At 69.4% G+C, this 908,388-nt stretch carries 770 protein-coding genes, 13 tRNA genes, 1 other RNA gene, 9 pseudogenes and 2 riboswitches (1 of these 795 only partly in view); of the genes and pseudogenes, 432 read left to right on the top strand and 361 right to left on the bottom strand.

What is annotated here, in order from left to right; all coding sequences use genetic code 11:
• Nucleotides 1–171 precede the first annotated feature (171 nt).
• From ACT3UF_RS05050 to ACT3UF_RS05025, 6 genes are all read left to right on the top strand, one after another.
• A complete protein-coding gene (locus tag ACT3UF_RS05050; protein ID WP_441444524.1) occupies nucleotides 172–1,140 on the top strand; it encodes a sugar-binding transcriptional regulator in 969 nt (322 codons plus the stop codon).
• A gap of 376 nt (nucleotides 1,141–1,516) precedes the next feature.
• Nucleotides 1,517–2,605, top strand: coding sequence for a zinc-binding dehydrogenase (locus ACT3UF_RS05045; protein WP_441444523.1), 1,089 nt, complete (start codon nucleotides 1,517–1,519; stop codon nucleotides 2,603–2,605).
• 110 nt (nucleotides 2,606–2,715) lie between these two features.
• Nucleotides 2,716–4,071 (top strand): RbtT/DalT/CsbX family MFS transporter, encoded by a 1,356-nt coding sequence (locus tag ACT3UF_RS05040; RefSeq protein ID WP_441444522.1) that lies wholly within the window; start codon nucleotides 2,716–2,718, stop codon nucleotides 4,069–4,071.
• Nucleotides 4,072–4,155: 84 nt separating this feature from the next.
• Entirely contained in the window at nucleotides 4,156–4,941 is a 786-nt protein-coding gene (locus ACT3UF_RS05035; protein WP_444598818.1) for a glucose 1-dehydrogenase, read from the top strand.
• Nucleotides 4,942–5,067: 126 nt separating this feature from the next.
• A complete protein-coding gene (locus ACT3UF_RS05030; protein ID WP_442332895.1) occupies nucleotides 5,068–6,786 on the top strand; it encodes a dihydroxyacetone kinase family protein in 1,719 nt (572 codons plus the stop codon).
• Between the two features lie 54 nt (nucleotides 6,787–6,840).
• Entirely contained in the window at nucleotides 6,841–7,311 is a 471-nt protein-coding gene (locus ACT3UF_RS05025) for a ribose-5-phosphate isomerase (RefSeq protein WP_441444519.1), read from the top strand.
• A gap of 173 nt (nucleotides 7,312–7,484) precedes the next feature.
• Here ACT3UF_RS05025 and ACT3UF_RS05020 read toward each other — a convergent pair whose 3' ends face one another.
• The 4 genes from ACT3UF_RS05020 to ACT3UF_RS05005 form a co-directional block, all read right to left on the bottom strand.
• A complete protein-coding gene (locus ACT3UF_RS05020; protein ID WP_441444518.1) occupies nucleotides 7,485–8,978 on the bottom strand; it encodes an MFS transporter in 1,494 nt (497 codons plus the stop codon).
• Between the two features lie 174 nt (nucleotides 8,979–9,152).
• Entirely contained in the window at nucleotides 9,153–9,644 is a 492-nt protein-coding gene (locus ACT3UF_RS05015; RefSeq protein WP_441444517.1) for an NUDIX domain-containing protein, read from the bottom strand.
• Between the two features lie 33 nt (nucleotides 9,645–9,677).
• Nucleotides 9,678–11,411 (bottom strand): carboxyltransferase domain-containing protein, encoded by a 1,734-nt coding sequence (locus ACT3UF_RS05010; RefSeq protein WP_444598817.1) that lies wholly within the window; start codon nucleotides 11,409–11,411, stop codon nucleotides 9,678–9,680.
• Entirely contained in the window at nucleotides 11,408–12,178 is a 771-nt protein-coding gene (locus tag ACT3UF_RS05005; protein ID WP_441444515.1) for a LamB/YcsF family protein, read from the bottom strand. Before ACT3UF_RS05005 ends, ACT3UF_RS05010 begins: the two co-directional genes overlap by 4 nt.
• 158 nt (nucleotides 12,179–12,336) lie before the next feature.
• On the opposite strand from ACT3UF_RS05005, the gene ACT3UF_RS05000 reads away from it, so the two are divergent.
• Complete coding sequence (locus tag ACT3UF_RS05000) at nucleotides 12,337–13,275, top strand: hypothetical protein (protein WP_441444514.1); 939 nt, start codon at nucleotides 12,337–12,339, stop codon at nucleotides 13,273–13,275.
• A gap of 68 nt (nucleotides 13,276–13,343) precedes the next feature.
• Here ACT3UF_RS05000 and ACT3UF_RS04995 read toward each other — a convergent pair whose 3' ends face one another.
• Nucleotides 13,344–14,414 (bottom strand): NAD-dependent protein deacetylase, encoded by a 1,071-nt coding sequence (locus ACT3UF_RS04995; RefSeq protein ID WP_442332387.1) that lies wholly within the window; start codon nucleotides 14,412–14,414, stop codon nucleotides 13,344–13,346.
• Nucleotides 14,411–15,043 carry a DedA family protein gene (locus ACT3UF_RS04990; protein ID WP_444606095.1) on the bottom strand — a complete coding sequence of 211 codons (633 nt, stop codon included), beginning with the start codon at nucleotides 15,041–15,043 and terminating at the stop codon, nucleotides 14,411–14,413. Before ACT3UF_RS04990 ends, ACT3UF_RS04995 begins: the two co-directional genes overlap by 4 nt.
• Nucleotides 15,044–15,619: 576 nt before the next feature.
• On the opposite strand from ACT3UF_RS04990, the gene ACT3UF_RS04985 reads away from it, so the two are divergent.
• The 5 genes from ACT3UF_RS04985 (at nucleotide 15,620) to ACT3UF_RS04965 (ending at nucleotide 21,802) form a co-directional block, all read left to right on the top strand.
• Nucleotides 15,620–16,927: an ABC transporter substrate-binding protein gene (locus ACT3UF_RS04985; RefSeq protein WP_444608121.1), complete on the top strand. Its 1,308-nt coding sequence runs from the start codon at nucleotides 15,620–15,622 to the stop codon at nucleotides 16,925–16,927.
• An 88-nt stretch (nucleotides 16,928–17,015) separates the two neighbouring features.
• Nucleotides 17,016–17,954: a carbohydrate ABC transporter permease gene (locus ACT3UF_RS04980; protein ID WP_442332386.1), complete on the top strand. Its 939-nt coding sequence runs from the start codon at nucleotides 17,016–17,018 to the stop codon at nucleotides 17,952–17,954.
• Nucleotides 17,947–18,879 carry a carbohydrate ABC transporter permease gene (locus ACT3UF_RS04975; RefSeq protein WP_441444509.1) on the top strand — a complete coding sequence of 311 codons (933 nt, stop codon included), beginning with the start codon at nucleotides 17,947–17,949 and terminating at the stop codon, nucleotides 18,877–18,879. The genes ACT3UF_RS04980 and ACT3UF_RS04975 overlap by 8 nt, the downstream gene beginning before the upstream one ends.
• A gap of 326 nt (nucleotides 18,880–19,205) precedes the next feature.
• Entirely contained in the window at nucleotides 19,206–20,561 is a 1,356-nt protein-coding gene (locus ACT3UF_RS04970; protein WP_441444508.1) for a Gfo/Idh/MocA family protein, read from the top strand.
• Nucleotides 20,558–21,802 carry a Gfo/Idh/MocA family protein gene (locus tag ACT3UF_RS04965; protein ID WP_441444507.1) on the top strand — a complete coding sequence of 415 codons (1,245 nt, stop codon included), beginning with the start codon at nucleotides 20,558–20,560 and terminating at the stop codon, nucleotides 21,800–21,802. Before ACT3UF_RS04970 ends, ACT3UF_RS04965 begins: the two co-directional genes overlap by 4 nt.
• A 40-nt stretch (nucleotides 21,803–21,842) precedes the next feature.
• Here the strand turns inward: ACT3UF_RS04965 and ACT3UF_RS04960 are convergent, their stop codons facing one another.
• Entirely contained in the window at nucleotides 21,843–22,946 is a 1,104-nt protein-coding gene (locus ACT3UF_RS04960; RefSeq protein ID WP_441444506.1) for a hypothetical protein, read from the bottom strand.
• A 252-nt stretch (nucleotides 22,947–23,198) separates the two neighbouring features.
• Between ACT3UF_RS04960 and ACT3UF_RS04955 the strand changes: the two genes are divergently transcribed.
• Nucleotides 23,199–24,215 carry a LacI family DNA-binding transcriptional regulator gene (locus ACT3UF_RS04955; protein ID WP_441444505.1) on the top strand — a complete coding sequence of 339 codons (1,017 nt, stop codon included), beginning with the start codon at nucleotides 23,199–23,201 and terminating at the stop codon, nucleotides 24,213–24,215.
• A gap of 53 nt (nucleotides 24,216–24,268) precedes the next feature.
• Here ACT3UF_RS04955 and ACT3UF_RS04950 read toward each other — a convergent pair whose 3' ends face one another.
• The 3 genes and pseudogenes from ACT3UF_RS04950 to ACT3UF_RS04940 form a co-directional block, all read right to left on the bottom strand.
• Nucleotides 24,269–25,588 (bottom strand): amidohydrolase family protein, encoded by a 1,320-nt coding sequence (locus ACT3UF_RS04950; RefSeq protein WP_441444504.1) that lies wholly within the window; start codon nucleotides 25,586–25,588, stop codon nucleotides 24,269–24,271.
• Between the two features lie 52 nt (nucleotides 25,589–25,640).
• A pseudogene (locus tag ACT3UF_RS04945) lies at nucleotides 25,641–26,573 on the bottom strand (alpha-hydroxy acid oxidase); the annotation flags it as partial.
• A gap of 5 nt (nucleotides 26,574–26,578) precedes the next feature.
• Complete coding sequence (locus ACT3UF_RS04940) at nucleotides 26,579–27,910, bottom strand: ISL3-like element ISPfr3 family transposase (protein ID WP_087137594.1); 1,332 nt, start codon at nucleotides 27,908–27,910, stop codon at nucleotides 26,579–26,581.
• Between the two features lie 393 nt (nucleotides 27,911–28,303).
• Here ACT3UF_RS04940 and dld point away from each other — a divergent pair, with 393 nt between their 5' ends.
• Nucleotides 28,304–30,019 (top strand): D-lactate dehydrogenase, encoded by a 1,716-nt coding sequence (dld, locus tag ACT3UF_RS04935; protein WP_013161533.1) that lies wholly within the window; start codon nucleotides 28,304–28,306, stop codon nucleotides 30,017–30,019.
• A 231-nt stretch (nucleotides 30,020–30,250) separates the two neighbouring features.
• Here dld and ACT3UF_RS04930 read toward each other — a convergent pair whose 3' ends face one another.
• The 6 genes and pseudogenes from ACT3UF_RS04930 to ACT3UF_RS04905 all read right to left on the bottom strand — a co-directional run bounded on the left by ACT3UF_RS04930 (nucleotide 30,251) and on the right by ACT3UF_RS04905 (nucleotide 38,093).
• Nucleotides 30,251–31,582, bottom strand: coding sequence for an ISL3-like element ISPfr3 family transposase (locus tag ACT3UF_RS04930; RefSeq protein WP_087137594.1), 1,332 nt, complete (start codon nucleotides 31,580–31,582; stop codon nucleotides 30,251–30,253).
• 122 nt (nucleotides 31,583–31,704) lie between these two features.
• A pseudogene (locus ACT3UF_RS04925) lies at nucleotides 31,705–32,034 on the bottom strand (alpha-hydroxy-acid oxidizing protein); the annotation flags it as partial.
• 73 nt (nucleotides 32,035–32,107) lie between these two features.
• Nucleotides 32,108–33,631, bottom strand: a complete 1,524-nt coding sequence (locus ACT3UF_RS04920) for a rhamnulokinase (protein WP_444608120.1) — start codon at nucleotides 33,629–33,631, stop codon at nucleotides 32,108–32,110.
• Entirely contained in the window at nucleotides 33,628–35,679 is a 2,052-nt protein-coding gene (locus ACT3UF_RS04915) for a bifunctional aldolase/short-chain dehydrogenase (protein WP_444608119.1), read from the bottom strand. Before ACT3UF_RS04915 ends, ACT3UF_RS04920 begins: the two co-directional genes overlap by 4 nt.
• Nucleotides 35,680–35,681: 2 nt before the next feature.
• A complete protein-coding gene (rhaI, locus tag ACT3UF_RS04910; protein WP_441445835.1) occupies nucleotides 35,682–36,860 on the bottom strand; it encodes an L-rhamnose isomerase in 1,179 nt (392 codons plus the stop codon).
• Nucleotides 36,861–37,094: 234 nt separating this feature from the next.
• Entirely contained in the window at nucleotides 37,095–38,093 is a 999-nt protein-coding gene (locus tag ACT3UF_RS04905; RefSeq protein ID WP_444608118.1) for a LacI family DNA-binding transcriptional regulator, read from the bottom strand.
• Between the two features lie 469 nt (nucleotides 38,094–38,562).
• Between ACT3UF_RS04905 and ACT3UF_RS04900 the strand changes: the two genes are divergently transcribed.
• From ACT3UF_RS04900 to ACT3UF_RS04815, 18 genes are all read left to right on the top strand, one after another.
• Nucleotides 38,563–39,219, top strand: coding sequence for a DUF1961 family protein (locus ACT3UF_RS04900; protein WP_444599767.1), 657 nt, complete (start codon nucleotides 38,563–38,565; stop codon nucleotides 39,217–39,219).
• Nucleotides 39,219–39,902, top strand: coding sequence for a DUF624 domain-containing protein (locus ACT3UF_RS04895; protein ID WP_441445838.1), 684 nt, complete (start codon nucleotides 39,219–39,221; stop codon nucleotides 39,900–39,902). The genes ACT3UF_RS04900 and ACT3UF_RS04895 overlap by 1 nt, the downstream gene beginning before the upstream one ends.
• An 85-nt stretch (nucleotides 39,903–39,987) precedes the next feature.
• Nucleotides 39,988–41,517 carry an extracellular solute-binding protein gene (locus ACT3UF_RS04890; protein WP_441445839.1) on the top strand — a complete coding sequence of 510 codons (1,530 nt, stop codon included), beginning with the start codon at nucleotides 39,988–39,990 and terminating at the stop codon, nucleotides 41,515–41,517.
• A gap of 73 nt (nucleotides 41,518–41,590) precedes the next feature.
• Complete coding sequence (locus ACT3UF_RS04885) at nucleotides 41,591–42,583, top strand: ABC transporter permease (protein WP_444599766.1); 993 nt, start codon at nucleotides 41,591–41,593, stop codon at nucleotides 42,581–42,583.
• A gap of 9 nt (nucleotides 42,584–42,592) precedes the next feature.
• Nucleotides 42,593–43,471: a carbohydrate ABC transporter permease gene (locus tag ACT3UF_RS04880; RefSeq protein ID WP_444599765.1), complete on the top strand. Its 879-nt coding sequence runs from the start codon at nucleotides 42,593–42,595 to the stop codon at nucleotides 43,469–43,471.
• Between the two features lie 61 nt (nucleotides 43,472–43,532).
• Nucleotides 43,533–46,226: an exo-rhamnogalacturonan lyase family protein gene (locus tag ACT3UF_RS04875; RefSeq protein ID WP_441445842.1), complete on the top strand. Its 2,694-nt coding sequence runs from the start codon at nucleotides 43,533–43,535 to the stop codon at nucleotides 46,224–46,226.
• The gene (locus ACT3UF_RS04870; RefSeq protein ID WP_441445843.1) at nucleotides 46,223–46,582 is read left to right on the top strand and encodes an L-rhamnose mutarotase; all 360 of its coding nucleotides are present in this window, start codon (nucleotides 46,223–46,225) and stop codon (nucleotides 46,580–46,582) included. Before ACT3UF_RS04875 ends, ACT3UF_RS04870 begins: the two co-directional genes overlap by 4 nt.
• A 148-nt stretch (nucleotides 46,583–46,730) precedes the next feature.
• Nucleotides 46,731–48,065 carry a BNR-4 repeat-containing protein gene (locus ACT3UF_RS04865; RefSeq protein WP_441445844.1) on the top strand — a complete coding sequence of 445 codons (1,335 nt, stop codon included), beginning with the start codon at nucleotides 46,731–46,733 and terminating at the stop codon, nucleotides 48,063–48,065.
• Between the two features lie 51 nt (nucleotides 48,066–48,116).
• Nucleotides 48,117–49,169: an alpha/beta hydrolase gene (locus tag ACT3UF_RS04860; protein ID WP_444608117.1), complete on the top strand. Its 1,053-nt coding sequence runs from the start codon at nucleotides 48,117–48,119 to the stop codon at nucleotides 49,167–49,169.
• A gap of 72 nt (nucleotides 49,170–49,241) precedes the next feature.
• Nucleotides 49,242–50,030, top strand: a complete 789-nt coding sequence (locus ACT3UF_RS04855) for a sugar phosphate isomerase/epimerase family protein (protein ID WP_441445845.1) — start codon at nucleotides 49,242–49,244, stop codon at nucleotides 50,028–50,030.
• Nucleotides 50,031–50,334: 304 nt separating this feature from the next.
• Nucleotides 50,335–51,678, top strand: coding sequence for an ABC transporter substrate-binding protein (locus ACT3UF_RS04850; protein WP_444502325.1), 1,344 nt, complete (start codon nucleotides 50,335–50,337; stop codon nucleotides 51,676–51,678).
• Nucleotides 51,679–51,685: 7 nt separating this feature from the next.
• Nucleotides 51,686–52,654 (top strand): carbohydrate ABC transporter permease, encoded by a 969-nt coding sequence (locus ACT3UF_RS04845; protein ID WP_444502326.1) that lies wholly within the window; start codon nucleotides 51,686–51,688, stop codon nucleotides 52,652–52,654.
• Nucleotides 52,651–53,571: a carbohydrate ABC transporter permease gene (locus tag ACT3UF_RS04840; RefSeq protein WP_444502327.1), complete on the top strand. Its 921-nt coding sequence runs from the start codon at nucleotides 52,651–52,653 to the stop codon at nucleotides 53,569–53,571. Before ACT3UF_RS04845 ends, ACT3UF_RS04840 begins: the two co-directional genes overlap by 4 nt.
• Complete coding sequence (locus tag ACT3UF_RS04835) at nucleotides 53,571–56,297, top strand: beta-galactosidase (RefSeq protein WP_444502328.1); 2,727 nt, start codon at nucleotides 53,571–53,573, stop codon at nucleotides 56,295–56,297. The genes ACT3UF_RS04840 and ACT3UF_RS04835 overlap by 1 nt, the downstream gene beginning before the upstream one ends.
• Nucleotides 56,298–56,381: 84 nt before the next feature.
• The gene (locus tag ACT3UF_RS04830; RefSeq protein WP_444502329.1) at nucleotides 56,382–57,680 is read left to right on the top strand and encodes an ROK family transcriptional regulator; all 1,299 of its coding nucleotides are present in this window, start codon (nucleotides 56,382–56,384) and stop codon (nucleotides 57,678–57,680) included.
• Between the two features lie 50 nt (nucleotides 57,681–57,730).
• Nucleotides 57,731–58,573: a DUF1206 domain-containing protein gene (locus ACT3UF_RS04825; protein WP_444502330.1), complete on the top strand. Its 843-nt coding sequence runs from the start codon at nucleotides 57,731–57,733 to the stop codon at nucleotides 58,571–58,573.
• 198 nt (nucleotides 58,574–58,771) lie between these two features.
• Nucleotides 58,772–59,335, top strand: a complete 564-nt coding sequence (locus ACT3UF_RS04820; RefSeq protein WP_345075598.1) for a hypothetical protein — start codon at nucleotides 58,772–58,774, stop codon at nucleotides 59,333–59,335.
• Nucleotides 59,336–59,378: 43 nt separating this feature from the next.
• A complete protein-coding gene (locus ACT3UF_RS04815) occupies nucleotides 59,379–59,606 on the top strand; it encodes a hypothetical protein (RefSeq protein WP_345075597.1) in 228 nt (75 codons plus the stop codon).
• 156 nt (nucleotides 59,607–59,762) lie between these two features.
• Here ACT3UF_RS04815 and ACT3UF_RS04810 read toward each other — a convergent pair whose 3' ends face one another.
• Nucleotides 59,763–60,047 (bottom strand): sensor histidine kinase, encoded by a 285-nt coding sequence (locus ACT3UF_RS04810; protein ID WP_444608116.1) that lies wholly within the window; start codon nucleotides 60,045–60,047, stop codon nucleotides 59,763–59,765.
• Between the two features lie 162 nt (nucleotides 60,048–60,209).
• Between ACT3UF_RS04810 and istA the strand changes: the two genes are divergently transcribed.
• Together istA and istB are read left to right on the top strand one after the other, a co-directional pair.
• Nucleotides 60,210–61,787 (top strand): IS21 family transposase, encoded by a 1,578-nt coding sequence (gene istA, locus ACT3UF_RS04805; protein ID WP_444607959.1) that lies wholly within the window; start codon nucleotides 60,210–60,212, stop codon nucleotides 61,785–61,787.
• Entirely contained in the window at nucleotides 61,784–62,566 is a 783-nt protein-coding gene (istB, locus tag ACT3UF_RS04800; RefSeq protein WP_193119620.1) for an IS21-like element helper ATPase IstB, read from the top strand. The genes istA and istB overlap by 4 nt, the downstream gene beginning before the upstream one ends.
• A gap of 13 nt (nucleotides 62,567–62,579) precedes the next feature.
• Here istB and ACT3UF_RS04795 read toward each other — a convergent pair whose 3' ends face one another.
• Nucleotides 62,580–63,479 carry a histidine kinase gene (locus ACT3UF_RS04795; protein ID WP_444608115.1) on the bottom strand — a complete coding sequence of 300 codons (900 nt, stop codon included), beginning with the start codon at nucleotides 63,477–63,479 and terminating at the stop codon, nucleotides 62,580–62,582.
• Nucleotides 63,480–63,629: 150 nt separating this feature from the next.
• Here ACT3UF_RS04795 and ACT3UF_RS04790 point away from each other — a divergent pair, with 150 nt between their 5' ends.
• A complete protein-coding gene (locus ACT3UF_RS04790) occupies nucleotides 63,630–64,916 on the top strand; it encodes an ISL3 family transposase (RefSeq protein WP_444608114.1) in 1,287 nt (428 codons plus the stop codon).
• A gap of 383 nt (nucleotides 64,917–65,299) precedes the next feature.
• On the opposite strand, the gene ACT3UF_RS04785 is transcribed toward ACT3UF_RS04790, so the two are convergent.
• Nucleotides 65,300–66,586, bottom strand: a complete 1,287-nt coding sequence (locus ACT3UF_RS04785) for an ISL3 family transposase (protein WP_444608113.1) — start codon at nucleotides 66,584–66,586, stop codon at nucleotides 65,300–65,302.
• Nucleotides 66,587–66,969: 383 nt separating this feature from the next.
• On the opposite strand from ACT3UF_RS04785, the gene ACT3UF_RS04780 reads away from it, so the two are divergent.
• Nucleotides 66,970–67,203 (top strand): hypothetical protein, encoded by a 234-nt coding sequence (locus ACT3UF_RS04780; RefSeq protein ID WP_441445849.1) that lies wholly within the window; start codon nucleotides 66,970–66,972, stop codon nucleotides 67,201–67,203.
• Nucleotides 67,204–67,636: 433 nt separating this feature from the next.
• Complete coding sequence (locus tag ACT3UF_RS04775) at nucleotides 67,637–68,317, top strand: response regulator (protein ID WP_441445163.1); 681 nt, start codon at nucleotides 67,637–67,639, stop codon at nucleotides 68,315–68,317.
• A 48-nt stretch (nucleotides 68,318–68,365) separates the two neighbouring features.
• Here ACT3UF_RS04775 and ACT3UF_RS04770 read toward each other — a convergent pair whose 3' ends face one another.
• From ACT3UF_RS04770 to ACT3UF_RS04745, 6 genes are all read right to left on the bottom strand, one after another.
• On the bottom strand, nucleotides 68,366–69,718 hold the full coding sequence (locus ACT3UF_RS04770; RefSeq protein ID WP_441445164.1) for a glycoside hydrolase family 27 protein: 1,353 nt from the start codon (nucleotides 69,716–69,718) through the stop codon (nucleotides 68,366–68,368).
• Nucleotides 69,719–69,722: 4 nt separating this feature from the next.
• Entirely contained in the window at nucleotides 69,723–71,024 is a 1,302-nt protein-coding gene (locus tag ACT3UF_RS04765; RefSeq protein WP_444502332.1) for a D-arabinono-1,4-lactone oxidase, read from the bottom strand.
• 142 nt (nucleotides 71,025–71,166) lie between these two features.
• Nucleotides 71,167–72,675, bottom strand: coding sequence for an L-arabinose isomerase (araA, locus tag ACT3UF_RS04760; RefSeq protein ID WP_441445166.1), 1,509 nt, complete (start codon nucleotides 72,673–72,675; stop codon nucleotides 71,167–71,169).
• A 45-nt stretch (nucleotides 72,676–72,720) separates the two neighbouring features.
• Nucleotides 72,721–73,440, bottom strand: a complete 720-nt coding sequence (locus ACT3UF_RS04755; RefSeq protein ID WP_441445167.1) for an L-ribulose-5-phosphate 4-epimerase — start codon at nucleotides 73,438–73,440, stop codon at nucleotides 72,721–72,723.
• Between the two features lie 132 nt (nucleotides 73,441–73,572).
• Nucleotides 73,573–75,216: a xylulokinase gene (locus ACT3UF_RS04750; protein WP_444601218.1), complete on the bottom strand. Its 1,644-nt coding sequence runs from the start codon at nucleotides 75,214–75,216 to the stop codon at nucleotides 73,573–73,575.
• Between the two features lie 72 nt (nucleotides 75,217–75,288).
• Nucleotides 75,289–76,311: a LacI family DNA-binding transcriptional regulator gene (locus ACT3UF_RS04745; RefSeq protein WP_444601217.1), complete on the bottom strand. Its 1,023-nt coding sequence runs from the start codon at nucleotides 76,309–76,311 to the stop codon at nucleotides 75,289–75,291.
• Nucleotides 76,312–76,474: 163 nt separating this feature from the next.
• Between ACT3UF_RS04745 and ACT3UF_RS04740 the strand changes: the two genes are divergently transcribed.
• The gene (locus ACT3UF_RS04740) at nucleotides 76,475–77,134 is read left to right on the top strand and encodes a hypothetical protein (RefSeq protein WP_444601216.1); all 660 of its coding nucleotides are present in this window, start codon (nucleotides 76,475–76,477) and stop codon (nucleotides 77,132–77,134) included.
• A gap of 34 nt (nucleotides 77,135–77,168) precedes the next feature.
• On the opposite strand, the gene ACT3UF_RS04735 is transcribed toward ACT3UF_RS04740, so the two are convergent.
• Genes ACT3UF_RS04735 through ACT3UF_RS04725 form a run of 3 tightly spaced genes read right to left on the bottom strand, consistent with a single transcriptional unit; the run spans nucleotide 77,169 to nucleotide 79,745 of the window.
• A complete protein-coding gene (locus ACT3UF_RS04735; protein WP_345075578.1) occupies nucleotides 77,169–77,798 on the bottom strand; it encodes a dihydrofolate reductase in 630 nt (209 codons plus the stop codon).
• A complete protein-coding gene (locus ACT3UF_RS04730) occupies nucleotides 77,795–78,598 on the bottom strand; it encodes a thymidylate synthase (RefSeq protein ID WP_444601215.1) in 804 nt (267 codons plus the stop codon). The genes ACT3UF_RS04735 and ACT3UF_RS04730 overlap by 4 nt, the downstream gene beginning before the upstream one ends.
• Nucleotides 78,599–78,602: 4 nt before the next feature.
• The gene (locus tag ACT3UF_RS04725; protein WP_444601214.1) at nucleotides 78,603–79,745 is read right to left on the bottom strand and encodes a LacI family DNA-binding transcriptional regulator; all 1,143 of its coding nucleotides are present in this window, start codon (nucleotides 79,743–79,745) and stop codon (nucleotides 78,603–78,605) included.
• Nucleotides 79,746–80,465: 720 nt separating this feature from the next.
• On the opposite strand from ACT3UF_RS04725, the gene arfA reads away from it, so the two are divergent.
• The 5 genes from arfA to ACT3UF_RS04700 all read left to right on the top strand — a co-directional run bounded on the left by arfA (nucleotide 80,466) and on the right by ACT3UF_RS04700 (nucleotide 85,371).
• The gene (gene arfA, locus ACT3UF_RS04720; protein WP_444608112.1) at nucleotides 80,466–81,986 is read left to right on the top strand and encodes an arabinosylfuranosidase ArfA; all 1,521 of its coding nucleotides are present in this window, start codon (nucleotides 80,466–80,468) and stop codon (nucleotides 81,984–81,986) included.
• Nucleotides 81,987–82,030: 44 nt separating this feature from the next.
• The gene (locus ACT3UF_RS04715; protein ID WP_444601212.1) at nucleotides 82,031–83,665 is read left to right on the top strand and encodes an alpha-N-arabinofuranosidase; all 1,635 of its coding nucleotides are present in this window, start codon (nucleotides 82,031–82,033) and stop codon (nucleotides 83,663–83,665) included.
• A gap of 218 nt (nucleotides 83,666–83,883) precedes the next feature.
• Nucleotides 83,884–84,225, top strand: coding sequence for an ArsR/SmtB family transcription factor (locus ACT3UF_RS04710; protein WP_444599475.1), 342 nt, complete (start codon nucleotides 83,884–83,886; stop codon nucleotides 84,223–84,225).
• Between the two features lie 31 nt (nucleotides 84,226–84,256).
• A complete protein-coding gene (locus tag ACT3UF_RS04705) occupies nucleotides 84,257–84,754 on the top strand; it encodes an SRPBCC family protein (RefSeq protein WP_444599476.1) in 498 nt (165 codons plus the stop codon).
• Nucleotides 84,751–85,371, top strand: a complete 621-nt coding sequence (locus tag ACT3UF_RS04700) for a TIGR03086 family protein (protein ID WP_444599477.1) — start codon at nucleotides 84,751–84,753, stop codon at nucleotides 85,369–85,371. The genes ACT3UF_RS04705 and ACT3UF_RS04700 overlap by 4 nt, the downstream gene beginning before the upstream one ends.
• 196 nt (nucleotides 85,372–85,567) lie before the next feature.
• On the opposite strand, the gene ACT3UF_RS04695 is transcribed toward ACT3UF_RS04700, so the two are convergent.
• From ACT3UF_RS04695 to ACT3UF_RS04685, 3 genes are read right to left on the bottom strand one after another with little or no spacing between them, the layout of a single operon-like run.
• On the bottom strand, nucleotides 85,568–86,377 hold the full coding sequence (locus ACT3UF_RS04695) for a rhamnogalacturonan acetylesterase (RefSeq protein WP_444599478.1): 810 nt from the start codon (nucleotides 86,375–86,377) through the stop codon (nucleotides 85,568–85,570).
• A gap of 2 nt (nucleotides 86,378–86,379) precedes the next feature.
• Nucleotides 86,380–88,344, bottom strand: a complete 1,965-nt coding sequence (locus ACT3UF_RS04690) for a DUF6807 family protein (protein WP_444599479.1) — start codon at nucleotides 88,342–88,344, stop codon at nucleotides 86,380–86,382.
• On the bottom strand, nucleotides 88,344–89,906 hold the full coding sequence (locus ACT3UF_RS04685; protein ID WP_444599480.1) for a family 43 glycosylhydrolase: 1,563 nt from the start codon (nucleotides 89,904–89,906) through the stop codon (nucleotides 88,344–88,346). The genes ACT3UF_RS04690 and ACT3UF_RS04685 overlap by 1 nt, the downstream gene beginning before the upstream one ends.
• 518 nt (nucleotides 89,907–90,424) lie before the next feature.
• On the opposite strand from ACT3UF_RS04685, the gene ACT3UF_RS04680 reads away from it, so the two are divergent.
• From ACT3UF_RS04680 to ACT3UF_RS04640, 9 genes are all read left to right on the top strand, one after another.
• Nucleotides 90,425–91,435 carry an ABC transporter permease gene (locus ACT3UF_RS04680; protein ID WP_444599481.1) on the top strand — a complete coding sequence of 337 codons (1,011 nt, stop codon included), beginning with the start codon at nucleotides 90,425–90,427 and terminating at the stop codon, nucleotides 91,433–91,435.
• The gene (locus ACT3UF_RS04675; RefSeq protein ID WP_444599482.1) at nucleotides 91,435–92,172 is read left to right on the top strand and encodes a DUF624 domain-containing protein; all 738 of its coding nucleotides are present in this window, start codon (nucleotides 91,435–91,437) and stop codon (nucleotides 92,170–92,172) included. Before ACT3UF_RS04680 ends, ACT3UF_RS04675 begins: the two co-directional genes overlap by 1 nt.
• Nucleotides 92,169–93,686, top strand: a complete 1,518-nt coding sequence (locus ACT3UF_RS04670) for an extracellular solute-binding protein (protein ID WP_444601210.1) — start codon at nucleotides 92,169–92,171, stop codon at nucleotides 93,684–93,686. Before ACT3UF_RS04675 ends, ACT3UF_RS04670 begins: the two co-directional genes overlap by 4 nt.
• 132 nt (nucleotides 93,687–93,818) lie before the next feature.
• Nucleotides 93,819–95,105 (top strand): glycoside hydrolase family 28 protein, encoded by a 1,287-nt coding sequence (locus ACT3UF_RS04665; RefSeq protein WP_444599484.1) that lies wholly within the window; start codon nucleotides 93,819–93,821, stop codon nucleotides 95,103–95,105.
• On the top strand, nucleotides 95,098–95,625 hold the full coding sequence (locus ACT3UF_RS04660; protein WP_444599485.1) for a hypothetical protein: 528 nt from the start codon (nucleotides 95,098–95,100) through the stop codon (nucleotides 95,623–95,625). Before ACT3UF_RS04665 ends, ACT3UF_RS04660 begins: the two co-directional genes overlap by 8 nt.
• Nucleotides 95,622–96,590: a carbohydrate ABC transporter permease gene (locus ACT3UF_RS04655; protein ID WP_444599486.1), complete on the top strand. Its 969-nt coding sequence runs from the start codon at nucleotides 95,622–95,624 to the stop codon at nucleotides 96,588–96,590. Before ACT3UF_RS04660 ends, ACT3UF_RS04655 begins: the two co-directional genes overlap by 4 nt.
• A gap of 38 nt (nucleotides 96,591–96,628) precedes the next feature.
• Complete coding sequence (locus ACT3UF_RS04650; RefSeq protein ID WP_444608111.1) at nucleotides 96,629–97,591, top strand: dienelactone hydrolase family protein; 963 nt, start codon at nucleotides 96,629–96,631, stop codon at nucleotides 97,589–97,591.
• 330 nt (nucleotides 97,592–97,921) lie between these two features.
• Nucleotides 97,922–99,607: a ribonuclease J gene (locus tag ACT3UF_RS04645; protein WP_441445199.1), complete on the top strand. Its 1,686-nt coding sequence runs from the start codon at nucleotides 97,922–97,924 to the stop codon at nucleotides 99,605–99,607.
• A gap of 88 nt (nucleotides 99,608–99,695) precedes the next feature.
• Nucleotides 99,696–100,205, top strand: a complete 510-nt coding sequence (locus ACT3UF_RS04640) for a hypothetical protein (protein ID WP_444599487.1) — start codon at nucleotides 99,696–99,698, stop codon at nucleotides 100,203–100,205.
• A 39-nt stretch (nucleotides 100,206–100,244) separates the two neighbouring features.
• Here ACT3UF_RS04640 and ACT3UF_RS04635 read toward each other — a convergent pair whose 3' ends face one another.
• Nucleotides 100,245–101,102 (bottom strand): helix-turn-helix domain-containing protein, encoded by an 858-nt coding sequence (locus ACT3UF_RS04635; protein WP_444599488.1) that lies wholly within the window; start codon nucleotides 101,100–101,102, stop codon nucleotides 100,245–100,247.
• 55 nt (nucleotides 101,103–101,157) lie between these two features.
• Between ACT3UF_RS04635 and ACT3UF_RS04630 the strand changes: the two genes are divergently transcribed.
• On the top strand, nucleotides 101,158–102,030 hold the full coding sequence (locus ACT3UF_RS04630) for a phytanoyl-CoA dioxygenase family protein (RefSeq protein WP_441445202.1): 873 nt from the start codon (nucleotides 101,158–101,160) through the stop codon (nucleotides 102,028–102,030).
• A gap of 52 nt (nucleotides 102,031–102,082) precedes the next feature.
• Here ACT3UF_RS04630 and ACT3UF_RS04625 read toward each other — a convergent pair whose 3' ends face one another.
• Complete coding sequence (locus tag ACT3UF_RS04625; RefSeq protein ID WP_444608110.1) at nucleotides 102,083–103,660, bottom strand: DUF222 domain-containing protein; 1,578 nt, start codon at nucleotides 103,658–103,660, stop codon at nucleotides 102,083–102,085.
• A 439-nt stretch (nucleotides 103,661–104,099) separates the two neighbouring features.
• On the opposite strand from ACT3UF_RS04625, the gene ACT3UF_RS04620 reads away from it, so the two are divergent.
• Nucleotides 104,100–104,591, top strand: a complete 492-nt coding sequence (locus ACT3UF_RS04620) for a hypothetical protein (protein WP_441445949.1) — start codon at nucleotides 104,100–104,102, stop codon at nucleotides 104,589–104,591.
• 10 nt (nucleotides 104,592–104,601) lie between these two features.
• Here ACT3UF_RS04620 and ACT3UF_RS04615 read toward each other — a convergent pair whose 3' ends face one another.
• The 3 genes from ACT3UF_RS04615 to ACT3UF_RS04605 form a co-directional block, all read right to left on the bottom strand.
• Complete coding sequence (locus ACT3UF_RS04615; RefSeq protein ID WP_441445948.1) at nucleotides 104,602–105,135, bottom strand: AAA family ATPase; 534 nt, start codon at nucleotides 105,133–105,135, stop codon at nucleotides 104,602–104,604.
• A gap of 77 nt (nucleotides 105,136–105,212) precedes the next feature.
• Nucleotides 105,213–106,754 carry a hypothetical protein gene (locus ACT3UF_RS04610; RefSeq protein ID WP_441445947.1) on the bottom strand — a complete coding sequence of 514 codons (1,542 nt, stop codon included), beginning with the start codon at nucleotides 106,752–106,754 and terminating at the stop codon, nucleotides 105,213–105,215.
• A gap of 74 nt (nucleotides 106,755–106,828) precedes the next feature.
• The gene (locus tag ACT3UF_RS04605; protein WP_441445946.1) at nucleotides 106,829–109,123 is read right to left on the bottom strand and encodes a glycosyl hydrolase family 95 catalytic domain-containing protein; all 2,295 of its coding nucleotides are present in this window, start codon (nucleotides 109,121–109,123) and stop codon (nucleotides 106,829–106,831) included.
• A 340-nt stretch (nucleotides 109,124–109,463) separates the two neighbouring features.
• On the opposite strand from ACT3UF_RS04605, the gene ACT3UF_RS04600 reads away from it, so the two are divergent.
• From ACT3UF_RS04600 to ACT3UF_RS04585, 4 genes are all read left to right on the top strand, one after another.
• The gene (locus ACT3UF_RS04600; RefSeq protein WP_441445945.1) at nucleotides 109,464–110,618 is read left to right on the top strand and encodes a Gfo/Idh/MocA family protein; all 1,155 of its coding nucleotides are present in this window, start codon (nucleotides 109,464–109,466) and stop codon (nucleotides 110,616–110,618) included.
• A 5-nt stretch (nucleotides 110,619–110,623) separates the two neighbouring features.
• Nucleotides 110,624–111,910 (top strand): DUF993 family protein, encoded by a 1,287-nt coding sequence (locus ACT3UF_RS04595; protein ID WP_441445944.1) that lies wholly within the window; start codon nucleotides 110,624–110,626, stop codon nucleotides 111,908–111,910.
• The gene (locus tag ACT3UF_RS04590) at nucleotides 111,907–112,788 is read left to right on the top strand and encodes a sugar phosphate isomerase/epimerase family protein (protein WP_441445943.1); all 882 of its coding nucleotides are present in this window, start codon (nucleotides 111,907–111,909) and stop codon (nucleotides 112,786–112,788) included. Before ACT3UF_RS04595 ends, ACT3UF_RS04590 begins: the two co-directional genes overlap by 4 nt.
• A gap of 76 nt (nucleotides 112,789–112,864) precedes the next feature.
• The gene (locus ACT3UF_RS04585; protein ID WP_441445942.1) at nucleotides 112,865–114,967 is read left to right on the top strand and encodes a heparinase II/III domain-containing protein; all 2,103 of its coding nucleotides are present in this window, start codon (nucleotides 112,865–112,867) and stop codon (nucleotides 114,965–114,967) included.
• 57 nt (nucleotides 114,968–115,024) lie between these two features.
• Here ACT3UF_RS04585 and ACT3UF_RS04580 read toward each other — a convergent pair whose 3' ends face one another.
• Nucleotides 115,025–116,137 (bottom strand): substrate-binding domain-containing protein, encoded by a 1,113-nt coding sequence (locus tag ACT3UF_RS04580; RefSeq protein WP_444608109.1) that lies wholly within the window; start codon nucleotides 116,135–116,137, stop codon nucleotides 115,025–115,027.
• 295 nt (nucleotides 116,138–116,432) lie between these two features.
• On the opposite strand from ACT3UF_RS04580, the gene ACT3UF_RS04575 reads away from it, so the two are divergent.
• The 4 genes from ACT3UF_RS04575 (at nucleotide 116,433) to ACT3UF_RS04560 (ending at nucleotide 120,446) form a co-directional block, all read left to right on the top strand.
• Nucleotides 116,433–117,746, top strand: a complete 1,314-nt coding sequence (locus ACT3UF_RS04575) for an ABC transporter substrate-binding protein (RefSeq protein ID WP_441445940.1) — start codon at nucleotides 116,433–116,435, stop codon at nucleotides 117,744–117,746.
• Between the two features lie 46 nt (nucleotides 117,747–117,792).
• A complete protein-coding gene (locus tag ACT3UF_RS04570; protein WP_444608108.1) occupies nucleotides 117,793–118,743 on the top strand; it encodes a carbohydrate ABC transporter permease in 951 nt (316 codons plus the stop codon).
• Nucleotides 118,744–118,746: 3 nt separating this feature from the next.
• Nucleotides 118,747–119,652 carry a carbohydrate ABC transporter permease gene (locus ACT3UF_RS04565; RefSeq protein WP_441445938.1) on the top strand — a complete coding sequence of 302 codons (906 nt, stop codon included), beginning with the start codon at nucleotides 118,747–118,749 and terminating at the stop codon, nucleotides 119,650–119,652.
• 86 nt (nucleotides 119,653–119,738) lie between these two features.
• Nucleotides 119,739–120,446, top strand: coding sequence for a hypothetical protein (locus ACT3UF_RS04560; protein ID WP_444502521.1), 708 nt, complete (start codon nucleotides 119,739–119,741; stop codon nucleotides 120,444–120,446).
• Between the two features lie 146 nt (nucleotides 120,447–120,592).
• Here ACT3UF_RS04560 and ACT3UF_RS04555 read toward each other — a convergent pair whose 3' ends face one another.
• The 3 genes from ACT3UF_RS04555 to ACT3UF_RS04545 all read right to left on the bottom strand — a co-directional run bounded on the left by ACT3UF_RS04555 (nucleotide 120,593) and on the right by ACT3UF_RS04545 (nucleotide 123,585).
• Nucleotides 120,593–121,657 (bottom strand): LacI family DNA-binding transcriptional regulator, encoded by a 1,065-nt coding sequence (locus ACT3UF_RS04555; RefSeq protein ID WP_441445936.1) that lies wholly within the window; start codon nucleotides 121,655–121,657, stop codon nucleotides 120,593–120,595.
• Between the two features lie 156 nt (nucleotides 121,658–121,813).
• Nucleotides 121,814–122,806, bottom strand: a complete 993-nt coding sequence (locus tag ACT3UF_RS04550) for a hydroxyacid dehydrogenase (protein ID WP_441445935.1) — start codon at nucleotides 122,804–122,806, stop codon at nucleotides 121,814–121,816.
• Nucleotides 122,803–123,585: a sugar phosphate isomerase/epimerase family protein gene (locus tag ACT3UF_RS04545; RefSeq protein WP_444608107.1), complete on the bottom strand. Its 783-nt coding sequence runs from the start codon at nucleotides 123,583–123,585 to the stop codon at nucleotides 122,803–122,805. The genes ACT3UF_RS04550 and ACT3UF_RS04545 overlap by 4 nt, the downstream gene beginning before the upstream one ends.
• A 239-nt stretch (nucleotides 123,586–123,824) precedes the next feature.
• On the opposite strand from ACT3UF_RS04545, the gene ACT3UF_RS04540 reads away from it, so the two are divergent.
• Nucleotides 123,825–124,427, top strand: coding sequence for a hypothetical protein (locus tag ACT3UF_RS04540; protein ID WP_444608106.1), 603 nt, complete (start codon nucleotides 123,825–123,827; stop codon nucleotides 124,425–124,427).
• Between the two features lie 11 nt (nucleotides 124,428–124,438).
• Here the strand turns inward: ACT3UF_RS04540 and ACT3UF_RS04535 are convergent, their stop codons facing one another.
• Nucleotides 124,439–125,152 carry a CE1759 family FMN reductase gene (locus ACT3UF_RS04535; protein ID WP_444608105.1) on the bottom strand — a complete coding sequence of 238 codons (714 nt, stop codon included), beginning with the start codon at nucleotides 125,150–125,152 and terminating at the stop codon, nucleotides 124,439–124,441.
• A gap of 37 nt (nucleotides 125,153–125,189) precedes the next feature.
• On the bottom strand, nucleotides 125,190–126,347 hold the full coding sequence (locus ACT3UF_RS04530; protein ID WP_444608104.1) for an LLM class flavin-dependent oxidoreductase: 1,158 nt from the start codon (nucleotides 126,345–126,347) through the stop codon (nucleotides 125,190–125,192).
• A 255-nt stretch (nucleotides 126,348–126,602) separates the two neighbouring features.
• Here ACT3UF_RS04530 and ACT3UF_RS04525 point away from each other — a divergent pair, with 255 nt between their 5' ends.
• Nucleotides 126,603–128,681 (top strand): alpha/beta fold hydrolase, encoded by a 2,079-nt coding sequence (locus ACT3UF_RS04525; protein ID WP_441446184.1) that lies wholly within the window; start codon nucleotides 126,603–126,605, stop codon nucleotides 128,679–128,681.
• A gap of 62 nt (nucleotides 128,682–128,743) precedes the next feature.
• Nucleotides 128,744–129,568 carry a tyrosine-protein phosphatase gene (locus ACT3UF_RS04520; RefSeq protein ID WP_441446185.1) on the top strand — a complete coding sequence of 275 codons (825 nt, stop codon included), beginning with the start codon at nucleotides 128,744–128,746 and terminating at the stop codon, nucleotides 129,566–129,568.
• A 246-nt stretch (nucleotides 129,569–129,814) separates the two neighbouring features.
• On the opposite strand, the gene ACT3UF_RS04515 is transcribed toward ACT3UF_RS04520, so the two are convergent.
• From ACT3UF_RS04515 to ACT3UF_RS04500, 4 genes are read right to left on the bottom strand one after another with little or no spacing between them, the layout of a single operon-like run.
• Nucleotides 129,815–130,651 (bottom strand): MetQ/NlpA family ABC transporter substrate-binding protein, encoded by an 837-nt coding sequence (locus ACT3UF_RS04515; protein ID WP_441445763.1) that lies wholly within the window; start codon nucleotides 130,649–130,651, stop codon nucleotides 129,815–129,817.
• 28 nt (nucleotides 130,652–130,679) lie between these two features.
• Entirely contained in the window at nucleotides 130,680–131,357 is a 678-nt protein-coding gene (locus ACT3UF_RS04510; protein WP_441445764.1) for a methionine ABC transporter permease, read from the bottom strand.
• Complete coding sequence (locus tag ACT3UF_RS04505) at nucleotides 131,354–132,085, bottom strand: methionine ABC transporter ATP-binding protein (protein WP_441445765.1); 732 nt, start codon at nucleotides 132,083–132,085, stop codon at nucleotides 131,354–131,356. Before ACT3UF_RS04505 ends, ACT3UF_RS04510 begins: the two co-directional genes overlap by 4 nt.
• Before the next feature lie 54 nt (nucleotides 132,086–132,139).
• A complete protein-coding gene (locus tag ACT3UF_RS04500) occupies nucleotides 132,140–132,655 on the bottom strand; it encodes an OsmC family protein (RefSeq protein WP_444592527.1) in 516 nt (171 codons plus the stop codon).
• Between the two features lie 65 nt (nucleotides 132,656–132,720).
• Here ACT3UF_RS04500 and ACT3UF_RS04495 point away from each other — a divergent pair, with 65 nt between their 5' ends.
• Entirely contained in the window at nucleotides 132,721–133,785 is a 1,065-nt protein-coding gene (locus ACT3UF_RS04495; protein WP_442331962.1) for an Rv2578c family radical SAM protein, read from the top strand.
• Nucleotides 133,786–133,812: 27 nt separating this feature from the next.
• Here the strand turns inward: ACT3UF_RS04495 and ACT3UF_RS04490 are convergent, their stop codons facing one another.
• The 6 genes from ACT3UF_RS04490 to ACT3UF_RS04465 all read right to left on the bottom strand — a co-directional run bounded on the left by ACT3UF_RS04490 (nucleotide 133,813) and on the right by ACT3UF_RS04465 (nucleotide 141,541).
• A complete protein-coding gene (locus ACT3UF_RS04490; RefSeq protein ID WP_441445768.1) occupies nucleotides 133,813–135,249 on the bottom strand; it encodes a hypothetical protein in 1,437 nt (478 codons plus the stop codon).
• A 31-nt stretch (nucleotides 135,250–135,280) separates the two neighbouring features.
• Nucleotides 135,281–136,258, bottom strand: coding sequence for a hypothetical protein (locus ACT3UF_RS04485; RefSeq protein ID WP_441445769.1), 978 nt, complete (start codon nucleotides 136,256–136,258; stop codon nucleotides 135,281–135,283).
• Between the two features lie 628 nt (nucleotides 136,259–136,886).
• Entirely contained in the window at nucleotides 136,887–138,209 is a 1,323-nt protein-coding gene (locus ACT3UF_RS04480) for a hypothetical protein (RefSeq protein ID WP_441445770.1), read from the bottom strand.
• A 307-nt stretch (nucleotides 138,210–138,516) separates the two neighbouring features.
• A tRNA-Ser gene (locus ACT3UF_RS04475) sits at nucleotides 138,517–138,604 on the bottom strand.
• 141 nt (nucleotides 138,605–138,745) lie between these two features.
• Nucleotides 138,746–140,005, bottom strand: a complete 1,260-nt coding sequence (tyrS, locus tag ACT3UF_RS04470; protein ID WP_441445771.1) for a tyrosine--tRNA ligase — start codon at nucleotides 140,003–140,005, stop codon at nucleotides 138,746–138,748.
• A gap of 396 nt (nucleotides 140,006–140,401) precedes the next feature.
• Nucleotides 140,402–141,541 (bottom strand): LacI family DNA-binding transcriptional regulator, encoded by a 1,140-nt coding sequence (locus ACT3UF_RS04465; protein WP_444502594.1) that lies wholly within the window; start codon nucleotides 141,539–141,541, stop codon nucleotides 140,402–140,404.
• A gap of 253 nt (nucleotides 141,542–141,794) precedes the next feature.
• Here ACT3UF_RS04465 and ACT3UF_RS04460 point away from each other — a divergent pair, with 253 nt between their 5' ends.
• The 4 genes from ACT3UF_RS04460 to ACT3UF_RS04445 all read left to right on the top strand — a co-directional run bounded on the left by ACT3UF_RS04460 (nucleotide 141,795) and on the right by ACT3UF_RS04445 (nucleotide 147,488).
• The gene (locus tag ACT3UF_RS04460) at nucleotides 141,795–143,552 is read left to right on the top strand and encodes an HAD family hydrolase (RefSeq protein WP_441445773.1); all 1,758 of its coding nucleotides are present in this window, start codon (nucleotides 141,795–141,797) and stop codon (nucleotides 143,550–143,552) included.
• Nucleotides 143,553–143,712: 160 nt separating this feature from the next.
• Nucleotides 143,713–144,690, top strand: a complete 978-nt coding sequence (locus ACT3UF_RS04455) for a cell division protein FtsQ (RefSeq protein WP_444502593.1) — start codon at nucleotides 143,713–143,715, stop codon at nucleotides 144,688–144,690.
• A 39-nt stretch (nucleotides 144,691–144,729) separates the two neighbouring features.
• Nucleotides 144,730–146,664 carry an ABC transporter ATP-binding protein gene (locus ACT3UF_RS04450; RefSeq protein WP_444608103.1) on the top strand — a complete coding sequence of 645 codons (1,935 nt, stop codon included), beginning with the start codon at nucleotides 144,730–144,732 and terminating at the stop codon, nucleotides 146,662–146,664.
• The gene (locus ACT3UF_RS04445) at nucleotides 146,664–147,488 is read left to right on the top strand and encodes an energy-coupling factor transporter transmembrane component T family protein (protein WP_442331968.1); all 825 of its coding nucleotides are present in this window, start codon (nucleotides 146,664–146,666) and stop codon (nucleotides 147,486–147,488) included. The genes ACT3UF_RS04450 and ACT3UF_RS04445 overlap by 1 nt, the downstream gene beginning before the upstream one ends.
• A 171-nt stretch (nucleotides 147,489–147,659) precedes the next feature.
• Here the strand turns inward: ACT3UF_RS04445 and ACT3UF_RS04440 are convergent, their stop codons facing one another.
• The 3 genes from ACT3UF_RS04440 to ACT3UF_RS04430 all read right to left on the bottom strand — a co-directional run bounded on the left by ACT3UF_RS04440 (nucleotide 147,660) and on the right by ACT3UF_RS04430 (nucleotide 151,004).
• Nucleotides 147,660–148,793 (bottom strand): hypothetical protein, encoded by a 1,134-nt coding sequence (locus tag ACT3UF_RS04440; protein ID WP_441445777.1) that lies wholly within the window; start codon nucleotides 148,791–148,793, stop codon nucleotides 147,660–147,662.
• Nucleotides 148,794–149,143: 350 nt separating this feature from the next.
• Nucleotides 149,144–149,251, bottom strand: a complete 108-nt coding sequence (locus ACT3UF_RS04435) for a methionine/alanine import family NSS transporter small subunit (protein WP_441445778.1) — start codon at nucleotides 149,249–149,251, stop codon at nucleotides 149,144–149,146.
• Nucleotides 149,252–149,363: 112 nt separating this feature from the next.
• Nucleotides 149,364–151,004: a sodium-dependent transporter gene (locus tag ACT3UF_RS04430; RefSeq protein ID WP_444601119.1), complete on the bottom strand. Its 1,641-nt coding sequence runs from the start codon at nucleotides 151,002–151,004 to the stop codon at nucleotides 149,364–149,366.
• Nucleotides 151,005–151,427: 423 nt separating this feature from the next.
• On the opposite strand from ACT3UF_RS04430, the gene ACT3UF_RS04425 reads away from it, so the two are divergent.
• Nucleotides 151,428–152,828, top strand: a complete 1,401-nt coding sequence (locus ACT3UF_RS04425; protein ID WP_444608102.1) for a M20 family metallopeptidase — start codon at nucleotides 151,428–151,430, stop codon at nucleotides 152,826–152,828.
• A 144-nt stretch (nucleotides 152,829–152,972) separates the two neighbouring features.
• Nucleotides 152,973–154,556: an AbgT family transporter gene (locus ACT3UF_RS04420; protein ID WP_444502590.1), complete on the top strand. Its 1,584-nt coding sequence runs from the start codon at nucleotides 152,973–152,975 to the stop codon at nucleotides 154,554–154,556.
• A gap of 402 nt (nucleotides 154,557–154,958) precedes the next feature.
• On the opposite strand, the gene ACT3UF_RS04415 is transcribed toward ACT3UF_RS04420, so the two are convergent.
• Both ACT3UF_RS04415 and ACT3UF_RS04410 read right to left on the bottom strand, forming a co-directional pair.
• Entirely contained in the window at nucleotides 154,959–155,609 is a 651-nt protein-coding gene (locus ACT3UF_RS04415; RefSeq protein ID WP_442331970.1) for a hypothetical protein, read from the bottom strand.
• Nucleotides 155,610–155,787: 178 nt separating this feature from the next.
• Complete coding sequence (locus ACT3UF_RS04410; protein WP_441446284.1) at nucleotides 155,788–156,348, bottom strand: GNAT family N-acetyltransferase; 561 nt, start codon at nucleotides 156,346–156,348, stop codon at nucleotides 155,788–155,790.
• Nucleotides 156,349–156,422: 74 nt separating this feature from the next.
• On the opposite strand from ACT3UF_RS04410, the gene ACT3UF_RS04405 reads away from it, so the two are divergent.
• Nucleotides 156,423–156,830, top strand: a complete 408-nt coding sequence (locus ACT3UF_RS04405; protein ID WP_441446285.1) for a CidA/LrgA family protein — start codon at nucleotides 156,423–156,425, stop codon at nucleotides 156,828–156,830.
• Nucleotides 156,827–157,525, top strand: coding sequence for an LrgB family protein (locus ACT3UF_RS04400; RefSeq protein WP_441446286.1), 699 nt, complete (start codon nucleotides 156,827–156,829; stop codon nucleotides 157,523–157,525). The genes ACT3UF_RS04405 and ACT3UF_RS04400 overlap by 4 nt, the downstream gene beginning before the upstream one ends.
• Nucleotides 157,526–157,644: 119 nt before the next feature.
• Here ACT3UF_RS04400 and ACT3UF_RS04395 read toward each other — a convergent pair whose 3' ends face one another.
• Nucleotides 157,645–158,052: an ArsR/SmtB family transcription factor gene (locus ACT3UF_RS04395; RefSeq protein ID WP_441446287.1), complete on the bottom strand. Its 408-nt coding sequence runs from the start codon at nucleotides 158,050–158,052 to the stop codon at nucleotides 157,645–157,647.
• An 84-nt stretch (nucleotides 158,053–158,136) separates the two neighbouring features.
• Here ACT3UF_RS04395 and arsB point away from each other — a divergent pair, with 84 nt between their 5' ends.
• The 3 genes from arsB to ACT3UF_RS04380 are packed head-to-tail and all read left to right on the top strand — an operon-like array spanning nucleotide 158,137 to nucleotide 160,087.
• A complete protein-coding gene (gene arsB / locus ACT3UF_RS04390; RefSeq protein ID WP_441446288.1) occupies nucleotides 158,137–159,276 on the top strand; it encodes an ACR3 family arsenite efflux transporter in 1,140 nt (379 codons plus the stop codon).
• Nucleotides 159,273–159,707, top strand: a complete 435-nt coding sequence (locus tag ACT3UF_RS04385; RefSeq protein WP_442331971.1) for an arsenate-mycothiol transferase ArsC — start codon at nucleotides 159,273–159,275, stop codon at nucleotides 159,705–159,707. The genes arsB and ACT3UF_RS04385 overlap by 4 nt, the downstream gene beginning before the upstream one ends.
• A 23-nt stretch (nucleotides 159,708–159,730) precedes the next feature.
• A complete protein-coding gene (locus ACT3UF_RS04380) occupies nucleotides 159,731–160,087 on the top strand; it encodes an iron chaperone (RefSeq protein ID WP_441446290.1) in 357 nt (118 codons plus the stop codon).
• A gap of 26 nt (nucleotides 160,088–160,113) precedes the next feature.
• On the opposite strand, the pseudogene ACT3UF_RS04375 reads toward ACT3UF_RS04380, so the two are convergent.
• Nucleotides 160,114–160,799: pseudogene (locus ACT3UF_RS04375) on the bottom strand (ATP-binding cassette domain-containing protein).
• Nucleotides 160,800–161,003: 204 nt separating this feature from the next.
• Between ACT3UF_RS04375 and ACT3UF_RS04370 the strand changes: the two are divergent.
• The 5 genes from ACT3UF_RS04370 (at nucleotide 161,004) to ACT3UF_RS04350 (ending at nucleotide 168,547) form a co-directional block, all read left to right on the top strand.
• Complete coding sequence (locus tag ACT3UF_RS04370; protein ID WP_441446291.1) at nucleotides 161,004–162,365, top strand: TrkH family potassium uptake protein; 1,362 nt, start codon at nucleotides 161,004–161,006, stop codon at nucleotides 162,363–162,365.
• Complete coding sequence (locus ACT3UF_RS04365; RefSeq protein ID WP_444608101.1) at nucleotides 162,358–163,059, top strand: potassium channel family protein; 702 nt, start codon at nucleotides 162,358–162,360, stop codon at nucleotides 163,057–163,059. The genes ACT3UF_RS04370 and ACT3UF_RS04365 overlap by 8 nt, the downstream gene beginning before the upstream one ends.
• A 250-nt stretch (nucleotides 163,060–163,309) precedes the next feature.
• Nucleotides 163,310–165,073, top strand: a complete 1,764-nt coding sequence (locus ACT3UF_RS04360; RefSeq protein ID WP_441445325.1) for an ABC transporter ATP-binding protein — start codon at nucleotides 163,310–163,312, stop codon at nucleotides 165,071–165,073.
• On the top strand, nucleotides 165,070–167,193 hold the full coding sequence (locus ACT3UF_RS04355; RefSeq protein WP_444608100.1) for an ABC transporter ATP-binding protein: 2,124 nt from the start codon (nucleotides 165,070–165,072) through the stop codon (nucleotides 167,191–167,193). The genes ACT3UF_RS04360 and ACT3UF_RS04355 overlap by 4 nt, the downstream gene beginning before the upstream one ends.
• A 190-nt stretch (nucleotides 167,194–167,383) precedes the next feature.
• Nucleotides 167,384–168,547, top strand: coding sequence for an FAD-dependent oxidoreductase (locus ACT3UF_RS04350; RefSeq protein ID WP_444601114.1), 1,164 nt, complete (start codon nucleotides 167,384–167,386; stop codon nucleotides 168,545–168,547).
• 47 nt (nucleotides 168,548–168,594) lie between these two features.
• Here ACT3UF_RS04350 and ACT3UF_RS04345 read toward each other — a convergent pair whose 3' ends face one another.
• The 4 genes from ACT3UF_RS04345 to ACT3UF_RS04330 all read right to left on the bottom strand — a co-directional run bounded on the left by ACT3UF_RS04345 (nucleotide 168,595) and on the right by ACT3UF_RS04330 (nucleotide 172,477).
• Entirely contained in the window at nucleotides 168,595–169,971 is a 1,377-nt protein-coding gene (locus tag ACT3UF_RS04345) for an NAD-dependent succinate-semialdehyde dehydrogenase (RefSeq protein ID WP_441445322.1), read from the bottom strand.
• Nucleotides 169,972–170,086: 115 nt separating this feature from the next.
• The gene (gene sigJ, locus ACT3UF_RS04340) at nucleotides 170,087–170,983 is read right to left on the bottom strand and encodes an RNA polymerase sigma factor SigJ (RefSeq protein WP_441445321.1); all 897 of its coding nucleotides are present in this window, start codon (nucleotides 170,981–170,983) and stop codon (nucleotides 170,087–170,089) included.
• 34 nt (nucleotides 170,984–171,017) lie between these two features.
• A complete protein-coding gene (locus ACT3UF_RS04335) occupies nucleotides 171,018–171,605 on the bottom strand; it encodes a carboxymuconolactone decarboxylase family protein (RefSeq protein ID WP_441445320.1) in 588 nt (195 codons plus the stop codon).
• A gap of 461 nt (nucleotides 171,606–172,066) precedes the next feature.
• Nucleotides 172,067–172,477: a DUF779 domain-containing protein gene (locus tag ACT3UF_RS04330; RefSeq protein ID WP_441445327.1), complete on the bottom strand. Its 411-nt coding sequence runs from the start codon at nucleotides 172,475–172,477 to the stop codon at nucleotides 172,067–172,069.
• A gap of 209 nt (nucleotides 172,478–172,686) precedes the next feature.
• Between ACT3UF_RS04330 and ACT3UF_RS04325 the strand changes: the two genes are divergently transcribed.
• Nucleotides 172,687–173,691: an aldo/keto reductase family protein gene (locus tag ACT3UF_RS04325; RefSeq protein WP_441445319.1), complete on the top strand. Its 1,005-nt coding sequence runs from the start codon at nucleotides 172,687–172,689 to the stop codon at nucleotides 173,689–173,691.
• 95 nt (nucleotides 173,692–173,786) lie between these two features.
• Here ACT3UF_RS04325 and ACT3UF_RS04320 read toward each other — a convergent pair whose 3' ends face one another.
• Nucleotides 173,787–175,358 carry an alanine/glycine:cation symporter family protein gene (locus tag ACT3UF_RS04320; protein WP_441445318.1) on the bottom strand — a complete coding sequence of 524 codons (1,572 nt, stop codon included), beginning with the start codon at nucleotides 175,356–175,358 and terminating at the stop codon, nucleotides 173,787–173,789.
• A gap of 302 nt (nucleotides 175,359–175,660) precedes the next feature.
• On the opposite strand from ACT3UF_RS04320, the gene ffs reads away from it, so the two are divergent.
• An RNA gene (ffs, locus tag ACT3UF_RS04315) (signal recognition particle sRNA small type) lies at nucleotides 175,661–175,757 on the top strand.
• 252 nt (nucleotides 175,758–176,009) lie between these two features.
• Nucleotides 176,010–177,404, top strand: a complete 1,395-nt coding sequence (locus ACT3UF_RS04310; RefSeq protein ID WP_442332782.1) for a TIGR01777 family oxidoreductase — start codon at nucleotides 176,010–176,012, stop codon at nucleotides 177,402–177,404.
• Between the two features lie 35 nt (nucleotides 177,405–177,439).
• On the opposite strand, the gene ACT3UF_RS04305 is transcribed toward ACT3UF_RS04310, so the two are convergent.
• The 3 genes from ACT3UF_RS04305 to ACT3UF_RS04295 all read right to left on the bottom strand — a co-directional run bounded on the left by ACT3UF_RS04305 (nucleotide 177,440) and on the right by ACT3UF_RS04295 (nucleotide 181,090).
• Nucleotides 177,440–178,762, bottom strand: a complete 1,323-nt coding sequence (locus ACT3UF_RS04305) for an MFS transporter (protein ID WP_444599653.1) — start codon at nucleotides 178,760–178,762, stop codon at nucleotides 177,440–177,442.
• A 327-nt stretch (nucleotides 178,763–179,089) separates the two neighbouring features.
• Entirely contained in the window at nucleotides 179,090–180,580 is a 1,491-nt protein-coding gene (locus ACT3UF_RS04300; RefSeq protein ID WP_444599654.1) for a dicarboxylate/amino acid:cation symporter, read from the bottom strand.
• Nucleotides 180,581–180,667: 87 nt separating this feature from the next.
• Nucleotides 180,668–181,090, bottom strand: coding sequence for a VOC family protein (locus tag ACT3UF_RS04295; protein WP_442331948.1), 423 nt, complete (start codon nucleotides 181,088–181,090; stop codon nucleotides 180,668–180,670).
• A 150-nt stretch (nucleotides 181,091–181,240) separates the two neighbouring features.
• Here ACT3UF_RS04295 and ACT3UF_RS04290 point away from each other — a divergent pair, with 150 nt between their 5' ends.
• Nucleotides 181,241–182,590: a hypothetical protein gene (locus ACT3UF_RS04290; RefSeq protein WP_442331949.1), complete on the top strand. Its 1,350-nt coding sequence runs from the start codon at nucleotides 181,241–181,243 to the stop codon at nucleotides 182,588–182,590.
• A 186-nt stretch (nucleotides 182,591–182,776) separates the two neighbouring features.
• Nucleotides 182,777–186,169, top strand: coding sequence for a DNA polymerase III subunit gamma and tau (locus tag ACT3UF_RS04285; protein WP_441445312.1), 3,393 nt, complete (start codon nucleotides 182,777–182,779; stop codon nucleotides 186,167–186,169).
• Nucleotides 186,170–186,224: 55 nt separating this feature from the next.
• Here the strand turns inward: ACT3UF_RS04285 and ACT3UF_RS04280 are convergent, their stop codons facing one another.
• Complete coding sequence (locus ACT3UF_RS04280) at nucleotides 186,225–186,755, bottom strand: transcriptional regulator (protein WP_441445311.1); 531 nt, start codon at nucleotides 186,753–186,755, stop codon at nucleotides 186,225–186,227.
• A gap of 202 nt (nucleotides 186,756–186,957) precedes the next feature.
• On the opposite strand from ACT3UF_RS04280, the gene recR reads away from it, so the two are divergent.
• The gene (gene recR, locus ACT3UF_RS04275) at nucleotides 186,958–187,551 is read left to right on the top strand and encodes a recombination mediator RecR (protein WP_441445310.1); all 594 of its coding nucleotides are present in this window, start codon (nucleotides 186,958–186,960) and stop codon (nucleotides 187,549–187,551) included.
• Nucleotides 187,552–187,569: 18 nt separating this feature from the next.
• On the top strand, nucleotides 187,570–189,285 hold the full coding sequence (locus ACT3UF_RS04270) for a hypothetical protein (protein ID WP_444502458.1): 1,716 nt from the start codon (nucleotides 187,570–187,572) through the stop codon (nucleotides 189,283–189,285).
• A gap of 16 nt (nucleotides 189,286–189,301) precedes the next feature.
• Here the strand turns inward: ACT3UF_RS04270 and ACT3UF_RS04265 are convergent, their stop codons facing one another.
• From ACT3UF_RS04265 to ACT3UF_RS04245, 5 genes are all read right to left on the bottom strand, one after another.
• The gene (locus ACT3UF_RS04265; protein ID WP_444606779.1) at nucleotides 189,302–190,534 is read right to left on the bottom strand and encodes an ABC transporter permease; all 1,233 of its coding nucleotides are present in this window, start codon (nucleotides 190,532–190,534) and stop codon (nucleotides 189,302–189,304) included.
• Nucleotides 190,534–191,811, bottom strand: a complete 1,278-nt coding sequence (locus ACT3UF_RS04260; RefSeq protein ID WP_442331952.1) for an ABC transporter ATP-binding protein — start codon at nucleotides 191,809–191,811, stop codon at nucleotides 190,534–190,536. The genes ACT3UF_RS04265 and ACT3UF_RS04260 overlap by 1 nt, the downstream gene beginning before the upstream one ends.
• A gap of 215 nt (nucleotides 191,812–192,026) precedes the next feature.
• The gene (locus tag ACT3UF_RS04255) at nucleotides 192,027–193,397 is read right to left on the bottom strand and encodes an extracellular solute-binding protein (RefSeq protein WP_442331953.1); all 1,371 of its coding nucleotides are present in this window, start codon (nucleotides 193,395–193,397) and stop codon (nucleotides 192,027–192,029) included.
• Between the two features lie 97 nt (nucleotides 193,398–193,494).
• Nucleotides 193,495–194,421 carry a carbohydrate ABC transporter permease gene (locus tag ACT3UF_RS04250; RefSeq protein WP_441445305.1) on the bottom strand — a complete coding sequence of 309 codons (927 nt, stop codon included), beginning with the start codon at nucleotides 194,419–194,421 and terminating at the stop codon, nucleotides 193,495–193,497.
• Nucleotides 194,422–194,436: 15 nt separating this feature from the next.
• Nucleotides 194,437–195,300, bottom strand: coding sequence for a carbohydrate ABC transporter permease (locus ACT3UF_RS04245; protein WP_441445304.1), 864 nt, complete (start codon nucleotides 195,298–195,300; stop codon nucleotides 194,437–194,439).
• 241 nt (nucleotides 195,301–195,541) lie between these two features.
• On the opposite strand from ACT3UF_RS04245, the gene ACT3UF_RS04240 reads away from it, so the two are divergent.
• Nucleotides 195,542–197,887: an NAD(+) synthase gene (locus ACT3UF_RS04240; RefSeq protein WP_441445303.1), complete on the top strand. Its 2,346-nt coding sequence runs from the start codon at nucleotides 195,542–195,544 to the stop codon at nucleotides 197,885–197,887.
• Nucleotides 197,888–198,172: 285 nt separating this feature from the next.
• On the opposite strand, the gene ACT3UF_RS04235 is transcribed toward ACT3UF_RS04240, so the two are convergent.
• Genes ACT3UF_RS04235 through ACT3UF_RS04225 form a run of 3 tightly spaced genes read right to left on the bottom strand, consistent with a single transcriptional unit; the run spans nucleotide 198,173 to nucleotide 201,384 of the window.
• The gene (locus ACT3UF_RS04235; RefSeq protein ID WP_444601109.1) at nucleotides 198,173–199,078 is read right to left on the bottom strand and encodes a carbohydrate ABC transporter permease; all 906 of its coding nucleotides are present in this window, start codon (nucleotides 199,076–199,078) and stop codon (nucleotides 198,173–198,175) included.
• Complete coding sequence (locus ACT3UF_RS04230) at nucleotides 199,075–200,055, bottom strand: carbohydrate ABC transporter permease (protein ID WP_441445301.1); 981 nt, start codon at nucleotides 200,053–200,055, stop codon at nucleotides 199,075–199,077. Before ACT3UF_RS04230 ends, ACT3UF_RS04235 begins: the two co-directional genes overlap by 4 nt.
• Nucleotides 200,056–200,058: 3 nt before the next feature.
• A complete protein-coding gene (locus ACT3UF_RS04225; RefSeq protein ID WP_345075480.1) occupies nucleotides 200,059–201,384 on the bottom strand; it encodes an ABC transporter substrate-binding protein in 1,326 nt (441 codons plus the stop codon).
• Between the two features lie 409 nt (nucleotides 201,385–201,793).
• On the opposite strand from ACT3UF_RS04225, the gene ACT3UF_RS04220 reads away from it, so the two are divergent.
• Both ACT3UF_RS04220 and ACT3UF_RS04215 read left to right on the top strand, forming a co-directional pair.
• Complete coding sequence (locus ACT3UF_RS04220) at nucleotides 201,794–202,840, top strand: sugar-binding transcriptional regulator (RefSeq protein ID WP_345075479.1); 1,047 nt, start codon at nucleotides 201,794–201,796, stop codon at nucleotides 202,838–202,840.
• Between the two features lie 249 nt (nucleotides 202,841–203,089).
• Nucleotides 203,090–204,745, top strand: a complete 1,656-nt coding sequence (locus ACT3UF_RS04215) for a mannitol dehydrogenase family protein (RefSeq protein ID WP_441445299.1) — start codon at nucleotides 203,090–203,092, stop codon at nucleotides 204,743–204,745.
• A 168-nt stretch (nucleotides 204,746–204,913) separates the two neighbouring features.
• On the opposite strand, the gene ACT3UF_RS04210 is transcribed toward ACT3UF_RS04215, so the two are convergent.
• A complete protein-coding gene (locus ACT3UF_RS04210; RefSeq protein ID WP_442331956.1) occupies nucleotides 204,914–205,963 on the bottom strand; it encodes a hypothetical protein in 1,050 nt (349 codons plus the stop codon).
• Nucleotides 205,964–206,776: 813 nt separating this feature from the next.
• Here ACT3UF_RS04210 and ACT3UF_RS04205 point away from each other — a divergent pair.
• From ACT3UF_RS04205 to ACT3UF_RS04180, 6 genes are all read left to right on the top strand, one after another.
• On the top strand, nucleotides 206,777–208,144 hold the full coding sequence (locus tag ACT3UF_RS04205) for an aspartate kinase (RefSeq protein ID WP_441445297.1): 1,368 nt from the start codon (nucleotides 206,777–206,779) through the stop codon (nucleotides 208,142–208,144).
• The gene (locus ACT3UF_RS04200; RefSeq protein ID WP_441445296.1) at nucleotides 208,141–209,238 is read left to right on the top strand and encodes an aspartate-semialdehyde dehydrogenase; all 1,098 of its coding nucleotides are present in this window, start codon (nucleotides 208,141–208,143) and stop codon (nucleotides 209,236–209,238) included. Before ACT3UF_RS04205 ends, ACT3UF_RS04200 begins: the two co-directional genes overlap by 4 nt.
• A 21-nt stretch (nucleotides 209,239–209,259) precedes the next feature.
• On the top strand, nucleotides 209,260–209,649 hold the full coding sequence (locus ACT3UF_RS04195; RefSeq protein WP_441445295.1) for a hypothetical protein: 390 nt from the start codon (nucleotides 209,260–209,262) through the stop codon (nucleotides 209,647–209,649).
• 27 nt (nucleotides 209,650–209,676) lie between these two features.
• The gene (locus ACT3UF_RS04190) at nucleotides 209,677–210,135 is read left to right on the top strand and encodes a TetR/AcrR family transcriptional regulator (RefSeq protein ID WP_441445294.1); all 459 of its coding nucleotides are present in this window, start codon (nucleotides 209,677–209,679) and stop codon (nucleotides 210,133–210,135) included.
• Between the two features lie 395 nt (nucleotides 210,136–210,530).
• Nucleotides 210,531–211,151, top strand: a complete 621-nt coding sequence (locus tag ACT3UF_RS04185; RefSeq protein ID WP_444606785.1) for a PRC-barrel domain-containing protein — start codon at nucleotides 210,531–210,533, stop codon at nucleotides 211,149–211,151.
• Entirely contained in the window at nucleotides 211,148–212,434 is a 1,287-nt protein-coding gene (locus ACT3UF_RS04180; protein ID WP_444608099.1) for a glycosyltransferase family 4 protein, read from the top strand. The genes ACT3UF_RS04185 and ACT3UF_RS04180 overlap by 4 nt, the downstream gene beginning before the upstream one ends.
• A 126-nt stretch (nucleotides 212,435–212,560) precedes the next feature.
• Here the strand turns inward: ACT3UF_RS04180 and ACT3UF_RS04175 are convergent, their stop codons facing one another.
• Both ACT3UF_RS04175 and ACT3UF_RS04170 read right to left on the bottom strand, forming a co-directional pair.
• A complete protein-coding gene (locus ACT3UF_RS04175) occupies nucleotides 212,561–213,802 on the bottom strand; it encodes an adenosine deaminase family protein (protein ID WP_444608098.1) in 1,242 nt (413 codons plus the stop codon).
• 349 nt (nucleotides 213,803–214,151) lie between these two features.
• Nucleotides 214,152–214,466, bottom strand: a complete 315-nt coding sequence (locus ACT3UF_RS04170) for a hypothetical protein (protein ID WP_444601105.1) — start codon at nucleotides 214,464–214,466, stop codon at nucleotides 214,152–214,154.
• A 246-nt stretch (nucleotides 214,467–214,712) separates the two neighbouring features.
• Between ACT3UF_RS04170 and ACT3UF_RS04165 the strand changes: the two genes are divergently transcribed.
• A complete protein-coding gene (locus tag ACT3UF_RS04165) occupies nucleotides 214,713–216,551 on the top strand; it encodes a sigma-70 family RNA polymerase sigma factor (RefSeq protein WP_444608097.1) in 1,839 nt (612 codons plus the stop codon).
• Between the two features lie 117 nt (nucleotides 216,552–216,668).
• Here ACT3UF_RS04165 and ACT3UF_RS04160 read toward each other — a convergent pair whose 3' ends face one another.
• The 4 genes from ACT3UF_RS04160 to ACT3UF_RS04145 are packed head-to-tail and all read right to left on the bottom strand — an operon-like array spanning nucleotide 216,669 to nucleotide 219,860.
• Complete coding sequence (locus ACT3UF_RS04160; RefSeq protein WP_442332738.1) at nucleotides 216,669–217,226, bottom strand: gamma carbonic anhydrase family protein; 558 nt, start codon at nucleotides 217,224–217,226, stop codon at nucleotides 216,669–216,671.
• 39 nt (nucleotides 217,227–217,265) lie between these two features.
• Nucleotides 217,266–218,453, bottom strand: coding sequence for a thiolase family protein (locus ACT3UF_RS04155; RefSeq protein WP_442332739.1), 1,188 nt, complete (start codon nucleotides 218,451–218,453; stop codon nucleotides 217,266–217,268).
• A gap of 11 nt (nucleotides 218,454–218,464) precedes the next feature.
• Nucleotides 218,465–219,112 carry a CoA transferase subunit B gene (locus tag ACT3UF_RS04150; protein ID WP_442332740.1) on the bottom strand — a complete coding sequence of 216 codons (648 nt, stop codon included), beginning with the start codon at nucleotides 219,110–219,112 and terminating at the stop codon, nucleotides 218,465–218,467.
• 1 nt (nucleotide 219,113) lies between these two features.
• On the bottom strand, nucleotides 219,114–219,860 hold the full coding sequence (locus ACT3UF_RS04145; protein ID WP_444608096.1) for a CoA transferase subunit A: 747 nt from the start codon (nucleotides 219,858–219,860) through the stop codon (nucleotides 219,114–219,116).
• 333 nt (nucleotides 219,861–220,193) lie between these two features.
• On the opposite strand from ACT3UF_RS04145, the gene ACT3UF_RS04140 reads away from it, so the two are divergent.
• Both ACT3UF_RS04140 and ACT3UF_RS04135 read left to right on the top strand, forming a co-directional pair.
• Nucleotides 220,194–221,294, top strand: a complete 1,101-nt coding sequence (locus ACT3UF_RS04140; protein ID WP_444608095.1) for a hypothetical protein — start codon at nucleotides 220,194–220,196, stop codon at nucleotides 221,292–221,294.
• Nucleotides 221,291–222,106, top strand: a complete 816-nt coding sequence (locus tag ACT3UF_RS04135; protein WP_444608094.1) for a sugar nucleotide-binding protein — start codon at nucleotides 221,291–221,293, stop codon at nucleotides 222,104–222,106. Before ACT3UF_RS04140 ends, ACT3UF_RS04135 begins: the two co-directional genes overlap by 4 nt.
• A gap of 81 nt (nucleotides 222,107–222,187) precedes the next feature.
• Here ACT3UF_RS04135 and ACT3UF_RS04130 read toward each other — a convergent pair whose 3' ends face one another.
• Together ACT3UF_RS04130 and ACT3UF_RS04125 are read right to left on the bottom strand one after the other, a co-directional pair.
• Entirely contained in the window at nucleotides 222,188–222,892 is a 705-nt protein-coding gene (locus ACT3UF_RS04130; protein ID WP_444608093.1) for a GNAT family N-acetyltransferase, read from the bottom strand.
• Nucleotides 222,893–222,982: 90 nt separating this feature from the next.
• Nucleotides 222,983–223,414, bottom strand: a complete 432-nt coding sequence (locus ACT3UF_RS04125) for an Hsp20/alpha crystallin family protein (protein ID WP_345075458.1) — start codon at nucleotides 223,412–223,414, stop codon at nucleotides 222,983–222,985.
• 476 nt (nucleotides 223,415–223,890) lie between these two features.
• On the opposite strand from ACT3UF_RS04125, the gene ACT3UF_RS04120 reads away from it, so the two are divergent.
• Nucleotides 223,891–224,130, top strand: coding sequence for a hypothetical protein (locus ACT3UF_RS04120; protein ID WP_444608092.1), 240 nt, complete (start codon nucleotides 223,891–223,893; stop codon nucleotides 224,128–224,130).
• A 94-nt stretch (nucleotides 224,131–224,224) separates the two neighbouring features.
• Here ACT3UF_RS04120 and ACT3UF_RS04115 read toward each other — a convergent pair whose 3' ends face one another.
• The 3 genes and pseudogenes from ACT3UF_RS04115 to ACT3UF_RS04105 form a co-directional block, all read right to left on the bottom strand.
• A complete protein-coding gene (locus ACT3UF_RS04115; RefSeq protein WP_444608091.1) occupies nucleotides 224,225–224,503 on the bottom strand; it encodes a hypothetical protein in 279 nt (92 codons plus the stop codon).
• On the bottom strand, nucleotides 224,500–225,039 hold the full coding sequence (locus ACT3UF_RS04110; RefSeq protein ID WP_444608416.1) for a hypothetical protein: 540 nt from the start codon (nucleotides 225,037–225,039) through the stop codon (nucleotides 224,500–224,502). The genes ACT3UF_RS04115 and ACT3UF_RS04110 overlap by 4 nt, the downstream gene beginning before the upstream one ends.
• A 322-nt stretch (nucleotides 225,040–225,361) precedes the next feature.
• Nucleotides 225,362–225,484: pseudogene (locus ACT3UF_RS04105) on the bottom strand (phosphofructokinase); the annotation flags it as partial.
• Nucleotides 225,485–225,727: 243 nt separating this feature from the next.
• Here ACT3UF_RS04105 and ACT3UF_RS04100 point away from each other — a divergent pair.
• Together ACT3UF_RS04100 and ACT3UF_RS04095 are read left to right on the top strand one after the other, a co-directional pair.
• Entirely contained in the window at nucleotides 225,728–226,228 is a 501-nt protein-coding gene (locus ACT3UF_RS04100) for a serine hydrolase (protein ID WP_444608090.1), read from the top strand.
• Between the two features lie 309 nt (nucleotides 226,229–226,537).
• Nucleotides 226,538–227,437: a zinc finger domain-containing protein gene (locus ACT3UF_RS04095; protein WP_444608089.1), complete on the top strand. Its 900-nt coding sequence runs from the start codon at nucleotides 226,538–226,540 to the stop codon at nucleotides 227,435–227,437.
• Between the two features lie 430 nt (nucleotides 227,438–227,867).
• Here the strand turns inward: ACT3UF_RS04095 and ACT3UF_RS04090 are convergent.
• Nucleotides 227,868–228,185: pseudogene (locus ACT3UF_RS04090) on the bottom strand (IS3 family transposase); the annotation flags it as partial.
• Nucleotides 228,186–228,343: 158 nt separating this feature from the next.
• On the opposite strand from ACT3UF_RS04090, the gene ACT3UF_RS04085 reads away from it, so the two are divergent.
• From ACT3UF_RS04085 to ACT3UF_RS04075, 3 genes are read left to right on the top strand one after another with little or no spacing between them, the layout of a single operon-like run.
• Complete coding sequence (locus tag ACT3UF_RS04085) at nucleotides 228,344–229,549, top strand: tyrosine-type recombinase/integrase (protein ID WP_441458546.1); 1,206 nt, start codon at nucleotides 228,344–228,346, stop codon at nucleotides 229,547–229,549.
• Nucleotides 229,546–230,499: a tyrosine-type recombinase/integrase gene (locus tag ACT3UF_RS04080; protein ID WP_444608088.1), complete on the top strand. Its 954-nt coding sequence runs from the start codon at nucleotides 229,546–229,548 to the stop codon at nucleotides 230,497–230,499. Before ACT3UF_RS04085 ends, ACT3UF_RS04080 begins: the two co-directional genes overlap by 4 nt.
• Entirely contained in the window at nucleotides 230,496–231,536 is a 1,041-nt protein-coding gene (locus ACT3UF_RS04075; protein ID WP_441458544.1) for a tyrosine-type recombinase/integrase, read from the top strand. Before ACT3UF_RS04080 ends, ACT3UF_RS04075 begins: the two co-directional genes overlap by 4 nt.
• Here the strand turns inward: ACT3UF_RS04075 and ACT3UF_RS04070 are convergent.
• Together ACT3UF_RS04070 and ACT3UF_RS04065 are read right to left on the bottom strand one after the other, a co-directional pair.
• On the bottom strand, nucleotides 231,511–232,188 hold the full coding sequence (locus ACT3UF_RS04070) for a DDE-type integrase/transposase/recombinase (protein ID WP_444608087.1): 678 nt from the start codon (nucleotides 232,186–232,188) through the stop codon (nucleotides 231,511–231,513). The two genes, ACT3UF_RS04075 and ACT3UF_RS04070, sit on opposite strands and share 26 nt — an antisense overlap.
• A complete protein-coding gene (locus ACT3UF_RS04065) occupies nucleotides 232,185–232,493 on the bottom strand; it encodes a transposase (RefSeq protein ID WP_444608086.1) in 309 nt (102 codons plus the stop codon). Before ACT3UF_RS04065 ends, ACT3UF_RS04070 begins: the two co-directional genes overlap by 4 nt.
• A 264-nt stretch (nucleotides 232,494–232,757) precedes the next feature.
• Here ACT3UF_RS04065 and ACT3UF_RS04060 point away from each other — a divergent pair, with 264 nt between their 5' ends.
• The gene (locus tag ACT3UF_RS04060; RefSeq protein WP_444608085.1) at nucleotides 232,758–234,146 is read left to right on the top strand and encodes an IS1380 family transposase; all 1,389 of its coding nucleotides are present in this window, start codon (nucleotides 232,758–232,760) and stop codon (nucleotides 234,144–234,146) included.
• Between the two features lie 182 nt (nucleotides 234,147–234,328).
• On the opposite strand, the gene ACT3UF_RS04055 is transcribed toward ACT3UF_RS04060, so the two are convergent.
• The 5 genes from ACT3UF_RS04055 to ACT3UF_RS04035 form a co-directional block, all read right to left on the bottom strand.
• Nucleotides 234,329–235,660, bottom strand: a complete 1,332-nt coding sequence (locus ACT3UF_RS04055) for a hypothetical protein (protein WP_444608084.1) — start codon at nucleotides 235,658–235,660, stop codon at nucleotides 234,329–234,331.
• Between the two features lie 80 nt (nucleotides 235,661–235,740).
• Nucleotides 235,741–235,905 carry a hypothetical protein gene (locus ACT3UF_RS04050; protein WP_444608083.1) on the bottom strand — a complete coding sequence of 55 codons (165 nt, stop codon included), beginning with the start codon at nucleotides 235,903–235,905 and terminating at the stop codon, nucleotides 235,741–235,743.
• A gap of 1 nt (nucleotide 235,906) precedes the next feature.
• A complete protein-coding gene (locus tag ACT3UF_RS04045; protein ID WP_444608082.1) occupies nucleotides 235,907–237,346 on the bottom strand; it encodes an MBL fold metallo-hydrolase in 1,440 nt (479 codons plus the stop codon).
• A 247-nt stretch (nucleotides 237,347–237,593) separates the two neighbouring features.
• Nucleotides 237,594–237,860: a hypothetical protein gene (locus tag ACT3UF_RS04040; RefSeq protein WP_444608081.1), complete on the bottom strand. Its 267-nt coding sequence runs from the start codon at nucleotides 237,858–237,860 to the stop codon at nucleotides 237,594–237,596.
• Nucleotides 237,857–239,182, bottom strand: a complete 1,326-nt coding sequence (locus tag ACT3UF_RS04035) for an ISL3-like element ISPfr2 family transposase (RefSeq protein WP_444608080.1) — start codon at nucleotides 239,180–239,182, stop codon at nucleotides 237,857–237,859. The genes ACT3UF_RS04040 and ACT3UF_RS04035 overlap by 4 nt, the downstream gene beginning before the upstream one ends.
• 403 nt (nucleotides 239,183–239,585) lie before the next feature.
• Between ACT3UF_RS04035 and ACT3UF_RS04030 the strand changes: the two genes are divergently transcribed.
• The 10 genes and pseudogenes from ACT3UF_RS04030 to ACT3UF_RS03985 form a co-directional block, all read left to right on the top strand.
• On the top strand, nucleotides 239,586–241,475 hold the full coding sequence (locus tag ACT3UF_RS04030; RefSeq protein ID WP_444608079.1) for a polysaccharide biosynthesis protein: 1,890 nt from the start codon (nucleotides 239,586–239,588) through the stop codon (nucleotides 241,473–241,475).
• Between the two features lie 43 nt (nucleotides 241,476–241,518).
• Complete coding sequence (locus tag ACT3UF_RS04025) at nucleotides 241,519–242,649, top strand: polysaccharide biosynthesis C-terminal domain-containing protein (protein WP_444608078.1); 1,131 nt, start codon at nucleotides 241,519–241,521, stop codon at nucleotides 242,647–242,649.
• A 272-nt stretch (nucleotides 242,650–242,921) separates the two neighbouring features.
• Nucleotides 242,922–243,899 carry an O-antigen ligase family protein gene (locus tag ACT3UF_RS04020; protein ID WP_444608077.1) on the top strand — a complete coding sequence of 326 codons (978 nt, stop codon included), beginning with the start codon at nucleotides 242,922–242,924 and terminating at the stop codon, nucleotides 243,897–243,899.
• A gap of 65 nt (nucleotides 243,900–243,964) precedes the next feature.
• Nucleotides 243,965–244,936, top strand: coding sequence for a hypothetical protein (locus ACT3UF_RS04015; RefSeq protein ID WP_444608076.1), 972 nt, complete (start codon nucleotides 243,965–243,967; stop codon nucleotides 244,934–244,936).
• The gene (locus ACT3UF_RS04010) at nucleotides 244,933–246,180 is read left to right on the top strand and encodes an oligosaccharide flippase family protein (RefSeq protein WP_444608075.1); all 1,248 of its coding nucleotides are present in this window, start codon (nucleotides 244,933–244,935) and stop codon (nucleotides 246,178–246,180) included. Before ACT3UF_RS04015 ends, ACT3UF_RS04010 begins: the two co-directional genes overlap by 4 nt.
• Nucleotides 246,181–246,245: 65 nt before the next feature.
• Nucleotides 246,246–246,797 carry a GNAT family N-acetyltransferase gene (locus tag ACT3UF_RS04005; protein ID WP_444608074.1) on the top strand — a complete coding sequence of 184 codons (552 nt, stop codon included), beginning with the start codon at nucleotides 246,246–246,248 and terminating at the stop codon, nucleotides 246,795–246,797.
• Between the two features lie 1,345 nt (nucleotides 246,798–248,142).
• A complete protein-coding gene (locus ACT3UF_RS04000; RefSeq protein ID WP_444608073.1) occupies nucleotides 248,143–249,300 on the top strand; it encodes a glycosyltransferase in 1,158 nt (385 codons plus the stop codon).
• A gap of 395 nt (nucleotides 249,301–249,695) precedes the next feature.
• Nucleotides 249,696–250,175: pseudogene (locus ACT3UF_RS03995) on the top strand (transposase family protein); the annotation flags it as partial.
• 114 nt (nucleotides 250,176–250,289) lie between these two features.
• Complete coding sequence (locus ACT3UF_RS03990; protein ID WP_444607968.1) at nucleotides 250,290–251,576, top strand: ISL3 family transposase; 1,287 nt, start codon at nucleotides 250,290–250,292, stop codon at nucleotides 251,574–251,576.
• A 34-nt stretch (nucleotides 251,577–251,610) separates the two neighbouring features.
• Nucleotides 251,611–252,435 (top strand): annotated as a pseudogene (locus tag ACT3UF_RS03985) (ISL3 family transposase); the annotation flags it as partial.
• Between the two features lie 121 nt (nucleotides 252,436–252,556).
• Here the strand turns inward: ACT3UF_RS03985 and ACT3UF_RS03980 are convergent.
• From ACT3UF_RS03980 to ACT3UF_RS03935, 10 genes are all read right to left on the bottom strand, one after another.
• Complete coding sequence (locus tag ACT3UF_RS03980; protein ID WP_444608072.1) at nucleotides 252,557–252,919, bottom strand: DapH/DapD/GlmU-related protein; 363 nt, start codon at nucleotides 252,917–252,919, stop codon at nucleotides 252,557–252,559.
• A gap of 277 nt (nucleotides 252,920–253,196) precedes the next feature.
• Entirely contained in the window at nucleotides 253,197–254,303 is a 1,107-nt protein-coding gene (gene wecB, locus ACT3UF_RS03975; RefSeq protein WP_444608071.1) for a non-hydrolyzing UDP-N-acetylglucosamine 2-epimerase, read from the bottom strand.
• Complete coding sequence (locus ACT3UF_RS03970; protein WP_444608070.1) at nucleotides 254,300–254,935, bottom strand: GNAT family N-acetyltransferase; 636 nt, start codon at nucleotides 254,933–254,935, stop codon at nucleotides 254,300–254,302. Before ACT3UF_RS03970 ends, wecB (ACT3UF_RS03975) begins: the two co-directional genes overlap by 4 nt.
• Nucleotides 254,932–255,966 carry a polysaccharide biosynthesis protein gene (locus ACT3UF_RS03965; RefSeq protein WP_444608069.1) on the bottom strand — a complete coding sequence of 345 codons (1,035 nt, stop codon included), beginning with the start codon at nucleotides 255,964–255,966 and terminating at the stop codon, nucleotides 254,932–254,934. Before ACT3UF_RS03965 ends, ACT3UF_RS03970 begins: the two co-directional genes overlap by 4 nt.
• Nucleotides 255,963–257,207 carry a glycosyltransferase family 4 protein gene (locus ACT3UF_RS03960; protein ID WP_444608068.1) on the bottom strand — a complete coding sequence of 415 codons (1,245 nt, stop codon included), beginning with the start codon at nucleotides 257,205–257,207 and terminating at the stop codon, nucleotides 255,963–255,965. The genes ACT3UF_RS03965 and ACT3UF_RS03960 overlap by 4 nt, the downstream gene beginning before the upstream one ends.
• Nucleotides 257,204–257,806 (bottom strand): sugar transferase, encoded by a 603-nt coding sequence (locus ACT3UF_RS03955; protein ID WP_444608408.1) that lies wholly within the window; start codon nucleotides 257,804–257,806, stop codon nucleotides 257,204–257,206. The genes ACT3UF_RS03960 and ACT3UF_RS03955 overlap by 4 nt, the downstream gene beginning before the upstream one ends.
• Nucleotides 257,807–257,811: 5 nt before the next feature.
• Nucleotides 257,812–258,966 carry a DegT/DnrJ/EryC1/StrS family aminotransferase gene (locus tag ACT3UF_RS03950; RefSeq protein WP_444608067.1) on the bottom strand — a complete coding sequence of 385 codons (1,155 nt, stop codon included), beginning with the start codon at nucleotides 258,964–258,966 and terminating at the stop codon, nucleotides 257,812–257,814.
• Entirely contained in the window at nucleotides 258,963–259,532 is a 570-nt protein-coding gene (locus ACT3UF_RS03945; RefSeq protein WP_444608407.1) for an arsenate reductase/protein-tyrosine-phosphatase family protein, read from the bottom strand. The genes ACT3UF_RS03950 and ACT3UF_RS03945 overlap by 4 nt, the downstream gene beginning before the upstream one ends.
• Before the next feature lie 2 nt (nucleotides 259,533–259,534).
• Complete coding sequence (locus ACT3UF_RS03940; protein WP_444608066.1) at nucleotides 259,535–261,121, bottom strand: polysaccharide biosynthesis tyrosine autokinase; 1,587 nt, start codon at nucleotides 261,119–261,121, stop codon at nucleotides 259,535–259,537.
• Between the two features lie 200 nt (nucleotides 261,122–261,321).
• Nucleotides 261,322–263,025, bottom strand: a complete 1,704-nt coding sequence (locus ACT3UF_RS03935; protein ID WP_444608065.1) for a polysaccharide biosynthesis protein — start codon at nucleotides 263,023–263,025, stop codon at nucleotides 261,322–261,324.
• A gap of 570 nt (nucleotides 263,026–263,595) precedes the next feature.
• Between ACT3UF_RS03935 and ACT3UF_RS03930 the strand changes: the two genes are divergently transcribed.
• The 5 genes from ACT3UF_RS03930 to ACT3UF_RS03910 all read left to right on the top strand — a co-directional run bounded on the left by ACT3UF_RS03930 (nucleotide 263,596) and on the right by ACT3UF_RS03910 (nucleotide 268,206).
• Entirely contained in the window at nucleotides 263,596–264,648 is a 1,053-nt protein-coding gene (locus ACT3UF_RS03930; protein ID WP_444608064.1) for an O-antigen ligase family protein, read from the top strand.
• A gap of 663 nt (nucleotides 264,649–265,311) precedes the next feature.
• Entirely contained in the window at nucleotides 265,312–265,521 is a 210-nt protein-coding gene (locus ACT3UF_RS03925; RefSeq protein WP_444608063.1) for a hypothetical protein, read from the top strand.
• Between the two features lie 143 nt (nucleotides 265,522–265,664).
• Nucleotides 265,665–265,922 (top strand): hypothetical protein, encoded by a 258-nt coding sequence (locus ACT3UF_RS03920; protein ID WP_444608062.1) that lies wholly within the window; start codon nucleotides 265,665–265,667, stop codon nucleotides 265,920–265,922.
• Nucleotides 265,923–266,209: 287 nt separating this feature from the next.
• On the top strand, nucleotides 266,210–267,595 hold the full coding sequence (locus ACT3UF_RS03915; protein ID WP_444608061.1) for an S-layer homology domain-containing protein: 1,386 nt from the start codon (nucleotides 266,210–266,212) through the stop codon (nucleotides 267,593–267,595).
• Nucleotides 267,596–268,038: 443 nt separating this feature from the next.
• Nucleotides 268,039–268,206, top strand: a complete 168-nt coding sequence (locus ACT3UF_RS03910) for a hypothetical protein (RefSeq protein ID WP_444608060.1) — start codon at nucleotides 268,039–268,041, stop codon at nucleotides 268,204–268,206.
• Nucleotides 268,207–268,516: 310 nt separating this feature from the next.
• On the opposite strand, the gene ACT3UF_RS03905 is transcribed toward ACT3UF_RS03910, so the two are convergent.
• A complete protein-coding gene (locus ACT3UF_RS03905) occupies nucleotides 268,517–269,236 on the bottom strand; it encodes a hypothetical protein (protein ID WP_444608059.1) in 720 nt (239 codons plus the stop codon).
• Between the two features lie 148 nt (nucleotides 269,237–269,384).
• Here ACT3UF_RS03905 and arr point away from each other — a divergent pair, with 148 nt between their 5' ends.
• The 7 genes from arr (at nucleotide 269,385) to ACT3UF_RS03870 (ending at nucleotide 276,997) form a co-directional block, all read left to right on the top strand.
• Nucleotides 269,385–269,810 carry an NAD(+)--rifampin ADP-ribosyltransferase gene (gene arr / locus ACT3UF_RS03900; protein ID WP_444608406.1) on the top strand — a complete coding sequence of 142 codons (426 nt, stop codon included), beginning with the start codon at nucleotides 269,385–269,387 and terminating at the stop codon, nucleotides 269,808–269,810.
• 547 nt (nucleotides 269,811–270,357) lie between these two features.
• Nucleotides 270,358–271,968 (top strand): glycosyltransferase, encoded by a 1,611-nt coding sequence (locus tag ACT3UF_RS03895; protein ID WP_444608058.1) that lies wholly within the window; start codon nucleotides 270,358–270,360, stop codon nucleotides 271,966–271,968.
• A gap of 169 nt (nucleotides 271,969–272,137) precedes the next feature.
• On the top strand, nucleotides 272,138–272,887 hold the full coding sequence (locus ACT3UF_RS03890) for an ABC transporter permease (RefSeq protein ID WP_444608057.1): 750 nt from the start codon (nucleotides 272,138–272,140) through the stop codon (nucleotides 272,885–272,887).
• Between the two features lie 157 nt (nucleotides 272,888–273,044).
• Nucleotides 273,045–273,926, top strand: coding sequence for an ABC transporter ATP-binding protein (locus tag ACT3UF_RS03885; protein ID WP_444608056.1), 882 nt, complete (start codon nucleotides 273,045–273,047; stop codon nucleotides 273,924–273,926).
• A 55-nt stretch (nucleotides 273,927–273,981) separates the two neighbouring features.
• Nucleotides 273,982–275,145 carry a non-hydrolyzing UDP-N-acetylglucosamine 2-epimerase gene (wecB, locus tag ACT3UF_RS03880; RefSeq protein WP_444608055.1) on the top strand — a complete coding sequence of 388 codons (1,164 nt, stop codon included), beginning with the start codon at nucleotides 273,982–273,984 and terminating at the stop codon, nucleotides 275,143–275,145.
• 69 nt (nucleotides 275,146–275,214) lie between these two features.
• The gene (locus ACT3UF_RS03875; protein ID WP_444608054.1) at nucleotides 275,215–276,030 is read left to right on the top strand and encodes a polysaccharide pyruvyl transferase family protein; all 816 of its coding nucleotides are present in this window, start codon (nucleotides 275,215–275,217) and stop codon (nucleotides 276,028–276,030) included.
• 1 nt (nucleotide 276,031) lies between these two features.
• Nucleotides 276,032–276,997, top strand: coding sequence for a hypothetical protein (locus tag ACT3UF_RS03870; protein ID WP_444608053.1), 966 nt, complete (start codon nucleotides 276,032–276,034; stop codon nucleotides 276,995–276,997).
• Between the two features lie 167 nt (nucleotides 276,998–277,164).
• On the opposite strand, the gene ACT3UF_RS03865 is transcribed toward ACT3UF_RS03870, so the two are convergent.
• The 5 genes from ACT3UF_RS03865 to ACT3UF_RS03845 all read right to left on the bottom strand — a co-directional run bounded on the left by ACT3UF_RS03865 (nucleotide 277,165) and on the right by ACT3UF_RS03845 (nucleotide 282,447).
• Nucleotides 277,165–278,349: a hypothetical protein gene (locus tag ACT3UF_RS03865; RefSeq protein WP_444608052.1), complete on the bottom strand. Its 1,185-nt coding sequence runs from the start codon at nucleotides 278,347–278,349 to the stop codon at nucleotides 277,165–277,167.
• A complete protein-coding gene (locus ACT3UF_RS03860) occupies nucleotides 278,342–278,959 on the bottom strand; it encodes a hypothetical protein (RefSeq protein ID WP_444608051.1) in 618 nt (205 codons plus the stop codon). The genes ACT3UF_RS03865 and ACT3UF_RS03860 overlap by 8 nt, the downstream gene beginning before the upstream one ends.
• Entirely contained in the window at nucleotides 278,956–280,977 is a 2,022-nt protein-coding gene (locus ACT3UF_RS03855) for a glycosyltransferase family 2 protein (protein ID WP_444608050.1), read from the bottom strand. The genes ACT3UF_RS03860 and ACT3UF_RS03855 overlap by 4 nt, the downstream gene beginning before the upstream one ends.
• Nucleotides 280,974–281,393, bottom strand: coding sequence for a hypothetical protein (locus ACT3UF_RS03850; RefSeq protein ID WP_444608049.1), 420 nt, complete (start codon nucleotides 281,391–281,393; stop codon nucleotides 280,974–280,976). Before ACT3UF_RS03850 ends, ACT3UF_RS03855 begins: the two co-directional genes overlap by 4 nt.
• A 277-nt stretch (nucleotides 281,394–281,670) precedes the next feature.
• Nucleotides 281,671–282,447 (bottom strand): DUF6270 domain-containing protein, encoded by a 777-nt coding sequence (locus ACT3UF_RS03845; RefSeq protein WP_444608048.1) that lies wholly within the window; start codon nucleotides 282,445–282,447, stop codon nucleotides 281,671–281,673.
• 128 nt (nucleotides 282,448–282,575) lie between these two features.
• On the opposite strand from ACT3UF_RS03845, the gene ACT3UF_RS03840 reads away from it, so the two are divergent.
• From ACT3UF_RS03840 to ACT3UF_RS03830, 3 genes are read left to right on the top strand one after another with little or no spacing between them, the layout of a single operon-like run.
• A complete protein-coding gene (locus tag ACT3UF_RS03840; RefSeq protein WP_444608047.1) occupies nucleotides 282,576–287,189 on the top strand; it encodes a glycosyltransferase in 4,614 nt (1,537 codons plus the stop codon).
• Complete coding sequence (locus tag ACT3UF_RS03835; protein WP_444608046.1) at nucleotides 287,186–288,121, top strand: hypothetical protein; 936 nt, start codon at nucleotides 287,186–287,188, stop codon at nucleotides 288,119–288,121. Before ACT3UF_RS03840 ends, ACT3UF_RS03835 begins: the two co-directional genes overlap by 4 nt.
• Nucleotides 288,118–289,335, top strand: coding sequence for a hypothetical protein (locus tag ACT3UF_RS03830; protein ID WP_444608045.1), 1,218 nt, complete (start codon nucleotides 288,118–288,120; stop codon nucleotides 289,333–289,335). Before ACT3UF_RS03835 ends, ACT3UF_RS03830 begins: the two co-directional genes overlap by 4 nt.
• A 21-nt stretch (nucleotides 289,336–289,356) precedes the next feature.
• Here ACT3UF_RS03830 and ACT3UF_RS03825 read toward each other — a convergent pair whose 3' ends face one another.
• The 4 genes from ACT3UF_RS03825 to wecC all read right to left on the bottom strand — a co-directional run bounded on the left by ACT3UF_RS03825 (nucleotide 289,357) and on the right by wecC (nucleotide 293,566).
• The gene (locus ACT3UF_RS03825) at nucleotides 289,357–290,160 is read right to left on the bottom strand and encodes a polysaccharide pyruvyl transferase family protein (protein WP_444608044.1); all 804 of its coding nucleotides are present in this window, start codon (nucleotides 290,158–290,160) and stop codon (nucleotides 289,357–289,359) included.
• Between the two features lie 87 nt (nucleotides 290,161–290,247).
• Nucleotides 290,248–291,264, bottom strand: coding sequence for a hypothetical protein (locus ACT3UF_RS03820; protein WP_444608043.1), 1,017 nt, complete (start codon nucleotides 291,262–291,264; stop codon nucleotides 290,248–290,250).
• Nucleotides 291,264–292,202 carry a hypothetical protein gene (locus tag ACT3UF_RS03815; protein WP_444608042.1) on the bottom strand — a complete coding sequence of 313 codons (939 nt, stop codon included), beginning with the start codon at nucleotides 292,200–292,202 and terminating at the stop codon, nucleotides 291,264–291,266. Before ACT3UF_RS03815 ends, ACT3UF_RS03820 begins: the two co-directional genes overlap by 1 nt.
• A 110-nt stretch (nucleotides 292,203–292,312) precedes the next feature.
• On the bottom strand, nucleotides 292,313–293,566 hold the full coding sequence (gene wecC, locus ACT3UF_RS03810; RefSeq protein WP_444608041.1) for a UDP-N-acetyl-D-mannosamine dehydrogenase: 1,254 nt from the start codon (nucleotides 293,564–293,566) through the stop codon (nucleotides 292,313–292,315).
• 495 nt (nucleotides 293,567–294,061) lie between these two features.
• Here wecC and ACT3UF_RS03805 point away from each other — a divergent pair, with 495 nt between their 5' ends.
• Both ACT3UF_RS03805 and ACT3UF_RS03800 read left to right on the top strand, forming a co-directional pair.
• Nucleotides 294,062–294,916 carry a hypothetical protein gene (locus ACT3UF_RS03805; RefSeq protein WP_444608040.1) on the top strand — a complete coding sequence of 285 codons (855 nt, stop codon included), beginning with the start codon at nucleotides 294,062–294,064 and terminating at the stop codon, nucleotides 294,914–294,916.
• A gap of 60 nt (nucleotides 294,917–294,976) precedes the next feature.
• Complete coding sequence (locus ACT3UF_RS03800) at nucleotides 294,977–296,371, top strand: hypothetical protein (RefSeq protein ID WP_444608039.1); 1,395 nt, start codon at nucleotides 294,977–294,979, stop codon at nucleotides 296,369–296,371.
• Nucleotides 296,372–296,413: 42 nt separating this feature from the next.
• Here the strand turns inward: ACT3UF_RS03800 and ACT3UF_RS03795 are convergent, their stop codons facing one another.
• Nucleotides 296,414–298,120 carry a heparinase II/III family protein gene (locus tag ACT3UF_RS03795; protein ID WP_444608038.1) on the bottom strand — a complete coding sequence of 569 codons (1,707 nt, stop codon included), beginning with the start codon at nucleotides 298,118–298,120 and terminating at the stop codon, nucleotides 296,414–296,416.
• A gap of 122 nt (nucleotides 298,121–298,242) precedes the next feature.
• On the opposite strand from ACT3UF_RS03795, the gene ACT3UF_RS03790 reads away from it, so the two are divergent.
• On the top strand, nucleotides 298,243–299,991 hold the full coding sequence (locus ACT3UF_RS03790) for a heparinase II/III domain-containing protein (RefSeq protein WP_444608037.1): 1,749 nt from the start codon (nucleotides 298,243–298,245) through the stop codon (nucleotides 299,989–299,991).
• A gap of 47 nt (nucleotides 299,992–300,038) precedes the next feature.
• Here ACT3UF_RS03790 and ACT3UF_RS03785 read toward each other — a convergent pair whose 3' ends face one another.
• From ACT3UF_RS03785 to ACT3UF_RS03775, 3 genes are all read right to left on the bottom strand, one after another.
• Nucleotides 300,039–302,138 carry a glycosyltransferase gene (locus ACT3UF_RS03785; protein ID WP_444608036.1) on the bottom strand — a complete coding sequence of 700 codons (2,100 nt, stop codon included), beginning with the start codon at nucleotides 302,136–302,138 and terminating at the stop codon, nucleotides 300,039–300,041.
• 229 nt (nucleotides 302,139–302,367) lie between these two features.
• Entirely contained in the window at nucleotides 302,368–304,035 is a 1,668-nt protein-coding gene (locus tag ACT3UF_RS03780; RefSeq protein WP_444608035.1) for a hypothetical protein, read from the bottom strand.
• Between the two features lie 55 nt (nucleotides 304,036–304,090).
• Nucleotides 304,091–306,007 carry a glycosyltransferase family protein gene (locus tag ACT3UF_RS03775; protein ID WP_444608034.1) on the bottom strand — a complete coding sequence of 639 codons (1,917 nt, stop codon included), beginning with the start codon at nucleotides 306,005–306,007 and terminating at the stop codon, nucleotides 304,091–304,093.
• 194 nt (nucleotides 306,008–306,201) lie between these two features.
• On the opposite strand from ACT3UF_RS03775, the gene ACT3UF_RS03770 reads away from it, so the two are divergent.
• Complete coding sequence (locus ACT3UF_RS03770; RefSeq protein ID WP_444608033.1) at nucleotides 306,202–307,719, top strand: DUF6270 domain-containing protein; 1,518 nt, start codon at nucleotides 306,202–306,204, stop codon at nucleotides 307,717–307,719.
• Between the two features lie 47 nt (nucleotides 307,720–307,766).
• On the top strand, nucleotides 307,767–307,940 hold the full coding sequence (locus ACT3UF_RS03765; protein WP_444608032.1) for a hypothetical protein: 174 nt from the start codon (nucleotides 307,767–307,769) through the stop codon (nucleotides 307,938–307,940).
• A 76-nt stretch (nucleotides 307,941–308,016) separates the two neighbouring features.
• Here the strand turns inward: ACT3UF_RS03765 and ACT3UF_RS03760 are convergent, their stop codons facing one another.
• From ACT3UF_RS03760 to ACT3UF_RS03735, 6 genes are all read right to left on the bottom strand, one after another.
• Nucleotides 308,017–309,303 (bottom strand): ISL3 family transposase, encoded by a 1,287-nt coding sequence (locus tag ACT3UF_RS03760; protein ID WP_073884858.1) that lies wholly within the window; start codon nucleotides 309,301–309,303, stop codon nucleotides 308,017–308,019.
• A gap of 413 nt (nucleotides 309,304–309,716) precedes the next feature.
• Entirely contained in the window at nucleotides 309,717–310,841 is a 1,125-nt protein-coding gene (locus ACT3UF_RS03755) for an LLM class flavin-dependent oxidoreductase (RefSeq protein WP_444608031.1), read from the bottom strand.
• An 11-nt stretch (nucleotides 310,842–310,852) separates the two neighbouring features.
• On the bottom strand, nucleotides 310,853–311,716 hold the full coding sequence (locus ACT3UF_RS03750) for an ABC transporter ATP-binding protein (RefSeq protein WP_444502524.1): 864 nt from the start codon (nucleotides 311,714–311,716) through the stop codon (nucleotides 310,853–310,855).
• Nucleotides 311,713–313,530, bottom strand: a complete 1,818-nt coding sequence (locus tag ACT3UF_RS03745) for a dipeptide/oligopeptide/nickel ABC transporter permease/ATP-binding protein (RefSeq protein WP_444608030.1) — start codon at nucleotides 313,528–313,530, stop codon at nucleotides 311,713–311,715. The genes ACT3UF_RS03750 and ACT3UF_RS03745 overlap by 4 nt, the downstream gene beginning before the upstream one ends.
• The gene (locus ACT3UF_RS03740) at nucleotides 313,527–314,483 is read right to left on the bottom strand and encodes an ABC transporter permease (RefSeq protein WP_444608029.1); all 957 of its coding nucleotides are present in this window, start codon (nucleotides 314,481–314,483) and stop codon (nucleotides 313,527–313,529) included. Before ACT3UF_RS03740 ends, ACT3UF_RS03745 begins: the two co-directional genes overlap by 4 nt.
• An 8-nt stretch (nucleotides 314,484–314,491) precedes the next feature.
• The gene (locus ACT3UF_RS03735) at nucleotides 314,492–316,093 is read right to left on the bottom strand and encodes an ABC transporter substrate-binding protein (RefSeq protein WP_444608028.1); all 1,602 of its coding nucleotides are present in this window, start codon (nucleotides 316,091–316,093) and stop codon (nucleotides 314,492–314,494) included.
• 218 nt (nucleotides 316,094–316,311) lie between these two features.
• On the opposite strand from ACT3UF_RS03735, the gene ACT3UF_RS03730 reads away from it, so the two are divergent.
• Both ACT3UF_RS03730 and ACT3UF_RS03725 read left to right on the top strand, forming a co-directional pair.
• Nucleotides 316,312–317,727, top strand: a complete 1,416-nt coding sequence (locus ACT3UF_RS03730; RefSeq protein WP_444601345.1) for an O-acetylhomoserine aminocarboxypropyltransferase/cysteine synthase family protein — start codon at nucleotides 316,312–316,314, stop codon at nucleotides 317,725–317,727.
• Nucleotides 317,728–317,933: 206 nt separating this feature from the next.
• On the top strand, nucleotides 317,934–318,962 hold the full coding sequence (locus ACT3UF_RS03725; protein WP_444608027.1) for an LLM class flavin-dependent oxidoreductase: 1,029 nt from the start codon (nucleotides 317,934–317,936) through the stop codon (nucleotides 318,960–318,962).
• A gap of 45 nt (nucleotides 318,963–319,007) precedes the next feature.
• Here the strand turns inward: ACT3UF_RS03725 and ACT3UF_RS03720 are convergent, their stop codons facing one another.
• Entirely contained in the window at nucleotides 319,008–319,895 is an 888-nt protein-coding gene (locus ACT3UF_RS03720; RefSeq protein WP_444592204.1) for a M23 family metallopeptidase, read from the bottom strand.
• 104 nt (nucleotides 319,896–319,999) lie between these two features.
• Between ACT3UF_RS03720 and ACT3UF_RS03715 the strand changes: the two genes are divergently transcribed.
• Nucleotides 320,000–320,458 (top strand): GNAT family N-acetyltransferase, encoded by a 459-nt coding sequence (locus ACT3UF_RS03715; protein ID WP_442332925.1) that lies wholly within the window; start codon nucleotides 320,000–320,002, stop codon nucleotides 320,456–320,458.
• Between the two features lie 160 nt (nucleotides 320,459–320,618).
• On the opposite strand, the gene ACT3UF_RS03710 is transcribed toward ACT3UF_RS03715, so the two are convergent.
• The 10 genes from ACT3UF_RS03710 to ACT3UF_RS03665 all read right to left on the bottom strand — a co-directional run bounded on the left by ACT3UF_RS03710 (nucleotide 320,619) and on the right by ACT3UF_RS03665 (nucleotide 332,298).
• Nucleotides 320,619–322,667, bottom strand: a complete 2,049-nt coding sequence (locus ACT3UF_RS03710) for an acyltransferase family protein (RefSeq protein ID WP_444601347.1) — start codon at nucleotides 322,665–322,667, stop codon at nucleotides 320,619–320,621.
• 435 nt (nucleotides 322,668–323,102) lie between these two features.
• Nucleotides 323,103–323,555, bottom strand: a complete 453-nt coding sequence (locus ACT3UF_RS03705) for a hypothetical protein (protein WP_262424676.1) — start codon at nucleotides 323,553–323,555, stop codon at nucleotides 323,103–323,105.
• A 162-nt stretch (nucleotides 323,556–323,717) separates the two neighbouring features.
• A complete protein-coding gene (locus ACT3UF_RS03700) occupies nucleotides 323,718–325,754 on the bottom strand; it encodes a CocE/NonD family hydrolase (RefSeq protein WP_444608026.1) in 2,037 nt (678 codons plus the stop codon).
• A gap of 38 nt (nucleotides 325,755–325,792) precedes the next feature.
• Nucleotides 325,793–327,094 (bottom strand): ATP-grasp domain-containing protein, encoded by a 1,302-nt coding sequence (locus ACT3UF_RS03695; protein WP_444608025.1) that lies wholly within the window; start codon nucleotides 327,092–327,094, stop codon nucleotides 325,793–325,795.
• A 172-nt stretch (nucleotides 327,095–327,266) separates the two neighbouring features.
• Entirely contained in the window at nucleotides 327,267–328,637 is a 1,371-nt protein-coding gene (locus ACT3UF_RS03690) for an S-layer homology domain-containing protein (RefSeq protein ID WP_444608024.1), read from the bottom strand.
• A gap of 165 nt (nucleotides 328,638–328,802) precedes the next feature.
• Nucleotides 328,803–329,924: a patatin-like phospholipase family protein gene (locus ACT3UF_RS03685; protein ID WP_444608023.1), complete on the bottom strand. Its 1,122-nt coding sequence runs from the start codon at nucleotides 329,922–329,924 to the stop codon at nucleotides 328,803–328,805.
• A gap of 31 nt (nucleotides 329,925–329,955) precedes the next feature.
• A complete protein-coding gene (locus tag ACT3UF_RS03680; protein WP_441445044.1) occupies nucleotides 329,956–331,185 on the bottom strand; it encodes a type II toxin-antitoxin system HipA family toxin in 1,230 nt (409 codons plus the stop codon).
• The gene (locus ACT3UF_RS03675) at nucleotides 331,182–331,658 is read right to left on the bottom strand and encodes a helix-turn-helix domain-containing protein (RefSeq protein WP_441445043.1); all 477 of its coding nucleotides are present in this window, start codon (nucleotides 331,656–331,658) and stop codon (nucleotides 331,182–331,184) included. Before ACT3UF_RS03675 ends, ACT3UF_RS03680 begins: the two co-directional genes overlap by 4 nt.
• Before the next feature lie 155 nt (nucleotides 331,659–331,813).
• Nucleotides 331,814–332,053, bottom strand: coding sequence for a hypothetical protein (locus ACT3UF_RS03670; RefSeq protein ID WP_441445042.1), 240 nt, complete (start codon nucleotides 332,051–332,053; stop codon nucleotides 331,814–331,816).
• 53 nt (nucleotides 332,054–332,106) lie between these two features.
• Entirely contained in the window at nucleotides 332,107–332,298 is a 192-nt protein-coding gene (locus ACT3UF_RS03665; RefSeq protein ID WP_441445041.1) for a hypothetical protein, read from the bottom strand.
• Between the two features lie 236 nt (nucleotides 332,299–332,534).
• Here ACT3UF_RS03665 and ACT3UF_RS03660 point away from each other — a divergent pair, with 236 nt between their 5' ends.
• Entirely contained in the window at nucleotides 332,535–333,737 is a 1,203-nt protein-coding gene (locus tag ACT3UF_RS03660) for an acetyl-CoA C-acetyltransferase (RefSeq protein ID WP_444592198.1), read from the top strand.
• A 165-nt stretch (nucleotides 333,738–333,902) separates the two neighbouring features.
• Here ACT3UF_RS03660 and ACT3UF_RS03655 read toward each other — a convergent pair whose 3' ends face one another.
• Both ACT3UF_RS03655 and ACT3UF_RS03650 read right to left on the bottom strand, forming a co-directional pair.
• Nucleotides 333,903–335,045 (bottom strand): Gfo/Idh/MocA family protein, encoded by a 1,143-nt coding sequence (locus ACT3UF_RS03655; RefSeq protein WP_444601354.1) that lies wholly within the window; start codon nucleotides 335,043–335,045, stop codon nucleotides 333,903–333,905.
• Nucleotides 335,042–335,866 carry a sugar phosphate isomerase/epimerase family protein gene (locus ACT3UF_RS03650; RefSeq protein ID WP_444608022.1) on the bottom strand — a complete coding sequence of 275 codons (825 nt, stop codon included), beginning with the start codon at nucleotides 335,864–335,866 and terminating at the stop codon, nucleotides 335,042–335,044. The genes ACT3UF_RS03655 and ACT3UF_RS03650 overlap by 4 nt, the downstream gene beginning before the upstream one ends.
• A 136-nt stretch (nucleotides 335,867–336,002) precedes the next feature.
• Between ACT3UF_RS03650 and ACT3UF_RS03645 the strand changes: the two genes are divergently transcribed.
• From ACT3UF_RS03645 to ACT3UF_RS03635, 3 genes are all read left to right on the top strand, one after another.
• Nucleotides 336,003–336,674 carry a TetR/AcrR family transcriptional regulator gene (locus ACT3UF_RS03645; protein WP_444608021.1) on the top strand — a complete coding sequence of 224 codons (672 nt, stop codon included), beginning with the start codon at nucleotides 336,003–336,005 and terminating at the stop codon, nucleotides 336,672–336,674.
• An 89-nt stretch (nucleotides 336,675–336,763) separates the two neighbouring features.
• Complete coding sequence (locus ACT3UF_RS03640) at nucleotides 336,764–337,000, top strand: hypothetical protein (protein ID WP_444592194.1); 237 nt, start codon at nucleotides 336,764–336,766, stop codon at nucleotides 336,998–337,000.
• Nucleotides 336,997–337,332: a type II toxin-antitoxin system PemK/MazF family toxin gene (locus ACT3UF_RS03635; protein ID WP_444592193.1), complete on the top strand. Its 336-nt coding sequence runs from the start codon at nucleotides 336,997–336,999 to the stop codon at nucleotides 337,330–337,332. The genes ACT3UF_RS03640 and ACT3UF_RS03635 overlap by 4 nt, the downstream gene beginning before the upstream one ends.
• 73 nt (nucleotides 337,333–337,405) lie before the next feature.
• Here ACT3UF_RS03635 and ACT3UF_RS03630 read toward each other — a convergent pair whose 3' ends face one another.
• Nucleotides 337,406–338,698, bottom strand: coding sequence for a Fic family protein (locus tag ACT3UF_RS03630; protein ID WP_444592192.1), 1,293 nt, complete (start codon nucleotides 338,696–338,698; stop codon nucleotides 337,406–337,408).
• Between the two features lie 182 nt (nucleotides 338,699–338,880).
• On the opposite strand from ACT3UF_RS03630, the gene ACT3UF_RS03625 reads away from it, so the two are divergent.
• On the top strand, nucleotides 338,881–340,161 hold the full coding sequence (locus tag ACT3UF_RS03625) for an MFS transporter (RefSeq protein ID WP_444608020.1): 1,281 nt from the start codon (nucleotides 338,881–338,883) through the stop codon (nucleotides 340,159–340,161).
• A gap of 78 nt (nucleotides 340,162–340,239) precedes the next feature.
• Here the strand turns inward: ACT3UF_RS03625 and ACT3UF_RS03620 are convergent, their stop codons facing one another.
• The gene (locus tag ACT3UF_RS03620; protein ID WP_441445030.1) at nucleotides 340,240–341,070 is read right to left on the bottom strand and encodes an LPXTG cell wall anchor domain-containing protein; all 831 of its coding nucleotides are present in this window, start codon (nucleotides 341,068–341,070) and stop codon (nucleotides 340,240–340,242) included.
• A 487-nt stretch (nucleotides 341,071–341,557) separates the two neighbouring features.
• Between ACT3UF_RS03620 and ACT3UF_RS03615 the strand changes: the two genes are divergently transcribed.
• From ACT3UF_RS03615 to ACT3UF_RS03605, 3 genes are read left to right on the top strand one after another with little or no spacing between them, the layout of a single operon-like run.
• The gene (locus ACT3UF_RS03615; protein ID WP_441445029.1) at nucleotides 341,558–342,604 is read left to right on the top strand and encodes an AAA family ATPase; all 1,047 of its coding nucleotides are present in this window, start codon (nucleotides 341,558–341,560) and stop codon (nucleotides 342,602–342,604) included.
• On the top strand, nucleotides 342,601–343,956 hold the full coding sequence (locus ACT3UF_RS03610; RefSeq protein ID WP_441445028.1) for a DUF58 domain-containing protein: 1,356 nt from the start codon (nucleotides 342,601–342,603) through the stop codon (nucleotides 343,954–343,956). The genes ACT3UF_RS03615 and ACT3UF_RS03610 overlap by 4 nt, the downstream gene beginning before the upstream one ends.
• On the top strand, nucleotides 343,953–346,595 hold the full coding sequence (locus ACT3UF_RS03605; protein ID WP_444608019.1) for a transglutaminase family protein: 2,643 nt from the start codon (nucleotides 343,953–343,955) through the stop codon (nucleotides 346,593–346,595). Before ACT3UF_RS03610 ends, ACT3UF_RS03605 begins: the two co-directional genes overlap by 4 nt.
• 126 nt (nucleotides 346,596–346,721) lie before the next feature.
• Here ACT3UF_RS03605 and ACT3UF_RS03600 read toward each other — a convergent pair whose 3' ends face one another.
• The 3 genes from ACT3UF_RS03600 to ACT3UF_RS03590 form a co-directional block, all read right to left on the bottom strand.
• Nucleotides 346,722–347,546 (bottom strand): carbohydrate ABC transporter permease, encoded by an 825-nt coding sequence (locus ACT3UF_RS03600; protein ID WP_441445026.1) that lies wholly within the window; start codon nucleotides 347,544–347,546, stop codon nucleotides 346,722–346,724.
• 92 nt (nucleotides 347,547–347,638) lie between these two features.
• A complete protein-coding gene (locus ACT3UF_RS03595; protein WP_444608018.1) occupies nucleotides 347,639–348,598 on the bottom strand; it encodes a carbohydrate ABC transporter permease in 960 nt (319 codons plus the stop codon).
• Between the two features lie 5 nt (nucleotides 348,599–348,603).
• Entirely contained in the window at nucleotides 348,604–349,755 is a 1,152-nt protein-coding gene (locus ACT3UF_RS03590) for an ABC transporter substrate-binding protein (protein WP_444608405.1), read from the bottom strand.
• Nucleotides 349,756–350,018: 263 nt separating this feature from the next.
• On the opposite strand from ACT3UF_RS03590, the pseudogene ACT3UF_RS03585 reads away from it, so the two are divergent.
• From ACT3UF_RS03585 to ACT3UF_RS03575, 3 genes and pseudogenes are all read left to right on the top strand, one after another.
• Nucleotides 350,019–351,303, top strand: a pseudogene (locus ACT3UF_RS03585) (IS110 family transposase).
• A gap of 527 nt (nucleotides 351,304–351,830) precedes the next feature.
• Nucleotides 351,831–352,835: a LacI family DNA-binding transcriptional regulator gene (locus ACT3UF_RS03580; protein ID WP_441446105.1), complete on the top strand. Its 1,005-nt coding sequence runs from the start codon at nucleotides 351,831–351,833 to the stop codon at nucleotides 352,833–352,835.
• Between the two features lie 47 nt (nucleotides 352,836–352,882).
• The gene (locus ACT3UF_RS03575) at nucleotides 352,883–354,550 is read left to right on the top strand and encodes an FAD-dependent oxidoreductase (protein WP_444608017.1); all 1,668 of its coding nucleotides are present in this window, start codon (nucleotides 352,883–352,885) and stop codon (nucleotides 354,548–354,550) included.
• A 107-nt stretch (nucleotides 354,551–354,657) separates the two neighbouring features.
• Here ACT3UF_RS03575 and ACT3UF_RS03570 read toward each other — a convergent pair whose 3' ends face one another.
• Nucleotides 354,658–356,109, bottom strand: a complete 1,452-nt coding sequence (locus ACT3UF_RS03570; RefSeq protein WP_444608016.1) for an NAD(P)/FAD-dependent oxidoreductase — start codon at nucleotides 356,107–356,109, stop codon at nucleotides 354,658–354,660.
• Between the two features lie 573 nt (nucleotides 356,110–356,682).
• Between ACT3UF_RS03570 and ACT3UF_RS03565 the strand changes: the two genes are divergently transcribed.
• The 5 genes from ACT3UF_RS03565 (at nucleotide 356,683) to ACT3UF_RS03545 (ending at nucleotide 365,402) form a co-directional block, all read left to right on the top strand.
• The gene (locus tag ACT3UF_RS03565; protein WP_444608015.1) at nucleotides 356,683–359,304 is read left to right on the top strand and encodes a 5'-nucleotidase C-terminal domain-containing protein; all 2,622 of its coding nucleotides are present in this window, start codon (nucleotides 356,683–356,685) and stop codon (nucleotides 359,302–359,304) included.
• A 194-nt stretch (nucleotides 359,305–359,498) separates the two neighbouring features.
• Complete coding sequence (locus ACT3UF_RS03560; RefSeq protein ID WP_444592477.1) at nucleotides 359,499–362,639, top strand: ExeM/NucH family extracellular endonuclease; 3,141 nt, start codon at nucleotides 359,499–359,501, stop codon at nucleotides 362,637–362,639.
• A gap of 157 nt (nucleotides 362,640–362,796) precedes the next feature.
• Entirely contained in the window at nucleotides 362,797–364,254 is a 1,458-nt protein-coding gene (locus ACT3UF_RS03555; RefSeq protein ID WP_442332004.1) for an APC family permease, read from the top strand.
• Nucleotides 364,255–364,315: 61 nt separating this feature from the next.
• Complete coding sequence (locus ACT3UF_RS03550) at nucleotides 364,316–364,723, top strand: ArsR/SmtB family transcription factor (RefSeq protein WP_441446100.1); 408 nt, start codon at nucleotides 364,316–364,318, stop codon at nucleotides 364,721–364,723.
• Between the two features lies 1 nt (nucleotide 364,724).
• A complete protein-coding gene (locus ACT3UF_RS03545) occupies nucleotides 364,725–365,402 on the top strand; it encodes an SRPBCC domain-containing protein (RefSeq protein WP_441446099.1) in 678 nt (225 codons plus the stop codon).
• A 23-nt stretch (nucleotides 365,403–365,425) separates the two neighbouring features.
• Here the strand turns inward: ACT3UF_RS03545 and ACT3UF_RS03540 are convergent, their stop codons facing one another.
• From ACT3UF_RS03540 to ACT3UF_RS03530, 3 genes are all read right to left on the bottom strand, one after another.
• The gene (locus ACT3UF_RS03540) at nucleotides 365,426–366,184 is read right to left on the bottom strand and encodes a class I SAM-dependent methyltransferase (RefSeq protein ID WP_441446098.1); all 759 of its coding nucleotides are present in this window, start codon (nucleotides 366,182–366,184) and stop codon (nucleotides 365,426–365,428) included.
• A gap of 92 nt (nucleotides 366,185–366,276) precedes the next feature.
• On the bottom strand, nucleotides 366,277–366,972 hold the full coding sequence (locus tag ACT3UF_RS03535) for a hypothetical protein (protein WP_441446097.1): 696 nt from the start codon (nucleotides 366,970–366,972) through the stop codon (nucleotides 366,277–366,279).
• A 130-nt stretch (nucleotides 366,973–367,102) separates the two neighbouring features.
• Entirely contained in the window at nucleotides 367,103–368,608 is a 1,506-nt protein-coding gene (locus ACT3UF_RS03530; protein ID WP_441446096.1) for a dihydrolipoyl dehydrogenase family protein, read from the bottom strand.
• Between the two features lie 376 nt (nucleotides 368,609–368,984).
• On the opposite strand from ACT3UF_RS03530, the gene ACT3UF_RS03525 reads away from it, so the two are divergent.
• The 5 genes from ACT3UF_RS03525 (at nucleotide 368,985) to ACT3UF_RS03505 (ending at nucleotide 376,482) form a co-directional block, all read left to right on the top strand.
• Nucleotides 368,985–370,625: an HNH endonuclease signature motif containing protein gene (locus ACT3UF_RS03525; RefSeq protein ID WP_444601447.1), complete on the top strand. Its 1,641-nt coding sequence runs from the start codon at nucleotides 368,985–368,987 to the stop codon at nucleotides 370,623–370,625.
• Between the two features lie 237 nt (nucleotides 370,626–370,862).
• Nucleotides 370,863–372,038 (top strand): exonuclease SbcCD subunit D, encoded by a 1,176-nt coding sequence (locus ACT3UF_RS03520; RefSeq protein ID WP_441445019.1) that lies wholly within the window; start codon nucleotides 370,863–370,865, stop codon nucleotides 372,036–372,038.
• Nucleotides 372,035–375,103 carry an AAA family ATPase gene (locus ACT3UF_RS03515; RefSeq protein ID WP_441445018.1) on the top strand — a complete coding sequence of 1,023 codons (3,069 nt, stop codon included), beginning with the start codon at nucleotides 372,035–372,037 and terminating at the stop codon, nucleotides 375,101–375,103. Before ACT3UF_RS03520 ends, ACT3UF_RS03515 begins: the two co-directional genes overlap by 4 nt.
• Before the next feature lie 63 nt (nucleotides 375,104–375,166).
• The gene (locus ACT3UF_RS03510; protein ID WP_441445017.1) at nucleotides 375,167–375,694 is read left to right on the top strand and encodes a PadR family transcriptional regulator; all 528 of its coding nucleotides are present in this window, start codon (nucleotides 375,167–375,169) and stop codon (nucleotides 375,692–375,694) included.
• On the top strand, nucleotides 375,691–376,482 hold the full coding sequence (locus tag ACT3UF_RS03505) for an alpha/beta fold hydrolase (RefSeq protein ID WP_441445016.1): 792 nt from the start codon (nucleotides 375,691–375,693) through the stop codon (nucleotides 376,480–376,482). Before ACT3UF_RS03510 ends, ACT3UF_RS03505 begins: the two co-directional genes overlap by 4 nt.
• A gap of 37 nt (nucleotides 376,483–376,519) precedes the next feature.
• Here ACT3UF_RS03505 and ACT3UF_RS03500 read toward each other — a convergent pair whose 3' ends face one another.
• Complete coding sequence (locus ACT3UF_RS03500; RefSeq protein ID WP_441445015.1) at nucleotides 376,520–377,212, bottom strand: VanZ family protein; 693 nt, start codon at nucleotides 377,210–377,212, stop codon at nucleotides 376,520–376,522.
• A gap of 68 nt (nucleotides 377,213–377,280) precedes the next feature.
• On the opposite strand from ACT3UF_RS03500, the gene ACT3UF_RS03495 reads away from it, so the two are divergent.
• The 4 genes from ACT3UF_RS03495 (at nucleotide 377,281) to ACT3UF_RS03480 (ending at nucleotide 382,899) form a co-directional block, all read left to right on the top strand.
• On the top strand, nucleotides 377,281–378,285 hold the full coding sequence (locus ACT3UF_RS03495) for a beta-ketoacyl-ACP synthase 3 (RefSeq protein WP_441445014.1): 1,005 nt from the start codon (nucleotides 377,281–377,283) through the stop codon (nucleotides 378,283–378,285).
• A gap of 146 nt (nucleotides 378,286–378,431) precedes the next feature.
• Nucleotides 378,432–378,941, top strand: a complete 510-nt coding sequence (locus tag ACT3UF_RS03490) for a DUF456 domain-containing protein (RefSeq protein WP_441445013.1) — start codon at nucleotides 378,432–378,434, stop codon at nucleotides 378,939–378,941.
• Nucleotides 378,938–381,031 (top strand): ABC transporter ATP-binding protein, encoded by a 2,094-nt coding sequence (locus ACT3UF_RS03485; protein WP_442332005.1) that lies wholly within the window; start codon nucleotides 378,938–378,940, stop codon nucleotides 381,029–381,031. The genes ACT3UF_RS03490 and ACT3UF_RS03485 overlap by 4 nt, the downstream gene beginning before the upstream one ends.
• A complete protein-coding gene (locus ACT3UF_RS03480; protein WP_442332006.1) occupies nucleotides 381,028–382,899 on the top strand; it encodes an ABC transporter ATP-binding protein in 1,872 nt (623 codons plus the stop codon). Before ACT3UF_RS03485 ends, ACT3UF_RS03480 begins: the two co-directional genes overlap by 4 nt.
• 61 nt (nucleotides 382,900–382,960) lie before the next feature.
• Here the strand turns inward: ACT3UF_RS03480 and ACT3UF_RS03475 are convergent, their stop codons facing one another.
• Together ACT3UF_RS03475 and ACT3UF_RS03470 are read right to left on the bottom strand one after the other, a co-directional pair.
• On the bottom strand, nucleotides 382,961–383,233 hold the full coding sequence (locus ACT3UF_RS03475; RefSeq protein WP_191460191.1) for a hypothetical protein: 273 nt from the start codon (nucleotides 383,231–383,233) through the stop codon (nucleotides 382,961–382,963).
• Nucleotides 383,234–383,240: 7 nt separating this feature from the next.
• A complete protein-coding gene (locus ACT3UF_RS03470) occupies nucleotides 383,241–384,431 on the bottom strand; it encodes a C2 family cysteine protease (protein WP_442332007.1) in 1,191 nt (396 codons plus the stop codon).
• Nucleotides 384,432–384,619: 188 nt separating this feature from the next.
• On the opposite strand from ACT3UF_RS03470, the gene ACT3UF_RS03465 reads away from it, so the two are divergent.
• The 5 genes from ACT3UF_RS03465 to ACT3UF_RS03445 all read left to right on the top strand — a co-directional run bounded on the left by ACT3UF_RS03465 (nucleotide 384,620) and on the right by ACT3UF_RS03445 (nucleotide 389,423).
• Complete coding sequence (locus tag ACT3UF_RS03465) at nucleotides 384,620–385,000, top strand: hypothetical protein (RefSeq protein ID WP_441445008.1); 381 nt, start codon at nucleotides 384,620–384,622, stop codon at nucleotides 384,998–385,000.
• Nucleotides 385,001–385,059: 59 nt separating this feature from the next.
• On the top strand, nucleotides 385,060–385,944 hold the full coding sequence (locus tag ACT3UF_RS03460) for a class I SAM-dependent methyltransferase (RefSeq protein WP_441445007.1): 885 nt from the start codon (nucleotides 385,060–385,062) through the stop codon (nucleotides 385,942–385,944).
• A gap of 262 nt (nucleotides 385,945–386,206) precedes the next feature.
• Nucleotides 386,207–387,475: an ABC transporter substrate-binding protein gene (locus ACT3UF_RS03455; RefSeq protein WP_441445006.1), complete on the top strand. Its 1,269-nt coding sequence runs from the start codon at nucleotides 386,207–386,209 to the stop codon at nucleotides 387,473–387,475.
• Between the two features lie 86 nt (nucleotides 387,476–387,561).
• Nucleotides 387,562–388,518: a carbohydrate ABC transporter permease gene (locus ACT3UF_RS03450; RefSeq protein ID WP_441445005.1), complete on the top strand. Its 957-nt coding sequence runs from the start codon at nucleotides 387,562–387,564 to the stop codon at nucleotides 388,516–388,518.
• Nucleotides 388,515–389,423, top strand: a complete 909-nt coding sequence (locus ACT3UF_RS03445; RefSeq protein ID WP_441445004.1) for a carbohydrate ABC transporter permease — start codon at nucleotides 388,515–388,517, stop codon at nucleotides 389,421–389,423. Before ACT3UF_RS03450 ends, ACT3UF_RS03445 begins: the two co-directional genes overlap by 4 nt.
• Before the next feature lie 199 nt (nucleotides 389,424–389,622).
• Here the strand turns inward: ACT3UF_RS03445 and ACT3UF_RS03440 are convergent, their stop codons facing one another.
• Both ACT3UF_RS03440 and ACT3UF_RS03435 read right to left on the bottom strand, forming a co-directional pair.
• Nucleotides 389,623–390,333 (bottom strand): hypothetical protein, encoded by a 711-nt coding sequence (locus tag ACT3UF_RS03440; RefSeq protein WP_444608014.1) that lies wholly within the window; start codon nucleotides 390,331–390,333, stop codon nucleotides 389,623–389,625.
• Nucleotides 390,334–391,113: 780 nt separating this feature from the next.
• A complete protein-coding gene (locus tag ACT3UF_RS03435) occupies nucleotides 391,114–391,809 on the bottom strand; it encodes a DUF6318 family protein (RefSeq protein ID WP_444608013.1) in 696 nt (231 codons plus the stop codon).
• A 275-nt stretch (nucleotides 391,810–392,084) separates the two neighbouring features.
• On the opposite strand from ACT3UF_RS03435, the gene ACT3UF_RS03430 reads away from it, so the two are divergent.
• The 5 genes from ACT3UF_RS03430 (at nucleotide 392,085) to ACT3UF_RS03410 (ending at nucleotide 398,822) form a co-directional block, all read left to right on the top strand.
• Nucleotides 392,085–393,821, top strand: a complete 1,737-nt coding sequence (locus ACT3UF_RS03430) for an ABC transporter ATP-binding protein (protein ID WP_444608012.1) — start codon at nucleotides 392,085–392,087, stop codon at nucleotides 393,819–393,821.
• A complete protein-coding gene (locus ACT3UF_RS03425) occupies nucleotides 393,821–395,938 on the top strand; it encodes an ABC transporter ATP-binding protein (RefSeq protein ID WP_444502351.1) in 2,118 nt (705 codons plus the stop codon). The genes ACT3UF_RS03430 and ACT3UF_RS03425 overlap by 1 nt, the downstream gene beginning before the upstream one ends.
• Nucleotides 395,939–396,064: 126 nt before the next feature.
• A complete protein-coding gene (locus ACT3UF_RS03420; RefSeq protein WP_442332933.1) occupies nucleotides 396,065–396,997 on the top strand; it encodes an ABC transporter substrate-binding protein in 933 nt (310 codons plus the stop codon).
• Complete coding sequence (locus ACT3UF_RS03415; RefSeq protein ID WP_444502350.1) at nucleotides 396,994–397,980, top strand: amino acid ABC transporter permease; 987 nt, start codon at nucleotides 396,994–396,996, stop codon at nucleotides 397,978–397,980. The genes ACT3UF_RS03420 and ACT3UF_RS03415 overlap by 4 nt, the downstream gene beginning before the upstream one ends.
• Nucleotides 397,980–398,822, top strand: a complete 843-nt coding sequence (locus ACT3UF_RS03410; RefSeq protein ID WP_444502349.1) for an amino acid ABC transporter ATP-binding protein — start codon at nucleotides 397,980–397,982, stop codon at nucleotides 398,820–398,822. Before ACT3UF_RS03415 ends, ACT3UF_RS03410 begins: the two co-directional genes overlap by 1 nt.
• Before the next feature lie 307 nt (nucleotides 398,823–399,129).
• Here the strand turns inward: ACT3UF_RS03410 and ACT3UF_RS03405 are convergent, their stop codons facing one another.
• From ACT3UF_RS03405 to ACT3UF_RS03395, 3 genes are all read right to left on the bottom strand, one after another.
• Nucleotides 399,130–399,834: a hypothetical protein gene (locus ACT3UF_RS03405; protein ID WP_441444996.1), complete on the bottom strand. Its 705-nt coding sequence runs from the start codon at nucleotides 399,832–399,834 to the stop codon at nucleotides 399,130–399,132.
• Between the two features lie 420 nt (nucleotides 399,835–400,254).
• Nucleotides 400,255–401,043, bottom strand: a complete 789-nt coding sequence (locus ACT3UF_RS03400; RefSeq protein WP_444502348.1) for an endonuclease domain-containing protein — start codon at nucleotides 401,041–401,043, stop codon at nucleotides 400,255–400,257.
• Between the two features lie 514 nt (nucleotides 401,044–401,557).
• A complete protein-coding gene (locus tag ACT3UF_RS03395) occupies nucleotides 401,558–403,855 on the bottom strand; it encodes an HAD-IB family hydrolase (RefSeq protein WP_441444994.1) in 2,298 nt (765 codons plus the stop codon).
• A 133-nt stretch (nucleotides 403,856–403,988) separates the two neighbouring features.
• Between ACT3UF_RS03395 and ACT3UF_RS03390 the strand changes: the two genes are divergently transcribed.
• The 8 genes from ACT3UF_RS03390 to ACT3UF_RS03355 all read left to right on the top strand — a co-directional run bounded on the left by ACT3UF_RS03390 (nucleotide 403,989) and on the right by ACT3UF_RS03355 (nucleotide 411,368).
• Nucleotides 403,989–404,765: an SDR family NAD(P)-dependent oxidoreductase gene (locus ACT3UF_RS03390; protein ID WP_345076374.1), complete on the top strand. Its 777-nt coding sequence runs from the start codon at nucleotides 403,989–403,991 to the stop codon at nucleotides 404,763–404,765.
• A 4-nt stretch (nucleotides 404,766–404,769) separates the two neighbouring features.
• The gene (locus tag ACT3UF_RS03385; RefSeq protein ID WP_441444993.1) at nucleotides 404,770–405,717 is read left to right on the top strand and encodes a 1-acyl-sn-glycerol-3-phosphate acyltransferase; all 948 of its coding nucleotides are present in this window, start codon (nucleotides 404,770–404,772) and stop codon (nucleotides 405,715–405,717) included.
• Nucleotides 405,714–407,423 carry an FAD-binding oxidoreductase gene (locus ACT3UF_RS03380; protein ID WP_441444992.1) on the top strand — a complete coding sequence of 570 codons (1,710 nt, stop codon included), beginning with the start codon at nucleotides 405,714–405,716 and terminating at the stop codon, nucleotides 407,421–407,423. Before ACT3UF_RS03385 ends, ACT3UF_RS03380 begins: the two co-directional genes overlap by 4 nt.
• An 11-nt stretch (nucleotides 407,424–407,434) precedes the next feature.
• Nucleotides 407,435–408,055, top strand: coding sequence for a histidine phosphatase family protein (locus ACT3UF_RS03375; protein WP_444608011.1), 621 nt, complete (start codon nucleotides 407,435–407,437; stop codon nucleotides 408,053–408,055).
• Nucleotides 408,052–408,441: a hypothetical protein gene (locus tag ACT3UF_RS03370; protein ID WP_441444990.1), complete on the top strand. Its 390-nt coding sequence runs from the start codon at nucleotides 408,052–408,054 to the stop codon at nucleotides 408,439–408,441. Before ACT3UF_RS03375 ends, ACT3UF_RS03370 begins: the two co-directional genes overlap by 4 nt.
• Nucleotides 408,442–408,857: 416 nt before the next feature.
• On the top strand, nucleotides 408,858–409,622 hold the full coding sequence (locus ACT3UF_RS03365) for a ThuA domain-containing protein (RefSeq protein ID WP_441445022.1): 765 nt from the start codon (nucleotides 408,858–408,860) through the stop codon (nucleotides 409,620–409,622).
• Nucleotides 409,612–410,823: a Gfo/Idh/MocA family protein gene (locus tag ACT3UF_RS03360; protein ID WP_441444989.1), complete on the top strand. Its 1,212-nt coding sequence runs from the start codon at nucleotides 409,612–409,614 to the stop codon at nucleotides 410,821–410,823. Before ACT3UF_RS03365 ends, ACT3UF_RS03360 begins: the two co-directional genes overlap by 11 nt.
• On the top strand, nucleotides 410,820–411,368 hold the full coding sequence (locus ACT3UF_RS03355) for a GNAT family N-acetyltransferase (RefSeq protein ID WP_441444988.1): 549 nt from the start codon (nucleotides 410,820–410,822) through the stop codon (nucleotides 411,366–411,368). The genes ACT3UF_RS03360 and ACT3UF_RS03355 overlap by 4 nt, the downstream gene beginning before the upstream one ends.
• A 25-nt stretch (nucleotides 411,369–411,393) precedes the next feature.
• On the opposite strand, the gene ACT3UF_RS03350 is transcribed toward ACT3UF_RS03355, so the two are convergent.
• Nucleotides 411,394–412,659, bottom strand: a complete 1,266-nt coding sequence (locus tag ACT3UF_RS03350) for a cation diffusion facilitator family transporter (RefSeq protein WP_444608010.1) — start codon at nucleotides 412,657–412,659, stop codon at nucleotides 411,394–411,396.
• A gap of 56 nt (nucleotides 412,660–412,715) precedes the next feature.
• Between ACT3UF_RS03350 and ACT3UF_RS03345 the strand changes: the two genes are divergently transcribed.
• On the top strand, nucleotides 412,716–413,063 hold the full coding sequence (locus ACT3UF_RS03345) for an ArsR/SmtB family transcription factor (RefSeq protein WP_441444987.1): 348 nt from the start codon (nucleotides 412,716–412,718) through the stop codon (nucleotides 413,061–413,063).
• Between the two features lie 206 nt (nucleotides 413,064–413,269).
• Here ACT3UF_RS03345 and ACT3UF_RS03340 read toward each other — a convergent pair whose 3' ends face one another.
• Together ACT3UF_RS03340 and ACT3UF_RS03335 are read right to left on the bottom strand one after the other, a co-directional pair.
• Entirely contained in the window at nucleotides 413,270–413,773 is a 504-nt protein-coding gene (locus ACT3UF_RS03340; RefSeq protein ID WP_441444986.1) for an imine reductase family protein, read from the bottom strand.
• The gene (locus tag ACT3UF_RS03335) at nucleotides 413,755–414,129 is read right to left on the bottom strand and encodes an NAD(P)-binding domain-containing protein (RefSeq protein ID WP_441444985.1); all 375 of its coding nucleotides are present in this window, start codon (nucleotides 414,127–414,129) and stop codon (nucleotides 413,755–413,757) included. Before ACT3UF_RS03335 ends, ACT3UF_RS03340 begins: the two co-directional genes overlap by 19 nt.
• 93 nt (nucleotides 414,130–414,222) lie before the next feature.
• Here ACT3UF_RS03335 and ACT3UF_RS03330 point away from each other — a divergent pair, with 93 nt between their 5' ends.
• On the top strand, nucleotides 414,223–414,603 hold the full coding sequence (locus ACT3UF_RS03330; RefSeq protein ID WP_441444984.1) for a winged helix-turn-helix transcriptional regulator: 381 nt from the start codon (nucleotides 414,223–414,225) through the stop codon (nucleotides 414,601–414,603).
• 89 nt (nucleotides 414,604–414,692) lie between these two features.
• On the opposite strand, the gene ACT3UF_RS03325 is transcribed toward ACT3UF_RS03330, so the two are convergent.
• From ACT3UF_RS03325 to ACT3UF_RS03315, 3 genes are all read right to left on the bottom strand, one after another.
• A tRNA-Arg gene (locus ACT3UF_RS03325) sits at nucleotides 414,693–414,765 on the bottom strand.
• Nucleotides 414,766–414,874: 109 nt separating this feature from the next.
• Nucleotides 414,875–415,870 carry an LppM family (lipo)protein gene (locus tag ACT3UF_RS03320; RefSeq protein WP_444502346.1) on the bottom strand — a complete coding sequence of 332 codons (996 nt, stop codon included), beginning with the start codon at nucleotides 415,868–415,870 and terminating at the stop codon, nucleotides 414,875–414,877.
• Nucleotides 415,871–415,999: 129 nt separating this feature from the next.
• Nucleotides 416,000–416,623, bottom strand: a complete 624-nt coding sequence (locus ACT3UF_RS03315) for a cell division protein CrgA (protein WP_444502345.1) — start codon at nucleotides 416,621–416,623, stop codon at nucleotides 416,000–416,002.
• Between the two features lie 115 nt (nucleotides 416,624–416,738).
• Here ACT3UF_RS03315 and ACT3UF_RS03310 point away from each other — a divergent pair, with 115 nt between their 5' ends.
• Genes ACT3UF_RS03310 through ACT3UF_RS03300 form a run of 3 tightly spaced genes read left to right on the top strand, consistent with a single transcriptional unit; the run spans nucleotide 416,739 to nucleotide 418,578 of the window.
• Nucleotides 416,739–417,554, top strand: coding sequence for a DUF881 domain-containing protein (locus ACT3UF_RS03310; RefSeq protein ID WP_444502344.1), 816 nt, complete (start codon nucleotides 416,739–416,741; stop codon nucleotides 417,552–417,554).
• A complete protein-coding gene (locus ACT3UF_RS03305; RefSeq protein ID WP_444502343.1) occupies nucleotides 417,551–418,384 on the top strand; it encodes a class E sortase in 834 nt (277 codons plus the stop codon). Before ACT3UF_RS03310 ends, ACT3UF_RS03305 begins: the two co-directional genes overlap by 4 nt.
• Nucleotides 418,384–418,578: a hypothetical protein gene (locus tag ACT3UF_RS03300; RefSeq protein ID WP_444502342.1), complete on the top strand. Its 195-nt coding sequence runs from the start codon at nucleotides 418,384–418,386 to the stop codon at nucleotides 418,576–418,578. The genes ACT3UF_RS03305 and ACT3UF_RS03300 overlap by 1 nt, the downstream gene beginning before the upstream one ends.
• A 41-nt stretch (nucleotides 418,579–418,619) precedes the next feature.
• Here the strand turns inward: ACT3UF_RS03300 and ACT3UF_RS03295 are convergent, their stop codons facing one another.
• The 9 genes from ACT3UF_RS03295 to ACT3UF_RS03255 all read right to left on the bottom strand — a co-directional run bounded on the left by ACT3UF_RS03295 (nucleotide 418,620) and on the right by ACT3UF_RS03255 (nucleotide 429,548).
• Nucleotides 418,620–419,282, bottom strand: a complete 663-nt coding sequence (locus ACT3UF_RS03295; RefSeq protein ID WP_444502341.1) for an aminodeoxychorismate/anthranilate synthase component II — start codon at nucleotides 419,280–419,282, stop codon at nucleotides 418,620–418,622.
• A complete protein-coding gene (pknB, locus tag ACT3UF_RS03290; RefSeq protein WP_444608009.1) occupies nucleotides 419,269–421,497 on the bottom strand; it encodes a Stk1 family PASTA domain-containing Ser/Thr kinase in 2,229 nt (742 codons plus the stop codon). Before pknB ends, ACT3UF_RS03295 begins: the two co-directional genes overlap by 14 nt.
• On the bottom strand, nucleotides 421,494–423,107 hold the full coding sequence (locus ACT3UF_RS03285) for a serine/threonine-protein kinase (protein ID WP_444502339.1): 1,614 nt from the start codon (nucleotides 423,105–423,107) through the stop codon (nucleotides 421,494–421,496). The genes pknB and ACT3UF_RS03285 overlap by 4 nt, the downstream gene beginning before the upstream one ends.
• The gene (locus ACT3UF_RS03280; protein WP_444502338.1) at nucleotides 423,104–424,549 is read right to left on the bottom strand and encodes a peptidoglycan D,D-transpeptidase FtsI family protein; all 1,446 of its coding nucleotides are present in this window, start codon (nucleotides 424,547–424,549) and stop codon (nucleotides 423,104–423,106) included. Before ACT3UF_RS03280 ends, ACT3UF_RS03285 begins: the two co-directional genes overlap by 4 nt.
• Nucleotides 424,546–425,937, bottom strand: coding sequence for an FtsW/RodA/SpoVE family cell cycle protein (locus tag ACT3UF_RS03275; RefSeq protein ID WP_444502337.1), 1,392 nt, complete (start codon nucleotides 425,935–425,937; stop codon nucleotides 424,546–424,548). The genes ACT3UF_RS03280 and ACT3UF_RS03275 overlap by 4 nt, the downstream gene beginning before the upstream one ends.
• Complete coding sequence (locus tag ACT3UF_RS03270) at nucleotides 425,937–427,325, bottom strand: PP2C family protein-serine/threonine phosphatase (protein WP_444502336.1); 1,389 nt, start codon at nucleotides 427,323–427,325, stop codon at nucleotides 425,937–425,939. Before ACT3UF_RS03270 ends, ACT3UF_RS03275 begins: the two co-directional genes overlap by 1 nt.
• Entirely contained in the window at nucleotides 427,322–427,846 is a 525-nt protein-coding gene (locus ACT3UF_RS03265) for an FHA domain-containing protein FhaB/FipA (RefSeq protein ID WP_299299461.1), read from the bottom strand. The genes ACT3UF_RS03270 and ACT3UF_RS03265 overlap by 4 nt, the downstream gene beginning before the upstream one ends.
• Nucleotides 427,847–427,853: 7 nt before the next feature.
• Nucleotides 427,854–428,567, bottom strand: a complete 714-nt coding sequence (locus ACT3UF_RS03260) for an FhaA domain-containing protein (protein WP_444502335.1) — start codon at nucleotides 428,565–428,567, stop codon at nucleotides 427,854–427,856.
• Nucleotides 428,568–428,801: 234 nt separating this feature from the next.
• A complete protein-coding gene (locus ACT3UF_RS03255) occupies nucleotides 428,802–429,548 on the bottom strand; it encodes a L,D-transpeptidase family protein (RefSeq protein ID WP_444502334.1) in 747 nt (248 codons plus the stop codon).
• Nucleotides 429,549–429,840: 292 nt separating this feature from the next.
• On the opposite strand from ACT3UF_RS03255, the gene ACT3UF_RS03250 reads away from it, so the two are divergent.
• Both ACT3UF_RS03250 and ACT3UF_RS03245 read left to right on the top strand, forming a co-directional pair.
• On the top strand, nucleotides 429,841–430,704 hold the full coding sequence (locus ACT3UF_RS03250; protein ID WP_441443622.1) for a serine hydrolase domain-containing protein: 864 nt from the start codon (nucleotides 429,841–429,843) through the stop codon (nucleotides 430,702–430,704).
• Nucleotides 430,701–431,510, top strand: a complete 810-nt coding sequence (locus tag ACT3UF_RS03245) for a serine hydrolase domain-containing protein (protein ID WP_441443623.1) — start codon at nucleotides 430,701–430,703, stop codon at nucleotides 431,508–431,510. The genes ACT3UF_RS03250 and ACT3UF_RS03245 overlap by 4 nt, the downstream gene beginning before the upstream one ends.
• A gap of 217 nt (nucleotides 431,511–431,727) precedes the next feature.
• Here ACT3UF_RS03245 and ACT3UF_RS03240 read toward each other — a convergent pair whose 3' ends face one another.
• Together ACT3UF_RS03240 and folP are read right to left on the bottom strand one after the other, a co-directional pair.
• Entirely contained in the window at nucleotides 431,728–433,029 is a 1,302-nt protein-coding gene (locus tag ACT3UF_RS03240; protein WP_158541900.1) for an integrase core domain-containing protein, read from the bottom strand.
• Nucleotides 433,030–433,288: 259 nt separating this feature from the next.
• Nucleotides 433,289–434,287, bottom strand: a complete 999-nt coding sequence (folP, locus tag ACT3UF_RS03235; protein WP_442332025.1) for a dihydropteroate synthase — start codon at nucleotides 434,285–434,287, stop codon at nucleotides 433,289–433,291.
• 147 nt (nucleotides 434,288–434,434) lie between these two features.
• Between folP and ACT3UF_RS03230 the strand changes: the two genes are divergently transcribed.
• Nucleotides 434,435–435,583, top strand: coding sequence for an NAD-dependent epimerase/dehydratase family protein (locus ACT3UF_RS03230; RefSeq protein ID WP_441443625.1), 1,149 nt, complete (start codon nucleotides 434,435–434,437; stop codon nucleotides 435,581–435,583).
• A gap of 10 nt (nucleotides 435,584–435,593) precedes the next feature.
• Complete coding sequence (locus tag ACT3UF_RS03225) at nucleotides 435,594–436,727, top strand: glycosyltransferase (protein WP_444502214.1); 1,134 nt, start codon at nucleotides 435,594–435,596, stop codon at nucleotides 436,725–436,727.
• A 7-nt stretch (nucleotides 436,728–436,734) separates the two neighbouring features.
• Here ACT3UF_RS03225 and ACT3UF_RS03220 read toward each other — a convergent pair whose 3' ends face one another.
• From ACT3UF_RS03220 to ACT3UF_RS03200, 5 genes are read right to left on the bottom strand one after another with little or no spacing between them, the layout of a single operon-like run.
• The gene (locus ACT3UF_RS03220) at nucleotides 436,735–438,444 is read right to left on the bottom strand and encodes an ATP-binding cassette domain-containing protein (protein WP_442332026.1); all 1,710 of its coding nucleotides are present in this window, start codon (nucleotides 438,442–438,444) and stop codon (nucleotides 436,735–436,737) included.
• Nucleotides 438,441–439,343 carry an ABC transporter permease gene (locus ACT3UF_RS03215; protein ID WP_444502213.1) on the bottom strand — a complete coding sequence of 301 codons (903 nt, stop codon included), beginning with the start codon at nucleotides 439,341–439,343 and terminating at the stop codon, nucleotides 438,441–438,443. Before ACT3UF_RS03215 ends, ACT3UF_RS03220 begins: the two co-directional genes overlap by 4 nt.
• Nucleotides 439,344–439,347: 4 nt before the next feature.
• Nucleotides 439,348–440,409 carry an ABC transporter permease gene (locus ACT3UF_RS03210; RefSeq protein ID WP_442332028.1) on the bottom strand — a complete coding sequence of 354 codons (1,062 nt, stop codon included), beginning with the start codon at nucleotides 440,407–440,409 and terminating at the stop codon, nucleotides 439,348–439,350.
• Nucleotides 440,410–440,413: 4 nt separating this feature from the next.
• On the bottom strand, nucleotides 440,414–442,165 hold the full coding sequence (locus tag ACT3UF_RS03205; protein WP_442332029.1) for an ABC transporter substrate-binding protein: 1,752 nt from the start codon (nucleotides 442,163–442,165) through the stop codon (nucleotides 440,414–440,416).
• Nucleotides 442,162–443,532, bottom strand: a complete 1,371-nt coding sequence (locus ACT3UF_RS03200; RefSeq protein ID WP_442332030.1) for an acyl-CoA dehydrogenase family protein — start codon at nucleotides 443,530–443,532, stop codon at nucleotides 442,162–442,164. The genes ACT3UF_RS03205 and ACT3UF_RS03200 overlap by 4 nt, the downstream gene beginning before the upstream one ends.
• Nucleotides 443,533–443,845: 313 nt before the next feature.
• Between ACT3UF_RS03200 and ACT3UF_RS03195 the strand changes: the two genes are divergently transcribed.
• On the top strand, nucleotides 443,846–444,454 hold the full coding sequence (locus ACT3UF_RS03195; RefSeq protein ID WP_444502212.1) for a GNAT family N-acetyltransferase: 609 nt from the start codon (nucleotides 443,846–443,848) through the stop codon (nucleotides 444,452–444,454).
• Nucleotides 444,455–444,549: 95 nt separating this feature from the next.
• Here the strand turns inward: ACT3UF_RS03195 and ACT3UF_RS03190 are convergent, their stop codons facing one another.
• Nucleotides 444,550–445,395 carry a C40 family peptidase gene (locus ACT3UF_RS03190; RefSeq protein WP_444605891.1) on the bottom strand — a complete coding sequence of 282 codons (846 nt, stop codon included), beginning with the start codon at nucleotides 445,393–445,395 and terminating at the stop codon, nucleotides 444,550–444,552.
• Nucleotides 445,396–445,723: 328 nt separating this feature from the next.
• Here ACT3UF_RS03190 and ACT3UF_RS03185 point away from each other — a divergent pair, with 328 nt between their 5' ends.
• The 8 genes from ACT3UF_RS03185 to ACT3UF_RS03150 all read left to right on the top strand — a co-directional run bounded on the left by ACT3UF_RS03185 (nucleotide 445,724) and on the right by ACT3UF_RS03150 (nucleotide 455,150).
• Nucleotides 445,724–446,710 (top strand): GNAT family N-acetyltransferase, encoded by a 987-nt coding sequence (locus ACT3UF_RS03185; RefSeq protein ID WP_444599395.1) that lies wholly within the window; start codon nucleotides 445,724–445,726, stop codon nucleotides 446,708–446,710.
• 124 nt (nucleotides 446,711–446,834) lie between these two features.
• Complete coding sequence (locus ACT3UF_RS03180) at nucleotides 446,835–447,743, top strand: ABC transporter ATP-binding protein (RefSeq protein ID WP_444605892.1); 909 nt, start codon at nucleotides 446,835–446,837, stop codon at nucleotides 447,741–447,743.
• Entirely contained in the window at nucleotides 447,740–448,810 is a 1,071-nt protein-coding gene (locus ACT3UF_RS03175) for an aliphatic sulfonate ABC transporter substrate-binding protein (RefSeq protein ID WP_444608008.1), read from the top strand. The genes ACT3UF_RS03180 and ACT3UF_RS03175 overlap by 4 nt, the downstream gene beginning before the upstream one ends.
• A complete protein-coding gene (locus tag ACT3UF_RS03170) occupies nucleotides 448,807–449,649 on the top strand; it encodes an ABC transporter permease (RefSeq protein WP_441443637.1) in 843 nt (280 codons plus the stop codon). The genes ACT3UF_RS03175 and ACT3UF_RS03170 overlap by 4 nt, the downstream gene beginning before the upstream one ends.
• Nucleotides 449,646–451,832, top strand: coding sequence for an acetate--CoA ligase (gene acs / locus ACT3UF_RS03165; protein WP_444605894.1), 2,187 nt, complete (start codon nucleotides 449,646–449,648; stop codon nucleotides 451,830–451,832). The genes ACT3UF_RS03170 and acs overlap by 4 nt, the downstream gene beginning before the upstream one ends.
• A 77-nt stretch (nucleotides 451,833–451,909) precedes the next feature.
• On the top strand, nucleotides 451,910–453,148 hold the full coding sequence (gene sfnG, locus ACT3UF_RS03160) for a dimethylsulfone monooxygenase SfnG (RefSeq protein ID WP_441443639.1): 1,239 nt from the start codon (nucleotides 451,910–451,912) through the stop codon (nucleotides 453,146–453,148).
• The gene (locus ACT3UF_RS03155) at nucleotides 453,145–454,590 is read left to right on the top strand and encodes an O-acetylhomoserine aminocarboxypropyltransferase/cysteine synthase family protein (protein ID WP_444608007.1); all 1,446 of its coding nucleotides are present in this window, start codon (nucleotides 453,145–453,147) and stop codon (nucleotides 454,588–454,590) included. The genes sfnG and ACT3UF_RS03155 overlap by 4 nt, the downstream gene beginning before the upstream one ends.
• A complete protein-coding gene (locus ACT3UF_RS03150) occupies nucleotides 454,587–455,150 on the top strand; it encodes a CoA-binding protein (RefSeq protein ID WP_441443641.1) in 564 nt (187 codons plus the stop codon). Before ACT3UF_RS03155 ends, ACT3UF_RS03150 begins: the two co-directional genes overlap by 4 nt.
• 136 nt (nucleotides 455,151–455,286) lie before the next feature.
• Here the strand turns inward: ACT3UF_RS03150 and ACT3UF_RS03145 are convergent, their stop codons facing one another.
• Together ACT3UF_RS03145 and ACT3UF_RS03140 are read right to left on the bottom strand one after the other, a co-directional pair.
• Nucleotides 455,287–455,949: a pentapeptide repeat-containing protein gene (locus ACT3UF_RS03145; RefSeq protein WP_441443642.1), complete on the bottom strand. Its 663-nt coding sequence runs from the start codon at nucleotides 455,947–455,949 to the stop codon at nucleotides 455,287–455,289.
• 54 nt (nucleotides 455,950–456,003) lie between these two features.
• Nucleotides 456,004–456,077: transfer RNA gene (locus ACT3UF_RS03140), tRNA-Met, on the bottom strand.
• A 336-nt stretch (nucleotides 456,078–456,413) separates the two neighbouring features.
• Between ACT3UF_RS03140 and ACT3UF_RS03135 the strand changes: the two genes are divergently transcribed.
• Nucleotides 456,414–458,015, top strand: coding sequence for an HNH endonuclease (locus ACT3UF_RS03135; RefSeq protein WP_441443643.1), 1,602 nt, complete (start codon nucleotides 456,414–456,416; stop codon nucleotides 458,013–458,015).
• Between the two features lie 45 nt (nucleotides 458,016–458,060).
• On the opposite strand, the gene ACT3UF_RS03130 is transcribed toward ACT3UF_RS03135, so the two are convergent.
• The 11 genes from ACT3UF_RS03130 to hemE all read right to left on the bottom strand — a co-directional run bounded on the left by ACT3UF_RS03130 (nucleotide 458,061) and on the right by hemE (nucleotide 469,901).
• Nucleotides 458,061–459,197 (bottom strand): WD40 repeat domain-containing protein, encoded by a 1,137-nt coding sequence (locus tag ACT3UF_RS03130; RefSeq protein WP_441443644.1) that lies wholly within the window; start codon nucleotides 459,195–459,197, stop codon nucleotides 458,061–458,063.
• Between the two features lie 13 nt (nucleotides 459,198–459,210).
• On the bottom strand, nucleotides 459,211–459,726 hold the full coding sequence (locus ACT3UF_RS03125; protein WP_010549477.1) for a hypothetical protein: 516 nt from the start codon (nucleotides 459,724–459,726) through the stop codon (nucleotides 459,211–459,213).
• A gap of 185 nt (nucleotides 459,727–459,911) precedes the next feature.
• Nucleotides 459,912–460,889 (bottom strand): WXG100 family type VII secretion target, encoded by a 978-nt coding sequence (locus ACT3UF_RS03120; protein WP_441443645.1) that lies wholly within the window; start codon nucleotides 460,887–460,889, stop codon nucleotides 459,912–459,914.
• Nucleotides 460,890–461,044: 155 nt separating this feature from the next.
• A complete protein-coding gene (gene hemL / locus ACT3UF_RS03115) occupies nucleotides 461,045–462,370 on the bottom strand; it encodes a glutamate-1-semialdehyde 2,1-aminomutase (RefSeq protein WP_441443646.1) in 1,326 nt (441 codons plus the stop codon).
• A 56-nt stretch (nucleotides 462,371–462,426) separates the two neighbouring features.
• On the bottom strand, nucleotides 462,427–463,449 hold the full coding sequence (gene hemB, locus ACT3UF_RS03110) for a porphobilinogen synthase (protein ID WP_441443647.1): 1,023 nt from the start codon (nucleotides 463,447–463,449) through the stop codon (nucleotides 462,427–462,429).
• Nucleotides 463,446–464,252 carry a uroporphyrinogen-III synthase gene (locus ACT3UF_RS03105; protein ID WP_441443648.1) on the bottom strand — a complete coding sequence of 269 codons (807 nt, stop codon included), beginning with the start codon at nucleotides 464,250–464,252 and terminating at the stop codon, nucleotides 463,446–463,448. Before ACT3UF_RS03105 ends, hemB begins: the two co-directional genes overlap by 4 nt.
• Nucleotides 464,252–465,376, bottom strand: coding sequence for a hydroxymethylbilane synthase (gene hemC, locus ACT3UF_RS03100; RefSeq protein WP_444592427.1), 1,125 nt, complete (start codon nucleotides 465,374–465,376; stop codon nucleotides 464,252–464,254). Before hemC ends, ACT3UF_RS03105 begins: the two co-directional genes overlap by 1 nt.
• Nucleotides 465,373–466,632: a ferrochelatase gene (locus ACT3UF_RS03095; protein ID WP_444502209.1), complete on the bottom strand. Its 1,260-nt coding sequence runs from the start codon at nucleotides 466,630–466,632 to the stop codon at nucleotides 465,373–465,375. Before ACT3UF_RS03095 ends, hemC begins: the two co-directional genes overlap by 4 nt.
• Before the next feature lie 25 nt (nucleotides 466,633–466,657).
• Entirely contained in the window at nucleotides 466,658–467,392 is a 735-nt protein-coding gene (gene hemQ, locus ACT3UF_RS03090; RefSeq protein WP_441443651.1) for a hydrogen peroxide-dependent heme synthase, read from the bottom strand.
• Nucleotides 467,389–468,834, bottom strand: coding sequence for a protoporphyrinogen oxidase (gene hemG / locus ACT3UF_RS03085; RefSeq protein WP_442332035.1), 1,446 nt, complete (start codon nucleotides 468,832–468,834; stop codon nucleotides 467,389–467,391). The genes hemQ and hemG overlap by 4 nt, the downstream gene beginning before the upstream one ends.
• Nucleotides 468,831–469,901, bottom strand: a complete 1,071-nt coding sequence (hemE, locus tag ACT3UF_RS03080; RefSeq protein ID WP_442332036.1) for a uroporphyrinogen decarboxylase — start codon at nucleotides 469,899–469,901, stop codon at nucleotides 468,831–468,833. The genes hemG and hemE overlap by 4 nt, the downstream gene beginning before the upstream one ends.
• 276 nt (nucleotides 469,902–470,177) lie before the next feature.
• Here hemE and ACT3UF_RS03075 point away from each other — a divergent pair, with 276 nt between their 5' ends.
• The gene (locus ACT3UF_RS03075; protein WP_444608006.1) at nucleotides 470,178–471,734 is read left to right on the top strand and encodes a glutamyl-tRNA reductase; all 1,557 of its coding nucleotides are present in this window, start codon (nucleotides 470,178–470,180) and stop codon (nucleotides 471,732–471,734) included.
• Nucleotides 471,735–471,803: 69 nt separating this feature from the next.
• On the opposite strand, the gene ACT3UF_RS03070 is transcribed toward ACT3UF_RS03075, so the two are convergent.
• A complete protein-coding gene (locus ACT3UF_RS03070) occupies nucleotides 471,804–472,241 on the bottom strand; it encodes a hypothetical protein (protein WP_444605903.1) in 438 nt (145 codons plus the stop codon).
• A gap of 112 nt (nucleotides 472,242–472,353) precedes the next feature.
• Here ACT3UF_RS03070 and ACT3UF_RS03065 point away from each other — a divergent pair, with 112 nt between their 5' ends.
• Nucleotides 472,354–472,635 carry a hypothetical protein gene (locus tag ACT3UF_RS03065; protein ID WP_442332804.1) on the top strand — a complete coding sequence of 94 codons (282 nt, stop codon included), beginning with the start codon at nucleotides 472,354–472,356 and terminating at the stop codon, nucleotides 472,633–472,635.
• Nucleotides 472,636–472,785: 150 nt separating this feature from the next.
• Here the strand turns inward: ACT3UF_RS03065 and ACT3UF_RS03060 are convergent, their stop codons facing one another.
• The 5 genes from ACT3UF_RS03060 to ACT3UF_RS03040 form a co-directional block, all read right to left on the bottom strand.
• Nucleotides 472,786–474,939 carry an acyltransferase family protein gene (locus ACT3UF_RS03060; protein WP_444608005.1) on the bottom strand — a complete coding sequence of 718 codons (2,154 nt, stop codon included), beginning with the start codon at nucleotides 474,937–474,939 and terminating at the stop codon, nucleotides 472,786–472,788.
• Between the two features lie 33 nt (nucleotides 474,940–474,972).
• On the bottom strand, nucleotides 474,973–476,292 hold the full coding sequence (locus tag ACT3UF_RS03055) for a M18 family aminopeptidase (RefSeq protein WP_442332802.1): 1,320 nt from the start codon (nucleotides 476,290–476,292) through the stop codon (nucleotides 474,973–474,975).
• On the bottom strand, nucleotides 476,289–478,304 hold the full coding sequence (locus ACT3UF_RS03050; protein WP_442332801.1) for a DUF6541 family protein: 2,016 nt from the start codon (nucleotides 478,302–478,304) through the stop codon (nucleotides 476,289–476,291). Before ACT3UF_RS03050 ends, ACT3UF_RS03055 begins: the two co-directional genes overlap by 4 nt.
• Nucleotides 478,305–478,450: 146 nt before the next feature.
• Nucleotides 478,451–481,006, bottom strand: coding sequence for an acyltransferase family protein (locus ACT3UF_RS03045; RefSeq protein WP_444608004.1), 2,556 nt, complete (start codon nucleotides 481,004–481,006; stop codon nucleotides 478,451–478,453).
• Nucleotides 481,007–481,112: 106 nt separating this feature from the next.
• On the bottom strand, nucleotides 481,113–482,114 hold the full coding sequence (locus tag ACT3UF_RS03040) for a hypothetical protein (RefSeq protein ID WP_442331771.1): 1,002 nt from the start codon (nucleotides 482,112–482,114) through the stop codon (nucleotides 481,113–481,115).
• A 189-nt stretch (nucleotides 482,115–482,303) separates the two neighbouring features.
• Here ACT3UF_RS03040 and tgt point away from each other — a divergent pair, with 189 nt between their 5' ends.
• Complete coding sequence (tgt, locus tag ACT3UF_RS03035) at nucleotides 482,304–483,614, top strand: tRNA guanosine(34) transglycosylase Tgt (RefSeq protein WP_442331786.1); 1,311 nt, start codon at nucleotides 482,304–482,306, stop codon at nucleotides 483,612–483,614.
• Nucleotides 483,615–483,621: 7 nt separating this feature from the next.
• Nucleotides 483,622–485,376, top strand: coding sequence for a PQQ-binding-like beta-propeller repeat protein (locus tag ACT3UF_RS03030; RefSeq protein ID WP_444599373.1), 1,755 nt, complete (start codon nucleotides 483,622–483,624; stop codon nucleotides 485,374–485,376).
• Between the two features lie 120 nt (nucleotides 485,377–485,496).
• Here the strand turns inward: ACT3UF_RS03030 and ACT3UF_RS03025 are convergent, their stop codons facing one another.
• From ACT3UF_RS03025 to ACT3UF_RS03010, 4 genes are all read right to left on the bottom strand, one after another.
• A complete protein-coding gene (locus tag ACT3UF_RS03025) occupies nucleotides 485,497–486,201 on the bottom strand; it encodes a hypothetical protein (protein ID WP_442331772.1) in 705 nt (234 codons plus the stop codon).
• A gap of 167 nt (nucleotides 486,202–486,368) precedes the next feature.
• Nucleotides 486,369–487,106 carry a hypothetical protein gene (locus tag ACT3UF_RS03020; protein ID WP_442331773.1) on the bottom strand — a complete coding sequence of 246 codons (738 nt, stop codon included), beginning with the start codon at nucleotides 487,104–487,106 and terminating at the stop codon, nucleotides 486,369–486,371.
• Nucleotides 487,107–487,224: 118 nt separating this feature from the next.
• On the bottom strand, nucleotides 487,225–490,260 hold the full coding sequence (locus ACT3UF_RS03015) for a glycoside hydrolase family 2 TIM barrel-domain containing protein (RefSeq protein ID WP_444599372.1): 3,036 nt from the start codon (nucleotides 490,258–490,260) through the stop codon (nucleotides 487,225–487,227).
• Nucleotides 490,261–490,381: 121 nt separating this feature from the next.
• Nucleotides 490,382–491,641, bottom strand: a complete 1,260-nt coding sequence (locus ACT3UF_RS03010; RefSeq protein WP_444608404.1) for an MFS transporter — start codon at nucleotides 491,639–491,641, stop codon at nucleotides 490,382–490,384.
• A 249-nt stretch (nucleotides 491,642–491,890) separates the two neighbouring features.
• On the opposite strand from ACT3UF_RS03010, the gene ACT3UF_RS03005 reads away from it, so the two are divergent.
• Together ACT3UF_RS03005 and ACT3UF_RS03000 are read left to right on the top strand one after the other, a co-directional pair.
• The gene (locus ACT3UF_RS03005) at nucleotides 491,891–492,253 is read left to right on the top strand and encodes a hypothetical protein (protein WP_441443668.1); all 363 of its coding nucleotides are present in this window, start codon (nucleotides 491,891–491,893) and stop codon (nucleotides 492,251–492,253) included.
• 138 nt (nucleotides 492,254–492,391) lie between these two features.
• Nucleotides 492,392–493,921: a DUF3375 domain-containing protein gene (locus ACT3UF_RS03000; protein WP_442331775.1), complete on the top strand. Its 1,530-nt coding sequence runs from the start codon at nucleotides 492,392–492,394 to the stop codon at nucleotides 493,919–493,921.
• 144 nt (nucleotides 493,922–494,065) lie between these two features.
• On the opposite strand, the gene ACT3UF_RS02995 is transcribed toward ACT3UF_RS03000, so the two are convergent.
• Nucleotides 494,066–494,434 (bottom strand): MGMT family protein, encoded by a 369-nt coding sequence (locus tag ACT3UF_RS02995; protein ID WP_441443670.1) that lies wholly within the window; start codon nucleotides 494,432–494,434, stop codon nucleotides 494,066–494,068.
• A gap of 117 nt (nucleotides 494,435–494,551) precedes the next feature.
• The gene (locus ACT3UF_RS02990; RefSeq protein ID WP_444608003.1) at nucleotides 494,552–496,273 is read right to left on the bottom strand and encodes a hypothetical protein; all 1,722 of its coding nucleotides are present in this window, start codon (nucleotides 496,271–496,273) and stop codon (nucleotides 494,552–494,554) included.
• Nucleotides 496,274–496,435: 162 nt separating this feature from the next.
• Between ACT3UF_RS02990 and ACT3UF_RS02985 the strand changes: the two genes are divergently transcribed.
• The 9 genes from ACT3UF_RS02985 (at nucleotide 496,436) to ACT3UF_RS02945 (ending at nucleotide 507,472) form a co-directional block, all read left to right on the top strand.
• The gene (locus ACT3UF_RS02985; protein WP_441443672.1) at nucleotides 496,436–497,125 is read left to right on the top strand and encodes a DUF4194 domain-containing protein; all 690 of its coding nucleotides are present in this window, start codon (nucleotides 496,436–496,438) and stop codon (nucleotides 497,123–497,125) included.
• A 671-nt stretch (nucleotides 497,126–497,796) separates the two neighbouring features.
• Nucleotides 497,797–498,789, top strand: coding sequence for an ABC transporter permease (locus ACT3UF_RS02980; RefSeq protein ID WP_444608002.1), 993 nt, complete (start codon nucleotides 497,797–497,799; stop codon nucleotides 498,787–498,789).
• Nucleotides 498,790–498,793: 4 nt separating this feature from the next.
• On the top strand, nucleotides 498,794–499,804 hold the full coding sequence (locus ACT3UF_RS02975; protein ID WP_444502205.1) for a carbohydrate ABC transporter permease: 1,011 nt from the start codon (nucleotides 498,794–498,796) through the stop codon (nucleotides 499,802–499,804).
• Nucleotides 499,805–499,811: 7 nt separating this feature from the next.
• Entirely contained in the window at nucleotides 499,812–500,414 is a 603-nt protein-coding gene (locus tag ACT3UF_RS02970; RefSeq protein WP_444502204.1) for a YesL family protein, read from the top strand.
• A 79-nt stretch (nucleotides 500,415–500,493) separates the two neighbouring features.
• The gene (locus tag ACT3UF_RS02965; RefSeq protein WP_444502203.1) at nucleotides 500,494–502,104 is read left to right on the top strand and encodes a hypothetical protein; all 1,611 of its coding nucleotides are present in this window, start codon (nucleotides 500,494–500,496) and stop codon (nucleotides 502,102–502,104) included.
• Nucleotides 502,105–502,336: 232 nt separating this feature from the next.
• Nucleotides 502,337–503,380: an ABC transporter substrate-binding protein gene (locus ACT3UF_RS02960; protein WP_444502202.1), complete on the top strand. Its 1,044-nt coding sequence runs from the start codon at nucleotides 502,337–502,339 to the stop codon at nucleotides 503,378–503,380.
• Nucleotides 503,381–503,389: 9 nt separating this feature from the next.
• Nucleotides 503,390–504,385: a FecCD family ABC transporter permease gene (locus tag ACT3UF_RS02955; protein WP_441443678.1), complete on the top strand. Its 996-nt coding sequence runs from the start codon at nucleotides 503,390–503,392 to the stop codon at nucleotides 504,383–504,385.
• Nucleotides 504,382–505,467 carry a FecCD family ABC transporter permease gene (locus ACT3UF_RS02950; RefSeq protein WP_441443679.1) on the top strand — a complete coding sequence of 362 codons (1,086 nt, stop codon included), beginning with the start codon at nucleotides 504,382–504,384 and terminating at the stop codon, nucleotides 505,465–505,467. The genes ACT3UF_RS02955 and ACT3UF_RS02950 overlap by 4 nt, the downstream gene beginning before the upstream one ends.
• Nucleotides 505,468–505,477: 10 nt before the next feature.
• A complete protein-coding gene (locus ACT3UF_RS02945; protein WP_441443680.1) occupies nucleotides 505,478–507,472 on the top strand; it encodes an SIP domain-containing protein in 1,995 nt (664 codons plus the stop codon).
• Between the two features lie 127 nt (nucleotides 507,473–507,599).
• Here ACT3UF_RS02945 and ACT3UF_RS02940 read toward each other — a convergent pair whose 3' ends face one another.
• Genes ACT3UF_RS02940 through ACT3UF_RS02910 form a run of 7 tightly spaced genes read right to left on the bottom strand, consistent with a single transcriptional unit; the run spans nucleotide 507,600 to nucleotide 515,480 of the window.
• Complete coding sequence (locus tag ACT3UF_RS02940; RefSeq protein ID WP_441443681.1) at nucleotides 507,600–508,346, bottom strand: SDR family NAD(P)-dependent oxidoreductase; 747 nt, start codon at nucleotides 508,344–508,346, stop codon at nucleotides 507,600–507,602.
• The gene (locus tag ACT3UF_RS02935; protein ID WP_441443682.1) at nucleotides 508,339–509,043 is read right to left on the bottom strand and encodes an IspD/TarI family cytidylyltransferase; all 705 of its coding nucleotides are present in this window, start codon (nucleotides 509,041–509,043) and stop codon (nucleotides 508,339–508,341) included. Before ACT3UF_RS02935 ends, ACT3UF_RS02940 begins: the two co-directional genes overlap by 8 nt.
• A 48-nt stretch (nucleotides 509,044–509,091) precedes the next feature.
• On the bottom strand, nucleotides 509,092–509,880 hold the full coding sequence (locus ACT3UF_RS02930) for an ABC transporter ATP-binding protein (RefSeq protein WP_441443683.1): 789 nt from the start codon (nucleotides 509,878–509,880) through the stop codon (nucleotides 509,092–509,094).
• The gene (locus ACT3UF_RS02925; protein WP_441443684.1) at nucleotides 509,880–510,716 is read right to left on the bottom strand and encodes an ABC transporter permease; all 837 of its coding nucleotides are present in this window, start codon (nucleotides 510,714–510,716) and stop codon (nucleotides 509,880–509,882) included. The genes ACT3UF_RS02930 and ACT3UF_RS02925 overlap by 1 nt, the downstream gene beginning before the upstream one ends.
• Nucleotides 510,713–512,026, bottom strand: a complete 1,314-nt coding sequence (locus tag ACT3UF_RS02920) for a CDP-glycerol glycerophosphotransferase family protein (protein ID WP_441443685.1) — start codon at nucleotides 512,024–512,026, stop codon at nucleotides 510,713–510,715. Before ACT3UF_RS02920 ends, ACT3UF_RS02925 begins: the two co-directional genes overlap by 4 nt.
• The gene (locus ACT3UF_RS02915) at nucleotides 512,002–513,759 is read right to left on the bottom strand and encodes a glycosyltransferase (RefSeq protein WP_444608001.1); all 1,758 of its coding nucleotides are present in this window, start codon (nucleotides 513,757–513,759) and stop codon (nucleotides 512,002–512,004) included. The genes ACT3UF_RS02920 and ACT3UF_RS02915 overlap by 25 nt, the downstream gene beginning before the upstream one ends.
• Nucleotides 513,756–515,480, bottom strand: a complete 1,725-nt coding sequence (locus ACT3UF_RS02910; protein ID WP_441443687.1) for a Stealth CR1 domain-containing protein — start codon at nucleotides 515,478–515,480, stop codon at nucleotides 513,756–513,758. The genes ACT3UF_RS02915 and ACT3UF_RS02910 overlap by 4 nt, the downstream gene beginning before the upstream one ends.
• Nucleotides 515,481–515,673: 193 nt before the next feature.
• Between ACT3UF_RS02910 and ACT3UF_RS02905 the strand changes: the two genes are divergently transcribed.
• From ACT3UF_RS02905 to ACT3UF_RS02890, 4 genes are all read left to right on the top strand, one after another.
• Complete coding sequence (locus tag ACT3UF_RS02905; protein ID WP_442331780.1) at nucleotides 515,674–517,218, top strand: stealth conserved region 3 domain-containing protein; 1,545 nt, start codon at nucleotides 515,674–515,676, stop codon at nucleotides 517,216–517,218.
• Between the two features lie 886 nt (nucleotides 517,219–518,104).
• Nucleotides 518,105–520,849, top strand: coding sequence for a Stealth CR1 domain-containing protein (locus tag ACT3UF_RS02900; protein ID WP_441443689.1), 2,745 nt, complete (start codon nucleotides 518,105–518,107; stop codon nucleotides 520,847–520,849).
• A 65-nt stretch (nucleotides 520,850–520,914) separates the two neighbouring features.
• Nucleotides 520,915–524,322: an ATP-binding protein gene (locus ACT3UF_RS02895; protein WP_441443690.1), complete on the top strand. Its 3,408-nt coding sequence runs from the start codon at nucleotides 520,915–520,917 to the stop codon at nucleotides 524,320–524,322.
• A gap of 221 nt (nucleotides 524,323–524,543) precedes the next feature.
• Nucleotides 524,544–525,056 (top strand): hypothetical protein, encoded by a 513-nt coding sequence (locus tag ACT3UF_RS02890; RefSeq protein ID WP_441443691.1) that lies wholly within the window; start codon nucleotides 524,544–524,546, stop codon nucleotides 525,054–525,056.
• On the opposite strand, the gene ACT3UF_RS02885 is transcribed toward ACT3UF_RS02890, so the two are convergent.
• Nucleotides 525,019–526,569, bottom strand: a complete 1,551-nt coding sequence (locus tag ACT3UF_RS02885; RefSeq protein ID WP_441443692.1) for a maltokinase N-terminal cap-like domain-containing protein — start codon at nucleotides 526,567–526,569, stop codon at nucleotides 525,019–525,021. The genes ACT3UF_RS02890 and ACT3UF_RS02885 overlap by 38 nt on opposite strands.
• 76 nt (nucleotides 526,570–526,645) lie before the next feature.
• Here ACT3UF_RS02885 and ACT3UF_RS02880 point away from each other — a divergent pair, with 76 nt between their 5' ends.
• The gene (locus ACT3UF_RS02880; RefSeq protein WP_442331782.1) at nucleotides 526,646–528,610 is read left to right on the top strand and encodes an Ig-like domain-containing protein; all 1,965 of its coding nucleotides are present in this window, start codon (nucleotides 526,646–526,648) and stop codon (nucleotides 528,608–528,610) included.
• Nucleotides 528,611–528,679: 69 nt separating this feature from the next.
• On the opposite strand, the gene ACT3UF_RS02875 is transcribed toward ACT3UF_RS02880, so the two are convergent.
• The 6 genes from ACT3UF_RS02875 to ACT3UF_RS02850 form a co-directional block, all read right to left on the bottom strand.
• Nucleotides 528,680–529,285 carry a LytR C-terminal domain-containing protein gene (locus ACT3UF_RS02875; RefSeq protein WP_441443694.1) on the bottom strand — a complete coding sequence of 202 codons (606 nt, stop codon included), beginning with the start codon at nucleotides 529,283–529,285 and terminating at the stop codon, nucleotides 528,680–528,682.
• Between the two features lies 1 nt (nucleotide 529,286).
• Nucleotides 529,287–530,696 (bottom strand): beta-N-acetylhexosaminidase, encoded by a 1,410-nt coding sequence (locus tag ACT3UF_RS02870; RefSeq protein ID WP_441443695.1) that lies wholly within the window; start codon nucleotides 530,694–530,696, stop codon nucleotides 529,287–529,289.
• Between the two features lie 208 nt (nucleotides 530,697–530,904).
• A complete protein-coding gene (locus tag ACT3UF_RS02865) occupies nucleotides 530,905–532,002 on the bottom strand; it encodes a C40 family peptidase (RefSeq protein ID WP_444608000.1) in 1,098 nt (365 codons plus the stop codon).
• Nucleotides 532,003–532,525: 523 nt separating this feature from the next.
• A tRNA-Pro gene (locus tag ACT3UF_RS02860) sits at nucleotides 532,526–532,599 on the bottom strand.
• A gap of 57 nt (nucleotides 532,600–532,656) precedes the next feature.
• A complete protein-coding gene (locus ACT3UF_RS02855) occupies nucleotides 532,657–533,604 on the bottom strand; it encodes a metallophosphoesterase (RefSeq protein ID WP_444605929.1) in 948 nt (315 codons plus the stop codon).
• A gap of 1 nt (nucleotide 533,605) precedes the next feature.
• On the bottom strand, nucleotides 533,606–536,005 hold the full coding sequence (locus ACT3UF_RS02850; RefSeq protein ID WP_444605930.1) for a penicillin-binding protein: 2,400 nt from the start codon (nucleotides 536,003–536,005) through the stop codon (nucleotides 533,606–533,608).
• 260 nt (nucleotides 536,006–536,265) lie between these two features.
• On the opposite strand from ACT3UF_RS02850, the gene ACT3UF_RS02845 reads away from it, so the two are divergent.
• The 4 genes from ACT3UF_RS02845 (at nucleotide 536,266) to ACT3UF_RS02830 (ending at nucleotide 538,223) form a co-directional block, all read left to right on the top strand.
• Nucleotides 536,266–536,568, top strand: a complete 303-nt coding sequence (locus ACT3UF_RS02845) for a WhiB family transcriptional regulator (RefSeq protein WP_441443699.1) — start codon at nucleotides 536,266–536,268, stop codon at nucleotides 536,566–536,568.
• Nucleotides 536,569–536,712: 144 nt separating this feature from the next.
• Complete coding sequence (locus tag ACT3UF_RS02840; protein ID WP_262424549.1) at nucleotides 536,713–536,883, top strand: DUF4177 domain-containing protein; 171 nt, start codon at nucleotides 536,713–536,715, stop codon at nucleotides 536,881–536,883.
• Nucleotides 536,884–536,887: 4 nt separating this feature from the next.
• Nucleotides 536,888–537,391: a RidA family protein gene (locus ACT3UF_RS02835; RefSeq protein WP_442331784.1), complete on the top strand. Its 504-nt coding sequence runs from the start codon at nucleotides 536,888–536,890 to the stop codon at nucleotides 537,389–537,391.
• Nucleotides 537,392–537,401: 10 nt separating this feature from the next.
• Nucleotides 537,402–538,223 carry an MBL fold metallo-hydrolase gene (locus tag ACT3UF_RS02830; protein WP_441443701.1) on the top strand — a complete coding sequence of 274 codons (822 nt, stop codon included), beginning with the start codon at nucleotides 537,402–537,404 and terminating at the stop codon, nucleotides 538,221–538,223.
• Nucleotides 538,224–538,609: 386 nt separating this feature from the next.
• Here ACT3UF_RS02830 and ACT3UF_RS02825 read toward each other — a convergent pair whose 3' ends face one another.
• Nucleotides 538,610–539,287 (bottom strand): Crp/Fnr family transcriptional regulator, encoded by a 678-nt coding sequence (locus tag ACT3UF_RS02825; RefSeq protein WP_345076476.1) that lies wholly within the window; start codon nucleotides 539,285–539,287, stop codon nucleotides 538,610–538,612.
• Between the two features lie 199 nt (nucleotides 539,288–539,486).
• Between ACT3UF_RS02825 and ACT3UF_RS02820 the strand changes: the two genes are divergently transcribed.
• The 4 genes from ACT3UF_RS02820 (at nucleotide 539,487) to ACT3UF_RS02805 (ending at nucleotide 542,359) form a co-directional block, all read left to right on the top strand.
• Nucleotides 539,487–540,146 (top strand): endonuclease III domain-containing protein, encoded by a 660-nt coding sequence (locus tag ACT3UF_RS02820; RefSeq protein ID WP_441443702.1) that lies wholly within the window; start codon nucleotides 539,487–539,489, stop codon nucleotides 540,144–540,146.
• Entirely contained in the window at nucleotides 540,143–540,841 is a 699-nt protein-coding gene (locus ACT3UF_RS02815) for an NUDIX hydrolase (RefSeq protein ID WP_441443703.1), read from the top strand. The genes ACT3UF_RS02820 and ACT3UF_RS02815 overlap by 4 nt, the downstream gene beginning before the upstream one ends.
• A gap of 198 nt (nucleotides 540,842–541,039) precedes the next feature.
• Nucleotides 541,040–541,426, top strand: coding sequence for a cold-shock protein (locus ACT3UF_RS02810; RefSeq protein ID WP_441443704.1), 387 nt, complete (start codon nucleotides 541,040–541,042; stop codon nucleotides 541,424–541,426).
• Nucleotides 541,427–541,429: 3 nt separating this feature from the next.
• On the top strand, nucleotides 541,430–542,359 hold the full coding sequence (locus tag ACT3UF_RS02805) for a DUF3027 domain-containing protein (RefSeq protein ID WP_441443705.1): 930 nt from the start codon (nucleotides 541,430–541,432) through the stop codon (nucleotides 542,357–542,359).
• 179 nt (nucleotides 542,360–542,538) lie between these two features.
• Here ACT3UF_RS02805 and ACT3UF_RS02800 read toward each other — a convergent pair whose 3' ends face one another.
• Genes ACT3UF_RS02800 through ACT3UF_RS02790 form a run of 3 tightly spaced genes read right to left on the bottom strand, consistent with a single transcriptional unit; the run spans nucleotide 542,539 to nucleotide 545,506 of the window.
• The gene (locus tag ACT3UF_RS02800; RefSeq protein WP_441443706.1) at nucleotides 542,539–543,705 is read right to left on the bottom strand and encodes a DNA polymerase III subunit delta'; all 1,167 of its coding nucleotides are present in this window, start codon (nucleotides 543,703–543,705) and stop codon (nucleotides 542,539–542,541) included.
• Nucleotides 543,702–544,433, bottom strand: coding sequence for a dTMP kinase (gene tmk, locus ACT3UF_RS02795; RefSeq protein WP_441443707.1), 732 nt, complete (start codon nucleotides 544,431–544,433; stop codon nucleotides 543,702–543,704). Before tmk ends, ACT3UF_RS02800 begins: the two co-directional genes overlap by 4 nt.
• Nucleotides 544,430–545,506 (bottom strand): Gfo/Idh/MocA family protein, encoded by a 1,077-nt coding sequence (locus ACT3UF_RS02790; protein WP_441443708.1) that lies wholly within the window; start codon nucleotides 545,504–545,506, stop codon nucleotides 544,430–544,432. Before ACT3UF_RS02790 ends, tmk begins: the two co-directional genes overlap by 4 nt.
• 177 nt (nucleotides 545,507–545,683) lie before the next feature.
• Here ACT3UF_RS02790 and ACT3UF_RS02785 point away from each other — a divergent pair, with 177 nt between their 5' ends.
• The 3 genes from ACT3UF_RS02785 (at nucleotide 545,684) to ACT3UF_RS02775 (ending at nucleotide 548,924) form a co-directional block, all read left to right on the top strand.
• Nucleotides 545,684–547,012: an ABC transporter substrate-binding protein gene (locus tag ACT3UF_RS02785; RefSeq protein WP_441443709.1), complete on the top strand. Its 1,329-nt coding sequence runs from the start codon at nucleotides 545,684–545,686 to the stop codon at nucleotides 547,010–547,012.
• A 71-nt stretch (nucleotides 547,013–547,083) separates the two neighbouring features.
• Entirely contained in the window at nucleotides 547,084–548,016 is a 933-nt protein-coding gene (locus ACT3UF_RS02780; RefSeq protein ID WP_441443710.1) for a carbohydrate ABC transporter permease, read from the top strand.
• Nucleotides 548,013–548,924 carry a carbohydrate ABC transporter permease gene (locus ACT3UF_RS02775; RefSeq protein WP_299299298.1) on the top strand — a complete coding sequence of 304 codons (912 nt, stop codon included), beginning with the start codon at nucleotides 548,013–548,015 and terminating at the stop codon, nucleotides 548,922–548,924. The genes ACT3UF_RS02780 and ACT3UF_RS02775 overlap by 4 nt, the downstream gene beginning before the upstream one ends.
• 110 nt (nucleotides 548,925–549,034) lie before the next feature.
• On the opposite strand, the gene ACT3UF_RS02770 is transcribed toward ACT3UF_RS02775, so the two are convergent.
• Genes ACT3UF_RS02770 through ACT3UF_RS02760 form a run of 3 tightly spaced genes read right to left on the bottom strand, consistent with a single transcriptional unit; the run spans nucleotide 549,035 to nucleotide 552,386 of the window.
• Complete coding sequence (locus ACT3UF_RS02770) at nucleotides 549,035–549,889, bottom strand: carbohydrate ABC transporter permease (protein WP_441443711.1); 855 nt, start codon at nucleotides 549,887–549,889, stop codon at nucleotides 549,035–549,037.
• Nucleotides 549,886–551,043: a carbohydrate ABC transporter permease gene (locus ACT3UF_RS02765; RefSeq protein WP_330885706.1), complete on the bottom strand. Its 1,158-nt coding sequence runs from the start codon at nucleotides 551,041–551,043 to the stop codon at nucleotides 549,886–549,888. Before ACT3UF_RS02765 ends, ACT3UF_RS02770 begins: the two co-directional genes overlap by 4 nt.
• On the bottom strand, nucleotides 551,040–552,386 hold the full coding sequence (locus ACT3UF_RS02760; protein WP_442331785.1) for an ABC transporter substrate-binding protein: 1,347 nt from the start codon (nucleotides 552,384–552,386) through the stop codon (nucleotides 551,040–551,042). The genes ACT3UF_RS02765 and ACT3UF_RS02760 overlap by 4 nt, the downstream gene beginning before the upstream one ends.
• 129 nt (nucleotides 552,387–552,515) lie before the next feature.
• On the opposite strand from ACT3UF_RS02760, the gene ACT3UF_RS02755 reads away from it, so the two are divergent.
• Nucleotides 552,516–553,802, top strand: coding sequence for an ISL3 family transposase (locus ACT3UF_RS02755; RefSeq protein ID WP_444607968.1), 1,287 nt, complete (start codon nucleotides 552,516–552,518; stop codon nucleotides 553,800–553,802).
• 274 nt (nucleotides 553,803–554,076) lie between these two features.
• Here the strand turns inward: ACT3UF_RS02755 and topA are convergent, their stop codons facing one another.
• From topA to ACT3UF_RS02740, 3 genes are all read right to left on the bottom strand, one after another.
• Nucleotides 554,077–556,812 (bottom strand): type I DNA topoisomerase, encoded by a 2,736-nt coding sequence (topA, locus tag ACT3UF_RS02750; RefSeq protein WP_441443200.1) that lies wholly within the window; start codon nucleotides 556,810–556,812, stop codon nucleotides 554,077–554,079.
• A 103-nt stretch (nucleotides 556,813–556,915) separates the two neighbouring features.
• Nucleotides 556,916–557,914: a phosphatase PAP2 family protein gene (locus ACT3UF_RS02745; RefSeq protein WP_441443199.1), complete on the bottom strand. Its 999-nt coding sequence runs from the start codon at nucleotides 557,912–557,914 to the stop codon at nucleotides 556,916–556,918.
• On the bottom strand, nucleotides 557,911–559,470 hold the full coding sequence (locus tag ACT3UF_RS02740; RefSeq protein WP_441443198.1) for a DUF7059 domain-containing protein: 1,560 nt from the start codon (nucleotides 559,468–559,470) through the stop codon (nucleotides 557,911–557,913). Before ACT3UF_RS02740 ends, ACT3UF_RS02745 begins: the two co-directional genes overlap by 4 nt.
• A 107-nt stretch (nucleotides 559,471–559,577) precedes the next feature.
• Between ACT3UF_RS02740 and ACT3UF_RS02735 the strand changes: the two genes are divergently transcribed.
• On the top strand, nucleotides 559,578–562,094 hold the full coding sequence (locus tag ACT3UF_RS02735) for a DEAD/DEAH box helicase (RefSeq protein ID WP_442332449.1): 2,517 nt from the start codon (nucleotides 559,578–559,580) through the stop codon (nucleotides 562,092–562,094).
• 183 nt (nucleotides 562,095–562,277) lie between these two features.
• Nucleotides 562,278–563,726 carry a heparan-alpha-glucosaminide N-acetyltransferase domain-containing protein gene (locus tag ACT3UF_RS02730; protein ID WP_441443196.1) on the top strand — a complete coding sequence of 483 codons (1,449 nt, stop codon included), beginning with the start codon at nucleotides 562,278–562,280 and terminating at the stop codon, nucleotides 563,724–563,726.
• 40 nt (nucleotides 563,727–563,766) lie between these two features.
• Here ACT3UF_RS02730 and ACT3UF_RS02725 read toward each other — a convergent pair whose 3' ends face one another.
• The 7 genes from ACT3UF_RS02725 to ACT3UF_RS02695 form a co-directional block, all read right to left on the bottom strand.
• Nucleotides 563,767–564,099 (bottom strand): Rv3654c family TadE-like protein, encoded by a 333-nt coding sequence (locus ACT3UF_RS02725; RefSeq protein ID WP_441443195.1) that lies wholly within the window; start codon nucleotides 564,097–564,099, stop codon nucleotides 563,767–563,769.
• A complete protein-coding gene (locus ACT3UF_RS02720) occupies nucleotides 564,096–564,494 on the bottom strand; it encodes a TadE family type IV pilus minor pilin (RefSeq protein WP_441443194.1) in 399 nt (132 codons plus the stop codon). The genes ACT3UF_RS02725 and ACT3UF_RS02720 overlap by 4 nt, the downstream gene beginning before the upstream one ends.
• Nucleotides 564,491–564,691: a DUF4244 domain-containing protein gene (locus ACT3UF_RS02715; protein ID WP_441443193.1), complete on the bottom strand. Its 201-nt coding sequence runs from the start codon at nucleotides 564,689–564,691 to the stop codon at nucleotides 564,491–564,493. Before ACT3UF_RS02715 ends, ACT3UF_RS02720 begins: the two co-directional genes overlap by 4 nt.
• A gap of 116 nt (nucleotides 564,692–564,807) precedes the next feature.
• Nucleotides 564,808–565,893: a type II secretion system F family protein gene (locus tag ACT3UF_RS02710; RefSeq protein WP_444607999.1), complete on the bottom strand. Its 1,086-nt coding sequence runs from the start codon at nucleotides 565,891–565,893 to the stop codon at nucleotides 564,808–564,810.
• Nucleotides 565,890–567,140 (bottom strand): TadA family conjugal transfer-associated ATPase, encoded by a 1,251-nt coding sequence (locus ACT3UF_RS02705; RefSeq protein ID WP_444607998.1) that lies wholly within the window; start codon nucleotides 567,138–567,140, stop codon nucleotides 565,890–565,892. Before ACT3UF_RS02705 ends, ACT3UF_RS02710 begins: the two co-directional genes overlap by 4 nt.
• Complete coding sequence (locus ACT3UF_RS02700) at nucleotides 567,137–568,297, bottom strand: hypothetical protein (protein ID WP_444607997.1); 1,161 nt, start codon at nucleotides 568,295–568,297, stop codon at nucleotides 567,137–567,139. The genes ACT3UF_RS02705 and ACT3UF_RS02700 overlap by 4 nt, the downstream gene beginning before the upstream one ends.
• Nucleotides 568,298–568,766: 469 nt before the next feature.
• Nucleotides 568,767–569,567 carry an exodeoxyribonuclease III gene (locus tag ACT3UF_RS02695; protein ID WP_444607996.1) on the bottom strand — a complete coding sequence of 267 codons (801 nt, stop codon included), beginning with the start codon at nucleotides 569,565–569,567 and terminating at the stop codon, nucleotides 568,767–568,769.
• Nucleotides 569,568–569,632: 65 nt separating this feature from the next.
• Here ACT3UF_RS02695 and ACT3UF_RS02690 point away from each other — a divergent pair, with 65 nt between their 5' ends.
• Entirely contained in the window at nucleotides 569,633–570,481 is an 849-nt protein-coding gene (locus tag ACT3UF_RS02690) for an SDR family NAD(P)-dependent oxidoreductase (RefSeq protein ID WP_444607995.1), read from the top strand.
• Nucleotides 570,482–570,589: 108 nt separating this feature from the next.
• Complete coding sequence (locus ACT3UF_RS02685; protein WP_444607994.1) at nucleotides 570,590–571,189, top strand: orotate phosphoribosyltransferase; 600 nt, start codon at nucleotides 570,590–570,592, stop codon at nucleotides 571,187–571,189.
• Nucleotides 571,190–571,294: 105 nt separating this feature from the next.
• Here ACT3UF_RS02685 and ypfJ read toward each other — a convergent pair whose 3' ends face one another.
• Entirely contained in the window at nucleotides 571,295–572,233 is a 939-nt protein-coding gene (ypfJ, locus tag ACT3UF_RS02680) for a KPN_02809 family neutral zinc metallopeptidase (RefSeq protein ID WP_444607993.1), read from the bottom strand.
• A 188-nt stretch (nucleotides 572,234–572,421) separates the two neighbouring features.
• On the opposite strand from ypfJ, the gene ACT3UF_RS02675 reads away from it, so the two are divergent.
• Both ACT3UF_RS02675 and ACT3UF_RS02670 read left to right on the top strand, forming a co-directional pair.
• The gene (locus tag ACT3UF_RS02675; RefSeq protein ID WP_444607992.1) at nucleotides 572,422–573,171 is read left to right on the top strand and encodes a DedA family protein; all 750 of its coding nucleotides are present in this window, start codon (nucleotides 572,422–572,424) and stop codon (nucleotides 573,169–573,171) included.
• A gap of 11 nt (nucleotides 573,172–573,182) precedes the next feature.
• A complete protein-coding gene (locus ACT3UF_RS02670) occupies nucleotides 573,183–573,884 on the top strand; it encodes a TrmH family RNA methyltransferase (RefSeq protein ID WP_444607991.1) in 702 nt (233 codons plus the stop codon).
• A gap of 66 nt (nucleotides 573,885–573,950) precedes the next feature.
• Here the strand turns inward: ACT3UF_RS02670 and ACT3UF_RS02665 are convergent, their stop codons facing one another.
• On the bottom strand, nucleotides 573,951–574,487 hold the full coding sequence (locus ACT3UF_RS02665; RefSeq protein ID WP_444607990.1) for a hypothetical protein: 537 nt from the start codon (nucleotides 574,485–574,487) through the stop codon (nucleotides 573,951–573,953).
• Nucleotides 574,488–574,637: 150 nt separating this feature from the next.
• Here ACT3UF_RS02665 and ACT3UF_RS02660 point away from each other — a divergent pair, with 150 nt between their 5' ends.
• The 3 genes from ACT3UF_RS02660 (at nucleotide 574,638) to fbaA (ending at nucleotide 577,081) form a co-directional block, all read left to right on the top strand.
• Entirely contained in the window at nucleotides 574,638–575,540 is a 903-nt protein-coding gene (locus ACT3UF_RS02660; protein WP_444607989.1) for a hypothetical protein, read from the top strand.
• Nucleotides 575,541–575,544: 4 nt separating this feature from the next.
• Nucleotides 575,545–575,898 (top strand): hypothetical protein, encoded by a 354-nt coding sequence (locus ACT3UF_RS02655; RefSeq protein ID WP_444607988.1) that lies wholly within the window; start codon nucleotides 575,545–575,547, stop codon nucleotides 575,896–575,898.
• A gap of 154 nt (nucleotides 575,899–576,052) precedes the next feature.
• On the top strand, nucleotides 576,053–577,081 hold the full coding sequence (gene fbaA / locus ACT3UF_RS02650; protein ID WP_444607987.1) for a class II fructose-bisphosphate aldolase: 1,029 nt from the start codon (nucleotides 576,053–576,055) through the stop codon (nucleotides 577,079–577,081).
• A 263-nt stretch (nucleotides 577,082–577,344) separates the two neighbouring features.
• On the opposite strand, the gene ACT3UF_RS02645 is transcribed toward fbaA, so the two are convergent.
• The 6 genes from ACT3UF_RS02645 to ACT3UF_RS02620 all read right to left on the bottom strand — a co-directional run bounded on the left by ACT3UF_RS02645 (nucleotide 577,345) and on the right by ACT3UF_RS02620 (nucleotide 582,446).
• Nucleotides 577,345–577,662, bottom strand: a complete 318-nt coding sequence (locus ACT3UF_RS02645; RefSeq protein WP_444607986.1) for a DUF2516 family protein — start codon at nucleotides 577,660–577,662, stop codon at nucleotides 577,345–577,347.
• Between the two features lie 133 nt (nucleotides 577,663–577,795).
• Nucleotides 577,796–579,118 (bottom strand): FUSC family protein, encoded by a 1,323-nt coding sequence (locus tag ACT3UF_RS02640; protein WP_441443180.1) that lies wholly within the window; start codon nucleotides 579,116–579,118, stop codon nucleotides 577,796–577,798.
• Nucleotides 579,115–579,549 carry a hypothetical protein gene (locus tag ACT3UF_RS02635; protein WP_444600940.1) on the bottom strand — a complete coding sequence of 145 codons (435 nt, stop codon included), beginning with the start codon at nucleotides 579,547–579,549 and terminating at the stop codon, nucleotides 579,115–579,117. Before ACT3UF_RS02635 ends, ACT3UF_RS02640 begins: the two co-directional genes overlap by 4 nt.
• 153 nt (nucleotides 579,550–579,702) lie before the next feature.
• Nucleotides 579,703–580,824: a CAF17-like 4Fe-4S cluster assembly/insertion protein YgfZ gene (gene ygfZ / locus ACT3UF_RS02630; RefSeq protein WP_441443178.1), complete on the bottom strand. Its 1,122-nt coding sequence runs from the start codon at nucleotides 580,822–580,824 to the stop codon at nucleotides 579,703–579,705.
• On the bottom strand, nucleotides 580,817–581,458 hold the full coding sequence (locus tag ACT3UF_RS02625; RefSeq protein WP_441443177.1) for an FABP family protein: 642 nt from the start codon (nucleotides 581,456–581,458) through the stop codon (nucleotides 580,817–580,819). Before ACT3UF_RS02625 ends, ygfZ begins: the two co-directional genes overlap by 8 nt.
• A gap of 238 nt (nucleotides 581,459–581,696) precedes the next feature.
• Nucleotides 581,697–582,446, bottom strand: coding sequence for a hypothetical protein (locus tag ACT3UF_RS02620; protein WP_441443176.1), 750 nt, complete (start codon nucleotides 582,444–582,446; stop codon nucleotides 581,697–581,699).
• Between the two features lie 170 nt (nucleotides 582,447–582,616).
• Between ACT3UF_RS02620 and mshD the strand changes: the two genes are divergently transcribed.
• The 10 genes from mshD (at nucleotide 582,617) to ACT3UF_RS02570 (ending at nucleotide 593,027) form a co-directional block, all read left to right on the top strand.
• Nucleotides 582,617–583,516, top strand: a complete 900-nt coding sequence (mshD, locus tag ACT3UF_RS02615) for a mycothiol synthase (RefSeq protein ID WP_441443175.1) — start codon at nucleotides 582,617–582,619, stop codon at nucleotides 583,514–583,516.
• A gap of 3 nt (nucleotides 583,517–583,519) precedes the next feature.
• Nucleotides 583,520–584,464 (top strand): NUDIX hydrolase, encoded by a 945-nt coding sequence (locus ACT3UF_RS02610; protein WP_444607985.1) that lies wholly within the window; start codon nucleotides 583,520–583,522, stop codon nucleotides 584,462–584,464.
• Nucleotides 584,465–584,654: 190 nt separating this feature from the next.
• The gene (locus ACT3UF_RS02605; protein ID WP_441443173.1) at nucleotides 584,655–585,293 is read left to right on the top strand and encodes a DUF4190 domain-containing protein; all 639 of its coding nucleotides are present in this window, start codon (nucleotides 584,655–584,657) and stop codon (nucleotides 585,291–585,293) included.
• A gap of 269 nt (nucleotides 585,294–585,562) precedes the next feature.
• Nucleotides 585,563–586,705 carry a phosphate ABC transporter substrate-binding protein PstS gene (locus tag ACT3UF_RS02600; protein ID WP_441443172.1) on the top strand — a complete coding sequence of 381 codons (1,143 nt, stop codon included), beginning with the start codon at nucleotides 585,563–585,565 and terminating at the stop codon, nucleotides 586,703–586,705.
• Between the two features lie 109 nt (nucleotides 586,706–586,814).
• Complete coding sequence (gene pstC, locus ACT3UF_RS02595; RefSeq protein WP_441443171.1) at nucleotides 586,815–587,777, top strand: phosphate ABC transporter permease subunit PstC; 963 nt, start codon at nucleotides 586,815–586,817, stop codon at nucleotides 587,775–587,777.
• 9 nt (nucleotides 587,778–587,786) lie between these two features.
• Nucleotides 587,787–588,950 carry a phosphate ABC transporter permease PstA gene (gene pstA / locus ACT3UF_RS02590; RefSeq protein ID WP_441443170.1) on the top strand — a complete coding sequence of 388 codons (1,164 nt, stop codon included), beginning with the start codon at nucleotides 587,787–587,789 and terminating at the stop codon, nucleotides 588,948–588,950.
• Between the two features lie 28 nt (nucleotides 588,951–588,978).
• Nucleotides 588,979–589,764 (top strand): phosphate ABC transporter ATP-binding protein PstB, encoded by a 786-nt coding sequence (gene pstB, locus ACT3UF_RS02585; RefSeq protein ID WP_441443169.1) that lies wholly within the window; start codon nucleotides 588,979–588,981, stop codon nucleotides 589,762–589,764.
• A gap of 646 nt (nucleotides 589,765–590,410) precedes the next feature.
• Complete coding sequence (locus ACT3UF_RS02580; RefSeq protein ID WP_441443168.1) at nucleotides 590,411–591,178, top strand: ABC transporter ATP-binding protein; 768 nt, start codon at nucleotides 590,411–590,413, stop codon at nucleotides 591,176–591,178.
• Nucleotides 591,175–592,521: an FtsX-like permease family protein gene (locus ACT3UF_RS02575; protein ID WP_441443167.1), complete on the top strand. Its 1,347-nt coding sequence runs from the start codon at nucleotides 591,175–591,177 to the stop codon at nucleotides 592,519–592,521. The genes ACT3UF_RS02580 and ACT3UF_RS02575 overlap by 4 nt, the downstream gene beginning before the upstream one ends.
• A 179-nt stretch (nucleotides 592,522–592,700) precedes the next feature.
• The gene (locus ACT3UF_RS02570) at nucleotides 592,701–593,027 is read left to right on the top strand and encodes a rhodanese-like domain-containing protein (protein ID WP_441443166.1); all 327 of its coding nucleotides are present in this window, start codon (nucleotides 592,701–592,703) and stop codon (nucleotides 593,025–593,027) included.
• An 82-nt stretch (nucleotides 593,028–593,109) separates the two neighbouring features.
• Here the strand turns inward: ACT3UF_RS02570 and ACT3UF_RS02565 are convergent, their stop codons facing one another.
• Complete coding sequence (locus tag ACT3UF_RS02565; RefSeq protein ID WP_441443165.1) at nucleotides 593,110–593,862, bottom strand: CPBP family intramembrane glutamic endopeptidase; 753 nt, start codon at nucleotides 593,860–593,862, stop codon at nucleotides 593,110–593,112.
• A gap of 97 nt (nucleotides 593,863–593,959) precedes the next feature.
• Here ACT3UF_RS02565 and ACT3UF_RS02560 point away from each other — a divergent pair, with 97 nt between their 5' ends.
• Nucleotides 593,960–594,649 carry an SDR family oxidoreductase gene (locus tag ACT3UF_RS02560; RefSeq protein WP_441443164.1) on the top strand — a complete coding sequence of 230 codons (690 nt, stop codon included), beginning with the start codon at nucleotides 593,960–593,962 and terminating at the stop codon, nucleotides 594,647–594,649.
• Nucleotides 594,650–594,799: 150 nt separating this feature from the next.
• On the opposite strand, the gene purB is transcribed toward ACT3UF_RS02560, so the two are convergent.
• Together purB and ACT3UF_RS02550 are read right to left on the bottom strand one after the other, a co-directional pair.
• Nucleotides 594,800–596,215 carry an adenylosuccinate lyase gene (purB, locus tag ACT3UF_RS02555; protein WP_441443163.1) on the bottom strand — a complete coding sequence of 472 codons (1,416 nt, stop codon included), beginning with the start codon at nucleotides 596,213–596,215 and terminating at the stop codon, nucleotides 594,800–594,802.
• A 96-nt stretch (nucleotides 596,216–596,311) separates the two neighbouring features.
• Nucleotides 596,312–596,725 carry a phage holin family protein gene (locus ACT3UF_RS02550; RefSeq protein ID WP_441443162.1) on the bottom strand — a complete coding sequence of 138 codons (414 nt, stop codon included), beginning with the start codon at nucleotides 596,723–596,725 and terminating at the stop codon, nucleotides 596,312–596,314.
• 108 nt (nucleotides 596,726–596,833) lie between these two features.
• Here ACT3UF_RS02550 and ACT3UF_RS02545 point away from each other — a divergent pair, with 108 nt between their 5' ends.
• Entirely contained in the window at nucleotides 596,834–597,925 is a 1,092-nt protein-coding gene (locus tag ACT3UF_RS02545) for a histidinol-phosphate transaminase (protein ID WP_441443161.1), read from the top strand.
• Nucleotides 597,926–598,034: 109 nt separating this feature from the next.
• On the opposite strand, the gene trpB is transcribed toward ACT3UF_RS02545, so the two are convergent.
• From trpB to ACT3UF_RS02530, 3 genes are all read right to left on the bottom strand, one after another.
• Entirely contained in the window at nucleotides 598,035–599,411 is a 1,377-nt protein-coding gene (gene trpB / locus ACT3UF_RS02540) for a tryptophan synthase subunit beta (protein WP_444502361.1), read from the bottom strand.
• 238 nt (nucleotides 599,412–599,649) lie between these two features.
• Nucleotides 599,650–600,039 (bottom strand): type II toxin-antitoxin system VapC family toxin, encoded by a 390-nt coding sequence (locus ACT3UF_RS02535; protein ID WP_441443159.1) that lies wholly within the window; start codon nucleotides 600,037–600,039, stop codon nucleotides 599,650–599,652.
• Nucleotides 600,036–600,281 (bottom strand): type II toxin-antitoxin system Phd/YefM family antitoxin, encoded by a 246-nt coding sequence (locus ACT3UF_RS02530; RefSeq protein WP_441443158.1) that lies wholly within the window; start codon nucleotides 600,279–600,281, stop codon nucleotides 600,036–600,038. Before ACT3UF_RS02530 ends, ACT3UF_RS02535 begins: the two co-directional genes overlap by 4 nt.
• A 215-nt stretch (nucleotides 600,282–600,496) precedes the next feature.
• Here ACT3UF_RS02530 and ACT3UF_RS02525 point away from each other — a divergent pair, with 215 nt between their 5' ends.
• The 10 genes from ACT3UF_RS02525 (at nucleotide 600,497) to ACT3UF_RS02480 (ending at nucleotide 612,037) form a co-directional block, all read left to right on the top strand.
• Complete coding sequence (locus tag ACT3UF_RS02525) at nucleotides 600,497–601,825, top strand: MFS transporter (protein WP_444607984.1); 1,329 nt, start codon at nucleotides 600,497–600,499, stop codon at nucleotides 601,823–601,825.
• Nucleotides 601,826–601,909: 84 nt separating this feature from the next.
• Complete coding sequence (locus ACT3UF_RS02520) at nucleotides 601,910–603,202, top strand: Gfo/Idh/MocA family protein (protein ID WP_441443156.1); 1,293 nt, start codon at nucleotides 601,910–601,912, stop codon at nucleotides 603,200–603,202.
• 89 nt (nucleotides 603,203–603,291) lie between these two features.
• Nucleotides 603,292–603,495, top strand: a complete 204-nt coding sequence (locus ACT3UF_RS02515; protein WP_441443155.1) for a hypothetical protein — start codon at nucleotides 603,292–603,294, stop codon at nucleotides 603,493–603,495.
• A 123-nt stretch (nucleotides 603,496–603,618) separates the two neighbouring features.
• Complete coding sequence (locus ACT3UF_RS02510; RefSeq protein ID WP_444502363.1) at nucleotides 603,619–605,196, top strand: glycoside hydrolase family 3 N-terminal domain-containing protein; 1,578 nt, start codon at nucleotides 603,619–603,621, stop codon at nucleotides 605,194–605,196.
• A 139-nt stretch (nucleotides 605,197–605,335) separates the two neighbouring features.
• Entirely contained in the window at nucleotides 605,336–606,475 is a 1,140-nt protein-coding gene (locus tag ACT3UF_RS02505) for a thiamine pyrophosphate-dependent dehydrogenase E1 component subunit alpha (RefSeq protein ID WP_441443203.1), read from the top strand.
• Entirely contained in the window at nucleotides 606,472–607,455 is a 984-nt protein-coding gene (locus ACT3UF_RS02500) for an alpha-ketoacid dehydrogenase subunit beta (RefSeq protein ID WP_444502364.1), read from the top strand. Before ACT3UF_RS02505 ends, ACT3UF_RS02500 begins: the two co-directional genes overlap by 4 nt.
• Before the next feature lie 33 nt (nucleotides 607,456–607,488).
• Nucleotides 607,489–609,033, top strand: coding sequence for a dihydrolipoamide acetyltransferase family protein (locus ACT3UF_RS02495; protein WP_442332402.1), 1,545 nt, complete (start codon nucleotides 607,489–607,491; stop codon nucleotides 609,031–609,033).
• Nucleotides 609,034–609,180: 147 nt separating this feature from the next.
• The gene (locus tag ACT3UF_RS02490) at nucleotides 609,181–609,819 is read left to right on the top strand and encodes a fluoride efflux transporter FluC (protein WP_444607983.1); all 639 of its coding nucleotides are present in this window, start codon (nucleotides 609,181–609,183) and stop codon (nucleotides 609,817–609,819) included.
• Nucleotides 609,816–610,226: a fluoride efflux transporter FluC gene (locus ACT3UF_RS02485; RefSeq protein ID WP_441443150.1), complete on the top strand. Its 411-nt coding sequence runs from the start codon at nucleotides 609,816–609,818 to the stop codon at nucleotides 610,224–610,226. Before ACT3UF_RS02490 ends, ACT3UF_RS02485 begins: the two co-directional genes overlap by 4 nt.
• On the top strand, nucleotides 610,223–612,037 hold the full coding sequence (locus tag ACT3UF_RS02480; RefSeq protein WP_441443149.1) for a CopD family protein: 1,815 nt from the start codon (nucleotides 610,223–610,225) through the stop codon (nucleotides 612,035–612,037). Before ACT3UF_RS02485 ends, ACT3UF_RS02480 begins: the two co-directional genes overlap by 4 nt.
• A 188-nt stretch (nucleotides 612,038–612,225) precedes the next feature.
• On the opposite strand, the gene ACT3UF_RS02475 is transcribed toward ACT3UF_RS02480, so the two are convergent.
• The 4 genes from ACT3UF_RS02475 to ACT3UF_RS02460 all read right to left on the bottom strand — a co-directional run bounded on the left by ACT3UF_RS02475 (nucleotide 612,226) and on the right by ACT3UF_RS02460 (nucleotide 615,986).
• On the bottom strand, nucleotides 612,226–613,653 hold the full coding sequence (locus ACT3UF_RS02475) for a flavin-containing monooxygenase (RefSeq protein ID WP_441443148.1): 1,428 nt from the start codon (nucleotides 613,651–613,653) through the stop codon (nucleotides 612,226–612,228).
• A 178-nt stretch (nucleotides 613,654–613,831) separates the two neighbouring features.
• Nucleotides 613,832–614,212 carry a DUF1345 domain-containing protein gene (locus tag ACT3UF_RS02470; protein WP_442332400.1) on the bottom strand — a complete coding sequence of 127 codons (381 nt, stop codon included), beginning with the start codon at nucleotides 614,210–614,212 and terminating at the stop codon, nucleotides 613,832–613,834.
• A 36-nt stretch (nucleotides 614,213–614,248) separates the two neighbouring features.
• Entirely contained in the window at nucleotides 614,249–614,797 is a 549-nt protein-coding gene (locus ACT3UF_RS02465) for a hypothetical protein (RefSeq protein ID WP_441443146.1), read from the bottom strand.
• A gap of 31 nt (nucleotides 614,798–614,828) precedes the next feature.
• Nucleotides 614,829–615,986: an N-acetylglucosamine kinase gene (locus tag ACT3UF_RS02460; protein ID WP_441443145.1), complete on the bottom strand. Its 1,158-nt coding sequence runs from the start codon at nucleotides 615,984–615,986 to the stop codon at nucleotides 614,829–614,831.
• 265 nt (nucleotides 615,987–616,251) lie between these two features.
• On the opposite strand from ACT3UF_RS02460, the gene ACT3UF_RS02455 reads away from it, so the two are divergent.
• The 7 genes from ACT3UF_RS02455 (at nucleotide 616,252) to ACT3UF_RS02425 (ending at nucleotide 627,051) form a co-directional block, all read left to right on the top strand.
• The gene (locus tag ACT3UF_RS02455) at nucleotides 616,252–617,226 is read left to right on the top strand and encodes an N-acetylmuramic acid 6-phosphate etherase (protein ID WP_441443144.1); all 975 of its coding nucleotides are present in this window, start codon (nucleotides 616,252–616,254) and stop codon (nucleotides 617,224–617,226) included.
• A 122-nt stretch (nucleotides 617,227–617,348) separates the two neighbouring features.
• Nucleotides 617,349–619,040, top strand: coding sequence for an ABC-F family ATP-binding cassette domain-containing protein (locus ACT3UF_RS02450; protein WP_442332398.1), 1,692 nt, complete (start codon nucleotides 617,349–617,351; stop codon nucleotides 619,038–619,040).
• A 224-nt stretch (nucleotides 619,041–619,264) separates the two neighbouring features.
• Nucleotides 619,265–620,551 carry an O-acetylhomoserine aminocarboxypropyltransferase/cysteine synthase family protein gene (locus ACT3UF_RS02445; protein ID WP_441443142.1) on the top strand — a complete coding sequence of 429 codons (1,287 nt, stop codon included), beginning with the start codon at nucleotides 619,265–619,267 and terminating at the stop codon, nucleotides 620,549–620,551.
• Between the two features lie 287 nt (nucleotides 620,552–620,838).
• The gene (locus tag ACT3UF_RS02440) at nucleotides 620,839–621,543 is read left to right on the top strand and encodes an HAD family hydrolase (protein ID WP_441443141.1); all 705 of its coding nucleotides are present in this window, start codon (nucleotides 620,839–620,841) and stop codon (nucleotides 621,541–621,543) included.
• On the top strand, nucleotides 621,540–622,223 hold the full coding sequence (locus ACT3UF_RS02435) for an HAD family hydrolase (RefSeq protein WP_441443140.1): 684 nt from the start codon (nucleotides 621,540–621,542) through the stop codon (nucleotides 622,221–622,223). Before ACT3UF_RS02440 ends, ACT3UF_RS02435 begins: the two co-directional genes overlap by 4 nt.
• A gap of 169 nt (nucleotides 622,224–622,392) precedes the next feature.
• Nucleotides 622,393–624,444 carry a thioredoxin-like domain-containing protein gene (locus ACT3UF_RS02430; protein ID WP_441443139.1) on the top strand — a complete coding sequence of 684 codons (2,052 nt, stop codon included), beginning with the start codon at nucleotides 622,393–622,395 and terminating at the stop codon, nucleotides 624,442–624,444.
• Between the two features lie 108 nt (nucleotides 624,445–624,552).
• Nucleotides 624,553–627,051, top strand: coding sequence for a pyrophosphatase (locus ACT3UF_RS02425; protein ID WP_444599155.1), 2,499 nt, complete (start codon nucleotides 624,553–624,555; stop codon nucleotides 627,049–627,051).
• Nucleotides 627,052–627,215: 164 nt separating this feature from the next.
• Here the strand turns inward: ACT3UF_RS02425 and ACT3UF_RS02420 are convergent, their stop codons facing one another.
• Nucleotides 627,216–627,791 carry a TetR/AcrR family transcriptional regulator gene (locus ACT3UF_RS02420; protein ID WP_441443137.1) on the bottom strand — a complete coding sequence of 192 codons (576 nt, stop codon included), beginning with the start codon at nucleotides 627,789–627,791 and terminating at the stop codon, nucleotides 627,216–627,218.
• 238 nt (nucleotides 627,792–628,029) lie between these two features.
• On the opposite strand from ACT3UF_RS02420, the gene ACT3UF_RS02415 reads away from it, so the two are divergent.
• Entirely contained in the window at nucleotides 628,030–628,968 is a 939-nt protein-coding gene (locus tag ACT3UF_RS02415) for an alpha/beta fold hydrolase (protein WP_441443136.1), read from the top strand.
• A 95-nt stretch (nucleotides 628,969–629,063) separates the two neighbouring features.
• On the opposite strand, the gene ACT3UF_RS02410 is transcribed toward ACT3UF_RS02415, so the two are convergent.
• Nucleotides 629,064–629,134: transfer RNA gene (locus ACT3UF_RS02410), tRNA-Gly, on the bottom strand.
• Nucleotides 629,135–629,425: 291 nt separating this feature from the next.
• Here ACT3UF_RS02410 and dcd point away from each other — a divergent pair.
• Both dcd and ACT3UF_RS02400 read left to right on the top strand, forming a co-directional pair.
• A complete protein-coding gene (gene dcd / locus ACT3UF_RS02405) occupies nucleotides 629,426–630,019 on the top strand; it encodes a dCTP deaminase (RefSeq protein WP_444502177.1) in 594 nt (197 codons plus the stop codon).
• Nucleotides 630,016–630,846: a hypothetical protein gene (locus ACT3UF_RS02400; RefSeq protein WP_441443125.1), complete on the top strand. Its 831-nt coding sequence runs from the start codon at nucleotides 630,016–630,018 to the stop codon at nucleotides 630,844–630,846. Before dcd ends, ACT3UF_RS02400 begins: the two co-directional genes overlap by 4 nt.
• An 81-nt stretch (nucleotides 630,847–630,927) precedes the next feature.
• Here the strand turns inward: ACT3UF_RS02400 and ACT3UF_RS02395 are convergent, their stop codons facing one another.
• On the bottom strand, nucleotides 630,928–632,280 hold the full coding sequence (locus ACT3UF_RS02395) for an MFS transporter (protein WP_441443124.1): 1,353 nt from the start codon (nucleotides 632,278–632,280) through the stop codon (nucleotides 630,928–630,930).
• Nucleotides 632,281–632,430: 150 nt separating this feature from the next.
• Here ACT3UF_RS02395 and ACT3UF_RS02390 point away from each other — a divergent pair, with 150 nt between their 5' ends.
• The 6 genes from ACT3UF_RS02390 to ACT3UF_RS02365 are packed head-to-tail and all read left to right on the top strand — an operon-like array spanning nucleotide 632,431 to nucleotide 639,417.
• A complete protein-coding gene (locus tag ACT3UF_RS02390; RefSeq protein ID WP_441443202.1) occupies nucleotides 632,431–635,355 on the top strand; it encodes a Na+/H+ antiporter subunit A in 2,925 nt (974 codons plus the stop codon).
• Nucleotides 635,345–636,064 (top strand): Na(+)/H(+) antiporter subunit C, encoded by a 720-nt coding sequence (locus ACT3UF_RS02385; RefSeq protein WP_441443123.1) that lies wholly within the window; start codon nucleotides 635,345–635,347, stop codon nucleotides 636,062–636,064. The genes ACT3UF_RS02390 and ACT3UF_RS02385 overlap by 11 nt, the downstream gene beginning before the upstream one ends.
• Nucleotides 636,061–637,641 carry a Na+/H+ antiporter subunit D gene (locus tag ACT3UF_RS02380; protein WP_441443122.1) on the top strand — a complete coding sequence of 527 codons (1,581 nt, stop codon included), beginning with the start codon at nucleotides 636,061–636,063 and terminating at the stop codon, nucleotides 637,639–637,641. The genes ACT3UF_RS02385 and ACT3UF_RS02380 overlap by 4 nt, the downstream gene beginning before the upstream one ends.
• A complete protein-coding gene (locus tag ACT3UF_RS02375) occupies nucleotides 637,638–638,177 on the top strand; it encodes a Na+/H+ antiporter subunit E (RefSeq protein WP_441443121.1) in 540 nt (179 codons plus the stop codon). The genes ACT3UF_RS02380 and ACT3UF_RS02375 overlap by 4 nt, the downstream gene beginning before the upstream one ends.
• Nucleotides 638,174–638,833: a monovalent cation/H+ antiporter complex subunit F gene (locus tag ACT3UF_RS02370; protein ID WP_441443120.1), complete on the top strand. Its 660-nt coding sequence runs from the start codon at nucleotides 638,174–638,176 to the stop codon at nucleotides 638,831–638,833. The genes ACT3UF_RS02375 and ACT3UF_RS02370 overlap by 4 nt, the downstream gene beginning before the upstream one ends.
• The gene (locus ACT3UF_RS02365; RefSeq protein ID WP_441443119.1) at nucleotides 638,830–639,417 is read left to right on the top strand and encodes a cation:proton antiporter; all 588 of its coding nucleotides are present in this window, start codon (nucleotides 638,830–638,832) and stop codon (nucleotides 639,415–639,417) included. The genes ACT3UF_RS02370 and ACT3UF_RS02365 overlap by 4 nt, the downstream gene beginning before the upstream one ends.
• 190 nt (nucleotides 639,418–639,607) lie before the next feature.
• Here the strand turns inward: ACT3UF_RS02365 and ACT3UF_RS02360 are convergent, their stop codons facing one another.
• Nucleotides 639,608–641,281 (bottom strand): formate--tetrahydrofolate ligase, encoded by a 1,674-nt coding sequence (locus ACT3UF_RS02360; protein WP_441443118.1) that lies wholly within the window; start codon nucleotides 641,279–641,281, stop codon nucleotides 639,608–639,610.
• On the opposite strand from ACT3UF_RS02360, the pseudogene ACT3UF_RS02355 reads away from it, so the two are divergent.
• Nucleotides 641,226–642,278 (top strand): annotated as a pseudogene (locus tag ACT3UF_RS02355) (MFS transporter); the annotation flags it as partial. The gene ACT3UF_RS02360 and the pseudogene ACT3UF_RS02355 sit on opposite strands and share 56 nt — an antisense overlap.
• Complete coding sequence (locus ACT3UF_RS02350) at nucleotides 642,270–643,064, top strand: cytidylate kinase-like family protein (RefSeq protein ID WP_444608403.1); 795 nt, start codon at nucleotides 642,270–642,272, stop codon at nucleotides 643,062–643,064. The pseudogene ACT3UF_RS02355 and the gene ACT3UF_RS02350, both read left to right, overlap by 9 nt.
• Before the next feature lie 53 nt (nucleotides 643,065–643,117).
• Here the strand turns inward: ACT3UF_RS02350 and ACT3UF_RS02345 are convergent, their stop codons facing one another.
• The 5 genes from ACT3UF_RS02345 to ACT3UF_RS02325 form a co-directional block, all read right to left on the bottom strand.
• On the bottom strand, nucleotides 643,118–643,753 hold the full coding sequence (locus tag ACT3UF_RS02345; protein ID WP_441443117.1) for a maleylpyruvate isomerase family mycothiol-dependent enzyme: 636 nt from the start codon (nucleotides 643,751–643,753) through the stop codon (nucleotides 643,118–643,120).
• Between the two features lie 207 nt (nucleotides 643,754–643,960).
• Nucleotides 643,961–644,036: transfer RNA gene (locus tag ACT3UF_RS02340), tRNA-Phe, on the bottom strand.
• Between the two features lie 112 nt (nucleotides 644,037–644,148).
• Complete coding sequence (locus ACT3UF_RS02335) at nucleotides 644,149–645,171, bottom strand: NADP-dependent oxidoreductase (RefSeq protein WP_444607982.1); 1,023 nt, start codon at nucleotides 645,169–645,171, stop codon at nucleotides 644,149–644,151.
• A 146-nt stretch (nucleotides 645,172–645,317) separates the two neighbouring features.
• A tRNA-Asp gene (locus ACT3UF_RS02330) sits at nucleotides 645,318–645,394 on the bottom strand.
• A gap of 144 nt (nucleotides 645,395–645,538) precedes the next feature.
• A tRNA-Glu gene (locus ACT3UF_RS02325) sits at nucleotides 645,539–645,611 on the bottom strand.
• A 169-nt stretch (nucleotides 645,612–645,780) separates the two neighbouring features.
• On the opposite strand from ACT3UF_RS02325, the gene ACT3UF_RS02320 reads away from it, so the two are divergent.
• The gene (locus ACT3UF_RS02320; protein WP_441443115.1) at nucleotides 645,781–646,146 is read left to right on the top strand and encodes a metallopeptidase family protein; all 366 of its coding nucleotides are present in this window, start codon (nucleotides 645,781–645,783) and stop codon (nucleotides 646,144–646,146) included.
• 25 nt (nucleotides 646,147–646,171) lie between these two features.
• On the opposite strand, the gene ACT3UF_RS02315 is transcribed toward ACT3UF_RS02320, so the two are convergent.
• Together ACT3UF_RS02315 and ACT3UF_RS02310 are read right to left on the bottom strand one after the other, a co-directional pair.
• Nucleotides 646,172–646,840: a response regulator gene (locus tag ACT3UF_RS02315; RefSeq protein ID WP_441443114.1), complete on the bottom strand. Its 669-nt coding sequence runs from the start codon at nucleotides 646,838–646,840 to the stop codon at nucleotides 646,172–646,174.
• A complete protein-coding gene (locus ACT3UF_RS02310) occupies nucleotides 646,837–647,970 on the bottom strand; it encodes a sensor histidine kinase (protein WP_441443113.1) in 1,134 nt (377 codons plus the stop codon). Before ACT3UF_RS02310 ends, ACT3UF_RS02315 begins: the two co-directional genes overlap by 4 nt.
• Nucleotides 647,971–648,168: 198 nt before the next feature.
• Here ACT3UF_RS02310 and ACT3UF_RS02305 point away from each other — a divergent pair, with 198 nt between their 5' ends.
• The 4 genes from ACT3UF_RS02305 (at nucleotide 648,169) to ACT3UF_RS02290 (ending at nucleotide 651,994) form a co-directional block, all read left to right on the top strand.
• A complete protein-coding gene (locus ACT3UF_RS02305; RefSeq protein WP_441443112.1) occupies nucleotides 648,169–649,176 on the top strand; it encodes an ABC transporter ATP-binding protein in 1,008 nt (335 codons plus the stop codon).
• Nucleotides 649,177–649,289: 113 nt separating this feature from the next.
• Nucleotides 649,290–650,024: an ABC transporter permease gene (locus tag ACT3UF_RS02300; protein WP_441443111.1), complete on the top strand. Its 735-nt coding sequence runs from the start codon at nucleotides 649,290–649,292 to the stop codon at nucleotides 650,022–650,024.
• Between the two features lie 150 nt (nucleotides 650,025–650,174).
• Nucleotides 650,175–651,818: an alpha/beta hydrolase gene (locus ACT3UF_RS02295; RefSeq protein WP_441443110.1), complete on the top strand. Its 1,644-nt coding sequence runs from the start codon at nucleotides 650,175–650,177 to the stop codon at nucleotides 651,816–651,818.
• Between the two features lie 103 nt (nucleotides 651,819–651,921).
• Nucleotides 651,922–651,994, top strand: a tRNA-Thr gene (locus ACT3UF_RS02290).
• Nucleotides 651,995–652,099: 105 nt separating this feature from the next.
• Here the strand turns inward: ACT3UF_RS02290 and ACT3UF_RS02285 are convergent.
• On the bottom strand, nucleotides 652,100–652,825 hold the full coding sequence (locus tag ACT3UF_RS02285) for an SDR family oxidoreductase (RefSeq protein WP_441443109.1): 726 nt from the start codon (nucleotides 652,823–652,825) through the stop codon (nucleotides 652,100–652,102).
• A gap of 145 nt (nucleotides 652,826–652,970) precedes the next feature.
• On the opposite strand from ACT3UF_RS02285, the gene ACT3UF_RS02280 reads away from it, so the two are divergent.
• The 6 genes from ACT3UF_RS02280 (at nucleotide 652,971) to ACT3UF_RS02255 (ending at nucleotide 659,106) form a co-directional block, all read left to right on the top strand.
• Complete coding sequence (locus tag ACT3UF_RS02280; protein ID WP_441443108.1) at nucleotides 652,971–653,744, top strand: SDR family NAD(P)-dependent oxidoreductase; 774 nt, start codon at nucleotides 652,971–652,973, stop codon at nucleotides 653,742–653,744.
• 117 nt (nucleotides 653,745–653,861) lie between these two features.
• Nucleotides 653,862–655,157, top strand: a complete 1,296-nt coding sequence (locus tag ACT3UF_RS02275) for an ABC transporter substrate-binding protein (RefSeq protein WP_441443107.1) — start codon at nucleotides 653,862–653,864, stop codon at nucleotides 655,155–655,157.
• A 7-nt stretch (nucleotides 655,158–655,164) separates the two neighbouring features.
• Nucleotides 655,165–656,112, top strand: a complete 948-nt coding sequence (locus ACT3UF_RS02270) for a carbohydrate ABC transporter permease (RefSeq protein WP_444607981.1) — start codon at nucleotides 655,165–655,167, stop codon at nucleotides 656,110–656,112.
• Nucleotides 656,109–656,927 (top strand): carbohydrate ABC transporter permease, encoded by an 819-nt coding sequence (locus tag ACT3UF_RS02265; protein WP_441443105.1) that lies wholly within the window; start codon nucleotides 656,109–656,111, stop codon nucleotides 656,925–656,927. Before ACT3UF_RS02270 ends, ACT3UF_RS02265 begins: the two co-directional genes overlap by 4 nt.
• A 105-nt stretch (nucleotides 656,928–657,032) precedes the next feature.
• Nucleotides 657,033–657,518: a Fur family transcriptional regulator gene (locus ACT3UF_RS02260; protein ID WP_444599167.1), complete on the top strand. Its 486-nt coding sequence runs from the start codon at nucleotides 657,033–657,035 to the stop codon at nucleotides 657,516–657,518.
• 94 nt (nucleotides 657,519–657,612) lie between these two features.
• Nucleotides 657,613–659,106, top strand: a complete 1,494-nt coding sequence (locus ACT3UF_RS02255) for a catalase (protein WP_441443103.1) — start codon at nucleotides 657,613–657,615, stop codon at nucleotides 659,104–659,106.
• Between the two features lie 187 nt (nucleotides 659,107–659,293).
• On the opposite strand, the gene ACT3UF_RS02250 is transcribed toward ACT3UF_RS02255, so the two are convergent.
• The gene (locus ACT3UF_RS02250) at nucleotides 659,294–659,677 is read right to left on the bottom strand and encodes a universal stress protein (protein WP_442331848.1); all 384 of its coding nucleotides are present in this window, start codon (nucleotides 659,675–659,677) and stop codon (nucleotides 659,294–659,296) included.
• A 228-nt stretch (nucleotides 659,678–659,905) separates the two neighbouring features.
• Nucleotides 659,906–660,547 carry a lysophospholipid acyltransferase family protein gene (locus ACT3UF_RS02245; RefSeq protein WP_441443101.1) on the bottom strand — a complete coding sequence of 214 codons (642 nt, stop codon included), beginning with the start codon at nucleotides 660,545–660,547 and terminating at the stop codon, nucleotides 659,906–659,908.
• Nucleotides 660,548–660,801: 254 nt separating this feature from the next.
• Between ACT3UF_RS02245 and ACT3UF_RS02240 the strand changes: the two genes are divergently transcribed.
• From ACT3UF_RS02240 to ACT3UF_RS02220, 5 genes are all read left to right on the top strand, one after another.
• Nucleotides 660,802–662,520 (top strand): Gfo/Idh/MocA family oxidoreductase, encoded by a 1,719-nt coding sequence (locus ACT3UF_RS02240; RefSeq protein WP_441443100.1) that lies wholly within the window; start codon nucleotides 660,802–660,804, stop codon nucleotides 662,518–662,520.
• Between the two features lie 673 nt (nucleotides 662,521–663,193).
• Nucleotides 663,194–663,448 (top strand): glutaredoxin-like protein NrdH, encoded by a 255-nt coding sequence (nrdH, locus tag ACT3UF_RS02235; protein ID WP_345076650.1) that lies wholly within the window; start codon nucleotides 663,194–663,196, stop codon nucleotides 663,446–663,448.
• Between the two features lie 21 nt (nucleotides 663,449–663,469).
• Nucleotides 663,470–663,868 carry a class Ib ribonucleoside-diphosphate reductase assembly flavoprotein NrdI gene (gene nrdI / locus ACT3UF_RS02230; protein WP_441443099.1) on the top strand — a complete coding sequence of 133 codons (399 nt, stop codon included), beginning with the start codon at nucleotides 663,470–663,472 and terminating at the stop codon, nucleotides 663,866–663,868.
• 5 nt (nucleotides 663,869–663,873) lie between these two features.
• Nucleotides 663,874–666,006 (top strand): class 1b ribonucleoside-diphosphate reductase subunit alpha, encoded by a 2,133-nt coding sequence (gene nrdE / locus ACT3UF_RS02225; RefSeq protein ID WP_441443098.1) that lies wholly within the window; start codon nucleotides 663,874–663,876, stop codon nucleotides 666,004–666,006.
• Between the two features lie 184 nt (nucleotides 666,007–666,190).
• Nucleotides 666,191–666,901, top strand: a complete 711-nt coding sequence (locus tag ACT3UF_RS02220; RefSeq protein WP_442331849.1) for a hypothetical protein — start codon at nucleotides 666,191–666,193, stop codon at nucleotides 666,899–666,901.
• A gap of 42 nt (nucleotides 666,902–666,943) precedes the next feature.
• Here ACT3UF_RS02220 and ACT3UF_RS02215 read toward each other — a convergent pair whose 3' ends face one another.
• Entirely contained in the window at nucleotides 666,944–667,963 is a 1,020-nt protein-coding gene (locus ACT3UF_RS02215; RefSeq protein WP_441443096.1) for a permease prefix domain 1-containing protein, read from the bottom strand.
• The gene (locus ACT3UF_RS02210) at nucleotides 667,960–668,295 is read right to left on the bottom strand and encodes a PadR family transcriptional regulator (protein WP_444502188.1); all 336 of its coding nucleotides are present in this window, start codon (nucleotides 668,293–668,295) and stop codon (nucleotides 667,960–667,962) included. The genes ACT3UF_RS02215 and ACT3UF_RS02210 overlap by 4 nt, the downstream gene beginning before the upstream one ends.
• Before the next feature lie 340 nt (nucleotides 668,296–668,635).
• Here ACT3UF_RS02210 and ACT3UF_RS02205 point away from each other — a divergent pair, with 340 nt between their 5' ends.
• From ACT3UF_RS02205 to ACT3UF_RS02195, 3 genes are all read left to right on the top strand, one after another.
• Nucleotides 668,636–670,543 carry a ribonucleoside triphosphate reductase gene (locus ACT3UF_RS02205; protein WP_441443094.1) on the top strand — a complete coding sequence of 636 codons (1,908 nt, stop codon included), beginning with the start codon at nucleotides 668,636–668,638 and terminating at the stop codon, nucleotides 670,541–670,543.
• On the top strand, nucleotides 670,540–671,319 hold the full coding sequence (locus tag ACT3UF_RS02200; protein WP_441443093.1) for an anaerobic ribonucleoside-triphosphate reductase activating protein: 780 nt from the start codon (nucleotides 670,540–670,542) through the stop codon (nucleotides 671,317–671,319). Before ACT3UF_RS02205 ends, ACT3UF_RS02200 begins: the two co-directional genes overlap by 4 nt.
• A gap of 150 nt (nucleotides 671,320–671,469) precedes the next feature.
• Nucleotides 671,470–672,876 carry a GntP family permease gene (locus ACT3UF_RS02195; protein WP_442331852.1) on the top strand — a complete coding sequence of 469 codons (1,407 nt, stop codon included), beginning with the start codon at nucleotides 671,470–671,472 and terminating at the stop codon, nucleotides 672,874–672,876.
• A 24-nt stretch (nucleotides 672,877–672,900) separates the two neighbouring features.
• On the opposite strand, the gene ACT3UF_RS02190 is transcribed toward ACT3UF_RS02195, so the two are convergent.
• Nucleotides 672,901–674,349: a DUF418 domain-containing protein gene (locus tag ACT3UF_RS02190; RefSeq protein ID WP_441443091.1), complete on the bottom strand. Its 1,449-nt coding sequence runs from the start codon at nucleotides 674,347–674,349 to the stop codon at nucleotides 672,901–672,903.
• Nucleotides 674,350–674,787: 438 nt separating this feature from the next.
• Between ACT3UF_RS02190 and nrdF the strand changes: the two genes are divergently transcribed.
• Nucleotides 674,788–675,756: a class 1b ribonucleoside-diphosphate reductase subunit beta gene (nrdF, locus tag ACT3UF_RS02185; RefSeq protein ID WP_441443090.1), complete on the top strand. Its 969-nt coding sequence runs from the start codon at nucleotides 674,788–674,790 to the stop codon at nucleotides 675,754–675,756.
• A gap of 117 nt (nucleotides 675,757–675,873) precedes the next feature.
• Nucleotides 675,874–676,392, top strand: a complete 519-nt coding sequence (locus ACT3UF_RS02180) for a 4'-phosphopantetheinyl transferase family protein (RefSeq protein ID WP_444600969.1) — start codon at nucleotides 675,874–675,876, stop codon at nucleotides 676,390–676,392.
• Between the two features lie 131 nt (nucleotides 676,393–676,523).
• Here ACT3UF_RS02180 and ACT3UF_RS02175 read toward each other — a convergent pair whose 3' ends face one another.
• Both ACT3UF_RS02175 and ACT3UF_RS02170 read right to left on the bottom strand, forming a co-directional pair.
• Nucleotides 676,524–677,849: a M1 family metallopeptidase gene (locus tag ACT3UF_RS02175; protein ID WP_444600970.1), complete on the bottom strand. Its 1,326-nt coding sequence runs from the start codon at nucleotides 677,847–677,849 to the stop codon at nucleotides 676,524–676,526.
• A 49-nt stretch (nucleotides 677,850–677,898) separates the two neighbouring features.
• Complete coding sequence (locus ACT3UF_RS02170; protein ID WP_442331855.1) at nucleotides 677,899–681,831, bottom strand: Pls/PosA family non-ribosomal peptide synthetase; 3,933 nt, start codon at nucleotides 681,829–681,831, stop codon at nucleotides 677,899–677,901.
• A 261-nt stretch (nucleotides 681,832–682,092) separates the two neighbouring features.
• On the opposite strand from ACT3UF_RS02170, the gene ACT3UF_RS02165 reads away from it, so the two are divergent.
• Together ACT3UF_RS02165 and ACT3UF_RS02160 are read left to right on the top strand one after the other, a co-directional pair.
• The gene (locus ACT3UF_RS02165; RefSeq protein WP_441443086.1) at nucleotides 682,093–682,377 is read left to right on the top strand and encodes a GlsB/YeaQ/YmgE family stress response membrane protein; all 285 of its coding nucleotides are present in this window, start codon (nucleotides 682,093–682,095) and stop codon (nucleotides 682,375–682,377) included.
• Between the two features lie 223 nt (nucleotides 682,378–682,600).
• Entirely contained in the window at nucleotides 682,601–682,924 is a 324-nt protein-coding gene (locus ACT3UF_RS02160) for a hypothetical protein (protein WP_442331856.1), read from the top strand.
• Between the two features lie 73 nt (nucleotides 682,925–682,997).
• On the opposite strand, the gene ACT3UF_RS02155 is transcribed toward ACT3UF_RS02160, so the two are convergent.
• Nucleotides 682,998–683,651 carry an IMPACT family protein gene (locus ACT3UF_RS02155; RefSeq protein ID WP_441443084.1) on the bottom strand — a complete coding sequence of 218 codons (654 nt, stop codon included), beginning with the start codon at nucleotides 683,649–683,651 and terminating at the stop codon, nucleotides 682,998–683,000.
• 97 nt (nucleotides 683,652–683,748) lie between these two features.
• Here ACT3UF_RS02155 and ACT3UF_RS02150 point away from each other — a divergent pair, with 97 nt between their 5' ends.
• Together ACT3UF_RS02150 and ACT3UF_RS02145 are read left to right on the top strand one after the other, a co-directional pair.
• Nucleotides 683,749–684,456: a hypothetical protein gene (locus tag ACT3UF_RS02150; protein ID WP_441443083.1), complete on the top strand. Its 708-nt coding sequence runs from the start codon at nucleotides 683,749–683,751 to the stop codon at nucleotides 684,454–684,456.
• On the top strand, nucleotides 684,453–684,821 hold the full coding sequence (locus ACT3UF_RS02145; RefSeq protein ID WP_441443082.1) for a GRAM domain-containing protein: 369 nt from the start codon (nucleotides 684,453–684,455) through the stop codon (nucleotides 684,819–684,821). The genes ACT3UF_RS02150 and ACT3UF_RS02145 overlap by 4 nt, the downstream gene beginning before the upstream one ends.
• 108 nt (nucleotides 684,822–684,929) lie before the next feature.
• Here ACT3UF_RS02145 and ACT3UF_RS02140 read toward each other — a convergent pair whose 3' ends face one another.
• The 3 genes from ACT3UF_RS02140 to ectA all read right to left on the bottom strand — a co-directional run bounded on the left by ACT3UF_RS02140 (nucleotide 684,930) and on the right by ectA (nucleotide 687,466).
• Complete coding sequence (locus ACT3UF_RS02140) at nucleotides 684,930–685,322, bottom strand: ectoine synthase (RefSeq protein WP_345076709.1); 393 nt, start codon at nucleotides 685,320–685,322, stop codon at nucleotides 684,930–684,932.
• Nucleotides 685,323–685,435: 113 nt separating this feature from the next.
• The gene (ectB, locus tag ACT3UF_RS02135; RefSeq protein ID WP_442331857.1) at nucleotides 685,436–686,755 is read right to left on the bottom strand and encodes a diaminobutyrate--2-oxoglutarate transaminase; all 1,320 of its coding nucleotides are present in this window, start codon (nucleotides 686,753–686,755) and stop codon (nucleotides 685,436–685,438) included.
• A gap of 93 nt (nucleotides 686,756–686,848) precedes the next feature.
• Nucleotides 686,849–687,466, bottom strand: coding sequence for a diaminobutyrate acetyltransferase (gene ectA / locus ACT3UF_RS02130; RefSeq protein ID WP_442331858.1), 618 nt, complete (start codon nucleotides 687,464–687,466; stop codon nucleotides 686,849–686,851).
• A gap of 275 nt (nucleotides 687,467–687,741) precedes the next feature.
• Here ectA and ACT3UF_RS02125 point away from each other — a divergent pair, with 275 nt between their 5' ends.
• Both ACT3UF_RS02125 and ACT3UF_RS02120 read left to right on the top strand, forming a co-directional pair.
• A complete protein-coding gene (locus ACT3UF_RS02125; protein ID WP_441443079.1) occupies nucleotides 687,742–689,250 on the top strand; it encodes an alanine/glycine:cation symporter family protein in 1,509 nt (502 codons plus the stop codon).
• Between the two features lie 128 nt (nucleotides 689,251–689,378).
• Nucleotides 689,379–689,450 (top strand) — tRNA-Lys (locus tag ACT3UF_RS02120).
• A 150-nt stretch (nucleotides 689,451–689,600) separates the two neighbouring features.
• On the opposite strand, the gene ACT3UF_RS02115 is transcribed toward ACT3UF_RS02120, so the two are convergent.
• The 10 genes from ACT3UF_RS02115 to ACT3UF_RS02070 form a co-directional block, all read right to left on the bottom strand.
• A complete protein-coding gene (locus ACT3UF_RS02115; protein WP_444601550.1) occupies nucleotides 689,601–690,482 on the bottom strand; it encodes a hypothetical protein in 882 nt (293 codons plus the stop codon).
• A gap of 42 nt (nucleotides 690,483–690,524) precedes the next feature.
• Nucleotides 690,525–691,157 carry a metallophosphoesterase family protein gene (locus ACT3UF_RS02110; RefSeq protein WP_444601549.1) on the bottom strand — a complete coding sequence of 211 codons (633 nt, stop codon included), beginning with the start codon at nucleotides 691,155–691,157 and terminating at the stop codon, nucleotides 690,525–690,527.
• Nucleotides 691,147–691,899: a hypothetical protein gene (locus ACT3UF_RS02105; protein WP_444601548.1), complete on the bottom strand. Its 753-nt coding sequence runs from the start codon at nucleotides 691,897–691,899 to the stop codon at nucleotides 691,147–691,149. Before ACT3UF_RS02105 ends, ACT3UF_RS02110 begins: the two co-directional genes overlap by 11 nt.
• A 2-nt stretch (nucleotides 691,900–691,901) precedes the next feature.
• Complete coding sequence (locus ACT3UF_RS02100; protein ID WP_444601547.1) at nucleotides 691,902–692,351, bottom strand: HD domain-containing protein; 450 nt, start codon at nucleotides 692,349–692,351, stop codon at nucleotides 691,902–691,904.
• A gap of 18 nt (nucleotides 692,352–692,369) precedes the next feature.
• Nucleotides 692,370–692,867: a hypothetical protein gene (locus ACT3UF_RS02095; RefSeq protein WP_444601546.1), complete on the bottom strand. Its 498-nt coding sequence runs from the start codon at nucleotides 692,865–692,867 to the stop codon at nucleotides 692,370–692,372.
• A gap of 88 nt (nucleotides 692,868–692,955) precedes the next feature.
• On the bottom strand, nucleotides 692,956–694,116 hold the full coding sequence (locus ACT3UF_RS02090; RefSeq protein WP_444607980.1) for a tyrosine-type recombinase/integrase: 1,161 nt from the start codon (nucleotides 694,114–694,116) through the stop codon (nucleotides 692,956–692,958).
• Nucleotides 694,113–694,298, bottom strand: coding sequence for a helix-turn-helix domain-containing protein (locus tag ACT3UF_RS02085; protein WP_206424813.1), 186 nt, complete (start codon nucleotides 694,296–694,298; stop codon nucleotides 694,113–694,115). Before ACT3UF_RS02085 ends, ACT3UF_RS02090 begins: the two co-directional genes overlap by 4 nt.
• The gene (locus tag ACT3UF_RS02080) at nucleotides 694,273–695,748 is read right to left on the bottom strand and encodes a replication initiator (RefSeq protein WP_444601308.1); all 1,476 of its coding nucleotides are present in this window, start codon (nucleotides 695,746–695,748) and stop codon (nucleotides 694,273–694,275) included. The genes ACT3UF_RS02085 and ACT3UF_RS02080 overlap by 26 nt, the downstream gene beginning before the upstream one ends.
• Nucleotides 695,745–697,184 carry a hypothetical protein gene (locus tag ACT3UF_RS02075; protein ID WP_444601307.1) on the bottom strand — a complete coding sequence of 480 codons (1,440 nt, stop codon included), beginning with the start codon at nucleotides 697,182–697,184 and terminating at the stop codon, nucleotides 695,745–695,747. The genes ACT3UF_RS02080 and ACT3UF_RS02075 overlap by 4 nt, the downstream gene beginning before the upstream one ends.
• A 107-nt stretch (nucleotides 697,185–697,291) precedes the next feature.
• Nucleotides 697,292–697,711 (bottom strand): plasmid replication, integration and excision activator, encoded by a 420-nt coding sequence (locus ACT3UF_RS02070; RefSeq protein WP_444601306.1) that lies wholly within the window; start codon nucleotides 697,709–697,711, stop codon nucleotides 697,292–697,294.
• Between the two features lie 132 nt (nucleotides 697,712–697,843).
• Here ACT3UF_RS02070 and ACT3UF_RS02065 point away from each other — a divergent pair, with 132 nt between their 5' ends.
• The gene (locus tag ACT3UF_RS02065) at nucleotides 697,844–698,620 is read left to right on the top strand and encodes a GntR family transcriptional regulator (RefSeq protein WP_444601305.1); all 777 of its coding nucleotides are present in this window, start codon (nucleotides 697,844–697,846) and stop codon (nucleotides 698,618–698,620) included.
• Nucleotides 698,621–700,267: 1,647 nt separating this feature from the next.
• On the opposite strand, the gene ACT3UF_RS02060 is transcribed toward ACT3UF_RS02065, so the two are convergent.
• The 5 genes from ACT3UF_RS02060 to ACT3UF_RS02040 form a co-directional block, all read right to left on the bottom strand.
• Nucleotides 700,268–701,506 (bottom strand): AAA family ATPase, encoded by a 1,239-nt coding sequence (locus ACT3UF_RS02060; protein ID WP_444601304.1) that lies wholly within the window; start codon nucleotides 701,504–701,506, stop codon nucleotides 700,268–700,270.
• Between the two features lies 1 nt (nucleotide 701,507).
• Complete coding sequence (locus ACT3UF_RS02055; protein ID WP_444601303.1) at nucleotides 701,508–702,299, bottom strand: hypothetical protein; 792 nt, start codon at nucleotides 702,297–702,299, stop codon at nucleotides 701,508–701,510.
• A complete protein-coding gene (locus ACT3UF_RS02050; RefSeq protein WP_444601302.1) occupies nucleotides 702,292–703,527 on the bottom strand; it encodes a DNA cytosine methyltransferase in 1,236 nt (411 codons plus the stop codon). The genes ACT3UF_RS02055 and ACT3UF_RS02050 overlap by 8 nt, the downstream gene beginning before the upstream one ends.
• A 414-nt stretch (nucleotides 703,528–703,941) precedes the next feature.
• Nucleotides 703,942–704,961: a Kiwa anti-phage protein KwaB-like domain-containing protein gene (locus tag ACT3UF_RS02045; RefSeq protein ID WP_444601301.1), complete on the bottom strand. Its 1,020-nt coding sequence runs from the start codon at nucleotides 704,959–704,961 to the stop codon at nucleotides 703,942–703,944.
• Entirely contained in the window at nucleotides 704,958–705,590 is a 633-nt protein-coding gene (locus ACT3UF_RS02040) for a hypothetical protein (protein ID WP_444601300.1), read from the bottom strand. The genes ACT3UF_RS02045 and ACT3UF_RS02040 overlap by 4 nt, the downstream gene beginning before the upstream one ends.
• A gap of 173 nt (nucleotides 705,591–705,763) precedes the next feature.
• Here ACT3UF_RS02040 and ACT3UF_RS02035 point away from each other — a divergent pair.
• Nucleotides 705,764–705,852, top strand: a tRNA-Lys gene (locus tag ACT3UF_RS02035).
• A gap of 182 nt (nucleotides 705,853–706,034) precedes the next feature.
• A complete protein-coding gene (locus ACT3UF_RS02030) occupies nucleotides 706,035–707,654 on the top strand; it encodes a hypothetical protein (protein ID WP_444502191.1) in 1,620 nt (539 codons plus the stop codon).
• On the opposite strand, the gene ACT3UF_RS02025 is transcribed toward ACT3UF_RS02030, so the two are convergent.
• The 9 genes from ACT3UF_RS02025 to ACT3UF_RS01985 form a co-directional block, all read right to left on the bottom strand.
• Nucleotides 707,651–707,986: a MazG-like family protein gene (locus ACT3UF_RS02025; RefSeq protein ID WP_441443067.1), complete on the bottom strand. Its 336-nt coding sequence runs from the start codon at nucleotides 707,984–707,986 to the stop codon at nucleotides 707,651–707,653. The two genes, ACT3UF_RS02030 and ACT3UF_RS02025, sit on opposite strands and share 4 nt — an antisense overlap.
• Before the next feature lie 206 nt (nucleotides 707,987–708,192).
• Nucleotides 708,193–708,408: a hypothetical protein gene (locus tag ACT3UF_RS02020; protein WP_441443066.1), complete on the bottom strand. Its 216-nt coding sequence runs from the start codon at nucleotides 708,406–708,408 to the stop codon at nucleotides 708,193–708,195.
• Between the two features lie 6 nt (nucleotides 708,409–708,414).
• A complete protein-coding gene (locus ACT3UF_RS02015) occupies nucleotides 708,415–708,678 on the bottom strand; it encodes an SDR family NAD(P)-dependent oxidoreductase (RefSeq protein ID WP_441443065.1) in 264 nt (87 codons plus the stop codon).
• The gene (locus ACT3UF_RS02010; RefSeq protein WP_441443064.1) at nucleotides 708,675–708,875 is read right to left on the bottom strand and encodes an SDR family NAD(P)-dependent oxidoreductase; all 201 of its coding nucleotides are present in this window, start codon (nucleotides 708,873–708,875) and stop codon (nucleotides 708,675–708,677) included. Before ACT3UF_RS02010 ends, ACT3UF_RS02015 begins: the two co-directional genes overlap by 4 nt.
• Before the next feature lie 122 nt (nucleotides 708,876–708,997).
• Nucleotides 708,998–709,822: a hypothetical protein gene (locus ACT3UF_RS02005; RefSeq protein WP_441443063.1), complete on the bottom strand. Its 825-nt coding sequence runs from the start codon at nucleotides 709,820–709,822 to the stop codon at nucleotides 708,998–709,000.
• Nucleotides 709,819–710,535, bottom strand: coding sequence for an ABC transporter ATP-binding protein (locus tag ACT3UF_RS02000; protein ID WP_442332766.1), 717 nt, complete (start codon nucleotides 710,533–710,535; stop codon nucleotides 709,819–709,821). The genes ACT3UF_RS02005 and ACT3UF_RS02000 overlap by 4 nt, the downstream gene beginning before the upstream one ends.
• Nucleotide 710,536: 1 nt before the next feature.
• On the bottom strand, nucleotides 710,537–710,935 hold the full coding sequence (locus ACT3UF_RS01995; RefSeq protein WP_444607979.1) for a GntR family transcriptional regulator: 399 nt from the start codon (nucleotides 710,933–710,935) through the stop codon (nucleotides 710,537–710,539).
• Between the two features lie 203 nt (nucleotides 710,936–711,138).
• Nucleotides 711,139–711,600, bottom strand: a complete 462-nt coding sequence (locus ACT3UF_RS01990) for a VOC family protein (RefSeq protein WP_444607978.1) — start codon at nucleotides 711,598–711,600, stop codon at nucleotides 711,139–711,141.
• 514 nt (nucleotides 711,601–712,114) lie between these two features.
• Complete coding sequence (locus ACT3UF_RS01985; RefSeq protein ID WP_441443059.1) at nucleotides 712,115–712,528, bottom strand: (R)-mandelonitrile lyase; 414 nt, start codon at nucleotides 712,526–712,528, stop codon at nucleotides 712,115–712,117.
• Between the two features lie 336 nt (nucleotides 712,529–712,864).
• Between ACT3UF_RS01985 and ACT3UF_RS01980 the strand changes: the two genes are divergently transcribed.
• Nucleotides 712,865–715,081, top strand: coding sequence for a Dabb family protein (locus ACT3UF_RS01980; RefSeq protein ID WP_444601299.1), 2,217 nt, complete (start codon nucleotides 712,865–712,867; stop codon nucleotides 715,079–715,081).
• An 85-nt stretch (nucleotides 715,082–715,166) separates the two neighbouring features.
• Here ACT3UF_RS01980 and ACT3UF_RS01975 read toward each other — a convergent pair whose 3' ends face one another.
• From ACT3UF_RS01975 to ACT3UF_RS01960, 4 genes are all read right to left on the bottom strand, one after another.
• Nucleotides 715,167–716,873 carry a glycoside hydrolase family 13 protein gene (locus ACT3UF_RS01975; RefSeq protein WP_441444399.1) on the bottom strand — a complete coding sequence of 569 codons (1,707 nt, stop codon included), beginning with the start codon at nucleotides 716,871–716,873 and terminating at the stop codon, nucleotides 715,167–715,169.
• Between the two features lie 146 nt (nucleotides 716,874–717,019).
• Complete coding sequence (locus tag ACT3UF_RS01970; protein ID WP_441444400.1) at nucleotides 717,020–717,946, bottom strand: carbohydrate ABC transporter permease; 927 nt, start codon at nucleotides 717,944–717,946, stop codon at nucleotides 717,020–717,022.
• Nucleotides 717,947–717,948: 2 nt separating this feature from the next.
• Entirely contained in the window at nucleotides 717,949–718,881 is a 933-nt protein-coding gene (locus ACT3UF_RS01965; protein WP_444601298.1) for a carbohydrate ABC transporter permease, read from the bottom strand.
• Between the two features lie 30 nt (nucleotides 718,882–718,911).
• Nucleotides 718,912–720,186 carry an ABC transporter substrate-binding protein gene (locus ACT3UF_RS01960; protein WP_442332418.1) on the bottom strand — a complete coding sequence of 425 codons (1,275 nt, stop codon included), beginning with the start codon at nucleotides 720,184–720,186 and terminating at the stop codon, nucleotides 718,912–718,914.
• Between the two features lie 110 nt (nucleotides 720,187–720,296).
• Here ACT3UF_RS01960 and ACT3UF_RS01955 point away from each other — a divergent pair, with 110 nt between their 5' ends.
• Both ACT3UF_RS01955 and ACT3UF_RS01950 read left to right on the top strand, forming a co-directional pair.
• Nucleotides 720,297–721,559: an ROK family protein gene (locus ACT3UF_RS01955; RefSeq protein WP_442332417.1), complete on the top strand. Its 1,263-nt coding sequence runs from the start codon at nucleotides 720,297–720,299 to the stop codon at nucleotides 721,557–721,559.
• 43 nt (nucleotides 721,560–721,602) lie between these two features.
• Nucleotides 721,603–722,721: a Gfo/Idh/MocA family protein gene (locus ACT3UF_RS01950; protein WP_442332416.1), complete on the top strand. Its 1,119-nt coding sequence runs from the start codon at nucleotides 721,603–721,605 to the stop codon at nucleotides 722,719–722,721.
• A gap of 117 nt (nucleotides 722,722–722,838) precedes the next feature.
• On the opposite strand, the gene ACT3UF_RS01945 is transcribed toward ACT3UF_RS01950, so the two are convergent.
• Nucleotides 722,839–723,195 (bottom strand): glycine betaine ABC transporter substrate-binding protein, encoded by a 357-nt coding sequence (locus ACT3UF_RS01945; protein ID WP_442332415.1) that lies wholly within the window; start codon nucleotides 723,193–723,195, stop codon nucleotides 722,839–722,841.
• A complete protein-coding gene (locus tag ACT3UF_RS01940) occupies nucleotides 723,089–723,838 on the bottom strand; it encodes a dienelactone hydrolase family protein (RefSeq protein ID WP_442332414.1) in 750 nt (249 codons plus the stop codon). Before ACT3UF_RS01940 ends, ACT3UF_RS01945 begins: the two co-directional genes overlap by 107 nt.
• Nucleotides 723,839–723,975: 137 nt before the next feature.
• Here ACT3UF_RS01940 and ACT3UF_RS01935 point away from each other — a divergent pair, with 137 nt between their 5' ends.
• Complete coding sequence (locus ACT3UF_RS01935; RefSeq protein ID WP_444607977.1) at nucleotides 723,976–725,679, top strand: AMP-binding protein; 1,704 nt, start codon at nucleotides 723,976–723,978, stop codon at nucleotides 725,677–725,679.
• Between the two features lie 12 nt (nucleotides 725,680–725,691).
• Here the strand turns inward: ACT3UF_RS01935 and ACT3UF_RS01930 are convergent, their stop codons facing one another.
• From ACT3UF_RS01930 to ACT3UF_RS01920, 3 genes are all read right to left on the bottom strand, one after another.
• The gene (locus ACT3UF_RS01930) at nucleotides 725,692–726,948 is read right to left on the bottom strand and encodes a calcium:proton antiporter (RefSeq protein WP_444605987.1); all 1,257 of its coding nucleotides are present in this window, start codon (nucleotides 726,946–726,948) and stop codon (nucleotides 725,692–725,694) included.
• Between the two features lie 244 nt (nucleotides 726,949–727,192).
• A complete protein-coding gene (locus ACT3UF_RS01925) occupies nucleotides 727,193–728,152 on the bottom strand; it encodes a hypothetical protein (protein ID WP_442332411.1) in 960 nt (319 codons plus the stop codon).
• Nucleotides 728,153–728,329: 177 nt separating this feature from the next.
• Nucleotides 728,330–728,593: a hypothetical protein gene (locus ACT3UF_RS01920; RefSeq protein WP_441444409.1), complete on the bottom strand. Its 264-nt coding sequence runs from the start codon at nucleotides 728,591–728,593 to the stop codon at nucleotides 728,330–728,332.
• A 137-nt stretch (nucleotides 728,594–728,730) separates the two neighbouring features.
• Here ACT3UF_RS01920 and ACT3UF_RS01915 point away from each other — a divergent pair, with 137 nt between their 5' ends.
• A complete protein-coding gene (locus ACT3UF_RS01915) occupies nucleotides 728,731–730,212 on the top strand; it encodes a SulP family inorganic anion transporter (RefSeq protein WP_442332410.1) in 1,482 nt (493 codons plus the stop codon).
• Nucleotides 730,213–730,246: 34 nt separating this feature from the next.
• Here the strand turns inward: ACT3UF_RS01915 and ACT3UF_RS01910 are convergent, their stop codons facing one another.
• The 5 genes from ACT3UF_RS01910 to ACT3UF_RS01890 form a co-directional block, all read right to left on the bottom strand.
• Complete coding sequence (locus ACT3UF_RS01910; protein WP_444607976.1) at nucleotides 730,247–732,367, bottom strand: alpha/beta fold hydrolase; 2,121 nt, start codon at nucleotides 732,365–732,367, stop codon at nucleotides 730,247–730,249.
• A 42-nt stretch (nucleotides 732,368–732,409) separates the two neighbouring features.
• Nucleotides 732,410–733,315 (bottom strand): NADP-dependent oxidoreductase, encoded by a 906-nt coding sequence (locus ACT3UF_RS01905; protein WP_444502193.1) that lies wholly within the window; start codon nucleotides 733,313–733,315, stop codon nucleotides 732,410–732,412.
• An 89-nt stretch (nucleotides 733,316–733,404) separates the two neighbouring features.
• Nucleotides 733,405–733,830: a cupin domain-containing protein gene (locus tag ACT3UF_RS01900; protein ID WP_444502194.1), complete on the bottom strand. Its 426-nt coding sequence runs from the start codon at nucleotides 733,828–733,830 to the stop codon at nucleotides 733,405–733,407.
• A 39-nt stretch (nucleotides 733,831–733,869) separates the two neighbouring features.
• The gene (locus tag ACT3UF_RS01895) at nucleotides 733,870–735,870 is read right to left on the bottom strand and encodes a heavy metal translocating P-type ATPase (RefSeq protein ID WP_444502195.1); all 2,001 of its coding nucleotides are present in this window, start codon (nucleotides 735,868–735,870) and stop codon (nucleotides 733,870–733,872) included.
• 90 nt (nucleotides 735,871–735,960) lie between these two features.
• A complete protein-coding gene (locus ACT3UF_RS01890) occupies nucleotides 735,961–736,200 on the bottom strand; it encodes a heavy-metal-associated domain-containing protein (RefSeq protein ID WP_441444415.1) in 240 nt (79 codons plus the stop codon).
• Nucleotides 736,201–736,352: 152 nt separating this feature from the next.
• On the opposite strand from ACT3UF_RS01890, the gene ACT3UF_RS01885 reads away from it, so the two are divergent.
• Nucleotides 736,353–737,138, top strand: a complete 786-nt coding sequence (locus tag ACT3UF_RS01885; protein WP_441444416.1) for a Crp/Fnr family transcriptional regulator — start codon at nucleotides 736,353–736,355, stop codon at nucleotides 737,136–737,138.
• A gap of 107 nt (nucleotides 737,139–737,245) precedes the next feature.
• On the opposite strand, the gene ACT3UF_RS01880 is transcribed toward ACT3UF_RS01885, so the two are convergent.
• Nucleotides 737,246–737,318 (bottom strand) — tRNA-Arg (locus ACT3UF_RS01880).
• A 73-nt stretch (nucleotides 737,319–737,391) separates the two neighbouring features.
• On the opposite strand from ACT3UF_RS01880, the gene ACT3UF_RS01875 reads away from it, so the two are divergent.
• The gene (locus tag ACT3UF_RS01875) at nucleotides 737,392–738,825 is read left to right on the top strand and encodes a nitrilase-related carbon-nitrogen hydrolase (protein ID WP_444502196.1); all 1,434 of its coding nucleotides are present in this window, start codon (nucleotides 737,392–737,394) and stop codon (nucleotides 738,823–738,825) included.
• A 72-nt stretch (nucleotides 738,826–738,897) separates the two neighbouring features.
• Nucleotides 738,898–739,581, top strand: coding sequence for a copper resistance CopC family protein (locus ACT3UF_RS01870; RefSeq protein WP_444502197.1), 684 nt, complete (start codon nucleotides 738,898–738,900; stop codon nucleotides 739,579–739,581).
• Nucleotides 739,582–739,745: 164 nt separating this feature from the next.
• On the opposite strand, the gene ACT3UF_RS01865 is transcribed toward ACT3UF_RS01870, so the two are convergent.
• Nucleotides 739,746–739,943: an antitoxin gene (locus ACT3UF_RS01865; protein WP_441444419.1), complete on the bottom strand. Its 198-nt coding sequence runs from the start codon at nucleotides 739,941–739,943 to the stop codon at nucleotides 739,746–739,748.
• A 163-nt stretch (nucleotides 739,944–740,106) separates the two neighbouring features.
• Between ACT3UF_RS01865 and ACT3UF_RS01860 the strand changes: the two genes are divergently transcribed.
• From ACT3UF_RS01860 to proC, 4 genes are all read left to right on the top strand, one after another.
• Nucleotides 740,107–741,006, top strand: coding sequence for a DeoR/GlpR family DNA-binding transcription regulator (locus ACT3UF_RS01860; protein WP_442332285.1), 900 nt, complete (start codon nucleotides 740,107–740,109; stop codon nucleotides 741,004–741,006).
• Between the two features lie 159 nt (nucleotides 741,007–741,165).
• Nucleotides 741,166–745,827, top strand: a complete 4,662-nt coding sequence (locus ACT3UF_RS01855) for a hypothetical protein (protein WP_444502198.1) — start codon at nucleotides 741,166–741,168, stop codon at nucleotides 745,825–745,827.
• Complete coding sequence (locus ACT3UF_RS01850) at nucleotides 745,824–746,159, top strand: hypothetical protein (protein WP_441444422.1); 336 nt, start codon at nucleotides 745,824–745,826, stop codon at nucleotides 746,157–746,159. The genes ACT3UF_RS01855 and ACT3UF_RS01850 overlap by 4 nt, the downstream gene beginning before the upstream one ends.
• A 100-nt stretch (nucleotides 746,160–746,259) precedes the next feature.
• The gene (proC, locus tag ACT3UF_RS01845; RefSeq protein WP_441444423.1) at nucleotides 746,260–747,114 is read left to right on the top strand and encodes a pyrroline-5-carboxylate reductase; all 855 of its coding nucleotides are present in this window, start codon (nucleotides 746,260–746,262) and stop codon (nucleotides 747,112–747,114) included.
• Nucleotides 747,115–747,164: 50 nt separating this feature from the next.
• Here proC and ACT3UF_RS01840 read toward each other — a convergent pair whose 3' ends face one another.
• The gene (locus ACT3UF_RS01840) at nucleotides 747,165–747,830 is read right to left on the bottom strand and encodes a potassium channel family protein (protein ID WP_441444424.1); all 666 of its coding nucleotides are present in this window, start codon (nucleotides 747,828–747,830) and stop codon (nucleotides 747,165–747,167) included.
• 86 nt (nucleotides 747,831–747,916) lie between these two features.
• Entirely contained in the window at nucleotides 747,917–749,332 is a 1,416-nt protein-coding gene (locus ACT3UF_RS01835; RefSeq protein WP_441444425.1) for a TrkH family potassium uptake protein, read from the bottom strand.
• A gap of 173 nt (nucleotides 749,333–749,505) precedes the next feature.
• On the opposite strand from ACT3UF_RS01835, the gene ACT3UF_RS01830 reads away from it, so the two are divergent.
• Nucleotides 749,506–750,783: an acetoin utilization protein AcuC gene (locus tag ACT3UF_RS01830; protein WP_441444426.1), complete on the top strand. Its 1,278-nt coding sequence runs from the start codon at nucleotides 749,506–749,508 to the stop codon at nucleotides 750,781–750,783.
• On the opposite strand, the gene ACT3UF_RS01825 is transcribed toward ACT3UF_RS01830, so the two are convergent.
• Nucleotides 750,743–751,339 carry a hypothetical protein gene (locus ACT3UF_RS01825; protein ID WP_442332288.1) on the bottom strand — a complete coding sequence of 199 codons (597 nt, stop codon included), beginning with the start codon at nucleotides 751,337–751,339 and terminating at the stop codon, nucleotides 750,743–750,745. The genes ACT3UF_RS01830 and ACT3UF_RS01825 overlap by 41 nt on opposite strands.
• Before the next feature lie 58 nt (nucleotides 751,340–751,397).
• Between ACT3UF_RS01825 and ACT3UF_RS01820 the strand changes: the two genes are divergently transcribed.
• The 3 genes from ACT3UF_RS01820 to ACT3UF_RS01810 all read left to right on the top strand — a co-directional run bounded on the left by ACT3UF_RS01820 (nucleotide 751,398) and on the right by ACT3UF_RS01810 (nucleotide 755,091).
• Nucleotides 751,398–753,152 carry a dynamin family protein gene (locus tag ACT3UF_RS01820; protein ID WP_442332289.1) on the top strand — a complete coding sequence of 585 codons (1,755 nt, stop codon included), beginning with the start codon at nucleotides 751,398–751,400 and terminating at the stop codon, nucleotides 753,150–753,152.
• A complete protein-coding gene (locus tag ACT3UF_RS01815) occupies nucleotides 753,149–754,849 on the top strand; it encodes a GTPase family protein (protein ID WP_441444429.1) in 1,701 nt (566 codons plus the stop codon). Before ACT3UF_RS01820 ends, ACT3UF_RS01815 begins: the two co-directional genes overlap by 4 nt.
• Nucleotides 754,850–754,992: 143 nt before the next feature.
• The gene (locus ACT3UF_RS01810; RefSeq protein WP_019174583.1) at nucleotides 754,993–755,091 is read left to right on the top strand and encodes a 30S ribosomal protein bS22; all 99 of its coding nucleotides are present in this window, start codon (nucleotides 754,993–754,995) and stop codon (nucleotides 755,089–755,091) included.
• Between the two features lie 159 nt (nucleotides 755,092–755,250).
• Here ACT3UF_RS01810 and ACT3UF_RS01805 read toward each other — a convergent pair whose 3' ends face one another.
• Entirely contained in the window at nucleotides 755,251–755,556 is a 306-nt protein-coding gene (locus ACT3UF_RS01805) for a glutaredoxin family protein (protein WP_441444430.1), read from the bottom strand.
• 157 nt (nucleotides 755,557–755,713) lie between these two features.
• Nucleotides 755,714–756,244, bottom strand: coding sequence for a YceI family protein (locus ACT3UF_RS01800; protein WP_441444431.1), 531 nt, complete (start codon nucleotides 756,242–756,244; stop codon nucleotides 755,714–755,716).
• 125 nt (nucleotides 756,245–756,369) lie between these two features.
• On the opposite strand from ACT3UF_RS01800, the gene ACT3UF_RS01795 reads away from it, so the two are divergent.
• Genes ACT3UF_RS01795 through ccsB form a run of 6 tightly spaced genes read left to right on the top strand, consistent with a single transcriptional unit; the run spans nucleotide 756,370 to nucleotide 761,932 of the window.
• Complete coding sequence (locus tag ACT3UF_RS01795; protein ID WP_442332291.1) at nucleotides 756,370–756,978, top strand: MarR family winged helix-turn-helix transcriptional regulator; 609 nt, start codon at nucleotides 756,370–756,372, stop codon at nucleotides 756,976–756,978.
• A gap of 17 nt (nucleotides 756,979–756,995) precedes the next feature.
• Entirely contained in the window at nucleotides 756,996–757,643 is a 648-nt protein-coding gene (locus ACT3UF_RS01790) for a histidine phosphatase family protein (RefSeq protein ID WP_441444433.1), read from the top strand.
• Complete coding sequence (locus ACT3UF_RS01785) at nucleotides 757,640–758,254, top strand: TlpA family protein disulfide reductase (protein WP_441444434.1); 615 nt, start codon at nucleotides 757,640–757,642, stop codon at nucleotides 758,252–758,254. Before ACT3UF_RS01790 ends, ACT3UF_RS01785 begins: the two co-directional genes overlap by 4 nt.
• On the top strand, nucleotides 758,251–759,057 hold the full coding sequence (locus ACT3UF_RS01780; protein WP_442332292.1) for a cytochrome c biogenesis CcdA family protein: 807 nt from the start codon (nucleotides 758,251–758,253) through the stop codon (nucleotides 759,055–759,057). Before ACT3UF_RS01785 ends, ACT3UF_RS01780 begins: the two co-directional genes overlap by 4 nt.
• On the top strand, nucleotides 759,057–760,832 hold the full coding sequence (resB, locus tag ACT3UF_RS01775; protein ID WP_442332293.1) for a cytochrome c biogenesis protein ResB: 1,776 nt from the start codon (nucleotides 759,057–759,059) through the stop codon (nucleotides 760,830–760,832). The genes ACT3UF_RS01780 and resB overlap by 1 nt, the downstream gene beginning before the upstream one ends.
• Nucleotides 760,829–761,932: a c-type cytochrome biogenesis protein CcsB gene (ccsB, locus tag ACT3UF_RS01770; RefSeq protein WP_442332294.1), complete on the top strand. Its 1,104-nt coding sequence runs from the start codon at nucleotides 760,829–760,831 to the stop codon at nucleotides 761,930–761,932. The genes resB and ccsB overlap by 4 nt, the downstream gene beginning before the upstream one ends.
• Nucleotides 761,933–761,960: 28 nt before the next feature.
• Here the strand turns inward: ccsB and ACT3UF_RS01765 are convergent, their stop codons facing one another.
• Nucleotides 761,961–762,332 carry a PLD nuclease N-terminal domain-containing protein gene (locus tag ACT3UF_RS01765; RefSeq protein ID WP_442332295.1) on the bottom strand — a complete coding sequence of 124 codons (372 nt, stop codon included), beginning with the start codon at nucleotides 762,330–762,332 and terminating at the stop codon, nucleotides 761,961–761,963.
• A 94-nt stretch (nucleotides 762,333–762,426) separates the two neighbouring features.
• On the opposite strand from ACT3UF_RS01765, the gene ACT3UF_RS01760 reads away from it, so the two are divergent.
• Entirely contained in the window at nucleotides 762,427–762,813 is a 387-nt protein-coding gene (locus ACT3UF_RS01760; protein ID WP_442332296.1) for a DUF4229 domain-containing protein, read from the top strand.
• On the opposite strand, the gene ACT3UF_RS01755 is transcribed toward ACT3UF_RS01760, so the two are convergent.
• The 3 genes from ACT3UF_RS01755 to ACT3UF_RS01745 all read right to left on the bottom strand — a co-directional run bounded on the left by ACT3UF_RS01755 (nucleotide 762,794) and on the right by ACT3UF_RS01745 (nucleotide 766,159).
• Nucleotides 762,794–763,690 (bottom strand): 1,4-dihydroxy-2-naphthoate polyprenyltransferase, encoded by an 897-nt coding sequence (locus ACT3UF_RS01755; protein WP_442332297.1) that lies wholly within the window; start codon nucleotides 763,688–763,690, stop codon nucleotides 762,794–762,796. The genes ACT3UF_RS01760 and ACT3UF_RS01755 overlap by 20 nt on opposite strands.
• Before the next feature lie 161 nt (nucleotides 763,691–763,851).
• Complete coding sequence (locus ACT3UF_RS01750; protein ID WP_442332298.1) at nucleotides 763,852–765,132, bottom strand: AMP-binding enzyme; 1,281 nt, start codon at nucleotides 765,130–765,132, stop codon at nucleotides 763,852–763,854.
• 31 nt (nucleotides 765,133–765,163) lie between these two features.
• Nucleotides 765,164–766,159, bottom strand: coding sequence for a 1,4-dihydroxy-2-naphthoyl-CoA synthase (locus ACT3UF_RS01745; RefSeq protein ID WP_444502200.1), 996 nt, complete (start codon nucleotides 766,157–766,159; stop codon nucleotides 765,164–765,166).
• A 91-nt stretch (nucleotides 766,160–766,250) separates the two neighbouring features.
• Between ACT3UF_RS01745 and ACT3UF_RS01740 the strand changes: the two genes are divergently transcribed.
• On the top strand, nucleotides 766,251–767,171 hold the full coding sequence (locus tag ACT3UF_RS01740) for a hypothetical protein (RefSeq protein WP_444592096.1): 921 nt from the start codon (nucleotides 766,251–766,253) through the stop codon (nucleotides 767,169–767,171).
• A gap of 19 nt (nucleotides 767,172–767,190) precedes the next feature.
• Here ACT3UF_RS01740 and ACT3UF_RS01735 read toward each other — a convergent pair whose 3' ends face one another.
• Nucleotides 767,191–767,706, bottom strand: coding sequence for a GNAT family N-acetyltransferase (locus tag ACT3UF_RS01735; protein ID WP_444607975.1), 516 nt, complete (start codon nucleotides 767,704–767,706; stop codon nucleotides 767,191–767,193).
• 203 nt (nucleotides 767,707–767,909) lie between these two features.
• Here ACT3UF_RS01735 and ACT3UF_RS01730 point away from each other — a divergent pair, with 203 nt between their 5' ends.
• From ACT3UF_RS01730 to ACT3UF_RS01715, 4 genes are all read left to right on the top strand, one after another.
• Nucleotides 767,910–769,196: an ISL3 family transposase gene (locus tag ACT3UF_RS01730; RefSeq protein WP_073884858.1), complete on the top strand. Its 1,287-nt coding sequence runs from the start codon at nucleotides 767,910–767,912 to the stop codon at nucleotides 769,194–769,196.
• A gap of 104 nt (nucleotides 769,197–769,300) precedes the next feature.
• Entirely contained in the window at nucleotides 769,301–770,278 is a 978-nt protein-coding gene (locus ACT3UF_RS01725; protein WP_444607974.1) for an o-succinylbenzoate synthase, read from the top strand.
• 47 nt (nucleotides 770,279–770,325) lie between these two features.
• Nucleotides 770,326–772,128 (top strand): 2-succinyl-5-enolpyruvyl-6-hydroxy-3-cyclohexene-1-carboxylic-acid synthase, encoded by a 1,803-nt coding sequence (gene menD, locus ACT3UF_RS01720; RefSeq protein WP_444502126.1) that lies wholly within the window; start codon nucleotides 770,326–770,328, stop codon nucleotides 772,126–772,128.
• 182 nt (nucleotides 772,129–772,310) lie between these two features.
• Nucleotides 772,311–773,603 carry a S1C family serine protease gene (locus ACT3UF_RS01715; RefSeq protein WP_444502125.1) on the top strand — a complete coding sequence of 431 codons (1,293 nt, stop codon included), beginning with the start codon at nucleotides 772,311–772,313 and terminating at the stop codon, nucleotides 773,601–773,603.
• 3 nt (nucleotides 773,604–773,606) lie between these two features.
• Here ACT3UF_RS01715 and ACT3UF_RS01710 read toward each other — a convergent pair whose 3' ends face one another.
• Nucleotides 773,607–774,896 (bottom strand): isochorismate synthase, encoded by a 1,290-nt coding sequence (locus tag ACT3UF_RS01710; protein WP_442332577.1) that lies wholly within the window; start codon nucleotides 774,894–774,896, stop codon nucleotides 773,607–773,609.
• A 175-nt stretch (nucleotides 774,897–775,071) separates the two neighbouring features.
• Here ACT3UF_RS01710 and ACT3UF_RS01705 point away from each other — a divergent pair, with 175 nt between their 5' ends.
• Nucleotides 775,072–776,667 carry a cell division protein PerM gene (locus ACT3UF_RS01705; RefSeq protein WP_441444448.1) on the top strand — a complete coding sequence of 532 codons (1,596 nt, stop codon included), beginning with the start codon at nucleotides 775,072–775,074 and terminating at the stop codon, nucleotides 776,665–776,667.
• Here ACT3UF_RS01705 and ACT3UF_RS01700 read toward each other — a convergent pair.
• Complete coding sequence (locus ACT3UF_RS01700; protein ID WP_442332576.1) at nucleotides 776,645–777,061, bottom strand: hypothetical protein; 417 nt, start codon at nucleotides 777,059–777,061, stop codon at nucleotides 776,645–776,647. The genes ACT3UF_RS01705 and ACT3UF_RS01700 overlap by 23 nt on opposite strands.
• Nucleotides 777,062–777,364: 303 nt before the next feature.
• Here ACT3UF_RS01700 and purN point away from each other — a divergent pair, with 303 nt between their 5' ends.
• The 3 genes from purN (at nucleotide 777,365) to ppk2 (ending at nucleotide 780,858) form a co-directional block, all read left to right on the top strand.
• Nucleotides 777,365–777,937 carry a phosphoribosylglycinamide formyltransferase gene (purN, locus tag ACT3UF_RS01695; RefSeq protein WP_442332575.1) on the top strand — a complete coding sequence of 191 codons (573 nt, stop codon included), beginning with the start codon at nucleotides 777,365–777,367 and terminating at the stop codon, nucleotides 777,935–777,937.
• A 29-nt stretch (nucleotides 777,938–777,966) separates the two neighbouring features.
• Nucleotides 777,967–778,044, top strand: a riboswitch (ZMP/ZTP riboswitch).
• Nucleotides 778,045–778,072: 28 nt separating this feature from the next.
• Nucleotides 778,073–779,761: a bifunctional phosphoribosylaminoimidazolecarboxamide formyltransferase/IMP cyclohydrolase gene (purH, locus tag ACT3UF_RS01690; RefSeq protein ID WP_442332574.1), complete on the top strand. Its 1,689-nt coding sequence runs from the start codon at nucleotides 778,073–778,075 to the stop codon at nucleotides 779,759–779,761.
• Between the two features lie 191 nt (nucleotides 779,762–779,952).
• On the top strand, nucleotides 779,953–780,858 hold the full coding sequence (ppk2, locus tag ACT3UF_RS01685) for a polyphosphate kinase 2 (RefSeq protein ID WP_442332573.1): 906 nt from the start codon (nucleotides 779,953–779,955) through the stop codon (nucleotides 780,856–780,858).
• A 187-nt stretch (nucleotides 780,859–781,045) separates the two neighbouring features.
• Here ppk2 and ACT3UF_RS01680 read toward each other — a convergent pair whose 3' ends face one another.
• Nucleotides 781,046–782,560 (bottom strand): aspartate ammonia-lyase, encoded by a 1,515-nt coding sequence (locus tag ACT3UF_RS01680; protein ID WP_442332572.1) that lies wholly within the window; start codon nucleotides 782,558–782,560, stop codon nucleotides 781,046–781,048.
• Between the two features lie 112 nt (nucleotides 782,561–782,672).
• On the opposite strand from ACT3UF_RS01680, the gene ACT3UF_RS01675 reads away from it, so the two are divergent.
• From ACT3UF_RS01675 to galK, 4 genes are all read left to right on the top strand, one after another.
• Entirely contained in the window at nucleotides 782,673–782,963 is a 291-nt protein-coding gene (locus tag ACT3UF_RS01675; protein WP_441446244.1) for a DUF3017 domain-containing protein, read from the top strand.
• A 208-nt stretch (nucleotides 782,964–783,171) separates the two neighbouring features.
• Nucleotides 783,172–784,668, top strand: coding sequence for a threonine/serine ThrE exporter family protein (locus ACT3UF_RS01670; protein WP_442332571.1), 1,497 nt, complete (start codon nucleotides 783,172–783,174; stop codon nucleotides 784,666–784,668).
• Nucleotides 784,665–785,768: a lactonase family protein gene (locus ACT3UF_RS01665; RefSeq protein ID WP_444502123.1), complete on the top strand. Its 1,104-nt coding sequence runs from the start codon at nucleotides 784,665–784,667 to the stop codon at nucleotides 785,766–785,768. The genes ACT3UF_RS01670 and ACT3UF_RS01665 overlap by 4 nt, the downstream gene beginning before the upstream one ends.
• A gap of 112 nt (nucleotides 785,769–785,880) precedes the next feature.
• Nucleotides 785,881–787,134, top strand: a complete 1,254-nt coding sequence (gene galK / locus ACT3UF_RS01660) for a galactokinase (RefSeq protein WP_444502122.1) — start codon at nucleotides 785,881–785,883, stop codon at nucleotides 787,132–787,134.
• A gap of 219 nt (nucleotides 787,135–787,353) precedes the next feature.
• Here galK and ACT3UF_RS01655 read toward each other — a convergent pair whose 3' ends face one another.
• Genes ACT3UF_RS01655 through ACT3UF_RS01645 form a run of 3 tightly spaced genes read right to left on the bottom strand, consistent with a single transcriptional unit; the run spans nucleotide 787,354 to nucleotide 790,118 of the window.
• Nucleotides 787,354–787,830 (bottom strand): hypothetical protein, encoded by a 477-nt coding sequence (locus tag ACT3UF_RS01655; protein WP_441446248.1) that lies wholly within the window; start codon nucleotides 787,828–787,830, stop codon nucleotides 787,354–787,356.
• A gap of 9 nt (nucleotides 787,831–787,839) precedes the next feature.
• Nucleotides 787,840–788,877 carry an adenosine deaminase gene (locus tag ACT3UF_RS01650; RefSeq protein ID WP_442332786.1) on the bottom strand — a complete coding sequence of 346 codons (1,038 nt, stop codon included), beginning with the start codon at nucleotides 788,875–788,877 and terminating at the stop codon, nucleotides 787,840–787,842.
• On the bottom strand, nucleotides 788,874–790,118 hold the full coding sequence (locus ACT3UF_RS01645) for a pyridoxal phosphate-dependent aminotransferase (RefSeq protein WP_441446250.1): 1,245 nt from the start codon (nucleotides 790,116–790,118) through the stop codon (nucleotides 788,874–788,876). The genes ACT3UF_RS01650 and ACT3UF_RS01645 overlap by 4 nt, the downstream gene beginning before the upstream one ends.
• 229 nt (nucleotides 790,119–790,347) lie before the next feature.
• On the opposite strand from ACT3UF_RS01645, the gene ACT3UF_RS01640 reads away from it, so the two are divergent.
• The 15 genes from ACT3UF_RS01640 (at nucleotide 790,348) to tuf (ending at nucleotide 815,499) form a co-directional block, all read left to right on the top strand.
• Nucleotides 790,348–790,420 (top strand) — tRNA-Trp (locus tag ACT3UF_RS01640).
• A gap of 63 nt (nucleotides 790,421–790,483) precedes the next feature.
• Nucleotides 790,484–790,750: a preprotein translocase subunit SecE gene (secE, locus tag ACT3UF_RS01635; RefSeq protein WP_441446251.1), complete on the top strand. Its 267-nt coding sequence runs from the start codon at nucleotides 790,484–790,486 to the stop codon at nucleotides 790,748–790,750.
• A 76-nt stretch (nucleotides 790,751–790,826) separates the two neighbouring features.
• A complete protein-coding gene (gene nusG, locus ACT3UF_RS01630) occupies nucleotides 790,827–791,783 on the top strand; it encodes a transcription termination/antitermination protein NusG (RefSeq protein WP_442332785.1) in 957 nt (318 codons plus the stop codon).
• A 183-nt stretch (nucleotides 791,784–791,966) separates the two neighbouring features.
• Nucleotides 791,967–792,398: a 50S ribosomal protein L11 gene (gene rplK / locus ACT3UF_RS01625; protein ID WP_441444666.1), complete on the top strand. Its 432-nt coding sequence runs from the start codon at nucleotides 791,967–791,969 to the stop codon at nucleotides 792,396–792,398.
• A 5-nt stretch (nucleotides 792,399–792,403) separates the two neighbouring features.
• On the top strand, nucleotides 792,404–793,123 hold the full coding sequence (rplA, locus tag ACT3UF_RS01620) for a 50S ribosomal protein L1 (protein ID WP_441444667.1): 720 nt from the start codon (nucleotides 792,404–792,406) through the stop codon (nucleotides 793,121–793,123).
• Nucleotides 793,124–793,897: 774 nt separating this feature from the next.
• Nucleotides 793,898–794,413 carry a 50S ribosomal protein L10 gene (gene rplJ / locus ACT3UF_RS01615; RefSeq protein ID WP_442331985.1) on the top strand — a complete coding sequence of 172 codons (516 nt, stop codon included), beginning with the start codon at nucleotides 793,898–793,900 and terminating at the stop codon, nucleotides 794,411–794,413.
• A 150-nt stretch (nucleotides 794,414–794,563) separates the two neighbouring features.
• Nucleotides 794,564–794,950: a 50S ribosomal protein L7/L12 gene (gene rplL / locus ACT3UF_RS01610; protein ID WP_441444669.1), complete on the top strand. Its 387-nt coding sequence runs from the start codon at nucleotides 794,564–794,566 to the stop codon at nucleotides 794,948–794,950.
• 323 nt (nucleotides 794,951–795,273) lie between these two features.
• Nucleotides 795,274–800,616: a S8 family serine peptidase gene (locus ACT3UF_RS01605; protein WP_444502121.1), complete on the top strand. Its 5,343-nt coding sequence runs from the start codon at nucleotides 795,274–795,276 to the stop codon at nucleotides 800,614–800,616.
• Between the two features lie 617 nt (nucleotides 800,617–801,233).
• On the top strand, nucleotides 801,234–804,722 hold the full coding sequence (gene rpoB / locus ACT3UF_RS01600; protein WP_441444671.1) for a DNA-directed RNA polymerase subunit beta: 3,489 nt from the start codon (nucleotides 801,234–801,236) through the stop codon (nucleotides 804,720–804,722).
• Nucleotides 804,723–804,836: 114 nt separating this feature from the next.
• Nucleotides 804,837–808,721 (top strand): DNA-directed RNA polymerase subunit beta', encoded by a 3,885-nt coding sequence (locus ACT3UF_RS01595; RefSeq protein WP_441444672.1) that lies wholly within the window; start codon nucleotides 804,837–804,839, stop codon nucleotides 808,719–808,721.
• A 562-nt stretch (nucleotides 808,722–809,283) separates the two neighbouring features.
• Nucleotides 809,284–810,516 carry a resuscitation-promoting factor gene (locus tag ACT3UF_RS01590; protein WP_441444673.1) on the top strand — a complete coding sequence of 411 codons (1,233 nt, stop codon included), beginning with the start codon at nucleotides 809,284–809,286 and terminating at the stop codon, nucleotides 810,514–810,516.
• A 582-nt stretch (nucleotides 810,517–811,098) separates the two neighbouring features.
• A complete protein-coding gene (gene rpsL / locus ACT3UF_RS01585) occupies nucleotides 811,099–811,473 on the top strand; it encodes a 30S ribosomal protein S12 (protein WP_345076990.1) in 375 nt (124 codons plus the stop codon).
• Nucleotides 811,473–811,943 carry a 30S ribosomal protein S7 gene (gene rpsG, locus ACT3UF_RS01580; protein ID WP_299298842.1) on the top strand — a complete coding sequence of 157 codons (471 nt, stop codon included), beginning with the start codon at nucleotides 811,473–811,475 and terminating at the stop codon, nucleotides 811,941–811,943. Before rpsL ends, rpsG begins: the two co-directional genes overlap by 1 nt.
• 90 nt (nucleotides 811,944–812,033) lie before the next feature.
• Nucleotides 812,034–814,181 (top strand): elongation factor G, encoded by a 2,148-nt coding sequence (gene fusA / locus ACT3UF_RS01575; RefSeq protein ID WP_441444674.1) that lies wholly within the window; start codon nucleotides 812,034–812,036, stop codon nucleotides 814,179–814,181.
• Between the two features lie 130 nt (nucleotides 814,182–814,311).
• The gene (gene tuf, locus ACT3UF_RS01570) at nucleotides 814,312–815,499 is read left to right on the top strand and encodes an elongation factor Tu (RefSeq protein ID WP_441444675.1); all 1,188 of its coding nucleotides are present in this window, start codon (nucleotides 814,312–814,314) and stop codon (nucleotides 815,497–815,499) included.
• A gap of 381 nt (nucleotides 815,500–815,880) precedes the next feature.
• On the opposite strand, the gene ACT3UF_RS01565 is transcribed toward tuf, so the two are convergent.
• Nucleotides 815,881–816,825, bottom strand: a complete 945-nt coding sequence (locus ACT3UF_RS01565) for a general stress protein (RefSeq protein WP_441444676.1) — start codon at nucleotides 816,823–816,825, stop codon at nucleotides 815,881–815,883.
• A gap of 173 nt (nucleotides 816,826–816,998) precedes the next feature.
• Between ACT3UF_RS01565 and ngcE the strand changes: the two genes are divergently transcribed.
• From ngcE to rpsQ, 14 genes are all read left to right on the top strand, one after another.
• The gene (gene ngcE, locus ACT3UF_RS01560) at nucleotides 816,999–818,462 is read left to right on the top strand and encodes an N-acetylglucosamine/diacetylchitobiose ABC transporter substrate-binding protein (protein WP_441444677.1); all 1,464 of its coding nucleotides are present in this window, start codon (nucleotides 816,999–817,001) and stop codon (nucleotides 818,460–818,462) included.
• Nucleotides 818,459–819,430 carry a carbohydrate ABC transporter permease gene (locus ACT3UF_RS01555; RefSeq protein WP_441444678.1) on the top strand — a complete coding sequence of 324 codons (972 nt, stop codon included), beginning with the start codon at nucleotides 818,459–818,461 and terminating at the stop codon, nucleotides 819,428–819,430. Before ngcE ends, ACT3UF_RS01555 begins: the two co-directional genes overlap by 4 nt.
• Complete coding sequence (locus tag ACT3UF_RS01550) at nucleotides 819,427–820,338, top strand: carbohydrate ABC transporter permease (RefSeq protein WP_441444679.1); 912 nt, start codon at nucleotides 819,427–819,429, stop codon at nucleotides 820,336–820,338. The genes ACT3UF_RS01555 and ACT3UF_RS01550 overlap by 4 nt, the downstream gene beginning before the upstream one ends.
• A 456-nt stretch (nucleotides 820,339–820,794) precedes the next feature.
• Entirely contained in the window at nucleotides 820,795–821,103 is a 309-nt protein-coding gene (gene rpsJ, locus ACT3UF_RS01545; protein WP_015776378.1) for a 30S ribosomal protein S10, read from the top strand.
• A gap of 11 nt (nucleotides 821,104–821,114) precedes the next feature.
• Entirely contained in the window at nucleotides 821,115–821,795 is a 681-nt protein-coding gene (rplC, locus tag ACT3UF_RS01540; protein ID WP_441444680.1) for a 50S ribosomal protein L3, read from the top strand.
• Nucleotides 821,796–821,800: 5 nt separating this feature from the next.
• On the top strand, nucleotides 821,801–822,733 hold the full coding sequence (gene rplD, locus ACT3UF_RS01535) for a 50S ribosomal protein L4, sunset domain variant (protein ID WP_444592094.1): 933 nt from the start codon (nucleotides 821,801–821,803) through the stop codon (nucleotides 822,731–822,733).
• Nucleotides 822,730–823,032, top strand: coding sequence for a 50S ribosomal protein L23 (rplW, locus tag ACT3UF_RS01530; protein WP_441444682.1), 303 nt, complete (start codon nucleotides 822,730–822,732; stop codon nucleotides 823,030–823,032). Before rplD ends, rplW begins: the two co-directional genes overlap by 4 nt.
• 46 nt (nucleotides 823,033–823,078) lie before the next feature.
• Nucleotides 823,079–823,915 carry a 50S ribosomal protein L2 gene (gene rplB, locus ACT3UF_RS01525; protein ID WP_441444683.1) on the top strand — a complete coding sequence of 279 codons (837 nt, stop codon included), beginning with the start codon at nucleotides 823,079–823,081 and terminating at the stop codon, nucleotides 823,913–823,915.
• A gap of 18 nt (nucleotides 823,916–823,933) precedes the next feature.
• The gene (rpsS, locus tag ACT3UF_RS01520; protein ID WP_015776373.1) at nucleotides 823,934–824,215 is read left to right on the top strand and encodes a 30S ribosomal protein S19; all 282 of its coding nucleotides are present in this window, start codon (nucleotides 823,934–823,936) and stop codon (nucleotides 824,213–824,215) included.
• A gap of 53 nt (nucleotides 824,216–824,268) precedes the next feature.
• Nucleotides 824,269–824,622, top strand: a complete 354-nt coding sequence (rplV, locus tag ACT3UF_RS01515; protein ID WP_299298804.1) for a 50S ribosomal protein L22 — start codon at nucleotides 824,269–824,271, stop codon at nucleotides 824,620–824,622.
• A gap of 10 nt (nucleotides 824,623–824,632) precedes the next feature.
• On the top strand, nucleotides 824,633–825,484 hold the full coding sequence (gene rpsC, locus ACT3UF_RS01510) for a 30S ribosomal protein S3 (protein ID WP_441444684.1): 852 nt from the start codon (nucleotides 824,633–824,635) through the stop codon (nucleotides 825,482–825,484).
• Between the two features lie 5 nt (nucleotides 825,485–825,489).
• On the top strand, nucleotides 825,490–825,909 hold the full coding sequence (gene rplP, locus ACT3UF_RS01505) for a 50S ribosomal protein L16 (protein WP_441444685.1): 420 nt from the start codon (nucleotides 825,490–825,492) through the stop codon (nucleotides 825,907–825,909).
• A complete protein-coding gene (rpmC, locus tag ACT3UF_RS01500) occupies nucleotides 825,909–826,142 on the top strand; it encodes a 50S ribosomal protein L29 (protein ID WP_345077038.1) in 234 nt (77 codons plus the stop codon). The genes rplP and rpmC overlap by 1 nt, the downstream gene beginning before the upstream one ends.
• 20 nt (nucleotides 826,143–826,162) lie before the next feature.
• Nucleotides 826,163–826,489: a 30S ribosomal protein S17 gene (rpsQ, locus tag ACT3UF_RS01495; protein WP_441444686.1), complete on the top strand. Its 327-nt coding sequence runs from the start codon at nucleotides 826,163–826,165 to the stop codon at nucleotides 826,487–826,489.
• Between the two features lie 144 nt (nucleotides 826,490–826,633).
• Here rpsQ and ACT3UF_RS01490 read toward each other — a convergent pair whose 3' ends face one another.
• Nucleotides 826,634–827,041, bottom strand: a complete 408-nt coding sequence (locus ACT3UF_RS01490; protein WP_441444687.1) for a hypothetical protein — start codon at nucleotides 827,039–827,041, stop codon at nucleotides 826,634–826,636.
• Nucleotides 827,042–827,527: 486 nt separating this feature from the next.
• On the opposite strand from ACT3UF_RS01490, the gene rplN reads away from it, so the two are divergent.
• The 21 genes from rplN to ACT3UF_RS01385 all read left to right on the top strand — a co-directional run bounded on the left by rplN (nucleotide 827,528) and on the right by ACT3UF_RS01385 (nucleotide 842,981).
• Nucleotides 827,528–827,896, top strand: coding sequence for a 50S ribosomal protein L14 (rplN, locus tag ACT3UF_RS01485; protein WP_089064412.1), 369 nt, complete (start codon nucleotides 827,528–827,530; stop codon nucleotides 827,894–827,896).
• Between the two features lies 1 nt (nucleotide 827,897).
• Complete coding sequence (gene rplX, locus ACT3UF_RS01480) at nucleotides 827,898–828,284, top strand: 50S ribosomal protein L24 (RefSeq protein ID WP_441444688.1); 387 nt, start codon at nucleotides 827,898–827,900, stop codon at nucleotides 828,282–828,284.
• 1 nt (nucleotide 828,285) lies between these two features.
• Nucleotides 828,286–828,855 carry a 50S ribosomal protein L5 gene (gene rplE, locus ACT3UF_RS01475; protein ID WP_441444689.1) on the top strand — a complete coding sequence of 190 codons (570 nt, stop codon included), beginning with the start codon at nucleotides 828,286–828,288 and terminating at the stop codon, nucleotides 828,853–828,855.
• Between the two features lies 1 nt (nucleotide 828,856).
• Nucleotides 828,857–829,042 (top strand): type Z 30S ribosomal protein S14, encoded by a 186-nt coding sequence (locus tag ACT3UF_RS01470; protein ID WP_193103395.1) that lies wholly within the window; start codon nucleotides 828,857–828,859, stop codon nucleotides 829,040–829,042.
• 72 nt (nucleotides 829,043–829,114) lie between these two features.
• Nucleotides 829,115–829,513, top strand: coding sequence for a 30S ribosomal protein S8 (gene rpsH / locus ACT3UF_RS01465; protein ID WP_299298766.1), 399 nt, complete (start codon nucleotides 829,115–829,117; stop codon nucleotides 829,511–829,513).
• Between the two features lie 22 nt (nucleotides 829,514–829,535).
• Nucleotides 829,536–830,078 (top strand): 50S ribosomal protein L6, encoded by a 543-nt coding sequence (gene rplF / locus ACT3UF_RS01460; protein WP_441444690.1) that lies wholly within the window; start codon nucleotides 829,536–829,538, stop codon nucleotides 830,076–830,078.
• A 2-nt stretch (nucleotides 830,079–830,080) separates the two neighbouring features.
• The gene (gene rplR, locus ACT3UF_RS01455) at nucleotides 830,081–830,467 is read left to right on the top strand and encodes a 50S ribosomal protein L18 (RefSeq protein WP_441444691.1); all 387 of its coding nucleotides are present in this window, start codon (nucleotides 830,081–830,083) and stop codon (nucleotides 830,465–830,467) included.
• A 37-nt stretch (nucleotides 830,468–830,504) separates the two neighbouring features.
• On the top strand, nucleotides 830,505–831,194 hold the full coding sequence (rpsE, locus tag ACT3UF_RS01450; RefSeq protein WP_299298757.1) for a 30S ribosomal protein S5: 690 nt from the start codon (nucleotides 830,505–830,507) through the stop codon (nucleotides 831,192–831,194).
• Nucleotides 831,194–831,373 carry a 50S ribosomal protein L30 gene (gene rpmD, locus ACT3UF_RS01445; protein WP_441444692.1) on the top strand — a complete coding sequence of 60 codons (180 nt, stop codon included), beginning with the start codon at nucleotides 831,194–831,196 and terminating at the stop codon, nucleotides 831,371–831,373. The genes rpsE and rpmD overlap by 1 nt, the downstream gene beginning before the upstream one ends.
• 1 nt (nucleotide 831,374) lies before the next feature.
• Nucleotides 831,375–831,833 (top strand): 50S ribosomal protein L15, encoded by a 459-nt coding sequence (rplO, locus tag ACT3UF_RS01440; RefSeq protein ID WP_441444693.1) that lies wholly within the window; start codon nucleotides 831,375–831,377, stop codon nucleotides 831,831–831,833.
• 153 nt (nucleotides 831,834–831,986) lie between these two features.
• Nucleotides 831,987–833,291 carry a preprotein translocase subunit SecY gene (gene secY / locus ACT3UF_RS01435; RefSeq protein WP_442331988.1) on the top strand — a complete coding sequence of 435 codons (1,305 nt, stop codon included), beginning with the start codon at nucleotides 831,987–831,989 and terminating at the stop codon, nucleotides 833,289–833,291.
• Entirely contained in the window at nucleotides 833,288–833,893 is a 606-nt protein-coding gene (locus ACT3UF_RS01430; RefSeq protein ID WP_441444695.1) for an adenylate kinase, read from the top strand. The genes secY and ACT3UF_RS01430 overlap by 4 nt, the downstream gene beginning before the upstream one ends.
• The gene (gene map / locus ACT3UF_RS01425) at nucleotides 833,890–834,738 is read left to right on the top strand and encodes a type I methionyl aminopeptidase (RefSeq protein ID WP_441444696.1); all 849 of its coding nucleotides are present in this window, start codon (nucleotides 833,890–833,892) and stop codon (nucleotides 834,736–834,738) included. The genes ACT3UF_RS01430 and map overlap by 4 nt, the downstream gene beginning before the upstream one ends.
• Nucleotides 834,739–835,068: 330 nt before the next feature.
• Nucleotides 835,069–835,290 carry a translation initiation factor IF-1 gene (infA, locus tag ACT3UF_RS01420; RefSeq protein WP_299298742.1) on the top strand — a complete coding sequence of 74 codons (222 nt, stop codon included), beginning with the start codon at nucleotides 835,069–835,071 and terminating at the stop codon, nucleotides 835,288–835,290.
• 22 nt (nucleotides 835,291–835,312) lie between these two features.
• A complete protein-coding gene (gene rpmJ, locus ACT3UF_RS01415; protein WP_299298739.1) occupies nucleotides 835,313–835,426 on the top strand; it encodes a 50S ribosomal protein L36 in 114 nt (37 codons plus the stop codon).
• Between the two features lie 216 nt (nucleotides 835,427–835,642).
• Nucleotides 835,643–836,017, top strand: a complete 375-nt coding sequence (rpsM, locus tag ACT3UF_RS01410; protein WP_441444697.1) for a 30S ribosomal protein S13 — start codon at nucleotides 835,643–835,645, stop codon at nucleotides 836,015–836,017.
• Between the two features lie 104 nt (nucleotides 836,018–836,121).
• On the top strand, nucleotides 836,122–836,526 hold the full coding sequence (gene rpsK, locus ACT3UF_RS01405) for a 30S ribosomal protein S11 (RefSeq protein ID WP_441444698.1): 405 nt from the start codon (nucleotides 836,122–836,124) through the stop codon (nucleotides 836,524–836,526).
• 154 nt (nucleotides 836,527–836,680) lie between these two features.
• Entirely contained in the window at nucleotides 836,681–837,676 is a 996-nt protein-coding gene (locus tag ACT3UF_RS01400; protein ID WP_441444699.1) for a DNA-directed RNA polymerase subunit alpha, read from the top strand.
• A 27-nt stretch (nucleotides 837,677–837,703) separates the two neighbouring features.
• A complete protein-coding gene (gene rplQ, locus ACT3UF_RS01395) occupies nucleotides 837,704–838,210 on the top strand; it encodes a 50S ribosomal protein L17 (RefSeq protein WP_444592089.1) in 507 nt (168 codons plus the stop codon).
• 461 nt (nucleotides 838,211–838,671) lie between these two features.
• Nucleotides 838,672–840,606, top strand: a complete 1,935-nt coding sequence (locus ACT3UF_RS01390; protein WP_444598992.1) for an S-layer homology domain-containing protein — start codon at nucleotides 838,672–838,674, stop codon at nucleotides 840,604–840,606.
• A 41-nt stretch (nucleotides 840,607–840,647) separates the two neighbouring features.
• On the top strand, nucleotides 840,648–842,981 hold the full coding sequence (locus ACT3UF_RS01385; protein ID WP_444607973.1) for a polysaccharide pyruvyl transferase family protein: 2,334 nt from the start codon (nucleotides 840,648–840,650) through the stop codon (nucleotides 842,979–842,981).
• A 152-nt stretch (nucleotides 842,982–843,133) separates the two neighbouring features.
• On the opposite strand, the gene purL is transcribed toward ACT3UF_RS01385, so the two are convergent.
• The 3 genes from purL to ACT3UF_RS01370 all read right to left on the bottom strand — a co-directional run bounded on the left by purL (nucleotide 843,134) and on the right by ACT3UF_RS01370 (nucleotide 848,454).
• Entirely contained in the window at nucleotides 843,134–845,482 is a 2,349-nt protein-coding gene (gene purL, locus ACT3UF_RS01380) for a phosphoribosylformylglycinamidine synthase subunit PurL (protein WP_444607972.1), read from the bottom strand.
• A 120-nt stretch (nucleotides 845,483–845,602) separates the two neighbouring features.
• On the bottom strand, nucleotides 845,603–847,801 hold the full coding sequence (locus ACT3UF_RS01375) for an acyl-CoA dehydrogenase family protein (protein ID WP_444607971.1): 2,199 nt from the start codon (nucleotides 847,799–847,801) through the stop codon (nucleotides 845,603–845,605).
• Nucleotides 847,798–848,454, bottom strand: coding sequence for a TetR/AcrR family transcriptional regulator (locus tag ACT3UF_RS01370; protein WP_442332272.1), 657 nt, complete (start codon nucleotides 848,452–848,454; stop codon nucleotides 847,798–847,800). The genes ACT3UF_RS01375 and ACT3UF_RS01370 overlap by 4 nt, the downstream gene beginning before the upstream one ends.
• A 237-nt stretch (nucleotides 848,455–848,691) precedes the next feature.
• On the opposite strand from ACT3UF_RS01370, the gene ACT3UF_RS01365 reads away from it, so the two are divergent.
• The 3 genes from ACT3UF_RS01365 to ACT3UF_RS01355 are packed head-to-tail and all read left to right on the top strand — an operon-like array spanning nucleotide 848,692 to nucleotide 852,454.
• Complete coding sequence (locus ACT3UF_RS01365) at nucleotides 848,692–850,014, top strand: acetyl-CoA C-acetyltransferase (RefSeq protein ID WP_442332273.1); 1,323 nt, start codon at nucleotides 848,692–848,694, stop codon at nucleotides 850,012–850,014.
• 56 nt (nucleotides 850,015–850,070) lie between these two features.
• On the top strand, nucleotides 850,071–851,411 hold the full coding sequence (locus ACT3UF_RS01360; RefSeq protein WP_442332274.1) for a 3-oxoacyl-ACP reductase: 1,341 nt from the start codon (nucleotides 850,071–850,073) through the stop codon (nucleotides 851,409–851,411).
• Entirely contained in the window at nucleotides 851,408–852,454 is a 1,047-nt protein-coding gene (locus ACT3UF_RS01355) for a MaoC family dehydratase (protein WP_444592085.1), read from the top strand. Before ACT3UF_RS01360 ends, ACT3UF_RS01355 begins: the two co-directional genes overlap by 4 nt.
• A gap of 179 nt (nucleotides 852,455–852,633) precedes the next feature.
• Here ACT3UF_RS01355 and ACT3UF_RS01350 read toward each other — a convergent pair whose 3' ends face one another.
• Nucleotides 852,634–853,626, bottom strand: a complete 993-nt coding sequence (locus ACT3UF_RS01350) for a nucleoside hydrolase (RefSeq protein WP_442332276.1) — start codon at nucleotides 853,624–853,626, stop codon at nucleotides 852,634–852,636.
• A gap of 189 nt (nucleotides 853,627–853,815) precedes the next feature.
• Between ACT3UF_RS01350 and ACT3UF_RS01345 the strand changes: the two genes are divergently transcribed.
• Both ACT3UF_RS01345 and ACT3UF_RS01340 read left to right on the top strand, forming a co-directional pair.
• A complete protein-coding gene (locus ACT3UF_RS01345) occupies nucleotides 853,816–854,211 on the top strand; it encodes an MmcQ/YjbR family DNA-binding protein (RefSeq protein WP_442332277.1) in 396 nt (131 codons plus the stop codon).
• Nucleotides 854,212–854,245: 34 nt separating this feature from the next.
• The gene (locus ACT3UF_RS01340; protein WP_442332278.1) at nucleotides 854,246–855,055 is read left to right on the top strand and encodes a MerR family transcriptional regulator; all 810 of its coding nucleotides are present in this window, start codon (nucleotides 854,246–854,248) and stop codon (nucleotides 855,053–855,055) included.
• A 102-nt stretch (nucleotides 855,056–855,157) separates the two neighbouring features.
• Here ACT3UF_RS01340 and ACT3UF_RS01335 read toward each other — a convergent pair whose 3' ends face one another.
• Nucleotides 855,158–856,270 (bottom strand): serine hydrolase domain-containing protein, encoded by a 1,113-nt coding sequence (locus ACT3UF_RS01335; RefSeq protein ID WP_442332279.1) that lies wholly within the window; start codon nucleotides 856,268–856,270, stop codon nucleotides 855,158–855,160.
• 99 nt (nucleotides 856,271–856,369) lie between these two features.
• Here ACT3UF_RS01335 and ACT3UF_RS01330 point away from each other — a divergent pair, with 99 nt between their 5' ends.
• The gene (locus ACT3UF_RS01330; protein WP_442332280.1) at nucleotides 856,370–857,500 is read left to right on the top strand and encodes a pirin family protein; all 1,131 of its coding nucleotides are present in this window, start codon (nucleotides 856,370–856,372) and stop codon (nucleotides 857,498–857,500) included.
• 5 nt (nucleotides 857,501–857,505) lie between these two features.
• The gene (locus ACT3UF_RS01325) at nucleotides 857,506–858,774 is read left to right on the top strand and encodes a class I SAM-dependent methyltransferase (protein WP_345077117.1); all 1,269 of its coding nucleotides are present in this window, start codon (nucleotides 857,506–857,508) and stop codon (nucleotides 858,772–858,774) included.
• A gap of 166 nt (nucleotides 858,775–858,940) precedes the next feature.
• Here the strand turns inward: ACT3UF_RS01325 and purQ are convergent, their stop codons facing one another.
• The 6 genes from purQ to ACT3UF_RS01295 all read right to left on the bottom strand — a co-directional run bounded on the left by purQ (nucleotide 858,941) and on the right by ACT3UF_RS01295 (nucleotide 863,768).
• A complete protein-coding gene (gene purQ / locus ACT3UF_RS01320; RefSeq protein WP_442332281.1) occupies nucleotides 858,941–859,666 on the bottom strand; it encodes a phosphoribosylformylglycinamidine synthase subunit PurQ in 726 nt (241 codons plus the stop codon).
• A complete protein-coding gene (gene purS / locus ACT3UF_RS01315; RefSeq protein WP_345077123.1) occupies nucleotides 859,666–859,935 on the bottom strand; it encodes a phosphoribosylformylglycinamidine synthase subunit PurS in 270 nt (89 codons plus the stop codon). Before purS ends, purQ begins: the two co-directional genes overlap by 1 nt.
• Nucleotides 859,936–860,116: 181 nt before the next feature.
• Nucleotides 860,117–860,758 carry a response regulator transcription factor gene (locus ACT3UF_RS01310; protein WP_345077126.1) on the bottom strand — a complete coding sequence of 214 codons (642 nt, stop codon included), beginning with the start codon at nucleotides 860,756–860,758 and terminating at the stop codon, nucleotides 860,117–860,119.
• Nucleotides 860,748–862,019 (bottom strand): sensor histidine kinase, encoded by a 1,272-nt coding sequence (locus ACT3UF_RS01305; protein ID WP_444592083.1) that lies wholly within the window; start codon nucleotides 862,017–862,019, stop codon nucleotides 860,748–860,750. Before ACT3UF_RS01305 ends, ACT3UF_RS01310 begins: the two co-directional genes overlap by 11 nt.
• The gene (locus ACT3UF_RS01300) at nucleotides 862,006–862,884 is read right to left on the bottom strand and encodes an ABC transporter permease (RefSeq protein ID WP_441444929.1); all 879 of its coding nucleotides are present in this window, start codon (nucleotides 862,882–862,884) and stop codon (nucleotides 862,006–862,008) included. Before ACT3UF_RS01300 ends, ACT3UF_RS01305 begins: the two co-directional genes overlap by 14 nt.
• Nucleotides 862,881–863,768 (bottom strand): ABC transporter ATP-binding protein, encoded by an 888-nt coding sequence (locus ACT3UF_RS01295; protein ID WP_441444930.1) that lies wholly within the window; start codon nucleotides 863,766–863,768, stop codon nucleotides 862,881–862,883. Before ACT3UF_RS01295 ends, ACT3UF_RS01300 begins: the two co-directional genes overlap by 4 nt.
• Before the next feature lie 165 nt (nucleotides 863,769–863,933).
• Between ACT3UF_RS01295 and ACT3UF_RS01290 the strand changes: the two genes are divergently transcribed.
• The 5 genes from ACT3UF_RS01290 (at nucleotide 863,934) to ACT3UF_RS01270 (ending at nucleotide 869,101) form a co-directional block, all read left to right on the top strand.
• A complete protein-coding gene (locus ACT3UF_RS01290) occupies nucleotides 863,934–864,659 on the top strand; it encodes an MBL fold metallo-hydrolase (protein ID WP_444592082.1) in 726 nt (241 codons plus the stop codon).
• 7 nt (nucleotides 864,660–864,666) lie between these two features.
• Nucleotides 864,667–865,233 (top strand): protein-L-isoaspartate O-methyltransferase family protein, encoded by a 567-nt coding sequence (locus tag ACT3UF_RS01285; protein WP_345077142.1) that lies wholly within the window; start codon nucleotides 864,667–864,669, stop codon nucleotides 865,231–865,233.
• Nucleotides 865,209–865,317: riboswitch (TPP riboswitch) on the top strand. (Overlaps the previous gene by 25 nt.)
• Before the next feature lie 37 nt (nucleotides 865,318–865,354).
• A complete protein-coding gene (locus ACT3UF_RS01280) occupies nucleotides 865,355–866,044 on the top strand; it encodes a YkoF family thiamine/hydroxymethylpyrimidine-binding protein (RefSeq protein WP_345077145.1) in 690 nt (229 codons plus the stop codon).
• Entirely contained in the window at nucleotides 866,041–866,736 is a 696-nt protein-coding gene (locus tag ACT3UF_RS01275; RefSeq protein WP_441444931.1) for an ECF transporter S component, read from the top strand. Before ACT3UF_RS01280 ends, ACT3UF_RS01275 begins: the two co-directional genes overlap by 4 nt.
• Nucleotides 866,726–869,101, top strand: coding sequence for an ATP-binding cassette domain-containing protein (locus ACT3UF_RS01270; protein WP_441444932.1), 2,376 nt, complete (start codon nucleotides 866,726–866,728; stop codon nucleotides 869,099–869,101). The genes ACT3UF_RS01275 and ACT3UF_RS01270 overlap by 11 nt, the downstream gene beginning before the upstream one ends.
• Before the next feature lie 82 nt (nucleotides 869,102–869,183).
• On the opposite strand, the gene ACT3UF_RS01265 is transcribed toward ACT3UF_RS01270, so the two are convergent.
• On the bottom strand, nucleotides 869,184–870,098 hold the full coding sequence (locus ACT3UF_RS01265; protein ID WP_444502115.1) for a phosphoribosylaminoimidazolesuccinocarboxamide synthase: 915 nt from the start codon (nucleotides 870,096–870,098) through the stop codon (nucleotides 869,184–869,186).
• On the bottom strand, nucleotides 870,095–871,423 hold the full coding sequence (gene purD, locus ACT3UF_RS01260; RefSeq protein WP_444598987.1) for a phosphoribosylamine--glycine ligase: 1,329 nt from the start codon (nucleotides 871,421–871,423) through the stop codon (nucleotides 870,095–870,097). Before purD ends, ACT3UF_RS01265 begins: the two co-directional genes overlap by 4 nt.
• A gap of 165 nt (nucleotides 871,424–871,588) precedes the next feature.
• Here purD and truA point away from each other — a divergent pair, with 165 nt between their 5' ends.
• The 4 genes from truA (at nucleotide 871,589) to ACT3UF_RS01240 (ending at nucleotide 875,388) form a co-directional block, all read left to right on the top strand.
• Complete coding sequence (truA, locus tag ACT3UF_RS01255) at nucleotides 871,589–872,560, top strand: tRNA pseudouridine(38-40) synthase TruA (protein WP_441444935.1); 972 nt, start codon at nucleotides 871,589–871,591, stop codon at nucleotides 872,558–872,560.
• Between the two features lie 372 nt (nucleotides 872,561–872,932).
• Entirely contained in the window at nucleotides 872,933–873,376 is a 444-nt protein-coding gene (rplM, locus tag ACT3UF_RS01250; RefSeq protein WP_441444936.1) for a 50S ribosomal protein L13, read from the top strand.
• A gap of 50 nt (nucleotides 873,377–873,426) precedes the next feature.
• Nucleotides 873,427–873,936, top strand: a complete 510-nt coding sequence (rpsI, locus tag ACT3UF_RS01245; RefSeq protein ID WP_441444937.1) for a 30S ribosomal protein S9 — start codon at nucleotides 873,427–873,429, stop codon at nucleotides 873,934–873,936.
• 129 nt (nucleotides 873,937–874,065) lie between these two features.
• The gene (locus ACT3UF_RS01240) at nucleotides 874,066–875,388 is read left to right on the top strand and encodes a CoA transferase (protein WP_441444938.1); all 1,323 of its coding nucleotides are present in this window, start codon (nucleotides 874,066–874,068) and stop codon (nucleotides 875,386–875,388) included.
• 10 nt (nucleotides 875,389–875,398) lie between these two features.
• Here the strand turns inward: ACT3UF_RS01240 and ACT3UF_RS01235 are convergent, their stop codons facing one another.
• Complete coding sequence (locus ACT3UF_RS01235) at nucleotides 875,399–878,713, bottom strand: SNF2-related protein (RefSeq protein WP_444592079.1); 3,315 nt, start codon at nucleotides 878,711–878,713, stop codon at nucleotides 875,399–875,401.
• A 170-nt stretch (nucleotides 878,714–878,883) separates the two neighbouring features.
• Between ACT3UF_RS01235 and glmM the strand changes: the two genes are divergently transcribed.
• Entirely contained in the window at nucleotides 878,884–880,230 is a 1,347-nt protein-coding gene (gene glmM / locus ACT3UF_RS01230; protein ID WP_442332221.1) for a phosphoglucosamine mutase, read from the top strand.
• A 153-nt stretch (nucleotides 880,231–880,383) separates the two neighbouring features.
• On the opposite strand, the gene coaA is transcribed toward glmM, so the two are convergent.
• Entirely contained in the window at nucleotides 880,384–881,340 is a 957-nt protein-coding gene (gene coaA, locus ACT3UF_RS01225; protein ID WP_441444941.1) for a type I pantothenate kinase, read from the bottom strand.
• 236 nt (nucleotides 881,341–881,576) lie between these two features.
• On the opposite strand from coaA, the gene glmS reads away from it, so the two are divergent.
• From glmS to ACT3UF_RS01190, 7 genes are read left to right on the top strand one after another with little or no spacing between them, the layout of a single operon-like run.
• Nucleotides 881,577–883,445, top strand: a complete 1,869-nt coding sequence (gene glmS / locus ACT3UF_RS01220; protein ID WP_442332222.1) for a glutamine--fructose-6-phosphate transaminase (isomerizing) — start codon at nucleotides 881,577–881,579, stop codon at nucleotides 883,443–883,445.
• A gap of 45 nt (nucleotides 883,446–883,490) precedes the next feature.
• Complete coding sequence (locus tag ACT3UF_RS01215) at nucleotides 883,491–883,958, top strand: holo-ACP synthase (RefSeq protein WP_441444943.1); 468 nt, start codon at nucleotides 883,491–883,493, stop codon at nucleotides 883,956–883,958.
• Nucleotides 883,955–885,526, top strand: a complete 1,572-nt coding sequence (locus tag ACT3UF_RS01210; protein WP_444502111.1) for an NAD(P)H-hydrate dehydratase — start codon at nucleotides 883,955–883,957, stop codon at nucleotides 885,524–885,526. Before ACT3UF_RS01215 ends, ACT3UF_RS01210 begins: the two co-directional genes overlap by 4 nt.
• Before the next feature lie 13 nt (nucleotides 885,527–885,539).
• A complete protein-coding gene (gene alr / locus ACT3UF_RS01205; protein ID WP_441444945.1) occupies nucleotides 885,540–886,712 on the top strand; it encodes an alanine racemase in 1,173 nt (390 codons plus the stop codon).
• Nucleotides 886,709–887,284, top strand: a complete 576-nt coding sequence (gene tsaE / locus ACT3UF_RS01200; RefSeq protein ID WP_441444946.1) for a tRNA (adenosine(37)-N6)-threonylcarbamoyltransferase complex ATPase subunit type 1 TsaE — start codon at nucleotides 886,709–886,711, stop codon at nucleotides 887,282–887,284. The genes alr and tsaE overlap by 4 nt, the downstream gene beginning before the upstream one ends.
• A complete protein-coding gene (gene tsaB / locus ACT3UF_RS01195; RefSeq protein ID WP_441444947.1) occupies nucleotides 887,284–888,003 on the top strand; it encodes a tRNA (adenosine(37)-N6)-threonylcarbamoyltransferase complex dimerization subunit type 1 TsaB in 720 nt (239 codons plus the stop codon). The genes tsaE and tsaB overlap by 1 nt, the downstream gene beginning before the upstream one ends.
• A gap of 1 nt (nucleotide 888,004) precedes the next feature.
• Nucleotides 888,005–888,538: a GNAT family N-acetyltransferase gene (locus ACT3UF_RS01190; RefSeq protein ID WP_441444948.1), complete on the top strand. Its 534-nt coding sequence runs from the start codon at nucleotides 888,005–888,007 to the stop codon at nucleotides 888,536–888,538.
• Here the strand turns inward: ACT3UF_RS01190 and ACT3UF_RS01185 are convergent.
• Entirely contained in the window at nucleotides 888,535–890,247 is a 1,713-nt protein-coding gene (locus ACT3UF_RS01185) for a hypothetical protein (RefSeq protein ID WP_442332224.1), read from the bottom strand. The genes ACT3UF_RS01190 and ACT3UF_RS01185 overlap by 4 nt on opposite strands.
• On the bottom strand, nucleotides 890,232–891,221 hold the full coding sequence (locus tag ACT3UF_RS01180; RefSeq protein WP_441444950.1) for an ABC transporter ATP-binding protein: 990 nt from the start codon (nucleotides 891,219–891,221) through the stop codon (nucleotides 890,232–890,234). The genes ACT3UF_RS01185 and ACT3UF_RS01180 overlap by 16 nt, the downstream gene beginning before the upstream one ends.
• A 180-nt stretch (nucleotides 891,222–891,401) precedes the next feature.
• Between ACT3UF_RS01180 and ACT3UF_RS01175 the strand changes: the two genes are divergently transcribed.
• Complete coding sequence (locus tag ACT3UF_RS01175) at nucleotides 891,402–892,892, top strand: AI-2E family transporter (RefSeq protein WP_444502110.1); 1,491 nt, start codon at nucleotides 891,402–891,404, stop codon at nucleotides 892,890–892,892.
• A gap of 169 nt (nucleotides 892,893–893,061) precedes the next feature.
• Here ACT3UF_RS01175 and greA read toward each other — a convergent pair whose 3' ends face one another.
• Complete coding sequence (gene greA, locus ACT3UF_RS01170) at nucleotides 893,062–893,553, bottom strand: transcription elongation factor GreA (protein ID WP_441444952.1); 492 nt, start codon at nucleotides 893,551–893,553, stop codon at nucleotides 893,062–893,064.
• A 205-nt stretch (nucleotides 893,554–893,758) separates the two neighbouring features.
• The gene (locus tag ACT3UF_RS01165; protein WP_441444953.1) at nucleotides 893,759–894,151 is read right to left on the bottom strand and encodes a DUF4307 domain-containing protein; all 393 of its coding nucleotides are present in this window, start codon (nucleotides 894,149–894,151) and stop codon (nucleotides 893,759–893,761) included.
• Between the two features lie 217 nt (nucleotides 894,152–894,368).
• On the opposite strand from ACT3UF_RS01165, the gene mca reads away from it, so the two are divergent.
• Together mca and ACT3UF_RS01155 are read left to right on the top strand one after the other, a co-directional pair.
• Nucleotides 894,369–895,280: a mycothiol conjugate amidase Mca gene (gene mca, locus ACT3UF_RS01160; RefSeq protein ID WP_441444954.1), complete on the top strand. Its 912-nt coding sequence runs from the start codon at nucleotides 894,369–894,371 to the stop codon at nucleotides 895,278–895,280.
• Complete coding sequence (locus tag ACT3UF_RS01155) at nucleotides 895,277–895,738, top strand: hypothetical protein (RefSeq protein WP_441444955.1); 462 nt, start codon at nucleotides 895,277–895,279, stop codon at nucleotides 895,736–895,738. The genes mca and ACT3UF_RS01155 overlap by 4 nt, the downstream gene beginning before the upstream one ends.
• Before the next feature lie 101 nt (nucleotides 895,739–895,839).
• Here the strand turns inward: ACT3UF_RS01155 and trhA are convergent, their stop codons facing one another.
• Nucleotides 895,840–896,715: a PAQR family membrane homeostasis protein TrhA gene (gene trhA, locus ACT3UF_RS01150; protein ID WP_441444956.1), complete on the bottom strand. Its 876-nt coding sequence runs from the start codon at nucleotides 896,713–896,715 to the stop codon at nucleotides 895,840–895,842.
• 246 nt (nucleotides 896,716–896,961) lie between these two features.
• On the opposite strand from trhA, the gene ACT3UF_RS01145 reads away from it, so the two are divergent.
• Nucleotides 896,962–897,720 (top strand): isoprenyl transferase, encoded by a 759-nt coding sequence (locus ACT3UF_RS01145; protein ID WP_442332228.1) that lies wholly within the window; start codon nucleotides 896,962–896,964, stop codon nucleotides 897,718–897,720.
• A 457-nt stretch (nucleotides 897,721–898,177) separates the two neighbouring features.
• Nucleotides 898,178–899,488, top strand: coding sequence for a PhoH family protein (locus ACT3UF_RS01140; protein WP_441444973.1), 1,311 nt, complete (start codon nucleotides 898,178–898,180; stop codon nucleotides 899,486–899,488).
• A gap of 18 nt (nucleotides 899,489–899,506) precedes the next feature.
• Here the strand turns inward: ACT3UF_RS01140 and ACT3UF_RS01135 are convergent, their stop codons facing one another.
• A complete protein-coding gene (locus tag ACT3UF_RS01135; protein WP_444598985.1) occupies nucleotides 899,507–899,899 on the bottom strand; it encodes a MerR family transcriptional regulator in 393 nt (130 codons plus the stop codon).
• Complete coding sequence (locus tag ACT3UF_RS01130) at nucleotides 899,880–900,266, bottom strand: hypothetical protein (RefSeq protein WP_441444958.1); 387 nt, start codon at nucleotides 900,264–900,266, stop codon at nucleotides 899,880–899,882. Before ACT3UF_RS01130 ends, ACT3UF_RS01135 begins: the two co-directional genes overlap by 20 nt.
• Nucleotides 900,267–900,391: 125 nt before the next feature.
• On the opposite strand from ACT3UF_RS01130, the gene ACT3UF_RS01125 reads away from it, so the two are divergent.
• Nucleotides 900,392–901,282 carry a hypothetical protein gene (locus ACT3UF_RS01125; RefSeq protein ID WP_444598984.1) on the top strand — a complete coding sequence of 297 codons (891 nt, stop codon included), beginning with the start codon at nucleotides 900,392–900,394 and terminating at the stop codon, nucleotides 901,280–901,282.
• A 68-nt stretch (nucleotides 901,283–901,350) separates the two neighbouring features.
• Here the strand turns inward: ACT3UF_RS01125 and ACT3UF_RS01120 are convergent, their stop codons facing one another.
• Nucleotides 901,351–902,766 carry a class II fumarate hydratase gene (locus ACT3UF_RS01120; RefSeq protein ID WP_441444960.1) on the bottom strand — a complete coding sequence of 472 codons (1,416 nt, stop codon included), beginning with the start codon at nucleotides 902,764–902,766 and terminating at the stop codon, nucleotides 901,351–901,353.
• A 132-nt stretch (nucleotides 902,767–902,898) separates the two neighbouring features.
• The gene (locus ACT3UF_RS01115) at nucleotides 902,899–903,810 is read right to left on the bottom strand and encodes a carbohydrate kinase family protein (RefSeq protein ID WP_442332750.1); all 912 of its coding nucleotides are present in this window, start codon (nucleotides 903,808–903,810) and stop codon (nucleotides 902,899–902,901) included.
• 248 nt (nucleotides 903,811–904,058) lie between these two features.
• On the opposite strand from ACT3UF_RS01115, the gene ACT3UF_RS01110 reads away from it, so the two are divergent.
• A complete protein-coding gene (locus tag ACT3UF_RS01110; RefSeq protein ID WP_444598983.1) occupies nucleotides 904,059–904,706 on the top strand; it encodes a DUF4245 domain-containing protein in 648 nt (215 codons plus the stop codon).
• Between the two features lie 124 nt (nucleotides 904,707–904,830).
• Here ACT3UF_RS01110 and ACT3UF_RS01105 read toward each other — a convergent pair whose 3' ends face one another.
• Both ACT3UF_RS01105 and xseA read right to left on the bottom strand, forming a co-directional pair.
• Nucleotides 904,831–905,154, bottom strand: coding sequence for an exodeoxyribonuclease VII small subunit (locus ACT3UF_RS01105; protein ID WP_441444963.1), 324 nt, complete (start codon nucleotides 905,152–905,154; stop codon nucleotides 904,831–904,833).
• Nucleotides 905,151–906,575: an exodeoxyribonuclease VII large subunit gene (gene xseA / locus ACT3UF_RS01100; RefSeq protein ID WP_441444964.1), complete on the bottom strand. Its 1,425-nt coding sequence runs from the start codon at nucleotides 906,573–906,575 to the stop codon at nucleotides 905,151–905,153. Before xseA ends, ACT3UF_RS01105 begins: the two co-directional genes overlap by 4 nt.
• A 196-nt stretch (nucleotides 906,576–906,771) precedes the next feature.
• On the opposite strand from xseA, the gene ACT3UF_RS01095 reads away from it, so the two are divergent.
• Entirely contained in the window at nucleotides 906,772–907,785 is a 1,014-nt protein-coding gene (locus ACT3UF_RS01095) for a 4-hydroxy-3-methylbut-2-enyl diphosphate reductase (RefSeq protein ID WP_441444965.1), read from the top strand.
• Nucleotides 907,786–907,806: 21 nt separating this feature from the next.
• On the opposite strand, the gene ACT3UF_RS01090 is transcribed toward ACT3UF_RS01095, so the two are convergent.
• Nucleotides 907,807–908,388 carry the end of a DNA recombination protein RmuC gene (locus ACT3UF_RS01090; protein WP_444607970.1) on the bottom strand. It continues 630 nt past the right edge of the window, so the window shows 582 of its 1,212 coding nt (coding positions 631–1,212); the start codon falls outside the window, past its right edge — the gene reads right to left on this strand; the stop codon is at nucleotides 907,807–907,809.

The raw sequence follows: 908,388 nt of genomic DNA, 5'->3' as shown, positions 1-908,388 counted from the left end.
GAGCATCCGCAGCGAACTCGAGGCTTGCACCCACGACAAATGTGCGGAACTATTGTTCCCACGTGGCGATGACGGCACTGCGCTGCCGACCCCTCGCGGTCGCAGGCCCGCACCCTCTGTCACGCCCGAGCCATGGAGTATGGCTCGGCCTCATGGGACAGGAGTGACGCCATGCTCGAGACGTCGATGGACATGCAGCTGCTGCATCGCGCCGCCACCGCCTACTATCTCGACGGTCAGCGCCAGGCCGAGGTCGCCGAGCGGATCGGGGTCTCCCGCCCGTCCATCAGCAAGCTGCTCGCCGAGGCGCGCCGGATCGGCATGGTGCGCTTCGAGGTGCTGGACGTGCCCACGGTCGACCTCACCGAGCTCGCCGAACGGCTGCGCGACCTGCTGGGCATCGACTCGGTCCGGATCGCCCCGGGGGACCAGGTGCAGCGCGAGTTCCGCGGCATCGGCGACCTGCTGGGGGAGGAGCTGCGCAGCCTCGAGATCCAGGAAGGAGAGATCGTGCTGCTCTCCTCCGGAAAGACGATCCACGCCGTGGCCGGCATGGGCGGGATGCCGCGCATGCCGGGGGCGCGCATCGTCCCCACCGTCGGCGGTCAGCAGGAGCCGGACCCCTCCTTCCAGACCAACGAGACGGTCCGGCGCTTCGCCGACCGCACCGGGGCGGAGCCCCGCTTCATCTTCGCTCCCGCGCTGACCAGCCCCACCCTCTGGGCGTCGCTGCAGGAGGATCCCGGATTCCGCTCGGTGGTGGACCTCTGGGACGAGGCCCGCGTGGCCGTGGTCGGCATCGGCGCCCCCTATGACGGCCGCGCCAGCCTCACCTCCGTGGTCCCGCGCCATGAGCCCGCGCTCGCGACAGCGGCCGGGGATGTGTGCCTCCACTTCTTCGACGAGGACGGCGCAACCCTCACCTTCCCCGGTGCCGAGTTCCTGGTCCGGCTCCCGCTCGAGACGCTGCGCGCGATCCCCACCACGATCGCCCTGGCCGCCGGCTGCGAGAAGGCGCCCTCCATCCGTGCCGGGGCGAAGACGGGGATGTTCAGCTCGCTGATCACCGACGTGCCGACGGCCGAGGCCGTGCTCGTCGACGCCGGGGTCGACCCGCGCGGCGGAGCGCCGGGCCGCTGACCCGCCCGTCGCCCATGCGGTGACGGGCCGGGCTGTTGGGCTGCCTGTCGGCGCGCGCGGTGACGTGTCGGCCGCAGGCCGCTGCTGGACGACGGGTGCGGCATCCCGCGCATGCCCCTTGAGATGAGACACGGTTCACGCACTAGCCCGAGGGCGCTTGCTGACCAGCGGTGATGCGAGATGACCAGGTCGAGAACATCGGTGTCTCCCGCTCTGGAACATTTGTTCTTGACGATTGTTCCCGGGGTGCTTAGAGTGGAACTCGGACGGGCGCCCCGCGGTGTCATCGATGACGCACCCTCGGCCCCGAGGTCGGCCTCGCGCCGGCCCGCTCAGCCGGGGCCGACCCGGAACGTATCGAAGGAGATGTGCCGAGATGACCGAGATCCCGAAGACCATGCAGGCCGTCGTCATGCATGCGCCCGAGGACTACCGACTCGAAGAACGCGCAGTGCCCACCCCCGCGGCCGACGAGCTGCTGATCCGGGTGGAGGCCGTCGGCGTCTGCGCGAGCGACCTCAAGGCCTACGCCGGCGCCGCCAAGTTCTGGGGCGACGAGAACCGCGAGCGCTGGGTCCAGCCCGGCATCATCCCCGGCCACGAGATCACCGGCGAGGTCGTCTCCGGCTCCGAGGAGGCCCTGGCCAAGCACGGCGCGGCCCTCGGGCAGCGCATCGTGGTCGAGCAGATCGTCCCCTGCGGCGAGTGCATGTACTGCCAGCGCGGCTGGTACTGGATGTGCGACCCGCACGACATGTTCGGCTTCAAGAGCTTCAACGGCGGTATGGCCGAGTTCATGATCGTGCCCCCGCTGGCCCGCGTGCACACGATCTCCAAGGAGATCGCCCCCCAGCACGCCGCCTACGCCGAGCCGCTGTCCTGCTCGATGCACGCCGTGGAGCGCGCCGAGCTGCAGTTCGACGACGTCGTGGTCATCGCGGGCGCCGGCCCGATCGGCCTTGGCGCGATCATCGGCGCCGCCCACAAGAACCCCAAGCTCGTGATCGCCCTCGACTTCGACGACGACAAGCTCGAGCTCGCCAGGAAGTGCGGCGCCGACCTCACCCTGAACCCCTCGAAGGTGGACCTCGACGCGGAGATCCGCGCGCTCACCGGAGGCTACGGCGCGGACGTCTACATCGAGTGCACCGGCCACCCCAGCGCCGTCCCGCAGGGCCTGAACCTGCTGCGCAAGCTCGGCACCTTCGTCGAGTACTCCGTGTTCAAGGAGCCGGTCTCCGTGGACTGGTCGATCATCTCCGACGACAAGGAGCTCGACGTGCGCGGCGCGCACCTGGGCCCCCACACCTGGCCCGCCGCCATCAAGATCATCGAGAAGGGCGACCTCCCGCTCGACGAGATCTGCACCCACCAGTTCGCGCTCGCGGACTTCCAGCAGGCTCTCGACTCGGTCGCCGACTCCGCCGGCGCCTCCGTGAAGGTCTCGATCCTCCCCGGCCTCTGATCCCGCCCGGACTCTGATCCGCCCGAGATCGCGCCCCACGTGACGGCCGACGCCGACCGCGCCGTCGGCCGTCACGTGCCGCCCTCCCCTCAGCACACAGGAGTGCCCGCATGAGTTCCGCATCCACCTCGACGGCCAGCAGCCCCGCCGTCCCCGCCCCCGGCTCCGCCCAGGAGACCTTCCTGGACCGCCTCGGCATCCCGCACGTCCTGCGCTGGGGCTTCCTCGGCGTGCTCGTCTTCATGACCGGCAACGGCGTGGAGACCAACTTCGTCTCCCCGCACATGGCCAACGTGTTCGGCGGTGGCGACGACATGATCAACCTCGCCGCCACGGTCATCACCTTCTACGCGCTGGCCACCCTGATCGGCTCCTATCTCGCCGGCGCCCTCTCGGACCTCTGGGGCCCGCGCAAGGTGATGCTGCTGGGCGTCATCGTGTGGGTGGTGTTCCAGGCGGCCTTCGTCGGCGCCCTCGCGACCGAGTCGGTGCCGCTGATCTTCCTGACCTACATGGTCCGCGGCTTCGGCTTCCCGCTGTTCGCCTTCGCCTTCCTGGTGTGGGTCAACGCGGTCTCCCCGAAGGAGCGCGCCGGCGCCGCCGTCGGCTGGTTCTACGTCATGTTCACCGGTGGCATGCCCACCATCGGCTCCCTGGTCGCGATCGGCATGATCCCCGCCTTCGGCGGTGGGCTGCTCGGTGAGCGCTGGGCCATGGTCGCCTCGACCGCGATCGTGATCGCCGGCTTCCTGATCGCCTACCTCGGGGTGCGTGAGGAGCACGGCGACCGCCGCCTCGCCCCCGCCGGCGAGAGCAGCCGCCAGGTCATCCTCTCGGGCGTGGTGCTCTCGCTGAAGAACAAGCGCGTGATGATGGGCTTCCTGACCCGCCTGATCAACACCGCCCCGCAGTTCGGCATGTTCATCATCCTGCCCACCGTGATCGCCGAGACCCTGGGCTGGGGACAGTCCCGCTGGCTGCTGATGACCTCGATCGTCTTCGCCGGCAACATCCTGTTCAACGCGGCCTTCGGCGCCCTCGGCGACAAGATCGGCTGGACCACCACGGTGCGCTGGTTCGGGATCGTCGGCTCCGCGATCGGCCTGCTGCTGTGGTGGTACGTGCCGCACTGGGTCCCGGCCGGCTCCGACTGGGGCTTCGTGGTCTCCGTCATCGCGGGCACCGTCTTCGGCATCCTGCTGGCCGGCTTCGTGCCGCTCGGCGCGATCATGCCCGCACTGGCACCGGACCACAAGGGTGCCGCGATGGCGATGTACACCACCGCGGCCGGCGGCGCGACCTTCCTCGGCTCCGCCGTGGTCGCCGTGGTGCGGCCCTGGGGCGGGAACGTCGGCGTGGTCTGGTCCTTCGTGGCCCTCTACGTCCTCGCCTTCCTGATGACCTTCGCGCTGAAGGTCGATCAGCCCCGTATCGGCAAGAAGGACATCGCCGCCGCCGAGGCCTGAGCATGAGCGCCCGGGGACCGGCCATCCCAGTCCCTGTGCTCTCTCCTACCTCTCCTGTGCATCGAGCTACCGAAGGAATCTGACATGACTCGCAGCATCTCGCCCCTCTTCGACCTCACCGGCCGCACCGCACTGGTCACCGGCGGCGCCAAGGGCCTCGGCCTGGCGATGGCCCGGGCGCTGGCTGAGCACGGCGCCCCCGTCGTCCTCGCCGACATCGACGACGAGAACGGGCAGCGGGCTGCTGAGCAGCTCGCCGCAGACACCGGCGTCACCACCGCCTACCGCCACCTGGACGTCACCGATCAGGAAGCGGTCGAGCAGGTCGTCGCCGAGGTCGACGCGGAGTTCGGCGGGATCGAGATCCTGCTGAACAACGCCGGCCGCACGATCCACCACCCCCTCGAGGACGGCGACGCGCAGAAGTGGCGCGCGGTGATGAGCCTGAACCTCGACGGCGTCTACCACGTGCTCTCCGCCGTGGGCCGCCGTATGCTCGAACGAGGACGCGGCAGCATCATCAACACCGGCTCCATGAGCGGCATCATCGCCAACATCCCCCAGACCCAGGCCTCGTACAACGCCTCCAAGGCCGCCGTCCACAACCTCACCCGCAGCGCCGCGCTCGAGTGGGCGGATCGCGGAGTGCGCGTGAACGCCATCGCCCCCGGCTATATGCGCACCGAGCTCACCCGTGGCTTCTATGAAGAAGGCGGTGCCCAGATCGACCAGTGGAACCTGATGACCCCGATGGGCCGCCCCGGCGAGCCCGAGGAGCTCGCCGGTGCCGCGGTGTACCTCGCCGCGGATGCCAGCAGCTTCGTGACCGGATCCATCCTGTCGATCGATGGCGGCTACACGGCGGCCTGACCGCCCACAGCCCGCGCTTCGCTCGCCGAGCGCCTATCGCCCTCGCTCGCCGAGCGTCCCATCGCCGCCCGACCACCCGCCCGCCGCTGACCGCCTGAGCAGCTGACCGCCAGAGAAGAGAACGCCGTGACCTACCTGTTCGACGATCCCAAGACCTTCCCCGCCGACGCCGTGGAAGGCCTGGTGGCCGCCCATCCCGAGGAGCTGCTGCGCGTGCACGGCGGAGTGGTGCGCAAGCAGGCCACCCCGGCCGGCCAGCCGGCCCTGGTGGTCGGAGGCGGCTCTGGCCACTATCCGGCCTTCGCCGGCTGGGTGGGTCCCGGCTTCGCGCACGGCGCGCCGTGCGGGAACATCTTCTCCTCGCCGTCCGCCGACCAGGTCTACTCGGTCGCTCGCAACGCCGAGAACGGCGGCGGCGTGATCCTCGGCTTCGGCCACTACGCCGGCGATGTGCTCCACTTCGGGGTCGCCGCGGAGAAGCTCCGTGCGGAGGGGATCGACGTGCGGATCGTCGCCGTCAGCGATGACGTGGCCTCGGGGGAGAAGGGCAATCACCGCGACCGCCGTGGGATCGCCGGTGACCTGCCCGTGTTCAAGATCGCCGGCGCCGCGATCCAGGCCGGTGCCGACCTCGCCGACGCTGAACGCATCGCCTGGAAGGCGAATGACGCCACGCGCACCCTCGGGGTCGCGTTCGACGGCTGCACCCTGCCCGGTGCGGAGGATGCCCTGTTCCACGTCCCCGAGGGGAAGATGGCCATCGGCCTGGGCATCCACGGCGAGCCCGGCATCGACGAGCAGCCGCTGCCCTCGGCGAAGGAGCTCGCGAAGATCCTCGTCGACGGCGTCCTCGCCGAGACTCCCGAGCTTGCCTCGGACCGCGTCGCTGTCGTCCTCAACGGCCTCGGCACCGTGAAGTACGAGGAGATGTTCGTGGTGTGGAAGCACGCCTCGCAGCTCCTGGCGGAGGCCGGGCTGACGATCGTGCGCCCCGAGGTCGGCGAGCACGTGACCAGCCTGGACATGGCGGGCCTGTCGCTGACGGTGGTGCGCCTGGACGAGGAGCTCGAACAGCTCTGGCTCGCCCCCGTCGAGTCCCCGGCCTTCCGGCGCGGCGGCACGGTGAGCGGTGACCTCGGCGGCGAACGCGGGGAGATCTACACCCCGGGCGAGGACCCGATCCCCGCCGCGACCGAGGAGTCGCGAGTCTCCGCGCAGCGGATCGCCGGCATCCTCGGCGACATCGAGACGCTCCTGGCCGAGCTCGAGCCGGAGCTCGGTCGGCTCGATGCGATCGCGGGAGACGGTGACCACGGCCAGGGCATGGTGCTCGGATCCGTCGCCGCGCACGCTGCCGCGCTGCGCACCGTCGAGGGCGGCTGCGGCGCCCGCACCGTGCTGGTCCAGGCCGGAGCAGCCTGGTCCGCCGAGGCCGGGGGCACCTCCGGTGCTCTCTGGGGCGCGGCCCTGACCAGCCTCGGCAGCGCCTTCAGTGACGACGCGGCAGTGAGCGTCGAGCAGCTCCTGACCGGGCTGGTGCAGGCGGTCGAGGCCGTCGAGCGCCTCGGCGGCGCGGTTCCGGGTGACAAGACCATGATCGACGCCGCAGTGCCCTTCCGGGAGGCGATCGCGCTCGCACAGTCCGCGGGCACCGAGGAGACCCGGGCCCGGGTGATCGCCGCCGCTGCCGCGCGCGCCACCGAGGCCGCCGCGGCCACCGCCGACATCTCCGCCAGCAAGGGCCGCGCCCGGAACCACGGCGACAAGTCCGTGGGCACCCCCGACCCCGGCGCGGTCTCCTTCTCGCGGATCGTCACGCTGCTGGGCGAGCAGCTCTCCGCCTGAGACCCTGCTCGGGAACCCGCACCACACGAAGAGAACTCACGAAGGAGCACTGACATGGGCTGGAAGATCATCACCGGATCGGACAACGCAGGCTACGGCCACAAGAGCGCGCTGAAGGAGCTGCTGGAGAACGACCCCCGCGTCGACCAGGTCATCGACGTCGGCGTCACCGGCCGTGAGGACGGCACCTTCTACCCGAACGTCGCAGTCGCCGCCGCGGAGAAGGTCGCCGCGGGCGAGGCCGACCGGGCGCTGCTGATCTGCGGCACCGGCCTCGGGGTCGCGATCGCGGCCAACAAGGTCTCCGGCATTCGCGCGGTCACCGCGCACGACCTCTACTCCGTGCAGCGCTCCGTGCTCTCGAACAACGCGCAGGTGCTGTGCATGGGTGAGCGCGTGATCGGTCTCGAGCTCGCGAAGGAGCTGATCAAGGTGTGGCTGGATCTCGAATTCGACCCCACCTCGTCCTCCGCCGCGAAGGTCGACGCGATCTGCGCCTACGACGGCTCGCTCGAGCAGGCCTGAGCGCCGCTTCTACCCCCGACAGTCAGCTGGCGAACCTGCGCACCACCGATTCTGGTTCGCCAGCTGACTGTCGCCGGTGCGGTGCGGTGCGGTGCGGTGCGGTGCGGTGCGGTGCGGTGCGGTGCGGTGCGGTGCGGTGCGGTGGCGGGCTGCTCGGCCGGCGGCGCGCCGGGTCAGTCCGCGAGGGCCTTCCCGCGCTGCTCTGGGAGGGTGAACGCGGCGGCCGCGGCCAGGGCGAACGCGATCGAGAAGGCGACGAAGACGAGCACCTGCCCGCCTGCCACCAGCAGCACGGGCACCAGGAACGGGGCCAGCATCGAGGCGATGCGCCCGAAGGCGGCGGCCGCGCCGGTGCCGGTGCCGCGCACGCGGGTCGGGTACAGCTCCGGCCCGATCGCGTACAGGGCGCCCCACGCGCCGAGGTTGAAGAAGCTCAGCGCACAGCCTGCGGCGATGATCGTCCACTCGGTGTCCGCGAGGCCGTAGCCGATCGCGGCGAGGGCCGAGCCCGAGAGGAAGACTGTCAGGGTCCAGCGTCGGCCGAGCACCTCGATCAGCCAGGCCGCGGCGGCGTAGCCGGGGATCTGGGCGAGGGTGATGATGAGGGTGAAGGTGAACGACTGGGTAAGGGTGAAACCGCGGTCCACCAGCAGTGTCGGGATCCAGATGAAGGCCCCGTAGTAGGCCAGATTGATGCAGAACCATACGGCCCACAGCCCGGCGGTGCGGGCGCGCAGCGGTTTCGACCAGATCCCGGCCGACGCATCGACCGTGTCCGCCGCCGGGATGGCACCCACCTCGTCAGCAGCGACCCGCGCCGCGACGGGGGCATCCGATACGTCGGCGCCGTTGGCACGAACGGCACTGTCGGCACGAACGGCATCGTCGGCGCGAGCGGCGCCGCCCTGCCCGTCCACTCCGTCGGCCTCATCCGTCGGGGCGTCGATCCCGGCGGCGCTCTCGAAGCTGCGCACCACCTGCTCGGCTTCCTGGTGGCGGCCCTTCTGCTCCAGGAATCGCACCGATTCCGGCATGCCCAGCCGCACCACCAGCGAGTAGGCGGCGGGCACCAGCCCGATCGCGAGTGCCCAGCGCCATCCGGTCGGGCCCGAGGCGGCGACGAAGGTGCCGATCACGGCGGCGAGGATCCATCCCAGCGCCCAGAACGCCTCGAGCCAGACGATCACGCGGCCGCGGATCCGGGCCGGCGCGAACTCGCTCATCAGGGTGGAGGCGACCGGCAGCTCCGCGCCGAGGCCGAGGCCCACGACGAAGCGGAGCACGATCAGGGCGCCCACACCCATCGCGAGCGCCGAGGCGCCGGTGGCGAGGCCGTAGACCAGCAGGGTCAGGGCGAAGACGGAGCGGCGGCCGATCCTGTCGGCCAGCAGCCCGCCCACGCTCGCTCCGATCGCCATCCCGGCGAACCCGGCGGAGGCGATGAGGGAGCCGTCAGCTTTGCTCAGCTCCCAGTGCACGCTGAGCGCCGCGATCACGAAGGAGATCAGGCCGACGTCCATCGCATCCAGTGCCCAGCCGATGCCGGAGGCGCCCAGCAGGCGGCCGTGCTTGCGGGTGAAGGGAAGACGGTCCAGGCGCTGTGACCTGGTCAGACGGTGCTCGGCCGAGGGGGCCGACAGCGGTGAGGAGGTGGTCGAGTTGCTCATTCTCAGCTCCGACGACGGGGGATGGGGTGGCCACAGCATGCCCCAGTTGTCGCCCAGGTCATGAGGCCTGGATCACAGGCCGACCGTTGGGGGAGGGGGAATCTGCCTCCCACTCCTGGTCACTGTGAGAAAAAGTCGGAGGTCTCAGATGTGTTGCGTTTCTGCGGAGCCCCTTCAGCCCCGTGCGTGGGACACCAGATCGACCTCGAGCTCGCCCCGCAGCACCGCCAGCGCCCGGCGCGCACGCGCCGCACCCCAGGGGCCGAGAAGATCGATCTCGGACTCGTCGATCAGGGCCCAGTCGTCGAGCTCGGAGGCCTGCGGCACCACCGTCGCCTCGAGCTGGGCGCGGGGGACGATCCCCGCATCGAAGAGGAAATGCACCCCCATCGGGGAGCTGCGCACCGCGCTCGAGGGCAGCCAGTCGGCGGTGAGCATCCGCCCCACCTCGACCTCGATGCCGAGCTCCTCCTGCACCTCGCGCCGGGCGCACTGCCGGGCGTCCTCACCGGCATCGACCCCGCCACCGGGCAGCAGCCAGTGGTCGCGGTAGTTCGGCTTCTCCACCACCAGATGCCCGTGCTCATCACGCAGGATCACCGCCCCGGAGCTGATCACCTTGGGCAGTGAGGCGAAGTATGCGGGGTCCGGGAGGAGGCGAGGCATGGGCCCATCGTGTCATCTCGTGTCTCGCGGGCCTCACCGGACCGCGAGGAGCCGCACCCTTGCCCCCGGCGCCGCCTGGGCCAGACGGTCCAGACCTGCGCGCGTGACCACTGCGATCACCGGATACCCGCCGGTGGTGGGATGATCCGGGCCGAACACCACGGGCAGCCCCGAGGGCGGTACCTGGATCGCACCGGGAACCATCGGCTCACTGGGCAGAGAACCGCTGCCTGGGGGGACGGGCAGGCCCGGCCCCTCCAGCCGGACCCCGACCCGGTCCGAATCGGTCCGGACGGTCCAGGTGGTGGTGAGCAGCTGGGAGAGGGCCGACGGGCCGAGGAGCCCGTCGCGAGGTCCGGGATGCACCGGGACCTCGAGCACCGGTGTGCTGTCCGCGCCATCATCGCCACCAGCTGCCGAACTCCGGGGTGCCTGCAGGGCAGAGGCAGGGCCGGGGTCCTCTGCGAGCGGGACTGTGCTCGGGACCGCATCGAGACCGTGCTCCTCACCGACCTGCACCCTGTCTCCCGCCGCCAGCGGCGCCGGGCCGAGGCCGGAGAGCGTGTCGCGGGACATCGATCCGAGCACCTCTCCACCGTCGGCGCGGATCCCGCCGCGCACCGCCACCACGAGGCGCAGCCCGTCGGTTGCGGGCCCCACGGTGAGCAGGTCTCCAGGATCCAGTGCGATCGGCTGCTCGCCCGCGGTGATGGTCGATGCCATCGGCGGGTGCCCTGGGTCATCGGCGCGACGCACCTCCCAGGGGGCCGACGCCCCGGTGATGGCGACGACGGTGGGCGCCTCGGCCCGCAGCACCAACGGCCCGATCAGCGTCTCGAGCACCGCGGCCCGCGCTGGATTGCCGACCGTGATGTTGGCGCGGATCCGTGCCCCCTGGTCGAAGCTGCCTGAAGCGCTCACACCGATGGTCGCGAGGCCGGGTCGTCCTGCGTCCTGGAGCAGGGTCTGGGGGCCGGGGGAGACCACCTCGAGCACGGTGCGGGTCGACGGGGTGGGCGTTGCTGCGTGCCGGCGGCCTCGTCGCCTGGGGCCGGCGCCCTCCTGGGCGGGGCGGCTGAGCGCGGTGGTCGAGGATCGTGCCGTCGCCCGTTGCGGGAGGAATCGCACCCGGGTGCCGGGCACCAGCAGTGCCGGCGGGTCCCGGTGCTCGTCGAACAGGGAGGCGTCGCTGCGTCCGATCAGCTGCCAGCCGCCGGGGGAGGGCCGCGGGTAGACCCCGCAGTAGCGGGAGGCGAGGCCCACTGACCCAGCCGGCACGGCGGTGCGCGGCTCGGCCAGGCGGGGAACCTCCCAGCGGATACCGCCCTCGGAGGGGCCCTCGAGGTCGGGGACCAGGTAGGCGAAGCCGGGCGCGAAGCCGCCGAAGGCCGCAGTCCACCGGGTCGCGGAGTGCGCGGCGACCAGCGCCTGACTGCTCATGCCCAGCAGCGCGGCAACCTCGTCGAGGTCCTCACCGTCGTAGACGATCCCGAGCTGGACCTCTGCGGCAGTCTCCTCCAGTGCGTCAGGCACCGGAAGCTCGTCGAGGAGGGCGGTGAGGGCCGCGACATCCCGGGCAGCCGTCCCGACCAGCAGCAGAGTGCGCTCTGCCGGGACCAGGTCCACCAGGTGCGGCGGGGCGAGCAGCTCGACCGCAGCCGCTGCGGCGAGCACGGCGGCGGTGTCCGGGTACTCGGCCAGCAGCGCGCTCTCCCCGGTCCGGTGTGTGGCCAGCGGCGGGTCCAGGCACTCGGCGTTCGTGGTCATAGCGCCGCCTCGACGCTCACGCCGGCCTCCTCGAGGCGGGCCCGCACCGCATGGGCGAGGGCGACCGCGCCGGGGGTGTCCCCATGCAGGCAGAGCGTGCGGACCGGCAGCTCCACCCAGGACCCTTCCGCCGTGCGCACCCCGTGCTCGACCGCGATCGACAGCGCCTGCGCGGCCACCGCCGCAGGGTCGGTGAGCACCGCTCCGGGGCGGCTGCGCGGCGAGAGGGCCCCGTCGGCCAGATAGGCACGATCGGCGAATCCCTCGAGCACCACCTCGATCCCGGACTCTCGGGCCAGCTCCACCACCACGGCACCCGGAGCGGCGACCAGAGGGAGGGCGCCGCCGAGCTCGACCAGCGCCTGCACCACGGCCGCCGCCTGGCCCTGGTGAGAGGTGATCGCGGTGTACAGAGCGCCGTGCGGCTTGATTCCCCGCACCGTGGTCCCCTCCGCGTGAGCCATCGCCTGCAGTGCGCCCACCTGCACGATCAGCTGATCGGTGAGGTCGACGGGGGTGATGTCGAGGAACCGTCGGCCGAAGCCCTGCAGATCCGGATAGGCGACGTGCGCGGTGAGTGCGACGCCCCGCTCACGGCACGCCCGGACGGCCGCGCGCATCGTGCGGGGATCCCCGGCATGCCCTCCGCAGGCGATATTGGCCGTGGTCACGACGTCGAGCATCGCCTCATCGTCCCCCATCGACCAGTCGCCGAAGCCCTCCCCGAGATCGGCGTTGAGGTCGAGCAGGAGTGGCTGAGCGGTCATCGGTGATCGTCTCCTTCGCGCGGATGGCGGTTCCCGTCCATTGTCGACCCTCGGCGCAGGAGGTGGCGGGCCATCCCCTCTGAGCTGTCGTTGGATGGGTGCCGTGACGACAGCTGGGAGGGGATGGACGTGACCGGGCTGGCAGATAGTGTCGAGGGATGAGTCAGTCCTCCGCAGACCAGCACCACCCCTCTCGCGCGGACGCAGCTGAGCCGTCGCCCGCGCCGGCTGCGCCCGCCTGGGCGGACCCGTCGGCCCCGGGGGCGGTCCCGGATCTCCCGGCCGGCCTCGGCTCGAGCGACCCGGAGGCGCCGGTGGCTTACACCGCGGCGGATGTCTCCGCTGCCGCCGAGGTGCTGGCCCGCGCCTCGGAGGGCGAGGCGGAGCTGCTGGTCGCCCTCACCGATGAGCAGCTCGCAGCGCTGGACGGCTACGCACGTCCGCAGTTCGCCGCGACCCCTTGGCTCGATGAACATCCTGATCAGCGACGCTTCGCGGCCGGGGTGGGACTGCGGGCGCTGATCGCCGCCGGCCTGGTGAGCGCGGACGCCGACCCGGCCGGAGGCCGCGAGCAGTGGCGGGCGGATCCGGAGCTCGCCGGCTGCCTGGTGCTGCGCCGCACCGCCTCCGTGTTCACCACCGCCGAACGCACGGTGCAGAGCCCGCAGGGCCCCGAGGTGCACCGCCTGCATTACTACGTGCATGAGGGCGGAGTGCTCGAGGAGGAGGTCACCGCGCTCGGCATCCACCGCTTCACGCCGCTCGGCTCCTCGCAGGTCAACGCCCGCCTGCTGGCCTTCGTGGACCCCGCCGGGGTGGCGGCCGGCCGCGGGGAGCCGATGCAGCTCCGCGCATCCCAGCTGGCCGAGAGCCCGCTCGCGCAGCGCCTCGCCGCCACTCGCGCGCTGACCGTGTTCACCCTCGTCACCACGGCCGACGGCGGAGTGCGGCAGACCAGCGTGTACGCCACCGGCGACGAGGTGCTCGTGATGGAGGCCCTGGATCCGGGCACCGAGGATCCCCGGCTGGAGTTCCGCAGCGTCGACTCCGCGGAGCTGCATGCGCTGGCAACGGTGCTGGTGGGCGCGCAGGGCTGAGACCGCACCGGGCAAGATGACAGGACGCAGGGTACGGGGCGCGGGACGCAGGGCTTTGCGTTCAGGCCTCAGGCCCGGGCCACCCAGCGCCCGAGGACGTCCTCGAGCCGTCCGTGCAGGCGCCGCGTGGCGTCCGGATCGGCGCGGGTGGGACCGTCGTTGAGGATCACCACGGGCTTGCCCTGACGGCCGGCAGCCCGGACGAACCGCAGCCCGGACTGCACCGTGAGGCTCGAGCCGAGCACCAGCAGCGCCTCGGCAGCCTCGAGCGATGCGAAGGCCGCGGCCACCACCTCGCGGCGCGCAGACTCCCCGAAGAACACCACATCGGGCTTGAGGATCCCGCCGCACAACGGACACGGTGGGTAGCGGAAGCTGCTGGTGCGATCCACCTCGGCGTCCCCGTCGGGGGCCTGGGCGGCGTCGGCCGTGAGCTGTCCGAGCCGTGCGGCGAGCTCGGGATTCATCGTCAGCAGCCGCTGATGCAGTGCGGTGCGGGAGGAGAGCGCATCGCACTGCTGGCAGCGCACGCGGTCGAGCCGTCCGTGCAGGTCGATCACCGGATCGGAGCCGGCCGCCGCGTGCAGCCCATCCACGTTCTGGGTGATCACTGCGGTGATCGAGAAGGCCGCGGGATCGAGCGCGGCCAGCAGTCGGTGCGCGGCGCCGGGGCGGGCGGCGCGGAACTGCTCCCACCCCACCGTGGAGCGCGCCCAGTAGCGCCGACGGGCCAGGTCGTGGCCCATGAACTCCTGGTAGGTCATCGGGGAGCGGGGCACCGCATCACGCCCGCGGTAGTCGGGCAGGCCGGAGCCGGTGGACATCCCCGCCCCGGTGAGCACCGCTACCGGCGCCCCGGACAGCAGGTCGAGGGCGGCATCGATCTCCTCGCCGGGGCTGCGGTGGCCGTACTGCGCCCCGTCCATCGGGCCCCAGGCGGGCAGTCGGGGTCCGCCGCGGGTGGGGCCGGGGCCGTCCGGGTTGCGGCGGGTGGCGGTCGCGAACCAGCGGCCGACGTCCGCGGAGCCTGCGCGAGCGATCCCGGGATCGTCGGCGCTGCCTGCGCTGCCTGCGCTGCCTGCGCTGCCTGCTGCATCTGCGCGAGCGGCGTCGGGGGCGGAGGCGGGCTCGCTGGTCATTCCTCGAGCGTAGGCGGTGTGGGACGTTCCCGTCGGGCACGTATCCGACGCACGACGATGACGAGCACCGCAAGCACCCCGATCGCCGCGACCACCCCGGAGTACAGGCGCACGAACCCCTCGAGCAGCTCACCCCCGGCCTGCCCGAACACATACCCGGTGACGACGAACAGCGCATTCCACACCCCGGAGCCCAGCCCCGTGGCCAGGGCGAACAGCCACACCGGCATCCGCTCGATCCCGGCCGGGATCGAGATGACGGTGCGCACCATCGGCACGAAGCGGGCGATCGCCACCGCCGGGAAGCCCCAGCGCTCGAAGAAGCGCATCGCCGCGTCGACATCGCGCTCCTCGAGCAGCGGCAGGCGGCTCACCACCGCCTTGGTGCGATGCAGCCCCAGGGCGCGGCCGACGGCGTAGACCCCGAGCCCGCCCACCACCGAACCGAGCGTGGTCCACGCCAGCGGGACCAGCACGTGCTGGCCGTCGGCGGCTGCGGCGACCCCCGCGAAGGGCAGCAGGATCTCGCCGGGGATCGGCGGGAACAGTGCCTCGGCGGCGATCACCAGTGCCGTGCCCGGGCCTCCGAGCAGCTCCATCAGGGCGATCGCCCATGCGGTGAAGTCCATCGGGCCCTCCTCCTGCGCGCCGTCCAGTGCGCCGGAGGCTAACGGCCGCGGATGGCGCACAGATGAACAGCACTGTGCGGACAGGGCGATGAGGGTGAACCGGATGGTCCCAGCCCCAGAATGAGGCGTTTCAGAGCGCAGTGCGCGAGAGCTGCCGCGCGAGGCTCGTCTGCCGACCTCGGGTGGGTCGGCTCGCCTGAAAACGTTCTCATTCCAGACGCGTTCTCGCGAGGGCGGGGTTCGTGACGCGAGCGAGATCTGGAACAGTTGACAAACCTGCGGACAAGCGCTTTCCTTGCATTCACCACCACGCGGTCCACGATCCGGTAAGACCGGGACGTGATCGCCTGGCGGGTGCAAAAGTTTCATTCCGCTGGTGCTGCGGTCGGAGCCTCCTGGCGCAGCGCACGCTCCGGTCCCGCCCGGAGCGGCATGCCCGGGGCCCGCAGGCGCTGGGGCATCCACCACCGCTCGCCGTCGCCCTCGGGTGGACATCCCACCCCCGACCACCGACCTCGTCGGCCCCACCCGCTGCGACCCGACCCGTCGCCGTCTTTCACGATCAAAGGAGATCTGATGCTCACCCGACGCTCCGCACTCTCGCTCGGCATCGCCGTCCCCGGCCTGACCGCCCTCGCAGCCTGTGGCCCGAACGCCTCCGGCGGCTCCGGTGGCGGCTCGGGCGGCGAGGACGGCTCCGCCTCGCTCCGCCTCGCCTGGTGGGGCAACCCCACCCGCGACGAGAACACCCAGAAGGTCGTCGACGCCTACGCGGAGATTGCGCCCGACGTCACGATCGCCCTCGAGCCCGGGGAGTGGAGCGGCTACTGGGACAAGCTCGCCACCCAGACCGCCGGCAACGACTTCCCCGACATTGTCCAGATGGACGAGAAGTACCTCGCCGAGTACGGCGGCCGCGGTGCACTGCTCGACCTCGCCGGTGCAGGCCTGGACACCGCCGATTTCGCGCCGGGCTCGGTCGAGGTCGGCGAGCTGCCGGAGGTGGGGCTCGCCGCGATCAACGCCGGACTGAACGCCCTCGCCTTCCTCATCAACCCCGAGGTCTTCGAGGCGGCCGGCGTCGACATCCCGGACGACACCACCTGGACCTGGGACGACCTCATCGAGACCGCCACGAAGATCACCGAGGCCACGCCCGACGGCACCTTCGGCATGACCCAGATGGGCTCCGTCCAGGGCCTGTTCCAGGTGTATGTGCGCCAGGCGGGCCAGGACCAGTACAAGGACGGGGCGGCGGGCTTCGACGCGGCGACCGCCACCAAGTGGTTCGAATGGGCCAAGAAGGTCCAGGACGAGGAGGCCGGCCCCAGCGCCAGCGTCTCGGTCGAGGACACCGCCCAGGCGATGGACCAGTCGCTGTTCGCGACCGGGAAGGTCGCCATGACCGTGGCCTGGTCGAACCAGGTCGTCGCCCACGACGGGCTGGTCCCTTCGGGCGTCGTCGTGCTCCGGCCGCCGTCGATGACGGGCTCCGCCTCCGACGCGCAGCTCTGGTACAAGGCCTCGATGTACTGGGCGGTCTCCGCGAAGGCCGCGAACCCGGAGGCCGCTGTCGCCTTCGTCGACTTCCTCGTCAACTCTCCCGACGCCGGCAAGATCCTCTCGGTCGAGCGCGGCGTGCCCGGCAACCTCACCGTGCGCGAGGCGATCGTCCCGGACTTGGACGAGCCGAACATGAAGGCCGTGGACTTCCTCGAATCGGTCGAGGCGGAGCTCGGCGAGGCACCCGAGATCACGCCGCAGGGCGGCGGTCAGTTCGAGGACATCCTCACCCGTGCCTGCGAGGACATGCTCTTCGGCACGCTCACTCCGGCCGAGGCCGGTCAGCGCGTGCTCGACGACCTCGCCGGAGCCCTGGGCTGAGCAGACCGTCATCCCGGAAGCCGGTCCGTCGAGGTCACGACCTCAGGCGGACCGGCCCCGAGATCCCCATGAAGAAGGGAAGAAGCCTATGAGCGCGGTCGGTGAACTCACCCAGATCGTTGCGAATCGCAAGAAGGGCGGCGCGAAGGAGAAGCACCCCGACAACAAGCAGGCGGCAGTCTTCATGCTGCCGTGGCTGCTGGGGTTCCTGGGGATCACGCTGATCCCGATGATCGCCTCGTTCGTGCTCGCGTTCACGGACTACAGCCTGCTGGCCGCACCGAACTTCGTGGGGCTGGAGAACATCAAGGAGATGATCGCGGACTCGCGTCTGCACAACTCGCTGGTGGTCACGTTCATCTACGTGTTCGTCGGCACGCCGCTGCAGCTGGTCGCGGCGCTGCTGCTCGCGGTGGTGCTGAACCAGGGCATCAAGGGCCTGGCGTTCTACCGCTCGGTGTTCTACCTGCCCTCGCTGCTGGGCGGCTCGGTCGCGATCGCGATCCTGTGGCGCCAGATGTTCGGCGCGAACGGCCTGATCAACCAGGTCGCAGGGATGTTCGGCTTCGAGAATCTGCCCGGCTGGGTCTCGAACCCGGATACCGCGCTGGGCACGATCATCCTGCTGCACGTGTGGACCTTCGGCTCCCCGATGATCATCTTCCTGGCCGGCCTGCGGCAGATCCCGGAGATGTACTACGAGGCCGCGTCGGTCGACGGTGCCTCGAAGCTGGCGCAGTTCTTCCGGATCACGATCCCGCTGCTCACACCGATCATCTTCTTCAACGTGGTGCTGCAGGTGATCAACGCCTTCCAGTCGTTCACCCAGGCGTTCGTGGTCTCGGGCGGCACCGGCGGTCCGTCGGACTCGACGATGTTCTACACGCTGTACCTGTACCAGAAGGGCTTCACCCAGTTCGACATGGGGTACGCCTCGGCGATGGCCTGGCTGCTGCTGATCATCGTCGCGATCTTCACCGCCATCAACTTCTTCGTCTCCAAGTTCTGGGTGTTCTACGATGACTGATCTGCAGAGCGAATCCCCGACCGCTGCGCACTCCGCAGCCGACCCGCAGCGCGGGCCCGGTGCGTCCGAGGCCCGGACCGTCCCCAGGACCCGACCGCGGCGCATGGTCCGCGGCGGTGTACGGCACGCGGTGATGATCGTGTCGAGCATCGTCATGATCTATCCGCTGCTGTGGATGGTCGTCTCGTCGCTGCGGCCCAATGAGGAGATCTTCCGCAGCCCGGGTCTGTTCCCGATCAGCCTGGACTTCTCGAACTACCAGCGCGGCTGGGAATCCCTCGCGCAGCCGTTCTCGCACTACCTGATGAACTCCACCCTGCTGGTGCTGGGCTGCGTGATCGGCAACCTCATCGCCTGCTCGCTGACGGCATATGCCTTCGCCCGGCTGAAGTTCTGGGGCCGCAACATCGCCTTCGCGATCATGCTGATGACCCTCATGCTCCCGATCCACGTGGTGATCGTGCCGCAGTACATCATCTTCTCCCAGACCGGCTGGGTGAACACGATGCTTCCGCTGATCCTGCCGAAGTTCCTGGCCACCGACGCGTTCTTCGTGTTCCTCATGGTCCAGTTCATCCGCGGCATCCCCCGCGAGCTGGACGAGGCGGCGCGCATCGACGGCTGCGGCCACTTCCGGATTTTCTTCCAGGTCATCCTGCCGCTGATGCTGCCGGCGCTCGCGACCACCACGATCTTCACGTTCATGTGGATGTGGAACGACTTCTTCGGCTCCCTCATCTACCTCACCAGCCCGGACAACTTCACCGTGCCGCTCGCGCTGAAGTCGTTCCTGGACACGCAGGGCTCCTCCGACTGGGGCGCCATGTTCGCCATGTCGGTGGTCTCCCTGATCCCGTTGTTCCTGGTGTTCCTGTTCGGTCAGCGGTTCCTCGTCAAGGGCTTCGCCACCACCGGCATCAAGTAGCCGGCTCCGCTGCCCGCCCCGCCCGCGCAACACCCGCCCGCACCCGCCCCGCCCGCACCCGCCCCGCCCGCACCCGCCCCGCCCGCACCCACCCCGCCCGCACCCACCCCGCCCGCACCCACCCCGCCCGCCTCCACCCCGCCCGCCTCCACCCCCGCCGCTCCCCGCTCCACACCCGGCCCCGTCGGGCGCGATCGTACGATTCCGAGCCACTTCCGGCTCGTAATCGGCTCGGAATCGTCCGATCGCGGGCCGCGCCCGGCTCGCCTCGCGACTGGTACGGCTCGAGCCATCACCCCTTCGCAGTACGCACCCCCAGGAGAGACATGCCCACCCGCTATGCGCTGATCGGCACCGGCCACCGCGCCCAGATGTATCTCGACGCGATGGCCGGCGATCACGCCGCCGACGCCGAGCTGATCGCCCTGCTCGACACGAACCCCGCCCGCCGGGAGTACCACCGCGACCGCCACCCGGCCTTCGCCGGAGTCGAGCTCGCCGGACCCGAGGACCTCGAACGCGTGATCGCCGACGGGAAGGTCGAACGAGTCATCGTCACCACCCCCGACCGCACCCACGCCGAGCTTGTGGTGCGGGCCCTGGAGGCGGGCGCCGACGTGATCGTCGAGAAGCCGCTGACCATCGACGCTCCCTCCGCCCGCGTGATCCAGGAGGCGATCGACCGCACCGGAGGTCAGGTGCTGGTGACCTTCAACTACCGCTACAGCCCGCGCAACACCGCGTTGAAGCAGATCATCGCCTCGGGAGAGATCGGCGAGGTGGTCTCGGTGAATTTCGAGTGGGTGCTGGACACCCAGCACGGCGCGGACTACTTCCGCCGCTGGCACCGCGACAAGGCCAACAGCGGCGGGCTGTTCGTCCACAAGTCCAGCCACCACTTCGACCTGGTGAACTGGTGGACCGACGCCGTCCCCGAGCGGGTCTACGCCCGCGGCGGCCTGAAGTTCTATGGCCAGGACAACGCCACTGGCCGCGGCCAGGAACCGCTGCCCGAGCGCGGCACCCACGACGGTGCCCACGACCCCTTCGAGCTGGATCTGCGGGACGACGAGAGGCTGAAGAACCTCTACCTCGATGCCGAGCAGCATGACGGCTACCGCCGCGACCAGTCCGTGTTCGGACCCGGCATCACCACCGAGGACAACCTCACCGCGATCGTCGACTACTCCGGCGGAACCGTGCTCACCTACGCCCTGAACGCCCACAGCCCCTGGGAGGGCTACCGGGTCGCGGTCAACGGCACCCGGGGCCGCGCAGAGCTGGAGGTGATCGAGCGCGCCGAGGTGATCCCCGCCGGCGCGGAGACCCACCTGGATCCCAGCGCGATCGCGGTGACCGCGGCGGACCAGGGTGCGCGCGAGCGGGGGGAGCGGCTGATCCTCCAGAAGCACTTCGAACCTGCGCACCAGGTCGAGATCCCCGAGGGCGTGGGTGGCCACGGCGGAGGTGACGCGATCATGCTGCGCGACATCTTCCAGGGGGTGGCAGAGGACCCGCTGGGCCGCACCTCCGACCACCGCGACGGCTTCCGCGCGATCGCCGTCGGGATCTGCGGCAACATCTCCCTCCAGACCGGGGCGCCGGTGGATGTCGCCGCTACCCTGGGAACCGATCTCGCCCGCACGGAGTCCTCGGCTCCCGCCGTTCAGGAGTCCGCATGACCCCCAGTGCCCCCAGCGCCCCCGACATGCCGACCGCCGCCGTGGATCCGGGAGCGCCGGTGCGCGTCGCCCTGATCGGCACCCGCGGCTACGGTGCCGCCCACCTGCGGAATCTCGCCCGTCTGTCCGAGATGGGGGTTGCCCGCCTGGTCGGGGTGGTCGACGTGGCAGATCCGCCCGAGGAGCTGCGCGGGATCCACCACCGCTCCCTCGCTGATCTGCTCGCCGCGCTGCCCGCCGAGGACCGCCCCGAGATCGTCGCCATCGCCACCCCGATCGACACCCATGTGCCGCTCGCGACCGAGGCGCTCGCCGCCGGGCTCGACGTCTACCTCGAGAAGCCCCCGGTGCCGGCGCTCGCCGACCACTGGCGACTGCTCGAGACCGCCCGCGGCGCCGGCCGCAGCGTGCAGGTCGGCTTCCAGGCCCGGGGCGGGGCCGGGGTGGATGTGCTCGCCGGTGAAGTCGCCGCCGGGAGTCTCGGCGAGATCACCGCGGTACGGGTGCACGGCGCCTGGTCGCGCGACCGCGCTTACTACCGCCGCTCCGCCTGGGCGGGCAGGCGACGCCTGGACGGCCGCCGGGTGGCCGACGGCGTGGCCACCAACCCGCTCGCCCATGCCGTGCATGCCGGCCTGGTCATCGCCGGGATCCAGCAGGCTGCGGACATCTCCTCGGTCACCACCGAGCTGCGCCGCGCCCACGACATCGAGGCCGACGACACCACCTTCCTGCGGATCGACCCGAGCGGGGACGGCCCCGCCGTGGTCTGCGCCCTGACCACCACGTCTCCGGAGCAGCACGCGCCCTGGGTCGAGATCATCGGTACCAGTGGCCGCCACCGGCTCTGGTACACCGACGACCGCTCCGCCCGCACGGTGGGGGATGGCGCGGTCGAGGAGCTCCGCCACCCCCGCACCGACCTGATGGAGAATCTCGCCGCGCATGTGCGCGACCGCTCGGTGGCGCTGCTGTCCCCGCTCGAGAGCACCTCGGCGTTCTCCGCGGTGCTCGAGGCGATCCAATCCGTCCCCGATCCGCTCCCGATCCACGCCTCGGCCATCGACTGGCAGGGGGAGGGGGAGCAGGCCCATCCCGTCGTCGAGGATATCGAGGCCACCCTGCTGGCGGCCCTCGATGCGGGCCGGCCCTTCACCGAGCTCGGCGTGAGCTGGGCGCGTGAGGATGCGGTGCACACCTGGACCTCACCGGCAGAGCTGGTGCACGCGCCGACGGCGTGAGCCCGGGGCCGTCCGAGATCACGCGCCGGCGTCGAGGACGTCAGCCCGCCGTGCCGGCAGTGCCCGTCGTGCCGGACGCGCCGGCGGCGTCTGCGGTGCTGGCGGGCCCGGCGGGTGCCGCCGTGGTCGGCGCCGCCAGCGCAGAGATCCGCTGCCGGTGCCGGGACCGTGCCCGCACGATCGCCAGCACAGCGGTGTGGACCAGCATCACCACGGCGACTGCGAAACCGCCGCCGATGAACAGGAACTGCATTCCCGCCTGGCCCGCCGGGTCGGACCACACCGCCGGCGGGATCAGCTCGACAGCGGAGAAGTAGATTCCGGCGGACACGAGCAGCAGCACGATCGCAGGGATCACCAGGGCATACGGCGACCAGCGGGAAGCGGCTGCGGCGATGCCCAGCAGCAGCGCCCCGAGCACGACGAGGACCACGGTGGTCAGCTGCGTCTCGGTGTAGAACGAGACCATGGCCATGCGTACCCCGTCGGCGTGCCCACGGAGCAGCATCAGGGACGCGAGCAGCAGCCCGAGCGGGACGACGATCACGCCGAGCAGAGAGACGACCAGATGCGGATCCGGACGGCGGCGCGCGATCACCAGCGCCAGCCCGAGCCCGCCGATCAGCGGATGGAGCAGCAGGGGAAGCCCGTAGACGATCCCGTCGAGCGCCTCCTGGGGAACCATCGGCGGGCGGTGCTGATAGATCTGGAACGCCAGTTCCGGGACGGCGGAGATCGCGACGCTGAGCAGTCCCAGCACCCCGACGGCGAGCAGTCCCGCGGAGCTCACCACCCCGGTGGCCACGATGCTCGCCAGCAGCAGGATCCCCAGCCCCGCCCCGAGGAAGACCCGGGCACCTGCAGGCCCTGCCAGCAGCTCGCCCAGCGAGGCATCGACGTATCCGCGGGACATCGCGAATCTGACCAGCGTGCTGCCGCCATAGGCGAGCAGGCCGGTGGCGATCGGGGCGACCACCAGGGCGTACACGATCGTGAGGATCCGCGCGACCAGCCCGGATCCATGGCGCGGGCGCGCGACGGCGGGGGACTGCTGCGGTGGCGATTCCGGGTGCGTTGCGGTGATGGGCTCGTCGGATGGGCTGTGGCCCGTCGGGGCGGCGCTGTCTCGTGGATCGGTGCTCATCGTGACCTCCAAAGGCCGTCGCCTGCTCGGGCGGAGGTCCCGAGCTGCCCAGCCACCCGGCGCGGGCCTCCTGAGCCAGAGCATAGGACGCGGGGCGGAGATCGGTGCGGGGTGAGCCGCTTTCGTGATCTGGGCCGAAGCCGGGTCCACGTGCGGCGATCCGCCGCCCCTTCGCGCACGTCAGGATAAAATCAGGGCAGCGGCTCGCGGCGATCTTCCCGGGCCGGGCGGACCAGCTGAGGAGCATGCGTGATGGCCACAGCCCGCACCGTGGGCATGAAGGACGTCGCGCGAGAGGCCGGAGTCTCCGTCGGCACCGTCTCCAACGTGCTGAACCGCCCCGACATCGTCTCCCCGGACCGCCGGGAACGGGTCGAGGCCGTGATCGCCCGGCTCGGCTATGTGCGCAACGATGCCGCCCGCCAGCTGAAGCTCGGACGCTCGAGCACCGTCGGCGCGATCGTCCTGGACTCCGGGAACCCGTTCTACGCCCAGCTGGTGGGCGGGATCGAAGCCGCGGCCGAGGACTCGCAGCTGATGGTCATCGCCGGCAGCGCCGGCAATCGGGAGCGGCGCGAGCGGCTGTATCTGTCCCTGTTCGAGGAGCAGCGGGTGCGCGGCATCCTGCTGGCCTCCACGGGCGGCAGCGCCGAGCTGGTCGAGGCGATCCGCGGCCGCGGCACCCCTGTGGTGCTGCTCGAGGGCGACCCTGATGCTGGCGGCTCCGCGGTGAGCGTCGATGACATCGCCGGGGGTGAGATCGCGGTGCAGCATCTGGCGGGGCTGGGCAGGCGGCGCATCGGCGTGGTCGCCGCGCGGCAGGATCTCCGCCAGGTCGCCGACCGCCTTCGCGGAGCGAGGCGGGCTGCCGCGGCGGCAGGCGTCGAGATCGAGGTGCTCGAGGCTGAGGACCTCACCGTGCTCGCCGGCCGCACCGTCGGCGAAGAGGTGGTGGCGCGCAGCGCCGCAGAGCGGCCCGATGCGGTGTTCTGCGTCAACGACCTGCTCGCCGTCGGCGTGCTGCAGGCCTTCGCGTTCCGCCACCAGGTCGCGGTGCCCGAGGAGATCGCGCTGGTGGGATATGACGACATCGCCTTTGCCCGCTCCACCGTGGTGCCGCTGACCTCGGTGTCCCAGCCGGCTGATCTGATGGGCCGCACCGCGCTCGCATTGCTCGAAGAGGAGATCGCTGGCGGCGACTCCGCACCCCGGCACGTGAGCTTCACGCCGACTCTTGTGGAGCGGGAGTCGACGACGGGCGGTTCCTGATCCGTTCCTGATCCGTTCCTCAGTCGTTCCCAGGGCGTGCTCACGGTGCGTGCTCACAGGCCGTCGAGCAGGCGATCGATCTCCTCGAGGCGGGTGATCTGCGGGCGGATGATCCGCTCGCCGCGCGCGATGACCATGCGGGGCGCGGCGAGGTTCCGGAAAGACTCCAGCGGATCGGCGTCCACGACGACGAGGTCCGCGACCTTGCCGACCGCGATCGAGCCGGTGACGGAGTCGAGCCCCAGGATCCTCGCGTTGCCCTGCGTGGCGGCGTGGAGGACTGCAGCGGGTTCCATCCCGCCCACGCGCTGCAGCAGATCGAGCTCCCGCCAGTAGTTCGAGTGCGTCACGTAGCTGACCGAGGAATCGGTGCCCACACCCAGGGCGATCCCGTTCTCGAGCGCCGCCCGGATCCCGCCGAGCATCTCCCCGAGGACCAGATCGGCATTGGCCCTCACCACGGGATCCACGCCCATGACCTCCGGGTCGAGATTCACCAGCGGCAGGCACGCCTGCAGGGTCGGGATCAACGCCGAGTAGCCGCGCAGCGAGGCGGGGTTGTCCAGGAAGAGCTCGATGAGCTCAGCGGACATGCTGCTGCCGTGCTCGATCGTGTCGACCCCGGCCCGCAGCGCGGCGAGAGCACCCTCCTGGCTCTGAGCGTGGGCGGCGACGAGCACGCCGGCCGAGTGCGCCTCCTCGCAGATCGCGCGCATCGAGTTCTCCGGCATCTCCGGCTTCCCGGCATAGCCGATCTCGATCGCATCCGTGACCCCGCCGGTGGCGGAGATCTTGATCGCCGCCGCGCCTCGTCGGATGTTCTGACGGGCATGGGAGCGCGCCGTCTCGGGGTCATCTGCGATCAGGGCGATCTGCGGGGCGCCGTGCCCGCCGGAGATCGCCAGCAGCGGACCGGAGGGAAGGATGCGCGGCCCGACGATGTCGCCGCGCTCGATCGCATCCCGGATCGCGACCACCTCGTAGGCGACATCGCCGACGGTGCGCAGCGTGGTCACTCCGGAGCGGAGCTGGATGGCCGCGTGCTCCCGGGTGCGCCTGCGCAGGATCCGACGGCCGACGGGTGTGTGCATCAGCCGGGTGGCGTACTTCGCCAGCCGTGGATTCGTGGCGGCCGCACCGAGCGGTCTGCCGTCGGCGAAGAGGTGGGCGTGGGCGTTGATGAGTCCCGGGAGCACGAACAGTCCGCGCCCGTCGACTCGCAGGCCGTCGGCGGGGAGGTCGGCGCTGTCGGCGGGACCCGCGTAGCTGATCGTGCCGCGGTCATCGACGCTGATGGTCCAGTTCTGGTGGATGGTACCGAGCGCATCGCCCGTCACCACGCAGATGTCGGTCAGGGCGAAAGGGGTTCTCATCCATCGAGTGAAGACCTGATGCGGGTCGATGTCCAGGGGATGCTTCCAGCGCTCAGAGGGACGCGGACTTCTCGGTCCCGCGTGGCATGGGCATCAGGCGGTGCAGCTGCGTGACGTGCCTCGGCTCCAGCTCGTCGAGGGAGTGCGCGCCCAGCAGCTTCATGGTGCGCACGATCTGCTCGGAGAGGATCGCGATGGCGCGGTCCACACCCGGCCTGCCGCCGGCCATCAGGCCGTAGAGGTAGGCGCGACCGATCAGGGTGAACCGTGCGCCGAGGGCCACGGCGGCCACGATGTCCGCGCCGTGCATGATGCCGGTGTCGATGCCGATCTCGGTGTCGGTGCCGACCTCGCGGGCGACCTCCGGGAGCAGGTGGAAGGGGACCGGGGCGCGATCGAGCTGCCGCCCGCCGTGATTGGACAGGATGATCCCGTCCACCCCCAGGTCGGTGAACGTCTTCGAGTCCTCGAGGGTCTGGACCCCCTTGACCACGAGCTTCCCGGGCCACAGGCCGCGGATGATCTCGAGGTCTTCATAGCTGATGGTCGGATCCATCGCGGAGTCCAGCAGCTCACCCACGGTGCCGCCGGTCGAGGACAGCGAGGCGAACTCGAGCGTGGGGGTGGTCAGGAAGTCGACCCACCACCAGGGGCGGGGGATCGCGTCCAGCACGGTGCGGGCCGTCAGCTGCGGCGGGATCGAGAAGCCGTTGCGGGTGTCGCGGAGCCGTGCTCCGGCCACCGGAGTGTCCACCGTGAACTGCAGGGTGTCGAAGCCTGCCTGTGCAGCGCGCGCCACCAAGTCGTAGGAGACCTCCCGTTTCCGCATCACGTACAGCTGGAACCACTTCCGGCCGTGGGGTGCGGCGGCGGCGACGTCCTCGATCGAGGTGGTGCCCAGCGTCGACAGCGTGAAAGGGATTCCCGCGACCTGGGCGGCCCCCGCCCCGGCGGTCTCGCCCTCGGTCTGCATGAGGCGGGTGAAGCGGCTCATCCGAATCCAGGGTGTAGTCGGGGTCTGAACCCGCCGGTCTCGAGCAGGGATCTGGCGATGTAGTTGGTCAGGTTGCGGAACCCCAGCGCCGAGCCGCGCAGGTGCTCGAGCCTGCCGTTGATCGCCTCGGTGGGCCCGTTGGAGGTGCTGGGCCGGTCGAAGTAGGCCAGGACGTCGGCGGCGCGCTTCTTCAGCGTCCTGCCGAGCTTGGTGATCTCGACCAGGGCCTTGGGGACGCCGGTGCTGATCGAGTCGATGAGCCGGGCCATCAGCTCGCGGCCGTGGCGCCGGTTCTCGTGGCGGTAGGCGGCGATCATGCGCTGGTAGACGCTCCAGGTGACCTCGACCTCGACGTGGGCGTCGTCGGCGAACAGGGTGTCCAGTCGGTCCTTCTGCTTGTCGTTGAGCAGGTCGGCGCCGGTGGACAGGGTCCGGCGGGCGGCATAGAGCGGGTCGCCCTTGCGGCCGCGGTGCCCACAGATGGCCTGCTGAACTCGCCGTCGGCACTCATCGAGCGCCTCGCCAGCGAGGCGCGTGACGTGGAAGGGATCTAGCACGGTCACCACGTCGGGCAGTTCCTCGACGGCGGCGGTCTTGAACCCGGTGAAGCCGTCCATCGCGACCACCTCCACGCCGTCGCGCCACTCCTGCGGGCGGTCGGCCAGCCAGGTCTTGAACGCCTGCTTGGAGCGTCCTTCGACCATGTCCAGCAGCCGTGCCGGGCCGGTGCCATCTCGCACTGGGGTGAGGTCGATGATCACGGTGACGTACCTGTCGCCGCGACGGGTGTGCCTCCACACGTGCTCATCGACCCCGACGACCTTCACCCCCTCGAAGCGGTGCTCCTCGTCGATCAGCACCCGCTTGCCCTCGGCCATAACGGCGTCGTTGGCGGTGTCCCAGGCCACCCCGAGCCCCTCGGCGACCCGAGCCACGGTCAGGTGCTGGACCACGATCCCTTCCAGCGCCCACCGCAGAGCGCGCCGAGACAACTTGGCCCGGGGCTCGGCCGCGGCGGTGGTGTCCTGGCGCCACACATACCCGCAGCCGCTGCAGCGGTAACGGCGCACGACGACCTCCAGCGTCGTGGGCCGCCAGCCCAGTGGTTCGTGGGCAAGCCGTCGGACCACGGTGTCACGTGGTCTCCCTTCGCAGCCGCAGCGCCGGCACCACTGGTCGGGCTCGACCACCTGACAGGCCAATACGGCACGATCCGGCTCGAGTCGCTGCCCGGTGACAACGAGGCCGAGTTCGTCGAGGCGGCAGAAGGCAGTCAGGTCGGGGCTGGCGAACGCATCAGCGCGCCCGCCGACGGTAGCGTCGTGCACGTCGAGGTCTTTCGGGCTGAGTGTGTAGGAGCTCTCATCCTCGGGAGACCTCGACCCTCACCCCGACACCGACGCGCCGGCCCGCCGCGCGACGTGCGCTACACCCTCATCTGGGAAGAGCCTCCGAACCTACCGGAGTCCGAAAGTACCGCGGTCCGAAACTATCTGATGCGCATCTTCTACAATGAGGATGCGCGTATGCACATGCATACGCACACGCACACTCCTTGGACGCCGTAGCGAGCTTCCGGGCAGACGGTCGCAGACGTCGTCCCCCTGGCTCGTTTCCCCGCCCATCAAAAAATGAACGACCGCGGACTAGCTCGGATCAAGGCGACATCCCCTCAGCATCATGACGCGCTTGTGATGCAACTGAATATAGGAAGCTTAGAGATGACGCAACCAGGACAGACCACCACGACTTCGCACGAAGCGATCGATGCGTTCAAGAGAATCGTCGGCGACGAACATGTACTGACCTCTGAGCGTGCCACGATGCCATTCAGCAAAGGCTATCGATTCGGCGGAGGACCAGTCTTCGCCGTGGTGCGCCCCGGCACGCTGGTCGAGATGTGGCGGGCGCTGCAGGTATCCGTCGACAACAACCTCATCGTCATCCCGCAGGCATCGAACACGGGCCTGACTGGTGGATCCGGCCCCGGCTTCCAAGACTACGATCGCCCCATTGTGATCATCTCGACTCACCGCATCGATGAGGTGCACCTCATCAACGACGCGCGCGAGGCGATCTCGCTCGCGGGCACCCCGCTGACACACCTGACCGACGCGCTCGCCAAGCACCAGCGCGAGCCGCACTCGGTGATCGGGTCGACATCAATCGGCGCCTCGGTCATCGGCGGCATCGCGAACAACTCGGGCGGCAGCCAGATTCGCAAGGGTCCGGCATTCACGCGCGAAGCGATCTTCGCCCGCGTCAACGACGACGGCAAGGTCGAGCTGGTCAATCACCTGGGCATCTCGCTCGGAGACGACCCTGAGGTCGCACTCGACCGTCTACAGCGCGGCGAGTGGTCTCCCGAGGATGTCACCCCAGCTCCCGAAGACTCGAACGAGACCGAGTACGCCGAGCACTTGCGCAAGATCGTGCCTTCGCCTGCTCGCTACAATGCGAACCCCGAGTACCTGTTCGAGGCTTCCGGCTCGGCCGGCAAGCTGATGGTGTTCGCGGTGCGCACCCGCACCTTCCCTCGCGAAGTGCACCCGACCGTGTTTTACATCGGCACGAACAACACGCACGAGCTCGAAGAGATCCGTCGGTTGTTCCTCGAAGCCGACATGCCGCTGCCTATCTCTGGTGAGTACATGGGCCGCAGTGCCTTCGACTTGGCCGAGAAGTACGGCAAAGACACCTTCGTCTTCCTGAAGTTCATGAGTCCAGCGCTGCAGACGCGCATGTTCTCGTTCAAGACGTGGGCCAACGGCTTGTTCTCGAAGATTCCCGGCATTGGTCCGACCTTCGCCGACACGGTATCGCAAGCCATGTTCAGCGTGCTGCCCAACCAGCTGCCCAAGCGCATGATGGAGTACCGCAACCGTTTCGAGCATCACCTGCTGCTCACCGTCAGCGAGTCGCAGAAGGCCGCGAGCGAGAAGATGCTCAAGGAGTTCTTCGCAGAGCCCGAGCACACTGGTGAGTTCTTCATCTGCACGTCTGATGAAGAAAAGAGCGCGTCGCTCAACCGGTTCGGCGCGGCCAGTGCCGCCACTCGCTACGCCGCGTTGAAGCGCCGGCACATCGCAGGGCTCATCCCCATCGATGTGGCCCTGCGTCGCGACGATTGGAACTGGCTCGAGGTGCTGCCGGAGGAGATCGACGACCAGCTTGAGGTCAAGGCGTATTACGGGCACTTCTTCTGCCATGTGATGCACCAGGACTATGTCGCCAAGCAGGGCGTGGATCCCGAGGCGCTGCACGACCGCATCCAGCACCTGCTGGAGGAGCGCGGCGCGAAGCTGCCCGCCGAGCACAACTACGGTCGCATCTACAAGCTGCCGGAGTCCATGGAAGAGCACTTCAAGGAGCTCGATCCGACGAATACGTTCAACGCCGGTATCGGCGGCACGTCGCCGCACAAGGACTGGGCCTAAGTCCCCAAGGTAGCGCGACGCCGTGAGAGCCTGAGCGATGTCTTATCCATCTCGGGTGGACCTAGGGCTCGACTCCCTAGGTCCACCGGGACGGATGAGTCGAGACATCGGTCAGAGGCTGGGCAGGCCATAGAATCGCGTGGCGGCGAGGGCCGCGCCCGGTCCGAGAACGGGTCATCGCCTCACGCCGTCAGCTGACCCGCGACGGCCGGCACACCGGCGAAATCCGGCTCATCCGAATCCAGGGTGTAGTCGGGGTCTGAACCCGCCGGTCTCGAGCAGGGATCTGGCGATGTAGTTGGTCAGGTTGCGGAACCCCAGCGCCGAGCCGCGCAGGTGCTCGAGCCTGCCGTTGATCGCCTCGGTGGGCCCGTTGGAGGTGCTGGGCCGGTCGAAGTAGGCCAGGACGTCGGCGGCGCGCTTCTTCAGCGTCCTGCCGAGCTTGGTGATCTCGACCAGGGCCTTGGGGACGCCGGTGCTGATCGAGTCGATGAGCCGGGCCATCAGCTCGCGGCCGTGGCGCCGGTTCTCGTGGCGGTAGGCGGCGATCATGCGCTGGTAGACGCTCCAGGTGACCTCGACCTCGACGTGGGCGTCGTCGGCGAACAGGGTGTCCAGTCGGTCCTTCTGCTTGTCGTTGAGCAGGTCGGCGCCGGTGGACAGGGTCCGGCGGGCGGCATAGAGCGGGTCGCCCTTGCGGCCGCGGTGCCCACAGATGGCCTGCTGAACTCGCCGTCGGCACTCATCGAGCGCCTCGCCAGCGAGGCGCGTGACGTGGAAGGGATCTAGCACGGTCACCACGTCGGGCAGTTCCTCGACGGCGGCGGTCTTGAACCCGGTGAAGCCGTCCATCGCGACCACCTCCACGCCGTCGCGCCACTCCTGCGGGCGGTCGGCCAGCCAGGTCTTGAACGCCTGCTTGGAGCGTCCTTCGACCATGTCCAGCAGCCGTGCCGGGCCGGTGCCATCTCGCACTGGGGTGAGGTCGATGATCACGGTGACGTACCTGTCGCCGCGACGGGTGTGCCTCCACACGTGCTCATCGACCCCGACGACCTTCACCCCCTCGAAGCGGTGCTCCTCGTCGATCAGCACCCGCTTGCCCTCGGCCATAACGGCGTCGTTGGCGGTGTCCCAGGCCACCCCGAGCCCCTCGGCGACCCGAGCCACGGTCAGGTGCTGGACCACGATCCCTTCCAGCGCCCACCGCAGAGCGCGCCGAGACAACTTGGCCCGGGGCTCGGCCGCGGCGGTGGTGTCCTGGCGCCACACATACCCGCAGCCGCTGCAGCGGTAACGGCGCACGACGACCTCCAGCGTCGTGGGCCGCCAGCCCAGTGGTTCGTGGGCAAGCCGTCGGACCACGGTGTCACGTGGTCTCCCTTCGCAGCCGCAGCGCCGGCACCACTGGTCGGGCTCGACCACCTGACAGGCCAATACGGCACGATCCGGCTCGAGTCGCTGCCCGGTGACAACGAGGCCGAGTTCGTCGAGGCGGCAGAAGGCAGTCAGGTCGGGGCTGGCGAACGCATCAGCGCGCCCGCCGACGGTAGCGTCGTGCACGTCGAGGTCTTTCGGGCTGAGTGTGTAGGAGCTCTCATCCTCGGGAGACCTCGACCCTCACCCCGACACCGACGCGCCGGCCCGCCGCGCGACGTGCGCTACACCCTCATCTGGGAAGAGCCGGTGAAGCCCGTCGGTGCAATCGCGAAGGGCATCGCGCTGGGACCGCCGAGCATCTGCCGCGACGTGTCGACCTCGGAGACATCCCGGAGCACCGCGGGGTTGAGCTGCACGTCGGCGAACGCCTGCCGGGCACGGCCCAGCGAGAGCTCCGATTCCGCGGCGCCGTCGGTGTAGTCGAAGGCGGCCCGAGGCGTGCGACGCTTCGCGATCGCTCGCAGATCCTCGATGGTCAGCGCTGCGTGGAGCCGGCGCCGACGGGCGTTGACGTCGGGGGCCTTGAACTGCATCAGCTCGAGCAGTTCACGGGGCTGGGGGAGCTGTCTTCTCATGGGTCGTCTGCTTTCGATAGGCGCGACGTGGCACAGGGCCGTATGGCGTGATGATCTTGGAACGTCCGACAGGTCACCCGGAGGGGATCGACGGGCTGAACCGCTCCAGCTCAACGCTCGCCCGCACCAGCCCGCGCAGCGCGCCGTGCTCACCGGGGACGGCACCCAGCGCCCGGGCCTGCAGCGCGACGTTCCCCAGCGCCGTGGCCTCCATCGGGCCGGCGACCACCTCGATGCCGAGGGCATCCGCGGTGAGCTGATTCAGCAGCGCGTTGCGGCTCCCACCTCCCACCACATGCAGACGCTCCGGCAGCGGCATCCGGGCGAGCCGGCACGCGGTGTGGAGCTCCTCCCGGTAGGTCACGGCGAGGGACTCGAGGATGCAGCGCACCAGCTGCGCCGGGGTGCGGGGTCGCTCGTCCTCCCCTGCGAGCCGGCGGGCCGCGAGCATCACCCGGTCCGCCATCCGGCCGGGGGCGAGGAACGCCGGATCGGTGGGATCGATCCGGAAGCGATGAGCGGGCATCACGGCCGCGGCGGCGAGCAGATCGGCGAGATCCACGCGCGCCCCCTCCTCCTCCCATTGCCGGATCGACTCGCTGACCAGCCACATTCCTGCCACGTTCTTGAGGAAGCGGGTGGTGCCGTCGACCCCGCCCTCATTCGTGAATCCGGCCTCGAGCGCAGCCGCAGTGCTGACCGGTGCGCTCAGCTCGAGCCCGATCAGAGACCACGTGCCCGAGGAGATGAAGGCGACGGGGTGAGCATCGTCCGCGGCCGGCACCGCGAGCACCGCCGAAGCGGTGTCATGGGAGCCGACGGCGATGACCGGCACCTCACCGATCCCGAGCTCGCGCACGAGCTCCGGCAGCACTGTGCCCAGGCGCTCGCCGGGGGAGATCAGCGGCGCCAGCAGGTCCGGGTCCACGCCGGCAGCGGTCAGGAGCTCTGCGGACCATCCCTGCCCACCCACCGCGAGCATCCCGGTGCTCGACGCGTTGGTGCGCTCGGTGCGACGCTCGCCGGTGAGCAGGTACCCCAGCAGATCCGGGACCATCAGCAGCGTCGAGCCGGGAGGCAGCGTCGCCGGGCGGTCGTCGGCCACCAGCTGATAGAGCGTGTTGAAGGGCTGCTGGGCGATGCCGGTGAGCGTGTACTGCCGCTCGCGCGACACCTGCTCCGCGAAGGACTCCGGGATCCCGTCGGTGCGGTGATCGCGGTAGGCGACCACCTCGCCGAGGACTTCGCCGCTGCCGGGCACCGAAGCACCGTCAGCCCCGACGAGATCGGGACCCACCAGGCCGTAGTCCACCGCCCAGGAGTCGATCCCGATTGAGGCGAGGCCGGTCAGACCGCGCTCCACGGCCCCGTCGTGCGCGGCACGCAGCCCCTGTCGCACCTCTGCCCAGAGGGCGTCGATGTCCCAGCGCAGCTGACCGTCCTCGTCCCGCAGCCGGTTCTCGAAGCGGTGTGCCGCGATCAGCTCGATGCGACCGTCCGCGAGGACACCCAGCATCACCCGGCCCGAGGTCGCCCCCAGGTCGACCGCCGCGACGGCGATCGGACCGCCCGGCTCGGCGCCCTGCGCGTCGTTCATCGCAGGAACGCGGCTGCGACCCCGGCATCGACCGGGATATGCAGGCCGGTGGTGTGCGAGAGATCCCCGGCGGTCAGCGCGAACACGGCGTTCGCGACGTTCGCGGGCAGCACCTCCCGCTTCAGCAGCGTGCGCTGGGCGTAGAACTCGCCGAGGTCCTTCTCTTCGACCCCGTACACCTTCGCGCGGGAGGCGCCCCAGCCGCCGGCGAAGATGCCGGAGCCGCGGACCACCCCGTCGGGGTTGATGCCGTTGACGCGGATCTGGTGGCCGCCGAGCTCGGCGGCGAGCAGCCGCACCTGGTGGGCCTGATCGGCCTTGGTCGCCGAGTAGGCGATGTTGTTGGGCCCGGCGAACACGGAGTTCTTCGAGGAGATGTAGATGATGTCCCCGCCCATGGCCTGGTCGATCATCACCCGGGCCGTCTCGCGGGAGACCAGGAACGAGCCCCGCGCCATCACGTCGTGCTGGAGGTCCCAGTCCTTCGCGGTGGTCTCCAGCAGCGGCTTGGACAGCGAGAGCCCGGCATTGTTGACGATCAGGTCCAGCCCACCGAAGGCGAGGACCGCCTCAGCGACGGCCTGCACCACGGCCGCTTCATCGGAGACGTCGGCGCGCAGCGCCACCGCCTTGTCGGACCCGCCCAGCTCCTGCGCGGTCTGCTCGGCATTCTCGAGGTTCAGGTCGGCGATGACGACGCAGGCACCCTCGGCGACCAGGCGCTCGGCGGTCGCCTTCCCGATCCCGGAGCCGCCGCCGGTGACGAGCGCGACCCGGCTCGCGAGCGGCTTGGGTGCGGGCTTGCGCTGCAGTTTCGCCTCCTCGAGCGACCAGTACTCGATGCGGAACTTCTCCGACTCGTCGATCGGGGAGTACGTCGAGATCGCTTCCGCGCCGCGCATCACGTTGATCGCGTTGACGTAGTACTCGCCGGCCACGCGCGCCGTCTGCTTGTCGGCCCCGAAGCTGAACATGCCCACGCCCGGGATCAGCACGATCGCCGGGTCGGCGCCGCGGATCGCGGGGGAGTCCGCCTCGGCGTGACGCTCGTAGTAGGCGGTGTAGTCCGTCCGGTACGCCTCATGCAGCTCCTTGAGCCGCGCGACCGAGTCCTCGATGCTCGCGCCGGACGGAAGGTCCAGCACGAGGGGCTTGACCTTCGTGCGCAAGAAGTGGTCGGGGCATGACGTGCCCAGCTCCGCGAGCGGGGCGAGCTTCTGGGAGGAGAGGAACTCGTGGACCGCCTCGGTGTCCGTCCAGTGCCCGACCATCGGCGAGTCCGTCGAGGCCAGCCCGCGCACGATCGGGAACAGGGCAGACGCCTTCGCCCGGCGCTCCGCCTCCGGGAGTGCAGCGCGACTCGCATCATGCGCCCCGAACGGCTCGGACGAGCCGGTGCGCTCGAGGAACGCGGTCGCCTCGGCGATGATCCGCAGCGAGTTCTCCTGCGCCTCCTGCGAGGTCTCGCCCCAGGCGGTGATGCCGTGCCCGCCGAGGATGCAGCCGATCGCGGCCGGGTTCTCCGCCTGGATCGCGGCGATGTCCAAGCCCAGCTGGAAGCCGGGCCGGCGCCACGGCACCCAGACCACCGTCTCGCCGAAGCACTCGCGGGTCAATCGCTCGCCGTCGGCTGCGGTCGCCAGCGCGATCCCCGCGTCGGGATGCAGGTGGTCCACATGTGCGGCGTCGACCAGGGCGTGCATCGCGGTGTCGATCGACGGTGCGGCCCCGCCCTTGCCATGCAGGCAGTAGTCGAAGGCTGCGACCATCTCGTCCTCGCGCTCCACCCCGGGGTACACGTCCCGCAGGGCGCGCACCCGGTCCAGGCGCAGCACCGCCAGCCCCTTCTCCTCGAGGGTCCCCAGGTCGCCGCCGGAGCCCTTGACCCACAGCAGCTCGGTCTCCTCGCCGGTGACCGGATCGATGGCGGAGCCCTTGGCGGAGGTGTTCCCGCCGGCGTAGTTGGTGTTCTTCGGGTCGGAGCCCAGGGCGTTGGAGCGCTCCAGCAGGGCGGCGACGGTCTCGTGGGCGGAGCTCTTCTCGCTCATGCTCAGGCTCCCCATCCCATCTGGTTCCCGCCCACGCGCTCCGCGGCGACCTTCTCTTCATAGCCGCTGGCGCGGAAGGCCGCGAAGGGATCCGCCGGCAGGCCCCGCTCCTCACGGAAGGCGGCCAGCGCCGGGCGCACATCGGTCCAGAACGCGTCCATGAGGATCGCGTTCGCCTCGAGCACGTCGTTGCTCTCCTGGGCGGCGGCGAGCGCCTCCCGGTCCACCAGCAGTGCCTTGACCAGGGTCTCCTGCACGTTTATCACGGAGCGGATCTGGCCCTGGATCTTCGACTCCAGGTTGTGGCACTGATCGAGCATGAAGTTCACGCCGGCGGCGGGCCGGTGCGCCTCCTGCTGGACGATCTCGAAGAGGATCCGGAACAGCTGGAACGGATCCGCGGCGCCGACGATCAGGTCATCATCCCCGTAGTTGCGGGAGTTGAAGTCGAAGGCGCCGAGCCGGTTCTGGCGCAGCAGCTGGGCGACGATGAACTCGATGTTCGTGCCCGGGGCGTGATGCCCGGTATCGAGCACCACCTGCGCCTTCTCGCCGAGCGCCAGGCAGTGCAGGAGGCTCGTGCCCCAGTCCGGAACGTCAGTGTGGTAGAACGCCGGCTCGTAGAACTTGTACTCCAGCACCAGGCGCTCGTCGTCGCCGAGGCCCAGGTAGATCTCCTGCAGCGACTCCGCCAGTCGGTCCTGACGGGCGCGGATCGAGTCCTGGCCTGCGTAGTTGGTGCCGTCAGCCAGCCAGATCTTCATCTCCTTGGAGCCGGTGGCGCGCATGACGTCGATGCACTCGAGGTGATGGTCGATCGCCCGACGGCGCACGGACTTGTCACCGTGGGTGAGCGAGCCGAACTTGTACTCATCATCCTGGAAGGTGTTGGAGTTGATCATCCCCAGCGTCATGCCCTGCTCGGCGGCGTACTCACGCAGCGCACCGAAATCCTCGACCTTGTCCCAGGGGTAGTGCAGCGAGACCCGAGGCGCGGAGCCGGTGAAGGCGTGGGTCTGGGCGGCGTCGGCGATCTTCTCGAAGGGGTCGCGCGGGGTGCCGGGGGTGCCGAACACCTTGAATCGCGTACCGGAGTTGCCGTAGCCCCAGCTGGGGACCTCGATCGTGAACTCTGCGAGGTCGCGGGCGATCTCGGTGGGGAGGGTGGCTGGCGTGGGCATGGGGCGGCGCTCCTTCGGCGGCGGTATCTTCACGGCGTGCTGTGCCTGGCGGTCGGATCTGCGCGGTGTGCGCAGGGATCTCGAGCGAGAACACGGATCATGACCTCGGTGTTGAAACGACTCAATGGAGGTTAGCACGCGCCCTCTGTGGAGGGATAGGGCAAGTGGGTCGTCGTGCAGCGCCGCCCGCTCTCGAAAAGGACGGGGGCAGCGGCGACCGGTCCGCGAGCCTGCTCACCGCACAGGCGCTGGGCCGGTGGAATCCCGCCAGACGACCTTCGTGATCGATCGCCGATTCATCTCGGGGGAGTCGCCGCGCATCACCCGCAGCAGCTCCTCGAGCAGCTCCGCGCCGAGACGACGGTGGTCGATCGAGACGGTGGTCAGGGAGGGTGACATCCACGCGCCGAGCGCCAGGTCGTCCCAACCGGTCACGCTGAGATCTTCCGGCACTCGCCAGCCACGCTCGGCGGCGCCGCGGATGGCGCCGGCGGCCACGAGATCGTTGGCGGCGAGGACGGCAGTGACGGCCGTATCCGCCGGCAGCTCGCGGATCGCACGTCGGGCACTCTCCGCATCCCAACCGCAGTCGATCACTCCGGCGGAATGCAGGCCGCGCTCCTGGACCGTGCGCAGGAAGGACTCGCGGCGCCTCTGTGAGGAGGGGTGGCTGTGGTCGCCGGTGAGGTGCAGCAGCTCGTGGTGCCCCTGGTCTGCGAGGTGGGTGACCAGCTCGGACATCCGGGATGCCTCGGAGAGCGGACCCACTCCGCGCATCTTCTCGTCGTAGACGGGTGCGGAGATGATCGTAGCGGTGCCGAGGCGCTGGCGGTCGGCTCCGGGCAGGTCGGTGAGAGAGAGCACCGCCTCGTACAGCCCGGAATCCGCGAGCTCCTCCACGCGACCACCGCGCAGCTCCTCGGGCGGCAGGGTGACCACCTCCACCGCGAAGCCCGCGTTCTGTGCGGCCTTGTTCGCGCCGGCGAGCACCTCCAGCGAGCTGTGGTCGTCGCCCGCGGGGAGTATCAAGGCCAGTCGCCCTGTGGATCGGTTGCGCATCGCTCGGGCCACGAGGTTCGGTCGATATCCGAGCTGGGCGACCGCCTCGTCGATATGCGCCGCGAGCATCGGGGACACGGTGGGGTCGTGCCGCAGATGTCGCGAGACCGTCTGATGGGAGACCCCTGCCAGGCGGGCGACGTCTCGGATGGTGGGGCGGCGGACGCCGTTCATGGGATCTCCTCGGTGGCATCGAGGCGTGGTGGCGGTCCACGCGCCGGGTGGGCGAGCGCCGCTTCCTGCGGGAGGGTGAGCGACGACTTCTGGTCACGATCTCACAACAGGTGACCGTTCATCCACGGAGCCGCATTGTCCTCGTGAGTGACAAGCGCGGGGACACTTCCGTTTCCGTGCGGCGGGCGGTGGCCTCGTGCTGTTGCAGGTCAAAGCCAGAGAGCTGCCCGACGGTGGGCGTCCCGTGCGGTACGGGACGAGAAGCGGATGAACGGTCACTCGGCGGTTTCTCCGACGATGCTTCGGTGGCCCGGAGGGATGCCGTCCAAGAATCTAGGGAAAGCGGTTGACAATCCACGCTGGAACGATTCAAACTTGCGGCCACCGACAAGGTCCGCCGGCTGTCCAGCCCCGAGGACCGCACGGTCCCGGGAGGCTCCGGTTCGATGAGGAAGGGGTGAGCCAGCAGATGACAACGTTGCATGAGTCCCGCCTGTCCGGCCCCGAACACCTCGAGGGCTGGATCATCGAGGGACCGATGGTGGCTTCTTTCCCCACCGGCGCCCTGCGGCTGGAGAGCGCAGCAGACCCCGCAGAGGGACAGGCCGCGAACTTCGTCGCCTGGCTGCCGATCAACCATGACGGGGACGTGCGCATCTCCTGGGACTTCCGGCCCCTCCGTGAGCCGGGCCTGGCCATGATCTTCTGGGCGGCGCAGGCCCGCGACGGTGGCTCGATCCATGATCCCGCGCTGCCCGCCCGCACCGGGGAGTATGAGCAGTACCACTCCGGTGCGATCGACGCCTACCACCTCTCCTACTTCCGCCGCATGTGGCCTTCCGAGCGCAGCCTGCACACATGCAACGTGCGCAAGAGCCACGGCTTCCACCTCGTCGCCCAGGGCGCGGACCCGCTCCCCGCGGTGCTCGACGTGGATCGCGCCTATCGGATGGTGCTCACCTGGCGAGGCGCCACCGTCGACCTCACGATCGACGACATCCCGTGCCTCAGCTGGACCGATGACGGCACCGTGGGCGGCCCCACCCGCCACGGCGGCGCGATCGGGCTGCGCCAGATGGCACCGCTCATCGCCGAATACTCGAACCTCCACATCGAGGCGCTCTGATGGGCCGCACCGTCCACGCACTCTCGAGCGCCACCGACCTGGTGCTGCGCGCTCTGGTGCTCCAGGGGATCTGGCTGCTCGGCACCCTCGCCGGGGGGATCGTGCTGGGCTGGGCTCCCGCGACCATGGCTGCGGTCGACGCCGCCGCCTGCGCCGACCGGGGCGAGCCGATCCGCTGGCGCCGCGCTGCCCGCATCTGGAAGGACTCCTTCTGGCGCAGCCAGGTCACGCTGGGCCTGCCCGGGGTGTTCCTGCTGCTGGCGGCCATGGCCGTGTTCAGCGAAGCCCTACCTCTCGTCCTCCAGGTCGTGCTGGGGCTGGTCATCGTGCTGCTGCTGGTGGCGCTGGCCCACATCCCGGAGCTTGACCGTCGCTACCGCCTCCCCGCCACCAGGGTGTTCGGGCGCGCCGTGGTGCTGGGACTCGCCCAGGCCCCCACCTCGCTCGTGCTGCTCGCCGTGCTCGCGCTATGGAGCGGCGTGGTGCTCGCCCTGCCCGGCCTGCTCCCGTTCCTGGGGGCGGCCGTGCCGCTCCTGATCTGCCATCACCTCGTGGGTCGTTCCCTGGACCGCAACGAGGACCTGCTCTCCCGTCCGGCGGACCCGCCCACGACGGGTCACCGTGCTCGAACGGTCCCCGGCACAGTCGCCGGGCACCGGCCGAGCGCCGCACCCTCTGCCTGAACCTGCCGCTGCCGCGTGGCCCCCACGGGGCAGCTCCCACTGCGCGATGACGCACCCTGCGTCACCGCCTACGAAAGGAACAAGGATGTTCTCACGTCGTACCCTCCTCGGCGGCGCTGCCGCCGGTGCCACCGCCCTCGGACTCGCCGCCTGCGGCGGCGGAAGCTCCGCCGACGCCGAGGCCGAGATCACCACTCTGAAGATCATGGCGCCGCTCCTGTCCGATACGGCCCCGGATCCCGAGGGCCAGCTGCAGAAGGCCGTCGAGGAGCTCATCGGCATGCCGCTGGAGATCACCTGGGTGCCGAACTCCAGCTACGGCGACCGCGTCACCGTCACGATGGCCAGCGACAACATCCCTCACGTGATGGTGCAGACCGGCAAGACCGCCGAGTTCGCCCAGACCGCTGAGGCCGGCGGCTACTGGGACCTGACCGACATCCTCCCCGAGTACCCGAACCTCACCCCGGAGAACCCGGAGGTCGCCCACGGCGCCAGCATCAACGGCCGCACCTATGGGATCTTCCGGTTGCGCGACGCGATGCGCGCGGCGATCAGCATCCGCAAGGACTGGCTGGACAACCTCGGGCTCGCCGAGCCGGAGACCACCGATGACCTGATGGAGATCGCCCGCGCCTTCACCGAGGACGACCCCGCTGGGGACGGCTCGGCCACCACCGGCCTGATCATCCCCGCCTGGAGCGGCTATGGGAACAACGGCCCCTACGACCTCTGGGAGACCTGGTACGGCACCGCCAACGTCTGGAAGGACGAGGGCGGAACCCTCTCACCAGCGTTCCTCGCTCCGGAATTCATCGAGGCGAACCGCACGATGCGCACCATGGCTGAGGCCGGGCACATCAACGCCGACTTCGCGACCATGGACAGCGGCACCTGGAACGAGCCCTTCTTCAACGGTCAGGGCGGGATCATCGCCGACGTCTCCTCCCGCGGTCTGCAGCTGCAGGGCCTGTTCAAGGATGCGGACCCCGAGGGGTACCTCGACAAGGTCACCATGGTCGGCAACCTCAAGAACTCCGACGGCACCCTGTGGGCGCTGCCCACTCCCGGTTACTCCGGGTACCTGTCCATCCCGAAGGCCGCGGTGCCCGGTGACGCCCAGCTCGCGACCGTCCTGGCCGCGCTGGACAAGCTCTCCTCCGAGGAGGGCCAGCGCCTGCTGAACAACGGCCTCGAAGGGGTCAACTACGAGGTCGACGGCGAGCAGTCGGTTCCGATCGAGAGTGATGAGGCCTCGCTCGTGCAGAGCGACGTCTCCGCCTTCGCGCAGATCGGCAGCCAGTCCAACGGCTATCTCGGCCTGCCCGCCAAGCCCGAGGGAGAGGCGGAGGCGGCACTGGACGAGAAACGCAAGACCTTCCACGAATCCGACCTCGAATCGGCCGTTTTCAACCCCGGTGCTGCGTACATGTCGAAGTCATATCTCCAGAGCGGCGCGATCCTCGACCAGATCGTGGTGGACGCCCGGCTGAAGTTCCTCGCCGGCCAGATCGACGAAGCAGGCCTGACCTCCGAGCTCGAGCGCTGGACCAGCAGCGGTGGCCAGCAGGTCATCGATGAGATGAACGAGCTGTTCCAGCAGGGCTCGAACTGACCATCGGCCGGCGGGGGCGCCGCACCTCACGGCGCGCCCTCGCCCAGACCACGAGGACTGATCGACCATGGTCATGACGAACCACAGCCCCGGCGCCGCTGCCCCGGTGCCGCTGGAAGTGCAGGAGCCGCCCGCCCCGAAGGCGAGCAGCACCCACCGCAAGCGCAGCCTCCTGAAGCGGCTGCGCCGCTCCCCGATGCTGTACCTGATGCTGCTGCCGGGCATCGTCTACTTCGCGGTGTTCAAGTACGCCCCGATGTACGGCATCACCATCGCTTTCCAGGACTACCTGCCCTTCCTCGGCATGCAGGGCAGCCCCTGGGTGGGGTGGGACCACTTCGTGCGGCTCTTCAGCGGACCGGACTTCGGCCGGCTGCTGAGCAACACGCTGATCCTCGCGCTGCTGAACGTGGTGCTGGCGTTCCCCGCCCCGATCATCGTCGCGCTGATGCTCAACGAGCTGCGCAAGCAGATGCTGAAGAAGTTCATCCAGACAGCGATCTACATTCCCCACTTCCTGTCCTGGGCGATCGTCTCCGGCCTCACCTATCTGCTGTTCGCCCTGGACATCGGCCCGATCACGGTGCTCTTCAACGACCTCTTCGGAGGGCGGGTCAACTTCCTGGCGGATCCGGACTGGTTCCGGCCCCTGATCATGGTCCAGACCCTGTGGAAGGGCACCGGCTGGGGCACGATCATCTACCTCGCCGCCCTGGCGGGCGTGGACAAGCAGCAGTACGAGGCGGCGATGATCGACGGCGCGGGACGCTTCCAGCAGCTGCGCCACGTGACCATCCCCGCCATCATCCCCACCGTGATCATCATGCTGATCCTCAACATCGGAAACTTCCTGGACACCGGGTTCGAGCAGATCTACATGCTCACGAACTCTCTGAACCGCGATGTGGCGGACGTCTTCGACACCTACGTGTACTTCATGGGCATCACCAACGGCGCCTACAGCTATTCGACGGCGATCGGGCTGTTCAAATCCCTCGTCGGCCTCGTACTGATCCTCGGCGCGAACTGGCTCGCGAAGAAGTTCACCGAGTCCTCACTGTTCTAGGAGCCCCCGATGTCCATCAAGTACGACACCCCGCGGGACAAGATCTTCGACGGCCTGAACATCGCCCTGCTGCTCGGGTTCGCGGTCATCACGATCCTGCCGTTCCTCTACGTGCTCGCCGCCTCGTTCGCGACCGAGTCGGAGATCGCCTCACGCCCGTTCTTCCTCTGGCCGAACACGCCCACGCTGGAGACCTACCGCTACATCTTCTCGACCGACACGTTCATCCGCTCCCTGCTGGTGACCATCGGAGTCACGGTAATCGGCACCGCCGTGCAGATCACCCTGACGATGCTGATGGCCTACCCGCTCTCGGACCCGAACCTGGTGGGCCGGGGGCTGATCATGCGCCTGGTGCTCTTCGCGATGCTCTTCTCCGGCGGCATGATCCCGCTGTTCCTGGTGGTCAAGGAGATGGGGCTGCTGGACTCCTACTGGGCGCTGATCCTGCCGATGGCGATCAACCCCTTCAACCTCATCGTCATCCGCACCTTCTTCCAACAGCTGCCCGGCGAGCTGCGGGAGGCGGCGGAGATCGACGGGGCGAACGAGTTCACGACCTTCTGGCGGATCATGCTGCCCCTGTCCAAGCCCGTGATCGCCACGTTCTCGCTGTTCTATGCGGTGTCGCTGTGGAACGACTTCATGTCGCCGCTGCTGTACATCTCCGACAGCTCGAAGTGGACGCTGCAGATGTTCGTGCGCCAGGTGACGATCTCGAGCGATCCCTCGACCACGCTGGGCAACCTCGATCCGAACTTCGTGCCCCCGAAGGAGGGGCTCAAGTTCGCGGTGATCGTCATCGCGACGCTCCCGATCATGCTCGTCTACCCCTTCCTGCAGAAGCACTTCGCGAAGGGAGTCATGATCGGCTCGGTCAAGGGCTGATCGAGAGCCTGCCCGTCCCGCCCTCCGTCCCCGCGTCACCACTCCTCTGAACGGAGCCAACATGTGCCCCGCCCTCCCGTCGACCCCGCTTCACCTGCTCGAGCCGCGCACCGGCACCGCCGCTGTGCCCTCCCAGTTCGGGGTGCCCTGGCCGCGGAGCGCGATGCCGGAGCCTCCGCGGTTCGACCTCGTCGACGCCTCGGGCAGCACGCCGGTGGACACCTGGGTCACCGCGCGCTGGCCCGACGGCTCGGTGAAATGGACCGGTCATGCCGGCCTCGCTCCGGCTGGCGACGCCCGACTCGTCGAGGCACAGAGGGCCGACGCGTCCGACGGGACTTTCGCGCCCGACGCGCCCGAAGGGGCTGTCGCACCGGACGCACCCGCCGTTCTCGAGGTGTCCGAGCAGGCCGATGGCTCGATCAGCGTGGACACCGGGGTGCTGCGGGTGGTCGTCGCCCCGCACGATCATGCGCCGCTGCGCAGGCTCGAGGTCGACGGGCGCCTGGTGGGTCAGGACGGGCGGATCGTCGCCTCGTCGGCCGCCACGGCGGAGCAGTCCGCGACCCGGCGGGAGCATCGGGTGCGGACCACGGCGGTGCGGATCGAGCGGCGCGGCGAGCAGCAGGTGGTGCTGCGCCTGGAGGGGCACCACGAGGTGGCCGGCACTCAGGTGCTGCCCTTCGTGCTGCGCCTGACCGCCACCGCGGGCTCCCGCCGGCTGCGGGCGGTGCACTCCCTGGTCTGGGACGCGGACCCCGAGTCGCTGTTCCTCACCTCGCTCGGGCTGCGGCTCGAGGTGCCGCTGCGCAGCGCCCCGCACGACCGCCATGTGCGGCTGGCGGGTTCCGAGGGAGGGTTCCTCACCGAGGCGGTGCGCGGACTGACCGGGCTGCGGCGAGATCCCGGCGAGCCGGTGCGCGAGGCGCAGATCGCCGGCCGTCCCACCCCGCCTCTCGAGTCCTGGGCGCCAACCGTCTCCGGACGCCTGGAGCTGATCCCCACCTGGAACGACTGGACCCTGCGACAGCTCAGCGCCCACGGCTACACCCTCGCCAAGCGCACCGCCGGGAACCGTCCCTGGATCGCTGCGGGCGGCGGCACCCGCAGCCGCGGCTACGCCCTGCTCGGCGACCTCGAGGGCGCGATCGGAGTGGGATTGCGGGACTTCTGGAAGCTGATCCCCACCCAGCTCGACATCACCGATGCCACGAGCGAGCTCGGCGCGGTCACCGCCTGGATGTACGCGCCGTCGGCCGAGCCGATGGACCTGCGGTTCTACCACGACGGCCTCGGCCAGAACAGCCATCCCGAGCAGCTCGAGGCCCTCGAGATCACCTACGAGGACTACGAGCCCGGCTATGGCGACGCGCGCGGCATCGCCCGCACCCACGAGCTCGTGATCGATGCCTTTGCCGCCACCCCGGAGCATCGGGAGCTCGCCGACCTCGCCGCCTCCAGCGCTCTTCCCCCTCAGCTGCTCGCCGCGCCCGCCCGGCTGCGAGAAACCGGGGTGCTCGGCACCTGGGAGGTGGTGGACCGCTCCACCCCGCAGCGGGCGGCGATCGAGGACCGCCTGGTGTGGCTGCGCGAGTTCTACCGAGACCAGGTCGACCAGCGCACCTGGTACGGGTTCTGGGACTACGGCGACGTGATGCACACCTATGACGCGGACCGCCACGCCTGGCGCTACGACGTGGGCGGCTACGCCTGGGACAACTCCGAGCTGTCCCCGGACCTCTGGCTCTGGCTGGACGCGCTGCGCAGCGGCTCGGCCGATGCCTTCCGCCTCGCCGAGGCGATGACCCGCCACACCAGCGAGGTCGACGTGTACCACGCAGGCCGGTTCGCTGGGCTCGGCACCCGCCACAACGTGCAGCACTTCGGCTGCAGCGCCAAGCAGCTGCGGATCTCCAACGCCCTCTACCGGCGGTACTTCTACTACCTCACGGCCGACGAGCGCACCGGGGAGCTGCTCGACGAGATCGCCGCCTCGGAGCACGCGCTGCTCGCCGTGGACGCCACCCGCAAGGTCCGCAGCGACCGGTACGACCCCGATCCCCGCGCCGTCGCGATCGGTCTCGGCACGGATCTGGGTGCTCTGCTCGGCGCCTGGATCACCGCCTGGGAGCGGCACGGCGATGCCGAGGCGGAGGCCAAGGTGCGCGGGGCGCTCGCCGGCGTCGGTGCGCTCCCGCAAGGCTTCTTCACCGGAGAGGCGCTGTGGGACCTGGAGACTCACCGCTTCGACACCTCTCGCGACCGGGTGCAGGTCTCCCACCTCGCGGCGGTCTTCGGGCTGGTCGAAGTGGTCGCCGAGGCGATCGAGCTGGTCGATGATCCGGCATTCGAGGCCGCCTGGCTCGAGTACTGCCGCTACTACCTCGCCGCCCCCGAGGAGCAGACCGAGCGCTTCGGTACCCCGTTGAAGGGCATCTCGCTGGTCCCCGCCTACAGCCGGCTGCTCGCGATCGCCGCCGCCCGCCGCAGCGATCCCGAGCTCGCCGCCCGCGCGTGGGATGCGTTCTTCGTGGGGCTCGGCGATCAGCTGAACATCAACGCGCTGGTCGCTGAACCGATCTGGCAGCGCACCCGGATCGATGGACCCACCGTGCTCGAGCCCGTCGACGAGGCGGCGTTCGTGTCCACCAACGACGCCGCCCAGTACGGACTCGCCGCGATCCAGAACCTGGCCCTGATCGGCGAGCGCTTGCCGCAGACTGTTCCCACCCCCTCGCCGAAGGAGCCCCGATGAGCGCCACCGACCTGGCTGCCCTCCTGGCCACCAGCTCCGCCCGCAGCCACCACCGCTGCTGCTTCCTGCTCCAGGTGCGCACCGAGCGCCTGGCCGACTACGTCGCCGCCCACCAGGACGTCTGGGAGGAGATGCGCGAGGCGCTGAGCGCGGCCGGCTGGCGCAACTATTCGCTCTTCCTGCGACCCGAGGATGGCATGGTGGTCGGCTACTTCGAGGCCGACGACGTCGACGCCGCGCAGCGCGCGATGGCCCGCGCCGCGATCTCCCCGCGCTGGGAAGCGGCGATGGGGGAGTACTTCACCCCGGGCGGCGGCGAGAAGCAGCTGCTGCCGCAGTACTTCCACCTTCCCTGACCGCCCGACCTCCTCGGGCGCACTGCCCGCCCCGCCCCGCCCCACGCCACCGCACCCGCCCCACCCCATCCCGCGTCGCCCGCGACCGCGGGCACCACCTGCACCACCGCCACCGCCGGCACCACCACCACCGAACATGAGGAGCCCGATGAGCTCGCCCGCCCCGCACCCCATCCAGCCTGCGCTGTCAGAGTCCGTCCAGGTCATCAACCCGGACGGCGCCTGGTGCTGGTTCCAGGACGAACGCGCGCTGGTGGATCCCGAGGCCGGGCTGCTCGTCGTCGGCTCCATCGCCTCCGGTGGTGCGGACCAGGATCCGGCCCGGCGCGGCGACCTCGACCTCACCGTCGTCGACCTCGCCGCCGGCACCGCACAGGTGGTCACCCTCCACCCGGGGTTCGAAGCTGATGATCATGACGTGCCGGCACTGTGGCGCCGGCCGGACGGCCGCTGGCTCGCGGTCTACGCCCGGCACAAGACCGACAACCTCACCCACTGGCGGATCAGCGAGCCCGGAGACCCCACCCGCTGGGACGAGGAGCGCGTCTACGACTGGAGCGAGCACACCGGCGGGCGCGGCGTCACCTACTCGAACCTCCACGAGATCGACGGCCGCCTCTACTGCTTCGCACGCGCCGTCAATGACGACCCCTGCGCCCTGGTCTCCGACGATCACGGAGACACCTGGAGCTACGCCGGCAAGCTCTTCGACCGCCCGAAGATCGGCTACGTCAACGGCTACGCCCGCTACGCCGACGGTGCTGCCGGACTGCATGTGCTGGTCACCGACCATCACCCGCGCGACGTCGACAACTCGATCTACCACGGCACCCTCTCTCGCGGCCGCCTCCACGACAGCACGGGCCGGCCGTTGGAGTCCGCACTGTTCGCCGAGCCCGTCCCGGACCAGGCCCAGCTCACCACCGTGCTCGCGACCGGCATCGAACTCGGCGGGGCGCAGCTCAGCCATGCCTGGACCACCGATATCCGTGAGGCCGATGGCCAGCTCGCCGCAGTGATGACGGCGCGCGCGAACCACCGCGCCGAGCCCGATGGTGCGGACCTGGGCCGCAACGTTCCCGTCGACGATCTGCGCCTCGTCTACGCACGGCTCGGAGCCGACGGGCAGTGGACGCTCTCACCGCTCGCCCACGCGGGACCGGGCCTGCTGCCCCATGAGCAGGACTACTCGGGCCTGGCGGCGATCGACCCCTATGACGTCTCCACCGTCTACGTGTCCACCCCGGTCGATCCGCGCGACGGCACCCGCCATGACCACCATGAGATCTACCGTGGACGCAGCGCCGATGGCGGGCGAGGCTGGGACTGGTCACCGGTGACCGAGCACTCCACGGTCGACAACCTGCGTCCGATCGTCGCCCCGGGCGATCCGAGCACCACCCATCTGCTCTGGTTCCGCGGCGACATGCGCTCCTCCCAGGACTACGACTGCGAGGTCGTGCTCCGCAGCAGCCCGCGCTGACGGTCACCCACGCCCCAGCGCCCCTCGCACCCCCTCCGAAAGGACCCCTCGATGACCGAGCAGACCTCCCCGGATCTCCGTCCCGCCCTCCGTGATCCCGCAGCGGAGGTGACCGCCGCCCCCACCGCCCTGGGTGAGATGGAGCGACGGCTGCGCACCCTCGGCGGCGTCGCCGCCTGGGACGATCTCGACCCGGAGGTGCACCGCCTCTGGGACGAGCCGTACGGCCCCGCCGAGGACTGGGAACTGCAGATCGAGGACCGCGAGATCCCCGGCCCCCACGGGCCCGTGCCCGTGCGCATCTACACCCCGCAGACTGCGGCAGCCGGACCACGCCCCTGCCTGATCTGGTGCCACGGCGGCGGCTTCATGCACGGCGACCTCGACATGCCCGAAGGTGACCACGTGGCGCGCGGCGTCGCGGGCCGTGCGGACGCCGTCGTGATCTCCGTTGACTACCGCCTCTGCGACGAGATCGACGGAACGCCAGCTCGGGCTTTCCCCGGCGGCCCCGAGCACGTCCTCGCGCCGATCCCGCTGGATGACGTCTGCGCGGCAGTCGCCTGGGCCCGGCAGAGCGCCGACGCACTGGGCATCGACCCTGGACGGGTCGCGCTCGGCGGGGCGAGCGCGGGTGGCAACCTCGCGGCGACGGCCTCCCTGCGCCTGGCCGATGAGGGCACCCCGCTCGCCGCCTCCCTGCTGCTGTACCTGGTCGCCCATCCGCTGCGCTCCGAGCCTGACGCCGAGGAGGCCCAGGCGCTCGACGCGACCCCGCCGATGCTGCGCTTCTCCCTGGACACGATGCGCGCGATGTCCGGCAACTACATCGGCCGGCCCCTCGAGGAGGCGACGCCCTACGACTTCCCGGGGCTGGCCGCCCGTGAGCAGCTGGCGGCGCTGCCGCGCACGTATGTCGAGACCGATGAGTACGACGACCTGCGCGTCAGCGGCCGCCGCTACGCGCAGCAGCTCGACGAGGCCGGGGTCGACGTCGAGTACGTCGTGCGCCGCGGCGTGTGCCACGGGCACCTCAACCGAGTGGGCCTCGTGGAGGCACGCGAATCGATGGACCGGATGGGAGAGATCGTCCGCGGGCTGTGAACTGCGAGCTCTGAGCTCTGAGCTGTGAACCGACGCCGGGAGCACGGGAACGACGGAAGGATGAGGGACGCCATGCAGCCTCCGCAGCACGGGATCATCGCCCCGGACCGGGATGTCCTCGCGATCCTCGCCGCCGGCGCCGACTACGTCGAGCCGACGATCGTCGGGAACGTGATCGTGCAGGACCAGGATGGCCGCTGGCAGGCCGACCCGGCGCTGCGAGACCGGGCGCCCTCCCCGTCCTTCGCGATCCTCTGCCCCGGCGAGCTGAGGCTCTCCGACCCGGCATTCCCCCTCGACCAGGTCCGCGATTACCTGCAGATCGCCTTCGCCGCAGTCTCCGCCCTGGCCCGGCCCGGCGCCATGGTGGTGCTCGGCAGCGGCGGCGCGCGGCGTCTCCCCGAAGGAGTGGATCCGCGTGCGGGGCGCCAGCAGTTCGCACGCGCCGTGCAGGTGGCCCGTGACGTCGCCGCCGATCACGGACTCGAGGTGATCCTCGAGCCGCTGCATCGCGGGGAGACCGACCTGATCAACACCCTGGCCGAGGCGATCGAGTTCCTCGACGAATTCGGGATGGGCGAGGTCAGGGTCGTCGCGGACCTCTTCCACGTCATGCTCGAACAGGAGCCGCTCGCAGTGGTTCGTGCCCACGCGGGCCGCGTCGCGCACGCCCACATCGCCGACACCGGCCGTCTCCCACCCGGTCAGGGCGACTGGCCGCTCGCCGAGTTCCTGCACGCGCTGCGCGGCGGCGGCTACCTGGGACATGTCTCGATCGAGTGCACCTGGATCGATGTCGCCTCCGAGGCCGGTCCCGCGCTCGCCGCGGTCCGCGCCGCGGATCCGGTGCGGACGACCTAGATCCTGAACCGGACGCTGGCCCCGGGAACCTGCCGCGGCCGCCGTCGACCGTCGTCTATGCAGCTGGGCGGCCTCAGCGATCGTCGAGCGTCGCCGTCGCGGCGAGGCCCAGGCGGCTGCCGCAACGTCGAGATCGGCGGTTCTGGGCCGTGATCTTTCCGTGACATACATTGCTCGACAGCCCTTATTTCAAGGGTTAGCGTAAGGCTTGTCGCGACTGGTCCGCATTGGAGCGCACCTCTTGCCGAAGCCGCTTTCGGGCGCATCGGCGAGCACAGGCCGCGACCTGACGAAAGGCACAATGATGAGCGCCTACTCCACCTCTTCTCGACTCCCCCGAGGCGGCATCTCCCGTCGCCATCTGCTGGCCGGCATCGGTGCCGCCGGAGCCACCGCCGGCCTCGCCGCCTGCGGCGGCAGCTCCGGATCTGCGGAAGGTGTGCCGGATTCCGATGAGAGCCACACCAGCTTCGTCATGACCGTCTGGGGAGGAGAGTCCGACAAGGAGGCTTACCAGGCGCGGATCGATCTGGCCAAAGAGAAGTTCCCGGACTACGACATCACCCTGCAGCTGATCCCGTCGGAGAACTACGAGCAGAAGGTCCAGACGATGATCTCGTCGAAGACCGGACCCGACATCATGCAGGTCGCCGAGAACATCAACGTCTACGCCTCCAAGAACCAGCTCGTCCCGATCGATGACCTCCTCACCGAGACGGGCTTCGATCTCGAGGCGACCTTCGGACCGGTCGGCGCGAACTACACCTGGGACGGCGCGACCTACGGCGTCCCGGACCGCTCCGGCGCGATGGTCATGTACTACAACAAGGACCTCTTCGATGAGGCCGGCGTCGAGTACCCCACCGCAGAGTGGGACTGGGACACCTTCCTCGAGGCGGCCAAGGCGCTGACGGATCCTTCCAAAGGCCAGTTCGGCTACGGCGGGGTGGGCTGGTGGCCGCAGTGGTTCTCCCTGGTGGCGCAGAACGGCGGGCACGTCCTGGATCCCGAGACCGGCGCGCCCTCCGTGAACACTCCGGAGGCCGTCGAGGCCCTGCAGTTCGCCTACGACCTCTACTTCACCCATAAGGTCGCCCCCACCGCAGTGGACTACTCGAACATGGGCCCCGAGATGGGCGCCGACGGGGCTTTCCAGCAGGGCCTGGTCGCGATGAACTCCACCGGCTTCTGGGTGGTGGGTGGAAACGCCGACATCGAGGGGCTCAACTGGGACATCGCCCCGTTCTTCCAGGGCGCGGAGAAGGCCGTCAGCGCCTTCGGCTCCGCCCTCGTGATCCCGACCGCTGCGAAGAACCCCAAGGGCTCCTTCGAGATCATCCAGTTCCTCACCTCTCCCGAAGGGCAGACGCCCATCGCGGACAAGGGACAGGACGTACCCGCGAACCTCGAGCTGCAGGCCGACGCCGCCTTCCTCGACCCCGAATGGCTCGAGGCGGAGGTCAACCTGCAGGCGTTCCCCGACTCGGCGGACATGATCTTCACCCCGAAGTTCATCCCTGAATGGAACGAGATGCAGAAGGCGATCACGGATGCCATGGCCGCCTTCTGGCTCGGCGACTCCGATGCCCAGTCCACCGCCGATGACCTCCAGGGTCGCCTCGAGCGCATCATCAAGCCGTCGGAGTGACCCGCGGATGACTGCCACCGACGTCCTGCCAGCGCCCGGCCGGGAGACCGCTCCCGGCCGCGTCGGGCGCTCCCGCGCGAAGATGCCGAAGCATCGACGCAAGGAAGCGCTCACCTTCTACCTGTTCATCTCGCCCTGGGTCATCGGGTTCCTCGCGTTCCTGCTGGGCCCGATGCTGTTCTCGATCTACCTCTCCTTCACGGAATGGGACTCGTTCACAGCCCCCGTCTGGGTGGGGCTGGACAACTACGTCACCCTGCTCACCGACGACCCGATCTTCATGAAGGTCATGGGCAACACCGCGTTCTACTCGTTGATCTCGGTGCCGCTGGGCATGGTGGTCTCGCTGTTCATCGCGAACCTGCTGAACAAGAAGGTGCGGTTCCGCAAGATCTTCCGCACTCTCGTGTATCTGCCCCACCTCATCCCGATCGTGGCGGTCGCACTGATCTTCCAGATGGTCTTCGCCCCCGAGGCCGGACCGCTGAACCAGGCGCTGGCCATGATCGGCATCGATGGGCCGAACTGGCTGATGGATGCGGACTGGGTCAAGCCCGCGCTGATCCTGATGTCGCTGTGGCAGGCGGGCGGTGGCACCATCCTGCTGCTGGCAGGGATGAACGGGATCCCGAAAGAGCTCTACGAAGCTGCGGAGATCGATGGTGCGGGAGGTACTCGCCAGTTCTGGTCGGTCACCTTCCCCCAGCTGACCCCGGTGATCTTCTTCAACCTGATCATGGGCATCATCGGCTCGTTCCAGGTGTTCGCGCAGGTCTTCATCCTCACCGGTGGAGGCCCGGACAACGCGAGCCAGATGGCCGTTCCGATGCTCTTCGATGAAGCGTTCCGCTTCTACCACATGGGATACGGCTCGGCGATCGCATGGATCCTGTTCGTCGTGATCATGGCCTTCACGGCTCTCGCCTTCGCGACCTCCGGGCGCTGGGTGTTCTACGAATCTGAGGTGCGCTCATGAGCGTCATTGCCCCGGCTCCCACGCCGACCGCGGCCGCCCGCGCCACCGGGAGGCCCTCACGGCCACGAACCCTCAGCGCGTTCCGCAGCGGCCCCTTCACCTACGGGCTGCTGGTGATCATGTCGGCGATCTTCATGGTCCCGCTGGTCTTCGTCATCTCCATCGCGCTGGCTTCTGACACCTCCGTGACCAGCGGACAGCTCACGATCTTCCCGCGTGACTGGGAGTTCGCGAACTTCGTGAAGATCTTCCAGACGAGCCTGCCGGTGGGGTCCTTCCTGATCAACTCGGTGATCATCTCGGTGACCTCCGCGTTCGGCCAGGTGCTCTCGAGCTCGCTGGTCGGCTATGCCTTCGCGCGACTTCGGGCGCCCGGCAAGAAGACCCTGTTCCTGATCGTCATCGCGACCATGATGATCCCCGCCCAGATCACGATGATCCCGCAGTTCTGGATCTTCAGCGAGCTGGGCTGGGTGGATACCTTCCTGCCGCTCATCGTCCCGCAGTTCTTCTCGAATGCGTTCAACATCTTCCTGGTGCGACAGTTCGTCACCCGCATCCCCTATGAGATGGACGAGGCGGCGCAGATCGACGGCTTGGGGCACTTCGGGATCTACACCCGGCTCATCCTGCCGATGATGACGCCGATCCTCATCGCGATCGCGATCTTCACCCTCACCGCCATGTGGGGGGACTTCATGGGCCCGCTCATCTACATCAACTCGGAGGACAAGATGCCCCTCGCCCTCGGTGTGCAGTATCTGACCTCGACCAGCCAGGAGCTGCAGACCCCGCCATGGAACCTCATCATGGTCGGCTCGATCTTCCTCTCGCTGCCGATGATCATCATCTATTACTTCGGCCAGAAGTACATGTACGAGATGAACCTGTCGGCCGGCAGCGCGGGGGTGAAGTGATGACCAGCAGCATCGAGCTCACCGCTGGCGGCCTCTCGCTCGACGGGGCCCCGACGGTGGTGCTGTGCTCCTCCGTCTTCCCGTTCCGGATCCCGCGACAGCAGTGGGACCATCGCCTGCAGCTGGTGGCTGAGTCCGGGTACGGGATGATCGACCTCTACGTGCACTGGGGCTTCCATGAGGAGACTCCCGGCGCCATCGATCTGACCACTCCAGAGCGGGACCTGCGCCACTTCCTGCACCTGGCCCATACGCATGGCCTGCTCGTGATGGCGCGTCCGGGCCCCTACATCTGCTCCGAGACAGATGGCGGAGGGCTGCCCTGGTGGCTGCACGGCGGTGCTGCCGACGCTCCCGCCGCGCTGCGCACCTCCGATCCTGACTACCTTGCGGCGGTCGACCGCTGGTTCGCCGCGGTGATGCCGATCCTGGCCGATGCGCAGATCACTCGAGGAGGACCCGTCGCCCTCGTGCAGATCGAGAACGAACTGGACTTCTTCGACTGTCCAGATCCGGACGACTACATGGCCCACCTCGCGGAGTCCGCCCGGGAGCACGGCATCGAGGTGCCCATCATCGGCTGCGCCGGTCAAGGCGATCTCCACGGCGCCTCCGGAGATGCCGACGGCGTGGTGCCGACGGTGAACCTGTACCCCGACGACGCCTCGGTGACCTTCGACGAGGAAGCCAGGCATTACGCGGGAATCCTCAGTGACCGGCAGCTCCCGCTCATGGTCACCGAGACGAACCGGATGCACCGCACCCTCCGACGGGAGATCCTCGCCGGGGCCCGGCTGGTCGCCCCCTACCTGCAGACCTCCGGGTTCGACCACCTCGTGCTGCCTTCGGCAGGGAACTGGGGCGATCCCGGGAACCTGATGACTCACGACTACGACTTCGGCGGATATATCAGTCCCGAGGGTCGCCGTCGACCCGAGTACGACGAGGCGATCGCGCTCGCCGCCACCCTCGACGCCTGGGGGGAGCGGCTGGCGTCAGCGACCCCGGTGCCCCTCGCCCAGCTTCCGATCGAGGGAGCCGCAGCCGGTGGCGCGCTCGCTCTGCCCGGAGGCGGCCATATCGTCGGCCCCGCCGAGCTGCAGGGCCTCGAAGCTCTCCTGACCGTGCATCCCACGTCCGAGGGTAGCCCGGCCGTGCTCGCGCCTCTGGCACCGGGCGCGTGCCCGTTCTGGGCACTGGACGTACCGCTTGAGCCATGGGGTAGTGAGGGGACGCTCGTGGTCGCGACCGCAGAGCTCGTCGAGGTCCAGCGCCACACCGGTCCCGCGGGTCCCGTCGGCCCAGATGGCGCCGTTCGCGGTGGTGCCCCGTTGATGCTCACCTTCGAAGGAACAGCGACGTCGCGGATCGAGCTCGTCCTGCCCAGCGCCGACGGGAGCTCCGAGCGCGTGCTCCTGGAAGGCCCGGGCCGGGCACGTTCCCTCGCCGCGAACCCGGCGGTCGAGGTGCTCCTGCGCGAGCGCGAGGAGAGCCGTGCAGATCCCGAGCCGATCTTCCGCCGCAGCGGGGGGAGCGTGCTCCCCCTCGGAGAGACGCTGCGCACCGCCGGCAGGTCGCCGTCGCAGCCGCCGTCGCAGTCGGGGTCGGAGCCGGAGCAGGTGCCGGAGAACGTGCTGAACGCCGAAGCGCTCGGGCTGGCCGATGGCCGCCTGCAGGCAGAGCTGGAACTCTCCGCGGAGGCGACCGAGGTGTTGCTGCTGGGCGCCGCAGATCTGGTCCGGCTCGAGCTGGACGGCGTCGACCACGGCGTCCACGTCACCCATGGCGCACCGCTCTCGCTGCCCCTCGCCCCCGGAACACCCCACCGCCTCCGGGTGGTGGCCGAGACCTGGGGCCGTGCGAACTTCGACGACGCCCGTCGGCCCGCTCTGCACCTCGGTGCCGGTCGCGGGGCGGGAACGGTGCTCGAAGTGATCGGCGGCCAGGATGTCACCGACCTCTGGGAGGTGCGCAGACTGCCCGATCGACGCGAGCGAGGCGGGCTCGCCGTGCCGCCGATACGCGGCATCGGCGGCTGGTCCAGCGCCAACCCGGGGGTGGACACCACCTACGCGCGCACACTGCCGCTACCCGGCCCCGGGCGCCTCGCGGTGCTCCGGCTGCGGGGGCTGACCCATCCTGTGCACGTCGCCATCGATGGCGACGAACAGCTCGTGATGCCCGCCGCCCCCGTCGTGGTGCTCGAAGGCGAGGGGAGCACGGTCGAGATCTCGGTCCGGGCGCCGCACGTCCCCGGGGGCCTGCTCGAGAGCGCGGAGCTGCTCCAGGCCGCAGTGCCCCTCGTGCGCGAGGTCACGCTCCTGCGCGAAGCCGAGCTGGCGAAGCTGCTGAGCGAGACCGCGCAGGCAGCCCTGGCCGAGCAGTGGCAGATGCTGCCCGTGCACCACGGAAAGGCTGCGGAGGCGGGGCTGCGGATCGGCGCAGGAACGCCGGTCCTGGTCCGGCTGGAGGCCGAGCTGGAGAGTGGCGGCCTCCTGCTGGACCTGGAGGGAGTCGACGTGCAGGTGACCGTCATCGCCGGCGGTCGGCGAGTCTCCCGCCACGTGCTCGGAGCCCCCGCCACCGCCGGTGGGAACCCGGGCCGTTCCTGGATCCCCGCGAGCTGGTGCGAGGGCGCCTCCGCAGAGGTGCTCCTGCTGGTTGAGGCGCTCTCCCGCGCAGGCGGTATCTTCGAAGAGGTGAGAAGCTCCCCGACGATGCGCTGAGAACGTCCCGGCGGCGGCGGGCGCTCCCGGACGGGGGAGTGCGACAGGCCCGCCCCGACAGGACGAGGAAGAGAGGGAGGCCCGGTGGCGACGAAGACGTCCAAGGACATCCGCAACGAGAGCCGGTTCATGGTGCTGCGGACGGTCTATGTCCAGCACACGGTCACCCGGGCCCAGATCAGCGCCGAGACCGGGCTCAGCCCCGGCACGGTGACCACGCTGGTCGGCGAGCTCGTGGAGGAGGGCGTCCTGCAGGAAGCCGGGCAGATCTCCTCGCAGGGGGGACGCCCCACGGCGACGTTCCAGGCGAACCCGGGCCGAGGAGCACTGCTCGCGGTGGATGTCGCAGAGACCTACGTGCGGGTGGATCTCTACGACCTCTCCTTGGCCCGCCTCGACCAGGAACGCGTCGAGCTGGCACCGGGCACCCAGAACATCGACTCGATCGCCGAGCACATCGGTGACTGCACAGATCTGATGCTGGAGCGCCATCCGGAGCTCGATGGGAAGGTGCTCGGGGCCGGGATCTCCCTGCCGGGCCAGGTCGACCCCGCCCGCGGGGTGACCGTCTTCGCCCCGAACTGGGGATGGCACGAGGTGCCGCTGCTCGACGCCCTCGAACGGGCTGTCCCCGTCCCGGTGCGGATCGACAACCCGCTGATGGCCTTGGCGACCGGGGAACTGTGGTTCGGCGCAGGCCGTCGCTTCCGCAATTTCGTCGCGGTGAACCTGGGCACCGGGGTCGGGGCAGGAATCATCATCGACGGGCAGCTGCTGCGCGGGCCGGGGAACTCCGCCGGCGAATGGGGGCACACCACCCTGATCTGGAACGGACGTGCCTGCGGCTGCGGCCGGAAAGGCTGCGTCGAGGCGTACGTCGGGGTCGAGGGGATCCGCGCCACACTCTGCGAGATCGCCCCGGAGCACGAGCTGCTGGAGGTCACCCACCATCGCACCTTCATCGAGCGCCTCATGCGGGCGGACGCCGCTGGTGACTCTTCCGCGCAGGAGGCGCTGCTGCGCACGGGTGACTACCTCTCGGCAGGTATCGGCAATCTGGTGAACCTCCTGAATCCGGAGCATGTCTCCGTCTTGGGATGGATCACCCGCTATGCCGGTGCTGAGCTCCACGACCGCGTACGGGAACGTATCGCGCAGGAGTGCCTTCCGGGCCCTTCGAGCATGTTCAGCATGGAGTTCACGGAGGCCGACGGTGAGGGCGTGAGCCTGGGGATGGCGGTGCTCGCACTCGAAGGGTTCCTGGAGCGGGTGGGCCTGCCGAGCCCATCGAGCGCGCCGGCTGCGACGTCCCCGGCCGAGGACGGGGCTCGGCGGCCTGGCTGGGCGGTGCCGCATTCGGCATCGAGCGCCTCCCGCCGCTGATTTCGAGATCTCCGGTCCGCGCGAGATCCCCGGTCTCCTACAGTGGGCCCATGAATCCCGCGCGCAGCGCCCGTGAAGGCGCCGAATCTGTCGAGAACGCCGCCGAGGACGTCGCCGAGAACCCTGCGTTCGAGGCCATCGCCCGCGGCGGGTTCGTGATGAGCGGGCTGGTCCATGTGCTGATCGGGGTGATCACGCTGCAGATGGCGCTCGGCGGATCCTCCGAGGATGCCGACCAGTCCGGGGCGCTGCGCACACTCGCCGCGGCGCCGGGCGGGAACATCCTGCTCTGGATCGGCGGCCTGGCGATGGCCGCGCTGGTGATCTGGCATCTGGTCGAGACCTGGTTCGGAGCCAAGGGGAAGCAGGACGCGAAGGACCGCGCCGCCCACATCATCAAGACCCTCGGCAAGGCCGCGGTGTACGCGGCGCTGGCGGTGACCGCGTTGCGCTTCGCCGCCGGGGGAGGCAGTGACTCCGGACAGCAGACCACCGAGCTCACCGCGGGGATGATGGGCAGCGCCGCGGGGCGGGTCCTCATCGTGGTCGTGGCGCTGGTGGTGATCGGCATCGGCTGCTTCCACGTGTACAAGGGTGCGAGCCGCAGCTTCGAGGACGACCTGCGGATCCCGCCGGGGCAGAGGGTCGCCGGGGCGATCGTCGTGACCGGCATTCTGGGGTATATCGCCAAGGGCATCGCGCTGCTCGGCGTCGGCCTGATGTTCGGCTGGGCCGCCCTCGGCGCGGACCCGGAGAAGGCCAGCGGCCTGGACGGGGCGCTGAAGGCCATGGCACAGCTGCCCGCCGGCACGGTCGTGCTCGCAGTGATCGGCGTGGGCCTGATGCTCTACGGCGTCTACGCGGTGCTGCGCTCGCGCTACGCGCCCATGTGAGGGGGCTGAGTCCGCTGCTCATGCCCGATGCCGCACCGGACGTCGCACGACGCGATCCATTTGTCGCGCCGCGGTCCTCCTGATGAAGCATGAGAAGGGTCCTGAAGTACGTGGTGCCGTTCACCGGCTGGCCGATACGTTGCTTGTGGGGCAACGGTCCAGTGGCTTCGACGAACCGGAGAGGGAAGAGGGGCAGTTATGTCGGAGAAGATGCTGGTGGGGCGCCGAGCGCTGATCGCCGCATGTGTTGCGGTGCCTGCAGTGGCGGTGACCGGAGGTGTCGCGACGGCGGCACCGGTGAAGATCGCCCTCCCTGCAGGACAGAAGCGCGGAACGGTCGTCGAAACGGTCGAGGACGGCACCAAGATCTATGAGGTGCTGGATCGCGAGGGGAACGTGGTCGGCTACACGCTTGACGATGACAAGCTTCGGCAGATGTCGACCGCGAGCATGGCGCTGGCTCAGGAGGATACCCTCGACGGAAGTCTTCAGATCCGGGTCGTGACTCCGAGTGGAGTGACGAGCGTGGCGGCATGCGCGGCCGCTATCGCCGGCTTCGTAGCACTCACCGTGTTCCCGGCCGCGCGCGTCGCGAAGCTGGCCTGGCGTCTGGGGAAGCTCACGGTGAAGTACGGTCCGACGCTGGTTGCGAGGATCTTCCGTGGTGCCCGCGGCATCGCTGGTCGTACCGTGGAGAAGGAACTGATCGACCTCGCTAAGTCGCTGACGGGTGTTGCCGCACTCGCGGCGTGCGGACTCTGACCGGCCCGAGACGACCTGACCCAGACGGCAAGAAGGAGGACCCATGGCTGCCCGATCTGATCGAAGGAGCAGCACTGCACGCAGTTCGTCGAGCGCGATCCTGCTCGGGGTAGTGATGGCAGTGGTGGGAATCTGGTTGCTTGTCGGGGACGTGAGGCTGGGGGCGCTGGTCATCGAGCGCAACCTGTTCTTCGGCATTGTGGCGCTCATTGCCGCTGCGTTGAGTCTCGTCGGAGGCGGCATGGGTCTCTTCCGGTCCCGCAGCAGGTGAAGCCTGACTCCCGGGGGTGGAGGATCAGCTTTGCGATGAGCGGCCCGGAGGAGAGGAGCCGGACTCGCCAGCATCTGAGGATGCTGGCGAGTCCGACGTGCATCAGGGGGGCCACGCTCCCCAGTTCAGGCTGTCGGCAGCCGGCTGTGTGGAGAACTACTTTTCGGGAAGTCTCGCCATGAGTGTGAAACTCTCTCCGCTCTGCTGGGTCTCAAGTGTTCCCCCGAGCAACGATGCTCTTTCGCGAAGCCGCGCGAGACCGTAGCCGGATGTTCGCGGGAAATCTTCAGGGCTGGTGGTGCCCGATAGGGAATTGCTGATGCCAAGTCGAATCCCGTGGTCGTCCGCGCGCAGGTCGATGGAGACATGGGGCCTGGTCGGACCGTGTTTGATGATGTTCGTGACGGCTTCCCTGACGATGCGCACGGTGCTAGCGGACATGCCAATCTCCCTGTAGGCGGACACGGATTTCCCTGCTGACGGACAGTTGATCTCCCTGTCTGTGGTCCTGGGATCGGGCCGTGTCGGTCCCGAAATGCGCGTCCCTCCGGGGTTTGCTCGAGGTCTTCTACCACCACGAGCAGGTACCCACCGGAGGGACGCATGAAGAAGTCTGACAGGGAGATCATGGAAATTCTGGAGGCGTTCGACGCCACGGGGTCCGCGCATTCGGCGGCGGGGCTGGCGGGGGTGGATGCGAAGACGGTGCGGCGTTACGTCGCTGCCCGGGATGCGGGGGCGCCGGTGATGGGGCCGGGCCGGCGGCCGCGGATGCTGGATGGGTTCTTGCCGAAGATCGAGGAGTGGGTCGAGCGCAGTAGCGGCAAGGTCCGCGCGGACGTGGTCCATGAACGGCTGGTCGCGCAGGGGTTCACGGGGACGGAGCGAACTACTCGGCGGGCGGTCGCACGAGCCAAGGCGGCGTGGCGGGCCGGGCACCGGCGCACTTACCGGCCGTGGATCACCGAGCCGGGGCTGTGGCTGCAGTTCGACTGGGGTGAGGGTCCGAAGGTGCCCGGCCCGGACGGGACGCCGCGGCGGACGTGGCTGTTCTGCGCGTGGCTGGCCTTCTCGAGGTTCCGGGTGGTGATCCCGGTCTGGGACCAGACCCTGCCCACGCTGATCACGTGCCTGGATGCGACGCTGCACCGCCTGGGCGGGGTCCCGACCTATGTCCTGACCGACAACCCGAGGACCGTCAGCATCGATCACGTGGCCGGGGTCCCGGTGCGGCATCCGCAGATCGTCGAGGTCGGCCGGCACTACGGCATGCAGGTCCATACCTGCGTCCCTTTCGATCCGGAGTCCAAGGGCGGGACCGAGGCGACGGTGAAGATCGCGAAGGCGGATCTGGTGCCCACCGACGCGAACCTCCGCGCCGACTACGCCTCGTTCGCCGAGCTCGAGACCGCCTGCGAGACGTTCACCCACAAGGTCAACGCCCGCAGGCATCGAGAGTCCGCACGGATCCCGGCCGAGGCCCTGGCCGAGGAACGTGCCCGCCTGCACGTGCTGCCGGCGGCTCCTCACACGATGGCGCTGGGCCAGACCCGGTCGGTGGGCACCGATCAGACGGTGCGGTTCGGATCGGTGCGCTACTCCACGCCGCCGGGCCTGGTCGGGGCCGAGGTCTGGGTCCGCGCCGCGGGGATGGAGCTGGTGATCATCGCCGACCTCGACGCCCTACCCACCCTCCCGGACTGGGCCGGGGACCGACGCGGGCTGGTCGAGGTCGCCCGCCATCGCCTCTCCACCCCGGGCACTCCCCGGATCGACCTGGCCCACTATCCCGACCATCCCCAGGACCCGACCGGCGCTCCCCGCGTTCCGCGGCCCCGGGCCCGCACCAGCGCCGAGCGGGACTTCCTCGCCCTGGGAGATGGGGCGAGGGCCTGGCTGATCGAGGCCTCTGCCGCCGGGACAGTGCGGATCCGGGCGAAGATGACCGCCGCGCTCGAGCTGGCCGCCCTGGTCGGCACCGATCAGGTTGATGCCGGACTCGGGATCGCCGCGACCGCCGGACGCTTCGCCGAGGGTGACCTGGCCACCATCGTCGACCACCACTTAAGCGGTGCCGCGGTCGCAGACCTGGTCATCGCTGATGAGACCCACTCCGCCCAGCCCGGCACCACCAGCTGGGCCGGATTCACCACCACCACGAGCATGGAGACCACCCGATGACCGTCACCACGACGATGACTGCCCCGCCGCTGCCCGAGGACCTGACCACGGTCCTGAAGCGCATGCGCATGCCCTACCTCCGTGCTGCCGCCCCGGACGTGCTGGCCACCGCGAAAGCGCAGCGATGGGACCCCACCGAGGTCCTCCGCGTCCTTCTGGCTGAAGAGGTCCGGGGGCGGGACGCGGCCACCAAGGCGATGCGCCGCAAGAGCGCCGGCCTGCCAGCCGGGAAGACCTTCCAGACCTGGCAGGAGACCGCCTCCTCCATCCCCGCCCCGACCCAGTCGGCGCTGGCGACCCTGGAATGGATCCACCGCGCTGAGAACCTCGCCATCAGCGGGCCCTCCGGCACCGGGAAGACCCACTTCGTCGAGGCGATCGCCCACCAGGTGATCGACGCCGACATGCGCGTTGCCTGGTTCACCCTGGAATCGCTGACCACCGCGATCGGACGGGCCAGCGTCGATGGGTCGATCAACAAGGTCATCGCCCGGATCACCCGCGCCGACCTGATCGTCGTTGACGACATCGGCATGCTCCCGGCAGGGCAGGCCGCCGCCGAAGCGTTCTACCGCCTCGTCGACGCTACCTACGAACGGCGGAGCCTGGCCGTGACCAGCAACCTCCACCCCGCCGGGTTCGACACCTTCATGCCCAAGACCCTCGCCACCGCGACCGTCGACCGGCTCCTCCACCACGCCCACGTCCTCACCACCGAGGGCACCTCGATGCGACTGGCCGAGGCCACCGCCGGACGCGGTGTCGTCCCTTTGACCTAACCCCGCAGGGAGATCAACTGACCGCCGACAGGGAGATGAACTGTCCGCGGACAGGGAGATCAAACGTCCGCCCACAGGGAGATCCCGATGTCCCTTGACACACGGTCGCGTGCTCCACGGAGGATGATGCGTTGAGGGGTCCGCGCTGGACTATCTCCACGGTCGCGCCGAGGGCTGTCAGCTCGCGCTCCGCCTCCTTGAGTGCGTGGCCCACGGCGACGGTCTCAGGCATATGTTCGCCGCCGGCTTGCGAGTCGTTGGCCACGCGTAGAAGTCGCCGGATATCGGCGAGGGCTTGATCTGCACTGTTTCGGATGACCTCCTGGGAGGCGTCTCGACCCTCTTGATCACGGACGCGCTCGAGAACACGAACATGCATTGCTATCAGCGTGATATTTCGGGCGATGGTGTCATGGAGTTCGTCAGTGATTCGAAACCGCTCTGTGGTGACCGCAGCTTCCCTCGCACGCTCGAGACGGGCGAGGTCGGCCGCGAAATGCTGTTGGCGGCGATGCGCTGCGCTCAGTGCGATGCCGATTCCAGAGCATGTGATCAGTACGAGTCCGAGCGCGACCACGCCTCCGATGTCGGAGAAGCTGGAAGTTGCCACAGCAAATGCCGAGAGGCCGATCACCGCGGAAACGTAGATCGCGGTGAATCTGGACGGGGATGTGTACGCAACCAGCCCGCTGCCGATGGCCAAGTGCAGCAGCTCGTCGCCTGGGGGGCCCGTTGCCATGTGGGTGAGCGCACCCATCAGGAGGAGGATCGCCGCGGTCAAGGGCTGCCAACCGAATAGCGCGGTGGCGAAAAGCATGACGGCACTCGACAGGGCGTTCTGCCAAGTGTTCGGGGTACCGGTGACGTGCAACACCAGATCGACGCCACCGGTGATGGAGACGATCGTGACCAAGGCAATTCTTCCGCGACGCGAAAGATCCGTGAAGACGGCTCTTCCCGGTTCGTGGTGATGGGGAGCGTCGCGTCGTTGACGTAGAACGGCTCGTGGTCCTGCTGTGATGGGTGTTGTCAAGACATCCGAATCTCAGAGGACCACGAGCCTGTGCACGAGAGTACTGGTTCGCAGCGTGATGCTGCGAGCACGATCTTCAACTTGCCCAATTACCGCGTCATCGATGCCGTCGACCTGCCCGACGGGGGCCGGCGGGTGGTGATCGCCTCGACCGTCCCGCCGGGCTGTCCGTCCTGCGGCGTGCTGGCGACGAAGGTCCATTCCCGCCGGTCACAGCAGGTCCGGGACGTTCCCGTCGCTGGCGCAGCGGTGGTGGTGTGGGCCAAGCGGCGCTGGTTCTGTCTGGAGCCGGCCTGTGCCCGGGGCACGTTCGCCGAGGCCACCGAGCAGATCCCTCGTTACGCACGCTCGACGACCCGACTGCGGGAAGAGGTCGTCTCGGCCGTGATCACCTCGGGCCGAGCAGCCTCCGAGGTGGCCCGGGCCCACGGCGTCTCGTGGTGGCTGGTCCAGTCCGCCCTCAGCGCCGCCGCAGTGGTCCTGCCTGACGTCGACGACGTGCGGGTAAGGCGTCTGGGGGTCGATGAGCACCGCTACCGGTCAGTGCGCTGGTTCCGCACCGACGAGGGCGCTTGGAGACGGTTCGAGCCGTGGATGACGACACTGGTCGACCTGGCCACCGGGCAGGTCCTCGGCATCGTCGACGGCAGGGACTCCAGGGCCGTCGGGGACTGGCTCGCGCAGCGCTCTGAGCAGTGGCGGGAGCGGATCGAGATCGTCGCGATCGATCCCTCGGCCGCGTTCCGCAAGGCGCTGCGGACCTGGCTGCCTCGCGCCGCGGTCTCGGTCGACAAGTTCCACCTGGTCAAGCTCGGGAACGACATGGTCACCACCGTCAGGCAGCGCCTGGCCCGCACCCATCGCGGTCGTCGGGGCCGCAAGGACGACCCGGCCTGGGCCCACCGGATGCTGCTGCTGCGCGGCGGCGACACCCTGACCCCGAGGGCGTGGGAGCGGTTGGAGAGGGTGTTCCGCACCGACGACCCCACCGACGAGCTCTCGGCCTCCTGGGGCATCAAGGAGCAGCTCCGACGCCTGCTGGCCACCGACACTCTCGCCCAGGCCTGGCAGGAGCGGATGCGGATGGGCTACTTCGTCCAGATCGCGAACATGCCCGAGGCCACGAAGCTCTACGACACCGTCGTGACCTGGTGGGACGCCATCGAGGTCCTCATCGTCACCGGCGCAACCACCGCGAAGGTCGAAGCGGGCAACACCGGCATCAAGAACATCAAACGCACCGGCCGCGGATTCCGCAACGCGGAGAACTACCGGACGCGTATCCTGCTCACCAGCGCCGCGAGAACCGTAGCGTGAATACCCGCCACAGCAGGGTCATTCACCACGAACCGCGAAGAGCCGTGAAGACCGGTTGCTCGATGGCGGCGGATGTGGGCCCGTGGGGATGCGTGCTGCCGCGGGCTCGGTCCGTCGTCATGTGCTCAGGATGCGCGAGTTGCGGGAGTCTGTCACTACTTGCAGATGCCGAGCAGGCGGCACAGTGATTTCATCACTTGTCCGGCCGGCGATGCTTGTGCGAGGTGGAACAGGATGTTGTTCATTGAAGCCTCTCGTGGTGGCGCGGTGATCCCTGATCGTCCCAGCTGATCGGTGTGGTCGGACGGGCACTTTTGGATCAACCCTTGCGACTTATGTGGCTCTTCGCGGTTCGTGGTGAATGACCCTGCTGTGGCGGGTATTCACGCTACGGTTCTCGCGGCGCTGGTGAGCAGGATACGCGTCCGGTAGTTCTCCGCGTTGCGGAATCCGCGGCCGGTGCGTTTGATGTTCTTGATGCCGGTGTTGCCCGCTTCGACCTTCGCGGTGGTTGCGCCGGTGACGATGAGGACCTCGATGGCGTCCCACCAGGTCACGACGGTGTCGTAGAGCTTCGTGGCCTCGGGCATGTTCGCGATCTGGACGAAGTAGCCCATCCGCATCCGCTCCTGCCAGGCCTGGGCGAGAGTGTCGGTGGCCAGCAGGCGTCGGAGCTGCTCCTTGATGCCCCAGGAGGCCGAGAGCTCGTCAGTGGGGTCGTCGGTGCGGAACACCCTCTCCAACCGCTCCCACGCCCTCGGGGTCAGGGTGTCGCCGCCGCGCAGCAGCAGCATCCGGTGGGCCCAGGCCGGGTCGTCCTTGCGACCCCGCCGCCCGCGATGGGTGCGGGCCAGGCGCTGCCGGACGGTGGTGACCATGTCGTTCCCGAGCTTGACCAGGTGGAACTTGTCGACCGAGACCGCGGCCCGAGGCAGCCAGGTCCGCAGCGCCTTGCGGAACGCGGCCGACGGATCGATCGCGACGATCTCGATCCGCTCCCGCCACTGCTCAGAGCGCTGCGCGAGCCAATCCCCGACGGCCCTGGAGTCCCTGCCGTCGACGATGCCGAGGACCTGCCCGGTGGCCAGGTCGACCAGCGTCGTCATCCACGGCTCGAACCGTCTCCAAGCGCCCTCGTCGGTGCGGAACCAGCGCACTGACCGGTAGCGGTGCTCATCGACCCCCAGACGCCTTACCCGCACGTCGTCGACGTCAGGCAGGACCACAGCGGCGGCGCTGAGGGCGGACTGGACCAGCCACCACGAGACGCCGTGGGCCCGGGCCACCTCGGAGGCTGCACGGCCGGAACGGATCACGGCCGAGACGACCTGGTCCCGCAGTCGGGTCGTCGAGCGGGCGTATCGCGGGATCTGCTCGGTGGCCTCAGCGAACGTGCCCCGGGCACAGGCCGGCTCCAGACAGAACCAGCGCCGCTTGGCCCACACCACCACCGCCGCGCCAGCGACGGGAACGTCCCGGACCTGCTGTGACCGGCGGGAATGGACCTTCGTCGCCAGCACGCCGCAGGACGGACAGCCCGGCGGGACGGTCGAGGCGATCACCACCCGCCGGCCACCATCGGGCAGGTCGACGGCATCGATGACGCGGTAATTGGGCAAGTTGAAGATCGTGCTCGCAGCATCCCGCTGCGAACCAGTACTCTCGTGCACAGGCTCGTGGTCCTCTGAGATTCGGATGTCTTGACAACACCCATCACAGCAGGACCACGAGCCGTTCTACGTCAACGACGCGACGCTCCCCATCACCACGAACCGGGAAGAGCCACTTATGTATGGCCTCGCGTGTCGGTGATGCAGTTCCGGTGATCAGCCGCGGGAGGATCTACCCGCGGGCTTTCCTCGTTGAGGTGTCCGAGGGGTGGGTCGTCATGAGTGAAGGCGCTCCGCGGCTCCGCCCGCGGCCTCCGCAACCTCACCAACTACATCGCCCGCAGCCTCCTCTGATCAGGAGGCTTCAGACCCCTGCTGCACCCTCAAATGCGATGAGCCGGCAATGTACTATTGGGGAACTGTGACGTCGAGGAGGCGGAAGTATGGCAGATTCGAAACGCAAACACGGCAAGGTGTTCGCCTGGTTGGTGGCGATTGGCATCGTGGCGCTTGTCGGTCTTCCGACTGCGCTGCTCTTCGGCCTCGGCGACCTGATCTTCGACGGCCCCAAAGAAGGCGTGATCTCTTTCTTCGGTACGCTCGGCTTCATTGCGGTTCTGCTCGCTATCGGATTCGTATGGGAGCAGGTCAAGGAACGGCGAAATCGGGGCCGGTGAGACCTGGCGGTCACGCCAGCGCTGTCTACGCAAGAACGTGGCCCTCTGAGGGGCGAAAAGCTGACAAAGTCAGCGGCCCCCAGAGGGCCACGGTGCTGCCATACTTCCGGGGATATTCGCATTTGAGTGTGGTGCCCTGCTGAGTCAAGGTGCGTCGCCGGCGTGTTCGTCGGTGGCTGCGTAGCGGGATACAGGTCTAATAGTGGTCGTGGTTGCGGTAGCCCCGGGCCGGCCACCACCAACACTGACAGCCGGTTCAGACTCCTCGCTGACCGCCTCTCCAAGGATCACTGGCACTGGACGCCCGACCACCGCGACCGACACGCGGCGGACCGTCACACCCCAATGTCGGAATCAGCTCGCAACCATCGGTCACCACGCCGACCGGGCTGACCTGCAGACCCCACGAAAGATCGAGGCTAAGCTCGATGGGATGGAGCGAATTCAGGTGCTGCTTGTCGACGATGATCCCCTCGTCCGTCACGCCTTGAGGTTCTTCGTCGATGGGGCCGTGGATCTCTGTGTCGTCGGCGAGGCCGGCGACGGGGAGGCGGCGGTGTCGCTGGCGCGGGAGCTGGGGCCGGATGTCATATTGATGGACCTGCATATGCCGAGGATGGGGGGCGTCGAGGCGACTCGACAGGTTGTCGAGCTGTTTCCTGAGATGCATGTTCTTGCGGTGACCACGCTGAGCACCGAGAGGCACGTCGTCCCCGCGCTGCGTGCCGGGGCGTCGGGGTACCTCGTGAAGGACACGGAGCCGGATGAACTCGTAGCCGCCATCCGAGAGGTGCATTCTGGGCGCTCGATGATCTCCCCGGAGATCACGTTCGAACTGATCAGCACGATCCGTGGTGATGCCCTGCGCAATGATGGCCGCAGGATGGCGGAACAACTGACAGCGCGCGAAATCTCTATCGTACGGCTCATCGCGCGCGGGATGTCGAATGCGGAGATATCGGAGACCCTGCATCTGTCGGAGCCGACGATCAAATCGAATCTCACGCGATTGATGAGGAAGTGGCGGGTTCGGGATCGCGTCCAAGTTCTTATTTATGCGATCACGCATGATGTCATCGATGTCGATATGCTCGAGGTCGGAGACGGCGAATAGGTGTCGTGCGGGTGCGAGAGAACGTGGGGAATGGGCTGAAAGCTCTGTCTACTGCCTGTCACCACGGAGCAGCACCGCTCCATGACGCGGGATCACCACGTCGATCGCGCTGGACCCCGGGGCGACGCCGCGCGCCGCGTCGGACTGCACGGAGACCGCACGCACCGGCACGAGCTCCCCGCTCCACAGCTCGGTGACCTCGCCGACGAGCGCAGCGGGCAGGCCCACGTCCTGGCTGTCCAGCGACACCGCGAGCTCCTCCTCACCCACATTGAACGCGCCGACGTACTGCTCGCCCTCCAGCCCGTCGGCCGTCCACAGGATCAGCGCGCCCTCGCGGAACACCTCGCGATTGCCGGTGGAGCCGGCGTGCACGGCGAGCACGTCGGGGTTCTGCAGCAGTGCGATCGTCGCAGGGTCGGAGCTGGGCAGGTCTCCTCCCACCATGAGCGGGGAGCGGGCGATCACCCACAGCGTCATCAGAGTGCGGCGCTCGTCGGGGGTGAGCTGGTCGTCGCGGGGCTCGCCGCGCTCAGCGCGGATCCCGATGCGGCCCAGCGGCAGCATGTCCCCGTCGGCCCAGCCGTCTGGGCCCGAGTGCGGGGCCCAGCGCGCGAAGCGGGCGAAGTTCGCCTCGACGTCCTCCCACCGATCCCACAGGTCATCGCAGATCCGCCACATGGTGGCGTGCTCGCGCAGGTGCGGCAGGCGGGTCAGGGACAGATCCCGGCCAGGGGAGAGGCTCAGCTGCATCGGCCTTCCGCAGCACTCGATCGCACCCGCGAACGCCTCGATCTCCGCCGCCTGGTAGGGCCAGAGCATGTCGTCGACCTTGAGGAAGTCCACGCCCCAGCCCGCGTACAGCGCGAGCACCGAGTCGTAATACGCTCTCGCTCCGGGCACGGAGTGGTCGATGCCCACCATGTGCGGGTTCCACTCGCAGGAATTCGTGGGATCAGCGATGTCCCCTGCGCGCAGCTCGGAGCCGAGCACGGGGCTGTTCGCCGCGACCGCGCGCCGCGGGATCCCCCGCATCACGTGGATCCCGAGCTTCAGCCCGAGGGCGTGGATCTCCTCGGCGAGCGGTCCGAAGCCCGTGTCGCCCGCAGCGCTCGGGAAGCGCACCGGGTCCGGCAGCAGCCGGCCGTGCTCGTCCATCGTGAGCGGTGCGCCCTGGTTGTAGCCGTGGGAGCGGGCCGACGGGTCGGACCAGTCGATGTCGATCACCACGGTGTCCCAGCCCAGCGGAGCCAGATGCTCGGCGAGGAAGCGGGCATTGGCCAGCACTTCTGCTTCGGTGACGGTGGTGCCGTAGCTGTCCCAGGAGTTCCAGCCCATCGGTGGGCGGCTCTGCCGGGGGCCAGGGGCAGTGGCGATGGCAGGGGAGGGGGCGGGGGTCATCTGGTCACTCTCCGAGCAGGCGGTCGACGTAGGCATTGGTGAAGACGCGATCAGGATCCAGGCGCTCGCGCAGGGCGAGGAAGTCCTCCAGCCGCGGGTACTGCGCGCGCACCTGCTCCGGGGCGGTGGTGAAGACCTTCCCCCAGTGAGGGCGCGGCGCGAACGGGGCCAGGCGCTCCTCGATCTCCGGCAGCAGCGACGCGACCTGCTCGGGCAGCTGCTTCCAGGTGAAGTGCACGCAGGCGCTGTCGCGCCGGTACGCGGGGGAGAGCCACAGCTCCTCCGCGGCGACGGTGCGGATCTCGGAGGCGTGCAGCAGCGGCCGGATCCGCTCGCCGAGCTCGCTCACCGCCGCGACCGCTGCGGCCAGGTCCTCGCGGGCCACGAAGTACTCCGACTGGATCTCCTCACCGCTGCTCGGGGTGAACTCGAGCCGGAAATGCGGCAGCCGCTCATGGGAGGGGCCGGGCTCCCCGCTCTGGTCGGTGCAGAAATCAGCGGGCATCCCCGCCAGCGGATGCACCGGCCGACGAGCCCGCCGACCGCCCAGCCACTGCTCCGGCAGCTCCTCGTCCACCCCCACCACCTGCTTCACCCAGGCCTGGTCGATCCGCCGGTCCCAGTGGTGGAAGAGGCTCACGCTGGTCCCGGCCGCGAGCATCGTCAGCAGGTCCTCGCCGGTCACGCGGCCTGCAGGGAAGTCCAGATGGACGGTCTGCCGCATCGAGGCGGCGGGTACCAGGTCCAGGGTCAGGTGGGTGACGATGCCGAGCGCGCCGAGTGCCAGCACCGCCCCGTCGAAGAGCTCGGGATCCTCGGCGCGGGACAGGGCGAGCAGGTCTCCACCGTCCGTGACCAGCTCGATCGCCCGCACCGAGGAGGCCAGCGAACGGCTGGCGTCCCCCGAGCCGTGGGTGCCCGTCGCACTCGCCCCGCCCACCGAGATGTGGGGGAGGGAGCCCATGTTCGCGAGCGCCAGGCCGTGCTCGGCCGCCGCCACGGCCAGCTCCCCGTAGCGCACCCCGGCGGCGACCCGCACGGTGCGCGCTGCGCGGTCGACCTCGAGGTCGGCGGGCAGGTGCGCGAGGGTGACGAGGTCCGCGTCGCTTGCGGCGATCTCGGAGAACGAGTGCCGGGTGCCGAGCGCCCGGATCCGCCGGCTGCGGCCCACCAGGGTGCGCAGCTCCGCGACGGAGGCCGGGGCGTGCAGCGGCCCGGGCCCGTAGTCCACGGTCCCGGACCAGCTGCGACCGGGGCGGGTGTGCGCGGAATCGGGGGCGTGCGCGGAAGGGGTCCCAGCGGGCATCATTGCTCCAGCTCTTCGAGGGTGGTCACGTCATCCTGCCGAAATGTGCCGGCCAGCGGGGCAAAGTAGGGCGATAGATCGCGCTATCGCCCCACTTTGTCCCGCTGGCCGGGCTTCTCCCGCGGGCGGGACGAGGTGGGGCTCAGAAGCCCTGGCCGAGGCGGTAGAACACCTGGTTGGTGCGCAGCTCCTGGGCGAAGGAGCGCACCGTGGTGTTCTCGTCGATGACCGCGAGCTCGAGATCGCCGATGGTCGCGAGGTCCTCCCAGACCTCGAGGCCCACGGCGGTGGTCATCACCGTGTGGTGGGCGGCGCCGGCGGTCAGCCAGCACTCGGCAGACGTCGCGAAGTCGGGGGCGGGCTCCCAGACGGCGCAGGCCACGGGCAGCTTCGGCAGCTCCTGCGCGGGCTCGACCACCTTCACCACGTTGGCGACCAGGCGGAACCGCTCGCGCATGTCGCTCAGCGCCACCACCACGGCGGGGCCGGCGTCGGCCGTGAACTTCAGGCGCACCGGGTCCTCGCGGTTGCCGATGCCCAGCGGGTGGATCTCGAGCGACGGCTTCGCGGTGGTCAGCGAGGGGGAGACCTCGAGCATGTGGGCGCCGAGGATCTGCTCGCGGCCGGGGGTGAGCTCGTAGGTGTAGTCCTCCATCAGGGAAGCGCCGCCGGGCAGGCCGTGGCCCATCACCGCGGCGACCCGCACCAGGATCGCGGTCTTCCAGTCGCCCTCGGCGCCGAAGCCGTAGCCGTCGGCCATCAGGCGCTGCACCGCGAGGCCCGGCAGCTGGCGCAACCCGCCGAGGTCCTCGAAGTTCGTGGTGAAAGCGCCGAAGCCGCCCTCGTCGAGGAAGGTGCGCAGGCCGATCTCCTGGCGGGCGCCGTAGCGCAGCGACTCGTGGCGCTCCCCGCCCTGCTTCAGCTCGGGGACGACCTCGTACAGCTCCTCGTACTCGGCGACCAGGGCGTCGATCGCGCTGTCCTCGACCGCATCGACCACGGCGACCAGGTCGTTCACGCCCCAGGTGTTCACGGAGACGCCGAGCCGCAGCTCGGCCTCGGTCTTGTCGCCCTCGGTGACGGCGACGTTGCGCATGTTGTCGCCGAAGCGGGCGAGCTTCAGCGAATGCATCTCGGCCCAGCCGGTCGCGGCGCGGGCCCAGCGGCCCACCTTCTCCTGCACGCCCTCGTCGCTCGCATGGCCCACGACGGTCTTGCGGTTCACGCCGAGTCGGGTGGCGATGTATCCGAACTCGCGGTCGCCGTGGGCGGCCTGGTTCAGGTTCATGAAGTCCATATCGATGCTCGCCCACGGCAGCTCGACGTTCGCCTGCGTGTGCAGGTGCAGCAGCGGGGTGCGCAGGGCGTCGAGGCCCTGGATCCACATCTTCGCCGGGGAGAAGGTGTGCATCCACGCGATCACGCCCACGCAGGCCGGATCGGCGTTCGCGGCCAGGGCCATCTCGCGGATCGCGTCACGATCGGTGAGCACCGGCTTCCAGACGATCTTCACCGGGATCGAGGAGCCGGCGTCGAGGGTCTCGGCGATCACGCGGGACTGCTCGGCGACCTGGTCGAGGGTCTCGGGGCCGTACAGGCCCTGGCTGCCGGTCAGGAACCAGATCTCGCGGGCTTCAAAGGGGTTCTGCATGGTGGTGTCCTCGTCGTTCAGGGGAATAGGGGGGCGGAGCCGGCGTCAGCGCTGGCCGTAGACGTTCTGGTAGCGGTCGTAGAGCGAGTCGATCAGGCGCGGCTCGATGGGCAGCGGCTCGCCGAGCTGGCGCGAGATGTGCACCGTGCGGGCGACCTCCTCGACCATCACGGCGGCCTTCACCGCGGCGCGGGCGTCCTTGCCGATCGTGAACGGGCCGTGGTTCTGCATCAGCACGGCGGGGCTGCGGTGGCCGGAGAGCGTCTCGACGATGCCGCGGCCGATCGAGTCGTCGCCGATCACGGCGAAGGGGCCGACGGGCACCGGGCCGCCGAACTCGTCGCCCATCATCGTCAGAACGCAGGGGATCTCCTCGCCGCGGGCGGCCCAGGCGGTGGCGTAGGTCGAATGGGTGTGCACCACCCCGCCCACCTCGGGCATATGCGAGTACACGTAGGCGTGGGCGGCGGTGTCCGAGGAAGGGGTCAGCGTGTCCGGTGTGCCGTCGTCGATCTTCACGCCGTCCAGGGTGCACACCACCATCGTCTCCGCGGTGAGCTCGTCATAGGAGACGCCGGAGGGCTTGATGACCATCAGCCCCGGGACCTCGGGCGCGGTGGCGGGGACCCGTTCGGAGACGTTCCCGGCCGTCCACACCACCAGCCCGTTGCGGGGCAGCTCGGCGTGGAGGGCGGCGACCCGCTCGCGGGTGGCGGCCACCGCCTCCTGGGTATCGACGGGGAGGGTGGCGAGGGCGAGAGTCATCAGGGCTCCTGGGAGGTCGTGGGGAAGAGTGAAGAGGCGAGCCCAGCCGGGTCAGCGAGGCCAGCCGGGTCAGCTGGGTCAGCCGGGTCAGCGAGGCCAGCCGGGTCAGCTGGGTCAGCTGGGTCAGCCGGGTCAGCTGAGCAGGTCGCCGGCGAGCCGTTCGACCGGGAGCCCGGTGCGATAGCTGGCCAGCCACTGGGCGTGCCCGGCCATCCCGGCCTCGTCGGGCTCGAGGGTGCTGAGCTGCTGGGAGGCGAAGATCTCGGTGCCCAGGAAGTCGCCGAGGGAGGCCTGCCCCTGCTCCTGCCCCTGGTCGCGGGCGCGAGCGGTGAAGGCGGCGAGCAGGGCCATGCCCCAGGCGCCGCCCTCGGCCGCGGAGTCGCCGACGGCGACCGGGGTGGCGAGCGCGTCGGCCAGCACCTGCTGGGCGACGCCTGCGGTGGCGAAGATGCCACCGTGGGCGTACATCACGTCCAGCTGCACGCCTTCGTCCTTCAGCAGGGCCTCCATGCCCACGGCGAGCGCCCCGAAGGCGCCGTAGAGCTGGGAGCGCATGAAGTTCTCGAGGGTGAAGCGGGCTTCCTGCTCGCGCACCAGCAGGGGGCGGCCGGAGGGGACGCCGGTCTGGTGCTCGCCGGAGACGTAGTTGTAGCTCAGCACTCCGCCGGCGTCGGCGTCGCCCTGGGCTCCCGCGCCGAACAGTGCGCCGTACAGCTCCTCGGGGCCGACGGGGTGGCCCAGCAGCTCGGCGAAACGGCTGAACAGGCCCAGCCAGGCGTCGAGGTCGGTGGTGCAGTTGTTGGTGTGGATCATCGCGACCGGATCCCCGGCCGGGGTGGTGACCATGTCGATCTCCTCGCGCGGGCCGGAGAGCTGCCCCTCGAGGACCACCATGGCGAAGGCGCTGGTGCCGGCGGAGACGTTGCCGGTGCGCGGGGCGATGGCGTGGGTGGCGACCATGCCGGTGCCGGCGTCCCCCTCGGGAGGCGCGGCGACCGCGCCGGACTGCAGCGCGCCGGTGGGATCCAGCAGCGCCGCCCCCTCGGTGGTCAGGGAGCCGGCATCCTGCCCGGCGGTCAGCACCTCGGGGAGCACCTCGGGCAGGGCCCAGGGCAGCTCCGCGACTCCGTCCAGGGCGGAGAACCGCTCCAGGAGTGCGGGGTCGAAGGCGTCGCCGGCGGCGGAGATCGGGAACATGCCGCTGGCATCGCCGACGCCGAGCACGGACCGCCCCGTGAGCTCGCGGTGCACGTATCCGGCCAGCGTGGTGAGCTGCGCCAGCTGCTGCACGTGCTCCTCGCCGCCGCGGATCGCATGCAGCAGATGCGCGACGCTCCAGCGCAGCGGGATGTTCACACCGAGGGCCTCGCTGAGCTCGCCGGCGGCCTCGGTGGTGAAGGTGTTGCGCCAGGTGCGGAAGGGGGTGAGCAGTTCGCCGTCGGCGTCGAGGGGGAGATAGCCGTGCATCATCGCGGAGATGCCGAAGCTCGCCAGCTGCGTGAGCTCCACCCCGTGCTGCTCACGCACCTCGCGCACCAGATCCGCGTAGCAGTCCTGGATACCGGCCCAGACGCTGTCCAGGGAGTAGGTCCAGCTCTCGTCCACGAGCTGGTTCTCCCAGGCGTGGGAACCGGTGGCGAGCACCGTGCCGGCATCGTCGATCAGAGCGGCTTTGATGCGGGTCGAGCCCAGCTCGAGGCCCAGGTGGGCGCGGCCGGCCCCGATCAGGGAGGCGGGGTCGGAATGCTCTGAGGGGGTCACGGCGGCGTGCGTCATACGCCTATCCCACCAGGGAAATCACGCGATGTCAACGTTCACATTGGCACCAGACGACGGCTCCCGACCAGGTCAGTGGGTGCGTTCAGGGAGGGTCGAGCGGCGCACCACCAGGCGCGGCGGCAGCGTGCTGGGCGTCCCTGGCGGCGGCTCTCGGTCCTCGAGCATGCACAGCAGGCGCTCGAGGGCGAGGCGTCCCAGCTCGGCGAAGGGTTGGGCGACAGTGGTCAGCGAGGGGATCTGGAACTCCGCTCCCATCGTGTTGTCGAAGCCCACCACCGCGACCTCCTCCGGCACTCGCAGGCCGTGCTCGTGCAGGGCGTGGAGCACGCCGATCGCCATCATGTCGTTCGCCGCGAAGATCGCGTCCGGCAGTCCGCTGCGCACCAGCTCGCTGGCGAGCTCGTAGCCGGAGCGCGGGGTCCAGTCCCCGGGGCCCACGACCGTTCCGTCCAGGCCATGCAGGGCGAGGGCCTGCTCGAACCCCTCGCGCCGGGCGCAGGCGTCGCACCAGTCCTGGGGGCCCGCGATATGCGCCACTGAGCGCACTCCGGTGCGAGCCAGGTGCTCGATGACCTGGTGTGCTCCGAGGTGCTGGTCCACCCCCACGACCTGGACCTCCGGGTTCCGGGCCGGCACCGCGGTGACGGCGACGACGGGGGTCGAGCGTGACAGCGAGGCGACCGCCGGGACCATGCCTTCATGGGCGGCGACCACCAGGATGCCGTCCACACCGGTGCCCAGCAGCTCGGCTCCGATCTGGGGGCTGCTGTCTGCGTCGGGACCGACGGTGGTCAGCAGCATCGAGTAGCCGGCTCGACGTGCAGCGGCCTCGATGGCGGTGGTCGTCTCCGTCGGCCCGAACAGGGAGGAGCCGTCGTTGAGCAGCCCGATCAGGGAGGAGCGCGTGGTTTTCAGCGCTCTGGCCGCGCGGTTGCGGGTGTAGCCCAGCTCGGAGATCGCTGCGAGCACGCGGGCACGGGTGTCCGGGCGCACGATCTGCGGTTCGTTGAGCACTCGCGAGACGGTCTGGTAGGAGACCCCGGCGCGGCCGGCGACATCCGCCATGGAGGGGCGGCGCAGGGTGGGAGCCACGGGGATATCTCCTTTCCAGGACGGGGTATATGGGCTGCAGGTGAGGCGGTGGCCTGCAAGATCGATTCACATCAGAGCAACGTGCCGTCGCGCCCCGGTCCGGCGATATGTCCGTTGCTGATTCGTGACCCGCAACGGCCTCGGAGGGGTGACACACGGGCATGTGAACGTTAGCATTCGAGGCGTTCTGGTCCCGGCCGGCACCGCTGTCCTCCAGGAGCTCGGAAAGCTCGAGACCACGGGGGAGGCGCCCCTGCTGAACACCCGGACGCACGATGCCTACCTCACGGAACTCGAGAGGGTCTCCGCTCACTCCGGGGTCTACGAGCTCACGGCCAGGACCGAGCGAAGTGCAGGTTCCGTCGGCGTCACCCTGCTGGTGGCGCGGATCGAGGAAGTCCTCTCTGACGTCGAGGGCCTGGTGACAGAGATGTTCGGCCCGGCGGGGCTGGTGGTGGAGTACGACGACCCGTCCGACGTCCTCGACCTGGCGGCGAGACTTCCGGGCCAGCTCACGGCGACCCTCATCGGAGACGAGGACGAGGAAGACCTGGAGCTCTCGCGAGAGCTCCTTCCCCTCTTGCGCGAGAGGGCCGGGCGCCTGCTGTGGAACGAATGGCCGACGGGCGTCTCCGTCACCCACGCCCAGCAGCATGGCGGCCCCTATCCCGCGACCACCGCACCGACCACGACATCGGTCGGCACCGCGGCGATCTCGCGGTTCCAGCGGCCGGTGGCCTATCAGAACTTCCCCGAGGTGCTGCTCCCCGAGCCCCTGAGGGATGCGAACCCGCTGGGAGTGCCCCAACGGGTCGACGGGTGAGGACCACCGTGCGGCGGGGTGAGGGAAGCGCAGCTCAGCGCCGGTAGCTGAGGACCCGGTAGCGGGTGCCGCTGGCCGCCTCGTGCCAGCCGCCGGCGGGATCGGACACTGCAGCATCGGTGGCGGCAAGGTGGAAGGCCGACGGGATCTCCGGGGCAGTGGTGTCCCCGTCGACCTCGAGGTCGATCTCGGTGACCACCAGCAGGTCGGCCTCCGCGATCGCCTCGCGGTAGACCGCGCCGCCGCCGATCACCCAGATCATCGGGCTGGCGGCGTCCGGGCGGGCAGCGTGCGGGGCGGGAGGCGTGCCCGCCTCGTCGGCGAGCACCTCGCGCGCGATCCGGAGGGCATCGGGCAGGCTCCGTGCCCGCACCGCACCGGCCTCCGCGAAGGCATCATCACGGGTGATGACGACATTGGTGCGGCCCGGCAGCGGCCGGAACTTCTCAGGGAACGACTGCCAGGTGCGCCGGCCCATCACCACCGGGGAGCCCTTCGTGGTGCGGGAGAAGTGCTTCAGGTCTTCCGGCAGGTGCCAGGGCATGGTGCCGCCGGCGCCGATCACGCCGTCCCGAGCCTGCGCCCAGATCAGACCGATCTGCGGAGCGACGACTCGCGGCGGCGCCGCACCGTCGGCCTTCGTGCTCTCGCCCGCTGTGCTCACACCGCCACCGGGGCCTTGATGCCCTTGTGGTGCTGGTAGTCGAGGATCTCGAAGTCCTCGAGCTCGTAGTCGAAGATCGACTCCGGCCGGCGCGCGATCCGCAGCGTCGGGGACGGGAACGCATCGCGCCCGAGCTGCCGGGTGACCTGCTCGTGGTGGTTGTCGTAGATGTGGCAGTCCCCGCCGGTCCAGATGAAGTCCCCGACCTCGAGGTCGGTCTGCTGGGCGATCATGTGCGTCAGCAGCGCATAGCTCGCGATGTTGAAGGGCACCCCGAGGAACAGGTCGGCGCTGCGCTGGTACAGCTGGCAGGAGAGCTTCCCGTCGTGCACCTCGAACTGGAAGAGCGCGTGGCAGGGGGCGAGCGCCATCTTCGGGATCTCCGCCGGGTTCCAGGCCGAGACGATGAGTCGCCGCGAGTCGGGATTGGTGCGGATCTGCTCGATGACGTCGCTGATCTGGTCGATCACCCCGCCGTCCGGGCTGGGCCAGGAGCGCCACTGCGCGCCGTAGACCGGGCCGAGGTCGCCGTTCTCGTCGGCCCATTCATCCCAGATGGTCACCCCGCGCTCCTGCAGCCAGCGCACATTGGTGTCGCCGCGCAGGAACCACAGCAGCTCGAGGATGATCGAGCGGGTGTGCACCCGTTTGGTGGTGATCAGCGGGAAGCCCTCGGAGAGGTCGAAGCGGATCTGCTTGCCGAACAGGCTGCGGGTGCCGGTGCCGGTGCGGTCGCTCTTGGCGTTGCCGGTCTCCATGACCTCGCGCAGCAGGTCCTCGTAGGGGGTGGGGACGGTCATCGCGTCACTCCTTCTCGGGGCGGTCAGTGGTCATGGCTGCAGTTACTGGAACTCCGGCTGCGGGAGCCTCAGCGGCGGGAGTTTCGGCGGCGGCGAGCGTCGAGCCGCGCACCACGAGCGAGTACGGGGTGTCGACCACGCGCGGCGGGCCGTCATAGCCCAGAATCCGCTCTCCGAGCAGGTCCAAGGTGGTGCGGACGAGGGCGGCTTTGTCCGGCGAGATCGTGGTCAGCGGCGGCGACGCGTACGGGGCATCGGGGGTGTCGTCGTAACCGGTGACAGCGACGTCCTCCGGGACGCGGCGCCCCTGGCGGCGCAGGGCGGCGAGCGCGCCGATCGCCAGCTCGTCGTTGCCGCAGACGAGTCCGTCCACCTCCGGCATCCGCTCCAGCAGCGCGTTCGCGGCAGCGAAGCCGTCGGGCCGGTGCCAGGCATCCACCGCCTGCACCACGGCGTCGTCGGCGCGCAGGCCGTGCTCGCGCAGGGCGGCGAGGAAGCCGTCGCGGCGCAGGGAGCCCGAGCTGTGCGGCTGCAGGCCCTGGGCGGTGTCGATCTTGCCGATGAACGCGAGGTGCCGGCGCCCCGTCTCGATCAGGTGCGAGGTCGCCTCGGAGGAAGCACTCGCATTGTCGATGCGCACATAGTCGCAGCCCTCGGGGAGCTTCTCGGGCAGGTGCTCCCCGATGAACACCGTGGGCTGGGTGGTGCGCTCCATCCGCGCGAAGTGCTCCTCCTCCAGGAGCAGCGGATTGAAGATCACGCCGTCGCCGAACACCTGCTTGAACCCCTCGAGCACGGTGCGCTCCGCCTCACGCCCCGCAGAGGTCGAGTGCAGGACGACGGTCTGCCCGCGGTCCTGCGCCTCGTCGATGAAGTGCTGCGCCAGATCGGAGAAGTACGAGAAGGCCAGGGAGGGCACCGCGAGGGTGATCATCTTGGAGGCGCCGGTGCGCAGCTGGCGGGCGGCCACCTGGGGCCGGTAGCCGACCTGCAGGATCGCCTCGCGCACCTTCTCGCGGGTGGAGTCGCGCACGTGGGGATAGTCGTTGACCACGTTGGAAACTGTCTTGATGGAGACGCCCGCGAGCTCGGCGACATCGCGCAGCGCAGGAGGGCGACGCTGGCCGGAGGTGGAGCGCGGGGACATGGGGTCGATTCTCGCATTGACGGGTCGGCCGCGGCTCTCGCCACTCACAGGTCACATCATCGCGCCGCGCCGCGCCGCCCCGCCCCGGCCCGGCGCGGCCTGGCCCGTCCAGACCGGCGCGACCCGGGCCCGGCGCGGCCCGCGACCTCGACACGCACGGCCCACCCGCCCAGAACACCGACTCCTGCCGATTCTGCAAGGGATCGGTGTTCTCGGAGCGCGTGTCGGGGGAGAGGCGGGCCTGGAGTGAGCGCGGCTGCCGGGGGTGCGTGCCGAGTACGTGCTGGAGCGTCCGACCTGCTCGGCTGCGGGGCGGGCGCGGGTTATCCGGTCGGCACGCCCGGCACCACCCGCGCAGAACACGGATCCCTGCCGATTCTGCGAGGGATCGGTGTTCTCGGCGCGCGTGTCGGCGAGGTGGGGAGGTGTGCGAGGAGGTGGGGAGACGTGCGGGGAGGCGGGGACGCGTGCGGGAAGGTTGGGACGCGTGCGGGGAGACAGGGAGGGGCGGGAAGGCGCGCGGGGCGGGGGAGGGGCCGGCCTGGGCGAGACCCGGCCTCGCCCTGGCCGGATACGCGTCGATGACCGGATACGCGTTGGCCACCGGATACGCGTTGACGCCGTGACGCCGCTGTGGAAAGCTTCTTCCAACGTTGTAGAAGTAGCCGTCGCATTGTTGCGAGTACCGCTTCCCCTCCCTCATGAAGGACGCAGACACCGATGTCATCGCAGGTCACCCTCACTCTGAACCCCGCCTTCCGGGTCGCTCCCGTGCGCCGCCGCACCTTCGGCGCCTTCGTCGAGCATCTCGGCCGCTGCGTCTACACCGGCATCTTCGAGCCGGACCACCCCGAGGCTGACGAGGACGGGTTCCGTACCGACGTCCTCGCGCTCACCCGCGAGCTCGGCGTGAGCTCCGTGCGCTACCCGGGCGGCAACTTCGTCTCCGGCTACAAGTGGGAGGACGGCGTGGGCCCGGTCGAGGACCGTCCTGCCCGTCATGACCTCGCCTGGCACTCGACCGATCCCAACACGGTGGGTCTGGATGAGTTCATGGCCTGGGCGAAGAAGGCGGATGTTGAGCCGATGTACGCGATCAACCTCGGCACCCGCGGCGTCGAGGAGGCGCTCGACGTGCTCCAGTACGCGAATGCGCCTGAGGGCATCGCGCTCTCGGATCAGCGCGCCGCCAACGGTCACCCCGAGTCTCACGGCATCCGCATGTGGTGCCTGGGCAACGAGATGGACGGCCCCTGGCAGACCGGCCACAAGACCGCTGAGGAGTACGCGCGCATCGCCACCGAGGCCGCCCGCGCCATGCGCCAGGAGGACCCGGATCTCGAGCTCATCGCCTGCGGCTCCTCGAGCTCCTCGATGGAGACCTTCGCGGCCTGGGAGAGCACGGTCCTCACCGAGGCCTACGACCACGTCGACATGATCTCCGCGCACGCCTACTACGCGGAGAAGGACGGCGACCAGGCCTCCTTCCTCGCCTCGGCGGACGACATGGACCACTTCATCGACGCGGTCGTCGCGACCGCTGATCACGTGCGTGCGAAGCTCAAGCGCGAGAAGCACATCATGGTCAGCTTCGACGAGTGGAACGTCTGGTACCAGCACCGCGCCGAGTCCCGTCCCCCGAGCGGGGATGACTGGCCGGTCGCGCCGGTGCTGCTCGAGGACACCTACAACGCGATGGACGCGGTGGTCTTCGGCAACCTGCTGATCTCGCTGCTGCGCCACAGCGACCGCGTCGCCTCGGCCTCCCTCGCCCAGCTGGTCAATGTGATCGCCCCGATCATGACCGAGCCCGGCGGTGCGGCCTGGAAGCAGACCACCTTCCACCCCTTCGCGCTCACCTCCCGGCACGCCCGCGGCGAGGTTCTCGACGTGCGCCTCGCGGCGCCGACCTTCGAGAACGCCCGCTTCGGCACCAGCTCCGCGGCCGACGCCGTCGCGACCTGGGACGAGGAGGACGGCGCGCTCTCCGTGTTCGTCGTCAACCGCGGCACCACCGAGGAGCTCTCGCTGGATGCGGATCTCTCGTCCTTCGGCGACCTCGAGGTCGTCGAGGCCGTGACCCTGCACCACGAGGACCCCTACGCGGCCAACACCAAGGACGCCCCGGAGACCGTGGCCCCGCAGGCCAACGACTCCGTGCGCCTCGAGGATGGCCGCCTGGTCGGAGCGCTGCCCGCGATCTCCTGGTCGCTCGTGCGTCTCGCCCGCCGCTCGGCCTGATCTGACCCCGCCCCCGCTTCCACATTTCTGCCTCAGGAGCACCCATGACCGACTCCGTCCCCACTCTCGCCTCCGACCTCACCTCCGCGCTCACCGCGACCACCCCCGGCTCCCGCGCGAGCGGCTCGACCGGCCCGTCGGCCGCCCGCACCGACGGCCCCGCCCGCGTGGTCGTGGACCTCGACCTGCCCGGCGCGACCATCAGCCGCCACCTCTACGGCCACTTCGCCGAGCACCTCGGCCGCTGCATCTACGAGGGCTTCTACGTGGGCGAGGACTCCGAGATCCCCAACACCCGCGGCATCCGCGATGACGTGGTCGCGGCGCTGCGCGCCCTGCAGATCCCGAACCTGCGCTGGCCCGGCGGCTGCTTCGCCGACGACTACCACTGGAAGGACGGCATCGGCCCGCGCGAGCAGCGCCCCCAGATGGTCAACTCCCACTGGGGCGACATCGTCGAGGACAACTCCTTCGGCACCCACGAGTTCATGGACCTCGTCGAGCTGCTGGGCACCGAGGCGTACGTCAACGGCAACGTCGGCTCCGGCACCGTGCGCGAGATGAGCGAGTGGATCGAGTACCTCACCCGCGCGGACGACTCCCCGATGGCGGCCCTGCGCCGCGAGAACGGCCGCGACGAGCCGTGGAAGGTGCCCTACTTCGGCATCGGCAACGAGGCCTGGGGCTGCGGCGGAAACATGCGCGCCGAGGACTACGCCGCGCTCGCCCGCCAGTACTCCACCTACGTGCGCGACCACGCCGGCAACGAGGTCACCCGCATCGCCGCCGGCGCTAGCGACCACGACTACGCCTGGACCGAGGCGCTCATGCGCGCCGCGACCAACCTCGACAAGCGCGAGGGCAAGGCAGGCCCCTACCAGGCGATCTCGATGCACTACTACACGATGTCCGGGCCCTGGTCCGACAAGGGCGCCGCCACCGAATTCACCGAAGAGGAGTGGTACCGCACCCTCTCGCGCGCCGCGCACGCCGAGGAGCTCGTGGCCCGCCACGCGACCGTCATGGATCACTACGACCCGCACAAGAAGGTGGGCCTGGTCTTCGACGAGTGGGGCACCTGGTGGAACGTGGAGCCCGGTACCAACCCAGGCTTCCTGTACCAGCAGAACACGGTGCGCGATGCGCTCGTGGCGAGCATCCACTTCGATGGCTTCCACCGCCACGCGGATCGCCTGATCATGGCCAACATCGCGCAGACCGTGAACGTGCTGCAGGCGATGATCCTCACCGATCCCGACACCGGCGCGCTCGTGCTCACCCCGACCTATCACGTGTTCGAGATGAACTCCGGGCACCACGACGCCAAGGCGCTCGCCGCCCACGTGCTGCTGCCCGAGGAGACTACCGAGGTCGACGGCCGCAAGCTGCCGATGATCTCCGCCTCCGCCTCGACCACGGGGGAGACGGCGCTGGTCTCGCTGTCGAACCTGGATCACGCGGAGCCGCGCACCCTGGTGCTGGACCTGCGCGGACGCAGCGTCACCGGGCACACCGCCCGCGTCCTCACCGGCGCGAGCTCTGCCGCGCACAACACCCCCGAGCAGCCCGACGCGGTCGCCCCGGCGCCGCTCACCGACGTGCGCGAGCACGAGCGCGGCCTTGAGATCACCCTGCCCCCGCACTCCTTCGCCACGGTGGAGCTCCAGCTGGGGGAGTGATGCCGCGGGCCCTGAGCTCGTGGGATAGAGGAGACCGATCAGCATCCCCTCTGAGCTGTCGCTCAGCGCATCGCGCAGCGACAGTTCAGAGGGGATGCTGCATGCAGGCGCCGGCCACCAGCATCCTGCGATCAACCAAAGGGTTGAATAAGGGGTATCTGAGGCGTAGAGTCCGGTTATCAACCATCCGGTTGATCACAGGTCGGAGAAAGGGAGGGATGGACGACACCACCCTGTCGAGAGCCTTCGCCGCTCTCGCAGATCCCACCCGGAGAGACCTCGTCTCCCGCCTCACCCTCGGCGACGCCTCCGTCGGTGAGCTGGCCGCTCCGTACGACATGTCCCTGCAGGCCGTGAGCAAGCACATCGCGGTCCTCGAATCGGCCGGGCTCGTCACCCGTCGACGCGACGCACAGCGGCGCCCCGTGCACCTCGACGCCGAGGTGCTGGGGGAGCTGACCCACTGGATCGATCGCCATCGCCGCGCCGCTGAGGCCCGGCTGTCCCGCCTCGATGCCGTCCTGCACGCCACCGACCCGGCGAGCTCCGCCACCACCTGACCGCCAGTACAGAGAACCAGGAGCACCAGCCATGACCACCTCCGACCGTCTCACCACTGCCACCATCGAGGCCGATGTCGAGGTCCCCCTGATCCGCATCGTCCGGGACTTCCACGCCTTGCCCGCGCAGGTCCTGCGTGCCCACACCGACCCCGAGCTCTACGCCCGCTGGGTGGGGCCCGAGAACCTCTCCACCCGGATCGACCACTGGGATGCGCGCACCGGCGGCGCGTACGCCTTCACCAATATCGGGCCGGACGGCGAGGAGTACTCCTTCCACGGCAGCTTCCATGAGGTCACCGAGGACCGCATCGTCCAGACCTTCACCTACGACGGCTGGCCCGAGGGAGTCTCCCTGGAGACGATGCGCGTCGAGGACCTCGGAGACGGCTGGACCCGCATGCGCAGCCAGTCCCTCTTCGACTCCTTCGAAGGTCGCAACGGGATGCTCGAAAGCGGCATGGACGTCGGCATCCACGAGGGCTACACGGCGCTGGACGCCCTGCTCGAGGGAGCGGACCGCAGATGAGCACGCCCCTGGCCCAGTTTCTGCCGGCGGAGAAGTACGGAGTGATCGCCGAGATGTTCACCAGGGTCGTCCATGGGGTGAGGGATTGGGACGCTCCCACCCCGGTGGTGGAGTGGCGGGCCCGCGACGTCGTCGGCCATCTGACCACCTGGCTGCCCGCGATGATCCACGGCGGCTCGGCGTTCCGCTTCGACCAGCTGCCGCCCGCCGAGACGGATCCCGTCGGCGCCTGGACATCGCTCGACGCGCAGCTCCGGACGCTCTTCGCGGATCCCTCCGCGGGCCGGCACCTCCACTCGAACCCCCATACGGGAACGGACCGGCCCCTGCCCGGGGTGATTGACGAATTCTTCACCGGGGATGTCTTCTTCCACACCTGGGATCTCGCCCGCTCCTCGGGGCAGGATGATCGCCTCGACCCCGGCATGGTTCACGACGCCTTCACCGGGATGAGCGCTGCCGAGGACTTCCTGCGCCCCACCGGCCAGTTCGGACAGCAGCAGAGCGTCCCGGCCGACGCCACCGAGCAGGAGAGGCTGTTCGCTTTCCTGGGCCGTGATCCGCGGTGGTCGCCGCCGCGCTCCTTCGCCACCGTAGAGCTCCAGCTGGGGGGGTGACGTCGCGGGCCCGTGAGCCCGTGAGCCCGTGAGCCTGTGGGGCAGAGGTGACTGACCGGTATCCCCTCTGAGCTGTCGCTCAGCGCATCGCGCAGCGACAGCTCAGAGGGGATGCTCATGCGGGCGCCAGCTCCTGACAGCGTGCAAGGCACCGGCGGCGTTCGCCTGCCGCTATCTCCTGCCAGCCATGGAGCGCTCAGCCCCAGGAGCCCCGCCCGCCCCGGCAGCCCCCGCCACCCCCCGCCACCCCGGCAGCCCCAACAGCCCCGCCCGCCCCAGCAGCGCTCAGCCGCTGCAGGAGCGGCGCGAGCAGCTCGGCCACGATCTCTGCGACAGCGATCGCGCCGTCGATCGAGAAGTGGGTGTTGTCCTCGATGCCCTCGGGATAGAGGTCGCTCACTCCCCCCGGGAGCTGGGTGAACAGCTGCCGTGAGGGCTCCTCCCCGAGCGTCGTGATCAGCGCGCGGGTGCGCGACTGGAGGTCCAGCAGCGGCACGTCGAAGGTCTCGGACAGGGCCAGCACCGCGGTGGGGTGCTCGCCGTGGGTGCGCAGCAGCTTCCCGCCCTCGTAATGGCGCCTGGCCACCGGGGTGCACAGCACCGGGTGCGCTCCGAGAGCCCGCACCTCCGCGATCATCCGGGCGAGGTTCTCGGTGTACCCCTCCCAGGCGGCGAGGTGCTCATGCTTCTGGTCGTTGTGCCCGAACTGGAGGAGCACCAGGTCGCCGGTCGCCGTCGCATCGAGCACCGCCGACCACAGCCCCTCGGCGCGATGGGATTCGGTGGTCGCGCCGTTCTTGGCCAGGTCGATGACGTGCAGCGCAGTCGCTACCGCCCCGTCGGCCGCTGCGCCCCCGTGCAGCAGCGCGCAGCGCGCCGTCAGCGCGGCACCCAGATGCGCGCCCCAACCGGACATCGGATAGGCCGTGGCGACATAGGGCGCGACGGTGGAGTCGCCGGCGAGCACGATCCGGCGCCGACGGGCCGCGGGAAGGACCTGTCTCATGCTCAGGCCTCCCGCACGGCGGTGGGCATCGCATCGAGCAGCCCGGGGACCTCGTCGATCGTCACCTTGCGGTCCAGGAGCAGCATCTGCAGCGAGATCTCGAGGGTTTCGCCGAGGGGCACCTCGCGGGCTTCGTCCCAGGCGAGGCTGGGGCCGACGCCCACATAGTCCGAGGCGCGCACGAACCAGGGATCGATCCGGCGCTGCCCCTCCGCGCCCTGCACCATCACCACGCTGGACCAGGCATTGCCGTGCCGGCGCTGGATCACCAAGGCCGCGCCGCTGGAGCCATGGGCGAGGGCCTCGCCCGCTCCCTCCTGCACCAGGACCCGGGTCTCGTCCGCGCCGGGCAGGCGCCAGAACAGCCCTCCGTATCCCGCGCCGGGACGACCGCGGGTGGCGGGGCTGGTCAGGTGCAATGGCTCGGCACCGGGAGTGAGGACGCTGTGCCAGGTCATGGCCCAGCCGCGCTCCGCGGGCAGCAGCATCGCGGAGAGCGTGCGCTGCTCGGTGAGCAGGTCGTGGCCCTCGTGGGAGAGCCAGGCGATCTGCGACGTCAACGAGCTGCCGTCCGGGGACGCGCCGGTCGCCTGCACCTGCTGGGTGCCGTGGTTGGACAGCAGGGTCGAACCGCGGCCCTCGACGAAGGTCCGGCCGCCCCAGTAGGTGGTGCCGTTGACGTCGGGCAGGGCGAGGGAGACGCCGTAGTGGTGGCGGTGATCCACGGGCGTGACCACTGTCGTCGGCCGCCCGTCGAGCGTGCGCACCGGGTGCAGATGCGGGCGCGGGCTGTGCACTGGCACCATCGCGCTGCCGTCCACGGCGGTGCTGAGCAGGGTGCGGCCGTGCTTGAGGTTCCAGGCACCGTTCTCCTGCATCCAGACCAGCGGGGAGCGGTCGAGCTCATGGCGAGGCTGCTCGGCGATGGCCGGCACCGCCTGCATGGAGGGGGCCCGGGACGGGGGTACCCGCCCGGTGCTGTCGCCGACCAGCAGCCGGGGGGTGAGCAGCGCATGCTCGGTGGGTTCCGGGGCGCTGCTCGGGTCCAGCTGCCGGTGCAGCAGCGACCAGGCGACGGCTCCGGTGTCGAGCTCCTCCTGGTCGACGGTGGTCAGCGTGGGTACCGCGAAACGGGACAGCTCGATCCCGTCGAAGCCGGTGACGGAGAGGTCACCGGGGACATCGACGCCGAACTGGTTCAGCCGGGCGAGGAGTCCGAAGGCAACGAGGTCGTTGAAGGCGAGCACGGCGGTGGCCCCGCTCTCCAGCACCTGTTCGGCCACGCGGTGACCGGCGGTCATGGTGGCCCCGCCGAGGATGGTGCGGATGCTGAGGGCAGGGCGGGTGTCTGCGAGGGCGTTCAGTGCGCTGAGCCGCTCCTGATGGGCCGCGCTGCGGGGCGGGCCGGAGACGTACAGCAGATCGCGATGGCCCAGTGCCTCCAGATGCCGCACCAGCTGGGACATGCCGCTGGCGTAGTCGATGCCCACGCTCGCGATCCGGGGATCCTCGAGGCTGCGGTTCAGGACCACCACGGGGGCGATCTCCGGGACCAGCGCCTCGAGCTCGAGCTCGTTCATGCGCGGTGCCACCAGCACCACCGCATCGCATTGGCGCCGGGCATCGCGGGCGATGCCGGCCTCCCGCTCCGGGGTCGACGCCTCGGCGACCAGCACCCCGTAGCCGTCGGCCTCCGCCGCGCGGGTGAGGCTGCGCAGGACGCTCTGGAACATCGGGTTGCCGAGATCGGGGATCACCAGGGACACGGTCATGGTGCGGCCGGTCGAGAGATAGCGGGCGGTGAGATTGGGGCGGTACTGCAGGCGGTCGGCCGCCTCCCGCACCCGGGCACCGATGCCGGGGTCGACGGAGGTGCGGCCGTTGAGGACCCGGGAGACGGTCGCGCGGGAGACGCCGGCGGCCTCGGCGACCTGCGTGATGGTCGGGCCCCCGCTGCTGCGTGCCATCAGATCTCACGTCCTTCTCGACCGACGGTGACCGCGCCGAAGCGCGCGCCGCGCTCGGTGAGTCCATGGTGCACCATGCTGCCCACCGAGGCGAAGAGCCCCACCTCGGCGCCGACCCAGTGGCCCTTGGTGGCCTGCCACTCCTCGAGCAGCACCTGCTGCTCGGCCAAGAGCCGGATCCGACCGGCCTCGTCGCAGTCCATCTGCAGCTGCACCGACACCGGGGTCCCGGGCTCCTCGGTGAGCAGGCGGTGGACGGTGAGCGTCTCGTCGACCTCATTCTCCGCCATGGTCCCATGCACGAGCTCGACCCGGCCGCCCTCGCGGCGCAGCCCTGCCCAGGCGTAGCTCAGCCCGAGCACCACCAGGCCGGCCCGTTCGGCACCGATCTGCTCGCCCGACGAGGCGGCGGGGAGCTCGAGCGTGACCGTCCAGGTCGAGGGCTGGCCGGGCAGCTGCTGCGCGAGGATGGCGCCGAGGTCCCGCAGGTCCCCCCGAGGGCTCGGAGCGAACGCGAGGTCGAGCCGGCCCTCTCCGCAGCGTGCCCAGGAGGGCTGCGGGTTCGCCTGCCAGTGCCAGCGCGGGTGGAGCTCGACAGCCGTGCCCCCAGCAGTGAAGGAGTCGGAGCGGCTGGGTTCGCGATAGACGTCCAGCTCGCCGGCCGGGCCGGGGCCCGGGGGCACCAGCGCGACCGGGCGCCCGCGGACCTCGTCGATGCTCTCGCCCATATGAGGCCAGCCGTCCTCGTCGAAGCGGACCGGTTGCACATGGGTGACCCGGCCGAAGACACCGCGGTCCTGGAAGTGGAGGAACCACCAGCGGCCCTCGATGTCATCCACCAGGGCCCCCTGGTGGGGGCCGTTGACGGGGGTCGAGTCCTGCTCGAGCACGATCCGATGCTCGTAGGGACCCTCGATCGAGCGTGCGCGGAAGACGACCTGGTACCCGTCGGCCACCCCGCCGGCGGGTGCGAAGATCCAGTACCAGCCGTCCTTCCGGTAGGCCTTGGGGCCCTCGAGCGTGAGCATGCCGGGGAGCTCGGCGCCGTCGATCACCACCTGGGACGGGGACAGTGCGGCGGTGAGATCCGGGGTGACCTCGAGCAGGGAGAGGCGGTTCTTGACGCCAGCCCGCGAGCGGGCCCAGCCGTGCACCAGATAGGCGCGGCCGTCCTCGTCCCACAGCGGGCAGGGGTCGATCAGGCCGCGACCTGCCAGCAGCAGCCGCGGAGCGCTCCACGGGCCCGCCGGGTGCGGGGCGTCGAGCACGAAGATGCCGTGGTCCGGATCGGGGTACACGATGTGGAAGGTGCCCGCGTGCTCGCGGATGCTGGGGGCCCACACCCCGCTGCCCCGACGGGGGAGGGCGTAGTGATCGGCGGGCTCCAGCGCCGGCAGCGCGTTGGTGACGTGCTCCCAGTCCACCAGGTTGTGCGAGCGCAGCACGGGCAGGCCCGGGGCACGATGGAAGCTGGAGGCGATCATCCAGTAGTCCGCGCCGACGCGGATGACATCTGGATCGGGCCAGTCCGCGTCGAGGACGGGATTCGAACGGTGCTCCAACTGCACTCCTCCATAGGGGTGGGGTCGACATCGACCCCGGGGCGTGATCAGGGGTGGGCCTGCGTGCTGCGAGACGCAGCCCGAACGTCCGACCGACGGGCGGGGCCGGTGGGACGGGACGGCGCGACGCGCCTCTGCGCCGGGCGGGCCGACGCCCGAACCGCCCACTGTGAGACCGCTCCACGAGCAGTGCGTGAAACCTGCGGGGAACCGATTTCCAGACCCTTGGTCGCACACAGTACCAGCACTGCGGAGGGGCCGCGAGAGGGGGCGGCTGCCGCATCGACGATGCAGATCGGTGAGCGAGACTGAACTGTGGCCATCGCCTGACCTGCAGAGACGCTGAGCTTCTGGGTGCGAATCCACGGAGTGCTCAGGAATTCTTCCCGCGACCGTGTTGACAGTCGCGTGAACCCACCCCACACTTGGGGCTCGACGGGATACCGGTTTCCGATAGAGCGGTTTCCCGCCCTGACTCACCGTCCCGACCCGCCCTCGACGAAGAGCAAGGATGGCCAATGGTGGCTGACTCCGTGATCGATCCTCGGGCGAGCTCCTCCGTGCTCGATGCCCCGGATGCTGCCTCGCCCTCCAGCGCCGGCCCTGGCCGCGCTCCGCTGCGCCGCCGGACCCTGGCCGCGAAGATGTGGCGGCACCGTGCGCTCTACCTGATGGCGCTTCCCGGCATCGTGTACTTCCTGGTGTTCAAGTACCTGCCGATGGGCGGGCTGATCATCTCGTTCCAGGACTACAAGCCGTTCCTCGGCATCATGGGCAGCCCCTGGGTCGGCTTCGAGCACTTCGTGCGCCTGTTCACGCAGGACACCTTCTTCATGCTCCTGCGCAACACGCTGCTGCTCTCGCTGCTGCTGATGCTGATCTCGTTCCCGGTGCCGATCGTGCTCTCGCTGCTGCTGAACGAGCTGCGGGGCCGGTTCTTCAAGCGCAGCATCCAGACCATCATCTACATCCCGCACTTCATGTCCTGGGTGATCGTGGTGTCCCTGTTCTACGTGATGCTCACGACCGACGGCGGGGCGATCAACAACCTCCTCGTCTCCCTCGGCGCTGAGCCGATCGGCTTCCTCACCGATCCCGACTGGCTGCGCCCGATGTACGTCTTCCAGCACGTGTGGCGCACCGCCGGCTGGGGAACCATCGTCTACCTCGCGGCGCTGACCGCCGTGGACATGGCGCTCTACGAGGCCTCGGAGATCGACGGCGCGAACCGCTGGCAGCAGACCTGGCACATCACCCTGCCGGCGATCCGCCCCACCATCATCGTGCTGTTCATCCTCTCGATCGGTGACTTCCTCGAGCTCGGCTTCGAGCACATGTTCCTGCTCCTGAACTCGATGAACCGCGAGGTCGGGGAAATCTTCGACACCTTCGTCTACACCGCAGGCATCCAGAACGGCCAGCTCAGCTTCGCCACGGCCGTGGGCCTGTTCAAGGGCCTGGTGGGACTGATCCTGGTGATCGGCGCGAACTCGCTGGCCAAGAAGTTCGGCGAAGAGGGCGTCTACTGATGTTCGGCTTCGAGCAGTTCCTGGCGATCAACCGCCGCCTGACCGGCTTCTGGCGGCTGGCCTGGCTGAACCTGCTGTGGATCGCCGTGACCGTGCTCGGTCTCGGAGTGCTCGGGGTGGGGCCGGCCAGCTACGCGATGGCGAAGTACCTCCACCGCTGGTTCCGCTACGGGGAGACCCCACCATCCACGCGGACCTTCTTCCGCTACGCCCGGGAGCTGCGCTGGCAGCCCGTGCTGGTGGGCGGGGTCCTGCTGCTCGCGGGCGGGGTGATCCTCGTGAACCTCGTGAGCCTCAGCGACTGGTACCTGAGGGCTGCGAACCTGCTGGCCCTGGCCGTGCTGTGGATCATCTGCGCCTACGTCTTCACCGTCCTGGCGGCGCTCGACGTGAAGGGCCTGCGAGCCCAGCTGACCAGCGCCCTGCTGCTCGGGCTCGGCTCCCTCCACTGGACGATCATCGGCACCACCGCGGTGGTGATCGGCTACGCGCTGATGCTCCGCTTCGCACTTCCCCTGCTGGCGATGTTCGGGGTGGCTCTGCCGGCCGCCGTCTTCGCCGCCATCTGCTCGCGGATCCTCCGCGACCTCGAGCCCGCCGCGGCCGAGGACCCCGCTGTGCTTGCTGTCCCTGCGCGGACCATCGCGCATCCCGTGCAGCGCACCGACGCGCTCACGCCGCACCTGGCTTCGGCCTCCGACCAGGTGCACCCCCTCCGGAAAGGAACCCCAGCATGATCTCTCGCAGGAATCTCCTCCAGTCCGCTCCCGTCGCGGCGGCCGGCGCGCTCGCGCTGTCCGCCTGTGGCGGCACCTCCGGCGGCAGCGGCGGCGGGGAGGGCGGCGCCGACAGCCCGCTCTCCTGGATGGCGCTGCTGCACACCCCCACCACCCCTGAGGCCAGCGGGCCGGTGCAGTCCGGGCTGACCGAGGCGCTCGGCCAGGAGTTCGAGATCCAGTGGGTGCCGGACGCCTCCAAGGAGGAGAAGATGAACGCGGCGCTCGCCTCGGGCTCCGTCTCGGACATCACCTCCATCTCCAACCTCACCAACTCGAGCATCCGCAGCGGCGTGACCTCCGGGCTGTTCTGGGACGTCGAGCCGTTCCTGGGCGAGTTCGAGAACCTCAAGAACATCGATCCGAAGATCATCGAGGCCGCCCGCCTCGACGGGGTCCTGTACGGAGTGCCCTTCCAGAAGATCCTCGCCCGCTACGGCGTGCTGGTGCGCCAGGACTGGCTCGACGCGCTCGGGCTCGAGGTCCCCCACACCATCGAGGAGCTGGGCGAGGTCGCCAAGGCCTTCGCCGCAGGCGATCCGACCGGCACCGGCGCCTCTGTCACCGGGTTCATCGACCGCGAGGAGAGCTTCAAGGTGGGCTTCCGCTCGCTGGCCGGGTACTTCGGCGCCGGCGAGACCTTCCAGCTGGACGAGGCCGCGGGGAAGATCATCCCGGCCTGCATCTCCGACCCCTGGAAGGAGGCCATGGAGTGGTACCAGGGCGTCTATGCCGCGGGCGGCGTGAACCAGGAGTTCATCACCACCCAGAAGCAGAACCAGCAGCAGGCGATCGCCCAGGACAAGGGCGGCATCGTCGTCACCGGCCTGTTCGAGGCCAAGAACTATGTCGCGCTCGCTGAGTCGATCAACCCCGACACCAAGGTCAAGTGGACCCTGATCAACGACATCACCCACGGGGACGTCCCGCGCCGCATCATCTCCGACACCGGTGGCGGCATGGGTGGCCTGTTCTCGATCTCCACCCAGTCCGTGAAGACCGAGGACGACGTGCGCCGGGTGCTGGCCTTCGCCGACGGGCTGATGAACGAAGAGGCCCACAACCTGATGACCAACGGCGTCGAGGGCGTCCACTACGAGATCGACGCCGACGGCGCCGTGAACACCATCGACCAGGCGCTGTGGGAGCAGGAGGTCCAGCCGTACTCGAGCTCCCGCCTGGCCGAGAACGCGTTCACCTACAAGTCCTCGAACCCGTACGTGAACCTCGCCAACGAGATGATGGCCGAGAGCTCCGAGTACGCAGTCACCAACCCGGTGCAGTCGATGAACTCGGAGACCTTCAACACCCAGTGGGCCACGATCGAGCAGGGCCTGAACGACACCTACAACAAGTTCATGATGGGCGCGGCCACGATGGCCGACTACGAGGCGGCCATCGAATCCGCTCGCGGCCAGGGCCTGGACGACATCATCGCCGAGTACACCGAGGCGTACGAGCAGTTCAACGGCTGATCCGCGCCGGGACCGGGCCGATCCACGGTCCGGTCCCGCCGCGCCCCCGCCATCCCACGCTGGTCTCCTCCCACCGTCCCACGCTGGCTTCCTCCCGCCATCCCACCCATGAAAGGGCCCGCCGTGACTCTCATGTCGTCCCCCCAGGACACCGCCGACATCGCTCCGGCGACCACCTGGCTGCAGCGTGCGATCGATGAGGCCGCGGCCGTCGGCGGCGGTCAGGTCCGCGTTCCCGCGGGAGTCCACCGCACCGGTGCGCTGCGCCTGCGCAGCGGCATCGATCTGCACCTCGAGGCGGGTGCGGTCCTGCAGTTCGTGCCGGATCCGGCGCTGTATCCCGCGGTCGATGCGCGGTGGGAGGGCGCCGTGGGGATCGTGCACTCGCCCTGCCTCTACGCCCACGGCGAGAAGGACATCGCGATCACGGGCCTGGGCGCCATCGACGGGGCGGGGGAGGCCTGGTGGGACACCTTCCGCGACCGCCGCGAGGAGCTCGCCCATCCCCGACCCACCCTGATCGGACTGCATGAGTGTGAGCGGGTCACGATCAAGGACGTCGCCCTGCGCAACTCCCCGGCCTGGACGGTGCACCCCGCGCTCTGCGAGGACGTCACCATCTCCGGGATCAGCATCCGCAACCCTGCGGACTCCCCGAACACGGACGGCATCAACCCGGAGTCCTGCCGCAACGTGCGCATCAGCGACTGCCACATCGACGTGGGCGATGACTGCATCGCCATCAAAGCCGGCACCGAGCGCACCCCGCACCGGGTCGCCACCGAGAACGTCACCGTCACCGGCTGCACCATGGTCCGCGGTCACGGCGGAGTGGTGATCGGCAGCGAGATGAGCGGCGGCGTGCGCAACGTCGTGATCAGCAACTGCATCTTCCAGGGCACCGACCGCGGCATCCGCCTGAAGACCCGCCGAGACCGCGGGGGAGTGGTCGAGAACCTGCGCGTGACCAACATCGTGATGGACGACGTGCTGTGCCCGATCACCGTCAATCCCTTCTACTTCTGCGGGCCCGACGGCAAGGACCCGCACGTCGGCGATCGCGAGGCGCGCCCGGTCGACGCCGGCACCCCGCAGCTGCGCTCCCTGCACCTGGCCCATCTCACCGCCACCAACGTGCACGCTTCCGCCGGGCACATCTTCGGGTTGCCGGAGGCCCCGCTGGAGGACTTCAGCATGCATGACGTGAGCATCAGCTTCGCTGCCGATCCGCGTGCCGCCGCCCCGGAGATGGCGCTGGACGTCCCCGAGCGAGTCCGTTCCGGGATCGAGCTCGGCTTCGTCTCGGGCGGCGAGCTCAGCCGGGTGCGGGTGCGGGGGGCCGACGGTCCCGCAGTCCACACCACCTCATGCACCGACCTCGAGCTCGACGTCAGGGGGAACGATGTCCACCATGGCTGAGCCGCGCCGCACTGGCCGACCTTCCCATCCTTCCCGCACTGGCCGGCCTTCCCGCTCCTCCCGCCCCTCCCGCACCGCGGAGCAGGCTGCCCCGCGGGTATCCCGCACCGCCGAGCTCTGGCTGGTCGGGATCGGGATGGCCCTGTCCTTCGTGGCCCTGGGCGGCTTCGCCCTGGTGATGAACCAGATCGATATGGCCACCTTCGAGCAGGTCGTGATGCCGGCGCTGGTCGGGGCCGAGGCTGATTCCGGTCTCGGCGTCGCAGAGGCTCATGAGCTGGCCCGCACCCTCGCGGCGTGGTTCTCCATCACCCTGATCGCGGTGCTGCTGCTGTCGGCGATCGGCTGGTTCGTGGCCCGTCGGCGCCCCTGGCGGCGCACTGCCGGCTGGTGGATCCTCGCCGCCGGCCTCGCCTGCCTGCTGGGCAGCCAGCTGATCCTGTTCCCTCTTGCCTTCATCTTCTTCGTCGCCGCCGGCTTCTTCGCCCTTCGACCGGTCACGGATGGGAGCCCCTCATGACCACCACGCAGTCCGCCACCACCTCGCCCGTCCAGGCCGTCCTGGCCACCGACCCCCCGCCCCGCCGTCGCCGCCGCCGGGACGACGCCCCGAAGCTGCGACCGTTGACGCGCGGCGAGCAGGTGTTCCGGGTGGTCAACGTGACGATCCTGACGGGCTTCGCGCTGATCTGCGCGATCCCCTTCGTGCACGTCATCGGCAGCTCCTTCGCGACCCCCGGTGAACTCGCCACCAGCAACTTCCTGCTGATCCCGCGCGAGTTCACCCTCGACGCGTACCGCTACATCCTCTCCACCCCCACCATCTTCCGGGCGATCGGGGTCTCGACGATCGTGACCGTGGGCGGCACCTTCCTGAGCTTGGTGGTGACCTCCCTGATGGCCTATGCGCTCGCCAAGCCGTACCTGCTGGGGCGGCGCGCGATCAACTTCATGGTCGTGTTCACGATGCTGTTCAGCGGCGGCATGATCCCCACCTTCATCGTGGTCACCAAGCTGGGACTGCTGGATTCGCTGTGGTCGCTGGTGCTGCCGGTGCTGATCAACGCCTTCAACTTCGTGATCATGCGGAACTTCTTCTCCGGCATCCCGGAGAGCCTTGAGGAGTCCGCCCGCATCGACGGCTGCTCCGAGCTGGGGGTGTTCCTGCGGATCGTGCTGCCGCTGTCGGTCGCCTCGATCGCGACCATCGGCCTGTTCTACGGCGTGACCTACTGGAACACGTACATGCACGCCGTGCTCTACATCAACGACTCCTCGAAGTGGCCGATCCAGGTGCTGCTGCGCCAGATCGTCATCGTCTCCAGCGGCGTGAACGCGGATTCCACGGCGGTCGACGTGGTGCCGCCGGCCCAGTCGGTGAAGATGGCCGTCATCGCCGTGGCGACTCTGCCGATGCTCCTGGTCTACCCCTTCATCCAGCGCTTCTTCGTCAAGGGCGCCCTGATCGGTTCGGTCAAGGGCTGAGCGCGGTGGGGAGAGCCGGAGTAAGCGGAGCCGAGGCGATGGCTGCTGAGCAACAGCGGGAGCACCTGCGCACGCTGCTCGGCCTGCCTGGATTGCCTGGCCTGCCTGGATCGTCCCGACTGCAGAGCCCCGACCCCGAGGCCGGCGAGACAGCGCGCCTCGATTCCCTCCCGTCGACCCCGTCGACCGGAGCCCCCGAAGAGGTGCACGTGCGCACCGCCGAGGGTGTCTCGATCCCGGCCTTCCTCCTGCGCCCCGCCCCGGAGCTCGCCAACGGTGCCGGGGTGGTGCTGATCGCGGGGCACGCCCGCGGCATCGATGACCTGGTGCGCACCGACCCGACCGACGAGTACCACGAGGGCCTCGCGCACAAGCTGGTGCGGGCCGGGCTCACGGTGCTGTGCCCGGAGATGATCAGCTTCGGCCGTCGACGCTTCCCCCGTGCGGAGGGCGCCGAGCCCTACGAGCTGGCCGAGAACTCCTGCGGCATCGATGCCGCTCGCCTGCTTCTGCACGGCCGTCCGGTGATGGGCCAGCGGGTGGCCGACGCACTCGCCGCCGTGCAGGCCCTGCGGCAGCTGCCCGGGGTGGATCCCGGCCGGGTGGGCGTCGCCGGCGGATCCGGGGGCGGGGCAGTCTCGCTCCTGCTCGCCGCAGCGGACCCGTCGATCGCTGCGGCCCTGGTCGCGACGTACTTCTGCAGCTTCGAGGCGAGCCTCTGCTCGATCCGGCACTGCCCCTGCAACATCATCCCCGGACTCCTGCCCGAGCTCGAGATGGCGGACATCGCCGCCCTCGTCGCCCCGCGTCCGCTGATCCTGGAGGCGGGGGAGCGGGACCACATCTTCCCGATCGCGGCGACGAGGGAGTCTTTCGCGCTTCTCGCCCCGGCATGGGAGGCGCACGGCGCTGTCCCTCCCGAGCTCGTGGTCACCGACGGCGGTCACGCCTTCCGTGCGGAGCGCTCCCTCGACGCACTGGTGCAGGCGCTCACGGTCTGAACCCCGCACCGTCTGAACCCCGCACCCGCTGAACCCCGCACGCAGGGCGCGGCGTCGGCGCGCCACCCCACGGCATGTCGCGATCGTCCCCTCCTACGCAAGCATCCCCTCTGAGGTGTCGCATCGCGAGGGCTGCAGCGACACCTCAGAGGGGATACCGACAGGTAACCCGTGCGGATTCGAGATTCTGAACGTGGTCAATCCGGCATGGATGCGGAAATGAGGCGTTCCTGACGTACGTTTAAGGGGTGGACGTTGCTGCGACCTCTGTGACGCGCGCGCCATCAATGACTTGAGACCCTGACCCTTCGACGATGGAGACACCTCCCCATGCCCACCCCCCGCCGTAAGCTCACTGCTCCCCCGCGCCTGCCCCGGAACGGGCTGCGCATCACCGCGCTCGGCGGCCTCGGTGAGGTCGGCCGCAACATGACGGTGTTCGAGTACGCCGGCAAGCTCCTGATCGTCGACTGCGGCGTGCTCTTCCCCGAGGAGCACCAGCCCGGCATCGACGTGATCCTGCCGGACTTCACCTCGATCCGCGACCGGCTCGACGACATCGAGGCCATCGTCCTGACCCATGGTCACGAGGACCACATCGGCGGCGTGCCGTACCTGCTCAAGGAGCGGGGCGACATCCCCCTGATCGGCTCCGAGCTGACCCTGGCGTTCATCACCGCGAAGCTCAAGGAGCATCGCATCACCCCCAAGACCATCCAGGTCGAGGCGGGGGAGCACCGGAAGGCTGGCTCGTTCGACCTCGAGTTCGTCGCGGTCAACCACTCGATCCCGGATGCGCTGGCCGTCATGATCCGCACCAAGGCGGGCAGCGTGCTGCACACCGGTGACTTCAAGATGGACCAGTTCCCGCTGGACAACCGCATCACCGACCTGCGTGCCTTCGCGCGTCTGGGCGAGGAGGGTGTGGATCTCTTCCTCACCGACTCCACCAACGCCGAGGTCCCCGGCTTCACGATGTCCGAGCGGGATCTCAACCCGGCCATCGACCAGGTGTTCACCACCTCGCCGCGGCGGATCATCGTCTCGAGCTTCGCCAGCCACGTGCACCGCATCCAGCAGGTGCTCAACGCCGCCCACGCGAATGGCCGCAAGGTCGCCTTCGTCGGCCGCTCCATGGTGCGCAACATGGGGATCGCCCGCGATCTCGGCTACCTCACCATCCCCAAGGGACTGGTCGTCGACTTCCGCAAGATCCAGTCGATGCCCGATCACAAGGTCACGCTGATCTGCACCGGTTCGCAGGGCGAGCCGATGGCGGCGCTGGCCCGCATGGCCAACGGCGACCACCAGATCCAGGTCGGCGAGGGCGACACCGTGCTGATGGCGAGCTCGCTGATCCCGGGCAACGAGAACGCGATCTACGGGATCATCAACAAGCTCACCGATCTCGGCGCGAACATCGTCCACAAGGGCAACGCGAAGGTCCACGTCTCCGGCCACGCGAGCGCGGGCGAGCTCGTGTACTGCTACAACATCGTGCGTCCGAAGAACGTGATGCCGGTGCATGGCGAGTCCAAGCACCTGCACGCCAACGCCGAGCTGGCCCGTCGCACCGGCGTGCCGGAGGACCACATCGTCATCGCGCAGGACGGCTACACCGTCGACCTGATCGACGGCCACGCGAAGATCTCCGGCAAGGTCGAGGCCGGCCTGGTCTACGTCGACGGGCAGACCATCGGCGCCGCCACCGAGGACACCCTCGCCGAGCGTCGCCTGCTCAGCGGCGGCGGCGTCGTGACCGTGGTGGCCCTGATCGATCCCGACACGTACCAGCCGGTCGAGCCGGTCGAGTTCATGACCAAGGGCTTCGTGCATGACAAGCGCACCTTCGACGGTGCGTCGACCCAGGTCAACAAGGCGCTGGCCCGCGCCAAGCAGGACAAGATCGAGGACATCGGCGCGATCGAGAACATCATCGTCGACACCGTCAGCGGCTACCTGCGCCGCACCTACCGCCGCGAGCCCGCCGTCATGGCCGTGGTGGTCGACGCCTGAGCGACGCCTGGTCGTCAGACTTCTTCCCAAGGCCCCTCCGGCCCGCCTCGCGGCGGCAGTCGGAGGGGCCTTCGGCGATACTGGGCGGATGACGGATCCAGCACTGCAGCTTCTGGTCGGCGGCCTCTCCCGTGAGGAGCTGCGGGGGCGCCTGGAGGCGTCGGCGGTCCAGCTCAATGCGCATGCTGAGGCCCTGCTCGTACACCCCTGCTTCGATGAGCGTGCACCGGAGAGCGTGACGGTCATCCAGCGCCGCGTGGCGGATCTCGGCCGCCCGGAGGGTGGCACTCTGCCAGCGGTCATCGCTGCGGCGCTGCGGCACGACCTCCGGCTCTGCCCGCCCGAGACGGGCCCGTATCTGCGGCTCGCGATGACCTCGCAATCCCAGGCGCCGGATTCCGTGCTCTCCGCGGGGCGCATCCCGACCGGAGCGCTGTATGTGGTCTCTGCTCCGCTGAGCGAGGACGTGGAGTTCCCGAAGGGCTTCTATCTGCGGGTGGTCGACGGAGTGGCGTGGCTGCGCGGGTTCCGCTGCGACGACGACTACGTCTGGCCGCCGGAGAGCGTGATCGCGCTCCGTGCGGCCGAAGAGCGCTGAGCGGCGCGTGACACGAGGTGCGCACGCTCCGGCCCGTGCTCAGCCGCGCCGGTGGGTCCGATGGGCCGACGGGCTCATGCCGTGCTGGGCCCGGAACCGGCGCGAGAAGTACAGCGCGTCGCGGAACCCGACCCGGCGGGCCACGGTGGTGACGGGATCATCGGTCAGCTCCAGCAGACGGGCAGCAAGCTCCATTCGCTGCGCCTCGACATAGCGGGTGAGGGGCGTGCCCACCTGGGCGGAGAACAGGTGGGCCAGACGTGAAGGGGAGAGGTGGGCGACGTCCGCGAGGCGCGCCACGTCGAGCTGCTCGGCAAGATGGGCGTCGATGTGTTCGAGGACCCGCAGCACGCGCTCGTCGAGCTGGCGCCGGCGAGGGTTCTGGGTGTCATACCAGAGCAGCGCCGCTTCGATCCCGTTCAGCGCGAACAGCTCCGGGCGGCCGACGGCGAGGCGCGCAGCGCGTGCCGCCCCGCGCAGCTGCTCGCGCACGCGATGGTCCACCTCCGTGCCCAGCCGGATGCGGCCGATCCCCGGAGCGGCGTCGGGCCAGTCCAGCAGCGCCAGCCAGGTCGCCGGCGGGTGCACATGGCAGAACAGCATGTCCCAGTGGCCGGCGACCAGATCGGTCCCGTAGTCGTGGACGGTGCCTGGGCGCAGCAGCACCCCGTCGCCGGGCGAGGTCGCGACCCGGGTGCCGTCGGCCGCGAGCACCAGACCGCCGCCACCCACGGTGTGCAGCAGCAGCCAGTCCTCGGTCCCCCGGGAGCGCCGCACGTGATAGCCGGTGTCCTGGGTGAGCTCCCCGGCCAGCACGCGTCCGAACTGGGGCGGCGGCAGCTCGAGGGCAGGCCCGCGCGGAGCCGATGCCCGAGATGGCGCAGCAGGATCGTCCATGTCTTCTCCCTTCGATCACCTGGTCCGCAGCAGTGCGTGGACTCAGACTGGCATCATGACGACCACTTCGGAAGCCCCCATCGGCCGCTCGACCCCTGCAGAGCCCACCGGACTCCAGGTCCTCGATGCAGAGGGCCTGGATCCGCGCCGGCTGGCTGATGCCTACGACCGCAACGGCGCGGTGCACCTGCGCGGCGTGCTCACTGCGGAGGAGATCGGCGAGCTGCGCGACAGCTTCACCACCCACATCGAGACCGATGGCAGCGGCGGGTCCTTCGGAGAGATCCCCGAGGGGGACCCGCTGCGTGCCTATCCGCGGATGATCCAGCCGCATCGGGCTGATCATCACCCGGGGCAGCTCGCCCGGCGCTGGCTGCTCGAGAAGCGGGTGATGGGGCGGGTGATCGAGGCAGTGGGCCCGGTATGGGCGGCGCAGTCGATGTTCTACTTCAAGCCGGCCGGTGCTCGCGGTCAGGCCATGCATCAGGACAACTACTTCCTACAGTCCCACCCGGAGACCTGCATCGCGGCCTGGATCGCGGTCGATGACTGCGATGCCGAGAACGGGGCGCTCGGCGTGGTGCCCGGAACCCACCGCTACGAGATCGAATGTCCTGAGGAAGCCGACGCCTCAGAATCGTTCACCACCATCACGGTGAGCATCCCCGCGCACCTTCGGGTCGAGCAGACGGAGATGAAGGCCGGCGACATGCTCATCTTCCACGGCAGCCTGGTGCACGGATCGAAGCCCAACACGAGCACCGACCGTTTCCGTCGTTCGCTGATCTTCCACTACATCCCCGAGGGCAGTCGGGAGGTGGCCGCCGCCTACCAGCCGCTGCTCGACGCTGCGGGTGATGAGGTGCGGATCGACGCCTCCGAGTACGGCGGGGAGTGCGGCGAGGGTTGGGTGGCGCGCAACCACTGAGCGCGGGTGGGCACGGGCGCAGGCACAGGCGCGGGCGGAGCCGAAGTTCCGGTCAGAAGGGTGGTTCGGGCTCGGGCTCGGGCTCGGGTTCGGTGTCCGGAGGCGTGCCGGGCAGCGGTGCCGGGTCGGTGTCCTGGAGGAGCCCGAGGCCGCGCGCTGCCTCCCAGGCGAGCATCTCCTCGTAGACATTCCAGGAGTGCTGGAGGGCTTTGGCGAGTACCGGCGTGAGCAGGTCGTAGTTCTGTCTCGCTCGGATGCGGGCCTGCCCGGCGATGACCCAGGTGGTGCTCCCATCCGGTTCTCGCACCGGATCGATGAGGCCGCGAGTCTTCATCTCATGGTGCTTCCAGCACAATCGATGAAGATTGTCGATCTCCGTCTGGCCGCCATTCTCGGGATTCTCGTGATCGTACTCTTCGATATGATCCGCTTCTCCCACGGTGCAGACATTTCTGGTGCATCCGGGGACGGCGCATACGGGATCGAGGAGGCGCAGATGCTCTTGCATCGAAGGCGTGGGCGAATATCGTGTGGGATGCAGTGGGAGGAAGGCGCCTTTGGCGGGTTCGGTGAGAATTCGGTACCAGGTGCTTTCGCCAGCCGCGAGGTGGCGGGCCATCGACGCGGGCAGCGGGATCGTTCCGTCGATCGTTCCGGGGGCCTCTGATTCGCCGAGCAGCGTCATTGCGGGGACGACGACGTTGAGCCGAAGTCGACTCCCCGGGACTTCGATGCCCCCGGTGTCGAGCATGGTGCGGGTGAGGATCGCATAGCGCAGGGCCGCGAGGGTCAGATGGTGGCCGTCGCGGGCGGCGTCGCCATCGATGTCGAAGGGGACGGGGCGACCTTCCTCGAGGGCATGGCGCTGGTCGTTCTGGACAGCACGCGCGGCGGCGTCGAGGCGGTGGGAGAGGGCGATGATCTCGTGGACAGGCCCGGTGATCCCGAGGCGGGCGGTGCCGTCATGCTCCGGATTCACCTCGAGGGCGACGTCGCGCTGCTCGGCAGGCGTGGACCGCACGGCAGTCGTGCCGAACCAGGCGATCAGCTTCCCGAGCTCCCGAGAGAACCGATCGCAGCTGATGTTCTCGAGATCCCAGTCCGCCACCCGCTCATCGACCTGCCAACACTGGTCGGAGGTGAGACGACGCACGCGGCGCAGCAGCTGCTCGAACCAGGCGACAGGGAGGTGTCCGGCTTCGAGGCGTGCGAGGGTGCGCGGGAGGGAGGTGACGGCGGTGCAGGCATCCCGGAGCAGCGACCGAGCCTGGTCCAGGGTGACTCGACGCGCATCGGCGACGAGGATCGCGTAGGTGTCTCCGTCGTCATCCGCGCCATCCGTGTCGTCCCAGAGCGTCGCAAGCTTGCGCAGTCGCTCTGCGTAGCCGCGGGCTTCCTCATGATGCGTGGCGAAGAGTTCCTGCGCCGCATGGACCTCGAGAGACCCTGGCTCGCACCAGGCGTGCGCGGCGAAGCCCTCCGGATCCAGCGGCTTACGGGCGCGGACCGGCGTGCGCGGGGGCTCCGTCTCTCGGGCGGGTTCGGAGGCTTCCTGCAAGGACTGGCCAGCTGCCTTCTTGCCGGAGGCGGCGGAGCCTCGGGGCGGCCGTGTTTCCATGGTGGAAGACATTCCCCGCCCCTTTCTCGGTCGTTCTTGCACGTTCGGAAGCTGTGCATCAAGCATCGCGTTCAACTTTCCTTCTCTTCTCAATATTTTACGCCAAGGGACGCCTTCCCGCTAGGGCCGGAGGCGCAATTGTGGATTTTGTGGATAACCCGGCAGTGTGGAGGAGAGATGACATTCGGAAATGCTGTCGTATGGCGGGAGGAAATGTGGATAACCCTGCTGTGGGGAGGAACGGTGAGGGCCGCGTGGCGGCACAGCTGGGGGAGGGGGCAGGCCGGGGGGCCCAGGTCGGTAGTGATCTGGATGGAGGGGCCAGGCCGACAGCGATCCGGATGGAGGAGCCAGGCCGGTAGTGATCCGGCCGGTAGCGATCCGGCGGGCCTCGACAGCTTGCCCCCAGCCCGCCCCAGCCGCCCCTCGCAGACGCGAGAGAATGGTCGACATGACCGACCATGTCGACTCCGGGCCCGCGAAGGGGACACCCCTTCGGGAGGATCTGCCCTTTCGTGTGATCGCCGGCGTCTGGGTGATCACGGGAGGGCTGGTCGCCGCGGTGACGGGCCCGCTCGCGCTCGAGCACGGTTCCTGGGCTGCGGCCTTCCAGGTGCTCGTCGGCGGTGTGTTGCAGGCAGGTCTCGGCGTGTCCCAGCACGCCCTCGCGGCGCGGCGTCCCTCGCCCGGCATGCTCCGGGCTGAGCTGCTGACCTGGAACCTGGGGTGCCTCGCGGTGATCGTCGGGACGATGCTCTCGTCGCCGTGGATCGTCGATGTCGGCGGGCTGCTGCTCGTGGTGACGATAGTGCTGATGATCCGTGCCGTCGGCCGCGGCGCGAAGGGCCCGGTCTGGGCGTCGTGGACCTATCGGGCGGTGCTCGTGCTGACCGTGGTGAGCATCCCGATCGGTCTGCTCCTCGCGCACCTGCGGGCCGGCTGAGCAGGAGAGGTCAGCACTGGTCCCAGGCGAGCACCGCGTCGACGAGCCGAGTTCCGGGCAGGGCGCTGTCCAGACGCAGCAGCGGCTTCTCCAGGGACTCGAGCCACGCTTCATGGCCTCCCCGGCTGCGCCCGGTGAAGGACGGATCGTCGTAGCTGCGAGCCCAGTTCCGGAACTCCTCCCAGGCAGCGGGATCGAAGCTCTGTCCCGCTCGCCGGACTGCTTCGCGGGTCTCGAGCCTGCGCAGGCGCTCCTCCGGATCAAGAGTCAGGAACACGACGGCATCGCACTGTGCCACGACGCTCTCCCCCCAGCCGAGCAGCGAGCCGGACAGCACCCACGCCTCACGCGGCACGAAGATGGCCTCCATGAGAGCAATCCGATCTGCTGCGGGCCGCTTCCGGGTGTAGGGCGGGCTGGACGGGAGCCAGAAGTAGTCATCCGCATCGGCATGGGGCACAGCCCAGCGATCGGCCAGGGCGCGCGCGAGCGTCGTCGTCCCGGAGCCGCTGGCTCCCATGATGAGGATCCTGGAACGCTGCATGCTTCTATTCTCGGGCCCGGACGCGCCCTATCGCACCCTTCACCCTATGGCGCCGCGTGCCGCTCACCGGTACACGCTCACTGGTACGAGACGAACCAGGGCCGGGGCTCGACCTCGTAGGTCTGCTCCGGAGTGAACATGGGGGAGTCCTCGTCGTAGAAGTTCTTCCACGCCATGAAGATCCCCTCCGGCAGATCCCGTTGCAGGGCCCGCCAGGTCTCGAGCTTGTCCCCGGGCGCCCCATGGCCGTCGGCATGCAGGGTGATCGCCAGCTCCGGGTGGGAGGTGTCGATGTCCTGCCGGTCGCTGATCATGGACAGGCTGAACTGGTGGAGGATCAGGAGCTTCTGCGGGAGGCTGTGCTCGGCAGTGAGGGCGGCCAGCCACTCGGCGACCTCGTTGACCTCGGCCGCGGAGACCGATCCGATCTGTGCGAGGTGCTTCTGTCCGGCTTCGAGCCGCCATTCCGCATCCAGCGCCAGGCCCACGTGAGGTGCGGTCAGCAAGTCCTCGTAGAGACGCGCCTGGGTGAGGAAGTCCGTCGTGCCGGGCTGCAGGTCCAGCACCACATAGACCCCGGCCTCGCCGGCTGCCTCGACCCATTCGCGCAGCAGCTCGGGATCTCGCTCGGTGGAGTAGTCGCCATCCCCGCCCGGCTCCGAGGAGGCCATGGTGGTGATGATCTCGAAGGCCGGGATCACCGGCTCCCCGGTGAGGCCCGCGTATTCCGCGGCGAGTTCCTGGATCCGCGTGATCGCCTCCGGCATCTCCTGCTCGCCGAGGATTCCGAGCGAGGGGACGCCGGGGGAGCCGTAGGCGGCGATCATCCGCCGGTCTGGGAAAGCGGTGTGGCCGCCGCCCGGCAGCTGCGGGGTGCGGAGCGTCCGTTCGAGGGCGGCGGGCCAGTCGTCGGCCGCGCCGAAGCTCGCCCCGAGTGCGAGCACGCCGGTGGCCGGATCCTCGCCCGCCGCCTCCGCGACCGCCGCGATCGTCTCGCTGCTGCGGCCGAGCACCCCGCCGGGGATCTCGGCGAGGCTGCCGCCGACGGCTTGGATGACGGCCGATGCGAGGACCTGGGTGGGAAGTGCTGCCTCGGGGTCCACGAGCAGGGTCACCGCGACGCTCGGCCCGGACCTGCTGAGCTCGGGCAGATCCGGGTCATCCTGCGCCGCGGGATCGTCCTCGACGATCTCCAACCCGTCATCGAGCGCGCTGAGGTCCGTGCCGCTCGCGGTCACCACGGCGACGGCCCCGAGCCGAGAGATCTCCTCCCTGACGCCCTGGCCGGTGCCGACCAGCAGCGGCATGCCGGTGGAGGCGCTCACGGGAGCGAGTGCTGCGAGAGTCTGCGGGGTCGCGACCACGACCGCATTGGCTGCCGCGAACAGGGCGGAGCTGAGGGCGAGCGCGGTCTGGACGAGATCCTCGCCGGGCAGCACGGTCGAGGCGGGGGCGGCGTCGACGACGTCGATGCGGAGCTGCCCGTCCTCCTCGTCGGTGCAGGCGCCGAGGGTCCCGGTCATCGCGAGCGCCGTGAGTCCGACGACCCCCGCGAACCCTCGACGGCTCAGCACCGCCCGACCGCGCAGCACCGCTCGACCCTGTCCTCGTGCCTTCACAGCATCACGCACCTTCTGTCGACAGCAGGCTCGCGGTCCTTCCCTCGCCGGGATCCGCAGCCGGCGCCATGGTGTCAGACTTCCGCGACCTCAGACGTCCGCGGGCTGTGCAGGGCGGCGGCATTGAGCTCCACCGGCTCCATCCCGGTCAACCGGACGCTCACCACCCGGTTCCCGCAGCGCACCCGGTGCGTGCCGAGCGCTCCCGGGCCCGTCGCCTGCAGCTGGACAGAGGTGAGAGCGCCGTCGCTCCACGCCATGTCCACCGCGACACCGGGGCGGGCGAGCAGCCCGCGCACGGACCCGTCGGCCATCACCGGTGGCAGCGCCGGGAGCAGCTCGATCTCCCTGCGATGGCTCTGCAGCAGGCATTCGGCGAGGGCTGCGACGATGCCGAGGTTCCCGTCGATCTGGAACGGCGGATGGGCGGAGAACAGGTTCGGGTAGAGGCCGCTGCGCTCGCCGTCGGCGGTCTCGGCGGGGCGCAGGTACAGCTCGAGCAGGGCCTGCACCCGATCTCCTCGATGCAGGCGTGCCCAGAGGCAGGCCTTCCACACCAGGGACCAGCCGGTGGCGTCGTCTCCGCGGGCTTCGAGGGAGCGGGCCACGGCCTGCTCCGTCCGCGAATCGACCGGGCCGTTGCCGGGGTAGAGGAAGCCCAGGTGGGAGACGTGCCGGTGATGCGGTTCGGCCTCGGCGAGACCATCGCGATGCCACTCGAGCAGACGGCCGTCGGCCCCGATCCTCGGGCCCGGCACCAGCGCGAGCGCCGAGGCTGTGCGCTGCACCACCGGATCCTGCTCCTGGCCCAGCAGCGCCGCGGCCTCCAGCAGGTGCTGGGCGCACTCGTGCAGCAGCCATCGGTCCATCCCGGTGCCCTCGCTGAGGCTGACCGCGGCGCCACCGGGCGTGGCCCCGTCGGTGAGCCAGAGATTCTCCGGCGAGGTCGAGGGGAAGGTGGCCAGATGGCCGTCGGCGCTCTCATGGAGCAGGCAGAGTGCGAAGGAGACCGCCTCTTTGAGCGCCGGGAAGCGGTCGCGGGCGATCTCGACCGCGTCGCGTCCGCTGAAGCTCGCCAGGGAGTCCAGCTCCCGTTCGAGCCATAGCCCGCCCATCGGCCAGGTCGACCAGGAGGGCTCGCCCCGCACCGGATCGGTGTACCCCCAGGGATCGGAATTGTGGTGCACCGTCCAGCCGTCGGCCCCGTAGAGCCGGCGCGCGGTCTCCTGCCCGGCGGTGCGCAGCATCGCCACGTACTGCTCGAGCGCCGCGGCGGCCTCCGGCACCTGGGCGACGCCGGCCGCCCAGTGATTCATCTCGAGATTGATGTTCACCGTGTAGTTCGAGGACCACGGTGCCTCGAGGCGCGCGTTCCACAAGCCCTGCAGGTTCGCGGGCGGGAGCCCGGGTCGTGAGGCGGAGGCCAGCAGATGGCGGCCGTAGGCGAAGCTGGTGGCGAGCAGCTCCGCCTCGGGGGAGCCGCTCAGCTCGAGCGCGACCTCGCCGGCGCCCGGCAGCGGGGTGGCGCGATGGCGCCGGTGCAGCTCGTCCTCACCGCGGGCGAGAGCCGACTCCGCCTGTGCCGACGCCTCGTCGATGGCCTCCTGCACGTCTCTGTCCGGAGCCTGCCCGAGGCCCTGCCAGGTGGTGGCCACTGCGCAGACCAACAGCAGGCGCTCGTGCTGCACCTGCCAGCGCACCACGACCGCCGCACGGCTGGCCCCGGCGCTCTCCCAGGCGACCTCCTGCTCGCGTCGGAACTGCCCGGCGGGGATGTCCGACGGGGCGCGCAGCAGGATCGTGAGCCCGTCGGCGCTGGCCTCGCGACGCTCCTCGACCAGGGGAGAGGTGAACTCGAGGGACGGGACTGCGCCGTCGGGGCAGGGTGCGGTGTGGACGAGGACCTCGTCGGCCCGGCTGATGAAGCTCAGCTGCTCCCCGGACTCGCCCAGCACCCGGTGCTCGGCGTGCTCGAGGTCCAGGATCCGCTCCGCCAGAACAGCGGGCACGGCAGCGGGAGAGCCGGCCTCCCCGATGCCCTCGAAACGCACGCACAGGTCGCCGACCGGCAGATATGCCTGCGACCATGACGCACCCAGGTGCTCGATCTCCTGCTGGGCCGCGGGCACGTCGCCGTTCTCGAACAGGGCACGGGAACGGGCCAGGGCCGCTCCGGCCTCGCGGCGGCCGGTGCGGTGCGGAGCATCCGTCTGGGGCCCGCCGGACCACAGGGTGGATTCGTTGAGCGAGAACCGGGCGGCATCGGGATCGCCCCAGATCATCGCGCCGAGGCGCCCGTTGCCCAGGGGGAGAGCTTCGAGCCAGCGCTCGGCGGGGCCCTGGCGGTGGAGGGCGAGGGGAGAGGTCACGGAGGGTGCCTTTCATGGGGCGCGGGATGAGCTGGGCCTGCCCACCCGATGCGCCGTCGTCGACCGCATCCCCGGAGAGACCGCTGTACCGATGTTCCTACGGGCACTGCTGCGAGCGGAGCCACTCCTTGCCCGATGTTGCCGCCTCGCAGGGCTCCGCGGCGGGCTCCGGGCAGGGATGCCCAGGTGGGGCGCCCAGGTGGCAGCGGGGTGGGGCGGGGCGCGCGAGCGCAGGCAAGGGCTTGCCCAGTGGTCGACACCATGATCTAATGGACGAAAGGAAAGCGGTTGCCGTCGGGCATCGAAGCTCGCGGGCCACGGGACACCAGGGAGCAGCAGCATGGCTACACGCAGGATCGGGATCATTGTCAACGGCGCCACGGGGCGGATGGGCTATCGCCAGCACCTGGTGCGGTCCCTGCTCGCCATCCAGGAGCAGGGTGGCGTGGAGCTCGCTGACGGCGACCGCCTCCTGCCGGACCTGCTACTGGTCGGGCGCAACGAGGAGAAGCTGCGCGGAGTGGCCGAGAAGCACGGCCTGACGAAGTGGACGACCGACGTCGATGAGGCGCTCGCGAACCCCGACTATGAGGTCTACTTCGACGCGCTGGTGACGAACCTGCGGGTCGCGAACCTCAAGAAGGCGATCGCCGCCGGCAAGGCGATCTACACCGAGAAGCCCACGGCGGAGTCCTTCGAGGACGCGCTCGAGCTCGCGACACTCGCCAAGGAGCACGGCACCGTCAACGGCGTCGTCCACGACAAGCTCTACCTGCCCGGCCTGCTCAAGCTGCGCCGCCTGATCGACTCCGGCTTCTTCGGCGAGATCCTCTCCGTGCGCGGCGAGTTCGGCTACTGGGTCTACGAGGGGGACTGGCAGCAGGCGCAGCGCCCCTCCTGGAACTACCGCAGCGAGGACGGCGGCGGCATCGTCGCGGACATGTTCCCCCACTGGAACTACGTCATCGAGGAGCTGTTCGGCCGCATCGAGGACGTCTACGCCCAGACCGCCACCCACATCGGGAAGCGCTGGGATGAGAAGGGCCAGGAGTACGTCGCGACCGCCGACGACGCGGCCTACGGCGTCTTCCGCCTCGAGGGCGGCACCGTGGTGCAGATGAACTCCAGCTGGGATGTGCGCGTCCACCGCGATGAGCTCGTCGAGTTCCAGGTCGACGGCACGAAGGGCAGCGCCGTCGTCGGCCTGCACGGCGCGCGCATCCAGCCGCGCGAGGCGACCCCGAAGCCCGTGTGGAACCCCGATGTCAAGGACGGCCACGACTACCGGGCCGACTGGATCGAGGTGCCGGACAACGAGCAGTTCGACAACGGCTTCAAGGTGCAGTGGGAGGACTTCCTGCGCCACTATGTTGAGGGTCGCGAGTACCCCTTCGACTTCCTCTCGGGCGCTCGGGGCGTGCGCCTCGCCGAGGCCGGGCTCACCAGCTCCGCCGAGGGTCGTCGGATCGCGCTCGACCCGCTGACGGAGGTGTGAGCGCCGTGAGTGACCTGCAGCTGACACTGCTGGATGAGGGCGGTGCGCTGCGCTCGATACCGCTCGCCGGCGCGCCCGCCTTCGCCACGCCGACCGCGCCGCTGCGCTCCCGCGTGGTCTATGCGGCGGTGCACGTGGTCCCGCAGGTGCACGGGGACAACACCCCCGGCGCCCCGGCGGACATCGACTGGGATGCCACGCTCGCCTTCCGCCGCACGATGTGGTCCCGCGGGCTCGGGGTGGCCGACGCGATGGACACCGCCCAGCGCAACATGGGCCTGGATCCGGTCGCGACCCGCGAGCTCATCACTCGCACGGCCGACGCCGCCCGCGCCGCGCTCGCGGATCCGGAGATCTCCGCCGTGTTCCCGGCCGGTGCGACAGTGAGCGATCTGGTGGTCGCCGGGGTCAACACCGACCAGCGCAGCGAGCATGAGCTCAGCCTGGACGAGATCACCGAGGCCTATATCGAACAGCTTCGCGCCACCGAGGCCACCGGCGCCGGCGCTGTGCTGATGGCCAGCCGCCACCTCGCGCGCGCCGCGACGACCGCGGCCGAGTACGAGGACGTCTACCGCCGGGTGCTCGACGCGGCCACCGCACCTGTCGTGCTGCACTGGCTGGGCACCGTGTTCGATCCGCAGCTCGAGGGCTACTTCGGCAGTTCGACGAGCGCGGACGCTGCAGAGACGATGCTGCGCATCATCGAGGCGGATCCCGCGAAGATCCGCGGGGTGAAGATGAGCCTGCTGGATGACGCCGCAGAGATCGCGGTGCGCGAGCGGCTCCCCGAGGGCGTGCGGATGCTCACCGGGGACGACTTCCACTTCTCCCACCTCATCGTGGGCGACGGCACCTTCACCGCCGATACCGGGGGAGAGCAGGTGCTCGGGAAGTACTCCGACGCTTTGCTGGGTGCCTTCGCCGCGACCGCTCCCGCCGCGTCCGCCGCAGTGCAGGCGCTGGATGCGGGCGATCCAGCCGAGGCCTCGCGGATCCTGGACGCCTCAGAGGAGCTGGGCCGCCACATCTTCTCCGCCCCCACCCCCCACTACAAGACCGGGGTCGCCTTCCTGGCCTGGCTCAACGGCCACCAGCAGGCGTTCGTCATGGTGGGCGGCATGCACTCGGCCCGCAGCCTCCCGCACCTCTCGCGCACCATCGAGCTCGCCGCCACCACCGGCAATCTTGAGCAACCTGCGCTGGCCGCCGAACGCTGGCACGGCATGCTGCGCCAGGCCGGCTACGAGATCGCGGCCGATGGAACCACCTCGAACGGAGATGCCGCATGACCACCTCACCCTCCCTTACCTCGCCCTCCGCGCGGCTCGGCACCGGGACCCCGCGCCTGTCCCTGAATCGCTGGAGCTTCCGCACCACCCCGCTCCAGGACTTCCTCGAGGCCACGACCGCCCGGGGGATCGACGCGGTGGGTCTGTGGCGCCAGGACGTCGCGGAGGTCGGGCTGGATGCCCTGCGGCGCCGGGTCGACGATGCGGGGCTGCGCGTGAGCAGCCTGTGCCGCGGCGGCTTCCTCACCGCCTCCGCCGAGGTCGACAGGGAGGCGGCGCTGACGGACAACCGTCGCGCGATCGACGAGACCGCCACACTCGGAGCGCCCACCCTGGTGCTCGTCGTCGGCGGAGTGGACAAGGCGGACAAGGACATCATCGGCGCCCGGACCCGGGTCACCGAGGCCGTCGCCGAGCTCGCCCCCTATGCCGCCGAGCGCGGGGTGACGCTGTCCATCGAACCGCTGCACCCGATGTTCGCCGCGGACCGCGCCGTGGTCTCCACCATCGACCAGGCCCTCGACATCGCTGAAGCGTCCGGCAGCGCGGCCGCAGGTGTCGTCGTGGACACTTATCACGTGTGGTGGGATCCGTATCTCGAGCGCGCCATCCAGCGTGCCGCGGCAGCGGATCGCCTGTTCAGCTACCAGGTGTGCGACTGGAACCTGCCGCTGGCCGCGGAGCCGCTGAACTCCCGCGGCTACATGGGCGACGGCTTCATCGACTTCCCGTCGATCACCCGCATGATCAAGGCCGCCGGCTACACCGGCGACATCGAGGTCGAGATCTTCAACGAGGACGTCTGGGCCACCCCGGCCGACGAGTCCGCGAAGATCATCGCCGAGCGCTTCGAACAGCTGGTGCTGCCTTTCGCCTGACGACGAACTGCGAGGAACGAGCGGGAGGAGTCGGGCAATCGGATGGAGCCTTGAGCTGAGGGACCGAATCGTGGAGATGACATCGCCGCTGCGCACTGCGTGGGGACTCGAGGTCGATGCTGAGGATGAGCATGGCGTCGGCCCGGAGGCAGCTGCTCGCGCCGTCCTGCCCATCAAGCTGTCCCGGGCTCTCGATGGGGCGCGGGAACGGATCCCCCTTCCCGCCCGACCTTCCGTGCAGCTGCGGGAGGCGATGACCGCCCCGGCGCTCGCGTCCGCCGCGGATCCGCTGCCCTTCCCGCTGCTGAGCCGGTACACGCGGTTCTGGCGCGAGGGCGTGCGCACCGACTATGAGGACGAGGTGCGCCGGCTCGGCATCATGACCGGGGAGGCCGTGCTCGCCGCCCTCGCCACGGGGGAGGCCCGCTGGGTCGACCGGGCGGCCGACGGGCTGATGCTGCTGTGCGAGCTCTCGACCTGGTGCTGGGTCGCCCACGAACAGGCGCATGACCTGCGGGGATGGGTGGTCCCGGATCCGGAGGCGCCGATCGTTGATCTGGGCGCGGCACAGACCCTCCAGGTGATCGCCTGGGCGGATCTTGCCCTGGGGGAGGAGCTCGACGAGCGCGTGCCGGGGCTGCGGCAGCGGCTGCGATGGGAGGCGCGGCGGCGCGTGTTCGACCCCTACCTGGCGCGTCGCGACTGGCATTGGCTGCATGGGGCGGCGCACAACTGGACCGGGTGGATCCATCAGCATCTGCTCACCGCTGCCCTCTTCCTGCTCGAGGAGGAGTCGGACCGCGGGACCCGCGATGCCGTCCTCGCCCTCTCGATCGCTCAGCTGGACCGCTACCTCGCCTCCTTCCCGGCCGACGGGGGGATCGATGAGGGGTTCTCCTACTTCTGGAACGGCGCCTCGCGGCTGCTGGAAGCCATCGACCTGCTGATCACCGCCTCCGGAGGCACCCTGAGCCGGGACGCGGTGACAGGAATCGACGTCATCGCCCGGTTGCTGCGCTATCCGCAGGGCATGGACCTCGGTGGGGGCTGGTTCGTCAACGTCGCCGACGGCCCGGCCCGGCCTCCCGCCGACGAGCTGCCCTGGGACGTGCTGCACCGCTGGGGCCGACACCTCGGCGCGGACGACGTGGTCGCCCAGGCCCTCGCCCATCGCGGCGACCGTCCGATCCCGCGGGTGCAGCCCCAGCTCGGCCTCGGGCGGGTGCTGACCGCCCTCGGCGACAAGCACTGGGCGGCTGCCGACAGCGCCGGAGCTCGACCGCCGTACCCTGCCCGGACCTGGCTGCCAGAGGTCCAGCTGCTGGTGGCGCGGGAACGCGAGGGTGATCCCTCCGGGCTCGCGCTCGCCGCCAAGGGCGGTCACAACGACGAGGCCCACAACCACCTCGACGTGGGCTCCTACCTGGTCGCTCTCGATGGCGCCCCGGTGCTGATCGACCTCGGCCAGCCCACCTACACCGCGCTGACCTTCACCGATCGCCGCTATGAGATCTGGACCATGACCAGCTCCTGGCACAACCTGCCCGAGATCCGGGGGCACCAGCAGGGCGTCGGCCCCGAGTACCGCGCCCGCGAGGTGACCGCACGACTGAGCCGATCGGCGCAGGGCCTGTCGGGGACGGGCTCCTCAGCGTCGGGCTCCTCGACTCCCGACGACCAGAATCGCGGGGCGACCTCGACGCTCGAGCTCGAGCTCGCGGCGGCGTATCCGGTGGAGGCCGGGCTGCGCTCCTACCGCCGGAGCATCTCCCTGGACCGAGGGGCCGGGCCGGGCGCCGAGCCGGGCGCCGTGGCAGGTGCCGTGGTGCGGATCGAGGACACCTGGCTCCTGGATCCCGTCGGCCCCGCCGAGCGCGCGTCCGCCCCGGACGCCCCTGCCGTCCCTGCCGTTCCTGACGTGGTGCTGAACCACGTGATCGCCGGCGACCCGATCGACCACCGCCCCGGCCTGCTGCTGGTGCGTGCTCCGTCCGGGGCGCTCGCCGAGATCCGTTGGGCCCCCGCGCTCGGCAGCGGGACGCTCGAGCGCCGGGAGATCGGGGACCCGTTGCTCGCCGCCTCCTGGGGAGCAGCGGTGCACCGCCTGCGCCTGACCGTTGCTGATGCCGGGACGGCGACGGTCACGGTGCGCTCCGCCGGGAGCGATGCGCCGCGGTGACGGTCCGCCTCAGTGAGGTGCGACGTCAGTGAGGTGAGACGTCCGTGACGTGAGGCGTCAGCGACCGATCGCCGGTCTCGGGGCCGCGGTCGAGGATCGGGTGCGCAGGGAGGGGAGGAGCTCGACCCGTTCGATCGGACAGTCGGGCTGGCGCAGCCGACCCAGTGCGAGCAGCACCGCGCGCTCACCGAGGGCCTGTTTGGGAGGGGCCACCGCCGTCAGCGGAGGATGCGCCAGCTCGGAGAGCTCGTCGTCATACGAGACGATCGAGAGGTCGTGGGGCACCGACCAGCCGCGCCGCTGAGCATGCTGGAGCACGAGCAGGGCGGCTTCGTCGGAATGGATCAGTGCGGCCGTCGTCCCCTGTTCCCGGCGCCGGTCCAGGAACGCATCAATCGCCTCGAACGGGGAGTTCCCGTGGGTGTCGATGGTGCCGGTGTGGGTGTGCCGTGCATCGAATCCGAGCTCGGTCGAGGCGCGCTCGAACCCCTGCTCGAGGAGGGGCCGGGTCGGGCTGAAGGGGTCGCACAGCATCGTCACGCGCTCGTGCCCGAGCTCCCGGAGGTGGCGGAGCGCCATGGCGGCACCGCTGGCGTGATCCGTGCGCACGGAGTCGAAGCTGCGCCCGTGCACGCTGAAGGCGTGCATGCTCCGTTCGGCGAGGACCACCGGGAGCTGGACGCCCTGCAGGCGTTCGAGGAGTCGCTCGCTGGCCGCACCGGAGCGCAGGTCAGGGGCGAGGATCAGGGCATCGATGCTGGGATCCGCGGTGAGCTGGTCGAGCACCGCCAGGTTGTCCTCTGCGCTGGCGGACGATGCCTGGACCAGCAGCCTGGCCCCATGCTCCGAGGCGGCGTGACGGGCACCGCTGACGATCGTGGGCCAGTAGTACTGCAGGGACGGGGCGACGATCGCGAGGGTGGCCTGGGTGGCATATTCAGCGGGTCCAGCGGCGTCACCGAGTGGGCTCGCCGGGGTCCCGGCGGTGCGCCGGGCTCCACCGTGGACCTGCTCGATGAGCTGTTCCTGCGCGAGCCGGGCCAGGTCACGCCGCACGGTGATCGGGGAGACCCCGAGGTCCTCGGCGAGGGTGGTGACCCGCACCTCTCCGTCGCGGGCGACCCGCTCGAGGATCGCGAACCGTCTGCTGTCCGGGAGTGCAGTGCTCATCGGTTCAGTCCTCCTTCGGCGCCTGTGGGGGCCACGGTGCCACACCGGCGGTGTGGTGATCATAAAAGAACATAATGGATCATAAGGAATAAGGAAAGCGCTTGACAGCACAGAAGTGATCCTGTTGACTCTGGGCCAGATCGCACCGCGGGCTCTGATGGATCGAGAGTCGCTGCGCCCCGCCGAGGTCGGCGGTGCCGGAGGCGGTGCCGCAGCACCTTCGATCCCTGCACGCCCGAGGCGGAGACTTCACCGTTGGAGCCGGTGCCCCGGGCATCACTGGAAGGACAGACCGATGACGTTCACCCCTACTCGCCGTTCCCTGCTCGCCGCAGCCGCGGTCGCCGCCCCTGTCGCAGCGCTCAGCGCCTGTGGAGGGGGAGGCGGCGACGCCCGCAATGCGGACGGCAAGATCGAGCTGACGATGGCCGGCTGGTCGATCGACTCCACCCCGGAGTTCACCGTTCTCAAGGAAGGATTCGAGGCGGTCAACAGCGATGTCGTCGTGGTGATCAAGGAATACAGCGCCGACGACTACGAGACCCAGCTGACCACCGACCTGTCCGCAGAGTCCGCGCCCGACGTGTTCCCGGTCAAGAACCTCCAGCCGTACCACTACCTCATGAGCAACGGCGCTCTCGCCGACGTCTCCTCCCTCGCCGAGTCCCTGTCCGGGGACGGGAACATCAACCTCGAGCACCTCACCGTCGACGACGGTGTCTTCGCCCTGCCGTACCGGCAGGACTCCTGGGTGATCTACTACAACAAGGAGCTGTTCGACGCGGCCGGCGTCTCCCACCCCGACGGCACCTGGACCTGGGATGACTACGCCGAGGCCGCACAGCAGCTGACCGAGGGTCTGGCGGGTACCGACACCCCCGCCAAGGGCACCTACCACCACACCTGGAAGTCCGTCGTGCAGGGATTCGCTCTCGCGCAGACGGAGGGCGCGGAGCTCAGCTCCGGGGATCTCGGCTTCTTCGCGCCGTACTACGAGCGCGCGCTGGCGATGCAGGACGCAGGCTCCACCGAGACCTTCTCGACCGCGCAGTCCCAGTCCCTCGCGTACCAGGCGCAGTTCGGCACCCAGAAGGCGGCGATGACGCTGATGGGCTCCTGGTACATCGCCACCCTGCTGGCCCAGCGCGAGAGCGGGGACGCGGACGTCTTCGACTGGGGACTGGCACCGGTACCGCAGCTCGACTCCTCGACGGTGGAGAACCCGGTCACCTTCGGCGACCCCACCTCCCTCGCGATCAACGCCGCCCTGACCGGGGAGAAGCTCGAGGCCGCCCAGTCGTTCCTCGAATACGTGGTCTCGGAGGAATGCTCCCAGGCTCTTGCCGGAATCGGCATCACCCCCTCGTACTTCTCCGACGCCGTGGTCGAGACGATCTTCGGCCTCGAGGGCATGCCGGAGGATGAAGGATCCAAGGCGGCCTTCCAGAACAACGACACCCGGCCCGAGAACCCCGTCGGCGAGTTCACCAACGACATCCAGACCATCCTCGAGGACACCCACTCGGAGATCCTCACCGGCTCCACGCCGGTCGATGAGGCGCTGACCGCGGTCGAGGAGCAGCTCGCGAACGAGGGCCTGGTCGGCTGATGGCGGACACGACGCGCGCAGGACTCGCCCCGCGGGAGGTGAACACATGTCCACGCTGACCGCAGATCCTGCCGCTGACCGGAGGGATCCACCCGGCCAGCGCCACGGGCAGCGCCGACGCCAGAGCGCGATTCGACGCCGCCGGACCCTCTCGGGCTGGACCTTCATCCTGCCCAACTTCCTCGGCTTCGGGCTGCTCACCCTGGGGCCCGTGCTCGCGCTGTTCTACATCGCCTTCACGAAGTGGACCGCCTTCGGGTCGCCGCAGTTCACGGGCCTGGACAACGCCCGGCGGTTGATCGGCGACAAGACCTTCTGGACGGCGCTGCTGAACACGCTGTACTACGCCGGCGTGCACATCCCGGTCACGCTCGTGCTCTCGCTCGGGCTCGCGATGCTGCTCAACCAGAAGCTGCGTGGCCGCGCGTACTTCCGATCTGCCGCCTTCTTCCCCTACTTCACCTCGATCGTCGCGGTGGCGCAGGTCTGGAACATGCTGTTCTCCCCGGAGTTCGGGCCGATCAACCAGTTCCTGCGGTTCATCGGCCTGGAGAACCCTCCGGACTGGTTCACCTCGAGCACCTGGGCGATGCCGGCGGTGATCGTCGTGAGCATCTGGCGCGAGACCGGCTACTACATGCTGCTGTTCCTGGCCGGGCTCCAGGCGGTCCCGCCGGAGCTGCACGAGGCAGCGAAGATGGACGGCGCCAACTGGCTCCAGCGCCTGTGGAACGTCACCATCCCGAGCCTGAGACCGACGACCTTCTTCGTCACGGTGATGCTCACCATCGGCAGCTTCAAGGTGCTCGACCTGATCCTCGTGATGACCAACGGCGGCCCGGGAACCTCGACGCTCGTGCTCTCGCAGTACATCTACCGCATGGGCTTCGAGCGGAACGACTTCGGCTATGCCTCGGCGGTGTCTCTCGTCCTCTTCGGACTGTGCATGGTCGTGACCATCACCCAGTTCATCTACAACCGCAGAAAGGAGCGGTGAGCCATGAGCACGATCGACGCCCCGGCGCCCACCTCCGCCGGCACCTCAGCTGCCGACCGGGCCCCGCTCCGCACCAAGCCCGACCGCCCGCTGCGCCGGTTCGCGCGGCTGCTGCGCTACGTGATGCTCGGCCTCGCCTCGGTGCTGGTCCTGCTCCCGTTCGCCTGGATGGTGCTGTCCTCCCTCAAACGCAACAACGAGGTGTTCACCGCCCCGATCACCTGGTTCCCCGAGGAGTGGCAGTGGCACAACTACCTCGACATCTGGACCAAGGCGGACATGTCGACCTGGCTGATGAACACCATCATCTTGTCGGTGGCTGTGATGACTCTGCAGGTGGTGACCGGATCGTTCGCCGCCTACGGCTTCAGCAGGATCCGCTTCCCGGGCCGCGACATCCTCTTCCTGGTCTACATCGGCACGATCGCTGTGCCGTGGCAGGCGTACATGATCCCGCAGTTCAAGATGCTGTCCGCGATGGGACTCTCCGACACCCGCCTTTCGATCATCCTGCTGCAGGCCTTCGGCGCCTTCGGAGTGTTCCTGATGAAGCAGTTCTACGACACGATCCCGGAGGAGCTCTCTGAATCAGCCCGGATCGACGGGGTCTCCGAGTTCGGGATCTACTGGCGGATCATGCTGCCGCTGTCCGTGCCGTCGATCGCGGCGCTCGCGATCATCACCTTCACCAACACCTGGAACGACTACATGGGCCCGCTGATCTACCTGCGCAGCCCCGACCTGTGGACGATCCAGCTCGGCCTGAAGACCTTCATCGGCCAGTACAACGCGGACTACGCCGCGATCATGACCGGCTCCGTGCTGTCCGTGCTGCCCATTGCGATCGTCTTCGCGATCGGCCAGAAGCACTTCGTGCAGGGCATCGCGACCTCCGGGCTCAAGGGGTGAGCGGCATCCGCACGATGCAGCGACGCTCTGGCTCCAGGCGGCCCGACGCACCGCCGGCCAGCAATCATGCGGCACAGACCTGGTCGATGATCGCGGGATTCCTGTTCGGGGCGCTGCGGCTGAACGCGGCGCTGATGCTCGGGGCGCTGCCCCTGGTGCTGCTCTGCGTGCTGGCAGCGAACCCGCTCTCCGCGACGCCGGCGCTGATCCTGGCGCTGTATCTGGCGATGCCGATCATCACCGTCGGCTTCTGCGTTTTCCGGGACGCTCCGGTGTTCCACGTCAGCCAGGGGCCGGGCGACGGGCCCGGCGGCGAGGCGCAGGACGGCCCGCACTCCTGGTGGGACGGCTGCTCCGAACAGGAGATGCTGCGCCCGATGCTGCGGGTGCTGCGCACCACGGCACCGAAGGTGCTGCGCTCCACGGCCCTGCCGATGGCGGCGACTTTGGTACTGGTGGTCGATGCGCAATGGGTGCTCGGGCAGAGCTGGGGGCTGATGGCCGCGCCCGCACTGCTGATCGCGGCGCTGCTCAGCCTGATGATGGCCTTCGGGGTCTGCGCACTGGTCAGCGACAGAGCGGACGCCGGGCCCCTGGTGCTCGCCCGTACGGCGGGCTACGCCATGCTGCGGAGCTTCCCGCTCACGCTGCTCAGCCTGCTGGTCCTGGGGATCGGGCTGCTCGGGCTGATCTGGCAGCCGATCCTGTGCTGGGCGCTGGCGTCCTCGCTGGTCCTCTACGTGGTGTGGGCCAACACGCGTTGGTCGATCAAGCCCGCGCTGCGCACGTCCTGATGCGCCGCGGCTCCCGCCCGCCTTTCCCGCGCATGCTCACGGAGGTGCGGTGCGCAGCACGTCAGGCCTGAACAGGTGCGCACAGACCGCACGACCTGCTTCGAGGGCGAGCTTCGTCGTCTCGTCACCGGGACGCGGTCGGCCGCTCAGCCGGCGACAGCACCCAGCGCCGTGGACTCGCACAGCAGCACGTCGCCGCGCACACGCACCTCGTGGGGGTGGTCCGCGGGAGGGGCGTCCTTCGCCGCTGCCGGCTCGAGCGCCCACTCCACGGCCTGCCGCGCCATCTCGGCCAGCGGCAGCGCGATGGTGGTGAGGATCGGGTTGGCGTCGGCCGCCCCGGGGACTCCGCCGAAGCCGGCGACCGCGACCTGCCCGGGCACGTCCACGCCGCGGCGGCGCAGCTCGCCGAGCGCGCCGAGGGCCATGACGTCCGCCGGGGCGAAGACGCACAGCGGCGAGTCCGCGGGGCCGGGCGAGGAGAGCAGGTGGTCGTGGATCCGTTCGGCGAGCTGATAGCCGCCGTCGCGGGTGAGGTCCGCAGCGGTGCTGAGCTCCGGCTCGATGCCGGCCTCGGTGAGCGCGGCGACGAAGCCGCCGGTGCGGTCCCCGGCCGACGGGATCCCGGCGATGCCCTCGACCACCGCGAACCGTCGATGTCCCTCGACGACCAGGGCAGTGGCCAGCTCATGGGACGCTGCGGCGTTGTCCGTCACGATGGTGCGGCCCACGCCCAGCGACTGGCCCAGGCCCACCACCTTGCCGCCGTTGCGCTCGAAGCCCTGGAGCAGATTGCCGATGGCGGCGTCGGACTCGGTGCCGTAGCGGTGCGAGCCCACCAGCACCAGCGCATCGACCTGCTGGGCGAGCAGGGAGCGCAGCGCCCGGATCTCGGTGTCGATCTCACGGTCGGTCTGGGTGAGCAGCACCTGCGACTGGGAGGCGAACACCTGCTGCTGGACCTCGCGGGCGATGGTCGAGAAGTAGGGGTCGGCGATGTCGTGCACCACCAGACCGATCAGGCCCGAGCGGGAGCGGGCGAGCGCCTGCGCCTGGGCGTTGGCGACATAGCCGAGCTTCTCGGCGGAGGCCTTCACCTTGTCGGCGACGGCCTTCCCCGGCACGCGGGTGGAGCCGTTGAGCACACGAGAGGCGGTGGCCAGGGAGACCCCGGCGTCCTGGGCGACGTCGCTGAGGCGCACGGCGGGCATCTGGACTCCTTCTGCTGAGGGTCTGTCATGGGCTGGAGGGGGACTGGGAAACGCTGTCCCCGAATCGGACAAGCATAACGACGCCACACACCGCCCGATGGTCTGCAGCTGTGGATGGTGATGGTGAGATTCCCCGGGTGGTGCCAGACGGAGCTGTCAGGCGGAGACATCCCGGCGGGAGGCGTCGACTGGATATCGCGGTGGCTCCCCGGCGCCGAGACGCCGGATCTCCTCGAGTGCCGCCTCGCCCATCCGGCGCAGCTCATTGCCCTGCGAGCCGGCGATGTGGGGCGTGATCGCAGCCAGCGGGGCGTCCCAGAGCGGGTCGTTATCGGCGAGGTCGTCGTGCACGTCGAGTACCGCGGCGAGGCGCCCGGAGACCACCTCGTCGCGCAGCGCGTCCAGATCCACCAGCGCGGGCCGTGCGGTGTTGAGGAAGGTGGCGCCGTCCCGCATCAGCGCGAGCAGCTCGCGGCTGACCATGCCCTGGGTGGAGGGGACATCCGGGGCATGGAGGCTCACCACATCGCTGCGGGAGTACAGCTCCTCCGGCTCCACCTTTGTCGCGCCGAGCGCGGAGATGGTCGCGGCATCGACGAAGGGGTCGGTGATGAGCACCTCGAGGTCGAAAGGTCGCAGGTGTTCAGCCACCAGCACGCCGATGCGCGAGGCGCCGATGAGGCCGACGACGGCGCCGTAGTTGCCGATCTCGGAGGCAGAACGGGCCGCCGGGCGTGGCGCACGATCGCCCCGGTAGCGGTGCTCCTGAGCGAGGGAACGCTTCCCCGCCAGCAGGATCTGGGCAAGGGTGAACTCCGCGACCGGCACCGCATTCACCTCGGTCGCCGAGGTGACCACCACATCGCCTCTCTCCCAGACGGCATCGGTGACGACATGACGCACCGTCCCGGCGGTGTGGACGATCGCCCGCAGTCGCGGCAGGCGGGCGAGGGCCGCGGCGTCGACGGGGCGCGAGCCCCAGCCGGTGATCAGCACCTCCACCTCCGCCAGCACCGCATCGGGGGCGTCGGCGAGGTCGGGGACGGCGCGCGCGGTGTCGATCTCGGCCAACTCGCGCAGCCGCGCCAGCTGGGCGGCGTCGAACATCCGCTGCGGCAGGCTCACGGGCATCGCCAGCAGCGCCCTCATCGTGCGGCCGCCTCTCCGGCCTCGATCAGATGGCGCAGGGAGTCCGCCTCACGGCGCAGCAGGGAGGGATCATCCGCTGGGACGAATTCGAGCAGCGCATCGCGGTCGGAGCCCTCCGCAGCGAGGATCGCGAACGCGTCCCGCCACAGCTCGGCGCGCTGGGAGAGCGGCAGGCGCTCATTCGTGGGCCACCACGAGAACACGTGGATCGTGGAGGTGCGAGGGAGCACCTCGCGGAGCGTCTCGAGCGCCTCCGGGGTGGCCATCCCCTGGTGGGGCTGCCAGTACGAGAGCACGGTGGCGCGATCGATCTCCTCGAGCAGACGCAGGGTCGAGCCGATCTCGTCGGTCAGCGTGCGCCCGTGGAATTCGAGGCCGACGTCGATGCCGTGCTCCGCCGCGCGGTCGGCGAACTGTTGGATGCGACGGGTGATCAGGGCCCGCCCCTCGGCGGGGACGTCGGCGGAGCCGGTGCGACCCGCCCAGACCCGGATCCGGGGAGCGCCGAGCTCCCGGGCGGCGGCGATCACCGCGTCGCCCTCGGCGCGGATCTCGTCCTCGGATCCTTCGAAGCGCAGGTAGGAGCCGTAGGAGGCCACGGCAAGCGCCGCCTGCTCGGTGAGCTCCCGGGCGCGCTGGGCCGCAGCGGCGTCGCCGGGTGGGACGTGGGCGTCTCCGGCCCATTCAATGCACTCGAGCCCGGCGGTCTGGGCATGGCCGATGACGGTCTCGACGTCGAGGTCTCGGAAGGTGACGGAGCAGAGTCCGGGGCGGATCATGGTCCCTCCTGGTTGGACGAGAGCTGAGGGAAAGCGATTGCCATCCTGGGGAGTCTAGCCGTTCGTCAGGCTCGGTCGGTGGCCACGGCGTGCGCCGCCCTCGAAACCTCCTCCGCCCGACCTCCGCCCGATCATGAGAGGTCTCTCATGAAGGTCTGTCCGCGGTCTCATTCACGGCCGATGTACTGCGGAGCACGATGAGGGCCCGGCAGCGGGCGGGCTGAGCGAGGAGCGCACGCATGAGGAAGAAGACGATCTGGACCGTGGTGGCGGGTACCAGCGCGTCCGTGCTGGTGCCGGGCGTGGCCTATGCCCTGGTCGCCGGGGGTGCCTCGATGCCCACGGAGGGGCCCGGGATCGGCACTGCGGGCTCCGACGCGTCGGTCGGAGATCCTGCGTCGGTCGGGAATCCGTCCGAGCAGACCGTCGCCGACGCTGCGGACCTGGCCATCGAGCGCGCATCGGACGAGCTGGACGGTGCGGACGGGTCAGCCGCTCAGGTGCCTTCCCCGCAGCAGGTTCCGGCGGTGGAGACGCTGAGCTCCGCTGGCTCTCCGCTGTCCCCGATCTCGGCGATGCCTGCGGTGACCGCTGTCTCTGCGCTCTCCGCCCCCTCGGCGCAGTCCGCCGCTCCGGCACCGAGGTCCTCGACGCCGGTGCAGCAGGCCCCCGTCGCGCCGAAGTCCTCGAGGGCGACGCAGACGACGAAGAAGGCGCCGGCGCCGAAGCAGGCCGTGCAGTCGGCACCCTCGCCGGTCTCCGCTCAGACCCCGGCCTCCCCGGCCTCCCCGGTCTCCGCGCAGAGCGCCGACTCGCCGCAGTCGCCCGACTCCGCGGACTGAGCGGCGGGGCGTCAGCCGCGGCCCAGCAGCCTGTCCATCGGTACGAAGTCGGCGAACTCCGCATCGCGGGCGGTGCTCGCGCCGGGAGTCGGGGCCGGCTGGGTCGCGGCACCGGTCGAGCCCTCGACGGTGTCCCCGTCGGCCTCCGCGGCGGTGTCGCCGAGGCCGGCCCGCAGCATGATCGCGAGATCGCCGGCGGCCCGACGCACCCGCACGGTCAGCGGCTGCCCGTCGGCCTGTCCCTCGGTGTCCGCACCGAAGTCCGCGGAGGCCGCGAACACCGCCGTCGGCACCACCTCTGCCTTCAAGTAGCTGAGCATCGGGCGGATCGCGTAGTCGATCGCGAGGGAGTGGCGGGCGGTGCCGGCGGTCGCACCGAGCAGCACCGGCTTGTCCTTCCACAGCTCCATGTCGACGGCGTCGAAGAAGGTCTTGAACAGCCCTGACGGGCCGACGTTGAACACCGGCGTGACGGCGATGACCGCATCTGCGACACGCACCTGCTCGATCACCATCGACAGTCGCTCGTTCGGGAAGCGGGTGAGCAGCGCGTCGGTGATGTCGTGGGCGTGCTCGCGCAGCTCCACGGTGGTCACCTCGACCCGGCTGCCATCGCGGCCCAGCGCCGCTGCCGCCTCGCGGGAGAGCTGATCGGTGAGCATCCGGGTGGAGCTCGGGGTGGAGAGCCCGGCCGTGAGGGCGACGAGGCGGAAGGTGCGGGTCATGGGGTGATCCTCTCTGGAGACGATGGGCTGGGCGGGGTCAGCTGCGGGCGTCTTCGGCGCGCAGGCCCGTCCAGTTGTCGCCGGTCTCGAACCTGTAGGAGTCGTCGAAGGCGCCATCCTTCGCGGCGGCGGCGGCCACGCGAGCGGCGTGGGTGGGTGCCTCGGGGACATCCGCGGGCTTGCGGGCTTCGAGCTGGCGGCGCAGCACCGGCACGACCTCGGTGCCCAGCAGCTCGATCTGCTCCATCACGGTCTTGTGCGGCAGGCCGGCGTGATCCATGAGGAACATCTGGCGCTGGTAGTCGCCGACGTTGTCCGCCATGGTCAGGTAGCGCTCGATGACCTGCTCGGGGGAGCCGACGGTGAGTGGGGTCTGCGCGGTGAAGTCCTCCATCGACGGGCCGCCGCCGTAGACCGGGGCGTTGTCGAAGTAGGGGCGGAACTCGTTGATCGCGTCCTGGGAGTTCTTGCGCATGAAGGCCTGGCCGCCGAGGCCCACATAGGCCTGGTGGGCCTTGCCGTGGCCGTAGTGCTCGTAGCGCTCGCGGTACAGCTGCACCATCTGCTTGGTGTGGGACATCGGCCAGAAGATGTTGTTGTGCAGGAATCCGTCGCCGTAGTAGGCGGCCTGCTCGGCGATCTGCGGGGAGCGGATCGAGCCGTGCCACACGAAGGGCGCGACGCCGTCCAGCGGGCGCGGAGTGGAGGTGAACTGCTGCAGCGGGGTGCGGAACTGGCCCTCCCAGTCCACGACATCCTCGGTCCACAGCCGACGCAGCAGGTCGTAGTTCTCGATCGCGATCTCGACGCCCTTACGGATGTCCTGCCCGAACCAGGGGTAGACCGGGCCGGTGTTGCCGCGCCCCATCACGAGGTCCACGCGACCGCCGGTGAGGTGCTGCAGCATCGCGTAGTCCTCGGCGATCTTCACCGGGTCGTTGGTGGTGATCAGTGTGGTCGCGGTGGAGAGGATGATCTTCTCGGTCTGCGCGCCGACGTAGGCCAGCGTGGTGGTGGGGGAGGAGGTCACGAACGGAGGGTTGTGGTGCTCGCCGATCGCGAAGACGTCCAGGCCCACCTGCTCGGCGAGCTTGCCCTGCTCGACCATCGACATCAGGCGCTCATGCTCGGTGGGGACCTTGCCCGTGGTGGGGTCCGGGGTGATGTCGGCGATGGTGAAGATTCCGAACTGCATGGTGGGCGCTCCTCGCGGTAGGTCTCGGTGCCGGGGAGTGGTGTGCTTGTGTCATCTTGCTACGACTTCCCCGGGCGATGGTTCAAGATTAAACTAGATTGTTCGGGGGTGCAAGACCGGGTGACCGTGGTCGCCTCTCCGGCCCCAGGCGCACAGAGGAGTGGGGCAGAGGGATGGGGTAGAGGGGTGAGGTAGTAGGGCGGGGCCCGCGGTTCCTCGTGCCCTGGCGTGCAAACGGTGGCAGGATGGCGTCTCATGACACGAGAGACCATCGACGCCCTGTTGGACGCCCGCCGGCTCGCGGGCCTGGAGACCACCGACGGAGGCAGGATCCTCGCCAAGATGTCCGCCCCGGACGCCAAGGGCACCGGATATCGCAGCTCCCTCGTGGAGCTCGACGGTGATCGCATCCTCCCGCTGACCCGCGGCAGCGCCTCCATCGGGGCGATCGCCGCCGCCGAGGACGGCACCACCTTCTTCACCGCCAAGCGGGTGGGCGAGGACGGTGACGAGGCCGACGATGCCCAGCTGTGGGCGCTGCCCGTGCGGGGCGAGGCCCGCGAGCTCGCCTCCCGCGCCGGCGGCTTCGGCGGCCTGAAAGCCGCTGGCGGTCACCTGATCGCCGAGCTCGAAGTGCATTCACAAGCGGCCGACGAGACCGAGCACGCCGCCCTCAGCACGAAGCGGAAGGACGCCAAGGTCACCGCCGCGCTCCACTCCGGCTTCCCCACCCGCTACTGGGACCACGACCTCGGCCCCACCCGCCCCGTGCTCGCGATCGCCGCGCTGCCCGAGGACCTCGCCTGGGCCGAGGCCACGCCAGCACCGGGGACCACGCCTGCGTCCGGGGCTGACGAAGCTGCTGCATCTGATGGCGCCGGCGCCGCGGAGGACGCCCCGGCCACGCAGCTGCTGCACTTCCGCCACGTCACGATGCCCGCCGGGCGTCTGCTCGGCTGGACGGTGGACCGCGAGGGCACCCGGGCGCTCGCAGCGATGCAGGACTCCCGCGGAGACCTGCTCGGCACGCCCGATCTCTACCTGCTGGACCTGATCGGCGCGCAGCCGCCGCGGCTCCTGCGCGAGGCGACCGCGGAGGTCGAGTACGACCCCGGCGAGTTCAGCCCGGCCGGCACCCACGCCCTCATCGGCCGCTCGCGCACCTGGACGCAGCAGGCGACCCTCTCGGGCGCTGTCGAGCTCCTGGATCTGGCCACCGGCACCTCCACCGAAGTGTGGCCGGAGCTGGACCACTGGGTGGATCCGATCTGGCTGGACGAGACGACGCTGATCGCGACCAGTGACGACCAGGGCCGCGGCTCCGTCTGGATCGGCGGGGTCGCAGATCCCGCCCCACGCCGACTCGCGGGCGGGCCGGAGCAGGACCTCGCCTTCTCCGCGGCCTCCGTGGCAGGAGGCGCGATCATCGCCTCCGCCTCCGGGATCGCCGTCGCCCCGTACCCGGTGCGCATCGACCCGGCCACCGGGGAGGTCCACGCGCTGCCGAACCCGGCCGACGCCGTCGACCCCGTCGGCACCCTCACCGAGGTCAGCGCCACCGCCGAGGACGGCACCGACCTGCGCGCCTGGCTGCGCCTGCCCGACGGGGAGGGCCCGCACCCGCTGGTCGTCTTCGCCCACGGCGGCCCGTGGGGGTCCTGGAACGCCTGGACCTACCGCTGGAACCCGAACCCGTTCGTCGCGGCCGGATATGCGGTGCTGCTGCCGGACCCGGCGATCTCCACCGGCTACGGCCAGGCGATGATCGACCGCGGCCAGCACGAGTTGGGCGGCGCCCCCTACACCGACATCATGGCGCTGACCGACGTCACCGTGGCGCGGGATGACATCGACTCCGAGCGCACCGCCTTCGCCGGCGGCTCCTACGGCGGCTACATGGCCAACTGGGTGGCCGGGCACACCGGCGACCGCTTCCGCTGCATCGTCACCCACGCCTCCCTGTGGGACACCGACACGATGGGCCACACCACCGACAACTCCGGCTGGGAGCGCCCGATGCGGGAGCAGAACGCCCTGTACAACCCCAAGAATTTCGTGGGCGAGATCGTCGCACCGATGCTCGTGATCCATGGGGACAAGGACTACCGGGTCCCGATCGCTCAGGGCCACGCCCTCTGGTACGACCTGCACGAGTTCTCGGCCACACCACGGGACGCCGAGGGCCGCACCCAGCACCGCTACCTGTACTTCCCCGACGAGGGCCACTGGATCCAGGGCCGCGGCAACGCGCAGGTCTGGTACGAGACCTTCCTCGGCTTCCTCGATGAGCACGTGCGCGGCGAGGCCTGGCAGCGCCCCGCGACGCTTGGCTGATCGACGTGCTGCGAGGAACGAGCGGCAGGAGATCTGCCGAGAAGGGGAGGTGAGGCGACGCGATGACCAGCATGTTCCCCGGGGCGTTCAACGCGCGGGACGTGGGCGGGCTGCCGCTCGTCGGCGGTGGCACCGTGCGCGCCGGCGTGTTGCTGCGCTCCGATGCCCTGGCCACGCTCACCGATGAGGGCGTCGCCCTGCTCGAACGCGTCGGGTGCGTGGTCGACCTCCGCACGCCGCAGGAGCGGGCGGCGGCGCCGAACCGGCTGCCGTCCTCGGGGGAGATCCGCGTCCTGGAGCGCCCCCTCCTCGAGGGTGCGATCGCGCAGATGGCGGAAGGGTCTGTGGCCGCGATGGCGCAGCTGTCAGAGCAGGCCGGGTCCAGCCCGGAGCCCAGCGCGGAGCTGCGCGAGGAGCTCCGCGCGCAGATCCCCACCCTCGCCGCGCTCTACACCTCGATGCTCGCGCACGGAGCAGCGGTGTTCGCAGACTGTGCTCGCACGGTCGCGGCCCCCGGGGCCTCGGGCTCGCCGCACGGGGCCGTGCTCCTGCACTGCACCGCGGGCAAGGATCGCACCGGCATCGCGATCGCGCTCCTGCTCGCGGCCGCCGGGGTCGAGCGCGAGGCCATCATCGCCGACTACACCCGCAGCCAGTCCGAGCTCACCGGACCCTGGGCGGACCGCATGCTCGAGGGCATGCGCCGGGCCGGTATCCCGCCGCTGCCGGAGATCGAGCAGCTCATGGTCTCCACCCCGGCCTCTGCGATCGAGGCTGCGCTCGCCGAGGTGGACGCCCGCGGCGGCGCGGCGGCATATCTCCGCTCGGGCGGTCTGAGCGAGGAGGAGCTCGCCCTGCTGCGCTCGCGACTGCGCGACGACACCTGAGTCCTGAAACCTGAGCCCTGAGCCCTGAGCCCTGAGCCCTGAGCCCTGAGCCCTGAGCCCTGAGCCCTGAGCCCTGAGCCCTGAGCCCTGAGCGAGGCGAGCCCATGCCGGACGTTCCGTCAGCTACTCATGGGTATCCCCTCCGAACTGTCGTGACGGCGTGGCTGATGCGACAGTTCAGAGCGGGTACTGACGAGTAACGCGGGGCGCGGCCCTCTGCTGCGCGCCTCTCAGGACGCGGGCAGTTCAGAAGGCGGGCAGCAGGGTGGCGCTGTGCTCCTCCTCGAGGAAGCTGCGCACTGCGTCGCTGGTCATCGCCCGGCGCAGCACCTGGATCTTCTCGGAGTCCTGGTTGTCCTCGCGTGCGATCAGGGAGATGGTGAATCGCTGGTCCACGAGCTCCTCGAGCAGGAGCGCATCGGCCGGGGTCAGGCCCACCTTCTCGATGTAGGAGGGGTAGCTGTAGACCAGCGCCATGCCCTCCTCGTCGTAGGCGGAGGGGAGGTTCAGCAGGTCGATCTGCACGAACTCGAGGGACAGGGGGTTGTCCACGATCTCGCCCACGCGGCCCTCGAAGCCGGTGCCCTCGGGCAGGGTGATCAGCTCCTGCCCTGCGAGGATCGCGAGCGCGCGGCCCTCGTTGGAGGCATCGTTGGGGATCGCGACCTTCGCGCCCTCGGGGAGCTGCTCGATGTCGTCGAAGGCTTTGGCGTAGAAGCCGACCTTCGCGTCGTAGATCCCGTCCAGCAGCACCAGATTCGCGCCATGGGCCTCGTTGAACGCCTGCATGTACGGCTCGTGCTGGGCGAAGTTCGCATCGACCTCGCCGTCGGCCAGCAGCCGGTTGTACTGGACGTTGTCGCTGACCTGCACCAGCTCGATCGTGTACCCCTCCTCGGCGGCGGCCTCGCCGGCGAGGGTGACCACGTCGGTCATCGGCGGCAGGTGGGAGGCCACCTTGATGACCTTGTCCTCCTCGCCGCCGCCGGACTCGCCTGCCCCGCATGCGGCAAGGGCCAGGGCGGTGGTCCCGGCAAGGGCGGTCAGGGCGAAGCTGCGGCGGTTGAACAGGTGTCGCGTCATGGGGGTCTCGTTCCTGGTCAGGAGGCGCTCAGCGCGCCCGCTTGTCGATGATGCGGGCAAGCAGGGTGCCCGCTCCCTGGATGACCATCACGCACACGACCATTATGAGGATCGTCGTGTACATCAGGTCGTATTCGTAGGTCTGGTAGCCGTACCGGATCGCGAAGTCGCCCACGCCGCCGCCGCCGACGACGCCCATGATGGTGGAGTAGCTGACCATCGAGATCGTCACCGTGGTCAGGCTCAGCACCAGGCCGGAGCGGGCTTCGGGGAACAGGAACAGGCTGATCAGCTGCAGCGGCCCGGCGCCCAGCGAACGGGCCAGCTCCACGGTCTGCTCGGGCACATCCAGCAGGGTCTGCTCGGAGAAGCGGGCGTAGAGCGCGGCGGCGACGAAGGCCAGCGGCACCGACGCCGCCGTGGTACCGAAGGACGTCCCCACCAGCCAGCGGGTGAACGGGATCAGCGCCACCACGAACAGGAGGAAGGGCACCGAGCGCACCACGTTGACATAGGCGTTCAGCAGTCGGTGCAGCCAGAGCCGGGGGTAGGGCCCGTCGGGCCGGGCGAGGTAGAGCAGGGTCCCGATCGGGAGGCCCACGAGCACCGCCGCGACCATGGAGTTGACCATCATGATCCCGGTCTCGAGGATCGAGAGGACGATCTCTCCGCGGTACTCGCCGAGGCGTGCCAGCAGATCGCTCATCCCAGGAACTCCCGGGCACGCTCGGCGTAGGAGTCGAACCGTTCCTGCAGGGGTGGCGGGGTCACCTCGGTGAGAGCGGCGAGACGGCCCTGCTCGAGCACCGCAGCCCGGTCGCACGAGGACTTGATGACGTCCAGCTCGTGGCTGACCAGCACGATCGTGGTGCCGAAACGGTCGCGAACATCACGCAGGATGGCCATGACCTCCTCGGTGGTCCCTGAGTCCAGGGCCGAGGTGGGCTCGTCGCACAGCAGGATCCCCGGCTGGGTGGACAGCGCCCGGGCGATCGCCACGCGCTGCTTCTCGCCGCCGGAGAGCTGGCTGGGGTGCTTGCGGTGATGATCGGCCATCTTCACGAACTCGAGCATCTGCATCACAGTGTCGCGCTCACGGCGGCGCTGCAGCCGCAGCGGTCGGGCCACGTTGTCGAAGACGGTCGAGTTGCCCAGCAGGTTGAACTGCTGGAACACCATGCCGATGCCGCGCCGGCGCTTCCGCAGCTCGCGTGGGGACAGGGCGCCGAGGTCCTCCCCGTCCACCAGCACGGTTCCGGAAGAAGGGGCCTCGAGGTGGTTGATCAGCCGCAGCAGCGTCGATTTGCCCGAGCCGGATTCGCCGACGATGCCGAACATCTCGCGGTCTTCGATGGTGAGGGTGACGTCGTTCAGCGCGGTCGCCGTGGAGCGTCCCTGGGGGAAGCTCTTGGTGACATTCCGCAGCTCGATCATCGTCGGCCCAGCCTACCGACCATGCAGGTCAGAAGGTTATGTGCTGCATCACGTTCAGTGTTGAACTATCAGCTCGACGACCGGCACGCCCTGCCCGCGCAGGAGCTTGGAGACGGGGCAGCGGGCATGCGCGGCGTCGACCAGTCGCTGGGCCTGGTCCGGGTCCAGTCCCGGGATGCTCACCAGGGCGCGGGGTATGAAGCGGTAGCCGCCGGCTGGGTCGGGGTGCAGCCCCACCTCGACGCTCACCTGGCTGGGATGCTCGAGCCCCTGGGCGTTCATCACCACCCGCAGCGTCTCCCCGAGGCACGTGCTCCAGGCCATCGCCAGGAACTGCTCGGGGTTGAACCCCTTCGCTGTGGGCGTCGGCCCACCCGTCGGCAGCGCGACCGCCCCGTCCGGGGCGTCGGCCAGAGCCTCGAGCGCAATGGCGGAGGCTCCGCGGATCTGCACCCGGCCAGAGGTGCCTCCGCTGTTCTCGACCCGGGCGGTGTACAGCGCGGGGTCGGGCTTCGGAGACGCGCCGGTCTGCGGGTCGGAAGCGGCTGGGGGAGCGGGGTCGGTCACCATCGATCCAGGCTAAGCGGTGCCATCGATCCTTGACGCCAGCTCGAACACGTGTTCGACTGTGCGGTATGCGATGGAGTGGGCAGGAGATTGGCCAAGAGCCCGGCGAGCAGCAGCGGTCCCCGGCGCTGCTGGGCCTGTCGGGCCTCGTGCGCAGCGTGACCACCCCCGACTTCCAGGGCGTCACCTTCCACGAGGTCACCGCGAAGTCCGCGCTGAATCGCGTGCCCGCCGCGAGCTCGATGCCCTTCGAGTGGACGGTGAACCCCTACCGCGGCTGCTCGCACGCCTGTGTCTACTGCTTCGCCCGCAGCAGCCACCGCTACCTCGACCTCGATGCGGGCGCCGACTTCGATCAACAAGTGATCGTCAAGGTCAACACCGCCGAGGTGCTGCGAGCCGAACTCGCGAAGCGCTCCTGGCGGTGGGACCTGGTGGCACTGGGCACCAACACCGATCCCTACCAGCGGGCCGAGGGGCGGTACCGGCTGATGCCCGGCATCATCGATGCCCTGGCGGACTCCGGCACCCCGCTGTCGATCCTCACCAAGGGCACGCTGCTGCGCCGCGACCTGCCGCAGCTGGTGACAGCCGCCGAGCGGGTCCCGGTGGACCTCTCGATGTCGATCGCCGTGTTCGACGACGCGCTGCAGAAGGCCGTCGAGCCCGGCACGCCCACCACTGCGGCGCGGTTGGCGACGGTGCGCGCCGCGGCCGACGCCGGCTTCCGAGTCACCGTGTTCCTCATGCCGATCATGCCGTGGCTGACGGATTCCGACGCCCAGCTCGACGACGCCCTCGCCCAGATCGCCGGCGCCGGCGCCGCGCACGTCATCTTCGGCGCGCTGCACCTGCGCCCGGGGGCGAAGGAGTGGTTCCTCGAGTGGATCCAGCGGGAGCACCCGGAGCTCGCCACCGGGTACCGACGCTTCTACGGCACCGCGTCCTACGCCCCGGCGGCGTACCGCAAGCACCTCGCCCAGCGGCTTCGGCCGCTGCTGAGGCGTCACGGCCTGGACTCCCGCGAGGACGAGGACCAGCCCGAGCAGCGACGCTACGCGGCCGACGCCGCACGTCGGATCCGCACCGCGCCCTCGGCACTGGATCTGGCGCTGCAGCCGGCGCTGTTCTGAGCTGGCCATAGAAATGCCGGGTGAGGGTCAGGCCACAGCGTCGGCGCCTGCCGACCAGGTCGAGCACTCGCCGAGGGACCCGCGGCTGTCCCGTCCGGTGCCCACCCAGGCGGCACGCGACTCTTGGGCGGGATCACCCGCGGTGACAGGCTCACCCTGCGCCTCGACGGAGGTCACGAAATCCTCGACCCGCTCGGCCGGGCGGATACCCTGCGGCAGCTGGAAGGCCGCGGCCGAGGAGAGGCAGGAGACCTGCAGTGCGTACCGGCGCTGGACCTCGTCGGCCTGCTCCGGGGCGTCGGCCAGCTCGAGCAGCAGCGCGCCGTAGTAGGCGTCCAGATCGGCTGCGGCCAGCGCGAACATCGTGTACGAGTACGCCAGGTGCCACATGTACAGGCTGGGAGCCTCCGTGGCCGAGGTGTTCGAGAACCCCGGATCCCAGGCGGCCGGCCAGTAGAGGGTGTTGTCGTCATGGCAGACCACCGGGGCGGTCTTGGTGAAGTTCGCGGTCTGGCAGGCGGAGTCCGTCGGCAGTGTGTCCATCGTGTAGACGACCACGTCCGGGGCCTCGAAGGCGATGCCCACGGGCTCGAGGGCGTCGGCCCAGACCGTCTCCAGGCAGCCCGCGCCCGCCTCGAGATAGCCCGGCAGCTCCTCGGCCGGCAGCATCCCTCCCGCGGCCGGCGGCAGGACGCATTGCGCGGGGATCGGCAGCCGCGCCTCGAGCAGCGGATTCTCGGCGAGAACCTGCTGGAGCTCCTCGGGACTGCCGGCGGGGACCTGCTCCTCCGTGAGCGGTGCCCACACCCCGGGGTCGACATCGGGGGTGTTCATCAGAGGGTCTTGGGCCATGGGGGCCGTGGCGTCGTCGTGGTCGGTGAGCCACAGCGCGGTGAGCCCGCCGCCGATCCCCAGCAGCAGGAGCATCGCGCAGCCGAAGGCGATCGCCGGGATCAGCAGCCCGCGGGGCTTGGGCCCGGTGGTGGCGTCGATCCCGGGCGGAGGCTGCGGTGGCGGTGGCGCCGGTAGTGGCCGCAGTGGCGAGGGTGCGCCGGGCGAGGGCTGGGCAGCGGCCGACGGGGTGGGCGCCGGTGGGGCCGACCGCGGGGCTGCCGGTGAGGCAGCCGGAGGGGCCGACGGCGGAGGCTCGAATCGGGGGCGCTGGTCGAAGCGCTGGATCGGCGCGTGATCGGGGACGATGGCTCGACCAAAGGGTGCGCGATCGATGAAATCGGACGACGACGACAACAACGGCGCCGGTCCCGCCGCTGCACCGGAGCCGGGACCGGCGGGCCACTGCACGGTCGGGGCGTCGTCGAGAAGCGGGCGGTGCACGGTGCCCTCATCGGGGGCTGATCGCAGCACCGTGTCTTCGTCGAGGGCCGGACGCAGCACCGTGTCCTCGTCGTCCGATGTCGCGTCGGCGTCGCCGGAGGGGTCGACCCCGTCGGCCCTGCTGTTCATCGTCCTCCTGCCGCCGGACTCGCGCCCGGGCTCAGCTCACCTGTTCAGCATCGACCAGCCAGGTGTTGCAGGCAGAGAGGTCGCCGCCGGAGTTGAAGCCGATCTCCAGCCACTTCGCACGGTTCTCGGACGAGATGTTGTACGGGGGCTCTCCCTCGATCCAGCTCTCAGGATCGGTGAGGGCTTCGCGCAGCGCCGGGGTGGGCTCGGCCGCGGACGGAACCTGCATGGCGACCGCGGAGGACACGCACTGCATCTGCAGGCTGTAGCGCCGCCAGGACTCGTTCAAGAGCTCCTCGTCGGTGCCGTCCTCGAGCATGTCCCGCATGGTGCCGTAGTAGATGGACATCGAGCTCTGCCAGCCCACAGCGTTCTGATAGATGAAGGCGAGATCCCACAGGTAGGCCCCCGGGACGTCCGCCGCATCGGGGAAGTCGAGCGCGGTGCCGTAGCCGATGGGCCAGTAGACCGTGTTGTCGAGGTTGCACATCCGAGGGAAGTCCTCCTCGAAGCTCGAATCGCACGCGGAATCCGCGGGGATGTCCGGGTAGGTGTAGACCACGACAGTGGGACCTGACCAGGGCAGCCCACGGTCCGAGCTCGCCGTGCCCCAGATCTGGTTCAAGCAGGTGGAGGACGCATCCAGCACAGCCTGCAGCTGCTCGGGAGTCGGGGAGATGGGAGTCTCGGGGAGCTCGCACGTGGTGATCGACGGCAGCTTGCCGTGGACCAGCGGGTTGTCTTCCAGGACTGCCCGCATGTCGTCGACATCGCCCGGCGGCAGGTCGATCGGCGAGACGACCTCGAACCCGGAACCTTCCTCCTCGGGGGGAGTGGTGACCTCGCTCGGGGACTCGGAGTCCGGATCCGTCTCCGGATCGGTCACGGGCTCGGTCTCGGGCGGAGGGTCGGAGGCGATCGTGGTGTCGTCCCCTCCTCGACTGAGCACGAGGTAGGTGATCCCGCCACCGACCACGAGCACCATCGCCAGGACGCAGCCCAGGGCCACAGTGATCAGAGCCCAGGGCCGCTTCCGCGGCGGCTGCTGGCCGAAGCCGCCAGGGCCGTGCGGGCCCGTCGGGCCGTGCGGGCCCGTCGGACCATGGGGGCCGGCGGGGCCGGAAGGGCCGCCATAGCTGGGGACGGCGGGTCCGTTCTGCCCCGGTCCGCCGTAGCCCGGAGGACCCGCTGCGGGGGGCGCGAACTGCGGGGAAGGCGGGAGCGACTGCCAGGGGCCCGGTGCAGGAGCGCCGTGCTGACCCCCCTGCTGACCGCCCTGCTGACCGCTGTGCTGACCGCCCGGCTGGCCACTCTGCGCGGGAGGACCGTAGTGGGGATTCTGAGGGCCGGAACCTTCAGGGGAAGGAGGCTGCTGGGAAGGAGGCTGCTGCCAGCCGCCCTGCGGGTTCGGGGCCGGCTGGTTCACACCCTGGTGGCCCGGTCTGTGCTGATCGGGCCCCTGCGGGCCGCTGCTGGAACCGCCCCATCCTGCGCTGGACATCAGCTCCCCCTCGCTTCCGTCACGTCATTGTTCCCGGCAGGATATCCGCGCAGGCCGCGCGATGGGCGGGGATGGCTCCCGCCCTTCGCATCGGACTTCGTCCTCGCCACCAGGGCTGCGCCGATGGATGCCGCTGTCAGGTCACCTGCTCGAGATCGGCCACCCACGTATTGCAGACGGAGATGTCGCCCTCGGAGGTGAACCCGCGGTCGATCCACAGGGACCGGTTTTCGGTGCTGATGTTCCGCGGAGGCTCCCCCTCGGTCAAGTAGGCGGGGTCGGTGAGCATCTCTCGAACCGCTGGAGAGGGCTCGGCGCTGGTCGGGAACTGCATCGATGCCGCGGAGGCGAGGCACAGCCGCTGCAGGGTGAGGCGCCGCCAGGTCTCGTCGAAGCGCTCCGGGTCGCTGGTCTCGAGCTCGGTGCGGATGGTCCCGTAGTAGATCGTCAGCGAGCTGTTCCAATACGCGGTGTTCGTATAGACGAAGGCGAGGTCCCAGAGGTAGGCACCAGGGACGTTCGCCGGATTGGTGAGGTCCGATGCGGTCCCGAACCCGACGGGCCAGTAGATCGTGGAGTCCAGGTTGCACATGCGGGGAGCATCCGCGGAGAACTGAGTGTCGCAGGTGGCATCCGCAGGCACATCCGGGTGCGTGTACACGACGATCTTCGGGCTCACCCACGGCAGATCACGGTCCGAGCTCGCCGTGGCCCATTGCTGGTTCAGGCAGAGCGAGGCGGCGTTCAGCACGGCCTGCAGCTCCTCGACGCTCGGCTCCAGCGGAGTCGCTGGCAGATCGCAGGTGGGCAGAGCGGGCAACGTGCCCTCGGTCAGTGGGTTGTCCGACATGACCTGCCACAGCTCATCGACGGTGCCGGTCGGCGGGTCATAGGGCACGACCACCTCGAAGGGGGTGCTCGTCTCCGCAGGCGTCGGCGACTCCGTCTCCCCGGAGGTGACCGGATCCGAGGGGGCGTCGGTGGCGATCGCGGTGTGGTCCCCGGTGCGGCTGAGCACGAGGTAGGTGAGGCCGCCGCCGACCACGAGCACCATCGCCAGCACGCAGCCCAGCGCGACGGTGATCAGCGCCCACGGCCGGTTCCGGGGAGGCTGCTGGCCGGGGCCACCGGGGCCACCGGGGCCACCGGGGCCACCCGGGCCCTGCGGACCGCCGGGACCGGACCCGCCATGCCCGGGGTGCGCGGGAGAGCCGTAGCCGGGGCCCGGGGGTCCGCCGACGTTCGGGGACCCCATCGGATGCATCGACGGGGAGCCGGACGGCGGGACCGCTGGCGGTGACTGCCAGGGGGCAGGAGACGGAGCGCCGTGCGGCCCGGCGGTCTGCCCGGCGCCGGACTGCGGCTGGCTGCCCTGCGGTGCTCCTCCCTGAGGAACCCCGTTCTGCCATGCCTCGCCCCGCGGCCCGTTGCCGGGACCACCCCATCCTGCGTTCGACATCAGCTCCCCCTCGCTTTTGTCAGCCTTTGCTGGGCGAAGGATATCCGCGCAGGCCGCACGGAAGGAGAACGGGATAGCCGAGGGATGCGTGCGGAGCTGTCGTGGGCGCGGACCGTCGGCGCACCCCATCCCGCTGACGTGCATGGACGCGGCCGATCGAGGGCGAGGTTCCGATGCGGTCACGAGTGCGCGACGCCGCGGGCGCCTGGCTCCGCACCCTGGACTGCGCTGCTCATGCCGTACCGTGCCCGGACATGGAAATAGCCCCTGACATGCGATCAAGTCGCAGGTCAGAGGCTATTTCAGCTGGCGGAGGATGGGGGATTTGAACCCCCGAGGGCGTTAACCCAACACGCGTTCCAGGCGTGCGCCATAGGCCGCTAGGCGAATCCTCCAGCGCTCTATAAGAGCAGTGGATAGCGTACCTGACACCCCAGGGTGGTGCGAACCGGACCGACGCAGGTCACATTCGGGGCCTGGGCGAACGGGCAGCGGCGCGCGCTCGCGCACCGGCGATGCCCGGGCGCGACCGCGTCTCAGGCAGGCGCGCCTCCGCCACGCTCCGATGGTTCAGCGATCTCGAGCCGGAACCAGCGCCTCCTCCCTGCGCGCAGGACCCAAGAGGACGAGAGAGTCAGGAGCTCCTCCGGATCTGAGAAGCGGCGCCCCTCCAGCTCGACCCCGCCACCGGCCAGGAGGCGCCGTGCCTCGCTGCGGGAGAGCTCGGGGCGCGCCGTCGTCACCAGGTCGAGTGCGGTCATCGTCGTGCGGCTCAGCGCGAGCGGGGCCATCTCGCGGGGCTGCTCCCGTGCGGAGAAGACACGGAGGAACTCCTCACGGCTGCGACTCGCCGCGGGGGCGCCATCGTGCCGGGCGACGATCGCCTCGGCCAGATCGAGCTTCGCATCCCGGGCCGCAGCGCCTCCGGAACCCGCCCGTCGGCCGAGCTCCTCCACCCGCTCGAAGGGAAGGTCGGAGTAGACGCGGGCCCAGGTGCCCACCAGCTCGTCCTGCAGCGTCATCAGCCGACCGAACTTCTCCTCCGGCGCGGCGCACAGGCCCACGTAGTTGTTCAGCGACTTCGACTGCTTCGGCCCGCCGTCGAGGCCCGGCGTGACGGTGCTGGTGATGATCGTCTGCGGTGCCTGCCCGTGCTTGACCTGCAGCTCGCGTCCCATCGACTCGTTGAACAGCTGGTCGGTGCCCACGATCGTCAGGTCGGATTCCAAGGCGACGGAATCGAAGCCCTGCAGCACCGGGTAGATCAGCTCATGCATCGCGATCTCTGTTCCGGCGGTGATCCGTGAGCGGAACATGTCGCGGGAGATCAGGTGGGCGTGCGTGATCAGGCTGAGCTCGGACAGCAGCCCGGCGACCCCCATCTCGTCGAACCATTCGGAGTTCCGACGGATCTGCAGCAGCTCGGGCTCGGAACGCAGCACCCGGGTCACCTGATCGAGGAACGAGGTGGCGTTGTCGAGGAGCTGCTGCTCGGTGAGCACTGGGCGTGAGGCACTGCGGCCGGTCGGATCGCCGATGCGGCTGGTGGTGTCCCCGAGCAGGAAGATCACGGTGTGGCCATGGTCCTGGAGGGTGCGCATCATCCACAGGTTCACCGCGTGGCCGAGGTGGAGGTCCGGGGCGGTGAGGTCGACGCCGAACTTGACGCGCAGGGGCCGCCCCTCGCGCAGCCGAGTCAGCAGGTCCTCGCGGCCGATGATCTGGTCCGTGGTGCGCTCCAGCTCGGCGAGGATCTCCTCGGGGGAGCTGTGCGGCGGGGTCGGGGCGATGGTCATGGAGAGGTCCTTCCGGAAGGGCGAGGAACCTCGTGCGAACCCCTCGCCGTGGCGACGAAAAAAGGCGAGGACCGTGTGGTCCTCGCCTGGGGCTCTGGGTCGAGCGGTGCTACTTCACCTCGCCTGCCTCACGGCATCGGCGCGCGCACGACAGCGCGGCTCGTCCCAGAGCCGTGCGGATAGTCGATGCGCAGGTGCATGCCGGAAGGGTAGCGCATGCCTGGTGCCTGGTGCCTGGTGCCTGGTGTCCGGCAGCGTCGAAGGCGCCGACGACGCGGACGACGCGGACGACGCGGACGATGCGGCCGATGCCGAGGAGACGGAGGAGCGACCGCCGATTCTGCGCTGAGGACCTATGTGGCCGCAGCGGATAGGTCGTCAGCGCACAATGGGCGGTCACCGACCGTGCGGGAGCGGGTACGGGTGCGGGTGCGGGTGCGGGAGCGGGAGCGGGGCCGGTGACAGTGAAGGTGAAGGTGACGGTGACGGTGACGGCGACGGTGAAGGCGGGACACGTCGGTGCAGCGCCGGGCCGGGACCGGTCGAGGCGCGGAGGGTCAGCACCGGGTCGACGACGCTCGATGTGTCGTGCTCCCGGCCCGCGATCCGCTCGCGCAGCATCTGGGCGGCGAGGCGGCCCATCTCCTGCCGGGGCTGATTGACGCTGGTCAGATGGGGGCGCACGGTGAGCGCGACCGCGGAGGAGTCGTAGCCGACCACGCTGAGCTGCGCAGGGACCTCGATGTGGCGGTCGGCCGCGAGATGCAGCACGGTGACCGCAGCGATGTCGTTGGCCGCGAAGACGGCGGTGGGGGCGTCGGAGTCGCCACGGCGCACTGCCCGCAGCAGCTGTTCGATGCCGGCGTCGGCCGCGGCCGGATCGGGACCGATCACCTGCGCGCTCTCACGCAGACCCAGGCGCTCCGCCTCCGCCAGGAAGCCCGCCCGCCGCATCGCCGGCCCCGGCCGGGTGGACAGGGTGACATGGGCCAGCTGCCGATGCCCCTGCTCGACCAGATGGCGCACGGCCAGTGCCGCTCCAGCCTGGTCGTGGTTGAGCACCGAGTCGGTGCCGGTGACCGCATCCTGCATCCGCCCGATCACCACCACCGGCACCCGCTGTCCGGCCTGCTCGAGCGCCTGCGGGCTCAGCCAGGTGGTCACCGCGACGATCCCGTCCACCTCGAGCTCCAGCAGCCGCTGCAGCTGCCGTTCCAGATGGGCGCCGTCCCGCCGGCCGTGAGCGATCACCACCCCGAGCCCGAGGCTCTCCGCCTCGGCCTCGATCCCCGCGATGACGTCCGTGTGATACGGATTCCCGAGGTCCGTGGGCAGCACCCCGATCAGACCGGTGCCCCGTGACCGGCGCCGATAGCCGAGCTGCCGCGCCGCGGCCAGCACCCGCCCCCGGGTCGCCGGCGCGACCCCGTCACGATCATTGAGCGCCATCGACGCCGAGGCCGACGACACCCCCGCTGCGCGAGCGACGTCCGCCAACGTGATCCGGAGGGCGGTCCTGTCGGCGGGGGAGCTCATGAGACCGGTCTACACGACTCTTTTCGGGTTCTGACCGGCAGGACTGAAGAGTTTCAGGTCCAGAGACGAAGACGTGCCGGGAGGTTCACCCGGAGTTCATGAACCCACCGGACTCTCTTCCTAGCGTTGCTCATGCGGCGTCGGGATCCCGGCCTCGCGCCGTTCCCCTCATGATCGGAGAGACGTGAGCATTGCGCCTCGTTCCTCGCAGCCGGACCTCACCGGCATGCACCTCCCGCCGGAAGGGGGCCCCGTGCCTTCGGCGCCGGACCTGTCGGCACCGGACCTGTCGGCACCGGCCCTGCCTGCAGCGGCCCTGCCCGCCCCGCGGGCGCTGCTGCTGGACTTCGGCGGGGTGGTCATCTCCACCTCCTCGCGCGTGACCTGGGCTCGGGAGCTCGCCGAGATCGTGGTGGAGCGGGCGCGCGCCGTCGGCGCCGACCTCGAGCTCGCCGAGGTCGAGGAGTCCCTGCGCACCGGCCGCACCGCCCTGTCGCTGTGGAAGAACGCGGCCAGCCGTCGGCTCTCCCCGCGCGAGCTCGGCCCGCGCGAGATCGTCGAGGACTTCCTGCTCGCGGACCTGCCCGCGACGGTGCGCAGCGCCCTGGCCCTGGACGCCCGCGAGCTGCTCGCCGCGATGGCGCCCCTGGTCGCGGACCACCACCAGCGCCCCGGCATCACCGAGCTGCTCGCCGAATGCGCCGCTCGTGGGATCCGCCTCGGGATCGTCTCCAACGCCCACTCGGGCCGGGCACATCGCGCGATCCTCGAGCACCTCGGTCTGGCTGAGACCTTCGGCGTCCAGATCTACTCCGACGAGGTCGGGATCCGCAAACCGCATCCCGACATGATCCGTCTGGCCACCGAGGCGCTGGACGTCGACCCGCAGGAGGCCTGGTATGTCGGCGACACCCTGGACCGCGACGTCGTGGCCGGGCGCCGCGCCGGCGTCGGCGCCGTGGTGATCACCCGCGACCGCCGCACCGACCACCCGCCCTTCCGCGTCACCGACACTCCCGACCTGGTGCTCGAGACCCCGGAGGGACTGCTGGCACCGCTGCGGGCAGCGCTCGAGGCGTCGGCCGCCCGCGCAGCTGCTGCCGACCCCGCGGGCGCCACCGTCAGCGGCACCCTGACCCCCGACGGTGCCGTGGGTGACGTCGCCGCCGCCGACGGGACCGCGCTGCCCGGTGAGAACGACCCCGCGCCGTCGGCCGTCGCCGCCCGGCGCCCCGCGCTGCTGCTGGACCACGGCGGGGTGATCACCCTGTCCACTCCGAACCCGCAGCGGTTCGCGGCGGTCGCCGCCCAGATCGTGGCGCTGTCCGAGCGGATCGGCAGCCCGATCGACCGAGCCACCGCCGAGCGCGCCGCCGCCGAGGGCTGGGAGCGACACCGTGCCCGCAAGCGCGCCCGCGACGCCGCCGCCGATCAGGCCCCTCGGCACGAAGAGATCGACCCGGCCATGCTCTGGGGCGATCTCGTCGGCGCAGGGCTGCCCGCCCCGCTGCGTGCCGCCCTGCGGCTCGAGGCCCCGCAGCTCTCCCTCACCCTGCACCGCTTCAAGAATCTCCCGGCGCCGCGCCCCGGCGCGCTCGAGCTGATCCGGTGGTGCCATCAGCAGGGGATCGTCGTCGGCATCGTCTCCAACACCATCTCCGGCGAGGGCGTGCGCGAGATCCTCGCCCGCTACGGGCTCACCGCGATGATCGGCCCCTCCGCCTACTCGGACGAGGTGGGCGTGCGCAAGCCCGGCCGCGCGATCTTCGAGGCCGCCCTCGCGGGACTCGCCACCGACCGGTCGCAGGTCATCTACGTCGGGGACAAGGCCCTGAACGACGGCCGCGGCGGACGCGACGCCGGCATCGGCACCGTCTGCCTGCTGCGCGGCGGCAAGGACTCCGACGCCGACCTCGACGCGGCCCTCACCAGCGGCGACGCCGACCACGTGCTCGACTCCCCGGCCCAGGTCATCGACCTGCTCGCCGCGCAGCTGGCCGTCGGCCCCTGACCTTCCTGACCCGTCCGCCACCGCCCCGAGACCCGGCCCCGACCCCCGTCGGCGCCCTGACCGGACCCCGACCGCGTCGGGTCCGCCTCACCGCAGTGCCTTCTCCCGCAGTGCCGCCTCACCCCGCCCGCCTGCCTTTCCTCGTCCAAGGAGCCTCGCCATGTCCACCCAGATCCCCTCACCTCCTGCCGCGGACCAGCGCCGCGGCACCCTGCGCGGCGTCGTCGACGGCGTGCGTCGCGCCGAGCTGACCACCTCTCAGAAGCTGATGGTCTTCGTGCTCTCGATGTCCCTGTTCGGGCTGTCGAACATCATCCTGGAGATCGTCCCGGACCCCTCGATCGGCCCCGTCGACATCTCCGTCTCGAACATGATCTTCGTGCCGCTCGCGATGGCCGCCCTGCTCTCCCCGTTCTGGGCCGCGCTCGGCGCCCCGCTGGGCGAGATCGTGTTCACCGATCTGCTGATGGGTGACTTCTCCGGCCTCGCCGAGATCGAGGGCTACCTGCAGATGTTCCTCGCGATCTACATCGGCGGTTCCCTGGTGCGGAACCCCCGCAACCGGCTCCAGATCGCGATCGGCGCGGTCGCCATCATCCTCATCGACAAGATCCTCTCCGCCGTGGTCGACCTCGGCAAGGTGTGGGTCGGCGTCGAGGACGCCGAGTACGTCGAGGGCCTGCCCGAGTCGGTCCTGACCCTGGAGATCCTGGGCCTGGGCGTCGACGTCATCATGAGCGGCATCCTGCTCGGCGCGATCCCCGCGATGTGGCTGATCCCCGCCCTGCACGGCAAGATCGAGCCCCTGATGGGCATGCGTCCGCGCGTCCCCGGGGAGCCGATCCCGGGTGATGCACCGAAGACCCCGATGTTCGTCGGCTTCGTGCTGCTGCTCGCGATCGCCTCCTTCGGCTTCGCCTTCCTCGAGGCCTTCGACATCAGCGCCGGTGCCTGGGAGCCGGACTTCCTGGACCAGTTCGGAAAATGGTTCCTGCTGATCGCCGTCGCCGCGATCGCCGTGGTGATGCTCGTGGCGATCCTCCTGTTCCGCCTCTCCCGCTCCACTCCCGACGCGGGGCGTGAGGCCGAGGAGGTCGTCGCGGCGGACGCCACCGACGCCGGGACCTCCGGGCGCTGAGGCGCCGAACGCCCGCTGGCCCCCACGAGCAGGAGCATCATGCAGACCGTTCCCCCGACCACTGCCCACCCGATCGCGGCGGATCCGATCGTCGCGGCACCGTCGGATCCCGTGATCGTCGTGAAGGACCTGTCCTTCCGCTATCCCGGGACCGACCGCGACACGCTGCGCAATGTCGATCTCACGATCGAGCGCGGCGACTTCGTGGCGGTGGTCGGGGGCAACGGCTCTGCCAAGACCACGCTGTGCAAGACCTTCAACGGTCTGGTGCCGCACTACTGGAACGGCGATTACGCCGGCTCCGTGCACGTGGGCGGTGTGGACACCTGGGAGTCGAGCGTCGCGGAGCTGTCCAGCCGCGTCGGCTACGTCTACCAGGACTTCCAGAACCAGCTGGTGCGGCCGACGGTGCGCGACGAGATCGCCTTCGGGCCCCTGAACTTCGGGCACGAGGACTATCGCGAGCGCACCGAGGAGGCCCTCGAGCAGCTGGGCATCACCCACCTGCGGGACAGCTTCGTCTGGCAGCTCTCCGGCGGGCAGGCCCACCTGGTCGCGCTGGCCGCGGTGCTCGCCATGCGCCCCGAGGTGATCGTGGTCGACGAGCCCGTCGCCGAGCTCGATCCGGCGCGTGCCCGCGAGATCTACCTGCGGCTGCGCGAGCTCAACGAGCGCCACGGCATCACCGTGATCGCGATCGAGCACCACGCCGAGTTCATCGCCGAGTTCGCCCGCTCGGTGGTGCTGATGGCCGACGGCGCCCCGGTCTGGCACCTGCCCGTCCAGGAGGCCATGGACCGCCACCGTGACCTCGAGGCCCACGGCATCCCCGCCCCTGACGCGGTCGCCCTGACCGCCGCAGTCGGCGCGGAGCGGGTGGCGCTGGATGTGCCCTCGGCCGTCGCGATGCTGCGCCTGCAGGTGGGGGAGCGGCCGACGGGGGCGGGAGACGAGATCGCCGACCCGACTGCGCTCGTCGCGACTGCGGCTCGCACCGAGCCCGTCGCCACCCTGACCGGCATCCACCACGGCTATCGCACCGTCGGAGGGGAGCTCGCCCCGGTGCTGGTGGATCTGAACCTCGAGCTGCACGTGGGGGAGCGGGTCGCGCTGGTGGGCACCAACGGCGCCGGCAAGACCACCCTCATGAAGCTGCTGACCGGCCTGATCGTGCCCCGCGAAGGCACCGTCACCGTGGACGGCATCGACACCCGCTCCCGCTCCGCCGCCCGGCTCTCCGAGCACGTCGCCTACCTCTACCAGCACCCGCAGCAGATGTTCCTCAAGGACACCGTGCGGGCCGACGTCGCCCTCTTCCCCGTCGGGAGGAAGGTGCCGGGAGCCCAGCAGCGGGTCGACGAGGTGATCGACCGGGTGGGCCTCGTCGAGCTCGCCGAACGCGACGGCCGCACCCTCTCCGGCGGTCAGCAGCGCCGCGCCACGATCGCCATCGGTCTGGCCATGCGGCCCACGATGCTGCTGCTGGACGAGCCCACCTCGAGCCTCGACGTCCGCTCCCGCCACGACGTCACCGGAATGCTCGAGTCCCTCGCCGAGACCGTGCGCTGCGCCGTGGTCGCCACCCACGACATGGAGCTGGTCGCCTCCTGGGCCAGCCGCGTCATCGTGCTGGACCAGGGCCGGGTGCTCGCCGACGTCACCCCGCGCGAGCTGTTCTCCCGCCCCGAGCTCACCGCCCAGGCCCGCCTGGTCCCGCCGCAGGCCGCCCGGATCGCGCACGAGCTGGGCCTGGACCCGCTGCCGCTGACCGCCGCGGAGCTGCGGACATGGCTGCCCGACCTGTCGGCCGTGCCCGGCACGTCGGCTGCGTCTGCGCTGTCGGCTGCTCCTGCGCTGTCGGCTGCGCCCGCGTCGTCCGCCGTGCCCGCGTTGTCGGCTGTGCCCGCCCCGTCGGCTGCGCCCGCCCTGTCGACCGCCCCCACTGCCGCCCTCGATCCCCTGCAGGAGTCCTGATGGCCCGCAAGACCCATGACGTGCTCAGCGTCGACTGGGTGCGCCTGGAGCTGCTGCGCACCGCCTACTCCACCCGCGGCGGACTCTTCTCCCGCATGGACCCGCGAATGGTCATCGCCTGGTACCTGGTGATGGCATTCGCCCCCTGGTTCACCCACAACCTCACCGTGCTGATCGGCTTCTTCGTGCTCGGGATCGTCTCGGTGATCCTCGCCCGGGTGGGTCCGCTGGTGCTGGGCCTGTTCGTGATCGGCCTCGGCGCGGACATCATCGCCCTGTTCGTCGCCGCCTTCCTGTTCGGCGGCGACCTCACGACGCTGGTCGCGCTCGCCGAGCTGAATCTGAAGCTCGGCGCCGTCTCGATGGCGTCCATGGCCGCCTTCGTCTCCCTGGACCCGGAGAAGCTCTCCGATGCCCTGCTGGCCCTGCGCGCCCCCGAGCTGCTCGCCTTCGGCGTGAGCTACGGCTACCGCATGCTGCCGATCCTGGTGGACGAGTATGTGACCGTCTTCGAAGGGCAGCGGCTGCGCAACGCCCCACCCGCGACCCGCGGGTTCCTCGGCTGGCGGGTGGTCTGGCAATGGTGCGTGATGGCGGTGACGGCGTTCTACCCGATCATGCTCAACACCGCCAAGAACGTGCGCACCACTGTCGAGGCCCTCGAGACCCGCGGCTTCACCTACGGCGCGAGCAACCCCGCCGGCCGCACCCTGCGCCTCGCCTACCTGCGCGTCACCGCGCTGGACGTCGCGGTGCTGGCCGCGACGGCCCTGACCGTGATCGGCGTGTACTGGCTGGGCGTGCAGCTGCCGCTGTACCGGTGACGGGCCAGTGCGGACGTGGCCCTGGCCTCGCGACCCGAGCCCGTACCCGGGTCGGCCCTGCCCGTGCCCTGCCCTGCCCTGCCCCGCCCTGCCCTGCCCTGCCCCGCGGACCCTTCCCCAGCAGACGTCGATTGTGCTCGGAGGACCTATGGGCGTGCTCCGGATGAGTCCTCAGCGCACATCGGATGACGGGGAGCGGCGAGGGGGCGGCGTGATCGGGCGACGCAGTGCGGCGCCCGCGTCCCCTTGCCATGCGCTCTCGGGCGGGGCGGGAGCACCGGCGGCGAGGAAGGTGCGCCGCAGCGCGCTGAGGAAGCGGCCGGGCTCGCGGATATCCGCGGCGGTCAATCGCCGCAGGGTCCAGCCGGCCGACTCCAGCGAGTCCCGCCGTGCGTGCTCCTCTCTCCACGCGCCTTTGCTGCGGTGGATGTCGCCGTCGTACTCGATGCCGATGAGGTGTGAGGCGTAGGCGTTGTCGATCCGCCGGAGGGTCCCCTTGTCCGGGTCCTGGACGCGGAGATTCGGCGTGGGTTCGGGGAACCCGGCGCGGGTCACCAGCAGGCGGGTCCGCGTCTCCCCGGGGGACTCGACCCCTTCGCGTGCATCCGCGAGTGCTCGCATCACCCTGCGGTATCCGGGCCGTCCTCGGTAGGGCTCGAGAGCACGGCCGACGGCTTCGCAGGTGGTCCCCGGGAGGGAGCTGTTCGGTCCCAGGAAGTGATCGATCGCGATGACCACCTCATCGTGCTCGAGGAGGAGCGCCAGCTCGAGCAGCAGCTCCGGGGGTGAGGAGAGGATCAGCCCGCGCCACCTCCTGGTGGCACCGGGGGCCATGCGGTGCACCGTCACGTGCCGCCCCGCCTTCGGCTGCGACCCGGGTGGGACACGGCAGTGCAGGTGAGGCAGCGTCAGCGTCAACGCCGGGTGGCCTGGTCCGAGGCGGTCGGGCTCGGTCAGCGGGGGAGCCTTCGGGTCATGCCGGGGCGCGAACAGGCTCAACCGCCGTCGGCCGCTGCGCGGGTCGCGAAGGTGGAGGAGGAGTCCCACCCCGTCATCGACATCGAGGGGGACCGGCACTCCGTACAGGACGGCAGCAGTGGTGTGGCTGAGGACGGCGCCGGGGATCACGGTCCTCTGCAGCGCGGAGACGATGTCGTCGAACCACGCAGGGAACGCCCGGGGAGTGAGCAGACCGGGCAGGGGGCGGACGAACTGCGTGCCGGCCAGACGCTTGCTGGAGACGCCCATGTCTCGCCAGCGGCTGCGGGAGAGCAGAGCGCCCGCGGGGAGGGGGATCGCACGCATGCCGAGACCGTAGGCGTCACGCGACAGGCATCCCGATGGGGGCTGCGCCCTGTGGAGACCGCAGCACTGTGGAGGAACGGTGCGGGTGCGGGTGGCCGCGCCTGGCCGGTGGTGGTGGCGGCGCCCGGTCGGTGGCGGCGCCCGGCGGCTGGCCGCGTCTGGCGGATGGCGGCACCCGCTCCGGCTCTCACATCCGTACCCGCACCCGCACCCGCGCGGCGCCGGGTGCCGGGTGCGACGAAAGTGCGCTGTGGTTCTATGCGAGTGCTTCGCATAGGTCCACAGCGCACAATCGCCGGCGGGCCGGGGCCGGCGGGCCGGGGCCGGCGGGCCGGGGCGGCCCGCCCGGCTCAGTCGTCGGTCTCGGGGTGGCGCCTGAGATTGATGATGGCGGCGACGAGGCCGCCCCAGACGGTGACGATCGCGATGATCATCATGACGATGGAGGCGAAGGACATGATCACTCCTGTGTGGTGGGAAGGACGGTCTGAGCAGAGCGGCGGATGAGCGGACGGGGGCGGTGCAGGTCCGGCCGGATCTCGGCCGGCCGTTCTCCGCGCCGCCCCGAGGTCACGGCGCGCTGCGCAGCTCGTGCGGGGTCGCGGCCTCGGGATCCGTGACCAGGCCCTTGCCGGCCACAACCTCCGGGGCGATCGGATCGCCGTCGGAGTCCGTCTTGTAGAGGTTGGAGTTCTTCGACCACGGGATCAGCGACAGCCCGATCGCGATGACCACCAAGGCGATCGCCATCAGCCAGCCGAAGACCAGGTTGAACCAGCCGGGGTACTCGCTGTACGTGGTCTCGGAGGTGACCAGGGTGATCGTGCTGAGGATCAGCGAGACGCCGAGCACGAGCGGCGCGATCACCGCCACGCAGAGCATCCAGATCCTCCCGATCGGGAAGGTGCCGCGCTGGTTGAGGTGGTCGCGCAGGGTGGGCAGGCCCCGCACCACGTAGGAGACGACGATCGTGGACACGGCGGCGGCCGCGACGATGCCGTACTCATTGGCCCACTTGTCCATGACGTCCAGCAGGGGGAGCCCCATGGTGGTGGAGAACAGCACGATGGAGACCACGGCCATCGGGACGCTGACCGCGAGGGTCGCCGGCACGCGCGCCATGCCGAACTTGTCCTGGATCGCAGCGATGACCACCTCGACGATGGAGATCAGCGAGGTGAAGCCGGCCAGCACCAGGGAGCCGAAGAACAGCACTCCGATGATGGCGCCCGCCGGGGCCTCGCTGATGATGGTCGGGAAGGCGATGAACGCCAGGCCCACCCCGGAGGTGACGACCTCGTCGATGGCGACGCCCTGTGCCTGGGCCATGAAGCCCAGCGCGGAGAACACGCCGATGCCGGCGAGGATCTCGAAGCCCGAGTTCGCGAAACCGACCACCAGGCCGGAGCCGGTGAGGTCGGTCTTCTTCTTGAGGTACGAGGCGTAGGTGAGCATGATGCCGAACGCCACCGAGAGCGAGAAGAAGATCTGGCCGTAGGCCGCGATCCACACGCCGGGGTCCGTCAGCGCGGCCCAGTTGGGCTGGAAGAAGGCGTCCAGGCCGTCGATCGCGCCGGGCAGGAACAGCGAGCGCACCACCAGGATGATGAACATGACGACCAGCAGCGGGATGAAGATGACAGAGGCGGCGGCGATGCCCTTGTGCACGCCGAGGGCCATCACCACGATCACCGCGAGCCAGACCACGATCATCGAGATCAGCACCGGCGGTACGAAGTCGAAGCTGACGGTGGCATCGGCCCCGCCGAGAGCCTGGGTGTACTCGCCGAAGAACGCACCGGCGTCATCGCCCCAGCGCTGGTCGAAGGAGAAGATCGTGTAGTTCGTGGCCCAGGCCAGGATCAGCGCGTAGTAGAGAGCGATGATCAGGGCGATCAGCACCTGCCACCAGCCGATGAATTCGGTCCAGCGCCTGAAGCGGCGCCAGGCGGCCGGCGCCGAGCCGCGCCAGCGGTGCCCGAGCGCGTAGTCGAGGAACAGCAGCGGGATGCCGGCGGTCAGCAGCGCGACCAGATACGGCAGGATGAACGCGCCGCCGCCGTTCTCGTAGGCCACGGCCGGGAAGCGCCAGATGTTGCCCAGGCCGACGGCAGAGCCGATGGCGGCGAAGATGAACGCGGTCCGGCCTGAGAAGGCGCCGCGGTCGGCGCTCGGCGCGGTGGCGCCGGCGGATGGGGACGTTGCACTCATGGAGAGCCTCCGGGGAGCAGCGCCGCGGGGACGGCGCAGGAGAGGAGTCGACGACGATGACGACCCGGGGAAGGACCGCCGTGGGAACGGCGACCGGGAACTGCCGCTCGGGGCGGCAGGCGCTGCCGTCGAACGGCGGGGCGTCACCGGTGGGCGGTGGCGCTGGCCGTCGGGGGACGACGGTTCGTCGCCGCAGGGGCGACGGGGGCGGCCGCCGAGAGGCGACCACGGATCGCAGGGTGAGCGGTCCGCACAGGAGGCGCGGCTGCGGGATCGCCGCAGGGCGCTGTCCAGATCGTACCGTTCTCGGAGAAGCGCGGGTGATGACGCTCCTGTCGCTCGGGGCGGCGGGCCGGCATGTTCGCGGAATCCTCTCGCGGATGCTCGCCCCTGAAGGTGGCCGTGTGACTTACCGTGTCCCGCATGACGACCGAGTCGACAGCGCGTCCCGGCGCCCAGCACACCGAGGTCTCCACGGCCTACCTCCGCCAGCTCGACGAGGAGCGGGAGGTGGCGATGCGGACCTCCACCCACCCCGGCTCCACCTTCGACGGGGCCTCCCCAGCCCTGCACGACCAGCTCGAGGCGCAGGTGGAGGCCGACGCGGAGGAGATGGTCGCGCTGATGCTCGACCTCGCCGAGCATCCCGAGGTCGCCTTCGAGGAGCACCGTTCCGCCCGCGCCATCGCCGACGTCCTCGCCGCGCACGGGATCGACGCCCAGGCGGGCGTGCACGGGCTGGACACCGCGATCCGGGCCGAGATCTCCGGTGCCGGTGCCGGTGCCGGTGCCGGTGCCGGTGCCGGTTCCGAGGACGACGATGCGCCGACGCTCGCGATCCTCTCCGAGTACGACGCGCTGCCCGGCGTCGGCCACGGCTGCGGCCACAACGTCATCGCCGTGATGGGGCTGGGCGCGTTCCTGGCGCTCGCAGCGCTCGCAAAGGCGGACCCGTCGGCCGTGCCCGGACGGGTGGTGTTCCTGGGGACCCCCGCCGAGGAGGGCCACACCGGCAAGGAGTACATGGCCCGCGAGGGTGCCTTCGAGGGGCTGGACGCCGTGGTGATGGCCCATCCGTACGGCTATGACCTGGCCGATCAGACCTGGCTGGGTCGCAGGACCCTCACCGTCGAGTACCACGGGCATACCGCCCACGCCTCTGCCCAGCCGTTCATGGGCCGCAACGCGCTGGACGCCGCGAGCCTGATGTACCAGGGCATCGGGCTGATGCGCCAGCAGACCCCGCCGACGGACCGCATCCACGCCGTGATCCGCGAGGGCGGCGAGCGGGCGAGCGTCGTGCCCGACCGCGCTCGGCTCGACCTGTATGTGCGCTCGCAGCGTCCGGAGACGCTCAAGGACCTCTCCCGCCGGGTGGAGGACGTGGCCCGCGGTGCCGCACTGATGGCCGGGGTCGGGGTGAGCGTCCAGTGGGACGAGCATCCGCCGTCGCTGCCCGTGCGCACCAACGAGGCACTCACCGGGCGCTGGGTCCAGGCGCAGCGCCAGCGCGGCCGGGACCCGCTGCCGCACGGCGTGGTCTCGCCCTCCCTCGCAGCGTCCACCGACTTCGGCAACGTCAGCTATCGCGTGCCCGGCATCCACCCGGTGATCCGGATCGCTCCGCCGGAGGTCGCCCTCCACACCCGGGAGTTCGCGGCCTGGGCCGTCTCCGAGGACGCGCGCACCGCCGCGGCCGACGGCGCCTACGGCCTCGCCGCCACCGTGCTCGATGTGCTGCACGATCCGGCCCTGGCCGCTGCCGTCGCCGAGGAGTTCGAGGCGGCGGGCGGAGCGATCGACGTCCCCGGCTTCTTCGACTGACCGCACGCCCCTGAATGGCCGCAGTTCTTTCACTGGCCGCAGCACTTCGAACGACCGCAGTTCTTCCACAGACCGCAGTCCGCCGCGCTGGGCACGAACCGACCCACCGGCAGCCGCCACTCACCCGACCCGACTGGAGTCACCATGAGCGCCGCACAGACCACGCCGACGAAGACCGGCTTCACCGATCGGGCCCTGAACTGGGTGGAGTGGGCGGGCAACAAGCTGCCCGAGCCATTCATGCTGTTCATGGTCCTGTTCGTGATCACCGGACTGGTCTCCACCGGGATGCAGATGGGAGGGGTGGTCGTCACCGTTCCCGGCTCGGAGGAGCCCACCGCGATCAGGGGCCTGTTCACCGGTGAGGGCATGGCCTGGCTGACCACCAACCTCGGCATCAACTACATCGGGTTCCCGCCGCTGGTCACCGTGATGCCGATCCTGCTCGCGATCGGCATCGCCCAGCACTCGGGGCTGCTGGCCGCCGGGATCCGGAAGCTGTTCGGCTCCTCGCCGGCGTGGATGCTCCCGTACGTGGTGGGCTTCGTGGGCGTGATCTCCTCGATCATGGCCGACTCCGCGTTCGTGGTGGTTCCGCCGCTCGCGGCGCTCGTGTTCAAGGCGGCCGGCCGACACCCCGTGGCCGGTCTGCTGGGCGGCTTCGCCGCCGCCGGCGCCGGCTACTCCACCAACATCTTCCCCACCTCGCTGGACGCCCTGTTCGCCGGCATCACCACCTCGGTGATGGAGGCGCTGCCCGGCTTCGAGTTCACCGCCGTGAACCCGGTGTCGAACTGGTTCTTCAACATCATCGCCTCGCTCATCCTGGGCTTCGTGGCGGGCTTCATCATCGACAAGCTCATCGAGCCCCGACTGACGCGTCAGAACGTCCCCGTGGACGAGATCGGCGTCGAGGGCGCCGAGGACTCCTCGGACAGCGCCGAGCACATGCGCGCCGCCCTCACCCCGAAGGAGAACAAGGGACTGCTGGTCGCGGTGCTGGCGGGCGTCGTGCTCACCGCGCTGATCCTGGTGGCCGTGCTGCCGGCGGGCTCCCCGTGGCGGAACGAGGAGGGCGGCTTCCTGCCCAAGTCCCCGCTGCTGAGCTCGATCGTGTTCATCGTGGTCGCGTACTTCATGGTGGTCGGCACCGCCTACGGCGTCATCGTCGGCACCCTGCGCAACACCCGCGACGCCGTCCAGATGATGTCCGACGCGCTCAAGGAGATGCTGCCGTTCATCGTGCTGGCCTTCATCCTGGGCAACTTCATCTCGTTGTTCAACTGGTCCGGGATCGGCACCTGGATCGCGGTCACCGGCGCGGCGGGCCTCGAGAACGCGGGACTGACCGGTTTCGGTGCGGTGATCGGCTTCATCCTGCTGGCCAGCGTGCTGAACCTGTTCATCATCTCCGGCTCCGGCATGTGGGCGATCATGGGCGCCGTGTTCGTGCCGATGTTCGCGCTGATCGGCTACGAGCCCGCCTTCACCCAGGCCGCGTTCCGGGTGGGTGACTCCGCCACCCAGGTCATCACCCCGATGAACCCGTACATGATCGTGCTGCTGGGCATGCTGCGGAAGTACGAGCCGGGCGCGGGCCTGGGCACGCTGATGGCGCGCATGCTCCCGTTCGTGATCCCGTTCTGGCTCGTGTGGACCGCGATCCTGGCCGTGTTCTTCTTCTTCGACCTGCCCCTCGGCCCCGGCAACGGGATCTTCATGGGCTGAGGTGGGGCGATGGCCCGAGTCGTGGGTTCGGTACCGGGGCGGACATCGAGTCGTAGGTTCGGTACCGGGGAGGTCATCGAGTCGTAGGTTCGGTACCGCTCAGCCCCTCTTTGCGGTACCGAAGCTACGACTCGTTGCGGTGCCTGCCCCGGTCCCGGTCCCTGCCCCGGTCCCGGTGTACTGCGCTGGGAGGGGGCGACGAGCGACCACGCTGCACGACCGCCTCCCGCAGAGCACAGCAGCTGGCCGCAGACCCGCAGACGGCGAGGATCCTCTTCCGGCACCCCGGCACCCCGGCACCCCGGCACCCCGGCACCCCGGCACCCCGGCACCCCGGCACCCCGGCACCCCGGCACCCCGGCGCCCCGGCCCGCTGGCCCCCGGCGAGCGGTGCGGCCGCCGTCAGCTGACGATGGCGGCGTGTCCCTGTCGGGCTTCGAGGAGGTGCTCGGGCGGGTAGGCGGTGATGCCGATGCTCTGGGCGCGCCCCGGGTCGGAGACCAGGATGTTCCCGTCGGCGTCCTCGCCCTGGGCGACCACGAAGTGGCCGTAGTCCGCGTCCTCGCCGAGCAGGGTGCCGTGGTGGATATGCAGGATCACGACCGAGCCGCGAGCGGCCGCCTCGAGCCCCTCCCGGTACTGGGCGCGCGTGGCGGTGCCCTCCGCCTCACGGATCCCCGTCTCGAGGTTCCCGAGATAGGCGCCGACGCAGTCGACGGTCTTGATCTCGGGCTCGCCCCAGGGTGAGATGCCGCAGCGGGCGCGCATCTCCATCACGGCGCGGGCGTTCCCGCCCGGCTCGGCGCCCGCGGTCCCCGGGACGTAGTGCTCGACCGTGCGGCCGGCGGCGACCATCGCGATCACGGCTGCGGCGGGGCCGCAGTTCTCCTTCTCCCAGGGGCCGGTGTCCTTCTGGTCGACGACCACGAGATCACTCGCAGCATGCGCCCGGGGATCGGCGAACAGACCGGCGGCGGCGGTCAGGCCGAGGAGGCCGAGGCCGCGGAGCGCGGCACGTCGATCGAGCGTGGTGTGCAGAGAACTGCTGGACATCCCGGAGACCTCCGAGGGGTGGACGAGGGCCGTGTGGAAGGGCCTGCGCAAGGGCTCCACGCTGGGCGAGGACGGCCGGTCCGGGCAAGTCCGGCGTGATCCTCCGCTCCTGTGGCCCGCGCCGCAGTCGGCCTGCGCACACCCCCGACCCCGGGCGTCCTCCCAGGTCAGCTGCGCTTCATGCCGGGGAGGGCGAGGCCTGCTCGTCCCCGGGCGCGGCGAGCTCGAGGGCGTGATGTGCACGACCGAAGGCCGCCACCTCCGCCGCCCGTCGGAAGCCGAGCTTCTCGAGCACGCGGAGCGAGGCGGGGTTGTCGACGTCGGCCAGGGCGACCAGCCGCGGCAGGCCGAGCGGGCCGAACGCCGCCGCGATGCACAGCCTCCCGGCCTCCGTCGCAAGGCCCCGGCCCCAGGCGCTGCGGGTCAGGGTGTAGCCGAGCTCGACGCCGTGCGCGGTGATCTCGAGCCCCGCGTCACCGATCAGCTCCCCGGTGCCATGGTCCACCACGGCCCAGCAGGCGAATCCGTGCTCGTGCTGGTGACGTCGGTAGCCCTCGATCATCTGCGCCGTCTCCTCACGCGAGACCGCACCGCCCTCACCCACGTGACGCATGACCTCCTCGTCCCCGTAGACGGCATGGGCCGCGTCGGCGTCGGCCGGCTCGAAGGGGCGCAGCAGCACACGGTCGCCGCGCAGCGGGAAGGACAGGGACGCGGAGGAGGGTGCGGAGGAGGGCATGGGGGAAGTGTGCGGGGCCCGTCGGCCGTGGTCAACGCGGTTCCTGCGGGACGGCTCGGGCTACCCTGACCGGGATGTCACGCGCCGCCTTCCTGCCTCCAGTGCTGCTCGGCCTCGTGGTCCTGCTGCTCGCGCAGCTGGTGGGCCTGGCCGTCTCGGCCCTGCTCGGCCTGCCCGTCCCCGGCGTGGTACTCGGGATCGTGCTGCTGGTCGTGCTCGGGATCCTGGGCCCCACCCGCGCCGTGGTGCGCGTCGCCGATCCGGCCGCGACCCCGCTGCTCGCGCATCTGCAGCTGCTGTTCGTGCCGCCCAGCGTGGGGATCGTCCTCGAGCTCGAGTCCCTCGCCGAGAACGCCCTGCCGCTCGCGCTCGCCGTGGGCGGCTCCTTCCTGGTGCCGCTGATCGTCTCCGGGATGGTCCTGCAGGCGCTGCTGCGCCAGCAGGACCGCCGCCGGGACCGGCGACAGGAGGAGGCGGCATGAGCACCCTCATCCACCTGCCCGTCTTCGGGCTCGCCCTGACCCTCACCGCGTATCTCGGGGCGTACTGGCTCCATCAGAGGCTCGGCCGGCCCGGCGTGCTCTCACCGGTGCTGGTCACCACCGCAGTCGTCGCCGCGGTCCTGCTGCTCACGGGGCTCCCGTACGAGGTCTATCTCGAGCAGGTCGCGCTGCTGACGATGCTGCTCGGGCCCGCCACGGTCGCCCTCGCCCTGCCGCTGCTGCGCAACGGGAAGGCGCTGCTCAGCTCGGCGCCCGCCGTGGTCGCGGCGCTCGCCGCAGGCGGAGTGCTCAGCATCGTCATCACGGTGGGGGTGCTGCGCGCGTTCGGCGTCGAGGACGACCTGCTCCGAGCCGCACTGCCCCGCTCGGTGACCTCCCCCGTGGGCCTGTCGATCGCCGAGGTGCTCCAGGCCTCCGTACCGCTCGCGGTGGTGCTCACGATGATCTCCGGCGTCCTGGGCGCGGTGGTCGGCCGGGCGCTGCTGAGCCTCGCGGGGGTGCGGGACGAGCGGGCGCGCGGCTTCGCGGTGGGCCTCACATCGCACGGTATCGGCACCTCCCGCGTGCTCGCGGATTCGACCGAGGCCGGGGGCTGGTCCAGCGCCGCCATGGTGCTGAATGCCCTGGTCATGACCATCGTGCTGCCGATCGTGGCGGCGCTCGTGACGAGCTGAGGCTCAGGCCCTCCGGGGCGCAGACTCCGAGGATCGGATTCCGAGCCTTGCGATGAGCCCCTCGACGCGGCCGCGGAGGTCACCACCGAGGAGGGGAGGGATCACCGAGGAGGGGCGGGTCAGCGGAGGTCGAGGAAGGTGCGCAGCTCCGCGAAGGCGGACGGGACCACTGAATAGTGCGCCCAGCGGCCCTTCTGCTCACGGGTCAGCAACCCGGCCTCGACCAGCTTCTTCATGTGGTGGCTCACGGTGGGCTGCGAGATCCCGAGCGGTTCGGCGAGATCGCACGCGCACACGTCCCCGCAGCCGCGCACCGCCACGTGGGAGAGCAGCTGGAGGCGCGTCGGATCCGAGAGCGCCTTCAACCGCAGCGCCAGGTGCTCCGCCTCTACGACGTCGATCAGGCCGGCGCCGAGCACGCAGCAGCCGTCGGCGGTCGAGGTCCCGGGCTCGCAGGACTCCGCAGGAGCCTCGGCGGAGGCCCTGATCGAGATGCTCACGGAGCGAGAGGCGGTGGAGGAGGACATGGACGCACCTTACATTGACGTTCGTCTATGCGACAGGCTAGCGTTCGCATCGACATCCGTCTATGGGAAGAGGCAGTGCTCGATATGACGACCCCCGACATGACGACCGAAGCGACCAGCGCACCCACCGGTGTGGTCGGGGAGATGTCGTTCCTGGACCGGTACCTGCCGGCCTGGATCCTGCTCGCGATGGGCCTCGGCCTGATGCTGGGACGCGTCGTCCCCGGGATCGCGCCCGCGCTCGAGTCCGTGAGCATCGCCGGGGTCTCGCTCCCGATCGCCGTGGGACTGCTGGTGATGATGTACCCCGTGCTCGCCAAGGTGCGCTACGACGAGACCCGCCGCATCAGCGCCGACCGTCGTCTGATGATCACCTCGCTCGTGCTGAACTGGATCGTCGGCCCGGCGCTCATGTTCGCCCTCGCGTGGATCTTCCTCGCCGACCTGCCCGAGTACCGCACCGGGCTGATCATCGTGGGCCTCGCCCGCTGCATCGCCATGGTGCTGATCTGGAACGATCTCGCCTGCGGCGACCGCGAGGCCGCCGCCGTGCTGGTCGCGATCAACTCCGTCTTCCAGGTCTTCGCCTTCGGCGTGCTCGGCTGGTTCTACCTGCAGGTGCTGCCCTCGTGGCTGGGCCTGTCCACCACCACGGTGGAGTTCTCGGTCGGCGCGATCGTGCTCAGCGTGCTGGTCTTCCTCGGCATCCCGCTGGTCGCCGGCTTCCTCACCCGGGTGCTCGGGGAGCGGGTCAAGGGCCGGGACTGGTACGAGAACCGGTTCCTGCCGCGTATCGGCCCGTTCGCCCTCTACGGCCTGCTGTTCACGATCGTGCTGCTGTTCGCCCTGCAGGGCGATGCGATCCTCTCCGCCCCGGTCGACGTGGCCCGCATCGCGCTGCCGCTGCTGGCCTACTTCGTGCTGATGTTCGTGGGCTCGCTGCTGCTCAGCCGCGCCGTGGGGATGGACTACGCGAAGTCCACCACCGTCGCCTTCACCGCCTCCGGCAACAACTTCGAGCTCGCGATCGCCGTCGCGATCGGCACCTTCGGCGTCACCTCCGGTCAGGCGCTCGCGGGCGTCGTCGGCCCCCTCATCGAGGTCCCCGTGCTGGTCGCCCTGGTCTACGTCTCACTGTGGATGGGCCGACGGCTCTTCCCCGGCGATCCCACCGTTCCCTCCTCCGCCCGCACCACCGCAGCCCCCGAGGAGATCCCCGCATGAGCGCCCCGTCCACCACCCCGTCCGTCCTGTTCGTCTGTGTGAAGAACGGCGGCAAGTCCCAGATGGCCGCCGCCCTCATGGAGGCCCGCGCCGCGGGCGCCGTCGAGGTGCACTCGGCCGGCACGAAGCCCGGCACCGCGGTCAACGCCCTCTCCGCCGAGGTCGTCGCCGAGGTCGGAGGGGACATGAGCGCCGCCGTCACCAAGCCGATCGACCCCGCGCTGCTGGCCCGCGTGGACCGCGTCGTGGTGCTCGGCGAGGAGGCCGTGGTCGATCCCGTCCCCGACATGGCCGGGACGATCGACACCTGGGTCACCGACGAGCCCTCCGAGCGCGGCATCGAGGGCGCCGAGCGGATGCGCCTGGTGCGCGACGACATCGATCGCCGGGTGCAGGCGCTGCTCGCGGAGCTCACGGCCGACGATGGCTGAGCGCCCGGCGTACGCTGGCCCCCATGACGGCGACCTCCGACCACGACGCCTACATCGCCGAGCGCCCCGAGGCGTTCCGGCCCCTGCTGCAGGAGCTGCGCGCGACGCTGGCCCGCACCCTGTCCGAGGCGGAGGAGGTCGTGGCCTACGACATGCCGGGATTCCGGATCGACGGCATGATCGTCGCGGGCTATGCGGCGTTCACGAAGCAGTGCGGTCTGTACCTCCAGGCGGAGGCGCTCGTGGAGCACGCCGAGGAGATCGCGGCCGCTGGGCTCAAGGCGACGACGACGGGCATCACGTTCACGGCACGGAAGCCGATCCCGGAAGACCTCGTCGAGAAGCTCGCACTGGCCTCGCGGAGGGCCGCGGGAGTCTGACGCCCCGGACGGCGCCCGCTGAGCGATCAGGCTAGCGAGGCGTCCTCGAGCATCGCGTCGTACCCTGCCCGGTAGTCCGGCACCTCGAGATGCCCCAGCAGCTCGTGCAGCGCGGCGGCGTCCAGCACCGTGCCCGCACCAGGATCCGGGGAGACGCGGGGCGGGACGGGCACGCCGAGCCGCTGCGCGAGATGTGTGACGACCTCACCGAGCCTGGCGGGTGCGCCGTCGGCCGCATGGAGCAGCGCTGGCGGCTCGGGCGCCGACAGCAGCGCGACGATCGCCCGTGCCAGATCGACCTCGTGGATCCGGTTGGTGCGGCGGTCGTGCTCGACGGACCGCCCTTCCTGGACGGTTCTGATCAGGTGGTCACGGCCGGGGCCGTAGATCCCCGCGGGGCGCAGGTTCTCCCTGCCGGTGAGGATCTCGACGACGGCGGCGAACTGGCCGGTGAGGCTTAGCGACCGGCGCACCGCCCGAGGATCGGCGGTGACGTCGACGCCGTCGACGCGAGCGCTGCCGGCATCCGCCCTCAGGAGGGTGGCAGGATGCGGACGAGCGTGGTCTTGCCGGCGCCGTTGGAGCCGAGCAGGGCGAGGATGCTGCCGCGCGCGACCTCGAGGTCCACCCCCTTGAGCACCTCGAGCTCGCCGTAGGCCCTGTGCAGTCCCCGCACCTCGATGGCGGGGGTCGTTCTCTGCGAGGACGTCATGATCTGCCTCCTGTCCGAGGAGCCGTGACCCGCCCTGTGCGGGGGCTCCTGGTGCCAGGGTGCGGGATTGAGGCTTGATCAAGGTCAAGCCCCGATCCTGGTCGAGCCTCTCGGCGCGCCCCTCGAGGGCCCGGGCCTTCGCTGCGGCGACCGTCACATCATCGAGGGCGTCGGCCGCTCCGGAGCAGGCGTAGCATTCCGCGCGTGCCATCACATGGGCTGTTTCGGCCCTCCAGCATCGACCGACGACCGCGCCCCGCGCGGACCGTCTTCCTCGCCTTCGGCCTCTGCGCCGTCCTGGGGACGCTCCTGCTGATGCACCCTGCCGCCTCGACCGGCCCCGGCGGCGCCGGGGCGATGGAGGCACTGTTCACCGCGGTCTCCTCGCTGTGCGTGACCGGGCTGATCGTGGTGGACACCCCCGTCTTCTGGACCGTCTTCGGGCAGGTCGTGATCCTCGCGCTGATCCAGCTCGGCGGCTTCGGCGTGATGACCTTCGCCTCCGTGGTGGGCATCGCCGTGGTGCGCAAGCTGTCCCTGCGCTCGAAGCTCACCGCCGCCGCGGAGGTCAAGAGCTTCGGCATCGAGGACGTGCGCACCCTCGTGATGAGCGTCGTGCGGATCTCTCTCGCCATCGAGGCGATCGCGGCGGCGATCCTCACCCTGCGCTTCGCGCTCACCTACGGCGAGACGTGGGGCCGGGCGCTGTGGCTGGGCGTCTTCCACTCGGTCTCCTCCTTCAACAACGCCGGCTTCGCGCTCTACAGCGACAGCCTCATGTCCTTCTGGGACGACCCCGTGGTGCTCCTGACCACGAGCGGCGCGACGGTGCTCGGCGGCCTCGGGTTCCCGGTGCTCATGCAGCTGATGAGGCACCTGGGCACCGTGCGCCTGTGGACCATGAACACCCGGATCGTCCTCGCCGCGACGCCGCTGCTGCTCGTGCTCGGCACCGTGTACATCACCGCGCTCGAGTGGGCGAACCCGGCCACCCTCGGCGGGATGCCCCCTCACCTGCGGATCCTCAACGGCTTCGCGATGTCCGCCCAGACCCGCACCGCGGGCTTCAACACCATCGACACCTCGGCCATGGACCCGGCGACCTGGCTGGGCATGGACCTGCTGATGTTCATCGGTGGTGGCCCCGCCGGCACCGCGGGCGGCATCAAGGTCACCACCTTCGCCGTGCTGTTCTTCCTCATGCTCGGCGAGCTGCGCGGCGCCGGAGCCGTCACGGTCTTCGGCAAGCGGCTCTCGCGAGCGGTGCACCGCCAGGCGATCACCGTCATCGTGATGGCGGTCGGCCTCGTGGTCGCCTCCACCGTCGCGATCATGCTCATGACCGACTACTCCCTCGACGAGATCCTGTTCGAGGTGGTCTCCGCCTTCGCGACCGTGGGCCTGTCCACCGGGATCACCGCGGACCTCCCCGTCGGCGCGCAGCTGATCCTCGTGGCGCTCATGTTCATCGGCCGACTGGGTCCGATCACCGTCGCCACGGGACTCGCCCTCCGCCGCCGCACACTCCTCTACGACCTCCCCAAGGAAAGGCCGATCATTGGCTAAGCACAGACTCTTCCGCACCGGTCCCTCCTCCGGCCCGACCTCCGAGAGATCGGTCGCGGTCATCGGCCTGGGCCGCTTCGGGCAGTCCCTCGCCCTCGAGCTCATGGACGAGGGCGCCGAGGTGCTCGGCATCGACGTGCGGGAGGACACCGTCCAGGCGCTCAACGGCAAGCTCACGCACGCCGTCGTCGCGGACGCCACCCAGGAGGAGGTGCTGCGCCAGCTCTCCCTCCCCGAGTTCGACCGCGTCGTCATCGCGATCGGCAGCGACATCCAGGCCAGCATCCTCGTCACCTCGCTGCTGCTGCGCTTCAGCATCCGCAAGATCTGGGCGAAGGCCGTGAGCGATCCGCACGGTCTGATCCTCGAGCAGCTCGGCATCTCGCACGTGATCTATCCGGAGAAGGACATGGGCCGCAGAGTCGCCCATATCGTGTTGGGCACGATGCAGGACTTCATCGAGATCGACACCGACTTCGCGATGGTCAAGACCGCGCTGAGCCCCGAGCTCGCCGGGACCCGGCTCGGCGACAGCGGCATCCGCCGCCGCTACGGGGTCACCGTCACCTCGGTGAAGCCCGTCGGTGCCGCCTGGCAGCCCGCCACCCAGGACACCGTCCTGCAGGAGGGGGACACCATCGTGGTCACCGGCCCCACGAAACAGGCGGAGAGGTTCAGCCGGGCGATGTCCTGACATCTCCCGCGGGAGTGCACCCGGGCCCGAGACTCGAGCCCCTGCCCGGGCGCTCGGGATCTCCGACCAAAAGAGGATGCGCGGGCGCTGCCGCGCAGGCGAGGATGGATCGGAGGCGAGACCGTCACCGGGTCCGGCACCGAGGTGCGAGGACAGGATCTGTCCTCTCGCCGTCCTATTCTTCGTTCGAGACCCCGGCCGCTCACCCCGTCGGCCGGGCCGTTCCACCCTGCTCCGGGAGACCAACCCCATGCTCTGGACCCTGATCCGGCGCCACCTCCGGCCCTACCTGCCGCATGTGGCCGCCGTCGCCGTCCTCCAGCTCGCGACCGTGCTCGCGACCCTCTACCTGCCCAGCCTCAACGCCGACATCATCGACAACGGCGTCGCCACGGGAGACACCGACTACATCTGGCGCGTCGGCGGTGTGATGCTGATCGTCGCGATGGTGCAGGTGATCACCGCGATCGCCTCGGTGTGGTTCGGGGCGCGGGTCTCGATGGGCATGGGCCGGGACATCCGCCGCTCCGTCTACACGCGCGTGGACCGCTTCTCCACCGAGGAGATGGGCCGCTACGGCGCCCCTACCCTGATCACCCGTGCCACCAATGACGTCCAGCAGGTGCAGATGCTGGTGCTGATGACCCTGAACTTCATGGTCATGGTGCCGATCATGTCCATCGGCGGGATCATCATGGCGATCCAGGAGGATCCGGGGCTGTCCTGGCTGGTGTGGGTGTCCGTGCCGGTGCTGATGGTGATCGTGGGCTTCCTGGTCAAGGAGCTGATGCCGCTGTTCCAGCGGATGCAGGACAACATCGACTCGATCAACTCCGTGATGCGTGAGCAGATCATGGGCATCCGCGTGGTGCGGGCCTTCGTGCGCGAGCGGCACGAGACCGCCCGCTTCGAGAGCGCGAACGCCACCCTCACCGACACCTCGGTGCGGATCGGCCGGCTGTTCGTGATCATGGGCCCGGCCATCACCGTCGTGCTCCACCTCGCGACCGCCGCCGTGCTCTGGTTCGGCGGCCACCGCGTGGATGCGGGGCTGGTCGAGGTGGGCGCGCTGACCGCCTTCATGCAGTACCTGCTGCAGATCCTGATGGCCGTCATGATGGGCACCTTCATGTTCATGATGTTCCCGCGCGCGATCATCAGCGGCAGGCGCATCGGGGAGGTCCTCGAGACCACCCCCACCCTCGCCGAGCCCGCCCAGCCCGTCGCCCTCCAGGTGACCGGCGGCGGCGCGACCGTGGAGTTCCGCGACGTCACCTTCGCCTACCCCGGCGCCGAATCGCCGGTGCTCGACGGTGTCTCCTTCACCGCCGAGGCCGGGAAGACCACCGCCATCATCGGCTCCACGGGCTCGGGCAAGACCACCCTGGTCAGCCTCATCCCGCGCCTGCACGACGCGACCAGCGGCCAGGTGCTGCTGGACGGCGTCCCCGTCACCGACCTGGCCCGCGCCACGATCTCGCGCGCGGTGGGCCTCGTGCCCCAGAAGCCCTATCTGTTCTCCGGCACCATCGCCCACAACCTCCGCTTCGGGGATCCGACGGCCGACGACGACCAGCTGTGGCGCGCGCTCGACGTCGCCCAGGGCACCGAGTTCGTCACGGACCGCAGCACCGGCGAGGGCCAGAGCGCGGCGACCGGCCTCGAGTCGACCGTCTCCCAGGGCGGCACCAACGTCTCCGGCGGCCAGCGCCAGCGCCTGTGCATCGCCCGCACCCTGGTCGCCGCTCCCCGGGTGTACGTCTTCGACGACTCCTTCTCGGCGCTCGACGTCACCACCGACGCGAAGGTCCGCGAGGGCCTCGCGAAGAACACTCAGGGCGCGACCACCCTCATCGTCGCCCAGCGCATCTCCACCATCACCTCCGCGGATCAGATCCTGGTGCTCGAGGAGGGCAGAGTGGTGGGCCGCGGCACCCATGAGGAGCTGCTGGTCAGCTCGCAGACCTACCGGGAGATCGTCGATTCCCAGATCACCGCGGAGGCGACGGCATGAGCGAGAAGAAGAACTCCACGAAGAAGCAGGACGGCAGCACCGCCGAGCTCACCGAATCCGAGATCCTCGAGATGCAGGACTCGATGAGCAGCGAATGGGGCGAGTCCGCACCCCGCAAGGCCAAGGCCTTCTGGCCCTCCGCGCTGCGACTGGCGGGGACCTTCGCCGATCACAAGCTGGGCCTCACGGTGGTGCTCGCCTTCGGTATCATCTCGACTGTGCTCACGGTCTGGGCACCCACCATCCTCGGCGACGCGATGGACGTCATCTTCGACGGCTTCCTCACCGGGGAGGGCGTCGCCTTCGACGCCCTCGGCCGCCTGCTGCTGATAGTGCTGGGCATGTACCTGGTCGCCGCACTGTTCGACTGGCTGCAGGGCCGGCTGCTGAACGACGTGGTCATGAAGATCGTCTACGTGCTGCGCGAGAAGATCGAGGCGAAGGTCAACCGCCTGCCGCTGTCCTACTTCGACACGCGCCAGCGCGGCGACCTGCTCTCCCGCACCACCAACGACGTCGACAACGTCCAGACCGCCCTCCAGCAGGCCTTCGCGTCTCTGGTCTATGCGGTGCTGACCATTGTGGGCATCACGATCATGATGTTCTGGCTGTCCTGGCAGCTGGCGCTGATCGCCCTGGTCGCCCTGCCGATCTCCGCCGTGGTCATCGGCCTCATCGGCGCGAAGTCCCAGAAGCTGTTCACGGCGCAGTGGCGCAATACCGGCCGCTTGAACGGGCACGTCGAGGAGTCCTTCACCGGCCACGACCTGGTGACCGTCTTCGACCGCCAGGACTCGATGCGCGAGCAGTTCGACGAGCGCAACGAGGAGCTGTGGGAAGCGTCCTTCAAGGCCCAGTTCTACTCCGGCATGATCATGCCGATCATGCAGTGGGTGACCTACCTCGGCTACGTCGGCATCGCCGTGGTGGGCGGCCTGCGGATCGCCGCCGGGCAGATGTCGCTCGGCCAGGTCACCGCCTTCATCCAGTACTCCCGCGAGTTCAACGCACCGCTGGGCGAGGTGGCGGGGATGGCGAACATGCTGATCTCCGGCGTCGCCTCCGCGGAGCGGATCTTCGAGCTGCTGGACGCCGAGGAGCAGGAGGCCGACGGGGAGATCACCGAGCCGTCCGGAACGGACGCCGGAGCGATCGGCGCCGACAGTGCGGCCGCAGCCGACAGTGCGGCCGGAGCTGGTGGGGCGGTCGCACCGCGCCGCCGGATCGAGCGCGCCGAGCTCACCGGCCCCACCCGCGGACGGATCGAGTTCGACCGCGTCGCCTTCTCCTACACCCCGGAGAAGCCGCTGATCACCGACCTGTCGTTGGTCGCGGAACCCGGACAGACGATCGCGATCGTCGGCCCCACGGGTGCCGGGAAGACCACCCTGGTGAACCTCATCATGCGGTTCTACGAGATCGACGCCGGGCAGATCCGCCTGGACGGCGTGGACATCCGGGCTCTGGACCGCGGCGCCGTGCGCTCGCGCGTGGGGATGGTGCTGCAGGACGCGGTGCTCTTCGGCGGCACCATCCGCGAGAACATCCGCTACGGCCGGCTCGAGGCGACCGACGAGGAGGTGGCCGCCGCCGCGACCGCGACCTTCGTGGATCGTTTCGTGCACACCCTGCCCGACGGCTACGACACCCTCATCGAGGACGAGGGCGCGAACGTCTCCGCCGGTGAGCGGCAGCTGATCACCATCGCCCGCGCCTTCCTCGCCGACCCGGCGCTGCTGATCCTCGATGAGGCCACCAGCTCCGTGGACACCCGCACCGAGGTGCTCGTGCAGGAGGCGATGGCGGCGCTGCGCAGCGACCGCACCAGCTTCGTCATCGCCCACCGCCTCTCCACCATCCGCGACGCGGACGTGATCCTGGTGATGGAGCACGGCGATATCGTCGAGCAGGGCTCCCACGACGTGCTGCTCGAGGCCGAGGGCGCCTATCACCGGCTCTACTGGTCGCAGTTCGCGGCGGGCACGGACCCTGATGCGGACGACGCGGTGGTCGTGGGATCCATGACCGTCACCGGTGCGATCCCTGAGGTCGCCGCGACGCGGGATGGTGCGGGGGCGGCACCTGCTGAGACCGGGGAGCTCCCGGCGGCCGGAGCCTAGCTCGGCGCCGCCCCAGCGCCACCCGGTGCCGGCCCGGTGACGGTCAGATTTTGTGACCGTGAGGACCGATGGTGACATGCGCATGAGTCGTCACCGGCGCAATAGTCTCGGTCTGGCAGGGCTGGCTGGGCTGGGCTGGCTGGGCAGGGCTGGGGTGGGCGGGTGCTGGCCCAGCGGGTAGCGTCGGGCCATGGACGTCACGATCATCGGGGGCGGCATCGCCGGCCTCGCCCTCGCCCACGAACTCGCCCCCGACCACGATGTCACCGTGCTGGAATCTTCCCCGGGCCCGCGCGGCGGCGGCTACATGATCGACTTCTTCGGCCCCGGCTTCTACGCCGCGGAGCGGATGGGCATCCTCGAGGAGCTCCGCTCCCGGGGACATGAGTTCGAGGGCGTGCGCTACGGGACGCCTGACGGAGTCGACTCCGGCCGCATCGACGTCGGCCCCCTGGTCGAGGCGGCGGGCGGCCGCTACTTCTCGATCCTGCGTCCCGAGGTGGAGCTGGGGCTGCTCTCGGTGCTGCCGGCTTCGGTGGATCTGCGCTACGGCGCGCAGGTCGTGGCGGTGCGCGATGCCGGGCTCGAGGGCGCGGCCCGTGCCCGCCGCGCCGTGGTCGAGCTCGCGGATGGCACCACCCTGGACTCCGATCTGGTGGTGGCCTGTGACGGGGTGCGCTCCCCGGTGCGGGAGCAGGTCTCGCCCGGCCACGGGGCGATCGTGCCGATGGGCTACCGGGTCGCGAGCTACCTCTACGAGGATCCGGAACTCGCCGCCGACCTGGGGGAGCGGATGCTGATGACCGATACCGTGCGGCGCGTCGGCTGGGCGTATGCGGCCGACGACACCCGCGTCGGCGTGATGCTCGCCGAGCGCGTCGAGGGCGCGGGCACGAAGCGTCCCGAGCCGGACCGGGAACGGCTCCAGCGGGACTTCACGGGGCTGCACCCGCAGGTGGACCGGGCCCTGGCCCATGCCCCGGAGAGCTTCTACGACGACCTCGTCGCCCAGGCGATCGCGCCGCGCTGGAGCCGTGGCCGGATTGCGCTGGCCGGGGACGCCGCGCACGCCCCGTCCCTGCTGGCGGGCCAGGGCACCTCGGTCGCGATCGCCGGAGCGGAGGCGCTGGCCCGGAGCCTGCGCGCGACGGGCCCGCACGTCGAAGCGGGGCTGGCGGAGTACGAGCGACGGTGGCGGCCGACGGTCGAGAAGGTGCAGCGTTCGGGGCGGCGCAGCGCCTCGTTCTTCACTCCATCCAGCCCCGCGCAGCTGAGGCTGCAGCAGATCGGCCGTCGCACGCTCGGCCTGCCGGGCGTGAGCCGCCTGGTGGCGCGGACCTTCATCGCCGCCTGAGGCCGGGCGGGTCGGCTCTCCCGGCTGCAGGCGACGACGGCCGGAGATCAGGCGGCCGAGGTGCGCCGCAGCCGGACGTTGACGAACTCTCCCATGCCCCACCGGCCGAGCTCACGGCCGAAGCCGGAGCGCTTCACGCCGCCGAAGGGCAGGCCGGGCAAGGTGGTCCCGTGCTCGTTGATGTACGCCATCCCGACGTCGAGGCGATCGGCGACTGCCTGGGCGCGCTCGAGATCGGTGCCCCAGACGGAACCGCTCAGACCGAAGTCGACGTCGTTGGCCAGCGTCACGGCCTCGTCCTCCGAGTCGACACCGTAAATCACAGCCACAGGGCCGAAGATCTCCTCGGCATAGGCGTCCATGTCCTCGGTGACCCCGGTGAGCACGGCGGGCTGCATGAAGGCCCCGTCGCGATCGAGCGCCTGCCCGCCGGTATGGAGCGTCGCGCCCTGCCGGACGGCGCGTCGAACCTGGTCGACGACGCCGTCGCGCGCACCGACCGAGGAGAGCGGGCCGACGTCGACGTCCTCGTCCAACGGATCGCCGAGGGTCGCGGACTCGAAGCTCTCGACGATGGTCGCGACGAACGCCTCGAGACGAGCCGTGGGCACGATGATGCGCTTCGGGGAGTTGCAGGCCTGGCCCGCATTCGACAGCCGGGCGGTGGCGACGGTCCGGGCGACCTGCTCGAGGTCGCCATCGTCGAGCACGATCAGCGGATCGGAGCCGCCGAGCTCCAGCACCGACTTCTTCAGGTGCTTGGCGGCGGTCTCCGCGACCGCCGCACCCGCCTTCTCGCTGCCGGTGAGGGACACCCCGCGCACCCGCGGGTCGGCGATCATGTCGGCGATCTGGTCGTGGGAGGCGAAGACGTTGGCATAGGCATCCTGCGGGACCCCGGCCTCATGGAGGATCTGCGCCATGATCTCCGAGGAGCCGGCGCAGATCTCCGCGTGCTTCAGGATGATCGTATTGCCCACCATCAGGTTCGGGGCGACGAAGCGCGCCACCTGGTAGTAGGGGTAGTTCCAGGGCATCACTCCGACGAGAGGACCGATCGGCTCGGTCTGCACCAGCGATTCCTGCGCGCCCTGCGGATCCAGCTGCTCGGGCTGCAGCAGCTCGGGGCCATGGGTGGCGTACCAGCGATAGATCGAGCCGGCCAGCTCGGCCTCGCCGATGGCCTGCTGCAGAGGCTTGCCCATCTCGACGGCGATCAGCTCTCCCAGCTCCCGGGAGCGGTCGTCGTAGGCATCGGCGACCCGCTCCAGGATCGAGGCGCGCTCCTGCGCGGCAGTGGCGCGCCACTCTGTGTAGGCGGTGTGGGAGCGCGAGAGCACGCGCTCGACCTCGGCGCTGTCCAGGGTGGTGAATTCCTTGTCGGTCCGTCCCGTGGTCGGGTTGGTCGTCGTGTATTCAGCCATCCCTCCACCCTCGACCCCATGTCCGGATCTGTAAAGAATGGGCCGTCCGACCGGTCCGCCGGAGCGCGGCGGGCAGCGTCGCCCACTGCTCTCCGGACGTGACCCGGCCGGTGGCTCACACCCGGATCGCGCCGAGCTTCTGCGGATTGCGGAGCATGTCGATCCGGGTCACCACGGCGTCGGCGCCTTCACCGTCGGCCTCGATCCAGACCGCGCAGTCGATCCGCGGCCCCTCGTGCCCGATCAGCGCCGGCCGACCGTTGAGCTCCGCCATCCGCCAGGACAGCTGCATGACCTCGGGCTTCGCCATGATCCCCGCGATGAAGGCGAGCACGTTCGAGGTGCCATGTATCGGGCGCCGCGCGGCTCGCCTCACGCCGCCGCCGTCGGTGGTCAGCACCACCTCGGGGGAGAGCATCGCGACCATCTCCGTCAGCGCCACCGTTCCCTGCGCGGCGTCGAGGAAGGCGGCGGTGAGCGCGCGGTGGGCGCTCTCGTCCACCGGATGGCGCGGCGCCCGTGCGCGCACGTGGGCTCGCGCGCGGCTGACCAGCTGCCGCACCGAGGCCTCGGAGCGCTCGAGAGTCTCCGCCACCTCGGGATAGGGCAGCGCGAACACCTCGCGCAGCACGAACGCCGCCCGCTCGAGCGGGGACAGGGACTCGAGCACCACCAGCAGCGCGAGCGAGACCTCGTCGGCGATCTCCGCGGCGCGGCCCGGTTCCGCGGAGGCGTCGGTCGAGACCGGCTCGGGCAGCCAGGGGCCGATGTACTCCTCGCGTCGCCGGTCTCGCGAGCGCACGATGTTCAGCGCCGTCCGGGTCACCACCCGCAAAAGGTAGGAGCGCGGCTCGCGCACGATCGTGAGATCCACGTCCTGCCAGCGCAGCCAGGCTTCCTGGACCGCGTCCTCACTGTCGGCCACCGTGCCGAGCACCCGGTAGGCGGCGCCGAGCAGGGCGCGGCGATGCACCTCGAAGGTCTCGTGATGCGCGGTCGATGCGGTGTTCATGGCGCGCCCTTCGCTGCGGTTCGCGGAGCCGCGCTCAGCGTACGTCGCAGTTGTCCTTGAAGCCCTGACTGGTCAGCCCCAGCCCGGCGTTGGTGCGCGAGCGGTAGTTCTCGAGCGAGACCAGCGCGGCGAGCTCGACCACCTGCGCGTCGTCGAGATCCTCCCGCAGGCGGGGCACCATCTCGTCGGTCACGGCCGACGGCGTCTGCGTCGCCGCGACCGCATACTCCAGCACCGCCCGTTCGAGCGGTGAGTAGACGCTGCTCGTGCGCCAGGATCCGATCGCCTGCAGCTTCGCCGGGTCCACGCCGCGGCGGTGGTTCTCCCAGTAGCCGAAGTCGATGCACCAGGAGCAGCCGATCTCGCGCGCCACCACCATCACCGCGAGCGCGTTCAAAGTAGGAGAGAGCCGCTTCCAGCGGGAGGCGCTCGCCTCGAGCACGAGCGAGGCGGTGAGCACGCCGCCGTGGTGGAGCGCGGCCCGCACCGGATCCAGCGCCTTCCCGTACGGCCGGCGCGTCGCCCAGAGCACGAGGCGCGCGAAGCCCCCGTCGTGCTCGAGCGGGATCCGGGCGGCGGGACGCGCCGGCGGAGCGGTGTGCAGAGGAGTGATTGCGGACATGTCGGTGCCTTCCCTCAGGGGCCCGGGAGGGGCCCGTCGGAAGGGAGACACCGGCCGCGCCGGATCTGTGACATCTGCTTGCTGCTCAGGCTTCGGGGAGGTCCCAGTGGAAGCTCTCGAGGGTGATGGCGGCAGGGTCCGGGCCCCGCGCTGGCGGCTGATGCAGCAGGAGCAGGTCGATCGGGGTGCGGACATCGCCGGCACCCGCCGGTCAGAACGGCGTCGTGGGCGGCGCGTCGGGCGGAGGATCCACCGGCGGTGGCTGCTCGGGCTGCGTCGGCGGCTCCGGGGCGGGCTCGGGGCTCGGCTCGGGCGGCCGGCCAGGGATAGGCATCGGCGGACCGGTGGGCGGTGAACCCGGCGGCTGCGTCGGCGGCTCCGTGGGAGGAGCCGTGGGCGGATACCCGGGCGGAGTCAGCGGCGGCTCGCTCGGCGGCGGCAGGGTTCCCCCGGCGGTGTGGTCATCCGGCGGTGTCATCTGCTTCTCCTCGCTGTGCGAGCATCCTGGACCTGGTCAGGAACCGCTTCCCGTCGGGCGTCTCGAGGCTGAACCCGCCGCCGCGCCCATCCACGAGGTCGATCGTGAGGTGGGTGTGGCGCCAGTAGGCGAACTGCTCGCGGCTCATCCAGAAGTCCAGCGGGCTGGTGGTGCCGTCCGGCAGCGGCACCTCGACGTGCCCCATCTTCACGTCGGCGTCCCCGGTGAGGAAGTCGCCTTCGGGGAAGCACATGGGCGAGGACCCGTCGCAGCAGCCGCCGGACTGGTGGAACATCAGCGGCCCGTTGCGGTCGATCAGGCGCTGGATCTGCGCGACCGCCGCGCCCGTGAACGCGACGCGGGAGAAGTACTCGTCCTCGACCGTCGGCGCCATCTCGAGGACGTCGTCCGAGGCGGACGGCTCGGGCAGCGTCGGCGCGGGCGGCTGGCCCGCCTGCGGGCCGGGCGGTGCCGCGGTGCGGGTGAACTGCGGGGGAGCGGAGGCGGAGAGGTCGGTCATGGCGAGTCCTTCGCTCGAGGGGCCGATGGGAATGTGTCGTGGCTCACCACGATAGACCTCCTCTGCGGCCATAGGGTTTCCGCATGGAACATCGTCACCTCGGCCGCTCCGGCCTCAAGATCAGCGAGATCATCTACGGGAACTGGCTCACCCATGCCTCCCAGGTGGAGGATGACCGTGCCCGCGCCTGCGTGCGCGCCGCGCTCGATGCCGGCATCAGCACCTTCGACACCGCGGACACCTACGCGAACACCGCCGCGGAGGTGGTCCTCGGCGAGGCGCTGAAGGCTGAGCGGCGCGAGTCGCTCGAGATCTTCACCAAGGTGTACTTCCCCACCGGCCCCAAGGGGCACAACGACACCGGTCTGTCCCGCAAGCACATCCGCGAGTCGATCGACGCCTCGCTGCGCCGACTGCAGACCGACTATGTCGACCTCTACCAGGCGCACCGCTATGACGTCGCCACCCCGCTCGAGGAGACGATGCAGGCTTTCGCGGACGTCGTCCACTCCGGCAAGGCGCTGTACATCGGAGTCTCCGAGTGGAACGCGGATCAGCTCCGCGCCGGCCACCAGCTGGCCCGCGAGCTCGGCATCCAGCTGGTCTCCAACCAGCCCCAGTACTCGATGCTGTGGCGCGTGATCGAGGAGCGCGTGGTGCCCACCTCGCGTGAGCTCGGCATCTCCCAGATCGTCTGGTCGCCGGTCGCCCAGGGCATCCTCACCGGCAAGTACAGGCCCGGCACCCCGGCGCCCGAGGGGTCGCGCGCCCGCGACGAGAAGGGCGGCGCGGACATGATCAAGCGCTTCCTGAACGACGAGGTGCTCACCGCGGTGCAGGGCCTGCTCCCGATCGCGGAGGAGCTCAGCCTCACCCCGGCGCAGCTCGCCGTGGCCTGGGTGCTCAGCAACGACAACGTGGCCGGCGCGATCATCGGCGCCTCCCGCCCCGAACAGATCACCGAGAACGTCAAGGCTGCGGGGATCACGCTCGATGCCGACGTCAGGGCCCGCATCGACGAGGTGCTCGGAGAGATCCCCGAGACCGATGCGGCGCTGACCCAGGCGCCCGGGGCGCGGCTGAGCTGAGCTGTCGGCCGGAACGAAGGTGCAATGACCGAAGGGCCGGTCCGTCGCGATGACGGTCCGGCCCTTCGGCTTTCACTGCGGTGCGTGTCGAGGGATCAGCTCTTGGTGTCGATCCCCAGCTGCGCGGGCGGCAGCTCCTCGCCGGTCTTGCCCTGGAGGGAGTGGCCGTCGGCCCGCATCTCCCAGAACGTGGCGCCCTGGATGCCGAGCTTGCGCGGATCGAACTGCGGGTCCAGACCTGCCTTCTTCTGCTCGCGGTAGTCCTTGAGCGCCTTCAGAGCGGGGCCCTGGATGACCAGGATGCCGATGATGTTCAGCCAGGCCATCGAGCCCACGCCGATGTCGCCCATGCCCCAGGCCGCGCCGGCGGTGTTCACCGCGCCGTAGGCCACGGAGACGAGCACCAGAGCCTGCAGCAGGCGAAGCATCCCGCGGGCGAGCACGCGGTTCTTCATCTTGCGCGTGAGGTAGTTGAGGTTCACCTCGGCCATGTAGTAGTAGGCCACGATCGTGGTGAACACGAAGAACCCCAGCGCGACGGCGATGAACGACGGTCCGAAGCCCGGGAAGACCGAGTCGAGGCCGGTCTGGACGAAGTTCGGCCCCGGCTCGACATCCACGGGCATCTCCCCGGCGCCGCTGCCGATCACGGGAGAGGTGCCGTCGGCCCACTCCTCATTCGAGAACGTGTTGAACATTCCGGTCGAGATGATGATGAAGGCGGTCGCAGAGCACACGAACAGGGTGTCGATATAGACCGAGAACGACTGGGCGAAGCCCTGCTTGGCGGGGTGGGAGACCTCGGCGGCGGCAGCGGCGTGCGGGCCGGTGCCCTGGCCGGCCTCGTTGGAGTAGATGCCGCGCTGGACGCCCCACTTGATGGCGAGGCCGACGATCGCGCCGAAGATCGGCTGGACACCGAATGCGCTGGAGAAGATCAGCCCGAAGACGCGGGGGATCTCGGTGAAGTTCAAGAACAGCACCACGAGCGCGATGATGATGTAGAGGATCGCCATGGCCGGCACCACGAACGCCGCGAAGTGGGCGATGCGCTTGACGCCGCCGATGACGATGAAGCCCAGGCCGATCACCAGGCCGATGGCGGTCACCCAGGTGGGGATGCCCCAGGCACTGTTGATCGCGGAAGCCATGCCGTTGGCCTGCACGCCCGGCAGGAAGAAGCTCATCGCGAGGATGGTGACGATCGAGAACAGGATCCCGTAGAACAGCGACAGGCCCGGGGCCTTGTGCTTGTAGGCCTTCTCGAAGTAATACGCCGGACCGCCGCGGTACTCGCCGGTGTCGCGGTCCTTCTCCTTGTAGATCTGGCCGAGGGTGCATTCGATGAACGAGGTGGCGGCGCCGAGGAAGGCGGAGGCCCACATCCAGAACACGGCGCCGGGGCCGCCGAAGGCGATGGCGGTGGCGACGCCACCGATGTTGCCCATGCCGACGCGGCCGGCGAGCGACATCATCAGCGACTGGAAGGACGAGGTGCCGTCCGGGGAGGTCTCGCCCTTCTTCAGCTGGGCGAGCATGTCGGGGATGTTCCGCACCTGGAGGAGGCCGGTGCGGATGGTGAAGTAGAGGCCGGCGAGAAGACAGAGCCCGATCAGGGGGATGGACCAGATCAGGTTGTTCGCGCCGTTGATCATTTCGGCGATCATGAGGGCTCCTGGGAATAGGGGAAGCGACGGCACCCTTGGCGTCGCGTGCAGGGGTGACTGCAGTCACCTCTTAGTGCTGGATGGAACATACCGGACACTCAGGGCTCTGAGGGGTCTTTCAGCCTCCCGTAGCCGGGTCGTTATGCAACTCGTATTCCGGGTGCTTGTATTCGTCCAGGTGGAGCTGCCGTGCGGCGCCGAGGGGAGTCGGTGGGGGGCATCCCGCCGCCCCTTCCGGCGTGTCGTGACCGGAGTCGCTCAGCAGGGGCTCGAAATCGGGGCTGGAGAGCCGTTACACTTATTGCGACCCCTCGTGCGGTGTCATCTTGCTGAACTCCCCCAGGGCTTGACGGCAGCAAGGGCAGGTGAGCTCTGGCAGGTGCACGAGGGGTCCTTCTCTGCCCGGAGGCGGTGCCGTCCTCGGCCCCCGGTCCCCTGCGGGAGATCGCCCCACCACGGGGCCCGGACCCGGGGGTCGCCTGGCTGCTGGACCTCACCCCCTGGACGCTGTGGCTCACGGTGGCCAGGATGGTGCTGCGCATCGGAGGCGTGTTCGCGCCGCGAGCGGCCGATGCGAGCCCGCGGCCCCTTCCCTCGCAGTCCCGCGATGCGTACCGTGAGGGGACCCGTTCGTCGAGGTCAGGAAACGCTATGAGGGTCGAGACCGTCCACCGGGTTGCGCACCCGCCGTCCGAGGTTCTCGCCTGGCATGACCGCCCCGGCGCCCTGGTGCGGCTCACCCCGCCCGGGCTCGCCTCGGCCGATGCGCCGGACGCCGGAGGGGTGCAGGTCGGCCGGCTCGTCGGGGTGCGTCTCGGCCCGTCGGCGCTGCCCACCGCACTGCGCCCGCATTGGATCCTGCGCCATCTCGAGCATGACCCGCAGGGCCGTTTCGTGGACCAGCAGGTCCGCGGGCCCTGGCGCACCTGGCGTCACGAGCACCGCATCGAGGCCGACGCCGGCACCGCCGACGCTGCCGACGGCAGCGCCACCGCGCTCCACGACAGCATCGAGCTCGAGCTCCCGCGCAGGCTCGAGCGTCTGACCCCGCTCGCCGAGTCGCAGATCCGCCGCCTGCTCGCCTTCCGTGCCCGCCAGCTGCACGACGACCTCGACTTCCACGCCCGTTTCGTCGACACCCCGCGCCGCACCATCGCGATCACCGGCTCCTCGGGCCTGATCGGCACCCAGCTCGCCGCGCTGCTCGAGACCGGCGGGCACACGGTGCATCGGATGGTGCGTGAGAACCAGGTGGGCCCGGGGGAGATCTCCTGGGACCCGAGAGCGGGGCAGCTGGACCCGGCCGACCTCGAGGGCATCGACGTGGTCATCAACCTCGCCGGCCGCTCGATTGCGACCCGCTGGACCCCGACGGCCCGCCGCGAGATCCGCGGCTCACGCGTGAACGGCACAGCGCTGATCTCTCGCACCCTCGCCGGGATGCGGGAGGGGCCGGCCGCGCTCGTCCAGGCCTCCGCCATCGGGATCTACGGTCCGCGACGCCCGGGCGAGCTGCTCACCGAGGCGGATCCGGGCGGCGAGGGCTTCCTCGCCGATCTGGTGCGGGACTGGGAGGGCTCGACCCGCGCCGCCGCAGACGCCGGGGTGCGGGTCGCCCACGTGCGCACCGGGATGGCGCTGACCGACGGTGGCGGCCCGCTGCTGCCCCAGCTGCCGCTGTTCCTGGCCGGGGTGGGCGGCAGGCTCACCGCCGGGGACGCGATGACCTCGTGGATCTCGCTGGATGACATCGTGCGCAGCTTCGCCCACGCCGCGCTCAGCGCCGAGCTGCACGGGCCGGTCAACGGCGTCGGGCCGCAGCCGGTGAGCGCCCGTGACTTCGCCCGCACCCTCGGGATGGTGCTGCACCGGCCCGCATTGCTGCCGGTGCCGCCGCTCGGACCACGCCTGGTGCTGGGCGGGGCGGCCGCGGACGAGCTGATCCGCACCGATCAGAACGTCTCCGACGCGCGGCTGCGGGGGAGCGGCTTCGAGCCCGCGCACCGCACCCTCGAGGAGGCGCTGCGCCACGTGCTGCGACGGTGAGGGCGGGGCCGGCGGAGGCGACCGACGAGGTGCGCTCAGAGGTGCTCGGTGGGGAGCTCCGTGAGCGCGCGGGCCTCCTCGCGGAGCTCATCGTCGCTCAGCTCATGCGCCGGCGGGTGCACGACCTCCGCGCCGCGGCAGGCCAGCGCGTTGACGACGGCGGCGAGCCCCACCAGGGCGGCCGCGCCGACGGGCAGCCACATCGCGACCTGGGAGCCGGCGTCCTCGGCGACCGCGCCGGTCAGGGCGGAAGCGGCGGACTGGCCGACGATCGTCGCCGAGCCGAGCATGGTCATCACGGTCGCCGAGCGGCCCTGCGGGCTGCGCTCGGCGGCGAGGCTGTAGAGCGTCACGATCGTCGGCCCGATCCCGATCCCGGCGATCGCCATCGCCACGATGAGGCCGCTCAGGCCGCCCGCGAGCCCGAAGCCGATCATCGAGGCGAGCATCAGCGCGGAGAACACGAGCCACCGCGCAGAGAGGCGGAACCGCTCGGGGAAGCGCGCCACGGACAGCGCCAGGATCGTCGAGCCGACGCCCATCACGCCGTAGACCAGCCCGGCCGAATCGCCGTTCCCGGTATCGGCGAGGAAGGCGGTGAGCGAGGTGAGCACCGTGCCGAAGAACAGGCCCACGCCGAGCGCGCCGGCGACGACCACCAGCACGCGGAGCGTGCGCAGCTCCCTGGCGGGGGCCTGGGCAACGGGCTCCTCGGCGGTCGGTGCGGCGACCTTGGCCGTGGGATGCAGCGCGAAGGCGGTGACGAACAGGAGCGTGAGCACCGCGGCCCCGATCATCGGGGCGGCGGGGCTCAGGGTGGTCGCGAGCAGGCCCACCACCACCGGCCCGAACACGAAGGCCGTCTCGTCGGCGGCGGATTCGTAGCCCATGGTGGCGTTCAGGCTGTGGGCCCGCCGGCCGCTGGGGAGGCGGGTGAGGATCAGGTGCACCAGGCGGCTGCGGGAGAACGGGCCGATCTGCGGGGAGGAGGCGCCGATGATGAAGCCGACCGCGAGCACCGCGATGTCGGGCAGCGAGCTGAAGGCCACGGCCGCGATCGCCAGCAGCGCGAGCGAGTTCACGATCCCCGACAGGAGGATCACCGGGCGCTGACCGATCCGGTCTGCCGCGGCGCCGAGCAGGGGGCCGACGAGGGCCGAGCCCAGCCCCACCACGGCCGAGTTCACGCCGCCGAGCCAGATCGACTCACGCGCGGAGACGACGAGGGTCAGGGTGCCCACGACCATCATCGCGAACGGGAAGCGGGCCACGAACGCGATCGGGAAGTAGGCGGTGCCGGCGACGCGGCGAAGGGTGGTGGGCGCCTGCGGCGCGGGGGAGGTCTGCTGAGTGGTCATCACTGCTCCGGACGGGGGTGCCGCCTTGGACGATCCACACCGTGGACCCGAGGTAGATGCACTGCTGAGGCCCGGGGGATCGGGCCGATCTGACGGCCCCACTCTAGAGTCCGGCGGCGTGAGCGGCCAGGGCGGGCGGGCCGGTGGTGCGCGGATTCACCCCGGCCCGTCGGCCGAGCCGGAGAGCGGGGCGCGCACTCTGATGCGAGCGGGGTCCTTGCTCTGACGCGAGCGGGGCAGGCACGGGGAACGGCATTGCCGAGTCCTCATGTCTGCCCCGCTCGCGTGCTGCTGCCGGCTGGTGCCGGTGGCTCGCCTGCTTCGGTGTCAGGCGGTGGCGGACTGCTTCTCGCGGTCGCCCCCGGAGCCCTCGCCGGTGGTCGCCTGAGAGGTGGCCGCCTCGGAATCGGCCGGGCCGTCCGCGGCGATCGCAGCCGTCTCCTCGGCCTGGATGACCTGGAAGGAGGTGCGACGGGTGGCGTCGTACGTGCCCTGGTCCAGGATCTTCTCGCGCTTGGCGACGATCACGGCCACCAGCGACTGGCCGGTGACGTTCAGGGCGGTGCGGCCCATGTCCAGGATCGGATCGATCGCGAGCAGCAGGCCCACGCCCTCGAGCGGGAGGCCCAGGGTGGACAGCGTGAGCGTGAGCATCACGGTCGCGCCGGTCATACCGGCGGTCGCGGCCGAGCCGAGCACCGAGACCAGCACGATCAGCAGGTAGTCGGTGACACCCAGCGGCACCCCGTAGAAGTTCGCGACGAAGATCGCGGCCAGCGACGGGTAGATCGCGGCGCAGCCGTCCATCTTGGTGGTCGCGCCCAGCGGGATCGCGAAGCTCGCGTAGTGGCGGGGCACGCCCATCCGCTCGGTGACCGTCTGGGTCATCGGCATGGTGCCCAGCGAGCTGCGGGAGACGAAGCCCAGCGAGGTCGCGGGCCACACGCCGCGGAAGAAGGAGCCGACGGAGAGGCCGTTGAGCTTCAGCAGCACCGGGTAGACGACCAGCAGCACGATCAGCATGCCCACGTAGACGTCGACGGTGAACACGCCGAGCTGGCCGATGGCCTCCCAGCCGTAGGAGGCGACGGCGTTGCCGAGCAGGCCGACGGTGCCGATCGGCGCCAGGCGGATGACCCACCACAGCAGCTTCTGCACGATCTCCAGCGCGGAGCCGGTGAACTTCAGGAAGGGCTCGGCCTTCTGGCCCACCTTGAGCACCGCGATGCCCACGGCGATGGAGATGACCAGGATCTGGAGGGCGTTGAAGCTCAGGGAGACGGCGCCGTCCTCGCTGGCCTTCCCGGCGATGCCGAGGAAGTTGGCGGGCACGAGGCCGGTGAGGAAGTCCATCCAGCCGCCCTGGGTGGAGGAGGCGGCCTCGGCGGAGCGGTCCACGCCGGAGTTCTCGCCGGGGGAGGTGATCACGCCCAGCGTGATGCCGACCGCGACCGAGATGAGCGCGGTGATCGCGAACCACAGCAGGGTCTTCCAGGCCAGGCGCGCAGCGTTGGTGACATTGCGGAGGTTGGCGATCGAGGTGACGATCGCGAGGAAGATCAGCGGCGGGACCAGGGCCTTCAGCAGCGTCACGAAGATGGTGCCGATGGTGTCGAGGCCGGTGGTCAGCCAGTTGGCGCCGTCGGGGTTCGCGTCGGTCTCGGCGACGGGGCCGATCTGCGCGGCGACGAGACCGAGGATGATGCCGAGGACGAGTCCGATCAGGACCTGCCAGCCGAAGGAGATGCCGAGGATCGCGCGCAGCGGGTTGCGCTGGCGCGTCGCGGCCGTGGAGGAGGGAGGGGTCGAGGTGCTCACGGCAGGTGACGCTACGCCGACCTGATCGCACTTTCAATGAAACCGCTATGCGGTCACATTAGAGCTTCTTGGGAGTTTCGAGGCGGGTCATTGAGGGGCTTGGGGGTCGGGGCTCGGGACCTGGGCACGCTCGGCGGGGGACTTCAGCACGCAGAACTGGTTCCCCTCCGGATCGGCCATGATCATCCAGCCGGTGCCCGGCCCGTACTGGCCGCGGTGGTCGGCGACCGGTGCGGCGCCCTGCTCCTCGAGCCAGAGGATCTCCTCCTCCTGCGGGCGCTCGCGCGGGCGCACGTCGAAGTGGATGCGCTTGGCGGGCAGCTCGGTATCGGGCACCTCGAGGAAGAGGAGGGTGTGGCCGGAGTCGGGGTCGAAGATCGCGCACTCCTCGTGCCCGGGGAGGTTCGGATCCTGCGGGTCCATCTCGTAACCCAGGATTCCGCGCCACCACTCGCTGAGGGTGAAGGCGTCGTGGCAGTCGATGCTGGTGTGGGAGACGAAGACGCTCATGCCCCCAGTCTTCGCGCTGCGGGCGGCACAGGCAACAGTGGCGGCGCGCCGATCCGCCGATCCGAGTCCGTCGATCGGTGGATACTCGGCTGCCGATTCCCCTCCGAGCGGCGGATGCGAGAGCGGTGCACGGCAGTGCATCGTAGGGGCATGCCTGAGAAGCACCTAGATCGCCACCGCGCCGCGTCGTCGACGACGGATCCGGCGGCGACGGGCGATGTCTCCACGGAAGGACCGGTGCCGGCCTTCGGGGAGAAGGCACCGAACCGCTTTGCCGCAGACGTCGAGTACAGCGGCACCACGGGCAGTAACGACTACCTGGTCCGAGTCCGCCACCGGCTCCTGGACACCACGTTCACCGTGGTCATCGACGGTATCGAGCACGATCCGAAGGCCGAGGTCAAGGCGAGGCCGCCGGAGGAGAGCGCTGAGGAGGACTCCGGAGCGGCGCGGGATGCGAGTGAGGGCACGGTTGCCGACGGGGACGACGGCCCGGCGCCCGAGGGGAGCGATGCCCCGGAGACGGACGAGAGCGAAGCCCCGGTAGCCCATGGGGGCGAGAACTCCGCCGCCGACGAGGACTCTCCCCTCGAGCTCGACGAGAGCGCCGACGCCGAGCCCTGGGCCGATGATGACCTCCGCTTCACCCTCAAGGACGGCTTCGCGACGCTGCTCTGCACGGTGCGCCGCCCTATGGACAGCGGCGGATATGCGAACTCCGAGGAGATCACCATCCGCACTGTCGGCCTGGGCGGCGCCGGCGAGGTCGAGATCCGTCGCGGCGTCAAGCGCATCGTGCTGGTTCCGGCGGACGGATCTCCGTCGGCTGCCCGGGAGGAGAAGCGCACCGCCCATCCCACCCGGTACGCGCTGGTTGCCGCGATCACGAAGTCAGCGCGCTACCTGCTGCCGCTGCTGGGCTTCGGTGCACTGTTCAGCGGCGTGCTCGACCCGTTGCTGGAATGGATCGAGGCGCGGGTGCGACCGGCGTTCGAGGCCATCGCACGGATGACCGAACCGGTGCGGGAATGGATTGCGCAGCTGCTGCGCCCGGTCCAAGAGTTCCTCGAGGCGGTGTTCTCCCCGATCAGGGAGTTCTTCGCCATGCTGCTGCGACCGGTGCGTGACCTGCTGGCCTGGCTGCTGGGGCTGCTGCCGGACATCGGCCTGCCCTTCGACATCCCCGACTGGCTGCCGGAAGTGCTGGTGCCGGTGATCGTGGTGGTGGGCGTCTTCTCGGCGACCCGCAAGGGACTGCACAGCCGTGGGGAGAAGCTGGCCGCGGCGAAGGCGGCGAAGGCGGCGAAGGCGGCGGGTGGCGAGGAGATTGAGCATCCTGGTCAGAGCGGCCGGGCCGAGGATGAGACGGACCCGTCGGACCCGTCTGCTGGACCTGCTCGTTCCGCGCCGTCTCCGACCGCGGACGACGACTCGCGGGCTGGGGCCGCGGCCGATGTGCGCGCGCCGGAGGACGAGGTGCAAGCGGGATCGCTCAGGTGAGGTTGTCGTCGAGGAGCTTGTAGGCCCTGCCTCGCGCGTTACGCGGTGTGACCTGGTTGAAAGCCCATGCGGCGGGGCTGCCGACGGTCTCCAGCGGGGAATCGCGCCGTCCGGTGACCGTTCCTCCACAGATCCTGCCCGTCCTCAGCGGTGAGGAAGGTGGGCACCCTCGACTAGCCTGTCGGAGTGGCCATAGCTCTGTATCGACGTTACCGCCCGGAGTCCTTCGCCGAGGTGATCGGCCAGGACCACGTCACCACGCCCCTGCGGCGTGCGCTGCGTGCCGGGAGGATCGGTCATGCCTACCTGTTCTCGGGCCCGCGCGGCTGTGGCAAGACCACTTCCGCGCGCATCCTCGCGCGCTGCCTGAACTGCGCTGAGGGGCCGACGGACGTCCCCTGCGGTCAGTGCGACTCCTGCCGAGACCTCGCCACCGGCGGCGCCGGCAGCCTCGACGTGGTGGAGATCGACGCCGCCAGCCACGGCGGTGTCGATGATGCTCGTGAACTGCGCGAACGCGCCTCTTTCGCGCCCGTGCGAGACCGCTACAAGGTGTTCATCATCGACGAGGCCCACATGGTCACCTCGGCCGGGTTCAACGCGCTGCTGAAGTTGGTCGAGGAGCCGCCGGACCATGTGAAGTTCGTCTTCGCGACCACCGAGCCGGACAAGGTCATCGGGACCATCCGCTCACGCACCCACCACTACCCCTTCCGGCTGATCCCGCCGCAGGTGCTGGGCCCCTACCTCGAAGAGGTCTGCGCCGCCGAGTCCGTGCAGGTGGGTGAAGGCGTGATGCCGCTGGTGGTGCGCGCCGGCGGCGGTTCCGCCCGTGACTCGATGTCGGTGCTGGACCAGCTGATGGCCGGGGCGGGCGAGGGCGGGCTCGACGTCGCCACTGCGATTGCACTGCTGGGCTTCACCGACACCGCGCTGCTGGACACGGCGGTCACCGCAATCGCCCAGCGGGACGCCGCCGCGCTGTACGGGGCGGTCGAGCATGTGCTCGCCACCGGCCACGAGCCGCGGCGCTTCGTCGAGGATCTGCTGGAGCGGATGCGCGATCTGATCGTGCTGGCAGCCGTGCCGGACAAGGGCGCCGATCTGCTGCCGCAGGTCCCGGCCGGTGACCTCGAGCAGATGCGCGGCCAGGCCACCATGTTCTCCCCGGCCGATCTGTCGCTGTGCGGGGACCTGGTCCACGAGACGCTCTCGACGATGAGCGGTGCGACCTCCCCGCGGCTCCACCTCGAGCTGCTCGCGGCCCGTCTGGTGCTGCGCAACGAGCGGGCCGCGCTCGCCGCCGGTGACGGTCCTGCCCAGGTCGGGGCAGCCGCACCGTCGGGAGCTGGGGCCCCGGTGGCCGGTCCGGCCCAGGGCGCGCCCGGAGCGCCCGGCGCTTCCGGTGCGCGTGACGAGGCGCGACGCATCGCGCAGCAGAAGGTCGAGGCGGCGCGTCAGGCCCGCACGGGCCGCGCCCCGGTGCCCACGGAGCCGCGTGAGCAGCCCGCCCCGCAGCACGCGCAGGCCCCGGTCGCCTCCGCTCCGGCCGCCGCCCCGGCCGCCCCCGCGAGCACAGAGCAGCAGAGCGCCCACGTCCCAGCTCCCGCAGCGCAGGCACCCAGCACCTGGGCACCCGCGGCAGCGGCGCAGAATCAGCCGTCGGCCCAGCAGCCCCGTCCTGAGCAGGAGCCGCCCTTTACGCAGCAGCCGTCAGTGCCGCAGCAGTCCTCGGGGGCCCAGCAGGCAACGCCGGCGCAGGATCCGAGCGGCCCGTCGTCGGCGCCCATGGAGCAGACGGCGCCGCAGGCGTCACCGGCCGCTGCAGCACCTGACGGTCTCGATGCGGAGCATGTGCGCGGGCATTGGTCCGCGATCTTGGACGAGCTCCAGCAGATCCGGCGGCCGAGCTGGGCGCTGGTGTCCCAGAACGGGCACGTCAACGGGGCCCACGGCAGCACCCTGGTGATCGGCTTCCGCACCGAGGGGCTGGTCCATGCATTCCACCGAGGTACCGCCGGCGAGAATCTGGCTGACGCAGTGCGTCGCATCCTGCACACCGATGTCTCCGTTGAGGCAGTAGTCGGGGAGGATCCCGGCCCCGGCGGCGGTGGCAGCGGGACGAGCGGTCCGGGTGGACCGAGTGGATCGAACAGTCCCGGCGCACGTGGCGGCGAGGGCCCGAGCGGACCCGGTGCCCGCGGAGACGGTGGCCCGAGCGGCCCCGGAGATGCTGGCGGGCCCGGAGGGTCGAGGCGACCGCAGGCGGCACGCCCAGAGCCGGACGCGAACCGGCCCCATCCGGCTCCATGGGGAGACGCGGCGGCTTCCCTGCCGCCGCGCGACACCGCAGCGAGCACCGCCTCGAGCACCGCAACGAGCGCCGCCGCGAGCTCTGCCCAGCAGGCCCCTCGCGAGGAGCCACCCGTCTCCCTGGGCCAGCGCGCGTCCGAACGGGCCATGGCGGCCGCAGCTCGTGCATCCCAGTCCGGCCGGGGCGGCTCCGGCTCCGAGCGTGTCGAGGATTTCGCCCCTGAGCCCGACGACCCCTACCCGCCGGACCCTCACGACGAGTATCCGCCGGACGATCACGGTGCGAGGAATGAACTCCCCTCGCAGCAGGCTCCCGAGCAGCGCCCGGGCAGCGGCACTGGGCAAGAGCGCACCGGACGCTGGTCCGATGCACTGCATCAGGCAGAAGCGGACCGTGGGACGGCAGTCGGCGCCGCCCCCGCTGGCCCGGCGTCTGCCAGCACCGCGCCTGCCAGCACCGCGCCTGCCAGCACCGCCCTGAGCGGCGAGATCCCCGTGGTGGACGACGAAGGCCGGGACTCCGTCTCGCCGGAACAGCCCCGCACCTACGGCCAGAATGCGCTGAAGCGAGCGATCGCCGAAGGCCGCGTCGTCCACTCCCGACCGGCGCAGACCACTGCTGCCTTGACGCCCGCCGGTTCCGTGCCAGAGGGCCCCGCCCCCTCCGGGGTCGTGGCCGCCGATGCCGGCGGTGTCGCCGAGGAGCCGGGTGCCCCCGCTCTGCAGGCTGTGCCAGCGATGGGACAGAGCTCGGCCGCGAGTGCCGCCTCCGCGAACATCCCCCCGCACACGGATGCCGCATCGAGCTCCGCAGACGCGCAGGCAAGCACCGCCACTGCCCGTGCTGCGGCCTCCTGGGGCACCGCAGTGTCGACCACCGGCGCCGGCACCGGCGCTGGCACCGCGGCGACCAGCACGTCGGGGCCGGGCCCGGCCGGGCCCACTGCATCGGCGATAGCCCCGTCGGCCCCGCCGGTCTCCGCGCCGTCGACCGCGGCACCCCTGCAGCCCGTGCCCGCCCGCAGCGGCGCCGCGATGGTTCGTGAAGCCGCGCAGGCAGCGCAGGCGTCCCGCCCGGCGGGGCAGCGCTTCCGGGGGGCTCGAGGGGCCCAGCCCGATGAGGCCATGGCGGATGTCGACCCCACTGGCGGCGCGACCCGTGAAGACGCAGACGCCACCGGCGCCAACCGCAACGGCCGCGAGGTCATCGAGAAGCTGCTCGGCGGCAAGGTCCTCGAGGTCATCGACGAGAACCGTCCCCGCTAGAGCCCGTCGACCCCACCAGCGGGAACAGCGGGGCGAGGCTCAGAGGTTGCGCGGCTCAGACGTCGCGCGGCTCGAGCAGGCTGAACAGGTCGGTGCGCAGGCGAGCCGGATTCATCCCCTGGGAGGGCGGCGTCACGTAGAACTCCCAGAAGGGGTAGATCATCTGCTCCTCGGACTCGCCGATGTGCTCCGTGAACTCTCCCCACTTCTCGGCCAGCCCGGCGTAACCGCCGAAATGGGAGACCCAGCCCACGCGGCCCGCCGGCAGCACCGAACCGGTCACCTCATAGCCGCTGGGCAGGGACAGCGCCTCGGTGAGGGGCGCGTCGATCGGGAAACCGACCTCGAGATCACTGGTCGCGACCGGGGCGCGATGGTGCAGGGCGAAGGCGGGGCCGATCGGGTGCAGCCCCGCGGCCTCCAGCACCTCGATCAGATGCGAGAAGGTGCCGTCCATCAGGGTGGGCATCTCGTACATCGGGAAGTCCCGCTTCGACACCACGGCGGTGGGGATCTCCGGGGCCTGCGCCACCTGGCATTCGGAGGCAGGCTCCGCGGAGTCGTAGGGGTACGGCATCGAGGACATCGATCCTGGTCCTGTTCAGAGTCGACAAAGGGCCGTGCAAGCACGCGACGACCCGGTGATGACCGTACCGCCCCAGCGTGGGTGTCGCCACTCCGGGTGATCGGCGGCCCATGACCGCCCTCCGGGCAGGTGCGACACCCGTGGTGGCAGGTGGGTCACCCTGTGGAGCCGCACGTCGGCCCCGGGAACTACAGTTGGGCACGTGTACGAAGGCATTGTTCAGGACCTCATCGACGAGCTCGGCAGGCTGCCGGGCATCGGCCCCAAGTCGGCACAGCGGATCGCATTCCATCTGCTGGACGCCGACGATGCTGCTGTGCGCCGACTCGCGGAGGTGCTGATCAAGGTCAAGGACACCGTGCGCTTCTGCGAGGTGTGCGGCAACGTCTCCGCCGAGGACGAGTGCCGCATCTGCTCGGACCCTCGCCGCAGCGAGGAGATCATCTGCGTGGTCGAGGAGTCCAAGGACATCATCGCGATCGAGAAGATCCGCGAGTTCAAGGGCCGCTACCACGTGCTCGGCGGCGCGATCGATCCGATCGGAGGCGTGGGTCCGAACGACCTGCGGATCACCCAGCTGATGAGCCGGCTCGGTTCGGGGGAGACCAAGGAGGTCATCCTCGCGCTGGACCCGAACATCGAGGGCGAGGCCACCTCCGCCTACCTCTCCCGCCTGCTGAGCCCCCTCGACCTCACGGTCACCCGCCTCGCCTCCGGACTGCCCGTGGGCGGCGACCTCGACTACGCCGACGAGATGACGCTGGGTCGCGCCTTCCTGGGCCGCCGCGCCGTCTGAGGCCTCCCAGGAGACCCCATGACCTCGCCCTACACCCGCTCGCTGCCGCCGCTGAAGGACCTGCCGGCGCCCCGACGGCTGCCGGACGAGGCCACCCACCTCACCCCGCCCGGCGAGATCATCGCCGAGTCGAAGGGCGCGATCCGGACGCGCCTGCTGCGGATCTTCTGGGCCCCCGCCCTGGTGATCCTGGGCCTGTGGTACCTGCTGCTGGTGCTGTACGTCCTCGGCGCCTCGCCGACGTTCTGGTTCCTCTCGCTGCTGTCCGCACTCGCGGAACCTGCCTTCCTCCGGGCGACACTGATCGATCTGGGGTTCACCAGCACCGGGCTGGGCTCCGCCTTCCTGCTGGTCCCCGCAGCGGCGACGCTGCTCAGCCTGGCCCTGGTGCCCCTGGCCCCCAGCGTGATCGCCGGCCTCCAGCCGCGCCGCTTCCTCAGCGAACGGCAGTTCCAGCGCGCCGTCGCCACGCGGGTCACGACGGTGCTGATGCTCCCGCCGCTGCTGGTGGTGATCGCCCTGCCGGTCGCCGTGCTGCTGGGCGTGCCGCAGCCGTGGACCGGCCTCGGCGCGGGCCCGCTGTCCTCCCTCTGCCTGGCGATCCTCACGCTGCAGCTCGCCTGGGTGCTGGTGCGCCGCACCGTCACCGCGCCGAAGCTGCTGGGCGTCACCGATGCTGAGGCGCTGCGGACCACGGCTCGTATCGGCCGGGATCCGCAGGAGCGGCGCGAGGCCGCCAAGCAGGTCCTGGTCCAGGATCGCCGGCACCTGCCGCCGAGCCCCGGGAGCGAAGCAGCCAGTGCCGCCTTCACCCCTCGTGGCGCAGTGATCACGCTGGCGCTGCTGTCCTGGGCCAGCCTGACCTGGGTGATCCCGGCCGCCGCCGGGCTCGGCTGGGTGATCTTCGGGATCACGGACATGGTCACCGTGATCGTCGGCTTCACCACGATGGATCTCGTCGACGCAGGCTCGTCGCTTCCCATCGTGCAGCTGCTGCTCGCCCTGCCGGTGGCGGCCGTGATGCTGCTCGGGCTCGCACTCGCCCCCGGGACCGCCATGATGCTGTCCACGGGACAGCGCGACCAGGTCACCGATCAGCGCACCTACGAGGACTGGAGCCACCGCGCCCGGGTGAACCCGTGGGAAGCGCGAGTGGTGGGCCTGACCGGCTGGATCAGTGCTGGCTGGGGCTTGCTGGGCGCGATCATGTTCGCCGTGCTCCTGCAGGTGATCCAGGTCGCGACCGCATTGAGCTGGGTGTGGATCGTGACGGGAGCGCTGGTGCTGGTGCCCCTGCTCGGGCTCGCCGCCGCCTCGGCGATGCGCCGCGGGCTGAGGGATCTGCTCTATGGGCCGGCCGGGGACTATGTGCGCCGGGAGAGCCCGTACGCCCTGGTCGCCCCGGACATCGGCACCCGCGCGGATCGTGCCAAGGATCCTGCGGTGCGGGCCGCGATGCGCAAGCGGCTCCAGGCCGCCGGTGGTGACCACACGCTGGAGATCTTCGATCTGGACGCCGCCGGGGAGCGGCTCTGGGTCGATGACTCCGTGCCCGGCGCGAAGGACACCGCAGTGCGTGCAGCGGACCTCTCCCGTGGGGCCCTGCCGGACTTCGGTGGCGAAGGCTCAGCCTTCACCGGCGGTGGCCAGGCCAGCGGCGGCCGGGCCAGCGGTGACTACACCCCGCCGGGTCACGGCATCCCCGACTCCGTCACGGGGCTTCGGGAGCTGTAGAACGTAGGGGCCGGCCTCAGGCGATCCGTGTCCCGCTGCCCAGTTGCCGGATCGGCACCGCGAGCCTCCAGGTCGCTACTGCGAGCGCGGCACCGCCTGCGAGCATCCACAGCGTCAGGCCCATCGGCCAGATCGGCCGGTTCGGCATGGCGGCGAGGTCCTCGGGATAGCCCTCTTCCCCTGGCTCGCAGTAGTTGTTGTGGGAAGGATGGGTGATCGTGGCGGCGACGCGCATCCCGCTCTTGATCAGCCGCAGAACATCCGTGTTCTCCTCCCCGTCCCTCCAGTAGTCCGTCGGCAGCGGGGGCGCCGCTTCGGCTAGCAGCACCACCGGGTTCCCCCACAGCATCGGCATCGTCAGATCCACGCGCGGGACATCGCTGGTGCCCTGCTCCGCCACGCAGCGCCCCATACGCGCGCCGTCGGCGTGATCGTAGGTGGAGTAGTACTCGGTGACCTCGCGCTCCTGCTGCAGGAAGATCGCCGAGGAACCCCAGGCGATCGGCAGCACCACGGACACACCGAACACGATCACGTAGGCCAGCACCACCGAGCCCAGCTGCCGGTTCGTCACCGCAGACAGTCCCAGCCCCACGGCGGTCACGCACAGCGTCAGCAGCGCGATGACCAGCACGATCCGCAGGAAGTAGAACACCCCGATCCCGCCCAGCACCGCGATCGGCACCAGCGAGGGCAGGGCGAGCACCAGGAACGCAAGGCCCGTGAGGAAGCCGGCCAGCAGCTTGCCCAGCACGATCTCCAAGGGACTGAGCAGGCTCGCCTGGAGCGTGGCGAGGGTCCCGGCGGTGCGGTCACCGTTGATCGATCCGGCGGAGAGCGCCGGCACCACCAGCAGCATCGCGAACAGCACCAGGATGACCTGCAGGCTGAAGATCACCGCAGCGACCGGCTCGAGGGAATCCCACTGCGCGGTGTACAGCGTGGGAGCGAGCCCCAGCCCGCCGATGCCCAGCAGCACCACGGTCCACACCGCGAGCGCGACATACCAGCGCCCCGAACGGATCCGTTGCCGCAGCTCGAGCGAGGTGACCAGCCACAGCCCTCGCGGGCGCAGCGAGAGGATGCCGTTGAGGGGACGGCGGGGACCAGTCGGTGCCGGACCGCCGGATGAAGCCCCGCCGGAGGGTGGACCTCCGGATGCCGGACTGCCGGAGCCTGGACCGCTGGAGCCCGGGCCGCCGGACGCTGCGGGCATGGGCGCTTCGGGCACAGAGGTGGACGCGCTCATCACAGGGCTCCTTCACGGTGGGCGGCATCGGAGGCGAGGTAGGCGGCCTCGAGCCGACCGGTCGCCGGACCGAACGCGATGACCTGGGCCTTCGCGGCGGTGAGGTCGGCCAAAAGGCGAGCGGCGGTGGCCTCGTCGGGCAGCTGCACGATCACCTCTGCATGACCGCTGGTGGTGCGATCGGGGCCGAGCACCCCGCGGTGGCGCACCCCGAGCCGTCCCAATGCCGAGGCCAGGGCCTGCAGATCCAGCGAGCTGATCCTCCAGGGGCGCGGCCGAGCCGCCAGATCGCGCACGCTCGAGGCGTCCACCACCCGGCCGGAGTCCATGAACACCACATGATCAGCCATCTCCTCGAGCTCAGTGAGGATGTGGCTGGAGACCAGCACGGTGGTCCCCGCAGACGCCAGCGAGCGGACCACCCGCAGCAGGCGTCGGCGCGACGCCGGGTCGAGCCCGGAGGCGGGCTCGTCGAGGATCAGCACCGAGGGGCCATGGATGAGCGCACGGGCCAGACCCAGGCGCTGCTTCTGCCCACGGGAGAGCACGTGCGCGGGCTGTTGGGCGAGAGAGGCGAGATCCAGCAGCTGCAGCAGCTCATCGACCCGCTGCCGCAGCTCGGGCCCGGGCAGGAAGTAGGCACGGCCCATCACCTCGAGCACCTCCGCCACCCGCAGCGAGTCCCACGCCCCGAACTGGTCCGGCATCCATCCCACGCTCGCCCGCACCGCCGGGGAATCGGCCGACGGGTCGACGCCGTCGATCAGCACCCGGCCGGAGTGCGGGGCCAGCAGCGAGGCGAGCATCAGCATCAGCGTCGACTTGCCGCAGCCATTGGGGCCCACCAGCGCGGTCACCGCGCCGCGCGGCGCGGTGAAGCTCAGATCATGCACCGCCCGCACGCTGCCGAAAGCACGGCTCACATGTTCGGCGACGATCCCGGGGGTTGCACCGGCGGCGAGGTCGGTGCGGTGCGCGGGCGCTGGGGCCAGCGCGCCGTAGCTCGTGGCGCGTCCGGGATACGACTGCAGGCCGGGCGCTGCCGCGCCGTTCTGCGTGGGACTCTCGTGCGTGGGACTCTCGTGCGTCGGACCGCTGCGCACCGGGGCGCTCTGCGCGGGCCCGCTGAGGGGCGGTTCGTTCTGCGCGGGACTGCTGTGGGCAGGGCCGTCGGACTGGATCGGCCAGTGGTCGTAGGCGCCGGACGTGTGCGGCGGCGCCTGTTCCCCCTGCGATCCCCGGCCCGTGCCCCCGGCCGCGGGTGTGCTGTGCGTCATGTGCACAGACTGGCATGCCGGAACCCGTCGCGGGCAGGACTTCGCGGGCACATTACGGGGACGAATCGTGGGGGAGTGGTGGAGGATGCCCAGGGACTGAGCAACGAGAACGGGCGCTGGAGAGCAGGCTGCGGAGATACTTCCGCAGGGTGCGCTCCAGCGCCCGTCGTCCTCCGATGCTCAGCAGGTCAGGTGATCCCGCTGAGCCAGCGGGCTCACTCCGCCATGGCGGCGTTGCCCTCCTCCTGTGCCTGCGGGATGCCCTCCTCGGCGGTGAGGCGGCCGATGAAGACCTCCTGGAAGACCGGGATCGCGGCGGTGAGGCCAGCATTCGCGCGGGCGCCGGTGTCGGCCTCAGCGGCGTTCTTCGCGGCGTCCACGAAGATGCTGACGTCCACGCCCTTCTCCTCCCAGAACGCGATGAAGGCGTCCTGCGCGTCGACATGGCCGGGGAAGGAGACGCCCTTCTCGGCGAGCGGCAGCTGGCCGTTCTTGCTGCCCAGCCAGGTCAGCAGCTCGGTGATGCCGGTCTGCTGCTCCTCGTCGGCCTTCGCGTTGCCCACCGCGACCACACCGTGCACCAGGGACTTCGCGCCCGCGGGGCCGGCCACCGGCGCGGCGAGCGCCCACTCGAAGGAGTCGGCCACGCCATCGGAGATCGCCAGCAGGTTGTAGGGGCCGGACTGGAACAGGCCGAGCTTGCCCTGGGTGAACAGGTCGCGGGTGAAGTCACCGTTCTCGTTGGTGTCTGCGGCGCTGGGGGCCACGTTCTCCACGTTGATGAGGTCGGCCATGTACTGGAACGCCTCGATGCCCTCGGGAGAGGCGAAGGTGTACTGGTCGTCCTTCTGCCACTCGGCGCCGTTCGAGGCGAGCATCGGGCCGATGATCGCCTGGCGGTCCGCCTGCGAGTTGAAGCCGAACTGCTCACGGGAATCGGCGTCGAAGCCGTCCTCGCCCGGGTGCTTGCCGGCACCGTCCAGGGTCAGCGCCTTTCCGGCATCGCGCAGCGAGTCGGTCTCCGCGGCGGGGTCGAAGGCGAGGGCCGACGGGTCCACGCCCGCCTCCTCGACCAGGGCCTTGTTGTAGAACAGGGCGATCGAGTCCCAGATCTGCGGCACGCCCCACAACCCGCCGTCGCGGGTGTAGAGGTCCACCACGGACTGCTCCCACTGGGCCGCGCCGTCGGGGATCACCTCGTTGATGTCCAGCAGTGCCTCGGAGTCCTTGAACTGGATGTAGTTCGCGGAGTTCATCCAGTACACATCCGCCGCGTCACCGCTGGCCACATCCAGCGGCAGGCGGGTCCAGTAGTCGGCCCACGGCACCACGTCGATCTTCACGTTCCAGCCGCTCTCGGCGGTGAACGCGGTGAAGGACTCCTCGTACGCGGCCACGGCATTCTCATCCCACAGCCGGAAGGTCAGCGTGCCCTTGTCCCCGCCGGTGCTGCCACCCGCGTCGCTGGCGCCGCTGCCCGGGGTGCCGCCCGAGCCGCCGTCATCGCTGGACGGGGAGCACGCCGCCGCGGTGGTGAGCAGGCCGGCGGCGGCGAAGGAGGAGAGGAGAGTACGACGGTTCAACATGTGATTCCTTCCGAGAACACTAGTGCTCCTATCATCAACCATTCGTGCTGGTGATGGGGTGATGTATGTCTTCGGGTGACGCCGATGCGTGTCCGCGTCAGCGCAGCGTCGCCTCGCCCACCGAGCGGGTGATCTGCTTCTGGAAGACCACCATCAGGATCACCAACGGCAGCATCGCCAGCGTCGTACCCGCCATGACCAGGGTCCAGTTGTTGTTGTACTGCGATTGCAGCGCGGAGGTCGCCACCGTGATCACCCGCCACTCGGGGCCAGAGGTGATCACCATCGGCCACATGAAGTTGTTCCAGTGGGTGACCACCGTGATCAGCACCAGGGTCACGATGATCGGCCGGTTCAGCGGCACCACCAGATGCCACAGCAGGCGCAGGGTGCCCGCGCCGTCGATCCGCATCGCATCCATCAGCTCGCTGGGCACACCGCGGAAGTTCTCCCGCAGCAGGAAGATCGCGTAGGGGGAGCCGAGCACGAAGGGGAGGATCAGGGCCCAGAAGGTGTTGCGCAGCCCCACCTCGCTCATCATCAGGTACAGCGGCACCACCACGACCACCTGCGGCACCATCAGCGTCGCGATGTACACCCAGAACAGCAGGTCACGGCCGGGGAAGCGGAGCTGAGCGAAGGCATAGGCGGCGAGCACCGAGAACACCATCTGGCCCACCAGGATCACGGCGACCATCTGCACCGTGACCACGACCGGGGTGACGAAGCCGTCTGGTGAGGTGAACAGGCCGATGAAGTTCTCCAGCACGGGGGGCACGGGGATCGACAGCGGTCCCTGCTGGGCGAACTGCCGGGTGGAGGTGAATGCGGTGAGCACGGAGAAAAGGAACGGTCCCAGGGTCAGCACGGCGGCGACGGCGAGCACCAGGTAGGTGATGCCGTGGCCGAACAGGCGCCGTGCGAGCAGCGTGCCGGTGAGGCGGCGTCGGCTCGTCGGGCGCGCGGGGGTGGCCTCGGGAGCATCGGTGTTGGCGTGCGGTGTGGCGGTGCGCGGTGTGGTCATCTCGTCGGTGTCCTCTCAGCTCATGTCGTAGGTGATGCGGCGGGAGAACCAGCGCTGCTGGGCCACCGTGATCACCACCAGGAGGAGGAACAGGATCACCGCGACCGCGCTCGCGCGGCCCAGGCGGCTGGAGACGAAGGCTTCCTGGTAGATCAGGGAGGCGATCACCTCGGTGCGGTGCTGGGGGCCGCCGCCGGTGAGGGCGAAGACCATGTCGAACACCTGGAAGCTCGCCACCACCTGGGTGACGGCGAGGAAGAACGTGGTGGGGCGCAGCAGCGGGACCGTCATGAACCACAGCTGCTGGGCCGGTCCGGCGCCGTCGATGCGGGCGGACTCGTAGATCGAGCCGGGGATGCGGGTGAGCCCGGCCTGGAAGAACAGCGAGATGTAGCCGACGTTCTGCCAGATCGCGACGAAGGCGACCGCGGGCAGGGCGAGCGACGGATCGGTCAGCCATTCGATACGCACGCCCAGGATCTGGTTGAGCGCACCGACCGACGGCTGGAAGATCCACTTCCAGACCACGCCGAGCGCGAGCGGCGCACACACCCAGGGGATCACCACGATCACCCGCACGATCGCCGAGCCCGGCAGGGCGCGCACCAGCTGCGTGGCGAGGATCAGACCCAGCGCGAGCGAGACCGGCACCGAGATCAGCGTGAAGATGCCGGTGACCAGCAGGGAGTTGGTCAAGGCGCCGTCCGAGAGCAGCGCCTGGTAGTTCTCTATCCCGATGAAGCGGCGAGTGCCCAGCAGGTCCCAGCGGAACAGGGAGACGACGAAGGCGATCAGCACCGGCAGGATCAGGAAGGCCGCCACCCCGATCAGGCTGGGGGCGATCAGCAGCCAGCCCAGCAAGGGCCTGCGCGAGTTCATGCGGCCCCTCTCGTGCGCGGTGTCGTGCTCGGTCTCATCGGATCAACGTATAGCAGGTCAGCGTTGCACCCGTGCGTCGTGCCCAGCGATGGTCGGGGCCGGCCGACGGGGCCAGCCGACGGGGCGAGCCGAAGGGGCTGGCCGACGGGGCTGGCCGACGGGGCCACAGGGCCGCAGGGCGCAGCCGACCGAACGGACGCAGAGCGGCGCGGTGCCGCTGTGCTCCATTACGCTCGGCACCATGAGCTCAGCGTCGCAGCCAACAGCCCCGCAGCCCTCCGGTCAGCACCGGACGCAGCCGCCGGGCCAGAACGAACCGCCGAGCCCCGCACCGGCGCATCATCATGACGTCCCGGCCTCCGCCCCGGTGCCGGGCGGGCATGTGCCGGCCGCGCCCGACCGGGACCACCAGCTGGAGCGCGCGCTGCCCACCGTCACCCATGACGACCCGTCGGACCCTCACGCCTCGATCTACGACCGCGGCTTCCTGCGCGCCGCCGCCGTCACCGTCCCGGTCGCGCTCGCCGACCCCGCCACCAACGCCGAGCGCCACCTCGAGGTGCTGCGCGACCTCGACCGGCAGCAGGTGGGGCTCGCGGTGTTCCCCGAGCTGTCCCTGACCGGGTACTCGCTGGACGACCTGGTGCTGCAGGAGCCGCTGCTGGACGCCGCCGAGCAGGCGATCCTCGCCGTGGTCGAGGCCAGCCGTGAGCTGATGCCGCTCATCGTGCTCGGCGCCCCGCTGCGGGTCCCCGCCCGCAACCGCGTGGTGAACGCCGCGATCACCATCCATCGCGGGGAGATCGTGGGCATCCACGCCAAGCAGCACCTGCCCACCTACCGCGAGTTCTACGAGCGGCGCTGGTACGCCTCGGGGGACGACGTCTGCTGGGAGAATGTGCGCATCGGCCGGACGGAGCATCAGCTCACCCCGCACCAGCTGATCGAGGTGCCCGACGTGCCGGGCCTGAGCCTGTTCGTGGAGATCTGCGAGGACATGTGGGTGCCGATCCCGCCGTCGGCCGAGGCCGCGCTCGCCGGCGCCACCGTGATCGCGAACCTGTCCGGCTCGCCGATCACCATCGGCCGGGCCGACGAGCGCAAGCTGATGGCCCGCTCCGCGTCCGCCCGCTCCCAGGCCGCGTACATCTACGCCGCTGCCGGGGAGGGGGAGTCCACCACCGACCTCGCCTGGGATGGACAGACCTTCATCTACGAATGCGGTGACCTGCTGGGCGAGACCGAGCGCTTCCCGCAGGGCCCCCGCGCCACCATCGCGGACATCGATCTCTCCCGGGTCGTGGCCGAGCGGCGCCGCATGAACACCTTCGACGACAATCGGCGCATCCACGCCGAACGCCTGAAGGAGTACGCCGGCAGCCGCGCACGGCTCCTGTTCGGAGTGGAAGCGGCCGACGAGATCTCCTTCGACGCCTGGGACCCTGACGGGGACTCCCAGCCCGTCGGCCGCCCCGCGACCGGGCCGCTGCGCCGCAAGCTGGACCGCTTCCCCTTCGTGCCCGACGACCCGGCCCGCCTGGCCCAGGACTGCTATGAGGCGTTCTCGATCCAGGTCGCGGGTCTGGTGCGTCGGCTGAGCGCGATCGGCGGGGACAAGCCCGGCGGCACGAAGCCGGTGCTCGGCGTCTCAGGCGGTCTGGACTCCACGCATGCGCTGCTGGTGTGCGCACGAGCCATGGACCTGCTGGGTCGCGACCGCTCCGAGATCCTCACCTACACGATGCCCGGATTCGCGACCACCGAGCACACCCGCTCCAACGCCGAGCTGCTCTCGCGCGCGGTCGGTGCGAGCTTCGAGACCATCGACATCCGTCCCTCCGCCACCCAGATGCTGAAGGACATGGGCCATCCCTACGGCAGCGGCGAGGAGGTCTACGACGTGACCTTCGAGAACGTCCAGGCCGGGATGCGCACCGACTACCTGTTCCGCCTGGCGAACCACCACGGCGGGATCGTGGTGGGCACCGGGGACCTCTCCGAGCTCGCGCTCGGCTGGTGCACGTACGGCGTGGGCGACCACATGTCCCACTACGGCGTGAACGCCGGCGTGCCCAAGACCCTGATCCAGCACCTGATCCGCTGGGTGGTCGCCGAGGAGATCTTCGGCGACGACGCCTCGGAGGTGCTGCAGGCGGTGCTGGACACCGAGATCAGTCCCGAGCTGATCCCGGCGCGTGAGGGCGAGAAGGCGCAGTCCACCGAGAGCTCGATCGGTCCCTACGCGCTGCACGACTTCTTCCTCTATCACCTGCTGCGTCGCGGCTACGGTCCGGCGAAGACCGCCTACCTCGCCCATCAGGCCTGGGGTGACGTCGACGCCGGAGAGTGGCCCGCCGGCTACTCCGACGCCGACAAGCGCCCCTATTCCCGCGAGGAGATCAAGCACTGGCTGACGGTGTTCGTCCGCCGCTTCTTCGCCAATCAGTTCAAGCGCTCCGCCCTGCCCAACGCCCCGAAGGTGCTGGCCGGCGGCTCGCTCTCCCCGCGCGGTGACTGGCGGATGCCGGCCGACGCGACGGCGAAGGCCTGGATGGCCGAGATCGAGCGCGACGTGCCGGGGGAGTAGACCTCGGCGGCGCCCAGCTCAGCGAGCGGGATCGCCTCCCGCGCCCTTCCGCCGCCCCGCGCCTCGCCCCGCGGCTCCGCGGTTCCTTCGCCCAGCCGCCCCGCGCCCCGCCCCGCCGCCGCGCGGTTCCTTCGCCCAGCCAGCGGGGCAAAGTGGGCGAATAGATGCGGCCATTCCCCCTACTTTGCCCCGCTGGCGCCTACTTTGCCCCTCTGGCGCGTGGCGGGTGCCTGACACAGGACCGATGCCCCCTGATGTGGCCCGCCCCGCCGAGCGCGCCCCGGCCTACTTCACCGCACCCATCGACAGGCCGCGCACCAGCTGCTTCTGCGCGATCCAGCCGGCCAGCACCACCGGCAGGGACGCCAGCACCGAGGCGGCGGAGAGCCGGGCCAGGAACTGTCCCTCCGAGGTCATGGTCGACATCAGGAAGATCGGCACCGTCGCGGCATTCGCAGCGGTGAGGTTCAGGGCGAAGAAGAACTCGTTCCACGCGAAGATCACGCAGATCAGCGCGGTGGCAGCCACGCCCGGCGCGACCATCGGCAGCAGCACAGTGCGCATGGTGCGCATCAGCGAGGCCCCATCGATCGATGCCGCCTCGAGCACCTCGCCGGGCACTTCGAGGAAGAACGAGCGCATCATCCACACCGCGATCGGCAGGTTCATCGCCGTGTACAGCACGATCAGCGTGAGGATGTTGTCGAGCATCCGCAGCTGCCCGGCGATCACATAGATCGGCATGATCACGGCGACCACCGGCAGCATCTTCGTGGAGATGAAGAAGAACAGGAAGTCCTGGGTGCGCTTCACGGGGCGGATGCTCACCGCATAGGCGGCCGGCACGGCGAGCACCAGCACCAGCAGCGTCGAGCAGACGGTCGCGATCGCCGAGTTCAGCAGGTACGAGCCGGCGCCGGAGGTGCCGATGATCGAGGCGTACTGATCCAGCGTCGGGGTGAAGAAGAAGGTGGGCGGGCTCGAGGCCGCCTGGCTCTCCTGCTTGAAGCTGGTCAGCACCATCCACGCCACGGGGGCGAAGAAGATCAGACCGGCGGCCCAGGCCAGCACGGACAGCAGATGCCTGCTGACCTGGCCCTTCGGCCGCCGAGGACGGATCGGTGCAGCCGACCGGGTAGGACGGGCAGCGGGGTGCCGAGGGGCGTCGGCGGTGGCGGTCGCGGTGCTCATGACTGCTCCTTGGAGTTGATGCTCGTGAAGATCAGGCGCAGCGCGAAGGTGGCGATCACGATCGTGGCGATCACGGTGACCACGCCCATCGCAGCGGACTGCCCGATGTCGAAGCCGAGGAACGCGCGCTGGTAGATGTAGAACGGCAGGTTGGCACTGGCGGTGCCGGGCCCGCCCGCCGTCATCAGATAGATCTGGTCGAAGGTGTTGACGACATAGATCGCGCCCAGCAGCACCGACAGTTCGAGGTAGAACCGCAGGTGGGGAAGGGTGATGTGTATGAAGGTCTGCCAGGCGCTGGCGCCATCCATCGAGGCGGCCTCGAGGACGTCACCGGTCTGAGACTGCAGGCCCGCCAGGAGCAGCAGCATCATGAACGGTGTCCACTGCCACACCAGCGCGATGATGATCGAGACCATCGGGAACTGGCTGGTCCAGTCCACCGGGGAGATCCCTACGGTCCCGATCAGCCAGTTGACCAGGCCGTACGTCGGATCGAACATCGAGATCGACCAGAGCATCGCGCCGGCCACCGGCATGATGAGGAAGGGCGTGATCAGCAGGGTGCGGATGAAGCCGCGGCCGAAGAACTTCCGGTCCAGCAGCAGCGCGAGCCCCAGCCCCAGCAGCAGCGAGACGACCACGCAGCCCAGCGTGAACAGGATGGAGTTCAGCGCCGCGGTGCGGAAGGTGGAGTCGACGAAGATGTCGAGGTAGTTGCGCAGCCCCACGAACTTCTCGCCCTCGGGGCGCAGCAGGTTGCGGGAGCGCAGGGAGTACCAGATCGTCAGCAGGAACGGGATCTGGGTGCAGACGACCACGAACAGGAACGCGGGCATCAGCGGCAGTCGGCGCCGCCAGGCCTCGGCTTTGGAGTAGTCGCCGCCCTGGGCGGGGCGGGCGCGGGGTCCGTCGGTCGACGGGGTGCGCGGCGCGTCGGGCCCGCGGCCGACGGGAGCATCGGTGGTGGTCGACATGGCTCAGCCTTCCCATCCGTAGGTGCGGGCGACCGATTCGGCGAAGCCCTGGGACTGCTTCAGCGCCTCGTCGACGCTCTTCTGGCCCGCGATCGCGGCGGAGAACTGCTGGCCGACGCGGGTGCCGAGGTCCTGGAACTCGGGGATGCCCACGAACTGCAGGCCCGGGTAGGGGACCTCCTCGGTCATGGACTGCTCCTGGGTGGCGGCCGCCATCGAGTTCAGGGTGGGCTCGGCGTAGGTCTTCGAGAGCTCCGCGTACTCGGGGATCTCATAGGTGGACAGCCGGGAGCCGGGCGGCAGCGCCTCCCAGCCGATCTCCTCGCCCACCAGCTGGAAGTAGTCGGGATGGGTCATCCAGGCGATGAACTCCCAGGCCGCATCCTTCTTCTCGCTGGTCTCCGGGATGGCCAGCGCCCAGGAGTACAGCCAGCTGGTGGAGTCGGTGAGCTCGGTGGGTCCCAGGGCGTAGCCGGTCTTGCCGACGACGGTCGAGGACCGAGGGTCCTCGATGCCGGAGACCATCGAGGTGGCGTCGAACCACATGGCGGCGTTGCCCTGGCTGACCAGGTTCAGGCAGTCGCCGAACCCGGAGGTCGCGGCACCGGGCTGGCCGAAGGTGCGCACCGTGTCGACGTAGGTGCTCACCGCCTCGCGCACTTCGGCGGACTCGAGGGCGGGGGCCCAGTCCATGTCGAACCAGCGGCCGCCGAAGGTGTTGATGACGGTGTTCATCGGGGCGAGGTTCTCGCCCCAGCCGGCCAACCCGCGCAGCGCGAGGCCCGTCATGCCGGCGTCGGGGTCGTGGAGGACCTCGGCGAACTCCTGCAGCTCGTCCCAGCTGGGACGCTCGGGCATCTCGAGCCCTGCCGCGTCGAAGAGGTCCTGGCGGTACACGAGGAACGCGCTCTCGCCATAGAAGGGCACCGAGTGCATGGCGCCGTCCACGGTCAGGGCGTCCTTGATCGTGGGGATGAAGTCCTCGGGCTGGTAGCCGTCGGTCTTCGCGATATAGGGCTCGAGGTCGGTGAGCCAGCCGTTGGCGGCCCACAGCGGAGTCTCATAGTTGGAGATCATCACGACGTCGAACTCGCCGCCGCCGGAGGCGACCGACGCGGTGATCTTCGCGCGCGCCTCGTTCTCCGGCAGGGACACGAAGCGCACGTCGATGTCGGGGTGCTGCTCGGTGAAGCGGTCGATGAGGCTGATCGCGTCCTGCATCTGCGGATTCGAGACGATCGCGACGACGAGCGATTCCTTGCCGCCGGAGCCTGCGCCGCAGGCGGCGAGGCCTGCCGCACCGAGCCCGGCGAGGCCTGCTCCGAGCACGCTGCGACGGTTGGGCTGGAGCGTGCGGAAGGGCTGCGGTGCGCTGGAAGTCTGCGGCGAGCGGGGACGCTGGCGGGTGCGGGGATCCCGCGGAGGTGGCGGCGATCCTGGAGGAAGGCTCAGCCCCGAGCGGGGGTGAGGGGAGGGGGAGAGGGGTCCCATGACTGGTCTCCTGTGAGCGGTTCGGGCCGGGGGTCGGCGGTGTCCGACATGGTCGACCGACAGCGATGTCGGTCTCGCGCTGGGTGACGCGCTGAGAGCGTCGCGCAGAGAGCACACGACAGCTCTGCCGCGACCCTCACTTGATAGTTGTAGACGCTCAACTGAGAGTGAGCGTAGTCATATACTCTCAACTGAGCAAGGGGCGGGCACAGATGTTTGTCGCGCGATGAGTGCGGAAGGAGTCGCCATGGGGTCCAGGGAGCCCTCCGGAACGGATGCTGGAGCGGGGGTTGCGGGTGGTGACGCTGCGGGCAGACGCCATCCATCCGACGGCGGCGCAGCCCGCGGTCGTGCGGCCGACGGCAGTGCGGTCGACGACCGCTCCCTCAAGGTCGCGCTGGCGACCGAGCACTATCTTGACGGCGTCTCCAAGGTGGAGCTCGCCCGCCGCCACGACCTCTCCCGATTCCAGGTCGCGCGCCTGCTCGACGAGGCCCGCGCGGAGGGCATCGTGCGCATTGAGGTCGTCGATCCGGTGGCCGCCGGGCGCGATCACGCCCCGCTCGCCGCGCAGCTCGGCATCTCCTCGGTCACCGTCGCCTCCGCTCGCCCGGGGGAGTCGATGCGCGCCGCGATCGCACGACAGGTCGCCGGCCTGCTGCCGCTGCACCTGCAGGAGGGCGGTCGCCTCGGCGTCGCCTGGTCCCGCACCCTGCTCCACCTCCCCGATTCCCTCGGGGTGCTGCCCCTGGCGGACATCGTCCAGCTGGTCGGGCCGCTCAGCGCCCCCGGCTACTCCACCGCACAGTCCTCCGCGCTGGTCCACTCCCTCGGCCGGCACACCGGCGGGCAGGTCTGGGCGCTGCCCACCCCGTTGATCGTCGACTCCCCGCAGGTCGCAGCCTCGCTGCGGTCGATGGAGGAGGTCCGTTCGGCCCTCGATGCGGCCGACGCGCTCGACGTCGCGATGGTGTCGATCGGGGCCTGGTCCGCCGGAGCCTCGACCCTGTGGGCACGGCTGCGGCCCGACGAGCAGCAGCGCGCACAGGACGCCGGGGTGGTCGCCGAGATCTGCGGAATCCTGCTGAACGGCAGCGGCGCGGTCTGGCACTCCACCATGGAGGATCGGGTGATCGGGGTCCGCGCCGACCAGCTGCGCCGGGCTCGCGTGATCGCGGCCGCACCGGCGGTCGGGCGACCCGAAGCCGTGATCGCCGCCGCACGCTCCGGGTTGGTCGACGACATCGTGCTCGCCCCGGAGCTCGCCGACCAGGTCGCCGCACTGCTCGACTGAGGGTGCGGGGTCGGGCATGGGTGTGGCTGCGGCTGCGGCCGCGACTGTGACGGCGGGTGCGGGTGCGGGTGCGGGCGCGGGTGCGGGTATGGACGCGGGTGGCGAGCGCGGGACCGGGGTCGCGACTGTGTGGCGAGAACCTGCCCCGGGACGGCGCACTCCCGGATCAGGTGAGCGATAGGTCTGCTCATTTGACGCCGGGGTGTGTATCGTCGGACTCCCACCGCACTCGCCGACGAAGGATGAGCCATGACCGCGCTGAACGCCTCCACCCTGTCCGAGATCGGCACTCGCGGCGAGGTCGCGGTGCCGAGCTATGCCCCTGACGAGCGACGCATCGGCATCGTCCACTTCGGCGTCGGCGGCTTCCATCGCGCGCACCAGGCCATGTACCTGGACCGGCTGATGAACGCCGGCCGGGACCGCGACTGGGCGCTCTGCGGCGTGGGCCTGCTGCCGGGCGACGCCCGGATGCGCGATGCGCTCACCGCCCAGGACGGGCTGTACACGCTGGTCACCAAGGCGCCCGACGGAGCCCGCGACCCTCGCATCGTCGGCTCCATCGCGAAGTACCTCTTCGCGCCCGACGATCCCGAGGCCGTGCTCGCCCAGATGACCGACCCGGCGGTGCGGATCGTCTCGCTGACCGTCACCGAGGGCGGCTACAACTACAACCCCTCCACCGGTCAGTTCCAGTACGAGACCGAGGCCGTCGCCGCGGACCTCTCCACCGGTTTCGCCGCCGTGGGCGCCGCCGCGGCGGGCCCGGACGGTGCGAACGGTCCGGACGGTGCGGACGTTGTGAACGGTCCGGACGGTGCGGACGTTGTGAACGGTGCGGACGGTGCGGATGGTGCCGGGGCGGATCCCGCGCACCCCGCCGGGCACCCTCGCACCATGTTCGGCTTCGTCGTCGAAGCGCTGCGCCGCCGCCGCGAGGCCGGCACCGCACCGTTCACCGTCATGTCCTGCGACAACGTGCGCGGCAACGGTGACCTCGCCAAGCGCATGATCCTCGCCTACGCACGCAGGCGCGACGAGAACGGCCTGCACGGCGACGCCCCGATCGCCGACTGGCTCGAGTCCGAGGTCGCCTTCCCCAACTGCATGGTCGACCGCATCACCCCGGTCACCGCGCCCGAGGACATCGAGATGATCGCCAGCGACTACGGCATCGAGGACGCCTGGCCCGTGGTCAGCGAGGACTTCGTGCAGTGGGTGCTCGAGGATCACTTCCCCGCCGGCCGCCCCGCCTACGAGGAGGTCGGCGTGCAGATGGTCGAGGACGTCGAACCGTACGAGCTGATGAAGCTGCGCCTGCTGAACTGCTCCCACCAGGCCATCGCCTACTTCGGCCTGCTGCTCGGGCAGACCTACGCCGACGAAGCCGCCGTCGACGAACACCTCGCGCCCTTCACCCGCACTCTCTACATGGATCACGAGGGCACGCCCGCCGTTCCCGAGGTGCCCGGCATCGACCTGGACGCCTACAAGGACGAGCTGATGGCCCGCTTCGCGAACCGCGAGGTCAAGGACACCCTGGCCCGCCTGGCCGCCGAGTCCTCCGACCGCATCCCCACCTGGCTGGTCCCCGTGATCCGGGAGAACCTCGAGGCTGGCCGGGACGTCACCGCCTCCGCCGCGATCGTCGCCTCCTGGGCGCGTTACGCCGAGGGCATGGGGGAGAACGGTGAGGAGTGGCCGGTGGTGGACCGCCTCCACGACCGCCTGATGGCTGCCGCAGCCCGGCACGATGAGGACCCGCTCGCCTTCCTCCGCGACGAGGAGCTGTTCGGCGACCTCGTCCAGCAGCAGGCATTCACGACGCCCTACCTCCACGCCCTCGAGACCCTCCACACCACCGGCGCCCGCGCCCTCCTTGCGGAGCTCGTCACCAGGACCTGAGGCACCCCCTCCCGTGCACCTTTCCCGCCGCGTGAGCGGGGCAAAGTGGGGCGATAGCTACCCTTATTCACCCCACTTTGCCCCGCTCACGTGGCAGTTCCCTCCGGGGAGGGCGATCCGCGCCACCGTCCTGATCACGTCGCTGGGCGACTCATCTGGCTGGGCGACTCATCTGGCCGGACGGCTCGCGCGATCCGGTGATGGCGAGATGATCGGGGCCGAGCGCGAGGCGGGTCGTCGCTGGCGTGGGGCGCGTGGTGCGCTGGAGTCGGCGGTGGGGCGCCAGCCATGCTTCAGGAGCGCTTCCCGCATCCGCTGCAGCCCACGGCGGCACCCGTTGTGGAGGTCGACAGCGACCGACTGCACCTCGATCCAGCCATGCGCTTCCCGGAGCTCCCGACGCCTGATGTCTTTCTCCTGCTGCTCCTTCGTGCGGTGGGACGGCCCGTCATGCTCGACGCACACCTTCCACTCGGGCCAGGCCAGGTCCGGTTCGCCGAGGTCAACCCCATCGGTGAACTGGCGAACGTTCAGCTCGGGGGTGGGGAGCTGTGCTCGGCCCGCGGCGAGGCGAAGAGTCGTCTCGGCGGCGGAATCGCTGCCGATTCGAATCAGCGTGAGCGCCTCTCTCAGACGTGGCCTGCCGGTGCCGGGGTAGGCGAGTGTGGCATCGATGAGCTGGGCGGGCGTGGCGTAGGGCTCAAGACGGTTCTCCGCCCAGGCGCGCGGGATCCGCACCAGGTGGTCGCCGATCTTCACGAGCTGGTCGAGGGAGACCTCCTGAGCGAGATCGAGCCAGGTGCGAATCCGACTGGTGACTCTCAGGTCCGAGATCGTGACGATCTCCTCAGCGCGCAAGCGTTGCCGATTCCAACGCAGGAGCTTCGTGTCGCGATGGACGAGATCGCCGGCAGTCAGATGGACGGGGGTGATCTGCGGAGCCGCGTCCCATCTCTGCAGTGCCTGCGTCAACGGGAAGCCCCAGTGCCGTGCTGCGCTCTGACCTCTCGCCACGACCAGGGGGTCGCTGCGGGTCATCGCGGTCAGGAGCGCGAGCTCCGTGAGGTCGACGTCCGTGCGGGCGTAGATCCCGTAGCCCAGCCGGCGGAGATCATTCGCCCTCAGCCGATCCACGCTCACCCCAGCCTGCTTCGCCTCCGCCGCCGTGAACACGGCATACGGCAGCGATGGTGGCAGCGGGTAGGGGAGTCGGGGCATGGGCACATGCTCCGCCGCGCGGAGGCTCCTCCACCCCGTCATCCACAACCCCGAGGTCACTGCTCTGCCCACCGATCCTCCCCATGGAGGAGTTCTCTTTTCGGTGATCCTGGCGTCGAGGGAGGGTCGGGCGTTGCCCGAGAGCAGCCCTCGCGCCAGTGAGGCCCGTCCCGTCGCGCCAGTGGGGCCCGTCCCGTCGCGCCAGTGGGGCCCGTCCCGTCGCACCAGCGGGGCCCGTCCCGTCGCACCAGCGGGGCAAAGTAGGGGGATAGCGGAATCTATCGCCCAACTTTGCCCCGCTGGCGAGGTGGAGGTGCCCGGCGATGAGGTGGAGGGCCCGCTGGCGGGGTGGGGGGGGCCCCGAGGACAGCACTCGTGAGCAGTACCCGTGAGCGGCGGAGAGTACGCCTCTGCCTGGCCTGGCCTGATCACGCCACGCCCGGGGGGATGTTGTGCTGGTCACGGGGCTGAATCGCGCTGACCAGGGGGCCTGTCTCGCATGCCGAGGTCACTGTGGCCAGGACCAGGCATTTTCGTAGACTGGGCGGCGGCTGGTGCCCGCTCGCAGGGTGCCCGGAGCCGCGTCGGGCGAGTGAAAGCACTGCCCATCGGCGCGGCGGAACGGGAACATTTCTGCGGTACCGATCCAGCCCAGGGCCCGCCCACCAGCGGTCCCACTCAGGGCCCGCCCACCTAGGGCAGGCCCGTCCAAGGCCCGCCCCACGGCAGGCCCGTCCAGGGCCCGCCCACGGCTGGCCCACCGCACCACCCGCATCACCCCGCCTGTCCTCCACCGCGTAAGGAACCTGCCTCATGAGCCTGGTCGTCCAGAAATTCGGAGGATCCTCCGTCGCTGACGCCGACTCGATCAAGCGTGTCGCGAAGCGCATCTCCCTCTACGCGAAGGCCGGCCACAAGGTGGTCGTCGTGGTCTCCGCGATGGGGGACACCACCGATGAGCTGATCGACCTCGCCGAGCAGGTGGCCCCGAATCCGCCGCCGCGCGAGATGGACATGCTGATCACGGCGGGGGAGCGGATCTCGATGGCGGTGCTGTCGATGGCGCTGAACAACGTCGACGTCACCGCCCGCGCCTACACCGGCTCGCAGGCCGGGCTGATCACCGATGGTGATCACGGCAGGGCGCAGATCCGCGACGTCACTCCGGGCCGGATACAGGAGGCCGTGGATGAGGGTGCGGTCGCGATCGTCGCCGGCTTCCAGGGCGTCTCGCACGATTCCAAGGAGATCACCACGCTGGGTCGTGGTGGCTCTGACGTGACCGCGGTGGCGCTCGCCGCAGCGCTGAACGCCGACGTCTGCGAGATCTACTCGGACGTGGACGGCGTGTTCTCGGCCGATCCGCGGATCGCCCCGTCGGCACGCCGGGTGCCGCTGATCTCCAGCGAGGAGATGCTGGAGATGGCGGCCAACGGCTCGAAGATCCTGATGGCCCGCAGCGTCGAGTACGCGCGCCGCTACGGGGTGCCGCTGCATGTGCGCTCCTCGTACTCGGGTCGTGTGGGGACGATCGTCGCCGACGATCCCGAGCGCGAGATCCCCCTCGACCCCGACGTCACCCTCCGTACCGCGGATGTCGTCCGACGCGACGCCGCCGACCCGACCAAGGAGCTCCCCATGGACGATTTCGCAGCAACGGGCCTCGAGGCGCCGATCATCTCGGGCGTCGCCCACGACAGCAGCGAAGGCAAGATCACCGTGGTCGAGGTGCCGGACCTCCCGGGCCGCGCCGCGATGCTGTTCGACGTGGTCGCCAGCTCCGGCGCGAACATCGACATGATCGTGCAGAACTCCTCGACCGTGGATGACACGGTCGCGATCTCCCTGACGCTCCCGGAGGCGGATGCGCCTGCCGCGTTGAAGGCCATCGAAGATGCGCATGAGGCGATCGGCTACACCGAGGTCCGCTACAACGACCAGATCGGCAAGGTCAGCATCGTCGGCGCGGGGATGCGATCGCACCCGGGCGTCTCGGCGCGGCTGTTCCGCTCGCTCGGCGAGGCCGGCATCAACATCGACATGATCTCCACCTCGGAGATCCGCATCTCCGTCGTCACCGAGCAGGCTCGGCTCGACGACGCGGTGCGCGTGATCCACACGGCGTTCGGCCTCGACGCCGAGCAGACCGAGGCCGTGGTCTACGGAGGGACCGGACGATGAACACCAGCACCAGCACGCTCGACTTCTCTCTCACCCCCGGCTATGCGGCCGACGGGCCCGTCATCGGCGTCGTCGGCGCCACTGGTCAGGTGGGCCGTGTGATGCTCACCCTGCTCGCCGACCGGGCGGTCAAGCACTCCGCGATCCGCGTGTTCGCGTCAGCCCGCAGCGCCGGCAAGACCGTCCAGTACGCCGGCCATGAGCTGACCGTCGAGAACGCCGAGACCGCGGACATCACCTCCGACGGCAACCGGCTCGACATCGCGATCTTCTCCGCCGGCGGGTCGACCTCCAAGGCCCTCGCCCCCCGGTACGCGGCCGCTGGCGCCACCGTGGTCGACAACTCCTCGGCCTACCGCCGTGATGACGAGGTGCCGTTGGTGGTCTCCGAGGTGAACCCGGAGGCGCTGGTGAACCCGCCGCGCGGGATCATCGCGAACCCGAACTGCACCACGATGGCCGCGATGCCCAGCCTGAAGGTCCTCCACGACGAGGCGGGCCTGGCCCGGCTGAAGGTCGCGACCTACCAGGCCGTCTCCGGCTCCGGGGTCGAGGGTGTCAAGGAACTTGCGGGACAGGTCCGCAAGGGCGTCGATGATGTCGAGAAGCTCGCGATCGACGGCTCGGCCGTGGATCTCGGGCAGCCGAGCATCTACGCCAAGCCCATCGCGTTCAACGTGGTCGCGCTCGCCGGGAGCCTGGTGGACGACGGCTCCGGTGAGACCGACGAGGAGCAGAAGCTCCGCCACGAGTCCCGGAAGATCCTGGGGCTGCCGGGGCTGCCGGTCGCGGGAACCTGCGTGCGGGTGCCGGTGATGAGCGGTCATGCGCTGGCGATCCATGCCGAGTTCGACCGGCCGCTGTCGGCGGAGCGCGCTCGTGAGCTGCTCGCTGCGGCTCCTGGTGTGAACGTGGTCGAGCTGCCGAACCCGCTCGAGGCAGCCGGTCAGGATGGCACGTTCGTGGGCCGTATCCGCCAGGATCAGTCGGTGCCCGAGGACAAGGGCCTCGTGCTGTTCGCGGTGGCGGATAATCTCCGTAAGGGCGCTGCCCTGAACGCCATCCAGATCGCGGAGCTGATCGCTGCGCGCTGACATGACCAAGGAGAGACGTCGATGACCCTCGCTGCCACCAATGGCCCTCCCGGAGTGGGTGCCGGACCGGCGCCTCTTTCCGCCATGTTCTCCGACCGTGCAGGTGAGGAAGCTGCGGGCGGCGGATCCCTGTACCTCAGTGTGGATCCGCTGGCCCGCGCCCTGCGCACCCTCGACACGATCGCCGCCACCGAGCTGGGCATCGGCGAGGACCTGCGCGCGGTGATCGACGCTCCGGTGGGCACGCTCCCGCCGCCGGCGCCTCTGAGCGAGGAGACGGCCGACGCTCCGGGCGAGCCCTCGAGCGAGGCACCGGCGCCCGGGTCCTCACGCCGTGAGGCGATCCTCGACAGCGCCTCGGCCCTGTTCGCCGAGCGCGGCTATCACGGGGCGAGCCTGCGGGACATCTAGCGACGGGTGGGCATCTCGCACCCGGGGATGCTGCACCACTTCTCCTCGAAGGAGGTGCTGCTCGGGGCCGTGATCGATCGTCTCGAGGCGAGCGCGCAGGGCCTGCTGGATTCGGCCGACGCACTGCAGACCTCTCCGCAGTCGCTGATCGCGGCGCTGTCCGGCCCCTGGGATCCTCGGCAGCACTCGATGGCGCTGCTGGCCACGCTGTCGGCAGAGATCGTGAACCCGGATCATCCGGGCCGCTTCCGCATCGCCCGGCTGCGCCTGGTGCACGAGCATGTGCTGGAGCAGGCGCTGACGGGTCTGGCGGAGCACGGCCATCTGGTCGACGGCGCGGATCCGAAGATGCTGGCGCGCACGATCGTCTCGCTGCTGCTGAGCCTCGCGGTGCGGGAGCGCACCGTGCGCGAGCTGCAGAACCGGGCCGACGCGGACCCGATCCAGGACGTGCAGGCGCTGGTCCGCCGCTGGGTGGTCGGCTGACCCGCAGGCGCCTCAGCCCAGCGGCACCGACCTCCTGCCCCGCGCCTGCGCCCTGTTGCCGGCGCCTGCGCCACTTCGGCCCGCTCCTGTCCCACCTCTGCGCCACTTCTGTGCAACTTCTGCGCCGCAGACGACTGGTGCGGCCGCCCACACCGGTCCTCAGCGGCGCAGAAGTTCACGCTTCCGCGGGCAGGTCCGCGAGGGATGACGGTGCTGCGGCAGGATGCTGAGCGGTAACAATCTCGCCGGGACGTCGCGGCGGGAAGGGACCGGTCGGTAGACTCCCAGGTTGTGATCTCCTGCGGAAGAAATCGATGAGACCTGGAGCGACATCGGAGGACCCTGCCTCCGGTCCGGCAGACCCCCGGATTCCCGCGCCAGGGGCCGACTCTGCCGTGCGTGAGGGCGTCGCCCGGACGCAGGAAGGTGCCGCGGCGCTGGTGCCGGGAGGCCGACCCGAAGAGCGGGCCGCGACCGACGGTCCAGAGCGGACCAGCCAGGCCGAACGGCGCCTGCGCCTGCAGGGACTGGCAGGGATGACCGTGCTCGGCAGCGACGGGAAGACCGTGGGTCGCGTGCGCGACATCTACCAGCAGGACTCCGGTGGGAAGCTCGCCGCGATCACCGTGATGCCGCGTCAGCTGAGCGCTCGCAGCGTCCTGATCCCCTCGGCCGCGATCGCCGCCCTGCCCGCCGAACACCCGGCCGACGGCGCTGACCCGGCCGACGGCAATGACCCCGTCGACTCCGCCGGGCCCACTGACGCCGGGCCCGCTGACGCCGGCAACACTGACCCCGCCGACGGTGCCGAGGCCGCAGGCTCTCAGCCTGCGGACGTGGTGCGGCTGCGGATCGACACCGCCACCGCCACGTCCGGGCTGCGGCCTCCCGACACGGGTCACGCCACCCCGCAGATGCTGCGTGAGGCTGCGGAGGCCCTCGGGCTCGCCACCGATGATGCCGACGTCGACGCTCCTGCCACGCAAGGTGCCCGCAAGGCGGCCGAGGACGCATGAGACTGCTGCTGCTCACCCACTACTACGCCCCGGAGTTCGGGGCGCCGCAGCGACGCTGGTCGGCGCTCGTGCAGCGGTTCATCGCCGCGGGTCACAGGGTCACCGTCGCCGCCCCTGTGCCTCACTACCCGAGCGGGCGCCCCACGCCCACACAGCGCAGGATGCACCGGGTGGGCGGTGTCGAGGCCGGTCGGCACGGCGAGACGATCCTGCGCACCGCCTTCCTCCCGCACCGTGCGGACATCGCCTCCCGCACCGCTGATCACCTGATCGCGGCAGCGGATGCGCTGCGCCGGCTCCGGCACCGCTATTCCCGCCCCGGCACCCGACCCGACGTCATCATCGCCACCGCCCCGGCGATCCCCACCCTGATGGTGGGGCGCACGCTCGCGTCGCTGTGGGGTGTGCCCCTGGTGGTCGAGATGCGGGATGCGTGGCCGGATCTGGTCACCCACGTCGGCCCCGTCGGCGCGCTCAGTCCGGAGGCCGCGCACACCGTGCACACCAGCGCGCTGCGCCGCGCCCTGTCCTGGGCGGTGGCGCTGGCGAAGGGGGAGGTGCATGAGAAGGTGACCGGCTGGCAGAGCGGGGCCCGCGCCGTCGTCACCACCACCGGACGCTTCGCGGACGTCCTGCGGGAGCGCGGGGTGGGGGTGGTGCGCGTGGTGCGCAACGGCACCGACCTCTCCCTGGTCCGGCCGCAGCGCGACCATCTTCCCGGCGATCACCCGGAACTGCGGTGCCTGTACCTGGGGAACATGGGACGCTCCCAGGGCCTGGACACGGTGGTCCGCGCGGCTGCGGCGCTGCACGAGCACGGCGTGGAGGTGCAGGTGCGGATGGTGGGGCACGGGGTCGAGGCGGCCGCCTTGGCGGCGCTGGCCTACGAGCTCGGCGCCCCGGTGGAGGTGATCCCCCGCATCCCGCACCGCGAGGTCGGAAACCAGTACGCCTGGGCGGACACCGTCATCGTGTCCCTGCGGGACTGGGCGCCGTTCGCCTGGACCGTCCCCTCCAAGCTCTACGAGATGCTCGCCACCGGCCGGCATATCACCGCGCTGCTGGATGGCGAGGCGGCCGACGTGGTCCGCGAGGCCGGCGCGGGGGATGTGCTCCCGCCGGAGGACGTCGAAGCGCTCACCGACCTGTGGCGGGGGCTTGCTGCGGATCGCTCCCGCGCCGGCGTGCGCGCCAGCGGCCGGGACTGGGTCGCCGAGCATGCGGATGACGACGTGCTCGCCCGCCGCTACCTCGAGATCCTGCACGGCGTCATCGCGGACTGATCCCGCCCCTCACCAGTTCCTGCGGTGCGGTCGGTCGGCAGGTGCAGCACCTGAGTGCGCTGTGCCGAGGCACGATTCACCTGCCGGAACAGCGCCTTCTGCCAGCGCGGCATGCTGCGGTGGGGCCTATTCGCTCTGCGTCTCTTCGCTCTGCGTCTCTTCGCTGAGCGCCTCACCGCCGAGCGCCTCACTGCGGGGTGCCTCACCGCCGAGCGCCGCGGCCCGGTACGCGGGCAGCACGACCTCGTCCCGCAGCGCCTGCCGCTGCTCTGCCGGGGCGAAGCCGTTCTCGAGCCCACAGAGGACAACCTGCTGGAGATCCTCCAGCGTCCAGTCGAAGGTCTGCGCGACCAGTGTCATCTCGCGGGAGGTGCTGGTGCGGCTCATCAGCCGGTTGTCGCTGCTGAGGGCGAGGGCGAAGCCGCGTGCGTGCAACGGTCCGGCGGCATGGGAGGGGAAATCCGCCGCCGCGCCGGTCTGCAGGTTCGAGCTGGGACACACCTCGAGACAGATCTGCTCACGGTGGACTCGCGCGGCGACCGGCCCCAGATCGTCGCCGACGATGTCCTCGAGCAGGCGCACCCCGTGGCCGATCCGCTCGGCCCCGCATTCCAGCGCGTCGGCGATCGAGGAGGGGGCGTCGGCCTCTCCGGCGTGAATCGTCACCCGCAGCCCCGACGCGCGTGCCTTCTCGAACTGGGCCCGGAAGCGGGAGGCGGGGAATCCGGCCTCGGGCCCGGCGAGGTCCAGCCCCAGCACCCCGGTGTCACGACGGGCGAGGGCGATCTCGACCAGATCGTCGGTGGGCTCGAGATGGCGCAGGTAGCACAGCAGCTGGCCCACGACGATCCGTCGGCCATCCTGCTCCGCCGCGGCGACACCCTCGTCGAGCCCGTCCTGGACGGCCTGAACTGCCTCATCCAGGGTGAGCCCGGCACCGGTGTGCTGATGCGGTGCCCAGCGGGTCTCGGCGTAGACCACGGAGTCGGCGACCATGTCCTCGACGAACTCGCGAGCGATGCGGCGCAGCTGAGGGGCCGTCTGCATCACGGCGAGGGTGCGGTCGAAGGTGGAGAGGTAGGCGGGCAGCGAGCCGGAATCGGCCGCAGCCTGGAACCAGTCGGCGACGGCCTGGGGAGCGGAGACTCCGGCGTCGTCCACGTCAGCTCCAGCGTCGCGCCCATCAGCCACGGCGTCGCGCCCGTCGGCCCCGGCGTCGCGCCCGTCGGCCCCGGTGTCGACGCCGGGCACCTCGAGGCCCAGCTCGCGGCTCAGCTCGAGCACGGTCTCGGCGCGCAGGCCGCCGTCGAGATGATCGTGGAGGGCGATCTTCGGCAGAGCGCCGATGAGAGCGGGGGTGAGGTTCATCGACGCAGGATACGCGGGAGCTCCCGGCAAGCCCGAACCGTCGGGGCCTCCATCGCGGCCGCCGTGGTGACGGGCTAGATCCGGGGCCGTGGCGGAGCCGCTCGCTGCGGCCCCTGGTGACTTCCGGCCCCCACGGCCTGCGGGTCAGGCCCGGGGCTCGGTCGAGCCGTAAGTTCCGTGCGCTAAGGGGATCATTGGCGCACACAACCTACGGGTCGGTGCAGCGCAGGGATCGTTGGCGCACACAACCTACGGGTCGGCCGCTTCGGTGTGGGGCATCGACCCGCCGGTTCGCCGGGGAGCCCGGACCGGCCGCTTCGCTGTGCGGCATCGAACGAGACCTGCGCGGTCATCCCTCCCGGCGGGCGAGGGATGCTGGCTGCACGGCGAGAGCGTCGGCGTCTTCGCTCACGGGGTCGAGCAGTCGGAGCTCTGTCGGAGCCTCCTGAAGGTCGAGCGCGGGGCCCGAGGAGCCGATGATGGTCGTGGTGAACTGTCCGTTCGCTCCGGGCTCCGAAGTCAGGGCGCCACGCAGCAGGCGGCTGGGGAAGGGGCCGACGGTCACCTCGTCGGCGCCGCTGGTGCACGTGATCCAGGTGCTCCCGTCACGGGTGATGAAAGTGAGGGCGTCACCGTCGAGGTCAGTCATCTCGAAGCTGTTCATGGTTCTCCGTACTGCGGCCTAGGAGTGACGGCAGCCTCAGTGGCACCGTTCACCCCCTCCACGAGCGGCGCCCGGTTCTATGACGCGAAACGTGACGGACGCTACATCTCAGTTCGATACTGGTGAGTTGGGTCATGCTCGCGACATACTCAGGTAGCACCTGTGCGTGAAGAACGCGGACGCGACGATCCCCGCGCATCCTCGACCGTGAGGCAGGCAGATCCTCCTTCGAGAAAGGCTCGGAGCATGACGCATCCCAGCCCTGATGACGTCGCTGCGCGTCATGACGCCCTGCCCGACGAGGAGCTGCTGGCTGCGGTGCGCGCCGGCGACACGGGCGCCTACGCCGCGCTCTACCGCCGTCACCTCGGTCCGGCGCTCTCGCAGGCTCGCCGCCTGGTCGGATCCCATGAGGGTCAGGACGTGGCCCAGGAGGCGTTCCTGAAGGTCCTGCGGGCCATCACCCGCGGGGGAGGGCCGCACGACGGGTTCGCCGCCTATCTGATGCGGGCTGTGCGCAACGAGGCGATCGACCGCCTGCGCCGGTCGCGGGAGGCCGCCGTCGAGGACCTCGAGGCCTTCGAGGCCGAGGAGTCCTCGGCAACGACCGAGTTCGTCGTGGGAGGAGAGCAGCTGGATCGCGACCTGATGCACAAGGCCTTCAGCGCGCTTCCCCAGCAATGGCAGCGGATCCTCTGGCTCACCGAGGTGGACGGGCTGGCGCCGCGCGAGGTGGCGCCGCAGCTGCGGCGGAGCCCGAATGCGGTCGCGCAGCTGTCCCGGCGGGCGCGTGAAGGACTGCGCACGGCCTGGCTGCAGGCCCACGTGGACGGGGCGACGGTGCGTCCGGCCTGCCGGCAGATCGCCGCGGACCTCGGCGGGTATGAGCGGGGGCAGCTGAGTGCCGCGCGCGCCGAGCGGACGTCCGCTCATCTCGCGGACTGTGTGCGCTGCTCCGTCGCGCTGCGTGACCTGCGGTCACTGTCGATGCGCATGCGCGGGGCCCTGCTGCCGCTCGTACTGGAATCTCCGGTGCTGCTGGAGGAGCTTGCCGAGGTGCTGCCACTCGCCGACCAGGGAGCCGCCCCTGGCGCGGTGCCCAAGGCGGCCAGTTCCGCAGAGGTGGCCGGAGCCGGGGAGGCTGGGGGCGCGGCCCATCGGCTGGCCTGGTGGAGGGCCGCCGCCGCAGGGGCCGGAGTGCCGGTGGCGGCGGGTGTGGCCGTGCTGGTGGCGGCAGCGGGACTCGTGCTCGTCGCCCAGCACCCAGGCAGCGATTTCACCGCGCTGACGCCTGCACGGGGGCTGGCCAGCCCCCACTCCGTGGAGCCCGAGCCGCTCGAGGCCGAGGACCCCGCCGCGACGCCCCCGCCGACGCTCCTGCCCGCGATCGAGGAGGAGGACGAGGCGGACGACGTGGCCCCGGAGGCCGGTGAGCCTGCTCCCGGCACGGGCGATGCGGCCGACGCCTCCCCGGTCCCGGCGGCGCCACCGGTCAGCGGCGCCGATCCCTCGCGTGCTGAGCCCGTGGCAACTTCTGACTCCTCCCCGACAGGGGACGCTCCGCCGACGGTGGAGGCTCCACCCGCAGCGGACGCCCTGCCGCCGGTGGAGGTCCCGCCCTCGGTGGAGACCCCGCCGACGGCGGACACCCCGCCCTCGGTGCAGATCCCGCCGACACAGGACCTCGTGCTCGCACCTGGTGGCGGGCAGGGTCCTGTCAACGGGTCGCCGTCGGAGATCGTGGGTGAGCCGTCCGGCAAGCCGGGCGCCCCCGAGGTCCCGGATCCGCCGCTCCTCGGGGGGACGTCCCCCGGTCCGCCGACGCCGCCTCCGCCCCCGGATCCGCCGCTGCTCGGTGGGGGAGCGCCGCCCTGGCTCCCCGTCGACCCCACGCCGACGCCCGAGGATCCCGAGGTGCCGCCGGAGGATCCGGAACCGCTGCCCGTCGACCCGGAACTGCCGCCGGAAGATCCCGAGGTGCCTCCGGAGGCTCCGGAGCCCGAGGCTCCCGATGCGGCACCCGAAGCTCCCGATGCGCAGCCGGATGCTCCTGCCCCACCCGTCGAGGAGCCGATGGGGGAGTAGGAGCCTTGGGTCTGGGTCTGGGTCTGGGTCTGGGTCTGGGTCTGGGTCTGGGTCCGGGTCCGGGTCGGTGTCAGGGTCGGAGACGAGGCCCCGGCTCCCGGCTCACCGGTCCGGAGGTCAGCCGGCCATCGCCGCCCGGTGCTTCGCGGCGAGCTCGACGTAGGTGCGGGCGTTCTGCCGCAGAGACTCGAGGGCCTCCTCGTCCAGTTCCCTGCGCACCTTCGCGGGCACGCCGGCGACCAGCGAGCCGGGCGGGATCTGCATGCCCTCGGTGACCACGGCGCCCGCGGCGACCAGGCTGCCGGCGCCGACCACGGCGCCGTTGAGCACCACGGCGCCCATGCCGATCAGGGAGTCGTCCTCGACGGTGCAGCCGTGCAGCACAGCCCGGTGGCCCACGGAGACGCCGGAGCCGACGACCGCGGGGAAGCCCTCGTCGGTGTGGATGACGCAGCCGTCCTGGATGTTGCTGCCGGGACCGATCGTGATCGAGTCCATGTCTCCGCGCAGCACGGAGCTGTAGAAGACGCTCGAGTTCTCACGGAGCGTCACCTTCCCGATCAGGGTGGCGTTCGGGGCCACCCATGCGGTCGCGGGCACCTGGGGCGCATCGCCCTCGAAGTCGATCGTGGTCACAGCGGGTACTCCTTCGTCCGACGGGTCTGTGTCTCTCATGATGCTGCGTGCTGGGCGTTCACAGTGCTCGCCACAGGCTCACAGTGCTCGCCATAGGCTGGCGACGGCCTGCCCGCCGCCGATGCACATGGTCGCCAGGCCCAGCTCGCGGTCGTTCACGCGCAGGTTCTCGATGGTGCGGGCGGAGATGATCGCGCCGGTCGCACCGATCGGGTGGCCCCAGGCGATCGCCCCACCGAGAGGGTTCACGAGCGCCGGGTCCAGGTCCAGGTCGCGCACGATCGGCACGGCCTGCGCGGCGAAGGCTTCGTTCAGCTCGATCCACCCCAGGTCCCTGTTCGCGAGCCCGTTGCGGGCCATGATCTTCTCGATCGCGGGCTTGGGGGCGTAGCCCATCACCTGGGGGTCGATGCCGACCTTGGTGAAGTCCACGAGCTCCGCGAGTGGGGTCAGGCCGCGCTCCGCAGCGACCGAGGCGCGGGTGAGGACCATCGCGGCGCTGGCGTCGTTGATGCCCGAGGCGTTGCCGGCGGTGACGGTGCCGTTCTCGCGCTGGAAGACGGTGCGCATCGCGGCGAGCTTCTCGAGGGTCACCTCGCGGGGGTGCTCGTCGGTGTCGACCACGGTGTCTCCGCGCCTGCCGCTGATGGTCACCGGGGTGATCTCCGCGGCGACGGCCCCGGCCTGCTGGGCGGCCTGGGCACGGCGCTGGGACTCCAGTGCGTACTCGTCCTGCTCCTGCCGGGTGACGTGATAGCGGGCGGCGACGTTCTCGGCGGTCACGCCCATCGGCACCTCGTCGAAGGGGTCGGTGATCAGCGCCGAGGTGCCGTCCATCAGCACCCGGTCCCCGAGCGTGTAGCCCTGGCGGGCGGAGTAGTCCAGGAACGGCTGGGCGGACATGTTCTCCGTCCCGCCGGCGACCACGATGTCACTCTCGCCGACCATCAGCTCGGCGGCGCCGAGCGCGATGGCCTGCATGCCGGAGCCGCAGAGCCGGTTCACGGTCATCGCGGTGGAGGTGACGGCGGCGCCCGCCTCGATCGCGACGCGGCGGGAGATGTACGCGTCCCGTCCGGTGGAGCCGACGCAGCCGATCACCCACTCGTCGACCTCGTCGGCCGCGACGCCGGCGCGTGTGAGCGCAGCTTTCGCGGCGGTCGCGCCGAGGATGTGGGCGGGCACGCCCGCGAGGGACTTCCCGAAGGAGCCGACGGGGGTGCGGGCGTAGCCGAGGACGACGATCGGGTCATCGCTGGAGCGCATGGAGGGACCTTTCACGATGCCGGGGTGAGGGAGACGGTGAAGTCGGGCTCGGTGAGGGAGCGGACCTCGTCCTCGGTGACGCCGGAGGCGAGCTGGGTGAGCACCAGCCCGTTCTCGGTGACGTCGAAGACGGCGAGCTCGGTGATGATCCGATTCACCACGCCCACGCCGGTCAGCGGCAGGGAGCATTCGTGCTTGATCTTCGCGGAGCCGTCCTTGGCGGCGTGCTGCATCATCACCACCACCCGCTTCGCACCGGCGACCAGGTCCATCGCCCCGCCCATGCCTTTGACGAGCTTGCCGGGGATCTGCCAGTTGGCGATGTCGCCGGTGCCGGTGACCTGCATGGCGCCGAGGATCGCGGTACCCATCTTGCCGCCGCGGATCATCCCGAAGCTGGTCGCGGAGTCGAAGATCGTCGCGCCCTTCAGCAGGGTGATGGTCTGCTTGCCGGCGTTGATGAGGTCAGGATCCTCCTCGCCCTCATAGGGCCAGGGCCCCATGCCCATCACACCGTTCTCGGACTGCAGGGTGATGTTCACACCGGCAGGAAGGTTGTTGGCGACCAGGGTCGGCATGCCGATGCCGAGGTTCACGTACTCGCCGTCGCGCAGCTCGGCAGCGGCGATCGCGGCCATCTCATCACGGGTCCAGGCCATCTCAGGCCACCTCCTGCGTCTCGGTACGGGGGGCGTCGGTTCTGGGCACCTCCGGGCGGGGACGCACGGTGCGCTGTTCGATGTCCTTCTCGGCGGTGGCCTGCATCAGGTGATGCACGTAGACGCCGGGGGTGTGGATGTCGTCAGGGTCGATCCCGCCGGGGGCGACGAGGTGCTCCGCCTCGGCGAAGGTGACCTCCCCGCACATCGCGGCCAGCGGGTTGAAGTTGCGGGCGGTGAGGCGGTAGCGGAGGTTGCCGTAGTGATCCGCGGTGTGGGCGTGGACCAGCGCGATGTCGGCGTTGATCGCGCGCTCGAGCACATAGGTGCGGCCGTCGAACTCGGCCGTCGGCTTGCCCTCCGCGATCGGGGTGCCGTACCCGGTGGGGGTGTAGAAGGCGGGGATCCCGGAGCCGCCGGCGCGCATCCGCTCGGCGAGAGTGCCCTGGGGGACGAACTCCACCTCGAGCTGCCCGTCGATGTACTGCTGCATGAACAGCTTGTTCTCCCCGACATAGCTGGAGAGCACCTTGGCGATCTGCCCGTTCTCCAGCAGCAGGCCCAGGCCCTTGCCGTCCACCCCGAGGTTGTTCGAGGCGATGGTGAGGCCGGTGACCCCGCTGTCGCGCACGATCGTGATCAGATCGGTGGGGATCCCGCACAGGCCGAAGCCTCCCACCGCGATGGTCATGTCGTCGCGCAGCACCGCGGCGAGCTGGGCTGCTGCGTCGTCCGAGACCTTGGACATCGCTGTCCCTCCTGTCGGCTGGTATCAGCCCTCACGGCCACCGGCGGCGATGCCGGGCGGGCGGAAGGGCAGGGTGACCTCGAGCCTAGACCGGCAGGGTGAGCTGCGCCTCGGATCTGGGGACAGCGTCGGCCGACGGTGGTTGTGCGGATCTACAACCAATGGTCGCGGACGTGGCGCTGGCGCTGGTGCCGGGGCCCGGTACTGGAGCGGGTCGGTGAGGACAGCGACCGGCTGGTCGGCAGGGGTGTCCTGGTGCTCGTGGGCAGGAGCACTGGGCGTCCGCGGCACCAGGGCTGGCCGCACACCGGGTGATCTGCCAGGGTAGGACGCATGTCGGAGACGCAGAACTCGCCACAGGGCCCCGCGCCGGATCCTGCCGCCGGGGCCACGGTGCTGCTGGTCGCCGACCCCGGCCTGCCCACGCACCGGGCGAGGTCGATCGAGGACTCCCTGCAGCAGCACCTCGATGAGGTGTACGACCCGCCGATCCGCCTTCAGGTGCGCACCTCTATGCTCCGGCTGCGCCCGGATGGGACGCTGGACCTGTCCGAGGTGCTGGAGCAGGCGCGGTCCTCCGGCGACCCGGACGCCGTGCTGCTGCTGACGGAGATCCCGCGTCTGCGTGACGGCAGGCCGCTGATCGCCGAGATTTTCCCCGAGCACAACATCGCGGTGATCTCCTGCCCCACGCTCGGGGTGCTCACCACGCGGCGCCGCATCCTCGATGCGCTGATGCGCTGCACCCTGCGCATGGCGCCGACGTCAGAATCGCTTGATGCCTCGCGCTATGCCCGGCGCTGGGCGCGGTGGGAGGAGTTGACGGGCCCCGACGATCACCAGCTGCTGCTGGGATCGCGGGTGATCGGGGGAGCGCGCACCGTGGCCGGGATGGTGGCCGGCAACGAACCCCTCCGCACCGCCCCGAAGCTCTCCAGCGCCCTCGCAGCGGCCGCCGCGACCGGGGCTTTCGGCATTTTCTACAGCTCGATCTGGTCGATGTCGATGCACCTGACCACCCAGCGGCTGCTGCTGATCGGGATCCTCGCGATCGGCGCGATCACGGCATGGCTCATCGTCGGCAACCGCCTGTGGGACGCGCCCAGATACGAGCGGCTGGCTCGCGTGGTGCTGCTGTACAACCTCTCGACAGTGCTCACGCTGCTGATGATCGTCGCGCTGCTGTACGTGTGCCTGGTGGTGCTGATCTTCACCAGCGCGCTCATCGTCATCGCTCCGGACTATCTCGCCGAGGTCATCGGCGGCGAGCCCGTCCTGGCGCGGTATCTGGACATCGCGTGGCTGAGCGCGGCGATGGGCGTGGTCGCCGGCGCGCTGGGCTCGAGTTTCGACAAGGACACCGATATGCGCAGCCTCACCCACGGCCAGCGGGAGAGGCAGCGCAGGTTCACCGAGGAAGAGGTGGGGCAGTGAGCGGACCGGTCCCGACGCGGACGCTGTGGGTGGGCTGCGGGCGCCTTGGCGGGCGCACCGGCGCTGCCCTGCTGGAGGCGGGGGGAGAGGTGCTCGCGCTGCGCCGAGATCCGGGCGCCGTGCCGAGCGGCTTCCGCGCGCTGGCCGCGGACCTCTCCTCACCCCTGGAGGGGGCCCTGCCCGCCTGCGAGGCGATGGTCATCACCCTGCCCCCGCCGGAGGGGGCCGACGGGTACGAGACCCCGCTGCGCCACCTGGCCGCCGCCCTGCCCCACCGGCCCGCCCGGACCGTGTTCGTCTCCTCCACCAGGGTGTTCGAGGGGTACGCGAACCGTGCCGATCCGGCCCCGGTGCTCACCGAGGAGGATGCCCCGCAGCCGCTCGGCGACCGGGCCCAGAGCCTCCTGAACGGGGAGCGCCTGGCGAGGGAGCTCTTCGACGCGATCGTGGTGCGCCCCGCCGGGATCTACGGCCCGGGCCGGGATCGGCTGCTGCGCACGGTGCGCGAGGGACGCCCCGTCGACCACCGCCGACGCACGAACCGCATCCACGAGGAGGACCTCGCAAGCGTGCTCCTCGCCCTGCTGGCGCATCCGGAACCGCCGGTGCTGCTGCACGCGGTCGACGGCGCGCCCGCGCGCCTCGGAGAGGTGGTCACCCACCTCGCCTTCCGGCTCGGCCTGCCGGTCCCGCCCGCCGCCGACCCCGATTCCGGCCACGGGACCGTGCTGAGCGGGGCGCGGATGAGGGAGCTGCTCGGAGAGCTCCGGCATCCGGACTTCCGCTCCGGGTACGACGCGATCCTCGTGTGACTCCGATCAGCGACCGAAGAGGCGGGTGAAGAACCCGGGGCGCTTCGTCGAAGCGAGGATCGACGCCGACGCTCGGCTGCGCTAGCCGAGCTCCTCGTCGATCTGGGCGTGCGAGGGCCGGCGCCGGTTCCGCGCCCCCGGGGCGCCGAGGACGCGCACGTCCGCGAGGGGCGTCCAGCCGAGGTGCTCATAGAGCTCGACGCCCCGTCCAGTCGCCACGAGCAGGCCCGTGTCGACATCGTGCTCATGGGCGATCGCCAGGAGCGTGCGGGTGACGAAGGTGCCCAGACCCCGCCGGCGATGCGTGCTGGCGGTGTAGATCCGGTCGAGCACGGCGCAGCCGTCGACCACCGCCATGCGTCCTCGGGCGACGACACGGCCCGCCTGGATGACGGTGAGGAGCGTCCAGCCGTCGAACGTCTCGCGGGCGACCGTGCAGGAGTCCGGCACGATCGGGGCCTCGACGTCCTGCAGCTCCATATCGGTGACCATGAGTCTCTCCTGATCGCTGATCAGTTCGAGATCGCCGGTCTCTCCGAGGGCCGGCGGCGCCTCGCCGACCTCGGAGATGAGGGTCAGCAGGTGACCCGGATTCCCCGCGACAGAGGAGGTCGCCCTGCGCAGCTCGTCCTCGCTCCAGCGGAACAGGACGGTCTCCGAATCCCCGTGCTCGGTGCGCGGACCGACGGTGTGCGAGGTGCCCTCATGGACCACCTCGTACTCCCGGGTGCGGGCCCATCCGTCCACCCAGGTGCGCACCGTCGCCGCGGTGAGCTCGTCATGCATGGCTGTCACTCCTTCGCTCGCCGTGGGAAGGTCGGTGCTGCCCGGGCCCCGGCATCGTGGGATGCCGGGAGCCCGGCAGCAGGGGGAGCCTCAGGTCGCGGTGGACTCGATCTGCGCGGGTGGGCTGTCAGCGGTGACCTCGATCTTGCGAGGCTTGGCCTTCTCGCTGAGCGGGATCCTCACGCTGAGCACACCGTTGCTGTAGCTCGCGGAGATCCGCTCGGTGTCCAGGCCCTGTCCGAGGCTGAGCTGGCGCAGGAAGGTCCCGCCCGTGCGTTCGCGCGTGATCCACTGCGCGCCCTCGTCCTTCGGAAGGGTCCGCTCCGCACGGATCGTCAGGAGCTGACCGTCCACGTCGACGTCGACCGAACCGGGATCGATACCCGGCAGATCGGCCGCGAGGACGTAGTGATCGCCGGCGCGGTAGAGATCCATCGGCATCTGCCGCGGTCCCCGACGTCCAGCATCGAGAAAAGTGCCCGCGAATCGCTCCATCTCTCGGAACGGATCGGTGGTGGCCATTGCTTCTCCTCTCTGATGTGACCCCCGGTCGTCCGGTGGTCGCCGAACCTTGAGTCCCTCCGACTCAAGTACGAGCAGATTAGCACTCTCCGGGCGAGAGTGCCAGAGTTCGGGAACGGCCTCGCGGCGGCGCGGAGCCGGTTCGCCGGGGTGCCCGGCCGCCGAGGAGAAGGCATCGTTCCAGGGTCCCGAGGTCCAGCGCTCAGGGTCTCGTGCCTCGCGCGGGGGCGGATCAGCGGGGGCGGATCTAAGGAGAGCCTCTCAGCGTCCATCGGCGCAGCCCTTCGCCCGAGAGGCCGATGGCCCTCGGGGGTGAGCCGGGGGTGAAAAGACGCGATTCGGCGACGCTCGGAGCGCACGGGCGCGATTCCTCGTCAAGACTGACTCCACCGCACTGCTGCCCGCCTGCCTGTTGAGGGCATCAGGCAGCATGCCCGTCTGCGGGGCTCCGTCCCCGCTCGTCGTTGGAGAAGTCTGTGACCCCCGTGGAACCCCTCACCGCCCACCGATTCGGTGCGGCGCCCGAGCGCATGCTGCCGCTCGACGTCGCCGAGCTCACCGATCCCGAGGGCGACGCTCTCACCCTCACCACGGACGCCGGGGGCATCTGGGTCACCTGCACGACGGACGGGGAGGAAGTCACCGTCGGCCCGTTCCCCGCCGACTCGCTGAGAGATGCGCTGACGGTGCTCGGTGCCTTCACCCGCGCCGCGTAGCGGCACGTCACGGCACGCGATGGGGCGGAAAGTGACCGCCCCCGGCGCGCCGCGCCAGCAGTCGTCGTGCGTCCCCACCGCTGCGCGCTTCGGCTCAGGACGAAACGACCTCCGCGGGGGACGGCTGGGAAGCGCTCGGTGGCCGGGTGAGGGGGAGCAGGGCGAGGCCCAGCAGCGCCGGGAGGGCCAGCAGCGTGTACATCCCGGTGTAGGGGTCCGCCGCTCCCCAGCTCGTGCTCAGCGTGAGCAGTGCGGCAGCGGCCAGCGGCGCGATCAGCCCCGCGAGGCTCCCGGCAGCGCCCACCAGCCCGAGCCCGAAGCCCGCTGCGGACGCCGGCAGCAGGGCGTAGGCCAGGGAGCGGGTGGCGGTCATGCCGAGCCCGATCGCGAGCCCGGCCACGGCCGTGGCGACGTGGAAGACCAGCAGCGTCGGGGCGAGGGCGCGATGGTGGCAAAGTGTGGATCGAGCCGGGCCAGCAGCTCGAGCGCCTCCTCGGGGCGGGCCTCGTTCCGTGCCACCCCGGCACGGGCCACGATCTCCACGGCGTCGTGATACCCGCCGCGCCAGGAGTGCGGCCAGTCCTCGGCCTCGATACGGGCGAGGTAGCTCGCAGCGGCGGTGAGGTCTTCGCTCACCGCGTGGATCAGGGCCAAATGCGCGTAGGCGACGTTGCGATGGTGTGCCCGATGCAGGGTCTCCGCGAACCTGGCCTGCAACCGGCGGGCATCACGCGCCGCGATGAACTCGTCGGCGTAGAATAGGGTGGTCGCGCTCTGGCTGATCGCGGTCATCAGGATCCGATCCAGCTGCTGATCGCGCTGCGAATCCTCCGCGGCGCTCTCGAGGACGGGCAGGGCGCGCAGGGCGAGGTCCTTCATCGGCCGGGACTGGCCGAGCATCCGATGCACAGCGGACAGTGTGGTGCTCCCTTCGGACCTTGACCACCGTCAGACCCCCGGCGAGAGCCTTGCTGAGATGCTCACCGGAGAGATCCGCGAGCACCTGGCAGCCCACGGCGCCGAGGTCGGAGGCCAGGCGCCGGTAGACGTCGGCCGGAACGATGTCCTCCCGGACCGCGCCGCTGAGTATCACGGTCCCGGCCTCCATACTGGCCGTGAGGGTGAGGCCGTAGAGCTCATCGAAATCGTGCCGGGAGATCCGCTCGCCGCCGGCCTCGGCGATGCTCTCCCGCTCGCCGCCGCGGCGGTCGTGGATGTAGGCGCCGTTGTGGGCGGTGGCGTCGACGGCGATAAGGTCGATGCCCTCGTCGCGGATCAGGTGCCGCAGCAGGTTGCCGGTCTCGCCCGCCAGGGCGGAGCACAGCGTCACCTCGGTGCCGAGCGCTCTGAGCATCCGTGCCTGCCAGATCCCCTGACCGCCGGCGTGGATGTGGATCTCCGGATCACCGTGCTGCGCCTCCACCGTCACGCTGAGGATGGGGGACGGCGTGAAGACGACGACGTGTCCCATGCGCGCTCGTTTCGACTCCACCTGCGGGGTCTGCACAGCGTATGACTCTGCGCGAGCGAGCAGAACGGTGGCTAACGCTCGGTCGGTCGGGTCCTGCCTGGCGCCTTCGAGGATGCCGAGGACTCAATGCCCGTCCTCGACGACCACGCCCAGGAGAGCGCGCCGGGCGACCGGTTCGTCGATAACAACGCCGGGTACGTGCTGCTCGCTCTGCTCGCCCAGCGCCTCGCGGGAGAGACCTTCCGCCACCTCGTGCGCACAAGGGTCGTCGAGTCGGCGGGCATGACCGAGTCGGGACACCCTCGCGGAGACGAGCCCGGCCGCGACGTGGCGCAGGGTTACCTCCACGAGGAGGGACTGCGCACCAACGTGCTGCCGCGGCTTCTGGCGTGGCCTGGATTCCGATCTGCTGATCCTCGAGGACTACGACGCAGGCATCTTCGGCCGCGTCTGGCACGACCCGGCCACCGGCATCACCGCCTCGGTCCTCGCCAACAGCTCCGACGGGGCGTGGCCGGTGCTCGACGCGGTCCGCGGGGTGTGAGGGCGCGGAGCGCGTCAGTACGGCAGTCTGGACATTTTGCTGTGTGCCGACGGGAGAGCCGCCCTCGAGCTCGATTATATTGAAGTTGACGCGGCGCAACGCAAAGGCGGCCACGGCGATGTGTATCCGAGACTGGCATAGGGTAACCAGTAGACTGCCTGATAACTCAGGTCGAAGGGGGCGGGCGAGACGGGCCTCAAGCATGAAATCATGCAGTTCCGCGCGTTTGCGGAGGCCCAAGATCTCGGCTCGCCTCAGAAGTCATTCGAAATTGGCTGGCATGTCGGCGTCAAGTGGGGCCGTGAAAACATGCCCTAGGTGCATTCAAAAATTGTGGTTCACACATGGGCCGAATGGTTGCCGACTCACTTTAGGGGATGACAGTGTACGAGATGGAATGGCGTGATCAATTCGACGAGATGATGAGGGAACTTTTAAGAAGCAGTGCACCCAAAGGACTGCTTGCCAGCATGAACGGCCATGCACCTTTTGCTTCAATTGATCAGCAGTGGTTCAACAAGATGAATGAATCGATTTCGGCCAGGAATGCCGAGATGGTTCGTCGCCTCGACCTCGACCCTCAGGTTAAGGGCGTCATGCGGCAGGCTCGCAATTATTCCTCACGGTTGATTGAAGCAAACCCCAACCTGAAACGATTAGGTAACCTTGGCTCGGGGTACCAAAAGAAGCAAGTCGCTGGTAAATCGCGATTGCTGGACATTGGAGGTGATATTGCGAAGGCCGCCGCGAAGCTCCGGCACGCAGACCAGCTGGATTCTGGCATTGAGGAGTTTCGCGATGCGCTCACCGGACTGGTTAGCGACGAAGAGGTGCGCACTCTTGCAAGCACGCTAGCCCCCGAAGTGGGTGATGCCGAACTAGAGAGGGCTGACCTCGACAGAGCAATTAATTCCGACGCGCTGCTTCTGGCCTGCTTCGAGCGTGTCGAGCCGACGCTCAGCTGGTTGAACAATCAGTTTCCCGGCATGGCGGCAACGGCAATTAATGCCGTTGGACTCGCGGTTGCGTGCGCAGTGGTTGAGCTTCTCGCATTGATGCCGATGTTGTTCTACGCGATTTACGGGCCAGAGGCCTTCGTCCTGGCATTGCTAGCTCTCGGGGTGGTTAGGGCGGTCGAGCGGTCGAGAATTAATCGTTTGGGTATGAATAGTAGACTTGCTCTACAGAACGGGTGCCCGTGGTGCTTCGCTCCAGCAGGGGTGTGGTGCGTGACTCTGCGGGGTCAGAACCCGGGTTCCGATGCCACCCACTTGCACCGATCGCGAGGCTGAACCCCGGCCAGCCCCGTAGTGCCGTGGATGGTCAGCCGCCTCGCCCAGTAACGCGGTATCGTTGTTGTGGCCGCCTATATTGTGACCGGGCGTAATTGTCAACTGTTCCGCTGCAGCCAGGGCTCAGCCTTGGTCGCCGGCCGAATCGGTCGGACCCGCCCGATTCTGAAGTGCGCAATTGGGGAAATAAATTGCTGCTTACCGAGCGGACGCCGCTTCGATGGGCTGTGGAAATCGTCGGGCAGTGGAATTAATGCCAGCGCGTCGCGTCTACGGTGGGCGGCCAGCGGCCAGCGGCCAGCGGCCAGCGGGCATTGCTGCGCAGCGTCAGCGTCCCAGCAACCGCGCGAAGAACCCCTTCGTGGGAGCGACGTCAAGGTGGCCCGGGCAGCGCTCGGGACTGCCGCACGAACTGGTGACAGTTGGGGTGTCAGGCCGCGAGGCTCACGGCCGGGTTCATGATGGTCTCGTATTCGATGGGGGTCAATCGGCCCAGACGGGCCTGACGCCGGCGGCGGTGGTAGGTCCGTTCGATCCAGGTGATGATCGCGATCCGCAGCTCCTCTCGGGTTCGCCACCGTTTGCGGTCCAGGACGTTCTTCTGGAGCAGCGAGAAGAACGATTCCATCGCGGCGTTATCACCGGCAGCACCGACTTGGCCCATGGATCCGATGAGGTGGTGACGGTTCAGGGCGTGCACGAATTTCCGTGACCTGAACTGCGATCCTCTATCTGAGTTAAGCCGAACTCGGTTTAACTCAGATTATGCCGAGGTTTGTGTTAAGCCGAGGAGCTCGGTGTCTGGCGTGGTTGGAGCGGAGATCGCTGTTGGTTCCTCGGCTTAACGTTCCTGCAGTCAGTGTCTAGTGTCCGTCGTATCCATCCGTCTAGGGAAGGGACGCGGTCATGGATACGACGGTCATACAGATCGGCGCGGTCACTGTTGCAGCGCTGCGCACGGCCGACTACATGGAATCAACCATCAGGAACTATCAGAAGTCGATCAGCGCGCTGACCAGGTTCGCTGCCGACCGTGGCGGCGTCTACTCGCCCGCGTTGGGTGCCGAGTTCGCAGCGATGACTACGAGCCCGCGCACCGGTGGGTTCAGCGCACAGCGCCGCTTCGATTACGGCCGGATCGTTACCGTGTTCGACTCCTACCTGCGCACCGGTCGGGTCGATCTCGCGGTCCGTCGGCGTGGCGGCGGTGGGCCGTGGCCTGCTTCGGACGAGTTCGTAGCACTGGATGCTGCTTGGGAAGCGGACATGGCCGACCGTGGGCTGGCACCGGCCACGCGCGCTGCCTACGGCCGGGTGGCCCGCAGCTATCTCGTGTTCCTCGAGGATCGCGGGATCGACAGCCTCGAGGAGACTGATGCGGCCAGCATCCTCGCGTTCCTCGAATCGTTGCTGACCAGGTGGGCGAAGTCGTCCTTGTTCTGGGTGGTGTCGAACTTCCGCCCGTTCCTGAAGTTCACCGGCCGCCGCGAACTGGTCGATGCCGTCAACCTGGCCGGGGTGAAACGTTCGCAGACGATCCTGCCTGTCCTCGAGGACGCCGATGAACAGCGGGTCGTCGAGGCGTGTGCAACCGGCATGGTCTCCGCTCGGGATGCTGCGATCACATTGCTGGCGTTGCTGACCGGGCTACGGGCCTGCGACATCATCGCACTGCGGTTGGCAGACATCGACTGGCGCTCCCAGACGATCGGGATCGTCCAGCAGAAGACGAAGAACCCGGTGACGCTGCCGCTGCCCGGTCTTCTGGCGGTAGCGCTGGCAAGCTACGTGCTCGAGGAGCGTCCCGCCGGCGAGGACGACCACGTTTTTCTCCGCTCGGTGGCACCGTTCATCCCGTTCGTCGATCACGCCTCGATATACAAGGTGACGGCCAGAACGTTCCGGACTGCCGGCGTGATCGGAGTGAAGGCCGGGACGCGGCGCCTGCGGCACAACGCGGCCTCTCGCATGCTGCGTGCTGCCGTGCCGCTGCCGACGATCTCGGCGGTGCTCGGACACGCCAGCCAGGAGTCGACCAACGTGTATATGAGCGTCGATGACCAGCGTCTCCTGCAGTGCGTGTTGCCGGTGCCGGCGGGAGCCCGGTCATGAACGCCCACGGTTTCACCAGCGTGTTCGCCACCGATCTGACGGCTTATCTCGCATTCAAGGAGAGCATGGGCTTCTACGGCGTCTCCCGGATCTGGTATCTGAAACAGTTCGACGCTTACTGCACCCGCCACGACCTGCGCGTCTTCGATCGGGACACCGTCGAAGGATGGGTGACCGCCCAGCTGGCGCGCTCTGGCCGGTACCGGTCGTGGATGTCCTACATCCGCGACGTCGGACGATGGCTCCAGACCCAGGGGCACACGAGCGCCTACGTGCTCTCTGACCAATGGAAGGCCCCGTTCATCCGGGTCACCCCCTACCTGCTCAACCGGGACGAGATCGAGCGTTTCTTCACCGCCGCGGCCCAGCTTGACGCGCAGTCACCGTGGCGGTGGCAGGCGATCGCGTTCTTCACGCTGATGCACTCCTGCGGGCTACGAACCGGCGAAGCTCGCGCTCTGTTGGCCGCGCAGGTCGACCTCGACGACGGGCACCTCGACATCGTGGGGGCCAAAGCCCGGCGCAGCCGCCGTCTGCCCCTGACCGATCAGATCGTCGAAATCCTGGCCGTCTGCGACCAGAGATCCCAAGCCCGCTTCGGGGCGCATCAGACGTTCTTCGTTTCGGCCGCCGGGACCCCGGTGACTGCGGCAGCGGTCGGTGTGATCTTCCGTCGCATCTGGGACCAGGCCGGCCTGCCTCGCCCCACGGCCGGCAGACAGCCGCGACCTTACGACTTCCGGCACCACTTCGCCTACGCCAACCTCGAACGCTGGATGGGCGAGGGCACTGACGTGACCGCGATGCTGCCCTACCTCTCCCGCTACATGGGCCACGCGACCTTCGAGTCGACCTACTACTACGTCCACACCTCTCCTGACTTCCTGGACGCCTACGCCACCATCGCTCGCGAGAGCCAGTCGCTGCTGCCGGAGGTTGGATTCGAATGAGACGCGACCCGAAAACCGGAGCCCCGGACTTCTGGGTCCTGGCCCGAGACTTCTTCCACGCCTACATGCCCACCGTTCGCGGGCTGTCGCCGAAGACGATCGAGGCTTACCGGATCAGCCTGGAGTGCTTACTGACCTTCCTTGCCGACCACGAGCACCTCGACCGCGCAGATATGACGTTCGACCACTTCGACCGGCCCCACCTGAAAGCGTGGCTGGCCTGGATGCGGGCGGACCGACAGTATGCGGCGAGGACCATCACGCTCCGGCTCAGCGCCATCAAAGCGTTCCTGGCCTACGCCGCGAGTGAGGACCTCACCCTCGTCGCGCTTCACCAGCAGGCGAAGACGCTCAAAGCCCCGACCGCGCCCCGAGCACCCATCGAATACCTCACCGACGACGAGCTGCGAGCCGTGCTCGCCGCCTTCACCGGCCAGACGGCGAAATCGCGCCGGAACCGGATGCTGCTCATCCTCCTTTATGACACCGCTGCCCGCGTCGGCGAGATCACCAACCTGACCCTGCAGGACCTATCCCTGACCGCGCCCGGACGCGTCACACTGACCGGAAAACGCCACAAGACCCGCATCGTGCCGCTCACCGAGAGAACGATCGAGCACCTGCGCGTCTACCTCGCTGAGTTCCACCCCGGCCCGGCCACGCCGCCCGCAACCAGGCCGGTGTTCTACAGCCTGCACCGCGGAGAACCGACCAGTATCTCCTCCGACACGGTCGCCGCGGTTCTGAAAAAGGCCGCCGCGATCGCGACCGCGGACTGTCCCTCGGTGCCGGAGCGCATCCACTGCCACATGCTTCGCAAGACCAAGGCCATGGACCTCTACACACAAGGCATTCCACTGCCGATCATCATGCGGCTGCTCGGCCACGAGAACGCCTCCACCACCTCGGCGTTCTACGCCTTCGCGACCCTGGACATGATGCGCGATGCCATTGACGCCGCCACTCCGATGACCAGCACTCCGGCTGCTGAAAGACTCACCGAGGACACGCTCAATGCCCTCTACAACCTCCGATAGCGCCGCATCGGTAAGCCGAGGAACCAGCAGCGACCCCCGCTCCAACCACGCCAGACACCGAGCTCCTCGGCTTAACACAAACCTCGGCATAATCCGAATGCACGATGCAGCCGGCTGCGTCACGGCGCCTGGATATCGCGTTGTCCAGGGCCTTCACCGCGAGGCGAGCCTTCATCCGGTCGCTGATCGAGTAGCCCACGATCCGGCCGGAGAACACATCTTTGATGGCGCAGAGATAGAGCTTGCCCTCGTCGGGCCAGTGCTCGGTGATGTCGGTCAGCCACAGTTCGTTGACGTCATCGGCGGAGAAGTCCCGCTTCACGAGGTCGTCATGGACCGGCGGACCGGGGCGCTTTCCGTTCTTGCCGCGCTTCTTACCGAACACCGACCACCACTGGTTGTCCCGGCAGATCCTCCACGCCGTCCGCTCACACATCACCTCACCGGCCTCGGCGGCTTCGCTGACGAGGAACCGGTAGCCGTACTCGGGGTCGTCGAGGTGGGCGTCCAGCAGAGCGTTGGCTCGATAGGCCTCGGTCAGCTCGGCTGTGGTGACCTGCTGGCGCCGCCAGCGATAGTAGGGCTGACGGGAGAGCTTCAAGACCCGCAGGGACACCGCGACGGGGATGCCGTCAGCGGCGAGCTCGCTCACGAGCGGGTAGAGCTTTTTCCCGGCAGGTTCGCCTGGGACAGGTAGGCGGCAGCACGGCGCAGGACCTCGTTCTCTTGCTCGAGCAACCGGATCCGCTTGCGGGCATCGCGCAGCTCGGTGGAATCCTCCCGGCTCTTGCCGGGGCGGTTGCCGTCGTCGATGTCGGCTTGGCGGATCCATTTGTGCAGCGTCATCTCGTGGACGCCGAAGTCCTTCGCGATCTGCGCGATCGTGACGCCGTCCTCACGGGACCGGGCCACTCGCACGACATCTTCGCGGAACTCCTGGGGGTAGGGAGCGGGCATGGTGCACATCCTTCCAGGCCGCCCTGCGGGCAAGCCAGATCAGATGTCACCTATCCGCGCGGCAGTCCCGATGGTATATCTCTGGCTCGGTAGATCTCTGGCTGTCTGCTCGGGCGCGGTAAGCCTAGGGTGAGGGCGTTAGCCTCGGGCTTTCATCGTTGAGGTGTCCGAGGGTTGGTCGCGGACGTAGAAAGATGCTCCTGACCTGGAAGAATAGGGCTTGCTTAGGGTCCAATTCTCCAAGGTCGAAGGAGCACCTTCAGGGTGAACACTACCGGGTTGTATCCACGCGTGCAGGTCGATGTCGCACCGAGCGCGGCGGTCGGGCAGGCGGGTGGGGTACTGCTGACCGAGACGGTCCGCGCCACCGGCCTGGACCAGGCTCTCTCAGTGGCCTTGACGCCGTGGCGGCGCCCGCTGGCGCAGCATGATCCAGGCAAGATCCTGCTCGACCTCGCACTGACGTTGGCGGTGGGTGGGGACTGTCTGGCCGATGTCGCCTCGGTGGGGGCCGAGCCTGACGTCTACGGTCAAGTGGCCTCGGATCCCACGATCTCTCGCCTGCTCGCGCTCCTGGCCAGCGATGTCGATGCTGCCGAACGCGCGATCGACACTGCCCGCCGCCGTGCCCGCGAGGCGGCGTGGTCTCGGGCCGGCAAGCATGCCCCCAACCATCGCGTCACCGCGAAGACCCCGCTGGTCATCGACCTGGACGCCACCCTCGTGACGGCTCATAGCGGGAAGGAAGACGCACGAGCGACGTTCAAGAAGGGATTCGGGTTCCACCCCCTGCTGGCCTTCGCCGACCACGGCCCCGACGGTGGTGGGGAGATGCTGACCTGCCTGCTGCGCCCAGGGAATGCGGGCTCGAACACGGCTGCGGACCACCAGACCGTGATCAGACAGGCGCTGACCCAGGTGGGGATGGGGGCTCGGCCGGGGAAGAAGGTGCTGATCCGGATCGACGGCGCTGGCTCCACCAAGAAGACCCTCGAGGAGCTGGTCAAGCGCCGGGTCTCGTACTCGGTAGGATGGACACTGCCCGCCAACACCCCGGAGCTCTACCGGATCGTCCCTGAGCATGTCTGGGAGCCGGCCTACGACCCCGACGGCACCCCACGCGAAGAGGCGGACGTGGCCGAGCTGACCGGACTGCTGGACCTCGAAGACTGGCCTGAGGGAATGCGAATCATCGTCCGTCGCGAGCGACCTCATCCCGGCGCGCAGCTGCGGTTCGAGGACGTCGACGGCTACCGGCTGACCGCCTTCGCGACCAACACCGCTCGGGGGCAGTTGGCTGACCTCGAGGTCCGTCACCGTCGCCGTGCTCGTTGCGAGGACCGGATCCGTGCCGCGAAAGACGCTGGCTTGCGGAACCTGCCACTGAAGTCCTTCGCCCAGAACCGGATCTGGTGCCAGATCATCGCTCTGGCCAGCGAGATCACTGCCTGGATGGGACTGCTCGCACTCCCCGACTCCCCAGCACGGCGGTGGGAGCCCAAACGCCAGCGACTGCGTCTGTTCCAGACCGCCGCGACCGTCGCCCGCCATGCCCGCGCCCGGATCCTGCACCTCACGGACCGCTCCCGGTGGGCCCCGATCGTTCAGGCAGCCCACGCCCGGCTCTACGCCCTTCCGACACCCGCCGGATAGCCCGGCGGACCCGCCGCTGCCCGCCCACGATCCTTGGAAGACCTCTGGCCCTGGAGAGCCCGACCACCGCGACCGACACGCGGCGCATCGTCACACCCTCCTGCCAGAATCAGCTCTCGAACACCGGCAACGACGCCGACCACCCCCGCTCACCAGCCCGATGAAATATCGAGGTTAGGGGATCACGATGTCTTGCTGTACGTGGTCGCGACCTCCGTCCACTGCGGCCACCATCCTCTTTCGTCATCGTGGGCGAAAAGGCGGAACGTCACAGGGTAAGGGTCGGGGATGTCAGCGATCTTGAAGGCTGCAGCGAGGGTGGCCAGGTACATGAACTCTGCGGCAAGTTCGAGTGACTCGTGATCGTCGTCCCGGATGGTGGCGCGGGAGTCGGATTCACCACCTCTCAGTGCAACGTGTTTGATCTTGGTGTAAGTATTCCAACAAAGCTCGATCATCTGGCGATGGACTTCCAGATATTCTTTCGCGTCGGTAACCAGCGCCGAGATCTCACGCCACGCTGCCTGTTCGACCGCACCCCGGGAGTGGGCGGCCAGGTGTTCCCAGCCGACAGCGAGCGAAAGGATCGAGGCGCGTGCGTCAAGAGCGAAGCCGCGGCTTTGTGCGTCAAGGACTGAGAGCAGGTGGGGTACGTCGTCGCAAAGATCTATCCATCTCCCGAGCGCAGCGAGTCCTCCGAGTTCTTTGAGCCCGGTTGGACCGAGCCTTCCGTCACTGAACCCGCCGCTTCGAAGCGGGTCGCCGTCGGAATTCGGCACAGCGCCGCGTTCGCCGAGCAAGACTTTTGACCACCAGTCCACGATCGACAGTCCCTCCGTGCCGGGCTCGGAGGAGAGGACGGAGAGCTCTCGAAGGTAGTGCGGTCCTGGCTTGCCGATCGCCTCAATCAGGGATTGCACTGCGGCAATTTTTCGTCGAGCTGTATCGAGATCCGTGGGCTCGGTGAAATCCATCCGCAGACAAACTCTTTCGTAGTTGCTGCGCGAGAGAACGTCGGCGGCGGGCCCATACAGTGCTGACCTCGTGGTGAGGGATATGGCGAGATTTTTGGCGTGCGCTGGCGTGTACTTATGCGCCAGGTCGGCATTGTCGAGCGAGATTACCTCGCCGTCGACCGCGGTGCCGAGCGCCAGGAATTCTTGGAAGAAGAATTGATCGACGGCGCGCGGGTCGAAGAACGCGAATGCTGAGTGTACGACATCTCGGTCGAAGCCCCCACGGTCCTCGTCCCATGGGACTTCTACGAGCAGATCATCGAGGGCGCAGGTGAATCGGCCGTTCGTCGTGAACGAGCCATTCAGGGTCGCGGTGAACCGGGCGACATTGCGCGTGTATCCCTCGATCCTACGTTGCTGGAGCAGTTGCGCACTGTCCAAGGGTGACAGGTCGAGATGTAACACGGGTTGCCCTTGTTCGAAGGCGAGAAAGCTGCTCTCTGCGCCCTCGATCCCCGGCAACGTGGCGAATATTCCGTCTCGGATGTTTCTGTCCATAGCGGCAGTCTCCACCAGAATCGCAGTTGCCGCGCGTACTTTCCCAAGCTCGCACGGCGTCGCTGCCAGGCTCGCTTGTCTCAGCGCCCCAGCAGTCGGGCGAAGAACCCCTTTGTGGGCGCGACGTCCGCATGGCCCGGGCAGCGCTCCGCCTCCGGCACGCCGGCCAGGGCCTGCTCGATGTGCTGGCCGCAGCCGGCCCAGGTGGGCTTCCCGCAGGTGCGGCAGGTGACGGCGCGGCACATGTCAGGCGCTCCCCTCGGTGGCGTCGGCGTCGGCCCCGGCCCCGGGCTGCTCGGCCTTCCACCGCTCCCACCCGCTGTAGCTGCCCTCCAGCTCGATGACGTCGTAGCCGGCGCGGCGCAGGGCGGAGGCGGCCACGGTGTTGCGCAGCCCGGACTGGCAGAAGGTCACCAGCGGTCCGGCGTCCGGCTCCGGCAGCTGGCTCTGGTGGAACAGGATCTTGCCGGCCGAGAGCTGCTGGGCACCGGGGATCGTGCCCGCGGCGTGCTCGTTGCGGGTGCGCACGTCCAGCAGCGCCGCCTTGCCGAGCCCTTCCAGCTCGGCGGGGGAGATGACCGACGGGACGGCGCTCGGTAGACCCTCCAGCGACGGCACGTACCCGATCAGGGAGTCGATGCCGACGCGCACGAAGTGGTCGCCGTACACAGCTGCGTGCGCGGCGTCTGGCACGAGGACCACCAGCCGGGCCTCGTCGGTGTCCGGGTCGAAGGCCCAGGCGAGGTGGCCGGCGGCCTTGGAGAGCATCGGAACGTTCAGTGCCCCGGGGACGGTGCCGGCGTGGACCTCGGCCACGGGGCGGGTATCGATCAGGGCCAGGTCGCCGCTCTCGAGGCCGCGTGCCAGCTCCTCGGCAGAGACCTCGCGGGGCCGCACTCGGTCGCCGAGCAGGGCAGGGCCTTCCTGGTTATGGCGCTTCATCCTCGCGAAGTAGGCGTGGGCGTCGGGCTGGCCGTCCAGCAGTTCGTCGATGAAACCCTGCTCGTCGTCATTCGCCAGGTGCTTGCCCCACCAGGCGAAGCTGCGCTCGTAGCCCACGGAGGTCGAGGGCAGCGAGCCGATCGCCTTGCCGCAGGCGGAGCCGGCGCCGTGGCCGGGGAACACCTGCACGTGATCGGGCAACTGCAGGAACACGTCCCGCAGTGAGGCGAACAGCTGCGTCGCGCCGGTGAAGCGGGTGTTCTCCATACCCACGGCCTCGTCCAGCAGGTCGGGGCGCCCCAGGTCCCCGGAGAACACGAAGTCGCCGGTGAGGATGTAGCCGGGCTCGTCCGCGAAGGCACCGTCGGTGACCAGGTAGCTCAGGTGCTCGGGGGTGTGTCCGGGGGTGTGGCGGGCGGTGATCGTGATGTTGCCGAGCTGGAGCGTGTCGTGGTCGTGCAGGCGCTCGGCCTCGAAGCCGTACTGCCAGTCCTCACCGCCCGTGCCCGGCACGTACGCGGTCGCGCCGGTGGCGGCGGCCAGCTCGCGCACGCCGGAGAGGAAATCGGCGTGCAGGTGGGTCTCGGTGACCGCAGTGATCGTGAGGCCGTGCTGCGCGGCGAGGCCAAGGTAGACCCGGATGTCGCGGCGCGGATCCACCACGATCGCCTCGCCGCTGGCCTGACAGGCGATCAGGTAGCTGGTCTGGGACAGGTCCTCGTCATAGATGCGTTCGAGAAGCACGATTCCTCCTGGGCGAGCAACGGGCACGGCGTCGGGCGGGGATGCCTCGAGCGTAATCGTTACTGGGTGGTCGGAGCCTGGGCCCGCGTGCGGCCGGTCGCGGTGGGGCCGACGGGGGAGTCGGCTGACAGGCTCGCCGCATCGCAGAAGGCGCCGGTCCCCATGAAGGGGGCTGGCGCCTTCCGCCGTCCGGTCGCCCGGTCGCCCGGTCGCCCGGTCAGGCCACCGGGTTCAGCGCACCCACCACCTAGGCGTAGTCGCCGCGGACCTCGGCGTAGCGCAGCACCTTGGCGCGCTCGACCAGCAGCTCGGTGGCGTCCGGCTGCGATTCGAGCACCGACATCACCTCGTCCACGTAGTCCTCCAATGGCATCGCGTGCTCCGCGTCAGACTGCCCGGGCCTGAGCTCGGTGCGCACGGCCGGCGGCGCCAGCTCGACGATCTGGACCGAGGTGTCGGCGAACTGCAGCCGGATCGACTCCGTCAGGAGGTGGATGGCGGCCTTGGGGCTCATCCCAATCGGGGGTGTAGAAGTTGGGGTCTGAAGCCGCCGGTCTCGAGCAGGCTTCGGGCGATGTAGTTGGTCAGGTTGCGGAACCCGAGTGCGGAGCCGCGCAGGTGTTCGAGCCGTCCGTTGAGCGCCTCGGTCGGCCCGTTGCTGGTGCCGGGTCGTTCGAAGTAGGCGAGCACGTCAGCGGCTCGCTTCTTCAGGGTCCGGCCCAGGGTGGTGAGCTCGGTGAGCACCTTGGGGACGCCGGCGCTGAGGTCGGTGATCAGCTTCTCCATGAGCTCGCGGCCACGTTGCCGGTCCTCGTGGCGATAGGCGGCGATCATGCGCTGGTAGACACCCCAGGTCGCCTCGACCTCGACGTGAGCGTCATCAACGAACAGCGCGCGTAGCCTGTCGCTCTGCTTGTCGGTGAGCAGGTCCGCGCCGGTGTGCAGCGTGCGCCGCGACTTGCAGAGCGGGTCGTCCCTGAACCCACGGTGCCCGTGGATCGCGAGTTGGACCCGGCGCCGGCACCTGTCGAGGGCGTCACCGGCCAAGCGCACGACGTGGAAGGGATCCATCACCGTGACCGCGTCCGGGATCTCCTCTGCAGCGGCGGTCTTGAACCCGGTGAAGCCGTCCATCGCGACCACCTCGACCGCGTCACGGAAGGCGTCGTCGCGGTCGGCGAGCCAGGTCTTGAACGCCGCCTTCGACCGGCCCTCGACCATGTCCAGCAGCCTTGCTGGGCCGGCACCATCGCGGACCGGGGTGAGGTCGATGATCACGGTGACGTACTTGTCGCCACGCCTGGTGTGGCGCCAGACGTGCTCATCGACGCCAATGACCTTCACGCACTCGAACCGCGTGGGGTCGTTGATCAGCAGCCGCTTGCCTTCGGCCAGGACCGCGTTGTTGGCGGTGTCCCACGCGACCCCGAGTCCCTCGGCGACACGGGCGACGGTGAGGTGTGCGACCACGATCCCTTCCAGCGCCCACCGCAGCCCGGTGCGCGAGAGCTTCGCGCGTGGCTCCGCCGCGGCGCTGGTGTCTTGGCGCCACACGTGTCCGCAGTCGGCACAGCGGTAGCGGCGCACTACAACTTCCAGCACGGTCGGTCGCCAGCCCAGCGGCTCGTGGGCCAACCGCCGGATCACGGTGTCACGAGCAGCGCCTTCGCTGCCGCACCGTCGGCACCACTGATCTGGTTCCACCACGCGGCACGCGAGGACCGCACGATCCGGTTCAAGTCGTTGCCCGGTCACGCTCAGACCGAGGCCGTCGAGTCGAGCGAAGGCGGTCAGGTCAGGGCGGCCGAAGCCGGCCGGCGGGGTAGCGTCGGACACGTCGAGGTCTTTCGGATGGATGGCGTAGGAACCTCCGTCGTCGGGAGACCTCGACGTCTATCTGCGGACCGACGCGCCCGGCCGACCTACACCGTCATCTGGGAAGAGCCGTGATGTGCCTCGACGGTGAAGATCGCCACCGGGGTGTAAGGGCGATGAAACTCTCACCTGCACATATGTCGTTAGCGCCGTGTCCAACGGCTGAAGAGGGGCCTTCTCTGGAATCCACCTACGGAATAGTTCACTTTCCGTTTCCGGCTCCGCGGTACGCTCCGATGTACGGGATCGACGCTCCGCGACGTAGGCCGCGGGTCCGAGGTCTCCTGCCGGGCCGGCCTATGGAGGCCGGATGGGTACATGACGTCGGGCTCTGCCCAAACCGAGGGAGAAGACTCAGCTCAACATGACGATGTCGCCGGAGCCCACAGCAGTGCAGGTCACGCGTCGCACACGACCGCTTCCGGCGTGGCTCGCGCTGATCGCGGATTCCTCCGCGTGGATCGTCACGATCCTGACGCTCACGGTCTCGCGATATCTCCTGGCTGATGACAGCGTCGTCGCTATGTGGACTCGCGTGTTCACCAACGTCGGGCTCATGTCGCTCATATGCATTGTGGTGTTCGCCGTCGGAGCATGGGCGAGTGGCCTGTACCGGAACCGTTACATCGTAGGTTCTCTCGACGAGCTACGCGCCCTGTCGATCGTTACCTTTGGCTCGTGGCTTGTGTTCACCATCGTTGTAATGGCCACTGTTTCGATCCCCCGCAGCGTTGTGTTGGCCACTTTCCCGAGCGTGCTTCTGCTCCTCGGGGGCGTGCGGCTCTTCTACCGCATGGTTGTAGAGAACCGCGTGGGACCCGGTGGCGACGCTGTTCCCGTACTGCTCTACGGCGCCGGTGAGCTCGGTCACTCAGTTGTGCGCCAGATCATGGTGGACCGGTTCTCCGGGTTCCGCCCCATCGGCTTCATCGACGACGACCCCAAGAAGAAGGGCTTCGTGGTCGGAGGCCAGAAGGTGCTCGGCACCGGGAAGGACCTCGCGGAGCTCGTCGAGACGACGGGAGCGGGCTGCGTCATTATCTGCCTCAGCCGTGTGGACTCGTCGTTCCTTCGTGACGTCCACGATCAGACGGACGCGCTCGGCATCCGTATGCTCGTCTTCCCCTCGGCTAACGAGGCCCTCATGCAACGGCGGAACACGGCAAGCTTGCGCAATGTTTCAGTCGACGACCTTGTAGGTCGTCATCCGGCCGAGATCGACCTCTCCTCGGTGGCAGGCTACCTCTCTGGCAAGCGTGTGCTCGTGACAGGTGCTGGTGGGTCGATCGGTGCCGAGCTGTGCCGCCAGATCCAAAAGTACGGACCCTCCGAGCTCTTCATGCTCGACCGCGACGAGTCCGGCCTCCCCACCACACAGATGTCCATCTACGGACACGGCCTCCTGGACACTCGTGATGTGGTCCTAGCAGATATCCGAGACCCCGAGGCTTTGAAGTCAGTCTTCGCTGACCGGAAGCCTGAGGTTGTGTTCCATGCAGCGGCGCTGAAGCAACTCCCTATACTTGAGCAGCTCCCCGAGGAGGCCTGGAAAACCAACGTCCTTGGCACCTTGAACGTACTCAATGCCGCGCTCGAGATTAACGTGGAGCGCTTCGTTAACATTTCGACGGACAAGGCCGCGGACCCCACGAGCGTGCTGGGGCACTCGAAGCGCATGGCCGAAAGGCTCACCGCATGGGCAACCCATCGGGACAAGGGATCTTTTGTCTCGGTGCGGTTTGGCAACGTACTCGGATCCCGCGGCTCGATGATCCCCACCTTCCAGTGGCAGATCGAGAAGGGCGGGCCTGTGACGGTCACCCATCCCGATGTGACCCGCTACTTCATGACAATTCCCGAAGCATGCGAGCTAGTAGTTCAGGCAGGTGCCATCGGCGAAGATGGTCAGGTGATGATCCTCGATATGGGGGAACCCGTGAAGATCCTCGATGTCGCACGCCGAATGATCGAGATGTCTGGCAAGGACGTCGAGATCGTATTCACCGGCCTTCGACACGGTGAGAAGCTCCATGAGGACCTCTTCGCGATCGATGAGCAGATCACCAACCCCAAGCACCCGCGCATCTCCAACGCGCCGGTGGATGCAGCTCCGCCCGAGAAGCTCGACTTTCCGCACTGGCTTGAGGCGGCGAAGGACAAGACTGCACTCACCAAGGACGCCAGCGACGGCAAACTCAACCGACGTACGCTAGCGCTTAAGGACGAGCTCATCGGAGACTACGCCAAGCACTGAACTGATCACGGACCGCGAAACACGAGAGTAAAGGGGACACGACGTGGCAGCACTTGCCGAGGGAAAGATCCTGGTCACGGGAGCACGCGGCTTCCTCGGATGGCACCTTCGACTCAGGTTGCTCGAGATGGGTTGCGCTGATGTGGTCGTCGTGGGTCGCGACGATTGGACGAACCTGGGCGATCGTCTCGACGGTGTGACAACCGTCTTCCATCTCGCGGGCATCAACCGCGATTCGGATGACGTGATCGAGAACGGCAATCTTGATCTTGCCGTCAAGCTCCAAGAAGCATTCGGGACCAATGCGCCGAGCAAGGTCGTATTCGCCAACACGATCCTTGCGGGGGCAGACACTCCGTACGGTCGAGGCAAGACTGCTGCCGCTGACCACCTTCGAGTTTGGATGGAGGAGCGCGGCGGGAGCTACATCGACCTCCGACTCCCCAACCTTTTCGGAGAGCACGGACGCCCCTTCTACAACTCGTTCGTGGCGACATTCGTAGAGCTCGTCGTGAACGGCAAGGCACCTGACATTCAGGATCGCGACGTACCCCTTCTCCATGTGCAGGAAGCCGCTCGGGCATTGATCGACGCAGCCGGTTCGACAGAGTCTGTAGTCGAACCCGTGGGTAAGTTGGTGCGGGTCCGTGACGTGTGGGACCTGCTAGTGCATCAGCATGGCTACTACGAGAGGGGCGAGATCCCGGACATCTCCGAGCCGTTCCACCGGGATCTCTTCAACACGCTGCGAGCGCGAATGTTCCTAGATCGCCCAGACATTGCTCTGACCAAGAACGTGGATGCAAGGGGAACTTTTGTTGAGACGGCGCGCGTGCGTGGTGGACAAGGGCAGACATCTTTCTCCACTACCGTCCCCGGTATCACGCGCGGTAATCATTTCCATCTTCGGAAGGTTGAGCGCTTTGTCGTCCTGAACGGGAGCGCGTGCATTAGCCTCGTGAAGGTTCTGGGGACAGCGGATGAGCGAGTAGACTTAGACGTTAATGGCGACGAGCCGGTTGCAGTTGATATGCCAATAGGTTGGGCACATAACATTCGGAACACAGGCGACAGCACGTTAATTACCCAGTTTTGGATCAATGAACTCTATAATGCCTCCGACCCAGATACGTGTCCGCACGACGTGCCTCTGCGGTCAGCCGTAAGCGCCTAACGGAACTTTCGATAGTTAGGTTAGAAACTCTACCAATGGACACCCTTAGCGGAATTCCGACTAGAGCGCGATCGAGTAACAGCCAAAGTGTAGGCATAGCTCTGGCAAGTGTAATCGCCGCGATCGCCGCAGCCGGAAATCTCTTCATCCCAGCATTGTCTGTGCTCGGGCCAGCGCAACCCGCGACCGTTTGCGCGGCACTCGCAGGCGTTCTGGCGCTTTTGCACTGGCTGTCCTCGGGCCTGAGGTTGGACGGGCCGACAGTGGCCCTAATGGCGACGTCAGTAGCGCTATTGCCCGCTGCTCTCGCCGCAGGCGCAAGTGCGTACTCGCAGGACAAATTGATCCAAACGTATCTGACATTGGCGATCGCATGGTCCTGCGCACAGATCGTACGGTCAATGGGGTCGCAGAGAACATTCCTGGCCACCATTACGCTCGCGGCCATTGCGACGGTAGGGATAACGGTAGCTATCGGCGAGACCGCAACTTTTGCAGGACGGCTATCGTACGGTGGACTAAATCCAATTGGCCTTGGAAGAATAGCAACGTACGGGGCATTTGTCCTACTGGCCATATCGATCTATCGCAGCGGTCATCTACGCGTCTGGACAACCGTTGCCGGCGGAGCACTCTTGATGGGAGCCGCTTTGACCGGTAGTCGTGCCCCAGTGGTTGCGATCATCTTTGCACTTCTTCTCGTGACCGCAAGAAAGGTCAAATACACGAGATCCCTGGCCGCATTCGCCACCCTTGCTGCAATAGGGGCAGCAATTACCTACGCACTTATTCGAATCGAGAGAGATTCGGTGAGTCGCATACTGAGTACAAACTCCACGGGACGGGAGTTCCTTTGGGGGCATGCGCTCGAAGCATTTCTCGAAAATCCCCAAGGCTTAGGCCTAGGTGAGCTTCGGAGCGCTTTCCCCGCGGGCGCTTATAATGACGCCGATGTATACGCGCACAATATATTCCTCGAGGCAGCCTCCGAGGGCGGAGTCATATTGCTGGCGTGCGTGCTCGTGCTTGTTTCCGTTTCGTTTAAAAGATTTGCCGACTCGGAAGCGAGAACAACAAATGCAGTGCTGTTTGGACTATTTTCCGCCGCACTTATCAATGCACAGTTCTCTTCCGATTTTGTCGGAAACCGTTTACTTTGGGTGCTGATGTTCCTGGGCCTCACTCTCGCCCCGGCGCAGGAATCGGTACGTGGAGCAGACGGCCCTCCTCCCCCGCATCGCAACAATTGACCTATCGCTCGCACGCCGGTCCACGCGGAACTTCAACCCCGCCCGCATATAGCTACGGAGAATTTGTGCCCCTCGATTACGCCATACATTGGATGCCCGAATGGATAAGCTGGAACGAGGCCGAGTGGGGACTCAAGGCCACGCAGCTCTCTTTCGAAAGTAACAATCTGAAACTTAGTGCGGTCGCGTATACGAACCGAAAGGGACGCGCCGTAATGCCCCCGCTAAATTTCTACCTTCCGGTCAAGCTCGAGCGCAAATACGGAAATAGCAGCAAGGTCCTGACCGAAAAGGCACTGTCTGAAGAATGGTTCACGACGGCGGGCGCATACGCTGCCTGGCTTAAAGACGCCGGAACCTCCGGGACTCTCGCACTACCGCCCGGCTTCAACGATGTTAGACCGTTTCAGTGGGCGGGCTTTGATTGCACCCCCCGCTATACATACACAACCGCATTGCCGGTCGAGGAACAGTCGATTTCGAAGTCCCTGCGTAAATCTATTGAGCGCGCAAAACGAACCGGACATACGTTGAAAGCGGGTGCGAAGATAGACGATGTGTACCGACTACTGGAGGAAACCTCACGCGCGCAAGGTTTCCGACTGGCCGTCTCCAGCGAGGGACTTCACAGGCTTGATGAAGCTCTCGGATCGAACGTTCTCCACAGCCAATCGGTGATCGATTCAGATGGGAACCATGTAAGTGCTGGAATCAGGCTGAGCTCGATCGGGGGTACCGGGCTCGGCTGGCTGCAGGGGACACATCGCGAGAGTTTGAAGCATGGCGTCGCACAATTGATGCAGCTGGGGGCGTTGACATCATTAAGTCAAAGTGGATCGTCTAACTATGACTACATTGGAGCTAACGTTCCGAGCGTGGCACTCGCGAAATCCGCGTGGGGGATGGAGCTTTCCACATACTTTCAATTCTCGTCCTCCAGTTTACGATCTGATGCAATTGCAGCTACCAAAGGGATAGTTAGGCCCGCATACATGGCACTCCTCAACAGAACGAAAAGAACGGCGTTACGCAAGTGACTGCTCGAAAGCCAAGCCTCGCAACGGGCACCGGGAGCATAGTGCTAGGCAATCTTGCTGGACAAGGGGTGTTACTTCTCGCCACGCTTGCGCTCACGCGACTTTATTCTCCAGAATCGTACGGCGAGTACGCGACGCTGTTCGCAGTAGCAAACATTGCCGCACCAATAGCCGCACTTAAGTTGGATGCGGCAATACTGTTACCACGCGATCGCTCGGATCTTGATGACCTAATCAGTACGGCATTCGTATCCACTGTCCTCATGGGAGTAGCAACAGCAATAATCGTGGGGATGCTAGGATTTGCAGGGATGCTTAGTACCGCGGGAAACGCCGTAGCGGCAACACTCGTTGGAGCCTTAGTCATCATAAGCGGAAGCATCTCGATATTCACGCAGTGCGCAATACGATCTGAACGCTACAGCCTGCTAGCCACACGGCCCGTACTGCAAAATGTCGGCGTCGTTGCAACTCAGCTTGGCGCTAGTGTCTTTATGCCAAATGCCATTGGTCTACTAGTCGGGCAGTCAGTAGGTCGACTGCTAGGGGCTACATCTCTCGCGCGAACTATTTCAGGGCACAACATACGCCCAAGTCGGGCACGTGCTTTGCGGGCCCTTCGAAAGTATCGTCAGTTTCCCGTTGCTTTCACACCTTCTGCCCTTTTGAACTCACTAGGCGCTCAACTCCCGCTACTGCTTTGTGCAGTTGTGCTTGGAACCAGTCAAGCTGGCGGGGTTGCGGTCGCAATGCAGTTAGCGCTGGCTCCCGTGGCGCTAGTTGCTACTGCATTGGGTCAAACCTTCGCAGGCCGCGCATCCTCGCTAGTTCGGGACTCAAGTAGCGGCGTGCTGGCATTGTTCTTGAAGACGAGCATCCTATCCGCTTCGCTAGCACTGCTGGCTTTTTTGGCGCTATACTTTATAGCTCCCCAACTGGCCGAGCCATTGCTGGGAAGACAGTGGATGGGCGCCGGCGGATACTTCCAGGCGGTCGCTTTTGCGGCATTTGGGAGCTTTGTCTTTAATTCTGTCTCGCGAGTCTACACTTTGTACGCGGCAGGCAAGGCATCATTGGCTGCGGACTCGTTGCGAGTTATACTAGTAGTCGGCGCAGCGGGATTAGCACTACAGCAGGGGACGCTGGGGCACGACTTCGCGGTTCTCGTATTCGGAGGTCTCGGGTTAAGCTATCTTGTCTCCTGGTCCGGAGCCTTGACACTTTGCATAAGGAATCGATCATGACTCACGTTCTATTACGAGGGTACTTTGAGCGTGTCGGCCGTAGGATCGTTAGGATTCGAACGCAGATGATTTACGCGTTTCCGGAGGAGCGGGATAACCAATTTATGGTGCTCGGCCCGGGCGAGCTTAGAGAGATGGATTATACGACTGCAGAGCAGTTTGGCGCCTTTCGAAATCACAAGACGCTCGCCTACCTGAGAGCATCTCTAGACGAGGGCTCGAGGCTATACGGAATGTTCATTGACGGTAAGGCAGTTGCGCACGGTGCGAGCAAGGAGGGCGGGGAGGTGGAATCTTTATTCAATGGATACTTCCCGCTAACGCCCAACAGTGTCGTCCTACACACCTTTCACGTAGATTCTAAATATCGCGGAAAGGGTATTTACAAGGCAATGCTGATGGGGTTGATCCATCGCCACTTGCGAGAGCGCCCTTCGAAGGCCCTGGTCATCGACACTGCTGTTTCGAATGAGGCCTCGAGGAGGGGAATCGAAGCTGCGGGTTTTGTGCCAGTCTGTCGGCTTGACGTAGTTACCATTCTCCGCAAGCTTGTCGTAACCCGGATTCGCTCACTGGGCGAGGATCATGCCGACAAGGTACGCGTTTGGTGGAATTGATCGCCGTTAGAGATTTGCATGTCCAGGACTACACTGAATAGAAGGAGAGGATGGCTAATGCTGGTTGGCACTTCAGTTGGATCCATTAGCGCAAAAGTTGGCCAAGAGCTGGCTGGCTCCACCGGAGCAGCCCGTATTGCTACCGGATTGGATGGCTCTCTGGAAGTCAATGTCGTTGCGCTTGCCAGCTCCGATGACGATGTTCCGTTAGTCATCGCTAGCTTCGATTTGCTCTACATTGGGGAGGAACTGACTAGTCGACTACGCAGTGATTTCCTGGAACTCGGCGCCTCAAAGCTAATACTGGCCGCCAGCCATACGCACCAAGCACCGATGATCGATCGAGGGAAGCCTCGCTTAGGAGCGATCGATGAGGACTACTTGCGTCTCGTCCATGAGGTGTCTAAGGAGGCGATCACTGATGCAATACGCTCAATGCGACCAAGCGTAGGAGCTCCACAAATTTCTCAGGGCGACGCGAATCACTCAGTAAATCGACGGACCAAGGTTGCTCTCCAGCTCAGTCGAAGGCCCAAGATTAGGACTGTCGCCATTTCTCCGAACCCTCGGGGGGCGCGCGATGAGACTGTCTGCACTCTGCGATTGGATCGTGCAGAAGGGGACCCCTTGGCTATTGTCTGGAACTACGCGTGTCATCCTGTCGGGTTCCCCGACAAGCTTTCAGCATCCCCCCATTTTCCGGGCGTGGTGCGCGAGAGATTGCGTACATTATACGACAATCCTGGACTGGCAGTCTGCTTCCTTCAGGGTTTTTCGGGAAATACACGCCCGAAGGTATCTAGTACGCGGTCAAGTGTTCTTGAATTCATTTTGCGTTCGGTGGGTAGATCCGCTTTCAGAAGTTTCGATGACGCGGAGTACGATGACTGGTCTAATCGGCTAGCCGGTATCGTTGCGCGGAATGTCGCCGAAGGCAGGGCTCTCGTGGGCAGAAAAGTGGATTCGACCGTCTTATCAGTCCCTCTGTCGAGCATTAGTGCCGGTTCGTTCGGAGCACTGGAAGCGGTGCACGCTCGGGTTGGTGAACTGCGGCTTGTCGTAATCAACGGTGAAGCGATGGCGGAGCATGCGTCTGAGCTTAGAATGCAATCTACCGTTTCGCCGGTTATGCCAATCGGGTGTGCGAATGCTGCTTTCGGGTATTTGCCTACAGCGGAGATTATGTCCGAAGGCGGTTACGAGGGAGGTGGGTTCACGGAGTACTTTGGTGTAGGCCGTCTTGTGGAGGGCGCTCCCGGAATGATTCGGGACGTACTGAAGCTCTAGGTTGCTAGGATTTGGCAGAGTTCGTCGTGGTAGGCCAATAACGTAAAGGGGTTCGAGGATGCGCATTTGCGTTGTGGTGGGCTATTTTGATCTATTTAGTGGGTATCAAGAAATTGGCCTCGTGCAGGCCCTAGCAAAGCGGCACGATGTCACCGTCGTTGCAGGCAATCTGGTTAGTCCAATATTCTCTGACTCGCATCTTGAGCGTATCGATCAGTTGCGCGAGTACGCCGCTGGCGAGCGCGAAGAAGACGGGTATGTGTTAATTCGTCTTCCCTCCTTAGAGATTCGAAGCATGATCTTTGCTCCTGGCGTGTCTAGGGTGATTCAGGGGCGAGAACCAGACTTGATTATTCAAGTTATGCCCGGTCAGTTACTCCCGGCGCTCGCCGCGGCCGCAACGCGGAATGTTCGCAGTCAAGTCCTATTTGGGGATAATCGAGCGATGTGGGCTGGTCTTCCAAGATGGGCGCAGCGTTTAAAGTACTTGATATTTGCGGGATCTAAGGGCTTCCTGTATAGATACTCCACCCGTCATGCCGATGTGGTTTATGGATATACTCCTGATACTTTGCACCGGATTCGTCCATTCGTCGGGAAGGCGCCGATGGAGGTGCTGCCACTGTCGTTTAATGACAGCGTGTTTCGGTTCGATGAGCATCTTCGCAGCAAGATGCGTGAAAGTCTGGGCTTCGCAGAATCGGACAAGGTGTTTCTTCTTGCGGGTAAGTTCAAGCTTGAGAAGCGGTTTATTGAGTTCATTCGCGCATTCGTTCGTGTCTCAAGATTTCGCTCCGACCTGAAGCTTTTGGTTGTGGGGCCCACTTTGAGTGATTTGGATGCTGGCGTTTCTGCTGACAAGGATCACTGGAGCGCGGTGCGTGTTTTACCCTTCGGGTCTCAGCAGTCCTTGAACGAGGTCTTCTGTGCATCTGATGTCGGGGTTTGGCCTGCTATGCCGGCGATCACGATACAGCAAGCCATGGGGACCGGTCTTTTCGTCGTGCTTCCCGAGAATGATCTCGTCGGACACCTGGTGAAGAATGTCAGATCCGGCATGCTTGTTCGCGATCTCGAGCACTTCGAGGGATTCTCGCTTGAGTCAGCAATATCTGCTTGGGCGGATTCGTTTGATGCTGATAGATGGGAGCGTGCGAGGCTGAACCGCTGGCTAAGCTCCGAGGCACTGGCTGAGCGGCTGGTGTCGCGCGGCTGAGTTCTGATCTGCAGTTGGAACTTAGGGCGGGTGAGGGAGTGATGTCTTATCGCTCCTGTTGGAGCTGCGGGGCATCTTTGCTTAAAAGGCAGGCACGGATGGGCCGTCAACGAGCCAATACGATTCCCTGAAGGCGGGTACATCTCGGTGCCCTCGCTCGCCGCTCGCGCAGTGCAGTGTTGGCGGTCACTAAGGTCCGACGCTCGAATGATATTCGCTGATTATCGCGCCGTCGCGGTGCGATCCGACGCCCGTTTGGGCCTGTGCTGCACAGGTTTAGGGGCTCTTCCCGGTTCGTGGTGATGGGGAGCGTCGCGTCGTAGGCGCAGAACGGCTCGTGGCCCTGCTGTGATGGGTGTTGTCAAGACATCCACATTCCAGAGGACCACGAGCCTGTGCACGAGAATACTGGTTCGCAGCGGGATGCTGCGAGCACGATCTTCAACCTGCCCAACTACCGCGTCATCGACGCCATCGACCTGCCCGACGGAGGTCGTCGAGTGGTGATCGCCTCGACCGTCCCACCCGGCTGTCCGTCCTGCGGGGTGCTCGCGACGAAGGTCCACTCCCGCCGGTCACAGCAGGTCCGGGACGTTCCCGTCGCTGGCGCGGCGGTGGTGGTGTGGGCCAAGCGGCGCTGGTTCTGCCTGGAGCCGGCTTGTGCCCGGGGCACGTTCGCCGAGGCCACCGAGCAGATCCCTCGTTACGCACGCTCGACGACCCGACTGCGGGAAGAGGTCGTCTCGGCCGTGATCACCTCGGGCCGAGCAGCCTCCGAGGTGGCCCGGGCCCACGGCGTCTCGTGGTGGCTGGTCCAGTCCGCCCTCAGCGCCGCCGCTGTGGTCCTGCCTGACGTCGACGACGTGCGGGTAAGGGGCTCTTCGCGGTTGGTGGTGAAGGAGAGCGTCGCGTCGCTGGCGTAGAACGGCCCGTGGTCCTGCTGTGATGGGTGTTGTCTAGACATCCACATTCCAGAGGACCACGAGCCTGTGCACGAGAATACTGGTTCGCAGCGAGATGCTGCGAGCACGATCTTCAACCTGCCCGACTACCACGTCATCGACGCGATCGACCTGCCCGACGGAGGCCGTCGAGTGGTGATCGCCTCGACCGTCCCGCCCGGATGTCCGTCGTGCGGAGTGCTCGCGACCAAGGTCCACTCCCGCCGGTCCCAGCACGTCCGGGACGTCCCCGTGGCCGGGGCGATGGCGGTGGTGTGGGCCAAGCGACGCTGGTTCTGCCTCGAGCCGGCCTGCGCCCGGCGCACGTTCTGGGAAGCCACCGACCAGGTCCCGCACCGCGCGCGCTCAACGACCCGGCTGCGAAACCAGATCGTCTCCGCGGTGATCACCTCTGGCCGGGCAGCCTCGGAAGTCGCCCGGACCCATGGCGTCTCGTGGTGGCTGGTCCAGGCCGCGCTGGCGGCTGCCGCCGTGGTCCTGCCCACCGCCGAGGACGTGTCAGTGACGTGCCTGGGCATCGATGAGCACCGCTACCGGTCGGTGCGCTGGTTCCGCACCGACGACGGTGCCTGGAGACGGTTCGAGCCCTGGATGACGACCCTGGTCGACCTCTCCACCGGGCAGGTCCTCGGTATCGTCGACGGCCGGGACTCCACCGCCGTCGGCGACTGGCTCGCCCAGCGCTCCGAGCTCTGGCGGGAGCGGATCGAGATCGTCGCCATCGATCCCTCGGCCGCGTTCCGCAAAGCACTGCGGACCTACCTGCCCCGCGCTGCGGTCTCGGTCGACAAGTTCCACCTCGTCAAGCTCGGAAACGACATGGTCACCACCGTCCGTCAACGCCTAGCCCGCACCCATCGCGGTCGTCGCGGCCGCAAGGACGACCCGGCCTGGGCCCACCGGATGCTTTTGCTACGCGGCGCTGACACCCTCACTCCACGGGCCTGGGAGCGGTTGGAGACGGTGTTCCGCACCGATGACCCCACCGACGAGCTCTCCGCCGCCTGGGGCATCAAGGAGCAGCTCCGCCGCCTATTGGCGACCGACACCCTGGCTCAGGCCTGGGAGGAACGGATGCGGATGGGCTACTTCGTGCAGATCGCGAATATGCCCGAGGCGACCAAGCTCTACGACACCGTCGTGACCTGGTGGGACGCGATCGAGGTCCTCATCGTCACCGGCGCGACCACCGCTCGAGTCGAGGCCGCGAATACCGGCATCAAGAACATCAAACGCACTGGCCGCGGCTTCCGCAACGCCGAGAACTACCGGATGCGTATCCTGCTGACCAGCGCCGCGAAAACCGTAGCGTGAATACCCGCCCCAGCAGGATCATTCACCACGAACCGCGAAGAGCCGGGTAAGGCGTCTGGGGGTCGATGAGCACCGCTACCGGTCAGTGCGCTGGTTCCGCACCGACGAGGGCGCTTGGAGACGGTTCGAGCCGTGGATGACGACACTGGTCGACCTGGCCACCGGGCAGGTCCTCGGCATCGTCGACGGCAGGGACTCCAGGGCCGTCGGGGACTGGCTGGCCCAGCGTTCCGAGCTGTGGCGGGAGCGGATCGAGATCGTCGCGATCGATCCGTCGGCCGCGTTCCGCAAGGCGCTGCGGACCTACCTGCCTCGGGCCGCGGTCTCGGTCGACAAGTTCCACCTGGTCAAGCTCGGAAACGACATGGTCACCACCGTCCGGCAGCGCCTGGCCCGCACCCATCGCGGGCGGCGGGGTCGCAAGGACGACCCGGCCTGGGCCCACCGGATGCTGCTGCTGCGCGGCGGCGACACCCTGACCCCGAGGGCGTGGGAGCGGTTGGAGACGGTGTTCCGCACCGATGACCCCACTGACGAGCTCTCGGCCGCCTGGGGCATCAAGGAGCAGCTCCGCCGCCTGCTGGCCACCGACACTCTCGCCCAGGCCTGGGACGAACGGATGCGGATGGGCTACTTCGCCCAGATCGCGAACATGCCCGAGACGACGAAGCTCTACGACACCGTCGTGGCCTGGTGGGACGCGATCGAGGTCCTCATCGTCACCGGCGCAACCACCGCGAAGGTCGAAGCGGGCAACACCGGCATCAAGAACATCAAACGCACCGGCCGCGGATTCCGCAACCCGGAGAACTACCGGACCCGTATCCTGCTGACCAGCGCCGCGAGAACCGTAGCGTGAATACCCGCCACAGCAGGGTCATTCACCACGAACCGCGAAGAGCCGGTTTAGTGGCTCCCACGACTACGAATACTCAGTTGGCGGGAGCGGTGGCGATCGTTTAGTCGATACTTGTACGGAATTACTCCGAGTCGACGGCGTTTCGTGTTTGGGGATCGGTGAAATGCGGAGCGATGAGGTCGCCCTTGATCGCTTCAAGGTGTTGCAGTTTGTCATTAGTGCCAAAGCGCTCCGCGATACGTCTTGCGGGCGCTCCTGCCCAGATTTCAAAATCGGGCACGTCTTTCGTAACAATGGCGCCCGCTCCGATGATTGCTCCGTCACCTATGGAGACTCCTCGCAGTACCGTTGCGCGGTATCCTATCCATACGTCGGCGCCGATATTCGTTGCCGGCTGGGGCGGCCTACCTGAAAATTGGATTGGGGTGCTTGGAATTGAGCTGATGTGGTCGGCGCCAACTATTGCGACGTGTGCAGCGAGCATCGTATAGCGCCCGATACTAACTCCAGGGCCGATTCGGCAGTGGTCGCCCACGAATCCATACTCGAAGATTTTGACGTCTCTGCTTACCCGGCTTGTGTGGTGGATATAGGCTGTGGGATGCGCGTCTGGTAGGCGCAGATATGCCCGAGTTATAGTGTTCCGGGAGTTACGTAAAATGGTGTATAGGGTTGAATTCCTGGAGATCATATATGGCCCCTTTTGTGTTATTTAATCAGGTCTACTGACGTGGGGGATCTGCAACTAGGTGGCGTTAGTTTTAGGGTCGTCGCCCAGTCCACCGGGGGTACCTGCGGTAGGTTGATACTATGAAGTTCACAACCCTTTGGCTGGTGTTTGAAATCGTGTAGTCGGAAGGCGTGTCTGCGCGATCCAGTTGGGTCGCCAAGTTAACCGCTTCGAGAACGTTCGACGGGTCGAGGCCAGTCATGATGATGGCGCCGGTGTCTATTGCTTCGGGTCGCTCGATCGAATCCCTTAACGTCACTGCTGGAAAGCCAAGCATTGAGCTCTCCTCGGCGATTGTGCCGCTGTCCGAGAGGACGCATTTGGCGCTTAACTGGAGTTTGTTGTAGTCATTGAATCCGAGTGGCTTGTGCCAGGTGACACCTTCGACCTCCCGTCCGAGTTCTTCGAGGCGCTTACGAGTTCGCGGGTGTGTGGAGACCAGAATGGGGAGCTTGTACTCTTCGCGCAGGGCCTCGAGACAGTTGAGCAGCAGCGTGAGGCGTGCGGGTGAATCCACGTTCTCCTCGCGATGCGCGCTGACCAGGAAGTACTCGCCAATGCTGAGGTCGAGCCGATCGAGCACGTCCGAGGCGTCGATCGCCTCGCGCTGCGCCTCAAGCACCTCGCGCATCGGGGAGCCGGTGACGATGACCTGGCGAGGATGCTTCCCCTCAGCGAGCAGGTTCCGACGTGCGTGCTCGGTGTATGCGAGGTTGTAATCGGAGACGTGATCGACCATGCGACGATTCGTCTCTTCGGGGACGTTGTTGTCGTACGAGCGGTTGCCCGCCTCCATGTGGTAGACGGGGATGCCCTTTCGCGCTGCCATGAGCGCGGAGATGCAGCTGTTCGTGTCGCCGAGCACTAGGATCGCGTCGGGCTCGACCAATTCGAGGACCTTCTCAGTCTTCTCGAGAACGCCCCCAAGCACGGTTCCGAGCGAGCCCGTGTCCACGCCGAGGAAGTGGTCGGGGGAGCGGAGGCCGAGCTCTTCGAAGAAGATCTCGTTGAGCTCGTAGTCGTAGTTCTGGCCAGTGTGGACCAGGACATGATCGACGGTGGCATCGAGGCGTTTGATCGTGGCGGCGAGCCGGATGATCTCCGGCCGGGTTCCGACAATGGTCATGATCTTGGTCATCGGAGGGTCTCCTTCTGGTCGGTCAAGTCTCGTGCGTAGCGATTCATGCGGCGCCCTTCGGGCGTCGCGTAGGTTGACTCGAGGACCCAGCCGAGTTCTTGATAGAAGTGGTTCACGCCGTCATTGGAGTCGGCGTCGGTGGTGAGATACGCAGCGCGTGCGCCGGCTGCAGCTGCTGCAGCGGTCCACTCGGTCATCATGTGCGTGCCGGTGCCCTTGCCCTGCTGGTCGCTTCGCACGCAGATCGATGAGAGGAGCGCTCCATCAATCGGAGATCCGGCGTCGCCACGATAAGTGACTGCTCGGAGCAGTCGGGGGATGATCCGGGGCCGACGCAGGCTGTCCTTGACGCTGAGCAGACCAAATTGGAGCAACCGCCGTTTGAGCAGCCGGGAGAAGAATCCAGCCGGCTCTGTGGTGCCGACGATCGTCCCGACGATCTCACCCGAGTCGTTGACGGCCACCGTACTGATCGCGGCATTGTCGCTGGCGAAGCCGAGGTAGAACTGCTTGAGGAAGGCGGTGCCGAGTGACGAGAGGAAGAACTCCGGGAACGCGTTCTGGTGCAGCACAGCTAGCGCGGCAGCGTCGTCAGCACGTACCGGACGGATCGTGAGGTCGCTTGTCATCATGCCGTGAACGCCTCCGTCCAGTGGCGCATCTCAGGGATTGTCAGGAGGAGCTCCTTGGTGCCCTGCAGATTGAGACGCTCGGTGTTCTCACTCGTGTAGTCCTGGACCGCAACACGATCAGCATCACCTTCTTCGACGAAGACGCCGTAGCGCAACGAACGGGCGTCGAGAGGCACACGGAAGTATTGGCCCTCATCCGTGGCCCGGGCTGATTCCTCGGCGCTCAAGAGCGTCTCGTGCATCTTCTCGCCGTGGCGCATGCCGATATTGGCCACCTTCGGGTCATCAAGGCCCAACAGAGAACCGACGGCTTGGGCAAGCCCCTTCACGGTCGAGGCCGGAGCCTTGCGGACGAATAGGTCACCTGGCTCTGCGCGGAGGAAGGCATGCTCTACGAGGTCCACGGACTCGTCGAGAGACATCAAGAAGCGTGTCATCTCTGGCTCGGTGACCGTGAGCTCCTTGCCCTGGCGGATCTGATCCACGAACAGGGGGATGACGGAGCCGCGCGAGTACATGACGTTGCCGTACCGGGTCAGGGAGACGGTGGTGCGAGACCTCGGGTGGTTCCGGGCGAAGGCCTGGGCGGACTTCTCCATCAACGCCTTGGTCATCCCCATGGCGTTGACCGGATACACGGCCTTGTCGGTGCTGAGCAGCACCAGCGAGGAGACTCCACGTTCGTTGGCGGCCTCAATGACGTTCTGGCTGCCCTTCACATTAGTGAGGACCGCCTGCTCGGGAAAGAACTCGCAGGATGGCACCTGCTTGAGCGCTGCGGCGTGGAAGGCGAAGTCGACGTCGACGAAGGCCTGCTTGACCGAGTCGAGATCGCGCACATCACCGAGGAAGAAGCGCAGCCGGTCGTCGTCGAAGGATTTCCGCATCTCGTCCTGCTTAGCCTCGTCCCGGCTGAAGATATGGACCTTCCCGGCGCCGCGCTCCAGAAGGTTCCGAGTCATGGTGGAGCCGAAGGAGCCGGTACCGCCGGTGATGGCGATCGTCGAGCCTTCGATGCTGCGGGTGGTCATTGACGTGCTCCTTGGAGTTGTGCGGCGCGGATCAGGGCGTCCTCGACACGAGAGACGCCTGCATCGAGCGAGAAGGTGTTGACGTAGTAGTCGCGGGCCAAGTCGCCTCGCCGGGCGAGCCCGTCTCGCCCATTGACCAGCATCGAGCGCAGTGCCTGCTCGATCGAGTCGGGATCATCGGGTTTCGCGGCGACGCCGGCTCCAGAGTCCAACACGACCTTGCGGGCATCACCTTGTGCAGCGATGAGAATCGCCCGTCCTGCGGCCAGCGATGCCTGGATCTTGCTTGGCATCGTCATCCGGGCGAGCGGGTGGTCATTGAGGCTCACGTAACTGATGTCGGCCGTGGCGTACAGGTCAGACATCTGCTCCTGAGGTCGTCGCCCCAGGAAACGCACGACCGTGGCGCCAGCGGCTTCCACCTGGGCGCGCAGCTCCTCTTCATGGGTTCCGGAGCCGGCGAGAAGGACCGTGACCTCGGAGGAGCTGAATCGGCTGGCTGCGGTGATCAATGAGCTCAAGCCCTGAGCGCCGCCCATGGTGCCGGCGTACAACAGCACGACGGCGTCATTGTCGATACCGAGTTCCTGACGCATGGACGTCCCGTCGCTGTGGAAGACCTGCTCGTTGGCCCACATGGGAATGAACTCGAGCTTGGATCGGTCCACTCCTCGCGTCTCAAGGGCGTTGCCCACGCTGGGCGAGATGTAGGCGACGCTCGAGGAGGCCGCGTACAGGCGCGAGCACCACCAACCCAGGGTGCGCTCGGCGAACTGTCCGGGGCGTCCACTCAGGAAGCCACTGGCCATCAAGGTATCCGGCCACAAGTCCAGGACGTGCGTCACAGTCGGCACGCGATGGAGGTATTTGGTGACCAGCATCGGAAGCCCGATGGTCACGGGGGAGTAGTTGACCCAAATCGCGTCGCAGTTCGCGAGGGCCCGGAAACCGTTGATCGTCGCGCTGGCGCCGAAGGAGGCGTAGTTGAGGAGGCGTTTGGTCCCAGACTGGTCGTGGTTCGGGTAAAGAGCGACCCGGCGCACGGTGACACCATCATGGTGGTCGACTTGCGTGCGCTTCATGGTCCAACCGTCAGGAAGTCGGCCGGTCGGGTAGTTCGGATAGCCGGTCAGCACCGTCACGTCGTGCCCTCGCGCCGCTAGGCCGTGGGCGAGCTCGGTGGGAAGCGCGGCGGGGCCCGGTTCGGGGGCGTACCACTGGGTGAGCATGCCGATCTTCATGAGCGCACCACCGCCGTTACCGTATCGAGCATGATCTGCACGTCACCCCGAAAGGTCCGTGACCGGACGTAGTCGGCGTACATAGCGGCCTTCTGGGGAAGGATCTCATCCTTGTAGGTGGCCTCCGGATCCTCCGCCGCCGCCAGGAGCTCGGACTCGTTGCGGAACGCAATGCTCGCTGGATCGGTGATGCCCGGCCTCACCGACAGAATCACCGGTCGCAGCTCCTGCGGCCACTCCTCGACGTAGCGGGGGACCTCGGGGCGCGGCCCGACCAAGCTCATCTCGCCGCGCAGCACATTGACGAGCTGGGGAAGCTCATCGATCTTGGTCTTGCGCAACACCGCACCGATCCGCGTGATTCGCGGATCGTGGTCCGAGCTCACCTGGGCTCCTGGAGCGCCGGTGCGCATCGATCGGAACTTCAGGATCTCGAACGCCCGCTCGTTCCGACCGACCCGCTGCTGGCGAAAGAGCACGGGACGGCCATCAGTCGCCGCGATGGCCGCCGCGGAGATGAGCAGCACTGGGGCGGTGATGAGCAGACCCCCGGCGGATCCGAAGATGTCCAGAGCCCGCTTCGAGAGCGCGCTGCGCATCGAGGTCACCGGCATGATGCCCTGACCGCGTCGATGACCCGGTCCACGTCGGCGCCCGTCATCGAGGAGAACGCTGGCAGGCTGAGGATGCGCGCGAACTCCCGCGTCGCGACCGGGAAGTCCTCGGGCTTGTGCTCTGCACGATCGCGCCAGTACGGGTGCAGATGCAGGGGTATGAAGTGCACGCTGGTCCCGATCCCGAGAGCAGAGAGCCGATTCACCAGCTCATCGCGGTCGAGACCGTCTTGGACGCGGATCATGTAGAGATGCCAGGCGTGGACGTCGTCGGCGCCGGGAGCGTCTACCGGAAGATCGAGCGGAAGGTCCTGGAACGCCTCGGTGTAGCGCTGGGCAATCGAGGCACGTTTGTCGCGCATCTCGTGGGCTCGTCCGAGCTGTACGCGCCCGATGGCAGCAGCGGGGTCGGTGAGGTTGTACTTGAACCCGGGGGCTACGACGTCATATTGCCATGAGGGTGTCGTGCTTGAGTAGCGGTTGAAGATGTCGCGGGAGATGCCGTGCAATCGCATCGTGCGCATGCGCTGGGCAGCGTCCTGGTCGCGGGTGACGACCATTCCGCCTTCGCCGGTAGTGATCGTCTTCGTCGCGTAGAAGCTGAACACCGTCGCGTGGGAGGCCCCAGTGCCGATCGTGGCTCCGTCCCGTGCGGCAGGGAATGAGTGCGCGGCGTCCTCGACGACATGGAGGCCGAACTCCTCGGCGAATCGCACGGTCGCGGCCGGGGCGACCATGAGACCGGCCATGTGCACCGGCATGACCGCCTTCGTGCGCTCAGTGACCGCCGTCCGCGCCGTGTCGTAGTCGATGTTGAGGGTGACAGGGTCGACGTCGACAAGCACTGGCTCGGCGCCGAGGTAGCGCACCACTTCGGCGGTGGACGTGAACGTCCAGGTGGGGACGATGACCTGGTCTCCGGCGCCGATGCCGAGCGACTCCAGAGCCAGGTGCAGGCCGGCGGTCGCGGAATTCACCGCGATTGCGGTGACGTCCGGGGCGAGAAACTCAGAGAATTCCTGCTCGAATGCCTTCGCGTTCGCGCCGGTGGTCAACCATCCGCTGCGTATCGCGTCGGCCGCGGCGGACACTTCCGCCTCGGTGATATCCGGACGGGCAAACGGGAGAAACGGGACTTCGCTCATGCTCGATCTCCTTCACTGTCGATGTCGACGTGGGCCGCGATCGCGGAAGCCACCTGGCGAACGGAGGTAAGCACGGTGCTGAATGAGTCCTCGTAACCTTCCGGAGGACCGCCGTAGGGGTCCGGGATGTCCAACGAGTCGCCCCCTGTCTTGGTTCGTGCTCGTAGTCGTGAGGCGGCCTCTGCGAAGTCGCGGAGACTTGCGTACAGGGCGTCCGATGGCAACAGCGAGACGATTCCCCCCAACTCGAGCAGCGTGAAGGAACGCCGCACGACTCGGGGGGCGGTGCGCGCCACCCAGGCACGATGCTCTGCGGTCATGGTGATGATCAGGTCCGAGGATTCAGTCTGTTCTTTCGACAGCTGCCGGCCTGCATGGTCGAGAGTGACTCCGAGCTCGCGCTCGATGAACACGTCGGCCTCCCGAGCGGACGGGCGATCGACGGCGGCGTGGGTGCCAGCACTCGACACCGCGTATTGCGTTTCGGGGAGGAGTGCTCGTAATGCAGCCGCTCCAACCGGCGATCGACAGATATTCCCCGTGCACACCACCAAGATCGACCCCATGATCACCGCGCCCCGCCACCCTGGTCAGTAACCCCGGGCCACGCCTTAGGGGTTGTGCTCTCTGCGAGGTCCGCGGCGACGCGGCGATCACGGTGCTTTCCTGAGCGCCGGCTCGGACGAGTGGGCAGTGGGGCCTTGCTGGAGCGAGAAGCCACCCCTTCTCCATGCGGCTGTACATTTGGCATTGGCCTGGGCTCTACCCGAGTAGAAGCCTTCGCAATTGCTCGCGGACTCGAAGGTGAAGAATCGGATGAGTACGAGTAGTTGTAGGTGTAGGCCCCCTGAGAACCACCCTGCACACGGTTCAGGATGATTCCCAGGACGCGCGCCTGGACGGCTTCGAGTTTGTCGAGCGCCTGGCTGAGCTGGGGCTTCCGCACCCGCTGACTCTGTGCAACCACCACGGTGCCCCCCACGTAGTGGGAAAGGACCACTGCGTCGGTCACCGCGAGCAGAGGTGCGGTGTCGACGACAACGAAGTCGTACGTTGCCATGGCGTCGTTCAGCAGATTCTGCATGTTCTTACTGCCGAGAAGTTCGCTGGGGTTCGGCGGGATCGGGCCCGAGGCCAGGGCCTCGAGTCCTTCCGTCTCCAGGGGCTGGGCGACATCCTCGATATTGGCCTCGCCGATCAGCACCGTGGTGAGGCCCGCACCGCCTTCGATCCCCAGGTACTCAGCGACCGAGGGGCGACGCAGGTCGGCATCGATCAGCAGTACGCGATTGCCTGCCTGGGCGATGACGTGAGCAAGATTGATCGCGGAGCTGGTTTTACCCTCCCCCGGGAGAGAGGAGGTGAGCAGAACACTGCGCTTCTCGCTGGTCAACCCCAAGAACTGCAGATTGGTGCGTAGACCGCGGTACGCCTCGGCCTGCATGCTCTGAGGATGCTGGGCAGAGACGAGAGGCAGGTGCTTTGTGTCTTTGCCGGCGGGGATCGCCGCGATGACGGGCTGCTCGAAAAGCTTCTCGATGTCATCGGGGCGGCGCACGCGATTGTCCAAGAGGTCGCGCATGATCGCGATCGCGACTCCGGCAAGTACCGCAAGCATGAGGCCCACTGCGACGTTCCGCGGGATGCTCGGTGATGCAGGGCTCGCCGGTTCGGTGGCGGGCGCAATGACGGTCAGCTCAACGGTGGGCTCCTCCCCGCTGGTCTCTAGCGCGGAGACCTGCGTGCGCAAGCTCTCCGAGGTCGCATTTGCGATCGTGGCTGCCTGGGCCGGGTCTTCATCCGTCACGGTGATCTCGAGGATCAGAGTTTCCGGGGGAACCGTGGTGCTGATCCGGCTGGCAAGCTCGCGCGCCGTCGTGTCGAGGCCGAGCTCATCGATGACGGGATCCAGGACTAGAGGAGTAGTTGCCACATCGGCATAGCTGGTGATCTGCTGGCTCGCAAAGTTCACGCCGCTGTTCAGCTCAGCAACGGTGCTGCCTGCCTGGGTCTGGACGAACACCCGGTTGGTCGCCTGATACTCAGGGGTCTGCAGGAGAGTGAAAGCCACTACCGCACCCAGCACCAGAAACGCGGTGAGCAGAGCGGAGATCCAGCGGTCCCGCAGAATCGTCAGGTAATGCTGTAACTCCACAGGAATCCATTCGATCGGGCTTGCGGGCCCTGGAGGGCCCGATCTCTTCAGAGGGGCGCGTGCCGACGGAGGGGTCCCTCAGCGACGGGCCACATCTGCGAACTAAATCTAGCTTACGGGCTCGCCGCGGAGATGACCCCGATGCGGGGTCAGCGACCAAGCGGTCGCATTGCTCAGCATCAGGTCGTTGCGAAATTCGGTTACCCAACTGCGTTGCCGAAAATTTCGTCGCGTAAGGCAAGCGAGCGGCGTTCTACGCTCTCATCACGTGTGCTGTCGGCCAGTGCCGACTTGTCCTGCGCTGCTCGCAGCCACGATTCGAAGTCCAGTCCGCTCGGTTCGACACAGTCGACCGGTGCCTGGGAGATCCGCGGATGGAGCGGAGCCTCCGCCTGCTCGTCGACGGAGAAGAGGTCCTCGTGCAGCTTCTCCCCGTGCCGGAGCCCGGTGAACACGATCTCGACTTCTTCGCCGGACATCTCGATCATGCGCCTCGCCACATCGAGGATCCGCACCGGTTCGCCCATGTCCAGGATCATCACCTGCCCGTCCTCGCCGATGGCGCCGGCCTGCACGACCAGTTCACAGGCCTCCGGGATCGTCATGAAGTACCGGGTGACGTCCGGGTGGGTGACGGTGACGGGGCCGCCCTTCTCGATCTGTGATTGGAAGGTCGGGATCATTGAGCCGCGGGATCCGAGGACGTTGCCGAAGCGTACGGAGACGTAGCTCCCAGAGTCCCCGTGTGCGGCCCACGCGGTCAGCCGCTCAGCCATGCGCTTTGAGTGGCCGAGCACGCTGGTGGGATCTGCCGCTTTGTCGGTGGAGATGTTCACGAACTGCTCCACCCTCGCGTCCAGGGCGGCTTCCAAGACGTTGAGGGTCCCCAGTACGTTCGTCTTCCACGCTTCCTCGGGGTACTGCTCCAGCATCGGGAGGTGCTTCAGCGCTGCGGCATGGAACACTACGTCGGGCCGCCGGTCGCGGAAGACTTCTCGGAGTGCGTCCGGGTCGCGGATGTCGGCGAGCACGGCATCGCTGGTGTCCAGGAGGCCGTGGCCGAAGATGGAGAGCTGTGTGGTGTGCAGACCGGACTCGTCGCGGTCGAGCATGAACAGCTCGCTGGGCCCGAACTTGTGGATCTGGCGGCACAGTTCGGAACCGATGGACCCGCCGGCCCCGGTGACAAGCACCCGCTTGCCCGACAGATACCCTGCGACCGACGACAGGTCGATTTGGGCAGGGTGACGTCCTACCAAGTCATCCACGGAGACGTCGCGGAGATTCGCCGCGCTGCGCCGCTGAGTCAGAGCCTCGTTGATCGAGGGGAACACCAGCATGCGGATTCCCAGCGCGTCCGTCTGATCATGCACGTCGCGAAGGAACGCGGAGTCCACCCGGTTCACGCAGACCACCACCGCGCCGGCGCCGGTCTCCGCGACCACGCGGGAGAGGTCTGTGACAGAGCCCAGCACCTTCAGTCCACTCACGACGAAGCGACGTTTGCGCGGATCATCGTCGATGAAACCCACGGGCCGGAACTCGGAGTGCTGATCCGCCGCCATCTGTCGGGCCACCGAGTGCCCGAGCTCCCCGGCTCCATAGAGCAGCACGGGAAGTGCGTTCCCAGCGGGGCCGGACCTGGTCTCCACCACGTTCCGGAACACCAGGCGTACGCCACCCATGAGCACGAGGACAGTCGGGAAGATCGCGAGCACCACGCTGCGCGGGAGCGCGACCGTCGTGAGCACCACGATCGCGAATGCGGCCCAGGCCATGAACGCGACGATCGACAGGGCTCTCAACTCATCGAGCGACCCCACGACGAAGCGGTGGCGGTAGAGCCCGCCCAGCCAACCCCCGATGCACATCACCGCGATGCAGAGCAGGGACACAAGCGCCACGTTACTCAGGACGGGCGTCCATTCAATGACGAGGTTGTCGTCGGCCAGCAGGTATCGGCTGATGGTGAGTACCAAGATGGCGAGGAGCCACGAGATGGAGTCTGCGAGGACGGCGAGCCACGCCGGCAGAGGGCGCGTGCGCTGCGGTGTGCGACCGGGCGATGCGGGTGGCAGCGGCAAAGACATGCTCAGGGTGATCCTTCTTCCTCATTCAGAGAACCAACGCTAGTGCGTCGTCTCGTCCGGTTCGGAGCCGAACGTCCCTCAGGCTCAGCACCAGAATCAGTGCTGAGGAGCATCGCCGACTAGATTCCGCTGAGGAAAAGTTGGAGACGCCGTGGCTCCGTTGTCATTCGCATGCTGGAACAACGATGGACAGGTGGTGACTACTTCCGATCCATAGTAAGGATCTGGTGAGTACGCATCATGACCTGCAGGTTGCAGAAGCATCTCGAAAGGATGTCATTGCCGACAGTCGACATCTGCTGCGCGACGTCCTGCACCGACGCTGGGCGCCACAGATCACGTGACACCTACCAGCGCATCAGCCCCAGGTGAGACCCTGGGTCTATGATTTTTTCCCACTTCAAAGCGTCGCGTATGCGCCCCTGCCGTGGTGCGCTTCCCGCGATGCTTTGTGGCGGTGCCCCTCGTTCGCGGTACTTGGTGCTTGCGCTGACGGCCTGGACGCTGTACGTGCTGTGTTCGGCGGTCTGGGCGGGCTCCTCGCTTGGTGCGCTTCTTCCTTACCTAAGCTTCTCGATCTCTCTACTTGTCGGCTTCTTGGCGGGGGCTCGGTTCCCCCTTCGGGACCTCGGACCACAGGTCCCTGCCGTCCTCGCGGTCTGCGCAGTATCGATTCTCTTCGTCGTCCCGTTCTACGCCAATGCGCAAGCGGCGTTGGGCCTCCAGTTGCTTGCAGTCGCTTCTCTGCTCTCTCTCCGCCTACCTTGGGCTGGCGAGCTGTTGCCGCATCATCGGTGGGCCGTCGCGGCCCTGGGAATGCTCGCACTAGGGGCTGTGCTGCTTGCGTTCCGTGCGCAGGCGGCAAGTGTGCTCTTAGTGCCCCTGGCGGTGTTGATTTTGTGCGCCGTGGTTATGAGGCTTGGCCCGCCTCGCCTCGCTGTCGCAGTTGCAGGGCTGACCGCCATCGGTGTCGCAGCCCTGACGGTCATCAGCCTCGGCAGTCTTCGCACATGGCCGAGTGCCCTGAACGAGGGCGGAAGCCTCAGCGGTGTGCGTCATCGGCTCTGGTCCGATGCGCTGGACTTGTGGCAGGCGAGTCCAATCACCGGTGCCGGGCCTGGAGGCTTCCTTGCACATTCCGAGATCGCCGCCTCCAAACCGCTGTGGGAACGGGCGCACTCCTCCGTCCTCCAAGTCGGCTCCGAGCTCGGCGCGATCGGGGTAGTCCTCTTCTCCGCGATCCTCGTCGCCGGCGCCGCGCTCGCACTGCAGGGGAGCCGGCGAGCGGGCCTGATCGCCGTCGCCGCCTGGAGCGCGCTGGGCATCCACTCAATGATCGACCACCTCTACGAGTACCCAATCGTCACCCTCACTGCCGGCATCGTGCTGGGGTACGCGAGCAAGACGACAGAACCGCCCGCAGTGATCGACGAGTAGCCCTGTCGTTCGCGTTTGCCTACGTGAGAAGGGGATCTTCTTGACGATGTTCCTGCAGCAAGGACGAGTGTTTAGAAGAGTTCACTCGGGGGACTATGAACTGACTGATGGAGTCGTCGGGCCGAATCGACTGACGGAGTGGTCACTTCGTTGCCATAACGTTCGCCGCCGTCGCCGTTGTTCCCTCTGCGTCTCGGAGGCGAGTTTCCCCCGACGTCGCTGAGGTCCTCAATATTGACACTCCCGAGGTTCCGGGGCGCTCCATTGCGTGCGCTCGGGCAACCGGGTCACCTCGAACCCCACTCCGAACGCGACCGACTGTCCTCTGCTGGGAGCCGGCTTGCTCTGGATCTCCGAGCTGAGCGTGCCGCTCATCGGCCAGCAGGGCGTGACCGCCCAACCCGGCCTCATCGAGCTCGACGGAGAAAGTGTGCTGAGGGTCGACTCTACGACGTTGACCTGGGGTTATGGGGGGAGCCTCTGGGCGGCTCGGCCATTTGATTCCTTAACTCTAACCGGGGCCGAAACCGCTTAGGCTATGCCCCGGGATTCTCCATCGGCCCCGCTCGAAATTTCGGGACAGACGATGGGACCCCGCGGCCCTCGGGGCCGGTCTCCACCCTGCTCATCGGCGGGCGCACCGTCCCTCTATGCTGGGAATCCATGGCGAAGTTCCGCGGCGTGAGCGAGGGCGACTCGATCACCTACGCCCTGCAGCGCAAGGAGCCTCTGCTCACGGAACACGAGGCATTGCGCGATGCCGTCCTGGGGGACTCGTCCAACATCGTCACCATGCGCGAAGGCCTCCACGCCGTCCGTACCGTCGAGGCTGTGCTCGATTCGGCACGCGGGAACACCTTCATCCAGCCCTGAACGCATCGCCGACGCGCAGTGCACTGAGGGCCGGCCCTCAAATATCATCAGTCGTAGCTGAACCCGCTCATCATCTGGGCGGCTTCGCCGCGAGTGATGGTGCGCGTAGTGCGGAAAGTGCCGTCGGTGAACCCTGACCTCGCATGATTCCGGCAGACGCCCCCGATCACTGTCCGTGGTTCCCGCGCCAGGGTCGCGACCCTGGCGTCTCCACGCTGCGGCGCAGCTTCTTCGACCCCGCGATCCCGGCAGACCTGCTCGGGGTGGGGGAGAACGTGATCGAGCTGCAGCTCGCCGAGGGCGGCTGGATGGCCTGGGACGGGGCGGGACGAGATCATCGAGTGAGCGGCCACTGTCCTGGGATGTCCGGATCTGCTGGAAGGCCGTCGGCTCATTCCTGACGGGTGACGAAGCCATCGTCGTGGGGCACCCGGCGCGGCAGAGGTGACGCTGAGCGCGCAGCGGAGGGGCATGACTCGGGATCCGCATGACCGCATCGCGGAGAGCTGTACGAGTATGTCCTGAACTCGGACTTTTCGGGCACTTCTCCCATAGTGTGAGCGCGCCAGAGCCGATGGACCAGCACTGGCTTCCCTGGTCGTCTGCGTAGGCGCCCCTGCCCCTTCTCGTCGGAGGTTCTTGTGGTTCACAACTCTCGTACTCTCGCGCCACCCCGCCTGGTGGCTTGATGGCGCTCCTGCTCGCCGTACTGCTCATGGCCAGCCTTCTCAGCCCATCGGCAGCTCATGCGGCGCCGACGGTGCAGGAGAAGGAGCCGAATGACACGACGGCTACTGCCCAGCGCGTGGACCTCGGTACCACTGTTCAAGGGAAGATCGAGGACCGCGGTCGGGTCACGGACTTCTACAGGTTCTCGGCACCCAAGCCGGGCAAGCTCACGCTCGATCTCCGCTTCGGCGATCACCTGGGGACTGAGGGCAGCCTGACGCTGAAGATCTTCAACTCCTCGGGGACTCAGATCGAGAGGATCATCCTCACGCCCGCGGAGTACAGCGGTGCGAAGCTCCGCAGTCTTGCGCTGTTCGTGGAGGCCGGGACCTTCTACATCTCGCTCGACACGTATTCCTCCCGGTGGCACGGAGCGTCCTACACGTTCAGGACCACCGTGACGGCGATGGCCTCCGAGACGGAGCCCAACGAGACGACGGCGACGGCAGATGTGATCGCACTCGGGCAGAAGACGGTCGGAGCGTCACTGGAAGATCCGCATTGGGTGGGAAGGGACCACGACTACTTCCGACTCGGATTGTCGAAGCGGACCACAGTGCAGGTGGACTTCCGCTTCGCCTGCAATCTGGGCACGGGGGAGCTGTATCGACTCGAGATTCTGGACAACCAGGGCAAGCAGCTCCTGGACCGCAAGCTCACGGGCTCCGAGTGCAACGGTGCCGGTCTGCGGGGGCAGCGGGTCACGGTCCCGGCAGGCAATCTCTACGTCCACATCTACTCGCGGTTCGGCAACGACCTGACGCGGGGCAAGCAGTATTCGCTCACGGTGTCTCCGGCGAGCCCCTTCAAGGACATCCGCCCGGGCATGGAACATTACGACGCGATGGTGTGGATGAAGGAGAGCGGTACCTCGACCGGCTGGTCCGACGGCACCTATCGCCCGCTCTCCGCCGTCAACCGCGATGCGATGGCGGCATTCCTCTACCGTCCCGCCGGGTCGCCGAAGGTGACGTTGCCACGTACCTCCCCGTTCCGGGATCTCAAGCCCACTGACGAGCACTACACGGCGATCATCTGGGCCTACCAGGAAGGGATCACCACCGGTTGGGTGACGTCCAAGGGTCGGGAGTTCCGGCCGGTGCAGCCCATCGCCCGCGATGCGATGGCCGCATTCCTCTACCGCTACGCGGACTCCCCGAGGTACACCACCCCGAAGGGGGCGTGTTTCACGGATGTGAGGTCGAATCAGCAGTTCGCCAAGGAGATGTGCTGGATGAAGAGCACGGGCATCTCCAAGGGCTGGTCCGACGGCACGTACCGACCGCTGCAGTCCGTCAAGCGCGATGCGATGGCCGCGTTCCTCTACCGCTACACCACCACCTGAGGAACCTGCCGCTGCGAGGCGGGGAGATCGCGCGATGCGGTCGCCTTCCGGTGAACGTCTCGAGGCAGCTCGGGGACGTTCCGGGGCGGGTCATTCGCGGCGCGGGAGGGCCGGTGACAATGGAGGCGTGCGCAGACTGATCGTCGCGATCTTCCTCGGTGCCGCCGCCGCGCGCGCCGAGCCCTGCTCGGGCTCGCAGGCGTCACCGCCGCGGCCGTGGTCGCCTGGCCGGCCCGTGACGAGCTCGCGGCCCAGGCGCGCGCCTTCCCGCTGCGTCCAGATCTCACGGACTATGTGCGCGGTCCAGGGAGGGCCGCCACCGCGATCGACGCCTACCTCGCCCGGCGGGGCGACCCCATCGTCACCGAGGTGGACCTGTATCCGCGGTACGTGCTGTTCACGGCCCTGACATCCCCGGTGCGACCGCCTATGACAGCTTCCAGGTGCGCGGCTGGCACGTCACCCGCCGCGGGCCGGCGACGATCCAGCCCGATTCGGCCGAGGAGTTCTCGCTCGAGGACGTCACCTGGGCGGTGCTGCCGGGACTCTACGAGCAGCTGGAGGCGGAGATGGGGTTCAGCGACGGGCAGCTGCGCAGCAGTCGGCGCTAGGTCGGGGTGCAGCGATCGAATCGGGAGGGCGGCGCCGTCGGGATCTCGGTTCCCCTCTACGACGCCTACCGCAGCGGCACACTGGAGGCCGATCAGGAGGGAACGCCCCTCGAGATCCGCTGATCCGAACATCTCGTCAGCGGCTGTGCGCCGCCAGCTCAGCGATCGGCGAGTTCGATAGCCGCGCTCTCGCACTGCTCAGCCCCCGGCTCCAGCTCTCGGCGGCATCCTGCGGGCCGGCACGAACGGCGAGAACGTCACCGAGCTCCGGGCTGGCGCGCCCCGCAGCTCCCGTGACGCCGCGTAACGCTCACCGCAGGAGGAGAAGCTGGCGAAGCCACGGCACATGTTCGCTGAGCAGGGAGATGGCACCGTCGCCCAGCACGGCGATGCCCACGAGAGCGAGCAGGGCGGCGAGCACGGCCTGCAGGGCGCGGCGCCTGGGGCCGACGAGCTCCATGGCCCGCGTGACGAGCTGCTCGTGCCGGCCGAACGCGGCGGCGGTGAGCACGGCGACGAGCGGCAGCTGATAGACGAGATTCCACAGCACCAGCAGCGCCACATGGCGCAGGAGATGCTGTTCCTGAGAGGCCATGCCGACGGCGATAGTGAAGCCGGGATCGGCCAGCGCTGTCGCCGAGAAGCCGACGCCCGCGAGCACGAGCGGAGCAGTGGCCAGCCGCTTCGGGGTGGAGCGCTGCTCGAGCCGGCCGTGCGGCAGGGCCGGCCGAGACGCGGCCCGGAACTGGTGGACGCTGAAGCCGACGAGGGCGAGTCCCACCACGAGTTCGACCGTGCCGATCGCATTGTTGGAGTCCAGCACGGGCCGCAGCCAGCGGTGCAGCAGCGCCAGCAGCGGACGCAGGATCAGCGTTGCCGCGATGATGACCACCGTGTATCCGCCGGTGAAGGCGAGCAGGTGCCGCACCGTGCCGCCGCGCAACATGACGCCGATCGCGATGACGCCGCCCAGCACGTCCATCGTCACCACGGCGAGCCCGAAGAAGGCGAGCATCCCGGCGAACGTCATGCCGGAAGGTTACGAGAGGCCGCGGCGCGGGACGATGGGGCAGGCCCCAACGTGGGGTGGGGGATTCCCGCGAGGCGGTGCGCGAGGGGTCCGCATGCAGGAGGATGAGGGCCGGCCGGGCGAGGGCCCGACGGAGAGCGAGGACGCGATGAGCGAGCCAGTCCCCTTCGAGGTGTACGAGGAAGGTGTCTACCTCCACGGCACCAGGGCCGTCCTGGCCCCGGGAGATCTCCTCACCCCGGCGCAGCCCTCGAACTACCGCGACGACGCCCCGTTGCGGCACGTGTATCTCACCCAGACGATGCACGCCGCGGCCTGGGGCGCGCAGCTCGCGCGTGGCGACGGAGAGCCCCGCGTCTACGTCGTGGAGCCGACGGGGACGGTCGAGGACGATCCGAACGTCACTGACAAGCGGATGCCAGGCAACCCCACCCGCTCCTACCGCAGCACCGAACCGTTGCGCGTGGTGCGGGAGCTGACTGACTGGCCCCGGCACAGCGAGGAGAGCGTGCGGGTGATGCGGGAGGGGCTCGCGGCGCTACGGCGGGCGGGGCGGGACGGGATCATCGAGTGATGGAAAGGCCTTCCTGGACTAGTGCGATCAGGCCAAATTGCGATCAGGCGAAATTGACACCTGATCGTGCACCGGTCCACCGAAGTGCGCCGCACCGACAGAGACGAGATCCGCGCCTGACGAGCGCGGGCCCCACGCGAAGTTCGCGGTGACGCCCTCGATATACGCTGTCCGGTGGCGGACGGGCGCGCATGCGTCGACATCACGAAAGCAGCTCTATGTCGTGACGATTATATTCGGGCAACCTCTTTATGAACGTCCGCCCGGGAACAGGTAAGTAGCTCACGTCGGCATACAGGAAGTCGGCACGAACTACCCAGCGATCGCTAAGATCGCAGGGACGTGTCGGCCGATTGGTCGATTCCATACCGAGCGGAGGCCAATGCCTAGCCCACGACGCATGGCTCTCAATGCGCGCCTCCTGCTCGAGTCAGCACTCCAGCATGCGATGGACGATCCTGCGCTGCTTGTGGTCCAGGTGAGCCGTCGGTTGCCTTTCATGGCGCGCGTGCGGGCGGGGCGCCTCCTTCGAATCGTAGCCTCCAGGGTGCCCGGCGGTAGTGGCGCCGCCGCGCTCGGGGCATTCATGGCCGGGGACGCGAGCGATGCCGAGGCACGGCTCGTCGCCGACCCGCACTCGCGGTCGAAGATGCACGGTGAGGTGTCTGTCCTTCTTGACCGACCAGACCTGCTCTCTGCTAGCGCTCCACCGGCCACTCGTGCACGCTCCGCCTGGTCGCGCGGCGAGCTCAGCGAGGCGGTGGAGATCCTGGAATCAGCAAGACAGGGCAGCTCCGCCTATGCCCGTCGCCTGCGCAGCGAGCTCGACCTACTTACTACGGGCCGCAAGCTGTCGTTCCCCTCCGGTGCCTCTGTCAAGGCGTCCGCTCGCGACTCAGGGGAGCCACTACGTGTCCTGCACCTGATCACCAACTCCCTGCCGCATACCCAATCCGGCTACTCACTGCGCACCCACCGTATTCTCATCGCACTGCAGGCACGCGGTGTTCGTTCGTTGGCGCTGACGCGGACCGGGTACCCCGTCATGGTGGGCAAGATGCTTGCCGGGGACACCGATGTGGTGGACGGGGTCGAGTACCGCCGTGCCTTGCCGACCTCTCTCGGCGCGACACCCGAGGAGAGGCTTCGTCAGGAGGTCGATGTGGCGCTCGAGATCGCCGGCGAACTGCGCCCCCACGTCCTCCACGCCACCACCGACTACCGCAATGCCCTGGTCGCCCAAGCGGTCAGCGCTGCCACCGGCATCCCGTGGGTGCTCGAGGTGCGTGGGTTGATGGAGCAGACCTGGATCTCCTCTCGCCGCACCGAGCACGCTCGAGTCGAGGCAGAGAGATCGGAGAAGGTTCGCCTGGTGCGTGAACGTGAGGGTGAACTGGCACGCAGCGCCGCAGCAGTGGTGACACTCAGCAGCACGATGGCTGAGCAGCTCGTGGAACGTGGCGTAGACCGTGATCGCATCACGCTCGTCCCCAACGGGGTCGACGAGACCCTGCTTGAGGGCCATATCTCGGCCTCCGAGGCACGGCTTGAGGTGGGCCTGGATCTGCCGCCTCGGGCCTTCGCCGTCGGGGCCGTGAGCGCTCTGGTCGACTATGAAGGGTTCGAAACTCTCCTCCATGCTGCCGCGCAGCTGATCGCCGATTCCGAGCAGCCGGCCATGCTCCGAGAGAATCTGCACGTCGTACTCGTCGGCGACGGCGTTGCGGCCCCGAGACTCGCCGAGCTCGTCCGCGAACTCCGCATCGGAGAGCGAGTGCACATGCCGGGGAGGGTACCGGCCGCCGAAGCACGACGCTGGGTCGAGTCGCTCGACGTCGTCGTGATCCCACGCTTGGATCGAGCAGTGTCTCGCACGGTGACACCGCAGAAGCCGATCGAGGCACTCGCCCTCGGCCGTCCGGTGATCCTCAGTGACCTTCCCGCGCTCAGGGAGACGGCAACTGATCAGAGCGGCATTCTGCATGGGATGCTGGCCCGGGCCGGATCCTCCGACGCGCTCGCCGAAGCGATCGCTGTCCTCGCGGCCGACAAAGATCTTCGCGTACAAGTCGGAGTTGCGGGCCCACCAGTGGCACGCGAGCGCACCTGGAGCGCGATGGTGAGAAGATACGAGCGCATGTACAGAACGGTGGCGTAAGGGCGGAATGGCACGACGAGCAACAGAATCTGAGGTGACGAGCGTCGCCGAGGTCAAACGCGCCCTAGAGACACGAGGTCTCGACCCGAGCGGGCTGCGTCCCATCGGGATCCGTCCACCGCTCAGCAGCTACCTTGCTCAGCTGTGGCAGCGACGCGCTTTCATCTGGATGGACTCGCGGCATCGCGCCGCCACGCAGAACTCCCGGAATCGACTGGGAAACGTCTGGCTGCTGCTGCGGCCGCTGGTCGACTCGGTCTTCTACTTCATCATCTTCGGACTCATCCTCGGTGGGCGTGGAGAAATCGAGAACTACGCCGCCTTCGTGGTGATCGGGATCCTGACGTACCGCTCGACCGCGAGCGCTATTTCGCAGGGGACCTCGGCGATGACGGCTGGAAAGTCGATGATCCGAGCCTTCAACTTCCCTCGGGCTGCGATCCCGTTGGCCTCGGCGGTGCGAGACACCTTGGTCTCGGTGATCGCGGTGGTGGTGATGTGCCTGGTAATCTGGGTGGTTCCCCCCTTCGCTCCCCCCACCACCACCTGGGTGTTCATCCCCCTGATCTTCGTGATCCACAATTTGCTTAACCTGGGGATCCGTTTCTGGGTGGCCCGGCTCGGATTCATCCTTCCGGATATGAGCCAGGTGATGTCGGTGATCAGCCGCTTCCTCATGTACGGCTCCGGCGTGATCTTTCCGATCGAGCGCTTCGTGACCCACCCGACGGCACTGGCGATCATCGAGGCGAATCCACTTTTCCAGATCATCGTGATCTACCGGTCTCTGCTCATGGACGGCGTCATGCCTCCCCTGAGCAGCTGGCTGTTCGTCACAGCCGTCACGATGGGCATCCTTGTGCTCGGGTTCCTCTTCTTCTGGCGCGGGGAGGCGAGCTATGGTCGCGAGCAGCGCTGAGTGGCAGCAGAACGGTGACGAGCCCCCCGAGGCTCCGTCGACAACCCGATGGGTGGCCCCGGAAGATTCTCCGGTCACCGTGGTCGCACACCGTCTCCGGATGCGTTATAAGGTGCAGAGAACGGATCGCACCCCCCGTAAGGGAAGACTCGGGAAGTTGGTCAAGCGCAAGCAGATGGTGTCCGTCTCGGCGCTTCGCGGGGTGGATCTCCAGGTCCGCTCCGGGGAGTTCGTCGGCATCATCGGCCGCAACGGCTCCGGGAAGTCGACCCTCCTGCGTGCGTTGGCCGGTGTTGAACCGCCCACCTCGGGAGTGGTAATGACCGCAGCCCGACCGCAACTGTTGGGCGTGAGTGCGGCGCTGATTCCGGAACTGACGGGCGCCGAGAACATCAAGCTCGGGTTCTTGGCCATGGGGCTCTCCCGCGATGAAGCCGACGAGATCTTTCCTGCGGCGGCCGAGCTCTCGGCACTCGGGGAGACCATCGATCTGCCCATGCGCACGTACTCCTCGGGTATGGGGGCGCGCCTGAAGTTTGCAATCTCCGTAATGGCCGAGCCGAAGATCCTCATGATTGATGAGGCGCTCTCGACGGGAGATGCCACATTCTCGGAGCGTTCGGCGAAGAAGATGGACGACATGCTCGCGAACGCGGGCACCGTGTTCATGGTCAACCATGCCGCCCAGACGATCGAGAACATGTGCTCTCGGGCGATCTGGATGGAGAAGGGTCGCGTAGTGATCGACGGCGATGCGGTCGAGGTGGCCCGCAGATACCGCTGGTTCGCCCACAACCTCGCCCAAGGCGAAGAGGAGAAGGCTGCAGGTCTCCTGCGCGACGCCTTCCTCGAGGGGGACGCGGTGAGGGCTGCATCAATGCTCACACTCCCTGACCACAATGAAGCGGAAGAGCCTCAGGACAATACTCCGGAGCTTGAACCGGATCCTTTCCTCAAACTTTTCAGTCAAGATATGAAGGCACGGCGCTTCCCCGGAGCACTATTGCCCAACGATCTTGACATCAACGGCACCCCCTGACATCTCTCCCGAGCACTCAACACTCCCCACACCGACTTCTACGAGAGGATTTCCCGTGGCACTGCGCATCATGACCATCTACGGCACCCGGCCCGAGGCAATCAAGGTCGCCCCGATCATCAAGGCGATCGAGGCCGATCCCGAGCTAGAGAGCGTCACCGTGGTGACGGGCCAGCATCGAGAGATGCTGGATCAGGTCAACACGATGTTCAAGATCGTGCCCGATCACGATATGAACATAATGAGCGCGGGCCAGTCGCTCAATACAATCGTGGCGAAGGTGATTGCGGGGATCGACGGGATCCTCGAGGTGGAGAAGCCGGATGCTGTGATCGTGCAGGGTGACACGTCGACAGTCATGGGTGCAGCTGTTGCCTCGTTCAACCGTCAGATACCGGTGATTCACCTCGAGGCCGGCCTGCGCTCCGGAGACATCAACTCGCCGTTCCCGGAGGAGGCGAACCGGAAGCTGACCAGCCAGATTGCCACGTTGCATCTCGCGCCCACCTCCACCAGCAAGGCGAACCTGACGCGAGAGGACGTCAGCGAGAACGACATCGTCGTCACCGGTAACAGCGTGATCGACACGCTCATGTTCGCCACGGAGAATCTTCATGTCGACTTCGCTGATGAGCGTCTTCAGAAGCTTCGTACGGCGAAGGCCGAGGGCGACGCTGGCCGGGTGCTCCTGGTCACCGCTCATCGGCGTGAGAACCTCGGCTCGGCGATGGAGGACATCGGGCAGGCCGTCGCTGAGTTGGCGCGCAAGTACCCCGACCTCACCATCGTGTTCCCGATCCACAAGAATCCCAAGGTGCGCGCGGCGATCCGGCCCGCCGTGGAGGGGCTGGACAACGTGCAGCTCATCGAGCCACTCGCCTATGCGGAGTTCACCCAGGTTCTGAGCCTCGCCGACGTGGTGCTCACGGATTCGGGTGGGGTCCAGGAAGAGGCGCCGAGCCTAGGGAAGCCTGTTCTCGTGATGCGTGAGAACACCGAGCGTCCGGAAGCGGTCGTGGCCGGCACAGTGAAGCTCATCGGTACTCACAAGCAGCGGCTGATCGATGAAGTCTCTCTCCTCCTGGACTCCGGGGAGGCGTACGCAGGAATGGCGAACGCGGTTAATCCGTATGGTGATGGTCAGGCCGCGGAGCGAACGGTTCAGGCAATTGCGTGGAAGTTCGCCATGGGCCCGAAGCCGGAAGACTTTGAAGTGTAGCGCCATGCGCAATGAACGAGACTGTCGACTACAAGCAGATCAGTAAATACCGAATGTGGGGCAGAACTAATGGTGAAGCTATTCTGGTGGAAGGGTAAAGAGTACCCAAATCTTGGAGATGAACTTTCGCGCCTAATTCTTGAACGCATTTATGGCCTTGACGTTCAATTCTCAACTCTTCATGGCGCTGACATGATCTCCGTGGGGAGTGTGCTCGGGATGGCATTGGATCACGAGGCGGTCCCGAAGCGGACGAAGCCCCTCCATGTCGTCGGATCTGGGACTATGCACCAGTTGGAGCGGAAGCAACTCCCCGAGTGCCTCCGGTTCCACTCGGTTAGAGGCGCCATTACTCGAACAGCTCTTGGATCAAGAGATACGGACGCTGTGAGCCTTGGTGATCCGGGAATTCTTTGCGCCGATTTATTTGAGCCCGATCGAGTAAGCGACGGCAAGGTCGGGGTCATTCTCCATCACTCGCGCTTGAAAGATGATGGGTGGCGAGAGCGCTTCAGTCATCTTCCGATCGAATTTTTGGATATTCGTACTGAAGACTATGACTCGTTCGTCCAGCAGATGGCAAGATGTGACATTATTTTGAGTGAAAGCCTCCACGGGCTTATCCTTGCGGACGCTTATGGCATACCAAATACCTGGCTTTCCTTCGGAAGGCTGCATTCTGGGGGTAACTTGAAGTTCTTCGACTACTTCTCGTCAATTGGTCGAGATTGCCTAATGAAAGTCTCGGGTGTGCCGCTGTCTGTTGACCAGATCTGGGAGGCGAGCTTTACTTCTGACCCCCGCAGGGTGGGGATTCTGAAGATGGATATTCGTCGAGCGTTCGAGGCTGCAATCAAAGCCATTCGTGCACAGGGGGCGGCTTGACATGGCCGATTCTGATCGGGACATCGCGCTCGTGCGGTCACGGGTGATCGACGGTCGCGCATTGGAGCTGAGCGCCCAGCTGGGCGAGGTTGTTGGGCACTCCAATGTCTACGTGGTTCTCGACGATATGGCAGGTGAGGGTAGTGACCGCTCGCACCCCATCAAGGATGCGCCATTCCAAATACTTCCCATCACGCGAGCGACACTTGAAACCATGGACCTCAATTACGAGGGTCCTCGCACTGGCTGGAAGTGTGGCGATTATGTACTATATCGGGCCTTGAGTGAGGAGTGGAGAAACGCTTGGGTGGTAGAGACGGATGTGCACCTTTTGAACGGTGCGCAATCACTCCTGTCTGATCCACGGTTTGATGAAGATGTAGATCTCGCATGTCTTAATTATCGCGAAGCTGACGCTAAATGGTACTGGGCAGATTCATTTTGGCAGTGGGTCCCTGGGCAAAAGGTCGCTTCCATGGCGTTTCCGATCTTCCGGGTATCGCGCTCGCTCGCCAACGCGGCTCTCGCACTTCGTAAAGAAATTTATTCGCGAGGTGACCTGCATAAACTGGAGCGTCCGAACGACGAGTCGATTTTGGCTTCGGCGGCCCGTAATGGAGATTTTGCTGTGGTGGACCTTCGCGAAGGGAGAAAGTCGTGGTTCGACTACTTCAGTACTGTCCTGAAGTATCATCCGCCGAGTATCGCCGCGAAGCGCTTCGACCCACTGGTTGTTCATTCGGGCGTTGAGGCTCCGGAAGTTGTTGCTGTTGTACGTAGCGAGGTGCGAAAGGTGTTAGATGGAGACAGGACGGCGTCGTCGAGGCTCTATGCTGTAGCGTCGAACCTTTCCCCGGATCTGCTGAGATTAGTATTTACTACCGCGGTGGAAGAGGCGTGCGAGCTTTCGCGAAAGAGGCGGGGCTTGCCACTTGAAGGAGTTCCTGGTGAAGGGCATCTCCGGTGATGCGGGAGGATTACTTCTGCTCTCGCCGAATGTTTAGGCTCGCCGGCGGACCGGAAGTTCCTGGTTACTGAGTTGGGTCACACGGTACATCTGGCCTCATTCCGTAAAATAAAGCAATGGAGATCGGGCGGTCGACGAGGGGTCTATTTCTGAATGCCTGCTCGGAGTCAGTTAAGAGAAGTTATCGCTCGGGTTAGCATTTTTTCGATGCCGTCAACGTCTCCTACGTGGGATCGCCATCGATTTGGCTTCTGATCCAACGGGCTGCCCGGTTGTGTGATCGCCATGGTTCCAGCCGGGCTCCCTGCGTAGTCCGAGTACTTGGACGGGAGGAATGGCGAAGGAACCCCGAAAGGCGACGTCGCGATGTCGTTGACGAGCAATGCATCGTAGCCTCCGGCCGCCTGGAGGAATCGTCGGAAAGGCAGTGGAGCTTGCTTGCGCACATTGTCCGCTATTCCCAGGTGAGCGGCAACTTCGAGCAGGCGGCCAGCATCGGCGGTGTATACGTCCAGGGTGAGACGCTCCCTCAGATGCGCAGGCAGGAGACTGATCGCTTCTAGGAACTCGCCACCGCCGCGATTGGGGTAGAAGGTGCCGAAGTACCCGATCGAGAAGCAACCTGAGCTCGTGGGTAGCGCCGGGCTGCGTTCCTCTGCATAGTGCGAAGGAGGGAGCGTGGGATGGGGAGAAATCGTCGCCCGACGCTCGACGTCGTCTCGCATCCACTCCGGGGCGTCGGCGAGCATAACCTGCAGCTGCTGATCGTTCGTGAAAACCAACTCATCCGCGAGCAGGAACGGGACAAACTGCGCCCACGCGAGCACGGTGGCGTGCTCGCGAAGGAAATCTTGCGCGCGTGCCCCAACTGCGCGTAGGAGACGAAGATTTGCCCCAGAGAGGGATATTTGGCCCGAGGGGCGAGGCGTCCCATCGACGTGCCAAAGAATGGGGTCCGAGAACTCCGCGATCCACCGGTGGGCATTTCCTTCTGAGCGGAGTCGGGCCGCGAGGAAGTGCGAGTGCGGCCACATCGAGCGCGAGTAGACCTCACTGTAGGGCAGCCCGCGTCGCTGACGCACGGCCCTGAGTCCCCGTTCGACGAAGGGAATCAAACTCCGTTCATCGGCAAAGAGGACCGGCACTTTCACGGTGTGGTGCTCGACCAGCCAGGGAGCGACGAGATCCATGAGGGATTCGTCCCGTGAGCGGACGGCGCTTAGGTCTGCGGCGATGACGTCGACCGGGACGTCTGCTTCCACTATCCGCTTGGCGACCGTGACGGCACTCCCGTCGGTGAATGGCGGGAAGTTGAACGCGACGATGAGACGATCGGCGGTCTTCTCAAGCATCGCGGAGTCCCAGAGCGACGCATTCGAGGAGCCGTTGTGCACGGCCGAAGGCCTCGGGTGCTGCAGCTGCGAACTCCGGATCGATCAGCTCGTTGACCGACAATGACTCGGCCACTAGGACTGCGACTCCGAGCCGGATCTCGAAGGCTGCTGACTCGGATGGCGCATTCGACATCAGCACTCCGGCGTTTGTCGCTACCCGGGTCGTGGTCCCGGTCTCTCCGCTGCCGTGGAGGGAGTCCATGAGGGCGAGGAAATGAGCGCCTTCGCCATTTCCATCGCCGCTGAGGTGGAATCGCCGTGTTCCGCGAGGGAGGGGCAGGCCTCCTGCGCGAACCGGAGTGGGGGCGACCCAAATAGCCTTCTGTTGGAACCACTCAACGATTCGCTGCTCTGTGAGGGCGGAGAAGGGCCGGATCAGGTCGCAGCGACCCGCGACCCATGGGGAGAATACGAGAGCCGCGGCGATGGCCGTACGGTCGACGTTCGCCTCCCCGAGCGGCCAGCAGACGCGCAGTCGGTCGATAGGCGGAGCCGCGTCGAAATCTATGCGGGACGCTATGACCTCGGCCCAGCCCTGCGGGGTAGGTGCAGTGTAGATGAGCTTCATCGGGATACCTCGGTTCCCTGGACTCGAGCAGAAAGCTCGATGACTTCGATTGCGGTGGGCGTGGGCAGCGATGCCGCGAGAGCTAGCGCCTCGGCGACGTTCCCGTTCCGGAACCGGGCCAACATCCACGAGGTCTCGGCTCCATCCGCTTCCGCCACGCGGTCAAGGACGACGGTCACCGACGGTGCTTTGGAGAGCGCCTCGGAGAGCGCGTCGTCGAAGCCCTGGTCTTCTGAGATGGCGAGCCAGGTGGCAGGTTTCTCGGGGGTCCCGTAGACCGATTCGGCTGAATGCACTAGCGAAGCGGCACTCGCTGTCCCGGGGAGCTCGTAGTCCGCGTCCGTGGCGTATCGCCAGTGAACGGCCGCGCCGGAGCCGGCGAGCCGCCGTGTCGCCTCGACGACGAAAGCAGGGTCATCGCCGGTCCAGCGCACATCACGTTCGAGGATCGTCCCCTCCCGTGTGCGAACGGTTCGACGAATCCAACCGCGATCGTCTGCGAAGAGGTCGTGGTATGGGGCGAGATCGATCGCAGACGGGGCCACGATCTCCAAAGTGAGCGCGCGCCCGTACAGCAGGGCGTTCGCCAGGACGCCGAGTGCTGTAACGGTGGTTGCCGGTAGGTCGGGTGGGGTGAGTCCGCAGCGGGCCAGTGCCGAGTCGAGCGCAAGGGCATCGGCGGCGCGCTCTGCAGCCACCGGCTCGTCGTCCGCGAGATCAATGATCGTTACATGGCGAGAGGCGGCAGCCACAACCCATCCGGCCCCGCTGGCGGCCACAGCTCGCACGGCATCGCCCCATCGCTGCGCAGACGCACAGAGCGAAGCAGGTAGGAGTGCGCTGCGCAACAGTGTGGTGCGCGGATCTCCAGTGCTCGTCTGAACCACGCTCAGCGGTGCCAGCGCCGTGCCGTTCTCGTCTCGGAGCAACTGAGCCGTGCAGTCACTGATCAGCCCGGTACCAGGGGTCCAGAGGTCCAGAAGGATTTCGAGTCGGTCCTCTGCCCAGACCTCCCCGGCCCGAGCGGAGGTCACGAACGTACCTCGCACACTCACCTCGTCCGTGGATGAGTGCAAAACGCGGGGGTCGTCTACCAGCTCGGCTTCGCCGACAACCAGAACTTCGAGATCGTGCACCGACTGCCCGAGGATGCTCGTGATGGTCGTCTCGAGGGACTCGGCCCCGGTGAACCGCGCGTCGACGAGGACGGAGACCAGCGGCACCATGTCGGACGGGAGATAGCGTGGCCGGACCCGGTTGCGTGCGAAGGTGGCGTCGGTCGAATGGATTCGGCGGTTCGCCGCGATGGCCGCAGTTGCGGCGATTGACCGAGTGGCACTCGCTCCACTCGACGGGTGCCAGATGTGATACATCCCGACACCAGGTTCGTCAAGCCAGTCAATTCGGGAACCCGCGGCCTGGGCCCGTTTGCCGAAGTCGACATCCTCGCCGCCGTAAGTGTGCATCCGCTCGTCCCAGCCGCGCAGACGCTCCCAGATCTCGCGGTGGACCGCCACGAGACCACCCATTCCCCAACGGGGACGTATCTGGCCGATCGAGGCGAATCGGTCCCAGTCGAATCCCTCGCGCCGCACGACTTCGTGGGAGTAGCCGACGGGAAGGTCGCGGCACTGGAGGATGACTATCTCGTGCGGATGACGCTGGATCTGCTCGACCGCTCGGCTCAGGGCCCGGGGGGTGAACAACATGTCGGCATCGGTGGCGAGCACAATCTCACCCCCAGAAGCTCGCACCCCGGCGTTGAGTGCACGGGAGCGTGACCACTCGCCGTCCGTCTCGACGATGACGTGACGAGCGCCTACCCGCTGGGCAGACTCCGCGATCGATGCCGTGTCTTCGCTCCCATAATCAGAGATGACTACTTCGTGATCGATCTCCGACAGCGAGTCGTGGATGGAGCGCACTGAAAGTTCGAGCCGCTCGAGGCCCCAATCCTTGAATCCGATGATGACGGAGACGAGAGGGACGGATGCTTCGTTGTATACCTGCGCGTTCATGCGTCGTCTCCTTCCTGAGGATGGACCAACTGCCAGTTCCGGGCCGTGGTCGCGGCGGGCGGGACAGCGGAGACCCCGAGAGCAATGATCTCGGGGATGTCGTCGCCGCCGGAGGGCCAGGCCACCGCTTCGATCTGGAACACCTGGGCAATCGCGGTTCCTGTCCACGGTTGCAGGCGAGCTGCAGAGAACGGCTCGGTCTCACGCGTGTATTGGCAATGGGTGCCGAGTAGATCGGAATGGAACCAGGCACCCTCTCGGGGGAGTACTCGATCTCCGGCCGCGTCGAAAGCGGTGACGGCGACCGCGAAGGCGCGGTCCGTCAGCGACTTGCGATTCGTGACGAGCATGCATTCGAAGGCCTCGACTGGCTCCTCTGGCTGCCAAGTGAAGGCGATGCGGTCCCCGGGCTTCATGCGGTCGTCCTCCTGAATGTCGGCGCGGCACGGATTCGTAGTGTCGGCCAGGGTGGCTAGGTGCCCGCTGTGAGCATCGCACATGAGTTAGCGCGAGGCACATCCCAGCGGGACACTCGATTCTCGTTCGTTAAGTTTGCGGGAGAGTTGCCAGGAAGGTTCTCGTAACCAATCCGGGATGTGCGCTCGGTCTCACCGGCCAGCGACTCGAGGCACGCATTGTCGCGGCCGCAACAAGGTGACATCCACTGAGCGAACGGCACGGTGCCGAGACCGATCACCGCGGGGAAGAATCATCGAGATTCACGCTGGATCTGATTGTCTCCGAGAAGTACTCATACGCGGCGTCCTGGTAGTGGAACGGGCTCGGCCCCCATTTATGGGCTTCAGAGGTGAGCGCCAGCTCTGCCGGGAGCGCGCAGATTCTGAGGCCCAACGACGACAGTTCCTCGAAATATGGGCCGTAGGCAGGATTCGCCTCGGTGGGCTGCATCATCCATGTCGGAACCGCGAGCGTCTCGCCTGTGTCGAATCTAGACGCCCAGTCGGCGCGGAGCACCACAGCCCGATCGACGAGGTCCTTGTCCCGCAATGCACTCATCAGCCGCTTTGCCCCATCGCGCCAGAGGGAGAAGTGCTCGGCGGTCCCAAAGGGAATCAGTCGGGCGTTCTTCGATGCGTCACGCCCGCCAGCGCCCCAGAACTCGCTGAGCTTGGTGGCGTAGGTGCCGTTCCCGAAATCGACCACGCCGCTGCGTTCGTCCACGAGGTCGATGAGTACCAGGTCGATCTCGGCGCCGACTGTGTCGATCCGGCGGTAGAGGTCGCCGGCGAGGTCTCCTCGCACCATCCGCTGCTGGAAGGCGGAGCTGAGCGGCGTGAGCTTCGAGCGGATCACACTGGCATCATTTCCGGCACTGATCAGCGACTGCCGAGCCACATAGGTGGTGAGCTGGAAACGCTCGGGCAGGAACCCGAAGGTGTCGCGACTCACGCAACTTCCCCAGATGAATGTGCGCACGACGTCTTCGTCCTGCGTGGTGTCGATCGGCATGGTCCAAATCTCCTCGTGGCCTGTCTGACCGGAAGGGTCATCGTACGTCTCCCTTGGCTAGGATCAATGCCCAGGGGAGGCTGCCGACTGCCGTCGGCGCCGGGACGCACCATCGAGGAGCCCATCGGATGCATCAGGACGAAAGACGATCTGCGGAGCACCTGACTGAACAGCGTGCTGCGCAACTCGTCGCGGATCCGCAAGCAGTGCTGCGAGGGTTCGAGGGCCTGCAGGGGCGGCATCGTCGTGACAAGCAGAAGATTGCAAACCTCGAAGCGGCGCTCAAGGCGGCGACTGCGAAAGAGAGCGCCTCAGCCAAGGCGGCCAAGGACGGTGTGGCCGCAAAGAGAGCCGCTGAGACGAACCGTGCGGAGCTGACTCGGAAGCTCGGCACCGCCCACGCGGCGCTCGATGCGTACCGGGCGGAGAATGCCCGCCTGAAAGAGGATCTTCAACGGGTGCGCGGATCTCGGTCGATGGCGATCGGGCGCATTGTGCTCGCTCCGGCGGGTTGGGCGAAAAGGGCCCTCCGCGGCGGGCGCACCATTGAGGGGAGCCTTGTCGAGGGTTCGAGTTCGCGGGGAGCTATCGAATCGCCGTCGACGGGCGCGCTGCCTGCTGAGGACAGCCGGACCCCTTCCGCCGAGCCGGCGAAGGGCCCGGAGTCCGCAGCGGCCGCGAAGCCGGGGAAGCCCGCGGCTGCAGCGCGGACCTCGGCGATCGGTGCCATCCCGATCGCGGAACGCACCCTGGAGGCCCTGCTGTCGGAATTCGACGAGAATCCCACCCCCAAGGCGCTGTACCGAGTGATCAACCGTCAGTGGTTCACTCTGGGACAGATCACCGAGCCGGCACTGCTCGCTCTCGAGCATCCGGAGCTCGTGGACGAGATGAGCGCGAATGAGCAGAAAGTGGTCCGGCTGATCCTCGGACATCACCGCTTCGCACCGGATGCGCTGCCCATCCCGGAACGGGCCCGTGGCATCGCGTATCTGCCCGAGCCCGGCCGCGTCCTGTATTGCGTGCACTCCACCCCCGTATACAACTCCAATGGCTACTCCACGCGCACACGAGGCGTCGCCGCCGGGCTTCGAGACAGCGGGCGGGATGTCACGGTCGTGGCGCGCGCCGGCTACCCCTGGGACTCCCGGACCGACACGGCCATGCCCGCTGAGGAGCGCACCGTGGGGGAGGTCGACGGCGTCGAGTACGTCCACATCCCTGGTGCGGATCTCAACACCACCGCGATCGACCGCTATGTGCTCGACGCCGCGGACGCCTTCGTGCGCGAGGCCCGCCTGCAGCGTCCCTCGGTGATCCACTCCGCCTCGAACTTCAGGACGGCACTGCCTGCTCTGATCGCCGCACGACGCCTCGGAGTGCCCTTCGTGTACGAGGTGCGCGGGCTGTGGGAGATCACCGAGGCCGCCGAGAAGCCCGGTTGGGAGGACACCGATCGTTACCGTGACACAGCCGGCCTGGAGACCCGTGTGGCCCAGGAGGCTGACGCCGTCCTGGTGATCACCACGCAGATCGCCGACGAGCTCGAGCGGCGCGGCGTGGACCGCGCCAAGATGGTGCTCGCCACCAACGCTGTGGACCCGCACCAGTTCGTGCCCCTCCCGCGAGACGAGGCCTTTGCCACCTCCAAGAAGATCCGCACCGACGTGCCTGTGATCGGATTCGCCGGCAGCATCGTCGGCTACGAGGGCCTGGACACTCTTCAGCACGCCTCGGCGATCCTCACTGACCGCGGCGTGGATCACCAGGTGGTGATCGCCGGGTCTGGTGCCGCTGCCGAGGGCCTCAAGGCGCAGCGCAATACGTACAAGCTGAAGAAGATCCTGTTCCTGGGCCGGATGCCGCTGAAGGACATGCCGCGACTGCTCAGCACTTTCGACATCGCTGCCCTTCCGCGCGTCTCCTCGGCCGTCACCGAGATGGTCTCCCCGCTCAAGCCGCTCGAGGCCTTCGCGAGCGCCAAGGCGGTGGTCCTCTCCGACGTCGCACCGCACCGGGACCTCGCCGGGCCCGATGAACAACGGGGACTGCTCTTCCCCGCGGGAGACGCCGTTGCTCTCGCTGATCAGCTCGAACGCCTCATCAGGAACTCGGACCTGCGGGCTGATCTGGGTCGCACCGCCCGCCTCTGGACGCTCGACGAGCGCACCTGGGAACGACTCGGCCAAGCGATGTCAGGTGCCTACGACGTCGCAGCGCGCGAGCACGACGCCGCGCTCCCCGAAGGCAGGGAGCTGTCCTCCCTGCGCGCGGGGCTCGTCGCCGATGAGTTCACGACCGCCACCCTCGCGGCCTCCATGACCGTGATCCCGCTGGACCGTGAGCGCTGGCGCGAGCAGATCGACCCCACAGAGCTCGACTTCGTGTTCATCGAATCCGCCTGGGCCGGCAACGGGGGCCAGTGGACCCGCGGGGTGGGCCATTACGGCGAGGAGGAGAACGCGGACCTCTACGGTCTGCTCGAACTCTGTGGAGAACTGAGTATCCCCACCGTGTTCTGGAACAAGGAGGACCCGGTCCACTTCGACCGCTTCCGTCTCACCGCCGCTCGATGCGACCACGTCTTCACCACAGATGGCAACAAGATCATCGACTACCTCGAGACTCCCGGGGCGATCACCCGCACCGCCTCGTCGCTGCCGTTCTACGCCCAGCCCGTCATCCACAACCCCCTTCCGGCCCGGACTGCGTACGAGTCCACCGCGGCCTACGCCGGCACGTACTACGGCAAGCGGTACGCCGCCCGCTCCCGCCAGCTCGAGCGTCTGCTGACTGAGGCCTCTGCGTATGGTCTGACCATCTTCGACCGCCAGCTGGCGTTCCCCGATTCGCCCTACAAGTTCCCTGCCGAGCTTCAACCCTACGTACGCGGTGTGCTGCCCTACGAGCAGGTGATCGACTCCTATAAGTCGCATCTCGCTCAGATCAACGTCAACTCGGTGATCGACTCGCCCAGCATGTTCTCGCGACGCGTGGTGGAGGTCGCGGCCTGCGGCGGCGTGGTGCTCTCCGGCCCCGGCCGAGGGGTCACCGAGACCTTCGGCGGTGTGATCCCGGCCAGCAATGACTACACCGTGTGGCGGGCCCTGCTCCATGACTGGAGCACGCACCCCGAAGAGCGGGTGCGAGAAGCCTGGCTCCAGATGCGTGCCGTCTACCGCTCGCACACGGTCGACACTGCCCTCACCCTGCTCGCCCGCACCGTCGGCATCCCGGTCTCGGCACCGGCCCGCGCGACGTACGGTCTGGTGCTGGACGGAACTGAAGCCGAGCTGGTGACCTCCGTGGCCGAGCAGTCCGTGCTCCCGCTCGAGGTTTTCACGACCGACGGCTTCACCGCCGCCAGCCGTGTGCTCAGCCCGCTCGGGGTGCGAGTACGTGGCGTCGGAGCTCTCGACACCGCGGCCGCAGACTGGCTCGGCCGGATCTCCGAACCGGTAGAGCGCACCCATTTCGAGGATCTCCTGCTCGCGACCCGCTTCGGGGACTGGAACCGCATCTCCTCCACGATCGCGGGATCCGAGAGTGAGGGCCTTCCGCTCGCGAGGGACGTCGACTCCATCGACGGGAGTTCCGGCCTCGTGCACCGCGACCTGGTCCGCTTCAGCAACTCCCTGGACCGTGCACTCGTCACGCGCCCCGTCCGCGGGATCGAGCTCCTGCTGCCTCCGCCGCGCATGTCGCTGACCCCTTCCCGCCAGAAGGCGGGCGCGGTGCTGCCGTGGACCCGGCGCAAAGCCCGGGTCATCGTCGCCGGGCATGACCTCAAGTTCGCCGCCGGACTGATCGAGGCGCTCCGCGAGGCAGGGCACACGGTCGAGCTGGACCAATGGATCTCCCATTCCCAGCACGACGAGGAACGCTCCCGTCAGCTCTTGGAGAACGCCGACGTCATCCTGTGCGAATGGGGCATGCGCAACGCCGAGTGGTATTCGAAGGTCGCAGCCCCGCACCAGCGGATCGTGGTGCGTGTGCACTCCCAGGAGCTGCGACGCCCCTATCTCAGCCGCATCAAGCACGCCAACGTCGATGCCTTCGTCTTCGTCGGTGAACTGATCCGGCGCGCCGCGATCGAGAGTCACAAGGTGCCAGCGGAGAAGGCCATCGTGATTCCCAACCCCGTCGACATCGAGGCGCTGGATCTGCCCAAAGTCGACGGCGCGGAGCACACCCTCGGCATGGTCGGGATCGTCGCCCAGCCCAAGCGTCTCGACCGAGCGCTCGACCTCCTCGAGCTCCTGCTCCACGCAGACTCCCGCTACCGTTTGCGCATCAAAGGCAAACAGCCGGCTGACTACCCGTGGATGCTCAATCGGCCGGAAGAGATGGGGTTCTACGACGCCCAGTACGCGCGGATCGACGCGATCAACGCGACGCATCCAGGTGCGGTCGAGTTCGACGGTTACGGACCCGACATGGAGGAGTGGTACCGCACGATCGGTATTGCCATCTCTGTGAGCGATTTCGAGTCCTTCCACCTCACGATCCCGGACGGTGCCGCGTCTGGTGCGCTGCCGGTGACTGTCGACTGGCCAGGAGCAGACCTCATCTATCCGCGCGAATGGATCGGTGCCACCGTCGAGGAGATGGCCCAACGGATCCTCACCACGATCCCTGACAAGCCCTCCCTTGCCCGCACTGTCCAGGAGGACTTCGGCGCCGACGACGTGCTGGCGGACCTCGTCGCGACGGTCGTTCCCACCACGGAGGTGACCCGATGACCGCACGTATTGTCTGGGACTCACGCCACGACGCCCCGATCGTCCGCTGGGCAGACCTCGCCCTGTTCTCGCCCCGCCCCGAGAAGACGCACTACGTCATCGCCCCCGCACCGCACAGGGGGGAGACACTACCGCTCGAGGTGCTGTTCCAGCCCGGCGAGGGAGACACCCTGCTCGTGGTGCTGCACGGAGCGATCGACAGGGAGAAGTACACACCGCCCCGCTTTGAATGGTTCGGCACCCTCAAGGGTCGCCGTGAACACGTCCTCTACGTCGCGGACCCCACCCTGAGCTTGGCCTCGGACCTTCAGATCGGGTGGTACGTCGGCAATGAGGGCGTCGACGTCCTCGACCGCGTCGCGCGGCTGGCTGCTCGCACCCGAGACGCCCTCGGGGCTCAGAAAGTGCTGTTCATGGGCGGCTCCGCCGGAGGATACGCCTCGCTCATGGTCTCCGCCCGTACCCCGGGATCCCGCACCCTCGCCTTTAACCCGCAGATCACCATCGCGGATTACCACGCGAGGTTCGCTCGTCGACTGCGCGAAGTCGCCTTCCCTGAACACGCAGATCTGGCCGAGGCACGACGGGCCCATCCGAGGCGGCTGTCCGTGCTCGACGCCTACCCGGCCACGGCGACCATGACCAACCGGGCCCTGATCGTGCAGAACTTCGGCGATGAGTTCCATCGCGAGAACCATCTTGGGAAGCTCGCCGCCCAGCTGGGGATGCCGCTCGAGCGCGCGCTCAGTACCGACGGTCGCATGGAGTTCGACGTACGCTCCCTCTCCGAGGGGCACGACATGCCCTACCGCCATATCCTGCTGCAGTACCTCGACCTGGTGCTCGGGCGCTGGGACGAGGACCGCCTGATCCGCGACGATGACGAGTTCGAGGTCACCGCACCGACCGATGAAGGAGAGGCCGACCGATGACCGCTGAGGGACAGATGAGCACCGAGGAATCGACGACCGCTGAGGGAGCGCGAACCCTGGTCCTGCTCGAGACCATCTTCTGCGACTACGAGTCCGATCCCGAGATCCTCGGCAACTACTTCTCGCGCTTCGAACTCACGGTCACCTCGCTCTCCCGCCAGGAGGTGCCCGAGGGCGTCACCTTCCGCACGACGATCTACCTCTCCACCGACAAGGGGGAGTGGGGAGATCGGGTGCGTGCCCTGGTCGCCCGTGCGCAGGAAGCGGCGAGCCCCAGAGTCGAGATCCGCATCCACGACTACACGCATCCTGAGATCGGCTACCCCGAGGGTGACCCGACAAGGGTCGACTGGGCGAAGAATCCTAGCAAGCATTCTCCCTATCGGGAGCAGCTCTTCGAGGCTGCGCATAACGATGTGGACCGTAATTCCCTCGACCGTCTGCTCCGCGTCACCATCGACGATGACGACATCTGGCTTCCCTGGCACGTGAAGAACCTCGTCGAGGTCGCTGCCCGGGCACGCGAGGACGAACGCGTGAGCTGGGACGGGGTACTCGCCATCGGGCTGCTCGATGTGAACCTCGGATACACCGGTGAGGGCGGGGTCGCCCTCGAGACCCTTGCCCTCGAGCGCACCCTCACCGGCGACAAGTACTACGTCATCGACAAACCTGCGGAGCTCGAGACGCTCTGGCCGTACTCACCCTGGTCGATCCCCGAGGTGATGGACCTCAACCAGAAGCGACGTCTCGAGCAGCGTGGCATCGGGTTGTACGCGGTACGCAACTACGTGCCGAGCTTCGTGTACATGCGGTGGGGCCAGAACCTCTCGATACAGCGCAAGGACGGCCTGATCATCCGTACGCTGGGCCGCACTCCAGTGGCCTCGCCCGCGGCCCTCCTCGACCTCACCCCTGACGAGGTGCCCCACGTGGACGCCCCATTGTGGTTCGGGATCCTGCGCGGGAGGCTGTCGGTCGAAGCCCGCCGCAACGGGACCACCGTCGACGTGTTCACCAGCTTCGATGACATCGCCTTGCCCGACAGCGAGGTCTGCTACTACCTGATGCAGGGCGCCGAAAAGGTGGGGATGCTCCCGTACTCCCGGAAGGGTCGGGTCATGTTCCGCAACGTGCCGCCCGGTGTGAAGGTGCGGGCCTACCACAAGCGTGGTGGCAAGGTCGTCGAGCGGATCGACAGCCGCCTGGTCTGAGCGAGGTGAGCGGGCGCTTCGTCAGGCGCCCGCGCCGAGAGCCGGGATGATCAGCTGGAGCTGACGGTCCATCAGCCGCACGACCTGATCCATCGTGGGCTGCGGAAAGCGGCGCACCTGCTCGAGGATCGATTCCGGCGAGCCCTCGAGCGGCAGGCGGCGCACATCGAGCCCGAACGCCGAGTAGTGGTCGCGGAACTTGAAGTCTCCGCCGAACACCTTGTCGGTGAGGGTGAACGGTGCCACCGGCACGCCGTAGGCGTGCGCGAAGATGCATCCGTGCAGGCTGGTGGAGGCGACGGCGTCATAGTTGGCGAGCTGCGAGACGAACTCGTCCTTCGCCGCGTAGTTGTCGACGATGTTCTCCACCTGCTCCGGGTAGCGGCGGGCGAACTCCTCGCGGTCCACGTCATGGATGATGAAGCCGAGCGGCTTGCGCTCCGCCCGGGGAGGCATCGGGGAGATTCGGGGCAGCAGCAGACCCGGATCGCCGATCACCTCGGGCACGAGCTTCGCGTCTCGCTCGATGACCGACTGGGTGAGGAAGCCGCGCACACCCTCGAGGCGCACGTGCGGTGCGTACTTGCGCGTGTTGCCGTTGATGAGCCCCCCGCCGACGACCCGGACCGGGGAGTCGACGAGAGCCGCGATCACGGAACCCACCAGAGCCACCGTCTCGCCGTCGAGCGCATCGCGATGCTTCATCCCCTTGCGCTGGTACGCGTCGGGTCCGATCAACCAGTCGGCGATGTGAAACCCCATCATGTCGCCGAGATTCCCGCGGTCGCCATCGACCATCGTCTTGTGGGCATAGACAGAGCGCATGAGAGGGATATTCCTTTGATCGGGCCGGGGCGTTCCCGGGCTCGCAACGTTTCAGATGCTATCGGTTCAGGGGAGAGCTGCGGACAGTCAGTTCGAGCAGTCCCTCGTAAGGTGCGACGGCCGCAGCGAAGGGTCGTCCGGGTACTCCGACGTACCGTCGAGTTCGAGCACCTCGGAGAGCACATCGAACCTCGTCGTGGTGAATCGCGTGAGCAGACTTATCAGGCGCTCTCTCGATAGAGGGGTATGGCCTGGGGCGAAATCTGCCACCCACACCACGTGATCCGGATCCCTCCACAGAATGCCCGGCGAGTGGGTCGCGTAGTTCTGAGAATGGAGATATGGGATGCAGTGATCACGAAGATGATTATCGGAGGCATTCTGCAGGTAGATCAGTCGCCCAGGGCCTTGGGAGGGAAGATCCTCGAGCACCGTGTAGCGCCGTCCGAAGTAGCGCAGTGCCGAGCGGGCCACGTCACGGTAGTCGTCCCCGCGCAATGATGCGACGGGGACCGGGTAGGCACGGGTGAGGTAGGCAGTGACGAAGTTGCGGGAGTATTCGACGATGTCAGTCTGGGGATTCCAGGCGAACACGGAAGGACCGCCCGGAAGCAGGTGCGCGATGTTCAACGCCGCGAACCCGCCTGCGGAGCCTCCGACCAGCCACAGCTGCTTCCCCAGCCGGCGAGAGAGCGGACTCAGCAGCTTGGCCAGCCCCCGCGCCGTGTCGTGGATCGAGTTGCCGACGTACCAGGAGATCGCCATGGAGTCGGAGAGCTCGAGACTGGCATCGGAGATCGCCACGTAAGGATGGCCGATCACCGCGGCGAGGCCTGATCCCGAGAAGAAGGGCGGAACCTTCTTCTTCCGTTCTGTGACGGCGCCGGAGAAGATCACGGTGACGGGTCCGGTCGTCGCCGCGAACGGGTCGCCACCGATCATCAGCTCGAGCTGACGTGTGGGACCTCCGCCGATCACGTGGATCCCGTCGTCGTGGGACCCGGCCGCGAGGAAATCGCGGACGTTCGCCCAGCGAGTCTCGGGGTGACGGAACTGCGGGGGCTGAACCTCCTTGGCCCGGGGGAGGGGCTCGAATCGAGGCATCAGAGCACTCCGCTCTCGGCGCGGGCGACGTCGGTGCCGCCGACGCGGACGAATCCTCGCACGGTGACACCGTGAGGAATCCCCTCGAAGGACGCAGCTGTCTCCGAGGCGTGCCAGCGCAGCGCGATGCGAGACCTGGACTTCACGACGTAGTAGCAGATGGTGACGTTCGACCTCCCGAAGGATGAGAGATCGCAGTCGACCGTGATCGTCTCGCCGTGTCGCGCGACGGTCAGCTCCACCTCCACGCGGTCCACAGCGAAAGTCCGCGCTCCGGTCTCCGGCTCGACAGCGGTGCGGAGAGCGACCCCACCGGCAGTGGCAGCAGCGAGGACGTGATCGGTCCGATCACGGATCGTCGTGTGGGGCCACGCATCCACGGCAGTGAAAGCCTCTGGCGCGTCCAGCACGGTCACAGGCTGCGGGAGCAGCTCCGTCGCAAGCTCCAGCGGCTTCTCACCGCCGCCGTTCTTATCGTGACGCGCAGCGCGAGCGATGAGGCACACATCGGCCACAGTATCGGGCGTCAGCGCGTCCTCGCAGTCGAGGCGAAGGCGGATCACGCGCCGGTAGGGGAGCGGATCGAGGTCCGCCAGGGCGGGAACGAGCGCTCCTCGTCTGTTCGGCTCCTCGTCCTCGACGACCAGCAGCCGAGCCGATGCCGGGACCGTACGACGGGGGCCAATGGCGAGATGGTCCAGCGCTGCGGAATCCCCGGGAACGGCATGCACGACGACCAGCAGCTCGGTGCGTTCCGGGAGCTGCTGGTCGAGCAGCGAATCGACGGTGCCCTCCAATCGCAGGCGCTCCGGGTCGGACGATGCCTGCGGCACGTGGTCCGAGAGCACGAGCTGGGCGACGACCAGGACGTCGGTCGGAATGACCAGAGCGGCGCGAGGCGACGGAACGACCGCGCCCTGCTCAGCCAGCTGCGGCACGGAGCACCTCCGGGGATCGATGAACGGCACGGTCACCACTCGCTCTCGCACGGAGCGTGGGGCGCGGTGTCCGAGGGTACCGGGTGCGTGAGCGGCTCAGAGAGTAGAGCTCAGCGCCACAGACCCTTGGTATCGATCACGAGCTTCTCCTGCAGCAGCGCACGGTCGATCTCCTTGAAGGGATCGTGGTCGACCATGAGGAGCACGATGTCCGCACGCTCGAGAGCGGAGTCGAGCTCGGCGAGCTCGACGTTCTGGCGCTCTGCCAGCTCCTTCGGCAGCTCGTCGACGTTCGGCTCGACGACCAGCACGGTGCCATCGGTGAGCCGCTCGGCGAGAGCGCCCGCGATGTTCCGGCTGGGGGACTCACGCAGATCGTCGATGTTCGCCTTGAAGGCGATGCCGAGGGCTGCGACCGTCGGGTTCTTGAAGCGGTCGGCCTTCTCCAGCACCTTCTCCAGGACGATCTCGGGCTTGGAGTCGTTGACCTCGCGGGCCGTGCGGATCAGGTTGGAGAACTGGCGATCGGCAGAGACGATGAACCACGGGTCCACGGCGATGCAGTGTCCACCCACGCCCGGCCCGGGCTGGAGGATGTTCACTCGCGGGTGGTGGTTGGCGAGCTCGATCAGTTCCCACACATCGATGCCCTGGCGGTCGGCGATGATCGACAGCTCGTTCGCGAAGGCGATGTTCACGTCGCGGAAGGCGTTCTCGGTCAGCTTCGCCATCTCGGCGGTCTTCGCATCGGTGAGCAGCAGCTCGCCGTGGCAGAAGCTCGCGTAGAGGTCGCGATTCAGCTCGGCGGCTTCGCGGGTCATGCCGCCGATGATGCGGTCGTTCTCCACCATCTCGATCATGATGCGGCCCGGGAGCACACGCTCAGGAGCGTGAGAGAAGTACAGGGAGTTCGGGAGGTTGGGCTCCTCGGTGAACTCGGGGCGCGCGTCGAGGATGACCTTCGCCATGTGCTCCGTCGCGCCGGGAGGGGCCGTGGACTCCAGAACGATCAGCTCGCCACCGGAGAGCTCGGGGGCGATCCCGCGAGCGGCGGCCTCGATGTACGAGAGGTCCGCGTCATGGTCGCCCTTGAACGGGGTGGGCACGGAGACGATGTAGGCATCAGCTTTCGGCGTCTCCAGCTGTGCGGAGAGCTTGCCCTGCGCGACGACTCCCGCCACGACGGTCTCGAGCCCTTCTTCGACGAAGGGGACGGTGCCCGCGTTGATGGCATCGACGTTGGCCTGCTTCACGTCAACCCCGATGACGGTCTTGCCTGCCTGCGCGAGGACTGCGGCTGTCGGCAGGCCGATGTAGCCGAGGCCGATGACGCTGACGGTGTCGAGGGGGACGTTCGGACTCATCGGAATCTCCTGCGGTGTGGGGGACTGAGCGGGGTGGGATGCACTTCTCTTCAGTGCACACTAACGCGGTGAGCATGCTGGGAGACGAGTTCCTCAACACTTGTCATCAAGACAACATCGAGACGTCACCTCTCGGGGCGTTTTCTGTGAGCCGGATCCCAGTAATCCTTCAACGCGCCCTCGGGCTCTTGTGTCACACGCGCCGCTCAGCGGATCCGACTACGCTCACAGTGCTCCCAGTCCTGGCCGCGAAGGATGCGAATGCCCGAACGACCACGTCCGCAGATGCCTCGGAGGAGGATCCTCCTCGCCGGCGCGGTGACGCTGGCACTTGCGCTCATCCTCGTGATCGCGCTGGTCGGGCCGTTCAGGGACTCGTGGGGTCCCGGAAGTCCTGAGGAGACTCCGACGGCAACGGGACCGTCGGACCCGGCGAGGACCACAGCAGGACCGAACGCACCCCCGCAGGTGTTCCGGGAGGAGGCCTCGCTGACCGTGCCCGAGAACGTGCTCGCCGCCGCGGGTGCGTTCACCCTTCAGCAGGGCGAGGCCGTGGTCGTCGCAGTCGACGTGGCGACGGAAAAGCCCGCCGACAGTGACGGGGTGAACATCTTCCTCGGAATCCGACTCACCTGCACCGACCCCTCGGGTGCCACGGTGGGGACCGCGGGAGGCACCGAGAACCTTCTTACCGGAGTGCCCGTAGTCCTTGGGAACCAGGTGCTGCTGCGTGCAGCTGCGGACGGAATCTTCCACTGCGAGGTGTTCCTCAACGCACCGAATGATGAGGGCGCATCCGCTGGCACCACATTCACTCTCGACACCTCATGGGCGGTCACGCCGGTTGACGGACTCGCGGTGCAGACGCCTGCCGTGGAGCGGCTGCCGATGACGATTCCCGCGGGCGAGCGGAGGATGACCTTCGCCGAGGTGGTGCCGCTCAGCGAGCTCGCCGAAGGCAGTCTTCAGATGCATGCGAGCTTGAACCTCACCACGTGCACCGGGGTCGGGGGATCGAGGGAGGACGGCCGTACGTGGTGCGCTCAGGACGACATCGACACCTCCGGCAGCACGTACGAGATCGAGACTCGGCTGGACCTGGTCGGAGACGACGGCGCAGTCTGCGGGGCGATCGACGCCAGCCGACAGAGCCTGCACCTGGAGCACTACCGACACCATCAGCTCCTGCACGTCGACAGATACGTCGAGATCCCTGCCGAAGCCTGCGGTGATCGAGTCCGGGTATCTGTGCTGCTCGACAACACCGGTCCGGCATCCCTGGTCGTGCACCGCGAGAACTCGTCGATGATCACGACCGAGACACAGGTGCCGAGGCCTGGCCAGGCATAGGATCGCAGCGGACATCCAGCCAGGAGACCGCCTGGGTATCAGACTGCGGGAAGGTGACCGATGCTCGACAGCATCCTTTATCGACGGGGATTCCTCGTCACCCCGGCGGGAAGCCGAGGCGCGGAGCCGGACTTCCTGAGCTCCTGGACGCTCCACGAGCTCGGTGCCTGGTGGATCCACGTGCATCCCGAGACGCCGGTCGCGATCCACCCGCTCCGCGGCACCGAGAGCGCTGTGGCAGTGCTCGGGGACATCTTCGTCGCGCATGGAAGTGGGACGGTCGAAGAGGCCGCCATGCGGTACGCGAGCCACGACCACGCCGTGCTGGATGACCTCAGCGGTCGCTTCGCACTTCTCGCCGTGGACGGTGCTGCGCTGCGGCTGGTGCAGGACCCGATGGGAGCGCAGACGGTCTTCTCCTCCGATCGGCACCATGCCGCGGCCTCGCACGCATCCTTGCTCGCGGAGCACCTGGGACTCTCCCGCTCGCGCTCGATGAATGCGCTGATGCAGATGCCCGAGCAGAAAGTGAAGACCACCCGATTCCTGCCCGGCGACCGCTCGCTGTACGACGGCGTGCGCCTGCTGCCGCCGAACGTCGAGCTCGACCTCCAGTCCGGGACGACCTCGCGCTATTGGCCGCATTCCCCACTCCCTCAGACCGGTCGGGACGACGTGCTCGCAGTCTGGGATGAGTACTTCGAGAACTATGCGCGCCACCTCTCCGGGCACGACGGAGTCGTCCTCGGTCTGACGGGCGGCGTCGACTCCCGTGGGATGATCGCCGCGCTGCGCAGCAAGGGACTCCCGATGAGGTATGAGTCCTGGGCAGCGATGAAAGAGGAGGAGAGCTCCCGGGTCCCTGCCATGGTGGAGCACCTGGGAGGACCGCACCGATGGATCGACATCCGCGAGCGGATCAACACCCCGGAAGGGGAGGCGCTCGCGGAGGCCGGGCGACGCGCCGCAGGGTACACACGTGGCCTGCCGACGATGCCGGCTCTCGCCGCACAGGATGCCGCTCCCCGGGACGTCTTCGTCTATGGCCACGGTGGAGGCGTGACCGCAGGTCCCTACAGTCGACGCGCCAAGGCATTCCTCCCTGAGGCGCCCCTCGATCGCGCGTACTACCTCAATGCAGGGCCGCAGCGGAAGAGCGCCTCCCTGGAGTACAAGAAGGCCAACCGTCTTGCCTTCGGAGAGTTCCTCGAGCGTGCGCACTACGACGGGGACCTCCACGGTGTCGACCCGGGGCTGCTCCTGTACTGGGAGCACCGGATGGCGAACTGGGCGGCGCTCCAGATCGCCGTCCATGCCATCGGGATGAACGCGCACGCCGGGATCAACAGTCGCCGCCTCTATTCCGCGTTCTGGGGCTTGCCGGAGTCTCCGCACGAGAAGAAGCTGCATGCCGAACTGATCGCCATCTACGATCCGGTGCTCGCCGGCCTCTGACGTCCTGACTTCGGACGTCCGTCCCTCGGACGTCCCTGGAGTTCAGCGCGGCGGTGAGACGGGAAAGGAGACCTCGTCCCGTCCCACATGGATCAGCTCATCCACATCCCCCGTGGTGATCCGCAGACCGAATGCGGCCGGCTCAGGAGTCCGAAAAGAGGACATCGTCGGGGCACAGCCGACGCCCGCCGCGAGCACCGTGATGATGCGGAAGCTGGTGCCGCTCTTTCGTGCCGTGATCGCCGTGGCTGGGACCTTCTGCTTCCATCCGGTCGAGACCCAGCCGTCGAACGGGGACTCCTGCGCCGTGACCTCGCTCAGCTCCACCGCAGTGCCGGCAAACATCAGCGCGGCACGGTGATCACCGGCACTGAGCTCGGCGCGCTGCCCGTCGGTCGAGCTCGCGACCTCCGGTCCCAGCTGCCAGCGCTGACACGCAGTGATCTCCTGCCTCGAGTTCACATGATCCACCACCACCAGATACTCGCCCCGGACCGAGTGGATCACCCGACGCATCAGAGAGATTCCGGGGAAGCTGTCGTCGGCGAGGACGAATTCATGGTGGCGTGCGGAATGGGACTGCCGATGAAGTTCGACGCGGGCACCTTCCCTCGGGTCACGCCCTTCGATCGAGACCAGCGAATGGCTCGCCCGAGAGGCGAAATGCTTCCGTGCAGGACTGCTGCCGTACTCGTACTTCCCGGGATCGACGACCCAGTTCACCGTCGACGCCGAGTAAGTGGCGGAGCCACCATCAGGGTGGCCGTGCACACGATGAGCTGGCCCGAATCTGAGCGAGAAGAAGGACTCCTCCGAATACCGACGAGTCGAGGAACCCCATCCGCTGCGCCCGAAGACGTACCCCGCCTCGTAGACCTTCACCAGGTCGTCAGGAGCCGTGCCCTTGGAACCGTCGCTGGTGACGAACTGGACGAATGGTGAGCGCACCGACTTCGGTGCCTGGGGGTCGGTGTCCCCGATCATCACCAAGGTGCCGTCGGGACGGGTGGCGTGGGCGATCTGCTCGGGGGCGAGGCCGTGACGAGCCGCGTCGGGCGGGCGCGGGAGCCGCTCTGCATCCACTCGGCGCAGAGTCTTCTCCCACCACAAGAAGTTGCTGTCGTGATACGAGATCGAGGCTTCCGCGTTCACCCCCTGCTCGTCGTACTGCTCGAGGATCAGAGCGCCCATCCTTGCCAGGGCGAGCTCCCACAATGTGGAATCGCCGAGGACGCGGCCACACACGAAGAGAGCTTCCGCCTGGTGCAGGGCGTGGTTCGCGACGCCCTGCTTCTCTGGATCTGCGAGGTGTGCGGCATGGGTGCGGATCGTGTTCTCGAGCCACGGGAGTTCTTCCGGAGACCGCTCGTGGACGAGCGGGGCTGCGAGGCAGAGCTGCAGCGCACGGATGCCGTCGGACATGTCCTTCCAGGCCCAGCGCGATCTGGGCCGTTGGGGCGGGTTCTTCTCCACCCAGTCACGGACGTGGCGAAACCACATGGAGTACGCCCGCTCGCTGCCGTCCTTGCTAGCGGCACGACGCAGCGGATCGAGCCACCGGAGCATATGGAACTGGAACGTCCAGTTCCTGTCCTGGAAGGGATCTTCCTTCCAGGTGATCTTCGATGGCAGCTCCCAGGCGGGATGCGGGAGCAGGGTGACCTTGCCTGCAAGGAGATCGTCGACCACCTCAGGCGAGTACGCGTACCCGAAAGCCTGTCGTTCTGCCACCAGCAGATCGAGACCCATGACGAAGCGTCCTTCCTCGGCATCGCTCCCCGCTCAGCAGTGCCGCAGAGCGAGACGTTCCAGCGACGCTAGCATGGCCTTTCGCGGCGATCTGACCGCATCAGCCCAGGACAGGACGAGCCATGACCACGCGCGCCACGACCGTCGCAGATCTCGATCTCGGCGTCGCCGAACGTCAAGCTTTCGGTGGCACCTTCGGCCGGCCGAAGAATGGTGAGTCCCAGGTCGCGAGATATCGTGCCGGCGCTCTGCGACTGCCTCCGCACAAGGACTGGAAGGGCAACTTCACCGACTGGGCGGCGGACCCGTACAAGGACCGCAACTGGCAGTTCCAGCATCACACCCTGCGCTGGGTGAACGCGATCCGCTGGGCCGCCGTAGACGGCGATGACGCTGCCCGCAGCGAATGGGTTCGGGTCGCCCAGTCCTGGTTCGAGGCCAACGTGCCCGCAGAGAAGGCGGTCGGAGCCTTTGCCTGGAAAGACATGGCGGACGGAAATCGTGCCGTCGAGCTGTCTCTCGGGGCGCCCCTGGTCCCCGCCGAGGCCTCGTGGTTCGTCGAGCTCCTCGGTGCCCATCGCGATTGGCTGATGGACGACACGCACATCGTCGGCGGCAACCATGGTCTGCACCAGAACACCGGACTGCTCGTCGTCGGCGCCGTGCTGCGTGACCATGCCGCGATGAAGAAGTCGCTGGGGCGGCTCGTACGAAGCTTCGAGAGGGCGTTCGACGAACAGGGGTGCAACGAAGAAGGGTCGGTCGCCTATCACCAGATGAACATCCGCTGGTGGCGACAGACCTGGGCGAGAGTCGATGCTGAGGGCCTGGAGGTGCCGACGCACGTCACGGCACGGCTGGACGCCGCCTGCACGGTGCTCGCCCATCTGGCCCAGCCCGACGGCGAGCTGCCGCAGATCGGCGATTCGGCACGGTCGAAGGTCGTGCCGGGGCTCAGCGAGGTGACCGATTTCGTCCTCTCGGCAGGGAAGCGCGGTGAGACCCCCGGAGCTCGCGCACTTGTCCTGGAGCGCGGCTACGCGATCTCCCGGAGCGGATGGGGAGAGGACCGACCTGCCGCGCAGGAGTCGCACCTGGTGGTCCGACACGGTGCCTACGCGCGAGCCCACGGTCACTTCGACTCCGGCAGCGTCCACCTCTACACCGCGGGGCGACGTTGGTTGGTCGACCCCGGATTCCACTCGTACCAGACCGGTGACCCCACGCGCCGCTACCTCGCCTCCCGCGAAGCGCACAATGTTCCCCTCCTGCCGGAGCTGGACCGTGAGCCCAAGGCGGATTTCGAGCTCGTGCGCAGCAGCTTCACCGACGCCGCCGACGATCTTCTCCTCATCGATCGTGGATACGACGGCGCAGACCTCGAACGGAGGGTCGTCTACCTCCGGGACGCGGACTGCTGGATCGTCTGGGATCGGGCGAGTCGTCGGGACGAGCAGGAGCTCACTCTCGAACAGCACTGGCAGACGGATGTCGGCGTGGCCGTTCGGCCCCGTGACCAAGGGTTCCGACTGAACGACACGACATCGACCACGACGATGACGATGACCTGGCTGGGGACTCAGCACACGCTGGCCCGGCACGACGCCGCCCAGGGCGAAGATCTCACCGGATACGTCGGCACCAGGTGGAAGACGCTCGAGCCGGCCACTCGCCTCACGGCTCGGGCCACTGGGACAGCCCCTCAGCTCGTCACCCTGATCGGTGCCCACTCGCCGCGACCCCTGGGCCTCGTGGACTCCTTCGTGATGCAGGGCGGATCGTTGATCCTGTCCCCGGTGCGGGGGGACTCCTGGTGGTCGGTGAGCATCGGGCAGGAGTCAGTGCGGGTCCACCGTCATCACCAGTCCTGATGGGGCCGTCGCCCTGATCAGCCCGGCTTCTGCCGGGCCGGCCAGTTTCACGGGATCAGTTCGTCGTAGGCCCGGGCGATCACCTGGGCGAGCTGCGACCAGTCGCGGTTCTCGACGACCCAATCCCGAGCCTGTGCACCGAGTCGCTGAGCGTGCGCCTTGTCATCGAGGAGCGTGGTGAGGGCCTCGATCAGGGACTCGACGTTCCCCTTCTCATGCAGCAGACCGTTCACCTCGGGCGTGACGATCTCTGCGAGGGCCGCGACGTCGGAGGCGATCACAGCCTTGCCCATGGCCATCGCTTCGAAAGGCTTCAGCGGCGATACCATCTCGCAGACCGGCAGGGGGAGGCGCGGGAACGGTGTGATGTCGACCAGCGAGTAGTACCGTTCCACCTGCTCGTGCGGGACCCGCCCGGTGAAGGTGACGACGTCGCTGAGGTCCTGCTCCTGGACGAAGAGCGTGAACCGCTCGAGCTCTGCACCATCCCCCACGATGAGGACATGGAAGTCCTCGCGAGTGCGGGAGAGCTGCTGCGCCGCCTGAAGCATGAGCTCGATGCCCTCGTAATCGAGAACCGATCCGACATAGCCGATGACGGTCTTCCCCGTGACACCGAGCTCTGAAGCCAGCTGCTCATCGCGGCCGATGGGAGTGAAGCGAGAGGTGTCCACGCCGTTCGGGACCACGGTGATCTTGTCTTCATCCACACCGCGGTCGATCATCTCAGCGCGCAGGGCCTCGGTGATGGTGAAAACTTTGGTGGCACCCTTGGCGGCGTCGGCTTCCATCTTCGCCATGTATCGGAACATGTTGCTCTCGGCCCACTCGGGATTGCGTGAGCCGCGGGTGATCTCCCACAACCCACGTACCTCGTAGATCGACGGGATGCCGAGCGAGCGCGCGGTCTTCACGGCCGTGAGGCCGTTCCAATGGTTGGAAGCGGCGTGGATGAGCGCGGGGCGCTCGGCCTTCGCGAGTTCCTGCAGAGCTGCTGAATAGCGCTCGGTGTAGGGGAAGAGCGGGTTCTTCTTCTCGATCTCGCGTCCGGTGAGCAGTCGGTGGTACTCCACGTTGCCCACCCGATCCTGCCGTGGGACATCCGGCAGGTCCTCCATCCCTGGCATGTCGTAGGGATAGCCGAGGCGCGTCACCCCGTCGACGTCCCAGTCGAGGCGGTTCAGCTGCGACAGGAGCCCATGGGTGCGGGTCGCATAGCCCGCTGAGTGGTGGGGGAGCGAGTTGTGCAGCAGGTAGAGCACGTGATCTCGACGCGCCTCATATGCCGGTTCGGTCGCCATGTCCGGGAAGGGAAAGCCGCTCTTGCCCAGCTGGTAGTTGCTGATGAGCCCGTGCTTGTACTCATTCTGGAGTGCCTTGGCCCAGGTGTCGGCAGGCAGATGCTTGCGGTACTCCTCGAGGTAATCGGTGACGTACCTCGTGCGTCCCGCTGCACGGCCTCGGCGGATCGCGCGTCGCAGTGCGTTCAGGGGAACGGCGCGCGGATCGGCGTCGCGGAGAAGGCGGACCGCGAGCTCGCGATCCCCACGCCCCAGGGCGACGGTGATCCTGGCGCGCACGACATCGTTGTCTCCCAGATTCTCACGATGAGTGGCGAGTGTTTCCTCCGAGAGCGTCTCGTCACGAGATGCACGGTTGATCTCGACGATCAGGCGATTGAGGGGGTCGGTCCCGCGACCGATCGTCTCCAGGGCGTCGTGCAGCGAGTAGGGGATGGCGAAGTCCAAGGCGCCGCGGTGAGCGCCCGACGCTGCACTGAGGTCCGCTTCGAGCCGGGAGAGTGCCCATCGCTGACGGGTGGAGCGCAGGTCGAGCTCACGCACCAGGTCCAGGTAGGCCTCCAACGCGTCGGGCTGTGCCCCGTCCTGGGCGAGAGAGAGCCCCAGAACCTCCTCAGCGATGCTTCCTCGGGAGTGGCGGATGAGATAGCGAGCAAACTCAAGGAGGACCTGGGCGTCGAACTCGGACTGTGCCGCCGCGTTCCGGAAGAGGACGATTGCGTCGTCCACCGTCTTCGCCGCTTCGGCATCGTTGCGGAGTCCGGCGAGCTGCTCGGCCTGCTGAGCACGCCCATCGTCCGTTCCACCGCCAGGTTCCGGAGCGAAGAGCTTCCGCAGGCGTGTCATCCCGGGTACTGCGCTCCGGCGAGCCATCATCGTGACCCTCCCGAGAGCTGGGTCCGGACGTGCGGACCGAGAAGCGGGGGGAGCAGAGGGAACGTCAACAACGCAGTCTCCTGGGGCAGCGGACAGGGCGGGGTCGAGGGCACTCCGCACCCTCTACGGTATCCGGTGTCCGTGGCTGACGACGCCGAGGAATACGAGGGCCGCGGGCCGGTGAGCTTCGAGTGTGAGGTCATCGGCCTCCGCCGTCCGACGCTGAGCTCTCCTCGACGGGCGCGAAGCGCAGCAGAGTGGCGGTCCCGGCGTGACTGCTCACAGTGACCGGCTGGGAGCGCGCCAAGCCGGCATCCTTGAATTCGCCCGTGACCGGGGCGAGAGCAGTCAAGGTGCTTTCTTGAGCGTCGAGTGCTTCTCCCGCGAGTCGACTGCCCTCGACCAGGGTCCACGCCGATGAAGCGTCTGAGGGCAGTCCGCTCGGCGCACTGATCTGCACTGGTGTCGGAGACGCGCTCGTGGGATCCCGGAGGTCCACGATCAGAAGGTTGAGTGACCCGTCGTCGCTGAGCACCCCGTGGACCATGACGGCACCGTCGCCTGACGCCGCGGAGGAGAGCACGTGCCCGTCGGTGAGCATGCCGAGCTGCATGAGCGCGAGGTAGCTCGTCCGTCCTGCGACCACCATCCCCGGGTCCTCGAGCTCCCCGGTGGCGCACAACGGACTCATCGGGGCGCCGCCCTGGCAGGCCTGCAGCGTCGCGTGGAAGGCAGTGCGCTCGACGCCGAGCTCTGCAGCGGTCATCACGTAGTCGATCGTCCACAGAGCTTGGGCATGGGTGCGGGACGTGTCGTTGGTGCCGGGGCAGGAGGTAGGTCCTGTCTCCTCCATCCATAGCGGAAGATCGTTTTCGTCGGCGACTTCGGCACCCATGCCGATGATGTGACGGGCACGGTCCCGCAGCGCGGGAGAGGTCAGGTCCTCCACCGTGGGGTTTGCGATCGACGAGGCAGGACCGTCACAGTCCCAGAGCGGATACCAGTGCATCGTCAGAGCCCGCTGATTCGGAATACCTGATTCCGCGAAGGCTCTCCACCACGGAGCGTCGTAGGCACCCGGACCGGCGACGGGGAGTCCAGGAGCGACCTCCTCGAGCGCGGCCGAATACTCCCTCAAGGAGTCCTGGTAGGGCTCGGGCCCCCACGTTGCATCGCGCACGGCGAGCTGTGGCTGGTTCTCATGGAGGTATCCGTTGGGCTCGTTGCCGAACGCGACAGCGAGAAGACGGTCTCCGAACGCCTGAGCGGCGTGGGCGGCCATGTCGGCGGCGCGGGCCGGATCGTCGTGGCCGAGGTCGAGAGCGAGGGTGACCTGGGCATCCACGTCGTCCGCCACCTTCGCGACCCGCGCCAGATCGTCAGGCGTGACCGTCACCTCGGCCCACGCCGGTGCGGGCTCGCCGTTCGAGGTCCACCACATCCGGCGGTCCACCCCGTTTCCGCCGAATCGAAGCACGGGGCGGTCCAGCTCCTGCAGCGTGAGTGTCAGATTCGACTGCTCGGCGTCCCAGATCGGGTTCGCGAGCTCGGTGGCATCGAAGCTCAGGCCGATGTTTCCTCCCGTGGTCACCGAGTCCGCGTCGAAAGACAGAGATATCGTCACCGCCGCTCCGCTCGTCTCGTCGAGGGGTGCCAGTGTGAACGGACCGGGGTCGGATTCGTAGCCGGGGAGGTCGACCGAGTTCCAGGGTGGCGCGGGGGAGGGCGATGCCGATGCCCTACGACCATCGCGATCGTCCGAGGACGTACTTCCGAGAAGCAGCGGGCGGAGCATCAACGTGCCGGTGATGACCAGGACCACAGCGAGCAGCCCGGCGGCGAGGAGCACTCCCTGACGGCGTGTCACTGCGAGCTCCTCGGGTCCGGCTTCTGCCGGCTGTGGACCGCAGGAACCTTGGTCATCACACCATCACGTGGTGGTCGTTCCGGCCGAACCAGGCGACATCCGCACTCGCCAGCAACTCTCGATCGCTCACTGACCACGCGTGCCCGCCTGCCTCTCCGCGCCGCATCTGGGTGAAGTTGAAGCGGTCTGCTGAATAGATCCGTGCCCCGGCCTCGGACACCGCCGAAAGGAATGCGGTGTCTTCCCCGCGCGAGATCTGCTCGAAGGGATGGGCGAGGAAGATGTCCCGCCCAGCGGTCAATGTGGGCCCCATCAGCCGATCGGTGAAGCGATGTTCCCTCCAGGGGAAGCGAAGCAATGTCGCATCTGTGCCGGTGAGGTACATGTAGTGGGCGTGCTTGCCGACGACCTCGGCCCCGGAGAACTCACGTGCTCGCAGCAGGTCGTGGAGGTAGAACTCGCCATAGATGTCGTCGTCATCCATCTTCGAGCAGACCTCGCCGTCGGCGTGCTGCACCGCTTCGTTCAGACACGACCCGAGCGACCAGGCCGCAGGCGCTTCCATCGCCTTCACGCTCGCGATGCCCAGCTCGCGGGCCCGTTCGATCACATGCTTCTCGGCCTCGAACCCGTGGGTGACCAACAACAGCTGACGCTCGACCCCGGTCTGTCGGGCCACCTGCTCCACGAGGTGCTCCAGCTGGCCCGGTCGGTTCGTCACCGCCAGAACGCTGACCGACGGCAGCCCGGCACCGCCCGGCCTGCCAGAGTTGCCAGCACGTGCTCCGAGTCCCGCCGCCTCCAGGACCGTTCGTGCGCGATGGCTGTAGGTGTGCTCGTGCCAGATGCGCCTCTGCGCGCGGTGCACGGTGCGATCGCGAAGCTCGGGCGACCGGACCAGAGCCCGCACGGTGTGGGCCGCATCCTCTCGCGACGCGGCCTGAGGAACCTCGTCCGCCGAGAAGAACTCTCCGATCGCCGGGGACGGCGCAGAGACCACAGGTGTGCCCGAAGCGCTGATCTCGAAAATGCGCCGTGCACACATGGAAGAGCTCGTGACCACTGAGTTCACGTTGAGGAAGACCTTGTACGCCTTGTAGGCCGTCAACATCCGGTCGTAGTCGAGCGAGCCGACGACCCGGTCACCGAGCTCCCCGGGGAATTGGTAGCGCTCGTCGTCGCCGAGGAATCGGGAGAAGATCTCCAACCCCGTGTCCATCTGCGCCGAGGCATCCAGAGCACCTCCCAGCAGCATGTCCATCTGCTCGCGACGCTCGGGGAACTTGTGGGCGAAGTACATCCCCGCGAAGGCGACGTCGCGCTCCTGATGCCCGTGGCGGGGTCGGATGGGGTTGTGGACTGCGGGCTGGGCGGCGAAGGGGAGCACCGCCACGCTGTCGTGGCCGAGCTCCTTCCGGTACCGGGGCAGCAGGGTGATATCGGTCGTGAAGACGTGGTCGAAGAGCCGAGCCGTATCGAGGAAGTCATCGAAGTGGGGCGGGTCCTCCTTGTTCCAGAACACCGTGGGAATACCTGCGGACCTGCAATGTGCGACCAGCTCCTGCAACGCTGCAGTGGGCGCCTTGGAGCCTGTGAGGTGATACTGCCAAGCGTCTGCATTGCCGTGCCACGCGGACTCCACGAGCAGCAGATCCACGGGCGACGCCGACAGCTGCTCGCGCCATGTCGCGGGAGTGACCGGCACCGTGTCGAACTCGTAGGACCAGGCCTGCTGTGAGAAGTCGTCGAGGATCACTGCGATCCTCACGCCGTCGAAGGTGGGTGTGCGCTGTGGCCGAGGCAACGGCGGGAAGGTGAGTCTGCCGGCCTCATCGAAAGAGCCGAGACCATCGCCGACGCCGTAATTGATCCGGCGACGTCGGTTCCAGGTGCGCAGCTGCGTGAGCCCACCCGTTCTCAGGTGCCACAGCCCAGTGCGCAATGTCTGGAGAGGGGAGGAGGTCGTGGGCATCGTCAGCTCCGGGGCGCAGAAACGGGGGATGGAGTCATCGTATGTGCGTCAGCGTCGAGGCGCTGCGTCGGCATGATTCCCCGGGAGGTGAGCGACGCGGATGTGACGTCACTCCGATGGCGGACCGAGCTGGGCAAATCGTCGGACCGGCTGGGTACGCTGTGCGAATCTCATTCCACCAGAGGAGGACCGACGTGAGCGCAACCCCTGCAGCGCGGACCCCGCTCCGCGTCACCGTGTATGGCAGCTGCGTGGCTCGGGACTCGGTGGCGCTCGCCGGAGGCGGCGACCAGTCCACGGTCACGACGTACATCGCACGACAGTCCCTGCTTTCCGCAGGCAGTGATGCGTCAGATCGGTACCCGGCGGGTGCTCGGACTGCGCACCGATTCCGCCGCCGGATGCTGCGGGCGGACTTCGCCGGCGATCTTGAGGCGAAGCTGCATGAGTTCCACGACGTGACCGATGTGCTCCTGTGGGACCTCGCCGATGAGCGGGATGGCGTACTCGTCTTCGATGATGGGAAGGTCGTCACCCGCACCTTTGATCTGCTGAGCGAGCCGGAAGTATGGGAGGCCGCTCAGAACGCTCGCCATCTCGACTTCGGGACGGACGAGCACTTCGAGAAGTGGGCCGAGAAGGCTCGATCCTTTGTGGAGAATCTGAAAGAGATGGATCTCTTCGACCGTACTGTGGTGCTGCGCATCCCCTGGGCAATGGTGACCAATGAGGGTGAAGCAGCCCCGGGGAGCATGGGAAAGCTCCCGATCGAGGCGAACTATCTGTACGAGCGGTATTACGACCACCTCGTCGGGCTCGGAGTTCGCACACTCGAGATCGATCCGGAGCTGCTGATCGCGGATCCCCAGCACCGTTGGGGACTGGCCCCGTTCCACTACACCCAAGACGCCTATGACGCTGTGATGCAGCAGGTTTTCGAGAGTGCTGGGCGCACTCTCGAAAAGATCCCCGAACCAGCAGCCCCGGTGCGCGTGACGATCTATGGAGGCCCTGTCGCCCGCGATGCCATCGACCTCGCAGCGGGAAGGGGAGCGAAGATCACTGACCACGTGTCGCGCAACTCGTTGCTCTCCTTCGGGACGAACGGTGCCGCGATGTTCCCGCAGGAGGTCACCGGGGTGACCCGTTCCCTGCTGCGAGCGTTGCAGACCGACTTCGCCGGGCGGATGCCGTCTCTGATCCGCGCCGCCGCGGAGAAGACGGATGTGCTGCTCTGGGACCTCACCGATGAGCGCGATGGGGTCAGTGAGCTGGCAGACGGCACTATCCTCACCCGAAGCGTCGACGGGCTCGAGATTCCAGAGGTGCGAAGCATCCATGAGGGTGGAGCTCACATCGCGTTCGGAACCCAAGAGCACTATGTCGCCTGGAAAGGGCAGGCACGTCGCTTTCAGCGAGTGCTGCAAAGTGCCGGAGTCTTCGACAAGACCCTTGTTCTCGATGTGCCATGGGCGCGTACGACGATCGATGGTGAGGAGATCACCTCGAGCAACGGACTCTCGGCGGAGGAGGCGAATCGTCACTTCCGCCGTTACGTGCACTACCTCAAGGCACTGGGCTTCCGGATCGTCTCGCTCACCGAGAATGAGGTGCACGCCGATCCGGAGCACCGCTGGGGACCTGCGCCGTATCACTACACGCAGGACGTCTACGACCTGATCGTCGAGCGCGCATTCGAGGCTGTTGCCTGATACTCCCTGGCCGGCCGAATGGGACCGGTGCTGAACTCCATGAACCCATGAGGAATGGGCGGGACAGCGGCATCGGGGACAGCTCGATGAACCCGACCACCCCGTTCAACCCATGTTTCCTCTGGGTGGTGACGCTGTTGAAGATGTACATCACCAGCGCGGGCATCGGGGCTTTGGCCTCGACGCCCATTCCGATGGACCTCGGGATGGGCGTGGTGTGAATGCTCTTCGTCCTGCGCAGGACAGGGTTGGGGGCTCTTCGCGGTTCGTGGTGAATGACCCTGCTGTGGCGGGTATTCACGCTACGGTTCTCGCGGCGCTGGTGAGCAGGATACGCGTCCGGTAGTTCTCCGCGTTGCGGAATCCGCGGCCGGTGCGTTTGATGTTCTTGATGCCGGTGTTGCCCGCTTCGACCTTCGCGGTGGTTGCGCCGGTGACGATGAGGACCTCGATGGCGTCCCACCAGGTCACGACGGTGTCGTAGAGCTTCGTGGCCTCGGGCATGTTCGCGATCTGGACGAAGTAGCCCATCCGCATCCGCTCCTGCCAGGCCTGGGCGAGAGTGTCGGTGGCCAGCAGGCGTCGGAGCTGCTCCTTGATGCCCCAGGAGGCCGAGAGCTCGTCGGTGGGGTCGTCGGTGCGGAACACCCTCTCCAACCGCTCCCACGCCCTCGGGGTCAGGGTGTCGCCGCCGCGCAGCAGCAGCATCCGGTGGGCCCAGGCCGGGTCGTCCTTGCGGCCCCGACGACCGCGATGGGTGCGGGCCAGGCGCTGCCTGACGGTGGTGACCATGTCGTTCCCGAGCTTGACCAGGTGGAACTTGTCGACCGAGACCGCGGCGCGAGGCAGCCAGGTCCGCAGCGCCTTGCGGAACGCGGCCGAGGGATCGATCGCGACGATCTCGATCCGCTCCCGCCACTGCTCAGAGCGCTGCGCGAGCCAATCCCCGACGGCCCTGGAGTCCCGGCCGTCGACGATGCCGAGGACCTGCCCGGTGGCCAGGTCGACCAGCGTCGTCATCCACGGCTCGAACCGTCTCCAAGCGCCCTCGTCGGTGCGGAACCAGCGCACTGACCGGTAGCGGTGCTCATCGACCCCCAGACGCCTGACCCGCACGTCGTCGACGTCAGGCAGGACCACTGCGGCGGCGCTGAGGGCGGCCTGGACCAGCCACCACGAGACGCCGTGGGCCCGGGCCACCTCGGAGGCTGCACGGCCGGAACGGATCACGGCAGAGACGACCTGGTCCCGCAGTCGGGTCGTCGAGCGTGCGTATCGCGGGATCTGCTCGGTGGCCTCGGCGAACGTGCCCCGGGCACAGGCCGGCTCCAGACAGAACCAGCGCCGCTTGGCCCACACCACCACCGCTGCGCCAGCGACGGGAACGTCCCGGACCTGCTGTGACCGGCGGGAATGGACCTTCGTCGCCAGCACGCCGCAGGACGGACAGCCCGGCGGGACGGTCGAGGCGATCACCACCCGCCGGCCCCCGTCGGGCAGGTCGACGGCATCGATGACGCGGTAATTGGGCAAGTTGAAGATCGTGCTCGCAGCATCACGCTGCGAACCAGTACTCTCGTGCACAGGCTCGTGGTCCTCTGAGATTCGGATGTCTTGACAACACCCATCACAGCAGGACCACGAGCCGTTCTACGTCAACGACGCGACGCTCCCCATCACCACGAACCGGGAAGAGCCGGGTTGGGGATACGGATGGGGCCGTGAGCGGCAGTGACGTCCGGGCGACCACCTGGTGCGCAGACTCCGTGGCAGGTCCGGCGCGATGACTCCGCCCTTGTCCGGTCATTCCACCACGAACAGCTCCTCGTTCGCCGGCACCCCGCGCCTCTGCAAGGCAGTGGCGTGCCGGTTGGCGGAGCTGCCCCATGGTGGCAACTGGGCGCGATGGTCGGTGTCTCGCACTTGATCTGTCGCTCCAACAGCTGACGCAGGCCTTGGCAGGCCGGTTGCGCCCATCGGTCGCCCCCCCCACGGCTTCACACCCCCGCCAGCACCTCCCTCTGCGCCGCCTGCTTCTCCGCGATCCCGGCCCGGAGCGCCGGGATCAGCAGCTCTCCCCAGTCCTGCACGTCGCCGAGCTGGTCGAAGCCGCGGATGAGGAAGTTCTCCACCCCCAGGTCCCAGTACTCCAGCAGCGCGTCGGCGACCTGCTGGCCGGTGCCCACGTGCCCGCTGGAGTTGCCCTGCGGGCCCATCAGCTTGGTGATCCCGAACCACAGCCGCTCGTCGTGCACATCCCGCTCCTGGGCGAGGCGCTGGAGGCGGTCGGCGGAGACGGCGGTGGGCTCGCTCGGGGCATGGCGGCGCAGGCGCAGCGGGTTGCCCTCCGCGCCGGCCTCCTTGAGGGCCCGTGCCTGCTCGAGGTACGCATCGGCCTTCTCCCACGCGGCCTCCTCGGTCTCGGCGACCACCGGCCGGGTCGACAGCGAGAACCTCAGCGCCTCGTTGCCGGCGGCCGCGGCCACCCGGCGGATCTCTGCGGTGCGACCGGCCACCTCCGCCTTCGTCTCGCCGAACAGCGCGTAGACGTCTGCGTGCTCGCCGCCCACCTGCACCGCGTCCTCGGAGAGCCCACCGAACCACAGCGGGATCCCGCCGGGGTGCACCGGGTGCACGGCGCTCTGCGCGTCCTGGACCCGGTAGTGCTCCCCGGAGTAGTCCAGCGGCTCGTGGGAGGCCAGCGCCTGGCGCAGCAGGTCCATGAACTCGGCGGTGCGGCGGTAGCGCTCGGGCTTGGTGGAGAAGTCCCCGTCGCGCGCCTGATCGGCGTCGGACCCTCCGGAGATGTGGTGGATCGCCACCCGCCCGCCGCCGGAGAGCTGGTCGAGAGTCGCGAGCTTGCGCGCCACCACCGTCGGCGCGACGAAGCCCGGCCGGTGGGCGATGAGCACGCCCAGGTGCTCGGTCGCCTGCAGCACGGCGGAGGCGAGCGCGAACCCATCCGGCGAGGCGGAGGAGTAGCCGATGAGCACCCGGTCGAAGCCGGCCTCCTCATGGGCGCGGGCGAAGTCGCGGATCCACCCGGGATCGACGGCGGGGCCGGTGACCGGATCGGTCTCGGATCCGCGCTGGGACGAGAGCATGCCGAGGATCTCTGCCATTGCTGTCTCCTTCAGTGAGAGATGGGGTGGGGCGAACGCGGTGCGCGAGCGCCCTCGAGGGTGGGGATCGCGTCGATGAGGCGGCGCGTGTAGGGGTGCCGGGGAGCGCCCAGCACCTCGGCGGCGGTCCCGCTCTCCACGATCCCGCCGTCATGGAGGACCAGGACCCGATCGGCGATCGCGCCGAGCGAGGACAGATCGTGGGAGATGAGCAGGATGCCGGTGCCGGCCCGGGCCGCGGCTTCGATCGTGCGGACCACTTCGATGCGGCTGGAGGCATCCAGTGCGCTGACCGGCTCATCGCACACCAGCAGCACCGGGTCCACGGCCAGGGCCCGCGCGATCGCGACCCGCTGCCGCTGACCGCCCGAGAGCTGGGCGGGCCGGGAGTCCCACAGCGAGCGGTCCAGGCCGACGGTGCGCAGGGCGTCCTCGGCGTGCTGCCTCGCCTGGGCGGCCGGGAACGCCTGGCGGGCCCCTTCGAGCACCGAGTCCCGGGCGGTGAAGCGTCCGTCGAGGCTGCGAAGCGGATCCTGGAACACGTACTGGGCGTGCCCCGCCCGGCGGAACGCTCGCCAGCGTGCGCGGGTGTAGCCGCTGACCGTGTGGCCGTCGACGGCGACCGTGCCCCGGGTGGTGGGCACCAGCCCCAGCACGCTGCGTGCGAGGGAGGTCTTCCCCGAGCCGGATTCGCCGATCAGGCCCACCACCTCGCCGGGCGCGACCTCCAGGCTGATGCCATGGAGCACCTCCCGGTCGCCGTAGCGGAGGGTGAGATCGTGCACGGCCAGGGCCGGGTGTGGTGGGGCCTCGAGGGCCGCTGGGTGCTCGGGAGCCCGGGCGAGGTCGATGTCGGTGATCGCGGTGGTGGTCATAGCGGTGCTGCCTCCTTCTGTCGGGTCGGCTCGCCCGACGCAGCTCCGGCGGCGCGGACGGCCTCGATCCCGAACACGGTGTGGTCGGCGACGAGAGTGCGGGTGTAGGGGTGCTGCGGGGCGCGCAGGACGGCGTCCGTCGGCCCCTCCTCGACCACCACGCCGTGGCGGAACACGTAGAGGTAGTCGCAGCTGTGGGCCAGCACCGCCAGATCGTGGGAGATCATCAGCACCGTGAGCGCATGCTCGCGGCGCAGCCTGCGCACCAGGGCGAGGACTTCCGCCTGCACCGTCACGTCCAGTGCGGTGGTCGCCTCATCGGCCACGAGCAGATCCGGTTCGCCGCTCACCGCGATCGCCAGCAGGATCCGCTGCAGCATCCCGCCCGAGAGCTCATGCGGGTACTGGCCGGCCACCCTGGACACCTCGCGCAGGCCCACATGTTCCAGCAGCTCGGCGCGGGTGGCGGCCGCCTCGCTCCGGCTCAGGCCGAGCGTGTGGCGCAGCACCTCGTCGACCTGGGCGCCGACGCTCAGGTGTGGGGTGAACCAGGTGGCCGGATCCTGGAAGACGGTGCCGATGCGGCGCCCGTGCAGGTCCTTCCACGAGGCCTCACCCGCGGTGAGGTCGTGGCCGTCGAAGGCGATGCTCCCTCCGGTGACGGAGACGCCGTCGGGCAGGACGCCGAGCAGCGACTTGACCGTCATCGTCTTCCCGGACCCGGATTCGCCCAGGATCCCGACGCTCGAGCCGCGGGGGACGCGCAGGCTCACGCCGCGCACCAGGTGCGCATCGGAGGACTCGGCATGGACGTGCAGATCCTCGATCTCGACCAGTGCCCGGTCGGTCTCGACCTCCGCCCCGCCCGATCGGGGTTGCTGCAGCGGTGGGGTCGTGGTCGTCTCGGTGGTGCGCGCGCCGTCGGCGTCGTCGGTAATGGCGGCGCGTTCGGAGAGCTCGGCGCCGGGTTCCTGCGCCGTCCCGGCGGTGCGGGTCCCGGCCCCGGTGCGCACATCGCGGAGCCTGTCGGCCAGGACGCCCAGCGCCGCCACCGTGACCATGATCGCCAGCGCCGGGCCCACCGGATTGGCGGGCCGCGCGGCGAGATAGGACAGATCGGCGGCGAGCATGCCGCCCCAGGTGGGGGTGGGCGGCTGGACCCCCACCCCGAGGAAGGTCAGGCTCGCCACCACCAGCAGGCTCGCCGCGAGCGCGCTCGCCGAGGTCACCAGCAGCACCGGCACGATCCGCGGCAGCACGTGGGTGACGACGATCCGCGGGACCGGGACCCCGAACAGCCGCGCCGCCTCCACGAACTGGGTGTGGACGGTCTCGAGCACCGCGGCCCGCACCACTCGGAAGTAGGTGGGCGCGGCCAGGATCCCCACGGCGATCATCGCGGCATGGATGCTGTTGCCCAGCAGCGCACCGATCGCCACGGCGAAGGTGATGAAGGGGAGCGCCATGAACGAGTCGAAGATCCGCTCGATCAGCCAGCGCACCGGCCGCACCGCGAAGACCGCCACCAGGGCCGCGCCGGTGCCGAGCACGAGGGCGATCAGCACCGCCTCGAGGGCGGCCAGCACGGACAGCCGGGAACCGGCCAGCAGCCGCGAGAGGATGTCGCGGCCGAGGTAGTCGGTGCCCAGCCAATGCGCCGCCGACGGCGCGGCCAGCACGTCCGAGGTGTTCTGCGCGAGCGGGTCATGCGGGGCGATGAACGCGCCGCACACGGTCAGGACTGCCACGACGCCGAGGACGAGCAGGGCCGCGAGGGCCGTCGGCCGGGCCAGCAGAGCACGGAAGGTGGTCATGCGAAGGTCCTCTCGGTGCGGGCGGCAGTGCGCTCCTCGGGGTTCAGCGCGGTCAGCAGGAGGTCGATCACGAAGGTGCTCAGCAGCACCGCCAGGACGGTCACCATCACCGCGCCGAGCACCACCGGCATGTCACCCTGGGTCGCTCCCTCGAAGGCCATCAGGCCCAGGCCCGGCAGGGAGAAGATCTGCTCGGCGATGATCGCCCCACCGATCAGCCGCGGCACCTGGAGGCCGACCACCGACAGCGCCGGGCCGGCGGCATGGGGCAGTGCATGGCGCAGCAGGATCCGTGCCTCGGAGTGGCCGCGCAGCCGGGCGCCGATCACGAAGTTCTCCTCGTAGGTCGCCACCAGGGCGGTGCGCAGCTGACGGGCGATATCCGCTGCGGCCTCGAGCGAGAGGGCGATCGCCGGCAGGATGATGCAGGCCAGCCAGCCCGCCGGATCCTGGGTGAAGGGGACGAAACCGCCGGTGGGCAGGACCGGCACGGCCACGCCGAACACCAGTATCAGCACGATCGAGACCACGAACGGCGGCAGGGTCGCCAGCGTCGACGCGGCGAGGGTGACCGCGGTGTCGATCCAGCTGCCACGGTGCAGGGCGGCGAGGATCCCCGCACCTGCTCCGAGCGCGACCGCGAGCAGCAGCGCCAGGCCGGCGATCGACAGGCTCACCGGCAGGCGCTGGGTGATCGTGTCCGTCACCGCGATGCCGGTGAACCAGCTCGCGCCGAGGTCTCCCTGCAGCGCATCGCCGATCCACGTGAGGAACTGCACCACGAGCGGTCGGTCCCGGCCCAGCTCGTGGTCGAGCGCGGCGACCGCCTCGGCGGTGGCCGATTCGCCCAGCAGCAGCTCGGCCGGTTCCTGCTTCGCGAACGCGCCGAGCAGGAAGGTGATCGCGGCGGTGACCAGCAGCACCGGGACGGCGCGCAGGAGCGCGCGGGGCACGATGCGCCTCATGACCGCACCCCCACGCCCTCGAAGCGCTGCGTGTGCCGGCAGTGCGTGAAGCCGGTGACCCGCTCGTTCATCGCATGGGCGCGATTCCAGTTCGCGATCCAGGCGTGCGGGGTCGCACCGACCACGGCGAGCTGGGTCGCGGCCTGCAGGTTCGGGGTGTAGTCAGGGGAGTCCAGCGGGGTGCGGCGGGCCAGGTCGAGGGCCTCGTCGAAGCCGCTGGGATGCTGCTCGGAGATGTTCATCCACCCGTCCTCGTCATAGAGCACCTCGAGCGCCTGGACCGGTGATTCCCGGCCGGAGAAGGAGTACATGTACAGGGTGTAGGAGTGCGCCGCCTTCTGCCCGGAGCCAGGAGGCGCCATCTCCAGGGTGAGGTCGAAGCCCGCCGCGGCGGTCTGGGCCTGGATCACCTCGGCGATCCTCGACTGGGTGTCATCGCCCCCGTCGCTGAGGACGTGGAAGGTCACGGCGATCGGGTCGGTGTGCCCGGCCTCGGCCAGCAGACTGCGCGCCCGTTCCACGTCGTGGTCCCAGTGCCGGTCCAGCGCAGGGTCGTAGCCCTGCAGGTCACGGGTGAAGGGCTGCCAGTCCGGTTCGCCGTGCCCGAAGAAGACGCTCTCGACGATCGCGTCGCGGTCGATCGCGCGGTTGAACGCCTCCACCACCAGCGGGTCGTCGAAGGGGGCGTGGCGGTTGTTGACCTCGATGGTGTGGACGTTGAAGCACGTGCCCGTGGTGATCTCGAAACCGGCCTGCTCGAGCGGAGCGATCTGGGAGTCGTCGATATGCGCGATGTCGTACTGGCCCGAGCTCAGGCCCGCAAAGGTCACCGCCTCCGCCGGACGGGGCACCACCCGCAGCTCGTCCAGGAGGATCTCCGCGGCATTCCAATGCGCCGGGTTCCTGACCAGGCGGGCGTGTGATCCGGGGATGTACTCGTCGAGCACGAACGGACCCGCCCCCACCGGCGCCACGTTCAGCTCGACGCCCGCGGCGATCGCGTCGGGCGAGACCAGATGGCCGATGAGACCGGCCAGCAGCAGCGGGACCTGGTGGTTCACCCCGGCCAGGTGCAGGGTCACGTCCGTCTCGGAGTCGGCGGTGATGTCCACGATGACCGCAAGGGACTGCGCGCTCGTGGCCCCGGGCAGGTCCCGGCTGCGCTCCAGCCCGGCCTTGACCGCCGCGGCGTCCACGGCGGCGCCGTCGCTGAAGGTCAGGCCCGGCCGCAGGTGGAAGGTCACGGCATCGCCTGCGTCGTTGTAGGTCCACGAGTGCGCGAGGTCCGGGGCGAGCTCACCGTCGGGATCCAGGCGGGTCAGACCCGAGTGGACGAGGGACAGGACGTGGACGTCGTAGCCGATGCCGCGGGCGGAGTCCCATGTGGTCGGCAGCCGCCACCCCCAGGTGAGGGAGTGGGGCAGCCTCTCAGAGTCCCCGCCGTCCCCGCCGAGCGCGGTGAGGGCACCTGACGCGGCGGCGCAGCCGGCGGTGAGGCCGGCGGCACCGAGTAGTCCGCCGAGCATCAGGGCCCGGCGCGGCAGCATGCGTCCTCGCTGCGGGTCCGCTGCAGGGCTCTGCGGGGTCTGGAGAACCATCTGTGCCTCTGACTGGTCGACTGGATCGGAGACCGGGACATGGGACCCGGGCTGACTCCCGAGGGAGCGCTCGGGTCACACCGTGGCACGGGAGAGGGTCTTCGCGCCGCGATTCGTTCATGGTTGTACTTATGGGGTCAATAAGTTTCACGAGGGTGCGGGGAAGGCGACACCGTGACGCAGGATGACGGGCAGCGATCAGAGAGGAACTCACCGCGATGACACACCGCACCGCTCCGACCCCGGAGCAGGAGGCCCGGACGACGCGGCCCCCAGCCGCCTCGACGAGCCGCGCCAGGGCGCTGGCCACGCGTCAGGTCCACGCCGGGTACACGCCCGGCGTCCCGCAGAACACGGTGGCCGTTCCCGTGTACCAGTCGGTGGCCTACGAGTTCGCGGACTTCGCGACCGCCCGCGACACCTTCGCCCTGAGCCGGCCCGGCAACATCTACAGCCGCAACGGGAACCCCACCAATGCGGTGCTCGAGCGCCGGGTGAACGACCTCGAGGGCGGCGCCGGTGCTCTGGCCCTCGGCTCCGGGCAGGCGGCCGTCGCCGTCTCCCTGCTGACCCTCATCGCCGCCGCGGGGCCGGGCACGCACCACTTCGTGGCCTCGAACAAGCTCTACGGCGGCACCTCGGACCTGCTCGGCGACAGCTTCGCCGATCTCGGCATCGAGGTCACCTTCGTGGATCCCCTCGACACCGAGGCATGGCGCGGGGCGATCCGCGACACCACTCGTGGCTTCTTCCTCGAGTCGATCGGCAACCCGGTGCTCACCGTGCCGGATCTCCGCGCGATCGCGGACGTCGCCCACGCCGCGCACATCCCCGTCGTCGTGGACAACACCATGGCCACCCCGGTGCTGCTGCGCCCCTTCGAGCACGGCGCCGACATCGTGGTGCACTCCGCGACCAAGTACCTCGGTGGCCACGGGACGGCGATCGCGGGCGTGATCGTGGACGGCGGCACCTTCGACTTCACCGCCCGCCCCGCGAGGTGGCCGCGCCTGACCGAGCCCTATCCCCGGTTCGACGGCATCGTGTTCACCGACGCCTTCGACGGCAGCGAAGGCCGCACCCCCTTCCTGGTCCTGGCCCGGGCCAAGAGCGTCCACGACCTCGGGCCCACGCTCTCGCCGACCAACGCCTCGCAGATCCTGCTCGGCATCGAGACCCTCGAGCTGCGCGTGCGCCGACAGACGGCGACGGCCCTCGAGCTGGCTCGCTTCCTCGATGAGCGGCACGAGGTGGCCCGCGTCCACCACCCCGGTCTGGACGGGCATCCCGAGCACGAGCTCGTGAGCAACCTGCTGCCCGAAGGGCTGGGCAGCGTCTTCTCCTTCGATCTGGCGGGCGATCCGGACGTCGTCGAGACGTTCATCGATTCCCTCGAGCTGTTCGCCCTGGTCGCCAACATCGGCGACGTGCGCTCCCTCGTCGTCCACCCCGCGACCACCACGCACTCCCGCCTGGACGAGGCGGGCCGGGCCGACGCCGGCATCGGCCTGACCACCATCCGCCTGTCGATCGGCGTCGAGGATCCCGACGACCTCCGCGCCGACCTCGCCCAGGCGCTGCAAGCGGTGGCCAGAGCGACCGCGGCCGCGACGGAGGCTCCCGCACCGCACTGATCGGCCCCTTCCTCCGCGGACCCCACTCGCGGGCGGCTCCTGGGTTCGTTGACCACCGCCCGGACCTCGGGCCTGTTGACCATCCTCCCGGCTCTCGGGTCCGCCTTCCCCCCGCCCGACTCTCGGGCCTGTATTCCACACGCCCGGCCCACGGGCCTGTATTCCACCCGCGTGCCTTCCGGGCTCGCACCCACGTCAGGAGAGACATGAGATTCGGCTACTGGACCCCGGTGTACGGGGGCTTCCTCCGCAACGTCGAGGACGAAGGCATGCCTGCCACTTGGGAGTATGTGCGGAAGGTGAGCACTCTCGCCGATCGCCTGGGGTTCGAGCTGACGCTCGTCCCCGAGCTCTACCTCAACGACCGCAAGGGGCCCGAGGCGCCGAGCCTCGAGGCCTGGTCGCTCGCGACCGCCATCTCGGCCGTCACCGAGAATCTCGAGATCCTCACCGCGATCCGCCCCGGCTACCACAACCCGCAGGTCACGGCGAAGAGGCTGTCCACCCTGGCGGACATCTCCGGGGACCGCCTCTCCCTCAACGTCGTCGCCGCCTGGTGGGCGGAGGAGGCCTCGCAGTTCGGCGGGGTCTTCCCCTCCCACGACGATCGGTACGTGCACTGCACCGAGTTCGTCGATGCCCTGCGTGGGCTGTGGACCGAGACCCCTTACAGCCAGCACGGACGCTATTTCGACATCGATTCGACCGTGGTCGAGCCGAAGCCGGCCACGCTGCCCGCCATCTATGCCGGAGGGGAATCCGAGGGTGGGCGCGAGGCGATCGCGGCCTTCTCCGACTCCTACGTGACCCACGGCGGGACCGTCGACGAGTTGCGGGAGAAGGTCGCTGACGTCAATGCCCGCCGCGAGCGCCTTCAGGGCGCCGCCTTCGACTCCATCGGCATGAGCGCCTACGTCATCATCCGCGACAGCGAGGCCGAGGCGCGCGCCGAGCTCGAGCGCATCACGACCATCAACCCGGACTCGCCCGGCTACGCGTCCTTCGAAGAGTTCACCAAGCACTCGAACCTCGACGTGGAGGTCTCCGCCCGTGAGTACTCCGTCGGCACCCGGGCGCTGCGCCCCGAGCTGGTCGGCACCCCTGAGCAGGTGGCGGAGAAGATCCGCGCCTACGAGGAGGCGGGCGTGAACCTGCTGCTCATCCAGGCCTCACCGCTGCACGAGGAGCTCGAGCGGATCGCCACCGACCTCTTCCCGCTGGTCGGCAAGAACTGACATCTGCGTCATCGCGGTGGGCTGCGGACACGGGCTGAATCGTGGTCAGCGCTCGCCAGGGTCCGCTCCCGCCGGCGGCACCACGAACAGCTCCTCGTTGGCCGGCACGCCGCGCTGCGGGGCACCCTCGTCGGAGACGTACTCCCACTCGAACCGCAGGCCGTGCGCGGTGGTGATGTCCGTCCCGTCCATCAGCTGGAAGTGCACGTGCGGGTCCGAGGAGTTGCCGGAGTTCCCGCACTCGGCGATCTGCTGCCCCGCCGTCACGCGCTCGCCGCGCACCACCTGGACCGAGCCGCGACGCAGGTGCGCCAGCACGGCGACCACGGTGCCGTCGGGCGTGCCGCCGGTAGCCGGCCCACCGGCCGGCCCGTCGGCCTCGGCGCGCAGGAGCACGTGATTTCCCAGCAGATGCCGGGGCGTGCCCGCGCTGCGCACGACGCTCTCGATGAGCATGACGATCAGCCCGAGCGGGGACAGGCGCGTGAGGTGGTCCCGGCTGGTGCTGCGCGTCGCGACGACCACGCCGTCGAAGGGGGCGAGGACCGGCTGGCCGAACGACGGGAACTCCTGCGGCTGGCGCATCGGCGGCCACAGCCAGTCCATCGCCCGCGGCGAGGCGCCGGGCGGCTCATGCGTGATGTCGATGGCGTACGTCTGCGCGAGGCCGTGCGTGTGAGAGGGGACCTTCGAGGCGGGTGAGTTCAGACCCCGCCACCGCCCGGTCACCGGCACCTCGATCAGCAGCGGTGCCCGCTCCTGCGTCGGGCGCTGGCGGCGTGCACCCAGAAACTGTCCCATCAGCCCCAGCACCACGAGTGCCACGCCGGCCAGGTACAGCGGCCCGATCCCCTCGCCGAACGAGACCGTCACGATGATCAGCACCCCGCCGAGCACGAGCGCGGGGCCGGAGAGTCGGAGCAGTGAGGCCACGGGGACGCCTTGTCTTGAGAGGGGCCGGATCCCTGCACCGTACGTGCTGCGGGCCGCGCAGAAAACCCGTGGCCGGAGGGACGGGGCGCCGATACGGTCGGCACATGGACTCCGACGCCTTCGTCCCCGCCGACTTCGTGCCGCCCACTTCGCTGGCACACGAACGCTTCCGCCTCGAGCCGCTCGGCCCGCAGCACAACGCGGCCGATCTCGCCGCCTGGACCTCGAGCGTCGCGCACATCCGCGCCACCCCCGGCTACCCCGACGGCTCCTGGCCGCCGTCCGAGGGCATGACCCCCGAGCGCAACCGGCAGGACCTAGAACGCCATGCCGCCGACTTCGCGGCACGCCGAGGCTTCACCTTCACCGTGCTGGATCCGGCGGACGGCGACGTGATCGGCTGCGTGTACATCTACCCCACGCACTCGGAGGAGCACGACGCGGAGGTGCAATCCTGGGTACGGGCCTCTCACACCGAGCTGGACGAGCCGCTCGCGAACGCCGTCGCACAGTGGCTCGCCGAGGACTGGCCCTGGGACCGGGTGTACCGCTACGGGCGGTGACGAACGGCCCAGCGGGTGACTGCTTCCGCGCCGTCACTCAGCTCCCCGCCGCGGTACCGAGAAGACTCGGGCGGTCAGAGTCTCGCCGCTGCCTGACGGATCCGTCTGCGGAGCAGGATCGACGCTCCTGAGCCCGGGTGCCCGGGGGCTCTCCTGCCCGTCACGCCACCATCGGCCCGATCTGCTCCCACAGGGGCTGGGCCATCTCGCGGCTGAAGGTCTGCGTGAGGTGGTGCTGATCGCGGAACACCACGGTGTTCCCGATGATCGCGGGGCAGGTGGCGTCGTTGCAGAAGTACCGGGTGAGGTCCACGTACTGCGCGTCCGTGCCGGAGTGGGCCACGGCCTCGGCCTCCGCGGCGACGAGAGGCTCATCGAACGCGTCCTGGCGCGGGGCGGCGCAGCTGTTCGCGGTCTCGAGGTGCTTGGCCAGGCAGTGGTTCGGTGTCTGGACCTGGGTGGGCACGTCCCTCATCACCGCCACCTGCGGGCCGTCGATCCGGGTGATCGTCTCGGCCAGCCCCGCTCGCCACTGCGCGTCGGCGTCGGCGCCCGAACCCGGCATGAGCCGTTCGCGATTGTTGAAGCCGGCGAGGACCACCAGGTCCGGCTGCTCCGCCTCGATCCGGTCCAGCACCCCGTCGCGCCACTGCGCGCACGAGTCGTACGGCCGGTCCAGGAACTGCTGCTCCGTCTCGAGCGGCAGGCAGGAGTTCTTGGTGTTGCTGTCCAGCCGGATCTTCCCCTCGTCCGCGAGCTGTTCGAGGGCCGGATACCAGCTGGCGGCGTGGGAATCGCCCACCAGGAACACCAGCGGCGCCTCGGCCTCCTCCCCGATCCGGCAACCGCTGGGATCGGAATTCTCCTCGTCGCGGTGGCAGCCCGCGTCGTAGACGGAGGGGTTGTCCGCGGCGACCGCGTCGAGGGTGGGGGAGAGGTTCGAAGGGACGAAGTCCGTGCCCACGGGATCGAGGGCCTGCTTCTCAGGGGCCGCCGTGCGCTCGGAGGACACCGCCTGCTGGGGGACGGCGATGGCGATGCCCGCCGAGGTCGCGATCACCGCGAGCGATGCTGCGGCCGCCAGGGCGCCGGTCACCCAGGACGGTCGGCGCCTCAGGGAGGGCCAGCGCAGCACGGGCCGCTCGACGAACCGGTGCAGCAACCAGGCCAGCGGCACCGCCGCCGCTCCGAGCAGCAGCCGGATCCACAGTGGCAGGGGCTCCTCGGAGAAGGCGGCGGCCTGCGGGATCACCTGCAGCGGCCAGTGCACCAGATACAGCGAGTACGAGATCTTGCCCAGGAACTGCATCGGCGCGAGCCCCAGCACGCGCCCGGCATGCCACCGCCCCGGAGCGGCGCCGCCCACGATCAGGAGCACCGTGGCGAGCACCGGCAGCGCCGCGGTCCATCCCGGGAACGGGGTGCCCTCGTCGAAGGTCAGCGCCACCAGTGCCAGCCCCGCGAGCCCCACCCAGGCCAGCATGCCGGTGCGCTCGGCGCGCAGCCAGCGCGCCCCGGACCGCAGCCCGAAAGCGACCAGGGCACCCGCCCCGAGCTCCCAGGCGCGCGTGGGCAGGGAGAAGAAGGTCCACGGCTGGGAGACGTCCATCAGCAGCACGCAGGCGAGGAAGGACGCGGCGGTGAGCACCGCGGCACCGATCATCAGGCGCCGCTCGCTGCGCCGCAGCAGCCAGAAGCCTGCCGCCAGCAGCAGCGGCCAGAACAGGTAGAACTGCTCCTCGATGCCGAGGGACCAGTAGTGCTGGAACACCGAGGGGGTGGTCTCGGCGAGATAGTCCGTGCCCTCCTGCGCGAAGAGGTAGTTCGGCACATACAGCGCGGTCGCGGCCGCGCCCCGCAGGACGTCCTGCATCAGCAGCGGGGACATCCAGATCCAGGCCGCGAGCATCGTCAGGAGCGCGACCAGCAGTGCGGCCGGCAGGATGCGCCGGGCCCGCTTGGCGTAGAAGGCGCCGAAGCTGATCCGGCCCTCCCGCGCGAGCGCCTCCAGCAGGTGGGTGGTGATGAGGAAGCCGGAGATCACGAAGAAGACGTCCACGCCCACGAACCCGCCGGAAAGCACCGAGACACCGGCGTGGTAGAGCAGCACCAGCATCACCGCGATCGCCCGCAGCCCCTGGATGTCAGGGCGGAAGCCAGGCCTGTGCGCAGGGCCTGTTCGCGGGGCAGAGACGGCAGGGGCGGTCACGGAACTCCTCGGGATGGACAGCACCCGCGAGGATAACGAAAAGGTCACGGCTGGGCGGGGTGAGGCTCGGCGTGCCGTGACCTATCCCGCGTGCCGATGTCTCGAGCAGCTGTGTGCGCATCTATTGGGATCACCCGGAGGGGTACACGCTCCAGCAGACAACCCTGCAGCAGGCGACCGGCGGCGTCGGCTCGATCCTCGAGCCTGTCCTCGGATTCAGCGTCAGCTCGAACACGACACAGAACGGCGACGGCACCTACACCACGACGATCCCCGCTGGCCTGCTCGGCCTGCTCGGGCTCGGATCCACGATGCGCTTCGGCATCACGGTCGAGGATCCGAGCGGGCGGCGATTGGACACCGCGATCATCGAAGCGCGATCCATCGATCTCGGGATCGGAACCTGCGAGAACCTGACGGGGCAAGCGCCGCAGCTCAGCGTTTCGGCGCCGTCCCGGCCTCCGCATCCTCGCCCATCTCCGCGATGTACGCGGAGAAGATCTCCTCGCGCAGCGCTTCGACGCGCTTCTTCAGCGTCTTGCGGTCCTTCCGGGTGGTGCCCGGCGCCTTCAGCAGCTGGGCGGCGCGCTGGCAGCTGTCCAGGCGCTTCGCCCAATCCTCGGCCCGTCGCGCCTCGCCGGCATCGTCTGCTGAGTCCGCGAGATAACCCACCTGCTCGCGGAGGATGCCCACCGTGGTGAGCACGCCGTCGGGCTTATCGGTGGTGACCTTCTGCAGCTTCGCGCCCTGCTCCTTGATCGACTCCCACACCTCGGGGTGAGAGGAGAGCCAGCGCGCCCCCGCAGCCAGCAGCGGGAGCAGCCACTTCGCGGTGTGGATGACCGACTTCGTCGTGGACGGGCCCGGGATCAGACTCTTTCCGGCCATGGTGTGCGCTCCTTCTGATCGCTGAGTGCTAGCCCAGGACTGGTTGCGTGCCGTGCTGAAACGATAACTGACATCGAGGTCACGGAGCCGCGCCCGAGTTATCGACGAGGCGAGCTGAGCGGCGCCGCAGCAGTCACGAAGCTGATCCCGGGCTCGCCGCTCTCACACCAGATCCCGCGGGATCCTCCGCTCCCAGTTCTGCGAGTACACCCGCGGGTCACCGCGCTCGGCGTCCAGCTCGAAAGCGTCCAGCTGCGCGTCGATCACGAACTCTTCGCTCGTGGAGGTGAGGATCGTGCGCGTGCTGACCATCGCGCCCCAGTCCTCCCGCTCCACGCGGCGCACCGTGCGGGTCTCGCCCCGCACCGAGTTCACGTCGTTCCAGCGGAAGCTGTACCACTCGGTGGTAGCCCGGCGGATGCGGGTGCCGGTCTCTTCGATCACGAACTCGCCCTGATCGTTGGCGACCTCGAGCACGGACTCGTTGGTCGCCAGGTCGCGGGTGACCCGCCAGTGGTGCTCACCGGGGGAGAGGTCGGTGACCTCGAGCGGCTCCGCGCCCTCGGGCTCACCGAACTCGTGCAGATGCGCGTCCGCGTCACGGGCCGGTCGCACCGGCAGGCGCAGGCTGCTGGACCCGGTGCTCAGCGTGACCGTCGCCGCCTCCGGTGCCGGCCAGATCAGCGGCCAGTACGAGGTGGAGATCGACAGCCGCAGCCGGTGCCCGGCCGGGAAGGACTGGGCGATGCCGTTCAGCGGCACCTCCACCCGGTATGTCTTCCCCGGCTCGAGCGGCTGCGGCTCCGCGCTGCCGTCGCGGTGGGTCAGGTTCAGCACCCCGTAGGTCACGCGGGTCGCCTCCCCGGCCGTGTTCACGTCCGAGAGCCGCACCGCCAACTGCGCGACCGGCTGATCCGCGCTGACCTCGAGCACGCACGTGGGCCGGCCGAAGATCTCCAGCTCCTCGGTCAGGTCCGGGGTCTCGAAGAACAGCGCCCCGCCATCCTCCTCCCGCTGGTCGAAGGGCAGATCCGGCACCGCGGCGTAGGACGCCCACTTCCCGGCGAACATCCCCACGCTCAGCGGGGACTGCACGGAGACCTCCCGGCCCGGTTCGTCGGCCGTGCCCTCTTCGAGGTGGTGGCCGCGCAGCACGTACTCGCGCTCGGTGATCCGCGGGGAGGGCCACTGGTCCTCCGCGATCCAGCGCCCCGGACGGTCCTCATAGGACGCCGCGGGGGAGACGCTGTCCTGCATCCACGCCCGCACCATCGGCTCATCCATCACCCCGGTGTCGGTGCCCTTGAGCCAGTGGTCCCACCAGCTCACCACCTCCTGCAGGAACCCGATCGCCGGGCCCGGTACTCCGATATGCGGGTACTTGTGGCCCCACGGACCGATCAGACCCTTGCGCGGCACATCCAGGTTCTCCATCAGGCGGAAGATCGCGTTGGTGTACCCGTCGGCCCAGCCGCCCACGGCCATCACCGGGCACTGCACCTGGCTGTAGTCCTCGCAGACGGACGCCGGCTTCCAGTAGTCGTCCCGCCGCTGATGCGTCAGCCAGGTCTCCAGCCACAGCCCGCTGCCGGCGAGGCGCTCATGCCACATCTCGCGCCAGCGCTCGCCGACGATCTGCGGATCCGGCGGCAGCGAGTTGAAGGCGAACATCACCGTCGCCTCGGAGAGGTTGTCCGCCAGCAGCGCGCCGCCCATGTAGTGCATGTTGTCGACGTAGAGATCGTCCGTCGCCGACGCGCTGATGATCGCCTTCAGCGCCGGGGGCCGACGGGCCGCGAGCTGGAGGCTGTTGAACCCGCCCCAGGAGATGCCCATCATCCCCACGTTGCCGTCGCACCAGGGCTGCTCGGCGAGCCAGGCGATGACGTCCTCCGCGTCCTCGTGCTCCTGGGGCCGGTACTCGTCGACCATCACCCCGTCGCTGTCGCCGCTGCCGCGCAGATCCACCCGCGCGCACACGTAGCCGTGACCGGCGATGTAGGGATGGTTCAGATCGTCCCGGGCGCGGCTGGAGTCCCGCTTGCGATACGGGATGTACTCCAGCACGGCGGGCACCGGCCGCTGCTCCGCATCGACGGGCAGCCAGAGCCGGGCCGCGAGACGGGCGCCGTCCCGCATCGGGATGAACACGTTCTCGATCTCGCGGATCTCGTAGGGGAACTCGGTGACGGTCCTCATGCGTGGTCGCCTCCTGGTCGTCCTTGAGGGTGCGGTGGTCAGTCGTCCGTCGGGGCCGGGGCGAACTCGAAGGGGAGCTCGGCGGTGATCGCGGCGTAGTTCTCCAGCATCTGCTCGGTGCTGTTCGCGCCGAGGTACAGCTTGCCCAGCACGAACCGGTAGCTGTCCTGCCCCGGAAGCTCCGAGAGTCGGTCGCCCTCACCCACCGTCAGGGTGAGCACGGTCCCGGGGAAGCGGCGCTCGATCTCCGCCTTGTCCTCGGCGGTGGGGATGCGGGTGACGATCGCGTCCTCATCGTGGAAGATCATCGCCTGCGAGGCGACAGCGAAGTCACCCTCGCGGTGCGGCATCCGCGGCGGCTCGCCGAGCGCGATGTCGATCGCGACCTCATGGTTCGAGCTGCCATCCACCTTCGCGAACAGGTCGCTGTGGGACTGCGAGATGCGGGTGTTGATCTCGATCAGCCACAGCTGATCGTTCGCCTCGTCCCACATGAATTCAGAGTTGAAGCAGCCGTTGTCGTACCCCACCTGGCGCAGGTAGCGCTCGGTGAGGTCGATCATCCGCTGCTGCACGCGCTCGGGCACGGTGCTGGCGGGGTAGTCGAGCCGGGAGAAGCTGGTGCCAGCCTCGTCCTTGTGCATGTCGAACACGCCATGGACACGGTACTCGCCGCGGAACATCGTGCCCTCCGGGGCGGCCTGGATGCCCTCCACGAACTGCTCGGCCAGGCACGAGTTGCCGCCGGCGCCGGCGAGCTCGGAGGGCAGCTCCACCTGCTGGAGCACCTCGTTGAACGCATCGCCGATCTCGCCGATGTGCTCGCGGATCTCCACCAGCGCCTCGTCGAAGTCCGCCTCGTCCTCCACCTTGAAGCCGAGGGCGGAGGAGTGCGCCTTGACCGGCTTGACCCAGAACGGGAACTCCAGATCGATGCTCGCCAGCGCGTCCTCCGCGAACGGGTCGAAGACGGCGAAACCGGGCACGCACTCGGTCACCGACCTCTTCTGCTCGAGCCGGCTCCATCCCTTGTGCTCGCTCTTCAGCAGGCTGGTCAGCGTGGGAGCGGGCAGGTCATGCTCGGCGGCGAGCATCGTGCTCATCACGCTGACCGGGAAGTCCCAGTGCGCGATGATCGCGTCGATGCTGCCGTCGAAGGCGTCGAGCTCCGCCCGGGCGTCGCGCATCAGCTGTTCAAAGTCCAGCTCTGTGGTGTTCACCAGGGTGTCGTAGTCGAGCACGCCGTGGAAGGCGTACTCCTCGGCCTGCCTCACCGTCTCGAGCTCACGGTGCTGCACGTCCGTCAGGCCCAGGACGAAGATGTCCTTCTTCGTGCTCATACGTGCTCCTCCGTGTGCTGTGTCGGTCGCCTCGCGGCGGGCCGGATCCATCGAGCGTTGCACGAGAGGTACGGCCGGGCGCAAGCTCCGGGCCGATCGGTCGGGTCGACGAACGACGTGCGGGCCCGTCCGACGAATCGGACGGGCCCGCACGGTCAGGCAGTGCTGCGACTCAGAGCGTCGCGTCGTAGCGCTGCAGGAAAGCCGCCATGGCATCCCGCTTCACAGGATCGAGCGGACGGTAGGTGCCGTTGCTCCATCCGGTGGAGATGCCGGTGGACTTCATCCAGCACATCTCCTTGGAGAACTGCATGCCGCGGGCCACATCGGTGAAGCACTTCCCGCTCGGCTGGGTGTACGCGGGCTCGCCTGCGAACCGGTAGAGGAACGCCGCCATCGCGTCACGGGCGATGGGCTGTACCGGCCGGAACTGGTGCGTTCCGTCGGGCATCTTCCACCCTTCGGTGATGCCTTCTTGAGAGGCCCAGATGATTGCCTCATAATGCGGCTGGCCGGGCTTCACATCCGTGAACGGCGACTTTGCCGGGAGCGTCACCGCCGGAGAGCCGGCCTGACGGTAGAGGAACGCCGCCATCGCGTCACGGCTCACGCTCGTCAGCGGGCGGTACTCGGCCCCCCGCGGCGTCGGCCACCCGGTGGAGATCCCTTCCCGAGCCATCCACGTCATCGCAGCGAAATGCTCCATCCCGGGGGTGACGTCCACGAAGGGCGAGATCTCGGGATACGTGACCCGCCAGGTCTTCTTCAGCGGCGTGTAGAACGTCCGCTCGGCGACGACCTTGAAGGAGACGGTCACGGTCCCGGTGACCGTATAGGTCCCGCCCTGCGAGATCACACCGCCGTTCAGCGTGTACTGGACGCGGGGATCCGTCGGGATCTGCACCGTGTGCCCGGCGAGGTCGAACACCGGCTCGCGGAGCCGGTACCCGTACAGGGGAACGAACGTCGCCGAGACCCCTGAGACGCCCACATGCGCATACCCGGCCTGGTCATACACGGAGACGCCCAGCCGGTCCACGCCGTCTGCCAGCGCGTGCGTCCCGGCGGAGACCGGGGTCCACGGGTCCAGCGCGGTGTTCAGCCCGGTGGTGTCAGGGATCGTGAACGTCCGTCGCTCCACGTCGACCGTGGGAGAGAGGGATGCGACGACGACGGGGTCGTTGAACGTGTTCGCGGGCTCGAAGCGGATGTTCCACGAGTGGATGCCCGTCAGCGAGTGGCCCGGCGCCGGATACGCGCGGATGATCTCCAAGGTCGATGCCCGGTGCACGCCGGGAGCGAGCGGATTCGCGGCCTGGTCGGCGTATTGGAGCCCGGGCAGGTCGGGGATGGTGAAGGTCGAGGCCTCGATGTCGAAGGCCGGTTCGGGAGCGGTGACCGGGACGAAGTCCTCGGCCTGGCTGCTCTCCTGGGAGGAGGGGCTGCCTGATCCGGGGCCATCTGCAGTCGCGGCAGCGGCGCCGCTGAGGAGGAACGGAACGCTGAGCGCGAACGCTGCGATCCGGCGGAGGGTGGTGGACACGTATCACCTCGATGTGCGGGCGTGGGCAAGGGGATCGGGCGAGCTGGAGGCGCTCATCATAGGGCGCGGACACCCTCTGAGAACACGTTTCGGCGTACCTCTCCGAGCGTGCTCGATCCCGCATCGAGCAGAGGGGATGAGAGCCCGCGGCGCAGTGACGGCCGCTCAGGCGATCGGAGTACGGAACCGCGCCTTGTACGCCTCGAAATCCCACGCCACCTGCTCGTGGTCCCCGTCCAGAAATGCCGTCGCGGCCTTGCGCCCCTTCCGGTAGAGCATCTCGCGCTCCTCGTCGGAGAGGTCGAAATGGGTGGGGCGCACCGCGGCGGTGTCGATGAAGATCGTGCGGGCCACGGAATGCGAGGCGTCGATGTGCATCCGGTCGTAGAAGCCGGTGACGGTGTCCACCACGGCCTTGCCGAAGCTGAGCGGTCCGCGGATCTGGTTCTGCACCCCGAAATCGGCCTCGGGCTTGGCGGAGAGCTTGATGCCGAAGGTGGGCCAGCGCGGAACCTCACCCTCAGGGCGGTCGAACACCGAGACCGGGAAGTTCGAGAGCAGCCCGCCGTCCACCAGCACCGCCGGCTTCCCGAAGGCGTTCTTCCACCGCACCGGGCGGAAGAACAGCGGGATCGACGTCGAGGCGCGCACAGCGTCCACCACCCGCAGCGTGTCCGGAGTGGAGCCGACGTCCACCGCCTCCAGCGGCAGGTACCGCAGCCGCCCGGCCGAGAGGTCCGAGACGGTCACCACGAGGCGGTAGGCATGCGCGCCCACCAGCTCCATTCCGGCCTCGGGATCCTGGTAGCGCAGATCCGCGAAGGTGCCGGTACGGCCCGGATCCCCGTACATGGTCAGCTGCTCGGTGAGCCATTCACGCAGGTAGGCGCCGCGATGGATCCCGTTGTGCAGCAGGATGCCCAGCCCCTTGCCGGGCAGGGGGCGGGTCCACCACGGGCCGTCCTCGAAACGGCGGTAGTCCGTCTCCCGCAGCACCTTCACCATCGTGGTCGCCGGGATCCCGGCGGTCGCGAGTGCTCCGGCGATCGACCCGGCCGATGATCCCGCCACCCGGTTCACCCGGTACCCGCGCTCCTCGAGCACCTCGATCGCGCCGGCCAGGGCGATGCCCTTGACCCCGCCGCCCTCGAGCACCAGGTCCACCCGCCGGGTGCCGTCGGCCGCACCGGAACCGGTGGTGGCGGCGCGGGCCGCTCTCGAGTCGTTGTTGCGTGCGTCGGCGCTGCCTGCGCCGGGGGCGGACGAATCGGGATGCGGGGAGGTCATGCGGCGAGGGTAGGGGAGAGGGCCGGCGCGCTCAGCGGAGCAGAGTGGTCCGGAGCCTCTCGCAGTGCTCCGTGAGCGCAGCGCGGATCGCCTCCAGGTGCGCATGGTCGATCTCCTCCCCGGCGACCTCCCGCATCGCCTTGGCGAAAGCTGCCGGCATGCCCTCGAGGAAGAGTTCGGCGGCGGCGAGGACGTACTCCTGGCTCACCCCGATCTGTCCGGCGAACTTCAGCAGATGTCGACGCGTGACGTCATGGATCGATGGCGCTCCGCCGATGGACATCGCCATCGCAGGCCACGGAGCGTCTTGCCCGAATCCAGTCGCGACGTCGTACAGCGGTGCGAGCGCTGTGTCGCCGGCCGACAGGAAGACGGAGTAGTTCTTAGCGTGCCCATCCGGGGCGCCCAGCGCCCAGTTCGCGAGCACCGCCCGAACAAAGGTCTCGACATCCTCCTCGGGTGCACCGCCCCGACGAAGAGTGGTGACAACGTCGAGGGCCGTGACCGAGTACTTGTCGGCCGGGAGTGTCGAGGTGGCCTGGCACAGGTCCTCCTGGTGAACGCGCACCAAGCGCCCATCGACCCGGCGCCGATCGAAGCGTTTGATGACGATCGCCGGTTCGCCATCGAAGACCCGGAACTCGGACCCGGCCACAGGCAGACCGAGGAGAGAGAGGGCCCGCAGGCAGAGGTGCTCGACGAGCGCTTGTGAGCGGAGAGCCGTGATTCCGGGTTTGAGGATGTGCGTCGTCGGCTCGGCGCCATGCGCTTCATGCCACCGCTCGTTCTCGAGCCGGAGTGCGAGCTTCGACTGCGCGCCACCTAGTGACCAGTGCTCTCCCTCGGCGACCCAGGTCGCGCCGGTATTTGTGCGGAGGTCACGAAGTCGTGCCCCGATTCGCTCGTCGTCGACCGGGATGAGAGAGCCCGGCTCAGGGTCCTCCAGCTGTGCTTCGTCGAGGAACTGCACGGCACCGGGGCAGTCCTGACCGATCGCCGATAGCAGCGCGAACGGGCTGCGCGGTGAGACGCCGAATCTGCGTGCCGTGGCACGGCGGACGGCGTCCCCCTCCGGGAGCAGGCCCTCAATATAGGCAAGGGCTCTGCGCGGAGCGATCGGTGCGATGCTCGGCGCGAAGGCCAGCGACAGCCTCGGCATTCCTGCGCTTGGAGGCGCGGTCAGCCGCAGTGCTCCACCGTGGTCCTGGTCCAGGTGTCCGATGATCACTCCGTTGCTCACCATGAATAGCCGCTTGATCACGAGTCCTCGTCCTCATCGGCGGTGCGTCCGGCTGCGGAGGAGTCAGATGTCGGCGTCGCAGCCCGGGAGATCTGGGCGAGGTGAGCCGCGAGCTCGGGATCCACACCGGCGTTGAGCAGCCGGGCGGCGCGCTGCCCGTGCTCCACGACGACGGGGATTGCCGACGCCTCCCGCATCGCCTCGATCGCCTCGCGGGTGGCGCGCTCCGTGATCGACGTGGTGTGTTCCGGTGCGTCAGGGGTGACGGTGCGGGATGCTGCGCCGACGGTGAGTGGGAGGTCCAGGGCGGTGAGCACTGCGAGGACCTTCTCCAGCTCGGCTCGCGGCCGATTGCCCTGCTCGACGCCGATCAGCCACTCCCGGGAGACTCCGGCAACCTGTGCAAGTTCGGCCTGTGTGAGCGCCCGCGCCTTACGCCCGTCACGGAGTGCGGCACCGAGATCTTGCGGGGTCCTGATGCGCCGACTGTTCATGAGTGTGATGGTACGTCCACTTCTTTTGGATGTCTACGATCTGCCACAATTTCGAATGTGTACGCTCGTCGACACCGTGCCCCGTGTGCGGCGCGGAGGATGGTGGCTGCCACCGGATAGATCCGCGCTGCCCGCCCAGTGACGCCCTCAGCGGCTCACAAGGGGCGGGAGATGAGGATGTGCTCGGGGCTCTGCGCTGTCACCGGGCCACCGGGCCAGTCGCCGAAGCGATGCTCGATCTCGAATCCCGCCTGCTCGAGGCTGGCGTCAAGGGTGGCGAGCGGACGGAACGCCAACGTCTCCGGGGCGCTGAAGCTCCTGGTGCCGGCCCGCTCGGTGACCCCGCGGTGGGTCTCGACGACGCCGGTGGTGGGATCGCCCTGCACGTCGAGCATCTCGATCCAGCTGGTGAACGTCCCGCCCTCGGGGTGAAGGTAGGTGCCCCGGGTCAGTTCCGGGACCCAGCGAGCTCGACGCCCAGGGCGCCGGTGCCCGCGCCGATGTCCAGCACGGAAATTCCCGGGCCGTCGAGGGAGAGCTCGCGGGCCAGCTCGAGGCAGAAGTCGAAGTCCTGCCGTCCAGTGTTCTCTTCATCGTAGGTGCGCGCGGCCTCTGGGTTCTCGTACGGATTCTGGGACATGTCGGCGGACCCTAGCCGACTGGTCCGGCGGGAATCCAGAGATATTCGGCAGATCTGGGCGTGGCGTGCTGGAGGACCCGATGCCTGGCCCCGCGGCGCGGCCCGGTGGATGATGGTCCCCACCGGATAGATCCCTGCTGCCCGCCCATCGACGCGCCGGCAGCCGAGCTCCTCAACGCACCTCGCCCACCATCCAGGGCGGGCGCCGAGGGGCGAAGCCTCAGAAGGAGCACCCCGTGACCAGGAATGACATCTCCACCCACCAGCCCGTGATCGTCGGCGGGGCTCGCACCCCGTTCACCCGGTTGCTCTCGCAGCAGGCCGCGCTGACCGCGGTCGATCTCGGCGCCCACGCCATCCGCCATGCGATCGAGCGCTCCGGCGTCGACGCCGCGGTGATCGACACCGTGATCATGGGGCAGGTCATCCAGGCGGGCCAGGGGCAGAATCCGGCTCGCCAGTCCGCGCTCGGAGCGGGCCTGGCGTGGGACATCCCGGCCGTGACCCTCAACAAGGTGTGCCTCTCGGGGCTGACCGCCGTGATCGACGCCGCCCGCCTGATCCGTACCGGCGAGGCCACGGCGGTGATCGCCGGTGGTCAGGAGTCGATGAGCAACGGACCGCACCTGCTGATGGGCGCCCGCAAGGGATACAAGTACGGCCCGACCACCGTGCAGGACTCCGTTGCGCACGACGGGCTCACCGATGCGCTCAGCCAGGAGGCGATGGGCGACCTCACCGAACGCGGCAATCCCGAGCGCGGCATCTCCCGCCGCGACCAGGACGAGATCGCCGCCGCCTCCCACCAGCGCGCTGCCGCCGCGGCAGGCGTCGGGATCCACGCCGAGGAGATCGCGCCCGTCGAGGTCCCCCAGCGCAAGGGCGACCCGCTGCTCATCGACCGTGACGAGGGCGTCCGGCCCGACACTACGGTCGAGACCCTGGCCGGTCTCCGCCCCGCCTTCGCGAAGGACGGCACCATCACCGCCGGCAACTCCTCGCCGCTGTCCGACGGCGCGGCCGCGCTCGTGATCACCTCCCGCGCCTACGCCGAGGAGCACGGCCTCACGATCCTCGCCGCGATCGGGGCCCCCGGCCAGGTCGCGGGTCCCGAGGACTCCTCACTGCACTCGCAGCCCTCGAACGCTCTGCGCGCGGCACTGGCCCGCGACGGGCTGCAGGTGCAGGACCTGGACCTGATCGAGATCAACGAGGCGTTCGGCGCGGTCGTCGTCCAGTCGCTGACCGACCTCGACTACCCCCTCGAGAAGACCAACATCCACGGGGGAGCGATCGCGCTCGGCCACCCGATCGGTGCCTCGGGGGCGCGCCTCGCCCTGACCGCAGCCCTCGAGCTGGTCCGCCGCGGTGGCGGACGCGCCGGTGTGAGCCTCTGCGGCGGCGGCGGGCAGGGAGAAGCACTGCTGCTGAGCGCGTGACGTCGGCGCGGGGCAGTCAGCGCGGACGCCGCGACCGCACGCTCGCTGCCCTGCGACACCTTCGGCAGAGATCTGCGCCCCAGGCGACCGATGCGAGGATTCGCAGGAGTCACCTGGGGCGCAGAACGTCGGCCACCGGCGCCGCAGCAGCCGGCGCCGGCTACCTCAGAGCGTGCGGGCCAGCGGGTCGAAGTCCGCCGGGACGGCCGGGATCTCGGACACGGAGGAGTTCAGGGTGACGAACTCACCGCTCGCCGCAGACTCCTCGGCCGAGAGCATGATGTCCAGGACGTGGTAGCCCACCTCGCCGGTGGCGATGTGCGCGCGATCCTCGTGGATCGAGCGGATCATGTCCAGCAGGCCCAGGCCGCGACCGGTGGTCGGGCCCTCCTGCGGGATCTCGATCCATTCCTGCTCCGGTGGGCGCTCGCCGAAGGTGTCGAAGGGGCGCACATAGGCGATGCGGCCCTCGAACATGTTCGGATCGGGCACCACCAGCGAGCCCTCGGTGCCGTGGATCTCGACGATGCCCTGGCGGGCCAGCGGCGAGTCGAAGCTCAGCAGCGAGGTGCCGGTCTGGCCGCCCTCGAACTGGGTGAGCACGGAGATCGTCGAGGGCACCTCGACCGGGAAGGTGGTCCCTGCCTGGTCGCCCACCTGGATCATGCGCTCCTCGGTGGCCTTCAGCCCGATCGCGGCGACCTTCTCGACGGTGCCGAACAGGCTGACCAGAGTGGTGAAGTAGTACGGGCCCATATCGAGCAGCGGCCCCGCGCCCTTGGCGAACAGGAAGCCGGGGTTCGGGTGGAACACCTCGGGGCCCTGCCACTGCATGGAGGTCTGCGCGAACAGCGGCCGACCGATCACACCGTCGAGGATCGCGCGCTTGGCGGTCTGCACGCCCGCCCCGAGCACGGTGTCCGGTGCGCAGCCCACACGCAGCCCGGCCTCGTCGGCCTGCGTCAGCAGCGCGGCGGTGGACTCGCGGTCCATGCCCAGCGGCTTCTCGGTCCACACATGCTTGCCCGCGGCGATCGCGGCGGAGGAGATCTCGACGTGGGTTGCGGGCAGGGTCAGGTTCACGACGACCTGCACACCCGGGTGGTCCAGCACGTCCTGCGCGGTGCCGGAGGCGGGCACGTTGTGCTTCGCGGCCTGGGCGGCGGCGCGCTCGGTGTTGATGTCGCCGAGGATCAGCACCTCGACGTCAGGGAAGGAGTTCAGGTTCTCCAGGTAGGTGTCGGAGATGACGCCCACGCCGATGAAGCCGACGCCCACGGGGCCGGAGAAGGGGGAAGGGGTGCTCATGCTGCGAGGCCTCCGTCGATCAGGAAGCGGTAGCTGTTCTCGATGTCCTCGAAGACGTCGCCCGGGGCGTTGTCGTACTCGATGACGGCGTACTTGACGCCCGTCGCTGCCTTCATGGCCTCGACGGTGGGGACCTCTCCCTCACCGGCGTGGCGCTGGTCCAGGCTGGTGGAGGCGAACTTCGGGGCGCCCGGAGCGAAGGGGTTGGACTCGGGCTTGATGCCGTCCTTGACGTGGATCGCCACGAGGCGGTCGCCGAGCTCCTTGACCAGTGCCACGACGTCCTGACCGCCGACGAGGGCCCAGTAGAGGTCCAGCTCGATCGCGACCGACGGGTCCACCAGCGACAGGAAGCGCTGGTAAGCGGTCTGGCCGTCGAAGTCCGCGAGGAACTCCTGGGCGTGGTTGTGGTAGCCGACGGTGAGGCCGAACTCCTTGGCCTTCTCGGAGGCGGCGTTGAGGCGCTCGGCGATGTCCTTCACGCCGTCCTCGGTGAGCCAGCGCTCGGTGGGGACCATCGGGTCGATGACGGCCTTCATGCCGATCTCGGCTGCAGCCTCGAACACGACCTCGTTGGCCGGGGTGGGGATGGAGCCGTCCGGGGTCCACAGCTCGTCGGAGAGCAGCGGGGCGTGCCCGGTGGGGGACGAGAGGCCGGAAGCGTCCAGCGCAGCGCGGATCTCCTTCGGACGGCGCACGAAGTCGAAGGCCTCGACGTTCTTCAGGCCGATCTTCGCGAGCTTGTCGAGGGAGCCGTTCATGTCGGCGGAGAACTCCGCGGCCAGCGTGTACAGCTGGACGGAGGCGAGAGGCAGTGCCACGTCGAACCTGCTTTCGTACGTCGTTGTCAGAGGGTGCGCCGCGTCACCGAAGGCGCATGGCGGCCAGAATAACAGCAAACCCACCAGTTGGAGGTTTTTCCTGCAGAGCAGTTCGAGTCATGGGTACATTGGCTTCATGAGCACCGAGGATGCACCGGCCGAGGCCGCGGAGAAGGGGCCGGCAGCCGCCGCTGTCGAGCCGGGCCCGTCGGCCGCCGCGCCGCCCCGCATCGGTCGCGCGGGCTCCTACTCCAAGGGCATCGCCCGCCGCCAGGAGATCCTCGACCGCGCCATCGAGGTGTTCCGCCGGCGCGGCGCCGACGGCACCTCCCTGCGCCGCATCGCCGAGGCCATCGGCATCTCCCATGGCGCACTGCTGCACTACTTCTCCTCCCGCGAGGAGCTGCTGGTCGCCGTCTACGAGCACGCCGAGTATCGGCGCGACCTCGAGCGCGGCGATCAGAGCCATGTGCGCTCGGTCGACGTGATGGCGAACGCGGCGCTTGCGAACCTCGAGGTCCCGGGCCTGGTGCAGCTCTACTCCACGCTGGTGGCGACCTCGTTGGAGGCCGAAGCGGGCCCCGCCAAGGAGTACTTCACCACCCGGTTCGAGCAGGTGCGCACCGACCTCGAGCAGCGCCTGCGCGACGATCAGGCCACCGGGCTGGTGCGGGACGACGTGGACCCCGCCCGCACCGCCGCGCTGATCGTCGCCGCGAGCGATGGCCTGCAGATCCAGTGGTTGCTCGAGCCGTCGATCGAACTGCAGGAGACGCTCGAGACATTCGCGGTGCTGCTGGCGCCGTGAACTGCTGCGCGAGGTAGGGCCCCTGCCCGCCCTCGCTCTCGTCCAGTTGCCGCGCCACCAAGTGTAGACATTTCGTCTACAGTCGATGGATGGCTGCTTCAGAGACCACCACCGTCAGAGTTCGTCGGTCCGATTCCGAGCGCCTCCAGGTTCTCGCCAAGTCCCGCGGCACGTCGGTCATCGAGGTCGTCCACGTCGCGATCGACGCGCTCGAGAAGCAGGAGTTCCTGCAGGGACTCACCGCCGATTACGCGCGACTGCGTGAGAATCCCGAGCAATGGGAGGAGTACGTGGCGGAGCGGCAGGAGTGGGACGCGCTGTCGTGATCTGGCGGGGGGAGGTCTACGACGTCGACCTCGGCCGGCCTATCGGCCACGAGCCAGCGTTGCGACGACCGGCCGTCGTGGTGTCGGTGGACATTCTGAACAACGGTCCCGGCGGCCTTGTCATGGTTGTGCCGATCACCTCTGCTGCCTACGGGCTGCGCAGTCACGTAGAAGTGGAGCCTGGAGGTAGCGGCCTGGGGCACACCTCGCACGCTCGGTGCGACCAGCTGAGGACGGTCTCGACGGAGCGGCTCGTGACTCGACGGGGAATGCTGGGTCCCGAGGAGCTGAGCACGATCGACCGGGCCCTTCGCTTCGTCCTCGACCTCTGACGTCCCCCGCTCGAGGCTGGACCCCTGACGGTGCGAGCGTCGCAGCGGGGACGGTTTCGTGAGCCCACGGAGCTCAGCGCACGCGCGGTACGGGCACGGGGCGCATCGGTGGCGAGCTGGCGGTGTCGAAGTCCCTGCTCGCCATCGCGCGCTCGCTGCGGGTGAGCAGATCCAGGACGTCGAGGGACATGTAGGCGCGCTGGGCACGACCGATCGAGATCGTCTCCAAAATCCCGTACTCCGTGAGCTGGGCAAGGGCGTTCTGGGCGGCGGTCGTCGTCACTCCGTGCACGCGCGTCACAGTGGAGGTGGTGAGCACGGGGGTGCCCGGCAGCGAGTCGAGGATCGTGGACAGCGCCGAGTTCCGCCGAGTCGCCCGGACCTTGCCCTCCCGGCGCCGAGCCTCCGAGATGATGCGCGACCATTCCTCGCGCAGCTCTGCCAGGCGCCGCTCGAGGCCTGCGGCCTGCTCCGCAGCAATTCTCACGGCATTCGCGAAAGTGCTCACCCGGGTCTCGATCGCTGCGAAGACCTGTGGCGACTCCGGTCCTCCCTCGACACGGAACGATTCCAGGCCATCGATGTATTCCTCATGAAGGGTCGCCAGCACCAGGCTCACCGGAAGGATCGCTTCTGCGGTGAGGCCCCGGCGGGTGAGCACCGTGTGGATGAGGGCTCGACCGACGCGACCGTTGCCATCGGGGAATGGGTGGATCGTCTCGAACTGGGCGTGCGCGAGTGCCGCTTGGATGATCGGTGAGTGAGTGGCACCGGCCATGTATCGGACCAGGTCCTCCAACAGTGCGGGGACCTCATCGGGCGGCGGAGGCACGTGTGCGGCCTCGAGCGGGTGGTAGCGCGAGCCGCCGATCCAGTTCTGCGTTGCCCGCACTCCCTGGAGCTCGGTCGGTGCCGGGATGAGCGATGCCTGCAGGGCGCCCAGATCTGCGACGGTGATGACCTCCTTCTCGGAGAGGGCGTCGGAAGCGTCGCGCACGATCGTCATGTTCCGCGCCACCTGCTGAGCGGTGTCGGAGAGCCCGCGGACATCCTCCTCGAGGGCGAGCTCGGCGAGAGCGACGTTCCTCGGGCTGGGTGCGATCCCCTCGATATAGGAGGACGCAATCGCTTCGGAGCGCAGCAGGAACCGGGAGACGAGGCCCAGATCCTGATATGTGCCGCGGTTCAGTGCGCGCACGGCGCGTTCGGCGGCGGCGACCTCGGCATCGACCTCAGGTCCGATCGCCAGCCTCATCCCGGTGAGGGCGGAGGGCGTGTAGGTCTGGTATTCCCCCGAGCGTCGATCTGCACGGGGGACGCCGGAGTCATAGGGGTTCTCCCAGTACTGCGAGGTGAAGTGCCCCATGCATAGCCCCTAACGTGGTGATCGTGGCCCGATGATCCAACTTTAGTGCTTAAAGTTGGATGGAACGAGTGGGCCGCCCACCTTACGCACTACAGAGAGAGGCGCGGCCCCTCGACGCGGCACCACGTAACCTGGTCCGGGCGACGAGCGCTGGAACGCCTTCGAACGATCCCCGATCGCCGGTGCCCGCCCCTGTACGAGGAAAGCAGAGTCCACTGAACCTGTCGGTCCCGCGTCGCTTCGGCCCCCTGCGCGACAAGCACTCCCGCCCCTACCTGGTCACCGCCGGACTCTCGATGATGGGCGACAACATCGAGCACGTCATCACCTACTGGATGCTGTGGCAGGTGTTCGAATCGCCCTGGCTGGTGGGCTTCCAGGTGATCAGCCACTGGCTGCCCTTCCTGATGTTCTCCGTCCTCTTCGGTGGCCTCGCGGAGAAGTACGACTGCCGACGCATCATCCAGATCGCCCAGGGGCTGTTCGCGTTCGTCTCGCTGGCCTGGGGGCTGCTGTTCCTCACGGGCACCCTGGAGATGTGGAGTGCCTGCGTGCTGCTGGTGCTGCACGGCTGCGCCGGCGCGCTGTGGGGCCCTGCCGAGCAGCTGATGCTCCATGACTTCGCCGAGCCGCGCGAGCTGGCCAGCGCCGTGCGGCTGAACGCCACCTTCAAGAGCCTCGGGGTGCTCGCCGGGCCGGTGGTCGGCTCGGTGCTGATGCTGCTGCTCGGGCCGACGTTCGGGATCCTCGCCAACATCGTGTTCTACCTGCCGATGACGCTGCTGATGCTCCGCACCCCCTTCACCGGGCACTCCCGCAGCGGGATCGTGCACCGCGAGCGGATCTCGATCCTCGACACCCCGCGCGTGCTGCGCACCGTGGGCAACGACAAGGTGCTGGTGGGGATGATCGCCCTGGCGGGGCTGATCGCGGTGTGCGTCGGCTCCTCGCTCCAGGTGTCGATGCCGAACTTCGCCGACACTCTGGGCGCGGGCGACGAGGGCGGGCTCGGCTACGGCGCGCTGCTGTTCGCCAACGGGATCGGGGGAGTCGTGGGCGGCTTCCTGCTCGAGGCCACCGGGATCCTCAAGGTCGACGTGCGCGGCGCCGTCATCGCTGCGGTGATGTTCGGACTGACCTCCCTGATCGTCGCGACCACCACCCACTACGCGGTGGCGGTGATCGCGCTCGTGATCGGCGGGGTCGCAAACCTCGCCGCCACCGCGATCGGTCAGGCGCTCGTGCAGCTGCGCGCGCCCGAGGATCAGCGAGGACGCGTGGTGGGGGTCTACTCGATGATCGGCAGCGGCATGCGCACCGGCAACGGCATCTCCCTCGCCTGGCTCGGAGCGCTGCTCGGAGTGAGCGGCGCGGTGGCCGTGGGCGGGATCGCCCTGGTGCTCGGCGCGCTGCTGATCGGTGCGCTGGTCGCGATGCAGACCAGGCGGGGCCTCAGCGCCTGAGGCCGGGCATGGCGGGTCATGCGCGTCGGGTCATGCGCGTCGGGTGATGCGCTCAGCCAGCGCCCCTGAGTCTTCCGCTCAGCCGTTGCGGCGGCGGTGGTGCCAGAGCAGAGCGGCCCCGCCGGCCAGTAGGAGAGCCGCGAGCACCGCAGGGCCCGCGGCCGACGCGCCGGTCTCCGCCAGCTCATCGCCACCGCCGTCGGATGCTTCGCTGCCGTCAGCGGCATCGTCTTCTCCGGCGCTGCTGCCCTCAGTATTGCTGCCGCCACCGACGGTGCCATCAGCATTCGGGGTTCCGGCCTCGGCGGGGGAGATGCCCACCTGGCCGTTCGAGACTCCGTGTGCGAACAGCGAGGTCATCAGCACGGCGAGCGAGGCCGCCTCCCGCTGCTCCGCGGTGTACTCAGGGGCTGCGGCCGGGAAGTCGTTGGTCGCCGGGCCGGGGGCTGCCGCGGCGGGCGCGGAGGGCGTCTGCTCGGACGCGGTGGGGCTGGCGCCCGCCGTCGGCGCCGGATCATCCTCCGCGCCGGGGGACGGCGCGGTGGGTGTGGTCGGTGCCGGGTCCGGGCTCGCCGAGGTGGACGGACTCGGTGAGGCAGGCGAATCGTCCTCGCCGGGACCGGTCGTCGGATCCGGCGTCGGCGTCGGCTCCGGCGTCGGCTCGGGGGTTGGCGTCGGCTCCGGCGTCGGCTCGGGGGTCGGCGTCGGCTCGGGGGTAGGGGTCGGCTCCGGTGTGGGTTCGGGCGTCGGTTCCTGCGTCGGCTCTGGCTCCGGCGTGGGCTCAGGATCCGGCGTCGGCTCTGGGTCTGGCGTGGGCTCCGGATCGGGTGTCGGCTCCGGGTCTGGTTCCGCGGACTCGTCGGTCACCGTGAACGATCCGGTCGCCTGCTGCTGGCCCACGTCGATCACCGCGCTAAAATCTCCGCCGGTCGTTGGCTGGTAGCTCCAGGACGCGGTCCCCTCAGAATCAGTTTCCAGTCCATCGAGTTGAACCGGACCTTTCGGAGTGACGATGGTGATCGTCGCGAAGCTGCGTGCGTCGAAGCAGGTGCCAGTGATAGTCACGGAGGACCCGAGTTCGATCGACTGAGCGCTGACCGAAGCACTCGGATTCATCCCCTCACACGCCGCCCCGCCCTGCATCGGAGCGATCTCCGCCGGTGCCGGCTCCGCCTGAGCGGCCGCGGGGCCCACGAGGCAGGCCGCGACGAGGAGGAGTCCCGCACCGCCACGGAGGGCGGTCCGGTCACTACGGACGATCATCGGAACTCCTCAGAAGACATTTGGAACCAGTCATACTGTATGAGGCGATGCCGCCGCGTGGGTCCCGAGGAGTTCATCTCGGGGCAAACTTTTCATGAACACCTGTCACGGTGGTCACTCGGAGGAGCACGACATGACCCAGGACGACGTCGCCGTCGAGGCCCCCCATGACCCGTGGCATCCGCAGAACCGGGCCCGCGAGCTGGGTGTCGGACTCACCCAGGAGCAGGCGCGCGAGATCGCCACCGAGGCCGAATCGGTGATCCGCGAGATCGCGACCATCGTCGAGGGCAAGGACGAGGTGGCCCGGATCGCCGTGCTGGTGCTGCTGGCCGGCGGTCACCTGCTGATCGAGGACATCCCGGGCGTGGGCAAGACGATGCTCGCCAAGTCCCTGGCCGCAGCGCTCGGCGCCGAGCGTCACCGCATCCAGTTCACCCCCGACCTGCTGCCCGGGGATGTCACCGGCGCGAGCGTGTTCAACCAGGCCACCAGCGAGTTCGAGTTCCGCCCCGGGGCGGTGTTCACCCAGATCCTGCTGGCCGACGAGATCAACCGCGCCTCCCCGAAGACTCAGTCCGCGCTGCTCGAGGCGATGGAGGAGCGGCAGGTCAGCGTCGACGGCACCACCTACCCCCTGGCCGAGCCGTTCATGGTGGTCGCCACCGCCAACCCCGTGGAGATGGAGGGCACCTACCGGCTGCCCGAGGCGCAGCGCGACCGCTTCCTGGCCCAGACCACCATGGGCTACCCGGTGGCATCGGCCGAGGTGCGGATGCTCGCCGCCCAAGCCGGACCGGTGCGCGACGGGGACCACGACCTGGTCGATGCCGTCACCGAGCGCACCAGGCCGGAACAGATCGCCGCCCACGTACGTGCGGTCCGCAGCGTCTACGCCTCCCCGGTGATCCTGGAGTACGTCGTGCGGCTGGCTGAGGCCACCCGCTCCCACCCGCAGGTCACCCTCGGCGCCTCACCGCGCGCTGCGGTGCACCTGGTGCGCGCCGCGAAGGCGAACGCCGTGCTCGCCCGGCGCACCTTCGTCACCCCGGAGGACGTCGCCGCCGTGATCATGCCCGTGTGGCGTCACCGCATGCACCTCACCCCCCAGGCCCTCTCCCGTGGGGCCAGCGCCGGGGAGCTGGTCGACCAGGTGCTGCGCAGCACCCCGCAGGCGTGAATCCGCGCCCCGGCACCCGCTTCCGCCCCACCGGGCGCGGCATCGTCGTGCTCGTGGGCTGCGGGGCGCTGTGGGTGCTGGGCGACCTGGCCCGGGTGACGCCCCTGCGCCAGCTCGCCGCCGCTCTGCTGCTGATGCTGGTGATCGGCGCGATCGGGATCGCGGTGAGCAGCGTGGGCCTGCGCCCCACTCGCCGCCTGGTGGACGACGCCGTCCCCGTCGGCTCCGTCGCCCGGGTGATGCTCGAGCTCACCGGGACCGCCTGGATCACCGTGGTCCCGCTGGGCCGCGGCATCGCCCGCGAGCACCTGCCCGAGGAGCTCGGCGGCCAGGGAGACCTGCCGCTGAACAGGCAGATGCCGCACGTGCTGCGCGTCGGCCGCCGTGGCGCCCACGAGCTCGGCCCCTACTCCCTGATCGTGCGCGACGTGCTGGGGCTGTTCCACCTGCGCCGCACCGTCGAGGACGGCCTGGCGCTGACCGGGCTGCCGGTGGTCTCCGAGATGGCCCCGGCTGCCGAGCGCGCCACCGGCATCACCCGCGAGGGCGCATTCAGCGCCGCCCCCGCCCCGGGTGTCGGCGAGATCGGACCCATCGCCCGCCCCTACGCCAGCGGCGACGACATCCGCCGCATCCACTGGCGCGCGAGCGCCCGCACCGGCCAGCTGATGACCCGTGAGGACGAACCCGCCGCCGGCCACAGCGCCGTGATCGTGCTGGATACCAGCCGCCGCGAGAACCCCTCCGGCCAGGTCGAGGACGCGCTCGTCTCCCACGCCGCGACCGTGCTGGACGCGCTGGGCCTGAACGGCTGGGAGGTGCGGATCGTGGACGCCTCCGGGGACGAGATCACCCGCAGCGGCCGCCGCCGCGGCATCCCCGGCCCCTCGCCGCTGGGCAGCGAAGCAGACGCCGTCGAGCAGCGCGCCTCCCTTCTCGCCCTCGCGGAGGTGGACTTCGACGACGACGCCTCCGGCGGTATCGGCCAGGATCACGCCGCCGGCCACACCGCGCTCGCGATCGCCCTGGGGCCCGATGACGGCGAACCCTTCTCGGGCCTGGACCTGGACCGCTTCGCAGGCCGCTCCACCCACCGCACCGCGATCGCGCTGCGCCCCGCCCTCGAGGACGACGGAGACGAGGCGCCGCACCCGCCTCCGGCCCGCCGCATCGGCCCGGCCGACGGCGAGGACTTCGGCCACGCCCATGAGCAGCACGTCCGCGAGCTGCAGACGATCCGCGCCCGGCACACCCCCACCCAGTCCCAGTTCGGGGCCTGGACCCTGGTGCGGGGCACCACCGCCGACACCCTCGATGACCTGCTGACCACCGCCGAGGAGGAAGCGCCGTGAGCCCCCTGATGGGCCGGCCCACCCTCGAAGGCCTCCACCTGATCGGCCGCGCCCTGCTGCTGCAGGTCGCACTGCTGCTCGCCGCCGCCCCCGTCTCCCAGCTGCTGGCAGGCTCCTCCTGGCTGCTGCTGACCCTCACCGCCAGCGCCCCGGTGATCCTCGGCGGGATCGTGCTGCGACGCCTGCTGCGCCCCCCGATGCTGGTGCCCGTGGCCCAGCTGGGGCTGATCGTGGTGCTGGTGGGGGTGGTCGAGATCGCCCAGGGCCTCACCCGCTGGCAGGACGGCCCCCTCCAGGTGCTCCGCGACCAGGGCGAGATCTTCAGCCGCGGAGTCAACGAACTGGTCACCGGCATGGCCCCGCTGACCCTCGGCGCGCCCGGCACCGTGCTCGTGGTGGCGGTGATCGCGCTGGTGACGCTGCTGCTGGACCTGATGTACCTGGACCTGGGATGGCACACCCCCACCGGTCTGCTGCTGATGGGCGCGATCCTGGTGCCCGCACTCCAGCAGCCCTCCGGTGGTCCCTGGTGGCATGTCACCGCCCCCGTCCTCGCCGGTGGCGCCATCCTCGCCACCCGCACCGTCCACGCAGATCCGAGCTACATCCGCGGGGATCGTCGGCCGCAGGCGGGCCCCGCCGCCCACCCCGGCCGCACCCTCGCCGTGACCGTGCTCTGCGTGGCGCTGGTGGCGGGGCTCAGCCCGCTGCTGGCCCCTGCGCTGCCGCAGCTGGCGCCCGCACGGATCGCCCTGAACATGGACCTGCTGCAGCGCTGGCAGGACCCCGACGCCCCGGCGCTCGGCGCGGTGATGATCGACGACGACGTCTCCGTGCGCCGCTCGCTCCTCCAGCAGGAGGACACCGAGGTGCTGCGCTACACCACCACCACCGAGGATCCTTCCTACCTGCGCCTGCGCGCCCTGAACCGCTTCGACGGCGAGACGTTCCGCGGCGACGTCGAGGGGGAGGGGCTGGTGCTCGGTCGCGCCGCCTTCAGCGACTCCCGCGATGACGGAGTGGCTGTGCACGGCAGCGCCGACGACTTCATCGACACCACCATCGACATCACCAGCTTCGCCGGTGATCGCCTCCCCGTGCCGGACAACGTGCGCGAGATCCAGGCCTCAGACCGGGACCTGAACCGGGCGATGATCCTCCAGCCCTCCCACGGAGAGGTCGCCCTGAACCATGTCTCCGCAGGGTTGATCGGGGAGCGTTACAGCGTCGCCTCCGAGCAGCGCAGCTCGACCGCCGAGCAGCTGCGTGCCGTGGATCCCGCCGTGTTCGAGCAGCCCTTCGAGGTGGGCTACACCTCCCAGGACGAGGTGCCCGAGGTCGCCACCGAGCTCGCCACCACCGTCGCCGCCAGCGCGGGCGCCGAGAACGGCTTCGACACCGCCGTCGCCTATCAGGACTACTTCCGCAACTCCTTCGCCTACTCGCTCACGGTCAACTCCGCCCCGGGCGAGGACCCGCTGGAGTCCTTCCTCACCGACCGCATCGGATACTGCGAGCAGTTCGCCGCGGCGTTCGCACTGATGATGACCTCACAGGGCTACCCCGCCCGCGTGGTCATCGGCTTCACCGCCGGAGAGCAGGACGGCGACGAATGGAGGGTCAGCGCGAAGAACGCCCACGCCTGGCCCGAGGTGTGGTTCGGCCCCGAGCACGGCTGGGTGCGCTTCGAGCCGACCCCGGCCGCCGCGGCGAACGGCGTGAACCCGCCCGGTGTCACCGACGCGAGCACCCCGCAGGACGCCCCCGATCCCGCACCCGAGGACCCGGAGGAGTCGGATCAGCCCACCGAGGAGACGCCCAGCAGCGAGGAGGGCACCACCGACGAGCAGACCACCGAGGACACCTCCGCCGCGGAGACGTCCGATGGCGGCGGCGGGGGCCCCTCCGAGGAGACCGTGGAGCGCCTCGGCGGAGGCGTGATGGGCATCCTCGGGATCGGCACGCTGCTGGCCGCGGCCGCTGCGGCAGCAGTGATCCTGATCCGACGCCGCCGAATGCAGGCCCGTGACGAGCGCTGGGCAGCGCTGCTGGGACGGGGCAGCGGCGCGGGGCGAGGCGGCCCTGGCGGAGGCGGTACTGGTGGTGACGGCGCTGGTGGTGACGGCGCTGGGGGAGACGGTGCTGGCGGAGTCGCGAACGCCTCGGCCCTGGCCGCCGAGCGGATGCATCGCCGCGCCGGAGAGCTGGCCTGGTCGGAGCTGACCCGCGAGCTGGCCGTGCGGGAGACTGCGATCCGCTGGCTCAGCATCACCGGAGCCTGGGGACGGCCGCCCCTCCGGATCCGGCTCGACCCCGCACTGCCGCCTGCCCGTGCCCTCACGGACCTGCTCGACCAGATCGGCGCCGGTACGCTCGACGTCACCGCCGAGCAGCGCGCCGCCGCCGCCCGCATCGCCGCCGCCTACACCGACGCGACTTACGCCGCGCCCCTGCCGGACGAGCCCACCCCGGCGCCCGCCTCAGCGCCCGCCCCGGGCCCCGCCTCAGCGCCCGCCCCGGGCTCGGAGAGTTCTTCCACGCCCTCGCCCGCGCCCGCGTCGGCGCAGAGTGAGCGGCCTCGACATCCGCTGCGCAACGACTCGGACCAGGTCATCGAGCTCATCCGCAACGCCCGGTGACGGCCTTCCCCCGGTGACCGGCCCCGGTGGCGCGGCGTCCCTGTAACCCGACAGGCATGTGCGCTCTGCTTTCCAGAGGTGGAAGGAGAGCGCACATGTCTTGCGAGTCCGCCAGATGGCGCACGCTCAGCCCTTCACCGCGCCCTCCGAGAGGCCGGAGATGAAGTGGCGCTGGTTGAGCAGGAACACCAGCAACACCGGGACGGTGACGATGATCGTCGCGGCCATCAACGGGGCGTACTGGATGTTGCCGCTCTGGCTGAAGCCGGTCAGGGCCAGCTGCACTGTCTGGCTCTTGGGGGACGAGGAGACCACCAGCGGCCAGAGCAGGTCGTCCCACACCCCGGTGAACGAGAAGATCGCGACCACCGCGATGATCGGCTTGGACAGAGGCATGAAGATCGACCAGAAGATCCGCAGCTCGCCCGCACCGTCGATGCGTGCCGCCTCGGACAGCTCCGGGCTCATCCCCTTGTAGAACTGGCGCACCAGGAAGATGCTCATGGTCCCCACTAGGTAGGGGATCGCGATGCCGCCGAGAGAGTCGACCAGCCCGCTGCCGCCGCGGCCCAGAATGTCGTTTCCGCCCATGAGGGGGAAGTTCGAGACCATCAGGAACAGCGGGATAAGGGTGACCGCGACCGGGATCGCGGCGGTGGCGATCACCACGTAGAACAGCACATTGCTGCCGCGGAAGGGCAGGTGGGCGAAGGCGTATCCGGCAGCGACCGTGATCAGGCAGTTGGTCAGCACCGACAGCAGCGCCACCAGCGTCGAGTTCAGGAAGGCCCGGCTCAGGTTGCCGACGGTGAGCGCGGTGACGAAGTTGTCGAGCGTCGGCGAGTCGGGCCACAGCTTCACATCCCGGAAGGCGGCCTCCGCAGGGGTGAACGCAAGGCTCACCATCCAGAGGAACGGGAAGAGCACCAGCGCCGTGGCGATGAGGAGCAAGAGTAAGTTCAGGATCCGAGTCCGGCCGGTCCGGGTGACCCGGAATCGCCGAGGTCGGAGTGTGGAAGCAGTGCTCATCGTGCCTTCAGTGCTCATCGTTCCCTCCCGGCGCGCAGCGCGATCAGTGTGAGTCCTGCGATGAACGCGAACAGCACGAAGGCCATGGCCGAGGCGGAGCCCATGCTGCTGTAGTCGAAGGCCTCGGTGTAGATCAGATAGTTCACGGTGGTGGTGGAGTCCAACGGCCCGCCAGAAGTCAGCACGAAGATCTCCGCGAAGCTCTGGGACAGGAAGATGATGTCCATCGCCACCACGTAGACGAGCATCGGGCGCAGCCCCGGCAGGGTGACATAGCGGAACTGCTGCCAGCGGCTTGAGCCGTCGATGCTCGCGGCCTCATAAAGCTCCTTCGGGATGGTCTGCAGCCCAGCCAGCAGCAGCACCATGTTGGAGCCGAGCGCCTTCCAGATCCGCATCACGGAGACCCCGTTCAGGGCCGTCTCCGGATCGTTCAGCCATCGCTGCGGCCCCATCCCGATCACCTCGAGAAGGTCGTTGAACAGGCCGTTCTGCGAGTACATCCACAGCCAGATCATGCTCACGGCGGTGAGCGAGACGATGTGGGGGATGTAGAGGGCTGTGCGGAAAAGGCCCACGCCGCGAAACGGACGGTTCGCCAGCAGCGCGAGGACGAGGGCGATCGCCACCGTGAAGGGCAGGACCTGCAGGGTGTAGCGCAGGGTCACCCACAGGGCGTTGAGGAAGTCTGCATCCTTCAGCAGCCCCAGGTAGTTATCGAGCCCGATGAAGGTGGGGGCTCCGCGTTGCAGCGGGCTGTACCTGGTGAAGCTGAGCAGGAATCCGTAGACCACCGGGATCAGCTGGAAGACGATCACGTACAGGACCGCCGGAGCGACCAGGATCATCCCGGCGCGTGCCCGGGCTCGCTGCAGGGGCCGACGACGGCGGGGCGCCCCCGCGGCGCCGTCGGCTCGTGCGCCCGGACCCTTGCTCTCTGTGGTCGGCCCTGGGACGGCGGTGGTGCCGGTCATGGTGCTCATCCGTTCGCGGCGAGAATCTGTTCGATCTCCTCGGCGGCGCCGTCAAGCGCCTCCTGCGCTGTGCCCTGTCCGTTCAGCGCCTGCTCGAGGTAGCTGCCCAGGGTGTCCCGGATCCGGGTCCAGCCGGGCACGTTGGGGTTCGAGCGGAAGTTCTCGCTGTTCTCGACAGCTTCGGCGATCGCGGGATTGGACTGGACATATTCGCTGTCCACCGCGGAAGCTCGGGCCGGGACGTGGCCCACCTCTTCGGCATAGCGGTTGCCGAGATCGGCACTGCCGAAGAAGGCGAGGAACTCCCAAGCGGCATCCTTCTTCGCGCTGTCCGGATTGATCATGAGCCCTGTCGCGGCACCGCCGAAGGCCGCCGGCTCGTTGCCCTCGAAGGAGAGCACGTCCATGAACCGGAGATCCAGCTCGGGGGCGGCGGCGATGATCTGGGTGAAAGTTGCCGGATCGGCGAAGATCATCGAGGTGTCCTCGGTGATCAACGGCGACTGCGCCGGCGGCAGTCCCTCCCAGGTGCCGCCGAGCCCGTTGTCCACCGGCTCGTCTCCCTGGTAGAGGCTCACGTACCACTCGAGCGCCTCGACGCCCTCGGGGGAGTTGAACTGCACGGCGGTGTTGTCCTCGGTGAACATCTGCCCGCCGTTGGCCCAGAGCATCGTGGTGAACGCCTGCTGCATGCTGGCCGGCGGTGTCCCGAAGACGATTCCGGCCCGGGTGAGCCGATCGCCGTCGCGCGCCGCGAGCGCCTTAGCAGCCTCCAGCAGGCCCTCGAAGGTGGTCGGTGGGTTCTCGGGATCCAGCCCCACCTCCTCGAAGTGTGCGGCGTTGTAGCCCACCTGACGGCCCGTGCTCGCAATCGGGAAGATGTAATGCGCGCCGTCGACGAGCCCGCTGTCCAGGCCCACCTGGAGGTCAGCGCGATCCGAGTCGTCCATTCCCTCGAGGTAGCTGTCCAGCGGCTCGACCCGGTCGAAGCTCACCAGGTCCGCGACCGCAGCGGGACCGTGCCCGAAGATATCGGGGCCGGTGCCCGAGGAGAACCCGGCGTTGAGCCGGGTCGACATGTCCGCCCAATCGATGAAGGTGGCGACGGCGCCGCGGCCGGAAGACTCCTTGAACTCAGGGATCACCACGTCGTTGATGAAGTCCTGCTCCGCGGGGTTGGTTCCGGGGAACCAGAGGGTCAGGTCACCGCCGTCGTCCTCCCCGCCCCGTTACCTTGTTCGTAGCCCCGGACCTCTCCGGGATCGGGGTTGCTGGCCTGTCGGGCCCGGCATGACTATTGCCCCCAGTCGTTCATGATCCGGGGGGTGTTGTCACCGGGTCCCGGTAGGCGTCAGAGGATCGCTGATAGGGACCAGACCAAGTCGCGCGAGGTCATGCCGGCAGGTCGGGCGTAACGTGGATGCCGAGCTCTGGGGCCGCAGGACAAGCCAGCTTCGTTCCTGCCCGCACCAGCCTTGGAGGACCTCATGATCTCCGAACACGACAGTGTTGACGTGTTCATCGGTATCGACGTCGGAAAGTCCGACCATCACGCCGTCGCGATCGACCGCAATGGCAAGAAACTCCTGGACCAGCCTCTCCCGCAGGACGAGGCGAAACTCCGGACCTTGATCAGCAAAGCTGCTGGCCACGGAACGGTCCTCGTCGTCGTGGACCAGCCCGCGACCATCGGCGCTCTGCCCCTGGCCGTCGCTCAGGACATGGGCGTTCTGATCGGCTATCTGCCCGGCCTCGCGATGCGTCGCATTGCCGATCTCCACCCCGGCGAAGCGAAAACTGATGCCCGTGACGCGGCGATCATCGCCGAAGCCGCCCGCACGATGCCTCAGACGCTGCGCTCGATCGCTCTGGCTGATGAGCAGGCCGCTCAGCTGAGCATGCTCTGCGGCTTCGATGATGACCTCGCCGGGCAGGTCACCGCGGCCTCAAACCGGATCCGCGGGCTGCTCACCCAGATCCATCCCGCTCTCGAGCGCGTCATCGGCAGACACCTTGACCATCCCGTCATGGCGGCCCTGCTGGAGAAATACCCCGGCCCGGCCGCTCTGAAAAAGGCTGGTCAGACCCGGGTCGCGACGTTCATGCGGAAGTATGCGCCTCGTGGCGGGAACCCCTGGGCCGCCGAGATCTTCGAGGCCTTAAGCGAGCAGACCGTGGTCGTGGCCGGCACCGACGCGGCCGGGGTCGTGCTGCGCCAGCTCGCGATCCAACTCGCCCAGCTCCGCACCGCCCGCGGTGAGGTCTTCGAACAGGTCGAGGCACTGGTGGCAGACCACCCTCTTCACGACCTCCTGACGTCCATGCCAGCGGTCGGCGTCAGGACAGCTGCCAGGATCATCACCGAGGTGACCGGCAAGCAGTTCGAGACCGCAGGACACCTTGCCTCCTACGCCGGGCTCACTCCCGTGACCTGGCGTTCCGGCACCTCCATCCGTGGAGACCACCCCTCCAGGCGAGGCAACAAGGTCCTCAAACGCGCCCTGTTCCTCTCCGCGTTCGCCGCGCTGAGAGATCCGGTTTCCCGCGCCTACTACGACCGGAAACGAGCAGAGAAGAAGCGACACAACCAAGCCCTCATCGCCCTCGCCAGACGCCGCTGCGACGTGCTCTTCGCGATGCTCCGCGACGGCACGTTCTACTCCCCACCGGCCATCCAGAAGACACCCACCGCGGCAGCCGCCTGACACCAACGAACGCCCTAAGATCCCGGCAACAGCACCATCCCGCCGGCAGCTCCAACGCGCCCCTCAGCCCCCTCAGATCCCGAGAGAACTTCGCGCTTCCCCTTGACGAAGAACATAGGGACACCCCCCTCCGCCTTCGCCGCCGCAGGCGGACAGGAGGAGTGGTGCGCCGAGGAGCGCGGCGGAGGCCTTGAGGGCGGTGCGTCTGCGGGGCTGGATCACGGTGAGTCCTCTTTTCGGTTCGCTGTCGACGGAAGGAGCCGATCGACGAAGGGTGCATCGGTGCTGTAGCGCGTTCGGAGCAGTCGGCGAGTCTCCTGCACCGCTCCTGGTCCATTCGAGGAGGGTGAGGAAAGTGCTGTCACGTGGAGCCGATCAGATGCTCATACGTATCGGCTGTGATCGGGAGCATAGGCAGGCTCTACTGTCGAGGTCAACCGTTTCCGAGGATCTGACCTGGGTCTTGAGTGTCGGGAGGCGGAGGTCTACAGTGGCCGAACGCTACTTATACGAAACAGGAGGGGTTCATGCGAGTACGTCAACGCGACATCGCGCGGGCCGCCGGGGTGTCGCAGGCGACCGTCTCGCTGGTTGCCAGCGGGCGCGCCTCCGAAGGCGGGGTGTCCGCCGCCACTCAGGAGCGGATCCGGGCGGCGATGGACGAGCTCGGCTATGTCCCCGACTCGGCGGCCCGCTCCCTGCGCGGCGGCCGCAGCGGGCTCGTTGGCGTCTTCACCTACGAGCCCGTCTTCCCTGCACGACCCGATGAGTACTTCCACGAATTCCTGGTGGGCATCGAGGTCGGGGCCGCAGATCACGGGCAGGACCTGGTGCTCTTCACCTCCACCCAACAGGTCGATGGGCGACGCAGCATCTACGCCGGTGGGGCGAGCAGGCTCCAGCATGCTGACGGCTCGATCATCCTGGGCATGCACCGTGACGATGGGGAACTAGCCCGGCTGGCCCAGGAGGAGTATCCCTTCGTGAGCATCGGGCAGTACGACCCGGTGCCCGAGGCGGCCTGGGTCGCGGTCGATTACGACCGTGCCGTGCGCGCGATCGTCGACGATCTCCACCGGGGTGGTCACCGGCGCCTCGGCTATGTCCAGGATGAGAACGAACGACTGCCCTCCCTCGCTCGACGGGCCGCCTTCGCCTCTGCGACCCGCGGGGACGAGACCTCCATCGCAGCCCTCACCGAGGTCACCCCTGAGCTGATCAGGCGGTGGAAGCAAGAGGGTGTCACCGCGATTCTCGCCGAGAACCCTGAGGTCGCCGAGGCGATTGAACGGGCCGTCTCCCGCGCCGGACTGCGGATCCCCGATGACTTCTCCGCGGCCTGCCTCGAGGTTCCGCTGCGCAGCGGCCGCGCCGCGAGCTGGTCCCACCTGATCATCCCCAAGCGCGAGGCGGGGATCCGCAGCGTCGCCGTGCTCGGCGGGATCCTCGACGGCAAGCTGCCGCGCGACCATCACGAGACCGTGCAATGCCTGCCACACCACCTGGGGACCCTCTCGATGCTCGAGGGATGACCCCGCGCACTCCCACACCACCACAAGCACCACGACAGGACGCAACGATGCCTTCTCCCGGACAGACCGCCCCCGAGCTCACCGAGCGCGCCGCCGATCTGGTGGTGATCGGTGGCGGCCTCGGCGGGGTCGCCGCCTCCCTCACCGCCGCCCGGCTCGGGCTGAAGGTGCTGCTCACCGAAGCCGATCCGTGGCTCGGCGGGCAGCTCACTGTCCAGGGCGTGCCGCCGGACGAATCGGCGTGGGTCGAGTCCCACCCGAACTCGGCGAGCTACGCAGAGTTCCGGGAGCGGGTGCGCGAGCACTACCGGCGCAACTTCCCGCTCACCGCGGAGGCGGCAGCCGATCCGCTGCTGAACCCGGGGGCAGGGGGAGTCTCCCGGTTATGCCATGAGCCGCGCGTCGGCGCTCTGGTGCTCGAGGAGATGGTCTCCCCATTGCTCTCCTCCGGCCGCCTGCAATGGCTCCGCGAGCATGAGCCGGTCGCCGTCGAGCGCGAGGGCACGCGGATCAGCGCCGTGGTGGTCCGTGACCTGTGCACCGGCGAGCAGTCCCGGCTGAGCGCGCCGCTGATCGTGGACGCGACCGAGCTCGGAGACCTGCTGGCCCTCGGCGAGATCGACCATGTGATCGGTGCCGAAGCGCGCAGCGAGCACGGCGAGCTCCACGCCCCGGAGGTCGCGGACCCCCTCGACCAGCAGGCCATCACCTGGTGCTGCGCCCTGGAATGGGCCCCCGGGCACGACGAGCTGGTGCCGCGCCCCGAGCTCTACGACCGCTTCGCGAGCGTCGTGCCGGACTTCTGGCCCGGCCCTCAGCTCTCCTTCTCCGACGTCCACCCGATCACCCTCGAGGTGCGTCACCGCTCTCTCTTCGTGGGCGATCCGGCTGACCAGGAGGAGACCGCACGCACCAACGACCTCTGGCACTACCGGCGCGTCCGCTCCCGGGCCCAGCTGCACCCGGACACCCCAGGCGGCGAGGTCACCCTCGCCAACTGGCCCCAGATCGACTACTGGGATCTCCCGCTGCTCGGGGTCGATGCCGAGCAGCGCACGCTCGCCGAGCATGAGGCCCGCCAGCTCACCCTCTCCCTGGTCCACTGGCTGCAGACGGAGGCCCCGCGCACCGATGCCGCCCACGGCGGCAAGGGCTACCCCGAGCTGCGGCTGCGCGGAGACGTGATGGGCACGACCGACGGGCTCGCCCGCCAGGCCTACATCCGCGAGGCGCGCCGCATCAAGGCCCGTTTCACCATCACCGAGGAGCACATCGGCCGTGAGATGCGCGGGCAGTTCACCGGCTCGGCCCTGTTCGCGGACTCCGTGGGAACCGGGCACTACCGGATCGACCTGCACCCTTCGACCGCAGCCCGGAACTATGTGGACATCGACTGCTTCCCGTTCCAGATCCCGCTGGGTGCGCTGATCCCGAAGGACGTCGAGAACCTGCTCCCGGCCAACAAGAACATCGGCACCACCCACATCACCAACGGCGCCTACCGCCTTCACCCGGTGGAGTGGTCGATCGGCGAGGCCGTGGGCGCGCTCGCCGAGATCTGCCGACGCCATGGCGCAGATCCCGCGGCCGTGCACGAGAGCGCCGAGCTGACCGGCGAGCTGCAGACCCTGCTGAGCGAGGGGCTCGGCGTGCGCCTCGAATGGCCCGACGCGATCCGCAAGCGCCTGCCGGAGTCAGCAGAGCTGGCAGTCTGAGCCTGCCCGCACTGAGCATGCCCCAGGACCGATGCTCGCTGTCACAGCGGTCCTGGGGCGCGCAGAAGTCGGCAGGTCAGAAGCCGGCAGGTCAGTACGTCGTCGGTTCAGTCCTTCGTCGGCTCCACCGCGTCGGCGGCGCCCTCGGCGTTCTCGGCGGCGACCTTGTCGGCCGTGCGGGTGGCCCCGGCCCCGGCGCCGAACAGCCGGTGCGCGGCCTGCTCCTCGAAGATGCGCGCCGCGCGCAGCGAGTTCACCTCGCCCACCACCGGGTTCGGCTGATGGGTGGCGCGGCTGCCGCTGTAGAGGGAGACCAGGTTCATCGCGACCGCGCGCTGATTGCGGTGGCCGATCATCTTGGTGATGTGCACGCCGAGCCACGCGGCCCAGCCCAGCGAGCCGGAGAGCCCGCCGAGCACCGGGATCTCCGCGATCGCGGCGTGACGGCCGATGGTGGCCATGGTGCCGAGATCGGTGTACTTGAACTTCTTGCGGGGCTTGCCGGCGACCTCCGCGGCGATCGCGCGGGCAGCGGCCTGGCCGGTCTGGATCGCCGGCTGCGCGAGCTGGGGGAGCGGCTCGTCCTGGCCCGCGATGTCACCGGCGGCGTACACCCCGGGGAAGCCCTTGACCTGCAGGTAGTCGTCCACATCGAGGCGGCCGCGCTTGTCCTGGGGGAAGCCCCACTCGGAGACCATCTTCGGGATCGCGACGCCCGCAGCCCAGATCGTGATGTCGGATTCGAGGATCGAATCGTCATCGAGCACCACGTGGTCGTAGCCGACCTCCTTCACGCCGCGGCCCAGCTGCAGGACCACGCCGCGATCCCGCAGCTCGTCGGCCGCGTACTGGCGGTACTTGGTGGAGAACTCCTTGAGCACCTCGTCGCCGCGCTGGAGCACGGTGACCTGCAGCGTGCCGGGGTCCATCTCCGGGTAGAGGATGTCCAGCTCCTGCGTCCGGAAGTCCGCCAGCGCGCCGGCGATCTCCACACCCGTCGGCCCGCCGCCGACGATGCACACATGCAGCTTGTCGTGGCCGCGGCCGAGCCCGACCTCGCGGCTCGAACGCTCCAGCTCCGAGAAGATCCGGTCGCGGATCGCGAGCGCCTGGGCGCGGGTGTACATCGGCATCGCATGCTCCTCGGCGCCGGGGGTGCCGAAGTAGGTGGTGGTCGCACCGTTGGCGACGATCAGGTAGTCGTAGGCGATCTCCTGCTGGCCGCTCTGGCCCTCGTCGAGGCGCACGATCTTCCGCTCCGGATCGACGCCCTCGACCTCGCCCTGGCGGTAGCGCATGTTCGGCACCTTGAGCGAGAGGCCGCGCAGGAACATGGTGACGTCACCGGGATTCAGGCCCGCGGTCGCGACCTGGTACAGCAGCGGCTGGAAGGTCTTGTAGACGTTGCGGTCGACCAGGGTGACCCGCACCCGCGCATCGCGCAGGGCGCCCACTGCGTGAGCGCCGGCGAAGCCGCCGCCGAGGATGACCACGTGCGGCCAGCTCGCGCCGTCCTTCGCGGGGACGGTGGGGCGGCGGCTGAGGAAAGGCATGACCATGGGATGACTCCTTGAGAGAGCGGAGGCCGTGGCGCGGCGAGCGGAACGGGGCGGCGCGGGGCAATCACTCATCGTGCGCGACGAGAAGTGCAGCCCACGGTGCGCACCGCTGGACGCCTTCACCGATGCTACCCACATCGGGACCTCGGTCCCAGGCGCAGCGGGTCCCGATGTGGGAGACGAGACGATGCGCGGCCAGGAGCGGTCGACGCTCCGGCAGGGCTCTGCGCTGAGGGCCCGTCTGCCTGGCTGACTCCCGGACCAGCACCCGGTCCAGCACCCCGACCAGCACCCCGACCAGCTCCAGGACCGTCGCCCTGAACGCAGCCCCGAACGCAGCACCGAACGCAGCGGGGACCCCCTCCGAACGCAGCGGGCCCCGCCGCGAGAATCACGGGAAGGTCACGATTCGGGGATCCGTCAGTGCACGTCAGGTTGCCTGCCTGGGCTTTGAGGTGAACATCGGATGACGGTGCCCGACGGGATCGTGAAACGCCGGGCGTGTCTCGATCCGATGGGGTGAGATGAGCTGGAGCACACCCCGGCCATCCCCCCTCTCCTCAGGAGCCCGTCATGAGTGACAACCCTGTCCGCCGCCTCGCGCGCGGTGCGACCGTCGGCCTCGGTGCCGCCGCGGTCGCCTTCGCGTCGGCCGTCATCCCCCTCGGCGCCGCCGCTGCCGCTGAGACCGGTGACCAGGTCAGCCTGCTGGGCATCAACGACTTCCACGGTGCCCTCGGAGCCGGAAGCGCCCTCGCCTGCACGATCGCCACCGTCCAGGCGCAGAGCCCGAACAACGCCCTGCTCTCCGCAGGCGACAACGTGGGCGGCACCGCCTTCGAATCGGCCGTGGCCAATGACGAGCCCACGATCGACTTCCTCAACGCCCTCGGCGTCGATGCCACCGCGATCGGCAACCACGAGTACGACCAGGGCCGCGGCGACCTCACCGGTCGCATCGAGCCCCGCACCGACTTCCCGGACCTCGCCGCGAACGTCCACGAGACCGCCACCGGGGAGCGCCTCCACGAGCCCTACGCGGTGGTCGATGCGGGCGATGTGAAGGTCGCCGTGGTCGGCGCCGTGACCACCAAGACGCTCGGAAAGGTCAGCCCCGTCGCGATCGAGGGCCTCGAGTTCCGAGACCCGGTCGACTCCGTCAACCAGGCCATCGAGGAGCTGAACACCTCCGGCACGGAGTACGACGTGCTCGTCGTCTCCTATCACGAGGGTGCCAGCGGCAGCGGCGAGCCAGGCAGCGCCCCCACCAACACCGATCCGATCTTCGACAAGATCGTGAACGAGACCTCCGCCGAGGCCGACGTCATCTTCAACGGCGACTCGCACCAGACCTATGCCTTCGACGCTCCAGTCCCCGGCCAGGACGGCGAGGTCCGCCCGATCGTCCAGACCGGCGCGAGCGGCGTGAACCTCGGCGCCGTCACCCTCGAGCTCGGCGCGGACGGCGACTGGGATGCCACCGAGGACGGCACCCGGCTGATCCCGACCGCCGACGCCGACCTCGACGCCTGCGCCGGCATCCCCACCTTCGACGCCGCCGCCAAGGTCGCCGCCGACGCCATCAGCGACGCCGCGGTCCTGGGCGCAGAGCCGGTCGGCTCCGTCTCCGGAGACATCACCACCTCCTGGAACGATGACAAGGCCCAGTACGACGACGAGGGCATCCGGGAGCCGCTCGACCCGGTCACCAACCAGTCCATCACCAAGGGCGACAACCGTGCCCGCCACTCCGCGGCCGGCAACATGCTCGCCGACTCCATGAAGTGGTACCTCGAGGAACGCGGCGCCACCCAGCAGCACGAGGTCATCGGCTGGATGAACCCCGGCGGCATCCGCGCCGAGCTCTGGTACGACGCGAACGGCGAGGACGGCGACGGCGTGGTCACCTATGCCGAGGCCAACGGGATGGTGCCCTTCGGCAACACCCTCAACTCCGGCGACCTCACCGGTGCCCAGCTCAAGCAGATGCTCGAGGAGCAGTGGCAGCGTGACGAGGACGGTGCGGAGACCGGCCAGTTCCTCGCCTTCAGCGTCTCCGAGAACGTCGAGTACGTCTTCGACAGCAGCCGTGAGCTCGACGATCGCATCGTCGAGATCCGCGTCAACGGCGAGCTCGTCGACCCCGACGCCGTCTACACCATCGTCACCGCGAGCTTCCTCTTCGAGGGCGGCGACAACATGTGGGCACTGACCGGGGCGCAGAACGTGGGCGACACCGGCGTGCTGGACCGGGACGCCTTCGTCGAGTACCTCGCGGCGAACGAGGATCTCGCCCCCGACTACTCCCAGCGCCAGCTCGACGCGCAGCTCATCGAGGGCGATACCCCGATGCTGCGCCTGGCGGGCCTGGAGTCCGAGAGCCTCGGTGCTCCGCAGCTCACCGAGGTGAGCGTGGACGCCGGCGAGCTCGGCACCTTCACCGCCCCGATCGCGGTGGATGAGGAGAGCGGCCGCCTGGTCGCGCAGGTCGACCTCGGCGAGGACTTCTGCGTCGCCGAGGGCGAGCAGGTGGCGCTGACGATCACCGCCACCCCCGACACCGGCACCGCGGTGACCCACGAGGTCACGGCCGTCGGCGGCGAGGACTGCGGCGTCCTGACCTTCACCGACGTGCCCGAGTCGAATATGTTCCACACCGAGATCATGTGGATGGCGAGCAACGGCTACTCCACCGGCTGGGAGGAGAAGGACGGCACCCACACCTTCCGTCCCCTGCAGCCCGTGAACCGCGACGCGATGGCCGCGTTCCTCTACCGCCTGGCCGGATCCCCCCACGTGGACCCGCCGCGCACCGAGCCCTTCACCGACGTGGAAGAGGGAGACGAGCACTACGAGGCGATCATCTGGGCCTACCAGCAGGGCATCACCCGGGGCTGGTCGGACGGTACGTTCCGTCCCACCACCCCGATCGCGCGGGATGCGATGGCGGCGTTCGTGTACCGCTACGCCGGCTCGCCGGATGTCTCGGAACCGACCTCGGCGGTGTTCAAGGATGTCCCGGCGAACACCCAGTTCGCCACGGAGATCGCGTGGATGAAATCCGAGGGGATCAGCACCGGCTGGACCGATGGGACCTACCGGCCGCTGAACGCCACCAACCGTGACGCGACCGCCGCGTTCCTGTACCGGCTCAGCGTGGATCAGCAGATCACCTACCTGTCCGAACAGGACTGAGACCACGGCGCGGGGGGAGCACAGCCCCCCGGCCCGCGCCGTCGTCCCACCCCACCCTCTCCGCACCCCACCCTCTCCGCACCCCACTCGCTCCGCACCCCGCCCGCTCCGCATCGCACCCGTTCCGCATCCCGCCCGCTCCGCGTCAGCGACTGTGCACGCGCCATCCCTCGCCCCCACCAGGAGTCCCCGCCATGAGCACCCCCACCCACGGCGCCGCGCTGCGCACCCACCTGGCCCGCGTCGGCGCCGGCGCGGCCGCGCTGGCCCTCGGCATCAGCCTCGCCCCCGGCCTCACCCCGTCGGCCCAGGCCGCGATCGTCGCCCCGGGCGAGATCCAGATCAACGAGATCTACGGAGGCGGCGGCAACAGCGGCGCCGCCTTCCAGAACGACTTCGTCGAGCTCGTGAACACCTCCGACGCCGCAGTCTCGATCGACGGCTGGAGCCTGCAGTACGCCTCCAAGACCGGCTCCTTCAACAACACCGTCGCCCTCGAGGGAAGCGTCCCCGCAGGCGGCACCTTCCTCGTCCAGCTCGCCGCCGGCAACGGCAACGGCGACCCGCTGCCCGCGGCGGATCTCACCGGCGGCATCAACGCCTCCGGCTCCGGGGGCGTGTTCGCCCTCTCCGACGCCGAGGGCACCCTGCAGTGCACCGGCACCACCTGCGCCGAGGACCCGGCCGTCGTGGATCTCGTGGGCTGGGGCGGCGCCACCACCTTCTCCGGCGAGGCGTCAGCGCCCGGCACCTCCAACTCCACCTCGGTCGCCCGGATCGCAGCCACCGGTGAGAACTCCACCGACTTCGCCGCAGGCGACCCCACCCCGGGGGAGCTCACAGGCGGCGGGGATGACGGTGGCGGGGACGACGAGCCGCCGGCCGACGCCATCGCGGCGACGATCGCCGAGATCCAGGGCACCGGCGCGGCCAGCCCGCTCGCCGGCCAGGCCGTCACCACCGAGGGTGTGGTCACCGCGGTGTACGCCACCGGTGGCCTGAACGGCTACATCATCCAGGCCGCCGGCACCGGCGGGGCGCTGGACCTCGGCACCCACACCGGCTCCACCGCCGTGTTCGTGTACTCCGCCGCGACGGCGAGCGAGGTCGCGATCGGCGACTCCGTGCGCGTGACCGGCGAGGTCTCCGAGTACTTCGACTCCACGCAGGTCAGCGTCGGCGCGGACGGTCTCGAGATCCTCACCGAGGCGCTCGCCCCCGTCGTGCCCGCCACCCTCTCCGGCGGCTTCCCCACCGAGGACGCGCAGCGTGAGAGCCTCGAGCACATGCTCTACCTGCCGGGCGAGGGCGACTTCACCGTCACCGACGTGTACGACACGAACCGCTTCGGCGAGGTCACCCTCGCGATCGGCGACGAGCCGCTGCTGCAGGCCGGGGACATCATGCGCCCCGGTGAGGAGGCCACCGCCTACTTCGCCAGCCGCGCCGAGCAGATGATCCTGCTGGATGACGGCCGCACCACGAACTTCCAGAACAATCCCGGTGAGCCGATGAGCTGGCTGACCACCGAGGAGCCGGTGCGCGTGGGCGCCGCCCCCACCTTCGCCCAGCCCGTTGTGGTCGCCTTTACCTTCGACCAGTGGCGGCTGAACGTCACCACCCCCTGGACCTCTGCGGAGTCCGATGGGGTCGACTTCGAGAACACCCGCGAGGATGCTCCCGATGACGTCGGCGGTGACCTGCAGCTGTCCACCTTCAACGTGCTGAACTACTTCACCACCCTCGGCGAGGACACCCCCGGCTGCGAGCCGTACACCGACATGCACGGCGAGGGCACCACCGTGCGCGGCGGCTGCGACCTGCGCGGCGCCTGGGGAGCCGACGACCTCGAGCGCCAGCAGTCCAAGATCGTCGACGCGATCTCCGGCACCGGCGCCGAGGTGGTGGGCCTGACCGAGATCGAGAACTCCGCCCGCCTGGGCGAGGAGTCCGACGAGGCCACCGCCACCCTGGTGGCCGCGCTGAACGAGAAGGACGGCGAGGGCACCTGGGCCTACATCTCCACCGGTGACGCCTACGAGGCGCTCGGCCTCGAGGGCGGCCAGGACGCCATCACCAACGCGATCATCTACCAGCCTGCTGCGGTCACGCCACAGGGCGGCGCGCAGATCCTCGCCGGTGACGAGGCCTTCAACAACGCCCGTGAGCCGATCGGTCAGGTCTTCGTCCCGGTCCAGGGCAGCGGCGAGGAGCAGGTCGAGGGCGAGCAGGTGGAGGGCGAGCCGTTCTTCTTCACCATCAACCACTTCAAGTCCAAGGGCTCGAGCGATGCCGAGGACTCCGCCCTCCCCGAGGACCCGGTGCAGGGCAATGCCCGCACCTCCCGCATGCAGCAGGCAGAGGCACTGCTGACCTGGGGTGATGTGACTGCGACTGAGCTCGGTGTCGAGGACGTCTTCCACGGTGGCGACTTCAACGCCTACACCCGGGAGGAGCCGCTGCAGCTCTTCTACGCGGAGGGCTTCGTCAACCTCGGCGAGACCCATGACCCCGAGGGCTGGTCGTACAGCTACGGTGGGATGGTCGGCTCCCTGGACCACGTGATCGCCAACGCCTCCGGCGCCGAGCGGGTCAGCGGCGCGGACGACTGGCAGATCAACGGCCCCGAGTCCGTGATGGCCCAGTACGCCCGCTACCAGAACAACCTCACCGACCTCTACGAGACCGGCCCCTTCGCCTCCTCCGACCACGATCCGATGATCGTGGGCCTGGACGGCGGCTTCCCGGATACGCCGGCCGAGCCCGCAGACTTCGCCGACGTCCCGCCGAGCAACATGTTCTACGACGAGATCATGTGGATGCGCAGCGAGGGCTACTCCACCGGCTGGGAGTCCGACAACACCTTCCGTCCCCTGCAGCCGGTGAACCGTGACGCGATGGCAGCGTTCCTCTACCGCCTGGCCGGATCCCCCCACGTGGACGCACCGCGCACCGAGCCCTTCACCGACGTCGAGCGCGGCGATGAGCATTACGAGGCGATCATCTGGGCCTACCAGCAGGGCATCACCCGGGGCTGGTCGGACGGTACGTTCCGTCCCACCACTCCGATCGCGCGGGATGCGATGGCGGCGTTCGTGTACCGCTACGCCGGTTCACCGGAGTTCGCGGATCCGACCTCGGCGGTGTTCAAGGATGTCCCGGCGAACACCCAGTTCGCCACGGAGATCGCGTGGATGAAGTCCGAGGGGATCAGCACCGGCTGGACCGATGGGACCTACCGGCCGCTGAACGCCACCAACCGTGACGCGACTGCCGCGTTCCTGTACCGGCTCAGCGTGGATCAGCAGATCACGTACCTGTCCGAACAGGACTGACCCTCACGGCGCGGGCCGGGGGCGCTGACGCACCTGGCGATGGCGCCCCGCCACTCCTGACCTGCATGATGGGGACGCCGGCCGTGCACACCGACCTTCGTCGGCAATGCGCACCGCCGGCGTCCCGCCATGTCGGCGCCCTCATCGAACGGAATTCATGACCACCACTCCCGGCAGCTCCGAGCTGGACGGCCCCGTCCCCACCAACCCCGCCGTCGGCCGGCTCACGTCCCAGGGCCCCATCCCTGGGGGGCTCGCCCGCCGGCTGGGACTGCGCGATGCCGTCGTGATCGGTCTCGCCTCGATGATCGGCGCGGGAGCCTTCGTCTCCCTCGGCGCCGCCCAGGACCTCGCGGGCGCTCTCGCCCCGCTGGCGGTGCTGATCGCCGCCGCGGTCGCCCTGTGCAATGCGACCTCCACCGCGCAGCTGGCCGCCCAGCATCCCAGCTCCGGCGGCACCTATCACTACGGGCGCGAGCAGCTCGGCAACTGGTGGGGTTTCCTCGCCGGCTGGTGCTTCGTGATCGGGAAGATCGCCTCCTGCGCGGCGATGGCCCTGGTGATCTCCGCCTACCTGGTGCCCGAACCGCTCCAGCGGATCGTCGCGGCACTCGTGGTGGTGGCGCTGACCGGCGTGAACCTGGTGGGCATCACCCGCACCGCGGCGCTGGCCCGGGTGCTGGTCACGGTCGCGCTCGCTGCGCTGGTGCTGACCGGCGGGAGGCTGCTCGTCGGCCTGCTGACCGCTTCGGGCACCGGTGCTGCGGACGCTGCGGGCGCGGCGGGCGATGGCGGCGCAGGAGCCTGGGTCGTGCCGGGCCCGCTCGCCGGTGCCCGCGCCGGGCTGTGGGACGGGGGACTGGCAGCGGTGCTCGGCGCCGGGACCGGGGGAGCGGCCGGGATCGTGCTCGCCGTGATCCAGGCGGCGGCGCTGATGTTCTTCGCCTTCGCCGGCTACGCCCGGGTCGCCACCCTCGGCGAGGAGGTCATCGCCCCGCGCCGCACCATCCCCCGCGCGATCCTGGTGGCCCTCGGCGTGGTGGCGGTGCTGTACCTCGCGCTGTCGATCGTGCTGGTCCTCGTCGGCCCCGCCCCCGGGGACCAGGGCTGGGGGCCCGCACCCTTCCTCGCCGCCCTGCAGGCTGTGGGCGCGGGCGAGGCGTGGAGCGTGGTCATCACCGTCGGTGCGGTCGCCGCTGCTTCCGGCGCCCTGCTCGCCCTGGTCGCGGGGGTCTCCCGCACCATGCTCGCCATGGCGCGCGGCGGCGACCTGCCCCGCCCGCTCGCCCGCTCCAGCAACCGCTACGCAGTGCCGCAGCGGGCCGAAGCGGTCGCCGGGATCGCGATCGTGCTGCTGGTGCTGCTGGCCTCGAACGTGCTGGTCGCGATCGCCGCGTCCTCCTTCGGGGTGCTGCTGTACTACGCGGTCGCGAACCTCGCCGCGCTCACCCAGGTGGGCCAGTGGCGCCTGTTCCCGAAGGTGCTGCAGGTGCTGGGCCTCGTCGGCTGCGTGCTGCTGGTCGCAGCGCTGCCCGGCAGCACCGTCGTCGCCGGGGTGGCCCTGGTGCTGCTCGGCGTCGCCTACCGGGCGATCGTGCTGGCCACTCGCCGCTGAGGGAGGACACTCGCAATGCATAAGACTTGACTTATGCGTTATTCGAGGGGAGGATCAGGGCATGCACGCGCTCGATGTCCTCGGCGACCCCGTGCGGCGGCGGATCCTCGAACTCCTCGCCGACGACGGGGATCCTGATGCGCCCGTGGGCGGCACCCCGGAGCTCAGCGCGGGGGAAATCGGCGAGATCGTGCAGCAGGAGTTCGGGATCAGCCAGCCGGCCGTCTCCCAGCACCTGCGTGTCCTGCGCGAGCACGGCTTCGCGACCGTCCGGGCCGAGGGGCGACGACGGCTCTATGCGGTCGACGCTCGCGGCCCGCGCGAGGCGAAGGACTGGCTCAGCCCCTTCGAGCGCTTCTGGCTGCCGAAGCTCGACGCGCTCGGCACCGAGCTCGCTCGCGGCAAGCGGCAGCGCCGGCTCAGCGCAGAAACCATCAGTTCCACCACCACTATCGAGAAGGAGACCTGACATGGTCGATGTCCCCACCCAGCTGCAGTCCGTCACTCGCGCCTATCGCGTCGAGGAGCGGGATGGCGCCCCCGCGCACGTCCAGACGCTCGAGCAGAGCTACCCCGCCGCGCTCGCCGACGTCTGGGATGCGGTCACGACCGCCGAGCGCATCCAGCGCTGGTTCCTGCCGATCAGCGGCGACCTCCAGCTCGGCGGCCGCTACCAGTTCGAGGGCAACGCCGGCGGCGAGATCCTCGCCTGCGAACCTCCGGCCGACGGCACCGCCGAGTACTCCGTGACCTGGGAGATGATGGGCGGGGTGTCCTGGCTGACCATCCGCCTGGCCGCCGACGGCGAGGACACCACCCGCTTCGAGCTCGAGCACACCTCGCTCACCGCGGACATCCCCGCCGAGATGTGGGAGACCTTCGGCCCCGGCGCCACGGGCGTCGGCTGGGACGGCGGCCTGTTGGGCCTGGCCCTGCACCTCGGCGCGACCGGGGGGTCGCTCGCCCCGTCGGAGGCGGAGGCCTGGGCCTTCACCGAGGAGGGTCGTTCCTTCTACCGCGGCGCGGCGGACGGCTGGGCCGTGGCCCACACCGCCTCCGGAGAGGATGCGGACGTCGCCCAGCAGCGGGCCGACGCCACCTACGGGTTCTACACCGGGACCGGCACCGAAGCTGGCGCTGAGGGCTGAGCCCGCGCCGCCGTCGGGTGCCCTCACACCGCCCGGGCGACCACCACGAACTCTCGCCCGGGCCGGTCCGGGGCGTCGCGGAACTCCTGGGCCGCGAACCCGGCCTCCGTGAGCGTGGAGCGCAGCTCCGCCTCGGTGCGCCAACGCAACGTCGAGGTCGAGGTGAGCGTGGAGCCGTCCTCGAAGGTGAACTCATCGGCGAAGGTGACCAGGGGCAGCGCGACCTCGAAGCGGGTGGGGCGGGAGCGGACCAGCCCCAGCCCGGGCACCTCATGACGTGATTCCGCGGTGTCCTGCTGCCACTCCTCCCAGGCCCGGCGCTCGGGACGACGGGACTCGAACACCAGCGCCCCGCCGTCGCGCAGTGCCGCGCGGATCCCGCGCAAGGTCTCAGCCCACGCCTCGTCGGAGACGAACACCTGGGCGACGTTGCCGGTCATCACGGCGGCGTCGGCGTCGAGCGCCGGGAGGTCCGGCGCGGTGCCGTGGATCCAGTGCACCTGTTCGGCGTGCGGCTTCCCACGCGCCACCTCGAGGGACGCGAGAGCGGGATCCACGCCGGTCACCGAGGCCCCGTCGGCCGCCAGACGCACCGCGAGCGCGCCGGTCCCGCAGCCCACATCGATCACCGAGTGTGCACCGAGCTCGGTGAGGATCGTGCAGTAGTGGTCGAGGTCGTCGCGCTCCCCGTCGAAGGTGTCGTAGCAGGCGGCGAGGCGCGGATCGGCGTAGAGCGCGTCAGGCCCTGCGGGCTGGTCGAGAGGCGGAGGCAGCGGGGGCATGGCACCGACGGTACGACGAAGGGCGGGGGCGCGGCGACCGGTTTCCTCGCCGCGGGACAGCAATCAGTGGGCGGCCGGCAGCAGCTGGAGCCTCAGCCGAAGCTGGTCCACGTCGTGTCCGCATCGATCAGCCAGTGGTTCCGCAGGGTCAGTGCCCGCTCGCTCGCCGCCAGCGCGCCGGCGATGATCAGCGAGGTGTTCGCCCAGGCCGGCAGCTGTATCGGGGAGGTGAAGGTGCCCACCCGCTCGGCGACCGGATCCAGGCTCGTGATCAGCTCTGCGGCCTGGGGCACCATCAGCACGAGGCCCATCAAGAGGATGAGGACCGCGAGCGCTCCGATCGCCCGGCTCGGGCCCGGGTGGCGTCGGCCGAAACGGGCTCGCAGGCCCTCGAGTGAGCGCTGATGCGGACGTAGCGTGCGCCCCTCGCGACTGCCCTCTGGCACATGATGCATCCGGGTCAGCCCGTAGGTGCTGGTCGCCACCTCGATCACCCCGCCCGGCACCGCGAAGGCCACCGGCGGCGTCGCGATCTGCTGCTGCAGGCCATCGCGATAAAGCGCCACCGGTGCATGGCGGGCGCCCTCGGCGATCTTCCCGCCCTCGAGCTCGCTGGCGAGATAGCGGACGTCCACGGTGTAGCGCGCAGGGCGGCCCTCGGGCTCGGCCGGATCCAGGAAGAACTGGGTGCGCGTCAGCAGCTGCCACCAGCGCAGATCCTTCAGCGCGCTGCCGTCACCGGGCTTCGCCCGCCGGAGCTGGCGGGAGCGCTTCAGCCGCGTGAACATGATCCTCCGAGGTGGTGCGGGACGGCGCCGCGGAGTCGCGGCACACCCCATTCCACCCGATCCGTCGGCCCCGGGACCAGTGTTATCTGTCATCTCCTCCGAAGGGAGGAGGGCGGTGCGGAAGCCCTGTTCAGCCCGCGCGCAGCTCTCGCGGCAGCTCCTCGAGCAGGCGCAGCCACAGCTCGGAGGCGGTCGGATAGCTCGGCACCGCGTGTCGCAGCACGTGCACCGGCACCTGCCCGACGATCGCGATGGTCGCGGCATGGATCAGCTCGGAGGCATCGGGGCCGACGAAGGTCGCTCCCACCAGCGTGCGCGTCCTTCGATCGACCACCAGCTGGGCGGTGCCGGTGACGTCGTCGCGCAGCAGCGCAGAACCGGCCGCCCCGCTGAAGGGGACCTGCGAGGTGACCACATCGTGCCCGGCCTCCCGGGCCGCCGCCTCGGTGAGGCCGACGGAGGTGACCTGCGGATCGGTGAACACCACCTGCGGCACCGGGACGGACTCGGGCACCGGCTCGAGCGCCTCTCCGGTGGCGCCGGCGCGGATCGCCTGCCCGATCACGCGGGCCCGGTACTTGCCCCAGTGCGTCAGCGGCGCCTCCCCGCTCGCATCGCCCACGGCGTGCAGCCACTCGGGCAGCGGCGCGCCGGTGGCATCGTCCGAGGTGGGGCGCTCCGCACCCGTGACGTCCTCCGGGACCAGGCCGATCGATGCGAGGCCGACATCGGCGAGTCGAGGCCGCCGACCTGTCGCTGCCAGCACCTCGTCGGCGACGACCTCCCGCCGCCCGCTCGAGTCCTCGATCTGCAGCGTGACCCGCCCGCCGTGGAGCTGGCCGAGCCCGGTGTCCCGGGCTCCGTCGCGTTCGCCGGAGAGCACGGTGGTGCCCAGGTGCACGTCGACGCCGAGAGCTTCCAGGCCGTCCTGCACGTGCTTCCCGGCGAAGGGCTCGAAGCCTGACAGCAGTGTGCCGCCGCGCACCAGCAGGGTGACCTCGCTGCCGAGCGCTGCCATCCAGGTCGCCGCCTCGACCGCGACCACGCCGCCGCCGACGATCACCAGCTCGCCCGGCACCTCGCGCACCCCAGTCGCATCGCGTGAGGTCCACGGCAGCAGCTCCTTCAGCGCATCGGGGGTGACCGCCTGGGAGCCGGTCGCGATCACGACGGCGCGGGTGGTGCGCACGAGCGTCGGCCCTCCGCCGTCCACCGCCTCGACCAGCACCTCGCGCTCGCCGATGATCCGTCCGTGCCCCCGCACCACCTGCAGGCCTGCGCCCTTGGCCCACTCCATCTGCCCGGAGTCGTCATAGTGCGAGACCCAGGTGTCGCGCCGGGCCAGCAGCGCCTCGCGGTCGACTTCCGGGGTGCTGATCCCTGGCAGGTTCGCCGCAGCGCCCGCGACGGCGAGCGGCCGCAGCAGCGCTTTCGAGGGCATGCAGGCGTAATAGGAGCATTCGCCGCCCAGCAGCTCGCCCTCGACGAGGATCGCGGTGAGGTCGGTGCCCTCGATCGCGTACTGGGCGATGTTCTCGCCCACTGGCCCACCGCCGATCACGACGACGTCGGCGGTGAGTTCTGCGGTGGGATCGGCGGGAGAGGAGGCGGGAGTGGACTGATCGTCGGCGGTCATGTTCGCACGCTACGCCGTCCCGGCCCCGAGGTCACGGGGAGGCCGTCCCCACAATGACGCCGCAGGACGGACCGCGCCGACGGCCAGGCCCGTTCCAGGGCGAGAGCCCTGGGCTGCCAGCGCCCATCCATCCGGTGGAACACCCTCCTCGCCTCCGCATTGTGGATAACCCTGCACTGTGGAGGAAAGAATGTCTCAGGGCCCAGCCCTCTGGGCGTTCTGGGATGCTGTCTGAAAGTTATCCACAATTGGCCCGCGTCCTGTCGATTGTCGGGGCATTCCGATAAAATCGAGGTGTCGGATGGGCAGGGAGGCCCGCCCCTCGCGGACTTCGGAGTCCGCGACCAGATGCGAGGCGGCAAGGAGGGGGAGCGCTATGAGCGCCGTGGAGAATTCGTCGTCGCTGTTCGATGACGAGGGTCGCGACGAATCGGCCGACGCAGCCTTCCTTGCGTCGCTTCCCACGCACCTGCGGATCGTCACAGCGCGCCAGGCGCTCACCCGTGAGTCACTGCCCCGCCGCGGGAAGAGCATGGACGACCCTCAGCTCAGCGAGGCCACCCAGCGAGTGTGGGATGCGGAGAAGCGCACCGCGCTCTGCCTGGCGGAGAAGTATCGCGCCCTGGCTGACCTCTATGAGCACGACGGCGGATATGAGGAGGTCACCGAGCTCGATGAGGTGGAGACTCTGCGGGCCGGTCTCGCGCTGAGGGTGACACGCGGTGCCGCCGGCTGGCAGCTGCGGGACGCCTACCAGGCGGTGCACCTCTTTCCGCAGTGCCTTGTGGAGCTGGAATCCGGGAACCTGCCCGCGGCGTGGTTCCAGAAAATGCTGAAAACTTCTCGCCAGCTCTCCGACAGCTCCCGCAAGAATCTGGATATCGCTGTCGCCTCCTGGTCCCCGGATATCACCGCGGAACGTTTCTTCACCCTGCTGAAGAAGCTCATTGCGCTGCTCGAACAGCGTGAGGAGCACCCGGATCCGCTCGCCGCGCTCACCCGTAGCGTCGACCTGCTGCCGAGCGTCGCACCTGGGATGGGGACTCTCCAGATCAGTGGTCCGATCCCGGAGATCCTCGCGCAGTGGAAGCAGCTCGACGAGTCTGCCCGGGCGATCCAAGCGGCCCAGCGCGCCGCGCTTCGCGACGGCACCCCGATCCCGCATGACCCGGACGGCACGGTCCTGGACACCGGGAAGGCACTGCCGCTGAACCAGCTGCGGTTCGTGCTCATGACCACGGCGGCGTTGGACCTCGAGGGAGTGCATGTCCCCGGCGAGCGGTTCCGCCTGAACATCACCGTCCCCGCGCTCACCCTCCTCGGCGCCTCGGATGAACCCGGCAGCCTCGACGGCACCATCCCGCTTCCCCCAGCGCTCGCCCGCTCTCTCGCCGGCAGCACGGGCACCTGGTACCGAGTCCTCACGGACCGTTGCAGCGGAGCCTTCCTCCCGCTGCCCGCGGACAGATTCGAACCCACCGCCGCGATGCTCGAGCACATGCGCCTGCGCAATGCCCAGTGCGCGGTCCCCGGCTGCACCCGGCCCACCTCCTGGGCCTCCCAGTGCGATCACATCGAGGAATGCTTGCGCGGCACCCCGGGGGAGGGCGGGCTCACCGAGATCGAGAACCTCCATCTGCTGTGCTGGCAGCACCATCTTGACAAGACCAACGGCCTCCTGGACCCCACTCGCCTCCCGACTCGGGCCAGTGAACCCGGCCGGACCCGCTGGGCCATCGGCCACCATGGCGACGTCGCCACCGCGACCGACGAACTCGACACCGCGAGCCTCCAGATCGCCGCAGATCTCGAGCGCGCGTGGGTCGCCTTCCTGCGCGGCACGTATGCCGGGGAGCCGGCCACTGAGCCTGCGACCGGCAAGGATGAACCGCCACCGCTACCGCCGTCGGCACCGCCACCGCCACCGCCGTCGGCACCGCCACCACCACCACCACCGCCAGGCGGGACCGAGATCCCGCCCGGACCCTGGGACGAGTACGGGCCCCCGCCCTACTGACTCGCCCACTGGTCGCCGCGCCAGCACCCCGGTGCACTGGTTCACCGGAGTCCCGGTGGCGTCAGGTGGCCGTCGTGGCTGTCGGCCCACGTAGATCCCGCCGCACCTGGCGCACTCTCCCGTGCTCCGGGACGTCGGCATGCCCAGGACTTGCCGGTGGTGTGACTTGCCGGTGGTCTGACCTGCCGGTTGTGCATGGCGGTGCCGGCTGTCAGTCCCCGCTCGTAGGCTCGGGGCATGAAGATCCTGCACACCTCGGACTGGCACCTGGGACGCACCCTGCACAAGGTCGACCTGCACGAGCATCAGGCCGTCTTCCTCGACTGGCTGGTGGCCCTGGTCCGGGCAGAGCAGGTCGACGTCGTCGTCATCCCCGGCGACGTCTACGACCGCGCTGTCCCCGCGGTGAGCAGCGTGAAGCTGCTCGACAGTGCACTGGCCCGCCTCGCAGACACCGGCGCCACCGTGGTCCTCACCTCCGGCAACCACGACTCCCCGGAACGGCTCGGCTTCGGCCGCGGCCTGATGAAGGCAGGCGTCCACCTGCTCACCGACGTCCCCGGCATCGAGCACCCCGTGAGCGTCGAAGACGAGCACGGCGAGGTGCTCTTCTTCGGCCTGCCCTATCTCGAACCTGACCGTGCGCGCACCGAGCTGGTCGGCGAGGGGGAGCCGCCGCTGGCCCGCAGTCACGAGGCCGTCACCCGTGCCGCACTGGACCGCGTCCACGAGCGCGCCGCCGCCCACCCCGGCGCCCGCATCGTCGTGCTCGCCCACACCTTCGTCACCGGTGGCGAGGCCAGCGACTCCGAACGCGACCTCGCAGTCGGCGGCGTCGACTCCGTCCCCGCGGGGGTGCTCGGCGGGATCGATTATCTGGCCCTCGGCCACCTTCACGGCTGCCAGGACCTCACCCGCACCGTCGGTGCCCCCGCCTGGTACTCCGGCTCCCCGCTGGCCTTCTCCTTCTCCGAGCGCCACCACCACAAGTCCGTGCTGCTGGTCGAACTCGGCGCCCCGAGAGATAACGGCCGAGCGGCAGTGTCCGTAGAACGGATCCAGACCCCCGTCCCACGCCCACTCACCGAGCTGCGCGGCACCCTCGAAGAGATCCTCAGCCAGCGCGACGAGCACGGCGGCGACTGGATCAAAGCCATCGTCACCGACCCGGCTCGCCCCGCCCACCTGCAGGAACAGTTGCGTGAGGCGTACCCCGACCTGCTGCTGACCGAGTACGCACCGGAGGGCAGGGAGGCGCGCGCGGGCACCCCGGTGGTGCGCCGCGAGCAGAACCCGCTCGAGGTGATGGACGAATTCCTCGCCCACGTCACCGGCGCCGCCCCCACCGCCGCCGAGCATGACGTCCTGGACCGCGCCTACACCGCGGTGCGCCGCCAGAAGGAAGCCTCGTGAAGCTCCATCACCTGCAACTGACCGGGATCGGTCCCTTCGCGAGCACCGCCCGGATCGACTTCGCCGCCCTCGGTGCGAGCGGCATGTTCCTGCTCGAGGGCCCCACCGGCTCTGGCAAGTCCACGATCCTCGACGCGATCGTCTACGCCCTCTACGGCCAGGTCGCTGGCGCTGTCACCAGCAGCGACCGGATCCGCTCCCAGTTCGCCGCCCCTACCGAGGCGAGCGTGGTGGACATGGTGTTCGAGACCGCCTCCGGGATCTACCGGGTGCGCCGCCAGCCCGAGTTCCAGCGCCAGAAGCTGCGCGGCACCGGCACCACCAAGGAGCAGGCCAAAGCCGTGCTCTGGCGGATCGGCTCCCCGCAGCTGATCCCCGATGTCATCGCCGACACCGCCGGCGGCGGCAGCGGCGTTGAAGCGATCGCGACCCGCATCGACGAGGTGGGCCGCGAGATCCAACGGGCCGTCGGCCTCACCCGCGACCAGTTCACCCAGACCGTCCTGCTGCCCCAGAACGAGTTCGCCCGCTTCCTGCGCGCCGGCACCGGGGAACGCCAGGCCGTGCTGCAGCGCGTCTTCGGCACCGAGACCTACGCCGCGGTGGAGAAGCAGCTCGAGGAGATGCGGAAGCGGGCCAAGCGAGAGGTCGACGCCGCCCAGCAGACCCTCGGCACTGCGCTCGCCCGCTTCACCGAGGCCACCGCGCTCGAGACAGAACAGAGCGCCGTGCTCAACGAGCATGCGACGGCGCTGCGGCTGGAACCGCTGGCGGTGCTCGCCGGGGAGCACCTCGCGGCGGTCATCGCGCGGGCTGACGACGCACAGGGCGCTGCAGAGACGGCAGGCGAGTTCGAGCTGGCTGCGCGCACCGCCGCCGAGAGCGCCACGGCTGCACGCAAGCGCATCGATCGTCGCCGTGAGCTCGACGCCCTGGCTGCACGCCTCTCGATGGAGAAGCCCGCCCTCGAGATCGGACGCACCTCGCTGCAGCGCGACGAGTCCGCGCGACCCGTCGTCGAAGTGCTGCGCCGCCGCGACGCCGCCTCCACCCGGGTGGCCGTCGCGGTCGAGGCTCTGGCGAAGCTGGCGAGCACCACCCGGCCGCAGCAGAGCGAGCTCGTGGATCTGCTGGAAGAGGAGGACGCCGACGAGAAGCTGATGGCCGCCGCCGACGAAGCCACCACCGCGGCCGGCTCGCTCAAGGATCTCGTCGAGCTCGAGACAGCACTGCCCGCCCGCGAGCAGAAGCTCGCCGCGCGACGCGAGCAGCTCACTGCGGCGACGACCGCCCTCGCTGCCCTCACCGCACAGCTCGGAGCGCGGCCCGCCCGCCGCACCGAGCAGATCACCGTGCGGGACGCAGCCCGCAAAGCCGCCGCCGTGCTGGGCGATGCCCGCCTCGCCCTGCGCACCGCCGAGGAGCGACAGCAGGCCACCTCATCTGCTGTCGCCCACGAGAAGAAGGTCGAGACGCTGCGCGAGCAGGCGACCACCACCCTCCGCACGGCCCAGGAACGGGCGGCGACGGAGACCGAGCTGCGCCGCCGCCGCTTCGCCGGGATCGCCGCCGAGCTCGCCGTCGACCTCACGGGCGGTGACGCCTGCCCCGTCTGCGGCGCACTCGAGCACCCCCACCCGGCAGGGGCTGCTGACGATGCCGTCAGTCCCGAGCAGGTCGAAGTCGCCGAGCAGGCCCGCCAAGCTGCCGAAGCGGCGCACTCCCGCGCCGACCAGGCGCACGCCTTGGCCGGCCAGGAGCTCACCCGGCTCCGCGAAGCCGCCGGAGACCTCACCCCCGAGACCGCCGAGACCGCCGTCGACACCGCGCAGGCCGAGGTCACGGCGGCGCGCGCCGCCGAGACGAAGGCTGCCGAGCTCGAGACAGCCCTGGCCGCCTTCGACGAGGAGACCGAGCACCTCACCCGCCGCAAGCAGGACGACGCCCTCGCCGTCGAACGCGAGAGCACCGAGATCACCGCCGCAGCCGACGCACTCGCGAGCGACCGCACCAAGGTCACCGAGGCCCGCGGGGAGGACGACTCCATCGCCGCGCGTCGCCGTGCCCACAGCGACCGTGCCCGGGCCGCGACCGCCTTGCGAGAGGTGCTGCGCACCCGCACCGAGGCCGAGCAGCGTGCCGCCGAGCTCGCCGACGAGGCGGTGACCTCGCTGTCCGCCAGCGGATTCGCCACTCCCGACGCGGTCCGCGCCGCAGTGCTCGTCCCCGCAGAGCGCACCCGCCTGCAGAAGCTCGTCCAGACCCGCGCCGTCGACGAGTCCCGGCTCACCGACGGCATGTCAGAAGAGGGCATCGCCGAGGTCTCCGCGAGCGACGAGGCCAAGGAGGCGGCCGAGGCCGCCGTGGTCGCCGCCGATGAGAAGCTCACCCTCGCGAAGGCAGCCTCCACCGAGGCCGCCGGTCTCGCCGCCCGCCAGCGCGGCATCTCCGAGCGGGGCGCCGCCGCCCGCACCGCGCTCGAGACCGCCTCGGCCCAGGTGCGCAGCGTCAGCGAGGACGCCGGCATCACCGTGCGGGTCGCCGACCTCGCCACCGGCCGCTCGGCCGACGGAGAGCGCGTGCAGCTCTCCACCTACGTGCTCATGTGGCGGCTGGACGCCGTCATCGAGGCCGCCAACGCCCGCCTCGCCCTGTTCTCCGGCTCCGACCTCGAGCTGCTGCGTGACACCGGCGCCCGCGGCGCGAAGAAGACGGGCCTGGACCTGCTGGTCCTGGACCGCCGCACCGACCAGGTGCGAGTGCCCGAGACCCTCTCCGGCGGCGAGACCTTCTTCGTCTCCCTCGCCCTCGCACTGGGCCTGGCGGACATCGTCATGGGCGAGGCCGGGGGAGTGCAGATGGAGACCCTCTTCATCGACGAGGGCTTCGGCAGCCTGGACCCCGAGACCCTCGAGACCGTGGTGCGGGAGGTGGGCAGGCTCGCCGAGAGCGGCCGCGTGATCGGGATCGTCAGCCATGTCGGCGACATGAAGGCCCAGATCCCCGAGCAGATCCACGTGCGCCGCGGCGCAGACAGCCGCTCGAGCCTGACCATCACCGCCTGAGGGGGTGCGGCGCCCGGTCAGCAATAGTAGACAAGTCACCTAGGTGCATTGTCTACTAGTGGTGTGAACCTCTCGCGCATCATCCTCGGGCTCCTCGCCCTCGCCCCGATGACCGGATACGACCTCAAAAGGCACTTCGACTCCTCCGTGAGGCACTTCTGGTGGGCCGACAAATCTCAGATCTACCGCACCCTCGCCACCCTCGTCGCCGAGGGCTACGCGGAGGTCGAGACGATCCCCGGCCACGGTGCCCCGGATCGGCAGGAGCACCGCCTCACCGACGCTGGCCGGCACGCGCTCGCGCTGTGGCTGACCTCGCCCCCGGAGCCGCAGCCCTCCCGTCACCCCTTCCTGGCCCGACTGTTCTTCGCCGACGAGCTCGATGACGGCGCCCTGCGCACACTCGTCGCAGACCGCCGTACGGCAGTGACCGAGCGGCTCGCCGAGTTCGAGGGGATGCGCCCCGAGATCGCGGACGAGGCCGAGGGGAACCGCGCCGGGACCCTGCGCCTCGCCACCCTCGACCACGGCATCACGCATGCCCGCGCCGAGCTCCGCTGGCTCGACGACACCGAGAGATCACTACCGTGACCACCTTCCCCGAACTCCACCCTCCCCTCGGACCAGGGTCAGCCGCACCCGTCGTGCTCCTGCACGGCGGAACCGTCGCGAACTGGATGTGGACCGAACAGCTGGGTGCGCTCGATGACCGCGTGGTGCTCGCCCTGGACCTCCCCGGATTCGGTCATCGCGCCGCCGAGACCTGGCCGGGTCTGGATGCTGTGGCAGACGGAGTGATCGCCCGGGCCGACGAGCTCGGGGTCGCCGAGCCCTTCCACCTCGTCGGCCTCTCCCTCGGTGCGGTCACGGCGCTGCGGGTGGTCGCACGTCACCCGGACCGCGTCCGCTCGACACTCGCGACCGGTGCGATCCTCGCTCCCGTCGGCCGCACCGCTCGCGCCCTCAGCCGCCTGCAGATCGCGCTCTGGGACGCTCGCTGGTTCTGGGAGTTGCAGGCGAAGGCCTACGGGCTCGATGCAGAAGGGCGGGAACAGCTCGTCTCCCACGGGCTCACCCTGCGCAAGGAGAGCATGTCGGCGCTCACGACCGAGCTGTTCACCGGCGGCATTCCAGCTGGTCTGAACCCGGGCTCGGGACGGATCCTCGCCATCGCTGCCGAGCACGACCCGTCGGTGTTCCGCGACTCCCTCGCCCTGCTCGGCCGCGCCGCACCCCAGGCGCAGCTTCGCCTGGCCCCGAAGATGCACCACATCTGGAACATCGAGGACGTCGGCCTGTTCAACGACGTCCTGCTCACCTGGCTCGACGGCGCGGTGGACCCTCGACTGCTGGAGGTCGGGCCGCCCGCACGACGCTGAACGTCCCTGACGGACCAGATGGTCCCAGGTCGCCCGATCAGAAACCGTGGCGGAACAGGTCCTCGACCTCGTCGGTGCCGTCGGCCGTGTCGCTGCCGTCGTCCCCGTCGCCGTCTGCCTCCCGCCGCCGCTCCTCCCTCGCGAACAGCGGCACCCGTAAGCGCGTCAGCAGCGGAGCGAGCAGCGCCCCGACCCAGGCCCCGGCGGCGTTGCTCAGCAGATCCTCGATGTCCGCGATCCGCACGCCGCAGGGATAGATCCCGAACGCGCCGGTGTACTGGGTGAGCTCGATCAGCGCTGACAGCAGCACGGCGAGGGCGAGCGAGGTGGTGGTGTCCTGGCGGAAGACGCCCCGCAGGATCAGCCCCAGGGGCACGAACAGCGCCATGTTCATGAGGATCTGCAGCACCGGGAAGCTGGTGGCGAGCTCGAGCAGCCCGGCGCCGCCGCGCTGCATCCCCAGCAGCTCGGAGAGGGAATGGAAGGGGTCCAGCCGCAGAGCACCGCCCGAGCGGCTGCGACAGGTGGTCGCCACGTCATAGGCAGGGGCGATCGTCAGCCCGGCGAGGCTCATCGTGTAGACGCAGATCGCCGCCACCGCCGTCAGCCGGGAGGGCCGCACCCGCCCGAAGCGCCGTCGCTGCAGCCCCATCGCGGGCAGCAGGATCACGGCGAAGACGCCGAGTCCGCCCGCGATGCCCACCAGGGCCAGCCGCATCAACTCGTTCACGACAGCACCGTAAGGTCTCCTGCTGGGCGCGGGCCGCACCGGTCCGCCACGATCCTGCAGGAGCCGACATGTCCTCATCCCCTGATGCACCGCGTCCCGCCCTCCGCGCGGCGCCCCTGAGCCCCGGTTCGCAGATCGTGGGGACCGGCCACTACCGGCCCGAGCGCGTGATGACCAATCACGAACTCGAGCAGCTGGTCGAGACCAATGACGAATGGATCCGACAGCGCACCGGGATCGAGTCCCGACGCATCGCCGCCGCGGGCGAAGGGGTGCCGGAGATGGCGACCGCCGCCGCCCGCGCCGCCCTCGCCGACGCCGGCGTGGACCCCTCCGAGGTCACCCAGATCATCGTCGCGACCTGCTCGAACGAGGAGCGCTCACCGAGCGCCGCCGGCCGCGTCGCCCAGGCGCTCGGCATCCCCGCCCCCGCCGCCTTCGAGGTGGGTGCGGCCTGCTCCGGCTTCGAGCACGCCCTCGCCGTCGCCGACATGTCGATCCGCACCGGCGCCTCCGCGGTCTCCCTGGTGATCGGCGCTGAGAAGCTCTCCGCCTTCACCGACTACACCGACCGCGCCACCTGCATCCTCACGGCCGACGGGGCGGGCGCGATGGTGCTGCGCGCGAGCGAGGAGCCCGGCATCGCCCCCGTCGTGTGGGGCACCGAGCCCGAGCTGGCCGACGCCGTCACCATCAATGCCGACGCCGCTGGCGAGGGACCCTACTTCGCCCAGCAGGGCCGCCAGGTGCTCGGCTGGGCGCTGCGCGAGGCGCCCGGCATCGCCCGACGGATCGTCGAGGCGGCGGGCCTCGGCATCGAGGACATCGACGTGTTCGTCCCCCACCAGGCCAATCTGCGGATGATCGAGCCGCTCGCCGCCGCCCTCGGCCTGCGGGAGGACGCCGTGGTCGCGGACGACATCATCACCTCCGGCAACACCTCCGCCGCGACCATCCCGCTGGCCATCTCCCGGCTGCGCGAGACCGGGCGGATCCCTGCCGGGGCCACGGCGCTGCTGATCGGTTTCGGGGGCGGGTTCGCGTGGGCCGGCCAGGTGGTGCGGCTGCCCTGATCGCAGGGGCGCTCCGCGTATGACCGTCGGCCGTTCCCTATAGGATGGACGAGGGCGTGCAGACGCTTTCCCGGCCCGCCCCGTCCCGCGCGCCGTCCCGCGCTGCGCACCGCCCCCATCCCTGAACACCTTGGAGGACAACCGTGGTGGACTCCCTGACCGTCCAGATCATCGTGACGGTCCTGGTCGGACTGGCCTACATCGTGGGCCTCACAGGCATCGTCGTGCCCGTGCTGCCCGGCACCATCACCCTCGTGATCGCGACCCTGATCTGGGCGATCGTGGTGGGAGGGTGGCCCGCGTGGGTCGCCTTCGCGCTCGTGCTGATCTTCGGAGCGATCGGCATGACCACCAGCTATGTCCTCACCGGGAAACGGCTGCACGCCGCCGAGGTGCCGATGTGGCCGGTCTATGTGGGCATCGCCGCCGGCATCGTCGGCATCTTCGTGATCCCCTTCCTGGGCCTGCCGATCGGGTTCCTGATCGGTCTGTACGTCAGCGAGGCGCTGCGCCAGAAGGACTGGAAGCAGGGCTTCACCTCCGCGTGGGTGGCGATCAAGGCGCTCGGCACCGGCATCCTCATCGAGTTCTCCCTCGCGATGCTCTCCACGATCACCTTCGCGATCGCGGTCGTCGTCCACTTCGTGACCGTATGACCGCGCCCACCCAGCGCCAGCACCCCGCCGTCCTCATCCCGGGCCTGAAGCGCCTGCTGAAGGGCTCCTGGGAGCAGCGGCGCTGGTTCCTGCTCGCCGTGCTCGGCGCGGTCGCCTTCGCCCTGCTGCAGATCGGGACCTCCGCCGTCATCGGCCGCGTCACCGAGCACGTCATCGTGCCCTCCTTCGAGCGCGGCGAGGCGGCACCCGCCCTGATCATCGGCGGCGGCCTCGCGATCCTCGGCATCGCCGTGGCCCGCGCCGTGACCGTGATGGCCCGCCGCATCTTCGCCGCCGCCACCCAGTTCGACCTCTTCCGCCTCTACCGCGAACGGATCGTCGAGGTGTACGCGAAGGTGCCGCTGCTGTGGCACCGCCGCCAGGCCACCGGGACCCTGCTGAGCTCCGTCTATTCCGACGTCGAGGCGACGTTCTTCGCGATGGCACCCTTCCCCTTCGCGCTGTCCACGATCGTGATGCTGGTCTACGCGACGGTGGTCGTGGCCCGCATCGACCCGGTGATCCTGCTGGTCATGCTCGCCCTGATCATCCTGCTGATCATCCTCAACGTGCTGATGCAGCGCTTCGCGACCCCGATCGCGATGCGCTCTCAGCAGCTGCGCGCCGAGGTCGCCGAGATCGCCCACGAGTCCTTCGACGGCGCGAACGTCGTGAAGTCGCTGGGCCGCGAGGACGTCGAGGAGAAGCGGTTCACCCGCGCCGCGGACGACCTGCGGGAGACGGGAATCCGCTTCGGCTACATCCGCGGCTGGTTCGACCCGGCGATCGACGCCCTCCCCAACCTCGGCATCCTCGCGGTCGCCGTGCTCGGCGCCTGGCGGATCGGGGAGGGGCACCTCACCACCGGCCAGCTCGTCGAGGTCGCCTACCTGTTCACGCTGATGTCCCTGCCGATCCGCTCCTTCGGCTGGGTGCTCGGCGACCTCTCCCGCACCGTCGTCGGCGGCGGCCGCGTCCAGCAGATCCTCGACGTGGCCGACGAGCGCACCTACGGCCCGGACCCGCTCCCGGACGGCCCAGGCGTGCTCGAGATCGACCGCGTCTCCTTCGTCTACCTCGACGACCCGTCCCAGGTGATCCTCGGCCGCGGCGTCGACGGCGCGAGTCTCGCGGTGCGCAAGGGCCATGCCCTGCACGACGTCAGCCTGCACGCCGACCCGCACGCCGGCACCCGTGTGCTCGCCGTCGTCGGCGCGACCGGCTCCGGCAAGTCCAGCCTCGCGCTGCTGGCCGCGGGCCTGGTCGCACCGACCACCGGGAGCGTGAGCCTCGACGGCGCCGAGCTGCGCACCCTCACCGCCGACGCCCTCACCGCGGACGTCGCCCTCGTGCTCCAGCAGGCCTTCGTGTTCGACGCGACCGTGCGCGAGAACGTCACCCTCGGCGAGGACCTCGACGAGGAGACCGTGCGCTGGGCGCTGCGCGTCGCCCAGGCCGAGACCTTCGTCGACGCCCTCCCCGACGGCCTGGACACCGAGCTGGGGGAGCGCGGCGGCTCGCTCTCCGGCGGTCAGCGCCAGCGCATCGCGCTCGCCCGGGCCCTCGCCCGCAGGCCCCGGCTGCTGATCCTCGACGACGCCACCAGCGCCTGCGACCCCAGCGTCGAGCTCGCCATCCTCGACGGGATCCGCCGCGAGATGACCGAGTCGACCCTGCTGCTGATCGCCTACCGCAAATCCACCATCTCCCTCGCCGACCAGGTCGTCTTCCTCGACCACGGCCGCGTCTCGGACACCGGCACCCACGAGGAGCTGCGCACCCGCTCCACCGGCTACCGCGCCCTGGTCGACGCCTACGACGAGGCCGCGATCTCCCACAACCTGCTCGAAGCCTCCGCCCCGCAGCCCAGCGACGGTCCCGACCCCGCGGTCGCCGTGCCCGCCGAGCGGGAGCGCACCGTCACCGGCGCGATCGCGATCCACGGCGCCGTCGGCCGTCATCGCCACGAGGAATCAGGGGCCGACGAGGGCGAGTGCGAGGTGCCCATCCGCACCGGCGCCCTCCCCGCCGTCGAGCTGCAGCCCGCCGTCGAATCCGGCGTCGAGACCGATGAGAAGAGCGACCGATGACCGCCCCCGGCTCCTCCGCACTCGGCAGCGAGACCACCACCGACGAGGGGGCGATCGCCACCATCCGCCGCGGCCTCGCGCTCACCCCTGAGCTGCTGCGCGGGCTCTGGATCACCCTGCTGCTGGCCGTGGTCGCGACCGCCGGCAAGGTGGTGGTGCCGATCGCGGTGCAGTCGATCCTGGACCGCGGGATCATCGCCCCGGAGACGCCCGACGTCGCCTTCGTCGCCGGCGCCGCCGGCCTCGCGGCCCTGGTGCTGCTGGTCACCGCCTCCTGCAACGTGCTGATGAACCGGCGCCTGTTCCGCCTGGCCGAGCACTCCCTGGCCACCCTGCGCAAGCGCGCCTTCCGCCATATCCACGATCTGTCCCTGCTCACCCAGGGCACCGAGCAGCGCGGCGCGCTGGTCTCCCGCGTGACCAGCGACGTCGACACCGTCAGCCAGTTCATGAGCTTCGGCGGCATCATGCTGGTGGTGATGAGCATGCAGCTCGTCCTGGCCACCGGGGTGATGGCCTTCTACTCCTGGCCGCTCGCCCTCGCCGTCTGGATCTGCTACCTGCCGATCCTGGTCATCATGGGCTCGCTGCAGAAGCGCATCCGCGCCCGATACCAGAGGGTGCGCACGAACGTCGGCGAGATGCTGGGCGCCGTCTCCGAGTCCCTCGTCGGCTCCGCCACCGTGCGCGCCTATGGCACCGAGGAGAGCACCCGCGCCTCCCAGGTGGGACGCATCGGCGAGGTGCGCAACGCCCAGTTCGCGGTGCTGAAGCCCCAGTCCGCGTCCTTCTTCCTCTCGGAGACGGCCGACGGGCTCGCCACCGCCGTGGTGGTCGTGGTCGGCATCGTGCTGGGCACCGGCGCGCTCGGCATCGACCTGCCCGGCGCCGACCTCACCGCCGGCGGCGTGATCGCCTTCGTCTTCCTCGTCTCCCTGTTCAGCCAGCCCGTCCGGATGGGCATCGAGATGCTCTCCGAGGCGCAGAACGCGGTGGCCGGCTGGCGGCGCGTGCTCGGCGTGCTCGACACCCCGGCCGATGTCGCCGACCCCGCCGGTGCGATGGATCCCCACACCGGGCATCACCGCGCACCCGTCCCCGGCGCGACCCCGCTGCCGCAGGGTCTGCTCGATATCGAGATCCGCGATCTGCGCTTCGCGTACCCCACCGGCCCCGAGGTGCTGCACGGCATCGACGTGGCGATCCCTGCCCGCTCCCGGATCGCGATCGTGGGCGAGACCGGCAGCGGCAAGACCACCTTCGCCAAGCTGCTGACCCGCATGATGGACCCCGCGAGCGGCGAGATCCTCATCGGCGGGGTCCCCCTGCACCTGGTGCCCTACGACTCCCTGCGCGCCCGCGTGATCATGGTCCCCCAGGAGGGCTTCCTCTTCGACACCTCGGTGGCCGGGAACCTGCTCTACGGCAAGCCCGACGCCACCACAAAGGACATGCAGCAGGCGCTCGAGGAGCTCGGCCTGGCGACCTGGGCCGCGGAGCTGCCCGAGGGGCTCGAGACCCCCGTCGGCCAGCGCGGTGAATCCCTCAGCGCAGGAGAACGGCAGCTGGTCGCGCTGGCCCGTGCCTACCTCGCCGACCCCGACATCATCGTGCTCGACGAGGCCACCAGCGCCGTCGACCCCGCGGCGGATGTGCGCCTGCAGCAGGCGATCGACGGCCTCGCCCGCGGCCGCACCACGATCACCATCGCCCACCGCCTCTCCACCGCCGAGCGCGCCGACCGCATCATGGTGCTCGACGGCGGTGACCTCGCCGAGCACGGCACCCACGCCGAGCTCGTCGCCCTCGAAGGCGGGATCTACGCCGGGCTGCACCGCTCCTGGGTCGCGCACCGCAGCGAGCGCTGACGCGGCGGATGCTCCGTGCCGTGCCGTGCCGTGCCGTGCCGTGCCGTGCCGTGACCTCGGCTCAGGGCATCGGAGACGGCCGATGCGCCAGTGCGATCCGCCATCGTGCGCTGGTCCCGTCCGGCGCGCTGGCCGGGCCGACGACAGCGGAACCATCGCCCGGTATGGCGATCTCGTCGCCCTCGAAGGCGGTGACGATCAGGTCGCCATCCCGACTGCGGATCATCACCCGGACCACTGACCCCTCGCCAGTGTGTCCGACCTGCATGATCCCCACCAGGGTGCTGCCGAGCATGGCCTGGGTGCCCTGCGGGTGATCGATGAACTCCATCATCGTCTCCTCACTCTCCGGCGGTCGGTGCGTCGACATAGTTCGTGCGGCGGAAGTTCTCCTGGAACTCGGCCTCCGTCAGCCACAGGCTCCCTCCGGGATTCTCGTTCACCTGAGCATTCGGGCCCCACGGGTTCTGCACCCTGATCATCTGCTCCATGGTGCCGGAACCGGGCGGGTGCTCCCGCATCTCGACCGCATCGACCACATACGAGTGGTTCGGGACGATGTTGTCGGCCTCGACGTGATCCCTCTCGAAGATCCACCATCCGTTCTCCTCGACCTTCGTGTCGACGACGACAGAACCGTCCTCGAGATACCCCTGGATGTCCTCGAGAGTCGCGCCGTCGGCATAGCGGGCGTCGTTGCCCGTGATCATCTCGAGAGCGAGCTCCGGCTGGTCCGCGACGATGTCTCCGTACGAACCTCCCATGTATTCCGCCGCCGCCTTCTCGTAGATCGAGGCCCAGTTCGGCTGGCCGTCCCCACCCTTGGTTCCGGCGGCGTTGAACGTGCCCTCGACGGTGATCTCCACAGGTTCCCCCTCGTGATACATGGTCACCGTGTAGGTCCCGTCGCCGTTGTCGGAGATCTGCTCCCGGAGCCAGGCGGGGTCGGCGCGGGCCGTGGCGCCGAGCGAAGCGAGGAACCAGCAGTCCCCGATGCCGCGCTGGTTGATGTCATCGACGCTGAAGGGCCTGTCGTCGAGATCGATGTCCTGGTCCGGCGCGTGATGCCCATTCTCCGCGTTGGGGTCGGACTTGTCCCAGTCCTCGATCCCCGGAGGTATCTCCGGGTCCCCTTCCCGGTCCTCGGGATGCAGTTCCGTCCGGCTCCCGTCCTCATTGCTGGACTCGCCCCGATATCCCGAGGACGTGCCGTCACCCCTCTGCGACCATCCCTCCCCGTCGCCCCCGGGACCTCCAGCCGGGTCGGCGTCGGAGGCGGCATCCTGTTCGTCGGCATGGCTCGCCAGCTCGTCCTTCCGGCGCCGAAGATGATCGGCGCAGGCCGTGAAGGCCGGTCCGACCTGGGCGTGCCACATCTGCCGGAACGTCTCCGCGTCCTCGCCGATCCATCCGACCCTGTCGATCGAGACGCTGAGTCCCTCGAAGAGCCGGTCCAGGTCTCCGGCACCTCTTCCGATCGACCCTCCGGCATCACGAAGCTGCTCGGTCTGCGCGCCGAGGAATGCGTTCATCGACGTCCCCCTTCTCCTCGGTCGCTAGAGTATGGCGGGGAGAGGGCCGCCACCAGGGGGAGAACTCCCCATGGCAGCGTCCCGAGGCGTCCGGCCCACCGGGTCCCACGACGCAGCAGCAATCGCCATCGACCCGGGGGAGCAGAGCAGTGAGCGCGGAGCACCTCGAGAGTCCTCATGAGCCTGGGGTGGCGTCTGTGCCTGGGGTGACGTCGCGGCGCCGCACCGTCTTCGCTGCACTGTCGATCGTGCTGGGCGCGCTCGGCGCCGCGTGGTCGGGCGTGGTCACGGCGCTCGTCTTCGAATCCGCCCGCGTCACGTACTACTTGCCGGCGCCAGATTCGACAGTGGCCACCGAACATCATGACTGGCACCTGCCCTCTCTGCTGCTCACGCCGCTCGGTGCCCTCGCCCTCCTCCTCGCGGCCATCGCCCTCGCGCTCGGGGGATGGGGGCTCGTGCGCCGACGCGGGGTGCGAGGCTGGGTGCTCGTGCTGCCCTGCCTCGCCCTGGCGCTCGCCACTGCCGTGCTGGCCCTCGCCGCCGGGATGTCCCAGGACACGTACTGAGCAGGCTCGTGCTGCGCGGGCGCGATTCCCCACCGACGGCGAGGTCCTAGGATTCGGTCGTGCCTGATGCGCTGAACTCGTCCGATCCGCGGAACCCGCCGGTCCCCCCGATCTCCTCGCGCGACGCGCCCCGCTTCGGCAGCGCCGAGCGGAAGAGGGCGCTCGCCGCCGCTTTTCAGGAGCAGGGTGAGGACTATGACCGCTTGCGCCCCGGCTATCCGGACGCCGTGCTCGACGTGTTCCTCGCCCAGGTCGCGGCGCCTCCCGGCAGTACCGCGGTGCGTGCGATCGACCTCGGTGCCGGGACGGGGAAGCTGTCCTGGGCGCTTGCCGGACGAGGGCTGGACGTCACCGCTGTGGACACCAGCCCCGCCATGCTCGAGACCGCACTGCGCCGCAGGCCGACGGGCCCGCCCCCGTTCGCTGGCCGTGCCGTCACCACCCGCGTGGCCCCTGCGGAGGACACGGGCCTGCCCGCGAGTTCCGCCGCGCTGATCACCGTCGCCCAGGCCTGGCACTGGTTCGATGCCGAAGCGGCGTCGGCCGAAGTAGTGCGGCTGATGGCGCCCGGGGGCGTGCTCGCGCTGGTGTGGAACATGCTCGATGTGACGATCCCCTGGGTCCATCGCCTCTCCCGGATCATGCACGCCGGCGACATCCACCGCGAGGACTTCCTGCCCACCGTCGGACCAGGCCTCGAGCTCACCGGGCGCAGCCTGCACCGCTGGGAGGACCCGATGCCCACGCAGGACGTCATCGATCTGGCCCGCACCCGCAGCTACGTCATCACCGCCCCCGAGGAGCGCCGGTCGAAGGTGCTCGCGAACCTCGACTGGTATCTGCACGAGCACCTGGGCCATGCCCCCGGGGACGTGGTCGGGGTCCCGTACCGCACCGACGTCTTCCTCTATCGGCCGACGGGAGAGCCGGGCACCGCTGTCTGAGTCAGACACCGCTGGCTGAGTACGGCCCCGCTGGCTGAGTCCGCCGCCGCCGCGGCTTGACCCTCTCGTGATCTCTTCGTTGTTGACCTGGGTCACATCCCCGGCTAGCGTATAGAAATCGTTTGCCGTCGTCGTCGGCTGCCGTCATCGTTGCCGGGTCGCTGTCGATCCCTGCCACTCCCGACGAGTCGATGGCCGAACGCACGTCCCGGGACACATCACCTGCCGCCCGGCGGTGACCCGCCTGTTTCAAGGAGGAGACATGGTCGACACAATCTCTCGCCGCAGCGCCCTGGGTGTCGGCGCAGCCGGCGCCGCCGCGCTCGGACTGGCCGCCTGTGGTGGTGGCGGCAGTGACACCGCGGAGGCCCCGCCGGAGAGCTCGGAAGACATCTCCGGCTCGATCGTCATGTGGATCTATCCGCTGAGCGACTCCGCGAGTGCCGAGTCCTACCAGCCCTACGTCGACTCCTTCAAGGAGAAGTACCCCAACGTCACCGTCGAGGTGGTCCAGCAGCCCTGGGCCAACCGCGAGGAGCAGCTGACCACCGCGATCAGCGGCGGCAACGCCCCGGACGTCGTCTACTTCAACCCCGACTTCGTGCCCCGCTTCGCCGTCGAGGACCTGCTCGTGAACCTCGATGATCTGCGCGACGACTGGGACAGCGCCTTCGTCCCCGCCTCGCTCGAAGCGATGACCTACGAGGGCTCCCTCTACTCTGCCCCGATCCTGATGCAGGCCTCGCAGACCTTCGCCAATCAGAAGGTCCTCGACGAGATCGGCATGGAGGGGCCCACCACCTGGGACGAGCTGCGCGCCGTGGGCGCCGCCGCGAAGGAGAAGGACTACTACCTGCTGGAGTACAGCGGCGACGCCACTTTGAACCACAACTACTACATGTACCTCTGGCAGGCCGGTGGAGAGGTGCTCAGCGAGGACATGAGCACCGCGGCCTTCAACAGCCCCGAGGGCCTCGAGGCGCTCGAGTTCGTCAAGGAGATCGTCGACAACGGCTGGGCACCCAAAGAGCCGATCAGCGTGGTGCTCCCCTTCGAGCAGACCGACCTCGCCCAGGGCAAGGTCGCGTACAGCATGGGCAGCAACATCGGCTCGGTCCGCGCGGTGCTCAAGGATCCGCTGACCATCCTGCCGCCGCTGACGTACAAGGAGCAGGTCGCGATCGGCTCCGTCGGCGCACTGTCGATCTTCAACACCACCGAGGCTCCCGAGGCCGCGGCCGCCTGGGTCCACCACCTCACCGAGCCCGACTTCATCGAGTTCGTGTGCTCGGAGTTCGTCTACTACTCCCCGCGCACCGACGTCACCGGGATCCATGACGACGATGAGCAGGTCGCGGAGTTCGAGCAGTACCTCGACGTGGTCAACGCCGGCATCATCCACCCCAAGGCCCGGGAGATCATCGACGTGATGAAGCCCGAGATCCAGGCGGTGCTGCTGCAGGGCAAGGACCCGCAGGAGGCGCTCGACACCATGGAGACCACCGTCAACGAGCTGCTCGCGCGAGGCTGACCACACCCGATCCGCGCGCCGGGCACACCAGCACCACGTGCACGAGCACCACGTGCCCGGCGCGCCGCAGTCCTGAGAGGAGCCGCATGTCCACGTCCGTGGCACCCGGCACCACCGATACCCCGGCCGACGACGTCGAGCCTTCTGTCGTCACGCCTCGGGTGGCGTCATGGCGGGAGCTGGCAACGTCCCGTGGGGCGCTGATCGCGTATGCGTTCATCTTCCCGTATGTGGCGTTCTTCCTGGCGTTCCGCATCATCCCGGCGCTCTACGGGATCGTGCTGAGCCTGGGTGACTTCTCGCTGTCGGGGCGGTTCAAGTTCGTGGGGCTGGAGAATTTCACGCGCCTGTTCCAGGACGATGTGTTCTGGCATTCGCTGCAGGTCACCGCGATCTATGCGGTGCTGGCGATCCCGTTGTCGGTGGTGCTGTCGCTGTTCATGGCGCAGTTGTGCAACCGCACGATGCGGGGGATGTCGTTCTACCGGGCGCTGTTCTTCCTGCCGGTGGTGACCTCGCCGGTGATCTCGGGGATCATCTTCGTGTGGCTGTTCTCCGGTGGCGGCCCGATCGATGAGACCCTCGGCCTGCTCGGGGTGGAGCTGGGCTCCTGGCTCCAGCATCAGGTGCTGGTCCTGCCCGCTCTGGCGCTGGTCGCGGCGTGGGGCAGCTTCGGCTACAACATGCTGATCCTGCTCGCGGGGATGCTCGCGATCCCGCCGGACTACTACGAAGCCGCCGAGCTGGACGGCACGTCGGCCTGGCAGCGGTTCCGATACATCACGCTGCCGCTGCTGAAGCCGGCGCTGTTCTTCGTGCTGGTGCTGGAGACCGTCAAGAGCTTCCAGGCCTTCGACATCATCTACGTGATGACCGGTGGCGGCCCTGCCCGCGGCTCCTACACCATGACCTTCATGATCTTCGACCAGGGCTTCGGATACTTCGAGTTCGGGTATGCCAGCGCCGTGGGTGTGGTGCTGCTGGTGATCACGCTGGTGCTGTCCCTGATCCAGCGCCGCCTCGTGGGAGGGAACAACTCATGACCTCTACTTCCACCACTTCGAACACTTCCACTGCTTCGAGCGCTGCAGGTGCTGGCGGGCGTCGCGGGCCGGGGCTGCGCCGGCGGGCACCGCTGGGAGTGCGGGCCCGGAAGCATCTGATCCATATCCCGCTCGCGGTGATCGGGTTGGTGACGCTGTTCCCGTTCCTGGCGATGGTGATCATCTCCCTGCACCCGGGGATCCCGGTGCAGGTCCCCGACATCTTCTTCAACACCGACCTGTCGCTGGAGGCGTATCGGCAGGCGCTGCGCAGCTCTCACATCCCGCGCTGGGCGGTGAACACCACCATCTACGCGGTGGTCTCGGTGGTGCTGGTGCTGTTGTTCGCCTCGATGGCCGGGTACGCCTTCGCGAAGAAGAAGTTCCTGGGCCGCGAGGTGATCTTCTGGGTGTTCATCGCGATGCTGATGATCCCGTACCAGCTCACGATCATCCCGCAGTACCTGCTGGTGGGCCAGATCGGTGGCCTGGACTCGATGTGGGGCCTGATCCTGCCCACCGTCGCCAACGCGCAGGCGATGTTCCTGATGCGTCAGTTCATCCAGGACATCCCCGATGAGCTGATCGACGCGGCGAAGATCGACGGTGCTGGAGAGCTGCGGGTCTACTGGTCGATCATCCTGCCCCAGACCAAACCGATCCTCGCGACCCTGGGGACCTTCGTGTTCCTGTGGCATTGGAACGACTTCCTCTGGCCCCTGGTCGCCCAGCAGTCCCCCGACAACTACGTCCTCACCGTCGGACTCAACAGCCTCCAGGAGCAGAACGTCTCCCTCGCGACCCTGATGGCCTCGGCCGTGGTCATGTTCATCCCCGCCCTGCTCGTGTTCATCTTCCTCCAGCGGTACTTCGTGCGTGGAGTGATGATGAGCGGCATCAAGTAGGCATCACCCCAGGACGTAGGCATCACCCCCGGTCCCCTCTCAGCTGTTGCTTGGCAAGTGCTCCGGCGACAGCAGAGAGGGGATCGATGGGATGGCCGTCGCCGACCCCGTCGCCGACCCCGTCGCCGTCGCCCTCGCCGACCCCGACCCTGTCGCCGACGCGGGTGGGTGCGCCGTGCGTACGAACGGAGTCCGCCACCTATGGGCGCCACCCACGGGCGGACAGCGCCTCGCGGACAATGCGGAGGGCGCTCGCGCAGTCCTCGCCGACGTCCTTGCTGTACAGCCGCACCTCCAGCCACCCCGCCTGGGCCGCACGGCGAGCGCGCTCGATGTCCCTCTCGATCTGCTTCGGGTCGTTGTGACCCTGCAACTTTCCCTTTCCCTGGCCCTCGTACTCGACGCAGACGCGATACTCGGGCCAGAGGAAATCCGGCTCATGACGCGACACCCCGTCCGTCCCGATCAGCGGGACATTGAGCTGCGGCGTCGGCAGCCCCGCGCGGGCGAACGCCATGCGGAGAAGAGTCTCCCGCGGGGAGCCGGCGCCGATGCGCACGTCCTCGAGAGCCCGACGCAGCGCTGCGGCATGACGGCCGGTGCAGAGCTGGCGCAGCTCCTCGATCGTGCACCAGGTTTCGGTTCTCCCCTGCTCGAGGCCGGGACGCGGAATCCGCACCAGGTGATCTCCGATCGCGACCAGCCATAAATGGGGGAGTGCGGCGGCCAGATCACGCCAGGTCCGGGCACGGGTCGTCAACCGCACCTGTGCCAACGGGAGCTCGGAACCGTCAGGTTCCGGCGCGAGCCGGTACCTCGCCGAGCGCACCTGAGCGGCATCGAGGACGAACTCGTGCCAGCGGACGACCTCATCGGAACCCGCACGCCCACCGGATATGGAGAAGTGCACCGGACTGCTGGATGACCAGGACTCTGGGTCGAGAGAGAGCGGGAAGCTCTGCATCCGCGCGGCGGAGAGGCCGACGACTACGGCAGCCGGGTCCTCCCGGCAGATCGCGGCGGCGATGTCTTGCTCCGTGAGTTTCCAGCCCGTGCGAGAGAGCAACCCGGCCGGAGCACGGTGAGGTCCTTGCGCCGCAGGCGCTCCGGGGAGACCCCCGCGCGAAGTGCCTCAGTGCGGGTGAAGACACGCCACTGAAGCGAGGCGGGGAGCGGAGCCGGTCGAGGCGTCATGTCCTCAGGGTGCCTTCGGAGGTGGGCAGTGCCTCTGCGCCATCCACATTCCCGGATTGGGGAGGAACGGACCCTGGACAGGTGCCCGGTCCAGTCCAGCCCAGCCCAGCCCAGTCCAGCCCATCCCAGCCCAGCCCAGCCGAGCCCAGCACAGCCCAGGGCGAGGCTGAGGGCAAGGGAGCCCACCAGGGCGTGACGACCGGGTGTGACGTGGCGTCCCGTCTCAGCTGTCGCTTGGCGAGCGTGCAGGCGACAGTAGAGAGGGGATCGACGTGATCTGTCCGGAGCATCCCCTCTCAGCTGTCGGTGAGAGGGCCCCGAAGTGACAGTTCAGAGGGGATACCTGCCAGTAGCCAAGAGAGGTGCGGAGGGAGGCGCCCAGAGAGGGGTGGAGAGAGGTGCCCAAAAAGTGGTGGAGAGAGGGGTGGGAGAGGCGTGGAGAGGGTGGCTGGCGGACGAGAGGTTCAGTGGGCTGGCGGAGCGTGGAGCCTGGGGCTCAGCCTCCCGCCCCGCCTGCGCCGCTCGCCCCGCCGGAGTCGGAGGGCCCGACTGGCCCGCCGGTCTCATCGGCCGGAGGAGCGATGCTCATGTCGGTGATGCGCCAGCGCTCACCGTCCCAGGCGATGGTGGCGATCAGCTGGCCGGTCACCTCGGTGAGCTGAGTGGCCTGCAGGTCCGGGTCGTCCACCAGAATGGACTCCTCCTGGGCGAAGTCGGCGACCACGGTCCCGGTGGCCGGAGGCTCGCCGGTGCCCTCGAAGGACGTCGAGTGGATCACGAAGGCCCCGTCCACGAGATAGCCGCCCTGCGCGGCGAGCGTCTCTGCATTGCTGAGGAAGCTCACGCACACCTGGCAGTTGGGATCGATGGAGTCCTCCCAGACGGAGACATCGCCGCTGCTCATCATGTAGTCGTAGGACTCGAGCAGGTAGGTGAGTGTGGCCTGTGCGCCCTCGGCGCTCTGCTCCGTGAGTCCGGCGGGCTCGGCGGGGCGGGGCAGCTCGGGGCGCGGCGGCTGCGCGGCGGGGTCCGCGGTCGGCCGGTCCTCCGGGCTCTCAGCGCTCTGCGAGTTCTCGGCCGTCTGCTGTTCAGCGCCCGGCCCCATCAGCTGACCGATCCCCATCACTCCGAGGGGGACCACCAGCAGGACCGCGAGCGCGATGATGATGAGGCGTTGGACTGGTCGATTCACCCGCCCCACGGTAGACGACACCTCTGGGCGGGCAGGGGGAGAGGTGGTCGCCGCCACGTGCGGCCGGTCCCCGTCCACGGGCGTCCGACCGTCGCGCACGCGCGCCCGACCCCGCCCGTCGGCCCCGGATCCCGGTTCCACCCCACCGTTCCGTCCGACTGTTCCGCCCTGCGCGGATCCGCCCTAAGTCGGATGCGGTGAGACGCCGGGAAAGCCTATGCTTCCCGGGTCGACAGGTCCGTGCCCGGCGCCGTCGGCCCTTCGGAAGGAATCCTGTGACCCTGCTGCGCCTGGTGCTGAGGGGCCTGAAGCCGTACTGGATCTGGGTGCTCCTCGTGGTGCTCTTCCAGATCGTCGGCGTGCTGGCTGCGCTCTACCTGCCCACCCTGAACGCGGACATCATCGATGATGGTGTCGCCAAGCCTGATGTGCCCGTGATCTGGCAGCTCGGCCGACTGATGCTGGTCATCTCCTTCGGCAACATCATCGCGCTGGTGGTGGCGAATTACTTCGCCGCGCGCTCCGCGATGCGGGTCGGCAAGGATCTGCGTTCGACGGTGTTCGGGCGTGTCAGCTCCTTCTCCCCGCGCGAACTCGCCGAATTCGGCACCCCCTCGCTGATCACCCGTTCCACCAATGACGTCCAGCAGGTGCAGATGCTGGTCTTCTTCAGCCTGAACATGCTGGTCCAGGCCCCGGTGACCGGGGTGGGCGGCGTGATCCTGGCGCTGCGCGTGGAGCCGGGGATGGCCTGGCTGATCGCGGTGATGGTGCCGGTGATGCTTATCGCCGTCGGCATCCTGATCTTCAAGGCCGCGCCGCTGTTCAAGCAGATGCAGGGCAAGATCGACGACATCAACGGGGTGCTGCGCGAGCAGATCACCGGCATCCGGGTGCTGCGCGCCTTCGTGCGCGAGGACCGCGAGCGGGAGCGCTACGCGGTGGTCAACGACCAACTCACCGACCTGAACCGTCGGATCGGGCTGCTGATGATCCTGATCAACCCGATCATCATGTTCATCCTGAACGTCTCCAGCGTGATGGTGCTGCTGGTCGCCGCGCCGCGCATCGACTCGGGGCAGATGGAGATCGGCTCGATCACCGCCTTCATCGCCTACCTGATGCAGATCCTGATCGCGGTGATGATGGCGACCTTCATGACGATGATGATCCCCCGCGCGATGGTCTCCGCCGACCGCATCACCGAGGTGCTCGAGACCGAGACCAGCGTCCACCAGCGCACCGACGGGATCCGCGACCTCGAGGGCCCGGTCGAGCTGACCTTCGACCAGGTCTCCTTCACCTATCCGGGCGCCGAGCGTCCAGTGCTCGAGGACATCTCCTTCACCGCCCGCGCCGGGCAGACCGTCGCGATCATCGGCGGCACCGGCGCCGGCAAGACCACCCTGATCAACCTGGTGCCCCGCCTGATGGACGCCACCGAGGGCAGGGTGCTGCTGAACGGGCACGACGTGCGCGATCTCGACGCGCGGGTGCTCTGGGATCGGGTGGGCCTGGTCCCGCAGCGGCCCTATCTCTTCTCCGGCACGGTCGCCTCGAACCTGCGGTTCGGGGATCCGACGGCCGACGAACAGGACCTCTGGCATGCGCTGACCGTCGCGCAGGGTCGTGACTTCGTGGCGTCGATGCCCACGGAGCTCGAGTCCCCGATCGCGCAGGGCGGCACCAACGTCTCCGGCGGGCAGCGGCAGCGGCTGTGCATCGCCCGGGCGCTGGTCGCGAAACCGTCCCTGTACCTGTTCGACGATTCGTTCAGCGCGCTGGACCTCACCACCGATGCGAGGCTGCGCGCCGCGTTGGTCCCGGAGACGAAGGATGCCCTGATGCTGATCGTCGCCCAGCGGGTCTCGACCATCACCGCCGCGGATCTGATCCTGGTGCTGGACAACGGTCGGATCATCGATCAGGGCACCCATGCCGAGCTGCTCGAGGGCTCGGAGACCTACCAGGAGATCGTCCGCTCGCAGGGCGTCGAGGAGGAGGTGGCCTGATGACTGCTCCGAAGAACACTCCTCAGCGTCCTGAGGACCCCGCGACCCCCGTCGGCTCCCAGGCTCCTGCGACCCCCGCCGGGGACGAGGCGTCCACCGCGGCGGAGATCGCCGCCGAGAAGGACGCCGCCCGCGGGCTGCGGCCCGGTCAGAGCGCGAAGAACTTCTGGCCCTCGACGAAGCGTCTGCTGCGGGAGATGGGGCCCGAGCGGGTCTACCTGTTCCTCGCGATCGCCGTCGGCGTCATCTCGGTGGCGTTCAGCGTGGTCGGCCCCAAGATCCTGGGCCGCGCCACCGACATCATCTTCACCGGCCTGCTCTCGAAGAATCTGCCCGCGGGGGCCGACCCCGCGGACGTGATCGCGCAGCTGCGCGCCGAGGGCGAGGAGCAGTTCGCTGACCTGCTCTCAGGCATGACCCTCACCCCCGGGGTGGGCATCGACTTCGATGCGCTGTACCAGACGCTCGGCCTCGCCGTCGGCCTCTTCGCCGTCTCCGCACTGCTGATGTGGCTGCAGGGCATCGCCCTGAACCGGATCATCTACCGCATGGTCTCGCGTCTGCGCCGCGACATCGAGGAGAAGCTGCACCGGCTGCCGCTGGCCTACTTCGACAAGATGAAGCGCGGGGAGATCCTCTCGCGCGTCACCAACGACATCGACAACATCCAGAACACCCTGATGAACACCGTCACCGGGCTCGTGAACTCGATCCTGACCGTGTTCGGCGTGCTGATCATGATGTTCACGATCTCCTGGCAGCTCTCCCTGATCGCGCTCGCGGTGATCCCGGTGGCGCTGGTGCTGACCAGCGTCGTCGGCAAGCGCGCGCAGAAGCTGTTCGCCCAGCAGTGGGACGCCACGGGCGTGGTGAACTCCGAGGTCGAGGAGGCATATACCGGGCACGGCCTGGTGACCGTCTTCGGCCGACGGGACGAGGTCGCCGCCCGGTTCGAGGAGCGCAACGAGACCCTGTTCCGCGCCACCTTCGGCGCCCAGTTCGTCTCCTCGCTGATCATGCCGCTGATGATGTTCGTGGGGAACCTCAGCTATGTCGCGATCGCGATCGTGGGCGGCCTGCGGATCATCTCCGGCCAGCTCACCCTCGGCGACGTGCAGGCCTTCATCCAGTACTCCCGCCAGTTCACCCAGCCGCTCAGCCAGGTCGCCTCGATGGCGACGATGCTGCAGTCGGGCGTGGCCAGCGCCGAGCGGGTCTTCGAGCTGCTGGATGCCGAGGAGCAGGAGCCGGAGAGCACGGTGGACACCGCCGCGGCCGGCATCGGCGAGGGACGCGTCGAGTTCGAACATGTCGCTTTCTCCTACAGCCCCGATCGCGAGCTGATCCGCGACCTGTCGCTGGTCGCAGACCCCGGGCACACGGTCGCGATCGTGGGGCCGACGGGCGCGGGCAAGACCACTCTGGTCAACCTCGTGATGCGGTTCTACGAGGTCGACGGCGGCCGGATCACGATCGACGGCATCGACATCCGCGACCTCACCCGCGCCCAGCTGCGCGAGCGCACCGGCATGGTCCTCCAGGACACCTGGCTGTTCAAGGGCTCGCTCATGGAGAACATCCGCTACGGCCGCCTGGACGCGAGCGACGACGAGGTCATCGAGGCGGCCCGCGCCACCCACGTCGACGACTTCGCCCGGCAGCTGCCCGAGGGCTATGACACCGTCGTGGACGACGACGAGACCACCCTCTCGGCCGGTGAGAAGCAGCTGGTGACCATCGCCCGTGCCTTCCTCGCCCGGCCCAGCCTGCTGATCCTCGACGAGGCGACCTCGAGCGTGGACACCCGCACCGAGGTGCTCGTGCAGAAGGCGATGAATGCGCTGCGCGCCGGGCGCACCTCCTTCGTGATCGCCCACCGCCTCTCGACCATCCGCGATGCGGATCTGATCCTGGTGATGGAGGACGGCGACATCGTCGAGCAGGGCGACCACGAGCAGCTGCTCGCCGTCGGCGGCGCCTATGCCCGCCTGTACCGCTCGCAGTTCGAGGGCGCGGCGGTGGATATCGACGCCGAGTCGGAGCTCGCCGGGAGCGGGGCGGAGGACGCCGAGGACGAGGTAGCGACCACCACCGGCGGGATGGCACTGGGCGGCTGAGCTGGTGGGGCGGCTGAGCTGCTGGGAGGCTGAGCTGGTGGGGCGGCTGGGCCCCGCCGGTCACGCCCCTGGTGAATCGCGCGACAGCAACTTGTTTCCATGCAAACCTATGAATACTATTCATCGGTGACTGTTTCTCGCCCCCGACGGCGCACCCTGCTGCGCGCCGCGCCCCTGGCCCTGGCCACGGCTGTGCTGACCTCGGCACTGGCCTCCTGCACCCGCGCCTCCGAGCGCCTGGATGCGGAGTCCAACGCCGTGCCGGAGGTCGACCTTTCCGGCATCGCCGAGGTGCCCGAGATCGCCGCGCTGGTCCCGGCAGAGATCCGCGAGCGCGGTGAGCTCGTCAACGGCGCGGCCCTGAACTACGCCCCGGGCGAGTTCGTGGGCTCCTCGGGCGAGGCGATCGGCTACGACATGGACATCCTTGCCGGGATCGGTGCGGTGCTGGGGCTGACCACCCGCACCGAGGCTGCGGTGTTCGCGCAGATCATCCCCGCCGTCGGCTCCACCTATGACGTCGGCATGTCGAGCTTCACCGTCAACGAGGAGCGGCTCGAGGCCGTCAGCATGGTCTCCTACTTCCAGGCCGGCATCTCCTATGCCGTGAAGGCCGGGAACCCCTATGGCATCCATCCCGACGACCTCTGCGGCAAGCGGGTCGCCCTCCAGGTGGGCACCTACCAGGAGGAGCTCTCCATCGAGCGCTCCCAGGAGTGCCGGGACGGAGGCGCAGAGGCGTATGACCTGCTCGCCTATGCGTCCAATTCCGATGCGGCGACCAACGTCGCCGGCGGCAAGGGCGACATCCTGATGGCCGACTCCCCGGTGACCGCCTACGCCATCGCCCGCTCGCGCGGGACCCTCGAGGAGATCGGCGAGATCGAGGAATCGGCGCTGAACGGCATCGTCGTCGCCAAGGACCAGCCCGAGCTGGCCGAGGCCCTGCGCGCCGCCGTCCAGCACCTCATCGACGCCGGCCACATGGAGCGCATCCTCGCTGCATGGGGCAATGAAGCAGGCCTGATCCCGACCGCGGAAGTGAACCCCCAGCCGTGAGCACCACCCAGACCCCCGCCCCGTCCCCGTCGGCCCCGCCGCCCGCGACGGAGCGTTTCTCCCCGATCCGCGCCAAGGCCGCCCCGCGCCCCGGCACCTGGATCTCCGCCGTCATCGCAGCCCTGCTGGTCCTGGGACTGATCTGGTTCCTGGTGACCAACCCGGTGCTCGAATGGGGCACCGTGGCCACCTACCTGCTGGACGTCAAGGTGATCCAGGGCGTCGGCTGGACGCTGCTGCTGACGGTGCTGTCGATGGTGCTGGGCACCGTCGTGGCGCTGACCGCAGCAGTGATGCGCCGCAGCGACAACCCGGTGCTGCGCGGTGTGAGCTGGGCATACATCTTCGTCTTCCGTGGCATCCCGGTCTACACCCAGCTCGTGTTCTGGGGCCTGTTCACGGTGATCGTGCCCAAGATCGTGATCGGCGTGCCGTTCGGACCCGAACTGCTGAGCTTCTCCACCCGTGACCTGCTCACCGCCTTCTGGGCGGCCGTGATCGGCCTGGGCCTGAACGAGGGCGCCTATCTCGCCGAGATCATCCGCTCCGGCCTGAACTCCGTGGACAAGGGGCAGACCGAGGCATCCAAGGCCCTCGGCATGAGCAACGGCAAGATCCTGCGCCGCATCATCGTGCCGCAGGCGATGCGCGTGATCGTCCCGCCGCTCGGCAACGAGACGATCGGCATGCTCAAGACCACCTCGCTGGTGCTCGCGGTGCCGTTCACCCTCGACCTCACCTTCGCCACCAACGGCATCGCGAACAAGCTGTTCACCCCGATCCCGCTGCTGATCGTCGCCGCGCTGTGGTACCTCGCGATCACCAGCGTGCTGATGGTGGGTCAGCACTACCTCGAGAAGCACTTCGGTCGAGGCTTCGATGACCGCACCCCGACCACCGGCCGCAGCAGGCGCTCCCGTCAGGCGGCGGTCAACAGCGCCGGCACCACCCCGCAGAACCCGCTCCCGGAGGTGGAGCTGTGATGAGCCAGAAGCCCCAGAATCCCATCACCACCAGCAGCACTGACGCCGAGCCCCGGACCGTGAGCGCCGAGCCCCGGACCGTGATCCAGGTCGAGGGCGTCCACAAATCCTTCGGTGACCTGCACGTGCTGAAGGACTGCGACCTCACGGTGCGCTCCGGCGAGGTGGCCGTGCTGGTGGGGCCCTCCGGCTCCGGCAAGTCCACCCTGCTGCGCTGCATCAACCAGCTCGAGGAGCCCACCGCCGGGCGGGTCCTGATCGACGACGTGGTGCAGGGCTACGCCCCCGACCCGCTGCCCGACGGCCGCTGGCAGAAGCTCACCTCCGCCCAGATCGCCGCCCAGCGCTCCCGCATCGGCATGGTCTTCCAGCGCTTCCACCTGTTCCCGCACCTTACGGCGCTCGGCAACGTGATGGAGGCGCCGAGGCAGGTGCGCGGCCTCCCCAAGGCCGTCGCCGAGCAGAAGGCGCGGGCACTGCTGGAGCGCGTGGGCCTCGCCGACCGCGCGGACCACTACCCCTCCGAGCTCTCCGGCGGTCAGCAGCAGCGCGTCGCGATCGCCCGCGCGCTGGCAATGGACCCCGAGCTGATGCTCTTCGACGAGCCCACCAGCGCCCTGGACCCGGAGCTGGTCTCCGAGGTGCTCACCGTCCTCAAGGATCTCGCGGCCGACGGGATGACCATGGTCGTGGTGACCCACGAGATGGGCTTCGCCCGCGAGGTCGCCGACCAGGTGGTGTTCATGGACGAGGGCCGCATCCTCGAGCGAGGCACCCCTGAGCAGGTCATCGACCACCCCGAGTCCGAACGGCTGCAGGGCTTCCTCGCCTCGGTGCTCTGAGCCGGTCCTTGGCCCGTCTTACCTTATGGGCCACCACTTTTCTGTCTCTGACGAGGTCTTGAACGCGCCACAGTCGTTCAACCCTCACGAGAGACCAAGTTCTGGTGGCGCTCTTCTGATGGCGGCCTGAGCGCATGGGTCGGCCCTGAACGCAGTGCAGGGTGCCCCACGCATGGGGCACCCTGCACTGCAATGGTCGGCTACCGGCTACCGGCTACCGGCTACCGGCTACCGGCTACCGGCTACCGGCTACCGGCTACCGGCTACCGGCTACCGGAGTCAGCCGGCGATGGTCAGCCCACCGGGATCAGGCAGCGGGGATCTCGAACTCGCCGCGGAACTCGGGGACGGTCTCGTCCTCGCCGAGGATCTTCATCTCCGGCCGAACGTAGGCGCCCTTGAGGGTGTCCCCGGTGGTCTCGACATAGATCGGGATATAGCCGGTGCCCTCACCGTCGCTGCGCGGGGTGCCCTCGAAGTACGTGAACCCGGCCGCGGTCAGCTCGTCGTCCGCGGTGCTGGCGTAGTTGACCTCTTCACCGCCGTCGTCGAGGAAGAAGTCCTGCTGGCTGATGACTCCGCCGAACTGGTCGCCGGCGGTCACCTTCACCTCGAGGTAGATCATCTCGCCGTCAGGGTTATCGCTGGCCATGTAGTACTCGGTGTCGTTGCCGCGCACCGCGGAGACGATGGTGATCACATCGCCGGTCTCCTCGTCGGTGAACTCGGTGCCGATCTCCACCACGGTGCCAGCCTCGGCGCCCGCGGCGTCATCACCGGCTGCGTCATCATCGTCCGCGGCCTCCTCGGTGTCCTCGGCGTCCTGAGTGTCGGCGGTGTCCTCGGTGTCTGCGGACTCCTCGGCGTCGGCGTCTTCCGGCTCCGCCTCCTGCTCGGTGACCGCGGCGGGCTGCTCCTCGGCGGGAGCTTCGTCCGTACCGCCGCAGGCGGTCAGGGCCAGCATGGTGGCGGCGGCCAGAGCGGCGCCGCGGGCAATGATCGTGCGGGACATGGAGTCCTCCTTCTGCGGGCCGGGGTACGGCGAAGGCCGTTCCCCTGCGTTGAGGAGCTGCACGGTCGCGCGGCCCCGGTCCTCGGCGCGGGACCGGTGTTGCGGTCCCTGGCCTGTGACGATGCGTCGAGCCTAGGAAGGTTACACGATTCGCGCCATGGGGAGGAGTACCCGTGCAGAGCTGCCCAGTCAGAGGTCCCCATCGCCACTCGCCACCCGCCATTCCGTCCTTCCGCCTGACACCAGCGGCACCCACAGCCCGGTGCCACCACCAATCTGTCTCTCACGAGTTCTTCAACGCCCTACAGCCGTTCGGGCCTCGCCAGGGACAGAGTTCTGGTGGCGGGTGATGTGCTGGGGCTGCCTGGCTTACTGGTGGCAACTGACGTGCTGGTGGTGCCTGACGTGCTGGTGCCGCGCTCAGCGCAGCGCCAGCTGCTCGACCTTGCGTCGGCCGAAGGCACCGACCTCATCGATGGCTCGGAGGATGTCCTGCTGGGTTCTCTCCCAGTCGTGCCACACCTGCGCGTAGCTCAGCCGGAGCACCTGCAGCCCGTGTCGAATCGCCCGCAGATCTCGGCGCCGGTCCCGGCTGAAGGCATCCTCGCCGTCGTGGAACTCCCGGCCGTCGATCTCCAGGAAGAGACCGCCGACGTAGGCATCCAGCAGCCCGACCCCGTCCACGAACACCTGCTGTTCGACCTGGAAGTGCCGCCGACGCAGCCAGCGCGCCACCCTCGTCTCCGATCCCGAGTCGCTGGCGGCGGACAGAGTTCCGATCCGTGAGCGGACTGCGTCAGGGGCATCGTCGAGCAGTTGCTGCACGGCCGCAGGGGACAAGAGCCGGCGCTCCATCGCGGACTCGAGAAGTACCGCGGCGGTCTCCCCGCTGCAGCAGCGGAGCGCATGCTCGAGGGTGAGAGACACGGAGGCGACCGCATCCTGCTCTGGCCAAGATCTGACGCGGGGGAGATGAGTGATCATGCCGTCGGGGACGGCACGCTCATCGCCATAGCGGTAGACGTGAAGCAGGTGTTCCTCGGCTGGAGTGTCATCCGGTGTCCACAGCCCATGCAGCCGGGCAGCATCCACGCAGGTGAGACGAAACCCGGCGATGAGCGCGCGGATCACGTCAGGGGAGGCGGAGGGCCGCGCGATCCAGCCTCGGGCCACGCGCTGCAGCTCGCCTCGCTCGAGAGCGGCTCGCATCGTCCACGGAGTGAGGCCGAAGACGACAAGTTCGCTGCGCCGAGCAATGCCGAGCTGCCTCGCGGTGAGGTGCAAGGTGTCCTCGACGCCGACGGTTCGGGCGGAAGGGAGGCCCTGCGCTCGCCGGCAGGATCAGTCGACTCGGTCCGTACATGTCCCGAGTCTCGGCAACGACGGGGCGCAACGGGGCGAGACCGTCATCGCTGTGGACAACGTGGAGGTGGGGAGGAACCGTCGCGGACGGAAAGGCCGCTTGCGCCGGGCAGAGCACGACAGGTTCCACCAGAAAACGGTCTGTGGTGAGGTTTGAACGGTGTAGAGCCGTTCAACCCTCACCACAGACAAAGTACTGGTGGCCCGTACCGGTGACCCACGCGGGGCCGGTATAGGAGGCGGCCCGTGCGGGAGCTGGCCGGTGCGGGAGCTGGCCTGCGCGGGAGCTGGCCCGAACGGCAGCCACCCCGGCAGCCAGCCCGAACGGCAGCCAGCCCGGCGGCCGGCTGCCCTCAGCGGGTCACCACTCCAGGATCTGCCAGCGCTTCTTCTTCGCAACCGCGTAGAGGCCGAGGTCCGGGGCGACTGCGGCGGGGGTGCCCACCAGCTCGAGCCAGGCGGCGTCGGCGTGGGAGTCTCCGTAGCCGTAGGAGGTGGACAGGTCCGCGCCGTGCAGGTCGGCGTACTTGCGCAGCCAGTTCGCGCGGGCCTCATCGACCAGCGGGGGAGTGGCCAGGTAGCCGGTCATCACCCCGGAGGTGTCTTCGTCCATGTGAGTGGCGATGACCTCGTCGAACAGATCGGCGAGCGGCTCGACCAGCACGTCCAGCGCGCCGGAGACCAGCACCGTGCGGTGCCCGGCGGCGCGGTGGCGCTCGATGGTCTCGAGTGCCTCGGGGAGGATCGAGGCCCGGATCCGGCGCCCGGCCTCGCCCTGCATCAGGGTGCGCAGATCTGCACTGCGGTACCCCTTGTAACGGCGGTTGACCAGGCGGATCAGCTCTGAGCGGTCGCGCTTGTCGGCACGCAGGTAGCCGGGGACAGCGGCCAGCAGGCCGCCGATCTCCGCCGGCCAGGTGCGGCGCGGCTTGGTGGCGCGGACCACGGCGAAGTACTGCTGGACGATGTTGGTGGAGAGCACAGTGCCGTCGAGGTCGAACACGGCCAGCGTGTTCTCGGAGCGCTTCAGCTCGGGGACGGGGCGGGAGGCCCGCTTCTTCTGGGCGGACTTCGCCCGGGAGTAGGCCTTGGTGAGGTCCGTGACCGCGGGCAGGTGCTGCTGCTGGAAGTAGTCCTTCCAGACCAGGCCCTTGATGTCGAAGTCATGGGTCTCGAGGAAGGCGGCCGGCAGCTCCTCGCGCAGCGCCCGAGTGTTGGCGTCGTCGAAGACCATCTCGGTCTTCGTGTAGTGCCGGTACAGCTCGATGTACTTGCGCAGCATGGTCAGGCCCGAGGTGGCCTTGTGCAGGCTGGCGGTCCATTCCCGGGTGCGCTTGGTGGCCGGGAGGTAGGCGACCGCGGCGGAGCCGAGCTTCGCGGAGAGCTCCTTGGCACGGAACCGCTGCTCGACCATCTCGACGGCGGGGAAGGACCATTCGGGCACCGGGATCGGACGGCCCTTGTCATCCTCGAGCGGGTACTTCACGAAGTACTCGCGCACCGCGGTGACCATCTCGTGGAAGGGCAGCGGGTTCGACGCGCCGGAGACCACCTGGAAGTAGGCGTCGTCGCCGCGGCGGGAGACGTCCTGGGTGGCGAGCGCGACGATCACGTTGACGACGTGGTCCACGGGGATGACGTCGAGGATCGAATCGGCCAGGCCCGGGAACTCCTGCAGCACGCCGCGGCCGTAGGCCATGATCAGCGGGTCGGCGACCTTGTAGCCGTCGATCCAGCCCGGATAGGGCTTCTTCATCGCGGATTCGATGATGGAGGGGCGCACGAAGGAAACGCGGTGCCCGTTGCCGGCCCACAGCTCCTCGGCGACCTGCTCGGCCATCGCCTTGGTGAAGGTGTAGATGTCGGTCCAGCCCACGGACTGGGCGCGGGTGCGGCCGAAGTCGATCAGGCGCTCGTCGACCCATTCGCGGCGCGATTCCTCGGAGGCTGCGGCGACTGCCGAGGGGCCCATCCGGCCGTGACGGCCCTTGGCGGCATTGATCTGGGAGCGCAGCGTCTCGGGGCGGCGGGACTCCGCATCGACCCGGGCGCGGGCCTGCATCGCGGCCTCGTACTCGGCGCGCCAGTCGACGTCGGCCTGGAGGGAGCCCTCCTGGCGCAGACCCTTCGCGATGCCGCCGACGTAGGCGGTGGAGACATGGATGACGTGCGGGTCCTGGCCCGAGGCCAGCAGCGCCTCGTACAGGTTCCGGGCACCGCCGACGTTGGTGCGGAAGGCGTCGTCGATCGGCGGGTCGAAGGAGACCGAGGAGGCCGAGTGGATCACGGTGTCGAAGGGCTCCGTGATCGCGGGCATATCGGTGAGGTCACCCTCGAGCACGCTCACGCGAGCGTCGAAGATCTCCTTCAGCTGTGCCTTGCCGTCGACCGGTGCTTCGTCGGTGCCCTCAGCGCTCAGCAGCTCGGCCCAGGAGGAGAAGACAGGCTTGCGCAGCAGCTGCTCGAGCCGCTTGCGCCCGGTGACGGAGCCCTTGGGGCGCACGACGGCGGTGACATGGGTGTCCGGCGTGGTCTCCAGCAGCGAGCGGAGCACTGCCTGGCCCAGGAAGCCGGTGACTCCGGTCAACAGGATCCGACGCCCTCCGCTGGTGGTGCCGCCGGAAGCGGTCTGAACGGCGGGGGCGGTGGTGTGGGTCATGGGATCCTCTGTGGACGGGTACGGCGGGGCGCGGGTTCCGGGGCCACACGGGTCGCGCGCGGGAGCCCTGCGGTGCTCCCACCAGGGAGCTTCTCCGCGCTGGTCAGGGCCTCGCTAGTGTATCGTAGCCGCCATGCATAGGGCCCTGATCACCGGCGGCACTGCAGGCATCGGGGCCGCGTTCGCCAGAGCGTTCGCGGGCCGGGGGACAGCTCTTGTGCTGGTCGCGCGGAACCCTGAGCGCCTGGAAGAGGCCGCCGCGCAGTTCCGTCGCGAGTACGGCGTCGAGGTCGAGACGATGGTCGCCGACCTCTCCGACCGCGACGCCCAGCAGCGCGTCGCCGACCGCCTCGAAGCGTCCGCCGATCCCGTGGACGTCTTCGTCAACAACGCCGGGTTCTCGGTGAGGGCTTCGCTGCTCGATGAGGACCTCTCGCAGCACGACCTCGGCTTCGAGGTGATGATCCGAGCGGTGCTCAAGCTGGGCGGCGCCGCCGGGCGGGGGATGAGCGCCCGGGGTCGGGGCTGGATCATCAACGTCGGTTCCGTCTCCGCACTGGTCACCCAGAACAACTACTCCGCCATCAAGGCGTGGGTGGGCAACTACTCGGAATCCCTCGGCGTCCAGCTCATCGGCACCGGCGTACAGGTCACGGCGCTGATGCCGGGCTGGGTGCGCACGGAGTTCCATACCCGCGCCGGGATCAAGGGCTCCTCGATCCCCGGTGTGCTCTGGCTCGAGGCCGACCGCCTGGTCGAGGACTGCCTGCGGGACGTCTCCCGCGGGAAGCCCGTCTCGATCCCCTCGAAGCGCTGGAAGGGGATCGCGGCGGTGCTGCGCATGACTCCGCGCGGTCTGGTGGCCCGGCTGAGCGCCCTGCTCAGCCATCGCCGGAAGCGGGAGAAGTGATCGCGTGACCTCTGAGGACACCCCGCAACCCACCGACCCGGCCGACGGCACACCTCCGGCCGACGGGACACCCCCAGGCGACGGCGCGGCTGCCGCCGAGGTCACGGGCCCCGGTGAAGGCTCGCTGTCCGCCGACGAGACCCGCCGCGCTGCAGCCACTGCGGAACCCGTCTCCTCGAAGGTGCGCGGGAGGCGGACGCTGAAGTCGCTGTCCGCGCGCTCCCGGGGGGAGGGCTGGGAGAGGCCCCAGGGCGATCTGGCCAAGTACCGCTCGCAGGCACGGGCCGCACTGCGCTTCGTGGCGCAGCGCGGGTTCTTCGGCGCGGTGGTCGGCTCGAACCTCACCACCTCGAAGGTGGTCCACCGCCGGGTGAAGACCGTGCGCGGTCCGTTCGTGCTGGTCGCGAACCATTCCAGCCACATCGACGCCCCGATGCTGGCGCGCGGCCTGCCCTGGGCGCAGGCACGCTTCCTGTCCACCGGAGTCGCGGCGGACTACTTCTTCAACGTCTGGTACCGCCGGCTCTTCGTGCGGATCATCTTCAACGCCTTCCCGATCGATCGCGGCGGCTCCCGCAAGCACTCCGGCACCTCCCGCAAGCTGCTCCGCGCGGGCGTGCCGATCCTGGTGTTCCCCGAGGGGACCCGCCAGCTGGACGGGAAGATGGCCGACTTCAAGCCCGGCGCCGCCGCACTCGCGATCGGGGTCGGCGTGCCCGTCGTCCCCGCCGCAATCATCGGAGCCCACGAGGCGATGCCCAAGGGGCGCAGCTGGCCGAAGCCGGGCCGCCCCCCGGTCGCCGTGGTCTTCGGTGAGCCGATGATCTCCCACGAGGACGAATCCGCGGTGGATTTCTCCGCCCGGATCCGGGCCCGGGTCAAGGACCTGTACGACGAGCATCACGACGAGGTTCTGGGCAGCGCTGTCCGGGACGAGGAGGAATCCGCATGAGCGACCGGCTGAGCGCACGCGAGGTCAAGCGGCATAAGTGGTGGGGCTGGGGTCTGAGCGATGTCACCTTCCGCTACGACAACAAGCCCGCCTTCGCCCCGCTGGCGAAGAACAAGATCGGGGTGGACCTGGCTGCCAAGAGCACCCCCGTCACGCCTGTCCTGTCGGACTTCGAGGTGCCCGCGAGCCGGCTGCCCGCGCCCGTGCGCTCACTGCTGACCAGCGTGGTCGGCGAGGAGAGCGTGCTCGAGGACGACGAGGTCCGGGTCGTGCATTCCTTCGGCCGCTCCCTGCCGGACCTGTTCCGCGTGCGGGCCGGCGACTTCGCCCGTCTGGTCGACGCGGTCGTCTACCCCGCCTCCGAGGAGGAGGTGGCCGCGCTGCTGAAGGTCGTGCTGGAGCAGGACCTGGTGCTGATCCCCTACGGCGGCGGGTCCAGCATCTCCGGCTCCGTCACGCCGGACATCTCCGAGCAGCGCCCCGTGATCTCCCTGAACCTCGGCCGGATGCGCGAGGTGCTCGAGATCGACGACACCGCGGGCCTGGCCCGGGTGGAGGCCGGTGCCTACGGCCCGGACCTGGAGGAGCAGCTGAACGCCGAGGGGTGGACCGTCGGCCACTTCCCCGACTCCTTCGCCTATTCGACGCTCGGCGGCTGGGCCGCGACCCGCTCCTCGGGCATGCAGTCCGACAAGTACGGGGACATCGAGGACATCGTGCGCGGCCTGCGCATGGTCCACCCCGACGGCGTCGCGGTGACCAAGCCGATCCCCGGCCGGGACTCGGGCCCCAGCGTGCACGAGATGATCCTGGGCAGCGAGGGCCGCCTCGGCGTCATCACCGAAGCCACCGTCCAGGTCCACCGCCTGGCCCCGGTGCGCCAGGTCATCGCCTACATGTACCCCGACTGGGAGCACGGCATCCGCGGCATGCACGCGATCGCCCGCTCGACCGACGTGAAGCCCACCTTCACCCGCCTCTCCGACGGACCCGAGACCGAGTTCAGCCTCTCCATGGTCAAGGAGCCCAGCTCCACGAAGGGGAAGGTCGCCGCGAAGGTGCAGGACGGCCTCTTCGCCTACCTCCGCTCCCAGGGCTGGGACACCACGAACGAGATGTCGATCTCCTACGTCTGCTTCGAGGGCTCGAAGGCGGCGGTGGAGCAGCAGAAGTCGATCGTCAAGAAGATCGTGAAGAGCAACGGGGGCATCACCCTCGGCGCGGGACCCGGCGCGATCTACGACCAGAAGAAGTTCGACACCCCCTACCTGCGTGACTTCCTGATGAACTACCAGGTCTTCGGGGACGTCTGCGACACCGGGGCGACCTGGTCGAACCTCAACGCGGTCCACGCGAAGGCCTACGAGGCGTTCTACTCGGTGCAGGAGGAGCAGGGCCTGCCGGGCTTCATGTTCTGCCACATGTCGCACAGCTACCACGCAGGGGCCTGCCTCTACTTCACCTTCGCCTTCCCCTACTCCTCCGACGAGCAGGCCCTCGAGCAGTACTACGCCGCCAAGAGCGCCGTGCAGCAGACCTTCATGGATCTGGGTTCGACGGTCTCGCACCACCACGCGGTGGGAACCGAGCATCAGCCGTGGATCACCGAGGACATCGGTGAGGTGGGGGTGCGCATGGTCAAGGGGCTGTTCGCCGACAACGACCCCGGCCGGAACCTGAACCCCGGCAAGGTCACCACCCCCTGACGGGAGCGCTGATGAACCAGCTCTGGGTGCTCCGCCACGGTGAGTCCACCGCGAACGTGGAGGGCTTGATCGTGTCGGTCCCCGGGCCGCGCGCGCTCACCGAGGTGGGGCTGACCGCGCGCGGTCGTGCCCAGGCCCGCGAGGCCGCCCGGGACGGCGCCGCGCGGGGCCTGGGACCGGAGACGCTGGTGATCTCGAGCGACTTCGCACGCGCTCTCCAGACGGCTGAGGAGTTCGCCGCCGGTCTCGGCGCCGCCGCGCCGCGGATCGATCAGCGCCTGCATGAGCGCAGCTTCGGCGATCACGACGAGGGTCCAGCCGACGCCTATGAGCAGGTGTGGGGCATCGATCGCGATCGCGGCACCCATCAGGACGGGGTCGAGCAGGTCGCGGCGGTCGCTGCGCGCGTGCTCGCGGTGCTGCGCGAGGCTGACGAGCTCACCCCCGACGCGCCGGTGGTGCTGGTCGCCCACGGCGACGTGCTGCAGATCGCGCTCACGCTCGCAGCCGGGGCAGATCCCCATGACCACCGCGAGCAGTCGCATCTCGGCAATGCCGAGCTGCGACTGCTCGGGCCCGCGAGAGGCATGCCTGCCAGTGACGTGCCCGCCAGGGAGAAGAGCCGATCATGACCGTGCAGTTCCCCGGCGGAGCGGCGCTCACGGTGCGCGGCGACGTGCGCTCGGCACGCACTGCCCTCGACCAGTTCTTCCTCGGGCGCGGCTGGAGCGCTCAGGAGCGCAGTCCCGGTCGCATCGACTACGAGCGGGGCAGCCGACGCCGCAGCGTGCTCCTCGGCGCTTTCGCCGGTCGGAAGTTCCACCTCACCGCACCGATCGAGCTGCGAGAGGGCCCCGGCGTCACCGAGATCCGATACGTGTGGGGCGAGTCCGCCGGCCGTGCGCTCGGCGGAGCCTCCGGGCGGGCCCGCGCCTCCCGCGTGCACCTGGAGACGCTGACCGCTCTCGAGCAGCAGCTCGGGGCCGACGGACGGCTCGTGCAGGTGCGCAAGTTCTGACCGGCCCGTCGGTCGGCGCCGGGCTGAGGGTGGGCCGGGGCGAGGGTGCGTCGGACTGACAGTGCGCCGCGCCGGTGGCGCGCCGGGCCGATGGTGCTGAGTCCCGAAGGAGGCATCGGCCCGGCATGTCCGGGGCACAGTGCCCCTGTGACGGCCTCGGGGCAGGTCTGGCTGCCCCGAGAAGTGCAGGCCCCTTCGCCATTGAAGGAGCCTGTGTTCGACCATAGCCGTCCCGGATGAGAAACAGATCACATCCCGGTCACGGTTCCCGAGGCCAGCGGGCCGACCAGGCCTCCGCAGGCGCAGAGACACGGTTCCTCCGCAGCGGGTCCCGGGCGGTGCGGGCGCGCCTCTACGATGGTTCCAGCGTCTTCCGAGACGGCCCACGAACCCTCAGCGACAGGATGAAGAACCCCATGGCACTGCGCATCGCCGTCTTCGGTGAGAACCGGCACGAGAAGGTCGACCCCACGGTGCAGGAGATCTATCCCGACGGGATGCACACCGTGATCGCGGAGGCTCTGCGCTCCCTGCTCGCGGCCGACGGGATCGAGGCCGAGGTGCGGATCGCCCTGCTCGATGACATCGAGGAGTCCCTCTCCGAGGAGGCGCTCGCCGAGACCGACGTGCTCACCTGGTGGGGCCACATGGCGCACGAGGATGTGCCTGACGAGATCTCCGAGCGGGTGGTGCGCCGCGTCCACGAGGGCATGGGCCTGATCCCGTTGCACTCCGCTCACTACTCCAAGCCGTTCAAGGCGCTGATGGGCACCACCTGCAACCTGCTGTGGCGCAACGAGGGGGAGGAGGAACGGGTGTGGACCGTCAACGGCTCCCACCCGATCGCCCGCGGCGTCCCCCATCCGATCGTCATCCCCGCGCAGGAGATGTACGGCGAGATGTTCGACATCCCCGCCCCCGACGAGCTGGTCTTCGTCTCCTCCTTCGCCGGGGGAGAGGTGTTCCGCTCCGGTGCCGCCTTCCGCCGCGGCAAGGGGAAGGTCTTCTACTTCAGCCCCGGCGACCAGGAGTATCCGGTCTACCACCAGGCAGAGATCCAGCGCGTGCTCGCCAACGCCGTGGTCTGGGCCCGCCCCGAGGAGCGCGAGGCGGCACCGGTGAAGATCGCGAACGCCCCGCGCGACTGGTTCCGCGGCGGTGAGGTCCCGCGTGTCATCTGAGCGCTCCGCCCGCACGCTGACCGACACCTCCGGCGCCCCGGCGCCCGCCGTCGAGCGCACCGGCTTCCCACTCCTGCCTGCGGACCGTCCCGCCCGCGTGGTGGTCGTCGGCGCCGGCGGGATGGGCAGCTGGTGGGCGCGGGAGATCGTCGCCAGCGGGGTCGCCGAGCTGGTGGGCGTCGCCGATCTGGTCGAGGGCGCGCCGCAGCGGGTGATCGAGCAGTCCGGGGTCGCCGACCCCGCGAGCGTCGCCACCGGGGCCGACGGCGTCGACCTCGCCCTCGAGGTCGGTGCCGACCTGCTGGTGAACCCGACCGTGCCGCTCGCGCACCACCCGGTGACCGTGAAGGCGCTGCACGCCGGGATCCCGGTCCTCGGCGAGAAGCCCGTCACCGAGACCCTCTCCGAGGCGCTGAGCCTGGTCGCGCACACCGAGCTGACCGGGGTGCCGTTCATGGTCTCCCAGTCCCGGCGGTTCTTCCGCCAGGTGCGGCAGCTGCGCAGCTTCGTCGCTGCTCATGGGCCGACGGTGATGACCAGCGCGTTCTTCTCGCTGTTCGTCGAGCACGACGGGTTCCGACGCACCCAGCACCATCCGCTGCTGCGGGACATGGGCATCCACGCCTTCGACACGGCCCGCTACATCACCGGTGCCGATCCGGTGGCGGTCACGGCGCGCGGTGCCCGGCCCGACTGGAGCGTCTACTCGCACGACGCGACGGTGAGCGCGACCTTCGAGATGACCGATGGATCCCTCTTCGCCTATCACGGCACCTGGAACGCCCGGGGCCTGCCGACCTGGTGGAACAGCGAGTGGCGGATCGCCGCCCAGCACGGCTCCGCCACCTGGGACGGCACCGGAGCTCCGGTGCTGGGCACCGAGGACGAGGAGACCACCGCCCGCCTGCAGGCGGAGGTCGCAGCGGAGGACGCCCCGGAGCCGGACCAGATCGCAGCGTCGCTCGTGGAGTTCGTCAGCGCCCTGCGCGAGGGTCGCACCCCGATGTGCGAGGTGCGCGAGAACCTGCTGAGCTTCGCGATGGTCGAGGCCGCGGTGGCCTCCGTGGAGAGCGGACAGCGAGTCGAGATCGACGTGCTGCTCGAACAGGCGCGCGTCGAGGCGATCACGGCGGAGACGGATCCCGCGGCCCGGGAGCTGATGCAGTCCTGGACCTCCGTGCGCGAGGTGCTCAGCGCATGAGCATCACCTTCGCGCGTCTGGACCCCGTCGGCGCAGATCATGACGCCCTCGTCGATTTCATGACGCGGAACGAGTTCCCGTTCCATGTGCGCACCCGCCCGCGGGCCGCCGATATCGAGGGCCTGATCAGCAAAGGCGCCTACCGGGATGAGGACAACGACTCGTTCTGGATCGATCACGGAGAGCTGGGACGCATCGGCTTCCTGCGCCTGGAGGATCTGAGCGACGAAGACCCGCTGTTCGACCTCCGCCTGGACACCCCGTTCCGCGGACGCGGCCTCGGCCTCCAGATCCTGCGCGCCGTGGCCGACCACGTCTTCCGCACCATGCCGAGCGTGAATCGCTTCGAGGGGCAGACCCGCGAGGACAACATCGCGATGCGCAAGACCTTCCACCGCGGCGGCTGGGTCAAGGAGGCGCACTACCGGGAGGGCTGGCCGGTGGATGGCGGGACGCCGCTCGCCTCGGTCGCCTACAGCATCCTGCGACGCGACTGGGAGACCGGGGAGACGACCACGTTCGTCTGGGACGACCTGGTCCTCTGAACGGCCGTGACGGGCGGCTGCCCGGTCAGTGCCTCGTCGGCCGCCCTGTGCCCGACTGCCCCGTGCCCGACTGCCCCGTGCCCGACTGCCCCGTGCCCGACTGATCGGCATCCGGATGATCGGTGCGCGACTGATCGGCACCCGACTGACCGACGCCCGCCGTGACCCGCACCCCGGCACGGTCCAGGTGGGGCAGCGCCTGGTGCAGCTGCCGCTCGATCGCGTCCGCGAGCAGCCGTGAGCGGCCGACGCTGAGGGTCGGGTCGACCTCCACGGTGACCTCCGCCTCGAGGCGATGCCCGATCCAGCGGGCCCGGGCGTCGCGCACATTGAGCACGCCGGGGACCGCGGCGGCTGCCTCGATCCGGTCCAAGGTGCCGGGCTCGACGCCGTCCATCAGGCGGTGGATCACGGTGCGCATCGAGCTGATCAGCACCAGCACCACCATCACAGAGATGACCAGGCCGATGATGGGGTCGATCCAGGCGAGCCCCAGCCAGGCTCCGATCACGCCGATCACGACTGCCAGTGAGGTGAGCGCATCAGTGCGTGCGTGCTGTCCCTCGGCGATGAGCGCGGCCGACCCGATCTTCCGGCCGGCACGGATCCGGTATCTCGCGACCAGCTCGTTCCCGGCCGCACCGATCAGGGCGGCGGCGAGCACCCACCCCAGATGGGTCATATCCCGAGAGGAGGTGAGCGCCCGTACTGACTCCCACACGATCAGGCCCGCTGACAGCGCGATCACCGCTCCGATCAGGAGCCCCACCAGGTCCTCAGCGCGCCGGAAGCCGTAGCTGTAGCGACGGGTGGGGGCGCGCAGTCCCAGGCGGAACGCGATGATCAGCGGGATCGTGGTGGCGAGATGGCCGAGGTTGTGGAGGGTGTCGGCGAGCAGGGCAACCGAGCCGCTGAGGGCGACGATGGCGATCTGCAGCAGTGCGGTCGCCCCCATGCCGGCGAGGCTCACCCAGGCCGCTCGGATGCCGATCGCGCTGGATTCCTCGGCGGTGCGGATCGCCTCGCCGTGATCGTGGCTGTGCGGGGTCAGGGCGTGGCGCAGGCGCGACCAGATCCCGGCACCGTCGTGGTGGCCGTGTTCATCGCCGTGCCCGTGGCCGTGGCCATCATCGTGGTCGTGGTCGTGGTCGTGGTCGTGGTCGTGGTCGTGGTCGTGCCTGTGCTCGTGCCCGTGCTCGTGGCCATCATCGTGCGGGTGCGGGTGCGGGTGGTCATGCTGCGGCGCGGGATGAGGGCCGTGCGAGTGATCAGGTGCGGGGAGTGGGGACACGACATCAATCTATCTGCGTAGACATGCGGATAGCAAGATCTGCGTACGATGGCGGAATGCATCCCGCGCCCGTCCATCTGGTCCCTGACGACGAGCATGCCCAGGTCGCCGCCGACACCTTCCGGATGCTCGCCGACCCCACCCGGGTGAAGATCCTCTGGGCGCTCTTCCAGCAGGAGCGCAGTGTGAACGCGCTCGCGGAGGCGATCGGTGCGGCGCCCGCCGCGGTGAGTCAGCATCTGTCCAAGCTGCGACTGGCCGGCCTGGTGCAGAGCCGCAAGGAGGGCACCTTCGCCTTCTATCGCGCCTCGGACTCTCATGTGCGCCGGCTGCTCACGGAGACGCTCTCGCACGCCGAGCACGTCACCGGAGCGGCGGCAGGGGATGACCCTCACGGATACTGAGGGGCTGCTGAGCAGTGACCTCCGGCGGAGTGGCGGGCCACCGCCGCCCGGTGATCCGCGCGCGGCGAGCATGAGTGCGCGGCGGACACGAAGAAGCCCCTCACCGCACCTTTCGGTGCCGCGAGGGGCTCTTTTCACAGTGCGCCCGGAGGTGTCTGGGTTCAGCGCATCGTTGACGCCCGCTGCCCATCGGCCCCCGAGGCCGTTCACCGCAGGGATTCGATGATCCTGTCGAAGTCCTCCTCGCCGTGGCCGGCGTCGATCTGGTCGCGCACGAGTCGCTGCACCAGCGCTGTCGGGGCAGGGGCGATGCCCTGTTCGAGGCTGGCTCGCTCGATCGTGCCCAGCAGCGTCGTGGTCCATTCCAGGCTCTGAAGAGGCCGGCTGTAGTCGCGCTCGTCGAGATGTTCGGTGGAATGCCCCAGGAGCTCGGTCATGGCCGCCAGGAACGGCGCGGCGCGCCGGGCGTAGGTGCCCGCCGGGATCGAGGCCGATTGCAGCATGGCGACGCCGTGCAGGAAGCCGGCGAACATGGAGTACATCCCCGAGAGCATGGCCAGGTCCCACAGGGAGGCGAGCCCTGCGTCAGCGCCCTCAAAGGTGCTGGTGGCCCAGGACTCCAGAATGCTCCGATGTGCCTCGAAGGCGTCAGAGGAGCCGCTGTAGAGGATGACGGAGTCCGGGGAGCCGATCATGGAGGGAGCAGCCATGATGGCGCCGTCCAGATACCTCGCACCGTGTGCGGCCGCCCAGGTGGCGGTTCGCGGGCCTCCTCCGGCGTCGTGGTGGTCAGGTTGATCAGCGTGCGGCCGGTCAGGGCGGCTGCTGCGGTGTCGAGGACGTGGTGGACGGAGGCATGGTCGTACAGGCACACAACGGTCAGGTCCGTGGTGGTCAGTGCCTCTTCGACGGTGGCGGCCTCCACGGCGCCTCGTCGGGTGAGTGCCCCGGCGCGACTCGGGGTGCGGTTCCAGACGGTGAGCGGGTGTCCGGTATCGAGTGCGGTAGTGGCCAGCGCGTGGCCCATCGCGCCGAGGTCGAGCAGGGTGAGAGAAGGAGTCGACATGACTCCCATGCTCCGGAGCGCCCTGGACTTCGGGAAGTACCCACTATTTACTGGGGTACTCACTCATCGGTACGTGTCGTGGAGAGGGTGCTCATGCCTGCAGCGTCATCGAGGAGGCCACGTCGTGGACCGTACATCTGCGGCATCGATGCGGCGATGGACGTGGTCAGCGGCAAACGGAAGGGCCTGATCCTGTGGGAGCTGGACGCCCACGAGGTGCGAAGGTTCGCTCAACTGCGTCGCGGACTGGCCGGGGTGAGCGAGAAGATGCTGACCCAGCATCTGCGGGAGATGGAGGAGGACGGGCTGCTCCACCGCGAGGTGTACGCGGAGGTCCCACCCCGCGTCGAGTACTCGCTGACCGATGACGGTCGTGACCTCAACGCCGCGCTCGGCGCGCTGGGGGAGTGGGGGCTGGGCCGGATCGACAGGGAGTCGCTGCAGACCCACGCGCCAGCGGCGACCGACTCCTGACAGCGACTCCTGACAGCGCCGAGTGCACGAGCCTCACGAAGAAGCCCCTCACCACACCTTTCGGTGCCATGAGGGGCTTCGTTCTGCGGTGCGCCCGGAGGGATTCGAACCCCCAACCTTCTGATCCGTAGTCAGATGCTCTATCCGTTAAGCTACGGGCGCTTGTCGGACCAAACCGACCTGACAAACTCTAGCGCGCCCTGCAGATCGGCGCCAATCCGGAGGCCATGACCCTGCTCACACGGCCTCCGGACCGCTCACCGGCGAGAGCTCACCAGCTCGGATTCTGCGGAGGCTGCTGCCCCTTACCGGGCTGCTGGCCCCACTGCTGACCGCCCTGCTGACCACCCTGCCGCGGAGCCGGCGGAGGGGATGCTTGGCCCCACTGCTGACCGCCCTGCTGACCGCCGGGCTGCGGCGGTGCGGGCGGCGGGGATGCTTGGCCCCACTGCTGGCCGTCAGGCTGACCGCCCTGCTGGCCACCCGGCTGCTGCCCCCACTGCTGACCGCCTTGCGGCGCCGCAGGGGGCATGGTGCCGGCCGCTGCGCCCGAGGGGGCTGCTCCGTAGCCGACGGGCATGCCGGAGCCGCCGGAGCCGCCGCCCTTGTTCCTGCGCGCACGGATCACGAAGAAGGCGATCGCCGCCAGCAGCAGCAGGAGGAAGAACCCGAGCACGAGCACCACGATCACGACGATCACCCAGGGGAACCCGCTGGCGTCGGCGCGGATGTCGATCCCCGCCGCCAGCTCGTTCAGATCGGTGAAGGTCACGGAGTTGCCGTCGACCTGGCCACCCTGAGACTCAAGGATCTTGCCGGGGAAGGTGAAGGTCATCCGGAAGTCGATCTCGAAGCCCTCCATCTCGGGGGAGTTCAGGTCCTGCCCCACGCTCTCGCTGCCATCGATCACCAGGTGGTACTCGCCGTCGGCCTCAGTGAGGGAGAAGCCGCCCCCGAAGTTCTCACTGGTCATGGTGCCCGTGATGCGGCACCCGAGCTGACCGTTCTCCTCGTAGGGCTCGGCGCTGGGCGCCGTCTCCCCGGCCACGGTGTATCTGTCCTCGAAAGTCGTGCAGAACTCGTCGGCGGAGCTGTAGAGGCCCTCGGCGAACTCCTCGTCCATCGCGAAGTCGTAGTTGACGTTGATCGTGTCGACGTCCTGGATGTCGAAGTCTGCGTGGAACTTCCCGCACCCGGCGAGCACCATGAGGAATGGCAGGAGGAGGACGGCGACGATCTTGCGCCGTATCGAGATGCTGCTGGACATGGGGCCCCCATCGGGTGGTTCGCTGGAACCGCGCACGGCGTCGGTGGCTGTGCACGTTGCGCTCAGGGTACCCGGGCAGGGGCGTCTGCGCGGTGGGGAGAACTCCCCATCGCGCTGGTCATCCGGTGACTACTTCCAGAACATCAGCATGCCGCCGCCCACCATCAGCACGCCGAAGCCCACCGCGAGGTTCCAGTCGCCGATCGGCAGGGGGAGCTGACCTGAGGAGATGTAATAGGTGACCAGGTAGAGCAGGCCCAGGATCAAGAACACCACAGCGGTGGGAGCGAGCCAGGCGGGGTTCTGCGTCGCCACGGCGACCCGGCGACCGGTGGTGCGCGAGCTCTCCGCAGCAGCGGCCTTCTTCACCGACGTGGCACGGGTGGAGTCCTTGGCCTTCTCAGTGACCTCGCCGCCCTTGGCCTTGACCGGGTCCTTGCCGCCGGAGCGCTTCGCTCCCTTCGAGACCGGATCCTTCGCAGAGCGACGTGCGGGTGCCGCGTCCTTCGCATTTTTCGCCGCGGACGTCTTGGAGTCCTTCGTCGCCGTCGAGCCCTGAGCGGGCGAGCCGCTCGACGAAGCGCCCTTCGCCGTGGTGTCCTTGGTCGCAGAGCCCGTCGCGCTCGTCTCGGTCGCGTCGTCGGCGCTGGTTGCCGCGAGATCCTCCGCGGTGATCGCGGGTGACGTCGACGCGGCCTCGGCCTTCGCGTTCGATGTCGTCCGAGCGGACGACTTCTTCCTGCTCCTGGCCATGTGACGGTGCTCCCTCGAGGCGGCGATGATCGCGGGCGTGCCGCGCCGGTCCACAGGTGCGGACCTTGGCCTAGGGTAATGCTCGTCGAGCGAGGGTGCGAAGTGAGGAGGGGCGATGGATGCAGAGGGTGTGAACCCGGCTTCTGAGCAACCCTCCGAGCAACCCTCTGAGCGACCCTCCGGGCAGCCCCCTGAGCAGCCGTCCGAGCGACCCTCCGCGCGCCCCGTGGGCGGCTCTCGTGGCCGCGTCGGCGTGGCAGTGGTGATGGTGCTGTGCGGGGTGCTGTTCGCCACCACCGCCCGACTCTCCGGCGGCGGGTCCATCCGTGACGAGAGCAGCGACGTGGTCGGGGTGCTCCAGGAGCGTGGCCGCGATATCGAGCAGCTCACGCAGGAGACATCCGAGAAGCGGGCCGAGGTCGAACAGCTGCGCGGCCGCAGCGCCGGCGCGGAGACCGTCGAGCGCACAGCGCAGATGGCTGATGCCGTCGGCCTCAGCGAAGTCAGCGGCCCGGGGCTCCAGATCACCCTCACGGACGCCCCGAGCGGCGCGCTGGGCGCGATCCCCGGCACCGAACCCAACGACCTCGTGGTCCATCAGCAGGATCTCGAGTCCTACATCAACGCCCTCTGGGCAGGCGGGGCCGAGGCGATGATGCTGCAGGACCAGCGGGTGATCAACGGCAGCGCCTTCCGCTGCGCCGGCAACACGCTCCTGCTCGAGGGCCGGGTGTATTCGCCGCCCTTCGTGATCACCGTGATCGGCCCGGTGGACGAGATGACCACCACGCTCGAGCAGGCCCCCGGCGTCCAGGTGTACCGCGAGTGGGTGGAGCATGTGGGCCTGGGAGAGAAGGTCGAGGACCTCGAGACCACCACCCTGCCCGCCTTCCAGGGCTCCCTCACCGTCGACGCGCAGGTGATCCGATGACCCCCTCCCACCGACGACGCCGCGGCGGAGGCCTCGTGGGCGTCGTCGGCGAGCTCCTGCTCACGGTCGGTGTGCTGCTGCTGCTGTTCCTGGTCTGGCAGCTGTGGTGGACGGACGTGGTCGCCGATCGCGAGCAGGCCGGCATCATCGACGGTCTCGAGCAGGAGTGGGGCGAGGTCGACTCCGAGCAGATCGCGCCCCGGCAGGACGGCCCCCCACCGGTGCCCGAGACGCCCGCCGACACCATGGTCTGGGGCAAGATGCACGTGCCCGCCTTCGACCGTCCGGCCTTCCCGCTCGCCGAGGGCGTGAGCCTCGAGCAGGTGCTGAACGTCAAGGGCGCCGGGCACTATCCGGAGACCGCCCTACCGGGCGAGGTGGGCAACTTCTCGGTGGCCGGCCACCGCAACACCTACGGCCGAGTCTTCGAGGACATCGCCCGGCTCGAGCCCGGGAACGCCATCGTCGTCGAGACGGCCGACGCCTTCTACGTGTACGAGGTGACCGAGTCGCTGATCGTGCAGCCACAGGACACCGAGGTGATCGCGCCAGCCCCCGGACAGCCCGGGGTCGAGCCCACACAGCAGATGCTCACGCTGACCGCCTGCCACCCGATGTACTCCGCACGGGAGCGGTACATCGTCCACGCCGAGTTCGCGTACTGGACCGACCGGGCCGACGGGATCCCCGAGGCCCTCGCGACGGGGGCTGGGGGATCCGACGGCGGAGCATCCGACGGCGCCGCCTCGAGCGGCGGGGCTCCCGGCGGCATTCCTGCGGGGAACGTGCTGGCGGGGAGAATCCCTGCGGGCACCGAGGAGGAGAGCTGATGTACGGCTGGCTGTTCCGTCACCTGCCCGGACCGCTGTGGGCGAGGATCCTGCTCACCGTGGTGCTGCTGGCGGCGCTCATCGTGGCGCTGTTCGGCTGGGTGTTCCCGGCGATCGCGCCGTACATGCCCTTCAACGACGGCCTGGTCGGCGCGCTGCAGCGCGGGAACGGCACGGCCCCGCACGCGTCCTGAGCCATGCCTCAGGTGCTCGCACGGGCCGGGACGAGACCTGCTCAGCCCGCGGTCATGAGGGGCTCGAGGCCCGCGGAGCGCTCGACGGCGTCGATGCCGTCGCAGAGCTCGAGGAAGCGGGCGAGCATCAGATGCCCGTTCTCGGTGAGCACCGACTCCGGGTGGAACTGCACCCCGTGCAGGGGCAGCTCCCGATGCGCCAGGCCCATCACCATGCCGTCGGCCGTGCGAGCCGTGACCTCGAGCTCGGCGGGGATCGTCTCCGGCACCACGGTGAGGGAGTGGTAGCGAGTCGCGATCATCGGGGAGGGGACCCCGGCGAAGACGCTCGTGCCCTGGTGGGTGAGCTCGCTGGTGCGCCCGTGCATGAGCTGCGGGGCGTGGTCCACGGTGGCGCCGAAGAACTGCCCGAGCGCCTGGTGTCCCAGGCACACCCCGAGCATCGGCACCATCCGTGCGGCACAGGCTCCGATCACGTCGAGCGAGCGTCCGGCGGTGCTCGGGGTGCCGGGGCCGGGGGAGATGAGCACTCCGTCGACGCCGTCCAGGTCCACTGCGCCGTCGGCGGTCAGCGGCACCTCGTCATTGCGCACCACGACCGTCTCGGCGCCCATCTGCTCGAGGTACCCGACGATGGTGTAGACGAAGCTGTCGTAGTTGTCGACCACCAGGATCCGAGTGGTGCGCTTCTCAGCCGTTCCCATTGCCGTTGCCCTTCCCGTTGCCGTTCCCGCGACCGTTGTTGCCCTGTGCGCCGTCGTCCCCGTCATCGGGATCCTCGGTGGGCTCCTCCGTGGGCGTCGTGCTCGGGGTCTCCGAGGGAGTCTCGGTGGGCTCCTCCGTGGGGGCGGTGGTCGGGTCCGGGGTCGGCTCCGGGCCGGAGGAGACCACGACCTTGATCGTCGACCCGCGGTCGGCCTGCTCGTTCGCGCCGGGCTCGGTGCGGATCACCTGTCCCTCCGGCACGGAGGCGGAGAACTCGGTGGAGGGCTCGATGCCGAAGCCGGCCTCGCCCAGGGTCTGCTGCGCGGAGGCGAGGGGCTGCCCGGTGACGTTGGGAACGGTCACCGGTCCGGGCGCCGCCGCGATCACGAGGTCCACGCTCGAGCCGTAGGGCACCAGGCCGCTGTCCGCGGCGGGGGTCTGGGAGAGCACGGTGCCCGGCTCGGCCTCCGCGTCCTCGCGCTCCGAGGGCTCGGGCACGGTGAAGCCGCGCGCCTCGAGGGTTTCCGTCGCCTTCGCGATCTGCGTGCCCTCGACATCAGGTATCTGGACATTGCCGGAGGCGAAGCGCACCTCCACGGAGGAGCCCCTCTCCACGGTGGCGCCGCTCTGCGGGGTCGTGCTGGAGACGGTGCCCTGCTCCTGCGGGACGTTCTCCTCCTCCCCCTCGGTCATCGTGAGCCCCGCCGCCTCGAGCGCCTCTTGAGCCTGATCGCGGGTCATGTTCTGGAGCCCGTCCGGCACCTGCACCGACTCGGGCCCGGCAGAGACCGTCACCGCGACCGTCGCACCGGCCTCGACCTCCTCGCCCTCGGCCGGAGTGGTCTCGATGACGAGACCGGCCTCCACGTCCTGCGACTCCACGGTGGTGAACTCGGGCTCGAGCCCGACGTCGCGCAGGATGGCGCCGGCAGATTCGTCGGTCTCGCCGACGACCCCCGGCACCGGGACCAGGTCCGGGCCGCGCTCGCCGAAGGGCTGGAAGATCGCGATCGCGGCACCGGCCAGCGCGAGCACGGCCACGATCACCAGGATGATCAGCCACCAGGGCTTCTTGTGCTTCTCCTGCTCCTCGACCTCGTCGGCCGTGCGCAGTGCGAGCGGGCCGGTGGCGGGGCTCGGCGCGGAGCCGCCGCTCCAGTTCTGGGCGCGCAGGCCGGCGGTGTCGCCGATCCCGGCGGCACCTGCGCCGGCGGCCCCCAGTCCGGCGGCGCCGATCCCTGCGCCGGCACCGGTGATCGCGGGCAGCGCCTCGGTGGCGTCGTCGAGCGGGCTGAGCACGGTGGTGGCCTCGGCATCGCTGCTGCGCGGCACCGCGCCGCCGACCAGGGTCGGGGCCCGGCCCGCGACCACGGTGGCGATGTCACGGGAGAAGGCGACCGCGCTGGGGTAGCGCTCCTCGCGGTCCTTGGCCAGGCCCGTGAGGATCACCGCGTCCAGTGCGGGCGTGATCGCCGGGTTGTAGGCCGACGGGGCCAGCGGCTCCTCGCGCACGTGCTGGTAGGCGATCGAGACCGGGGTGTCGCCGGTGAAGGGCGGGCGCCCGGTGAGCATCTCGAACATCACGCAGGCGGCGGAGTAGATGTCGGAGCGGGCATCGACCAGCTGGCCGCGCGCCTGCTCGGGGGAGAGGTACTGGGCGGTGCCCATCACCGCCTGGGTCGCGGTCATCGCGCTGGTCGCATCCGCGATCGCGCGCGCGATCCCGAAGTCCATGACCTTCACCGCGCCGGCCTCGTTGATCATGATGTTGCCGGGCTTGATGTCGCGATGCACGATCCCGGCCCGGTGCGAGTACTCCAGCGCGCTCAGCAGCGCGGCCATGATTTCGCCGGCCTGGTGGGCATCCATCGGATGCTCGGGCTTGATGCGCTCGCGCAGGGTATCGCCGTGCACGTACTCCATCACGATGTACGGGATGGTGACGTCCGCCCCGGTGATGGTGGTCTGCTGCTCTTCGCCGGTGTCATAGACAGCGACGATCGAGGGATGGTTCAGGGACGCGGCGCTGTGGGCCTCCCGCCGGAACCTCTCCTGGAAGTTCGCGTCACGGGCCAGGTCCGAGCGCAGCACCTTGACGGCCACCGTGCGGTGCAGGCGGGTGTCCTCTGCGATGAACACCTCGGCCATGCCCCCGGTTCCGAGGATCTTGCCCAGGCGGTACCTGCCGCCCAGGACCACGTTTTCTTCGCTCACTCCACACCCGTCCTCGTGCCGTGGTCGACACCGACCGATTCGACCATCGTAGTTGTTGACGCGGTGTCACCTTCCCCGAGGTGAGCCATCTCCACGCCGGCCATCGCCGCCCAGGTCCCCGTCCCTGCTCCGGCCCCGGTGTCTGCGGCGGTGAAGGGGAGCATGCCCAGCCCGCCCAGCACGGCAGCGATGATCGCGACGATCACCAGGAGCAGCAGCACGAGTCCGGGCAAGGACATGCCGGCGAACTTCCGGCCGGTGGTGGAGGTGCCGTGGACCGTCCGGGAGGAGGCTGCGGTGTCCACATCGTCGAAGGCGCCGACCCCGAAGGCCCGGTCCGTGCCGTGGGTCCCCGGGCCTGCGGCGTCCGCTGGCGGGGAGGAGCGCTCGGTCGCTGCCTGCGCCTGCGCCGAGCGGGGAGCGGGCGCGGGTGACGCCGCGGAGCGGGCTGATGCCGCGGACCGCCGCGGGGCGGGGCCGGCCGAGGCCGCGGACAGCGCGGAGGGGCCCGACGCGGCGGAGCGGTGACGGATGCCCCGGCGACCGGAGAGCGGCAGCGGCATCGCGGCGGTACGGGTGCCGGTGGGCGAGGTCCCGTGGCGGGGACCGTCGGCAGACGGCGAGCCCGTGGACGGCGAGTTCGCGGAGGGCGAGCCCGCAGCGGGCGAGCTCGCAGAGCTGTCGCGGCCGGTGCTGCTGCGGGGACGGACGCGGTTCTCCCCGGTCCAGTCATGGTCCTCGACCCGGGTCACCGGGATCGCGCCGGTGGAGAAGCGCGGCTCGACGCCGCGCTGGATCGCCTCGAGGATCCGCGCCACCGCCGCCGCCGAGCGGGGACGGTTCGCGGGGGCCTTGGCCAGCATCATCATCACCAGGCGGCGCAGATCTGCGGAGATCGCCGCGGGCAGCTCCGGCGGCTGCTGCTTGACCTGTGCCATCGCGATCTCGACCTGGCTGGATCCGGTGAAGGGACGATGTCCCACGAGCATCTCGTAGCCCACGATGCCCAGCGCATAGATGTCCGAGAGCGAGGTGGCCTGCTTGCCCATCGCCTGCTCGGGGGAGAGGTACTGGGCGGTGCCCATCACCAGCCCGGTCTTCGTCAGCCGCGCCTGGTCCTTGCTGCGGGCGATGCCGAAGTCGGTGATCTTCATGGACCAGTCGTTCTTCTCGTCGACCAGCACGTTCTCGGGCTTCACATCGCGGTGCACGACGCCCTTGGAGTGGGCGGCGTCCAGTGCCCGGGCGAGCTCGATGAGCAGGGTGAGGACCCGCTTCTCCGGCAGCCCGCCGGGATTCTCCTCGATGAGGTCCGACAGCGGTCTGCCGGGGCACAGCTCCATCACGATGTAGGCGCGGCCGTCGAGCTCGCCGTAGTCGTAGAGCGCGGCGATGCCGTCATGCGAGAGCGCGGCGGTGTGGCGGGCCTCGGCACGGAACCGCTTGAGGAAGCCCTCGTCCCCCGCGTACTCCTCGCGCAGGACCTTGATCGCGACCTCGCGGTCGAGCTCCTGGTCGCGTCCCTTCCAGACCTGTCCCATCCCGCCGGTGGCGATCAGCGATGTCAGTTCGTAGCGCCCTTCGAGCACGAGCCCTGGGTTGGTCCTCATGGCTGGATCACCGCTTCCATCACGTTCTTGGCGATCGGCGCCGCTGTGCGCGAGCCGTATCCGCCCTCCTCGACCAGGACCGCCACTGCGATCTTCTGGTCGCCCTGCTGGCCATATCCCACGTACCAGGAATGGGGGGCACGATCCTCGCCCCATTCCGCGGTGCCGGTCTTCCCGCCCACCTCGACGCCGTCGATCGCGGCGGCCGAGCCGGTGCCGTCCTCGACCACCCCCACCATCATCTGCCGCATCTGCGCGGCATTGGCGGCGGTCAGCGGCTGGCCCAGCTCCTTCGGGCTGAGCTCGGCGACGGTGGAGAGGTCGCCCGTGCGCACCGCCTGCACCAGCTGCGGCTCCATCACCACGCCGTCGTTCGCGAAGGCCCCGGCGACCATCGCCATCTGCAGCGGCGTCACCCGGGTCTCGTACTGCCCGATCGAGGTGGTGGCCAGCTGCGCCGCGTCGAGCTCTTCCCCGATCGTCGACGGGGTGACCGACAGCGGGATCTCGAGCCGCTGCCCGAAGCCGAAGTCCGCGGCGGTCTCGCGCAGCTGGTCCTCGCCGACCTCCTGCCCGAGCAGGGCGAAGGAGGTGTTGCAGGACTGGCGCAGCGCGTCGGCCAGGGTGGAGACGTCGTCCGGGCCGCACGGCTCGGTGCCCCCGGACGCGCGGTTGTTCATCACCGCCGAGGAGTTCGGCAGCTGGTAGGTGCCGGGGCCGGGGATCTCGGTCTCGGCCGTGTACTGACCGGACTCGAGCGCAGCAGAGGCCACGACCAGCTTGAACGCGGAGCCCGGCGGGTAGAGGTCGCCGCCGATGGCGCGGTTGGTCAGCGGCCGCTCAGGGTCGTCGTTCAGCTCGGTCCAGGCGCGGCTCACCGCAGCGGTGTCATGCGAGGCGAGCAGGTTGGGGTCGAAGCTGGGCGCGGAGACCATCGCGAGCACCGCGCCGGTCTCCGGATCCAGCGCCACCACCGCGCCGCGGCGCCCGTCCAGGGCGTTCCAGGCGGCTACCTGGGCTGCGCTGTCGAGGGTGAGCTCGACGCTCGCGCCCTGCCCCTGCTCCCCCGAGAGGATCGCGGAGATGCGATGGTAGAACAGCGCGTCGGCCTCTCCGGAGAGGGTGTCGTTCAGGGAGCGCTCGATGCCCGTGAAGCCGTAGACCACGGAGTAGTAGCCGGTCACCGGGGCATAGATCTCGGCGGGGTCGTAGCTGCGGAGGTAGCCGTAGGTGTCCCCGGACTCGCGGGAGCTCGCGATCGCGTTCCCGTCCACCACGATCGGGCCGCGATGCCGCCCGTACTCGTTGTACAGGGTGCGGTCGTTCTGACCGTGAGCATTCAGCCGTCCCTGGGCGACCACCTGGAAGTAAGTGGTGGAGGTGAACAGGAGGATGAACAGCACCCCGGTCACCAGCCAGACGTGGCGCAGCGGCTTGTTCATGCGCCCACCTCCTGACCCGCACGCGGCGGTGCGGGCGCGGTGGAGCCCGAGATCTGCCGGGCGGCGGGCCGACGAGCGGCATCGGACAGCCGCACCAGGATCCCGGCGATGATCCAGTTGCACACCAGCGAGCTGCCACCGGCGGCGAGGAAGGGCAGGGTCAGGCCGGTCAGCGGGATCACCCGGGTGACACCGCCGACGACCACGAACACCTGCAGGGCCATCACGAAGCCGAGACCGCCGGCCAGCAGGGTGCCGAAGCCGTCGGAGATGCCGACGGCGGCGCGGATCGCGCGCTGCACCAGCAGCAGGTAGAGCAGCAGCAGGGCGAAGGCCCCGACCATGCCGAGCTCCTCCGCGAAGGAGGCGAAGATGAAGTCGGACTCCGCATGGGGCACCACGTCGGGCCGCCCCTCGCCGAGGCCGGCGCCGGTGATCCCGCCGTTGGCGAGGCCGAACAGGCCCTGGCTGATCTGCTCGCAGGAGGCGTAGTTCGCGCTCGAGAGCGGATCCAGCCAGCAGGTGATGCGGGTGCGCACATGACCCATCTGGGTGGCGGCGAAGACCGCGGGGGGCAGGAACATCACCGCCCCGATCACCAGCCAGCTGAGCCTGTCCGTGGCCACGTAGAGCATCACCACGAACAGGCCGAAGAACATCAGCGAGGTGCCCAGGTCGGTCTGGAACACCAGCACCGCCATCGCGAAGCCCCAAGCCACCAGGATCGGGCCGAAGTCCGACCAGCGGGGGAGCTGGATGCCCAGCACCTTCGGCCCCGCGAGCGCAAGGGTGTCGCGCCGGGAGACCAGGTAGCCGGCGAAGAAGATGGCGAAGGCGATCTTGGCGAGCTCTGCGGGCTGGAAGCTGTAGCCCGCGATGGAGATCCAGATCTTCGAGCCGTTGCGGGCAGAGCCGATCACCGGGGCCAGCGGCAGCAGCAGCAGCACCGCGCCGACCACGGCGCTGATCCAGGTGTAGCGGCGCAGGCGACGGTGATCCCTCAGCAGCACCAGCAGCGCGATGCAGAGCGCCGCACCGAGCACCGCCCACAGCATCTGCCGATCCGCGCTGCCCGAGCTGCGGATCCCGTAGATCTGGTTCGCCGCGTGGATGCTCTCGATCATCGCGATGCCCAGCAGATTCAGCAGTACCACGATCGGCAGGATCACGGGGTCGGCGTACGGTGCGCGCCACATCACCGCGATCTGCAGGGCGAGCGCGAGCACAGCGGCGCCGATCCCCACCTGGGTGAGGTTCTCGGGCAGTGCGTCATAACGGCCGAGGCCCACCAGTGCATAGGCGCCCACCCCGATGACCACTGCGGAGAGCAGCAGCAGCCCCTGGGTGAGGCGCCGCGGACGAGCGGTGTACGAGACGATCGTGGCCACTACGTCTCCTCGCCCTCATCGGGCGGCGGGATGGTGCGGTCGGAACGGGAGGGCAGGGGCTCCATGTCCTCGGCGGCGTCCTCCTCGAGGCCGCCCGCATCCGAGGCACCGCCGGCGTCGGAGGCGCCACCGCCGTCCGAGGGGGCGGGGGAGACGGCGGGCGGCGGCTGGTTCGCGATGGCGGCCTGCTCGAGCCGATCGATGATCTGATCGGCGGAGGGACGATCGGAGGCGTTGATCGTGTTCTCCACCTGCTGCCGGGTGACCTGAGGCAGAGCCTCGAGCTCGATGTCGGTGACCTCGATCGGATCGGACAGCGAGATCGGTCCCAGATCCTGCGAGATCCCCTGATAGAGCACCACGTGGGTGCCGTCGGTGCCGACATAGAACTGTCGCTGGGACCAGGCGTAGCCCGCCCAGAGCAGCCCGCCGAGCAGGGCGATCAGCAGCATCAGGGCCACCAGCGCGGGCCAGGGGCTGCGGCGCGGCGGCTCCTCCGCGGAGAAGTCCTCGTCCTCATAGGGAACCTCGGGCTCCTCCCGGGTCAGGGCGGCGGCCTTCGCGGCGGGCCCGGAGGCCGTCGTCGGGGCGTGGCGGTTGCGGGCCGCGGAGCCGACGATCTGCGGGCTGGTCGAGGGGGCCTCGACGCCGCGGGGAAGCGCGTCGAGATCCACCACGTCGGCGATGATGCAGGTGATGTTGTCGGGGCCGCCGCCCTTGAGGGCGAGCTGGATCAGCTCCTCGGCGCACTCCCCGGGATCCTCGATCTCCTTGAGGGTCGCGTCGATCGTGCCCAGCGACACCAGTCCGGACAGACCGTCGGAGCAGAGCATCCAGCGATCGCCCGCATGCGCGGGGCGCAGGGAGAGGTCCAGCTCGGGATCGGCATCCACGTCGCCGAGGACCCGCATGAGCACCGATCGCTGCGGATGCCGCTCGGCCTCGTCCTCGGTCAGCCGGCCCTCATCGAGCAGCCGCTGCACGAAGGTGTGGTCCTTGGTGATCTGGGTGGTCTCGTCCCCGCGCAGCAGGTAGGCGCGGGAGTCGCCGATGTGGGCGAGGGCGAACTTGCCCTCCGCGCGCAGCAGGGCGGTGATGGTGGTGCCCAGGCCTCGCAGCTGAGGCTCGTCCCGGGCACGGCGCAGGATCTCCTGATTGGCCGCGAGCACGCTCTCCTCGAGGGTGGCCACGATGTCCGAGGCAGGGGTCTCGGAGTCCAGCTGGGCGAGGCGGCCGATCGCGACCGACGAGGCGACGTCACCGCCGGCATGGCCGCCCATCCCGTCGGCCACCACCAGCAGATGGCTGCCGGCGTAGCCGGAGTCCTGGTTGTTGGACCGCACGAGGCCTACATCGGAGCGGGCGGCATATCGCAGGGCGATACTCATCGCGGACCTCGTCTCAGTTCGATCTCGGTGCGGCCGATCCGCACCTGGGCCCCGGGCCGGAAGGGCACGGCGCCCTCGATCCGGCGACCGGATACCAGGGTGCCGTTGGTGGAGCCCAGATCCTCCACCATCCACTCGCCCTCGCGCTGGAACACGCGGGCATGGCGGTTGGAGGCGTAGTCGTCATCCACGACCAGGGTGCATTCGGGGGCACGACCGATGAGGATCGGGGTGGATCCCAGCGTCAACGAGGTGCCGCGCAGAGGGCCGGCGGTGACGACCATGGCGGCCTGGGTGACCTCGGGGTCCGTGCGCAGCTGAGGTGGGCTGCCGGCCTCGGCGGCGGCGCCACCGATCGGCCCGGAGGCGGGGCGCTGCTCGCGACGCGGATCGCGGCTCGAGCGGGTGACCACGGTGGTGCCGAACAGGTCGTTGCGCAGCACCAGCACCACCACGATCACGAAGATCCACAGCGCGAGCACGAAGCCCAGGCGCAGGGCGACCAGTGTCAGTTCACTCATAGGGCGTTCACCAGCTGACCGGGCCGGCAGCGGGGAGCAGCACGGTCAGGCGGGTGCGGCCGATCTTCAGCAGCGAGCGGTCATGGAGGGCGACGGGCGTGCGGATCCGCTCGCCGTCGACGAAGGTGCCGTTGGTGGAGCCCAGGTCGGTGGCGATCAGGGTGGAATCCGCCTCGGCGCGCAGCTCGAGGTGATGGCGGGAGACCCCGGTGTCCTCGAGGATGATGTCCGCATCGCCGCCGCGACCGATCACGGTGACCGGGCCGGTCAGCAGGTACTGCTGCCCGTCGATCTCGATGATCGGGCTGCCGCCGGCCCCCGCCTGCGCGGCACCGGTGGCCGGGGCCACGCTGCCGCGCTCGGTGCGGGATTCGGTCTCGAACCGGCCGGTGCGCACCTCGTCGTCGCGTGCCAGTTCGATCGAGACCCCGCCGACGAACATATAGCGCTGCTTGTCGGCATGCTCGGTGAGGACCCGCTGCAGCTCGTCGAGGAGGGTGTCCTGCCAGGAGTCGAAGCGGTCGTAGTCCTGGGAGTGCAGGTAGATCGTGTAGACGTTGGGGGCGAGGGTCCGGGCGCGGTCGAGCACCTGGATCTGGTCATCGCACTCTCGCTTGAGCCCCTGTGCCAGGTCGAGCGGCTTCAGCTGGCCGCGGCCGGGCGAGAAGACGCTCGTCACGCCGCGATCGAGGCCGCGCTCGATCCGATCCAAGATCCCCACGGTGGTCCTTCGCTCTCGCAGTGGCTGACAGATGGGCGAGCGCCGATCGACGAAGTGGGTCGATGAGGCTGCTCGCCACCCGATCGTATCGCGAGAGCAGGTCCCTGCCGGGACCGCCGGGCGCGGGAGCGGCGAGGAAATCGTGCAGGGCTCGTGAAGAGGCGCGACCCTGGAGGGGAGGGACGGCGGCGCCACCCCTCCCCGGCCGGTTCAGCAGTCCGGCTCGGCTGCGCTTCAGTAGACGAGCACGCGGCGCCCCTTGATGAACCAGGAGCGCTGCCACAGCATGTCCGACGCGTCGACGGAGATCCGGCAGCAGCCGTGCGAGGCCGGGTAGGTGGGGATCGAGGTCGAGCCGTGGATCGCCCAGCCGCGGTCGTAGTAGCCGGGGCGGTAGAGGTTGCCCAGCGGACCGTTCTGCCAGCCCCTGCTGTACAGGCTGTACATCGAGAAGTCTCCTCGCGGAGTGGTCGCCGTCTTCCACCGACCCCCGGAGTAGTAGCGCTCGCCGCTGCCGGTGGAGGTGTTGAGGATGTAGGCCAGTGAGCCGCCGGTGGTGGCGATGATGATCTGCTTCTTCAGATCGACCTCGAAGCCCACGCCGGTGGTGATCCTGCGTGAGGGCCGGGTGCCGGCATCGAGCGCCCGATATGTCTTCGGACCCACGACTCCGTCCTTCCCCAGACCTGCCGCCTTCTGCAGCGCGAACACCGCCTGCTCTGTCAGGTGGCCGAAGCTGCCATCGGCTGTGCCGGCCCAGTATTTCAGGTCGTTCAGCCTCCGCTGCAGCGAGCTGACGGCAGATCCCCGACTGCCTCTGCGGAGCGTGGGCGGAGCGGCGTCCGCGGCGCCGGTGCCCAGTGCCAGCCCGGCACCCAGTGTGCCCACCCCGAGCAGCAGGGCGCGCCGGGACGGTGCAGCGATGGGCAGCAGCGCGCCGGTGGCGCGCTCCGGTCTCCGGGTGATGTCCAGGTGATTCATTCTTCCCCCTCATGCAGGTGCCGGCGGTTCGGCGAACCGTGGGTCCGGGATGCTCGTCGGTGAGCGATCGGCTACATCATGTGCACGCCAAGAACAGGTAAACAAGAGGAAAAAGCTGCAGCTCCTGAGGTTTCCCGGGAGCAATCGATAGCACTCCTGGTCGGGGCGACAAAACGGTCACGTCACGAAATGGCATCGAAGGAGGCGGGGGCTTCTGGACTGCTGACGGGGCGTGGCCCCTCGGCGGCACCGCCCGGACGTCTCGAGGCGGACAGCTCGAGGCGGATGTGCCATGTTCGGATGTGCCATATTTGAGCGCGTGGAGACCGAGACCCAGCCCGAGATCCCCGTCGACATCGACTTCGCGCATGCGGTGGGGGTGTCCGACGCCGAGCGCACCCTGCATCTCCAAGGCGATGACGCGCAGGTCTGGGACCTGGCGAGCGTCTCCAAGCCGCTGGCCGCGATCGGGGCCCTGATCGCAGTGGACCGCGGCCTCGTCGACCTCGACGAGCCCGCTGGCCCGGAGGGAGCGAGCGTGCGCCACCTGCTCGCCCACACCGCCGGCTACGCCTTCGACGGCGACGAGACCGTCGGCGCTGTCGGCGCCCGCCGCATCTACTCCAACACCGGCTTCGAGGTGCTCGCCGCGCACCTCGAGGAGGCCACCGGCTACGACTACGCCGACTGGATGGAGCAGACCGTCGTCGCAGGGCTCGACCTCACCGACCTCGAGGTCACCGGCTCGCCGGCCGCCGGCTACCGCGGCTCGATCCGCGACCTGCTGGCCGTGGGACGGGAGCTGCTCGCGCCCACGTTGATCCCCGAGGACCTCTGGCGCGAGGCGACTGCGGTCCAGTTCCCGGGGCTGGCGGGAATCCTCCCCGGCTACGGGCGGCAGAAGCCCAACGACTGGGGCTTGGGCTTCGAGATCCGCGGCCGGAAGAATCCGCACTGGACCGGCGCGCACTCCTCGCCGGAGACCTTCGGGCACTTCGGCCAGTCCGGCTCCTTCCTCTGGGTGGACCCGGCAGCCGGACTCACCGCAGCCTTCCTCGGCGCGCAGCCGTTCGGTCCCGATCACGTGCGGATCTGGCCCGGCCTCACCGATCAGATCCTCGCGCACTGGGGCGACGGGAGCGGGACCGCGCGATGAGCGCCCTGGACCTGCTCGACGATTTCGGCTTCGAGGCCGCAGCCATCGTGCTCGGCCGGGAGGGGGAGCGGGAACGGCGCGGCGACGTCCAGAGGCTGCGCCCATGGCGCTCAGTCACCAAGGCGCTCACCGGCTGCGGCGCCGCCCTGGCGCTGCAGCAGGGGTCGGTGGATCTCGAGGACCCGGCGGGCCCTCCCGGCGCGACGCTGCGCCACCTGCTCGCCCACGCCTCGGGCTACTTCTACGAGTCCGAGAGCACGCTGCAGGCCCCCGGCCTGCGCCGTCACTACTCCAACTACGGCATCGACGAGGCCGCACGACACATCGAGCGGGCGCTCGGCCGCGACTACGGCGACTGGATCCAGGAGCGCATCGCCGAACCGCTCGGGATGGGCTCCCTGCAATGGAGCGGCTCGGCCTCCGTCGGCGCCCATGGCTCCCTCACCGACCTCGCCCTCTTCGCCGCCGAGCTGCTGCAGCCCACACTGCTGGAGCCCCGCTGGTTCGCCGAGCTCACCGGCGTGCAGTTCCCCGAGCTGGTGGGGATCATGCCCGGCTTCGGCAAGCAGACCCCCAACCCGTTCGGGCTCGGCCTCGAGGTGCGCGGCGCCAAGTCCCCCCACTGGACCGGCACCGGCAACAGCGAGGCCACCGTGGGCCACTTCGGCATGCGCGGCACCGCCTTCTGGGTGGACCCCGTCGCCGGGCTCGCGCTGGTGGTCGGCACCTCCCACGACTTCTGCGACGCCCACCGAGAGGTGATGCCCCGCCTGGCCGACGCCGTGCTCACAGCGCACGGGGGCTGACGGGGCTCAGGGGGCTCGGTGGTGCCGCGTACCCCGTCGGCGCGCTCCACCCCGTCGAGCCGCTCCCCGATCGGCTGCCCCGTCCGCTCCCGTTGGCTACGTTGCGAAAAGTTCCATAATTTGGCACTTTTCTCGGCGTCGCGGAGGGGCGCCGGATTGTGATGTCTCAGGACTTCGGTGACAGTTCTGTATCAGGACATCGGTGACAGTTGATGTCTCAGGACATCGGTGACGGTTCGGGGTTCTTCGGTGGCCGGCCTCGGCGTTTGCCGCTCCGTTGACCCGTGTGCTTGGAGGCGTATCGGATGCCGAGCGGGGGCCAAGCGTGCTCGGCCAGGATCTCGCCGTGAAGGTCGACGAACGTGACGCTGGCCTGTTCGACGAGGACGTGCACTTCCTGCTGGGCATGAGGGTAGGAGACCTGGAACGCGACGCCGTGGAGGGTGATCGTGCCGTTGTTGTTCACCACCCGTGTTCGTTCACCGGTCTGGATGACCCGCTCCCGGGGGAGCTTCCGGGAACGCTTCTTGCTGTCCCCGACGGACTCGATGATCAGGCTGGGCTCCACGACAGGCCGGGGAGACGGTGCCGGCTCAGTCGCGTCCCAGGCTTGGCGTGGTGTGATCCGTCCGGGAAGTCCCTGGTGAGGGCGTTGCTCGTTATAGATGACGTCGAACTCGTCGACCTGTGCTTGGAGCTCTTCGATGCTTCCCGCGATGGGCTGCTTGTCCAGCCAGCGGAACAAGGTCTGGTGGAATCGTTCGTTCTTGCCCTGCGTGGTCGGCTTGTAGGGCTTCCCGGTGATCGCCTCGACTCCCAGCGCGGTCACGTGGATGACGAGCTGGCCCTTCATCCCACGGCGCGTGGGGTTCAGCGCGGCTCCGTTGTCGGTGAGCAGACGCTGTGGAGTTCCGCAACGCGCGGTGCCCTTGTTGAACACCGCGATCGCTGCTTCAGCGGTCTCGCTGCCCGCCACGTGAGAGGCGACCGCGAGGCGCGAATGATCGTCCTGGAGCTGGAAGATCACGCAGGTCCGGCCGTTGGTGAGGACGTACTGGGTCGCATCCAGCTGCCAGCACGCGTTCGGTGCCGGATAGACGAACCGCCGCCAGGACGCGCGAGGCCGCTTCCTCGGCTCCAGTCGAGCCACGCCTCGTTCGCGGAAGATCCGTGCCAGGGCCGCGATCGATGGCGCTTCAAGTCCCATCGCTTTCATCCGGTCGTGGACGCTGATCGGACCGTGATCCAGCCCAGACGCTTCGAGTGCGGCGCGGACCTGAACAGCCTGGTCCTTGACCTCTTCATCGAGCTGGCCCGGGGAGGTATGTGGTCGTTTGGTGCGGGGCTCGAGCACGGCCGCGGGCCCATCGACGCGGGCGCGAGCACGGAGGACGTAGAACGTCTTGCGCGAGATGCCGTGCTCGACGCAGAACGTGCTCACCGACCCACGCGGCGCGTCATCAGGCCACCGCGAGATGGCCAGGCGGACAGTGGGATCGACGGGCTCGTTTCTGCTCACCGCCCATTTTTACCGGCGAAGTGTCACCACCAAGAGCCACGGAAGTGTCACCGATGTCCTGATACAGAACTGTCACCGATGTCCTGCGACATAACAGGAGGGGCGCCGGATGCCGCGTGACGAAAGGTCCCATATCAGCGGTACTTTTTGGGGCGTGGCGGGAGCTGGGACGTGGCGGGAGCTGGGCAGGGCGGGATCTGGGCCGGGGCGGGAGTAGGACCGGGCGGGAGCAGGACCCGGGCTGAACCGGACCGCCGGGTCAGGTGTTGTGGACCAGCGGCCCGGCCGGGTCGCGCCAGCCGGCGAGCACTTCGAGCATGCGCACCAGGCGCACCGTGGCCTCCACGTCGTGCACCCGCAGGATCCGGGCGCCGTGGTGGATGGTCCACGCCGCGGCTGCGAGCGAGCCCTCCAGGCGGTGCTCCTTGGTCAGGCCCAGCGACTCGCCCACGAAGTCCTTGCGTGACAGCGCCGCCAGCATCGGCAGGCCGAGCGAGGAGTACTGCTCGAAGCCGCGCAACAGCTCGAGGGTCTGCAGGGTGTTCTTGTTCAGGTCCGGCCCGGGATCGAGCACCACTCGCGAGCGGGGGATCCCGGCCTCGAGCGCGCGCTGGAGACGTGCGGCGAGGAAGTCTCGCACCTCGGTGACCACGTCGTCGTAATGCGGCCGGGGGAGGGGCTGACGGGGCTGTGCCACGGAATGGGTGATCACCAGGGAGGCTCCGGTCTCGGCGACCGTGGCGGCCATCCGTGGATCCGAGAGCCCGGTGGTGTCGTTGATGAGGTCTGCCCCGGCCTCGATCGCGGCCCGAGCCACCTCGGCGTCGAAGGTGTCCACCGACAGCAGCACGTGCTCGGGCAGCTCATCGCGCAGCGCGGCGATCACCGGGACCACCCGCTCGATCTCCTCCGGCGCCGGCACCGGGTCCCCGGGGGCGAACTTCACCCCGCCCACGTCGATCAGGTCCGCGCCGGCGCCGGCGGCCTCGAGCCCGGCGGCCACCGCGGCCTCCAGAGCCCAGGTGCGGCCCTCGTCGAAGAAGGAATCACGGGTGCGGTTCACGATGCCCATCACCAGCACCCGGCGGGCGGTGTCCGGCAGCGGCCGAGGTGCGGTGGGTGCGGTGGGAAGGGAGGTGGTGGAGCGCGGTGCGGCGAGAGGCCGTGGAGCACTCGGCGTCCGCTCGGGTGCGGGCGATACAGTGGATCCGGCCACGGGAGCGCGGCGTGTCGCGCTCTCGTCCAGTGCGTTGTTCATGGTCCGTTCCTCCGCGGTTCAGGCCGGGTCCCCGCGTCTTTGAGCGGTGCCCGACCTGCACTACGTTATGGGTGGACACGGAAGTGCACAATCCGGCTGCGTCGTCCTTCGCACGCCGGGACTTTGACCTGATGGAGGACTCACGAGATGAAGATCGTCGTCGCCGGTGGAGATGGATTCTGCGGCTGGCCCACTGCCCTGTACCTCTCGCAGAAGGGCCACGACGTCACCATTGTGGACAACCTGGTGCGCCGCGAGATCGATGTGGAGCTGGGCTCGAACTCCGTGACTCCGATCCTCCCGCTCCAGGAGCGGGTCGAGGTCTGGAAGGAGGTGTCCGGGAAGGACATCGCCGCCCGGATCGTGGACCTCACCGACTATGACGCCACCGCCGCCGTCATCCGGGACGTCCAGCCCGAGGCGTTCGTGCACTTCGCCGAGCACCGCTCCGCGCCCTACTCGATGATCGATCGCGCCCATGCGATCGAGAACCACCGCAACAACATCGAGGGCACCCTGAACGTGCTCTGGGCGATCAAGGACTTCGCCCCCGACTGCCACCTCGTCAAGCTCGGCACCATGGGCGAGTACGGCCAGCCGAACATCGACATCGAAGAGGGCTGGCTCGAGGTCGAGCACAAGGGCCGCAAGGACCGCCTGCCCTATCCCAAGCAGCCCGGCTCGTTCTACCACCTCACCAAGGTGCATGACAGCGACAACATCATGTTCGCCTGCAAGATCTGGGGCATCCGCGCCACCGATCTGAACCAGGGCGTGGTCTACGGCCTGGAGACCGCCGAGACGCGCCTGGACCCGCGCCTGGTCAACCGCTTCGACTACGACGCCGTGTTCGGCACCGCGCTGAACCGCTTCATCGTCCAGGCGGCCATCGGCCATGATCTCACCGTCTACGGCAACGGCTCCCAGACCCGCGGTTACCTGGACATCCAGGACACCGTGCGCTGCATCGAGCTGGCCTGCGAGAACCCGGCGGACGTCGGCGAGTTCCGCGTCTACAACCAGTTCACCGAGCAGTTCTCCGTCAAGGAGCTGGCCGAGAAGGTGCAGAAGGTCGCGGCGGACCTCGGCAACGAGGTGACCGTCTCCAGCATGGAGAACCCGCGCGTGGAGAAGTACGACCACTACTACAACGCCGTCAACACCAGCCTGCTCTCGCTGGGTCTGGAGCCGCACCTGCTGACCGACGAGCACCTCACCGAGGTCCTCAAGGTCGCGATGAACAACACCGACCGGGTCAAGCGCGAGCTGGTCATGCCCACCGTCACCTGGAAGTGACCCGCAGCCCGTGAAGATCGCGATCGTCACGGAGACCTTCCTGCCGTCGGTCGACGGCGTGGTGACCAGGCTCCGCCACGCCGTCGAGCGGATGACCGAGCTCGGCCACGAGGTCATGGTCATCGCGCCCGACCTCGGTGTCACCGAGCATCATGGGGCGCGGGTGGTGGGGGTCAAGCCCGTGACCCTGCCGTTCTACAAGCACCGCCGGTTCACTCTGCCGAACCCCACCGTGGACGGCATCATCCGCGGCTTCCACCCGGATGTGGTCCACGCCGCCCAGCCGTTGCTGCTGGCCTCCTCGGGGGCCTTCGCCGCGCATCGGCAGCGGATCCCGCTGGTCGCGAGCTATCACACGCATATCCCGCGCTACCTGGACCTCTACCGGGCCTACCGCTGGGGCAAGCGCCCCGTGTGGTGGCAGATCCGGCGCAACCACGCGCTCGCGGACATCAACATCGCCACCTCGGAGACGATGCGCGCCGAGCTCGCGACCCAGGGCATCCAGAATCTTCACGTGGTGCGCCGCGGCGTGGACACGCAAGCGTTCCATCCCCGCTTCGCCTCCGCGGAGATGCGGGAGCGCCTCACCCAGGGGCACCCGGAGAAGAAGCTCCTGGTGTTCGTGGGCCGCCTCGCTGCGGAGAAGGAGATCCACACGCTGCGACCGATGATGGAACGACGCGAGGACGTGGCGCTCGCGATCGTCGGGGACGGCCCGTACCGGCGCGAGCTCGAGCAGCTCTTCGCCGGCACCTCGACGCTGTTCCCCGGATTCATGGAGGGCGAGGAGCTCGCGGGCGCCTTCGCGAGCGCCGACGGATTCATCTTCCCCTCGGTCACCGAGACGCTGGGCCTGGTGATCCTCGAGGGGATGGCCTCCGGGCTCCCCGTGGTCGCCGCCCGCTCGGGGCCGACGATGGAACAGGTCACCGACGGGGTGGACGGGCTGCTGTTCGACTCCGGGGACGAGGCGAGCCTGGACGCGGCGCTGGTCCGGCTCGGCGACGGGGTGCTGCGCGGGCGCATCCGCGAGGCTGCCCGCGCCGAGGCGGAGAAGTTCTCCTGGGAGAACGCCTCCGATGACCTGCTGCGCTACTACGAGATGGCGATCGAGAAGCACCGCACCGGGATCACCGGCTGATATTCGGTCACTCCCTGGCCCTCGGCGCCCGGGGGATCGCGTCGATCAGCTCACGCGTGTACGCGGAGCAGGGCGCGGCGAAGACCTCCGCGGCCGGGCCCTGGTCCACGACCCGGCCCCGTTGCAGGACCGTCATCGAATCGGAGATCTGTCGCACCAGGCTCAGGTCGTGGGAGATGAACAGCATCGTCAGCGCCGGATCCTCGGCGCGCAGCGCGAAGAGCAGATCGATGATCTGCGCCTGCACGGTGACGTCGAGCGCGGAGGTGGGCTCGTCCAGCACCAGCGTGGACGGGGAGAGGATCAGCGCCCGAGCGATCGCGACGCGCTGACGCTGGCCGCCGGAGAGCCGGCCGATATGCCGCGCCGCGGTCTCCTCGGCGATCCCGACCTGTCGCAGCAGCGCCTGGGCGCGGGAACGCGCCTCCGCCTTCGCGGTCCCGCCGATGCGCAGGGGTTCTGCGACCAGGTCGACTACGCGACGGCGCGGATCGAGCGCGGCCAGCGGGTTCTGGTACACCAGCTGGAGCGCGGACGGATCGGGGTTGACGGCGGCGGGAATGCGCGGCCGCGGCGTTCCCGAGACCTCCACCGTGCCGGTGTCGAAAGCAGTCAGCCCGGCGATGATCCGGGCGAGGGTGGTCTTCCCGGATCCCGACTCTCCGACCAGCGCATGGATCTCGCCGCGCCGCACCGTGACGTCGACCTCCTCGAGCACCCGGTGGACGCCGTCGAAGGACTTCGCCAGCGCGGTGACCTGCACCGCGGGCTCGCTCTCGAGGCTCTCCCGCCGGGTCTGCAGCGTGGCTCGCGCCGCCGCGTACTTCTGCGGCGTCATCGCGGGGACGTCGCGGAACAGCTGCAGCGTGTAGGGGGCTGACGGGCTCGCGACCACCTGCGCGGAGGAGCCCTGTTCGACGACGCGGCCGTGCTGCAGCACGACCACCCGATCGCTGCGCTCCGCGGCGAGGGACAGGTCATGGGTGATCAGCAGCACCGACAGGGACAGCTCGTCGCGCAGCTCTTCGAGGAGGTCCAGCACCCGCTTCTGCACCGTGACGTCGAGGGCTGAGGTGGGCTCGTCGGCGATCAGCACGCTGGGGTTCCCGGCGAGGGCACCGGCGATCAGGACGCGCTGGAGCTGGCCGCCGGAGAGCTCATGCGGATATGCCGCGAGCTTCCGCTCCGCATCGGCGATGTGCACGGTCTCCAGCAGCTCCCGGGCGATTCGTCGCGCCTCCCGCGGGGGAACATCGCGGGCCTGGCGCACCGACTCGGCGACATGCCCTCCGACGGTCTGCAGCGGGTCCAACGAGCCCAGCGGATCCTGCGGCACATACCCCAGAATGCTGCCCCGCACCGCCTGCCAGCCGCGCTCGCCGAGGCGGGAGACGTCCTGGCCGAGCAGGTGGACGCCGCCGGTCAGCCAGCGTGCATTGTCCGCGAGCAGACCGCTGATCGCGGAGGCGATCGTGGTCTTGCCCGACCCTGATTCACCGACCAGCGCGGTGGTGCTGCCGGTGGGGACGTCGAAGGACGCCTCGATGACCGTGGGGACGATGCGGCCACCGCTCGAGTAGCCGATGCTCAGGGAATCCACCGAGATCGCGGGCGGTGCAGTGACCGCGGGCGGCGCAGCGTTCGTGGGACGCGCAGTGGCCGTGGTCGCCACGGCGGCGGGGAGCGTGAGATCGAGATCGAGGTGATGGGTGGTCATGCGGTGGTCCTCCGGATCCTTCCCAGGACACCCTGCAGATGGGATGCCGCGAGCACGGTGATGACGATGACCGCTCCCGGAGCGAGGAGCAGCCAAGGGGCGGAGAGCAGGTACTGACGGCCCTCGGCCACCAGCAGCCCCCACTCCGGGTGCGGGGGCACGGCGCCGAAGCCCAGGAAGCTCAACGAGGAGATCCAGACGATCGAGCCGCCGAACTGCAGCGGGATCAGCGAGGCGACCGGGCCCACCGCGTTGGGCAGGATGTGATGGACCAGGGTGCGCGAGCGCGAGGAGCCCTGATGCTGCGCCGCCTCGACATAGGAGGAGGTGCGCACGGTGAGGACCTCCGCGCGGGTCACCCGGGCGAAGCTCGCGATCGAGGAGATGCCCACGGCGATCGCGGCATTGATTGCTCCGAAGCCCAGGGCCACGATGATCACCATCGACAGCAGCAGGCCCGGCACGGACAGCAGCACATCGATCAGTCGGCTGACCACCGCATCGACCCAGCCGCCCAGGTAGCCCGAGATGATGCCGAGGGCGAGACCGCCCGCAAGACCCACCGCGACGGCGACGGCAGAGGCGCTGAGCGAGGTCCGCGCCCCGTGGACGATCCGGGTGTAGAGGTCGCGGCCGAGGTAGTCCGTGCCCAGCCAGTGGGTGAGCGAGGGGCCATCCAGAGCCTGCGCGGTCGCAGCGCTGAGCGGGTCGCCAGGGGCGAGCAGAGCGGGTGCGAGGACCGCGATGACCAGCAGCGCCAGCAGCAGCATCGCCGCGATGTCGACGACGCCGAGAGAGGCCAGACCGGGGGAGATCCGAGCCCGGGAAGCCAGGCCACGGGAGGCGCGGGGTGGCGCAGGACGTGTCGAGGGTACCGTCGGGGAGTGGATGCTCGTCACGGGGTCACGCTCCTTCGGTCAGGACGGGCTGGGCGGGCTCGGCAGAGCGAGCAGGCCGGTCGGGCTGGGCGGGCTGGGCAGAGCGAGTGGCCCGGGCGTCGGCTCCCAGGCGGGACTCTGTGATGCTGATCCGGGGGTCGATCACCGGGTACAGCAGGTCCGTGGCGAGGTTGATCAGCGAGTACAGCGAGGAGACCAGTAGCACCACGGCGAGCACGATGGGTCCGTCCTGCGAGCGCACCGCCTGCTCGGTGACATATCCGAGCCCTGCGCGGTGGAAGACCGATTCCACGATCACGGAGCCGGCGATGAGATCCGCGATCGTCAGGGCCAGCAGGGTCAGCGCCGGGATCGACCCGTTGCGGATGACATGCCGGGCGGCGATCGACCCCTGGGACAGGCCCCGTGAGCGGAGCACCCGGACGAAGGGCCTCCCATTCGCCTCGGTCAGCCCCTGGATGAGCACCTGGGTGATCGAGGGGCTGGCGGCGATGCCGAGGGTCAGCGCGGGGAGGATCAGGCTGGACAGACTCTCCGTGTCCAGAGACGAGACCCAGCCGAGCTGGTAGGAGAAGATCTGCAGCAGCAGCAGACCGATCAGGAAGCTGGGCGTGGCCAGGGACAGCGCCGGCACCAGGCGGGCGAGGCCGCGCACCGGCTCCCAGGGGGCGAAGACCGCGAGCAGCCCCACCGAGGCCGCGATCACTGCGGCGACGACCAGCGCCGCGAGGGCGAGCAGCAGCGTCGAGCCGAGCCCCTGCATCACCATGTCGCTCACGGCGCGGCCGGTCCCCAGCGAATAGCCGAGATCGCCCTGGAACAGGCGCCCAACCGTGATGAGGAACTGCAGCAGGGCAGGCTGATCGAGGTTGTAGTACTCGATGATCGCCTTCGCCTGCCCGGGCGGGATCGGGTTCTGGGGGTTGTCGAGGCGGTTGGCGACCGGATCGCCCGGCAGGGCGAACAGCACCCAGTAGGTGAGCAGGTAGGTGATGGCCACGACCAGCATGGCCTGGAGGATCCGGGTGATGAGATAGCGGGAGCGCATGGTGGGGGTTCTCCTCACGGGGTCACGGTCGATCGAGCCACGTGGCGTAGAACAGCGGTCGCGCCTCGGCGCTCCAGGAGAAGTCCTGCACATCGCTCTGCGCGGCGAAGATCTGGGAGTCCTTGAGCAGGGGGAGGACATAGGCGTTCTCGATGACGTGGTGCTGCAGCTCCGCCAGCAGGGCGGACCGCTCGGCGGGGTCCGTCGCAGTGGCCTGCTCAGTGAGCAGCTCATCGAGGGTCGGATCGGCGCCGTCGAGGGAGAAGGCGTCGGTGCCGTCGGCCGCCCACTGAGTGCGCAGCGTCGCCCAGGTCGCCGGATAGGGCCAGCCGGAGCGGACCGTGGCGACGTCGGGGGCGGCGTAGGCCTCGGAGACCTGGGAATAGTCCGCGTCGCGCAGCGACAGCTCGACACCGAGCTCCTTGAGCTGGGCCTGGACCAGCTGGTACAGCGGCTTGGCAGTCGAGTCGTAGACATCGATGACGGTGACCAGCGACAGGCGCTCGCCGTCCCGGCGGCGATAGCCCTCGCTGTCGAGATCCGAGAATCCTGCCTCATCGAGCAGTGCAGCGGCCTTCACCGGGTCGTAGGTGAGCTGGGTGCTGAGGTCGACGAAGCCGAAGGCGTCTTCGGTGACCACGCTCCGGGCGACCGCCCAGTTCTCGGTGTACAGGTCACTGACCAGGGAGGCGCGATCGATGCCGACCTGGAGCGCCTGGCGCACGCGCGCGTCCTGCAGCGCGGGGATCGAGACCCGCAGCTGCCAGTGATTGGTCGCGCCGATGCCCTGCGCGGAGAGGATCTGGAAGGACGGATCCTCGGCGAGCTGGAGCTCGTCGGCGGGCTGGAGGTAGCGGATCAGATCGGCCTGTCCGGAGCGGAGCGTTCCCAGCCGGGCCGTGTCGTCGGTGACGGCGTGGACCTCGAGGCGCTCGAGGCGCGCCTCGCCCTGATGTGCGAGGCTCGGCGGGGCCCAGTCGTAGCCCTGCCGCCGCACGAATACGATCTTCTCGCCGTACTTCTCGCTCTCGACGGTGAACGGGCCGCTGCCGATGATCCCGGTGATCTGCTGCTGGCTCTCCAGAGGCGCATCGATCGTGGCGTCCGCGACGAGCACGGCGGCCCATCCCGAGAGCACGTCGAGGAACTCGGCGTAGGGCTCGAGCAGGGTCACCGTGACGGTGCTGCCCGCGACGCTGATCCCCTCGAGCTGCGGCCACTGGGCCGAGGGCTGGATGCCCTTGGCGTCATCGCCCGCGGCCTGCCATTGCAGGTTCCGGGCCACGCTCGCGGCGTCCAGCGACGTGCCGTCGGAATAGGTCACGCCCTCACGGACGGCGAAGGTGTAGGTGAGGCCGTCCGCGGAGATCTCCCAGCTCTCAGCGATGTAGGGCTGCAGCTCGCCGGTGGCGGGATCCTTCCAGATCAGGCGATCGGCGATGTTCTCGAGGTAGGCAGAGTCCTGCCAGGTCCCGGCGCCCTGCGGCTGGGTGGAACGGCTCGCCTCGGCGTCGAGGTAGACGAGGGTCCCCCCGCTCACCGGGCTGCCGGTGGCGTTGCCGGCGGTGGCGCTGCCCGAGGCGGTGGCGTCGGCCCCACCACGGCTGGCCAAGCCCCAGGCGGAGGCCGCACCGACCACGGCGACCGCGGCGATTCCGCCGCCGATCATGCGTCGCCGACGGATCCTGCCGTCCTCGGAGCTGGCTCGGGCGAGGGCCTCCTCGAGTCGCTGGGAGGCGGGGTCGTGCTCGGCGGGACGGGTCTCGTCGTTCATCGGTGGGCTCCTGGTGCGGTCAGGTCACGGGGCGTGGCAGGGGGAGCGGGAGTCGCTGGTGCGACGTCCCCGAACTGCTCGGCGCTCTCTTCGACTCCGAGCTCGTAGGCGCCGATCAGCCGGCGCCGCTGCTTCATCGGGTTGTGGGAGGCGACGGTGCGAGCATGTCGCCAGAAGCGGTCGAAGCCGTGGCGCGTAGACACCTGCGAGGCGCCGCCGACCTCGAAGAGATCTGTGGTCAGGGTGAGCACCCGGTCGACGATCTCGCCCTGGATCCGGTAGACATCGCGCTTGGCCTGCCGGAAGTCCGCCTCCGAGGCGGCACCCCGCCGATGACCTTCGATGATCTGATCCCAGCGGTCGGCGACGGCCAGGACCAGGGTGCGGGCGGCGAAGGCCCCTGAGGAGGCGGAGCCGATGGTGTCCTGGACAAGGGGGTCCTCGCGGACCTCGGTGGCACCCAGGCGACCGAACAGGCGGCGGCGCCCCTGGACATAGGTCACGGACTCGCTCACCGCGGCCTGACCGATCCCGGCGATCACCGCGAGCAGGACCAGCTGGAACAGTCCCTGCCGCAGCTGGCCCTCGACAGTGGAGCGGTCGGTGCCGCGCACGTGCGCGGGGTCGACCAGGGCGCCGATGAAACGGGTGGTGCCGGTGCCGGTGAGCTGCTGGCCGAACCCGTCCCAGTCGTCCTCGCAGACCACGCCCGGCTGGTCGGTGGAGACCGTCACCAGCACCACGTCACCGTCCTCGGTGGTGGCGAGCAGGTCGATCCAGTCCGCGTAGATGCTGCCGGTCGTGTAGTACTTGGTGCCGCTGAGCACCAGCCGGTCACCCTCGCGAGTGAGGGTGGTGGCGATGTCGAGCGTCTCGGACTTCTCTGACTGGGCGTTGCCGATGAAGTCCCCGGCCACAGCGCGGGCGAACCAGAGATCCCGCTCCGCGGGCTCCGCGAACAGCGCTACTTCCTCCAGCAGCACGAAGTGCCCGCGGAAGAGGTGCGCCAGGTGGGAGTCGGCGGCGGCGAGGTCGGTGAGGTGCTCGAAGGTCTCGCGCAGCGACCACCCGAACCCACCGTGCGCCGCCGGAACCCGGACTCGCCCGAAACCGAGCTGGAGCAGCCGTGCCAGCAGTGCACGGGGCAGGACATGATCGGTCTCGCGCTGCCGCACCTGCCGGGCCGCTTCGGTGAGCAGGGCATCCCAGGCCGCTGCATTCCAGGCCGTCGCATCCCAGTCCGTGGCGTCCCAGTCCGTCACGTCTCGAGAGGCGGAGCCCCGGGCAGCGGCGTCGTTCCCCGAGGCATCGAAGGAACCGTCGACCGGTCTCGCAGCGGAGGCTGCCTCGTGAAGGGTCTCAGTCATCGGTGGGGCACCTTTTCAAGTGGGGTCGACGTCCAGGTCGTTCGCGCGCCGCGGGTGAACGCAGGGAACGCGGGGAGAGGTCGGGGGCGGAATGCGGGGGCCCTCCGAGGAGGACGCAGCCGAGCATAAGTAGCGCTTGGCCCACTCCCAAGGTTTGTGACGCGGCGCGACGGAGATCGCGAAGATGACGTCGCGAGAACGAGATCGCAAGCAGGGCGCCGCGCGAGCAGGACTGCGAACACGGCGCCGCGAGACCGGTGTCGGCATACGGGAAGGATCGACGCCATTGCCTCTTCACCCGCATGATCGAGGGATGACGAGCACTGCCCCCATGCCTCAGCCCCGCCCCGTTCCGCTCGAGAACCCACGGGTGCGGCTCGAGCCGCTCGGCGAGCAGCACGTGGACGGGCTGCGCGACGTGGTGGCCGACGGGGAGATCTGGAAGATCCCCTACGCGCCCCATGTCCCGGCTCCGGAGCGGGTCGCGGAGGCCGTTGCCGCGCAGTGCGCCTCCGATACCGCCGGGACGACGGCCTCCTGGGCCGTGATCGACCGGGCGAGCGAGCGGGTGGTCGGCCACACGTCTTTCCTGAACATCTCCCTGCGGGACCGACGCCTCGAGATCGGCACCACCTATCTGGCAGCCTCGATCCACCGCACCGGGATCAACGCCGCAGTAAAGCTGACCCTGCTCACCCATGCTTTCGAGGAGCTCGGCTGCCTCGGCGTCGAGTTCCGGGTCCACCACTTGAACATCGCCTCACGCCGCGCCGTCGAACGACTCGGCGCGCAGCAGGATGGGATCCTGCGCGCGCACCGGATCATGCCTGACGGCACCCTGCGCCATACCGTCGTCTACTCGATCCTGGCCGACGAGTGGAGCGGTGTGAAGGCGTCCCTGGAGCACCGTCTGCGCCGCTGAGCGCTCTGGCCCCTCCTGCGGGGCATGGGCGAGGCCCGGCCCCGCGTGCGGCGGAACCGGGCCTCGGTGAGTCGGCGTGCGGACCGACGGCGGGATCAGCGGTAGGTGACGAACCCGGTGGGGTTGCCCCATAGACCGCGCTCGACGACCTGCTGCTTCGAGCCGGAAGCGTCGATGATCTGGCCGTCGCCGGCGTAGATTGCGACGTGGCCGGGCCACACGACGAGGTCGCCGGGCTGCGCCTCCGACGGGGAGATGCTGCGGCCCTGGGCGGCGATCTGGCTGCTGGTGCGCGGCACCTCGATGCCGGCGGCCTCGTACGCGTGGTTCACCAGGCCCGAGCAGTCCATGCCGCCGAGCGAGCTGCCACCCCAGGAGTAGGGGGTGCCGACGGCGGAGCGGGCAGCGTCGACGATCGCGCTGCCGGTCCCGGAGGTGATGGAGGTCGGGACCGTGGTCGCACCGGCGGTCGGCGCGCCCGCGGAGGAGCCCCCGAAGGAGGGGGCGCCGCCGAGCGCGCCGTGCGTCTCGGGGCCCACCACGCCGTCGACCTGGAGGCCGTTCGCGGCCTGGAAGTCCTGGACCGCGGCGACGGTCATGGAGCCGAAGTAGCCGGTCTCGGGCAGCTCTGCGCCTTGAGCGTTCAGCGCGGACTGCAGCGCCTCGACGGCCTCGCCGGAATCGCCCTGGCGCAGCTTCTGGGACGAGCTGCCGGAGTCGGAGCCAGAAGCGGCGGGAGCCGAATGGGCGGCGCTGGGGTCTTCATCGCCGCCGGCGAGTGCGGTGTCGTTCGCCATCGCGGAGGTGCCGCCGGCGAAGGCGGCGCCGACCAGGACGGTGCCGAGCACGGCGCTGCCGCCGAGAGCGCGCGCCGCGCGGTGGGTGCCGGTGAGCGGGGTGACAGCGCGGCCGACTGCGCGGTGCGTGTTCAGATGTGCCATGGGGTCTGGTCCTTCTCGCGTACTGCTGGTGGTCTGGTGCATTCCGCGACGCGGCTCTCGGGGAGCGGTGAGATCCTGTGGGAGCGGGCCCACAGCCGGAGAGCCCGGGGAATGCGAGATCAACACTAGGAGCGGCTCCCGCGCACGTGAAGAGACGTGAACCGGCCGAAGAGAAGCATTTGTCGGCCCTTGGCCTGCGGGGCGGCCCAGATGGCCTCGACATGGTGTGACTTGACCTCTGCGGATGACCTGCGGCACACGTGCGGCGCAGGTGCGAAGGGAGCGAAGAACGCTGGGAGAGCGGGCCCCGATGTGGTGGGATGGCTCGATGAGCACAGCCCAGGACAGCCCCGTGCAGATCAGCCCTGTCGACCGCACCGACCGTGAGGCGCTGCTCGCCTGGAACGCCGTGCTGGGGGAGGGGTTCAACGCTGGGCGCGAAGCGGCCTGGTGGGCGAGCGAGGAGACGATCCTTGCCCGCTTCGCGGACCCGAAGCCCGGGCGCCTGTCCGTGCTGCTGGTGGCGCAGAACGAGGGGGAGCTGGTCGGGGCAGCCGGGGCCGACGTCGACCCCGGGGACCCTGCCGAGGTCGAGATCTCCGTGCTCCCGGCACATCGTCGCCAGGGCATCGGCACGGCGCTCGCCGCTGCCGTGCGCGGCGCGCTGACCGGTCACGCCGCGGTGGTCCAGGCCGAGACCTACAGCGCGGAGGGCGTCGCCTTCGCCCGCGCGCAGGGGCTGCGCGTCGCGAATCAGGAGCACCGCCTGCTGCTCGCTCTGCCGCTGGACCCCGCGCTGCTGCAGGCCGAGGCGCGCCCCGCGCCCGGGATCGAGGTGCGCACCTGGCAGGGCGCCTGCCCCGAGGAGTTCCTCGAGGACTGGGCGCGCCTCACCACCCAGATGGAGGCCGACGTGCCGATGGGCGACCTCACCCGCCCGGCCTCCCGCGCCGATGTCAACGAGATCCGCCGCAACGAGCAGCGCATGCACGCTCAGGGCTGGGCGCTCGTGCGCGGTCTCGCCCACGACGGCGGAGTCGCAGTCGGATACACCGAGCTCTTCGTGAACCGTCATGACCCCGAGATCCTCACCCAGGACGACACCCTGGTGGACCGCGCGCACCGCGGCCGGGGCATCGGTCGCGCCCTGAAGCTCGCCAACCTCGAGAATCTCGTTGCCGTTCCCGAGGCGAAGTCCTCACGCTGGATCCAGACCTACACGGCGCTCGACAACGCCCCGATGCTCTCCCTGAACCGGGCGCTCGGCTTCCGGGAGGCGGACGTGCTGAGCATCCTGGAGGGCGAGCTCGGCTGAGCGGGACTGCTCGGTGTGACCTATTCCGCACGGATCTCTTCCCGCTTCCTCTTCGGGCCGCGACTATGACGGCTTATGACGAGAATCTGGCGTCGGTGCCGCGTCGGCGTTCATGATCGGCGGCATGACCAGTACCGCCACCACCCCTGATCTGCGCCCGGGCCTTGCGCCTGACGCCGACGCGCCCCCTGCGCGGGGACGGCCGAACGGCGTGCGCCTGGACGCCATCGCCCGCACCTTCGACTCCCCGCAGGAGCGTCATGAGGTGCTGCGCGAGGTCGACGTGGAGCTCGGCTCGGGAGAGATCGTCGCGGTCGTCGGCCCCTCGGGCTGCGGGAAGTCCACCCTGCTGCGCCTGATCGCGGGCCTGGACCGACCCACCGCCGGCGTGATCCGGATCGGGGGCACCGCCCTGACCGGCACCGATCCGCGCACCGCGGTCGCCTTCCAGGAACCCCGGTTGCTGCCCTGGCGCACCCTCGAGAAGAACGTGGCCCTGGGCCTGCCCCGCGGCACCGGGAAGCGCGAGGGCCGCGAGCGGGTGCGCGAGCTGCTGGCGCTGGTGGGCCTCGAGCACGCCGCCGACCAGCGACCCCGCGAGGTCTCCGGCGGCATGGCCCAGCGCGCCTCGCTCGCCCGGGCCCTGGCCCGCAGCCCCGAGGTGCTCCTGCTCGATGAGCCCTTCGGCGCGCTCGACGCCCTGACCCGCCTGCGCATGCAGGACCTGCTGCTGGAGATCCACGCCGCCGAGCCCACCACGATCTTCGTGGTCACCCACGACGTCGAAGAGGCGCTGTACCTCGCCGACCGGGTGCTGCTGCTGCGCTCCCTGCGTGAGGACCCCACCTCCGGCTCGATCGCCCGCGTCGTCGAGGTGCCCGGGGCTCGGCCCCGCGACCGCGCCGACCACGCGCTCGCCGAGCTCCGCGTGGAGCTGCTCGAGGGTCTCGGCGTGCACGCCCATCCCAGAACACCCACCCCCGGGCCTGCCACAGCGTCCGCCCCCGCACTCACGACGGAGAACCTCTCATGACCCACCGCATCAGCCGCCGCACCGCCACCGCCCTCGGACTCTCCGCCGTGGCCGGGATCGGCCTGGCCGCCTGCGTGCCCGGGGAGGGCTCCGAGGACACAGCGGGTTCCGGCGGCTCCGGCGGCGAGGGCGGCGCGGGGGAGTGGAGCACCGACTCGCTCACCATCGACTGGGCCACCTACAACCCCCTCAGCCTCGTGATCCGCGACCAGCAGCTGATCGAGACCGTGCTCGGCGAGTCGGTGAGCGTGGAGTGGGTGCAGTCGGCCGGCTCCAACAAGGCCAACGAGTTCCTGCGCTCGGGCTCCGTGGATATCGCGTCCACCGCCGGCTCGGCCGCGCTGCTGGCCCGCGCCAATGGCTCCCCGATCAAGGTCATCGACATCTACTCCCAGCCCGAGTGGGCCGCGCTCGTGGTCGGCGAGGACAGCGACATCACCGGCCCGGCCGATCTCGCCGGCCGGGCCGTCGCCGCCACCCCCGGCACCGACCCGTACTTCTTCCTGGTCCAGACCCTTACCGAGGCGGGACTGAGCATCCAGGACGTGGAGCTGCAGCCGCTCCAGCACGCCGACGGCCGCTCCGCCCTCGAGGGCGGCAGCGTCGAGGCCTGGTCGGGCCTGGACCCGATCATGGCCGCCGCCGAGGTGGAGTCCGGTGCCCAGCTGGTCTACCGCAACGTCGACTTCAACACCTACGGGTTCCTCAACGCCACCGAGGACTTCATCGAGAACCACGCCGACGTCGCCCAGGTGGTCGTCGACGCCTATGAGCAGGCCCGCACCTGGGCGCTCGCGAACCTCGAGGCCACCGCGCAGCTGCTGGCCGATGCGGTCGGCATCGACCTCGCGGTCGCCACCACCGTGATCACCGAGCGCTCGAACCTCGACGTCTCCGGCGTGCCCGGTGAGGACCAGCTCGCCGTCCTCGAGGCGATCTCCCCGATGCTCTCCGACTCCGGGGACGTCCGGGGCGGGGCCGACGCGGTCGAGAAGGCCCGCGGCTCGATCCTCCACGCTGACTTCGCGACGGCCGCAGTGGAGAAGCAGACGGCGGAGAAGCAGTGAGCGCGACCACCGCGACAGCCCCGCCGACCGCTGCGTCCCCGGTCGGAGCGGAACACGCATCCGCTGAAGGCCGCACCGCCTTCTGGGAGCGCACCGGAGTGCGCCTCGCCGCCGGCGCCGTGCTGCCGCTGCTGATCCTCGCCGCCTGGCAGCTCACCACCGCCGCCGGGCTGGTGCCCGCCTACCGCCTGCCCGGCCCGCTGACCGTGCTGCAGGCCGGGGTCGAGCTGATCGAGCGCGGCGAGCTGGGTCTGCACATCGCCATCTCGGTGCAGCGCGTGCTGCTGGGCTTCGCGATCGGCTCCCTCGTGGGCCTCGCCGTCGCCGCGATCGTGGGCCTGTCCCGCGCAGGCGATGCACTGCTGAACCCGACCCTCGCCGCGCTGCGCGCCGTGCCCTCACTCGCCTGGGTGCCGCTGCTGATCCTGTGGCTGCAGATCGGGGAGGAATCCAAGGTCACGCTGATCGCGATCGGTGCCTTCTTCCCGGTGTTCACGACCGTCGCCGCGGCCCTGCGCCACATCGACCCCCACCTGGTGGAGGCCGGGCGGTGCTTCGGCCTGCGCGGCTGGTCCCTGTTCCGCACCATCCAGCTGCCGGCCGTGGTGCCCTCGGTCGTCTCCGGGCTGCGCCTCGCGCTGGCCCAGGCCTGGCTGTTCCTGGTCGCCGCCGAGCTGATCGCCTCCTCGATGGGGCTGGGATTCATCCTCAACGACTCCCAGCAGACGGGCCGCGTGGATCGGATCCTGCTCGCGATCGTGCTGCTGGCGCTGCTGGGCAGCCTGACCAACGCCCTGCTGGGCCTCGCCGAGAAGAAGCTGCTGAAGAGGTGGACATGAGCATCACCGAGACCGCCGCGGATCCCCTCGCAGGGACCGCCGCCGGCGCTGCCGCCGAGACCCGGCTGGTCGAGACCCGCAGCTTCCCGCCGAACCCCGCGCTCGAGGGGACGTGGAACGTCGATGCGAGCATCTACGCGACGGCGTCGGCCGATCCGACCGCCTTCTGGGAGGCCGCCGCGCACCGGCTCGACTGGGCAGAGCCCTGGCACACCGCCCTGGAATGGGAGGCGCCGACGGTCGCACCGGCTGCCGACCCCGCCGCCGACTCCGCCGCCGGCTCTGCTGCCCGCACGACCGCCGACTCCGCCGCCGAGGAGCTCAGCGTCCCCGCCGCCCGCTGGTTCGTGGGCGGCCGGCTGAACGTCGCCGAGAACTGCGTGGACCGCCACGTGCGCGCCGGCAACGGCACCAAGGTCGCCCTGCACTTCGAGGGCGAGCCGGGGGACCGGGAGTCCGTCACCTACGAGGATCTCCAGCGCCGCGTCTCCCAGGCCGCGAACGCCCTGACGGACCTGGGCATCGAGCCCGGGGACCGGGTGGTCGTCTACCTCCCGGTGCTCGTGGAGACCGTGGTCATCGCGCTGGCCTGCGCCCGGATCGGCGCCGTGCACTCGCTCGTCTTCGGCGGGTTCAGCGCCGAGGCGGTGCGCTTCCGCCTGCAGGACACGAGGGCGAAGCTGCTGGTCACCTCCGACGGACAGTTCCGCCGCGGTCAGGCCGTCGAGGTGAAGTCCCAGGCCGACGCCGCCGCCCGCGACCTGCCCGAGCTCGAGCACGTGCTGGTCGTGCGCCGCACCGGCCAGGACATCGCCTGGACCGAAGGCCGCGACGTCTGGTGGCACGAGAGCGTCGGCACGGCGAGCGAGACGCATGAGGCCCGCAGCTTCGACGCCGAGCATCCGCTGTTCATCATCTACACCTCCGGCACCACCGGCAAGCCCAAGGGTCTGGTCCACACCAGCGGCGGCTATCTCGCCCACACCTCCTGGGCGCACTGGGCGCATTTCGATGCCAAGCCCGGCGACGTCCACTGGTGCACCGCGGATCTGGCCTGGGTCACCGCCCATACCTACGAGATCTACGGCCCGCTCTCCAACGGCCTCACCCAGGTGATCTACGAGGGGACCCCGGGCGAGCCCACCCGGGAGCGGCATCTGGAGATCATCGAGCGCTACGGCGTCACCGTCTACTACACCGCCCCCACCCTGATCCGCACCTTCATGAGCTGGTTCGGGGACACGCTGCCCACCGGGCACGACCTCTCCTCGCTGCGCCTGCTGGGCACCGTCGGCGAGGCGATCAACCCCGAGGCCTGGGTGTGGTTCCACCGCACCTTCGGCCGCGGCGAGCTGCCGATCATCGACACCTGGTGGCAGTCCGAGACCGGCGCCGCGATGCTGGTCCCGCTGCCCGGCGTGACCACGCTGAAGCCCGGCTCCGCGACCGTGCCGCTGCCCGGCATCGACATGGCCGTGGTCGATGCAGAAGGCCGTGAGCAGCCCGCGGGCGTGGCCGGCACCCTGGTGGCCCGTCGGCCCTGGCCCGGGATGGCCCGCACCGTCTGGGGCGACCCCGAGCGGTACCGCGACTCCTACTGGAAGGACTACGCGGGCCGGGGCGAGCACGGCGGCTATTACGTCGCCGGGGACTCCGCCACGGTCGATGCCGACGGGTGCTTCTGGATCCTCGGCCGCCTGGACGACGTCGTGAACGTCTCCGGGCACCGGCTGTCCACCATCGAGATCGAATCTGCGCTGGTCGCGGACCGCACCGTGCAGGAGGTCGGCGCCACCGGGGTCCAGGATCCGCTCACCGGGCAGGCGGTCGCGGTGTTCGTGATCCCGGCGGGTTCAGCGGGTGCAGTGGGTTCAGCGGGGGCTGCGGATTCGTCGGCCCTGGACGTGCCCGCCCTGCGGGCCCGCGTCGCCACCGAGATCGGCCCGATCGCCAAACCCCGCTTCGTGATCCAGGTGCCGGACCTGCCCCGCACCCGCTCCGGCAAGATCATGCGCCGCCTGCTCGCCCAGCTCGTGCACGCCGAGCGGGACCGCCGCGCGGGCCGCCCGCCGGTGCCGCTGGGGGACATCACCTCGCTGCAGAACCCGGAGGCCGTCGACGCCGTGGCCGAGGTGCTCGCCGCGCTGCCGGCGGAGGATCCCACCGTCGCCCCACTCTCCTGACCTGACCTGACCCGATGTGACCTGACCTCCCTGACCCGACCTCGACAGACTCCACCTACTCCGACCCTGGAGGAATCATGACCACCACCGTCCCCACCTCGACCTTCGAGACGCCGCTGAAGTTCGCCTACTGGGTGCCGAACGTGTCCGGCGGCCTCGTCGTCTCCACCATCGAGCAGCGCACCGACTGGCAGCTGCCGTACAACACGAAGCTCGCCCAGGTCGCCGAGCAGTCCGGCTTCGAGTACGCGCTCACGCAGACCCGCTACGCCGCCAGCTACGGCGCGGACAAGCAGCACGAGGCCTCCGCCTTCTCCATGGCGCTGCTCGGCGCGACCGAGAAGCTCAAGGTCATCGCTGCCTTCCACCCCGGCATGTGGCACCCCGGCGTGCTCGCCAAGTGGCTGATCACGGCGGATCACCTCTCCGGCGGCCGCGCCGCGGTGAACATCGTCTCCGGCTGGCTCAAGGACGAGTTCGTGAAGTTCGGCCTGCCCTGGCTCGAGCACGACGAGCGCTACGTGCGCACCGAGGAGTTCATCTCCGCGCTGCGCGGGCTGCTCACCGAGAACGGGTACTCCCAGGACGGGAAGTACTACTCGATCGATGACTTCACCCTCTCCCCGAAGCCCGTCGACGTAGCCGGTCGCCCTCATCCGGAGATCTTCTTCGGCGGCAACTCGACCGCCGCGCAGGCCACCGCGGGCCGCGTCGCGGACTGGTACTTCTCCAACGGCCGCACCCTCGAGGGCTACGAGGACAACGTCGCCGGCGTCCTCGCCTCGGCCGCCGCCGCAGGCCGCACCCCGAAGTTCGGCCTGAACGGCTTCGTCATCGCCCGCGAGTCCCGGAAGGAGGCGGAGGAGACCCTGCGCGAGATCGTGGCCAAGGCCCACCGCCCCGCCGTCGAGGGCTTCCGCCAGTCCGTCCAGGAGGCCGGCGCCTCCACCAAGGACGGCAAGGGCATGTGGGCCGATTCCTCCTTCGAGGACCTCGTCCAGTACAACGACGGCTTCAAGACCCAGCTCATCGGCACCCCCGAGGAGATCGCCGACCGCATCATCGAGTACAAGAAGATCGGCGTGAACCTGCTGCTCACCTGCTATCTCCACTTCACCGAGGAGGTGGCGATGTTCGGCCGGGACGTGCTGCCGATCCTGCGCGAGAAGGAAGCGGACCTCGCGCGCGCCCGCGGCACCGAGCTGAACACCGACCTGCTGCCCGTCGTCCCCGGCGTCTCCGCCGAGGACGCCGCGAATGCCGCCTTCGACACCCTCCCGGCCGATCACCCGGCCAAGGCAGGAGCCGCTGCATGACCACCCAGGCCCAGACCACCCAGGCCCAGACCACCCAGGCTGAGACCACCCAGGCCGGGCGGACCGCGCAGCCCCCGTCGGCCGCCGCCGCGCCGAGCCCCGAGCGCAGCTTCGGGTTCCGCACCCGCGCCCTCCATGCGGGCGGCACCCCCGACGCCCAGCACGGCGCCCGCGCAGTCCCGATCTACCAGACCACCTCGTTCGTCTTCGACGATGCGGCCGACGCCGCGAACCTCTTCGCGCTGCAGAAGTACGGCAACATCTACTCCCGCATCGGCAACCCCACCGTCGCCGCCTTCGAGGAGCGCATCGCCTCCCTCGAGGGCGGGATCGGCGCGGTCGCCACCGCTTCCGGGATGAGCGCGGAGTTCATCACCTTCGCGGCGCTGGTGGGCGTCGGCGACCACGTCGTCGCCTCGGCGCAGCTCTACGGCGGCACCGTCACCCAGCTCGACGTCACCCTGCGCCGCTTCGGCGTGGAGACCACCTTCGTGCCCTCCTCCGACCCTGAGGACTACCGCGCCGCGTTCCGGCCGGAGACGAAGGTGCTCTACGTCGAGATCATCGGCAACCCCTCCGGCGAGATCGCCGACCTCGAGGGGCTGGCAGACCTGGCGCACGAGCACGGGGTGCCGCTCGTGGTCGACGCGACCCTCGCCACCCCGTACCTGGTGCGACCGCTCGAGCACGGCGCGGACATCGTCATCCACTCGGCCACGAAGTTCCTCGGCGGGCACGGCACCACCCTCGGCGGCGTCGTCGTCGAGTCGGGGCGCTTCGACTGGGGCAACGGGAAGTTCCCCTCGATGACCGAGCCGGTCGAGTCCTACGGCGGGCTGCGCTGGTGGGACAACTTCGGCGAGTACGGCTTCCTCACCAAGCTGCGCTCCGAGCAGCTGCGCGACATCGGCCCCTCCCTCTCCGCGCAGGCGGCGTTCCAGCTGCTGCAGGGCGTGGAGACGCTCCCGCAGCGGATCGATGCGCACCTTGCCGGAGCGCGCGCGGTCGCCGAGTGGCTCGACGCGGACCCGCGGGTCTCGTTCGTGACCTGGGCGGGGCTCGAGTCCCATCCGCACCACGAGCGCGCTTCGAAGTACCTGCCGCTCGGCCCCGGCTCCGTCTTCGCCTTCGGCGTCCGACCGACGGGGGAGCACGCGAGCGCCGAGGACGAGGCGGCCGCGGCCCGCGCCGCGGGCGAGCGGGTGATCGAGAACCTGCAGCTCGCCTCGCACCTGGCGAACATCGGGGACGCGCGCACCCTCGTCCTGCACCCGGCCTCGACCACGCACCGCCAGCTCACCGCGGAGCAGCTCGTCGCCGGCGGCGTCCGGCCCGACCTCATCCGCATCTCGGTGGGCCTCGAGGACGTGGAGGACATCCTCTGGGACCTCGACCAGGCGATCACCGCGGCGACCGGCCGCAGCAGGGAGGAGCAGGCATGAGCGGCATCAGCATCCAGTCCGGCGCGGCCTGCGCCGCGCCGTCGGCGACGGACGTCGAGGGAGTGCCCGCGCGCACCTGGCAGGGCCCCTCGGCCCCGGAGCGGCTCGTGATCCTGCGCCGGGCGCGCTCGATCGCGATCGTCGGCGCCTCGACGAACCCCGCCCGCGCCAGCTACTTCGTGAGCACCTATCTGCTCTCGAGCGCGCCGTACGAGGTCTATTTCGTCAACCCCCGAGCGACGACGATCCTCGGACAGCCGGCCTATGCCTCGCTCGCGGACCTGCCCGTGGTGCCCGACATCGTCGACGTGTTCCGCCGGGACGCCGACCTGCCGGGCGTCGCCCGCGAGGCCGTGGAGGTCGGCGCGAAGGCGCTGTGGCTGCAGCTCGGCTCCTGGAACGAGGAGGCCGCCGCGATCGCCGAGGACGGGGGCCTGGACGTGGTGATGGACCGCTGCGTGAAGATCGAGCACGCCCGCTTCCACGGCGGGCTGCACCTGGCCGGGTTCAACACCGGCGAGATCACCTCCCGCAAGCAGCGGGTCAGCGCGCGGCGCTGAGCGTACGCTCGGAAGTCAGGCGCGGGTCGGGGATCACCCCGGCCCGCGTTCTGCTGTCCGGGGGTATGAGCACTGGGGCCCGGCGCCGCTCGGGCCGGTCCTGCGGGTCCGGTGATCCGGGGCGCACCGGCACCGCTCACCCCTCGATGCGGAGTCCCAGGTGCGCGGCGAGGAGGGGCGCGAGCGCGGTGACCTGCGCGGCGTCGAGCGTCGCGCCCGACAGGCCCTCGAGGTTCGAGATCGACCCCATCTCCAGCCCGCGCAGGTCCACGTCTTCGAGCCGGGCGTGGGGCAGGGCGACGGAGCCGGCGCGGCAGTTCACGAAGGCGACGCGGGAGGCGGTGACGGCGCCGAGGTCGAGCTCGTCGATCGTGCAGTCCTCGAAGAGCACGTCCTCCAGCGTCGAGGAGTGCAGGTTGATCCAGTCGAACTTCGTGCCGGTGATGCGGGTGGAGCGGATCTCGGCGTCGTAGACGTCCAGCGCCCCGATCCGCGAGCCGGCCAGCTCGACGTCGCGCCAGGTGGAGCGGGTCGCATCCAGCACCGGGGCGTTCAGGCGCTCGATCCGGGTCTCGAGCAGCCGGGCGTGCTGGAGCACGGTGGTGTGCGCGGTCACGTCGACCAGCTCGCACTCGGTGAAGGTCGCGCCGGTGAGGTCCGCCCCGGTGAGATCGGCGCCGACGAGGCGCAGGCCGTCGTACCGGTCCTGGGCGTTCAGCTGTGCGGCGTCCGCCTCCTCGAGGTCGGGAAGGACCAGGCGCTCGAGGACGGGCGGGCGGGTGGTGGTGCGACGGCGCATGGGGTCCTCGGGTCGGCGGCGTGAGGTCGTCCTCGAGGGTACGGGGAGGGGGAGACGCTCCGGCAGGATTCGAACCTGCGACCCACTCCTCATGAGGGAGCTGCTCTACCGGGCTGAGCTACGAAGCGGTGGTGTCGAACGGGTGCTGTGGGACCAGCCTGCGGGACCGGTCCGGCGGTGTCGAGCGCGCTGTCATCTGCCGTCGCATTCGAGGTGCGGCACCCGCGACCTTTCCTCCACAGAGGGTGGTTATCCACATTCTCGCGTCGAATTCGGTGGAGTGTCCGAGTGGTGTGTGGATGCATTTCAGGATGTGACGCTCGGGTCCGAGTGGAATGTCTTTGGCCTGCACATACGTTCGGATCGGCGGGCGGGTGTGCGCGCGACAGCTTCTCCCTGATCGGCGTTATCCACATTCTTCTGCGGGCCTTTCCTTTGTCGGTGGGGGCCGGAAGAATAGGGCCATGACTCTCGCAGTGCAGGACCTCGGCGCGGCTGCTGGTGATCCCCACCAGCAGCTGATCGACGCCGTGCGTGCGGGAGGTCCCGGAGCGCTCGCCGAGGAGCTCGGCGACCGCGCTCATGTGCTGAGCGCCCTCACCGGGTTCCCGCAGGAGCTGTTCGCCCCCGCGGATCCGTCGGCCGAGGCGTTCCGCGACGTGATCGGCAGCCTGCATTCCCTGCGCAGCGCGATCGACGCGCTCGAGACCCGCGCCGTCGTCGCGCTCGCCGACTCCCTCACCCTGCGCAGGCAGGCCGAGGCGCGGGCGCACGCCGCGCAGGAGGCGGGGGAGGAGACCCCGCCCGCACAGCTGCTGCGCGCGGCGTCCCGTGAGGCGGCCCGCGAGGTCTCGATGCTCACCCGCCGCTCCCCGGCGTCCGCCTCCCGCTCGCTCGCCGCCCGGCGCCGGCTCGTGGCGGACATGCCGGTGATGCTCTCCGCCCTCGCGGACTCCCAGGTCACCACCGAGGACGCCTATCGCACCGCCCGCTCCTTCGCCCCGCTCACCCCCGCCCAGCGCCGCGAGGCGGACCGGCTGCTCGGGGAGCGCCTGCCCTACCTCGACGGCGCCGGCTCCGAGGAATGGGCCGACGGCCGCGCCGCAGCGATCTCCCTCGCCGACCCCGACGGCGAGGCGCGGCGCCACCAGCACGCCAAGCGGGAGCGGCACGTGACCGTGCGCCGCGGCGAGCACGGCATGGCGACGGTGACGGCGCACGTCACCGCGCTGGACGCGGCCCTGATCCGCAAGTGCCTCTCCCTCGAGGCCGAGCGGCTGCGCACTGCCGGCGACCGCCGCGGGCATCAGGCCATCCAGGCTGACACCTTCGTGGACACCCTGATCGGCCGCAGCGGGAGCATGGAGCCGGTGACGCTGGACATCGGCGTGATCATCACCGACCACGTGCTCCTGGACCCCGGCACGGGCGACCTCGCCCAGATCGAGGGCTACGGCACGGTTCCCGCCGAGGCGGTGAGGGAGAGTCTGCGCGATCCGCTCAACGCGATCGCGGGCACGGACGAGGACCCGCTCGGTCCCGACGGTCCGGCGCTGCGCGCCGTGCTGCGAAAGCTGTACGAGCACCCGAGGACCGAGGAGCTGGTCGCCGTCGAATCCCGGGCGCGGGCCTTCCCGTCCGCGCTCGCCCGGTTCATCCGTCTGCGCGACCGGACCTGTCGCGGCCCCCACTGCAACGCCCCGATCCGCCACATCGACCACATCCGGCCCCACGCTGCCGGGGGATGCACCTGCCTGGAGAACGGGCAGGGGGTCTGCGCCTACTGCAACGACAAGGAGCAGCAGCTGGCGAGCGTGGAGCGGGTCGGGGACCCGGCGGTCGACGGGCACGTGGTGGAGTGGACGACGAGACTCGGCGCCACCCGACGCACTCGCGCCGCGGCGCTGACTCATCGGTGCGGTCCGATGGACCCACTGCCCGGTGACAGCCCGGTGCAGCCGCCGACCGACCCGCCGACGCCGACCGAGTCCCCGGGGAGCACCGAACCGCCGGAGACGACCGACCTGCAGGCGCCGACGGAGCCCGAGGGCCGGACGGGGAACTAGATCCTCACCTCGGCAGCTCTGCCCAGAGCTTCACGAGTGACGTGCTCACGGCAGATCGAACTGCCTCCAGTCCTTCCCGTCCCACGCCGAGACACCCGTGGCCTCGTCCAGGGTGTACAGCACGCTCTCGTCCGGGGACCAGCAGATCCGCTGCAGCAACAGATCCTCGAAGCGGGTCTCCTCACCGGTGGCGCTGTCCCAGATCAGCAGATCCCCGGGGCTCTGCAGTGCGATCCGGCTCTGCGCCCCGACGGCCAGGCGGGCCGAGTGGGTGTAGGGGGAGACCTCGGGGCCGGTGCTGGTCGTGCCGTCCGGTGCGCGCACCTCGAGGGTCGCCGGTGCATAGGTGACCAGCACGAGCGTCTCGTCCGCGCTGTACCCGAAGTCGACCAGGATCCGTTCCTGAGCGTCCAGCACCTCGCGCCGCTCCCCGGTAGCGGGATCCCAGTGCGAGAGGCGGTTGGGCGGGTCGCTTCGTCCGTGGACGTCGGTGCCGCCGACGACGAGGGTCGTGCCCTCCGCGATGTAGGACAGGGCCGTGGGAGCAGGGGCGTCGGGCTGCAGGATGTGGCCCGCCCCGCACTGGTCACCGCTCACGTCCCAGAGGCGGACCGTGCCGTCCTTGCTGGTGGAGGCCAGCTGCGTGCCGTCCGGGCTGAAGGCGAGAGCCGTGATCCGCGCCGACGTGTCACGGGGGTCCTCATGGCCGATCAGGTTCCACAGCAGCTCCCCGTCGACGCTGACGATCGCGATGTGCCGCCGGTCGCCGATCGCCAGCCGGGTGCCGTCGGGATGCCAGGCGATCGCTCCCTCGGCAGCACCGGCGATGCGCCGCACGACACTCCCCTCGGCTGTGTCCCACAGGAGCACACCCTGGACATCGGTCAGTCCCAGCATCGAGCGGTCGGGATGCTCCGCGGCGGCGATCAGGGCGCCGTCGGGGGAGACGGCGAGCCCGGCGTCGTTGAACCAGCGGGACGGGGAGGGCTCATAGGGGGTGACGCGAGCCCCCGGAGGGACCCTACTGCCGCCGTCCTCGAACTCCGGCAGCTCCTCCTCGGGGCCCAGGCAGGAGCTCGGCGCCGGCCCCAGGAACGGGAGCCGGCCACAGCCGGGCAGCAGCAGCGCGGCGGACAGGGCGGAGGCGCCGAGCAGCGCGTGACGACGGGTCGGAGGAGCCATGGTCGAGGGCCGGTCAGGCGCCTGTCGGCTGCGCCGTGCGCCAGAGCAGGCGGAACCACACCTGTGTTCCGTCCTCGAGGGTGTGGACGTCGCACTCACCGTTCTCGGTGGGGACCAGCTCCTGGGCGGTGGAACGCCGACGCTCGGCGGCCAGCACCGTGTACTCGTCCTCCACCCGCAGCACCGGATAGGGCGATTCCTCGGTGCCCTCGCCCGCAGTGCGGATGCTGTCCATCGCCAGCAGCGCGAACTTGCGCTCGCGGGTCGCGTCCGCGTCCTCGCCGAGCGCCGCATAGGCCTGGGATAGGTGCATGTGCGCGGCGGGGCTGAGGAAGATGCCGGGCATCTGCGCCCACAGTGCATCGATCACGCCCTGATGGTCACCGGCCTTCTCGAGCGGGGTCACGATCTGCGTGATCGCGACCATCGGGTTATAGCTCGGTGCCGCGGTGATCTCCCGATGCAGCGCCTCGAGGTGCTCCGGCGTCGGGTCGAGGGCGTACGCCTCCATGGTGTCCGGAAAGTTCACGGTGTCCCGTCCTGTGTCGAGTGCTGTGGGCAGTGAATGGCATCGGCGGTGAGGAGGCGGTGGCTCGCTCTGTCGGCTCCGATCCTACGGGGAGGCGGGAACCCGAGCATCGTCCTCCCGTCACTGGCCGGCGTCGGCACGGGCGAGACCCGCTCGAGGACGCAGGGGCTCGGCGCGCGACGCCGCTACGACGTGACCGGAACCCCGGCGTCGCGCTGGTACTGCTGGAACTCCTCAAGCGTCATGTCCTCGGCGAAGCTGCCGCCGGTGTCGAAAGCGTCCTCCTCCAACGGCTGGTCGAGGTACTCCTGGTACTCCGCTTCCCAGGCGTCGCGCTCCTCCTGCGGAGCCGTATCCGGGGGGCGAGGCCCGTCGGGGCCCCCGTGATAGTCGCGGTCGTTCTCGCGCCAGGCCTCGATCTCCTCTCGGGTGACCCCGTGCTCCCTCTCGATGCGCTCGTACTCCGCCTCGCTGGTGTCCTCGCGCCAGAACTGCCATCCCGGTCCCTCCGTCTGCTCGACCCAGTTGTCCTGCGCGGCGTGGCGGGCTTCGTGGGCGGCGATGTTGATGGAGTACGGATCCCAGGCCCAGTCCTCGTCGATCACGATGTGCTCTCCGCGGAACAGGTCGTGCTCCTTCCAGTAGCCCGCGGGCCCGCCGTCCCTGATGTCGTCGAAGTGCACGGTGATCTCCGCCTCGATGCCCTGCCGCTCGAGCTCCTGCTCGACGATCTCCTCGAGGACGAGCTGCTTCTCCTCGTTCGACATCTGATGCCACGCGATCGCGACCTCCATGGAGACGTTGTCCGGGTCTCCCGGGAGGATCTGGTCGTCGTACGGACCGAACCGGGCTCCGCTGAGATTCTCCTTGCCGGATGCACCGCTCCCGGGAGTCTCCGCTGCAGAGGCCGTGTTCTGCTGCTCGACCTCCTCGGACAGGGTCGCGGAGTGCTGTGCGAGATCCCCGCAGACCTGCTCCAGGAGCCGTCCGGCACCGCTGGACCACGACATGCGGAAGCCCTCGGCGTCCGCTCCCACCCAGAACCCCTCGCTGGCCCGCACCTGCCCGTCGAGGGTCGTGGCGTGGGATGTCAGGCGCTGCTGCGCTGCGTCGATGCGCGCTGCGAACTCACTGACCTGGTGGGGGTTCATGCCGAGGAACATCGATGCATCTCCTGGTGCGGCGAGCGGAAGGGGCCGACACGGCCGGGCAGCGACGGTGCTCGTCTCCCGGACCTCTGGCCTGTCCCTCACGCTAGCCGCGGCGTGGTGGGTCGTGCCATGGGGAGTTCTCTCCATGGCACGACCCACCTGGCGGCTCAGCCCCGCGCCGCCGCCTTCGCCGCAGCCGGCAGCACCGCCGCGATCCGGTCGAGGACCTGGTCGGTGTGGGCGGTGGAGACGAACCAGGCCTCGAAGGCCGAGGGAGGGAGGTACACCCCGCCCTCGAGCATCGCGTGGAAGAAGCGGGTGAACGCCTCGGTGTCCTGCGCCTTCGCGTCCTCGTAGGTCGTGACGGGCTCGCCGCGGAAGAACACCGAGAACAGGGTGCCGGCGGTCTGGACCACGTGCGGGACGCCCTCGGCGGTCAGCGCGTCGGCGACCAGCTGCTGCAGCGTCCGCGAGGCGCGGCCGAGCGTCTCGTAGGCCGCGTCGTCGAGCCCGGCGAAGGTCGCCAGCCCGGCCGCGGTCGCGAGCGGGTTCCCCGAGAGGGTGCCGGCCTGGTAGACGGGTCCGGCCGGGGCGAGCAGGCCCATCAGGTCCTCGCGGCCGCCGAAGGCGCCGACGGGCAGGCCGCCGCCGATCACCTTGCCGAAGGTCATCAGGTCCGGCGCCCAGTCCTCGCCGGTGCCGCGCGGGCCGTCGACCCCGTAGTGCCCCTCACGGCTCGCGCGGAAGCCGGTGAGCACCTCGTCGCTGATCAGCAGCGCGCCGCTCGCGTGCGCGGTCTCGGAGAGGAAGCGGTTGAAGCCCACCCCGTCCTCCGTCGGCGGCGTCACCACTCCCATGTTGGCGGGAGCGGCCTCGGTGATGATCGCGGCGATCTCCTGGCCGCGCTCGGCGAACAGTGAGGTCACGGCCGCACGGTCGCCGTAGGGGAGCACCACGGTGTCGCGCGCGGTCGCGGCGGTGACGCCCGCCGAGCCCGGCATCGCGAAGGTGGCCACGCCGCTGCCGGCCTCGGCCAGCAGCGCGTCGACATGCCCGTGATAGCAGCCGGCGAACTTCACGACCACGTCGCGGCCGGTCGCGGCGCGGGCCACCCGCAGCGCGCTCATCGTCGCCTCGGTCCCCGAGTTGACCAGGCGCAGCTGCTCGATCGGGCGGATGCGGCGCACGACCTCCTCGGCGAGGGTCACCTCGCCCGGCTGCGGGGCGCCGAAGGACAGCCCGCGGCCCGCGGCCTCGCGCACCGCCTCGACGACACGGTCGTCCGCGTGGCCGAGGATCATCGGGCCCCACGAGCCGACGAGATCCACGTACTCATTGCCGTCGGCGTCATGGAGCAGAGCGCCCTTGGCGTCGGTGAGGAACGGCGGGGTGCCGCCCACCGAGCCGAAGGCGCGCACGGGCGAGTTCACGCCGGAGGGGATCACCTGCTGGGCGCGGGTGAAGAGGTCGGCAGAGGCGGTGGTGCGGGTCATCGGGGCATCTCCTGATCAGAGGGCGGAGTGGTGGGTGACGAGGGAGGGGCGGAGGCTCAGAGGAATTCGCGCAGGTGGGCGGGCAGGCCCTCGCGGAACCAGCCGGCGACCTCGCTCGCGTAGTAGGTCAGCACGGTCGAGGCGCCCGCGCGGCGGAAGGCCAGCAGCGACTCCAGGATCATGCGGTCGCGGTCCACCCAGCCGTTCGCCGAGGCCGCCTCGATCATCGCGTACTCGCCGGAGACCTGATAGGCGCCGACGGGCACCGGCGAGGCCTCGGCGACATCCCGGAGCACGTCGAGATAGGGCAGGCCGGGCTTGACCATCACCATGTCCGCTCCCTCGGCGACGTCGAGCGCGAGCTCCCGCAGAGCCTCCCGGCCGTTCGCCGGATCCTGCTGGTAGGTGCGGCGGTCGCCCTGCAGGGAGGAGTCGACCGCCTCGCGGAACGGGCCGTAGAACGCCGAGGCGTACTTCGCGGTGTACGCGTAGACCGCGGTGTCCAGATGGCCGGCGCCATCCAGCGCATCGCGCACCGCGGCGATCTGGCCGTCCATCATCCCGGAGGGCCCCAGCAGGTGCGCGCCGGCCTCGGCCTGGGCGAGGGCCATCTCACGGTAGCGCGCCAGGGTGGCGTCGTTGTCGACGCGTCCCGCGGCGTCCAGCACCCCGCAGTGGCCGTGGTCGGTGAACTCGTCCAGGCACAGGTCGGCCATGATCACGGTCGCATCACCGAGCTCGGAGCGCAGGCGCGAGAGCGCCCGGTTGAGGATGCCGTCCGGGTCGGTCGCGCCGGAGCCGATGGCGTCCTTGAGCTCGGGTACCCCGAACAGCATCACGCCGCCCACCCCGCGCTCCACCGCCTCGTTCGCAGCGCGGACCAGGGAGTCCATCGTGTGCTGGACGACACCGGGCATCGAGCTCACGGGGCGGTTCTCGCTCGCACCCTCGCGCACGAACATCGGCAGCACCAGATCGGCGGGCCGGAGGGTCTGCTCACGCACCAGGGAGCGCATCGCGGCGCTGCTGCGCAGACGACGGGGCCGATCGATCGGGCCGGGGAAGGATGAAGAGGTCATCGGGGCTCCTTAGGAAGAGCGGGAGAGGAATCAGCGGTCGACGGGTCTATGGCCGACGGGCCAGGAACTGACGAGCCTGCGGCGAGCACCTGCTGCACCGCGTCGGCGAGGGAATCATCCGTCGGCTGCTCCGCCTGCCGGGCGAGCGGCAGCCCCGCGGCGCGCACCGCGGCGGAGGTGGGGTCGCCGATCGAGATGATCGGGGTCGAGGGATGCACGCCCAGCGCGGCGGCGTGGCGGGCGATCATCGGGCTGGTCAGCACGATCGCACCGTAGCGCCCGGTCGCCAGAGCAACGGCGACCGGGGCGGGGGGCTCGAGCCGCTGCGGACGGTAGGCGGTCACCTGGTGGACCCGGTAGCCCTTCGCCCGCAGTCCTTCGGGGACGGTCGGGGAGGCGGCGGCAGAGGCGGGAAAGAGCACCGTGGCCCCCGCCGGCGCAGACGGCATCTCCGCGACCAGGGCCGCACCGGAGCCACCGGCGACCATCGTGGCCGTGATCCTGAAGGCGTCCAGCGTCGCCGCGGTGCCGGCGCCGACGGCGATCACCTCGGTGCCCGGCGGCACCACCACCGCGCCGAGCGCCTCGGCGGCGGTGCGGGAGGTGATCACCAGATGGGAGTAGGCGCCGCCGGTGAGCCGCTCCCGGGCCACGGCGAGCTCCTCGTCCGTGGCGTGCTCGAGCCGGATCAGCGGCTGATGCTCGGCCTGGATCCCGCGCTCCCGCAGCCGGGCCAGCAGCGTCGCTCCGCGCCCGGCCGGTCGGGCGACCAGCACGGGACGGGGAGCGTCGAGCGGGGACATCAGGCCTTGGCCTCCGCGAGGATCTCCCCGGCACCGCGATCGAGGAGATCGCTCGCGAGCTCGGCCCCGAGCTCTGCCGGCACCGAGCCGGCACCGGAGAGCTGATCCACCGCGAGGTCCAGCGCCACCCGGGCCTCGCCCTCGACGACATGGCTGCCGTCGGGACGGATCGCGAGCCCGCGCAGCCGCAGCACGTGGCTGCGGGGCTGACCTCCGCTGTGCTCGCCGTCGCTGGGCGCTCCGCTGCCGTGCACGCCGCCGCCGTCGCTCTCGTCGCGGTCGGCGAGCTCGAGCTCGGCGTAGGCCGCGACCGGAGCGGAGCAGCCCGCCTCGAGCGTGCGCAGCAGCGCCCGCTCGGCGGTGACCGCTGCGCGGGTGGCGGGGTCGTCGACCGCGGCCAGCCGGTCGGCGAACCAGGGAGCGGTCGCGAGCGCGGCGGTGGTCGCCTCGACGGCGAGCGCGCCCTGGGCGGGGGCTGGCAGCATCACGTCGACCGGCAGCAGCTCGCTGATCGCGGCGTCGCGGCCCACTCGGCGCAGCCCGGAGGCGGCGAGCACCACTGCGTCGAGGTCTGCGTCCTCCCCGAGCGCCCGGGCCAGTCGGGTCTCGACGTTGCCGCGGATCCCGAGCACCTCCAGATCCGGCCGGGCCCGCAGCAGCTGGGCGGCGCGGCGCGGGGAGCCCGTGCCGACCTTCGAGCCCGCCGGCAGCTCGGCGAGGGTGAGCCCGTCGCGGGCGCAGAGCGCATCGCGCGGATCCTCCCGGGCCGGGTAGCAGGCCAGGGTGATCTCCTCCAGCGGTGCGGTGGGAAGGTCCTTGCAGGAGTGGACCACCACGTCGACCTTCTCATCCAGCAGCGCCTGACGGACGGCGGTGACGAACACGCCGGTACCGCCGATCTGCGCGAGCGGGCTGATGCGGTCACGGTCTCCGCGGGTGCTCAGGTGCACCAGCTCGACGGCGTGGTCGGTGCCCGCCACCAGCGCCTCGCCCACCTGCCCCGACTGGGTCAGCGCGAGATCGGAGGCGCGGGTGCCGATCCGTAGGGCGGAGCCGACGAAGGATGCGGGCCCGGCAGCCCCGTCATTCCCCGCGGCTCCGGCTGATCGGGGGCCGGGCGTCACGAGCCCGCTCCTGCTGTGGCCGCCTCTGCTCGCGCGCGCTCCACATCCCGCTCCGAGTCCACGGCACTGGTCGTCGGGCGGCACAGACGGCCGACGCAGCAGTTCACCCCGCAGACGTCCGGCGTGCCCCCGAAGTCGGTGACGATGCGGCGGGGGAACTGTGCATCCAGTCGCTCCTGGACCAGATCGGCCAGCGCGGCGATGAACCGAGGATCCTCGCCGGAGGTCGCGACGCGGCGGAAGTCCAGCCCCTTCTCCGTGGCGGTCTCCTTCGCCTCGGTGTCCAGATCCCAGACCACCTCGACATGATCGGTGACGAAGCCGATCGGGACCACGATCACGGCATCGGCCACATCGTCGGCGGCGAGCTGCTCGATCACGTCGTTGACGTCGGGCTCGAGCCAGGGGATGTGGGGCGCCCCGGAGCGGGACTGGTACACCAGCTGCCACTGCGGGAGCTCGGGGACGTCGTCGTGCAGCTGCTCCATCACCCAGCGGCAGGCGGAGAGATGCTGTTCGACATACCAGCCGCCGGAGCCCTCGACCCGGGTCTCCTCAGGGCCGGAGGCCTCGGCCATCGAGTTCGGCACGGAGTGGGTGGAGAACAGCACCGCGATCCGATCGGCGTCGTGCCCGGCCGCGGTGAGGCTCGCCAGGGCGCTGGCCACCCCGTCGACCACAGGTTCGAGGAACCCCGGATGGTTGAAGTAGACGCGCACCTTGTCGATGCTCACCTCTCCGGCCAGACCGGTCTCCTCGAGCACCATGCCGAAGTCCTCGCGGTACTGCCGACACGAGGAGTAGGACGAGTAGGCACTGGTCACCAGGCCCAGGGCGTGGCGGTGGCCGTCCTCATGCAGGGCACGGACCGCCTCGGCGTTGTAGGGCGCCCAGTTGCGATTGCCGAAGTAGATCGGCAGGTCGATCCCGCGGCCGGCGAGCTCCTGTTCGAGGGCGAGGATGATCGTCTCGTTCTGCGCGGTGATCGGGCTGCGGCCACCGAGGGCACGGTAATGGCCGGCGACCTCCTCGAGGCGTTCGTCGGGGATCCCACGTCCCCGGGTGACGTTGCGCAGAAACGGGATCACGTCGTCCTGACCGTCGGGGCCGCCGAACGAGGAGAACAGGATCGCGTCGAAGGGCTTCTGCTCGCCGCGCCGGGCATGGGTGGCGGAGTCGGGCGCCGCAGGGCGCGGGCGGGCCATCGACGGGCTGGACGTCGAGGGGCTGGGCATCGGCGGGGTGGAGTCGGTCATGGTGAGTCCTCGATGGTGGGGTGGGTCAGGCGAGCAGCGCGGCGACGTCCTCGAGGGAGTCGAGGCGTCGGCCGGTGTGGAAGGGCAGCTCGTCGCGCACGTGCAGACGGGCGTCGGAGTAGCGCAGGTGGCGCATCATGTCGACCAGGTCGTGGAGGTCATCCGCCTCGAAGGAGAGCAGCCACTCGTAGTCGCCGAGCGCGAAGGCGGCGACGGTATTGGCGTTGACCTGCGGGTAGTCGCGACCCAGCATCCCGTGCTCGCGCAGCATGCGGTTGCGCTCGTCGTCTGCCAGCAGGTACCAGTCGTAGCTGCGCACGAAGGGGTAGACGGTGATCCACTGCTTGCGCTCGAAGCCCGGGACCATGAACGAGGGTGCATGCCCCTTGGCGAACTCGGCCATGCGGTGCACGCCCACGCCTGCCCACTCGCGGTGCAGCCAGGTCCCGGCGAGGGAACGCTCGAACTCGCGCAGCGCGGTCTGCAGATCGGCCGGGTCATCCGCGGCCAGCCACAGCATCAGGTCCGCCTCGGCGCGGAAGCCCGAGACGTCGTAGAAGCCGAGGATCTCCACGCCGCCCTCGGAGGCGGACTCGATGAGCTGGGTGACCTCCTCCAGGGACGACCGGATCTGCGCGGTGGTCAGCTCGCCGTCCTCGGTCAGGCCCGAGAGCCGACGGAACACGGTGTAGCTGGTGTATCGGGTGGTCTGCGCGATGTCCTCGACGGACTGCGCTTCCTGAGCGGGGGTGTCGGTCATGAGGGGTTTCCTTCCGAGGGGGTGGTGTCTTCTGCGAGCGACTGTTCGGCGCGGACGATCGCGTCGATGCCGGTGCCGGCTCTCCAGGAGCCGACCAGTTCGAGGGAGGGCTGCTCGCTGAGCAGCCCGGAGAGGGCGTCGAGGGCGGCGCGGTGGCCGGCCTGGGGCTGCCGCATGGCACGCTCCCAGTCGATCACCTCGGAGGCCAGGAGCTGCGTGCCGGACAGCGGGGCCCCCAGGATGCGGGATGCATCGGCCAGGGCGAGGCCGACGATCTCGCCCCGAGCAGGCAGCTGCTCGCCGGGGCGGCCGTAGGACAGGCGCAGCAGATGCGGGCTCCCGGCGGCGGGCAGGGCGTCGTGCAGCGCCTGCTGCACGTGCTCCCATTTGGCGCTCGCATGGGTCAGCGCTTTCGCGCGGATCCCGTCGGTGCCCGGGGCGACCAGCGCGCCGGTGCCCGAGGGGAAGGCGTTCAGCGCCGGGGAGTCCACCACCAGGGCCACCAGGCGCACAGGGGCCGACGGGGCCTGCGGGATCGCCTCTGCGATCCCCGGTGTCGCCTCCCGCAGCAGTTCCCGGGCTGTGTCCGGTGGGCAGGCGAGGACCAGGCGGTCCGCGGTGAGCTCCTCCTGGCGAGAGGTGCGGACCGTCCAGCCGGTCTCGTCCCGGCCGAGATCGACGACCTCGACCCCGGTGCGCAGGATGCCGCCCTCGGCGAGGAACTGCGCCTGCAGCGTCTGGGGCAGGAGCGCCATGGTGGGGGACAGGGCGTGCACGCGGGTGCCGGCGCTCGCGGCGGTCCGGGCGCCGGCGCTGCGTCCTCGGGTCCGTCGCACCGCAGCGGTGAGGGAGCCGTGCTCGGCCAGGCCGCGGCTCAGCGCGGGGGAGGCGGCGGCGAACTCGAGGGTCGTGGGATCCGCGGAATGCACTCCGCCGACCACCGGGGCGACCAGTCGCTCGAGCACCTTCCGGCCGAGCCGCCTGCCCACCACCTCGGCGACGGTCGCCCCGGGACGGGCGCCGACGCGGGCAGGGAGGAACCGCTCGAGGCTCGCGCGCAGCGCCCCGGCGGTGCCGAGCACCGCCCGGGCATCGGCCGCGAGGGGCCGGCCGGGGATCCCCAGCAGGCTGCCGCCGGGGGCGCGGTGCACGCCTGCGGAGGAGACCACCCGGCTGCCCAGACCCTCACGCGGGGCGACGACCTGTTCCGCCAGCCCCAGCTCGGTGACCAGCGCATCGACAGCTCCGGCACCGGTCGAGTAGGCCTCGGCGCCGATGTTCACCGCCAGCCCCCCGGCGCCCGGCAGCGCGGCCTGCGCGATCGCGCCGCCGATGCTCCCGGTCGCCTCGAGCAGCACCACCCGGTGCCCTGCGCGCAGGTGGCGTTGAGCGGCGAGCAGGCCGGCCAGGCCGCCGCCGACGACGAGGGTGCGGGTGGTCATGCCGTGGCGGGATCCTGCGAGTGGACGTCCTGCGCGAGGGCGTCCTGCTCGTGGAGGAAGCTCACCAGATCGGTGAGGACCTGCGGGTCGGTGTCCGGAGGGACGCCGTGACCGAGGTTCACCACGTGACCGCTCGCACCGGCGCCGGCCGCGAGCACTCCGCGAGCCTCCGCGAAACGGGCCTGCTCGGAGGTGAACAGCACGGCCGGGTCGATGTTGCCCTGGAGCGGGGTGCCCGCCGGCAGCATCTCGAGAGCCTGGTCCAGCCGCAGCCGGTGGTCCACGCCCATCACGGTCGCGCCGGCCGCATGCATCTGGGGCATGAGGTGCGAGGCGCCGACACCGAAGTGGATGCGCGGCACCGGCAGGTCGGTGACGTGGGCGAGAGCTGCCGCAGAATGCGACTGCACATGGGTGAGGTACTGCTCGGAGCTCAGCGCGCCGACCCACGAGTCGAACAGCTGCACCGCGGAGGCGCCGGCCAGCACCTGGGCGCGCAGGAAGCGGCCCGAGAGCTCCGCGACCCAGGCCGCCAGGCGCGCCCAGACCTCGGGCTGGGAGCGCATCAGCGCCCGGGTGCGCAGGTGGTCGCGGCTGGGGCCGCCCTCGACCATGTAGCTGGCCACGGTGAAGGGAGCGCCGGCGAAGCCGATCAGGGGAGTGGTGCCGAGCTCCGCGACGGTCAGACGCACAGCCTCGCGGATCGGTTCGAGCGCCGCGTCGTAGTCGTCGCCGAGCACGGGCAGGGCGTCGACGTCGGCCTCGGTGCGGATCGGGTGCTCGAAGACGGGGCCCACGCCGGGCTTGATCTCGACGCCGAGCCCCGCCTGGCGGGCGGGCACCACGATGTCGGAGAAGAAGATCCCAGCATCCACCTGATGGCGGCGCACGGGCTGCACGGTGATCTCCGCAGCCATCTCCGGGCGCACGCACGAGTCGAGCATCGTGGTGCCCTCGCGCAGCGAGCGGTACTCCGGCAGCGAACGGCCGGCCTGTCGCATGAACCACACGCTGGGGGTGGCGCTCCTCACGCCCCGCAGCTCGCCGAGCAGTGAGGCGTCGGCCACCCCGCCCTCCGCAGCGGAGCGCTGCAGGGGGTGCTCCGCGGGCAGGGCCGAGGGGGTCCCGGGAGGGGTCGTGGAGGCGATCGCGGGGGCGGTGGCGAGGCCGGGGCCTGGGGCGTTCCCGGTATCTGACAGGTGTCGCGATCGATCTGACGCGCTGTCGCCAAAAAGGTGCTCTGACGTAGGGTTCTTGTTCATGGCGACACCATTGTGCACAGGTTCGATGACGGAGTTCCCAGGGATCGGAACATCGCCCCGAAGATGCCTAGACTGGCGATCATGCTCGCTGCCCTCCGCGCTTCCCACGAGCACCTCGACCTCGGGGTGCTCGATGCCCTGACCCGTGGCGCGGACGCCCTCCCGGCCGTGATCCAGGAGCTCCAGCGCGAGCGCGCCGCCGTCACCGGCGAGCCCCCGGTGGTCGCGGGCGAAGTGGTGGTCAGCACCTGCAACCGGCTCGAGGTCTACCTCGACACCGACCGCTTCCACGAGGGCGTGGACCTGGTCCTCGACGCGGTGGCCCGCACCAGCGGGATGGACCGCGAGGTGGTCTCCCTCTGCTTCGACGCGGCGATGGACACCCCCGTCCCCCAGCACCTCTACGAGGTCACCTCCGGGCTGCGCTCCCTGGTGCTCGGCGAAGCGGAGATCGGCGGACAGGTGCGGCAGTCCTACGAAGCTGCCCGCCGCGAAGGCCGTACCACCTCGATGCTCCATGACCTCTTCCAGCACGGCTTCCGCTGTGCGAAGGCCGTGGCCACCGAGGCGCCGGTGGGTGCCGCGGGCCGCAGCGGCGCAGCGGTCGCGGTGGATCGGGCCGACGTCGAGCTGGGCGGCTTCACCGGCCGCAGCGTGCTGATCGTCGGCACCGGCGCCTACGCCCGGCTGGGGCTCGCCGAGCTGGCGCGCCGCGGGGTGCAGGACGTGCGCGTGTTCTCCCCCTCGGGACGTGCTGCCGGCTTCGCCGAACGGCACGGCGTCGAGACCGTGGACGAGACGCAGCTCGAGCGCGCGATCCGCGAGGCCGATCTGGTGCTGGCCTGCTCCGGCCGCGGCACCTCCCTGTTCCCCGAGCTGTTCCTGAATGCCGGGCGCACCGTCGTGCTCGACCTCGCCCTCCACTCCGACCTGCACCCGCTGGTGGGCCACCTCAAGGGGGTCACGGTGCTCGGGCTCGCAGATCTCCGGCTCGACACCGAGGCCGAGACCGACCCGGCGCTGCTCACCGCCCGCACCATCGTCGCCGAGAACGTCGAGGCCTTCCGCACCCAGCAGGAGGTGCGCCGGATCGATCCCGCGATGGCCGCGCTGCGACGCGAGGTGTTCGATGCGGCCGACGGGGAGATCGACCGGCTGCGCCGGGACGTCTCCGGCGAGACTGCGGACCAGCTCGAGCGGTCCGTGCGCCGGATCCTCTCCAAGGTCATGCACCAGCCCGCCGAACGTGCCCGCCACCTCGCGGAGACCGGCTACGCAGATGCCTACGTCGAGGCCTTCCACACCATCTTCGGGATCGACATCTCCGCCGGTCAGGACCACGCAGCGACTGTCGGTGGGACCGCTGACGGGGCCGTCGGCGGGTCCGCTGCCGCAGCCACCGGTGCGACCACCGGCGCGAGCACGGTCCTGGGCGAGCCCGCCCCCGCCGGCTGGATGCGCGCAGATCGGACGGTGCCGCCGCGCACCGCAGCACTCGAGAACGCCGCAGAGCCGATCCCGGCCATCGCCGTGAGCAGCCTCTCCGCCTCCGACATCGCCCGGGTGGCGCTGCGCGGCGGGCAGTGCCCCGCGGGATACGGCCCGGAGAGCTCGGAGGAGGTCAGCGGCGAGGGCTGATCGCTGCGGTGCCGTGAAGGCTGCGGGTCAGTGATCGCAGTGGGTGTGTGAGCGCCCTCGAACGACTGGTCACCGTCGGCGCCGGAACATCCGACGCCAGCCACGGGGCGAGGACACGGCACCGGACTCCTCTGCGGACTCCTCTGCGGGTTCCTCTGTGGGTACGTCCACGGGGGCCGCTGCGGGCGCCTGCTCAGGCGCGTCGAGCCTCTCCTCCGGCTCGAGTCGCAGGCCGTCCTCGTCGACCCAGACATCGGTCCAGCCGATGTCGGACTCATCGCGAGGGCTGTACTCGCGACGCGGGCCCAGCACCTCTCGGACGTCCTCGAGGTCGATCTCGGCAGGGGCCCGGACCTCTTCGCCGCGATGCGGCACCGGGCAGGTCCAGAAGTACGGACATCCGGGACAGCCGGCGGTCTCCTCGTCGGGAGCCGCCTCGCGCTGCATCTGGACGCCGTCCATCTGCTGCAGCATGCGCAGGCGCGACTCGAACGGATTGATCTCCATGGCCTGCTCAGCGTACTGCGCCGCACGACGGCGGTGCCGCGGGACCGGGCCGTCCCGGCGTAGAATCGAGGGTCAGGCGCCACTCCCACCGCGACGTTCCCAGGAGACACCGATGAGCACCCCGCAGCAGCGCGTCCACGACGCCACCCGCAGCCTGCTCGATCTGCTCGAGCACGGGGAGTCCCTCACCCCGGAGGCGATCGAACTGCGCGCCGAACTCGCCGAGGCCACGGCCGAGGCCGGCCATCTCGATGATGCGTACTACCAGGTCGAGGAGCTGCTCAAGGACGCCCAGCGCCACCACGGTCCCGACCATGAGGCCGTCACCCGATCACGGGCCGCGGTCGAGGCGGTCCGTGCGATCGGGATGAAGGCGCAGGCTCCGACGGACTGAGCCCGCGGGCTGCGGCACGCCTGGCGCGAGCCGCAGCGGGGGCCGCCCAGCGAGGCAGGGCCTGCGTGTGCGGCCCAGCGAGGCAGGGCCTGCGAGGGCGGCTGAGCGAGTGCGGCTCAGCGAGGGCGGCTCAGCGCGAGGCGCCCTGCCTCACCAGTCGAAGCCGTTTTCGCGCAGGCGGGCGTCGACCTCGCCCTGCATGGACTCCGCATAGGTGCCCGTGAGGTGGTCGTCGTCGATCGAGACCACCACGTTGCCGATCACCGGCGTGCAGATCCCGTCGGGGCAGACCAGGTCGTTGACCTCGAGCGGGGTGACGGAGCCGGGCAGGTCGGAGAGCAGCTGCGCATCGGGTCGCTCCTGCAGGAGCGGCTCGGCGAGCGGCGGGGCGCAGTCCGGATCCTCGAACCCCTTCTCCTGCGTGCACAGGGGAGGGTCGAAGGGCATCCGCGGCAGGTCCCGCACCGCGATCACGCGAGTCCCCGTGGCGGTGAGGTCGGGGAGCGTCCGCTCCATGCCCGGCATCACCGTCTCGGTGCCGTCGCGGTCCATGAAGGTGGTGTTCAGAGCGACCGCGTCCGGCTTCACCCGGTCGAGATAGGACTTCACCTCGGCGCTGAAGCCGTCGCAGGCCTCGATTCCGATCTCCGCGTCCGGGGTGTATGCGCAGCCGCCCTTCCACAGGGCGACCAGCGTCCAGCCCTCCTTCTTCGCGAGGGCGATGAGCGAGGCGCTGAACTGCTCGAGACGGGAATTGCCCACGCTGACGATGACCGGGGCGCCCTCCTTCCCGGGGACGATCCGGCACAGCTTCGTCAGGCGGGTGGTCTCGATGCCCTGCGGGGCGAGCTCGTCGGTGCAGCGCTCCTCCCCAGCGACCCAGTCCTTGCCGAGCAGTGCCGCGGTGGGCAGCGCCTCGGCATCAGGATTCGCATCGGGGTGGACGGTGAAGTCGGCATCGAGCACCCGGGCGCCTGGATTGTCCGCCACTGCGCGGGACTCGGCCTCTCGCTGCTGACCCAGCAGGTGCTGCTGGGCTGCGAGCATCGGGGCGAGGCCCACTGCCAGGCAGGTGAGCGCGACCAGCCCCGAGCGCCAGGCCTTCGCCGCAGCCCAGGGCCAGCGCCGGATCGGGGTGTCGACCACGCGGGTGAGCAGCCAGGCCAGCACCAGGGAGACGAGGATCAGCAGCATGCCCTCGAGCAGCCCCGCCCGCTCCTTCCCCGTGCGGGCCAGGAACAGGGCCAGCAGCGGCCAGTGCACCAGGTACAGGCCGTAGGAGATGTCGCCGAGCACCACCGCCGGCCGGGTAGACAGCACCGCATCCACGCTCAGCCGGTGCCCGGTGGTCCCGGAGCAGAGCACGAGCGCCGCGGCGGCCAGCGGCCAGGCGGCGATCCACCCGGGGAACGCGCCCTGCACGTCGATCAGCAGACCGCAGGAGACCAGCGCGACGATGCCCACCCAGCCCATCACCACCCGCGGCAGCACCGGGGCGGGTGTGGGCAGTCGATGCCGGGAGGCGTGCGCCGTGCGCCGCTCTCGCGCCCGTTGCTCCCACCACGGCAGCCCCAGCCCCAGCAGGGAACCGGCTGCGAACTCCCACAGCCGGGTGAAGGTGTCGAAGTAGGCGACCTGCTGCTGGGTCTGGGTGGAGTACACCGACCAGGCGAAGGACACCAGCAGGACCAGCGAGAAGACCACCGTCAGCACCCCGCGGGCGGACAGCCCCCGCCAGCGTGCGATCAGCACCGCGAACGCGATCAGCACCGGCCAGACCAGGAAGACCTGACCCTGGATGGACAGCGACCAGAAGTGCTGGAAGGCGGAGGCACCGGTGTCCTCGGCGGCGTAGTAGTCGACCCCGCGCTGGATCAGCACCCAGTTCTCCGCATGCATCAGGGAGCCGATCGCATCGGTGATGCCCGGCATCCAGCGATCCGGGGGCAGCAGCAGGTACACGCCGCCGAGGGTCGCGAGCGCCACCACCGCCGTCGGCGGCAGGAGTCGCTTGAAGGTGCGACCCCAGTAGGCGGCCGGTCTCATCGGCTCCCCGCGATCCACCTTCCGCACGAAGGTGCCCACCAGGAGGAAGGACGAGATGAACAGGAAGACGTCCACCCCACCGGATACCCGGTCGAAGAAGACGTGATAGAGCACCACCAAGCCGATCGCCAGCCCGCGCAGCCCGTGCAGCTCGGGCCGGAACCGACCGGCATGGGTCCCGGCGGCGGGCACGGAGCCGGTGCCGGGCACTGAGCCGGCATCAGGCACGGAGCCGGTGCCGGGCGCAGGGGTGTGCACAGGCGCGGTCGAGGACATCGGGGGGCGGGACCGTCAGCCGCGCAGGAAGGCGGCGCAGGCCTGCTGCAGCAGCAGCGGATCGGCGGTCGCGCACATCTCCCGTGCGGAGTGCATGGACAGCAGTGTGATGCCCACATCGATGGTGGTCATCCCGAGCCTGGTCGCGGTGATCGGTCCGATGGTCGAGCCGCACGGCATCGCGTTGTTCGAGACGAAATGCTGATGGGGCACCCCAGCACGCTCGCAGGCCGCAACGAAAGCTGCGATTCCGACCGCATCGGTCGCATACCGCTGCTGGGCGTTGATCTTGAGCATCGGCCCCTCGCCCAGTCGCGGCCGGGTCACCGGGTCATGACGCTCGGGGTAGTTCGGGTGGGCGGCGTGTCCGGCATCGGCCGAGAGGACCATCGAGGACGCCAGCACCTGGCGGCGGCTCGACTCGTCCCCGCCGAGCGCGGCGTGCACGCGCACCAGCACGTCCTCGAGGAAGGGACCGGCGGCGCCGGAGCGCGTGGCGGAGCCCACCTCCTCGTGGTCGTTGGCCACCAGCAGCGCGATCGGTGCCGGACCGGTCGCGGTCTCCGCACGGTCACCCCTGGCGACGGCGATCAGGGCCTCCACCTCGGCGTGCACCGAGCTGAGGTTGTCCAGCCGGCCCGAGGCGAGGAACTCCTCCTCGGCGCCGAACAGCGCCGGCGCCTGCGCGTCGACCGTGACCACGTCCATGCCCACGATGTCCCGGCGGGCCACGCCCGCATGGTGGGCGAGGATCTCCATCACGTCGGTCGGCGCGAAGCCGATGATCGGCTGCATATGACGCTGCGGGTCCAGCTGCAGGCCGTCCTTGTTCACCGCCCGGTCCAGGTGCACCGCGAGCTGCGGGACGCGCAGCAGGCGCGGGGTGTCCACCAGCACGGTGCTGCCGTCGGCCAGCGCGAGCCGACCGGCCATCCGCAGCTCACGGTCCAGCCACGAGTTCAGCAGCGGGCCGCCGTAGATCTCGACGCCCACCTGAGCGAGGGTCTCGGCACCGAGCTGCGGGTTCGGCTTGAGCTTCAGCGCGGGGGAGTCCGTGTGGGAGCCGACGATCCGGAAGGGGCTGGCGACCTCCGCACCCTCAGGGGCGGACCAGGCGATGAGCGAGCCGTCGCGCAGCACATAGCGGTCCCCGGCGACGTCCGCCGCATCCCAGGCGCGGGTCTCCACCAGCTCGGTGAAGCCGGTGGCCTCGAGGCGGCGGGCGGCCTCCCGTGCGGCGTGGAAGCTCGACGGGGCAGCGGTCACGAAGGCCCCGAGATCGAGGGCGGTGGCGCGGGCACGGGGCGAGGGAGCGGCGGCGGAGAAGGGAGTCACCCGTTCATTGAACCATCGGTGCCGCGGCAGGGGAGCAGGCGCAGCAGTTTCGCATCGCCCACCTGGAGCACCACCTCGGCGGCGCCGGTCTCGGAGATCTCGTTGAGGCCGGTGTAGGTGGCGGTGCGGTTGTGGATCTCCTGGGGGCCGAAGTCCAGCGCGTACTCGACGTTCAGGTCCTCCGCCGCGTCGCACACCTCCGGGATGGTCTGTGCATCGTCGAGCTCTGCGTTGAGCAGGTGCACCTCGGGCTCCGCCTGGAAGCCCATATAGATGTTGAGCACCTGCCGGTCCGAGATCGCGTAGGCGAGCGAGCTGCCGTTCCAGGCGTTGGTCGCGATCACGGCGTCCTCGGGGACCACCTCGGGCAGGAGCTCGAGCAGCTCTCGCTCGTCGTCGGTGAGCAGCACGCCGCTCCTCCAGTCCATCTCGAAGTAGTCCTCGTTGACCCGGGAGCCGGGGGAGAGGATGCCGAGCGCCAGCACGAGCAGCGCGGCGACGGCGACGGCGACGTGACCGGTCGGCCCGGCGAATCGCGGCAGGTGCTGCCCGGCCCAGCGCTGGAGGGACTCGATGCCCAGAGCGAGCACCGGGATCGCGGCGACCGCGATGATCGCTGTGACGCGGTTGTTGTCCGTGTACCAGTTCCCGAAGAGGAGGTAGCGGAGGTCGCCCACCGGGGTGCTGCGGGTGAGCACGGACATCGCCGTGGCGACCAGCCAGGGCGCCAGCAACCAGCGGGAGCGGGACAGCAGCAGCACTGCGACCGCGCAGCCCAGCATCACCAGGCCCAGCGGGAGGAAGGTGGGGGTGGCGTTGGGAGCCAGCGAGATCGCCTGTCCGAGCGCTTCCTGCAGCGAGGCGTTCGGCTTCCAGACCGCCGAGTCCCTCGAGGGCCGGAACTGGATCCACACCGCGGCGGAGCTGGCGAGCGCCACGACCGTGAGTGTCGCGAGCGGCCAGAGTCGATGGCCTGCAGGCAGGCGCGGGGAGAAGCGTTCGCGCGCTCGCGCGAGGGTCCCCCAGACCAGGATCGGCAGGCCCAGGACCATGCCGACGAAGACCCCCTGCGGGTGGGCGAGCGCGACGGCGCCGCAGACCACGGGCAGCAGCACCGTGAGTTGGAGGCCGGTCAGACGCTGTCCGCTGCGCGGGACGAGGCCCGCGAGGTGGCTGACCAGGATCACCACCAGCGGCATCATCGACATGGAGAGGAAGTAGGGCAGCACGATGCCCCAATACATGAGAGTCAGCGGGAAGGCACCAGTGACGCCGGCGAGGATGCCCGCGGCCATCCAGCCGACGGGTCCCGCGGTGGTGCAGGTGCGCATCAGGGTCACGAGCCCCACCGGCCACAGCACCACGGCGAGCAGCAGCATCACCACATTGGAGGCGAGGATGATGTCCTGACCGGAGACCTGCGTGACGAGGCTGACCACCTGGTGCCAGATCGCCGGGTAGTACTTCTCGTTCCCGGGCAGCGTGGTCATCCCGCCGACGACCCAGGCGGAGCCATCCCCGGCGCGCAGGATGTGGCGTACGGCGTTGAGGTGGAAGACGTTGTCGTAGGTCTGGCTGAGGGAATGTATCCCACCCATCATCGGGAGCACACGCGCCAGCAGGATGCCGCCTCCGATCACCAGACCGGCGAGGACCGCGGCCGTGCTCCCGCGCCGAGTCGCCAGGAAGCCGCCCGCGGGGAGCGGGGGCGACCCGTCCTCTGCGGGGATGGTCGTCTGCTCCGAGGCCGCAGCGCGGGCCTGACGGCGTCCCAGCGGCCACAGCGCACCGCCCACCAGCAGCCCGAGCACGAGCGGGGAGAGGACCATCCAGGGGATCCCGAGCACATGCCCGGCCTCCGCGGCGACGGTGACCATCAGCAGCGAGACCGGGATCGCTGCGGCGACCGCGGTCAGCGGCCGCAGGCGCAGCGCCAGCACCGTCGGCAGACCGGGAGCGCCGAGCACCAGCAGCGCCGCTCCCAGAGTCGCGAGGATCTTCAGGACGTCCACCGGGGTGCACCTGCTTCCTTCTCGAGCGGGTACGAGCGCCCCGGGGTCGGGCACATGCTAGTCCGCGCACCTGCCGTCGACGTCCGGGACGGCCCACGACGGCCCACGACGGTCCGTTGCCGGTCCCGATCTGGCTCGCGCCCGGCTCAGACCGCTGCGGCCTCGAGTTCACGTGTCACGGCGGGAGCAAGCGTCTGTTCGACGAAGAGCCTGGTCAGATGGTTGTCATCCATGTACACGAAGGTGTCTCCGAGCACCGGCGCGCAGCGGCCGTCAGGGCAGATCAGCGGTGAGAGATCGAGCAGGGTCACGGACGCGTCCGGGCCGCTGAGCGCTGCGAGCGGAGCGGCAGGGCTCTCCGGAGCGAGCTTGTCCTCGACATCGGCGCCGCAGGCGGCATCGGCATCGGCCGGGGTGTCGCCGCGATCGATCACCGCCTCCGCGCACTGGTACTGATCCTGCTCCCAGCGCGGGGTGTCGCGGACGGCGATCACCTCGATGCCGCGGTCCAGGATCATCTGGAGCGCCCCGTCGGTGCCCTCGGGGAGGGATTCGGACGGGGCATCGGGGGCGGCCTCGGTAACCGTGGTCATGACCGTCTCGGGGTTCACCGCATCGAGGTACTCCAGCACGTACTCGTCGTAGCCCTCGCAGTAGGTCCACCGCTCGGTCCCGGCGAGATAGGAGCAGCCGTCCATCGTCAGGTTCACGACCTGGGCACCGCGGGCCTGGGCGAGGGGCAGCACGGCGGGGATGAACTGGCGGGAGTGCGAGCTGCCCACCACCACGATGGTCTCCGTCGCCTCCGCATCCCCCGGCAGCAGCTGCTGGCAGTTCACATGGCGGAAACCGCGCTCGGGCGCCCAGGGACCGCCGCAGCGCTCCGGCAGGTCGGGCCACTGATTCCCGAGCTGCCAGCCGTAGGGCTGCACATCCGGCGGGGCCACGGTGGCGACCTCGTCGGTCGCGAGGCTCGGCCCCTCGGCCACCGGCGGCTGGGGCTGGTCGCGGTGCAGGAACATCCACCAACCGCCGGCCGCGCCGGCGACCAGCGCGAAGCTCAGGGCGATCGCGGTCAGCGCCCGCCAGGGCTTCGCCTCGAGCCAGCGGGAACGACGCACCGGTGCGTCCACCGCCCGGGTCACCAGCCAGGCCAGCAGCATGGAGCCGGTCAGCACCACCAGGCCGTCCAGGAGCCCGGCGCGCTCCTGCCCGCTGTGGTGCAGCCAGATCACCAGGATGGGCCAGTGCACGAGGTACAGCGCGTAGGAGATGTCGCCGATGAAGGCGGCAGGACGAGTGGACAGCACCGCATCCACTCCCCAGCGGCGGCCTGAATGTCCGGCGACGACCACCGCGCCCGCGGCGGCCAGCGGCCAGATCGCGATCCAGCCCGGGAAGATCGTCGAGACGTCCAGCAGCACACCGCAGGCCAGCAGTCCCGCGACGCCCAGCCAGCCGGTCAGTGCGCGCAGGGTCCGATGGCGAGGTGCCAGGCCGTCCTCCGGCCGCCGCGCCCCGGTGAGCCGGTCCAGCACCGGCAGGGCGAGGGCCAGCAGGGATCCTGCGGCGAACTCCCACAGCCGGGCCGCGGTGTCGAAGTAGGCGATCTGCTGCTGACTCTGGGTGGAGATGATGGACCAGGTCAGGGAGGCGGCCCCGATCAGCGCGATGATCGCGATCAGGGGGCGGCGCACCGGCTTTCCGGCTCGAGCACGCCGCGCCACCAGCAAAAACAGCAGCGGCCAGACTACGAAGGCCTGCCCCTGCACGCTGAGGGACCAGAAGTGCTGCAGCGGAGAGGCGGCGCCGGCGTCGCGGGCGTGGTAATCGACCTGCAGCAGCACCAGCAGGAGGTTCTGCACGTACGCCGCCGAGGCCACCGCCTCCTGCATGATCGTCTGCCACATCGAGGCGGGCAGGAAGGCGGCCGTCCCCGCGAGGACCAGCAGTATCGTCACTGCCGAGGGCGGCAGCAGCCGTTTGAAGGTGTGCAGCCAGTAGCGGGGCACGCCGAGCGGGCGGCCGTTCTCCAGCCGGCGCAAGAAGGTGCCGGTGAGGAAGAAGGCCGAGAGGAACAGGAAGACGTCCACTCCGCCCGAGACCCGGCCGAGCCAGATGTGGTAGACCGCGACCAGCCCGAGCGCCACCGCACGCAGGCCGTGCAGCTCGCGCCGGAAGGCGGGCCGGGAGTCGGAGGGAGCAGAGGGAGCGGTGGGCGAGGGCTCCGTGCCGGCTTCTGCGGCAGGGCCGACGGGGGAGGGCTGCGGGATGCGGGAGCGGCTCGCCTCGCCGCGCGGCCGCCAGGTCCCGGAGACGGAGTCGCTCGTGGACCAGGCGTCCTCCGCCTCCCGTTCGGCGTGCAGCTCGGCCGGGCCCTGCAGCCAGTCCCCGAGGGACGAGGTCGCCGAAGGCAGCGGACCCGCGATCCAGGCCGAAAGGTCCGAACGGGGGAGGGATGCGGCGTGTTCCGGTGCAGGAGGTGGCGCTGGTGCGCTGTCCGGCTCGATGCTCGGATCCTGCGTCCAGGCCTCGAGGGGCGCCGCGGCCGGCTCGTCCTCGAGATGGGCGGGCTGCTCCCAGGCGCTGGCTGCATCACGCTGCCGTGCCTGCTCATCGGCGTCGTGCGCAGGTGTGCCGCGCCCACCATGCCGAGGGTGCGGCGGATCGTTGGGCGAGCTGATCGCGATCCCCTTCCGCACGGCCGGTGGCCACCACTGCCGCGGACAGGCGGTTTCCCGATCCCGGCGCTGCGGTGGATCCTAGTGGATACGGCCGGAAGTGATCACGCCTCAGCTTTCTTGCGCCTCAGCTCCTGGGGATCTGCGAGCGCCGTGCCAGCAGCACGATCACCACCACCGACGTCGCCGCCAGCAGCAGGGTCCCGAGGACATCGACCATCCCGGCGACGGGGGTGAACCAGTCGCCGCCGGCCGCGGCCCCGCTCAGCATCTGGAATACGAAGGCGCGTATCAGCACGACGGTGAGCAGCTGCGTGACCCAGTAGGCGATGAACCCTGCCCAGAGGACCTTGCGCGTCCGTCCGGCGGTGAGCGCGAGCAGCAGACCCATCGTGAGGACGAGCAGCGCGGCCAGCAGCCCCTTCGCGACGGTGAGCAGCGAGTGGAGAGCCTGCAGGACCTCCCAGTCGAGGGCTGCCCACTGGGGGCCCAGGTTCTGCAGAGGCACGATCCCCGCGAGGAGCAGCGCCGTGATCAGCAGCACCACGGCGACCGGCACAGGGCCCACTGGGATTCGGTGGGTCTGTTCCGCCCGGTGCGGGCGCCTCAACAGCAACAGCGCGAGCATGCCGATGATGGCGGTGAGCAGCATCGTGCCGCCGCTGGTGAACAGGTTGCCGATCGCAGTGCGCAGGCCGTATCCGACGGCGGTGTCATCGCCCACCCCGAGCATCCGCAGGAACAGGGCCAGCAGCTGACCCGCCGGAAACACCAGCGCCGAGAGCACCAGCAGACCCAGCATGAGCAGTGGCTGACGCGAGAGGCGCCTTTCGTCAACGCGGGCGTTGCCGGAGGCGGCGAGGAGCCACAGCACCGAGGCGCTGAAAGCCAGGCTGACCGGGACCATGACCAGGTAGAAGCCCTGGACCACGTACTGCATGGCCTCGAACGGGCCCTGCAGAGGCAGGAGCAGCAGCTCGATCACACCGGTGAGGATCACTGCCCCGGCCAGCACTGTGACAGCGAGGGCGGGTTGGCGCAGCGGCGCCTCGGCACGCCCGCCAGTGCGGACCCCGACGGGCGGGGCACCTGGGGTGGGAGTGGACGGCACGGAAGCGGGCTGGGTCATCACAGATGTCCTGGAGTGAGAAGGCCTGGAGTGAGAAGGCGGGGTGCGGTCGATCCTAGAGCGATGGTGGCGCGGGGGCGGCCGATCGGGGACGCGGAGTCGGGAGCCGGGAGCTGTAAAGGGTCGTGGGATCATGGAGCGGTGACCTCTCCCAGTGCCGATCCGACTGCCGCGCCCATCCCTGCCGCGCTGAATCCGACCGCGTCGACCCCCGCCGCGTCGATATCCGCAGCGTCGATCCCCGCAGCGCCATTTCCCGCTGACAGCGGATTCGAGATCATCGCCCGCCACGGGGAGAAGGCGCGCGCCGGGGTGCTCACCACCCCGCACGGACAGATCCAGACCCCGGCCTTCATCCCGGTGGGCACCAAGGCCACGGTCAAAGCAGTGCTGCCGGAGTCGATGAGCGACCTGGGAGCGCAGGCACTGCTCGCGAACGCCTATCACCTCTACCTCCAGCCCGGCCACGACCTGGTCGACGAGGCCGGCGGCCTGGGCGCCTTCATGAACTGGCCCGGCCCCACCTACACCGACTCCGGCGGCTTCCAGGTGATGAGCCTCGGGGCCGGCTTCAAGAAGGTCCTCTCGAGCGAGTTCTCCGGCGGCGAGAAGGCCCGGACCTCCTCAGGGGAGGACGACGCGGTCGCCGAGGGCAAGGAGCGGCTCGCCCACGTCGACGACGACGGGGTCACCTTCCGCTCCTTCATCAATGGCGATGAGCATCGCTTCACCCCCGAGATCTCGATGCAGATCCAGCACGGGCTGGGGGCCGACATCATGTTCGCCTTCGATGAGCTGACAACGCTGATGAACTCCCGCGGCTACCAGGAGCAGGCGCTCGAGCGCACCCGGCTGTGGGCGATCCGCTGCCTCGCCGAGCACGCCCGCCTCACCGCGGAGCGCACCCACCGCCCCTACCAGCAGCTGTGGGGCGTGATCCAGGGCGCCCAGTACGAGGATCTGCGCCGCCAGGCCTCCCGCGATCTGGGAGCGATGGACGTGGAGGGTTGGTCCTTCGACGGCTTCGGCATCGGCGGGGCGCTCGAGAAGGAGAACCTGGGCACGATCGTGGGATGGGTGACCGATGAGCTTCCCGAGGCGAAGCCGCGCCACCTGCTGGGCATCAGCGAGGTCGATGACCTCTTCGTCGCGATCGCCGCGGGGGCCGACACCTTCGACTGCGTCTCCCCGTCCCGGGTGGCTCGCAACAGCGCCGTCTACACGCGCACCGGTCGGGTGAACCTCACCGGTGCGAAGTATCGCCGCCAGTTCGCCCCGATCGACGAGGGCTGCGACTGCTACACCTGCACCCACTACACCGCCGCCTACGTCCATCACCTGTTCCGGGCCAAGGAGATGCTCTCCTCGACCCTGTGCACGATCCACAACGAACGCTTCGTGGTGCGCCTGGTGGACCGGATCCGCGACTCCCTGCGCACCGGTGACTTCGACGCCCTGCGGGAGGAGACCACCGGCGCCTACTACGGCTCACCCCGGTGAGCGGCCGATGAGCGAGCAGTCGCCCTGGGCGCCGCAGCCTGACCCCGAAGTACCCGACCCCGAAGAGCCCGGCGCGCTGGCGGCCGGTGCCACGGCCACAGACGGCGCAGCGACAGACGAGGACCCGGGGGCAGACGGCGCCACCGGGACAGCTGACGCGGCGCCAGGCGAGCGCCCGGGCGCAGACGACGCCACGGGGACAGCTGGCGCGGCGCCAGGCGAGCGCCCGGAGATCGACACAGCGACAGCCCTCGGGGCTGCAGTGTTGCTGCTCGCCGTCGCGGGGATCTGTGCACTGCTCGGGGAGCACTTCCTGCTGGGCGTGCTGCGCCTGGCGGCGGGCGTCCTCGCCGGGCTGGGGGTCGGCGCGGCGCTGCTCGCCCTGGTCGGGAACCGCCTCCGACGCCGCTCGCGGGTCCTGCTCGCCGGTGGCGTGGCAGCGGCCCTGATGCTCGCCCTGACCGTCCCGGCCGTGCTTGCCACCCGGCTGGATCCGCTCTCGGAACAGGCCCTGGTCACCGCCGAGGCCGTCGCTGACGGCGACACCGTGCATTCCCTGCCGGAGCCCGGCACACCCGTGCTGGTGCGCCGAGCGGACGGTGGTGCCCAACTGCTGGACGGGACCGGATCTCGCAGCCTTGAGGCGCTCCCCGAGGACGTGCTCGCCCTCTCCGCCGACGGCACCCGACTGGTCCGCGCCACCGGGACCGGCACCGAGGTGATCCTGCTGGACCCCACGGCCTCCGCTCCGGACGGAGGCTTCCCCGCACAGACCTTCGAGGGCACCCCGCTCGCTCTGGCCGGCGACCTGCTCGTGCTGCGCCACTGCACGGAGGGCACTTGCCGGCTCAGCGGCTATGACCTCACCGACCCCGCGGCTCCGCTGTGGACCCTCCTGGACGCCGAACAGACCCGCGGTGTCGATCCGCTCGGTGTGGAGGTGGCCGCCCGGCCCGACGCACAGCCTGGTCTGCTGGACGCTGCACGCGCCACGGGAGTGCTCCCGGCGGTGCCGCTGCGCTTCGATCCCGCCCAGGGCTGGGTCCAGCTCGACCCCGCCACGGGGTTCCCCGTCGGCCGCATCCTGGTGGCTCCCGAGGAGGACTGCCGCATCTCCGCGACCGGGCCGTCGCCGCATCCGCAGGACCCGCTGCGCGAGGTGCCGCTGGTGCTCGCCGTCTGCTCCGGAGAGGACGGTGCGCTGACCGCAACCGCCCACCAGGACGGCACGGTGCTGTGGGAGTCGGCGCCGTCCCCGGCTGGTGACTGGTCGGTGCGGATCGACCAGGGGAGGGTGCTGGCCACCGGCACCGAGGCGGGCACCGAGACCGCCGGAGAGATCGTCGCCTCCGAGCAGCGAGCGGAGTGGACCGCTCCCGGGGCCGAGGGTGTGGCCCAGGCAGAGGCGTTCACCTCCCGGATCGGCATCGATGGGCGAGCGATGGTCGTCGCCAACGCGAGCGGGCAGCTGGTCGCCTATGAGACCGCCACCGGGGCGAACATCTGGACCCTGCCGCTCAGCTCCCCGGACGCGACGGTGAGCGGACGTCTCTCGGCGGGCACCGCGGTGGTGCTGGACCCGGTGGCGCGCACGTCACCGCTGGACCCGCGCGGAGCGCAGCGGCTGCGAGTGATCGACACGGAGACCGGCGAGGTCACCGCCGAGGCGATCATCGACGGGGACGTCGGCCCCGTGCGCCCCGTCGGCGGCGGCAGAGCGCTGGTCACCGTGGACGGGGAGAGCCTGCGGTTCGGGTCCTGAACCCGGACCGTTGACCCGGTCCGTGGACACGGTTCGTGAACCCGAGCCCGGGCCCTGAACCCGAGCCCAGTCCGGAGCCCGCCCGCCGCAGCGACGTGACCGCCGCCGAGCTATCGACCCTCAGGCGGAGAGCTTCTTCGCCGCGGTGCTGTGGACGAAGAAGGAACCGAGCCCGATGATCGCGATGATGAGGAGGTTGCGCAGCACATCGACCGCCGCCGCGATGCGGTAGCCGTTGCCCGTGAGCTCGCCGGTATCAGCGTCGGCCATGCCGGACGCGAGGAGGACCACTGCCACGATCACGGTGACGATCCAGTAGAGGACGACGGACGCCGGGACCGCGACGGCAACCATGATCCCGCCGGTCCGGGCCTTGCCGCGACCCATCACCGCAGCGATGATCGCCAGGACGAACAGGATGAGGCCCACGGCGTGACTGGCAATGGTCAGCACGAGGGAGGTGAGCCCCGCACCGATTCCGAGCGCGCCCATCTCGCCACCGGCATCGGTGGCGGCGACCTCATCCGCTCCGATGAAGGAGGCCAGGTTGATGCCGAGGCGGATCAGCAGCAGCAGGGCCGTCCCGATCAGCAGGATCAGGCCGAGCAGCTTCACCCGGCGCCAGTTGACCCCGTCACCGGGCCCGAACTGCGGATCGGTGCCCATGCCGCCCTGGCCTGCGCTGCCCGGGTAGCCACCCGGCACCGGGGCGGGTGAGGCCTGACCCCACTGCGGCTGCTGCTCCCACTGCGGCTGCTGTCCTTGCTGCCCCCACTGGCCCTGCTGGCCCTGCTGGCCGAACTCCGGTCCGTATCCCTGAGTCATGCGTCTCTCCCTGCGCTGCGCCGGAGCATCGCCAGCCGGCGACCTCTCGTGGTGCGCACCAGCGTATCGGCAGGTGCGACGGCCAGAGCACCGCGGAGTGGCCGCACGTGAGACGCCCCGGACCTCTCAGAGATCCGGGGCGTCTGCCATGCGTGGAGCTGGAGCGGTCAGGCGTTCTGCTTCGCCCAGCGACGAGACATCAGGGCGCCGACGATCAGGACGGCGAAGACGATCAGCACTCGGATGATCTCGGCGACCAGATACACGAGGGACATCAGGCCCACTGTGGAGATGTCGGTCGACGTGGCGAGGACCGCGATGAGGATCACTCTGAGGATCCAGTACGCGATCACGGAGAGGATCACGGTGGCGATGATGATGATCGCGCCCGTCCGGCCACGGCCGGAGGCCTTGACGATCACCATCACGGCGAGGACCAGCAGAGCCAGGGTGACCAGGCCGTTCACCAGCAGGAGCAGGAGGCCCAGGAGGCCACCGGCACCCTCGAGGCCGGCCGAGCCCGAGGCGCCGCCGGCGAACTGGACGGCGAAGACGATCACGTTGCCGATCAGGCGCACCGCGATCACCGCGAGAGTCGCGTAGAACATCCACTGGATCAGCTTGGCGACCGTCGACGCCGGACCTGCCGAACCTGCCGGACTTGCGGAGCCGAAGGCACCCGGCGCTCCTGCTGCGCCGGGATAGCCCGCACCCGGGTAGGCGCCCGGCGCACCGGTGGGCGCTCCGGTGGGCGAGGCCTGTCCCCACTGCGGCGGCGCGGGCGGGGCCTGCTCGGGAGCCCCCCACTGCGGCTGCTGCTGAGGCTGCGGTGCGGGCGGCGGATTCTGCCCGGCCTGCCCCCACTGCCCCTGCTGTCCGTGGCCCGGTCCATACCCCTGAGTCATGCGTCTCCCTCGATGCTGCATCGTCGCGACGTCACGGCGACGCCCCTCCCAGGCTATCGCCCGCCCCCGTGGGGAGGCGGTGGCCAGGTGACAGCGGGGTTGCGGAGTGGTGGCGATCTCAGGCAGGCACAGGGGCCAGGCGGAACCGGAAGCTCTCCTCTCGGGCGGAGAGCACGTACTGCGGCAGCGGCTCCGGACCGCAGGCCGCCGATCCCACGCCATGCAGCGACGCGGAGAGCGTCACCCAGGTGCGGCCGTCGGGACGCAGCGCCCCGTCGTGCGCCCGAGCATCGAGCTCGGCACTGGACCAGGGACGCACCGCCAGCCCGAGGCCGTCCGGGGCGTGCAGCTCGAGCCCCTGCGGGCCCCCGCTCAGCGTTGCGCGGACCACCCCGGCCCGGTTCCCGTTCTCCTGCGGGAACACGTACGGCACCTGCAGATCCTCGACCGAGGAGGCCCAGCGGCCGAAGGTGGTGCCGCCGCCGGTATCCGGATAGGACTCCTGCGGGCCGTAGCCCTCGTATTCCACCTGGTCGGGGGCCGAGGGCAGGGCGAAGGTCCAGCCGATGCGCGGCAGCGGCAGATCGCCCGGCCAGAACGACGAGGGCGAGACCGTCACGTCCACGTCGAGGCCGTCCGCATCGCCGCGCCAGCGCTCGGTGACGTCGGCCCCGAGCGCCGAGCCGTCCAGCCCGATCCGGCTGCGCACCCGCAGCGTCTCGCCGTCGTCCGGGTCCGCGGAGATGTCGACCAGGCGGCGCCGTGCGACATCGAGGCCGATCCGCTTCCAGCGGGCCTCGAGCGGGGCGCGGGTGCGGGCACGCTCGTTGTCCACCGGCGCGCGGTACAGATCCACCCCCGCGTGCTCGATCTCCAGCGCGCCGAGCGCCACCAGCCGCCCCAGATCATCGAAGCGGGCCGGCCCGAGAGACCAGGAGCCGTCCGCATGCCGCTGCGGGGAGACACTCGCGGCGGCCGACGGGCTGGTCGCAGTGCGCAGGCGCTCGACGTCCCCGCGCAGCCGTTCGGTGTCGACGTGATCCGCGGAGACGATCAGGTGCCCGGCCGGGACCGGACCCTGCGCCTCGCGCGTGCTGAGCCGCACCGTGGTGCTCGCCCCGTCGTGCTCCGGAAGCGGCACCTCGGTGCTCTCACCGGGCGCGATCTGCGGCAGCTCGAGCTCCTGCCAGCTCGCCTGGGCATCCAGCGACACCTCGGCGCGCAGGGGGGAGAGATCCGAGAAGGCATACCGGTTGGTGATCCGCACGTTCCCGGGGGAGACCTCGAGGCCGACGGGGGAGTAGTGGTGCTTGGCATCGAGCAGGGCCGGGGAGGGAGTGCGATCAGGCAGCACCAGCCCGTCGGCCACGAAGTTCGAATCGTGCAGGCGCTCGCCGAAGTCGCCGCCGTAGCCGTAGATCTCATTGCCTTCGGCGTCGGTGGTCGTCAGGCCGTGATCGATCCACTCCCAGATGAAGCCGCCGTGCAGCGCCGGGTAGCGCTCGGTGAGCTCCATGTACTCCTTGAGCGAGCCCGCGCCGTTGCCCATCGCGTGGGCGTACTCGATCCACAGGAAGGGCTTCGTGAGTGCTGGCGGATTCGCGAAATAGCCGTCCGGGACGTCCAGTGCGAAGCTCCGCAGCATCGAGGTGAGCTTGTCCTGGTACTTGCTGGACAGCTCCCGCTGCCCGATCTGCTCGGACTCCTCGATGGAGGAATACATCAGCGAGAACACGTCCACGTACTCCGCGGCATAGTCCTGCTCGTAGATCACCGGACGGGTCGCGTCGGTCTCCCGCACCGCCGCGACCATCGCCTCGGTGACCGGGCCGCTGGCCGCTTCATTGCCGATCGACCACATGATGATCGAGGCGTGATTGCGGTCGCGGCGCACGAACCGCTCCGAGCGCTCCACGAGGGACTCCTCGAACAGCGGGTTCTGGGCCGGGCCCTCGGCTGCGCCGGTGCCGTCCTCGCCCCAGGTGGAATCGGCGTGGAAGCCGTGGGTCTCGAAGTCGCCCTCGCAGATCACGTACAGCCCCGCCTCGTCGCACACCTCGAGGAATCGCTGGTGGGGCGGGTAGTGGGAGGTGCGGACGGCGTTGAGGTTGTGCTGCTTCATGAGCGCCACGTCGAGATCCTGGTTCTCCAGCTGCTGGGCGCGGCCGACGAGCGGATCCGCCTCGTGACGGTTCACGCCGCGGAAGACGATCCGCTCACCGTTGACGCGGAAGATCTCCCCGTCCACCTCGACCCGGCGGAAGCCGACGCGCAGGGAGATGGTCTCCGTGTCGGTGCGCACGGTGGCGTCGTAGAGGTGAGGATCCTCGGCAGACCAGGGCCGCACCTTCCCGAGGCTGAGGGGATCCACGCCGGTGGAGGCGGAGTGCTTGAGTGCGGGGACCTCGATCCTCGCCACGACCTCCTGGCCGTCCGCGTCGTAGGCGGTCGCGCTCAGGGTGCCCCGGCCGGTCTCCGGATCGAAGTCCGCGACCGTGACCAGGTCATGGATCCCGCCGACGGGGCGGAGCAGCAGGTCCACGCTGCGGAAGATGCCGGAGGCCCACCACATGTCCTGGTCCTCGACGTAGGTGTTCACCGACCACTGCACCACGCGGACCTCCAGGCGATGCTCGCGGTGATCGCCCTGCTCAGCGGGGGAGGAGAGGGCCTCGGTGACATCGAACTCCTGGGTGAGGCGGGAGCCGGCGGTCACGCCGATCTCGACGCCGTCGATCCAGACCTTCGCCGCGGAGTCCACGCCCTGGAAGCGCAGCAGCACGCGTGCGCCGGCGGCCAGCTGCTCGGCCCAGTCGGCGGGGACGGTAAGCGGGCGCGAGTAGTGCCCGGTGGGGTTCTCGTCCGGCACATGCGGGATCTCCCGCGGGATCGGGTAGATGACGTTGGTGTACTGCGGGGCGCCGTGGCCCTGCAGCTGCCACAGACCCGGCACCTCGATCTCGGTGGGCTCGCCGAGACCCGAGCCGTCCGCCCGGGTGCCGTAGCGGAAATCCCAGGTCCCGTCGAGGCTCAGCTCGGGGGCGTCGGTGTGCAGATGGGCGCGGCCGCGCAGTCGTTTCCGGCCCGCAGGCAGCTCCTCCCACCAGCGGTCGGTGCGGACGGAGCTGTTGGTGGAGGGCAGCGGGGTGCTCATCGGTGAGGCGTCTCCTGGTCTCGAGGCCTGTCGGCGAGTGGCAGACCGGGTTCGTGAACGTTCACGAGGAAGTGTACTCCCGGGGTGGGCAGTCGAGTGGGCTGAGCAGAGTTCGAGGGCTTCAGCCCGGTTCTTCGGCTGCAGCTGGCGGGGACCAGTGCCGGATCCAAGTGGCGGGAAGGCAGGCGAGGGCGGCGATGGCGGCCGCGACCAGCAGTGCCGCTGCCGGTGAGGTCGCCGCGATCAGCAGGCCGCCGAGTACGCTCGCCACCGGCATCACGCCGATCGTGAGCAACCGGATCGCGGCGAACGCCCTGCCCAGCTGCTGCTGCGGGATCAGGCGCGCCGGCACGTCAGAGCCGACGATCATCGATGCCGTCGCGCATGCTGCGACCATCAGCTCGCCGGCCCCGATCAGTACCGCCTGCCCAGCCGGCGCCAGCAGGGCGGCGGGGGCCACCAAACTGCTGAGCGCGACGCCTCCCGTGGTCAACAGCTTCGCGGAGCCGGTGGCAAGGCGTCTGAGCAGCGGTGCAGAGCCGATGGCGCCGAGGAGCGCGCCGAACGCCCCAGCGGCGGTGAACAGGGCGACCGTCGATACAGATAGTCCCAAGGTCTCCAGCGCGAAGAGCACCAGGGCGGTGCCCGAGACCATGGCCGCGGCATTCAGGAGCGAGGTGGCCAGAGTGAGGTGGGCCAGGCCGTAGGTGGTCAGCACCCGGCGCACCGTCCACGCCGACCGCGAAGCCGCGGGCGCCGCCGTCGGCGTCGCGCTGTCGGACGGCGGGGCGTCCATCGTCTCGGGATTCGCGGTCGGCGGTGCGTCGTGCACTGCCGAACGCGGCAGGGTGGCGAGCGTGACCAGGCTGAGCAGATACGCGATCGCCGCGAGGCCCAGCGCTATCGCGGGGGCCGCCAGGCGCAGCAGCGCGGAGACCGCCGCCGGGCTCGAGACGCGGGTGACCGCGCTGACCGTCTCGATGCGCCGGTAGCAGTCAGCCGTGCGATCGCGACCGACGACCGCAGGGACCATCGCGCTGTGCCCAGTGGTGAACAGCGCATCGCCCAGCCCGATCGCTGCGGCCAGGAGGAGCAGTACGAGCACCGAGAGCTGGCCCGTGGCCAGCAGCAGGATCAGGACGCTCACGGTGAGGACCCGGAGGCTGTTGCCGAGCATCACCGCACGCCGATGACCGAGAGCATCGACCGAGGCGCCGATCTGGCGGTGCGCGAACAGGTACCAGAGGAATGGGAGAGCGTTCAGCAGCCCCAGCAGTCCGCCGCCGACAGAGAGTGTTGTCACCGCGATCAACGGCAACAGGGTGCGGATCGCGTCATCGCCCGTGGACTCGCCGAGAGTGGCGATCAGGATCCGGCGCATGGTCACCGTCGCTTCCGGTGGTCGGGGTCGGGGCGTCCGCCGCGGATGCCACCACAAATGTCAGGATCTCCTGACGGCTGCAGTGTCAGGATAGCCTGACGGGGCGGGCCGGGTCGAGACATGCAACGGCCCGGCGGATCCCGTCGGTTGCATGTCCCGATAGCCGCACCTCCGGTCCGCAAGAACCTGCCCGCCGACGATCCCGGCCGCAGCGGGGACGGGGCGGGCGGGTCGCTCTAGACTCGGGCCATGCGCGGACCAGGCGGGACCTCCGAGATGCACTGCGGCTTCTGCGGGCTCCCGAGCACTCGGGAGCGTCCTCTCCTCGGCGGACTCGGCGTGATGATCTGCGGTGACTGCGCGCGGGAAGCGGCCCGTTCCTTCGAATCCGGCACCGAGGTCGCCACGGTCGCCTTCGAGCAGTTCACCGAGGAGGAGCTGACCACAATGCTCCGCGGGGTCACCCGGCAGCGCCCTCAGCTCGAGCGCTTCCAGGCAGACCTGGTCGCCTACATGCGAGAGCGAGGCGCGTCATGGGAGTCGATCGGCGCCGGGCTCGGCGTCGCCCGCCAATCGGCATGGGAGAAGTTCAGGCACGTCGAGGGGCGCTGACCGCGAGACCGCGGACCGACTCGACGTCGTTGCCACGCTGCGCGCCGCGCCCACCGAGGCCGGAATCGGCCCCACCTCACCGCCGGCCTCCCTGTCCGCTCCCGGGACCGCCGGCCGGCGACGCTAGACTCTCCCCTCGTGACCACGACTGAGCCGAACCGGTGGACCGACCGCCGCAGCGATGCCGTGTCCGCGCGCAAAGAGACGTACGAGCAGCTGCGCCGGGCCAGCACCTGGCGACTGCTCGCTGCCACCAAGGCGCCTGCCGTCCTGGCCATCCTGCAGTCCACCTTCCCCGCCGGTGACCGTCGGCTCCCGCGCAGCGAGCTGATCGCCCGCGTCGGCGCGCACCTGCCCCTCCTCCACGACGATGAGATCCCGGAGGCGCCGGAGCTCGAGGCGGAGAGCCGCATCGGTCGCACCGCCGCGGAATACGTCGACGGCTGGGTGCGCGAGGGCTATCTGACCCGCCGCGATGACCCGCAGCGCACCGAGACCACCTTCGAGCCGTCCCCGGCGACGATCGACGCGATCCAGTTCATCGCCTCGCTCGAGGAACATCGGCCCACCACCACCGAGTCCCGCCTGCAGCTGGTGGTCCAGCAGTTCGAGCACCTCGCGCAGGAGACCGAGACCGACCGCGATGTGCGCCTGGCCGACCTCCAGCGCCGCCGGGAGCGGATCGAGGCAGAGATCAGAGACCTCGCCGAGGGCGAGCTGATGCTGCCCAGCCCCGAGGTCTCGGGCGACCGCCTGCGGGACATCCTGCAGATCGCCGCGGAGCTCTCCGGTGACTTCCTCCAGTACCGGGAAGATCTGCGAGCCGTCGATCTGCGGCTGCGCGAGCAGATCCTCTCTCCGGAAGGCTCGCGCGGCGAGATCCTCGAGCAGCTGCTGGCCGGTGACGACCTGCTCGGTCAGTCCTCGGTGGGCCGCACCTTCACCGCCTTCTTCCGGATGCTCAACGACCCGGTCCAGACCCGCACCGCGCAGGAGCTGGTGGACCGGCTGCTCGAGCGCGACTTCGCCCGCTCGCTGGGACGCGACGAGCGCGAGAAGCTCGCCAACGTGTTCAGCGACCTCTACGACCCCGCGCAGGAGGTGCTGGACGTCAAGACGGAGCTGTACCGCTCCCTCGCCCGCTTCGTGCGCTCCCAGGACTTCCGCCAGCACCGGGTGATGCTCGAGGCGCTCCAGGAGGCGCAGGGCATTGCGCTCGCGCAGAAGGACCAGGTCCCCACCCGCACTCCGTTCCCGCTCGAGCTGGACCTCTCGCGGGTGCTGATGAACTCGGTGTCCCAGCATCGCCTCAAGGACCCCACCGACCCCGGCGCCCCCGCAGAGGCCGAGGTGCACGACGCCACCTCGCTCAGCGTCGAGGTGCTCGCGGACCTGGTGCGCACCAACGACATCGACATCGTGGGCCTCACCGGCGACATCAACGAGGTGCGCGGCCTCTCCGGCCAGGCGTCGATCGGCGACATCCTGCGCGCGAAGCCCGCCGATCAGGGACTCGCCAGCGTGATCGGGCTGATGTTCCTGGCCACCCAGCATGCCCAGGAGCGGGAGGGCTCCACCGAGGTCGTCAACTGGCGGGAGCTCGATGGGAACGACTACGCCGCGAAGGTGCCGGCGTTCTACTTCCTGGGCGACGTCCCGGTGGAGTGACCCGGGAGCGCTTCCCGAGGAGTCTCCCTCCGCTAGCCCATCCCCTCTGAGCTGTCGCTGCGCGGAGGTCGTGGCGACAGCTCAGAGGGGATGGGCCCCTCGAGTCGGCCTCCACGCCGCGCGGGAGGCTGCGAGGAGCGGTGATCACGCCTCGTCGAGCTCCGCGAGGAGGGCGCGGGACCGCTCCCGCAGCTCCTCCAGATCTGCGCCGAAATCCGCCATCCGGCAGCCGCGACCGTGCGGCGCCACCGCGATGCCCTCGGCCTCCCAATGGGGGAGGGCCCGAGCCAGCAGAGGATGGTCGCCGGAGGCGCTGGTCACCCGCCACCAGGGCACGCCAGAGCCCCAGGTGCGCATGATGCGACCCACCAGGCGGGGGCCGACGCCGACGATCGCGCCGACCTCGCCGTAGGCCGCGACCTGCCCGGAAGGGATCGACTCGACCACGCGCAGCACCCGCTCGACGGTGATGTCGTCCATGCGGGAACGCGCGCGCGGGGGTCCGGTGGGCATGGATGTCAGTCTGGCACGGCCCTCACGACCGACGGCGGCCCGGGACCTCGAGAAGAGGTTCCGGGCCGCCGTCGGTGGGTTGAGGCTGCGCGAGGGCAGGCTCAGTGCTCGCGGTGCTCAGCCGCGGTGCGTGCCGTCCTCCGCAGAGCCATTCTCCGCAGAGCGACCGTCGGCAGGGCCATCCTGCAGCGGGCGGTCGAGCGGATCGCCGTACTCCGGCGCCCTCGGTGGCAGCTCCCCGTTATGCTCCTCCAGCCGCTGCTGCTGCTGGAAGAACGGATCCTGCTCATCCCCGTGCTCGGGCTGGGCCGCACTGTGGTCCGACCGGCCAGCGGTGTCCTGCGGCATCGACCCGTCCTGCACGCGCGAGTCCCGTCCGGCCAGGTGATCCTGGCGGACGTCCTGCTGAGCGCCCAGCTGGTCATGATGACCGAACTGCTGGTCATCCTGATGGCGCTGGCCGTGCTGACCGTGCTGATCGCGCTGATCGTGCTGCCGGTCGTGCTGGCCGAACTGCTGATCGGCCGGCGGGGTCTGCTGTTCGCCGTACGTTCGCGAGTGCCCGAACTGCTGCTCCGCGGGCGGGGTCTGCTGCTCGTACGAGTGCTCGGCACCTGCGGAGTGCTCCTGGCGTCCCGTGCGGGACACGTCGGAGTGCTGCTCGAAACGGTCCTCGTTGACGGGGCGGCCGAAGCCTCCATCAGAACGCGGCTGGTCGTGGTCATGTTCTCCGGCCGCGCCAGCGCCCATGCCTGCGGCGGCTCCTGCGCCAGCACCTGCACCAGCTCCTGCAGCGGGGCCGGCTCCAGCACCGGTGCTCGTATCGGACGAGGTCCGGGGATCGGTGCCTGCCCGGTTCCCATCCACCGCGTGAGTCTCAGGGGTCGATGCGGCGGCCGGAGTGCGGTCCGGTGCATCGCCGGTCAGCGGCTCCTCATGAGCCGGGCGCGCTGCGCGACGACCATGGTTCGCGCCGCGGGCACCGGCGTCGTCAGTCGCAGTGCCGTCCTCGTGATCGGCGGCTCCCGCAATACCCGCGCCAGCCGCACCGGCGCCGACAGCACCAGCTCCGACGGCGCCCGCTGTTGCAGCACCGGAGCCATGGCGATCATCGCTATCACGGCGGTCGTGCGCTGCATGATCGGGATCTCGCGTCGTACGACCATGGTCCGCAGTCCGGTCCTCGCGGACACCCTCGCGCCCATGGTCGGGCTGTCCGTTCACGCTCTCACGGTGCGCATCGTGGTCACGGCCCGCGCCGTGCTCGCTGTGCTCGCGGTGTTCGCGATGCTCGTGGTGATCACGGCCGTCACGGCTGTCACGGCTGTCATGACCGTCATGCCGGTCATGGTCTTCGCGAACGTTGCGGCCGTCGTGATCGTCGCGATGCTCACGGTGAGCGTCGGTCGCCACGGCGGAGCCGTCACGGTCGCGCCGGGGGGCGTCGTCGGGGGTGTCGGGATCAAGGCGGTCAGCCTCGGCGAGGCGCTCCTGCACGGTGCTGCGCTCCTGATCGACCTCGGCGCGCTCTCGCTCCACTTCCGAACGGCGGCGTTCGGCGGCCAGCTGCTCCTGCTCGGCCTCCTTGGCCTTCCGCTCGGCTTCCAGCCGCGCGCGGTCAGCCTCGAGCTCGGTCTCGCGCACCTTCAGATCGCGCTCCTGGACCAGCTGCTCCTGCTTCGAGGCCTCGTCCCGCAGCTGCGCGGCACGCCGCCGGTCCTCCTCCTGCTGCTGCGCCTTGCGACGCTTCGAGGCCATCACTCCCACCGCGATCAGCACGATCACGAGGATGATCGCCAGCACGACGATCCCGATGATGACGGGCGTGGACAGTTCCATGGTCGGCTCCTTGCGGTCGACTCCTCCGCACGGATGCACGAAGGTCTTCCAGCGTGTAGGTCGATTGCACCAGATCTGAGCCCGCCATGGGGGCATTTCCCGCCGACTGTCATGACGGGCGGCGCGGAATCGACGAATCCCGCCCCGGTAAGGTACGTGGTCGTGAGCAGCTCCGTAACCCGCACCGATGCCGACGTCCTCCCCCAGGCCGAAGCCGGCAGCCCTTCCGCCTCCGGCACCGCCTTGGTCGACGAGTCCCGACGGGTGCTCGTGCACCTGCTCCAAGGACCCTTCCTGGACGGTCGGCGGGACGCCAACCGCTACGCCCAGCTGTTGCGTGACCGCGCCGCGATCGAATCCCGGCTGGCGGACCTCTTCCTCGAGCTGATCGTCGACGATGACGCTCAGGTCGCCTTCGTGCGCCAGAGCGAGGACGATCCTGATGCGCCGAAGCTCCTGCGCCGCCTGACCGGCATGAATCGCCTGGACTCGGTGCTGCTGCTGGTGCTGCGCCAGATGCTGCTGACCCAGTCCTCGCGCGGGCAGCGCACCGTCGTCTCCGAGGCGGAGCTGCAGCAGGCGCTGGCCGCCTACCGCCGCACCACCTCCACCGACGAGGCTGGATTCGCGAAGGAGGTCCGGGCCTCGATCGCGAAGGTTCAGCGCACCGGTCTGCTGGACGAGCAGGGGGATGACTACGAGGTCTCTCCCGTGCTGCGCCTGATGATCGGCCCCGATACCGCGCGGGAGTTCATCGCCCTGTACCGCGAGGCAGGGGTGAGCGGTCTCGAGGACCCCAGCGATGACACCGAGGACGACCCCGAGGACGAGGCTGCCGAGACGAAGGCCTGACCCTTCGGTCGGCCGGTCGGCCGGTCACTCGGCCAGTCAGCCAGTCAGCCAGTCGGCCAGTCAGCCGGTCAGCCGGTCAGCCGGTCAGCCGGTCAGCCGGTCAGCCGGTCGGCCAGTCGGTCGGTCGGGCGTGTCGCGGCGGGGTGCCGCGCAGTGCCGGACCTCGAGTCGCTGGGTGCCACTGCCGAGCGGCTCGAGGGCGACCGTTCACGCCCTGTCGCCGCGCCGCGCGGGCCATGGTCCTCCCCGCTGCGCTCCTCTTCTTCCCGCCTCAGCCCGCCCGGCGTCTCCCCGCACTTCCCGGTGTCGCCCCGGCCCTCCCGCGCCTCTGCGCACCTCCCCGCGTCGCCCCGCGGGGCGCTCTTGCGCGCTCTTCTGCCGGGTCGACGATGAACAGCGGGTGTATATGAAAGGCCATTTCATAAAACCCTCTTGTTGAGCCGACTGCTTCATGGAATAACTGTCGTAGCAGGTCAGTGGGGTGCCGCCGTGCCCGGTTGCGGGAAGGCGGGCCCTCGCGACGTGCTCCCCAAGGTCGCCATGCGGGTGAAGATCCTCGCCTCGGTCCGCGGCCTCACGGGAGCGCTCCCACGCCTGCTGATTCCCCGTGGAGAGACGCGTTCGGGAGACGAGCGCCGAGCAGGAGGCAGTCCAGTGAGAGGACCCGAACGATGACCGCGCCACCGGTGGCCGCAGCCACCGGAGCGCCGGAGGTGGAGCGGCCACCGGCTCCGGGGGGACCGGTGGTTGCGGCCCCGCGGAGGCGCCGTGCCCTGCGCGCTGTGCGCAACAGCTGGCAGCTCTATCTGCTGGTCGCTCCCGCCGTCGTTTTCTTCCTGATCTTCAACTACGTCCCGATGTACGGGGCGCAGATCGCCTTCCGCGATTTCATCGCCTCCGACGGGATCTGGGGGAGTCGCTGGGTGGGTCTCGAGCACTTCGAGCGCTTCTTCGACTCCTACTACTTCTGGCGCCTGCTGCGGAACACGCTGATCCTGAGCCTCTACCAGCTGGCCCTGTTCCCGCTCCCGATCATCCTGGCGCTCTCCCTCAACGAGGTGAAGAACCACCTCTTCAAGCGATTCGCGCAGACGCTCACCTACGCGCCGCATTTCGTCTCGCTGGTGGTCGTCGTCGGCATGCTGTTCGCGTTCCTCGATCCGCGCCTCGGGCTCGTCAACCACCTCATCGAGCTGGTCGGCCTCGCACCGATCCAGTTCATGCAGGATCCGGGCTGGTTCCGGCATCTCTACGTGTGGTCGGGGGTCTGGCAGTCCCTGGGCTGGAGCACGATCATCTACCTGGCGGCGCTCTCCGGTGTGAACCCTGAGCTCCATCAGGCCGCCCAGGTCGACGGCGCGAATCGTCTCCAGCGGATCCGACACGTCAACATCCCGGCGATCATGCCGACCGTCGTGATCCTGTTCATCCTCGACTTCGGCAGCTTCATGGCAGTGGGCTTCGAGAAGGCCCTGCTGATGAACAACTCGCTCAACGCCGAGGCCTCGGACATCATCCAGACCTTCGTCTACGAGACCGGGCTCCTGGAGGGGCAGTACAGCTACGCCGCGGCCGTCGGGCTCTTCGACTCCGTCATCAACATCCTCCTGCTGGTCGGCGTCAATCAGCTCGCCCGCCGTTTCTCAGAGAACAGCCTGTGGTGATCCCGTGACCTCCTCCCCTTCCCAGAGCCCGCAGGCCCTGCAGAGCCCTCAAACCGTGCAGAGCCCGCAGGCCGTGCGGAGCCCTCAGTCGTCAGGGCCCGGCCCCGCCTCGCGGCGCCCGAAGCGGCGCCCGCTCACCTCTCGCGAGGATCGCTGGTTCGACCGCCTCAACACCGTCTTCCTGCTCGCAGTGGTCGCCGTGATCGGGTATCCGCTGTGGTTCGTGCTCATCGCCTCGGTGAGCGATCCGCATGCCGTGCAGACGGGCCAGGTGTGGCTCTGGCCGGTCGACCTGAACCTGGACGGCTATGCGCGGGTGTTCTCCCAGGGGTCCATCTGGACCGGATACCGCAACACCGTCATCTACACGATCGTCGGAGTTGCCCTGCACCTGCTGATCGTGCTGCCCTGCTCCTACGCGCTCTCGCGGCGGAATATGGCGGGCCGCACCGGGGTGACCTGGTACATCCTGATCACGATGCTCTTCTCGGGCGGCATCATCCCCACCTACCTGGTCGTCAAGGACCTGGGCATGCTGGACACCATCTGGGCCGTGGTGGTGCCGGGGGCGGCCGGGGCCTGGTCGATCCTCGTCGGCCGAGCATTCTTCACCCAGAGTGTCCCTGAGGAGCTGGCCGAGGCGGCGACCGTCGACGGCGCGGGTGACATCCAGATCTTCCTGCGCATCGCGATTCCGCTCTCCGCACCGATCATCGCCACGCTCGCCCTGTTCCATGGGGTCGGGCTGTGGAATGAGTACTTCAAGGCGCTCATCTACCTCTCCGATCGGGACAAGTACACCCTCCAGCTGGTCCTGCGCGAGCTGCTGGTGGTCTCGCAGGAGACCTCCCAGGGCGGGGCGGGTGCGGCCGGCTCGCTGATCGAGCAGCAGCGACTGGCCGCCCTGATCAAGTACGCGGTGATGATCGTCGCTTCGCTCCCGCTGCTGGTGATCTACCCCTTCCTGCAGCGCTTCTTCACCCAGGGCGTGCTCGTCGGCTCGGTCAAGGGGTGAGGGCGCGATGCTGACCCGCCTCGACGGCGCCCTGCACTGGCTGGTGCGGCTGGTGTGGCTGAACACCTGCTGGCTCGGGCTCACAGCGGCCGGCGGGATCGTGCTCGGCGTCGGCCCCGCCACCTTCGCCGCGCTCGAAGTGGCGCAGCGCTGGATGCGCGGCGAGAGGGACCTGCCCATCGGCCGCGCCATGTGGCAGCAGTGGCGCCAGGGCTGGCGGCTCACCAACGCCGTCACCCTGCTCGCCCTCACGCTGTGCGGAGCCCTGATCGTCACCTGGTGGCTCTCGCGCGGCCTGCCGCCCGTCCCGGCCGCACTCACGCAGGGGCCTGCGCTGCTGGGCCTGCTCCTGATGGTCGCGCTGATGCCGCATCTGCTCTGGATCGCAGGGCGGGAGGTCGACGGTGCCCCGCCGCGCCTGGCCGTCGTGTTCACCGCGGCGCTCGCGGTCGGCCTCGGGCGCCCCGTGCTGACCCTCTGCCTGCTGGCTCCTCTGATCGCCTGGCCGATGGCGCTGATCGCCAGCGGCTGGCCGGGACTGCTGCCCGTCTGCGGGATCAGCATCCCTCTCGTGGCCGCCGCCTGGTGCCTGCGGCGCACCTTCCCCTGAACCTGCCACCCCTCGACCCCACAAACCCTGAACTGGTCACTCGCCTGGTTCAGTCACGTCCCGAAAGGATCCCTGCACCATGTCCCACCACCCCTTCACCCGCCGTGCCGCGCTGGCGTCAGGCGCCGCCCTCGCCTCCGCTGCGGTCCTCGCCTCCTGCGGCGACGACAGCGAAGAGATCGACACCCTCGACCAGATCGAGAACCCCGACGAGAACATCACCCCCGAGGGCATGCCGATCGCGAACGAACTGATCACGATCGACTTCCTCAGCGCCCGCCCCTCGACCACCGCAGAGGACTGGAACGAGGTCTCCGTCATCCAGGCGACCGAGGAGCTCACCAACGTCCACATCGACTTCGGCCTGGTCCCCCAGGATGGAGCGACCGAGCGCCGCAACCTCGTGCTGAGCAGCGGCGACTACCCCAGCGCGTTCTACCGCACGGGGGTCGGAACCGGGGACATCGCCACCTACGGGGAGCGAGGCACCTTCATCGCGCTGAACGATCTGCTCGAGAAGCACATGCCGAACCTGACCGCGCTGATGGAGAAGAGCCCCCAGATCCGCGAGGGGCTGACCTTCCCGGACGGGAACATCTACTCCACGCCCCAGATCTACGACCCGAGCTTCCTGGGCCTGCGATACATGTTCAAGCTCTGGGCCCGGCAGGACTGGCTGGACCAGTTCGGCATGGCCGTGCCCGAGACGACCGAGGAGTTCCAGGCCTATCTCGAGGAGTCCGTCAACACGATCGACGGCGCGATCGGCCTCACCGACCCCGTGAACCTGGGAGAGACCTACCCGACGCTCTACGGCGCCTTCGGGGTGGCGAACCAGGGCACCGCCGGGGGACAGATCGATCTGGATCCGGACACGGGGAAGGTGCGCTACTTCCCCATCACCGACGGCTACCGCGAGATGATGGAGTACCTCAACGGGCTCTACAGCAAGGGACTGATCCCGGCAGACATCTTCTCCTCGGACCGGGCGACCTTCACCGCCCAGGGCAGCGAGGGGATCGTGGCCGCCTGCGGGACGCCCGCCCCTGCCGGATACTTCGGCGAGGTGGGCGAGAAGTACGTCGTCGTGCCCCCGCTGACCCGCAATGCGGGGGAGACCCCGGTGTGGCATGCGGTGCGCTCCGAGCTCGCCTCGATCTGCCACTTCGTGATGACCGACCGCTGCGAGCATCCCGTGGCGCTCGCCCGCTGGATGGACTACTGGTACAGCGAGGAGGGTGCTCGTCAGTTCTTCCTCGGCAACCAGGGGGACAGCTGGGAAGAGGTGGGCGGCGAGTACAAGCTGCTGCCCGAGATCACCGAGGGGCAGTCCGTCGATGACGGCCTCAAGCCGCACTCGATCTTCATGGGCGGCAGCTACCCGGGCTGGGTGACCGAGCGCTGGTTCGGGGGTGTGGAGAGCATGCCGCAGGCCATGGAGAGCTCGAAGGCCATGGAGCCGTACGCGATCCCCGAGGTGTGGTCCGCCTTCACCTTCACCCCGGAGGAGTCCGACGTGCTCGGCACCGTCGGCACCGAGATCGGCAAGTACCTCGGCGAGGCGCGAGCAGGCTTCATCACCGGCCAGCTGCCGCTGTCCGAGTGGGGCACCTTCGTGGAGACCCTCGAGAGCATCGGGCTGAGCGAGTTCTTGGAGATCCAGCAGACGGCGTACGACCGCAGGCAGTGACCCGGCCCCCGGGCCTCCCTGCACAGGGCGGCCCGGGGTGCGCGGACGGAGCGGCCCCGGGGTCTGCGGCCAGCGTGATCTGGCTCGCTTTCCCGGGGTCGCCCCGTGCCTGAGCGGTCCCCAGCGGAGAGCTCTCGCCCCGGACGGCAATTGCGCACCATCGGCATTACGGAATAAGGTCAGGCTCGCCTAACCACCGGTTCCCGGTGGTCTCGAACCTGGAGGACCCGCTGTGAAGCTTTCCCGCCGTGCACTCGTCCTAGCGGCGCTCGCCGTCCCCGCGCTCGCCGCCTGCTCCGGGGAGGCAGGGACCAGCACGGCTCCCACCGCGGGCGGCGGCGCGGCCGACGGGTCCTTCCCCGTCACCCTCACCCACCTCTACGGCGAGACCGTGATCGAGGCGGAGCCCGTCACCATCGCGACCGTCTCCTGGGTCAACGCCGACACCCTGCTCGCGCTCGATGTGGTGCCGGCCGGGATTCCGACCGTCACCTGGGGCGGCAACGACAACGGCTCCACCGACTGGATCGATGCGAAGCTCACCGAGCTCGGTGCCGACTGGGGCACCGAGAACGCCCCCACCCAGTACGACGAGTCCGACGGCATCAACTACGACGAGATCGCGGCGCTGCTCCCGGACCTCATCATCGCCGCCTATTCCGGCCTCACCGAGGAGGAGTACACGCAGCTGAGCAAGATCGCGCCGACCATCGGCCCGCTGGCGGCGAACTACACCGCCGGCTGGGAGGACGTCCTGACCGCCGTCGGCACCGCCACCGGTCGCTCCGAGCAGGCCACGAGCCTCGTCGAGCAGATCACCGCGGATCTCGCCGCCGTCGGCGAGGAGAACCCGGCCGTCGCGGGCGCCACCTTCATCGCCGGCACCCTGGGCCTCGCGGACAACTCGATCAATCTCTACGTCGGCGAGGACACCCGCCCGCGCTTCTTCACCGCGCTGGGGATGACCCAGGCGGAGGTCATCGACGAGAACACCCCCGGGGCGGACAGCTTCTACCTCGAATGGTCCGCCGAGCGCGCCGACGAGCTGGTCTCAGACCTCTTCTACACCTGGGCCGCGCCCGGCACCACGGTCGAGGACTTCCAGGCGAATCCGCTGTTCGCGCAGATCCCCGCGGTGGCCTCCGGCGGGGTGGTGCTCACCGACGACGACCACCTCACGCTGTCGATCTCCGCAGCCAATGCGCTGAGCCTGCCCTGGGCGCTCGAGCACCTGGTGCCGTCCATCGTCGAGACCGCTCAGCACGTCCGGGGCTGAGCAGCCACGGTGCGACGCTCCACCCCGCTGGCGATCGCCGGAGGCCTCCTGGCCCTGGCGATCGCCAGCCTGCTCTCCCTCATGATCGGCGCCCGCACCGTCGCCCCGAGCACCGTGTGGGATGCGCTGACCGCCTACGACGCAGGCTTCGCGGACCACGCCGTGATCCATGCCCGGCTGCTGCGCACCGCCGCCGGGGTCGCCGTCGGTGCGGCGCTCGCCGTGGCCGGCGCCGCGATGCAGGGAGTGACCCGCAACCCGCTCGCGGACCCCGGCATCCTGGGGATCAACGCAGGCGCCACCACCAGCGTGGTGATCGGGGTGTTCCTCCTGGATGCATCCGCCGTCGCCGAGTTCATGGTGCTCGCCCTGATCGGCGCCGCCGTCGGCACCGTCGTCGTCTACGCCGTCGCCTCGCTCGGACGCGACGGCGCCACCCCGGTGAAGCTCGCGCTCGCCGGGGCGGCGGTCACCGCCGGTCTCGGCTCGGTGATCAACGCACTGGTGCTTCTCGACGACGCGTCCCTGGACCGGCTGCGGTTCTGGCAGGTGGGCACCCTCGGCGCCCGCAGCCTCTCCGATATCGCGGTCGTCGCGGCGCTGATGGCGATCGGGGCGGTGCTGATCACGGGGACCACCGGTGTGCTCAACGCCCTCGCCCTCGGCGACGACGCCGCGGTGGGCCTCGGCGTGAGGGTGGCACGGGCACGGATCGTGCTGGGGATCGCGATCATCCTGCTGTGCGGGGCGGCGGTCGCGCTCGCCGGGCCCGTCGGCTTCCTCGGCCTGGTGGTCCCGCATGCCGCACGGCTGCTGGTAGGCGGCGACTACCGGCGCATCGTCCCGCTGTGCCTGCTGGGCGGCCCGGTGCTGATCCTGCTGGCCGACACCGTGGGCAGGGTGGTCGCCCCGCCCGCCGAGGTGCAGGTCGGCGTGATGACCGCCCTGATCGGAGTGCCCGTCTTCGTGGTGCTGCTGCGCACCCGGCGGCAGGTGGGGCTGTGAACGCCGCTCCCGCTCCCGCTCCCGAGCCCGCGCCGCGCGCCTCCCGCCCGGGCCCCGGCTCCCGCCCGCGCTCTCCCGGCCGTTCCCGCCGCACTGCGCTGACCGCCCTGGTCGCCGGGGTGATCGTGCTGGCCCTGGTCGCGGCCCGCGTGCTGCTGGGCACCCCGATGGTGCCGCTGGACCAGGCGCTGCGGGTGATCGGCGGCGAGGCGATCCCCGGCATCTCCTTCATCGTGATGGAGAACCGCCTGCCCACCGCGGTGGTCGCGCTGCTGGCCGGCATCGCCTTCGGGCTCTCCGGCACCATCTTCCAGACCCTGCTGCGGAACCCGCTGGCCAGCCCTGACGTGATCGGGGTGACCCTCGGCGCCTCGGCCGGGGCGGTGATCGCGATGAGCTTCTTCGAGACCGACGGCCGCGCGCTGTTCTGGTTCACGCTGCTGGGCGGCGTGCTGACGGCGCTGCTGATCCTCGCGGTGGCCGGAGCGGGCCGCCCGGGCGCGACCGGCGCGGTGGACAACCGCTTCGTGCTGGTGGGCATCGGGGTCGCCGCGGCGCTCAGCGCCCTGGTCTCCTACCTGCTCACCCGGCTCACCCTGCAATCCGCCGGGGACGCGATGCACTGGCTGGTCGGCTCGCTGTCCACCTCCACCTGGGACCGAGTGGTGGTGCTCGCGATCGCTCTGGCGGTGCTGCTTCCGGTCCTCGCACTGCTGGTGCCCCGGCTGCGGATCCTGCAGCTGGGCGATGAGACCGCCACCGGGCTCGGCCTCGCGGTGCCCCGCACCCGGATCTGGCTGATCATGGTCGCGGTGATCCTCTGCGCGTTGACGGTCGCGGTCACCGGCCCGCTCTCCTTCGTGGCCTTCCTCGCCGGGCCGATCGCCCGGATGCTCGCCGGCCGGCCCAGCTTCGTGCTGTCCGCCGCCGTCGGCGCCGTGATCGTGCTGCTCGCCGACATCGCCGGCCAGAACCTCTTCGGCTCCACCGAGCTGCCCGCCGGAGTCATCACCGGCGCGCTCGGTGCCCCGTTCCTGCTGTGGATGCTCACCCGCACCACGTTCTCCGGACCCGGAAGGTGACCTCGCCACGATGGCACTGATCGAGACCCGCAACCTGCACCTGGCCTATGACCGTCGGGACATCGTCCGCGACCTCAGCCTGAGCCTGCCCGAAGGGCAGATCACGATCATCGTGGGCGCCAACGGCAGCGGGAAGTCGACCCTGCTGCGCGGGATGTCACGCCTGCTCACTCCGCGCAGCGGCACCGTGCTGCTGGACGGCCGTGATCTCCATTCCCTGCGCGGCAAGGAGCTCGCCCGCCGCCTCGGCCTGCTCCCGCAGACTCCGATCGCCCCCGACGGCGTCACCGTGAGGGAGCTGGTCACCCGCGGCCGCTTCCCCCACCAGGGCCTGTTCCCGCAATGGTCCGACCAGGACGAGCTGGCGGTGGCCGAGGCGCTCGCCGCCACTCGCACCGACGCGCTGCAGGACCGGCTGCTCGAGGAGCTCTCCGGCGGGCAGCGCCAGCGGGTCTGGATCGCGATGGCGCTCGCCCAGCAGACGGAGGTGCTGCTGCTGGACGAACCCACCACCTACCTCGATGTCACCCACCAGCTCGAGGTGCTCGACGTGGTCAGGGACCTGCAGCGGGAGCGCGGCACCACCGTGGGGATCGTGCTGCATGACCTGAACCTCGCCGCGCGCTACGCCGATCACCTGGTCGCCATGCGCTCCGGCGAGATCCATTCCCAGGGCACGCCGGCCGAGGTCATCACCCGCCAGATGGCGCATGAGGTCTTCGCCCTGGATGCCCACATCGCCCCCGATCCGGTCACCGGCACCCCGATGGTGCTGCCGCTGGGCCGTGACCGCACCGCCCCCGGTGCACACCACCACCACGAGGAGGACCCCATCTCGACCACCGCCGAGACCGCCCCGACCGAGACCGCCTTGAGCGCGACTGCCCCTACCGCGACTGCCCCGACCGAGGCTGCCCCGACCGAGACTCCCGCTGCGACCGACACGCGCGTCTCCGCCCTGGACCACAGCTCGATGCTCGCCTTCGAGCTGGAGGTCGCCGCACGCCGCAGCCTCGGCCCCTCGCTGGTGCGCTTCACCCTGACCGGCCCTGAGCTCGAGCACTTCGGCACCAACTCCCATGTGCTGGACCTGCGGATCAAGCTGATCATCCCCGGGCCTGCCGCGAGCGCAGACCACTTCGCCCCGGTGCGTCCCGGTGCGCTGCTCGACCCCGTCATCCACTCCGACTGGTACCGCAGCTGGCTGCAGATCGATCCCACCGACCGCGGCTGGATGCGCACCTACACGGTGCGTGAGCATCGCGCCGCCGGCCATCCCGGGAACCACACCGCGAACCCCGAGATCGACATCGACGTGGTCCTGCACCTCGACCCCGTCGAGGTCCCCGGCCAGGGCGTCGCCGCCCGCTGGGCCCGGGATGCGAGGGTCGGTGACACGCTCACGATGCTCGGTCCCAACCGGCATCTGGTGGGCCCCGAGTACGGCGGCATCGAGTTCCGGCCCGGCACCGCCCGCACCGTGCTGCTGGTGGGCGACGAGACCGCGCTGCCGGCCGTCGGCTCGATCCTCGAGGCGCTGCCCGCCTCGATCAGCGGTCACGCTCTGCTCGAGGTGCCCGAGGCCGGTGACCAGCAGCAGCTGCTGACCCGCTCCGGGGTGCAGGTGACCTGGCTGCCCCGCGAGGGCCGCCCGCACGGCGAGCTGCTCGACGCCGCGGTGCGGGAGCTGATGAGCGCGAACGCCCAGGCATTCCGGGGCACGGCGGGGGATGATCCCGCAGCGCCTGAGGGCTCCGCGGGGGCCGATGGCTTCGCAGGGGCCGACGGGTCCGCTGCAGCCGCGTCACCGGAGCTCGAGGACGTCGACGTCGACGAGACCATGCTGTGGGAGACGACCACCGGGCACGGCGCCTTCTACGCCTGGCTGGCGGGGGAGGCCGGGGTGATCAAGACCCTGCGCCGACACCTGGTCAGCGAGCTGGGGCTGGACCGGAAGCAGGTCTCCTTCATGGGGTACTGGCGCCTGGGCCGGCCCGAGCACTGAGCGGAGCGGACGCGAAGAAGACGCAAGAAGACCCGGCGAAGAGGCGGCGAAGACGCGGAGGGGACGCAGAGCGGAGACGGAGCGGACGCGGGCTGCCCTGGCCGCACCGGCCGCACCAGCACCCGCCTCACTGCCGCACGATGATGTTCTCCGAATCGATGTAGGCGCCCACCGGGGAGGTCAGCGCGCCGATCACCTCGGCGACATGCTCGGGCTGCATGATCGTGCGCGGATCCTCGTCCGGGGCGAGCACGCGCCGCAGCTCGGTCGCGGTGCGCCCGGGGGAGATGCACGCGACCCGGGTGCCGTAGATCGAGAGCTCCTCCCGCATCACCTCGCTCATGGTGATCAGCGCGGACTTCGACGCCGAATAGGTCAGCCAGCCCGAACGCCCGGTGACCCCGGCGGTGGAGGCCACGTTCACGATCAGGTCGAAGACGTTGCCGCGATTGAGGAGAGTCTTCACCAGCAGGAACGGTGCATAGAGGTTCACCTCCATGGTGCGCTCGAAGTCCGGCATCCTGACCTGCTGCAGCGGCACCGGGTTCGTGTAACCGGCGTTGTTCACCAGCAGATGGATGTGGCCCACCTCGTCGTAGAGCCGCTTCGCGGCGCGCTTGAGGGCGGAGCGGTCGCCGACGTCGAGCACGCAGGACAGGAAGCGGGTGCTGCCGTCATCCTCCTCGCGCAGCAGCCCGGCGGCCTGGTCGAGGTCCTCGGCGCTGCGGGAGACGAGGATGATCGTGGAGATGTCCGGCTCCTGCGCGAGCCGGCGGGCGGTCGCCAGTCCGATCCCGCGGGAGGCGCCGGTGATCAGGGCGGTGCGGCCGGGAAGCTCTGGCTGAGCACTGCGCGCGGTGGTCTGCTCAGACATCTCGATCCCTCTCTCCCTGCAGCAGCACGGTGGCCATGCGGACGTCGGTCGGGGAGGTCACCTTGAGGTTGGTGTCGCTGCCATCGAGGAAGTGCACCGGGAAGCCGGCGTCGGCGACCAGGGTCGCGTCCTCCGTGTACTCGATGCCCTCGGACAGGGCCTTCTCGTGGGCGGCGACCAGATCGGTGCGCCGGAACTTCTGGGGCAGCTGCACATTGCGCAGCCGGTCCCGGTCCAGCGAGCCGGTGACCTGGTGGGTCTCGGGATCCACGGGCGCGACGGTGAAGGGGATCGGTGACATCAGCGCGACGTTCTGCCAGGGCGAGTCGATCAGGCGCGTGAAGTCCGCGGCGGTCGCCAGCGGGCGGGCGGACTCGTGCAGGAGGATCTGGTCGTACTCGCAGTGCGGGAGCATCTCGCGCACCGAGGAATGACGCGTCGGCGCTCCCGGCACCAGCGTGATCGGGGTGGAGATCGCGTAGGCCTCGAGCACCTCCTCGATCTCCTTCCGCCAGCCCTCGGGGAAGTTCACCACGATCTGCCCTACCTGCGGCAGGCGATCCGCGGTGACCAGGGTGTACACGAGGATCGGGATGCCGCGCAGCTTGAGCAGCTGCTTGGGCTGTCCCGCTCCGACCCGGGCCCCCACCCCGCCGTTGAGCAGGACCAGCGAGAACGTCGCAGCGGCCGTCGTCATGGGTGTCTCCTCTCTGCTGGTGTCATCTCTTCTGGTCTCATCGCCGACTCAGGATTCCTTCTCGTAGGCGGTGAGCACCTCGCGGATCGGTCCGTCCTGGACCAGCTGTCCCTGGCGCAGGTAGAGCCCTCGGGTGCAGAAGCGGCGCAGGTCGTTGTCCTTGTGGGAGACCAGGAAGAGGGTGCGGTTCGCGGCCAGCAGCTCCTCGATCCGCATGTAGCACTTGGTGCGGAAGGCCTTGTCGCCGACCGCGAGCACCTCGTCGACCAGGATGATCGGCTCATCGAGCTGCGAGATCACGGAGAACGCGAGCCGGACCTTCATCCCGGAGGAGAAGTGCCGGAACGGCGTGTCCAGGAACTTCTCCATCTCCGCGAAGTCGACGATCTCGTCGAACTTCGCCGCGATGGTCTCCTTCCGCATCCCGTGCAGGCCGGCGGCGAGATGGATGTTCTCCCGCCCGGTGAGGTCCGGGGCGAAACCGCCGGTGATCTCGATCAGCGGTGCCACGCCGCCGGTCACCGAGACCCGGCCCGCATCGGGCAGCAGCACCCCCGCCACCACCTTCAGCAGCGTGGACTTGCCCTGCCCGTTGCGGCCCACGACGCCGACCGCCTCGCCCTGACCCACCTCGAAGGAGATGTCCTTGAGGCCCCAGAAGGCGTCGCCGTCGGGGCCCTTGTCGCGGCGGAAGAGCATCGAGCGCAGGCTCAGGTCGCGACGCTTGCGGGAGAACTCGACTCCCACCCCGTCCAGCGAGATCACGGGGGCGGCAGGGCTCCCGGCGGGCCCCCCGGTGGGGGAGTCGGCAGCGGGGAGAATGTTCGTGTCGTTCATCAGACCTCCTTCAGCACCTGACGCTCCATGCGACCGAACACCGTCCAGCCGATCACCAGAATGGCGGCAGAGATGGTGGCGGCCACGAGGATCGCGTCCCAGTGCACCGGACCGGGGAAGAGCCCGGCGCGATAGCACTCCAGGATCCCGGTGAGCGGATTGAACTTGTAGAGCCCGACGACCACCGGCGGCAGTGACGTGACCACCACGTCGTTCAGGCTGTAGATGATCGGGGAGGCGTAGAACAGCGCACGCGTGGCCACCCGGATCAGCGGCTCCACGTCCCGCACCAGCATGGTGATCGGGGAGAACAGGAGGGCGAGTCCCAGCAGCAGCATCAGCTGGATCAGGATGCCGACGGGGAAGAGCACCAGCTGCAGATCGAACTGCGGCCGGTAGAACACCGCGAAGACGGCGAGCACCGGGATCGACAGCAGGAACTCCACGCCCTTCGCGCCGGTGCTGCGCAGCACCCAGATCTGGCGCGGCAGGGAGGTCGAGGCGATCAGCCGCCGCTGGGAGGCCAGCGACTGGATGCCCTCGTTGATCCCGTTGGTGAACCACATGAACGGCAGCAGCCCGGAGAGCAGGAAGATGATGTACGGCTCCGCGCCCACCGTGCGATGGAAGATCACCGTGAACACGAACCAGTAGATCGAGCCCATCATCAGCGGCTCGAGCACGGTCCAGACATAGCCGAGCATCGAATCGGCGTAGCGCAGCTTGAGGTCGCGCCGGATCAGCACCGCGAGGATCTTCCGGGTGCGCACCAGCTCCCGGAGGGTCTGCGCGGTCGAGGTGCGGGTCCCGGCGGTGTAGGGGACGGGCCGGCTCACGGGGTCGTGACCCGGCTGCTCGGAGCGGACGGCGCCTCGTCCGTCGGCGGAGCGGGAGCGGGCGGGTCGGGCGGGCTCGGATCGGGCCCGCCGATCCGCGCCCACTGCTCGTCCCGCTGCGCTGCGAGGTCGCGGCAGGTGGTGAGGAAGCGGTCGAGGGACGCCCCCGGGGTGGTGTCCCCGAGGTAGTACTCGCTCAGGCGCAGTCGCTCCTCACGGCCCGGATCGCGGGAGATCGCCTCCATGGCGAGCCGCCCGGCGGCCGACGCCTCCTGAACGGTGAGACGGGGGAGCACATCGAGCATCCGGGTACCGGCCTCCTGAGCAGTTCCTTCGGCGGGGGTGGTGATGATCAGCGGCTTGCCGGTGGCGAGCCAGTCGTTCGCGACGGCGGAGACGTCGCAGATCAGCAGATCCGCCTCCGCGACGTCGAGCGACAGCGGGCGGTCGTCGGAGATGGTGTGCCCGCCCTCGGCGAGCAGCTCCCGCACCGTCCGGTCCGCTTCGCCGAACTCCGGCACCCGCACCCCGGTCAGCGGATGGGGGCGATAGATGATCCGGGCCCCCTCCTCCTGCACGGCGCGCAGCAGCGTCTCGGCGTGGGTGCGCAGCGAGCTGTAGGCGACAGAGGCCTGGCCGCCCTCCCAGGTGGGCGCGTAGAGCACGACCGGTCGTTCATCCCGGCGCTCCGGGACGGCGACCGCCTCCCGGTCGGTGTCCAGGGCGGGGCGGCCGACGGGGAGGCAGCGGGCGGCGGCGTCGAACAGGGAGGTGTACCGCGCATAGCGGTCGATCGCCGCCTGCCCCGCCACGAAGGAGTAGTCGTAGGCCTTCACCTGGTTGGAGACCGAGACGCCCTTGTCCGAGTCCCCGTGCAGCAGGGACACGTGGATGACCGATCGGGAGCGCAGCGGCGCCGTGTTCATCGGGTTGTAGTTCACGTACAGGATCAGCTTGGTGTCGCTGCGGGCGATCAGCCCGTCGAGGGTGGCGTCCAGGGCGACCGTCACCACCGGCATGTCCATCTCGTCCCGCAGCACCTCCGCGACCCGGGAGTCCATGCACACCACGGTCACGCCCAGCTCCGCATGGAGTGCTCGGAGCGGGCCGTACCAGCCGCGCAGCTGGTAGATGCTCTCTATGGTGTCGGCGAAGTAGACGATGACGTCGCCGTGCAGGGACTGGTCCTGGAGGTCCTCGTCGTCGCCGAGGCCGTCGGGCATTCCGCCGGGCAGCAGGTGGTAGCGGCGCAGGAGCCGCCCGCCCATGCTGCGCAGTCGGCGGTTCAGGGTGTTCTCTCGAGGCTGCAAGGCCTGCTCCCTTCGCGGGGCGAGGTGGTCGGGTCGGTGCAGTCGAACAGCTGCGACCAGGCCTGGGTGGTGGTGGTCAGGGGCAGGGCACGGCGATAGCTGCGGCGCAGGGGCCCCCAGCGCAAGGCCATCCGCAGGTGGCGCCGCGCCGTGCCGAGCAGGAGGCGGCGTCCTGTCGAGCCGCGCACCGGGTGGGCCATCAGGGCCCGGCCGGTCGCGTCGGTGATCACGATCGCGTCCGCCCCGAGGGCGGTGCGCCAGGTCAGGCGGTCCTCCCGCACACCCATCACCAGGCGCGGCGGCCGGTCCGGGCGCAGCAGGCGCAGCGTCGCGCGGGTGAGGGCGCGCAGCAGCGGCAGCGGGCGGTGGCGGGTGATCGCGAGGGGCTCGGCTGCGCGATCGGCATCCGTCCGGGCCGTCCAGTCGGCGCCCGCCTGCGTCGTCCAGTCGGCACCCGCCTGCATCGTCCACTCGGCGATCACTTTCCCGCCGTCGGCCCGGGCCCGTGCGAGGTCCCGTCCGAGCCAGGAGTCGGGGCCGGCGAGGAAGGACCCGATGCCGTCGTCCCACAGCGCGGTGGTCAGGTGCAGCCCGGAGAGGATGTGCTTGCCCTGGTGCAGCAGGGAGGAGGCGATCACGCCGCGGCCGGAGCCGTGCGCGGCGGCGGTCGCCAGCCGGTTGCGGTGCAGCACCCGTGCGGTCCAGGTCATCTGGGTGCGGTACATGGTCCAGGGCGGGTGATGGACGCTGGTCCCGGGCAGCACCACGTGGTGGTACCCGTGCTCGGTGGCCCGCAGCCCGTACTCGGCGTCGTCCCATTTCAGGAAGTAGGGGGCCGGCAGTCCCAGCTCCGCTGCCGTGCCGGGCGGGAACAGGGTCGCCCACCAGCCGGTGTAGTTGGCCTCGCCATGGGCGCGCAGGAAGCTCCACTGCTCGGGGGTGGTGCCCGACAGCTCGACGGGCCGCCGGATGCCGTCCGTGGCATGCCACTGGAAGTCCCCGCCCCGCACCGCCTCCGACACGGCGATCAGGCGGTCCGGCTGCTCGGAGGAGAACAGCGGGGTGCCCAGGATGGTGGGGACCGCGCACAGCGCCTGGAAGGTGACCATGCGGCGCAGGGACTCCTCGGACAGCACCGCATCATCGTCGGAGAACAGCACCGCGTGGCCGGGGGAGGCGGCGGCCTCGAGCATCCCGCGGGCATAGCCGCCGGAACCACCGAGGTTCGGCTGGGTGATCAGCCGGATCTCCGGCCGCTCGGCGAGCAGCCGGGTGACGGCGGGCAGCTGGGCGAGGGTGTGGCCCTGATCGACGACGATCACCTCATCGACGCAGTGCATCCGGGCGAAGCGCTCGGCCTGGGTGATCGCATCCTGCTCGCGGCCCCGGGTGGGCATCACCACCGTGACGGGCGGCAGCTCGACCGCACGCTCGACGCTCCAGGTGACGGTGCCGACCGGCCCCTCGATCCAGAGCCACTGCGGCCCTCGGGCGGAGAGCCGCACCTGGTGGCCGCCGACGATATCGACGGCGAGCGGCCAGCGCTGCCCGGAACGGGCCGCCCACAGGGTGGCGGGCCCGCCCTCGAACTCGAGGGTCACCGCCGCATCGCCCAGCACGGTCCGCCAGACCGAGGCCGGCAATGCCTGCCCCCAGAGGGGAGCGCCGGCGGCGGCGGAATCGGGAGCCCGCCAGGTGCCCAGGATCAGGGAAGCGCGGTGGGCCGTGCTCATGCCCGCCCCGGGATCTCGAAGGAGCTGGCATCGGGGAAGCGGCGCCGCAGGAAGGCGCGCACCTGGGCGTCGATCACCGCAGCATCGAGCTCCTGGGTGGACTCGTTGAGGCAGAAGGTCTCCAGCACGTCCCGGTCCTGCTCGAGGCCGGCCAGCCGCTCGGCCGCGTCGGGAGCGCCGACGTTCACGTAGCGGTAGCGGATGCCGCGGGTGACCGCACGCCCGGTGGCGTGGGCGTAGTTCATGTGCAGGGCGCCGGAGAGCGTCACGTCGTCGATGCGGCGGAACTGGGCGTCGCGGGTCGCGGCGACGACCTCCGGCCAGCGCTCCTCGATCTCCTGCGAGATCGTGCGGCGCAGGGCGAACGGGGTGTGGAAGAGCTTGCGGGAGACCCGCTTCCCGGTCGCCTCGTGCACGAGCGCCCGGGCGTTCTTCCCGGCGGAGTCGGAGGCGGGCTCTCCCTGGGCCGGCGCGCCGGGGGCGACATGCGCGCGGGACATGTACATCGACGCGATCCCGTTGGGGTTGAAGAAGAGCTCGGGGGCGACGGGGGAGGAGAGGAAGACGTCGTCGTTGAAGTACAGGAAGTGCTCGCTGAGCCCTTCGATCCGGTGCAGGTTCGCCTCGATCGCCTGCGAGTTGAAGGTCGGCAGCCTGGTCCCAGCCGGAGCGATGTCCGCGTGGTCGACGACCGTGAGCCGCGGATGGTCCGTTCGCAGCCAGGTGGGGCGCTGGCGGTCCGTGACCAGGTAGACGTGGCGCACCCACGGTGCGTACTGCTCGAGGGAGCGCAGGGAATGGCGCAGCTCATCGTGCGCCACGAAGCGTAGATCGGCGGCGGCATGCTCGGTCATCCCGTGCCCCGTATCGGCCTCGAGGGCCGTGCGCTTGCGGGCCAGCCAGTCCGGGTCGGTGCCGTCGACCCAGGTGTAGACCACGTCGATCGGGAAGCCGACCTCGAGCAGCGCGGTCTGCTGCAGCGGGGCGAGCGCGTCCTGCGCGGTGGTCCCGAGTGCGGGCGAGGGGGTCGCCGAGGGGACGCCGGGCGGGGCGGGGAGGTCTGCTGCCGCCGTCGCCGGCTGGAAGGCCTCCTCCTCGAGGAGCTCCGTGAACTTGTTCCAGACGGCGGCAGTGAAGCGGCCGCCGTCGGCCCGGTCCCAGCGCTCGAGGCGCACGGCCGTCTCGAAGCCGTAGCGGGCGATGACGCGGCCCTCGTGGAGCGTGACGGCGGGGGCCAGGAGATGGAGGGTGGAGGCGCCCTCGACATCTTCGGTGGGGGGTGCGGCGCTGTAGACGGCGCAGCCCGCGGCAGCATCACCGCTGCCCAGCAGCACGTGGTCGAGATCGCGGGTGAGGACCGCGGCCGCGCGCCCCCAGTCCTCCCGGCGCACGCCCAGCACAGCGGAGGCGGCAGTGGGCGACCGGACGGCGACCGCGGTGATCCCTTCCGCGCCGAGGGCCTCTCGCACGTGCCCCAGCAGCTCGTGCGCGTGCTCCTGTGAGGAGCGCAGGGGGACTGCCCGCACCGGAAGGTCTCGCGCACGGAAGGGAAGAGGGGCGTCCAGCACGGCTCGTGCGGCGCTCCCTGAGGCGGAGCTCTCTGACAAGGTGAGCGCGCTGTCGAGGGTGCGCATCCGCCGCTTCGTCCGATCGCGACGGGCTGTCTCCGCCACCAGGCTCTCCAGGTGGCGAATACGGCGCCAGACGGTGCGCAGCGGCATGGCCTGGTGGGCTCCCTCCGGGACGGGGACAGGGACGATGGCGTCATCAGCGCATAGGGACGAGCTGCCGGACGACGACGCCGTCCAAGGGTCAGAACCCGAGAACGGCGAGTTTCCGGACTATAGCAATGTGAACCGCCGATGAACGCGAGGTGTACTGCGATGGGCGCGTCTGACCGTACACTCGGCGACTGTGGGAGAGACCCGGCGCATCGCAGCGAAACTGCATCGAGGGGATGTGGTCCGTCAGCTGAGGCTGTCGGGCCGTGGCCTCCTGCCCGCGGCAGCGCCGGGGAACGTCTGGACAGGCCTGCGCGCGCGGCCGCGCCAGGCCCGCCTGGTCGCCGCCCCGGACCTGCACCGACTTCGCGGCGAGCTGCTGGAGGGCGTGCTCGCGACGATCTCCCCGATCGTGCCTCTCCTCGCCCCTCCCGTCCCGCGCCATCCGTGGCGACTCGCCATCCGCGCGCAGGACGCAGCCGCCCTGCTCGACGCGCTGCAGGATCTGCCGCCGCACTGGGAGGTCACGCCCGCCCGCAACGGCAGGTCAGTGGCCCTGCGAGAACGGTTCGCCGTCGCCGGCCGCGAGCTGGAGCGCACGGCCGACCTCGAGCTGAGGGTGGATGTGCTGCGGCGGGAGGGGGAGACGCACCGCGGCGCCGCCCCCGGCACCCCGGGAAGGATCCCCGCCGCGACCTGGGAGGAGATGGCTCTCGAGAGCCTCTCGGCCTCACATCGCGAGCCGGGTCCTCCCGCGATCAGGGGACCGATCGACGTGGTCTACACCTGGGTCGACGGCGGCGATGCGGGATGGCGGGCGCGTCGCGACGCCGCGCTGGCGGCGACAGCGGGCGTGGACGGCACGACCGCCCGGCACCCCTCGGCGAGCGACGAGGGCCGGTTCGAGAACTCCGATGAGCTGCGCTACTCCCTGCGCTCTCTGCACCGCTGCGCGAACTGGGTGCGCCGCATCCACCTGGTCACCGACGGCCAGGTCCCGGACTGGCTGCGTCCGGACGACCCGCGGATCCAGGTCGTGGATCACCGTGAGCTGCTCGGCGGCAGCCGGTTCAACTCCCATGCGATCGAATCAGCGCTGCACCGCATCCCCGACCTCACCGAGCACTACCTCTACCTCAACGATGACGTGCTCTTCGGCCGGATCGCGCACCCGGGCGACTTCTTCGCGGCGGAGGGGGTCGCCCGTTTCTTCCCCTCGGACCTGCCGATCGACCCCGGGCCCCCGACGCCCGCCGATCCACCGCTCATGGCGTCTGCCAAGAACGGTCGGGAGCTGCTGGCAGACCGCTTCGGGATCGAGGTGCGCACGAAGATCCGTCACACCGTCCATCCGCAGCTGCGCAGCATGGCCGCCCAGATCGAGGCGGAGAACCCCGAGGCGATCGCCCGGACCCGTGCGGCGCTGTTCCGTTCCCCGCAGGACCTCTCGGTGGCGTCCTCCCTCCATCACTGGTACGCGCATGCGCAGGGACGGTCCGTGCCGTCGACCCCGAACTACCTGTATCTCGACCTGTCGGCCCCGCATGCGCCACAGGCGCTCGACGCCCTGGGGTCGCTGCGCCGCTACGACACCTTCTGCCTGAACACCGAGGAGAGAGCACTGACCCCGACCATGCGCACCGAGCTGAGCAGCTTCCTGGAGAGGTACTACCCCGATCCCGCGCCATGGGAGCTGGTCGCCGGTGACGATCCTGTGGCCGAGGAAGGAGCTCGATGATCCGGCCGATGACCGCTGCGGGTCGCTTCCTCGGACGAGGCCGCCGTCCCGCTCGCGCCCTTTTACATCGAGCTCGGTCTGCAGTCCGTACGCTCTCGCAGGCGAAGACGGTCCCTCTTCAGATCACGCTCGATGGGCACGGTGTGCTCAATTGGCGCTCCACCGAAGCGGGCGTGCACGCGTTGCTGCTCGGAACTCGACGCGGAGGGCGACGGCTGGAGGTCACCGCTCTCGACACCAGCGGTCCACCGCACGGCCTGTTGCGGCTCGACCGACTCGCGCCGGGATCTCACCTCATCCGGGCGAGGACCGCTCGGGGCGTGCAACCGGTCGAGCTGCTCCCGGCAGGGGACGGCACTCGGAACGAGGCACGATCCTCGGACCTCGGCACCTGGTATTTGGAGCATGGACCGGCTCCACGACTCGTTCACCGAGCAGCCTCGGACGAGGAGCCGGGGATTCTCGCGCTCGATGCTGCGCACGGGATCGTGACACTCGAGGTAGGGCCGGCCCACACTTCCTGGGCCTTGACGCTGGAGCGGCGTGGGGGAGGGCGTGCGCTGCCGGTCGCGCCGCGGTCCGGATCGACGAGTGGGGCGCGTGTCTATCGACTGGGCGCTGCTCAATGGTGCGAGGCTGAACTTCCGACAACGGGCGAGACGACGGTCTGGGACGTCGTGCTTCGCGGTGACGGCGCACCTGAGGAGCGACTGCGCGCGGCGTGGCGCGGAAGCGGTCTCGAGAGCCCCCGTGTAGCGCTGCGCCTGCGAGCGGTCTTCTCGTACGCCGTGCCCGGGCGCCGCATCAAGATTCGACCCTATTGGACGAAGGATGATCATCTCGCGCTGGAGCTGACGTCCGCGCCGAGCATAGGAGGAGAGTCTGCATGAAGCTCACGTATGTGCTGACCACAGCGGACGCGCGAGCCGGGACGGAGAAGACGTTCGCGGACCAGACGCGGGCGATGGCCGCGCTCGGCCACGACATCGAGGTGCTGAGCCTCTACCGGCTGGCGGAGACCGGCTTCGACTTCGGGGACGGGACTCGTCTGACCTACCTGACGGATCTTGAGTCCCCGAAGGGGCCCCCCAGCCTGATCATCCCCGTCGAATGGGACAACCAATTCTGCGAAGCGACCGACCGCGCCTTGATGCAGCGGCTCGCGGCAGGCGATGCCGACGTCGTCATCACGTCGACGCCAGCACTCACCGTGCTCGCGCTGCTCGCCTGCCCCGGCTCCGTGCGTATCGTCCAGGAGGAACATCGCCCCTCGATGGGACGGGGCATCACCGCGGCTCCGCTCCTGCGCCACGGACCCAGGGTCGATGCCCTCGTCGTGCTCACGGAACGCAACGGCGAGTGGTTGCGGGAGCAGTGGGGGGATCGGGCGCCTCGGATCGAGGTGATCCCCAACGCGCTTCCTGCGACGGGCCGGCCGCTCAGCGGCGGACGGCAGAAGGTCGTGATGGGCGCCGGACGGCTCGTTCGGTCCAAAGGCTTCATCGATCTCATCCGTGCCTTCGGAGAGGTCGCCGATGAGCACCCCGACTGGCGGCTGCGGATCTTCGGCGACGGTCCTCAGCGCGGGGACCTCCTGCGCATGGCGAGGAACCTCGGCATCGCCGGTCAGGTCGAGTTGATGCCGCCGACGACGGACATCGAGGCGGAGTGGGCGCGTGCCTCCATCGGGGCTCTCGCCTCAAGCTACGAAGGCCTTCCCTTGGTGCTGCTCGAGGCGCGCGGGGCAGGCCTTCCGGTGGTCGCCTATGACTGCGAGACGGGTCCTCGGGAGATCATCGAGAACGGAGAGGACGGGTATCTCGTCCCGGTCGGCGACGTGGGCGGTTTCGCCTCGTCGCTGCGCCTGCTCATGACGGACGAAGCGCGTCGCGATGCCATGTCGCGCAATGCCGCTGAATCGATGCAACGCTTTGCGCCGGAGGTCGTCGCCGAGCAGTGGTCATCACTGTTCGAGGATCTCACGCGGGGTGGTATCGCGGTGCGTCGACGCGGTTCCGAGGCCGGCGCCTTGACGACAGGCGCAGGGGAGCGCGAGGGCACCGAAGAGCACATCTCGTCGGGGGGCTCGGAGTCGGAGCGTGACGGGGTGGCGCCCGAGGACGGCAGGGAGACGACGGGCAGCGAGACGACGGACGATGTCATCAGCGTCGCCGCTGAAGAGGTGCTTCCGCACCGAGCCCGCGAGAACAACCGTTCCGCCCTCGCTTCGCTTTTCTCCACCTGTGACGCGCGGAGCCGACCGCTTCGCTCTTCCCGTGGCCAGTCGTGGGCAGTTCCTGCGGCTGACCGCAGCCGGGTGCTCCAGCACCTGCTCGCGCATACCTCTGACAATGCAGCGCTCGAGGTCCGGTTGTATGCCGGAGCCATTCGCCTGGACGAGGACGGACGGACGTGGCGCCGGGACCCGGGAGCCCTCGACCTCTCGGGCGTCAGCCACGCCTATCTCTTCCATCATTACGAAGTGGGACGCTCCGGAGTGCACATCGGCTATGCCGCGGGGCTGACCATCGAATTCTGGGAGGAGGACGAACGACGCCCGGGCCTGCTGCGTGCCCGACAGGCGAATGACGAGATCGACGTCCTCGCTCACGAACAGTTCGACCTGCCGCTCTTCGAGCCATGGGAGCCCATGCGGCAGCGCCCGCTGTGGACATCGACAGAGTTCCCCATCGATGTGGTCTACACGTGGGTGGACGGCTCCGATCCGGCCTGGTGTCGGAAGCGTGCGGCCGTCGAGGCGGACGGCGCGCATCCGGTGGGATCCGGACCGATTCCGGAGGCAGACCTCGCTGCGGGCGAGATCCGGTTCCTGAACCGCGATGAGCTGCGGTTCTCGCTGAGGTCGCTCGCCGCTCACCTCCCGTGGGTCCGACGGGTCCATCTGGTGACGGATGCGCAGCGACCCGAGTGGCTCGTCGAGGATGATCGGCTCACGGTGGTGGACCACCGAGATCTGTTTCCGGACAGCTCCGTGCTCCCGGTGTTCAACTCCCATGCGATCGAGACCGTGCTGCACCGGATCCCCGGGCTCGCCGAACACTTCCTGTACCTGAACGACGACGGATTCTTCCTCCGCGAGCAGAAACCGCAGCAGTACTTCACGGCGGACGGGGCGGCGCGGTTCTTCCCGTCCCCGACCAAGATCAACGATCTCGGGGACCTTGCCGAGCCTCATGAGGCGGCCGCGATGAACAACCGGGCTCTGCTCGAGGAGCGCTTCGGCGTCACGATCACCCAGGGGATGCTGCATTCACCGCATCCCCATCGGCGCGGCTATCTGGAGGAGCTCACCCGGAGACATGCTCCAGAGATCGACCGCACCCGGTCGGCGCGATTTCGCAGCGGCACCGATGTCTCGCTGGTCTCCTCTCTCGCTCAGCACTCGGGCCACCTCGACGGCGTGTACGTTCACTCCGGGCTCCGGGTCTCCTTCGTCCCGCTGGGGGCCGAGGACTCCGCCACCCGGCTCACACGAGTGAACCCTGGCGGAACGGACTATCTGACGCTCGGTGAGGCAGGGGGCGATCCGGACCCCGAATTCACTGTGGAGATGATGACCAACTATCTGTCGAATCGCTTCCCCGTCCCGTCCCCATGGGAGCGCCACTGAGAGGGACCGGGCGCTCTTGACGGCAACCGGCATGGGAAGGCGCCCGGACTCGGTACCCTGACCGGGTGCCTTCGACGACTGAGACCGTGACCCCGCAGCGGCAGGATGGACTGGATCTGCCCGGCGTCCCGACCGAGCCCGCGCCCGCGGGGACGGTCACCGACCCCGACCACCCCCATCCGGGGCAGTGGCGGCTGGTCGCTGTCCAGGTCTCCAACTGGGGGACCTTCCACGGCACGCACGATCTGAAGATCTCGCCCAAGGGCTACTTCCTCACCGGCGGTCCGGGCACCGGCAAGTCGACCCTGCTGGACGCGATCAGCGCGCTGCTGACCCCGCCCCGCACCCTGCAGTTCAACGCCGCGGCCTCGGACGCCGGGCCGCAGCGCTCAAAGTACCGCCGCACCGTGGCCAGCTATGTGCGCGGCGCCTGGGCGATGCACTACGACCAGGCCACCGGGGAGTTCAGCCAGGAGGTGCTGCGGGAGAAGACCACCCTGTCGGTGCTGACCCTGCGCTACAGCGATGGCAAGGGCGGCACCGTCCAGCTCTCCCGCCTGCTCCTGCTGCATGCCGGTCATTCTGCGGACTCCGATGTCAAGAGCCTCTATGTCATCGCGCGGACTCCGCTGGATGTCACCGATCTGCGCCAGTTCGTCTCCACGCAGATCGAGGGCAAGGCGCTCGAAGCCGCCCATCCGGGCACCCAGACCTTCCGCCAGTTCCGCGAGTACCGCGCCGCGTTCAGCCAGCTGCTGGGGATCCCGGACGAGAAGGCGTTGGGCCTGCTGCACAAGATCCAGTCCGCCAAGGAGCTCGGCGACGTCAACGGGCTGCTGCGCGATTACATGCTCGATGCGCCGCGCACCTTCGAGCTGGCCGATCAGGCGCTCGCGAACTTCCACAACCTCTCCGAGGTGTACGAGGCACTGGTGACCGCGCGTGAGCAGCGGGACCTGCTGCGCGGCCTGCGCGGCAACCACGAGAACTGGACGGCGATGCGCTCGCGGGGCGGAGAGCTGGTGGACCGCCGGGCCGATATCGACGTCTTCGCCGCCCAGCATCTGGTGCGGCTGCTGGGAGACGAGACCGACCGGCTCCAGCTCGAACGCGACCGGCTCGCAGCGCAGCAGCGCCGTCTCAGCCAGGACGTCACCGAAGCCCGCTCCGACCTCGCCCAGCTCAAGGAGCAGCGCAAGCGCGCCGGCGGCGGCGAGATCGACGACTGGAAGCAGCAGATCGCGGGCCTCGAGGTCGAGCGCGAGCGGCGCCGCGAGCGGGGCACCGAGTTCGCCGCCCAGCTGGCGACCGTCGAGCTGCGCACCCCGGCGGGGGAGGACATGTTCCTGGCCCTGCAGCGTGAGGTGATGGCGCTGCGGGAGTCCCTCGAGACCGAGGAGAAGGGTGCCGACGCAGCCCGCTGGGAAGCTGAAGCGGCCGTCCGCGAGCTGGCGCAGACCCTCGCCCGCACCCGCGAGGAGCTCGCCTCCCTCACCTCCCGGGCTTCGAACCTCCATTCCGAGGACGTCGCCCTGCGCGACCACATCGCGGCTGAGGTGGGCATCTCGCCCGCCGAGCTGCCCTTCGCCGCCGAGCTGCTGCAGGTGCGCACCGGTGAGGAGGAGTGGACCGCCGCCGCCGAGCAGGCGCTGCGGGGCCTGGCCCGCTCCATCCTGGTCCCGGATCGGGTGTACCGAGAGGTCGCTGCGGTCATCGACCGCACGAAGCTGCGCCGTCGGATCTCCTACAACCGGGTCAACACCGACCTGCGCCGCCCGGCGAAGAACATCGACGAGCGCTCCCTCGCCGCGAAGCTCGACGTCAAGGACGGCGAGTTCCATGTGTGGCTCTCCCATGAGATCGCCTCCCGCATGGACTACACCTGCGCGGAGACCCTTGAGGAGTTCACCCGCCTGACCCGCGCGGTGCTGCGCTCGGGGCAGATCAAGCACTCCTCGACCCGGCACGAGAAGAACGCCGACCGGCAGATCAATGACCGCTCGCAGTGGGTCCTCGGCTTCGACAACCGAGCCAAGCGGGCGGTGTTCGAGTCCGAGCGCACCCGGGCTGAGCAGGCACTCTTCGAGGCCCAGGCCCGCCGCAAGGATGTCGAGGGCGAGCGGGAGCGACGCCAGGAGCGCCTCTACGCGCTCCAGCTGATCAGCGCGGTCACCTGGGACGACATCGACGCGGCGTCGGTGGCCCGGCGGGTGGCGAACCTGCGCGACATGGTGCGCGCCGCCGAGGACGGTTCCTCCGCGCTCACCGAGCTGGCTCACCAGATCGACGAGGTCGAGCGCTCCATCGCGGACAGCGACGAGGAGCTGCTGGAGGTGGTGCGCACCGCCGGCAAGCTCGCCGAGCAGGCGGAACGGGCCGATGAGCGCCTCGCCGAGGCGCGCGAGCGGGTCGCCGAATCCGCACTCGATCCCGAGGTCGAGCAGGAGCTGGCAGAACGCTTCGCCGCGATCGCCCCCACCCTCGTGCTGTCCACGATCGACCAGGTCACCAAGGACGCCTCCGCCACCCTCGACGCGGAGCTGATGGACCTCACCCGCCGCACCTCCCGCGCCGAGGAGGACATGCGCACCGCGATGCGCGAGTTCTCCCGCCGCTGGCCGGCCCGGGCCGGGGACACCGCGCCCACGCTCGAGGGGGCCGACGACTACCTCGCGATCCTGCAGCGGATCGAGGAGGAGAAGCTGCCCGAGGTCGAGGACCGCTTCTTCGAGTTCTTCACCGGCAACACCCTCGGCGACGTGCAGGCCCTCGCCACCGCGATCGCCCGTGAGCCCGCGGAGATCCGCAAGCGCCTGCAGCGGATCAACGCCCTGCTCGCGCAGGTCGAGTTCCACTCCGGCCGCTATCTGCAGCTGTCGATGCGCCCTGTGCACCTGGCAGCGCTGGACGAGTTCAAGCGTGCGCTCGAGGAGGCGGTGGCCGGCTCCGCACTGCATGACATCTCCCGCGACCGCGAGCTGGCCGAGGAGCGCTTCCTCTCGCTGCGGCACCTGATGGACATGATCGGCTCGGCCCGCACCCGCGACGACCAGGTCTCCCGGGTGATCCTCGATGTGCGCCGGCACGTGCACTTCCACGCCGAGGAGGTCGACGCCGAGGGCACGGTGGTCCACGCCCACGAATCCGGCGGTCCGCTCTCGGGCGGTCAGAACGAGCGGCTGGCCACCTTCTGCCTGGCGGCGGCTCTGCGCTACCAGCTGGCTGGTACCGGTCAGGAGGCGCCGCGCTACGCCCCGATCATCATCGACGAGGCCTTCTCCAAGGGCGCCGGCAAGTTCATCACCGCGGCCATGGAGTCCTTCCGTCACTTCGGCTTCCAGGTGATCCTCGCCAACCCTGGCAAGAACCCGCAGGCCCTGGCCCCGTTCATCGGCGGTGTGGGTGTGGTCTCGATCCGTCAGGATCGCTATTCCTCCGTGGCCCCGGTGGAGTTCGTGCCCGTCTCGGAGTGAGGGACGGGGCGGGGTCGATCTGGGCTGCTCGCGTCGACCGGGGTGCTGACCAGACGACGGGGCGGATCAACCCTCGTTACCATTCAGTAGCGTCTGAGTGCATGGGGAGTTCTCCCCATCGGCAGCGGGGCCCGGGATCGGTACCCTGGTCGCCAACCGTTCCAGTCCGGCGGTGCAATGGCACGTCGTCGCCGAGGCGGCACGACAGGGGAGGGTGGGCGATGATGTCAGCGCTCCCGGTGCACTCTTCGGACTCGATCCCGGGCCAGGACGAGACCCACGGACGGATCCACGAGCTGCTCAGCGCGGTCACCACCGCAGTGCTCGAGCAGCAGCCGGGGCTGATCACCTTCGGGGATCACCGTCCCCAGCGCGACCGCTCCTCCGGGAACTCCTGGCATGGCCTCCAGACTCTCTGCCACGTCAGTGCTCTGCTGACCAGCTCGGGCCTGCCGGAGGACTCCGCAGCCGCCGCCACGGAGCTGCTGGACGCCGCCGACACCATCGCCCGGTCCCGCGGCATGCGTCGCCGCTCCGAGCAGCAGGGATGCGGGATCATCGGGCGCACCTGGATCGATGCGACCGGGGATCTGCTCGAGGTGATCGTCGGGGTGCGGGTGGCCGTGCGCGCGATCAGCGCGCCGTTCCTGCCAGGCTCCCTGTCCCCGAGGGCCACCACCAGTCCGACCTCGGCGCTCAGCCCGCTGACCCCGCCTCCGCGCCTGGTGCGCTGATCCGCTCGAGCGCCGCCAGCGGGATCGGCAGCCAGTCGGGGCGGTTCCGCGCCTCGTACAGCGCCTCGTAGACGGCTTTGTCCGCCTCGAATGCGGCCAGCAGCACCGGTGCTGCGGAGTCCTCGCCATCCTCTCCCGCGGCCTGCGCATAGCCCTCGAGGAAGGCGGCGCGGGCGTCTGCTGCCCAGGCGGTGGCATCTGTCCCGTGCTCGGCGTGCACCGCTCCCACCACGTAGTCGAGGCTGCGCAGCATCCCCGCCACGTCCCGCAGCGGCGAGTCGGGAAGGTTGCGCTGGGCCAGCGGGCGCAGCGGCTCGCCCTCGAAGTCCACCAGCACCCAGCCCCGGTCGGGCACCAGCAGCACCTGGCCCAGGTGCAGGTCACCGTGGATGCGCTGCAGCGCGGGCCACGGCACCTCGGCGGCGGCCGCCAGCAGACTCGCGATCCGCTCATGATGGACGGCCACCTGGGGGACCTCGGCGGAGATCTCGGAGAGCCGCCTCCGCATCTGCTCGATGGTCTCCCGCACCAGGGAGTCATCTGCGGGAGTGGTGCCGAGCGAATCGGCGAGATCTCGGTGGACCTCCGCCACGGCGGCGCCCAGCTGGCGGGCGGCCTCCCGGAAGTCCTCTCCGGCGGCTGCCAGGCGCAGCGCCACCCGCCAGGCGTCCTCGACCCCGGGCAGGAACTCCTGGGCGAACAGGGAGTGGGTGCGGAGCCCCGCCACCGCCACCGTCGCGGATCCCACCATCGCCGGCACCCGTCGGCTGCCAGCGGCGGTCAGCGCACCCTGCAGCACCACGTCGGGGTTCTGACCGTCCTGGAGCACCCTGAACAGCTTGAGGATCAGCGGCGAGGCACCCTCCGTCTCGACGATCAGCGAGGTGTTGGACTGCTCCCCGGAGAGCAGGCGGCTGCGCATCGCGCGGCCCAGCGGGAGCGGGGCATCGGGGGCGGTGCGGTGGGAGGCGAGGCTCAGCGAAGGCCCGAGCGCGCCCTCCCCGGAGACCAGGGTCGCGATGATCGCCGCGCGGCCATCGGCATCTCGGGCGGCGTCATCCACCCGCAGCGGCCCGCCGGGCACCGCGAGCACCCCCACCTCGGATCCCTCGTCCCGCGCCCCGGAGGGCGCTCCGGGCCGTCGCAGCACCAACGGGACCTGATAGAGGGCTTCGGCGTCACGGGGGAGGGAGACTGCGACCGCGACCAGCGCCACCACGTGATCCGGAGCCACCCGCAGCGGCGCCCACCCGCGGATCGAGACCCGGGGGGCCCCGGCACCCTTGTGCGCGTACCAGCGCTGGGCCAGCATCCAGGCCGCCAGCTGCTCGGTGAGCTGCTCGAGCACCTCGCCCAGCGGCGGCAGCGCAGAGACGTCCAGCAACGGGGAGACGTCGAGCGGGGGAGAGCCGTCGAGCAGGGCAGAGCCGACGTCCTGCGCGGCGGCTCCTGAGCCGTCAGGTACCGCCTCGGCATCCGGAGCAGGAGAGGAGGTGGTGTGCGTCTCATCCATGCGCTCACTCTACGGTCGCGAGCCCGAGACCGCGCGGGATCACCGGGTTCCCGGCAGGCGTTGCTACCCTGGCCCGATGCCTGAGCTGTGGTCGCGTCGCCCCTCGCGCGCGCATCCGGGGATCCTGGTCGCGCGCGTCTCCGCGCTGTGCGCCGCCGGGATGCTCGCGCTCTCGACGGCGCTGCCCGCCGCCGCCCTGGGCGAGGACGGTCCGTTCGCCTTCCCGGCCGAGACCCGCACGCTGGACATGGTCCCTGGCGCGGTCACCCGGATCCCGCTGATCGCGCTGATCGAGGACGATCTCGAACCCCAGGTCTCTCTCGGATCGGCGCGCCTGGCCGTGCCCCAGGACGCCGATGAGGGGCTGCGCGCCCAGATGGCGCTGGGGGAGGACTCCCGGAGCATCGTGATCGCGGGGGAGGGCACCTGGACCCTGCTCGGCGATGACCTGGTGTTCCAGCCCCAGATCGGGGTCGACGCGCCGAGCACCCCGATCGCGCTGACCATCGGCGGCTTCCACGACAGCCGCTCGCTCCCGGTGGTCCTCACCCCGGAGGCTCTCGAGCTCGAGGAGGTCGGGGCGCACGGCTCGGCGGGGGTGCCGATCCGGATCGACGTCGAGGGATCCGTCCCGGCCGACGGGTCCGTGCGGCTCGAGCTGGCCGGGCTCCCGGCCGGTTCCACGGTGCTGTCCGACGGCAGCCGGGCCACCGTTCCCGATCAGGGCGTCTGGCAGCTCTCGGCCGACGGCGACGCGCTGACGCACACTCCGTCCGGGGTCGGGCTCGGCCGTCAGCTCGATCCGATCCGCTTCGTCGTCGAGGACGGGGAGGGGGCAGCGGTACGGGCGGGACAGGTGATGCTCACCGTGCCGATCATCTCCGACCTCAGCTGGTCCGCGCCCTATGGCGAGGACATCCTGTTCGTGGTGGGCGAGGGACAGCAGTTCGTGGACCCGTCGACCCTGCGCCTGCAGCCGCTGGGAGACCCGGCATCCTATGAGACCTCTGCGGATGGCGCGCGGGTGCTGGTGCCGGGAGAGGGCACCTGGGTGCTGGACCGGGCCGCGGCCACGGTGCGCTTCTCGCCGGAGAGTGCGGAGGTGCGCAAGACCGCGCCGATGGGGATCACCGGCGGTGACGGCGAAGGCGCGACGGCCGCGACCGCACTGCTCAGCACCGCCTATCCGATCCTGCTGTCGCGAGCCCAGGCCGGCCTGCCGGGGGAGCCGATCAGCTTCGACCTCGGCAGCGGGATCCGGGACGTCCGCTCCGACTCCCTGCAGTTCGATCCGGGGCTGATTCCCGAGCAGGCCCGGGTCTCGGCCGACGGCACCACGCTCACGATCCCCGGTCAGGGGATCTGGCAGATCGACGTGGCCTCCGGCATCGTGGTGATGACTCCCGAGGAAGGATTCGCCGGGGCGGCGATCCCGGTGGACGTCACCGCTCGAGGTGTCTACGCCGACAACCCGGTCGACGCCACCCTCGAGGCAGTCTTCTCCCCGGTCATCGCGACCCTGCGAGATGACGAGTCGCGCACCGCCCCGCAGTCTCCGGTCACCGTGGATGTGCTGGGCAACGACACCGCCGGCAGCAGCTCCCAGCCCCTGGTGCCGGAGTCGGTCCAGATCAGCTCGCTGGCGGCCACGAATCTCTCCCAGCTCGAGGAAAGTCGCGGCACGCGGCTGCTGATCCCCGGGGAGGGCGAGTACACCGTCGCGGGCAACGGCGCGGTGACCTTCGTTCCCGAGGAGGGGTTCACCGGCCGCACCACTGTGATCACCTACCACGTGGTCGACAGCGAGGGGATCCCGGTGCAGGCGAATCTGGTGATCGACGTGGATCCGGATCTCACTGCGGCAGCGGAGGCGGGGTCGGAGGTCAGCGGCATCAACAGCCTGCTGATCGGTCTGATGCCGTCCTCTCCGAGCACCGCGGCAGTGTTCGGCACCGTGGTGATGCTGCTGATCTTCGGCGGAGGGGTCAGCCTGTGGATCGGCATGCGCATGGAGGCCGACCGCCGCGCCTGGGAGGACTGAATTCCCGGGCCGACCGAGCGTCGGGACCGGGAGAGCAACCGCCTGGGCTGAGCCCGAGCGGCGATCCGCTCAGCAGCCTTCGGGCGTTTCCACCGGCTGCTCACGAGCTGCTGCGGCCGCCGACTCGTCCTCGAGACCGGTGAAGCCGTCACCGATCAGCAGAGCCACGGAGGTGCCTTCACGGGCCTCGTCCAGAAGCAGCTGGGATCCCTGGACCTGGATCCGGACCGACTGCGCGGCGAGGTACCCGGCGGGGCCGTGGACGATCGTGGCGGGACCGTTGGCCTTGCGGGTGTTGCCCGCGCTCTCGAGCGTGAAGCCGCGTGCGGCGAGGTCATCTGAGACCTCCCCGGCCAGTCCGCCGCGGGTGGTCCCGTTCAGCACCGTCACGGTGACCTCGCCAGGCGGCAGGGGGACCGCACCGGGCTCAGGGCAGACGAGGGCGACGGGATCCGGTCCGAAGGACTTCGGGGCGATCTGGCCCGGCTCGGCAGCAGGTTCCCGCAGCTCGCCGACGGCATAGACTCCGATCCCGATCAGCACCACTGCGAGGATCGAGAAGATCGTCAGCTGGGTCGCGCGCATCCTCCGGGTGCGGCGGAGGCGCTGGTCGCGGCGGCGGACGTCATCGGCGGAACGCCCGTAGGGGTGGGCATCGCGGTGGGAGGAGCTCATCTCAGTCCAAAGGGCGGTAGCGGATGCCGAAGGCGTCCAGGCGGGGGAGATGGGCACGCAGCCGCTCCTCGAACTCCTCCCAGCTCTGCTCCGGGGAGCCCCAGGCGCGCTCGGCGAGGGCGCACAGGCGGGGGAAGGCCATGTACTGGAAGCTCGCGGCATCGGGCAGGTATTCGGACCAGAGCTGGGCCTGGATGCCGAGCAGCAGCGCGCGCTTCTCCTCCGTGAGCCTGGCGGGCTCGAGCCGAGCGGTGTAGACGTTCTTGAGCGTGTTCGGGCGGCCCAGCGCCACCGGCTCGTCCTTCGGATCAGCCTGGTAGTAGTTCAGGTAGGTCTGATCGTGGGTGGAGATGATGGTCTGGAACCCACGGTCCACCGACGTCTTCACCCCGGCGGAATCGCGCCAGTTCATGATGATGGTGTCGTCGGGCAGGTGGGTCTCGAGCACCTCGTCCCAGGCGATCACCCGCTTGCCCTGCTCGCGCAGCACGTCCGAGGCGAACTGGGTGAAGTGGCCCTGGATCTCGGAGACCCGGGTCAGCCCCCATTCGTTGAGCCGGACGCGGGCGGCCGAGGAACGCTCCCACTCCACCCGCGGGCACTCGTCGCCGCCGATGTGCACATAGGGGGCGGGGAAGATCGCAGCGACCTGGCTCAGCACATCCCGCAGGAAGTCGAAGACGGTGTCGGAGACTCCCAGGACGTGATCGGAAATGCCCCACACCTCACGCACCCCGACCTGCTTCTCGGGGAAGTTCCCGAGCTCGGGGTACGCGGCGATCGCGGCCTGCATGTGTCCGGGCAGGTCCACCTCGGGAACGATCATGATGCCGCGCCGTCGCGCGTAGTCGACCAGTCCCTTCAGCTCGTCCTGAGTGTAGTGGCCGCCGTGGCGGGTCCCATCGAACGTCCAGGTCTCCTCCGGGCTCTGCATCGAGCCGACCAGGGTCTGCTCCCGCCAGCCACCGACCTCGGTGAGACGCGGGTAGCCCTTGATCTCGACGCGCCATCCCTGGTCATCGGTGAGATGGAGGTGCAGCACGTTCAGCCGGTGCAGGGCCATCGCATCGATGAAGGTCTCGATCTCCTCCACCGGGAGGAAATGACGGGCCACGTCGAGGTGGAGACCGCGCCAGGCGTACTTCGGATGATCCGAGATGGTCACGCAGGGAATCTCTCCGCCCGCGCCGGTCACGATCTGGGCGAAGGTGTTGCGGCCGTCGGCCAGCGCTGCCTCGCTGCCGGCGCTGAGCGCCGCGCCGGCCGGGGAGATCGACAGCGCATACTCCGTCGGTGCCAGGGAGTCGTTCAGACCGACGGACAGCCCCTCCCAGGGATCGTTCGTCGTCCACACGCCTTCCGACCACACGACGGACTGGGGCAGGGGGACGAGGGCGATGGGGTCGGACATGGACTCTCCTGGAACGACGACGGCGATCGTGGTCTGCACCAGTTTGCCACGGAGACCTGGCTCACGGCGCCATCCCATGGATGCACAGGGGCCCGGTCGGCGATGCCGACCGGGCCCCTTCACGTCGCCCTGCTCCTTCCCGAGGACGCTTTCGCGTCGAGCAGGCCGTCGTGGCCTTATATCCGTCTGCTGCCGACTGTGCGGATGCTCAGCGGTAGGTGACGAACACGTGCGGTGCGTTCCAGAGGGAGCGCTCGACGACCTGCTGGCGTGAGCCGGAGGCGTCGATGATCTTCCCGTTGCCCACATAGACGCCTATGTGGCCGTAGTTGTTGCCGGTGAAGGCGACGAGGTCGCCGGGCTTCGCCTCCGACTGGGAGATGATCCGGCCGCCGAAGGTGTAGCCCTTCGCCGTCTTGCGCGGCAGGTTCACCCCGGCCTGGTTGTAGGCGTGGTACACCAGCCCTGAGCAGTCGAAGCCGCTGGCCGGCGAGGAGCCGCCCCACTTGTACCGGGTCCCGATCTGGGCCCGAGCCGCGCTGATCACGGCCTGGCCGTTGATCGAGGTGCCGCTGCTGGAGCCGCGGTCCTCGTCACGGCTGCCCGCGTTGTCGGAGATGCGGACGTTGCTGCCCAGCGCGCTCCAGGTCTTGGGCCCGACCACGCCGTCCACGCCGATCCCGGCGGCGGACTGCAGCGAGCGCACTGCCGAGTAGGTGGCAGATCCGAAGACCCCGTCGGCCTTGACTGATGCGCCGGCGGAGCGGAGCTGGTTCTGCAGGGTGGTCACGGACGAGCCGCGATCACCGGAGCGGAGCTTGGGCTGCGAGCTGCCTGTGGACGGCTTCGCCGGCGCAGCAGCGGCACCCGTCAGGGAGCTCCAGGTCTTCGGCCCGACCACGCCGTCCACTCCGATCCCGGCGCCGGACTGCTGGCTCTCCACGGCCCGCAGGGTCGCGGATCCGAAGACGCCGTCGACCCCGATCGAGGCGCCGTGGGAGTTCAGCTGCTGCTGGAGGTAGCTCACGGCCGCGCCGCGAGCGCCGAGGCGCAGCTTGACGGAGGTGTACTGGGACTGGGACGCCGGGGCGACGCTCGGGGCGGTGGCGCGCACGGTCCCGAAGACGGGAGCGGCGGGTGCCTGGGCAGTGGCCGAGGCTCCACCGGCGAGTGCGGCGGTCGCGGAGACGGCGCCGATCACGGCGGCACCTCCGACACCCCGGCCCACCGGGGCGGCGAGGCCTCGGTAGTCGATCACGGCACGGCCGGCGGCCCGGTGCGTGCCTCGTGGAACTGTGCGGAACATCGTGGGGCAATCACTTTCTCCGTCGCCACGCAGAGATCCCGAGCGGCGGCGTGGACGGCGCGCGCGCGAGGCCTGCACCCGTCACCCAGGGAAGTGGAGGAAGCGACCGGGCCGGTGACGGGAAGGCGGCAGCCCGGTGAGCACCACCCGACCAGGGCGGTACCGTCCGCCACTGTATGTGCAGGTCATGCCGTGCCCACAGGGGAGTTTGCCTGCCAGCTTCAAGGCTTTTGCCAAGATTTTGCTAAAAACCATGAAATTGCCCCGTGTTCCCGCCGGGAATGAAGATTCCACTGTGGTAGTTACACGACTGTTATTCGGCGGGGTGCCTTCATGTCCCGCGCTTCCGGCGGCACTCGGGGTGCCGGATGGCTGGTCAGGGCCCGATCAGTATGTCTGCATTGTCCATTTCTCGACGAATATGTCGGGCGGAACAATCGTCGCGGGAATGCGCGGAACACCTCCGGATCTCGACGACGAGAAGGGCCGTGAGATCTCGCGATCTCACGGCCCTTCTCTCCGGTCGGGGTGACAGGATTTGAACCTGCGACCTCCTCGTCCCGAACGAGGCGCGCTACCAAGCTGCGCCACACCCCGGAGGTGCCGCACCGAAGTGGAGCACCGAGGAGAAACTTTAGCAGGCCTCGAGCGTGCTCACTTCCTCGGAGCGGGCTTCGGTGCGCGCAACGTGAGCAAGGTCGCCTCCGGAGGGGTCAGGAACCGGTAGTCCGAATAGGGGCTCGCGCCCATGCCGGCGCTCACATGCAACGGGACGCCCTGCCACGCGGACAGGCCGCGCGCCTGCTGACGCGGAAGATCGCAGTTGGTCACCAGGGCGCCGATCCCCGGCAGTCGCAGCTGCCCGCCGTGGGTGTGCCCGGCCAGGATCAGGTCGGCACCGTCGGCCACGAAGGAGTCCAGCACCCTCCGGTACGGGGCGTGCGCGACCCCCAGGCGCAGCACATTGCCGTGCTCGGGCAGAGCCGGGGGCACGGCGGCCGGAGCCGGGATCTCATCGCGCTCGAGATGCGGGTCATCGACACCCACCAAGCGGATCTCGAGCCCGCCGAGCTCGATGCTCGCGCGGCTGTTGGTGAGGTCCTTCCACCCGTGGGCGGAGAGCCTCTGCGCGAGCTCCGCGGTGGGCAGCGTGAGCTCCTTGGGGGCGGTCATACCCTCGGGGCGCGGGTCCGGCAGCAGGTACCGCGCGGGGTTCTTCGGGCCGGGCTCGAACATGTCGTTGGAGCCCATCACGAAGGCGCCGGGACGCCGTAGCAGCGGCTCGAGCGCCTCGGCCAGCACCGGCACCGCTGCTGCGGAGGCGATGTTGTCCCCGGTGTCGATGACGAGGTGCGGCCGGAGCATCCCCAGGTGCTCGAGGAAATCCAGCTTGCGCTTCTGGTCAGGCAGCAGATGGATGTCGCTGATGTGCAGCACCCTGATGGTGCGGCTGCCGGGCGGCAGGATCCGCAGCTCCAGCTCGCGCAGCGTGTACCGGTGGATCTCGACGTGGCGGGCCCAGATGTGCGCCGCCGCTCCGGCCCCGAGGCCCAGGGCCCCCAGGGCTCCGATGGTCCAACCGGCAGCGGATTCCAGCCGCATCTCAGCCCTCACCGGAGGACTGGCGGATGACCACGGTCTCGTTCTCCGGCAGCTTGGTGCCGGGGGCGGGGTCGGTGCCGATCACGTACCACTTGCCGACGTCCGAGCTCGACTGGTTGCGCACCTCGACTTTGTAGCCGGCTGACTCCACCGTGGCCTGCGCCTGGCTGAGCACCATGCCCGAGACGTCGGGCACGACGCCCTTCTGGACGATGTCCGAGGTGGGCTTCGACGGGGGCTTCGGTGCGGCCGGGAACGGCTCGCTGGGCAGCCCCTGGTGAACGCGGTTCATGTACTCCTGCCAGGTGGGCAGGGAGACCGTGTTGCCCCAGACGCTGCCGCTGCGGAGCATCTGACCGTCGACGTCGAAGCCGCCTGGGCGGATGTTCGCCTGCGGGTGACCGAACCAGACCGCCGTGGACATCTGGCGGGTGAAGCCGACGTACCAGGTGTGGAACTGCTCGCCCGAGGTTCCCGTCTTGCCGCCGGCGGGATGGCCGTCGATGATCTTGCCCTTGCCGGTGGCCTTCGGATCCTCGAGGTCCTGCTGGAGGGTCCACGCCATCGCGTCGGCGACATCTTTCTCGACCGCCTGGTGGCACTCGGCGCCGGAGATCTCCATCGGATCGCCGTTGCGGTCCTTGACCTCGGTGATCGCCTGCGGCTTGCAGTAGGTGCCGCCCGAGGCGTAGGTCGCATAGGCGCCGGCCATGTCGAGGGCGGAGATGTTCAGCTCGCCGAGAACCAGCGCTGCGGGTGCCAGGGTGGTGCCGTACATGTCCTCGATCGGCATCTCCCAGGTGGAGGCGTCGTACGGGTCGAACCGCGCCGGGACCACGCCGATGTTGCGCGCCGTATTGGCGATCTCGCACAGGTCCAGCTGGCTGGCCATGTCCGTGTAGCTGGTGTTGATCGAGAACTTGGTCGAGTTCAGGACCGTCTCCATGGGGGCGATCCGCACGGAGACCGCGTTGTCCGGGTTCCAGCCCTTGCTTTCGCGCCAGGCCCCGCCCCCGAGGCACTTCGCCGGGGCGTAGGTGATCGGCTCGCGCTTGGTGCTGACCCGGTCATAGATGGAGCGGTCGCTCTCGAGCCACTGCTGGAGCACGAAGGGCTTGAAGGTCGAGCCGACGGGGAACCCGTTGCCGCCCCCGAGGGTGTGAGGGACGTTGTAGTTGATCGCGGTCTCGCCCGGCCCCACCTCCTGGTAGGGGTTGAAGGAGCGGTTCTCCGCCATCGTGAGGATGTTCCCGGTGCCCGGTTCGACGGTCACGATCGAGTGGCCGAAGCCGTGCTGGGCGTCGGCGGGAACCTTGCGCTGCAGGATCTCGGAGGCCGCTGCCTGAGTGCTGGGATCCAGGGTGGTGCGGATCGTGAGGCCGCCGCCGTAGAGCAGCTTGCGCCGCTCCTCGTAGGAGGGGGCGAAGGTCGGATCGTTCAGCAGCGAACGGGTCACGTAGTCGCAGAAGAAGCCGCTGGTGCCCGCATCGGCGCACCCTGCCCGGACGTTCTGGATCTTCAGCATCTCAGCGACAGGCTGGGCGGTGTACTGCTCGTACTCCTCATCGGAGATGTACCCCTCGCGACGCATATCGCCGAGCACCTCGTTGCGACGCTTCTGGCCGGCTTCGGGGTGGGCGACGGGGTCGTACTGGTTGGGGCCGTTGGTGATGCCGGCCAGCAGCGCGGCCTCACCCGGGTTGAGGTCTACTGCGCTCTTCGAGAAGTAATGCCGGGCGCCGGTCTCGACCCCGTACTGGGAGGGCCCGAACTGCGCCACGTTCAGGTAGGCGTTGAGGATCTGCTCCTTGGACCACTGTTTCTCGAGCGACAGTGCGAGCTTCGCCTCGCGCAGCTTGCGGCCGTAGGTCTGCTCCGTGGCGGTGCTGATGTCCTCCTGGTCGCCCCGCTGGACCGCGTCCATCAGCAGCGCGTTCTTCACGTACTGCTGGGTGAGGGTCGATCCGCCCTGGGTGGCCCCGCCGGCCGCGTTCGAGGCGAAGGCACGGAACATGCCCTTGGGATCCACGCCTCCGTGCTCGAAGAAGCGGCGGTCCTCGACCGCGACCACGGCATGCTGGATGTGCGGCGAGATCTCCTCGAGCGGCACCATGATGCGGTTCTCGGTGTAGAACGTGGCCAGCAGCGACCCGTCGGCCGCTTCGATGCGACTGGCCTCATTCAGCGGCTCGACCTCGAGCTCGGTCGGGTACGACTCGAACAGATCCACCCCGTCCTTGGCGACGGCCGAACCTGCAGAGACCATCGGCAGGAAGAAGGCGGCCAGCAGCACACCGGCGAGGGCTGAGACGGCGAGCATCCCCAGCAGCAGGTAGACGGTCTGCAGCAGTGCAACGGGGAGTGAGCGTCCGGACGCGGACGCAGGCGTGGTGCGGGGCATGGTCACACAGTACGGGGCGGTCCGGCGCGGGGGCCATGAGGCATGCCACGCATGCGGGATCTTCACCAACCCGATGCGTCCTCGAGACCTGCGCGACCCGGCGGAGCAGCTGCGGTGGGCCTGGCGGATCGCGAACGCCTTATCACAGTCTGGCTCGCAAGGCTCGGAACATCTCCGGTTTTGCCATGTGGCGACGGTCTCCATACAGTTGGGCACATGTACGAATCAACGTCGATTCGGGACCTGGGAAGGGGACGAGGATGACTATTGCGGCAACGCCGATCACCGAAGACTCAAGTTGGGCGACACGAGGTGCCTGCGTGAGCATGGATCCCGATGGGTTCTTCGTGCAGGGCGCCGAGCAGCATGCGGTCAAGCTCGCCTGCGGTGCGTGCCCGGTGCGCACCGAGTGCCTGGCCGACGCTCTGGACAATCGAGTCGACTTCGGGGTGTGGGGCGGCATGACGGAACGGGAGCGGCGACGCATGCTGCGCCGCCATCCCGATGTGCGCGACTGGTCGGAGGCGCTGCGCCGGGCCCAGCGCCAGGCCGTGGGCAGCTGACCAGGCCGTGGGCAGCTGACCAGGCCGTGGGCAGCTGAGAGGGGCAGACCAGCGCTATCGGCGCGGCCGGACTGCTCCGCCGTCGCCGACCCCTCGGGACGAGGGGGCATCTCACGGCCGCGCTGCCACCGGTAGGCTCGCGCCATGAGCACTTACACCCGCTGGGAGTACCTGACCGTCCCGCTGCTGATCCACGCGACCAAGCAGATCCTCGACAACTACGGCGAGGAGGGGTGGGAGCTGGTCCAGGTCGTGCCCGGCCCGAACCCGGAGAACCTGGTCGCGTACCTCAAGCGTCCGTTGGGCGAGGGCTGAGCCGATGACGGTCGCCTCGGGCCGCAGCGCTCGCATCCGTGCCCGGCTCGATGAGCTCGGGCTGTCTCTGCCGGCCGTTGCCGCGCCGGTCGCGGCCTATGTGCCAGCCGTCGCGAGCGGTCGCCACGTGCACACCTCCGGACAGCTGCCCTTCGTCGACGGGACGCTGCCGCTGACCGGCAAGGTCGGCGCAGAGGTCACCGCGGAGCAGGCCTCCGAGCTCGCCGCCACCTGCTGCCTCAACGCGCTGGCGGCCATCGAGGCGCTCGTGGGGGACCTGGATCGGGTGGTGCGCGTGGTCAAGCTGACCGGTTATGTCGCCTCGGACCCGTCCTTCACCGCCCAGCCCGCCGTGATCAACGGGGCGAGCACCCTGCTCGGCGAGATCTTCGGCGAGGCTGGCCAGCACGCTCGTGCCGCCGTCGGCGTCGCGGTGCTCCCGATGGATGCACCGGTCGAGCTCGACCTGCTGGTGGAGCTCGACGACGCCGAGCTCCCGAACGCCTGAGCGGCACGCCGTGAGTGAGCACGTCCCGCAGCGGGACCCGGCGGCCCCTGCCGTCGAGCTGATCACGGTCCGCGCCGACAACCCGGGGCCGATGACCCTCGCCGGCACCAACAGCTATCTGGTGCGCGACGGGGACGAGGTCTGGATCGTCGATCCCGGGCCGAAGGATCCCGAGCATCTCGCCGAGCTCCTGCTGAGCTGCGGCGACGGTGCGCGCCCCCGGGGGGTGCTGGTGACTCACCGGCATCAGGATCACACCGCCGGTGCCGCCACCCTGGCGAGACAGCTGGCCGCCCGCAGCGGGCACGAGGTGCCGTTGTGGGCCGCGGACCAGTCCGGGGTACCCGGCTCACGTCCGCTGCCCTCCACCCTCGAGAGCGACCAGGGGACCGTGGGGCACGTGATCCACCTGCCCGGGCACACCTCCGACTCCGTCGGGGTGCTGATCGACGGCGGTCGGCTGCTCAGCGGCGACACCCTGCTGGGCGGCTCCTCGACCGTGATCATCCCGGACGACGGAGGCTCGCTCACCGACTACCTCCAGTCGCTCGCGATCCTGCGCGCGATGACGGTGGACGGGCGGATCGGCTCGATCCATCCCGGCCACGGGCCCGCCTACGACTCGCCGCTCGACGTGCTCGAGGCGCTCGACGAGGCGATCGCCCACCGCCGCGAACGCATCGAGCAGGTGCGCCGGGCACGGACAGCGGGAGTGCTGACCATGGACCGGCTGCTGCGGGTGATCTACGGTGCAGAGCTTCCCGCGCAGCTGCAGAATGCAGCCCGCTGGAACCTCCGCGCCGCGCTCGACCACCTCGCCGAAGGGCATTGAGCCGGGGCGTTCGGCCGCGCCGCGGGGAGTCCGTGCTGCCCCCAAGCGAGGACTGCACGCCCCGACACGCGAGCTTGACCCGGCCTGACCCGACCCGACACGTGGGCCTGGCCCGGCCTGACCCGACCCGACACGTGGGCCTGACCCGGCCTGACCCGACCCGATACGTGGGCCTGACCCGGCCTGACCCGACCTGACCCGGCACGTGGACCTGGCCTGACCCGACACGCGGGCCTGCAACGCCGAGACCACTGATCCCTTCCATATTCGGAAGGGATCAGTGGTCTCGATGCGCGTGTTTCGCCACGGCGGGCGCCGGCCGACCTAGCGCAGGCCCGAACGGGCGCGGGCCCGACCTAGCGCAGGCCCGACCAAGCGGGGACGACTCAGCGGGCGCGGCGGCGCAGACGCTCGACGTCTGAGATCAGGACCGCGCGGGCCTCGAGGCGGATCCAGCCGCGAGAGGCGAAGTCCGCGAGCGCCTTGTTGACCGTCTCACGGGAGGCGCCGACCAGCTGGGCGAGCTCCTCCTGGGTGAGGCCGTGGGCGACCATCACGCCGTCGTCCGTCTGGCGACCGAAGCGCTGGGCGAGGTCGAGGACGTTCTTGGCGACGCGGCCGGGGACGTCCGCGAAGACCAGGTCGGCGAGCGACTCGTTGGTCTTGCGCAGGCGGCGGGCCAGTGAGGCGAGCAGATGGCGGGCGACCTCCGGACGCTGGGCGAGGACCCGGTAGAGGTCCTGCTGCGAGAGCGAGAAGAGGGTCGACTCGGCGACCACGGTGGCGGTCGCGTTGCGCGGCGCCGGGTCGAAGAGGGACAGCTCGCCGAGCGTCTCGCCCGGGCCGAGCACCGCGAGCAGGTTCTCGCGGCCATCGCCCGAGGCGTGGCCCACCTTCACCTTGCCCGAACCGATGATGAACAGACGGTCGCCCGGATCCCCCTCACGGAAGATGATGGCGCTGCGGTGGTAGTCCTCCTGCTTCATCGACGCCAGCACGGCCTGCTTGCCGTCCTCGTCGAGCGCAGCGAACAACGGTGATGACCGTACGATGTTCTCGTCCACGGAACCTCCTGAGTGTGGGGCCCCGACTGCCGGGGCCGTGCTGTGAGACGCCTGTAACGGACGCCACGAAGACCGGTGGCGACTGTCACATGATGGTCAAACACTATCGTGCTCGCGGCGCAGAGGCCCGCCACCGGCCTGAGGAGGTGCTGTTCAGATGTCGAGGTCGGTTCTTCATGCGGACGACGGAGGCGACGCCGTGGCCGCTGCTGCCCGGGCTGACGGGGCGCTCGTCGCGGCCGCTCTGCAGGATCTCTACCCGGGGGCCCGCACTGAGCTCGACCACCGAGACGCACTGGAACTGCTGGTCGCGACGGTGCTTTCGGCACAGACCACCGACGTCCGCGTCAATCAGATCACCCCGGAGCTGTTCTCGCGCTGGCCCGATGCGACGGCACTCGCCGAAGCGGACGAGGCGGCGCTCACCGAGGTGGTGCGCCCGCTCGGAATGGGTGCGACACGGGCGCGTCGCCTGATCGGGCTGGGCCGGGGACTGGTCGAGCGGCATGACGGCGAGGTCCCTGACGACCAGACCGCGCTCGAGGAGCTGCCCGGTGTGGGCCGCAAGACCGCCCACGTGGTGCGCGGTGCGTGGTTCGGCCACTCGCTGCTGGCCGTCGACACGCATGTGGGTCGGCTCGCCCGGCGCCTGGGATGGTCCACGGCCGACAATCCGCGCAAGGTCGAGGAGGATCTGGTGGCTCACCTCGAGGCAGACGGCACCGGCGCCGAGGCCGAGGACCTGACCGTCCTCGGACTGCGCCTGATCCTCCACGGCCGCCGGGTCTGCATCGCACGGGCGCCCCGCTGCGGGGACTGCACCCTGCTCGAGCTCTGCCCCCAGGTGGGGGTCGCATGAGCGGCGCACCCCGTTCTGCTCTCCATCTCCCGGGAGATGCGCAGTTCCTCGCCCCTCTCGCGGCGCGCGCCGCGGCGGGCGAAGTGCTGGTCAGCCGCGACCCGGACCCGCGGGACCCGGACCCCCGCGGGCGAGCGGTGCGCCGCAGCGCCGTGCTGATACACATCGCCGGCACGGGGCTCGACGATGCCCGAGTGGTGCTCGAGGAGCGCGGGCATGCGCTGCGCTCGCAGCCCGGGCAGTTCTCACTGCCCGGCGGGGGCCGTGACCCCGGGGACCGTGACGACGTCCACACCGCACTGCGGGAGGCGCAGGAGGAGACCGGACTGGATCCGGCCGACGCGCACGTGCTCGGCGCCTTCGCCCCGATCCCGATGCCCTGGCGCATCCAGCGCGTCACCCCGGTGCTGAGCTGGTCGCGGTCGGTGCCGCAGCTGGGCGTGCAGGACCCGCTCGAGGTCGAACGGCTGGTCTGGGCGCCGCTGACCGGCCCGGGCTCTCTGACCGATCCGGCGCACCGGCTCCGCGGACTGCTGGGCGGCCAGCGGGTGGGGCCGGCCTTCGATCTCCCCGGCGATGCGTTCGTCTGGGGCTTCACCGCGATGATCCTGGAGAAGGTGCTCACCGGGCTCGGGCTGGACCCGGTCTCCGACACCGCCCCGACCCGCGAGATCCCGCCCGAACGGCGCCGCTGACCCCGACGGCGGTGGCTGTCGTCACCTCGCGAGAATCCGCTCGCCAACCGCGGGTCAGGGCACGATAGACTCGAGTGTTGCCGGACGGTCTCCGGCAGCACCTCGGGGTGCAGCAGGAGCGGCCGGCACGGACGCTCCGCGGGCCCCGGACACCAGTACCAGCAGACCGATGAGCAGCAGACAAGGAATGGGATCCACGTGCCACGCGGCAAGGTGAAGTTCTACGACGCCGAGAAGGGGTTCGGCTTCATCCTCGACGACGAGGATGGTCAGAGTGTCTACGTGCACGCCTCGAATCTGCCCGAAGGGGTCAGCGCCCTCCGGCCCGGCGCCCGGGTCGACTTCGACATGGTCGATGGCCGCCGTGGCCCGCAGGTGCTCTCGATGCAGCTGCTCGAGCCGGCCCCTTCCGTCAGCCGCGCACGGCGCCAGAAGCCCGAGGAGATGGCGGGGATGGTGGAGGACCTGATCCGCCTGCTCGACGACGCCTCCAACGGGCTGCGTCAGGGTCGTTACCCCGATCGCGGGCATTCCCAGAAGATCGCCACCGTCCTCCGTGCCGTTGCCGACAACTTCGAGGCCTGAGAAATGACGTCACCGACCACCGCCCCACGCCGCGCCCGCACCGCTCGGCCGAAGCTGGACGCGATCGCGTCCGCTGCCATCGAGCTCGCGCATGAGGCGCTGCTCGAGGTCACCGAGCCCGGCCAGGTCGGCGAGCACCTGCGGGCCGAGGCGAGCGGGGAACGGCTGGTCACCCACGTCTTCGAGTGCACCATGCCCGGCTACCGCGGCTGGTCCTGGGTGGTGGTGCTGACCCGCGCCTCCCGCGCCAAGGCCGCGACCGTCGCCGAGACCGCGCTGCTGCCCGGCGAGGATGCGATCCTCGCTCCGGACTGGGAGCCCTGGTCCGAGCGGCTGAAGCCCTCGGATGTCGGTGCGGATGATCTGCTTCCCTACCGTGATGACGATGAGCGGCTCGAACAGGGCTACGAGGCCACCGGGGACGAGGACGCCGATCGTGTCGCCCTGTGGGAGCTGGGCCTGGGTCGTACCCGGGTGCTCTCCTCAGGGGGTCGCAGCGAGGCCGCTGAGCGGTGGATCGAGGGCGACTTCGGGCCGCGGGAGACCTCCGGTCGTGGCCGTCGTGGGACCGTGGCGGCCAACTGCACCAGCTGCGGCTTCCTCTCCAAGCTCTCCGGTTCGCTGCGCGGCGAGTTCGGCGTCTGCACGAACGAGTGGTCCCCGGCGGACGGTCGCGTCGTGCACCTCAACTTCGGATGCGGTGCACATTCCGAGACCGGTCAGCAGGAAGAGGACCGGGAGATCCCCCGCAGCAGCGGTGTGATCGTCGACGAGCTCGACGTCGAATTCCAGCACGTCGCACCGGCCGGTCAGGACGCACCGGCCGACGCCGCGGCGCCGGTGGTTGCTGAAGTCGCCGAGGTCACTGAGGCTGCTGAGGTGGACTCCCCCGAAGCGCCCGCGACTCCCGACGCGGACTCGCCCGAGGACTGACCCGCACTCGCGGTCCGTCCTTGCAGTCATGTGCGCTTCTGTTCCACGTCCTGGAACGGAAGCGCACATGACTGCGTGGTGGCCGGGCCTGTGGGTGGTCTGAACCTGTGCGGTGGCCGGGCCTGATCGGCAGCACGGAGCTGGCGCCGGTGTGGGCGGCGTCTTAGAGCCTGTCGCCGTCAGTGCAGGGAGACGGCGACGCGGGCCAGGAGGGCCTCGATCGCGAGCAGCGGAGGCACGTTCCCGCTGATGCGCTCCCGTGCTTCCTGCACCGCCTCGAGCAGACCCAGCGTGATCCGCCCGGAGCCCCGCGCGGCAGCCTGCTCGATCTCGGAGGTCACGTCGATATTGACCAGCTCCGAGCCGGTGCCCAGCTGACGGCTCAGCACATCGCGGAGCACGGAGTGTGCATCCAGCAGGTAGCGGTCCAGCACATCGCGGACCAGACGGGTCTGCCGCCGCTTGGCATCTTCTTCGAGCTGACGCAACTGTGAGCGCAGGGACGGTGGCACCTTGCCATCCTCGATCCCGGCCGAGTGCAGGAAGCGCTCCTTCTCCTCCGCGGCGACCAGGTCCGCATGCTCCTTCGCCTCGGCGGTGGCGCGGTCCACCAGCGTCTGGGCAGCGAGCACCGCCTGACCGGCACCGCGCAGGGAGAGCAGGGTGCGCGCGGACTCCTCGCGGGCCGCCAGCGCGCCCTGCTGGGTGGCGTAGCGCAGCGCCAGCCCGATGTGCCCCTGGGCGGCGCGCGCAGCGCGCACCGCAAGGGCCTCGTCGACACCGTCACGGCGTCGCAGGAGCTCGGCGACCACAGCCGAGGACGGCACCGAGAGCGACACCAGGCGGCAGCGGGAACGGATGGTGGGCGCGAGGTCCTCGGCGGAGGGGGCGCACAGCATCCACACGGTCGACGGCGGCGGCTCCTCGATGGATTTGAGCAGCACGTTGAAGGTGCCGGCGGTCATCCGGTCGGCGTCCTCCACGATCAGCACCCGATGGCGACCGGTGGCGGGAGATCGCTGGGCGGTCATCACCAGCGCGCGCACCTCCTCCTTCGCGATCGAGAGCTTGTCGGTGGCGACCACAGTGACGTCCGGGTGGGTACCGGCGAGGGTGGTGCGGCAGGCGCGGCACTGCCCGCAGCCGCTGCCCTGCTCGCACTGCAGGGTGGCTGCGAAGGCGCGGGCGGCGGTCGAACGGCCCGAGCCAGGGGGCCCGGTCACCAGCCAGGCCTGCGCGAGGGAACCCTCGGGAGAGGCGGCACGACGGAACTGGGCGACGGCAGCTTCCTGCCCCACGACGTCGGCCCACACCCCACCGCGAGTGCCGAAACCGGTCGCGGTCACTGCTCGTCCCGGTGCCGGGTGGGCGGAGCCGGTTCGAAGGTGGGATCGAACAGGCCCAGCACCTCGGCGACGGCCGTGAGCACACGTGCATGGACCTCGTCGCGCGGGAGCGTCCCATCGATCACCGCGTAGCGTGTCGGATCCGCGGCGGCGAGGTCGAGGAACTCCTGGCGCACCGACTCGTGGAAGGCCAGGCCAGCCTCCTCGAGCCGGTCCAGGGTGGCCGGGTCACGACGCTCATCGAGGGTCTGGGTCGGCACATCCAGCAGGATCGTGCGGTGGGGGAGCAGACCCTCGACCGCCCAGAGCGACAGCGAGGTGATCTCGTCGGCATCCAGGTCACGCCCGGCACCCTGGTACGCGACCGAGGAGTCGAGATAGCGATCGCTGAGCACCAGCCCACCGCGCGCCAGATGCGGACGCACCACGGTGGAGATGTGGTGTGCACGGTCCGCGGCGTACAGCAGCGCCTCCGCACGGGGCTCCACATGCTCGCCGTGCAGCAGCAGCTCACGGATGCTCTCGCCGAGCGGAGTGCCGCCCGGCTCCCGGGTGGTGAGGATGAGGTCCTCAGCGACGGAGCGCTCGGTGACCAGGTGGTCCCGCAGCATCTGCATCTGGGTGGACTTCCCGGCGCCGTCACCTCCCTCGAAGGAGATGAACACTCCGCGCCGTGGCGGATGCGGTGAAGGGATGCGCAGGCCACGCACCGGTTCCAGGAGGCTCATGCGGTCACCTCGCCGGGATAGACCACTCCCAGCTCCGTTCGCATCGCGTCCATCGTGGACATCACGCTGAGGGTGTCCGCCCAGCTCATCAGCGGGGATTCGAGCTCGCCGGCGGTGATCCGACGGGCCGCCTCGGCGATCTCGTAGGCCATGCCGTCTCCGCGCGCACCGGGATGTTCGAATTGGGCCGAGCGCCCGTCATGGAGGGACACTGTCAGGGTGCCGGGAGCGAAGAACGGACCGGACAGCCGGGCCGTTCCCGCGGTGCCGCTGACGAAGGCCTCGGTGGGGGTGCGGGCCAGCAACGTCGCGGACAGGCGCGCGCGGCCGCTCTGCTGGCCCTGGGCGAGGACCGCGATGTAGGCGTCGACTGCGGTGTCGGTGAGGTGGCCGCGCACGGCGAGGTCGGAGAGATCACCGAGCACCATCTGCGCGAAGGAGACCGGGTAGACACCGAGATCGAGCAGAGCACCGCCGCCGAGCTCGGGAGCGAACATGCGATGCGTGGGATCCGCGGGGAAGGTCTGTCCGTGGTCCGCGGTGACCTCGATGATCTCGCCGAGCAGACCGGAAGCGATCACCTGACGGAGCACGTCGTACTGCGGCAGGAAGCGAGCCCACATCGCCTCCATCGCGAACACTCCGCGCTCACGGGCGAGGTCCAGCAGATCGCGGGCCTCGCCCACGTTGAGGGTGAAGGCCTTCTCCACGAGCACGGGGATGCCCGCCTCGAGCACCGGCCGGGTCAGGGCATGGTGCTGGGCATGGGGGGAGGCGACGTAGACGGCATCCAGCCCGCCCGCGGCGAGCATCTCCTCGACGGAGTCGAAGGCTCGCTCGATGCCGTGCTTCTGCGCGAACTCCTCGGCGCGCTGCGAAGAGCGGGAGACGACGGAGACCACCCGGGAGGCGGTGGCACGGTACGCGGTGGCCGTGAACTGGTCAGCGATATGGCCCGGAGAGATCACGCCCCAGCGCAGACCCGGCGCGGCGGCCGGGTCGAGGACGGTGGTGGGCGGCAGCGTCAGCGAGGGTGCTGCCGCAGGCGCTTCGGATGCGTCGGTCTCGGTCATGGGTCCAATCTATCGGTCGGGCTGGCACCCGGTCCGCTCTCGGCGAATCCACAGGTGATGGGGTCTGTGGAGGGAGCGCAGTCGGTGCTCGATCGGTACCTGAACCCCTCCCGGATGCTCCTACACTGGTGACATCGAGCACACGTGGTGCTCGCGTCAGAACAAAGGAGTTTCGGCATGCTCAACAGCACTTCTCGTCCTCTCGCCTCGCGGCGCACGGTCCTCGCCGCCGGCGGCGTGACGACGGCGGCCGCGGCGCTGGCCGCGTGTTCCGGTGGGTCCTCCGATGGTGGTGGCGGCGGTGGCGATGCGCCCGCCGCGGACTTCGAGGAGCGGGGCCCGATCACCCTGGCCAAGGGCAAGGACACCACGGGCAAGCTCGCCGAGTTCCTGGAGACCTGGAACTCGGAGCACCCGGATGAGGAGGTGACGCTCATCGAGCTGCCCGAGTCCTCCGACGAGCAGCGCCGTCAGATGATCAACAACGCGCAGGCGAAATCCGATGCGTACACCGTGCTCGGGCTGGACGTGGTCTGGACCGCCGAGTTCGCGGCGAACCAGTGGGTTGTCGAGCTGCCGCAGGACAAGTTCCCGCTCGATGACCTGATCCCCGCCACGGTGACGACCGCCACCTACTTCGACAAGCTCTACGGGGTCCCCTTCATCACGAACGCGGAGCTGCTGTTCTCCCGCACCGACCTGCTCGAGCAGGCAGGGCTCGACGGCCCTCCCGAGACCTTCGAAGAGATGTACGCCGCGATCGAGACGCTCCAGAAGGAGGATCCGGAACTGCTCGGCTTCGGCTCCCAGTACTCCAAGTACGAGGGGCTGACCGTCCAGGCGGCCGGACTCGTGGCGTCGGCGGGTGGCGAGCTCTTCGACGCCGAGGGCAAGCCCCACGCCGATTCGGCGGAGGCGCTCACCGGGATCCAGACCGTCCGTGACGGTTTCGATAAGGGCTTCATCCCCCAGGAGGCGCTGACCTACAAGGAGGAGGAGTCCCGCGCGGCCTACCAGGACGGCCGCCTCGCCTTCTTGCAGAACTGGCCGTACGTCTGGGCGCTGGGCCAGGCAGAGGACGGCTCCTCGTCGGTCAACGGGAAGATGGTCGCCAGCCTGGTGCCCGGGTTCGACGGGCCCGGCAGCTCGACGCTCGGCGGGCTGAACCTCGGGGTGAGCGCCTTCGCGAAGAACAAGGGCACCGCCGTCGACTTCATCTCCTTCATGGTCGATGCCGTCCAGCAGAAGGAATGGGGTCTCGCGACCGCGCAGGCTCCGGCGAACGTCGGCGTCTACGAGGATGCGGACATGCTCGAGGCGTTCCCGTTCCTGCCGCAGCTGAAGGAGGCGATCGACAACGGGGCCAGCCGTCCCGCCGTCGTCCAGTACGGCGAGGTGACCCAGGCGATCCAGGAGGCGGCCTACGCCTGCTTCTCCGGTGAGACGGATGCCGAGCCAGCGATGAAGGATCTGCAGACCAAGCTGACCGAGCTCACGGCGCAATGACTTCCACCGCCGCTCGCTCCGCGACGATCGGCGGCAGGCGTGGGAAGAGAATCGGCGGCGACCACGGCAGGATGGCGTACCTCCTCCTGCTCCCCACGCTGGTCCTGCTCGCGCTCGTCGTCGGCTTCCCGCTGGTGCTGTCTGCCTGGCAGTCCCTGATGCAGTCGGGCCAGGGGATCGACCCGGCCACCGGACTGATCATCAAGGGCGACACGTTCGTCGGACTGGACAACTACATCGACGCGGTCACCGGCACGGGCGCCGGGGCAGGGTTCTGGAACGCGTTCTGGAACACCACCCTGTTCACCGTCGTCGGTGTGAGCATCGAGACCGTGCTCGGCGTCGCGATGGCGCTGATCATGGCCAAGGCGATGCGCGCGACCGGGCTGGTGCGCGCCTCGATCCTGATCCCGTGGGCGATCCCCACGGTGGTCTCGGCCCTGATGTGGCAGCTGATCTTCGATGCGAACGGCATCGCGAACCGGCTGCTCGACTACCAGGTGCTGTGGACCACCGAGGGCTGGCAGGCCAAGGCCGCGGTGCTCATCGCCGACATCTGGAAGACGGCCCCGTACATCGGTCTGCTCACCCTTGCCGGGCTGCAGACCATCGACAAGCAGGTCTACGAGGCGGCGACCGTCGACGGCGCGAATCGCTGGCAGACCTTCTGGAGGATCACCCTCCCGCTGGTGCGCCCGGTGCTCGTGGTGGCGGTGCTGTTCCGGCTCCTCGACGCGATGCGCATGTTCGACCTGCCGTACGTGCTGCTGGGGACCCTGGACTCTGGCCAGACCCTCTCCATGCTCGCCACCGACGCCGCCGCCAAGACGAACTTCGGTGCCGCCTCCGCGTACTCGATGGTGCTGTTCGCCTACATCTGCCTGGTGGCGTTCCTGTTCATCAAACTGCTCGGGGCCGACGTCATCGGTGATCAGAACCGTCCGCCGAAGAAGAGGCGAGTCCCGCGCCGCCTGCGCACGACCTCCGAAGGGAGCATGCCATGAGCACCGCCACCACCACCGAGGTCGTCTCCCGCACGGGCGAGGTGCTGAAGCCCAAGAAACACAAGGGCCGGATCCTCGGCTCCGTCGTCATCGCGCTGGGCATCGCGTTCATCCTGGTGTACTGCCTCGCGCCGTTCTACTGGATGATCGTCTCCGCGCTGCGCCGGCCCAGCGAGGGCCGCTCGACGGAGCTGATCCCGAGCCCGATCAGCGTCGAGAACTTCATCGCGGTCTTCGACCCGTCGAACCACTTCGCCCGCGCTCTGCTGAACTCGCTGATCGTCGCCGGCAGCACCACACTGCTGGTCCTCGTGCTGGGCGTGTTCGGCGCCTACGCGCTGGCCCGGCTCGATTTCCGCGGCAAGGTGCTGGTCATGTTCCTCATCGTGGCGACCTCGATGTTCCCGGTCGTCACGCTCGTGGTCCCGCTGTTGAAGCTGTTCAGCGGCGGTTTCGTGTGGTTCCCTTTCAACTGGATCAACACCTACCAGGCGATGATCCTGCCGACGATCTCGTTCGCGCTGCCACTGGCGGTGTGGAACCTCAACGCGTTCTTCCGGCAGCTGCCGGTCGAGCTCGAGCAGGCGGCGATGATCGATGGGACCACCCGCTTCGGGGCGTTCCGCAGGGTCATCCTGCCGCTGGCCGCGCCCGGGGTGTTCACCACGGCGATCATCACCTTCATCGCGGCGTGGAACGAGTTCCTCATCGCGCTGACGATGGTGAACGCGCCGCTGATGCAGACCGCGAACGTCGCGATCTCGAAGTTCACCGGCATCTCGCAATTCGACACCCCGTACGGCACGAAGATGGCCGCCGGCGTGATCGTGACGGTGCCGCTGATCATCATGGTGCTGATCTTCCAGCGCCGCATCATCGGCGGTCTCGCCGCCGGATCGGTCAAGTGACCGGGAGGCGCAGAGAGGCACGGGGATCCGTGGTGATCCGCTGAGCAGCGGACGACGACAGACGGGGCGGGGCGACATCGGTCGCCCCGCCCCGTCCGTGGTTCTGCGGGCTACCCCTTCACGGAGCCTGCTGTCATGCCGCGCACCAGGAAGCGCTGGAGGCCGAAGAAGACCAGCATCGGGATCACCATCGAGACGAAGGCGCCGGCGGTCAGGAGCTCGGCGCCCTGACCCTGGGTGCCCAGCATCTGCTGCAGGTTCACGATGATGGTCTTGTTCTCGCCGCCGCCCAGGAACAGCTTGGCGATGAGCAGGTCGTTCCACACCCACAGGAACTGCAGGGTGGCGAAGGCGGCGATCGCGGGGGAGGACATCGGAGCGACCAGGCGCCAGAACGTCTGGAAGTGCGAGGCTCCGTCGATCTTCGCGCTCTCCACGACCGAGCCCGGCAGGGTGGCCATGTAGTTGCGCAGGATGTACACCGCCAGCGGCATGCCGAAGCCGGTGTGCAGCATCCACACCGCCACGAACTGTCCGTTGATCCCGAGCCCTCGCGGGCCGAGCATGTCCAGCATCGGCTGGAAGGCGACCTGGATCGGGACCACCATCAGCGCGACGATGACGATGAACAGCACGTCCTTGCCGGGGAACTGGATGAACGTGAACGCATACGCGGCGAAGGCCGCGAACATGATCGGCAGCACCGTCGCCGGCACCGCCACCACGACCGAGTTGACCAGCGAGCTGGTCGTCGAGGAGTTCGAGAGCACGGCCGTGTAGTTGTCCAGCGTCCACCCGCCCTCCCACAGCGAGGTCCACCAGCCGGTGGAGGCCGCGGCCTCGCGCGTGCGCAGGCTCGTCACCAGCAGACCGATCGTGGGGATCGTCCACAGCAGCGCCAGCAGCGGCATCGCGATCATGGCCAGGGGGGAGCGCTTGCGTCCGTCCTTCATGGTGCCGTTCATCGGTTCGCCTCCTGCTGCCTGAAGCTCTTGACCTGGTAGATCAGGATCGGGATCACCAGGATCAGGAGCACGACCACGATGGCCGAGGCCTGCCCGGCCTGCTGATCGGTGAACAGCTTGCGGAAGAAGAGGTTCGCGATCACGTCGGAGTCGTACAGACCGTTGGTGGTGACGTAGATCAGATCGAACACCTTCAGCACCAGGATCAGCACCGTGATCAGCACGGCGAGGAGGGTGGGCCGCACCTGCGGGAAGATGATCTGCCAGAAGATGCGCATCTCACCGGCGCCGTCCATCCGCCCCGCCTCGACGGTGTCCTCGGGGACGCCCTTGATCGCGGAGCTGATCAGCACCATCGCGAAGCCCGTCTGCATCCAGATCAGGATCACCATCAGCGCGATCGAGTTCAGCCGACCTGTCTCGATCTGGTACCACGGCTGCGGATCCCCGCCGAGGGTGGTGACGATGGCGTTCAGGAGCCCGGTCTGGGCGTCGCCGGGGGAGTTGTAGGCGTAGACCAGGATCCAGATCGTCGCCGCTCCCACGAAGCTGATCGCCATCGGCAGGAAGATCATCGACTTCGCGGCGTTCTCCCCGGCCGGGGAGAGCTTGTCCGCGAGCACCGCGACGGCCAGGCCGAAGGCGACCGTGACCACCGGGACGATGAGGATCCACAGGAAGTTGTTCAGCAGCGTGGACCAGAAGTGCCCGCTGGAGAAGATCGCCTCGTAGTTGGCCAGCCCCACCCACGCCGTCGAGTCGTCGTTGGCGAAGGAGTACACGATCGTCTGCACGGTCGGGTACAGCAGGAACAGGGCGATCAGGCTGAACCCCGGGAGCAGGAACGCGTAGGGGATGAGCCCGGCCGCGAACCGGGTGGGGAAGCCCTCGATGCAGATGTTCAGGAAGTAGAAGAACACCACCGAACCGCCGATGCCGACGATCAGCCCCAGCAGCCCGATGAGGATCCCGGAGTTCGCGAACCAGTCCGGGTAGTAGGCGAAGGCGAGGAAGGCGTTGCAGACGACCCAGGCGGTCACCGCCATCCCGATGATGCCCACGAGCACGCGCACCGGGCGTGCGCCGCCGCGTCCCCGGTCCTCGGCCTCCGTCGGTCCCTCCGACCCCGTGCGGGTCGCGGTCGCGGTGGTCATTCCGGCCACCCGTTCTCGATCTCGTCGCAGACCTCCTGGGAGGTCTTCGCGCCCTGCAGCCACTCGACCATGCCCTTCCAGAAGGAGCCCGAGCCGACGGCCGTCGGCATCAGGTCCGAGGCGTCGTAGCGGAAGACCGCCGCTCCGGAGGCGATCTCGGCGACCTGCCGGGTGATCTCGTCGGAGTACTGCGAGAGGTCGAAGGTGCGGTGAGGGCTCAGCCAGCCGCCGGCCTGTGCCCACTCGGCCCCGAAGGCGTCCGAGGCCATGAACTCCATGACCTTCACGGTGTCGTCGTTAAGGGTGAACAGGGCGGCCAGATCGCCGCCGCCCAGGATCGGCTGGCCGTCGAAGCCGTCCTCCCAGGTGGGCATCGCGTAGACGCCGACCTCCTCGTCCATGTTCGCCATGACGTCCTCGGGGAAGAAGCCGGTGACGAAGTTGCCCTGGCGCACGAGCATCGCCTTCGGCGGATCCTCGAACAGGGGCAGCGGCGCCTCGGAGAAGGGGGTGTTGATGATGGCGTCGGTGCCGCCGAGCACATTGCCCTCGGTCTTCAGCAGATCGCCGACCAGATCGAAGACCTGCACGACCTCCTCGGAGTTGAAGGGGAGGCGGTGCTTGACCCAGTCGTCGTAGACCACCGGGCCGTGGACGCGGAGCATGAACTCCTCGATCCAGTCCGTGCCCACCCAGCCCGTCGCCTGGTCGGCGCCCCAGCCGTCGGACCACGGCGCGATGCCGTCGGCCTTGATCTGCTCGGTGATCTCGTAGAGCTCCTGCATGGTGGCGGGCTTGTCGCCGTAGCCGCCCTCCTCGTAGGCCTTCTTCGGGAACCACAGCAGCGACTTGCACGCCATGCGCATCGGGGCGCCGTAGACGCGGCCCTGCAGCCGGGCAGAGTCGAGGAAGCCCGGGATCAGGGTCGAGTTCAGCTGGTCGTAGTCCAGGAACACGTCGATCGGGGTGATCATCCCCTTCGCGGCCAGATCGAACATGCCGCCGGGCTGGGGGAACAGGGCGATATCGGGGGCGTCGCCCGCTCCCGCGCGCTGCTGGATGGTGTTGGTGAAGTCGGTGTCCGGGGTGTAGGCGATGGTGATGCCGGAGTCGGACTGGAACTTCTCGAGCGAGGCGAGGAACGCCTCCTCCTCCTGGCCGCCGAAGGCGCCGAGGATGCTCACCGTGCCCGAGCCGGGGGTGTCTCCCGGGGTGTACCGCTCGACCGGACCGCTGCCACCGCCACCGGCAGGGTCGGGATTCTGGAGGCATCCGGTCATCCCGAGGGCGGCGGTGGCCGCGGCTCCGGACATGACCGCACGCCGACTGGGACGTCGAGCCATGATCACTCCTTTGTGGGCTCTTCGCGGTTGGTGGTGAAGGAGAGCGTCGCGTCGCTGGCGTAGAACGGCCCGTGGTCCTGCTGTGATGGGTGTTGTCTAGACATCCACATTCCAGAGGACCACGAGCCTGTGCACGAGAATACTGGTTCGCAGCGAGATGCTGCGAGCACGATCTTCAACCTGCCCGACTACCACGTCATCGACGCGATCGACCTGCCCGACGGAGGCCGTCGAGTGGTGATCGCCTCGACCGTCCCGCCCGGATGTCCGTCGTGCGGAGTGCTCGCGACCAAGGTCCACTCCCGCCGGTCCCAGCACGTCCGGGACGTCCCCGTGGCCGGGGCGATGGCGGTGGTGTGGGCCAAGCGACGCTGGTTCTGCCTCGAGCCGGCCTGCGCCCGGCGCACGTTCTGGGAAGCCACCGACCAGGTCCCGCACCGCGCGCGCTCAACGACCCGGCTGCGAAACCAGATCGTCTCCGCGGTGATCACCTCTGGCCGGGCAGCCTCGGAAGTCGCCCGGACCCATGGCGTCTCGTGGTGGCTGGTCCAGGCCGCGCTGGCGGCTGCCGCCGTGGTCCTGCCCACCGCCGAGGACGTGTCAGTGACGTGCCTGGGCATCGATGAGCACCGCTACCGGTCGGTGCGCTGGTTCCGCACCGACGACGGTGCCTGGAGACGGTTCGAGCCCTGGATGACGACCCTGGTCGACCTCTCCACCGGGCAGGTCCTCGGTATCGTCGACGGCCGGGACTCCACCGCCGTCGGCGACTGGCTCGCCCAGCGCTCCGAGCTCTGGCGGGAGCGGATCGAGATCGTCGCCATCGATCCCTCGGCCGCGTTCCGCAAAGCACTGCGGACCTACCTGCCCCGCGCTGCGGTCTCGGTCGACAAGTTCCACCTCGTCAAGCTCGGAAACGACATGGTCACCACCGTCCGTCAACGCCTAGCCCGCACCCATCGCGGTCGTCGCGGCCGCAAGGACGACCCGGCCTGGGCCCACCGGATGCTTTTGCTACGCGGCGCTGACACCCTCACTCCACGGGCCTGGGAGCGGTTGGAGACGGTGTTCCGCACCGATGACCCCACCGACGAGCTCTCCGCCGCCTGGGGCATCAAGGAGCAGCTCCGCCGCCTATTGGCGACCGACACCCTGGCTCAGGCCTGGGAGGAACGGATGCGGATGGGCTACTTCGTGCAGATCGCGAATATGCCCGAGGCGACCAAGCTCTACGACACCGTCGTGACCTGGTGGGACGCGATCGAGGTCCTCATCGTCACCGGCGCGACCACCGCTCGAGTCGAGGCCGCGAATACCGGCATCAAGAACATCAAACGCACTGGCCGCGGCTTCCGCAACGCCGAGAACTACCGGATGCGTATCCTGCTGACCAGCGCCGCGAAAACCGTAGCGTGAATACCCGCCCCAGCAGGATCATTCACCACGAACCGCGAAGAGCCCCTTTGTGAGTCGACAAGGTGCTTATGGTCACACTGTAGGCGTGATCGAGCTCGCGACCAGCATCGGAGACGGTTCGCTGCGGTGGTGATGCCGTCTCGTGATGAGATAAGCGCTTCCCGGTCCCGTCCTGCGCGCACAGGGGGAACCAGCCCTGCTCGCACAGAACAGAGGGCACGGACCGTCATGGTCCGTGCCCTCTGCTCGCGCGGCCCTCAGGGGCCGAGCGCGGTCACTTCTTCGCGGTGGTGCTCTTCTTCGCGGTGGTGGCCTTCTTGGTGGTCGTGCTCTTCTTCGCGGGGGCGCGCTTGGCGGCCGGCTTCTTGGCCGGCCCCTTGGCACGCTTCTCCGCGAGCTTCTCGATCGCGATCGTCTCTGTGATCTCCTCGACCTTCTCGGTCGCACGGAGGGAGACGTTCGTGGTGCCGTCGGTGATGTACGGACCGAAGCGCCCGTCCTTGATCACGATCGGCTTCTCGCTGGTGGGATCGACCCCGAGCTCCTTCATCGGGGGCTTCGCAGCGGCCCGGCCCCGAGTCTTGGGCTGGGCGTAGATCTTCTCCGCCTCCTCCATGGTGACCGAGAAGATCTGCTCCTCGGTCTCCAGGGAACGGGAGTCGGTCCCCTTCTTCAGGTACGGACCGTAGCGGCCGTTCTGGGAGGTGATCTCGATGCCGTCCTCAGTGGTCCCGACCACGCGCGGCAGGCTCAGCAGCTTCAGCGCGTCCTCGAGGGACACGGTGGAGAGATCCATCGACTTCAGCAGCGAGCCCGTGCGGGGCTTGGGCTGCTTCGACTTCGGGACCTTCTTGCCGCCGGTCTCCTCGGGATCGGGCAGGATCTCGGTGACATAGGGGCCGTAGCGGCCGTCCTTGGCGACGATCTCGTTCCCGGTCGCGGGGTCGGTGCCGAGCACGCGACCGTCGTCCTTCGCGCGCTCGAGCATCTCCTTGGCGACCTCGACGGTCAGCTCGTCCGGGGCGACCTCGTCGGAGACGTTCGCACGGCGCGGATCCGCACCGTCGATCAGCTCGCCGGCCTCGTCCCGGGCGGCCTGCTCGACGTAGGCGCCGTAGCGCCCCACGCGCAGGGTGATGCCCTCACCGATCTCGATGCTGTTGATCGCGCGGGCGTCGATCTCGCCGAGGTTGTCGACCATGGACTTCAGCCCGAGCGGTCCGGCCGACCCGTCGGAGAGGTAGAAGTTCTTCAGGTACTCCGAGCGTCCGAGCTCGCCCTGGGCCATACGGTCCAGCTGCTGCTCCATCTGCGCGGTGAAGTCGTAGTCAATGAACGGCCCGAAGTGCTCCTCGAGCAAGCGCACCACGGCGAAGGCGGTCCAGCTGGGCACCAGAGCGGTGCCGCGCCGCAGCACATAGCCGCGGTCCTGGACGGTCGCGACCGTCGAGGCGTACGTCGAGGGACGACCGATGCCGCGCTCCTCGAGCGCACGCACCAGCGACGCCTCGGTGTAGCGCGGGGGAGGGGTCGTGGAGTGGCCGTCGGGGGTGAGGTCGCGGGTGTCGAGCTGCTGCCCCTCCTCCATCTGCGGCAGACGCTTGTCCCCGGAGTTCTCGGCCTCGTCGTTGCCGTAGCGGGAGGCGTCGCGGCCCTCCTCATAGGCGGCGAGGAAGCCGCGGAAGGTGATCACTGTGCCGGCGGCGCGGAAGGTCGCGGTCCGCCCGCCCTGCTCGAGCTGCAGCTCGACGGTGGAGGTGGTGCCCTTGGCGTCGGCCATCTGGGAGGCGATCGTGCGCTTCCAGATCAGCTCGTAGAGACGGAACTCATCGCCCGCGAGCTGCCCGGCCACCTCGGCAGGGGTGCGGAAGTGGTCACCCGCGGGACGGATCGCCTCGTGAGCCTCCTGCGCGGCCTGGGACTTGTTCTGGTAGACGCGCGGCTTGTCCGGCACGTACTGGGAGCCGTAGAGCTCGGCGGCCTGGGCCCGGGACGCACGGATCGCTTCACCCGAGAGCGTGACCGAGTCGGTACGCATATAGGTGATGTAGCCGTTCTCGTACAGCGACTGCGCGACCCGCATCGCCTGACGGGCACCGAGACGGAGCTTGCGCGAGGCCTCCTGCTGCAGCGATGACGTGGTGAACGGGGCGGCCGGACGCCGCGTGTACGGCTTCGACTCGAGCGCCGCCACGGTGGCGGGAGCATCGGCCAGCACCTCGACGAGGGTCCGCGTGGACTCCTCGGTCAGGACGGCGGCGTTCTTCGCCCGCGGCTTCAGGGTGCCGTCGTCGGCGAAATCGGCGCCGGTGGCGATGCGGGCCCCGTCGACCGTCTGGATCTTGGCCGTGAACTGGGTGGTGTCGGTGCCGAAGGTGCCGGTCACATCCCAGTAGTCGGCGGCGACGAAGGCCATCCGCTCGCGCTCGCGCTCGACCACCAGACGGGTGGCGACGGACTGCACACGGCCGGCGGACAGCGACGGCTTGATCTTCCGCCACAGCACGGGCGAGAGCTCGAAGCCCACCAGCCGGTCCAGGATGCGACGGGTCTCCTGCGCATCGACCAGGTCGGTGTCCAGCTCGCGAGTGTTGTCCAGCGCCGCCCGGATCGCGTCCTTGGTGATCTCGTGGAACACCATCCGCTTGACCGGCAGGGACTTCTTGGGCTTGAGGGTCTCCAGCAGATGCCAGGCGATCGCCTCACCCTCGCGGTCCTCATCCGTGGCGAGGTAGAGCGTGTCGGCGTCCTTGAGGGCCTTCTTCAGCTCCGCGACGGTCTTCTTCTTGTCGGGGCTGACGATGTAATAGGGGTCGAAGCCGTTCTCCACATCGACGCCGAACTTCCCGTAGGGACCCTTCTTCATCTCGGCGGGCAGGTCACGCGGCACCGGGATGTCGCGGATGTGCCCCACCGAAGCCTGGACGATGTAGTCGTCCCCGAGATAGCGCGCGATGGTGCGAGCCTTCGCAGGGGACTCCACGATCACCAGATGCCGTCCGCCAGTCACGTTGATATGTCCTTCCTCGCCGCGTCACGTCGCGGCCCGTTCGCCGTGGCTGAATGCCGTGGTCCGGGATGAACCGGACGCATCCACTGCGCTCGGCGATTGCTCACGGTACACGCTCGCTGATGCGCCCCCGGTGTGAGATCGGCGTGCGCAGCGCCAGCACCAGGGCCATCCAGGCGCCGGTGCCGCCACCGATCAGCGCGGCGGTCGCGCGGAACGCGGCCAGCTGCTGGGGGACGTCGTGGAGCTCGAGCGGGCGGGGGAGGGACAGCAGACCGACTGCTCCCATCCCGAGGCCAGCGAGGCCTCCCAGACCGAGCACCGCCGCCATCACCACCGTCCCCGCGCCATGACGCGGGGTGCGGGAGGAGTTCGAGACCTCGATGCCGCGGCGGCGGCGGCCACGGCCGGGATGGGCGGCGGCCCGGGCGCGGAGGCGGCGGGTGTGGAGCCCGTCGGCGGCGAGGACCAGGAACGTCCAGGCGGCCGCGACCGCGATCGCCCCGATCACGTCGCTGGGGCGGTGCCAGCCGACCACCAGCGTGCCGAGGCCGGCGGCGAGGGTCCACAGCGCGCCGAGGGGCGCGAGCACCACCCGCGCCCGCCCGGCGGCCAGCACCACCGCGATCATCGCGGTGGCCGCGAGGGTGGTGTGCCCCGAGGGGAAGGAGTTGGGGGTGATGTCGATGCCCGGCCCCAGCGCCTGACGGGTGACCAGGACGTGCTTGATGAGCTGGGTGGTGAGGTTCGCGCCGATGGCCAGGACGGTCAGCGGGATCAGCAGCCTCAGCCGTCGACGCACCAGCACCAGCACCGTCGCCAGCGCGAGCAGCACCGCGATCACCGGCACGCTGACCGACTGGACCGCGAGCTCGGCGTACTGCGACAGCGGGCCCTCATGTGCCTTTGCGCCGGAGAGGATCAGCTGATCCAGGCGCTGTCCGCTCGCGGTGCCCACGGCGCCGCGGGCGAGGCCCACGATCGCGGCGGCGCATACGGCGGCGGCCAGCAGCGAGAGCAGCGGGCGGGCGAGACCGCCGACGCGGGCGGTGCTCCCGGAGCGGGCGGCATCCCGGCGGCCAGCGGTGCTGGCGGCGCTCACAGGGCCACCATCTGGGTGATCAGCAGCTCGCGCACCGCAGGCAGCGCCCGGGCGCGGGCCTCGTCCTCATCGACGTCGGTGAGCGCGCAGACGGCACCGAGCACCTGCCCGAGGGTCAGGGTGCCGTCCAGTGCGCCGACGGTCGCGGCGAGCAGCTGGTCGGCCCGCACCACCCGCGCGAAGCCCGCGCCCTGGACGAGCTCGATCAGCATCGGGTCCCAGTCCCCGGGGGTCAGATGGCGGCGCTCGATCACGTCTTCCGCCCGTACCGGGCGGGAGGCGGCCAGCGCCTCGTCGTCGTGGTCCTCGAGCGCGGCGAGGGCGCTCAGAGAGGCGGCGAGGTGGGCGGCCAGGGAGCCGCTGCCGGTGCCCGGGACGAGCTCTGTGCGCAGCACTCCGGGTCGCGCGGCGGCGCTCTCCGGGCGGCGCAGCAGCAGGTAGCCGAAGCCGATCGCCTCCACATCCCGGGCCGCGAAGTCATCCAGCCATGCCCCGGTCAGGGCCGGCCAGCGCTCATCGCGGGTGGTGATGCCGCCGTCACGGACCCAGGTCTCCGCGTACTGAGCGGGATCCTCCTGCTCGCGCTGCAGCACCCAGGCGTCCACGCCGTCGGCGACGGCCGCCTGCATCCACGCCCGGGGATGGGTGTCCCAGTCCTCACCGTCGCGGATCTCCCAGTTGCCGAGCATCACGGCGCTGCCGCCCGCAGCGAGATGGGTGGGCAGCTCCCGCAGCAGCTCGGCGAGCAGTGTGTCCCCGGCGCGGCCGCCGTCACGGTAGGTCCAGGTCGTGTCCTCGGCGACGACATCACGCGGGGTGATGACGAAGGGGGGATTGGACAGGATCAGGTCGAAGGTCTCGCCGCGCACGGGCTCGAGCAGGGAGCCCTGGCGAAGGTCGAGCTCGATGCTGTTCAGCGCGGCGTTGAAGGCGGCGAAGCCCAGCGCCCGCTCGGACAGATCGGTGGCGACCACCTGCTCGGCGTGGCGGGAGGCGTGCAGCGCCTGGATCCCGCCGCCGCAGCCGAGGTCGAGCACCCGGCGGGCGGGTTCGCGCGGGGTGATCCTCGCCAGGGTCAGGGAGGCGCCGCCCACCCCGAGCACGTGCTCCGGGCCCAGCGGGGCGCCGGTGGCGAGCTCCGAATGGTCCGAGGCGATCCACCAGTCGATCTCTCCGGCGTCATCGCGTGCCGAATACGGGGCGAGGTCCACCAGCGCCTGCAGCGCGGAGTCGGGGTCATCACCGGCCGGGCCGAGCAGGCCCAGGCGCAGCGCGCCGTCGACGCCGAGGGTGGGCAGCGCGGCCTGCACCTGCGCCCGGGACAGCACGGCGCCGAGGGTGAACAGGCGCAGCAGCACGGCGGCAGGATCAGTCAGCGGTTCGAGCATCCGGCGAGCCGGGACGGGGTTCTCGCGCCGCAGCGCGGCGGAGGCGACCGGCCCCAGCAGCTCCTCGATCCTGGCACTCGTGTACAGGCCGGCCGAGAGGTCCGTGCGCAGGGCCGCGATCTCCGCGGTCAGCACGCGCGGGGGCGGGGTCGGTGAGTCGGTGGGCATGGCTACGATTGTGCATCAGCCACCTGGGGTCCGACCGGACACCAGGCGGGGGAGATCCGCACATTCTGTGCGCGGTCGCGAAGTGAGAGATGGGGAGGGACAGGCGGATGCGGGCAGGTGCAGCCGAGGACCTCCTCACCGATCTCACCGCGCCGCTGATCCGCCGCAGCTGCCTCACCCATGTCGAGCGCCGACCTGGGCGGGAGGGACGCCGCGGCAGCTTCCCGGAGTGGACCGATCCGCGGCTCGTGCAGCATCTCGCCGCGCGCGGCATCACCGCTCCCTGGACGCACCAGGAGCAGGCCGCGCAACTCGCGCACGACGGTCAGGATGTGGTGCTCGCCACGGCCACGGCCTCGGGCAAGTCGCTCGCCTACCTGCTGCCCGTGCTCACCGCGATCGGGGCTCGCGAGCATGACTACGAGGCTCCCCGCGCCACCGCCCTGTACCTCTCGCCCACCAAGGCGCTGGCCGCGGATCAGCTCACGAACATCACCGCGATGGCCGACGGTGCCGGGATCCGCGACGCCCGGATCGCGGTCTACGACGGCGACACCCCTTCCGAGCAGCGCCGCTGGGTGCGTCGCCACGGCTCCGTGGTGCTCACCAATCCCGACATGCTGCACTTCGGGATTCTGCCCGGGCACGAGCAGTGGGCGCACTTCTTCCGGGCGCTGCGCTATGTGGTGATCGACGAGTGCCACAGCTACCGCGGAGTCTTCGGCAGCCATGTCGCGATGGTGATCCGGAGGCTGCGCCGGATCGCCGCGCATTACCGTGCCGATCCCACGTTCATCCTCGCCTCCGCCACCACCGCGAATCCCGAGCTCTCCGCCTCGCGGCTGGTCGGTCGGGATGTCGAGGCGGTCACCGAGGACGGCTCTCCCCGGGCCGGGCTGACGATCGGGCTGTGGGAGCCGGGCACCCGGACCAGGGTCGACGGCCGCGGGGACCCGGCACGGTGGCAGGACGCCGAGGACGCCGAGGACGCCGAGGACGCCGAGGACGCCGAGGACGTCGACGACTCCGCCGATGATGAAATCGACGATGAATCCGGCGAGGGCACCGCGGGGAAGCGGCGAGAGGACCCGCTGCGCCGCTCGGCCACCAGCGAGGCCGGCGCGATCCTCGCCGACCTCGTCGAACGGGACGTGCAGACCCTCGTCTTCGCCCGCTCTCGGCGCGGCGCCGAACTGGTCTCCAGCGGTGCGCAGCGCCTGCTCACGCAGAAGGCCGAGCGCACCGCCGCCCCTGGGCTTGCGGACCGTGCCTCCCGGATCGCCGCCTACCGGGGCGGGTATCTGGCGCGCGAGCGACGCCAGCTCGAGGACGCGCTGCGATCGGGGGAGCTGAAGGCGCTGGCGTCGACCAACGCGCTCGAGCTGGGGATCGACATCGCGGGCCTGGACGCCGTGGTGGTCGCCGGCTGGCCCGGGACCCGGGCCTCGCTGTGGCAGCAGTTCGGCCGGGCAGGGCGGCGACAGGACGCCGACGGCGGCGCGCTCGCGCTGTTCGTCGCGCGGGAGGACCCGCTGGACACCTATGTGGTCCACCACCCGGAGACGATCTTCGGCGCCGAGGTCGAGGCATCCGTGTTCGATCCCGCGAACCCATATGTGATGACGCCGCATCTGTGCGCCGCCGCTTCTGAGCTCGCGATCCGTGACGGCGAGGAGGAGATCTTCGGGCCGACGGCGCGGGACCTGCTGATGACCCTCGCGGCCCGGGGGGTGCTGCGCTCGCGGGCCACCGGCTGGTACTGGACGCTGAGCGAATCCGCGCACCAGCTCACCGACCTGCGCGGCAGCGGTGGGGAGCCGGTGCGGATCGTCGAGCAGGCCAGCGGCGTGCTGCTGGGCACCGTGGATGCCGCGAGCGCCCACACCCAGGTCCACGACGGCGCGGTGTACCTCCACCAGGGACGCAGCTATGTAGTGGACCGTCTCGACGTGGAGCAGGCCGCTGCCTTCGTGCACCGCGAGGACCCGCTGCACACCACCCATCCGCAGTCCGCCTCCAGCCTGCGGATCCGGCAGATCGATCGCGAGGTCGAATGGGCGGGCGGGGTGCGGCTGTGCTTCGGCACCGTGGATGTCACAGACCAGGTCACCGGCTATCAGGTGCGTGATGTGTTCACTCAGGCCGTGCTCGCACAGCGCCCGCTGGACCTGCCCCCGCGCACCCTGACCACCAAGGCGGTGTGGTGGGTGATCCCCCGGGAGCGGACCGACGCCGCCGGGATCCCGGAGGAGGAGCTGCCGGGCGCCCTGCACGCGGCGGAGCATGCCGCGATCTCGATGCTGCCGCTCCTGGCCACCTGCGACCGCTGGGACATCGGCGGGCTCTCCACGGCGCTCCACGAGGACACCGAAGCACCCACGATCTTCGTCTACGACGGCGCCCCCGGCGGGGCCGGCTTCGCCGAGCGCGGGGCCGACGGAGCCGCCGCCTGGGTGCGCGCCACCGCGGACATGATCGGTGAGTGCGGCTGCGAGGCGGGCTGCCCCGCCTGTGTGGTCTCTCCGAAGTGCGGCAATGGCAATGAACCCCTGTCGAAACCGCAGGCCGTACGCCTGCTGGAGCTGTTGCGAGAGCAGGAGGGGAACGCCGGATCAGTGCGGTGACGACCGTCTGACGGTTGCCGTGACGAAAGAGGGATTGCGCTGCGGCGACGTGCTGCCCACGCCGTGACCGAACCGTGATGCGGCGCTGCGCTGCGAGTTCTCGGTGGAGCCCCACAATCAGGATGTTCTCCGGACACCGGGGAGGGGAGCGGCCGTGCGTCGCCAGAGGTGGAGGAGCCTCGGATGAGCAGTGCGATCGCGGATCGACCGGTCGTGGGAGTGACGCAGGAGCGTCCCAGCCCGCAGCAGCGGCTGCGAGCCCTGGTCTCGCCGCCACGGATCACTGCTGTGGACGTGGCGCGGGCGCTCGCGATCCTCGGGATGATCGGCGCGCACGTGGGGGACATCCCGGAGTTCTCCCCGGGCGATCCGCTGAGCTACTTCTCTGTGGTGCATGGGAACTCCGCGCTGCTGTTCGCAGTGCTGGCAGGAGTCTCGATCGCGCTGATGACGGGCCGGACCCAGCTGCCCGACGTGGAGGAGCTCCCGCGGCTGCGCCTCGCACTCCTCGGCCGCGGCGCGGTGATCTTCGTGATCGGTCTGGTGCTGGAGATGCTCGGCACAGGGGTCGCGGTGATACTCACCTTCTACGGGGTCATGTACATCGCTGCGCTGCCGGTGCTGCGGCTGCGCGCCAGCAGGCTGCTGCTGCTCGCGCTCCCGATCGCGCTTTTGGGACCGTTACTGGTCGCCGCCGTCGAGGTGCTCTCGCTCGGGGGATACGGGAGCGGGGCACTGCTGGTGCTGACCGGCATCTATCGGTTCACCGCCTGGGCTCCGCTGATGCTGGTGGGCATGGCGCTGGGGCGGCTGCCTCTGGAGCGGCGCCGGGTCGCGGCCGTCGTGGCGGGGGTAGGAGCGGCGCTCGCCGTGCTCGGCACCGGTGTGGGGCTGCTGTTCGCGGTGCTGCTCGGCGTGCTGGCCCCGGGAGCCCTGACGGGCAGCTCCTCCTGGGAGGAGGGGACGGCTTCCGGCAGCTCCGGCGAGGGCTCCTCGTGGACTGTGGAGGACGAGGGGTCGTGGGAGGGTGACGCGGCCACGGTCCCGGGGGAGGAGATCGACCTGACCGGCCTGGTCTGCTACCCGCCCTATCCCGGGGATCCGACCGTCTACTGCGAACCGCCCGACTACGCGGATACCTGGCTGGAGGAGGAGTCCTCGTGGTCCGAGGACCCCGGAGGCGAGGGATGGGCGTCCTATCCGCAGAGCCTGATCGACATGGAGCCGGGGCCGATGCTCCTCGATTCGGTGGTCTCGCTCTCTCCCCATTCGGGCTCCACCGTGGAGATATTCCGCTCCGGAGGGCTCGCGATGTGCGTGATCGGAGTGCTGTTGCTGCTCGCGAGGCCGCTGCGATGGGTGCTGCTGCCGCTGTCGGCACTGGGCGCGATGCCGTTGACCGCCTATTCGGTCCATGTGTTCGCGCTCTTCGCCTTGGTCGGGCCCGGCGGATGGATCTCCAGCAACCTGGTGTGGGTGCTGATGAGCCTCGCTCTGATCCTGGTGTGCCTGGCGTGGGCGGCCCTCCTCGGCCGCGGTCCGCTCGAACGGCTGACAGCCTGGGCTGCACGGCGCGCCGCGCCACCCCTGCCGGTCCCGGCACCTACAGGAGACGCCCGCGGCCAGCGTTGAGCCTCGACGACCAGCCCCGACGAGCAGCCCGATCACACCGTCACGGCAGGTCTGCCGGGCCCGGCCCGGCTCGGGAGCGGGAGGTTGCCACCGGCAGCGGGGACGCCTCGACCTGCACCGTGACCAGCACGTCCCACTCACGCTGCTCGCAGGAGACCAGCAGCGCCCCATTCCGGTCCGCGGCTTCGGCGGCCACCTCACAGGGCTGACCGTGGGCGGCGGCGAGGGCGTCGGCGCCGGCAAGGGCCGCGAGATCGGCTGCCGTCTCGGCGCGGGACTGGGCGATCACGCCGGTGCCCAGCAGTGAGAGGCCCCCGACCACCGCGGTGGCGGCTCCGGTCCAGGCCAGCACCGACGCGGCACCGGTGCTCATGGTGCTCGCCCCGAGAGCAGATGGGGTTCGAGCCGGGCCTCGGCATCGGCGTTCAGCTCCCAGCTCGCCCCGGACAGCGCTCCAGCGGGGGCTTGCAGGGTGCGGCTGACCTCCACCCGCACCCACTCACCGCCAGCGACGATCTCGACCGTCGTGCCCTCACCGCCTATCCGCTGTGCGACGGCCGTGGCGGCGGCCGAGTCCTCCCCGCGGGCCAGCTCCCGGGCGGCACCGCGTGCCGCGCTCTCGAGCCGCACCTGCGTGCCGAGCCCAGCCCCGGTCAGCAGCACCACGAGCACCATCACCACCACAACGGGCAGGACGATCGCGGTCTCCGCGGTGGCGGACCCCCGGTCGTCCCGCAGACGGGACGACCGGGCGGACCGCGGCATCATGACCCCTTGGACAGGGCTGAGGTGATGATCCCCATCAGCAGTTCGCGCACCTCCCCGGACGCCAGCAGGGCGACCAGGACGGCGGCGAATCCGCAGGCGGCGAGCACTGTGATCGCGTACTCCGCGGTCGAGGCGCCCGCCTCGCCGCGCATCACGCGGTCGAGGGTGCGGCGCAGCCGCTCCTTGGTGAGGGACATGAGGTCCTCCTTCGTGTCGGGGACGGCGTTCGCCGTCCCGGGGGTGGCAGCCGCAGCTGCCGGTCACCGGCTCCGGGAGGAGTCGGTGCACCGGGAGGGTCCCGGTGGTCATGGCCTCACGCTCCGCCGACCGTGAGGGAGAAGGTGCCGCCGAGCAGGGACATCACCGTGGGGATGATGCCGAGTGCCACGAAGGCTGGCAGCAGGGTCAGGCCGGTGGGCATCACCAGACGGACCGCGAGCTGGGCGGCGAGCACCTCGGCATCGCGGGCATGGCCGCGGCGGGCATCCCGCGCCGCGGAGCGGAGGACCCGGGCGAGATCCGCACCCGTGCCCTCGGCCAGAGCCGCGGACTGCTCGAGCGCGCTCCATGTCGGCGGCAGCACCCTGGTGGCGTGGGCAGCGGGGACACCGGCGGCGAGGGAGGCGGCGAGCCGGTTCAGCGTCTTCGCGTCGGGGCCCGGTTCCAGGGAATCGCCGACAGCGGCGACGGCGCGGGCCAGCGGCAGCCCGGAATCGAGCGCCCCGGCGATCAGTTCGAGTCCCACGGACGGATCCACCCGGTGCTCTCGGGGAGGGTCCGCTCGCCGGATCAGATGACGCATCCACCACCAGCCGAGGAGGGTGAGCACCAGCCCGGTCAGACCCAGCAGATTGCCGACCGGGGACACCAGCAGCAGTCGCAGCGGATCCCCGCCCAGCAGCATCCCCAGCCCGAGCCCTGCCAGCGGGAGCACCAGCAGGATCCGGGCGGTGGAACGTGGGCCGGCGAAGGCGCTGCGGCGCGCCTGAGCGGCATCGTGGAGGTCCCGCAGGGCGTCCGCGAGGCTCTGCAGCATCTCGGCCGTGGGTGCGCCGGTGCGTGCGCAGACCGCGAGGGCCGCGCCGAGGGCGTTGACCATCTCGGACCGCTGCAGGTGCGCCCCGGCGGCGCGGCGGGGGTCGGCGCCGGAGGCGGCAGCACGGGAGAGGTCCTGCAGGTCTCCCGCGGGGAGGGTGCGGGCCAGTGCGGACCAGGCCTGGCGGGGCCCGGAGCCGGAGCTGATGATCGTGGCCAGCTGCTCCACGAGGCGTGCCATCTCGAGCGGTCCTGCGGCGGCACGTCTCGGCGTTCGCAGGGTCGGGGTCGAGGCGACGGCGAGCGACGGAGGGGAGAGCACCCAGAGCAGGGTGGCCGAGAGGGCGAAAGCCGCGATGATCATGCCGACCTCCGGCGCACGGCTCGGGGTCTCGGAGCGACGTTCTGGGGCGCGGTCGTCGCGCGGGTGGCGGGCACGGGCTGGGCGGCGCGGACCCGCTCGGCGAGAGCCTGCGCGGCCGGCCCCTCTTCCAGACGGCGGTCGCGGAGGCGCAGCGCGGTCGAGGTTCGCAGCATTCCGTCGTCGCCGCGATGCAGGAGGGCGATCTCCTCGAGGACTCGCGACCCGTCTCGGCGCGCGAGATGGACCACCACCTCCAGGGCGCTGGCGACCTGGGCGGCCAGCGCGGCGCGGTCGAGCCCGCCGAGCGCTCCCAGCGCCTCGAGCCGGGCGGGGACATCCGCGGCGGTGTTCGCATGGACGGTGCCGCAGCCGCCCTCATGTCCGGTGTTCAGCGCCTGCAGCAGCTCTCGGACCTCGCCTCCACGGCACTCCCCGAGGACCACCCGGTCCGGTCGCATCCGCAGGCTCTGCCGGACCAGATCGGTGAGGTCCACTGCGCCGGCCCCTTCACTGTTCGCATGACGGGACTGCAGATGCACCACGTGGGGATGGTCCACGGCCAGTTCGAGCACATCTTCGACGATCACGATCCGCTCGCCAGGGGATGCTTCGCGAAGCATCGCGGCGAGCAGGGTCGACTTGCCGGTCCCGGTGCCGCCGCTGATCAGGAACGGCACCCGTGCCGCGATGATCGCTCGCAGCACATCTCGGGTGGCGGAGTCGATCGCGCCGGACCGCTCCAGATCCTCGAGGTCGAGCCGGGTGGAGGAGGGCAGGCGCAGGGAGAGGATCGTCCCGCCCGGGGACAGCGGCGGCAGCACGGCATGGAAGCGGATGCCGGACGGCAGATGCGCGTCGGCCCAGGGCACCGCATCATCGAGCCGCCGTCCGCCCGCCGTCGCGAGCCGCACCGCGAGATCGCGGGCCTGACCCGGCTCCAGGTGCACGGAGGTGGGGTGCAGCCCGGCGGCATCATCGACCCACACCGTCCCGTTGTCATTGACCAGGAGGTCCGTCACCCCGGGGGTGACCAGCGGCTGCAGGGGACCGAGGCCGTCCACGTGGTCACGGAGCCGAGAGGTGAGCTCGAGGGTCGCTGCCGCACCGAGCACCCGCCCCTGGCGGCGGAGCACCCGGACGATGCGCGGCACGTCCACCAGGCCGGGGGAGCGCACCAGATCTTCTCGCACGAGGTCCAGAATCGGTGAGAGGTCCTCGTCGAGGACGGGCGATTGCGAGGCGCTCATGAGCGCCCGCTCGTGGTCAGGGCGGAGGCCAGCATTCGTGCAGCGCGGTCGGCGCCCCGACGTCGCACATCCAGCAGGGGCACGGCGCCGCGGGTGCTGTCATGGAAGGCTGCAGCGAGGGGGAGCGCGAGGTCCTCGCAGACCTCCCGGCTGCTGAGGGGTCCGCTGCGGCGCACCACGACCTGGGCGAGGCCCTCGGACAGCTGCCAGGCACGCAGCCTCCGGGTCGTCGAACGCACCGCATGGTCGGTGGAGGGGACGAGCACCAGCAGCTGATCGAGATGCTCTGCGGCGGCCGGGACCATCTCCGAGCTCAGATCCACCACTACGGTCCCTCCCAGCGGGGCCAGAGCGGACAGCACCCGGGAGACCGCGGAGCGATCCGGTCCGGATCCTTCCTGGGCGACCAGCAGACGCACCTCGTCCACCGTCGGCAGGCCCTCGCGCAGCGCCTCCCCATCGTCCGGACCCAGATCGGCCGTCTCCGCCCAACTGATCCCTGGCGCCGATGGCGCCTCGACCAGCAGATCGAGCCCGCCGCTCAGCGGATCGGCGTCGATCAGAGTCACCGGTCCTCGGGAGCGGAAGGCGGCGGCCAGCCGTGCCGCGAAGCTCGAGGCGCCGGCTCCGCCGCAGCCCCCGACGACCCCGAGCAGCAGCGACGCGGTGCGGGGGCGGGCGAGATCGGCCAGACGCGAGAGGAACTCCTCGGAGCCACCGGGCAGGGGGATCACGGCGCGCGCGCCGGCCGCGAGCGCGAGCGGCCACACTGTGGCGGGGATCTCGCTCTGGGAGGTCACCACCAGCAACGGTGCCCGGTCCCGGCCAAGCACCCCGGCCCGGTGCGCAAGAGCATCCGCATCTGCGACCACGCAGGCCGCGGCCCCGCCCTCGAGGACATCGGAGAGCTCGGCTCCGACCGCCATCGCGTGGTCTCGAACCAGCTCGCGCAGCGGCCCTTCCGGACCTATCCAGCAGACCCGCGGGCGGGCACTCGGACCAGGAGCCGCAGCCGCCTTCTCCAGGCCCGGGAACCGTGCGCTGCGACGGCGCGGAGACGTGTCCGAAGGACCGTCCGGCGCGGTCGGGATCAGGGCATCCGGCAGGCCCGGGAAGAAGGCCTCAGGAGCAGCGGAGGGAGAGGTTGTGCTGGTCATACGGCCATGGTGGCCGCAATCCGGCCGGCCGGGCAGGCTCGATCGGAGATGGTGGACAACTGCGTTCTGTGGAGGAACGGTCCGCGGGACCCAGGTCCTTGCGCACCCGGCGGCAGGCGCGTAGTGTGATCTTCACAACGACGAATACCGGCATCGGAACCCACGTACGACTGGTCCCCGCAACGGACCGGCTGTGAGGCGTCGAAAGCGCCACCGCAGCTAGATCACGTGTACGCCTGATCCCGATGCACATGGCTCGTCCGGAGCGGCGCCGCGAGAGATCGCGACGCCGCTCCATTCTTTTGTGCGCAGAACTTTTTCTCTGCTGCGCTCAGATCTCTTCTGGTCCCTGCTGCTCTCTTCTGCGCAGAACCTCCGCGGGCTTCGCGACTCACCGTCGCGAGCTGCGCGACGGGACGCTGTGTGAGCGGCACACCCGAAACGCCATCGCGACGCCCGGGCGTCGGGCTCAGAACTCCAGATCCACGACCACCGGTGCGTGATCCGAGGCGCCCTTGCCCTTGCGCTCCTCGCGGTCGATGAAGGATCCGGTCACCGCGGACTGCACGGCGGGGGAGCCGAGCACGAAGTCGATCCGCATGCCCTCCTTCTTCGGGAAGCGCAGCGCCTGGTAATCCCAATAGGTGTACACGCCGGGCCCCGGATGGTCGGCGCGCATCACATCGGCGTAGCCGGCGTCGACCACGGACTGGAACGCGGTGCGCTCCGGCTCGGTCACGTGGGTCTTTCCCTCGAAGAAGCTCATGTCCCACACGTCCTCGTCGAATGGGGCGACGTTGAAGTCGCCCACCAGCACGGCGCGGGCCGAAGGATCCTCGGCGAGCTCTCGGGCGCCCTCGGCGCGCAGCGCTTCGAGCCAGCGCAGCTTGTAGGCGTAATGCGGGTGGTCGAGCTCGCGGCCGTTGGGCACATACAGCGACCAGATCCGCAGTCCATCGCCGACCACGCCGCCCAGCGCACGTGCCTCGACCACGCCGGTCTCGTCCTCGGGGAAGCTGGGCACAGCCGGCAGCTCGGTGCGCACATCGGTGAGGCCGACGCGGGAGATCAGCGCCACCCCGTTCCACTGATTCAGGCCGTGCGCGGCAACCTCGTAGCCCGCCTCTTCCAGTGCGGTCAGGTCCAGCTGCTGAGGCTTGGCCTTGATCTCCTGCAGGGCGAGCACGTCGACGTCGTGCCGCTCGAGGAAGGCGAGCACCCGATCCATCCGGGCCCGCAGCGAATTGATGTTCCAGGTGGCGATGCGCATGCGACCGATCCTACGGGGGACCGAAGTCGTCCGCAGTCCCGCCCGGACAGTCGTAAACTCAGGCCATGGCGCGCGCACTCGTCACCGGATCCACTTCCGGATTAGGACTCGAATTCGCCTGGCAGCTGGCCGGGACCGGGCATGATCTCGTGCTGGTCTCGCGTGACCAGGATCGGCTCGGCGCCGTCGCCGAGCAGATCCGCGACGTCCACAAGGTCGAGGTCGAGGTACTGTCCGCAGATCTCTCGGACCGCGAGCAGCTCGACCGCGTCGCGATCCGTCTCACCGACCCCGTCGAACGAGTGGACCTGCTGGTCAACAACGCCGGTTACGGGCTGCGTGGTGGGTTTCTCGAGGTCGGCGTCGATGACCACGAGAAGCAGATGGACACCCTGATGAAGGCCGTGCTGGTGCTCTCCCACGCCGCGGCCCGCACCATGGTCCAGCGTCGCAAGGGCGCCATCCTCAACGTCAGCTCCCTGGCCGGATACACCACGGCCGGCCCCTACGCCGCGTCCAAGAGCTGGGTCACGGTGTTCACCGAATCGCTCGCGATGGAGCTCAAGGGCACCGGCGTGACGGCGACCGCGCTGCTGCCCGGGTTCGTGCAGACTGAGTTCCATGAGCGCGCCTCGATGAGCATGGACGGGCTGCCGCGGATCACCTGGTTGAAGGCGCCGTATGTGGTCGAGCAGGCTCTCAAGGACGCCGCCAAGGGCAACGTGCTGTCGATTCCGTCGGTGAAGTACCGCACTGCCAGCGAGTTCTCCAGGATTGCACCACGGCCGCTGATCCGTGCCCTCACCTCTCCGGACTGGTACCGCCGGATGCAGTCCCGCTCCGTGCATCGCTCCCGCCGAAGGGCGTCACGACGGAACCTCCATGCCCCCTGGCAGCGCGAGGACGGCGCATAGCCCAGCGCACGTCGCAGGCTGCCGGCTCAGGATCCGTCGCCCTCGGTGCGTCGTCGGCCGCGGTGGGCCGTCGGGCGCTGTCCGCGCTCGGTCGATTACTCTGGCCGTATGTCCGGCACCAGCACTGATTCCGCCCAGCCCGCCTCGATCGCGCCCGCCCGCGAGCGTCTGCGAGTCCTGATCCGCGACCTCGCCGTGGTGCGCGGTCACGTGATCCTCTCCTCGGGCGCGGAGGCCGATCACTACGTCGATCTGCGCCGCATCACCCTCCACCACGAGGCCTCCCCACTGGTGGGACGCGTGATGCTCGACCTTCTGCGCCGCGAAGGGCTGCTGCCCGGGGTCCAGGCCGTGGGCGGTCTGACGCTGGGCGCCGATCCGGTGGCGACCTCGATCCTGCACGCCTCCGCCGCCGATCAGTCGCTCGACCCGCTGGACGCCTTCGTGGTGCGCAAGGCCAACAAGGCGCACGGCCTGCAGCGGCGCATCGAGGGACCGGACGTCACCGGCCGGCGCGTGGTCGCGGTCGAGGACACCTCCACCACCGGCGGCAGCGTGCTGACCGCCTGCGAGGCGCTCACCGAGGCCGGAGCAGAGATCGCCGCCGTCGCCGTGATCGTGCACCGCTCCGACGCCTCCCGCGAGGCCGTCGAAGCCGCCGGATACCGCTACCTCGCGGCGTACGACATCTCCGAGCTGGAGATCTGAGGCGACTCAGCCAGGCGGCTCCTGCCGCTCGTTCCTCGCAGCACGTCGATCAGGCGGGGCTGATCCTGTCTGTTCTCCTGCCGCTCGTTCCTCGCAGCACGTCGATCAGACGGAGTCCACCGCGAAGGTGTCGCAGGACTGCACCGTGCCCTGCTCATAGCCCGTGGTGAACCAGGCCTGGCGCTGCTCGGAGGAGCCGTGGGTCCAGGACTCCGGTCGCACCTGGCCGCCGGCCACCTCGCCCTGGATGTGGTCATCGCCCACGGCGCTGGCTGCGGAGAGCGCCGAGGCGATGTCCTCGTCGGTGAGCGGGGACAGCATTGCGTTCCCGTCGTCGTCCACGGTATTGGCGGCATGGTGCGCCCATACCCCGGCGTAGCAGTCGGCCTGCAGCTCGAGCCGGACGGCGTCGGACTGCGGCCCCGTCTCTGAACGATCCGCGCCCTGCATCGATCCGGAGAGGTGCTGGACGTGGTGGCCGTACTCATGGGCCACCACGTACATCTTCGCCAGCTGCCCGCCGTCGGCGCCGTACTGGCTCGACAGGGAATCGAAGAAGGTGGTGTCGACGTAGATCGTGGAATCGGCCGGGCAGTAGAAGGGGCCAACATCCGCTGTGGCAGCGCCGCAGCCCGTCTGGACCGAATCGGTGAACACCAGACCCTGGGGCTCGACGAACTGGATGCCGGAGTCCGGTCCGAGCTGCGACCACAGCGAGTCGCCGGACTCGATCGTCGCCTGCACCAGGCAGTCGTCTTTCTCGTTCCCATCGGCGCCGGTGAGGCAGTGATCGAGCGAGCCGCCCTCGGCGACCGGGCCCTGCCCCTGGCCCTGCGGGGAGGAGGAGCCACCCAGCAGATCCAGCGGATTGCCGCCCATCAGCGCGTAGATGATCACGATCACCAGCAGCAGGCAGCCGCCACCACCGCCGAGCTTCAGGCCGCGGCCACCGCGCCCGCCGCCGCCACGGGGCCGGAACCCGCCTCCGCCGCCAGCTGCGGAGACGTTGTCGGAGCGGATCTCCGCATTCGGGTTGAAGGTCATGCGCACAGAGTAGACCTGATCGTGCGGTGTGAGCAGGTAGAACGGCGACAGTGAAGGTCCTGGGGACGTGACCGGCTGGTCGCTCGGGCAGCACTCGCCACCGCATAGCATTGAGCGCGAATGACCCCGTGCTCTGAACGTCGCCGGGCAGATCCACCTATCAGCACCCCCATCGCGAGGAGACCTGCATGAACATCGTCGACTGGGCGGTCGAGACCATGAACAGCCTGGGCGCTTTCGGTGTCTTCCTGCTGATCTTCGCCGAGAACCTGTTCCCCCCGATCCCCTCCGAGGTGATCCTCCCGCTGGCCGGCGTGGCCTCGGCAGGGCCGGAGAACTCCTACTGGCTGATGCTGCTGGCCTCTGTGGCCGGTTCCGTGGTCGGGGCCTGGATGCTCTACGGCCTCGGGCGGCTCCTGGGACCGGAACGTCTGCGGAAGATCGTCATCTGGCTGCCGCTGGTGCACGTCGACGATTACGACAAGTCCGTCGCGTTCATGGACAAGCACGGCCACAAGGCGATCTTCTTCGGCCGCTTCGTTCCCGGGGTCCGTTCCCTGATCTCCATCCCGGCGGGCCTGTACGCGATGCCGATCGGGATCTTCACGGTGCTCACGGCCGCCGGCAGCGCGATCTGGAACACGATCTTCCTGACCATCGGCTTCTACATGGGCAGCAACTGGACCGTGATCGAGCCGTACACCGACATCTTCTCCAAGGTCGCCTACGCGATCGTGGCGTTGGTGATCCTGTGGTTCGTGGTCAGGCTGATCCTGCGGGAGAAGAAGCGTCGCGAGCTGGGACTTCCGGACCCCGATGAGCAGTACCTCCAGGAGAATGCGCAGGAGCCTTCCCAGGAGGGCCCGCAGGGCGACTCGCAGGGCGACTCGCAGGGGGACGCGCAGACGGCCGGGCGTGAGCGGACCGACGGCCGGTGACCGGCCCGGACATGCCTGACGGAAGCGACGTGCTCGACGCCCCCAGCGCGGTGGGAGGAACTGATGCGGAGGCCATCTCCCACCCGGCCGCATCACGAGAGGTCGGAGTCGGACCGCATCCTCAACCCTGGCCCGAGGGCGCGCGCTTCGACCCCGATCTGCTCGAGCACGGAGACCGTCGTAACGTCGAGGACCGCTTCCGCTACTGGCGCCGCGAGGCGATCATCGCCGAACTCGACACGCACCGCCACGAGCTGCACGTCGCGATCGAGAACCTCGAGCACGACGCGAACATCGGCTCCGTGGTGCGCACCGCCAATGCCTTCGCCGTCGGCGCCTTCCACATCGTCGGCAGGCGCCGCTGGAACCGTCGCGGCGCGATGGTCACCGACCGCTACCAGCACGAGTTCCACCACCCCGACGCGCAGCACCTCATCGACTGGGCCCGCTCCGAGGGGCGCCCGCTCGTGGCGATAGATCTGGTCGAGGGAGCGCTGCCGATCGAGCGCACCTCGCTGCCCCGCAATGCGGTGCTGGTGGTCGGCCAGGAAGGGCCCGGGGTGAGCGCCGAGATCCTCGAGGCGGCGCAGCTCGTGGTGGGCATCAGCCAGTTCGGCTCGACCCGCTCCATCAACGTCGCCGCAGCCGCTGCGATCGCGATGCACAGCTGGGTCCTGCAGCATGCCGAGCTGCCCGCGGGGCCCCTGCGCTGATCTCGACCGTGCCGGCCAGCCCGGCCAGCCGTACTCCAGGCCGCATCATCCGCACGCTGAGCCGGGTCAGCCGCACTCCGAGTCCATGAGCGGGACCTGCACAGTCATCTCCAGCCCCATCGTGGGACCGTCCAGCTCCTCGTCCAGGTGGTCGTTCCAGGCCCGCACGGTCAGCTCCGCCTGGTTGTGCGGGTTCTGTCCGTGCAGTCCGGCGCCGATGGCACGCTCTTCACGGTCGAGCGCACTGGTGTCCATCTCCCACGCCTCCATCTGCGGCTCCACCGAATCGGCCAGTGCGCCCCACCCCTTGCTGTCGACCCGCTGTGTGCTGTGATAGACGGTCGAGACATACAGGCAGTTCCCGTTCACTTCCTGCACCTCGGCAGGGGTGTCCGCGGAGAACGACGCGTACTCGTCGGCGCTCTCCGAGACGGAGTCGGCGAGGGCGCCGAGCGGCTCCTCGATCAGCTGTTCGGCCTGCTGGAGGGTGAGCGGACCCGAGGTGTCCGCCGGGATGCCGGGTTGGACAGCTCCGGACGCGCAGGCGGTGGTGGCTCCGATCGCCATGACGATCAGCACCGTCCAGGCTCGTGCTCGTCTCATGCAGAGGGCCCCTTCGCAGAGCACGGTCAGGGGAGTTCTCCCCATCGTACGGACAGCCACTGACCCGTAGCCTGGCCTATCCACAGCGTCGCGAGCGCGGGCTGGAGAGGCGCGGATGCGGAGGAGTTCCTCGCCAGGGCACACCGTGAGGTGCTCGATCCGCTCCTGTCGGCCGTTGCGGAGATCTCTGACCGGGCCCGCACTCTCGAGCAGCAGGCGGAGGAACAGGACGGAGTCTCCGAGCCCGACGGGGTCAGTCCCTCCAGCCCTGAGCAGGTCGACGGTGACGAGAACAAGCCCTGGGTGTGGCAGGACGGCTTCGCACCGCTCTGGGGAGACACCGCTGATCTGCAGAACGACATCCCTCTGGATGAGGAGGCGTTCACCATCGACTCGATCAACCAGGAGGGCAAGCGCAACTGCGTGGCGCTGTCGATCCTGGCGAGCATCGCGCACACCGACCCGGAGTTCCTGGCCGACCACGTGCGCCGAGTGGGCAGGGAGCGGTACGAGGTGGACCTGTACATCGACGGTGAGTGGACGACGGTCGAGGTGAGCGGCGAGGTTGCACGGGACGGAGTGCGCGGACCCGACGGAAACCAGAACTGGGCGACCATCTATGAGCAGGCGCTGATCCAGGAGGGCGTGCTCGGCGAGGAAGGCGGGTACAGCTCCAACTCCGGCGCCGCCAGAGTCCTGGAGGCGGTGACCGGCAGCGAGCCGAGATACATGGACAACGACCCCTGGACACATGCGAAGGACATGCCCAGCTACGAGAACGTGGTGGGATCGGTCGCGGACGGGGAACCCGTGGTGCTGTGCACCATCGATAGTTCGACCGGCCCCGACGGCACGCAGATCGTCGAGCAGCATGCCCATACCGTCGAGAGCGTGAACCCTGACGGGACGCTCACACTGGTCAATCCGTGGGGCACGAACACCTCCTACGACACCACCGACGGCACCCACCGGATCACGATCACCGAGGACGAGTACCGGGAGCTGTTCGATGGCGTCGTGATCGGCAGCCCCGCAGACGAATGGGACAGGTGAGGTGATGGTGCGCAACGCGACGGCGACGCAATCCGACGGATCGGTGCGCGCCCGCATCACGCACGGCACGCAGCAGGTGGTCGGCCCGCTCCTGATCGGGGTGATGGGCGCGCATCTGGACCCCGTGGCGTCGGAGGGGTCACGAGTGAGCCAGGTGCGGCGCGAGGTCCTTACCCATCGGGAGCTGGGCATCCCCTCGCCCGGCGTGATCGGCCTCGATGTCGGGCAGAGACTGCGCATCGAGGGGGTTGGAGAGCTGGAGCTCGTCCATCTCGAGGGTGCTGCTGCGCATCCTGCGACCTCCCAGTCCGGTGAGGGTCAGCGCGCTGTGATCTTCCTCGAGCTCCGCCCGTTCTGACGGTGCACGGCAGTGCACACCTGGGGATCTGTCCACGGGGACCTGCGGACAGGAAGCGACCCGGTCGCTGTGGAACAATGAGGTCGATAGAACGACCCTGCGCGGGCCCGCCCCGCCGGTCGTCTCCCATCCCGTCAGCGAAGGAGAGTGCCTCATGGCAGTCGCAACCCCGGATCAGTACGCAGAGATGATCGATCGCGCGAAGGCAGGCAAGTTCGCCTACCCCGCCGTCAACGTCTCCAGCTCGCAGACCGCGATCGCAGCCCTGCAGGGCTTCACCGAGGCGAACACCGACGGCATCATCCAGGTGTCCTTCGGCGGCGCGGAGTACCTCTCCGGCTCCACCGTCAAGGACCGCGTCGCCGGCTCGATCGCACTCGCCGAGTTCGTGCACGCGGTCGCCAAGAACTACCCGATCAACGTCGCACTGCACACCGACCACTGCGCCAAGGAGGTTCTGCCCACCTGGGTCGAGCCCCTGATCGAGTGGGACCTCGAGAACCGTGTGAAGAAGGGCCTGAACCCGCTCTTCCAGTCGCACATGTGGGACGGCTCCGCCGTGCCGGTCGACGAGAACCTCGAGATCGCCGAGCGTCTGCTCGAGAAGTCCGTCGAAGCCAAGAAGATCCTCGAGATCGAGGTCGGCGTCGTCGGCGGCGAGGAGGACGGCGTGGTCGCCGATGTCTCCAACGACAAGCTCTTCTCCACCCCCGAGGACGGCATGAAGACCGCCGCCAAGCTCGGCCTGGGCGAGCGCGGCCGCTACCTGACCGCCCTCACCTTCGGCAACGTGCACGGCGTGTACAAGCCGGGCAACGTCAAGCTCACCCCGTCGATCCTCCTGGACATCCAGAAGGCCGTCGGCGCGGAGTACGGCAAGGAGATGCCGTTCGACCTCGTCATGCACGGTGGCTCGGGCTCCTCCCTCGAGGAGATCCGCACCGCGGTCGACAACGGTGTCATCAAGATGAACATCGACACCGACACTCAGTACGCCTTCACCCGCCCCGTGGTCTCGCACATGTTCGAGAACTACGACGGCGTGCTGAAGATCGACGGCGAGGTCGGCAGCAAGAAGGCCTACGACCCCCGCGCATGGGGCAAGAAGGCAGAGGCCGGACTGGCCGCACGCCTGGTCGAGGCGGCCGAGAACCTCCGCTCCGCCGGCACGCACCAGGCCTGATCGACGTACTGCGAGCGTGCGAGCGGTAGGAGATCAGGCGATGGATGTGGCCTGATCGACATGTCGAGCTGAGCTGATCAGCTCAGCACTCCACGGGACCCCGGGGCTTCGGCTCCGGGGTCTTCCTCGTCTGCGCCCGGTTCTTTGCGCGCGGTCGTCTGCAGTTCTTTGCGCGCGGTAGTCTGCACCCGGTCGGTCGCCCCCGTTATCCGCTGGGGATCGAGGCCCGACGTCGACAGTGTCCTCAGCTGGTCAGCAGCGGGTCACCAGCGGTTGCCCTGGGCGCGGCCCATGACCTGCTTCAGGGAGGGCAGCACGTCGGCCAGGAAGACTCCGGCGATGACCACTCCGGCGATCATGAACAGCATCGAGCTGCCGCCGCCCACCGGATATGGGAGCGACAGGAAGCCCAGCAGCACGGAGACGCCGGTCAGCACGCACCAGAACACCTTGGTGCGCTTGCCCGCGGCCACATAGGCGTCGGGACGGAAGCGCAGGGCGTTGACGAGTGCCCAGAGCTCGACCGCCAGCAGGGCCACGGCGAGCACGAGGAAGATCCACATCTGGATGAGCGCGATCATCGCTTCAGGATACGGGTGATGGCTGGGCAGTTCCCGGACCCCGGCGGGTACACGCCAGGAGCGAACCGGCCGAGGTCCCGAGCAGGCGGCGTGGCGCAGGGCCCCGCACGCGCCGCCCGGACCCGGGAGATGCTCAGCGTCGCCGGTCGGGATCCGAGCGATCGGTGATCAGCAGCTCGAGCGCCTCGGTGGTGGCTGGCGGCTCGAGGGCGCGCATCTCCATCGTCATCGGGCGGGGGCCGATCGCATCGCCGTCCGCGGCGACCACCAGGCTCGGCAGGAACTGCTTGGCCTCCGCGGCGCTGAGTCCGGTGGCCTGCAGCAGATCGATCGCGAGGGAGCGCAGCTGGATCGTCAGGGTCACACCCTCGAAGTGCCCGGCCCGACCCGGGCGCATCCCCTCGTCATTGCGCAGCAGCATCTCGGGGGAGAGGTAGGAGCAGAACAGGCGCAGCTTGCGCCGAGCTTCGGTGAAGTCGACATCCTCGTGCGAGACGGCGTTGCTGAGCTCGAGCACCGCATCGCGTGCGGCCAGCAGCGCATCGGCCAGCCGGGAATGGGCGTCCCCGCGCACCGCCTCGAGGAACTCCACCTCGCGACGGGCGATCACGCGCATGTTCCGCATGGCCCGATCGGAGCCCACCAGCAGGTGCTGCAGCCGGTTCACATCGTCGGCGTGGCGCAGCCCCGAGGGGGAGAAGGTCGCCATCTCGTTGGCCACGTCATTGGCCAGGGACCATTCGTCGGTGTACTTCTGGGAGACCTCACGGAGCTTCTTCAGCGCTGCCTGCGCCACGCCGCGGTCGCCGCTGCGCGCGGAGAGCGCCAAGCTCACCAGCGTGTCCTCGAGCTCCCGATAGAAGGAGGCTGCCGCCCGGGACTGGAGCCGGCGGGGATCGCCCGAGAGCAGCAGATGGATGATGATCGCGACCACGACACCGGTGACGGCGTCCAGCGCCCGCCCGCCCGGGGTCATGGTGGGGGTGACGGGCATGATCATCACCAGCAGTGATTGGATCGCGACCTGGAACCCGAAGAGGTTGCTGGAGTCGATGAAGCGCGCCAGCATCCCGGCGCCGAAGACCACCACCAGGATCTGCCAGGTCCCGGAGCCGAGCAGCCCGCGCGCCAGCTCGCCCAGCAGCACGCCGAGCATCACGCCGCAGGACATCTCCACGATCTTGCGCATCTTCTTCTCGATGCCGAAGCCGATGATGATGAACGCGACGATCGAGGAGAAGAAGGGGTGCTCGTGGTTCCAGAGGAACCCGCTGACCAGGTAGGCGAGGGCCGCGGCGATCGCGGCTCGGCCCACAGTCAGCAGGTCTCGGTGGCCGCGGGAGACGCCCTTGAGGAACCACTGGCGCACGGTGTGGCGAGCTTGCTCGAGGAGCGCGCCCATCGTCCGGGAGCTGGAGCCAGCGGGGGCGCTGCTGCCAGGGGTGCGCGGGGTCATGCGGGCACCGGGTCCTGCAGCCGCATCTCCAGCAGCTCCTCGAGGCGGAAGCAGTCCCCGTCGCGCCCGCCCCGCCCCACGACCAGCGGGGCATAGGTCGGTGCCGGGGCGGCGCCGCGCAGTCGGGCCCGCAGACCGCCGTCGACCCGCATCACGAAGTAGTGACCCTCGGCGTCGATCGCGAGGCTGCGGTCCTTCTTGAGGTACCAGCCCTCGAGGCCGGTGCGGAGTGTGCCGCCGCCCTGGTAGGGCCGGGCGCGCAGCGCGACGGGCGAGATGCCGGCGGCATGGAAACGGTCGACGGCCTCGCGGATCATCGCAGTGGCCTGCTCGTGCTCTTGCAGGCGGGCGGCACGCATCGCCTGCTCCTTGACCTCGAACGCCTCGCGGCGGTGCCGGCTCCAGTCCTGCTCGTCACCCTCAGCTCTCATGCACCCCATTGTTCCAGTTGAGCGGCCTCTGCACCGGGCAGTGGCGTAGGAGGGCGGTGCCGGAACCGTGAGGGCGTCGTGGAGGGCGTCATGGAGAGAGCCGTGAAGAGAGCCGTGAGGAGGGCCGTGAAGCGGGTCGTGGAGGACTGTCCCTCAGAGCTTGGCGGTGGCGGGGCGGCCGCCATGCTCACGGGGCAGCACGATCGGCTCCTGGGTGGCGTCGATCCACACCGATGAGGTCTCCCCGTCGGCGTCCCCCAGGGGGACCTGGACTGAAAGCCCCGCATCCAGCGGGACGGCGCGGCGCACCACTGCCAGGGCGATCGGGCCCAGATCGGCATGCAGGGCGGCAGAGGTGACGGTCCCGACGACCTTCCCCTCCGAGCCGCCGAGCCGGATCTCGCCGCCCGGCGCGGCGGGCAGATCCTGGGAGCCGTCGAGGTGGAGCATGACCAGCCGTCGAGGTGGCTGGCCGAGGTTCAGCACCTTCGCCACCGTCTCCTGGCCGCGGTAGCAGCCCTTGGTGGTGTGCACGGTGGTGCGCAGCAGGTCGAGCTCGTGGGGGATGGAGCGCTCGTCCACCTCGCGGGCTCCGCGGGCGCGGTGATCAGCGATCCGCAGCGCCTCCCAGGAGCTCATCCCGGCCAGGTGCGAGCTCTGCCAGGGCAGCTGCTCGATCGCGGCGGCTTCGAAGACGGTGAGGACGGCGCCCACCGGGTCCTCCGGATCGGGGCCGTAGGCCACGCCGCCCGGGGCGACCTGCGGCCAGGGCTCGGACCAGACGGCGAAAGGTGCGGGCAGGCCCAGCTGAGGCAGCACCTCAGGGGCGGGGGAGAGGGCGCCGAGGACACGCAGATCGTCACGGTCGGTCAGCTCGACCCGGGCCGCGAAGCGCATCATCTCGAGGTAGTGGCGGAGCCCTGCCCGGGCGCCGGGATCGAGCACCAGCAGCAGCGCATCGTCCTCGAGCACCACGGCCGAGGCCATGTGCTCGACGCGGCCCTGCGGGGAGAGCACCGCGAGCGAGGAGGAGGAGCCGACGGGAGTGCCGGCGAGGACCTGGGTGGTGATCGTGGTCATCCAGCTGCGGGCGTCCGCGCCCCGGACCTCGAGCAGCTCGAAGTGGCCGAGGTCGACCACCGCGGTGCCGTCCAGCAGATGCCGCTGCTCGCGCAGCGGGGCCCCGTAGTGGGCGGGCACTCCCGCATCGGGTCCCTCCCCGAGGACCGCGCGGGTGCTCAGCAGGGGACGGACGACATGGGCGGGATCAGACACGGTGCAGCTCCAGAGACAGATAGGGGGCCAACGAGGTTTCGCCGGGGGGGCCGTCAGGCACCGGGAGGCGACGCTCCCACAGCCACATCAGACGACCGCGCACGTACCCGAACATGCGGGTCTCGGAGACCTCGCCGTCGGTGCTGTCGAGTGCCAGCTGGACTCGGGGGCCGCGGACCTCTCCGACCCACAGCTCCGGGCTCTCGCCGCGGCGCGTGAGATGGGCGTCGAGCCGATAGGACAGGAAGCTCGCAGGGGTGCCGGGCTTCGCGGCCTCGGACACGGCACGGTCCTGGCCGGGCAGCAGATCGCCGACGGTCCAGCTTCCCTCCTCCCGGTGCAGGAGGGTGCGCTCCCCGGAGCCCTGCCTCGCCGGCGTGGCGTCCCCCTCCGCCTCGTCGCGGGCGAAGACGCTGGTGGGCGGCAAGGGTGCGGGCAGGTCGACGCGGTGGATCAGTGAGCGCCACCGCAGGGTGCCGTCCTCGGCAGCCGTGCACTCCAGCTGCTGCTCGATGCGGGCGTCGGGGACGTCCTGATCAGGCAGCTGGAGTGCGCCGCTGCCCTCCCAGCTGCCGATCAGCCAGGCCAGGGGGTACAGCGACTCAGGAAGTGAGGTGTCAAGCGTGATGGGCATCGGTGCCGCAGGTCGCTCAGCGGTTGAACAGTCGTGTGAGCACCAGGACGGCGAAGGCGAGCGTGCCGACGCCCACCAGGACGACGAGGGCGATGAAGAGAAGCGAGAGCGCGGACATGCCCCACAGTCTATCGCCCTGGAGGCCGTGAGGAGGCGGCTGCGCGCGGCATCATGGCGGGGCGGGAACCGGCATCACACGCGGGCGTGAGCAGTGGCATCACGGCCGGGCGTGAACAGTTCAGACGAGCAGCAGCACCATCAGGTGCGCGACGACCCCGACGGTCGCCACCGGCACCGCCGCGACTGCGAGCGAGGGGACCGGTTCCTTCGCGACCAGTGAGGAGCCCACCAGCAGGTGAGCGCAGCTCGCCCCGATCGCGGTGACCAGTCCCGCGCCCGCCGCGAGCAGTGGCGCGACCCCGGCCAGGGTCACCGCGAGCACCGCGGTCACCGCGGTCCCCACGAGCGCGGACAGCAGGAACCGCAGGATCGTGGGCAGCGGGGTCGAGTTCAGCAGCAGCGTGCCGGCGAGGCCGGCGGAGATCGCGGTCACCAGCATGCCCGCACCCGCGGCGTCCGCCCCGGTCTGGGCGATCACCCAGCAGGCGGCGATCCCCACCACGAACACTCCGGCGACGGTTCCGGTGAGCGATTCGGTGAGTTCGCGCCGCTCGGCGCGCAGCATCTGGTGCACGAAGGAGGCGAGCACCCCTGCCGCGCACATCATCACGACCCCGGAGATCGGCGTGAACCGTTCCGGAGCGAGCACCGTGATCAGTGCGCCGAGGATCCCGGTCCCGGCGACCACGATCCGGGTGCCGCCGGGGGAGGGCAGCTCGAGCAGCGTCGGCCAGGCCAGCCCGATCAGCAGGGAGAGCAGCGCCACGGTGGCCGCCATCAGCGCCGGGGAGATCGCCCCGGTGAGCGAGACCACGCTCAGCAGCAGCGCGAGTGCGGCCCCGAGGGGAGCGCGCTCGGGAGCGGTCACAGGTCCTCCCAGGCAGTCGATTCCGGTCTCAGGTCACGCCGACGAGGGGTCCGCCTCGGGCGCTACAGTGGCAGTCTACGAGTGCCCGCAGGTGACGGCATACTCGTGCACCTCATCCGGCCGTCGGCCGCAGGAGGTCAGCACTGCCGCAGAGTCCCCGGAAGGACCCCATGATCATCACGGCCGCCGTGTCGGCGACGCAGCGGGACGCCGTCCGCGACCTGCTCGAGACGGCCACGCAGCACGATGGCGTTGCCGCCCTCGATGAAGCGGCCCTGCTCGCGCTCGACGGCGGCAGTGCCCAGCATCTGCTGCTCGAGGGGACGGGTGGGGGCGAGGCCGACGCCGCGCTGCTCGCCTATGCCAGCGTGCTGGCCGACGGCACCGTCCAAGGAATGGTCCATCCCGCGCACCGCCGTCGCGGTCATGGCACCACGGTGCTGCGCGAGGCGCTCGACCTGCACCCCGATGCAGGGGTCTGGGCGCATGGCGCGCTCGAGGGATCCCTCGCCTTCCTCGCCGCCGCCGGTCTGCAGGAGACCCGCCGCCTGCTCACCCTGCACCGCGACCTCGCTGCGACGCACCCGCTGCCCGCGATCCCCGCCTCGAGCCTCGAGGGGCTGCGGCTGGCGAGCTTCGAGGCAGGACGAGATGCCGAGCGCTGGGTGACGGTGAACGCCCGCGCCTTCGCCGACCATCCCGAGCAGGGGGCGCTCACCCGCGCGGACCTCGATCAGCGGCTGACACAGCCGTGGTTCGACGCCGAGGACATGCTGGTCGCGCTGCGCGATGACGAACTGGTCGGATTCGTGTGGATCAAGCGCGAGCACCCCGGTGATCGCACAAAGGACGCCGAGATCTATGTGGTCGCCACCGACCCCTCGGTGCAGGGGCACGGAGTGGCGGGTCTGCTCATGGCCACCGCGCTGGCGCGCCTGCAGCAGGGCGGGGTCCCGGGCGTGGAGCTCTACGTCGAGGCCGACAACACCCCGGCGCTGCGGCTCTACGAGAACTGGGGCTTCACCGTCTCGGGCCGCGACGTCCAGATGCGCGCGGCAGAGAGGGGCTGATCGATGCTCGTCGCCCCCGGGAAGCCACCACCCGTGCTCGCCGCCGGCGCTCTCGCCTGGCGGGAGAAGGGTGAGGGGATACAGGTGCTGCTCGTCCACCGCCCCCGCTATGACGACTGGTCGATCCCCAAGGGGAAGCTGGACAAGGGCGAGACGTTCCCGGCCGCGGCGGTGCGCGAGGTCGCCGAGGAGACCGGCTATCGGGTGCGCCTGCACCGGCCGCTCCCGGCCTCCGTGTACCTGCTGCCGGACGGCCGCACGAAGATCGTCCAGTACTGGACGGCCACCGTACGGGCGAAGATCGGTCCCGGCCCCAAGAACCGCGGTGAGGTCGACGAGGTCCGCTGGGTTCCCCTCGACGAGGCGGAGCAGCTGGTCACCCGGCAGGGCGACCAGGTGCCCCTGGTGGCGCTGCGCCGATTCCTGGACGCCGACGAGCTCAGGACCGTGCCGATCATCATCCAGCGCCACGGCGCCGCCGTCTCGCGAGCGAAGTGGCGCAAGAGCGAGGAGTCCCGGCCCCTGAACAGCAAGGGGAAGAAGCAGGCCCAGGCGCTGCCGGCCCTGCTGGATGCCTTCGACCCGGCCAGTGTGGTGAGCAGCCCCTGGCAGCGCTGCCTGACCACCGTCGAGCCGCTGGCGAAGGTCGAGGGGCTGAAGGTCCGAACCAAGGATGAGCTCACCGAGGCGGCGCATGCCGCGCATCCCTCGCGCACCGCCGCGGTGATCGACCGGGTGCTGCGCGAGGCCCGTCCCACCGTGGTGTGCACGCACCGCCCGGTGCTGCCCACCGCGATCGAGTCGGTGCGGGCAGTCGCCCAGCAAGGGGCGGCGCTCGAGCTGCCGCGGGAGGATCCGTTCCTCGCCGCCGGGGAGGCGCTGCTGCTCCACACCACTGCCGGCGGCACGGTGGTCGCGATCGAGCGTCACCTGCCGAACATCGGGTGACGAGCCTGATGCGCACGGCGAGCACACCGGGCACGACGAGCACGACGCGCATGACGCGCATGACGCGCATGACGCGCATGACGGGTACGCCGGCCGGGACGGTCACGCCGGACTCGATGGCCAGGACAGGCACGACGAACGACAAGACGACAGCCAGGGACCAGGGGCCAGGGGAAGGGCACGGACAGAGATGAGCGCAGGGTACGGAGGCGGTCTGCCGGACTACAACGGGGGACCCGGGAGCCGCTCCAGCGGTGAGGGACGCGGGGGAGAGCCGTTGTACGGCAGCGACCCCTATGCGCCTGACCCTTATGCGACTGACCCTTACTCAGTCGACGCCCATGCGAGCGACCCGTATGCGCAGAACCAGTTTGCGCAGGACCCGTATGCGACAGACCCGTTGGAGGCCGACGGGTTCGGCCCGGTCTTCAGCTCCTCCGCGCCGGCACAGTCCGGCGGATACGCCGTCGCCTCCTACGACTCATCCCCGCAGTACGGGTCGCAGCAGTACGGGACCCATCCGTCGGGACCTCCCGGCTATGGGCAGTTCCCGCCTCCGCTCCCGAGCTCCGGAGCGGGCATCACGGGTTTCGTTCTGGGCCTGCTGGCGCTGACCATGTGCGCCGGGCTGACCGCGCCCGTCGGCATCATCTTCGCCATGAAGGGCATGAAGGAGACGGGACCGACGGCGATCAACCCCAAGGGCGGCCGCGGCCTCGCGATCGCCGGGCTGGTGACGTCCCTGATCGGCTTGATCCCGTTCCTCTTCTTCGTGCTCTACTTCGCCTTCGTCATCGTCGCGATCATCGCCGGGGCGACCTCCGCCTGACTCGTCCGGGCACCTCCGCCTGGCTCATCCAGGTCAGGCCCGCACGGTCTGCTCCCGGTGGAGCAGGCCACTCCCGCGCTCCGTGACGAGCAGCACTGTGACCTGTTCGTATCCTGGTTCTGACCTGCAAGTTCATGCTGCCCGGTGGGGAGTTCACCTGCTGTTCATGCGAGAGCGGGCGGCCTGTCATCTGCCCTCCTTAGCGTCCCCGCTGTCAGAACTTCCAGTAGGACAGCATCCGCGGGCCCCCGGCCCCGAAAGGACTCGCAGTGAAGGTTCGCAAGAACAAGCTCGTCTCGCTCGCCGCACTCGGACTCATCGGCGGCCTCGCGCTGACCGCTTGTGGTGGGGGTGCCGAAGCAGAGAACGGCGGCAACGCCGGCTCGGACAACGGTGGCGCCTCGGCAGGCGGCTACGCCGAGCTGACCGGCAACCTGGCTGGCTCCGGCGCGTCCTCCATGCAGAACGCCCAGAACGCGTGGACCGAGTCCTTCATGGGCCTTGTGGGGGCCGAGGGTGGCGACATCCAGGTCACCTACGACCCCACCGGCTCCGGCACCGGCCGAGAGCAGTTCCTCTCCGGCCAGGTGAAGTTCGCGGGCACCGATGCCGCCCTCGACGAGGAGGAGCTCGCAACCTCCGCCGAGACCTGCAACGGTGAGCAGGCGTTCAACCTCCCCGTCTACATCTCCCCGATCGCGGTCGTCTTCAAGCTCGACGGCGTCGAGGATCTGAACCTCTCGCCCGAGGTGATCGGCGGGATCTTCGCCGAGACCATCACCACCTGGAACGACCCGGCGATCGCCGAGCTCAACCCCGACGCCACCCTGCCCGATCTGCCGATCGTCCCGGTCCACCGCTCGGACGACTCGGGCACCACCGAGAACTTCACCGAGTACCTCTCGGAGAACGCTCCCGAGGCGTGGAGCCACGGCCCGATCGAGACCTGGCCGATCGACGGCGGCCAGTCCGGTGACGGCACCTCCGGTCTGATCTCCGCGGTCGAGGGCGGCAACGGCACCATCGGCTACGCCGACGCCTCGCAGGCCGGCAACCTCGGCACCGCCGCCATCCAGGTCGGCGAGGAGTTCGTCCCGTTCAGCTCCGCCGCCGCGGCGAAGTCTGTGGATGTCTCGCCGCGCGAGGAGGGTCGCGCTGAGAACGACATCGTCGTGGCACTGGACCGCACCACCACCGAGTCCGGCGTCTACCCGATCGTCCTGATCTCCTACCTCGCGCTGTGCGGCTCCTACGCCGACTCCGCCGAGGGCGAGGCCGTCAAGGCCTACGCGTCCTACATCATCTCCGAGGACGGCCAGGCTGTCGGCGAGCAGAACGCCGGCTCCGCACCGATCTCCGAGGAGCTGCGCACTGAGGCTCAGGCATCGATCGACGGCATCACCGTCGGCTGACCTGCCCTTGCACAGCGGTGTGCCGCCGGGACCCTCGTGGCCCGGCGGCACACCCGTGACTCGGCACTCTGCACCACTCCACTGCCCGTGAGCTCTGAGGAAGGCCCCTATGAGCACCACTGATGTCGAATCGGAATCACTGACCGCACCGCCCTCGTCCATGAGGACCAGCGGCCGGCGCATCGGCGACTCGATCTTCTCCTACCTGAGCATCGGCTCGGGCATCCTCATCTTCCTCACCCTCGCCGCAGTGGCCGTCTTCCTCACCACCGAGTCGATGCCGGCTGTCATCGCGAGCCAGGAGTTCTCGGGCACCGCGGAGTTCTCTCTCATCGAGACCGCGCTGCCGTTGATCTTCGGCACCGTGCTCGCCTCCGCGATCGCTCTGGCCATCGCGATCCCGATCTCCATCGGCATCGCCCTGTTCATCTCGCACTTCGCACCGCGCCGTATGGCCTCGGGCCTGGGCTACATGATCGACCTGCTGGCCGCGGTGCCGTCGGTCGTCTATGGCCTCTGGGGCGGCATCTGGCTGGTTCCCAAGATGGAGCCGCTGTACGTCTTCCTCAACACCTACTTCGGCTGGATCCCGCTGTTCGGCGGCGATCCCACCGCGCCGATGCGCAACCTCGCCTCCGCCTCGGTGGTGCTCGCCGTGATGGTCCTGCCGATCATCACCGCGGTCTCCCGCGAGGTGTTCCTGCAGACCCCGCGCCTGCAGGAGGAAGCCGCGCTCGCTCTCGGCGCGACCCGCTGGGAGACCATCCGGACCGTCGTGCTCCCCTTCGGGCGCGGCGGTGTCGTCGCCGCCTCGATGCTCGGGCTCGGCCGCGCTCTCGGCGAGACCATGGCCGTGCTCATGATCCTCGCCCCGGGCGCGACCTTCTCCTTCCACATCCTCGAGGTGGGACGCCACAACTCGATCGCTGCGAACATCGCGTCCAAGCAGGCGGAGGCGTCCGGCGTGGACATGTCCCTGCTCATCTTCACCGGCCTGGTGCTGTTCGTGCTGACGTTCATCATCAACGCACTCGCCCGGTGGATCGTCGCCCGCAGCGGCCCCAAGAGCTGAGAGGTCACCATGAGCTCCTCCACATCCGTGCAGGCACCCATCTCGGTCCGGTCGAACGACGAACGCCGACTGCCCTGGTACCACCTGGTCTTCACCGGTCTCGCCGGGCTGCTGGTCGCGGTCGCCGTGCTGTCCATCGCCGGTGCCCTCTCCGTCGCCAGCGCGATCCTGCTCGGCTTCGTGCTGCACCTGCTGTTCGGCTGGACCTACTCGCTGGTGCGCGAAGGTCCGCGCTGGGCCATGGACCGCCTGGTGACCCTCCTGGTCATCGGGGCCTTCGCCGTCTCGATGTTCCCGCTGCTCTCGCTGCTCTGGGCGGTCGTCGGCAGGGGCCTGACCCGCGTTCTCGCGGCCAAGCCCAGCATCCTCGCCTTCTGGACCACCGACATGTCCGGGATCATCGGCGGCGCCGACGCGGGCGGCGTGTTCCACGCCACCGTCGGCACCCTGCTGATCACCCTGTGGGCCTCGATCATCTCCATCCCCGTGGGCCTGTTCACCGCGATCTTCCTGGTGGAATACGCGGATCAGGGCTGGAAGAAGACCCTCGGCACGGGCGTCACCTTCCTGGTCGATGTCATGACCGGGATCCCGTCGATCGTCGCGGGCCTGTTCGGCCTGGCGCTGTTCATCGCCTTCATGCCGGACCAGAGCGTGCGCATGGGCATCATGGGCGCGGTCGCGCTGTCCCTGCTGATGATCCCCACCGTGGTGCGCAACAGCGAGGAGATGCTGCGCCTGGTCCCGATGGATCTGCGCGAGGCCGCCTACGCCCTCGGCGTGCCGAAGTGGCTCACCATCGTCAAGGTCGTGCTGCGCACCGCCATCGCGGGCCTGACCACCGGTATCACCCTCGCCATCGCCCGCGTGATCGGCGAGACCGCCCCGCTGCTGCTGACGGTGGGCATGGTGACCTCGGTGAACTGGAACATGTTCGACGGCCGCATGGCGACACTGCCCACCTTCATCAACCAGCAGTACCGCAACGGCAACGCGAACTGCATGAGCGATACGGTGACCAACCCGGTCAACCAGGAGGTGTACGCCTGCTCGATCACGACGAACATCGATCGTGCCTGGGCCGCCGCCTTCACCCTGATCATCATCGTGATGGTGCTCAACATCGCCGCCAGAATGGTCAGCCACTACTTCTCCCCGAAGCTCAGTCGCTGAGCTGTCGCCCTACGCGAAAGGACATCTGATGGCAGCCCCCCAGCCCATCAACGTCGAGGACCTCAACATCTACTACAGCGACTTCCTCGCTGTGGAGGATGTCAACGTCCAGATCCGGCCCCGTTCGGTGACAGCCCTGATCGGCCCCTCCGGCTGCGGCAAGTCGACCTTCCTGCGCACCCTGAACCGGATGCACGAGGTGATCCCGGGCGCCTATGCAGAGGGCAGGGTCGAGATCAACGGCGAGGACATCTACGACTCCAAGGTCGACCCGGTCAACGTGCGCCGCCGCGTGGGCATGGTGTTCCAGAAGGCGAACCCCTTCCCGACCATGTCGATCCGCGACAACGTGCTGGCCGGGGTGAAGCTCAACAACCGCCGGATCTCCCGCACCGCGGCAGATGAGCTCGCCGAGCGGGCGCTCAAGGGCGCGAACCTCTGGAACGAGGTCAAGGACCGCCTGGACAAGCCCGGCATGGGCCTCTCCGGCGGCCAGCAGCAGCGCCTGTGCATCGCCCGCACCATCGCGGTGCAGCCCGAGGTGGTGCTGATGGATGAGCCGTGTTCGGCGCTGGATCCGATCTCGACCCTCGCGATCGAGGACCTGATCCACGAGCTGAAGCAGGAGTACACGATCGTGATCGTGACCCACAACATGCAGCAGGCCTCCCGCGTCTCGGACCGCACCGGCTTCTTCAACATCGCCGGCACCGGCAAGCCCGGGCACCTCATCGAGATCGACGACACCGACACGATCTTCACCAACCCGTCGAACAAGCAGACCGAGGACTACATCTCCGGCCGCTTCGGCTGATCCGGCCCGGTCGAGACACCCCGGCGCCCGCCGAAGCACGCCGAGCCCGCCGAAGCGCGCCGGGCCCGCCGAAGCGCGCCGGGCCCGCCGAAGCGCGCCGGGCCCGCCGAAGCGCGCCGCGCCCCGCCGAACACGCCGGCAGCAGCCGTGACACGCCGCGCCCCGCCGGAACACGCCGGCGGCCCCCGCTCGAGAACACCGATATCTCCCGTTTACGGTAGGTATCGGTGTTCTCGTTCGGCGTGCCGCGCTACGCATGCGCGCGGTGTACGCGCGCAACTCGTGCGCGCTTTACGTGCACGTTCGGCGCGCGTGTTCGGTGTGCCGCGTGGTGGGGCGGGCGTGGCCCGCAACGCGTCCCCGCGCCGGTCAGTCCGGCCCCCGGATCCCGGTATCTCGCGCCGGTCAGCCCCGCACCGGATCCCGGTATCCCGGGCGGGTCAGACCAGGGTCTGACCCGTGACGGGTGGAACGGCCCCCGGGGCGGATGCGGCGAGAGCGGTGCGCGCGGGAATCTTGGGGCATGAACACCAGCCCGCTCGCACACACGGCCCTTTCCACACCGACGCCCGCCCCGCTCCCGGCGTCGCAGCCCGTACCGGCCCCACCTTCGCCGCGCGGCACGCACCAGGTCGCGCAGCCCGGGATGATGCACCCCTCACCGGTGCTCTCCGCCCGCGGGCTGCTCCAGAGCTACGGCACCGCCGGCACCACCACCCGGGCGCTGGACGGCGTGGACCTCGACATCGCCCGCGCCGATTCGCTCGCGGTGATGGGCCCCTCCGGCTGCGGCAAGACCACCCTGCTGCACATCCTCGCCGGCATCCTCACCCCGACCTCCGGCACCGTCCTGCACGAAGGCACCGACCTCGCATCACTGGGGGACCGCCGCCGCACCCGGCTGCGCCGCAGCGACTTCGGCTTCGTCTTCCAGGACGGCCAGCTGCTGCCTGAGCTGACCGCGCTCGAGAATGTGATCCTGCCGCGCATGCTCGGCGGCACCTCCCGACGCGCCGCGAGTGCCGAGGCGGCGTCTTGGCTGGACCGACTGGGCCTGTCCGGCATGCACGACCGCCGCCCCACCCAGCTCTCGGGCGGGCAGGCCCAGCGGGTGGCCATCGCCAGGGCGCTCGCCGGGCGCCCCTCGGTGGTCTTCGCAGACGAGCCCACCGGCGCGCTGGACCAGGCCACCGGCCAGACCGTGCTGCAGATCCTGGTGGACTCCTGCCGGGAGACCGGTGCGGCGCTGGTGATGGTCACGCACGATGCGAAGGTTGCCGCCGCCTGCCGCCGCACCGTCACCATGCAGGACGGCCGCATCGCGCAGGAGTACGTGCGCCCCGAGGCGACGGCCGCGACGGCCGGAGCGACGACCACCGGAGCGACTGCCATGACCACCGGAGATACCCGATGAACGCCCTGCTGGCCTCCGCCCCGCTGCTGCTGCGCCGACGCGGCGCCCTCGCCGACATCCTGCCCGTGATCGCCTTCGCCGCCGCCACCGCGATCACCGCGACGGTGATCGGCGGCGCCGCAGCATTCGTCGGCCGGGTCCCTCCGGGCGATGTGCCGATGACCGGAGAGGCCTCGGTCATGCCGTTCCTCGCAATCTGTGCGCTGATCGCCTCAGTGCTGCTGGTGCCCAGCGCCGTCGGCCTCGGCGGCTCCGCCGCACGGCTGTCCCTCGCGCGCCGGGAGCAGGACCTCGCCGCCATGCGTCTGGTCGGCGGGACCAGCGGCCAGGTCGGTTCGGTCGCGGTGCTCGACGTCGCCGCTCAGTCACTGCTCGGCGCGGTGCTCGGCCTCGGCGCCCATGTGGCGGTGACTCCGGCCCTGACCCGTCTCGACTTCGGGATCGCCCCGTTCACCGTCCCCGATCTGCTGCTGCCGGTGTGGGCCTATCCCGTGCTCGTGGTCGCGCTCGTGCTGATCGCCGCCGGCTCTGCGGCCGTTTCCCTCGCCGGAGTCGTGCTCAGCCCGCTGGGCGTGGCACGTGACTCGCGGGTGGTGCGCCTGTCGGTGCTGCGCGTGGTGCTCTGGGCAGTGCTGATCGTGGGGTTCGTGGCATTCATGAACGTCGGCGGGATGCTGCTGGGCGAAGCGGGCACGGGGGTCTTGATCGCGATCATGATCCTGTTCATCGCCGCGATCGTCGCGGGGATCAATGTCGTGGGCCCCTTCATCGTGTGGGTCACCGCGCTGCTGCTCGCGAAGACCGCGCCCACTCCCTCGCTGATGGTCGGGGCGCGGCGCCTCGCCGGTGATCCGCGGGCTGGCTGGAGAGCCGTCTCCGGGATCACCTTCGCACTGGTCATCGCGGGCTTCCTCACCATGATCGCCACCCTCGGCGAAGCGACCAATCCCGAGGAGGCGATGATGTTCACCGCCATGACCACCGGTGGCCTGCTCACCTTGGGGATCGCCGCGGTGCTCGCCGCGGTCAGCACCGGGGTCTCCCAGACCGCCCGGGTGATCGACCAGGCCCCACGCCTGCGCGCCCAGCACATCGCCGGCGCCGAGGTGGGTCAGCTGCACCGCGCCCGCCTCGCCGAGATCGCGGTGCCCGTGGCGCTGAGCTCCATCATCGCGACCGGCACCGCGCTGCTGGTGCTGACCACCTTCCTCGGCGGCGCCCCGAGCGACCCGACGATGGCCGTGCAGTATCTGGCCAGCGTGCTCGGTGCCTACGCCCTGGTGATCGCTGCGGTGCTGGTCGGTTCGCCCCTGGTGAAGCGGTTCGCGACGCGCGCCGCCTGAGCGTGGTTCCGTCCCGCCTGAGCGGATTCCAGTACCGCCTGAGCGGAGTCCGGTTCCGCCTGAACGGAGCCCAGGACCGCCCGGAGCGGGGCCACTGCTACCGACGGACGACCGGCCCCTTCCCGGGCTGGTCGCCCGTCGGCCCGCATCGAACTCCCGGCGGCCATTAGGCTGGATCCATGAACTTCGAGAACGTTGCTCCGAACGCGGTCCCCGAGGGCGTGCATCTCATCGATGTGCGCGAGCAGAACGAATGGGACGCCGGCCATGCCGCGACCGCCCAGCACCTCCCGGCCAGCACGCTGATGGAGAACCTCGACCAGCTGCCCGAGACCGATGACCCGCTGTACATCGTGTGCCGCAGCGGCGGCCGCAGCTTCCAGGTCGCCCAGTGGCTCAACGCCAACGGCTTCGAGGCGGTCAACGTCGCCGGCGGGATGGACCTGTGGTTCGAGTCCGGCCTGCCGATCGTCGCCGACGGCGAAGGCGAGGCGTACGTCCTCTGAGGCTCCGCGCTTCCGGGCGCCTCGACTCGAAGATCCCTTGCCGCTGAGATCAGCAGCCGGCGCGCAGCACCTCGGCCCGGCCTCAGGTGGAGATGAAGTCCTGCAGCAGGGCGTAGCCCACGAAGGCGAGCACATCCAGCAGGGTGTGCGCGATGACCAGCGGCAACGTCCGCCGGGTACGCCGGTACCACTCGCCGAACACCAGCCCCATGACCAGATTCGCGAGCCCCGGGCCCACCCCCTGATAGGTGTGATAGGCCCCGCGCAGCAGGGCGGAGACGACGATGATCCGCCGCGGTGACCAGCCGAGCTTCTCGAGCCGCTGGAACAGGTAGCCCACCACGATCACTTCCTCCAGCACCGCGTTCTTCACCGCATGGAGGACCAGCACCGGCAGGGTCCACCAGTGGGTGTCCAGCGCCGCGGGGATCACCTCGACCGTCGCGCCCAGCAACCGACCCAGGTAGTAGATCGCGAGGCCCGGCAGACCGATCCCGGCGGTGATCAGCACGCCGTGCAGCAGATCCCGCAGCGGCCGGCCCAAATCCATTCCCAGATCCCGCAGCGCCTGCTGGAGCGAGCCTGCGGTCAGCGCGAGCAACAGCACCACCAGCGCGACCGGCACCAGCGCGAAACTGATCGACAGCAGCTGGTAGAGCAAGTCCAGCCACGCATCCTCCCGCAGCGAGGAGTTCAGCGCGGTGGACTGGCTGGAAAGCGGCCCCGCTGCAAGGGCCTGGGCGAGGGCGAGCAGCGAGTACACCGCGCTGCGGCCCAGGGAGAGGGCGAGGACGATCAGCACCTCGGCGCGCAGCCAGCGCCGGCTGGGGGTCATGAGCTCCACCCGCACATGCTCTCACCTGGCGGGCAGGGAAGGCAGACGGGCGGGGCAGCGACGGTCGCACGCAGCGGACCCGTGCCAGACTCGGGGCATGACCTCACCTGCTGTTCTGATCACCGGAGCCAGCCGCGGCATCGGCCGCGCCGTCGCCGAGGAGCTCGCCACCGATCACCACCTGCTCCTCGGCGGCCGTGATGCGGCTGCCCTCGAGGAGCTCGCCGCGCAGTTCCCCTCGGCGCAGCCCTTCGTCGCCGAGCTCACCGACTCCGCCGCTCTCGAGCGCGCCGTGGGGGCGCTGGAGCTTCCGCACGGGCTCGCCGGTGTCGTGCACTCGGCCGGGATCCTGGTCAGCGGCACCGTCGCAGATCTCGCCGCTGCGGACTGGAGCCGCTCCTTCGCGATCAACGTGGTGGCCGTGGCCGAGCTGACCCGGCTGCTGCTGCCGGCTCTGCGCCGCGCTCGCGGCACCGTGGTGACGATCAACTCCGGCTCGGGCTTCACCGCCGGGCCGGGCGGTGGCGCGTACAGCGCCTCGAAGTTCGCGTTGCGTGCGCTGACGGATTCGCTGCGCGCCGAGGAGCGCGAGCACGGAGTGCGGGTCAGCTCGGTCCATCCCGGACGGGTCGCCACCGATATGCAGCGCGAGCTGCGCGTCTTCGAGGGCGGCGAGTTCCGTGCCGAGGACTACATGGACCCGGCCACGGTCGCCGCGACCGTGGCGCTTGCACTGCGCCTGCCGACGGATGCCAGCATCGACACCCTGTCGGTCAGACCCCGCTGACCGGGGGTCCCGACGACGGAGCGCCCTGCTGACCTGGGTGCCCCGCTGACGGAGCGCCCTGCTGACCGGGGTGCTCCGACGATGGAGTGCCCTGCTGACCGGGGTGCCCCGCTGGCCGGGGGCGGGCACAGTCGTGCCCGCCCGTCCGACTCAGGCCTGCTTGTCGTCCAGGTGGTCGACGAGCTGCCCGGCATAGCCGACGTAGCTGTGCGGGGTCAGCGCCAGCAGCCGCTCCTGCTCCTCCGCGGGCAGCCCGAGGGACCCGACGAACTCGCGCATGCCCTCCCCGTCCACGCGGTGGCCGCGGGTGAGGTCCTTGAGCCGCTCATAGGGGTTGTCCAGCCCGGGCACGCCCTGCACGCCGAGGGTGCGCATCACGGACTGCACCGCCTCGCCGAGCACCTCCCAGTTCCCGTCGAGATCGGCGGCCATGGCGTCGGCGTCCACGTCCAGGCCCGCGAGGCCCTTGCGGAGGTTCGCGATCGCCAGCAGCGAATGCCCGAGCGCCGGGCCGATGTTGCGCTGGGTGGTGGAGTCGGTGAGGTCCCGCTGCAGGCGGGTGGTGACCAGAGTCGAGGCCAGGGAGTCCAGCAGTGCCCCGGAGATCTCGAGGTTCGCCTCGGCGTTCTCGAAGCGGATCGGGTTCACCTTGTGCGGCATGGTCGAGGAGCCGGTGCCGCCCTGCGCGGAGAGGCGCTGACGGAAGTAGCCCAGCGAGATGTAGGTCCACACGTCGGTCGCGAGGTTGTGCAGGATCCGGCCGGCGCGGGCGATGTCCGAGTAGATCTCGGCCTGCCAGTCGTGGGACTCGATCTGCGTGGTCAGCGGGTTCCAGGTCAGCCCCAGGTGCTCCACGAAGGTGCGGGAGACCTGCTCCCAGTCCGCTGACGGCACGGAGACGGCATGCGCGGCGTAGGTGCCGGTCGCGCCGTTGATCTTGCCGAGGATCTCATCAGCGGCGATCCGGCGCTCCTGGCGACCCAGGCGGAACGCGAAGACCGCGATCTCCTTGCCGAGCGTGCTGGGGGTCGCGGGCTGGCCGTGGGTGCGCGAGAGCATCGGCACCTCGGCTGCAGCCTTAGAGAGGGCGGTGAGGTCCCCGATCACGTCACGCAGCGCGGGCAGCCACACCTGCTCGACCGCGCCCTTGACCATCAGGGCGTAGGAGAGGTTGTTGACGTCCTCGCTGGTGCAGTAGATGTGCACCACCTCGGCGAGCGGCTCGAGGGAGGTGCCGGCCAGGCGGCGCTTGATGTAGTACTCGATCGCCTTGACGTCGTGGACGGTCTCGCGCTCGATCTCGGCGTGCTCGGCGATGCCGTCTGCGCCGAAGTCCTCGGGGATGGCGCGCAGCAGGGCTCGCTCGTCCTCGGTGAGGGTGCGCAGGCCGGGGATGACCTGCTGATCGAGCAGGTGGATCATCCACTCGGTCTCGACCACCAGGCGGGAGCGGTTCAGCGCCGCCTCGGAGAGGTGGTCCACCAGCGGCGCGACCTGCGCGCGGTAGCGGCCGTCGAGCGGGGTCAGGGCGATCTGCGGGGTGATGTCCGCGAAGGAGTGAGCCATGGGGAGCATTCTCCCAGATTCGATCGCCCGGCCGACGAGCGCGCCGCCGGACGGACGGCTCAGGTGCTTCGCGTCATGGGTATGCGGGCGGGATGCTCACTCGCCGCTCGAGTAGCTGCGACGTCCCCGCTCGTCACCGAGCCCGGTGACCCCTTCGACGATCGCCGAGAGGATGCCGATGATCACGCCGGCCCCGAGCGCCCACCAGAAGCTGTCGAACTGCAGGGTCAGTCCGGCCAGGGCCGAGACCCAGCTCGCCAGCAGCAGCATGAGCGTGTTGATGACCAGCTGGAACAGGCCGAGCGTGAGACAGGTGATGGGGAAGGTGAGGAACTCCAGGATCGGCTTCACGATCACGTTGATCACTGCGAGGATCAGCGCGATCGCCCCGATGGTGAGGACCTGCGTGAGCACGCTCGCGCTGTCGTCGCCCAGATGCATGCCGGGCAGGATCAGCGCGGTGACCCACAGCGCGAGACCGGTGACGATGATGTGGCCGAGGAATCTCATGGCTCCATTATCTGCACTCATCCTGAGGGCGCCAGTGGGGCTATCCCCATCCTTGCTGTGCCCCGGACAACCCGCCCCGACGGCGCACGTGCGGCATACCCTTGCGGCATGTCCGACCAGCCACTGGAGAACGTCCGCCTGCGCTCCACCCTCGAGAACCTGCCCGCCTACGTCCCCGGCAAGCCTGCGGCCGACGACGGCATCGTGCGGTACAAGGTCTCCTCGAACGAGTCCCCGTTCGCACCCGTCGACGCTGTCCGCGACGCCGTGATCGCCTCCCTCGACGGGGCGCACCGGTATCCGGATGCGGCCGCCCTGGCGCTGCGCGAGACGCTCGGCGTGAAGCACGGCGTGGACCCCTCCCAGATCGCCCTGTCCACCGGATCGGTCGCCGTCTCCGGCGACCTGGTGCGTGCCGTGATGGGGGAGGGGGACGAGGTGGTCTTCGCCTGGCGCTCCTTCGAGGCCTACCCGATCCTCGTCGGCTCCCACGGCGGGGTCCCCGTCCCGGTGCCGCTGACCGCGAGCGGTGAGCACGATCTCCCGGCGATGGCCGCGGCGATCACCGACCGCACCCGCCTGGTGCTGCTGTGCACCCCGAACAACCCCACCGGTCCGTCGCTCTCGACCGAGCAGGTCGAGGAGTTCCTGGCACAGGTCCCCGACCACGTGGTGGTCGCGATCGACGAGGCCTACCGAGAGTTCCACGACCCCGCCACCGTGCTCGGCACCGCGGGGATCTTCCGCCGCCACGGCAACGTGGTGCTGCTGCGCACCTTCTCCAAGCTGCAGGGGCTGGCCGGCCTACGGATCGGCTACGCCGTCGCTCACCCACGACTCGCCCGGGCGCTGGGCCAGGTCACGGTGCCCTTCGGCACGAGCGTCCCCGCACAGGCCGCGGCGCTGGCAAGTCTGGACCCCGCGGTGCAGGAGGAGCTCGAGCGCCGCGCGGAGTGGATCCGCTCCGAGCGCTCGCGGGTGCTGCACGCGCTCGCCGGCCAGGGCTGGGAGCTGCCCGTCAGCCAGGGCAACTTCGTGTACTTCCCGCTCGGCGAGGACTCCGCGGCCTTCGCCGAGTTCGCCGATGCGCGAGGTCTCGTGCTGCGGGCCTACGGCACTGACGGGGTGCGTGCCACGATCGCCGAGCAGGAGGCGAACGATCTGATCATCGAGGTCGGCGGGGCCTGGCGCGAGCGCTGAGCAGGCCGTCCAGCCTGCCCAGCACCAGCACCTGTGCAGGCTCGACGCCGGCGCGAGGTGCGGCATCGCACCCCGCGCCCGGCACTCCCCGCACCAGGCGGTGAAGCGCTCAGCGCACGACCTCGTCGGCCTCTCCGCGCATCCCGATCCGCTCGGCGACGTAGTCGATGTCCTTGTCGCCCCGGCCGGAGAGGTTCACCAACAGGTGTGAGTCGGCGGGCAGCGACGGGGCGATGCGGATCGCGTGGGCCAGAGCGTGCGCGGACTCGAGCGCCGGGATGATGCCCTCGGTGCGGCTGAGCTGCTGGAAGGCCTCCAGCACCGCCTCGTCGCCCTCCTTGACGTACTCGACCCGGCCCAGCCTGTTGAGGTGTACATGCTGCGGGCCCACCCCGGGGTAGTCCAGCCCGGAGGCGATCGACTGGACCTCTGCGGCTTCCCCGTCGGAGTTCTGCAGCACCAGGGTGTCCATGCCGTGCAGCATCCCGGGGGTGCCGAAGGTCATGGTCGCCGCGTGCTGGCCGGGCTCGTCGCCCTGGCCGCCGGGCTCGACACCGATCAGGCGCACCTCGCGGTCCTCGAGGAAGCCGGTGAAGGCGCCCATCGCGTTCGAGCCGCCGCCCACCGAGGCGATCACCGCATCCGGCAGCCGCCCGTGAGCGGCGAGGAGCTGGGCCCGCGCCTCGCGCCCCACCACGGACTGGAAGTCGCGCACCATATCGGGGAAGGGGGCAGGCCCCACGACCGAGCCGATCGCGAAGAGGTATCGGGCAGGGTCTGCCGCGTAGACGGCGAATGCCGAGTCCACGGCCTCCTTGAGGGTCTGCTGACCGACCTCGACGGAGACCACCTTCGCGCCCAGCAGACGCATCCGCACCACGTTCGGGTGCTGCTTGGCGACGTCCACCGCACCCATGTGGATCTCGCATTCGAGCCCCACCAGGGCTGCGGCCGTCGCGAGCGCCACGCCGTGCTGGCCGGCGCCGGTCTCGGCGATCAGGGTGCGCTTGCCCATCCGCTTCGCGAGCAGCGCCTCGCCGATGGTGTGGTTGATCTTGTGCGCGCCGGTGTGGTTCAGGTCCTCGCGCTTGAGGTGGATGCGAGCGCCGCCGAGGGCATCGGAGAGGCGATCCGCGCTCGAGATCGGGGAGGGTCGGCCCACGACGTCCCGCAGCAGGCGCGAGTACTCGGTGTAGAACTCCGGATCGTGGCGTGCTTCCTCATAGGCCGCGGCAACCTCCGCCATCGGACCCACCAGCGGCGGTGGCAGGACCGCACCGCCGAACTCCCCGAAGCGGCCTCCGGTGTTCCCGGCGAACTCGGGGGAGTGGGTGAGGGTCGTGGCCTCGGCGAGGGTGTGAGGCTCATGCGCCGCCGGAGCGGCTGAGGCGGCTGAGCTGGAGGCGGCGGGCGCCGATGCTGCCGGGACGGGGATATCCGAGGAAGGAGTGTCCGACGATGCGGCGGACGAGACGGTGCTGGTCATGAGGGTTCTCCGATGTACGGGCCCGTCGCGGGCTGCTCCATTGCAGAAAGAAGCCGCCCGGCAGTGGGCGGCTTCTGTGTCAGCACATGCGACAGGGGACCGCCCTCAGACGGCCCACCAGCTGATCTTCGCGATGCGCATGGCACGGACAATAGCCCAGAGCCAGGGCGTCACGGTGCCAAGTCCACCGTGGTAGCCAGGAGTGGCTGGGCGCAGTGAGGGCCGCCATGTCAGGGCCTCACGCCGGGGACAGGATCGTGAGCCCCTCGATGGCGGCGGCCTCCGCCTGGCGAGTGTCATAGGTCAGCAGAGTGCCCGCCTCCGCGGTCAGTGCGGTCGCGACATGAATCGCATCCAACGTCCCCAGATGGGGAAAGCTCAACCGGCCCGCGAGCGCGAGGATGCCCTCGGTGAGTCGAAGGGTGTGGAACGGCCGCAGCACAGGCTCTACCCGGGACGCCTCGAGGCCGAGACGGATCGCCAGCCGCCGCAGCTCGACCGTGGCGATCGTGGAGATCGCGAACTGTGTGCCCGCCTGCCCTTGGGTAACCAGATGGGCGCGGAGGGGATCAGACTCGGGCTCCTCCACGAGGAGCTTGGCGAGTGCGGAGGTGTCCAGATGGATCATCGATCGCCACGCAGCTCGCGGAGCGCGTCACCGGCGGACTCCTGGATCTGCGCTCCGGGAGGGAAGGAGAAGTCGCCGGAACCCTCGCGCAGGACCAGCCCGTCGAGTGGCTGCTCGGAAATGGGGGAGACCACAGCGACCGGGGTTCCGCGCGTGGTCACCCGGAACGACTCTCCCTGGGTCACCTGGCGCAGGACGGCGGCCGAGTCGTTCCTCAGCTCGCGCTGACTGATCGTCTTCATGCGACCATTGTAGCGTTCGTGTAGCACTTGTGTCGGCCCCGTGGGGACGGCTGTCCACCCGTCCACTTCGGCTGCCCTGGGCGGACATCACTACCGCCGAGGTGCCTCGCACCGATAGCCTCGGAGGTGGTCGGGACCCAGCCGCTGCGGGAAGGGCGCCCGAGGCGTCCGGTCCGACTGCCCGACGACTGCCCGACTTTGCCGAAGGACCATCCATGAGCACGCCCCCCGCGCCCGCCCCCGCACTCGGAGGGCCCCGCGCGTACCTGGTGTGGATCGCGGCCGTGACGGCCTACTCGATCGCGGTGCTGCAGCGCACCACGATGGGGGTCGCGGGGCTCGAGGCGGCGGACCGCTTCGGCGCCTCGGCGATCATCGTCTCCAGCTTCGTGGTGCTCCAGCTCGGCGTCTACGCCCTCGCGCAGGTCCCTGCCGGCATGCTGCTGGATCGCTACGGCTCTCGCGTCACCCTGGTCTCCGGGGCGCTGCTGATGGGCATCGGGCAGCTGCTGATGGCGCAGACCGAGACCTTGGGCACCGCGATGATCGCCCGGATCATCCTCGGCGCCGGTGATGCGCTGACCTTCTCGAGCGCGATCCGCCTGGTCCCGGCCTGGTTCCCTCCGGGACGGGTGCCGCTGCTCACCCAGCTCACCGGAATCCTCGGCCAGGTGGGACAGATCGCCTCGGCCGTGCCCTTCGTGGCGCTGCTGAGTCTCGCCGGCTGGGGCACCGCCTTCACGTCGGCCGCCTCCCTCAGCGCGGTGGCCGCCCTGCTGGTCCTGCTGGTGGTGCGGGCGAGCCCGGCCAGGATCCCGCGCCCCCGGGTGAAGCAGGATCTGCGCCGGATCCCGCAGGTGCTGGTGCGGATCATCCGCCACCCCTCCACCCAGCTGGGCTTCTTCATGCATTTCACCGCCGGCTTCACCGGTATCGCGTTCTCCATGATGTGGGGATACCCGTATCTCACCGCGGGGGAGGGGCTCAGCCGGCCTGCCGCCTCGGCGGTGATGACGGTGCTGGTGGTGGTGGCGATCATCGCCGGGCCCGTGATCGGCTCGCTCACCCAGCGCCACCCGCTGCGCCGCTCGACCCTGGTGCTGCTGATCGTGGTCAGCATCGTGGTGCCGCTGCTCGCACTCGTGTTGTGGCCCGGCCCGGCGCCGATCTGGCTGCTGATCCTGCTGGTCGCCGGCTTCTCGATCGGCGGTCCCGCCAGCAGCGTCGGCTTCGACTTCCCGCGCACGGATCTGGCCCGGCACCGGCTGGGCACCGCGACCGGGGTCGTGATCATGGGCGGCTTCATCGGCGGTCTGATCTCGATCCTGCTCATCGGCGTGGTGCTGGACCTGCTGCGGCCCGACGGCAACTACGACCTGGCGGCCTTCCGGCTCGCCTTCGCCGTGCAGCTGCCGATGCTCGCGATCGGGGTGGCCGGGATGCTGATCACGCGCCGGAACCTGCGGCGGAGGATGGCCGCTCGTGGCCAGGAGGTGCCGCTGTGGCGCGACGTCTGGCGCTCGGGCCGCTGGCGCCGGCTCTGACCCGGCCCTGGGTTGCTGAGGGCTTGCCGCATCCCAGTACCCTGACGTAGCGTTCCTCCCATCACTTACTTTCAAGGAGAAACAATGTCGTTCACGCTGGGCATCGTCGGAATCGGTCAGTTCGGCTCCCACTTCGCGGAGCTCTTCGCCGCCCATCCCGAGATCGACGCGCTCTACGCCGTCGACGCCGTGCCCGAGCGGATCGACGCCCTCGAAGCTCGGGGCGTCGCGTTCGACAAGCGATTCGACACCCTCGAGGATCTGCTGGCCTCCGACGTCGACGCGGTCGCGATCTTCACCCAGCGCTGGACCCACGGCGAGCACGCCCTGGCCGCACTGCGGGCCGGCAAGCACGTCTACTCCGCGGTGCCGATGGCGATCAAGGAGGAGGAGATCCGGGCGATCACCGAGGAGGTGCAGCGCACGGGGCTCGTCTACATGATGGGCGAGACCAGCCAGTACAACGCCGCCGTGGTGCTGGCCCGCCGCATCCACCGCTCCGGCGCCTTCGGCGAGGTGTTCTACGCCGAGGGTGACTACGTCCACGACATGGACCTCGGCTTCTACGACGCCTACAAGTACTCCGGCGGCGAGAACTGGAAGTCCACCGCGTCCTACCCGCCGCTGCTGTACCCGACCCACTCCATCGGCGGCATCCTCGGCGTGCTGGGGGAGCGGCATGCCGTGTCCGTCTCGGCGCTGGGCCGCCCCGACACCCGCGGGGACGGCGTGTTCGACAAGGACGTCTCGATGTTCGGCAACGACGTCAGCAACGCCTTCGCCCTGTTCGGCATGGACAACGGGGGCGCCTTCCGCACCAACGAGCTGCGCCGCGTGGGCTACCCCAGCCACAAGCGCGAATCCCGCTTCCGCTTCTTCGGCGAGGAATCCTCCTTCGAGGAGACCATCGACGTCACCTACTGGCACGACAAGAAGCGCGTGCTGGAGGTGACCGGGCAGATCGCCACCGGTGCGACCATGAGCCTGGACGACCCGCGCCTGGCGGACGTCTCCCCGGCCCTGCGCGACGCCTTCGTCGCGGGTGCCGCTCCCGCCCACCACCAGGAGCGCCTGCCCAAGGAGTTCCAGGGAATGCCCAACGGACACGAGGGCGCCCACCACTTCCTGGTCGACGACTTCGCCCGCGCCGTGGTCGACGGCATGCAGCCGATGGTCAACGCCTGGCAGGCGGCCCGCTACACGCTGCCCGGGGTCATCGCCCATCAGTCGATGAACCAGGCTGGCGAGCGGCTCGTGATCCAGGACCTCGGGGACTGCCCCCTGCCGGTCCAGGACCTCGATAAGGACCAGGAGCCGATCGACCTCGAGGCGCTCTACGCGGCGCAGGAGGCGGCCAAGGGATCAGCCGCCGAGTGAGCCGTGGCGGGCGGGCCGCGCGAGGGAACCCCTTCTCGGCCCGCCCGCACCCTGGAGTTCCCGGCCCGCGGGACCCTAGAGTTCAGGGCATGATCTCTCCCGATTTCCGCAAGGCAGCCCAGCACACGATTCTCTACGCCCTGGAGCGCCAGGAGGCGCTCGACGAGGCCCTCACCGACGCTCTCGGGAAGTACCGGTGGGACCTCGACCTCTCACGCCACCAGATCACCTGGCCAGGCGTCCTTCGGAGGTGGGATGCGGAGGTGTGCGGAACGAGTTCATCCTCGCGCTGACCTTCATACAGGACAGCTCGAAGTAGACCGTCCATCATCACCCTGCCGGTCGTGATCTTCTTCGTGCTGGTCCAGCGCAACCTCGCCCAGGGCATGACCGCCGGCGCTGTGAAAGGCTGAGGCATGGAACGTGCCTCGTGGGATGCCGACGTCGCGGATCTCGGCACCGTGGATGTCGGCGCCTGGGATCCCGACGCGCTTGGCGTGCTGATGGCGCCCTTCACTGGCACGACGCTGCCGCAATGGATAGGTGCGGCGCTGGATGCGGGCCTGATCTCGGTGATCCTGTTCGGCCACAACACCCCTGACGCCGGCACTGCCGGGCGCCTCGCCCGTGCAGTGCACGAGCGTGCCGAGGAGTGTGTGGTCGCGATCGACGAGGAGGGCGGGGACGTCACCCGCCTCCAGGCGCTCACCGGCTCCTCCCTCCCGACCGCCTGGGCGCTCGGGGAGGTGGACGACATCGAGCTGACCCGGGAGGTCGGCAAGGCGCTCGGGGACCTGCTCGCCGCCTGCGACCTGGACCTCGACCTCGCTCCCGTGCTGGACGTCTCCACCGACCCGGCGAACCCGGTGATCGGCACCCGCGCCTTCGGCGATGATCCCGACCGGGTCGCCGCCCATGCCAAGGCCTTCGCGACCGGGCTGATGGAGGCGGGGCTCGGCACCTGCGCCAAGCACTTCCCCGGCCACGGCGCCACCGCCACCGACTCCCACACCGCCCTGCCGCTGATCGATCTCGATGCCCGACAGTTCGAGCGCGAGCACCTCGCCCCCTGGGGGATCGCGCCCTGGCTCGACAGCATCATGACCGCGCATGTGCTGGTCCCCGCCTATGGAGTCGGCCCCGCCTCGATCTCCCCCTGGTCGCGGCCGCTGCTGGACCAAGCTGTGGGCGGCACCTACCAGGGCCTCGTGATCACCGACGCACTGGACATGGCGGCTGTCGCCACGGATCCCGGCTACGGCGAGTCCGTGGTGCGGGCGGTCGAGGCCGGCGCGGACCTGCTGTGCCTGGGCACCTCTCTGCGCCGTGATGACCAACTGATGCTCCGTGAGGCCCACGACGCCCTGCTGGACGCGATCGACAGCGGCCGGCTCCCCCGGGAGACGCTGCGCGCCCGGGCCGCGCGCACCCGCTCCCGCCTGCACTCCCTGCGCGTCCGGCGCCGTTTCGTGCCCGCCCCGGCGCTCGAGGATGCGCTGCGTCGCGCCGAGCTCCTCGGCGCCGAGGCGGCAGCCCGCGCGGTCCGGGCCCGCCACGCCTCCCTCACGCTGGACCCCGCCATGGTGGTCGACCTGCGCGTCCGTTCCCAGCACGCCTCCGGCGCCCGCTCCCAGCAGCTCGTCGACGCGCTCCGCGAGCGCGGGGTGCAGGCCGCAGAGCCCGACTATCCCGACCAGCCCGGCCCGCCCGACTATCCCGGCCCGCCCGACTATCCCGGCCCGCCCGGCCAGGTCGGCCAGAAGGGCCTGCAGAGCGCCGCCGCCCAGCTGCTCGTGATCACCCGGCTGCCGCGCAGCGACCCCGAGGAGGGGCAGCGCCTGGCCGCCCTGCTCGCCCGGAACCCCGAGGCGATCGTGGTCCACACCGGAGTGCCCGATGCCGCCCCGGACCACCGCCGCCTCGTGCTCGCCCACGGCGGCGGCCGCACCATGATGCGCGCCGCGGTCGACCTGATGCTCGGCGGACCGCGATGATGCTGCATGGAGGGGCGCTGCACGGGCGAGAAGCGCGCCGAACCGGAGGCGGCTCCCTTGACCTTACGGTTCCGTAAGTTACGCTACCCGGGTGAGTGTCTTCCGTTCCACGATCCCTGATGTCGCGGCTGAGGAGCCGATGGTCCAGCTCCTCGCGGCCGACGGCACCCGCACCCCGCACGACGAGCTCGACGCCGTGCTCGAGGAGAGCGGCCTGGCCACCCCCGAGCGACTGCGCGGCTACTACCGCGACATGGTGATGATCCGCGCGGCGGATGTCGAGGCGACCAGCCTGCAGCGCCAGGGACAGCTAGGGCTGTGGGCCAGCGCGCTCGGCCAGGAAGCAGCCCAGATCGGTGCCGGCCACGCCTCCCGCGAGCAGGACTACCTGGTGCCCACCTACCGTGAGCACGGCATCGCCTGGGCGCGCGGGATCGAACCCTGGCGCCTGCTGGAGTCCTTCCGCGGGGTCAGCCACGGCGGTTGGGACCCCAATGAGCTGCGCACCCACCCCTACATGATCGTGCTCGGCTCGCAGGCCCCGCACGCCGTCGGCTATGCGATGGGGCTGCAGCGCGATGGGGTGGTGGGCACCGGCCAGCCGGAGACCGACACCGCCGTCCTCGCCCTGTTCGGCGACGGCGCCTCGAGCGAGGGAGAGGTCTCGGAGGCCTTCACCTTCGCCGCCTCCTTCCAGGCGCCGGTCGTGTTCTACACCCAGAACAACCAGTGGGCGATCTCCGTGCCCACCTCGGTGCAGTCCCGGGTCCCGCTCGCCCAGCGCTCCCGCGGATGGGGGATCCCCTCGGTGCGAGTGGACGGCAACGACGTGCTCGCCGTGCTCGGCGCCGTGCGCATCGCACTGGACTCCGCACGGGCGGGTAAGGGCCCCGTGTTCGTCGAAGCCCTCACCTACCGCATGGCCTCCCACACCACCAGCGATGACGCCTCCCGCTACCGCCCCTCCTCCGAGGAGGAGGAATGGGCCGAGAAGGATCCGATCCTGCGCCTGCGCCGCCACCTCGAGCAGATCGGCGAGATCGACGAGGCGTACATCGCTCGCTGCGAGGAGGAGGCGCACGACCTCGCCATGCAGCTGCACCACCACATCCACGGCATGGCGGACCCGGACCCGGTGGGCATGTTCACCCATGCCTACGCCGAGCCCCATCCGATCGTCGAGGCCGAACGGGAGCAGTACCTCGAGTACGTCGCCCAGTTCGAAGACGAGAACGACGCCGCCGACGAGAGCGACGAGCAGAACGGGACGCACGCATGAGCAGCACCAACCTCCCGATCGCGAAGGCGATCACCGCCGGGCTGCGCGACGCGATGGCCGCGGACGACAAGGTCCTGCTGATGGGCGAGGACATCGGCGTGCTCGGCGGCGTCTTCCGAGTCACCGACGGCCTGCACGCCGAATTCGGCTCCCAGCGCGTGGTGGACACTCCGCTTGCCGAGGCCGGCATCGTGGGCACCTCTGTGGGCCTGGCCGTGCGCGGCTACCGGCCCGTGGTCGAGATCCAGTTCGACGGCTTCGTGTTCCCCGCCTTCAACCAGATCACCACCCAGGTCGCGAAGATGCACAACCGCACCGCCGGTGCGGTGCACATGCCGATCGTGATCCGGATCCCCCACGGAGGCGGGATCGGTGCGATCGAGCATCACTCCGAGAGCCCGGAGGCGCTGTTCGCGCACACCGCGGGCCTGCGGATCCTGGCTCCTGCGACCGCGCAGGACGCCTACTGGATGACCCGCCAGGCCATCGAGTGCGAGGACCCGGTCATCATCTTCGAGCCCAAGAAGCGGTACTGGGTCAAGGGCGATGTGGATCCCGACCACCGTCCTGAGCTGTCCCCGTGGGAGGCTGCGGTGGTGCGACCCGGAACCGACGCCACGCTGCTGGCCTGGGGACCGAGCATGCCGCTGGCGCTCGAGAGCGCGGAGGCCGCCGCCGACGACGGCATCGACCTGGAGGTCATCGACGCCCGCTCGCTGGCACCCATCGACTACCCGACCATCGTCGCCTCGGTGAAGCGCACCGGCCGCCTGCTGATCACCCACGAGGCCCCGGTGCTCGGCGGCCTCGGCGGGGAGATCGCGGCCCGGATCTCCGAGGAGTGCTTCTACCACCTCGAAGCCCCGGTGCTCCGCGTCGGCGGCTACCACCTGCCCTACCCGCCCTCGCGGATGGAGCATGCCTACCTTCCCGACCTCGACCGGGTGCTCGACGGCGTGGACCGCCTGCTCGAGCACTGACGGAAGCGCCTCGCGCGTGAAAGGATCACGACCATGAATGCCGCCACCTCTGCAGGCTCCGCCGGAACTTCCAGCGCGAGCTCGATCGTGACGATCCCGCTCAACGACCCCGGGGAAGGCCTCACCGAGGCCGAGATCCTGGAGATCAAGGTCGCCGTGGGCGATCGCGTCGAGATCAACGCCGCGGTGGTCGAGGTCGAGACCGCCAAGAGCGCCGTCGAGCTGTCCACCCATGTCGCCGGCACCGTCGTCGCGATCCTCGTCAAGGTCGGCGACGAGGTGCCAGTGGGTGCCGGGCTGATCCAGGTCGACACCGCCGGCGGCGCGGCGCCCGCTGCTGCGCCGCAGCCCGGTGATGAGGCTCAGCCCGCCGCCGCGCAGCGAAGCTCTGCGCAGTCGAACTCCGCGCAGTCGAACTCCGTGCAGTCGAACTCTGCACAGCCCGAGGCGGACCCGTCGGCCGAGGAGCTCGCCGCGCAGTCCACGTCCGCCTCCTCTGCTGCGTCAGCCGCTGCGACGGAGGAGCCGAAGAACCTGGTCGGCTATGGCGCACAGGCCGCCCCGCAGCGCCGCCGGCGCCGGCTCGCCGAACCGGCCCAGTCCGATGACGGCCAGCAGGTGCCGATCGGCCGCATCCTGGCCAAGCCGCCCGTGCGCAAGCTCGCCCGTGATCTCGGCGTCGCGCTGCACGAGGTGCTCGCCACCGGGCCCGAGGGGACCGTCACCCGCCAGGACGTGCTGAACGCGCAGCAGCGCTCATATGGCGGCGAGACCGACGGAGACTACTTCCCCGAGGAGTCCCCGCAGGCCCCGGAAGGTCTCGGCGGCGCGATGAAGTCCACGCGCGACCAGCCGTTCTCGGGTGTCACGAGCGACGATCGCACCACGCGGGTGCCGATCCGCTCGGTGCGCAAGCGCACGGCGGAGGCGATGGTGGCCTCGGCCTTCACCGCACCCCATGTGACGGTCTTCAACGAGATCGACATGACCCACGCAGTGCAGATCGTCACCCAGCTGCGCGCCTCCCGCGAGTGGGCCGACGTCAAGATCAGCCCCCTCGCCGTGATCGCGAAGGCGCTGCTGGTCGCGATCCGTCGCAACCCCGAGGTCAATGCTTCCTGGGACGAGGCCGCCCAGGAGATCGTCTACAAGCACTACGTGAACCTCGGCATCGCTGCGGCGACGCCCCGCGGACTGATCGTGCCGAACCTCAAGGACGCGCATCTGATGACCCTGCGGGAGCTGGCCGAGGGCATCAGCGAGCTCGCTCGCACCGCTCGCGCCGGCCGCACCTCGCTGCGCGACACCCGCGACGGCACCATCACGGTCACCAACTACGGCGTGTTCGACATCGACTCCGGCACCCCGATCCTGAACCCGGGGGAGTCCGCGATCCTCGGGGTGGGCGCGATCAAGGAGAAGGCATGGGTGGTGGACGGGCAGATCGTGCCGCGCCAGGTCGCCACGCTGTCACTCAGCTTCGACCACCGCCTGATAGACGGCGCCCTGGGCGCGGAGCTGCTCCGCGACGTCTCCGCAGTGCTGGAGGACCCCTCCCTGGGGCTTGTGTGGGGTTGAGCGACGAACTGTGCAGCTGGAGTCGTCAGCGAGCGTGCGAGTCGGCGGCGGAGGCGCGGCGGGAGGAGCTCGACCTGAAGGTGTGGGGTTGAGCGCCTCGGCGGCGGGAGCGGTCAGCGGCGGCGCAGTCGTCGGTACGCTGTGTCGGTGACCTCGAGCCCCTCTCCCGCGCCCCGCACCCCGCGTCGCGATGACCCGAGGATGCACACGGTCGAGATGGCCGCCGTGCACCTCGAGGACGTCATCGATTCCGAGACGCTGGGCTCCGGGCCGGTTCGCGCTCCACTGACCTGGTGGCAGACCGCGCTGCTGGTCGCGGCAGGTGGTGCGCTCGGAGGAATGCTGCGATTCGCACTGTCGGCGTTAGCCACGACGGTCACCACTCCCACGCTGGTCGAGGTGCCCTGGGCGACGTTCTGGGTGAATCTGCTCGGCTGCCTCGCGCTCGGCGGGCTCAACGGCGCGCTCGAGGTGCGGTCGGGGAGGTCCTGGATGCAGCCGCTGCTGGGCACCGGCCTGTGCGGGGGCTTCACGACCTTCTCTGCCGTGGTGCTCGAAGGGTCGGCGATGATCGGCGCCGACTTCCCGCTGCTGGCCCTCGCCTACGGGGCGGCGACGGTGCTGCTGTGCCTCGGCGGCCTGATCGTGGGACTGATCCTCGGTCGGCGCTTCGCCGCACCTCGTGAAGCCTCGCTCCGTGATGTTGAGTCCCGTGATGCAGCGGCCCGTGATGCTGGGCCCCGTGATGTCGCCCCTCGCGATGCTGATGCGGAGGGCCGGGCATGAGCGCGGGGATGTATCTGCTGGCCGCGCTGCTGGTGGGGATCGGCAGCGGACTCGGGGCCGTCGCACGGTGGGGTCTGCGAGAGCTCATCACGGCCGTGGCCGCAGCGCGCTCCGCTGGCGGCAGCGAGCGGCTGCGCCCCTGGTCCACCTTCGGCGCCAATCTCATCGCATGCTTCTTGATCGGGATCGTGGTGGCGAGGTTCGGCTCCGCGACAGGGACCGGCGAGTTCGTCTACCTGCTGCTGGCGGTCGGTTTCTGCGGCGGCCTGTCCACCCTCTCCACCGCGGCCTTCGACATCGTCGAGCTGGTGCGCCACACCACCTTCTCCCTGGCCCTGGCCTATCTGATGCTGAGCGCCGGCGGCGGGATGGCGGCGCTGTGGCTGGGGTTGGTGATCGCGTCATGAGCACGTCTGTCGCGCAGCGTTCGCGGCCCATGCTGATCGTGATCCTCGGGGCCGTCTTCGCCCTGCTCGCCGGGTTGTCGGTGCTCGCCGCCGATGCTGCGGGCGGCGGCAACCTGGTGCTGCTGGATGCCGGGCCGATCGCCCGCCACGGCGCACCGGTCGCGGCGACTCTCGCCGACCTCGCCGCAGCCCTCACCCTCGGCGGTGCGGTGATCGCCGGCTGGCTGCTGCGTGATGAGGCGGACCGTGCCCGGGTGCTGATCGTGGTGGGAGTGGCCGCCGCGATCACCACCCTCGCCCGGGGAGCCTCCCTCGCCTTCTCCTATGCGGTCGCGACCGGGCAGCCCGTCGGCTCGCCGCGCTTCGGGTCCGATCTCGGTGTCTTCGTCGCCACCGATCTGGGGATCTGGCTGCTGACGGCTCTGGTTGTCGCCGCGGCCACCACCACCGTCGCGGTGCTCGGCAGCTCCGTCCGCATCGCACGCACGGTCGCGGTGCTGGCCGGACTGATCTCCTTCTGCGCTGCGATGACGGGCCACGCAGCCGGCGACGAGACCCACGAGGTGGGCACCTCGACCATGCTCATCCACCTGCTCGCTGTAGGGATCTGGCTGGGAGGGCTGGCCGTGCTGCAGCTCCTCCCGGACCGCGGACGCGATGACGGGGCCGTGGTGCGCGGCTACTCGCACCTGGCGCTCATCTGCTGGGTGGCGCTCGCCCTGAGCGGGGTGTGGGCGCTCGCGGTGAGGATGAACCATCCCGGGGAGATCCTCACCAGCCCGTATGTGCAGCTGGGGGTCGCCAAGGCCGTCCTGCTGCTCCTGCTCGGCGGCCTTGGGGTCCTGCAGCGCCGACAGATCGCCGAGGGCTTCGGCACAGCCCCGGATGCTGCCCGGGGCGCCGTCTCGAAGGATGCGGGCAAGCACGCACGAGCCACCTACCGGCGCCTCGCCGTGCTAGAGCTCGCACTGATGGGACTCGCTGTGGCACTCGCCGCCGCGATGAGCTCCTCCCCACCACCCGCCGAGGCGGGGACTCCGCCCGGGGGCACCGCCGGGGTGCTCACCGGCTACCCGCTGCCGGCGATGCCGGAGGTGTCCAGCGTGCTCACCGCCTGGCGGCCTGATCCCTTCGGGATGGCGCTGGCCTGCGCGCTGGCGCTGGTGTGGTGGCGGCCCCGGGCGCCCCGTCGTCCGCGCACACAGAGCCTCCGCCTGCTGCTGGGCGCAATGGTGCTGGTGCTGATGACCAGCGGACCGTTGAACGTCTATGGCAAGGTGCTGGTCTCCGCCCACGTGCTGCAGCATGTGCTGCTGATGGTTCTGGCCGGGACGCTGCTGGGCAGCGTCGGGGCCGTTCCGCAGCGTCTGCGGGCACTGGTCGAGGACCGCTGGTGGGTGGGGATGCTGCTGGCCCTGGCCGGCCCGTTGCTGCTGATCCTCGGCTACGTCAGCCCGTTCCTCCGGCTCGCGCTGGACGGGCATGCCGCGCATCTGGCGCTGCAGATGCTGGCACTGGCCGGAGGAGTGCTCACCGCGCTCGCCGTCCGGGCTGTGCCCGTCACGGTTCGGCCCTGGCAGCGCCTGCTGCTGCGCGGGGCTCCGCTGCTGCTGGGTCTCGGCACCGGGGTCGCGCTGCTGCTGACCGACTCATTGCTGGCGGCGAGCTGGTTCGGAGCCACGGGCCGCACCTGGTGGGCTGATGCGCTCGCGGATCAGCAGCGCGCGGGCATCGCGGTGCTGGTGGTGGTGGCGGTCGCCGCGGTGATCGTGATGGTGCCGCGTCGGCGCCGCTCAGATCCTGCCGCCTGAGGCGGCGTCGGCGAGCCTCGTGACGGCCTGGCGGCAGCCGGGCCCTGGAGAGCGATGGCCCGACGGCCCCGCTGCCCGACGGGCGTGCTGCATGACGGTCCTGCTGCGTGACCGCGCTGCTGCCTGACGGCCGTGATGCATGACAGGCCCGTCGGTCCAGTGGGCCGACGGGCCTGGCGAGGTCGAGATCAGGCGAACAGGCCCCGCACTGACCTCAGCCGCGCCAGCAGGGTGTCGCGGTCCGCTGCCGGAACCAGCTTCTCGCCGGTCTCGTGCGTCGAGGCTGCGCTGCGGATCGTGACGCGGTTCGCGCCGACCACGCTGCCGAGCCGGCCCAGCAGCCCGCTCCCGGCGCGCGGGTGGGTGACCGGGACCGCGGATTCGGCACCGGCGCGCAGGCGACGGAACTGCTCGACCGCAGAGGACGAGGAGCCGTCGCGGGTCGCAGCCATCATGTATGCGGCGATATCGGCCTGCTCGACCAGGATCGGCAGCACCCCACCCGCAACTCGCTGCTGGCCCAGGATCACCAGGTCGTCGCGGCCACGGGCGAAGGCGCCCAGGAACAGATCGAGGTCGCCGTCGGCGGTGCGCGGCACCACGTCCTGGGGGAGATGATCGGCACCGGACTCGTATCCGGTGGCGAGCACGATCAGATCCGGGGCGAAGCTCTGATGCCCGGCATGGGATCCGGTGCCGAGATGGGTGACGATGCCCTCGGCATCGATCCCGGTGACTTCCCCGGCAGGGGTGATCCGCCCTTCACGCACCCGGTCCAGCACATCGTCGGAGACGATCACAGCATCCTCGAGCAGGGGCGCCACCGGGGCGGGCAGGCCCATGGAGGCGGGGTCGCCGACGGTACGGCGGATCAGCGTCTCGGCAATCTTCGCGTTGAGCCCTCCGAGCGCGGCGGGCTCGCGGGAGGCGGCCACGTCACCGGGGGTCCCGGCGATGCGGCGCGGCACCACCCAGTGGCCGGTGCGCATCGACCAGCGCACCTCGAGGGCGCGCCGGGCGGCGTCGACCGCGATATCGGCGGCGGACTGGCCCGAGCCGACCACCAGCACCCGCTGGCCCTCGAGCCCGTCGGCCCCGTTCCAGTCCTTGGAGTGGATCACCCGCACCGTCGCCGGGACGGTCTGCGCCCAGTCGGGACGGTGGGGACGCTCGGAGATGCCGTGTGCCGAGATCACCGCGCGGTAGATCCCGATCTCGCCAGTGGACAGCTCCACCTGCCACACCCCCTCCTCGAAGGGGCGGGCGGAGCGCACCGCGGTGCGGGGTCGGAAATGCTCGGTGAGGTCGTGCCGGGCGGCGTAGGCGCGCAGGTACTTCGACATCTGGGTGGGTGAGAGGAACTCCGGGAAGGAGACCGGCTGCAGCATGTCCTCGTACTGGGTGTGCTCGCGCGAGGAGATCATCTCCATCGTGGGCCACACCGGGGAGTCCTCGCGCTCCGGGTCCCAGATCCCGCCGACGTGCTTGGCACGGTCCACCAGGTCGAAGGGCACCTCGAGCGCCTTCAGCGCTGCGGCGGCGGCGAGACCGGCGGGGCCGGCGCCGATGATCAGCACCTTCTCGCGGGTGGGGATCTGGTCGTGGAGATCGGGCATCGAGAGGAGCCTTCTTCCGAGTCGGGCGGCGCGCGGTGCCCGGTGCGGATTCCGGACACCCGGCTCAGCAGCGGGCGGACGCTGGCCATCCTAATCGCCGAGCCCGCCGCGGGATGCCGCAACGGCGCGAGCGTGATCGACGGGACGTCACCGCGGGCGCCGACGAGCAGTCCGCGGCTCAGGTCACCGCGGTGACCACCGCAGAGACACCGAGCGTGACGATGATGGTGCTGGTGACGTGCGCGAGGATCACGTGGTTCCGCACCAGGCGACGGGCCGAGGCGGTCAGCGGCGTGAGGTCCCCGGCGCCGGAGGACGCCTGGATCAGCACCGCCCCGTACACGTACTCGGCGATGCCCCGGTCCTTGCCGGTGGTCCCCGGGAGGGAGAAGGCGGTGGCGTGGGAGTCCTCGGCGGCGTATTCGACCGCGAAGGTCATCACCGCACCGATCCAGGCCGTCACCACGGCACCTGCCGTCAGCGCGAGCAGCGCGGCGATCGGTATCCCCGCCGGAGGGACGATCAGCAGCAGCGCCGCGAGCACTGCGATCAGCAGCATCTGCATCACCTCGCTGAAAGAGCTCGAACGGCCCATCTACCACCGGTAGAAGCGCACGTGGCGCCGTGCCCGGGGCAGCCGCGCGGCCGCGACCAGGCGATGGTGCGGCTGAGCAGTGAGCACCCACAGGGTCAGTCCCGCGAAGGTCAGCGAGTACAGCGACACAGTGATGATCAGCAGCATGAGGAACAGCGGCAGCTGCACCTCGGCGGTCTCCGCCCCACGGAGCGACGAGGCCAGTGGCACCACGATGACGGCACCGATCCCCAGGGAGAGCACGCTCGATGCCAGCAGCCGCAGGTTCTCCGAGAGCAGGCGGCGGCGCAGTGAACGGCGGTGCCGAGGGAGCCGTCGGCGGCGCGCAGGACGCACCCGCTCCCTCACCACCGGACGGTCGGCCGCACTCCGGGACTGCTCGCTCGGCGACTGCTCGGCCGCACCGTCGTCGGCTTGGCGAGTCTGTTCGATCGCACCGTCGTCGGCTTGGTGAGTCTGCTCGGCCGCACCGTCGGACTGGTGGGTCTGTTCGGTCGTGTCGTCGGGCTGGAGGGCCTGTTCGGCCGTGTGGTCGGGCTGGTCAGCCACGGTCTCGGGCTGTTCTCGGTGGGGGAGTCGGTCATGACTGCAGCTCTCCGGCCAGCTCCCGGGCCAGGAGCAGCGCCCCGGGCAACCCGGTAGCGGCGGTGCGGAAGGAACGCCCCTCCGCTCGCAGCCCGGCTTCGACGGCCTCGCGGATCGGCCCCGGGCCTGCCAGCACCGACCCGGCGAGCACCACCGGCAGCTCGCCCTGCGGATCCAGCGCCTGCACGGTCTCGAGCACATGGCCGATCGCGACCTCGAGGATCTCGCGGGCCACCGGATCGGTCGCGACCCGTCCGGGCAGGCGGGCGAAGCGTCCGAGCGCCGCGGGCGCACCCGCCGGGAGCTGCTCATCGAGGGCACGGATCAGGTCCTGGCGGGGATCGCCGGTGGCCGACGGGGGCAGCAGCCCCTCCCGCAGATCCAGAGCCAGGAGCTCACCGACCTCCTCGGTCAGCAGAGTCCGCGGTCCGCGGCCGTCGATGTCCGCGGCGACCGCCTCGAGCGTGCGGCGCCCCAGCCAGACCGCGGAGCCGATGTCGCCCAGCAGCCACCCCATCCCGTCGCGACGGGCCACCGCCTCCCGGTCCTGGAAACGGACCGCGACCGCGCCGGTCCCGGCCAGCACCAGCAGCCCGTCATCGCCCACGCCGCCGGCGAGGAAGCCGGTGTGCAGGTCATCCGTGATCAGGACCCGGGCCGGATCGATGCCGAGCTGGGTCAGGCGCTCGCCGACCGCTCTGCGCACCTCCAGTGCCCGAGCCGGCCCTGCACCGGAGATGCCGAGCGCCACCGCGGCGACCCCGTCGGCCTGTCCCAGACCGTCATGTCCCTGGACGCCCTGCTCCAGCTCCCCGCGCCCCCGGGACAGGACCTCGCGGACCGTCTCGACCAAGTTGTCCAGGGCCTCGACTCCCGAAGAACGAAGGTTCGCCCCCGGCCCCTCGGCCTCCGCGACCACGGACCCGTCCCTCTGCGCGAGCACCACTCGGGAGCTGGTCCCGCCGATGTCTCCCGCGATCAGCAGCGACGGAGCCTCGGACCTCGTCGGGAGCATGTCGCCGTGACCGGCCTGCGCCGCGGCGACGTCGTCCGTCGGCGGCCGATCGACCGGCTCGACCGACGGCGCGATGACCGGCTTGGTGGACGGCACGGTGGGCAGCTCAAAGGCCGGCTCAGCGTCGGACGTATTCATCGGTTCCCCTCGTCTGGACCTCACATGGTAGGCGGGCCGCACGGGAGAGCGCCGACATCTCGCTACCCTGGTCCGCAGCACGGTGAGCGACGCCCCGAGGACCGATGAAGGTCCAGCGGCATCGCCCCACCGACATCTGGCCCGGACATCCAGCCCCAACTCCAGCCCTGACATCCAGCCCCGACATCCAGCCCCGACATCTGGCTCTGACGTCCAGCCCGGATTTCCAGCACTGACATCCAGCCCCGATCCACAGGAGACCGACGTGAGCACCCCCCAGCCGGACCCGAGCCTCCTCGACGTCCGCCTCGTCGACCTCGCCTCCCCGACCGAGGAGCGCAACCCCGCGAGCTCCGAGCTCGATGTGCTCGATGCCCGCGGCATGGTCGACGTGATCCTCGCCGAGGAGGCGACGGTCGCCGCGGCAGTCCAGGCGCAGGCCGCGCAGATCGCCGCCCTGGTCGAAACCTGCGTCGCGGCGATCACCGCAGGCGGCACCGTCCACTACCTCGGTGCCGGCACCTCCGGGCGGCTCGCTGTCCTGGATGCCGTCGAGCTCGCCCCCACCTTCAACGCCGATGCGTCGATGATCACCGCACATCTGGCAGGCGGCGACGGCGCCTTCCTCACCGCGGTCGAGGGCGCCGAGGATTCGGCCGAGGCAGGAGCGGAGCTGGTGCGCACCGAATGCCGTGCCGGGGATGTGGTGATCGGCCTGGCCGCGAGCGGTCGCACCCCGTTCGTCGGCGGCGCACTGGAGGCGGCACGCGCCGCCGGGATGCCCACTGCCCTGATCTCGGCGAACCCCCAGGCCTCGCTCGCCCCCCTCGCCGATCACCCGATCCTGCTGGACGTCGGCCCAGAGGTCGTCACCGGCTCCACCCGGATGAAAGCGGGCACGGCCCAGAAGCTCACCCTGAACGCCCTGTCCACCGCGACCATGGTCCGGCTCGGCACCACCTTCGGGAACCTGATGATCGACGTGCGGCCCACCAACGCGAAGCTCGTGGCGCGCACGGTGCGGATGCTGGTGCAGGCCAGCGGGGCTACGCCGCAGCACGCCGCCGAGGTGCTCGAGGCCGCCGCCGGCAGCGTGCGGGTGGCACTGGTCGCGCTGCTGGCAGGCGCCGAGCCGGCCGCCGCCGCGGAGGTGCTCGAGCGTTTCCCGCGCGATGCCCGCCGCGCCGGTGATCCGGCCGGGATCCGCTCCGCCGTGGCCGCGCTCGACGAGCGGAGCTGATCGCGGCGGGGTGCCGCGCAGAGAATTCCCTGGACCTCCGCGCAAGGGATGTCTACGGTGCTCCCATGCGCCTGTGATCAGCCTCCGTCGTCCACCGACCCTCCCCGTCGAGGAGCTGCTCCATGCCTGCGCACCCCACCACGCCCTTCCCCTCCGCCATGGCGACCGCCACCGGCGACCCCGCCCTCCATCTGCGGGCCGACGGGATCTCCTTCTCCTTCCCGGATCGCCGCGTCCTCACCGATGTGAGCCTGGTGGTGCCCGCCGGCCGACCCACCGGCCTGCTCGGCGAGAACGGCAGCGGGAAGTCCACCCTGCTGCGGATCCTCTCCGGAGAGCTCGCCCCCGATGCGGGCACGAGGATTGCCCCCGGGCCTGTCCGCGTGCTCCATCAGGAGCTCCCCTTCGGCCCTGCGGCGACCGTGCACGACGTGGTCGCCGATGCCCTCGAGCGTTCCCGCCGCCTCGAACTGGAGCTGGTCGCCGCCGGAGAGGCGCTCGCCGCCGACGGGGGAGAGCTCGCCGCGCACGCTGTGCTCCGATACGACGCCCTGCTCGCGGAGGCGACCCTCGCGGACGTCTGGAACGCTGACCGGCGCGCCGAGGAGGTGCTGAGCGGCCTGGGCCTGGACCCGGTGGCGCCCAGCACCGAGATCAGCAGGATCAGCGGCGGCCAGCGGGAGCGCCTGGCGCTCGCCCATCTGCTCATCGCCCGCCCCACCACCTGGCTGCTCGACGAGCCCACCAACCACCTCGACGACGACGGCGCCGCCTTCCTGGCCAGCGCGATCGCCGCGCACCCCGGACCGGTCCTGATCGCGAGCCACGACCGCGCCTTCCTCGACGACGCCACCGCTGCACAGCTCGACCTGGACCCCGCGGAATCGCCGGTCGCGGACGAGCCCGGCGGGCTCACCGTCTACACCGGGGGCTTCAGCGACTACCTGCTGGCCCGCTTCGAGGCGCGCGACCGCTGGGAGCATCGCTATCGCACCGAGCAGGAGGAGCTGAAGGCGCTGCGCCAGGAGGTGAAGGACTCCGAGACCGTCGGACACGTAGGTGCCGCGCCGCGCACCGAGGGAAAGATGGCGAAGCGGTTCTACGAGGACCGCAACGCCACCGTCGTCTCCCGCCGGCTCCGGGAATCGCGGGCACGCCTCGCCCAGCTCGAGGAGAGCCAGGTGCGCAAGCCCGCCGCCGAACTGCACCTCACCCACCTCCCCGAGGCCACCGGCCGCGCGCAGAGCGGGACGGTGCAGCTCGCGGTCAGCGAGGTCGAGGTCGCCCGCCGCCTCGCCCCCACCTCCTTCAGTCTGTCGGTGGGGGAGCGGCTGCTGATCACCGGCGCGAACGGGAGCGGGAAGTCCACGCTGCTCGACGTCATCGCCGGCCGGCTCGCCCCCACCGGTGGCACCGTGGACAGGCCCCGGGGCCTGCGGATCGGGCACCTCGGTCAGGACGACGAGGCCATTCCGGGTCGCAGCGTCCGGCAGCATCTGCACGCGGCCGCAGGGCTGGATGCGACGGCCGACGATGCAGTCCCCGAACTGTTCGGACTGGTCCATCCTCGTGACCTCGACCGGCCGCTCGAGCTGCTCTCCCGCGGCCAGCTGCGACGGGTGATGCTCGCCGCGGTGCTTCTGGACCCGCCAGAGCTGCTGGTCCTCGACGAGCCCACCAACCATCTCGCTCTGATCACCGTGACCCGGCTCGAGGCGGCACTCGAGGACTGGGACGGCACCCTGCTGATCGCCTCCCACGACCGCTGGCTGCGCAGCCGCTGGCAGGGAGAGCGGCTCGAGCTCGGAGCCTGACCCTGGGTCCTGGGTCCTGGGCTCTAGGTCCTGGGTCCTGGGTCCTGGGTCCTGGGTCCTGCGTTCTGCGCTCTGCGCCCTGCGTTCTGGTCCTGCGTTCTGCGCCAGCGGCTCGGCTCCGTCGGGCAGCGACGGGGCGATGTCACACGCGTTCATCTTCCTCGGCACGGAACCATCTGCCGGGCCAGGCTGCGCCCATCACCCGTCCCAGGAGGAGCACCGCCATGACACAGCAGACGCAGAAGTTCGAGACCCTGACCATCCACGCCGGCCAGTCTCCCGACTCGGACGCCGGCTCCCGCGCCCTGCCGATCCACCAGACCACGAGCTTCGTGTTCCCCTCGGCAGAATCTGCCGCGGACCGCTTCGCACTCGCCGAGGCCGGCCACATCTACTCACGCATCAACAACCCCACCCAGGGCGCGGTCGAGGATCGCATCGCCGCACTCGAGGGTGGCGCGGCCGGGCTGCTGCTCGCCTCCGGGCAGAGCGCGATCACCCTGTCGATCCTGAACCTCGCCGGCACCGGCGACTCCATCGCCGTCTCCCCGAGCCTGTACGGCGGCTCGTTCAACCTCTTCAAGCACACTCTGAAGCGGCTCGGCATCACCGCGCAGTGGGTGGCCGACCCGACCGATCCCGAGTCCTGGCGCGCCGCCGCGGATGACACCACCCGCGCGTTCTTCGTCGAGTCGATCCCCAACCCCAAGCAGGACATCCCGGACCTGCGCGCGATCGCGGACGTCGCCCACGAGGTCGGGGTGCCGCTGATCGTGGACAACACCGTCGCGACCCCCTTCCTGCTGCGTCCGCTCGAGCACGGCGCGGATGTCGTCGTGCACTCGGCGACCAAGTTCCTCGGCGGCCACGGCACCTCGATCGCCGGCGTGATCGTGGACGGCGACAGCTTCGACTTCGCCGCCCACGCGGAGAAGTACCCCCAGTTCAACGAGCCCGACGAGTCCTACAACGGCCTCGTCTTCGCCGGCCTGCCGGCCGCGTTCGCGACCCGTGCCCGCACCAATCTGCTGCGTGACCTGGGCCCGGCCGTATCCCCGTTCAACGCCTTCCTGATCGGGCAGGGTCTGGAGACGCTGCCCCTGCGCATGGAGCGTCACCTCGAGAACACGCACAAGGTCGCCGCCTTCCTTGAAGGTGATGATCGCGTGGGCCCGGTGACCTGGGCGTCCCTGGACTCGTCCCCCTACAAGGCGACCGCCGACAAGTACCTGCCGCGCGGCGCGGGCAGCGTGCTCGGCTTCGTCCTGCCCGGCGGGCTCGAGGCCGGCAAGCGCTTCGTCGACGCCCTCACCCTCCACTCCCACGTCGCGAACATCGGTGACGTGCGCTCGCTGGTGATCCACCCCGCCTCGACCACTCACTCGCAGCTCTCCGAGCAGGAGCAGCGGGCGGCCGGGATCGAGCCCGGTTTCGTGCGCCTGAGCGTGGGCATCGAGCACATCGACGACATCCTCGCCGACATCGAGCAGGGCCTCGCCGCCGCAGCCTGACCCGCGCCCGTGCCGCGTCGTCTGACGCGCGCCCACGTCGTCTGGCGCACGCCCCTCGCCGCGTGAGGCGCCGGTCCTACCTCCATCCCCTCTGAGCTGTCGCTCGCGCACCTCGAAGCGACAGTTCAGAGGGGATGCTTGTCGGGAGCGGGGGAGGGATGGTCGTCAGGAGCGGGGGAGATGCTGCGCGACCGTGAGGGAGGAGCCTGGTGAGGAGGAGCCTGGTCGGGAGCAGCTGGCGTGAGCGGTTCGACCGCCGTGCAGGATGGGTGGATACCCTGGTCGGCATGACCCTCGAGCCTGTTGCACTTCTTTCCTCCCCGCTGGACCAGTGGCCCCCGCGCTGGTCGCCGAGCGGAGTGATCTTCGACTGCGATGGGCTGCTGGTGGACACCGAGAGCCAGTGGGTCGCGCTGCAGGACGACTACCTCGCCCGGCACGGCGCGGCCCTCGACCCGGAGACCCGCCGCGCGATCACCGGCCGCGCCGCCGAGCTGGTCGTGCTCACCATCGCGGACGTCGTGGACAAGGACCCGCTCCTGGTCGGCGAGGAGCTGATCTCCGCGCACCGCGAGCACGTCGGGGACCGGCTCACTCCGCTGCCCGGTGCGCTCGAGGCGCTGCGTGCGATGGCCGCGGTGCGCCCGGTCGCCGTCGCCTCGAACTCCCCGCGCGATCTGCTCGACGCCAAGCTCGACGGTCTCGGGATCGCCGACGTCATCGACACCTCGATCGCGATCGACGACGTCGCAGAGCCCAAGCCTGCTCCGGACATGTATCTCGCCGCGGCCCGTGCGCTCGGCGTCGACCCCGTCGACTGCCTCGGCTTCGAGGATTCCGAGACCGGTGCGGAGGCCGCGCTGGCGGCCGGCCTGCAGCTGATCGCGGTGCCGTCGATCCTCGGCCAGGAGCCGCGCGCGCCGCGCCGACTGGCATCCATGGCCGACCCGGTGCTGAGCGGCTGGATCGCCGGCTGGGAGCTGCGGCGATGAGCGGGGCGGAGGTGCCGGCCCGTTTCGCGGAGGCATTCGGGGACTGGACCCCGCGCGCCGTCGTCTTCGACTGCGACGGACTGCTGCTGGACACCGAATCGGTCTGGCAGCGCACCGAGGACCTGGTCGTCGCGGCACACGACGCCCAGCTCCAGGCCGGCGACGAGGACGTGCTGCACGGCTCCACCATCGAGGCTGCCGCCGAGCTGATCTCACGCCGCTCCGGCCACGACGAGCAGGAGGTCCTCGCGGATCTCCACCGCGAGTTCGAGCGTGAGCTCTCCGCCGGGATCCGCACCGTGGCGGGCGCCGAGGAGATCCTGCGCCTGGCGGGGGAGAAGGTGCCGCTGGGATGCGCCTCGAACTCGTGGCTGGCCGCGTTGGAGGACAAGCTGACCCTCGGCGGGCTGCGCGAGAAGTTCGCGGTGCTCGAGGCCTCGGACACCGTCGAGAACGCCAAGCCCGCTCCGGACATGTACGCCGCCGCGGCCCGTGCCCTCGGCATCGGGCCGTCGGACGTGCTCGCCTTCGAGGACTCGGGGACCGGGGCGCAGGCCGCGCGCGATGCAGGTCTGCGCCTGATCGCGGTCCCGGCTCCCGGCTATGACGCCCCGCCCGCGGATCTGGCGCTGACCTCGCTGACCGACCCCGACCTCGCGGCCTGGATCCGCAGCTGGTGAGCTGAAGGAGCCGTTCCGGCCGTCTCGCAGGGCGTGGGAACGACGTGATCGTCAGCGTGGTCGTCAGCGTGGTCGTCAGCAGGAGCGGGCACGCGGGAGAGCGGCCCGGATGTCCGCGCATGTCACCCGAGTTCGACCTGCGACGCCGATCCGGTGTTCACTGGTCCCCATGAGCACAGCGTCCGATCCTTCTGCGCCCCTGACCGCCCGCGCCCACGGCTCCGCCCTGCGCGGCCGCGGCTGGCTGAACACGGGAGGTGCGGAGCTCGACCTCGAAGCGCTGCGGGGGAAGATCGTCCTGCTGGACTTCTGGACCTTCTGCTGCGTGAACTGCCTGCATGTGCTCGACGAGCTGCGCCCTCTGGAAGAGAAGTGGGAGCAGGAGCTCGTGGTCATCGGGGTGCACTCGCCGAAGTTCGAGTTCGAGAAGGACCCTGAGGCACTGGCCGCCAACATCGAGCGCTACGAGGTCACCCACCCGGTCATCGATGACCCGGAGCTGGAGACCTGGAGCGCCTACGGGGCCCGCGCCTGGCCCACCCTGATGGTGCTGGACACCCATGGCCGCATCGCCGGCAACCTCTCCGGTGAGGGGCATGCCGCGAACCTCGACCAGCTCGTCGAGCAGCTGGTCGCCGAGGGAGAGGCCGACGGCTCGCTGCGTCGCGGCCCGGCCCCCACCGTGCTCACCGAGCGCACCCCCCAGACCCTCCGCTTCCCCTCGAAGCTCTCGGTCCTGCCGGACGGGCGCCTGGTGGTCTCCGATGCCGGCCAGCACCGGCTGGTGGTCTTCCAGAACGACGGCACGACGGTCGACGCGATCATCGGGACCGGGACCCGCGGCCACGCCGACGGTGACGCCGAGATCGCACAGTTCGCCGAGCCCAACGGCGTCCTCGCGCTCCCTGACGAGATCGCCGCCGAGGTCGGCTATGACCTGCTGATCGCCGATACGGTGAATCACCGCCTGCGCGGGGTGAAGGTCGGCCAGGACCGCCTGCTGCGCTCGCGCACCGCGACCGAGGTGACCACCGTCGCCGGCACCGGTGCGCAGTGGATGCAGGGCGAGCCGCTGCCCCGGGGCGAGGGGGATGCACGCACCTATTCACTGTCCACGCCGTGGGACCTGACCTGGTCGCATGTGCTGAACCGGGCGGTCATCGCGATGGCCGGCATCCACCAGCTGTGGACTTTCGACCCGGTCACCGGTGCGCTCATGGTGCTCGCCGGCACCACCCAGGAGGGCCTGGTGGACGGTCCGGCCGTGACCTCCTGGTGGGCCCAGCCCTCCGGGCTCGACGAGCTGCCCGACGGCCGCATCGTGATCGCCGACTCCGAGACCTCCGCCGTGCGCATCCTGGACCCGCGCACGATGCAGGTCAGCACCCTCGTGGGGCACGGGCTGTTCGACTTCGGGCATGTGGACGGCGCCGCGGACGTCGCGCGGTTCCAGCACCCGCTCGGGGTGACGGCACTGCCCGATGGCCGCATCGCGGTCAGCGACACCTACAACGGCGCGATCCGGATCATCGAGGAGCCGTCGGCCGACGGCGACCACGCCACCACGGGCGGCATCACCGCCCTCAGCGGCATGGTCGGGATCGCGGACCTTCCGGGCGCCTCGGGCACAGGCACCGCTGCTGGGGGCACCGCTGCCGGGGGGAACGGGGCCGGGGATGGCGGCGGGACCGCGCACGTGGTCACGGTCGCCACCGACCTCAAGGAGCCGTCGGACGCGATCGTCGGCCCGCCGGTGGACGGCATCGGTCAGCTGATCGTCGTCGAGTCCGGCACCCACCGCATCACCTGGGTGCCTGTGGCGAAGGCTGCCGAACGGATGATCGACCAGGGCGCTCAGCGCTCCGAACGGCCGGTCACCGAGGTGGGACCGGGCCCGCTCACCGTGCGAGTGCTGTTCACCCCGCCGCCGGGCCACAAGCTCGATGACTCCCTGGGCCCCTCGACTCAGGTGACCATCTCGACCACCCCGTCCTCGATGCTCACCGCAGGTGCCGGGGTGGACACCGCCCTCGAGCGCACGCTCGAGCTCGATCCCGCCTACACCGAGGGAGTGCTGCACGTCAGCGCCCGGGCCGCCTCCTGCGATGCAGATCCGGCGGTCGAGTTCCCGGCCTGCCACATGCATCAGCAGGACTGGGGAGTCCCGATCCGAGTCGTCGAAGGCGGACCGGATCATCTCGATCTCTCGCTGCTGGACTGAGTCGGTCCAGGCCCCGGCCGCCGCCCTCCGCTATTCTCGTCCGCCGGAGCCCCGCTCCGGTGCGTTGACCTGCTCGGCCTGCCGAGCCCCGTCGTCGGAAGCTCACCCGTGGATCTGATCACGCAATTCCCCCTGGGCGACGATCTCGCCTGGACCCTCCTGGCGCTCGGCGTGCTCGCCCTCGCCGCCCTCGTCGCGGGGGCCGTCGTCCCCAGCCGGATGCGTCGAGATGAGGACAGCGACCAGGTCGACGACGCACTCGGCCATCGCCTCGGCGCGCAGCTGCTCTCCGCCGGCTCGCTGATGCTGTGGATCGGCCTGCCGGTCGCGGTGCTGCTGTACCTCGCTCCCGGCACGACCGATGACCGGATCCTGCGCTCCGCGCTGCTGCTGGTGGGCGTCGCCCTCGGACCGCTCGCGGCCTGGCGCGGCATCGCCATCCAGCTGGCCGCCCTCGGCATCGCCGCCGAACGACGCGCCGCGATGATCTCCCGGCTGGGGGCGCTCGCCGTCACCGGGGCGCTGGCCGTCGCGATCATCCCGATCGTCATCATCGTGTGGTTCCTGCAGACGACCGCCGGACCGGCGCTGATGGCCCTGGCCGCAGGCGCTGCGATCTCCGCCCTGGCGATCCGGGTCTGCGGGGCACCCATCGAGGCGGCCGCCTCCTCCGCCGGGCTCCTCGTGGGAACCGACGAGCACGAGCTGGACGCGGAAGACCCGCAGAACCTGGGCGGTCCGCACCTGCGCAGCGCCCGCATGTTCCGCCGCGGAGGTGGACTCAGCGCCGATCTGGTCGCCGTGGCCACAGCGGTCGCCGCGGTCGGAGTGCTGCTGGGGATCCCCGTCTTCGCGGCGGAAGGATTCATCGTGGTGCTGCTGGGGCTCGGAGCGGCACTGCTGGCCGCTGCCGTCGCCGCAGTGATGCCCCACGTCGGCAGCACCGGCCATGAGCGCGGAGCGCTCCGTCTGGGCGGGCTGATCCCGGCAGTGCTCGGCGCCGCCGGAGCAGTCGCCGCCGCTGCGCTGTGGATCCCGTCCCTCTACAAGGACCTCCGCTTCGAGGACGTGGGCCTCGAGAACTTCACGGACCCGGCGATCACCGGCGGCACCCCCACCCCGCGCGAGCAGCTCGAGCCGCAGATCGAGGGCGCGCTGACTGACATGGGCCAGTGGCTGACCAGCACCGATGAGTCGCAGTACGCGAGCGCCTTCCTGGACACCCTCACGCTCTACTCGATCACCCCCAACGTGGTGGTCGCGATCGCCCTCGGCCTCGGCGCCCTCACCGCGCTGGGCACGGTGGCGCTGCTGGGCGGCACCGGGCACCGCTTCGGCGGGACCGTGCTGCGCGCCGCCCGCACCGCCCGCACCGGCGGGGCGCTCGGCCTCACCGCCGGGCTCGGCTCGACCGCGCTCACCGCGGCCGGAGTCGTGGCCCTGCTGGTCCTGATCACCACGGTCATCGCCGTGCTCTCCGCCGGGGTGCCCGCCCTCGCGCTCGCGCTGCTGGCGTATTCCGGGATCGGCGCCCTGATCGTGGTGGCGGCCCATGCGGGCTCCCTCCTGGCGTCCACTCTGACCGAGGGCCCGGAGATCGACGCCGGGCTGGCCAACGCCGGTGCCGGTGCCGCGACCGGTCCGCGCGCGGCGCTGCTGCTGGCAGGCGCCCTCACCGCCCTGCCCGTGCTGGGCCCGCTGGGCAGCGCCCTGCAGCTCGCACCCCGCGCCGCGACCGTCTGGGAGGACCGTGCCCTGCACGCCGTCGGTCCCACCTCCCTGACCGTGCTCGGCGGGGTGGGGCTCGGCGTGATCACCGTGCTGCTGGTGACCGCCTCCCTGCTCGACGGCGCCCGCCGCCTCGGTGCGAATGCCGTGGTCGAGACCCGCGCCTCGATGCTCGAGGGCCGTGCCCGCGCCGAGCTGGTCGAGCTCTCGGAGATGGTGCGCCGCGCCGCCGTGCCGTCCGTGGTGCTGGTCGTGCTGATGCCGATCGTGGCCGGGTTCGGTCTGGGACCGGGGGCTCTGCCCGGACTGGTGATCGGGGTGGTGCTCACGGCGACAGGCCTGGGCCTGTGGCTGCTCGGCTCCGCCTCGACCCTCGAGAACGCCGCGGCCGTGATCGGCTCGGGCCGCTATGGCGGTCGCGGCTCCTGGGGCCACTCCGGCGCCCTGGGCGGCACGGTGCTGACCGGCATCCTGCGCGCCGCCGTCGGCTCCGTCGCGCTCCCGCTGCTGCTGACCACCTCGCTGCTGGCGGCGCTGTCCGTCAGCGCCGTGGTGGGCATGACCACCGACGGCACCAGCGCCTTCCTGCGCTGGGGCATCGCCGTGCTCGCCCTCGTCATCGTGCTGGTCTGCTGGGTGGTGGCCGCGACGGCCCCCGAGGTGGATCTCGAAGATGGTGAGGGAGAGATCTCCCGGCCGCTGTTCGCCCGGGCCGAGGAGACTGCGGACGGGGGTCTGGATGCGATGGACTGGGGGGCCGACGATGAGAACGTCGAGCAGGTCCCGGTGCCTGCTCAGAAGCCGACCCGCGCCCAGCGCAAGAAGCGCCGCGCCGAGGCGAGGGCCGCAGAGGAGTCCGACGAGGAGGACGAGGACTGAACGTCCCCGCAGGGCCCAGACGGCCCCGCCGGGTCCAGACCGCGTAGTCGGGCTCAGACGGCCCCGCCGGCCTCAGACAGCGAAGCGCCCCGTTTGATCCGCAGCTGCGGTTCGAACGGGGCGTTTCGGTTGTCTGCGTCGCGGCGTCGGCGTCGGCGCCGGTGTCAGGCCTCGACGCCCAGGCCTCGCAGGACGAAGCCTTCGAGCGCCTCACGGGAGTAGCGCTTGGCGGAGGAGCCCACCAGTAGACCGTTGATGATGCGCACGGTCGCGTCCACATCGAGATCAGCTGCGAAGTCACCACCGGCCACGCCGTCGGTGACGATCGTGCGCAGCACGTCCTCGATCAGCACCACGTGGTCGCGCATGCGCGCGGCCGTCTCCGGGGTGAGGCTCGCGCCGCCGGAGGTCTGCGGGACATGGAAGGAGATGTTGAGGTCCAGCTGGGTGTGCACGTAGGCGATCGCGGCATCGCGGGGGGTGGCGGAATCGCTCACCCCGGCACGCAGCTGGGCGATGTAGTCCGTCGTCTCATGGATCGCGTACTCGACCAGGAGGGTCTCGCGGTCGGGGAAGTGGTTGTACATCGCCGTGCGCCCCACGCCGGCCGCGGACGCAATGCGGGAGAAGGTGACCGACTCGAACGACTGCGTCTCGAGCAGCTCGGCGAGCGCGGCGAAGATCTTCTCCCGCGTGCGCTCGCGATGCTCCTCGAGGGATCCTCCGATGATCTTGGGCATGCCGCATTCTTACACTTCCGCGAAGATCGACATAACCCGGGCGGCGATGCGCCGACGTGCGGGTTTCCGCGCTGTCCGTGCTCTCCGTGCGGGAGGCTCCTGCTCACCGGGCTCGGGCAAGGCCTGACCCCAGGAGGAGGTGGCGACGGCGCTGACTTGAAGGTACGGCGCTGACCTGGAGGCATAGTGACGCACGCGAGTAGGGTGTGCGCACCCAGACCCCCACGAAGGAGTGACGATGGCCCTGCATGAGTTCGAGTTCGAGTCCACATCCGGTCAGGATCGGATCCAAGCCTGGATCTACTCCCCGCCGCAGCCGCGGGCGATCGTGCAGATCGTGCACGGCCTGGGCGAGCACTCGCGTCGCTATCTGCGTCTGATCTCCGCGTTCCTGGACGCGGGCTTCGTGGTCGCCGCTGATGACCATATGGGGCATGGTCGCACCGCCGCTCTGAGCGGGCACTGGCAGGATTCGGGCACGGCCGATCCCGACGGCGTCATCGCCGACGAATGGGCCCTGACTCAGAAGGTCCGGGAGCTCCACCCCGACCTCCCGCTAGTGCTGTTCGGGCACTCCTGGGGCTCAATCATCGCGCGCGGCTATGCCGCGCAGCACGGCGAGGAGCTCGCGGGCCTCCTCCTCGGAGGGATCGCCGCCGCGCAGCCGTCCTTCGAGGCCGTGGCGCTCGCAGAGATCGATGCGGCGATCGCACGGGACGGAGGCGACGCCCCCGCGGGCGCCTTCCTCCCCACCCTGTTCGAGGGCTTCCTCGATCGCTACGACGACGTCCAGGGACCCACGGACTGGGTAGCCGCGGACCGCGGCGTCGTGGCCGACCACGCCAGCGACCCGCTGAACAACTTCCAGGCGGTGATGACCCTGCGGTTCCTGCGGAACTTCGTGGGCCTGTACCGCGAGGTGACCCCCGATGCCTGGTACTCCAGCGTCCCCACGGACCTGCCGGTGGCGGTGCTCGCGGGGGAGGATGACCCCGTCGGCGGCTTCGGGGCGGGTCCGGAGGAGGTCGGCCGGAAGCTGCGCGAGGCGGGCGTGGAGGACGTGATGGTGCGGGTATGGCCGGGATACCGCCACGAGATCCACAACGAGCCGCCGATCCGCGACGAGGTGCGGGACCAGCTGATCAGCTGGATCCAGGAGCATCTGCCGGCCCGCTGAGCTCCGCCTGGCCCCGGGATCTCCCGGCATGACGAAGGGCCCGGCACCATGTCTCACGGTGCCGGGCCCTTCGGATGTCCTGCGACATCATCGAGAGCGGGTGACGGGAATCGAACCCGCGCTATCAGCTTGGGAAGCTGAAGTTCTACCATTGAACTACACCCGCGAAACGCCGTCCGACCTGGCCTGCCATCCCGGAGGACCACGGCTGCTCGAGCGAACGCGAATCAGCATACCCTCTCCCGGCAGTGCTCCGCCAACCGGCGCCGCGCGTCCTGTCCGGGCGGAGCGCGGGCGCTTCCTCCGCACCGGCGGCAGGCCCCCGCCGGTGATGCGCTGCCAGTGGAGCCCCGCCAGCGATGCCCCACCGGCGATGCCCCACCGGTGGAGCCCCGCCATGGGCGGTGATGCTGGGATGCTGTGCCTTCCTCGACGCGGGGAGACTAGTCTGGGCGCCGTGCTGCTCAGCGATCGTGAAATTCGGGCCCAGATCGAGGCCGGTCGGGTACGCCTGGACCCCTTCGATGACGAGATGATCCAACCCGCCTCCGTGGATGTGCGGATAGACCGCTTCTTCCGCCTCTTCGACAACCACAAGCACGCGATGATCGATCCTGCACTCGAGCAGGCCGATCTCACGCGTGAGGTGGCGGTCGACCCCGAGGAGGCGTACATGCTCCATCCGGGGGAGTTCGTGCTCGCCTCGACCTATGAGCAGATCACGCTGCCGGATGACGTCGCCGCGCGCCTCGAGGGGAAGAGCTCCCTGGGACGGCTCGGCCTGCTCACCCATTCCACGGCGGGCTTCATCGACCCCGGCTTCCAGGGCCACATCACTCTCGAGCTGTCGAACATGGCGACCCTGCCGGTGGCGCTCTGGCCCGGGATGAAGATCGGGCAGCTGTGCTTCTTCCAGCTCTCGAGCGCCTCGGAGCGCCCCTATGGCAGCGCCGGGAATCTCAACCGCTACCTGGGCCAGCGCGGCCCGACGCCGTCGCGCTCCGCGCAGAACTTCCATCGCACCCTGATCCCTGTCGAGGAGGAGCAGTGACCGCTTCGGTCCCCCCGTCGAGCACTGAGCAGAGCCGCACCCGGCATCGTCTGCAGCTGCCCCGCGACACCGACCCCGGTGACGTCCTCACCATGATCCGTAACGTGCTCCCCGACGCCGGCGAGGACCAGGACGGCGCGATCGAGCTCGAGGCGCAGGTGCGCCTGGTGCCGGACCGCTCGCCGCGCGGTGCGGGACGCTGGGATCTGGAGACCCCGCGGGAGCGGGAGGTGCCGCTGCCCGAGGGTATGGGTGACTCCCATGGCTACGACCGGGCCTTCCCCGAGGGGATGCCCTTCGGCGCCGAGCGGCGGGCGCTGGACCTCGCCTGGTCGCTGGGCCGTCGTCTCTACGGCGCGGTGGTCACCGACGGCGGTGTGCGGCTCGAGCCGCATCCCTTCCAGATCCGTGATCTGAGCGTGGTGAGCGCTCACGCGCTGGCCCCGGAGTCCCTGGTCGAGCTGCTCGCCCCGCTCGAGTCGGAGATCTCGCTCGACGAGGTTCCCGAACATATCGCCCGCTCTGGGTACAGCGCTTCGATCTCGCTGCCGGGAGGGGAAGAGATCTCGGTGCGGGTGGGGCTCAGCTCTCGCCCTGCGGCGCTGTCCGCGCTGGAATGGCTCGACGACGCCGTGGAGTACCAGGTGGTGCATGTCACCGCAGACCCGGAAGAGGATGCGGTCGAGGTCCCCTCGGCCGAGGTCGCCGAGCGGTGGGAGCACGCCTACCGGCGGATCGGACTGATCGCCGGGCTGCTCATCGAGAGCGTCGGTGGCTACGTCGTGGACCTCGAGGGGTTCCTGGTCGACCCTGCTGATCTCGGCTGACGGCGGGAGGGCGGGCCTGCGCCGCTGACCCTCCAGCCCTACGGCGGGAGGGCCGGCCTGCGCCATTGACGCCTCCAGTCCTCAGTCAGCCGCCGGAGCCCGCCCGGCGGCACCGAGCCGGATCGGCACGAAGGCGATCAGCCCCACGGCCATCACCAGCACGATCCCCAAGATCCCGGTGCGGGTCTCGCCCGAGATCGCGACCGTCGCGGCGAAGGCGGCGGTGCCCAGGAAGCCCAGCGCACGGCCGGTGGTCGCGTAGAGGCCGAAGTTCTCCGTCTCCCGACCGGGCTGCGAGAGCCGGGTGAGCAGGTTCCTCGACGCGGACTGCACGGGGCCGACGAACAGGCAGATCGCCAGGCCGGCGATCCAGAACACGAGGCTCGAGCTGAAGAACAGCACCACCAGGCCCAGCACGATGACCCCGAGGGACCCGGCGATGATCACAGGACGGGGCCCCACGCGGTCATCGACGCGACCTCCGAGGAACACCCCGACGCCGGCCACCAGGTTCGCGGCGATGCCGAAGATGATGATCTCCGTGAAGGAGAAGCCGTACGCGTTCGCTGCCAGCACTCCGGCGATCGAGAACACCGCTCCCAGGCCGTCGCGATAGATGGCCGAGGCGACCAGGTACTGCAGCATGATCGGCTCTTCGCGGAAGGCCCGGATCACGCGGCGCACGATGTGCGCGTAGCCCTGCCAGGGGTTCCACTTCTCGCCGGGGGCGGAGGCGGGGTGCTTCGGGGCCCGCAGCATCAGCGGCATCGTGCCCACCAGGATCCACAGCGCGACGAACAGCGGGATCGCCCGGTAGTTCCAGCCGTTCTCGCCGGTGATCCCGAGCAGCCCGGTCCCGGGCATGACGAACAGCACCAGCACCACGGCCAGGCACACGATCGAGCCCCAGTAGCCCACCGCCCAGGCCGTGCCCGAGATGCGGCCCCGGTTGGCGGGGGTGGAGATCTCCGGCAGCACGGAGTTCACGAACACCCCGGCGAGCTCGCTGAACACCACGGCCAGCGCGATCAGGGCCGCGCCGAGCATCAGGTAGTCGGAGTCCAGCGCGACCAGGGGCATCAGGGCGATCACCACGACGGTGGCGAGGGTGGTGACGCGCAGCAGGGTGTTGCGGGCACCGCCCCGGTCGGCGAGGTTCCCCAGCAGGGGAGCGAGCAGCGCGACCGCCACCGCACCGATGGACTGCCAGGTGGTCAGCACCTGTGAGCCGTGAGCCTGCGCGGCCGTGATCGCCGCATCGCCCACGGCACCCTCGGCGGCCACGGCGCTGGCGACATAGGTCGCGAACACGAACGTGAGGATCACCGAGCTGAAGGCCGACATCCCTCCGTCCCACAGCGCGAAGGGGACGACGGGCGGGCGCGCGGGGCGGGAAGCGGACACGTGCGCCTCCGGGTCCGAGATGGTGGCCATGTGCTCACTCTACGGAGCAGCCGGGGTGTCGGTGCCGCAGTCCGTGAGATGTGTGGTCGGATGCCCCTGATTCAGGAATGGGGGCGCGGCCTCCCGTAAGATGTCGTCGGCCCCTTCCCCCTGCTCCGGTTGGAGACTCGCGTGTTCCTGATGCTGCTCGCCCACCTGGTGGCGGCGCTCGTGGGACCCCTCCTGGTGCGATGGATCGGTCGGAACGCCTTCTATCCGCTGGCCGTGGTGCCGGGGGCCTCAGCCCTCTGGCTCGCCACGATCGACCCCCGGGCCCTCGCGGAGCTCCCGCGCGAGGAATCGATCCCCTGGATCCCCGCCTTCGGCATCGACCTGGCCTTCCGGCTGGATCCGCTGAGCTGGGTGCTGGCGCTGATCGCCACCGGCATCGGCGCGATCGTGCTGCTGTACTGCGCGCGCTACTTCCAGGACACCGAACCCGGGCTGGGGCGCTTCGCCGGGGTGCTGACCGCGTTCGCAGGGGCGATGGTGGGCCTGGTGCTCGCGGATGACGTGATGGTGATCTACACCTTCTGGGAGCTCACCACCGTCTTCTCCTACCTCCTGATCGGGCACTACCAGGACAAGCAGGCCTCGCGGCGTGCTGCACTGAATGCCCTGATCTCGACCACCGCCGGTGGGCTCGCGATGCTGGTGGGCCTGCTGATGGTCGCCTCGCAGGCCGGGTCGATGCGGCTCTCGGTGATCGTCGGTGATCCGATGTGGGAGCAGGCCGGCCCGTATCTCGTCACCGCGATGGTGCTGATCCTGGCGGGCGCCACCAGCAAGTCGGCGCTGCTGCCCACCCATTTCTGGCTCCCTGGCGCGATGGCCGCCCCCACCCCGGTCTCGGCCTACCTCCATGCTGCGGCGATGGTGAAGGCCGGGGTCTACCTGATCCTGCGCATGGCCCCGGCACTGACCCACCTCGAAGTGATCACGATGATCCTGGCCGCCGTGGGTGCGGCGACCATGCTGGTCGGCGGCTGGCGGGCGCTGCGGCAGACGGACATCAAGCTGCTGCTCGCCTACGGCACCGTCTCGCAGCTGGGATTCCTGGCCGCGGTGACCGGCCTGGCCACGCACGATGCCGTGCTCGCAGGCCTCGCGATGCTGATCGCGCACGCGGTGTTCAAGGCACCCCTGTTCATGGTCGTCGGCATCATCGACAAGAAGTTCGGCACCCGTGACCTGCGCGTGCTGTCCGGAGTGGGCAGGGTCGCGCCGGTCGTCGCGGTGATCGGCACCCTCTCCGCCGCCTCGATGGCCGCGGTGCCGCCGCTGTACGGATTCGTGGCCAAGGAATCGATCTACTCCGCGCTCTGGTACGCGGGCGGCTGGCAGCGCCTGCTGCTGCTCGCCCTGATCGCCGGATCGATCCTCACCGTCGCCTACTCCTGGCGATTCGTCTGGGGCGCTTTCGGGCCCGCCCCGGGAGCTCCCCGGGTCCAGAAGCCGCAGATCCCGGTGCTCTACTGGCTGCCGCCCGCGCTGGTGGCCGTGTTCTCCGTGGCGCTCGCCGTCGCCACCGGCCCGCTCGAGGAGGTGCTGCGCGCCTCCTCCTCGGTGCTGCCGGAGACCGGCCCGGGAGTGCACCTGGTGGTGATCCCGCATCTGGGAGTCCCGCTGCTGGCCTCCGTGCTCACCCTCGGCCTCGGCATCGGACTCGCCCTGCTCGCCAAGCCCTTCGCGAAGCTCCAGAAGCGGGTCTCCCCGCAGCGCTGGGCCGACGGCGGCCTGCTGGAGGCCTTCGATGCCGAGCGCGGCTTCCGCCGGATCCTGCGCGGCACCGATGCGCTGTCGATCGCGGCCACCGCGCTGTTCCAGCGAGGGTCCCTGCCCTACACTCTGGGCACGATGCTGGTGGTGCTGATCGCCCTGGTGGGGCCGGTCGCGGTGTCCCAGGCCCCGCTGCCGGACAACCTGGTGCTCTTCCAGCATCCTCTCGAGCTGATCCTGCTGCCGGTGGCGGCGCTGGCGGCCTTCGGCGCCGCCCGTTCCCGTCGGCGACTGCGAGCCGTCTTCCTGATCACCGTGACGGGCTACAGCGTCGCCCTGCTCTTCCTGGTCGCCGGCGCACCGGACGTCGCCACCACCCAGGTGCTGGTCGAGACCGCGATGACCGTGGTGCTGGTGCTGGTGCTGCGTCGCCTGCCGATCCACTTCTCCCGCCGACCCCTGCGGATCGGTGCCTGGGGACGCTGGGGGATCGCGATCGCGACCGCGGTGGTGCTGTGCGGCGGCACCCTGTATGCCGCCGATGCCCGCTACCGCGAGGCGCTCGGCCCGGGCCTGATCGAGCCGGCGTACACCATCGGCGGCGGCCACAACGTGGTCAACGTGACCCTGGTCGATGCCCGCGTCTGGGACACGATGGGCGAGATCTCCGTGCTGCTGGTGGTGGCGACCGGGGTGGCCTCGCTGATCTTCGTCACCCGTCGCGAACGCCCCATCTCCCGGGTGCGCGACCTGGAGTCCAAGACCTCCATCTGGCCGCGACGGATGGATTCCGAGCTGCCCCAGAATGCCCTGGACTTCGACGCCCGCCCGGATGACGTCTCCGAGGGCAACCGCTGGCGGACCTGGCTCTCCGCGGGACTGACCCTGGCCCCCGAGAGGCGCATGGTCATGCTCGAGGTCATCACACGCCTCGCCTTCCCGATGATGATGATGTTCTCGGTGTACCTGCTGATGGCAGGGCACAACCTGCCCGGCGGCGGCTTCGCGGGCGGGCTGGTGGCAGGTCTCGCCCTGGCACTGCGCTATATCGCGGGCGGCCGCTACGAGCTGAGCGAGGCCGCGCCGGTGCAGGCGGGTCTCGTGCTCGGCGCCGGGATGGCGATCGCGGTCCTGGCGGGCGTGCTCCCGGTGCTCTTCGGAGGCACCGTCTTCGCCAGCGCGACCCCGGTGGTGCAGGTGCCGCTGCTGGGGGAGCTGCATTTCCCCAGCGCACTGATCTTCGACGTCGGCGTCTACCTGGTGGTCGTCGGCGTGATGCTCGACTTCCTGCGGTCGCTCGGATCGCAGATCGACCAGCAGCAGGAGGCGGAGATCGATGCCCGTTAGTCTCTCGCTGCTCCTGATCGCCGGGGTGCTCATCACCTGCGGCGTCTACCTCATGCTCGAGCGCACCCTCTCGCGGATCATCCTGGGCTTCGTGCTGCTGGGCAACGGCGTGAACGTGCTGTTCATCATCGCCGCCGGGAAGCCCGGGCTGCCACCCTTCGAGGGCACCGGCGATCCTGCGGAGATGACCGATCCGCTCCCCTTCGCGATGGTGCTCACCGCGATCGTGATCTCGCTGGGCATCACCGCCTTCGGCATGGCCCTGGCCTACCGGGCCTGGCAGCTCTTCGGCCACGACGAGGTCCCCGACGACGTCGAGGACCGACGGGTGCTGCGTCGGCGGAGGCGCCGCCCCGAGGAGACCGACCACCTGCCCTGGTCCCAGGCGCTCTCGGAGGAGTCCCGCCGCGGTGCCCTGGCACAGTCCCAGGGACTGCTCGCCGCAGAGGACGACGATCCGCTGGGCTCGGACCTCACCAGTGCCGAGGACGTCCCGCAGGACGCCACCGAGGCCGACGAGGGAGGTGCGCCGCCGCCCCCACGGCCCGGCCGTCGCCGTGCCGACAAGGGAGGGAAGCGGCCCGAGGACCCGCCGCGCGCAGGGCACTCCGCTGCAGACCAGGCGTCCCAGGACATGGGCAGCGTGCCCGGCGCGGGCCCCGCCACCGATACCGACCGAGAGCACACAGATGGGCGGGGTGAGGGATGAGCATCGAACTGCTCCTCGCGCTGCCGGTGATGCTTCCGCTGGCCGGTGCCGCGTTCACGCTGCTGCTGCGCCACTACACCCGGATCCAGCTCTGGGTCGCGATCCTCACCCTGGCCGCGATCTTCACCGTCTCCATGGTGCTGGGCTACTACGTCTCGCAGGAGGGCGTGCTGGTCCTGCAGATCGGCAACTGGACCCCGCAGCTGGGGATCGTGCTGGTCGCGGACCGTCTTACCGCGCTGATGCTGCTGGTCTCCAGCTTCGTCACCCTCGCGGTGCTGGTGTACTCGAGCGCGCAGACAGTCAGCGAGAACACCGAGCGGACCCCGGTGGCGATCTACCATCCCACCTACCTCGCCCTGGTGGCCGGGGTGTCGATGGCCTTCCTCGCCGGCGACCTGTTCAACCTCTACGTCGGCTTCGAGGTGCTGCTCGCGGCGAGCTACGTGCTGCTCACCCTCGGCGGCTCCGCCAGCCGTGTGCGCGCAGCCACCACCTATGTGATCGTCTCGCTGCTGAGCTCGGTGATCTTCCTGGCCGCGATCGCCGCCGTGTACTCCGCGACCGGCACCGTGAACCTGGCAGAGCTCGCGGTCCGGCTGGATGGCCTGGACCCCGGCATCCGGATGGTCCTGGAGCTGATGCTGCTGGTGGCCTTCGGGATCAAGGCCGCGATCTTCCCGCTCAGCGCCTGGCTGCCGGACTCCTACCCGACCGCCCCCGCCCCGGTCACCGCCGTATTCGCGGGCCTGCTGACGAAGGTCGGCATCTACGCGATCCTGCGCCTGGAGACCCTGCTCTTCCCGGCCTCGCAGATCCAGAACCTGCTGCTGGCCGCGGCGGCGCTGAGCCTGTTGATCGGCATCTTCGGCGCCGTCGCGCAGACGGACCTCAAGCGAGTGCTGTCCTTCACGCTGGTCTCCCATATGGGTTACATGCTGTTCGGCATCGGGATGAGCACGCAGCTGGGCATGGGCGCAACCATCTTCTACGTCGCCCACCACATCACCGTGCAGTCCACGCTGTTCCTCGCGGCGGGCCTGATCGAGCACCGCGGCGGGACCACCAACCTGATCAAGCTCGGCGGGCTGCAGAAGCTGGCCCCCGTGATCGCGGTGCTCTTCTTCATCCCCGCCATGAACCTCGCCGGCATCCCGCCCTTCTCCGGCTTCATCGGCAAGGTGGGGCTGATCGAGGCGGGCATCCAGTACGACCGCACCGCGGGCTGGATCCTCATCGTCATCAGCGTCCTGACCAGCCTGCTCACGCTGTATGCGATCGCCAAGATCTGGAACCGCGCCTTCTGGCAGGAGCCCAGCGCCGAGATCATCGCCCGTGACGTCCCGCTGCCCAAGGTGATGGGCGGGGCGACCGCCGCGATGATCGCCTTCTCGCTCGTGCTCACGGTGCTCGCCGGCCCGATCATGACCTACGCCGACAATGCGGCGAGCTCCATCCTCGAGCGCACCCCGTATGTGGGCGCCGTGCTCGGCGACGAGGCCGCCGGCGAGCTGCAGTACCGGATCGATGACGCCGGGCACCGCCTCGACGGCAACGGGCAGGAGGTGGACGAATGATCTCCCGACGTTTCAGGGACCTTCGGCATTCATGGATCTGGGCGCTGGTCTCGGTGGCGCTGTGGTGCCTGCTGTGGGGTGGTGTGGACCTCAAGAACGTGCTGGGCGGCATCGCGGTCGCCGTCCTCGTCTTCGTGCTGTTCCCGATGCCGCCGACGGGCCACGAGCTGACCCTGCGCCCGGTGCGCTTCCTCCTCTTCGCGGCCCGCTTCCTGGCCGATGTGGTGGTCTCCGCCATCCAGGTCGGCTACTACTCGCTGCGCCCGGGCCCGCAGCCGCCGAGCTCGGTGATCGCTGTGCGGATGGCGTCGCGCTCGGACTTCTTCCTGACCTTCACGGGCGTGCTGTGCACCCTGATCCCCGGCTCTGTCGTGGTCGAGGCGCAGCGCGCCACCGGGATGCTGTTCCTGCACACCTTCAACACCGGGACTCCCGAGGAGGTCGAGAAGGCGCGGGCACAGGTCCGTGCCCAGGAGGAGCGGCTGCTGTGGGCCGTCGGCCGCCGCGAGGTCCTCGAGGAGGCGGGTCTGCGATGAGCACCTTCGAGATCCTGCTGGTCATCTATGCCGCCATCCTCGCGGCCGCTGCGCTGGGCGTGGTGTACCGGATGGTGGTGGGCCCGACGATCCTGGATCGTGCGATCTCCAGCGACTCCCTGGTCACGCTGGTGGTGATGGGCATGGCCCTCTACGCCGCGCACGCCCAGGCGGCCTGGGCGGGGCCGGCACTGCTGGGACTCACCGGCCTGGCCTTCATCGGCACCGTCACCTTCGCCCGCTTCGTGGCCCGCGAGGACCCGATGCAGGGCCGCCGGACCCGCCACTCCCGCGAGCCGCGCACGGACACCGGCCCCCATGAGGCGATCCACCCCGACCCCTCCAGCTCGGAGGCCTGGGACCAGGCGCCGGGGGGCGCATCGGACAGCACACCGGGCAGCACGCCGGGCAACACCTTCGTCGACGCCGAGTCCCAGGACCCGCTGACCGCCGAGGACCCGCTGGAGGATCCGCTCCAGCCGGGGGAGGCTCTCGAGGAGACAGGCCGGCCGGGGGAGGGGCGCGACGCCCCGCAGCAGCCGGAGCCGTTCGAGGACGGGGACGAGCACGGGTTCGGTGCCCAGCCGGGCTGGCGCGGCTTCGAGGACGAGCGCCGCGGCGTCCGTGATCCCGGAACGACGGAGGAGCCCCGATGACGACGATCGAGATCATCGCCGCTGTGCTGATCGCCGGCGGCGTGCTGCTGGGCGTGGTCTCCGCGATCGGGCTCAACCGCTTCGACGGCGTGCTGATGCGCATCCATGCAGCCTCCAAGCCCCAGGTGCTGGGGCTGATCCTGGTGTTCAGCGGGGCGGCGCTGTTCTCGGGCTCCTGGTCCCTGGCAGCCTTCCTGCTGGTGGTGCTGCTCGCCCAGATGCTGACCGTGCCGGTCTCGAGCGTCATGGTGGGCCGTGCCGCCTTCCGCCGCGGCTTCGTGCGCGGCGGCGACTACGCGATCGACGAGCTCAGCCCCCGGCTGGCAGATACCGATGATGATGACGATGACGAGGACGGCTTCATCGACGAAGAGGGGGACGATCACCGGGGGATGGCCGACGGCGACGTGGATCGCTTCCCCGAGAACGTGCTCACCGAGACCGTCGAACCGCTCACGGATCCCAACTGGGTGGACCCGGAGGAACGCGCGGACGACGTCGAGGACGAGGACATCATCGATATCGACCTCGACGACGAGACCGAGCTCGAGGCCGAGGAGGTCGCCGAGCGCGACCACCGGTGACGGGCCGACACCCCGGCTCGTCGGCCCGCCGCGACCACCGGTGACGGGCCGACACCCCGGCTCGTCGGCCCGCCGCGCCTTTCGCTCCGCCGGGCCGGCCCGCCCGCCCCGCCGCGCCCTTCGCTCCGCCGGGCCGCCCGGCTCGCACCGGCTGCCGGGCCCGCCCCGGCTCAACTCAGTTCAGTTCAGTTCAGAACAGCCCGACCGACTCCCCGGCGTCGGTGACACCCATGCGCAGCGCGGCAGGTTCCTTGGGCAGCCCCGGCATCGTCATGATCGCGCCGGTCAGCGCGACCACGAAGCCGGCCCCGATCTTCGGCACCAGATCCCGCACATGCAGCACATGCCCGGTGGGGGCGCCGAGCGCCTTGGGATCATCGGAGAAGGAGTACTGGGTCTTCGCGACGCAGACGGGCAGGGTGTCCCAGCCGTTGCGCTTCAGCATCCGCAGCTGTGCCGGTGCGCGGTCCTCGAAGACCACGTCGTCGGCCCCGTAGATCTCGCGAGCCAGGGTCCGCAGTGATGCCTCGATCCCCTCGGCCGGGTCGTAGAGGTGGCGGAAGTCCGGGGCGTCCTCCTCGATCGCGGCGAGCACCTGCTCGGCGACCGCCAGGCCGCCGTCGCCGCCCTTCGCCCAGACCTCCGAGAGCGCGGCGCGGAAGCCCTGCTCCTTCGCCCATCCGAGCACTGCCTCGAGCTCAGCCTCGGTGTCGGTGGGGAAGCGGTTCAGCGCGATGACCGGCTCGATGCCGAACTTGCGCATGTTCTGCACGTGACGGGCGAGGTTCACGGTGCCGGCCAGGGCGGCGTCGATGTCCTCGGTCGCCAGCCCGTCCTTGGCGACCCCGCCGTGCATCTTCAGCGCGCGCACGGTCGCGACCACCACCCCGGCGTCGGGGGAGAGACCGCCGAGGCGGGCCTTGATGTCCAGGAACTTCTCCGCACCGAGGTCCGAGCCGAAGCCGGCCTCGGTGACGGTGATGTCCGCCAGGGACAGCGCCAGCTGGGTCGCGGCCAGCGAGTTGCAGCCGTGGGCGATGTTCGCGAAGGGGCCGCCGTGCACGAGCGCCGGGGTCCCGCCGAGGGTCTGGACGAGGTTCGGCAGCAGAGCGTCCTTGAGCAGCATCGTGACCGCGCCGCCCACGCCCAGGTCGGCGACGCTCACGGGCTTCCGGTCGTAGGTGAAGCCCAGCACGATGCGATCGATGCGGGCCTCGAGGTCCTTCAGGTCGGTGGACAGGCACAGCACGGCCATGATCTCGGAGGCGACCACGATGTCGAAGCCGTCCTCGCGGGGAACGCCCTGGGTCGGGCCGCCCAGACCGATCGTGATCTTCCGCAGAGCCCGGTCGTTGACGTCCACCACGCGCTTCCACTGGATCCGGCGGGGATCGATGTTCAGGGCGTTGCCCTGGTGAATGTGGTTGTCGACCAGGGCGGCGAGGGTGTTGTTGGCGATCTGGATCGCGTGGAAGTCCCCGGTGAAGTGGAGGTTGATGTCCTCCATCGGGACCACCTGGGCGTGACCGCCACCGGTGGCGCCGCCCTTGATCCCCATGATCGGGCCGAGCGCCGGTTCGCGCAGCGCGACCATGGTCCGGTGCCCCAGCAGCGTGAAGGCATCGGCCAGACCCACCGTGGTGGTGGACTTGCCCTCACCGGCCGGAGTGGGGGACATGGCCGAGACCAGGATCAGTCTCCCGGTCGTCCCCGTCGGCGTCATCTTCCGCACATCGACCTTGGCCTTGTAGGAGCCGTAGGGCACCAGGGCCTCGGCGGGCACCCCGGCCCTCTCGGCGATCTCGGTGATGGGCTGCAGGGTCGCCGCCTGGGCGATCGCAAGGTCCGGGTTCTCGGCTGACATCGTCGTCCTCCATTGGGTGTCGAGCGCCCGGGCACGGGGCCGGGCTGATCCGAGGACCAGCCTACGGCGGTGGGAGAAGGAAGACGCGGGAACTGCAGACCTGGTGCTGGGGCGGACCAGGCACCGGCTCGGCATCGGCGGCACCGACCGCTCACGCCTGGCGGGCGCGCGCTCCATCGGCGGCGCGGTCACCGGCGTGATCCTGTCGATGGTGCTCTCCCCGCAGTTCGAGAACACGGCCGTCGACGGCATCCGCCTGAAATTCACGATCGCCACCCTGGTCCTGGCCGCCCTCGCGCTCGTCTTCTACTGGGTCTGCTTCCGCAACACCAAGGAGGTCGTCACGGCCGGCACGGGCACCGTCAACCTGCGCACCACCATGTCGATGGTGCGGCGGAACAAGCCGCTGATCGTGCTGTGCGTGGGAGCGCTGTTCCTGCTCGGCGGCTCGTTCACCATGAACGCGGTGATGATGTACTACGCCCGCGACGTGGTCGGCGGCGCCGGATAATTCGCGCTCCTGTTCCTGCTGCAGACGGTCGGCACGATCGCGATCGCCTCGGTGATCCCGCGGATCTCGGAACGCTTCGGCAAGCGCACCAGCTACGTGGGCCTGGCGATGTTCGCCGTGCTGGGCCTGAGCATCGTGGGCCTCACCCCGACCGGGAACCTGCCGATGACGCTGCTGGCCTTCCTCATCTACGGCATCGGCTTCGGCGGCACCAATGCGCTGATGTTCTCGATGCAGGCCGACACCGTCGACTACGGCGAATGGAGGACCGGCACCCGCGCCGAGGGCGGCAGCTACTCGATCCTCTCCTTCGTCCGCAAGACGGGCCAGGGCATCGGCGGCTTCCTGGGCGGCGCGATCATCGCCGCCTTCGGCTACGTCTCCGGCGCTCCGGACCAGCCCGACCAGGCGGTGCAGGGCATCAAGTTCGCCGCCGGCTGGGCACCTGCCGTGCTGTGCCTGATCGCGGTGCTGGTGATGCTCCTGTACCCGCTCACCGCGAAGGAGCACACCGGGATCGTCAAGGAGCTCCACCAGCGGCGAGCACGCAGCGCCCTGGGGGAGACCGCGCCCGGCGCGGGAGTGGTGCTCGCCTCGCGCGGCGACCAGCTCATCGCCCGCCGCCCGGTGGTCACCGTCAACGAGGACTACGGCGCCGGCGCCTCCTACGTGGCTCCGCGCGTCGCCGAGAAGCTCGGGGTGCCGTACGCGGGCCTCGCATTCAGCTCCGAGGATCTCGAACGGGCGTCCTCCTCCCACCCGAAGGTGCTGGCCGACGACACCACCGGCAGGTCCCTGCGATGGCTGCACTCCTTCTCCTGGCCGGGGATGGACGTCAACGTCGCCACCGCCTCCGGAGACGCGCAGGTGGGCACCAATCTGGTCTCCAAGAACATCGACGAGGTGATGGGCCTGGTCAAAGGCTTCGGCGGCGTGGTGCTCGGACGGGATGCGACCGCGATCCTCGACAACATGCGCGGCGCGGTCCACATCCGGATGATCGGAGATGTCCAGGACCGCGTGGACCGGGCCGCCGCGGACTACGGGATCACCCGCGAGGTCGCCGAGCAGCGGCAGGTGCGCGAGGACCGTATGCGGCCGCGGATGTCGCGCCGGCTCATGCACTGGGAGCCGACCGACGAGGGTCGCTATCACCTGATCATTGACTCCAGCCAGATGTCGCTCGACGAAGCCGTGGAGGAGATCGTCGCAGCCGTCGAGGCTGAGCGGGGGATGGTCGATATGGACCTGGAGGAGCCGACGGACGACTGAGCCGGTCCTGATCCGTCCCGCCCAGCTCCGGGCACGTCGCCCGGTCGCCGCGTTCAGGGTTGGGCGAGCCGCTCCCTGAGCACCTCCGCGCCTGCTCCCTCCAGTTCGTCGAGCGCAGCGGTACGTCCCGCCATCGCCATGACGAGGTCGAGCATTGTGCCGCGCACCTCGGGGCCGTCGCCGACGGCCAGGTCATCGTCGGTCGCCTCGAGGCGCAGTCCTCGCACCAGCGTGCGGCTGTTGACGGCGAAGTCCTTGCTCGCGAAGAACTCGGCCACGACCCGTACCGCCTCGCGCGCGGGGACCAGCGGCAGGCCGAGCGGTCGCGCGATGTCCTGCCCGTGCACCACGACCTCTCCGAGCATGCCTGCCCGCTCCCCGAACGGTGCGGCCGACGACATCGCCGAGTCACGGAAGGCAGCCAGCCCGCGGGCCGGATCCGCAGCGCGATGCCGGTGCAGCAGGCGCTGGTTGTGCCGGTCTGTGTCGAACCGTGCGGCGGCCATGTTCATGAGCCAGGGGAGGGTCGGGGTGCGCGCTGCGGCGGTGAGATGTGTCAGCACATCCCGTACCGTCCACCCGGCGCAGAGCGAAGGACGCTCCCAGTCCACGTCGGGCACGTCCCGCAGCGCATCGGCGAGAGCGAGGCGCTCGGCGTGGAGGAGAGGGAGGACGTCGCGGGGGTTCACCAGGCCGACGGTAGGGCGGTGGAGGACCCGGCACAAGACCGGGCACAGTGTCAGACCGGGTCCGGCACGAGGCCGGACTCAGCACGGGGCCGGACTCAGCACGGGGCCGGACTCAGCACGGGGTCGGACCTAGCGCGAGGGCGGACCCAGCAGGAGATCGAGCCTGGAGAACGACGAAGCCCCCTGGCGTACCAGGGGGCTTCGTGGTGGTGGCTCCGACCGGCGTCGATCCGGTGACCTTTCGATTTTCAGTCGAACGCTCTACCAACTGAGCTACAGAGCCGCGGCCGCCGAGGCGACCAGGGAACAGAGTACCAGGCGGGAGAGGCCGGCACCTCACCAGATCGGCGTGGTGTAAGGCACGCCACGAGACGCGGTCGGGCCGAGGATTCTGCTCAGGAGACCTGGACGATCGCCTTGCCGAAGTTCCGGCCCCGCAGCATGCCCGCGAACGCCTCCGGGGCGCGGTCGAGCCCTTCGGTGATGTCCTCGGTGTGCTGCACCTGGCCGGAGGCGAGCCACCCGGTCATGTCCCGCAGGAAGTCCTCGAACATCGCCGAGACGAACTCGCGCTGGATGAATCCGCGCAGGGTGAGGCTCTTCGCGAGGATGGCGCCCATGAGCTGCCCGCTGCGGTCGGGGCCCTCGGGCAGCGAGGTCGCGTTGTAGTTCGCGGCCAGCCCGCATACCGGCACTCGCGCGAACTCGTTGAGCTGTGGCAGCACCGCGTCCCACACTGTGCCGCCGACGTTCTCGCAGTACACATCGATGCCGTCGGGGGCGGCCGCGGCGAGCCTGCCGGCCAGGTCCGGGGCCCGGTGGTCGAGCGCCGCGTCGAAGCCGAGCTCCTGCAGGCGTGCGACCTTCTGCTCGCCGCCGGCGATGCCGATCGCGCGGGCACCGTGGATCTTCGCGATCTGGCCCACGGCAGAGCCGACCGGCCCGGTGGCCGCCGCGACCGCGACGGTCTCCCCGGGCTGGGGCTTTCCGATCGCGAGCAGACCGGCGTAGGCGGTGAAGCCGGGCATGCCGAGCACCCCGAGAGCGGTCGTGACCGGGGCGGCGGCGGGGTCCAGGCGGCGCAGCTGCGCGGCGGGTTCGACGCTGTACTCCTGCCAGCCGCCGTAGGAGAGGACGGTGTCGCCCGGCGCGAAGCCGTCGGCCGCGGACTCGACCACCTCGGAGACGGTGCCGCCGACGATCACGTCCCCGACCTCCATCGGCGACGCATAGGACTTCGCGGCGCTCATCCGGCCGCGGACATAGGGGTCCAAGGACAGGTAGCGGGTGCGCAGCAGCACCTGGCCCGCCTCGGGGGACCGGACCTCGCTCACGTCGCGCGTGAAGTCGTCGGGGACGGGCTCGCCCTGGGGGCGTGAGGCGAGGCGGATGCGGTGATTGCGCAGGGAGGTGCTCATCCCTCGAGCGTAAGGGGAAACGAGCGGAGGGGGTGAGCTGCGAGCGGTGGCATATGCCCCGCTAGGGGACTCGAACCTGCGTCGGCTGCTGGGGGATCCAGAGAACGAAGCAGGCCCCGGAACGATGTTCCGGGGCCTGCTTTCGATGGCGACCCTGACCGGGCTTGAACCGGCGACCTCCGCCGTGACAGGGCGGCACTCTAACCAACTGAGCTACAGGGCCATGCGTGTCTGTGCGCTTCGCGTACTCGCTTCGACTCGAATAACTCTACCGGATGTTCAGATGGCTCTCGACCAAACTGGCTGTGAGCCGTCTCGCACTTCCGTTTCGCCTGGTCCGGACGTTTCCGTCGCACCTGGAGCGAAGTACCCCCAACGGGATTCGAACCCGTGTCGCCGGCGTGAAAGGCCGGTGTCCTAGGCCACTGGACGATGGGGGCCCGGGCAGCAGAACTGCCCGACGCAGAGCATACCCATCTCTGGCGATCTATGCCTCCGGGTTCGGCATGGATGCGTCGTATCCGACACGATGCGGCGCAGTTCCAGGCTGTCGCGTCACGTCCCGCGCGCAGCCCGCCACGTACGGCCCGCGCATGGTTCGATGGCTCCATGATCCGGATCAGTCGCGAGGAGTTCGAGGAAGCGGTCGATGACGCCCTGGACTCGCTGCCCGAGGAGATCGCCCGCGCCATCGCCGAGGCGAATGTTGTGATCCTGGTGGAGGAGGAGCCGTCACCGGAGCAGGCCGACGGTCGCGAGCTGCTGGGCCTGTACGAGGGGATCCCGCTGGACAAGCGCTCGGTCTTCGACGGCTACGCCCAGCCGGATCGGATCTTCATCTTCCGCGGCCCGCTCCAGCGCCATGCCATCTCCCGCGAACACCTGGTCCGGGAGATCGCGGTGACCGTGCTGCATGAGCTCGGCCACCTGTTCGGGATCAGCGACGCCCGCCTCCACGAGCTCGGCTGGGGCTGACCCGTGAGGACTGCTGCCGGGTCGCTCAGACCTGGTCGGCGTCGAGGTCCGTGAGCCCGGCCTCATGGGCGATGATCGCGATCTGCACGCGGTTGGTGCAGTCGAGCTTCGCGAAGATCTTCGAGACGTGCGCCTTCACCGTCGCCTCGCTCATGAACAGCCGCATCCCGATCTGGGCGTTGGACAGTCCCGCGCCGACCGCGCCGAGCACCTCGGTCTCGCGCTCGGTGAGCTGATCGAGCCCGGGGTGCTGCTCCTGGCGCGAGCCCGGATTGGCGTCGGAGAAGTGCGAGAGCATCCGTCGGGTGACGGTGGGGGAGAGCATGGCCTCGCCTCCGGCGACCACATGGACTGCACGGGCGAGGTCCTGGGGCGGAGTGTCCTTGAGCAGGAAGCCGCTGGCTCCGGCCTCGAGCGCCTGGAAGACGTACTCATCCATGTCGAACGTCGTCAACATGATGATCTTGGGCGGGTTCGGCAGGGCGCTGACCGCGCGGGTCGCGGCGATCCCGTCGAGCTTCGGCATACGCACATCCATCAGCAGCACGTCCGGGCGGTGCTTCTGCACCAGTGTCACCGCCTCCGCGCCATCGCTGCCCTGACCCACCACCTCGATGGCCGGATCAGCTCCCAGGATCATCGCCAGCCCAGCACGCACCAGGGAGTCGTCGTCGATCAGTCCTACACGAGTCACGTCGCCGTCGGCCACGGGATCACCGCCCTCACTTCGAAGCGTCCGTCGTCGGTGGGGCCCGACGTGATGGTGCCACCCGCGTGGGTGACACGGGTCTCGATGCCCGACAGGCCCATCCGGGCCCCGGGAAGATCCGTCGTGAACCCCTTGGGGAGAACATTACTGACCTCGATCACCAGCTCGATGCCGGGCTCGCCGATCAGCGCCACCCGCGCCTTGGTGTGCAGGGCGTGCTTATGGATGTTGGTCAGCCCCTCCTGCACCACCCGGTAGGCGGTGCGCGCGAGCTGATCGGGCACCGGATCGTCGATGAAATCGAAGAGGTCCACGGAGATGCCGGCGTCCTGCGAGGTGGCCACCAGGCGGCGCACGTCCTCCCAGGTGGGCTGCGGTGCCAGAGGCGCCTCCTCCCCATCGCCGCGCAGCACTCCCAGCACCTCGCGCAGCTCCGAGAGCGCGGTCGTCGCGGTCTGCCGGATCAGGCCGGCGGACTGCTGCACCTGGGCGCGCTCGAGATTCGGGTTCACCTCGAGAGCGCCGGCCTGCAGGGCGACCAGCGAGATCTTGTGGGCGACGATGTCGTGCATCTCGCGGGCGATGCGGGTGCGCTCGGCGCGCCGGGCCTGCTCCTCGGCGGCAGCACGTCCGGACTCCGCCTGCTCCGCCCGCTGCTGGAGCTGGGCGAGCAGGGCGCGTCGGGTCGAGGTGTACATCCCGGTCGCGGCTGAGGCGGCGACGATCAGCGTGCTCACCACCAGTCCGGTGATGCCCATGTACGGGCCGGCCCCGACCCAGAGCAGTGAGGGCACCGCCCCGGCGGCCACGGCCAGCGCTGCGACCAGCAGGGTCAGCAGCCGATGGTGGCTGCGGGTTGCGAAGCTGTAGACGACGATGATCAGCACCGAGAGCGCCATCACCGCCGCGTTGAGCACCAGCAGCACGGGCAGCAGCCAGCGCCAGTGCCGATGGCGCAGCAGCAGAGCACTCCCGAGCACGAGCGTCAGGGCGGCGCGCCACGGCTCGAAGGGGGAGGTCACGACGACCAGCTGCGCTATCGCCTCGGCCACGACGACGGCGAGGACGAGCACCTCCTGCCAGCGCTGCCGCCTCGGGGCTCCGGGTTCATCCACGTGGCCACTGTAATCGCGCAGCTCCCGGCCCCCGCCCGGACCAGCAGCGTCCGCCCGGTCCTCGCCCCAGGTCGGGGACGGGATCGACGGAGGTCGCCCCTGCCGTCCCCGTGGACCACCCGCGGCCCGACCTTCGTCGCCACCGGCCTGGCCCCGCGACGCTGTCGCGGCCGCGTGATGCAGGAGGAGTCTCGTCCCATGAGCATCACGACCCCTTCATCCACATCCTCCGGCCCCACCCTCGAGGTGCGCGGCGTGACCAAGCGCTACGGCGAGCGCGCGGCCGTCGACGACCTCAGCTTCGTGTGCCGTCCCGGCACCGTCACCGGCTTCCTCGGCCCCAACGGCGCCGGCAAGTCCACCACGCTGCGCATCCTGACCGGCCTGGCGCAGGCCGACGCCGGCGAGGCGCTCGTGGGCGGGGAGCCCTACCGGCGGCTCTCCCACCCCGCACGCACCATCGGGGTGATGCTCGATGCCCGCGCCCTGCACGGTGGCCGCACCGGCCTGGAGACGCTGCGGCTGACCGCCCGCACGATCGGGATGCCCGCCTCCCGGGCCGACGAGGTGCTCGAGCAGGTGGGTCTCCAGGACGCCGGGGGCAAGCGCGTAGGCGGCTACTCCTATGGCATGCGCCAGCGGCTCGGGATCGGGGTGGCGCTGATCGGTGACCCCGCCGTGCTCGTCCTCGACGAGCCCGCGAACGGCTTGGACCCCGAGGGGATCCGCTGGATGCGCCGCCTGCTGCGCTCCTTCGCCGCAGCCGGCGGCACCGTGCTGCTCTCCAGCCACCAGCTGCGCGAGGTCGAGGCGACGGTGGACCGCCTGGTGGTCATCTCGCAGGGCCGCCTGGTGCGCGAGGGCACCCTCGAGGAGCTGACCACCGACTCGGGCACGGGCACCCGCGTCACCGCACTGGACGCAGCCGCCCTCCTGAAGGCCCTGGACAAGCACGGGATCGCCTATGAGCAGCGCCTCGACGCCGAGCTCGAGGTGAGCCTCGCCCCTGAGGACATGGGACGCCTGGCGCTGCGCGAGCAGCTGGTGCTCACCTCCCTGGGTGCGACCTCCGGCGGCGGGCTCGAGGACCTATTCTTCGCCCTCACCGGCAGCGCCGAGCAGTCCGGTGGCGCGGAGCCCGTGAACGCCGCTGCGTTCTCGGAGACCGCTGCCGCCCCCGAGCCCGCCCCGGCACCGCTGCGCTGATCAGCACCGCGCGGCCCGCCCTGCGCTGGCCGGCACCGCCCGACCCGACCCGCACCGCATTGACCTGAACTGCACTGCACTGCCCCGCACTGACCCACCTGAGGAGTCACCCCATGAGACCCGCCATCGACCTGCGCAGCTTCCTCGACACCCGTGGAGCCGCGTTCCTGCTGACCCTGTCCGTGCTGATCATCGCCGGCTTCGCCGCCCTCGGCGGGCTCATCCAGCCAGCCGTCATGCCGGGCGGCACCTCCGACGTGGAGTTCACCTTCGCCGTCCTCGCACTCCCGCTGAGCCTGATCATCCCCGTGATCACGGTGATGATGGTGGCGGGGGAGTGGTCCGACAAGTCCATCCAGAACACGCTGCTGCAGCGGCCGGGCCGGCTCGCGGTGCTGACCTCGAAGGTGCTCGCCGCCACGGTGGTGTTCCTCGCGCTGATGGCACTGTCCATCGGTCTCGCGGCCGCCGCCACCTGGGTGGGCGGTGAGCTGCTCGGCGAGGGCGCGATCTTCTCCAGCATGGAGGGAGTCCTGACCACCCAGCTGGCGATGATGGCGGCGACGCTGCTGTTCTCCCTGGCGATGGCGATCCTGCTGCAGTCCACGGTGATCGGCCTGGTCACCGCGATCGGAACACCCTTCGTCATCACCACCGCCGGGACCCTCGCGATGGTGTTCGGCTCCGAGGTGATCAGCGACATCATCCGCGCTGTCGACCTGCAGACCGCCGCCATCACCTTCGGCGGCGGGGAGGCGACCGCCTTCGAGCTGCTGCCGCTGCTGCTGCTGGTGATCGTGCCGACCGTGTTCGGGATCCGGCGCTGGAACCGGCGCGAGGTGGGCTGAACGGTCAGGGAGCAGGACATGCGCGGGGCCTAGGATGGCCGGGCCCCGCGCCACCCGCACGCCAAGCCCACCGCATGCCGCGCCCCCGGGCCCTGCGGATCCCGCCGCCCCGCCCGTCCAGCCCGCCTCCCGTACGGACAAGGAACCTGCATGACTCTCGCCGCCCACCCCCGCCTCACGCGTCTCGCCGCCGCGGCAGCCGTGACCATCCTGCTGCTGGCCGGCTGCACCGCGCCCGACGGGGCGCCGGATGACGGTGACGGGGCGAGCGACGGCGGCGGCGCCTCAGCAGCGCCGGGGCCTGCGCCGGACGGGTCTGCACCGGACGGGTCGGCGCTCGAGGAGCTCGGCACCTCCGCCGCCGTGGACCTGCCTGCGGATCCCGCCGAGGATCCCGCCTACGCGGACTACTACGCGCAGGACATCGAGTGGGGACCCTGCGAGGGCGTGGACGGGCCGGACATCGAATGCGGCACGATCGACGTGCCGCTGGTCTGGAACGACCCGGAGGCCGGGGACATCCAGCTCGCGGTAGGACGGATCGCGGCCTCGGGTGAACGGGTCGGCGCCCTGGTCACGAACCCCGGCGGGCCCGGAGGCTCCGGCGTGAACTACCTCGAGAGCATGCCCTACCTGATCTCACCCGAGGTGCGCACCGCCTATGACCTGGTCGGCTTCGACCCGCGCGGGGTCAACCGCTCCGCCGGCATCGAGTGCCTCAGCGACGAGGAGACCGACGAGTACCTCGCGGCCGGAGCGGAGCCCGGCTCTCCGGAGGCCCAGCAGCTCGCCATCGAATGGGGCACCCGCGTCGCCGAAGCCTGCGAAGCGCACTCCGAGGATGTCCTTCCCTATCTCGACACCTATTCCGCCGCTCGCGACATGGACGTGCTGCGTGCGGCGCTCGGCTCCGAGCAGCTGGACTATCTGGGCTACTCCTACGGGACCTATCTCGGCGCCAGCTACGCCGAGCTGTACCCCGCGCGGGTGGGCCACTTCGTGCTCGACGGCGGAATTGACCCCACACTGACCAGCAACGACTTCGCGGCCGGTCAGTCGGAGGGCTTCGAACGCGCCACCGAGGCGTTCCTCGCGGACTGCCTGGAGGCGGGGGAGGGCTGCCCGTTCAAGGGCAGCGAGGAGGACGCCAGGCAGCAGCTGCTCTCCTTCTTCACCGCCGTGGAATCCTCCCCCCTGGACAGCGGGGACCCGGAAAGGCCGCTCACCGGGAGCCTCGCCCGGTCGGCCGTGATGCTGCTGATGTACGACGACGGGCTATGGGACTACGGCCGCGACGCGCTCTCCGCCGCGATGAGCGGGGACGGCTCGCTGCTGCTCTCGATCGCCGACAGCTCCTCCGAACGCTCCGCGGATGGCACCTACCGCACCAACGCGACCTTCGCGCAGGCCGCGGTGAACTGCCTGGACCGCCCCGAGGTCGCCGACGAGGAATGGGTCGCGCAGGAGGCGCAGCGCCTGGCGGAGGAGTTCCCGACCTTCGGCCCGACGTTCAGCGGGAGCGGCTGCGCCCAGTGGCCGGTCCCTGCGCTGCGTGAGCCCGCCCCGATCGCCGCCGAGGGCGCCGGCCCGATCGTGGTCATCGGCACCACCGGTGACCCGGCCACCCCGTACCAGTGGTCGCAGAGCCTCGCCGAGCAGCTCGAGAGCGGTGTGCTGCTGACCTTCGAGGGGCAGGGCCATACCGCCTATGGGCGCTCCGGCGGCTGCATCGAGGAACAGGTCGACGCCTACCTGCTCGAGGGCACCGTGCCGGAGGACGGCCTGACCTGCTGAGCCCGCGGCGGCCGACGGGGTGACACGGATCGCCCCTTCCTGCTTTGCACAGGGCCCTGCAGGTCACGTACAGTGAACCGGTCCGCCGTGCCCCGGCGACGACGCCGCCTTAGCTCAGTCGGTAGAGCGATTCACTCGTAATGAATAGGTCAGGAGTTCGATTCTCCTAGGCGGCTCCGCATGCAGAAGGGCCCCGCTCCTGTGACGCACAGGAGCGGGGCCCTTCCGCAGTTCCGGATGCCGTTCCGGCCGAAGTTCCGGGTGCCGTTCAGACAGCCGGTTCAGACGGCCGGTTTCGCGGGGCTGATGACGAGCTCGTCGATCACCACATGCGGCGGACTGGTCAGCACGAACGACACGGCCCGTCCCACGTCCTCAGGACTGAGCATGACGGCTCTGTCGGCGGCTCCCGGCACCTGCGGCCGCTGGTCCAGGAAGGCGCTGTCGACGTCTCCCGGGCACAGGTGGCAGGCACGGATGCCGTGTTGGTTCTCCTGCGCATTCAGGGTCGCCGCCAGCGGACCGAGCGCCGTCTTCGAGGCGCTGTAGGCCACCCCGGCGTCTGGCGAAAAGCGCCAGGCCGAATACGAGGAGATCAGCACGATCGTGCCCGCGCCGCGCTCCCGCATCCCCGGGAGCGCCGCGTCGATCACCGCCACCGGTCCCAGCAGGTTGATGTCAGTGAGCGCCGCGAACTGCTCGAGGTCCTGATCGCGCCAATAGCGGCGGGGCGCATTCGCCCCGGCCGACAGCACCAGCGCCTCGATGCTCCCGAGCTCCTCGCCGATCCGCACGGCCGCCGCCTTCACGGCTGCGCGATCGGCGACGTCCAGCGGCACCACGAGCGCGGTCCCGCCCGCGGCGCGGATCTCCTCGGCGACCTCCTCGAGCGGCTCGGCACGCCGACCGGACAGCGCCACCGGTCTCCCGTCCTGCGCCGCGAGGAGCGCAGAGGCGCGGCCCATCCCCGATCCCGCGCCGGTCACCCAGACGGTGCGTGCATCCATCGCTGTCTCTCCTTCCGGTCCCTTGACCACGCCCGAAGCAGGGGCGACAGTGGGACCCGGTGTCTGTGGACCCGAGATCGGGTCCCGCCCAGCGTAGAGCGCACTCACGCGCCCGCGCCCGGGAGCCCATGATCCGAGGAGAAGCATGCAGATCGACATGTCAGGGCGCGTCGTGCTCGTCACCGGCGCCGCGCGGGGGATTGGCCGCACCATCGCACAGACCTTCGCCCGGGAGGGAGCGATTGTCGTGGGGCTCGATATCGACCCCGACGCGCTCGCCGAGCTGCGCGAGGAGGGCCTCGCCGAGACGGTCCTGACCTGCGACATCACCGATCCTGAGGCGGTACGGGCGGCGATCGCGAGGATCGAGGAGCGGCACGGCAGGCTCGACGTGCTGGTCAACAACGCCGGCATCAACGCCGAGGGGCCGCTGGAGAGCTTCGACCCCGCGCTGTGGGACCGAGTCTTCGCCGTCAACGTGCGCGGCGTGCTGAACACCTGCCAGGCGGTCATCCCGATGATGAAACGGCAGCAGTCGGGGCGGATCATCAACGCCGCATCGTTCGCGGCGATCATCCCCAGCGTCGAGGCGGCGGCGTACGGCGCCTCCAAGGCCGCCGTGGTGCAGATGACGCGGGTGCTCGCGAGCGAGCTGGGCCCCTGGGGGATCACCGTGAACGCCTACGCGCCCGGCATGATCCCCACCGCGATGAACGGCTTCTCCGCGCTCGACGAGTCCGCGGCGGCGACGAAGCTGGACCAGCTGAGCATTCGCCGCTGGGGGCTGCCAGAGGACGTCGCGAACCTCTGCCTGTTCCTGGCCGGTGACCTCTCCGGCTACATCACCGGTGCACTGCTCGACGTGAGCGGCGGCAAGTTCGCCACCCAGGACCCGGGGGCGGCCTGGCGCATGCCCTGAGGGTCACCCGCGGCGTCGTCACCGGATAGTGACCTCCCCAGAGGGGGAGTCGACGTGAGGTTCGTCACGGCGTGTGGGAGTCTGGTTCGACGCGCATGCTGATGCAAAGCAGCTGTCATGTCCGCTCGTCCCACACGTCGCTCGCTTCTCGCCGGTGCCGGCCTCGGAGCCGGCACCCTCGCCCTCGCCGCCTGCGGAGGCGGCTCCTCGTCCGGCGGAGGTGGCGGTGGGGGCGGCACGCTGATGCTCACCCTCTCGAACCATCCGTGGACCGATGTGGTCAAGGATCTCCTGCCCCGCTTCGAGGAGGAGAGCGGCCTCAAGGTCGAGCTCACCACGCTGGGGGAGGACCAGCTCTCCGATCAGTACAAGGTCCAGCTCAACTCGGGCGCCTCCGACATCGACGTCGCGATGCTGCGCCCCCTGCAGGAGGGCAAGCTGTTCTCCCGCAACGGCTGGCTGCTGCCGCTGGATGACCAGGTCAGCGGCGCGAGCGACTGGAACTGGGACGACTTCCAAGCCCAAGGCGCCGCGACCACCGACGAGGGCATCGTGTGCGTCCCGATCGTGGTCGAGCAGGAGGTCATGTACTACCGCACCGACCTGCTCGAGGCGGCCGGGCTCGAGGTCCCCGCCACCTTCGATGACCTCGAGGCGGCCGCGAAGGCGATCCAGGAGGCGAACGACGGGGTCTTCGGATTCGTCGCCCGCGGGCAGCGCGCCGCGGCGGTCACCCAGTTCTCGAGCTTCCTGTACGGCTACGGCGGAGATTGGGACGACGCCGCCGGAACCGCGACCATCGACACCCCCGAGGCCCGGGCCGCGTACGAGATGTACACCAACCTGCTGCGCAGCTACGGCCCTCCCGGCACCACCAACATGAGCTGGAAGGAGGCCAGCGCCATCTTCCAGCAGGGCCAGGCCGCCTTCTACACCGACGCCAGCGTGTTCTACAACAACATGATCGACGAGACCCAGTCGCGCATCGGCGACACCTTCGCCGTCGCCCCGATGCCCGCCGGGGACGCCGGCTCGAAGCCGTACTCGATCCCGTCCTGGGCACTCGCGATCAACGCCGCCTCAGAGAACACCGAGAACGCCTGGACGTTCATCCAATGGGCGACCTCCGCCGAGATCATGACCGAGATCAGCAAGGCCGGCGTCGCCGGAGCCCGGACCTCGGTCTGGGACGACCCCGACGCCACCTCCGCCTTCCCCGAGAACCTCACCGCGACCATCAAGGCCTCGCTCACCGAAGGCGTGGACCACGACCGGCCGGTCGTGGTCGAGGTTTCGCAGGCACGCGACATCGTCGGCGCCCCGATCCCGATCGGCATCGAGGGCGGCGACCTCGACGCGGCCATCACCACCGCGCAGACTGAATACCAGGCCTTCCTCGACGAGGAGGGCTGAGCCTCCCATGACGGCCGACTCCCAGATCGGGCGGCCGACGGGACACACCGTGTCCGGTGGGGCGCCCGGCTTCTCCGGCTGGGCGAACCGGCACATGAAGTGGCTGTTCGCGCTCCCGGCCCTCCTGTTCACCATCGTGATGGTCGTGTTCCCCGCGATCTACACGCTGATCATGTCGCTCATGGACGCCAGCGGCTCCCTGCAGCGAGGCTTCGGCTTCATCGGCCTGGCGAACTATGTCGAGGTCTTCACCGGCCTGGACCGGTTCTGGCCGGCCGTCTGGCGGACGCTCTACTTCACCGTGATCTGCGTGGGTGTGGAGTTCCTGCTGGGTCTGGCGATCGCTCTGCTGCTGCGACGCCCCTTCCGCGGGCAGGGCTTCGTGCGGGTCGTGATCCTGCTGCCCCTGGTCGCCACGCCGGTGGCTGTGGCGATGATGTGGCTGCTGCTGTTCGAGCCCACCATAGGCTTCGTGAACACCTTCATCGGCTGGTTCGGCCTCCCGCCTCAGGGGTGGATCTCCTCCCCGACCCAGGCGATGCCGACCCTGATGTTCGTCGACATCTGGCAGTGGACCCCGATGGTCACGCTGATCCTGCTGGCCGGGCTCTCCTCCCTGCCGGAGGAGCCGGAGGAGGCGGCCCTGATCGACCGGGCGAACTTCTTCCAGCGGCTGCGCTTCGTGGTGATGCCGCAGCTGATGCCGGTCGTGATCACCGCCGTGCTGCTGCGTTCGATCGACGCGCTGAAGACCTTCGACCTGCTGTACGCGACCAAGGGTCGCGGCGGCGGTTCGTTCCATGAGGCGGAGACGCTGAACATCCTGTCCTACTCGCTGTTCTTCGAGTACAACGAGTACGGCATCGCCTCGGCCGTGCTGGTCGTCTTCTTCCTCCTCATCGTCGGTGCCTCCTGGGCCCTGTTCCGCTTTGCCCAGAGCGGTGATCGCGGATGAGGCGGCAGAAGCTCCTGAAGAACGTGGCGCGCTATGTCGCGATCGGCATCATCGCCCTGGTGTTCCTGTTCCCGCTGCTGTGGATGGGCCTGTCCTCGATCAAGACCAGCCTGGACATCACCGATCCCACGCGACTGTTCCGCTTCACCCCGACGCTGGACAACTTCGTCCGGGTGATGACCGAGGCGCAGTTCGGGTTGTTCATGCTGAACTCACTGGTCGTCGGCGTCGCCGCCGTCGGCCTGTCGCTGCTGCTCGCAGTCCCCGCCGCCTATGTGATGGCGAAGTACGGGATGTCACGGTCATCCGGCATGCTGCTGGTGGCCCGGATCATCCCCGGGGTGTCCCTGCTGGTGCCGTTCTACTACGTGTTCGCGATGCTGGGCTGGGTGGGCGGCTATGCGCCGCTGATCATCTCCCACATGTTCGTCACCATGCCGCTGATCGCCTGGGTGATGCTGTCGTTCTTCGAGTCGCTGCCCAGCGACCTCGAGGAGGCCGGGCTGGTCGACGGCCTCACCAACATCGGGGTCTTCGCGAGGATCGCCCTGCCGCTGTCGACCCCGGGCATCGCGACGGCCTCGATCCTGGCGTTCATCTTCTCCTGGAACAACTTCATGTTCGCGCTGGTGCTGGCCAGTCAGAGCACCCGCACCCTGCCGGTCGCGATCTTCAACTTCATCGCGTACTCCTCGGTGGACTGGGGCGGCCTGATGGCGGCCTCGGTGATCATCACGCTGCCGGTGATCGTGATGGCGCTGTTCACGCAGAAGTACATCGTCTCCGGGCTGACCGCGGGGGCGACCAAGGGCTGAACCGCTGCGCGGGCGTCCCGGCCCTGCCCTCTCCGGACACCCCACACCCTCTCCGGACCTAGACGCTTTCTTGAGATAGTCCAGACAGGGCGCTATGGTGGAGCCATGACGACCACCGCTCACACCTCCGCCCTCCGGGGCGCGGGTCTGCGCGTGACCGCTCCGCGGCTCGCGACGCTGGCGGCGGTCGAGGCGAACCCGCATGCCGATGCGGAGACGATCGCCCGGTCCGTCCGCGAGAGCCTGGGGGCCGTGTCCCGTCAGGCGGTCTATGACGTGCTGAACGCCCTCTCCGATGCAGATCTGCTGCGTCGGGTGTCGGTGGGCGGTCGCAGCATGCAGTACGAGATGCATCGCCACGACAACCACCACCACCTGGTCTGCCGCGAATGCGGCCGGCTCGAGGACGTCCCGTGCGCGGTCGGAGAGGCGCCCTGCTTGACCCCGCACGACTCCCACGGCTTCGACATCGAGATCGCAGATGTCGTCTATCGGGGCGTCTGCTCGGAATGCCGGGCAATCGCGGCGGCGACTACGTCGGCGTCGGCGTCCTCGATCCCCGCCGGACCCGCCTCGACCCCCGCTCCCTGATCCGAGGCCGATGACCTCCGGAATCCTTCCCGGCCCCCGTATCCGAACTTTTTCTCACAGCTTGTCAGAATCCCCCACCACCCAGGAGATGCAGATGACCGACTTCGATCCCACGATCCCGAGCACCACGGAAACCGGCGCTCCCCGCGAGTCCGATGCGCACTCGCTGAGCCTCGGCGCCGACGGCCCGCTGCTGCTCCACGACGTCGCACTGGTCGAGAAGCTCGCCCGCTTCGACCGCGAGCGCGTCCCGGAGCGCAGCCCCCACGCCAAGGGCTCCGGTGCCTTCGGCGAGCTCGAGGTCACCGAGGACGTCTCGCAGTACACCAAGGCGGACCTCTTCCAGCCCGGTCGCAAGACCCCGATGCTGGCCCGCTTCTCCACCGTCGCCGGTGAGCTCGGCTCGCCAGACACCTGGCGCGATGTGCGCGGCTTCGCGCTGAAGTTCTACACCCAGCAGGGCAACTTCGACATCGTCGGCAACAACACCCCGATCTTCTTCCTGCGCGACCCGATGAAGTTCCCCGACTTCATCCACTCCCAGAAGCGCACCCCGGACTCGGGCCTGCGCTCGAACCAGATGCAGTGGGACTTCTGGTCCAACTCCCCGGAGTCCGCGCACCAGGTGACCTACCTGATGGGTGAGCGCGGCCTGCCCAAGTCCTGGCGCCACATGAACGGCTACGGCTCGCACACCTACATGTGGGTCAACGAGTCCGGTGAGAAGTTCTGGATCAAGTACCACTTCCACACCGACCAGGGCATGGAGTTCCTCAGCAACGAGGAGGCCGAGAAGCTGGCCGGCTCCGACGGCGACTACCACCGCCGGGACCTCTTCGACGCCATCGCGCGCGGCGAGAACCCCAGCTGGACCATGTCCGTCCAGGTGATCCCCTATGAGGACGCGAAGAACTACCGCTTCAACATCTTCGACCTCACCAAGACCGTCCCGCACGCGGACTACCCGCTGATCAAGGTCGGCAAGTTCACCCTGAACAAGAACCCGCAGAACCACTACGCGCAGATCGAGCAGGCGGCCTTCAGCCCCGGCAACACCGTGCCGGGCACGGGCGTCTCCCCGGACAAGATGCTGCTGGGCCGCGTCTTCTCCTACCCGGACGCACAGCGCCACCGCATCGGCACCAACTTCAACCAGCTGCCCGTGAACCAGCCGGTGGTCCCCACGAACTCCTACGACAAGGAGGGGTTCATGCAGTTCCTGCACAGCGGGGACGCACCGGTGTACGCGCCGAACTCCTACGGTCGCGCCTACCAGGACGAGCAGGGACCGGTCGACAACGGCTGGGAGGCCGATGGCGAGATGGTGCGCGCCGCGTACACCCTCCACGCCGAGGACAGCGACTTCATCCAGCCCGGCATCCTGGTGCGCGAGGTGTACAACGACGCCCAGCGCGACCAGTTCGTCGAGACCGTCTCCGGTGCGCTGAGCACGGTCGAGGAGCCGGTGCTGAGCAAGGCCCTCCAGTACTGGAAGAACGTCGACACCACGATCGGTGAGCGCATCGCGCTGGCCGTGAACACCGCCAAGGGTGACGAGCAGCCCGGCGGGGATCCGCTGAACGCCTGATCCACAGCAGTCAGGGCCGGGTCGGGGCGACATGCCCCGGCCCGGCCCTTTCATGTCTGCTGCCTGCAGTGGCCCGCGACTGCCGTGGCCCGCGACTGCCATGCCCCGCGCCTGCAGTGCCTCGTGCTTGACGTGTCTGCCGTGCCTCGTGCCTGCCGCCCGCCGGAGTCGGCTCACCGGGGTCGGCTCAGACGACGAGGACCTCGCAGTCGGCGGAGAGCAGGAGCTTCTGGACGGTCAGGCCCAGCAGGTGACGGGCGAGCTCCTGGCGTCGGCGCACTCCCAGCACCAGCAGCTCCGCCTTCTCCTCCTCCTGCACCTGCAGCAGCACATCGGCGATGTCGTCGTCGGTGGTCTCCTGGCGGAAGGCGACCCGCACGCGGGCGTGCCGCAGCTGGTCACGAGCGATCTCGAGCTGCTGTTCGTCGGCGTGACGGGGATCCGCTCCGACCCCCTCGCGCAGAACGTTGACCACGATCAGCGGCCCACCTCGCTGCTCCGCCTCGTCGCGGGCTGCGGACAGCGCCTTGAAACCCACGTCAGTGGGGATGAATCCGACGACGACGGCCATCTGCTCTCCTCGGGTGGGGTCCGGGCGGCGGCCGCCGCTCGGTGTGCGCGGCCTGGCCAGATCCTACTGGTCGCCGGGCGGTATGCGGGGGGACCGGCGGCGATAAGGCCCTTGGCCGGTATGCCAGCAGGGTCAGACCCGTCCGCCTGCAGGGCACGACTCGTGCGCCTGCAGGGCCCGACTTGTGCGACGACGAGCCCGGCCCGGGCGACGATAGGCAGGCAGTGCCTATGCGCGACGCTGGCCGGAGAGCTTCTGGATCTCGTCCATGATTCTGGCGTTCAGGATCCGGCGCCGCACTCCCTTGGACGCGGTGGGGTCGATGTCTTCGAGGTGGATCGGGGTGCCGATGCGCACGGTGATGGCGCCGCGGTGGGGGAGCAGCCGCGAGAACATGTGCTGGGTGCCCTTGAGTCCGACGGGGATCACGGGGCAGCCGGACTCGACGGCGAGCCAGGCGGCGCCCTGCTTCCCCGGATGCAGCAGGCCGTCCCGGGAACGGGTGCCCTCGGGATAGATCGCGAAGCCGTCGCCGTCGCGGAGGATCGTGAGCCCGGCCTGGAGGGCACCCTTCCCGGAGGACAGGGCCTCGCGATCCACCGGGACTGCCTCGACGGCCTCGAAGAACCAGCGCAGGACGCGCCCGCGGATCCCCTTCTGCGTCCACAGGGTGTCCTTGGCGACGAAGCGGATCTGCCGGGGCAGCGCCACGGGCAGCACGAAGCTGTCGATGTTGGCGAGATGGTTGGAGGCGATCACGAAACCGCCCTCGCGCGGGACGTTCTCGATCCCGGAGACCCGAGGGTTCCAGAAGAGCTTGACGAAGGGGCGCGAGATGTTGCGGGCGCCGAAGTAGAAGCGTCTTGCCACGTGGTCCTCCTGAGACGTGCTGATCCGCGCCCCACGATAATCCTGGTCCGGTGGTTCCTGTGCCGATCGCCGCGTGACCTCCGTCCCTGCGTCGCAGGTCGCGCCGGGGGAGCGGCTCGGCCCGGCATCACCGGGGTGTGGTAGAACAGGCGTGCGCTCCGTGCCGTCCGGAGCGCACTGTCGGAACGGCCCGGCGCCCGCCGAGGATCCCGCGGAGCTGCCGCCGACCCCGTCCGAGCCCGAGGAGCCAGTCGATGCCCAAGACCCTGAACATTGCCGTGATCGGCGCCGGAACCATGGCCCAGGCCGTGCACCTCCCGGTGCTGCGCAGGCGCTGGGACCGTTTCACGATCGCCGCGCTGGTGGATCACTCCCCGCGTCGGCGCCGCGAGTCTTCCGAGGTGTGGGGGATCGAGGAGGACAAGCGCTACGAGACGGTCGCGGATCTGATCGCGGCGGTGCGCGCCAAGACCCTCGCGATCGACGCCGCGCTGCTGTCCACCGACGGGCTGCATGTCGAGGACCTGCTGACGCTCATGCGCCGCGGCATCCCGGTGCTCGTGGAGCCGCCGGTGGGCTTCTCCGCAGACGAGGTCGAGCAGGTCGCCGGCTTCGAGCGGATGACGGGCCGACGCCTGCTGATGATGGCCTATCCCCAGCAGTACGACGACTCCGTGACCCGCATGTCCGAGCACATCCCCGTCAAGGATCTGCGGATGGTGGATCACGAGGTGCTGATGCCTGCGAGCCAGCCGCTGTTCGGCAGTGCCCACGTGACCACGGCCTCGTACGATCTGCCCACCGAGGTGCGCTCGCAGCGGCGCAAGGCCCTCCAGGCCGCGGTCGAGGCGGGCGCGGGCGCGGGTGCGACTCAGCGCGACCGTGATCTCTATGTCAAGGGCCTGCTGACGGGCGTGGCGCATCAGATGGCCGTGATCGAGGCGGCCTATGGCCCGATCGCGCGCCTGGTCGCGGTGAGGCACTGGCCCAAGGGAGTGATCCCCGGCTCGATCGAGCTGCTCGGCGAGCTGGACGGCGGGGCACAGGTGCGCCTGGTGTGGCACTACCTGCCGTTCGCCCCGGAGTACTCCGAGAGCGTGCAGGTGCTCTCGGCGCGACGACGGATGCGCGTGGAGCTGCCCGCCCCCTCGCACAGCGACGTCCGCTCGACGATCTCCCTGCGGGAGAAGAAGTCGGGCGTGGTCCAGGAGACCTCGACCACGGCTCCCAAGGGGGCGGTGGAGCTCATGTGGGAGGCCTTCCACGCCTTCGTGGAGAAGGGCAAGCAGCCGGTCTCGGGTGCTGCCGAGGCGGCAGCCCAGGTGACGTTGCTGCGCGAGGTGCTCTCGAGCATTGTCGGCGCGGATGGTCGCAGCCTCGAGGCTGAGAAGGACGCCGCCGACGACGAGGCTCACGACGCAGCGCCTGGTGATGAGGTGCTGGGCGATGAGGCAGTGGAGGGCGAGGCACGGGAGGACGAGGCGCCTGAGCCAGCTGCTGTGGGTGGCGCGACCGCCCAGGGCGAACCCGAGCTGATCGTGGAGATCGCCGAGCCCGCAGCGGAGGCCCCTGGAACCGCAGCTGCAACAGCAACAGCAACAGCAACAGCAGCCGACGACGACGCGACGGCGACGGCCGATGACGATCCAGCGGCAACCGACGACGCGGCCCTCGCCGCCGATGCGACAGCTGCCGCGCCCGAGAGCGCGGAGCCTCTGGGAGATGCGCAGGGGGAGGAGGTCGTCGACGTGTGGCATCTGAGCGGGGAGACCCCGGCCGACGGCGCGGCTGGCAGCGTAGCGCCGGAGGCTCCTGCGCCGAATGGTCCCGCGGCTGACGGCCCTGAGGTTGACGCCCCCGCGGCTGACGGCACTGAGGCTGGCGCCCATGCAACTGGCGACCCTGCGGCTGGCGACCCTGCGGTCGACGGCCCGACGCTGGCGGCTCCCGCCCCAGAGGACCCTCGCTCCTGACTCCTGACCGCGCACGAGTGCTGAGAACCCCCGCCGCCCACTGGGCCGCGGGGGTTCTCGCGTCCAGGCGATCCCGGATCCCAGAGGGGATGACGCGGGCGGGCGCGGGCAACGCCGGGGCTCGCGCGGATCTCGCAGTGGGCCCGTGTCGGACCCTCCGACGGCCCCGGAAGACGACACGCCGACGACACGCCGAGCCGACTGTCGGGACACGCCGACGACACGCCGAGCGTCCTCTCGGACATGCCGGGGACCTACCTCACTACTTCGCGCTGCGGGAGGTCGCGGGGAGCGGCGTCATCCACCGCAGGAACGGGCTGTCGGACCCCTCATCCACACTGCTCTGTGCACGCATCCTCGGATTTCGTGCGTGGCCCAGCCCTTCGTCCCCAACCCTGCAGATCTATCCACAGCCCATCAACAGTCGATTGTGGATGACAGTGTTGTAACTCAGTACATCTTGTGGTCGTCGCGCCGGGTCACCACTAGGTGTAGTGTTGACGCAGTCGCACCGTACCGGGTCACCGGAGGTCGGGCGGCGCACCGGAACTCATCGCTGCGCCCCTGATCCACGGCTCCGGAGCGTGGCGGCACGGTCCTTCGGACCTCCCCCGGACAACCCGTGAAGCTCCCGTCCTGCGCCCCGGCGCGGCGCTCGTGAAAGGCCCCTCCCTTGGACATCACCGTGTACTCGAAGCCCCTCTGCGTCCAGTGCGATGCGACCAAGCGCGCCCTGAACAAGGCGGGCGTCGCCTACGACGTCGTCGACGTCACCGAGGACGACGCGGCACGCGAGCGCATCATGAACCTCGGGTACCTCCAGGCCCCCGTGGTCATCGCAGGACAGGACCACTGGTCCGGCTTCCGCCCCGACAAGATCAAGACCCTCGTGGGTGCCGGCGCACAGCGCCAGGCCACCGCCATCTGATCGGGCCCGGGAGGCGTCGGCGTGGCGAACCTCGTCTACTTCTCCTCGGTGTCCGGCAACACCAAGCGCTTCGTCGAGAAGCTCGGGATGCCGGCACGCCGGGTCCCGCTCTACCCCCGGGATGAGCACCTCGTCGTCGACGAGGACTTCGTCCTGGTGGTTCCGACCTACGGAGGGGGCAACGGCCGTGGCGCCGTCCCCAAGCAGGTCATCAAGTTCCTCAACGACGAACGCAACCGGAAGCACATCCGAGGCGTGATCGGTGCGGGGAACACCAACTTCGGAGAGGCCTACTGCTTGGCCGGCGACATCATCGCCCGCAAGTGCGAGGTCCCCCATATGTACAAGTTCGAACTGTTCGGCACTCCGCGCGATGTGACGCGGGTCCACGACGGATTGGAAGAGTTTTGGCGACACTGACCGAGATGCCCCCGGTCGAGCACAACAAGCGGCTCGACTACCACGCGCTGAACGCGATGCTGAACCTGTACGGACCGGACGGGAAGATCCAGTTCGACAAGGATCGGGAAGCGGCGCGGGAGTACTTCCTGCAGCACGTGAACCCCAACACCGTCTTCTTCCACTCGCTGCGCGAGAAGATGGACTACCTGGTCGAGAACAAGTACTACGAGCCCGAGGTCCTCGAGCAGTACGACTTCTCCTTCATCGAGTCTCTCTCGGAGCAGGCCTTCGCCAAGAAGTTCCGCTTCCCGACCTTCCTGGGCGCCTTCAAGTACTACACCTCGTACACCCTGAAGACGTTCGACGGCGAGCGGTACCTCGAGCGTTTCGAGGACCGTGTGGTGATGGTGGCCCTGGGTCTGGCCCGCGGCGATGAGCAGCTGGCCCGCAACCTGGTCGACGAGATCCTCGACGGCCGTTTCCAGCCCGCGACCCCGACCTTCCTCAATGCCGGCAAGGCACAGCGTGGAGAGCTCGTCTCCTGCTTCCTGCTGCGCATCGAGGACAACATGGAGTCGATCGGCCGCTCGATCAACTCCGCTCTGCAGCTGTCCAAGCGCGGCGGCGGCGTGGCCCTGCTGCTCTCGAACCTGCGTGAGTACGGTGCGCCGATCAAGCACATCGAGAACCAGTCCAGCGGCGTCATTCCCGTGATGAAGCTGCTCGAGGACTCCTTCAGCTACGCGAACCAGCTCGGGGCCCGCCAGGGCGCCGGTGCGGTGTACCTCAACGCCCACCACCCGGACATCCTGCGCTTCCTGGACACCAAGCGCGAGAACGCCGACGAGAAGATCCGTATCAAGACCCTCTCCCTCGGCGTGGTCATCCCCGACATCACCTTCGAGCTCGCGAAGAAGAACGAGCCGATGTACCTGTTCTCCCCGTATGACGTGGAGCGCGAGTACGGCAAGCCCTTCGCGGACGTCAACGTCTCCGAGGTCTACCGGGACATGGTCGACAACCCGAACATCTCCAAGAAGAAGATCCAGGCGCGTGACTTCTTCCAGATCCTGGCGGAGATCCAGTTCGAGTCCGGCTACCCGTACATCATGTTCGAGGACACCGTGAACCGGGCGAATCCCATCGCCGGCAAGGTCACGCACTCCAACCTGTGCTCGGAGATCCTGCAGGTCTCGACCCCCTCGACCATGAACGTCGATCTGACGTACGAGGAGATGGGCCGGGACATCTCCTGCAACCTGGGCTCGCTGAACATCGCCAAGGCGATGGATTCACCGAACTTCGGCCAGACCATCGAGACGGCCATCCGTGGCCTGACCGCAGTCTCGGACACCTCGGACATCGACTCCGTGCCGACCATCGCCGAGGGCAACCGCAAGTCCCACGCGATCGGGCTCGGGCAGATGAACCTGCACGGCTACCTGGCGCGCGAGCGCATCTACTACGGCTCCGACGAGGGCCTGGACTTCACCAACATGTACTTCTACTCGGTCACCTATCACGCCATCAAGGCGTCGATGCGGATCGCGAAGGAGCGCGGGGAGAAGTTCTACGACTTCGAGAACTCCAAGTACGCCACCGGCGAGTACTTCGCCAAGTACATCGACAAGGCGTGGGAGCCGAAGACGGAGAAGGTGCGTGCACTGTTCGCCGAGTCCAATGCCCACCTGCCCTCGCAGGAGGACTGGAAGCAGCTGCGTGGCGAGGTCGCGGAGCACGGCATGTACAACGCCTACCTGCAGGCTGTCCCGCCGACCGGTTCGATCTCGTACATCAACAACTCCACGAGCTCGATCCACCCCATCGCCTCCCAGATCGAGATCCGCAAGGAGGGGAAGATCGGCCGGGTGTACTACCCCGCCCCTTACCTCACCAACGACAATCTCGAGTACTTCCAGGATGCGTACGAGATCGGCTACGAGAAGATCGTCGACACCTACGCCGAGGCCACGCAGCACGTGGACCAGGGCCTGTCGCTGACGCTGTTCTTCAAGGACACCGCCACGACGCGCGACATCAACAAGGCGCAGATCTACGCCTGGCGCAAGGGCATCAAGACCCTCTACTACATCCGCCTGCGGCAGATGGCGCTCGAGGGCACCGAGGTCGAGGGCTGCGTCAGCTGCATGCTCTGATCTCTCGCCCGTTGAGATGACGCCGGGGCCCGGACGAGGAAGATCCTCGCCCGGGCCCTGGCGTTCTCGTCGGTGGAGACGACGTGAGCTCCGGAGCCCTCCCGATCGTGATCGAATATCCTTACGCACCATGAGGGAGAGACGATCGTGGTGCAGCGGCCGCCGTTCCAGGTGGCTGGCGATCGTGCTGCTCGGGGTTATCGGCTTCGAAGCGGCACTGATCGGACTGTTGCTCTGGGCGTATTTCTCTGGCCTTGTTCCGTATGCAGTGGTGTGGGGCGATGTGGGGACCTGGGCGCAGGCAGTGGCAACTGTCGTCGGGCTCTTCTTCGCCGGACTCTCGCTCCTCGTCGCGGCGTGGCAGGTCCGTCAGCACCGTGACTCGGAACGGCTCCGGGGCGAGGAGAAGAAGGACGTCGTGCGGCGATCGATCTCACTGCGCAGCGAATGGCGGGAACGCATCAGCAATGGACGTCGAGAACGGGTCCTCGTCTACACGTATGAGCTGTCGAACCACTCATCGCTCCCGGTCACCAACGTCAAGATCGTGGTCCACCAGCTGGACGACGACAACGAGAGTCGATATGACCTGGACTCCCTCACTACCCTGGACGACTACTTCCAGGGCGTCGCGGTGGGGACCCTGGCTCCGCACGAGAGCGTCAGCGGAACAATCGAGGTCACGAACTGGAACGCCATCGGCATGCTCGAGCCCGACCGTGTCGCGAATCCTGAGTTCTGCTTCACCGATCCTTGGGGTCTGCATTGGCGTCGACCCGGCACGACGTGGGGCAAAGGGCAGGCGGTTGACGAGCCGATGGGCGGACCACTCTGCATGTGTTGCGGGAACCTGCCGCAGACCCGGCGGCAGTCCTGGGCGTCCGCGCAGGCGTGAGAGCGTGTGCCGCAGAGTTCTCGCCAGTTCGGATCCGAACTCTCAGCTGCTCCCGCCGTGCTTTCGGGCACTATCGTCCCCGCGCAGCGCCACGCCGAGACCGCTCAGCGCGCCGTAGAGCACCCCGGCCACCGGCCAGATCACCCAGGTCAGTCCCCAGTCGCCGGAGCCGAAGCTCCAGATCAGATAGGCCGCGAGCATGACCGGCCAATAGAGCGCCGCCACTACGCGGACCGCCGGGCTGTCGCTGTGCTCGAGGGTCTCGTTCTCCTCTTTCTGCTGGAGCAGCGTGCTGGTCGCGGAGTCGGACCACCCGGCCCTGGCGATGATCGCGAGGCCCAGCGCCACGATCACCAGCGTCCCACTCACGCCGTACAGCGTGGCGGGGGATTCTCCGTCCGTGAGCAGCGCGGAGAGGAGGGTGGGCAGAGCGCTGAGGATCCATAGCGTGATCGCGACGGCGGTGGCGAGGAGGGTGCTGCGGCGGTGCTCTCGGTGGATCTCCTGCGCGTAGCTGCGCACCTGCGCAGTGAGGGTGAAGCCCCCCTCGTCGATGTCCTCGAAGTCGCTGAGCCGCGCATTCCGCGCCATCATCAGCAGCAGGCCCAGGCTCACCATCACCAGCACCGCGGTGACGCCGACGCCGATCACCCAGCCCGCGGACGCCTCCTGGGCGCCGGTGGCGGCGAGGAGCAGCAGCAGCGGCGCCGCGCTGAGCACGAACAGGACCAAGCCCGCGGCAGGCATCCACTGAGAACGGCGCACGGCCTCGACATAGGCGCGGGCGCGCTCGAGCTCCAGAGGGGCGGCCGGCGACACCACGGGTGCGGCGGCGGCGCGGCCCAGCTCGGCGCTGATCCCCAGCACCGGGGCGACCTCCTCGAGGGTGCCGAACTCGGCGATGACCTGGCCGACGGCCTGGGATTCGGGGAGGCCGTCCTCGATCAGGCCCTGCAGCTTGTCCTCCATCATGGCGCGCAGCTCGGTCCGGGCCTCCCGCAGGCGCGGAGTCTCGGGGTAGGGGGCGAAGAGGGTGTCCAGATAGGAATCGATGACGTTCACGAGGCGTCCTTTCCTTCCGTGAAGTGGTCCACGAGTGCTCGGGTGCTGCGCCATTCATCGCGCTTGAGGCCGAGCTGGTCGAGGCCGTCGGGAGTGAGCTTGTAGTAGGTGCGCGGCTTGCCCGTGGGGGAGGCGTCCTCATAGCTGTCGAGGAGGCCCTGGGACTGCAGCCGTTTGACCGCGGTGTAGAGGGTCGTCTGCTTGATGACGTACTCGCCGCGGGAGCGATCGGTGATGGTCTTGGAGATCTCGTAGGCGTAGGAGGGCTGCGTCTCGAGGATCGCCAGCAGGATCAGATCGATGTGCCCGCGAATGGCGTCGGCTCCGATCACATCGGCTCCTCTCTTCCTCTGGATGGTGGGGGTACGCATGCGACGGATATGCATGACAGGTGGGTCCGCCGCACTAATGCGCATAACGTACTACGGCAGCCGTAGTACGGCAAGGGGGGTATTCGGGGGATTTCGGGGAGCCCAGGTCGGGACCTCGGTCCCGTGGAGGACGGCGTGCGGGCGCGAAGACCACTAGAGCTTGTGTGCGCCGCGCGTCGCGAGCACTAGATGTTGTGGTTCCTGCCTAGCGTGTGCTCATCGCCCTCGTCGGCGACCGCCTCCCGGCTTCTGCCCCGAGGTCTCTCCCCGCCCCACCCCCTCACCTCTCAGGAGAGAACCCATGACCGCGTTCGCACCCACCCCCGCCCGGTCCGCAGCCCCCGCCGGGCCACTGCCTGTCGAGTCGACGGCGCGGCAGCTCATCGACCCCGTCGCGACCGTCACCGAGTACGTGGAGCGCTCGGACTGGAGGGTCAACGCGAACGCGAACCAGGGATATTCGGTGGGCGGGCTGATCCTCAACGCCGCCGGCAAAGTGATGGCCAATCACTGGCTGGAGGAGGTGTTCAGTCCGGAGGCGGGCCGAGCCCACCGCGAGGGCGACCTCCACATCCACGACCTCGACATGCTCACCGGCTACTGCGCCGGCTGGTCCCTGCGGGCCCTGCTCGAGGAGGGCTTCAACGGGGTGGCCGGCGCGATCGGCTCCCGTCCGCCACGGCACTTCTCCTCAGCCTGCGGGCAGATCGTGAACTTCCTGGGGACGCTGCAGAACGAATGGGCCGGGGCGCAGGCCTTCAGCTCCTTCGACACCTATATGGCGCCCTTCGTGCGCCTGGACTCGATGAGCTACGAGCAGGTGCGCCAGCATATGCAGGAGCTGATCCACAACCTCAACGTCCCCAGCCGCTGGGGCTCCCAGTGCCCCTTCACCAACCTGACCTTCGATTGGACCTGCCCCGCGGACCTGCGCGAGCAGCGCCCGCTGATCGGCGGCGAGGTCCAGGACTTCACCTACGGCGAGCTGCGCGCAGAGATGGACCTGATCAACCGCGCCTATCTCGACGTCATGACCGAGGGGGACGCGGACGGTCGCGCCTTCACCTTCCCGATCCCCACCTACAACATCACCGAGGACTTCGACTGGGACTCGGACAACGCCGAGGCGCTGTTCGTGATGACTGCGAAGTACGGGCTGCCCTACTTCCAGAACTTCCTGAACTCGGATCTGGATCCCGGGATGATCCGCTCCATGTGCTGCCGCCTCCAGCTGGACCTGCGCGAGCTGCTCAAGCGCGGCAACGGCCTGTTCGGCTCGGCGGAGCTCACCGGATCGATCGGAGTGGTGACCGTGAACATGGCGCGGCTCGGCCACCTCCACGCCGGGGACGAGCCGGCGCTGATCGCCGCGCTCGACCACCTGCTGGAGCTGGGCCAGGACACCCTGGAGCGGCGCCGCACCACCGTGCAGGAGCTGATGGACTCCGGGCTCTACCCCTACACCAAGCGGTACATGGGCCACCTCGGCAACCACTTCTCGACTCTCGGAGTGAACGGCATGAACGAGATGCTCCGGAACTTCACCGGCGACCGCCTCGACCTCATGACGGAGGAGGGGCAGGCGATGTGCCTGCGGATCCTCGACCACGTGCGCGAGCGGATGGTCGAGTTCCAGGAAGCCACCGGGAACCTCTACAACCTCGAGGCGACTCCGGCCGAGGGCGCCACCTACCGCTTCGCGAAGGAGGATCGTGCTCGCTTCCCCGGGATCCTCACCGCGGGCACCGCGCAGAACCCGTACTACACGAACTCCTCGCAGATCCCGGTGGGCGCCACCGAGGACCCCTTCGAGGCGCTCGAGCTGCAGGAGGAGCTGCAGGCGAAGTACACCGGCGGCACCGTGCTGCACCTCTACATGAACGAGGCGATGAGCTCTGCGGCCACCTGCAAGGAACTGGTGCGGCGCGCCCTGACCCGCTTCCGCCTGCCCTATCTCACCGTCACCCCGACCTTCTCGATCTGCCCCACCCACGGGTACCTCTCGGGCGAGCACCTCGAGTGCGAGCGCTGCGGGCAGGCCTGTGAGGTGTGGACCCGGGTGATGGGCTACTTCCGCCCCGTCGCGTCCTTCAACATTGGCAAAAAGGGCGAGTACGCCGAGCGCACCTTCTTCACCGAGGCCGCCTCGGGCGTCGGGGCAGGGTCCGTCGTGCCCGAGCAGCAGCGCCTGGCCGCAGGCACGGCGTGAGCGCCGACGGCGCTGTGGTGCCTGCGGTCGCCGCCGAGGACCTGCAGATCGCCGGTGTGGTGCCGCTGTCGAGTGTGGACTGGCCGGGGCACCTGGTCGCGACCGTGTTCTGCCAGGGCTGTCCGTGGACCTGCACCTACTGTCACAACACGGCGATCCTGGACCCGCGCACCCCCGGCGCAGTGGGCTGGGCGCAGCTCGAGCAGCTGCTGGGCCGCCGCCACGGCCTGCTGGACGCGGTGGTGTTCAGCGGGGGAGAGGCCACCATGCAGCACGCCCTGGTGCCCGCCGCCCGCCGGGTGCGCGGAGCCGGGTTCGCCGTCGGGCTCCACACCGGCGGCGCCTACCCGGGCCGGCTCGCGGCACTGCTGGGCCAGGACCGGGACGGGGCACGGAGCGAGGCCCCGCTCGTGGACTGGGTGGGCTTCGACGTCAAGGCCTCGCCGGCCGGTTATCCCGCGCTGGTGGGTCGCGCCGGTGCCGCCACGAAGGTGCAGCGGTCCCTGGGCATGCTGCTCAACTCGGGCGTCGACCACGAGCTGCGCATGACCGTCACCCCCGCGCTGCAGGCCGAGGTGCTGCAGGTCGTGCGCCTGGTCGCGCAGGCCGGGGGCGGCGCGCTGGTGCTGCAGCGCGCCCGACCCGACGGCGCCGACGCCGGCTTCGCCGCGCAGCTGGCGCGGGCCCCCGACTGGCCCGAGCGCTTCGAGGAGATCGCCGACGCCGCCACCCGGCGGGGCAAGGAAGAAGGGGTACAGGTCAGGGCCCGCACCTGAGGACTCGGGCGCGACGACGGCGCCGCGGCCGCCACCACCGGGCTCGGCGCCGTGACGACCAGCACCTAGGATGCGGTACGAGCAACCCTCACCGCCGCGTCCCGGTCCCAGGGGCGCGACGTCTCTTCCCCTCCTCCGCTAGGAGCCCTCATGGAAGACCTCGTCCTGAACTGGGAGCTGGGCACGGCGGGACTGCTGATCCTGGCAGTCTCCGCCGTGGCCGTGCTGCTGGTCATGATCATGGCGTTCAAGATCCACGCCTTCCTGGCCCTGATGATCACCTCGATCGGCACGGCGCTCATCGCCGGCATCGCCCCCGGCAGCCTCATGGATGCCCTCGGCTTCGGATTCAACTCCACGCTCGGCAACGTGATGCTGCTGGTCGCGCTCGGCGCGATGCTGGGGCGGATGATCGAGACCTCCGGCGGTGCGCAGCTGCTCGCCGACCGGATGATCGACCTGGCCGGGGAGAAGCGGGCCGGCCTCGGCCTGTCGCTGGCCAGCCTGCTGATGGGCTTCCCCATCTTCTTCGACGCCGGCCTCGTGGTGATGCTGCCGATCATCTACGCCGTCGCGCGCCGTGTCGGCGGATCGTTCCTGTCCATCGCCCTGCCCTCGGCGGTGGCGTTCAGCGCGATGCACATCTTCGCCCCGCCTCACCCCGGCCCGGTGGCCGCCTCCAGCATCGTCGGCGCCGACATCGGCCTGGTGATGCTCGTCGGAATCGTATTCGCAGTGATCATCTGGTATCTGGTCGGCATCCTGCTGGCCCCGCGACTGGGCATGCGCCTGGACGTCCCGATCCCCACGATCCTCGACAGCACGTCGGAGAAGACCGGCTTCGAGTCGAACCCACGGGTGAGCACGATCATCAGCCTGTTGATCCTGCCGTTGCTGCTGATCCTGCTCAACACCGGGCTGAACACCGCCGGCGCCGCACGGCCGGATCCGGAGGCGTTCCTCGCCGACCCGGTCGTCTCCGGACTGCGCCTGCTGGGTGAGACTCCGGTCGCGCTGCTGATCACTGTGGTGGTCTCGATGTTCGTCCTCGGCTGGGGAGCGGGCAAGAAGGGGAACCTGATCGAGAAGATCACCGACTCCGCACTGGGGCCGATCTGCTCGGTGGTGCTGGTCACCGGTGCCGGCGGCATGTTCGGTGGGGTGCTGCGAGTGACCGGGATCGGTGATGCGGTCGCCGGATCGCTCAACGACATCGGACTGCCGGTGATCGTGGCGGCGTTCCTGATCGCCCAGATCGTCCGCATCGCCCAGGGCTCGGCCACCGTGGCCCTGACGACGACGGCATCGCTGATGGTGGGCGTGATCGCCGCCAGCGACTTCTCCCAGCTCCAGGTCGTGGCGATCGTGATGGCGATGTCCGCCGGCTCGGTGGGCTTCTCGCACGTCAACGACTCGGGCTTCTGGCTGGTCAGCCGATTCTTCGGGATGGACATGAAGCAGACCCTGTCCACCTGGACCCTGATCCAGGGTGCGATGGCCATCGTCGGCTTCATCCTGTCGCTGGTGCTGTTCGGCGTCGCGTCCGCGATCGCCTGAGGTCACGCCACGGGGCCGGACCGGTCAGGACCGGCCCCGCGGATCGTGCTTCCCGTAGGTCATCCGGCGCAGCAGGACCTCGGCGGGCCCGCGCAATCCCCGGGAGTCCATCCAGGCGGCGAGCGGCAGCGAGAGCAGCCAGACGCCGAGCGCGACAGCGACGGCGGACGCGGTGCTGAGGTGCGGCGCGAGCCCCAGGCCCCAGGCCGCCAGCAGCGGTGCCAGCAGCAGCGACTGGAACAGGTAGAAGGTCAGCGAGCGCTGGCCGACGGCCGAGAGCGCCCGTACGAGCCCGGTCGGCGCCGCCGCCGTGGAGGGGGCCTCCGCGGCGAGGGCGCCGTAGGCGCGCTCAGCAGGGGAGAGCGCCGCATGGGCCGCAGCCCGCTCGGCGCGCACGGCTCTGCGCTGAGCCTTGTCGGGCGCCGCCTCCGGCGTCACCTCCACCGTGGGCCGCTTCTCCAGGCGCATCGCGAGCAGGCCGAAAGCGGCTGCGTAACCGATCCCGCAGCAGATCCCTCCCACGGAGGTCAGGCCCAGGAAGGTCCAGCTCAACGCCTCCGGCACCGGCAGGACGCCGATGATCACGAGGGCCTCGGGCAGGCCGGTGAGCCAGCCGATCGCGATACCGGAGACTGCGAGGCGTCGCAGCGTGCGGGTATGGCGCCAGGGCTCGTCGAGCAGCCGGGCGCGGGCGCCGATCCAGCCCAGCAGGATCGGCAGCGGGGCGCCGAAGGCGGCGGCCGGCACCATGCTGACCACCCACATCCCGGCCCGGGTCAGCATCGAGACCAGGTACGGCTGGGCGTAGGCGAGGTCCCGCAACCAGTCGTTGGCGAAGGGTGTGGTCGCCCCCTGCTGCATGTCGATCAGCACCTCCGGCGGGGCGAAGAACATGATCCCCAGCGCGCCGACGATGCTGAACACGGCGTAGGACACCATCACCCCGCCGATCACGCTCGCCCAGATGATCAGCGTGCGGGTGCGCCGACCGAAGAGCAGCCACACCCCCAGCAGGGCCGCCACCGCATAAGCGCCGAGGATGTCCCCGTAGAACAGCAGCGCCGCGTGCAGGAAGCCGAGCAGCAGCATCGACCAGTGCCGCCTGCGCATCATGAGTCGCACGATCCGCGGCTCCATCCCGCGATCGATGCGCGAGCGGTAGAACTGCACCATGCCGTAACCGAACAGGAAGGCGAACAGCGGCATCGCCCGGTGATCGACCGCGACCGTCATTACGAACTGCACCACGGAATCCGCCGGGCCGAGCGCCGGCACGTGCGGGGTCATCCCGACGCCGCCCTCATGCCCCCACAGGAACCAGGAGACGTTCGCGATCGCGATCAGCGCGAGCATCAGCCCGCGGGCGATGTCCGGGGCCAGGGAACGGGGGGCGGCGTGCGGGCGTGCGGCGCCCGCGCGGGCCGGAGCTGAAGGCGAGGTCTGGTCCGAGGACGGGGCGGCCGAGCTGCTCACAACGGGCCTTTCGGTCTGGTCTGGCGGGCGGTGCCGGGACGGAGCGGCCCCGACGGTGGAGCGCCTCGAACCTACCTGCGCCTGCGGGTCGCCGGCACGCGACGAAGGTCGGTCTCCCGTCATCTCTCGAGCCAGCTGCCGACATCGTCCAGAGCACCCCCGCTCAGACCCCCGCCGAGGCGTTGGCCCGAAGAACCCCGCCTTCGCCAGGAGCTCTACGTCGGCGGCGGGATGACCGCCGTCGTCTGACCCGGCCGCCCGCCCCGAGACAAGCACGGGAGTCAAGGGACGCCGAGCGCCGACCGGGGTGGGCATTGCCACCGCCCCGTCGGCCTGCCGGGCCCCCGCCGAGCGCGGGCCGATGCCTAGACTGGAAGAGAACGGTCCCGTGCGCCTCTGCGCCGACCGGACGACCCCTTCGACGACAGTGAGGCTGCGGTGAAAGACCACCTGAACGCGACGATCCAGGCCATCAACTGGAACCGGATCCCCGATCCCAAGGATCAGGAGGTCTGGGACCGCCTGACCGGTAACTTCTGGCTGCCCGAGAAGGTGCCGCTGTCCAACGACATCCAGTCCTGGAGCCGTCGTTCCCCCGAGGAGCAGACGATGGCGATGCACGTGTTCACGGGGCTCACCCTGCTGGACACGGTGCAGGGCACCGTGGGCGCGATCTCCCTGATCCCGGATGCCGTCACCCCCCATGAGGAGGCGGTGTACACGAACATCGCGTTCATGGAATCGGTGCACGCGAAGTCCTACAGCCAGATCTTCTCGACCCTGGCCAGCACCAAGCAGATCGACGAGGCCTTCGAGTGGGGTGCGACGAACACGCAGCTCCAGAAGAAGGCCCAGATCATCATGGGCTACTACGAGGGTGACGATCCGGAGAAGCGGAAGATCGCCTCGGTGCTGCTGGAGTCGTTCCTGTTCTACTCCGGGTTCTACCTGCCGATGCGCTATTCCAGCCACGGCGAGCTGACCAACACCGCGGACATCATCCGGCTGATCATCCGTGATGAGGCCGTCCACGGCTACTACATCGGCTACAAGTACCAGAAGGCCGTCGAGAAGTTCTCGGCCGAGCGCAAGGCGGAGCTGAAGGACTACACCTTCTCGCTGCTGCTGGAGCTGTACGAGAACGAAGAGGTCTACACCGAGGACCTCTACGATCCCGTCGGCTGGACCGAGGACGTCAAGGTCTTCCTGCGCTACAACGCCAACAAGGCGCTGATGAACCTCGGCTACGAGGGTCTGTTCCCGCAGGACTCCGTCCAGGTGAACCCGGCGATCCTCTCCGCGCTGTCCCCGAACGCCGACGAGAACCACGACTTCTTCTCCGGCTCGGGCTCGAGCTACGTGATGGGCAAGGCCGTCGAGACCGAAGACGACGACTGGGACTTCTGATCCCCTCATGACAGGACGGGCCGGGCGATCACGCCCGGCCCGTCCTGCATGTCGAGGACGTCACTGGCAGGCTCGCACTCAGGCTCGCAGATAGGCTCGCAGACAGAAGGGCGCGGCATGACAGCACCGTTGGACGCCGCCGGGATCGTCCGCCTGCATCGGGTGGAGGAGGATCCGGATGCGATCCTGCGCGCTCGCGTCGCCGAGTTGCTCGGACTCCCGCCGACGGACGTGCTGGTGGGGCGTTCGTGTCCGCGCTGCGGCTCCTCGTCGCACGGCCGTCCCTGGGCCCGAGCGCGGGGCCGACGGGACGAGGTCCCGGTGAGCCTCACCCGCTGCGGGGAGCACCTGATGACGGCGGTGAATCCCGGTGGACCCGTCGGCGTCGACCTCGAATCGATCGCCGCCGTCGGCCGCGGCTGGGACCCGGAGCTGATGCTGCATCCGAGCGAACGGGCCGCCGCTGCACGCGCGGACCCGCCAGAGCGCGCCGTGCTCTGGGCCCGCAAGGAGGCGGTGCTCAAGGCCCTCGGGACGGGGATGCAGACCCCGATGAGTGAACTGCGCCTGGCGGACTTCGCGGTGGAGGACCTGCCGGCGCCGCCCGGCCACGTCGCCGCCCTCGCCCGGCTCTGATCCACGAGGGCGGGGTGACCTGCCCGCGTGGTGGACTGCCCGCTTGGTGTGATGTCCGCTTGTTGAGAGATTTGCGGATACGCAATTCATTGAACGGCCGGACACCCAGGCGAGCGGAGCCCGGGCCCCGACTATGACGCCCTGACGGGCACCGGGCACGGCGGCAGCGCGGTCTCGAACAGCCACGGCGACAGCAGCGCGGCGGTCTCCTCGCCGGCCTCGCGCCGCACATGCTCGAGGAACAGCTCGGTGGTCACGCTGCCGGCGCGATGCTCCGTGAGCCAGCCCCTGATGATCTCGAAGAAACGTGCATCCCCGAGGTGCAGGCGTAGCGCATGCACCGCGAGGGCGCCGCGCTTGTAGACCCGGTCGTCGAACATCAGCGCGGGGCCCGGGTCGGCGAGCTGCAGATCGTCCTGCGGCAGGTCGGCCAGCAGCGTGTGGTGCTTCTCGACCTCCGCCCGGACGGTCGAGACCCCGGATTCCTCTGCCCACAGCCATTCGCAGTAGCAGGCGAAGCCCTCATGGAGCCAGATGTCCTGCCAGCGCTCGAGCGTGACCGAGTTGCCGAACCACTGGTGGGACAGCTCGTGCGCGATCAGTCGCACGCTCTCCCAGGCGGTGTCCACGAAGTTGCTGCCGAAGGTCGACAGTCCCTGGGACTCCAGCGGGATCTCCAGCTCGTCCTCGGTGATCACCGCGGTGTAGGAGGCGAAGGGGTAGTCCCCGAACAGACCCGTGAAGAAGGTGAGCATCGCGGGTTGCAGGGCGAAGGAGCCCTCGAGGTCCGCGACGCTGAGCTCCCGCGGGGCGATCGTGCGCACCGGCACCGGTGCGCCCGCCTGCTCGAGCGTTCGGTAGCGCCCGATCTGGACGGTGGCGAGGTAGGTCGGCATCGGCACGGTCTGCTGGTAGGACCAGGTCACCGCGTTGCCCTTGCGGCTGGTGCCCTGCAGCTCCCCGGAGACGGCGACGGTGTACCCGGGCGGCGCCGAGAGCGTGATCGCGTAGGTCGCCTTGTTGTCGGGGCGGTCGTTGCAGGGGAACCAGGTCGGCGCTCCATGCGGCTGCGCGGCGACGATCACGCCATCCTCCAGCTCCTCCCAGCCGGCCGAGCCGAGGGCCCGCGTGGACACCGGGCGGGGCTTGCCGGAGTACTTCACCCGCACGGTCAGCTCTGTTCCGAGGCTCAGCGGGAGCTTCACCGTGAGCCGTCCGCGCAGATGGGTGAAGCCGTGCGCCCGGCCGTCCACGAACACCTTCTGGGGATGCAGGCCGTGGAGGTCGAGGTGGAGGGCGTCGGCCTCCTCCAGGACCCGGCAGGTCAGCGTCGCGTCCCCGTCCAGCCGATTTCCCTCGACCCGGTAGGCGAGGTTCAGGTCGTAGTGGAGCACCTCGAAGTTCGAGTCCCCATGCCGGGGGACGTACGGATCGCTGCCCGTGGCAGTAGCGCTCATGCGTCCATCTCCTCCCGTTCGTTCCTCACAGTTCGTCGACGGAGGGTGCTCATGCGCCGTCCTCTTCTTCCCAGGGGCCGATCGGGTTGCCCGTCCAGCGGGTGCCGGGTGGTACGCGTTCGCCCCGCATCACCAACGAGACGGGGCCGACGGTCGCGTGCCGATCGATCGACGCCGCCGGCAGGATCACGCCGCCGGGGCCCAGGGTGGCACCCTCGCCCAGGGTGACGGTGTCCATGCTCAGCACTCGGTCCTGGAAGAGGTGGGTCTGGACCACGCAGCCGCGGTTGATCGTGGAGCCGGCGCCGAGGGTCACCAGGTCCGTCTCCGGCAGCCAGTACGGGTCGCACCAGACGCCCGGCCCGATCTTCGCACCGAGCAGTCGCAGCCACAGGTTCAGCGCCGCGGTGCCGGCGGTGATATTCGCGAACCAGGGGGCCGCGAGCACCTCGGTGAAGGTGTCGGCCAGCTCGGAGCGCCACACATAGGGCGTGAACAGGGCGTGCTCGCCCGGACGGTGCTTGCCGATGATCATCCATTTGGCCACCACCGTGATCCCGGCGGCGAGGATTCCGGCTGCGAGCATCACCGGACCGCCGAGGACCACCGCGGCGATGACTCCCCAGCTGTCCTGCAGCAGCAGCGCGAACAGCACTGCGCCGACGGCCACCGGGAGCAGCAGGGCCAGCAGCAGCGGCACGATGCGGCCGGTCTCGACCAGCCCGCGCTGCACGAGCAGGCCGGTGGGCGGGTCGTAGGTGAGGGAGGAGTCGTGCTCGCCCTCCGTGCGGCGCAGCTTGCGGGGCGGGCTGCCCAGCCAGGAGGTGCCGGCCTTCGCGGTCTTGCGCCGCGGCGCGGCAGAGAGCACCGCGACCAGCGACTGCTTGGGGACCTTGCGCCCGGCGGCGAGCATCCCGGAGTTGCCTACGAAGGCGCGCTTGCCGACCTTGACGTGCTCCACCCGGATCCAGCCGCCGCCCAGCTCATAGGAGCCCACCAAGGTGTCGTCGGCCAGGAAGGAATGCTCACCCACCTGCACGAGGCTCGGGATCAGCAGCACCGTGGAGATCTCCGCGCCCTTGCCCACCTTGGCGCCCAGCAGGCGCAGCCAGAGCGGGGTGAGCGCCCCGGCATAGATCGGGAACAGCCAGGTGCGCGCCTCGTCGAGCAGGCGCAGCGTCCCCCAGATGGACACCCCGGCCGCGGAGCGGACCGGGTGGTGACCGGGCCGGATCGCGAGCGCCAGCAACCGGGTCAGCACCACGACCAGCACTATCAGAGCGCCGAAGCCCGCGAGTGCCGCGAGCGGCAGCCAGGGCAGCGCGGCGAGCACCGCCGCACCGAAGCTGTCGGTGTCATGCACGGCCGGCAGCAGCCCCGCCGCGCCGGTCAGCATCGCCACCACCGGCAGAGCGGCGATCAGGACGGAGAGCGCGGCGAAGACCAGCAGCCAGAGCGGACGGCGCCGCGGGGCGTCGGTGGACCAGGGACCGCGGGCCTTCGCCTGGCGCTCGGCCGGGGAGCCGGACCAGAACTCGCCCGCCGGGACGGTGCCGAGCACGGCGGAGCCGGGCGCGACCTCCGCCTCCGGGCCGATCTTCGCGCCGGGACCGAGCAGGCTGCGGGCCCCGACGCGGGCGCGCTTGCCGATCCGGATCTGTCCCATCCGCAGCCGGTCGCCATCGATCCAGTAGCCGGCGAGGTCGACCTCGGGCTCGATCGAGGCGCCGTCACCGATCTCCAGCATCCCGGTCACCGGGGGCAGGGTGTGCAGGTCCACGTCCTTGCCGAGGCGCGCCCCGAGCAGGCGCGCGTACAGCGGGAACCAGGCGGCGCCGGCGAGGTTCGTCGCCCCGAGCTCCTCCTGGACCTTCTCCGCCAGCCACAGCCGCAGATGGACTCGGCCGCCGCGGGGGTGGCTGCCCGGCCGCACCCCGCGCAGCAGCACCCGTGCCAGCAGTGCGGCGAGCATCATCCGACCGGGCGGCAGCAGCATCACCACGGCCAGCGGGATCACCAGCCACAGCGGGAAGGCCACCAGCCAGGGCAGATCGGTGAGGGCCGCGGCGAGGGTGGAGGCGAGCATCAGCCAGGTGATCCAGCGCAGTGCCGCGAGCGCCCGCAGCGGCACCAGCGCGAGCAGCTGGGCGACCTGGGTGCGGCGTCGCAGCGGCGCCACGGTGCGGTCGCTCGCCACCGCGGAGGTGCCCATCTCGTCGAGGTACGCGGCCAGGGAGGCGAGGGTGGAATGGGCGTAGATGTCGCCGACGGCGAGCTCGGCATGCTTCTCCCGCAGCCGGCTGACCACCTGCGCGGCGGTGAGGGAGCCGCCGCCGAAGTCGAAGAAGTCATCGCTTCCGGAGGTGGCCTCGGCGCCGAGCACCTCGCCCCAGATCTCTGCGATCCAGGCGGCGGTGCCGGACAATGCCGCTGAAGGTGCTCCGCGGCGCGCGAGCGGCCAGGGCAGCGCGTCGCGATCGATCTTCCCCGAGGTGCGGGTGGGCAGCTCGTCCATCACCGCCAGGCGCGGCACCAGCGCGGCGGGCATCCGCTGGCGCAGCAGCTCCTTGGCGATCGTGGCGTCATAGCCGGCGTCGACGGTGAGGTAGCCGACCAGGAGCTGGTTGCCGGACTTCGTGGAGCGCACGGCGGCAGCGGCGCTGACCACGCCGGGCAGGCGCAGCAGCTGGTCGTCGATCTCGCCGAGTTCGATGCGGCGGCCGCCGAGCTTGATCTGGTCGTCGGCCCGGCCTGCGAACAGCAGCCCCGCGGGGTCGTTCTGCACGATGTCGCCCGAACGGTAGGCGCGGTCCCAGCCGAGAGTCGGCATCGGGGCGTACTTCTCCGCGTCCTTCTCCGGATCGAGGTAGCGGGCCAGGCCCACGCCGCCGATGATCAGCTCGCCGGAGGCGCCTGCGGGCACGGGCTGCCCCTCGGCATCGACCACGGCGAGGTCCCAGCCATCCAGCGGCAGTCCGATTCTCACCGGGTCGGTCCCGTCGAGGATCGCGCCGCAGGCCACGACGGTCGCCTCCGTGGGGCCGTAGGTGTTCCAGACCTCGCGGCCAGGGGCCTGGAGCCGCGCCGCGAGCTCGGGCGGGCAGGCTTCCCCGCCCATGATCAGCAGTCTCACCTCGGTCAGTGCGCTGTCCGGCCACAGCGACACCAGGGTGGGCACGGTGGAGACGATGCTGATGCGGTTGGCGGACAGCCAGGGGCCGACGTCCACGCCCGAGCGCACCAGCGAGCGCGGCGCGGGCACCAGGCACGCTCCGTACGCCCAGGCCAGCCACATCTCCTCGCAGCTCGCGTCGAAGGCCACGGAGAGCCCGGCCATCACCCGGTCGCCGGGGGCGATCGGGGAGTTCTGAAGGAACATCCGTGATTCGGCCTCCACGAAGGCGGCGGCGCTGCGGTGGGTGACCGCCACCCCCTTGGGCTTCCCGGTGGAGCCGGAGGTGAAGATGACCCAGGCATCGTCCCCGGGTTCGACCTCGCGCAGCCCGACGGTCGCGTCACCAGCTGTGTCGCCAGCTGTCTCGCCAACATTGTCGCCATCTGTTGTGGCTGCGCGGCCGACGGCAGTGGGCGTGATGACCAGGTCGTTGCCGATCACGGCGACAGACGCGGATTCCTCGAACATCACCCGGGCGCGCTCATCGGGATCGTCAGCATCGACCGGGACGTAAGCGGCGCCGGCGACCAGGATGCCGAGGATCGCGACGTACAGATCGGTGGTGCCGGACTTGATCCGCACCCCCACCTTGTCGCCAGGGCGCACGCCCTGGTCGGCGAGGCGGGCGGCGAGCTCGGTCGCGGCCCGGTCCAGCTCGGAATAGGTCAGGGTGTCCAGCCCGCTGTCCACGGCGGGGGCGTCCCCGGACTCCGCCACGACCTGGCGGAAGAGCGCCACCAAAGTGGTCGGCGCGGGCGCCCTGTTCCCGGCGAGCAGCTCGGGCAGGAGATGTGCAGAGTCATTCACAGCAGAAGTGTGTCCCCTCAAGATGACGCGGAACCGTCCAGGAGCGGACCAGCGGGTGGTGGGCGAGACGCGAGAAGAGGGTAATCGGGGCTCCCCGAAGTTCCCGCACACAAGGTGACCCAAGTTTCAATAACGGTTTATGGACCACTCGGTCGCCTCTGTGACCAGCGTGTTCACAGTCCTGCGCGAAGAGGCGAGGGGAAACGACCAGAATGGTGTGGCTGTACCCTTCTCTTCCCCTCGTAGATAGGACATTCGACAATGGGCCTCATCGGACTCATCATCTCCTGGATCATCATCGGCGCGCTCATCGGTCTCATCGCTCGGGCCCTCATGCCCGGCAAGCAGTCCATGGGACTCGGGACGACCATCGTCCTCGGCGTCATCGGCGCGATCGTCGGCGGTTTCATCGGCGGTCTCCTCGGTGGCTCGGGCATCAGCGGCATCATGGAGAACCCGTGGAGCCTCTGGACGATCCTGCTCGCCGTCATCGGCGCCCTGATCGTCATGTTCATCTACAGCCTCGCGACGAAGAACCGCGCCTGAGCTTCTGATTGACTGATTGACGCGTGCGCCTAAGGGCGCCGCACCCTCGACGGCGCCGTCCCGGATCTTCCGGGGCGGCGCCGTTGTCATGCCCCGGCCTGCACGCTCTCGTGCGCACTATCCCGCTCCCGCCTGCTCTCCCCGCCCCGCCCCGGCCGGCTCCCGTCTGGTCCTGCCCGGCTGTGCCCTGGTGCTTTCCTGCGCAATGAGCCAGTCTGGAGTCATGACCAATACAGCGCCCCTGATCACCGCGGATCTGGCCCGGGCTGCGCGGGCCCTCGCCCAGGTCTCCCTCCTCGACGTCTCCGAGCAGTCGGGCCTGGAGGTCGAGCACCTGCGTGGCCTGGAGCGCGGGCTCCGCGTCCTCACACCGGAGCAGGAGCAGCGGCTCCACGTCGCGCTCGAGGAGTTCGGCATCGAACTGCTGCCGGCGGATGAGCACGCCGGCTTCGGCCATGGCGTGCGTCAGAAGTTCAATCCGCGCACCGTGAAGCGGCTGGAGAACTGGGAGAACGAGGGCGGGCCTCCGGCGGAGGACGACATCTGAGCACGAAGCGCAGAGCCCCCGGTGCGCGGAGCCGCCAGCGCTCGGAGCTCGCGGTGCTCGAAGCCCCGGGCGCTCAGAGCGGGACGTCGGCCGTGCGCCGCCCTGCGTCCTCGACGGTGCGGCGCCCTGAGGACCAGCGGGCGGTGTCCGCCGCGAGCTCGTCGAAGTTCTCGGGCGCGACCAGCACCGTCAGCAGCGCGCTGCGGGCGGAGTACTGCGTCGGCACGACCGCAGCGCCACGGGCGGCGGCCCAGAGGCGCACCGAGTTCTCGGCGATGCCGACCTCCGCCGGGGGCACCTCGATCTGCGCGATCACCAGCTCGGTGCGGCGCAGCAGGGTCGCCGCCGTGACCGCCAGCTCGACCCCGGCGGTGTAGGCGCGCACCAGCCCTCCCGCACCGAGCTTCACCCCGCCGAAGTAGCGGATCACGATCGCGAAGGTGTCCACCAGGCGCGCATGCAGCAGGGACTGCAGCATCGGCATCCCCGCGGTCCCGGACGGTTCGCCATCGTCGTTCGAGCGGTGCATCTCCGCCCGCTCCGCGGTCTCGCCCAGCACCAGCGCGGTGCAGTGATGGCGGGCATCGGGGTGCTGCGTCCGGGCCGCGCGCAGCAGAACATCGGCCTGCTCGACCTCCTGGACACGATGCAGCCGGGTGAGGAACCGGGAGCGCTTCTCGACCAGCTCGGTCTCGACATCGGCGGCGAGGACGAAGGGATCGGGCATGAAGGCGAGTCTAGGCCGCAGGGGAGCGGCCTTGCGGGCGGGCGGTAGGCGGACGGTAGCCTGGCCCCGTCGCCCTCGAGAACGTCAGGAGCTCCCCGTGACCCAGCCTCCCTCTGAGCAGCCATCGTCCCGCCCGCTGTCCCCCCAGCACGGCATCCCCGCGCAGGGCGGCATGCCCTCCCCGGGCGAGCCCGGGCGCCAGAGCACCGGCCCCCAGGGCGGCTACTCCGCGCCCGACGGCGGCTATGCAGGATCCGGCGCCGGCTACTCCGCGCCCCAGGGCGGCCCCGGCGCACCCGTGAAGAAGCCGTCCAAGGCGCCGAAGGTCCTGATCATCCTCGGCTCCGTGATCCTCGCCCTCAGCGTGATCATCGGCGTGATCCTGGCGGTGGTAGGCATCGGCGGCGCCATCGGTGACATCAGCGAGCTCGAGGAGTTCGACAGCGGCAGCGGCACAGTCATCGCCGAGGCCGACGAGACGTTCCAGATCTACGTCGAGGAGGGCACACCGACCCCGACCTGCATGGTGGACGGTCCTGCAGTCGGTGCAGGCACCTCGCAGAGCAGCAGCTTCCAGGACGGCGAGACGAGCTGGGTGTCCGTCGACTCCTTCACTGCGGAAGAGGGCGGCGAATACACCATCGACTGCGGCGGCACCCCTGTCGCGGTCGGCCCGCCGGCTTCTGTTGGAGGGATCCTGGCCGGAGTCGGCGGGATCTTCCTGGGCATCGGCGGCGGGGCACTCGGCTTCCTGCTGCTGGCGATCGGTGTGATCCTGCTGATCGTGCGTCGGCGCACGGCGTGAGCATCGAGGATCCCGCGGTCCTCCCGTTCCCCCTCGCCGCGGGGGAGTCCCTCGTGCGCAGCGGGAGTGCGAACATGCAGCGCGGCGCCGAGACGGCGGGCGGGAAGCTGTTCCTGACCACCGCGCGCCTGGTGTTCATCGCTCACTCGTTCAATGTGCGCAGCGGCCCCTCAGAGCTGCCGCTCTCACTGGTCGCCGAGGTCGGCACCGCCTGGACGAAGCTGCTCGGGGTGCTTCCGCTGCTGCCGAACTCGATCGCCATCGCCCTGCGGGACGGCACGGTGCGCAGCTTCGTGGTCACCGGCCGGGCCGCCTGGATCGCCGCGATCACCCATGCCCGCGGGGGCGGAGCACCCGCCCGCTGAATCCGCCGCTGGACACGACGCAGGACATGACGGAGCCCGGCAGGACATCGGTCCTGCCGGGCTCCGTCATGCGGGGCGCTGAGGCTCAGCGCTCAACCGTTGCCGTGCTCAGGCGTCCTCGGTGATCAGCGGGTACACGCCGTTCTCGTCGTGGACCTCGCGGCCGGTGACCGGCGGGTTGAACACGCACACGCAGCGGATCTCCTTGCGGACGCGCACCTTGTGCTTGTCGTGGTCGTTGAGCAGGTAGAGGGTGCCCGGTGCGAGCTGGTGCACCTCACCGGTGGCCAGGTCCTCGATCTCGCCCTCACCGTGGGTGATGAAGACGGCCTCGATGTGGTTGGCGTACCAGAAGTAGCTCTCGGTGCCCTCGTACAGCGTGGTCTCGTGGACGGAGAAGCCCACGCCCTCCTTGGCCAGGATGATGCGCTTGGAGCGCCAGGTGTCGGACTTGATGTCGGCGTCGGTGCCTTCGACCTCGGCGAGCGAGCGAACGAGCATGGGGGTGTCCTTCCGGTGGATGGTCCAGGTCAGGGGTTCTGCGCAGGCGTTCGGTGCCCGGCGCAGACCGTCGGCCCGCCCTCTGGTGCAGGCGGGCCGACGGAAGAGCGGTCTCAGACGGCGAGCGCCTCGTCGACGGCGGCCTCGATGATGTCCAGGCCGCGGGCGAGCAGCTCATCGGGGATGGTGAGCGCGGGCAGCAGCTTGACGACCTCGTCGGAGGGGCCGGAGGTTTCCACCAGCAGGCCCTCCTCGAAGGCGCGGGCGGCGATCTTCCCGGCGATTTCGCCATCGGGCATCTGCAGACCGCGGGCGAGGCCGCGGCCCTTGACGATCAGCTCGTGCTGGAGGTGCTTGGCGGCGATGCGGTTGAAGCGGCTCTCCACGTAGGCGCCCTTGGCGATGGTGGACTTCTCGAGCTCGTCATCGCTCCAGAACAGGTCGATCGCCTTGGTGGCGGTCGCGAAGGCGGGGCCGAAGCCGCGGAAGGTGCCGTTGTGCTCGCCGGGCTCCCAGATGTCGAGCTCGGGCTTGATCAGCGTGAGCGCGAGCGGGTGGCCGTAGCCGCTGATGGACTTCGAGAGGGTCACCATGTCCGGCTCGATCCCGGCCTCCTCGAAGCTGAAGAACCCTCCGGTGCGGCCACAGCCCATCTGGATATCGTCCACGATCATCAGGATGTCGTGCTTCTTGCACAGCGCGGAGAGGCCGCGCAGCCAGTCCGCGCGGGCGGCGTTGATGCCGCCCTCGCCCTGGACGGTCTCGACGATCACGGCGGCGGGCTTGTTCAGGCCGCTGCCGTCGTCGGAGAGCAGGCTCTCGAGGTACATGAAGTCCGGAACGACCTGGCCGAAGTAGTCGTCGAAGGGCATCGGGGTGGCGTGCACCAGGGGGATCCCGGCGCCGCCGCGCTTCATCGAGTTGCCGGTGACGGACAGGGCGCCGAGGGTCATGCCGTGGAAGGCGTTGGTGAAGCTGATGACGGACTCGCGCCCGGTGACCTTGCGGGCCAGCTTCAGCGCGGCTTCGACGGCGTTGGTGCCGCCGGGGCCGGGGAAGGCGACCTTGTAGTCCAGGCCGCGGGGCCTCAGGATCTTCGCGTCGAAGGTCTGCAGGAACTCGCGGCGGACGTCGGTGAACATGTCCAGGCCATGCACGACCCGGTCCTCGAGGTAGTGGTCGATGACGACCTTCTTGAGCTCGGGGTGGTTGTGCCCGTAGTTCATGGTGCCGGCGCCGGCGAAGAAGTCGATGTACTCGCGGCCGTCCTCACTGGTGAGCACGGAGCCCTTGGCGTGGGTGAACACGGTGGGCCAGCCGCGCGAGTAGCTGCGGACGCCGGACTCGAGCTCGGTCGGGTCGACGGTGGGGGCGCTGACCTCGTCGGTCAGCTCGGGCTTCGCGGTGGTCTCGGTCGGTGCAGTCATGGTCATGACATCTCCCTGGGTGGTGGTTCGTTGGTCTGTGGATGGCGCGAGGGCGTACGGAAGCGCCCGCGCCGACGGGTGGTTCGGAGGAGCCCGGGTTCAGGTCCCGGCGTGCAGTCCGCTGATCACATGCAGCAGCTCGGCGCCGTGGCCGGGGTCCGGGAAGTGCGCCTCCTCGAAGAGGGGCTCGATCGTGTGCTCGGCGCCATGGCGCTCGGCGAAGGAGGCGAACAGCCGCTGGGACGCGGCGTTGTCCGCCGTGATGGTGGTCTCCAGCGTGGCGACCTGCGGGAGGTCCGCCAGCAGGGCGTCGAGCAGGCGGGCGGCGAGGCGCTGCCCGCGCTGGGACTCGTCCACGGCGATCTGCCAGATGAACAGGGTCTGCGGCGCTGAAGGTCGCAGGTAGCCGAGCACGAACCCGACAGCTTCTCCCTCACGCACCGCCAGGCGGGTGGTCGCCGCGAAGTCGCGGGCCATCAGCAGGTAGGCGTAGGAGGTGTTCAGGTCGAGCGTGCCGCTGTCGCGGGCGATCCGCCACATGGCGGCGCCCTCCTCCATGGTGGGAGGGCGGAATTCCAGGTCGGAGCCTGGTCCGGTCGTCTTCTCGGAGGTGGACGGGTGGTCTGCGCTGTGCGTCATCAACGGGCCCATATCGCCGTCAACGGTATCGAGAGCGGTGACGCTTGTGCAGTCCCCCGGGGGGTTGCGGGGGGCCATCCTCGGAGTGTCGTGACGCAACTGTGACTGTCCGGCGTCCGGGAATCAGATTGTCGGACAACTGTGGACTATTCATGGCGACCTGGGGCGATGCCGTCTTTGAGCAGGCGATTCGCGTGCCCGGCGTACAGCGGCTGTGGTGTGCGTCACGTGACCGCGATGCGGGACACAGCTTCGCGTGCCTGTACACGCGCGGGTACAACGCTGTCTCGCCGGGTGATCCAGCAGGGAGCGGGTCCGGTCCCTGCGTGAGCCGCCTCGATACTCTCGTGCCCATGAACCCCCTCGAAACACTGAACGAGTTCCTCGGAAATGCTGAGGGCTGGCTCTGGACCTGGGCAGGGATGCCCGTGGTCGTGGTGCTCGGTCTCTACTTCACGATCCGCACCGGTGCGGTGCAGCTGCGGATGATCCCGGCGATGCTCGGCGCCATCACCCAGAAGGCGCAGCGCGAGCCGGTGGGCAGCGGGCGTAAGCGCACCGAGCGCACCAAGTCCCTCAGCGCCTTCCAGGCCTTCTCGGTCTCCGCCGCCGCCCGCGTGGGCACCGGGAACATCTCCGGCGTGGCCGGGGCGATCTTCTTGGGCGGGCCGGGCGCGCTGCTGTGGATGTGGATCATGTGCGTCGTCGGCGGTGCGGCGAGCTTCATCGAGTCCACCCTCGCGCAGCTGTGGAAGACCCGCTCTGCGGACACCTACAAGGGCGGCCCCGCGTTCTACATCCACCGCGGGCTGGGCAGTCGCGGCTTCGGTGCGTTCTTCGCGATCCTGTTCATCTTCTGCTTCGCCTTCGCCTTCACCTCGCTGCAGGCCAACACCATCGTCGATGCCGTCTCCGGCGCCGTCGCGCTCTACACCGATCCTGAGGGCCTGTCCTGGCTCCCGATCGTGCTGGGCGTGGTGCTCGCGCTGCTCACCGCCGGGATCATCTTCGGCGGCATGCGCCGGGTGGCTTCGGTCGCGCAGAGAATGGTGCCGATCATGGCTCTGATCTACCTGATCATCGGCATCATCATCGTCGGCATGAACCTCGGCGAGCTGCCCCGGGTGCTGGGCCAGATCGTCACCGAGGCATTCAACCCGCAGGCCGTCATCGGCGGCGGCATCGGTGCCGCCATCGTCAACGGCGTCCAGCGCGGCATGCTCTCCAACGAGGCCGGCATGGGCTCGGTCCCCAACGTCGCCGCCACCGCCTCGGTGAGCCACCCGGTCAAGCAGGGCCTGGTGCAGACCCTCGGCGTCTACTTCGACACCCTGCTGATCTGCTCGATCACCGGGTTCATCGTGCTGGTCTCCTTCCCCGACGTCTCCGTCGGCGGAGAGGGCCTGATGATGGTGCAGGAGTCCTTGGCCTCCAACCTCGGCTCCTGGGCCGCGGTGCTGCTCGCCGTGATCATGTTCCTGCTCGCCTTCACCTCGGTGCTGGGGAACTTCTCCTACGGCGAGGCGAATATGCACTTCCTGACCGCCAAGCGCGGCTGGCATGTTGCCTTCGGCGTCGCCGTGGTGGCGCTGGTGTTCCTCGGCTCCGTGATTGCGGTGGACCTCGCCTGGACCATCGCCGGGGTGTCCATGGTGTTCATCGCCCTCATCAACCTGGTGGTGATCGCGATCCTCACGCCCACGGCGGTCACGCTGCTGAAGCACTACAACGCTCAGCGCGCGCAGGGCCTGGACCCCATCTTCCTGGCCTCCGACCTGCCGGAGATCAAGAACGTCGAGGTCTGGGAGGATGTGGACGTCAGCGACTACGTGCGGGAGCGGGAGCCGGCCAGCGCTCGCTGAGCCGCCCGGGGGTGCGCTGCGCCGGTGGTGCGCCGTCCGACGCCGGGGAGGTGGGCCACTCCCGCCTCCCCGGCGTCCTCGGCACCGCTCGCGCGCCGCTAAGATGATCTGGCCCGCTCGGCGGGCACGGGCCTGTAGCTCAGTGGTAGAGCATCGGACTTTTAATCCGCGGGTCGAGGGTTCGATCCCCTCCGGGCCCACTGCTGGTCAGGGCGAGAAAGTTTCCCTTAGGGGAAGGGCTCCGAACCGGCGTTGACAGCAGCTTTGACAGCAACGCGGCTGTGCGGGCGGAGCTCGAAGTGGTACGGGACCTGTTGAGGTGGCGAACTTTGAGCTCGCACGCTGAGCACTCAGGAGGCCATGACCACCATCAGCGCTTCCGCCTGGAGAGCATCTCTCCTGTAGCCGATGCCCAGAGAGCGGCGCTCGTGCGTCACGCGGAGAATCTCGTGAAGGATGCAAGCGGTCCGCACGCAGGTGGCCAACCAGGTCGTATTGCTGGTGACGCGGAACGAGGCGCCGATGTCGTCCCTCGTGCCTTCGATCTCCTCGCGGTCCGTTAACGCAACGGTTGCCCAGGATTTGTTGTGTGCGATGCCGCTGGTGAGCTGCCAAATGGCGGTGTTAATCCCGTCAGCACCGTGCTCTTTGTCAACGGTTCGGATGATGTGACTGTAAGTCAGATGATCCTTCAATGACTTCACTACGACACCTGCCGCTTCCGCGCGAGCTTCCAGATTTGCCAGGCGCTTGTCGTTCGGGTTGATCTCAGAGAACGCGCGCCTGAAGCTGTGTGAGTTCTTTACATTTGAGTACTCCAGATGGAGGCTGCGTTGGATCATCGTAGAAGTGTTGCGCGCTCCGAGGCCGTATAGTCCTTGCGCGACAGCCTCAAGGGACCCTCGGACGAGGGTAAACGGCGCATAGGTGTGCTGCGCTTCCCCCTTCGTGAAAAGTGTCATCAGCGTGTGCAGATGGTCGTGCGAAGCGGAGAGGGATCTCTTGGTGGCAGCTGACAGCTCATAGGGTCGAAGTGCTGAATCCACGCGCTTGAGGCGAGTGCTCTCGACGGCATCTATGTCGAGGGGGTCGTGCTCATCCAGATTGGCGATGTATCGCATGCAGGTGCTCAAGACGCTGTACGCGGCTTCCTCGTCCGGGATCTCCAGGAGCGTCGCCGCGTGCCGGCCCGCTGCCGTCATAGGCACGTATTTCTCAAACTCGTCGTCCATAGCTCAATGATTCCCTACGCGAAGCGGTCTTAAGCAAGAGGCTCAAGTGCTGCGGATGCGGCGGAGGATCTCTTCCTCGCTCACCGGCCTCCGCCAGGCGTCCCATCCCACATGGATCTGTCGGGGGAGATCACCGTTCATCGCCGCGTGCGAGTGCGTGTGCCCGTGGAGGAGCCAATCGCCGGAAGACTCCAGCTGCCATGCGCTGAAACGGCGGTCTTCTGGGCGGTCGGTTCTGTAGGGGAAGTGGGAGAGCATCACCGGGATCCGGCCTGAGCTGCCTCCCGGAATCGTGACCCGCGCGGCCGTGCAGACGTACTCGATCCCGTTGCGCAGCAGCTCTTGCTGAGCGGCGATGGCCCGTTCGCGGAAGTGGGGGTGTGCCCGGTCGTGGTTTCCCAGGACGAGGCGGATGCGCCCGTTGAGGCGTCGGAGGGTGTCTGCGATCTCGGCGGTGTGCTTGAGGGTGAGATCGCCGAGGTGCCAGACAACGTCATCAGCGCTCACCACGCTGTTCCATGAGGCGACGATGTCTTCGTCGTGAGCGTGGACGTGCTCGAGGGTGACGTCGTCTCGGGAGCCGGCGCCGGGGGCATGCCCGCGTTGAAGAGCCATGAGGCGGTGGCCGAAGTGGGTATCGGCGGTGAAGAACGTTCGGGTGCTATCAGTGCCCATCGCGACCGTTCCTCATCTTGGCACGTTCCTTGTCCGGGCAGCCGTCCCAGCGGTCGCTGAAGTCCTTGGCGATGACGAGGGCGACGGGGAGCTCGTAGCTGGCGTCAACGGTCACGTTGACTCGAAGCGCCGCCGTTTCGAGAGCCATTCGGAAGTAGTGGCAGACCGTCCGCAGGCCCCAAAGCTCCTTCAGGATGGCGGCGACGTCGCTGTGTCTGAGGTGCTGTGGCACCGGTACCGCGACGACGTCTTCGGCGATTGCCATCAGCAGCTCGACGGTGAGCGGGCGATGGCCGCAGTCGGACCACTCGAGGCCCTCGGACTCCTGCTCCCAGATGTTGGCGACGCTCACGTGCTCCGGAGAGGGGTCGTCATCGACCAGCGGGAGGCGGCGCCACGCGTCGTCGGCGAGGGGAGGGACGCGGGCAGGATCGAGGCCGAGGTCGGCGCTGGTCCGCTTATCGGCATCGGGCTGGAGGCGTCGTGCACGGAGCACCTTTGCTCCGAAGCCCTGGTTCCAGATCGGTCGACACTGACCGATGCGTTCGTACACGTCCTCGGGCTCGAGGCGGACGCGGTCGTAGTGCTCGTCGCCGAAGAGGACGATGCGCCCTGCGATCGGCTCCCGGTGCCACAGCCCGGTGTTGGCCACGTACGCGTACTCCGAGACTCCGTCGTCGGCGACGATAATGCCGTTCTCATCGGGGTGACTGTCGTGGAAGGCGCGGTAGAAATCGACCATCGTCAGGCGTCGCCGAGCAGTAGCGCCCAGGATTCTGCGTACTTCTCCGCGAGACGGCTCCTGGTCGTCCCGTCGAGCAGCGCGGCGCGCTCCGGATCGGTGTTGTCGATGAGGTCTGCGGTCTTCACGACTCGAGCCACTGCATGGGCGCGGATGGCCGCGAAGTAGTCGGTTCGTGCGACGTCGGGCTTCTTCGTCAGCCGGTCCACCGCTTCGAGGACGAGCTGAGGGAATCCCTGCTCGCTCAGACCCTCGAGGGTCACGTCGGTGTCCTCGACGACGTCATGGAGCCAGGCTGCCGCGATGCATTCGGTGCGGAGATCGGCCGGAGCGATGAGCGCTGCGCGCTCCGCGACGCGACGGGGATGGTCGATGTAGTCCAGGCCAGACTTGTCGGTCTGCCCGGCATGGGCTCGGTGCGCGATGGCTTCGGCTCGTTCGATGGGATCCAAGGGGAACCTCCTAAGGTTCTATGTGCGGGGGATGGGGTCGACGCGCCAGGGGGTGTTCCACTCGGGCGTGCCGTCGGACCGTTCATTGTGAAGCTGAGCATCGACGACGAGGGAGTGCTCGTCCGTGCCGGTGCCAGCGTTGAACTTGGTGATGGACGCGGCGCGGAAGATGAATGACCCTCGCGTGTGGATGCCCCGACGGGCGAGGCGGATGAACTCCCGAGCTTCGTCGATCCTCAGAAAGAAGACCCCCTGCGATGCGCCGTTCAGGGAGCGCCATGCTGCGATGAAGCCCACCTCGATCTGGCAGTCGTCAGTGTGGCGCCGCCTCGGCATCCGGTCGACGTACAGGATCGGCCCCGGAAGCGCGGTGGTGGCATAGGACGGAATCCGGGAACTATGCGGAGTTGCACGGTCCTCACGCTCCGGGTTGCTGCCCAAGAACGAGTGCTCGGACAGGTCGCTCACGGCGATGGCCCCGAGGACCCGGAGAGACGGAACGAGCGGGTGTCGCATGATGCTTCTCCTCGTCGGATCGGTGTGTGGAAACCTAGGCGGATACGTTCGTAAATGCAAGATGACCTGCGGATTCGTAGTTTCGTACTTACCGAACCTCGGAGTCTCGTAGATTCGTATTCTCGGCACCGAAGAGCGCGTCCATGCGCTTCGCGGACTCGTCCTGGAGGGCCGGGATCACGTGCGAGTAGGTGTTCATCGTGACCGCGATGGCGGAGTGCCCCAGCAGCTCCATGACGACGCGAGGAGCGACGCCTTCCGCGAGCAGCAGCGAGGCGCAGGTGTGGCGAAGGTCGTGAAGTTTGACCCGACGGAGCTTGGCCTTCTTCAGCAGCGCCTCGAACGCACGGTTCACGTTGCGGGGCTCGATCGGGGTGCCGGCCTGGGAGGTGAACACGAGCGTCGTCGGGTCGACGGGCAGCCCGAGCGAAGCAATCTTCTCTCGCTCGGAGGTGCGGTGCCGAGTAAGTGCGTCGATGCAGAAGCCGGGGATCACGACACGACGCCGGGAGGTGTCCGTCTTGGGACTCTTCAGCCGCAGCTCACCCCGCGAGCGTTGGAGGGACTGGGCGACACGGAGGTAACCGTTCTCGAGGTCGATGTCGCCCCAGCGGAGGCCCAGTGCTTCGCCGCGACGGAGGCCGAGGCCCACGTACAGCGTCCACAGAGCCTCCCAGGAGCTCCCCTTAGCAGCCTTGAGGAGCTTGCGGGCTTCGTCGGGCGTCAGGGGCTCGACGTCCTGCTTCGGAGGCGTGGGGACGACTACGAGCTTCGCGACGTTTCGGGGCACGAGGTCCTCACGCATCGCGTGCTGAAGCGCCGAACGCAGGATCGCGTGCAGCTGCTTGACCGTGGCCGGACTCTTCCCCTCACGTGACTTGATCGCGAGGAAGGCGCGGATGTCCGACGCCGTGAGCTGGCCGAGCCGCTTCGCACCCAGTACGGGGACGAGGTGATTGCGGATGTACCCCTCGTAGGTCTGGAACGTCGCGGGGCTGAGCCGTGCCTCTTGGACGTCCCGCATCCAGGTCTCGAGGAACTCCTTCACCGTGAGCCGGCTCGGAGTGGCAGCAATGCCGGCGCGGGACTTGTCCTGAAGCGCGGCGAGCTTGTCGTAGGCCTCCTTGCGGGTCTTCCCGTAGACGGCTTTGCGCTTGCGGGTGCCTTCCGGGGTGAGGACGTAGGCAGCGCCTGTCCATCGACCATCTTGGCGACGGTAGACGCTGCCTTCCCCGTTCGAGCGGCTCATGCGACGACGGGAGCCGGTTCGAGATTCTCGACGTAGGCGAGAAGATCGACGGCCTTGATCAGTCGGGAGCGACCGAGCTTGACGCTGGGCAGCTCACCGCAGCGCATCAGGTCGTACACCCGGGTCTTCGAGACGCTGAGCCGATCAGCGACCTCGTCAGCTGTGAAGCAGAGCTTCTCCATGATTCTTTCCTTTCTCGTGGGGTTGACGTGCAGCGCGGCGAGCGTCTTTCCACTCGCGTGCTGCGTCAGCGGCGGAACGGGCAAGTTCGGCATCGCCGGGGGTGAGCCAGCCTTGGCCTACGAAGCGGAATTCGTTGAGCACGACGGTGTGTTCGACGGCGTCGAGGGAGTCGTCGACAGCCACGGGGTTCTCGCGAGTCTCGAGCTGCTCGCGGTCACGGTGGTACTTCCGCCGGGCGTCGCGGAGCGTGCCGAGGGTGGTCGAGAATCGACGGGACTTGCTGGCGAAGTGCCCACGGAAGCCGAGGGCATCGGCCCACTTCCCGAGGAGCGCATAGGGGCTGGAGAACCCGTCAGTGAGGAGCGCCCGGCCGCACAGCTCGAGGCAGGTCTCGCGAAGCTGCTTCAGGTGGCGATTTGGCGTGCCCTCCGTGGCGACATCACCCGCTGACTTGGTGGCGTACTTCGCGAGGTAGGCGGCCACCATCTCGGGGGAGACGTCGCCGTCCTCGTCGGTGTGGCGCTGAACGGGCCGAGCGTCGGCCTGACGTCCGAAGCGGAGCACGCGAGCGGAGTCATAGGCGTCGACCGGAGCAGCATCGACCTCGACGTCCCGCGCGGCCTCGAGACAGCGCTCTGCGAGCCAGGAGGCGGGGACGTCGACAGAGGGGGAAGGGAAGGGCTCCTCGTCCGTCGGAGCGCCGTCGAGCCGCACGAGTGCGTGCAGGTGGATCGCCCCGCGCTTCTGATACTCACCAACCTTGGCGAACTGCACGCGAAGGAGATCCCTCGAAGCTTTCTCGCTCATGCCGAGGTGAGCCGCGACGAGGCGGCGCAGCCGGATCGTGAACCGCCGCCACAGTTCGGGACAGTGCCACTGCCAGACCGTCTGCCCCTCGTAGTCGTAGCAGTCCCGGCACAGCGCCTGACCGACCCGAGCATCATCGACGTCGTGGTGCTCCGTGCAGCGACGAGGGCGACCGTGCTCGCACACCCCCGGCGCAGCGTTGACGGTGCACGGCCGAGGCTGGACACCGGGACGAGTCGACGAGTGCACAGTGCCGAACGAGGGGGCTGTCAGGGTGAGGAACACCAGCGGGTGAGTGGAGACGCTCTCGGGAACCCCCTTATCTCCACCGGAGACGCCTGCCGAGAGGAGGTGCCACATGTCGCCCTGGTACTCGTGGGAGCACGAGGGGCAGCGGGAGGCGCGTCGATTGCCGCAGCGGACGTAGAGAACGCTGTCGGGCAGGTCGCGGCTGTCGAAGGTGTGGAGGTGCTGCCCGGTCCGTCGGTCGAAGGTGCTGGCCTGTCCGAAGAGGCGGACCGGGCGGGAGCAGAACCCGGTCGAGGCGGCCTGCTTGGACCAGTCTTCGAAGCAGTCGGAGAGCATCCGCGTCAGTGCGGTGGGGTCGTCCACGTCGAGGGAGTAGAGATCGGTGTCGCTCACGATGCTGCTCCTTCGGTGTCTGGCTTGGTCCGGGGGCGAGACCGTGAGCTGCGGGGCTTCTCAGTCGGTTCCGGGACGATCACGGGAATCGTCGAGGGTGCGGGGAACCGTTCGGCTGCAGCCCGAATCAGGTCGTCATCGACGAAGGCGGCGCGCACGCGGATCGGTTCCGAGCCGTCTTCGGGAACCACGTAGCCGATGCCTGGCGAGGCGAGCGGGATCTTGTGGCAGAGGGCGCCGGAAGCGACCGCACCGTCACCGAGGACCATGGAGGTCTCCTCGCGATCGCGGAGCCGGAGTCCGACCATCTGGGTGAAGAGGCCACGGTTGGGGATCGTCTCCTTCCGGGGATCCTGGAGGCAGGCGACCACGGTGTAGCCGACGGCGCGGCCCTGGGAGCAGAGCAGCGACATCGCGGTGCGGGCGCGGGACTTGAGGTCGCGGTCTTCGATGTACGACGTGAGAGCGGCGACCTCGTCGATGAGGACGACGACGAGGGGTTCGTCGGCGCTTGCTGTGTGCTGGCGGGTGTTCCCGGCCATTCGTTCGAGGCGAGCACTCATGGCGTCGACCGCCTCTTCGAGGACCACCACAGCTTCAGCGGGAGTCACGGCGTAGCGGGTGAACAGGTACTTGCCCATTCCCAGCTCGACGCCGCCCTTGAGGTCGATCCCGTGGACCTGTGCTTCACCGCGAGCAATGGCGGGAGCGAGACCGATGGTGACGCCCCAGACCAGGGACGCCTTCCCGGAGCCGGAGGAGCCAGCGACGAGGGTGTGCGTGCCTGCGACGCGGAGCCACCAGTCTTCGTCTCGCGTGTCGACGCCCATCCATACAGAGCGCGCGTCCCACGGCTCTTCGGCGTCAGGGAGCCCGCGGGCAACAGTCTCGGCGAGGGCATCGCCGAAGGTGAAGCTGAGAGTGGGGGAGAGGTCTCCGGTCACTCGGAGGTTCGTCGCGCCTACCGTGGTTCGAAGGCGCTCCGTGACGGCCTGGAAGTCCTCCACTGTTTGACCGGTTAGCAGCCCTGGTATGAGGACGAGTTCGCCGCGCTGCCAGCGCTTGCTTGCAATGGTGGGAACGCGAGTGTGCTTCTGCCCCGCGCGATCGATGCTGATGGAGGAGAGCCCGCACTCTTCCATGAGCAGCGGCCAGGTCTCGAGCAGGTCGAGCCAGAGTTCCCGGCGCTGGAGCGGGCGAGAGATTGCCTTGAAGTATGTCTCTGGGTAGAACCGGGCCCAGAGCACGAAGTAGAGCGCGATGGCACCTACGACCGCGAAGGGCTTCCAGCTCACGAGGAGGTCGGCCGCGAGCCAGGTGAACATCCCGACGACGAACCAGAACCGGTGGAACCAGCGCACGTGACCCCACAGGGCCGTAGCGATCCAGCGCAGTTCGGCGAGGCCGAAGCGGAAGGCGAGGGAAGCGGTGTGCATGGCTCACGCACCTCCGAACGCCAGCTGCCAGCTGAGCGGGACGACCTGCCAGAGCAGGATCCCGATCGCAGCGACATTGAACAGACGCATCGCCTTCCGCTCCATGATCACGCCGCCTCGGTGCTCGAGGTGCGAGCGGAAGCCTTGGCCTCGGCAAAGCCCGTGGCACGCAGCGAGTACGCGATCTTCGGGAAGTTCCCGTTGGTGTCGACGTACGGCGTGAGGGTGAGCCCCTCGAAGGCGACTGCGCGGAAGGGGCCGGTGGTCGGTCCCTTGGGCGGTACCGGCTGATGGTCGGCGGAGACCTTCACGGTCACCTCGGCCTGTCCCTTGCGGCTCTCGGGGTCCGGATCGAGCACCCGGACCTGCCAGACACGCAGGCCCGAGATCTTGTCCCGCTGCTGGGGGTCGACCTCGCCGGCCCTCTTCTTGTCGAAGTCATCTGCGGCGATGACCTCACCGATCATGTATGCGCCCTGGGGGAACACGTCCTCCATCTGGATGGGGAAACGGGTCTGGACTGCCATGGTCACTCCTAGTGATTGGACAACGTCAGAAGTTATCCCTAGTGATAACTTCTGAGTTGAGCCTCGCATGGGTGGCGGACCGTGTCAACTAGGGATAGCCTTACGACTCCAGCTACACCTAGGTGAGGACCGATGGTCGCCAAGTTCATGCAGATCGCTGACGAGCTACGCGCTCGAATCGATGAGGGGGAGTACCCCGAGCAGTCCGCGTTGCCCAAGCAGGCCGAGCTCGCTCAGGAGTTCTCTGTCAACGTCAATACGATGGCCTCGGCGCTGAAGCTTCTCGAGCGCGAGGGCCGCGTGCAGTCGAGAAGGAGTCGTGGGACGGTCGTCCTCCCGAAGGTCCCACTCCAGAAGGGTGGATCCACGTCGTACCACCGGAGCCAGTGGACCACTCGGCGCTCGGACAGCACCGTTCAACGGTCCAACTCTGGAGAGAGCGCTGTTCCTACCGAGCTGACGACTGTCGGGGTCGCCTCCGTGGACGAGGGCATGGCGAAGCGGCTGAATATGGTGCCGGGAGATGACCTGGTGATCCGTGTGAGCGTTATTCGTGACTCCGATGGAGCCGTAACTCAAGTTCTAAAAAAGCACTATGCGTACGCAATAGCCAAAGGAACCCTGCTGATGAGCGAGGAGTCCGGTCCGGCAGACACCTGGCGAGAATTTCGCATCTTGACCGATGTTGGTTTTGAACCCGTGACCATTGACGAACGGCTGCATTCACGTCTTCCGGATGCAGACGAAACCAGGCTAATGGAAGTATCGGTCGGGGAGCCTATTGTCGAAGTTCGACGCCGAGTATATTCTGCTTCGGCATTCCCTATTGAGTACTCGGTAGCACTTTATCGGGCAAGCCGGTTTCAGTGGAACTATACATTCGAGGTCGCAACAGGGGGTCAGTCATGACTATTCGAAGTATCGGCGAGCACCGCCGGCGCCGCTCCATGGAAGATGGAGATGTGTCTAGTTTAGCTCTGGAGCCGATCGGATCCTTCAGCTCAAGGGTGACTCGAGACGCAAATGCTATCGAGCGAAACGGGGAGTCGGTCTTCGCGATGAATGACGTCCCAAGCGGATGTGCGAGCACGGAGACCATCGAGATTATGTTCGCCGATGGAACGTGGATGCTGTGCGATAGTCAGGAGCTAATGCCGCTGCAGAGGTCTGAGTCTTGATTGTCAGATATCATGAAGCACTCGCGTCGGAGCGCAGAGAAAATTGAACTGCAAACAATATTTTCCGGCAAGTCATTCCTTGTGTACTAACGGGGGTATTTCCAACTCCGCGTCAGCTTTCGACATCCGGGCAATGTCCCATCGATATTTGGGTCGGACAAAATTCGCGACGAGCTGAGTGATACTCTCCGGACTGGCCAACCCGACCGTAACTCCTCCGAGGGCGCGCTCTCGATGGACCGGAACGAGCTCTCGCGGTCCTATCGAGAGGCCTGTGACCTCTCGGAAGGCGGGCGCGAGCTGTTGAGCATAGAACGCTGCCTGATACTGCCCGTGGGCAACGTAGCCCGGATCGAGACTCTCGCTTGGGAACTTGCACTCAAGGACCAGCGCGCGGTCCCCAGCCCTCGCAAGCAGGATGTCTGGGCGGATATTCCGCGCTTGGAAAGGGAACCCCTCGCTCGAGGTAAGCGTGGCAGCCAGCGCACGGTAACCGTCCGTTAATCCGTATTCCGCCCAGCAATTTGCTGCCTCGCACCAAAGCTCCCAAGGGTCCTCACCGGGCATCTGAAGTTGATAGACGGGACCGCGCGTCATGTAGCCGATTGGACGCAAGCTGGTGACCGTCATTCCGAGGGACTGGGCGCAATCCAGGATGAGCCCGAGAACACTCAGCTGGAACAGTGACTCAGGGAAACCGTCCGGGCGCAGCAACCGTCGTGCGAGCGCCTCTGAGCCGCCTCTATCCAATGCCGTGAAGACTTCTGCCACGTCAGCGACGGCATTCCATGGCCAGCCTGCGCCTCGAACAGCACGTATTGTCTCCCGTGAAGGTCTGGACTCGTCAGACTCTTCGAGGAGTTCCAGGATCGGAAGTGTTTGGCGGATCTTCGCCTCAACGTCACTGGCAAGCGCCTCAGGGCCATCTACTACCGGACCAACCAGGCTCTGGGAAGCAGCAAAGGCGTCCTCGAGGCGGCCGAGCGTCCACGCGAGTACGGACAGCGTTCCCTGATCGGTTGAACGGTGCCTCCGACGAATCGCGAAGGTGTCCGGGGGCCACCCACGACGTCGGGTCTTTCCCCAGTCAACTCGAGTTTTCGGGACGTCCGACCAGAACCTGTGTCTGTGCGAGAGTGTCGGCAGGTGGTCCTGCCACCCTTTGGCATTTTTCGGCCAGCGGCGAAGGAGTGGACTGCACTCAAGGAGTAGTATTCTCATCGCTCTCTGTTCGACATCCTTGGCGGACCACTTCCGGGCCAGAGAATCTGGCGCTACGGCCGCGATAGCGTTGAAGAGGTTTCCGGTTCCAGACCACTCTGATAGAACTCGAAGAAGTCCGTCTTCATGAATCGCCAGGCCAGATGAGTTAGTCACATCAAGCTCTCATCGCAAACAGGCTCTCCTTCACCCAAGCCCAATTGGCAGGGTTCAGAGCTTTGTTGGCGGCGATGCTCATACTGAGCTCGTCGAGAAGATCCGGTTCATACTTGGAAACAAGGTTGCCAACGGAGATAAGGTACGCCTCGGCGAGAAGATCCTCAAGTAATTCCGAGCTGCGCCCGCCGTAGTCTGCGCTTGAATCTCCTTCGGACTCCGGTGCCGCAACCATCACTCCCTGCTCAGAGGAGTGTGCTTCGCCTGCCGGTCGCATCTGGACAGGATTGTTGTCGGCACTTACACCGTCGTAAGCAGCCATCTGCAAGCCCTTCTCGACGTACGCAGGCACGTCTACAAGCAGGCCTGGGCCGATCTGAGCGTCTTCCACCGCCAAATGCGCCGCATACAGTCGCGTAACTCGCTCTGTGAACCAGTCCAACAAACTCTCATCTACGACGTGGCCTGCGATGATGCGTTCGAAATCAGCCCTCGAAGCGGGAGGGACGGGCACGTGCTTGAAGCGACGACTAAGTGCTTGGCCCATCCGGAAAACTCGCTGCGCGTCCACTGCGTTGTACGTTCCGAGCACGCGCCACTCGGTTCCTGCCGAGTACTCAATAGAAGGCGGGGTATCGATCTCGCGAACCTCGGACTCGGCCTGCTCTATCCAATCAAGGTATACGGGCACAGCCGGCTTATCGATTTGCCTCCTGCTGCCCACCCTTACTTTCTTTCCCGAAAGCCAGGTGAGGACGCCGCCTAAGACTCGATCCATATCGGCCCTGTTCGTCTCGTCGAGAACCAGCCACTGATTGAGTCTTATTGCCTGGAGAAGGTCGCCTTCTACACTGCTTATTTCGCCGTTCTCGACCGTCTCGCCAAGCACGAGCTTTTCGAAGGTCCACTCTTCTTCGGGTGTAACCCACGAGGTATCGATCCCATCGCTAGTGAATCCAAATCTCGCCGGGTCCCGATCGATCTTGTCGACGATCTGTTCAAGAATCTCGGTCTTCCCGGTACCGGGAGGGCCGACGAGAAGAACCGCACGCGAAGAGGCAATGGCTACTTCCACCATGCGTTCCACTCGTGCCGCTAGCTGGATCTCCACGACTCGGGACACATTGCGGCGAGCTGAAGCCGCTTCTCTGCGACGATAGCGCTCATAAGCCTCTACGCCTTCGAGCGCTGCTGCGCGGAGGCGTTCAAAGGACTCTGTGTCGGCGAAGGGATTGCTCAAACTATGCCTCCAGGCGTCCGAGATCGAAGGCAATTCTTCGCAAGGTTTCCAAATGTTCGGGACCATCGTTGATAAATTGCTCGACAGTCATTCCCTTGAGGGCGAAAAAGGTAGCCAATTCCTTCTTTACCGTTGTGTTTCGGACCATCCTAAGCTTGGCTCCATTCCCTTCATCGTATGTCGAGATGTCTAGGTCGCCGATTTTGAGCACGGGTTCAGACATGAGTCCCCGCTCTTCCCAATGTTCAGGAGTTGCGGCGGGCCAGTCTTCCAGGGCCTTCCTCGACTCGCCGGAAACTACTTCAAGCGCGCGAGTCCGAATAAGTTGCGAGGCGCTACCCATCTGATTATGATTCTGCGTTCCCTGGTAGTGACTACCCAAACCACAGGCAATGAGTCCGAGAGATGGGAAACCTATGGCGCGCACACGCCACCCTTTGTTGCTCCGAGGCCGCTCCATCAGCGAAAGCAAATGAATCTGAAAGCTGACGTACTGGATCGGCCCTACGACTTCACTGTATCTCTCTTCCGACACACCATTTTCCTGAAGCCAGTTACGGAAGTCCTTCTGGCACTCCACCCGGTAGAGGTTTCTGTGCGCACCTTGCCCATAGGGGTTGACGCTAACGTCGGCGCCCCAGGCATCCGGTACGAATCGTTCGCTAATGACAGGGAGTGCGTCGACCCAAGCGGCCTCAGCGCGCGATTCCGAGCGAGATGAGAGGAAGGAGGCCACTGGGCCGAGGTCCCAGCTCTGCTCAGAGTTCGGCATCGTGAGCTGGCCGTCAGTCATCGAGCATCGTCTTGATAGCTTGTCCGACCGCTTCGGCGAATAGCGGGGGCACCGCATTACCGACTTGCGAACAGCGGGCAACATCAAACTTCCGCCTAGGTCCGTTAATCGTGTATCGACCCTTGAAGTGGAAGTCGTCGGGGAACGATTGGAGTCGCGCCATCTCCCGTACAGTGATGTTTCGTGGTTCACCGTAGTGAATAAACTCGTCAGGATGCGTGGTAATGGTTGACACGGGTGCGTCAGGGTCGATAAGAACCTTCTTGTCCTTCTTTGTGCCCATTGAAACAAGGAAGCTCTTAGACAAGCGCCCCTTAGGCTGCGTCTCGTGGGCGCTCTTGTAGAGCTCAAGGATTCGCTCGCCGTGCTTTGTGTAACGGTGTGAGTCGGGCACGTCGCCGGCCAGAGTGCCCTTGCGCATGATCTTTGCGTAGGCGCTTACGGGAGCCCCGTAACTTGAAGTTTCAAACTTCGGCGAGTCCGGGGACGGCTGACGGTCCTTTGCGTTGAAGAGGTCGCCTAGTGCCTCTCCTGCGGTTACCGCGCGATCAAGCGGAAGGCCGTGGGAGCGGAGGTGTTCCTGCTGGATATCTTCCAGATGGCGGAAGAAATCGGTAGGCGACAAGCCCAGATCCTTCCGTACGCCAATGATCACTGCCCGCTTGCGGATCTGTGGAACGCCGAACTGGCTTGCGTTCGCGATTCCGAAGTCCGCGCTGTAGCCAAGAGATTCAAATGCAGCGACAACTTCATCTGCAACCGAGGTGGTGGCGCCTTCGCGGGGCCGAGACTTGAACGCTCGAGTGATGCCCTCGACGTTCTCGATTAGTGCAATCTTTGGGCGTACGGCGTCGACGACTTCCAGCAGCCGGTGGACAAGGTGATTGCGTTCGTCCGCTCCGTTGCGCGACCCGCCAACCGAGAAGCCCTGGCAGGGAGGGCCGCCTGCGACTAACGTCACTGTGCCCCGAAGCGTTCGTAGGCGCTCGACGTTCTCCGGAGAGCTCATAAATGAGTCGATGTCGTGTGGGGCTTGGTCGACCCAGTCGGGCCACTCCTCATACGCCTTATAGGGCGCGTCCTTGTCGACCAGGTTGCTGCGCAACGTGTCGAAGGCCATGGGGTCGCGCTCGATGGCGAAGATACCCTTCCAACCTGCTTGGTGAAGCCCCAGCGACAAGCCGCCGGACCCCGCGAAGAGGTCGATGCTTGTCAGGTCGTCGGACATGCTCGGTACTCCTTCAGTTGCGGCTCGATCACCGAGCCTTCTACTTCACCCTCAGTATGAGGCACGCGTTCGCGGCGGGCGCGAGGACACCCCGGGTGTGACTGGGCACGCCTCGTGTGTGCCCGTCATTAGGTGAACTCCACCATGAGGCACCGACAGCTGACCGTGCCGAGGACTTCGCTGCAGTGCGCCACGCAAGCAGTAGTTCCATCGGTCCGTGAGAACTTTCTCTACTCTTTCAAGCGCCGGCTTCGCCGGCTGGGCGGTGACTGCGGGCCGAGGTCCTCGCTGCGCTGCGGTCCTCGGCCTACAGCCACCGCCCTCGCGGGTAGGGCCCAGGGTCGTTGGTCGCTCCAGCCCATGCCCCTGCCGCACCTGAGACTCGCTGGTGCAACGCCCGCCTGCGGTTGACTGTTATGACAGCTTCGAAAAAGCTTGTGCTTGGCGAACCGCTCCGTCAAAAGGCCCCTTCCAAAGCCGTTGCTCTAAGAGGTGCAAAAACGACGGGACGTCAGACTCTGGAACGCCGATCTCCGAGTCAACTATTGAGATATTGTGGTTAATCTCCTTTATTTCGGCTAGGTAGCTTTCCAGCTTCGTGGCGGTAATCGAGTTGAGATATGCCAGGCGGGATACTCGCCGAATCTGCTGGGCCGCTCGCACGCCGTTTTTTCCGACTTTGGTTATTGCTTCCACCGCGTCACCGTTCAATTGCAAAGGAAGCGACTTTTGTATATTTCCCACAAACGAGGGTACCGCCTTATTTAACGCTTCCACGTCGGAAAAGAGGTGAAGGAAGTTGTCGGGGTGCCAAATCAATACATCGTCACCTCGAACCGCAAAGTCGAATCGCTCCTCGACTTTGAATAGCGGCTCTTCCAGCTTTCGGAGCATGTCGGACTGACGCATGTAGAATCTATTCTTCGTTGACACTCGGACACCCTGCGGCTTGCGGATGAATGCGACGTCTTCGCCGTGAGTGTCTTTCCCAACCACGACGTAGAATACATATTTCCCCTCCGCTACATCGGCGGGCGTTAGTCTTTCGTCTGATCGTCGCGATTTTACTATTTGCTCCAGTAGTGATGCCGATACGGGCTCCTCATCCTGGGCGGTCGAACCGCCGCCCGTGGATTCTGGCTTCTGTCCGGCGCTACCCTCGTCGACGGGATCAAGCGCGAGCCCGAGAATGCTCTTGAGTGAGCCGATAAAATGCTGTCCCTGGCTGAGAAGTTCCGTTTCCGAATACGGCAGTGCGTCTTCTGAAGTAATTCGTTCCGCCGCCATGTTTGCAAAGCTTTGAAGGGCGTCCAAGGCGTCTTTTGCGACATGGACTCGCGTGGCGGTAACAAGTCCTGACTGGGGCGGGTTGCCTAGAAGGAAGAGCGGCGTGCTATCCGACAGGGATAGATCTTTCCAGCTGAACGAAGTCACGTAGTTCTCTCCTTGATGCTGAGGTATATGCCGTGTCGGCCTGACATGCGATATTCATTGCCCACTTCGGGACGCCGCCTGCCAATGAGGAGCGAAGTCGAGTGTTCAAAATCTTCGGATTCCACTCGCCATATCTTCAATCCGAGCATGAAGAATAGGGGATTAATTGCGATCATGTTGGTTCCCGAGAGCACGAGTATGTATATAATACTGAAGATTACGTACATTGCAATCTCCTGCCAACCTGAGGGCTGTTGGGTGACCAGGAATGGAAAGACAAAAGACACTAGGTATGCGGCGGCTTCGGGGCCGGCATCCTCCACCCTGGATATTATTGGCGCGAACGACTCTGTACCGGTTGATCGGAATGCAAAATACACTGTAGCAAGGAAGCCGATAGTTGCAATTCCTGCGAAGATGGAAAATGCCACCCAGTCGGGTCCGGCAAACCTGACTGAAAGCAGGATTGACAGTGGCGTAAGTGACGAGAGGGCAAGAGCTATCCTGTCGATTGACAGGCCGATGTTCTCGGTGCGCCGAACTGTTTTATTAATTGGAGCTCGGGGCGCGCCAGACGGATCGGTTGCGTCTGATTGACGCGAATCGTCACCACGCGAGTCTCTCTCCATGTCCAGAAGGTAGCAGAATGGGGTGACACTTGTCGGTGCTGGAAGGCTGGGTGTCCCTGCCCGCAGGGTGTACCGGCTCGCGGTTGCTGCGTGGCGCGCGAGACGTGATTGCAGTTGACAGCAACGCTGACAGCAACGCGACGGTGTCCGGTCGGCTCGCTCGAGCCGGATCGGGGCGATGACCTGGTGAAACGTGTCCGCTCGCACCTGTCCTGACGGACTTTTAATCCGCGGGTCGAGGGTTCGATCCCCTCCGGGCCCACGACTAGCCCCCTGTGCTGGAGCGACGGATGGCGTATCGCCCAGGTCTGAGGGTTTTCCGTTTCTCCTCCGTCCGCTGACCTCGATGGTGCCTGCCTCGGTTCGGAAACGTGCCACCGGCTAGGCTCGATACCGGGGTACAGGACCGCGCCCACGAAGGCCGGTCACGCGAGAGGGGAACACATGTCGCAGGCGAACCATCCCTACGGCGATAGGGGAGACCAGGGCCATCCGGGCAGCGGACAGCCGGGCAACCATTCCGGATCGTATGGGTACGGCCAGGTCCCGCCGGCTCCCGAGCCCTACGGCTCCGTCCCGCCGGGCCCGCCATCCGGCCCGCCGCCCGGATCGCCAGCCCCGTTCAGCTCGGCGCCGTCCGCCTCGCCGGGGCCCTGGGCAGCCTCCGCCCCGTCAGCGTCGGCGGCACCGCCGCACCCGCAGGCACCGCCCCACGCCCAGGGGACGCAGACACTGTCTGCGGCGCAAGCCGGCGCCGCCCTGCAACGGTTCGGTATCGGCAACCCTCTCCCCACCTTCGTGGTCGGCGCGCTCGCCTACGTCATCGCCCTCGGTGCTGCGCTGCTGGTGATCGTCTCGGCCATCGCCGTCGTGCTCACCCTCGACACCGGCGATCTGGCCGGGGGTACCACCTCGCCGACCGGCGGTGCGACCGCGCCCTCGGGAGATGGCGGGTGGCGGGCGATCGTGGGCCTGGTGGGAATCCCGTTCCAGCTGGTCTCCCTCGCCTCCTTCGGCTCCTATGACATCGAACTGAGCCTGGGTTTCCTGGGCGGTGCCACGATGAGCTGGCGGGGATTGCCGCTCCTGATCACCGTCGCGATGGTGGCGACAGCCTTTTTCGCCGCGCGTCTCGTCCAGCGCCGCTGGAGCTCGAACGGAGCGCTCGGCGCCCTGCTGTGGTCGGGTTTCTCCGGGCTCGCAGTGGCGATCTTCGCCGTGATCGCCACGCGCGTCACCGCGTTCGCGATCGAGGACGATTCGCTGGGGATGGCGCTCTCGATGCACTCCGCCGGGGCCGACATGTTCTTCGGCACCTGGGCACTCATCGCGCTGCCGCTGTTCCTGGGGCATGTGGCGGGGAGCGAGAAGCCCGCCTGGTGGCCGCTGGTGGCGGATCTCGCCGCCGCGCCCCGGCTCGCGCTCCTGCACGCCCTGGCATTCGCCATCCCGGTCGGGGTGCTGATCGTGGTCGGCGGAGCGATCGCGATGATCATCGACGGGGAGGCGCGATCCGTGCTGCCCCTCCTGCTTTCGCTCCCGATCTGGGGACTGACCGGCCTCGCCCTGCTGCCGGGGCTCGGGATGCTGTCCGTGCCGGTGCATATGAACCTGCAGGGCAACGTCGAGGATTTCGGGCTGGAGCGCTCCAACGAGTTCCTGTGGTTCTTCGACCTGCCCTGGTACGGATGGATCCCCATGGTGCTGATCGCTCTGCTGATGCCGGCGGCGGTCGCGCTGCTGTGGAACCGGGACCGCGAACTCGTGAAGGGGAACATCCTCGCGCAGGCCGCCTCCTGGGCGGCGCTCCCGCTCGCCTACTTCGGAGGCTCGGTGATCCTGCTCGCGCTGGTCTGGACCAGCACCCAGGCCCGGATGGGGATGATGGGCAACGTCGTCGTCGACGTCGGCCTCGCCCTCTGGATGCCTCTGGTCGCGTTCTTCCTCGGGCTGTTGGTCGAGGTCCTCGCCCGGTTCGGCGCGCCGTTCGTGGACCGCTTCGTGCCCGGGGTGCTCGTGAACTGGTTCCGACGCTCAGCGCGGGCGCGCCGCGCGAGTGACTAGTCCCGCAGGCCGGCGCGGCGCAAGGTCGCGGCGACCTTGTCGCTGAGCAGCGCCAACGACCGTTCATCGTGACCGCGCAGGTGCTCGAGCGCCGCCAGCGCCGTGATCACCACGTCCAGCAGCTCCTCCTCGACATCCGCTGAGCTGTGGGTGACGCCCTTGCGCGGGTTCTGGCCGGTCGCACCGATGTGCGCGGAGACCACCTCGCCGGCCTCCTCGGTGATCTTCGCCAGCCGGGCCCAGGTCGCGGCCTCCGGATCGCGGTGCGCGTTGCCGTCGTCGATCCAGCGGCTGAGCTCGGCGATCCCGTGTGCGGTGTCGTGGCAGTCCATGCGGCCAGTCTCCTGCATAGCGGCGCCGAGCATGCGCCCGTCGAGAGCAGTTCTAGAGGGTGCACCGTCTGCGCTGCGAGCTGCGCCCCCAGCGGGACGGCGCCGGCGCCCGGCGGATCGCGGGGGAGTGCGACTGCGGCCGGCGACCGGTGGCCCGCTCCTGGTCGCCACCAGCTTCTCCGTGCTCGGCATCGTCGCCGCCGTGATCATGGTGCTGGTCGTGCTGCTCGCCCTGAACCCTGCGAACTGGACGGACCCGGCCCCACGAAGCCGTCCATCGTGTGGTTGACGCCCAGCAGATCCAGGCCGCGGTCGAAGAGCCGCACCGGCAGGATCCGCGCCGCCGGGAGCAGCCGGGCGAGCCACGGGGTGATGATCTGCTCTTTCCCGCGCTCGATCGCCGTGAGCGCGCTGCGTGCCACCTCCTGCTACGTCAGGATCGGCAGCAGGCGGGGGAACTTCGTGCTCGCCCCCTCGAACATGTCGGTGTCGATGTCGAACGGGCACATCACGAAGGTCCCCACGGCGCTGGAGTCCGCCCGCAGCTCAGCCCGCAGCGACTCGGTGAATCCGACTGCGGCCCACTTGCTCGCGGAGTAGTCCGTCTGCCGGGCGACCCCGGCCAGCCCCGCGGCGCTGGCGATGGTGCCGTGCTCGCGCTCGAGCATCCCGGGCAGGAAGGCGCGCGTCACCAGAACAGGGCAAGGGTGTTCAGCTCGAAGGTGCGGCGGATGTCCTCGTCGCTCGCCTCCAGCAGCCGCGTGCCGGTGATGATGCCGGCATTGTTGATCACCACGTCCTGCGGGCCCGCCACCAGTGCGGCGGCGGCGACCTGCTCGCGGACGGTGATGAGCACGCGGGCCTCGCGCAGGGGTGTTCCGTGGTACATCCTCGTACTCCTCGGGAGGCGGTTCGAATGCTCCTCAGCGAAGTAGGAGGGCCGCCCCCTCGTCGGGGCGGCCCTCCGTCGTGCGTTTCCTCAGGCATCCAAGCCCTCGGGCATCACGCTCCTCATACGAGGCTGACCTTGCTCCTCCAGGAGTGGACGCTGCGCACGAGGCACACCAGCGTCATCAGCAGGATCACCGGCAGGAACCCGATCGGCATGATGTCGTCCGTGCTGGTGGATCCTGCCGCCATCTCGCTGAACACGGACCAGTGCACCACCCCGAGGCTCCCGTCGACCATCGCGATGCCCCAGGGGAGGGCGGCGATCCCGAGGAAGATGAGGACCTGCGAGGCGAGGTAGAGACCGAGGAAGACCACCACGGGGCCGCCGAGGCCGAGCCGGTTCAGCGGGGTCTCGCTGCCCACCGAGGCGGCGAAGAAGTACTGGATCGGCCAGACCAGGATCATGCCCACGAAGAGCACGATGCCGGCGATCAGGAGCGGCGTCGAGGTGACCGCCGCGCCCGTGCTCCACAGCTGCTGGATGACGGAGAAGGGGTTGCGATCGGTCCCCATCTGCCCGCCGATGACGGGCCAGGCGGCGAACAGCAGGCCGAAGGCCACCAGCAGCCCGGCGAGGGAGATCAGCAGCGCCCATAGCAGCTTGGCCGCATAGATCGTGGCCCCGCGCACGGGGAGGGACTGGGTGAAGTATCCGGTGCGGCTGTAGCTGGACTGCCAGTAATGGATGGTCAGGGCGATCTGCAGCGCCGGGATCAGCCCGGTGAGCGGGACCACCACCATCAGCATTCCGATCAGGGAGATCACGGGCCAGCCGGTGGCGGTCAGCGCGGTGCCCGCAGCGACCAGCAGCAGGACGATCGCGCCGATGGTGCCGAGCAGCCCACGGGTGCGCAGCCATTCGTGCTTCATGAGGGTGGTGATCATCGGTACGTCTCCTTGAAGATCTCATCGAGGCTGGCCCCGTGCGCGGCGCGGAGGTCGTCGGCCTCGCCGGCGAGGACCACGGAGCCGTGCCGCATCATGACCACCGAGTCGAGGATCGGCTCGAGGTCGTGGATCAGGTGGGTGGAGATCAGCAGCAGCGAGTCCTCCTCGAGGGTGCCCAGGATCCCGTCGAGGATGATCTGGCGGGCGGCGGGGTCGACGCCGCTGATCGGCTCGTCCAGCAGGAACACCTCGGCCCGGCGGGACATCGCCAGCGCGATCTGGACCTTCTCCCGCATGCCCTTGGACATCGCCTTCAGGCGCATCGACTCGTCGAGTCCGAAGAACCGCAGGAGCTCGTGGGCCTTCGCGGCGTCGAAGTCCTCGAAGAAGTCGCTGTACAGGTCCACGCAGTAGCGCGCTCGGGCCCCGTCGGGCAGGAAGCTGGTGTCGGGGAGGAAGGAGACCTTTGCCTTGGAGGCCGGGCCCGGGACCAGGCCCGCGATACGGGCCTCTCCCTGGTAGTCGCTGATCACGCCGGCGAGGATCTTCATCAGCGTGGTCTTGCCGCATCCGTTCTCGCCCAGCAGGCCGATGATCCGGCCTCCTTCGAGCTCGAGATCCAGGGAGTCGATCGCTGTGATCCGACCAAAGGTCTTGGTCAGCCCCCTGGTGGAGATCAGAGGGTGCTTCGCATGCTCAGGGATGGTCATCTCAGGCTCCCTCGGTCTGGGGACTGCCGTTGCTGTCGTGGTCATGGTGATTCCATCTCTCGGTGAGGAGCTGCTGGGCCTGGCTTCGCCCCATGCCGAAGCCTCGGGCGTGCTGGATGAAGTCGTCTGCGGCGCCTTCGGCGAGGTCGGCTCGCAGCCGGTCGATCCGGTCGGTGTCCTCGGTGACGAAGCGGCCGGAGGTGCGTTCGGAGCGGCACAGCCCCTCGCGCTCGAGCTCGGCCAGAGCTCGTTGGATCGTGTTCGGGTTGACGCCGAGCTCGGTGGCGAGCCCGCGAACGCCCGGGATCTTGGCTCCAGCGGGCCACTGGCTGACGACGATCCGGCGGGAGAACTCTGTGACCAGCTGCATCCAGATCGGGAGTGAACTGTCGAACTGCATCAGCGACCCCCTGTCTCAATGTATTAGGTAACTAATACAGTAGGACAGTTGTAGGGCGCGGTCAAGACCCGGACCGGGGAGCGCAGTCCGGGGCGGCGTGGAGGGACGGCTCAGACGGGTCGGTCCAGCCGGGTCAGTCGAGTCGGGTCAGTCCGGCCGTGTCAGTCCAGTCGAGGCAGTTCAGCCGTGTCAGTCCCGCCGTGTCAGTCGAGGCAGAACTCGTTGCCCTCCGGATCGGCCATCACGATGAATCCGATGTTCATCGGCGGCTCGGGCTCGTGGCGCTGCACTCGCGTGGCCCCGAGCGCGAGCAGCTGCTCGCACCGTGCCTCGAGCGCGGCCATCCGCTCCTCCTCGCGGAGGTCCGGTGCGGTGCGCACATCGAGGTGCATCCGATTCTTGGCGACCTTGCCCTCCGGGACCTGCTGGAAGAAGAGTCGTGGCCCGGCCCCGTCGGGATCCTCGAGGGCTGAGGCGCTGTTGCGCTGCTCCTCGGGCACGCCGCTCGCCGCGAGGAAGTCGTCCCACGCCTCCAGTGGATCGGAGCCCGGTGACAGGGCGTTGCCGGGAGGGCCCGGATGCACGTATCCGAGCACCTCTCTCCAGAACAGCGAGAGCGTGCGCGGGTCGCGGGCATCGAACGTGATCTGGACGGTGGCGCTCATGGGGTGCTCTCCCGGGGTGTGGGTCCGTGGGGTGCTCGGCTGGTGAAGGGTGGCAGTGTGCCGCTGTGCCCCTATCGTCCGTTGCTGTGCGGACAGGGCCTGTCCGCAGAGTCTGCGTCGGCTCGGCGGGCAGACAGTGCCCGGCGCCCGTCGCCCGTCTGCCGGTACAGCGCACAGGGCACCGGCGCTGCCGATGCCCTGTGCGGGGTGGTGACTCTGCTCAGGCTGCGTGAGCACGTGCAGATCAGAGCACGAGCAGCAGGATGATGATGATCAGCAGAATGGTGGTGAGGCTGATGGGAAGGACGGCCTTGCGCATGGCGATCTCCTTCGGTCGAGGCAACCCACCGGAGTCTCCGACGGGGGCTACCAACGTAGGTGACCGTGTGCTGAAGCGGCTATTCCGAGCATGCCTGAACGGCCCCTACGGGGTGTTCGTGCAGGTCGCAGCGGGAGCAGACCGGATGGTCGACAAATGTGCCCGGGGTCGTGGGGGAGGTCGGGGCCTGTCAGGTCAGGCGCCGACGGCGGCGTTCGCCCGAGCGAACTCCTCGTCGCTCACCGGCTCGAGCCAGATCACGGTCTCGTCGTCCTGATCGGCTTCCTGCACCGCGATGTGGGACATCGGGGAGGCGCTGAGCGCGCCATGCCAGTGCTCCTCGCGCGGCGGGATCCAGACGGTGCGGCCGGGCTCGAGGGTGAGCACCTCCCCGGCGCGGGTGACCACCAAACCCGTGCCGTCGGTCCCGTAGAGCGTCTGGCCCACCGGATGCCAGTGCCAGTGGGTCCGGGAGCCTGGAGCGAAATGCACATGGTTCATCGCTGCCCGCGACTCACCGCGCGGGCCGCGGATCGCATCCAGGAGGACCTCGCCGGTGAATGACGTCTCCGGGCCGGTGGTCGTCGGCGGGCGGTCGAGCTTATCCATCTGGTCCTCCTGCTGGCGGGGGAGTGGTGGTGCCCATCAGATACCCGGGCGGCGTGAAGTGCAAGGCCTCGCCGAGTGGCAAGTAGGGACTTGCGGTGAGTGAAAACCTGCGACCGTTCCTCCACAGTGGCCATTTATCCACAAATTCATCCACAGTCTCGACGGCAGGGGCGCAGGTTTTTGCGACGTCGTCGATGGGGAGCGCGGTGCCGGTGCATCGTTGCAGGTTGTGAGGGTGCTCAGGTCGGTTCAAGGGGATGCCGGGGGCGGCAAGCACGTTATCCACATTTCTCGGACGGGGTTTCGATTCTGGGCCGAACCGGGAAGAATGGAGGCATGTCGACAGCGAATATTCCGGAGTCCTCGCAGGAGCATCCCGCTCCCGAGGCGCTCCTCGCTGCGCTTCGTGAGGCAGGCCCCACCGGTCTCGCGGAGCTGATCGGGGATACCGACTTCCTGCTCTCCGCCATCGCAGCCACCCCGAGACGGATGTTCACGCCCGGTGCGCGACCGCGCGGTACGTACAAGAACCTGCTCGACAAGATCCATGAGGCGCGCAGCTCTCTCGACGCCCTCGAGGCACGCGCCGTGGTCGCGCTCGCCGAGGCGACCACCCGTGACCAGGTGCAGGCCGCGCGTGACGATGCTGCCCACGAGAACTCCTTTCTCCCACCGCTGGACCGGCTGATCCGGCAGGCCGACGCCAGGACCGCACGGGATGTTTCATTGGCCACCAGGCGCTCGCCGTCGACGACGAAGAGGACCTTGACGTCTGCGCGGCGCCTCATCGGCGCCATGCCCCGCATGCTCCAGTCTCTGGCCGGGGGGAAGGTCACGGCCACGGTCGCCTATGCGATCGCCTCCGCAACGGGGCCGCTCGATGACCGGCAGCGCCGCCAGGTCGACGAGGACCTCTTCGCGCGACTGCCGCGGATGGACGGCGCCGGAGTGAAGCGATGGCAGAAAGCTGTCGCCCAGGCCATCGCTGAGCTCGATCCTCACGGTGCCGCCGGTCGTCACCAGGCGGCGCGCAAGAACCGGCACGTGAACTTCACCCCGGGCGAGCACGGCATGGCGACCGTCAGCGCGTACCTGCCGGCCCTCGACGCGAAGCTCGTCCATAAACGGCTCTCCCTCGAGGCGGAACGCCGACGGGCCGACGGTGCTCGGCAGGGCCATGGCGCACTGATGGCGGATGCCTTCACCGACACACTGCTCGGGCGGGACAGCGGGATGGAGCCGGTGACGCTCGAGATCGGGCTCATGATGACCGACCGTGCCCTGCTCTCCCCGGACCATGGGGACGTCGCCCATATCGAGGGCTACGGCCCAGTCCCGGCTGAGGCTCTGCGCGAAGAGCTGCGCAACGCGCTCGCCGAGCCCGAGGATCCGGCTGAGGATCGATTCGGACCGGACGGGCCGCAGCTGCGGGTCGTCCTGCGGCGTCTGTACCTCCATCCCACCGCCGGGGAGCTGGTCGCCGTGGAGTCTCGGGCCCGGGAGTTCCCGGCTGCCCTGAAAAGGTTCCTGAACTGGCGTGATGGCACCTGTCGTGCCCCGTACTGCGATGCGCCCCTGCGCCATCACGACCACATCGTGCCGGCGAGCAAGGGTGGCCCCACCAGCGTGGACAACGGTCAGGGCTCCTGCGCGTACTGCAACCTCGCCAGAGAGGACGACGTCGCCCGGGTCGAGCGCGTCGAGGACCCGGAGCTCCCCGGCCACCTGGTGGCCTGGACCGGTCACGGTGGCACGACGGTCATCACCGCCGCGCCGCCGCTCGGGCCGATCGCGCCGGTGGAGGACAGCCCCGTCGATCGCTCCGAATGCCACGATGAGGACCAGGTCGAGCACTCGGAACAGGACGAGGGCCAGGGCAATGGCCGGGGCGAGGACCAGGAAGAGCCTGGCGGGATCGCCGGCAGTGCCGACGTCGCACCGTGCACGGGTAGCGAGCTGTCGATCAGCTGTCGGATTCCCGAGGGTGACGCCGAGCAGCCCAGCGGATATCCCAGAATGGTCGGACCTCCTCGGGGAAAGCCCGCAAGCGCTGGCGTGCCAGGATGCACCCCACGGGCGACGAAGTCCTGCGACCGGCGCCGTCGTGCGCCGCGACGTCCTGAGACTCGACATCCTGAGACTCGACACTGCGCGCGGCCACCGCGCGCGTCTCGATCTGCTGTGCCGTGGAACCACCGCGTCTCACGTCGTCACCGCCACGCCCTTGCAGCGGGGGTCTCGATCTACTGTGACCTGATGATCCGTCACACCGTTTCCTTCACCCTCGTGCACGCTGCGGACTCCGCAGCGGAGCAGGACTTCCTCACCCAGGCGCCGGCCCTGCTCCGCGAGATCGATGGAGTCGAGGACTTCGCCGTCTCGCGACAGGTCAGCCCCAAGTCGGATTACCGGTTCCAGTTCGCGATGACTTTCGCAGACCAGGCGACCTACGCCGCCTACGATGCGCACCCCGAGCATCAGCAGTTCGTCGCAACGCGGTGGAGCAGCGAAGTCAGCGCCTTCGAGGAACTCGACTTCATCGCTTATCCCTGAAGCATCCGCGCGACGCTCGACAGGACGATGCCCCGGACGCCGACCGCAGTGGTCGGCATCCGGGGCATCGCCGCTGGTCGGCGGATCAGGCTTCCGCGCGCCGCAGCCAGACCGTGGTCGCGCCGGGCAGCTCCTGTGCCGTGCCGTCGGCCGCTGTGAGCGGAGCGCTCGCGAGCAGCACCTCGCCGTCCGGCAGTGCGACCGGCGCGTCACCGAAGTTCGTCACGCTCAACCAGCCGCCGGGCCGCTCGAAGGCGAGGACGTCACCGGTGGAGACCTCCTCGTCCCAGGTCAGCGACTCCTCGCTCTGCAGCTCCCCACGCAGTCGCAGCGCCTCGCGGTACATCTCGAGGGTTGAGCCCGCGACCCCGTCCTCGGCCTCGACCGAGAAGTCCGCGAACCAGGCCGGCTGGGGCAGGTGCGCGCCGCCGGTCCCGAAGCCGAATGAGGAGCCTTCGCGGGTCCAGGGCAGCGGCACCCGGCAGCCATCACGGCCCAGACCGTCGAAGCCGCGATCCTCCGCGGTGGTGCGCCAGAAGGCGGGATCCTGCCGCTGTGCGTCGGGGATCTCGGCCACCTCGTGCAGGCCCAGCTCCTCACCCTGGTACAGGTAGGCGCTGCCGGGCAGGGCCAGCTCGAACATCGTCGCCGCACGCGCGCGGCGCAGACCCAGTTCACGATCGATGCCCTCGTCCGGACCGCCGGCGAGCACCCACTCAGCGCCCTGCTTCACGTCACGACCGGCGCGCGGGGGCAGACCGTAGCGGGTCGCATGGCGCACTCCGTCGTGGTTCGAGAACACCCAGGTGGTGGATGAGCCCGTCGCCGCCGACTGCGCAAGGTTGTCCGTGACGATGTCGCGGAAGTGTGTCGCGTCGAAGTCCGCCTCCATCAGATCGAAGTTGAACGCCTGGCCCAGGCCCTCGGGGCTCGCGTACTTCGCGCGCCGCTCCGGGGTCTCCACCCAGGCCTCCGCCACGGCGGTGCGTGCCGGGGAGTACTCGTTGAACACGGCGCGCCACTCGGCGTAGATCTCATGGACCTCATCGCGGTCCCACAGCGGGTGGGTGCCGTCCTTGGGCATCGCCTGCAGCTCCGCCTTGCTCGGCAGCACCTCGCCGAGATCCTTGGCGAGCCCGTGCGCCACATCGATGCGGAAGCCGTCGACTCCGCGATCCGACCAGAACCGCAGCGTCCGCCTGAAGTCCTCGTGGACCTCGGGGTGCTTCCAGTTGAAGTCGGGCTGCTCGGTGGCGAAGGAGTGCAGGTACCACTGGCCGTCCGGCACCCGGGTCCAGGCCGGGCCGCTGAAGATCGAGGTCCAGTCCGCCGGGGGCAGCTCCCCGTTCTCGCCCGTGCCGTCGCGGAAGATGTACCGCGCCCGAGCGTTCGAGCCCTGCGGGGAGGCCAGCGCCTCGCGGAACCACTCATGGCGGTCCGAGGAGTGGTTGGGGACCAGGTCCACCACCAGCTTGATGCCGGCGTCATGGAGCGCGGCGACCATCTCGTCGAACTCCGTCAGGGTGCCGATCTTCGGATCGACGTCCCGGAAGTCGTCCACGTCGTAGCCGCCGTCCGCGAGCGCGGAGGGGTAGAACGGGCTCAGCCAGACGGCGTCGACGCCGAGCTGCTGCAGGTAGGGCACGCGGGAGATGATCCCGCCCAGGTCACCGATGCCGTCGCCGTTGCTGTCCGCGAAGGAGCGCGGGTAGATCTGGTAGACGGCCGCCTGGCGCCACCAGTCGGCGTCAGCCTGCTGGTCGGCGGGAACGGTCAGGGAAGGAGTGGTCACGGTCGAGGAACCTCCGGGTTCTGCGGGTGGTGGGTGAAGAACGGGTGTGAGGGGAAAGAGTCGGGTGGGGAAGCGGCAGGTGGGCAGGCCGCGCCGGGGCGTCACGAAGGGTGGCCGACGCCGCCGGCCGCCCTCGGGCTCGCCCGCTACTTGATGGCGCCCTGGGTCAGGCCGGACATGACCCAGCGCTGCGCGAACAGGTAGACGATGATCGCCGGCGCCATCGCCATCAGGTACGAGGCGAAGGCGACGTTGTAGCTGTTGCTGAACTGGGTCTGGAACATGTTCTGCAGCACCGGGATGGTCTGCAGCGTAGGGTCCGAGATGATCAGCGACGGCATCATGAAGTCGTTCCACGAGGCGATGAAGGCGAAGATGCCCACGGTCGCGCACATCGGTCCCAGCAGCGGCAGGATCAGCTTCCAGAACACCTTCCAGGTGCCGGCGCCGTCCATCCGCATCGACTCCTCCAGCTCGAGCGGGATGGTGCGCAGGAATGCGGTGAACAGCAGGGTGTTGAACGCGAGGGAGAAGGCGATGTGCAGGATCGCGACCCCCAGCGGGTTGTCCAGCCCGAGCATGCCCGTGAGCTGGATCTGGGGCAGCGCCACCACCGGGAACGGGATGAACATCGCCGCCAGCAGGTAGAAGAACGACCAGCGGAAGGCGCGCCGATCCCAGTTGCGCACGATCGCGTAGGCCGCGAGGGACGAGATCACGATCTCGCCGATCACCGCGATCACCGTGATGAAGATCGAGATGGCGAAGCCGCGCGGGAAGTTCGTGAGGTTCCAGGCCTCGACGAAGCTCGAGAACGTGAGCGGGGAGGGCAGGCCGAACGCATTGCCGTCGACCGCCTGCTCGGTGGTCTTCAGTGCCATGTTCACGGTGACGAACAGCGGCACCAGCACGGCCAGCGCGCCCACCATGAGCAGCACGGTGGCGGACCAGTTGGTGCGATCCCGGCCCACCTTCCCGCGGCGGCGGCGCACGGGCTGCGAGGTGGAGGTCGAGGTGGCGGTGGAGGACGTGGGGCTCGGGGCCGCGGCAGCGGCGGAAGTGGTGGTCGACATGATCAGAACGCCGTCCTTCCTCGGGTGATGCGGAGCTGGAGGAGCGCGAGCGCGATCGAGATCAGGAAGAAGACCATCGCGTTCGCCATCTGGTAGGCGTAATCGCCGCCCTCGAACCCGCGGAAGATCGACATCGCCACGGAGCGGGTGGCCACGCCCGGGCCGCCGTCGGTCAGGCCCACGATGATGTCGTAGGCGTTCAGGTAGTTCTTGAATCCCAGGATCGTGTTGATGACGATGAACCCGGAGACCAGCGGCAGCGTGATGTGCCTGACGCTCTGCCAGCCGGTCGCGCCGTCGATCGACCCGGCCTCGTACACCTCGCCGGGGATGGTGACCAGTCCGGCGATGTAGATGAGCATCGTCGAGGGGATCGACTGCCACGCGGTGACGATCACGATCGACAGCCAGGCCCAGTCGGGGTTGGCGAGGATCGAGGTCGACAGGGCGTCCACGCCGATCGCCTGCCCCAATCCCGGAACGGTGTTCGCGAACAGGTACTGGAACACGAAGGCGATGACGATGCCGGAGATGACCATCGGGATCACGTAGATCGTGCGCAGCGCGGTGGTGAAGCGGATCTTCGAGGTCAGGCCCAGGGCCAGGGCGAAGGCGAGGATGTTCACCAGGATCACGGTGATCAGCGAGAAGCCGAGCGTGAAGGTGTAGGAGCCCAGGATTCCCTGGTCGCGGAACATCGCGATGTAGTTGCGGAAGCCGATGAACTCCCAGTCGCCGAAGCCGATGGAGTTGGTGAAGCTGTAGCCGAAGCCCAGCACCGCCGGCAGGGTGACGGCGAGGCTGAACAGGGCCAGCGAGGGGAACAGGAACAGGTAGTAGAGGGGGTCGATCCGTCGCTTGTGATGGACGATCGGGGTGCGGGATCGGCTCCCGCCGTCACCGGGGGCGGTGCGCGGTGGTGTCGTCGTCGACATCGGGGCTCCTTGCTGAGACGTCATCGGTGATCACTCCCGGAAGGCCAGGCGGGCCCAGTCGGCATCCATGCGCGCCAGGGTCTGCCGGGCGTCGGCGCCGCCGACGATCGACTGGAGGTAGTTCTGGGCCGGGATCGAGTTGGGGATGAACTGGGATGCGCCCATGTAGAAGCGGCCTTCGTCGTAGTACTGCTGCATCTCCGCGATCCGGTCGTCGGTCACCGCCGGGGCATCCTTCGTGGTGCCGAAGGCGAGGAAAGAGTCGTTGTACTGGTTCTGCACCTCCGGCTGCATGAGGAACTGCAGCAGCTCGCGGGCGCCCTGGTGCTCGTTGGCGGCCTCGGGGATCCACAGCGAGAGGTCGATGTTCACGCGCACCTTCAGGTCGGCCGGATCATCGGTCATCGGCAGCGGGAAGGTGCCGAGGTCCAGATCGGAGCCGGACTTCTCGATCTCCCCGAAGGCCCACGGCCCCTGGAAGTACATCGCGGCCTGCTCCCGGGCCATCGCTGTGTTGCCGTCGCCGTAGGCGCGGTTCCCGGCATCGGGGTTCACGTGCTGGACGATCTCCAGCATGCGTTCGACCGGTGCGAGCAGGGTGTTCTGGAAGGAGACCTCGGAGTCGGGGCCGACGTTCTCGCCGAGCTCGTTCATCTGCTCGTAGAAGCTGCGCACGTCGATCATCCCGCCGACGGTGTAGTCGAACAGGCCCTGCGCGACCGTCCAGGGATCCAGGAAGGTTCCGTAGACCGGGGTGACGTCCGCGCTCTGCAGGGTCTCGCAGACCGTCATGAACTCGTCCCAGGTGGTGGGGACCTCTAGGCCGTGCTCCTCGAAGATCCGCCGGTTGTAGATGACCGAGGCGGCGGTGACCGAGTAGGGCAGCACGCTGGTGCGGCCCTCGTAGGTGGGGTACCAGTCAGCGAGCTCGGCGACGTCCTCGCGGATCATCGCGGCCTCGGGCAGGTCGGAGAGGTCCGAGAGGGCGCCGCGCTCCATGAACCTGCCCATCTCGAGGTTGTAGTTCAGGCAGCCGAGGTCCGGCGGGTTGTTGCGCACGAAGCTCGCCGAGAGGTTCGTGGCGATGTCGTGCTGGACGGAGAAGCGGTCCTGGGAGGTGGAGAAGTCCGCGGCGAGCTGGCTGAAGTAGGGGATCGCCTCCGGTTTGGACTGGTACAGCGTCAACTGGGAGGAGCCGCTTGCACTGCCGCAGGCGGCCAGGGCGGTCGCGGTCAGCGCGCCGCCGGCCCCTGCCAGCAGGGTTCGTCGGTTCAGGCGCCCGCGCGGGCCGTTCGAGGATGACAACGCCGTCTCCTTTGCGAATGGGGCTTGCGAGCCCGCTGTGTGATGCGATCATAGATACGACAGAGGTTATATTTACGATCTATCGAAAGTATGGGGGCGTGGAGCAGACGATGTCAACAGTGCGAGATCGGGGCGCCAGCTCCCCGCAGCTGATGCGCCATACCAACCTCCGGGCGCTGATGCAGCACGCCCTGCGAGCGGAGGCCTTCACCGCGGCCGATGCGATGGCCGCGACCGGTCTCACCCGGGCCACGGTGCTCGGCGTCTGCGCCGAGCTCGAGCAGGCCGGATGGCTCCAGGAAGTCTCCGGCAGCCGCGATGAGGGCACCGTGCAGCGGGGACGCCCGGCCCGTCACTTCGCGCTGCGCGCGGATGCTGCCGTGCTGATCGGCGTGGATGCGGGCCAGCACACCCTCACCGCGCGCGTGGCCGACCTTCGTGGGCGCGAGCTCGCCGCGGCCCGCCGCACGATCGATGGCATCCTGGAGCGCTCGCCGGGGGGCGAGGGAACGGGGGAGGAGAGCGCCGGTCGGGCCCGGGTTCAATCGGTGCGCGAGCTCATCGACCAGGTGCTCGAGCAGGCAGGGGCGCAGGGTCGGCACCGGTTGCTGACGGTGGTCGGCGTCCCCGCCCCGGTCGACTCCTCCGGCCGCTCACCCCGCGGTGACCAGGGCTACTGGCCCGCTATGAACCCGGGCTTCAACGATGTCCTGGACGGCAGGATCGTGGTCGAGAACGATGCGAACCTCGCCGTCCTCGCCGAGCAGGCGCTCGGAGACGCCTCTGCGAGACCCTCGAGCGACCACCTCGCCGCGCTGCTGATGGGAGAGCGCTTCGGCGCGGGTCTCATCGTCGACGGGCACCTGCTGCGCGGGGCCGACGGCGGCGCCGGGGAGATGCGCTTCCTCGACGGCGTGCTCGGCGACTCGCGCGGGGCCGACGGCGTCGCCGCCCTCGCCCGGCGCTGGACCCTCGAGGCCCTCGCGGCGGGGGAGACCTCTGCGGTGCTCGCGCAGATCCCCCGCGCCGACCTCAGCGCGATCGATGTCTTCACCGCCGCGCGGGAGGGGGATCTGCTCGCCCGGGGCGTGCTCGACCGCATCGGGGGCCGGCTCGCCCATATCGCCGCGATCCTCTCCAGTCTGCTCGGCGTCGAGACAGTGGTGGTGGCCGGCGCGATCGCCGAGGCCATCGACCCGGTGCTCGAACGCTCCCGCAGCGTGCTGCCGCAGATCTCCACGCCGCCCTATCCTGCGCTGCGAGCGAGCACGCTGGGCAGGGACGTGGTGGTGCGCGGTGCGATCGAGCTCGCCCTCACCCGACTTCGAGCAGACCCCCTGGACCTGCTCTCCCCAGACCGACCCGCAGCCTGACCGACTGAACAACCGACTGACTGATCGAAGGGAATCACGCACTATGACCGTTGCAGCACCGGAGGGCGCCCAGCGAAACCTGCGCGCCGGAGTGATCGGCCTGGGCTGGGCCGGCCAGCAGCACGTGGCCGCCTATGCCGCCGACCCCACCGTCGATCTCGTCGCCCTGTCCGCGATGGAGGAGCACCTGCTGGAGAAGTTCGGCGCGGAGCACGACGTGCCCGGCCGCTACCAGGACTGGAAGCAGATGCTCGCCGAGGCCGAGCTCGACGTCGTCTCCATCGCCACCCCCACGTTCCTGCACGAACCGATGGCGGTCCACGCCCTCGAGGCGGGCGTGCATGTGCTCACGGAGAAGCCGATGGCCCAGACCGGCGAGGCCGCCGCCCGCATGGTCGAGGCCGCGCACCGTGCGGGCCGGGTGCTCGAGGTGTCCTTCAACCACCGCCAGCGTGGGGACGTCACGGCGCTGAAGTCCGTGGTCGACTCCGGCGTGCTCGGGAAGCTCTACTACGCCAAGGCCGGATGGATCCGTCGCCAGGGCATCCCCGGGCTCGGCACCTGGTTCACCAAGGCCGCGAGCTCGGGCGGCGGAGCGATGATGGACATCGGTATCCACATGCTCGACATGACCCTCCACCTGATGGGCGAACCCGAGGTCACCGCGGCATCCGCCGCCGCCCACGCCGAGTTCGGTCCGCTGGGCCGGGGCGGCTCCGGCTTCGGCATCTCGCAGGTCGAAGAGGGCGTGCCCTTCGAGGTCGAGGACCTCGCCACGGCCTTCCTGCGCCTGGACGGCGGGGGCACGATGCTGCTGGAGTCCAGCTGGGCCCAGTGGATCCCGCACGACCTCTGCTACGTCACCCTCTATGGGGCTGACGGCGGTGCCACGATCGAATGGGGCGGCGATCCCACGCACCCGCACCAGATGCTGAAGGTCTGGACCGAGGTCGCGGGCATCCCCGCCGAGCTGCAGCCGGTGGTCGGCGAGGACGGCCGGCACGCCGGGGCGATCGCCGAGTTCCTCCAGAAGGTGCGCTCCGAGGACTGGTCCGCGCACGACGGCTCGCTCGCGCTGCGTCGCGCCCGCGTGATCGACGCCTGCTACGCCTCAGCGGCGGCCGGCGCTGAAGTTGCGGTCGAGGTGGCGGCCGCCGACTGAGCGGGCCTCCCACCTGAGCAGGCACGAGGGGCCGACCGCGATCACTCGCGATCGGCCCCTCGTGCCACGTCCAGCCGGTGGGCGGACCCGTCGGCAGTATCTCCGGGCTCTGCAGCCTCAAGCCTCCGGGGGCGCTGGGATGACGTCCGGGTTCTCCTCGAGCCAGGCCGCCACGGCCTCGGCCTCCTTGCCCTCTCCGAACTCGTTGACGACCTTGTCCTCCAGGTCGTTGTAGAGCTCGCCGGAGATCTGGATCCGGCTGAGGTGGTCGGCGACCTCGGGGAAGTCCTCCGTGAACCCCTTGCGGCCCAGGATGTGCAGCGCCTCGGAATGACGACCGGAGCGTGGTTCTGAAGGTTCTGCAGGCTCAGCTGCGCGAGTGCAGCGCCTCTGCGAGGAAGTCGACGGTCTGCTGCCAGGCGGCCTCGGCGGCCTCGGAGTGGTGCAGCCCGGGATGGGGGTTGTCGAAAGCATGGCCGGCACCCTCGTGCACGCGGAAGCGCACCTGGTCACGGGTGTCATCGGCGGTGACCGCCCGGCGGATCTCCTGAACGGCCTCCTGGGGGATGAAGGCGTCGGCGGTGCCGAAGTGGTGCAGGCTCGGCACCTCTACCTGCGTGGCACGGTCCAGGAGGGTGGGCAGGGCGGAGCCGTAGTAGCTGATGAGCACCGACGGCGGTCGCTCCTCCTCGGCGGCCGAGGCGGCGGCGGCGAAGGCCAGCCCGCCGCCGTAGCAGAAGCCGAACAGGCCCACCTGCTCCACATCGACGGCGCCGTGGGCGCGCAGCGCATTCAGCGCGGCGATCGCGTCGGCCTCAGCACGCTCCCAGGGAAGCTGCCCGGTCAGTGCGACACCCTCGGCGAGCCAGGAGTCGAAGTCGTCCCAATCCTCCAGCCCCACCAGCGGCGGGTCCAGACGGGCGAACAGCTGTGGGGCGAGCACCGCATAGCCGAGCGCGGCGAGATCCGCGCAGCGCTGCTGCATGTAGTCGGACAGGCCGAAGATCTCCTGCAGCACCACCAGGCCGGGAACCGGCTCCTCGAGGTCCTCCGGCAGCCAGAGCAGTCCGGGCAGGTCGCCGGCATCGGTGGGGATCTGAAGCGTCGTCGCAGTCACGCCCTGACTGTAACCCGCGTGCCTGCGCCGGGGACTCCGGAATCACGGCACCTGGCAGTCGCGTCGCCGGTGGCCTTCAGGGACCGGGCCTACCCTGATCCTGACCGACCCGTCGCCATCACCGCTGAGGACCGACCATGACCGCTCTCGAGGATCGCTGGACCGCCGCCTACGCCCCTGGGGTGCGCCGCCATCTGGACTATCCCGCCGGTTCCCTGGTCGACGAGTTCGATGCGTACACGGTGACCTATGCGGAGCAGGCGGCGCTGGACTTCTTCGGCCGACGCACGAGCTATGCCGAGCTCGCCGCCCAGGTGCGGGCCGTGGCCGGGAACCTGCACCGCTTGGGCGTAGGGCCGGGATCGACCGTGGCACTGCTGATGCCCACCTGCCCCCAGCACGTCGTCGCCTTCTACGCCGCGCTGCGGTGCGGCGCGACCGTCGTCGAGCACAACCCGCTCTACCCGGCCCACGAGCTCGCGCCGATGTTCGCCGACCACCGCGCGGAGGTCGCGATCGTGTGGAACGTCGCGGCCGGGACCCTGCAGGAGCTGCCGGAAGAGGTGCGCCCGGGCGCGATCATCGCGGTGGATCTCATCGAGGAGATGCCCCGCGGGAAGCGCGCCCTGCTGCGGCTGCCGCTGAAGAAGGCCCGTGCCTCACGGGGCCAGCTCTCCCGGCCCGCGCCGGCCAGCACTCTTCCCTTCTCCGGGCTGCGCCGCGAGGCCGCCCCGGCACCCGCCGCCTCCCGTCCGGCGCGCGAGGACACCGCCTTGCTGCTGTACACCTCGGGCACCACCGGCGCCCCGAAGGGCGTGCCGCTCAGTCATGCCAACCTGATCGCCTCCACCACTCAGGCCCGCGAATGGGTCACGCCCCTGGTCCCGGGCAAGGAGGTGTTCATGGCCTGTCTGCCGCTCTTCCATGTGTTCGGCTGTTCGCTGTCGATGAACGCGGGCCTGACCGTCGGGGCGATGCTGCACCTGATCCCCAAGCCCGAGACCGGACTGATCCTCGATGCGATCAAGCGGCGGCGGCCGACGACGATGATCGCGGTGCCACCGCTGTTCGATCGCGTCGTCACCGGCGCGAAGGAGCGGGGCGTCTCGCTCGAGGGAATCCGCACCGGGATCGCTGGAGCGATGCCGCTGCGACCCGAACTCATCGAGGCCTGGGAGAACGCGACCGGGGGCCTGCTCATCGAGGGCTACGGGCTCTCGGAGTGCTCGCCGATCGTCTGCGGCAACCCCGTCGACAGCACCCGCACCCCGGGCTCGATCGGCATCCCCTTCCCCGACACCCAGGTACGCCTGGTCGACCCCGAGGACCTCGACCGGGATGTGGAGCCCGGTGAGCCGGGGGAGATCCTGGTGCGGGGCCCGCAGGTGTTCTCCGGATATCGCGACCGCCCCGAGGCGACCGCCGAGGCGTTCCATGACGGCTGGTTCCGCACCGGCGACATCGCCCAGGTCGATGAGCGCGGGTTCCTCAGGATTGTCGACCGGCTCAAGGAGATGGTGATCACCGGCGGCTTCAACGTCTACCCCTCCGAGGTCGAGGACGCGATCCGGGGGGAACATGGCATCGAGGACATCGCCGTGGTGGGCCTGGTCGATGAACTGGGCACCGAGGAGGTGGTCGCCGCGATCGTCACCCCTGACGGGCTGCTTCCTGACGTCGAGGTGCTGCGGCAGCGGCTCAAGGAGCGGCTGACCGCGTACAAGGTGCCGCGACGCTTCCACGTGCTGACCGAGCTCCCGCGCAACGAGATGGGCAAGGTGCTGCGCCGAGAGGTCCGCGACCGGCTCCAGGAGCTCGACCGCCGGCGGCCCCGGCGCTGAGCTGAGCAGTGCTCAGGAGAAGAGCATGAGCATGTAGACGCCGAACAGCAGCAGGTGCACGGCGCCGTGCACCGCAGTGACTCGCGGGGCGCTCGCCGAGATCGCGGCGACGGCCAGGGTCGCCCCGAGCAGCAGCAGGTTCGTCGGCGATTCCGCGAGCACCACCTCGGTACCGGTGACCAGTCCGATCATCAGCACCGTCGGGATCGTCAGGGCGAGGGTCGAGACCAGTGCGCCATGGCACAGGTTCACCACCCGCTGCATTTCCCCGTTCAGCGCCGCCCGCACCGCGGTGATCGACTCCGGCGTGAACACGATCATCGCGATCAGCACTCCGCCGAGGGCGACCGGGGCACCGAGCCGCGCCAGGCCGTCATCGAGCAGCCCCGCCATATGGTGCGAGAGCAGCACGATCGGCAGCACGGTCGCGATCAGCAGGGCGGCGCGCGCCAGCAGCTCCTCCCGGTGCAGGGAGAGGACCTCCCGCAGCGCGGTGCGGTTCCCGGTAGTGCGGGCGGTGCGAGTGGTGGCGGCGGTGGTGCGGGTGGCGGTGGTGGGGTTCGCGTCGGTCACGGGCTCGGCGGCCGCGGCGCTGCCCACGGCTCGCTCGATCTCCTGGAACTCACCGGCCTGGGCTCCCATCTGGCGCCAGAGGAAGAAGGCGTACACCGCCACCGTGAGCCCACCGACCACCAGTGCCTGGGGAGGCGCATAGCCGCCGCTCTCGCTGATCGTCGCCGGCAGCGCGAAGGCGAGCGCCGCGAGCGCGGTGAGCATCACCAGGTAGGCGGAGGTCCCCACCCGGTGCGTAGCGAGGGAGCCGTGCCGCAGGCCGCCCACCAGCAGGCAGAGCCCGAGCGCCAGGTTCATGATGATCATCGAGACCGCCATCACCGAGTCCCGGGCGATCACGGCGTGCTCTCCGGGACCGAGCATGACCGCGGCGATCAGCACCACCTCGATCACCACGATCGAGAGCGTCAGCACGAGCGTGCCGTAGGGATCGCCGAGCCGGCGCGCGAGCGCCTCGGCCTGGTGGACCACTCCGCCGGCGGCGACCACGATCACCGCGATGATCGCGGCCAGCACCAATGCGAGCACGGGGGAGGGCAGCGGCGCGGCCAGCAGCGGGCCGGCGAGGCTCAGAGCGCCGACGGCGGCCCAGCCGAGCACCAGGCGTCCGATGGCGTCGCGGGTGAGGAGCTCGCGCGCGAGCTGTCTGCGGGTACGGGGGCCGGGCTGGGCGGGGGAGTGGCCGGTCGGGGTCATGGGGGATCCTCCTGCGAGGCCGTCCTCCCTGCGACTGCGCGGACCGGGTCGTCCCGGCGGCGGCGCCGGCACTCTCCTCGCGGCGCCTCCCCACCGTAACCTCACCGCGCCCGGCGGTCAGCTCCCGGTGAGGGAACTGACCACCGAGGGCGGTGATTCAGCAGCCGAGCAGCTGAGCGAGTGGGTGGTCCAGCAGTCCAGCAGTCCAGCAGTCCAGCAGTTCAGCAGTTCTGTGGCCGGTGGCTCAGCCGTCCCGGGGGACCGAGATCCCGACCAGCAGGCCCTGGTCGTTGTCGGCATAGGTGCCCGGGGCGACCAGCAGCCCCCAGGTGGTGCCGTCGGTGGTCGTGGCCTCGCAGTCGACGGTCTCGAACTCGGTGAAGTCCAGGCCGTCCTCGCAGGTGACGTCGCTCCACTCGGCCATTGTGTTGACCGGTACATAGGCGTTCTCGGAGGTCAGCGTCTGCAGTGTGCTCTCGGCGACCTCGTCGGCGCTGAGCGGCTCGGCACCGAACATCGAGCCGAATCCCACCCCGGTGAGGCTGACGTCCTCGTCCAGCAGGCCATCGGCCGCTGTGGGCAGCTCGGTCCCGGTCGAGAACAGCACTGCCACCGTCGAACCGTTCTGAAATCCGTCCTCCGACGGCACGAAGACCACGTTGGCGACCCACTCCTGGTGCGGCTCGGTCGTATCGAAGCTCGCCGGGCCGAGGCATCCGGTCGCTGCGGCGCCCGGCTCGAGCACCAGCTCGTCCTCGCATTCGGCAGTGCCCTCGAAGGGTGCTGCGAGAAGTGCTGCCAGGTCGTCGTCCGTGAGGGCGGGGGCGCCCTCTCCGCTGGTGTCGTCCGTCCCCAGATCGGTCACCAGCATGATCCGCGTGCGCTCCCTCGAGGCACCCGGCTCACCCCCGTCCTCTCCCGCACCCTCATTGGCCCCTGCGCCGTCTCCTGCTTCCTCTTCTTCTTCCTCGCCGCCACCGTCCGACGCGGACTCCTCGTCGGAGGCGTCCCCGCCTTCCGATGACTGCTGGTCCTGCTCTCCACCACCGTCGGAGGTGTCATCGGCGCCCACCTCGGAGGCCCCGGCGGGGGTCTCCGGAGGGGTGTCGACGTCGGCCCCGCAGGCGCTCAGCCCGAGGAGTGCCGTGCCGGCGCAGAGCGCCATCGCGGTGCGGGCTCGTCGGCCGATGCTCGTTTTCGTCATGACGGTTCCTCTCCTCGGGAGTCCGCGGGGCGGCTGCACCGTGGTGGACATCGAGCCAAATGGCCCGGGTCACACGGTGCCAAAAGGTAAAGGAAAGGTCAAGGCTTAGTCACGGGTGTGGCGCGATGGCGAGGTGAAGATTTTGTGTGCAGCTGTCGTTCGGGGCTCCGGCCGGGCTCAGGCATCCGGGCCGCGAGGGGTGGGGTCGCCGTGCTCGCGGCGGTAGCGGTCGTCCTCGGCATCCTCGTCGTCCACAGAGCGTCGCGGATCGCGGAACCCGAGGGCGATACCGAGTGTGGCGCCGACGGCGAAGCCGATCAGAGCACCGATGAAGATGTTGTTGATGACGGCCAGCCCCAAGCCGATTCCCACGGTGAAACCGATCATCATGCCGAAGGGGAGCCAGGTGGCGTCGAAGCGGCGACGCGTGGGTGCAGTCATGGATCCTCTGTCCGATCAGACCCGCCGGCAGGGCCGACGGGAGGGGAACTACCAGGGTAGTCCCGGCTACTGTGACCTCGCGCGCCAGGGAGCAGACCCCACCCCCGTCGCCGTGCCCCATCGATATCATCACGGGCGTGACAGCGACTCCCCCTTCGGCTCCGAGCCCCACCACCCTGCAGGCACTGCGGAACCCGCGGCTCCTCACCACCGAGGCGCTCGCCGGGGCGGTCACCACGCTCGCTCTGATCCCCGAGGTCATCTCGTTCTCGGTGATCGCCGGCGTGGACCCGAAGGTCAGCCTCATCGCCTCGGTCGTGCTCGCGATCTCGATGTCGATCCTGGGTGGCCGGCCCGCCATGATCACCGCCGCCGCGGGCGCCGTCGCGCTCGTGGTCGCGCCGCTGGTGCACACCCATGGCGTCGAATACCTGCTGCCCACGGTGATCCTCGCCGGCATCATCCAGATCCTCTTCGGCGTGCTGGGGCTCGCGAGGATCATGCGGTTCATCCCGCGATCGGTGATGATCGGCTTCGTCAACGCGCTCGGGATCCTGATCTTCGCCGCTCAGCTGCAGCACGTGCTCGACGTGCCGGTCATGGTCTACCCATTGTTCGCGCTGACCCTGCTGGTGGTGCTGCTGTTGCCGCGCTTCACCAAGGCCGTGCCCGCACCGCTGGTCGCGATCGTGCTGGTCACCACGATCGCGATGTTCGCGCACCTGTCCGTCCCGACCGTCGGCGACCAGGGCGACGTCTCCGGCGGGCTGCCCGGAATCACCCCGCTCGAGGTTCCGCTGGACCTCGACACGCTGCGCCTGATCCTGCCCACCGCCCTCAGCGTCGCGTTCGTGGGACTGATGGAGACGCTGCTGACCGCCAAGCTCGTGGACGACATCACCGACACCCGCTCGCACAAGAGCCGTGAATCCTGGGCGCTCGGCGTCGCGAACATCCTCGCTGGCTGCTGGGGAGGCATCGCCGGCTGCGCCATGATCGGGCAGACCGTGGTCAACGTGAAGCTCGGCCGGGCCCGCACGAGGCTGTCCACCTTCTTCGCCGGAGCGATGCTGCTGATCCTGGTCACCGTGCTCTCGGACCTCATGGAGGCGATCCCGATGGCCGCGCTCGCCGCGGTGATGATGGTCGTCGCCGTCTCCACCGTGAACTTCCACAGCGTGCGACCCGCGACCCTGAAGCGGATGCCGTGGTCGGAGACCCTGGTGATGGTCACGACGGTCGTGGTCGTGGTCGCCACCAACAACCTCGCGATCGGCGTTGCGGCCGGGGCGCTGCTGGCGATGGGGCTGTTCGCCCGCCGTATCGCGCACGTGACGAGCGTTCGCCGTCTGGTCACCGACGGGGCGGCGACCTACACGGTGCGCGGCCCGCTCTTCTTCGGCAGCAGCAACGACCTCGTCGAGCAGTTCACCTACGCCGAGGACCCGCCGCAGGTCACCATCGACTTCTCCGCCGCCCAGATCTGGGATGCCTCGACCGTCGCCGTCCTCGATTCGGTGCAGACCAAGTACTCCGACCACGGCATCGAAGTGCGTTTCACCGGGCTGGACGAGCACTCCACCCAGTTCCACGGCCGGCTCACCGGCACGCTGAACTGACCCTGCCCAGCAGCAGCAGCTGTCAGCTCCGCACTCACCAGGGCAGGACCTCTGGGATCGGCTCGGCGCCGAGGACGTGCTGGTCGCAGAAGGCGAGCACGGCCTGGTTCCAAGCGAGCGCATTGGATGGGGTGAGCACCCAGTGGTTCTCGCTGGTCAGCTGCAGGAAGCGGTGCGGCATGCCCTGCGGCTCGCCGTCCCAGGTGGAGACCAGGTCCCACCACAGCCGCAGCGCCTCGCTGATCGGCACCCGGTAGTCGCGGTTGCCGTGGGTGATCAGCATCGGGGTGGTGATCGCGTCGACCTCGTGATGCGGGGAGAACGCCCGATACCAGTCCGGATCCTCATCCTCATGACGGTGCACGCGCATCTTGGAGGCCGCGGCGTCGGTGGTGCGGTGCTGCTGATCCAGCGCCCACAGCCCCGCATGGGTGACGATCGCGTCGAAGCGAGTGGTGTGCCCGGCGATCCAGTTCGCCATGAAGCCGCCGAACGACGCCCCGAGCATCGCGGTGCGGGAACCGTCGAGGTCCGCCCGCTCGAGCACCGCATCGAAGAGGGTCTCGCACTCGTGGAAGACCACGTCCGGACGGCGCGGCCAGCCGCGGTTCAGCCCCGCATCCCCGTAGCCGGTGGACATCGCCGGATCCGGCATCAGCACCGCATAGCCGCGCTGCACCGCGAGCCACGGGCACCAGCGCCAGCTCCAGGCGTTGTAGGAGCCGTGCGGCCCGCCGTGGATCCACAGCATGACGGGCGCCGGGGCCTCGGCCGACGCCCCCGCGGGGACGCACAGCCAGCCGCCCACGGTGAGCCCGTCGACGTCGGTCTCCACCCATTCCAGCGTACCGGGCAGTGCGCTGACCGCACCCGGTGCAGGCAGCTCGGTGACGGCACCGGCGCCAGCGTGGGAACCGGCGTCGATCCGGACCGGCCGGGACGGGGTCGTCACGTCATTGCGGAGTGCGAACAGGGTGCCGTCGGCCGTCGCGGCGAGTGACGAGAAGACGCCGTCGCCTGCCACCGTGCGGGCCTCGCCGGTGGCCGCGTCGATTCGCAGCACCGCGCCGGAGGAGTGCAGGTCTCCGGCCACCAGCAGGCTGCCGTCAGCGGCCCATTCGAGGTCGGTGATGCTCAGATCGCCGAGCAGCGCGGTGACCGGCTCGCCGCCGCTGATCTCGCCGCCGCCGAGGGGGTGGATCTCCAGGCGGCTGTAGCTGGTGTCGGTGGGCGAGGAGGCGGTCGAGCGGATCACGGCGAGCTTCTGGCCGTCGCGGGAGAACAGCGGGGAGCCGTACTGGGCAGACTCGTCGGCCTCCAGCAGCACGCTGCGGCGCAGGGTTGCGGTGTCGATCAGCACCAGCGAGCTGCGGGTCTCGCCGCTGCGCACCCGCTGGGTCCAGGAGGTCGCGACGGTGGAGCCGTCGGGGGAGAGGTCCGCGGAGGCGGCGTAGAGGGTCACGGTGCCGACGTCCGGGGTGAGATCGGTGAGGTCACCCTCCGGGGACACCCGCACCAGGCGGCGGCTCTGGTCGCCGATCTCGTGGTCCCACAGCCGGATCGGCATCCCGGTGTGCCAGATGGTGGTCTGCTTCGCGTCCTTGCGGGCCTTGCGGCGCTCGGCATCCTCCTCGAGGTTGCTGCCCGGCAGCACGCTGGTGGCGGCGAGCATGGTCCCGTCCGCGGCGACCGAGAGCAGGGACAGGCCTGCGGCGGCGGAGGCCACCACCTGTGCTTCGCCGGTGCGCGGCAGGCGCCAGATCGCGGTGACCTCCTCCTCGGCACCGCCTTCAGGATCCGGCCGGGAGGAGCTGAACAGCAGCGACCCGTCGGGGGCGAACCGGGGCGAGCTCTCGCCCTTGGCGGAGAAGGTCAGCCGACGGGCGGGCTGCTCCCCGGCCGGGTCGAGCTCCCAGAGCGAGGAGACGAGCTTCGCGCCGGGCTCGTCGGCCTCCTGGATCGCCGTGACAACGCGCCCGTCGTCGCTCGCGACCACGGAGGCCACGCGCGGGATCCTCAGAAAGCCGTCGATGTCAGCAAAGTCAGCGAATCCAGCGGGATCAGCGAATCCAGCGGGATCAGTGAATCCAGCGGGATCAGCGGGATCAGCAGACGGGGTCGAGGGAGCGGCAGGGTCAGCGGTGGGAGAGGTCATCTGCGTCACGCTACCGGAGCCGCGGGCGCCACCGAGGGCAGGTCAGGGGACGATCACGATCTTCCCGTGAGCGTGACCGGACTCCACCAAGGCGAGTGCCTCAGCAGCCTGGCTCAGGGGGAAGGTCTCCACCACGTGCGGGTCCACGAGACCGTACTGGACGACTCCGGTGATCTTGCCCAGCACCCCCTCGGAGCGCTCCCGGCCGGCCCCGCCGAGCTCGACGGCGGTGGCGCCGTCGGCCGCGGAGACGATCCCTGAGGGGAGCTTGACCAGCGGCGCCAGCTCCCGCAGCGCGTCCCCGCCCACGAGATCAGCCAGCACATCCACGCCGCCCGGGGCAAGCGCCCGCACCCGCGCGGCGACCCCCTCACCGGAGGGGACGAAGGTCGCGCCGGTGGCCTCGACCAGCTCCCGCTTGGACTCCGAGGCGACACCGATGGCCTTCAGCTCGTGGACCTTCGCGATCTGCAGGGCCATGCGGCCCACGCCGCCGCCCGCGCCGAGCACCAGCAGCGTCTGCCCGGCCTCGATCTCGACCTGGTGGGTGAGGTCGTAGGCGGTGGTGCCGGCGACCGGGATCGCGGCGGCATCGGTGAAGGAGATCTCCTCAGGCTTGACGACCGTCGCCGAGGCGTCCAGGACAGTGTGCTCGGCGAAGGCGCCGAGCCCGCGCGCCGGGGCGCCGAGGACCTCGTCGCCGACGGCGAAGTCCCGGGTTCCCTCGCCGACAGCGGTGACGATGCCGGCGGCCTCGAGGCCCATCGCCACCGGCAGACGGCCACGGGTGCCGAAGACGCCTTCGCGCCGCTTCCAGTCCGCGGGGTTCACGCCGGCGGCGCGCACCTCGATCGCGATCTCCCCGGCACGGGGGGCTGGGGCCTCACGCTCGGTGAGCTGCTGACCCTCCGGGCCTCCGTAGGTGGTGAAGACGAAAACCTTGGACATCTGCGTTCTCCTGTGTCGTTGCTGCTGTGCGGGGAGCGGCCGCTCCGGGCGTGTGCCCGTGGGGCCGCCATCAGGGGTGCTGCGGGGGATCAGGCCTGGGGAGACTGGTCCTCGCCTGCGGCCTCGGCGGCGTCCGCCTCCTCCTTGGTGGCGAAGGCGCCGTCCACCGCATGCTCGGGCGGGCTGTAGATCGTGTACAGCACGAGGGGCTCCTCCCCGGTGTTGCGGACGTTGTGCTGGGCGCCGGCGGGCACCGCGCACAGATCACCGGCGTGGACTGCGTGGGTGTGGCCGTTGAGGTCGGCTTCACCGGTCCCGGAGACCAAGGTCAGGATCTGGTCCGTGGTCTCGTGGACCTCGTCCCCGATCTCTCCGCCCACCGGCACGGTCACGAGGACGATCTGGGAGTGCTTCCCCGTCCACAGAACCTTGCGGAAGTCCGGATTCGCTGTCGCGATGTCCGCGATGGTGAAGTGCTCGACGTCGCCTTCGAGGGCGAAATGCTGTTCAGACATGATGCGCTTCCTCTCGAGTGGACATGGTTCTGTTCGGGGTCAGATGCTCTGGCTCGCCCCGACGCTCTGCGGAATGCGGGTCTCGGACGGGGAGCCCGGGCGGGCGCCGTGCTGATCCTTGCGGCGGCGCAGCAGTCGCATCGCGTTGAGGATCACCAGCAGCACCGAGCCCTCGTGGACCAGCATGCCGATCGCCATCGTGACCCCACCGGCGAACACGCCCACCAGGAGCGCGATCACCGTGATCAGCGCGATCGCGATGTTCTGTCGCATCACGGAGACCGTGCTGCGGGCCAGACCGATCGCCTGCGGGAGCCTCAGCAGATCGTCCTTCATCAGGGCGATGTCAGCAGTCTCGATGGCGACCCCGGTGCCGGCCGCACCCATCGCCACACCGATATCGGCAGTGGCCAGGGCCGGGGCGTCGTTGACGCCATCGCCGACCATCGCCACGGTGCAGCCCTCGCTCTGGAGCTGCTGGACGACGGTGAGCTTGTCCTCGGGCAGCAGCTGGGCGCGGACCTCGTCGACCCCGACCTCGGCGGCGACCGCCTCGGCGACCCGCCGGTTGTCACCGGTGAGCATGATGACCTTCTTGACCCCGGTCGCGTGGAGCCGGGCGATCATCTCCCTCGCGTCGGTGCGGATCCGGTCGGCGACCGCGACCACGCCGATCACGCGGCCGTCGAGGGTGACGACCATCGGGGTGCGGCCGAGTCCGGCGAGCCGGTCGACCTCCGCGGTCGCGCCGCGATCCTCGGAGATGTCCTCGGCCGCCAGCAGCGGCAGGTTGCCGACGGCGACGCGTCGACCCTCGAGGGTGGCGACGATGCCCTTGCCGGGAACCGGCTCGGTGTGCTCGGGCAGGCCATGGGTGGGCAGGCCCTCGGCCGCCGCGGCGTCGATCAGGGGACGGGCCAGCGGGTGCTCGGAACCGGCCTCGGCACGTGCCGCCCAGCCGAGCACGTCGGCACGATCCAGGGCAGGGTCCAGGACGGTCACGTCGGTGAGGTAGGGCTTGCCCTCGGTGAGGGTGCCGGTCTTGTCCAGGGCGACGGCGGTGATCTTCGCGCTGGTCTCCAGGTACTCGCCACCCTTGATGAGGATGCCGTCCTTGGCACCGCGGCCGATGCCAGCCACGATCGAGACGGGGATGGAGATGACCAGCGCCCCGGGGCAGCCGATCACCAGCAGGGTCAGGGCGAGCACGACGTTCCCGGTGATGAGCCCCGTGATCAGGGCCAGCAGGATGATGCCGGGGGTGTACCAGGTGGAGAACTTCTCCATGAAGGTCTGGGTGCGGGCCTTGGCGTCCTGCGCTTCCTCGACGCGATGGATGATGCGGGCCAGGGTGGTGTCGGCCCCGATGCCGGTGGCGCGCACCTGCAGGAAGCCACCGCCGGAGATGGTGCCGGCGAACACCTGGTCGCCCTCGCCCTTCTCGACGGGGATGGACTCGCCGGTGATCGACGCCTCGTCCAGAGCCCCGGTACCGCCGATGACGATGCCGTCCACAGGGACCTTCGCGCCGTTCTTGACCAGCACCGTCTCCTCGGGCTGGACCAGGGCGGCGGAGATCTCCACCTGTTCGCCCTCCCGCATCACCACGGCGACATCGGGGGCGACAGCCACAAGCTCCGCGAGCGCCGAGCGGGTGCGGTTCATGGTGCCGGCCTCGAGGGCGTGGCCGATGGCGAACAGGAACGTGACTGCAGCCGCTTCCCAGTACTGCCCGATGATCAGCGCACCGACCGCGGCGATGGAGACCAGCAGATCGATGGCGATGACCTTGACCGTCAGCGCGCGCAGGGCCTTGAGGATGATCGGGATGCCGGCGACCAGGGCCGCGGCGACCATGAAGAGATCGGAGGTGACCAGGGCGGTGGGCCCGTTCAGCTCGACGCCGAGGCCGTGTTGGTGGCCGGAGCCGAAGGGGTTCACCCCGATGGACAGGGAGAGGATCGCGGCGACGACGATGAGGAGACCCGAGATGATCGGGGTTCCCCAGGGACCGCGCAGCCAACGGGTCAGAGCAGACATGGTGTGGTGCCTTTCAAGTCGGGTGCGGCGCAGGATGCGGAGCAGGGTCCGGGGAAGGCGGCCGGGCCGCGGGGCCCGGCCGCCAGGGGGTCAGAAGGCCGAGAGGACGGACGTGTAGCCGGCCTTGCCGATCGCGGTGACGATCTCGTCGGTGGTGGTCACGGAGGCGTCGTGGTCGACTTCGACGCGGCCGGAGGCGAACTTCACGCTGACGTTCTGCACGCCCTTGAGGCGGCCCACCTGCTTCTCGATCTTGGCGACGCAGGAGGGGCAGCTGAAGCCCTCGGCGCGGAAGATGGAGTGGGTGCTGGTGACGGGCGTGGCAGTCATGATGAGCCTTCCTTCTGGAGCGTGGTCCTCGAGGGGATGTCCCTCGATGTGCTCTCAACCTAGAAGTGTTCTTGTGGCAGCGACATGACGGGGATCAATCAACTGCACATCACTTCTGACCAGGCCGGATGGGGGAGGGCTAGAGTCGATCCATGACCGTCACGGAGCCGCCCGCCGGGCCCGCCGCCCAGGGTCGGCGCACGATCCCGCTCACGGAGATCACCCTGCCTCACCAGTGCCCACGGCCGGTGCGGCTGTACGTCCTGGCCCGCGCGCCCTACTTCCTCGGGCTCAGCGAGGAGGAGCTGGACCGCATCGATGCCCGGATGCGCACCCTGACCTTCGCCCCGGACGCCCCGATCTACCGCGCCGGCGAACCGGCGGAGTCCCTCTACGTGGTCGCCGAAGGCCGCGTGAAGCTCTCCCAGGTCACTGCGGGTGGGACCGAGACGGTCACCGATCTGCTGGTCCCCGGGGAGCTGTTCGGGACCATGAGCACTCTCGGCGAGCCGATCCACCACCAGACCGCCTCGGCGCTGGTGGGCACCTGCGTGCTGCGCATCGACCAGGACGACTTCCGCTCTGTCCTCGCTGAGCAGCCGCGCATCGCGCTGCGGGTCCTCGACGACGTCGCCGCCCGCCTCTCGCGTGCTGAGACCGACATCGGCTCGCAAGGCTCCGCGACCGTCGAGCAGCGGGTCGCGAGCACCCTGCTCCGCCTGGCGGACAAGCTCGGTGAGGACCGTGGGAGCGAGGGGATCATGCTCGAGGTGCCGCTGTCCCGCGCGGATCTCGCGGGCCTGGCCCGCTCCACCCCGGAATCCGTCTCCCGCGTGATGAGCCGGTGGAAGAGGGAGGGCCTGATCGACTCCGGGCGGCGCTGGACCGCGGTGAAGGATCGCGGACGGCTCGAAGTGCTACGGGATGCGCAGGAGTGAGCTGGCGGCGCTGCACAGCTCGGCTCATTACTTCAAGTCGGCCCTCTGATTCAAGTCGGTCCACTCGCTCAACCCGGCCCGCTGGTTCGACCCGGCCCCATGGTTCGTGCCCCCGGCGCGATTCGAACGCGCGACACCCGCTTTAGGAGAGCGGTGCTCTATCCCCTGAGCTACGGGGGCGATCCGGCCCATGCCCGGAACGAACCGGGACCTGAGCCTCGAACATGGTAGCGCTCCATGGCAGGATCTGAGCATGTCCAGCGAGCTGCCCGAGACCTCCGCCACCGTCGCCGCCGTGATCCTGGCCGGTGGTGCGTCCTCGCGCCTGGGTGGCGCGGACAAGACCCGTCTGCCGATCGCCGGCGCGACCGCCCTGGAGCGGGTGCTGCGCGCCGCCCCCCACGGACGGCGCATCGTCGTCGGTCCCAGCGGCGAGGACGGCAGTGACCTCGCCACCCGCCATGGCGCTCGCTTCGTGCTCGAGGATCCGCCGCGCTCCGGGCCGCTGGCCGCTCTCGCCCGTGGCGTCACCGAGTTCTCCGAAGGCCCGGACAGCGCCACCGTGCTGGTGCTCGGCGGAGACATGCCGATGCTTCGTCCCGAGACACTGCGCAGCCTCGCCACCCGCAGCGCTGAGACCGGGCAGGTGGTGGCCCTCGAGGCCGACGACGGCCACCTCCAGTTCCTCGGCGCGGCCTGGCCGCTGGGCCGGCTGCGAGCAGCACTGGGTGCGGTCGAGCATGAAGACGGTGGCTGGGCCGATCTCAGCCTGCGCCGGCTCTACGCCGAGCTCGGTCCGGAGGAGCTGGGAACCCTGCGTGCGCTCGGCGCCGAGGGTGCGGACATCGACACCCCGGATGCCCTGGCCCAGGTGCGCCGCGCCGCGGGTCCCCGCATTGCCCTGGCTCAGATCGAGATCTCCGAAGACCTCGAGGCCACCTGTGAGACCGTGCGCATCGCGGTCGCGGAGGCGGCCGAGCAGGGGGCGCACCTGGTGCTGTTGCCTGAGGCGACGCTCACCCCCTTCGGCACCGATCTGCGAGCGGCAGCTCTCGCGCACCATGACTCCTTCGCCCAGCTGGTCCAGGAGCTCGCCGAAGCGCATTCGCTCGTGGTCGTCGCCGGCTCCTTCACCCCCACCGAGGACGGCCGCGTCCACAACACCGTGATCGTGCGTGGACCGAACTGGGATCCCCACCTCGAGTACCGCAAGATCCACCTCTTCGATGCCTTCGGTGCCGACGAGTCCCGGACCGTCGCCCCGGGCAGCGAGCTGGTCACCTTCGATCTGCACGGCACCCGCTTCGGGATCGCCACCTGCTATGACGTGCGCTTCCCGGAGCAGTTCACGGCGCTGGCACGCCGGGGAGCACAGGCGATCCTGCTGCCCCTGGCCTGGGCCGAGGGGCCGGGCAAGCGGGAGCAGCTGCAGCTGCTGCTGCGGGCCCGCGCTCTGGACTCCACCACCGTGGTGCTCGCCGCGGACCAGACCCCGCCTGCGGAGTACACCGGGAAGGCGGCCCGCGGCATCGGCCGCAGCGCCGCCGTCGGCCCGCTGGGTGCCATCCGCCAGGAGCTCGGCCGCGAGCCGGGGCTGCTGCTGGTGGATCTCGATCTCGAGGAGATCGATGCTGCCCGGGCCGCGCTCCCGGTGCTCGAGCATCACGTGGACCTTCCTCGCGACTGACCCTGCGGCTGGCGTGACCCGAGGTGACCGGCGCCACGGCGGCACCGTGCCCTGCTGGCGTAGCCTGCAGGAATGATGTCTTCGATCGACAGCTTCGGCTCTGTTCGCCCCGCTCCTGCCCGTCGTGCCCCTGCCCGTCTGGTCACGCTGCTCGCGCTCTGCAGCGCGATGCTGTTCGCCGTGCTGCTGGCGATGCCCGCCCCGGCGCAGGCGCATGACACCCTGCTCAGCTCGGATCCGGAGGACGGCGCGACTCTGGAGGCCTCGCCCGAGGCGCTCACCTTCACGTTCTCCGCAGATGTCCTCGAGGTGAGCCCGCTGGTACGGATCTCCGACGAGTCCGGCACCGAGCTCGCCGAGATCGTCCCGACCGTCGACGGTCCGATCGCCACCGCGACGCTCGAGGAGCCGCTGCCCGCAGGCACCCACACCATCCAGTGGCGCGTGGTCTCCAGCGACGGCCACCCCATCGAGGGCACCCAGACCCTCACGATCGAGCAGGGACCGGCCGCGTCCGCAGCCCCGAGCGACGGCGGCGGTGCTGCGGAGGAGCCCGGCGCCGCGGCGAGCGATGCCGGGGGAGCGGAGAGCTCGGACGCTCCGGTCACGGACGACGCCCCGCAGGAGCAGGGCGCCTCGGCGCAGTCCTCGGACGACGAGGGTGGCCTCCCCATGGGAGCCCTGATCGGGATACTCGCGGTGATCGCCGTGGGTGCTTCCGTCGCCGTCTACTTCATCGTGCGCCGCCGGGACTGACCGCCGGGACTGACCGCCGCGACTGAGCGCTGCGACTGGCTGCCGCGACGTACTGCTGCGACTGAACACCGCGACGACCCGCACAGCGCGCAGACTCGCGACGTAGAGGGGCCCCGACGCCGATGGCGTCGGGGCCCCTCCTCACGTGGTCGGGAAGACCGGGCTCAGTTGCCCTTGTTCTCGTCCCCGCCGAGTCCGAACTTGTCGCGGGCTGCATCCAGACCGGAGTCGACCTGTCCATCGACGTTGTCGGGGGTGCGCTCCTTGATCTGGTCGCCAGCGGCGTCCAGGAGCTGCTCAGCCTGCTCCGGGTTCTCGGAAGCAAGATTCTTGGCCTTGTTCAGCGCGTCATCGAAACCCATGAGGATGTCCTTTCGTTCGCGGAACCGCCCCGTGCAGGGCGACGCGGTCAACCTACGACGGGAAGGACTCGTGACTCAAACGTGACCTCCGAATCCTGCGCGGAACTGGCATGTTATGCACGGATTCCCGGCCAGTCGGCGACGAACGCGCAATACTGGCTGCGTGACTCTGCGCAATTCTGAACACGACAAGAGGGCCGACGACAAGCGGGCCGAACAGAAGAGGGCCGGTGAGAAGGGTGCGCAGCGTGGGGACGAGGCTCGCACCCCGCCCGCGGACCGCAGCGCCCGCTGGGACCATGTCCTCACCCTGCTGGCATCGACCAAGCGGCTGAGCGTCGCCGCAGTGGCCGCGGAGCTCGGGGTGAGCGAGTCGACCGTGCGCCGCGACTTCATGGAGATGGAGCGCGCACAGCTCGCCCGGCGCACTCACGGCGGGATCGTCGCGGTCGACGTCGCCTACTCGCTGGCGACCGTCCCCCGCAGCGCCGACGAGGGCGCTGCCCAGCGCGAGCGCGTCGCCGACAGGGCGGCGGCGATGGTCGAGCCCGGACAGATCATCGGCTTCAACGGCGGTCGCACCACCACCTCGACCGCGCGCCGTGCGGTGTCGCGGCCGGACATCGACTCGCGGGACGGGAAGCCGGGCCTCACTGTCGTCTGTGCGGCGCTGAACATCGCCACCGAGGCGGTCCTGCGGCCCTCCGTGCGCACGGTGGTGCTCGGCGGCGTCGCCGAGCCGTACTCCTTCGAGCTGACCGGCCCGCTCGCCACTGCCACCATGCGCGATCTGTGGCTCGACACCATGTTCGTCGGCACCGTGGGCATCGATCTCAATGCGGGCCTGACCTGCAACTCCGATGCCGAGGCGGGGGTCACCCGGATCATGATCGGTCATGCCCGCCGGGTGGTGGGCCTGGCCACGGCCGACAAGATCGGGCACCGCGCACTGGCCGGCATCTGCCCGGTCTCGGTGCTCACCGACCTGGTGATCGCCGGGCCTGTCCCGGAGGCGCTGCGCGACCATCTCGCGGAGGCTTCGGTGCGCCTGCACGAGGTGTGAGAGGGGCGATGCGAGAGGGGCGAGCCGTGCCGGCGGGTGTGGGTGCGGAGCGTGGGTGCAGTAAAGGCTCCGGGTCTCGTGCGATGTGAGCAGGCCGGGCAGCGGTTCTGCGGCACGCCTGCACCCTCGTGCGCCCCGGCCCCGGTAGCGTGAGCGACCATGTGGAGTTTCCTGCGCGGGAAGAAGCGGTCAGAGCGATCGGACGAGGACACGACCCCTCGTGACGATGCCCTCTCGGCCATGGCCCGTGAGCGCCGAGGCGCCTCGCGCGCACACCCCGACAGCTCGGAAAGCTCGGACAGGACCGGTCCGGGCTCTGCCGCTGCCCCCGAGGACAGCGACGCGGCACCGGGAGAGACCGGCGGCTACGAAGTGGTGGTCGACCGCCACCTCGACGAGGTCGGCGCCGGCATCGCTCCCGAGCAGGACGAGGACGATCTTCCCGTCACCCCGCGGGAGCACCGTCCGCTCAGCCGCGAGGATCGGGTCGCGGACGCCCTGGATCGCTGGACCCAGCAGCTCACCGGCGGGGTCGCCGCCCCTTCCTTCCTCACCCAGATCCGCGCTGGCGGGGTGGTGCTGGACCTGACCCATTCGCACCCCTCGGGCCTTGCCCAGCTGCTCGCCGGCCGCGGCCCCACCCGGCTGTCCTCCCTGGTGCGCGAGGTGGGGGCGCTGGCCGATGCCCGCGCCCACGCCCGCTCCATCCGGGAGATCGCCGAGCGGCACGCGGAGGAGGTGGGTCTGACCACCTGCCATCTCGGCATCGGCGAGGCGATCTGGTACCCGGAGGACGGCTCCGCGCCCATCCATGCCCCGGTGCTGGTGCGACCGATCACCCTGCGGCTGCGCGGCAATGCCCGCGAGGACGTCGACCTCGAGGTCGACACCACCGCCGACCTGAACCCCGTGCTGCTGCGCTCGCTGCGCGAGGCCGGCGTCGCCGTCGACGCCCGGGCCCTGCTGGCCACCACCGACAGCACCCACGGCTTCGACCCCACCCCGGTGCTCGACGCCTTCCGTTCCCTGGGTCAGCCGCTGCCCGGCTTCCGCGTGGTGCACGCCCTGGTGGTCGGAAACCTGATGGACGCGACCGGCTCGGTCGCCGATGATCTCGCCGCCGACCGTCCCGACTGGGCCTCCTCCCCGCTGGTCGCGGCCCTCGCCGGCGACCCGGAGGCGCAGGCCGTGGTGCGCGCGGAGGACTCTGCCGCCGCCGTTCCCGAGGTGCCGGAAGCAGAGCTGGTCGCCGCCGTCGACCCCGGTCACCGCGATGTGCTCGCCCGGGTCCTCGCGGGGCAGGACCTCGCTGTCGTCACCCCGCCCGGCACCACCAGCCTCGACCTGGTGGTCGACCTCGCCGAGGAGCTCAACGCCCGCGGACGTTCCGTGCTGATCGTCTCCCAGCGTCGCCGAAATCTGGCACAGCTGATCGAGATCGCGCAGCGGCGAGGGCTCGAGGAGCTCGTCTTCGACCTCTCCCCGGATCCCTCCCTGCAGCGCAACGCCTCTGCGTCGCTGCTGCGGAGCCTGCGACGTGCCGGATCCCACGGGCTGGGTCCCGACGACGGGATCCCGGAGGAGCTCGGCGCCAGCCGAGACATCCTGGTGGGCCACGTCGAGGCGATGCACCGGGTGCAGCAGCCCTGGGACGCCTCCGCGCACGACGCCATCTCCGCGCTCGCCGCTCTGACCAGGCTGAACCCGGCTCCCCGCACCCAGGTGCGACTGCGCGCGGATGTCGCCGCGCAGATGATCGGCGAACAGCGCGACCGCTACGCCGCAGTGCTGCGGGAGGCCGCCGAGGTCGGAGTGCTCACCACCGGACCGGAGCTGACCAGCTGGTACGGAGCCCCCATCAGCAGTGACACCCAGGCCGCGCGCGCCGAGGAGCTCGTGGACCAGCTGCGTGAGGAGATCCTGCCTCAGCTGCGTCGGACCTGCGCCCGCGCCGGCGGCGAGCTCGGACTCACCGAGCCGACCACCCTCGCCCAGCTGGACGAGCGTCTCGCTCTGCTGGATCGGGTGCGCATCCTGCTGGGCACCTTCCAACCAGCGGTGTTCTCCGCGCCGCTCGCGGACCTCGTCGCGGCCACCGCGGACAAGCGCTGGCGCGAGGACCACGGGGTCACGATGGGCTTCGGCCTGCGTCGGCGCCTGCGTCGGGAGGCCACCACCCTGCAGCGCCCCGCCGCGCTCTCCCCGGATCTCCACCAGGATCTGGGAGAGGCGAGGAAGATCGCGGAGAGCTGGCGCCGAGCCGCGATCGAGCCGGCGCCGGACGATGCCAGAGACTCCGGGAACTCCGGCAACTCCGGGAACTCCGGGAACAGAGCAGAGCCGTCCCGTCCTGCGCTGCCGGACGATCTCGAGGCGGTCCGCCGCGCTGCAGCCCGGTCCGAGAAGGCCCTGGACGAGCTGTCCGTGCTGCTGCACGGGACCCCCGCCGGCGCCGATCTCACCCGCACCGACCTCGACGAGCTCGAGCAGCGGATCGATGCCCTCGCCGCCGACCGCTCGGACCTCGAGACCCTCCCGCGCCGCACCGAGCTGCTGCGCCGCCTCAGCTTCGACGGACTCGGCGAGCTGGTCGAGGACCTCCGCCTGCGCCGGGTGCCCGCCGAGCAGGTCGGCGCGGAGCTCGAACTGAGCTGGTGGCGCAGCGTGCTCGAGCTGATCGCCGGAGCGGAGCCCACCATCTCGCAGTACGACGGGACCTCGCTGTCCCAGGTCGCCGAGCGCTTCCGCCGCCTGGATGCGGGATACCTCGCCGACGCCGCCGCCCGGGTGCACGCCGCGGCCGACGAGAATCGCGTGGAGACCATGAAGTCCTACCCGGACACCTCCCGCTCCGCGATCGCGGAGCTCGCCCGCTCCTCGACCGTCTCCATCCGGGACCTGGCCGCGAAATACGAGGACATCCTCTTCGCCGCCCGTCCGGCCTGGCTCGCCTCGCCGTACCTGGTCCCGCAGGTGATCCCACGCGGCCGCCACTTCGACGTGGTGATCGTGTCCGACGGCGGCCGGCTGCCCACCGCCGCCGCTCTGCCCTCGATCGTCCGGGCCGAGCAGACCGTGGTGGTCGGCGATCCCCTCGAGTACGGCGGGGACTCCGCACCCAGCTTGCTCGATGACATGCTGCGCATCGCCCCGCACGTCGAGATCCTGCGCGATCCCCACCCCGCCACCGATGGGCTGCGCGGCTTCGCGCAGCGCCGAGCGCTGGTCGGTGAGGTGGTCGCGGTGCCCAGCCCGGTCGCTCCCGAGCAGGACCGGCTCGTGATGGTCGAGAACGGGCGCGGCCCGGTCACCGAGGGCATGGAGTACGTCGAGAGCACCGAGGCCGAGCTGCGACGGGTCACCGATCTGGTGATCGAGCACGCTCGCAGCCGCCCCGAGCGTTCGCTCGCGGTGCTCACCTTCACCGAGGACCATGCCCGTCGGCTGATGGAGCGGATCATGAACACCGTCTCCGTGATCCCTGCGCTGCGCGACTATTTCGATCCTGCGGCCAAAGAGGTCTTCACCGTCCTGCCTGCCGATCAGGCCACCGCGGTGGTGCGTGACGACATCATCGTCTCCGTCGGCTTCGGGAAGACCCCGCACAGCAGGCTGCTGCACCGCTTCGGGCCGCTCTCCGAGGCCGGTGGCCGCAAGGCACTGGCCACGGTGATCACGCGCGCCCGGGGCCGGACCACCGTGGTCTCCTCGATCGGGGTCCAGGATCTCGAGCATGCCCGCCTGCGCTCCGACGGCGCCCGCGACCTGCGGGCCATGCTGTGGGTGCTGCAGGGCGGGCCGGACGTCCCCGTCGTCCCGCATGTCGCCTCCCTCACCGGCAGCGAAGAGGAGATCGTCCCGCCTGCCCCGCAGGAGCCACGGCTCTCCCCGGCGGTGCCGATCCAGCAGCGGACCCCGGCCGCTGCCCCGCCCGCCGACGAGAAGTCTGCGCCGGCGGAGCTGTCGGACGAGGACATGGACGCCGCGATCGAAGCGGCGCTGAGCCGCAAGTCCGCCCAGTCGCCGCAGAGCGCCGCGCCGCTCGACGCCTCCGTGAACGAGAACGAGAGCGAGCGCGAGTTCGTGGGTGCTGAGCCCACGGCGGACGACCAGACGGGCACCGAGCAGGCAGCTTCAGAGACAGCTGCCGGATCCGGCGCCGAGCCTGCAGAGCCCGCCGAGCCTGCTGAGCCCACTCCTGAGCCCCGTGCCCCCCGGGAGCTCGAGACCGACGCTCTGGTGCAGGACCTCGCAGATCGGCTGTTCCGGCTCGGCCTGCTGGTCGAACGTGACTTCGGACTCTCCGCCGACCGGATCGAGCTCGCACTGGGCCATCCGGAGATGCCGGGCCGCCTGCTGCTGGCCGTGGACACCGACGGCTCCCATTACGTCGATACCCCCAGCCAGCGCGAACGCGACCGGCTGCGCGCCGAACGGCTCGAGGCCGCCGGCTGGGCGACCGAACGGGTCTGGTCCTGGGCGCTGTTCATCGACCCCGACGGCGAAGCCGAGCGAATCCGACGCGCCGTGGACCGGGCACTGCGCCTGGTCCAGGCCGAGGAGCGCTCCGACTCACCCTCGGGCGTGGGCACCATCCGCCATCGTCTCCCTCGACCGCAGATCCCTGCCGGCCATCAGCTGTCCTTCTACTCGAGCGACGATTTCGATGCGGTGGTGGAATACATCTGCTCCGACGGCAGGGCTCGCCTCGAGGAGCACCTGGCCACCGAAGTGCGCAGCTTCCTCGGCTTCGAGCAGCGTTCGGTGCTGCTGGACGTCTCCGTCTCCAGCGCCATCCGCCGCTACCAGGAGCGCCAGTGAGCACCGACGCAGCAGACGGGCCGGCAGGGCGTGGAGCTGCTGACCGCGCAGCAGCTGACGGCGGAGCTGCTGACCGCGCGGCGAGCAGCGGACGACCGGCCGACGAGCGCGCGGCACGCCCCGCGCGCCGGGTGGTCATCTCCTCGGTGACCGGCAAGCCGATCCCGTGGGACGAGCCCGCCTCTCCGTCGCCGGCGGGCCGCGCCCCCCAGGAGCGCCGACCGATCCTCCCCGATCGCGTCGACGAGGACGCTCCGGAACCCGGGGTCGACGAGTCCAACGATGCTCGCATCGCCGGGGACGTGCCCCCGCACTGGGGCCGCGGCCGCTGAACGGGCCCTCCCGCTCATGAACGAGCCATCCGCTCATGAACGAGCCATCCCGCTCAGCGCACGGGCTGTCCCTGAGCCCGGCCCGCACTACGCTGGGGATATGAACGACACCGACTCCACCGTCCCCACCGCCGACGGCGTCGACCTCGCCGCTGTTCAGGTCGCCGTGATCGGCGCCGGCAACATGGGTGGGCCGGTAGCCCGGACGATGCTCGACGCCGGGGTGCGGCCCGACCAGCTGCGGATCGCCAACACCAGCGCGGACAGCAGCCGCCGCGCCGCCGAAGAGCTCGGCGCCACCGCCGCCGATTCCCGTGAGGACGCGCTCGCGCAAGCCGATGTCGTGGTGCTCGGAGTCAAGCCGTACCAGATCCTCGACCTGGCCGGCGAGCTGCGGGAGCAGCTCCCCGCCGGAGCGGTCGTGATCTCCCTGGCCGCCGGGATCACCCTCGCCCAGCTCGAGGGGGCCCTTCCCGAGGGCAGCGCCGTGGTGCGGGCGATGCCCAACACCCCGATCTCGGTCGGGGAGGGCGCGGTGGGCCTGATGCGCGGCAGCGCCGTGACCGACGAGCAGCATCGGCTGGTCCATGCGCTGTTCTCCCGCGCAGGAGTCGCCGTGGACATCACCGAGGACCAGGTCCACGCCTTCATCGGCGCCGCCGGATCGCTCTCCGCCTTCGTCTTCGCGATCATCGAGGCGATGACCGACGAGGCCGTGCGGTTGGGTCTGAAGCGCGACCTGGCCGCGACGCTGATCCAGCAGACGGTGCGAGGCGCGGCGACCATGCTCACCGAGCACGGCATCCATCCCGCAGTCGCGAAGAACGGCGTCTCCAGCCCGGGCGGCACCACCGTCGAGGGTCTCGCCGCGCTCGAGCGCGCCGGGATGCGGGCCGGGGTCGCCGCCGCGATGGCCGCCGCTGCCGAGAAGTCCCGGGAGATGACCCAGGACTGATCCGGTCGGCCAGTGCCCAGGCCTGATCCGGTCGCCCAGCCCAGCCGCCCTCAGGCGCGGTGGGAGAACTTCTCGATCAGCCCGGTGCGCCCAGAGACGATCAGGAGGTCATGCGCGGCGACCATGGTCTCGGGCACCGCATAGGTGAAGTCCTTGCCCGGTGACTTCACCCCCACCACGGTCACGCCGTGACGCTTGCGGATATCTGATTCGGCGAGCGTCATGCCCTGCACCTCGTGCGGGGGACGCATCTTCACGATCGCGAAGTCATCGTCGAACTCGATGAAGTCCATCAGCCGGCCGTTGACCAGGTGCGCGACCCGCTTGCCGGCGTCGGCCTCCGGATAGACCACATGGTGCGCGCCGATGCGCTGGAGGATCCTGCCATGCGCGGCGGAGATCGCCTTCGCCCAGATCACGGGCTTGCCGAGGTCCACCAGGTTCGCGGCGATCAGCACGCTGGCCTCGATGGTGGTGCCCACCCCCACCACGGCGATCGAGAAGTCACCGGCACCCACCTGCTCGAGCACCTCGGGCTGGGTGGCGTCGGCCCGCACCACGTGCGTGAGCTGCCCGGAGTACTTCTGGACCAGCCCCTCGTCGGTGTCGATCGCGAGCACCTCGGTGCCCAGCTTCTCGAGTGTCAGGGCGATCGAGGCGCCGAAGCGTCCGAGCCCGATGACCAGGACTCCCTCGTCGCGCGTGCTGCGTGGCATGTCTGCTCCTCAGGGACGGGCCCGCGGGGATCCCGCGAGCTGAGCGGGCACAGTCTAGAGCCTCGGCCGCCAGGCCAGGCCGGGGGTCAGCCGACGATCGGGCGCTCGTAGGGGAGCTGGATCATCCGCACCCGGGAGCGGACCGCGAGCGCGGCCCCGAGGGTCATCGGCCCCAGACGCCCGACGTACATGCACAGGATCAGCACCCATTTCGCCTCCTCGGGCAGGGAGGTGGTGATCCCGGTGGACAGCCCCACGGTGCCGAAGGCGGACAGTGCCTCGAACAGAGTCTGGTCCAGCGTGTACGGGGTCATCCGCAGCAGCAGGAAGGTTGCCAGGAACACCACGGAGGCGCTCATGACCAGCACCCCGATGGCCTGGCGGATCGTATCCCGGGGGATCCGGCGGTGGAAGACCTCCACATCCGGGTTGCCTCGGACCTCCGCCCAGATCGCGAGCATCAGCAGTGCGAAGGTGGTGACGCGGATGCCGCCGGCGGTGGAGCCGGAGCCGCCGCCGATGAACATCAGCAGGTCGGTCAGCAGGCGGGATTCGGCGGTCAGCTGGCCCACGTCGATCGTGGAGAACCCGCCGGAGCGCGGCATCACCGCCGCGAACGCCGCACCGAGCAGCTTCGTGCCCAGCGGGCGGTCACCGAGGGTCGCGGGATTGGACCATTCGAGGCCCAGATAGCCGAGGAAGGAGAGGAGCAGCAGCAGTGCGGTGGTGGTCAGCGTGAGCTTCGCGTGCACGCTCCATTTCCGGGGCGTGCGCAGCTTCCGCACCACCACCAGGATCACGGGGAAGCCCAGCGAGCCCACCAGCACCGCCAGGCCGATGGGAATGGTGAAGAAGGGGTCGCCGACGTACTGCGCGGTCCCCGCTGCCTCGGGCACGAAACCGGCGTTGTTGAAGGCGCTGATCGCGTAGAACAGGCCCAGGAACAGTGACTCCCGGATCCCGTGCTCGGTGATGAACATGTAGGGGGTCAGTGCCACGAAGGTCGCGACCTCGAAGGTGGTCGAGGTGATGAGGATGACCTTCAGCACCCCGCCGACCTCGGCGAGCCGCTCGGCCCGGGTCTCCTGGGCGGTGATCACGCGCTGGGCGAGGCCCAGGCGGTGCATCACCGACAGGCTCAGCAGCGAGGCGACGGTCATCAGCCCCAGGCCGCCGAGCTTGATCGCGATCATGATCACGGTGAGGCCGAAGGTGGACCAGTGGGTGCCGGTCTCGACCGTGTACAGCCCGGTCACGCAGATCGCGGAGACCGCGGTGAACAGCGCGTCGGTGAAGCTGGTGCGCACCCCCTCCAGGGTCGCTGCAGGCAGCGACAGGAGTGCGGTGAACGCCCCGATCAAGCCCGTGAACACGGCCAGCGCGATCCGTGCCGGGGTGGCGCGGGTGAGGGAATGCATCGCGATGCGCCACTCGGGTGGACGCCTCTGGGCACCGAGCGGCCGGGTGCGCTGCAGGCGTGCGCGTCTTCCGGGTGTGCTCATGCTGCTCCTCGCTCCACGACCGTGACCGGCGGTCGCGGTCCGCGGCAGTCTACGACCGTTGCCCCGGCGCGCTCCCATGCGCTGATGCCCGTGCGGGACGTCCATGCGACGGCCGGGCAGGCGGGGGACCGGTGGGCGGGCACGAACCCGTCACCCTGGGTACGCTTCGATCCATGCTCGATGCTGCGCTGCCCTCCCTCCCCGTCGACCCGGTCGATGATGCCGATGCGCCGGCCCCCACCGGGATCGTGTGGGACGACGCGCTGTGCGAGTACGACTTCGGACCCTTCCACCCGATGGCCCCGATCCGGCTCACGCTCACCCGGGAGCTCGCCCGCGGTGCCGGGCTGCTGGGCCGCCCCGGGGTGGTGACCCTCCCGGCACCGGTGGCGAGCGATGAACAGCTCGCCCGAGTCCATGACCCCGACTACATCGCGGCGGTCAAGCAGGCCTCACGGCCGATGGAGGAGATGACGGCGGAGGAGCTCGACGAGCTGATCCGCTTCGGACTCGGCGGTGATGATGTCCCGCCCTTCCCCGGCATGCACATCGCCTCCGCCCGGATCGCCGGTGGGTCGATCGCCGCGATCGATGCGATCCTCTCGGGCCGGGTGCGGCGCGCCGTGAACTTCGCCGGAGGGCTGCATCACGCCAAGCCGGCCACCGCCTCGGGCTTCTGCGTCTACAACGACGCCGCACTCGCCATCCGCCACGCCCTGGACACGGGGGAGGAGCGCGTGATGTACGTCGACGTCGACGTCCATCACGGTGACGGCGTGGAGCGCGCGATGTGGGACGAGCCCCGCGCGATCACCCTCTCCGTCCACGAGACCGGGGAACGGCTGTTCCCCGGCACCGGCTTCGTGCAGGACACCGGCGGGGCAGGGGCCGCAGGCACCGCGATCAACGTGCCGCTGCCCTCGCGCACCACGGCCGACGGGTGGGTGCGCGCGATCCGCGCCACCGTCCCCGCCCTGGTCCGCGCAGTGAAGCCGACGCTGCTGGTCACCCAGCACGGAGCCGACACCCACCGGCTGGACCCGCTGGCGGATCTCACGGTCTCCCTCGAGGCACAGCGCGAGGTGATGCTGCTGATGCGAGAGCTGGCCGATGAGGTCTGCGGCGGGCGCTGGCTCGCCCTCGGCGGAGGCGGGTATGCGGTGATCGACGTGGTGCCGCGCTCCTGGGCGCACCTGATCGCGATCGCGACCGGCGAGGCGATCGAGGCCACCGCCCCGCTGCCGGCCCAGTACATCGCCGCTGCCGATGCGGCGCGTACCGCCCATGGGCTCTCCCCGGAGCCGGGGCTGATCACCTTCGGGGACGGGCGACCCCTGGCCGTACGGGACTGGGAGCACGGATTCGATCCCGAGAACGGCCTCGACCGAGCGGTCCAGGCGGCGCGGCGGGTCAGCTTCCCCGAATGGGGCCTGGATCCGTTCCTGGACTGATCTCTTCTCGCACGCTCCCCGGCTGTGGGCTCCCCGGCGGTGGGCTCCCTGGCTGTGAGTGCCCAGCTCGCGAGCGCCTCACCCTCGCGACCAGACGCGAGAGCAGCAGGACCAGCAGGCAGAGCAGCAGGAGGGCCGGCGACGCGAAGGCCCAGCCGTGCAGGCCGTCGAAGATCACTGCGCCACACGCCGCTGCGGCGATCGCGACGCCCAGGACCACCTCGAGGGCGATGCCGCGCCCTCCACCGGCTCCGCGCCCGTCACCGAGTCCGCGGCTGCCGTCGGCTCCGCGGCGACCGCTGCGTTCGCCGGGGCCGCCGGGGCCGCCGGTCAGTCGCGCCAGGGCGATGACCAGCGCGAGCACCGTGGATCCCAGGCACAGCAGCGGGAACGGATTCCCGTACCCCAGGATGATCGGCGCGAACCAGCGGAACTCGACGACATGGACCGAATCGACCGTCGGACCGAGCCATTCCGTCCGCCACGTGGGCAGCACCATCACCGTCAGCGCGGCCAGGATCAGCACCGGGGGAAATGCTCTGAACGCCGTCGTCATGGCGCGAGCCTGCCACAATGACGCCGTCACCACTCGTGCACAGACCTCAGGGGGATCCATGACGAACCGGACCACCGCCGTGCTCGACGCCTTCGCCGAGCATCTGCGTGTCCTCGAGCTCCCGCTGCCTGTCGAGGGTGTCGAGATCGCCCGCGCCGAGACCGGTGCCGCCCGCTCCCAGCTCGGCGACCATGTGATCCCGCGCCTGAAGTCGCTCGACGCCCCGTTGCTGGTGGTCATCGGCGGTTCGACCGGTGCCGGCAAGTCCACCCTGGTCAATGCGCTGGTGGGCCATCCGGTCACTCGGTCCGGCGCGATCCGTCCCACCACTCGTCGGCCGGTGCTGCTGCACCATCCGCTGGATGAGCCCTGGTTCACCGGCGCCCGCATCCTGCCCGGCCTCGCCCGGGTCCATGCGGGTCAGCGGCGTGATCCCGAGGCGCCGGGCACCGGCGACACCACCGGCGACATCGATCCTGCGACCTCCCTCGAGCTGCGTGGGGAGGAGCGGGTGCCGCAGGGCCTCGCACTGCTGGACGCGCCGGACATCGACTCCGTCGCGGTCGGCAACCGTGAGCTCGCCCGGCAGCTGCTGCGGGCTGCGGATCTGTGGCTGTTCGTCACCACCGCCAACCGCTACGCCGACGCCGTGCCATGGGACGTGCTGCGGACCGCCGCCGAGCGCGATGTCACCGTCGACGTGGTGATGAACCGGATCCCTCCGCGCGAGGGCGTCTCCGAGGAGCTCGCCGAGGACCTCCGCGGCATGCTCGAGCGCAACGGCATCGACGTGGACCGCCTGTTCCTGGTCCCCGAGACCGACATCGACGAGGACGGCATGCTGCCGCCCGCAGTGATCGCCGAGCTGCATGAGCACCTCAGCACCCTCGCGGCCGACGGCGAGGCCCGCAGCCGCATCGCCCGCCGCACCCTCGCCGGCGCACTCGATGGCCTGGCCGGCTCCGCGCGGACGATCGCCGAGCACGCCGCCGTGCAGGACGCCGAGCGCCAGCAGCTGCGCGAGCAGGCGATCGCCGCCTTCTCCGGAGCGCGCGAACGGATCGACGACGCCCTCGGGGACGGCTCGCTGCTGCGCGGCGAGGTGCTCGCCCGCTGGCAGGATGTGGTGGGCACCGGGGAGTTCTTCCGCGGCGTGGAGTCCCTGGTGACCAGGGCCCGGGACCGGATCGGCCAGATGCTCAGCGGGAAGCCCGCCCCGGCCGTCGCCGCCGAGCAGGCGCTGGGGACCGGCCTGGTGCACGTGGTCATCGACGAGACCGCCCGCGGCGCAGAACGGGCCGAGAACGCCTGGCGCTCCTCCGCCGCGGGGCGACACCTCACCGAGGGACAGGACCTCTCCCGCCTCCCCGACGGCTACAGCGAGGAGGTCTCGAGCGCGATCCGGGCCTGGCAGGGAGACGTGCTCGAACTGGTCCGCTCCGAGGGCGCCGACCGCCGGACCAAGGCCCGCATGCTCTCGCTCGGCGTCAACGTCGTCGGCGTCGCGCTGATGGTCGTCGTCTTCGCCTCGACCGCCTTCATCCCCACCGGCCTCGAGGTCGGGGCGGGGGCCGCCACCGCGGTCGTCGGCCAGAAGCTGCTGGAGACGATCTTCGGCGACGACGCCGTGCGCCGCATGGCCGCGATCGCCCGCGAGCGCCTCACCTCCCGGCTGGACGCACTGGTCGCCGAACGCTCCGGACCCTTCCTCGACCGTCTCGACGCCCTCGGCGAGGTCGGCACCGGCGAGCTGCTGGGCGCCGACGCCGATGCCCTCACCCAGCTCGCCCGCGACATCCGGGAGGACGCATGAGCCCGCTGCTGAGCCGCTCCGCGAAGGGCCCCGCCCCGCTCGCAGAACGGATCGACGCCCTGGAGAGCGCCCTCGAGGCGCTCGACGGCGTCGCCGCTGACGGACCGCTCGAGAGCGTGACGGAGCTGCTGGACCGCGTCGACCGGCGCCGCGCGCTCTCCGCCGAACACACCGTGATCGGGCTCTTCGGGGCCACCGGCTCCGGAAAGTCATCGCTGGTCAATGCGCTGGTCGGGGTCGATGTCTCCCGCGCCGCGGTGCGCCGGCCGACCACCGCGAAGCCGGTCGCCGCCGTGCTCGGCGCCCCCGGCAGCGATGCGCTGCTGGACTGGCTCGAGGTCGAGGACCGCCACCATCTCGACGGGACCGACGCCGCCCTCGCCACCTCCGCCGTCCAGGCGCCCTCGGGCCGCCGCGCCCGGCGGGAGCAGGCCTCTGGGCCTTCGGGTGCTCCCGGCATCGTGCTGCTGGACCTGCCTGACCTCGATTCGGTCGAGAGCGCCAACCGTGCCGTCGCCGAACGGATGACGGGCCTGGTCGACGTGCTGGTGTGGGTCACCGACCCGCAGAAGTACGCCGACGCCGTCCTCCACCAGGAGTTCGTGCGCCCCTTTGCCGGCCACGACGCCGTCACCGTGCTGGTGCTCAACCAGATCGACCGGATCCGCGAAAGTGAGCGGGAGGCCGTGATCGCCTCCCTCGCCTCCCTCGCCCGGACCGATGGGCTCGAGCAGGCCCCCGTGTTCGCCACCTCTGCGAGCACCGGGGAGGGCGTCGACGAGCTGCGCGAGCATCTGCTGCAGATCGCCCGCAGCCGCGAGGCCATCGCCTCCCGGCACCGGGCCGACGTGCGCGGCGCCGCCGAGACACTGCAGGACGCCGCCGACCCCACCGGGCTGCCGGCGGCCGCGACCCCGGCCGAGATCGATGACCTGGTCGAGGATCTCGCCACCGCAGCCCGGGTCGAGCCGGTGGCGCGCGCCGTCGGCGCCTCCTACCGTTACCGAGCGGCGGGGAAGGTGGGCTGGCCCCCGCTGCGCTGGCTGCGCGCTGCGCGGCCCGATCCGCTGCGCCGCCTCGGCATCGGCCGGGCACGCGACGGCGAAGGGCTCGAGCGCACGTCCCTGCCCGAACCGGACGCCGCAGCCCGAGCCCGCGCCGCCGGTGGGGTTCGTCGCTTCGCCGATGCCGCCTCCGTCGGCGGCAGCGATCCCTGGCGCGCCGCCGTACGGGCAGCGGCCCGCTCCCATGAGGAGGAGCTGCCCGATGCCCTCGACCAGGCGGTCGCCGGCGCCGATCTGCGCGCGACGACGACCTCCTGGTGGTGGCCGGTGCTCGATGTGCTCCAGTGGCTGGCGCTGCTCACCTGGGTGGTGGGCCTGGGCTGGCTCGGGCTGAACGCGCTGCTGGCATTCCTCGGGGTTCCGCCGCCGCCGATGCCGATGGTCGAGGAGCTCTGGATCCCGATCCCGCTGCCCACCGTGCTGGTGGTGCTCGGGATCGCGGCAGGAATCCTGATCGGCGTGGCCGGGGGAGTGGTCGCTGCGCTCACCGGTTCCTGGCACCGCCGCCGGGCGCGACGAGTGCTCACGGCCCGTGTCAGGGAGGTCGCGCACGACCTCGTCGTCGACGAGGTCGAGGCCGAGCTGACGCTCGCGGCGACGGCTGCGAGGGATCTCGCACTCGCCCACGGCTGAGGATGCAGGGTGGTTGTGTAGAATTACTGGTCGACCGTGGCGTCGGGCCCGCACGAGGCAGCTCCCCGTGCAGTCTCCGCGGGCCGCGCATACCTGATCCGCTGCATCACCGCAGGCACTGACCTGCAGAACTGAGGTTCCCTATGGGTTCAGTCGTCAAGAAGCGACGCAAGCGCATGTCCAAGAAGAAGCACCGCAAGCTGCTTCGCAAGACCCGTCACCAGCGTCGTAACAAGAAGTGATCGCCGCACGGTGATCTCTGCGTGACGCACATCGGCCCCCGCCATCAGGCGGGGGCCGACGCATGTCACGGGGCATTCATCACGCGGCGTTCAGGCGCGGCCGGAGAGACGCTCGGGCGCGGCCAGCGGGAGGTTCGGGCGCGGCCGGACGGCCAATGCTCAGGCGCGGCCGGTGAGGCGGCGCCACCAGGGGCGCTTGGCGAGTGCTGCGCGGAGCTGCCCGGCATCGACCCGGTACTTCGCGTGGACCTTGCCGTCCACGATGATGACCGGCACGTCGTAGTCCCAGTCCTCGCGCAGCTGATCATCGGCATCGATGTCGCGTACTTCCACGGTGGAGCCGACCCGGTCCGCCTCGGCCCGCACCACCGGCAGGGCCTCTTCGCAGAGGTGGCAGCCCTCTCGGGTGAGGTACAGGACGCGAGCGTCCGGATCGGTGGGTGAGGGGATGCGCGGTGCGGTCATGGGCGAACCCTATCGAGGCGGGGCGGGCGGCGATGCGCCGGGGGTCGGCGGTGATGCGGGGCCGACGAGCTGGTGCGGGAACGACGACGGGCCGCCCGCGCAGTGCGGACGGCCCGTCGGACTCATACGGCGCAGCGCGCCGGGGGAGCGGGGAGGCTCAGGCGGCGGCCGGAGCGGTGAACTCGGCCTCGATGAGGATCTTGACGTTGTCGCCGACCATCACGCCACCGGCTTCGAGTGCCGCGTTCCAGGTCAGCCCGAACTCCTTGCGGGAGATGGTGGTCTCACCGGTGAAGCCCGCGCGGTAGATGCCGAAGGGGTCGGTGGCTGCACCCTCGTAGGTGAAGTCCAGCTCGACCGGCTTGGTGATGTCGCGGATGGTGAGGTCACCGATCAGCTTGTCGCCCTCGACCTTGGTGGAGGTGAAGGTGATCTCCGGGAACTTCTCGGCGTCGAAGAAATCGCCGCTGCGCAGGTGAGCGTCCCGATCCGGCTGAGCGGTGTTGATCGAGGCGGTCTTCAGCGCGGTGGAGAAGGAGAGGTTCTCGCCGCCCTGGCCGACCTCGAGGGAGCCCTCGAGGTCATGGAACTGGCCACGAGCCTTGGAGATGCCGGCGTGACGCACGGTGAACGCAGCGGAGGTGTGGGCGGGGTCGAGGGTCCAGGTGCCGGGGGTCAGGTCCGTCATGAGAGGTCTCCTTGGAGTTGAATGGACAGTGGCGGTCTGGAAGCGATCACCACGAGCTTGCTTGAAATATAAACTAATCTGGGGGAGGATGGCAAGCATCGGATCCCAGGAAAGAGGAGAACGTGATGGACGACACGATAACGCCCGGCGAGGGTCGAGGCTCGACCCCGGGGGAGCTGTGGCTGACTCCGCAGGAGCAGACGGCATGGCGCACCTACCTCTACGCGACGACCCTGCTGAACGACCGCTTCAGCGAGGCGCTCCAGGCGGATGCCGAGATCGACCTGACCCTCGGTGAATATGAGATCCTGGTGCGTCTGTCCGAGGCGGAGAAGAAGTTCCTGCGGATGTCCGAGCTGGCGGACAAGGTCGTCCACTCCCGCTCCCGCCTGACCCACACGATCACCCGCATGGAGAAGCGGGGGCTCGTGGAGCGGGTTCGCTGCACGGATGACGGACGCGGCCGGCAGGCCCAGCTGACCGCAGCCGGAGAGCAGATGCTCGAGCGCGCCGCCCCCACGCATGTGCGCTCCGTGCGCGAGCACCTGCTCGATGTGATCGGCCACGACGATCTGCTCGAGCTGGGCCGGATCCTCGGCAAGACGCTCGACGAGGACGCCCCCGTGGCCGTCGGATGTCCGGCACCTCACGAGACGGCCTCCGCTCCCCGCCGATCCGGAGGTTCGGTTGGTACCGTGAAGCGGCTCGGGCCTGAGCCCGCAGCGCGACAGTGAAAGAGGACTCCCCGCCCATGACCACCACCACGGTCCACCTCGTCCGCCACGGCGAGGTGCACAACCCCGAGCGCATCCTGTACGGCCGCCTGCCCGGGTACCGGCTCAGCGATCGTGGTGAGCAGATGGCAGGCCTGGTCGGCCAGCATCTCGCTGAGGCGGATATCGCGGTGGTCCGCTCCTCCCCGCTGCTGCGCGCGCAGCAGACCGCCGCCCCGATCGCCAGCCCGCACGGCCTCGAGATCACCACCGACCAGCGGCTCATCGAGTCCGGCAACCACTTCGAGGGCCACCGGATGGGCCATGGTGAGGCCAAGCTGAGCGATCCGCGCAACTGGCGCTGGTTCCTGAACCCCTTCCGCCCCTCCTGGGGCGAGCCCTACCGTGCGCAGGTGGCACGGGTGGTCTCGGCGGTGCACGACGCGCGCGCCGCGGCCGAAGGCCGTGAGGCCGTGCTCGTGCTCCACCAGCTCCCGATCTGGGTGACGCGCCGCAGCGCCGAGGGCAAGCCTCTCTTCCATGATCCGCGCCGCCGCCAGTGCGGGCTGTGCTCGGTCACCAGCCTCCGCTTCGTGGGCCCGCACCTCGCGGACGTGGGCTACGCCGAACCCGCTGCCGCGCTGTACGCCGGGGCGGTCGACGCCACCGGAGGCAAGCTCACGTGAGCATCAGGACCTCATCCTCGCGCACCCTGCGCCTGACCCGGCGCGGCCTGCTGGGAGCGGCTGGCGGCGCCTCCGCCGCGCTGCTGCTCGCCGCCTGCGGGACCGACACCGGCGAACGCTATGCCTCCGGGGATTCCGGATATGTCTCCGGCGACGGCGTGGCCACCGAGATCCCGCCGGCGGACCGCGCCGAGCCGCTCGAGTTCTCCGGCACCTCCTACGACGGTGAGCAGATCACGGCCGCTGACCGGCGGGGCGAGGTGCTGGTGCTGAACGTCTGGTACGCCTCCTGCCCGCCCTGCCGCAAGGAGGCTCCTGACCTCCAGGCGATCCACGAGGAGTACGCGGAGCAGGGCGTGTCCTTCCTGGGGGTCAACGTGCGCGATGCCGCCGGCCCGGCGCAGGCCTTCGAGGAGCGCTACGGGATCACCTACTCCTCACTGCCCGATCCGGACGCCGAGATCATGTTCTCGCTGCGAGGCCAGGTCGCACCCAATGCGGTGCCCTCCACCCTGGTGATCGACCGCGAGGGTCGGGTCGCCGCACGCATCTCCGGCGCCGCGGACCCCTCGGTGCTGCGCGCGATGATCGATGTGGTGGTCGCCGAATGATCGTCGCCGAGGTCGGGGCCGCCTTCCAGGCCACCGCGCTGTCCGGCTCGCTGCTGCTGGCCGTGGCCGTGGCCGCTGCCGCGGGCCTGGTCGCCTTCCTCTCTCCCTGCGTGCTGCCGGTGGTGCCCGGATACCTCGGCTACGTCTCGGGGCTCGCCGGGCAGAGCGCGGTGGGACCGGGCACGGGCGCCGGCGCGAAGCGCGCCCGACCCCGCACCGGGCGCTTGCTCGCCGGCAGCGCACTGTTCGTCGCCGGCTTCGCCATCGTCTTCATGGTGCTCGGCGGATTCGCCGGCGCGCTGGGCTACCTGCTCCAGGCGTACAGCGTGTGGATCAACCGCGTCGCTGGCGCGATCGTGATCCTCATGGGTCTGCTGTTCATGGGGGTGTTCCCCGGCCTGTCCGCCACCCGGCCCGTCTCCTCGAAGCGACCCGATGCGGGACTGCTCGGTGCTCCGCTGATGGGACTGATCTTCGGGCTCAGCTGGACACCCTGCATCGGACCCACCTACGCGGCCATCGTCGCCCTCTCCCTCGACGGCGGAGGCGAAGGTGCTGCGCTGCGCGGCGCCGTGCTGGCACTGGCCTACTCGCTGGGCCTGGGCATCCCCTTCATCGTCTTCGCGCTGCTCTTCGAGCGGGCACTGGGCCTGAGCAAGAAGCTCGCCGCCCACCGGCGCACCATCGGCCTGCTCTCCGGGGCGCTGCTGATCGCGATCGGGGTGCTGCTGATGACCGGCGTGTGGTCGACCTGGATGAGCGGGCTGCAGGGCCTGATCGCGACCTTCGAGCCGGTGGTGTGATGAACGAGAAGACGCCCGGGAACAACCCTGGCACCGACGCTCCGGACACTCCTGCTCCGGACACTGCCGCTCGCGGGGCGAGCGGCTCCTGGAGCAGCAAGCCCGAGATCGACGGCACCGCGCCGGTCACCGTGCCCGGCCTGGGCCTGCGCGGCACGCTGCTGTTCCTCTGGCGCCAGCTGACCAGCATGCAGACCGCGCTGATCCTGCTGATGCTGCTGGCGGTCGCCGCGGTGCCCGGCTCGCTCTACCCGCAGCGCAGCGTGAACCCGGCACTGACGGATCAGTTCCTCGAGGAGAACGGCAAGTGGGGGGAGTTCCTCGACGCGCTGGGCTTCTTCGAGGTCTTCTCCTCGCCGTGGTTCTCCGCGATCTACCTGCTGCTGTTCATCTCGCTGATCGGCTGCATCGTGCCGCGCGTCGGCGTGCACCTGCGGCAGCTGCGCTCGAAGCCGCCGCGGACCCCCTCGCGGCTGAATCGGTTCGTCGGCCATACCCGGGTCGAGCTGCCCGGTGCCGATGCTGACACCCTGCTGCAGCAGGCGCAGCATGCGCTGCGCCGCTCGCGCTATCGCACCGAGGTGCGGGAGGAGACCGCCTCCCGCTCAGTAAGCGCCGAGCGGGGCCTGCTGCGGGAGACCGGCAACCTGGCCTTCCACATCGCCCTGGTCGGGGTGCTGGTCTGCATCGCCGGTGGGCAGATGACCAGCTACCGGGGCCAGATCACGGTGATCGAGGGCACCGGGTTCTCGAACTCGCTGACACAGTACGACTCCTTCGAGTCCGGGGCCTGGTTCGACGAGCGGGACATGCCGGCCTTCCGCCTCACCCTCGAGGACTTCCGCGCCACCTACGTTCAGCCCGGGGAGTCCGGCAACGTCGGCGAGCCCCGCTCCTTCGAAGCCGACGTCGCCGTGACCACCCCCGGGGACCCCGAGCGCTCGCAGACCGTGCAGGTCAACAAGCCGCTGCACATCGACGGCGCCTCGATGTACCTGCTGGGCAACGGCTACGCCCCCGAGGTCACCGTCACCGACCCCGAGGGCACCGTGGTCGCCGAGGGCCCGATCATCACCGTTCCCATGGGCGATGTCGGCTACACCTCACAGCTCGTGATCAAGGCCCCGGATGCTCGGCCCGAACAGACCGCCGTGGTCGGATACTTCCTGCCCACCGGCACCATCGACGAGCAGGGCCCCCATTCGCTGTACCCGGATTCCCTGGACCCACAGCTCGCGCTGACCGTCCACCAGGGCGATCTGGGCCTCGACTCCGGGATCCCGCAGAACGCCTACGAGGTGGACGTCACCACCCTCACCCCAGTGGCGGGGGAGGACGGCACCCCGGTGCTGATCCGCCTCTACCCCGGCCAGGAGTTCGAGCTGCCCGACGGCACCACCGTCAGCTTCGACGGGCTGCGGCGCTATGCAGCGTTCGATGTCGCCCACAACCCCTTCGAGCGCTGGGTGCTGATCAGCGCGCTGACCGCCGTGGGCGGGCTGATCCTGTCGCTGTTCATCCCACGCCGCCGCCTCTGGGTGCGGGTGCGCACCACCGCGGACGGCGCAGTGCTCGAGGTGGCCGGCCTCGCCCGCAGTGACGACCCCGCCCTGGCGGATGACGTGCAGGCTCTGGCCTCCACCCTCGCGACGTCGCCGGATAAGGCGCAGTATGAGGCACAGGACAAAGAGCAGGGTGGACCGCGGAGCGACTCTCGCCCCCTCGACCGCCGCTCGAACCCCACGGACGATTCCCCTGAAGGAAGTGCACAGTGATCAATGAGCAGCTGGCGGAGATCTCGAACCTCGCCCTGGTGGTGACGATCGTTCTCTACGTGCTCGCCCTGATCGGCTTCGGCGCCGATCTGGCATCGACCTCGCAGCGCCGCGGCGATGAGCGCCTCGCCGCGCTCGAGCGGAAAGAGAACGCCCGTGCCCTGCAGGCCGCGGCTGTGGGCGCGGAGGGTGGAGCGCTTGCCGCGGAGGGCAGTGCGGTCGCCGCGGGCAGCGGCGTCGGAGGCGAGAGCCGAGCCGGCACCGAGGGCGGCGCCCTCGGCGAGGGGTCGCGCGACACCTCCGGCACCATGAGCGCGCAGAAGTTCGCTTTCCTCCTCGCCGGTGCGGCGACGCTGCTGCACGTGGTGGGGGTGGCGACCCGTGCGGCCGCCACCCAGCGGGTGCCGTGGGCGAATATGTACGAGTTCGCCACCACCAGCACCGCCCTGGTGATGGTCGCGTTCCTGGTGTTCAGCATCAAGCGCACGGAGCTGCGGGTGCTGGGCACCTTCGTGGTCAGCCCGGTGCTGCTGGTGCTGCTGCTCGCGCAGACCTTCTGGATCGTGCCGGCCACGGCACTCACCCCCAGCTTGCAGAACTCCCACTGGATCTACATCCACATCGGCGTCGCGATCCTCGCCACCGCGCTGTCCATCCTCGGTGCGGTGATCGCCACCATGCAGCTGCTCCAGGCCCGCCACGAACGCGCCCTGGTGGAGAAGGTGAGCGCCGGTGAGGAGCATCCGGAGCATTGGGACCGGTTCGGTCACGTGCTGGACCGCCTGCCCTCCTCGACGGTGCTGGAGGCCCTGAGCTTCCGCATCCACTCAGTGGCCTTCGTGTGCTGGACCTTCACCCTGATCTTCGGGGCGATCTGGGCCCGCGAGGCCTGGGGCCGCTTCTGGGGCTGGGACCCCAAGGAGGTGTGGACCTTCATCATCTGGGTGATCTACGCGGCCTACCTGCACGCACGGGCAACCGGTGGCTTCCGCGGCAGCCGGGCCGCCGGTTTCGCCCTGGCCGGATTCGTGGCCGTGGTCTTCAACTACACCATCGTCAACACGGTGATCAACGGACTGCACTCCTACTCGGGGATCTGAGCCTCAAGGCTCTGAGCCCCGGCGCGCGTCAGGCGCCGCGGTCCCCGTCGTCCGTGGTGGGCCCGGCGTCGGTGGGCCCGGCCTCACCGTCCTCGCCCTGCTCGCGACCACGCTCACGGCGCTCGCGGCGGATGTCCTCGTCGAGCTTGCGCAGGAAGTCCGGATCCTCGTCCGGGGCGACCGGCCCCTTGCGCAGGGGCTGGGCGTCGCCGGCACTGAGGGAGCGATCCTTGCCGACGAAGAGCCAGGTGATCGGCCCCACCCACGGCAGCAGCACGATCAGCACGATCCAGGCCCACTTCGGGACCCCGCGGACCTTGTCGTCCTCCGTCTGCACGCAATCAGCGAGCGCGAAGACGGTGAGGGCGATGGAGAGAACTGCCAGGATTCCGCGGGCCATGGCCGAAGTGTAGGCAATGCACCTGATCGCGAGGTGGGGGCGGTGGTCGTGAGCACCGGCGCAGAGCATCCGGCAGGAGAACTACCCTGGACCCATGCGTCAGTTCCTGCTCTATGCCGTGATCCGCCTGGGCCTGTGGGCCCTGATCTGGTGGCTGCTGACCCTGCTCGACGTCGGGGTGATGCTGGCCGGGGTGCTGGCGGCGCTGATCGCCATGCTGCTCTCGATCCTCTTCCTGGAGCGGCTGCGCGACGGCGCGGCGATGCGGTGGAAGGGCGCCCATGAACGGCGGGTGGAGCGCCGCGGGGTGCAGGTCGACGAGGACGCCGAGTACGAGGACTCCCTGCTGGACGCCGCGGGGACGGACCCCGAGGAGCCGGCCGGTCCCGCGCAGCAGCTGCCGGACCTCGAGGATCCGGACGACGCCAGCGGAGACGTCGGAGGAGAAAGCACAGGAGACGTCAGAGGAGAAGACCGCTGAGCAGCAGCAGCGAATAGACCAGCTCGAGCCGGCCGGTCGCCCCCAGCACCGGGATCAGGTCACGCCCGGCGGCGCCGCGGAGCACCGTGCGCACCGGAGAGATCGCGAGCGGCAGCGCCAGCAGCACCAGCGCCGCTGGCAGGTGCTCCGCGATCACCGGCGCCATCAGCACGAAGGGCACCAGCAGCGTGGCGGTGTACAGCCATCGGGTGCCGCGCTCGCCCAGTCGTACCGCGAGGGTGCGCTTGCCGGAGAGCTCGTCGGTGGGGATGTCGCGCAGATTGTTGGTGAGCATCAGCGAGACGGCCAGCAGACCGATCGCGACCGAGGCCAGCAGCGCCACCCAGGTGGGCTGCTGGGTGATCGCGTAGGCGGTGCCGTTGACGGCCACCAGGCCGAAGAAGATGAACACGAACAGCTCGCCCAGGCCCAGGTACCCGTAGGGCTTCTTCCCGCCGGTGTAGGACCAGGCAGCGATGATCGCGGCGGCACCGATCACCAGCGCCCACCAGATCTGGGCCACGGCGATGAGCGCCAGCCCGAACACTCCGCCGAGGGCCAGGGAGAGGATCGCGGCCCGCTTGACGGTCGCGGGCTGCGCGGCGCCGGAGCCGGTCAGGCGGAAGGGGCCCACCCGGTCATCGTCGGTGCCGCGGATCCCGTCGGAATAGTCATTGGCGAAGTTCACGCCCACCTGCAGGGAGAACGACACAGCCAGGGCGAGCAGTGCCCTCGGGATCACCAGGGACCAGTCGACCTCCCCGTGCAGGCTCTCCAGCTGCCACACCGCGGCACCGGTGCCCGCGGCAACCGGGGCGAGCGCCGCCGGGAGGGTCCGGGGTCGGGCGCCCTGCACCCACTGCGACAGGCTGGCCATCGTGCTCCTCATGAAGATCGAGGGCCGCCGCGCGACGGCCCGTTCGAGGATACGCCGCGGTCACAGCACCGAACCGCTCCCGTGGCCGACGGCACAGCAGGTGGCGGTCCAGCGAGCGCGGCAGCTCAGCCGCCAGCTCGGCCGGCAACTCGGCCGCCAGCTCAGCCGGCGGCGAGGCGGCGGGCGGCGGCACGGTCGATCTTGCCGATCCCGAGCAGCGGCAGCTCATCGACCACGTGCACCCGCTTGGGGATCATGTGCGCGGGCACCTCGCTGGTGCGCAGTGCCGAGCGCACCAGGGAGCTCGCCTCCGCCGGGTCCATCCCGGGCTCCAGGGCCACCAGCGCCTCGACCCGCTGCCCCCACTCGGGATCCGCGACCCCCACCACGACGCTCGCGCGCACCATCCCGCGCAGCATCAACGAGCGGTCGATGGCGCGCTCCACGTCCTGGGGGAGCACTTTCCGGCCGCCGGTGTTGATGACATCATCGGCGCGGCCCAGCACCGCCAGCCCGCCGTCAGGGCCCAGCTCGGCGAGGTCCGAGGTGCGGAAGCCGCGCGGGGACCCGGCGCTGAAGGGGCCGTGGTCGGTGCCGCCGTCGGCCGTGAGATACCCGAGCGCCAGGGTGGGGGAGAAGATCAGGAGTCGACCCGCCCCGGCGGCGTCCGGCTGCTCGAGCCGCAGCTCCACACCGGGCAGGGGAGCCCGGTCGTAGACGCAGCCGCCCGCGGTCTCCGAGGAGCCGTAGGTGGTGCGCACGGCGATCTTCTGCGCTCGAGCCCGGGCGAGGACGTCCGGGCTGGTCGCAGCGCCGCCCACCAGCACAGCGGCGAAGCGCTTGAGCAGACCGCGGGCGCGGGCGTCGGCGCCCGTGACCCCGGTGACGATCCGGGTCAGCTGGGTGGGCACCAGGGAGGTGATGGCCGGCAGCCCCGCCTGCTCGGCCTGCTCCAGGACGGGCCCGGCGAGCTCGGCGAAGGCGGCGGCATCGAAGTGACCGCGCAGATCTGGCAGCGGTGCGGGCAGTGCCGGGGCCTCCAGGCCGAGGACCTGCGCCGTGCGGTGCGCGCGGGCGATCACCTGCACCCCGGCGATGTGGGTGGGCGGCAGCAGCGGCAGCCAGAAGCCATGACCGCGGGTGCGCGGGGCGGTGCCGTCGGCCGCGAAGAGCTCCGCGGTGGCATCCTGCGAGGCCAGCAGTGCCTCCCGGGTGAGAGCCACGGCCTTGGCGGTGCCGGTGGAGCCGGAGGTGGGCACCACCAGGGCGGTGTCCTCGAAGCCGGCGGGCAGCTGCGTGGGCGGGGCGAAGGGGCCCAGCCAGAGCCGGGCCCGCCCGGCCATCACCTCGCCGATCGCGCCGACGTGGGCGGTCAGCGAGGCGGCAGAGGCATCATAGGCCGGGGGGACCAGCCAGGGCAGCGCGGCAGGTGAGGAGTGCACGGCGGGAGCGGAGATCACAGCGCCGGTTCCCTCAGCCCTGCGGGTGGGGGAAGTGGGACCAGTCGGGGTCTCGCTTCTCGAGGAAGGCGTCGCGGCCCTCAGCGGCCTCGTCGGTCATATAGGCCAGGCGGGTCGCCTCCCCGGCGAACACCTGCTGGCCCATCAGCCCGTCATCGGCGAGATTGAAGGCGAACTTCAGCATCCGGATCGCCTGCGGGGACTTGGTGGCGATGGTCGCCGCCATCTCCAGCGCCACATTCTCGATCTCCGCGTGATCGACCACGCGGTTGACCGCGCCCCAGTCGTAGGCGTCCTGGGCGGAGTACTCCTCGGCGAGGAAGAAGATCTCCCGAGCTCGCTTCTGACCCACCTGCTTGGCGAGATAGGCGGAGCCGTAGCCGCCGTCGAAAGAGCCGACGTTCGCATCGGTCTGCTTGAACCGGGCGTGCTCGCGGGAGGCGATCGAGAGGTCGGAGACCACGTGCAGAGAATGCCCACCGCCGGCGGCCCAGCCGTTCACCAGCGAGATGACGACCTTGCCCATGGTGCGCATCAGGCGCTGCACCTCGAGGATGTGGAGCCGGCCGGAAGAGCCGGTGCGCACCTGCGCGGTGTCGCCGTACTCCTCCTCTGCCGCGTACTCGTAGCCGGCGCGGCCCCGGATCCGCTGATCGCCGCCCGAGCAGAAGGAGTGGCCGCCGTCCTTGGGGGAGGGGCCGTTGCCGGTGAGCAGGATGACGCCCACGCCGGTGTCCAGGCGCGCGTGATCCAGCGCCCGGTACAGCTCGTCGACCGTGTGCGGGCGGAAGGCGTTGCGCACCTCGGGGCGGTCGAAGGCGATCCGCACGGTGGGCAGGTCCCGCTCGGTGCGTTCCCCGTCGGCGGACTCGATCCGCTGGACCGCCCGGTGATAGGTGAGGTCCGTCAATGCGGGCCCGCCGTGCTCGCTCGCCGGCACCTCCCGCCAGAGGTGCGGATCGAAGGTGTCGGAGACCCGACGGGGCAGCGGTGCAGGCGGGGTGGTCATGGATGCCAGGGTAGTCCGAGGGTCGCCAGGTCGTGCCGCGAGGGGAGTTGTCCCCATGGACACCCCGAGATGGCCCCGTTAGGTTCGCGGCATGACCTTTTACGGCGCTGACACCACAGAACTGCGGCTGCAGAGTGATCGCGTTGCGAATGGCTCAATGCGGCTCGAAGAGCTATTCCGTGAGCTACAGACGACAGTCGACAATGTCGAGTGGTACGGTCCCGATGCCGACGTCTTCCGCGCAGATTTCGCTTCCGAGTCGCAACTCGTAGGCACCCGCGTCGAACTGCTGCGGTACCGGGTGGAAGAAATGAAGGAGCATGCAGCCGAGCAGGATCTGGCGTCTCGCGCGATAGAGCAGTGGGCCAAGCATCACGGATGGTCCAAGTCTCGCGGCCTGTCGGCCGAGGAATATGTGCGCTTGCGGGAGAAGGCACAAAAGAACTTCCCACCGACCTGGCAGGAGTCCTTGGGAGCCTGGCTCGACCTGTGGGTGGATGACCAGCTCACACTGCTGGGCCTGCTCTTTGACACAGTCGAGTACGAGTACCGCCACGATCCGCAGCTGAAGAATTTGATTCGACTCGGGAAGATCCTCCCCTGGGTTGGTGCCCTGGTGGAGCTCCCAGATGCCTATCGCCACCTGGAGGAGGGGGACTCTGGAGCCTTCTACGGCGACCTACTGGAGATCGCGCTCGACTTCAGTCCGCTCGCTCCGGCAGTGGCCATCAGTGACTTGATCGCGATGGGTTTCGATATGGACCGATCACCGCTGGAATATGTCGGTGACGCGCTCAATGAAATGCCGACGACGAGGTTCGGACAGAATCTCGGTGGCAACATCATCGAGGCCCTCGGCGCCGAAGAAGGCAGCTTCGAGTATGAGATCGCTTCGACGACGCTGGGATGGCTCACGATGCCGGCTTTCGCCTGGTTCCCCGGCGCGCAGCCCGTGAGCCTCTTCATCGCGATCTACGAGAACATGACCGGCGAAACACTGCTTCAATGGTGACGAGGCGGGCAGATGCCCGTCATTCGAGCCAGGGAAGTGCCTCGTGAGGAGGCGCTGGATCGCCGACGAGCCGACCGTAGGTCAGCACGTCCAGGCGCTCGCCGGCGATGAGGAACTTCCCCCGCTCGGTGCCCTCGTGCACGAAACCTGCCGCGCGGGCCACGGCGCCGGAGGCCGGATTGTTCGCGCGGTGGCCGAGCTCGAGGCGCTCGAGCCCCCACCCTCCTGCGGCCGACGGCGCCAGCGCGCGATCGGCGACCGCTGCCGCCGCGCGGGCAGCCGATCCCCTCCCGCGATGCGTGGCATGGAGCCAATAGAAGAACCAGCCGCTCCGGTTCTCTTCGTCGATGCTGATCGCGACCAGGCCGACGAGGGCGTCGTTCCCGTCGACGATCGCAGTCGCCCGGCGCTCAGGGGACAGCAGCCACGCCGTCTGCTCCCGAGCCTGATCGAGCGTGGTCACGGTGCCCTGCCGCGCCATGTCCGCCGAGGAGCGGTAGGCCTCCAGAAGGGCAGGAGCGTCGTCCGTGCGCACGGGACGCAGCCGGCATCCGTGGGCTGGGTCCGGGGGAAGAGGCAGAGCGGATGGCGTGGGGGAGTCCGGGAGGAAGGGTGCGGTCACGGGGCTCTTCCCGGTTCGTGGTGATGGGGAGCGTCGCGTCGTTGACGTAGAACGGCTCGTGGTCCTGCTGTGATGGGTGTTGTCAAGACATCCGAATCTCAGAGGACCACGAGCCTGTGCACGAGAGTACTGGTTCGCAGCGTGATGCTGCGAGCACGATCTTCAACTTGCCCAATTACCGCGTCATCGATGCCGTCGACCTGCCCGACGGGGGCCGGCGGGTGGTGATCGCCTCGACCGTCCCGCCGGGCTGTCCGTCCTGCGGCGTGCTGGCGACGAAGGTCCATTCCCGCCGGTCACAGCAGGTCCGGGACGTTCCCGTCGCTGGCGCAGCGGTGGTGGTGTGGGCCAAGCGGCGCTGGTTCTGTCTGGAGCCGGCCTGTGCCCGGGGCACGTTCGCCGAGGCCACCGAGCAGATCCCGCGATACGCACGCTCGACGACCCGACTGCGGGACCAGGTCGTCTCTGCCGTGATCCGTTCCGGCCGTGCAGCCTCCGAGGTGGCCCGGGCCCACGGCGTCTCGTGGTGGCTGGTCCAGGCCGCCCTCAGCGCCGCCGCAGTGGTCCTGCCTGACGTCGACGACGTGCGGGTCAGGCGTCTGGGGGTCGATGAGCACCGCTACCGGTCAGTGCGCTGGTTCCGCACCGACGAGGGCGCTTGGAGACGGTTCGAGCCGTGGATGACGACGCTGGTCGACCTGGCCACCGGGCAGGTCCTCGGCATCGTCGACGGCCGGGACTCCAGGGCCGTCGGGGATTGGCTCGCGCAGCGCTCTGAGCAGTGGCGGGAGCGGATCGAGATCGTCGCGATCGATCCCTCGGCCGCGTTCCGCAAGGCGCTGCGGACCTGGCTGCCTCGCGCCGCGGTCTCGGTCGACAAGTTCCACCTGGTCAAGCTCGGGAACGACATGGTCACCACCGTCAGGCAGCGCCTGGCCCGCACCCATCGCGGTCGTCGGGGCCGCAAGGACGACCCGGCCTGGGCCCACCGGATGCTGCTGCTGCGCGGCGGCGACACCCTGACCCCGAGGGCGTGGGAGCGGTTGGAGAGGGTGTTCCGCACCGACGACCCCACCGACGAGCTCTCGGCCTCCTGGGGCATCAAGGAGCAGCTCCGACGCCTGCTGGCCACCGACACTCTCGCCCAGGCCTGGCAGGAGCGGATGCGGATGGGCTACTTCGTCCAGATCGCGAACATGCCCGAGGCCACGAAGCTCTACGACACCGTCGTGACCTGGTGGGACGCCATCGAGGTCCTCATCGTCACCGGCGCAACCACCGCGAAGGTCGAAGCGGGCAACACCGGCATCAAGAACATCAAACGCACCGGCCGCGGATTCCGCAACGCGGAGAACTACCGGACGCGTATCCTGCTCACCAGCGCCGCGAGAACCGTAGCGTGAATACCCGCCACAGCAGGGTCATTCACCACGAACCGCGAAGAGCCGGTCACGGTGCCATCCTCTCGGCTTGGTCTCGACGCCGCCACCTCATTACCCTCGAGGGCATGAGAATCCCCTCCGCCCTGCGCGAGCACGGCATCGATCGCGTCCACGCGTGGTCGATCCCCATGACCACTCGCTTCCGCGGCATCACCGAGCGTGACGGCCTGCTGCTGCACGGCCCGGCCGGATGGTCGGAGTTCTCCCCGTTCTGGGACTACGACGCGAAGGAGTCCGCTGCCTGGCTGCGCGCTGCCCTCGCCGACGCCACTACTGAACGCCCTGCCGCGCTGCGCGACCAGATCGAGGTCAACGCGACCATTCCCGTGGTGCCGGCGGTGCTCGCCCATCGCATCGCGACCGTCGGCGGGGCCCGCACCGCGAAGATCAAGGTCGCCGATCCGGGATCGACCCTCGCCGAGGACGCCGAGCGGCTCGAGGCGGTGCGTGACGCGATGGGTCCGGCCGCCCGGCTGCGGATCGACGCCAACGCCGCCTGGACCCTCGAGGAGGCCCTCACCGCGCTTCCCGTGCTGGAGCGCGCCGCCGGCGGTCTCGAGTACGCCGAGCAGCCCTGCGCGGAGCTTGCGGACCTCGCCGTCCTGCGCCGAGCCCTCGGCATCCCCATCGCCGCGGACGAATCCGTGCGCCGCGCCGAGGACCCGCTGCTCGTCGCCCGCGCCGAGGCCGCTGACCTGCTGGTGATGAAGGTCCAGCCCCTCGGGGGAGTGCAGCGCTGCCTGGAGCTGGCCGAACAGGCCGGGCTGCCGGTGGTGGTCTCCTCCGCGCTCGAGAGCAGCGTGGGACTCAGCGCCGGCCTCGCCCTCGCCGCCGCGCTGCCCGAGCTGCCCTATGCCTGCGGCCTCGCCACCGCCACGCTGCTCACCGGCGACCTCGTCGACGAGCCGCTTCGTGCTTCGCAGGGTGTCCTGCCCGTGGACCGTCCCGCGCCGGCTCCTGAGCTGCTGGAGCGCCATGCCGCGGACGCAGCGCTCGCCGCCCGCTGGGAGCAGCGCCTCGAGGCCTGCGCCGCGCAGCTCTGACTCGGCGCTCGCCGCGGTTCTGACCCCGCGCGCATTACGCTGACGGGGTGCTTGAGCGAACCTCCCTGACCACCCCGCCCGCGTGGATCGACGCCCCCGTGCCCACAGGCTCCGGGGCGGTCGACCAGTCCGTGGCGCTCTGGAGCGCGCTGGCAGCGCTCGGCGTGCGCGAGGCTGTGATCGCCCCCGGCTCCCGATCGGCCCCGCTGGTCTACGCCCTGGCCGTGGAGGGGAACGCGGAAAGGATCCGCGCTCACGTGCGGATCGACGAACGGGCGGCGGCCTTCACGGCGCTCGGGCTGAGCCGTCAGGACCCGGCGCATCCGGCAGCGGTGGTCACGACCTCGGGCACCGCCACCGCGCACCTGCATGCCGCGGTGATGGAGGCCCACCACTCCCGGATCCCGCTGCTGGTGCTCACTGCGGATCGTCCCGCCGAGCTGCGGGAGGTGGGTGCCAATCAGACCACCCGGCAAGCCGGGATGTTCCGCTCCCTGGTGCGCCTGGCGGTGGACCTGCCGGCACCTGCCGCCGTACAGGCGAGCCCCATCGAGCTGCGCACCGTCGTCTCCACCGCTGCGAGGGCGCTGGCCGCGGCGACGGCGGAACATCCGGGCCCGGTGCACCTGAACCTCTCCTTCCGGGACCCGCTGGTGCCGCGCCCGCAGCCCGGTGACTCAGAGGACCACGACACGACCCGGAGCGCTTCCGAACCCTCCCGTGAGCGGATCGTCCTCACCCATCGCGCCCACCCTGCGGGACCCGCCCCGCAGGCGGTGCCGGTCGATGACCGCACGGTGGTCGTCGCGGGGGACGGCGCAGGCCCCTCCGCCGCCGAGTTCGCTGCCCGCCACCAGCTGCCACTCCTGGCCGAACCGAGCTCCGGTGCGCTCCACGGGGCGAGCCTGGTGCCCCGCTATCCCGCGCTGCTGCGCGAGGTGATGGCCGATCCGGAGCATCCGCTGCGACCGCAGCGGGCGATCGTCTTCGGCCATCCCACGCTCTCCCGGCCCGTCGTCGGCGCCCTGCTCGGGGCCGAGGACGTCGAGGTGATCGTGGTGGATCCGCACCTGGACTGGCCCGACGTCGCACGTCGGGCGCGACTCGTGGTCCCTGCCGCGGTGGGGCAGGAGAGGCTCCCCGTGGACGAGACACGGCGTACCGAGCGACTGGCGGCGTGGGCAGAGGCGGCCACCGCTGCTGCAGCGGCGCTGCCGATGACCTGGCAGCAGCACGCCGCGCTCGCCGTCTGGGAGTCCTCCGGACCAGAAGACATGCTGGTGCTCGGCTCCTCGAGCCTGATCCGCGACCTCGAACAGCACGCCGGCCCGAGCGCGGCCCGGGTCATCGCGAATCGCGGCCTGGCCGGTATCGACGGCACCGCCGCGATGGCCGGAGGCATCGCCCTGGCTCAGCGGGCCTCGCCCGCCCAGGACCCCCAGCCCGCCCAGGACCCCCAGCTCGGCCAAGACCCCCAGCAGGCTCGGGAGACCCAGGGCGCTCCCGGACGCGTGCGGGCGCTGGTCGGCGACCTCACGGCCCTGCACGACCTCACCGGGCTGATCATCGGGCCGGAGGAGGAGACCCCGGAGCTGGATCTGATCGTGGTCGATGACGGCGGCGGCCGGATCTTCTCTGGACTCGAGCATGCCGCGGCCCCACCCGCACTGCTGCGACGCTTCTTCACGACCCCGCACGGGGTCGATATCACCGCCGCGGCCGCTGCTCTCGGGGCGAAGACACAGCAGGTCACTCCTCAGACGCTCCCGACCGCTCTGGCTGAGCCGGCCCACGGCCTGCGCGTGCTGGTCGTCCAGGAGACGTCCAGCGGCATCCCGAGGAACTCTTGAGCAGAGATGCTGATATGGACCCCATGAAGGACGAGCACGCTTCGCACGAGGATCATCACGTCTCCGCCTCCCGGCAGCCCTGGCAGTCGGAGCCACCGGCTCCCGACCCTCTGGCTCCCGACCCTCGGACCGATCAGGGCACCTCCTCCTCGGCTCCTGCCGCGGAGTCGGACCCTGCAGCCTTGTCCGCTGCAGCGACCCCTACCACCGCGATCCCCGCCGTCTCGACCCCTGCCCCCGCCGCTCACCCCGCCGACCCCGTCGACGCCGCCGGCCCCTACGGCACCCCCGACCCCGTCATGAGCGGTGCAGCTGCACCTGCACCCGGACCTGCGCCCGCGCCTGCCTCTGCGCCGTCGCGCCGTGGGCCGGGCTGGGGCGGGGTGGCCGGACTGGTCGCGCTCGGGATGCTGCTCTCCAGCGGGGTGACTCTTGGGGGAGTGGTCGCCTACGACCAGCTCAGTCGCTCCGATCCCGCCCCCATCGTGCAGGAGGCCCCCGCCTCGAGCACCGAGGCTCGCCCAGCCGCGCTGTCCAGCGGCGAGGACGCCGATTGGGCGAGGATCGCCGAGCTGGTCGGGCCCAGTGTGGTGGCGATCCACGTCTCCACCGGCAGCGGCACCAGCCAGGGCACCGGCGTGATCCTCGACGAGCAGGGCACGATCCTGACCAACAACCATGTCGTCGACGGCGCCCAGGGCGTGGAGGTGACCACGAGCGACGGGCTCAGCTACCCGGCCTCGATCGTCGGCACCGACTCCACCACGGACCTGGCCGTGATCCGGATGGACTCCGCGCCTGGGGACCTCCAGCCCGCCGCCTTCGCCGACTCGACGACGGTCGAGGTCGGGCAGCCGGTGATGGCGCTGGGCACCCCGCTGGGACTGCGGAACACGGTCACCACCGGCATCGTCTCCGCCCTGGACCGTCCGGTCACCGCCTCTGGGGAGGAGTCCGACGGGTCCGACACCACCTATTCGTCCGCGATCCAGACCGATGCCGCGATCAACCCTGGCAACTCCGGCGGCCCGCTGGTGGATGCCGCCGGCCAGGTGATCGGGATCAACACCGCGATCGCCGGGATCCCCAACGCCTCCGGTCAGGCCGGCAGCATCGGACTGGGCTTCGCGATCCCGTCGAACACCGCGACAATGATCGCCCGCCAGCTCCAGGAAGATGGCACCGCCGAGCACGCCTTCCTCGGGGTGACCAGCACGGATGGATCCTCCTCGGAGGGTGGGGCGACCCATCGCGGGGCTGAGGTGGTCAGCGTCGAGCAGCAGAGTCCCGCTGCCGAGGTCGATCTGCGGGAAGGCGATCTCATCATCGAGGTCGACGACGTCCCGGTCGGCGGTGCCGCGGCGCTCACGGGCGTGGTGCGCGGGCTAGAGATCGGATCGACGCATCGTTTCGAGGTGGTGCGGGACGGTGTCGTGCAGACGATCGACGTCACGCTCGGGGTGCGTCCCTCCTGAGCCTCACGCGGAGGATTCTCCGCGCAGGGCGCGCAGCATCGGCCGGCACTTCGCGAGCGCCTCGGCATGCTCGGAGACGGGATCCGAGGCGGCGACCAGGCCCCCACCGGCCTGCATCACCACCGTCCGGTCATCGACCAGGTGCGCCATCCGCAGCGCGATCGCCCACTGCCCGTCCCCGCGGGCGTCCATCCAGCCCACCGGAGAGGCGTAGCCGCCGCGGTCCCGGGGCTCGAGCCGCGCGATGATCTCGTCGGCCTCCTCCCGGGGCGTGCCGGACACCGCCGCCGAGGGGTGCAGGCGCGAGGCCACATCGAGGCTCGTGGTGCCGTTCCGCAGCCGCGCTGAGACGTCCGAGGCGAGGTGCTCCAGTCCCGGCAGGCGCAGCACGAAGGGCTCAGGGGAGACCTCGATCTCCTCCGCCAGGCCGGCCAGCCGGTCCACCACGGAATCGACGGCGAAGGCGTGCTCGGAGCGCTCCTTGGCATCGGCGCGGAAGGCGCGGCGGTCCACCTCGTCGAGCTCGCCGTCGTCGGCCACCGGCCGGGAGCCGGCCAGCACTCGCGAGAAGACCCGGCCGTCCTCCGTCTGGGCGAGCATCTCGGGGCTCGCGCCCACCACATCCTCGAGGTGATACACCCAGGTGCTCGGATAGGCGCGGGCCAGCCGGGTGAGCAGCACCGCAGGCTCGAGAGGGACGCGGCTGCGCACGGTGGTCCGCTCGGAGAGCACCACCTTCGCGGCGCGGCCCGCGTGGATCTCGAGAATCGCCTCCTGCACCAGCGCCTGGTACTCCTCCGGGGTGTGGTCGGCCTCGAGCTCGAGCTGGTCGGGCCCCGCCGCGGGCACCGGGGGAGAGGGGAAGAGGTCGCGCCAGGAGGTGGGCGACGAAGGCTCCTCGTCGACGCCGACGACGGTGAGGAAGGCCTCGCCGTCGTGCACGCCGAGCAGAGCGCGCGGCACCATCAGCGTCGAGGGGCGCTGCGAGGCGTCGGCATAGGAGAAGCTGCCCAGCGAGATCAGCCCGCTGGTGCGCACCCGCACCTCGTCATCGACCCGGGCGCGGTCGGCCATCTCGCGGAATGCGGCGCTCGCGGCGGTGAAGCGGTGCCGGCCGGTGGTCTGCACGGACCAGGCCGTGCCCAGGGCCACCACTCCCTGGCCGTGACGGATCCAGGCACCGCTGACCTCGGCGGGGACGTGCTCGAGCAGGTCGACCGGGTCCTCGATCCGCTGGGTGCGCACGAACAGGGTCGCCGCGGGGGCGTCGGGGGCATGGAGCGGGGCAGACATCCCCGTCATTATGCGACACCGCAGCCGCTCTGGGCCGTGACCCGCGTCCCGTGGCCAGATGCGCCGAGCCGCTGCTGCGAGGTGCGACCATGGACCGGCGACCCCGCCCGAGGGGCGTGCGGAGCCGCTCCCGGCCCCGCGTCCCCGTCCCCTCACTTCCTGAAGGAGCGAGCACGTGAGCAGCACCGCCGAAAGCATCGCGACACCTCTGGTCCGCGGTGTCCTCGGGGCGCTCACCTCGCTCGGCATCGCCGTCGCCGTCGTGGTGGTGCCGGCGCTGGCCGCACAGGTCGCCGGGACCGCGTCGACCGCGACCGCGCTCGACGCGATCATCATCTCCCTGAACCTGCTGATCCTCGGGCACGGCGGCGGCATCATGCTGAGCACCGGGGTGATCGACGGCGCCGTGACGCTGACCCCCTTCGGCCTGTTGCTCCTGCTCGTGCTGCTGTCCGCCAGCGCCATGCGACGGGTGGGCCGGGCGCTGCGGCCGGTGCGGGACGACGGCCTGCTGCGCACCGGCGCGCTGCGTGACGTCGGCTCCGCGCTGGGCATGTACGCGCTGGTCTATGCGATCGGACTGGCGCTGGTGGCCAGCATCGGTCGCAGTGCGGACTCCTCGCCCATGGTCACCTCCGCGGTGGTCTCCGGGGCGATGGTCGCGGTGACCGGTGGTCTGATCGGGCTGCTGTGGTCCCTGCGCCGGGAGCCGACGGAGTCGGTGCCCGGGGTGCGGGTCCTGGACCTGCTGCCCGCACCGTATGGCGATATCGCACGCTCCGCGCTGCTCGCGGTGACCGGGCTGCTCGGCGTCGGCATGGCGGTCGTGGTGGTGATGCTCCTGCTCTCCGTGCCGGCGCAGTCCGCGCTGTTCGACGGCCTCGCCCCCGGCCCCGTCGGCGGGCTCGTGCTCGCTCTGGTCCAGCTCGCCCTGCTGCCGCTGCTCGCGGTGTGGGCGCTGACGGTGGTGCTCGGCGGCACCGTGGGCGTCGGGACGGCCACCGGCATCTCCCTGGCCGGTGCGGAGACCGGCGTGTTGCCCGCGCTGCCTCTGCTGGGTGCGCTGCCGGCTCCCGGGTCCTTCCCCGGGTGGGCCTGGGTGCTGATGATCCTGCCCGCGATCCCGGTGGCGCTGGGGGCGGTGCGACTGGTGCGCGACGTCGCCGCCCTCGAGCGGCGCGACCGGATCACCGCCTGGGTGGCGTATCCGCTGGTCGTCATCGTCGCCCTGCTGCTGCTTGCCGGTCTGTCCACCGGCGGCATCGGTGACGGGCGCCTGGTGCATCTGGGACCGCAGATGAGCACCCTGGTGCTCCCGCTGATCGGGGTCGTGGTGCTCACCACAGCCGTCGTGCTCGGGGTGCTCGCGACCCCGCTGATCCCCTGGACCCGCGATGCGTTCCGGTCCATGCGGGAGCGGGTCGAGGCAGCGGAGCGCACCGAGCGAAGTGGGGACGCCGGAGGTCGAGAGGACGCCGGTGGCGAGGACACTGCGACGGCGGACGGGGCGGAGTCGGCGGACAGCTCAGCAGTCGAGGACGTCCCCGAGCCCGTGATCCTTGCGACCGCCGACGCCGTGAAGCTCGACGCTGAGAAGATTGGCGCAGGGCGGAACCGTGCAGGGAAGACGGACGCGGGGAAGACCGGCGCAGGGAAGACCAGCGCAGAGGCGAGCGCCGACCTCGAGCCTGATGCCTGGTCGCTCGATACCGAGGATGCCTCGGACCCCGCGCAGCCCGGCTCGGGGATCAGCCGCCGAACAGACCGCTGATCCACTGGGCCATGGAGCCCTGAGCGGCGTCGTCGCACTGGATCCGGGCCTGCTCGGTGATCGCCGTCGAGCGGCACTCCTCGAGCTCGGCCATCGGTCCGTAGAACAGGATGCTGAGTGTCGCGCCCGCGATGATCAGCAGCGTCGCCGGCACGCCCAGCAGTGCACCGATCACCGCCATCGAATAGCGCCGTTCCCTGATCGACAGCACGATCACCGGGATCAGCAGTCCCAGGGCGACCAGGCCCGTGATTCCGGACAGCAGCGAATACGGCAGCGGGGAGAGCATCAGCAGCCAGGAGGCCAGCATCGCCAGGGTCAGCCCGCCCACCAGGCGGGGGCGGCGCCGCGATGCCTGGTCCTGCTTCGGGCCGGGGGAGGAGTCGCTGTTCATCGAGTCCATTGTGCCCGTTCGCGCGCGCAGGCACGGCCAACCCGGTTCTCTATCGCCGACTCGTCACCACGCGCTCGTCGAACGGGTCTGTCGGTCGGACCCGTCGGCCGCACCCGTCAGTCGGGCCCGTCAGCTGCATCCGTCGGCCGGGCCTGTCGGTCGCACCTGTCGGCTGCAGCCGTCAGCCGCACCCGTCAGCCGCACCCGTCAGCCGCACCCGTCGTCCTGACCTGTTCGAGGGAATGCGGCCCGCGCAGCTCGTCGTGGCTGCTGCAGGAGGACTGCGATGACTACTCTGGAGCGGTGAACCGCCTCCCCGTCGTCGTCCTCATCTCCGGTACCGGCTCCAACCTCGCCGCCCTGCTCGCCGCCGCGCGCGGCGAGGACTGTCCCTATGAGGTCGTCGCCGTGATCGCCGACCGCGATGCCGCGGGCCTCGAGCATGCCCGGGCCGCTGCCATCCCCACCGAGGTGGTGTCACTGTCCGCGCATCCGGACCGCGACGCCTGGGATCAGGCGCTCGTCACCGCTGTCGCGGCGCACAGCCCGCACCTGGTGGTGCTGGCCGGCTTCATGAAGCTCGTGGGGCCGCCGCTGCTGGAAGCCTTCGGCGGGCGGATCATCAACACCCACCCCGCGCTGCTGCCCTCCTTCCCCGGAGCTCACGGGGTGCGCGACGCGCTCGCGCACGGGGTCAAGGTCACCGGCTGCAGCGTGATCGAGGTCGATGCCGGTGTGGACACCGGACGGATCCTCGCCCAGACCGCCGTGGAGGTGTTCGACGAGGACACGGAGGAGACCCTCCACGAACGGATCAAGGCCGTCGAGCAGCCGCTGCTGGTCGAGGTTGTGCGGCGTCTCACCGCGGCTGGCTGAGCCGAAGGGGCCTACGGGCCCCGGCTAGGATGGCGGCACACGACTGGCGAAGGTGGGGGACCACCGGGGAGTGACGAGCGTGGACATCGACCGCCTGGGTGCCCGCAGCAGCAGATCCGAACAGGAGCACGCCCCGTGAGCACCGCAGAACGCCGCCCCATCCGTCGAGCCCTCATCTCCGTCTTCGACAAGACCGGCATCGTCGACCTCGCCCGCACCCTCGCGCAGAACGGCGTCGAGATCGTGTCGACCGGCTCTACCGGGTCCACGATCCGTGACGCAGGCATCGCCGTCACCGACGTCGAGAGCGTGACCGGCTTCCCCGAGATGCTCGACGGCCGGGTCAAGACCCTCCACCCGCGCATCCACGGCGGGATCCTCGCCGATCAGCGGCTCGACGCGCACCGCACCCAGCTGGCCGATCACGACATCGCACCCTTCGACCTGGTCGTGGTGAACCTGTACCCGTTCAGCGAGACGGTCGCCGCCGGGGGCACCTTCGACGAGATCATCGAGAAGATCGACGTCGGCGGCCCCACCATGGTGCGCGCCGCAGCGAAGAACTTCGCCTCCCTCGCCGTCGTCGTCGACCCGGAGGTCTACCGGATCGCCGCCGAGGCCGCCGAGGCCGGCGGGTTCACCCTCGCTGAGCGCCAGGAGCTCGCGACCATCGCCTTCACCCGCACCGCCGAGTACGACGACGCGATCAGCGACTGGATGCTCGAGCAGCTCGAGGACACGGCCGAGGATGACACCCCGACCGGCGCCGACGACCAGGCAGACTCCGACGAGGACGGCTCCTTCGACGACGACGAGGACATCTCCATCCTCGACCTCTCCGATGCCGACGCCGCCGAGCTCGGCATCACCGCGACCCTGCGCTACGGCGAGAACCCGCACCAGCGGGCGCGTCTGGCCGTCACCGACGAGAGCGCCCCGGGCCTGGCCGGCGCAGAGCAGCTCGGCGGCAAGGAGATGAGCTACAACAACTACGTCGACGCCGACGCCGCCGTGCGCGCGGCCTACGACCACGACCGTCCGAGCGTCGCCGTGGTCAAGCACAACAACCCCTGCGGCATCGCGGTGGCCGACGAGTCCGAGGACATCGCACTCGCCCATGCCCGCGCCCACGGCACCGATCCGGTCTCCGCCTACGGCGGTGTCATCGCGACCAACCGTACGGTCACCCTCGCCATGGCCCAGCAGGTCAAGCCGGTCTTCACCGAGGTCATCCTCGCCCCCGGTTATGAGGACGAGGCGCTCGAGCTGCTGCGCACCAAGAAGAACCTGCGGATCCTGCGACTGGTGGGGGAGTACTCCCGCAGCGTCGAGATGCGTGAGATCTGGGGCGGGATGCTGATCCAGGACGCGGACACCATCGCCGCTGAGGGCGACGATCCTTCGCAGTGGACCCTCGCCGCGGGCGACGCGGCGGATGCCGCCACCCTCGCGGACCTCGCCTTCGCCTGGCGCTCGGTGCGGGCTGTGAAGTCCAACGCGATCCTGCTGGCCAAGGACTCCGCAGCGGTCGGCATCGGGATGGGCCAGGTCAACCGCCTGGATTCGTGCCGTCTTGCCGTCGCCCGTGCGAACAGCCTGGGACAGGCCGCCGACGGTGCCGCGGTGCCTGAGCGGGCCCGCGGTGCGGTCGCCGCGTCGGACGCGTTCTTCCCCTTCGCCGACGGTGCACAGATCCTGCTCGACGCCGGCGTGCGCGCGATCGTCCAGCCGGGCGGCTCGATCCGCGACGAGGAGGTCATCGAGGCCTGCCGTGCAGCCGGGGTGACCATGTACCTCACCGGGACGCGCCACTTCGCGCACTGAGCCGGTCGCCCGCCCCGGCGGCGGGGACTCTCGCCGGGGCGGTGCAGGCATCCGCGCCCGCGGAACCGGCGTCCCGCTCACGCGGGGCGCCGGTGCCCCCATCGCGCATGTCGAGGGGCCCTCTAGTTCACCGAATGGACATGCGGGGCCTCTAGAGTTGGACCCATACACCAGCGTACGAAGGAGCGACCGTGAAGATCCCTGACAACCAGAGCCTGCGCGAGTACATCGAGCATCTGCGCGAAGAGGGGTACTCGGTCCTCGACGGGCACACTCCGGACCCGGATCTCATCGACCCTCAGGGCAATCCCGTCTACACCTGGCAGGAGGGATACCCGTACGAGACCCGCATGGACCGGGACGAGTACGAGCGCGAGAAGTACAAGCTCCAGGTCGAACTGCTGAAGTACCAGTACTGGCTCGAAGACAACGATCAGAAGTCGGTCATCATCTTCGAGGGGCGGGACGCGGCCGGCAAGGGCGGCACCATCAAGCGCTTCACCGAGCACATGAACCCGCGCACCGCCCGGGTGGTGGCGCTGAACAAGCCCAGCGACCGCGAGCGCGGCCAGTGGTACTTCCAGCGCTACATCCAGCATCTGCCCACCGATGGCGAGATGGTCATGTTCGACCGCTCCTGGTATAACCGGGCCGGAGTCGAGCGGGTGATGGGCTTCGCCACGCCCGAGCAGTACGAGACGTTCATGAACCAGGTGCCCTACTTCGAGCGGATGCTGGTCGATTCCGGCATCCACCTCACCAAGTTCTGGTTCTCCGTCTCCCAGAAGGAGCAGCGCACCCGCTTCGCGATCCGCCAGCTGGATCCGGTGCGGCGGTGGAAGCTGTCCCCGATGGACCTCGAGTCCCTGGACCGCTGGGAGGCGTACACCGAGGCGAAAGAGGAGATGTTCCGCCGCACGGACAAGAAGTACGCGCCCTGGACCATCATCCGCTCGAACGACAAGAAGCGGGCGCGGCTGAACGCGATGCGCTACTTCCTCTCGCAGTTCGAGTACGAGGACAAGGACCACGAGGTCGTCGGGCTCCCCGATCCCAAGCTCGTCATGCGCGGCAAGATGGAAGAGGCCGACGAGTGAGCTGATGCTCCCTCGGCGCGCCCGCATATACCGTGCGCGCACGCACGCACCCCTCCCGCACTCGCACGCACCGACACGCCAGCCCAGAACACCGGCAGCTCCCGTTCGGGGACGGAGCCGGTGTTCTCGGTCGGCGTGTCGCGGTCGAGAGTGAGGGGCGGGGGAAGGGCGAGGGGAGCGATGGGAGTCAGCCCTCCGTGATCGGCTCCTCGGGCAGGCGGGCGATCTCCCCCGAGTCCAGCCACTCCTCCGAGAGCGCCGGCAGGGTGCCGGTGGGGGTGGTGCGGTGCGGGCGGGTCATCGAGGCCGGGGACAGCAGTGCCTTCAGCCGGGTCTCGTCCAGGAGGCCTCGCTCGAGCACCAGATCGGCGACGGGACGGCCGGTGTCCAGGGCGGTGGCGGCCACATCGGTCGCGGCGGCGTAGCCGATCACCGGCACCAGCGCGGTGACCACGCCGATCGAGCGGCGCAGGTGGTCCTCCAGGATGTCCTCGTTCAGGGTGATGCCGGCGATGCAGCGATCGGCGAGCGTGTTCATCGCCCGGGTCATGATGCGCGTGGACTCGAGGATGTTGAACGCGATGACCGGCTCGAAGGCGTTCAGCTGCAGCTGCCCGCCCTCGGCGGCGAAGGCCACCGTGAGATCGTTGCCGATCACCTCGAAGGCGACCTGGTTGACGACCTCCGGGATCACCGGATTCACCTTGCCCGGCATGATCGAGCTGCCCGGCTGCACCGCGGGCAGATTGATCTCGTGGAAGCCGGCCCGCGGGCCCGAGGACAGCAGGCGCAGGTCGTTGCAGATCTTGGAGATCTTCACCGCGATGCGGCGCAGGATCCCGGAGAAGGTCACGAACGCGCCGGTGTCGCTGGTGGCCTCGACGAGGTCGATCGAGACCATGAAGTCGATGCCGGTCAGGGACGAGAGCTCCTCGGTGGCACGCTGCGCGTAACGCGGATCCGTGGTGATGCCGGTCCCGATCGCGGTGGCCCCGAGGTTGATCTCCTGGAACGCCGACGCGGTGCGGGTGAGTCGCTCGACGTCCTCCTCGATCGTGGTGGCCCAGGCGTTGAACTCCTGGCCCACGGTCATCGGGACCGCGTCCTGCATCTGGGTGCGACCCATCTTCAGGATCTCGGAGTACTCCGCGCCCTTGGTGCGGAGGGTGGAGATCAGATGCTCCATCGAGTCCACCAGAGCCGGGAACGTCAGCAGGATCGCCAGCCGCAGCGAGGTGGGGTACACGTCGTTCGTGGACTGGGAGAGGTTGACGTGGTTGTTCGGATGGAGGTGCTCGTACTCGCCCTTGGCGTGACCGAGGATCTCCAGCGACCGGTTCGCGATCACCTCGTTCGCATTCATGTTGGTGCTCGTGCCGGCGCCGCCCTGGATCATGTCCACCACGAAGTGCTCGTGGAGCTCACCGCCGGCGATCTCGGAGCAGGCCTGCTCGATAGCGGCCGCTCGCTCGTCATCGAGCGCTCCGAGACCGTGATTCGCGCGGGCCGTGGCCCGTTTGACCTGGGCGAGTGCCTCGATCAGTCGGGGGAAGTGGCTCAGCGCCACATCGGTGATGTGGAAATTCTCCTGCGCACGCAGGGTCTGGACACCGTAGTAGGCATCGGCGGGCACTTCGCGATCGCCGAGCAGATCATGCTCCGTGCGGGTCGCAGTACCGGTCATCGCACCGGGGATGGTCATGTGAAGGAGTCCTCCAGGTCGCTCTGCGGTCGACGGCGCTGCCGACCACGGCCAGGGTAGCCGCGTCGGGGCCGACGCGAGGACCGTACGGCGTGGACCGTACGATGGGTCCGTGTCCGAGCGTCGTTCCCCCACCACCCTCGCCGCCGCCTTCCAGCGGCAGGCGGTGCTGACTCTTGCCCTGTGCGCACTGGGTGCGGTCGTGGCGATCGCCGTGCTCGCCTCCGTGCCGCTGGCCGGGCTGCTGCTGGCCGCGCTGCTGGGGGTGCTCGCCGTGCTGAGAGCGGTGCTTCCGGTGCGGGCGGTCGGGGCGCTCGCGGTCCGCTCCCGAGGGCTGGACGTGGTGGTGCTGCTGCTGCTCGCCATCTCCCTTGCTGTGCTGTCCGCCTCGCCCAACCTCTGACCTCCGGCCTGACGCCACCTCTCCGCTGACGTCTCCGCTGACGCCAGCTCTCCGCTGACGTCACTGCGGTCCTCCTCGTTGACGGACGTGCTGCGCCGCGGCGCAGCAGCACCGCGCGGACCGGTCGGCGCGGTGAAGCGTCAGGCTGTGAGGCGTCAAGCGGCCCGCGGAGTGTTCCAGGTCCCGGCGCGTGTGGCACGATCGGTGGGTGCCCACCGACTCCACCCGGCTCCATGCCGTGTTCGACCTCGCCATGAGGATCGGCGAGGGCCTGCTCACCAACGGCGCCGCGGCCTCCGAGGTCACGGCGACCGTGCTGCGGGTGACCAGCTCCTCCGGTCTTCGCAACGTCTCGGTGCAGGTGACGTTCAACGAGGTGACGATCTCCTACCTGGCGGACGAATCCGCCACTCCCTTCACCAGGGTGCGCTCCGCGAGCGAACGGGTGCAGGACTTCGCCCGGCTGGCCGCCTTCGAGGACATCTCCCACGGCTACCTCTCCGGAGAGCTGCCGCTGGACGAGGCGCGCCGTCAGGCCTCCGCGATCCCGCAGCGCCAGCCTCTGTACCGCATCCCCCTGGTGGTCGCCGGCTTCGCCGTCATGGGCGGGGCCGCGGCGCTCTTCTTCGGAGCGGGCAGCCTCGTGGTGCTTGCGGCGACCCTCTCCGCCGGGCTGCTGATCGCGATCGGCGAGCTGTTGGCGCGATGGAACATCCCGCCCTTCTACAGCCAGGTGCTGGGGGGCTTCATCGCGGTGGGGGGCGCAGTGCTCGTGGCCCTGCTCGATGAGAGCGCGAACCCTTCGACGGTGGTGATCTCCTGCATCATCGTGCAGCTGGCCGGGCTGAGCTCGATCAGCGCCGTCCAGGACGCGGTCACCGGCTGGTATGTCACCGCGGCCGGACGCATGCTCGAAGCGCTGATGCTCACCGTCGGCCTCGTGGCCGGGGTCCGCGGAGGCATGTTGCTCGCCGACCTGGTCGGCGCGGATATCTCGGTCAGCGCAGCCCTTCCCCTCACCCTCACCACAGCGGTGGTGGTGATCATCTCCGGGCTGGGCATGGGGCTCGGCTACGGGGTCGGCACGCAGGTGCCCGCCCGGCTGCTCTTGTTCGCGGCGCTGGTCGCTGGGGGCTCCGGGATCCTCGCGCATCTGCTGTCCGGCCTGCTGCTGGACCGCACCGTCGCCGTCGCCCTGGCGGCCTTCGGCACCGGCATGGTCTCCACGGCGCTCGCAGATCGGCTGCGCGCCCCGTCCCTCGCCTTCGTGATGGCCGGCGTGATCCCGCTGGTCCCCGGCAGCCTCATCTACCGCGGCCTGCTGGGGCTGGGCGATGATCTCGGCACCGGCGTCGCCGATCTGCTGGGAGCCGCCGAGATCGCGGTCTCGATCGCGGCCGGGGTGGTGCTGGGGCAGCTGCTCGCCTCGCGCCTGATGCCCTACATCCGCCGCACCGGGATCGCGTACACCCCGGCGATCTCCTCGCCGTTCACCACGCTGCGCCGCCGCCGCCTCTCTCTGGGCTCGCGCGGGCAGCGGCGTCGTCGTGGCGCGCCGGTGATCGAGCCGTCTACGATGACCGGCGAGATGACAGCGCTGTCCTCCACGATGTTCGAGGACCCGTCCTTCCTGGCGGATCTCGATCCGCCCTCGGACCTCGAGGACGGTTCGCGGCGGCGCACCGACCCCGAGGAGCCCTCGTGAGCACCACCGCCTTGAGCACCACCGCCGTGAGCGCCACCGCACAGATCGCCGTCGGCGGATATTCGCGCAGCGGCACGGGCCGCGGCCCGGGTCTGACCCTGCTGAAGCTCACCCTCGAGGATCCCCACGCCGTGCCTGCGGTGGAGCAGCTGGCGGTGGTGGATCTCGCCGATCCCTCCTTCGTGCTCTGGAACGAGGACGGCACGCTGCTGTACGCGGTGCTCGAAGGGGACCCCACCCGGGTGGCCGCGGTGCGGGTGAGCGCCGACGGGTGCGCGGCGGAGGTGCTCGGAGAGCTTGCCGTGGACGGCTCCGGGGGCTGTCATCTGAGCTTCGGCACGGACCGGTCCACGCTGGTCATCGCGCAGTACGGGGCGGGCAGTGTCGTCACGGTGCGGCTGGATGCGGACGGCGTCCCCCTCGAGCAGATCGATCTGGACGACCATCACGACTACAGCGACGGAGAGGACCCGCATCCGCACCAGGTGGTCCCGCTGCCCGGTACCGAGGTGCTCGCAGTGCCGGATCTCGGCCTGGATCGGGTGCTGCTCTACCGCCAGGACGTGGAGGGAATGATCAACCTCAGCGGGGAGATCCCGCTGCGGCGGGGCAGCGGACCACGACATCTCGCCCCGGACCACGAATCGGAGCAGCTCTACATCGCCTGCGAGCTCTCGGGGATGGTCGCCACCGCATCCCGGGACGAGCCCGCACCGCAGCTCACCCGTGGTGCCGCCGGCCGGGACCCGCGGGCCGGACATCGCTGGAGCGTGCGCTCGATGACCCCGGCCAGCAGTCATGAGGGTCCCAATGCGCTCTCCCACATCGAGCTCGCGGCAGAGGAGTCGCTGCTGGTGGTGGCCAACCGGGGCCCGGACACGCTCTCCCTGCTCTCGCTGGCCATGATGCGGCCGCAGCTGGTGGCGGAGATCGAGGTCGGGGCGCATCCGCGGCACTTCACCCAGTGGGGCGAACTGATCCTGGTCGCCGCGCAGGAAGGGGACTGCATCGATGTGCTCAGGCGCGCGGGGGAGCGGCTCGAGGTGGTGGGGGAGCCGATCCCTGTTCCGTCGGCGGCGTGCCTCGCGGTGCGTCCCTGAACGTTGCTCCTCGGCTCTTGTCGAGATGACGGTTAGACTCTCGGACGCCGAGCCGGACAGGGCGCGCTTCCCGCTGCGCCGCCGGCTCCTCACCGCTTCGGAAGGAACCCCCATGATCTCTGCCGCTTCTCCCGCCGCCGCTGCGCGACTCGGAGCAGATCCGGCCGCGGTCGAGCTGTCCGCCGCCCCGGACCGCTCGGAGGCCGCGGATCACGCCGCACAGCTGTTCATCGAGTCCTTCGGCTACGAGCCCGACGGAGTGTGGTCCGCGCCCGGCCGGGTCAACATCATCGGCGAGCACGTCGACTACCAGGACGGGCTGTGCCTGCCGATGGCGATCTCGCACCGCTGCTTCGCGGCGGCGGCGCGCACCCCCACGGATCGGCTGCGGGTGCGCTCGGCGCAGGACGAGACGGTCCTGGACATCGATGCGCGTGCGCTCACGCCCGAGGCTGTCACCGGCTGGCCGGCCTATGTGGCGGGTGTGCTGTGGGCGCTGCGCTCCCGGATCTCGGGGGCCTCGACCCGCGGGATGGACATCATGATCGACGGTCAGGTGCCGCTGGGTGCCGGGCTCTCCAGCTCCGCGGCGCTCGAATGCGCCGCTGCCGAGGCCATCGAGGCGCTGCTGAGCCTCGGCACCGAGCCGCTGGACCGGGTGCGGGCTGCGATCACCGCCGAGACCGACTTCGCCGGGGCCTCCACCGGCGGTCTGGACCAGTCCGCCTCGGTGCTCTCACGCGAGGGGCATGCCCTCTTCCTGGACTGCCGTGACTTCTCCACCCGTCCGGTGCCGTGGGACCTCGCTTCGCAGGGCCTCGCCCTGCTGATCACGGACACCCGCGCCGAGCACTCCCATGTCGATGGCGAGTACACGGCACGCCGTGCGGACAGCGAGCGCGCGGCGCAGGCCCTGGGCGTGCCGACGCTGCGGGACGTCGACCCCGCACAGCTGGACGAGCAGCTCACCCGGATCGACGACGAGGTGGTGCGCCGTCGCGCCCATCACGTCATCACCGAGATCCAGCGGGTGCGGGAGTTCGACGCCCTGCTCGCCGCCGGCACCGTGCGCGAGCAGGTGACGGACCTCGGCGCCCTGCTGAACGCCTCGCACGACTCCCTGCGCGAGGACTACGAGGTGACCGTCCCGCAGCTCGACGTCGCGGTCGAGGCCGCGCGGGGGGCGGGTGCCCACGGTGCGCGGATGACAGGCGGCGGCTTCGGCGGCTCGACCATCGCTCTGGTCGAGGCGCAGCAGGCCCCGCAGGTCGCGGCGGCGATCGCTGCGGCATTCGCCGAGCATGGCTTCGACGCCCCGGAGTTCTTCCTGGCACTGCCCTCGGAAGGCGCCGGGCAGGACCGCTGACACGCCGGCCACGTCTGCAGACGCCGACTGCGACAGCCGAGGGGGACCAGATCCTGCTGGTGACCACCGGATTCGACGAGGCCGCTGCGCTCGGCGTGCGGGTGATCTCCTTGCCGCGTCCGGAAGGGTGGAGCGGCAGGAACTGGCCGCTCTGAACGAGGCTGCTTCTCCCCGCTGACCGAGAACACCGTGCCCACCCTGGCCCCGTCGCCCTCGCTCTCACCGCGTCTGAGCAGGGCGCCTCGCCCGCGACCGCACCGCGTCGAGGATCCCGAGCACTCCCGAGGCCGTCAGGGCGAGGGAGCCCGCCACCCACAGGGCCGAGCCGATGAACGGTCGACCAACCACCATTCCTCCGGTCGGCCGATTGTTCGCCTCATCCCAGCCGTCCCACATCAACCGTGGGGGATCCAGGACGAGGGTCGCCGGCAGGATGACCAGCGTGAGAGCGGCGACGAAGGCGACGACCGCCCAGAGAGCCGGCCAGCGCGGGATCCACACCGTCGCGGCGGCGACCAGCACGATCGCCCAGATCGGGAGCATCAGGGGCAGGGAATCGGTGGTCCCCGGCTGGCCGGCGCTGGTCATGAGGAACGCGTCGAAATCAGGATCGCTGGAGACGCTGACGGGCACCACCAGGGTGATCACCAGGGCGGCGACCGCCACCAGCGGGAGCATCCTGCGCGGAGTTCTCATGCGCCGACCCTAGAACGTTGCCGGAGGGGAGGCCAGCCAGGCCCTCACCCCGCCCAACAGGCGCTCCTTCACCGCGACCGGCGCGGCCGAGATCCGGATCGAGGACGCAGCGAGGTCCGCGATCTCGGCGTCGTCGAAGCCGATCTCCCGCGCGGTCTCATACTGGTCCAGCAGGCGAGAGCCGAACAGCAGCGGGTCATCGGCGCCCAGGGCGATCTGGGCCCCGGCATCCACCAGGCGGCGCAGCGGAACGTCGGCCGCCTGTTCCACCACCCCCAGCGAGGCGTTGGAGGCGGGGCACACCTCCAGACCGATCCCGGCCTCGACCACCCGCTCCAGCAGAGCCGGGTCCTCTGCGGCGCGCACCCCGTGGCCCAGGCGGTGCGGGTGCAGATGCTCCACCACGTCCTCCAGATGCTCGGGTCCCAGCAGCTCCCCACCGTGCGGCACCGACATCAGCCCCGCGTCGCGAGCGATCCGGAAGGCCAGCGCGAAGTCTGCAGTGGTGCCGCGCCGCTCGTCATTGGAGAGACCGAAGCCGACCACCGGGCCGACGTGCCGCGCCGCCAGCCGGGCGAGGGTCCGCGCATCCAGGGGGTGACGGGTGCGGGAGGCGGCGATGACGATCCCGATGCTCACCCCCGTCTCCTGCTCGGAACGGGCGGCCTGGTCCAGCACGATCTCGATCGCCGGGGTCAGACCGCCGACGAAGGGCCCATAGCTGGTGGGGTCCACCTGCAGCTCGAGCCGCCCGGAACCCTCGGCAGCATCGTCCTCGGCCGCTTCGTGCAGGATCCGGCGCATGGCCGACTCGGAATCGACCACCGCCCGCGCCGCGTCGTACTGGCGCTGGAAGCGGAACCAGCCGCGGCGCGTGGGCTCGACCTGCAGCGCGACGTCGTCGGTGAGCGAGCGGGGCAGTCGGATGCCCCGCTCGTCCGCTAGCTCCAGGAGCGTCCGCTGGCGCATCGACCCCGTGAAATGCAGGTGCAGGTGCGCCTTGGGCAGTGCCGCGAGATCGCGGCCAGCACCATCGGCCGGACTCATCCGGCCAGGAGCGCTGCCACCCGGTCGATGCCCTCGGCGATGTCCTCATCGGCCAGGGCGTAGGAGAAGCGCAGGTGACCAGGGGCGCCGAAGGCCTCACCCGGCACCGCGGCGACCTCCGCCTCCTCGAGGATCACAGCCGCCAGCTCTGCCGAGGTGGTGATCTTCCGCCCGCGGATCTCGCGGCCGAGCACTCCGGAGACATCCGGGAACACGTAGAACGCGCCGGTGGGGGTGGGGACCGTGAACCCGGGTACCGCGGAGAGCTTCTCCACGATCAGGCGACGTCGACGATCGAACGCCTCGCGCATCTGCTCGACGGGCTCAGTGGGGCCGGTGAGCGCCGCCAGGGCCGCCCGCTGGGCGATGTTGTTGACGTGCGAGGTGAGGTGGGACTGCAGGTTGGTCGCCGCCTTGATGATGTCGGCCGGGCCGACCATCCAGCCCACCCGCCAGCCGGTCATCGCGAAGGACTTCGCCACCCCACCCAGCAGCACTGTGGTCTCGGCGAGCTCGGGCACCGCCTTGAGGACCGAGGTGAAGGGCATCTCGTCGTAGGTGAGGGACTGGTAGATCTCATCGGTGACCACCCAGATCCCGTGCTCGAGCGCCCAGCGCCCGATCTCGGTGACCTGCTCGGGGGTCAGCACCACCCCGGTGGGGTTCGAGGGGGAGCAGAGCACCAGGGCGCGTGTGCGCTCGGTGCGGGCCGCCTCGAGCTGGTCGATGGTCGGCACATAATTCTGGTCCACCCCGGCCAGCACCGGCACCTCGACCGCTCCGGTCTGCCGGATCGCCTCGGGGTAGGTGGTCCAGTAGGGGGCCGGCAGCAGCACCTCGTCGCCCGGGTCCAGCAGGGTCGCGAAGGTCTGGAACACGGCCTGCTTGCCACCGTTGGTGACGAGCACCTGGGAGGGCTGGATCTCCAGACCGGTGGTGCCCGAGAACGCCTCGGCCAGCGCCTCGCGCAGCTCCGGGAGGCCCCCGGTGGCCGAATAGCGGTGATTGCGCGGATCCTGCGCCGCCTCGATCGCGGCGTCGACGATGTGCTGCGGGGTGGGGAAGTCCGGCTCGCCGGCACCGAAGCCGATCACCGGCCGACCGGCGGCCTTGAGCGCCTTCGCGGTCGCATCGACCGCAAGGGTCGCCGACGGCTGGATCGCTCCGACCTGCTGCGAGATGCGGGCGTGCTGAGGGGTGTGCGGGCTGGTCGCGGAGATGCTGGCATCGTCGTTGGTCACCCGCCTATCGTGGCAGAGCACGCGATCAGTCGCCAGGTCCGACCCCATTCGGACACGGGGGAATACGGCGGGGGAGAACGCTGGGGGACCGTTCCTGGAGCAGATGTGATGTGATCTGCTGCCAGCCGATTCGCACGAGGTCCCTGCGGCTTGTATGCTGGTCGCTGGTCAGAATCACGATGCTCCTCCGGGGGCAGTGCGAAGACCTCATGAGGCCTGGTCCTCGTGAAGGGCAGTGGCGCAATTGGTAGCGCAGCGGTCTCCAAAACCGCAGGTTGCAGGTTCGAGCCCTGTCTGCCCTGCCGGTCCGGTCGGGGTCACCCGACCGGATGCGGATGACCTCGACGAGATCGGACAGCCCAGACGTGAACTCCAGCCAGAACGCCCCGTCGACGCCCACCGGTGCCGACGCCCAGGGCTCCGGGTCGAAGAACCCGTTCCTGGCCATCGGTCTGTTCATCCGCCAGATCATCGCGGAGCTCCGGAAGGTGGTCGTCCCGACCCGTCGGGAGCTGGTCCTGTACTCGATCACGGTTCTGCTGTTCGTCGTCTTCATGATCCTTCTGATCTTCGGCCTCGACTCCGTGTTCAGCTGGCTCTCCAGGATCGCCTTCACGGTTCCCGACGTGTGAGCCGCGGGCTGGCCCGCACCACGCAACGCACCGTGACCGATCAGTTCCACGCCGCCAGGAAGGCAGGTACCCGCCGATGAGCGACCAGACCTCTACCCCCGAAGAGTCCTCCACCCCCGACGAGTCCTACCAGGGTGTCGACGACTCCCTCTCCTTCTCCGCCTCCTCGCAGCCGCAGACCGCAGCGCCCCAGGTGGACGCCGACGAGCAGCCCGCCGACGAGACCGTCGATGAGGCGCCGGAGGCCGACGACTCCGCAGCGGAGCAGGATCCCGAGACCCTCGGCGAGTCCGAGCCCGTCGAGGACTCGCAGGATGAGTCCTCCGAGCAGGACGAGCCGACCGAGGGCGAGTCGGACTCCGCCGAGCAGCCGGAGGACGCCGAGCAGGCAGAATCCGCTGAGGAGTCCGAGGAGCCCGAGGAGGAGGACCCGCTGGTGCAGCTCAAGATGCATCTGCGCTCCTCCTTCGGCGAGTGGTACGTCGTCCACTCCTACTCCGGTCACGAGAATCGCGTGAAGACCCAGCTGGCCACGCGTACCGAGACCCAGGACATGGAGGACTACATCTTCGAGGTCCAGGTCCCGATGGAGGACGCGACCGAGGTCAAGAACGGCCAGAAGAAGATCGTCCGCCGCGTGCGAGTGCCCGGCTACGTGCTGGTGCGCATGGATCTGACCACCGAGTCCTGGCGCGTCGTGCGCGACACCCCTGGTGTGACCGGGTTCGTGGGCAATGCGACCGACCCCACCCCGCTGAGCTTCGACGAGATCTACTCGCTGCTGGCGCCCTCCGTCGGACTGCCGGAGAAGAAGCGCTCCTCGGGTGGCACGCCGGCCAAGGCCGCCGCTGCGCAGAAGATGCCCGACTTCCACGTCGGAGAGTCCGTCACGGTCATGGACGGTCCCTTCGAGACCATGCCGGCCACGATCTCCGAGATCCACACCGAGTCCCAGAAGCTTCAGGTGCTGGTGTCCATCTTCGGTCGCGAGACCCCGGTCGAGCTCGGCTTCGACCAGGTCACCAAGATCTGAGCGGCGCGCGGCAGCTGCCGCGTCAGTACGACCAGGATCACTCTCGATACCGGTCGACGCCGCCGCGACGTGCAGGTAACGTCGCACCCCGGACCCTTTTCCGCTTGACTGCGGAGATGGGTCCAGCCGTGGGAGGAGCGCATGATGAGCTCCGCCCGGACCACACCACAGTAAGGAAGAGCAATGGCTCCCAAGAAGAAGATCGCGAGCGTCATCAAGCTCCAGATCCAGGCCGGCGCGGCCACCCCTGCGCCGCCCGTGGGTCCCGCGCTCGGCGCTGCCGGCGTGAACATGATGGAGTTCGTGAAGGCCTACAACGATCGCACCGCGGACATGCGCGGCAACATCGTCCCGGTCGAGATCACGGTCTACGAGGATCGCTCGTTCACCTTCATCACGAAGACCCCGCCGGCCGCTGAGCTCATCAAGAAGGCCGCTGGGCTTTCGAAGGGTTCCGCGACGCCGCACACCGACAAGGTCGGCAAGATCTCCCAGGCACAGGTCCGCGAAATCGCGGAGACCAAGATGCCTGATCTGAACGCGAACGACATCGAGGCCGCGGCGAAGATCGTCGCCGGCACCGCTCGTTCCATGGGCATCACGGTGGAGGGCTGACGACAATGGGTTTCCGTAGCAAGGCATACAAGAACGGTGCAGCGCTGATCGAAGAGGGTCGCGCCTACTCACCGCTGGACGCACTGCGTCTGGCCCAGAAGTCCTCCCCGGCCAAGTTCGATGCCTCCGTCGAGGTCTCGATGCGCCTGGGTGTCGACCCCCGCAAGGCAGACCAGATGGTGCGCGGCACCGTCAACCTGCCCAACGGCACCGGCAAGACCGCCCGCGTCATCGTCTTCGCGACCGGTGCGCAGGCTGACGCCGCCCGTGAGGCCGGCGCCGACGAGGTCGGCGACGACGAGCTGATCGAGAAGGTCGCCGGCGGCTGGACCGACTTCGACGCGGCCGTGGCCACGCCGAACCTGATGGGCAAGGTCGGCAAGCTGGGCCGCGTGCTCGGCCCCCGCGGCCTCATGCCGAACCCCAAGACCGGCACCGTCACCATGGACGTGACCAAGGCCGTGTCCGACATCAAGGGCGGCAAGATCGAGTTCCGCACCGACCGTGCGGCGAACCTGCACTACCTGGTCGGCAAGGTCTCCTTCTCCGACCAGCAGCTGGTCGAGAACTACGTCGCAGCGCTGGACGAGATCCTGCGTCTGAAGCCGTCCTCCTCCAAGGGCCGCTACATCACCAAGATCACCGTGTCCACCACCATGGGCCCGGGCATCCCGGTCGACGTGAACCGCACCCGCAACCTCCTCGAGGACACCGACGAGGCCTGATCCTCTCCGGTACGCCTCGAAGGTGCACTCCGGCGCCCCGTCCACCAGCAGGTGGGCGGGGCGCCGTCGTCATGCACGGGGCGTTGGAATGTGACGACGCCCTGCCTGCCGCCGGCCGAGCCGCAGCGGCGCCCGACCGGCCCAGTCGCAGTTCCCCGCGACTGGCCCAGCCGCAGTTCCCGGCGATAGGCCCAGTCGCGGCCGCGCGCGATCGGCCCCTGTCGCGGGTTCCCCCACGACGCGCCGCGCGAGATCACCGATCTCTGCCGGAAACGGGGGAGATCGGTGATCTCGACGGCCTGAGAGCGGAGTGTCGCCATCTGCCCATCTGCCCATCTGCCCATCTGCCCATCTGCCATTCGCCATCGCGGCATCGGCCGACGGGGAGCGAGCCGGGAGGGGGAGTGGGCCGGGGGCGGGCGTGTCCCTCGACGGCGGACTCGACGGGGGAGTGGACCGGCCGGGGATGCCGTCGCGGATGTGATGCAGAACGCGGCTCTCGCCATGGCGCGGGCGCGCGGGTCTGGTCTACTCTGGACCTACCGAAGACCGCCGGTTGTCGTGCTCGACCCCGAGAGCGACCGAAGAGATCCCGTCAGGGATGGCCTGCGCAGGTGAAGAAGCGACTTTCGCGAAGTCGCCCGTCCGGCCCCGGCTGGAGCCATTCGTGGCACGGGCACCCACCGCGTTCGAGGCCTCGACACTTGCGTGTCGAGGCCTTTCCTGTTCTCAGACTTCTTCACCCGGTGGCGAGAGACCTCTGGAAGGAGGGCCATGGCTAACCCCGAAAAGGTGGATGCCGTCTCGGAGATCGCGGAGCTTTTCCGCGAGTCCGATGCCGCTGTCATCACCGAGTATCGCGGGCTCAGCGTGGGTGACCTCAAGGAGCTTCGTCGCTCCCTGGGTTCCGAGACGACCTACGCCGTGGTGAAGAACACGCTCACGGAGATCGCCGCCCGCGAGGCCGGCATCACCGCTCTCGATGGCACGCTCAGCGGTCCTACCGCTATCGCCTTCATCAAGGGTGAGCCGGTGGGGCCTGCGAAGGCCCTGCGTGACTTCGCCAAGACCCACGACCAGCTCGTGATCAAGTCCGGCTTCTTCGAGGGCAATGTGCTCTCGCAGGAAGACGTCCAGAAGCTCGCGGACCTCGAGTCCCGCGAGGTCCTGCTGGCCAAGGCCGCTGGCGCTATGAAGGCGTCGATGGGCAAGGCCGCCGCAGTGTTTGCGGCGCCGCTGTCGAAGGCAGCACGCACCGTGGACGCGCTGCGGGCCAAGCAGGAGGCCTGAGGGGCCTGAGCCTCTCAGCTCTCCGCACCCACAGCCTCAGCGCTGTCCCCCGTGCCTCCTTCACAGGAAGCGCGGTCCGCAAGACCTGGCGCGAAAGCGCCGCCTCACACCGCAGGGACGCAGGTCCCGACCATAGGAAGGAACGCCACCATGGCAAAGCTCAGCAACGACGAGCTCATCGAAGCTTTCAAGGAAATGTCCCTCATCGAGCTCTCTGAGTTCGTGAAGCAGTTCGAGGACGTCTTCGACGTCACCGCTGCTGCCCCCGTGGCCGTCGCCGCTGCCGGTGGCGCCGCCGGTGGCGAGGCCGCTGCCGAGGAGGAGCAGACCGAGTTCGACGTCATCCTCGAGTCGGCCGGTTCCGCGAAGATCGCCGTCATCAAGGAGGTGCGCGCCCTCACCTCCCTCGGTCTGAAGGAGGCCAAGGCGCTCGTCGACGAGGCCCCCAAGGCTGTCCTCGAGGGTGTCAAGAAGGAAGACGCCGAGGCTGCCAAGGCCAAGCTCGAAGAGGCCGGCGCGTCCGCTTCCGTCAAGTGATCCGTGGCGTGCGCTCCGGCGCGCGCCTGATCTGACGGCAGTCGTACTGCTTCCGAAGGGCCGTCCCGCGATGCGGGGCGGCCCTTCTGCATGCCCGGAGACGCCCCGGGGCCGCGATGCCTGCCCGCTCCGGGGGCGCATCGGCGCACCGTCACCGTTTCGTGACTTCCGGATGCTGACGACCAGGTGAAAGTTCGCTGGATGCTCCATAGGCTGACCCCGCCTATGTCGTGAATCACCCGGGGGTTCCTGTGCCATTTCGGCCGCTTCGTCGTCTCGCCGCTCTGTCCGGCGCACTGCTGATCGGGACCCTCGGTCTCGGTATGAGTGCCGCGGTCGCGGCCCCTGAGGTGCCGACGCCACCGGCCGCACCCAGCCCGGTGGAGGGTGTCCCCAGCCTCCCGGACGACGTCACCTCGGATCCGGTGGACGTCGTGGTGCTGCTGAAGGGCGAGGACTCGACCCTCTCGATGTCCCAGGAGAGCTCGCGGCTGCAGGCTCAGCAGTCCCTGATCGACACCTGGTCCCAGCGGCACGGGCTCGTCATCGACCGACAGTTCGGCTACCTGGTCAACGGGTTCAGCGCCTCCGTGCCGGGGGACCGGCTCGCCGCTCTCTCGCTCGAGCCGGAGGTGTTCTCGGTCCGCCGGGAGCGGGTCTACGAGCGCACCGAGCACACCGCCCGCGATCTGCAGGGAGTGCCCGCGGCCTTCGATGCCCACGGCGTGGACGGCACCGGCATGGTCATCTCGATCATCGACTCCGGCCTGGACCCGAGCCACCCCGCCCTGCGACTCGACGACTGCGGCGCGGCCGCGATCTCGGAGATCAATCCGGCCGCCGAGGCCGGGTTCACCTGCAAGATCCCCGACGGCTACAACTACGCCGACGAGAGCTACGTGATCAAGGACGGCGTGGTCGACGCGCACGGCCAGCACGTCGGCGGCATCGCCGCGGCCAACGGCTCCGAGGGCGACCACCCCGGTGACTTCGTCGAGACCGGCGAGCTGGACGGCGCCGCGCCCAACGCGCAGCTGCTCGCGATGAAGGTGTTCTCGAACTCCGGCGGCGGTGCCACGGACTCGGACATCGTCGCCGCGATCGAGGACTCGGTGAAGCAGGGCGCCGACGTGATCAACATGTCGCTCGGCTCCTCCAACGGGCAGAAGAACGCCTCCGACGCGAGCTCGCTCGCGATCGAGTCCGCCCGTGACGCGGGGGTCGTCACGGTGATCGCCGCCGGCAACGACGGCCAGAACTTCTCGCCCAGCGGGGTCGCCGATGATCTCTACGGGCTCCATGACGACGGCACCGTCGGCGCGCCGGGCACCCTGGGTTCCGCGCTGACCGTCGCCTCTATCGACAACTCGGTCCTCACGCAGCTGATGGCGTACGTGAACGACGAGACCGAAGGCGTGCCCTACTCGCCCGCCACCGGGACCCTCGATGATCAGCCGCACCGCCTGGTCGACCTGGGCCTCGGCACCGCAGCGGACATCGACGGGGTGGATCTGGACGGCGCCTACGCGCTCATCTCCCGCGGCGAGATCTCTTTCACCGAGAAGTACGAGAACGCCATCACGGCCAACGCCGGCGGCGTCGTCGTCTACAACACCGAGGATGCAGCCTTCGGGATGGCGGGGGTGGAGAGCTTCACCCTGCCCGGTATCACCGTCAGCCAGTCCGTCGGCCTCGAGCTGCAGGCCGCCATCGAGGCGGGGGAGACCACGCTGCGCATCACCGACGAGGTCGATGTGCGTGCGAGCGCGACCGCGCTGACCCCGTCGAGCTTCACCTCGTGGGGCTCGACCCCGACGCTCGACTTCGAGCCCGAGATCGCCGGCATCGGCGGCAATGTGTACTCGACGTACAACGACGGCACTTACGGCATGAACTCCGGCACCTCGATGGCTTCCCCGAACGTCGCCGGGATGACCGCGCTGGTGCTGCAGCATCTGGAGCAGACCCGTCCCGACGTCACCGGTGCCGAGCGGGTGGATCTGGCGAAGATCATGCTGATGAACACGGCGATGATCCCCGTCCAGGGCGACACCGCCGTGCCGTCGGCCTCGCCGCGCCAGGTCGGCGCCGGCCTCGCCCAGGTCGACAAGGCGCTGGACTCCCATGTCATCGCCACCGTCGACGGCGAGGGCGCGGCCGCGCTGCGCGAGATCTCCGGCACCGCCTCTTTCACCGTGACGCTCACCAACAGCGGCGACACCGCCGCGGAGTTCACCCTCCCGAGCACCACCCTGCTGGCTGAGACCAACGACGCCGGCGGCGCCACCACGGTGCGCAGCTCGAGCGGCTCCGTGGCCACGCCGAACACGGTGACCGTGCCCGCCGGTGGCACCGCGTCCGTCGAGGTCGCCGTCACCCCTGAGGCGGGTGCTGATCACTTCACCGGCGGCTGGGTGCAGTTCACCTCGAATGACGCCGACCAGCCGAACCTCTCCATCCCCTTCCTCGGCTTCGCCGGTGACTGGAATGCCGAGCCGATCGTGCTCCCCGTGGGCGAACCGCTCGAGGGCGTCGGCGTGCAGAGCGAGCTGATCACGATGTGGGGCGGCTCCACCCTGCCGCTCAGCAGCGACATCGGAGAGTTCTGGCTCTCGCCCAACGGTGACGGCGACATGGACACCATCGCGCCGAATCTGGTGACGATGCGCAATGCCTCCGACATCCGCTACAGCGTTCTGGACGCCTCGGGTGCGCAGGTGAAGGTCCTGGGGCAGGAGCAGGGGGTCTACCGGAACCTGCTCGGCGACTGGGGACTCGTCGCCGATCCGCGCGAGCTCCAGTGGACCGGGGCTGCCTTCGATGGCACCCTCTACGACCCGCAGGCGGTGGGCTACGCCGCGCTGCCGGATGGGCAGTACACCTACCGGGTCGAGGCCCGGCTCGGTGAGGAGCAGGACTGGCAGAGCACCGACTTCTCCTTCGGGATCGACGCCACCGCGCCCGAGGTCGACTTCGGTCCTTACGAGGCTGGGCTGCTCTCCTTCTCGGTCCTCGAGGACGGCTCCGGCATCCTCGCCCCGCCCACCGCGACCGGCGCCGCCGGCGAGGACATCCCGGTGACCGAGGCGCCTGACGGCACGTTCTCGATCGAGGTCGACCCGGAGTCGGTCCCGTTCGTCACCGTCTCGGTGCTCGATGCAGGCTTCAACCTGGGCGTCGGCACGAAGGTCTTCGAACCCTCGACGATGCTGATCGCCAACGCCTCCCAGCTCGAGCAGGGCGTCCTCGGCCCGCAGTCGCTGCTGGTGCAGGACGGATCGCTGCTGCTGAGCGGCTATGTCTCCTCCGACATCGTCGCCGTGCGTGTCGGTGACCAGACGGTGGAGACCCCCGAGGGGCGCTCCCGCCACGTGCTCCCGCTGGCCGAGGGCACGCAGGAGTTCCTCGTCGAGGGGCTCGGCGAGGATGGCACGGTGCTGCAGGAACGGACGCTCCCGGTCACCTTCGACTCGACCGCACCGGAGCTCACCATCACCGCGATGGAGACCGACGCGGAGGGACACGCCGTGGTCGGCGAGGACGGGACCCTCACGGTCGCCGGCACGGTCGCCGACGAGCGCGAGGGCGCCCAGCTCAGCGTCACCTCCGGTGAGATCACGGCGCAGATCGCCGAGGACGGCAGCTTCGAGATCACGGTCACTCCGGGCGAGATCGCAGCGGCCTTCACGCTCTCCGCCTCGGACGGCGTGAATACGAGCTCGGAGTCCTTCGCGATCTCCGGGCGGGCCCCTGCCGAGACTTGGGCGATGCCCGAGATCACCAACGCCGACTGCGTGCTCGAGCAGGCCGCATGCTTCGTGCCCGGCGACACCCCGGATACGAGTGCCGACGGCAGTGTCTTCACCCTCCGCGGCGAGTACCTGTCCGGGGGCACGATCACCTTGACCCCGGGCAGCCGCGTGGACGAGGACGGGAAGTACACCGACCCGGAGCCGATCACGGCCCAGATCGCGGAGGACGGCGCCTTCGCCGCCGAGCTCCCGGTCACGACCGGTGAGAACCACTACCGCATGGTGATCGAGGACGCGGACGGCACCATCCGTTACGACCGCGGGGTCCGCCTGTACTTCGATGTCACGGCACCCACCCTGCAGATCGACGAACCCACCCTGGTGGGCGGGACCCTGTACACGAACACAGAGCAGGTGACCGTGGCCGGCACCGCGTCCGATGACGGCTGGGGCTACGGGCTCCGGCTGAACGACTCCACGGTCATCGAACGGTTCGACATCGGCAGCCCGGGGGAGCAGTCCAACCAGCGCGACTTCTCCACCGAGATCACCGTGGCCGATGGCGACACGCTGCTGGTCGAGTTCGTGGACTCCAACGGCAATGTGCTGTTGGGTCTGATCCCGGTCATCCTCGACCAGGACGTCACAAGGGTCGACATCGCGAACCTGGCCGACGGCGAAGTCATCGACGACGCCCGCGAGATCGAGGTCTCCGTCGCGGACGAGAACCTGGCTGGGATGCAGGTGCTGTTGGACGGTGAGGTGGTCCACGACGCGGCCACCGACCTCGCGACCGAGGAGCACGCCCTCGAAGACGCGCTGGTCGACCTGCGGGAGCTGCAGGGCGAAGACGCCGACGGCGCAGACGCTGAGGGTGCAGACACCGACGGCACAGATGGCGTCGACGAGGTCACGACCTTCGGCACCAGCACCCGTGCCGCGCAGACCGAGCTGAGCACCCAGGTGCCCACGGCCGACCTCGCAGAGGGGAACCACACCCTCACGGTGCTCGCCACCGACCTCGCCGGCAGCACGTCCACCTCAGAGCGGATCTTCCAGGTCGTCGCCGCCGAGCCCGAGCTGGGGATCAGCGGTCCCGAGACGGTGGAGCTGAGCATCCACCGCGAGCAGCTGGGCGACCAGGCCGCGCTGGCCCAGGCGGCGCTCGCGAGCTACCAGGTGACACTCGACGGTGACGCCGAGGCCGCCGCCGCGGCCGGATACAGCCTGCGGCTCGCGCCGGGGACCGTCCTGGCCGACGGAGAGCAAGCGGTGCGGGCCCTTGTGGTCGATGCGGCCGGTGACCCGGTCATGGGCGCTGGCGGCGAGGCGGTCGAGCTGGGGATCACCGTGACGGTGGCCCTGCAGCAGGTGACCCTCACCGCGGGTGAGGTGAGCGCCACGGCGACCTTCCGCAGCGATGACTCGCTGACGGCCACCATCGGTGATGCCGAGGGCGGCGAAGGCCGGGTGGTGACGCTCGCCAACGTCTACGGCTCCCTGGAGTCGGTCATCACCGTGCCTGGTGCAGAGGGCGAGCGGGTCCTGCAGCTGCTGGAGGACGGAACCCGCCTGCCGGTGACCTCCACCTGGGCGGACGGGATGCTGACCTTCTCCGGGCCCTCCCAGGCCTCGTACCTGATCCTGCCGGCCGAGGTACCCGGCGGCGGGACCGGCGGTGACGGGGGCGGTGATGACGGCAGCTCCGGCGGAGATGGCAACGGTGGCGATGCCGGCGCCGGAGGCGGATCTGGCAGCGGCGGGGGACAGGGCACCGGCACGGCTGACGGCGCCGGTAAGGGCTCGGGCGGTCCACTCGCCCGCACCGGCACCGAGATCCTCGTCCCGCTCGGGGCGGCGGCGGCGCTGCTGCTGGCCGGTGGGGGGCTGATCGCGCTTCGCCGCCGAAGCTGAACACCACGGGCCCTGAGTCCCGGTCCTGAGCTCCGGCGCTGAAACACGGCTCCGAGCCGGAACGGACTCCGAGCCGGAACGGTGAGGCAGATCATGTGGGGCCGCATCCTCTGAGAGAGGACGCGGCCCCACGTGCTGTCCCTAAGGTGCTCGCGCGCCGCGCGCGGCCGGCCCTGCGGGGCTGCAAAGGCGCCGGACGCGCACCCTCCGCCCGGAGGCAGGAAGATGCCCAAAAGGTACCCAAAGGTGCCCTGACGTGCCCCGACACTCCGGGCGGGACCCTGCCTGCTTGACTCTGGCGCGATTTCCCTTCATGCTTTTTCCCGTACGGAGCTGTTCCTGCTGCACGTGCCCGGTGTGTTCACACCGCCGGGCCGGTCGAGACAGACGGGCAGGAAGCACCGACAGAACCTCTGCGCCAGGCATATAGCGGCCGACGTGGATGGACCAGTCGCGTCGCGGCACTTGTGTCCATCCGCGAATTTCTGTATGCTCGGTCCTTGCGCTACGCGTCGCCCGTCGGTTCTGCCGCTCTGTTCACCACATTGTCTGCTCCACCGCCTGACGGGTGTTCGCCGCGCCTGGGATTCCGTCATCGGCCTGTGGAAGGACCCCCCTTGGCTGCCTCGAGCACCGATCGCACCACTGACATCGCACTTCGTACCGCCTCACCTCGCGTCACCTTCGCGAAGCTCGGCGACCCGATCGAGGTCCCGGATCTGCTGAGTCTGCAGACCACCTCGTTCGACTGGTTGCTCGGCAACGACCGCTGGCAGGAGCGTGCCCAGGAAGCCGCTTCCGCAGGTCGGGAGGACGTCCCGCAGACCTCAGGTCTTGCGGACATCCTCGAGGAGATCTCCCCGATCGAGGACTTCGCCGGCAATATGTCGCTGTCCTTCCGGGACCACACCTTCGACGACCCGAAGTACACGGTCGACGAATGCAAGGACAAGGATCTCACCTACGCGGCTCCGCTGTACGTCATCGCGGAGTTCATGAACAACGAGACCGGCGAGATCAAGACCCAGACGGTCTTCATGGGCGAGTTCCCGCTCATGACTCCCAAGGGCACCTTCATCATCAACGGCACCGAGCGTGTCGTCGTCTCGCAGCTGGTCCGCTCCCCGGGCGTGTACTTCGAGGAGTCGATCGACAAGACCAGCGACAAGCACATCTTCTCCGCGAAGATGATCCCGTCGCGCGGCGCCTGGCTCGAGTTCGAGATCGACAAGCGCGACCAGGTCGGCGTCCGCATCGACCGCAAGCGCAAGCAGTCCGTCACCACCCTGCTCCAGGCCCTGGGCCTGTCCCACTCGGACATCCTCGAGGAGTTCGGCGAGTTCGAGTCGATGCGCTCGACCCTGGAGAAGGACCGCATCGCGTCCCAGGACGAGGCGCTCATCGACATCTACCGCAAGCAGCGCCCGGGCGAGCCGCCCACGCGCGATGCGGGCGAGGCGATGCTGAACAACCTCTACTTCAACAACAAGCGCTACGACCTCGCGAAGGTCGGCCGCTACAAGATCGACAAGAAGCTCGGTCTCGACGGCAGCCTCTCCGAGTCGACCCTGCGCCTGCAGGACATCGTCTCGACCATCAAGTACATCGTCGCCCTGCATGACGGTGTCAGCGAGTACACCAGCACCGACGACAAGCCGGTCCGCGTCGAGACCGACGACATCGACCACTTCGGCAACCGTCGCATCCGCGCGGTGGGCGAGCTGATCCAGAACCAGGTCCGCACCGGCCTGTCCCGCATGGAGCGCGTCGTCCGCGAGCGCATGACCACGCAGGACGTCGAGGCGATCACGCCGTTGACCCTGATCAACATCCGACCGGTCACGGCGGCGATCAAGGAGTTCTTCGGAACCTCCCAGCTCTCGCAGTTCATGGACCAGAACAACCCCCTGTCGGGCCTGACGCACAAGCGCCGGCTCTCGGCGCTGGGCCCGGGCGGCCTCTCCCGCGACCGCGCCGGCATGGAGGTCCGTGACGTCCACCCCTCGCACTACGGCCGCATGTGCCCGATCGAGACCCCTGAGGGTCCGAACATCGGTCTGATCGGCTCGCTGGCGACCTTCGCCCGCATCAACCCCTTCGGCTTCATCGAGACCCCGTACCGCAAGGTCGTGGGCGGCCACGTCACCGACGAGGTCGTCTACCTCACCGCGGACGACGAGGATCGCCACATCATCGCGCAGGCCAACGCCAAGATCGATGAGAAGGGCCGCTTCCTGGAGGAAGAGGTCCTGGTGCGCCTCCCCGGCGGCGAGCCCGACCTGGTCGCCGTCGCGGACGTCGGCTACATGGACGTCTCCGCTCGGCAGATGGTGTCTGTCGCCACGGCGATGATTCCCTTCCTCGAGCACGATGACGCCAACCGTGCGCTCATGGGCTCCAACATGCAGCGCCAGGCCGTGCCGCTGCTCCGTTCCGAGATGCCGCTGGTCGGCACCGGCATGGAGCGTCGCGCCGCCGTCGACGCCGGCGATGTGATCACCGCGCTGAAGGCCGGTGTCATCGAGGAGCTCTCCGCAGATCTGGTCGTGGTGATGGCCGACGACGGCACCCGCCAGACCTACCCGATCGGGAAGTTCCAGCGCTCCAACGCCGGCAACTCCTACAACCAGCGGGTGCTCTTCGACGAGGGCGACCGCGTCGAAGCGGGCTCGATCCTGGCCGACGGCCCCTCGACCGATCAGGGCGAGCTCGCGATCGGCAAGAACCTCCTGGTCGCCTTCATGTCCTGGGAGGGCCACAACTACGAGGACGGCATCATCCTGTCCTCGCGGATGGTCCAGGATGACGTCCTCACCTCGATCCACATCGAGGAGCACGAGGTCGACGCCCGCGACACCAAGCTGGGCAAGGAAGAGATCACCCGGGACATCCCGAACGTCGGCGACGACGTGCTGGCCGATCTCGACGAGCGCGGCATCATCCGCATCGGCGCCGAGGTCGAGCCGGGAGACATCCTGGTCGGCAAGGTCACGCCCAAGGGCGAGACCGAGCTGACCCCGGAGGAGCGCCTGCTGCGCGCCATCTTCGGCGAGAAGGCCCGCGAGGTGCGCGACACCTCCCTGCGCGTCCCTCACGGCGAGTCCGGCACCATCATCGGTGTGCAGGTCTTCAACGACGACGAGGACGGGGACATCCTCCCCACCGGCGTCAACGAGATGGTCCGCGTGTACGTGGCCCAGAAGCGCAAGATCACCGATGGTGACAAGCTCGCCGGCCGTCACGGCAACAAGGGCGTCATCGCGAAGATCCTGCCGGTCGAGGACATGCCGTTCCTGGAGGACGGTACCCCGGTCGACATCATCCTGAACCCGATGGGCGTGCCCGGCCGAATGAACATCGGCCAGGTCATGGAGACCCACCTCGGCTGGGTCGCCAAGTCCGGCTGGGATCTGGATCCGACGGATGCCACCGCCGCTGATCTGCCCGAGGCAGCTCTGCACGGCGAGCCCGGCACCCCGGTCGCCGTCCCCGTCTTCGACGGCCTCACCGCTGACGAGGTCACCGGCCTGATCGCCAACCACCGCCCCAACCGGGACGGCGAGCGGATGGTCAAGGAGGACGGCAAGGCACGGCTGTTCGACGGCCGCTCCGGCGAGCCGTTCCCGGAGCCGGTCTCCGTGGGCTACATGTACCTGCTGAAGCTCCACCACCTGGTGGACGACAAGCTGCACGCGCGCTCCACGGGCCCGTACTCGATGATCACGCAGCAGCCGCTGGGCGGTAAGGCGCAGTTCGGCGGCCAGCGCTTCGGCGAGATGGAGGTCTGGGCCCTCGAGGCCTATGGCGCCGCCTACGCCCTGCAGGAGCTGCTGACCATCAAGTCCGATGACATCGCCGGCCGCGTCAAGGTCTACGAGGCGATCGTCAAGGGCGAGAACATCCCCGAGCCCGGCATCCCGGAGTCCTTCCGCGTGCTCCTCAAGGAGATGCAGTCCCTGTGCCTGAACGTCGAGGTCCTGTCCTCCGACGGCACGGCCCAGGAAGTTCAGGAAGGCGATGAGGAGGTCTTCCGCGCCGCGGAGGAGCTCGGCATCGACCTGTCCCGCCGGCCTCACGAGGGCGTCGGCTCCATCGAAGAGGTCTGAGGGATATAGGGCTCGGGCGGCCGGGTCGCCGCGCGACGCGGCACCCGCCCCCTGAGCCCCGCCCTCGACCCCGTTCCCTCAGACACCACTCTTCCGATCGAGAGAAGGACACCTGTGATCGACGTCAATACCTTCGACGAGCTGCGCATCGGTCTTGCGACGCCCGATGACATCCGCGGCTGGTCCCACGGCGAGGTCAAGAAGCCGGAGACCATCAACTACCGCACCCTGAAGCCCGAGATGGACGGCCTCTTCTGTGAGCGCATCTTCGGCCCCACCCGGGACTGGGAGTGCTACTGCGGCAAGTACAAGCGCGTCCGCTTCAAGGGCATCATCTGCGAGCGCTGCGGCGTGGAGGTCACCAAATCCTCCGTGCGCCGTGAGCGCATGGGCCACGTGGAGCTCGCCGCCCCCGTCACCCACATCTGGTACTTCAAGGGCGTGCCGAGCCGCCTGGGCTACCTGCTGGACCTTGCGCCGAAGGATCTCGAGAAGATCATCTACTTCGCCGCGTACATGATCACGGCAGTGGATGATCAGGCACGTCACGACGACATGCCGGACCTCCAGGCCCGCTTCGATCTCGAGGTCAAGGAGCTCGAGAACGAGCGCGACGCCGCGATCAACAACCGCGCGCTGTCCGCGGAGAAGGACCTCGCCCAGCTCGAGGAGGAGGGTGCGAAGGCCGACGCGAAGCGCAAGGTCCGCGACTCCGGCGAGCGTGAGCAGGCCCAGATCCGCAAGAAGTACGACGCCGAGATCGACCGCATCACTCGCATCTGGGAGCGCTTCAAGACTCTCAAGGTCGCTGACCTCGAGGGTGACGAGCAGCTCTACCGTGCGATGAAGCTGCGCTACGGCACGTACTTCGAGGGCGGCATGGGCGCCGAGGCGATCCAGCGTCGTCTGGCCGACTTCGACCTCGAGGCCGAGTCGGTGCTGCTGCGCGAGATCATCGCCACCGGCAAGGGGCAGAAGAAGGCCCGTGCGCTCAAGCGCCTCAAGGTCGTCTCCGCCTTCCTCACCACCACGAATTCGCCGGTGGGCATGGTGCTGGACGCCGTCCCGGTGATCCCGCCGGACCTGCGTCCGATGGTGCAGCTGGACGGTGGCCGCTTCGCGACCTCCGACCTCAACGACCTGTACCGCCGCGTGATCAACCGCAACAACCGCCTCAAGCGGCTGCTGGATCTCGGTGCTCCCGAGATCATCGTGAACAACGAGAAGCGGATGCTGCAGGAGTCGGTCGACTCGCTGTTCGACAACGGTCGTCGTGGCCGTCCGGTCACCGGACCGGGCAACCGCCCGCTGAAGTCGCTCTCGGACATGCTCAAGGGCAAGCAGGGTCGTTTCCGTCAGAACCTGCTCGGCAAGCGCGTGGACTACTCCGCCCGCTCCGTGATCGTCAACGGCCCGCAGCTGCGCCTGCACCAGTGCGGCCTGCCCAAGGGCATGGCGCTCGAGCTCTTCAAGCCCTTCGTCATGAAGCGCCTGGTCGAGCTCAGCCACGCCCAGAACGTCAAGGCCGCCAAGCGGATGGTCGAGCGGGCACGCCCCGAGGTGTGGGACGTCCTCGAAGAGGTCATCACCGAGCACCCGGTGCTGCTGAACCGTGCGCCCACCCTGCACCGTCTGGGCATCCAGGCGTTCGAGCCGCAGCTCGTCGAGGGCAAGGCCATCCACCTGCACCCGCTCGTGTGCGCCGCGTTCAACGCGGACTTCGACGGCGACCAGATGGCTGTTCACCTGCCGCTGTCGGCAGAGGCGCAGGCTGAGGCCCGCATCCTGATGCTGTCCAGCAACAACATCCTCAAGCCGTCCGACGGCCGCCCCGTGACCATGCCCGCACAGGACATGATCATCGGTCTGTACCACCTCACCACGGTGCGCGAGGGCGTCCCCGGCATCGGTCGGCGCTTCGCCTCCGAGGCCGAGGCGATCATGGCCTACGACCGCGGCGAGCTGGATCTCAACGCGCTGGTGGACATCCGCTTCACGGACATCGTCCCGCCGAGCGACTGGGAGGCCCCCGAGGGCTGGACCGAGGGTGACCCGATCATCCTCACCACCACCCTGGGCGCCGTCCACTTCAACGAGACGCTGCCCGAGGACTTCCCCTTCGTGCAGGGTCAGGTCGGCAAGAAGCGTCTGGGCGGCATCGTCAACGCCCTGGCGGAGCGCTACGACAAGGGCCAGGTCGCCGCATCGCTGGATGCGCTGAAGTCCTATGGCTTCTCCTGGTCGACTCGTTCGGGTGCGTCCTTCGCCCTGTCCGACGTCGTGACCCCGCCGAACAAGGCGGAGATCATCGCGAAGTACGAGGAGAAGAACGCCCAGATCCAGGAGAACCGCGACCTGGGCCTGATCTCCGAGCACGAGCGCAACATGGAGCTCATCGACATCTGGACCGAGGCGACCAACGAGGTCGACCAGGCGATGCGGGCGAACTTCGACTCGAACAACACCATCTTCCGGATGGTGGACTCGGGTGCTCGAGGCAACTGGATGCAGGTCCGCCAGATCGCCGGTATGCGTGGTCTGGTGAACAACCCGAAGGGCGAGATCATCCCGCGCCCGATCCTCTCCAACTACAAGGAGGGGCTCTCGGTCCTGGAGTACTTCATCGCCTCGCACGGCTCCCGCAAGGGCCTGGCGGATACCGCGCTGAAGACCGCGCAGTCGGGCTACCTGACCCGTCGTCTGGTCGATGTCTCGCAGGACGTCATCATCCGTGAGGACAACTGCGGCACGACCAAGGGCCTGGTGCTTCCGATCGCGGTCGAGGAGGCCGGCGTGCTCCGTCCCCACGAGCACGCGGAATCCACCGTCTACGGGCGCGTCCTGGCCACTGCGGCCATCGGCGCCGACGGTACCGAGGCGGCTCCGGCCGGCACCGAGCTGGGCGATGTGCGCATCGAGCAGCTCGTCGAGGCCGGTGTCCGCGAGGTCAAGATCCGCTCCGTGCTGACCTGTGACTCCGCGGTGGGCACCTGTGTCCAGTGCTACGGCAAGTCGCTCGCGACCGGCCAGCTGGTCGACATCGGCGAGGCCGTCGGCATCGTCGCGGCCCAGTCGATCGGCGAGCCCGGCACCCAGCTGACCATGCGTACCTTCCACTCCGGTGGTGTGGCCAGCGCCGAGGGCGACATCACGCACGGTCTGCCGCGTGTGCAGGAGCTCTTCGAGGCCCGTACCCCGGCCGGCTTCGCGCCGATCTCCGAGTTCTCGGGTCGGGTCGAGGTCGAGGAGAACGACAAGCAGCGCCGGATCACGGTCACCCCGGACGACGGCTCCGAGCCGGTGTCCTACACCGTCTCCAAGCGCGTGTCCCTGCTGATCGCCGACGGTGACCACATCGAGGTCGGCCAGAAGCTCACGCTGGGTTCGGTGGACCCGAAGCAGGTCCTGCGGATCCTCGGCCCGCGTGCCGTGCAGCAGCACCTGGTCGACGAGGTGCAGAAGGTCTACATCAGCCAGGGTGTGGACATCCATGCCAAGCACATCGAGGTCATCGTGCGCCAGATGCTCCGTCGCGTGACGGTCATCGAGTCCGGTGACACCGGTCTGCTGCCCGGCGACTTCGCCGAGCGGGTCAACTTCGAGCGGGAGAACCGTCGGGTCCTCTCCGAGGGCGGTCAGCCGGCCTCGGGTCGTCCGGAGCTGATGGGCATCACGAAGGCCTCGCTGGCGACCGAGTCGTGGCTCTCGGCGGCCTCCTTCCAGGAGACCACCCGAGTGCTCACCGAGGCTGCCCTGAACCGCAAGAGCGACAAGCTCATGGGGCTCAAGGAGAACGTCATCATCGGTAAGCTCATCCCCGCTGGCACCGGCCTGTCGCGGTTCCGCCACATCGCGGTCGAGCCCACCGACGAGGCCAAGGCACAGATGTACCAGGTGCCGGGCTACGACGAGCTGGACTTCTCCGGCTTCGGCCAGACCGGTGCCGTCAACCTCGACGACATCGACTACGCAGATCCGTTCCGCACTGATTTCCGGTGATCCGGTGATCCTGCGCTGAGCGCGGGAGCTCGTCCGCCGTCGAGGCGGCGCACGAGCGACCACACGCCGCGGGGCGGCTCCACTTCGGTGGGGCCGCCCCGCGGCGTCTTTGCGTCCGGGGCCTGCTGCCGATGCCCCTGTATAGGGACTGGCGCTGCTCCCGTCTAGGGAAGGACCCCCGCACGAGGGCACGGGGGACTGGCGCGAGAGGGCACGGGGAGGGATCCGCGGCAGATGGCTGTGGGGGAGTGGCGGCGAACGCGTCCGCTGTGGTCCCGGTCGCGTTCCAGGCGGATCCAGGGCTCTGCGGCGTGACCTGGCAGACCCTGAGGTTCACGAGAGGGTAAAGACCTCTCGGGTGCTTCTTCAAACTCTCGCCTCTCCCCTTACGCAATGGGACGAACCGGGAAACGATGGCACCTGGCAGTTCCCGCGCAGGCTTTCCTGCCGCATCTCCGTCGGAGTGCGTGCGCGTGCCGGAGCTGCATGCCCCACCTGCTGGGGACCGGAGCTCTGAGAACGACACGAACGCCGCATGCCGCGGCAAGGAACAGGTGGAACAGTGAAGAAGACCCCGTGGATCGTCGCAGCCGCAACCGTGTGCGTCGTCGCTGTCGGAGGTGGCGGCACCGCGTTCGCCATGTCGAATGAGGCGCAGCTCAACGTGTACGGCGAGGAATCCTCGGTGCGCACCTTCTCGCAGCCCACCGTGGGGGATCTGCTCTCCGCCCAGGGCATCGAGGTCAAGGACACCGACCTGGTGGTGCCGGCCCTGACGGAGGCCGTCACCGACGGCCTCGAGATCCAGGTCATCCAGCGCACCCCGGTCACCGTCACCATCGACGGGGTGGCGAAGGATCTGCTCACCACCGGCGACACCGTGGCCGATGCGCTCGAGGAGACCGACTACAAGGCCGAGGGCGCCGTGATCACCCCGGAGCCCACCTCCTCGCTCAGCGCCGCGAACGGCGAGGTCGAGATCGTCACCCGTAAGACGGTCACCTTCGTCGGCCAGAAGGGCCAGGACACCTTCGAGGTGTCCGCCCTGACCGTTGGCGAGGCGATGGAGAAGGTGCTCGGAGATATCGAGGACACCGACACCGCCGACGTCCCCCGCGACACCCTGCTCGAGGACGGCGCGACCCACACGGTCCAACGCGTCCGCGAGGGCGAGCGCACCGAGTCTGTCGAGATCCCGTTCGAGACGAAGACCGTCGAGGATGATTCGCTGCTCGAGGGCAAGACCAAGACCACCACCGAGGGCAAGGCGGGCGCCACCGAGAAGGTCTTCGCCGAGAAGACCGTCGACGGTGAGGTCACCGAGTCCGAGCTGGTCTCCGAGACCGTCGTCACCGAGCCGGTGACCGAGGTCGTCGCCAAGGGCACCAAGCCCGCCCCGAAGCCGGAGCCCGTGCAGGAGGAGAAGTCGTCCTCCGAGAAGTCCTCCAGCGAGAAGCGCAGCACCGGCAGCAAGTCCAACCGCAGCTCCGAGCGCAGCTCGTCGGAGTCCTCCGGGAACACCGGTGCCTCGGCGCCGGCTGCTCCGTCGGGCTCCGTGTGGGACCGCATCGCCCAGTGCGAGTCCGGTGGCAACTGGTCCATCAACACCGGCAACGGCTACTACGGCGGCCTGCAGTTCAGTGCAGGAACCTGGAAGGCCTTCGGCGGCGGCAAGTACGCCTCCACCGCGAACCAGGCCACCCGCGGCCAGCAGATCGACATCGCCAAGAAGGTTCAGGCCCAGCAGGGCTGGGGCGCATGGCCCTCCTGCACCTCCAAGCTCGGCATCCGCTGAGCGACGTACTGACGTGCTGATGCACTGATCTTCCACGGGACCCCGGGCTTCTGGCCCGGGGTCCCGTTGTGCGTGGGATCCAGTGGGATCCACGGCGTCAGGGATGTGCAGTACAGCTCGCATAGCGCTGACCTGGGGAGATGCTGGCTCTCGCCGGGCGCTTTGCTGCGGGTTCGGCCGGCGGTCACAGGGCGTCATGTGATCTGTGTCGGAACCTCCCAGAAGCTTTGACCGCATCCCGCGCATCTCAGTAGACTGCGTATGCGTCCGGAGTGCCCTCTGGTCGTGACCCGGGACTGACCCGCGTGCCCTTCGGGGCTGCGGGGGGTGTCCCCCGCGAGGAGCGGATCCTCGCGGTGTGCCCGAATATGGGAAGGGTGGCCATGCCCGGCCTCCTGCCCCGGGGCGCCGATCACGGTCCTCCTGGACGCCCGACTGGTGCCATCACCTGTCGGGCGGGCCGATACGCCGAGCCTCCCGGGCCATGGGGGCGGTGAATATCGGGTCGCCGACCGTGCAAGCGGTCGAAGATGTTGATCCTTCGGTGCCAACAGCTCCGAGGGCTGACAAGGAAGAGAAGCTGTGCCTACTATTCAGCAGTTGGTGCGCAAGGGGCGGGACGGTCGTTCGTCCTCCTCCAAGACGCCCGCGCTCCAGGGTTCGCCCCAGCGCCGCGGTGTCTGCACCCGCGTCTACACCCAGACCCCCAAGAAGCCGAACTCTGCGCTGCGCAAGATCGCGCGTGTGCGGCTGTCGACCGGCATCGAGGTCAGCGCCTACATCCCCGGCGAGGGCCACAACCTCCAGGAGCACTCGATCGTGCTCGTCCGCGGCGGTCGTGTGAAGGACCTCCCCGGCGTGCGCTACAAGATCGTTCGCGGCGCACTGGACACCCAGTCCGTCAAGGGCCGCCAGCAGGCGCGCTCGCTCTACGGCGCCAAGAAGGAGAAGAAGTAATGCCTCGTAAGGGCCCCGCTCCCAAGCGCCCGCTGGCCGTCGACCCCGTCTTCGGGTCGCCGATCGTCACGCAGCTCATCAACAAGATCCTCCTGGACGGCAAGAAGACCGTCGCCGAGGGCATCGTCTACGGCGCCCTCGAGGGTGCCCGTGAGAAGAACGGCCAGGATCCGGTCGTCACCCTGAAGAAGGCTCTGGACAACATCCGGCCTTCCCTCGAGGTCCGCTCCCGCCGAGTCGGCGGCGCGACCTACCAGGTGCCGATCGAGGTCAAGCCCGGCCGCTCCACCACGCTGGCGCTGCGCTGGCTGGTCAGCTACTCCCGCGCCCGCCGCGAGAACACCATGACCGAGCGTCTGATGAACGAGATCCTCGACGCCTCCAACGGCCTCGGTGCAGCTGTCAAGCGCCGCGAGGACACCCACAAGATGGCCGAGTCCAACCGCGCCTTCGCTCACTACCGCTGGTGAGTTCACGGTGGGGTTCGCCCGTCTGGGCGGACCCCACCGACTGTCCTTCGGCAGCTCCACCAGCATCCGTTCTCCAGAAAGGCACAGCCCGTGGCACTTGAAGTGCTCAGCGACCTGAACAAGGTCCGCAATATCGGCATCATGGCTCACATCGATGCTGGCAAGACCACCACGACCGAGCGCATCCTCTTCTACACCGGCGTGAACTACAAGATGGGCGAGACCCACGACGGCGCCGGCACGATGGACTGGATGGAGCAGGAGAAGGAGCGCGGCATCACGATCACGTCGGCCGCGACGACCTGCTACTGGCACGACAGCCAGATCAACATCATCGACACCCCCGGCCACGTCGACTTCACCGTCGAGGTGGAGCGTTCGCTGCGCGTGCTGGACGGCGCTGTCGCAGTGTTCGACGGCAAGGAGGGCGTGGAGCCCCAGTCGGAGACCGTCTGGCGCCAGGCCGACAAGTACGACGTGCCCCGCATCTGCTTCGTCAACAAGATGGACAAGCTCGGCGCCGACTTCTTCTTCACCGTCAAGACCATCGTGGACCGCCTCGGCGCGAAGCCGCTGGTCATGCAGGTCCCGATCGGTGCAGAGCACGACTTCACCGGCATCGTCGACCTCGTCGAGATGAAGGCCTACGACTGGCCCGAGACCCTCGAAGAGGACATGCCCGCGATCAACTCGAAGAAGGGTGACCCCTCGCTCGGCCAGTGGCAGCGCGAGATCCCGATCCCCGAGGATCTGGCAGCCACCGTCGAGGAGTACCGCAGCAAGCTCGTCGAGGACGTCGCCGAGAGCTCCGAGGAGCTCATGGAGGCCTACCTCGAGGAGGGCGACCTCACCCTCGAGCAGCTGAAGTCCGGCATCCGCTCGATGACGGTCAACTCCGAGGCATACCCGGTCTTCTGCGGCACCGCGTTCAAGAACAAGGGCGTCCAGCCCATGCTCAACGGTGTCATCGACTACCTGCCCTCGCCGCTCGACGTGCCCCCGATGGTCGGCCACAAGCCGAACGACGAGTCGGTCGAGCTGACCCGCAAGCCCGAGTGGGACGAGCCCTTCTCCGGCCTCGCCTTCAAGGTTGCCGCGCACCCGTTCTTCGGGTCGCTGACCTACGTGCGCGTCTACTCCGGCCAGGTGAAGCAGGGCGATCAGATCCTGAACGCCACCACCGGCAAGAAGGAGCGCGTCGGCAAGCTGTTCCAGATGCACTCCAACAAGGAGAACCCGGTCGATGAGGCCTTCGCGGGCCACATCTACGCGTTCATCGGTCTGAAGGACACCACCACCGGTGACACCCTCACCGATCCGGCGAACCCGATCCAGCTCGAGTCCATGAGCTTCCCGGAGCCGGTCATCTCGGTCGCCATCGAGCCGAAGACCAAGGGCGACCAGGAGAAGCTGGGTGTGGCCATCCAGAAGCTCGCCAAGGAGGACCCGACCTTCCAGGTCGAGCTCGACGAGGAGACCGGCCAGACCGTCATCAAGGGCATGGGCGAGCTGCACCTCGACATCCTCGTGGACCGTATGCGTCGCGAGTTCAACGTCGAGGCCAACATCGGCAAGCCGCAGGTGGCCTACCGCGAGACGATCAAGCGGACGGTGGAGAAGTTCGACTTCACCCACAAGAAGCAGACCGGTGGCTCCGGCCAGTTCGCGAAGATCCAGGTGACCTTCGCTCCGCTGACCGATGCCGAAGACGGCGTGTTCTACGAGTTCGAGAACAAGGTCACCGGCGGCCGCATCCCGCGCGAGTACATCCCGAGCGTGGACGCAGGCATCCAGAGCGCCCTGGTCTCCGGCATCCTCGCCGGCTACCCGGTCGTGAACGTCAAGGCCTCGCTGCTTGACGGCGCCTACCACGACGTCGACTCCTCGGAGATGGCGTTCAAGATCGCCGGCTCCATGGCGGCCAAGGAGGCCCTGCGCAAGGCGCAGCCGGTCCTCCTCGAGCCCCTCATGGACGTCGAGGTCCGTACTCCTGAGGAGTACATGGGAGATGTCATCGGCGATCTGAACTCCAGGCGAGGTCAGATCCAGTCGATGGAGGACGCGAGCGGGGTCAAGATCGTCCGTGCTCTCGTGCCGCTGTCGGAGATGTTCGGCTACGTCGGCGACCTGCGGTCCAAGACCCAGGGCCGTGCGATGTACACCATGCAGTTCGACAGCTACTCGGAGGTCCCGTCCAGCATCGCGGACGAGATCATCGCAAAGACCCGGGGCGAGTGAGGAGTCGGGGGAAGCAGGTAGGCTCCTTCTCCTGTTTCCCCCACACTCCCTTCGGAGCTCCGCCTCGCCGAGGCGGGATCCGATCCCGATCCAGAAGTACCACGATTAGAAGTCCTAGGAGGACACCATCATGGCGAAGGCCAAGTTCGAGCGGACCAAGCCGCACGTCAACATCGGCACCATCGGTCACGTCGACCACGGCAAGACCACGCTGAGCGCTGCGATCTCGAAGGTTCTGTACGACAAGTTCCCGGATCTCAACGAGAAGCGTGACTTCGACACGATCGACAACGCGCCCGAAGAGAAGCAGCGCGGCATCACGATCAACGTCTCGCACATCGAGTACGAGACCGACAAGCGCCACTACGCGCACGTCGACGCCCCCGGGCACGCTGACTACGTGAAGAACATGATCACCGGCGCTGCTCAGATGGACGGCGCGATCCTCGTGGTCGCCGCCACCGACGGCCCGATGGCTCAGACCCGTGAGCACGTCCTGCTCGCCAAGCAGGTCGGCGTTCCCTACCTGCTCGCCGCTCTCAACAAGTCCGACATGGTCGACGACGAGGAAATCCTCGAGCTCGTCGAGATGGAGGTCCGCGAGATGCTGGGCGCTCAGGGCTTCGACGAGGACGCGCCGGTCATCCAGGTCTCCGCTCTCAAGGCCCTCGAGGGTGAAGAGAAGTGGGTCAAGGCCATCGAAGAGCTCATGGACGCCGTGGATGAGTCCATCCCGGACCCCGTCCGCGATCTCGACCAGGCCTTCCTGATGCCGATCGAGGACGTCTTCACGATCCAGGGTCGTGGCACCGTCGTCACCGGCAAGGTCGACCGCGGCAAGCTCGCGATCAACTCCGAGGTCGAGATCCTCGGCATCCGCGAGCCGCAGAAGACGATCGTCACCGGCATCGAGATGTTCCACAAGCAGATGGACGAAGCATGGGCCGGCGAGAACTGCGGTCTGCTGCTGCGTGGCACCAAGCGTGAGGACGTCGAGCGCGGCCAGGTCGTCGCCAAGCCCGGCACCATCACCCCCCACACGAACTTCGAGGCGCAGGTCTACATCCTGTCCAAGGACGAGGGCGGGCGTCACAACCCGTTCTACTCGAACTACCGCCCGCAGTTCTACTTCCGCACCACCGACGTCACCGGCGTCATCACGCTGCCCGAGGGCACCGAGATGGTCATGCCCGGCGACAACACCGAGATGACGGTCGAGCTGATCCAGCCGATCGCCATGGAGGAGGGCCTCGGCTTCGCCATCCGTGAGGGTGGCCGCACCGTGGGCTCCGGCCGCGTCACCAAGATCACCAAGTGATCGCCGCGGGGGTGACCCCGCAACCGTGAGGCGCTCTCTCTGCGAGCGCTGAGCAACGAAGACCCCGCACCGGGATGACCGGTGCGGGGTCTTTCGTCGTCTCTGGGCCCGCTCCGTCTTCGGGCCCACGCCGTACAGCTGATCATCCTGCCGATGCGCGTGAGCAGCAGGACGGGCAGCAGGGCAGCAGGGCAGCAGAAGGGCTGGCGGCAGGTGCCCGGGCCAGCTGGAGGGCAGGCCGGCAGGCGGCGAGGACGGCGGGACGGCAGGCCAGTGAGCTCCTGAGGACCACGGAGCTCAGGGGCACGGGGCAGAGAAAGGCCCCCGCACCAAGCACGCCCGACGTGCTGATGCGGGGGCCTGCCCCCTGAGCCGAACCGGTCAGCGCGAGGCGTCGCCGTCCTGGCTGCCGTCCTGCGGGGGAGCGGCATGATCGCCTCTGCTCGGACGGCCGTCCGGTGTGGAGTGGGACTGTGAGGCACCCCCGGCACCAGGCGCAGGCTCGGGCGCAGGTGCCGGCGCTCCGAAGCTGCCGGAGGCGGCAGACGCCTGCGGAGTCGACGGCGAGGTCGCCTGCTCATGGAGGGGTGCACCGGCCGGCTTCCCGAAGGTGGGCCGGTGGCTGCGAGGCTCTCCCTGGGCTGGGGACGCGCCGGAGGCCGGCTGTCCGTAGCTGGGTCGGGCGGGTGCGCCGGACACGGGTGCGCCGGGCTGCGGCGTGCGTGCGCCGAACTGCTGGCCCCCGCTGGAGGGTGCGCCTGCGTGGGGGAGCGGGGTATGGCCGTGAGGCGGAGCCGTCACCGGGGCGGGTGCAGCGGTGGGAGCGGGCCCCGCACCGGAGTCAGCGAGGATCTGGCGCGCCTGCGCGGCGTGCTTGTGCTCGACGAGCAGCTCGTACTGCATCGGGATGGTCGAGGTCATCGAGGTGAAGTCACGCTTGCCCCCGGTCATCGCATATCCGATGACGGACCACACGGTGAAGAACACCATGCCCATCAGGACGCTGGTCACCACGATCATGAGGTCGCCCGGGTTCAGCAGCATCAGGAGCAGGCCCAGGAACAGTCCCATCCACAGGCCCGAGAGCACGCCCTGCCCGACCACCCGCGGCCAGGTCTTTCGCCCCGTGACCCGCTCCATCAGCTTCAGATCCGTGCCCACGATCAGCGTGCTCTGCACCGGGAACTCACGGTCCGCCAGGGTGTCGACCACGGACTGCACCTCCTGGTAGGTGTTGTAGACGCCGAGAGAGCGCGGGTACTCGAGGTCGTACAGGCGCGCCGTCAGCGGCGACGCGGAGCGGGGGGACTGCATCGGTTGGCTCATGGAGCCCACGGTAGAGCAGTCGTGAGAGAACTTGCTGGGTTCCGCCCGCACGGCGGCAGGGGGTGCAGGTAACGATCCGGGGCACGCCGCTGAAAACCACGTGACGCGCGACATAAACGACTACTGTCCTGTACAGCACTCGTATTCGACGACGAACAACGAATGAGGACACCATGGACGCTGAGCGCGATCCCCTGCTCGAGACTCCCCTGGACAGAATGGGCGCTTCCCGCCGCCGCTTCCTCTCTCTCGCCTCCCTCGGCACCGGTGCCGTGGCCTTGAGCGCCTGTGCGGCTGGCGGTGGTGGCGGTGACGACGAAGGAAGTGACGGCGGTGGCGCTGTCGCCACGGGTGGCGGCGACGTCAGCGATGAGAACCCCTTCGGTGTCGAAGCGGATTCGACCGTCGACGTGGTCATCTTCAACGGTGGCTACGGCGACCAGTATGCAAAGGATGCCGGAACGAAGTTCGAGGAGCTCTACCCCGAGGCGACCGCTGCGGTGACCTCGACCGTGAACATCCAGCCCGACCTCCAACCCCGCTTCATCGGCGGCAACCCCCCGGACCTGTTCGACAACTCAGGTGCGCAGTCGATGAACGCCAGCGCCCTGATCTCCGAGGGCAGCCTCGCGGACCTCGCCGCCCTCATCAAGGCGCCGTCGCTCGACGGCGGCACCATCGAGGAGTCCCTGCTGCCCGGTGTGCTGGTGCCGGGCACCTACTCCGGCAAGCTGTACGCGCTGAACTACATGTACACCGTCTTCGCCCTGTGGTATTCGGCCAAGCAGTTCGAGGACAAGGGCTGGGAGGCCCCTACCACCTGGGACGATGTCATGACCATCGCCGAGGCCGCCAAGGGTGAGGGTCTGGCCATGTTCGCCTGGGGCGGTCAGAACGCCGCCGACTACTATCACGAGCTCGCGCTGTCGATGGCGATCAAGCAGGGCGGCCCGGAGGTCGCGAAGATGCTGGATCGCCTGGAGGAGGGCGCCTATGAGCAGCCCACCGTGGTCGATGCCTTCGCCGCGATCGAGGAGGCCGTCAAGGCCGGGTACTTCCTCTCCGGCGGCGCCGGCATCAAGCACACCGAGGCCCAGACCCAGTGGGTGACCGGCAAGGCGGTCATGTACCCCTCCGGGTCCTGGATCGAGAATGAGCAGCGCAGCACCACGCCCGAGGACTACGCCATGACCGGCGCCCCGACCCCGATGCTCGCCGACGGCGGCACGATGAGCCCGACCGCCATCCACGGCGCTGCCGGCGAGCCCTTCATGGTCCCCAGCAAGGCCGCCAACGGGGCAGGCGGGCTCGAGTTCCTCCGCGTCATGCTCTCCAAGGAGCAGTGCGAGAACTTCTCGAAGCTCACCTCCTCGATGACGATCGTCAAAGACACCATCCCCGACGACGGCTTCGGCTCGACGGGTCTGGCCTCGGTCAGCTCCATGATCGACGCCGCCGGAGAGGATGTCTTCACCTACAACTTCACCGACTGGTACGGCATGGGTGATGAGTTCAAGCCCCTGTGGGCGGAGTTCCTCAACGGTGACGTCACCGCCGACGAGGCGCGGGAGCGTTCGCAGGCTGCGATCGACAAGGTCCGCGAAGACGACAGCATCGAGAAGTTCGACGTCGAATGATGGCGGTAGTCCCCGCGGCCACTCCTCCGGTGAGCGCCCCGCGCTCCCGGGGGAGGCGTGCCCGCATCACCCCTTCCCGCGTGCTGTTCTTCGCGCTCTTCCTCGGCCTCCCGATGCTGATCTATGTCGTGTTCGTGGTCTCGCCGTTCCTGCAGGCGTTCTACTACTCGCTGACCGACTGGCGCGGCCTGGCCAGGGCGCCGCAGTTCATCGGGCTGGACAACTACGTCACGCTCTTCCACGACGACGTCTTCCGTCGGGCACTGCGGAACAACATGATCTTCATGATCGTGCTGCCCACCGTGACCATCACCCTCGCCTTCATCCTGGCCATCCTGGTGACGGTGGGTGGGGACAGCCGCGGCACGATCCGCGGCATCCGCGGCGCGACGATCTTCCGGGTCGTCAGCTTCTTCCCCTACGTCATCCCCGCGGTGGTCGTCGGGATCCTCTTCGCCTTCATCTACTCGCCCAACGGCGGGCTCCTGAACGGGCTGCTGAACCTGGTGGGGTTGGACATCCACATCGCCTGGTTGGGCGATCGGCGCTTCGCACTGGCGGCGATCGTGGCCGCCGTGGTGTGGAGCCTGGTGGGCTTCTACATGGTCCTGTTCGTCGCGGCGATCAAGTCGATCCCCTCCGAGGTGGTCGAGGCGGCCCGCATCGACGGGGCCGGTCGCTTCCGCCTCTCCGTGGCGGTGATCCTGCCGATGGTGCGGGAGAACGTCTCCACGGCGGCGGTCTATATGGGGATCATGGCGCTGGACATGTTCGTGTACATCAACGTCATGACCCCCAACGGCGGGCTCGGCAAGAGCACCGAGGTGGTCTCGAGGTATCTCTACCAGACTGCATTCAGTGACTCCCGATTCGGCCTCGCCTCGGCGATGGGTGTGGTGATGGCGCTGATCACGATGCTGATGGCTGTCATCGTCCTGTTCAGCACCCGCCAGAAGGGGGAGCGATGAACACCGAGCTCAAGGCGCCCCGATCCGCGCCGGCACACTCCACCGGCGCGACAGCCGCGTCCCGTCGGCGCCGGGCCAATCCGAAGGACCGCGTGTTCACGGTGGTCGCCCAGACCATCCTCTCGCTGTGGGCGCTGGTCGTGCTCTTGCCGTTGCTGTGGACGGTCTTCAGCTCCTTCAAGAGCTCCGGCGGGATCCTCGCCTCTCCGTTCGCCATGCCGGAATCATGGAACTTCGACAACTTCGTCACCGCCTGGACGGAAGCCGGCATCGGCCGATTCTTCGGCAACACCGTGCTGGTGGTGGGCGTCGCACTGGTGCTGGTCATGCTGCTCGGCGCGATGTGCGCCTACGTGCTGGCGAGGTACGACTTCCCGGGCCGGCAGGTGCTGTACTACGGCCTGATCGCCGGGCTCACCTTCCCGCTGTTCCTCGCGGTGGTGCCGCTGTTCTTCATCATGGAGTCGCTGTACATCCGCGGCACCTACATCGGCCTCATCCTGGCGTATGTGGGCTTCGCGCTCCCGTTCACCGTGTTCTTCCTCTACGCCTTCTTCCGGCAGCTGCCGGAAGAGATCGCGGAGGCGGCGGCGATCGACGGCGCGGGGGACTTCCGGACCTTCTTCCAGGTGATGCTGCCGATGGCGGGCCCGGGCATGGCCAGCGTGACGATCTTCAACTTCCTGGGCCTGTGGAACCAGTTCCTGATCCCGATCGTGCTGAACACCGATCGGGACAAGTACGTCCTCGCCCAGGGTCTTGCGAACATGCAGGCCCAGCAGGGGTACGACTCGGACTGGGGCGCGATGTTCGCCTCCGTCACCATCACCATCATCCCGGTGCTGATCGTGTACCTCATCTTCCAACGTCAGCTGCAGGGCGGGATCGGGCCGAGCACGAACAAGTGATCGGTCGCCTCCCCTCTGAACGGCGGATGTGCCAGCGGGACGGCGTGGGAGGGTACGGTGGCAAGGGCTCGGGCGGCAGCGTCCGGGCCCTTCTTGAGTTCCGGCACCGGCGCCGGTGCTGAGCATGTGATCGGCTGCACCTGCCCCTCCCTTGTGGGGGCGGTCCGATCTCTGGCACACTGTTCAAGTTGTCTGCGTGGGCCGACATACCCGGTTCCGTTCTCTGAGTGTCCCCTGGGGCACCTCGGCGAATGATCACCGGATGAGGCCCGTCCCGAGGATGCGAACCTTGCCCCTGGCATGGATCGCGCATCGAACGAGGGAATCGACGCAGCAGCAGCCGACTTTCGGCGGTTCTGTGCTGGGCTCGTGTGCCCCGCAGAGGCCGACACGCCCGTCCTCGGGTACCGGGAGACGGCTGCTTCCATGCCAGACCTAGAAGAGAGACAGGACGCCATGGCGGGACAGAAGATCCGCATCCGGCTCAAGTCGTACGACCACGAGGTGATCGACAGCTCGGCGCGCAAGATCGTCGACACGGTCACCAGCGCTGGCGCGACTGTGGTGGGCCCGGTGCCGTTGCCGACCGAGAAGAACGTGTTCTGCGTGATCCGTTCTCCCCACAAGTACAAGGACTCCCGTGAGCATTTCGAGATGCGCACGCACAAGCGACTGATCGACATCGTCGATCCCACGCCCAAGGCTGTGGACTCGCTCATGCGCCTCGACCTGCCGGCGGACGTCAACATCGAGATCAAGCTCTGAGGGTGGTGGAGATGAGCAACGAATTGACCGGCCAGAAGGCCCGTCCGGTGTCCGGCGTGCTCGGCACCAAGCTCGGCATGACCCAGGTCTGGGACGAGAACGGAAAGCTCGTCCCTGTGACCGTCGTGCAGACCGGTGCGAACGTCGTCACCCAGATCCGGTCTATCGAGACCGACGGCTACGACGCCGTGCAGATCGCCTACGGCCAGATCGACCCCCGCAAGGTGTCGGCACCGCTGAAGGGCCACTTCGAGAAGGCCGGCGTGACCCCGCGCCGTCACCTCGTCGAGCTGCGCACCGTCGACGCCGCTGACTACACCGTCGGCCAGGAGATCAACGCCTCGGTGTTCGAGTCCGGCCAGAAGGTCGACGTCGTCGGCACCTCCAAGGGCAAGGGCACCGCGGGCGTCATGAAGCGCCACGGCTTCTCCGGTGTCGGCGCCTCCCATGGTGCGCACCGCAACCACCGCAAGCCCGGTTCCATCGGTGGCGCATCCACCCCCGGTCGCGTGTTCAAGGGTCAGCGCATGGCTGGCCGCATGGGCGGCGACCGCACCAGTGTCCAGAACCTGACCGTTCACGCGGTCGACGTCGAGAAGGGCCTCGTGCTCGTCAAGGGTGCCGTTCCCGGCCCCAAGGGCGGCCTCGTGCTCGTCCGCTCGGCTGTCAAGAGCCCCGCGAAGGAGGCCTGAGCCCGATGGCAGCGAATCTCTCTGTCGACGTGCTCGATCCGGCCGGCAAGAAGTCCGGCTCCGTCGAGCTGCCTGCGTCGATCTTCGACGTGCAGACCAACGTGCCCCTGATCCACCAGGTGGTCGTCGCCCAGCAGGCGGCCGCTCGTCAGGGCACGCACAAGACCAAGACCCGCGCCGAGGTGCGTGGTGGCGGTAAGAAGCCCTGGAAGCAGAAGGGCACCGGTCGTGCCCGTCAGGGCTCGCTCCGTGCGCCGCAGTTCGCCGGCGGTGGCGTCGTCCACGGCCCCGTGCCGCGTGACTACAGCCAGCGGACCCCGAAGAAGATGAAGGCCGCCGCCCTGCGCGGAGCCCTCTCGGACCGCGCCCGCAACGGCCGCATCCACGTCATCTCCTCGCTGCTCGAGGGTGACGTCGCGTCCACCAAGGCCGCCCGCCAGACCCTGGCGAACGTCTCCGACCGTCGCCACCTGCTGGTGGTCGTGCGTCGCGATGACGATCTCGGCGCGCTGAGCTCGCGCAACCTGCCTGCCACCCACGTCCTGTACGCGGACCAGGTGAACACCTACGACGTCATGCTTTCCGACGACGTGGTCTTCACCGCCGCTGCGCTCGAGGACTTCGTGGCCCAGGCAACCCTGTCCCTGTCCACCTCGACCTTCGCCGCTGCGAAGGCTGCACCGGCTGCTGCCGCTGCCGCCCCGGCTGCTGCGCAGGAGGCCCCCTTCGGTGAGGGATCGGCGGCCCCGCTGGCCGACGACTCCGCACCTGAGGGCTTCACGATCAAGGGCAACCAGGACTCGATGAAGTTCCACACCCCGGACTCCCCGTGGTACGGCCGTACCAAGGCCGAGGTCTGGTTCGCGACTGAGGAGGCCGCCAAGGCCGCCGGGTTCGTGAACGCAGTCAAGGAGTCCACCGAGGAGGAGTCGAAGTGACCTCGCTGAACAAGGACCCCCGCGACATCCTGCTGGCCCCGGTCGTCTCCGAGAAGAGCTACGGGCTGATGGACGAGGGCAAGTACACCTTCCTGGTGGCTGCCGACGCCAACAAGACCGAGATCAAGATCGCCGTCGAGAAGGTCTTCGACGTCACGGTCTCCTCGGTGAACACGATCAACCGTCAGGGCAAGACGCGCCGCACGCGCTTCGGGACCGGCAAGCGCAAGGACACCAAGCGCGCCATCGTCACCCTGACTGACGGAGCCATCGACATCTTCGGAGGGTCGGTCGCCTGAGGCGGCCGATATCCGAGGAGCCGAAGAGAGTCTGAGGGAATCCCACATGGCAATTCGTAAGAGCAAGCCGACCACGCCCGGTCGTCGTTTCTCGAGTGGCGCCGACTTCGTCGAGGTCACCCGATCCACGCCGGAGAAGTCGCTGGTCCGTCCGCTGTCCAAGTCCGGCGGTCGTAACAACAACGGTCGTATCACCTCCCGTCACCGGGGCGGTGGCCACAAGCGGGCCTACCGCGTGATCGACTTCCGCCGCCACGACAAGGACGGCGTCAACGCGAAGGTCGCTCATATCGAGTACGACCCCAACCGCACCGCGCGCATCGCACTGCTGCACTACCTGGACGGCGAGAAGCGTTACATCCTCGCGCCGGCCAAGCTGCGTCAGGGCGACTGGATCGAGAACGGTCCAGGCGCGGACATCAAGCCCGGCAACAACCTGCCGCTGCGCAACATCCCGCTGGGCACCGTGGTCCATGCCATCGAGCTTCGGCCCGGTGGCGGTGCCAAGATCGCCCGCAGCGCCGGCGCCTCCGTGCAGCTGGTCGCCAAGGAAGGACCGTATGCGCAGCTGCGCATGCCGTCCGGCGAGATCCGCAACGTCGATGCGCGCTGCCGCGCGACCATCGGCGAGGTCGGCAACGCCGAGCAGTCCAACATCAACTGGGGCAAGGCCGGCCGCATGCGCTGGAAGGGCAAGCGCCCTCACGTGCGTGGCGTCGTCATGAACCCGCACGATCACCCGCATGGTGGCGGCGAGGGCCGTACCTCCGGTGGTCGTCATCCGGTGTCGCCCTGGGGTCAGCCCGAGGGCCGTACCCGTCGGCCGGGCAAGGAGAGCGACAAGCTCATCGTGCGCCGTCGTCGGACCGGCAAGAAGCGCTGATAGGGAGAACCAGGAACTATGCCTCGCAGTATCGCCAAGGGCCCCTTCGTGGACGACCACCTTCAGAAGAAGGTGGATGTCCAGAACGAAAAGGGCACCAAGAACCTCATCAAGACCTGGTCGCGTCGTTCGGTCATCACCCCGGACTTCCTCGGCCACACCTTCGCAGTGCACGACGGTCGCAAGCACGTCTCGGTGTTCGTCACCGAGTCGATGGTCGGCCATAAGCTCGGCGAGTTCGCTCCTACGCGGACTTTCAAGGGCCACGAGAAGGACGACAGAAAGGGCCGTCGTCGCTGACCTGAGGTCAGCACGGCAGCACGTCCCGACACCCAGAAGAAAGCAGGACAGCAATGGAAGCCAAGGCGCAGGTGCGGCATCTCCGCATGTCGCCCATGAAGGCTCGCCGCGTTGTGGACCTGATTCGTGGCAAGAGCACGGCCGAGGCCCTGGACATCCTGCGGTTCGCCCCGCAGGCCGCCAGTGAGCCCGTCCTCAAGCTCGTCGAGTCCGCGATCGCCAACGCGCGGGTGAAGGCTGATCAGGCAGGGGAGCGCTTTGACGAGCGCGACCTCGCCGTCGCCGCCGCCTTCGTCGATGAGGGTCCGACCCAGAAGCGGTTCCAGCCGCGTGCTCAGGGTCGAGCCTTCCAGATCAAGAAGCGCACCAGCCACGTCACCGTGGTCGTCGCTCCCGTGAACAAGTAAGGAGTCCCGAATGGGCCAGAAGGTCAATCCGAATGGGTTCCGTCTCGGGATCACGACGGAGCACAGCAGCCGGTGGTTCGCTGATTCCTCCAAGGAGGGTCAGCGCTACCGCGACTACGTGAAGGAAGACGTCGCGATCCGCACGCTCATGTCCAAGGGCATGGAGCGGGCTGGCATCTCGAAGGTCGAGATCGAGCGCACCCGTGACCGTGTGCGCGTCGACCTCCACACCGCCCGCCCGGGCATCGTCATCGGGCGTCGTGGCGCGGAGGCCGAGCGCCTGCGCGGTGAGCTCGAGAAGCTCACCGGCAAGCAGATCCAGCTGAACATCCTCGAGGTCAAGAACCCCGAGGCTGACTCTCAGCTGGTTGCTCAGGGCATCGCCGAGCAGCTCGCCGCCCGCGTTTCCTTCCGCCGTGCGATGCGCAAGGGCATGCAGTCCGCGCAGCGTGCAGGTGCGAAGGGCATCCGAGTGGCCGTCTCCGGTCGCCTCGGTGGCGCCGAGATGAGCCGTAACGAGTTCTACCGCGAGGGTCGCGTGCCGCTGCACACCCTTCGCGCGAACATCGACTACGGCTTCTACGAGGCCAAGACCGCCTTCGGCCGCATCGGCGTGAAGGTGTGGATCTACAAGGGCGACGTCACCGCCAAGGAGCTCGCGGCTCAGCAGGCCGCCTCGCAGGGTCCCCGCTCCGGCGGACGTGGCGCCCCGCGTGCAGAGCGCCCGCGTGGCCGTCGCAACGAGCGCAACGCCACCGCGCGTCGGGACGGCTCGGAGGGTGCAGCTCCGGCTGCTGCTCCGTCCGCTTCCGCCGAGCAGGCGGCACCCGCGCCCGTACAGCAGCCCGGAACGGAGGCCTGAGCGACATGCTGATCCCTCGCAGGACCAAGCACCGCAAGCAGTACCGACCGCACCGCAGTGGCATGTCCAAGGGCGGCACCGATCTCGCGTTCGGCGACTACGGCATCCAGGCTCTCGAGCCCGCCTATGTCACCAACCGTCAGATCGAAGCTGCACGTATCGCCATGACGCGCTACATGAAGCGTGGCGGCAAGGTGTTCATCAACATCTACCCCGATCGTCCGCTCACCAAGAAGCCTGCCGAGGTCCGCATGGGCTCCGGTAAGGGTTCGGTCGAGTGGTGGATCGCCAATGTCAAGCCGGGTCGAGTCATGTTCGAACTCGCCGGCGTCGAGGAGGAGGTGGCTCGCGAGGCACTCCGCCTGGCGCAGCACAAGCTCCCCATGAAGAGCCGCATCCTGAGCCGAGAGAGTGGTGACATCTGATGGCAGCGACCAAGCTCACCGCCGATGAACTCGACAAGCTGGACGACGCGAAGCTGGTGGAAGAACTTGCCAAGGGCAAGGACGAGCTGTTCAAGCTCCGTTTCCAGTCCGCGACCGGTCAGCTCGAGAACTCCGGCCGTCTGCGGTCCGTCAAGAAGGACATCGCACGGATCTACACGATCCTGCGCGAGCGAGAGCTGGGCATCCGTCAGGCGCCCGGCGCCGCCGAGTGACCGCGAAGCGAGGAACAGAGATGACTGACAACACCCAGGCCGAGACCCCGGCCGTCGAGGAGCTCGACAAGGAAGGCGCGCACGCGTCCTCCCACGAGCGTCCCTACCGCAAGACCCAGCGTGGCTACGTGGTCTCGGACAAGATGGACAAGACCATCGTGATCGAGGTCGAGGAGCGTGTGAAGCACGCCCGTTACGGCAAGGTCACGACCAAGACGAGCCGGTTCAAGGCTCATGACGAGGAGAACAGCGCCGGCATCGGCGACCGTGTCGTCGTCATGGAGACTCGTCCCACCTCCGCCACCAAGCGGTGGCGTCTGGTCGAGATCGTCGAGCGCGCCAAGTGATCGGGCGGTCCCAGTGACCGCTCCGTGATCCAGAGAAGGGCCGGTCCTCCCACAGGGAGGGTCGGCCCTTCTCTTCGTCTCTGCGCTGCTGCCGAGCTGGCCGCTGTGGCCGCGGGGGTGGTGCGCCGCGCCGTCCCAGCCGGGTCAGGCGGTCAACTGGATCAGCAGTGCGCCGGCAAGCGCATCTTCCGCTGCGGGCGCGGGGACCTCCCGGGTGGCGCCTTCGCCGTCGATCAGCGCGACGGCATAGCTGCCGTCCGCGGTGCGGCGTAGCGCGCTGAAGGATTCACCGAGTGCTGCGCGCAGCTGATCCTCCCGGGGGATCCAGAGCGCATCCTCCTGCTCCACGGAATCCAGCGCCCACTCGGTGGTCCCGTTGAACCGGAAGACCCGCTCTCCGCTGCGCCCATTCCCGAGCTCGATGACCATCGCCGAGAGCATGAAGGTCTCGTCCCGCAGCTGCTCGTTGTCGATGATGAAGAGGTCGCCGTCCGCCGGCGCCCACTGCAGTCCTGCGTCCCGCAGGCGCCGTGCGATGTCGATGTCGATCATGGGCACGAGCCTATGCCCCACCCCAGAATCTGCCGTGCCCGACCGGTGATCGCCGTCGTGGGGGAGTGTCGTGGGGGAGTGCTGCCGGCGGTGATCGGCAGGAGAGCAAGCACACACGGTTCGCCTCGGGGAGAAGGGGTGACAGCGGCTGGTGCGGCGCGTAGTCTTGAGCAGTTGCCGGACGGCTGTGCGCATGCATCCTCGGATGCTGGCGGATGGACGGCTGCGACAGGATCCGGTGTCACCAGATCCATCCTCCCCGGAGACCTCGCACGAGAAGCGAACGCTGTGCGTTCCTCACGCTAGTGCCTGAGTCCGGATGAGGAGTTTTTTGGTGCCCGGGACCGGTCGACGGTCACGCCTTTGGTCGAAGTTCTGCCCAGAGTCGGTGAAGTGCAATATGCAGTGTCCATATTCCGTTCCGCAAGGCTCGGCTCATCCGCTCCCGCGGGTGGGAAGAGAACCGGTGAGACGATAGGAGAACGAGTGATTCAGCAGGAGTCGCGACTGAAGGTCGCCGACAACACGGGTGCCAAGGAGATTCTCTGCATCCGTGTTCTCGGTGGCTCCGGTCGCCGTTACGCCAGCATCGGGGACACCATCGTGGCGACCGTCAAGGACGCCATCCCCGGTGGCAACGTCAAGAAGGGCGACATCGTCAAGGCGGTCGTCGTCCGCACGTCCAAGGAAGTCCGTCGCATCGACGGCTCCTACATCCGCTTCGACGAGAACGCAGCGGTGATCCTCAAGACCGATGGGGAGCCGCGCGGAACCCGCATCTTCGGCCCCGTCGGCCGCGAGCTGCGCGACAAGCGCTTCATGAAGATCGTCTCGCTGGCACCGGAGGTGGTGTGACATGGCAAAGATGAAGATCAAGAAGGGCGACCTCGTCCAGGTGATCACCGGTCGCACCAGCGACAGCGACACCGCCGCCAAGCGCGGTCTCGAGGTCGGCGACAAGGGCAAGCAGGGCCGTGTCCTGCAGGTGTTCCCCGATTCCCAGCGTGTGCTGGTCGAGGGCATCAACCGCCGCACGCACCATGTCAAGCCCAACCAGGCTGGCGGCGCGGGCGGCATCGAGCAGCGCGAGGCCTCGATCCACGTCTCGAACGTGGCTCTGGTCGACCCGGAGGACAACAAGCCGACCAAGATCGGTTACCGCGTCGAGACCCTCGAGCTCGAGAACGGCCGCACCAAGCAGGTGCGTGTCCGCTTCGCCAAGCGCTCCGGGAAGGACATCTGAGATGAGCGAGACTGCCACCCAGGCGACCACCCCGCGCCTCAAGAGCAAGTACAACGAGACCATCAAGGCTCAGCTGACCGAGCAGTTCGGTTACAGCAACGTCATGCTGGTCCCCGGTCTGACCAAGATCGTCGTGAACATGGGCGTCGGCGACGCCGCTCGCGACTCCAAGGTCATCGACGGTGCCATCCGCGATCTCGCGGACATCACGGGCCAGAAGCCCCAGGTCACCAAGGCTCGCAAGTCCATCGCGCAGTTCAAGCTGCGTGAGGGAATGCCGATCGGTGCCCACGTCACCCTGCGCAACGCCCGCATGTGGGAGTTCCTGGACCGCCTGCTGTCCACCGCGCTGCCCCGTATTCGTGACTTCCGGGGCCTGTCCCCGAAGCACTTCGACGGCAACGGGAACTACACCTTCGGTCTCACGGAACAGGTGATGTTCCACGAGATCGACCAGGACAAGATCGACCGCGTCCGCGGTATGGACATCACGGTCGTGACCACTGCGAAGACCGACGACGAGGGACGCGCGCTGCTCAAGCTGCTCGGCTTCCCCTTCAAGGAGAACTGATATGGCGAAGACAGCCCTGATCAAGAAGTCGGAGCGCAAGCCCAAGTTCGCTGTGCGCGGCTACACCCGTTGCCAGCGCTGCGGCCGTCCGCACTCCGTGTACCGCAAGTTCGGGCTCTGCCGAGTCTGCCTTCGCGAGATGGCTCACCGCGGTGAGCTCCCCGGCGTGACCAAGAGCAGCTGGTAAGGACTACCGCCAGAGGTCCCTCGTCGCATACATGGCGGCCGAGGGAAACCAGGTGAGGAAGAAGCAACAGACATGACCATGACCGACCCGATCGCGGACATGCTGACGCGGATCCGTAACGCCTCAGGGGCGTACCACGAGACCGCGTCCATGCCGTACTCGAAGTTGAAGGCCCGCATCGCGGACATCCTGAAGGCAGAGGGTTACATCCTCGGCTGGACCGAGGAAGAGGCCGAGGTGGGCTCCAAGCTCGTCCTCGAGCTCAAGTACTCGGACAGCCGTGAGCGTGCCATCTCCGGGATCCGTCGTATTTCGAAGCCCGGCCTGCGTGTGTACGCGAAGTCCACCAATCTGCCCAAGGTCCTCGGCGGACTGGGCGTGGCGATCCTGTCCACGTCCTCCGGCCTTCTGACCGACCGGCAGGCAGCCAAGAAGGGTGTGGGTGGGGAAGTCCTCGCCTACATCTGGTGAGCGGGAGAGGAGACAAACAGCTATGTCCCGCATCGGACGCCTGCCGGTCGCAGTGCCGGCCTCAGTCCAGAACGTCACCATCGAGGACCGCACCGTCACGGTGACCGGCCCCAAGGGCGAGCTCAAGCACATCGTGCCGGCTCCCCTCACCGTCGAGCGCGGTGAGGACGGCACCATCGTGGTGAGCCGCCCCGACGAGGAGCGCGAGAGCAAGGCCCTTCACGGCCTGACCCGCACCCTCATCAACAACATCGTCCTCGGTGTCACCGAGGGCTACACCAAGAAGCTGGAGATCGTGGGCACGGGCTACCGTGTCACCGCGAAGGGTACGGACCTCGAGTTCGCCCTCGGCTTCTCCCACCCCGTCGTGGTGAAGGCGCCCCAGGGCATCACCTTCGTCGTCGAGTCGCCGGCCAAGTTCTCGGTCAACGGCATCGACAAGCAGCAGGTGGGCGAGGTCGCAGCGAACATCCGCAAGCTGCGCAAGCCCGAGCCCTACAAGGGCAAGGGTGTGCGCTACGCCGACGAGGTCGTGCTCCGCAAGGCCGGAAAGGCTGGTAAGTGATCATGGGTTACGCACTCAAGCACACCAAGGGCAACCGCGGCAGCAAGCTGCGTTCGCGCGGCCGCCGTCACCTGCGGGTCCGTCGTCGCGTCGTCGGCACCGCCCAGCGTCCGCGCCTGGTGGTCACCCGCTCGGCACGCCACGTCTTCGTCCAGGTCGTCGACGACGCTCTCGGCAAGACCATCGCGTCGGCATCGACCATGGAAGCCGACCTGCGCGGCACCGAGGCAGCGAAGACCGACAAGGCCCGCACCGTCGGGACCCTCGTCGCTGAGCGTGCCAAGGCTGCCGGGATCGACTCCGTCGTGTTCGACCGCGGCGGCAACAAGTACCACGGCCGTGTGGCCGCCGTCGCAGACGGCGCCCGCGAGGCTGGCCTGGCGCTGTGATCGCCGCCCGGACACAGGACGAGAAGAGGATCTGAATATGGCTGCACAGCAGCGTAGCAACGGTCCCGCGGCCTCCGGCCGTGGGAACGACAACACGAACACCAGCAATGATCGCGGTGCCCGCCAGGGCGGCAACGATCGCGGTGGGCGTCAGGGTGGCCGCGGCCGCGGTCAGGAAGCCGAGAAGTCGGCATTCCTCGAGCGCGTCGTGAGCATCAACCGCGTGTCGAAGGTCGTCAAGGGCGGCCGTCGATTCTCCTTCACCGCCCTCGTGGTGGTGGGTGACGGCGACGGAACGGTCGGCGTCGGCTACGGCAAGGCCAAGGAGGTGCCCGCGGCGATCGCCAAGGGCGTCGAGGAGGCGAAGAAGAACTTCTTCCGCGTCCCTCGTATCCAGGGCACCGTGGTCCACCCGGTCCAGGGCGAGGATGCAGCAGGCGTCGTCCTGCTGCGCCCGGCCGCTCCCGGTACCGGTGTGATCGCCGGTGGCCCGGTCCGCGCCGTCCTCGAGTGCGCTGGAGTGCACGACGTGCTCTCCAAGTCGCTCGGCTCGACCAACGCGATCAACATCGTGCGGGCAACGGTCGCCGCGCTCAAGATGCTCGAGGAGCCGGAGGCCGTGGCAGCACGTCGTGGCCTCACGGTCGAGCAGGTCACCCCGGCACCGCTCCTGCGGGCCCAGGCCGCGGGTCGCGCTGCAGCCCGTGCACAGAAGGTGGGTGCCTGATGCAGATCAAGGTGACCCAGACCCGTTCTGACATCGGCGGCACCAAGAGCCAGCGAGCCACCCTGCGCGGCCTCGGCCTCAAGCGCATCGGTGACACCGTGGTGAAGGAAGACCGCCCTGAGATCCGCGGCATGATCCGCACCGTCACCCATCTGGTGACGTTCGAAGAGGTGGACTGACATGACTGATTCCAACCAGAGCCCTCTGAAGCTTCACGACCTGCGCCCCGCGCCGGGTTCGAAGACCGCACGCACCCGCGTCGGTCGCGGTGAGGCTTCCAAGGGCAAGACGGCCGGGCGTGGCACCAAGGGCACCAAGGCCCGCAACACGGTGCGCCTCGGCTTCGAGGGCGGGCAGATGCCGCTGCACATGCGGCTGCCGAAGCTTCGCGGCTTCACCAACCCGTTCCGCGTCGAGTACCAGGCAGTGAACCTGTCGACCCTGCAGGAGCTGTTCCCCGCGGGCGGCACCGTCACGGTCGAGGATCTCGTCGCCAAGGGCGCCGTGCGCAAGAACCAGCCCGTCAAGGTGCTGGGCGCCGGCGACGTGAGCGTCAAGCTCGACGTCACCGCCCAGAAGTTCTCCGCCTCGGCGGAGCAGAAGATCGCGGCGGCTGGCGGGTCCGTCACCACCGCGTGAGTCTCTTTTGACGGGGCACCGTGGCACGGAATATTCTGTGCCACGGTGCCCTGTCGTCATTTCGGGGCCGGTCCGATGGCCGCGCAATCCCGCGGCACCGGGACGGACCGTGACACCCTTGGTCCCGTCCCCGGACCTCCAGGAGGGAAACAGGTGAACTCGTTCGTGCGCGCGCTGCGCACCCCCGAGCTGAGAGCGAAGATCCTCTTCACACTCGGTCTGATCGCGGTGTATCGCCTCGGTGTCTTTATCCCCACCCCGGGATTCGACGCCTCCAACGTGATGTTCTGTGCTGATCAGGCCGCCTCGGCCGGTGGCTCCAACGTGCTGGGCATGGTCAACATGTTCTCCGGTGGTGCCCTGTTGCAGCTCTCCATCTTCGCCCTGGGCGTGATGCCCTACATCACCGCGTCGATCATCGTGCAGCTGCTGCGCGTGGTGATCCCGCGGTTCGAGGCCCTCCACAAGGAGGGGGCATCCGGTACTGCGAAGCTCACCCAGTACACCCGGTACCTCACCATCGGTCTGGGCATCCTCCAATCGACCACCATCATCACCCTGGTGCGCTCGGGCAACTTCTTCGTCGGCTGCCAGCTCGAGCTGGTTCCCGACCAGTCGATCCCGACCCTGCTGACCATGGTCCTGACCATGACCGTCGGCACCGTGCTGATCATGTTCATGGGTGAGATGATCACCGAGCGCGGCATCGGCAACGGCATGTCGCTGATGATCTTCACCTCGATCGCGTCCTCGTTCCCCGGCTCCTTCGGCCAGGTGTGGCAGCTGCAGGGCTGGCTGACCTTCTCCCTGGTCATCGTCGTGGCGCTGGTCGTCATGGTGGGCATGGTCTTCGTCGAGCAGTCTCAGCGGCGGATCCCCGTCCAGTACGCCAAGCGCATGGTCGGGCGCCGCATGTACGGCGGCACCTCCACCTACATCCCGGTCAAGGTCAACCAGGCCGGCGTCATCCCCGTCATCTTCGCGAGCTCGATCCTCGCGCTGCCGCAGATGGCCTCCTCCTTCGGTGATCCTGAGGCCCCCTGGGTGGCGTGGGTGAACACCCACCTCGTGCTCGGCTTCTCCTTCTCCTGGGTCTACGCCCTGGTGTACGTGACCCTGATCGTCTTCTTCGCGTTCTTCTACACCTCGATCACCTTCAATGCGGAGGAGATCGCGGACAACATGAAGAAGTACGGCGGGTTCATCCCCAACGTCCGCGCGGGCAAGCCCACCGAGAACTACCTGCGCTACGTGATCAACCGGATCCAGTCCGCCGGCGCGGTCTATCTCGCGGTGATCTGCCTGATCCCGCTGTTCGCTCTCGTCTATCTCGGAACCTCGCAGGACTTTCCGCTCGGTGGTGTGTCCCTGCTGATCATCATCGGCGTCGGCCTCGACACCGTGAAGCAGATCGATGCGAAGCTCCAGCAGCACCACTACGAAGGGATTCTTCGGTGAACACCCCCACCTCCGCCGCCTCGCCCGTCCAGGCCCGCCGCCTCCTGATCGTGGGCCCGCCCGGCGCGGGCAAGGGCACCCAGGCCGTGCGCCTCGCCGAGGAGCTGTCCATCCCGGCGATCTCCACCGGCGACATCTTCCGGGCCAACGTGTCCGGCGAGACCGAGCTCGGTGTGCTCGCGAAGTCCTACATGGACAAGGGCGAGTACGTTCCGGACTCGGTCACCAACGACATGGTCCGTTCGCGGCTCGGCGAGGCCGATGCCCAGGACGGCTTCCTGCTGGACGGCTACCCCCGCACCCTCGACCAGGTCGAGGCGCTGGACGGGATGCTCACCGAGCTGGGCACCACGCTCGATGCGGTGCTGCTGCTGGTGGTCGAGACCGAGGAGGTCGTGGGCCGCCTCGTCGAGCGTGGCGAGCAGCAGGGCCGCAGCGACGACACCGAGGAGACGATCCGTCGCCGGCTCGAGGTCTATGCGGAGCAGACCGCGCCGCTGATCGACGTCTACGAGAAGCGTGATCTGGTGCGCCGGGTCGACGGCATGGCAACGATCGACGACGTCACCGCGTCGCTGCGCGAGGCCCTCGCCGACCGATGAGCATCCTGCCGGAGCGCGTGGAGCTCAAGACCCCCGAGCAGATCCATGTGATGCGCCGCAGCGGGATGCTGCTGCACCGCGTCCACGAGATGCTCGCCGCGCAGATCCGGCCCGGCATCACCACGAACGAGCTGGACACCCTCGCCCACGACATGATCCGCGACGAGGGTGCGACCCCGAACTTCCTGGGCTACCAGGGGTACCCGGCGACGCTGTGCATCAGCGTCAACGAGGTCGTGGTCCACGGGATCCCCGATGAACGTCCGCTGGTCGAGGGCGACATCGTCTCGATCGACGGCGGCCTGATCATCGAGGGCTGGCATTCGGATGCGGCGCGCACCCACATCGTGGGCCGGGCGCGCTCGGTGGCCGATGAGGATCTGGTCCGCACCACGCGCGAGGCGCTCTGGGCCGGCATCGCCGCGCTCGCGACCGCGGACCGGGTGGGTCAGATCAGCGCCGCGATCGAGGACTACGTCGCTGAGGCGGCGGGGGAGTCCCTCTCCCACCTCGAGGGCTTCGGCGGGCACGGGATCGGTACGGCGATGCACCAGGCGCCTGACGTCATGAACTACCGCACCCGCTCCCGAGGGCCCCGGGTGCGCCCGGGGATGTGCCTGGCGATCGAGCCGATGCTGATCCAGGGTCCCGGCAACTGGACGCTGGACGATGACGACTGGACCGTGCGTGCCACCGCCGGGGGCCGTGCCGCCCACGCAGAGCACTCCGTGGCCGTGACCGAGCAGGGGCTGCTGGTGCTCACCGAGGGCGACGGCGGTGCCGCCGAGCTCGCGCGGCGGGGCATCGTGGCCGCGCCGGATCCGCTGGCCGACCCTGCTACGTGAGGACCAGGACGGGGCGCGGCCTTTCATCGCCTGGATTCCGGCCCGACGTGACCGGGGTCATCGCCTCTGCCTCTCGCCTGATCCGCGAGGCGCGTGTAGGCTGATCCATCGGGTGTGCTCCGTGCATGTCGTCCTCATCGCAGGTCGTGCAGTCCCGTCGCGCCGATCGATCCAACGGCTCAGCCGTGAAGATCAGCGAGGCCGACGACACGCACAACGCGCACCCTTGTCGACCACCGTACCGTCACCTGACGGTCGGTGAGCACAGCCTGAGTAATCAGGAACGCGGAACTCGGCACCGGCTTGCCGGGGGCGAGAGATTGGGGAGGCATGGCGAAGAAGGACGGCGTGATCGAGGTCGAGGGCTTGGTGACGGAGGCGCTCGCGAATGCGCGTTTCCGTGTCGAGCTCGACAACGGGCACAAGGTGCTCGCGCACATCTCCGGGAAGATGCGCCAGCACTACATCCGCATCCTTCCCGAGGACCGTGTGGTCGTCGAGCTGAGCCCCTACGACCTCGACCGTGGCCGCATCGTGTACCGCTACAAGTGATCGTCCCGGGAGAAGGAAAGCTATGAAGGTCAATCCGAGCGTCAAGCCCATCTGTGACAACTGCAAGGTGATCCGTCGCCACTCGCGCGTCATGGTGATCTGCTCGAACCCTCGTCACAAGCAGCGCCAGGGCTGAGCGGAGCACTCCGCACATCCCGGCAACTGTCGTGACAGCCGCCCCAGAGGCGGCAGCCCTGAAGGGCACCGTCCGATCCGTCGGACACACATAAAAGAAGAGACGACACCACCGGCCCTCGGGTCGGCTACCCGCAGCGCGGAGGCTGCGGCGTCCAGGGAACAGACCCGGGCGAGTTGTCGGATCAGGCCTCCGAGACAGTAGGAGAATCTGCACATGGCACGTCTGGTGGGAGTAGACCTTCCGCGCGAAAAGCGCCTCGAAGTCGCCCTGACGTACATCTTCGGCGTGGGACGCACCCGCGCCCTGGAGACCCTGGCCGCGACCGGCGTCTCTGGTGACCTGCGCGTGCGCGAGGTCAGCGACGAGGACCTCGTCAAGCTTCGCGATCACATCGAAGAGAACTACATGGTCGAGGGTGACCTGCGCCGCGAGGTCGCCGGTGACATCCGCCGCAAGGTCGAGATCGGCAGCTACCAGGGCCTGCGCCACCGCCGTGGTCTGCCGGTGCACGGTCAGCGCACCAAGACCAACGCGCGCACCCGCAAGGGCCCCAAGCGCACGGTCGCCGGCAAGAAGAAGGCCCGCTGATCCACGGCTTCCGCCGTCGGACCGCGAGTGTCTTCGGACCCGTAGTCACTTCGCGCCGCTGAGGGACCCGGCGCACCCGAAACCCACCAGAGGAGTACTGCCGCATGGCATCCAAGACCCAGCAGGCCGCTGCGCGCAAGCCGCGCCGCAAGGACAAGAAGAACATTGTCAACGGCCAGGCTCATATCAAGAGCACATTCAACAACACCATCGTGTCCATCACGGACCCGAACGGCGCCGTCATCTCCTGGGCCTCCGCGGGCCAGGTCGGCTTCAAGGGCTCGCGCAAGTCGACCCCGTACGCCGCGCAGATGGCCGCCGAGGCCGCCGCTCGCCGCGCCCAGGAGCACGGCATGAAGAAGGTCGACGTCTTCGTCAAGGGCCCGGGCTCCGGCCGCGAGACCGCGATCCGTTCGCTCACGGCGACCGGCCTCGAGGTCGGTTCGATCCAGGACGTCACCCCGCAGCCGCACAACGGCACCCGCCCGGCCAAGCGCCGCCGCGTCTGACCTCTACGGTCACGGCGGGGCTCTGCTCCCCGCTGTGCCGTTCCGTGCCGGGCGGGGCTCCTGCCGCGCCCGGCACCCTGGACACCACTCACCTTCTAGGCCCATCGCCCCCTTCTGAGCGTCATATGGCGGACGCTCGCTGAAAGGATCCACAGTGCTCATTGCACAGCGCCCCACGCTGACCGAAGAGGTCGTGTCGGACAACCGCTCACGGTTCGTCATCGAGCCGCTCGAGCCGGGCTTCGGCTACACCCTCGGCAACTCCCTGCGCCGCACCCTGCTGTCCTCGATCCCCGGAGCTGCGGTCACCTCGATCCGCATCGACGGTGTGCTCCACGAGTTCAGCACGGTCCCCGGCGTCAAGGAGGACATCACCGAGGTCATCCTCAACGTCAAGAACCTGGTCGTCTCCTCCGAGAACGACGAGCCGGTCGTGATGTACCTGCGTCGCGAGGAAGCCGGCCGCGTCACCGCTGCCGACATCACCCCGCCCGCCGGCGTGGAGATCCACAACCCCGACCTCCACATCGCGACCCTGAACGAGAAGGGCCGCCTGGAGATCGAACTGATCGTCGAGCGCGGTCGCGGCTACGTCTCCGCCGCGCAGAACAAGGGCGTCGACGGCGAGATCGGCCGGGTTCCGGTCGACTCGATCTACTCGCCCGTGCTGAAGGTGACCTACAAGGTCGAGGCGACTCGTGTCGAGCAGCGCACCGACTTCGACAAGCTGATCGTCGACGTCGAGACCAAGCCCGCCATCTCGCCCCGCGATGCGGTGGCCTCGGCCGGCAAGACCCTGGTCGAGCTGTTCGGGCTGGCTCATGAGCTGAACCAGGAGGCGGAGGGCATCGAGATCGGCCCGTCGCCCACGGATCAGGCTCTGGCCGCCGATCTGGCGCTTCCGATCAACGACCTGAACCTCACGGTCCGGTCGTACAACTGCCTGATGCGCGAGGGTGTCCACACCGTCGGCGAGCTGACCGCCCGTTCCGAGGCCGATCTGCTCGACATCCGCAACTTCGGCCAGAAGTCCATCGACGAGGTCAAGGCGAAGCTCGCCGACCTCGGTCTGTCGCTGAAGGATTCCCCGGCCGGATTCGATCCGTCTGCCCTGGACTCCTACTCCGACGGCTTCGGCGACCAGTACTGACCTTTATCTTTCACTAGGAGAACGACCATGCCTACCCCCACCAAGGGTGCGCGCCTCGGCGGATCCCCCGCGCACGAGCGGATGATCCTCGCCAGCCTCGCGACCGAGCTGTTCCGCCACAAGGCGATCACCACCACCGAGACCAAGGCCAAGCGCCTGCGCCCCCACGCGGAGCGTCTCATCACCCAGGCGAAGAAGGGCGATCTCGCCTCTCGTCGTCGGGTCATGGAGACCATCCGTGACAAGGGCGTCGTCTACTCGCTGTTCGAGGAGATCGCACCGACCTTCGCCGAGCGTCCCGGCGGCTACACCCGCATCACCAAGGTGGCACCGCGTCGTGGCGACAACGCCCCGATGGCCGTCATCGAGCTGGTCACCGAGGAGTTCTCGGCCAAGCAGTCCGTGGTGAAGGAGGCTGAGGGCGCCGCCAAGAACGACGCCAAGGCTGCTGACACCGCTGCGGCCGCCGACACCGCTGCTGCCGAGGACGTCGCTCCGGTCGAGCCCGCCGAGGGCGCCGACGACGAGAAGTGAGCACTCTGCTCTGAGGAGCAGCGCCACGCCGAGGGCGGGCCGACGGGAGAGATCCCGACGGTCCGCCCTCGTTCTCATCGGAATTTCAGGAATCAGCGCACCTTCCCGGTGAGGATCGGCGAATACGGACGATAGGTCTTTACCGGACATTCCGCATTCCACTAGCGGTTTTGAGACCAGCATCTCCGGTGTTTGTCCGATCGTGACCCGGGCGAAAGTTCCCCCGTGGGCTTCGTGCACTACGGTGATCCACGGATGTCCGTTCCCCGGGCAACCTCGTCTCGCTCCTCGAGCTCGTGGTGTGCCTCGGCCCCGGTCTTCGTGCCTCACCACCTCTCGTTCGGAGCTGTTCATCAATGTCCACGCGGAACATTCCCCCCGCCCCCGACACGTCTCGACCCTCACCCCTCTCGCGCCGTGGCCTCCTCGTCGCCGCCGCCTCGGTTCCGGCCGGGGCCGCTGTGCTCTCTGCCGCCCCCGCGCTCGCCGATCCCGCAGTGACCGACGGCGAGACCCGTATCGTCGACGTCCCCCTCGCGGACGTCCCGCTGCTCGATGACAGCGGCGCGCAGGTTCGCGACCTCGCCGATCAGCCGGCCACCATGGTCGGCGTGACCTGGCCGAACGACGCCGACGCTCCCGAGGTCCAGGCGCGTGGTCTGGGCGAGGACGGCGAGTGGACGCCGTGGCTCCCGCTGGAGACCGCAGAGAACCCCGAGACGGGCGAGGACGCCGCCGGCACCGAGGTCGCATGGATCGGTGTGGTCTCCGCGCTGCAGATCCGGGCCGAGCTCGACGGCGCCGACGTCACAGAGTCCCTCATCGCGCACGTCGTCACCACCTCGCCAGCCCCGGCCGACAGCCAGGTCGGGCAGTACACGGGCCCTTCCGCGCGCGTCTCCCAGGCCGATCAGGTGACCACGATGGCCGCTGCCGCCTCGACGAACCCTGCCACGCCCGTCCTCGGGCCGGGGGCTCCCTCCTACGTCTCCCGCGCCGCATGGGGCGCCGATGAGTCCAAGGTGCGGGGCACCAGCGGCGCCGATGAGCTCAAGGCAGTGGTCCTTCACCACACCGCGGGGACCAACAACTATTCCTCCTCGCAGTCCGCGCAGATCGTGCGCGGCATCCTGAACTATCACACCGGGACCATGGGCTGGGCCGACATCGGCTACAACATCCTGGTCTCGAAGTACGGCCAGATCTTCGAGGGACGCGGCGGGGGCCTGCACCGCAACATCACCGGCGCCCACGCCTATGGCTTCAACACCGGTTCCTTCGGCATCTCCGTGATGGGCGACTACTCCTCGACAGCGCCGCCGCGCGCCGCCCGCGTCGCCGTCGCGCAGCTGGTGGGCTGGAAGCTGCTGAACACCTTCCAGACCAGCGTCTGGGCGAAGTCCTCCTGGACCCCGGGGACCGGAACCCGCTTCACCGCCGGCAAGACGATCTCGCTCGCGAAGATGATGGGCCACCGCGACGTCAACTACACCGAGTGCCCGGGGCTGAGCCTGTACCGCCAGTTCGACACCATCCGCGGGGAGGCCCAGGCCTTCATCGACGGGGGCTGGAAAGAGCACCTCTGGGCCTTCCAGGGTGCGGGCGGCACCTCGAAGCTCGGCACCGTGGTCAAGAGCGCCCACCGCACCGGGAAGTACACCGCGACGGTCCTCACCAAGGGCCTGGTCCTCCAGGAGGGTGGAGCAGCCGCAGGGTATGTGACGCCGTTCGCTTCGCAGTGGCGCGGTACCTGGGGCCGGCCGACGGGCTCCGCCTCCACCCGTTTCGGGCAGACGGTGCAGACCTTCCAGCAGGGCGCGGTGGTGAAGACCGGCAAGTCCGTCCAGTTCCACGACTCCCGCTTCATCGATGTCCCCCCGAACCTGATGTACCGGGCGGAGATCGAGAAGCTCGCCGCCAAGGGGATCACCACGGGCTGGGACGACGACAGCTATCGCCCGCTGGCACCGATCCAGCGCGATGCGATGGTCGCCTTCGTCTACCGAGCACTGGGGAAGCCCGCCTTCACCCCGCCGACGAGGTCCCCGTTCAAGGACATGCCGCCCAGCCGGATGTTCTACAAGGAGATCACCTGGGCGCATGCCAAGGGGATCACCACCGGCTGGCCGGACGGCACCTTCCGTCCCACAGCATCCGTGGAGCGTGGAGCGGTCGCGGCTTTCCTGTACCGTGCCTCCGGGGAACGGTCCACCAAGACCGCGAACCCGTTCTCCGATGTCCCGTCGAACCATCAGTTCGGCAAGGAGATCACGTGGCTCGCCTCGACGGGCATCACGACCGGCTGGCCGGACGGCACCTTCCGTCCCGTCGCGCCGATCGCCCGTGATGCGATGGCCGCGTTCATGATCCGCTGGATGGATGTGCGCGGACTCTGACCCCTGAGGGAGCAGACCTGCTCCGGAAGAAGGAGATGCCGGTGAAGGTCGCTCTGCTGTGCGACGTCGATCAGACCGTCTACCACGTCGGTGATGAAGCCATCGCGACGATGAGCGCACGGCGCCTCACCGCGCGCGGCCATCAGGTGGTGCGGCTCTCGCGGCACGAGAAGTACGGGCCCGGAGGTGCTGCGCCGGCATCGAGCATCCCGGCGCTCACCTTCCCCTGGCCGATCGAGGACAGGGCGAGGTATCTCGCGGAGATCCGCCGGGCCCTCGCCGGTGACCCGGGCGCCCTGCCCGCTGCGGACAAGCTGTTCACCATCATCGATCAACTGAAGGACGTGGACTCCGTCGTGATCGGCGGGGGCGGCAGCCTCACCTCCCGCTACGGCTGGCTGCTCGACGAGCGCCTCGCCACCGCTCTGGTCGCACGGTCCCTGGGCAAGCCGGTGGTGCTCACCGGGCAGAGCCTCGGCCCGGAGCTCACCCCGGCCGACCGGGAGAGCATGCGCGAGCTGCTGGAGCTGTGCACGCTGGTGGGCCTGCGGGACACGCACAGCGTGCGGATCGCGCGCGAGCTGTGCCCGGCCCACCCCGCGCTGGTGCAGACGCTCGATGACGCCGTCGGGCTCGGCCTGTCCGCAGCGGCCGGCGCACATGACCTCGACCCTGAGCTGCTGAGCGTGACCTTGGGAGGGGATGGGGACCCCCTGCCGCGGGACGCCTACATCGCACTGGCGTGCGCGGTGATCGAGGAGTTCGCAGGGCGCACCGGTGCCCGGGTGGAGCTGGTCCCGCACATGGCTGACCCCGATGACGGTGGCGGTGATCTGCTGCTGCACCATGAAGTGGCCGCCCAGCTGAGCATGCCTGCGACGGTGCTGCCGATCGAGCAGGACACCGCGGCCGCCGCACGGACCACCGGCGCAGCCTGGGTGATCAGCACCCGCTTCCACCCCGTCGTCTTCGGGACCGCCGCCGGCTCCTCGGTGCTCGCGCTGCCGCTGAACCGCTACGGGCATTCCCGGATGGACGGCGCGCTGCGCAACATCGGGCTCGCCGGCGCGGCGGTGCCCGCCGCAGCGCTGTGGGATCCGGTCGCTCAGGGGCCGTCGGACCTGGTGGGTCCCGTGGTCGAGGCGCTCGTGGCCGGCCGGGAGGCCGAGCACGCCACGTTCGAGGCCGCCCGGCCGCAGCTGCTGGCTGCGGCGGAGTCCTGGTGGGACCGCGTCGCCGCAGCGCTGGCCGGTGAGGAACACTCCGCTTCCGAACACACCGATCCGGTGGGTGCCGGTCTCACGCCGGAGCAGCGTTGGCGCGAGCCGCTGCGCTCTGCCCTGGCACCCTTCACCCGGGCCGTGGACCGTGCAGGGGAGCCGTCGGCGGCGATCATCATGCGCACCCGCGACCGGCCGCAGATGCTCGACCGCGCCGTCCAGGACGTCCTCGCCCAGACCCGCCAGGACTGGGAGCTGGTGATCGTCGACGACGCCGGGGACCGGGCGGCCGTCGACGCTGTCGCCGCCCGGCATGCGAGCGAGGCCGACGGGCGCCTCCGCGTGATCCACCGCGAGGCCTCCACCGGTATGGAGGCGGCGAGCAATCACGGGCTGCGCGAGACCTCAGCGCCCGCCGTGGTGATTCACGATGACGACGACACCTGGCATGCGACCTTCCTCCAGGAGACCCTCGGCCATCTCGAGGCGCACCCCGAGCAGGAGGCGGTGGTGGTGCGCACGCTGATCGTCCACGAGCATGAGACCCCCACCGGCTTCGTCGAGGACGAGATGTTCCTGTCCTGGCCCGAGCTCGAGGGCGTGCGGCTGGTGGATTACATCGCCGTGAACCGCAACGTGCCGATCTCGATGCTGCATCGTCGGCGGGTCCACGACATCGTGGGCCCCTATGACGAGTCCCTCCCAGTGGTCGGCGACTACGCCTTCCACCTGCAGCTGCTGCAGAGCGCGGAGGTGGGGTTCCTGGACCGTCCGCTCGCGCAGTGGCGGCAGCGGCCCGCTGCGGTGGGAGCCAGCAGCAATTCGATGTACGCCCTGTCCGGAGGCCACCGCCACTACGATGCCGAGCTGCGCGAGCGGTATTTCCGGCCGTGGGTCGCGGAGCACGGGATCGGGCTGCCGATGTTCCTGTCGAAGAACACCGAGACGGTCGTCGAACGCAGCGAGGAGAGGCTTCTCGAGGAGCTGAAGGCGCTGCGCGAGGAGGTCGCGCAGCTGCACGAGCGGCTGGACGGCATCGCGCCGGGAAGCGCCGGGCAGGGCGCAGCAGGCCGTGCCGCGGGCTTCGTGCGACGCGCGGGGCGCCGGGCTCTCGGCGGCGTCGCGCGTCGGGAACGCCCCTCGCGCGGTGACTGAGCCTGCCTCGGTCCGAGCCAGCCCGGGGAATCTCAGCGACTGAGCCTGCCTCTGTCGGAGCTGGCCCGGGGAATCGACGGACCTGACACCACAGGAGGGTCTCTCCGAGCACGCAGTCGCGCGCGGAGAGACCCTCCTGTGGTCCTGCGGTGTCAGCCGAAGTAGCGCGGCAGGGTGCCGTCTCGCAGCTCCCGCAGCTCGCCCACGGTGAAGGTGCCCACACCCTCGACCGCCAGGGCGCTGCCGCCGGTGGTGCCCAGACGCAGCACCGGCACCCCGTGCTCGGCGGCCAGCGCCGTCAGCCGCTCCTCCTGCTCGGCGGGGACCGCGACCAGAGCACGACCCTGCGACTCGGAGAACAGAGCGCTGGCGAGATCCACGCCGTCGCGCTCCGTCAGGCCCACGAGATCCACCTGGGCACCGGTGCCGAAGCGGGTCACCGATTCCACCAGGGCCTGGGCCAGACCGCCCTCGGAGAGGTCATGCGCCGCGGTGGCGAGCCCCTCCTCGGCGGAGGTGATCAGCACTCGGGCCAGCGAGCGCTCGGCCTCGAGGTCGACCTGCGGCGGCATGCCGCCCAGGTGCTGGTGGATGACATCCGCCCAGGCCGAGCCCGAGAGCTCCTCACGCGTGGTGCCCAGCAGCAAGACCGACAGGCCCTCTGCCTGCCAGCCGGAGGGGACGCGGCGCGCGACGTCCTCGAACACGCCGAGCACGCCGACCACCGGGGTGGGGTGGATCGCGGAATCGATGAGGCCCGGCTCGCCGGTGGAGTTGTACAGGGAGACGTTGCCGCCGGTGACCGGCACCTCGAGCGTCTCGCACGCCTCGGCGAGCCCGCCGATCGCCTCGACCAGCTGCCACATCGGGCCCGGGTCCTCGGGGGAGCCGAAGTTCAGGCAGTCCGTGATCGCGAGCGGCACCGCGCCGGAGGTCGCCACGTTGCGGTAGGCCTCGGACAGCGCGAGCTGGGCCCCGGTACGGGGATCGAGCTTGGTGTATCGGCCGTTGGCGTCGGTCGCGAGCGCGATGCCGCGGCCCGTGGCCTCGTCGATCCGGAGCACGCCGGCGTCGTCGGGCATCGAGAGCGCGGTGTTCCCACCCACGTAGCGGTCGAACTGGTCGGTGACCCAGTTCTTGGAGGCGAGGTTCGGGGAGGCGATCAGGGTGCGCACGGTCGCCGCGAGCTCCTCGGCGGTGCCGGGGCGGGGGAGGACCTCCGCGGTGTCGGCCTGCAGGGCGTCCTGCCAGTCGGGCCGGGCGTAGGGGCGATCGTAGACGGGGCTGTCGATCGCGACCGTCGCCGGGTCCACGTCGACGATGCGATGTCCGTGGTGGTCGATGGTGAGCCGGCCGTCACCGGTGACCTCGCCGATCACCGCGGCTTCGACATCCCACTTCGCGGCGATCGCCTGGAACTCCTCGAGCTTCTCGGGGCTCACCACGGCCATCATGCGTTCCTGGGACTCGCTCATCAGGATCTCGCCGGCGTTCAGGGTGGGGTCGCGCAGCAGCACCTCCTCGAGGTGGATGTGCATGCCCGAGGCGCCGTTGGCGGCCAGCTCGCTGGTGGCGCAGGAGATGCCCGCGGCGCCAAGATCCTGGATGCCCTCGACGGTGCCGGCGGCGAACAGCTCGAGGCAGCACTCGATGAGCACCTTCTCCATGAAGGGGTCGCCCACCTGGACGCTGGGGCGCTTGAGGGGGCCGTCCTCCTCGAAGGTCTCCGAGGCGAGGATGGAGGCGCCGCCGATGCCGTCCCCTCCGGTGCGGGCACCGAAGAGCACCACCTTGTTGCCGGGGCCGGTCGCGGAGGCGAGGTGGATGTCCTCGTGGCGCATCACGCCGAGTGCGAGCGCGTTGACCAGGGGGTTGGTCTGGTAGGCGGCATCGAACACGGTCTCGCCGCCGATGTTCGGCAGGCCGAGGGAGTTGCCGTAGCCGCCCACTCCGGAGACGACGCCGTGGACCACGCGGGCGGTGTCGGGGTGGTCGATCGCGCCGAAGCGCAGCTGATCCATGACCGCGACCGGGCGGGCACCCATCGAGATGATGTCGCGCACGATTCCGCCGACGCCGGTGGCCGCGCCCTGGTAGGGCTCGACGTAGGAGGGGTGGTTGTGGGACTCGACCTTGAAGGTCACCGCCCAGCCGTCACCGATGTCGACCACGCCGGCGTTCTCGCCCATGCCCACCAGCAGCTTCTCGCGCATCTTCTCGGTGGTGTGCTTGCCGAAGGTGCTCAGGTGCCTCTTGGAGGACTTGTACGAGCAGTGCTCGGACCACATCACCGAGTACATGGCGAGCTCGGCGTTGGTGGGGCGGCGGCCGAGAATCTCGCGGATGCTCGCGTACTCGTCCTCCTTGAGCCCGAGATCCGCGAACGGCTGGGCCTGGTCAGGGGTGGAGGCGGCATGCTCGACCGTGTCGACGTCCGCGGGCGTGCCGTGCGGGGTGGAGGGGGCGAGGTCGGCGGTCATCGCGGTTTCGGGTCCGTTCATCACGAGGGCTGGGGTGCGGGCGGGCCGTGAGGGCCCGGACCCGGCGACCACAGTCTACGATCGCGGCGCACGACAGGGCGGACCGGGGCAGGTGCTGAGACCCGGACCGCCCTGCAGCGGTCAGCGGGCGCCGCTGCCGCGCGGGCCGGCCCCCTGCTTCGCCCTCTTCGCCTTCTTCGCCCGGTCCCGCAGGACCTTCTCGCTGACCGGCGCGGACTTGCTGGCGCGCTGCGCACGGAAGTACACAGCGGCCTCGTCCTGCCGCTCCTGCTCCCCGCCCAGAGCGATCGGTGCTCGCACGTGACCGGGGCGCACGTCGAAGGCGGCGACCAGATCGAGCACATGCGGGCGCAGCCGCCACAGCAGCCGGCGCAGATCATGGTCGATCTGGCGGCCGCGCTGGGTGGAGATCATCCCGCTGAGCAGGAACCAGGCGAGGTCGTCGTTGATCGCGGTGAGCCCGAACAGGTCCCGGACATCGGTGAGCACCGCCCGGGAGCCCTCATCCGTGAGCGCCTCGATCCCCCTGGTGAAGGCGCGCCAGCGGACCAGGTCCGCGTGGGCGCGTGCGGCGTCCAGCATCTCCACCTGGTGCTTGTTGACCTCGGAGGCGGCGTCGGCCGGGCTCATCTTCGCCGCTCCGCGAAGGGCGAGAGCGACCTCCTCGACCTTGATCCGGGCACGATCGGCGAGCAGCTCCTCCTGGAACTCCGACTGGCGCATGGAATCGAAGGCGCGCCGCGCGTTGCCGCGATCGGCGACGCTCTGCCCGAGGCGCGCCCAGGGAGTGTGGCGCTTGGCGAGCACCTCGGCGCGCTGCGCGATGAAGCGACCGATCCCGGCACGGTCCACGCTGCTCAGCTCGGAGGTGTAGTCGGACAGCAGACGCTTGGCGACCAGCTGCAGCAGGACGGTGTTGTCACCCTCGAAGGTGGCGTACACGTCCAGGTCCTGGTGCAGCCCCACCAGCTGGTTCTCCGCCATGAAGCCGGCACCGCCGCAGGCCTCGCGGCACTCCTGGACGGTGTCCAGCGCGAGCCGGGTCGAGGTGGGCTTGAGGGCCGCGGCGAGGGTCTCGAGGTCCTCACGGGACTCGGGGTCGTCGGCCCGGCCGGAGAACACGTCATCGAAGGCCTGCAGCAGCTGCTCGTGCGCGAAGGCGCCGGCATAGGTCTCGGCGAGCTTCGGCAGCAGGCGGTGCAGGTGCGCCTGGTAGTCCATCAGCACCGTCTCCTGCGTGGGATCCGCGGCGCTGAACTGGCGGCGCTCGGTCGCGTAGGTGATCGCGATGTGCAGGGCGAGCTGGCTGGCCCGGATCGCGGAGCCGTCCAGGGAGACCCTGCCCTGGACCAGGGTCCCCAGCATCGTGAAGAACCGGCGGCCGGGAGACTCGATCGGGGAGGTGTAGGTGCCGTCGGGTGCGACGTCGCCGTATCGGTTCAGCAGGTTGGTGCGGGGGATGCGCACCTGGTCGAAGGCCAGACGGCCGTTGTCGATGCCGTTCAGCCCACCCTTCTCCCCGTCGTCCTCGCTCGAGACGCCCGGCAGCAGCTCGCCTTTCGCGTCCCGCACCGGGACGTAGAAGCAGTGCACGCCGTGGTCCACGCCGTTCGTGATCAGGCGTGCGAACACCGTCGCCGCCTTCGCGTGGATCGCGGCGTTGCCCAGGAAGTCCTTCCAGGCAGCGCGGAACGGGGTATGGATCACCCATTCCCCATCGGTTCCGCCGGCGGGGTCGAAGGTGGCGGTGGTCGCGAGGGACTGGACATCGGAGCCGTGACCGATCTCGGTCATCGCGAAGGCGCCGGGGGTGGTCAGATCCATGGCGTCGGGCACCCAGGCGTGCTGCTGCTCCTCACTGCCCAGCTGGATGATCGCGGAGGTGTAGAGGCCCCACTGCACGCCGGCCTTGATCTGCAGCGAGGGGTCGGCGACGACCAGCTCCTCGAAGGAGGCGACGTTGCCTCCGTTGTCGTGGGGGCCGCCCAGGTGCTCGGGCAGCATCCGTCGGGAGATGTCCTCCGCGGCGAGCAGCTGGAGCTGCTCGAAGACGCGCTCGCGGTGCTCGGCGACGGTCACATCCACCGGTCGATGCAGCTCCGGGCGAGCGGCACGCTCGCGGGCCTCGAGGCGGGCGTCGGCCCACTTGCCGAGCAGGGCCTCGGAGACCTGCGCGATGTCCAGGCGGGGGCTGCCCCCGGGCGGGATCGAGATGGGTCCGGTGGGATTGGCCGTCGTGGTCGCGTCGGAGGTGTCGGCGATCGGGGTGGCTGTGGTGGTGTCGTAGGTGACGGGTGCGGTGCGGGAATCGGTGGTCATGCGTGCAGTCCCTTCATGAGCCAGGTGACCAGGTGGGTCACGAGCTGATCGGAGGTGAGTGGGGTGGAGGGTCGGGCAGCGCTGCCCGTGTCCTGCGAGCCGTCGGCGGCGACGGCGGTGTCGTGATCAGTCATCCAGACGTCGACGGCGCGTTCGACGAAGCCGACGGAGCCGTGGGCCCAGACCTGCGGCGCCGGGATCTCGGCGGGCAGGAAGGTCGCGACCAGCCGCGAGACCGAGGACAGGAAGTGGTTCAGCCCGTCGCTGGGCCGGGTGACGAAGCGGTACACGCCGGGGGAGCGCTGGGCCGTTTCGACATAGGCGCGGATCATCGCGTGGATCCGCTCGTCGGCCTCCGGTTCGCGGCCGACGCGAGCCTCGAGGGCTCGCATCTCCTCCAGCAGCTTGCCGTGCATCGTGGACAGGATGCTGCGCCCCAGCGCGCGCTGGAGCTGGGCCTTGTCCTCGAAGTAGCGGTAGACGATGGACTTGGAGGTGCCGGAGGCTGCGGCGATGTCCTCCATCGTCACATCGGGACCCTGCTCATGGATCAGGTGCCGGGCCACGTCGAGCAGCTCGGCGCGTCTCTCCTCCCGGTGGCGGGCCCAGCGTGCCGATCGGCCGTCCACGGGGGCTTGCGTCGTCGCGTTCACGAGACCTAGGGTATCAAGTACTGCCGGTTCTATGTAAAGTGCTCCGGAGAAGAACCTTCGGAAGGCTCCGGCGGGCGCGAGAGTGCACCGGCGGCCCGGGCTCCCGCGGCCCGCGCTCTCCACGAACCGCTGCAGTGATCACAGAACCGCAGTGATCACAAAGACCGCAGTGACCACGAAGACCGCAGTGACCACAACCATCGCCGTGACCACAGTGACTACGAAGAGGTGCACCCAGTGACCCAGCACGACTCCCCGCGCGACGCCCTGATCCTCGGCGGCAACAGGATCCCCTTCGCCCGTTCCGGTGGCCCCTATGCCGGCATCTCCAACCAGGACCTGCTCACCGCGACGCTCGAGGGACTCGTGGCCCGCTTCGGGCTGCAGGGCGAGAAGCTCGGCGAGATCGCCGGCGGCGCGGTGCTCAAGCTCGCCGGTGACCTCAACCTCACCCGCGAGAGTGCGCTGGGCACGCCCCTGGACCCGCGCACCCCGGCGATCGACATGTCCAAGGCCTGCGCCACCAGCCTCGAGACCGTGATCCACGTGTCCAACCGGATCCAGCTGGGCCAGATCGACTCGGGCATCGCCTGCGGCGTCGACTCCGCCTCGGACTCCCCGATCGAGGTCACCCCGCGCCTGCGCCGCATCCTCCACCGTGCCTTCGCCGCGAAGACCACCGGTCAGCGCCTCAAGGCGTTCAGCGCGGTCCGCCCGGCCGATCTCGCGCCGGTCCCGCCCCGCAACGGTGAGCCCCGGACCGGCCTGTCGATGGGGGAGCACCAGGCGCTGACCACCGCGCAGTGGGGGGTGACGCGCCAGGAGCAGGACGAGCTCGCGCTCGCCTCCCACCAGAACCTCGCCGCCGCGTTCGATGCCGGCTTCTTCGATGACCTGGTCACCGGCTATCGCGGACTCTCGCGCGACCAGAACCTGCGCGCCGACTCCACGCTCGAGAAGCTCGGCTCCCTCAAGCCCGTCTTCGGTGTGAAGTCCCCGCAGGTCGCCGAGCCGAGCATGACCGCCGGCAACTCGACCCCGCTCTCCGACGGCGCCTCCTCGGTGCTGATGGGCAGCGCCGAGTGGGCCGCCGAGCGCGGCCTCACGCCGCTCGCGCGGGTGGTCGACGCCCGCAGCGCCGCCGTCGATTACGTGCACGGCGCCGAGGGCCTGCTGATGGCCCCCGCCTACGCCGTGCCCGAGCTGCTCGACGCGAACGGTCTCTCCCTCCAGGAGCTGGACTTCTACGAGATCCACGAGGCCTTCGCCTCGACCGTGCTGAGCACCCTGAAGGCCTGGGAGTCCGAGGAGTTCTGCCGCGAACGGCTGGGCCGAGGCGCGGCGCTGGGAAGCATCGACCGCGCCAAGCTCAACGTCGCGGGCTCCTCGCTCGCGGCAGGCCATCCCTTCGCGGCCACCGGCGGGCGCCTCGTCGCGACCCTCGCCAAGCTCCTGCACGAGCGGGCCAAGGAGACCGGTCGCGTCCAGCGCGGACTGATCTCGGTGTGCGCTGCCGCCGGTCAGGGCACCGTGGTGCTGCTCGAGTCCGTCACCGACTGAGCCCGATACGACCCGCTCCACCGCCCCGCGCCCGCAGCTCTGAACCGGAGGTTCCCATGACCGACGCCTACACCCGTATCACCCGTTCCGCCCCCGGTGGTGCCCTCGCCAAGCAGCTGGGCTTGCCACGCCCCTCGAAGCTTCCGCGCCGCGCGGACCGGCCGGAGCCCGTGCTCGGCCCGGTCGTGGTGCTGGGCGACTCCGCCGGTGCCGACGAGATCGCACGGCAGCTCCTGCAGTGGGGCGCCGACGTGCGCCGCCGCTTCGAGGAGCTGGCGAAGATCGGCTCCGTGATCGTGGTGGCCGACGAGATCACCACGCCCGCTGACCTCGGCCCGCTGGTGCTCCCGCTGGGCAGCGCCCTGCGCAGCCTCGCCCCCGGTGCCCGTGTGGTCACCCTGTCCCGTCCTGCCCGCGGCGAGGATCCGGCTCGCGACGCCGCCCGCGGAGGGGTCGAGGGGTTCCTGCGCTCCCTCGCCCACGAGATGCGCGGCGGGGCGACCGCCAACGGCGTCCTCGTCGAGGACGGCGTGGAGCTGGACGCCCCCGGCGTGATCGGGGCGCTGCGCTTCTTCCTCTCCGCTCGCAGCGCCTTCGTCACCGGTCAGCTGCTCACCGTCTCCACCGACGCCGGCAGCCGCACCGAGAACGACACGCTGCCGCTGGCCGGGCGCACCGCCCTGGTCACCGGCGCCGCCCGCGGCATCGGCGCGGCGATCGCCCGCACCCTCGCGGCCGACGGTGCGAAGCTCGTGGTGCTCGACGTCCCGGGCGCGGGCACCGAGCTGGCACGGCTCGCCAATGAGCTGCGGGCGGTGCCGATCCAGCTCGACGTCACCTCCCAGGGCGCAGGGGAGCGGCTGGTCGGCTTCCTCCGTGAGCGGGGGCTGAGTCTCGATGTGATCGTCCTCAACGCCGGGATCACCCGCGACAAGCTGCTGGCCAACATGACCGCCGACCGCTGGGACCCCGTGCTGGCGGTCAACATCACCAGCCAGATCACCCTCACCGAGGCGCTGATCGACGCGGGTGACGTGCTCGGCGAGCAGCCCCGGGTGGTGTCCCTGGCCTCCACCAGCGGCATCGCCGGCAACCGCGGCCAGACCAACTACGCCGCTTCGAAGGCCGGCGTGATCGCCTTCGTCGACGCGCTCGCCGGGAGGCTCGAGCCGCTGGGCGGCACCGCCAACGCGGTCGCCCCCGGCTTCATCGAGACCGAGATGACCGCCAAGATGCCGGCCCTCACCCGCGAGGTCGCTCGCCGGGTCAACTCGCTCCAGCAGGGCGGGCTGCCCGTCGACGTCGCCGAGACGATCGCCTTCCTCTCCTCCGCCGAGGCGGGCGGGATCCGCGGCGAGACGCTGCGGGTGTGCGGCCAGAACATGGTCGGGAAGTGAGCGCCGTGCAGGGCCCCTCGCACCCCGGCTCCTCGCAGCAGGATCCCTCTCAGCAGGGCGGTTCCGAGTCGATGCCCGAGCGGATGAAGGACCTCACCGACATCCCCTCCTTCCCCGCCGTCTATGCCGCCGCGCTCGACCCTCGCGGTGGCCGCACCCGTGGTGGCCGCACCCGTGGTGAACCGGTGCTCCCGAGCACCGCCTACCGGGTGCGCTCCGTGCGGATCGATGCCGAGCGGGCCCGCGACTTCGACCACCTGATGGGTGGGCCCGCCACGGACCTGGTCCACCCGGGCGTGCTGCACGTGCTCGCCTTCCCGGTCTCCCTCGCCCTGATGGCACGGCGGGACTTCCCCTTCCCCCTGCTGGGCCTGGTCCACCTGCGCAACCAGGTCCTCCAGCACCGCCCGGTGCGGGTGGGGGAGCTGGTGGATGTCGAATGCCGGGTGCGGGACCTGCGCCCGCACCGCAAGGGGCGCACCTTCGAGGCGGTCTCCACGATCCTCGGCGAGGACGGGGAGATCATCGCCACCGATGTGTCGACCTACCTGACCAAGGGCGGCGCGGCGTCCCCTGCGCTGACGGCGTCTGCCGAGCAGTCGCCGTCCACCGTCCAGGCGGCGCGCGACACGTCCTCGACCGACGGCGGTCGCGCCGCGCGTCGTGCCTTCGAGGCGCCGACGCCGACCGGCCGCTGGTCCTTGTCGGCCGATGCCGGTCGGCGCTATGCGGCGGTCTCGGGCGACGTGAATCCGATCCATATGTCGGCCCTCAGTGCGAAGGCCTTCGGATTCCCGAGAGCGATCGCGCACGGGATGTACACCGCCTCCCGCGCCTTCACCGAGGCGCGCGTGGACCTCTCCCGTCCCCTGCGCTGGGACGTCAGCTTCGACGCCCCTGTCACCCTGCCCGGCACAGTGCTCGTCGCCTTCGAGGACGACCGCGACGCGGGAACCACCCGCTGCGTGGGCTGGCGCGCCGGGCGCGGGGACAAGGGCCCCCGGCGCTGCTTCGAGGTCCAGGTGACCACGCTGGGCCGGTGAGCCCCTGAGCTGCTGAGTCGCGAGAGAGGACCCGGAGCCACCTGACGGCACCGAGATCCCACCCCACAGCATCGAGAACGACCTTTGGCACACCTTCCTCGCGAGATGTTGTTCCGAAGGTCGTTCTCGACGTGGGTGAGTCGCCCCCGGCGAGGATGGGGTGAGATGCCCCGTCGTGGTCAGCCGCCGACGGGATGGTCTGGTCGGACGGTCCGGTCCAGTCCGGTCTGCAGCGTCTCCAGCAGGTGGTCGATGAACTCCGCGGGCCGCACCTCGGTGAGCACGTCGACGTTCGGCTCCCGGCCCCAGCGACCCAGCACATCGCCCACCGTCTGACCGCGGGTCAGGGTGCCTGTGAGCTCCACGTCCACGGCGAGCGCGCGGGTGGAGGCGAAGCCGCCGGTGACCGCATGCGCGGTGACCAGCGGGTCGTGCACATGCGCGGACCAGCCGAGTCCGTCGGCCTCGTGGAACTCGAAGTAGAAGCGCAGCGCGTCGACCAGGATCTGCGCCACTGGATGGCCGGTGCGCTCGGCGAGCTCGCCGAAGCGATCCAGCTCGCGCTGCGTGAAGCGGACGCTTTCCGTCGCCTCGAGCGACCCCAGCACCGGACGGTGCGGCGCGGCGGAGAACGCGGCGAGGACGCGCTGGGCGGCCTCCGGATCCACGGCGATGTTCCACTCGCTCGTGGGTCCGGTGTTGCCGCGATGATTGATCGCCCCGCCCATGATGTGCAGGCGCTTGAGGAGCCGTGGCAGCTCCGGCTCGATCTCCAGTGCGAGGGCGAGGTTGGTGTGCGGTCCGAGCACCAGGCCGACCAGCTCCCCGGGATATGCGCGCGCGACATCGACCCACAGCTGCGCGCCGCTGCGCGGATCCTCCCTACGAGTCGTGGGAGGGAGGACTGCATGACCGAGCCCGCCGGGGCCATGGGTGTCGTCGGCGTACATCGGCTCCTGCACCAGCGGCCGCTCCGCACCCCGCGCGATGGGGGCGGTGGTCCCGAGCAGCTCGGCGAGGGCCAGGTTGTTGCGATGGACCGCGTGGACGTCGACGTTGCCGCCGGTGGAGACCAGGCCCACCGCCTCGACGTCGGGACGGCTCGCGAGGTAGGCCAGGGCGATCGCATCGTCGATGCCGGGGTCGCAGTCGACCAGCAGGGGAACGCTCATTGCTCCAGCCTACGGCGGTGACGCGGCACTGCGCGCGCGGCGCAACGAGGGAAGACGGGAGGTCGGATCGACGGAGCGATGCGGACCGTTGGAGGGTCGGACCGCCGGACGAGCGGGCCGCCGCACGCGCCGACCATCGAGGGCGTCGCCCCCTGGCCTCGGGTGGGGGACCTGCGGGAAGATGTCGGCATGGCGCATCTGCAGATGTTCGACGACGACGACCCGCTGCTCGAGATGGTGCGGGAGATCGCCTTGGCCCTGCCCGGGGCGCGCGAGAAGATCAGCCACGGTCGTCCTGCCTTCCATACCGTGAAGGTCCACTGCTACTACGGCGGTGCGCTCAAGGTCGACGGGCAGTGGGTGCAGCATCCCCAGAGCATCGTGGTGCATCTGCCACCGGGGGAGACCGCAGCACTGAGGGAGGATCCACGGGCCTTCGTCCCCGCCTATCTCGGCCCCTCCGGGTGGTCGGGGATCGACCTCGATGAGCGCACCGACCGCGTCGAGCTCGCCGAGCTGATCGAGGAGTCCTATCGCACCGTGGCAGGAGCGCGCCTCGTCGCACAGCTCGATGCCCGCACTTGACCCTCACGCGACGTCAGGCCCGAAGGTGGTTCCCATGACCGAGACACAGCAGGAGGACCTCACCGTCGGCCGCGTGGCCGGCCTCGTCGGGGTCAGCGTGCGCACCCTGCACCATTGGGACAGCATCGGCCTGGTGCGCCCCCGCGGACGCAGCTGGTCGGGGTATCGCCTGTACGACCCCGCTGATGTGGCCCGGATCCACCGGGTGCTCGTCTACCGCGAGCTCGGTCTGGCGCTCGCGCAGATCGGAGAGATCCTCGATGACCCCTCCGTCGATCCGCGCGAGCACCTCCAGCGCCAACGGGCCCTCCTCGCGGAGCGGATCCAGCGGCTCGAGCAGACGGCGCGCGCCGTCGACGAGATGATCGAGAGGACCGACATGGACGACAGCACCACCACCCTCAGCCCCGAGGAGCAGGCCCGCATCTTCGGCACCGACTGGGACCCCGCCTACCAGGACGAGGCCCGCGAGCGCTGGGGCGAGTCCGACGCCTGGGCGCAGTCCGCCGCCCGCACCCGCGGCTGGGACGCCGCGCAGTGGCAGGAGATCAAGGACGAGACCGACGCGACCGAAGCCGCGCTCGCCGACGCTATGCGACGGGGTGTGGCAGCGGGCAGCGAGGAAGCGAATGCGCTGGCCGAACGCCACCGCGACTCGATCGACCGGCACTACGACTGCTCCCGCTCCATGCAGGTCGTGCTGGCCCGGATGTACACCGAGGACCCGCGCTTCGCCGCGCACTACGACGAGCGGGCCGCCGGGCTCGCGGCGTGGGTGCGACACGTGATCGAGGAGAACGCCCGTTCCCGGGGCGTGGACCCGGAGACCGCCACCTGGGAGTGACGCACCGACCGTGTCGAGCCTGTCGAGGGAGGCGCCGAGAGTTCGGCGCCTCCCTCGGCGCCTCCCTCGGCGCCTCACTCGACGACGAACATCAGGGTGCGGTCAGCGCGTCTCCACCGCCCCATAGGCCCCCAGCAGGGGCTCGATCCACGGCCCCATCTCCACCTGGGTGAGGAGCAGGCCCAGCCTCCCGTCGGGATCGACGAAGAAGTCCGTTCCCGCCCCGCCGGACCAGCCCCAGCGCCCTCGATGGGGGTCGCCCGTGGTCACACCCACCCCGAACCCCCATCCGGTGCGGTCCCAGAAGCCGGGGAAGAAGGAGTCGGAGTGCTTCGCGGCAGGAGGCACCTGGTCGCTGCGCAGCATCGCGAGGAGCTCAGGGGAGAGCAGCTCGCCATCACGGAGCGCACGCAGGAACCGCAGATAGTCCGGTGCTGTCGAGAGCAGCTCGCCGTGGCTCACATCTTCGGATGGAGGGCCGACGTGGGGGCCGCCCCCGAGCTCCTCGAGCTCGACCAGCTCGCCGCTGGACCAGGAGCACAGCGCGGGCAGCCTCTCGCGCTTCGACACGGGTACGGAGTAACCGGTGTCGACCATCCCCAGCGGCTCGAACAGGGAGCTGGCGAGGTGCTCACCGGCGCTGGTGCCGGCGAGGCGGGCCAGCAGGATCCCGAGCAGCGAGAAGGAGTGGTGGTAGCGCCAGATCTCGCCAGGCTGCCCGACCAGCGGCAGCTCTGCCAGTGCTGCGAGCCATGCGTCGGCTCCGAGGGGCGAGGGCAGCAGCCCGGCCTCCGTCCCGTTCTCCGCCATCGCGTGCTGCAGCGGGGAGTCGGCGAGGATCATGCCGTACCCGGAGGTGTTCGTCAGCAGGTGGCGCACGGTGATCGGACGTGCGGCGGGCACCGTGCCGCTGAGCGGGCCGTCGGGGGTGGTGAGCACCTGCGGGGCGGCCAGCTCGGGCAGCCAGGGGGCCACCGGCCCGTCGAGCGTGAGAGAGCCCTGGTCCACCAGGCGCAGCGCCGCCACCGCCGTGACCAGCTTCGTCATCGACTGGATGCGCATGATCGCATCGGTCGGCATCGCCGGACCACCCACCGCCATGGTGCCGATCGCGACCGGATCGGGGTCGTGGCCCACCGCGACCACGGCGCCGGGCACGATGCCGTCCTCCACGGCGCGGAGCACGAGCGGGGGCGGCACGGTCTGCGATGACATGCGCTCAGGCTAGGAGGGCGGCTGTGGCGGGGCAAGGGTGGAGGTCCCGGTCCCGGCCCCGCCCGCCCCGGAACCGCGACGCTTCTCTAGACTCACTCCATGAGCGCCTTCGAGGATTTCGTGCTGCTGGAACCGCGCGAGGTGCCGCTCGGCGGCCCCCGCGGGATGACCGTGCACCGTACCCTGCCCGCCCGGGCGACGTCGCTCATCGGGGCCTGGTGCTTCGTGGACCACTTCGGGCCCGACGACGTCTCCGCCGGTGGGGGCATGCAGGTCGCCCGCCACCCGCACACCGGCCTCGCGACCGTGTCCTGGCTGTTCGACGGCGCGATCACCCACCGCGACTCGATCGGCAGCCACGCCCTCGTGCGCCCCGGGGACGTGGACATGATGGTCGCCGGCTCCGGCATCACCCACTCGGAGTTCTCCGCCCTGGACACGACGATCCTGCACGGCGTCCAGCTCTGGTACGCGCTCCCGGACCGCACCCGCTTCGGCGCGCAGCGCTTCGAGGTCTCCACCCCACCTGTGATCGGGAACGACGATGCCCGCGCCCGAGTGGGCCTGGGGAGCTTCCGCGGCGAGCTCGAGGACGGCACCGTGCTCGAGGACCGCAGCGCGACCGAGACCGACACTCCGCTGAGCATGGTCCAGCTCGATCTGCGCGCCGGCAGCACCCTGCGCATCGCGCTGGACCCCGGCCACGAGTACGGCCTGCTCGTGGACCGCGGCGCCGCGCAGCTCACCGCCGTCGGACCCACCACGGACGCCGAAGCTGGCAGCGCCGCACGACCCGCCGTCGACGGGGCACCCACCGCCGAGGTGCCGCACACCGTGGACCGGAGCGCCCGCGCCGCCGAACGCGAGCTGCTGGTGCTGCCCGACGGTGCCACCGTGCTCGAGATCCGGGCCGAGGAGGGGGAGGACCTTCGCGCGATGCTGCTCGGCGGCGAACCGCTCGGCGAGGACATCCTCATGTGGTGGAACTTCGTGGGCCGCAGCCATGAGGAGATCGTGGAGTTCAGGGCCCGCTATCAGGCGGAGATCGGTGCGGAGGGTACGCTCGCCGAGGCCCCGATCCACCCGGAGGCCCGCTCGTGGGGCGGCCTGTCGGCCGATGCCGAGCAGTTCGGCCCCTTCGCCCCGCACACCCCCGCGGCATTGCCCGCTCCCGCACTCCCCAACGGCCGGCTGCGCTCGCGCGGCCGCGTCGGCATTCCGAAGGACTGAACCCCGTGCCCCAGAACCCCGCAGCAGACCCCTCCGACGCAGATCCCTTCGCCTCAGATCCCTTCGAGGGGGATCTCTTCGCTGACGAAGCCGTCGACGCACCTCCGGTTGCGCCTGCGCCTCAGGGCCCGGACCAGACCGACCGCGTGATCATCGCCGCGGCCGAGGAGCTCGGTGCCGGCTGCCCGTGCGACCTGGTCGTGGTCGACGACGCGACCGGCGAGCTCACCGCGTTCGCCCTCGCCTCCGTCGCCGAGCACCCGGATGCCGTGGTGCTCAGCTGGACCTCCTCCCTCCCGCTCGCCGCGACGTTGCGAGAGCGCTTCGCCACGCAGATCGAGGCCGGTCGCCTGCGGGTCCCTGCAGGCCCCGAGACGATCCCGCTCGAGCAGGCGGCCGCGGAGGTCGAGGGGCACCTGCGGGTGCTCATGCGGCTGCCCAAGGCCGTCCACGCCCTCGAGGACCGCGCCCGGCGACTCGCCGCGGCGGTCCGGTCCGGCGGTCAGGACGGTCTGGAGATCATCGCGGGCGGCCGCGTGAAGCACATGACCCGGGCTCAGAACGACGCGCTCGCGACGGTCTTCTCCGAGGTTCGTGCGAGCCGCGGCATCGGCAAGTCACGCGCCCTCATCGCGACCGGTCTGCGGGAGTCCGCCGCGGCCCCGGCTGCGGCCGAGAGCTCCGCGCGGGTCACGGTGCGCGGACAGCAGCGCACGATCGCGCTGCGCGGCATCGGCACAGTCTTCGGCGGAGCTTCGGCCGACGCCGGCAGCCGTCTGCTGCTGGACACCCTCGACCGAGCCCTGGCCGCAGGGAAGCTCACCGCACCCGACGCCCCGCTCACCACCGCCGCGGACCTCGGCTGCGGCAACGGTCTCATGACCGCCTACCTCGCGGCGGCCCTGCCCGAGGCGAACGTGCTGGGCAGCGACGCGGACGCAGACGCCGTCAGCTCCGCCCGCGCGACCCTCGCCGCAAGCGGCCTCGAACGGGACGGCGTCGAGGTGAGCTGGGACGACGCGCTCTCACGAGTCGCCGATGCGAGCCTGGACCTGGTGCTGCTGAACCCGCCCTTCCACGACGGCACCTCTGTCGACGCGACCCTTGTGCAGGGGCTGCTCGACACCGCCGCGCGCGTGCTGCGCCCCGGCGGTCAGCTGTGGTTCGTGCACAACTCCTACCTGCGCTACCGCACCGAGGTGGAGCGCCGGGTCGGTGCCGTGCAGCAGCGCGCCCGCGACCGCCGCTTCACCGTGCTCAGCGCCACCCGCTGACCCGTCCGCTCCCGCCCTGAGACGCCACTCCAGCGGAGCGACGTGAAAAGCCCCGTCACCTGGGCGCAACTAAAAATCCCCGTCAGCGGGGCAAAGTAGGGCGATAGCCTGCGCTATTTCCCCCACTTTGCCCCGCTCACGGGGCTGGGACCGCTGGCGGGGCTGGTCAGCTCACCATGCTGCGCAGCACCGAGGTGAACATCGCCAGGCCGTCGGTGCCGGAGCGGGTGCCCTCGCCGGGCTGGTCCGGGCCGAAGCCGGTCTCGACCGCGTGCTCAGGGTGCGGCATCAGGCCCACGACGTTGCCTGCGGCGTTGGTGATTCCGGCGATGTCATGGCGGGAGCCGTTGGGGTTCGCCTCGAAACCGGCCGGGCCGTGGGTGGCGCCAGCGGCGTAGCGGAACACGATCCGGCCCTCGTCCTCGAGCTCGGCGAGGGTGCGCTCATCGGCGACGTACTGGCCATCCTGGTTCTTCAGCGGAATGCGGATGACCTGGCCCTTCTCGTAGCCGGAGGTCCAGGCCGTGCTCGTGTTCTCGACCGTCAGCGGTTGGTCGCGGCAGAGGAACGCACGGTGCGCATTCTTGATCATCGCGCCGGGCAGCAGATGCGTCTCGCAGAGGATCTGGAAGCCGTTGCAGATGCCGAGCACCGGCATCCCGCCCTTGGCGGCGTCGGCGACCTTCTCCATCACCGGGGCGAAGCGGCTGATCGCGCCGGCGCGCAGGTAGTCGCCGTACGAGAAGCCGCCGGGGAGCACGATCGCTTCGACGTCCTGGAGAGAGTCCTCGCCGTGCCAGAGAGCGACCGGCTCGGCCCCTCCGATCCGCACGGCGCGCAGCGCATCCCGGTCATCCAGCGTGCCCGGGAAGGTCACCACACCGATGCGCATCAGGCCTGCGCCCCGTCGGCCTCGTCCTCGACGTCGATCGAGACGACGTCCTCGATGACGGGGTTGGACAGCAGGGTGGTGGCGGCCTCGCGGAGGGAGGCGAGCACCTGGTCGGTGATCTCACCTTCGACCTCGAGCTCGAAGCGCTTGCCCTGGCGCACCGAGGCGATGCCCTCGAAACCGAGTCGCGGCAGTGCGGCGGCGACGGCCTTGCCCTGCGGGTCGAGGATCTCCGGCTTCGGCATGACGTGGACCACGACACGTGGCATGGGGACTCTCCTGGGGGACGACGGCCGCGATGGGGCGGGCCGGGCGGGTGGATCTGCAGTGCGGGTGAGCGGTCGGCACGGGGTCGGCCGACGGGTCGGGCCCGACGAGGACATCGTACCGAGCCGGAGCCGATCGGCGGGGGCCTGCCCACCGTGGGAACGACCTCCCGGTCGCCTCGGTTCAGAGCAGGCCACGTTCGAGGGCCAGGGTCACGGCCCGCGTCCGGTCGTCCACCCCGAGCTTCGTGAAGATCCGCAGCAGATGGGACTTCACCGTCGACGCCGCGATCGAGAGCCGCTGTCCGATCTCCGCGTTCGACCTGCCGGTCGCGACCAGGCGCAGCACGTCGAGCTCACGGGCGGTGAGGGCCTCGGGCCGCGGTGCGCGCAGCGAGGAGGCGATCGCGGCGGTGGCGACGGGGGCGAGGGTGGTGCGGCCGGTCGCGGCGCTCGCCGCCGCCTCGAGCAGCTGCGGCGCAGGGGTGTCCTTGAGCAGGTAGCCGGTCGCTCCCGCCTCGATCGCTCGCAGGATCAGTGCGTCGGTGTCGTAGGTGGTCAGGACCAGCACGGGGACCGGAGACGCGGAGCTGCTGAGCAGGCGCGTGGCCTCGACCCCGTCGGTGCCGGGCATCCGCAGGTCCATGAGCACCACGTCGGGGCCCCGGCCGTCGCGCTGGAGGCGCTCGACGGCGTCGACCGCCTCCTGGCCGGTGCCGGCCTCGGCCACCACCTCGTGCCCGGCGGACTCGAGCACGGCCCGCACCCCGGAGCGGAAGATCGGGTGGTCATCGGCCAGGACCACGCGCAGGGATTCACTCGGCATCGGGCTCGGCATCGGGCACCTCCGGGGTGGTCGCGGTGACGGGCAGGACGGCCCGCAGCGTGGTGCCCGCGCCGCGGGAGGAGACCAGGTGCAGCACCCCGCCCTCGGCTTCGAGCCGGGAGCGCGTCCCCACCAGGCCGTAGCCCGCGGTGGGCAGGTCCACATCGAAGCCGGCGCCGTCGTCGGAGACCTCGAGCAGCGCGTCCCCCTCCTCGCGGGTCAGGCGGATCCGCACGGAGCCCGCGCCGGCATGCCGCTCGATGTTGCGCAGCGCCTCCTGGAGGGAGCGCAGCAGCACCACCTCGGTGCGGGTCGCGACCGAGGACCAGCCGGAGGAGTCCACCGTGGTGCGTACGCCGGTGCGCTGCTCGAGGTCCGCGGCCAGACGGTCCAGGGCCGCACCGAGGTCGAGGGGCGCCTGGGTGCGGGCGATCAGCGCGCGGGACTCGGCGAGGCCCTCCCGGGAGATCTCCTCGATCTGGGCCAGCAGCGGCACGGGAGTGCTGTCGGTCCCGCCCACCCCGTCAGGACCGTCGGAGCCGCTGGTGTGCCGGGCGGCCTGGGAGAGCATCGTGATCGAGGTGAAGGACTGGGCGAGGGTGTCGTGGATCTCGGCGGCGAGCCGGCCCGCCTCCTCGTCGACCCCGCGCTGATGCTCGAGGACGAGCAGCGCGGAGCGGGTCCGCTCCAGGCTCCGCACGGAGTCGGCGAGCTTCTCGGCCAGCTCCCGGCGTTCGTGGGAGAGGGTCTCGATCTGCCAGATCCAGGTCGCCATCAGCACGGAGAACAGGGCGCTGCCCAGCCCGGTCGCGAGCGCCACCGCCACCCCGGCCGAGCCGCTCTCGAGCCCCCGCGGCAACCGCACCAGGACGACCCCGCCCGCGAGCAGCAGCGTCGCGGCCAGCCCCGCGCGGTAGGTGGAATGCAGCACCCACATCAGCATGAACGCGGCGAAGAGGTGCAGGCCCACGTTCGAGACCCCCAACAGGGCCACGGCGATCCCGCCGAGCACGATCGTGCCCACCACGCCGGCACCGGGCAGGCTGCGCAGCACTACCGCCCAGTGCGTGGCGGCGTAGGCGGCGAGCCAGAACGAGACCAGCAGGGCCGTGAGCGGCCCGGGGGAGATCACCAGTCCCAGCAGCGCGGTCCCGGCGACGATCAGGTGGAGGGGCCAGTTGGTGGCCCAGCTCCGCGGCACGCCGTCCAGGGTGCAGAGGTTCCCGCCGGCGATCAGCGTGCGACGCTCAGCCTGCGTCACGAGGACTCCACCGGAACGTGGTCCTCGCCAGCACCAGCATGACGATCAGCCATGAGCTCAACACTAGTGCCGCGAGCACCGGGATCGACAGGTCGTCCAGGCCGAAGGGGGCGATCTCGATCTGCTCCCCGAACTCCTCCGGGAGCAGCGAGAGGCGCAGACCGCGCGCGATCCATGCCTGGGGGAAGACGTAACCCAGGTTCTGCAGCCAGGTGGGCAGCTCCGACATCGGGATGTAGCTGCCGGAGAAGAAGCTGAGCACCACCGTGATGGGGGCGGAGGCGGCGATCGCGGCCCGGCCCGAGGGCAGCGCCGAGGCGAAGGCGACCCCGGCGGCGGTGGTCGCGGCCGTGCCCAGCAGCAGCACCCAGGCGAAGGTGAACATCTGGTGGGGCATCGGCACGTCGAAGGCGAATCGCGCGACGACCAGCAGCAGGGCTGTTTGCAGGGTGGTGTTGAGGGCCACGAGAACCACCTTGGAGATCAGGTAGGCGCTGCGAGGCATGGGGCTCACCACGAGGCGCCGCAGGGTGCGGTCATCGCGCTCGGTCGCGATGATCTCCGCGGTGGACTGGAAGCCCGAGGTCATCACCGCCGCGGCGATCATCCCGGCGAGGTAGTAGGTGGAGGCCGCGACCTCGGTGCCGTCCTGCAGCGTCCAGGCCTGGTCGAAGATCGTCGCGAAGATCGCGAACAGCACGATCGGGAAGGCGAAGCCGAAGATCACCTGGAGCGGCTCGCGGTAGAACTGCAGCAGCTCGACGCGGGTGCGCACGCCGACGGCGCGCAGCAGGGAGGGGGCGCGGCGGGAGGCGGCCGACGTCGGGGCGGCAGGATGCAGGGTGGGAGCGGTGGTGGCGCTCATCGGGGTCCCTCCGAGACGAGGCCGAGGTAGATCTCCTCGAGGGACGGGCGGCGCACCTCGAGATCGGGCAGGGAGGGATGGGCGGCCAGCAGCTCGCGCAGCAGCGGATCGGGGTCCTCGACCACGCGCGCCTGCGGCCCGTCGGGGCCGGTCCAGGTGACCGTGGAGCTGGTGCCGTGGGCCCGACGGATCTCGGCGACGGTGCCCTCGGCAACGATCCGCCCGGCACGCAGCACGGCGGCGCGGTCGGCCAGGAACTCGACCTCATCGAGGTAGTGGCTGGTCAGGACGATGGTGGTGCCGAGCCTGCGCAGCTCCCGGATCAGCTCCCAGAACTCGCGCCGCGCGGCCGGGTCGAAGCCGGTGGTGGGCTCGTCGAGGAACAGCAGCTCCGGCCGGGAGACGATCCCGGTGGCCACGTCGAGGCGTCGGCGCTGCCCGCCGGAGAGGCTCGCGATGCGAGCGCCGGCCTTCTCCGCGAGGCCGGTCGCCTCGAGCAGCTCGGGGACGTCCCACGGGTCCTCGCAGTAGGCCGCGTACTGGGAGACCATCTCCCGCACCGTGAGCGAGGCGCGCTCGCTGCCGCTCTGGGCGACGATCCCCACCCGGTTGCGGTCCCGGCTGCCGAGCGCCGTCGGGTCCAGGCCCAGCAGGTCGATCGTGCCGGACTCGCGGTGTCGCAGCCCCGTGCACATCTCGAGGGTGGTGGTCTTACCGGCGCCGTTGGGGCCGAGCAGCCCGAAGATCGTGCCCCGGGTGACACGGAATGACACATCGTCGACGACGCGGCGGCCGCTGTAGGACTTCACGAGGTGGGAGACGGCGAGGGCGGGCGGAGGGTCTGCGGCGGGTGCCGGGGTCGGGGCGGTCCGTGTGCTGGTCATGGCTCGAGTCTGGGAGCGCGGCGATGCAGTCGGTACCACCGAGTAGCCACGATCGCCTCCACCGATCGGTGGAGGCGAGCACGCGCCGGGGGGCCGCCCCCTGTGCAGACGGTGCCGGCGGCGATAGGTTCGAGGGACCGTCGCACCCATTCCCAGGAGGAACCGATGAAGATCCGCCACCTCGTCCACTCGTGCTTGCTGGTGGAGACCGGCGGGCGTCGACTGCTGATCGATCCCGGCGGCTTCAGCGGCGAGGCCGTGCGCGGCCTCGGCGCCGCGGTGCTGACAGGGATCGACGCCGTGCTCCTGACCCATCAGCACCCCGATCACGTGGACCGCACCCTGCTGGACGAGGTGCTTCGCCTGGCGACCACCGCCGAGGTGATCGCGGAGCCCGAGACCGCGCAGCAGCTGCGGGAGGCGGTCGACGGCGCCGCTGCGGTGCGCCCCGAGCAGCTGCGTCCGCTCGCCGCCGGGGACGCGCACGTGCTTGCCGCGGTCCAGGGCCACGGCTCGTTGCGGATCGAGGCTGTCGGCGGCCGGCACGCGATCATCCACCCGGACATTCCGCGGGTCGGCAATTCGGGTCTCGTGATCTCCGCGGGGGACGGCCCCCGGCTCGGCGTGACCGGAGATTCCCTCGAGCCGCTGCCGGAGTTCCACGGCATCGACGTGCTCGCCTTCGCCGTCGTCGCCCCCTGGTCGAAAGTGTCCGAGACCGTCGACTTCCTCCGCGCCGTCGGCCCGACGCTGGCCCTGCCCGTGCATGAGGCGATTGCGAGCGACGTGGGCCGACCGATCTATCTGCGCCAGGCCACTGCCCTCGCTCCCGAGGGCACGGAGGTGCGTGACTGGCCGGTCGACGGGGTCATCGAGCTCCCCGGGAGCTGAACGCGCCATGAGCGCCGAAAGGAACAGGAACCGGTCCGAGGACCGGCGGGACCCCGCGGACCGAGCAGGGACCGGCGACGGTGCCTCCCGCGCGATGCATGCGGTGCCCCGGGAGCACTTCCTGCCCCCGGAGCTGCGGGACCGTGCCGGCGTGGATTCCCCGCTGCCGATCGGAGTGGGCCAGACCAACTCCCAACCCAGCACGGTGCTGGACATGCTCCGCCTGCTCGATGTGCGTGAGGGGCAGCACGTGCTCGACGTCGGTGCCGGTTCCGGCTGGACCACGGCGCTGCTCGCCCACCTCGTCGGACCCTCCGGGAGCGTGGTGGGTGTGGAGCGGCAGGTGAGCCTGCTGGCACCTGCCCGTGCCGCGCTCGCCGGGACCGTCGGCCGCGAGGACGGCCGCGCGGAGATCCGCGAAGCCCTCCCCGGGGTGCTGGGGGCGCCGGCGGACGGACCTTTCGACCGGATCCTGGTCTCCGCCGCCGCCCGGTCCAGCCACTGGTTCGTGGACCGCCGCGCTCCAGGGACGCCGGATCGGGGTACGGTGCTTCCGTGCACGGGAGTCCGGTAGGCCGGGCTGAGAGGGAGTTCTCGAACTCCGACCGTAGAACCTGATCCGGATCATGCCGGCGCAGGAAGCTCCGCCAGGCGATCGTCGCTGCGCGCCCGTGCCCTCGTGAAAGGCACGGATCGTGAGCATCACTCCCGTCGGCACCCCCGCCACCCTCCCGGGCACCGCCCCGGATCCCACCGAGACCCCGCTCGGCTTCGGCGTCGGCGCCAGGGTCACCGCAGCCGTCATGACCGATGACTACGCCCGAGTGCTCGTCGGCATCCTGTCCCGGCTCGACCTCACCGGCCTGGTGCGCGAGACGGGGGACGTCTCCACCTATCTCGGCGGCCACGAAGCCCACCTGCAGCGGTATCTCATCGACCTCGCAGACGACCTCGCCCGCACCGAGCACCACGCCACCCTCTCCGTGACCCTCTCGCGCGGCTGCCCGGGAGAGGTGACCTGCGAGCTTCCCGGTGGCGCCGGCCCGCGCGACGTCGGGATCACCGAGCCCCGTCGCACCGGCCGTTTCGCTTCCGCGGAGTGGGCGCTGTACCCGCTGGCGGACCAGGTCGCCGCCGACGGCACCGCGCCGGACCACATGCGCGACATCTACGCCGCGATCGACCGCGCCCGGGAGCTGGGCACCTTCCGCGGCTCCGAGCATTTCGTCACCCGCCTCGAGGGCGACATCGGCGAGGTGATCGCGACTGCCGTCGCCGGCTGGTTGCAGGTGGGTCGCAGCGTGCAGCACGTCACCAGCCATCTCACCCTCTCCCTGAACAGCCCCTCCCACGAGGTGCGCGAGCTCGGCGAGGAGACGCGATGACCCGCGCACAGACTCCGGCAGAGACCCCCTCCCGGGCTCCCGGCCAGACTCCCTCGCAGGCCTCTGATCTGGCCGCTCGTGCCGCCCGGCGTCCGAGGCTCTCCCTGCGCGAGATCGTGCTGGTGGTGGTGCTCGGTGTCGTGTTCGGCTTCCTGTACTGGGTGTTCGTCCAGGCCTGGAACGGGCTCGCGATCGCGATGGGCCCCGCCGGGGACCTCGCCCAGCACGTCCTGTTCGGCTCCTGGCTATTGGTGGGACCGGTGGCGCTGGCGATCCTGCGCCGCCCTGGCGTGGGCATCCTCGCCGAGATGCTCGCCGCGATCATCGAGGTCGTCTTCCTCGGCAGCCCCGTCGGCCCGATGCTGGTGCTCGCCGCCGCGCTGCAGGGCATCGGCAGCGAGCTGCCCTTCGCCCTGACCCGCTACCGCCGGTTCGGTTGGGGAGTGTTCGCCGCCTCGGGCGCCTTCGGTGCGGGCCTGGTGTTCTTCTGGACCGCCTACCGGATGGGCTGGTACGGCCAGGACCTGCTCGCGCTGCGGCTCGGGATGCAGGTGCTCTCCGGGATCGTGCTCGGCGGTCTGCTCGCCAGGGTGATCGTCCGCGCCCTGGAGCGCACCGGCGTGCTCGCGAACTTCGCGATCGGTGCCGCCGCGCAGGGCGACGACGGCATCCCGGCACGTCGTGTCCGCTGAGGCCGCAGCGGCCGCCGAGGTCACCGCGCCGGGCGAGAGGGAGGCGGCGGCCCCCGGGCAGTCGGGGACGGTGGTCGAGGCACGGGAGCTCGAGGTGGTCCTGCCCTCGGGGGACGGCGTCGGCCCCTGGACCGGGAGCATCCGGGCCGGGGAGCAGGTGCTCCTGCTGGGCCCCAGCGGCTGTGGCAAATCGACGCTGCTGCGCGCGCTCGCCGGCGCGCTCCCCTCCCACCAGCGCGGCCGGGTCACCGGCACCCTGCGGGTGGGCGGCATCGACCCGATCGCCGAGGGGGTCCTGGCCACCGCGGGGACCGTCGGATTCCTCGGTCAGGATCCGACCGACGGGGTGTGCCTCCCGCGGGTCGCCGATGACGTCGCCCTCCCGCTCGAGAGCCGCAGCGTGCCGCCCGCGCAGATCGGGAAGCGCGTGCGCGAAGCTCTCGCAGACGCGGGCATCGAGACGCTCGCCGACCGCCCGGCCGCGACGCTCTCGGGCGGACAGCTGCAGCGTGCGGGCCTCGCCGCGGCGCTCGTCGCCCGGCCGCGCCTGCTGCTGCTGGACGAGCCCACCGCGATGCTCGATGCCGAGGGCGTGCGCGCTGTGCGCGACGGCGTCGAGCGGGCTGCGCGCGAGGGCGGAGTGGCAACGATCCTCGTGGAGCACCGCCTCGACGACTGGGCGGGGGAGTCGGGCCTGGCCGGACTTCCGGCACGGACCATCGCGCTCGACGCCTCCGGGCAGGTGCTCGCCGACGGGCCGACGACTGTGGTGCTCACCCGTCACGGCGCCGCGCTGCGCGAGGCGGGGTGCTGGCTGCCCGGGGAGGTCGAGGAGACGCTGAGCTCCGAGAGGGGGTCCGGGGAGGTGGCTCCGTCCCCAGGCCCGGAGGCCACGCCGGATCCGCTGCTCACCGTGCGGGGCGCCGAGCTCGGCCACGGCGACCGCACCGTGCTGCGCGAGGTCGAGCTCACCGTGAATGCGGGGCGTCTGCTCGCCGTCGTGGGCCGTAACGGCGCCGGGAAGTCCACGCTGCTCGGCGCGCTCTCCCGCCTGGACCTCCCGCAGGCGGGCACCGTCGACGGTGCGGCGGCTGGGCTCGTGTTCCAGCGACCCGAGGCGCAGTTCGTGGCCGACACCGTGCAGGCGGAGCTCGCCGCGTCCGGGGCCGGGCACGAGCAGGTCGAGGAGATGCTCGCCCGGCTGCGCCTGCAGGCGCAGCGGGACGCCAGTCCCTTCAGCCTCTCCGGCGGTCAGCAGCGCCGGCTCTCGATCGGCGCGATGCTGCTGACCCAGCGCCCCGTGCTGCTCGTGGACGAACCCGGCTACGGCCTCGATCGTGTCGCTCAGCAGACCGTCCTCTCGCTGCTGCGGGAGGCGGCCGGGACCGGTCGCGGCGTGGTGATGACCACCCATGACCTGCGCACCGTCCGCGCGGCCGATGCGGTCGCGGTGATCGCCGACGGCCGGCTGCTCGGACCGATGTCACCGCAGACGCTGCTGCGGGACCGCGGCCTGCTGCAGCGCGCGGGGCTCGTGGCGGCACCGCTGGTCCCGGGGGCGGCGCCGGCGGTGAAGCCGCCCGTGGCGAGGGCCCGTGCGGCCGACGAGCCCGCCCGCCCACGGGACGCATCCGGATGGCTCTCGCGCCGTAACCCGACCGTGCTGCTCGGCCTGCTGACCGCGCTCAGCATCGTCTGCATCCTGCTGACCGACCCGCTGCCGCTGGTGCTGCTGTACCTGCTGCTCTCGGCGGGGACGATGATCGGCTGCCGGCTCGGACCGCTCAGGCTGCTGCGGGCCCAGCTGCCGTTCATGGTGTTCGCCAGTGGCGTGCTGATGGTCAACGTGCTCGGCCGGCCCGGGCATGAACCGTGGCCGGAGCTGCCGATCCGAGTCACGGAGGAAGGGATCGTGCTGGGCACCGCCCTGGCCCTCCGGGCACTGGTGATCGGCCTCGGCGCCCTCACCGTCACCCGCGCCGCCGATCCGCGGCGCACGATGGTGAGCCTCCAGCAGCACGCTCACCTGCCACCCCGGTACACCTACGCGCTGCTGGCGGGACGGAGACTGCTCGAGGATCTGCCGCGCCGCTGGGAGACCCTCACCCGTGCGCACCGGGTCCGTCTGCCGCTCACCGCCGAGGGTGCGGTGGCGCGATTGCGCGCCCGTCACCTGCTGCGCTGCGCCTTCGCGCTGCTGGTCGATGCGGTGCGCAGCGCCGAGAGGCTCGCCTTCGCGCTCGAGTCGCGCGGGCTCGGCGACGGCCCCCGCACCCTGTGGCGCCCGGTGCCGCTCACCGTCGCCGATGCGCTGCTGGCGCTCGGCGTCGCCCTGGTGGTCGCCGCGGTGCTCGTCCTGTCCTGAACGGTTCCCCCTGAAGTGCTTCGAGGCGGCAGCTGCCACCTCGAAGCACTTCAGCTGAGGTCGGGGACTCTGCGGCGTCCGCTCAGAAGCCCCTTCCGGTCAGGCGCTCGTACGCCTCGACATACCGCGCGCGGGTCTGCTCGACCACCTCGGCGGGCAGAGCGGGCGGGGGGAGGTCCGAACCCTTGGACCAGCCGGAAGCGGGAGAGGTCAGCCAATCCCGCACGAACTGCTTGTCCAGGCTGGGAGGGGTGCGGCCCGGGGTGTACGTGTCCGCGGACCAGAACCGGCTGGAGTCGGGGGTGAGCACCTCGTCGCCGAGCATCAGCGTGCCATCGACCCGGGAATGCCCGAACTCGAGCTTGGTGTCGGCCAGGATGATGCCCTGCTCAGCGGCGATCCGGCGGGCCCGCTCGAAGACCGCGAGCGTGAGCGACTCGAGCTCGGCGGCGAGCTCCTCACCCAGCAGCTCGCGCGCCTGGGCCACGGTGATGTTCTCGTCGTGCTCCCCGGCATCGGCCTTGGTCGAGGGGGTGAAGATCGCCGGCTCCAGGCGAGAGGCCTCGACCAGGCCGGCCGGCAGCACGTGCCCGCCCACCGATCCGCCGGCCCGGTAGTCGGCCAGGCCGGAGCCGGTGAGATGCCCTCGCGCGATGCACTCCAGCTCCACCATGTCCAGGCCCCGGCAGCGCACCGCGCGGCCAGCGACGGCCTCGGGCACATCGGTTCCGGAGAGCACATGGTGGGGGACGATGTCCGCCAGCTGCTCGAACCAGAACAGGCTGATGCCGGTCAGCAGTCGGCCCTTGTCAGGGATGCCCGGCTGCAGCGAATGGTCGTAGGCGCTGATGCGGTCCGTCGCGACCACCAGCACCTGGTCGGCGGTAGACGGGTCCTGGCCCTCCGGCACGTACAGCTCACGGACCTTGCCGGAGACCACGTGGTCCCAGCCCGGCAGCTGCGGGGCCTCGATCAGCGGGGTGGCGTCGACGCTCATGCGCGATCCTCCGTCACGGTGTCGGTGTCGGTGTCGGTGTCGGTGTCGGTGTGCGCTCCGGCGTCTGCCGCAGCCCGGAGGGCGATGTCGGTGCGGTGGTGGCTGCCCTCCAGGCCGATCGCCTCGGCGCCGGTCAGCGCGAGCGCGCGGGCCGCCTCGAGGTCCTCACCGGTGGCGACCACCGAGAGCACTCGACCGCCGGCGCTGACCAGGTTGCCGTCCACCATGCCGGTGCCGGCATGGATGACATGGGTGCCGAGCGCCTCCGCAGCGTCGATTCCGGAGATCGGGTCTCCCGTGCGCACCGTCGCCGGGTAGCCGGCGCTGGCGAGCACCACGGTCACGGCGCTGTCCTCGCTCCAGGTCAGCTCCGTGTCCTCGGCCAGTTCGCCGCGAGCGGCCGCGAGCAGCAGCGGGGCCAGCGGCGAGGTGAGCCGCTCGAGCACCACCTGGGTCTCCGGATCGCCGAAGCGGGCGTTGAACTCGATCACCCGCAGTCCGCGGGAGGTCAGCGCCAGCCCGCAGTACAGGACCCCGTTGAAGGGGATGCCGCGGTCGGCGAGCTCAGCGATCGTGGGCCGGGCGACGGCGCGCAGCACCTCGTCGACCAGGCCCTCCGGCGCCCACGGCAAGGGGGAGTAGGCGCCCATTCCACCCGTGTTCGGACCCTCGTCGTCATCCAGTGCGCGCTTGAAGTCCTGGGCCGGCGCCAGCGGCACCACGCGGGTGCCGTCGCTCACGCAGAACAGGGACACCTCGGGGCCGTCGAGGAACTCCTCGAGCACCACTGAACCGCCGGCTGCCAGCACCGCCTCGGCGTGCGCCACTGCGGCCTGCCGGTCCTTGGTGACCACGACGCCCTTGCCGGCCGCGAGACCGTCGGCCTTGACCACGAAGGGCACATCTTGCAGCGGGTTGACCCGGTCCAGCCCGGCCTCCAGCTGGGACAGGGCGCTGACCGTGACCGAGGCGGAAGTCGGCACGCCAGCGGCGGCCATGATCTCTTTCGCCCAGGACTTGGAGCCCTCGAGGTGGGCGGCGGCAGCGGACGGTCCGAAGACAGTGAACCCCGCCTCCCGCAGGTGATCCGCGGCGCCGGCGACCAGCGGTGCCTCAGGGCCGATCACCACCAGGTCGGGCTGCAGTTCTTCGGCGAGGCTGACCTGGGCATCGAGGTCGGTCACCGGGACGTCGTGACAGGTGGCGAGCTGCGCGATGCCGGGGTTGCCGGGCGCGGCGTGCAGCTCGGGGGTGGGGGTATCTGAGGCGAGCCGGCGGAGGATCGCGTGTTCGCGGCCGCCGCTGCCGATGATGAGGATCTTCACGCGGGCAGGGTACCCAGACTCGGACGACCGTCGGAGAAGTGCCCGCAGAGCGGCCCTCCCGGGTCGGCGTGGAGCGCGACTCCGGGCGCCGCCCCGGTGCTGTGCAGGCGCTGCGCGGGCAGTACTACTGCGCCGCACCGGTGCTGCGCGATTACGATCGATCCCATGCCCGCCGAGCTCCAGCACCCCGATCCCGCCGTGACCGACGCCGGCGCGCTGCCCCGCGCCCGCGCCGTCACCCGGTTGCGCCTGGACCTCTCCTATGACGGCACCGACTTCCATGGCTGGGCCGCCCAGCCCGGCCAGCGCACCGTTCAGGGGGAGCTCGAACAGGCGCTCGGCCGGATCGCCAGAGTCCCGGCACGGGTGACCGTCGCCGGGCGCACCGACGCCGGGGTCCACGCCCGGGGGCAGGTCTGTCATCTCGAACTGCCCGATGACGTGCTGGCCACCCTGCCCGGGCGCTCGCCCCGCAGCCCCGCTGAAGCGCTGGTCACCCGGCTTGCAGGCGTGCTGCCCGACGACGTGGTGGTCCATGTCGCACGGGTGGTGCCGGGCGACTTCGATGCCCGCTTCGGCGCGCTGTGGCGACGCTACCGATACCGGATCTCCGATGGGCCCGCCGCCCATGACCCGCTGCGTCGGGACGTGCTGCGTCACCGTCGGCCCCTGGACGTCGAGGCGATGGCGCGGGCGAGCGCCCCGCTGCTCGGCGAGCATGACTTCCTCTCCTTCTGCCGCCCCCGCGAAGGGGCGACGACCATCCGCGAACTGCGCGAGATGACCTGGGAGCGACCGGAGGAGGGGCGTGCAGATGCGGGGCTGATCGTCGCGACCGTGGTCGCCGACGCCTTCTGCCATCACATGGTGCGCTCCCTGGTCGGGGCCCTGATCGGGGTAGGGGAGGGCCGACGGGACCTCGACTGGCCGGCGCAGGTGCTCACCGCCCGCACGCGCCAGGCCGCCACCCGCGACGGCGTCGGCGCGGCCCCGCTGTGCCCCCCGCAGGGACTCACCCTGGACCACGTCGCCTACCCTCCCGATGAGGAGCTCGCCGCCTGGGCTGCGCGCACCCGGACGCTGCGCCAGCCGCCGCCCCAGGAGCCACTCCCCGAGGCGGGCCCAGAGGCAGGCTGAGAGCTGGGTCCAGAGCCTGGTGGGGAGCCGGAGCGGGCCTGGGCGGAGAGCCGGGCAGGACCGGGACCGGAGTCGGGCGCAGATCACACCTCTGACAGGGGTCTTCTGCGTTGACGCTCGGGTGCGGCAGTGCGTATTGTTGAGCGCTGTTGTGCCTTGATGTGTGCCCCGACTCCGCAGCCGTTCTCTGATGCCCGGCGCGAAAGGGAATCTCACCCACATCCAGGACCGCCGTCGCGTCGTGAGCGGAGCGGGCCGGGTACAGCCATAGGGGCCATGCTTTTACCCGAAGGAAGCGTGCCCACGGTCCATCGAACCGTGCCTGGTCGGCGTCTTGCCGCCCGGGCACCACGACGAGAGAAGAAGGCACGAGTGCGTACGTTCACCCCGAAGCCCGGCGATGTCGAGCGTTCCTGGCACGTCATCGACGCAACGGATGTCGTCCTCGGCCGGCTCGCTTCCCAGGTTGCACAGCTCCTGAGGGGAAAGCACAAGCCGGTCTTCGCACCCCATGTGGATGCAGGCGACTTCGTGATCATCATCAACGCTGACAAGGTCGCGCTGACCGGAAACAAGCGGGAGGCCAAGCTGGCCTACCGCCACTCCGGCTACCCCGGCGGCCTCCGCGGCACCCCCTACTCCGAGCTGCTCGAGAAGAATCCCGAGCGCGCAGTGGAGAAGGCTGTTCGCGGCATGCTCCCCAAGAACAAGCTTGCTGATCAGCAGATCAAGAAGCTCAAGGTCTACAAGGGCTCCGAGCACCCGCACGCCGCTCAGATGCCCGTCCCCTTCACCATCGATCAGGTGGCGCAGTAAGCGGGTGTCCCGCCACTCCGCCCTGCCGCACGGACGAACCAAGGAGAACCGTGACTGAGACCACCCCCGATACCACCGACAACCTCGAGGCCGTGACCGACGAGTCCGCACCCTCGAGCTTCACCACCGAGTCGACCGGCGAGTCCGCCGTCGGCGCCGGACAGTCCGCGATCGCACCGGGCTACGGCACCGGTCGTCGCAAGCGCGCGATCGCTCGCGTGCGCCTGACCCCCGGCTCCGGCCAGTGGATCATCAATGACCGCGCCATCGAGGATTACTTCCCGAACAAGCTGCACCAGCAGGAAGTCAACGACCCGTTCACGGTCCTCGACCTCCAGGGCCGCTTCGACGTGTGGGTCCGCCTCCACGGCGGCGGCCCGTCCGGACAGGCCGGCGCCGTGCGCCTCGGTGTGTCCCGCGCGCTGAACGAGATCGACGAAGACGCGAACCGCGCGATCCTCAAGAAGGCAGGCTTCCTGCGCCGCGATGCACGCGTCATCGAGCGTAAGAAGGCCGGTCTGAAGAAGGCCCGTAAGGCTCCGCAGTACTCCAAGCGCTGATCGGGCGCGGGGCAATGCTCCGCACCCTTCACGCCGCACGCACGATGCCCTCGACCTCCGGGTCGGGGGCATCGTCGCGTTGCGGGGGTGCTCGCGCGAGTGGGCGGCCCGCCCCGCTAGGCTCCGGACATGGTCGCCGCTGGAGACGCCGCCGAAGACTGGGCATTCACCCCGCGCCGCTGGTGGACCGGCCCGTTCGATGTCGAACAGCTGGCCTGGTCCTCTGTGGGGCGAGCGCGGGATGCCGCCGCCGAGCTCGCGACAGCGCGCGGCCTCCACCTCACCATCGCCACCGCCCCGGGGCTCGTCGCGGCGTCCTTCTCGGCGATCGAGCATCTGCGGATCGACGGGCGGGTCCCGCAGCCGTGGGGTGAATTCTCCGGCTTCCTCGAGGCTCGGGACGGCTGGGTGCGGCTGCACGGGAACTACCCCCACCATGCCGAGGTGCTCCGCCGCGTGCTCGGGGTGCAGGACCGGGCTGGGCTCGAGCGTGCGATCGCACGGCGCGACGCCGCAGAGATCGAGGAGGAGGTCACCGCGGCCGGCGGCATCGCGGCGCGGGTCCGCACCAGGCAGGAGTGGGCCGCGCATCCCCAGGCCCGGGCGCGGCAAGACGCTCTCAGCGCGCCGCAGGAAGCCGAATGGGTGAGCGTCACCGACCGCGGGGAGCGCCCGGCACTTCCCCCGGCGACGAACACGTCCGGGACTACCGCGCTCGCCCTGCTGGCAGGGGTGCGGGTGCTGGACCTGACCCGGGTGATCGCAGGTCCCAGCGGCACCCAGCTGCTCGCCTGCCTCGGCGCGGACGTGCTGCGCATCGACCCGCCGCATCTCCCGGAGCTCCTGGACCAGCACCTCTCCACCGGGATGGGCAAGCGCAGCGCCCAGCTGGACCTGCGCCGCGCCCCGGAGCAGCTCCGGTCACTCGCCGCCGAGGCTGATGTGATCGTGTGGGGCTATCGACCGGGGGCCCTTGCCACACTGGGTCTCGGCATCGAGGAGCTCGAGCAGCTGGCGCCGCGGGCAGTGATCGTCTCCCTCTCCGCCTGGGGTGAGACGGGGCCATGGGCACACCGCGCCGGCTTCGACTCGATCGTCCAGGCTGCCACCGGCATCGCCGTCGAATGCGGTGCAGAAGGGCGGCCGGGAGCGCTGCCCGTCCAGGCCCTCGACCATTCCACCGGGCAGATGCTGGCCGCGCAGGTGATGGAGGCGTTGGCCCGCGCGCGGGCGAGCACACTGCGGCTCAGCCTGCTCGGCGCGGCCCACACTCTGCTGGCGATGCCTTCACCGCCGTCGGAGGCCCCGGCGATGCTGGAGGTGCCCCGGGTGCGAGTGGAGTCGGCCGGGTCCCTGCTCGACGCCGTCCCGCCCCCGTTGCGGGTGGCCGAGGCGAGCATCGAGCAGCCCATCGGCGCATACGGCACCGCCGCGACGCCCTGGAAACGCTGAGCGAGCCGACTCAGCTCAGCAGCTCACGCAGGTCCTCCGCAGTGACCGCGGAGCGGAACGCCTCGCCACCATCGGTGAGGGCATCGAACAGCTCGGCCTTGCGCCGCTGCAGCGCGAGCACCTTCTCCTCGATCGTGTCCTCCGCGATCATCCGGTACACCATCACCTGGCGCTCCTGACCGATGCGGTGCGCACGGTCCACAGCCTGGTTCTCCGCGGCAGGGTTCCACCACGGGTCCAGCAGGAAGACGTAGTCCGCCTCGGTGAGGGTGAGGCCGAAGCCGCCCGCCTTCAGCGAGATCAGGAACACCGGGGCATCGCCCTCCCGGAAGCCGGTCACCGCCGCATCCCGGTCGCGGGTGGAACCGTCCAGATGCGAATAGCCCACCCCACGCCGCTCGAGCTCGGCCGCAACCCGGTCCAGGTAGGAGGTGAACTGGCTGAACAGCAGCACCCGGTGCCCGTCGCCGATCACCTCCTCGAGACGATCGAACAGCGCCTCGAGCTTCGAGCTGGGTACGTCCGCGTACTCCTCGGCGTCGACGAGAGCCGGATCCAGCGCGAGCATCCGCAGCAGCGTCAGGGAACGGAACACGATGAAACGGCTGCGATCAAGATCCGTGTCGATCAGGCCCAGCACCTTCTTCCGCTCTCGCTGCAGCACCGAGTCGTACACCGCACGATGCTCCGGCGAGAGGGTCACCATGAGCACCTCCTCGTGCTTCTCGGGCAGCTCCGCTGCGACCAGCTCCTTGGTGCGGCGCAGCAGGAACGGCCGCACCCGGCGGCGCAGCAGCTCCATCCGGCCGGGGTGGTCACCGGACTCGACCGGCAGCGTGTACTGCTTGCGGAACCCGATCGCGGTGCCCAGCAGACCCGGGGCGACCAGATCGAGGATCGCCCACAGATCATCCAGCGAGTTCTCCATCGGGGTACCGGTGATCGCGAGCCGGAAGCGGGCCTGCACACCCTTCGCGGCGCGGTGGGTGCGCGAGCGGCGATTCTTCACGAACTGCGCCTCATCGAGCACGAAGCCCTGGAAGCGAGAGCTCGCGAACTCCTCCTCATCGATGCGCAGCACCGAATAGCTGGTCACCAGCAGATCAGCCCCGATCGCTGGGGCGGGAAGGTCCGTGCCGCGGGAGGCGGCGGTGCGGTCCAGCACCCGCACCGTCAGGCCGGGGGTGAAACGCTCGGCCTCACGTCGCCACACCGGCAGCACCGAGGCAGGGGCGACCACCAGGAACGGCGGAGCCTGCGGATCCTGCTCTCTGGCACGGGCGATCAGGGCCAGGGTCTGGACCGTCTTGCCCAGGCCCATGTCGTCGGCCAGCACCCCGCCGAGCCCGTGCGTGAAGAGGAAGTCCAGCCAGGTGAAGCCCTCGTGCTGGTAGGGGCGAAGCTCGGCCTGCAGGCCGCGGGGGAGCGGGGGCGGCGGTGTGTCCTCGAGCGAGCGCAGGGACAGCGCGGTGCGGCTCCATTCGCTGCTCGCGACCGTCTCGTCAGCGACCTCCTGGAGGTCGTTCCACATGTCCACCTGGAAGCGGGAGATCCGTTGCCGTTCCGGCTCCCACTCCGCGAGCGCCTCACCCTCGCGGATCAGCTCCCGCAGCGCGTCGAAGGCCGGATGGTCCAGCGAGAAGTAGGTGCGATCGGGCATCAGCAGCTTCGCGCTGCCCCGGGCGAGCGCCACGAACAGGCTCGGGAACGGGATCTGGCGGCCCTCGATGGTGATCTCGAAACCGAGGTCGAACCAGTCGTTCTTCCCGGGCGAGGCCTGCTGGGTGACGCGCACATTCGGGGCGCTGTCCAGCTCGCGATAGGCGTGGCGGGTGCCGGTGATCTCGACCTCGACATGGTCCATCGCGGCAAGGTCGTCCAGCACGTGCTCGGTGAAATCGGCGGTGTCGGTGCCGCTGAGCAGCTCGGGGGAGTCCGTCGCCTCCAGCGGCCACAGGGTCATCGCCGCGGCGATCACCTCCTCCTCGTGGGCCAGGTCGCGGTGGGCGCCCTGGCGCTGATCCATCGGCAGGCGCCGGTCCGGGTCGTGATAGCGCCAGGACCAGCGCAGGGACAGACGGTCCCCCGAGGCGTAGGCGGCGGTGAGGTGCAGGGTGGGCCGGCGCGCCGCCGGCAGCTCCACGCTGCCGTCCAGGCTCGTCATGGTGGTCAGGGTCCGCAGCTGCGGGTAGGCGACCTCGAGGAAGGCCTGGCGATCCTCCGCCGGGATCACCAGCGGCTCCCGGCGATGCAGCAGTGAGCGCAGGGCGCGCGGCACCGAGGAGCCGAGCGGGGCGAGGCGAGCGGCCAGCAGCCCGTCCTCCGTGGTCTCCACATCCAGCACCCCGGACGCCCCGAGGAGCCGACCTCGGAGCGCCTTCTCGCCAGCCACGGCGATGCGGGGCCGCACGTACAGCTCCCCGGCGGTGTCGTCGGACTGCAGGTCCAGTCCCACCTCTCCACCGGCCACCAGGTCGATGGCGGCCAGCCCGCTGCCGGGCAGGAACTCCACCCCGGCGCCCCGGGCATGCTCGAGCGACTGCCACAACAGAGGGGAGGTGATCGAGTTCAGCCAGAGGTGATCGATCGCCCCGCTGGAGTAGGAGCGCTCCACCGAGGCGGCGGCGAAGATGCGGGTCAGCGCCTCGCCATGGGTCGGGTCGTACTCCCGACCGGCGAGGCGGAACTCGAAGGTGCGCCACGACAGGTCCCCCTTGATCCAGGCGCCCTTGCGGCCACGGGTCAGGGGCCGCATCCCCAGCCACAGCTCGGCGCCCGCCTCGACATGGGCGGGAGTCGCGACCTCGCGATGATGGCGGGAGGTGCTGGCCCCGGAGGTGCCGGCCTCGAGGTCGAAGCGCAGGGCCAGCGGGCGGGCCATCGCGGCATTGCCGCCGTCGGTGGTCGGCGTCGAGTTCAGCAGGGGCCGCAGCACGCTGCGCCATTCGGCGGGCGGGCTCTCGGTCATGGCCTGCGAACCCAGGTCGTTGAGCCGGTAGAGGGTCGCCGCGACGTGCACGCACGCCTCGCCGACGGAGCAGTCGCAGGCGGAGCCGCGCGGCCGCCACAGACCGCCGGGCCCCGGAGTGTGGAAGCGGCGGGAGACGGAGTCGTCGTCGTACTCCGTCAGCTGCACCTCGGGATGGCGGAGCGTGCCGTCCTCCTCGGCGACCTCGGCCGAGACGGTCGAGCTCGCCGGCTCCCAGCTGAGATCCGTGACACGACCGGCGCGGGCTGCGCCGAGTCCCCTGCTCGCGGTGCGATCGCCCACGTGATGGCTGATCGCGGAGGGCAGCAGGCGGGGGAGCAGCACGGGATCGGACATCCCTCCAAAGTAACCGGCGCAACCCCTCGATGACGAGGAACCTGAGGAGTAGGGCCCCCGCCAGCGGGTAGTCTCACAGCGGACCTCCGGCACGGAACCTGCACGCGGCACGCCCGCACGGCAGTGCTCACGGGGGCCCGCAGACCCCGAATCCTCATGAGGAGAATCCTGTGGCACGACTTTTCGGCACCGACGGAGTGCGCGGACGCGCGAACGGTGACATCACTGCGGAGCTCGCGGTCGAGCTGTCCGTGGGCGCGGCCCACGTGCTGGGCACCCTAGGGGCCTTCGGCGGCACCCGGCCCCGCGCGATCGTCGCCCGCGACACCCGCCCCTCCGGCGACTTCCTCTCCGCCGCGGTCTGCGCAGGCTTGGCCGCCGCCGGAGTCGACGTGTTCGACGCCGAGGTGCTCCCCACCCCCGGCCTCGCGTACCTCGTGCAGTCCACCGGTGCGGATCTTGGCGTGATGATCTCCGCCTCCCACAACCCGGCGCCGGACAACGGCATCAAGTTCTTCGCCCGTGGCGGCACCAAGCTGCCCGATGAGGTCGAGGACGCCATCGAGGCGCGCCTCGGTGAGGAATGGGACCGCCCCCAGGGCACCGACGTCGGCACCATCTCGCGCTACGACGGCGCGGTCGAGGCCTACGTCCAGCACCTCGTCTCCACCCTGGACCGACCCCTGGACGGCCTGACCGTGGTCGCGGACTGCGCCAACGGCGCCGCCTATCTCACCGGCCCCGACGCCCTGCGTCGCGCCGGCGCGACCGTGCACGTGATCGGCGACCGCAGCGACGGCGGCCTGATCAACGACGGCGTGGGCTCCACCCACCTCGAGCCGCTGCAGGCCGCGGTGCTCGAGCACGGCGCGGACATCGGCGTCGCCTTCGACGGCGACGCGGACCGCTGCCTCGCAGTCGCCGCCGACGGCGAGATCATCGACGGCGACCAGATCATGGCGATCCTCGCGCTGGACCTCAAGGAGCGAGGCAAGCTGCATGACGGCACCCTGGTGGTGACCGTGATGAGCAATCTCGGCCTCAAGCTCGCGATGAAGGAGCACGGGATCGTGCTCGGCCAGACGGGCGTGGGCGACCGCTACGTGCTCGAGGAGATGAACCTCGGCGGCTACTCCATCGGCGGCGAGCAGTCCGGGCACGTGATCATCGCCGAGCACGCCACCACCGGCGACGGCGAGCTCACCGCCCTGCACCTGATGCAGCGGATGGCCGAGACCGGCCGCACCGCCCGGGACCTCGCGAACGTGATGACCCGGCTCCCGCAAGCGCTCATCAACGTCAAGAACATCGACAAGGCCAAGGCCACCATCGACCGCGGGGTCGCCGACGCCGTCGCCGCAGTGGAGCAGGAGCTGGGGGAGACCGGCCGGGTGCTGCTGCGCCCCTCCGGCACCGAGCCCGTCGTGCGCGTCATGGTCGAGGCCCCCACCGATGAGCAGGCCACCGAGATGGCCGAGCGCCTCGCCGTCATCGTCCGGGAGCGCGTGGGTCTCTGACCCTCTCCGGTCTCGGGGCACGCCCGTCGAGAACGCGGATTCCTGCCAGAAACGGATGGGATCGGTGGTCTCGGCGGGCGTGTCGCGTGAGGGGTCCCGTGATCGGGGGGTGTCTCGCTGTCAGGGGTCTATGCGCGATGACAACCGGGCCGCTCACACCTTCCGCAGCAGCACCGAGTGGACGCGGTGCTGGCCGTCCTTGCGCAGCACCAGGTCGGCGCGGCCCCGGGTGGGGACTACGTTCTCGGTGAGGTTCGGGCCGTTGATCGAGCGCCAGATCCCCAGCGCCGTCTCCTTGGCCTCCTCGTCGGTGAGCTCCGCGTAGCGGCGGAAGTAGGAGCGGGGGTTGGAGAAGGCGGTGCGCCGCAGCTGCAGGAAGCGGTCCACGTACCAGCGCTGCACGTCCTCCATCCGCGCATCGACGTAGACGGAGAAGTCGAAGAAGTCCGAGACGGCCATCCCGAGGCGGCCGTCGCGGCGGGGACGGGCCGGCTGCAGCACGTTCAGCCCCTCGACGATCAGCACGTCGGGCTGCTCGACCACCACGCGCTCGTCCTTGAGGATGTCGTAGGTCAGGTGGGAGTAGATCGGCGCTTCGACGCGCTCGTGCCCGGCCTTCACGTCGGCGACGAAGCGCAGCAGGCGGCGCCGGTCGTAGCTCTCGGGGAAGCCTTTGCGCTGCATGATGCCCCGCGCCTCGAGCTCGGCGTTGGGGTAGAGGAATCCGTCGGTGGTCACCAGCTGCACCCGCGGGGTATCCGGCCAGCGGGCCATCAGCTCCCGGAGCAGTCGGGCGGTGGTGGACTTGCCGACCGCCACTGAGCCGGCCACTCCGATCACGTACGGGGTGCGCTGCTGGTGCTGATCGAGGAAGTCCTCGCGGTTCCGGCGCAGCGCCTGGGCGGCGGCGACCTGGATGTTCAACAGGCGCGAGATCGGCCGATAGACGGCGTCGACCTCCTGCAGGTCGAGTCGATCGCCGAGGCCGCGCAGCCGGGTGACGTCCTCCTCGGACAGCGGCAGCGGGGTCTGCTGCGAGAGCCGTGCCCAGTCCTCCCGGGGGATCTCCTCGAAAGGAGTGACGGTGCTCGACGTCGACGCAGACTTCATGGGGTGATTGTTCCAGCTCGCGGTGCGGGCCCGGGCCACGGGTGCGGCGTGGTGCGACTCGGGCGGAGCGCAGGCGAGAGGCGGTCAGCTCCGCGCATGAATGCCTGCTCATTTCTGCTCACTATGTGCAGCCATTGGCCATGGCTGCGCGCCGGGGTCCGCCATCGTGAGGAAGGCCTCTCACGGAATCCGCACGGGGAGTGCCGAACTCTCCCGCGATCATTAGCGTGAGCGGCATGTGTGGAATCGTCGGATATGCAGGCCCTCGGGCCAAGAGCCCCTCTTCCCGTCCGGTGGACGTCGCCCTTCAGGGCCTCGCTCGCCTCGAGTACCGCGGATATGACTCCTCGGGCGTGGCCGTGATCGATGACGGCTCCGTGCGCGTCACCAAGCGCGCCGGCAAGCTCGCGAACCTCCGCGAGGCGCTCCAGGACGCCGCCGAGACCACCGGCGGGGTCTCCATCGCCCATACCCGCTGGGCCACCCACGGAGCACCCACCGACCTCAACGCCCACCCCCACCTGGGCGGCCGCGAGGGGGAGCTGGCCGTGGTGCACAACGGCATCATCGAGAACTTCGCGAACCTCCGCGCCGAGCTCGAGGCCGACGGCTTCCGCTTCACCTCCGAGACCGACTCCGAGGCGGCCGCACACCTGATCGCCCGCGAGATGGAGCAGGCCGGGGACCTCACCGAGGCGATGCGCCGCAGCGCCGCCTCCCTCGAGGGTGCCTTCACCCTGCTGGCTGTGCACAAGGACGCCCCGGACACCGTGGTCGCCGCCCGCCGCAACTCCCCGCTGGTGGTGGGCCTCGGCGAGGGCGAGAACTTCCTCGGCTCGGACGTCGCCGCCTTCGTAGACTCCACCAAGGAGGCCCTCGAGATCGGCCAGGACCAGGTCGTCACCGTCACTGCGAACTCCGTGTCGATCATCGACTTCGACGGCAACGAGGTCACCGACGCCAAGCGATACACGATCGAGTGGGACGCCGCGGCCGCGCAGAAGGGCGGCTATGACTCCTTCATGGCCAAGGAGATCCACGAGCAGGCCAGCGCCGTCGCGGACACCCTGCGGGGCCGCCTCGAGGACGGCTCCCTGAAGCTCGACGAGATGGACATCGACCCCTCCGTGCTGCGCAGCATCGACAAGATCGTCGTGGTCGCGTGCGGCACCGCCGCGAATGCCGGCGCCGTCGCGAAGTACGCGATCGAGCACTGGTGCCGCATCCCCACCGAGGTCGAGCTCGCCCACGAGTTCCGCTACCGCGACCCCGTGGTCACCGAGAAGACGCTCGTCGTCGCGATCTCCCAGTCCGGCGAGACCATGGACACCCTGATGGCTGTGCGCCACGCCCGGGAACAGGGCGCGAAGGTCATCGCGATCTGCAACACCCGCGGCTCGACCATCCCGCGCGAGGCGGATGCGGCGCTGTACCTGCACGTCGGCCCCGAGATCGCGGTCGCCTCCACCAAGGCATACCTCGGCCAGATCGCGGCCTGCTACCTGCTGGGCCTGTTCCTCGCCCAGGTGCGCGGCAACCTCTACCCCGACGAGATCGCGGCGCTGATGGGCGACCTCGAGCAGCTCCCGGACCAGATCCAGCAGGTGCTGGACAACTCCGCACAGGTCGAGCAGCTCGCCCGCGACATGAAGGACGCCACCAGCGTGCTCTTCCTGGGCCGCCACGTCGGCTACCCGACGGCGATGGAGGGCGCGCTCAAGCTCAAGGAGATCGCCTACATCCACGCCGAAGGCTTCGCCGCCGGGGAGCTCAAGCACGGCCCGATCGCCCTGGTCGAGGAGGGACAGCCGGTGTTCGTCATCGTGCCCTCCCCGAACGGCCGTCACTCCCTGCACTCCAAGGTGGTCTCGAACATCCAGGAGGTGCGCGCCCGCGGCGCCCGCACCCTGGTGATCGCCGAGGAGGGCGACGATGCGGTGCTGCCCTATGCCGATGTGGTGATCCGGGTGCCCGCCACCCGCACCCTCTTCGCCGCGCTGCTGACCGTCATCCCGCTGCAGATCTTCTCCTGCGAGCTGGCGACGGCGAAGGGCCTGGATGTGGATCAGCCGCGCAACCTCGCCAAGTCCGTCACCGTGGAGTGAGCCGGCACTCCCGCTCAGCCCAGGCGGGGGTGTGATACTGCCGGGGTGAGCACTTCTCCGACTGCATCGCCGACGCCCGGCCCCGATCACAGCTTCGGGGGCCGGGCGTTCGCGCCCCAGGATGATGGCACCATCGCGGGCGTCGGCATCGACGTGGTGGGGATCGCGCGCCTGACCGCGATGCTGGAGCGCACCCCCGCCCTGCTCGACCGGCTGCTGACCCCGTCAGAACGCCATCTCTCCGCCGCCTCGCGCGCCGCCCGGGTCGCGGCCAAGGAGGCCGTGGGCAAGGCCCTCGGCGCTCCAGGCGATTTCTCCTGGCAGGACGTCACCGTCGAGCGCACCGAGGTGCGCCGCCCGTACCTGCGCCTGCGCGGTGCCACCCTGCGGGCCGCCGAGGCCCAGGGCGTGGCCCACCTGCACCTGTCCCTCTCTCACGACGGGGACGTCGCCACCGCGATCGTCGTCGCCGAACGCGGGGTCGGTACCGGCGACGGAAGCAGGCTCCCGTGATCTGCGGGCACACCGCGGCGGCGGTGCGTGCGGCGGAGGCGCCGCTGCTGGCGGCGGGGGAGCCGCTCATGCTCCGCGCCGCCCGCGCCCTGGCCGGCCACGTCGCGGCCCGACTGGGTGCCCCTGACACCAGCAGTCCGGACGTGCCCCGGGTGCTGGTCCTCGTCGGCGCTGGTGCCAACGGCGGCGACGGGCTCCATGCCGCCGCGATGCTTCGCGCCGACGGCATCCACGCCGACGCGATCGCCACTGCAGATCGCCTCCACGACGAGGGGGCCGCTGCGCTGCGCGAGCAGGGAGGCGAGATCCTCCCGCTGGCCGACACCGCACCCGGCATGCTCCAGGACACGCTGGCCCGGACCACGCTGGTGCTCGATGCGATTCTCGGCATCGGTGGCCGCCCCGAGGTCCCCGCCGACCTCCTCCCGCTGCTGGCGGTGGTGCGGGGGAGCGGAGTCCCCGTGATCGCGGTCGACCTGCCGAGCTTCGTCGACGCCACCACCGGACAGGCCGCCGACGAGGCCCTGCACGCCACCGAGACCGTCACCTTCGGAGCGGTCAAAGCCGGGCTGCTGCTGCCCGGCGGCGCCGAGCGCGCCGGCATCCTCCACCTCGTGGACCTCGGCCTCGGCCCGCACCTGCCCGCCCCCGCTGTGCTGCGTCTCGAAGACGCCGACGCCCGTGGCCTGCTGCCGCAGCCGGGGCGGGACGCCACCAAGTACACCCGCGGGGTGGTCGCGCTCGCAGCCGGCAGCGAGCAGTACCCGGGCGCGGCGGTGCTCGCCGTGTCCGGCGCGGCGCGGGCTGGGGCCGGGATGGTCCGCTGCCTCGCCCCGCAGACGGTGCTCGACCTGGTGCTGCGCGAGCGGCCGGAAGTGGTCGGGCACCGGGTCGAGCGCGCCCAGGGCGGGCCGGACGCGGCGGACCTCACCGCCGTCGGCCGCACCGACGCGCTGGTCGTCGGCCCCGGGCTCGGACCTGAGGACCCTCGTGCGGCTGCGGGCGTGAACTGCCTGCGCGCGGGAGACGGCGCGGAAGACGGCGCGGGAGATGGCACGGGAGATGGCGCGAGAGAGAAGACGATCGCACGCGGCGCGATCGACGCGGGCGCCCTTGGCACGATCACTCCGGAGCACCGCTTCGGCACCGACGTGGTCCTCACCCCGCACCGCGGGGAGGCCGAACGGCTCGCCAGCCGCCTGGGCCTGGACCCCGACCTGCCGGGCGTGCTCCTCGCCCCCGCCCTCGCGAGCGCCACCGGCGCCACCGTGCTGCTGAAGGGCGCGATCACGCTCGTCGCCCCCGGGGATGGTGGACCGCTGAGGGCCCAGGACGATGCGACCCCGATGCTCGCGACCGCCGGCACCGGGGACGTGCTCGCCGGGGTGCTCGGCACCCTTCTCGCTGCGGGGCTTCCCGGGCCGGATGCTGCTGCGCTCGCCGCGATCCTCCACGGCCGCGCCGGCCGACTCGCCTCGCACGACGGCCTGCACCCTCTGGTCGCCCTCGAGGTGGCCTCACACCTGCCCGCCGCGATCGGGACTATCCTGGCAGGCGCCCAGCCGTGATCCAAGGAGCCCGATGACCATCCCGATCCCTGCCGAGGACCCTCGGCACGTGCCCAACCGGGCCGTGATCGACCCCTCGGCGATCACGCAGAACACGCGTGCCCTGGGCACCCTGCTCGAGGAGCAGACGGCGCTGATGGCGGTGGTCAAGGCCGACGGCTATGGGCACGGCATGCTCACCGCGGCCCGCGCCGCGATCGAGGGTGGTGCGACCTGGCTGGGCGTCGCCCACCCCGCGAGCGCGCTCGCACTCGCCCGGGCCGGACTCGATGCGCAGATCCTCACCTGGCTCTACGAGCCGCACACCGCGCGCACTGTGCTGCCCGAGGTGCTCAGCTCCGGCGTGGACGTCTCCGTCGGCTCCCCGGAGATGCTGGCGCTGGTCGCCGAGGCGGCCCGGCAGGCCGACCGCCGCGCCCGCGTGCACCTGAAGATCGACACCGGGATGGGACGCAACGGCGTGCTGCCCTGGCAGATCCGGGAGATCGGCGCCGCCATGCGGGAGGACGATTTCATCCAGGTCGCCGGCGCCTGGACCCACCTCACCACGGCGGATGACCCCTCCGATCCGTCGACCGATCAGCAGGTGGAGCTGTACGACTCCGCCTGCGCGGCGCTCGCCGAGGAGGTCGGTCCGATCCCGCTGCAGCACATCGCGAACTCTGCAGCCACCCTCACACGCCCGGATCTGCACCGCGACATCGTGCGGCCCGGCATCGCGCTGTACGGCTACCCGCCGGTGCCCACAGATGTGCCGCTGCGCCCGGCGATGACCCTGACCAGCCGCCTCGCGCTGGTCAAAGAGGTGCCGGAGGGGCAGAGCATCGGCTACGGCCGTCTCCGTGCCACCGACCGCCCCACCTGCCTGGGGCTGGTGCCGATCGGCTATGCCGACGGACTCCACCGCGCCGCCAGCGACCGCTGCGACGTGATCGTGCGCACCGAGTCCGGGGACCGTCGGGCCCCGCAGGTGGGCCGCATCAGCATGGACCAGATCGTCATCGACCTGGGCCCGGGGACGGACGCGCGTGCGGGCGACGAGGTGTTCCTCTTCGGCGACGCGGGCGGCGCCCCGAACGATCCCGCCGCCTCGACCGCTGACGACTGGGCGCGTGCCGCCGGCACGATCCCCTACGAGGTCCTCACCTCCGTCTCCGGACGCGTCACCCGCGAGGTGCGCTCATGAGCGATGCGCGCAGGGGAGCACTGCCCGTGCGCACCCGCGACGCCGACGGGACCCGCACGGTCGCCCGGGCGCTGGCCGCGGTGCTGCAGCCCGGAGACCTGCTGGTGCTCGACGGCCCTCTCGGCGCCGGCAAGACCACCTTCACCCAGGGCCTGGGTGCCGGACTGGGCGTGCGCGGGCCCGTCGCCTCCCCGACCTTCGTCATCGAACGGGTCCACCCGAGCCTCGGCGCGGGCCCCGACCTCGTCCATGTGGACGCCTATCGCCTCGGCGGGGGCGGAGAGATCGACGACCTCGACCTCGAAGCAGATCTCGACCGCGCCGTCACGGTCGTGGAGTGGGGCCGGGACCGGGTCGAGCACCTCGTGGACTCATACCTGATGGTCGAGCTCGAACGCCCGGACCATGTCGACGATCCGCACGACCCCGACGAACCGCGCACCCTGCTGCTGACCCCGCACGGCCCTCGCTGGGACGAGCCGGCGATCACCCGCCTCGAGGCGGCGCTGGCCACCATCACCGGCCCCGACGGGATCGCCGAGGCCGCCGAATCCTTCGAGGAGAACCGCTGATGCTGCTGGGAATCGACACCTCCGGGGCGGTGAGCGTCGCCATCGCGAGCGGTGAGCTCACCGGCCCTGCACCCGAGATCCTGCAGGTCCGCGCCGACGAGCGCTCCCGCCACCACGACGAGGTGCTGCTGGCCCTGATCGACGAGGCGATGCAGGCCGCGGGAGTGGAGCGGTCCGAGCTCACCGGCGTCGTGGTGGGCCGTGGCCCCGGCCCCTTCACCGGCCTGCGGGTGGGGCTGGTCTCGGCTCGCTCGATCGCTGCAGTGCTCGGGGTACCGCTGCACGGGCTCAGCTCCCTCGACGGCCTCGCCCACCAGGCGCTCGCAGAGCTCGACCCCGCCCAGGAAGGGGCCGCGCATGACGGCACCGTCACCGTCGGGGTGGCCCTCGACGCCCGTCGCCGCGAGGTCTACCACGCCCGCTATCGCCGGGAGGCGAGCGGTGAGGTCACCCGGATCTCCGAGCCGGCGGTCGATGCCCCGGCGGCGGTCGCCGACGAGCTCACCGCCTGCGACATCCTGGTCGGCTCCGGAACCGGGATCTACCCGGACCTGCTGCCCGCCACCGCGGAGCTGGTGCATGTCGATGCAGGGCATCTGCTGCTCGCCGCCGCCGCGCTGACCGCGCGGGGCGTGGATCTCAGCAGCACCGAGCCGATGTACCTGCGCGAGCCGGATGCGGCCAAGCCCACCGCACGCAAGAGCGCCCTGGGTCGCTGACGTGACCGGCCCCGCAGTCCCGCCCGCCGTGCCCTCCGGCGAGCCGGCTGTCGACCCCGCCTGGGCGCTGCGCCCGGCGAATATCGAGGACGTCGAGGAGATCGCGTTCGCCGAGCTCGAGCTGTTCCCCGACGAGGCCTGGAACGTCTTCCAGCTCGCCGCCGAGATCGAGCACCCTGACCGTCGCTACGTCATCGCCGCGGCCGGGCCGCAGGGGAACGGCGAGCTGCTCGGGTACGCCGGGATCATGCTCGCCGGAGACATCGCCGACCTGCACACCATCGGCACCCGCCGCGAGGGCGCCGGCATCGGCCGGGCGCTGCTGAACTGGTGCCAGGAGCAGGCACAGGAAGGCGGCGCCGAGCGGATGCTGCTCGAGGTGCGGGAGGACAACACTCGGGCGCGCGCGTTCTACGCGGCTGCCGGGTACCGGGAGATCGACCGTCGGCGCGGCTACTACCGGATCCGCGGCCGACGGATCGATGCGCTGGTGATGGAACGCGACCTCTCCCAGAGCCCGCGGGCCACTCGCTAGACGTGGTTGCGGACCTTCTGGAACACATCCGGGTAGCGTGCGTCCAGCCGCACCACGGCGATCCGCAGACCCACCAGGAACACGACCACACCGGCCACCAGCGCGAGCACCCCCGCGAGCAGGGTGAGGGCGAGGCTGCCTGAGACGGCACCCCAGATGCCCACGCCGATCGCCGGGATCAGCGGCACGAACACCCCCACCATCGCCACGGTCATCGCGACCATCGCGTTCGAGCTCGAGGCGGACTTGTCCTTCATCGGGTTGGTGCCGGGAGGCGAGCTCGGATAGGGGAGCAGCACGCCGGTCACCATCGAGATGCCCCAGCCGCAGGCCATCGCCCCCAGCGAGATCATCACCGTCATCGGCATCAGGTCCGCCATCCCGTACAGGAGCGGGATCGCGATCGTCGCCACCACCACGCCGGGCACCATGAGCACCGCCATCGCGGCGATGCGGCCGGTCAGGTTTGCGCGGGAGGGCAGTCCGGTGACGATGTTGACCCATCCCGAGGGACCGTCGAAACCGATCTCGTTGGCCAGGCTGATCCCGCTCATCCCGCACATGAGGATCGTCATCGCGAGCATCATCGGTCGTGATTCCGGGAGCATGAACCCCATCGCCACGAAGAACACGATGATCACCGGATAGATGCCGAGGGCCGCGAGATAGCGGGTGTCGCGGCGCCAGTAGCGCAGCGACTTGCCCATCACCGCGCCGAAGGCGCTCGGGGCGATGAAGCGCGGCACCAGCGGGGAGACCTTGGTGTTCCCCGAGGAGGCATCCCCGGTGAGCGCCGAGGTGAGGGAGAGATCGATCGAACGTCGCCACCACAGCCACACCAGCGCGATGGTGACCGCCCCGATCAGGGCCCGGACGAGCGCGGTGAGCACCCGGCCCTCGGCGAGATCCATCGGTACGGCGAAGAGCGCGCCGACGGGGGTCCATGCGAGCGCCTCGACGACCGTGGGCATCATGCGCCCCAGCAGGGTGAAGTCGAGATCGGAGACGCGCTGCATGCCCAGCGAGAAGCCGTAGATCACAATGAACATGAGCAGGAAGCCGAGGATCCCGCCCACCTCACGCCCGCTGCGCGAGGAGGCGCGGCTCGCCGAATGCGCGAACCAGGCGCGAGGCAGCAGCAGGCACAGGGCGAAGGCGGCGAGATTCGCCGGCACCAGGGCGAGCGCACCCAGGATGATCCATGCAGCGCCCTGGCCGAACACGATCAGCCACAGCAGTTCGAACCCGGTCGCGATCGCAACCGCGAGCAGCGTGAAGAGGCTGGGCAGGCTCAGCGCTGCAGCGGCGAACATGCCGGGCTGGAGCTCCTTCGCGCTGCGGGGGAAGAGCGCGAAGGCCCGCGCATCGAGGGTGTCGTCGAGGCCGAAGGCGACCACCGGGATCAGGAACCACAGCAGCACGGCCAGAGCCCCCAGGCCCCGCACGATCAGCGGGAAGGTCGAGCCCTCCCCAGCCCAAAGCGTGGTGCCCAGGAACAGGAACACCAGGCCCACCAGGGCGCCGAGGGTGTACAGCACACCGAAGATGGTGCCGACCAGCTTGCCGACGTTCTTGCGGTAGGACCGCTTCCACAGCGTCCACTTGAGCGTCAGCTGCAGGCGGATCAGGTGCTTCTGCGAGATCGCACCGTGGTGGACGTCCGTTGCTGAGGCGGTCGCTGCGTGCTCGCTGCTCAGGACTCCAACCACGACAGGCTCCCCTCCGCGACGTCGCCGCCGCCGACCAGGTCGATGAAGGTCTGGACCAGGCTGCCGCCGTGACGGACCTCGTCCAGAGTGCCGTCGGCCAGCAGTTCGCCCTGGGCGATGATGGCGACGTGGCTGCACAGACCCTCGACCAGCTCCATGACGTGGCTGGACAGCACCACGGTGCCGCCACCGTCGACATAGGCGGTGAGGATCTTGCGGATCACCTGCGCGGAGACCGGATCGACCGCCTCGAGCGGCTCGTCCAGCACCAGCATCCGGGGCGCATGCAGCAGTGCGCTGGCCAGCAGGATCTTTTTGGTCATGCCGGCGGAATAGTCCACGACGAGCTTGCCGTCCTCTCCGGCGAGGTCCAGTGCGGTCAGCAGTGACTCCATCCGCTCCTCGACCACGTCGGCCTTCATCCCGCGCACCAGGCCGACATAGGTGAGCAGCTCCCGACCGGTCAGCCGGTCGAAGGTGCGCAGCCCGTCGGCGAGCACCCCGAGCAGGGCCTTGGCCTGCTGCGGCTCGGCCCACATGTCGTGCCCGAGCACATGGGCGGTGCCTCCGTCCGGGCGCAGCAGCCCGGTGGCCATCGACAGCGTGGTCGTCTTTCCCGCCCCGTTCGGGCCCACGATCCCGTAGAAGGAGCCGCGGGGGACATCCAGGGAGATCCCATGCACGACCTCCGTCTTGTCGAAGGACTTCCGCAGGCCTCGGATCGACAGCGCGCTCCGCTCCGGGATCGCCGCGTCGGCAGCGATCGGCGCGGCGACCCCGTGGACCGGCTGCGATGCGGGGGCCGCCCCGTAGGGAGCAGGGTCCATCCCTGAAGGGCCGGCGGCCATCCCTGAAGGAGCGGGAGTCATTCCGGAAGGAGCGGGGGTCACTCCGGAAGGAGCGGGGGCCGCCTGGGAGGGCGGCGCGTGGGGGACCTCGAGATCAGGAGAGGAGGACGGGTGCTCACTGTGCATGGGATCACGGTAGTTCCCGCGAGGTCAGGCACATGCCCCCCGCTCGGTGAGTCAGGGGCCGACCTTCGTCGGTCCCGGTCCTGGTCTCGCTGTCGGTCCCGTTCCCGCGCTCGCGTGCGGATCTTCGAGCGTGCGTGATTAGGATGCCCCTGAGCCGCCGTGGCTCACGGAAGGAGTCCCATGTCGAAGCTGCGCGCCACCCCGAGGGCCTCGAGCCTCGCGCCGGAGGTCGAGGAGATCCCGCTGGGCGTTCGTCGAGCTGCGGCGTGGTCCTGGCGGCTCATCGTCGTCGTCGCTGCCGCCGCCCTGATCATCTGGGGGCTGCTGCAGATCACCACCATCGTGATCCCGGTGCTCATCGCCATCCTGCTCGCCGCGCTGCTGACGCCGATCGTCAAGGTCCTCACCCGCTACACCTTCCTCGGGCGAACTGCGGCCAGCGGCATCGCGCTGCTCGGTCTGCTGTTGGTGATCGCCGGGATGTTCACCCTCGCCGGACGGCAGCTGTTCGCACAGTTCGCGGATATCCAGGACAAGGCCGTCACGGGGTTCCAGGGCCTCGTGGAGTGGGCCACCACGACCTTCCAGATCGACCTGCCGATGATGAACGCAGCACTCGACGAGGGCCTCCAGCAGCTTGAGCAGTATTCCGGGCAGCTGGTCTCCGGAGCGCTCAGCACCGCTGCAGTGCTCGGCAACGTCGTCACCGGCATCCTGGTGGCGCTGTTCACCCTGTTCTTCCTGCTCTCGGGCGGTGCCGGGATCTGGCGCTGGGTGGTGGGCCTGCTGCCGCCCGCGGCCCGGGTCCCCACCCATGAAGCGTTCCGCCGGGGCTGGAAGGCGCTGTCGGCGTACATGCGCACCCAGATCCTGGTCGCCGCCGTGGACGCCATCGGCATCGCCATCGGCATGGTGGCGCTCGGGCTCGGCTCCTATGCGGTGCCGATCTGGCTGCTCGTGTTCCTGTTCTCCTTCATCCCACTGGTCGGCGCGATCCTCTCCGGCGTGATCGCCGTGCTGCTGGTGCTCGTGCTGAAGAGTTGGATCGGGGCGCTGATCATGCTCGCGATCGTGCTCGCAGTGCAGCAGATCGAGGGCAACGTGCTCCAGCCGTTCCTGATGGGCAAAGCTGTCGAGCTGCACCCCCTGGCGGTGTTCCTCGGAGTCGCCGGAGGCGCGATGATCGCCGGCATCCCCGGCGCGCTGTTCGCGATCCCGGTGATCGCCTTCGTCAACGCCACGCTGCTGTACGTGGTGGGCCGAGACCCGAGCCCGGATCTCGGAGAGGACAGGGCGAGCCGCGAGCATTTCGCCTCGCTCACCCGCAAACGAGCCCCCGCAGCGGGCGCGGAGAGCGGTGGCGGGATCAAGCTCGCGATCCCGAGCTTCGCCGCGCTGCGCCCCTCCACGGTGCGCCCGGCCGGCGCGGTCCGCGGAGGTGCGACCGCTCCCCGAGGCGCGGCCACCACCGGTGCTGCAGCCACCGCCGCGGCTCCTGTCACCGCCACTGCGACTCCTGCCACCACCACAGCGGGTTCCGATCCGGCTCCGGTGGATCCGGCCCCTGACGCGGACCTCCCGGCTTCCGGCACCCCCGTGGCCGACGCGGGAGGAGACGCGCCGCAGGACCCGCTACACGACCCGGCGCGCGAGGACCGCGACGGCATCTGAGCTCCACGCCCGCCCGCTCGGGCCCCGAGGCGCCCGGCCTGGGCGCCTGCCCCGGGCGGGCGCTCGTTGAATGCGTGAAAGAAGGCCCCCATCCCAGCAGCTGCCGGGACGGGGGCCTTCCTTCATGCTCTGCGCCCGCGATCTCGGGCGGCGGCTCACGCCGTGCGGGTCACGCCTTGTAGGGCGTGGCCGTCAGGATCTCGATCGAGAACGTCTTCCCGTTCGGCGCCGTGTACTCGACGGTGTCACCGACCCGGGAACCGTGGATCGCGCTGCCCAGCGGCGACTCCGAGGAGTACACCTCGAGGTCGTCGTCGCCGTCAGCGATCTCGCGGTTCCCCAGCAGGAAGGTGCGCTCCTTGCCGGCCATCGTGATGCCCACGACCATGCCGGGCTCGACCACGCCGTCGTCCTTCGGAGCCTCGCCGACCACGGCGTTCTTCAGCAGACGCTGGAGATCCGCGATCCGGGACTCCATCTTGCCCTGCTCTTCACGAGCGGCGTGATAGCCGCCGTTCTCCTTCAGGTCCCCCTCGTCACGAGCCGCAGCGATGCGCTCCGTGATCTCTGCGCGTGCCGGACCTTCGAGCTCCGCGAGCTCCTTGGTCAGGCGGTCGTACGCGTCCTGGGTGAGCCAGGCGCCATTAGGCTGGCTGCTCATGGGTTCACTCCTGTCGTCCTCGGTAGTGCGCATCGGGAAACGATCCCCATATACGCGAATCACGGGGCACATGTCCTCATGCGCCCCGTGTGCGGGTGATGATCAATCGGCGTCGAGCCGGTTTCGGAATACATTACACCGCGCAGAACGCTTTCCCGGGGATCCCCGGCACGTTTACGCGCATCGAGTAATCACCGCGGCCAGCTCACCGTGCGGAGCAGCTGACGACCTCTGCAGAGACCGCATCGCCCTGGGTCGAGATCTCGACGTGGTGCGCGGTGCGTCGATCCTCCTGGGCAGGGATCTCCGTCTCCACGAAACCGACCTGCGCACGGCCCTTGTTCAGCGCCTGGATACGGCAGCTCGCCTCCGTGCCCGGGTCCATGGTCACCATGAAGTCCACGCCGATCGAGTCATCGGCGAGATGCTCGTAGGAGAGCACCTCGGAACGGACCGGCGTGCTCGCGGCCTGGATCCCCACGTAGAGCACCACGGCCACGAACGCCGCGACAGCGAGCGCGAGGAGCACACGGGCGGTGCGTCGGCTGACGAGCGGCTTCCCATAGCGGTCGGCGTGCCGCTCCCTGACGTCGTTCATGGGGCCAGTCTCCCAGACCCTGTCCGGGTGCTCCCCGGGAGCGTCCGGAGAGGTGGGGAGGTGCCTGTCACGTCGTCCGGGAATCCCCGGTTCCTCCCGGTTCCACTCAGCGGGGGTGGCGTACGATCGGACGCTGGTGCACCCCACCGGCTCCGTGCAGAGCATGCGCACCGTCGCTGGGGGTCCCGACACCGTCCAGCCGCCTCCGAGGAGTCCCGTGACCGTCCAGCTGCCCGCTTCCGATGAACCACTGCGGATGGTGGCCGTCCACGCGCATCCGGACGACGAGTCGTCCAAGGGTGCCGGTTCGACTGCTCGATATGCGCGCGAGGGTGTCCAGGTCACGGTCATCACCTGCACCGGCGGTGAGCGCGGCGATGTCCTGAACCCGCGCCTGCGTGATGACCCGACCGTGACCGTCGAGGCCCTGCCCGGTATCCGTCGCCGGGAGATGGAGCGCGCCAAAGAGATCCTCGGCGTGGACCACGAGTGGCTGGGCTTCATCGATTCAGGGCTCCCCGAAGGCGACCCGCTGCCACCGCTGCCGGCCGGGAGCTTCGCCGCCACCCCAGTCGAGGAGGCGGTGCGCCCCCTGGTCGAGTCCGTGCGTCGCCTTCGCCCCCATGTCATGACCACGTATGACGAGAACGGCGGCTACCCGCATCCCGACCACATCCAGGTCAATCGGATCAGCGTGGCCGCTTTCGACCTCGCAGCGGACCCGGATTTCGCGCCCGAGCTGGGCGATCCCTGGTCGATCGCGAAGCTCTACTACATCAACGGCTTCCACCGGCAGCGGTTCTCGGCGGTCAGCCGGCACCTGCGCACCGAAGGAACGCCGAACGAGGAGCTCGATCAGATGCTCCAGCACTACGACGAGAGCCATGATCGGCTGCTCACCACGCGCATCGACGTCCGTGACTACCTCGCGGTGAGGGACGATGCATTGCGGGCGCACGCCACCCAGGTCGATCCCGAAGGGCCGTTCTTCCGCATCTCGCACGATGCCGAGACCGCGGCCTGGGGCACCGAGGACTACGAGCTGCACATCTCTCGGATCGGGGTCAAGCTTCCTGAGACCGACCTGTTCGCAGGGCTGCGGAACGAGACCATGGAGGCGCGCGCATGAACGGGGCACAGCTTCTGCTCGACGCCGGCCTGGTGTTCGCCGCCCCGAGCCCCTCCGACGGCGGAGAGCTCAACTCCGTCACCGTCTCGCCGGGGCTGCCGGGCTTCTTCGCGGCCTTCGTGCTGGCGGTGCTGGTGGTGCTGCTCGCGATCAGCATGACCCGCCATACCCGCCGGATCCAGGCCCAGGCACGGCTCAAGGAGCGGATCGAGGCCGAAGAGCGCGCCGAGGCCGAACAGGCGGCGGCGGAAGCCGACGGCGGGCCAGTGGATGCACAGTCGGTGGACGGACAGCCGGTGGAAACACAGCCGGTGGAATCTCAGCCGACGACGGACCAGTCGGCAAGCGAGCAGCCGGCGGAGGACCCATCGACGACGGACCAGTCGACCTCTGAGGCGAATGGCCCAGCGGGCGACCGCCCCGAGGGCGGGACCCGACCCTCCACCGAGGACCGCTGAGCGGCGACCGTCAGCTGACGGCGGCCCATCCGGAATGCTGCGGCCCATCAGGGCACGGCGTCCCGTCGGATCACTGCAACCCGCCAGATCACGACGACTCGTCAGACCACGGCAACCGTGACTGCCGCGAAGTGGCAGCCGAAGCCGATCAGGGTCCCGGCATGGAAGAGCTCATGGAACCCGAACCAGGCCGGTGAGGGATTCGGGCGCTTGAGCGCATACATGACCGCGCCCGCCGTATAGGCGAGGCCGCCGATCGCCAGCAACCAGACCACGGCCCAGCCGCCGCTGGCCTGCAGCTGCGGCATGTAGAACACCGCCACCCAGCCCAGCGCGATGTAGGCGGGCACGTAGATCCAGCGCGGCGCACCGGTCCAGAACAGCCGGAAGCAGACGCCGACCAGCGCGCCGCCCCATGCGATCGCCAGCAGGGTGCGAGCCGAGCCAGGCTCGAGCATCGCCACCGCGATCGGGGTGTAGGTGCCGGCGATGATCAGGAAGATGTTCGCGTGGTCGAAGCGCCGCAGCATGATCGCCTTCTGTGGGGTCCAGGTGCCGCGGTGATAGACGGCGCTGATGCCGAACAGCAGGCCCGCGGTGAGCACGAACACCGCGCAGGCCAGGCGGATCGCGAAGGTGTCGCCGACAGCGACCAGCATCAGGCCGGCCACCAAAGAGGTGGGGAACGCGATCAGGTGCAGCGTCCCGCGCAGGCGCGGCTTGGGCAGCTGGAGGCCGAGCTGGGTGGCCCGCTGCGCCATCGCCCGGGTGAGGGTGCGCGGAGCGAACGGGAACTTCTCGGCAGTGGGCAGGTCGTCGTCGGACGGCAGCTCGGTGCCCCCGCTGCCCGAGGTCGCCTCGAAGAGCTCCCGCGCGGCGGGATCCTCGAACTCGGGTGCGGTCTGTGCGTGATCAGAAGCGTCGGGGATGTGCCCGGAAGGGCGCCGGCCGTCCTCGTGTCGAAATCCGGAATTCATGAGAACACCGTAACTTACGGGGCCGTAGGTTAATGGTGTGCTCGCTGTGTCCATCCGGTGTCGATTTCCCGGGTTCGTCGAGGCCGCGCCGCAGGGTGACCGATAATGGACAGGTGCGCCCCAGCGCCCACGACCGCGCGTCGCTGAGGCGGGGTGGAGAACGGCCCGTGGCGCGGGCATCCATGAGTGCCAGCGGGCATGAGCACCACCGGGTATGAGCAACAGCGGGACGGAACGGAGGCTGGGATGGACGACGACGGTCTCCTCTACCGCGTTTACGAGCGTCGGCTCACCAAGGAGCTCGAGTCCTTCTCGCTCCCGCAGCACCTGGGCGTGATCGTCGATGGCAACCGCCGTTGGGCGAAGGAGGCGGGGGAGACCACCGAGCATGGCCACCGCGTCGGTGCCGCCAAGATCCTCGAGTTCCTCTCCTGGTGCGACGGTCTCGACATCCCACTGGTCACCGTATGGATGCTCTCCACCGACAATCTGCGCCGCCCGCCCGAGGAGCTCGTCGCCCTCTACGAGATCATCACCGGCACTATCGAGCAGATCATCCAGGCCGGTCACTGCGTGCGGCTGACCGGCAATGCCGAGGCGCTGCCTGAAGAGATGCGCGCCGGGATCGCCCGGGCTCAGGAGCAGGTCATTCGAGAATCCTCGCTGACCGTGAACGTCGCCATCGGATACGGCGGCCGCGAGGAGATCGTCGACGCGGTGCGCGAGCTCGTGCGCGACCTCTCCGGGCAGGGGCTCGACGGCGATCAGATCGCCTCGGACATCAGCGTCGACTCGATCGCCGAGCACCTCTACACCCGCGGCCAGCCCGACCCGGACCTCATCATCCGCACCTCCGGCGAGCAGCGCCTCTCGGGCTTCCTGCTCTGGCAGTCCGTGCACTCGGAGTACTGGTTCTGCGAGACCTACTGGCCCGGCTTCCGACGGATCGACCTGCTGCGGGCGCTGCGGGACTTCTGCCGCCGGGAGCGCCGCTTCGGCGCCTGAACGGACGATGTCCTGTCTCGGCCCGGGCGGGGTCCGGCTGTGGGCGCTGCGGGGAGAGCGGCTGAGGGTGCGGCGGGTCGTCTGGATGGGGGTCTAGCCGGGCGTCACGTGGCACGGCAGAGCGAACACTCCCGCCCGCCTCCACGCCACCTGCTGTGGCCGGTGGCACACTGAAGGCCTCCGGGAGTGCTGCAGAACACCCGGTGACGATCGGGTGAACGTCGTACCCGCACCCTGCGGTACGCGCCCGATGGCGGCTGCCGGCGCGGCTATGGTCCAGGCATCCGCTCGATCTCGGGAGGCACCCATGGAAGAGACCATCACTGCTCGCGAGACGATGCCCGCCACCGACGGCACGGCATCGTTCAGCACCCGCAGCCGAGCGGCGGTGATCGACGCGGCGAACCACGACGGTGCCCCGGTGGTCCCCTCGCTGCTCCCCGGCGCCGCTCAGCAGATGCTCGCTGAGGTCGAGACCGGGGTGATCACCTACGTGCTGGACACCTCCGTGCTGCTCTCGGACCCGCTGTCCCTGCATCGCTTCGCCGAGCACGACATCGTGCTCCCGATCGTGGTGGTCACGGAGCTCGAGGCCAAGCGCCACCACCCGGACCTCGGCTACTTCGCCCGCCAGGCCCTGCGCCTCCTGGATGATCTGCGCGAGCTGCACGGAAACCTCGCCCAGCCGCTGCCGATCGGCAAGGACGGCGGGCACGTGCACGTCGAGCTCAACCACATGAGCACCGCCTCCCTGCCGGACGGGTTCCGGCTCGGGGACAACGACACCCGCATCCTCGCCGTCGCCAAGAACCTGCAGCTCGAGGGCAAGAACGTGGTGCTTGTCTCGAAGGACCTGCCGATGCGGATCAAAGCGAGCGCGTCGGGCATCCACGCGGAGGAGTACCGCGCCGAGCTGGCGCGCGATCGCGGCTACACCGGCCTGGTCACCACCGCGGTCGATGAGCAGACGATGGCCGATCTCTATGACGGCCAGACGGTCGAGATCCCTGAAGTGGCGCATCAGCCCGTGCACACCGGGCTGACGATCAGCAGCCCCCGCGGCTCTGCCCTCGGGCGCGTCACCCGCGATCGCGAGGTCCGCCTGGTCGAGGGCGATCAGACCGTGTTCGGGGTGGCAGGCCGCTCGGCCGAGCAGCGGATTGCCATCGACCTGCTCCAGGACGAGTCCCTCGGCATCGTCTCCCTCGGCGGCCGCGCAGGCACCGGCAAGAGCGCACTGGCGCTGTGCGCAGGGCTCGAAGCCGTGCTCGAGCGTCGCACCCAGCGCAAGATCATGGTGTTCCGCCCGCTGTTCGCCGTGGGCGGTCAGGAGCTCGGCTACCTCCCGGGCGACCAGGGCGAGAAGATGGGGCCCTGGGGCCAGGCCGTGTTCGACACCCTGGGTTCGATGGTCTCCCAGAACGTGATCGACGAGGTGCTCTCGCGCGGCATGCTCGAGGTGCTGCCCCTGACCCACATCCGCGGCCGCTCCCTCCACGACGCCTTCGTGATCGTCGACGAGGCCCAGTCCCTCGAGCGGAACGTGCTGCTGACGATGCTCTCCCGCATCGGGCAGAACTCCCGGGTGGTGCTCACCCACGATGTGGCCCAGCGCGACAACCTCCGCATCGGCCGCTATGACGGGATCGCCTCCGTGGTCGAGGCGCTCAAGGAGAAGGACCTCTTCGCCCACATCACCCTGCAGCGCTCCGAGCGTTCCAAGGTCGCAGAGCTGGTGACCCACGTGCTGGACGAGCCGGTGTTCTGATCGGGGAGGTCGCGCCCCTCAGCAGTCCAGGGGCGTGTCCGGCCACGGCTCGCCGGCATCGAGCTCCTCCTGCCAGGAGGACAGCAGACTCCGGGCATCCGCGATCGCTGCGGTGCGGCTGTCCAGATCCTGTTCGAGGAGCGCGATCGCCTGCCGCATCGCCACGGTGCGCCCCCTCACCGTCCGGGTGCGGGCCTTCACCTCCAGCACGGAGGAGACCTGCGCGAGCGAGAACCCCGCCCGCCGCAGGGCATCCACGATCCGCAGCAGGTCCAGCACCGCCGCATCGTAGCGGCGCCGGCCAGTCGCATCCCGCTCCGGAGCGGGGATCATTCCCACCCGCTCGTAATAGCGCAGAGTGTCATGGCTGAGCCCGCTACGGGCGGAGACTTCACCGATGAGCAGAGACATACCAGCAGTAGAGCACGACGGCGGGCGCGACCAGCAGAGCCCGCACCAGGTGATGGGACAGGGTGAACTCACCGGCCGCATGGCCCCATAGCAGCGGCCCCAATACCACCAGGGCACCGGCCCCGACTCCAAGGGTGAGGGCGAGAACCCTGCTGTGGTCGCCACCGTTCCCCCACGCCCCGAGGCCCAGGGCGAGACCGAGGGCGGTGCAGCACAGCAGCGCCGCGAGCACGTAAGCCAGCACGGACGGCCAGGCTGCCGCGAGGGATACGACGCCCTCCTGCAGGCCGCTGCGCAGAGCGACCAGGGCGAGCAGCTGCATCAGCGTGAGCAGGGTGAAGGGCACGAGAGCGAGGAGCATCATCATGGAGTGAGCACACCACCTGGAGTGCACTCCAGGTCAAGGAGCGCTCCGGAGCCGTCCCTGGTGCACACTGATGGCGCAGAACTATTGAGCAGTGCGCCATCACGGTGCCGAGAGGACCCGCGATCGTGCCCGAGGAATCCGTCCGCACCACCCGACGGGCCGCCCGTCGCCGCGCACGGGAGCAGCTGGACGATGTCGCGGAGTGGGCGCGGACGGCCGAGGGCCCGCTCACCGTGGCGGAGGCCGAGGCGCGGCTCGTACGCCGGGATCGACACCTGACCTCGACGGTGCTCGACACCCGACGGCATGGCGAGACGGAGACCCCATTCCTGCACCCGCGGCTCCGAGCAGGGCTGAAACCGCTGCGCTGGGCGCTCTGGGCCGCACTCATCGCGCTGCCGTCGCTGCCGCTGCTGCTGATCCCCCGGCACACCGGTTCGAGCAGCCCAGCAGTCCTGGATCATCGCACCGGTCGCTTTCTCGAAGCACTCGAGGTCACCTCGCTGCTGGTGATCGCGGTGCAGCTCGTACTCCTGCTCGCATGGGCGGTCTGGCCGGCGAGGGCCCACGTGGTGCGACTGATCAGCGCAGTCGCGGTCCTGCTCGTCTTCCCTCTGGTGCTGTTCAGCGGCCTGTTCCTCGCGATCCGCGGTGGGACGGGGGACTGGGGGAGCCCGGCATCCCTCAACATCGCCGCCGCAGCACTGGCGATCGGGAATCTCCTCGCCGTCACCTCGCTGCGGAGCCTCGAACACGCCCACGCCCGCGATCTGCAACGGATCCAGCACGCGTTGACCGAGGACACCGAATGGCGCCAGCAGCACTCGGGCCCGCGAGGACCGGTGGCAGCTCTCGGCTGGGCCGTCGCACTGCTGGAGGAGCGTGAGCAGAATGCGCTGCGACGCAACGGGGACCGCGTGCTGCGCGCCCTCGAGGACCGCGGTGAGATCGCTCCCGAGACCGCTCGCGCAGCCGCCGAGATGCCGCTCGGGCGATGGCACGAGCTCGACCGCTGACTACGCCATGACAGAGGAAGGGGCGCCCCACCGACCGGTGGGGAGCCCCGTCGCTCAGAAGACTCTGATCAGGCCTTCGGCGCGGTCATGGACAGCACGTCCAGGGCCTCGTCCAGCTGCGCCTCGGTGAGCTCGCCGCGCTCCACGAAGCCCAGCGCGACGACGGCCTCGCGCACGGAGATGCGCTCGGCGACGGCGTGCTTGGCGATCTTCGCGGCGGACTCGTAGCCGATCAGCTTGTTCAGCGGGGTGACGATCGAGGGGGAGGCCTCCGCGTAGAAGCGGGCCTTCTCCTCGTTCGCGACCAGCCCGTCGACGGTCTTGTCCGCCAGCACGGTGGAGGCGTTGGCCAGCAGCCGGATCGACTCGAGCAGGCTCGTGCCCATCAGCGGGATCTGCACGTTCAGCTCGAAGGAGCCCTGCGCGCCGCCCCAGGCGATCGCGGCGTCGTTGCCGATGACTTTTGCGCACACCATCAGCACGGCCTCGGGGATCACGGGGTTGACCTTGCCCGGCATGATCGAGGAGCCCGGCTGCAGGTCAGGGATCGAGATCTCGCCGAGGCCCGTGTTGGGGCCCGAGCCCATCCAGCGCACGTCGTTGCAGATCTTCGTCAGGGAGACCGCGATGGTGCGCAGCGCACCGGACATCTCCACCAGGCCGTCGCGGTTGGACTGCGCCTCGAAGTGGTTGCGCGCCTCGGTGAGCGGCAGCGAGGTCTGCTCGGCGAGGTTCGCGATGACCTTCTGCGGGAAGCCGATCGGGGTGTTGATGCCGGTGCCGACGGCGGTGCCGCCCTGGGGGACCTCAGCGGTGCGGGGCAGAGCCGCCTCCACACGCTCGATGCCGTAGCGGATCGATGCCGCATAGCCGCCGAACTCCTGGCCGAGGGTCACCGGGGTGGCATCCATCAGGTGGGTACGGCCGGCCTTGACGACGCTCTTCCAGGCCTCGGCCTTCTTCTCGAGCGACTCGGCGAGGTGGGCGAGCGCGGGCAGCAGCTTCTCGACGACGCCCTGCGTGACCGCCACGTGCACCGAGGTGGGGAAGACGTCATTCGAGGACTGCGAGCAGTTCACGTGGTCGTTGGGGTGGACCTCGGTGCCGGCGTTCGTGGCGAGCGTCGCGAGCACCTCGTTCATGTTCATGTTCGAGCTGGTGCCGGAGCCGGTCTGGTAGGTGTCCACCGGGAACTGGTCGTCGTGATCGCCGGCGATCACCGCATCCGCCGCGGCGACGATCGCGTCGGCGATGGCCGAGTCCAGCACCCCGAGGTCCTGGTTCGCGCGCGCCGCTGCCTTCTTCACCTGGGCGAGGGCGTGGATGTGTGCGGGCTCCAGGCCCTGACCGGAGATCGGGAAGTTCTCCACTGCACGCTGGGTCTGCGCCCGGTACAGGGCCGAGGCGGGCACCCGCACTTCGCCCATGGTGTCGTGCTCGATGCGGTAGCCATCCTGCTGCGCGGCGGTCGTGGACTGGTTCATGGAGAGGCCTCCCTCGGGGTTGTCATGCAGTGGATCGGTGGGAACGAACAGGGGCAGGAGAAGTGGTCTGGGGCGCGGGAGCCGTCGAGGGTGCGGGAGCCCCGGTACGGATGTGCCGGCCGCAATGGCCGGTCAGCTGAGCTCGTGGCTCCAGGGCGGGTTCGCTCCCGCGCGAGAGACGGTGATCGCGGCGAGCGCCGCGGCGCGCCTCAAGACCGAGGCGACCTCGACGCTCGGCATCGCGGCCAGCGCCGGACGCTTCTGAGCCCCCAGCAGGCCTTTCGCTGCGAGGGCATCGAGGATCCCGGCGGAGAAGGTGTCCCCGGCACCGACGGTGTCGACAGCGTCGACGACGACGGGAGAGACCTGCACCCGGCCGGACTCGGCGAAGCCCACTGCGCCCTCGGCGCCCCGGGTCATCACCGTGAGCGCGGGGCCGAGCTCACGCCAGGAGGCGACCACATCCTCCACGTCGTCTGTGCCGTACAGCCAGGCCACATCCTCATCCGACGCCTTGACGACGTCGCTGAGGGCGATGCTCGCCTCGACCCGTTCGCGCACCAGCTCCGGCGCCCCCATCAGGGAAGGGCGGGCGTTGGGGTCGTAGCTGATGGTCGCGCTCTCCCGACGGCTGCGCAGCACATCGAGCACCGTGCTGGCGCCGGGATCCAGCACTGCGGCGATCGAGGAGGTGTGCACGGCCTCGATCTGAGCGGGCAGGCCCGACGGGTCCGGGTCCCAGAGCAGATCGAACTCGTAGGTGGCAGCTCCGGTGACATCCAGCTGTGCGAGCGCCGTGGAGGTCGGCGCGGCGACCGAGCTGCCGGCCGTCAGCCGTACGCCTGACGCTTCCAGATGGGCACGGATCGCGTCGCCGCGCGCATCGTTGCCGATGCGGGTGAGGAGGTCGGTGGGATGGCCGAGGCGGCTGAGCGCCACGGCCACGTTCAGGGGGGACCCGCCGGGATGCTCACGACGGACGCCGTCGGCGTCGACGACGATGTCAGTGAGTGCTTCTCCGACGATCAGGAATCTCGCGTTCACCGCTCGATCATTGCAGGTTTCTGGGGGCGGGGCGAACGCGGGAGCAGGCGGCGGGGCGCAGCGACCGGCCGCCTGCAGTGCCGTGCCGTGCCGTGCGGCGGGTCTGGTTCGCGGTGATCCGGTTCAGCCAGGTCCGGGCGCTGTGCTGCACGAGGCGGCGCGGCGCGTGTCAGTGCCTGTGGTGAGGTCGACGGGTGGGGCGCCTCACCCTGACAGCCAGCGCGGAGGGGAGCAGGGACAATGGGGTCATGCACGATCCCGACCACGAGACCTCCGCACCTCCGGAGCAGGCTGCGCCGACCGCGCAGCCAGCGTCCCCGGCACCCCGGCCGCAGCCGAAGTCCGCCTATGAGCTGCCGTCGAAGAAGAACACCGTGCTGCGCAACATGGTGTGGGCGCTCGCCTTGACGATGGCGGTGGTGGTCGTGATCGGCATCGCATTCTTCGGCGTGGGCAGTGATCTGAAGCGTGAGCCGCTGGAGAACTCCGACCTCGATGTGTCCGCGAGCGCGGAGCGTGCACAGCGCAGCGTGCCGTTCCCGGTGGCCGTGCCTGCGGTGGGGGAGGAGTGGAGCGAGCGCTCCGCACGTTTCGCCGATGGGCAGGACCCGCGCTGGGTGGTGCAGTACTCCTCACCGCAGGGGCAGCTGGTGACCCTCACCGAGGGTTCTGAGGTCAGTGCTCCGATGCTCTCCGCAGCGTTGCCGGGCAGTGCCGTCGAGGAGGAGCTCACCATTGAGGGCGCCGAGTGCAGCCTGCTCAGCGGCGGCGAGCAGAGTTCCAGGCAGCTCGGCATCTCCTGTCAGGGCACGGACTGGGGCTTCCTCGTCCACGGCGATGCCGAGCAGGCCGAGCTCGAGGAGCTCGCGGGCGCCGCTCTGACGTCGATCGGCTGAACGGCCCGCAGTCGCACTGCCTCATGGCCGCGCGACCCGGGGCCACACTGCTGCATTGATGGTCGGCGCTGGGCCGCGCGAAGCCGCACTGGCCCGCAGTCGAGCGGCTTTCAGCCGCATTGCGTCAGCGTGAGGCGCCGTCCTCAGAGCGTCGCGCGGCGACGGCATCGTCGAGGCGTTCGCGGGCGCCGTCGAGCCACTGCTGGCAGCGGCGGGCGAGCATCTCGCCGCGTTCCCACAGCCCGATCGAATCCTCGAGCCCGCCCTGCCCGGATTCGAGCCGCCGCACGACATCGACGAGCTGGTCGCGGGCGGCCTCGTAGGAGAGCTCAGCGATATCGGCGGGCAGCTGCTGCGCACCGTCGGCGGGGGTGACCGAGGGGCTGCTGGCCGCGGGGTCGCCCTCGGTCGCCGTCAGTTCGTTCTCGGGGCTCGTGCTCGGGGTCATCGGGTCTCCTCGGGAGGGGTGGTCTGGTGGGAGGGCAGGGCCTGGTCGGAAGGGACGGCCCGGTCGGAGGGCAGAGTCTTGCCGGAAGCGACGTCCTGCTCGGAAGGGAAGGCCTGGGTGGGCTGCGCAGGAGGGGTGTACGGGTCATCGGTGGTGCGCTGCACCCCGAAGCGACCCCCGGCCACGCGGACCGAGAGTGCCTGCCCGGTGGCGGACTGGTCAGGGGCGCGGATGATCGTGCCGCCGGCGTCCTGGACCACGGCGTAGCCGCGCTCGAGGGTCGCCAACGGACTGAGGGAGCGCACCTGGCGTCCCAGGTGATCGACCTCGTCGGCCGCCCGGTCCAGGCGGGAGCCGATCAGCGTGCGGGCCAGGGAGATCCGGGACCGGATCTCGTCCGCCCGGCCAGCGAGGATCGTGGCCGGGTTCTCCAGCACGGGCCGCGATCGCATCGCATCCAGCGCGGACTGCTCACGCTCGATGCGGGCCCGGATCCCCGCTCGCAGCCGGGTGCGGCCGAGGTCCAGCTGCTCGACCTCGGCCTGGATATCGGGGACAACCCGCTTCGCGGCATCGGTGGGGGTGGACGCGCGGACATCCGCCGCGAGGTCGATCAGCGGGGTGTCCACCTCGTGACCGATGGCGGAGACGATCGGAGTCTTCGCGGCGGCGACCAGCCGGGTCAGCTGCTCGTCGGAGAAGGGCAGCAGATCCTCGAGGGAGCCGCCGCCACGGGAGATGATGATGACGTCGACCTCCTCGCGCTCGTCGAGCTCGCGCAAGGCTGCGGAGACCTCCCGCACCGCCTTCGCGCCCTGCACCGCGACCTCACGGATCTCGAACCTCACCGCTGGCCAGCGGCGCTGGGCGTTGACGACCACGTCTCGCTCGGCCGCGGATTCCCGGCCGCAGATCAGGCCCACCACGCGGGGCAGGAACGGCAGCGGCTGCTTCCGAGAGGCGGCGAACAGCCCCTCGGCTGCGAGCACGCGCTTGAGCTGCTCGAGCCGGGCCAGCAGCTCACCGAGGCCCACCGGACGGATGTCGTCGGCTTCGAGCTGGAGGCTTCCGCGCTTGGTCCAGAAGGTGGGCTTGGCGTGGATCACCACCCGTGCACCCGGGACCGGCTCGACCGGGAGGGTGCGCAGCACATGCTCGCGAACCGGGACCGAGAACGACATATCCACGTCGATGTCCCGCAGCGTCATGAAGCTCATGCCCGCGCCCGGTCGACGGTTGAGCTGGACGATCTCGCCCTCGACCCACAGTGGGGCCATCCTCGCCACGTACTCGCCGACCTTGACGGACAGCTGCCGCAGCGGCCACGGATTCTCTGCGGTGGTCTGCGCTGCGGTGGCGGCCAGTGCGGGCCGGGCTGCCGCGCCGCTGTCCGCATCCGGCTCGGGAGAGGTCTGCGTCATGGGGTCCACTCTGGCACGAGGTCCGGACAGCTCATCGCAGCCGGGCCCTGCTGTGGACCCACTGCACCTGTGGAGGGACAGTGCCTGTGGACGCGCAGCGCCTGTGGCCGCACAGTGCCTGTGGAGCGAGGGTGCCTGTGGAGGGATGGTGAGTCTTGCCCCACCACCCTGCCACCAGCGCGGTTCGCCTCCTACGATGGGAGGCGTGAGCACCGGAACCGTCCTTCTTGCCGAGCCGCGCGGCTACTGCGCGGGTGTCGACCGAGCTGTGGTCGCCGTCGAACGTGCCTTGGAGCATTACGACGAGACCATCTACGTGCGCCACGAGATCGTCCACAACAAGTTCGTGGTGGACCGTCTGAAGGAGAAGGGCGCCGTGTTCGTCGAGGAGGTCGACGAGGTCCCCGAGGGGGCGCTCGTGATCTTCTCCGCCCACGGCATCTCCCCGAAGGTCCGCGAGATGGCCGAGGCACGCAATCTCCGCACCATCGATGCGACCTGCCCCCTGGTGACCAAGGTCCACAAGGAAGCGGTGCGCTTCGCCCGCCAGGACTACGACATCCTGCTGGTGGGCCACGAGGGCCACGAGGAGGTCGAGGGCACCGCTGGCGAGGCACCCGAGCACGTCCAGATCGTGAACTCGCCGGACGACGTCCACAAGGTCACCGTGCGCGACCCCGAGAAGGTCGTCTGGCTCTCCCAGACCACCCTCAGCGTCGACGAGACGATGGAGACGGTCGACAAGCTGCGTGAACGCTTCCCGACACTGCAGGCCCCGCCCAGCGATGACATCTGCTACGCCACCCAGAACCGCCAGGTCGCGATCAAGAAGATCGCCCCGGACGCGGATCTGGTGCTGGTGGTCGGCTCCCCGAACTCCTCGAACTCCGTGCGCCTGATGGAGGTCGCCAAGGATGCCGGCGCGAAGGCCTCCCACCGCATCGACTCGGTCTCCGAGCTGCGCGAGGAGTGGTTCGAGGGCGTCGGGACCGTGGGCGTGACCTCCGGTGCCTCGGTGCCGGACGTGCTGGTCCAGGAGCTGCTCGCCGAGCTGGCCGAGCGGGGCTACGGAGACGTGAAGCCTGTGCGCACTGCGACGGAAGACCTGATGTTCTCCCTCCCGCGCGAGCTGCGCCAGGAGATGAAGAACCGGGGTGTGAGCGACAGCCGCACCAAGCCCACCGGTGAGGGTGCGACCGCCGAGTCCTGATCTGAGCGCTGCCCGCCCGAGTCAGCCCGTACGGTCCTCGCGCAGGGGCTGCGAGCGGGACTCCACCGGTGCGGCGAGGTCCGCGATCTCCTCCTCATCGAGTGTGCGCGCCCGTCGCGTGAGCTGCTCGACCTCGTCCACCGGGGTGCCGGCGAGTCCGAGCTCCTCGAATCGTCGTGCGGTGACCATCACACGTGACTGCAGGGAGCCGACCGCCTCGTTGAACGCGGCGACCGACGAGTCCAGCGAACGGCCCACCTTGCCCAGGTGCCCGGTGAAGGTCCCGAGCCGGTGGTGCAGCTCCCGGCCCGCGTCGAGCACGGCGCGGGCATCGCGGTTCAGGGCGTCGGTGCGCCAGGTGTGCGCGACGGTGCGCAGCAGCGCGACCAGCGTGGACGGGGAGGTGATCACGACGTCCTTGGCGAAGGCATCCTCGAGCAGATGGGGATCGGTCTCGAGCGCCGCGGCCAGCACTCCGTCACTGGGCACGAACAGCACCGTGAACTCCGGGGTGTCCCCGAGCGCCTTCCAGTACGCCTTCGCGGAGATCACGCCCACGTGGTGGCGCAGCGCCTTCGCGTGAGCCTTCCGGCGCGACGCGGC

The organism is Brachybacterium sp. AOP24-D1-21 (genome assembly GCF_052378665.1).
In the GTDB taxonomy this organism is placed as follows: domain Bacteria; phylum Actinomycetota; class Actinomycetes; order Actinomycetales; family Dermabacteraceae; genus Brachybacterium.
Note: the sequence above shows the minus strand (reverse complement) of the source record. Positions and strands in the feature narration are given on the sequence as shown.

What these genes read in the sequence shown, in the direction of transcription:
- ACT3UF_RS03470 (WP_442332007.1), bottom strand. Translation starts at nt 384,431, where the DNA reads ATGAACGCATTCCTCGGCGCGCAGACCGAGCAGCTTCGTGATGCCGGA.
- ACT3UF_RS01840 (WP_441444424.1), bottom strand. Translation starts at nt 747,830, where the DNA reads ATGCCACGCAGCACGCGCGACGAGGGAGTCCTGGTCATCGGGCTCGGA.
- ACT3UF_RS04425 (WP_444608102.1), top strand. Translation starts at nt 151,428, where the DNA reads ATGACGACCGAGTCGACAGCGCGTCCCGGCGCCCAGCACACCGAGGTC.
- rplP (WP_441444685.1), top strand. Translation starts at nt 825,490, where the DNA reads ATGCTGATCCCTCGCAGGACCAAGCACCGCAAGCAGTACCGACCGCAC.
- ACT3UF_RS04030 (WP_444608079.1), top strand. Translation starts at nt 239,586, where the DNA reads ATGACGATGTCGCCGGAGCCCACAGCAGTGCAGGTCACGCGTCGCACA.
- ACT3UF_RS05040 (WP_441444522.1), top strand. Translation starts at nt 2,716, where the DNA reads ATGAGTTCCGCATCCACCTCGACGGCCAGCAGCCCCGCCGTCCCCGCC.
- ACT3UF_RS02805 (WP_441443705.1), top strand. Translation starts at nt 541,430, where the DNA reads ATGACGTCACCGACCACCGCCCCACGCCGCGCCCGCACCGCTCGGCCG.
- ACT3UF_RS04150 (WP_442332740.1), bottom strand. Translation starts at nt 219,112, where the DNA reads ATGGCCTGGACCCGTGATGAGATGGCCGCGATCGCCGCTGCCGAGCTG.
- ACT3UF_RS01165 (WP_441444953.1), bottom strand. Translation starts at nt 894,151, where the DNA reads ATGAACGACGTCAGGGAGCGGCACGCCGACCGCTATGGGAAGCCGCTC.
- ACT3UF_RS03185 (WP_444599395.1), top strand. Translation starts at nt 445,724, where the DNA reads ATGAGCACAGCCCAGGACAGCCCCGTGCAGATCAGCCCTGTCGACCGC.
- ACT3UF_RS01995 (WP_444607979.1), bottom strand. Translation starts at nt 710,935, where the DNA reads ATGCAGTTCGACAGTTCACTCCCGATCTGGATGCAGCTGGTCACAGAG.
- ACT3UF_RS03570 (WP_444608016.1), bottom strand. Translation starts at nt 356,109, where the DNA reads ATGGTCATGCCTTTCCTCAGCCGCCGCCCCACCGTCCCCGCGAAGGAC.
- rpsK (WP_441444698.1), top strand. Translation starts at nt 836,122, where the DNA reads ATGGCATCCAAGACCCAGCAGGCCGCTGCGCGCAAGCCGCGCCGCAAG.
- ACT3UF_RS04995 (WP_442332387.1), bottom strand. Translation starts at nt 14,414, where the DNA reads ATGACCAGCGAGCCCGCCTCCGCCCCCGACGCCGCTCGCGCAGATGCA.
- ACT3UF_RS01930 (WP_444605987.1), bottom strand. Translation starts at nt 726,948, where the DNA reads ATGACCCCGACCGGCCACTCCCCCGCCCAGCCCGGCCCCCGTACCCGC.
- ACT3UF_RS02945 (WP_441443680.1), top strand. Translation starts at nt 505,478, where the DNA reads ATGGCACTGATCGAGACCCGCAACCTGCACCTGGCCTATGACCGTCGG.
- ACT3UF_RS04725 (WP_444601214.1), bottom strand. Translation starts at nt 79,745, where the DNA reads ATGTCCCCGCGCTCCACCTCCGGCCAGCGTCGCCCTCCTGCGCTGCGC.
- rpsM (WP_441444697.1), top strand. Translation starts at nt 835,643, where the DNA reads ATGGCACGTCTGGTGGGAGTAGACCTTCCGCGCGAAAAGCGCCTCGAA.
- ACT3UF_RS04915 (WP_444608119.1), bottom strand. Translation starts at nt 35,679, where the DNA reads ATGAGCGAGAAGAGCTCCGCCCACGAGACCGTCGCCGCCCTGCTGGAG.
- ACT3UF_RS01340 (WP_442332278.1), top strand. Translation starts at nt 854,246, where the DNA reads ATGACCGAGACACAGCAGGAGGACCTCACCGTCGGCCGCGTGGCCGGC.
- tmk (WP_441443707.1), bottom strand. Translation starts at nt 544,433, where the DNA reads ATGAGCCTCCTGGAACCGGTGCGTGGCCTGCGCATCCCTTCACCGCAT.
- ACT3UF_RS04850 (WP_444502325.1), top strand. Translation starts at nt 50,335, where the DNA reads ATGAGCGCCTACTCCACCTCTTCTCGACTCCCCCGAGGCGGCATCTCC.
- ACT3UF_RS03395 (WP_441444994.1), bottom strand. Translation starts at nt 403,855, where the DNA reads ATGACCCACACCACCGCCCCCGCCGTTCAGACCGCTTCCGGCGGCACC.
- ACT3UF_RS04345 (WP_441445322.1), bottom strand. Translation starts at nt 169,971, where the DNA reads ATGGCTGAATACACGACGACCAACCCGACCACGGGACGGACCGACAAG.
- ACT3UF_RS02470 (WP_442332400.1), bottom strand. Translation starts at nt 614,212, where the DNA reads ATGCTGCTGATCGCAGTGCTCGCGGCGCTGCTGCTGATCGTCCCTCCG.
- ACT3UF_RS04220 (WP_345075479.1), top strand. Translation starts at nt 201,794, where the DNA reads ATGGGGTCCAGGGAGCCCTCCGGAACGGATGCTGGAGCGGGGGTTGCG.
- ACT3UF_RS04430 (WP_444601119.1), bottom strand. Translation starts at nt 151,004, where the DNA reads ATGAGTGCAACGTCCCCATCCGCCGGCGCCACCGCGCCGAGCGCCGAC.
- rpsJ (WP_015776378.1), top strand. Translation starts at nt 820,795, where the DNA reads ATGGCGGGACAGAAGATCCGCATCCGGCTCAAGTCGTACGACCACGAG.
- ACT3UF_RS03305 (WP_444502343.1), top strand. Translation starts at nt 417,551, where the DNA reads ATGACCCCCTCCCACCGACGACGCCGCGGCGGAGGCCTCGTGGGCGTC.
- ACT3UF_RS02910 (WP_441443687.1), bottom strand. Translation starts at nt 515,480, where the DNA reads ATGCCGCTGCGCACCGTCTGGCGCCGTATTCGCCACCTGGAGAGCCTG.
- ACT3UF_RS03025 (WP_442331772.1), bottom strand. Translation starts at nt 486,201, where the DNA reads ATGACTCAGGGATACGGACCGGAGTTCGGCCAGCAGGGCCAGCAGGGC.
- ACT3UF_RS04710 (WP_444599475.1), top strand. Translation starts at nt 83,884, where the DNA reads ATGGACGACACCACCCTGTCGAGAGCCTTCGCCGCTCTCGCAGATCCC.
- ACT3UF_RS03645 (WP_444608021.1), top strand. Translation starts at nt 336,003, where the DNA reads ATGAGCACCGAGGATGCACCGGCCGAGGCCGCGGAGAAGGGGCCGGCA.
- ACT3UF_RS04080 (WP_444608088.1), top strand. Translation starts at nt 229,546, where the DNA reads ATGAACGCCCACGGTTTCACCAGCGTGTTCGCCACCGATCTGACGGCT.
- ACT3UF_RS03315 (WP_444502345.1), bottom strand. Translation starts at nt 416,623, where the DNA reads ATGGCCAGGAGCAGGAAGAAGTCGTCCGCTCGGACGACATCGAACGCG.
- rplX (WP_441444688.1), top strand. Translation starts at nt 827,898, where the DNA reads ATGGCAAAGATGAAGATCAAGAAGGGCGACCTCGTCCAGGTGATCACC.
- ACT3UF_RS03195 (WP_444502212.1), top strand. Translation starts at nt 443,846, where the DNA reads ATGACGAGCACTGCCCCCATGCCTCAGCCCCGCCCCGTTCCGCTCGAG.
- ACT3UF_RS02270 (WP_444607981.1), top strand. Translation starts at nt 655,165, where the DNA reads ATGACGGCCGACTCCCAGATCGGGCGGCCGACGGGACACACCGTGTCC.
- purS (WP_345077123.1), bottom strand. Translation starts at nt 859,935, where the DNA reads ATGCCACGTGTCGTGGTCCACGTCATGCCGAAGCCGGAGATCCTCGAC.
- ACT3UF_RS03855 (WP_444608050.1), bottom strand. Translation starts at nt 280,977, where the DNA reads ATGAACGCGCAGGTATACAACGAAGCATCCGTCCCTCTCGTCTCCGTC.
- ACT3UF_RS03715 (WP_442332925.1), top strand. Translation starts at nt 320,000, where the DNA reads ATGGACTCCGACGCCTTCGTCCCCGCCGACTTCGTGCCGCCCACTTCG.
- ACT3UF_RS03530 (WP_441446096.1), bottom strand. Translation starts at nt 368,608, where the DNA reads ATGACCGCCGACGATCAGTCCACTCCCGCCTCCTCTCCCGCCGATCCC.
- map (WP_441444696.1), top strand. Translation starts at nt 833,890, where the DNA reads ATGAGCATCCTGCCGGAGCGCGTGGAGCTCAAGACCCCCGAGCAGATC.
- ACT3UF_RS04200 (WP_441445296.1), top strand. Translation starts at nt 208,141, where the DNA reads ATGAACACCAGCACCAGCACGCTCGACTTCTCTCTCACCCCCGGCTAT.
- ACT3UF_RS04395 (WP_441446287.1), bottom strand. Translation starts at nt 158,052, where the DNA reads ATGTCCTCCTCCACCGCCTCTCGCTCCGTGAGCATCTCGATCAGGGCC.
- ACT3UF_RS04155 (WP_442332739.1), bottom strand. Translation starts at nt 218,453, where the DNA reads ATGCGCTCCAGCGATGACCCGATCGTCGTCCTCGGCTACGCCCGCACC.
- ACT3UF_RS02770 (WP_441443711.1), bottom strand. Translation starts at nt 549,889, where the DNA reads ATGAACGGCACCATGAAGGACGGACGCAAGCGCTCCCCCCTGGCCATG.
- ACT3UF_RS03390 (WP_345076374.1), top strand. Translation starts at nt 403,989, where the DNA reads ATGCATAGGGCCCTGATCACCGGCGGCACTGCAGGCATCGGGGCCGCG.
- wecC (WP_444608041.1), bottom strand. Translation starts at nt 293,566, where the DNA reads ATGAGTCCGAACGTCCCCCTCGACACCGTCAGCGTCATCGGCCTCGGC.
- ACT3UF_RS01265 (WP_444502115.1), bottom strand. Translation starts at nt 870,098, where the DNA reads ATGAGCGTCGACGCCACCCCGCTGATCGAGGCCCCGCAGCTGCCGGGC.
- ACT3UF_RS01820 (WP_442332289.1), top strand. Translation starts at nt 751,398, where the DNA reads ATGACGAACCGGACCACCGCCGTGCTCGACGCCTTCGCCGAGCATCTG.
- ACT3UF_RS02760 (WP_442331785.1), bottom strand. Translation starts at nt 552,386, where the DNA reads ATGGCTCGACGTCCCAGTCGGCGTGCGGTCATGTCCGGAGCCGCGGCC.
- ACT3UF_RS02010 (WP_441443064.1), bottom strand. Translation starts at nt 708,875, where the DNA reads ATGTACCACGGAACACCCCTGCGCGAGGCCCGCGTGCTCATCACCGTC.
- ACT3UF_RS01110 (WP_444598983.1), top strand. Translation starts at nt 904,059, where the DNA reads ATGCACGATCCCGACCACGAGACCTCCGCACCTCCGGAGCAGGCTGCG.
- ACT3UF_RS02110 (WP_444601549.1), bottom strand. Translation starts at nt 691,157, where the DNA reads ATGGGCACTGATAGCACCCGAACGTTCTTCACCGCCGATACCCACTTC.
- ACT3UF_RS04195 (WP_441445295.1), top strand. Translation starts at nt 209,260, where the DNA reads ATGACCCTCGCTGCCACCAATGGCCCTCCCGGAGTGGGTGCCGGACCG.
- ACT3UF_RS01925 (WP_442332411.1), bottom strand. Translation starts at nt 728,152, where the DNA reads ATGACGAAAACGAGCATCGGCCGACGAGCCCGCACCGCGATGGCGCTC.
- rplL (WP_441444669.1), top strand. Translation starts at nt 794,564, where the DNA reads ATGGCAAAGCTCAGCAACGACGAGCTCATCGAAGCTTTCAAGGAAATG.
- ACT3UF_RS04190 (WP_441445294.1), top strand. Translation starts at nt 209,677, where the DNA reads ATGCTGCACCACTTCTCCTCGAAGGAGGTGCTGCTCGGGGCCGTGATC.
- ACT3UF_RS01910 (WP_444607976.1), bottom strand. Translation starts at nt 732,367, where the DNA reads ATGACCTCTCCCACCGCTGACCCTGCCGCTCCCTCGACCCCGTCTGCT.
- ACT3UF_RS02265 (WP_441443105.1), top strand. Translation starts at nt 656,109, where the DNA reads ATGAGGCGGCAGAAGCTCCTGAAGAACGTGGCGCGCTATGTCGCGATC.
- ACT3UF_RS03825 (WP_444608044.1), bottom strand. Translation starts at nt 290,160, where the DNA reads ATGCGCTCTGTCTATGCCCACAAGACGATGGTCGATGGCGACCGCGGG.
- ACT3UF_RS04050 (WP_444608083.1), bottom strand. Translation starts at nt 235,905, where the DNA reads ATGTGCCGCGCCGTCACCTGCCGCACCTGCGGGAAGCCCACCTGGGCC.
- ACT3UF_RS03820 (WP_444608043.1), bottom strand. Translation starts at nt 291,264, where the DNA reads ATGCCTCGATTCGAGCCCCTCCCCCGGGCCAAGGAGGTTCAGCCCCCG.
- ACT3UF_RS04635 (WP_444599488.1), bottom strand. Translation starts at nt 101,102, where the DNA reads ATGGACGATCCTGCTGCGCCATCTCGGGCATCGGCTCCGCGCGGGCCT.
- ACT3UF_RS02090 (WP_444607980.1), bottom strand. Translation starts at nt 694,116, where the DNA reads ATGAGCCGCTCGAACGGGGAAGGCAGCGTCTACCGTCGCCAAGATGGT.
- ACT3UF_RS04730 (WP_444601215.1), bottom strand. Translation starts at nt 78,598, where the DNA reads ATGACCGTCCCCACCCCCTACGAGGACCTGCTGCGCGAGGTCATGGAG.
- ACT3UF_RS04565 (WP_441445938.1), top strand. Translation starts at nt 118,747, where the DNA reads ATGAGCACGATCGACGCCCCGGCGCCCACCTCCGCCGGCACCTCAGCT.
- ACT3UF_RS04840 (WP_444502327.1), top strand. Translation starts at nt 52,651, where the DNA reads ATGAGCGTCATTGCCCCGGCTCCCACGCCGACCGCGGCCGCCCGCGCC.
- ACT3UF_RS04450 (WP_444608103.1), top strand. Translation starts at nt 144,730, where the DNA reads ATGCAGACCGTTCCCCCGACCACTGCCCACCCGATCGCGGCGGATCCG.
- ACT3UF_RS03835 (WP_444608046.1), top strand. Translation starts at nt 287,186, where the DNA reads ATGACCGCACGTATTGTCTGGGACTCACGCCACGACGCCCCGATCGTC.
- ACT3UF_RS04290 (WP_442331949.1), top strand. Translation starts at nt 181,241, where the DNA reads ATGCCTGAGAAGCACCTAGATCGCCACCGCGCCGCGTCGTCGACGACG.
- ACT3UF_RS02980 (WP_444608002.1), top strand. Translation starts at nt 497,797, where the DNA reads ATGACCGCGCCACCGGTGGCCGCAGCCACCGGAGCGCCGGAGGTGGAG.
- ACT3UF_RS02785 (WP_441443709.1), top strand. Translation starts at nt 545,684, where the DNA reads ATGCTCAACAGCACTTCTCGTCCTCTCGCCTCGCGGCGCACGGTCCTC.
- ACT3UF_RS03950 (WP_444608067.1), bottom strand. Translation starts at nt 258,966, where the DNA reads ATGAGCGAAGTCCCGTTTCTCCCGTTTGCCCGTCCGGATATCACCGAG.
- ACT3UF_RS04480 (WP_441445770.1), bottom strand. Translation starts at nt 138,209, where the DNA reads ATGTCGAACGCAGGATGGGGTGGTCCCGGCAACGGGCCGCGGGGCGAG.
- ACT3UF_RS03455 (WP_441445006.1), top strand. Translation starts at nt 386,207, where the DNA reads ATGGTCGACACAATCTCTCGCCGCAGCGCCCTGGGTGTCGGCGCAGCC.
- ACT3UF_RS04380 (WP_441446290.1), top strand. Translation starts at nt 159,731, where the DNA reads ATGACGGCGACCTCCGACCACGACGCCTACATCGCCGAGCGCCCCGAG.
- pstA (WP_441443170.1), top strand. Translation starts at nt 587,787, where the DNA reads ATGAGCTCCTCCACATCCGTGCAGGCACCCATCTCGGTCCGGTCGAAC.
- ACT3UF_RS03555 (WP_442332004.1), top strand. Translation starts at nt 362,797, where the DNA reads ATGACCACCACTCCCGGCAGCTCCGAGCTGGACGGCCCCGTCCCCACC.
- ACT3UF_RS01470 (WP_193103395.1), top strand. Translation starts at nt 828,857, where the DNA reads ATGGCGAAGACAGCCCTGATCAAGAAGTCGGAGCGCAAGCCCAAGTTC.
- ACT3UF_RS05020 (WP_441444518.1), bottom strand. Translation starts at nt 8,978, where the DNA reads ATGAGCAACTCGACCACCTCCTCACCGCTGTCGGCCCCCTCGGCCGAG.
- ACT3UF_RS04510 (WP_441445764.1), bottom strand. Translation starts at nt 131,357, where the DNA reads ATGAGCGATCTGCTGGCACGCCTCGGCGAGTACCGCGGAGAGATCGTC.
- ACT3UF_RS04950 (WP_441444504.1), bottom strand. Translation starts at nt 25,588, where the DNA reads ATGAGAACCCCTTTCGCCCTGACCGACATCTGCGTGGTGACGGGCGAT.
- ACT3UF_RS03075 (WP_444608006.1), top strand. Translation starts at nt 470,178, where the DNA reads ATGCTCGCTGCCCTCCGCGCTTCCCACGAGCACCTCGACCTCGGGGTG.
- ACT3UF_RS02440 (WP_441443141.1), top strand. Translation starts at nt 620,839, where the DNA reads ATGACCCTCGAGCCTGTTGCACTTCTTTCCTCCCCGCTGGACCAGTGG.
- ACT3UF_RS03775 (WP_444608034.1), bottom strand. Translation starts at nt 306,007, where the DNA reads ATGCCCACGACCTCCTCCCCTCTCCAGACATTGCGCACTGGGCTGTGG.
- ACT3UF_RS02700 (WP_444607997.1), bottom strand. Translation starts at nt 568,297, where the DNA reads ATGACCAGCACAACCTCTCCCTCCGCTGCTCCTGAGGCCTTCTTCCCG.
- ACT3UF_RS04970 (WP_441444508.1), top strand. Translation starts at nt 19,206, where the DNA reads ATGCCCACCCGCTATGCGCTGATCGGCACCGGCCACCGCGCCCAGATG.
- ACT3UF_RS01760 (WP_442332296.1), top strand. Translation starts at nt 762,427, where the DNA reads ATGCGTCAGTTCCTGCTCTATGCCGTGATCCGCCTGGGCCTGTGGGCC.
- ACT3UF_RS02645 (WP_444607986.1), bottom strand. Translation starts at nt 577,662, where the DNA reads ATGATCGCGCTCATCCAGATGTGGATCTTCCTCGTGCTCGCCGTGGCC.
- ACT3UF_RS01800 (WP_441444431.1), bottom strand. Translation starts at nt 756,244, where the DNA reads ATGACGGACCTGACCCCCGGCACCTGGACCCTCGACCCCGCCCACACC.
- ACT3UF_RS01810 (WP_019174583.1), top strand. Translation starts at nt 754,993, where the DNA reads ATGGGTTCAGTCGTCAAGAAGCGACGCAAGCGCATGTCCAAGAAGAAG.
- ACT3UF_RS03030 (WP_444599373.1), top strand. Translation starts at nt 483,622, where the DNA reads ATGAGCGAGCAGTCGCCCTGGGCGCCGCAGCCTGACCCCGAAGTACCC.
- ACT3UF_RS05005 (WP_441444515.1), bottom strand. Translation starts at nt 12,178, where the DNA reads ATGACCGCTCAGCCACTCCTGCTCGACCTCAACGCCGATCTCGGGGAG.
- ACT3UF_RS04355 (WP_444608100.1), top strand. Translation starts at nt 165,070, where the DNA reads ATGAGCGAGAAGAAGAACTCCACGAAGAAGCAGGACGGCAGCACCGCC.
- ACT3UF_RS04405 (WP_441446285.1), top strand. Translation starts at nt 156,423, where the DNA reads ATGTCACGCGCCGCCTTCCTGCCTCCAGTGCTGCTCGGCCTCGTGGTC.
- ACT3UF_RS03335 (WP_441444985.1), bottom strand. Translation starts at nt 414,129, where the DNA reads ATGTCGACTCCTTCTCTCACCCTGCTCGACCTCGGCGCGATGGGCCAC.
- ACT3UF_RS02360 (WP_441443118.1), bottom strand. Translation starts at nt 641,281, where the DNA reads ATGTCAGCCGAGAACCCGGACCTTGCGATCGCCCAGGCGGCGACCCTG.
- ACT3UF_RS04265 (WP_444606779.1), bottom strand. Translation starts at nt 190,534, where the DNA reads ATGAGCGCGTCCACCTCTGTGCCCGAAGCGCCCATGCCCGCAGCGTCC.
- ACT3UF_RS02790 (WP_441443708.1), bottom strand. Translation starts at nt 545,506, where the DNA reads ATGACCGAGACCGACGCATCCGAAGCGCCTGCGGCAGCACCCTCGCTG.
- ACT3UF_RS02560 (WP_441443164.1), top strand. Translation starts at nt 593,960, where the DNA reads ATGACCTCACCTGCTGTTCTGATCACCGGAGCCAGCCGCGGCATCGGC.
- ACT3UF_RS03870 (WP_444608053.1), top strand. Translation starts at nt 276,032, where the DNA reads ATGGCCGATTCTGATCGGGACATCGCGCTCGTGCGGTCACGGGTGATC.
- hemG (WP_442332035.1), bottom strand. Translation starts at nt 468,834, where the DNA reads ATGACCACCCGCACCCTCGTCGTCGGCGGCGGCCTGGCCGGCCTGCTC.
- ACT3UF_RS04115 (WP_444608091.1), bottom strand. Translation starts at nt 224,503, where the DNA reads ATGACCGCCACCCGCTCCCTGGCCTACGCCCTGCTGCCGGCGTCCGCA.
- ACT3UF_RS04985 (WP_444608121.1), top strand. Translation starts at nt 15,620, where the DNA reads ATGCTCACCCGACGCTCCGCACTCTCGCTCGGCATCGCCGTCCCCGGC.
- coaA (WP_441444941.1), bottom strand. Translation starts at nt 881,340, where the DNA reads ATGAAGTCTGCGTCGACGTCGAGCACCGTCACTCCTTTCGAGGAGATC.
- ACT3UF_RS04170 (WP_444601105.1), bottom strand. Translation starts at nt 214,466, where the DNA reads ATGAACAGCTTCGAGATGACTGACCTCGACGGTGACGCCCTCACTTTC.
- ACT3UF_RS03095 (WP_444502209.1), bottom strand. Translation starts at nt 466,632, where the DNA reads ATGACCGACTCCACCCCGCCGATGCCCAGCCCCTCGACGTCCAGCCCG.
- ACT3UF_RS02095 (WP_444601546.1), bottom strand. Translation starts at nt 692,867, where the DNA reads ATGCGACACCCGCTCGTTCCGTCTCTCCGGGTCCTCGGGGCCATCGCC.
- ACT3UF_RS04490 (WP_441445768.1), bottom strand. Translation starts at nt 135,249, where the DNA reads ATGAACAGCAGGGCCGACGGGGTCGACCCCTCCGGCGACGCCGACGCG.
- ACT3UF_RS04515 (WP_441445763.1), bottom strand. Translation starts at nt 130,651, where the DNA reads ATGACGCGACACCTGTTCAACCGCCGCAGCTTCGCCCTGACCGCCCTT.
- rplK (WP_441444666.1), top strand. Translation starts at nt 791,967, where the DNA reads ATGGCTCCCAAGAAGAAGATCGCGAGCGTCATCAAGCTCCAGATCCAG.
- ACT3UF_RS01555 (WP_441444678.1), top strand. Translation starts at nt 818,459, where the DNA reads ATGATGGCGGTAGTCCCCGCGGCCACTCCTCCGGTGAGCGCCCCGCGC.
- ACT3UF_RS03180 (WP_444605892.1), top strand. Translation starts at nt 446,835, where the DNA reads ATGACCAGTACCGCCACCACCCCTGATCTGCGCCCGGGCCTTGCGCCT.
- ACT3UF_RS04620 (WP_441445949.1), top strand. Translation starts at nt 104,100, where the DNA reads ATGACCGACCATGTCGACTCCGGGCCCGCGAAGGGGACACCCCTTCGG.
- ACT3UF_RS01905 (WP_444502193.1), bottom strand. Translation starts at nt 733,315, where the DNA reads ATGTCCAAGGTTTTCGTCTTCACCACCTACGGAGGCCCGGAGGGTCAG.
- ACT3UF_RS04580 (WP_444608109.1), bottom strand. Translation starts at nt 116,137, where the DNA reads ATGAGCACTGCACTCCCGGACAGCAGACGGTTCGCGATCCTCGAGCGG.
- ACT3UF_RS03905 (WP_444608059.1), bottom strand. Translation starts at nt 269,236, where the DNA reads ATGACGTTCGCCGGGATGCTCGCCTTCTTCGGGCTCGCCGTGGTGACG.
- ACT3UF_RS03380 (WP_441444992.1), top strand. Translation starts at nt 405,714, where the DNA reads ATGAGCGACCGGCTGAGCGCACGCGAGGTCAAGCGGCATAAGTGGTGG.
- ACT3UF_RS04880 (WP_444599765.1), top strand. Translation starts at nt 42,593, where the DNA reads ATGTCCATCAAGTACGACACCCCGCGGGACAAGATCTTCGACGGCCTG.
- ACT3UF_RS02735 (WP_442332449.1), top strand. Translation starts at nt 559,578, where the DNA reads ATGCGGGCAGGTGCAGCCGAGGACCTCCTCACCGATCTCACCGCGCCG.
- ACT3UF_RS03475 (WP_191460191.1), bottom strand. Translation starts at nt 383,233, where the DNA reads ATGATGGAGTTCATCGATCACCCGCAGGGCACCCAGGCCATGCTCGGC.
- ACT3UF_RS02335 (WP_444607982.1), bottom strand. Translation starts at nt 645,171, where the DNA reads ATGAGCACCTCCCTGCGCAATCACCGCATCCGCCTCGCCTCACGCCCC.
- ACT3UF_RS02525 (WP_444607984.1), top strand. Translation starts at nt 600,497, where the DNA reads ATGAGCACGCCCCCCGCGCCCGCCCCCGCACTCGGAGGGCCCCGCGCG.
- ACT3UF_RS03345 (WP_441444987.1), top strand. Translation starts at nt 412,716, where the DNA reads ATGCATCCCGCGCCCGTCCATCTGGTCCCTGACGACGAGCATGCCCAG.
- ACT3UF_RS01795 (WP_442332291.1), top strand. Translation starts at nt 756,370, where the DNA reads ATGGACGACACGATAACGCCCGGCGAGGGTCGAGGCTCGACCCCGGGG.
- hemQ (WP_441443651.1), bottom strand. Translation starts at nt 467,392, where the DNA reads ATGACCGACACCCCCGCTCAGGAAGCGCAGTCCGTCGAGGACATCGCG.
- ACT3UF_RS04835 (WP_444502328.1), top strand. Translation starts at nt 53,571, where the DNA reads ATGACCAGCAGCATCGAGCTCACCGCTGGCGGCCTCTCGCTCGACGGG.
- ACT3UF_RS02565 (WP_441443165.1), bottom strand. Translation starts at nt 593,862, where the DNA reads ATGACCCCCAGCCGGCGCTGGCTGCGCGCCGAGGTGCTGATCGTCCTC.
- tsaB (WP_441444947.1), top strand. Translation starts at nt 887,284, where the DNA reads ATGCTGCTGGGAATCGACACCTCCGGGGCGGTGAGCGTCGCCATCGCG.
- ACT3UF_RS02495 (WP_442332402.1), top strand. Translation starts at nt 607,489, where the DNA reads ATGAATGCCGCCACCTCTGCAGGCTCCGCCGGAACTTCCAGCGCGAGC.
- ACT3UF_RS04175 (WP_444608098.1), bottom strand. Translation starts at nt 213,802, where the DNA reads ATGAACCTCACCCCCGCTCTCATCGGCGCTCTGCCGAAGATCGCCCTC.
- ACT3UF_RS02460 (WP_441443145.1), bottom strand. Translation starts at nt 615,986, where the DNA reads ATGAATACGTCCGACGCTGAGCCGGCCTTTGAGCTGCCCACCGTGCCG.
- ACT3UF_RS04500 (WP_444592527.1), bottom strand. Translation starts at nt 132,655, where the DNA reads ATGGTGACCGACCCCGCTCCCCCAGCCGCTTCCGACCCGCAGACCGGC.
- ACT3UF_RS02640 (WP_441443180.1), bottom strand. Translation starts at nt 579,118, where the DNA reads ATGACCCCGCGCACCCCTGGCAGCAGCGCCCCCGCTGGCTCCAGCTCC.
- ACT3UF_RS03320 (WP_444502346.1), bottom strand. Translation starts at nt 415,870, where the DNA reads ATGTCCAGCAGCATCTCGATACGGCGCAAGATCGTCGCCGTCCTCCTC.
- proC (WP_441444423.1), top strand. Translation starts at nt 746,260, where the DNA reads ATGAACGACACCGACTCCACCGTCCCCACCGCCGACGGCGTCGACCTC.
- ACT3UF_RS01990 (WP_444607978.1), bottom strand. Translation starts at nt 711,600, where the DNA reads ATGAGCGCCACCGTCCAGATCACGTTCGATGCCCGCGACCCGCGCACG.
- ACT3UF_RS04660 (WP_444599485.1), top strand. Translation starts at nt 95,098, where the DNA reads ATGGCTGAGCCGCGCCGCACTGGCCGACCTTCCCATCCTTCCCGCACT.
- ACT3UF_RS05025 (WP_441444519.1), top strand. Translation starts at nt 6,841, where the DNA reads ATGGGCTGGAAGATCATCACCGGATCGGACAACGCAGGCTACGGCCAC.
- ACT3UF_RS03595 (WP_444608018.1), bottom strand. Translation starts at nt 348,598, where the DNA reads ATGACCGGCACCACCGCCGTCCCAGGGCCGACCACAGAGAGCAAGGGT.
- ACT3UF_RS02050 (WP_444601302.1), bottom strand. Translation starts at nt 703,527, where the DNA reads ATGTCCGACGACCTGACAAGCATCGACCTCTTCGCGGGGTCCGGCGGC.
- ACT3UF_RS02280 (WP_441443108.1), top strand. Translation starts at nt 652,971, where the DNA reads ATGCAGATCGACATGTCAGGGCGCGTCGTGCTCGTCACCGGCGCCGCG.
- ACT3UF_RS04570 (WP_444608108.1), top strand. Translation starts at nt 117,793, where the DNA reads ATGTCCACGCTGACCGCAGATCCTGCCGCTGACCGGAGGGATCCACCC.
- ACT3UF_RS04055 (WP_444608084.1), bottom strand. Translation starts at nt 235,660, where the DNA reads ATGGACAGAAACATCCGAGACGGAATATTCGCCACGTTGCCGGGGATC.
- ACT3UF_RS01945 (WP_442332415.1), bottom strand. Translation starts at nt 723,195, where the DNA reads ATGCTTTCGACAACCCCCATCCCGGGCTGCACCACTCCGAGGCCGCCG.
- ACT3UF_RS03640 (WP_444592194.1), top strand. Translation starts at nt 336,764, where the DNA reads ATGGCTGCTTCAGAGACCACCACCGTCAGAGTTCGTCGGTCCGATTCC.
- ACT3UF_RS03785 (WP_444608036.1), bottom strand. Translation starts at nt 302,138, where the DNA reads ATGACACGCCTGCGGAAGCTCTTCGCTCCGGAACCTGGCGGTGGAACG.
- ACT3UF_RS02240 (WP_441443100.1), top strand. Translation starts at nt 660,802, where the DNA reads ATGCCCAAGACCCTGAACATTGCCGTGATCGGCGCCGGAACCATGGCC.
- ACT3UF_RS02510 (WP_444502363.1), top strand. Translation starts at nt 603,619, where the DNA reads ATGGAACGTGCCTCGTGGGATGCCGACGTCGCGGATCTCGGCACCGTG.
- ACT3UF_RS01700 (WP_442332576.1), bottom strand. Translation starts at nt 777,061, where the DNA reads ATGAACAGCGACTCCTCCCCCGGCCCGAAGCAGGACCAGGCATCGCGG.
- ACT3UF_RS04585 (WP_441445942.1), top strand. Translation starts at nt 112,865, where the DNA reads ATGACATCGCCGCTGCGCACTGCGTGGGGACTCGAGGTCGATGCTGAG.
- ACT3UF_RS04815 (WP_345075597.1), top strand. Translation starts at nt 59,379, where the DNA reads ATGGCTGCCCGATCTGATCGAAGGAGCAGCACTGCACGCAGTTCGTCG.
- ACT3UF_RS01745 (WP_444502200.1), bottom strand. Translation starts at nt 766,159, where the DNA reads ATGACCACCCCGCCTGCACCGCTGCCCCGTCGGGTCTCCGACACCTTC.
- ACT3UF_RS04960 (WP_441444506.1), bottom strand. Translation starts at nt 22,946, where the DNA reads ATGAGCACCGATCCACGAGACAGCGCCGCCCCGACGGGCCACAGCCCA.
- ACT3UF_RS01155 (WP_441444955.1), top strand. Translation starts at nt 895,277, where the DNA reads ATGAACGGGGCACAGCTTCTGCTCGACGCCGGCCTGGTGTTCGCCGCC.
- ACT3UF_RS03105 (WP_441443648.1), bottom strand. Translation starts at nt 464,252, where the DNA reads ATGTCCCCGCTCGACGCTCCCCGTCCCGTGCTGGTCGCCCGACCGGCC.
- ACT3UF_RS03795 (WP_444608038.1), bottom strand. Translation starts at nt 298,120, where the DNA reads ATGGGTCTCGATCTGCTGGTGGCAGAACGACAGGCTTTCGGGTACGCG.
- ngcE (WP_441444677.1), top strand. Translation starts at nt 816,999, where the DNA reads ATGGACGCTGAGCGCGATCCCCTGCTCGAGACTCCCCTGGACAGAATG.
- ACT3UF_RS01865 (WP_441444419.1), bottom strand. Translation starts at nt 739,943, where the DNA reads ATGGGTTTCGATGACGCGCTGAACAAGGCCAAGAATCTTGCTTCCGAG.
- ACT3UF_RS03925 (WP_444608063.1), top strand. Translation starts at nt 265,312, where the DNA reads ATGGCGAAGTTCCGCGGCGTGAGCGAGGGCGACTCGATCACCTACGCC.
- ACT3UF_RS03155 (WP_444608007.1), top strand. Translation starts at nt 453,145, where the DNA reads ATGACCACCCAGGCCCAGACCACCCAGGCCCAGACCACCCAGGCTGAG.
- ACT3UF_RS02305 (WP_441443112.1), top strand. Translation starts at nt 648,169, where the DNA reads ATGAGCATCACGACCCCTTCATCCACATCCTCCGGCCCCACCCTCGAG.
- ACT3UF_RS02370 (WP_441443120.1), top strand. Translation starts at nt 638,174, where the DNA reads ATGAGCACCTTCGAGATCCTGCTGGTCATCTATGCCGCCATCCTCGCG.
- ACT3UF_RS02655 (WP_444607988.1), top strand. Translation starts at nt 575,545, where the DNA reads ATGGTGCGCAACGCGACGGCGACGCAATCCGACGGATCGGTGCGCGCC.
- ACT3UF_RS04755 (WP_441445167.1), bottom strand. Translation starts at nt 73,440, where the DNA reads ATGACTCTCGCCCTCGCCACCCTCCCCGTCGATACCCAGGAGGCGGTG.
- ACT3UF_RS03205 (WP_442332029.1), bottom strand. Translation starts at nt 442,165, where the DNA reads ATGAACGACGAGACCCGTCCCGCCGAGCACGACCCCGCCTCCCAGCGA.
- ACT3UF_RS02990 (WP_444608003.1), bottom strand. Translation starts at nt 496,273, where the DNA reads ATGGAACTGTCCACGCCCGTCATCATCGGGATCGTCGTGCTGGCGATC.
- ACT3UF_RS02155 (WP_441443084.1), bottom strand. Translation starts at nt 683,651, where the DNA reads ATGCCCGATCCCTTCGTCCTCGCCGCCGATGTCGAGACCGAGCTGGTC.
- ACT3UF_RS04890 (WP_441445839.1), top strand. Translation starts at nt 39,988, where the DNA reads ATGTTCTCACGTCGTACCCTCCTCGGCGGCGCTGCCGCCGGTGCCACC.
- ACT3UF_RS04645 (WP_441445199.1), top strand. Translation starts at nt 97,922, where the DNA reads ATGCCCACCCCCCGCCGTAAGCTCACTGCTCCCCCGCGCCTGCCCCGG.
- ACT3UF_RS04615 (WP_441445948.1), bottom strand. Translation starts at nt 105,135, where the DNA reads ATGCAGCGTTCCAGGATCCTCATCATGGGAGCCAGCGGCTCCGGGACG.
- ACT3UF_RS04560 (WP_444502521.1), top strand. Translation starts at nt 119,739, where the DNA reads ATGATCGCGGGATTCCTGTTCGGGGCGCTGCGGCTGAACGCGGCGCTG.
- ACT3UF_RS04130 (WP_444608093.1), bottom strand. Translation starts at nt 222,892, where the DNA reads ATGCATGACGAGCTCACCGCGGCGACGGTGCGCACCTGGGTGGACGGA.
- ACT3UF_RS04900 (WP_444599767.1), top strand. Translation starts at nt 38,563, where the DNA reads ATGACAACGTTGCATGAGTCCCGCCTGTCCGGCCCCGAACACCTCGAG.
- ACT3UF_RS01875 (WP_444502196.1), top strand. Translation starts at nt 737,392, where the DNA reads ATGTCCAGCGAGCTGCCCGAGACCTCCGCCACCGTCGCCGCCGTGATC.
- ACT3UF_RS04810 (WP_444608116.1), bottom strand. Translation starts at nt 60,047, where the DNA reads ATGTCCGCTAGCACCGTGCGCATCGTCAGGGAAGCCGTCACGAACATC.
- ACT3UF_RS01980 (WP_444601299.1), top strand. Translation starts at nt 712,865, where the DNA reads ATGTCGACAGCGAATATTCCGGAGTCCTCGCAGGAGCATCCCGCTCCC.
- ACT3UF_RS03630 (WP_444592192.1), bottom strand. Translation starts at nt 338,698, where the DNA reads ATGGGGCACTTCACCTCGCAGTACTGGGAGAACCCCTATGACTCCGGC.
- ACT3UF_RS02715 (WP_441443193.1), bottom strand. Translation starts at nt 564,691, where the DNA reads ATGTCCCTCACCAAGGAGCGGCTGCGCCGCACCCTCGACCGCGTGATG.
- ACT3UF_RS03450 (WP_441445005.1), top strand. Translation starts at nt 387,562, where the DNA reads ATGTCCACGTCCGTGGCACCCGGCACCACCGATACCCCGGCCGACGAC.
- ACT3UF_RS03675 (WP_441445043.1), bottom strand. Translation starts at nt 331,658, where the DNA reads ATGAACAGTCGGCGCATCAGGACCCCGCAAGATCTCGGTGCCGCACTC.
- ACT3UF_RS03850 (WP_444608049.1), bottom strand. Translation starts at nt 281,393, where the DNA reads ATGAAGCCCGGGGACCGCATCGCCTTCACTTGGCAGCCAGAGGAGCCA.
- ACT3UF_RS03980 (WP_444608072.1), bottom strand. Translation starts at nt 252,919, where the DNA reads ATGCTCGCTGCACACGTCGCAATAGTTGGCGCCGACCACATCAGCTCA.
- arfA (WP_444608112.1), top strand. Translation starts at nt 80,466, where the DNA reads ATGTCATCGCAGGTCACCCTCACTCTGAACCCCGCCTTCCGGGTCGCT.
- ACT3UF_RS02420 (WP_441443137.1), bottom strand. Translation starts at nt 627,791, where the DNA reads ATGCCCAAGATCATCGGAGGATCCCTCGAGGAGCATCGCGAGCGCACG.
- ACT3UF_RS03920 (WP_444608062.1), top strand. Translation starts at nt 265,665, where the DNA reads ATGATTCCGGCAGACGCCCCCGATCACTGTCCGTGGTTCCCGCGCCAG.
- ACT3UF_RS03565 (WP_444608015.1), top strand. Translation starts at nt 356,683, where the DNA reads ATGAGTGACAACCCTGTCCGCCGCCTCGCGCGCGGTGCGACCGTCGGC.
- ACT3UF_RS01300 (WP_441444929.1), bottom strand. Translation starts at nt 862,884, where the DNA reads ATGAGCGCCACCACCGCTCCCACCCTGCATCCTGCCGCCCCGACGTCG.
- ACT3UF_RS01105 (WP_441444963.1), bottom strand. Translation starts at nt 905,154, where the DNA reads ATGACCCCGAGCACGAGCCCCGAGAACGAACTGACGGCGACCGAGGGC.
- ACT3UF_RS03725 (WP_444608027.1), top strand. Translation starts at nt 317,934, where the DNA reads ATGAGATTCGGCTACTGGACCCCGGTGTACGGGGGCTTCCTCCGCAAC.
- ACT3UF_RS04240 (WP_441445303.1), top strand. Translation starts at nt 195,542, where the DNA reads ATGAGCTCAGCGTCGCAGCCAACAGCCCCGCAGCCCTCCGGTCAGCAC.
- ACT3UF_RS05035 (WP_444598818.1), top strand. Translation starts at nt 4,156, where the DNA reads ATGACTCGCAGCATCTCGCCCCTCTTCGACCTCACCGGCCGCACCGCA.
- ACT3UF_RS03840 (WP_444608047.1), top strand. Translation starts at nt 282,576, where the DNA reads ATGCATCAGGACGAAAGACGATCTGCGGAGCACCTGACTGAACAGCGT.
- ACT3UF_RS02780 (WP_441443710.1), top strand. Translation starts at nt 547,084, where the DNA reads ATGGCGTACCTCCTCCTGCTCCCCACGCTGGTCCTGCTCGCGCTCGTC.
- ACT3UF_RS04260 (WP_442331952.1), bottom strand. Translation starts at nt 191,811, where the DNA reads ATGACGCACAGCACACCCGCGGCCGGGGGCACGGGCCGGGGATCGCAG.
- ectA (WP_442331858.1), bottom strand. Translation starts at nt 687,466, where the DNA reads ATGGCCCCCCGCAACCCCCCGGGGGACTGCACAAGCGTCACCGCTCTC.
- ACT3UF_RS04820 (WP_345075598.1), top strand. Translation starts at nt 58,772, where the DNA reads ATGTCGGAGAAGATGCTGGTGGGGCGCCGAGCGCTGATCGCCGCATGT.
- infA (WP_299298742.1), top strand. Translation starts at nt 835,069, where the DNA reads ATGGCGAAGAAGGACGGCGTGATCGAGGTCGAGGGCTTGGTGACGGAG.
- ACT3UF_RS02685 (WP_444607994.1), top strand. Translation starts at nt 570,590, where the DNA reads ATGTCCGGCACCAGCACTGATTCCGCCCAGCCCGCCTCGATCGCGCCC.
- ACT3UF_RS02940 (WP_441443681.1), bottom strand. Translation starts at nt 508,346, where the DNA reads ATGTCTGAGCAGACCACCGCGCGCAGTGCTCAGCCAGAGCTTCCCGGC.
- ACT3UF_RS03790 (WP_444608037.1), top strand. Translation starts at nt 298,243, where the DNA reads ATGACCACGCGCGCCACGACCGTCGCAGATCTCGATCTCGGCGTCGCC.
- ACT3UF_RS04625 (WP_444608110.1), bottom strand. Translation starts at nt 103,660, where the DNA reads ATGTCTTCCACCATGGAAACACGGCCGCCCCGAGGCTCCGCCGCCTCC.
- ACT3UF_RS04145 (WP_444608096.1), bottom strand. Translation starts at nt 219,860, where the DNA reads ATGTCCAAGGTCTCGGACGACGCAGCAGCCCAGCTCGCCGCGGTGCTG.
- ACT3UF_RS03525 (WP_444601447.1), top strand. Translation starts at nt 368,985, where the DNA reads ATGAGCGCCGTGGAGAATTCGTCGTCGCTGTTCGATGACGAGGGTCGC.
- ACT3UF_RS03330 (WP_441444984.1), top strand. Translation starts at nt 414,223, where the DNA reads ATGCCTGCAGCGTCATCGAGGAGGCCACGTCGTGGACCGTACATCTGC.
- ACT3UF_RS03860 (WP_444608051.1), bottom strand. Translation starts at nt 278,959, where the DNA reads ATGAAGCTCATCTACACTGCACCTACCCCGCAGGGCTGGGCCGAGGTC.
- ACT3UF_RS02485 (WP_441443150.1), top strand. Translation starts at nt 609,816, where the DNA reads ATGAGCGCGGGGATGTATCTGCTGGCCGCGCTGCTGGTGGGGATCGGC.
- ACT3UF_RS04400 (WP_441446286.1), top strand. Translation starts at nt 156,827, where the DNA reads ATGAGCACCCTCATCCACCTGCCCGTCTTCGGGCTCGCCCTGACCCTC.
- ACT3UF_RS02710 (WP_444607999.1), bottom strand. Translation starts at nt 565,893, where the DNA reads ATGATCATCGCGGCTTTCGCCCTCTCGGCCACCCTGCTCTGGGTGCTC.
- ACT3UF_RS01765 (WP_442332295.1), bottom strand. Translation starts at nt 762,332, where the DNA reads ATGGCCCGCGGAATCCTGGCAGTTCTCTCCATCGCCCTCACCGTCTTC.
- ACT3UF_RS02915 (WP_444608001.1), bottom strand. Translation starts at nt 513,759, where the DNA reads ATGAGCACGGCCCACCGCGCTTCCCTGATCCTGGGCACCTGGCGGGCT.
- ACT3UF_RS04005 (WP_444608074.1), top strand. Translation starts at nt 246,246, where the DNA reads ATGATTTACGCGTTTCCGGAGGAGCGGGATAACCAATTTATGGTGCTC.
- ACT3UF_RS02250 (WP_442331848.1), bottom strand. Translation starts at nt 659,677, where the DNA reads ATGGCCGTCGTCGTCGGATTCATCCCCACTGACGTGGGTTTCAAGGCG.
- ACT3UF_RS04385 (WP_442331971.1), top strand. Translation starts at nt 159,273, where the DNA reads ATGAGCGCCCCGTCCACCACCCCGTCCGTCCTGTTCGTCTGTGTGAAG.
- rplD (WP_444592094.1), top strand. Translation starts at nt 821,801, where the DNA reads ATGGCAGCGAATCTCTCTGTCGACGTGCTCGATCCGGCCGGCAAGAAG.
- ACT3UF_RS03550 (WP_441446100.1), top strand. Translation starts at nt 364,316, where the DNA reads ATGCACGCGCTCGATGTCCTCGGCGACCCCGTGCGGCGGCGGATCCTC.
- ACT3UF_RS01335 (WP_442332279.1), bottom strand. Translation starts at nt 856,270, where the DNA reads ATGTCATCGCAGACCGTGCCGCCCCCGCTCGTGCTCCGCGCCGTGGAG.
- ACT3UF_RS03175 (WP_444608008.1), top strand. Translation starts at nt 447,740, where the DNA reads ATGACCCACCGCATCAGCCGCCGCACCGCCACCGCCCTCGGACTCTCC.
- ACT3UF_RS04205 (WP_441445297.1), top strand. Translation starts at nt 206,777, where the DNA reads ATGAGCCTGGTCGTCCAGAAATTCGGAGGATCCTCCGTCGCTGACGCC.
- rpmJ (WP_299298739.1), top strand. Translation starts at nt 835,313, where the DNA reads ATGAAGGTCAATCCGAGCGTCAAGCCCATCTGTGACAACTGCAAGGTG.
- ACT3UF_RS03735 (WP_444608028.1), bottom strand. Translation starts at nt 316,093, where the DNA reads ATGGTTCTCCAGACCCCGCAGAGCCCTGCAGCGGACCCGCAGCGAGGA.
- ACT3UF_RS04690 (WP_444599479.1), bottom strand. Translation starts at nt 88,344, where the DNA reads ATGGCACGCAGCAGCGGGGGCCCGACCATCACGCAGGTCGCCGAGGCC.
- ACT3UF_RS03010 (WP_444608404.1), bottom strand. Translation starts at nt 491,641, where the DNA reads ATGCGCCGGATCCTGATCGCCACTCTCGGCGAGTCCACGGGCGATGAC.
- ACT3UF_RS04780 (WP_441445849.1), top strand. Translation starts at nt 66,970, where the DNA reads ATGGCAGATTCGAAACGCAAACACGGCAAGGTGTTCGCCTGGTTGGTG.
- ACT3UF_RS02890 (WP_441443691.1), top strand. Translation starts at nt 524,544, where the DNA reads ATGATGTCAGCGCTCCCGGTGCACTCTTCGGACTCGATCCCGGGCCAG.
- ACT3UF_RS02160 (WP_442331856.1), top strand. Translation starts at nt 682,601, where the DNA reads ATGACCAATACAGCGCCCCTGATCACCGCGGATCTGGCCCGGGCTGCG.
- ACT3UF_RS02255 (WP_441443103.1), top strand. Translation starts at nt 657,613, where the DNA reads ATGACCGACTTCGATCCCACGATCCCGAGCACCACGGAAACCGGCGCT.
- tuf (WP_441444675.1), top strand. Translation starts at nt 814,312, where the DNA reads ATGGCGAAGGCCAAGTTCGAGCGGACCAAGCCGCACGTCAACATCGGC.
- ACT3UF_RS05000 (WP_441444514.1), top strand. Translation starts at nt 12,337, where the DNA reads ATGAGTCAGTCCTCCGCAGACCAGCACCACCCCTCTCGCGCGGACGCA.
- ACT3UF_RS04895 (WP_441445838.1), top strand. Translation starts at nt 39,219, where the DNA reads ATGGGCCGCACCGTCCACGCACTCTCGAGCGCCACCGACCTGGTGCTG.
- ACT3UF_RS04445 (WP_442331968.1), top strand. Translation starts at nt 146,664, where the DNA reads ATGGCCCGCAAGACCCATGACGTGCTCAGCGTCGACTGGGTGCGCCTG.
- rplC (WP_441444680.1), top strand. Translation starts at nt 821,115, where the DNA reads ATGAGCAACGAATTGACCGGCCAGAAGGCCCGTCCGGTGTCCGGCGTG.
- pstC (WP_441443171.1), top strand. Translation starts at nt 586,815, where the DNA reads ATGAGCACCACTGATGTCGAATCGGAATCACTGACCGCACCGCCCTCG.
- ACT3UF_RS04655 (WP_444599486.1), top strand. Translation starts at nt 95,622, where the DNA reads ATGACCACCACGCAGTCCGCCACCACCTCGCCCGTCCAGGCCGTCCTG.
- ACT3UF_RS02445 (WP_441443142.1), top strand. Translation starts at nt 619,265, where the DNA reads ATGACACAGCAGACGCAGAAGTTCGAGACCCTGACCATCCACGCCGGC.
- ACT3UF_RS02275 (WP_441443107.1), top strand. Translation starts at nt 653,862, where the DNA reads ATGTCCGCTCGTCCCACACGTCGCTCGCTTCTCGCCGGTGCCGGCCTC.
- ACT3UF_RS02125 (WP_441443079.1), top strand. Translation starts at nt 687,742, where the DNA reads ATGAACCCCCTCGAAACACTGAACGAGTTCCTCGGAAATGCTGAGGGC.
- ACT3UF_RS02930 (WP_441443683.1), bottom strand. Translation starts at nt 509,880, where the DNA reads ATGAACGACACGAACATTCTCCCCGCTGCCGACTCCCCCACCGGGGGG.
- ACT3UF_RS01935 (WP_444607977.1), top strand. Translation starts at nt 723,976, where the DNA reads ATGACCGCTCTCGAGGATCGCTGGACCGCCGCCTACGCCCCTGGGGTG.
- ACT3UF_RS01890 (WP_441444415.1), bottom strand. Translation starts at nt 736,200, where the DNA reads ATGACTGCCACGCCCGTCACCAGCACCCACTCCATCTTCCGCGCCGAG.
- rplE (WP_441444689.1), top strand. Translation starts at nt 828,286, where the DNA reads ATGAGCGAGACTGCCACCCAGGCGACCACCCCGCGCCTCAAGAGCAAG.
- ACT3UF_RS02775 (WP_299299298.1), top strand. Translation starts at nt 548,013, where the DNA reads ATGAGCACCGCCACCACCACCGAGGTCGTCTCCCGCACGGGCGAGGTG.
- ACT3UF_RS03135 (WP_441443643.1), top strand. Translation starts at nt 456,414, where the DNA reads ATGACTCTCGCAGTGCAGGACCTCGGCGCGGCTGCTGGTGATCCCCAC.
- ACT3UF_RS04310 (WP_442332782.1), top strand. Translation starts at nt 176,010, where the DNA reads ATGAGGGTCGAGACCGTCCACCGGGTTGCGCACCCGCCGTCCGAGGTT.
- ACT3UF_RS04770 (WP_441445164.1), bottom strand. Translation starts at nt 69,718, where the DNA reads ATGACCCCCGCCCCCTCCCCTGCCATCGCCACTGCCCCTGGCCCCCGG.
- ACT3UF_RS01135 (WP_444598985.1), bottom strand. Translation starts at nt 899,899, where the DNA reads ATGTCTCTGCTCATCGGTGAAGTCTCCGCCCGTAGCGGGCTCAGCCAT.
- ACT3UF_RS02480 (WP_441443149.1), top strand. Translation starts at nt 610,223, where the DNA reads ATGAGCACGTCTGTCGCGCAGCGTTCGCGGCCCATGCTGATCGTGATC.
- ACT3UF_RS02885 (WP_441443692.1), bottom strand. Translation starts at nt 526,569, where the DNA reads ATGGATGAGACGCACACCACCTCCTCTCCTGCTCCGGATGCCGAGGCG.
- ACT3UF_RS02580 (WP_441443168.1), top strand. Translation starts at nt 590,411, where the DNA reads ATGATGCACCCCTCACCGGTGCTCTCCGCCCGCGGGCTGCTCCAGAGC.
- ACT3UF_RS03915 (WP_444608061.1), top strand. Translation starts at nt 266,210, where the DNA reads ATGGCGCTCCTGCTCGCCGTACTGCTCATGGCCAGCCTTCTCAGCCCA.
- ACT3UF_RS03340 (WP_441444986.1), bottom strand. Translation starts at nt 413,773, where the DNA reads ATGGCTGCTCCCTCCATGATCGGCTCCCCGGACTCCGTCATCCTCTAC.
- ACT3UF_RS04255 (WP_442331953.1), bottom strand. Translation starts at nt 193,397, where the DNA reads ATGTTGAACCGTCGTACTCTCCTCTCCTCCTTCGCCGCCGCCGGCCTG.
- ACT3UF_RS04680 (WP_444599481.1), top strand. Translation starts at nt 90,425, where the DNA reads ATGGTGGCTGACTCCGTGATCGATCCTCGGGCGAGCTCCTCCGTGCTC.
- ACT3UF_RS03445 (WP_441445004.1), top strand. Translation starts at nt 388,515, where the DNA reads ATGACCTCTACTTCCACCACTTCGAACACTTCCACTGCTTCGAGCGCT.
- ACT3UF_RS03765 (WP_444608032.1), top strand. Translation starts at nt 307,767, where the DNA reads ATGAGGAATGGGCGGGACAGCGGCATCGGGGACAGCTCGATGAACCCG.
- rplO (WP_441444693.1), top strand. Translation starts at nt 831,375, where the DNA reads ATGACTGATTCCAACCAGAGCCCTCTGAAGCTTCACGACCTGCGCCCC.
- ACT3UF_RS04325 (WP_441445319.1), top strand. Translation starts at nt 172,687, where the DNA reads ATGGAACATCGTCACCTCGGCCGCTCCGGCCTCAAGATCAGCGAGATC.
- ACT3UF_RS03535 (WP_441446097.1), bottom strand. Translation starts at nt 366,972, where the DNA reads ATGTTCACGCGGCTGAAGCGCTCCCGCCAGCTCCGGCGGGCGAAGCCC.
- trhA (WP_441444956.1), bottom strand. Translation starts at nt 896,715, where the DNA reads ATGAATTCCGGATTTCGACACGAGGACGGCCGGCGCCCTTCCGGGCAC.
- ACT3UF_RS03230 (WP_441443625.1), top strand. Translation starts at nt 434,435, where the DNA reads ATGAAGATCGTCGTCGCCGGTGGAGATGGATTCTGCGGCTGGCCCACT.
- ACT3UF_RS04235 (WP_444601109.1), bottom strand. Translation starts at nt 199,078, where the DNA reads ATGAGCACCGCGACCGCCACCGCCGACGCCCCTCGGCACCCCGCTGCC.
- rplR (WP_441444691.1), top strand. Translation starts at nt 830,081, where the DNA reads ATGGGTTACGCACTCAAGCACACCAAGGGCAACCGCGGCAGCAAGCTG.
- ACT3UF_RS04020 (WP_444608077.1), top strand. Translation starts at nt 242,922, where the DNA reads ATGGCGACGTCAGTAGCGCTATTGCCCGCTGCTCTCGCCGCAGGCGCA.
- xseA (WP_441444964.1), bottom strand. Translation starts at nt 906,575, where the DNA reads ATGACGCAGACCTCTCCCGAGCCGGATGCGGACAGCGGCGCGGCAGCC.
- ACT3UF_RS04270 (WP_444502458.1), top strand. Translation starts at nt 187,570, where the DNA reads ATGACCTCGCCCTACACCCGCTCGCTGCCGCCGCTGAAGGACCTGCCG.
- ACT3UF_RS02005 (WP_441443063.1), bottom strand. Translation starts at nt 709,822, where the DNA reads ATGATCACCACCCTCATGAAGCACGAATGGCTGCGCACCCGTGGGCTG.
- ACT3UF_RS02000 (WP_442332766.1), bottom strand. Translation starts at nt 710,535, where the DNA reads ATGACCATCCCTGAGCATGCGAAGCACCCTCTGATCTCCACCAGGGGG.
- ACT3UF_RS01725 (WP_444607974.1), top strand. Translation starts at nt 769,301, where the DNA reads ATGAGAATCCCCTCCGCCCTGCGCGAGCACGGCATCGATCGCGTCCAC.
- fbaA (WP_444607987.1), top strand. Translation starts at nt 576,053, where the DNA reads ATGGCAGTCGCAACCCCGGATCAGTACGCAGAGATGATCGATCGCGCG.
- rpsE (WP_299298757.1), top strand. Translation starts at nt 830,505, where the DNA reads ATGGCTGCACAGCAGCGTAGCAACGGTCCCGCGGCCTCCGGCCGTGGG.
- ACT3UF_RS01885 (WP_441444416.1), top strand. Translation starts at nt 736,353, where the DNA reads ATGACCGTCACGGAGCCGCCCGCCGGGCCCGCCGCCCAGGGTCGGCGC.
- ACT3UF_RS04530 (WP_444608104.1), bottom strand. Translation starts at nt 126,347, where the DNA reads ATGCAGTTCGGAATCTTCACCATCGCCGACATCACCCCGGACCCCACC.
- ACT3UF_RS02385 (WP_441443123.1), top strand. Translation starts at nt 635,345, where the DNA reads ATGCCCGTTAGTCTCTCGCTGCTCCTGATCGCCGGGGTGCTCATCACC.
- ACT3UF_RS02670 (WP_444607991.1), top strand. Translation starts at nt 573,183, where the DNA reads ATGCCTGACGGAAGCGACGTGCTCGACGCCCCCAGCGCGGTGGGAGGA.
- ACT3UF_RS01140 (WP_441444973.1), top strand. Translation starts at nt 898,178, where the DNA reads ATGCTCGCTGAGGTCGAGACCGGGGTGATCACCTACGTGCTGGACACC.
- ACT3UF_RS02450 (WP_442332398.1), top strand. Translation starts at nt 617,349, where the DNA reads ATGCCTGCGCACCCCACCACGCCCTTCCCCTCCGCCATGGCGACCGCC.
- purQ (WP_442332281.1), bottom strand. Translation starts at nt 859,666, where the DNA reads ATGCGCATCGGTGTGGTGACCTTCCCGGGCACGCTGGATGACCGGGAT.
- araA (WP_441445166.1), bottom strand. Translation starts at nt 72,675, where the DNA reads ATGCAGAACCCCTTTGAAGCCCGCGAGATCTGGTTCCTGACCGGCAGC.
- ACT3UF_RS01550 (WP_441444679.1), top strand. Translation starts at nt 819,427, where the DNA reads ATGAACACCGAGCTCAAGGCGCCCCGATCCGCGCCGGCACACTCCACC.
- ACT3UF_RS03280 (WP_444502338.1), bottom strand. Translation starts at nt 424,549, where the DNA reads ATGAACAAGCCGCTGCGCCACGTCTGGCTGGTGACCGGGGTGCTGTTC.
- ACT3UF_RS02205 (WP_441443094.1), top strand. Translation starts at nt 668,636, where the DNA reads ATGACCGCGTTCGCACCCACCCCCGCCCGGTCCGCAGCCCCCGCCGGG.
- ACT3UF_RS02815 (WP_441443703.1), top strand. Translation starts at nt 540,143, where the DNA reads ATGAGCGGCGCACCCCGTTCTGCTCTCCATCTCCCGGGAGATGCGCAG.
- ACT3UF_RS02695 (WP_444607996.1), bottom strand. Translation starts at nt 569,567, where the DNA reads ATGCGCATCGCCACCTGGAACATCAATTCGCTGCGGGCCCGGATGGAT.
- ACT3UF_RS01275 (WP_441444931.1), top strand. Translation starts at nt 866,041, where the DNA reads ATGACCCGCGCACAGACTCCGGCAGAGACCCCCTCCCGGGCTCCCGGC.
- ACT3UF_RS03755 (WP_444608031.1), bottom strand. Translation starts at nt 310,841, where the DNA reads ATGGCAGAGATCCTCGGCATGCTCTCGTCCCAGCGCGGATCCGAGACC.
- ACT3UF_RS02300 (WP_441443111.1), top strand. Translation starts at nt 649,290, where the DNA reads ATGAGACCCGCCATCGACCTGCGCAGCTTCCTCGACACCCGTGGAGCC.
- ACT3UF_RS02075 (WP_444601307.1), bottom strand. Translation starts at nt 697,184, where the DNA reads ATGCACACCGCTTCCCTCGCCTTCCGCTTCGGCCTCGCCGAACTGCGC.
- ACT3UF_RS02380 (WP_441443122.1), top strand. Translation starts at nt 636,061, where the DNA reads ATGAGCATCGAACTGCTCCTCGCGCTGCCGGTGATGCTTCCGCTGGCC.
- ACT3UF_RS02515 (WP_441443155.1), top strand. Translation starts at nt 603,292, where the DNA reads ATGATCTCTCCCGATTTCCGCAAGGCAGCCCAGCACACGATTCTCTAC.
- ACT3UF_RS03970 (WP_444608070.1), bottom strand. Translation starts at nt 254,935, where the DNA reads ATGATGACAAGCGACCTCACGATCCGTCCGGTACGTGCTGACGACGCT.
- ACT3UF_RS04675 (WP_444599482.1), top strand. Translation starts at nt 91,435, where the DNA reads ATGTTCGGCTTCGAGCAGTTCCTGGCGATCAACCGCCGCCTGACCGGC.
- ACT3UF_RS03285 (WP_444502339.1), bottom strand. Translation starts at nt 423,107, where the DNA reads ATGAGGACCAACCCAGGGCTCGTGCTCGAAGGGCGCTACGAACTGACA.
- acs (WP_444605894.1), top strand. Translation starts at nt 449,646, where the DNA reads ATGAGCATCACCGAGACCGCCGCGGATCCCCTCGCAGGGACCGCCGCC.
- ACT3UF_RS03890 (WP_444608057.1), top strand. Translation starts at nt 272,138, where the DNA reads ATGGACTCGCGGCATCGCGCCGCCACGCAGAACTCCCGGAATCGACTG.
- ACT3UF_RS03355 (WP_441444988.1), top strand. Translation starts at nt 410,820, where the DNA reads ATGAGCATCACCTTCGCGCGTCTGGACCCCGTCGGCGCAGATCATGAC.
- ACT3UF_RS03665 (WP_441445041.1), bottom strand. Translation starts at nt 332,298, where the DNA reads ATGTCCCAGAATCCGTACGAGAACCCAGAGGCCGCGCGCACCTACGAT.
- ACT3UF_RS02350 (WP_444608403.1), top strand. Translation starts at nt 642,270, where the DNA reads ATGCTCCTGTACCCGCTCACCGCGAAGGAGCACACCGGGATCGTCAAG.
- ACT3UF_RS02970 (WP_444502204.1), top strand. Translation starts at nt 499,812, where the DNA reads ATGCTGACCCGCCTCGACGGCGCCCTGCACTGGCTGGTGCGGCTGGTG.
- ACT3UF_RS03020 (WP_442331773.1), bottom strand. Translation starts at nt 487,106, where the DNA reads ATGACTCAGGGGTATGGACCGGGCCACGGACAGCAGGGGCAGTGGGGG.
- ACT3UF_RS03370 (WP_441444990.1), top strand. Translation starts at nt 408,052, where the DNA reads ATGACCGTGCAGTTCCCCGGCGGAGCGGCGCTCACGGTGCGCGGCGAC.
- rplV (WP_299298804.1), top strand. Translation starts at nt 824,269, where the DNA reads ATGGAAGCCAAGGCGCAGGTGCGGCATCTCCGCATGTCGCCCATGAAG.
- ACT3UF_RS04040 (WP_444608081.1), bottom strand. Translation starts at nt 237,860, where the DNA reads ATGAGCCCCAAGGCCGCCATCCACCTCCTGACGGAGTCGATCCGGCTG.
- ACT3UF_RS01835 (WP_441444425.1), bottom strand. Translation starts at nt 749,332, where the DNA reads ATGAGCACACCCGGAAGACGCGCACGCCTGCAGCGCACCCGGCCGCTC.
- ACT3UF_RS04075 (WP_441458544.1), top strand. Translation starts at nt 230,496, where the DNA reads ATGAGACGCGACCCGAAAACCGGAGCCCCGGACTTCTGGGTCCTGGCC.
- folP (WP_442332025.1), bottom strand. Translation starts at nt 434,287, where the DNA reads ATGAACAACGCACTGGACGAGAGCGCGACACGCCGCGCTCCCGTGGCC.
- ACT3UF_RS01955 (WP_442332417.1), top strand. Translation starts at nt 720,297, where the DNA reads ATGTCAACAGTGCGAGATCGGGGCGCCAGCTCCCCGCAGCTGATGCGC.
- rhaI (WP_441445835.1), bottom strand. Translation starts at nt 36,860, where the DNA reads ATGCCCACGCCAGCCACCCTCCCCACCGAGATCGCCCGCGACCTCGCA.
- ACT3UF_RS03200 (WP_442332030.1), bottom strand. Translation starts at nt 443,532, where the DNA reads ATGACTGAGACCCTTCACGAGGCAGCCTCCGCTGCGAGACCGGTCGAC.
- ACT3UF_RS03310 (WP_444502344.1), top strand. Translation starts at nt 416,739, where the DNA reads ATGGATGCAGAGGGTGTGAACCCGGCTTCTGAGCAACCCTCCGAGCAA.
- ACT3UF_RS04250 (WP_441445305.1), bottom strand. Translation starts at nt 194,421, where the DNA reads ATGACCACACCGCGCACCGCCACACCGCACGCCAACACCGATGCTCCC.
- ACT3UF_RS02545 (WP_441443161.1), top strand. Translation starts at nt 596,834, where the DNA reads ATGTCCGACCAGCCACTGGAGAACGTCCGCCTGCGCTCCACCCTCGAG.
- ACT3UF_RS02690 (WP_444607995.1), top strand. Translation starts at nt 569,633, where the DNA reads ATGGCGCGCGCACTCGTCACCGGATCCACTTCCGGATTAGGACTCGAA.
- rpsH (WP_299298766.1), top strand. Translation starts at nt 829,115, where the DNA reads ATGACCATGACCGACCCGATCGCGGACATGCTGACGCGGATCCGTAAC.
- ACT3UF_RS02115 (WP_444601550.1), bottom strand. Translation starts at nt 690,482, where the DNA reads ATGGACGACGAGTTTGAGAAATACGTGCCTATGACGGCAGCGGGCCGG.
- ACT3UF_RS01740 (WP_444592096.1), top strand. Translation starts at nt 766,251, where the DNA reads ATGACCTTTTACGGCGCTGACACCACAGAACTGCGGCTGCAGAGTGAT.
- ACT3UF_RS01655 (WP_441446248.1), bottom strand. Translation starts at nt 787,830, where the DNA reads ATGAGAACTCCGCGCAGGATGCTCCCGCTGGTGGCGGTCGCCGCCCTG.
- ACT3UF_RS03400 (WP_444502348.1), bottom strand. Translation starts at nt 401,043, where the DNA reads ATGCGAGCCGCTCTCGAGCGAGGCGAGCTGCAGCGCGTGGCCCGAGGC.
- ACT3UF_RS02535 (WP_441443159.1), bottom strand. Translation starts at nt 600,039, where the DNA reads ATGATCCATCTGGACACCTCCGCACTCGCCAAGCTCCTCGTGGAGGAG.
- ACT3UF_RS04525 (WP_441446184.1), top strand. Translation starts at nt 126,603, where the DNA reads ATGACACGAGAGACCATCGACGCCCTGTTGGACGCCCGCCGGCTCGCG.
- ACT3UF_RS03270 (WP_444502336.1), bottom strand. Translation starts at nt 427,325, where the DNA reads ATGAGTATCGCCCTGCGATATGCCGCCCGCTCCGATGTAGGCCTCGTG.
- ACT3UF_RS04825 (WP_444502330.1), top strand. Translation starts at nt 57,731, where the DNA reads ATGAATCCCGCGCGCAGCGCCCGTGAAGGCGCCGAATCTGTCGAGAAC.
- ypfJ (WP_444607993.1), bottom strand. Translation starts at nt 572,233, where the DNA reads ATGACCTTCAACCCGAATGCGGAGATCCGCTCCGACAACGTCTCCGCA.
- ACT3UF_RS04955 (WP_441444505.1), top strand. Translation starts at nt 23,199, where the DNA reads ATGGCCACAGCCCGCACCGTGGGCATGAAGGACGTCGCGCGAGAGGCC.
- ACT3UF_RS04415 (WP_442331970.1), bottom strand. Translation starts at nt 155,609, where the DNA reads ATGTCCAGCAGTTCTCTGCACACCACGCTCGATCGACGTGCCGCGCTC.
- ACT3UF_RS02415 (WP_441443136.1), top strand. Translation starts at nt 628,030, where the DNA reads ATGGCCCTGCATGAGTTCGAGTTCGAGTCCACATCCGGTCAGGATCGG.
- ACT3UF_RS04980 (WP_442332386.1), top strand. Translation starts at nt 17,016, where the DNA reads ATGAGCGCGGTCGGTGAACTCACCCAGATCGTTGCGAATCGCAAGAAG.
- ACT3UF_RS04165 (WP_444608097.1), top strand. Translation starts at nt 214,713, where the DNA reads ATGACGCATCCCAGCCCTGATGACGTCGCTGCGCGTCATGACGCCCTG.
- ACT3UF_RS04085 (WP_441458546.1), top strand. Translation starts at nt 228,344, where the DNA reads ATGGATACGACGGTCATACAGATCGGCGCGGTCACTGTTGCAGCGCTG.
- ACT3UF_RS04180 (WP_444608099.1), top strand. Translation starts at nt 211,148, where the DNA reads ATGAGACTGCTGCTGCTCACCCACTACTACGCCCCGGAGTTCGGGGCG.
- ACT3UF_RS02725 (WP_441443195.1), bottom strand. Translation starts at nt 564,099, where the DNA reads ATGAGCACCGGTGCCGCGTCGGTGCTGGCCTGGACCGGAGCCGCCACC.
- ACT3UF_RS02610 (WP_444607985.1), top strand. Translation starts at nt 583,520, where the DNA reads ATGCTCGTCGCCCCCGGGAAGCCACCACCCGTGCTCGCCGCCGGCGCT.
- ACT3UF_RS02875 (WP_441443694.1), bottom strand. Translation starts at nt 529,285, where the DNA reads ATGAGCTCCTCCCACCGCGATGCCCACCCCTACGGGCGTTCCGCCGAT.
- tyrS (WP_441445771.1), bottom strand. Translation starts at nt 140,005, where the DNA reads ATGACCATCGCCCCGACCCCGCCGCACAGCTCCCCCGAGGAGATCCTC.
- ACT3UF_RS01285 (WP_345077142.1), top strand. Translation starts at nt 864,667, where the DNA reads ATGAGCGCCGAAAGGAACAGGAACCGGTCCGAGGACCGGCGGGACCCC.
- ACT3UF_RS02550 (WP_441443162.1), bottom strand. Translation starts at nt 596,725, where the DNA reads ATGAGATTCCTCGGCCACATCATCGTCACCGGTCTCGCGCTGTGGGTC.
- ACT3UF_RS02105 (WP_444601548.1), bottom strand. Translation starts at nt 691,899, where the DNA reads ATGGTCGATTTCTACCGCGCCTTCCACGACAGTCACCCCGATGAGAAC.
- ACT3UF_RS04360 (WP_441445325.1), top strand. Translation starts at nt 163,310, where the DNA reads ATGCTCTGGACCCTGATCCGGCGCCACCTCCGGCCCTACCTGCCGCAT.
- ACT3UF_RS02295 (WP_441443110.1), top strand. Translation starts at nt 650,175, where the DNA reads ATGACTCTCGCCGCCCACCCCCGCCTCACGCGTCTCGCCGCCGCGGCA.
- ACT3UF_RS03485 (WP_442332005.1), top strand. Translation starts at nt 378,938, where the DNA reads ATGACCGCGCCCACCCAGCGCCAGCACCCCGCCGTCCTCATCCCGGGC.
- ACT3UF_RS04545 (WP_444608107.1), bottom strand. Translation starts at nt 123,585, where the DNA reads ATGATCCGCCCCGGACTCTGCTCCGTCACCTTCCGAGACCTCGACGTC.
- glmS (WP_442332222.1), top strand. Translation starts at nt 881,577, where the DNA reads ATGTGTGGAATCGTCGGATATGCAGGCCCTCGGGCCAAGAGCCCCTCT.
- rplB (WP_441444683.1), top strand. Translation starts at nt 823,079, where the DNA reads ATGGCAATTCGTAAGAGCAAGCCGACCACGCCCGGTCGTCGTTTCTCG.
- ACT3UF_RS03695 (WP_444608025.1), bottom strand. Translation starts at nt 327,094, where the DNA reads ATGAGCACGAAGAAGGACATCTTCGTCCTGGGCCTGACGGACGTGCAG.
- rplA (WP_441444667.1), top strand. Translation starts at nt 792,404, where the DNA reads ATGGGTTTCCGTAGCAAGGCATACAAGAACGGTGCAGCGCTGATCGAA.
- istB (WP_193119620.1), top strand. Translation starts at nt 61,784, where the DNA reads ATGACCGTCACCACGACGATGACTGCCCCGCCGCTGCCCGAGGACCTG.
- arr (WP_444608406.1), top strand. Translation starts at nt 269,385, where the DNA reads ATGAGCGAGCCAGTCCCCTTCGAGGTGTACGAGGAAGGTGTCTACCTC.
- ACT3UF_RS02180 (WP_444600969.1), top strand. Translation starts at nt 675,874, where the DNA reads ATGACAGCACCGTTGGACGCCGCCGGGATCGTCCGCCTGCATCGGGTG.
- ACT3UF_RS01360 (WP_442332274.1), top strand. Translation starts at nt 850,071, where the DNA reads ATGACCGACGCCTACACCCGTATCACCCGTTCCGCCCCCGGTGGTGCC.
- ACT3UF_RS03580 (WP_441446105.1), top strand. Translation starts at nt 351,831, where the DNA reads ATGCGAGTACGTCAACGCGACATCGCGCGGGCCGCCGGGGTGTCGCAG.
- ACT3UF_RS01965 (WP_444601298.1), bottom strand. Translation starts at nt 718,881, where the DNA reads ATGTCGACGACGACACCACCGCGCACCGCCCCCGGTGACGGCGGGAGC.
- ACT3UF_RS01895 (WP_444502195.1), bottom strand. Translation starts at nt 735,870, where the DNA reads ATGTCTGCTCTGACCCGTTGGCTGCGCGGTCCCTGGGGAACCCCGATC.
- ACT3UF_RS02320 (WP_441443115.1), top strand. Translation starts at nt 645,781, where the DNA reads ATGATCCGGATCAGTCGCGAGGAGTTCGAGGAAGCGGTCGATGACGCC.
- ACT3UF_RS04630 (WP_441445202.1), top strand. Translation starts at nt 101,158, where the DNA reads ATGACGACCACTTCGGAAGCCCCCATCGGCCGCTCGACCCCTGCAGAG.
- ACT3UF_RS03065 (WP_442332804.1), top strand. Translation starts at nt 472,354, where the DNA reads ATGAGCACCCCGCAGCAGCGCGTCCACGACGCCACCCGCAGCCTGCTC.
- ACT3UF_RS02065 (WP_444601305.1), top strand. Translation starts at nt 697,844, where the DNA reads ATGGTCGCCAAGTTCATGCAGATCGCTGACGAGCTACGCGCTCGAATC.
- wecB (WP_444608071.1), bottom strand. Translation starts at nt 254,303, where the DNA reads ATGACCAAGATCATGACCATTGTCGGAACCCGGCCGGAGATCATCCGG.
- ACT3UF_RS01175 (WP_444502110.1), top strand. Translation starts at nt 891,402, where the DNA reads ATGTCGAAGCTGCGCGCCACCCCGAGGGCCTCGAGCCTCGCGCCGGAG.
- ACT3UF_RS01290 (WP_444592082.1), top strand. Translation starts at nt 863,934, where the DNA reads ATGAAGATCCGCCACCTCGTCCACTCGTGCTTGCTGGTGGAGACCGGC.
- ACT3UF_RS02085 (WP_206424813.1), bottom strand. Translation starts at nt 694,298, where the DNA reads ATGGAGAAGCTCTGCTTCACAGCTGACGAGGTCGCTGATCGGCTCAGC.
- ACT3UF_RS03250 (WP_441443622.1), top strand. Translation starts at nt 429,841, where the DNA reads ATGTTCGGATGTGCCATATTTGAGCGCGTGGAGACCGAGACCCAGCCC.
- ACT3UF_RS03120 (WP_441443645.1), bottom strand. Translation starts at nt 460,889, where the DNA reads ATGTTCCTCGGCATGAACCCCCACCAGGTCAGTGAGTTCGCAGCGCGC.
- ACT3UF_RS02665 (WP_444607990.1), bottom strand. Translation starts at nt 574,487, where the DNA reads ATGAGACGAGCACGAGCCTGGACGGTGCTGATCGTCATGGCGATCGGA.
- ACT3UF_RS02995 (WP_441443670.1), bottom strand. Translation starts at nt 494,434, where the DNA reads ATGCCCACCGGACCCCCGCGCGCGCGTTCCCGCATGGACGACATCACC.
- ACT3UF_RS04230 (WP_441445301.1), bottom strand. Translation starts at nt 200,055, where the DNA reads ATGTCGACCACCACCGATGCTCCCGTCGGCCGCGGGCCCGACGCGCCG.
- ACT3UF_RS02165 (WP_441443086.1), top strand. Translation starts at nt 682,093, where the DNA reads ATGGGCCTCATCGGACTCATCATCTCCTGGATCATCATCGGCGCGCTC.
- ACT3UF_RS02675 (WP_444607992.1), top strand. Translation starts at nt 572,422, where the DNA reads ATGAACATCGTCGACTGGGCGGTCGAGACCATGAACAGCCTGGGCGCT.
- ACT3UF_RS01490 (WP_441444687.1), bottom strand. Translation starts at nt 827,041, where the DNA reads ATGATCGACATCGACATCGCACGGCGCCTGCGGGACGCAGGACTGCAG.
- ACT3UF_RS04125 (WP_345075458.1), bottom strand. Translation starts at nt 223,414, where the DNA reads ATGGCCACCACCGATCCGTTCCGAGAGATGGAGCGATTCGCGGGCACT.
- ACT3UF_RS03875 (WP_444608054.1), top strand. Translation starts at nt 275,215, where the DNA reads ATGGTGAAGCTATTCTGGTGGAAGGGTAAAGAGTACCCAAATCTTGGA.
- ACT3UF_RS03040 (WP_442331771.1), bottom strand. Translation starts at nt 482,114, where the DNA reads ATGACCCAGCCCGCTTCCGTGCCGTCCACTCCCACCCCAGGTGCCCCG.
- ACT3UF_RS02570 (WP_441443166.1), top strand. Translation starts at nt 592,701, where the DNA reads ATGAACTTCGAGAACGTTGCTCCGAACGCGGTCCCCGAGGGCGTGCAT.
- ACT3UF_RS03960 (WP_444608068.1), bottom strand. Translation starts at nt 257,207, where the DNA reads ATGAAGATCGGCATGCTCACCCAGTGGTACGCCCCCGAACCGGGCCCC.
- ACT3UF_RS03425 (WP_444502351.1), top strand. Translation starts at nt 393,821, where the DNA reads ATGACTGCTCCGAAGAACACTCCTCAGCGTCCTGAGGACCCCGCGACC.
- ACT3UF_RS02055 (WP_444601303.1), bottom strand. Translation starts at nt 702,299, where the DNA reads ATGACTGACGGCCAGCTCACGATGCCGAACTCTGAGCAGAGCTGGGAC.
- ectB (WP_442331857.1), bottom strand. Translation starts at nt 686,755, where the DNA reads ATGACCATGACTGCACCGACCGAGACCACCGCGAAGCCCGAGCTGACC.
- ACT3UF_RS04435 (WP_441445778.1), bottom strand. Translation starts at nt 149,251, where the DNA reads ATGTCCTTCGCCTCCATCGTCATGATGATCATCGCGATCGTCACCGTC.
- ACT3UF_RS02870 (WP_441443695.1), bottom strand. Translation starts at nt 530,696, where the DNA reads ATGTCCGACCCCATCGCCCTCGTCCCCCTGCCCCAGTCCGTCGTGTGG.
- ACT3UF_RS04870 (WP_441445843.1), top strand. Translation starts at nt 46,223, where the DNA reads ATGAGCGCCACCGACCTGGCTGCCCTCCTGGCCACCAGCTCCGCCCGC.
- rplF (WP_441444690.1), top strand. Translation starts at nt 829,536, where the DNA reads ATGTCCCGCATCGGACGCCTGCCGGTCGCAGTGCCGGCCTCAGTCCAG.
- ACT3UF_RS03615 (WP_441445029.1), top strand. Translation starts at nt 341,558, where the DNA reads ATGACCCAGGACGACGTCGCCGTCGAGGCCCCCCATGACCCGTGGCAT.
- ACT3UF_RS04575 (WP_441445940.1), top strand. Translation starts at nt 116,433, where the DNA reads ATGACGTTCACCCCTACTCGCCGTTCCCTGCTCGCCGCAGCCGCGGTC.
- ACT3UF_RS02175 (WP_444600970.1), bottom strand. Translation starts at nt 677,849, where the DNA reads ATGAGCGCTACTGCCACGGGCAGCGATCCGTACGTCCCCCGGCATGGG.
- rpsC (WP_441444684.1), top strand. Translation starts at nt 824,633, where the DNA reads ATGGGCCAGAAGGTCAATCCGAATGGGTTCCGTCTCGGGATCACGACG.
- ACT3UF_RS03365 (WP_441445022.1), top strand. Translation starts at nt 408,858, where the DNA reads ATGGCACTGCGCATCGCCGTCTTCGGTGAGAACCGGCACGAGAAGGTC.
- hemL (WP_441443646.1), bottom strand. Translation starts at nt 462,370, where the DNA reads ATGACCCGCACCACCGCCTCTGCCGACCTCTTCACCCGCGCCCAGCAG.
- ACT3UF_RS04865 (WP_441445844.1), top strand. Translation starts at nt 46,731, where the DNA reads ATGAGCTCGCCCGCCCCGCACCCCATCCAGCCTGCGCTGTCAGAGTCC.
- ACT3UF_RS03845 (WP_444608048.1), bottom strand. Translation starts at nt 282,447, where the DNA reads ATGCCGATCGACACCACGCAGGACGAAGACGTCGTGCGCACATTCATC.
- ACT3UF_RS04695 (WP_444599478.1), bottom strand. Translation starts at nt 86,377, where the DNA reads ATGAGACAGGTCCTTCCCGCGGCCCGTCGGCGCCGGATCGTGCTCGCC.
- ACT3UF_RS04550 (WP_441445935.1), bottom strand. Translation starts at nt 122,806, where the DNA reads ATGAGGGCGCTGCTGGCGATGCCCGTGAGCCTGCCGCAGCGGATGTTC.
- ACT3UF_RS02140 (WP_345076709.1), bottom strand. Translation starts at nt 685,322, where the DNA reads ATGCTCGTTCGCTCGCTCGCCGAGGTCGAAGGCACCGACGCCGACATC.
- ACT3UF_RS03070 (WP_444605903.1), bottom strand. Translation starts at nt 472,241, where the DNA reads ATGGAGATCAATCCGTTCGAGTCGCGCCTGCGCATGCTGCAGCAGATG.
- ACT3UF_RS04410 (WP_441446284.1), bottom strand. Translation starts at nt 156,348, where the DNA reads ATGCCCTCCTCCGCACCCTCCTCCGCGTCCCTGTCCTTCCCGCTGCGC.
- ACT3UF_RS01815 (WP_441444429.1), top strand. Translation starts at nt 753,149, where the DNA reads ATGAGCCCGCTGCTGAGCCGCTCCGCGAAGGGCCCCGCCCCGCTCGCA.
- ACT3UF_RS02430 (WP_441443139.1), top strand. Translation starts at nt 622,393, where the DNA reads ATGAGCACAGCGTCCGATCCTTCTGCGCCCCTGACCGCCCGCGCCCAC.
- ACT3UF_RS01825 (WP_442332288.1), bottom strand. Translation starts at nt 751,339, where the DNA reads ATGACGACGGCGTTCAGAGCATTTCCCCCGGTGCTGATCCTGGCCGCG.
- ACT3UF_RS05015 (WP_441444517.1), bottom strand. Translation starts at nt 9,644, where the DNA reads ATGCCTCGCCTCCTCCCGGACCCCGCATACTTCGCCTCACTGCCCAAG.
- arsB (WP_441446288.1), top strand. Translation starts at nt 158,137, where the DNA reads ATGACGACCCCCGACATGACGACCGAAGCGACCAGCGCACCCACCGGT.
- alr (WP_441444945.1), top strand. Translation starts at nt 885,540, where the DNA reads ATGACCATCCCGATCCCTGCCGAGGACCCTCGGCACGTGCCCAACCGG.
- ACT3UF_RS03015 (WP_444599372.1), bottom strand. Translation starts at nt 490,260, where the DNA reads ATGAGCACCCCGCTGCCCTCCACCAACAGCTCCGTCCGCACCGACCGC.
- ACT3UF_RS03965 (WP_444608069.1), bottom strand. Translation starts at nt 255,966, where the DNA reads ATGACCACCCGCAGCATCGAAGGCTCGACGATCGCCATCACCGGCGGT.
- ACT3UF_RS02740 (WP_441443198.1), bottom strand. Translation starts at nt 559,470, where the DNA reads ATGCCCACCGACTCACCGACCCCGCCCCCGCGCGTGCTGACCGCGGAG.
- ACT3UF_RS02900 (WP_441443689.1), top strand. Translation starts at nt 518,105, where the DNA reads ATGAAGCTCACGTATGTGCTGACCACAGCGGACGCGCGAGCCGGGACG.
- ACT3UF_RS03145 (WP_441443642.1), bottom strand. Translation starts at nt 455,949, where the DNA reads ATGCGCCGTCGCACCACCACCCGCCCGCCCGTCCTCGAGCGCCTGGTC.
- ACT3UF_RS01345 (WP_442332277.1), top strand. Translation starts at nt 853,816, where the DNA reads ATGGCGCATCTGCAGATGTTCGACGACGACGACCCGCTGCTCGAGATG.
- ACT3UF_RS03685 (WP_444608023.1), bottom strand. Translation starts at nt 329,924, where the DNA reads ATGACCTCCCCGCATCCCGATTCGTCCGCCCCCGGCGCAGGCAGCGCC.
- nusG (WP_442332785.1), top strand. Translation starts at nt 790,827, where the DNA reads ATGAGCGACCAGACCTCTACCCCCGAAGAGTCCTCCACCCCCGACGAG.
- ACT3UF_RS03190 (WP_444605891.1), bottom strand. Translation starts at nt 445,395, where the DNA reads ATGGCACATCTGAACACGCACCGCGCAGTCGGCCGCGCTGTCACCCCG.
- ACT3UF_RS04210 (WP_442331956.1), bottom strand. Translation starts at nt 205,963, where the DNA reads ATGCCCCGACTCCCCTACCCGCTGCCACCATCGCTGCCGTATGCCGTG.
- ACT3UF_RS04420 (WP_444502590.1), top strand. Translation starts at nt 152,973, where the DNA reads ATGAGCGCCGCACAGACCACGCCGACGAAGACCGGCTTCACCGATCGG.
- ACT3UF_RS04920 (WP_444608120.1), bottom strand. Translation starts at nt 33,631, where the DNA reads ATGAACGACGCGCAGGGCGCCGAGCCGGGCGGTCCGATCGCCGTCGCG.
- ACT3UF_RS04330 (WP_441445327.1), bottom strand. Translation starts at nt 172,477, where the DNA reads ATGGCGCCGACGGTCGAGGACGAGTACTTCTCCCGCGTCGCGTTCACG.
- ACT3UF_RS04335 (WP_441445320.1), bottom strand. Translation starts at nt 171,605, where the DNA reads ATGTCCGCAATCACTCCTCTGCACACCGCTCCGCCGGCGCGTCCCGCC.
- pstB (WP_441443169.1), top strand. Translation starts at nt 588,979, where the DNA reads ATGGCAGCCCCCCAGCCCATCAACGTCGAGGACCTCAACATCTACTAC.
- rplQ (WP_444592089.1), top strand. Translation starts at nt 837,704, where the DNA reads ATGCCTACCCCCACCAAGGGTGCGCGCCTCGGCGGATCCCCCGCGCAC.
- hemB (WP_441443647.1), bottom strand. Translation starts at nt 463,449, where the DNA reads ATGACCTCTTCATCCTTCCCCGGCCCGATCGATCGGCCCCGTCGTCTG.
- ACT3UF_RS02575 (WP_441443167.1), top strand. Translation starts at nt 591,175, where the DNA reads ATGAACGCCCTGCTGGCCTCCGCCCCGCTGCTGCTGCGCCGACGCGGC.
- trpB (WP_444502361.1), bottom strand. Translation starts at nt 599,411, where the DNA reads ATGACCAGCACCGTCTCGTCCGCCGCATCGTCGGACACTCCTTCCTCG.
- ACT3UF_RS04320 (WP_441445318.1), bottom strand. Translation starts at nt 175,358, where the DNA reads ATGATCGCCGAAATGATCAACGGCGCGAACAACCTGATCTGGTCCATC.
- ACT3UF_RS05050 (WP_441444524.1), top strand. Translation starts at nt 172, where the DNA reads ATGCTCGAGACGTCGATGGACATGCAGCTGCTGCATCGCGCCGCCACC.
- ACT3UF_RS01985 (WP_441443059.1), bottom strand. Translation starts at nt 712,528, where the DNA reads ATGGATAAGCTCGACCGCCCGCCGACGACCACCGGCCCGGAGACGTCA.
- ACT3UF_RS04990 (WP_444606095.1), bottom strand. Translation starts at nt 15,043, where the DNA reads ATGGACTTCACCGCATGGGCGATCGCCCTGATGGAGCTGCTCGGAGGC.
- istA (WP_444607959.1), top strand. Translation starts at nt 60,210, where the DNA reads ATGAAGAAGTCTGACAGGGAGATCATGGAAATTCTGGAGGCGTTCGAC.
- ACT3UF_RS01295 (WP_441444930.1), bottom strand. Translation starts at nt 863,768, where the DNA reads ATGACCAGCACACGGACCGCCCCGACCCCGGCACCCGCCGCAGACCCT.
- ACT3UF_RS02070 (WP_444601306.1), bottom strand. Translation starts at nt 697,711, where the DNA reads ATGGCAGTCCAGACCCGTTTCCCCATCCAGATGGAGGACGTGTTCCCC.
- ACT3UF_RS04095 (WP_444608089.1), top strand. Translation starts at nt 226,538, where the DNA reads ATGGAATGGCGTGATCAATTCGACGAGATGATGAGGGAACTTTTAAGA.
- rpsQ (WP_441444686.1), top strand. Translation starts at nt 826,163, where the DNA reads ATGACTGACAACACCCAGGCCGAGACCCCGGCCGTCGAGGAGCTCGAC.
- ACT3UF_RS02390 (WP_441443202.1), top strand. Translation starts at nt 632,431, where the DNA reads ATGCTGCTCGCCCACCTGGTGGCGGCGCTCGTGGGACCCCTCCTGGTG.
- ACT3UF_RS04305 (WP_444599653.1), bottom strand. Translation starts at nt 178,762, where the DNA reads ATGACCACTCAGCAGACCTCCCCCGCGCCGCAGGCGCCCACCACCCTT.
- ACT3UF_RS02845 (WP_441443699.1), top strand. Translation starts at nt 536,266, where the DNA reads ATGACTATTGCGGCAACGCCGATCACCGAAGACTCAAGTTGGGCGACA.
- ACT3UF_RS02530 (WP_441443158.1), bottom strand. Translation starts at nt 600,281, where the DNA reads ATGAAGACGATCAGTCAGCGCGAGCTGAGGAACGACTCGGCCGCCGTC.
- ACT3UF_RS04455 (WP_444502593.1), top strand. Translation starts at nt 143,713, where the DNA reads ATGTCCACCCAGATCCCCTCACCTCCTGCCGCGGACCAGCGCCGCGGC.
- ACT3UF_RS01375 (WP_444607971.1), bottom strand. Translation starts at nt 847,801, where the DNA reads ATGACCACCGATTCCCGCACCGCACCCGTCACCTACGACACCACCACA.
- ACT3UF_RS02195 (WP_442331852.1), top strand. Translation starts at nt 671,470, where the DNA reads ATGGAAGACCTCGTCCTGAACTGGGAGCTGGGCACGGCGGGACTGCTG.
- ACT3UF_RS02375 (WP_441443121.1), top strand. Translation starts at nt 637,638, where the DNA reads ATGATCTCCCGACGTTTCAGGGACCTTCGGCATTCATGGATCTGGGCG.
- ACT3UF_RS04845 (WP_444502326.1), top strand. Translation starts at nt 51,686, where the DNA reads ATGACTGCCACCGACGTCCTGCCAGCGCCCGGCCGGGAGACCGCTCCC.
- ACT3UF_RS01350 (WP_442332276.1), bottom strand. Translation starts at nt 853,626, where the DNA reads ATGAGCGTTCCCCTGCTGGTCGACTGCGACCCCGGCATCGACGATGCG.
- ACT3UF_RS04140 (WP_444608095.1), top strand. Translation starts at nt 220,194, where the DNA reads ATGTCGGAGACGCAGAACTCGCCACAGGGCCCCGCGCCGGATCCTGCC.
- ACT3UF_RS02840 (WP_262424549.1), top strand. Translation starts at nt 536,713, where the DNA reads ATGAGCACTTACACCCGCTGGGAGTACCTGACCGTCCCGCTGCTGATC.
- tsaE (WP_441444946.1), top strand. Translation starts at nt 886,709, where the DNA reads ATGAGCGATGCGCGCAGGGGAGCACTGCCCGTGCGCACCCGCGACGCC.
- ACT3UF_RS01605 (WP_444502121.1), top strand. Translation starts at nt 795,274, where the DNA reads ATGAGTGCCGCGGTCGCGGCCCCTGAGGTGCCGACGCCACCGGCCGCA.
- ACT3UF_RS01145 (WP_442332228.1), top strand. Translation starts at nt 896,962, where the DNA reads ATGGACGACGACGGTCTCCTCTACCGCGTTTACGAGCGTCGGCTCACC.
- truA (WP_441444935.1), top strand. Translation starts at nt 871,589, where the DNA reads ATGCCCGCCGAGCTCCAGCACCCCGATCCCGCCGTGACCGACGCCGGC.
- ACT3UF_RS01710 (WP_442332577.1), bottom strand. Translation starts at nt 774,896, where the DNA reads ATGTCTGCCCCGCTCCATGCCCCCGACGCCCCCGCGGCGACCCTGTTC.
- ACT3UF_RS03265 (WP_299299461.1), bottom strand. Translation starts at nt 427,846, where the DNA reads ATGAGTGAACTGACACTGGTCGCCCTGCGCCTGGGCTTCGTGCTCGCG.
- ACT3UF_RS03410 (WP_444502349.1), top strand. Translation starts at nt 397,980, where the DNA reads ATGAGCCAGAAGCCCCAGAATCCCATCACCACCAGCAGCACTGACGCC.
- ACT3UF_RS04875 (WP_441445842.1), top strand. Translation starts at nt 43,533, where the DNA reads ATGTGCCCCGCCCTCCCGTCGACCCCGCTTCACCTGCTCGAGCCGCGC.
- ACT3UF_RS02475 (WP_441443148.1), bottom strand. Translation starts at nt 613,653, where the DNA reads ATGCCCGATCTCCACGACCAGATCCCCACCCGCGAGAAGGTGCTGATC.
- ACT3UF_RS02520 (WP_441443156.1), top strand. Translation starts at nt 601,910, where the DNA reads ATGTCGTTCACGCTGGGCATCGTCGGAATCGGTCAGTTCGGCTCCCAC.
- ACT3UF_RS01310 (WP_345077126.1), bottom strand. Translation starts at nt 860,758, where the DNA reads ATGCCGAGTGAATCCCTGCGCGTGGTCCTGGCCGATGACCACCCGATC.
- ACT3UF_RS04885 (WP_444599766.1), top strand. Translation starts at nt 41,591, where the DNA reads ATGACGAACCACAGCCCCGGCGCCGCTGCCCCGGTGCCGCTGGAAGTG.
- ACT3UF_RS04295 (WP_442331948.1), bottom strand. Translation starts at nt 181,090, where the DNA reads ATGAGCGTCTTCGTCTCCCACACCAGCATCGACTGCCACGACGCCTTC.
- ACT3UF_RS02625 (WP_441443177.1), bottom strand. Translation starts at nt 581,458, where the DNA reads ATGCCCATCACGCTTGACACCTCACTTCCTGAGTCGCTGTACCCCCTG.
- ACT3UF_RS03540 (WP_441446098.1), bottom strand. Translation starts at nt 366,184, where the DNA reads ATGCCCCCGCTGCCTCCGCCTCTCGACCAGCCCGCAGGGCCTGACGCG.
- ACT3UF_RS03945 (WP_444608407.1), bottom strand. Translation starts at nt 259,532, where the DNA reads ATGGGGTCGATCTTGGTGGTGTGCACGGGGAATATCTGTCGATCGCCG.
- ACT3UF_RS02965 (WP_444502203.1), top strand. Translation starts at nt 500,494, where the DNA reads ATGTCCCACCACCCCTTCACCCGCCGTGCCGCGCTGGCGTCAGGCGCC.
- ACT3UF_RS01790 (WP_441444433.1), top strand. Translation starts at nt 756,996, where the DNA reads ATGACCACCACCACGGTCCACCTCGTCCGCCACGGCGAGGTGCACAAC.
- ACT3UF_RS03830 (WP_444608045.1), top strand. Translation starts at nt 288,118, where the DNA reads ATGACCGCTGAGGGACAGATGAGCACCGAGGAATCGACGACCGCTGAG.
- ACT3UF_RS02730 (WP_441443196.1), top strand. Translation starts at nt 562,278, where the DNA reads ATGAGCAGTGCGATCGCGGATCGACCGGTCGTGGGAGTGACGCAGGAG.
- ACT3UF_RS02285 (WP_441443109.1), bottom strand. Translation starts at nt 652,825, where the DNA reads ATGGATGCACGCACCGTCTGGGTGACCGGCGCGGGATCGGGGATGGGC.
- galK (WP_444502122.1), top strand. Translation starts at nt 785,881, where the DNA reads ATGATCTCTGCCGCTTCTCCCGCCGCCGCTGCGCGACTCGGAGCAGAT.
- ACT3UF_RS03520 (WP_441445019.1), top strand. Translation starts at nt 370,863, where the DNA reads ATGAAGATCCTGCACACCTCGGACTGGCACCTGGGACGCACCCTGCAC.
- ACT3UF_RS03005 (WP_441443668.1), top strand. Translation starts at nt 491,891, where the DNA reads ATGCGCGGACCAGGCGGGACCTCCGAGATGCACTGCGGCTTCTGCGGG.
- ACT3UF_RS04590 (WP_441445943.1), top strand. Translation starts at nt 111,907, where the DNA reads ATGACCACCTCACCCTCCCTTACCTCGCCCTCCGCGCGGCTCGGCACC.
- ACT3UF_RS01680 (WP_442332572.1), bottom strand. Translation starts at nt 782,560, where the DNA reads ATGACCATCCCCGGTGCGATGACCGGTACTGCGACCCGCACGGAGCAT.
- ACT3UF_RS03560 (WP_444592477.1), top strand. Translation starts at nt 359,499, where the DNA reads ATGAGCACCCCCACCCACGGCGCCGCGCTGCGCACCCACCTGGCCCGC.
- ACT3UF_RS04700 (WP_444599477.1), top strand. Translation starts at nt 84,751, where the DNA reads ATGAGCACGCCCCTGGCCCAGTTTCTGCCGGCGGAGAAGTACGGAGTG.
- greA (WP_441444952.1), bottom strand. Translation starts at nt 893,553, where the DNA reads ATGAGCAGCCAGCCTAATGGCGCCTGGCTCACCCAGGACGCGTACGAC.
- ACT3UF_RS01120 (WP_441444960.1), bottom strand. Translation starts at nt 902,766, where the DNA reads ATGAACCAGTCCACGACCGCCGCGCAGCAGGATGGCTACCGCATCGAG.
- ACT3UF_RS01755 (WP_442332297.1), bottom strand. Translation starts at nt 763,690, where the DNA reads ATGGCCAGCCTGTCGCAGTGGGTGCAGGGCGCCCGACCCCGGACCCTC.
- sigJ (WP_441445321.1), bottom strand. Translation starts at nt 170,983, where the DNA reads ATGAACACCGCATCGACCGCGCATCACGAGACCTTCGAGGTGCATCGC.
- ACT3UF_RS04975 (WP_441444509.1), top strand. Translation starts at nt 17,947, where the DNA reads ATGACTGATCTGCAGAGCGAATCCCCGACCGCTGCGCACTCCGCAGCC.
- ACT3UF_RS02850 (WP_444605930.1), bottom strand. Translation starts at nt 536,005, where the DNA reads ATGCCCCGCACCACGCCTGCGTCCGCGTCCGGACGCTCACTCCCCGTT.
- ACT3UF_RS03405 (WP_441444996.1), bottom strand. Translation starts at nt 399,834, where the DNA reads ATGTCCCGCACGATCATTGCCCGCGGCGCCGCTCTGGCCGCCGCCACC.
- ACT3UF_RS03750 (WP_444502524.1), bottom strand. Translation starts at nt 311,716, where the DNA reads ATGACCACCACCGCGATCACCGACATCGACCTCGCCCGGGCTCCCGAG.
- ACT3UF_RS02935 (WP_441443682.1), bottom strand. Translation starts at nt 509,043, where the DNA reads ATGACGACGGCCGCTGCGACGTTCTCGCTGGTCCTGCTCAACGGCGGG.
- ACT3UF_RS03130 (WP_441443644.1), bottom strand. Translation starts at nt 459,197, where the DNA reads ATGGCTCCTCCGACCCGTCGTCACGCGCTGCTCGGCGCCTCCGCCCTG.
- ACT3UF_RS03575 (WP_444608017.1), top strand. Translation starts at nt 352,883, where the DNA reads ATGCCTTCTCCCGGACAGACCGCCCCCGAGCTCACCGAGCGCGCCGCC.
- ACT3UF_RS03255 (WP_444502334.1), bottom strand. Translation starts at nt 429,548, where the DNA reads ATGAATCACCTGGACATCACCCGGAGACCGGAGCGCGCCACCGGCGCG.
- ACT3UF_RS04860 (WP_444608117.1), top strand. Translation starts at nt 48,117, where the DNA reads ATGACCGAGCAGACCTCCCCGGATCTCCGTCCCGCCCTCCGTGATCCC.
- ACT3UF_RS04465 (WP_444502594.1), bottom strand. Translation starts at nt 141,541, where the DNA reads ATGAGCTCCCCCGCCGACAGGACCGCCCTCCGGATCACGTTGGCGGAC.
- ACT3UF_RS03545 (WP_441446099.1), top strand. Translation starts at nt 364,725, where the DNA reads ATGGTCGATGTCCCCACCCAGCTGCAGTCCGTCACTCGCGCCTATCGC.
- dld (WP_013161533.1), top strand. Translation starts at nt 28,304, where the DNA reads ATGACGCAACCAGGACAGACCACCACGACTTCGCACGAAGCGATCGAT.
- mshD (WP_441443175.1), top strand. Translation starts at nt 582,617, where the DNA reads ATGATCATCACGGCCGCCGTGTCGGCGACGCAGCGGGACGCCGTCCGC.
- ACT3UF_RS02765 (WP_330885706.1), bottom strand. Translation starts at nt 551,043, where the DNA reads ATGACCACCGCGACCGCGACCCGCACGGGGTCGGAGGGACCGACGGAG.
- ACT3UF_RS03670 (WP_441445042.1), bottom strand. Translation starts at nt 332,053, where the DNA reads ATGCTCGACGTGCAGGGCGATCCCACCACCGGCGTCGTCGAGACCCAC.
- ACT3UF_RS01900 (WP_444502194.1), bottom strand. Translation starts at nt 733,830, where the DNA reads ATGTCTGAACAGCATTTCGCCCTCGAAGGCGACGTCGAGCACTTCACC.
- ACT3UF_RS02605 (WP_441443173.1), top strand. Translation starts at nt 584,655, where the DNA reads ATGAGCGCAGGGTACGGAGGCGGTCTGCCGGACTACAACGGGGGACCC.
- ACT3UF_RS04280 (WP_441445311.1), bottom strand. Translation starts at nt 186,755, where the DNA reads ATGTCCTCGATGCCGTACCCCTACGACTCCGCGGAGCCTGCCTCCGAA.
- ACT3UF_RS03930 (WP_444608064.1), top strand. Translation starts at nt 263,596, where the DNA reads ATGATTTTTTCCCACTTCAAAGCGTCGCGTATGCGCCCCTGCCGTGGT.
- ACT3UF_RS01235 (WP_444592079.1), bottom strand. Translation starts at nt 878,713, where the DNA reads ATGTCCGATCCCGTGCTGCTCCCCCGCCTGCTGCCCTCCGCGATCAGC.
- ACT3UF_RS05010 (WP_444598817.1), bottom strand. Translation starts at nt 11,411, where the DNA reads ATGACCACGAACGCCGAGTGCCTGGACCCGCCGCTGGCCACACACCGG.
- ACT3UF_RS02030 (WP_444502191.1), top strand. Translation starts at nt 706,035, where the DNA reads ATGTCGCAGGCGAACCATCCCTACGGCGATAGGGGAGACCAGGGCCAT.
- ACT3UF_RS01830 (WP_441444426.1), top strand. Translation starts at nt 749,506, where the DNA reads ATGCTCGATGCTGCGCTGCCCTCCCTCCCCGTCGACCCGGTCGATGAT.
- ACT3UF_RS03375 (WP_444608011.1), top strand. Translation starts at nt 407,435, where the DNA reads ATGAACCAGCTCTGGGTGCTCCGCCACGGTGAGTCCACCGCGAACGTG.
- rplJ (WP_442331985.1), top strand. Translation starts at nt 793,898, where the DNA reads ATGGCTAACCCCGAAAAGGTGGATGCCGTCTCGGAGATCGCGGAGCTT.
- ACT3UF_RS02705 (WP_444607998.1), bottom strand. Translation starts at nt 567,140, where the DNA reads ATGAGCGCCTCGCAATCGCCCGTCCTCGACGAGGACCTCTCACCGATT.
- ACT3UF_RS01650 (WP_442332786.1), bottom strand. Translation starts at nt 788,877, where the DNA reads ATGAGTCCGGCCGATGGTGCTGGCCGCGATCTCGCGGCACTGCCCAAG.
- ACT3UF_RS03700 (WP_444608026.1), bottom strand. Translation starts at nt 325,754, where the DNA reads ATGAGGACCGTCACCGAGTTCCCCTACGAGATCCGCGAGATCGAGAAC.
- ACT3UF_RS04670 (WP_444601210.1), top strand. Translation starts at nt 92,169, where the DNA reads ATGATCTCTCGCAGGAATCTCCTCCAGTCCGCTCCCGTCGCGGCGGCC.
- ACT3UF_RS03800 (WP_444608039.1), top strand. Translation starts at nt 294,977, where the DNA reads ATGCTCGACAGCATCCTTTATCGACGGGGATTCCTCGTCACCCCGGCG.
- ACT3UF_RS04540 (WP_444608106.1), top strand. Translation starts at nt 123,825, where the DNA reads ATGAGGAAGAAGACGATCTGGACCGTGGTGGCGGGTACCAGCGCGTCC.
- ACT3UF_RS03150 (WP_441443641.1), top strand. Translation starts at nt 454,587, where the DNA reads ATGAGCGGCATCAGCATCCAGTCCGGCGCGGCCTGCGCCGCGCCGTCG.
- ACT3UF_RS01330 (WP_442332280.1), top strand. Translation starts at nt 856,370, where the DNA reads ATGAGCGCCTTCGAGGATTTCGTGCTGCTGGAACCGCGCGAGGTGCCG.
- ACT3UF_RS03705 (WP_262424676.1), bottom strand. Translation starts at nt 323,555, where the DNA reads ATGGCCGGAAAGAGTCTGATCCCGGGCCCGTCCACGACGAAGTCGGTC.
- ACT3UF_RS02040 (WP_444601300.1), bottom strand. Translation starts at nt 705,590, where the DNA reads ATGGAGAGAGACTCGCGTGGTGACGATTCGCGTCAATCAGACGCAACC.
- rpsS (WP_015776373.1), top strand. Translation starts at nt 823,934, where the DNA reads ATGCCTCGCAGTATCGCCAAGGGCCCCTTCGTGGACGACCACCTTCAG.
- ACT3UF_RS02835 (WP_442331784.1), top strand. Translation starts at nt 536,888, where the DNA reads ATGACGGTCGCCTCGGGCCGCAGCGCTCGCATCCGTGCCCGGCTCGAT.
- ACT3UF_RS01095 (WP_441444965.1), top strand. Translation starts at nt 906,772, where the DNA reads ATGGGAGGCGTGAGCACCGGAACCGTCCTTCTTGCCGAGCCGCGCGGC.
- ACT3UF_RS04350 (WP_444601114.1), top strand. Translation starts at nt 167,384, where the DNA reads ATGGACGTCACGATCATCGGGGGCGGCATCGCCGGCCTCGCCCTCGCC.
- rpmD (WP_441444692.1), top strand. Translation starts at nt 831,194, where the DNA reads ATGCAGATCAAGGTGACCCAGACCCGTTCTGACATCGGCGGCACCAAG.
- ACT3UF_RS04650 (WP_444608111.1), top strand. Translation starts at nt 96,629, where the DNA reads ATGGCTGCTGAGCAACAGCGGGAGCACCTGCGCACGCTGCTCGGCCTG.
- ACT3UF_RS04160 (WP_442332738.1), bottom strand. Translation starts at nt 217,226, where the DNA reads ATGAGAGACACAGACCCGTCGGACGAAGGAGTACCCGCTGTGACCACG.
- ACT3UF_RS02365 (WP_441443119.1), top strand. Translation starts at nt 638,830, where the DNA reads ATGACGACGATCGAGATCATCGCCGCTGTGCTGATCGCCGGCGGCGTG.
- ACT3UF_RS04600 (WP_441445945.1), top strand. Translation starts at nt 109,464, where the DNA reads ATGGCTACACGCAGGATCGGGATCATTGTCAACGGCGCCACGGGGCGG.
- ACT3UF_RS01240 (WP_441444938.1), top strand. Translation starts at nt 874,066, where the DNA reads ATGGTCGCCGCTGGAGACGCCGCCGAAGACTGGGCATTCACCCCGCGC.
- ACT3UF_RS04775 (WP_441445163.1), top strand. Translation starts at nt 67,637, where the DNA reads ATGGAGCGAATTCAGGTGCTGCTTGTCGACGATGATCCCCTCGTCCGT.
- ACT3UF_RS02260 (WP_444599167.1), top strand. Translation starts at nt 657,033, where the DNA reads ATGACGACCACCGCTCACACCTCCGCCCTCCGGGGCGCGGGTCTGCGC.
- rpmC (WP_345077038.1), top strand. Translation starts at nt 825,909, where the DNA reads ATGGCAGCGACCAAGCTCACCGCCGATGAACTCGACAAGCTGGACGAC.
- ACT3UF_RS04665 (WP_444599484.1), top strand. Translation starts at nt 93,819, where the DNA reads ATGTCGTCCCCCCAGGACACCGCCGACATCGCTCCGGCGACCACCTGG.
- ACT3UF_RS02635 (WP_444600940.1), bottom strand. Translation starts at nt 579,549, where the DNA reads ATGAGAGCTGAGGGTGACGAGCAGGACTGGAGCCGGCACCGCCGCGAG.
- ACT3UF_RS04065 (WP_444608086.1), bottom strand. Translation starts at nt 232,493, where the DNA reads ATGCCCGCTCCCTACCCCCAGGAGTTCCGCGAAGATGTCGTGCGAGTG.
- sfnG (WP_441443639.1), top strand. Translation starts at nt 451,910, where the DNA reads ATGACCACCACCGTCCCCACCTCGACCTTCGAGACGCCGCTGAAGTTC.
- resB (WP_442332293.1), top strand. Translation starts at nt 759,057, where the DNA reads ATGAACGAGAAGACGCCCGGGAACAACCCTGGCACCGACGCTCCGGAC.
- ACT3UF_RS03955 (WP_444608408.1), bottom strand. Translation starts at nt 257,806, where the DNA reads ATGCGCAGCGCGCTCTCGAAGCGGGCTCTGGACATCTTCGGATCCGCC.
- purB (WP_441443163.1), bottom strand. Translation starts at nt 596,215, where the DNA reads ATGGCTCACTCCTTCGCGGACATCACCCCGCAGATCGCCCTGACCCCG.
- ACT3UF_RS04520 (WP_441446185.1), top strand. Translation starts at nt 128,744, where the DNA reads ATGACCAGCATGTTCCCCGGGGCGTTCAACGCGCGGGACGTGGGCGGG.
- ACT3UF_RS04245 (WP_441445304.1), bottom strand. Translation starts at nt 195,300, where the DNA reads ATGAACTCGCGCAGGCCCTTGCTGGGCTGGCTGCTGATCGCCCCCAGC.
- ACT3UF_RS01130 (WP_441444958.1), bottom strand. Translation starts at nt 900,266, where the DNA reads ATGATGATGCTCCTCGCTCTCGTGCCCTTCACCCTGCTCACGCTGATG.
- nrdE (WP_441443098.1), top strand. Translation starts at nt 663,874, where the DNA reads ATGCCCCCGGTCGAGCACAACAAGCGGCTCGACTACCACGCGCTGAAC.
- ACT3UF_RS02720 (WP_441443194.1), bottom strand. Translation starts at nt 564,494, where the DNA reads ATGATGCCGCGGTCCGCCCGGTCGTCCCGTCTGCGGGACGACCGGGGG.
- ACT3UF_RS02395 (WP_441443124.1), bottom strand. Translation starts at nt 632,280, where the DNA reads ATGGCCACCATCTCGGACCCGGAGGCGCACGTGTCCGCTTCCCGCCCC.
- ACT3UF_RS01565 (WP_441444676.1), bottom strand. Translation starts at nt 816,825, where the DNA reads ATGAGCCAACCGATGCAGTCCCCCCGCTCCGCGTCGCCGCTGACGGCG.
- ACT3UF_RS02025 (WP_441443067.1), bottom strand. Translation starts at nt 707,986, where the DNA reads ATGGACTGCCACGACACCGCACACGGGATCGCCGAGCTCAGCCGCTGG.
- ACT3UF_RS03495 (WP_441445014.1), top strand. Translation starts at nt 377,281, where the DNA reads ATGTCCTCATCCCCTGATGCACCGCGTCCCGCCCTCCGCGCGGCGCCC.
- ACT3UF_RS01805 (WP_441444430.1), bottom strand. Translation starts at nt 755,556, where the DNA reads ATGACCGCACCGCGCATCCCCTCACCCACCGATCCGGACGCTCGCGTC.
- ACT3UF_RS01780 (WP_442332292.1), top strand. Translation starts at nt 758,251, where the DNA reads ATGATCGTCGCCGAGGTCGGGGCCGCCTTCCAGGCCACCGCGCTGTCC.
- ACT3UF_RS02505 (WP_441443203.1), top strand. Translation starts at nt 605,336, where the DNA reads ATGGTCCAGCTCCTCGCGGCCGACGGCACCCGCACCCCGCACGACGAG.
- ACT3UF_RS04535 (WP_444608105.1), bottom strand. Translation starts at nt 125,152, where the DNA reads ATGACCCGCACCTTCCGCCTCGTCGCCCTCACGGCCGGGCTCTCCACC.
- ACT3UF_RS02855 (WP_444605929.1), bottom strand. Translation starts at nt 533,604, where the DNA reads ATGCGGCTGGAATCCGCTGCCGGTTGGACCATCGGAGCCCTGGGGGCC.
- ACT3UF_RS03745 (WP_444608030.1), bottom strand. Translation starts at nt 313,530, where the DNA reads ATGACCACCTTCCGTGCTCTGCTGGCCCGGCCGACGGCCCTCGCGGCC.
- rpsG (WP_299298842.1), top strand. Translation starts at nt 811,473, where the DNA reads ATGCCTCGTAAGGGCCCCGCTCCCAAGCGCCCGCTGGCCGTCGACCCC.
- ACT3UF_RS01970 (WP_441444400.1), bottom strand. Translation starts at nt 717,946, where the DNA reads ATGTCGACCACCACTTCCGCCGCTGCCGCGGCCCCGAGCCCCACGTCC.
- ACT3UF_RS01180 (WP_441444950.1), bottom strand. Translation starts at nt 891,221, where the DNA reads ATGCACAGTGAGCACCCGTCCTCCTCTCCTGATCTCGAGGTCCCCCAC.
- ACT3UF_RS04965 (WP_441444507.1), top strand. Translation starts at nt 20,558, where the DNA reads ATGACCCCCAGTGCCCCCAGCGCCCCCGACATGCCGACCGCCGCCGTG.
- ACT3UF_RS01855 (WP_444502198.1), top strand. Translation starts at nt 741,166, where the DNA reads ATGTGGAGTTTCCTGCGCGGGAAGAAGCGGTCAGAGCGATCGGACGAG.
- ACT3UF_RS04555 (WP_441445936.1), bottom strand. Translation starts at nt 121,657, where the DNA reads ATGCCCGCCGTGCGCCTCAGCGACGTCGCCCAGGACGCCGGGGTCTCC.
- ACT3UF_RS03730 (WP_444601345.1), top strand. Translation starts at nt 316,312, where the DNA reads ATGACACACCGCACCGCTCCGACCCCGGAGCAGGAGGCCCGGACGACG.
- ACT3UF_RS04640 (WP_444599487.1), top strand. Translation starts at nt 99,696, where the DNA reads ATGACGGATCCAGCACTGCAGCTTCTGGTCGGCGGCCTCTCCCGTGAG.
- ACT3UF_RS01920 (WP_441444409.1), bottom strand. Translation starts at nt 728,593, where the DNA reads ATGACTGCACCCACGCGTCGCCGCTTCGACGCCACCTGGCTCCCCTTC.
- ACT3UF_RS03295 (WP_444502341.1), bottom strand. Translation starts at nt 419,282, where the DNA reads ATGGGAACGGCTGAGAAGCGCACCACTCGGATCCTGGTGGTCGACAAC.
- ACT3UF_RS03480 (WP_442332006.1), top strand. Translation starts at nt 381,028, where the DNA reads ATGACCGCCCCCGGCTCCTCCGCACTCGGCAGCGAGACCACCACCGAC.
- ACT3UF_RS04855 (WP_441445845.1), top strand. Translation starts at nt 49,242, where the DNA reads ATGCAGCCTCCGCAGCACGGGATCATCGCCCCGGACCGGGATGTCCTC.
- ACT3UF_RS05045 (WP_441444523.1), top strand. Translation starts at nt 1,517, where the DNA reads ATGACCGAGATCCCGAAGACCATGCAGGCCGTCGTCATGCATGCGCCC.
- ACT3UF_RS04905 (WP_444608118.1), bottom strand. Translation starts at nt 38,093, where the DNA reads ATGAACGGCGTCCGCCGCCCCACCATCCGAGACGTCGCCCGCCTGGCA.
- ACT3UF_RS04765 (WP_444502332.1), bottom strand. Translation starts at nt 71,024, where the DNA reads ATGCCCGCTGGGACCCCTTCCGCGCACGCCCCCGATTCCGCGCACACC.
- ACT3UF_RS02500 (WP_444502364.1), top strand. Translation starts at nt 606,472, where the DNA reads ATGAGCAGCACCAACCTCCCGATCGCGAAGGCGATCACCGCCGGGCTG.
- ACT3UF_RS02435 (WP_441443140.1), top strand. Translation starts at nt 621,540, where the DNA reads ATGAGCGGGGCGGAGGTGCCGGCCCGTTTCGCGGAGGCATTCGGGGAC.
- purL (WP_444607972.1), bottom strand. Translation starts at nt 845,482, where the DNA reads ATGAACGGACCCGAAACCGCGATGACCGCCGACCTCGCCCCCTCCACC.
- ACT3UF_RS02880 (WP_442331782.1), top strand. Translation starts at nt 526,646, where the DNA reads ATGCCTGAGCTGTGGTCGCGTCGCCCCTCGCGCGCGCATCCGGGGATC.
- ACT3UF_RS03220 (WP_442332026.1), bottom strand. Translation starts at nt 438,444, where the DNA reads ATGACCACCCATCACCTCGATCTCGATCTCACGCTCCCCGCCGCCGTG.
- ACT3UF_RS04215 (WP_441445299.1), top strand. Translation starts at nt 203,090, where the DNA reads ATGACCGCGCTGAACGCCTCCACCCTGTCCGAGATCGGCACTCGCGGC.
- ACT3UF_RS02865 (WP_444608000.1), bottom strand. Translation starts at nt 532,002, where the DNA reads ATGTTCCGCACAGTTCCACGAGGCACGCACCGGGCCGCCGGCCGTGCC.
- ACT3UF_RS04750 (WP_444601218.1), bottom strand. Translation starts at nt 75,216, where the DNA reads ATGACGCACGCCGCCGTGACCCCCTCAGAGCATTCCGACCCCGCCTCC.
- ACT3UF_RS04705 (WP_444599476.1), top strand. Translation starts at nt 84,257, where the DNA reads ATGACCACCTCCGACCGTCTCACCACTGCCACCATCGAGGCCGATGTC.
- ACT3UF_RS04440 (WP_441445777.1), bottom strand. Translation starts at nt 148,793, where the DNA reads ATGCGTGCGATCCCCCTCCCCGCGGGCGCTCTGCTCTCCCGCAGCCGC.
- ACT3UF_RS01870 (WP_444502197.1), top strand. Translation starts at nt 738,898, where the DNA reads ATGATGTCTTCGATCGACAGCTTCGGCTCTGTTCGCCCCGCTCCTGCC.
- ACT3UF_RS03655 (WP_444601354.1), bottom strand. Translation starts at nt 335,045, where the DNA reads ATGAGCACCCCTTCCCCCTTCTCCGGCCCCGTGGGCGTCGGCTTCATC.
- ACT3UF_RS03245 (WP_441443623.1), top strand. Translation starts at nt 430,701, where the DNA reads ATGAGCGCCCTGGACCTGCTCGACGATTTCGGCTTCGAGGCCGCAGCC.
- ACT3UF_RS01950 (WP_442332416.1), top strand. Translation starts at nt 721,603, where the DNA reads ATGACCGTTGCAGCACCGGAGGGCGCCCAGCGAAACCTGCGCGCCGGA.
- ACT3UF_RS04000 (WP_444608073.1), top strand. Translation starts at nt 248,143, where the DNA reads ATGCGCATTTGCGTTGTGGTGGGCTATTTTGATCTATTTAGTGGGTAT.
- ACT3UF_RS04495 (WP_442331962.1), top strand. Translation starts at nt 132,721, where the DNA reads ATGCGATGGAGTGGGCAGGAGATTGGCCAAGAGCCCGGCGAGCAGCAG.
- ACT3UF_RS03300 (WP_444502342.1), top strand. Translation starts at nt 418,384, where the DNA reads ATGTACGGCTGGCTGTTCCGTCACCTGCCCGGACCGCTGTGGGCGAGG.
- ACT3UF_RS04505 (WP_441445765.1), bottom strand. Translation starts at nt 132,085, where the DNA reads ATGATCGAGCTGCGGAATGTCACCAAGAGCTTCCCCCAGGGACGCTCC.
- ACT3UF_RS04100 (WP_444608090.1), top strand. Translation starts at nt 225,728, where the DNA reads ATGCCCGTCCTCGACGACCACGCCCAGGAGAGCGCGCCGGGCGACCGG.
- ACT3UF_RS03865 (WP_444608052.1), bottom strand. Translation starts at nt 278,349, where the DNA reads ATGCTTGAGAAGACCGCCGATCGTCTCATCGTCGCGTTCAACTTCCCG.
- ACT3UF_RS04715 (WP_444601212.1), top strand. Translation starts at nt 82,031, where the DNA reads ATGACCGACTCCGTCCCCACTCTCGCCTCCGACCTCACCTCCGCGCTC.